This is a genomic window from Limnospira fusiformis SAG 85.79, assembly GCF_012516315.1.
GTDB classification, from domain to species: Bacteria; Cyanobacteriota; Cyanobacteriia; order Cyanobacteriales; family Microcoleaceae; genus Limnospira; species Limnospira fusiformis.
The window spans coordinates 2533398-3456143 of the sequence record NZ_CP051185.1; the positions used below are offsets into that span (position 1 = coordinate 2533398).

Here is a 922746-nt window from a genome sequence, read left to right on the forward strand (position 1 = left end):
TTGCTCAATACGGAACAGTTAAACGGTCAATGATCCCTACAGACCGAGAAACTGGGCGATCAAGGGGCTTTGGCTTTGTGGAAATGGTTAACGAAGATGAGGAAACTAAAGCCATAGAGGCCCTCGACGGGGCGGAATGGATGGGTCGTTCTCTAAAAGTCAATAAAGCCAGACCGAGAGAAAACAATAAACAGCGCGGAGGTTTTAAGCGGGATTATTAGTAAAGATAAGCCACAATAATAGAGAGACGGGTTTTGCGGAGTTAGCAGAACCCGTTTACTTTATCCCTCAACTGTTGTCAACCCTGGGTTTCTCTACCCATTGTTTCCGATGAGCATAGATCAAGAACTAGACAATACTATTTCGACTTTTGCTGATATTGAGGCTGAGTTAAACCTGCGTCATGCTCAAGATGTCCTGCGGGACTTGGTGAAAAATCTCGACTTGACCTCCTCAGAACGTCAGGGACTCGAATCTGATCTCAGTGGTTTACAACAGATGCTTGATAAACTAGAGCATACCTCTATACAAATTGCTGTTTTTGGTATGGTGGGGCGTGGTAAATCTTCGATTTTGAATGCCTTATTGGGTCAAACAGTATTTGCTACGGGTCCCACCCATGGTATTACTCGCACTACAGAGGCTAAACCCTGGCAGGTGGAAGGAGAAAACCCTACCGGCGCAATGTCTTATCGTATCTCTCAGGTGGAACTTATTGATACACCCGGTATTGATGAGGTTGACGGTCAGACCCGCGAACAAATGGCGCGTCAGGTGGCGGAAAAAGCTGACTTATTATTATTTGTGATTGCCGGCGATATCACCCAGGTGGAATATCAAGCCCTCTCCTGGCTCCGAGATGCCGGAAAACCAATGCTTTTGGTATTTAATAAGATTGATCAATATCCCCCTGGCGATCGCCAAGCTATTTATGAAAAAATTAGGGATGAGAGAGTGCGGGAATTACTCTCTCCTGATGAAATTGTCATGGTAGCCGCTTCTCCCTTGGTGGCTTCGGCGGTGCGCCGCCCTGATGGTAGTTTTCAAACTCAATTGAACCGAGGGGAGCCTCAAATTAATGACCTCAAATTAAAGATTCTCGATATCTTACACCGGGAGGGTAAATCTTTAATCGCCCTTAATACTATGCTCTATGCGGAAGATGTTAATGAGCAGGTGGTGCAGCGCAAACTCGAAATTCGCGCCGATCAAGCCCGTAGTGTGATCTGGAATGCTACCATTACTAAGGCAGTGGCGATCGCTATTAATCCCCTCACCGCTATTGATTTGCTTAGTGGGGTGGCTATTGATATCACCCTGATTTTAACCTTATCCAAGCTCTACGGCATCCCTATGACCCAACGGGGAGCTTTAGATTTACTCCAGAAAATTGCCCTCAGCATGGGCGGTATTGGAGCCAGTGAGTTGATTACTAATTTGGGCCTGAGTTCCCTTAAAGGTTTGCTGGGAGTTACAGCGCCTGCTACCGGGGGCGCAACCCTCGCTCCCTATTTGTCTGTTGCTGTGACTCAGGCGGCGGTGGCGGGGGCCTCTACTTATGGTATTGGTCAGGTCACAACTACCTATCTCGCTAACGGTGCTTCCTGGGGAGACGATAAGCCTAAAGCAGTAGTGAGGCGGATTCTGTTATCATTGGATCAAGCCTCTATTTTGGGCCGTATTAAGAACGAACTATGGATAAAATTAGGGTTGGAGGCATCAAATTAGCCGTAGCGCAGGTATTCTCCATTATGGATGAACTAGCTGACTTCACTCTCTAAATATGATGGGTAGTATTCCAGAGCAAACCTTGAAAGCAGATATTTTGGTGGTTGATGATCAGCCGGAAAATCTGCATCTTTTGTCTTCTTTGCTTCGACAGGTTGGTGATCATGTTAGACAGTCTCTTAATGCCGAGATGGCTCTGACTTCTGTTCAGGCTAAATTGCCAGATTTAATATTGCTTGATGTCCGCATACCTGGGATGAGTGGCTATGAGTTATGTCGCCATTTAAAAAATAGTGAAAATACTAGCAAAGTCCCGATTATTTTTTTGAGCGCCCTTAATGATATTGACTCGATTATGGCGGGTTTTCAAGTGGGCGGTGTAGATTATATTACCAAGCCTTTTCATAACTCAGAAGTCCTGATCCGAGTTAATACACAACTGCGACTTTATCAACTGCAAAAACAACTGGAACTGCAAAATCAATCCCTCCAAGAACAGATCCGCCTCAGTCAGATATATTTACACGATCGCCAGGTAGCAGAAGCACGGCGAAAACTCTTAGAAAAAGCGATCGCCGCTACCCAAAATGGCGTGGTGATTACTGACCCTAATCAACCAGATAATCCTATTATTTATGTGAATGCTGGCTGGGAAAGACTCACGGGTTATGCAGCTAATGAAGTCATCGGTTCTAACTGTAGATTTCTTCAGGTAAACCAACGAGATCAACCCGCCCTAGATGATATTCGACGGGCGATCGCGGAAGCCGAAGAATGTCGCGTCATTCTCAAAAACTATCGCCGAGATGGTACAATTTTCTGGAATGAATTGTTTATTTCTCCAGTCAGGAATGAACCGGGAGAATTAACTAATTTTATTGGTATTCAAACTGATGTCACCGAGCGCAAAAAATCCGAAGAAGCCCTAGAAAGGTCAAGAATTGCCCTCAAAAAAACCAACCAAGAATTACAACGCCTCGCCCTTGATGACGACTTAACTCAAGTAGCTAACCGTCGCCGTTTTAATGAATATTTAGCCTATAATTGGCATCGTTGCGCTAGGGAACAAGAACCGATAGCTTTAATTCTCTGTGATGTAGATTATTTTCAACCCTATAATGATACCTTCGGACATCAAGCCGGAGATGATTGTTTACACAAAATAGCCAGAGCAATTTCTGGCGCTATTCAACCGTTCAGTAGATTTGGTGGCTCGTTATGGTGGCGAAGAATTTGTGCTATTATTCTGCCGAATACACCCATCAACGGTGCGATGAAAGTGGCTGAACGTATCCGTAAGCAAGTGGAAAATCTCCGTATTCCTCACCCCAGTTCTAAAAGTAGTAATTATGTTACCGTCAGTCTGGGTGTCGCTTGCCAAATTGCTCATTCTGAGTTATGCGTAGATAGTTGAATCGCTCAGGCTGACGAGGCTCTCTATCAAGCTAAAAATCACGGTCGGAACTGTACTGTTATGGTTGAGTCTCCCAGTTGTGAATTGTTAAAAATTGACGATAGCAATCCCATGGGTTTACCACCCCATGCAAATATCACACCCTTATTATAGAATAGGGGATAGTTTTTTGTGCTGTGATTAAAATAATGCCTAGGCTGTCTATTTGCACTCTCTCACCTTTAAACTGGCTCAAACGGTATTCTGCATTACCATTTTTCATGGTAGTTACGATTATAGGTTTAGAGACTTCTGTGGCTATTCCTGAGCCGATAAAACCTGATTATGAACAACAGCAAAGTCCCTTCAGCGGCACTAATAAAATTGTGGTGGTCGGAGATAGCATTACCCAAGCGGGGGGACAGTATGGGGGTTATGTCTGGTTGTTCAGACGCTACATTAACACTCTGTATCCGGGAGAGTCTATTGAGATTATTCCTTCGGGAGTTTCGGGAAATAAATCAACTGATGTAGAAGCTAGATTTAATCAAGATGTACTCTTACACCGACCCAATTTAGTGGTGATTAATGTGGGAGTTAACGATGTGATGCAAAGTTTTCATAAATCTTCGGAATCCGAAACAGAACCCTCTCCTTTAGAAGTCTATCGCCAAAAATTAAGCGCTATGGTCAAGGCGGCTAGAGCCAGAAATATTCGAGTTTTGCTCCTGTCACCTACGATTATTTATGAAGACTTAAACAGCCGCGAAAATATCCGTATGGTTGAATATATTAATGCTATGCGAGATGTGGCTGCTCAACATCAAGTACAGTTTCTTGACCTACATACCCCCTTCCGCCATATTATCATGACTTATCAGCGCTATGGAGGGCGATCGCAAAATATTCTCACCCGTGACGGTATCCACCCTAACCACGCCGGACATCAAATTATCACCTATATTCTGCTGCGGGGTTTAGGGGTTCCTGAACAGCAAATTCAGCATTTAACCTTTGACTAAACTCTCCAAATAGGTCGGCAAATTCTAGATAATTAAGGCAGTGGAAAAGTTCCTAAAATGCGATCGACTCCCGTCCCCCTGCTGTTCTCCCCGTCCGACACATAATCCCCATCTATGTCTACTAAAATTACACCAGCCTGGAAGTAACATTGCAGGTCGGCTTCCTGTCGTTCTTCCGAAACCAAAATATTGATATCCCCACTTTCGATCGCACAATGAAACCGGACATTTTTCATTTCTTCGGGATAGGTATTTAACAATTCTTGGGCATATGGTTGAGAGTCCGGCCAACTGCTAAGAAAGCGATTTTCTTCTCCGGGAAAAGGCAGGGTAATTAGGGAACTTCCTTCTCGTGCGCCGTTGTCGTCAACTTCCCGATTCCAACAAGCCAGCACCACCCGCCGCCCCCCATTACGATGTTCGTACACCTGTAAAGATAAAATGCGATCGCCTTCACAAGTTAGATTAAACTCCGGCCAAGTTTCTGATAAAGCGTGGAACAATTGATCACAACTGATGTCATCGCAGGAACCGGGTATATTGCTATGGGGGGGACCGGAGATGGCGATCGTCTGAACAGTCAAAAACAGCGAACCTATAACCCAAATAGACACCGGAATCAGACTTTTAAGTTTCATAGTTACATCCCCACACCGTATCCTCTAGAATTGGTCTTTGTTTAGCACAAACCCATACCAGAGTTGGGAAGCTCTCCTACCATATTAGCCCCTACTTAGAAAAGTATCGTGGGGTACTGGTTTCCTGTCAGTCTTCGGAGGAAAATGGGGTGAACGGTACTTATGGCCATTTCCCTTTAGATCTGTTTGCTACAGCCTAGTAGGGGTCACCCCCGGTCGGGCTGAAATTATCGAGGGGTGTGGACTACTGGTTAAATGGGTGAAAACCGGGAAAAATGGTTCGGGTATCTCGGAACTGCTGGGGTGTCAAATATGAGGAATTTTAGGGCATTATAGTAAAGAGTCCTTATAAATTGGTATAATCACAGATTTACCATTGGGGACTTGACCTAGACTGAATAGTATGACATAATGTGAAGAGATGTAAACCTAGCTAAGTTTAAAATAAGCATCTCGACTGTCCTTAGAGAGGATGACTAAGGCTGTCACATTGGGGAAGGTTGTGAGCGATCGCAGTTACTAAATTTGCAAGTGAGTCTATGGATCTCAGTATCTTGGGGTCCCGGCGTCCAAATAAGACACTAAAAACCTCGTGGCGATAAGTAAAAGGAATTTAGCTTCAGAACATCAGGAAAACATATCTACCAGAAGGCAAGGCTTTCAAGGAACCGATCATATATATAACGGAGGACATATTGACTATCCTGACTGTCTATCTCACTCCTTGCTAGGGGGTCGCTGCCAGTTTATTAGCTGTTTAGGGAGGGTAAAATTGACTATGGCAACTGCTAAAACCACACAAACTGAATTAACATCGCGGAACCCCCGCTCTGGTGCTTCCATGGATGCAGTGCGGACTTATTTGCACGAAATTGGTCGAGTTCCACTTTTGACCAGAGAAGAAGAAATCATCTACGGTAAAAAAGTACAGCAGATGATGAGTCTGTTGGAAATGCGCGATGAGTTAACCAAAGAACTCGATCACGATCCTACGGCGGCGGAATGGTCAGCGAAGGCGGGATTGAGTGAGTCGGAAATGACTGAGATCATGAATCGCGGTCGTCGTGCGAAGCAGAAAATGATCGAGGCGAATTTGCGACTGGTGGTATCTATCGCCAAGAAGTACCAGAAACGGAATATGGAATTCTTGGATTTAATCCAAGAGGGAACTCTGGGTCTGGAAAGGGGTGTTGAGAAATTCGATCCTATGCGCGGGTATAAATTCTCAACCTATGCTTACTGGTGGATTCGCCAAGCCATTACCCGTGCGATCGCCCAAAACTCTCGGACTATCCGTCTGCCGATCCATATTACAGAAAAACTGAACAAAATTAAAAAAGTTCAGCGGGAATTGTTCCAGCAGTATGGTCGCAATGCTACTCCCACGGAAATTGCGAAAGCATTAGATTTGGAACCGTCTCAGATTCGGGATTATTTGTTAGCTTCCCGTCATCCGGTTTCCCTTGACCTGCGAGTTGGTGATAACCAGGATACGGAACTGCAAGATCTACTGGAAGATGAATCGGCTTCTGCTGATAACTATGTTACCCAACAACTGTTGCGGCAGGATCTCAAAGACCTGATGGCGGATCTGACTCCCCAGCAGCGGGAAGTGTTGACTTTGCGCTACGGTCTCAATGACGGTAAGGAAATGTCCTTATCCAAAGTGGGAGTACACATGAACATCAGTCGTGAACGGGTGCGCCAGTTGGAAAACCAGGCTTTGAACCACCTGCGTCGTCGTAAAGCCCAAATGCGGGAATATCTGGCCTGCTAATCAATGATGAACATTGACCCGGCTTCTACCCAAGCCGGGTTTGGTAGGGGTCGAAAGGAAAGTCACCTTTCCCAACTCCCATTCAAAACCGTGCTTGATACTTTCACATCACACGGCTCCTGATGTAGACACCCTATTGTCAGTAGGAACAGGGTTACGACCCCCTGCTTTGTGACTTCAACTTTAGGAGCTATATACACCACGTAGTCTTTAAACTCGCTCTCGGTCATAAGCACTCTTACATCATCGCAGTCTCTATGTCCACACCGTGACTAGTGGGCATATCCCAACCATTACAGTTAGGCATTGGCTTTCAGTCACATCCTTTCCCCTTATGGGCATACGCTTACACTTTTCACTACTCTACAAGATGTACTCGTAGAGAGCCCAACAGGGGTTTAAACGTTCCATATATATGGGCATTCCATCTTTAGATTTGTCCTATCCACCGGGGTACATTTAAAGGTCTGTGTAGGTGATGCTAAAATTACCCTACTTTTCCCCTTGCTCTTTTGAACGCAGCGTATCAACCTATTTCGCTGCTGTATAATGACGATGGTTCAAGCCGGACATTCGGTTTCCCTAATCATGGATGGTTGGCAGTGGTCGCCTATAGTAGTAGGTTCTACATCACGCCTTCCGTTCCCCGCTTCAATCCCAGATTTGTGATTTCTGAAACTGGGGGTGGCTACCGCCTTTACTCTTTCCCATAATCGCCCCAAGTGGGTTAAATACTCCTCCTTGTAGTATACTTGGATGGAACATTACGATTTCTTAGAATGGGATTGACCCTGAGTTCCCTGCCTTGCTTAGTGTCATAACTCACTAAGCGTCGGGACATATATATATTTAAGGGGTAAACTAATAATCTAGTTATAGTAGCAGCCGGATTGACTAGTTTAACTCCCTCTAGGAGGTTATTTCAGGCATTGCAGCCTTATTTCACTCCTAAACGTCTCGCACTTTAGTTATTATACGAACAGCACTGGAGCATGAAAACCTTGTCTCAAGAGAGCAAGGATGAAAGGCGACACGGGTACTTTAGTGCCCGTCAGCCCAAGACCTGATCAACTCTCGAACAACATCGCTGTTTGACTTGACACGCTTACTAGATAAATGCTACACAGATTGAGCGTGCATCAAGGTAACCAACCACTTAAAAAACCTTGTTGCCTCAAGGCGTACACTGAACCTTGACAATTGGATCTATGCGGTTTTGCTGCATTGTTCTAGCTTCCTCCTTCGAGCAGGTAAAAGATTCACAGGAACTAGAGAAATCAGTTTTTGAGGTATATTTGCTTCAATCTAAACAGGATTGGCAGAAATGCAACTACGGTAGGGCATACCGAAAGTAACGCTTGGGGAGAGTCCCACCTCTGGGCTAGACGACGCCAGGAATCTAGTTTAAGTGGTCTCGGTGAGCCAAGAATCCCCGTCTCTTCAGAGCGGGGAGTGTCAATGCTGATACACCCTCACCGGATCTAGGAAATTCCGACTCCCAACTTTTGCTAAAATGCTCACCAATGCCCCATTCATGGTTTGGGAGTGGCAATTTTCACGAATGCCTGATTATCAAACTTAGGAAAGCCAAGCCTCATTTTTGAATGTAATTTCAATATTTTCCTATGGCAAGTCTGACTGATTATTGGGAGGCGATCGCCTCTTCTATTTCCCCGGATTTAATTTCGCCGGCATCCTTTGGGCGTTTGGCGGCGGTGGGGCGACATTTCCCTAGTGCGATCGCCTCTTTGGTGGGGTTTGAATGTCGCCTAGCAGACCCTAAACCCCAAGCTGATCTGTTTTTGCGGGTGGTTCCAGAAACCGGAGGTCGCGACATCCTCGCTGGTAGCGAAGCCGTGGAAACGCTTCCGAAATTATATCATTTGTTGGCGGGTTATGACACAATTCCCTCGCTGTCTTCTCGGTTAATTGACCATCCAGTATGGCGAAAAATTAGCCGATTTTGCCAGGAATGGTCTAACCCTGATACATCCTTTTATCGGAATGTTAATGATTTATGGTTAGAATTTGATTTAACGGGGGATTTAACGGGGGATTTAACGGGGGATTTAACTACGGATACAGCAATTCCGGTTCCCAGTGTATTTTGGGGTTCGGAACAGGTGGCGGATTTAGAAAATCATCTCAATTGGTGGCTAGACAGTCGGTTAACTTCTGCACAAAGACAAATTATTCACCAGACTTTCCAGGCTTTACCTCCAACGGCAAAATTATTTCAAAGCGGGGTTTTATTAAGTCGAAATTCCCAGGCTATAAGATTTTATATAGCTGATATTTCTCCTACACAAATATATCCGTATCTTGACCAACTTGGATGGTTAGGCGATCGCTATAGTATCGGAGCCATTTTATCTATGCTATCTTTGGGAATAAATAAAACTAATTTACAGCTAGAAATAGATGGGAATAGTCTCAGTCATCAAATAGCGGTGGAATGCTATTTAGAAAACCGAAAAGCCTGGCAAATATTTCTCGATGGTTTAGTGAAAACAGGATTTTGTCTACCTGAAAAACGAGACGCAATCCTGAGTTTTGGTGGCTTGACCCATGAGAGAGATTCCCCGGAAAAGTGGCCGGAAACTTTACGGCGGCGATCTCAACTTCTGGGTAGGGATTGGGAAAGTGTCTTATTTCGGAGATTAGCTTATGTAAAACTAACTTATCGCCCCGGAATACCTTTAGAATTTAAGGCGTATTTAGGGGTTCAACCTGGCTGGATAAATACCAAATCTTGGGGAGTAAAATTATAAATATGCGAGCATTTATAGAAGCGATCGCCAATCATCCAGAATGGCAGGAAAAAATCATGGCGGCTGACCACATTCAAGACTTGCTCAAAATTGCCACATCCGCTGGATATAATATCACCATCAAAGAATTAGAAGCTACCCTAACTCAAGATTTTGGTGAACTGGTCCTTGAGTTAGACAATAGCCCTGGGATTTCTTCTGGTTACGCCCGCATTTTGCTAACTCAACTGATAGAATCGATCTGTTTTTGTAGTTAAAATACCCATTGACCATCAACTTTGGGTAATATATCAATGCTAATTTTGCCTAAAAATTGTGAATTTTAGTTAACATTTATGCAGTCTATATCTGGAAAACCTTATAATGATTAGGCTAAAAGCCATGATATCGCCGATTGTGTCTGGAAGTGGCAAACCCCTAAAGGGTTGACTAATCAGGGTTAAGGGGGTAAAAATGTCGAAAATTAGAACCAAAGCGCCACAACTATCACCCACAACCAACCGAGTCCAGACCAAGAAGACTTTACCGCGTGGGCGATCATCATTTACCTCTGAAACTGAAACCGCCACCAGCGAAACCTTGACCGAAGGGCGATCGCCGTTTTTTTCTCCCCCAACGCCACCAGAAATTCAACCCCAATCTTATCCGGTTTCTGGCTACCAATTTAACCGGGTTTCGATCCTGGAGTACACGCCAGCCAAACTGCAACCCAAACGGCTGATAACTCCCCCAGAAGAGGAAGACAGGGAAGCAGAAACCGATATCGGTGGAGAAGAGATAGCGGAAATGGACGAACTCGCGCCGCCGTCCGCCCCCCCACCGGAGGAAAACCCACCCAAACCGCCGGACACGCAACTACAACGTCAGCCAAAAGGAGGCGGTTCTTTTGTGGCTTCTTCTCAGATCGCCAATCGGATTATACGCCGCAAAGGTCGCGGCATTCCACTTCCAGACCCGGCCCGCGAGTTTATGGAGTCTCGGTTTGAAAATGATTTCAGTGGGGTTCGTCTTCACACGGATAGCGAGGCGGTTCAACTAAGTCATAATTTGAGGGCGAAAGCATTTACTCACGAAAATGATATCTATTTTAACGCGGGACAATATAACCCGAATTCGGTGGGAGGAAGGCGGTTATTAGCCCATGAATTAACCCATACAATTCAGCAAACAGGGGCGAGAGTTCAACGGAAATATAAAGGCGATCGCCCTCGAAAAATTAACCGAATGCAACGGAAGGCGATCGGCAGAGTTCAGCGTTCGGATGAAGAGAATGTTAGTATTAATTTAAAACCGCTATCGTCGACAATATCCTCTTTAGGTAGTTCTCCAATTCAGCGTTCGGATGAAGAGAATGTTAGTATTAATTTAAAACCACTATCGGCGACAATATCCTCTCTAGGTAGTTCTCCAATTCAGCGTTCGGATGAAGAGAATGTTAGTATTAATTTAAAACCGCTATCGTCGACAATATCCTCTCTGGGTAGTTCTCCAATTCAGCGTTCGGATGAAGAGAATGTTAGTATTAATTTAAAAGCCTTTTCTGCCAATTCTGGGGGGTTATCTTTTCAACCTCAACTGATAGTTGGCGCTCCTGGAGACAAATACGAACGAGAAGCAGATCACATGGCTGATCTGGTAATGTCGATGAATTTACCTGCTATATCCCCACCGATTCAACGGGAGGAAGAGGAGACAAAATCGGTAGTTTCTCCGACTATTCAACGCATCAATAGCCACCGTCCCCGTCGGCGTGCGGCTGTTCCCTATAGCCTTCTTCATTCTACGGAAGAAAGTGAGGATGAACAAAATGTTAATATTACGCTAAAATCTAAAAAGACTAAAAATAATCGTCGATTCAAACCGAAGAACAAACGCGGTGTGCCGGGTGCATTTGCAGCGAGTCAAGATATTGAAAATAAGCTAAAATCCAAAAAAGGAAGCGGCAATCCTCTACCAGAGGAAACGCAAGAGTTTATGGAATCGCGGTTTGGTCAGGATTTCTCAGAAGTGCGAATTCATACTGATGGGGAAGCGGCCGAGATGAATCAAAACCTGGAAGCTAAAGCATTTACTCACGGTCAAGATATTTATTTCAATACAGGGGAGTATCAGCCGGACTCGGAGAGTGGGAAAAAATTATTAGCCCATGAACTGACTCATACTATACAACAAACTAAGCCGAAAGCGAAGTCTAAATCGAGGCAAGAACTTCGGGAAAAAACACCAAAACTTCAGCGGAAACCCGATTTTTTTGGGATGGGTTTAAAATCCAAGCTGGAGCAAAAAATCAAGAAAGAACGAGAAGAAGAACAAAAAAAATACGAAGCGGAGAAAGAGAAAGAGAAAGCAGAAAAAAGTGAGGATGTAGAGGCAGAAAATGCCGACAAAAAACCGGAAGAAAATCAAGAGCAAAACCAGAGCAAAAAACCTCTTAAAAAAATTAATAAAAAGCCTAAAAATTCATCTCGAAATAATAATTATTCACCAGATGAAGATGTGAATAATCAGACGATAGTTCAACAGAAGAAAAAAGAAAATTCCCCAGAAAAAAATGAGGGTAAAGACGAGAATCAAGATGAAGGTAAAGATGAAGGTAAAAATGAGGAGAAAGATGAGAGTCAAGATGAAGAGCAAGATGAAGAGCAAGATGATAAAGGCAAAGAGGAAAAGGAGAAATTAGAAAAAGACAAAAAAGGTGTCAGTGACAAATGGGCAAAGGAAATAGACAGTAAGAAAAAGGAGGGCGGAGATTTTTCGGAAGCTCACAAGACCCAGCAAAACACGGAAAAACAAGCAGATAAAACCAAACAACTGCTGGACGCTGAGGATGAAGAAGCAGCGAAAAGTCAAGGAGAAAATTTAGAAAAAGAGTCGGATAAAACGACTGAATCAGAACAGCAAAAAGCGGGTCAAGAAGAAAATAAAGAAGAAGCGACTCAAAATAAAGATTTAGAAGAGGCGAAAAAAATCAAAGCACAAGGGGATGCTGAAGCTGCTCAAGCGGAGGGAGAAGCGGAAGAGAAAGCTGAGGGAGAAGCGGAAAAACAACAGAAAGAAAATAGTCCGGAAGATGGCTTTTTAGAAACGTTGGGAACTCAGGAAGGATTACGGGATCCTGGTGTTGTGAAAGCGCCAGATTTGAGTGGTAAACCTGCGCCGCGATCGCCTAATGCTGATCCGGCATTTCAAGCGGCAGTGACACAAACGGAACATCTAGCAGCGGAACAGAGTCGCCACAAACCAGCCCAGGATAAAGCGAGAGAGGCACAAGATGCCTCGGTAGATACTGAGCAGCAAATGCGAGAAGCCGAAGCCTCGCAGTCGGAAGAGGCTTCCCATAAAGAAGTACAAGCGTTTAATAAAGAAGAATTTATCAGTAATCTTCTGGCTATTTTAGAGCAAAATAAGCCGGAAAGCCAGAAAGATGTGGAAGGGGGAAAAGGTGCATCTGAAGCTACGGAAGATATCCTAGAAGAGATTGAACACAGTAAGGACGACTCAGGGGGTGAACTGGAAGAGTCAGCGACACGGGAGCCAGCACCGGAACTGGAGGAACCTAAGATTTCAATTCCCACGCCAGATCCAATGGAAGAAACCGGAGAAGCGCCGATTCCAGAAGCGATAGATGCGGAGGCGACTGTTCCGAAATCTCAGTCAGAAGAAGATGTTGAAAAGCCTTTGGAGGAAACTCAGCAGGCGTTAAGTGAATTAATTCCCGAGAAGCTACAGAAGAAGTTAATTGTTGGCGCAGCGGGTGATCAATACGAACAGGAAGCCGATCGCATGGCGGAAGTGGTGATGAAGATGCCAGAGGGGGCAACTGAATCGCCAGAAGAGGAGGAGATAGAAGGGGAAACTGAGGGGGTTCCGGTGAATACGGGGATGGTGCAATCCCCACGGACAATTCAACGGAAAGAAGAAGGATTTACGGCGGAAAAACCGACTCAAGAAGGGCAGGTACTTCTTGATAAAAATCGGGTGGAATTGTATGAATCGGAATCGGGAATAAATGTTTCGGGTGCGGTGGAAAAAGCCGAAGAAAATGTTGAGGAAACGGGGAAAAAATTTAGAGAAAAAGAAGAGGGGATTCAGGAAGAAACTCTTGATGTGCAGGCGGGGTCGGTTCTTGACTCTCAAGAACAAATGTTTGATAGCCGATCGCAGGAATTTATTAATGTCGCTAATACCCAAGCTGAATCCCAACATAAGGACGAAAAGGAACGGGCGAGAGTTACCCAAGAAATTCAGGCAATTTACGACACAACTCAAGTGAATGTTAATGGCATTCTGGAACGGATGGATGCTAGGGTTAATGCTGAATTTGAAGCCACCAATAAGAAAGCTAGGGCAGCATTTGAAGCGAAACAACAAGAATTATTTGCCCAGTGGAAACATGATTATTATTATAGGAGAAACCCGCTGTGGTTACCTTGGATAGAGATTAAAACGGGTTGGGCTTATGTGAGAGTTCGCTTTTATCTGAAAAGATTTTTTAATAGCCCGCTGTGGGCGATCAATAAAATTTTTACGGGACTCCCGGGCGAAGTGAATAATATTTATGCAGTGGCTCGGGAAGTATTTATTGAGGAACAGAAAGCGGGGATATATCGGATTGCGGATATTGTTGAAGAAGAATTGACGAATGCGAAAAATGCGGTGCAAGAAGGGCGCGATCGCGTCAATGATTATGTGGCTAATTTGCCGGACAGTTTGAAAGCAGTTGGCACGGAAGCGGCCGATAATGTGCAGGCACAATTTGATAGTTTGGAAAGCAGTATTAGTGATCGACAAAATCAACTGGTTGATGATTTAACTAAGAAATATGAAGCGAGTGTTCAGGAAATTGATAAACGTATTAAAGAGTTAAAAGACAAAAATAAAAGTTTGATTTATAAAGCCCTAGCAGTTATTGTCAAGCTGGCGGCGTGGATTCTGCGACAGGTTTTGCGAATTGTGGAGCCAGTCATTAAGATGATTCCGGGGGTGGGAAATCGAGCGGGGGATTTTTTGGATGCGCTTGTTGACGACCCCAGTGGCATTATGGATGCTCTATTTAGTGGGGTGGGTGAGGGATTTAAAAACTTTGGTAAAAATATTGTAACTCACCTGAAAAATGCTTTCTTTGATTGGCTATTGGGAATGGATATGCCGATCAAGTTTCCCGATAAGTTTGATTTGCGGGGAATTCTGGATATTATCCTGCAAGTTTTGGGTTTGAATAAAGATTATATTTTGGAACTGGCATCTGTGGAATTACCAGATTGGGCGAGCGATATTTTAACGACTCTGATTGAAGAAGGTCCGGGGGGGTTAAAAGAGTTTTTGACATCGGTACCGGAGAATTTTCCGCCTTTGGCGTTGAGCTTTTTTAAGGCGATCGTGGAGTTCCCCAGTAAAGGGGTGATGGTGTTGTGGGACTTTATTAAATCCGGTTTATCGACGATGAAAGAGCTGTTTATGAATAGCATCATGTTTCAGGTGGTGATTCCTCAAATTGTGATCGCGGGGATTCAATGGGTTTTGAGTTTGACTAACCCGGCTTCTGGAGTGATTAAAATTGCTAAAGCCATTGTTAATCTGCTGATATTTTTTATAAATAATATGCAGATGATCAGGAATGTCTTAGAAGCACTGGGTGAGGTGATGGATGCGATTATATCTAAAATTATGAGCCAAATTATTTCTCGGGCGGTTGAAGCGGCATTGGTGGACATTCTGCCCTTGGTTTTGGGGCTGTTAGCTAGTGTTTTGGGTTTAGGAAGTATTCCCAAGAAGATTGAGAAAGTTATTACTAAATTAAGATCTCCGGTTGATAAAGTTGTGGGCGGTGTTTTTTCGTCGATCGCTGATGTTTTGAAGATGCTCGATCCGACAACTTTGATCATGGACTTTGTGGAGGATAAACTATCTTCAGATGACGAAAAAAACCAGGATAAGTCTGGGGAAAAGAATCTGAAGAAAGTGAATAAAAAATTAAAAAAGAAAATCCGGAGAAACCCGAAATCAAAGAAAGTTAAAAAGGCGCTGAAAAAATATAAGAAGAAATATCAACTTAAATCCCTGGAAATGGAAAAAGATAAAAAGACCCTACAAGGCAGGGAATATCTGATTGTTGGTGTCGCTGAAACCAATAATAAAAGTAAAGTCCAGAAAAAAGAGGCATCAGGAAATGTTGAAAATCAGACAATAACGCCGGGAATGGAAACGGCTTTAGAAAAACAGCAAAACCAAGGAGAACCTCTATCCACTGGGGTTCGGGAACCGATGGAATCTGCTTTTGGGTTTAATTTTGGGCGGGTTCGCATTCACCGGGATACGGAAAGCGATCGCCTGAGTCGTTCTTTGAATGCTAAAGCGTTTACCACAGGAAGAAATATTTTCTTCCGTCAAGATACTTATGCTCCCCATAGTTCTGAGGGGAAAAAACTCCTAGCCCATGAACTGACCCATGTGGTGCAACAGTCGGGAGAAAAGCCTGATATTCACCGTTTCTTTGCATCAGATACCTACAGTCGAGAGGTGATTCCGGTGGTTCAGATGAGTCCCACGAAAATTCCGACAATTCAGGCGAAGAAAGACAAGAAGAAAAAGGTCAAAATTAAATCTAAGGTGAAAAATAATAAGTTAAAAATGAATGTAATGATTGAAGAAGATAATATTTTCAATCAACTTAAAAATGCACTTAAAAATATATTGTCAGACTTACTGAACAATGATAAAAATATAGAGAATCCAGAAGTGATGGAAGAGGTGAAATTGTCGCCGACATTAATCAGTAATGTAGTTGAGGCGATCAAGACGATTATCAATCAGAATCCTGAAAAAACAGCGGTGAGCAATAAACTGGAAGAGGTGCGAGTTAAATTTGCTCTGGAAGTGGTCAAACTTGTACGGGCTGCCAACATTGGGGATAGCTTTGCTTACGTTATTAGTATTCGGGGTCAGGGTAAATATTTAGATGCCCAAAAAATGCAGGCGTTTCTGAAGCGACTGGCTCGCCAGGCGGGTACACCTCATGATATGGGTATGGAGCAAACTAGAGGCATGAAACCTAAGTTGCCAATAGACGATCGCACTATGTCTTCTAGTAGAGAAAGGGGGCGATCGCCAGTTATCCCCGCCAAGGTTGAATCGAAGGAACTCAACGGTCAACCAAAACCCAAGTTTGACATTACCACAAAGGTCAAGCCAATCAACGCCAACAGTATCGAAGTGATCGTTAGGGCTAACCCAGAGGCACAAAATGAATCACAACCAGTCAGCAAATCCCCCAATTCCTAATCTGTTACCCAGTCCCCAGCACCCAGTCCCCAGCACCCAGTCCCCAGCACCCAGTCCTCAGTCCCTAGTTTATAGTCTCCAGAGTCTTTTATGAAATTTCCCCGAAAAAATTATATTTTGGTTCAAATCAGCCTAAACCCCTATACAGCAGCAGATACAGCCATTCACAATCCAGGTGAATTGCCACGGGAGAGAAATTTTAAGGAATTTAAGGTTATGTTTCTGTTTGTTAAGCGCTATGCTATAGAACAGATGGTCTCAAAAAATCAAATTTGCTGGACAACCTCTCGGTTGTTAACCAGGGTAAATTTGGGAACATTAGGAGACCTTACCTACATGCTATGGTTCCTAGATGCCCATAAAAAGGCTTAACGCCGGACTAAAACTCATTTTAGTGATTAGAGTCAAGACATATCTGTGTTGGAGTTGGGCAGCCAAAGGAACCGGGCGAAAAACAATCATATTGGAGATTTGATGAGTCAATCCTTTGAAAGCTTAGGTATTTCCGAACAACGCGCTCGCCATTTAGAAACACTGGGTTTCACAGAACCCACCCCGGTTCAAGTCCAAGCTATACCCGAAATGCTATCCGGTCGGGATGTTGTGGGTATGGCACAGACGGGAACTGGTAAGACTGCTGCCTTTTCGCTGCCCATTCTCGAACAGATTGACGTTCATGCCGCTGGTATTCAAGCCCTGGTTTTGACTCCCACGCGGGAACTGGCGATGCAGGTCAAGGAAGCTATCCGCAATTTTAGTGATGATAATGCTCTCTATGTGCTGACAGTTTATGGCGGTCAGTCCATTGACCGACAAATTCAGCGACTGCGACGGGGAGTTCAGGTTGTAGTGGGAACCCCAGGCCGTATCCTAGACCTACTCAACCGAGGTGAACTGAAACTAGATTTACTGCGTTGGTTGGTGTTGGATGAAGCAGACGAAATGCTGAGTATGGGCTTTATCCAAGATGTAGAAAAAATCTTAGAGTCCGCCGACTCTGAACATCGTCAGACGGCTTTCTTCTCAGCAACGATGGACCCTTCCATCTCGAAGTTGGTGCGGCGACACCTCAAGTCCCCTGTGACTGTGAAGGTGGAAACTCCCAAGGCTACCCCCAAACGGATCGAACAGTCTGTTTATATGGTTCCTCGTGGATGGTCTAAAGCCCGCGCCCTGGAACCGATTTTAGAACTCGAAGATCCTGAATCGGCGATTATTTTTGTGCGAACCAAACAATCTGCGGCTGATTTGACTAATCAATTGCAGGCGGCAGGTCATAGTGTTGATGAGTATCATGGTAATCTGAATCAGTCTCAACGGGAGCGACTGTTGATGCGTCTGCGCCGCCGTCAGGTGCGTTGGATTGTGGCTACTGATATCGCAGCCCGGGGTCTGGATGTGGATCACCTTACCCATGTGATTAACTATGATCTTCCTGATCAAGTCGAGAGTTATGTTCACCGCATTGGGCGTACAGGTCGCGCCGGTCGGGAAGGAAAGGCAATTACTCTAATTCAGTCTATCGATCGCCGTAAGTTGCGAAATATTGAACGTCACCTGCGCCAAACTTTAAGCATTCAGTCAGTCCCCAAACGGGCGGAAATTGAGGCTCGTTATATTGACCGACTCAAAGACCGGGTGCGGGATGCTTTGGCTGGGGAACGTATGGCTTCATTCTTGCCTATTGTCTCTCAATTAAGCGAGGAATATGATCCCCATGCGATCGCAGCCGCAGCTTTGCAACTTGCTTATGATCAAACTCGTCCGGCTAGTATCGGAAGGGATGATTATGACGATGAAGACGATGCTGTTTCCAACAAACCTAAGCTAGTTAAACGCCGCCGCCCAGCTTCTGTTTCTAACAACAGTTAGATGGCTAATTCCCCAATCGGCTTTAATTAATGTGGAGATGCGATCGCCTGGTCGCGTCTCCCTCTATTTGGGGGGCAAATATTGAGGGTTAATTACATGAAAAAAGGTGCATTTTCTGCGGGTGAGACCTGGCGGCGCTGGGCTACTTTACTGGCTATTATCGCGGCTTTTGGGGTGAATATATGGACTAATATTGCCCCGATTAATGGTTTAACTGTCGGCGATATTTCCAATACTTTTTTTGTGAATACCAAGATAATTCCGGCTAATTATGCCTTCTCTATTTGGGGGTTAATCTACTTAGGTTTATTCGGGTTGGCTATTTATCAGCTACTCCCTAGCCAACGAGATAACCCCCGTTTAGCCCAGATGGGTTACGGTTTAGTTTCCGCAAGTATAGCACAAATTATCTGGATATTCTTGTTTTTATATGGGTTATTTCCCCAGTCAATTTTAGCCATGGTAGCGATTTTATTATCGCTGATATATTCCTATGTAAAATTAGATGTAGGTCGGCGGCGGGTTCCCAAATGGGAATCTTGGTTAATTAATATTCCGCTGAGTGTATATTTAAGTTGGATTAGTGTAGCCACGGTAGTAAATGTAGCGATCGCCTTAACTTCGATTAACTGGAATGGCTGGGGTATTCCTCCCCAAGTCTGGACGGCGATCATGATGATTGTAGCTGCGACTATTGCTATTATCATGAGGGTTCGCCACCAGGAAACCGCCTATTTATTGGTGACAATTTGGGCTTTAATAGCGATCGCGATCGCTCAAGATAATGAACCATTAATTGTAACGATCGCCTTAATGTCGTCCCTGGTGATTTGCCTATTTTCTTTAGGTTCAATCAATCATAGAAAATTGACAATAGACAATGGATAATTAAACTCCCTCCCCCTTTCCCAGAGGGAGAGAGCCGGGGGGGGGAGGGGGAGGGGGGGGGTCAAAGAACCCTAGCCCTCAACTGAGCCACAGGGAGACACATCATTTTTTTCCAGGTAGGGACATAGGCACGTTGGTTAAAGACATCATATTCGTTGCGTTCAATTTCGTCTAATATTTGTCTATAGAGCATTAAGGCCGTCCAAACTGGCCAGCGGATATCAGGATGAAGGGCGGCGATACCTTCTTCGGCGAGGGTATAGAACTTACGAGCGCGCTGTATTTGGAAGCGCATCAACTCACGCCAGCGTTCATCTACTATGCCATTAAATAAATCCGCTTCGGTATAGTTAAACAGAGCCAGGTCATCCAAAGGCAAATAAATCCTACCCCGTCGAGCATCTTCCCCCACATCTCGGAGAATATTAGTAAGCTGGTTAGCAATACCGAGAGCGATCGCCTCTTCTTTAGGATAATAAATAGACTGGTCACGATTCCAGGGAACACTGAGATCAGGTTGAGCGGTACCCATAACCGCTAAAGACATCAACCCCACCGTCCCCGCCACCCGATAGCAATACAAATTCAAGTCATCAAAGGTGTTGTAGCGATTCCGGGACAGGTCCATACGTTGACCGGCGATCATATCTCGGAAGGGTTGAATATCGAGGGAAAAGCGACCGAGGGTATCAACCAAAGCCACATCAACCGGATCAATAGGATGTCCAGCGAAAATCAATTCTAGTTGTTCTTCCCAGCGGTCGAGAGTTTCCAGAGTAGTAGAACTTGCCATCGGACCATCTACCAATTCATCGGTGCGGCGACACCAAACATAAATAGCCCAAATAGCCTGACGCTTGGCTTGTGGCATCAATTGAGTACCCAAGTAAAACGTCTTAGCATACTGTGCGGTAATTTGGCGACAGAGTTCATAGGAATCTGACCGGGTTGCCGGAGTTCTCATGCAGGGGGATTTAGAGAGTTGCAGCATTCGTTTTTTTTCAAGCCTGAGCTATCAGCCATAGGTTGTGCAGTTAGCAAAACGTCATTAGGGAAATACCCTAGAGACGTTTAAGAGATTAGGGGACTTGGCTAGTCCTCAAGTCTTGTTGAATGGCCTGTGCTGTCAGCTTACCAGAAAGCACAGCACCTTCCATACTAGCGAGATAGCGTTGCATGGTGTAATCCCCACTCAGATAAAAATTAGGGATAGGTGTTTTTTGACTTGGGCGGCAAGCCTGGCGGCCAGGAGTAGCTTTATAAACCGATCGCGGCGTTTTCACCACATGATATTTGAGCAACTTAGCAGGTGATGGGAAATGTTGAGGAAATAGCTTTTCCAGTTCAGCCATAGTAGCGGCCACAATATCCGCATCTGAGTTACCAATCCAATCAGCAGCGGGAGCCAAAACCAACTCTAACATTGAGCGATCGGGGTTAGCATATTCCTTACAGGTATTGCTCATGTCCGCATAGACACTGAGCAAAGGTGATCGGGAAAACAGCAGGTGATCAATATCAGTCAACTTGCGATCGAACCACAAATGAACATTAATCACGGGAACCCCTTCCAATCCCTGAAGTTGCTTAAAATAATCAAGCTCCTGCCAAGGTTTAGGCAACATCAACTTGAGCGGGTCAACAGGCATAGCCGAGACATAGACATCAGCCGTTAGCACTTCTTCCGGCGCACCATTTCGCCCCGGAATCAGGAACCCCTCAACACAGCCGGACTCATCCACTAAAAACTCCTGAATCGGAGCATTTAATCGCACCTGTCCGCCTCGTTCCGTAATATAGTCTACCAGAGGCTGACACAATCTTTCCGTTGGCGACCCATCAAGAAAAGCCATTTTCGAGCCATTTTTTTCTTGGAGGAAGCGGTTAAGGGCGGTTAGAATGACAGTGGAGGATATTTCTTCTGGCCCGATAAAATTGAGAGCCTTAGACATAGCAATAAACACCTCTGTTTCCACCCTGGGGGGAACATTTTGTTGTTTAAGCCATTCGGAGAAGGAATATTTATCCATCTGTTCGACATAGTTTTGGCCTTGAATCATGGCGGGAATTAGTCCCAAGCCAAACCTAATTTTTTCCGGCCAGGTGAGCATATCATTATTGCGAAGAATAGCGACTATGCCATTAACGGGGGCTGGAATATCGGGAAAATCGAACCGAGAGTAGGTTCCGGGCTGATCTGGTTGGTTAAAGATCATGGTGTGTTCTTTCCACTGCAACCGATCCTCAATGTCCAACTCTTTGAACAATTGGAGCATATTAGGATAGGCTCCAAAAAAGATATGTAGTCCAGTTTCGTACCAATCCCCGTCCTCATCTTTCCAAGCGGCCACTTTGCCACCGAGAACATCTCGTCTTTCCAAGACAATGGGGGTATAACCCATATCGGTTAGGTATTTGGCACAACTTAGGCCAGCCAAACCCGCTCCCGCGATCGCAACTCGCATTGACAACCCTTTCAATCACTTGCTTGTATTTCGTTCTCATTATAGGTTACATCTCGTAACATTCTGTCGATAAAATTAGAATCTCCCCCATTTGGGGCGACGACGATGGGAAGCGATAAAATTAGAAAAGATCTACTAGCCACACCAACAAGACAAGGAGAACACCAACGAATGGGTAGAGTAGTCGGCATTGACCTGGGAACAACTAACTCTGTTGTAGCGGTCATGGAGGGCGGTAAACCCGTCGTGATTGCCAATTCTGAGGGGATGCGGACAACACCCTCTGTCGTTGGCTTTACTAAAGAGGGGGAAAGGATTGTCGGACAAATGGCTAGGCGGCAGGCTGTTTTGAATCCTCAGAATACCTTTTATAACGTCAAGCGACTGATTGGGTCAAGATATGCAGACCTAACCCCGGCATCAAAACGGGTTCCCTATACTATGCGTCGAGAGGAAAATGGTAATATCCGCCTCAAATGTCCTCGACTAAAGCGAGATTTCGCACCGGAAGAGATTTCCTCCATGGTACTGCGGAAATTAGCAGAAGAAGCCAGCCGATATCTAGGGGAGGAGGTGACTGGGGCGGTAATTACTGTACCCGCCTATTTTAATGATTCTCAAAGACAGGCGACCCGCGACGCTGGGAAAATTGCCGGATTAGAGGTAAAACGGATTCTCAATGAACCGACGGCGGCTTCCCTCGCCTATGGACTGCAAAAGCAGGATTTTGGCACTATTCTGGTGTTTGACCTAGGGGGGGGAACTTTTGATGTGTCGGTCCTGGAAGTAGGAGATGGGGTATTTGAGGTTAAATCCACTAGCGGGGATACCCAACTGGGGGGGAATGATTTTGACCAAAAAATTGTCGATTGGTTAGCTGAGAAGTTTCTGGAAGAACAGGGAATGGATCTCAGACGCGATCGCCAAGCCCTTCAGCGCCTCACAGAAGCAGCGGAGAAGGCTAAAATAGAACTATCTGGGGTGGGGGTAACTGATATCAATTTACCGTTTATTGCGGCGGACGCAGACGGACCGAAACACCTAGAAACTCGACTTTCTCGGGGAGAGTTTGAGGGATTATGTGCTGATCTGATTCAAAGGTTACGCCGCCCGGTTAAACAGGCTTTGGTGGATGCCCAAATTTCACCTACCCAAATCGATGAGGTGGTATTGGTGGGAGGGGCCAGCCGGATGCCTATTGTACAGCAGTTGGTGCGTAGTCTGATTGACCGTGAACCAAATCAGGGGGTTAATCCTGATGAGGTGGTCGCCGTGGGGGCTGCTATTCAAGCGGGTATTTTGGGGGGTGAAGTGCGCGATATCCTGCTATTGGATGTTACACCCCTATCGGTGGGATTGGAAACTATTGGGGGGGTGATGAAAAAACTCATACCCCGCAATACTACTATCCCGGTGAGGCGATCGGATATTTTCTCGACCTCTGAGAATAATCAAACTCTGGTGGAAATTCATATCCTCCAGGGGGAAAGGGAGTTAGCCAAGGATAATAAGTCTTTGGGACGGTTTAAGCTGACCGGTATTCCACCCGCCCCTAGGGGTATCCCTCAAATACAGGTGGCTTTTGATGTTGATGCTAATGGTATCCTCCTGGTGACGGCTTTGGATAAAACCACTGGTCGCGAACAAAGCATTACTATTCAGGGTGCTTCTACTCTGTCTCAGGGGGAAGTTAATCAGATGATTCGGGAAGCCGAAGAGTTTGCAGACCAAGACCGTCTACTGCGGGAAAGGGTGGAAAAACGCAATCGCGCCCAGGCTTTGACTTATCAAGCCGAAAGACAGTTAAGGGAGATTGCCCTAGATTATGGGATGCAGTTTGCTCAACGTCAACGGGGTCGTATTGAGACTTTAATTAGGGCGCTGCGGGATAGTCTGGAAAGAAATGACGATCGCGGTATTGATCAAATTGGGGCGGATCTGCAAGATGCGCTATATGATTTGAGTCGCGAGGTGTCTGTGTTTGCTACCCAAGATGATGATGATGATCTGTTTGGATCGATTCGTCGCACTTTTGGCGGTGGCGATCGCCGTATCCGTGACCCCTATGATATGCCTCCCGCTGCTGGCCGCGGCTATCCCCGTTACGATAATAACATGGGAACGGGAACTGGTCGCCCTGGTCAAAGATATTATCCCCAAAGTAATAATTGGGATGATGATGATGACGACTGGCTGTAAGTAATCAGGGGAGGCTGTGGGGTGGGGTTCCCTCCTCCCTTTTCTGGGATTCTGTGACTGATGAGTTTATATTGTGATTAAATTATGCAAAATTTTCGGAATTATTATCAGATTTTAGGGGTTTCCAGAGATGCTTCTACTGATGAGATAAAAAAGGTCTATCGCCGTTTGGCTAGACAATATCATCCCGACCTAAATCCGGGGGATAAGGAAGCAGAAGAGAAGTTTAAGGATATTGGTGAGGCTTATCATATTCTGTCGGATATGGAAAAGCGATCGCAGTATGATGAGTACAGCAAATTTTGGAAACAAAAGGGTTTTTCTAGTGCCAAAAAATCCCCCGTCAGCGGCTTTAAGACCTGGGGAAGTCGGGTGGCTAATGGTCGCACCCAAACTCAAACACCGGAGGTCGATTTTGGGGAATATGCCGATTTTAATAGTTTTATTGATCAACTTATCGGACGGCGGCGGGAAGTGCGGACCGTTACTAATGATACACCCCGCGTGACTTCTTCTGACCCCTATAAATCCCCTAATACTAGGGTAATTCACCGGGTTCCGGTTCGGGAAAATCGACGGGATATTGAGGCGCGCTTGACTTTACCTCTGGAAAAGGCTTATACTGGAGGAGCAGAACGTATCCGCCTAGAAGATGGGCGATCGCTTGAGGTGAATATGCCGCCGGGAATGTTTACCGGTCAACGTATTCGCCTCAAAAATTTGGGCATTCAAGGGGGGGATTTATACCTGAAAATTACGGTAAAACCTCACGACTTTTTCAGGTTGGAAGAGTCTAATATTATCTGTGAGGTTCCAGTAACTCCCAGCGAAGCCACCCTAGGGGGAGAAATAGAGGTTCCCACTCTTGACGGTTGGGTGAAAATTAAACTCCCAGCGGGGGTAGTGTCGGGTCAATGTCTGAGACTAGCTAATAAAGGCTATCCTAACGAAAATGGCGATCGCGGTGATCAGTTAGTGGAAATTCAAATTGTCGCCCCCAAACAGATCACCACCCAGGAGAGGGAATTATACGAAAAACTCCGAGAAATCGAAACTTTTAATCCCCGTGAAGATCTCCCTGTTTAGCCACCACCCACAATGGTGACAATTTCCAGGATATCACCCATTTCCATAGTCGTAGTTTCCCAAAACTGTCGGTGGAGAATTTCCCCATTATACTCCACCGCCACCAAACGGGGATTTAACCCCAAATCTTCCAAAAATTTAGGTAGGCTAGTATCTGGGGCGCAAGTTTGCGCCTCTCCGTTAACTTTCAGGGTGATAGTGCGATCGCTCATATTTCCCCATCCCAATATTATCAATTACCAATTATAGCCCGGTTTCTCCCCCAGACTTCAAGAAACCGGGTTTCTCAAAGAAACCGGGTTTCTAACCCCAGACTCAAAGAAACCGGGTTTCTAGGGTAGAACCCAATTATTAATTATTAATTATTAATTATTAATTATTAATTATTTCGGATAATTGCCAAGTTTTTGATAATTTCCGAGATGCCCTGAATAATTAATAACACAAAACTAACTATAATTAACGCCTTAATTGGGTAGCGGGGTAAGCCGCCGGGGTCGGGGGAGACTTCCCGAATTAGCCAGGAGTTGGAGACAGCCCCCCAGGAGTAGAAAATAATCATCACGGAAAAGGGAATTAAAAATAAGGCGGTTCCCAATAAGTCAACTAGGGCTTTTTGCTTAACATTTAACCGACTTTGAATGACATCAACCCTTACATGATCATGATGTTTGAGGGTATAGGCTGCACCTAATAAAAAGATGATATCAAAAATATACCACTGGGTTTCTAAGAGTGCATTAGAACTTAAATTTTGCCCGATCGCCCTACCCACATACCTACCAATTACATTCCAGGTTCCTACTCCGATCATGACTAGGGCTAACCAGGAAACCACCCGCCCTAAATAATTATTCATGCGATCGATGAATTGGGATACAATTAGCAGTCTATCCACTTTTTAACTCTCATAGGTAGGGGGTTGACAAGCTCTGGGAATTTGTGATAATATATGAACAGTTACATAATATAAATCTGTGCCTAAATTCTAAAATTGTTACTATTCCCATTATCTAAAAGTATAGCAGGGGGTGGCGGAAAAAGCAAGCAACCCCCCCAGAAAAAATTTTTTTCGCAACAAAAGTTAACATTTAGTTACAAAAGTTAACATTAGAGGTAGGTGGAGAAAAGAAAAAGGTGATCGTTTTTTAGGTTGAGTTGGGAATGCTAATATGTAGGTGAGGACTAATGCTCCATAAGCCTATAACCCTCGAACCGAGTTTGTGAATGTGATCGATCGCACAGGAGAAAGGCGATCGCTAACTCACCATTAACTCAGTCGATTTGTGATAATAGAAAAAGCTGTACCCTAGTTGCCCTTTGCGGGGATAACCGGGGTACTTAGTCGCCTAGTTGTGGGTAATAATACCACAGCTATGAGTGTATTTATATTTATCTCGCCGTATTATTTATCAGCCGGTGTATTCAGTTAAACTCTAAGGTCAGGAAGTCGTCTTATGCACAATCAGCATAATCACAGAAAACCTAAGTTACCTATTCGATTATGGTTAGGAGAGATCCGGAAGTTTGGTAACCGGGCTATCGGGGGCTTAAAGCGATCGCTCCTGGGAAATTGGTTGAATATGAATAGGGGCGATCGCCAGCGAGTAGAGGGTTTTGTGTTGCCGACAGTAACCATGGTGATGTTAGTGGTGGTACTGTTAACGGTGGCGATCGCATTCCGAGCCTTAGACCGGGCGCAGGTAGCGCAAAATGTGCGGGTTAGCCAGGAAGTGCTGTTAGCGGCCACACCCGCCCTGGAACGGGCCAGCGCCAAACTGGATGAGGCATTTGAAAGAACAAGACGGGCAGCCCCTGATGAAGCTGAATTAATGGGAGAGTTGGAGGCAGAACGGTATAACTTTGTTGGTGAAGAACGACTGACCCTAGAGTTTGACGGAGACCGCATAGATACTGCCTGGGGATTTAAGGAAGATTTGAATGGTGACGGCGACCCAGATAGATACAATATTTATGGAATTTTTCTGAGGAGCCCCGAAAACGATAACGATGGTCTCCCCAAAACTAGAACTCCCGTAGAAGCCAGGGGATTGCCTCTGCCTAGGCTAGGTCCAGGCAGTCGTCGCGAATGTCAGAGTATTGGTTCGGATTCAGGTGTTCGTGATTGGTATTCTGCCTCTGGGGGTTTGCTGGAAAAACCATTTTTTATCTACGCTGCCAGTATACCCGTCAGTGGTAGGGGTTTTGCTGCGGTGGAAATGCAGGAAGATAGACGAGCTGTGCCTATAACTGTTAATGCTGTGCTCTACGAGGGAGATTTGGACATTACCCCTGGTCAAGAACTCAGGTTGAATGGCCGGATTATGGTCAATGGCAACCTGGTTCATGTTAATGACAACAATAGAGCGATTAACTATTATCAGGTGAGTAGCCCCGAATCTTGCTTTTATAAAATGGAAAACAGCAAGATTTTAGTGGGGGGAAATGTTGGCTTCGGACAAGCGTCATTAAACCAGGATTCTACTGGGCAAGCCAGAGTCCATCTATTCAGACGTGGTGGACATGATGATGTGCCTTTTACAAGAGAGAATAAACCGGTGGGTGCTTTTCCAAATCAGATGGTTACTAACCAATTGGAGTATGCGGAGAGAATCAGTGGCTTAGTGTTCGAGCAGAACTGTAAATCCGCTAATACTGACCCTGATGAAGTTAAGGAAGCCGTGAAGGAGGGAACAGATAGGCTTATAGCCCTAGAAAACTACTTCCGGGCTAGAACCCGTCGGGTTCCTAATGTGGAAGAAGATGATTACACCGCCCCCGACTGGGAAGACCCCCAAGGATGCAATCAAAATTATGAGAAACGGGCTCAAGGTTCCGGCAATGACCTGCGACCGATAGATGAATGGATTTATCCCTACAATATTAGAGGGGGGGATGCTACTCAATCCATCCCCACCGTCCCTCTGAACGGCTTAGATCTGAGAAATGATGGTAACAACAGATTACATATACCTGCTACTCACCCGGATATGGTGAAAGAGAATCAACGAGAAACAAGGGTTGGCGATCGCATTGTGGTGGGCAATGGTTTACCTGCTAGATGGTATGACAGTAATAGAAGGGGTGACAATAAGTTTCACGGAGAGGGTACAGCACAATTTATCGAGGATAGGGAGTGGCATCAAGCTCCTTCTGGTGAATCAGCTCGCTTCCGCAGGACTCAAATGTTTGATATGCCAGACCTGGGGGATACGGGTCGCAACGGTTTTTGGGAAAGGGCAGCAGCCAGACAGTGGACAGAGGAGGAACGCCTTATAGGAGGACTGCGGGTAGTTACTGGCGCGGGAATTTACTGGTGGGACGAGGAATCGGACGAGGAATCGGACGAGGAATCGTTTTTGCCTCGGCCCAAGGTTGAGAATCTGCCCGAGGATGATGAAGATTTGGTTTGGCCAGATACCATGGCTATGTGGGAGGACAGTAATTTCGATGGCAAAGCGCAAAGTAATGAACCAAAGGGAGACCTGCAAATGCGGGCTACTGTGGTGTATCACTATACAACCACTCCCTGGTCGAGGCCGGGCGTTCGCCAAGAGCCTATAGCGTGTATCAGCAGTTACTACGACCCGACCACCCAGGAAACCGCTAAAAATGAGCATGGTTTGCCTTGGGAAGCGGCGACGGCTACTGGCGAGGGTATGTCCCACAACGGCATAGTCTATGCCCCTCAAATTGAGGATATCGGTCGATTAGCCCGAAGCACAACCCGTCGTGATCCCTATGGTGTAGTATCTGAGGATACTCCGGGGGCGGCTACTCTGGAAGAGAAGCTGCAATATCAAGCTAGTCTAAGATTCCCTGATGGGCGTGAGGTGAACGAACCCCTGCGTGTAGCCATAGAGAAATTGCCTGAAGACCGCACTCTAGCGGATCAGTCGGCTATTGATGCCGCTGTATGTGCGATTAAGATTCTGACGGATGAGGCAGGGCCTCCCAGACCAGATATTATTGACCATGGTACGATTTATGAAAGAACTTTACTGGATGGTCGCCAGGTGAAATCCCTGGAGGATGGTGACGGTTTCTTTGCTGATGGTAAAGGCACTTATGATCATGATCTTGCTGATGGTAAAGGCACTTATGATCGCGCCATAGAAGACCGCCAACCTCTGGAAATTCGCACCACGGTGATTGACTTGGACAAGTTACGCCAAAAAGCGATAGGTAGCAATGAGTATTTATTGCCCTACAGTGGCATTATCTACGCCACCCGTGATGATGCCCTGATAGATAATAGCAATGGCGACCCCATAACCAGTCCGGTGGACTTTGTTGTGGACGAAACCCGCCGCCCCAACGGCATCATGTTGATTAAGGGTCAAAGGTTAGACCGCCCACAAGGAAGCGATCGAGAAAGAGGGTTAATCCTGGTTAGTAATTTGCCTGTGTATGTGAAAGGTAATTTTAACAACCTGCACCAATTTGAGGAGTTTACCCAAACTTTAAACGCCAATTGGAGTAACTTCTACACTCGTAGCACTCCAGAGATCCGCTTTGCTGACCCCTCAGAAGACCAATGGCGGCCCGCCACGGTTCTGTCTGATGCGGTAACTCTACTTTCTGATGCCTTTAGGGAGGGATTTCGTAACGAAGGCGACTACAACCTCCGCAATAACATGGTTCTTAGTTTGGATTATAGAAATCGCAGAAACTTAAAGCCAGTCAAAGTAGAATTAGAAGGAGACGAAAAGTTCGACTTTTTAAAATTTAATGAGTCTGACTTCGATTTTGATCTGAATGGAGATGGTGATCAGGATGATGAGGACGTGAGACCAAATGACCTGACTCTGGAGGCAGTGCGTAGGCTTAATGGCTTCTATGACAACAACTTCATAACTACTCAAAATGTTTGGAATAATGCAGCTAATTCAATTAGCTTATGGATTGGTAGTGAAATCCTCAGAAGTTCCTATGTTAACAACTATGTGACTCCAATTCAGACCAGAGCAGCAGGCATTGAATATCTGATGGAGATTTGCCGTAAACCTCTAGTTTCCATGTGTTATCCAAAGGATTGGGTAGTCAATATACATGGGCAGACTCATTTTCCTGAATATGCCTCAGAGCTGTCCAAGTGGCAGACATTAAGCCGTAGCATAAACAATGATGACACTGGTAATTACCCTCCCGCAGGAACCACCGCAGAGCGAGTTAAACTGCCACGAGACCGCATCTATCCCCGTCGCATTGCCTTCCTGCGTTACCAAGATGATGATCACAAATACCAACTATTCCTCGATAGCAATGGCTACCCGGTTCCCTTGGCAGTAAATGGCAATGAAGTTAGGCCTGCACCTTTCGGGGTAGACATAGAAATTATTCTCGATGAAGATGGTAAGTTGGTTCATCCAGATTCTGTGGATCATGACGATGATGATGATGACCAGGATCAGGAATATACAACAAGCTCATATAGCCCTGACACTGACATAGCACCCAAAACTAGCGGACCACGACCCTTGGTGTTCCAAATGAATGGCTCTTATCCCATGTTCCATTGGCCAGCCGATGGTTTTAGTGAGATGATTGAAGAGGAAGAGGACTCTGATAACAATTTTCTCTATGCACAGCCTCTGTGGGAACCTGTGGTGCAACTGAATACAATCCTACATGACCAACAGAACTTGTTACAGCGGGCTGTGGCAACTACCTTTAACCTAATTATTGCCAGTGGTGATTCTCCAATCAGGCAAACCAATGGTAATGAAACTGAACTCAATGGCGGTTTGCATAACTTTACCCGTTTCCTGGAAATGTGGCCGGGCAGAACGGTCAATATCAGTGGCTCTTTTATACAGTTCAAACATAGTGCATACGCCACCGGACCAATGATGTCAGTTTTGAATCAGAATAGTCCCCACTTGACCAAGTTCGGACGACCCTTAACAAGCGGTAACCGTCCCTACCGGAGCTGGGTAGATCAAGGTCAAACTCCCTTCTACGGAGCCCCTAACCGGAACTATGGTTATGATGTGGGTCGGATGATTTTCCCACCTGACCTGTTCGGGTCTCGCCTAGTGACTCCCAGCACCGAGCCTACAGATAAATACTTCCGAGAAGTGAGTCGGGATGACCCCTGGATTCATACCCTGCTGTGTGGCAAAGAAGGGGAGAACGGCCCAAACTTTCTCCCTGATGAGTTGCTCGATAAGTTAGGCCTTCTTGATCAATGTCCTTTAGACCCTGATAGGTTCTTCAAGCGTCGAACCTAGTCCAACCGAGTAGCCCATAACTGACCATCCTATTTAATCATGTTGCATTCTGAGCGGAACCATGTTCAACCCCAAACTATTCCCCAAGTTCTCCCGGTCCAGTGAATCTGGCTACACCCTGCTTGAGTCCATCATGGCTATGGTGGTGGTCAGCATCCTGATGGTGGGCATTTCTCCCGTGTTGGGTTTTGCCTTCGCCACACGGGTACAGGCTAGGCGCATAGAACTAGCCAGCAGAGCCGCTAACAGTTATATCAGTGCTGTCCGTGCTGACCCAACCAATGAAGACTTGGTGGATTTAAATCCCGGTAACCCGAACGCTGGACCAACCAGTCCAGACGACTTGTTCTGTGTGGATAATGACGGAAGTGGGGGATGTGAAACCGATAGCCCCACGGATATGATTGTTCAGGGAATTGGCATAAATGAGTGTAGGGACAACCTACAGCATGGTTATCAGTTGATTGTCAGGGTGTATCGTGCTGACGCATTTGCTCAATCGGGACAACTAGAGGGGGCTAATGATGACGGGTCTAGTAATGTAGGCAGTTCCCGAGTTGGTTTAGCAAACCCCAGAGACCCCCTAGTGCAGGTGCGAACGGAGATTAGCCCAAGTGGAACTGGCAATGAGGTTTTTGGGAGTTTACGTGAGCGTTTAGAAGGATGCAGTTCTGACGATGAAGGGGATTAATAGGTTTGGTGATGGTTCCCATGGAGTGCAAAAGTAAGATTATCCCGGTAGAGAGGTAGTTATGCTGTCCCTAGTTCGGTTTTGGTTAATTTGTGTATTGAAACCTAGGTCAAAAACCACCCAGGGGAATGACTTAGGCTTCACGATGATTGAGTTATTGGTTTCGGCGGTTGTGGCTAGTATGATCATCACGCCCATCTTATTCTTTGTGGTGGATGTTTTACAAACCGATACCCGGGAAGAAATCAGAGCCAGATCGGAACAGGAGTTACAGACGGCAGCAGATTTCATTCGCCGCGACCTCTCCCAAGCTATCTATATCTACGACGGTCAAGGGGTTAATGCGATTAGTCGCCAACTTCCTGATTCCGATAATGTGGTATTGGTGTTCTGGAGACAGGAGTTTATCCCCAATGCTGTTCCCCCCCCTAACGATCGAGACCGTGATTGCGATAATAACCGTTGCGATGATGCCCAAGTTTTCTCTTTAGTTGCTTACTATTTACAAACAGAAAGAGAGCCTAATAGTCCTTGGTCTGGTCAGGCGCGTATTTCTCGCCTACAAATACGAGATTGTCCTAGGGATAGTAGCCGTAACTGCGTGGGTGATACAAGACCAGATGATGGTTTTCAATCAAACTTTGAATCAGATGAAGAAAACGATACGCTCCAGGACATAATGAATAGGTGGAGAGCCAGCGGCCCTATTACACAACCACGAGAAGTTCTGATTGATTACATAGACAAAACAAAACTAACAAATATAGATTGTGAGTCTCGTGGCATCAGTAATGATGATAGTGACGATTTACTATCGGGGGGTAGATATGGCTTTTTTGTATGTGTAGACTCGGCTAGGACAGTAGCTTTAGTTAACCTGAGAATGAATGCGGCAATTCGCATTGATCCGAATGCTACAGAATTCAACCCGAATCAGCGATCGCTTTTTCCAGAGACGAACTTTTTGGTTGAAGGCTTAGGTCGAATTAAACCGATAAAATCAGGGAATTTATAATAAAAGGAACCTATAAAATGAGTGTTTTAATTAACCCAAAATCGGTCAATCCCAGGCGCACCAAAAACCAGTCGGGCTTCACCATCATTGAGATTTTGGTGGTAGTTTTAATGGTTGGCATTGTGGGTGCGATCGCCGCTCCGACATGGATAATGTTTGCCAATAGACAAAAGGTTCGCACCGTTAACGACCGGGTTTTTAACGCCATACAACGCGCTCAAAGCGAAGCGCAATTAACCAGTAGATATCGCTCCCTAGAATTTGGTGAGCCTCGAGGTATACCCGCATATCGAATTTATTTGACCTCTGAGGGACGACCGAGCGACGATAACGCGGGTTGGCAAACTCTCGATGTCAATGGCGAGATTAAACAGGGACAAATTACCCTGCGAGTTGTCGCACCAGGAGGCGATAACATCCTAAGGTTTGACCATCTAGGAGTTGTATTAAATAGCATAACCGAAGATAATCCTTTTTGGGTAGTTGTATCTTCCGCTGATAATAGCGTGACACATTGCGTGGCTGTCAGAACGACACTACTATCGACGGCGAGACGGGAAGGAGATGATTGCCCTGATTGAGTAGTTCTAACTAGCCAATTGTAACACAAAAAATTAATTATCTACTGAATATTTTACAAAACTTTACCCCCAATTTACGAAAACATAGTTTAGAATACACCACCAAAGATATCACCCGTAACGAGGCCTTTTACGAGTGAGATTAGTTGTGTATGCTGCGGTTAGCTGACCTACACGACATCTATCCTTGTGACCCAGGTTAAATAATGGAAAATACATTAATTAAGCACTTGCTTCTGGTTCAGAAACAGGCTATTAATTTAGTGGCTGAAAAACCAGTTAGCAGTGACTCTCCGGGTGCGAAATCGCGAAAATCCCCTACAGAATCTGGGTTTTCTTTGTTAGAAGTCTTAGGGGTGATGGTGATTATATCAATACTAGGTGGGATAGCGGTTCCGACTTGGCTAGGTTTCGCGAATAACCAGAAACTGCAAACCTCTATCCGGCGACTCAACTGGGCTATCCACTCAGCCAAAAGTGAGGCTATACTATCTAGTACATCATGGCAAGCGAGTATCAGGGAATATGGGGGACGAGTACAGGTAGCGGTCCATCCCGCGAAGACTCCCCCTGGTCAACTCCCAGAAGGTTCATGGACTAACCTAGAACCGGGGATAGAAATTCACAACCGGGAAAGGAACACCAGGAATAAATATGAAACGACGCTGCGAAGAGTAGACCCCGACACCAACCAAGTCCGAAACGCGGGGACGGTGTACCGAGTTTTATTCAACTACCAAGGCTGTCCGGTCTATAACCCGTCTAATTTCTGCACGCAAACTTCTCTAGCTGCGAAGGGACGCATTGCTATCCATCATCCTGAAGTTCCAGGTCAAAAGCGATGTATCATCATTTCGACGCTGATAGGTGCGACTCGCATTGGTCAGCAACAGCAAAGACCGGATCAAAATGGCTACTATTGCCATTAATTAATAATTAATAATTAATAATTAATAATTATTAATTGGGTAGCGACCCTGTGACCGAGAAACCGGGTTTCTTTGAGAAATACCGAGAAACCCGGTTTCTTTGAGAAACCGGGTTTCTTAACTTCCAGGAGAGAAACCCCCTGTTACCGAGAAACCCGGTTTCTTTGAGAAATACCGAGAAACCCGGTTTCTTTGAGAAACCGGGTTTCTTAACTTCCAGGAGAGAAGCCAGGTTTCTTGACTCAGGAGAGAAACCCCCTGTTACCGAGAAACCCGGTTTCTTTGAGAAATACCGAGAAACCCGGTTTCTTTGAGAAACCGGGTTTCTTAACTTCCAGGAGAGAAACCCCCTGTGACCGAGAAACCGGGTTTCTTTGAGAAATACCGAGAAACCCGGTTTCTTTGAGAAACCGGGTTTCTTAACTTCCAGGAGAGAAGCCAGGTTTCTTGACTCAGGAGAGAAACCCCCTGTGACCGAGAAACCGGGTTTCTTTGAGAAATACCGAGAAACCCGGTTTCTTTGAGAAACCGGGTTTCTTAACTTCCAGGAGAGAAACCGGGTTTCTTAACTTCCAGGAGAGAAGCCAGGTTTCTTGACTCAGGAGAGAAACCCCCTGTGACCGAGAAACCGGGTTTCTTTGAGAAACCGGGTTTCTTAACTTCCAGGAGAGAAACCCCCTGTTACCGAGAAACCGGGTTTCTTTGAGAAATACCGAGAAACCGGGTTTCTTTGAGAAACCGGGTTTCTTAACTTCCAGGAGAGAAGCCAGGTTTCTTGACTCAGGAGAGAAACCCCCTGTTACCGAGAAACCCGGTTTCTTTGAGAAACCGGGTTTCTTAACTTCTAGGAGAGAAACCGGGTTTCTTAACTTCCAGGAGAGAAGCCAGGTTTCTTAACCTACGGCGACCAATGGAATTTTCGGCCTAATAATTCCTCGAGTTTGTGGTTGTGGGGACGGAAAAAGTCGCCTAGGGTCTGACGTAATGTTTCTGGTATGGGATTATAGGAACCTGCGGTATATCGGGGGTATTCGGAGAGTTGATGGTCGGGAAGACCTAAAAACTCAAATACCTGTTTGAGGGTGTTCTGGGGGTGGTTATATAATTCTTCACTGGTGAGGATTAAAAGCTGTTCGGGAGGGAATTTTTGCATCCACTTTTCCAGAAAATAAACATACATTCCCCGCAGTAGATAACCATATTGACATCCCCAAAATTTGCGTTCGGCTTGGGTGGGGTCGTCAATGGTATCGAGAATGGCAATTTCATCTATCATGGCTTGCTCGAGAGTCCGCTTTTCTTGACCCATCCAATTTCGGTGGTCTTGATATTGAGAAAAAGCCCGATCTACTGGATTTCTGAGGGTGACAATTAGCTTGACTTCTGGGAAGGCTTGCGAAATGCGATCGCATACTTTACTATCGACTATATAACTAGGGCTGGCTTCTCCGGTGAGAAATTCGCCGCCAGGGGGAATGGGGGGAAAATGGGCGAGATACCAGTCTAAGCCTCGGTAATATTGCCACATGAAAAAATCGACTTCTTTATGGAGGTTAGGAATTATCTGGGGATGATGACAAAGGTATTCATAAAGGGAGGTTGTGCCACCTTTTTGAGCGCCAATAATTAGGAAATTCGGACCTTGAACTGATGCGGTTTCCCAGTGGTTGCTAAAAAATTCGGGGCGAATGATTTTGGTTTTGGCTAAGACTCCCTGTTTGTAGGTGGAAATGGCGGCGGAAATGTCGCCTATTTCGGTGAGTAAATCACCATAATTTATGTAGGGTTCGGGATAGTGGGGAACCTGGGAAATTGCCTGCTGATAACCGGAGGCGATCGCCTCTATTTGCTCGGGTTGTAATTTGATAAAACTATAGGTGCGTAAATGCCGCAGTTTTATATATGCTATTTCCCCGTCTGGTTGGGCTTTAATAGCGTCTAAATAAGCGGCAATTGCGCCATCAATATCTTGCTGTTGTAAGAGGGTATCACCCAGGCGAATATAGACTTCTGGGATTTCTGGATCAATGGCGATCGCTTTTCGATAAGCATCAATCGCCTGGGGGATTTCTCCCTGTTTAAACAAACAATATCCCAGATTATTATAAGACCAAAAACAATCGGGATTGAGATTAATTGCCTGATTAAATACCTCAATCGCCTCTGACCATTGGCGCAGGTTTAGTAATGCTAAACCCAAACCATAATATCCCCAGGAATAGTCAGGTTTAGCGGCGACCATATCCCGATAAATGGCGATCGCTTCTTCATATCTCCCCCCTAAAAGTGCATCTTCGCCAGTTTTTTGGTCTCGGGATAAAATCTCGGTCAGCCGTTGATGTGCTTCTGGTTGTTGAGGGTTAATGGCGATCGCTTTCCGGTAGGCGGCGATCGCTTCTTCCGGCTGATTTTGCTGGCTGAGTAAATCGCCCAAGTGAAAGTGAGACCAATAAAAATCCGGGTTTAATTCAATTTCCTGGCGATAGTTGTCTATGGCTTCGTCAATACGCCCTAATCGAGTTAAAATGACTGCTAAATGGTGATAAGACCAAGAAAAGTCTGGCTTGAGTTCAATGGCTTTCTGATAGGCGGTGATAGCTTGTTCATCTAGTTTGGTGCTACTCAGTGCTTGACCCAAACCGATATAATAGATATATATATTGGGCTGCAATTCAATGGCTTTCTGATAACTGGCTATTGCCAAATCGACCTGATTTGTGTTATGATATGCCTGGGCGAGTTTATAGTGAGCGACTGCAAATTGAGGATGAATAGCGATCGCCAAATTATACCAAGCGATCGCGCCTTGGCTATCCTGGTGTTTCTCCAAACTCTCACCGACAATCAAACCAAAATTTGGGTTAACAGAACCAGGATTTTCGCTAATTATCTGATAAAGTTTTTCCGCCTCAGCTTGGGGTTGTTGCAAATGTTGCCAAATGCTGCCTAAACTGGTATAGGCGGCGGCTAAGTTAGGGTCAGCCTCAATAGCCTGTCGATAACAATTCGCCGCCAGTTCCCATTGTTGAGACCCAACATAATCATTTCCCAAATTCAGACAAACTACAGCTTGATTAGCAGTGGACATAGACAAGTTTTCAAAAAGCCATCAATTACATGATCCACAAAAGGCGGGTTGATCAGCCTTCTAGCCCACCAGCCAGAAACTCAAAGCACCCGCCCCCACATTATCCATATTTTTTGGTAGGTATGCAAGGTTTCAGTTGGGTATCAATGCTTTTAATGTGGTCAATAAACCAATCGCGCAAGTCTTGTTTGATGCTGAGAACAATTGAGTTAAAGTTATCATGATGTTCGACGCGACTTTTAATCATTTCAAAACTGATCACAAATCGTTTATGTGCGTTCTGATTATTTTTGGCGACGGGACATTTATATAAATTCATGCAGGACTCCTCATATTTGAAATGGTTATTAATATACATTTCCAGAAATTTGATAGTTGATTGAAGTTCCTGGGGGCTGCGGTTCTGTTCCAGGTTAGCAATCAATAAATCCATCTGGTCGAATAGTTGCTGATGTTGAAAATCAATCAAGGGGATGCCAATTTTCAAAGAATCATTCCAAGTGGGAGTCATATATTTAGCCTAATTAATCAAGTAGGTTGACCATGAACGATTGACCAAGTTCTTCCCATACTACTATAGCAAACCCCAAGAAACCGGGTTAGAGACACCCGGTTAAGGAGATAATTATGATTGTGCAGCCACCAAGCGATCGCGCGCATTTTGCAAGGCTAATTTAACCTGTTCAAAACCGGTGCCGCCGTAGCTATTCCGGGCGGCGACGACTTGTAAAGGTGCGATCGCATCATAAATATCGACATCAAATTCAGGGTGTAAAGACTTCCACTCATCGAGGGTAAGGTCTTTTAAAAGTTTCCCGGACTCCAGACAAGTTCTGACCACCTTACCCACCAAATTATAGGCTTCCCGGAAAGGAACCCCCTTAGTAGCGAGATAATCAGCGACATCAGTAGCATTCGAGAAATCTTCCGCCACTGCTTCAGCGAGACGTTGTGGGCGAAACTCCATCCCTTGGGATAACAAAATAGTCATCGCCTCCAGACAGCCTTTCACAGTTTTGACCGCATCAAATAAGGCTTCCTTGTCCTCCTGGAGGTCTTTATTATAAGCCAAAGGTAAACCCTTCATCAGGACTAATAGCCCTTGTAGATGTCCAAAAACCCGGCCAGTTTTACCGCGCACCAATTCAGGAACATCGGGGTTTTTCTTTTGGGGCATAATACTAGAGCCAGTGGAACAGCTATCAGTGAGGGTGACAAAACCAAACTCCTGGGAAGCCCAAAAGATAATCTCCTCGGAGAGGCGGCTGAGGTGAACCAAAATGAGACTAGAAGCACTGAGAAACTCGATCGCCCAATCGCGATCGCTCACCCCATCCAAACTATTAGCATAAACCCGGTCAAACCCCAATAATTCGGCGCTATAGTGTCGGTCAATGGGAAAAGTAGTCCCCGCCAAAGCACCGCACCCCAGAGGGGAAGTATTGACCCGTTGATAAACCTCTCCCAGACGTTCCCAGTCGCGGTGGGTCATTTCCACATAAGCCAGTAGGTGATGAGCCAAACTGAGAGGTTGCGCCCGTTGTAGATGAGTGTATCCTGGTATGAGAGTATGGACGTGATTAGTAGCCAGATCCAATAAAACCCCTTGCAAATCAAGAATCTGGGTGCGGATTTGTTGAATTTGGTCTTTCAGGTAAAGGCGGGTATCAGTTCCCACTTGGTCATTACGCGATCGCCCCGTATGGAGTTTTTTACCGACATCTCCGGCAATTTCGGTAAGTCGGCGTTCAACGGCGAAATGAATATCCTCAGCATCGACACCGGGGTTAAATTGACCCTGGCGGTATTCTTGGCGAATAGTCTCCAAGCCATCAACTAAGGCTTGTCCTTCTTCGGGGGAGATAATCCCGGTTTTGACCAACATTTTGGCATGAGCGACGGAGCCAGTCAAATCATACTCGATTAACTCAATATCAAAGCCGATACTGGCGTTAAAAGTAGCGATCGCTGGATGCAAAGCCTTTTCAAATCGTTGGCTCCAGGTTTTAGCTTCAGTCATAGTCCTATAATCTGTAAATTAGCCATAAATGTCTGAGCAGCAAATTTAGGAAACCCTTTAGGGTAAGAGGCTTTTCGCCCACCACCCCATCCCCAAGCCAATCAAAAAAGCCCAAAGCTGTCCGGTTTCCAGTAAATTATTCCAGGTATTCGTAACGTTAGTCCATAAATCAATATTTACCCGTTGACCGAATAGCACTGGTAGGGTCGCGCCGACTTCCCCCCACCCCCATGACCAGTGAGGGGTTAAAATGAGAATATGGCTCCCAGGGTTGCTGCAAGTTTCTACAAACATGGATAAAACATCAACGGACATAATCGGCATTCTCCCCGCTTTAAGAGGGTTGCACCTGTAGCACAACCAGAGTCATGTCATCAATATTACTGTTACTCGGACCGATAAACTTCTGAACTTCGGCAAATATATAATCTACAATGCGATTGGGAGTCTGGGAGTTTTGACAAGCCCATTGAAAGGCTGTCTGTAGGTTATCTTCATCAAAGCGATCGCCTCGTTGATTCGCCGCATCAGTAAAGCCATCAGTATAGTAAATCACAGTATCCCCCGGATGCAGTTGCACTTGGGCTTGGTAGTAACGGGTATCAGCATCAAGACCGATCAACATTCCCAAAGTATCTAACCGACGAATACTGTGGCTTTGTGCTTGCCATAATAAAGGGGGATTATGGGCGGCGTTACTATAGGAGAGAATTTTAGTCTCCGGGTCATACTCCGAATAAAACAGAGTCACAAACCGATTAGAATTTTCTAAGTCAGCATACATCACCCGGTTAAGATGTTGCAGAATCTGGGCGGGGGAATGGCGGTTAAGAACTTCCGCGCGTAACATTCCCCTAGTCATGGTCATAATTAACCCGGCTGGGACTCCTTTTCCCATGACATCACCAATGACAATACTCCAATGTTCCGATGATGTGTCACCGTCGCTAACTTCTCCCTCACCGGGATAATTTTCCTGTTCATGTTTGTCAAAATTCGAGGGGATAAAGTCGTAATAGTCTCCCCCGACTCGGTTGGCGGTTTGACAGCGTGCAGCCACTTCTAAACCCGGAATTTTCGGACATTTACGGGGAAGTAGGCGCAGTTGAATTTCTGCACCAATTTCTAATTCTCGGTCTAGGCGTTCTTTTTCCCGCAATGAAACTGATAGTTCATCATTAGCGATCGCCACAGCCGTTTGATCAGCTACCAGTCTAATTAATTTCTGGCGGGTTGGTGTCCACAGGTAATCAGGAGCATGGCTGAACACATACAACCGCCCCCGTGATACATTATTAACCAGGATTTCCGTGCTAAAAAGTTTTACATCCTGCCCCAAGCAACTACTCACCTGATCGTCTAGGTTTGCCACGTATTGGGGCGCGAGACTCTCGGGAACCACTCCCACCGTTATGGTATCATTAGGCTGGGATATCACCTGTCTGGTAGCCGCCTCTAAAATGGCGCGAATATCCTGACACTGACGACCATCTTGGCAGTGTAGGCGTTGAAATCTCACCTGACCGTTAGGTTTAAACAGCACCAAAGCACCCCCATCAGCATCTGTCACTCGACTAGCAACTAGGGGAGTTAATTCTAAGAACTGATTGAGATTATTAAAGCTACGGAGGGCAAAACTTAGGGAACTCAGCAACTCATTAATATTTTGCTGTTCCCGATGGAGTCTAGCCACCATTTGCTTTAAGTGAGAGGCTGATGTCACATCAGCATCTGAGGAGCTTGAAAGGGAGTCTGAAGGTTGTTCTGAGCGTCTTGGAAGTGGCACAGCAGTCATATTATTAGTATATATTTTTTGAAGGTTAGAGTGCAATAGTAAGTCCAAAAAAATGAAAGTCTCTCTGCCAAAAGTCTGGTTTTCTGGCAAGTATCCATGACAGATTATCCCTGGCTACACTGCAGGGTACTGCCATCTACAAAATCGGCAATTACCACCAGTAATCATGAGCTACCCTCCCCCAGTGGCTAATATTTACCCTAGGCGATCGCTTATCTGGTGTTTTTGAAGATGGCAATATGTGGGAATCTGCTCTATAAAATGATTAACTGTTCCCCATGATGACACTTAAATAGCCATATTGGCACTTTAACAGAGCTTTAACCACTTAACAGGGCTTCGATAAACTCGTAGCTTGAAAAAGGCCGCAGGTCTTCGATACTTTCCCCAACACCAATAAAACGAATCGGTAGACCTAGCTGTTGTACAACAGCTAAAGCCACACCACCTTTAGCAGTTCCATCTAATTTTGTCAAGACCACACCGCTAAGTTGAGCAACTTCGGCAAATACTTGGGCCTGGCGTAGTCCGTTTTGACCTAAAGTTGAATCAAGGACTAGGAGGGATTCTACCTTAGCATCTGGTGCTTGTTTGTCTATTACGCGACGAATTTTGTTAAGTTCCTCCATCAGGTTCTTTTTGTTCTGCAATCTACCAGCAGTATCAATAACTAGCAATTCGGTCTCGCGGGATTTAGCAGCAGCGATCGCATCATAAACCACGGCGGCCGGATCTGTATTCTTTCCAGGATTAGCAATCACCTCTACGCCACTACGTTCGCCCCAGACCTTTACTTGTTCGACTGCTGCCGCCCGGAAAGTATCCCCAGCCGCAATTAAAGTCCGGTAGTCTGACTTTTGGGCAATATGGGCAATTTTCCCGATGGTAGTAGTCTTTCCAGCCCCATTCACCCCGGTAATTAACCAAATATTCAATTGTTCTTTTTCGGGGGCAAATGTGGGACTATAGCCATTTTGATAGGGTTTTTCCAGGAGATCTCGCAGAAGTTGTTTTAAATAGGCGATCGCATCTTCCGGGGGTAAAGCATCCTCTAGCAGGCGGTTTTGTAGCGCCTCAATAATCACGTCAGTAGCTTCTACACCCACATCAGCTTGCAGCAATAAAGCCTCAATTTCTTCTACCGCCGCCTGATTTAGGGGTCCCTGACCAACGATCGCTTTTAATTGATTGAGCAAATTACGGCGAGTCCGCCCTAAACCTTTCCACAGCTTTTGTAGCCAGGTGATTTCCTCTACTGCTACTTCCTCTGGTCTACGTCCCTGATTAGCCAAAACTTCCGCCGACCACAGGAACATCTCATCAAATACTAGATCCGTCGATTCTCCCTCACCGCTGGCTGTGGTTTGCCCCCCTTCCGGTTCCGGTTCGGAAATAGCCGTTTCTTTTAATCTCTCAATTCTCGCCTGTCGTTCCGCCTGGGTTCTCGCCCAAATTGGCAAAGACTCATCAATACTCTCTTCAACAATCGCTACAGGTTCAGCGGTTTCTCTAACTTCCGCCGTCTCTGCGACTTCCTCTGCGACTTCCTCTGCGACTTCCTCTGCCACTTCCTCTGCGACTTCCTCTGCCACTTCCACAGGTTCAGTCGTTTCTGTTAATTCTGCGGGGGTTTCCTGAGCCTTGATGGTACTTGTTTCGGCTTCTGTGGGAGGGGAGACATCATCAATAGCATCTTCTGTGGGGGCTTCTGTGGGCTGGTGTTGTTGCTGAATATTTTGATAAGCAGCCTTAGCCCACTGTAAATAATCCTCATTAGCGGTTGTAGGCTGAGGCGGTTGTTTATTTTCGGGTTCGTCGGGAGTTGTTGAGGGTTCAGCTTGTTGTGTATCTTCTGCTGAGGGGCGATCGCTAAACTGGCGGCGGAACCAATTAAAAACCATTTTACTAATTACTCAAATTTGACAACAGATTTAGGTGTTGGTGAGGCGGGAATTTGTAATAGCAGACCCACAGCATCACCGAAATTTAGACAGTTGAAGACTCAGTTTTGAGGTGGTCAACAACACGACGGAGAACCCCGTTAATAAATCGGTAACTGTCCTGGTCGCTATAACGTTTAGCCAACTCCACCGCCTCATTAACGGCAATTTGTTCTTGAACCCCCAGATATAACAATTCAGTTACAGCAATCCTTAAAATATCGCGATCGATGCGAGGGAGTCTGGATAATTGCCAATCAACCATGGCTTCTTCTAGGGAACTATCGACAGCTTCCCGGTGAGTGTTAAGCTCGACCAAAATTTTGACAGCATAGGAGTAGACATCTTCCTGACTTGCCAATTGTACCAATTCCGGCAATTCCACAGCAGTAGATAAACGATTAATGGCTGATTGAGTCAATGCGATCGCCTCACTAACCATTGTCCGGGCGCTGTGCAAATCCGCCGCCCTAGTTTGGCTACTCAAAAGGCGATCGTTACCCCGTTGTAATTCGGCCATAGCCGTCTCTAGGGATTCTTGTCCTTCTGTGGTTAAGGTACGGACAGCAGCGAGGACCACATCTTCCATTTGCTGAGTCTCAAGCTTTTCGGGAGTTGATGGCAGTTGGCTCATCCCCAAAAGGGCGAGTTCACGGGCTGTTCTACGAGCTTGCATATTGGTTTAGTATAAATGTCTTAGTTTAGCAACAAAGTAGTGGCTGGGATAGATTCTAGCAAAAAATCGGTTTCCAGCTCACCCCAAGCAGCTTTTGTGGGTTAAGGACAAAAAAGCCGGGAAAACCCGGCGGAAAGTTGTCAATTTTCAGACACAAATCAATAAGCCAGTTCTACCAACTTGAGACTGAGATTCCACATTTTCTCAGCTCTTTCCTCATCTCTAGCTTGGGGCGAGACCCGTTGCACAAAAGACTGTCGGCCTTTTTTCTGGCGATTTCCCCAACTCCAGTAAGCACCAGACTGGCGATATTCCTCATCAAGGACCACAGCAGCCACTCGTTCTCCAGCCAATTCCTGAGACACATAGCCCTTGGTAATGTATTTCTGGAATATAGGAAATATTTTCTGGAACAGGGGATAGTGATTGCGGAACAGGGGCGTATCCGCGACGCAACCTGGGTAAAGAGAGGTGAAAGTGATACCAGTTTCCTCGTGATAGCGTCGGTGCAATTCCCGCATAGTTAGGACATTGCAAACCTTACTATCTTTATAGGCTTTGACGGGTTCAAATTTTTTGCCGTCAATCATAGAAACCGGTTCTCGGAAGCCCTTAGCAAACCCTTCCAGGTCTCCCAAATCGGGGCGGGGTGGAATTTTGCCACCGAGTTCGTCGGGGTTATGGGTAACCGTTCCCAAAATCACCATACGCTTATCCTCAGCGGGAGAGCGTTTCATGTCCTCCATCATCACATTACAGAGGAGGAAATGCCCTAGGTGATTGGTGGTCATGGTCAACTCATAGCCTTCTGGACTACGAAGGGGTTCTTTTATGAGGGGCATATAGATAGCCGCATTACAGACTAACCCCTCCAAGGTTCTACCCGTAGCCCGGAATGAGTTGATAAACCGTCGGACACTCTCAAGGGAACCGAGGTCGATATGAAGGATAGTGCGGCTGTCTTCGGGAATCCCTAATTCTTGGGCGGCGGCTTCTGCCTTTTCCAAGTTACGACAAGCCATGATCACATGAGCGCCCCTATCGGCGAGGGCTTTGGCGGCGTATAAACCAACCCCCGAAGAGGCACCCGTGACTATAACCGTTGATTTTTGATCCTGTACCATTTTTAGTTAAAACTCCGTTGATCACCGTCAGTTTTCTAAGTAATTATTCCGACGGAGACCCTGGCTGTTATTGATTTAGCGAGGTATCCTTAATCCCAGTATTATATTGCTAATCCTGTGGCGATCGCAACCATGTTTGAGGGATATTCTCAAAACCTGCCAAAAAAGCTGATGGTCAGCTATCATCAAGAATATAACACCATCGGCAGGTGATGCCACCGTGCATCAAGGCGGGATATTGTCTGTCTAGCCAGGCGTATACCCTACTGCCAGTATTAATTCTGTCCTTTGACTGTAAAATCATGAGCAGTGTCCCCAATCAAGACCAAAAACCCAAAAATTCACCATCATCAGCATCAAACAACGAGGAGAATGCTTGGGTTGAAGGCATTAAGACTATTGGACTAAGTATAATTTTGGCTTTGGGTATCCGAACTTTTGTCGCAGAGGCTCGTTATATTCCCTCTGGGTCAATGCTTCCCACCCTGGAAATCAACGATCGCCTGATTATTGATAAGTTAAGCTACCGTTTCAGCGAACCGCAACGGGGAGATGTGGTAGTTTTCAATCCCACCGAGGAACTGAGCCTACAATACAATGATGCTTTCATTAAGCGGATTATTGGCTTACCCGGCGAAACATTAGAGGTTCGGGACGGACAGGTTTTTGTGAATGGCGAACCCATTGAAGAGGACTATATTGCCGAAGAACCCCAATACAAATGGGGGCCGGAAACCATCCCCGAAGGCGAGTTTTTAGTCCTGGGGGATAACCGTAACAATAGCTTTGATAGTCACTATTGGGGATTTGTCCCCCGAGAGAATATCATCGGTCGGGCTGTGGTCCGGTTCTGGCCCTTAGACCGTCTGGGAGGGGTCGATCGCAGTTTTTAACCGACTTTTTTGGCTGTCAACCGCGCCAAGTTTTCATGACTTTTCCGGTCATTTCCTGCCCCCAGCAGGGGGTATTAGCCGATCGCGATTTGATGGTGGTGTGATCGACCCTCCAAGGCTGTGCGGGGTCAAAGAGGGTTAATTCGGCGGCGCGGTTGACGGTAACAGTCGGGGGAGAAATAGCCAAACAGTGGGCGGGTTGGGTGCTTAAAACTCGCCACAGTTGCAGTGGCGACCATTGAATATTAAAAACGGTATCTGGCTGTTGGACAAAGGTTTTCCACAGTAGAGATAAGGCTAATTCTAAGCCGATCGCCCCTGGGGGTGCATCAGCAAAAGCAACGGTTTTTTCTTCGTAGGTGTAGGGGGTGTGGTCAACAGCGATCGCATCAATAGTCCCGTCTACAATAGCCTGAATTAGGGCTTGGCGATCGTCTGGATTACCCAGAGGCGGGTCAACATTAAGATTCGGATCGTAGGGATTCGGCGCCCAGCCTAAACCACAGTCAGAAAGCCGCCCGGTAATGGCTTCTGTATCAAATAGTAAGTGCATCCAGGTGGTACTAGCGGTAATAGGTAGATGTCGCTGTTTAGCTTCCCGAATTAGTTGCACACCCCTAGCCGTAGAAACCCGCATGATATGAACCGGAGTTCCGATCGCCGCCACCAATTCCAGGACGGCGGAAATAGCCACAGTTTCGGCATAATCAGGAATCCCGGTCAAACCGCTATAGATAGAGGCGTAACCTTCCCGCATCACTCCTGAGTCCGCCAGAGTGCGATCGCAACAATACAGAGCGATCGTTTTTTTCAGCGGGTTAACATATTCCAAAACTCGCCGCCACAGATTAAGATTTCGATGAGCATATCCATCAGCAAAACCAATAATATTAGTAGTCGCCAATTCTGCAAATTCCGTCATCATTTCCCCCGCCGCACCCCTCGTCGCCGCCCCCCAGACATAAAAGCCATGGGGTGCTAAACCTTGCCAATGTTGAATCGTGGAGAGATTATCAGCAGGTGGTAGCATATCCGGTAAAATCCCCAGGCGGGTATAACCTCCCGCCCTAGCTGCCGCCTCTAAAGATGCAATAGTTTCCCGTTCTTCAAAGCCCGGCTCTCCCGTATGGCTATACATATCCACCAATCCCGGCCCCAAAATCATACCGTGACAATCAATGATCTGACTATGTTCTGGGTAATCATAAATCTGGGATTCAATAGCAGTAATATACCCATCAATAATCAGTACATCTGCCACTTGATCTCGTCCATCCATCGGGTCTAATACCCGCACCTGTTTCAGGAGTTCACTACTCATATTCACAGACCAGTCCTAGAGGGCTCCGGCGGCGGTTTGGTCAAGAATACTACCAGATAAATGGGTGGTAATATTCATAGTTTCTAAAACCGGATCACCTTTAGCACCGTGGGGATAGTCAATTACTGTCACCGAACCATTACCCTGTTTAAAATTCCAGAAATGCTCTGGTGATAAACCCAATAATTGACACAACAGAGCCTTATTTACCGCATCATGAGCCACCACTAATCCCGTCAGGGGTTGGGAATCATATTTATTAATGATATTCTGCCATCCCAGGGCTACCCTTTCTCCTACCTGATTTAAGTTTTCACCTTCTGGCATCTGTACCGTTTCCGGTGCAGTTTTCCACTGATTTAATAAACCCGGATAATCATCCTCAATTTCCGATTCAAATTTACCCTCCCATAAACCATGGCTAATCTCTCGGAAATTGTCCTCAAATTGTAGTTCTATATCTCGGTGATATTCCAGGATAATTTCTGCCGTTTCTCGGGGGCGTGCCATGGGGCTACTGACCGCAAAATCGATTTTAATATCCTGGAGAAATTCGGCAGCTTTGCGAGCTTGTAATCGCCCGTTATCATTCAGCGGAATATCAATCTGACCTTGAAACTGTCCTTTTCGGTTCCATTCAGTTTCTCCATGGCGCACTAACAGCAGTCTCGGTCCACGATGTTCCGGGCGAAGGGTGGGGAGTTTCTCCCGCACATGGCTAGTGAGGTTCATCGATTCTAATTGTACGGCTGCGGGTAGTGGTAGTTCTCCGGGGGTGACATCACCAATATTGATAATGCTAATACCACAGTTAGACTGTTGAATACTTTGATAGAATTGGGGTTGAACTCCTAAAGCCGTAGCGATCAGCGATCGATTGATGCCGTTATGAGCCACTACTAGGATGGTTTGGTTGGTCTGGATAGAGACGTGTCGCCAAAATTGTTTGGCTTGCTCAAATAAGGCTAACACGGGGAAATGTTTATGCCCAGATTCTAATACCATGAAAAACTCATGGGGGCTCTGTTGCCAACATTGATAATCTTCGGGAAAGCGATCGCGGACTTCTTGGCGGGGGAGTCCAGCCCACAGAGGCAGATCAATTTCCATTAATAGGTCTGTCGGTTGCAACTGAGGGGCTGCATCCAGTCCAGAGCTAATCAATTGGGCTGTTTGTTGCGCTCGTTGTAGAGGACTGTGATAAATAGCATCGAACCTTAAACCCTGGAGGGCTTGGGCGACGCAGGTGGCATCAACGCGGCCCTGGTCGGTGAGAACCGAATCATCCAGGCGGCCCTGAATTCGTTTTTGGGCGTTGTAGGTACTCTGACCGTGACGGACAAGGATTACACGGGTCGTCATCTTAAAATTTTAAGTTCGATGGTAAGCCAGAAGCATTTTAACTTGTTTGGGGCAGTTTCCTACTACTCATTTATGATGTAAAGAGATGTTAAGGGTCTGTCCCAGCAAATCCTCAAGATAGGATTCTGATTAACGGGACTGTTGAAATGCTTAGGGCGTGGGCGAAATTGATGATGAATAATCAGATTACAGGCGATTACCATTGGGGTTTGATGGCTTTGTCTTTGGCAATGGCTGTGATTACCTCTTATATCCCTATGGATTTGGCTGTACAAGTCCGTGAGGGTCTATGGACGGCGAAACGGTGGGGGTTTTGGCTGTGCATAGGGGCGATCGCTATGGGGACTGGTTTGTGGTCTATGGATTTTACCACTATAGTCGCCCTAGAACTTCCCCTAGATGTTACTTATAACCTGTGGATGGTTTTGCTGTCGTTGTTGATGGCTATTATGGCTTCTGGGATGTTTCTGGGGCTCGCACTCAGAGAGCAGGCGAGTCGGTTTATCCTGATTACAGGTGGGATTTGTATAGGCACTACACTGGCTTTGATGGACTATCTGGCAATTAGCGCCATAGCCACGGAAGCTGAGATTGTTTATGATGCACATTTGGTGCTGTTTTCTGTGGCGATCGCTATTGATGTGGCTTTGATTTCTCTGTGGCTGGCTTTTCGACTTGAAGATAACCCTGTAGTCGAAAAAACTAGACAAAAGGTGATCAGTGCAATGGTTATGGGATTTGGTATCGGTGGAATGCACTATATAGGACTTACGGCGACTGGGTTTATACCCAAATTAATCACGCCTATTACTGTGAATCCCTCTTTGAGTCCCTCTTGGTTGGCGATCGCCGTAGTATTGGCCACGGTTATCTGTCTATTTTTTATTGTGTTAACTAAGTTATGGGATCACAAATTGGTCAACCAATTGGCGCGCGAAAAAGTTTGCCAAGACAATGAACAGCAGTTTAGGACTTTGATTCAGCAAATGCAGGTGGGAATGTTATTGCTGAATGCTAAGGCAGAAATTTTGGTTTTTAATCAGGCGGCATTGGATCTTTTACGGCTAAATATTGAACCAGATAGCCTTCAGGTGTTTGGAGAGGGTTGGCATTTGGTGGTGGAGGATGGATCGCCGATTTCTTTGTCAGATTTACCTGTACAAAAAGCGATCGCTACAGGTGAAGCAGTGCATCATGTGGTTATGGGGTTTGATGACCCAAAAACCCAACAGCGACGGTGGTTATTGGTGAATGCCACACTACATCAGCCCGGAAACGACGTGACGCGGGTTATATGTACTATTAGTGATATTACTAACCAAAAGCAGACTGAAGAGGCTCTCAGGCGCAGTCAAGAACGATTTACTCTCGCCGTTGAGGGGGCTAATGATGGAATTTGGGATTGGGATATTTCTGCCGATGAAGTTTATCTATCCCCGAGGGGAAAAATTATGTTGGGCTGTGATCCAGATTTAGATTGTTTCTCTAATTTGGACTCCGTGCTAAGAATTATTCATCCAGATGACCGCCTGCGGGTTCAACGGATGTTAAATTGCTATTTAGCTAAGGAAATTCCCGCTTTTGATGTGGAATATCGCACCGAATTAGATAATGGTGAACGGCGCTGGATTCGCTCCAGGGGGGTGGCTCTTTGGGATGAACATAACCAGCCCGATCGCATGGTGGGATTTCATACTGATGTGACAGACCGTAAAATGGCTGAACCGGCTCTCCGGGAAGGGGCGGAACAAGAACGCTCTATTCTGCAAATGGTTCAGCAAATGCGAAAAACTTTGGAACTAGAGCAGATTTTTAGTGCTACTACTGGGGAACTTAGACAGGCTTTAAATTGCGATCGCGTTTTGGTTTATCGCTTCCGGGAAGACTGGAGTGGAGAATTTATGGCCGAGTCCGTGACTGAAGGTTGGGTGCAACTTACCGCCACACCTCTGAAAACGAAAAATGTGCTTTTCGGGTCATGAATCATCACTGTGTGATTTCCGATACCTATTTGCCACAAAATCAAGGTGGTATTTATGGCAAAGGAGTCACTTATAGATGTGTTAATGATATTTATGAAATGGGTTTCGATGGTTGTTATCTGGAATTATTAAAACAGTTTCAAGCTAGGGCTTATATTATTACCCCGATTTTTTCCGGCTATCAACTTTGGGGATTATTGGCAGTCTATCAGAATTATCATCCCCGCAGTTGGACGACTGCTGAAATTCACACAGTCACACAAATTGGCTCTCAGTTGGGGGTGGCTGTTCAACAGGCGGAATTGTTGGCACAAACCCAAGAACAGGCTAGACAACTGCAACAGGCTAAAGAAATCGCCGATGCGGCTAATCGAGCTAAAAGTGAGTTTTTGGCGAATATGAGCCATGAGTTAAGAACTCCTTTAAATGCGATTTTGGGGTTTGCTCAACTGATGTCTACTAACCAGAATCTGGCTCCCGAAAAACGTCAACATATTGAGATTATTAATCGGTCGGGGGAGCATCTTCTCGGTCTGATTAATGATATTTTGGAAATGTCTCGGATTGAGGCAGGGGGGGCGACTCTTCAGGTGAATGCTTTTGATTTATATGACTTTCTGAAAAGTTTAGAGGATTTCTTTAAATTGCGGGCTACTTCTAAAAATTTACATCTGATTTTTGAGCGCCCTCAAGGTTTGATTAGGTATATTAAAGCCGATGATAAAAAGTTGCGTCAGGTGTTGATTAATTTATTGGTAAATGCCATTAAGTTTACTGATGAAGGTAGTGTGACGGTTCGGGTTTCTCACCAAAACCAGGATACCTCAGATATATTAAAATTTGAAGTGGAAGATACCGGGCTGGGAATTGCTCCCGAAGACTGTGAAGGACTGTTTGAAGCCTTTGCACAAACGGAAACGGGTTTAAATGCTTCCGAGGGTAGCGGTTTGGGGTTGGCAATTGCACAGCAATTTGTCACACTAATGGGTGGTGAAATTACTGTCCGTAGTTGCCTTAACCAGGGTTCGACTTTTTCGTTTACTATTCCAGTACAAAGGACTGAGGACAAGCCGAACCCAGCGATCGCATCTATTATGGATAGGGTCATCGGTTTGGCTCCTAAGCAGGCGCTCTATCGCATTTTGGTGGTTGAAGACCGAGAAAGCAATCGTTTATTGTTGGTGGAACTCCTGAGTGTCCTGGGGTTTTCGGTCAGAGCGGCTAACAATGGCTCCGAGGCGATCGCTATTTGGCAAGAGTGGAACCCTGACCTAATTTTGATGGATATGCGAATGCCTGTCGTCAATGGTTACGAGGCTACCCGCCAAATTCGCTCTCAGCCTGGTGGTCGGGATACCGTCATTATTGCACTGACTGCTAGTGCCTTTGAGGAACAAAGACAGGATATCATGAAGGTGGGGTGCAATGATTTGCTGCGAAAACCTTTTCAGCGAGGAGAATTGCTCAGTAAATTGAGTCAATATCTGGGTGTGGAATATATTTACAATACACAGCCGGAGATGTCCTCAAATTGGAATTATTCCCAAGAAACTGACAATATATAACCATCAAAAATTCACTTAGAAGCAATCAGATAAATGCCAGAATATTGGCGGGAGCAGGTCTATTCTGCTGCGGCTCAGGGTAGTGATTTACTACTATTAGACCTGATTAAGGAAATTCCCGCTCCGTACAGTAATCTGGCTAATACAATGACAGAATGGGTGGGAAATTTTCAGTTTGATAAAGTTCTGGAATTGGTAGAAACAACCAAACCGGAAGCACCTAAGATCCAACAAATGCCGAATTGAGTGAAAATCAGTGGATACACCAAAAGCAGATATTTTAGTCGTCGATGACAAGCCGGAAAATTTACACCTTCTCTCGGAAATTTTGATGCTAGAAGGATACAATGTCCGCAAGGCTGTTAATGGTAAAATGGCTTTGATGGCCGTCAAGACGGTGCAGCCTGATTTGATTCTACTGGATATTATGATGCCGGGAATGGATGGATATCAGGTTTGTAAAGAGTTGAAAAACAATCAAACATTAGCTAAGGTTCCGGTAATATTTCTCAGTGCTTTAAATGATGTTTTTGATAAGGTCAAAGCCTTTGGTGCTGGGGGTGTAGACTATATTACTAAGCCTTTTCAAATGGAGGAGGTTCTAGTGAGGGTGCAAAATCACCTGATGCTGAAGGAGGCGGAAAAGAAAATTCTGGAGTTGAATACTGAGTTAGAAGCCAGGGTTAAAGAACGCACTCAACAATTACAAATTGCTAATTATAAATTGTTGGAAATGGCTCTACATGACCCGTTGACTAAACTGCCAAACCGGGCCTTGTTTATGGACAAGATATCCTTAGTAATTAAGAGTGTCAAAGAGGGTAATAATCATGGTTTTGCGGTGCTGTTTATGGATTGCGATCGCTTTAAGGTGGTGAACGATTCCTTGGGGCATACAGTGGGAGATGAATTGTTAATTGCTATTGGCGATCGCATTCAAAAAATACTCAAAAATAATGATTTACTCTCCCGCTTGGGAGGAGATGAATTTGCCATTATTGTACATGATGTTAATGAAATTGAACCAGTAAGGAATCTCGCCAATTCTATTCTGGAGGTGATGTCTTGTCCTTTTCAAATCTATAGCCGAGAGATTTTTATTAATATGAGTATCGGTGTGGTCCTCAGTAATAGCAACTATGAACAACCAGAACATTTATTGCGAGATGCAGATACAGCTATGTATCGTGCCAAAGCCCTAGGACGGGGACAATATCATATCTTTGACCCGGCTATGCACAAAGAAGCCCTGGATTTATTGGGTTTAGAAACTGACCTAAGACGGGCTATTGAAAATCAAGAATTAATCCCTTATTATCAGCCAATTATTAACTTAGAAACTGGTAAAATTTCGAGTATGGAAGCCTTGGTGCGTTGGCAACATCCCCAACGGGGCTTGGTCCCACCTGGTATGTTTATCCCCTTGGCTGAGGAAATGGGTATAATTACTACTATTGGAACTTTGATGCTGGTAGAAGCCTGTCATCAACTGAAAAATTGGCAGGAGCAGAAATTGGTAGATGAATCTGTTAGTATGAGTGTGAATCTCTCTGTCAGACAGTTTACCCAAGCCGATCTAATTGCAACGGTTGATGATATCCTGGCTGAAAGTGGTTTAAATCCTAAATGTCTGAGATTAGAAATGACTGAAAGTGCGATCGTCGAAAATACACAAACAGCCCGGACTATTTTAACCCAATTTCGCGATCGCCATATCGGTTTAAGTCTCGATGATTTTGGCACAGGCTACTCCTCCCTCAGTTATTTACACGCCTTCCCGGTAGATACCATAAAAATTGATAAGTCTTTTGTCAGTCTTTTAGACGGAACTCCCGAAAATATGGGGCTAATTCCTGCCATCATTGGTATTTCTAAAACTTTGAATATGGTAGCCGTAGCTGAGGGAATAGAAACCGCCGAACAACTTGCACAACTGCGAGAACTAGAATGTAATAGCGGACAAGGATATTTCTTTTCTAGGCCTTTACCAGCTACTCAAATGGCTGAACTTTTGGCGAGCAATCCTCAATGGTAAAATCAAGTCATAAAAATCGATGATTTCCGGTCAATCCAAATATATGAAATTAAAACAGATAATTTTAAGCATTCTGACTTTCATCTCTATACTCTATGTGACTTTAAGCCTGCTCGGCAGTTGGAGTCAGCCCCAAATTCAAAGCCGTCTGGAACTGTATCAGACTAATTTAATTCTCCAGGCTTCTGAGTGGCAACCACAGACCGAAGACCGGGCGAATTTGCTCACCCTACGAGATAATATTATCGGGAAAGATCCGGTTAATGCTGCCCTGAAACAATACCAAAATGTACAGGAGTCTAACTACCAAAATTTACAGCGACTACAACCCAATCAACCCTCACAATTTTCGCGGGGAGAATTAGCACAGACCATAGGTGAGTTAGAATTGCGAATTGGTATTATCCAAGCGGTGCTGGGAGACTCCCAAAAGGCGATCGCTACTTGGGAATCGCTAATTTCTGAAAATGGTAACTATCCCACCAGTGACACAGCGGAAGTATTAGTAGGACTCTGGACAGAACCACCAGATATAGTAGCTGATGCCGAAGATATTTTACAGGCAAATTTAGAGGGTTGGTTCAGTTTTCAAACTTTAGCCCAACTCTACACTTTACAAAACCGTGAAGATGTCTTACAACAACTAAATAATCAACAGCAGAAAACGTCAGAAAATGCCGTCTATAAATTAGCCATTGTTTCCGCTATTCCTGGCTTTGGGTTGGTGTCGGGAATTATCCTATCCATCATTTTAGCAGTGCAATGGTTCCTGAAACGTGAACAGGCAATTATCAACCGTAATGCTGATGTTGAATGGTCTGTTCCTTGGACTGCGGAAACGATTGTGCAAGTGTTTGTTTTAGGTTTTTTCCTAGTTGGACAGTTATTAATCCCATTGATTTTCCAACTCCTCGGTTTAAGACCGGCGGCGGGAGATGTGAGACTGCAAGCCTTTTATATCCTCATAACTTATATGATTTTAGTGGGTGGTGGCTTGGGGGTTTTATATCTGTCTATCAAATCATTTTTCCCTCTCCCGGAAGGTTGGTTTAGGTTCAAATTATGGGATAGTTGGTTATTATGGGGTTTCGGTGGCTATTGTGTAGCTTTACCCTTAGTGATTTTAACTTCCTTAGTCAATCAAAGATTATGGGATGGTCAAGGGGGAAGTAATCCGATATTACCCATAGCTTTAGAAAATCGAGATCCGGTAGCTTTAGGGATATTTTTCTTTACCGCTTCTATAGCAGCACCTTGGTTTGAGGAGGTGTTATTTAGGGGGTTTCTGTTACCGTCCCTTACCCGCTATTTTTCCCTGTGGGGTGCAATTATAGCCAGTGGGTTGCTGTTTGCTGTGGCTCATTTGAATGTCTCGGAAATTTTGCCTTTATTCGTGTTAGGAATTGTCCTGGGATTTGTCTATACACGATCGCGTAATCTCTGGGCTCCTATGTTATTACACAGTTTATGGAATAGCGGCACCTTAATAAGTTTGTATATCTTAGGAAGTGGCGCTAATTAGTCTATAATAAAGCCCCAGAAGTCAAAGATCTGGGGAATCTTCCGAGGAATAATCCCTGGTCGGATAGCCTCGCCGCCGCATACCCTTAGAAGCGATCGCCAATAATAAACCCGTGAGTAGGGATAACTCCAAATGAGTGTACCAAGTCGCCACCCCCAAGGACAGCAAAGCGATCGCACCAACCATCAAAACCTGAATTCGCCTAGACATAAAAAATCACAAACCCAACCATTCAATTATAATAGTCATTCAACTGATAGACCATTATCGATAAGTTATCCCTAATATCAAACCATGACCACAAAACCCCGCCATTACCATATCACCACTTTCGGATGTCAAATGAACAAAGCCGACTCCGAACGTATGGCAGGCATTTTAGACGAAATGGGGTTAACCTTCGTTGAAGACCCAAACCAAGCTGATATCGTCCTTTACAACACCTGTACCATTCGCGATAACGCCGAACAGAAAGTCTACTCCTACCTGGGGAGACAAGCGAAACGGAAACAGGAAAATCCGAACCTGACCCTAATTGTAGCGGGATGCGTCGCCCAACAGGAAGGAGAAGCACTCCTGCGTCGGGTTCCCGAACTGGATTTGGTCATGGGACCCCAACACGCCAACCGTCTCCAAGACCTATTAGAGCAAGTATTTGAGGGTTCCCAGGTGGTCGCGACTGAACCGATTAATATTGTGGAAGACATCACCAAACCTCGCCGAGATAGCAATATCACCGCCTGGGTGAATGTAATTTATGGTTGCAACGAACGCTGTACCTATTGCGTAGTTCCCAACGTCCGAGGAACCGAACAGTCCCGCACCCCGGAAGCTATCCGGGCGGAAATGGAAGAATTAGCCAGGGCGGGTTATAAAGAAGTTACACTGCTGGGACAAAATATTGATGCCTATGGTCGTGACCTCCCCGGTTCTACCCCAGACGGTCGTCACCAACACACTTTGACAGACCTGCTCTATTATGTGCATGATATACCCGGTATTGAGCGTATCCGTTTCGCTACCAGTCATCCTCGCTATTTCACAGAAAGGTTAATTCGCGCCTGTGCGGAACTTCCCAAGGTGTGCGAACATTTCCATATCCCGTTTCAGTCGGGGGATAATGATGTGCTAAAGGCCATGGCGCGGGGATACACCCATGAAAAATATCGTCGGATTATTAATACTATTCGCGAGTATATTCCCGATGCGTCAATTAGTGCTGATGCGATCGTCGGGTTTCCGGGAGAAACAGAGGCGCAGTTTGAGAATACCCTAAAACTGGTTGATGATATTGGTTTTGACCTGTTGAACACGGCGGCTTATTCCCCCCGTCCGGGAACTGGGGCGGCGTTGTGGGAAAATCAGCTTTCTGAGGAGGTGAAAGCCGATCGCCTACAACGGTTAAACCGACTGGTGAATGTGAAGGCTATGGAAAGATCCCAAAGATACCGCGATCGCATTGAGGAGGTATTAGTCGAAGGCACAAACCCCAAAGACCCCAGCCAGGTGATGGGACGTACCCGTGGTAATCGTCTGACGTTTTTTAAAGGGAATTTGGCGGAACTCTCAGGTGAACTGGTGAAAGTGAAGATTATAGAGGTGCGGGCATTTAGCCTCACCGGAGAACCTATTGAGTTATATGTGACCCTATGAATACTAAAATTTTTAAAACAATCGGTTTTGTCTCTCTGCTGGGGATGGTTTGGGTAAGTGCGATCGCTTGTCAGAAAAACCCTCAAGCCCAAAATAATGCCATTCAGGTCGCCCCAGCCGGTCCTATGCCTACAGTAACTCAAAATCCCCCTTCTCTGGCGCAACCGGGTCAGGGGGGTATGAATTTACCGAGACCCAGAGATAATGGCGATTATACCCGTTCAACTCATACCACCTGGGAAGTGACAGACAGAGACCCCAACGGTTTAAACTGTCGCATGGCTAATAATCTCAGCAGCTATAACCAACTTCTGGCTAACCAGGGTCAGGTGACTATGAATATCAAAAACTGGCCAGTAGTTGGCACGATCAAACAAGGACAGGATTTTGAGATTAATCTGGGTCCGGCCGGATTTGGTATTGTTTATGATAACGAAAACCAACCCTGGATGTATGTTGAACGTACTGATGAACAAGGGGCCGCGAGTAATTGTTTTGTGCGGGCTAACCATCGTTTTGTACAACCGATCGCCACTCAGAATGTCTTATGATTAAGCCCTCCTGGGTGAGGACGGGTTGATTGATATTGTCGGTGGTGGATATTTAGGAACCCACCCCGACATTTGTGCTAATTTTGTTGACTTCCTGATTGTTTCAGATAGCCTCATAGAGGTTCATCACATCAGCGATCGCCATACGAGAATAAGCCCCCAAAGTCAGAGGGGAGGTGTGATCATGTTCCAGGTGATCCGCCGCCGCACAGGCGATCATCGCCGCATTATCAGTGCAGAATTTCATCGGAGGGAACAAAACCCTTAAATGGTTTTCCTTAGCCGCTTCCTGTAACAAATGACGGAGGCGACTGTTAGCAGCAACTCCCCCCCCAACCGTAATAGTATCCAATTGGTAATTGAGGGCGCAGGCGATCGCTCGTTTGGTTAACCCCCTGGCAACTGTATCCTGAAAGCTGGCTGCCAGGTCTGCCACGGGCAGTTCGACCCCTTTTTGGTTGAATTTATCCACCAAACGTAAGACAGCCGTTTTCAGGCCGCTAAAGCTGGAATCATAGGGATGATAGCCGCCCCCAGGTAGGGAAATGCGACCCTCTGGGAGAGGGAAGGCTTGGGGGTTCCCACTGGCTGCAAGGCGATCGATAACCGGGCCGCCTGGATAACCGAGGTTGAGTAAACGAGCCACCTTATCAAAGGCTTCTCCCGCCGCATCATCGCGGGTTTGACCCAAAGTTTCATACTGACCACAACCGATGACCCGAATTAAACTGGTGTGGCCCCCAGAAACTAATAAACAGAGAAATGGTGGTTTTAAATCCGGTTCACTGAGGTAGGACGCATAAATGTGACCTTCTAGGTGATGGACTCCTAAAAATGGCTTCTGGTGAACCATCGCTAAACTTTTCGCCGCTGTGATTCCCACTAATAGCGCTCCCACTAACCCCGGAGCGCAGGTAGTAGCGATCGCATCAATATCAGTCCAGTCCTGATTAGCTGAACTTAGTGCTTCGGTAATTAGGGGGTTGACCATTTCCAAATGTTGCCGGGAGGCCACCTCTGGCACTACCCCCCCATAGGGGCGATGAATAGGGATTTGAGAAGCCACCACATTACTGCAAACTTTACGATTCTTTACAATTGCTACCCCTGTTTCGTCACAACTTGTTTCAATTGCTAAAACTGTTGCCATTGGCTGATAAATTTAATCATAAGATTGAGTTACATCTAGTAGCTTATCCCCAGAAAGAGATTAAATGGGTGTCAAGAGTCTGAATTCAAAGTAAGATGGCTCCTAAGCCCTTAATCCGTTGGGATTGTACAAAAAACTTATTGTTTTGTAACAAAAGGAAACAAATCTATGCGACGATTGTTGGCTCTAGTTCTCGCTCTCGGTCTTTGGTTCGGTGGTAGCGCAGCCGCCGAGGCTTATAACCTAACTCCCTGCTCCGATTCGGCTGCATTTCAGCAACGGGCCCAAACTTCTATCGCCCGCAGTGCTAACCCAGACCAAGCTAAAGCTCGGTTCGAGCGCTATTCCCAAGAACTCTGTGGCGAAGATGGCCTACCTCACCTGATTACAGATGGTAGCCTGTCCCACGCTGGCGATTTCTTAATCCCCAGTGTTCTATTCCTGTATATCGCCGGATGGATTGGTTGGGTAGGTCGTTCTTACCTCCAGTATGCTCAGAAAGATAAAAAGCCCACCGAAAAGGAAATCATTATCGAAGTTCCCAAAGCTGTGCAATTGATGCTGGGTGGATTTCTCTGGCCTCTGGCTGCTCTCAAAGAAATGACCACCGGGGAAATGTTTGCTAAGGATAATGAAATCACCGTTTCTCCTCGCTAAGAGATTCGCGGATGTAGCTCAAGCCTTTGGCGGTTTAGTTTAAGGGAATTTTTCCCAAATTGTATCGAATGTTTGGCATATCAATTAGGAGACTCAATTCATGCAGGACTTTTTGAAATATTTGTCTACTGTGCCAGTTTTGGCAGCGGTTTGGCTGTTAATTACTGCTGGTATTCTGATCGAATTTAATCGGTTTTTCCCCGACCTTCTGTTTCATCCCCTCTAGGGATTAGAACCGGAAAAATGGGCAGGTTGCCCTAAGTGGCGATCGCATCATTAACAAGAGATTGATATTTATAGGGGTGATGATAAATTGCCCCTATAATATTGTCCTGGTCTACCTGCTCCCTAGTGGGATTATTGACCATAATAAAAATCACTTATTTTTCTGATTCCGTATCGATGAAATCCTACACTGCTGCCGCGATCCAAATGACCAGTCTGCCTGATTTGCAGAAAAATTTGTCAGAAGCTCGCGATTTAATTGAACTAGCTATTCGTCAAGGCGCTGAATTAATTGGCTTACCCGAAAACTTCTCGTTTATGGGTGAGGAAGAAGATAAACTTATGCAGGGTTCAGAAATTGCCGAAGAAACCGAAAAATTTTTGAAAACTACCGCCCAACGTTTTCAGGTAACCCTTTTGGGTGGAGGGTTTCCCGTTCCCAAAGGAGAAGGTAAAGTCTGCAATACCGCCTTGTTAGTAGACCCCACAGGTCAGGAGTTAGCACGATATGAAAAAGTGCATCTTTTTGATGTCAATGTACCTGATGGAAATACTTACTGCGAGTCCGCCACAGTGAAAGCTGGGACCGATTTCCCACCTGTTTATAATTCCCCAGAATTGGGTCAGTTGGGTTTATCTGTATGTTATGACGTGCGGTTTCCAGAATTGTATCGGCATTTATCTAAACAGGGAGCCGAGGTGTTATTTGTTCCCGCCGCCTTTACCGCCTATACCGGGAAAGACCACTGGGAAGTTTTGCTAAAAGCTAGAGCGATCGAAAATACTTGTTATGTGATTGCTCCCGCCCAAACTGGTTGTCACTATGGCCGCCGCCACACCCACGGTCACGCCATGATTATTGATCCTTGGGGAATGATACTAGCTGATGGGGGAGATCAGCCAGGAGTCGCCTTAGCTGATATTGAACCCACCCGCCTCCAACAGGTCCGTCGCCAAATGCCATCCCTGAAACATCGGGTATTTTAGCACATCAGCCACTAAGGTGCGTCAGTTGCCGATTATTGATTGTTCACCAGTCGCTTAATACATTGCCCTCACCCTAAATCTGGATCCCAGAGAGGGAGAGGGACTTTGAGAGGTGATCAGATGATTTCTGAACAGGCTGTATTGATTGGCGAGGCGGGTTCTGACGCACTCCATGAGACTGGGTGATTGGGAAATAATTTGAGACTCGTAACCTATGTATAACTAATACAAAAGTTGATTTATCCTTTTTATAACTCTATGCGAACCCACTTTTCGCTACAGTAGACAGGAACGAGTTTTCACAAAATGGATGGTTCTATCAGTTTTGGGGATAATCTCCCCATTTTCCATGTTTTCATCTTTAGGAGTTGATCCCGTGCCACTGTTGGCAAACACCATCGAGGGAATTAGCGAAGCTCCCGAGGCTGATGGGAATATGGTGTTATTGGCGGTACTACTCAGCCTAATTGCCATTTATACAGCCAGTAAAGTTGGTGGCGAGTTCTTCAACTGGTTAGGATTTCCCCCAGTTTTAGGAGAATTAGTCGGCGGGGTAGTCATTGGTATTTCAGCACTGCACTTAGTCGTATTTCCTGAAGGTGGTGTCGGCGCTTCTGACTCCGTGATCATGCAAATACTGTCATCGACAGCAGGGTTAGATATCAGTGCTGCTGGAGCCACCTTTGAGGCTCAAAGTGAGGTGATCTCAGTTCTCGCTGAAATTGGTGTGATCGTCCTACTATTTGAAATTGGCTTAGAATCCAATATTCGTGAACTGCTGGAAGTAGGGGTTCAATCCCTAGTGGTGGCAATTGTGGGGGTCGTGGCTCCATTTTTCGCCGGAACCATTGGCTTAATTCTCATCTTTAATGTTCCGCCTGTGGCTGCAATTTTCGCTGGTGCCGCTTTGACTGCTACCAGTATCGGGATTACCTCCCGTGTGTTAGCTGAAATTGGCCGCTTGTCTTCTAAGGAAGGTCAAATTATTCTCGGCGCGGCGGTCATGGATGACATCCTCGGAATTATTGTCCTAGCGGTGGTGGCTAGTTTAGCCAAAACCGGAGAAATCGATGTTACTAACATTATCTTCCTGATTATCAGTGCCACTGTGTTTCTGGTGGGTGCAATTTTATTGGGAAGGTTCTTTAATGATACTTTTGTGACTCTGGCTCAACAGTTCAAAACCCGTGGTCGGATTGTGATTCCGGCTTTTATTCTGGCGCTGTTGCTGTCCTATATCGCTGCCGCTATTGGTTTAGAGGCGATTTTGGGTGCTTTTGCTGCGGGGTTAGTCTTGGATGAAACTGACCCAGGAAAGGAACTCGAAGAACTTACTAGACCGATTTCTGATGTGCTGGTACCGATATTTTTTGTTACCGTTGGGGCGAAAACTAATTTAGAGGTTCTTAATCCTGCTGTTCCTGACAACCGCCAGGGACTCGTGATTGCTTCTTTTCTGATTGTTGTGGCAATTTTCGGAAAAGTTATCTCTGGGTTTAGCGTCTTTGGCGTGGAGAATATCAACCGATTGGCGATCGGGGTCGGTATGATTCCCCGGGGCGAGGTCGGTTTGGTATTTGCAGCCGTAGGCTCTGACAGTGGCGCTTTGTCGCCTTCTCTGGATGTCGCAATTATCTTGATGGTGATTCTGACTACTTTTGTGGCTCCGCCTTTGTTGCGGGTGGTGTTCCGTGATGATGAACCGACGGCTACGGAACCGGAAACTACTGCTTGAACTAAAATAGCGACCCACTCAGCCACGATAGAAACAGGTGGGGGTTCAATGGCCAAGATTGTGGCATGATCCTACCATGGGGTGTATGGGGGCAAAAGTTCCCGCCACACCCCACCCCCACCTCGCTGTCTTTGGGTGAGGGAGCATGATTTAATCTCAAATTAGGTTAACATTTGACGGCAATACGGTATAATACCAAGTATGGTGCGAGACCTTCGGGTATGAAATAGAGCTGAAATGGGCGAAATAACTACCCGGTGAGGACTTCAACCCCTTGGTTGATTGGGTCACATCCCTGACCATCCCATAACACAGCCGGATTTTTTTGCCCACCTTCGAGACTTCCAATATGGCCAGTCAGGTGAAGCGTCTAATCAGGTCTAAGACTGCCCGCGCCATGCTGACATGGGCGCATTATCGATTCAAACTAACCCTGAGACATAAGCGCGGAAATAACTGAACAGTTGTAGATGTGACCGAAGAATACACCAGCAAAACCTGTACTCACTGTGGTCATGTCCATTCCCAGCTAGGTGGCTCAAAAGTGTTCCGATGTCCTGAGTGCGGGTTCACTCTACCACGGGACTGGAACGGTGCTTTTGGAATCTTTCTAAAAGCTTTGCGGGATACCGCCTCTGTTACCTTAACGGGTAATAGTGCTATCGTCGCATTGTCCGGGAACAACCGGAAAAATGTCGCGTAAATGTATCAGCTTCATTAGTCAATCCTTAAAATATTCTGAATTTATGTTGATCGCTCGGTTCGATAAAACCGGGCTTTTTTTCTTTTCTAGTTAGGCTGTTGGTGATTAGCGGGGGATTCACTGGTTCCGAACCTGATATTTCGAGAAATATTTTTGTATGGTAATCTATATGGGTAAAGAGCATGATTTAATCTCAAATTAGGTTAACATTTTACGGCAATACGGTATAATACCAAGTATGGTGCGAGACCTTCGGGTATGAAATAAAGCTGAAATGGGCGTGGGGACTACCCGGTGAGGACTTCAACCCCTTGGTTGATTGGATCGCATCCATGGCCATCCCATAACACAGCCTGATTTTTTTGCCCACCTTCGAGACTTCCAATATGGCCAGTCAGGTGAAGCGTCTAATCAGGTCTAAGACTGCCCGCGCCATGCTGACATGGGCGCATTATCGATTCAAACTAACCCTGAGACATAAGCGCGGAAATAACTGGAACCACAGTTGTAGATGTGACCGAAGAATACACCAGCAAAACCTGTACTCACTGTGGTCATGTCCATTCCCAGCTAGGTGGCTCAAAAGTGTTCCGATGTCCTGAGTGCGGGTTCACTCTACCACGGGACTGGAACGGTGCTTTTGGAATCTTTCTAAAAGCTTTGCGGGATACCGCCTCTGTTACCTTAACGGGTAATAGTGCTATCGTCGCATTGTCCGGGAACAACCGGAAAAATGTCGCGTAAATGTATCAGTTACGCTATGGCGAAAGGTGGTTGGCCAAAGCATCAAGTAGCTGACTATAGCTATATTGTAGTAAGCAGTTGAATAAGCCACCAGAATGGGCTCAACAATAGCGCTTTTAACCTAACTGTTAAAGGCTCAATGAGTGACACATAATCTGGCGTGATTACTTCACTTCAGATGATGCCATACTCAGAAACTTCGGGCTATTGCCAGATTTTTCGGGTTTAAATTTATCTGTTGTCGGATACAATTACTTACGCAATACGAATAGGGTTCGGCTTGAGTTATATAACTGGCCATCCATACCTGGGGACAAAATTATGAAACATACCCTTTCTGTTTTAGTTGAAGATGAGGCGGGTGTTCTGACGCGCATTGCTGGTTTGTTTGCTCGTCGTGGATTTAATATTGAAAGCCTGGCTGTTGGACCTGCTGAAAAATCTGGGGTTTCCCGAATTACGATGGTGGTCCCTGGGGACGATCGCATTATTGAGCAGTTGACTAAGCAACTCTACAAGCTGATTAATGTTCTCAAGGTACTTGATATTACTGAGGTTCCCTGTGTGGAACGGGAGTTGATGTTATTGAAGGTTAACTCCCCTAGCAGTGCTATTCGTTCCGAGATTATTGAGTTGGCTCAGATTTTTCGCGCGCGGGTGGTTGATATTGGGGATGACTCCCTGACTATTGAGGTGGTCGGAGACCCTGGTAAAATGGTGGCGATCGTTCAGGTATTGAGTAAATTTGGCATCCGCGAAATTTCTCGGACTGGTAAAATCGCCCTCACACGGGAGTCCGGCGTTAATACCGAATTCCTCAAGAGTCAACCCGCTGAACCTAAGTTTTAACTTCCACCAAAACCCTCACCCCTGGTGGCTTTTCCAGGTCCTGGGGGCTGTTTTGATCAAAAAAAGTTGATTTTTAAGTCATATTTTGCCATTGATCAGCTACAATATGATTAGTCGCCTCCCCCATAGTGCTGGTGGAGGTGTGGGGTTGTTATGTTTTTAAACAGTATGGACGAACATAATTGCGGGACTATTTATGATGAACTGGTCGAAATACTTAATCAGTTAGAATTGGGATGGATCGCTGAACAGGTAGAGGAGATTTTAACGGCTGGAAAAACGGTTGAGGAAATGGTTATGGGGAGAAAATCCCCTGACCTCAAATTGGCGTATTATAGCCCCCAGGAACAGTTATCAATGCTGATTGATGCTATCGATCGCACTGTGATTTCTGGGGTGGAAATGGAGCAAGAAATAGCGGCTCTATTAGATAATCAAGGACTGACTACAGATTTCCAATCAGAAATATGCTGGCATTCAACCCTAGCACAAACGGGGGAATTTGTCAAGTTTTATCAGCCGGAAATTTTAGAAAGATTAGCCGCGGCTGAACAGGTCAGAAAAACCCTAGGAAAGTTGCGGGTCAATTCCGCCAAAAATCCGCCATCATTGTTGACGGAAATTAAGGGAAATTTAGAGGCGATCGTTAACCCAAATCTCAGGAGATATCAACAACTGAGGAACCTGTTTAATTGTTACATATTTAATATCTTGGTGACAGGGGCAAAAAATGAGGGAGGTAAAGTCAGTTATAAGGATGTAACGAAACAGGCTACAGATAGGTTAATATTTCGTCAACGTCCGGGGAAAATCTATGAGCAAATACAGCCCTATACTCACGGACTTATTGAATTTGCCAATAAGCCACCTTTAGAAATACATATCGGGGTGAAAGTCCACGGGCGGCTGCGAGTTTTGTATGATTGCGATATCTGCGTATTATATAAAATGGAGGCGGATGCTTGTCGAAATAACGGGCGGGAACCTCGCGCGTCGCGGATTTTATTGGGGGTTAATTGTGAATATTCTGCCTCCCAATTACAGCCAGAAGTAGCCCAAGCGTTTTTATCTTTAGCCTCGGAGTTACGGGTAGCGGGAGATTGTTATTTTGTGTCGAATAGTGTGTCAGAAGTAGCGGGGAAGTTGTTAGCGAGTCGGAAGCGAAAATGGGAGTGTGGTATAATTCCGGGTGATGTTAATAATGTACATAGATTGATGTACGGGTTTCAGACAATTTTTAAAGATTTTCAGGCGAAAAGTTAATGATGAATGAGATTTTTTGGGAAATTCATAGGGATTTATTGAGGGAAAGTCCGGGGGGTGATGAGTATACTAGACAAGGGTTTAGGATGCTACCAAGTTTGTCTCAACGGAAGATTTTAGATATAGGTTGTGGTCCGGGGTCGTCCACTCTGGAATTAGCGAGATTAACGGATGGAGAAATTACGGCGATCGATATTCATCAACCTTATTTAGACAGTCTTAAACAAAAGGCGATCGCCGAAGGTTTTGGGGAGAGGATAACCTGTTTAAATCAAAGTATGTCATCCCTAAATTTTCCGCCATCTAGTTTTGATATTATTTGGGCTGAGGGTTCCATCTATATTATGGGTTTCGAGACGGGATTAAAGCAATTAAAATCCTATCTCAAATCGGGTGGTTATATGATGGTGAGTGAGTTAGTGTGGTTACGGGATAATCCACCGTCGGAGGTTTATGATTTTTGGCAAGCTGATTATCCAGCCATGAAAAATCTATGGGAGTTATCGGAGATTATTGCTAATTGCGGATATGAAATAATTAACCAATTCACGCTACCAGAGAGGGGTTGGTTAAATTACTATAACCCCTTGGAGGAGAGGATTAATCATCTGTATAGAATTTATCAAGACAATCAGGAGGGGTTGAAAATTTTAGACATGGAAAAACGGGAGGTGGAAATATATCGCGAGTATCACGAATGGTATGGATATGAATTTTTTATCCTCCACAACCCCTAAGAAAAAGGGAACCGACGGGGTAATGTATCAGGAATTATGAATCATTTGGGTAACTTGAGAGGTTACCCATTGAATCACCTGAGAACCCAAACTTACATGGTCTAGTAAATCGATTTCCCTAATCCCAGTAGGACTGGTGACATTAACTTCTGTGAGATAACCACCAATGACATCAAGACCGACGAAATATAGTCCGGATTCAATTAATTTGGGGGCAACTCGGCGACAAATATGCAACTCTCGATCGCTTATTTTAGTTTGAGCGACGCGACCGCCGACGGCCATATTTCCCCGAAACTCTTTACCAGTAGGAATGCGATTAACAGCCCCAATAGGTTCACCATTTAACAAGATAATGCGTTTATCGCCATCTTTGGCGGCGGGTAAGTAGGTTTGAATCATGACAGGTTCAACACCTTGGCGGGTGCTAATTTCCACGAGGGAATTAAAGTTGCGATCGTCTGGTTCCAGAAACAAAATACCCTCACCCGCCTTACCACCCAAAGGTTTTAAAACTGCTGCGCCCTCATGTTCGACAAATTCCCGAATCACCTTTTTTTTGCGGCTAACAATAGTTTTAGGAATGACATCAGCAAACTGGAGGGCATACATTTTTTCATTAGCAGCGCGTAACCCTTGGGGAGCATTAACGGTTAAAGTTTTGGTGGGGTCGATATAGTCGAGAATATAAGTGGTATATAGGTAAGAAACAGTTACGGGGGGGTCAACCCGCATAAACACTGCATCCATGGCTTCTAAGGGCTGTAATGTGGAAGCGCCCAACTCAAACCAGGGGGAGTTGACCACCCAAGTCTGATCTCGCCTAGTAATAGGAGTCAAATGAAGGGAGGTGAGGGTTCCCCAGGCTTTCCCAGCAATTACACTTAGTTGATGGCTTTGAGTAATCCAAATTTCATGACCCATTACTTGGGCGGCTTCCATGATAGCAACAGTGCTATCGTGGGCGGGATTTAGATTAGCGATGGGGTCAATAATAAAAGCAAATTTCATTAATGATATTAATAAAAGTTATCAGGACGACCCCCAGACTGCTGCTGGGGGTTTTGTTAAACTAAGCGCTAAGTAGGGAATCAAGCTGACCTTGGGCTTCTAAGGCGTGGAGGTCATCACAGCCACCAATATGGCGACCATTGATGAAGACTTGGGGAACAGAACGCCGTCCATTGGATTTAGCAGCCATGCGATCGCGAGATTCTTCATCTCCATCAATCACATATTCGGTAAACTCCCAGCCTTTGCGTTTGAGGAGAGCCTTAGCTCGTAAACAAAATGGACAGCTACTCCAAGTATAGATTTCAATGGAATTAGTCATAGATGTCTTAGGGAGATGATTAATATTTCTTAATATATTGAGTTAATTAGGCTTTGTCAACGAGACCACCCTGGGAACAGGGTGGCCATAAATCAGTTTATAGATTAGCTGACGGCTTGCAATACACTGGCATATAAGCCAGGGGCGTAGGCTTCAAAGACTTTTCCGGTTTCAGAACAGGTAATCATTAAATAGTCACAGGTGTGACACTGGGTTTTAATGACTGTATTGCTGCGATAGCGTTCGGCGTAAGAACCGCAATTCGGACAACGGATGATTTGTTTGGTAGACATTTAAAATGGTTTTTTTACTGGGTTTAAATTTGGCGCTAATTAACCCCAAAATTTGTCGGGTAATTCCTGACTATTTAGCCAGATTACCACGACATTAAGAGGAGATATTTAACGGATGGTTAGTAGCAGGCAAAAAAAATGAAAGAACGGATAACTGTATTGAGCTACTGACTAATTATGCCAGAATTTGAACCGGGTAGCAATAGCGACTAATTAGGAATACCTTGATCCCGAACGGTAAATCATGATGATTGAGGGATGGGGTTGAGGGAAGAAGGGCGATAATTGGGGGATTATAGCTGTTGTGATTAAATTTTGGGTGCGAATTTTTGTCGATCGCAGTTTTCCAAATTAATAAAGATTTAAGATTTGCATAACTATCCAGAGAGGGAAACTCAGGATTTCTCGACCTGGAGGACAAGGCGATCGAGTTGGTGTTGCATCTGAGTTTTGACCAATTGGTAACAGGACTCGACATAATCACGATCGCCCGCCGCCTCTCGACCATAGCGTTGAAAGACAATAGGTTCACAGATGCGAATATAGATTTCCCCTGGTAAAGGGATATTAGGCAAAGGACCAATACTTAACCCCCAGGGGAGTCCCAAATAAATGGGGAACACTTCCGGGTCAATATCGAGTAACCAAGGCATCCCCAAATCATGGAGGATCTTAGCCTGTTGATAACAATCAGCGAGGACAATGAGGGTATCATGGGCTCCATGGGAAATGAGGGGAACAATAGGAGACCCGGTGCGTAAGGCCAATTTAATAAACCCACGCCGCCCAGCAAAATAAATCTGATTTCTCATATTGTGGGGGCGAAACACATCTTCTGGCCCCCCTGGATAAACCAAAACGGGATAATCTGCTTGTAAGGCGGCGATCGCCATTCGGGGATGGGCGCGAATAGCACCACACCGCACGGCTTGAGTAGCAACTGTGGGGGACATTTCCCAGACTTTGGGGTGCATTAAACCATATAGAGGGCGATCGCAGCCAAAGCGATCGGCCCAACCATATAAACCCATGTGCATATCTGGTGCAGCCAAGCCACCATTATGGGAACCGACAATTAACATTCTCCCTGAGTCTCGAAGATGCTGCCAGCCGTCCATTTTGACCCGAAAATAGTGCTGGTAAAACCATCCCAAAACTGGCATTAGCGATCGGACAAACTCAGGATCTCGTCCATGTAAGGACCAACCATCTAGGTATGGTGGTGATGGTGGGGCATAATTATTATCGGTATGATGCTCGGTATGATGCTCGGTATGATGCTCGGTATGATTATCGGTAAATCGGTTCAAGGTTATCGACTCCCAGTAGCAACTAGATTCAATCAAGATCTTCCCTTTTCCAGATGCGGAAAACGCCGCGATGGGGTTATCATCGGCCCTAAAGTCTGAGGATATGCAGAATATGCTTGATCTCAACCAAGATGATACCGCAATGGCTCAGGTGTTGGCGGAGTCGCAGACGATCGCCGTTTATGGTCATTCCGACAAACCCTCGCGCCCTAGTTACATGGTGGCTGAATTTTTGCGAAACCGGGGCTATCGGGTCTATCCGGTGAATCCTTTATTGACAGAGGTCAACGGTCAACCTTGTTATCCGAATTTGCAGGCGGTCCCGGAAACGATTGATATTGTCAATGTTTTTCGAGGTTCGCAATATCTGCCAGAAATTGTTGATGAGGCGATCGCCGTTGGCGCGAAAACCGTCTGGGGTCAGTTGGGAATCAGCCACCCAGAAGCCAGTCAAAAGGCTTTAGATGCCGGGTTAAACCTAGCTATGAACATTTGTATTAAGATTGAGATCGAGCGTCTTCATATAAGCAAAAACCGATGAATCAGGCTGAAACTATACCCCCCCAATCACCGAAATCTTTACCCCCGGCGGTAGTGATCACCGAGAAGTTAGGTAAATTTTACCGGACGGGATTTTGGATGAATCAAAAAATTGAATCCCTGATTAATTGTAGTCTGAGTATATATCAGGGGGAAACTTTTGGGCTTTTGGGACAAAATGGAGCCGGGAAAACGACTTTATTTAAAGTGTTACTAGGTTTGGTGCGTCCCACTTCTGGCGCAGCTTATTTATTGGGGAAACCTATTGGCGATCGCCAAGTCAAACAGCGGGTAGGTTATTTGCCAGAAAACCCCTATTTTTATGACTATCTGACCGGGTGGGAATTTTTAGAGTTGGCGGCGGAACTTTTCCAAATCCCGAAAGCAGTTAGTCGCCAAAGGATTCCCGAATTATTGGATTTAGTCGGACTGGCAAAATCAGCCGCCATCAAAAAACAGATGCGACAGTATTCTAAGGGAATGCTACAACGGATTGGCATGGCTCAAGCCTTAATTAATGACCCGGAAATAGTATTTTTAGATGAACCAATGTCCGGTCTGGATCCGATGGGTCGTTATCAAATCCGAGAGATTATTTTATCACTCAAACAGCAAGGAAAAACCATATTTTTTAACAGTCATGTCCTGTCAGATGTGGAGAAAATATGCGATCGCGTTGCCATTTTATCACGAGGAGCACTCATTTCCATCGGTTCTTTGGATGAATTATTAGGAATCACTGAAACCTATTCCGTGAGTGGCAAAGGTGGTAATCCTCAACAACTGGAGGAATGGGTAACCAACTTGGAAATCGAACAAGACTATTGGCGCGGTAATCTGCAAGGCAACCCCCAGGAATTTATCGCCCATCTACAGGATCTCAATGCTCAACTGATATCGATGAATTTATCCCGCCTTTCCCTAGAAGAGTTTTTTATGCAACAATTAAGGGAACGGGGTATTTATTCCAGTCAATAAAACCCACAAACTGAAAAACATTGAGGAGTTATTATGTCATCTGTAGGAGTTATAATCGATCCACGGATTTTAGATGAGCTATTCGGTGTGGATACCTTACCCGCTGATCTGATTATCCCCCCAGAAGGTTCCGTCAACGGAGAAACTAATAATTCCGGTGATAATTTGGGAAATGGAACTTCCGACTTTGGGGAAACCCTGAGTAGCAATGGTTCAGTTAATGAAATTACTGTCACCGACTCAGCCGGGGAAACCGTGAGGGGGACTGGTGCCGCCGATCGCATTATTGGAGGTGACGGACCCGACTCCTTATTGGGGGGTAGCAACAATGATACCATCTATGGTAAGGCCGGTTCTGATACCCTGTTGGGAGAAGCCGGAAATGACCTATTATTTGGCAACCAAGGCCGGGATTTGCTTTATGGGGGCAATGGTAATGATACCCTCTATGGCGGTCAAGAAGCAGATACCCTCTATGGTGAAGCCGGAGATGATCTGTTGTTTGGCAATTTAGCTAATGACTGGCTGTATGGAGGGGATGGAAACGATACCCTCTTCGGTGGTAAAAACGATGATATCCTGTATGGTGGCGACGGGAATGATCTGCTGTCGGGAGACACTGGCGCTGATACTCTCATTGGTGGGGAGGGTCGCGATTCCTTTGTGGTGAGTTCCCTCAGTGGGGGAGTCAACATTCGCGAAGCCGATGTCATTATGGATTATACTCGGAGTGACGATCAAATTTTGCTCACGGGTGGTCTGCGATCTACTAACCTAGAGTTTGTCTCCGGTACTTCTGTGGGACTGGAAGGGGAACTAGAAGATAGCACCGTGATCCGACTTAGGCAAAGTTTCGATCCTAATCGCGCTTTTGTGGCTATTGTGGTTGGTGTGGATAATCTCACTTCCGCCGATTTTACCGCAATTGATCAGATCACTATTTAAGATTGATGGCCGATTTTCAGGGGTTCCTTAATTTGAATAAGCCACAGGAGTGGACTTCCCATGACTGTGTGGCAAGGGTTCGGCGTATGTTACACCTAAAGCGGGTAGGACACGCAGGCACCCTTGATCCTGCCGCGACTGGGGTGCTACCTATTGCATTGGGAAGGGCTACCCGCCTGCTGCAATTTCTGTCCTCTGAGAAAGCCTATCGGGGAGTGATTCGCTTTGGAATTACCACCGCCACCGATGACCTGGAGGGGGAAACTTTACAGGTGCGATCGGCTTCTCATTTGCAACTGGAACATATCGCCGCCCTGTTGCCTGAATTTATCGGTAAAATTGAGCAAAAGCCACCCTATTATAGTGCTATTCATGTGGGGGGGAAGCGCTTATATGAGAGAGCCAGACGGGGTGAGGTGGTGGAAGTTCCCACCCGGACGGTGGAGGTGTTTGGGTTGGATGTTTTGAGTTGGCGATCTGGGGAGTTTCCAGAGGTGGAATTGGCGATCGCCTGTGGTCCGGGAACTTATATCCGTTCTATTGCTAGGGATTTGGGGGAACGTCTGAACACTGGGGGGACTCTCGCGGGTTTAGTTCGCCTACAGTCCAGTGGGTTTAGCTTGGCAAATAGTTTGACTATCGAAGAGTTGGAAGATCTGGTCAAGCGGGAAAAGTTTAAACCCCTTGACCCCTCTCTGGCTTTGACTCATTTACAGGCGATCGCCCTAGGTTCCGAAGATGCAAAACGTTGGTGTCACGGACAGCGGGTTCCCGTCGCGGGAAATGTCGATGCCGTGTTACGGGTAGATGACCAATCCGGTCAGTTTCTCGGTATTGGACGCATTATTCAAGAACAGGATACTATGGTATTAGCTCCCCAAGTTGTCATGTTGGATAGTTGAGATGAAACAGATATTAATTGGTTTGATTAAGGGTTATAAGTCATTGATTTCTCCGGTGCTTCCTCCCGCTTGTCGCTTTTATCCCACTTGTTCAGAATATGCTATGGAAGCAATAGATCGCTTTGGCATTTTTCGGGGTGGATGGATGGCGATCGCTCGTATTTTGCGCTGTCATCCCCTTCACCCAGGCGGCTATGATCCTGTTCCCCCGAAAGATGATCATGATCATTAACAACTTTCCCCCCGCCGCCATACATCAAACATAATAATCATCCATTATTCCTGATCTTTCTTGACCGTCGATGGTATCGTTTCCTTCGCCACCATAGATAGTATCATCACCAGAACCACCGATAAGGGAATCATGTCCCTCTTCTCCCAAAATCAGGTCATTACCACCACGACCATCAATAGTGTCATTGCCAGGGCCACCATACAAAGTGTCATCACTATCCCCCCCGGTAATGATATCATCACCAGACCCTCCAGCAAAGAAATTTTGCGGCTCCGTAGCCCCTCGAAAGATTAAACTTCCGTCGGGCAATTCTTCAATTTGAGGGGTTTCAATAAACTGTGACATAGTTAGGGACTTTCCTTTTACAAAGGCTCATGGCTTAGGTCAAACTATCCATTGAGTGTAATAGTGTTAACAAGGCTGAAAAGGGTACTAACGGCTAGATGGCCTCGGGCTTGAGAATATCTGATCAGGTAATGTCCTAAATCTCATGTTTAGAAATTTTCAGCATTAGATCAAACTACTCCTATTCTCTAGGCGAGAAGCCATTCATCCGGAAAACAGTCGAATAGTTTTGCTATTGATTGCCTGATACCTTCGGCCATAGGCTGTGTGATTAATGCCATAAAAAAAAGTAGGGTTAGTAATAACCCTACTGTTAAACAAATTACTATTGAGAATCGAGGAGCAATCTGCTATTCCAAAAATGGAGGCAATACGACTTAACTCCTACGCCAAGGATTTTAACCTTAGAATAGCTCGAAATCGGAAGCTGTAATATCTGGAGAACCCAAGAACTCGGCTATTTCTTCGCCGTTGAATAGTAAAACGCCTGTGCTTTGGATGTACACTAAACCGCTTAACCCACTAGCGTCTGCGTCAGTGGCTACAGTCTGGAAGGAGTTTAAGTCATATCCGGCACCAGCGCGTAGGGCAATTATGTCTCCCTCGGCACTATTGAAGTCGGTAATGACATCGCGGGTTAGGTTAGCACTAGCAGTGATAGCAAAGGTATCAGCACCAGCACCACCTGTTAGGGTGTCGTTACCTTTGTCACCGGCTATGAAGTCATTGCCATCGCCACCGCGTATGAAGTCATTACCTTGACCACCGTATATGGTGTCATTACCGGGGCCACCTATGATGGTATCGTTGCCTTTTTCCCCAAATAGTAGGTTATTACCACCGCCACCATAGATTAAATCTTCTCCATCACCACCACGTATGATGTCATTACCAGTACCGCCGACTAGGGTATCGTTACCTTTGTCACCGGATAGGCTGTTATTACCATCACCACCATAGATTAGGTCATCACCTTGACCGCCATAGATTAGGTTATTACCTGCTATGCCATAGATGGTGTCGTTTCCTTGGTTACCATATAGTTCGTTGTCGCCTTCGCCGCCAACTATTGAGTCATTACCCTCGAAGCCGTAGATAACCATGTTGGGGTTGTCACCAGCGGTTAGGGTATCTGCGAAAGGGGTACCCTGGATGCGAATAGCCTCTGCGGTTCCCCGAATGCGGGCAGATTGGTTGGGATTACCGACTATAACGGCTCCCTCAGCTGTAAAAATGACTTGAAACTCGGTGGGGTCAACTACCTGTGACATAAGTGCTCCTCACGAAATGTTGGACAAATGAATAATTTTCGACAATTGGGATTCTACAATAGCAGTCTGGATATTCGGTAGGTTTGCCGATAAATTTAGGGTAATTTTACGGTAATTTGGCTAAAGCTGTTGACACTCCATCGGGCTAAAGCCACGAGGATTCTTTAGAGGAGATAACCAACAAATGTTAGTCATTGCTCGTAACAACCACATGGCCGTACCGTACCTATGTACCAATACAACAACAGTCCACAAGGCGGTGTCAATGGCCGCTACACTGTTAGCTTTTGCTTTCAGTTTACTTTAGATTTATGCTTTTCACTCGCTTAACGTCTTTGCTTGTGGGGGCTGGGTCTGTAGTGCATTTGCACCGACTACCATTTCGGTAAGTCATCTTTTCAACAGGTGTCCCACCACTGGGAGTCTCACCGTACAATTAAGGTCTTAGTGGCATACTTGATTATATTCTAAAGCTAAGTAAATGTAAAGCGGTCCTAGAAGGACGGGGTTTCTACCCATTTTTTTGATGATTTGGCAAACCAGTTTTGACACTTAGTATTCCTGAACCATGCCAGCGAAACCCGGAATCTCTTTCCCTATTTGTGATAGGAAAAGACGGGAAAAGTCTGTTAGAACTAGATGGGGTTTGTTGCCGATATTACCGCTCAAACTATGATTTAAGAGAATTCCTCCAACATTATAGGGAGATCGCAAAAAATCACAACTAGCTTAACAGATAATCGTTGCCCTGGCAATAGCTGAACCAATTTTAACAAGAAACTCCTCTAAACACCCGATACACGAGCAGTTACAAACACTACATTTTTGAGGTTTGTAATTGCTTGGGTGCTGGGAATGGCCAACTGTCTCCGTTTAAGCAAGGCAAGCAAGTTAGTTATGCCCTGGGGCTTGTTTCGGATCGCACTGGCAGTAACAGGCCAAGTAGAGCGCTGACATCTACAAAAATGACGGACGGGGTTGCCAGAAGGTTCCAAAAAATTTTTCGCAAAGAAGTCGATCGCCTCAATCAATCTCCAGAAAATGGTTAAATCCCCTATCAGTTGGGGGATAGCGGCTTTGAAGAAGTGAAAATAAAAGTTCCCGATTTGGTTCAGTTGTTGTCGGCATCAGCTAAAATTCTCAGAGATGTTCAAAATCTTGTCCCCACTGCCTAGGTATATGGAACTTTATATCGGTTTTCCGATTCCAGTTACCTGGGTATGGTTGCATATAAACCCCAATATTAAGTCGATTACATGAAAGATAAGTATTTTCTCACTAACAAGGCGGCCGACAGCTATCATACATGGAGCCAAAAGGCTTTTGGGTTCCGGCTATGGTCTTGGCGGCGGGGTATGAGTTTACTAGCTACCCCCTTAATCTTAGGCGCGATCGCCGATTTAGCCATAACTCCTAAAGCGATCGCCAATGAATTACCAACCTCCCAAAACTCCCCAGAATACCTAGTACAAGCCCAAATCATCTACGTTAACCCCTCCACCGGAACCGACAACGACACGGTAACCGGTTCTCAAGCAGCTCCTTTCCGTACCATCACTTATGCTATGTCCAGGGCTACCGCCGGCACGACTATTAAGTTGGCTCCCGGAACCTATAGCCCAGACACGGGGGAGGCATTTCCGATTAACATCCAACCAGGGGTTATCCTACTGGGTGATCAGTCTAATAATGGTCGGAATGTGCTGATTATTGGTGGGGGTAATTTTGTCAGTCCCAGTCTGGCTCGTCAAAATGCGACTATCAGAACCTTGGGAGACCCTCAAATTTTGGGAGTCACCATTACCAACCCCAACACCAGAGGGACTGGGATATGGGTTGAATCGTCTAACCCGACCATCAGTAACTCAACCTTTGTCAATAGCAAACGGGATGGGGTTTTTATCAGTGCTGAAGGTAACGCCACGATTACTAACAATATTTTTGCCCAAAATGATGGTAATGGTATTTCCGTCGCTCGTTCTGGTGGTGGACTAATTAGGGGAAATCTCTTTCAAAATACTGGTTTTGGTATTTCGATTAATGATGATTCCGCCCCGAAAATTGTGGAAAACCAGATTGTGGACAACCGGGACGGGGTGATGATTTCCCATACGGCTAAACCGATTTTACGCAATAACTTGATCGAAAATAATCAGCGTGATGGTATTGTGGCGATCGCTACTGCACAACCCAACCTAGGAACAGCAGGGGATCCGGGTCAAAACCTGATCCGCAATAACCAGCGCTACGATGTATATAATGCCACCCGAGGTAACAGTATCTCTGCAGTAGGTAATCAAATCGACGAAAGCCGCATTTATGGAGCCGTTGAATATGTGCTGGCGGCTGTGACCCCCCCTAACTTGGGTCTGGAAGTTGGCACTATTTCTGACCTACAAGGACATTGGGCGCAGTCCTATATGGAAGCATTAGTTAGCCTGGGGATTATGTCAGGATTTGATGATGGTTCTTTCCGTCCTGATGAGCCAGTCACCAGGGTACAGTTTGCGGCGATCGTCAAAAATGCTTTTACCCCCGCCGCCCAACAATCAGGATCTCAATTCCCTGATGTTCCCAGCACCTTCTGGGGTTATCAAGCCATTCAATCCGCCTATCAAGGTGGGTTTATTTCCGGATTTCCTGACGGTCAGTTTCGACCCAATGACCCCATTACCCGCATTCAAAGCATTGTGGGTTTGGCTCAAGGACTTGGCTACCAGTCGGACAATCTCGATGTCCTCTCCATCTATCAAGATGCAGGCGAGATCCCGGCTTGGGCGCTTCCCTCTGTTGCGGGAGCCACAACCGGAAATTTGGTGGTTAACTATCCTAACCAAAGCCAACTCAATCCCAATCGTGTGGCCACCCGCGCCGATGTAGCAGCATTTGTCTATCAGGCTTTAGTCAACACCGGGAAGGTTCAGGCGATCAACTCTCCCTATTTAATTAGCACCCCCTAGCTTTTCGCCCTCAACCTAAATTATCCCCTTAAAATAGCCAGCTACCCAATTGGATAGCTGGCGATCGATTTAATATGTTTAGGGTCTTTATCAGAAACAGGAGTTAACAAGTGCCTCAGCAGCCCAACTATGGGGTAATACCTGCTTTAGTCCTTGGTTCCTGCTATGGCTGACCCCAATTGAAGGAAAACGGGTATTTATATTTAGGGCCTTTATTTGGGCTGACCCCAATTGAGCTTATGTTATTATTATTACAGATATCATAACCAAATTTCAAATTTCGTAATATTTTCTTTATTTTTTTGTCGGTTGTTTGCGCAATATGTATTTTTGTCTAGGGACATGAAGTTTTGTTACTTGGATTTGGGCGATCGCTGCTCCAGGCGAAACAGCCACACCATTAAGGCTACGACCCCCACCTGAAGCGCAAAGTTGGGTAAGGCGGTCGCTACATCCCTTCCTGACAGGAGTTGAGCCAAAAATACTACCGCCCCAATTAATCCAGAGGCGGCGAAGGATACATATATAAACTGTCGCAGTCCTCGATAGGGTGCTTTGGACTCTGCTTTCAGACGCTCATAAAGTTCTGGGTCGAGATTTCTGGGATTAATGCGATCGCTTTTTGACTTAGGCATATTTAATATAGTTTTGAGTTGATGTCTGTATTCTAGGATTAGGGGTCGAGAGAGATGTCACCATTTCCCCCTCCCATTCAAAACCGTAGGTGATAGTTTCCCATCATAGGGCTCTAGTGGTGCTTCCACATCCCGATAATTGGCATAGACACGAAAAACTTCATGATGTGACGCACGCGCAGATTGCTCCATTGTTAAGGATGCAGCATTGGCGTTGTCTAGCGCCGTTTGATCATGATGACAGTGGCGGTGTAATAGCTGAAGATTCTTGTATACGTCCTTTCCGCCGAGGCTTTGAGGTACAATGTGGTCTACTTCTACTAATCTGATGGGGTAAAGTATAACCCACGCCAGGCACACCTGCCTTTTGGCATTTTGAGTAGTTTTGCTACCCTATTTGGCGTGTCGGTTGCTTGTCCTTTTTTGGTTCCCCAGTAAATCCAATTTCCGTCATAAAGTGTTGCGTCAGGGCGTATTAGGGTGTGTCGGACAATTGGAGTCCAGTTATGTTTCCATAGTAGGTATCCATCCTCGGTTTTGAATAACCAAGATTCATGCCTTTCTTTCCCGTTACTGAGTTTGACCGTTCCCGGTCTGAAACATTTACTGAGCTTTTCGTAACTTGCCTTTCCGCATCTTGAGCCTGTTCATGCCCGTAACATTTGCCAGACTGTCTGGTCTAGCTTATTGAAGGTTTTAGTTGAAACTACCCATGAGTAGTAATTTGACCATCCCCGAATAATTGGGTTTAGTTTGTTGATCAGGGATGATTGAGGTGCGGTTTTATATTGTTTGATTACACCCTTAATCACTTCTGTGTGGGCTTTAACTGCTTTCTTACTGGGTTTAATGTGGGTTTGATGTCCGATTAATCGGCTCGCTGCCCCTCCTGTTTTTCCAGATTTATATTTTCCTGTTGGGTATTGCCTGATATTGAAACCGAGAAAGTCGAACCCTGGTTCCTCTATCTTTCCATTGTACTCAATGTGATTGAGCGTATGGCAGATACGAGTCTTTTCGGGTTTAATTTATAATCCTACAGGTTTTAGCCATTCAGAAATAGCAGTTTGGCACTGTTCGATGATTCCTAGGTCTTTTGAGATGACCACAAAATCATCGACATATCGTATTAGGTTGACCTGAATAGTCGTCCCTTTATTAGGATAAATTTCTTTGACTAGCCTTTCCATATCATCCAGTGCGATGTTGGCGAGTATTGGACTTATTACCCCTCCTTGAGGTGTCCCGGTTTCTGTATCTTCAAATACACCGTTATCTAGTACACCCGCTTTGAGCCATTTTCTCAGGTCTCTTTTTAGGCTACTTGGACAATGAATTTTTGACAGTAGGTAATCATGCTTCACGGTAAGAGCATTTTGCTATATCCGCATCCAGAACGTAGTAACTTCCGTGTTTTATACTTAGGTAAATACGCGCTATTGCATCTTGGGCAGACCGTCCTGGACGGAACCCATAGCTCGTACTTTCGAATCTTGATTCCCATTCAGGCTCAAGTGCCGATTTAACCAAGGCTTGCCTAGCTCTATCTTGGATTGTGAGTATTCCTATTCCAGCTTTTTTCATCCCTTCCAGGTTTTGGTATCCAAACCCGTGTAGGGTGCGTTACATTGAGAGACTTGGCATAGAAACGAAAAACTTTCTGGTAACGGACCATGTAGGGTTTTGCTTTGAGATTCCCTTGAATTTTCTCGGTTAGGTCTAACCTTTGTTTGGGGGATATTGCTATCACTCCATCTACTCCAGCCGTCCTCTTTCCTTGACTATCTTGAGAGGGGCGGGTTCATTAAGCTGACTGTTGGGAAGCATGGCTGACCGTGGAACCCGCCCCTACAGTCGCACTGCTAAGAGCCGGGCGTAATATGACTTCACCAATAGACGTTGCCACCTTCTCGCTTTTGCGTCCTGTCCCGATTTAGCTGCTTGAAATATCCTCTTTTGGAGCTTAAACACTTTCCGTTGAACTTTAGGCCATGGGATAGTTTTCCATACGTTATTCGTAGTCTTGATTGGCTTTGATTTCTCAAATCCTTTCTTTAAACTCGCTTGCGTCATTTATACACCTACTTGACTCTATTCTTGCAATCAAACCGTGACCTGTTGGCATATCCCGACCGTTACAGTAGGGCATTAGCTTCTGGTCGCATCTCACATCCTCTAGGACTTGCGCTTACACTTATCACTACTGAGGTATCGACCATACTCTCAGAGTCCAGGAGGACTTAAAACGTTCCGTTTATATGGGCTTTCCATCTTTAGATTTGTCCTCAGAACCGGGGTACTTTAAAGGTCTTTGTAGGTAGTGGTAGGAGCCTCCTACTTTTCCCCTTGCTCTTTTGAGCGCAGCGTATCAACCTATTTCGCTACTAATTAATTACGGTGGTTCACGCCGGACATTCAGTTTCCTTAATCATGGATGGTTGGCAGTGGACTCGATTCCGATACTAGGTTGTATCTTGGAGCCTTCCGTTCCCCGCTTCAATCCTAGAGTCATGACTTCTAAAACTGGGGGTGGCTATCGCCGTTACCCTCATCTCTGTTCCGTAACGTTTCTGTTATGTTAGGAATTGTTACGGTTTGTTACAGATTGTGTTGACCTTGGGTTCCCTGCCGGGATTTGGTATCGTATGATACAAATTGTTGGGACATATAAACAGTTATGGGGATGGTCAGGAAGTGCGTTCCTTATATTCCACCAAGGGGTGGAAGTCCCACTAGGAGGTTAATTCAGGCATTGCAGCCTTATTTAACTCCTAAACGTCTCGCACTACTTATTTAATTTAACAGTTGCCTCATTATCAGAGAAATGGGTTTAAAACCTTGCACTTCAGGGCGACTTTGTGCTCAAACTAAAATAACCGGAAAATCAGATGTGTAGTCGTGGCACGCGAACTGACCGTTGTCAAAAGGCTAGTGTCACCAACCTTCCATTAGGTTGCCCCAATACCTCACTGCTCTCTAACAAAGAATATGGCTTCTGTGGGTGAAAATAGAACTTAAATAGGGTAGGGCATACCCGAATTTACGCGGTGGGAGTAGTCCATAGCGAGTGCTTGCTGTAAAAGGTGTAGTCGGATACGACATGAAACTGTAAGACCAAAACTAACTTAGGTTAGTGGAGGCAGGATTCAGCCCAAGAATCCTCGGACTTCAGGACGAGGAGTGTCAACATCAGATACTTTAATGGTTCGGGAATAACAGATATTCTCTGGTATGCTCCCGGTCTTGACCCGGATTTTATGTGGCACTTTAATCAAGATGGTAACTATGACGGTTTTCAGTTGACCGTTGATGGTCATTATGCTCCGGTTCCGGCAGATTTAGAAGTCTTCTAAGGGTTCCCGGTTCAGAATATCTCGATATTGTCGCCATGGGGGAAGATACTCGTCCATATAAGCCTGAAAACGGTCATTATGATAACGTTCCAAGAGATGCACTAACTCATGAACTACGACATATTCCAAGCACTCTATGGGCTTTTTTGCGAGTTCTAAATTTAGCCAGATGCGACGCTGAGTGATATTACAACTCCCCCATTTAGTCCGCATTTTCTTAATCCCCCAATCGGTGACATTTTCCCCGATAATGGGTTGCCATTTATTCAGCAATTGTGGTATAATATCCTGGAGTTGTTGCCGATACCATTCGGCTAAAACTTGGGCGCGATTGTCCCGAGAAGTTCCGGGATTAACGAATAATTGCACTATCCGAGAATTGGGAATTTTAAGTTCATGTTTCCCTCGGCGTTCTATGACTTCTAAGCGGTAGCGTTTCCCGAAGATATAATGAGTTTCGCCGGATACCATTTCTCGCCGGGATTGACGGGGTTGGGCGGCGAATTTTGCCTGGTGTTTTTTAATCCAAGATAGACGGGAGATAATCGCCAGTCGGATATTATCATCAGTGAAGTGAAGCGGCGCAGCTACCCGCACCCGACCCTCTGGGGGATAGACTCCAATATGGAGATTTTTAATTGATTTGCGAATCACTTGCACGGGAATTTGAGCAATGGTTATCTGGTAATCTGTGGGAGATTTACTGGTAGTCATGTTGCTGTTTAATTAACTCCAAGAGTTGGTTAAGGGGTAGGTCTACTTTAGCATCAACTAGGACGGCATTAAGGGCATTTTTGACCTCGATTTCTTTGAAACGGTTGCCAATCCAGTTGTCTTTTTTGGTGGTGATCACGACCTGATCAATCTTGAGGGCTAAGGCTTCATCTTTGTCTAGGTTATCGTAGAGGGAACGGAGGGCGGAGGTATTGAGGGCAGGGGGATAATTTCCTACGGCTGATCCGGTGGGGTCTGTCACTCGTTTGGCGAGTTGTTTCACCTCTTCCAAATACTCTTGGTAACTGATGGCTTTCTGGTGACGTTGTTCAATCAAAGAATCCAATAACTCCGACATTTCCTCATAATATTTCGGGTTGATCGGACTCTCATCTAAGATAATTTTGCGGATATTATTCTCGATCGCCTCTGCGATCGCTTTATGATCTTGTTTCAAGCCTTCCGGGAGACTCTCCAAAACCGGGAAACCCTGATTAACAATAAGCTGCACCAGTCCCAACTCCTCAAAGTCCGCCACCAGGTTACTGGGTTCAGCGCGGATATAGGTATCCATGAGGTGACGCATGGCGGGTTCATAGATTTTACTATCGATATAGTCCCCGCTGGCAATTTTTACCTCCTCCCGTATTTGGCTATAGTGTCTAACTTCGGCTTTGATGGTTTCCGCTTCCTGGGGGGTGTAGCCTGCGGCTTCCATTTCGTTAGCCAGGTTACTGTAGGCGCGAATGAGGGCGTTAACCGCTTGATAGAAGGCGACCCGTTTCGGTTCATTAGCGGCGATCGCTTTTTGATCTCTGGTGTCTGGGGTACAAAAATAATGGCGATAGTCGGCACTCTCACGGGGACGCGGGACGGGTTCACAGAGGGCGCGGACAGCTTCTAAGGTGGTTTCTAGGCGATCGCACCCTTTAGAAAGGCGATCGCACAATAACCCCGCCACGTCCGCCGCCTCATAGCCATCAAACGCCCCACTGGTGTAATCTGTAACGGCCCCCTGTAGTTGCCGAAACAGGTCCTTATAATCCACAATATAGCCATATTCCTTAATCTTCTCCATCAAGGCGGTTAACCCGACAAATAGCCTGAAATAAGCCATGATCTCGCATAGTTTTATCAATATAGAGATAAGTCGCCGGGGGTGCATCAAATCCCGTCAGCAGCTTATCCACCACAATTAACAGGCGCATTTGTCCCGGTTCCGTAATAAAGCGCCGTTTAACCTCCTGTTCAAATTCCCCCACCCGATACATTGCCACATCTTCCGACTGCTTAAAATAGTCCGCCAACATTCGCCGATAAATCTCATACTGGTGGAGTTTTTCCGTCAGTCCCTCCCCCGTTTCCTCCCCTTTAATATCCGCCGGGGAAGGTTTATAACTGGTGATAATCGCGCATTTACCCTGAAAATCCGTTTGGCTGAAAAGTTCGTAAGTTTTACAGGCTTGATAAATGCTACTACAGACCAGCATCGCGTTACCCCGTCCGTCCATTAACCGGGGTTTCGTTTCCATGTCGAGGAGAATATCGTTAACAATTTCTTCCAGGCGAGACCTACTCGAGAGGAGTTTTTGCATCGTCCCTCATTTCTTTTTAAGTTCAGTTTTAGCCAACTCCGATAAGCCGCGAGTTTTCGCCTCAAACCACTGGTCAATTTTCTGGGGACTGGTTAAAGTTTGGTCAATGTCGCGCGCCTCATAACGTAAATCTAGCACAACCCCATCTCTCACCGCTTCGTTAAATTTGTAGGTGTGGATATAGTCCCCAAATACTTCCATACTGCGCTGTTTATCTTCTTTGAGGAGGGGGGTCCCCGTAAAGCCAATAAATAAACCATCCGGGATAATTTGCTTCATGGCGCTATGGAGTTTTCCCGACTGGGTGCGGTGACATTCATCTACAAATACAAATATGTTTCCCTTGGCGGAAAAGTTGCTGGGGAGTTGCTGGAGACTGTCGATAAATTCCTGAGTCGTATCTTGGGAATGGTTGCCGAATTTGTGAATTAGGGAACACATTAACCAGGGTTGGGTTTCGTTCAGTTTGGCGATTAGGTCGGCGCTGCTTTCCGTGCGGTCAATATCCTCATCCACTCCTTTAAAAATGCTGTTAATCTGTTCGTCGAGTTCAGTGCGATCGCTTATAATTAAAACCCTAGCATCCCTTTGATTTTCGCGAATCCATTTTGCCAGCCACACCATAGTTAGACTTTTTCCCGACCCTTGAGTATGCCAGATAATGCCACCCAGACCCTCTCCGATAAACTTCTGAGCGGCTTTAATCCCGAAATATTGGTTATGGCGGCAGGTTTTTTTAATCCCCGCATCAAATATGATAAAATCGTGGATAATTTCCAGGAGGCGGCTTTTGGCACACAGTAGGCTAAGATGCCAATCTAGGGGACTGTCAAACCCATCAACTTCCCCCTCCTCTTCTTTCCATTCCAGATAATATTTTTCCCGCGTTTCGATAGTCCCGTAGCGCAGTCCTTGGCTATCATTTCCCGCCATAATTAACTGAAGCGTCGTCAAAAACGGGCGGATAAATTCCCTTTTTTGATTATCCAGGTTTTGGCGGATACCTTCAGCCACGGAAACCGTCGAACGTTTGAGTTCTAAAACCGCCACAGCAATACCATTAATATAGAGGACGATATCCGGGCGTTTGGTATGGTTGCCTTTTATGGTCACTTCTTCCACCACATAAAAGCGATTTTTTTGGGGATTTTCCCAATCAATCAGCCACACGGTTTGAGTTTGTTCACCCGCCCCCGTTTCACCTTCACCCCATAACGCAGCAGGCGATAAACGGCCTTATTAGCATCATAAAGGTTTTGGTTTTCTGCCAAGGCTGCGGCTTTATCCAGTTCTCTGATAGTTTTATTAATTAGGGTTTCCTCAACGCCTCGCCCGGTGAGCCATTGGGTTAAATATTCCGCTTCAATATTGCGGTTATTTTCTCGGTCTTTCCAGTTTCCCAGATAGGTATAAACCAGGTGATTTTGAAACAGTTTAATCACTCGGTTTTGGGTGAGTCTTTCCAGTTGTCCAACTTTAATCATAATTTTGTCCTTGGGTGGTAATTTTGAGTAAATATAGCCAACCTACCTGAGTCCGTGCAAAAAATGTTCGCCTACAATCCAGATAGGACAATAGCCCAGAGTTCACGTCTCATTAGGACTAGCTATATCTGCCATAATTTCCTGCTATGGGTTGCTGTCGTTTGGATATATTCAGCAATTGAGCGCGAATAAATTGAGGTTTATTTGGGTTCATGTCAAACTTTCTAAGTAAGGTCGCATTACATTCCGCATTCTGCAAACTTTAGCATAATACCAGAGTTCATCCATTGAGCAGCGTTGTTGTTGCCAACATTCTCGCAAGGCTTCTAGGGCAATATCTAAGCCTATTTTATGGCGAAATTTAAAGCAATCTACTACTGTTTTAGGCATGCTATAAATAGGGACGTTACATCCTTCTATTTGATGATTTTCGACTCCTTCGATTAGAGATAAACCGGACATATCAACAATTCACAGTGGCAAAAGTTTCTCTTGCGGATGACGTGATTTTTGAGGAATAGCTAACCAAATTTCCCAGGGATTTTGGGTGGTGATTTTATGAAAACTCAACGCAGACAACAAGCAAATAGTTCCTTTAGGGACTCGCTGAGTGGCTTCAACAAGGCTATGGTTTTCGGTGATGTCTGCTTTCGGATAAGTATATATTCCGCGTCCAGAGCGAATCAAAAGGCTTTGTTCTTCCAGTCGTTTAAGCGATTTGCGATGAATTCCCTGTTTGGCTAGGTCTTTGGCGCAAATAACTCCCTTTTTTAGTGCTATCTTTAGCACGATTTTGCGGTTTGATGGTGACATTTTAAGTTAAGATACAAGGCAATTTGTGATAAAGTGCAGGTATTTACAAACAAGTACCTACATTTTATCATATATCATTAACAATTAACCGCTTTCTCCCGGTTAACAATTCCTGCATCATTCCCTTTTTTATCCATTCGGTTTTGGCGCGACGTTTTTCTAACGCTGCTATTTCTTTATCCATATATGACAGGACAGAGGCGATCGCTTTTTGTTCCGCAAGGGGTGGGATTGCAACTGTAAATTCCAGCAATTCTTTAACGGTTATATTTGCTTGATTTGCATTGCCTCTAAATATTTTCTCGATATGATTTATATATTCAGGCTTTTTTAAACTATTATACAAAAAAAATTGAGTTTCCTGGCTAAAATTTTTGGATCGAATAATTATTGCATTCTGATTTAGAAGTGATCCAGCAGTTCCCGTAGGGTGCGTTAGGCACATAGATTGAATATTGAATCAAATCCCACCAATATGATAAGTGCCGTAACGCACCATCCCCACAAATTGAGGATTTCGGTGTGTTAGGCACATAGATTGAATATTGAATCAAATCCCACCAATATGATAAGTGCCGTAACGCACCATCGTGGGAGTTGAGCGTATCCATGAAGTAGTTCCCGTAGGGTGCGTTAGGCACATAGATTGAATATTGAATCAAATCCCACCAATATGATAAGTGCCGTAACGCACCATCGTGGGAGTTGAGCGTATCCATGAAGTAGTTCCCGTAGGGTGCGTTAGGCACATAGATTGAATATTGAATCAAATCCCACCAATATGATAAGTGCCGTAACGCACCATCGTGGGAGTTGAGCGTATCCATGAAGTAGTTCCCGTAGGGTGCGTTAGGCACATAGATTGAATATTGAATCAAATCCCACCAATATGATAAGTGCCGTAACGCACCATCGTGGGAGTTGAGCGTATCCATGAAGTAGTTCCCGTAGGGTGCGTTAGGCACATAGATTGAATATTGAATCAAATCCCACCAATATGATAAGTGCCGTAACGCACCATCCCCACAAATTGAGGATTTCGGTGCGTTAGGCAGTTCCGGTAGGGTGCGTTAGGCACATAGATTGAATATTGAATCAAATCCCACCAATATGATAAGTGCCGTAACGCACCATCCCCACAAATTGAGGATTTCGGTGCGTTAGGCAGTTCCGGTAGGGTGCGTTAGGCACATAGATTGAATATTGAATCAAATCCCACCAATATGATAAGTGCCGTAACGCACCATCGTGGGAGTTGAGCGTATCCATGAAGTAGTTCCCGTAGGGTGCGTTAGGCACATAGATTGAATATTGAATCAAATCCCACCAATATGATAAGTGCCGTAACGCACCATCGTGGGAGTTGAGCGTATCCATGAAGTAGTTCCCGTAGGGTGCGTTAGGCACATAGATTGAATATTGAATCAAATCCCACCAATATGATAAGTGCCGTAACGCACCATCCCCACAAATTGAGGATTTCGGTGTGTTAGGCAGTTCCGGTAGGGTGCGTTAGGCACATAGATTGAATATTGAATCAAATCCCACCAATATGATAAGTGCCGTAACGCACCATCGTGGGAGTTGAGCGTATCCATGAAGTAGTAACGCACCAATTCCCAGATTTGGGTATATTATAAGTTCCCGTAGGGTGCGTTAGGCACATAGATTGAATATTGAATCAAATCCCACCAATATGATAAGTGCCGTAACGCACCATCGTGGGAGTTGAGCGTATCCATAAAGTAGTAACGCACCAATTCCCAGATTTGGGTATATTATAAGTTCCCGTAGGGTGCGTTAGGCACATAGATTGAATATTGAATCAAATCCCACCAATATGATAAGTGCCGTAACGCACCATCGTGGGAGTTGAGCGTATCCATGAAGTAGTAACGCACCAATTCCCAGATTTGGGTATATTATAAGTTCCCGTAGGGTGCGTTAGGCACATAGATTGAATATTGAATCAAATCCCATCAATATGATAAGTGCCGTAACACACCATCCCCAAAAATTGAGGATTTCGGTGCGTTACGCAGGAATAACAGTTAAATGTTTTAATTCTCATTTAGTCCCCCACTAACGCACCTTACAGGATATTTTTTAATAATTGTTATGCCCAATTATCGAAGACCTCAATGTGCAGGTGCAACTTATTTTATTACACAAGTCACCTATCAAAGAATCCCTTGGCTTTGTACCCCTGCGGGAAGGAAAGCATTGCGAGAAGCCATCCTTCATGTCAGTATAAAACATCCCTTTTTCATTGATGCTTTTGTTTTACTCCCAGAACATTTTCATTGTATTTTAACTTTGCCTGATAATGAGGATGATTTCTCAATGCGTTTACGACTAATTAAAACTTACGTTACCAAACATTATAAGCAAGAAATTTCTGTTGAACAAGGAGTTTCAATTTCTCGTCAAAAGCGCTTAGAAAGTAATCTGTGGCAAAGGCGGTTTTGGGAGCATTTAATTCGAGATGAACAAGATTTTGCATCCCATTGTGATTATATTCATTATAATCCGGTGAAACATGGGTTATCTAAATCGCCACGAGATTGGCAGTTTTCGACGATTCACCGTTTTATTCATCATGGGGTTTATCCTTCTGATTGGGGGGAGAATGAGGAGATTGTCATGAAGGAGGGTATTGGTGGAGAGTAAGGTTTTGGTGCGTTACGGCGCTGCTGAAATTGCTTGAGTTTAATTCTCATGGGAAAAAGCGCCTAACACACCCTACGGGAGGGAATTGGTGCGTTACGGCGCTGATGAAATTGCTTGAGTTGGATTCCCATTGGAAAAAGCGCCTAACACACCCTACGGGAGGGAATTGGTGCGTTACGGCGCTGATGAAATTGCTTGAGTTTAATTCTCATAGGAAAAAGCGCCTAACACACCCTACGGGAGGGAATTGGTGCGTTACGGCGCTGATGAAATTGCTTGAGTTGGATTCCCATTGGAAAAAGCGCCTAACGCACCCTACGGGAGGGAATTGGTGCGTTACGGCGCTGATGAAATTGCTTGAGTTGGATTCCCGTTGGAAAAAGCGCCTAACGCACCCTACGGGAGGGAATTGGTGCGTTACGGCGCTGATGAAATTGCTTGAGTTGGATTCCCGTTGGAAAAAGCGCCTAACGCACCCTACGGGAGGGAATTGGTGCGTTACGGCGCTGATGAAATTGCTTGAGTTGGATTCCCGTTGGAAAAAGCGCCTAACGCACCCTACGGGAGGGAATTGGTGCGTTACGGCGCTGATGAAATTGCTTGAGTTGGATTCCCATTGGAAAAAGCGCCTAACGCACCCTACGGGAGGGAATTGGTGCGTTACGGCGCTGATGAAATTGCTTGAGTTGGATTCCCATTGGAAAAAGCGCCTAACGCACCCTACGGGAGGGAATTGGTGCGTTACGGCGCTGATGAAATTGCTTGAGTTGGATTCCCATTGGAAAAAGCGCCTAACGCACCCTACGGGAGGGAATTGGTGCGTTACGGCGCTGATGAAATTGCTTGAGTTTAATTGCCGTTTTCCAAGGCGCCTAACGCACCCTACGGGAGGGAATTGGTGCGTTACGGCGCTGCTGAAATTGCTTGAGTTTAATTCTCATGGGAAAAAGCGCCTAACACACCCTACGGGAGGGAATTGGTGCGTTACGGCGCTGATGAAATTGCTGGGGTTGGATTACCGTTGGAAAAAGCGCCTAACACACCCTACGGGAGGGAATTGGTGCGTTACGGCGCTGATGAAATTGCTTGAGTTGGATTCCCATTGGAAAAAGCGCCTAACACACCCTACGGGAGGGAATTGGTGCGTTACGGCGCTGATGAAATTGCTTGAGTTGGATTCCCATTGGAAAAAGCGCCTAACACACCCTACGGGAGGGAATTGGTGCGTTACGGCGCTGATGAAATTGCTTGAGTTGGATTCCCGTTTTCCAAAGCGCCTAACGCACCCTACGGGAGGGAATTGGTGCGTTACGGCGCTGATGAAATTGCTTGAGTTGGATTCCCATTGGAAAAAGCGCCTAACGCACCCTACGGGAGGGAATTGGTGCGTTACGGCGCTGATGAAATTGCTTGAGTTGGATTCCCGTTTTCCAAAGCGCCTAACGCACCCTACAATGTTTCTGTATGCCTAAATTATAAACCCAAAGCCTAATAAGAAGCAAGTCCAAAAGTGAACGGAAACGGCGATGAATTTGCAATTGCTAACCTGTTGGGGTTGATGATGATATTCTCGGACATGGCGACATAATTGAATGGCTGGGAAAACTCCGGCAAAACTTAACAAAGTCCAAATTGGGAAAAATCCGCCGAGGACTCCAATTAGGGTTAATCCGAAAATACTACCACAAAACCAGGGTAAAATTTGCGCGCCGCGTTGGGTCCCTAAGCGGACAATAGGCGATCGCTTTCCGGCGGCGATATCATCTTCTACTTGGTGAAAATGGGAACAAAATAATATTAAGCTGGTGGCTATTCCGACTATAAGGGAGACGGCTAAATTCAGCAGTGACCAGGTTTGGGTTTGACTATAATAAACGGCGGACATTCCTACCGGTCCGAAGGCAAAAAAGCAGAGAAATTCCCCCAAGCCTTGATAACCGAGACGGAAAGGCGGCCCCTGGTAAAGATACCCTAAAAAACAGGAGAGGATGATTAACCCCAAAACGGTTAAATCTTGCTGCCACCAACAGATTAACATAATTTGGGCGATCGCCACTAACAGGCACAGATTACCAATGGTTAAAATTAGGGCTTTATTCCCGGTTAAATTCACGAGAGAATGATGTTTATTTTTATCGATGCCAGTCTCGGAATCAAAGACATCATTAAGTAGGTTTTCCCAAGCTAAGATTAAAATAGCGGCGGTTAGGAAAGCCATAAACACGCCCCAATTTATTAAACCAGTCTCCGACTTGGCGAGGGCAGTTCCGACCCAAATAGGCATAATAGCGACGCTGTACATGGGTGGCTTAATGGCAGCTAACCAAAGTTTTGAATTGGAATCAGCAATCAGTTTTGTAGTCATCATTTATTAAGTGAAGATGGTCGGCAAAAATCTAGTTTAAACCAGGGAGGGAATGGGGGAGGATCGGATATTTTCTACAATTAGTTTAAAGTTATCCGACGGCACAATGGTAATCCCTCGGCGCACGGGACGCACGGGACCCAAATCGGCGAGGGAAAATTGACAACGGCTGAGGACGATCGCCAAGATGATTTTAATCTCAAATAGAGATAATGCCATGCCGATACAACTGCGAGAACCTCCACCAAAGGGGAAATATTCATAGGGGGAAAATCGACGTTCCAAAAATCTCTCTGGTCGAAATTTTTTGGGTTCTGGGTAGGTTTGCGATCGCATCTGTGCTAGGTGAATACACGGCACTAAGATAGTACCAGGTTCAAAGCGATCGCCGCGAATAGTCACAGACTCACGCACCACACGAGGCTGAGAAATTAAAGCAATAGGGTGCAGACGCAAAGCCTCCCGACAAACTGCTGTTAAATAGGGAAGTTGCACCGCCTGCGTCGGGTCGCTATCACTTCCGAGGGTCTGCAATTCGGCGACAAGTTGATCTCTAATGTGGGGGAATTGATGAATTAAATAAAACACCCAAGCGGTGGCTGAGGCAGTGGTATCATAACCTAGCAACAATAGGGTGATAATCTGATCACGCAATTCGCGATCGCTCATACCCTCGCCGTTTTCGTCCCTGGCGGAAATTAGCAAAGATAGGACATCTTCCCCTGTGGCTTCCCGGCGGCGATCGGCTATGACAGTATAAATCAGATCATCAATTTGTTGTCGCTGTCGGAGAAATTTGCCCCAGGGACTCGCCGCACCCAGATCTTGCTGTAAAGCCGGCCAAAAAAACTGTAGGGAGTTGAGGGGGGAATTCACCCATTCTAAATAGGTTTCTAGGGTCTGTTGCAGTTGGTCATACAAATAACCGGGACCCAACCCCAAAACTACCTGCAAAATGGTTTGTAGGGACATTTGGGCGGTATACTGGCGGATAGAGATACAATCGCCAACAGACCAGTTTTCAGTCACGGAGTGGGCAATATTGGCGATCGCCTCACCATAGCGGGGTAGTTGCTTCCCGTGTAGGGGTGGCATTAACAACTGTCTCAAACGTTGGTGTTCCGACCCGTCTTTAGCAATTAAAGACTGTGGCCCGGTCAGGGGTTCAAATACATGGGTAATGCGTCCTAATTCTAGTTGATCAGCCGGACACAGACCCTCAGAACCTGCAAAAATTGCCTCGATCGCCTCTGGATGACTAAAAAAAACCACCGGCGGCGAGTTGTTACCCAAAACCCGCAGAGTAAAGCGATCGCCATATTTATCGGCACAGTTTTCTAGGTATTTGGGAGGATCAATAACAAGCTGCAAAATTTGCAGGGGGGACATTAATCTAGGGCCATCAGGCAGTTTCATGAGTATAGTCGAATGCAGCCAATTCAGTGGTGGGTCAATCCATAATACCACCGCCTTATCCCCCTCTGACCCTCTCCTAGGGCCGGATTTGTTAAGGTTTATTACCACAGACCACCCAGTGGCGATCGCTAATATTGCCTTTTCTACAGCCTAGTGGCATAATTCCCGAACTGATTTTTCCCAATTGTCGGCTAGGTCAAGCCTCCCAAGTCTTGAACCAATATCAGTCAGTGTTGTATATTGCTCTCATAACTGACCTTCTGGGCGCAAAGGCTGTTTTCTTGGTAACATCCCTATATTGATCTGTTATTCTATTCTATGCTGGCTGTACCTCCTCCCCAATTGCTTTGGCAAGACCGCCGGGAACTGCATCGCTTTCTGTGTGAGTGCCAGCAAAATTGCCTTGTCAATTCTGACCCTCAAATTATTAGTATTGTTCGGGAAATTGATGCGGTTGACCCTCTCCGGTTTCTGGAAGCATTCTTAACGGAAGATAAGCCACATTTTTATTTTGAAAAAGCTCAGTCAAAACAGGCGATCGTCGGCGGGGATGCTGCGGTAAAATTAACTATTAACAACGGGGAAAGATTCGCCAAATCTCAAGAGTTTATCGATGCTTGGTTTCGCCGAACGATTATCGCTGGATCGGAGTCTAATTTAGCCGCGCCCGCTTTTTGTTGTAGTTTCACCTTTTTTCAGGACAATTATCAATCCAATTCCGAACATTATTATTTGAGGAATTACCCGGATGTAGATAACTATCATTCCCGCCCGGTGTTCCCCGCCGCCACGGTATTTTTGCCAGCTATTCTACTGTATCAAAAAGGCGATCGCTATACTTTGTTAATCAATGTTTTGGTTGACAAAAAATCGGACATTGAGGCTGTAACTGCCTCTATATGGGGGAAAATCGACAAGGTTAATGGTCTGCAAAGTGGCAGAATACAGTCGGAAATCACCAATAAATTACACCCGCAAACTATTTGGATCAATCCACAAGTGGGGGAATTTCATCATTCTGTATCGGAGAATTTGCGGTTAATTTCTACTGGAAAACTCAGTAAAGTTGTGCTATCCCAAGCCTTTGATATTTGCTCAGATACACCTTTTCGGCTCATCAATTCCCTGGCAAATTTGCGATCGCTTTATCCCGACTGCTACATTTTTTCCACCGGAAACAGCCAAGGTAAAAACTTTATCGGTGCTAGTCCAGAGCGTCTAATTACAGTCAATCAAGGTAATTGTAGCACCGATGCGCTGGCAGGTTCTGCCCCCCGTGGGGAAACCCAAGCAGAAGATACAGAAATCGCCCACCGCCTCCTCTCCAGTGACAAAAACCTACGGGAACATCAAGCCGTAGTCGATTTTATCATCGAACGTCTATTGCATCTAGGCTTGACCCCAGAGCGATCGCCAAAACCCAGACTAATGCAGTTATCCAATATTCAACACCTGTGGACCCCCATAACCTCCCCCATATCCGCCGATATCCACCTCTTAGATATATTGGCGAAACTACACCCGACCCCCGCCGCCGCCGGGACTCCCTGCGAAGTAGCGATCGCTCAAATTAGGCAATACGAAACCTTTGACCGCTCCTTATATGCGGCTCCTTTGGGTTGGGTAGACTATCATGGTAATGGGGAATTTATCGTAGGTATTCGTTCCGCTTTGATAGATAGCGATCGAGCTAGACTGTTCGCTGGGGCGGGAATAGTCGCTGGCTCCGAACCTGAGCAAGAATTAGCCGAAATTCAACTTAAACTACAAGCTCTGCTCAGGGGTTTAGTATAACACAAAAATCGCTGGATTAACTGCTCATTATGGAAATTCGAGATCTGGGTGAACAGGGGTTATTAGCAATGGTTAAAAGGTTTTGTCCCCTAGAAGTAGTGGGAGATGATGCCGCTGTCCTCAGTCCCCTTGCTGATCAGTCCCTGGTGGTGACAACTGATATGTTAGTCGAAGGCTGTCATTTTAGCGATCGCACTACCCCCGCCATAGCAGTAGGATGGAGATCAGTATCGGCTAATTTGTCAGATCTGGCAGCCATGGGAGCCTCTCCCCTAGGAATTACCGTAGCTTTGGGGTTGAGAGGAGAAACACCTATTAACTGGGTTGAACAGTTATATGAGGGGATGGCTGAATGTTTAGACCAATTCCAAACCCCAATTATCGGCGGCGATATTTGTCGCTCCCCTATCAATACCATCTCAATTACTGCTATTGGTACAGTTGCGCCCCAACGAATTATTAAGCGATCGACAGCACAACCAGAATGGGCGATCATGGTCAGCGGCGCTCATGGTCACTCCCGAGCCGGACTAGAATTGCTGCTAAATGAGAATTTAGGTGCATCCCTATCAGAAACCGAAAAGCGATCGCTTCAACACCATCATCAGTATCCGCAACCGCGACTAGATATATTACCAACTCTACAAAAGCTATGGGATAGCGATCCTCACCTAATTATTGCTGGTATGGACAGCAGCGATGGTTTAGCTGATGCGATCGTGCAGATCAGCCAAGCCAGTGGAGTGGGAGCCAGAATCGAAGCCCAAAAACTGCCCCATTCCAACTCCCTTTTCCAACTAGCCCCAGCAGAGACCGTCCTTGATTGGGTACTCTATGGCGGCGAGGATTTTGAGTTAGTTTTATGTCTACCATGCGATCGCGCCCAACAACTGATCAAACACATTCCAGGAAGTGCCATCATTGGTGTTACCACAACAGAGACCGAAACCATCCTACTTACAGGTACTCACTCTAACTCAGAAATTATCCTGACCCAAAAACAGGGATTTCAGCACTTTTGATCTGAACCAAAATCCCCCTGAGTCCCCTTACGAGTGTTTAGCCACAATCTCAGCCAAGTCTACAACCCGTTGGCTGTATCCCCACTCGTTGTCATACCAGGCCACAACTTTAACCAAGTCGCCACCCATAACCATTGTCAAACTAGCATCAACAATAGAAGAAGCATTATTTCCGCGATAGTCACTAGAAACCAGAGGCAGATCGCTATAAGCCAGAATTCCCTTCATGGGTCCTTCTGCCGCTTCTTGGAGAGCCTTATTCACTTCTTCGGTGAAAGTGGTTTTCTCCACCTGAGCCACAAAGTCCACCACAGAAACGTTAGGGGTGGGAACCCGCATAGCAATCCCATTCAGCTTACCTTTCAGTTCAGGAATCACCAAAGCCACAGCCTGAGCCGCACCAGTAGAGGTAGGAACAATATTCAGAGCAGCAGCCCGCGCCCGTCGGACATCCCGGTGACTAGCATCTAACAAACGCTGGTCGCCAGTGTAACTGTGGGTAGTGGTCATCGTTCCTTTGATGATCCCGAAATTATCTTGCAACACCTTGACCACAGGGGCTAAACAGTTAGTAGTACAACTGGCATTACTGACAATAACATGGGCATTGGGATCATAGTTATGGTCATTGACACCAACTACATAGGTTCCAATATTACTACCTTTCCCAGGGGCAGTAATCAGAACCCTTTTCGCACCAGCAGATAAATGCTTTGATGCTCCCTCTTCGGTAACAAATACCCCTGTCGCTTCAATGATCAGATCGATACCCCATTCACTCCAAGGGAGGTTAAGAGGATTACGGTCAGAAACGCACTTAATCGTCTTACCATTGACAATCAGGGAGTTCTCATCAGCCTTGATATCGGCATCATGCAAAGTCCCCAACATTGAGTCATACTTCAGCAAATGAGCATTGATCCTGGGGTCGGAAGTGTCATTGATAGCCGTAACTTCCAGATTAGTATTTTCCCCTCTGGTCAGCCAACAACGCAGAAAGTTACGTCCGATCCTGCCAAAACCGTTGATTGCGACTTTCATCACCTTGTTTCTCCTAACGATAGTATTGCCCAACTAAGGCCTGCGCCTTCTATAACGTGAGTTTATCTTGACCCCAATCATACCCTAAAGGCTGACCTCTTCTGAAGTTTAGGTATCGAAACTTTTGGTTTGATGTCCCTGGTCAGTTAACAGCAAATCCTCCATTCCCCTAGATCCCCACTGGTAGAGAGCCAATTGCTGATCTGGGTGTGCTATTGTGCCTTCCCTCATAGTTAGGGGGGATTCTGCTTCCGGGTGCGATCGGCTATGATTAGGGGCGCATACTTAGGATAATAAGCCTCAGTAATCACATCTAAGGAGGACATGATGACCCCAAATGCCCTAGGGTGAAGCTATGGCAGGTGTTGAGTCTTATATGGCATCCGCCCCGGTTGGCCTTGATCTAAACCTAATTTTCCGCAGGTAGCATCCGGTTATTTCCGATTTTGGGGAGTATGTAGTATACAAATACCATACAGCCTTCTGCCTCCATCGGAGCGATCGCCTTTTAATCTTGTAATTGCCATACTTTGCTATGGTTGAGTTTCCAACAAGCGGCAATTATTGATATGATAATCGCCTGTTGGATGTGTGGTGTGGTGTGTTGAGGAATAGTTAATGCCTAATACTGTCGATTTTAATGGCAGGCCATTTCATTTCATTGGCATTGGTGGCATAGGAATGTCAGCCCTTGCCTATATTTTAGCCCAGCGAAATTTGCCTGTCTTTGGCTCAGACCTGCAAAATAGCCATATCACAGAACGATTGGAAGCCATGGGGGCTCATATTTTTGGGAGTCAAGATGCCAGCAACTTTGACATTTTTAAAACCCCCAAGCATAATTGGGAGTCAATGGCTTCTGGGCTATCAGGCAAAATCTCGTCAGAGAAAGCCACTTTACCCAGAGAATCATCTTCGATCGCTCAGTTAGAACAGCAACTGCCACAAGTTATTTGTTCAACAGCTATCCATCCCGAAAATCCCGAATATCAAGTCGCCCGAGAGTTAGGATGTCCGATTTTTCATAGATCAGACCTACTAGCCGCTTTGATGGCTGAGTACCAAAGTATTGCCGTAGCCGGGACTCATGGTAAAACTACAACCAGCAGCTTGATTGCTTTTCTATTGCTCAAAGCTGGTTTGGACCCGACAATTCTGGTGGGTGGCGAGGTGAACGCTTGGGAAGGAAATGCCCGCGTGGGACATAGCCCTTATTTAGTAGCCGAAGCTGATGAGTCTGATGGTTCCCTAGTCAAACTAGCATCCCATATAGGGGTTGTGACTAATATTGAACTTGATCATCCTGACCACTACAAAACTCTTGATCAATTGATCTCGACCTTTAGGATTTTTGCCAATCAATGTGAGACTATTGTGGGGTGCATTGACTGCACAATGGTTCGAGATTACCTTAAACCTACCATTAGCTACAGCATTAACTCCCAGTTTAATGCCGACTATACTGTTGATGCTGTTCAATATCTAGCTGACGGCATCATGGCTCAGGTTTATGAGCGAGGTGAGGCGATCGGTCTGCTAAAGTTACAATTGCTGGGAGCCCATAATCTCAGTAATGCTTTGGCAACCGTGGCTGTGGGTCGGTTACTCAATTTGGAATTTTCTGTGATTGCTCAGGCGATCGCACAATTTCCTGGGACTAAACGACGCTTTGAATATCGGGGGCATTATGGGGGTATTCAATTTGTTGATGATTATGCCCACCACCCTAGCGAAATTCGAGTGACACTTGCTGCTGCTAGGGGGCGGCTTCAAAATTCCAGTGGTCTTAGCTCCACCTTATCGGAAGCAGCCATCACGCCTGTTCATCCCGGTTCGGAAATTAAACGAGTGGTCGCCATTTTTCAGCCCCACCGGTACAGTCGCACCGAAACCCTTATGGAGGATTTCGCACTGTGCTTTGGTGATGCAGACTTAGTTATGCTCACCGAGATCTATAGCGCCGGAGAAGCCAATCCCAACAGGATTAATGGTCAACAATTAGCCACGCGCGTTGCTGAACATCATCCCCATGTCGATTACCAGTCCTCCCTAGAGGCGGTGAAAACTCGCTTGTGTCAACTGCTCAAACCAGGAGATTTGGTCCTGTTTTTGGGTGCTGGCAACCTCAACCGAGTAATTCCAGAGGTGATGGCATTCTTTCAATCCGATGACAATTCTGGCATCAATCCCACTGTTACTGCGTAACTGGATATTAACTCATGTAATGTGCTGATTAAATTACAGGCATTTCTCATTAAAGAAGTATTTGATTATGGTCATGACTGTTTCCTCTGGCTCTCTAGGTCAAGTGAACGGAAAACCGGAACGCTCCATCACCCTCCTGGGTAATGACTGTTTGATCCGGTCTAAAGTTTCCCTAGCTTCTCTAACCTCGTTTCGGGTGGGAGGCCCCGCCGACTGGTATACTGCACCGCAAAGATTAGATCAGTTACTAGCTTGTTTGGAATGGGCTAATGCCGAAGAACTACCGATTACTTTATTGGGCGGCGGTTCCAATCTTTTGGTGAGCGATCGAGGTTTGCGCGGTTTGGTGATTGGTACTCGTTATCTGCGACATACTCACTTTGACCAGGAAACTGGACAGCTTACGGTCGGTTCGGGTGCTTCTTTGCCCCGTTTGGCTTGGAAAGCTGCTCGTATGGGTTGGCGTGGCTTAGAATGGGCGGTGGGAATTCCGGGAACTGTCGGAGGAGCAATAGTTATGAATGCTGGCGCTCATATTTCTTGTACAGCAGATATTTTAGTTAATACCCATATCCTGGAACGTTCGGGAACTCTCCAGGTTTTACCCCCGGAAAAATTGGGCTACCGCTATCGTACTTCTAATCTACAGGGAAGCGATCGCCTAGTTACTCAGGCTACATTCCAGTTACAGCCCGGTTATGACCCAGAACAGGTTATGGCTGAGACTACAGAACATTTCCAACAGCGAAGGCTATCTCAACCCTACCATTTACCTAGTTGTGGCAGTGTTTTTCGTAACCCTGGACCCCATAAGGCCGGCTGGTTGATTGAACAAACGGGATTAAAGGGTTATAAAATTGGTGGCGCTCAAGTGGCTGAACGCCATGCTAACTTTATCTTGAATTGCGGCTCGGCTACCGCTAGTGATATCTTTCAACTGATACACCATGTTCAAGAGCGAGTTCAGCATCAGTGGTCCTGTTTGTTAGAGCCAGAGGTGAGAATCCTCGGAGAGCATGATTTAATCTCAAATTAGGTTAACATTTTAGGGCAATACGGTATAATAAGCGAGAAGAGTTGAGGATCAACCTATTGCCAGATATGTCAAACCCAAGGAAGCGGCCCAAATCCTTGGAGTCCATGAAAGAACACTCCGCAGATGGGACGACAATGGCTCAATCGAGACCATCAGAACCCCCGCTGGGCAACGACGATATAACGTTGAGTCATATACTGCCAAATCAGGCAGTGACAAACGCAAAGTCGTTATCTATGCCAGAGTTAGTAGCCGCGCCCAGCAGTCCGACCTCAACCGACAGGTAGCCACACTGTCCAACCTCTACCCCGAAGCAGAAGTCGTCTCAGAAATCGGAGGCGGGCTCAACTTCAAGCGAAAGAAAATGCTGGCCTTACTGGGACAAGTCTTGTCAGGAGATGTCCGCATGGTTGTTGTTGCCCACAAAGACCGATTGGCCAGATTTGGATGGGACTTGTTTCGATGGCTCTGTGAGCAAAACAGGTGCGAACTCATGGTTCTCAACGAGACAAGTCTCAGTCCAGAACGAGAAATGGTTGAGGACATCCTCGCCATCCTCCACTGCTTCAGTTCCCGATTATACGGACTGCGTAAATACAAAACTCAGGTCAAACAAGATCCGGATTTACCCCAGCCCAGAGCTAAATAAAGTCTGGCGTAAATGGCTGGCTGCTTGTCGGTATTGCTACAACCAAGCAATTGCATTATCCCGGAGTGGTAAACGACTAAGCAAATTAAAGTTACGCTGCGGAAGTGATGCAGAGTGACTTACCTGCATGGGTCAAAGAAACAGTTCAAAGTCTGTTAGGCTGAGAATTTTGGCCCTGTGAAGCCAGTTTGATTCGCCATGATTGTTCCTAGATCAAGACTTCTGGTACAATTTGGGGTTAAGCTAGGTCTTATGGAAAACTCAGAGCGTCCATGACGCAAGGGAAAATTAGTTATGACACCAGAAGGAAAAGGATTCGGTCGTGATGGCTTCGGCCTTGGTAAAATGAAGGAACTAGCCGAGGCTTTTAAAAAAGCCCAGGCGGTTCAGGAAGGGGCGAAAAAACTTCAGGAAGATTTGGATGAACTGGAAGTCCTCGGAGAAGCGGGTGGTGGCCTGGTGAAGGTTTATCTGAGTGGGAACCAACAACCTCGCCGGGTAGAAGTATCTCCTGATTTGCTGGGAGAGGAACCTGATGTAGTCTCTGATCTAATCTTAACGGCGATGAAGGAAGCCTATAATAACTCCACCTCTACTATGCGGGAACGCATGGAAGAGTTGACTGGTGGGTTGAACTTACCCGGTTTATAAATTATTTATCCCCTTTGAGCGGTGGCTAAGTGAGGCTTTAGAGTCTCACTTATTTTGTTAGGTGATGTCTTTGACTGGGTAAGGCTGCGGTTAAAACTTCCCGGCCGCTGTCGGTGACTAATACATCATCCTCAATGCGAATGCCACGCACATCGGCAAATTTTTCGAGTTGTTCCCAATTTACCATATCTCGATAGGTTTCGCGATTGGATGGGTGATTTAAAATGGCTGGAACTTGATAAAAACCAGGTTCGATGGTGACTAGCATTCCGGGGGCTAGGGGTCTATTTAGACGCAGAAAACCTAGACCAAAGCGATCGCTTCTTTTGCGCCCAGGAGCATATCCGGCTAAGTCTCCTAGGTCTTCCATATCATGAACGTCTAACCCTAGTAAATGACCGATACCATGGGGGAAAAATAAGGCGTGAGCATCCTTTTCTACTAATTCGGTTACCTGTCCTCGCAAAATCCCTAAATCTACTAATCCCTCGGTGATAACCGCCGCCGCTAATAAATGAATATCCCTATATTCTACACCGGGTTTGACCTGCTCAATACAAGCATCATGGGCGGCTAATACTATATCATATATATCGGCTTGGGTAGGGGAAAAAGTGCCGGAAACTGGCCAGGTGCGGGTGACATCTCCAGCCCATCCCCCAGGGGTTTCTGCGCCGACATCTGCTAATAATAAATCACCGGATTTCAGGGGATTATGGTATAATTCGTTATGTAATACCTGACCCTCGGTGGTCACTATACTATTATAAGAACAGGTCATATTATGGGCAATGATGACGGCTTCCATGGCTGCCCTAATATCACTTTCGTGGCTGGCTGTGGGGGTGGCTAAAATTCCGGCTTGGTGTGCTTTGACGGTGACGGTGGCGGCTTTTTTGAGTTCGGACAGGGCGGCATCATCATGGCATAAACGGAGGTTAATTATGGCTTTGATTAACGCTAAATCTTGACCTACGGCGGCGGCTGGAGCCATGACAGGGCGCTTTAAAATGCGTTCCATTTCGGCAAGGGTGGCTGGGTCTTGCACTCTGACGGTGGCAGCATTATGGCTTTTTTGGGTTAATTCCGATTTGGGAAAAGCGGAGTTGGCACCGATAATTTCAGCGAGGCGATCGCGTGAGAGACTTTCCCCATGCCATAGGGCGCTATCTGGGTCTGGGTCATCCATAAATAGGGTCAGTTTTCCCCCTTCTAAATGGATGACAGTATCGACTAAGGATAGACCGGCAAAATATAAGAAATGGCTACTGGCGCGGAAAGGATAAATATTAGCGGGAAAATTGCGCGATCGCACACCACCAGACCACAACAGGACGGGAAAATCTACCAGTTGCGCTAATTGGTGGCGGCGCTGATATAAGCTATTAACCAGACCTTCAGAAGGTTGAGGAAGTCGCATAATTCGGGGTTAATTTATTTAGATAGTGAGGTCACAACTCATTAAAATATAACTGAGGCGATCGCTTATTTCTGGGTGGGGAGGAATTACCAGGGTTTTAACTTCTCGGAACCCATTTTTTTGGTATAAGCGAATGGCGGTCAAGTTATCCGATTGAGTAACTAAACTCAAGGTAGAAAATCCTGATTCCCAGGCTTTTTGCTTGGTTCGCCAGATTAATGATGTGCCAATACCCTGCCGTTGATATGGTGACTTAACCGCCAAAATATTAAGAAACCAACTCCCCTCAACTTTGGCGTTATCAAAAGCCTCGATAATAGCCAAACGGTCAGGCTTAAATAACTGTTTCATCTCTTCTGTGATGATATCGGCATTAGCCGGATAGCTGTTCGCCATGCCAATAATGCGACCATGACTATAGGCAACCTCAATGTTTTGATAAGATAAAACAGAAGTTTCTGACTGAATCATTCTGGCTAGTATTTGTTCAACGGTTAATTGTTGATGAAGAGGCTGGAGTAAAAAATCCATCATCTCCCCGGCAGCCAGTCTGATGAGTGGTGCAATTTCTAGGACATCCCTAGGATTAGCAGCGCGGTAACTAACATTGAGTACATCCATTAAGATTAAGGGATTTATAGTTAATTAATCAATAGCAATAACCCTATCTGATACAAGCACAAATTATCCAAAATGTCAAGCATATTACCCCATATTTTGGGGGTTAATTTATTCTTGCCATCGGCTTAAAATATGTTTTAAACCCTTGCCGATTTCTTCCCAATTGTCGGCCAAGTCGGTACTACGATCGCTCCTCAAAAAATCAGCTTCTTTCAAGCAGCGATCGGCGAGGCAATCCAAAACGGTTTGAATGCCATAATCACCAATAAGTTGATTTAAGGCGTGGGTCAGGTGTTGATTTTTGGGTTCGGTCATAATTTCCAATGAAGTTGGCAGTTAATAGTCAGACAATTCCGCCGAAATTATAGCAGAATTATTGACCAAAAACCAAACCTGGTCAATTCATAATAGGTGGGCGTACCAAAATGACAGTACAAGGACAACCACGGGCGATCGCTTCGGGGATATTACCCTTAATCGCCTGTTGCAGCATACTTTCGCCACTAGCACCCAAAACAATCACATCACAGTAATCATGATTAGCAATATCCAAAAGTACATCAACCACAGACCTAGCACAAACAGCAGTTGCCACCACCTCCCCATTAATGGGGCTTTTCAACTCCTCAACTAGGTGGTCTAGCTTTGCCATTTCCGCCTCAGACAAAGCATTTTTAACCACAGTTAACAGTCGGATATCGGGGCGCAAACTCAACCTAGCCAAACCGGGTAAAATGCCCATTGCGGCTGGTGGAGGTCCCCCAGTTCGCAGAGGAACTAACCAACGTCGCCAAACCGGAAACTGGAGCGATCGCTGATCTGAGGGGTCACTAAAAATGGGGTTAACATTTTTTCCCCACTTCACCAAAACAACCTCACCGGGTACTTGTCGAATAATGGTATCAACCACAGTGCCAAAAACCCGATTAGTGGCGGACCTTTCCCCTTGCCACCCAATCAAAGTCAAATCAATATTTCGTTCTTGCACCGTCTCCAAAATCGCCCCAGACACATCATGACTGACCCTAATTTGAGTATGAATAGGAACCCGCCAGCTTTTGGCAATACGTTCAGCTTGGCGAAGTAGACGGCGACATTTAGTAATGGATACCGGAGTTTCCGCCGGGGACAAATTGCGAGCAATGGTAATAATAGTCAAGCATTCTAGCTCATAATTACGTTCAGCAGCGATCGCCGCCGCAATATGTAGCAAAGCCGGGGCGGTAGTGGGATTATTCAAAGCCACCAATAGTCGCCCATGACCGACCATGGGGCCGCGAGTTTGATAAACCACATAGGAGGGGGTGGCATGATGCCCCACCTGGTGACTACCGCTAATATATCCAAGTTCACCGCGAATAATATCGCTGCGGGTAATAATTCCCACCAAATGCCGCCCCTCGACGACGGGAAGGCGACTGAGTTTTTGCCGTCCCAACAGATACAGAACCTCACTGAGGGGAGCATCAGGGTAAATAGTAACAGGTTGGGGAGTCATCAGCTTATGTAGGGGGGTTTGTTCTGATATGTCTTGTTGGTTAATCTTTGCCATATCAGTTTGGCTGATAATACCGACCAATTTACCCTGGTTGACTACGGGAAAGCCGCGATGATGGGATTGAGAAAAAGCGGACCTAACCTGTTCTAGGGATAACTGATCTTCGAGAGTTTCTACCTGTCGCTGCATAACATCCCTAGCGTGCAACATATTTAAGGCTACCCGGTCAGCATTTTGGTCAGGTTCCAATTCAATGCCACTCAAAGCCAATAGGCGATCGTATAGGGAATGTTTTTCTATCTTTTCGGCTACCAAATAGGAGACCACAGAACAGATCATCAGTGGCAGAACCAAGTTAAAATCGGTGGTGATTTCAAAGACAATCACCACGGCGGTGACCGGAGTCCGAGACACGGCACAGAAAAAGGCTCCCATTCCGGCAAAAGCAAAAGTGGTGTGAGGTTGTAAGGCGATCGTTGCCTCTTCCCATAAGCCAATAGTATTCCCCAAAGCCGCGCCTAAAATTAGGGATGGTGCAAATAATCCACCCGGCGCACCGGAACCCGCCGCCATGGTAGTTAGGGAAAACTGCACTACAAAAGCTAGGGCTGTGGTTGTCCAGAGGATATTACCTTTGAGGATATATTCTCGCAAACCGGCATTATCTCGAAAAGTCTCTGGTAGCACAGCAATAACCATCCCACAAATTAGACCCGCCACAGCCATACTCAGGGGTAGTCCTAATTTGAGGGTATGGCGGTTAAATTTCTGAAAGGTAATAATTCCCCGACTGAATAACACCCCAAATACTCCCGAGAGAACACCCACCAGGATATAAAAGGGGATTTCTAGGGGTTCAATTAACCATTGTTGATATAGGGCTTCTGGGGGTATGTCTATGGTGGGAGGTAGTCCCATGGCTTTGTTTCCTAATAGCCGGGATACTACCGCCCCAGTAAATGAGGCGATAATGGCGGGTCCGAGGGTTAATCCTGAGATGTCGTGTAGGAGGTCTTCCACTACGAATAAAACCCCGGCTATGGGAGCGTTAAACCCGGCGGCTAGTCCGGCGGCGGCTCCACAGGCGATTAGTTGTTTGCGATAGTTGGGAGAAGTGGGAACCCAACGACTTACCCAGGCGGCGAGGGCGGCTCCGATTTGTACTGTTGGCCCCTGTCGTCCTAGGGTGAATCCAGAAGCCATGGTGATCATGGTGCTGATCAGTTTGACTACTGCTACCCGTAGATCTAGGGAGGTTTTGATTCCCCCTAGGGCTGCTTTAACTTGGGGGATACCGCTTCCGGCTGCTTCTGGGGCTATGCGTTCGACTAGGAAACCAGACAACAGCCCCCCGACTACGCCTAATATGGGTAAAAATAGCCAAGCTGAAAAGTGGGCGGAACCTTGGACTCGCCAAGACCCTAACCACCCGGCTCCTGTTCTCAGAAAAAAGGCGGCTATTCCTGAAATTAATCCGATTAAGCCGGCTTCTAAAATGGCCAGCCTTTGGGAACCGCCAATTATGGATTTGGCGAGGCTCTGGAATTGATTGGTTAAGGATGGCCAGTACACGATTAGTTACCTAGAGCATTACTGATTTGATCGGAAATTTCTAGGGGTTCAAAGGGTTTGTTAATGATGGCGATCGCTCCTAATCCTAAATAGAGCGATCGTTGTTTAGGTGAGTTGTTGGCTGTCATCAAAATCACCGGAATTTCCGCAGTCATTATATCATTTTTGAGCATTTTTATGGTAGCCTCTCCATCTACACCCGGCATAACTAGATCCAGTAGGATAACATCCGGTTGCTGTTGTTTCGCTATAGTAAATCCTTCCGTTCCTGATGCGGCTGTTAGCACCTGCCATTTCCCTTGCAGTTGTAAACAGCTTTCCGTCACCAATAGAATATCCTCATCATCATCAATAATCAAAACTGTTTGGCTGATCATGGTAGTAAATTATCCGATAATTTGATTGCGTCCGCCCTGTTTAGCTTGATCTAAGTTAGCATCTGCCACTCGATACAGTAGTTGTAAATCATGCCCATCTTCTGGATATTGAGCTACTCCCCCACTAAAGGTGACCGAAAAAGCTATATGATCTTCTGGAATTAGCACCTCCAAGCGCCACTCTTCTAAAACTTTTTGCAGTCGCTTCATGGCATCTTGTTTATAAGTACCATACATGGCTACCGCAAATTCTTCTCCTCCCCATCTTCCTACTATATCTTCCTGTCGAAATGCTTTTTTGAGAACTTCCCCAAATCGGTGCAGAACCCAGTCCCCCGTATCATGACCATATTGGTCATTAATATCTTTAAAATTGTCCAGGTCTAAAATGGCAAAGCACAGGGGTTGTTTGTGACGACCAGCAATCCGAATTAATCGGTTTATATCTTCAGTTGATTTATAGCGATTTTCGATTCCGGTTAAGGTGTCTATCTCCGCTATATTACGCCACAGACGACTGCGATGCAAGCGACTAAATAAACGGGCTATTAATTCCGGTCCGACTACCGGTTTGCTAATAAAATCATCAGCACCGGCTCTAAATAGTTCCGCTCTAGTTTCTGGGTCTGTGTGGTTGGTTAATACTAAAATCGGCAGATAACGCCATCTGGGTTCGTTGCGAATTACCTGACATAAATCAATGCCATTATAATGGGGCATTTCTACATCAATAATTAGTAAATCCGGGTTAGATATTTCTAAGACTTGCCAGAATTTTCGCGGAGTATTTAGGGTTTTTACCTCTAATCCCAAGGGACACAACAGGGCTTCTAATAGTTCCAAAATTTGCGGATCATCATTAATCGCTATAATGGTTCCGGTGATGGTATTATTATTCAGAATTCCTGTGACTATCTCCACAATTTGATGGCTAGATATCGGTTTTTGCAGAAACGCCCGACTCCCTAAACGACACACCGTCAGCCTATCTATAAAACTCGATCGCCTTGAGAATATGACCACCGGAATTTCTGGGTGATGATAGGCGATATCTTCTAATAGCATTAACCCATCTTCTTCCGGCTTGGGAAAGTTCAATTCTAGTAAAATTATACTGGGCTGATACTCAACCATCATGGCTCTGGCTATCCCCACACCAGGAGCCAGTCGAGCCTCTAAACCACGACTATGGGCTTCCCTAATAATTTGTTCCCCTAGGATGGTATCATGATCAACAATCAACAATGACTGCACAGTGGTTTGGGGGTGCTTTTTAATCTCTTTTGTTTGGGGTTGGGTCGGCGTTTTTTTCAGCTCCTTTAAGAGGTCTTCAGTTAATTGCTCAATTTGTGTTTGCTTGTCGGTGTCTAGGGGTTGTTCTCCCGCTAACAAGTATTCGATTTTTCGGGCGATTTCGGAACCTCGACCATATCCAAAAGTTCCCAAAGAACCCGCTAGTTTGTGAGCCTCTATATAGGCATATTGGCGGGGGTTGTTTTCATCATTTAAATCTTGGGAATTAGCCATAGCTATTGCTTGAATACTCTCAACTCTAGCTATGGTTTTGTCTTTGATTTTTGCCCAAATCTCCGTAACGGTTTCATCTACGGACAAAGGGGGGCGGTTCAAGGATGAATATTGATGACTAAAACTCCCGTCATCTAGGGATTTAATCCGATATCCAATCCCATAGACATTTTCAATTAACTTGGGGTCTCCGCCAGCGTCTTTTAGCTTATTGCGTAGACTTTTAATATGGGCGCGGACAGTGTTATCGGCTGCAGGTTCTTCTATTGACCAGAGATGTTCGATGATGCTATCGTAGCTGAAAACACGATAGGGACTGCGAATAAATAATTCCATCAATCCATATTCTTTGGGGGTGAGAGGTAAGACCGATTTTTGGTAGGAAATCTCGCATTTTGCCGGGTTTAAAGTTAGGTCTCCCCAATGGATTACTGGCGGTAAAGAAATGGTCGCACGACGCAATAAGGCGCGCATTCTGGCGATTAATTCTTCAGCCCTAATCGGTTTGACTAGATAATCATCAGCCCCCGCGTCTAGCCCTAAAACCTTGTCTTCGCAGCTATCACGAGCTGTTAATAATAGCACTGGCATCTGATAATTATGCGATCGCAATTTTCGACATAGTGCAATCCCATTCAGTTTCGGCAACATAATATCTAGGATAACCAAACTATATTCAAAACTTTCGATATAGTTCCATCCCGATTCGCCGTCGGTCGCTATATCGACTACATAATTATGAGCTTTCAGAGATTTGGATAATTGTTGATTCAAATATTGATCATCATCCACTAAAAGAATTTTCATGGTCAATTGAGATTAATGTATGTTAAAATATGATGGTTTCCCTTGATGTAAATCATAACTCAATAGACCCTTCCGTGGCTAATATCCATGAAACCCAAAATTAAAAACCAACTGGCTTGGCAGCAAGCTGAAATACTTATGCAGCCAGCTTTAATCAGAGTCCTAGATAACATTCGTAAGCAACTGGAAACATCTATCTGGAAGGGAAGTTATGAAACCCATACCACCCCCTATCCGGGTTATGTACTTAAATTAGAGCATAATGGCCAACAAGTAAACATTGATGTTTGGGATCTGTGTTATCAAGTCTGTTTCCAGGACTATCAACCCACCCATACACCTGACCAACCCCAGGAGGTGGAAATTGATACCAGTTTACTGGATAATACAGGAGATGTAGATTGGGATAAACTCGATCGCAAAACTCAAGACTTAATCGAGAAAGTTTTTGCTAATTTAACAGGACAATGACTAAAACCCTCCCAGAGATTTACGCGAATACCAAAGCCATATATGATGAAGCTGGTCAGGTTCCCCTCAGTTTTGATAATGACACTGAAGCGTTGAATGCTTCCGAGGAGACGGTGGCGTTATGCGATCGCTCCCATTGGGGACTATTAGAACTTTCTGGGGAAGATCGTTTATCTTTCCTCCACAACCAAAGCACCAATTCTATTAGCGATCGCCAACCGGGACAGGGATGTGATACAGTATTTGTCACCTCCACCGCCCGAAATATCGATCTAGCAACGGCTTACATGACCGAGGAGGCGGTGTTATTACTGGTTTCGCCGAATCGCCGTCAGCACCTGCTACAATGGCTAGACCGCTATATTTTCCCCATGGATAGGGTTAACATAAAAGACATCAGCGACCAGTGGGCGATATTTAGTCTCATTGGACCGGAAAGTTCCTCTCTACTGACAAAACTGGGGGCTACCATGGCTGAAAATCTGACCCGGGGAAATCACTGGGTTGACATGGTGGCTAATATTTCCGTTCGTGTGGCGATCGGTAGTGGTTTGGCTAGGGAAGGATACACTCTGATAGTTCCCACAGAGGCGGCGGGGAATTTGTGGCTATCTCTGACGGAAGCTGGGGCTGTTCCTTTGGGCGATCGCATTTGGGAACAACTCCGCATTCTCCAGGGTCGCCCCACACCCGATCGGGAACTAACAGAAGATTATAACCCCCTAGAAGCGGGATTATGGGGTAATATTTCCTTTGAGAAAGGTTGTTATATCGGACAGGAAACCATCGCCCGTCTCAACACTTATAAAGGAGTTAAACAACGATTATGGGGTTTGCGTCTTTCGGGTTTTGTGGAACCGGGAACCGTGATTAATCTCAAGGATGAAAAAGTCGGTAAACTTACCAGCATTACCGAGACTCAAGAGGGATGGTTTGGCTTGGGTTATATCCGCACAAAAGCGGGGGGCGAAGGCTCGCAAGTATCCCTAGGAGACACAACGGCTACAGTGGTAGCAGTTCCTTTTTTAAGCCATCCTGAAAGCTGAGATTTTAAACATCATTAACTGAGGGGATTAACACAGGGCGGGTAGTGGTTAGACGAAATCACCCGCCCGCGTCGGAGTTGGGCTTTTAAACCATCAGCCCAGTATTGAAACCGCCAATAATTTGATAAACCATCACAGCGATCGCCACCATTCCTAAAATTACCATTAAACCGGACGGCATAAATTTTCGAGTCTTCACATATCGACCCACAAAAGCTAATACTAAAACCACGGAAATAACTAGGGCAAAAATTAACGCCCATTCCCAGCCTTGGGCTTGTCCAAAAGCTGCGACCAATAACAGTATACCACTACTGACACCCGCTATTAGAGAAATCTTACTTTGGGCTTTCTTATATCCAACAATTCCCCCAACAATTGCCAAAACTCCATAAAGGAGAGTGGCGATCATACCTAAACTCATCAATCCCAACTCCTACTGATTAAAAACTGCCATCAATAGCAACTTATCAGGAATCAGACAGACTCCGCAGAAAATGTTGTAAAAATTAACGTTTTTGATGGTGGCACTATGCCATATAATCAGAGAGTGTCGTGGTTGTGTTTAGATGTAAGTTTCAGCCAAATTAGCCCATGTCCTCACCGTTATCTGAAGCGATCGCTAAAATTCGATTTCTGCAACGTCAAGCGCTATCCCTGCTGCTTTATCAGGAAGTAATGGGAGATCCAATAGGTCAAGCCTTTATGAACCTATTAGACTATATGTTACAAGCAGACAGCCATCAAACTTTACAGGCTTATAGTTACTGGTTTCGAGTCCAAGCCGAACAATCCCAAAGCTGGCAAAATTACTTAATCACTCAAATTCTGAGGGCAGATAATCCCTTTTCCCGTCAAGCCCAACAGTGCGACCTAACGGCATTAAATCCCTCTTTAATTGCGGCTACCCGTCACGATTTAGGAATCTTACATATCCTCTATAAATGTCAGGGGATAAAAATGGCTCAATGGGTACAAGCGATCGCCCAAATTCCCGAATTGCCAATAGTTTGGGAAGATGAACCTATTTTAGTTGATAAAATTGAAGAACTGGCTCTGCGTAATCAGTTAGCCCAAGGGGAAAATTGGGGAGATGCCATTGAAGCGATCGCCGCCCACTATCGACAATATGGAACTGGTCAATTTGCCGAAAACCAGGCATTTCGTTGGCGGAATGGGGAACTAATGGCGATCGCGAATCCTGATCCGATTCACCTCAACCAATTAGTAGGATATGAACCACAGCGAGAAATCTTGTTAAAAAATACCGAGTTTTTATTGGCGGGATATTCTGCCTTAAATGTTCTGTTATATGGCAGTAGGGGGTCAGGGAAATCTTCCCTAGTTAAAGCCTTGTTACATCAATATAGCGATCGAGGTTTGCGATTAATTGAAGTAACTAAATCTGAACTGCGAGACCTACCCCAAGTAATTGAACAGTTGCGGGGAGTTCCCCAAAAGTTTATTATCTTTGTGGATGACCTATCTTTTGAAGAAGATGATGATGCTTTTAAAGCCTTGAAAGTTGTCCTGGAAGGAAATATGACCGCCCGACCTGAAAATGTGGTGGTATATGCCACCTCAAACCGCCGCCATTTAGTCCGAGAGTTTTTTGATGAACGTCCCCGCCCTCAAGACCAAAATGAAGTACAGGCTTGGGATACAGTCCAGGAAAAGCTATCATTTGCCGATCGCTTTGGCTTAACCCTGACTTTTGAACCAGCAGATCAGGAAACTTATCTTAGCATAGTTAAGCATCTGGCTACTCAAGCCGGAATAACTATCGATCCAGAAGATCTTGATTATCGCGCCCGCCAGTGGGCAACAAGACATAATGGGCGATCGGGACGGACGGCGCGACAGTTTATCGATTTTCTGGCCGCGGAAATTGCCCTAGCTGATCAATAGATTGGAAAAATTCGGCATCCAGTGTCATCATAATCAAGATCGGAAATACTCCCAAATCAGGAAAAATTAACTATGTCTGAATCTACTGATAGCAACGCTACTATTAAACTTTCACCCCCGGAAGCCTTTGCGGCGATCGCTTTAATTGCCATAGCCGCTGATGGTTTGGTTCTCCCCAGTGAGTCTCAAATCCTCAATAGTAGTCTATCGCGAATGCAGCTTTTTAGCGACTATTCCCCGACTCAGAAACGGGAAATGCTAGATCGTCTACTCACGGAAATTAAAACCCACGGCTACAATACTTTATTAAAATCGGCGATCGCTGTCTTACCCAAAGAGTTACGGGAAACAGTCTTTGCCATTGCTACAGATATCACTCTCGCTGATGGTGAAATTACCAAAGAGGAAGAAGACCTACTTAATGACCTCTACAGTTCCCTCGATTTATCAGAAGAAATGGCTACCAAAATTATTGATGTTATGATGATCAAAAACCAAGGATAGTCAATTCCCATAAATTCCCCTGATTTCCCCTAGTTCAGGGGAACAATAGTCCGAAATTGCTCATTTATTCATCACCTTTGTGGTATATACTAGAACTGTCTACTTTAGCGAAACTGATGCCGCTGGCGTTGTCTATTTTGCCCAGATGATGTCTATGTGTCACCAAGCCTATGAAGCCGCTTTAATTAATCTAGGCATTGACCTAAAAACTTTTGTCAATAACCCCGATTTTGCCATTCCCATTGTCCATGCTTCTATGGACTATCGGCAACCCATTTATTGTGGCGATCGGATTGTCATTAACCTCTCACCTGAACAACTCAGCCTAGATACCTTTCAGATAGAATATCAAATCTGCCTTGCTGATCCGCCTCAATCATTAATCGCCCAAGGTATAACTAAGCATATCTCAATTAACCCATCTACCCGCCAAAGACAACCCCTTCCCCCTCCCCTTCAACAATGGTTAAATCCTCGACAAATACAATGATTTGTGTCATAATATTAACAGCTTTTGACCATCAATTAATTAGATGATATGACTTTGGTTTCTCAACTTAGCAATCCTCGTAGTTATGCAGTTATTGGCACCGGGGCATTAGGTGGATTCTATGGCGCTAAACTTCAGAAATCAGGACTAGATGTTCATTTTTTACTCAGAAGTGATTACGATTGGGTGAGTCAGCATGGCTTACAAATAGAATCCGTTTGGGGTGATTTTCAACTCCCCCAAGTCCCAGTCTACAATAATCCCCAAAAAATGCCACCCTGTGATGTAGTAATTGTCGCCATAAAATCCACAGAAAATCATTTACTACCCCAAATTTTACCCCCAGTCTTAAAACCTGATGGCGTGGTTTTGGTCTTACAAAATGGGTTAGGAATTGAGCCAGAAATAGCCGAAATAGTCGGCAATCACAGAGTTTTAGGGGGTATTTGTGTAATTTGTTCTAATAAAATCAAACCTGGTTATATTCGCCATTTAGACTATGGTATGATGAAACTAGCCGAATATAACCACAATTACCAATCTGGTGGCATTACCCCCCGACTCCAACAAATTGGTGAAGACTTTAAAAAGGCTGGTGTCCCCCTAGACATAGCCGAAGATTTACTCTCAATTCGTTGGGAAAAGTTGGTGTGGAATATCCCCTATAATGGATTATCAGTAGTTTTAAATGCCCGCACTGATCAAATGATGTCAAATCCAGCAACTCGGGTTTTAGTTGAGGAAATTATGGGGGAAGTTTTAGAGGGTGCTAAAGGTTGCGATCGCTTTCTTGAGCGCGAAATAATTAATCAAATGTTGTCTCATACCGAAACCATGACACCCTATAAAACCAGCATGAAAATTGACTATGATCAGCGCCGCCCCCTAGAAATTGATGCCATTTTAGGCAATCCCTTAAAAATGGCTACAGCCGGAGGAGTGCATCTCCCTCGCATTCAGATGTTATATCAGCAATTAAAGTTTTTAGATACCCAAAATTGCCCTTAATTAATCTGGCAAAAAATCTGTGAGTATTTCATCCGGTTCATCATAAAAATCCTCATCATCTGCTGCCACAGTAGGTAAAGATGATCGTTGATTAGTTATACTTACTGAACCTAAGCGCCTTTCTAATATAGCCACCCTAGTTTCAACCGCCGTTAAATCTTGGGGTATTTTTTCCAGAGTTAATAATTGTCGCTGGAGTTCAATGATCTGACGACGTAAAAGTTCTATATCTGTGGCATTATTGAGGTTTAAATATTCCTTGATCGCTTCCTGCACCAGTTGCGTGATGCTGTGTCCAGATGCTTGAGATTTTTGCTCAATTTCCTGCATTAACTCCTGGGAAACTGTGACCGTTAAGGTGATATCATTAGGGGCCGACATAAGATCTGACATAATACTTGATACTTTCACTGATTCTGTTAATCATAATCCTGATAGCGGTTTCTGGGAAACTTCAGAAACTCTATGGCGGGCAGGAAATTCCCCCCTAGGGGACTAAAACTTATGATCACAAAGATGCGCTATGATTACAACCAACGTTAAGAATTGTAAAAAACATTGACTGCCCACATTCACTCCCCTAACCCCATTCAACAGCCTGCTGGCTGGCATCGCCTCCGGTGTCGTTGGCAGGGAAACCAGGAAACAGTCCGCCAAGGACTCCCCCACAGCAAATTATCCCCAGCCTGGCAAATTATGCTATTGGGAGACGGATCGCCAACCCGCCACCTGCAACTACTCACCGGGGAACCTACAGAGGTCGATGTGATTGATATGTCTGCCATTGGTATGAGTCCAGATGGTGCGCCGCCATTGATTCAGGCAGTCCCCGGCCCTCGGTTGCGCCGTCAAGTCTGGTTACGGACTGCATCAGGACAACGTTTAGCCTATGCTACTTCCTGGTGGGAAAATAGCCACGTTGACGAGTATTTACAAAATAGATCTCTGCCAATTTGGGCAAGTTTAGCCAGGCTGAGAACTGAATTATATCGAGATGTGCAAGGTATTGACTATGGCGATTCTAAAGCCTTAGAATTAGCCTTTGGACAGCCGGGGCCTTTTTGGGGTCGTTATTATCTTTTCTGGCATCACGGGAAGCCCTTAACCTTGATTTATGAGGTGTTTTCCCCCTATCTTACCAAGTATTTAGGAGCTACGCAAATGCTATGATATCAGATATCTTCATCGAGGCGATCGCTATAGAGAGACTGTAACAGATTCTCTAACTTTTCCTCCGAACAACATTCAATTACAGCCTCAAAAGCATCAACCAAGCGGGCGGCAGTTTCCCCTAAAGTCGGACTCATGCCCCACACATCCTCTACCCAATCTTGAGGGCGATCGTCCACAAAAATCAAACGTTCTAACAGTTGTTTTACTTCCGACCTAGAAATAGATGCCATAATCATTAATTCAAATATCATGCACCATTATAACATATAGGCATCCTGATTATGGATAGTCAGAAACTTTCCTTATATCAACAGGACTTTTACGGTTGGACTCAGTGGCAGTTACAAGCCTTAGCCCAACAGGATATTAATAACCTAGATTGGCAAAATTTACAAGCTGAAATTGACAGTTTAGGAAGACAAGAATATCGAGAATTAGTCAGTCATCTAACAGTCTTGTTAGGGCATTTACTCAAGTGGGAATATCAACCCCATAAACGCTCAAGGAGTTGGTTCTTGACCATTCGAGAACAGCGCCGCGCCACCCGGCGACATTTATCTCGAAATCCTAGTTTAAAGTCCCGAATCGCCCAAGCCTTGGAGGACAGCTTCGAGGCTGGGGTTGATTTGGCTCTCCGAGAGACAGGTCTGCCTTTGCGAACTTTTCCCGATATTTGTCCTTACCAATTTGATGATATTATCACCGATAATTTTATTTGTGACACCAGCCAAGATTGGGAATAAGTTATCATTAAATTACCCATTCTATGGGATAATAAGATAACTCAGAAAATAGCGATCGTATTTGTATTCATGTCCTCAACTCAATCTCCTCTCAATCTTCCATTTAAGCGTCTGCGTCAGTTGCGGACAGGCTTACTTAACTTACATAAAAATCTCCTAGAGTCCGAACGCATTACTTATGAGAAGTGTTACGGACGTATCCCCTCTAAAGGAGAATTTTTCCGGCTAGTAATTGGAGATGATTGGTTTAGCTGGCTGCGACCATTTTCCCAATTTATTGTCAAAATTGACGAAACCCTAGAGGAAAAAGAACCCGTCACCTTAGACCAAGTTAACGAACTACTAGAAGAAGCTAAATTTCTACTGCGAGTAGATGAACAGGGAACCGAACGAGAAAAGCGTTATTATCAAGCCATTCAGCGTGACCCAAATATTGCCCTCATTCATGCTGAAGTGTCAAACATATTAAAATAACACTTCCCCCGAAAATAACCTAGGGTTGGGTTCATCATATCAGCTTGCTACTACAAAGTAAAAGAATGATAAACCCACCCTTATTTTTTCTTAAAAAAACTTGATTAAACATTAATAAATAACCCGCGATCGCAGATATGCTATAATTTAAATATCGAATTTTTAAAACTGTCTTCTACTGGTTTAGACCTATGGTTTCTATTGACCTTTATAAAAATCTACCCACCAGTGATGAACTTCCCGACTCTGATGATACTCCTGTGGATAACGAAGACCAAAACTTTCTCCCCAATTACCTATTATTTCTTCTAGCAATTATCTGGAAAGACCGCAATGATTGGTATTTCGGTGTAGATATGGGAATTTATCACACCAGCGGGGATAACCCCAGAGTCCCAGTAATTCCTGATGGTTTTCTGACGGTGGGAGTGAACCGCCGCCGACCAGGTAATAAATCTCGGAAAAGTTATGTGGTCTGGGAAGAAGGGGGAATGGTTCCTCAGTTGGTGTTAGAGGTGGTTTCCTGGACTCCGGGAAATGAGTATGAGTCCAAAATGGCGATTTATGAAAAGTTGGGGGTACTATACTACGTTATTTATAACCCAGAATATTACCAACGCGATCGCCATCAACCCTTCGAGATTTATCGACAAATTGATGGTAAATACCAGTTACAAACGGGAGAACCCTACTGGCTACCAGAAATCGGTTTAGGAATTGGGAGAAGTCAAGCTACATTAGGTGGTATTGACCGAGAAATCCTGTCTTGGTTTGACCAAGAGGGGAGACGTTATTTGAGTGCGGAAGAGTTAGCACAGCAGGCTCAATTGGACGTACAGCAGGCTCAATTGGAAGCACAGCAGGCTCAATTGGAAGCACAAAAAGAACGTCAGGCGCGTTTAGCAGCTATTGCTCAATTAGACAATATGGGATTAACAGTACAGCAAATTTCTGTAGCATTGGGGTTATCTGTTAATGAGGTACGTCAGCAGCTAGAGGAATCATAGATTCTAGCGATATAACTGCTATAATTGGGGAGAAACTGTCTTCTACTGGTTTAGACCTATGGTTTCTATTGACCTTTATAAAAATCTACCCACCAGTGATGAACTTCCCGACTCTGATGATACTCCTGTGGATAACGAAGACCAAAACTTTCTCCCCAATTACCTATTATTTCTTCTAGCAATTATCTGGAAAGACCGCAATGATTGGTATTTCGGTGTAGATATGGGAATTTATCACACCAGCGGGGATAACCCCAGAGTCCCAGTAATTCCTGATGGTTTTCTGACGGTGGGAGTGAACCGCCGCCGACCAGGTAATAAATCTCGGAAAAGTTATGTGGTCTGGGAAGAAGGGGGAATGGTTCCTCAGTTGGTGTTAGAGGTGGTTTCCTGGACTCCGGGAAATGAGTATGAGTCCAAAATGGCGATTTATGAAAAGTTGGGGGTACTATACTACGTTATTTATAACCCAGAATATTACCAGCGCGATCGCCATCAACCCTTCGAGATTTATCGACAAATTGATGGTAAATACCAGTTACAAACGGGAGAACCCTACTGGCTACCAGAAATCGGTTTAGGAATTGGGAGAAGTCAAGCTACATTAGGTGGTATTGACCGAGAAATCCTGTCTTGGTTTGACCAAGAGGGGAGACGTTATTTGAGTGCGGAAGAGTTAGCACAGCAGGCTCAATTGGACGTACAGCAGGCTCAATTGGAAGCACAGCAGGACAATTGGAAGCACAGCGGCTCAATTGGAAGCAAAAAAGAACGTCAGGCGCGTTTAGCAGCTATTGCTCAATTAGACAATATGGGATTAACAGTACAGCAAATTTCTGTAGCATTGGGGTTATCTGTTAATGAGGTACGTCAGCAGCTAGAGGAATCATAGATTCTAGCGATATAACTGCTATAATTGGGGAGAAACTGTCTTCTACTGGTTTAGACCTATGGTTTCTATTGACCTTTATAAAAATCTACCCACCAGTGATGAACTTCCCGACTCTGATGATACTCCTGTGGATAACGAAGACCAAAACTTTCTCCCCAATTACCTATTATTTCTTCTAGCAATTATCTGGAAAGACCGCAATGATTGGTATTTCGGTGTAGATATGGGAATTTATCACACCAGCGGGGATAACCCCAGAGTCCCAGTAATTCCTGATGGTTTTCTGACGGTGGGAGTGAACCGCCGCCGACCAGGTAATAAATCTCGGAAAAGTTATGTGGTCTGGGAAGAAGGGGGAATGGTTCCTCAGTTGGTGTTAGAGGTGGTTTCCTGGACTCCGGGAAATGAGTATGAGTCCAAAATGGCGATTTATGAAAAGTTGGGGGTACTATACTACGTTATTTATAACCCAGAATATTACCAGCGCGATCGCCATCAACCCTTCGAGATTTATCGACAAATTGATGGTAAATACCAGTTACAAACGGGAGAACCCTACTGGCTACCAGAAATCGGTTTAGGAATTGGGAGAAGTCAAGCTACATTAGGTGGTATTGACCGAGAAATCCTGTCTTGGTTTGACCAAGAGGGGAGACGTTATTTGAGTGCGGAAGAGTTAGCACAGCAGGCTCAGGCTCAATTGGAAGCGTACAGCAGGCCCAAAATTGGAAGCACAGCAGGCTCAATTGGAAGCACAAAAAGAACGTCAGGCGCGTTTAGCAGCTATTGCTCAATTAGACAATATAGGATTGACAGTACAGCAAATTTCTGTAGCATTGGGGTTATCTATCAATGAGGTACGTCAGCAGCTAGAGGAATTATAGATTCTAGCGATATAACTGCTATAATTGGGGAGAAACTGTCTTCTACTGGTTTAGACCTATGGTTTCTATTGACCTTTATAAAAATCTACCCACCAGTGATGAACTTCCCGACTCTGATGATACTCCTGTGGATAACGAAGACCAAAACTTTCTCCCCAATTACCTATTATTTCTTCTAGCAATTATCTGGAAAGACCGCAATGATTGGTATTTCGGTGTAGATATGGGAATTTATCACACCAGCGGGGATAACCCCAGAGTCCCAGTAATTCCTGATGGTTTTCTGACGGTGGGAGTGAACCGCCGCCGACCAGGTAATAAATCTCGGAAAAGTTATGTGGTCTGGGAAGAAGGGGGAATGGTTCCTCAGTTGGTGTTAGAGGTGGTTTCCTGGACTCCGGGAAATGAGTATGAGTCCAAAATGGCGATTTATGAAAAGTTGGGGGTACTATACTACGTTATTTATAACCCAGAATATTACCAACGCGATCGCCATCAACCCTTCGAGATTTATCGACAAATTGATGGTAAATACCAGTTACAAACGGGAGAACCCTACTGGCTACCAGAAATCGGTTTAGGAATTGGGAGAAGTCAAGCTACATTAGGTGGTATTGACCGAGAAATCCTGTCTTGGTTTGACCAAGAGGGGAGACGTTATTTGAGTGCGGAAGAGTTAGCACAGCAGCCTCAATTGGAAGTACAGCAGCTAATTGGAGCACAGCAGGCTCAGAGGCTCAATTGGAAGCACAGCAGGCTCAATTGGAAGCACAAAAAGAACGTCAGGCGCGTTTAGCAGCTATTGCTCAATTAGACAATATGGGGATTAACAGTACAGCAAATTTCTGTAGCATTGGGGTTATCTGTTAATGAGGTACGTCAGCAGCTAGAGGAATCATAGATTCTAGCGATATAACTGCTATAATTGGGGAGAAACTGTCTTCTACTGGTTTAGACCTATGGTTTCTATTGACCTTTATAAAAATCTACCCACCAGTGATGAACTTCCCGACTCTGATGATACTCCTGTGGATAACGAAGACCAAAACTTTCTCCCCAATTACCTATTATTTCTTCTAGCAATTATCTGGAAAGACCGCAATGATTGGTATTTCGGTGTAGATATGGGAATTTATCACACCAGCGGGGATAACCCCAGAGTCCCAGTAATTCCTGATGGTTTTCTGACGGTGGGAGTGACAACCGCCGACCAGGTAATAAATCTCGGAAAAGTTATGTGGTCTGGGAAGAAGGGGGAATGGTTCCTCAGTTGGTGTTAGAGGTGGTTTCCTGGACTCCGGGAAATGAGTATGAGTCCAAAATGGCGATTTATGAAAAGTTGGGGGTACTATACTACGTTATTTATAACCCAGAATATTACCAACGCGATCGCCATCAACCCTTCGAGATTTATCGACAAATTGATGGTAAATACCAGTTACAAACGGGAGAACCCTACTGGCTACCAGAAATCGGTTTAGGAATTGGGAGAAGTCAAGCTACATTAGGTGGTATTGACCGAGAAATCCTGTCTTGGTTTGACCAAGAGGGGAGACGTTATTTTTGTGAGTGCGGAAGAGTTAGCACAAGCCAAGAAGCACAGCAGGCTTCAATTGGAAGCACAGCAGGCCCAATTGGAGCACAACAGCCTCAATTGGAAGCACAGCAGGCTCAATTGGAAGCACAAAAAGAACGTCAGGCGCGTTTAGCAGCTATTGCTCAATTAGACAATATAGGATTGACACTACTAGCAAATTTCTGTAGCATTGGGGTTATCTAGTCAATGAGGTACGTCAGCAGCTAGAGGAAAATTATAGATTCTAGCGATATAACTGCTATAATTGGGGAGAAACTGTCTTCTACTGGTTTAGACCTATGGTTTCTATTGACCTTTATAAAAATCTACCCACCAGTGATGAACTTCCCGACTCTGATGATACTCCTGTGGATAACGAAGACCAAAACTTTCTCCCCAATTACCTATTATTTCTTCTAGCAATTATCTGGAAAGACCGCAATGATTGGTATTTCGGTGTAGATATGGGAATTTATCACACCAGCGGGGATAACCCCAGAGTCCCAGTAATTCCTGATGGTTTTCTGACGGTGGGAGTGAACCTGCCGCTGACCAGGTAATAAATCTCGGAAAAGTTATGTGGTCTGGGAAGAAGGGGGAATGGTTCCTCAGTTGGTGTTAGAGGTGGTTTCCTGGACTCCGGGAAATGAGTATGAGTCCAAAATGGCGATTTATGAAAAGTTGGGGGTACTATACTACGTTATTTATAACCCAGAATATTACCAACGCGATCGCCATCAACCCTTCGAGATTTATCGACAAATTGATGGTAAATACCAGTTACAAACGGGAGAACCCTACTGGCTACCAGAAATCGGTTTAGGAATTGGGAGAAGTCAAGCTACATTAGGTGGTATTGACCGAGAAATCCTGTCTTGGTTTGACCAAGAGGGGAGACGTTATTTGAGTGCGGCCGAAGAGTTAGCACAGCAACACCGGCTCAATTGGAAGCACAGCAGGCTCAATTAGAAGCACAGCAGCCTCAATTGGAAGCAAGCCGGCTCAATTGGAAGCACAAAAAGAACGTCAGGCGCGTTGTAGCAGCTATTGCTCAATTAGACAATATAGGATTGACAGTACAGAGCAAATTTCTGTAGCATTGGGCTTATCTATCAATGAGGTACGTCAGCAGCTAGAGGAATTATAGATTCTAGCGATATAACTGCTATAATTGGGGAGAAACTGTCTTCTACTGGTTTAGACCTATGGTTTCTATTGACCTTTATAAAAATCTACCCACCAGTGATGAACTTCCCGACTCTGATGATACTCCTGTGGATAACGAAGACCAAAACTTTCTCCCCAATTACCTATTATTTCTTCTAGCAATTATCTGGAAAGACCGCAATGATTGGTATTTCGGTGTAGATATGGGAATTTATCACACCAGCGGGGATAACCCCAGAGTCCCAGTAATTCCTGATGGTTTTCTGACGGTGGGAGTGAACCTGCCGCTGACCAGGTAATAAATCTCGGAAAAGTTATGTGGTCTGGGAAGAAGGGGGAATGGTTCCTCAGTTGGTGTTAGAGGTGGTTTCCTGGACTCCGGGAAATGAGTATGAGTCCAAAATGGCGATTTATGAAAAGTTGGGGGTACTATACTACGTTATTTATAACCCAGAATATTACCAACGCGATCGCCATCAACCCTTCGAGATTTATCGACAAATTGATGGTAAATACCAGTTACAAACGGGAGAACCCTACTGGCTACCAGAAATCGGTTTAGGAATTGGGAGAAGTCAAGCTACATTAGGTGGTATTGACCGAGAAATCCTGTCTTGGTTTGACCAAGAGGGGAGACGTTATTTGAGCTCCGAAGAGTTAGCACAGCAGGCTCAATTGGAAGCACAACAGTCAATTGGAAGTACAGCAGAATTGGAAGCACAGCAGGCCAATTAGAAGCACAGCAGGCTCAATTAGAAGCACAGCGGCTCAATTGGAAGCACAGCAGCCAATTGGAAGTCAGCAGCTCAAGTGGAAGCCAGCAGTCAATTGGAAGCACAAAAAGAACGTCAGGCGCGTTTAGCAGCTATTGCTCAATTAGACAATATAGGATTGACAGCAGAGCAAATTTCTGTAGCATTGGGCTTATCTATCAATGAGGTACGTCAGCAGCTAGAGGAATCATAGATTCTAGCGATATAACTGCTATAATTGGGGAGAAACTGTCTTCTACTGGTTTAGACCTATGGTTTCTATTGACCTTTATAAAAATCTACCCACCAGTGATGAACTTCCCGACTCTGATGATACTCCTGTGGATAACGAAGACCAAAACTTTCTCCCCAATTACCTATTATTTCTTCTAGCAATTATCTGGAAAGACCGCAATGATTGGTATTTCGGTGTAGATATGGGAATTTATCACACCAGCGGGGATAACCCCAGAGTCCCAGTAATTCCTGATGGTTTTCTGACGGTGGGAGTGAACCGCCGCCGACCAGGTAATAAATCTCGGAAAAGTTATGTGGTCTGGGAAGAAGGGGGAATGGTTCCTCAGTTGGTGTTAGAGGTGGTTTCCTGGACTCCGGGAAATGAGTATGAGTCCAAAATGGCGATTTATGAAAAGTTGGGGGTACTATACTACGTTATTTATAACCCAGAATATTACCAACGCGATCGCCATCAACCCTTCGAGATTTATCGACAAATTGATGGTAAATACCAGTTACAAACGGGAGAACCCTACTGGCTACCAGAAATCGGTTTAGGAATTGGGAGAAGTCAAGCTACATTAGGTGGTATTGACCGAGAAATCCTGTCTTGGTTTGACCAAGAGGGGAGACGTTATTTGAGTGCGGAAGAGTTAGCACAGCAGGCTCAATTGGAAGCACAGCAGGCTCAATTGGAAGCACAAAAAGAACGTCAGGCGCGTTTAGCAGCTATTGCTCAATTAGACAATATAGGATTGACAGCAGAGCAAATTTCTGTAGCATTGGGCTTATCTATCAATGAGGTACGTCAGCAGCTAGAGGAATCATAGATTCTAGCGATATAACTGCTATAATTGGGGAGAAACTGTCTTCTACTGGTTTAGACCTATGGTTTCTATTGACCTTTATAAAAATCTACCCACCAGTGATGAACTTCCCGACTCTGATGATACTCCTGTGGATAACGAAGACCAAAACTTTCTCCCCAATTACCTATTATTTCTTCTAGCAATTATCTGGAAAGACCGCAATGATTGGTATTTCGGTGTAGATATGGGAATTTATCACACCAGCGGGGATAACCCCAGAGTCCCAGTAATTCCTGATGGTTTTCTGACGGTGGGAGTGAACCGCCGCCGACCAGGTAATAAATCTCGGAAAAGTTATGTGGTCTGGGAAGAAGGGGGAATGGTTCCTCAGTTGGTGTTAGAGGTGGTTTCCTGGACTCCGGGAAATGAGTATGAGTCCAAAATGGCGATTTATGAAAAGTTGGGGGTACTATACTACGTTATTTATAACCCAGAATATTACCAACGCGATCGCCATCAACCCTTCGAGATTTATCGACAAATTGATGGTAAATACCAGTTACAAACGGGAGAACCCTACTGGCTACCAGAAATCGGTTTAGGAATTGGGAGAAGTCAAGCTACATTAGGTGGTATTGACCGAGAAATCCTGTCTTGGTTTGACCAAGAGGGGAGACGTTATTTGAGCTCCGAAGAGTTAGCACAGCAGGCTCAATTGGAAGCACAACAGGCTCAATTGGAAGTACAGCAGGCTCAATTGGAAGCACAGCAGGCTCAATTGGAAGCACAGCAGGCTCAATTAGAAGCACAGCAGGCTCAATTGGAAGCACAGCAGGCTCAATTGGAAGTACAGCAGGCTCAAGTGGAAGCACAGCAGGCTCAATTGGAAGCACAAAAAGAACGTCAGGCGCGTTTAGCAGCTATTGCTCAATTAGACAATATAGGATTGACAGCAGAGCAAATTTCTGTAGCATTGGGCTTATCTATCAATGAGGTACGTCAGCAGCTAGAGGAATCATAGATTCTAGCGATATAACTGCTATAATTGGGGAGAAACTGTCTTCTACTGGTTTAGACCTATGGTTTCTATTGACCTTTATAAAAATCTACCCACCAGTGATGAACTTCCCGACTCTGATGATACTCCTGTGGATAACGAAGACCAAAACTTTCTCCCCAATTACCTATTATTTCTTCTAGCAATTATCTGGAAAGACCGCAATGATTGGTATTTCGGTGTAGATATGGGAATTTATCACACCAGCGGGGATAACCCCAGAGTCCCAGTAATTCCTGATGGTTTTCTGACGGTGGGAGTGAACCGCCGCCGACCAGGTAATAAATCTCGGAAAAGTTATGTGGTCTGGGAAGAAGGGGGAATGGTTCCTCAGTTGGTGTTAGAGGTGGTTTCCTGGACTCCGGGAAATGAGTATGAGTCCAAAATGGCGATTTATGAAAAGTTGGGGGTACTATACTACGTTATTTATAACCCAGAATATTACCAAGCGCGATCGCCATCAACCCTTCGAGATTTATCGACAAATTGATGGTAAATACCAGTTACAAACGGGAGAACCCTACTGGCTACCAGAAATCGGTTTAGGAATTGGGAGAAGTCAAGCTACATTAGGTGGTATTGACCGAGAAATCCTGTCTTGGTTTGACCAAGAGGGGAGACGTTATTTGAGTGCGGAAGAGTTAGCACAGCAGGCTCAATTGGAAGCACAGCAGGCTCAATTGGAAGCACAAAAAGAACGTCAGGCGCGTTTAGCAGCTATTGCTCAATTAGACAATATAGGATTGACAGCAGAGCAAATTTCTGTAGCATTGGGCTTATCTATCAATGAGGTACGTCAGCAGCTAGAGGAATCATAGATTCTAGCGATATAACTGCTATAATTGGGGAGAAACTGTCTTCTACTGGTTTAGACCTATGGTTTCTATTGACCTTTATAAAAATCTACCCACCAGTGATGAACTTCCCGACTCTGATGATACTCCTGTGGATAACGAAGACCAAAACTTTCTCCCCAATTACCTATTATTTCTTCTAGCAATTATCTGGAAAGACCGCAATGATTGGTATTTCGGTGTAGATATGGGAATTTATCACACCAGCGGGGATAACCCCAGAGTCCCAGTAATTCCTGATGGTTTTCTGACGGTGGGAGGTGAACCGCCATCTCGACCAGGTAATAAATCTCGGAAAAGTTATGTGGTCTGGGAAGAAGGGGGAATGGTTCCTCAGTTGGTGTTAGAGGTGGTTTCCTGGACTCCGGGAAATGAGTATGAGTCCAAAATGGCGATTTATGAAAAGTTGGGGGTACTATACTACGTTATTTATAACCCAGAATATTACCAACGCGATCGCCATCAACCCTTCGAGATTTATCGACAAATTGATGGTAAATACCAGTTACAAACGGGAGAACCCTACTGGCTACCAGAAATCGGTTTAGGAATTGGGAGAAGTCAAGCTACATTAGGTGGTATTGACCGAGAAATCCTGTCTTGGTTTGACCAAGAGGGGAGACGTTATTTGAGTGCGGAAGAGTTAGCACAGCAGGCTCAATTGGAAGCACAACAGGCTCAATTGGAAGTACAGCAGGCTCAATTGGAAGCACAGCAGGCTCAATTGGAAGCACAGCAGGCTCAATTGGAAGCACAGCAGGCTCAATTGGAAGCACAAAAAGAACGTCAGGCGCGTTTAGCAGCTATTGCTCAATTAGACAATATAGGATTGACAGCAGAGCAAATTTCTGTAGCATTGGGCTTATCTATCAATGAGGTACGTCAGCAGCTAGAGGAATCATAGATTCTAGCGATATAACTGCTATAATTGGGGAGAAACTGTCTTCTACTGGTTTAGACCTATGGTTTCTATTGACCTTTATAAAAATCTACCCACCAGTGATGAACTTCCCGACTCTGATGATACTCCTGTGGATAACGAAGACCAAAACTTTCTCCCCAATTACCTATTATTTCTTCTAGCAATTATCTGGAAAGACCGCAATGATTGGTATTTCGGTGTAGATATGGGAATTTATCACACCAGCGGGGATAACCCCAGAGTCCCAGTAATTCCTGATGGTTTTCTGACGGTGGGAGTGAACCGCCGCCGACCAGGTAATAAATCTCGGAAAAGTTATGTGGTCTGGGAAGAAGGGGGAATGGTTCCTCAGTTGGTGTTAGAGGTGGTTTCCTGGACTCCGGGAAATGAGTATGAGTCCAAAATGGCGATTTATGAAAAGTTGGGGGTACTATACTACGTTATTTATAACCCAGAATATTACCAACGCGATCGCCATCAACCCTTCGAGATTTATCGACAAATTGATGGTAAATACCAGTTACAAACGGGAGAACCCTACTGGCTACCAGAAATCGGTTTAGGAATTGGGAGAAGTCAAGCTACATTAGGTGGTATTGACCGAGAAATCCTGTCTTGGTTTGACCAAGAGGGGAGACGTTATTTGAGCTCCGAAGAGTTAGCACAGCAGGCTCAATTGGAAGCACAACAGGCTCAATTGGAAGTACAGCAGGCTCAATTGGAAGCACAGCAGGCTCAATTAGAAGCACAGCAGGCTCAATTGGAAGCACAGCAGGCTCAATTGGAAGCACAGCAGGCTCAATTGGAAGCACAGCAGGCTCAATTGGAAGCACAAAAAGAACGTCAGGCGCGTTTAGCAGCTATTGCTCAATTAGACAATATAGGATTGACAGCAGAGCAAATTTCTGTAGCATTGGGCTTATCTATCAATGAGGTACGTCAGCAGCTAGAGGAATCATAGATTCTAGCGATATAACTGCTATAATTGGGGAGAAACTGTCTTCTACTGGTTTAGACCTATGGTTTCTATTGACCTTTATAAAAATCTACCCACCAGTGATGAACTTCCCGACTCTGATGATACTCCTGTGGATAACGAAGACCAAAACTTTCTCCCCAATTACCTATTATTTCTTCTAGCAATTATCTGGAAAGACCGCAATGATTGGTATTTCGGTGTAGATATGGGAATTTATCACACCAGCGGGGATAACCCCAGAGTCCCAGTAATTCCTGATGGTTTTCTGACGGTGGGAGTGAACCGCCGCCGACCAGGTAATAAATCTCGGAAAAGTTATGTGGTCTGGGAAGAAGGGGGAATGGTTCCTCAGTTGGTGTTAGAGGTGGTTTCCTGGACTCCGGGAAATGAGTATGAGTCCAAAATGGCGATTTATGAAAAGTTGGGGGTACTATACTACGTTATTTATAACCCAGAATATTACCAACGCGATCGCCATCAACCCTTCGAGATTTATCGACAAATTGATGGTAAATACCAGTTACAAACGGGAGAACCCTACTGGCTACCAGAAATCGGTTTAGGAATTGGGAGAAGTCAAGCTACATTAGGTGGTATTGACCGAGAAATCCTGTCTTGGTTTGACCAAGAGGGGAGACGTTATTTGAGCTCCGAAGAGTTAGCACAGCAGGCTCAATTGGAAGCACAACAGGCTCAATTGGAAGTACAGCAGGCTCAATTGGAAGCACAACAGGCTCAATTAGAAGCACAGCAGGCTCAATTGGAAGCACAGCAGGCTCAATTGGAAGCACAGCAGGCTCAATTGGAAGCACAAAAAGAACGTCAGGCGCGTTTAGCAGCTATTGCTCAATTAGACAATATAGGATTGACAGCAGAGCAAATTTCTGTAGCATTGGGCTTATCTATCAATGAGGTACGTCAGCAGCTAGAGGAATCATAGATTCTAGCGATATAACTGCTATAATTGGGGAGAAACTGTCTTCTACTGGTTTAGACCTATGGTTTCTATTGACCTTTATAAAAATCTACCCACCAGTGATGAACTTCCCGACTCTGATGATACTCCTGTGGATAACGAAGACCAAAACTTTCTCCCCAATTACCTATTATTTCTTCTAGCAATTATCTGGAAAGACCGCAATGATTGGTATTTCGGTGTAGATATGGGAATTTATCACACCAGCGGGGATAACCCCAGAGTCCCAGTAATTCCTGATGGTTTTCTGACGGTGGGAGTGAACCGCCGCCGACCAGGTAATAAATCTCGGAAAAGTTATGTGGTCTGGGAAGAAGGGGGAATGGTTCCTCAGTTGGTGTTAGAGGTGGTTTCCTGGACTCCGGGAAATGAGTATGAGTCCAAAATGGCGATTTATGAAAAGTTGGGGGTACTATACTACGTTATTTATAACCCAGAATATTACCAGCGCGATCGCCATCAACCCTTCGAGATTTATCGACAAATTGATGGTAAATACCAGTTACAAACGGGAGAACCCTACTGGCTACCAGAAATCGGTTTAGGAATTGGGAGAAGTCAAGCTACATTAGGTGGTATTGACCGAGAAATCCTGTCTTGGTTTGACCAAGAGGGGAGACGTTATTTGAGTGCGGAAGAGTTAGCACAGCAGGCTCAATTAGAAGCACAGCAGGCTCAATTGGAAGCACAGCAGGCTCAATTGGAAGCACAGCAGGCTCAATTGGAAGCACAAAAAGAACGTCAGGCGCGTTTAGCAGCTATTGCTCAATTAGACAATATAGGATTGACAGCAGAGCAAATTTCTGTAGCATTGGGCTTATCTATCAATGAGGTACGTCAGCAGCTAGAGGAATTATAGATTCTAGCGATATAACTGCTATAATTGGGGAGAAACTATCTTCTACTGGTTTAGACCTATGGTTTCTATTGACCTTTATAAAAATCTACCCACCAGTGATGAACTTCCCGACTCTGATGATACTCCTGTGGATAACGAAGACCAAAACTTTCTCCCCAATTACCTATTATTTCTTCTAGCAATTATCTGGAAAGACCGCAATGATTGGTATTTCGGTGTAGATATGGGAATTTATCACACCAGCGGGGATAACCCCAGAGTCCCAGTAATTCCTGATGGTTTTCTGACGGTGGGAGTGAACCGCCGCCGACCAGGTAATAAATCTCGGAAAAGTTATGTGGTCTGGGAAGAAGGGGGAATGGTTCCTCAGTTGGTGTTAGAGGTGGTTTCCTGGACTCCGGGAAATGAGTATGAGTCCAAAATGGCGATTTATGAAAAGTTGGGGGTACTATACTACGTTATTTATAACCCAGAATATTACCAGCGCGATCGCCATCAACCCTTCGAGATTTATCGACAAATTGATGGTAAATACCAGTTACAAACGGGAGAACCCTACTGGCTACCAGAAATCGGTTTAGGAATTGGGAGAAGTCAAGCTACATTAGGTGGTATTGACCGAGAAATCCTGTCTTGGTTTGACCAAGAGGGGAGACGTTATTTGAGTGCGGAAGAGTTAGCACAGCAGGCTCAATTGGAAGCACAGCAGGCTCAATTGGAAGCACAGCAGGCTCAATTGGAAGCACAACAGGCTCAATTGGAAGCACAGCAGGCTCAATTGGAAGCACAAAAAGAACGTCAGGCGCGTTTAGCAGCTATTGCTCAATTAGACAATATAGGATTGACAGTACAGCAAATTTCTGTAGCATTGGGGTTATCTATCAATGAGGTACGTCAGCAGCTAGAGGAATTATAGATTCTAGCGATATAACTGCTATAATTGGGGAGAAACTGTCTTCTACTGGTTTAGACCTATGGTTTCTATTGACCTTTATAAAAATCTACCCACCAGTGATGAACTTCCCGACTCTGATGATACTCCTGTGGATAACGAAGACCAAAACTTTCTCCCCAATTACCTATTATTTCTTCTAGCAATTATCTGGAAAGACCGCAATGATTGGTATTTCGGTGTAGATATGGGAATTTATCACACCAGCGGGGATAACCCCAGAGTCCCAGTAATTCCTGATGGTTTTCTGACGGTGGGAGTGAACCGCCGCCGACCAGGTAATAAATCTCGGAAAAGTTATGTGGTCTGGGAAGAAGGGGGAATGGTTCCTCAGTTGGTGTTAGAGGTGGTTTCCTGGACTCCGGGAAATGAGTATGAGTCCAAAATGGCGATTTATGAAAAGTTGGGGGTACTATACTACGTTATTTATAACCCAGAATATTACCAACGCGATCGCCATCAACCCTTCGAGATTTATCGACAAATTGATGGTAAATACCAGTTACAAACGGGAGAACCCTACTGGCTACCAGAAATCGGTTTAGGAATTGGGAGAAGTCAAGCTACATTAGGTGGTATTGACCGAGAAATCCTGTCTTGGTTTGACCAAGAGGGGAGACGTTATTTGAGCTCCGAAGAGTTAGCACAGCAGGCTCAATTGGAAGTACAGCAGGCTCAATTGGAAGCACAGCAGGCTCAATTGGAAGCACAGCAGGCTCAATTAGAAGCACAGCAGGCTCAATTAGAAGCACAGCAGGCTCAATTGGAAGTACAGCAGGCTCAATTGGAAGTACAGCAGGCTCAAGTGGAAGCACAGCAGGCTCAATTGGAAGCACAGCAGGCTCAATTGGAAGCACAAAAAGAACGTCAGGCGCGTTTAGCAGCTATTGCTCAATTAGACAATATAGGATTGACAGCAGAGCAAATTTCTGTAGCATTGGGCTTATCTATCAATGAGGTACGTCAGCAGCTAGAGGAATTATAGATTCTAGCGATATAACTGCTATAATTGGGGAGAAACTATCTTCTACTGGTTTAGACCTATGGTTTCTATTGACCTTTATAAAAATCTACCCACCAGTGATGAACTTCCCGACTCTGATGATACTCCTGTGGATAACGAAGACCAAAACTTTCTCCCCAATTACCTATTATTTCTTCTAGCAATTATCTGGAAAGACCGCAATGATTGGTATTTCGGTGTAGATATGGGAATTTATCACACCAGCGGGGATAACCCCAGAGTCCCAGTAATTCCTGATGGTTTTCTGACGGTGGGAGTGAACCGCCGCCGACCAGGTAATAAATCTCGGAAAAGTTATGTGGTCTGGGAAGAAGGGGGAATGGTTCCTCAGTTGGTGTTAGAGGTGGTTTCCTGGACTCCGGGAAATGAGTATGAGTCCAAAATGGCGATTTATGAAAAGTTGGGGGTACTATACTACGTTATTTATAACCCAGAATATTACCAACGCGATCGCCATCAACCCTTCGAGATTTATCGACAAATTGATGGTAAATACCAGTTACAAACGGGAGAACCCTACTGGCTACCAGAAATCGGTTTAGGAATTGGGAGAAGTCAAGCTACATTAGGTGGTATTGACCGAGAAATCCTGTCTTGGTTTGACCAAGAGGGGAGACGTTATTTGAGCTCCGAAGAGTTAGCACAGCAGGCTCAATTGGAAGCACAAAAAGAACGTCAGGCTCGTTTAGCGGCTATTGCTCAATTAGACAATATGGGATTAACAGTACAGCAAATTTCTGTAGCATTGGGGTTATCTGTAGAGGTGGTACGTCAGCGGCTAGAGGAATCATAGATTTGAGAAAGTTAGTTGATGTTAACTATCAATTAATGAGGGTGTGCCATTTTGCTCGGAACCACAATTTGGTCAAATTCTTCAGCCGAAATATAGCCTAATTCGACACAAATCTGCTTTAAGGTGGAATCCTTCTCCAAAGCCAAATGAGCGACTTCTGCGGCTCGGTCATAGCCGATTTTAGGACTTAAAGCAGTTACCAACATTAAAGATTGTTCTAAATAACTGTTAATTTTACTGCGATTTACCTGTAAACCAACCAATAGAAAATCAGTGAAGTTATGACAACTATCTGCCAAGATATTAACCGATTGTAGCAGGTTAAAAATCATCATTGGCTTAAACACATTTAACTCGAAATGACCCTGGGAACCCGCTATACTAATAGCAGTATCATACCCCATTACCTGAGCCGCCACCATAGTCATAGCCTCGCATTGGGTGGGGTTGACTTTTCCTGGCATAATTGAAGAACCCGGTTCATTTTCGGGTAAAATTAATTCGCCCAAACCACAGCGCGGACCACTCCCTAAAAATCTAATATCATTAGCAATTTTCATCAAAGAACAGGCTAAGGTTTTTAAGGCACCACTTGCCATAACTATGGCATCATGAGCCGCCATAGCGGCAAATTTATTGGGTGCTGAAACAAAGGGTAAATCTGTCATTTCGGCAATGTGTTCCGCCACCCTTTCCGCAAACCCAGGCGGCGCATTTAGGCCGGTTCCTACAGCGGTTCCACCAATAGCTAATTCATACAAATCAGGTAAAACCATCTCAATGCGTTTTAGGTCGGCATCTAGTTGCGCCACATAGCCGGAAAACTCCTGTCCTAAAGTCAGGGGAACAGCATCTTGTAAATGGGTGCGACCAATTTTGACAATATGGTTAAATTCTGCCGATTTCTGAGCCAGAGCATCTCGCATTTTTCGGACTTTAGGAATTAGGCGCTGATGAAACGCCAAAGCTGCTGCGATGTGCATAGCCGTCGGAAATGTATCGTTAGACGACTGAGACATATTCACATGGTCATTGGGATGAATAGGGTTTTTACTGCCCATTTTTCCGCCCACAGAAGCGATCGCCCAATTAGCAATCACCTCATTTACATTCATATTACATTGGGTACCGCTTCCAGTCATCCACACTCGCAGGGGGAAATGTTCCGATAACTTACCCTCAATTACCTGTTGCGCGGCCTGTCTAATCAATTCTGCCAGCTCTGGGGGCAGTTTTCCCAAGTCTTGATTAGTCAACGCCGCCGCCTTTTTGAGAATACCAAAAGCGGCGATCACCTCTGGGGGGATTAAATCAGTACCAATAGAAAAATAATGAAGCGATCGCTGAGTTTGCGCTCCCCAATAGCGATCGTCGGGGACCTGAATTTCCCCCATGCTATCGCGTTCAACTCGCATATTGGCATCCATGTCCTGATTCATCCCTAAGTTCCCCGTCCATTATCTATTAAAACTGCTTGAGTGCGCGTTGCATAGACCGCGCGTCATCCCGGCGCCGGATCGTCTCTCGCTTGTCGTGCAACTTCTTACCTCGCGCCAGTCCAATCATCACCTTAACCCGTCCCCGTTTCAGATACATTTTCAGAGGAACCAGAGTCAAGCCCTTTTGTTCTACCTGTCCAATCAGCTTATTAATTTCCTTGCGATGTAGCAACAACTTCCGGGTACGGCGCGGATCATGATTAAAGAAATTACCCGTATTCTCATAGGGGGAGATATGAACATTAATCAGCCACACCTCTCCATCCCGCAGCAAGGCATAACCATCCTGCAAATTAGAGCGACCCGCCCGGATCGACTTAACCTCCGTGCCTTTCAGTTCAATTCCGGCTTCGTAGGTATCTAGGATCTCGTACAGATAGCGAGCTTTACGGTTATCGGTGAGGATTTTGTATCCGTTAGTGTCTTTACTCATGACTTATCATTGTACCATGAACCAGGGTTAATTCAACAACCTTGTTGTTACCATCATTTTAATGGGACAATAAAAAATTGAGTTTAGTATACATAGCGAGTTTTTAGCATCCAATGAAGGGAACGATTTGGGAACTGGATTTTTATAGTCGTCCGCTGCGGGACGAAGACGGGAAAAAAGTGTGGGAGGTGATTATCTGTGAAACCCCCCTAGATGTGCGATCGCGCCCCGAGTCTCTATTCCGCTATACACAATTTTGTCCCAGTACCCAGGTTAACTCTATCTGGTTGCAGGGAGCTATTCAAGAGGCGATCGCCCAAGCACCATTACCACCATCAAAAATTCGTTTTTTCCGCCGTCCCATGGCGAATATGATCTCTAAAGCTGCTGAAGGATTAGATATCCCCGCATCAGCTAGTCGTCGCACCTATACCCTGTTTCAGTGGCTACAAGAACGCATCGACAAAGTTTATCCCACTTATCCTAATTATCAGGAAGGAACTAACCCATCAGTCCAGTTTGTCTCCGGCGAACCTCAACCGCTACCAGATGCACTTCAGGGGGAACAGTGGGCGATCGTTTCCTTAGAAGCCGCCGCCTTTGAAGATATGCCAGAATGGGATATCGGCTTTGGCGAAGCCTTCAGTTTACCCATGATGGGCTTATCCCCAGAAACACCAGTTCCGGGTCTGATTATTTTCACGACACGCGCCATACCCCTAGCCGCTTGGATGTCCGGGTTGGAGTTAGCCTTTCTGCGACTCGTGGAAACTCCCCGCCCTAACCTGATTTTGGAAACAGGGGAAAATGAGAGTTGGATTTTGGCTAACCTCACCGACCCCAAAACCCAGACCGAAGCCAAGAATTTTGAACAAGCCAAACTCTCGGCTAAGAATGTGCATTTTTTGGCTATTCAGTCTGACCCTAATTCCGAGTCCTTTGCTGGCTTCTGGATGCTTCAGCAGTTAGACTTCTAATCCCATTACACCGGAGGGGGGTCATACGATTATTGATTATCCCCTCTCCCACTCACCCGGAAAACATCCCACCTCTATACATACAATCTTATTTTTGTCAATATGCCCATTTTAGGCGATCGCATTTTCTCCGGGGGTCGGTGCGGCAGTCCTCTCGTTTTTCCCGTGGCTGACCTAGCACCCGACCCTACAGTTAGCCATAAAACCTTATTAATTCTTAACAATCTTTGGAAAATCAAAACTATTGGCAGCCATACATTAGCTACACTTAACTAATTTGCCGGGGCCAGACCTAGGTTGCTAACTAATTGAGAATCATTAGCGTGAAAAATCAACTTTCATGATATAAACATTTTAAAGAGAGTTATTTGCAATTGGTGTCCAGAGCCATACCCAGAGCCCTATCCTGGATTTAAAGGGTTCAAATGTTTACTGGAAAAGGTTTCTAAGTAATTAGACAACCCAAATCATGAGAAAAAACTCTCAATTAATGGTGGTTCCAGGAACTAGAGCCATTAACCGATTTTCAGATGTTTTAGCGTTGGTGTGAGATTAGAAATGACAAACAAAATTCTTTGGAAGACCCTCCACAGTCCCAGCTTGGTGGGTGCAGCCCTGCTGCTAAGTGCAGGTTCCGCCTTAGCCACAGAAAAAATAGCCACTAAATTTGACATGACATCTCAAGTAGACCCGGTAACTACTGAAGAGATAGAAGAGTCTATCAGCCCAGAGTCTAATGTGGCGATCGCCCTCATGTCCGAACCCCCAAGCCAACCTTTAGAATTAGCTCAAATACAGCCCGAAACCGAGCCAGAAATCAGCATCTTAGGTATCGAGCAAATCAACCAATACAGTGGCTTAGAAGACTCCATGGAACAGGTAACTTCTGTTTCCCAGTTGTCAGACGTGCAACCCACAGACTGGGCATTCCAAGCCCTACAGTCCCTAGTTGAGCGCTATGGCTGTATCGCAGGTTATCCCGACGGAACCTTTAGGGGAAACCGAGCCATGACTCGTTTTGAGTTTGCGGCTGGTTTAAATGCCTGTTTAGAGCGAGTTAACGAACTAATTGCCGCTTCTGTAGCTAATCTGGTCACTCGTGATGACCTAGCAGTTATCCAACGGCTTCAGGAAGAATTTGCAGCAGAACTAGCCACTTTAAGAGGTCGCGTATATGCCCTAGAAGCCAGAACCGCCGAATTAGAAGCTAACCAATTCTCCACTACTACCAAACTTAGTGGGGAAGTAGTATTTTGGGCAGGAGATAGCTTTGGCGATCGCTCTCGTCATAATGTAGCAGGGGGACCCTTTGGCCGAGCCAGTGATGACCCCACCGAAACCTATCTCGGCTACCGGGCCCGTCTCAACTTTGATAGCAGCTTTAGCGGTCGAGACAGGCTGAGAATTCGTTTAGAAGCCGTAGACATTCCCAACCTGAGAGCTTTTGGTCTCAATAATACATTAATGGCTCGCACTTCCATTGATGGCAGGAGTAATGGTTTCCGACTAGATGATCTAAACTACCGTTTCCCGGCTTTTGATGGTAAAGCTCGCTTCTGGGTAGGCGCTAATGCTCTGGGAATAGACAATATTCTTGATGTCCTTTCACCCCTTGAAAGTGCCTCCACCGGATCAATTTCTCGGTTTGGACGACGGAACCCCGCCGTATTTCGAGGACCCGGTGGTGCAGGTGCTGGCGCTAACTTTACCTTTGGTAGTCGATCTCCCTTGAAACTTAATCTAGCTTATTTAGCCGGTAATGCTTCTGATGCTACCGAAGGCAATGGCCTATTCAATGGCAGTAATAGCGCTGGCGCTCAATTAGTTTATCAACCCAATCGAAACCTCGCTTTTGCCGTCGAGTACGCCCGCAAGTATTTTAGCACTGAAGACGTGAATATTGCTGGCGGCACCGGAAGCTGGATTTCTGAGCGTCCCTTTGGAAACAATGCCACCACCAGCGATAACTTAGGTTTACAATTTAACTGGCGCGTCCTTGACAAATTCCAGTTAGGCGGTTGGTTTGGTGCTACCTGGGCTCATCAACAAAGAAATGGCAGTGATAGTGCTACAATTCTTAACTGGGCTGTCACTATGGGCTTCCCCGATGCCTTTAGCGAAGGGGATTTGGGTGGTATTATTATCGGAATGCCTCCGAAAGTTACCTCCCACGACCGGGGAGCTTTGGAAGATCGCGATACTTCCTTCCATATTGAAGCCTTCTATCGCTATGCCTTCAATGACTACATTTCCATCACTCCCGGCTTCTTTGTCGTCACTAACCCTGATCACAATAGCCGCAATGCTAATATTTTCGTAGGAACTCTGCGAACGACTTTCCGTTTCTAATAACAGTTTCCCGCTCATTTTCTCAGCCTGGGGGGACGGACTATTCTATTAATTCATTGCGCCGCCCCCCATCTCTTCTTGATTAATTTAGGGCGTTGACAAATCTACCCGATCGCCTATTATGGTTTTATCGGTTTACTGCGCCTATGAACTTGACTAATTATTCAATAATGCCCACCAACCACCATAGTAAATGGCTCTAACCATTGTCTAATAACGGATAGAGCCATTTAGGGGATATTTAGGGGTAAATCACCAAATGGGTCGGGGGTTAATCCTAAATTTTGGGGATAAAATCAAATTCACCTCCAGGGGAATGCCACCGACCACAATCATCATCTTATTTGGCGATCGCATTCATTGGAGAATCAGCCACCTCTGGCGAGTTAGAATTGGGTTCTAACGTAGGCATATCTGGTCTGAGTGCAGTCCACCATAAGGCGATCGCCGGAACCACACCAAATAATACACTTAATAGAGTCGGTAGTAGAAACTTAGGATCTAAAGCCACCACTGTAATTACCGCCCCAAAGCCAAAGTTAGTCAAATACACCAGTAAAGGTAGAGTCAACAGAGGTCGAGATAAAACAATCGGCTTACCTCTCCATAAAACCGCGGCCACCGTCATAAACACCAAACCTGTCCCCATCCATCCCGTAAGATTACGATAGGGCATTCCGAAAAATTCCCCTACCTCTTGGAATTGCCAAAACGGAAAAGGTGCTTGACTCATAGCCGGGTCTAGGACTAAATCCCAAGCCGTTAATAAAATCGCGGCCACCGCTAAAGCTGCTACATGACGCACCCAACTCGAAGCCAGCGTTACTTTTAAGCCACCCCTCGCTAGTAGGTAGCAGGTTAAACCCATATAAAACCAGGATAGGGGAATCGTAAACGGAACTAGATCCGCGATTTTATAGCCTAAACCGTTTAGATATTGGTAATGACCGAAAGGAAAACCTGTGCTAGTCCCCAGGAGTTCACTACTCAGCGATAGGACAATAGATGGCACCATAAATCCTAGGGTTGTAACCAGCCCTAGGGTGCGATAGGCGTATAAGCTAACTGCGATCGCTCCAAACACAATATAAGCTACTCCTCCCCCTGCCATACTCAGTTGAAAGAAACTTTGTCCTATGGGGGGTAGGTTAATAATTAGTTCTGGATTAGGTAGAACTATTAGCAGTCCCGCTAGACCAAACAGGGTGGACAGGATATGGATGGTCAAAAAAAATCGCTCTTGCATCAGAAGTTGCTTCATGGGACTCCTCAAACAGATATGAAACGCAGACCGCGTTTCCGAAAACTTTATAAATCTTTATACAACAATAGACTCATTTGCTGTTAAACGCGACCCCCCTGTTTAACTATATCCCTAGCCTCACCCTAAACCAAAATCCTATATCTGCCATATTGACAGACAGACCATTGACAACTATTCTTATTAAAGTCCAGACTAATCTATAATAATTTTGAATTAGCTGGTGGGACTAAAGCCAGAATGGTAGCCCATGTCTAGGAAAGTCCCAGGTTGTGTCCTGGTTATAACAGACTATCAACCAACCATTGCACCAATATCCATATCATACCCTGCCTGCGGTTGCAAAAATCGATTACTAGGGCTATTCATATCTCAGCAATTGAGAAATATTATGAATATCAGCTCACCTTGAAACTTGAGAAAATGACATGAAACGAAGAAAAGTTATCTCTTTAATTGGGTTAGCAATAGCCACCAGCGCCATCTCCATCGCTTGTGGTCAACAACAACCAACCACCGATACAACCGCCACCAATGGTACAACAGGTGCAACCTTAGTCGTTTATTCTGGTCGCGGAGAAGACCTAATTAGTCCAATGTTTGAGCGATTTCAAGCTGAAACTGGCATTCAAGTCAATGTCCGTTATGGGGATACAGCCGAATTAGCCGCCACCATCTTAGAAGAAGGTCAAAATTCCCCAGCCGATATTTATTTTGCTCAAGATGCAGGAGCTTTAGGCGCCCTGCAAAGAGAAGGGCGCACCCGTACTATTCCAGAAACCTTACTCAATCAAGTAGACCCTAGGTTCCGCTCTCGCGAAGGACAATGGATTGGTATTACCGGACGCGCGCGCGTATTTAACTACAATACAAATCTACTCAGCAGCGATCAAGTTCCTAACTCCATTTGGGAACTTACACAACCCGAATGGTCGGGACGCATTGGCTGGGCTCCAACTAACGGCTCCTTCCAATCCTTTGTGACCGCTCTGCGAAAGCATGAAGGCGAAGAACGCGCTAGAGAATGGGTAGAAGCTATGCAAGCCAATAACCCCCAGGTCTATCGCAATAATACAACCCTTGTCGAAGGCTTGGGGCGCGGTGAAGTAGCCCTGGGATTGACAAATAACTATTACTTGTTCCGCTTTATAGCCGAAGATCCCAATTTCCCCGTATCCTATCACTATGCCACCGGTGATGTAGGTTCCATGATCAATATAGCCGGAGTCGCTATTATCGATAGCACAGACCAACCCGAAGTAGCAGAAGTCTTTATCGAGTTTCTGCTTACTCCAGAAGCACAGCAACACTTCGCCCAAGGGAATAGTGAATATCCCTTAATTGATGGAATAGAACCACCAAATGGACAGATTCCTATTGATCAGATTAATCCCCCAGATATCGATCTCAGTAACTTAGAAGACTTGGAAGGAACACTAGAGTTGCTGCGAGCAGCGGGAGTTTTATAACCAGGGAACCCCATCCTATCAATCAGGAAGCACTAGACCTCTTCCTGATTTGTTCAGAAAACTTGCTCCTTAAACAGACGTTTATTACCATTTATGGTATAATTGCTTCTGATTTTTGCCTGACTTATTCAGGTACTTCCGTTTATAATATCCCCCTAATTTTTCCTATTATCCCTTCATTAAATGACTATTAACCTAAAGAAAACATTATCCTTAAATAGCTATTTCTCCACCAAGCGATCGCATCCTCCCATTTTTTTAGTCATCATGGCTGCCATAGTCGCTTTAGGCATGGCATTACCCCTGGTTTACCTAGTAATTAGGGCCATGGGCATTGGATTAGTCCCCTTCATCGCCCTTATATCCCGACCCCGCACCATTCAGGTATTTTTCAACAGTATAGGTATGGCCTTATCTGTCACACTCCTATCTGCTTTGATTGCCATTCCCCTAGCATTTCTAATAGTACGCACCAATTTACCCGGGCGGCGTTTTTGGTCAGTAGTCACCACCTTACCCCTAGCTATCCCCACCTATGTGGGCAGTTTTGCCCTATTAGCCTTCGTCGGACCCCGTGGCAGTATGCTCCAAATTCTCCTCGAGCCCTTGGGAGTCCAGCGGCTACCCTCTATTTATGGCTGGTCTGGAGTAATTATCGCCACCACACTATTTTCCTACCCTTACATATTGCTCACAGTGCGATCGAGTTTACAAGGTATGGACCCAGCCATGGAAGAAGTCTCACGGGTTCTCGGATATACTCCCTATCAAACCTTCTGGCGAGTCACCTTACCACAACTGCGGCCAGCGATCGCCGCCGGGTCTCTACTTGTCTCACTCTATGCGCTCCAAGACTTTGGCACTCCCGCACTCATGCGGTTTGAGTCCTTTACCTACGTCATTTTTTTGCAATATCGCACCAGTTTTGACCGTAGTATGGCCGCCGCCTTATCCCTAGTATTAATCGCCTTAGTCGGGTTGATTTTATTGCTAGAATATCGAGCGCGATCGCGAGCAGCCTATTATAGTAGAGGTTCAGCTAGTCAACATCAACAACCCTTGATTCCCCTAGGTCGCTGGACTTGGTTAGCCCTCGGTTTTTGTATCCTGATTACACTATTTTCCCTAGTAATGCCCCTCGGAGTTTTATTCTTCTGGTTAGGGCGTGGTCTGCGAGTAGGTCAAAACCCCATAGAATTGATCACAATGATGTTACCCGCCGCCTACAACTCCATCTATAGCTCAGGTCTAGCTGCCATCATTTCCACCCTGTTTGCACTCCCCATCGCCATTCTCGCCGTCCGCTTTCCTAGTCGCCTCACAGCCATCTTAGAGCGCACATCCTACATCGGTTTTGGAATGCCGGGAATTGTCGTATCACTCTCCCTCGTCTTCTTTGGAGCCAATTATGTACCCTGGCTTTATCAACAACTACCCATGTTGCTGTTTGCTTATCTAGTCTTATTCATTCCTCAAGCCGTCGGAACATTGCGCGGCTCACTACTTCAAGTATCCCCAAACCTAGAAGAATCTGCCCGTATTTTGGGACGCACACCCTGGGAAACTCTACGCCATGTCACCTTACCACTCGTTCGTCCTGGCGTGATTAGTGGCGCTATGTTAATCTTCCTCACCTCCATTAAGGAATTACCAGCCACTCTATTACTCTCTCCCATTGGCTTTCGTACTTTAGCCACCCAAATTTGGCAAGCCACAGCAGAAAGTGTCGCCTTTACCCAAGCCTCAGTTGCTGCTCTCATGATGTTGTTCGTGTCAACCTTAGCTACACTGATTATTCTCTCCCAAGAACGTCGCATCAAAAACGCCCAGCCTAGCCTTACCCAGTCAGAAGACTAGGACCATCTGATGATTATGTTAACTTTTGTAAAGAAAAGTTAAGAAATGTTAAAAAAAAATTCCTTCCGCTGGGGGGTTGATTTAGGAGGGTTACTTGTGTTATTATTTTAGATAATGGGAATATTGACAATTTTATTTTTTGCGTCAAGATTAAAATTATAAGTTAGTCTCTAACATAGCACCATCTGCCACCCCTTGTCAATCTTTTGAGAAATTAAGCCCAACCGGGAACAGGAAAATTAATAATTAATTATCCCGGCTCCCTTAACCAATTTCTGCTCAAAGTCTAACCCTGACCGGACTACGATTTTCTGTCAGGGATAACTCAGATTTAACAATCATGGAAGTTCCGGTCATTTCTGGAGGTTGTGGTAACTGGAGTATTTCCAAAATAGTCGGAGCTATATCCGCCAAACAGCCATCACTTCTCAAAGGTACATCAGTCCCGTGACCAGGAATTTTACGGACTTCCCCTTCAACCAGAATAAAAGGAACTGGGTTAGTAGTGTGAGCAGTCCAGGGATTACCCTGTTCATCGGACATATATTCAGCATTACCATGATCAGCAATAATAATGGCTGTTCCCCCGGCTTTAGAGATACCTGCTAACAATTCTCCCAAACAGCGATCGACGGTTTCAATAGCCTTAACCGCAGCATCTATTATCCCGGTGTGACCGACCATATCGGGGTTAGCATAATTGATCACAATCAGAGAATAAATCCCTTTAGCGATACCCTCAAGAGCCACTTCTGTGACTTCCTCCGCAGACATTTCGGGTTTTTGGTCATAGGTAGCCACGGCGGGACTGGGAATGAGTTCTCGATCTTCCCCCTCAAAAGGATGTTCTAAACCACCATTAAAGAAATAAGTCACATGGGCATATTTTTCGGTTTCGGCGGTCCGCAGTTGTTTCAAGCCATGATCAGCAATTACTTGTCCTAAGATATTATCGAGTCCTTGGGGTTCAAAAGCGACATCGACGGGATAGTTGGGGTCATACTGGGTAAAAGTCGCAAAACTCAGGGGTTGGATCAGTTCCCGTTCAAACCCATCAAAATCCTCCATAACCAAGGCTTGCGTAAGCTGTCTAGCGCGATCGGGTCGGAAATTAAAGAAAATCACCCCATCTCCGGGTTCGATCGCCCCTGGCGCTACTCTCATGGGGTTAATGAACTCATCGGTGATACCCTCTCCGTAGGATTCCCTCATGATCTCAGCTATAGTGCGATCGCTCTGTGGTCCATCGGTAGTCAGAATCGAATAGGCTTTTTTTACCCTTTCCCATCGATTATCGCGATCCATAGCATAGTAACGGCCGCTAATAGTCGCAATATGGCCCACTCCGATTTTTTCAGTGTAGTCTTGGATTTGTTGAAGAACCTTAATTCCATCATTAGGGTTAGTATCGCGGCCATCAGTAATGCCATGAATACAGACATTAGACAACCCCTTAGCCTTAGCCATATCCAGCAATCCCAGGAGATGGTCAACATGGGAATGCACACCCCCATCAGAGCATAAACCTATCAAATGTAACTTAGCCTCTCGCTGACGAACTTCCTCACAAACTTTACTCAAAGCGGGATTATTCTGAATAGTGCCATCAGAAACCGCATCAGAAATCCTCACCAACTCTTGGGGAACCACTCGTCCCGCCCCTAAATTCAAGTGACCGACTTCTGAGTTGCCCATCTGACCATCGGGCAAACCGACAGCGCGACCAGAAGCCTGAATTAATGTTCGAGGATAAGCAGTCCAAAGGCTATCCATTACAGGGGTATTGCCAACAGCAATGGCATTTCCGTCCGTTTGTTCACGATAGCCCCAACCGTCTAATATGATGAGTACAACGGGAGATACAGACACTGATGCCATGCCAACTTACCTTTTAGCGACGAGTGAATTCCATCGACATGATATCACCCCTTGACGAAACTGTTAACTCTTTGCTAGGTGAAAAGGCAACAGCAAGCTAATCTAGGCTTGACACTCCCCGCCCTTTAAGTCCCAAAAACCCTCGTAAATTTGTTAACCTGGGGTTATTACCAACCAGCCGATAATTTTAAACAGATGGCAGCTAGAAATGATGATTGTGGTTCGTTTCAAGCTACCCTTGACATGAGAGCATGATTTAATCACAAATTCGGTTAATATTTTAGGGCAATACGGTATAATAAGCGAGAAGGGTTGAGGATAAACCTATTGCCAGATATGTCAAACCCAAGGAAGCCGCCCAAATCCTTGGAGTCCATGAAAGAACACTCCGCAGATGGGACGACAATGGCTCAATCGAGACCATCAGAACCCCCGCTGGGCAACGACGATACAACGTTGAGTGATATACTGCCAAATCAGGCAGTGACAAACGCAAAGTCGTTATCTATGCCAGAGTTAGTAGCCGCGCCCAGCAGTCCGACCTCAACCGACAGGTGGCCGCACTGTCCAACCTCTACCCCGAAGCAGAAGTCGTCTCAGAAATCGGAGGCGGGCTCAACTTCAAGGGAAAGAAAATGCTGGCCTTACTGGGACATCATTTGTCAGGAGATGTCGGCATGGTTGTCGTTGCCCACAAAGACTGATTGGCAATATGGGGATTTGACTTGTTTCGATGGCTCTGTGAGCAAAACAGGTGTTCACTCATGGTTCTCAACCAGACAAGTCTCAGTCCAGAACCAGAAATGGTTGAGGACATCCTCGCCATCCTCCACTGCTTCAGTTCCCGATTATACGGACGGAGTAAATACAAAACTCAGGTCAAAGAAGATCCGGATTTACCCCAGCCCCGAGCTAAATCAAGTCTGGCGCAAATGGTTGGCCGCTTGTCGGTATTGCTACAACCAAGCAATTGCATTATCCCGGAGTGGTAAACGACTAAGCAAACTGAAATTACGCAACGAAGTGATGCAGAGCGACTTGCCTGCATGGGTCAAAGAAACACCCGGCCATATTCGGCAGAATGCTATCTTTGATGCCTATCTCGCCTTTTCAGCCAGTCCTGGCGCAAGGTTTAGGAGCTGTCGGGCTAGTTCTCAAGCCATCAAGTTTAACGATGCTAATTTCTCTTCAGGGAGTTGGTATCCAAGACTAACGAAAGGATTAATTTTCATGGTTTCCGAACCCATCCCTAAAGCTTGCGGGCAAGGGACTCAGTTGGTGTTTACCAAAGGTCGATGGTTTGCGATTTTCCCTGAACCAGTTGCCGTTACCCCAACTGACGCTACTGGCGTGATTGCATTAGACCCGGGCGTCCGAACTTTCATAACTGGGTTTGATGGTTCACGATTTCTGGAATTGGGCTCCGGAGATATAGGACGCATCACTCGGTTATGTCAACATTTGGATGATTTGATGAGCCGAATCGCCAAGGAACCCTGTCGTTCAAGGAGGCGACGGATGAGGCAAGCGGCTCAACGAATGAGAACCAAAATCCGCAATCTAGTTGATGAAGCCCACAAACAAATTGCTCACTACTTGACTCACAACTGCAGCCTAATTTTTTTGCCCACCTTCGAGACTTCCGATATGGCCAGTCAGGTGAAGCGTCTAATCAGGTCTAAGACTGCCCGCGCCATGCTGACATGGGCGCATTATCGATTCAAACTAACCCTGAGACATCAAGCCGAGATAACTGGAACCACAGTTGTAGATGTGACGGAAGAATACACCAGCAAAACCTGTACTCACTGTGGTCATGTGCATTCCCAGCTAGGTGGCTCAAAAGTGTTCCGATGTCCTGAGTGCGGGTTCACTCTACCCAGGGACTGGAACGGTGCTTTTGGAATCTTTCTAAAAGCTTTGCGGGATACCGCCTCTGTTACCTTAACGGGTAATAGTGCTATCGTCGCATTGTCAGGCAATAGCCGGAAAAATGTCGCGTAAATGTATCAGCATCATTGGGGATAGGCAATGCGTAAAGTTCTATTTGTGATTGTAGCGGGGGTTTTATCACTCTGGCTAGGGGGTTGTGCTTCGGAGCCACCGGAGGAGGAAATTACATTGACTCCAACTCCCACAGAAGAAACAACCCCAGTTGACCCATCGGAAGAGGAAACTACAGCAGAAACACCATTTGAAGATCCTCTAGTTACTGAAACTCCTCCGCCAGAAGCAGGTTTGATTCAGTCTACCAAATCAGAGGAACGATTGAGACAGCTTCTGCCCGGCAGAAATGGAGTACCTGCTGCACCGGCAACTATTCCGATTCCTGGTCAACAACTTGACCCCTTTGGACCGGTTCCACCGGTTATTGCAGATAGACCCCCAGACGTGCAAGCAGACAGTGAATCGATCGCCTTACCCACTAGACAAGTGCCGGACCTACCGAGTCTTCCGGTGGCTATGCAACCACCCCAATGGAGAACTCCTGTTGCTAGTGAATCGATCGCCTTACCCAGTAAACAAGTGCCCGACCTACCGAGTCTTCCGGTGGCTATGCAACCACCCCAATGGAGAACTCCTGTTGCTAGTGAATCGATCGCCTTACCCAGTAAACAAGTGCCCGACCTACCGAGTCTTCCGGTGGCTATGCAACCACCCCAATGGAGAACTCCTGTTGCTGTTACTACGGTACCAGGACAACCAGGAGCCCCCACCGCACAGCCAGGGGTAGCCAACGGACAGCCAGGGGTAGCCAACGGACAGCCAGGGGTAGCCAACGGACAGCCAGGGGTAGCCAACGGACGACCCGGAACCCCCACCGCACAGCCACCCGTCGCCCCAGCCGCGCCGCCACCACCCCCTTCGACTGATTTAGCTCGTGGAATAGAGGTAACCGGAGTGCTGAGAACGGGAGATGATACGAGAATTATTCTTAAGGCTCCTAATGAACCCACGAGTCGTTATGTGAGTGTTGGTCAGCGCATAGCAGGGGGAGAAGTTCTAATCAAGCGGGTGAAGTTGAGCGGAGACGGCGTTCCGATTGTCATCTTTGAGCAGAACGGCATTGAAGTTGCTAGAATGGTAGGTGAGGTTAGCGGACCCTTTGGGGATGAGGCTAACACGATTGTAATGCCACAAACTATCAACAATTTTGTTCGTAATCAGTCCTAACTAATTGGGGGTTTTAGGCGACTACTCTGCCTGGCTTGGATCTATATCCCCGGTGGTTGAGGTCAGTCGTTGATCTAAAACTCCCTTGGGTTTGATAACCCAGAAATTATCAATGTCATGGGTTGAGTATTATGTTGAATTTAGTTGAAAAATTTGGCTTTGTTACCCTAGGACGGTTCACGCAGTCTCTGGTCAGCAGAATGGCGCTTGGTGGCTCTGTGGCTTTGTTAGTTGCACTGCCAGCTAATGCCCAAACAGAAGGCGGTCGCCCCCCCATCTGTGAAGGACAACTACCTACTGGTCAGGTGACGTGCAACTACGAAGGGGGAGATAATTTTACGGGTAGTTTTGTCAACGGTCGCCCAGAAGGACGCGGTATCTTTGTCTATGCTAACCGCGATCGCTTTGAGGGAGAATTTCGCAATGGTCTCCCTAATGGTCAAGGTGTGTTTATCTTTGCTGATGATTCCCGTGTAGTGGGAGTGTTTAGAGATGGCCAGATTACCAACGGAACGGTGATTTTTGCCAATGGCGATCGCTATATTGGTGAGTTTCAACTGGTCACGGAAGTGGGTAGCGGTAACACCAGCAGCCAACCCCACGGTAGCGGACAGTTTGTTTATAGCAATGGCGATCGCTTTGAGGGAAGATTTTTTGCCGGGGGACCCTTTGGACAGGGAACCTTAACCCGCACAGATGGGACTACCTGCCAAGGAGAATTTTTTAATCAGGCCCTCGACGGAAGCGGGAATTGTACCTTCCCTAACGGTTTTCGCTATGAAGGGGAACTGCGCGGCGGTATCCCCCACGGCCAAGGTGTTCTCATTAACACCGCCGGACAACGTTTCCCCGGTACTTTCCGCGATGGTAGACGGCAAGAGTGAACGGTCGAAGTCACCACAAATCAGCAGTTTTGGGGAAATCTCCCTCACGGAAGCCCCAGTCCTGTGGGTAGGTTAGCAATAAAACTTAAAAAAGTGAAGTGAATAAGATGGCTGATCCAGTAGTAGGCTGAAGATTAACGCATTTTAGACATAGAGGAAAATAAACCAATGGTTCAACGTGGTTCTAAAGTTCGCATTCTTCGTAAAGAGTCCTATTGGTTCCAAGAAGTGGGAACAGTTGTTTCCGTGGATAAAAGCGGGATTCGCTATCCTGTGATTGTTCGTTTTGATAAGGTCAACTACAACGCCTACTGCGGTGTTGATGGCGGCGTTAACACTAACAACTTTGCTGAAGCTGAGTTGGTGGAAGTAGAAGCACCAGCTAAAGCAGCTAAGAAGTAAACTAGGCTCTCGGCTAATCCCCCTGGCGGCAGTGCCATAGAGTGCCTGCCGCCTGTTAATGTTTTAATCGCAGTCACTTTATATCTGCTTGTTTTGCTGTGCCAGAGTTACCTGAAGTTGAAACCGTTAGAAAGGGTCTAAATCAGATGACCCTCAATCAGCCTATAGTGGGTGCGGATGTCCTGTTAGATAGTGCGATCGCTCACCCCACTGCTGTGGAATTTATCGCCCAACTTACCAACACTACCATCAACCATTGGTATAGGCGGGGAAAATATCTGTTAGCGCAACTACAAGCGCCATCACAGCCATCAAATCCTATTTTCACATCAAAAGACCCAATCGAGACTAAGACAAGCGACGGGGGCTGGCTGGGTGTGCATTTGCGGATGACCGGACAACTTTTGTGGCTGACTTCTGATCAACCTTTACATAAACATACCAGGGTGAGATTGTTTTTGCAGGGGGAACGAGAATTGAGATTTGTTGACCAGCGGACTTTTGGTAAAATCTGGTGGGTTCCCCCTGGTATGGCGGTGATGGATGTGATTTCTGGTTTACGGGAATTGGGACCAGAACCCCTTAGCGATGAATTTTCCCCTGAGTATTTAGCCAACAAACTGCGACTCCGCCAAAGACCGATTAAAACGGCTTTACTAGACCAAGCTATATTGGCTGGTTTGGGTAATATTTACGCGGACGAGGCATTATTTTTAGCGGGAATTCAACCCACAACTCCTAGCCGTCGTCTCAGTGAAGACCAAGTTAATCGCCTGTGTACCCACATTGTCGAGGTTTTGCAAGAGGCGATCGCTTCCGGTGGCACAACTATTCGTAATTTCCTCAACGTCCAAGGCGTTAACGGGAACTACGGTAGCCACGCCTGGGTTTATCAACGCGGCGGGAAACCTTGTCGAGTTTGTCAAACCCCCATCGCTAAAATTAAACTATCGGGACGCGGCACCCATTTCTGCCCTAGGTGTCAACCTTCACTCGATTCTGATCTCTCCTGATCTCGATTGTTAAGATAGATGTTCATAAAGCTACGTCTACCATCAGTAACGGTAAAATATAATTTGCAGTGCTCAGTTAGGGAAGCCAGAATCAGTAGAGGCAATGAATGCCTTGTCTGTTATGATTCGCCCACGATCGCAGAATCCTTGACATCAAATTAACTCACAAGCCCTTAAAATTTGGGATAGATTCATTTATCATTTGCTATCCTACTCGCTATGACTATTAAACGCGGAGATTTTGTTCACGCCGTTCGGGAAAAATTAGAAAATAGCCTAGAAGTGACCGCCAGCGACTCCCGCTTACCTCCCTATTTGTTTGAAACTAAAGGGGAAGTCATGGAAACCAAGGGAGATTATGCCTTTGTCAAATTTGGTCGAGTCCCTACACCAGCTATATGGTTGCGGATTGATCAATTGGAACCCGCTAAATAGCCATGTGCGACTCGAGGCGCGATCGGACTACGCAGTTAACCCTAATATCCGTACATAACTAGGCTAGGGTACTAACACCCGCAGGGTAGGGTATGATTCCCATAATCCTACGGGTGGTGGGGTGGCTTCAAATTAGGGCTACCCCTGCTTAACCCGCCATGACTTCCCATATTGCAGAGACACCGTTAATAAAAATATAATTGGTATATGCAGATGGCTTCTAGTATGTTTTTTCCTCCTTCATGTCACCCTACCCAGGTTTCCATAATTGGGGCAGGTAAAGTAGGTGGTACTCTAGCCCAGCGCATAGCAGAGAGTAATGTCGCCCATGTCGTATTACTTGATGTGGTGGAGGGTTTACCCCAAGGGGTCGCCCTGGACTTGATGCAAGCTGGATCAGTGGAAGGTCACGATCGCAAAATTCTCGGAACTAATGATTATGCAGATACTGCCGGATCAGATATTGTCGTAATTACAGCCGGTCGCCCTAGGACTCCGGGCATGAATCGTAATGATTTAATCGAAACTAATGCCCCTATTGTCGCTCGTGCTGTTACTAATGTGATCGCCAGTTCCCCTAATGCAGTCATTATCATAGTTACCAATCCTTTGGATGTAATGACTTATATAGCTTGGCAGGTCAGCCAAATCGAACCTTTTAGGATTATGGGAATGGCAGGAGTGTTAGACTCAGCCCGCTTCCAAGCGTTTATCGCCACAGAATTAAACGTTTCCGTTGTCGATGTTAATGCAACCGTTATGGGAAGTCATGGCGATTTAATGGTTCCCCTTCCCCGTTATTCTACAGTTAATGGCATTCCCATTACAGAGTTAATGGATGCTGAAACCATTAATCGTCTCATTGCTCGCACTCGTAATGGGGGGGCGGAAATAGTCGGACTTCTGAAAACTGGCGGCGCTTATTATGCTCCCGCTTCCTCCGTGCGGACTATGGTAGAATCTATTTTACTCAACCGTCGTCGTCTATTGCCAACTTCTGCCTATCTCAAGGGAGAATATGGCATGAAGGATATTTTCCTAGGGGTTCCCTGTTGGTTGGGATGTCGAGGCGTAGAGGGCGTTCTGGAATTAAACCTCACAGACAATGAACGCGAAGCACTCAACAGTTGCGCTCAATCGGTTCGCGAAGGTATTGAAAAAGCCGATGCGGTTTTAGCGGCCACTGCTGCTGTTTAGCCGCCGGGGGCGGGTCTTAGTAGTGCCATGACGTACCCGCCCCGACAAAACCCCTCCCCTTCCTTAACTCTTGCGGACCACAGACAGTTTCACCAAAGCCCTTGACAGTCTGGGATTTATCATCTATCATTATTTGTATACACGGGGCATTACTGGTTTCGACAGGACGATCAAACCGACCTTGTGATTCAGGCCGAGAGTGAGCCTCCTCTCGAAAATCAAAGGTTCAAAAAAAATGTAAGTGCGAACAACGTCGTACCTTTCGCTCGCGTTAAAGCCGCTGTTGCTTAATAACGAATACCTCCTATAGGTTCGAGCACTCACGGTTTGACTCCGTTAAGGACTGTGGGTTAAACCCCAACGGATGCTTCGGTTAAGCGTTCTCTGGTAGCTTAACTGAAAAAGACTCTACTAGAGAATCCTACCGTCAGGGATAAGTGACGGTTCCCGCCCTAAGGATTAGAGGGGCTATGTCTGTGAACGAGCAGGGCGTAAATAGTCGTTTTGGACATGGGTTCGATTCCCATATGCTCCATTTTCAGTAAACCCTAGTCTAGTAGCTATCGCGCGACATTACTCGATACGATAGCTACACCCAATTACTCAAATATTACTCACAATCCATTCCTAGCACAGGATAATAATTCTGTCAACAGGATGATTACTCAGTCAACAAGCACAACTTAGTCAATCTGTCAAATATCCATACCTCCCCCCAACCAGACACCGATAGGTTAACTCCCTTGTGATACCCGTCAATGGCAAGCCTATCGGTTCGTACCTCACCATTGACTGCTATCACGTCGGTCGTTTCCCCAAAGAGTGTTTGTTCCGGTTGGGGGGAGGATATGTTTCAAAATCAACCACGACAACAGCAGAAGATAATTCCCCAAGCTATCAATGTACAAAGATATCAGACCGCCTTTCCGTGGACTAGACCTATAGGTAAACCTATGTGCGATCGCAAAATCTAAATCATCTCCTACCGGATCCAACCCGATACCCCTAAACAACTTTTCAACTGGTGACAATTACCGAGATGGGAATCGATACCCACATAATCCTTAGCAAGTCTCTAGTCTTTGGTGGTAATCACCCCGTGCGGAAACCGATACCAACATAATCAGTTCACCCCCAAAATCTTAGCCGTAGGTTGTAGGTAAAGCTATCTGTTGGGGGTAACTTAGTTCTGGGTAATATCTGGACATGATAGGGTAGGCATTCATATAAATCATTTACACTCCTGTACTGCAGGAGTGTAACGGGGTAGGCTCAATGATTTTTTAACATTCTACACTCCTGTAATACAGGAGTGTATTCAAAAAATACATAGACACCCCCTACAGTCAGAAACCATAGGGGGTCATTAAGTTATTGGGGTAGCTGTTAGGCGTTAGGGCTTACGCCAACTTGGGGTTGCACCGATAAAACATAGCTATAGCAGCCTGTTGAATCTTCTCATTGGTAGTCTGGTCAGATTTTCCGATATAGATATGGTGGTTGATTTTACCGTCCCAACCTTTCAGATTCCAGTATGCAAAGCCATTGATTGACGTTTTTTTGCAAGCTGTAAACCTTTTGCCGTTTAACTCAACCGAAAATGACTTGTTTTTTCTCAGGTAGTTAAACCACTCAGGCGTATCTAGTTCTACACAAGTTCCACCATAACCCAGCAGAAAATTGCTGAAATTTCCAGTATGTAGGCTGATTACTGGCAATAACTTAGGCATTGAAGTCACCCCCCATAAAGATATCGCTACTGTAACCATTGCCACTAAAGTCGGGCATAAATGATGCTGGCTGAATAACTGTCTCTTGAGACGATACCCACTTTTCTTGTACCGCCATAAAATCAACAGCGGCGTTATGGGCGATTTCGGCTAATTTCACCCTGGTATCTTGGTTAGCGTAGGGGATATCTCGTGACATCATTTGGGCGTAAATATCACGTGCTAATTCCGCGACAACCATCAACCTTGCTTGTTCTTCGTTCATGATATGGTTTTATCCTCTTAGTGTGTTGTTTGCCGTAGTTTACCGTCATTGCGGACGAATATTTATTGAACTTTATCCATTAAGTGTTTCGTGTAATTCAGCTCCTTAATCAGCAATTGCTTTTTAAGTTCAGTAATGGTTAATTCTGTTTCACAGTCGTCTAGTATTGACTTTAATGTTGCCAAACCCTCTTCTTTGTTGCTGTTGTAAACTAGACTATCTACCATAGTCTTAAACTTTACAAACATTTGATTATTGATATCTGTCATCATTTTTGTTCTCCTAGGTCAATGAACTAATTGGAAGTTAAATGATTTGCTTCCACAGGTTTTTACCGTTAACATTCATCATGTTATAACCTCTGTTTTTCATTAAATTGGTTAATTCATTTACAGTAACCCGTGAATCTAAATAACCATCATTTTTAGCGGTTTCTATGGCTATTTTTAGCATTTTAGGGTCAATATCTGTCACCGCTTCAATTAACTCAGGACAACCTGCCTTTATCGCTTGCTCATTTTGTTTAGTTTTATTCTCAATACTTTGAGTGATAAAGCTATCTAAAAATTGTTCTGTACCGCTAGATACTGTAAATATTTTATCTTCTGCTAACTCCCAGTAATGGTTAAATACTTTGATTGAATTATCCATTGATGATTTATATATCATTGAATGTGTAGCGATTACATCAATGGATAATCTGTAGTTAGCTATATCTTGTTTCCTTTTTTGTAGTCCTCTTTTGGTTTGAGCATAATTAGTGCAATTATTCATATCTCTCCAAAACATTTCTAAGCGAGATGATATCTTACCAAGATTTATATCCTCAATATCCGAAAGTTCTGACAATTCAAATTGATTACCTGCATATTCTTCACTTGTCATTGATTGTCTATTTTTAAACCACATAGGAAACATACGGCGTTTTAATTCATTAAGTTCCCAAAACGTCCATAAAGGATGTATTGAATTAATTACTTTTAAAGCGAAAGCATTAAAAATCATGTTTTGACCGGGTGTTTGACTACTAATTGTTATTCGGCTATTTTTCCTGTTGAAGACTTTAAACAGTGAAAGCATATTTTCATTTTCAATTAATAAATTGGGGGTGATATCTTCCCAGACCAATAAAAAATTACGTTCAAACTCACTCCGTAATGGGTCGTAATATCTTTCTTGTTGTATCTTGTTTCTCAGTGATGCAAATGTACTGTTAGCTAACACTGTGTCGGCGTTATATAGTGAAGCCGCAATAGTAGCTATCTGGCTTTTACCCGTTCCACTAGACCCCCAAAGAAACAGGCACCCAGCGGTTGACATTAGCGTGACAGGTGAGCAAATAAAGCTAGTAATAATTGGGAATTGAACATCCGGATAGGGTAGGATAGCACAAGCTCTACATATTGACTCTATTTGTTCACCCAATGCACCATCAACGATTATTTCCTCTAATTCATCTGCCAATGAGTCGCGTATTAGCCTATAATCTAAATAGTCCTCAGACATGGTAGTGACCTCTTAATATGTTGGCTTGCTGTATGGTAGTCATCCCCCCCAATATTGGGGGGAATTTTTGTGGTAATTAGCTGAGTTTCATTAACTCAAGTAACGCGATTAGGGTATCAGCGTCCAATTTTTTAACCTTGCTGTATAGGCTATCAAAATCAGGCTCACAATCAAGAATTTTTGCTGTAGACTCAACCCGTTCTTCCCAGGTTTTATATTTAGCCTTACCGCCAAAGCTACCATTTTTTTTACTAGTTTTTGATTCAACAAAATCAATAGCTTCTTGTACAGTGTACCCGGCAACAGTGGACTCAAAGGTATCTAATCCTGTGCTGTATTCGAGGATAAATCGTGCTAAATCATGCTTATTCTTGGCTGATTCAAAATCATTTGAATCAGTGGTATTATCTAATTCAAGGAGTCGCTCGGCTACCCGTGTGGCTGATTGTCCTAGATTTACAGTTCCGGTAAACATCATTTTACCGTTTGTCAGCATAGCGTCACTTTCGACTAAATGCAGTAACGCTAATTCAACCGAAGTAGGCTTGTATTCCCGTTTTTTCCCTTGATATTCACTAGAGTACTCAGCAATACAAAAGCGTACTGCGATTAATTGCTCTTCAAATTTCCACGACCTATCATTGAAGTTCTGGAAATCACCACTTAATCCATAGCCAATAAGCCACAGGTGAGGCGATTGTACAACAAACATAGCGCTAGTGATTTCCAAATATATTCCAGATTCTCCCGGTTTAACCGCGCTACAGAATGCGAATTTATCGTCATCTTTTTTACCGTAATATCCAATACTCATGATTACTCTTCCTCAGTTAATTGTTGATTGTTGATTGTGTTAGGTGATTCGATTCTGGCTGCAATTTGGCGACAAGCAGCCCAAAACAGTGGATTGCCAGATAAATAGACTCGAAGTCTTGACTCCTTAACAAGTTTAACTAAGTGAGTTTGCTTGATAAGTCTAATAATTGCAGAGCCTTGATAATCACCACGTGGTCTGTAACTACCCATTACCTGATAGGTAATATTCTTTACTTCAGGTGTTTTGTGTTCCTCAATATGTGTCAGAATTTGATAAGCCACAATGATTGCAGTTTTATCAAATTCATGCGGATTGTAGTGAGTTTGCACAAGTTCACCATTGAGGCTAAATATGCCTTTATAGTGTAGATTTCTCACGGTTGATGTTCTCCTATTAACTTAAATTCTTGTGCTTTCAGATGTCGTTGGAACTCATCGATATTCATTAAATAAATACCTTGCCAGCGATAAGACCTGTTCCGAGTGACAAACCAAATATCTTCAATCATTCCGGGATTAAGGTAATGAAGCAATTGCATCTTGAGTTTAAAATCAGGTGTTAGCGTTCCCTTTACTTCGATGTATTGGTTGAAAACTGGACTATAAAAGTCAGGTTTCCAAGTAATTGGTCGCCAAGGTTTCTTACCATCAACCAAAGTTAATCGGGGGTGTATTGATAGGTTGTCATCATACTTTTTGAGTAGGTGATAAACCTTGCTCTCTAATGTTGACCCAAAGTAATACCCGTCGTAGTATTGTCCTTTGGCATGATACTTGTTAATCATCATTTATCTCCCCAAAATAAGTTTCATTATCTGGCTCTCTATCGCCGCCAGATTCAGCTTGATAAATGTTCCATTCCGCTCGATAATATTCGAGTGCCTCGTTGAGAATTTCCTCAATTTTATCTGGGTGTAATGGAATTAATTTTTTAATCATTTCTCCCAGACAATAAGCCAGAAATTCTTTATCAAACTTAACGGCTGTTAATTGCCATTGAAGTCGTCCTCTTCCTGCATAGTTAGGAACCTTTATAGCAAACGACGTTCCCACATACATCAACGGGTCAAGTTTAATATTCCTGAGATTTAACCGCACTTCTTTCCAGTGCTTTGATATCATGGTGATAGTCCTCGATGTTTGGTGTATTGGCTACCTTTTCACGGGTAGCCTTTTTTTTGCTAATTAGGCGTTAGTCTGAAGCCAATCTGAAAACGGGTCAGGGTCAGGCAATGATTCGGGCATATCAGGGTCAACATGATTATCGGAGAGATTCAAAAAGTGACCCTCCAAGGCAGCGATATCGTCAGCAATAGCACCAGAAACTTTACGTGGTATCTTGACACCACCACCAAGTTTAATCAGAGTTAGAATAGCTTTAATGCTATTCTTTAACGCGATAATCTCAGAGTAGGTTAATTCCAGATTAAAGTCCTTTTCGTCCGTTACAGATGCAAACACCAACTTTTCTTTTAATGTGTAGATAGGTGATGTTTTGGGATATGGCAGATAAGGAACTACCTGGTCAAGAAATCCGGCAAAGTTGCTGAACCTTTTTAAGATTGCCAGATATTCACTAGGTGAGAGTCCATGTGTATCCTTGGTTTTTACGCTGTCTTTGTCAAGCTGGTAAATAGCGGTATTTTGGTCTACTAATGTATTTTGGTTTTTACGCATCTGTCAGTGATTTTCAACTCATGGACAAAATCATTTTTCCAAAATACGATTGAGTTATTGAGTTGGAAATCACTGTTTTTGATATTTTTTGTTGTTGATGATGATTATTTTTAATCTAATTAATACTTATAAATACATAAGAAACATATAAGCCCAAAAAAATAAAAGAATTATTGACTTTATACCATAATTGTGAAATGTTTAAATTATCGCCACATACAACTCAAACAAAAGACCACTATTTTTTTATATAGTGGTCAATTCTCTTTGTCTACTTTTTGATGCTGATTTATTTTTTCACACTCTTATTGCCTTCGCTGCTAACAGGAGCATCAGCGAAAAGTTCACCCTGTACTTGGTTTGGTGCTTCACTTCTCTCAACAGTTAATTCACCCAGGTTAGCTAGGGCAAGCCCATCGCTGCTAGGAATTCTGAACATACTGTTATAGGTTCTTAATGATGCTGGCTTGATAGTAAAATAGTGAGCAAATACATATAACAAGCCACTAACAGAAACGATAGGAGGTGCTTTAATACTGATAAATCTCAGTATTTTTTCGCCTACCCGTGTTTGGGTGTATTTACGCCACTAGCCAGGATTAACCGGAGCCTCAACAAAGAAGCGGGTGTATTCAGACTTCTTGTATGCTCTTACTCGAGTTCCTCTTAGGATATTACGTCTGTTAGCATTAGGCGTGGAAGTATTGCTAACAGGTGGTCTCCAAATGGTTAATTCCCTAACATTGGCTGGCTCATTAGTTACTGAACTTCCACTTAAAATGTGGAGTAAAAGCATAGGCATAGGTACGCCTATTTTTGAAGTTGCATCCACTGGAACTTCAACTACTAAACTTCTGCCTAGGTGTGGACCCTTTGGCTGTTGCTAAGTTTGCTATCCAATCATCTTTGTATTTGTTCCATGCGTCAGCTAAAGGCATGATATCAGTTTCCTTTTTTCTAAATTGTCTAAATCAGGGTAGGTAAAACGATGATATTAGCGCCTACCCGATATCCATTAATCAACAAATAGCTCTGTAGCTATTACATCAATACTGCCGTCAGTAGGGTCTAAAACATCGTCTGTTGGAATTGACAATGAAACAGTTACGAGACCTGTAGCCATATTTCGGGTATAAGCAGTGACTACGGTTGCACCATCAGGATTATTACTTGCAGTAGATTGCATTCGTTGGGTTGGCTCAATAATTTCAAGTAATTGGTTTTCCAGTGTCGCAGCGCCTAGCGTTTTCTTAGTAGCCATAATCTCACCTTGATTTTATTCAATACCTAGACTATAGCAGTGTATTTGCTGATTGTGGCTGCTATGGTTCTTTCAACAGAAGCTACATATATGTAGCAGCTTTTGAGTTAAACGCGACGGTACGCTACCAATACCAACATTACGCTAACTACCAGTTTAACCATGTCTAAGTATGTTGGTAATCTCTTTCATCGTGGATGATAGTTAGTGACTGATATGACTCAATGATTAGGTTGTAGTTGGGGGTTGATTTCCAGTTTTTCACTCTAACGATGTCCTCGTAGCTTTCCGTATGACATTATCAACCCAACTAGGTTTTCTCTGGAAATGTAGAGGAATTTTGACTTTGGTTTTTCTAGGGTCCTGATACATCGCCAAGACACTACCTTCACCTAAGTCGATTTTAGCTTGTTCAAATTTATCAATTAATTCCCAGTTAAGTATTTTCACTTCACTGATATACATTTTGCTCTCTTTAATTCTTTTCGCATTTTCCCTACCGCCAAAACCTTTTCTTTCCTCGAAGGTAATAGGATACACGATTTTAGCGTCAGTTAAATCAACTAATTGTTTACAGATATTTTCTGCCTCATTTTGACTAGATTCATTCATAAAAAACGCAAATCTTCTGCCATTACTCATAGTACAAGTAACCTTAATATTCCCTTTAGTAAATGCTGATTTACTGGGTTGAGTAAATATCCTTTGTCACCTATCCCATGTAATTTTATCCCTACTAACCGACGGTAACTCTATTTGAGTTTTTGGCAGTGTTGACCGCCTATCTTTAGTCCAGTACGGTGGTTTTTCGTAGTTGTACAAAACAAAGGTTAACTGTATTTTAAGATTAGCTGATGTACTGATTTCCTGAAAATCACCTGACCCTACAAATTGACCTATATCCCTATTCCCTAGTATTTCAGTTTGAGCTAATGTACTCGCAACATTTTCCTGTAAATTTCTCAAAGATGACACAAGTCTGAATCTTTCTCCACCAGTCTCTACCACAGCGTTAACTAATTGTTGTTGTCTATTTTGTTCTATTCTTTGTAGTGCAATATACTCATCCAAACCTTGAGCGACTAACACAATAGCCTCTTTACAGTTATCGCTAAACTCATCCCAGAACTCCTCGGAACTGTCTTGGTTCCAAATAGTGTTTATATTACCATCATATTTTTCTGGTAATTTCTCTCTAGCTTCCCTTCTTTGTTTCCCAAAACTCCATTCTTCACCTTTCTCATCACCCCATTTTTCGATTGTTGATTGACCACCGGGAATCATTCCAGTAATAGACCTTGCTAGTGTTGTTGGGCTTTTTGTTAAAAACATTTTAACAACCCGTCTACCGTGTTTAAATAACGTCCATGCTATTGCTTTCATAGCCATATTAAATGACTGTTTAACGTATGAGCCGAATGCTGTAGATACCTCCATAAGCATTTCAGGTCCCTTGCTTAATGCTACGTGCATAGCAGCCGCTTTATTGATAAAAGCGAGACCTGCTACTGGTAAAACACCGCATACTAATTTCCCAGCCATATTACCTAAGAACCCAGCCGTGGTGGTTATAAATTGTCCGGCAATATTTTGGATGTTTTTATCAATATCGCTATCGCTAATATTCCAATTAAAATTCCAGAAAGAATCCCAATTAGAGGTAATAAATCTCGCTACTTTCTCAAAGCTAAAGTTAGATAAAAACTTAGTAATTCCTTCCCATAGCCAACCTCCAAAACTTTTGCCCCATTCAACAACTTTACCAGTAACTTTAGCCCATAATTTGCCAAACCAACCTACTTCTTGGGTAGATGTTCTTTGGGCTAAATTAACTTGTCTAACGCCATTTCTACCTATACTGCTACGGGTTTGACGACTAGACAAGCTACGAGTACTCCTTAGCATTCTTGCACTTCTGGCAACCATTACAAAGTCCCTCTTAGTGGGTTATCGCCATCAATCAATTCGGTTTCTATCTTGATATCAGGAAAGTCTTTTTTCAGTAATTCTTGTACTTTCTTGGTTTCTTGTTCTCTAATATCATCCGGTTTTTTCATTGAATCATATAACCGCGTTAAATCGGCTAATATGTCTTTTGCTGGGTCATTACTGTTCACCTGTAAAGTACCTTGAGCGCGTAAGCAAATATTTATTGAATTTGATTTAATGTTGTTTGTAATGTTTCTTTTGCATCCTTCTGGTTGGTAATCTTAATTTTGCTTTCATTGGGTTCCAGTAGCTCCTCAAAATTATCAGCCTCCGGGGTAAATGCTGTTTTAATTGTTTCATATTTTTCCTCGGTAGCAAAGCCCAAATAGTCGATTATCTCCGACACTTCCCTACCTGCTTTAAACGCCGCCGCGTGAGCTAAACCTGCTTCGTGTAATGCTGTTAAAACAGCATTTTGGGTAACTTGGTGACTAATAGCAATTTCCATTACCATACCAAATATTTCAGCAATTGATTCAGCTAAGTTAGGTAATTTGATTTCGGCTTTTTCTTCGGCTTTGGTCATGAGATTGACATCATCAATCTCTACTTTAACTTCAAATTCACCCCATCTTTCGTCATCGATGTCAAACCTGTACATCAGCCATTCTGGTAATGTGTTTATTCGTTTAATTCTATTTTCTGTATTCTCGGCATTAACTGTTATTTTTTCTGGCATTTCAGCAGGAAAGGATTCAGGGTCTAAAAACTCATAAATCCTTCTAATCATTCCGCAACATTCTTCATTCATGTCTGGTATCCAAATTCTTCTAATCTTACGCGGAATAATCTCTTCCCAATTGCAGGTTTCAGTAGGATTCCGGTAGATATATCTATCGGAGGACGTACTCGTATCTATTGATATTGGATGGATTCCTAGATTTTTGAATATATACCTATACCCTAATGGATAGCCATGCAAATAATGCGTAGCTGCCCAACTTCTACCATAACTCTGTATTACATCAGATGCAAACCTGGCTGGACCTGTCCTTCTTATTGGGTTAGACCAATTACCGGAGTATCGTTGTTCATAATATACGGTACGGTTTCTAAGATTTTTAACTATACCGACAAACGATTTTATGTTATTCCCCATAGCTTGAATCCCATAGATTTGCCCCCTCCTCGCGCCAACTTGGCTAAGAACAAATTTATTAAATGAACAAATGTGTTCCCCCCCTTCTGATTCATAAATCGAGATAGTATATTCAGACCACCAGCTTCTTGGAAATAATCGTGTTGTCCCTTCTGTGATGTTTCCATTTCTGTTGACAATATATTCTAAATTTCTGCGACTAGGAAATTCATCCGGTGTTACTAAGTCAAAACTGTGATTATATGTAACAGGATTACTTGTCCCCATATCCCACGTCCCGTCCGGGTAGTGCATATACACCATAAATAGCCTGCAATCCCACGAATATTCTCTAAACTCAAGAGCCCTCTCAAGTTCTTCGAGCCATTCACCACTACTATCGTCTGGTCGCCTTCCTTTATCATCATCTATTTTATCGCCTGAATTAGGACCCCCAAAGCTGCGACCACTACCGCCTCCACCACTACTACCTCCCTTAGGTTTTTTGCCTCCCTTTGGTTCATCTCTATTTGGCGGTTCCTTAACGGTTGCCTCTTTTTTGACATCACGCCGCCGATATTCCTCATCTATTCGCTGTTCGTCATCCTCTCGTTTCCACCTGCCATGGTCTTCTGGCTTAATTCCACGTCACTAGTAATTGGGTCCCAAGGATTTACCAATCCTGGAATACCCGCTCTATCTCTTTCTCTTGCATACGGCAAACCCCTACCAAAGTCCATTGCTGAAGATGTCTGGTCGCCTAAATCTCCCGCTAAACCTGAACTTACGCCACCAGACCTACCAACATTTTTAGGCGTACTTGACCTGATACTATCTTTCACCATATCAAACGACTACATGAGACCAATCAATAACTTAGAAATATTATATAATATTACAAGATAATTGAGGACTATTCATGCGGGGAATTAGAAATATTGCTACGGAAATTAACGCTAGTAACTGGAATAACGCTGTAGAGTTATTTAATGGCGCAATCTTAGAAGGCTTGATAACTGATAGATTTCGTTATGATATTACTGCTTATGCCTATGTTTCTAGTTTGAACGCTAGGTGTTATATCCCTAGTATCAATCAATCACAAATACCTAAAATTTACCCAGAAGATAGTTATTACCAAAGGTGGGAAAAGAAACAAGATGTGTTACAAGGTTCTATAGACTTACAGATATTTTATTGGAACCTAGCCACAGAAAGCGGGTTAAATCTAGGTGTTATAAAACTCCCTTATTACGGGGGAATTCATACCGAAAATTTATTAATCGAATTGATTACCAATCAAACAGAAGGGTTAGCCATAGATTCACATTCTGTATTAAAAGCTAGGTGTCTGACTCAATTACACAACAATGATTCAATTAATATTTTTGGTATGGCAGAATACCAACTAGACACATTGCCAAAAACCCCATCACTGACCCAACCCGAAAATTTTGGGATTTCCGTAGGTAACACACCCACCCTAATTCGTGCTGCTAATACTCACAGATATCGCTTACACCTACAGAACACGGGTAGCGTTGGGGTTTGGTTTAGTCATGGACACATCAGCAATTGCATACCAGGTCAATGTTTATGGCTACCGCCTAACACTGCATGGGATGACGAGTTAAAATCTACTGCTAGTATCTACGGGATAACAGAGGATAGTGTTTCGCAGATTGTCGGGTTAGAGCAGACAATCACTTACTAACCGGCTACAATGGAATTATTTAGGAGGTAGGTGATTATGAGTTTTTCAGTTTATAGTAGCGCTCTAAATTTAGACACTCTCAATATTACTGCTAAGATACCGGGTACTCCCGTTACAACCGCTATTAGTTTAACGGCTAATACAGTTGCCGAATTAGTGGCAGTAAAAGCTAACACAAACGGGCGTAATGTATTTATCAAAAATCGGTCTAATGTACCCGTTCATTTAATCTTAGACCCCACAAAAAATACCGTAGCTAATGCCGCATTTTCTGTGAAGCCGGGTGATACTGTTATGCTCACTATTGGCGCTAGTAAACTACAAGCTATTGCCGAGTCTGTTGCAGATATTTCGGTAACTGTAGTTGAGTTTGTAACTGTTGATTAAATAGTTGGGGGATTATCCCCCTTTTTGAGGAATCTTTATTATGACTAATTTTAATATTTACTCTAGTAGATTTGGGCAGTCAACCGATGACTTGCCAGAAGGTGAAGTCAATCTGTATTTAACCAATGAAAGGGTACAGGCAGTTATTGACTCAAATACTAATTTATTCAAATTAACTGATTTATCCTGGAATAATATTACTAATAAACCTAGCACTTTCCCCCCATCTACTCATTCCCATAGCTGGACTGAAATAACGAACAAACCGACTATCTTTGCAAGTGACTGGGCAAACGTGGCGGATAAACCAGCTACGGCAACCCGTTGGCCTACGTGGTCTGAAGTTACAAGCAAACCGACAACGTTCACGCCTTCAGCGCATACTCATGCTTGGGCTGACATTACGTCAGGTGTTCCAGCTACCGCTTCACGCTCGGCCGTCTTGGGCTGAAGTGACTTCTAAACCTACTACGTTTACTCCTAGTGCTCACAACCATGCTTGGAGTGAGATAACATCTATCCCAGCGACTGCCACTAGGTGGCCTACGTGGAATGAGGTGACAGGCTCACCAACTACGTTCCCCCCAACACCGCATAATCATGATGCTTCTAATATTACATCTGGTATTATCGATGTTGCTAGACTCCCTGCTGCTGCGTTGATAGGGGATACCACATACTCAGCGGGTAGTGGTTTAACTCTTAGTGGTACTACTTTCAGTTTACCAGTAGCTACCTCTGGTAGCGGTACATTTGTAACCAGTATCACCCAAACCGCTAATGGTATCACCGCTAATCTGGGGACTCCCCCGAATACAACATATAGCGCAGGTACAGGTATATCGTTATCAGGTACAACCATTATTAACTCTGCGCCTCATCAATCCACTAACCTTTCTATTTCTGGTACAGGTGACACTCGAACAATTACAAGTTCTACTGGTACTGACGTAACTATACCTGTTGCTACAACTTCCACCGCTGGTTTAATGTCTTTGGGAGACAAGACTAAGTTAAATGGAATTGCTGCAAGCGCAAATAATTACGTTCACCCAACTACAGATGGTAATTTACACGTACCTGCCACTGGTACCACAAACAACGGTAAAGTACTAACTGCGGGTGCAACTGCTGGTAGTTTGAATTGGACAACATTGCCTACTGCTCCAGTCACTTCAGTTGCTGGTAAGACAGGCGCTGTAACTTTAATTAAGGGAGATGTTGGTCTAGGTAACGTAGATAATACTGCTGACTCAGTTAAAAGTGTATCAAGTTCAGCTACATTAACTACAGCTAGAACAATTGCATTATCTGGTGCGGCTACAGGTACAGCAACCAGTTTTAATGGCAGTGCTAATATTACTATTCCTGTTACCAGTTTAAATGCAGCTAATCTATCTGGTACTGTACCAAATGCCAGTATATCTGGTAGCTATAGTGGTATGACTAATTTAACTGGGTCAGGTACAGTAGACTTTGCTAAATTTTTAGGTAATGCTTCGGATACTGTTAATTTACCTAGCTTTAGTTGGACTGGCGATTTAGATACAGGTATTTATCGACCTGTTGCTGACCAGTTAGCAATCACAACTGGTGGTGTACAACGAGCTTTATTTAGTAGCGCTGGTATAACTGGTAATTTAGTAGGTAACGCTTCAACTTCAACTACACTTCAAACAGCTAGAACTATTAATGGGACCTCATTTAATGGCAGCGCTAATATAACGATAACTGCAAATACTCCAAATACATTAACAAATGGTACAGGATTAACTGGAAATAATTTTAATGGTAGTGCTGCTACTACATGGGCTGTAGCGTATGGGACTACAGCGGGAACAGCTTGTCAAGGTAATGATAGTAGATTATCTGATGCTAGAACACCTACAACTCATACTCATTCAAACATTACATTAACCGCAGGAGATGGTTTAAGTGGTGGGGGAACATTAGCAGCTAATAGAACAATTAATGTAGATTCAACTGTATTAAGAACCTCTGGAAATCAAACAATAACCGGAATTAAAACATTTAACATAACAAATAATCCAGTAACTTTTACGACTGATGAAAGTTTCCCCGATGGAAATATGCTTATTAATTTTAATGTTTGGAGGGGGTTTGACATACGCCGAATAGGGTCTATTGCTAGTACGGCAAGTTTAGTACTAAATAGTAGAGTTGGAGGGAATAGCTGGGCGTTTTCTCATCAGGGAAGTTATTCTATGCGACTTGAAGCAGAGGCTAATCCTAGAGTATTTATATATCATGGTATTAATTTTCTTGAAAGTAATGTTTGGCGAGGTGCTCCTAGCGATAGATATCCAATAGACGTATATAACAATCAAATGTATCTCATAAAAGACAACGGTCTAAGTTCGTCAAACATACATACTAGATTTCGACTAGGTGGCACAAATATTGCGTACATTAATGACAGCGGGGATTATGTCAAAGGGTCTTCGGATATCAGGTTTAAAACTGTTTTAAATGAGAATGTTAATAGCTTAGATTTAATCAAAAAATTGAATGTAATTAAATTCAAATACAATAAATTAGCAGAGTTGCATGGCTTTTGTGACAAAGAAGCCAAAATAGGATTAATCGCACAAGAAGTTCAAGAATATTATCCAGAAGCGGTTGAAGTAGTTAAAAATGACCACACAGATAGCCCTGAAGTTGACGACAAAAAAATAGATTATCTGACGATTCTTTATGAAAAATTAGTTCCTTTATTAGTGGCAGGGATTCAAGAATTGTCAGCGAAAGTAGAGTCACTAGGTAAACCCACAGCATCTACAAATGGTAATATCAGTAATTTACCGACAAGCCCTATCGGTTTAAGTGTAGGTGATTTATGGTGTGACACGGATAACGATAATGTAATCAAGCAGGTGAGATAATGTCTAACAAATATGATATATCTGAAACTAATTGGTTTTTAGCTTACAACCAATATTTTATCAAAGAGGATGATACCTCACACGGAGGTAAACGATTGCCAGATATATCAGGTAGCAAATTTGTAAGGATATTATTTGATGCAGACCAAGTTTCTACTTACTGGAAAATGGCGGGTTGGTTGAAATTTTACACATACAATGATATGAAGCAGAATATGATGGTTAAACGTGAAACTATTTGGCTAAATGAATATCAAATAATTGAATCACCACCATATAGTAATTTTTATGCGGTATTTGACCCGTTAGAACGGATAAAATGGTTTACCCTTTATTTTTGGAGATTAATGCAATGAATACAATATCAATCTGTCAAAGATTCATAATTATTGAATTAGCTTTGATAATAATTGTGGTCTTGTGTTCAGCGTATGCGATAGTCAAGGAGAATAAAATTATCGAATCAAAACTAGATTTAAACAATCAAAAGTTAGACATATTATTTGAGTTTTTTAAAAAATCGTTAGAACAAATAGCCTGTAAACAACAGTTAGGGGGCAAAAAGCAATCACCCCATCTCCCAATCAACAGAGATGATATTGATGATGATGGTTAGCGTAAGCCCTAACAGCCTAACAGCTAACAGATAACCCCAATAACTTAATGACCCCCTATGGTTTCTGACTGTAGGGGGTGTCTATGTATTTTCCCAACACAGGCCTGTGTTCTCAGGCCTGAGAACGGTTTATATGAATGCTCACCCTATCATGTCCAGATAATACCCAGAACTAAGTTACCCCTAACAGATAGCTTTACCTACAACCTACGACTAAGATTTTGGGGGTGAACTGATTATGTTGGTATCGGCTTCCGCACGAGATGATTACCATCAAAGATTGGAGACTTGCTGAGGATTATGACACCACCATTTTGTTGACGCTACCAAAGTGGTATCTGTTTAATGGGTATCGATTCCCATCCCGGTAATTACCTCCAGTTGAAAAGCTGTTTAGGGGTATCGGGTTGGTTCTGGTAGGAGATGATTTAGATTTTGCGATCGCACATAGGTTTACCTATAGGTCTAGTCCACGGAAAGGCGGTCTGATATCTTTGTACATTGATAGCTTGGGGAATTATCTTCTGCTGTTGTCGTGGTTGATTTTGAAACATATCCTCCCCCCAACCGGAACAAACACTCTTTGGGGAAACGACCGACGTGATAGCAGTCAATGGTGAGGTACGAACCGATAGGCTTGCCATTGACGGGTATCACAAGGGAGTTAACCTATCGGTGTCTGGTTGGGGGGAGGTATGGATATTTGACAGATTGACTAAGTTGTGCTTGTTGACTGAGTAATCATCCTGTTGACAGAATTATTATCCTGTGCTAGGAATGGATTGTGAGTAATATTTGAGTAATTGGGTGTAGCTATCGTATCGAGTAATGTCGCGCGATAGCTACTAGACTAGGGTTTACTGAAAATGGAGCATATGGGAATCGAACCTGATACATAGCCTATAACCCCTATTCTACCGTTACTTAGGTGTTACTCAAAACCGTAGTAGGATCTATCAATTTGTAGCCATAAAATAACCCCTAGGAGTTTAATCTAGGGGTATTAACTTATGAGATTGTAGTGGGTAAATTAATCTATCTGATAAATTACCCTAAGGAATAATTTAGCTTCAGGGCTGTCAATGTCAACCCCCAAGGCAGTTAACCTTTCCAGTGCTACATTTAACGGCACGGGTAATTTAGCTACTCCTTTTAAGACTTCTAAGGTAGCGTCAATCCCCTCCGTTTTGTATTTACTCTCATTGACGATTGCGCTATGCCCCATCATTCTAGCGCGTAACTCTACTGGTACTCCATATTTTTCACCCAACAGGTTGTACAGCCTACGAAAAGCATATTTTTGAGTTACCGGACATCCCATAGCTTTAATATGTTTACTGAATGCTACATTAAAACCCGCAGCTACAGTCCTAGGCTGGCTTCCCTCCTTCGGGGTATATTCTGGTAATATTGGTCGCTTTAATTCCAGAAAATTAAACATTTCGGGACTAGGGATTGGCGCTATAACCCGTCCCCCAGTCTTAATACTTACTTTCCTTCCCTCTGTATCAGTAAAGTAAGTATAATCACCCAATACTAAGTAATTATCCTGATTATCCGGGTCTGATAGCGCTTTGATGGTTACACCATCTTCTGTTGTATAGGGTTTGGTTAAGTTAACTGCAGCCGCTATCTCGGTAGGTCTTAATCCATACATTACCGCCATACCGGCAACCCATAGCCAACTGTGACGGACTTCGCTTATTCTATGGCTTTTAATGGTGTAGGCTTCCTGTTTGGCACTATACCACCAATCTTTAAAGGCATCGATACCTATACGCTGCTTAACCGTAAATCGTGTTTGTTTGGGGTTAATAGGCTCTAATTGCTTTAGTAGGTGGTCCTTATTGGGTGATTTTTTGGCAATGGCTTTCAGGATGTAGTAACGTTCTTTGAATGTTTTGGACCCTATCAGCTCCTCTCCATTCTGTAAGGGAGTGTACAGCATAACCTTGAAACTCTCCCAAGTAGGATAATCATCCCAATTGGGGAACTGTTCAAAAAATATCTGTTTGGTCCGATGGTATGACGATAAATCACTAACAATGTCGCGAGAACGTTTCCGTCCTGTATTGCGGTTGTACCCGGCAAAATACTCATCTTCCAGTTGTTGGAATATCTCTCGGTAGGTTATCAGATTATCCTCAATCTGATTTTTTCCTAGGATAGTCGTATCATACCAGTCCCAAAATTCACTAGCGTTACTGATAGTTCCCAGAGCCTCCGCCACTAACTTAGCTTTTTTAACTCCGTCTATCACCCCTTGGGGAGTACACTCAAGATTGGCTGTTTTGGGTAGCCGTTTTCCGGTAGGTGGCTGCTTAAACTGCAATAGCAAATTATACCTAGTCCCGGACTTTTGCAACTTGAGTGTCACCCCTTTGGGACACTCCCCCTTAAAGTCTTGATAGGCTTTCAGGAATCTATCGTAACTCTCGTCATAGTTGCCCTTTCCCCCTACGGTAGGGATGTTAGTGGCGTTACTCATTTTTTACTCACTTGTTACTCTACTACGGTTTTGAGTAACACCTAAGTAACGGTAGAATAGGGGTTATAGGCTATGTATCAGGTTCGATTCCCATATGCTCCATTTTCAGTAAAATTTTATCCTGACTGCGATAACCGGGAAAAACTTAACCCGGTTATCGCATTTTTAAAAACTATTTCACTATTTCCGGTTAACCTTAGCCAGAAGAGGCTTTTAGTGGAGAATAGGGGGGTCGAACCCACCATAAAAGCTATAACCCTTACTCTACCGTCACACTGATGCACTCGAAAGCGATCGCATTATTAGGAGTGAGTGTAAAATGAGTACAAGTACAAACAGTACGCACAGCGGTATATATCAAGGTTTTCAAGATATCCTTGAGTTTTTCAACTTATCCCGCCAACAATGTCCCAAGGGTGTCAGGATTAAGCGCAATCGGGGGACAATCCAACTAGACATCACAAACGACCCAGAAACTGGGGGACGTAAGCAACGGGGCTGTAATTGCCAATTTACTCCAGAGGGTATCCGCAAGGCTGTAGACAAGGCTTGGTTAGTCCATAAATCCCTTGATGGACAATTTCAGTCAGTATCTGAATGGCTGGACTGGTACAAGGCTACTATCCTTGATGAATCCAAAGTTCCCATGGAAAACGACTTAATCACCTATCGTCAAGTGTTTAAAGAAATGGAGGATGATTACTTTAATGGGGTACACAAGAACACTAAGCGGAAACGACTAAGCGGAAACGTTCCCGTGATCTGGCTAGTGACCAAAGTTCATTTAAACGCTGTTTTCTTACTGTGTTTAACAAAGTCACAGACTGGGATGTTTATGTGAGCTGGGAGGGTATAAAAGAAGCGTTATATAGCCCGTTACAAGATGGCAGTAGTCCGGTAGGTCATAAAATATTCAAAGACAGATACTACCGACTCAGACAGGTAGCGGAACGTGCTCGATGCAAGAAAGCACTAGAGAAGATGGAAAAGATTGACCCTACCCAGACAGTATTTGCTGAATCCCAAAGTATAGACTTGGATACCTTGCTAGGCTTGCTAGACAAGGAACGTAACACTGATTATGGACGGTTGACAGACAATAATGCTCGTGATGGTTGGTGTTGGGTGTCAGCAATGTGTGCTTTATATGGATTGAGACCATCAGAGATTGCAGCAGGACAAAACTTAACCAAGGATATCACGGTTGACGGCATAACGTTCCCCGCGATAAGTGACTCCAATAACATTGAGTTAGTGTTAGTGATTGGTGAGTTTACTTGCTTTGGTAGTAGCACCAAAACAGGTCAAAGGTTAGCAATACCAATGTCAAAAGACAAGGCTTTGATTAACCGTCTAGGGATTCATAACGTCTGTTTACCTATTACTGAACCTAAGAACCCAGCGGGCTTTAATCGTAACCACAGACAATGGTTAACTAACCATAATTGGGGATTCACCCAAGCATTAGCTTTCCGATATCTAGCCAACCAACTGGGAGAGATGAACGGGATACCACAGGAAATCAGGGCGCGTTCGTTTGGTCACTCGGTAACGGTTAATGACAGCAAGTACAAAAAACGTCGCCACCTTGCCACAGAGTTAGGTATCCTGACACGACATCAAAAGCAGCCATTACCGCTAGATATGGCAAAGCAAGCACTAACCAATCATGGTATCAATCCAGACTTGCCAGAGATTAAGGCAATTCTTAGGGTAATATATCAGCTTGATGATTAACCCTCAATAAATCGACAACACAATACCCTCTAGGCTAAATACTTAGGTGCCTTCATTTGGCACTCACTCCTAAATGTGCGATCGCTTTTGAGTGCATTAGAATGACGGTAGAATAGGGGTTATAGGTGCGAGACGTTTAGGAGTGAAATAGGGATGCAATGCCCGAAATAGCCTCCTAGTGGGACTTCCATCCCTTGGTGGAATATAAGGGATTCACATCCCTGACCATCCCATAACTGTTTATATGTCCCGATGCTTGGAGAAATCTGAGCAAGGCAGGGGACTCAAGGTCATAAACAAACTGAGAAATCAGGGAGTAGAGAGTAAAGGTGATAGCCACCCCCAGTTTCAGGATACACAACCTTGGGATTGAAGCGGGGAACGGAAGGCGTGAAGTAGAACCTACTACCAAATGCGACCACTGCCAACCATCCATGACTAGGGAAACCGAATGTCTGGCTTGAACCATCGTAATTATACAGTAGCGAAATAGGTTGATACGCTGCGCTCAAAAGAGCAAGGGGAAAAGTAGAGTCTTCTATATGACATCTACACAGACCTTTAAAGTACCCCGGTGGAGAGGACAAGTCTAAAGATGGAATGCCCATATAAACGGAACGTTTTAAGTCCTCCTAGACTCTAATTATCTGGTCGAGATATTAGTAGGAATAAGTGTAACCGCAAGTCTTAGAGGATGTGAGATGTGACCAGAAGCCAACGCCTTATTGTAATGATAAGGATATGCAGACGGGTCACGGTTTGATTGTAAAGAATAGAGTCTAGTAGGAGTTACTATGACGAAAGCGAGTTCAAAGAAAGGTTTTGAGAAATCAAAGCCAATCAAGACGTGCGTTTGTATGGAAACAAATTCCCTGGGCAAAAGTTCAGAGAAAAGTTTTCAAGCTCCAAAAGAGGATATTTCAAGCAGCTAAGTCGGGACAAAATGCAAAGGTTAGAAGGTGGCAACGTCTATTGGTGAAATCATATTATGCCCGGCTCCTAGCAGTGCGGCGAGTAACCCAAGACAATCAAGGCAAGAAAACAGCCGGTGTTGATGGAATGAGAGCAATCTCACCAAGGCAAAGGTTTGAAATTGTTGAGAGCATTAAGGGAAATTTCAAAGCAAAACCACTGCGACGGGTGTGGATTCCAAAACCTGGTAGGGATGAAAAACGCCCTCTAGGAATACCCACAATCCAAGATAGAGCCAGGCAAGCCTTGGTTAAGTCGGCACTCGAACCTGAATGGGAATCGAGATTTGAAAGCACAAGCTACGGGTTTAGACCGGGCAGGTCAGCCCACGACGCAATAACACGAATTTACCAGGGTATCAACAAAAGTGAATATTACGTGTTAGATGCAGACATAGCAAAATGCTCTTACCGTGAACCATGAATACCTACTGACCCAAATTCATTGTCCAAGCAGTCTAAAGAGAGACCTGAAACAATGGCTCAAAGCGGGCGTGCTAGATAACGGTGTATTCGAGGATACAGAAGCAGGGACACCCCAAGGAGGGGTCATAAGTCCACTCCTAGCCAACATCGCACTGGATGGCATGGTTAGGTTAATTGAAACAATGTATCCTAAAAAGAAAAACGTGGCTCAAGCCACAATAATCAGATACGCCGATGATTTTGTAGTAAGATCTCCATCACTAGAAATCATTGAACAGTGCAAAACTGCAATCTCCGAATGGTTAAAACCTGTAGGATTAGAGATTAAACCTGAAAAGACTCGAATCTGCCATACGCTCAAGCCTATTGAGTATGATGGTAAAACAGAAGAGCCCGGGTTCGATTTTCTGTGATTCAATATCAGGCAATATCCGGCAGGAAGATATAAATCTGGAAAAACAGGTGGGGCAGCAAGCCGATTAATCGGTCATAAAACCCACATTAAACCCAGCAGCAAAGCAGTTAAAGCCCATACAGAAGTGATTAAGGGTGTAATCAAACAACATAAAACCGCACCCCAATCAGCCCTGATTAGCAAACTAAACCCAATCATAAGGGGATGGTCGAACTACTATTCAAGGGTAGTCTCAACAGAGACATTCGTTAAACTAGATAAGACAATCTGGTTAATGTTACGGGCATGGACAGTTTCAAGATGCGGAAAGGCAAGTCATGAAAAGTTAAGAAACTACTTCCACAAGGGAACGGTTAAACTTAGCAATGGGAAAGAACGGCATGAAACTTGGCTATTCAAAGCAAAAGATGGATTTCAACTATGGAAACATAGCTGGACCCTGATTGTCAGACACACCCTAGTGCGCCCCGACGCGACACCATACGACGGAAACTGGACTTACTGGGCAACCAGGAAAGGACAAGCAATCGACACGCCAACAAGGGTAGCTAAACTACTCAAAAAACAAAAAGGCAAATGCGCCTGGTGTGGACAATACTTTACCCCATCAGACTTAGTTGAAGTAGACCACATTATACCTCGAAACCACGGTGGAAAGGATGAATATAAGAATCTTCAACTACTGCACCGCCACTGTCACGATGATAAGACGGCGTTAGACAACGCCAACGCTGTATCCCTAACAATGGAGCAATCAGACTAGGAGCCGTATGATGGGAAACTATCACGTACGGTTTTGAATGGGAGGGGATGGAGGTGACTTCATTCTCGACCCCTAATCTATCCTGATGACTTCAAGTCCCGGGTTCCGCATTGGGAAAGAAACCCGGTTTGGCTGGGGGAAGTTGGGTTACGCTGCGCTTCACCCAACCTACATACTGGGGGAAGTTGGGTTGCGCTGCGCTTCACCCAACCTACTAAAGCGCACAGGCAACCCGAAAACCGCAGCTGAAGTAGAGGAGGTCTGAGCCGCCCCTGTCGCGGTTGGCACAACGGCAGACTACTGGATTGAAGAGCCACGAACCGCCACGCAGCACCCTTCTTTCTTGGCTTTCCAAAAAGTTGACTAAATATTCAATAGGTTTTTGATAACGAATATCGTTGTCATAATCCCACACACCACCATCCGAAGGCGCACCATTGTAGCTATCATGCCAGGGGTCAGCGCACCATTCCGAAACATTTCCGTGGATATCATACAAGCCAAAGGCGTTGGCGTTTTGAAACTGACCGACGGGGGTGGTTTGTCCGCGGTAGGCTCCCAGGGGTCCTGAGCTATAGGTGTGGTTGCCATCGTAGTTGGCGAGGTCCGTCGTCAGGGTATCACCGACGTGAAAGGGGCTAGTGGTTCCGGCGCGGGCTGCATATTCCCACTCCGCTTCACTGGGTAATCGGTAGGGTTTGCCGATTCTCTTCGAGAGGCGATCGCACCACTCCATTACATCATACCATGCAACCGATTCAACGGGAAGATTTAATCCTTTAAAAGCTGAGGGGTCTGGGTTCAGGTCCCGTTGGAGTTTGGGGAAACTAGCCACTTGTCGCCATTGTGCTTGGGTAACGGGATATTTCCCCATGAGGAAGGGTTTAATCGTGACTTGGTGTTGGGGTCTTTCCTTATTTAGTGAACTTCCAGCTTCACCACTCGGCGCACCCATTTTAAAGGTTCCCCCCGGAATTTTTACCATCTCCAGAGTCACCCCATTTCCCAGGTCTTCGATAATACATTCAGCCTGACCGCGACTGCGGTTAATTTCTTGTCCCTTTGAATTGACCGTAACGATGTCAAATTCAAACTTCTGGGTTGGGGGTTTTTGACCATCAGAAGATGGCTGTAAATCTTCCAAAACTTCGGCTACAGATTGATAGCGTTTTTTAAAGACTGTCTCAACCAAACGGTCTAAGATTTTACCTAATTTATCACTCACCTGATTGCCATTTAAATGCTCACGCCACACCCATTGTGCTTCTAAGGGGTCATATAAATTCGACGGACTCACTTGGGTTAGCAGGTATAAACAAGTCACCCCTAAACTATATAAATCACTCCCATATTGAGCTTTTCCCATAGCTTGTTCCGGGGCGCAATATGCCGCCGAACCGATAACCGTTCCGGTGACGCTAAGAGATGTGCGCTGCACCTGTTTAGATGCTCCAAAATCCACTAGGACTAACTTGTTATCACTGGCGCGTCTAATGATGTTTTCGGGTTTAATATCCCGGTAAATTACTTGATTTTGGTGAACGAAATCCACAACTGGCAATAAATCCTCTAGCAGCGAAATGATTAGATTTTCGGTAAAAGCGCCTTGATTATCTAACTCCTGTTTTAGGGTGTTTCCGGCGATAAATTCCTGAACTAAATATTGACGGCTATCAGCGGTAAAATAAGCCAAAAGTCCCGGGATTTGGGAATGTTTGCCGAGGAGTTCTAAACGTTGGGCTTCTTGGTCGAATAATTGGGCGGCTTTTTCTAGGGTAGCGGTTCCTTGCGCCTGGGGAAGGAATTGCTTAATCACACAGGGAGGTTTTAGAAGGTTTGAAGTCATCGACGGCGATAAATGTGCGTCCTAAGCCACCTTGTCCAAGGATGCTTTTAGCATAGTAGCGTTCTACCAGTCGGAGTTTACTACCACATTTTTGGCAAAACTGGCAACCTTTGGGGTTGCTGTGGAGGCAGTCTGGGTTCAGACATTGGCTCATAATCAGGATGGTTATTGATACCTGATTCTACATTACCATAAATGCGGAAAATTAACCGGCTTTTTCACAGAAACCCGGTTTCGCCGGGGGAAGTTTGGTTTCGCTGCGCTTCACCCAACCTACATACTACATTACCATAAATGCCGAAAATTAACCCGCTTTTTCACAGAAACCTGATTGATCACGGCTGGGGAAGTTTGGTTTCGCTGCGCTTCACCCAACCTACATACTTCACCCAACCTACATACTACATTACCATAAATGCCGAAAATTAACCCGCTTTTTCACAGAAACCTGATTGATCACGGCTGGGGAAGTTTGGTTTCGCTGCGCTTCACCCAACCTACATACTTCACCCAACCTACATACTACATTACTATAAATGCCGAAAATTAACCCGCTTTTTCACAGAAACCCGGTTTCGCCGGGGGAAGTTTGGTTTCGCTGCGCTTCACCCAACCTACATACTACATTACTATAAATGCCGAAAATTAACCCGCTTTTTCACAGAAACCCGGTTTCGCCGGGGGAAGTTTGGTTTCGCTGCGCTTCACCCAACCTACATACTACATTACTATAAATGACGAAAATTAACCCGCTTTTTCACAGAAACCCGGTTTCGCCGGGGGAAGTTTGGTTTCGCTGCGCTTCACCCAACCTACATTCTGAATAATCGGTAATTCGGGGCTGGACATCGTTGTTGTTTACACTCGGGCAATTTAAATTTAACATTTCTTTACACACAAATCCAGATTTATGGTGTAAAATTGGGGCAATATAAAAAATGGCTCGCTGCGATCGCTTAAAAGGCTAAATGGCTAGCAGGGTAAAGGGCAAAACCGCAAAAGCGCTAAGAGCTAAGAGTCTGGGGGGGCACAAGCCACCCGAAAACCGTAGTTGCTGCCGAGGAAGTCCGGGACGAGCCAGTGGCGGAAGGCACAACGGCAGTTTCCGGGATGGCTGCTCCACGAACCGCCGCGCAGCACGCGCCTTTCTTCGTTTTTCAAAAGATTGACTAAACGTTCAACAGGGTTTTGAGAAGGATTATCGTTACCATCCCACACACCACCATCCGAGGGCGCACCAGTGTAGCTGTCGTGCCAGGGGTCAGCACACCACTCCCAAACATTCCCGTGGATACCATACAAGCCAAAGGCGTTGGCGTGTCGAAATTTGCCGACGGGGGTGGTTTGTTCGCGGTAGGCTCCCTTCGGTCCCGAGCTATAGGTGTAGTTGCCATTGTAGTTGGCGAGACCCGTCGTCAGCGTATCACCGACGTGAAAGGGGCTAGTGGTTCCGGCGCGGGCTGCATATTCCCACTCGGCTTCACTGGGCAATCGGTAGGGTTTGCCGATTCTTTTCGAGAGGCGGGCGCACCACTCGATTACATAATACCATGAAACTCTTTCAACGGGAAGATTTAATCCTTTAAATCTTGAGGGGTCTAGGCTCAGGTCCCGTTGGAGTTTGGGGAAACTAGCCACTTGTCGCCATTGTTCTTGGGTAACCGGATATTTCCCCATGAGGAAGGGTTTAATCGTGACTCGATGTTGGGGTCTTTCAGTATTAGAACTTCCAGCTTCACCACTCGGCGCACCCATGATAAAGGTTCCCCCCGGAATTAGCACCATCTCCAGGGTTACACCGTTTCCCAGGTCTTCGATAATACATTCAGCCTGACCGCGACTGCGGTTAATTTTTCGGCCATTTGAGTTGACGGTAACGATGTCAAATTCAAACTTCTGGGTTGGGTTTTTTTGACCATCAGAAGATGGCTGTAAATCTGCCCAAACTTCGGCTACAGATTGATAGCGTTTTTTAAAGACTGTCTCAACCAAACGGTCTAAGATTTTGCCTAATTTATCACTCACCTGATTGTCATTTAAATGCTCACGCCACACCCATTGTGCTTCTAAGGGGTCATATAAATCTGACGGACTCACTTGGGTTAGCAGGTATAAACAAGTCACCCCTAAACTATATAAATCACTCCCATATTGAGCTTTTCCCATAGCTTGTTCCGGGGCGCAATATGCCGCCGAACCGATAACCGTTCCGGTGACGCTAAGAGATGTGCGCTGCACCTGTTTAGATGCTCCAAAATCCACTAGGACTAACTTGTTATCACTGGCGCGTCTAATGATGTTTTCGGGTTTAATATCCCGGTGAATTACTTGATTTTGGTGGACGAAATCCAAAACTGGCAATAAATCCTCTAGCAGCGAAATGATTTGATTTTCGGTAAAAGCGCCTTGATTATCTAACTCCTGTTGTAGGGTGTTTCCGGCGATAAATTCCTGAACTAAATATTGACGGCTATCAGCGGTAAAATAAGCCAAAAGTTCCGGGATTTGCGGATGTTTGCCGAGGAGTTCTAAACGTTGGGCTTCTTGGTCGAATAATTGGGCGGCTTTTTGTAGGGTAGCGGTTCCTTGCGCCTGGGGAAGGAATTGCTTAATCACACAGGGAGGTTTAGAAGGTTTGAAGTCATCGACGGCGAGAAATGTGCGTCCTAAGCCACCTTGTCCAAGGATGCTTTTAGCATAGTAGCGTTCTACCAGTCGGAGTTTACTACCACATTTTTGGCAAAACTGGCAACCTTTGGGGTTGCTGTGGAGGCAGTCTGGGTTCAGACATTGGCTCATAATCAGGATGGTTATTGATACCTGATTGTACGTTACCATAAATGCCGAAAATTAACCGGCTTTTCCACAGAAACCCGGTTTCGCCGGGGGAAGTTGGGTTTCGCTGCGCTCCACCCAACCTACATACTACATACTAAGCGCACAGGCTACCCGGAAACCGTAGCTGACGTTGAGATCGCCCGAACCGCCACTGAAGCGGTAGCCAGAACGGCAGTAGTCAGGATTACCATACCACGAACCGCCGCGCAGCACCTTGGTGTCTTTGCTTATCAAAACGTTTACTAAATCACCAACATATATATGCTGACCATCCCACACTCGCCCGTCCGAGGGAGCGCCACCATAGCCTTCGTGCCAGGGGTCAGCGCACCATTCCCAAATATTCCCGTGGATATCATACAAGCCAAAGGCGTTGGCGTGTTGAAACTGACCGACGGGGGTGGTTTTTTGGTGGTAGACTCCCTTCGGTTCTGAGCTATATGTGCAGTTGCCATTGTAGTTGGCGATGTCCGTCGTTAGGGTATCACCGACATGAAAGGGGCTATTGGTTCCGGCGCGGGCTGCATATTCCCACTCGGCTTCACTGGGCAATCGGTAGGGTTTGCCCATTCTTTTCGAGAGTCGGGCACACCACTCGATCGCATCATACCATGAAACTCTTTCAACCGGAAGATTTAATCCTTTAAAATTTGATGGCTCTGGGTAAAGGTTCCATTTGAGTTTGGGGAAACTAGCCACTTGTCGCCATTGTGCTTGGGTAGCCGGATATTTCCCCATTAGGAAGGGTTCAATAGTGACTCGGTGTAGGGGTCTTTGATTATTATTACTTCCCGCTTCACTACTCGGCGCACCCATAATAAAGGTTCCCCCCGGAATTTTTACCATCTCCAGAATCACACCATTTCCCAGGTCTTCGATAATACATTCAGCCTGACCGGGACGGCGGTTGATTTTTTGTCCATTTGAATTGACGGTAACGATGTCAAATTTAAACTTCTGGGTTACCGGTTGGGGAGTTTGGCGGGTGGGCGGTTTCCCATAATATCGCCGTAAATCTTCCCAAACTTCCTCTACAGATTGATAGCGTTTTTTAAAGACTGTCTCAACCAAATGGTCTAATATTTTGCCTAATTTATCACTCACCTGATTGCCATTTAAATGCTCCCGCCACACCCATTTTGATTCTAAGGGGTCATATAAATCTGACGGACTGGCTTGGGTTAGCAGATATAAACAAGTCACCCCTAAACTATATAAATCACTCCCATATTGAGGTTTTCCCATAGCCTGTTCTGGGGCGCAATATTCCGCCGAACCGATAACGGTTCCGGTGACGCTAAGAGATGTGCGCTGCACCTGTTTAGATGCTCCAAAATCCACTAGGACTAACTTGTTATCACTGGCTCGTCTAATGATGTTTTCGGGTTTAATATCCCGGTGAATCACTTGATGTTTGTGGACAAAATACAAAACTTTCAATAAATCCTTGAGCAGGGAACTGATTTGATTTTCGGTAAAAGCGCCTTGATTATCTAACTGCTGTTGTAGGGTGTCTCCTTCGATAAATTCCTGAACTAAATATTGACGGTTATCAGCGGTAAAATAAGCCAAAAGTTCCGGGATTTGGGAATGTTTGCCGAGGAGTTCTAAACGTTGGGCTTCTTGGTCGAATAATTGGGCGGCTTTTTCTAGGGTAGCGGTTCCTTGCGCCTGGGGAAGGAATTGTTTAATCACACAGGGAGGTTTAGAAGGTTTGAAGTCATCCAGTGCCAGAAATGTGCGTCCGAACCCGCCTTGTCCGAGGATGCTTTTAGCATAGTAGCGTTCTGCCAGTCGGAGTTTACTGCCACATTTTTGGCAAAACTGGCAATCTTCGGGGTTGCTGTGGAGGCAGTCTGGGTTCAGACATTGGCTCATAATCAGGATGGTTATTGATACCTGATTCTACATTACCATAAATGCGGAAAATTAACCGGCTTTTTCACAGAAACCCGGTGGCTCACGGCTGGCTGGGAAGTTGCGTTTCGCTGCGCTTCACCCAACCTACTAAAGCGCACTGCCACATTTTTGGCAAAACTGGCAATCTTCGGGGTTGCTGTGGAGGCAGTCTGGGTTCAGACATTGGCTCATAATCAGGGTGGTTATTGATACCTGATTTTACATTACCATAAATGCCGAAAATTAACCCGCTTTTTCACAGAAACCCGGTGGCTCACGGCTGGCTGGGAAGTTGGGTTTCGCTGCGCTTCACCCAACCTACAATGGGGAAGTTGGGTTTCCCTGCGCTTCACCCAACCTACAATGGGAAAGTTGGGTTTCCCTGCGCTTCACCCAACCTACTAAAGCGCTAAAGCGCACAGGCTACCCGAAAACCGAAGTTGTGGAGGAGGTTGCCCGGGTAGGCACTGTTGCGGCTGGCACAACGGCAGAATACAGGAAGGTTAGACCATGAACCGCCACGCAGCACTCTCCGGTCTTTGCTTTCCAAAAGTTTGACTAAATTGTCAACATCTATATCCTGACTATCCCACACCGTACCATCCGAAGGCGCACCATTGTAGTTGTCGCGCCAGGGGTCAGCGCACCACTCCCAAACGTTCCCGTGGATATCATACAAGCCAAAGGCGTTGGCGCTTTGAAACCGACCGACGGGGGTGGTTTTTTTGCGGAAGACTCCCTTGAGTCCTGAGCTATAGCTGTAGTTGCCATCGTAGTTGGCGAGGTCTGTCGTCAGGGTATCACCGACATGAAAGGGGCTAGTTCTTCCGGCGCGGGCTGCATATTCCCACTCGGCTTCACTCGGTAATCGGCAGGGTTTGCTGATTACTTTTGAGAGGCGATCGCACCATTCCACCACATCATACCATGAAACTTTTTCAACGGGAAGATTGAATCCTTTAAATCTTGAGGGGTCTAGGCTCAGGTTTCGTTGGAGTTTGGGGAAACTAGCCACTTGTCGCCATTGTGCTTGGGTAACCGGATATTTCCCCATTAGGAAGGGTTTAATCGTGACTTGGTGTTGGGGTCTTTCAGCATTAGAACTTCTAGGTTCACCACTCGACGCACCCATAATAAAGGTTCCTCCCGGAATTAGCACCATCTCCAGAGTTACACTATTTCCCAGGTCTTCGATAATACATTCAGCCTGACCGGGACGACGGTTAATTTCTCGACCCATTGAATTGACCGTAACGATGTCAAATTTAAACTTCTGGGTTGGGGGTTTTGGACTATCATCAGATGGCTGTAAATCTGCCCAAACTTGGGCTACAGATTGATAGCGTTTGTTAAACACTGTCTCAACCAAACGGTCTAAGATTTTGCCTAGTTTCTCACTCAACTGATTGTCATTTAAATGCTCACGCCACACCCATTGTAATTCTAAGGGGTCATATAAATTCGACGGACTCACTTGGGTTAGCAGGTATAAACAAGTCACCCCTAAACTATATAAATCACTCCCATATTGAGGTTTTCCCATAGCTTGTTCCGGGGCGCAATATGCCGCCGAACCGATAACCGTTCCCGTGACGCTAAGAGATGTGCTATGCACCTGTTTAGCCGCTCCAAAATCCACTAGGACTAACTTGTTATCACTGGCGCGTCTAATGATGTTTTCGGGTTTAATATCCCGGTGAATTACTTGATTTTGGTGGACGAAATCCAAAACTGGCAATAAATCCTCTAGCAGCGAAATGATTTGATTCTCGGTAAAAATTCCTTGATTGTCTAACTCCTGTTCTAGGGTGTCTCCTTCGATAAATTCCTGAACTAAATATTGACGGTTATCAGCGGTAAAATAAGCCAAAAGTTCCGGGATTTGGGAATGTTTGCCGAGGAGTTCTAAACGTTGGGCTTCTTGGTCGAATAATTGGGCGGCTTTTTCTAGGGTAGCGGTTCCTTGCGCCTGGGGAAGGAATTGTTTAATCACACAGGGAGGTTGAGAAGGTTTGAAGTCATCCACTGCCAGAAATGTGCGTCCGAACCCGCCTTGTCCGAGGATGCTTTTAGCATAGTAGCGTTCTGCCAGTCGGAGTTTACTGCCACATTTTTGGCAAAACTGGGAACCTTCGGGGTTGCTGTGGAGGCAGTCTGGGTTCAGACATTGGCTCATAATCAGGATGGTTATTGATACCTGATTCTACATTACCATAAATGCGGAAAATTAACCGGCTTTTTCACAGAAACCTGATTTATCACGGCTGGGGAAGTTGGGCCCGGCTGCGCTTCACCCAACCTACAATGGGAAAGTTGGGTTTCCCTGCGCTTCACCCAACCTACAATGGTACACTGGAGAAGTTGGGCCCGGCTGCGCTTCACCCAACCTACAATGGTACACTGGAGAAGTTGGGCCCGGCTGCGCTTCACCCAACCTACAATGGTAGGGGAAGTTGGGCCCGGCTGCGCTTCACCCAACCTACATATTCGCCTAACCTACAATGGGAATGGACAATTGACGACTAATTGGCGATAATCTAGTGGTGAACATTAATCCTCTGCTGGGAAAAGGCTTTTTATGCTTACCCTTGAAACTTTATTTGATGAAGGGTTTTATTTGGCACAAAATCAGGACGTTAAAGATGCGATCGCTAACGGGGTTTTTGAGACCGCCTTTGAGCATTTTTCTCGCTATGGACAATTTGAAGGACGAACACCTAACCCGATTTTTGATGGGGAATTTTATCTGGCACAAAATCCCGATATTCAGTCGGAAGTAGAGGCGGGAATTACCACTGCAGCGGCTCATTTTGTTAATATTGGACAAACGGACAACCTCAGCCCTAATCCCTTTTTTGACCCGGTTTTTTATCTACAACAAAATCCTTCAGTCGCTCAGGGAGTAGCTAACGGGGAATTTACGGCATTTGAGCATTTTTTCAAAATCGGACAATTTCAGGGGTTGAACCCTAGCGAGTCCTTTGATACGGAGTTTTATCGCGATCGCAATTTTGATGCTGTTCAGGGTATAGAAGAAGAGATAATTGGCAGCCTTTTTGAGCATTTTTTTCGGTTTGGTTCGCCGTTGGGGAGGTTGGGCGCACCCCCACAGTTCGGCGATGACCTCAGTAATGCGATCGCTTTAGATACTCTCTTGGGAAGTCGGACTATAGTTAACTCGGTTACGGATGATAACCCGGTCAATATTTATGAATTTATCATTCCCAATAATGGCAGTGAGTTTAGCCTATTTCTGCACGGTTTAAAAGCGGATGCTAATGTGGATTTAATCCAAGATTTTAATCAAAATCAAGCGGTTCAACCTGATGATATTATCGCCTCTTCAAATAACCCGGCTTTGGCTACAGAATCTATTGAGATTGACCTATTGCCACGGGGAACCTACTTTGTGCGGGTTTCTCAGTTTCAGGGGGAAACTATTTATGCCTTGGAATTGTCAGCCATTCCCCTGGATATTTGAACCCAAGGGGTAACTGATAATTATTAATTATTAATTATTAATTATTAATTATTAATTATTAACGGGGAACCTACTTTGTGCGAGTTTCTCAGTTTCAGGGGGAAACTATTTATGCCTTGGAATTGTCAGCCATTCCCCTGGATATTTGAACCCAAGGGGTAACTGATAATTGTTAATTATTAATTATTAATTATTAATTATTAACGGGGAACCTACTTTGTGCGAGTTTCTCAGTTTCAGGGGGAAACTATTTATGCCTTGGAATTGTCAGCCATTCCCCTGGATATTTGAACCCAAGGGGTAACTGATAATTATTAATTATTAATTATTAATTATTAATTATTAATTATTAACGGGGAACCTACTTTGTGGGTTCGGGTTTCTCAGGGGTTTCAGGGGAAACTATTTATGCCTTGGAATTGTCAGCCATTCCCCTGGATATTTGAACCCAAAAACTGTTAATTATTAATTATTAATTATTAATTATTAATTATTAACGGGGAACCTACTTTGTGCGAGTTTCTCAGTTTCAGGGGGAAACTATTTATGCCTTGGAATTGTCAGCCATTCCCCTGGATATTTGAACCCAAGGGGTAACTGTTAATTATTAATTATTAATTATTAATTATTAATTATTAACGGGGAACCTACTTTGTGCGAGTTTCTCAGTTTCAGGGGGAAACTATTTATGCCTTGGAATTGTCAGCCATTCCCCTGGATATTTGAACCCAAGGGGTAACTGTTAATTATTAATTATTAATTATTAATTATTAATTATTAACGGGGAACCTACTTTGTGCGAGTTTCTCAGTTTCAGGGGGAAACTATTTATGCCTTGAAATTGTCAGCCATTCCCCTGGATATTTGAACCCAAGGGGTAACTGTTAATTATTAATTATTAATTATTAATTATTAATTATTAACGGGGAACCTACTTTGTGCGAGTTTCTCAGTTTCAGGGGGAAACTATTTATGCCTTGGAATTGTCAGCCATTCCCCTGGATATTTGAACCCAAGGGGTAACTGATAATTATTAATTATTAATTATTAATTATTAATTATTAACGGGGAACCTACTTTGTGCGAGTTTCTCAGTTTCAGGGGGAAACTATTTATGCCTTGGAATTGTCAGCCATTCCCCTGGATATTTGAACCCAAGGGGTAACTGTTAATTATTAATTATTAATTATTAATTATTAATTATTAATTATTAATTATTAATTATTAATTATTAACGGGGAACCTACTTTGTGCGGGTTTCTCAGTTTCAGGGGGAAACTATTTATGCCTTGGAATTGTCAGCCATTCCCCTGGATATTTGAACCCAAGGGGTAACTGTTAATTATTAATTATTAATTATTAATTATTAATTATTAACGGGGAACCTACTTTGTGCGGGTTTCTCAGTTTCAGGGGGAAACTATTTATGCCTTGGAATTGTCAGCCATTCCCCTGGATATTTGAACCCAAGGGGTAACTGTTAATTATTAATTATTAATTATTAATTATTAATTATTAACGGGGAACCTACTTTGTGCGGGTTTCTCAGTTTCAGGGGGAAACTATTTATGCCTTGGAATTGTCAGCCATTCCCCTGGATATTTGAACCCAAGGGGTAACTGTTAATTATTAATTATTAATTATTAATTATTAATTATTAACGGGGAACCTACTTTGTGCGGGTTTCTCAGTTTCAGGGGGAAACTATTTATGCCTTGGAATTGTCAGCCATTCCCCTGGATATTTGAACCCAAGGGGTAACTGATAATTATTAATTATTAATTATTAATTATTAATTATTAATTGTCTGAGAAGCCCGCAGTTGACCGCAGGCGGCATCAGCATCTAAACCGCGAGAATAGCGAACGCTGACTGCTACCCGTCGCTGTTCCAATTCCTTGAAAAAATCCTGTATTTGTGAGGGACTAGGGCGCTGATAATCCACCTCATTAATGGGGTTATAGGGAATCAGATTAACATGACTTTGAAAGCCCCGCATAAGGCTGGCTAATTCGGTGGCGTGGCTAGGTAAATCATTAACTCCAGATAACATCACATACTCAAAACTTACCCGCCGCCCGGTCAATTTCACATAATCTCGACATTCAGAGATGAGGGATTCTAGGGGATAGGTTTTGGCGCTGGGAATCAGTTGTTCTCGGAGAGTTTGATTAGAAGCGTGTAAACTAACAGCCAGGGTAATTTGTAGCTGATATTCGGCTAATTGGCGGATGCGGTTGGGAATGCCTACGGTGGAAAGAGTAATCATTCGCTGTCCGATACCAATATCTCTATTTAAGCAGGTAATAGCAGCGATCGCATTTTGAGTATTAAGTAAAGGTTCCCCCATACCCATAAAGACAATATGGCTGACACGGCGTTGGAAATCTTCCTGAACCGTGAGAACTTGATCTACAATTTCATGGGTTTCCAAGTTACGGAAAAACCCCCCCTTTCCGGTCGCGCAAAAATCGCAAGCCATGGGACACCCCACCTGAGAAGAAACACAAACCGTTAAGCGGTCATGGGTAGGAATGCCGACAGTTTCAATAATTTGACCATCGGATAATTTCAGCAAATACTTAATCGTGCCATCACTAGCAACCGCGCGATAATGAATAGTTGAACGACCAACGGGTATGGTGGCTAATTGCGATCGCCACTGTTTGGGAAACACAGTTATTTCCTCAAGGGATTTAGCCCCTTTCTGATAAATCCACTGATATAATTGCTTTCCCCGATAAGCTGGTTGTCCCTGTTGCTGAACCCAATCAGTCAGTTCAGGTAAAGATGTCCCCAGTAAAGGTTTAAAAGCTGGTTCAACTGCGATCATAAATAGCTACCCTGTGCTTAAAAATTAATCGGCTGATTGTGGCTTTTTAGTTAACAGAAATCCCCGTAACTGAGTGAGATTAACCGTTTGTCCTAAATTGAGAGGTAACACAGAAACACCTTCTAAGCGGGACTGTACCCAACCCTCTCCCCAATACCATTCATGAAAGCCATCAATCCCCCCACTGAGGAGAAACCGCAAACAGTTAGACTCAGCCACATCAACATAATGTTTAATGGTCACCGGACCCAGTGAACTGGTGAACTTTAGACCCACATTAAACTGTTGGGGGAGTCCTGATGAAAATTGCACAGGCCACAACCACTGTTGAACGTGGTGGGGATACAACAGACTTTCGCGAATAGTCGCCTCGGAGGCATCTACCTCAATCCTTAGACTGCTTTTTTGAAAACTACCCAGCATAAGTCACCATGATCAAACCAGTTAGCGATCGCACTTGTCGGATCACAAACCACTCCCCATTATAGCAGTTCTAGTAGGGTGCGTCATAACCAGAAAATGGCAATCATCACCGCCCATCTCGCCAACTGACGCACCTCACCCATGGTAGCCTATCCGGTGCATCATAACCGGAAAACCAGCACCATGACCCCAAGACAAGGGATATCTAGGGTTAGGGGAAATTAATTATTTGTTTGTGATGATGAGTAAACCCGCTTCACCCCTCCGGCTATCAAGGAATAGGGCGCAGGCGGGAACTAAATGGATAATGGATTATGGATAATTGTAAGTTGTAAATTGTAAATTGTCAATCATCAACTTTCCAAAAACTATGGCTGATCAACTTATACGTGCTACAGCGGCTGACGGCGGTATTCGCGCTGTGGGGGTAATTACCACTCGTCTAACGGAGGAAGCGAGAAAACGGCATAAACTATCCTATGTAGCCACAGCAGCCCTAGGACGGACAATGGCAGGGGGTCTGTTGCTGGTTTCTAATATGAAGCGTCCCGAGTCACGGATAAATCTTCAAATTCAAGGGGACGGACCCTTAGGAGGTATTGTAGTCGATGCGGGACTCGATGGCACTGTGCGGGGTTATGTTGGGAACCCAGAAATCGAGTTAGCGCCCAATGCTTATGACAAACTAGACGTTGGCAGGGCAGTGGGTAAAAATGGTTATGTTTATGTAGTGCGGGATGTTGGCTATGGTTATCCTTACTCCAGTACAGTTGAACTGGTGTCAGGAGAAATCGGCGACGACCTGACCCATTATCTGGTATCATCAGAACAAACCCCATCAGCCTTAGTGTTAGGGGTATTTGTGGATAAAGAAGGCGTACAGGCGGCTGGGGGGCTGTTATTACAGATCCTCCCCAAAGCTGCCACTGATTTAGCACTGATAGAGTTATTAGAATCGAGAATTGGTGCCTTATCTGGTTTTACGCCTCTGTTGCGCGCCTGTCAAACTCTCCCCCATATTTTTGAGCAATTGCTAGGAGATTTGGGGTTAAATATTCTACCGGAAACCCAATTGCTACAGTTTCATTGTGGCTGTTCTTTTGAACGAGTTTTAGGTGGTCTCAAGATGTTTGGACAAGCTGAACTACAAGATATGATTGAAAAGGATAGCGGCGCAGAGGCTAAATGTGAATTTTGTGGCCAGACTTATCACGCCACTACGGAAGATCTCCATAAGTTGATCCGAGACTTGAACCAGGATCACGATCAGTTGTCCGAAAAGATTGGCAGGGTTTTATAGGAAACTTCCCTAGGGGATTAGAAGCCAAGGCTAAAATACAACCTGTTCAGAAATCATCTGATCACCTCTCAAAGTCCCTCTCCGTCTCTGGGATCCAGATTTAGGGTGAGGGTAATGTATTAAGCGACTGGTGAACAAGCTGTAATTCCCTAGGTGGGGTGATTGCGATCGCTTTCCTAACAGTGCTATAAAAATCAAGCAGCACCTTACTTTTTCCCCGTGGATAGTTGGTAGGGGGTGAATGCAGCGTGAGGATGGCTTAACCTATGATTGACAGGAAACCGAAACAAAACCGTTGGCTGGAATTGCGTTCCCCAAAAGTGGCGACACCACCAGCGATATCTGACAGAGTAGGGTCGCCACCAAAATTGGTGCGGGGAAGTTCTGAACAAATACAGCCACAACGTAAAAGCCGTAAAGAACGGTTAAAAGAACTGCGGATGCTGCTAGAGTCGCAAAGCATGAATCAGCCACCCTCACCACCGCCAGAACCGGAAGTCGTGCAGCCAGAGCCTACTGTATCATCAGCTTTGGTGACAGTGGTTCCCCCAACTGTTGAACCGGAAACGCCTTCACCAAAGAGAAATAACCCCATTATGGCATCTCTGCCGTTGTTGGGGTTGCTGTTGGTGTTGGCGACTCCCCCAGGGGTGGCTTATGTGGCTAGTACGTTACTGTTGCGATCGCCTGCTTTACCTAACTGTCCTAAGATTTTTTGGCCACTGGCTTCGGCATCTCTGCGTCTGTACTGCGCTGAAATGGCTGCCAGTAAAAACACTTTAGATGATTTCCTCCTAGCCTTTGAGTTGGTGAGTGTCCTGCCAGAAGACCATCCCCTCCGCCCGGAAATTAACCGCCACATTGACAAATGGTCGATCGGTATTATGAATTTGGCAGAGTCTCAGTTTCAAGCCGGAGAATTATCTGAGGCAATTCGGATAGCGAAAAAGATTCCCCCGCAAACTTCCGCATCAGCTAGTGTAGAACAGCGGATTAAACAGTGGCAAGAAATTTGGAAAAAGGCTGAGGGTATTTACCGCAAGGTTGAAGATTTGATGCGCCGAGAAGAGTTGAATTTGGCATTTAGGGAAGCTACCCAGTTATTGAATGTGGGGAATAATTACTGGGAAACGGTGCGATATCAGAAATTAACGGATTTGCTACAGATAGCCAGGGAAGATAGTCGGAAATTGGCAGAAGCCCGAAGTTTGGGGAATCAAGGGGGGGTTAATAACCTATTACTGGCAATTAAAAAGCTAGAGGAAATTTCTGATCAGAGCTATTTGCAAGATCAGGCGAAAAAAGAAGTTTCGGCTTTGAGTAAGTCGATTATGACTATAGCGGAAGATATCCTGAATCAGGGTCAATGGCAAGAAGCGATCGCTACGGTGAATAAAATTCCCACCAGTGCTAACCTGACCGAGGAGGTTAAGGATTTTATCGTTTTAGCCCGCGCCCATGTTCCGGCGCTGCTGGATACCCCAGAAGGACTGACAGATGCGATCGCTCAAGCGGGTGCTATTGAACGTAATCGGCCGTTATACTGGAAGGCACAACAATATATTCGGGGCTGGCAGCAGGAAATTGCTGATCTGACAATTCTCAATGAGGCGGAAAGATTAGCCCGTAGCCAAACTATACCGGATTTAAGGGCGGCGATCGCTAAATTGCAACTAATCCCGGTTTCTCATTCCCGTGGTAGTGAAGCCCGGAAAAATATTAGCCAATGGAATCGGAAAATTGAGGAAATCGAAGATAGACCATTATTGGATATCGCGGAAAAGTTGGCGAGTTTTGGGGATGTTGATTCTCTCAAGGCGGCGGTAGAAAGGGCTTCTCAAATTGGTCGTGGTCGGGCATTATATGATGAGGCTCAAGAACAGATTAAAGAGTGGCGTGTCAGAAGTGAGCGCCTAGAGTTTCAACCGGTTCTCGACCGCGCTCAAGAATTAGCCGCCCAGGGTGATTTTGCTAATGCTATTGCTGTGGCTGAACAAATTAGACCCGGTTTATTGATGTACGAAAAAGCCAGGGCTGATATTAACCAATGGCGATCGCAATTACAGGATATCCAAAATTTAGAAAATGCCGAAACTTCTGCCATTCCTGGCACTATAGATGGGTTAATTCGTGGCATTCAATTAGCCGACCGAGTTTCTCCTTCTGGTTCGTGGCGTTGGCGTGCAGATCAGCTCATTAATGATTGGAGTCAAACCTTATTTACTCGCGGATTAGATCAGGCGATTTATGATATACCTGGGGCTATAGAAACCCTAAAAATGATTCCCCCAGGTAGTACCGTTTATAATTCCGCTCAAGCTCAAATTTCCGATTGGCAATCTTGGTTAAACCCACCGACTCCGGTTCCCAATCAACAGCCTACTCCGCCTAGGTCAGTATCTCCCAATATTGAATTTGAGCAGCCACCCGATCTAAACAAACCAATTAGATGGGATAACTCCATTGATGACCCTCAACCACGCCTTTAAAAAATTCGCCCAAAAATTAACCACAATTGGGGTTGATTGACCTTATAATTGGGAGCAAAAGAACTACAGGCATGACTTACTGGGACAAACCATTACCCCATAAAATCCTAACCCCCGCCGAACTACTCCAGCTTTATGCTAGTGGTAAACGAGGGTTCATCGGCGTAGACCTACAAGAGGTAAACCTCGAAGGAGCCAATTTAAAAGAATTACTCCTCTGGCAGGCTAACCTCAAATCCATTAATCTCCGTCGCGCTAATCTTAGCAACACCCATCTATTTGCTAACCTCTGTAAAGCTAATTTGTCCGACACCGATTTAAGCAATGCTAAACTACTTTATTCTGACCTGAGAGAAGCAAACTTGACCAGAGCTAAATTGTTCAAAACCAATCTCAAAGGGGCAGATTTACGCGGTGCCAATTTAAGCTACGCTAAACTAGCATACGCTGACTTAACCGAAGCAGATTTACGCGGCGCAAACTTCTCTAATTCCGTTCTATTTTCAGTCACCATAAATCGCGCTCATATTGAAGATGTTGATTGGAGTAAAACTACTTTAGTTAAAACCAATCTCCGGGATGCACTATAATTCAATTAGCTTCTGTAGCTTCTGTCTCTGTCTCCCCCCAAGGAAGTGAGTCAGTTACACGAGTCGCCGCTCACCATAGACCTCATAACTTTCTCGTCCCCACTCAAGACTGGTACATCAGCTAACTCAGAAAACCGATATTTAACCCATATTCAACGGAATTGTCGTTGATATCTCTGTCAAGCTAAAATACCAGTTATAGTAGTTACTGAATAATTATGGCTTCCATTGCTCGCAAAAACCTCATCGAAGATATTCCCCGCTTCCTAGCGGCTCAGGCTGGGATTATGTTTGCGGTGAGTTTAGTTACCATTCAAAATGGCATTCTCAACGGATTTGTGCAATCCTCATCCATGCTGATTGATAGATCTAGCGCCGATATTTGGATTACCTCCGAAGACATGGTGCATCTCAATCTGACCATGCCACTAGCCCTAGAACAACTCACCAAAGCCCAAAACGTTCCCGGTGTAGAACTAGCAGAACCTCTAATTTTTCAAAGTGCGCGTTGGCGCGATCCGACTGGTCAAATTCAAGCGATTAATTTAGTCGGTTCTAACCCTGACGGGAAACTGTTTGCTCCCTGGAATATTATTGAAGGAGATTTGGCATCTCTCAAACAACCATATAGGGTAATGGTAGATGAGAGTAATTTAAACTCCCTACGGGTTAGTGGCGTGGGAGATACGGTTACTATTTCTGGCTTAGAAGCCAAGATTGTCGGATTAACTCAAGGGACTCAACCCATTGTTAATAGTATTTTCGTCTTTACTTCCCTGAAAAATGCTAACGCCTATGTTAGTGTACCTCTACAAACTCAGACCCGATGCACTTTGGAGAATGGCAATCTTAACTGTGTTAATGTTTTTGATGATTCTGGCGATCGCCAAACCCAAACGGATATTTCTCCTGAACCTAGACCCCTAACATTAACCGACCCGATTACTTATATTTTAGTGAAAGCCAAACCCAATCAAGACTTACAGGAACTACAAGCCGCATTAGAAGCTACTCTCCCCAATACACGCGCTTATACCAGAGAAGAAATCGCCGAAAAAATCCAAGAATACTGGCAAAAACGCACCGGAGTGGGTTTCGTTTTGAGTTTAGGGGCTGTGGTCGGAATTTTGGTCGGTATGATTGTGGTAGCTCAAATTCTTTATGCTTCCGTCGCTGACCATATCAAAGAATTTGGTACTCTCAAGGCTATGGGCGCTCCCGATCGCCTGCTTTATTCTGTGATTTTAGAACAGGCTTTTTGGATGGCTGTTCTCGGCTATATCCCCGGAATGGCTCTCTGTTTAGGTGTCGCCAGTTGGGCTTCTGCTACCCAAGGTATTCTGATTTTGATTACCCCGGCTTCTGCTGTAGGGGTGTTTTTCTTAACTTTAGTAATGTGTGGCGGTTCAGCTTTCTTTGCTATCCAAAAAGTCACTCGCGTAGACCCTGCGATCGTCTTTAAGGCTTAAAAATTTCTCTATAAAAAGGTTGACATATAGAAAAAAATACTGTTATTTTCCCGTGTGTTTTATATAATTGTAAAATATTTCAATATTTTGTGGTAACATAAAATACCCCGTCATTCCTGAAATTAATTAATGAATGGATAGCATGATCATCGCCAAAAAAAATCATCAATATATCGTCAATATTAGGAGACGACTCCATGACAGAAAATAATAACTTGAATACAGATTTTGATGACGAGATAGATATCGATGACGAGGTAGAAAGCAACGATGAGGGACTCAATGAACCTTTTGATCCCACAAAAATTCGGGTTGACACTCGTAAAATAACCATCGATCTCGTCCTCAAACGGATTGAGTATAAAGAGCTAGATTTAGCTCCTGATTTTCAGCGTCAGGCTATCTGGACTAACGATGCAAAAAGCAGACTCATCGAGTCTATTTTAATCCGCATTCCCTTACCTGCCTTTTATATAGATGCCACTGATGATGATAAGTGGCTAGTCATTGACGGCTTACAAAGACTAACGGCCCTCAAGCAATTTATCTTTGATCAAACCTTAGTCTTAACGGGACTTCAGTATCTCAGCGAACTTGAACATAAAAAATATGATGAACTTCCCCGCAAATATCAACGTCGTATTCTGGAAACTGAATTAACCCTCTCTACTATTGAACCAGGAACACCTCCAGCCGTTAAATACAACATTTTCCGTCGAATTAATACAGGAGGAGTACCGCTATCCCCGCAAGAAATTCGTCATGCTTTAAACCAAGGTAAGGTTACAGAAATGTTAAGACGTTTGGCGAAGTCTCATGAATTTTTAAAAGCTACTAAATTCAGTCAGTCAAAAAAACAAAAACGAATGTCTGATCGGGAATTTATACTAGGTTTTATGGCTCACAAAATTTATGGTTACACCAAATATAAAAACTTTGAAAGTCGTGATAATTTTTTAGTGGCAACCATGACTATCATTAACCAGAAGATTTCTGATGATAAACTCGAACAAATTGAGCATGATTTCACCAAAGCCATGATAGCTGCCTATGATATCTTTGGGGACGATGCTTTTCGCAAGCTATCCAACAACACCTCCCGACGCTATCCAGTGAATCAAGCATTATTTGAGGCTTGGTCTGTCAATTTAAGCCAGCTTAAAGATTCAGAAATAGAAACCTTGAAACATAAAAAAGATGATGTCATAAATCGCTTTAAGAACTTAGTAGATTCTGATGATGAATTTCTGGAATCCATTTCGCAAGTCACCAACAAAGTAGATATTCGATTTAGTCGTATTGAAAACTTAATACAAGAGGTATTGACATGATTAAATTATTACGGTTGCAAAATTTTAAGTGTTTTGAAGATAAATCCCTAGCCTTCCAAAATCTGACACTGTTATCTGGATTAAATAGTAGTGGCAAGTCCTCTATTTTACAAGCATTGCTATTGCTGCGCCAATCTTATCAACAAGACTTATTACTCGATACAGGTTTAGCCCTAAATGGTGATTTAGTTTGTATTGGAACAGCACAAGATGCTCTGTTTGAAGGAGCTACAGAAGATTTCATCAGTTTTGAGATTATCTGGAAAAACGAAACTGAGGCAAAATGGTGTTTTAAGTACAATCGAGAAGTAGAAGTTTTAGAAATTAGCAAATCACCAAGAGAACACGAAGCCTATCAATCCAATTTATTTAGCGATAAATTTCATTATCTTCAAGCAGAACGAATTGGTCCACGTACTTATCTAGAAATATCAGAATCTCAAGTCCGACAACATAGACAACTCGGTTCTAAAGGACAATATACACCTCATTTTTTATCTGTTTATCGAGATGAGATTATACATCAAACATTACGCCATCCTGATGAAGAATCTATGACGCTCACTAACCAAGTAGAAGCATGGATGGGAGAAATTAGTCCGGGAACCCGAATTAATATCAAAGATAGTTCGGATTTAGATTTAGTTAGTTTGCAATATTCTTACGGGTTGAGCAACCTCTACCGGGCTACAAATGTAGGGTTTGGGATTAGCTATACTTTACCGATTATTGTCGCAATTTTAGCCTCAAAACCAGAAACCTTAATCTTGCTAGAAAACCCAGAAGCGCATCTACACCCCAAAGGACAAGCCAAGATGGGAGAGTTGTTGGCTCTCGCGGCTAGTTGTGGAATTCAGATTGTCGTAGAAACTCATAGCGATCATATTTTGAATGGTATTCGTTTAGCCGTTCACAGCAGAAAACTTGCTCCGGGTGACGTGCAACTACATTATTTTGAACGGAAAGAAATGCGAGGAGAATCGAATATTGAGGTCGTCTCACCCCACATTGATCAAAATGGACGCATCGACCAGTGGCCCGATGGTTTCTTTGATGAATGGGACAAAAGTTTGGAGGCTTTATTAGAACCCGTAGGAGAAGAGTAAATGACTGTAGAAATGGTATTGAATGAACTTTCTCTGCGGACTCTTGCAGCAGATATTCCCACAGCCAGACAATGGATGTCTGTATTTATTCAAACTTTACGTCAAGCAACCCGTAGTGGTGTTAAGAGAGTAGTTCGTACCCAAGATGATATCAATAGCATACAACTTGCTCCCGAATATCCTCTCGCCAAATGGCGCAACGATCCCCAAGTCAATCGCGAAGAACAACGTTTTTTTCGATCGTTGACAACAAAAGCTCCTTTCTGGACTGATGTTGCTGAAGATATTAAAAGTAAGTTTGATTTATCAGATATTTCCTACAGAGGTAACGTCGCTCCCGGACTAGGTTTTGCATGGGTTAGTGATTCATTGGCTGTGAGTCTACTTTCCGAACCCATCTGGAATGAGAGTCATTTAACACTAGATATTATCCAATTGGATGAAAATGATAATTTAATTGAAGAACAAGTAAACGTTTTTCATGCCAGTCAAACTCAGCATATTCCAGCACATATCAACTGGATTCAAAATCAAATACGAACCAGCGTAAGAGATGGAGGAGATCTTTGGCAACGTCGAGACGATTTATTTCCTCATTTGGAGTTTTGTCCAGCAGTAAAGCAACAGATGAACATTCTTCGTTATGGTGATCCGATGCTAACACAGGTCAAAAAACGATTATTTGAACTTGAAGAAGCTGCCCAAAATTGGACGGAAGAGGGATTTAATTTAGACACTCTTTCTAGCAAAGCCACCCCAGAAAGTGATTCAAGACTGCAAAATTTTCAAAATCAACTAACGATTGAATGTCCCGATGATCAATGGCGTTTATTTAGTTTACACTTGAGAATGACTCCTGGGGCTTGGAGACTCTATTTTTTTCCGTTAACTCCTGGAACTATTCTTATTGGTTATGTTGGGCAAAAGATTTTATAGCTAAAGAAAATATATAGCGTTTCCTTAACCCATGAGAACAGAGGGAAAGTCAGGGTTAAAATAACAGTTGAAACTTATAAGACGCTATCCTTTTAACCAGTCAAATACTTCTCCTAGGGTTAGTTGAAGGGCTTGGGCGAACTCTGGGACGGGTAAAACCTGTTCCGGGTCTTCAAGGACTTGTACTAAATTAGTAGCACTGTAGACAAAGATGCAGGATTCCTAGGGGTCTAAAAGCCAACCCATCTCAGTTCGGTGATTGAGACAGTGGAGAATATTGCGAATGACTTTGGTTTGACTTTGATCGGGAGAGAGAATTTCGATCGCCCAATCTGGCGGGAGATTAAAATAATTTTTGACTCGGCCATCAGCCAGGCGGGAAATGCGTTCCCACTGGAAAACGGATACATCTGGAACCAGCGATCGCCCTCGAAAGGTGCAGCGTAACTAAGGATAAACCCGGGCGACTTTCGGAGGCTTTAATATCCCATTCAAGTGGCTGAGGATATCTCCCGGTAATGTGCTATGTTCTCCTTGGGGCATGGGTTTTTGAATGATTTTGCCGTTGATGTATTCCCTGGCGGGTTGGGTTTCCGGCAATTCCAGAAATTCTGGGAGTGTGAGCGATCGCCCTTGGGTTTGTACCATCATCTTTGACCTGTATCTGATATTTGATTTTAGCCATTTTGGGAAATTGATACAGTATACCCTGGCTTCCGGTTCGAGTTAGGCGATCGCATTGGGGGAAGAAGAAGGCGATCGCTCCAAGATTTGTTAAACTTTAGGTATAATTATAATTAATGTTCCCGGTTGATTCACGGCTAATGCAAAAAACTCGACAGTTAACTGCAATTATTGAGAGAGAAGGCGACGGATATTTTTCTTTGTGTCCCGAACTCGATCTGGCGAGTCAAGGTGACACGGTGGAAGAAGCGCGATCGAATTTAATGGAAGCGATCGAACTTTTTTTGGAGATGGCTGATGCTTCGGAAATTGAACGTCGTTTCAATAATAATGAGGTTTTCGTTGAGTCGATGGAGATTACAGTTGGGTAAGTTGAGGGTTTTATCGGCGAAGGAAGTGTGCAGAATTTTAGAAGAACAGGGTTTCGTCGAGTTGGCGTGGCAGTCATATTATCATGCAACGGCGGGAAGCCGAATCAACAATAACCATTCCCGTTCCCAATTATAAAGAATTAAAAATTGGAACTTTGCGATCGATTATTCGACAGTCCGGTTTGTCTCGTTCTTTATTTGAGATTGATGAATGAACCAGACGTTATATAAGAAGCCTGGTTGATCAATTGTGCGATCGCATTTCCGGTGACTCAAAGAAACCGGGTTTCTACGACCATCTTCGTATCCTCACCTAAGTTTTGGTAAGAAACCGGGTTTCTCAATATCAAGTAGCGATCGCATTTCCGGTGACTCAAAGAAACCGGGTTTTTAGTTAGGCGATCGCATTGGGGGAAGAAGAAGGCGATCGCTCCAATATTTGTTAAACTATAGGTATAATGAATGTTCCAAGTTAATTGGGCGATCGAGGATGATATATCATGCAAATTAAGGGAATCAAAAAAGGTCGAACTATCGAAATATTTGAAGATATAGACATTCCCGATGGTCAAGAAATCAGCTTATCGATTGAGGCGGGGGGAGGTTTTTGGCAACGTCTCCAGCCTTTTAGACAAGAACTTGAGTCTGAGGAAATTTGGATCGAACCAGATGTTTTTGAGGGAGTGCGGGATTCATCGCCGGGTCGAGAAGTGACTTTATGAGTTTACGATTGTTACTGAAAATTTTTTATCAACTATCAACTAAAGGTGAAAAATAGCTGCTGTCTATTTCTTCTTGAAGAGCTTCTAAAAAAAAGGGAGGATGATCAATCCAATCTTTCCATTCTTCTGCATATTCTTCCATAAATCTCATACAATAAATTGGTTGATGTAATTTATTTTTGAAATGATAACTGTCAATTTGATTTACCGAAATAGCATCAATAAATAAAAGAAACGGATTTTTACCAAAATTAATTCTAGCAACTCCATATTTCTTAAGTAACTTCAGGTCACTACAACAAATAGAACTCCCTCCATGTAGAACCAATTTAGTTTTTTTGCTTTGGACAAAATTTTGCAAATCATATAATAAATTGAAATCAAGCTGCGAAGATTCTATTCCCCTTATTGTCTTCAAACCACTACCAATAACTTGATCATATAAATTATTTTTGGTTTGATACATAGATAATTTATATTTATGCCAGTATTTTTCTAACATGACAATCCAATAATGGGCAGATATAGGCATAGTATTTATTATATCAATTAAATAATTATTTATGTTTATATCATGATGAAAAATTTTGTTTTGAATTTCTCTGATTGTTTTGCGCTCAAGACTTGAAGGCAAAAATCCAGAGTTTGCTAATAAATTTTCGATAAAATTACAGGCTTTATAAAAGCTTAAATAATCTTGTTTTTGATGATCATAATCAATTTCAATTAAATCTCTAATAGCAGACCTAGAACGATTAAATTCATAGTCAGTTCCATGTACTTGTCCTACATTTACACCAAGATAATCAACCTCTACTGAATTTATAAACCTGACAACATCATCAAAATTTGTCTTCGAGTAATTTCTCTTTCCTTGAACATCAATTGCACCTACTTCAGCTTCAACTGAAACATTAATTTTATTTGCATAAAATATTGCTTTTTTAGTAAATTCAATATTAGTGTTTAGCATATATGCTGATCCATCAGCCATGATTGAATCAAAACCAATGTTAATAGCATATATAATAAGTTCAGGATCATCACAGTGATCTAGATGCAATATCAGATCAGCTTTAGTCTTTTTCTTGACAAAATTGACATCCTCACGCAATTTCAATAAAACACTTTTAATTTTTTCTTTATAATTAGAAATTTTACAATTATTATTAACAGCATAATCAACTAGTGCTTCTTGTGGTGAAATTTCACAAAATACAGGTGTATTTCTTTCGGCTGCTACTTTGGCAATAGGAACGAGCATGGCAGGATGTTTTATATTAAAATTAGGTATTGGATAAGAATAGTCATAAAATCGTAAATTTGGGGATTGGATGTGTAGAGGTTTAAAAAAATGATTTGACCAAAATCTGGATAATGGCACTCTATCTTCTTTTGATTCTTGAATCGTTTGAACTATTTTGCGAATATCCGCCAGTGAACTACTTGAAGAAATTATCCATGTACGTGGTGGTAATACTTTAAGATTAATTTTTGCATCTGTAATAACTGCAAGTCCAGCATTAGGTGTAATTGATGTAATGGTTTTGAATTTATTTTCCAAAAAAATTTTTGCTTTTATTCCAGACAGCGAACCTAATTCAACACATACAATAATAGTATTAAAATCACCTATAGAACATAAAAGTTTAGGCAACATAATGTTTTTTGCCAAAATTAACTTGATGTTTGCTTGTATAATTAATTGACGAATCAATGTGTGATTACTTAAAGGTTTTTCAATAATGGCAAATTCAGTAGGTTTGTTCATGCCATCCCATGATTCATTACAATTGTTATGAAGTATAGAAAGTAGATCTATCATTTTAATACCTCCCGGAGTAATTGGTTGCCCAATTCATTATATAATAAATCGTCAAATGAGTATTTTAGAGGAAATAATAAAAACTTTTTTAGCATTTCCCTGACTTCATATCTAACCTCTAATGGAGATTTATTTTTCAGTATTAAGTCTGATAAAATTCTCGCAACTTCCTGAAAATCATCTTCTTTCATTCCACGTCTTGTCATTGCCTGTGTTCCAAAACGCAGTCCAAATGAACCATTGCTTCCTGGAATTTCTACATTATTAACTCTGATGCCTGCTTCTGGAAGCAAACTACTTACTAAATTCAAAGATTTTTCCTTAGAACCTAGTATAAGATGTACTTGATGAGTTTCAGTATATCCAAAGCTTTCCCCGGATACAAAAAAACCTTCTGCTGCCAAAGCGATAGCAAAAGCTTTGGCATTTTTAGTTATTTGTTTTGCATAGTTTTTACCAAAATAGGCTAATTCAGAAAAAGCTATTAGCATGGGAGCAATTAACTCTGCATGACTATTGCTTTGCATATATGGACATACCCAGTTAGACACAGATGCCAGTCTTGGATGATTTTGATCAGCAAAACTTATAAAACCTTTCTGAGGTCCTGGAATAGTTTTATGAGTATTTCCATGCAAAATATGTATACCTTGACAAAGAGGTTGTGGAAATAAATTGCCAGCAATAAGTCCTCCATCATGACTACAGTCATAACTTAACGTAATTATATCAGGCAATTCCTCTGATATTTTCAGTATAGGCTGCCATCGCAACTTAAATGATTGATCGAAAATAACAAGCTTGATATCGGGATGATCTTGAATCATTATTTTTAAACGTTCAACATCAATCAAAAGAGTTTTTTCGATCATAGGGAAATGATAAATATTAATACCAATTTTTTTTGCCAGTTCTTCTAATCCAAAATGTCCACCATCTTTATGAGCAAAATGAACAAAACCATCTCCGCGTTCACATATACCTAATAGTACAGCTTGCTCTGCTGAAGAACCTCCATTGGGTCTCCAGTCAAAAGTTTGTCCTTCAAATAAAACACTTCCAAGAGTTTTTAATTTTTCGGCAACTGCATCCATAATTCCAGAATCGGGAAAAAACCATTCGCCAGGATCAGCTTTATATGGTGGATCAAAATAATAAAATCCACCACATAAGGCTGATCCTAAAATCCGTACAAATAAGCTTGGATAATTTTCACTCGCTGTGAGGCTGAGTGTATTTTGACGATAATTAAAGTCTATAGCGAACAAACCTGATAATTCATCAAATAAGCTGTAATTATTCTCAATAAGATTATTTTTTGTTTCGTCAAATTTCATTTGAATGGCTCCAATTTTTATTAAAAAATTTAATCTATTTAACGATATTTTTTATTTGTGGATTGACAGTTTTTATATATGATTCAGAAGATAAAAAAATTGACTTATCTAATTTTCCTGCATTAAACACAATCACTTCATTTTTCAATAGCAATGGATCTACAACCAGATTTAATTCTGGATGAAATGAAAAAGGTGGCACTGCACCCATTGTACAATTTGTTAATTTTTCTGCTTTTTCTGGAGGAGCAAACATTACACGCTTCGCTCCAGGACAAAGTTCTTTAATTGCATCAAAGTCAATTTGTTTATTAGCAGGAATAACAGCCAAATAATATTGACTTGTTTTTTTGCTTACTTTAACCATCAATACCATAGCTTTAGCTCCCTGTGATAAATCATTCCCCCTAATTTGACTAACGAGTTCACTTTGTCCTTCTGGTTCATGATCTAAAACATGATAGTTTGCATGATGTTTATCTAGTAATGAAATTATAGCTTCATAAACATTAAAATTTGGTGTATTCATTGAATAATTCCAGAGTAAAATCTTGTTAAAATACAAAAATTGTATTTTGTGTTAACTTATTTCAAAAGATAATACAATTTTATAAAATTGTAAAGTCATCAAAAGGATATTAAAGACCATTATAGTATAATAATTAAAAATTAGATAACTACATATTTGGGGTGTAAAAAGTATAATTTAGTCAAGGACGGTTGCAAAAAAGTAAAAAAGGTAGTACAATCGACTAAAACTAAGATATGTAAAGTCAATGAATGTCGAAGAAGTCCTGAAATGGGTCGATCGCTTGGTGTTTGACAAAACCGGAAAACACCTGAGCAGCCTGCAACAGGCAGTTTTAACAGGGGTCTGGGATCATCAAAAATATAATGAGATTGCGGATGAGTATCACTGCACCGAAGCGAATGTCAAGAGAGTGGCGGGTAACTTATGGAAACTGATATCAGAAGAGTTAGACGAGAAAGTTGATAAAAAAAATTTTCGTGCCACGATGGAACGCTATTACATTTCTAATTTTTCTAGTTTATTTAATTTCGGACAGAGTAATTTCGTATCAGAGGGTAGCATCAATATCTGTAGCGACCCATACAACCACCCCCCCAACACCCAAAACCGATCGCAACCTGCCGCCACCACCGAATATCAACGCCACCACGACCTCAGCGAAGCCCCAGAAATACATCCCCTCTACAGCAGAACCCACGAACTCGATACCCTCAAACAATGGATACTCGCCGAACATCATCGCATCATCGCCATTACCGGGCTGTCTGGTATCGGTAAAACCAGCCTCGCTAGACAACTCGTGGAAGACATCAAAGAAAACTTCGATCGCATTATATGGCGATCGCATCGAAAATACCCCAACCTCAACGCACTGAAAAGCGACTTAATTCAGTTTATCGACACCACTACACCTAGCCATAATTCCATCTTAGATTACTTGCGATCGCATCGTTGTTTAATCATCCTCGACGACTTCCAAGAAACCCTCACCCCCGGCGAATTTGTCGGAACTTACCGCCCAGAATATGACCGTTATGGTCAATTCATTTACGAAATAGGGCGATCGCCTCATCAAAGTTGTTTCCTTGTCCTCAGTTGGGAACAGCCTACCGAAATTGCCACCATGGAAACCGAAAACCGCCACGGAAAAACCCTGTATTTACAAGGTTTCTCAGCATCTGCAACCGAAATTTTAGCGACCCACAACCTCCAAGATACAGAACACTGGATAGAACTAATCCAGCTTTATGGCGGGAACCCCTTATGGTTAAATATAATAGCAGCCACTATTTTCGATTTATTTAACGGTAGCGTCTCCCAATTTCTATCTTATCCTAGCTTCTTTTTGGGAGATATTGAACCTATATTAAACCAACATTATCTCCGATTGTCGTCACCCGAAAAATTAGTTATGCTGGGCTTGGCTAATCAAAACCGTCTCACGGAAATTGCCGATAAACTAGCAGAAAATCTGTCCGAATCTGACTATTTAAAAGCCGTACAATCTCTGAAAAGACGCAGTTTAATTGAAACTAAAATCGAAAATTATGTCTCGGTTTTGACACTGACACCCCCGATTAAAGAATATTTTAAAACCGTGGGGGTCAGCACTGCGAGTTTTACCCTCAATTAGTCTGAGAATTAGCCGCCGCTGGGTAATGGTCGTTATAGCTTTCCTGATTAAAGAAATATAACGTGCGGATAGGATAGGGGATATTAATATCAGCCTCATCACAAGCCTGTTTAAGAGCTATCATAACCTGCGTTGTCACCCGTCGTACCTGTTTCCGTTCCGGGAAAGTCCAATAGCGAACCATGAGGTCAATAGAACTGTCTCCAAAACCCACTACATCGACTTCTACTTCTGGTTCGGACAACACACCCTCGACGGTTTTCGTGGCGTTTAATAGGGTTTCTATAGCCATTGGTAAGGGGGTATTATAGTCTACTCCAATGGCTAAATCAGTGCGACGATGACTTTCGGCTGTCTTGACCTGTACGGGACTGGTAAACAGTATCGAATTAGGAATTACCACCCTTTCCCCGTGATAGGTTAGCATTTGGGTAGACCGAATGGAAATATTTTCGATAGTCCCTTCGTAATCCTCTACAACTATCTGATCACCAATTTGGAAGGGTTCTTGTAACAGTAATAAAATCCCGGCTAAGAAATTTTTAAATATATCCTGAAAGGCAAAACCAATGGCTACGGAACTAAGTCCTAATAAACCGATAATATCCCCTAGGCGGAGGTCAGGGAAAGCAATTACACAGGCGATAATTACTCCTCCCGCCCAAGTCAATACATAACCTGTGTGAATCAGCAGAACTTGTAAAGATGTACTGCGGACAAATCTCGGTGCTGTGGAGTTTAAGAATTGTCTAACAAAATTGGCGGCGAACCGAGTTATTAACAATACGATTATGGCAAGAATTAAGGCTGGGATTACTTGGATAGCTGAACCTACTAAACTTAATAGGCTAGACTGAATTTCTTGGACTAAGGCATTCATAAAGATTGAGTAGTAATAGGATTTATCCCGATTTTAACAGGGGAATAATTGCTGTTAGCTGGATATGTGAGCCAATAGCTCAAAACCTATAATATCATAACCCTTGGGGTGGGATTGTGGCTTCTACCCGCAGATAGATACAGCAGCCAGGAATCAATGCGGCAATTATCCCGTGTAATTAATAATTAATAATTAATAATTAATAATTAATAATTGTAGGGGTGGGTTCCTGTAGGGGTGGGTTCCTGTAGGGGCGGGTTCTGGAGTTAATTAGACTTAGCACCAGTCAACCTGATAAACCCGCCCCCGAAACCAGTGGGGTGGGTTCCTGTAGGGGCGGGTTCTGGAGTTAATTAGACTTAGCACCAGTCAACCTGATAAACCCGCCCCCGAAACCAGTGGGGCGGGTTCCTGTAGGGGCGGGTTCTGGAGTTAATTAGACTTAGCACCAGTCAACCTGATAAACCCGCCCCCGAAACCAAGGGACCCCTGGAGTTAATTAGACTTAGCACCAGTGAACCTGATAAACCCGCCCCCGAAACCAAGGGACCCCTGGAGTTAATTAGACTTAGCACCAGTGAACCTGATAAACCCGCCCCCGAAACCAAGGGACCCCTGGAGTTAATTAGACTTAGCACCAGTGAACCTGATAAACCCGCCCCCGAAACCAGTGAGGTGGGTTCCTGTAGGGGCGGGTTCTGGAGTTAATTAGACTTAGCACCAGTCAACCTGATAAACCCGCCCCCGAAACCAAGGGACTCCTGAAGTTAATTAGACTTGTCACCAGTCAACGTCATAAACCCGCCCCCGAAACCAAGGGACCCCTGAAGTTAATTAGACTTGTCACCAGTCAACGTCATAAACCCGCCCCCGAAACCAAAGGACCCTGAAGTTAATTAGACTTGTCACCAGTCAACGTCATAAACCCGCCCCCGAAACCAAAGGACCCCTGAAGTTAATTAGACTTGTCACCAGTCAACGTCATAAACCCGCCCCCGAAACCAAAGGACCCCTGAAGTTAATTAGACTGGTCACCAACCTGGGGTGGTGTGGTTTGATTATATTATAGGTAGGACTAGCTTCTGGTGGATAGATTGAGGTGAAAAGATACGCTTCTGACTCTAATTGAGAAGGGTTTTGACAGTTTTTGAAGTGAAAAAAACGATCGCACCTAGAATTTCCTCACTTGGTCTTTTTCGCCTCCAACAGTTTTTTGAATACCAAAGTGACGATCGCCAAACTTGCCAAAACTACCGCCGCCGAATAGGATGCAGTAGTCTGATATTGAACGTGCATTTCCTCCACAAATAGGGGCAAAGTCTGAGTTTTGCCGATAATATTTCCCGAAACTACTGCCACCGCGCCAAACTCTCCCATAGCCCTGGCATTAGTGAGAAGAATGCCATATAATAAACTCCAGCGAATAGAAGGTAAAGTCACCCGCCAGAAGGTTTGCCAATCATTGGCTCCCATAGTTTTAGCGGCTTCTTCTTGTTCTGTGCCAATTTCTTCTAAGGCTGGGAGAACTTCCCGCGCCACAAAAGGCATACAGACAAAAGCGGTGGCTAAAACCATACCGGGGAAGGCAAATAATATTCTGATATCATTAGACTGTAATGTAGCACCAAACCATCCCTGTCGTCCGTAGAGTAATACTAGCATTAATCCGACTACTACGGGGGAAATGGAAAAGGGGAGGTCTATGATACTTAATAATAGTGTTCTTCCGGGGAATTGATGACGAGCGATCGCCCATGCTGTAACAATTCCAAATATCACATTAACTGGCACTACAATAGCAGCAATCATGACGGTTAATTTGGCAGCGTGTAGAAATTCCGGTGAGGTCAAAGCACGGGAAAAACCACTCCAGCCATTTTTAAATGCACCCACAAAAATATTAGCAGCAGGTATAAATAAGACTAACCCCACAAACAGAATGACAGCGACGACTAAAGCCACCTCAAAATTGCTCACCTGGGTTTGAGAGTTTTGGGCGGGTTGGATTAATTTTTTGGGATGCAAATATCCGATATTTTTAGAGTTCATATATCATCCTTATTAAAATGAATTGGTGGCGATAAATTTTACGGTCTTTGGTTAATGCGATTTCCCCAACTTTGCAAACAGTTGATTATCAATAAGCAACCCAAAGAAACCAATAACATCACCGTACCAATAACCGCAGCGCCAGCATAGTCAAACTGTTCGAGACGTTGAAAAATCAGCACGGGAGCAATCAAATCTTGAAAGGGGATATTACCAGCAATAATAACAATGGAACCATACTCTCCAACAGCCCGAGAAAATCCCAAAGCGACCCCGGTTAAAATAGCAGGAATTAAGGGAGGTAATATAACTCGGCGAAAGGTTTGCCAACGGGAAGCCCCCATGCACCAAGCGACTTCTTCTAGTTCCGGTTCCAATTCCTGAAGCACAGGTTGCACAGTTCGCACCACAAAAGGAAGAGAAATAAATATCATAGCTAAACCGACCCCTAGACGGGTAAAAGCAATTTTAATACCCAGGGGAGCTAATAAACTTCCGATCCATCCATTTTCAGCGTATACAGTAGCAAGGCTAAGTCCAGCAACGGCTGTAGGCAGGGCAAAAGGTAAATCTATGGCAGCATCAATTATTTCTTTTCCAGGGAAACGATAGCGCACTAAAACCCAGGCAACTGCGACTCCAGCTATACCATTAATAGAGGAGGCATAAATAGCAGTAAAAAAGGTAACTCTATAGGCATATAGGGCGACAGGATCGGTAGTAATTCGCCATATTTCTGCCCAACTAAGATTGGTGGTAAATAAAATTAGGGCAAGAATAGGAAGTAACAGCATGATGCTGAGATAACCCCCTATTCCCCACCAATACCAGGGAATTTTTGGTAAAAACCGGGTTAATGATGATGGGGTTTTTGATGAAGTTGTGATCATGATGGTTGCGCCAATTTAAAGGAAGTTGGAGAACAATTAAAATGGCTGGGCAACCTGATTAAAACCGCTGAGAATTTGAACTAACGACCGACCTGGGCTTGGATTTCATCAAACATAGCGCCATCGGCAAAAAATTGGTTTTGGACGGCATCCCATCCCCCCAAGTCTTCTACTGTAAATAGATTGGTGATAGGAATAAAGCGATCGCTAAATTCCGCCTCAATTGTGGGGTCTACGGGACGAAAACCAGCCTGAGCAAATGCCCTTTGGGCTTGGGGAGTATATAGAAACTGCACAAAGGCTTCCGCCACTTCGCGGGTTCCGCGTCTGTCTACAGTGGCATCAACAACGGCAATGGGATTATCAATAGAAATATTAGTCTGGGGAATTACATAGGGCAAAGTTTGACCTTGCTGTTGAGCCAGTAGCACTTCATTTTCATAGTTAATTAAGGCATCCCCTTGTCCTTGTCGATAGAAAACTTCGGTAGCTTCCCGGGCATTTCTTGGTAATACGGGAACGTTTCTAAAAACCTGTTGCACAAAGTCGAGGGCTTGGGCTTCGGTTTGACCGGTTTCGGTTTTGGCTCCCCACAGGACAAGGAAATTCCAACGAGCCCCCCCAGAGGTTTTGGGGTTGGCGGTGATGGTTTGAATATCATCGCGGGCTAGGTCTTGCCAGTCTTGGATATTTTTGGGGTTCCCAGGGCGGGTAATAATGGCCGCGACGGAACGGTGGATGATCGCATTATTGGGCGCTTCATTTTCCCATCCCGGTTCAATTAGTCCTGCTTCCTGAATGGCTTGGGTATCCAGGGCTAAGGCGAGGGCTACGATATCAGCCTCTAAACCATCAATCACGGCCCTAGCTTGGGAACCGGAACCGCCATAGCTTTGGCGAATACGGACATCTTGACCATGTTGGGCTTTCCACTCCTCGGCGAATTGGGGAATGATTTGTTCGTAGGCGGCTTGGGTGACGGCGTAGGAGACTAGGGTCAGATCTACGGAATCTCGGGCTGTATCCCCTGTTGTGCCACAGGCAGCAATCACCCCACTGGCGCTAATTCCCACGATAAACAGGGAAAGGCGCTGTCGCCAAGGCTTGGAATTGAGATATCGGCTGGGGAAGTTGGCTTTCATGGCTACATCTTTTTTAAATCTGAGGTTCCCAGATGGGAGTCTGATTGGGCTTTGATTGCAATCGTAGCACATTTTAATTATATGTCAAGTGTAACTGAAATATAAATGTTTTGCGATACGCTTGCAAAATAAATACAGGTGGTGTATTATAAAAGTGGAGAACAATTAAGTGGCAATGGCCAAGCCAGCAGAACCAGGGGCAATCCAGGAGATTGCGGAGGAACTAAGTCAAAACAACTATCTGTTTCGGGGTTTGGATGTGGCTGAACTGTCGGAGGTACTCTCCACGGGAGAAGTCACACCCCAAAAGCTGTACTCGGGTCGTTCGGTGTATACGGCCTTCCGTCCTGATACGTCGATCGCATCTCTTTATGTGGTCAGCAGTGGTGGTCCGGTAATCCTGCGGAGTTCACCTTTAGACCGAATCATTGCTATCACCTATCCGGGTAGTTGTTTTGGAATGCGAAATCTGGCTTTAGGCTATGGGCGAGTGTCGCGGTCTTTTCCGAGTTTGGTGGAGGCTTACAAAACCACTGATGCGATCGAGATTGACCTAGACATTATTAAAACCCTCCACGCTGAGAATGAGATATTCCGCGATCGCTACGATTATTTATTTGAACTGCGGGAAAAATTCCAATATCACCTACTTAACTGTAGTACCCATCCCCCCCAAGCGGTGGCTGCATTATTAAGGGGACTCATCTACCAAGAGCGATCGCTTTTGAATCAACCCCAAGCCGATGATATTTATGTTTTTGACCTACCCATTGATATCATCGCTCACGCCGCCCAACTTAACCACCGCACCGTTGAACAGGTCTTAAAAGGAATGCGTAAACAAGGGCTTTTACTACCCCCTCAAAATGACGATTCCTCTAACGACACCATCCGGGTTTGTGACCCCGAAGGACTCAAAGAAATCTACAGCGCCACCCGTGACAAGGTATCTTGGTGGCCTCTGCGTTAAGGTCAAATTATCAACTGTCAATTATTAACGGAATTTTAGCCATGACTATTCAAGTAGAAAACCTGGTAAAATGCTTTGGCAATTTTGTAGCTTTAGACAACATCAATTTAACAGTTAAAACCGGGTCGCTGGTGGCTCTATTGGGGCCGTCTGGTTCCGGTAAATCGACTTTACTTAGAGCGATCGCTGGATTGGAAAAGCCAGACTATGGGAGGATTTATTTAGAAAATGGTGATGTAACTAATGCCCAGGTTCAAGATAGACAAGTGGGGTTTGTGTTTCAACATTATGCCCTATTTAAACACATGACCGTGCGCCAAAATATCGCTTTTCCGATGGAAATTGCCCGCCGTCCTAAGTCTTATATTCGCCAGCGAGTTGCCCAATTATTAGATTTAATTAAATTAGAAGGATTAGGCGATCGCTATCCCGTGCAACTATCCGGCGGACAGCGCCAGCGCATAGCCCTCGCCCGCGCTTTAGCAGTCGAACCCAAAGTGTTATTATTAGATGAACCCTTTGGCGCTTTAGATGCCAATGTGCGGCAAGATTTAAGGTCTTGGTTGCGCCGCCTCCATGATGAAGTTCATGTCACCACCTTAATTGTCACCCATGACCGCGAAGAAGCCATGGAAATTGCCGACGAAATTGTAGTCATGAATAAGGGTATGATTGAACAGGTCGGCACTCCCCAAGAGATTTACGATCGCCCTTCAACTCCCTTTGTCATGGGTTTCATTGGTCCCGTTAATATGCTCCCGGAAAACAGCCTTAATAGTCCTTCTCCTGTGTTTATCCGCCCTCACGATATCCGCATTAGTAATATAGCTAATCATAAAACTATCCCCGCAGTAATTCAACGGATAGTCTATAAAGGATGGGATGTACAGGTAGCCTTATCTTTAAGGGATGGCACTCAGATTAATGCTCAATTAACCCGGGATGAATGGGATATTCTAGGTGTGGATATCCAGAAAAAAGTCTACATTTTCTCAGATAAAGTTGTTGCCTTTGATGAAGCACTTCAAGCTGTTAGTTAGTCGTCAATCAACTCATCATTCTCAGGAGATAAAAAGCCCGGTCTTAAATTCTTCTCGAGTCCGGGATCATCTCGCCAATGAGCGCACCTATCTAGCTTGGGTGCGAACCTCTCTAGGATTAGTCGGCATTGGACTTCTGATAGCTCGTCTATGTTATCTTATCCCAGATATTTCTGCTAAAAATAATCAGATTTTGTTCCTAAGTTTAGGGTCCTTATGTTTAGGAATATTAACTATCGTGATGTCTACACATCAATACTTTTTAGTACGACAAAAAATTGATGGTCAAACCTATGAACCAACCGGAGGGTGGATTGTGGTTTTCAGCTCCGCTTTATTGGTACTAGCGATAATCCTAGTTTATGGAATCTTAAATATCACTGATATTTAGGATGAATCTCAATAGCCCAGAATTATTTTCATTATCTCTTGATAGACCATCAACATGAGCGATTTAACACACCGAATTAGCCAACAAGAAATCAGCCAAATTCCACAAAATGCTGCTAGTAGGTCTTTTAATCGGCGAGATTTTCTACCTGAAGAAAGTCAGTTTTTTTGGTTAATTAAAAAAGGAGTTGTCCGAAGTATAGCTTATACAGAAGACAATACAGTTGTCTGCACCGGAATTTGGTTAGTTGATGATATTGTGGGTAAACCTTTATCGCGAACTTCACCCTATATTATAGAAGCATTAACCCCAGTTAAAGTGATAGCAATTCCCACAAGTTCTTGGCAACCTTCCTCTGAATTAATTTTCAACTACTGGCAAAATACCGAGACGTTACTGATGGCTCGTGCCAATCACAGCGCTTGGTTTATTTTGCTGAATGTTCTCAACTGGTTATCTCAGCGTTTTGGTAATCGTACCAGTGAGGGATATTTAATTGATGTGAGGTTGACACATCAAGATTTAGCCGAATTATGCGGATTGACTCGAGTCACAATTACTCGTTTACTCAAACAATTTGAATCGGAAGGATTAATTTATAGAAATTCTAGTAGAATTATCCTCAACGATGAGTACAGCACTTGGTACTATCAAATTTGATGGGTATAACCTCAAGTTGGGTTGAAGATTTGATCTAAGCACTGTATTTCAAGAAGAAGAGTTTTTGATACTACCTCCCCTCCCAATTCTCGGAGAGGGAGATTTTTTCCTGAGCAGAAGTTGACTCCCCTCGGCAGCGAGTAGCTGAAACCCTTTGATAGCAAAGAATCTAGTAGTTACACAAGCGATCGCTCGCAAAATTTAAAAAAATTCAAAAATGTATTGCAAATGTTTTGAAATTCATGTATATTAGATTTACAGATTGACAAGCAAGTTGTCGCCCTATTAGACCGGGCACAACATCAGTCCCGAAATATATAACTAGGAGTATTGAATATGGTGAAATGGTTTTTAGATAACAGTCTCGCCATCGGTAGGACTCCCCTAGTCCGTTTAAATCGCGTAGTTGGTGATAGTAGCGCGACTGTTCTGGCTAAAATTGAAGGTCGTAATCCAGCCTATTCGGTTAAATGCCGTATTGGTGCGGCGATGATTTGGGATGCAGAACAACGAGGCTTATTAGGATCCGGTAAAGAAATAGTTGAACCCACCAGTGGTAATACAGGAATTGCCTTAGCCTTTGTCGCTGCTGCCAAAGGCATTCCCCTCACCTTAACCATGCCTGAAACGATGAGTTTGGAACGACGGAAATTGCTGCGGGCTTATGGAGCAAATCTAATTTTAACCGAAGGCTCAAAAGGCATGGTGGGCGCAGTAGCAAAAGCTGAGGAAATTGCAGCTTCTAATCCCGATCGCTATGTTTTATTGCAACAGTTTCGTAACCCAGCAAATCCCCGGATCCATGAGCAGACCACTGGGCCAGAAATCTGGGAAGAAACCGAAGGAGCGATCGATATTCTGGTTTCAGGAGTGGGTACAGGCGGAACAATTACCGGAGTATCCCGATATATTAAACACACTCAAGGTAAAGCCATATTATCAGTGGCAGTAGAACCGGAAGCCAGCCCAGTTATATCCCAAACCATTGCCGGAGATCCAGTAAAATCAGGCCCCCATAAAATCCAGGGCATTGGTGCAGGCTTTGTCCCAGAAGTGCTGGATTTATCAATAGTTGATGCCGTAGAAACTGTCACCAATGAAGAAGCAATTTTCTACGCTCAACGGTTAGCTAAAGAAGAAGGAATTTTATCAGGTATTTCCTGCGGAGGAGCGACAGCAGTGGCAGTCAGACTAGCCCATAGACCAGAGAATCAGGACAAAACTATTGTGGTTATTTTGCCAGACTCTGGTGAACGTTATCTCAGTTCTATTCTTTTCCAAGGAGTATTTAACGAGCAAGGTTTAGCTGTTTAATTTTGCCTTAAATTTCCTAATATTTGCCCCGGTATTAGCTGACAATAAACCATGACCAATGATAGCTATATTTCCCTAACTTATAGCCCCGTTAGCAAACATGGGATATTGAGTCAGTGATTACAGCTTTATCCCAGCCTCGCAAGCAGGCTTTTAGGAGTTGTTCACAAGAGCGAAATTATGTTCCCTTGCCATCCCGTAAAATCTTATTTAAGATGGTGGATAAACTCAGGGGGGCTTTATTTCCTTTCCACTTTGGCAATCCCGATCTCCGAGAAACTTCTACCCATTATTTTATAGGTCATACCCTTAATGAATCTCGGCAATTACTCGAACATCAAATCCAACGAGAGCAGTCGTTGATTGCTTCAGAAAATCAGGTAGAAGAATCTAAAATTCGGGAAAAAGCTAGGTCAATAGTGCAGGCTTTTGCCGAACAACTACCTGAAATAAAAAACCTGCTAGAAAGTGATGTTTGTGCCGCTTATGATGGCGATCCATCCGCCAAGAATTTAGACGAGGTGCTGTTTTGCTATCCGGGAATTACGGCAATTACCTATCATCGAATTGCTCATGCACTGTATCGTATTGACTCACCTTTATTAGCTCGAATAATTGCTGAAATTGGTCATTCAGAAACTGGAATAGATATTCATCCTGGGGCTACTATTGGCAATAGTTTCTTTATCGATCACGGTACAGGAGTAGTAATTGGTGAAACCACTGTAATTGGCGATCGCGTCAGGATTTATCAAGCCGTTACTTTAGGGGCAAAAAGTTTTCCTCGCGACGAATCTGGCAGTTTAATTAAAGGCAATCCCCGTCATCCAATTATCGAAGACGATGTAGTGATTTATTCCGGGGCAACAATTCTCGGCCGAGTCACTATAGGTCAAGGATCAACCATAGGCGGCAATGTTTGGCTAACCCGTAGTGTACCAGCCGGAGCTTTTGTCTCCCAAGCTCAAGTACGGGAGGAAATTTTTGATGCAGGGGCAGGCATTTAACTTGCCTCTCTAATTCCCAGCCAGATCATATAGCTATAAAGAGGGAATAAGATATCCCCGCCTATCAACCCGCTGATAAATCACTGCAGACAGCAGAAACCCAGTTTATGGAAAATAAGCGACAGTGATTTTAGCGATAGATTTTAACCTCATTCCTTGAATAAATCGGAGTTACAATCGATGACTAGCACCAATAACCCTGAACTGCAATTAGCCGTTAATGATGTTGCAGCGCGTCAGTTGGCTAATGCCACAAAAACCGTTCCTCAATTAGACACAATTAGTCCCCGTTGGTTTGTGCGTCTGCTGCACTGGACACCTGTTGAAGCCGGGATATATCGTCTCAACAAAGTCAAAAATCCTTCTCAAGTCGAAGTGGCTTGCTCAGAACGAGATGAGCGAGAATTACCTGAAACCTTTGTGGATTATCAAGAACAGCCGCGAGAATATTTTCTCAGCGCTGTTAATACGGTTATCGATGTTCACACTCGTGTTTCTGACCTTTATAGCAGTCCCCACGATCAGATCCATGAACAGTTGCGCTTGACGATTGAAATTTTGAAAGAACGTCAAGAAAGTGAACTGATTAATAATCCTGAATACGGGTTGCTCAATAACATTGTTGACAGTCAAAAAGTACAGCCCCGAGGTCTGGCTCCTACTCCAGATGATCTTGATGAGTTATTGGCGAAAGTTTGGAAAGAACCCGCCTTTTTCCTGGCTCATCCTAAAGCGATCGCTGCCTTTGGTCGCGAAGCCACCCGCCGTGGCGTTCCCCCTGCTACCGTTTCTTTATTTGGTTCTCAATTCATCACCTGGCGCGGAGTGCCCTTAATTCCTTCCGATAAACTCGCGGTGAATAATGAGGGCAAAACCAATATTTTACTGCTGCGGGTCGGCGACAGTCGTCAAGGGGTAGTTGGCTTGTATCAACCGAATTTACCCGGTCAACAGGGACCCGGACTTTCCGTGCGCTTTATGGGAATTAGCCGCAAAGCGATCGCCTCTTATCTCGTCTCCCTGTACTGCTCTTTAGCCGTCCTGACCGACGATGCGGCTGCCGTTCTTCAGAACGTTGATGTCAACCAGTATCACACCTACTAATGACTACCCCCAAACTTTACCCGGAAAATTCCCTGACAGAAGGGCAGGCGAAACCCAACCCTAGTCCCTCTGTCACTGATTTGGGGGGAGATGGCATCAACCCCTTATTTAAAGCGGACACCTTCGATCAACTGGCGAATGCTTTTATTCAAGAAGTGAAGCGCAGCGGCATTGATGTGCCATTGCCCGACTCCCTAAATATCCCTCAATCGGTTCAGGATATTAGTAGTCCGGTCTCCAATATTAAGCAAAATTTGCTTGATGGGAAATCACTGCCAGTATCCACACCTCACTTATCTGTTGGGGAGCCGCAATTCTATTTTAGCGATCCCGGTGTCGATCGCCCCGACTCCCCCCATTCCGTAGCGGAAGTAGGAGCCGGTGCATCCCATATTCCCAAAGAAATTCCCCAGGCGATCGCAACTCCCGCAACTCCTACAGTTCCGAATCTATCCTTAGCATCGGTTCCCACACCATCTATCCCAACTGTCACCCCCAACTTCTATTTTTTAGAACATTTAAGTCAAGGGGTAGAAAGACAAAAACCAGATCAGAGCATCCCTAAAACTGTTGAGGATTATTCCCCACAGAATTACAGGCAAAATTCACCGATTGACCCATTTTTTGTGCCTCTGGCGGCGGTGACAAAACATGATATTTTCGATGTCGAAACTATCCGCCGTGATTTTCCCATTTTGCAAGAGAAAGTCAACGGTAAACCCCTGATCTGGTTTGATAATGCGGCAACGACTCAAAAACCTCAAGCCGTCATCGATCGCCTAGTTCATTATTACTCCCATGAAAACTCCAACGTTCACCGCGCCGCCCATGAATTAGCAGCCCGGTCAACAGATGCCTACGAAGCCGCCAGAGAGACAGTTCGTCATTTTATCAATGCCTCCTCCGTCAACGAAATCATCTTTGTACGAGGAACCACAGAAGCCATAAACTTGGTGGCGAAAAGTTGGGGAGAACAAAACATCAAAGCCGGGGATGAGATTGTTCTAAGTCATTTAGAACACCATGCTAATATTGTGCCTTGGCAACAGTTAGCAACTCGGACCGGAGCCAAGTTGCGTATTGCACCCGTAGACGATCGCGGACAAATTTTGTTGGAAGAGTATCAACAACTGCTCAATCCTCGCACAAAATTGGTAGCTTTTTCCCAAGTTTCTAATGCTTTGGGAACCATTACACCGGCGGCAAAAATGATTGCCCAGGCTCACCAAGTTGGTGCCAAAGTGTTATTAGATGGCGCTCAGTCCGTCTCTCATATTCCTGTTGACGTGCAACAACTCGGTTGCGACTGGTTTGTTTTTTCCGGTCATAAAATCTTTGGACCCACTGGCATTGGCGTTGTTTATGGTCACGAAGACCTATTAAACGCCAGTCCCCCCTGGCAGGGTGGCGGCAACATGATTGTTGATGTCACTTTCGAGCGCACTGTTTATCAAAATAGTCCAGCCCGATTTGAAGCGGGGACGGGGAATATTGCTGATGCAGTGGGATTAGCTACAGCCCTTGATTATGTTCAACAGATTGGTTTACCAAATATTGCCCGTTATGAGCATGAATTGCTCGAATATGCGACCACGGGTTTAAATACTATTCCCGGTCTGCATTTAATTGGTACTGCCCCAGAAAAAGCTGCTGTCCTTTCCTTTGTTTTGGATGGTTTCTCGGCGGAAGCTGTAGGACAAGCACTCAACCAAGAAGGCATCGCGGTGCGTGCGGGTCATCATTGCGCCCAACCAATTTTGCGACGGTTTGGTTTAGAGGCAACTGTGCGTCCGTCCTTGGCTTTTTATAATACTAAATCTGAGGTAGATGCTCTGGTTCATGCTTTGGAACGAATCCGACAAAAACAATTAGGCTAATTAGCAAAGAGCCCAGGTTTCTTCATTAGTCACTTTTTTTGATAGAAACCTGGTTTTTATGCTGGTTTTGGAAAATTAAATCAGAAAATAATTTGCTTTAAACAGGGGGGTCAGGATGATTTCAGATGCTTCTCTTACCGTGGCTATTGTCGGCGCGGGATTTAGTGGGACAATGGTGGCTGTTCACCTGTTAAAAAATGCTCAAAGACCCCTGAAAATAAAGCTCATAGATTGTAACGATATTGGCAAAGGAGTTGCTTATCGCACCACAAGCAATAGCCATTTCCTCAATGTTCCGGCATCCACAATGAGTGCTTTTCCTGATGACTCCAGTCATCTCCTCCGTTGGCTCAATTTTAATTATCATACCCTAAAAACTTGGCTGCCCAATCAACCTGATTCCAGTCTTTTTATTCCTCGTCGAGTTTATGGACTATATATTCAATCGGTTTTACAAGAAGCTGAATCCACTGCCTCAAGTTATGTCAACCTCGAACGTATTATTGATGAAGTTGTTGGGATAAAGCCTCAAAATAATGGAGCAATTGTTTGCCTCAAAAATCAAGATAATTTTGCCGCTGATAAAATAGTTTTAGCTCTCGGTAATGGAGCCACTCCTCCTCCTCTTTCTTTAGGTAAGTTACAGAGTAATTCCAATATTCACCCATCCTATATACGCAATGCTTGGTCAAAGGATGCGTTAACCGGGCTAGAGGTCGATGATTCTGTGTTATTGATTGGTACAGGATTAACAATGGTGGATATGGTGATGTCTCTGCGCGATCGCCATCACCAAGGTAAAATTTATGCTGTTTCCCGTCATGGTTTATTGCCTTTGTCTCATCAGCCTAGCCAACCCTACCCGAATTTTTTAACTAAAAATACCGCGCCCAAAACGATTAGGGGTTTATTAAAGTCTATTCGTGCGGAGATTAAAACAGCCACGGAATTGGGTTATAATTGGCAGTCTGTCATTGATTCGCTTCGTCCGGTGACTCAAGAATTGTGGCAAGAATTATCAGCCGTTGAACAAAAAAGATTTCTGCGTCATGTCAACCGTTACTGGGATATTCATCGCCATCGTTTGGCTTCAGAAATTGGCGAAATTATGGAAAGTTTAATTATTGCTAAAAAACTCATTATTAAATTTGGAAGAATTGGCAATTATACACAAACAGATAGTGGAATATTGGTAGATATTTATAAAGGCAATTTTCATGTAAGCATACAAGTTAAAAAGTTGATTAATTGCACGGGAATACAAGTAGATTATCGAAACTCAAAACAGTCTTTAATTGCTGATTTAAGAAACCAAGGATTAATCTGTCCTAACCCTTTGGGTTTGGGACTATATACTTTACCTAATGGGGTGATATTAGATGCCCAAGGTCAAGGTTCTAGTTTACTTTATACCCTTGGACCTCCCCGGAAAGGTGATCTATGGGAAACTACAGCTATCAAAGAAATCCGGGAACAAGCCCAATTATTAGCAACAACTATATTAAATGATCTACCTTTATGGGTGCGTCCTGTAGCGCCTTTATCTACATCTAATCATAACCATAGCAGTGAATTAAATTTATTATTTCGTCAGTTATTTGATCAACAGTCAAGCACTTATACTTATTTAATTGCTGATCTGGAGACTAAACAAGCAGTTTTAGTAGATACAGTGTTGGCAAAAATAGACCGTGATTTACAATTAATAAATGATTGGAGATTGAATCTTTGTTACTGTTTAGAAACTCATCTGCATGCTGACCATATTACTGGTGCTGGTCAATTGAGAAAGCTAACAGGTTGTCAAGTTTTAGTTCCTAAAAATGACCGAATTAAAGGTGCAGATGGACAGTTAGATGATGGTGATATTGTCAATTTGGGAAGTGTAAATATTCAGGCGATCGCTACTCCTGGTCATACTAATAGTCATCTAGCTTATTTAATTAACCATCGTTATTTGTTAACGGGAGATGCCTTATTGATTCGTGGTTGTGGACGCACTGACCTACAATCAGGAGATGCCGGAACTCTTTATGATACTGTGACACGAAAGTTATTTACCCTATCGGATGATATTTTGGTTTATCCTGCCCATGATTATAAGGGTCGCACGGTTTCTACCATTGGCGAAGAAAAAATGTGCAATCCTCGATTAAGTCAACGCAGTAGAGAAGAATTTATTACCTTAATGGAACACCTTGATCTAAGTTATCCGAGTCAAATGGCAGAGGCGATCGCTGCCAACGAATGGTGTGGCGATCGACCTTAAAATCACTCGATTATATCGCTAGATCACCTATCTATAATCATAGCAAATACTGGCATATTGCCGCAAATTTAATCAAGAGCAATACAACTTCAAAAGCGATCGCCTTTCTGGGTCCCTATCCCAGAGGGGAGACCGCTGTAGTGAGGGAGGACAGCGTTGTGAGTAGGGAATTGATAGTTTGTTATTTAAATTAAACTTAACCGACAATTAACCCCCAAATGATAAAAAATTGAGCAGCCACTCAAAAACCGAGGTCAAGCACCCTTGATAAATCAGCCCCAGGTATCTGAACAATCCCAAAGTAGTGAAAGTTACCAAACTCAGGAAAAAATCAATACCTCTAGCCCAATAGAGTGAATGGGAACTATAATAGTAACATATACTCACCAACCAACCAGAGCAAAACTCCCATCAACAGAGAGGCATGGTTTATGCAAGCCACCAGATCAAGAACCACCGATCCAGCCCATGACGTTTTACGCTACGACCACCAACCCCTCAAAGCCATATTTTCACCCCAAACAGTAGCCGTCATAGGTGCCACCGAAAAACCCAACAGTGTAGGGCGAACCTTGCTGTGGAACCTAATTCGTAACCCCTTTGGTGGTACAGTATTTCCTATCAACCCCAAACGTAGCAATGTTTTAGGTATCAAAGCCTATCCCAGTATAGGGGAAGTCCCAGAGACAGTAGATTTAGCAATTATTATCACCCCTGCGCCCACAGTCCCCGATATAGTGCGGCAATGCGTGGAAGCCGGAGTCAAAGGCGCAATCATTCTCTCGGCTGGGTTTAAAGAAATCGGACCCAAGGGGGTCGAATTAGAACAACAAATCCTGGAATATGCCCGCCAAAGCACGATGCGGATTATTGGTCCTAACTGTTTAGGACTAATGAACCCCCTCACCGGACTAAATGCCACTTTTGCCAGTGCCATGGCTATTCGCGGTAGTGTAGGCTTTATCAGTCAAAGTGGGGCCTTGTGTACCTCCATTTTAGACTGGAGTTTTCAGGAAAATGTCGGCTTTAGTGCTTTCGTCTCCATCGGATCAATGTTAGATGTGGGATGGGGAGATCTAATTTACTACCTGGGTAATGACCCGAACACCAAAAGCATTGTCATCTATATGGAGTCCATAGGAGATGCACGGTCATTCCTATCAGCAGCGCGGGAAGTAGCCCTAACTAAACCCATTATTGTCATTAAAGCCGGACGCACAGAAGCCGCAGCCAAAGCCGCAGCCTCCCATACGGGGGCCTTGGCGGGGAGTGATGATGTCCTTGATGCAGCTTTTCGGCGCTGTGGAGTTTTGCGGGTCTATCATATCGCCCATTTATTCTCTCTGTCGGAATTGCTGGGAAAACAACCACGCCCTAAAGGTCCCCGCCTAACTATTTTAACTAATGCAGGGGGACCGGGAGTGCTAACCACGGATACTTTACTGATTGAAGGGGGAACCCTAGCACAACTATCCTCTGAAACTACTAAGGCCCTTAACCAGGTTTTACCGCCCCAATGGAGTCACAGCAACCCGATTGATATTCTGGGGGATGCAGACCCGGAACGTTACGCGAAAGCCTTTGAAATAGCGGTGAAAGACCCTAGTGGGGATGGGTTGTTAGTGATTTTGACTCCCCAAGCTATGACTGACCCCACTCAAACGGCGGAACAGTTGAAGTTTTTGGCAATGCAGGATCACAAAAAACCGATTTTGGCTAGTTGGATGGGTGGCGCAGAAGTGGCAGCAGGGGCTAAGATTCTTAATCAAGCCAATATCGCCACTTTCTCTTATCCTGATACGGCGGTGCGGATGTTTAACTATATGTGGCGCTATACCTACAATTTGCGTGGCTTGTATGAAACACCGACTTTCGCAGCTTCTGAGGATAATTTATCGACACTGGAAACGGCTAAACATCTGATTGATAAGGTCCTTAGCCAAGGACGAAGTTTGCTAACTGAGTTTGAGTCTAAGGAACTTCTAGCACTTTATGGCATCCCGGTGGTTGATACTCGCATGGCTTCAAGGGTTGAGGAGGCTTTGGCGGCGGCGGAAGCTATTGGCTATCCGGTAGCCCTCAAATTGTTGTCGGAAACTATTACCCACAAAACTGATGTGGGTGGGGTTAAACTTAATTTGACTAGCGCTGAAGAAGTACAGGCGGCTTATGAGGCGATCGCTTCTTCGGTAGCGGAAAAGGTCGGACCTGAACATTTCCAAGGTGTCACGGTTCAGGAAATGCTTAAATTAGATGGCTATGAATTAATTATCGGCAGTAGCCTTGACCCTCAATTCGGACCAGTGTTGCTATTTGGTACGGGTGGGCAACTGGTGGAAGTATTTAAAGACCGTATCCTGGCTTTACCGCCCCTTAACACCACTTTGGCGCGGCGGATGATGGAACAGACCAAAATCTATAAAGCCCTGTTAGGAGTGCGGGGAAGGCCTCCTGTCGATATGGATGCCCTTGAACAGCTTATGGTCAGGTTTTCCCATATAGTGGTCGAACAACCCTGGATTAAGGAAATTGATATTAACCCTCTGGTGGCTTCGGAAGACCGACTGGTGGCCCTCGATGCGCGGGTGGTACTTCATGACCCAGACACCCCAGAAGACCAATTATCTAAGCCGGCTATCCGACCCTATCCTCAGCAATATGTCACCTATTGGGTTTCTCAGAAGGAAATCCCTATTACTATCCGTCCTATCCGTCCTGAAGATGAACCCATGGCGGTTAAATTCCATGAAAGTCTTTCGGAGGAAAGCGTTTATTTGCGCTATGCTCATCTGATCAAACTTAGTTCCCGGACAGGTCATGAACCTATGTCCCGACTCTGTTTTATCGATTACGATCGCGAAATGGCTCTGGTAGCAGAATACACCAATCCCGAAACCCACGAACGACAAATCATCGGCTTGGGACGACTTAGCAAGGTGTATGGTAGCAATGAGGCGGAATTTTCCCTATTGGTGGCTGATTCTTTCCAACGTCAAGGGGTAGGGACGCAGTTGCTTGAACAACTCCTATATATTGGTCGCCAGGAAAAACTCACTTCCATTATGGCAGAAATCCTCACTGATAACCGGGTGATGCAGCATATCTGCGAAAAAATCGGATTTACCCTTAACCGGGTAATTGGGGAACCCATGGTCAGGGCGGAAATTCAACTTTCCGATTAGCATTTGTTTGTTATTGTTTCTTTAGTGCTGGGGTAGCGATCGCGATCGCTACCCCTACCATTGTACAGGGGGGAGTTCACGTAAACCTCTTGGGAGCGTGGAAGCCCCGTGTCTTTAGACCGGGGAGGAAACGCGACAGGGGGACTTTAGTCCCCGTCAATCTTTCAAGCATAGGCGTAACCATCCTTCCTGTGAATCGGTTGGCAGTATTTGTGGCTGATGCCTGCCACCCGTACCGAAGCGGTGGTAATATCAAAACTACCAGACGCACGGCAGAGAACCCGTCCTAGATATGAGCCAATTTTCTTCCCCGCTGTGACCAGTGCCGTCACCATGTCGCCAGTCTGAAAGCCTTTATGAATTTGCCTCCTGGAGCGGTGACGATTCGGGAATCCGTACTTATTCGTCCCGCACATCTGACGGGTTCCATGCCCCTTTGCTAAAATCAGCAACGGTTTTGAAGTCAGAACTTCCAGTGATTCGACTGGTCCAACACAGGCAGCATCAAGCCAGTGAGCTTTAGGTAGGTTGAGCCTCAGTCGATTGAACTTCGTTTGTCCGCCCGTTCCTGTGGTAACTGGGAGTCCTGTTGCTTTCAGAGCCTTGAACAAGGCCCATCGGGTCGAGTTAACGGCAGCCGCATCTTTAAGGGGTGATTTGGCCTGCCTGAGAAGACGACTCAGGACATCAGGCTGGCCCGATAAAAAATCCCGAATGTCCCCATTGCCTTTGGCTTGATTGCATGAGTGGCAAGCCATCGTCAGGTTAGAAACCCGGTCAGAGCCACCCTTAGACCGAGGCTGGATCTGCTCAACTTCAAGTGGTACATTTTGAGCCCCACAGTAAGCACAGGTTCTGTCCCACTTGAACAACAGGTATTCCCTGATTTCATAGCCTTGTAATTCTCCCTGCTGATACTCAACACCTGAAATCTCAGGGTTTTCCATCAATTGCAGGTCGAACCGTACTAGCTCTTGGGTAATGCGGCCAACTGGGGCAAGTCTACGAAATCGGTGAACCCAGGTCATTAGAGTATCTACTCGATGCTGCCAGCTGGGAGCTAACCAACCTTCGGGACGAGTCCGATTCAAGAACCGAGCTGGTCGATATCGGGTCTTGCGGTTTCGTCGAGAACGTCGGAGTTGACGACGAGAGAGCAATGCTTCTTTAATCTGCTGTCCTCGGTGCTGCAACTCGGCAGCAAAGATAATATGATTCCCTTGCTTCAAGGCAATTCCAGTGACTTTAGAGCCTGGGTCTAATTTGAGTTCGAGGGGTTCAGGATTAGCGTCAACCTCCTTGTTTAGAATAATGGTGAATGGGTAGCGTCGAAATACCGATGCTTTCCCGGCTTTGAGCAGTGATCGTGCCATCCCTGGCTTGCACGGTGTCAGGGGCTTGCGGTTGGTATCTAAAACGAAAACATGGTTAGACATTGTTGCGTCTGTTCTGATTGCTCGTAACGTTTGCTTCGCTAATGTTCAGAGTCGGTACTTTCCAAATCGCACTGTCTTAACCCCTTAGGACTGTTTAACGATTTGGTTCATGAGCCTGGAACTAGCACGCATTCCAGGGTAGGAACTTTAACTCTTGCTCTGAACGTAGCCAGTTAAGGCTTAAGCTGGTCAGCTACCTGAAAGCGGGGGCACGAAGCCCCCGTGCTTCAGCCGGGGGTGCTGACGAATAATCTGGTAGACATAGGGGATAATTGGAGAACCCGCCCCTAGGTTTTAATGGTGGTGATGATCATGATCATGGCTATGGCTATGGCTATGGCTATGATGATGATGGCTATGGCTATGATGACCTGGATCTGATTGTACTGCCAGGCTAGGATTAATAGATAATGCGGTTTGGCTTAACAATGCCTCAATCTGAGGATCTGCCCAATTAGCAGCCATCTCCAGGAATTGGGGATGGTCATTGACACAAGCCATCTGAATATATCTTACTTGGGGATGTCGCCGCCGCAATGCCTCGATAATGTGTTCTACATCTAATAGGGTTTCGTGGTTTTCGGTAGCAAACCCTATGGGCATGAAGACAATAGCCGTTGCTCCTAATTCTATCAGATTATGGGCGGCTAGTTGTGCGTTCGGTTGAGTCCAGTCAATCAGGGGGGTATCATGGTTTAGCCAGCCTACAGAAATTAAGGGATAACGGTTGATGAGTTTTTCCCGGACTTTTTCATATAAGGCTTGACTTTCATCAATTCCTGATGTAAAACCCTTGGCTTTATGGGGGCATCCATGATTCATTAATACGATGCCAGTTTGGGAGGGTAAATGTGCGATCGCCAATTCTTCCTCAATTTTTGCCTGCACTAATTCCGCCATTAAATCAATGTATTCAGGCTGATTGTAAAAGGAGGGGATATAACGCTGACCTGTCACCCAATGGCTGTTGGTATCGGCTAATTTTGCCAGGGCATTATTCACCTGTTCTACAGCTATACCACTGGTAAAAATTGAATCAACTACTAACAGTGGATAAATCAGGATTTTGTCGAATCCTTCACTTTTAATTTGACCTAAAACGGTTTCTGGTAGGAAGGGGGCGCAGAAATTAAAGGCTTTAAATACTTGGATGCGATCGCCCCATTTTTGTTGTAAATGTGCTTCAATTCCGGCGCGTTGTTTCTCAAAAATGGCATTATGGGGAGAAATGAAATTGCCATGCTGATGACTCCATTCATGGAGGTCAAAGATTGCCAAAATCCGCGCCAGAGGCGGATAAATCCAAGTGGGAACAGGGGCGAATTTGGCGGTTAACAGATTTAAAGCCTGTTCATTATAATTGGCAAAGTCTTCATAGCTTTCTACTTCTCCATAACCCATCAATAAAACGGCTACCCGATCTGATTTAGGGCGATCGCTTAATTGGGTGCTAGGATTTGTAATTTTCTCAGGAGTTGTCACCACGTCTTTATCCTCTGATCTCACCAATGAGCTATTTCCCCATAGTTTAACATCCCCTAGGGGGGGAGGGGGACAAAATATTGATAACTATGGGGAGGTGGGGGAGGTGGGGGGCTACCATAGCTAAAGCTACCCGATGAAATATCGCAGGAGTAGAAACCCTGTAGCGGCCAAAAATGCAGCGGTGGGGACTGTAATTAACCAAGCCAAGGCGATATTACCTACAGTCCCAAATTTAATAGACTTCCAGCCTTGAACAATTCCCACCCCGACGACACCGCCAACTAACGCATGGGAGGTAGAAACAGGTATCCCTAAGTTAGAAGCAATTAATACAGTGGTGGCGGTGGCCAGTTCAGCCGAAAATCCGGCACTAGGGGTTAAAGTGATAATATTTTCGCCGACAGTGGAGATCACTTTTTGACCCCAAACCGCCAGACCTGTAGCAATACCAGCGCCGCCAATAACTAATACCCAGAGGGGGATATGAAACTCTCCGAGGGGGACAGAAGCGGTTTGTCGGATATAGACAATAATGGCAAGGGGTGCGACAGTGTTACCAACATCATTAGACCCATGAGCAAAAGCAACAAAGCAAGCACTGAAAACCTGAAACTGAGCGAGTTTTTTTTCAATGGAGGACTTGCTATCACCGGATCTAAAAGTAGGTTGCCAACTAAACCAGGTAAGGCCAACTACAGCGAGACCAGCGATCGCAATAGTCAAATCATGGGTAGGAAAATTAAGACCCCATTGGCTTTTCATCCAAGAGGCGAGGGGTTGACTAATTTCTGGGACTACTAAAGTGCCAAACACTGCAATCATGGCACAACTGAGCCAGGGGGTCCATTCGAGAATTTGTTGTTGTGGGTGTGGGTGTTCCAAAATCCAGTATTTAATGAGACTGTAGAGTAAGGCAGCGATCGCCGCACTAATGAGGGGGGTAATTAACCAAGCCAGAGAAATCAAACCTACAGTTTTCCAGGCTACAGCAGTCCATCCTACAGCCACAGCACTAAATCCCGAAATAGCACCGACCACAGCATGGGAAGAGGCGACGGGTAAACCCTTACGGGTAGCAATTTGTAGCCATAACCCGGTCGAGACTAATACCGCTATCATACCCAATTGGAACAATTGAGGCGATCGGATAAATTCTTCCGGCTTGACTACCCCAGTAGCCAAAGTTTCCGAAACCCTACCCCCGAATAATACCGCCCCAAAAAATTCCAGAACCCCAGCGATGATAATAGCTTGTCGGAGAGTAATCGCCTTTGACCCTACAGAAGTCCCCATAGAGTTAGCCACATCATTGGCTCCGAGGGTGCAAGCCACATAAAAAGCTAACAGACAGACGAACCACAGGGGAATTAAGTTGATGGGGGAAATTTCCATTAGCAAAGATGAAATTCAGATGAAATTAACCGGATAACTAGGGAGAGTGTTTGTTATATTAATGATGTCGTGCGAGACGTTTAGGAGTCAAATAAGGCTGCAATGCCTGAAATAACCTCCTAGTGGGACTTTCACCCCTTGGTGGAATATAAGGAACTCGTATCCTGACCATCCCATAACTGTTTATATGTCCCAACGTTTGGTATAAAAAAATATACCAAACAAGGCAGGGAACTCAAGGTCAAAACGCAAAACCGGAAATCTTAATGATTCCTTAACAATTGCGTTGAGAGTAACGGCGATAGCCACCCCCAATTTTAGGATTCACAACCCTGGGATTGAAGCGGGGAACGGAAGGCATGAGGGAAACCTAGTTCCAATAATATGACCACTGCCAACCATCCATGACTAAGGAAATCTGAATGCTCCGACTTGAACCATCGTCATTAATAAGTAGCGAAATAGGTTGACACGCTGCGTTCAAAAGAATAAGGGGAAAAGTAGGGTAATTACAACAACACCTACACAGACCTTTAAAGTACCCCGGTGGACAGGACAAGTCTAAAGATGGAATGCCCATATAAACGGAACGTTTTAACCCCTTTTAGGCTCTGAGTATCTGGTCGAGATAATCAGTAGTGAAAGTGTAAGCGCAAGCCTATTAGGGGGTGAGATGTGACCAAAAGCCAACGCCCAACTGTAATGGTAGGGATATGCTAACGGGTCACGGTTTGATTGTAAAGAATAGAGTCTAGTAGGAGTTACTATGGCGAATGCGAGTTTAAAGAAAGGTTTTGAGAAATCAAAGCTAATCAAGACTACGAATGCATGGAAACAAATTCCCTGGGCAAAAGCTCAGAGAAAAGTTTTCAAGCTCCAAAAGAGGATATATCAAGCAGCTAAATCGGGACAGAACGCAAAGGCACGAAGGTTGCAACGTCTACTGGTGAAATCATATTATGCCCGACTCTTAGCAATGCGGCGAGTGACCCAAGATAATCAAGGCAAGAAAACAGCCGGTGTCGATGGAATGAGAGCAATCTCACCAAGGCAAAGGTTTGAAATTGTTGAGAACATCAAAGGAAATCTCAAAGCAAAACCACTGCGACGGGAGTGGATTCCAAAACCTGGAAGGGATGAAAAACGCCCTCTGGGAATACCCACCATCCAAGATAGAGCAAGGCAAGCCTTGGTTAAATCGGCTCTCGAACCTGAATGGGAATCGAGATTTGAAGACACTAGCTATGGATTCAGACCTGGAAGGTCTGCCCATGATGCAATATCCAGAATCTTTCAGAGTATCAACAAAGGAGGTTATTACGTTCTGGATGCAGATATAGCTAAATGTTTTGACCGAATAAACCATGATTACCTTCTGTCCAAAATTCATTGTCCAAGCAGTCTAAAAAGAGACCTGAAATCATGGCTCAAAGCAGGCGTGCTAGATAACGGTGTATTCGAGGATACAGAAGCAGGGACACCCCAAGGAGGGGTAATAAGTCCACTCCTAGCCAACATCGCACTGGATGGGATGGTTAGGTTCATAAAGACAATGTATCCAAATAAAGGAACAACCTTTCAGGTAAACCTCATAAGATACGCCGATGATTTTGTGGTCATATCCAAAGACCTAAGAATCATTGAACAGTGCAAAATTGCCATTTCCGAATGGCTAAAACCTGTAGGACTAGAAATAAAACCTGAAAAGACTCGAATTTGCCATACGCTCAATCCCATTGAGTATAACGGCAAAACAGAAGAACCAGGATTTGACTTTCTAGGATTCAATATCAGGCAATATCCAGTAGGAAAATATAAATCTGGAAAAAGTGGGGGAAGAAGAAAAGGAGGCTTCCTATTTAATAAAAACCCTCACAAAATGTTGGGACTCAAAACTCATATCAAACCCAACAAAAAGGCAATTAAAGCCCATACAGAAGTGATAAAAGGTGTAATTGAACAACATAAAACAGCACCTCAATCAGCCCTGATTAGCAGACTAAACCCAATCATAAGGGGATGGTCAAACTACTATTCAGGAGTCGTCTCATCTGAGACCTTCGTTAAACTAGACCACATAATTTGGTTAATGTTACGGGCATGGACATCATCAAGATGCGGAAAGGCAAGTTACGAAAAGCTAGGAAACTACTTCCACAAAGGAACGGTTAAACTTAGCAACGGAAAAGAAAGACATGAAACTTGGTTATTCAAGACTAAGGATGGAATTCAATTATGGAAACATAACTGGACTCCAATTGTCAGACATACCCTAATACGCCCGGAAGCAACACCATACGACGGAAATTGGACTTACTGGGCAACCAGGAAAGGACAAGCAATTGATACGCCAATTAGAGTAGCCAAACTACTCAAGAAGCAAAAGGGGAGGTGTACCTGGTGTGGACAGTATTTCGCACCATCGGATTTAGTTGAAGTTGACCACATTATACCTCGAAGCCAAGGTGGAAAGGATGAATATAAGAATCTTCAACTATTACACCGCCACTGTCACGATGATAAAACGGCGTTAAACAACGCCAAAGCTGTATCCTTAACAATGGAACAGTCAGACTAGGAGCCGTGTGAAGGGAAACTTTCACGCACGGTTCTGAATGGGAGGGAATGGAGGCGACTCCATTCTCGACCCCTAATGGTGCGCGATGGTTTCCCGATTGTGGGTCAGACAGAACCCCCACTACCGCTAAATCCGCCACGTTACTGGTGGCAAGTGCCATCAACTAGGCGGTTTAACAGCTACCGAAAATATTGCAGAAATTGGCAACACCAACAACAATAGAATTATGGCAACAGTTTACGTTAATCCATCTACTGGCAACGATCAGGGCGACGGGAGCCAATCATCTCCCTACAAAACTCTGACGGCAGCCTGCGCTAAAGTTGAATCAGGAACTTTCATTCAATTAGAAACTGGAACCTATAATAGCGCTACTGGGGAACAGTTCCCAATTATGATTCCTAGCGGGGTCACTGTGGTGGGAAATGAATCGGGAACCGGAAGCGGGATTTTGATTGAAGGTAGTGGTCGCCATAGTAGCCCTAGTACAGGCGGCCAAGAAGTTACTATCGTGATGGCTACTAACGCTGAACTGCGGGGGGTGACAGTAACTAATAACCAAGTGAGGGGTACGGGAGTTTGGGTCGAGTCTACCTCGCCTAATATTGTACACTGCACATTTACCCGCTGTCGGCGCGAGGGAATTTACGCTACGGGTAATGGCTATCCTAATATCCTCAGTAATGCCTTTGTGGAAAATGAAGGCTATGGCCTCTCGCTGGAGGGTAATGTTCAAGGGGAAGTACGCAACAATTCCTTCCAAAATACGGGCTATGGTATTTCGGTTAAGGGTGAAGTTCAGACCCGCATTAGTGATAACACGCTTTTTGAAAATCGCTCGGGTCTCCTAATTGCTGGTAACTCTCGCCCTATTCTACGACGTAATTTGATTGAGCGCAACACTGGCGATGGTGTTGTAATTACTAATAATGCGGCTCCTGATTTGGGTAGCGCCAGCGAATCGGGTGGTAATATGATTCGCAATAATGGCGGGTTTGATATTAATCATGCTGGCTCAGTGGCGATCGCCTCTTTTGGTAATTTGCTCAGTGCTGGCCGAGTTCAGGGTAATATCAATGTGGTGGCTCAGAGCGCTCCGACTTCCTCACCCACTACTATCCATGTTAACGGATCTACAGGTAATGATTCGGCGGCGGGTACGGCTTCTGCTCCTTTCAAAACTATCACCCGTGGCTTACAACAGGCGACGGCGGGAACTGTGGTACAAGTGGCTCCGGGAACTTATACGGCAGCTACAGGGGAGACTTTCCCGTTGTATGTGATCTCTGGTGTCACGTTGATCGGTAATGAGTCTAGCCAAGGTAATGGGACTCAAATTACTGGAAGTGGTCGATTTGCTAGTCCTAGTGCGGCGGGACAAAATGTAACTATTGTCATGGAAAATAACTCGACCCTGCGCGGTGTGAGTGTGACTAATGAGGAAATTCGCGGCACTGCTGTTTGGATCGAGTCGGTTTATTGTGTGGTGGCTAATTGTCGGTTTTTTAACTCCAAGCGGGAGGGGGTTTTTGTCACCGGAACTGCTATCCCTCAGATTTTGACTAGCCACTTTGAAAAAAATGCTGGTAATGGTATCGCTTTGGCGGGAAATGCTAAGGGAGAAATTCGCGGAAACAAGCTACAGGATACTGGATTTGCGATCGCTGTTCAAGCCTCTGCGGCTCCGCTGATTAGCGACAACCATATTTATAACAACCGCACTGGTCTTGTACTTTCGGGTAGTTCTAAGCCTGTGTTGCGGAAAAATCTGATTGAGAATAATCTTCAGGATGGTTTGACTGTCATTGCAGATGCTTTTCCAGATTTGGGTAGCCCTCAAGATGCGGGGGGTAATATTTTCCGCAATAATGGTAAGTATGATGTCCAGAATGCTGGGAAGTTTACTTTGGTGTCTGTAGGAAATCAGATTAACCCCACTAACACGAAGGGAAATATTGATTTTAGTGCTAATGTGACTCCCAGTCCCAGTCCCAGTCCGAGTCCCAGTCCCAGTCCCAGTCCGAGTCCGAGTCCCAGTCCGAGTCCGAGTCCCAGTCCGACTCCGACTCCGACTCCACCTCCGGGAAGCGATCGCTTTAGTGATATTACCGGACATTGGGCGCGAGAGTTTATTGTGCGCTTGACTGATATGAATATTATCAGTGGCTTCCCTGATGGTACTTTCCGACCTAATGAGAATTTAACTCGCGCGCAACACGCGGCTTTGCTGGCGAAGGCGTTTGATATGGCTCCTATTCAGCAGGCGACTGCATTTAGGGATGTGGCTATTGATTTCTGGGGGAAAATGGCTATTGAACAAGCCAACCGGGCGGGATTTTTGGCGGGTTTCCCCGATCGCACTTTCCGACCTAATGAGAATTTGAACCGGGCTCAGGCGGTGGTATCATTGATTAATGGTCTCAAGTTGACTGGTGGTAATCCTAATTCTTTGAATGGTTACACCGATCGCGGTCAGATTCCTAGTTATGCTACAGATGCGATCGCTACTGCCACAGAACGAAGGATTATTGTTAACTATCCAACTCGGACTACCCTCGCTCCTCAACGGGATATTACCCGTGCGGAAATTTCGGCAATTCTCTATCAAACTCTGGTAGCCACTGGGCGCGCTGAGGCGATCAACTCTCCTTACATTGTCTAGTCAAGGCTAGATTATTTAGTCCCCCGCAGTAGTCCAAACCGAATTAAACCCTGTTCATATCCTTGACTCATTAATCCGAGGGATAATGCCGCTCTGATGGTTGAAGGTCCGCTGGTGAGTAAACCGAAAATGGCTGCGGGGTCAAAGGCGGAATCAATGACTAGATTCCAGAAGGGGGCGACCGCTTTTGACCAGTCGGCGGTGTCAATGTCATTAAACCCTACCCGAGTAGCGATCGCTTGATATTCTGGCAATGAGATTATATAGGGTAGGGCATAAACTTGGTAAATTTGGGCGAGGTGGCGACGTTCTGCGTCTGTTAGTTGTCCTTGCTCTCCCCCTAGGGGGCGATGACACCAAGTAGCCATTAAAAACGTGCCACCGGGTTTGAGGACTCGGTGGCATTCTTGCAAAAATTGGATTTTGTTGGGCATATGTTCCCCACTTTCCAGAGACCACACCAGGTCAAAGGATTCGTCCTCAAAGGGCATTTCTAGGGCGTTGGCAACCTGGAAATTCACATTTTCACTTAATCTAGCTTCGGCGGCGCGATCGCCTGCTCGTTGGGCTTGTACCGGGCTGAGAGTGATGCCTGTGACTCTGGCGTTAAACTTTTCGGCTAAATAAAGACTACTCCCCCCAATGCCACAACCTACGTCTAAAATCTTAGTCGTTTGAGTTCCCTCATCAAGTCCCCACTTTAGCAATTCTTCGATCAGGTCAATTTGCGCCTGTCGTCTTTCCGTTTTCCGATTCCCTTCCGGTCCGTAGTAGCCATGGTGCATATGTTCCCCCCAAATTTCTTCCCACAGGGCGGAGGAGGCATCATAAAACTGTTGAATCTGTTGATTGAGAGTGGATTTCATGGCTGCTTTTCTAATGGACAATCAATTAGGGTCAATGGTAGCACTACGGACTTGTTATGCTATATGTCTCAGTCCCCAGTCTGGTCTGGGGGTTGCGATCGCATGATTTTAGTGCTATCATAGCGTACATTGAACTCATACAATAGCCCATTTTTTAGCCAAATCAAACATTAATTAAGAAGTCGCTTTTTGGTAGTTTCCCAAAATCTAAGGTTATGAGATAATAACATCAGGGCAAGAAGGGTAAAGCGACTATGACCGAGTTAATTCAAGCCATCAAAACAGGCAATATTGAGGAATTATCAGCTTTAATAGCTGCGGAAAAAGATATCAATGCTGTGGGTGATGATGGTACAACCGCCATGCTGACAGCAGTAGGACAGGGACTAGAGGCGATCGCCCAAAATCTCATAGAGGCTGGGGCTGATGTTAACCTGGGAGATAATGATGGCTGGACTCCGCTGATGGAGGCGGCGGCACAGGGCCATTTAACCATAGCTGAAAGTTTACTACAAGCTGGGGCTGAAATTGATGCTCAGACCGATTTTGGCTTAACAGCATTCATGGCAGCCGCTGGTAGGGGTCATGTGCAGATGGTTGAGATGTTACTGAATAAGGGTGCAAATTTTCGGGTTAAGGATAACAACAATTGGACGGCTTTAATTTGGGCATCTTCTGAGAATCATCCAGAAGTTGTAGCGGTGATTAAGAAATGGCGAGACGCTCATAATTAGCTGATACTTCCCAGCACAAATTGACGATAATTCCCGGGTGTAAAATCTCCCATTGCATCCGGATTAATCTCATACAAGCCAGGTGTAAAAATCCCAATTTTAACAACTTGTAAATAGGGAATTTTTTGCAGAAATTAATTATTCGCAAATCCTGGATTTTCACAACTTATTTAACTGGTAAAAACTATGAAAGACACTTCATCAGATAACGACAATCAACAACAGGTTAGTATTGAAAATCTGCGGCATTCCTTAGCAGATAACCTGTTTTATATCACCGGAAAATATACAGAAATTGCCACCTTAAATGACTTTTATTTAGCCCTAGCTTACACGGTGCGCGATCGCCTTTTACCAAGATGGTTAAATACAGTTCGCACCGTCACCCAGCTATCAGATAATACCAAAGTAGTCTCTTGCCTATCCTCAGAATTTATGGTGGGTCCCCACTTAGTCAATCATCTAATCAACCTGGGAATTTATGACCAAGTTCGACAAGCCGTAGAAGAGTCAGGTTTAGACCTGCAAAAATTGGCGGAACAAGAACCAGAACCCGGTCTAGGAAATGGCAGTTTAGGTCGTCTCGCCGCCTGCTATATGGACTCCCTATCCACCTTAGAAATTCCCGCTATAGGTTATGGTATTCGCTATGAATTTGGGACCTTTAAACAGCAAATCCGAGATGGTTGGCAGGTAGAAATAACTGACAAATGGCTACAAAAAGGCAACCCTTGGGAAATCGTCCGTCCCGAGTCCGCAGTCGAGGTCAAATTTGGTGGCTATACGGAAGGCTACACCGATGAAGAAGGCAACTATCAAGCCACTTGGGTTCCTCACCAAGTAGTTAAAGGTATCCCCTACGACACTCCTATTAGTGGCTATAAAGTCAATACTGTGAACACCCTGCGCCTGTGGAAAGCAGAAGCGCCAGAGTCTTTCAATTTCCAAGCATTTAATCTGGGAGACTATTACGGCGCGGTTGATCAAAAAGTGGTATCTGAAAATATCACCAAAGTTCTCTATCCTAATGATGAACATATACCCGGAAGACAACTGCGTTTAGAACAGCAATTTTTCTTGGCTTCCTGTGCTTTACAGGACATGATTCGCTGGCATCTAAAATCCGGTGGTAACCTGGAAACCTTCCCGGATAAATTTGCGGTTCAACTCAATGATACTCACCCGGCTATTGCTATAGTAGAATTGATGCGGTTATTAATGGATGAACATGATATCCAGTGGCATGATGCTTGGGAAATCACTCAACAAACTTTCTCTTACACCAACCACACTTTACTACCAGAAGCCCTAGAAAAGTGGCCAGTAAATTTGTTGGGTCGTCTACTTCCCCGACACCTAGAAATTATCTATGAGATTAACCGCCGCTTTTTAGAAGAAGTCCGTAATAGTAATGGTCGTGATGGTCATAAAATTGCCAGACTTTCATTAATTGATGAAACGGGAGAACGTTATATAAGAATGGCTAACCTGGCTTGTTTGGGGAGTCACTCTATTAATGGGGTAGCCGAATTACATACGGAATTGTTGACTAAAGATACTCTGGGAGATTTTTATGAATTGTTCCCCCACAAGTTCAGCAATAAAACTAATGGGGTAACGCCACGACGTTGGTTAGTCCAAAATAACCCGGGTATGACTAAGTTGATTTCTGAAAAAATTGGGGAACATTGGATTACCCATTTAGATGATTTGCGCCAGTTAGAAGGCTTCGCAGACGATGGGGATTTTCGCTATCGTTGGGGACAGGTTAAACTAGATCTAAAACGTTCTCTGGCTGGTCATATTCAACAGCGTTTGGGGGTGACGGTTAACCCAGAGTCTCTGTTTGATGTTCAGGTGAAGCCTATTCATGAATACAAGCGACAGCATCTGAATATCCTGCACATTGTTACTCTTTATCACCGGATTAAGCAAGACCCGACTGTAAATATTACCCCTCGCACGTTTATTTTCGCCGGGAAGGCGGCTCCGGGGTATTTTATGGCAAAATTAATGATTAAGTTGATTCACTCCGTGGCTGAGGTGATTAACCATGATCCAGATGTGGGCGATCGCTTGAAAGTTGTGTTCCTTCCAGACTATAATGTTACTAATAGCCAAATCCTCTATCCGCCTGCAGATCTCTCTGAACAGATTTCTACTGCTGGTAAGGAAGTCTCTGGGACTGGTAACATGAAGTTCTGCCTTAATGGTGCTTTGACCATAGGAACTTGGGATGCTGCTAATATTGAGATCTGCCAAGAGGTTGGTCAAGAAAATTTCTTTCGCTTTGGCTTGACTGCTGATGAGGTTTACCAGCGCAAGGCTGAGGGTTATAATCCCTGGGATTATTATTATGGCAATTCTCAACTCAAGGAGATTATCGATCTGATTGGGTCTGGTCATTTTGCTGATGAAGACAGCACCCTATTTCAGCCTCTGATTGATTCCCTGCTACACCAAGACCAGTATATGCTATTTGCTGACTACCAATCCTATCTTGACTGCCAGGATAGCATTTCTCGGGTTTGGTGCGATCGCGATCGTTGGTTGAAAATGTCCATTCTCAATACCGCGCGTTGTGGTAAATTCTCTTCTGACCGCGCTATCCGAGAATACTGCGATCAGATCTGGCATTCTTCGCCAGTTTCCATTCAACTCGCTGATTATGTCCAACCACAGACGGCGTTAAGAGTTGACAGTTGAGGGTTAATCATGATATTATGGGGGTGGGAGGAAGGGAAATTTTGATTAACCTTCCCCTTTCTTGATTGCTTCGATATATAGGCGGTTTTTGGCGGGTAGACTTAACTTCCCTTTTGGGACTTGGTTTAATCGACCCGCCGCCGCTGTTATCACTTCGCAGATAAAGGGCTAGTTGGGGAAACTTCCCTGGGTGAGATAATATGGCTAGTAGCCTGTCCGACAAAACTCTGTAATGTTGACAACTGCTGGTTATTTTGGAATACGGACTTGAGGGTATTTGAGAAGGACTCGATATTTAAGGAAAAGTTGTTTCCGGTTTCGCAGGTTTGGAAATACTCAACTAAACTCAAGCCAGCAATGCGAGTTAGATAAGCCGCCGTGACACCTTGAATAACTCCCCCAGCCACATAGGTGACGGTGTTAGTTTTGAGGAGGGTTGTTAAGGTTTTGGTGGATAACTCGACCAAGCCTAGTTTTACCATTTGGGAACCGAGAGTTTTAGCGAGTTGCTGTGCTTGTTCGAGGGAAAATTGGCAACCGTAGACTTTCCCTAAGTCTAGCACTAACTGAGAAGTAATGGCAGCGGTGGCGAGAAGGTCTAAGGCGGGGACTGGGTTAGCAAAAGCAGCAGCAGCAGCGACCCATTGATATTGTTCTATGGTGGGGATGGCTTGCTGGCGGCGAATTGTGTTTAAATGGGTTTTAACGGTCTGCTGAAGTGCGATCGCTTTTCGGTAGGTGGTGGCCACAACTAAAGCCTCACCTGTCTCGGTCAAAAGGCGATCGAGATTTTCGGTAAGTGTTTCCATTTGCGGTAATGGTGTTTCCATCCATTCTTGAACGGAATTTTCATCCTGGTATTGGCGGACCTTAATGGGACTCGGAGAAGCGGAAATACCAATGATATCAGTCGCCGCCAATTGGTTAGCCATGGTTTGGCGCAGTTTTTCTAAAACGACTACCTGATGTTCCAAAGGACATTGGTCTTGTTTATTCCAAACCAATAGGGTGCGTTGGCGATCGCACAAATTCCCAAGGGTTTTATATTCAGGTTCAGTCAGATCACCATCTACCAAAAAGACAACTAAATCAGCGGTTAGCAAATGATCCGAGGAGTCCGGGTCAACTTCCGTAATAGTTAAATGTTTCTGAGTCCAGGTAGTGGTTTCTAAAACTGTTTTTAAGGAAGTTTTCCCAACTTGTGGTTTCCCGGTAATAGCCAGGTATAAATCTTGTCTATCAATAGCTGTGTGTAAGTCAGCCACTTGCTTTCGCCAATCAGCCAGAGTCGGTGAGAGTTCATTTCCCACCCGGATAGTTTCCGCTTGAGTAGCTAACTGATCAATTAAGGTTTCCGTTTCCTCAATAGCCGCTTGGGTCACTTCCCGACTAATAGGGGGGGAATTTTTCGTGTTCTGGTCGGACTGAGGAAGTTTTCGCTGTAGCCACCAGAGACCACCGCCTAAAGCGATCGCCCCAAAAATTGCTGTTTCTCCCAATTCCACCGCCGACTCACCCACTGTATCCCACAGCCAGAGAACCACAGATAACCCAATACCACCAACTAAGATGGGACGACGCAAGTAATCAACCATATCCGTTAATTTGCCATAACCCTGCTTCTAGTTTAGATCAAAACTGAGAGTTCTGCATGATAAAGTATTAGATTATGGTTCTAAAATTTCGATTTGCGATCGCCAGCGACTTACATATTGCCCTTCCTGAGACCATTTGGGATCATCCTCAACGCTTTCATTTAGTGGAAGTTAGCATTCCGGCGCTAGAACAGGTCTTTAAACATCTGGAAAAGCTGGATATAGACTTTCTGCTGCTACCGGGAGATCTCACCCAACACGGGGAACGGGACAATCACGCTTGGTTAAGCGATCGCCTAAAAAACCTACCCTATCCAGCTTATGTAGTTCCTGGAAACCATGATGTACCTTTAGCCGTAGGGGAAGGGTCCCTAATTGGTTTATCCGAGTTTCCCGAATACTATCCCCACTGCGGTTATCAAGACAGGAGTTGTCTGTACTACACCTGCGAATTAACCTCGGGAGTGCGCTTAATTGGTCTCAATTCCAATTGGTTTGATGAACAGGGAAATCAGATCGGATATGTGGACGAAAAGCAGCTAGATTGGCTGAAAGGTGTTTTGGCTAAATCCACCGATGAATTGGTGTTAGTGATGATTCACCACAATATCATTGAACACCTACCCGGACAGTCTACTAACCCCCTAGGTCGGCGTTATATGTTGTCGAATGCTCCCCAATTGTTGGAGGTTCTGGAAGAGGGGGGAGTTAAGTTAGTTTTTACAGGTCATCTCCATGTACAGGATATTGCTCAATGGCGGGGAGTTTATGATATCACTACCGGTTCTTTGGTTAGTTATCCTCACCCCTACCGTATCCTCGATTTTTCCAGGGATGATCAGGGTCAACAGAAGCTGGAAATTGAGTCGCACCGCATTGTCTCAGTTCCCGATTTTCCTGACTTAGCAAGTATTTCTAGGGAATGGATGGGCGATCGCTCCTTTCCGTTTATGATGAGGTTATTAATGGGGCATCCCCTAGGTCTTTCCCAATTAGAAGCCGAGGAGTTGGCCCCCCGTCTGCGCTATTTTTGGGCGGATATTGCTGGCGGTGATGCCAGGTTTGATTTTCCTGACTTCCCCCCCCAACCGCGACAGTATTTTGAGGGGTTTACTGCCAGTGAGGCGATCGATAATCAGACAATTTTACTGTTATAGGCAATGTCATCAGAATATGGGAATGTGGGTATTCTATGCTCACCGACTACAAGGGAGTCTCAATCTATAGCAATAGGCGATCGTGTATTCATGACAAAATGAGAGAGAGGTTATAAGTTAGAGGCTAGAGGGTAGACACAAAGGGGATAGATTGAATGAACAATGGTCAAGTATCGATTTTCCTGCCTACCTTCTTCGGCGCGCTATAGATTTAGGCTTGATTGTTAAATAAATTTGAATTTGAGTTGCTGTTGACTCCCCCCCATGGGTCAATAGATGGTCACATACCCTACTCAAATATGATGGCTTGTTTGTATAAAAGAAGAATAGATTTGGGAATAAGCCTAAAGACTTACTGCTTACTTTGTTGATGATTAACTCGAAAGCCCTCGACTATGACCACCAAAGCTCATACACATCACTTACCAGTATCTTCTGGGTTCGGTTACGGAAAGCACCCTGACTTCAAATTGTCCGGCTATATACGCCAGGATAGACTGCAAAGGTTGTCTCAAAAAGGGATTATAATTACTACCTCAGAACTTGATGAGTTTGATGCTTACACCCAGAAAATTCGTCGTCAGTTATTGATATTAAAAGCTACATCGGTATCTTCTATGGATTGAAAAACTGTCCGGTTTGACTGCGCGAGACTGTCAAGGGACAGCATTTGACTTGATACTATCGTGATCGGAAAATGGCAACTTTGACTATAAGCTACCCCCAGGAAATTTATATAAGTCTTGGTTATTGTTGGCGATTGGTTAGATACAAATAACAAAACCTTGGTGAATTTATGGAGTGAAAATGATTATCATTCTTGCCCCAACTAGCCACGAAAATACGCCACTTGACAGCCCTTGAACAGGATGATAGAGTAGAGTCTATAGGTTAAAGTTAGTCTTCGTGTGGGTAAAAGCAGTTATTGAGTATCTGTGGCTACCAGGAAATAACCTGAAACAGCTATATTGCCGTATTTAATATGAGGTAAGCAGTGGGCGATCGCCTGAGTGAAATTTGCTGGCGAGACACGAATATTGTTTTAAGCCCCAGAGGCAGGGGTTGACAAAATAGCAAAAATGTGCATAGTGCCAGGATGCCAGTTTGATAGGTAAACTTTAGGATGCTTTTGTTTTTGGTGAAGGGTAATTAATGAAACCAGTTGTTTTCTGTGACTTTGACGGGACAATTACAGCAGAGGAGACCTTTGTGGCGATGCTAAAGCAATTCGCACCGGAGGCAGCAGAGGAGATTATCCCGAAACTATACACCCATGAGATCAGCTTACGTTCAGGGGTGCGAAGGATGCTAGAATCAATACCCTCGAGGGCTTATGGAGAGATTATCGAGTTTTCAAAAACTAAAGAAATGCGTCCTGGACTGGTGGAATTAATAGACTTTCTGGATAGCCAAGGAGTGCCGTTGGTGGTAGTATCGGGGGGGATTCGGATTATGGTAGAAACAGTATTAGGAGAATTAGTTAATCGGGTCGCGGGGATTTATGCGGTGGATGTGGAGACGGACGGACCGAATTTGCGGGTATATTCAGAGTTTGAAGGGGACACAGAATTACTAGCAAAAGTGCGGGTAATGGAGTTATATAAAGGTGACCCGAAAATTGCGATCGGGGATTCGGTAACGGACTTAAATATGGCGATCGCTGCTCCGGTGGTATTTGCGCGCGATCGCTTATCTGAGTATTTAGATAAGCAGAAAAAGCCCTATATAGCTTGGACAGATTTCTTAGATATTCGCGATCGTCTCCGAGAAATCTGGAATGCTTAATGAATCCCATAATTAACAGGAGTTTGACAAATGGCAGAGTTTACCAGAGTTCTCTCTATTGACGGTGGTGGCTTGCGAGGATTAATACCCGCCGAAATTTTGGTAAGTGTCGAGCATAAAATTCAGGAAAAAACTGGCAATCCTCAAGCTAGACTCGTCGAGTATTTTGATTTATTTGCTGGGACAAGCGCCGGGGGAATTATGACTTGTCTTTACCTATCTCCCGACCTACAAGACCCCACTAAACCCCGATGCTCTGCGGAAGAAGCCAGGAACTTTTTTTACCAAAATAGTCGTAATATCTTTTACCAACCTTGTAGCCACGCCATCAAAAACTTTTGGGGACTGTTAAACGAAAAATACTCCCATGAGAAATTCGAGTTAATGATGCAAAACTTTTTTGGGGACTTAAAGTTAAGCGAGTTATTAAAACCATCCTTAATTTGCTCCTATGAAATTTCTCGGAGAAAAACCCACTTTTTTACTCAACATGATGCGGTAGTCAGTCCTAGTAAAGACTATTATGTAAGAGACGTAATTCGCGCCACCTCAGCCGCTCCGACTTTTTTCAAGGTAGCCGCAATTAGGTCTTTAGGTGATGAAATGTATACCTGTGTTGATGGGGGAGTGTTCGCCAATAATCCAACCTTGTGTGCTTATGCGGAAGCTCGTAGCAAACTCCCAGATAATCCCACCGCTAAAGATATGGTAATTTTATCTTTGGGAACTGGGGACGTGAAAAAGGGATATCCTTATGAACAGGCTAGAAATTGGGGTCAGTTTCAATGGTTACTTCCCCTGTTTGATATTATTATGACCGGGGTGGCGGAAACCGTAGATTATCAAATGAGGCAAATTTATGATGCTACTAGAAGTCCTCAACAGTATCTGAGAATAAATACAACCCTGACGGATAAAAATATGCTACCCATAGATAAGTCATCTGACGAAAATTTGCAGGCTATTCGTCGTGTCGGTCAGCAATTGGCTGAGGACTATAGTGAGGAATTAGATGCAATTGTTGATTTATTGCTAAGGTAATGGAGGGATTGCTCTTAATTGCCTCTATTTTAAGCCTAAATGTTCCATCACTCCAGAGATAGCATTCATGCGTCTTGACTGATCATGTCTGACACAGGACTTAGCATCTATGGAATATGGACAAATAGGAGGATGAGCCAAAGTTGTCTGCTCATAACTGCCATTGATTTTAAATGAGTTGACTCTGGCTGAGAGGATAGCGTCAGTTCCCTTTTTTCTTCCGCGTAGTTCAGAAGCGTATAACTGAGGAAATTTTGCGCCGAAATAGGGACTCTGATTCCATAAATCTATCGCATTGATAAATCCTTCTAAATGTGAGTTAGGATTAATTCCGACTTCCCTAAATTGCTGTTCAATCACAAAGGACCGTGATCTGAGGTGTTGTAGACACCATTGGTTAGCCTCCTGTAGGGTTCCACCCCGTCCGTGGTTACTGCAAAAACCTTTATTTAGGATGCCAGTAGCTGGGTCAAAATGACCGGCAATTAGAGAAGTTCGTCTTCCATTGGTCTCGCAGTTTCCTTCGGCGGCACAAATTGATAAAGCACCGAGACTGTTTAAATCTGCAAATAGGGTATTCAAGGGAACATGAACACCAGAGGAATGACCGAGTAGCCAACGGTGACTAATCTGCTGAAACTTAGTCGCTTGAAGCTTTTTGTCGATTTTATTGGACTGTGAATTAACCAAAGAAACGACATCTTTTTCGATTTTAATTTTGGCTGAGTAGATAGCCAAAAATCCCAAAAAACCTACCAGAAACCAAGTAATTCCTGTCACGGTGGGGTAATAATTGATTCGGTAATTAATCCGCCTTTTTTGACGAGAATTTAGCTGATGATAACGGTGGGTGTTGATGTATTTACCTGATGGAAGTTTATGCTTGAAAACAGCACGATTTTTCGCCATAACTAAAAATCAAAAATTCCTAAATTTATGAAGCTGACAACTTGAGGCTTTTCATAATCTATGGAGCCTTCAATATTGACAAGATGCACAATCAAATGTTCAATTGTTTTACATGGTTTTTATCCCCGTTTATAGTGAATTGAGTGGCTATGATGGTGGTTATCATCTAAGGGAAATAGGCTTAGGATAGGCTCTGAACACCACAACAGACTCAAAAAGCCTTCATAATATATCACCTGTTTTGAGTTATTGAAAGGCTAAGTTTCCTTGATCCCTGATGTTAAGTGTGGAAATTTTCCTATTATTTAAGGCTTCTAGCCGATCGCATTAGTTTTTGGGAACCGATAAAATTTATGTCTTAGGGAAGAAACAGACCCAGGGGTTGGTGACGGCGGGATATTGCCAAAAATGCTAAATTGCGGTTTGATAATATAACTCCCAATAACTCATAGATAATCAATATGGGAACTGAGCGCAGCTACCAAACCCTACCCTTCTATTGGCATCGCGATACCTTGGAAAACGATCGCCGATGGTTAGAATCAATTGTTCGGAATACCGCTCCGTTTTCAGACGCTTGGACGAAAGCTCGCATTGTCCAGCTTGGCTACCCATATCCCCCCAATACCAAACCCGGGACTGTGGAGGGACTGCCGACCTATGGGGGTTACACTTCCGAAGCAGAGATCGCCTCGGTGTTGCGATCGTCTTGTAACCTCCTGGAATACCCAGGCTTTGAGACTCAGGTAAATGAGGATTATGTGATCCGCACTCTCAATAGTTGGCATAATCGAGAATTTACTCAGGCGATCAGTCGCAACTTTGAAGTTTATGCCGATCGCTACCATAGCAATATTTTTTTAGTGGTCAGCACCGCCCCGAGTTCCCTAAATGTTGACCGCCAATTACCCAGTCGCGATCGCTTTCGTCCCCTGTTCAATATCGCTGAACTAGGTCAGATGATGCGCTTGGCGAATTTTAATCGCATTACCCTCCGTACCCACGGCTATGCCACCCCCCCAGAAAGGTTCTACCCCGCTTTTGTGAATGAGGCGGAGTCTCTTTCCCTCAAAGGACCCATTAATCAGGTGGGAACCTTGGAAGAAAAAAGTGTCTATATCGGCTATCACTGGCCGGGAGAAAGACCGATTTTGAGTCCCGGTCTATGGACTGACCCTTTCCGCTATTGGGGGATTTCTTTAAAGTTTCTCGTAGGTCTGGCTCTCGCAGCTTTTGGGGGCGGCTCTGTGTTATATTTTGTCCTAGGCTTATTAATAGCCCCCCTGTTGACAATATGGGGAATTAAACCGATTGTTGATTCCCTGTGGCAATGGATAACCTGGGATGCTCTGGCTGGTTTAATTAGCCAATGGCTGTGGGTGGCTTTTAGCGTGTTTCTTCTGTGGCTATTCCTATTCCAGTTGCTGCGGATTGTCGTCTATCAGCGCGATCGCTATCGCATTATTCACTACGGCGCACCAGACCTAGCAGAGTTCTTCTGGCGACTTGATAAGGCGCTGGGAGATAATCCCTATGCTTCTATGCCTTTTTTACCGGGGGAACAACCGCGATTATCCCCCCTCCCTACCTTGAACGTTAATCTGATTGGTCATAGCATGGGCTGCCTATTGGTGGTTAATGTTCTGCGAATTCTATCCGATCGCTTTGGGAAAGAGGATCGCTTAGTTCAACAAGGCAATGATATGGGGGAATACTTGCGCCTTGACCGCTTGATTTTATCTGCTCCAGATATCCCCTTAGAATTTTTGCGGGAGGGACGCAATAATTATGTGCGATCCGCTATTCTCCGCTGTCGGGAAATTTATTTGTTTTCTAGCGATCGCGATCTCGTCCTGCGTTACCTTTCTGTTTTGGGTAATTGGTTTAGTGAACCCAGCGTCGCTATGTCTGGCTTACGCTTGGGAAATGTTTACCTAAAAACAGTTAAAACACATGATGACCAAGAGGAATATCGACCATTTATTCGGATTATGGTCAATTCTCAGGCTGCCGTTGAACCTACCTCCGCTTATGATTTGTTTGAAAAGTTTAACTACTTCGACTGTTCCCAAATGTCTAAGATCAATGGCGTTAAATGGAAGTTAAACGCCGGGACGGCTTTACCCATAGATTTAGTAAATGCCCTCTTATACTTTGCTAATAAAATTGATGTTCACGGCGCCTATTACTGGGTTGATACTCCCAGTTTTGAGATTATACAATTTCTGATTACCCGCTATGAACTCTCTCGGTCAGATACTTTAGCCACCATTTACCAACTCATTGAAAATACTCCTATTCGTTTTCGTCCCAGTCAACCCTTTTCTAAGCCCAATGTTTAATAGGTTTTGCTAATTTCTCCGGTGAGATAGATTTGATTTTCTCAAGAATGTTAAGAATTAATACAATTTAATTGCCAATTGCTCGCCAAAAGTTGACGAGATTATAGGGGTTGTGGTATCCTAAAAGAAATGGATCCCAAGGGCTTACCCTGTCTATATGCAAAAATAAAGGCTACAACCCCTATCCTGTCGCGATTAAAATTATTCTCTGACCAAAAGATTAAGCTGGCGATGCACGAGTTTTCGCGCTAAAGTTGGCCAGCCTTTTTAGGGGTATTGACAAAAACGCCATTTTATGATATTTGCATTAATCAAAGTATGCTAAAGCAGCAGCGATCAAGGAATAGGGAAGTAATGATTGATGGTTAATTACCCATTATAATTGGGATGACATTTTCTGCTTAAATTGTAGGAGAAATTTAAACCACAATTGAGCAGGTTTATCGTAGAATGTAAAGATATCACCGTAGGCAATTCGGGAGTTACGATGATGTTGCCAATGTCTTTCTGGGGTGGTGATACAGAGAAGTTTACAGATGTAGTTTATGGTGTTGGGTGTAGTCCATGTAGTGGGGGAAAGATGACGAAATTGTACATGAGATTGTGCTAAAACTAAACCCAGGATAGTACCGGTGGGAGAAATCGACCCAAAGATAGGTAAAAAGAGGAGATAGGGAAAGGCGGCTAAGAATCCAGTAATTAAAACGAGGGGATTTTGGGTAGCGATCGCATAGCGAATAAAACTGCGGTTATGGCTATGATGAACAGCGCCATGATATTTCCCGAAAATATGTTCAGGGACATGATAGAAAAAAGTTGAGATGAAATCCCCGGTCAATAGTAAGACCACGGCTATGAGAATAATCTTGATAACGGTCACGGCTTCACCCTCAGAATTTGCGGCTAGTGTAACCAATAGAGATTAAATTTAATTAATAGTTAGGTTAAACTTGAGAATCATCTAGGATAGGAGAAATTTAGGGATGTTGTTACCAGGGAAGCAACGGAGTAAACTAGACGAAACCGAGGATAGATTATTTTATGAGTATCCGCGATTTGTGACCCATGTTGACGAGGGATTTATTGATAGGTTAAGGGGGTTATATAGCGATCGCCTTTCAGACAATAGCAGAGTGTTGGACTTGATGAGTAGCTGGGTGTCTCATCTCCCGGATGATCGGAAATTCTCCCATGTAGAGGGACACGGTATGAATGAGGAGGAGTTGGCGCGTAACCGTCAACTGAACCATTATTTTGTTCAGGATCTGAATAAAGACCCGAAATTACCATTAGGCGATCGCGAATTTGATGCCGTGTTAATCTGCGTATCAGTACAGTATTTACAGTATCCTGAAGCCGTATTTAGTGAAATTCATCGTGTCTTAAAACCGGGGGGAGTGGTGATTGTGAGTTTCTCTAACCGGATGTTTTTTCAAAAAGCGATCGCCGCATGGCGAGACGGAACAGAACCCCAGCGAGTCAAACTCGTAGAAAGCTACTTTAACTCAGTCCGTAGTGGGGAATTACCCGGCTTCAGCGTCCCTGAAGTAATTATCAATCAGTCATCTGTCCCCCCGGTCTTGCAAATGTTAGGACTCGGTGGCGGCGACCCGTTTTATGCAGTGATTGCACATCGTCAAATTTGACGAATCATCTTAAACTTCTCGAGACTATAGCTGCTGAAAAACCTCTAGGGTCAGATATACAGGCTTTTCTGCCGTATTCTGACCCCAAAATTGGCTGATAGGCTGATCCTGGTCAGATTGAATCCAGAGGAGTTTCCCAGAAGTGCAGGTATAGGTCTGTTGACCATCACCACAGGGAATAGCCACATCTCCAGGCTTTAGTATCCTGACAGTCATCTGGGTGACAGGGGGATCAAGTTTGATGCTCTGTCTGGACATCTCTGGTAGGATGTTCAGGGAATAGGTTTTGAGGGGTTCTGCGGCTTGGACTGGTATCACCCAAGCGCAGAAAACCACCAGCACAGTTGTGAGTAGAATCTTCAATTTCATATTGACAAATATTTACCTTTGGTTTACTTTACCGAAATCGGTTAAGTGTGGCAAATATATGATTTTGAAGATGGATGGGGTCATCGAATTAGAAGAAGGTAAAATCTTCTATATCTATGGTAGTCGCTTCCACTCCATTTAAGAAGGCTAAGACCTCTCCGGTGTCGGCGATGATGATTTGAGATCCGGTGTCAATTTGAGCGATCGCTAATTGTCGAGGATCTAGAGCTGCCGTGATCCAGATTTGGTCAACACCCACTTCCAAATCAGCGATCGTATCTTGTCCGTAAGCGATCGCAAAAGTATCGCGACCTGCACCCCCAATCAGAAGATCATTACCCTTATCACCACTCAGGAAATCATCTCCATCCCCGCCAATTAGCGTATCATTTCCCTGACCGCCATAGAGAGTATCAGATTCTAAACCACCTACCAGAAAATCATTTCCGAGATTTCCCAACAGGAGATTATTACCCGCAATTCCTAACAGAGTATCATTGTCTTGACCTCCATAAATCGTATCATTACCCTGATTTCCTTGTAGGTAATCAGCTCCTTGATTTCCGAAGATTAAATCATTACCATCTCCTCCGTGGATAGTATCATTTCCTTGACCCCCATAAATCGTATTATTCCCAAATCCTCCCAGGATTAAATCATCTCCCTCGCCGCCGAAGATTAAATCATCTCCCTCGCCGCCGTCAATAGTATCATTTCCGATGTCTCCCCAAATTACATCATTTCCTTCTCCTCCCAACAGGAAATCATCACCTTGACCGCCATATAAAGTATCATTTCCCGGTCCTCCCAAGATGAAGTCATTACCTTCACCTCCCCACAACAGATTATTCCCAAATCCTCCTTCTAAATTATCGTCTCCTCCCATTCCAAAAATCGTGTCATTTCCACCCCGTCCATATATCGATTCAGCCATCGATGTACCCACTTTGAAGTCGTCGGCTTCCGTTCCTTCTAGGGTCTCCTCAGTCACATTAATTAAGCGGATTGAATCAATATTCAAACTGGGAATATTTACCAATGGGATATTAATACTACCACTGATGTCTAATGGTTGTATTAGTCTTGGTGTCACCACTGGAGTTAATTCCGACTCTGGTTGAAGGTTGCTTTCTGGAGTAGTTTCCGGTACAGGAACAGGTCCAGCAATAGGAGTCTCTTCCGGTTCCGGTTGCGGTTGCGGTTGCGGTTGTGGTTGCGGTTGTGGTTGCGGTTGTGGTTGCGGTTGTGCTTCAGGAGTAGGTTCAACCCCCACTTCCGGTTCGGGAGTCGGTTCCACTTCCGGTTCGGGTTCCACTTCCGGTTCAGGAGTCGGTTCGACTTCCGGTTCAGGAGTCGGTTCCGGTTCAGGAGTCGGTTCGACTTCCGGTTCGGGTTCCACCTCTGGTTCAGGAGTCGGTTCAACTTCCGGTTCGGGTTCCACTTCCGGTTCAGGAGTCGGTTCGACTTCCGGTTCAGGAGTCGGTTCAATTTCCGGTTCGACTTCCGGTTCCGGTTCAATTTCCGGTTCAGGAGTCGGTTCCGGTTCAGGAGTCGGTTCGACTTCCGGTTCGGATTCCACCTCTGGTTCAGGAGTCGGTTCAACTTCCGGTTCGGGTTCCACCTCTGGTTCAGGAGTCGGTTCCGGTTCAGGAGTCGGTTCCGGTTCAGGAGTCGGTTCAACTTCCGGTTCAGGTTCAATTTCCGGTTCGGGTTCCACTTCCGGTTCAGGAGTCGGTTCAACTTCCGGTTCGGGAGTCGGTTCCGGTTCAGGAGTCGGTTCAACTTCCGGTTCAGGTTCCGGTTCAGGTTCCGGTTCAGTTATGGTTGAAAATTCATAAGCGCCAATATCAAATTCAAGAGCATGATTTAATCACAAATTCGGTTAATATTTTAGGGCAATACAGTATAATAAGCGAGAAGGGTTGAGGATAAACCTATTGCCAGATATGTCAAACCCAAGGAAGCCGCCCAAATCCTTGGAGTCCATGAAAGAACACTCCGCAGATGGGACGACAATGGCTCAATCGAGACCATCAGAACCCCCGCTGGGCAACGACGATACAACGTTGAGTGATATACTGCCAAATCAGGCAGTGACAAACGCAAAGTCGTTATCTATGCCAGAGTTAGTAGCCGCGCCCAGCAGTCCGACCTCAACCGACAGGTGGCCGCACTGTCCAACCTCTACCCCGAAGCAGAAGTCGTCTCAGAAATCCGAGGCGGGCTCAACTTCAAGGGAAAGAAAATGCTGGCCTTACTGGGACATCATTTGTCAGGAGATGTCGGCATGGTTGTCGTTGCCCACCAAGACCGATTGGCAATATGGGGATTTGACTTGTTTCGATGGCTCTATGAGCAAAACAGGTGCTCACTCATGGTTCTCAACCAGACAAGTCTCAGTCCAGAACCAGAAATGGTTGAGGACATCCTCGCCATCCTCCACTGCTTCAGTTCCCGATTATACGGACGGAGTAAATACAAAACTCAGGTCAAAGAAGATCCGGATTTACCCCAGCCCGGAGCTAAATCAAGTCTGGCGCAAATGGTTAGCCGCTTGTCGGTATTGCTACAACCAAGCAATTGCATTATCCCGGAGTGGTAAACGACTAAGCAAGTTAAAGTTACGCAATAAAGTGATGCAGAGCGACTTGCCTGCATGGGTCAAAGAAACACCCTGCCACATTCGGCAGAATGCTATCTTTGATGCCTATCTCGCCTTTTCAGCCAGTCCTGATGCCAGGTTTAGAAGTTGTCGTGACAGCTCTCAAGGGATTAAGTTCAATAATACTAATTTCTCTTCAGGGAGTTGGTATCCAAGACTAACGAAAGGATTAACTTTCATGGTTTCCGAACCCATCCCTAAAACTTGCGGGCAAGGGACTCAGTTGGTGTTTACCAAAGGTCGATGGTTTGCGGTGTTTCCTGAACCAGTTGCCGTTACCCCAACTGACGCTACTGGCGTGATTGCATTAGACCCGGGCGTCCGAACTTTCATAACTGGGTTTGATGGCTCTCGGTTTCTGGAATTTGGCTCCGGGGATATTGGAGGCATTACTAGGCTATGTCAACATTTGGATGATTTGATGAGCCGAATCGCCAAGGAACCCTGTCGTTCAAGAAGGCGACGGATGAGGCAAGCGGCTCAACGAATGAGAACCAAAATCCGCAATCTAGTTGATGAAGCCCACAAACAAATTGCTCACTACTTGACTCACAACTACAGCATAATTTTTCTGCCCACCTTCGAGACTTCCGATATGGTTGCCAAGGTGAAGCGTCTAATCAGGTCTAAGACTGCCCGCGCCATGCTGACATGGGCGCATTATCGATTCAAACTAACCCTGAGACATCAAGGGGAAATAACTGGAACCACAGTTGTAGATGTGACGGAAGAATACACCAGCAAAACCTGTACTCACTGTGGTCATGTGCATTCCCAGCTAGGTGGCTCAAAAGTGTTCCGATGTCCTGAGTGCGGGTTCACTCTACCCAGGGACTGGAACGGTGCTTTTGGAATCTTTCTAAAAGCTTTGCGGGATACCGCCTCTGTTACCTTAACGGGTAATAGTGCTATCGTTGCATTGTCCGGGAACAACCGGAAAAATGTCGCGTAAATGTATCAGTTCCATTTCCATCACCATCAATGGGACGAGGTTCGCCGCGTTGGTCGGTGGATATTCCCACATTGACACCACCATCGATCGCCGGACTTCCTTCTAATAACGGATAGAAATAGGTTTCGTTTTGATGTTGCAGGGGACCCAATAGAGGATCGGCGATCGCGATCGTAGCAGTCGCGTTATAATCATTAGCAAGGTTCGTGAGTTTTTCCAGCCATTGAATGTTACCGCCGCCATCAACTAATTCGCGGTTCGTGTGTTGTTGAATCCCCCAATTATTCGTACCGTTATCAGCAGTATTTTTGTAGAAAATCGTATTTCGGACCGTAACCGTTTGGTCAGCAGAGGCGACGATACCGCCACCCACCCATCCGGCGTAGTTTTCCGCAATGGTAGTGTTGATGATATCAGCAGGACCATATAAAGCCATCGCACCACCATTTCCCGAAGTCGTCAAAGATTCGGCGCGGTTTCCCGAAAAGGTCGTATTAGTGATGACAGTCGGCGCATTCATCATCCAAATTCCACCCCCCTGATTGGCGGCGGTGTTGTTAACAAATGCTGTATTTATGACTTCAAATCCTTGATTTAAGCCGTTGTTCATCTGAACGATCGCACCACCATTTCCGCCATTTCCACCGGGAAGCGGGAGAATTTCATTATCCTTAAAAACGCTGGATTCAACGATGACGTTATCTTGGGTTCCCGTGTATAGGTAAGCCGCACCACCTTCGCCGCGTCCGCTATTTCCTTCAAATAAACTGTTCCTAATGGTAATCGTTCCCGATGTATCATTACTGGATGTACTGGCGCGATCGGTGTAAATTGCGCCACCATATCCCCTTAAAGAAGGGTTATCATTTCCGGTATCGTAAAACGCGGCAGTAGTGCTATTATTAATAAACCGGGAATTTTCCACAGTTAACCGACCATTTAGGCTATTAATCGCCGCGCCATTAATGCCTTCATTTCCGATAAAGTCGCTATCGGTGACGATAATTTCATTGGGTCCCCGAAAGGCGATCGCACCTGCACCTCTTTCGTCATTCCCGGCGATCGCTTTATTCCGATTGAAATCACTTTCATTAACCGTCAATCTTCCCTCAAAGGCGCTAAAAATTGCCCCGCCACCCTGGTCAGCAACATTGTCGTTAAAGGTGACATTTTCGACTGTTAAAATCCCTTGGTGTGTGGTCGCAATACCCCCACCTCTTTCGGGAGTATATCCGTTGGCGATCGTCAGATTTTGAATGGTTAAACTCGTGGGATTCGCTGAGGTTGAATTTAGATAAAATACTCGAGAAATGTTATTCCCACTGATAGTTAAATTGGCATTATTACCCCCGTCAATAATCAGGTTTTTACCCACCGGAATTTCTAGCTGTCCTCCCGTCAGGGTGATAGTATTTCCCCCCGTGAGTTCCGCTGCAAATGTAATGGTATCTCCCGATGCTGCATTGGCGATCGCTTCCCTTAATGAACCTTCCCCCGCATCATTATTATTAGTAACAATTAAACTGGGTTCATCGATGGTAGGAATCATCTCATAAGCGCCAACATCAAACTCCGCTGTCCCGCTATTATCTCCATCCACCGGACGAGTTGCTCCCCGCTGGTCTGTCGTAATTGTATTAACAGTAATTCCGCCATCAATCGCTGGACTTCCAGGTAAAAGGGGATGAATTAATACCCCATTAATTTCCTGTAAATCTCCCAGGAGTGGATCGGCTAATGTAACGTTACTGGTAATTAAGGTATCGTTAGGGTTCAATTCATTCGATTGAATATTACCACCGCCATCATTATATGTAGTTCCTGTGTGATGGTTTATATTCCAATCATTGCCGCGATTATTCGCCACATTATAGGCGGAAATTGTGTTAGTTAAAGTCACATTATCCCCACCACCCCAAAAACCACCGCCTTGACCACCAGCGTAATTATTAGCAATGGTAGTATTGGTAATATTGGTGGGATTAGTACCATTGGCGAAGGTAATTCCACCCCCCAACCCAGAGCCATCCGCTGATTCCGCGCGATTTCCAGAAATAGTAGTATTGGTAATTGTCACTGGAGATGTTTCTCCAATCCACAACCCACCACCTTGATTTTCGGAACGATTATTAGCAAAGGTTGTATTGTTAATAGTTAACTCTGCATTACCATGTCGCAGTCCGCCGCCTAGAGCCTGTCCGCGACTACTTTCGACCACCTCATTATTAATAATTTGGCTATTTTCGATGATTACACGGTCAGGAGGATAAGCATATAAGAACAGTCCGCCACCCTGTCCAGCACCTTTATTATCCTCAATTAAACTATTGCTAATCCGAATTTCTCCCCCCACAGGTCCGGGTCCAAAATTCTCTCCTGACGCATTCGCACCATCAGTAAAAATTGCACCACCATAACCCGATGGATCACCCCCTAAATCTCCAGGGGTCGAGTCATTATTCCGAAAAGTTGAACCCTCAACAGTTAAGTCTCCTAACAGGTGATTAATTGCGCCGCCATTAATACCTTTATTGTTGGTAAATGTGCTGTCAATTACTGTCAGAGTTCCGGCGCTTTTCGTGGCGATCGCACCCCCTCCCCGTTCGCTTCCTCCAGCGGTTCCATCATTGCCGTCAAATTGGCTATTAATGATGGTTGTATTACTTCTAAATCCCGTTAAAATACCCCCCGCAAACTCAGCGCGATTATTGTTGACTTGGCTATTTTCTAAGGTTAAAGATGTTCGACTCGCCATGCGGATACCTCCACCCGCGCCATCTTCTCCTTCTCCTGTGGCTAGACCGTCCGCAATAATTAGATTTTTTAAGGTGACTGATGGAGGGATAAAATCAGGACTTATTTGGATGTCAATAACCCTAGTATTTCCGCCACCGCTTAGGGTTAATCCTGACGCAGACTCTCCGTCAACGGTGATGCTTTTGTTAATGACTAATTCTTGACTAAGATTAATGGTTTGACTTGACAAACTGCTATCGAATGTGATAGTATAACCGTCACTGGCATTAGCGATCGCCTCCCGTAAAGAACCAGGTCCAGAATCGTTGTTATTGGTGACGGTAATAGTGCCGAAAGTTCCCCGATAAGAAGCGATCGCTTTTTCCGTCAACGGTAAACTTAACTCGACCGTCGCGGTAGAATATTCCAAATGCCAATAGCCAGCACCGACAATTTCCCGAGAGGCGGCGACTGTTGCTCCGGTAATTTCTGCTAACTGATTGATAAAATTGGTTCCGGTTTCGGCGGCGACCCGACAACCATAAAGGAATAAGGTAGTCGTTTCTGATAAAGCCTTTCGCCAACCGTGAAGGCGATCGCTTTTCAGGGTATCGCTATTAACAACCCCACTCCCCAAATATAAACAGCCTGGACTGCCATGGGACAAAATATGAACCTGGGCAATTTTTGCACCCAGGCTGCTATAATGAGATAGCATAGCCCCAATCTGTGCTATCCCATCTTGATGGCGATCGAGAATGATCGCTTCTAAGCCATTTCTCACCCCATCAGCCAAAATTTCGGGATGTTCTAGGTCTGCGTCAATAAAAACTAACCTTTTCGCCGTCTGTAAAGCACCAGTTGCAGATAAGGCTACATTTCGAGACATTGCCATCATAATTCATAATCCATAAAGGTGTAATGGTAGATTCAACCCTGGATTAATGAATTCAGGTTTAATTTGCCAATTCCATTAGTAAAAGAATTGGCACTTCCTTTCAGCCACCAGGAGGAAGCACCAACCCCGTTGACTCACCGCCCAACCTAAAAGAGCGTTAATTGGAATCCTTAATTGAGTTTTAAGGTGTTTCCTGTTGAGTCCTATTCTATAAATAACAGATTTTGATTTAAATCGCCTCAGTATTTTTACTGAACTTTTGAGCGCAATTTGGAGGCTGAGTCCGAGTCAAATCTGGTAATTTACGGTTGTATCAACTTAACAAAAGCCATAGTATATCTGTCAAATAATACCAGGATTATGGGCGATTTTTGCGCCCAGAAAAAGTTACAAAAAAACCGTAGCATGGTGATAATAGCTACGGTTTGGAGAAGTTGGAGAAGTAGTTATACCAGGTTAAAGTCGGTGAGATTAACCGTGGCTATCAACTGGGTACTTAGTTGCGACTAAGAACATTCATTAAGCGCAAAATAAAGATAAACAGGTTGATGTAGGTGAGGTACATGGACAAAGCGGCGGGAATAGGCTGGTCATCACGATAAGTGCGGGGGAGAATATAAAAATCTACCACCGCAGCCCCAGCGAATAGGAAGACACCGAGTCCAGAAATACCAATTTCTAGCCAAGTGGGGGTAAAAACGCCGAAAAACGACAAAATCAACTGGCCAAAAACAGCGATCAGTAGGGCAATAATACCAATTCTGATGGTTTGAGTAAGGGCGATACCATCAGAGTCGGACAGGTTAGACCCAATTTGACGGGCGGCGATAAAAGTGACACCGCAACCGAGAGCAGCAAAACCAATACCAGTAATACCAACACCTGGAGTTCTCAAGGTGACAAATAACAAGCCACTGAGCGTATATCCGGTGATGAGGCTATAGGTTGCTAACAGGGGGAGGGCCACCTGGTTATTATCGTTAGCGAGAACGCTACTAGCGATAAAAAATAGGGCTAACTGAGCAATCAAAGCCACCCAGAAGGTGGTCATGAAGATGCCCGGGTTGGTGCTGATGATATTCAGACCGGCGAAGGAACCAACAGCAGTGAGAAGCAAACCACCTCCCACAAAGGGGAGGGCATTGGCAATGACGTTAGGGCCTACAAGGGCTTGGCCTTTGGCTTGAGCCATTGCTTGCCGAAAATTACTGGTATTTGCCATAGCAACTCCTAAAAGTTTTGCATTTATCTAGTTTTAGCAAGAAGACCCGCATCATCAGGCAATTGACGACGGGGTGAATGGGGACCCAACACTAAGAATATTGTAATATAAACTACCAGAAAACCAAGTGCCACATAAGATTAGACAAGGGTTGGGAAGCACAGCTTATGCCTGATGAAACCTACCTAAAATCCTGTTCAAACTGTTGTCGGGTAATGGGTTGAGGGATTTCTAAGCCTTCTCCGCCGAGGACTTCTAAGGGTAAGCCATTGACGGAAATCCGTACTGGTGCGAGGGGGTCGAGACTGGTGGCGGTGTAAACTACTTGCCCTAAACGGCCAATCATGGAGGCACTACCGCCGCCTGTGGTGAATTCGGTCGATAGGTCGATCGCGATCGCCCCAGCTTCGGTGGCGGTCACATTTAGTAGTTGAGTACCTGGGGGAATTTCGCTATATTGGTTGGCTTCCTGGGGGCCTGAGAGTAGGCGATCGAAGGCGGCAGCTAGGACGGTATCGGGTTGGGAAGCACTGACGGTGAGGGTGACGGGGTTGGGAACCCAGACAAGTTGGTTATCAGCTTCATCGACCCAGTAAATATTCACGGTTTTTTCGATCGCATCGGTTGTTTCTGGGGGTTCAGGAGATATGATCTGTGGGGGTTGGTCAGTGTCAAAACTCACTCGCCACCAAGTCACGCCAGCGGCGATCGCGGCAAGGAATAGCGCTACCCCAGCAATCATAGCAATATTTTGATGGCGATCGGGTTGTGGCTCTTTCATGACTTCTATCGACAACTGTATTTTTGAGTTTAACTGGCGATCGGGGGTTCTGGCAAATTAATTTGATCGTCGTGGGGATTGAGGCTCTCAAGCCCACCCCACACCCACGGTTACCAGCGATCAATTTCACCAGCTACCAGTGATGAACCGGGGGGCGATCGCTGCCCATTTTTTAATCTTGATCTAAAGTCGGGGTTAGATTTGCTAGAAATTCAAACAATGGGAAACTGAAGCCAAGCGACTGGTTGAAGGCATCGAAGAAACCGAAGCCGAGGAGGATATTATTACCGGGGAATGATATATTCGGCATTTTCCAGGGTGGGAATTTCTCTAGTGATGCCGGAGGGTTGTGGCAGTCGATTAATGGCGATGAGTAGTAATGTGAAAACGGCTACAGTTAAGAAAAAAATATCATTCCATTTTTCGGTATGATGAAAACGACGGCCACAGGCGGAACAAAACTGCTGCTGGGGGTGGTCTGGATGGGCGGTAATGTGGCATTTAGGTCGGCCGTAGTGATCCATTGGGCAGGTCATAATCTTCTCCTGACAAAACGATTATAATTGACATTCGGGGAATGTCTCAAGACCAGCAATTCCCCCTAATGCGATCGAGAGTTAAGCCGGATTAACCAGAGCGCAACATTATCAATTGTTGAGATCACAAAGAGTGGTGAAGTTTCCGTATCGACGATCTGGTAGGGGACGTAAATCAAGTTCAGCGTGGACAGAGATAGGAATAAAACTGCTGTGATTGTCAAATTCATGTTACAGAACCTCCCGAAGGTTGCAAGTGCTTTTAAAGTAGTTATCTTTGACACACCCGACTTTTATGCAGATCGGAAGGAAAAACTTAGGTAGAGTCTCTTCCTGTGGTTGTTGTCGCTTCCCACTTTCCCTACCAAATTCCTCACTCCCTGCATAAAAACTGAAAGTCCTGACCACCACATTGATAGGACCTAAAAAAATGAATAACAGCGATTCTGTACATTTTTCCTATTGGTTTAGTTCATATCATTTAAAGGCGGTAAATTTTCCACAATTTTTACCGTCTCTAAACTCACCCGGACTACCCGTTTCACTAGATACAAGTTTATGAAATCAAGGGTTGGATATGAGAGTCCATTCAAGCCGCCCAATCTCGGCAAAGGGTTTGAGCTTGAGTGATGACGGTTTCAATCGCTTTAGGTTGTTTGTCGGGCGGGTAGCCGTGCTTTCGCAACAATCGTTTGACAGTAGCTCGCATTTTGGCACGCACGGTTTCCCTTTCCGTCCAGTCAATCGTCACACTTTGGCGAATTGCGGTTACGAGTTCGCGAGCAATTTTCTTGAGGGTAGCATCGCCGAGTAGTTTTACCGCACTATCATTGACCTCCAAAGCGTCATAAAAAGCCAGTTCGTCTTCAGTCAAACCCAGTTGTTCTCCCCGTTGGTGAGCCTCACGGATTTGCTGACCTAGGGCAATCAGTTCCTGGAGAACTTGAGTCGATTCAATCGAACGGTTTTGGTAGCGCTTGATGGTGTTCTCGAGCATTTCCGAGAACTGCCGAGACTGCACCACATTCCGGCGCGATCGCGACCGAATCTCATCATTGAGCAGCTTCCTCAAAATCTCTAGGGCCAAGTTCTTCTGAGGGAGTCCGCGTACTTCTTCTAAAAACTGGTCCGAGAGGATGGAAATTTCGGGTTTGTCCAGTCCACCCGTGGCAAAAATATCGATAACCTGGTCAGAGGCGATCGCACGGGTAACGATTTGCCGCACTGCTGCATCCAGTTCGGCTTTGGTTTTGCTCCCTTCGACCGTATGTTTGGCGAGGGTGGCTTTAATCGCTTGGAAAAAGCCCAAGTCTTCTCGCAGAGCGATCGCCTCATCCTCAGAAGAACATAACGCGAAGGCTTTGGACAGTTCGGTAACCGCTTGAATGTAGCGCTGGATGCCGTTCTCTCCGGCAAACTCGGGACGTAAAATCCAGTCCGTGGCATTCTTCAAAAGGGTCAGCCGTTGCGGTGGGGTGCCGGTCTGAAAACTAGAATAATCGAAGCCGTGGAACATCGCCCCCACAATTTCGTATTTTTCCAGCATGACGGCAACCGCTTGCTCAATGGGGATGCCTGTTTCTGTCCGATCGCCTTCGGTGTAATCTTTGAGCGCATTTTTGAGGTCTTCGGCAATTCCTAGATAGTCCACCACCAGTCCCCCAGGCTTAGAACCAAATACCCGATTCACCCGAGCGATCGCCTGCATCAAGTTATGACCGCGCATCGGTTTATCGATATACATTGTATGCAGGCAAGGCGCATCAAAGCCCGTCAGCCACATATCCCGGACGATGACCAGTTTGAGGGGGTCCTTGGGGTTGCGTAACCGTTTGGCGATCGCATCTCGTGCTTTCTTCGAGCGAATATGGGGCTGGTAACTCGCCGGTTCCCCAGCGTTGCCGGTCATAATCACTTTAATTGCACCCTTGTTATCGTCCTCATCATGCCAGTCAGGACGCAGTGCAACGAGGTGGCTGTAGAGTTCCACACAGATGCGGCGACTCATGCAGACAATCAACCCTTTGCCCTCCATTGCAGCCAGACGGTTCTCGAAGTGCTGGATAATATCCCCGGCAACTTGGGCGAGTCGTTTTTCCGCGCCAACCATCGCCTCCAACTGCGCCCATTTCCGCTTGAGTTGCTGTTTGGTGGATTGCTCCTCGCTTTCGGTCAGTTCTTCAAAGTCAGGGTCAATCCTCGGTTTTTCGCTCTCATCCAGGTTGATTTTGGCGAGTCGGGCTTCATAGTAAAGTTTGACCGTGGCCTGGTCTTCAACGGCGCGGTGAATGTCGTAGATGTCGATATAGTCGCCGAAAATCTGCTTGGTGTTTTTGTCGGTGGCTTCGATGGGAGTGCCGGTAAACCCGATGAATGAAGCGTTGGGCAAGGCATCTCGCAGGTATTTGGCGAAACCGTAGGCGGTATAGGCTCCTTGTTCGCCGGTTTCTTTATCGGTGGTTTTGACGACTCGGGCGCTGAGGCCATACTGGGAGCGGTGGGCTTCGTCAGCGATAAAGATGATGTTCTGCCGATCGCTGAGTTGTTCATATTCTCCCCCTGGGGTGTCTGGGGCAAATTTCTGGATGGTGGTGAAGATGACCCCGCCAGAAGCGACTTGGAGTTTAGCTTTGAGGTCTTGGCAGTCTTCCGCTTGGGTGGGGGTTTGTCGGAGTAGCTTGCTGCATTTGGAGAAAGTACCCAACAGTTGTTGGTCTAGGTCGTTGCGATCGGTCAGGACAACCAGGGTGGGGTTCGCCATTGCCGGATGCTGGATGACTTTTCCAGCATAGAACGCCATAGAGAGGCTTTTGCCGGAGCCTTGGGTGTGCCAGACAACCCCAACTTTGCGATCGCCTTCGGGAGAGGTAGCCTGGACGGTTTCGGCGACGGCTTTATTGACGGCATGATATTGGTGGTACGCTGCCATCTTTTTGATGAGGGTTTCGCCGTCTGTCTCGAAGACGATAAAGTAATGGATTAAATCCAGAAAGCGGGATTTCTCAAATACCCCTCGGATAGTGACTTCCAGTTCGGGGATGCCTTTGGGTGCGAGGTCTTCTCCATCAATGGTCCGCCAAGGCATGAAGCGATCGCGGTCCGCTGTCAAAGACCCAATCCGGGCGGTTGTGCCATCGGAAATGACTAGGGCCTCGTTATAAGTGAAGAGGCTGGGGATATCTTTTTTGTAAGTCTGAAGCTGGTTAAAGGCTTTTTCAATGTCAGCGTTTTCGTCTGCGGCATTTTTCAGTTCGAGGACGGCGAGGGGGAGTCCGTTGATGAACACCACCACATCCGGGCGGCGGTTTTGCCGTTCGATGACGGTAAATTGATTGACGGCTAACCAGTCGTTATTTTCGAGATGGTCCCAGTCAATTAACCGGGCTTGGTCATCTACTGTGCGATCGGCTCGTTGGTAGGCGACGGGGACTCCTTCGATGATGAGGTCATGAAAGCGCCGGTTGTTTTCGATGAGGTTTTGGGTGTCTGCGCGCAACACTTGCCGGATTACTTCATCTACTGCGTCATCGGGTAGCTGAGGGTTGATTTGGGCGATCGCACGACGGAGGCGACGGGTCAGGATGACTTCGCCAACGGTTTCTCGTTCCGCGTTGGGTTCCCCTGGGGCGATTTCCGGGCCATGTAGGATAGTGTAACCGAGTTCTTCAAAATAGCAGAGGGCTGCTTCTTCAACTTCTGATTCGGTAAAATTGCTCATTTAATATCTCCGGTTTGCAACTTCTGTTTGTAATTGAGGTTTTTAACCTGCTGCTTTTAAATGGCTAGAAATTTTAAAGTTATTTCCCTTAGTTACAACCTCCTAAACTTGGATATTTTCGGAAAAGCTCTCACTCATTTTGCCCGGGAATCGCTGATTTTTTGACCCAAAATAGTCCTCTAGGTTGACCTGAGAAACCTTCGCATACAAAACCACCGGATCGATATCTGCACCATTATCCCAACAGATAGTCCCCAAGCCTGGATTAACGGTGACTGTAGCAAAGTAATCTGGATCGCTCAGGGGTGCAAATATGCCGGTAAATTCAATGATTTTTGTCAGGTCTATTACCCCCTGAACCTCATCTTCAAATTTTAGATAAACTTGATATCCTTCTAACGGTTGGGCTTCAATAATATCTTTTAACATGGTTAATCTAAGGGTTCGATTTTATTAAGTTCTGCATTTGGTCGGGCCAGTTCCCAGTTATCCATCAGTTCAGATTAATAGAGGGCTGCCCATTCAATCAGCAGCCTTTTGATACTTCAAGCCGTTTGCGGAAGTGGCTGATAGTGAAGTTGCATCAGTTGATTGACGCTTAAAGTCTCTAAAGCGTAGGTTTTCCCCTGAAGGTCTACAAATTCGACCTCAAATACATCCGGTTCGTAAACCTCAATAATTGTACCGACTTGACCTTTATAAAGGTTAAAGTCAGGTAAATTTTCCGTTAGGGCAACGACATCTAAAAGTTTCATCGGGTGTTCTCCTGGGGACTAGGGAATGTAACAGGTAATGAGCCGTGGGAAATCTTCATTTTGCCTAACCATCCAGATACTTCTAATGATGGCACTTTTACTTTCCCGCGTCATTTCAAAGTCAATCTGGTATTTCTGCCCGTAACTATTGCGGTTAGTTGGGATAGCGTCTTCTGTTTTGAGAGCTTGGCGCAGAGCGACCCGCAGTTCCTCAGCTTCTTCTAACCCAATACCGAGGGCAGATTGAAATACAATGGCTTTGTGCCGACCTTCCGAGTGATTGGGATTAAGTGAATAACCCTCTAATTTTTCAAACGGAATCAGTGCTTGCTCAGGATTGGGCAGTTTCACACCACCTCCTCAACGATTTTTTCGGCATCTTTGACGCGGATTTCGCCGGATAGGAGTTTGGGGAGGAGAGTGTCACGTAGGGACTGGAGAGAGTACATTTGAATCTCATTAATTTCTAACTTTTCAAAAACAGGCGCGGCATAATATGAAAAGCATGAAATTATAGACTGATTTGGAATTAAGAAAGAATAAGCGGGAATGCCATCCTTCCCTAAATGCAAAACTGTACTTCCGTTTGTATGTCCATATACGTGAGATTGAAAATCATCGGTCATAAAAAGACAGTAAAGAAAAGGGATGCTTAATACTTCATTAACTGGACGAACAATTCCCAAGTCAAGTGATGCAACTAGGGTTTTAAAGTGACTGGTTCTTCTGACTATGGCTGGTTTCCCAATCACATCTGCTGCTTGTGTTATATCCGTATAAGCAACAACTAACTCTCCCGGTTTAATTATTTGATCGGATTTATAAATACCACTATAGGGTTTAAGTCCATTTTGAGAATACCCACCACCACGCTGGATAGATTTTAATGTTACAAGTGCAGTATCTGAAGGTATTAGTTCACTACTCTTGTATGACCTACCCTTAATAATTTTTACATGGTTTCCTATACAATCTAGCTTCCACCCCTTCGGAATCTGACCCAGGGGCGAATCCTCAAACTCATCTGGAAACAGAGCCGCCGTTTCCGCATCCATGCCTACGGGTTGTCGTCCGTCCATCTTGGCACGAACGGGGTCGAAGTCGATAAACCAGGATTTGAAGATGGCACGGGCGATCGCCTCCAGCGTCCGGTTCATCTGCTGGTTCAGTTCGATTTTGTCGTCAAAGGTGCCGAGAATGTGGGCGATCGCTTTTTGCTCGTCTAGTGGGGGAATAACTAGGGATATTTTGCGTAATTCACTTTGCTTAATTCCCAGGACTGTTGTTCCTGTAGCCCTTGCTATAAGCTGGTGTTGTACAAAATTTGACTGCATTAAAAAATTGAGAAAGTCATTATCCAGAAAACCTTTTTTTCCTCGAAGTGTTATTAAGCGTTGTGCAAGAGCGACTTTTTTATTGTCAAGCTGTGCAATTTCTCCTAATGGAGCTTCAGTAGTCATAATAACATCTTTACACTTGGGCAAGCCCCGCCGCATCCATTTATCATAATTTTTAGGATCGATATATTCTGAGACAGGCTGTATTCTACCATTTTTGACAATTTTAGCAGTAATTAATGGAATACCCATAGATGTTTTTTGAGGGGTTTTCCCACGATAATCAATAATTGCATCCATGCAATTTTCAAGAGGGTATATCTCCCAATCTGATGGGAATTTAATCTCCATAACCTAACTACTCCAAATTCTCTGACATCACCTTTTCCATCCGTGCCAACTCTGTAAACTGCTTGTCTAACTTTGCCGTCAATCGCTGCATCATCCTTTCACACTACCTCTAAAATTTGCGGTTGGGGTAAAGGTCTGTTCTCGGCTTGATAACTTTCAATCAGCAGTTCCAGTACCTCTTGACCATTTTTAACGGCTTCCTCGTAAGTATCCCCATCCGTAAAATAGCGCTGAATTTCTGTCGCAAATTCTGGCAATTCTACCAGACAAGCTTGATCTACTTCAGACCAAACAATATTAACTCGATACTTAAGTTGACTCATCATCTTGCTCCTTATCTTCTAGCTGTTGCAAAGCATCATTGATTAATTTTTCTAAATACGGTTTAGCATCTTTACTATCTTTTCCGGCTAGAGTAATGGGCAATTCTAATAAATTTGGTCGTTTCTCCCGTTCATCCCACTCCCTCCTTAGCTGATGGACCCACTCCTGAGCATCCTGCCCATTTAACAAATTGGGAGCAATGCCACGCAGTTCTTGCCAGCTTCGTTTAGGGTTTTGTTGGGTTAACATCCGCCGCTTCAGTTGTTCTGTCGCATGGCTAATCACCTCCAACTGTTCCTCGATTGTAAGCTGATCAATGTCCTGCAACACCTGCTTTAACAATGCACTCATAGCCCCAACCTCCTCAAATTTTCCCGAATTGTTGCTTCTAGTTTGGCGCTTTCCTCAAACGGTGCATCCAACTGCTTTATCAATTCTTTCCTTTTTTTATCATTGATGAATAATGAGAGTATTTCGGCTAATTTCAATATAACTGTGCCGTTCCCAAAGCTCTATAATTTGGCCTACATTTTGTTGGAATAAATTTTCTAAGTCATCATTTTTAATATTCCCCGTAGAAACCAGCAAAAGTTTATAAGGCTCAGTTTTGAGCAAAAAAGATTCTACAAAATCAGCATATTTCGTAATCAAAACCCTCTTTTCTTGCCTTGACACAGCATTCAGAGCAGAGTCAGGGGTAGCATTCTCTTGGGGTAAATCTCTCGGGTGAATGGCATCATAACCCGCATTTTGAAGGAACCGAGCCAGCCGCAGGGGAAGTTGGGCATCGACTAGAAATTTCATAAGACCAGGGTATAAACCCGCTTAACTTGACTTAACCGGGCTGCAAATAGCAGCACCGATAAAATATCAGCTTCTTCCAAATCTTCATAATCGGCCAAAATCTCCCCATGAGTCATACCGGAACTCAGCAGTTCTAGCAAAAATTCCACTGGATAGCGCAACCCTCGGATACAGGGTTTGCCATGACAGATTTCTGGATTAATCGTGATTCGTTCTAACAAAGAATTATCCATGATAAATCGTTCCTCTACTGTTTTCTAGTGTATCAACACCGCTACATCCCGTCAATCAATTTTACACGCTCCGAAGCAGCCAACATTTCCACTTCTACCCTGCGGTGATAATCCTGCACACTGAGCGAGGTTCAGCGGCGATCGTCATAGCCCCTACCTCCAAAGATTTACTTAAACATTCAGCCGGAGCTTTTGGGGTTGAATCTCGGTGATGTTATTAAATCCCCCTTCATATTCCGCCACGACAGCTTGCGTTTCTCTATCAAACTGCAATAAAATATTAATTAAATGCCTAACATTCATTGGCTAATTAAACCTCTAATTGACTAATAACAATAATCTTTAATTCTGTTATCCGCCTTAGTTGCAGGTCGTTAGTCAAAAATGCCTCACAGCCAGCATCTAATGCCGTGGCAATTTGCAGCGAATCTGGTAATTGAAGATTGTATCTTGCCCGTAACTGATACATTTACGCGACATTTATCCGGCTATTGCCTGACAATGCGACGATAGCACTATTACCCGTTAAGGTAACAGAGGCGGTATCCCGCAAAGCTTTTAGAAAGATTCCAAAAGCACCGTTCCAGTCCCTGGGTAGAGTGAACCCACACTCCGGACATCGGAACACTTTTGAGCCACCTAGCTGGGAATGCACATGACCACAGTGAGTACAGGTTTTGCTGGTGTATTCTTCCGTCACATCTACAACTGTGGTTCCAGTTATCTCGGCTTGATGTCTCAGGGTTAGTTTGAATCGATAATGCGCCCATGTCAGCATGGCGCGGGCAGTCTTAGACCTGATTAGACGCTTCACCTTGGCAACCATATCGGAAGTCTCGAAGGTGGGCAAAAAAATTAGGCTGTAGTTGTGAGTCAAGTAGTGAGCAATTTGTTTGTGGGCTTCATCCACTAAATTCCGGATTTTAGTTCTCATTCGTTGAGCCGCTTGCCTCATCCGTCGCCTTCTTGAACGACAGGGTTCCTTGGCGATTCGGCTCATCAAATCATCCAAATGTTGACATAACCGAGTGATGCGTCCTATATCTCCGGAGCCCAATTCCAGAAATCGTGAACCATCAAACCCGGTCATAAAAGTTCGGACGCCCGGGTCTAATGCAATCACGCCAGTAGCGTCAGTTGGGGTAACGGCAACTGGTTCAGGAAACACCGCAAACCACCGCCCCTTGGCAAAGACTAATTGAGTCCCTTGCCCGCAAGTTTTAGGGATGGGTTCGGAAACCATGAAAGTTAATCCTTTCGTTAGTCTTGGATACCAACTCCCTGAAGAGAAATTAGTATTATTGAACTTAATCGCTTGAGAGCTGTCACGACAACTTCTAAACCTTGCATCAGGACTGGCGCTCAAAGCCTGATAGGCATCAAAGATGGCATTTTGCCGAATGTGGCAGGGTGTTTCTTTGACCCATTCGGGTAAGTCACTCTGCATCACTTCGTTGCGTAATTTCAGTTTGCTTAGTCGTTTACCACTCCTAGATAATGCAATTGCTTGGTTGTAGCAATACCGACAAGCAGCCAGCCATTTACGCCAGACTTGATTTAGCTCCGGGCTGGGGTAAATCCGGATCTTCTTTGACCTGAGTTTTGTATTTACTCCGTCGGTATAATCGGGAACTGAAGCAGTGGAGGAGGGCGAGGATGTCCTCAACCATTTCTGGTTCTGGACTGAGACTTGTCTGGTTGAGAACCATGAGTGAGCAACTGTTTTGCTCACAGAGCCATCGAAACAAGTCAAATCCCCATATTGCCAATCGGTCTGGGTGGGCAACGACAACCATGCCGACATCTCCTGACAAGACTTGTCCCAGTAAGGCCAGCATTTTCTTTCCCTTTCCCTTGAAGTTGAGCCCGCCTCGGATTTCTGAGACGACTTCTGCTTCGGGGTAGAGGTTGGACAGTGCGGCCACCTGTCGGGTGAGGTCGGACTGCTGGGCGCGGCTACTAACTCTGGCATAGATAACGACTTTGCGTTTGTCACTGCCTGATATGGAATCAGAATATGACTCAACGTTGTATCGTCGTTGCCCAGCGGGGGTTCTGATGGTGTCGATTGAGCCATTGTCGTCCCATCTGCGGAGTGTTCTTTCATGGACTCGAAGGATTTTGGCCGCTTCCTTGGGTTTGACATATCTGGCAATAGGTTTATCCTCAACCCTTCTCGCTTATTATACCGTATTGCCCTAAAATATTAACCTAATTTGAGATTAAATCATGCTCCCCTGCCAGTTGTCCCATCGATTGACCAATTTCTACAAATTGAATGTTCTCTGTGTTCGTTAGCAGCTCTCTAAACTCTCTTTGTCCCTTCACATCTCCCGTTCTGTAGGGGACTACCAGACATTCTGCCAGGGTGATAGGCCCCACAACACCCACCAATCCTGCATTCTCAATCCGGTCAAAAATCATCCTGACAAGCGGCCAGAAATCAGGATTTTCCTCCACAAAATACACAACAGGCGATGTATCTAAAAACAGCCGCGATACCCCAGAAAGCGCCTCATCAATCCTCATAATTCGCCTCTGAGGACTCGTTCCCGATGCTCATCCCCTTCTCGACGAGTTCGCGTCACCCATTCCTGAGCATCCTCGCCAAAAAATGGGTGCTTTACCATCCCGCGAAATTCACTAAGTTTCCGTTTAGGGCTGGTCTGGTGTGGCTGAGATTTCAGACTCTGTGCTACACCGCTAATCAGTTCTAACCGTTCTTCATAGGACAACTGCTCAACTTGCTGCAATAGGTTTTGTAGCAATGGACTCATAGCCCTAACCTCCTCAAATTTTCCCGAATCGCTGCTTCTAGTTTGGCACTTTCCTCAAACTGTGCGTACAACTTCTTCGTCAACCGTTCCATCTTCTCCTCAAACAGCTCATCATCCTCTTCCAGTTCCTCCGCCCCCACATAGCGCCCTGGGGTCAGCACATAACCATGAGAGGCGATTTCCTCCAGAGTGGCACTCTTACAAAATCCCGGCACGTCTTCATAATCATCTGCCTCCGGTTCCCCGCGCCATGCCTGATAGGTTCCAGCAATCCGGGCGAGTTCCTCATCAATCAGTTCCCGATGGGTTCGGTCAATCAACACCCCCAACTTCCGAGCATCAATAAATAAGGTCTGACCCTTGCGGTTGCGGCAAGGTTTGTGTCCAGCAGTGGGTTTGCCCGACTTATCCCGCGCCACAAACCACAAACAAGCAGGAATCTGGGTGGTATAGAACAACTGTCCAGGTAAAGCAATCATGCAATCCACCAAATCGGAAGCGATTAAGGCTTTGCGGATTTCCCCTTCACCGGACTGGTTGGAACTCATGGAACCATTCGCCAACACGAACCCAGCAATCCCATTGGGGGCGAGATGGTGAATGATGTGCTGAATCCAAGCATAGTTAGCGTTTCCCTTCGGTGGTGTCCCGTACTGCCAGCGCACGTCTTCTGCCAGCTTCTCATTCCACCAATCGCTGATGTTAAATGGAGGATTTGCCAGGATGTAATCTGCCTTCAAGTCTTTGTGTAAATCGTTGGTGAAACTATCCGCTTGTCTGTCGCCGATGTTGCCATCTATCCCGCGAATGGCGAGATTCATCAAGCACAGTCGCCGCGTTGTCGGGTTCGATTCTTGGCCGTAAATGGCAATATCGCCTTTACGTCCCCCGTGCGCTTCCACGAATTTCTCGGACTGCACGAACATTCCACCGGAACCACAGCAAGGGTCATAGATTCGTCCCTTGTACGGCTGAATCATCTCAACCAACAGCCTAACCACGGACTGCGGCGTGTAAAACTCACCGCCACCCTTACCTTCCTTCTCGGCAAACTGTCCCAGAAAATATTCATAAACTCGCCCCAAAATATCCTTTGAGCGGTTCTCAGCGTCGCCCAATCCGATGGTACTAATCAGGTCGATGAGTTCCCCTAGGCGTTGCTTATCCAGGTCGGGGCGGTTGTAGTTACTCGGTAAAACGCCCTTGAGTCGAGGGTTTTCTTTCTCGATCGCCAGCATCGCCTCATCAATGCGCTTGCCGATATCCGGTTGCTTGGCGCTGGCTTGAATTGTTGACCATCGCGCTTCTTGCGGCACCCAGAACATATTTTCCCCAACGTATTCATCGGGGTCTTCGGGGTCGGTGTAGTCTGTTTCTTGCCTTGCCGCGAGGTCATCGTAGCGTTCCTGGAAGGCATCAGAGATGTACTTGAGGAAAATCAGCCCCAAGGTGACGTGCTTGTATTCAGCAGCATCCATGTGACCGCGCATTTTATCGGCAGCAGCCCACAGCGTTTGTTCAAAACCGAGATTGGCTCCGTTTCCGTTTTGCTTGGAGGTGGATTGGGTTTTCTTGGACTTTGGCATTCAGGGATGGAACTCTATAGAAAATGGACAATATCGATTTTTTTTAACTCAATCTAGGCGATCGCACTCAAAGAAAGCACCTACTCTGAAAAATAAGCCGGACATCAAATCCGCCCCTCGCTCTCTCATCTGCCGCAACTGCAACTCAATCAGGGTCATTGCCATCGGGGAGGGGGTGGCCCGTCCCTTCTCCCAGCGGTTGATGGTCTGGAAGGACACACGCAGATAAGCATAGTTATTATATATGGTGTCTGTTTTGTGAGCTTTATGGTAGGGTATTGGATACCTCTGGTTACCTCTGGTAATGGTTTTGCCCTGACGGCAATCATCCTCAAAAAACCGGTACTCAGAAACTGGAAGCATAACCACTATATTTAGACCACGAGGGAATAGAATTTTGGGGTTTTTCCCCCGCGCCATAAACCGTTTTTATGATTTTTTTAAACACAATTTTTGTGGGGATTTTCGCCCTACTCTTGGCATTAAATACCTCTGTTTTCCAGGTTTCCGATAGTCGGTAAACCCAGCATTATACAGCACCGCATACCTCTGATAATATCAGAGAATCTCTCAATTTTCAACTCCCAGATCGCGGTAGACCAGGCGATCGCAGCAGTAGCGCTGGAGGGCGGGGAAACTGCACCAGAAACACCCAAATCACCGCTTTAGTTCCTACCCAAAATTGGGGCTATACCCTATCGGCGCACCCGAAATTTTGGTTTTACTTAACGGCATCTAAAGATTCATCCTGGTCGGCGGAATTTGAACTACAAGACCCTCGGAAAAACCGCCTGGTTGAATTTAGCTTAACTGTCAACCCCGGACTGATAGCAGTCACTCTCCCGGAAGATATTTATTTGGAGGAAACCGAAACTAACTACTATTGGCGTTTGTCAATTATTTGCGAACCGAGCGATCGCACTGGGGATTTAGTCGTCAGGGGTGAAGTCTTAAAACGGGAACTTGACCAGGATTTACAAGCACAAATCCGAGACAAATCCGGTCGAGATTTGGCTCTAGTTTATGCAGCCAACAGTATCTGGTTCGACCTGTTAACTCTGGTGATGAAGTTCCGAGAAGAACAACCCGACAATCCCATTTACCGAGAAGATTGGCAAGAATTATTGGGAGCGATAGATTTGCCAAAATCGATAATCGAGAATGGGGAGTTGTGAACAGGGGGTTAAAGTTTAGTCGCAAATCCACAATAGGAATTGGGGTTATATTGATGATACTCTTTTAAAGCCGCTTCGCAGTCGTCTTGAGTCTCAAACCACTTGCTATAGACTTGGTAGGAATTATGGCTCGATAGGTTGCTATAGTTGGCTGACCAGAAAAAATTAGCTTGGGTGTAGCCGTCCTCCAACAGGGAATGACGTTTATTTTTGGCTTGCTGGGGACTATAAAAGGCAGAATCCCCAATAAAATAAAATGATAGGGGTAGTTGATAGGTTTCCGCGATCGCTTCCGATTCCTTGGGTTCTGACTGGGAATGCCAAAATATGGTCAATCCTAAACCGGCGAGAATCCCTAAGATCACACCTACTATAGCCGGGATTTGCCAATCGGGTCGCCGTTGGGGTGGCTTCCGTGAGGTGGCTTTGGGAAAAATGACTGTCGAAGGGGGAACAGAAATTTCCGTCGATGCTATGGGATGGGATAATCCTTCTAAGGCGGTCAGCATTTCTTGAGCATCAGAAAAGCGATCGCTAGGGTGAAAACGAGTGGCGCGATCTAAAATATCCGCAAATTCTGGGTTCACCGTTGGGACTAAGTGCCGCCATTGAATTTGCGCCGTGTTTTCATCGATGGCTAACTCCTGGGGGGTTTTCCCCGTCAACATATAAATAGCAGTGACTCCCAGACTGAACAAATCACTGGCAAAAAACGGGTGTCCCGTCGCCTGTTCAGAAGCCATAAATCCCGGTGTACCAATGACCATGGAGGGGGTGGGATTACCGCGAGAGTTTAACACAGTCCCCATAATCTCTTTAACCGCGCCAAAGTCAATCAAAACTGGTTTGTAGTGGGGAGGTTGCAGGATGATATTGTCTGGCTTGATGTCTCGGTGAATTAGACCATGGCTGTGGATGGTGTGGAGGACTGGTAGCAGGTTTAACAAAAGATCCCGGACTTGGGTTTCCGACATCGACCCCTGTTGCTGTATGCGACTGGTCAGAATTTCTCCTTCTATCCACTCCTGGACTAAGTAAAACTGGCCGTCTTCTTCTAAATAAGCATACAGGCTAGGAATGCGATCGCTAATTTCTCCTAATTTTTCTAAGACTGTCGCCTCGCGCCTAAAACGTTCCGTGATGATATGATGAACGTTCGGGTCATCAGCTTTCGGTTTTAAGCGTTTGATGGCACAACGGCGGCGAGAGGGCATTTGGTTGTCCTCCGCCAAAAAGGTTTCGCCAAAGCCACCGCTGGCGATCGCCAATAGGATCTCGTAACGGTTATTCAGGATGACAGTAGGGTTGGGTGGGGAGTCTAATGGATTTAACATAGTCGGGACCGGGTAAAGTTGAACGAGGAAACGCACCGATTGCATTAATTTCACTTTATGGGTATAATGGCTTTAGCACAGATGCCAAGGTGCAACTTTACTCAGCATCACAGGGTTTTTCCTCAAACCAACTGGCTGGCTGCGATCGTGCTGATTCTCTAAGCGTGACAGCTTGTAGTTCGTCATATTCCCGGATCTGCCGATCATATCTTGTCTTAGCTAAGGCGTTCTGCTACTATGGGTAGCTAAATTAGGTTTTCCCGTTCAACTCACCATTTCGCGTGGGTCAGCACCCCCGGCTGAAGCACGGGGGCTTCGTGCCCCCCTTTCAGGTAGCTGACCAGCTATAGCCTTAACTGGCTCCGTGAGCGAGCAAGAGTTAAAGTTCCTACCCTGGAATGCGTGCTAGTTCCAGGCTCATGAACCGAATCGTTAAACATCTCTAAGGGGTTAAGGACGTGCGATTTGGATAGTACCGACTCTGAACATTGGCGTTCGCGCAGCGTGCGCGTTAGCGCAAGCGCAAACATTACCCCGCAAGGGAGTCGGAGCCAACCATAGCTCCATGGAGGGGCAACCATACCCCTCCACCCCGCAAAGGGGTGCTGGCGGCGGTCAGCCGCTTGAGTCGGTTTTCCTCTCCGTGATCAATCACGGAGCTTCCAACCCTCCCAGGAGTTTTACGTGGAAAAAAAAGTTAGACATTTTTTGGAAAGTATGCTATTGTACATAATCAGGAGGTCTCTTCCCCCAAAAATGCGGATAATTTAGGCATCGGTGCGACATCGCGTGAGGGGAAAACCCGAAAAGTTCTTTAAGATTTCAAAAATTGAAGAGGTATTATGAGCCAAAAGGTTATACACCCGATGGATAAGTTTCAGCGTCAGGTGCATTCCCTAGTGAAGTCTGACATTGTTAAGCCTGAAGATAGCCTGTGGAAAATAGCACTGCTATTTGGGGATAAGTGGAAGTATTGGAAAGCAGAACTGATTGAATTCGGTTTTTCCATGCAAGATCCGATTAGTGAACTGTTGGCTGTTGATGTTTGGGATGAAGAATAAAACTCTGTGAAGCGTTAACATTTTGGTAAGCATTTAGCGAGGGCATCAGCCAAGTCTGTCGCGGTCTGATAGCGATCGCGAGGGGTATATTTAGTTACCCGTTTAATTACCTCGCGTAAGTCCGGGGCAATAGTGGGAATGCGATCGAGATCAAATCCGTATTCTTGGTCTTGTTTCCCGATATAATTTAGGGGACTCTCACCAGTCAATAAAAAAATCAAAGTCGCACCGATCGCATATAAATCCGACTGAGTGAGTGGCTGTCCCCTATCCTGTTCTGGTGCGCTATAACCTTCCGCCCCAATACGGGTTTCTAGGGGGGTACCAATTTCCTTAACCGCGCCAAAATCGAGGACAATAATCCGGCGATCGCGATGGCGCACCATCAGGTTAGCCGGTTTAATATCCCGGTGGATGATAGGGGGTTGTTGGGTATGGAGATAATCCAAAACTTCACAGGCTTGGATCATGTATTTAATCGCCATTGTCGGCGTTAGGGGTCCACTTTGATCAACTTGTTTTTCCAGATCCTGACCGTGAATCATCTCCATAACTAAATACTTTTTACCCCCATCCACAAAAAAGTCATAAAACTTGGGGACTCCCTGATGATTAAGGGATTTAAGAGTTCTAGCCTCCCGTTCAAACAATTCTTGCGCCTTAGCTATCTTAGCCATATCTGCATTCATCTCCTTGAGTACCACCAAAATGGGGATTGGTTTTCCGGAATGAGTCTGAGGCGCATTAGCCTTGCTATTATTGCTATCCCAGGCTAAAGAGGTGGTTCCCATACCTCCCTGACCAACGGTTCGCAAAATCTGATAAGTTCGGATACTCCGTTCAATCTTGATTGGCCAGCCGCAGTGAATACAGAATAGACTATCTGGTAGATTACCATCATGATTACAATTAGGTTTATTAATAACCACAGGGGGAGGCGGTGGAGGTTGTTCAATGGCGACCTTCAGTAAGGGTCCACCCTTAGCCAATTCTAATAAAGCGCCATCAGTCAAAGGTCCCTGGGTCGCTAAAATACCATTAACAAAAGTGCCATTAGTTCCCCGGCTATTGAACATCCACCGAGAATTTTGGGTAGTAGTAGATCTTTGTAAATCGAGATGGTATCGAGAAACCAAGGGATCGACAACCACGACGTGATTATCGGGAGCGCGACCAATTTTAACTAAAGGCTCCGTTTGAAACCGCCATTGTTGAATGGGGTTGGTTCGAGTGCCATCAAGTAGGGTCAATGTCAAGATATCGGACATAATTAGAGTTAGTCTCTGTGATGCGCTAGGACTCGAATAGCGATCGCGGTAATGTTGTCATGGCCGTTGTGTTCGTTAGCTAAATCAATCAAGCCATCAACTCCCCGATCTAAACTAACTTGAGAATCAATCAAAGGTTGGATATGAGTGTGACAATAGGTTTCGACTAAATCATTATCTGTCAACCCATCAGAAGCCAGCAGTAGCAAAGTATCCTCAGTGATATCCCAAAATCTGACATCTGGTTTTAAATACTTGCTATCCCTAGGTCCCAAGGCTTGGGTAAGTTGATAAGCGTCAGGACGGGTGTAGGCGATTTCTGGGTCTACACCCCTAGCAATTTCCCGCTGTCCGACTTCGTGATCAACAGTCATTTGTCGCAAACCTTGACTGCGGGTAAAACTGTAAAGGCGACTATCTCCCACATGAGCGATCGCCACCTGAGTATTAGCTACAATCACTAATACCAAAGTAGTTCCCATGCGACCACTACCAGAACGAGTCCCCTGCATATTAACCCTATAGATAGCCTCATTAGCCTCAGCGATCGCATTTAAGATTAATTGTTCCGAGGGTAAACTATCACTATCAGCCCAGTGAGTCTGAAAATATTCTTTCAGGCTATGTACAGCCATGCGACTAGCCACCTCTCCCCCCGCGTGTCCACCCATACCATCACTTATGATATATAAACCACGAGCATAGAGAGTCTGACTACCGGGGATTTCCTGACGCTCTAACAAAGTTTGCAGACCAAAGCAGTCCTCATTTTGCGATCGCTCTTTTCCCACGTCTGTACGACCACAAGCCTGTAAATCCAACAACTGAGGCAACCTAGGAACCGTTGGTGCATCTCCAATTTGCCCTGAAGATCCTGTAATCGGCACATCTGTCTGTAGACGAGTTACAGACGATCGCTGAGGTTCTGTTGTCCGTTGCTCTGGTGGTGTCAGTCCTGCCATAATTTCATCTAACTTTAAGCGTAATTGTTCAACCCCTTCCAATTTGCCCTCCCGTAGATCCCGCAACATTTGGGTAATCGAACCCATCAAAGTCCGTCCAGATAATTTAAATAGACTTTGCCAAAGTTGTCCCAAATCCCCCAAAGTCGGCAATTTTTCCGGGTCATCAGCATAAAGTTGTTTAATAAATAAACTGCCGGGAGCAGTGCCAGAAATTGCCAAATTATCCAACCGCAATAAACTTTGGCGATAGTGACCAGGCTCGAGAACTTCCCAGAGTTGCGCCATCTGTTGTAACCAAGCCACAATTTGTTGAAGTGGAGTCTGGATATCGTGCCACTTTTGTTCAAAATCCGGCAAATCCGAACAATCTGGCAACAACACGATCGCCTGATCTGCTTCTTCCCAGGCATCATGGACCTTGGGAAAATGTTGGGGGTAGCTATAGTATAAATCCCAATACACTTGCGCCGCCGGAATTAGCAAAGCCGACCTATTTTGGGGATCATCGGGAGTCAACTGCAAAGCCTCCAGGGGAGAGACCTGCAAAGGTTTACAATCCAACACCCGCACCCTTGCCATTTCCCCCAACTGTAAACTCACTCGGGGTTCTAGCAGTTTATATCGTCCTTGGGAATCCAAATAAACCGGTTTATCCACCACAGTAGCTTCTTCAGACGTATCAACTTCAGCCATAGAAGTCGAGGGGGGGGATAATTCCGTATCCGTCGAGAGCAAATCCCGATCTCCGATCTGTTCAGCATTAGACATCTGCAATAATCCCTCCTCCTCATGCTCATCAGAGAGTGACACAGCCATAGAATCATCCCCTACCGTCTCCAAAACCGAATCCGTATCATAGTCCTGAGCTAACATCAGACTAGACTCTGTTGATGTCACCTCAGCAGCAGATAGAGTAGTGATCACATCCCAATTTGAGGACATCTGATCCTGAACGCCATCAACTCCACCCATGAGGTGATCAAAGTTATCTGTAGCCGCCAAGTTTGGGGGTATTTCTTGGGGTGGCGATTCCTGAGCTGGCTTCTGGCACAATATAACCGCCTGCCACACCTTCCCAGTTTTAGCCCCACAGTTCCAACAATTTAGCTGATCAAGGGAAACTTCGCAGCTACACTGAGGACAAAACAGAAAACTCAAAGATGTGCCACAGCTTTGGCAAAATTTATGATGGTCTGGGTTTTCAAACTGACATTGGGGACAAACAAGCATTTTTGGGGTTCCCCGCGCGCAATTATTTCCATTTTGACATATTCCCGACACTAACCCGAAAGTTAGCGCCGGATTTTTCCGACCCTCGCTAAGTTCAGCAGAAGTGGGTTGGCGACCCTAAATCAGGCTCCTTGATTAGATTCTAACTCAAACCAGGCTCTGAGAACTTCTGCAACCGTCCAGGCTTGAGCAAAACATCCGCGCGGAGACATGGGGGGATCGCCGTCAAAAATTTCGCTGAGGGTGCCGAGTCCATGAGCATTGAGGTGATCTGCCATGGGTGCTAAAAATGACTGTGCTTGAGAGCGCGCGCCGTAGACCCGAAAATGAGCCAATGCAAAGGGGCCTAGTAGCCATCCCCAAACAGTTCCCTGATGATAGGCTCCATCCCGTTGTAACACATCACCACCATAGACACCCTGATATTTCGCATCTTCCGGCGACAGACTGCGAAGACCATAAGATGTTAGCAGTTTCTGGCTACAGATATCTACTACCTGACGTTGTTGTGGCGGCGTGAGTAGGGAACTATAGCCGACTTTCCCTAATTGAGACAGAGATATGGCGAAAATTTGATTAGGTCGCAGGGAGCGATCGTCTCCGTCGGGAGTGTCCAGAACATCATAACAGTAGCCTGCCTGTTGATTCCAGAATCGGGAGAAGCCGTGGGCCGTTTTTTTTGCCCAGGTTTCATAGTCCTGACTGGGTTTATCTAATATTTTGGCAATGCGGATCATTACCTGTAGGGCATGGTACCACAGGGCATTAACTTCGATGGGTTTACCGACTCGTGGTGTGACTACCCAATCGCCTACTTTCGCATCCATCCAGGTTAGTTGTGAACCGGGTTCTCCTGCATAGAGTAGTCCGTCTTCTGGATCAACTTTGATATTATAGCGGGTCCCTTGATGATGCCAATGGATCATCGAATCTAAGACCGGGAAAAGTTCTGCTAATAAGTTAATATCTAGGGTATGGTCGAAATAGGCGCGGATGGCTTCAAAATACCAGAGGGTGGCATCGACCGTGTTATAGTCTGGGGTCTCGCCTACTTCTGGGAATCGGTTGGGCAACATTCCGCGATCAACATAATGGGAAAAGGTTTGTAAAATCGTGCGAGCAATATCTGCGCGTCCGGTAGATAGGGTCAAACCGGGTAGCGAGATCATCGTGTCTCGTCCCCAATCTCCAAACCAGGGATAACCAGCAATGATAGTTTTTCCTGGGGTTCCGTCTTTTAGAGTGCGATCGACTATAAACTGATCTGCAGCTAGTATCAGTTGAGTTATCCAATCTGGTGTCTGTGGTGCGGGTGACTTATACTCCAATAAGATGCCGTCTTTTTGGCGCTTTGCCTCTAACTCCGTCATCATATCCAGATTGGGATCAGCTTTGGTGCTGGCAATCACAGTTACCGCGCTACCCGGTGTCAAAGTTGTGTGTAAAGTACAAGCATGGAGGTGGTCTTCCGTCCAGTCCATCCCTCGGTAACGTTCTATTGCCAAATCATATCCATAGTACCAAGGATTACCCGGCGTAGAAATCATTACCTCTTCCTCCCCACTTCCCTGGGTGAACAGATATAGGGGGCTAGTATCCGGGAATAATCGAATCTCTACCCCTTGTGATCTGGATTTAATATCCATCTGACAGTTATTCCCATGATTGGCATGAGTATTGTAGTGGTGATCCCGATGATTGACCATCGCTTTGAGCGACAAACTTATCGCTTTTGTAGCCCGGAGTAAGGTATATTGGACATAGGTTGTATTTTCACCTGGTTTCATCCATATTCGTTTTTCTAGCAAAGCATCTCCACAAGCAAAGTCCCACACGGGAATAGTCCCCTCTAGTCTGAAGTGTTGAATATGCTTGAAACCTTCGGGATCTACTTTGCCGTCAGCCCACCTATTTGTATAAATTGGAAAAAATTGCTCATCATAGCTCACTGTTTCATCTAACTTGGTTAATAACAGGGTTCGATTGAGAGGAGGATTTAAAGCCGCTATCATTAATCCATGATAACGGCGGGTCAACAGTCCGCTGACCGTCCCCGCACCATAACCCCCAATACCATTAGTGATTAACCACTCTCGACATTCACTTGAGTTCAGATAATTGCAAATTTCTCGACCAAATGCTAAAACCATGTTCTATCTTGAATTTCTGTGGTGTAGATTACTTAAATGTATTATAATCTATCTTTAAAGAAAAATTAAATTAATTCAGATGCCCATGTAATGAGTAATAATATAACTTACCTAGACCATATCTGGTGTGGTTATTAGTATACCCACCATAATCTGGATGGTTAATGTTCCTACTGATTGGGGAAATGTATTATGTATAAGCTCTGTTGTTTCGACCTTTGACAGTACCCTAAAAACTTAGGATTGTGCTTTTTTATACCTCAGTTCATTTTTAACCTTTGATAATCACTAACTTTTGGGGAATATATGCAGGAGAAGTCGGGTCTAAAAACACAAAAAATTAAATCATCAATCATCAATGGTTCTGCCCTCGGTTTACTATTGATTAGTACAGTTATTGCTATCCTGAGTTTAATTCCTCTATATAATCGACTTAAAAACAATAAGGAAAAACAACTTATTTTTGAGAGTCAAAACAGTGTATCAATTATTAATAACTTGATTGATGAATATTTAGATAAATCATTAAAAATAAGTCAAAAACCAGGCATTGGTAGAACCATTAATGCTGAGGTACTCACCGATATTTCTCCGCAAGCCCTAGAAAATACCCGGGAAATGTGGCAAGATTTATTGGGGGATTATCTGACGGGAATTGCCTATATAAATGAGCAAAAAACGGTAATTTTAGCAGTAGGTCAATCCATACCAATAGAATTTTTAAATAAGCATAGATTTTCTACGGTAACAGGAGATATTATCGGTCTATTTGAAATTGATAATATTCCCCATATTCTGATTGAGAAGCATGGGACATTTAACGGCAGCCATTTATTTTTATTTAATTTATCACATCTGCGCCAAAAAATCAGACAAAAAGCCACTTTTTATCATTCAAATTACTTAGAATTGGCGATTTTAAATAATCATGAATTGAAGCCTATTTTGATTGACTATAATCAACCAAATCAGGTAATATCGGCACTGAGTCAACAAACGGATATTTTAGAAATTATCAAAAGAAATTACCAACGCGGAAATCAAACGGGGGGGCTATGGTGTAATTCCTGTGATGCTTTCATCGCCTACAGTCCGATTCGCAATCTGGAAGCATCATTAATTATGGGTGAAAAGAAACGGCAACTCTACAGCCCGGTTTATCGCCAGATTTTACTATTATCGGGAACGATGATGCTATTTATCATGGTGGGAACAGCCTGTTTAGTGGTGATTATACGTCCCCTAACTAATCAAATTAGCCAAGAAATCTGGGAACGCCATAAAGCGGAGGCGGAATTAATTAAAGAAAAAAACTTTACCCAAACCTTACTAGAAGCTAATCCGGCTTTTTTTATAGTCCTAGATGTGGAAGGAAAAGTCAAATTCATGAATCCCTCGATGCTGAATACTCTAGGCTATAAGCAAGAGGAAGTGGAAGGGATGAACTACAGCGCCACATTTGTGCCGAAGGAAGAGGGAAAATCAGCGCCCTGGGTATTTGAATTAATGATTAATCGTCGCCTCCCCATACGCACGGAAGAAACTATGATCACGAAAGACGATCGCGAAATTATTGTAGAATGGTATGGTCGTGCGGTTTTTAATAAAGAAACAGATGAATATGAATATTTTGTGGGGGCTGGTTTAGATATTACCGATCGCAAACGCGCCGATGAAGAACTCCAACTACTTCAACAAATTACCCACGCTGTCAGCATCGCCGTAGATTTTGACTCAGCTTTAGCAGTGGCTTTAGATCTTCTTTGTCAAACCACAAGCTGGGAATTTGGGGAAGCATGGATTCCTAACCCTGAACAAACTCATCTGGAATATAGTTTAGTTAGCTATCAAGAAAAACCAGATTTCGCGGGTTTTTATGAACAGAGTAAAAAGTTTTTACTGGGTGTAAATGATGGTTTAGCCGGGAGGGTATGGGCTGGTCAAGAACCGGAATGGGATCGAGATATTTCTGAGGAATCTCAGGCTAATTTTTCCCGCTATTCTCTGATTAAACAATATGGGTTTAAAGCGGGGTTGGGTGTGCCGATTTTAGCAGATAATCGGGTGTTGGCGGTGTTAGTGTTTTTGATGTCAATGCCGCGCGAACAAGATAATCGCTTAGTTAAACTGGTGTCTTCAGTGGCTATGCAATTGGGTTCGGTATTTCAACGGAAGCAAGCAGAGGAGAAATATCGAGATATTTTTGAAAATGCTTTAGAGGGAATTTTTCAAATTGACCTACAAGGAAAGTATATTAGTGCTAACCCGGCTTTAGCTCAAATCTTGGGCTATGACTCTCAACAACAACTGTTGGTTAGGGGTAGCCAAATTAAGAATGTTTATGCTGATCCGGAAACTTATAATAGGTTTATTAATCTTTTACAAACTCGGGGTTCAGTTTCTAATTTTGAAGCCCAAGTTTATCGGCGGGATGGTGAAGCAATTTGGATCTGGCAAAATGCGCGGGCTATTTATAGCGATCGCCATAACCGTGTGCTTTACTATGAAGGGTCAATTATGGAAATTACCCACCTGAAAGAAACGGAAGCTAAACTGCGTCATAGCGCCTCCCATGACTCTCTTACCGATTTATGGAATCGGGCATTTTTCCTAGATAAATTAGATGATTCTATTAGAAAGTGTAAGACCCTAGATAATTATCAATTTGCTATTCTGTTCTTAGACCTGGATGGGTTCCAATTTATTAATGATAGCCTCGGACACGCCATCGGCGACCAACTGCTAATCGAGGTTAGTAAGCGGCTTACAGATTCTGTGGATTCACATATCCTCGCACGATTGGGAGGGGATGAGTTCACGATTTTATTAGAAAATATTAGGGATATTCAAGAGGCGATCGATGTGGCGGAAAGGATTCAGGAATCCTTAAAATTGCCGATATTCCTCGAAAAAAATCAGATTTTTACGGGTGCGAGTATTGGTATTGTTGAGGGTAACTCTAATTATCAAAGTTCTCCAGAGGTATTAAGAGATGCAGATACGGCCATGTATCGCGCTAAAAGGCAAGGAAAAGGCTGTTATGTGGTTTTTGACTCGACGATGCGAACCAATGCTCTGCGGCGCTTATACCTGCAAACCCAGCTACGTTTAGCGTTACAAGAACAACAGTTTGAGCTGAACTATCAACCTATTATTGAACTATCGACGGGGACTATTGCAGGATTTGAGGCTTTATTGCGTTGGGACCACCCCCAAGAGGGTTTGATATCCCCGGCTGAGTTTATCCCCATAGCTGAGGAAGCGGGTTTAATTGTTGATATTGGGGAATGGGTATTGCGACAGGCTTGTTTTCAGTTAAGCGAATGGAAAGAGAAATTTGCGGTTTATTCTAATTTGATGATGAGTGTTAACCTGTCTTCTCAGCAATTTACTAATGATTTAAGTCGGCGCATTAGCAAGATTTTAGTTGAGACGGGGGTGGCGGGTTCGGAGTTAAAATTAGAGATTACAGAAACGGCGATTATGAATGACCCGGAATTAGCGATCGCCACTTTACAACAACTCAAACAACAACAAATCAAAATTTGTATTGATGACTTTGGTACAGGTTACTGTTCGTTGGGTTATCTGCATAAATTCCCAGTAGATATCCTCAAAATTGACCGCTCATTTGTTAGTCAAATTCCCGAAGGTGAGGATAAGCGGGAAATTGTCCGGGTCATTGTGGCTTTGGCTGAAAGTCTGAAGATGGATGCGATCGCCGAAGGTATTGAAACTGCCGAACAACTCCACCATTTACAGAATTTTAAGTGTAAATATGGACAGGGTTATTTTTTCTTCCGTCCCCTCAATTGTCAAGCGGTAGAAGCATTATTAAACCATGATCAAAGGGGATTACCACTACCTGCCCAATTTTAACCAAATTTTAAGAATTTGACCGCCAATAGCGATCGCGTATCTGTTGCTGAATCTGATTTAACTGTGGTTGAGATAAAGCCATATTCTCAGCTTGTAACCAATTAATTAAATCCCCCACTAAAGGAACCCCCAAACCTAAATCTTGGAGTTGTTGACTTTGACTAAAAACGGCTTCTGGTGTACCTTGAAAAGCCAGTTTTCCCCTATCAAGTACCAAAACCCAATCCGCCCAGGCTTCGACAAAATCCAAATTATGAGTAGCGATAACCACAGTAGTTCCTCGCTGTTGAATCTGATTTAATAAGCAGTGAAAATTAGTAACTTGATAGGAGTCAAGATAAGCCGTAGGTTCATCCAAAAACAAGAGTTGTGGCTGCAACACCATTATATCAGCAATTGACACCCTTTTTTTCTGCCCCAAACTCAGATAATTAATCGGGAAATCCGCCAAACCCACTAAATCAAATTCAGCCAAAATTTGGCGCACCCGTTGAGCAATTTCTGAGGTAGATAAACCCAAATTACACAAGCCATAGGAAATATCTTCTGACACGGTAGTTGCTACTAACTGCTGTTCAGGATTTGGGAACACTAAACCCACCTTTTGGCGCAATTGATTCAACCATCGCCGTTTATATTGTAGCGGTTGACCTCGCCAACTAATCACCCCGGACTGAGGACGATATAACCCATTAGCTAATCGAAATAAGGTAGTTTTTCCGCAGCCATTACGTCCAATGACAGCATAACGCTGATATCTACCAAATTGACAAGTGATATTTTCCAGAGTTGGCTGCTGACTACCGGGGTAAGTATACTGAACATTATCAAATTCTAGTAACTCAAATTCCGATGACATACAACCATCCAATAATCACCAATAATAGTAGACAACCACAACATCCTTCCCAGGTATATCGAGGGTTGGATTGATGGCGAGAAACCGACCAAACCCGCAACTCTCCGTTAAACCCCCGCGCGGTTAATCCTAAACAAATTTGTCGATAATTTTCTAGGGTTTGTTGGAGTAGTTGACTGGTGACAATTCCTAAACTGCGGATTGTAGTTTTCCAGTCACCATAACCGATACGAACCTGTTGAGCGATTAATAATTGACTAGCGGTTTCAGTTAACATAAAAATAAACCGATACATTAACATTAATAGTTCTGTGATTAAACTGGGACAGCCAATCTTACGGAAAATTCTAATGATTTCGACGAAGGGGGTAGTGAGTAAAAGAAAATACATACAGGAGCTTAAAACTAGGGAGCGAGTTAGTAGAAAACCAGCTTGTTGCATTCCTTGATTACTGAAATATATCAAGATATTACCTAGGTTAAATTCCCAGATAATATCAGTTTTAATTAATTCAATATTAGCTGAATTAACCACCCCCAATAGTAAGGCGGGAATGCTAGTTAACCAAAAACTGAAGGGGATGGCTTGCAATTTCAGATAAATTCCTAGGGGAATTTTAGCGTAAATCACGACCCAAATTGTCACCCAAATGGTGATCAATATTTGCAGGAGGGGGGGAGCCGCCAAACTGAGACAAAACAGGATGGCGGCAAAGGCTAACTTATGTTCTGAGGGTAAATACCTTAACCGATTGGTATAGGCGATCGCATCAATTTGATGGTACATTTAGGATGAGCGATTTTTGCCTTGTTTACGGCCTTTATATAAGCCAATCACATAGCCGACGATACCCGCACCAATAGCAGCTTGAGAAACAAATAACAGGCTCTCAATTTCGCCACTGGGAACTTCTAAGATAGGTTCAAACCAGGGTTGATAATTGGGTTGAATTTCGCCGATGAGATTTTCGGCTTGTTCATCGGCTCCCTCATAATCTCCTCGGATAAAAATTAGCGGCGTTACCGATAAAATAACGACAGCTAAAATCATCCACAAATTGCCATTTTTTACAGGTTTATCAGAAGTTGGTGTCATGATTTTACTTAGCTATTAGCTTTCCCAATTTTCAAGGTTTGCAGTTCTTCTGAGGCGTAGGACTCTAACCAATTCCAAACTACCAGCGTTAATAGTCCCTCACTAATTGATAGGGGAATTTGAGTGACTGCAAAAATCCCCGCAAATTTGATAAAGGAAGCCATAACCCCCCCAGAAGCAGCCGGAAAAGCTACGGCTAACTGTATGGAGGTAATTAAATAAGTGGCTAAACTTCCCAAGGCTGCTGCGAAGAAAATACCTAACTTTTGTTGGTTAAATTGGCAGAATAGTTGATAAATGCCATAGGCAACCCAAGGGCCGACAATCGCCATAGAAAATACATTAGCTCCCAAGGTAGTTAAACCGCCGTGAGCGAGTAATACGGCTTGGAAAAGTAGGACTAAACTGCCTAAAACTGTCATCACTGACGGTCCGAATAAAACCACTCCTAATCCGGTTCCGGTGGGGTGAGAACAACTCCCTGTAACTGAGGGGATTTTTAGAGCTGACAGGACAAACGTAAAGGCTCCTGCTAGGGCAATTAATAGCTTTAGTTCGGGGTTGTTTCGGGTAATTTTGGTGAGTTTTTGAAAACCAATAACCCAGAAAGGGATGATTAACACCCACCAAAAAATTGACCAGGTAATAGGTAAAAAACCTTCCATAATGTGCATTGCTTGAGCTGGAGTGGCTGCACCTATTACCAAATAAAATGTTAACCCAATCATGGCGATTAGGTGTATCATTCGATGATTTTTGCTCATCTGTACCTCGCAGATTTGTGAGTGAGAAATAACTATAGGCGGGCATCCTGACTCACAGATGGGGTGGACAAATTAGCCGGAAATCTGATTACAGTTGCGGGACAGCGCCGGATTTACACCGAACTTTCCCCATTACTCCTAGTGGCTGTTCCCCACTAGAACCTATAGTTGGCGCTATTGTATCATGTGTAGGTCAACAGTGAACCAAGCTGGCAAATATTTAATTAAGTTTGCTCTCGCCTGGCCCAATATTGTTGGACGGCTTGGACGTTATACCAATTTAAAAAAATCCGAGAAATTTCTAAGGCTAATTGAGGCTGACCACGATTAATTAACCACTGTAAAAAATGCGCCATGGTCCTTTCATTGAGTTGACCTCTTAGGGATAAAATGCCCCAGAGTATCCGATGCAAAATGGTCATTTGAATCATCATTTTGACTGACCAGGTAGGATGTTTTTGATAGAAAACTACCCCCATTCTGCCTCTTTGTTTTTCTTTTTCAATTAGGGCGGGTATTTGGTCTAAGTTAAAGGGGGGATGCCAATGATATCCGACGGCGGCGGGGCATTTGATTAATTTTAAGCCTAATTTTTTTAGCCTAACTCCTAGTTCCAGGTCTTCCCAACCATAAAGCTGAAATTTAGGGTCAAATAATCCGGCTTCGATTAGCCAATGGCGGGCGATCGCCACATTTCCGGTGGCAAAATAAGCGGCAGAAAAATCGGTGATTTTATAGGGTTCTGTGGTGGGATTTTCAAAATTGCAGGTATTCACAACTCGACCATAGGTAAAGATGCGATCGCTTTTTTGAGAGTTGGCAATTAAGGCGGTAGCGTGAGCGGCAAGAAAGCTATCAGTTACCACCAAATCACTATCGATAAAAACAATCAGATCTCCCCTCGCCTGTTCAACTCCCAAATTTCGCGCCGCCGCTGGTCCCTGGTGGTCTTGCTGGTAGATGCGAAGATGGGGAAATTCGAGGGTGTTAGTTCCCAACCATTCCACAGTCCCATCAGTGGAACCATCATCGACTAACACCACCTCATAGCCAGTCACGGCGGCGCTATAGGTTTGATTTTCCAATGCTCTCAGACACTTCTGTAAAATCGGCAAACGGTTATAGGTAGGGATAACAACGCTAAAAAACATATATTTTCTGGGACAGTTGGCGATGCTCTGCAACTATAACCTAATTGTTACAGCCTTACTTTTCAATGGTGGCGATTGGGGTGATAATGAAATGTTTGTTGATCTAGGAGCTTTGGTAGATTATGGGTCGCGCTGAAAAAGCTGTACTTGCCTACTCTGGTGGTGTAGATACCTCTGTCTGTATTCCTTATCTCAAAAATGAGTTTGGGGTAGCTGAAGTAATTACTGTGGCGGTTGACTTGGGACAAGGTGATGAACTAGGACCAGTGAAACAAAAGGCCCTCGACTCTGGCGCGAGTGAGTCTTTAGTGATTGATGTACAACAGCGATTTGTACAGGAGTTTGCTTTTCCGGCTATTCAAGCTAATGCTTTGTATGAGAACCGCTACCCCCTGGCTACGGCTTTAGCACGTCCTTTGATTGCTCAGGTTTTGGTGGAAGTTGCCGAAAAATACGGAGCAGATGCGATCGCTCACGGTTGCACGGGAAAAGGCAATGATCAGGTCCGCTTTGATGTCTCTATCGGCGCTCTCAACCCTAATATTAAGATTTTAGCTCCGGCTAGGGAATGGGGTATGAGTCGGGAAGAGACGATCGCTTATGGGGAAAAATTTGGCATTTCCTTCCCCGTTAAAAAGTCTTCCCCCTACAGTCTCGATCGCAACTTGCTTGGTATGGCGATCGAAGCTGGACCTCTGGAAGACCCCTGGGTTGAACCCCCAGAGGATGTCTATGGGATGACTAAAGCGATCGCTGATACTCCTGACCAGCCAGAATATTTAGAAATTGGCTTTCAATCTGGCATTCCTGTTAGCCTCAATGGGGAAGCACTCAACGGCGTTGACCTCATCTCTCGCTTAAATGCGATCGCCGGAAACCACGGTATCGGACGCATTGATATGATCGAGAATCGTTTGGTAGGTATTAAATCTCGGGAAGTTTACGAATCCCCTGCCATGGTTGTACTCATTCAGGCTCACCGAGATCTTGAAAGTCTGGTTCTCACTTCTGATGTCACCCGCTATAAACGCGGTATTGAGGAAACCTATAGCCAAATTGTCTATAATGGCCTCTGGTTTAGTCCCCTCAAAGGTGCGATCGATGCCTTTATCAAACAAACTCAAGAACGGGTCAGCGGCACTGTACGGGTCAAACTGTTTAAAGGCAATTGCAACATTGTCGGTCGCCAGTCTGACAAATCCCTCTACAGCCTTGACCTGGCTACTTACGGTTCTGAAGATGTATTTGACCACAAAGCCGCCGAAGGATTTATCTATGTTTGGGGTCTTCCCACTCGCGTTTGGTCCGAAAAAATCAGAGAGTAAGATTTAATTGTCAATTATTGGGGCGGGTTCTACAGTTAAGTCAGCACCCCCGGCTGAAGCACGGGGGCTTCGTGCCCCCCGCTTTCAGGTAGCTGACCAGCTTAAGCCTTAACTGGCTACGTGAGCGAGCAAGAGTTAAAGTTCCTACCCTGGAATGCGTGCTAGTTCCAGGCACTAGAACCAAATCGTTAAACAGTTCTAAGGGGTTAAGACAGTGCGATTTGGAAAGTACCGACTCTGAACATTAGCGTTCGCGCAGCGTGCGCGTTAGCGCAAGCGCAAACGTTACGAGCAATCAGAACAGACGCAACAATGTCTAACCATATTTTCGTTTTAGATACCAACCGCAAGCCCCTGACACCGTGCAAGCCAGGGATGGCACGATCACTGCTCAAAGCCGGGAAAGCATCGGTATTTCGACGCTACCCATTCACCATTATTCTAAACAAGGAGGTTGACGCTAATCCTGAACCCCTCGAACTCAAATTAGACCCAGGCTCTAAAGTCACTGGAATTGCCTTGAAGCAAGGGAATCATATTATCTTTGCTGCCGAGTTGCAGCACCGAGGACAGCAGATTAAAGAAGCATTGCTCTCTCGTCGTCAACTCCGACGTTCTCGACGAAACCGCAAGACCCGATATCGACCAGCTCGGTTCTTGAATCGGACTCGTCCCGAAGGTTGGTTAGCTCCCAGCTGGCAGCATCGAGTAGATACTCTAATGACCTGGGTTCACCGATTTCGTAGACTTGCCCCAGTTGGCCGCATTACCCAAGAGCTAGTACGGTTCGACCTGCAATTGATGGAAAACCCTGAGATTTCAGGTGTTGAGTATCAGCAGGGAGAATTACAAGGCTATGAAATCAGGGAATACCTGTTGTTCAAGTGGGGCAGAACCTGTGCTTACTGCGGGGCTCAAAATGTACCACTTGAAGTTGAGCAGATCCAGCCTCGGTCTAAGGGTGGCTCTGACCGGGTTTCTAACCTGACGATGGCTTGCCACTCATGCAATCAAGCCAAAGGCAATGGAGACATTCGGGATTTTTTATCGGGCCAGCCTGATGTCCTGAGTCGTCTTCTCAGGCAGGCCAAATCACCCCTTAAAGATGCGGCTGCCGTTAACTCGACCCGATGGGCCTTGTTCAAGGCTCTCAAAGCAACAGGACTCCCAGTTACCACAGGAACGGGCGGACAAACGAAGTTCAATCGACTGAGGCTCAACCTACCTAAAGCTCACTGGCTTGATGCTGCCTGTGTTGGACCAGTCGAATCACTCGAAGTTCTGACTTCAAAACCGTTGCTGATTTTAGCAAAGGGGCATGGAACCCGTCAGATGTGCGGGACGAATAAGTACGGATTCCCCACTCGTCACCGCTCCAGGAGGCAAATTCATAAAGGCTTTCAGACTGGCGACATGGTGACGGTACTGGTCACAGCGGGGAAGAAAATTGGCTCATATCTAGGACGGGTTCTCTGCCGTGCGTCTGGTAGTTTTGATATTACCACCGCTTCTGTACGGGTGGCAGGCATCAGCCACAAATACTGCCAACCCATTCACAGGAAGGATGGTTACGCCTATGCTTGAAAGATTGACGGGGACTAAAGTCCCCCTGTCGCGTTTCCTCCCCGGTCTAAAGACACGGGGCTTCCACGCTCCCAAGAGGTTTACGTGAAACTCGCCCACCCCCTACTTATGGGATTTTACATAAGTTTTGCTAATTCATACAACCAAATAGATTGTTTTTGGCAAAGATTGTTAAGAATTAATACAATTTTAGGGAAAATTGCTCGCCAAAAGTTGACGAGATTATGGGGGTTGTGGTTTGCTTACAGAAATTGCTACCAAGGGCTTTCTGTGTCTATTGGATAAAATAAAGCCCGAAACCCTGATTGTATCGCGGTTAAAATTATTCTCCCGGCAAAAATTTAAATTCACGATTCACGAGTTTTTCGGGAAAATACCTAGGCTATTTTTACCGACCTTGACAAAAACGACATTTTGTGCATACCCCCCAAAGCCATAAATAATAATGAGATCCTCACCCGAAATTGGGAGTTTAACCGAGTTGGAGGGTAGCGGGTGAGGAGGGGGAAAAGTTATAGCATCAGTGGTTTAAAACCATGTTTAATAGACATCCGACCAATCATATCCATTTTATCCAAAGTGATTTGATTTCGGCCCCAAGAAAAATTGGTATATATAGACTCAAATTCTAATAACATAGATTCGGCAAAACAGGCGAATAGCTGGCGACCGGGAACATTCATATTGACAATTTTCATAATTTTCCAGTCAATATCTAAAGCGTGTTCCACAATGCCCCCAGACAGGACATGAACACCGGGACTTTGAAACTTAGTTGCCATATTTTTAGGGTAGCCCCCATCAATCAACAAACAAGGTTTTTTCAAAACTTCCGGGTCAATTTCCACCCCCTGTGGCATACTAGCGACCCAAACCACGATATCAGCCTGGGGTAATGCTTCATCTAAAGCCATAATTTTACCCCGTCCCAATTCAGCTTGTAGGTTTTGGAGTCTTTGGCGATCGCGAGCAATCAATAGTATTTCAGCCACATCAAGTCTGCCATTTAGCCACCGACAGACCGCACTGCCAATATCTCCGGTAGCGCCACAAACAGCCACAGTAGCCTTAGACAAATCTATTCCCAATTTCGGCGCTGCTTGTTCCACTTGACGGCAAATAATATAAGCCGTGTGGGTGTTTCCGGTAGTGAAGCGCTCAAACTCCAACTTAATGTTGCGAATTCTACCCAGTTGATCCAAATTAAATCTCTCCAAAATAATCGAAGAAAAACCCCCCAAAGCCGTAATATTAATGCCATTTTTTTGAGCATGAGCCATAGCATTAATAATTTTGCGAGTAGCAGCTTTCATGCGGTTAGTAGCCAACATTTCGGGTAAGAAGCAAGACTCTACATACCTACCCTCAATTACCTGACCCGTAATACTTGTTACCTTAAGATCCTCAACAATTACGGGTGGTGCGCTGCACCAAAAATCCAGACCTTGATCAGCATATTCTGCATAACCCAAATCCCGAGCTACAACCTGGGCGTGTTCCAAACTGGTAAGATGACCGATGAGACCAAACATGATTCGATTGAGTTATTTTTGAGTTAACATCCTCTTGGGGGAGGCTATTTTATTTACCCATCTCCCGGCACGAGCTGTATGAGTCGATGCCGGACCATAGAAATTAATTTTACCTGCAAAGGAGCAGGTTTGCTTGTGATTTTATGTTTAATCTTATCACCAACCTGCCCATAGTGCCAGCAATTCCGAATAAAGCTCTCCCCACCGGCTCCGGCGCGAGGTGGGGGTGTCATAATGCTAATCCCGGACTCGCCTGAGTGCTACATTTAACCTTCTCAAACCTGTATAAAACTTATTAAAGCTTTACGCCGATTGAAAAAGTATCGCATTGTCTTGGAAGACAACGGCAGTAGCCGGCAAAGCACGAAGCATAATGTTTCGTGCGCCTACCCAGTCACGGGGTGCTGTATAGCCGCAATTAGGACATTTCAAAACCTTACTTCCCCCTAGTTTCTCATGGATTTGACCACAATGGGGGCAGGTTTTAGAGGTATAACTTTCCTTCAGCGCGGACAACTAAAACACCTTTTCTTTCTGCTTGTTGCATGAGACGTTTAGAAAATATGTAGTGACTCCAAGTTAACAAGTGTCTCGCTGACTTAGAGTTGAGCTTTCTACGATATTTGACAACCATTTCACTCGAATTAAAAGTAGGAAGAAAGATAAGTTTATAGTGATTAACCAAGACATGAGCGACTTTCTTATGTAAATCGTCCACTAGCTTACGAATACGCTCGCGCATTCGATGAGAAGCTTTACGCATTCGATATCGTTTTCGTTTGATTTGACATTGACTAATCTGGCTCATTAACACGTCTACATGGTAGCAAAGGCGATTGATTTTGCTAATATCATTAGTGGCAAATTCAGTAATTGATTCACCATCATAACCCACCAAAAAGGAGCGAAGGCCAGGAGCTAAAGCCATAACTCGCTCTGGCTCTGTTGTTTCCCGCTCTTGATGCTCTGGAAAACAACCATACCATTTACCCCTTGCGTATTTTAGTTGTGTGACCTAAAGGCAATTCTTAGGTAGAGCTTGAGGTGAAGTAAAGGTTAAACCTTTAGTTAAACGGGGATACGTCCCTTTTTTAAAGTTATTCACCTTGAATTTAATGATTTGAGATGGTGCCCTACAGGACTTTAATTGGACTTTACCTTGGTTGACTTTGGCTGGTTTAAAAGCATCGAAAGCATCGGCTACTGCTTCCGGTAATTGATGTCCTGGTAAAGATTTTACCCATTCCGGTTTGTCACTATTTCTGACTAACTTTTGGCAGTCAAAACAGCTCCCTTGAACCCCTTGTTTCCAAGTAGCAATGGTCTGGTTATAAATCCACCTATAAGCTGCTAACCAACGTTTCCCAACGGTGTGTAATTCTTTACAAGGATACAATCTCACTTGGCTCAAACTGTTTGGAGTCATCTGGCTTGTCTGATGACGGGGTTTCTTTTTGAAGTTCTTGACGGGCTTGTTTTTCGTACTTTCGTAGTCCGTAAAGCCGAGCAGAGAAACAGTGGAGGATGGACAAGATATCGCTAACGAGTTCTTGTTCTGGAGAGAGACTCTTTTTCCTGAGAACCACGAGTTCACATCCACTTTTTGCACATAACCATTCAATGAGTGGAAATCCGAAACGGACCAGTCTATCGGCGTGAGCGATGACAAGTGTGCCGATATTTCCTTCGTATATTCGTTCCAATATAGCGAGGAACTTTCGCCGTTTAAAATTGAGTCCACTGCCAACTTCTGTAATAACTTCTGCTGTTGGGTATGCGCTGCGTAGAAATTCAGCTTGTCTAGTGAGGTCATCCTTTTGGGAATGGGTGCTGACTCTTGCGTAACAGACAATGCATGAATGTTTCTCGGCTTCTTCGATGATGTATCTTCGTTGGTTGCCAACGGTACGAACGGCTTTAATTGCGCCGAGTTTTTCCCATCTTCGCAAGGTGGCAACGCTGACGGAGAAGATTTCTCCGGCTTCCTTCGGTGTAACATATTTTGGCACTTTAACTCCGGTTATTGTGGTTGTTTGCATAGTACAAGGTTTTGGGTTTGTGTGTAGGTTTGAGTAAGTTTTTTGTTACTAGCAAGCACGTCTGGGCGCAGAAGCCTTTGTGAAGTTTCCCTCCTTTTCCCATCGTCATTAGGGCCCGCATTGCCACAGACTCGAGTCGCTGATATCGACGATCTATGTCTGGTCCAGGGTGAATTAATTCACGATGGATTACAGTGCCGTCAAAGGTTACGACTGTGACTGTTGCTGTGGTATTGATACCCAAATCAACCGCCACAACATTTTGATCCGGGTTCCGTTTCGCGCTGTACACAATGAAACGGAACGGAAAGATGACAAGCCTGGTCATTGAAAATCAGAGCGGGGGACAACATTTGGTAGCCGGGTATCTCATGGCGTTCCCGTAGTCCGGTAATCTGAACCCTTGTCCCCAGCCTAAAGGCATGGGGATTCTTGGGCTGAATCCTGCCTCCACTAACCCTCGTTAGTTTTGGTCTTACAGTTTCATGTCGTATCTGACTACACCTTTTACAGTAAGCACTCTTCAAGAATACTCCCCAAGCGTAAATCCGGGTATGCCCTACCCTATTTGATTTTGACTTCGCTCTGGCCATTTGGACTGACGATGAAAGATTTTCTACCAGTGATGGCTAGAGTTTTAGGGATTACGGAGTGTCTCTTGTTTCCGGCGTTCCCAAAGTCAACGAATTAAATTTATGTTCACACCAAGTCGCCCTAAAAGGACGAGGTTTTCAACCCATTTTTTCTGATAAGGCTATGACGACTAAGACTCTGGCGATCGCAGATCCCACCTGTTAGCGCGGTTCGGCTGCGATCAGTTCGGCGGAGCTCACCGACCGCACCGACCGTTTTTGTTCAAAATCTCAACCTGACTAAGTTAAACTCCTGCCAAACCATAAGCAGACATCCGCATAATATCGCGGGTAGTGAAACCAATATTGCTCAGAGCTTCCCCATAGGCAATCATGAAGTCCTCAATTAAGGCTTCTTTCTCCATTCCCAGGATACTGGCATCTTTTTCCACCTGGTTAAGCATTTTCCAGACCAGGGGTAGGTTTTGGCGGTTAGCTTCTTCTAGTTCAGCTTTGGACTCCTCAAAGTGAGCTTTCAGCCACTCCTCGCCAAAGTTCAGATGCTCGTACTCATCTTTAACCACGCCTTCGGTAATTTTGCGAGCAAAGGGATCAGCCACAGGGATATAGATGTTGTAAGCAGCGATCGCAAAACTTTCAATAATTAAAGATTGGATCAGCAAACAAGTCACCAACTTACCTTCAGCCGCCGCCTTTTGGAAATTACCATGAAGTTTAGCAAAGAACTCACGGCCAAAGTCCATGTCTGGGGTAACTTCCAGGTTGCGACCACAAGCCTGAAACCCTTTCTTATGACGCTTTTCCATTTTCGACAGACGAATTAGCTCTTCCCGTTCTTCAGGTAGCATTTCACCCAGTTTGATGTAATTATCAGATGCTTCCTGCTCACCTTCAATTACGATCGCATTAATCCGGCTATAGGCATCTTTATAGGTTTCGTTTTGAAAGTCCAGTTCAGTAATTGTTTCAAGCTGTGGCATAAATTAGATTTCTCCTGGTAACAAACAAATGAGCTGTTCTTGACACTCCCACGCCCCTTAACAGTGGAATTCTTGGTTCAGCGATCCGACTTACACATCTAACTCAAAAGCCAGATACCCAGAGGTCGATATCTGATACATTTACGCGACATTTATCCGGTTGTTCCCGGACAATGCGACGATAGCACTATTACCCGTTAAGGTAACAGAGGCGGTATCCCGCAAAGCTTTTAGAAAGATTCCAAAAGCACCGTTCCAGTCCCGTGGTAGAGTGAACCCCCACTCCGGACATCGGAACACTTTTGAGCCACCTAGCTGGGAATGGACATGACCACAGTGAGTACAGGTTTTGCTGGTGTATTCTTCGGTCACATCTACAACTGTTCAGTTATTTCCGCGCTTATGTCTCAGGGTTAGTTTGAATCGATAATGCGCCCATTTCAGCATGGCGCGGGCAGTCTTAGACCTGATTAGACGCTTCACCTTGGCAACCATATTGGAAGTCTCGAAGGGGGGCAAAAAAATCAGGCTGTGTTATGGGATGGCTAGGGATGCGACCCAATCAACCAAGGGGTTGAAGTCCTCACCGGGTAGTTATTTCGCCCATTTCAGCTCGATTTCATACCCGAAGGTCTCGCACCATACTTGGTATTATACCGTATTGCCGTAAAATGTTAACCTAATTTGAGATTAAATCATGCTCTCATTCCCGAGAACCTGTTTCGATCTGCCTGACCGTACAGTGGGGTCGAAAAATCGTCTATTTTATAGCTTGCCTCACTCCTTATTGGCCATTATACTGATAATCCAGACACACACAATCATGGTATCTGACCAACTCAATGGCCTTGAGCATCAGCAAGCATTAGGATCTTTATAGTTTACTTTATCTATTTATTCCAGGAATTGACCAACTTTGTAGGATTTTCTAGGATTAGTTCCTGACCTACCCAGTTAAACTTAATGATCATAGCATTTTTGATAAGTTTATCTTAATCCAATTAGCGATCGCCTTATAACTCAACTTTATGAAAAAATCTGTAAACTGGACTACTTTTTTTCAGGTACTGACCCTGTTGTTGTTACTGGTGGGGGCGGCCATTGTCCTACTACCCCTAGTGATTGTGGTAGGATCCTCCCTATCAGAACCTAGTGCCGTCGAGAGTTCTCAGCTTACCCTGAAAAACTACCAAGAGGCATGGCAGCGGGGTAACTTCCTGTTAGCCTTCGCCAATTCCACCTTTGTCGCCTTATCTGTAACCGCCTTTCAGGTGATCACCTCAGCCTTAGCGGGTTATGCCTTAGCGCGACTCAAATTTCGCGGCCGCCAGGCGATCGTCTTAGTAGTGTTGGCGACTTTGGTCATTCCCTTTCAATTATTAGTAGTTCCCATTTTTCTCGTCCTCAAATGGGGTCATTTACTCAACTCCTACTGGGCTTTAATCCTACCCACAGCCGTCAATGGCTTCGGGATTTTTCTGTTACGCCAATATTTCATCACCATTCCCGTAGCCTTAGAGGAAGCGGCCACCATTGACGGGGCCAACCGTTGGCAAATTCTCACCCAAATTATGCTACCCCTAGCCCGTCCTGCCCTAGTAACCCTGTTTCTATTTACCTTCATTGGCGAATGGAATGATTTATTCAAGCCCTTGGTATTTACCACCAGACCCGAGTTAAGAACCGTACAACTAGCTTTAGCCGAATTTCAGGAACAGTTTACCAGCAGTTGGCAACTACTAATGGCCGCCGTAGTTATTGCCACTGTCCCCGTGGTGATCTTATTCCTGTTGGGTCAGCGACAGTTCATCCGAGGCATTGCTACCACAGGAATTAAAAATTAACCCCTCAGCAATTGACAATGGTTTGGCGATCGGGTTTGATGAGAAACAGATGAGCAGCCGATTTTCTGGTGAGGCCAAGTTGGATGTTGAAACGATTGCGAGTTCTGATCATCAGTTGTTTAGTTTCCCTGATGCTGGGGGGATGTGTTCACTCCGATATAGGGATTGAATTTTCTGATCAGACCCACGGCAAAATTGTCCAGCATATCCGGTTAGCCGAAGGAGTGACTAACTTCGGATCTGACGCTTTAGATGAGTGGCTTCCGAGTCTGCGTCGTCGCGCCAAACTTCTCAACGGTAAAGCTAAACAATTGTCCAATCAGGAGATTGAAGTTACTATCCCCTTTGACAATGGGGCAGATTTGCAGAAAAAATTTAGCGCCTTTTTTAACCCCATGACCCCCCCCTCTAGCCGATCGCTTCCGGCTACAGAAGGGCAACTACCACAATTTGCCTCAGATTTGCGTTTAAAGCAAAATAACTTAATATTTGCTCTGCGTAATCGGATTAACCTAGAATTAGACCTAACATCCCTAGCCCTAGTAGCCAGCGAGGATAACGTTATTGTTGGGGCAGAAAACCTGATCGACCTAGAATTTAGGCTGATTACTCCTTGGGGGGCGCGGGTCATAGGAGACGGCAACCCCGACTCTGACTCCAACCCGACCACAGAAGAAAACGGCAAGTTGGTAGTATGGACTCTCAAACCTGGAGAGATTAACCGACTCGAAGCCATTTTCTGGGTTCCTAGTCCTGTAGGTATTGGTACAGCTATCATTGCCGTTTTCGCATATTTTGGCTTCCTGCTGAAGTATCGACTGTTATCACCGACTGTCACACCAGCCGCCAATAATAATCAACCTCTTACCTCGGATAGCTAAAACTGGGTAAATTTTACTATGGTGATGACTGTAGTTTTAAAGACTCGTTTTTTATGGTCTCTAAAGCCCTCCAAAATATTTGACAAGCCGCGCTAAATTTTTATGAGAATCGCCCTTTTTACTGAAACATTTTTACCGAAAATAGATGGGATTGTTACCCGTTTATGTCATACCGCCGAACAACTAAATCGCCTAGGTGATGAGGTGCTAATAGTTTCTCCAGAAGGTGGATTAACCGAATATAAAGGCTGTCAAATCTACGGTGTAGATGGATTTCCTCTCCCTATGTATCCCGAACTCAAAATCGGTCTTCCTCATCCGGGAATTGGGGCAAAATTAGCCGAATTTAAACCAGATATTATCCATGTGGCTAACCCGGCTGTATTAGGCTTAAGTGGCTTATATTATGGTAAAAAACTCAACGTCGGGTTAGTAGCCTCCTACCATACCCATCTACCCCAATACCTGCACCACTACGGCTTAGGAATGCTGGAGGAATTCCTGTGGGGGTTATTGCGTACAGCCCATAATCAGGCTATGTTAAACCTGTGTACCTCCACAGCTATGGTTGAGGAATTACGCAATCATGGCATTGAACGGGTAGACCTATGGCAGAGGGGGGTGGATACAGAACTGTTCCAGCCCCACAAAGCCACTAAAGAAATGCGCGCGAGCCTCAGTATGGGAAACCCAGACGATACCCTACTGTTGTATGTGGGGAGACTAGGAGCCGAAAAAGAAATCGATCGCATTAAACCTATTCTAGCAGCAATACCCAACGCCCGTCTAGCCCTAGTCGGAGATGGTCCGAACCGAGAAAACCTAGAACAACATTTCGCCGGAACTCCCACCAACTTTGTGGGTTATCTGCGGGGAGAACAATTAGCGGCCGCTTACGCCTGCGCTGATGCCTTCATTTTCCCTTCCCGGACAGAAACCCTAGGTTTAGTCCTCCTCGAGGCTATGGCCGCAGGAACCCCCGTAGTAGCCGCGCGGTCTGGGGGAATTCCCGATATTGTCACTGATGGAGTAAATGGCTATCTGTTTGACCCCAGGGATGAACAAGGAGCCATCAAAGCCACCAGTAGACTGTTATCCCATAGTGATGAGCGGGAAAGGTTGCGACAAAATGCCCGATTAGAAGCCGAACGCTGGGGGTGGGCTGCTGCCACTAGCCAACTGAGACGCTATTATCAAAATATTTTAGCTCGTCAATCACTGCCCTCTGTTGCCTAGCTGAGAGGAAACCCGTAGACTTGAGACAAGGAATGGATTATTGCTGTTCCTTGCTTCTTCCTTTTTAGGCTACTGAATCGGGGGATAAACCGTTCAGATGGAGTCCTTTGTCAATTTAACCCCGACCCATGACAGTTTCCCACGCAGGTAGCATTCTGGCTACATTGACTCAAGTTAATCGCATGGGCTTGTTGGCAGATCGTGTAAAAAATCTGCCAATGGGAGAGTTTATTTGTATTCTCGATTTCATTACCGCAGAATTTCAACAATTTCTCCGAGCTATCGAACTGATTAACAATGAAGCGATCGAAACCCTCCTCGAACAGCTTCTCGATGCCTTTACTCTCAAAATCGGACAAATCTTAGAAGCCGATCGCACTACCATTTTTTTGATTAATCGCAGCAAGGGTCAGCTTTGGTACAAAACCTCTCCCGAAAACAACGAAACTGACGGCGAGGGGAACTCCGACTCTAAACATACCGAGGAAATTCGCCTACCTATGGATGTGGGTATTCTCGGCCATGTCGCCTGTACCGGAGAAGCCCTCAATATCACTGATGCTCAAACCCATGAGTTCTTCGACCCCGCTATTGATCAACCATCAGGGTACGAAGCGCGCAGCATTCTCTGTATGCCCATTTTTAGCACCCAAAATCCTCAAGAGGCCGTCGCCGTGGTGCGACTCCTCAATAAAGCAGGCGATCGCCCTTTTACCGAGGAAGACGAACAGCAATTTCGCTCCTTTGCTGATTCTATTGGCATTATCCTCGAAAGCTGTCAATCGTTTTTTGTGGCCGCCCGTAACCAGCGAGGTGTAGCAGCCCTCCTCAAAGCTACCACTACCCTCGGTCAAAGTTTAGATCTCGAAACTACTTTGTTATCCGTAATGGAACAGGCGAGAGACCTAATGCAAGCCGATCGCAGTACCATTTTCCTACTCAAAAAAGAAACCGAGGAACTCTGGACTAAAGTAGCTAAGGCTGATGGTAAAACCATGATGGAAATTCGCATTCCCGCTAATAAAGGAATTGCGGGTTATGTGGCTTCCACAGGTCAAGTGCTAAATATTACCAATGCTTATGCAGACCCTCGCTTTGACCCGACAACCGATCGCAAAACTGGCTATCGCACTCGTAATATTCTCTGTATGCCAGTTGACAACGCTAAAGGTGAGCTGATTGGTGTCACTCAGTTAATTAATAAACATAAAGGCAGTTTCACCGATTCTGATGAGGAATTTCTGCGGGCTTTTAATGCTCAGGCGGGTATTGCTTTGCAAAATGCCCAACTGTTTGAAAATGTCATGGTGGAGAAACAGTATCAAAAAGATATTCTCCAAAGTCTCTCAGATGTGGTTATTTCTACCGATTTACAAGGTCGCATTGTTACCATTAATGATGCCGCTTTAGAATTGCTCGGCTGTCCCCGTCACCGTCCCCGCCATCGACAAATTCGCGAATATTGGGAATATCAACTTAGCGGACAATATATCTGGGATGTTCTTCCTATTGAAAATTTGCAATTGCGTCTTGAGGATAGTCTCAAATTTGCCGCCCGCCATTTTGTCCCCGAACAAAGTTTAACTGTAGGATTAGTCGAAATGATAGTTGGGGAATTTGGAGATACAACACCCATCCCCATTTTGGTGGTTCCTGATGAGAAAAAACCAGATATTTATCATGTTTGGGGTCAAGAATATCAGCCTTTGGATGGCAATTCTTTGGCTGATAATGAGGCGATCGCTTCCGAAATTAGACTCCTAGAACGTAGCATTAATTTGACTGTTAATCCTTTGACTAACCCCGAAGGTGGTGTCCGGGGTGGTTTGGTGGTTTTGGAAGATATTAGCCGCGAAAAACGTATGAAAACTACCATGTATCGCTATATGACTCCCGGAGTCGCTGAACGGGTTATGGCTTTGGGAGAAGATGCTTTGATGATTGGGGAAAGGAAAGAAGTAACTATTCTATTTTCTGATATTCGTGGCTATACCACCTTAACTGAAAATTTGGAAGCCTCTGATGTCGTCGCGTTGTTAAATCAATATTTTGAAACTATGGTCGAAGCCGTTTTTTCCCATGAGGGAACTTTGGATAAGTTTATCGGGGATGCACTTATGGCTGTGTTTGGTGCGCCTCTTCCCCTCAGAGATAATCATGCTTGGATGGCGGTTAAGTCCGCTTTGGATATGCGAAAACGGTTGAAAGATTTTAATGAGTCTCGACCTAATGAACCTCAAATTAAAATTGGTATTGGTATGAGTTCCGGAGAAGTCGTATCGGGAAATATTGGCTCTCAAAAACGGATGGATTATACTGTGATTGGCGATGGGGTTAATTTGAGTTCCCGCTTGGAACAACTGACTAAATTGTATGGCTGTGATATTATTTTAAGTGAGATGACTTATCATTTGTGTGGCGATCGCATTTGGGTGAGAGAGTTGGATAAAGTCCGGGTGAAAGGTAAAAATAATGCCGTTAATATTTATGAGTTGATTGCCTCAAAATCTCAGGCTTTAGATGATGAATTGGTCGAGTTTTTGGGCTATTATAACCTGGGACGACAGGCTTATTTGGCTAGGGATTTTGCTTTGGCTATTCAGCATTTTGAAGTAGCTCAAAAAATGCGATCGGATGATAGGGCTGTCGAAATTCACATCGGTCGCGCCCAGAATTATTTACAAAATCCCCCACCCCCCGACTGGGATGGTATCCATACTATGACAACTAAATAATTAATAATTAATGATTCAATAATTCATTATTATTGATTGATTATGTATCATGGGATACACCCTTTGGCTATAATCAACGGTAGGGGAGTCAAGCAAACTTGATGTTTGAGCAGATGCTACCTACACAAATCACAAACAAGCGCTATACTGTCTGATAGTCAAAATCTTTGAGCCACTACTGTACTGCATGGGTCAGCCTAAGACCCTGTACATAGTTGGGTAATAGTCCTATCTGAGGTATTTTCATGGTTAATCGAGTGACCAATATCGAAGAATTAGAGAACTTGATTGCGCGGGTAAAAGTAGCCCAGCAAAAATTCTCTGGCTTCACTCAAGAACAGGTAGACTACATTTTTAAGAAAGCAGCCCTAGCCGCTAATGCTGCGCGTATACCTCTAGCTAAAATAGCCGTCGAAGAAACCGGTATGGGGGTAGTTGAGGATAAGGTGATTAAAAATCACTTCGCCTCAGAAATCATCTATAACAAGTATAAAAACACCAAAACCTGTGGTGTTATTGAATCCGATAAATCCTTCGGATTCCAAAAAATCGCCGAACCTGTGGGCATCTTAGCAGGTATTGTCCCCACTACTAATCCCACCTCTACCGCTATTTTTAAGGCTTTAATTGCCTTAAAAACTCGCAATGGGATTATTTTTTCACCCCACCCCCGCGCCCAAAAATGTACTAATGAGGCGGCGCGTATTATTCTGGAAGCAGCCGTTGAAGCCGGTGCGCCCGAAGATATTATTGGTTGGATTGATGAACCGACAGTTCCCCTATCTCAGGCGTTGATGCAGCATCAAGATGTTAAACTGATACTGGCTACAGGGGGTCCGGGAATGGTGCGGGCTGCTTATTCTTCCGGGCGACCCTCTTTAGGTGTTGGTGCGGGGAATACTCCGGCTTTAATTGATGATTCTGCTCATATTAAAATGGCGGTATCTTCGATTATCCTCAGTAAAACTTTTGACAATGGCATGATTTGTGCTAGTGAACAGTCTGTAATTGTCGTTGATTCTATTTATGACCAGGTACGGGAGGAATTTCTCTCCCGTGGTGCTTATTTCCTCACCCCAGAAGAAACCGATCGCATGGCGAAGGTGATTTTTGTAGACGGTCATCTTAACCCCGAAATTGTCGGTCAAACTGTTAAGAAATTGGGAGGAATGGCGGGGCTAAATCTTTCTGATGATACCCGTGTGATTATCGGGGAACGACCGGCAATTGATGATGATGACCCCTTCGCCCATGAAAAACTATCGCCGGTTTTGGTTATGTATCGGGCGAAAGATTTTGAGGATGCCGTTCTGAAAGCTGAACATTTGGTACAGTTGGGAGGTCGTGGTCACACCGCCGCTTTGTATACTTCCCCCAATAATACTGATCATATTAATGCCTTTGAGGGTAAGGTACAAACGGCGCGGGTGTTAATTAATACCCCTTCATCTCAAGGGGCGATCGGAGATTTGTATAACTTCCGTCTTGACCCTTCTTTAACTCTGGGTTGTGGAACTTGGGGCGGTAATTCCATTAGTGAAAACGTCGAACCTACTCACCTGTTGAATATTAAAACCGTTGCCGAACGACGGGAAAATATGCTGTGGTTCCGAGTCCCTCCCAAAATCTATTTCAAGTATGGTTCCCTACCCGTCGCTTTGCGAGAGTTGGCAGGTAAAAAACGGGCTTTTATTGTCACTGATAAGCCTTTGTTTAATTTGGGAATTACCGCATCTCTTGAGGAAGTCCTCGAAGAAATCGGGGTTAAATATGACGTTTTTTATGATGTTGAACCTGACCCGTCTTTGGATACCGTACAACGGGGTTTAACTCTCATGAATACCTTTGAACCGGATGTCATTATTGCCATTGGTGGTGGGTCGCCTATGGATGCTGCTAAGATTATGTGGCTCATGTATGAACATCCAGATATTGAGTTTGAAGGTTTGGCGATGCGATTTATGGATATCCGTAAACGGGTCTATGATTTGCCGCCGCTGGGAGAAAAAGCAGTAATGGTAGCAATTCCTACTACTTCGGGAACTGGATCCGAGGTGACACCCTTTGCTGTGGTTACCGATCGCCGCAATAATATTAAGTATCCTTTGGCAGATTATGCCTTGACTCCTAATATTGCGATCGTTGACCCCGAATTGGTCTTAAATATGCCAAAAAGTTTAACCGCTTTTGGGGGTATTGATGCCTTAACTCACGCCATAGAAGCCTTTGTTTCCGTGTTGGCTTCCGAATACACCAATGGTATGGCTTTAGAAGCAATTCGGCTGATTTTCAAGTATCTACCTAGTTCCTATAACAATGGCGCGAATGACCCGAAAGCGCGGGAAAAAATGCACTATGCCTCTACCATGGCCGGGATGGCTTTTGCTAATGGTTTCTTGGGTATTTGCCATTCTATTGCCCACCAATTAGGGGGGACATTCCACATTCCCCACGGTTTAGCGAATGCCTTAATGATTAGCTATATAATTCGCTACAATGCTACTGATGCACCCTTCAAACAAGCCACTTTCTCCCAATACAAATATCCTAACACTAAATGGCGTTATGCTCGCGTCGCGGATTATTTGAATTTGGGCGGAAATACTGATGATGAAAAAATCGATCGCCTAATTTTGGCTATTGAAGAACTCAAGCATAAGGTAGGAATTCCTAAAGCCATGAAAGAAGTCGTTAAAGAAAGCGAAGCCGAGTTTTTGGCTAAGGTTGATGAAGTCGCAGATCAAGCCTTTGATGATCAGTGTACAGGGGCCAATCCTCGCTATCCCTTAATTGAGGATCTCAAACAACTGATTATTGATGCCTATTATGGGCATCCAGTCGTCGCTACCGAAAATAATGGCAAAACTGTATTTCCGACTTTTGGCCCGGAACCAGTTATGATGGGTGAATAGGTTGTGAGTTACCTATAAATTGAAGCCCATTTGAGAGGCGAGTTTCTGACTAGATCAGATCGCCTCTTTTTTTTGCTCAAATGGGGGCCAGCATAGCCATAAATATTTTGGTGTCTATCATGTATAATCCGAATATTAGATTCTCACTAAGAACCTGATTTGAGTAATTATCTGGATGACCATAACAGCCCATGACCTATATCACCATCGTCTTGATATTACTGCCAATTTTGGTAGGATTTTGCATTTATCTATTCCCCAAAATCGATCGCTATTCGGCTATGGCGGTTGTCCTGATGTCTTTTGCTTACGGGTTATGGGTTATCTTAGAACCCCCCAACCTGAATATTCAATTATTGAATAACTTTGGAGTTCAATTATTAATTGATCAGAATAGTGGCTACTTAATCTTGACCAATGCCTTAGTCACTATGGCAGTGATTGTCTACTGTTGGCAGTCCCGGATTACTGGCTTGTTTTTTACTCAGATATTAATTGTTCATAGCAGCCTTAACTCAATTTTTATGTCCCAGGACTTTATTAGTCTATATGTGGCTTTAGAAGTCTTAGCAATAGGCGTTTTTTTATTAATTGCTTATCCTCGCAGCGATCGCTCAATTTGGGTAGGCTTACGCTATCTATTTGTTAGCAATACCGCCATGCTATTCTACCTGGTAGGGGTCGCCCTTGTCTACCAAGCCCATCATTCCTTTGCTTTTGCTGGCTTACGGGGTTCCTCTCCAGAGGCTATATCCCTAATCTTCATGGGTTTATTAGCCAAGGGTGGTATCTTCGTCTCAGGGTTATGGCTACCCATGACCTATGCTGAATCAGAAACCCCTGTTTCCGCCCTTCTCTCAGGAATTGTCACCAAAGCCGGAGTTTTTCCCTTAGTACGTTTAGCTTTAATTCTACCCGAATTTAGCCCAGTTCTAAGCATCTTTGGGGTAGCCGCCGCCTTGTTAGGTGCAATTTATGCCATTTTTGAACAAGACACCAAACGCACCCTCGCTTTTAGTAGTATTTCCCAATTAGGTTTGATGATTGTCGCCCCCGTCGCCGGAAGTTTTTATGCTCTCACTCACGGCTTAGTTAAATCAGCTTTATTCCTCATAGAAGGAAGTCTACCTAGTCGCGACTTTAAACAACTGCACCAGCAGCAGATTACTACTTTCCTCTGGCTAATTCTACTCCTGGCTAGTTTATCTATATCTGGTTTCCCCCTGTTATCTATTTTTTCAGCAAAAACCCTGGTTTTTAAAGACTTGTCAACTTGGGAAGATATCGCTCTCAATATTGCCTCAGTGGGAACCGTCATATATTTTGCCAAATTTATATTTGTTCCCCACGAACAATCCGCCGCATCAGCAAAATTTGACTCTCAAAAAGTGTCATTAATTCCAGCTATATCGATTCTGTTTATTGCCTTAATTTTCGCCAATATTCCCTACTACGAGTCTACCTATACCGTCGAGAGTATTACTAAGGCTTTAGCTACTATTGGGGTGGGTTGGTTAGCCTATTTTATGATTTTCAAAAACTCCCTAATTAACCTCCCGAAAACTTGGGAAAAATTAGACCATCTGATTGGGGTCATGACTCTGAGTTTAACTGGTATATTTTGGCTGGTTGTGTGGTTAAAAATTTCCTAAATTTTTGCCATGATAAACCCGAGCATTTTGGCTAACTAAAATTTTGCCAAAATTCCCAAAAAGATATTTTGTTTTTTGCGGAAATAGTGTATGCTTTACATATAATTAACCAACTCCTTTAGCTGACAGATCATTGTGTTAGAGTCGTTAGTATTCGCCTCCGTGATGTTCGGATTTTTCGGCATCATTCTCAAAAAGAACCTGATGATGAAAATTATCTCCATGGATGTGATGAGTACAGGGGTAATCGCCTATTATGTACTTATCGCCTCCCGAGATGGCTTTTTTACGCCGATTATCGGTAATGCCAGAGATAATGGCAATTATGCCGACCCCGTGCCACAGGCGGTGATTTTGACAGCGATCGTAATTGGCTTTTCCGTCCAAGCATTAATGCTGGTTGGTGTCATGAAGTTAGCCCGCGATAACCCCACCCTAGAAACCGACGAGATCGAAAAGAACAATACCCCATGACCAATATTACGATCGCATTGATAGCATTACCAATGTTTATCGGGTTCAGTATCTATTTACTTCCCAAATTCGATCGCTATCTAGCTGTTTTGGCAGCCCTTTGTTCCCTAGCTTATGGGTTGCAGGTTCTGTTAAATGATACAGATTTGCCAATCAAACTACTAGATAACTTCGGTGTTCAACTATTAGTTGATCAACAAAGTGGCTACTTGATTGTGACCAACGCCCTAGTCACAACTGCAGTGATTTTTTACTGTTGGAACCGGGAGAAAGTCGCTTTTTTTTATGCCCAGACAATGATTTTACATGGCAGTGTTAATGCCACATTTGTTTGTCAGGATTTTCTTAGCCTGTATGTAGCCCTAGAGGTTTTAGGAATCGCAGTTTTCCTGTTAATTTCCTACCCTCGTAGCGATCGCTCAATTTGGATAGCCCTACGCTATCTATTTGTGAGCAACACCGCCATGCTATTCTACCTGATCGGGGTCGGTCTTGTCTACCAAGCCGATCATTCCTTTGCCTTTAGTGGCTTACGGACTTCACCTCCAGAAGCCATAGCCCTAATCTTAATGGCACTATTAGTCAAAGGTGGCGTGTTTGTCTCTGGGTTATGGCTACCGCTAACCCACTCCGAATCGGAAACCCCCGTTTCCGCCCTTCTCTCAGGAGTCGTAGTCAAAGCCGGAGTCTTTCCCCTAATTCGTTGCGCCCTAATTGTACCAGAGATTGACCCAGTGCTAAGAATCTTTGGTATCAGCACCGCCATTTTCGGTGTGGTTTATGCAGTTTTTCAAAAAGACACCAAGCTAACCCTAGCTTTTAGCACCATTTCCCAGTTAGGATTTGTTCTTGCCGCCCCAGTAGTTGGCGGTTTTTATGCCCTCACCCACGGCTTGGTTAAATCAGCTTTATTCTTAATAGCTGGAAGTTTACCTAGTCGCAGCTTTAAGCAACTACAGGCGCAGCCCATTAATACCTCAGTTTGGATACCATTATTGATAGCTAGTTTGTCTGTCTCTGGTTTCCCTTTACTGTCTGGCTTTGGTGCGAAGATTATCACCTTTAAAAATCTGTGGTCTTGGCAAGAAATCATCCTTAATATAGCCGCCATAGGAACAACCATATACTTTGCTAAATTCATCTTTATTCCCCATACTCAACTACCAGCAACCCCAGAAACTGAAGAAAAGCAACGGGGGTTATTACCAGCCATGGTAATTCTGCTGGGGGGGCTGATTTTGGCTAACTTTTTCTATTATCAATCAGTTTACACCATTGATAATATTGTCAAATCTCTGGTAACTATAAGTGTCGGATGGTTGGCTTATTTTGTGCTGTTTAAAGACTTAGTAGTGAACCTGTCCAGATCCTGGGAAAAGCTGGAACATATTATTGGTGGAATGACCATCATGTTAACAGTGCTCTTTTGGTTTATTTTCGCGGTGGGTATAGCATGATTAAATATCTGTCTCTCAACTTAATTCTGCGATTAGCTATTTGGTTTCTGATTACTGCTGACCTGAGTTTAGCTAATATCATTATCGGGGTGAGTGTGTGTTTATTATTACCCGGTCGTAGCCCCTCTAAGGCGGCTTTAAACGACTGGTTAAGGGCTTTTGGGGAAGTCATTAGGTCAGTGCCTCAAGCCTACCTAGAGGCTTTTGAGATTATCTTAAAACCCCATAATTATGAAGATATCACCATGGAAAGAGTGAAACCCCAAAGAACACCGGGTTTAATTTTTTTAGATATCTTTATCATTACCTTTACCCCGAAAACAATTGTTTTAAAATATCACCAAGAGGGCTGGTATGAAGTCCATTGGGTACGTCGCCGGAGGCCTGATTCATGAACAATATTTTAATGATAATGCTGGTAGCTTTAATGATTCCTATTTACGAAGCCTGCCAAGATGATAATATTTGGCAAAAGGTGTTAGCATTTTCTAGTATTGCTAGTAAAACATCGATCATGATTCTAGTTGTCTCGGTTTTAAGAGATGATTGGATGATTGGCGTAGTTGGGGTAATTATTCTCAGTGTTGGGAATGCGTCTTTAATGCTATTGGCTCAAATTCTTAGACGCATGAGTGATGTATTAACTAAGTGAATCATGATTAACTTATTCAGTGACCTTTTGATGTTAGTTGGGGTGGTCTTTTGGTTTTGGGGAACTTTTCCCCTAGTCGGCGATCGCTCAGTATTATTCAAACTACATGGTTTATCAGTCTCTGATACCTTGGGTTCCATGACCATAGTTTTCGGACTATTACTGAGAATTCCCAGCGAATGGCCCCTGCTGATTCTTGCCATTATTTCTTTGGCAATTTGGAATACTGTTTTAGGATATGTATTAGCTTACTGTTCCAGTAGTGAAGGTGACGATGAACGATAATACTATCTATCTAATCACGGCGTTAATGCCTCTAGCCACCGCCATGGTAGTTTTACAAGTTAACCCCTATCATGCCTTAGTAATTCGTGGTATATTGGGTGCTGTGGCTGCTTTGGTTTATGCGATCTTAGGGGCTGCAGATGTAGCCTTAACTGAAGCATTAGTGGGGACGATGCTGGCAATTACCCTGTATGGGGTGGCGGTGCGTTCTTCTTTGGTTATGCGTTTGGGTGTCCTGAAAGAGGAATTACAACAGCCGGAAAGCGATCGCCCTTTTGGTCAACTGGTCGATGAATTACGGGGAATTTTTCGCCAACATTATATGCGGGTTGAATTAGTACCTTATAAGGACTTAGAAGAGTTACATCATGCCTTAGTCACCAAGGAAATTCATGCCACTTGTATCCAGCCTTTACATTCAATATTTGCCAGTCCTTACCCGACCAAATCTCATCAACCAGAATCGCCAGAATCGCCAGAATCGGCAGAACCGGAACCTTTACCCTATTATACCACTACTAGGCTGAAACGGCTCTATGACATTATGCAAGCCGAACTGACATCATCCCGAACCATTTTAAACTATTTTAATTTAACAGAATCTGGGGAGAAACACTAATGAAATGGGTTTATGTCGCTGTGGGTGTGATACTTTATCTCAAGATGTTGCTGATTGCCAACCCGATCGATGAATGGTTGGGTCCTTCCATTGTGGAAGTAGTAGTGCAAGATAGTGGTGTACCTAATGCGGTTTCCGGCATCATTTTCAGAAATCGCCTCTATGATACCATCTTCGAGGTAGTGGTTTTTACCATCTCAATTATGGGCTGTAATTTTTTACTCGCCAATGAGAAACCCCTTAGTAAAGTGTATCGATTTACTGATCAGCCTTCCGTTGTTTTAGCGCGACTAGGCGCGACTATTGCGGCTTTGGTGAGTATTGAATTAGCCATTAGGGGTCATCTTAGCCCTGGGGGTGGTTTTGCTGCCGGAGTAGCAGGAGGGACGGCGATCGGTTTAATTGCGATCACTTCTCCACCGGAGTTAATGCAGGGAATTTATCAGCGTTGGCAGGCATCTATTTGGGAGAAAATTTCCGTCCTCATCTTTATTTTATTGGCGGTAATTACTCTGTTTGGTATAGAATTACCTCATGGTGAATTAGGGAGTTTAGTCAGTGGTGGGATTATGCCATTACTGAATATTTTAGTTGCCTTAAAGGTGGCTTTGGGGTCCTGGGCGGCGGTGTTAATTTTTATTCGCTATCGGGGCTTATTATAGGTTAATTTACCGTAAATTTCCCGATCGCAATACACTCACCAGCAGCCATAACCCCACCAGGGAAGCCGCCGCAAAGAGGATATTACTAATCAGAGACAACTGGGGAGTTTGCGCCCCAGTTGAAATCATCGCCGCCCCCATAATTAACGAACCGAGTACAATACTAAAAGACAGGCGGTTAGCCGCATCATTTAGGCTATTTTTCAGGCTAGTTAATTCTGGGATTCTAATATTCCATTTGAGAGTTTCGGAAGTAACCCGGTCTAAAAACAGTTCAATTTGACTAGGCGATCGCAATGATAAACTTTTGAGATCTAAAGCCGTCCTTAACAGAGTCTCTAGGGGGTTATCTCCTAACAATTGATTGCGGAATAACTCCGTCATCAATGGTTTAATCTCATTGAGTAAATTAACCTCCGGGTTAAAACTGCGGGTGACTCCCTCCAAATTCGCCAAAGTTTTAGCATATAATCCCATATTACTAGGGAGGCGAATTCTATTATTGCGAGAAATCTGCAAAATCTCATAGAATACCTGACTAAAATTAATTTCCGCCAGACTCAGATTATAATATCGTCTCAGCATACTATCATAATCATTAGTCAGGCGACCCAGTTGCACCGATTCCGATGATTCTGCTAATTCTAAGGTAAGTTGGGCGCAACGTCTAGCATCTATATCCACAACTGCTAGTAACATTTCGGTTAAAATTTGCTGAGTCCGAGGGTCTAGCCTTCCCACCATTCCACAATCTAAAATAGCTACCCGTCCATCATTAAGATAAAACAGATTTCCTGGGTGGGGGTCCGCATGAAAAAAGCCATCTAAATAGATTTGCTGAAAAAAGGCACGAAATAATAAACTGGTAATTTCTCCCCGGCGTGGATCATCCTCATTGGTCTGTTTCTTAGAAGGTTCTGACAACAATAAAGGTACACCATCTAACCATTCTAATACCAGTAAATTAGGAGTTGTAAATTCCCAGTAAACTTTGGGAATAATTAACTTTTCGGGGTCAAACCACCGAGTTTTTGAGAGATTTTGCCGCAATTTGTCTGTATATTCAGCTTCTGAGGTAAAGTCTAATTCAGCTTTTAAAGCGCTAGTAAATTCCTCAGCGATCGCCACAATATCATAATCTTCTCCCCACTCAGTAATCGCCACTAAATCCGCCAAAGATTTAATTAACTCAATATCCTGTTCAACAATAATAGAAATTCCTGGACGCTGTACTTTTAAGGCCACTTCTTCGCCACTTTTCAACGTAGCGCGATGGATTTGTCCAATGGATGCCGCCGCCACCGCCTCAGTTTCAATACGACTAAAAATCTGGTCTAAAGGTTGAGAAAACTGTTGTCTAAGTTGAGTTTCAATATCCCCCCAAGCCACAGCGGGAACATTAGCTTGTAAATCGGTTAAAGCATCAACATATCTTCCCGGTAGCAAATCAGGACGAGTTGATAAAAGTTGTCCTAACTTGACATAAACCGGACCCAATTCAATTAAAATATTCCGTAAAACATCAGGAGATGGTAGCCGAGGTTCTTCTGGTTTATCCCCCACTAACAAACCCCGCATATAGTCCCAGCCGTTGCTGAAAACAATTTCCAAAATTTCGCGTTTTCGGGAGCTTTTTTTAGTAATGGAGAACATAAATTTATCGGGGATAAAACGGACTTAGTAATTCCTGAAAATATCAATAAACGCGCTGGGAACTACAAAAAGCGATCGCACTCTATTTAACGGCGTAATGATAGTATCTACTGTATCCGAAATACTCGCCAGGGTCGATCGCCCCACAATCACCACATCATTATTTTGGAGAGGAGGATTATTCGGGGAATTACCTCCCTGAGTAAAATCTATTGGTAGGCGGCGCTGTTCCACAGTACCATCAGGGCGAAAGCGAATCAACTCCACCGAAGACTGATGGGCGCGAGAGGTAAACCCCCCGGCCGTCAGTATAGCTTCATTTAAGGGAGTATTAGGGGGAATTTGAACAACTCCAGACCTTTGCACTTCCCCCACCACATTAACACGAATATTGTTTGGGGAGAAACTAGCGTTAGCAATTGCCCCCATTTCCACGGGGTTAATCTCCGTAGCTGTGGGTACAAAAACCGTGTCCCCTTCCTGTAATATTGTATCCTGGGTGGCATCACCATTTTGCAGTAATTCCCAAAGATTAATAGTAATCACTTGGCGACTCCCACGACTATCAGAGCGCCTAATTTCCACCTGTCGAATATCAGCCTCTGGTTTAACCCCTCCCGCCACCTGAATAGCGCGGGTAACAGTGGGGATGCTACCACCACCCGCCGCCCCAGGGACTCCAGCATCTCCGGTGCGAGCAGTGCCAGTAACAGTATAAGGCCCCGGTCGAAATACTTGCCCAATCACAGCAATATTTAAAGGTTCACTTTGGTCAGCCGCAAAACTCGCCGCGCGGCGGTTAGATAATTGTTCCAGATTGGCCGTTTCTAAGGCAGGGATGAAGATACTATCACCATTTTGTAGAACTATATCCTGTTGCAGATTATCCCCGTCTAGGATAGGTTCTAGGTTTACTTCTAGTATTTGTTCTTGTCCCTGGTTGGTGAGGCGACGAATTTGCACCCGACTGATATCCGCCATTAGCCGAATTCCTCCAGCTTGCTTAATGGCTTGGCTAATGGTAGCGACTCCCCCTGGTCCTCCTTGACTGGGGATGGTATAGGGACCGGGGCGGCGCACTTCTCCAGATACGGCAATATCAATTAGGCTGGCTTCGTTGTTAGCAAAACTAGCCCTAGCAATTTGTCGCCCCATTTCTGGGTCAATTTCGGTGGTGGTGGGAATATAGATAACATCTCCATCCCTAAGCCGGATATCGGTGCTGAGACTACCTGTTTGCAGAAGTTCCATCAGATTTAGATTGATGATTTGCTCTGATGTTCCCAACTGGGGTCGTCGTAGTTGCACCTGTCGCAGGTCTGCGGCTTGGGTGATACCTCCGGCTAATTGTAGGGCGCGGGTAATGGTGGGAAATTGGGAACCTTCCCTAGCCATGGTATAGGAACCGGGGCGGTTGATTTCCCCTGAAATGCCTATTCTGAGGGGACGGGGAGTAATGAGGCTGATGGTTACTCTGGGGTTTCGTAATACTCTGGCGCTTTCATAGCGATCGCCTATAGCCCTAGCCGCCTCTTCTAAGGTCATGCCACTTACGGAAATACTACCAGCTTGGGGAAGGTTAACTGTACCGTCAACTAATACTTCTTGTTGACTGCTATATTGTTCGACGGGAAAAATAAATACTTGGATTACATCACCCGCACCCAAGGTATATGGGGCTTCTTGGGTTGGTGGCGCTGAAAGCTGCGAAAGGTGAGGAGGGGGGTTATTGGTGGGGTTTTCAGCCCAACTGGGGGAAGGTAAAGCGATCGCACCATAGACGAGTAGACCCAGACTGGTTAGGGAAATATATTGTTTGGCGGCATAATGGCATTTAATCATAAATACATAAGTAAGTAGCAGAGGGAGAGGGGTTGCCTAGTTAGGTATAGATTATATCCCCTAGTTTCCACCTCTCCCCCTACCAAAGGGCGATCGCGGTTATCTGTGTGTAGGTCAATTGATGATGACCTACTACGTGAGTTGTTTATGGGTTTTTTTGAGTCTCTTCCACTGTTGTTTGATTTTTTTATAAGACTCTAATGTGGACATTTTCCCGTTGGTTTGCAAAGCGGCAATATAACTAACCTGTTGAGCAAATTCTTGCAGGTTGGCGTTAAATAGCATATTTTCGGGTTGGTCTGATCCTCGATAAGGATAACGGGGGGTCAAAAAGTCGTTTAGTTCCATGATAGCCACCAGTTCAATCAAAATGTGTGATCAAGTTGGGAAATTGTTAGGGACGGCAACAGATATGCAGCCTGAAAACAGAAGATACATTCTCAGGGATGAACTTGTCAAAATCAACCCTGTTGTTTACCGTCCCTACTCCAACCTAACATTAATTTCTGGGAATGCCTGTAGCATGGGTAGCAATTCAGCTATGATCTACAGGTTATTTCTGGGGCTGTTGGGGTACTAACAGGACACCTTGACTATCTTTGAGTTCAAATTTCTTCAAGGAAGCTAGGTTATCATCTAATTCGACTCCGGGAGAGGCGATCGCCACTTTCCACTCGGATAAGTCTAATTCTAGCCAATCTCCCACGGTTACCGTCATTGGTTCCCCTCCCATATTGGCCACCATCACCACTTGGTCTTCTTCCCGGTAAGGGTTTCCTCGGACTCCATAAAACACGGTCTGAGTCTGATCACCGATTTTGTGAAACTGATCTGTTCCCATCAAATTCTGACGCAACCAAATGCGATCGTGTCGGAAGCGACGCAACTGCAAATTAAAATTAGTTTGCACAGCATTTAGATCCTCACCATAGTGAGAGACATTACAGATTTCGTAGCAGTCCTCCATAAATTTGAGGGCAAATTCTTTGAGTTTCGGAATATCGAGATCCTTGAGAAACTCCACCATTTCCGGGTGATTAATCTTTTGCAAATATTCAAGTTTACACTCTTGTGCAGAATCGCCAAAACAAGCCTGACAAGCCTCTACCACAGCGGGTAGACTATAATCAGCATCAATCATCGCCTGTTGTAAAGCCTTCCCAAACTGCTTGAGTTCTTCTAAGTCCTCAAATCCCAAACTTTTTAAACGAGAAAACACAAAATCTTGCTGATACAATTCCGGGGTGATTTGCCAATCCAAAAAGCCCATTTCTTCGGCAACAACTTTCACGCCATAGCGTTCATCAGTATTGCGGAAAAACATCCAGGGGGCTCTGGTGGTAGCATTAATAAAATCCATGGGTAAACCCGGACTAAAGCCATATACCCACAATGTCACCGCCGGATTATCATAACCATTATGCAAAACCTCCGACCAAGTTTTACCCAAATTCCAATTAATTTCTTGGTCTAACTCAACCTGATTACCCCGTCGGACGGTATCATGATTAGCGCAACCCGTAATCCAATTTTCTCCCTGATAAATCACCTCACAAACTCGTTTCCATTTTCTATCCCAAAAACCCTTTAAGGTGGGCGTATTATGAGCAAAAATCAACGGCCCCCATTGGAAGGAGTCTGGGCGCAGTTCAATCAGATCTCGATAGGTAGAAATTTCCTCCCATCCTTCCTCTGGCCAGGGTCTGCCATCTTCAAAAATAGTAAACAGTAACCGTTGATAGCCGCCAATATCTTGGACGACATCACTCATGGCTAACAAATAAGCATCATCCTGTTCCACGAAGCCAGTTAAGGGATTAAAAAAGCGGAAATCTTGACCGCCATCAATGCGAATCCCATCAACTCCGGTATTCATTTTACGGCGCTGCATTTCTAGCAAAATTGCCCGCACCGTTGGCAGTTGGTGGTTTAAATCCTGACCATACATATTCTGCCCTTTTAGGAACTGACGATTCAGGAGTAATTCTGATTGGTTATCAGCATGACCATAAACAATGTCATAAATCACCTGAATGGGTCCGGTAGAGAAATTATGCAATGTGGCAATAAAATCCACTACCTCATCAGGGCGACGACTGCCTAGAATTGCGGGATTTGTGGTAGAAGAACCTAAAATTGGCACATCATAGCCCCAATCCTGGGTATCGGGTTTGCTAAGATTAATCTCGATAATGTCTTCATCTTCTGACATGAAGGCGAAAAACTCACTTTCGGGACTATATTCATCCCTAAACTCGATGGGGGGTTCTGTCGGTAGCAGTTGGACAGCACCATAACCGATATAGTTTTCCTCGAGGGGGGTCAGAGGAATATTTTTGGCTAATTTATCGGAAATGCGACTATAAAGGCTGGTTAATCCCTCAAAGGTTCCAGCAGCGGTGGCGGTTCCTACATGAAGTTGCAGAATGTTTTTGGGAGCCCGAACCCTGGGAATTAATCTGGGGTTGGGTAGGGGGGAGAGATCATCATCATGTAGATCAATGGTGGGGTGGCGGGAGGTTCCCCGACGGCTCAAATATTCTAGGTCGGCGCGTTGGGCTTGTAGGGTTTCGATGTCGTAAAGTTCGGCGGGTCCGAATACTCCATAGGGAAGGGAGTAGGCTAGGGGGTCACGGATGGCTTGCAGTTTTTCGGCTTGGTCAATGTAGCGCAGCCAATAGAATGATCCGACTTGCTCTCGGCTTCCGGGTTCCATTCCAGCCACAACCCCCCAGTGATATTCTCCCTGTTGTTTGAGGTTGAGTCGGGTACGGTGGAAACGGACTACTTGCTGATCTGCCCGCAGGTCTATTTCATCTATGGGGGTGAGTACCTCTAGGAAAATCTCTAGCCTCCGCATGACTTGGGAGGTTAATTTGGGGGTCCAAAATCCGATTTGTGTGAGTCCGTCTCCTAGCCAGTGCGCTCCTAATTTTTGGGCGAGAATTTGCGCTTTTTCAAAATAGGAGGCTTTGGAATGCTCGACGGTCGCTGCCCAATTTAGCAGATTTTCGGTTTCTTCGTCTACCAGTTTGATGGTGGGTTCTGTTGTGGTTACCAAAACTAACTTTCTACTTGACTCGACAATTTAACTCTAGTCTAACCCAGGGGTTTCCGACTCTAGCGTTAGTTTTAAATTTGCGATCGCTTCCCCCATTTGTGAATCAACCCTAGGATAGATGTTAACTATGGTTAAGTTTTGTTAACCTGCGAAGGCTAGGCTCCAGTAATAGAGTTAAAGTGTAATAGGTCAATGGCTCAATTGACCATTAGGTGCGGTATCGCTCAAATGTGGTTGATGTTTGATGGCGATCGCATAATTATAGCCTACCTACTGTATGGCGTTGATGGGAAGTTAACACTAACATACTTAACCATCAATTTGTTGTTGTCAATATAGTTTTCATGAATAAATCTATATATCCCTGTTCATCAAGCAAGTCAACTCGTAAATTGACCCACAGACGCGCTGTATTTTAGCGTGGGAGTTGACCGCAAATGAACATGGCGCGAGACTCCTGAAAATTCAGGCGATCGCATAACTGTAAACCTCAAAATTGTTTCACGGAAAACACAAAAATTATGAAATCTTCACTGGTAATTCTGTACCATCGCGAACCCTACGATGAGGTAATCGAAAATGGAAAAATTCACTACCGAGCCAAAAAAAGCCCTAATGGTATCGTACCGACCCTAAAAAGTTTCTTTGCTAACGTTAATAAAGGCACTTGGGTAGCTTGGAAACAAGTAACGGCGAAGCAAAAAGCGGACTTTCAAGAAAGAGTAGAAGTAGAAGATGAAGGCAACTATACTGTGCGCCGCATAGCCTTAAACGCGGACCAGGTTAAACATTTTTACCACATCACCTCTAAAGAGGCATTCTGGCCAGTTCTACACTCGTTCCCCTACCATTTCACCTCGGAAACAGCAGACTGGGAAAACTTTACCACGATTAATCGTTTATTTGCAGAAGCAGCCTGCGAAGAGGCGGCAGATGATGCCTTAATTTGGATTCATGACTATAACCTATGGTTGGCGGCGCGCTACATTCGGGAAATGAAACCGGATGCACGGATTGCGTTCTTTCATCATACGCCATTTCCGTCGGTGGATGTGTTTAATATCCTACCTTGGCGACAGGAAATTGTGGAGAGTCTTTTATGCTGCGATTTAGTCGGTTTCCATATTCCTCGCTACTCGGAGAATTTTGTAAATGTCGCCCGCAGTTTGTGCGAGATAAAAGTGGTTAAACGGGAACCTGTAGCCCCTCATCTTACCAAAGTAGGAACGGCTTTAGCAGAACCAGAAATGGTCAGCCAACTTGAGTATAAGGGTCAAATAGTGAATATTGACGCTTTCCCGGTGGGTACAAATCCGGGTTTCATAGAATCGGTTTTAGAGAAGCCAGAGGGTCAGTCACGATTGACGGCAATTAGTAAAGAATTAGGCGATCGCAAATTGATTTTGGCTGCGGGTCGGGTGGATTATGTCAAGGGAAATCGGCAGATGTTAGAAGCCTATGAGCGACTGTTAGAACGTCGCCAAGATTTACATGGAAAAGTTCAGTTTCTGATGACTTGTGTATCGGCGGCTGATGGGATGCGGGTTTATAAAACGGCTCAACATCAAATCGAGCAATTAGTAGGGAAAATTAACGGCAGATTTGCGCGCCTAGATTGGATGCCGACTTTGTTATTTACCCAGCCTATACCGCTGTCGGATTTGTTTTCCTATTACCGATTAGCTGATGTCTGCTGGACTACTCCCTTGCGGGATGGTTTGAACCTGGTAGCTAAAGAATATGTGGTCGCCAGAGAAGATCGCGGCGGTGTCTTGGTGCTGTCGGAATTTGTGGGGGCGGCGGTGGAACTTCCCCAGGCGGTTTTGACTAATCCCTATTCGACTCAGCGCATGGATGAGGCGATCGAATATGCTTTGGCTATGGACCCCCAAGAACAAAAACAGCGGATGGCTGAAATGCATAAAACTGTAGTTAAATATGATGTCAAGTATTGGGCGGATCATGTGTTTGAACGTTTCGAGTCTATGACACATCAAAAAGCTGCTGTTAAACAGGCGGTGGCTGTTTAAAAAACTCGCCATTCGGTTAATTGGTGATACCATGCGGAAAGGACATCAATTAGCCGAATTTCTGATGTTAAAGTAGCCAAGAAAACTAAACTCTAATCATCATGGGAGACTATCAAAAAATTCAGGCGGAAACCTACGATTTAATTGTGATTGGCGGTGGTATAAATGGAGCCGGAGTAGCTCGTGATGCGGCGCTGAGGGGCTTAAAAACTATTTTAATTGAAAAAGGGGATTTTGCGGGGGCGACCTCAAGCTGGTCTACTAGGCTGGTTCATGGAGGATTACGTTATCTGGAATATTTCGAGTTTCCCCTAGTGCGTGAGTCCCTGCGAGAGCGAGAAATTTTACTGCGGACAGCGCCCCATTTAGTTAAACCACTGTTATTAACTGTACCAGTTTATGGGGGGCGATCGCGTCCTTATTGGAAAATTTGGGCGGGAATGCTGCTTTATGATGTGTTCAGCTATGACAAGAGTTTACCGACTCATAGAATGCTACCTAACACCCAATTTCAGCAATTATTCCGGTCCTTAGATAAGGAAAATCTGAAAGGCGGCGCTCAGTATTATGATGCTCAAGTAGAATATGCTGAGAGGTTGTGTCTGGAAAATATTATCGCGGCTAAACAAGCGGGCGCAACCATTCTTAATTATGTGGAAGTGACGGGACTTGACCGGGAAGGAAAACGCATTAATAAACTGAATTGTCGGGATGTTTTCAGTGGGGAAACTTTTACGGTTAAGGGTAGTCCGAAGGCGGTAGTTATCAATACTTCTGGCCCTTGGGTCGATCGCGTTTGTAAATTGGGGCGACAGAAAGACGAAGCCGCGCCCATTGGCACAACTCGCAAAATCGGTGGCACTAAAGGCAGCCATATTATTGTAGATCCCTTCCCTGGTGCGCCGGAAACTTCCCTATATGTAGAGGCAAAATCCGACGGACGACCGTTTTTTATTGTGCCTTGGTTGGGAATGTATCTCATTGGCACTACGGATATTTATTTTAATGAGAATCTGGAAGCCATTAAGGCAGATAATGATGAAATTGATTATCTGTTGCGGGAAACTAATGGCATTCTTCCTACCGCTGAACTTTCGCGTCAAGACGTGAAGTTTACCTATTCTGGGGTCCGCCCCCTTCCCTATGTGGAACCTAGCCAAAAAACGGCTGCTATCACCCGGAAACACATTGTTTATGACCATGATAAAGATGGGGTGGAAAATCTGCTATCTTTGATTGGTGGAAAACTAACCACCTATCGCCAGGTGGCGGAAGAGTTGGTTGAGGCGAGTTATCAGAAAATGGGGCGACCTGCGCCACGGTGTGAGACGGACACGCCACTACCTGGGGCAATTTTCCCTAATGATACTCGCATCGGACAAGCCCTTTATGATTATCGCCCCCAACTACCTCTCAAAACTATTCATCATCTGTTTTCGATTTATGGGGCGCGGGCGCTGGAGGTGTTGCAGCTAACTGATGAACATGAAGAGTTGAGGGAAAAAATTACCCCGGCTTTACCTGATATTAAAGCCCAACTGGTCTACGGAGTGCGATCGGAAATGGCAAAAACTTTGGTGGATATTACCCGGCGACGAACTACTCTAGCGATGCACGCGCGCTATGGGTTAGATTTATTACCGACTATCACTGAGACTCTGCAAAAATATGCGGGCTGGACTCAAGAAAAATGCGATCGCGAACTGGTAGCCTACCATGACTATATGCGGTTAAACTGCATTCCCGATTATGAATTGGAGGCTGGGGAAAAGGCTGTATCACCTCAAATGGTTTAACCATTGGTGATGCTGAGGGCTAGTCCCTGTGAAAATGTACCCTTGTTTAGATAGAATAACGAAGATTTTATGGAATTTCCAGATAAGGAACAGGCAACCCTGACAGTTTTGGGGGCGGGGGCTTGGGGTAGTGCGCTGGCTGAGTTGGCGGGTCATAATGGCCATAAAATTAATCTCTGGTCTCGCCGTTTAGGTAATACTTTGGAGGAAGCGGTAGAAGGCGCTGATTTAATCGTTTCTGCTATTTCTATGAAAGGGGTGGCGGCGACGGCGGGAAAACTCCAGGAAATTGGTATCCCCGATCATGTTCCTATTCTCACTGCGACTAAAGGCTTGGACGCGGAAAGTACCCGGACTCCTTCTCAAATTTGGCACGAGGATTTCCCAGATCATCCCATTGTGGTACTATCTGGACCTAATCTGTCGGCGGAAATTGAACGACATCTTCCGGCGGCGACGGTGGTAGCAAGTGCTGATATGGCGGCGGCGGAGTTCGCCCAAAAGCTATTTGCTTCCAGTTTGCTGCGGGTTTATACCAGTAATGACCCCATGGGGACGGAGTTGGGGGGGACTTTGAAAAATGTAATTGCGATCGCCTCTGGGGTTTGTGATGGTTTAGAATTGGGCATTAATGCCAAATCTGCCCTCCTGACCCGGGCGCTAACGGAAATGATCCGCATTGGGACCCATTTGGGGGGACAGACAGAGACGTTTTTTGGTCTGTCCGGTTTGGGGGATATGTTAGCCACCTGTAATAGTGCTTTAAGTCGTAATTATCGGGTGGGTTATGGTTTGGCTAAGGGTAAAACCTTGGAGGTGATTTTACAGGAGTTGGGTAGTACCGCCGAAGGGGTAAATACCACTAATGTACTGATTGCTATTGCTAACCGCGAAAAAATTCCGGTTCCCATTTCTGAAGAGGTCTATCGCTTATTGAACAATGAAATCAACCCCCAAGAAGCGGTTGAAGCCTTGATGGAAAGGGATTTAAAACCGGAGTTTCACGAACAAGAGTTTTAATTGTGTTTAATCACTGGTTGGGGTTTGCTGTTGGGGAATTTTGATGATGAATTCGGTTCCGGTTTCGGGGTCGGATTTAACTTCGATGGTTCCCCTATGGCTTTCGGTGATAATTTTATGGCTGAGACTTAATCCCATACCTGTACCTATTTGGGGGGGTTTGGTGGTGAATAGGGGTTCAAAAATGCGTCGCATACTGATTCGGGAATGCCGTCACCATTATCATAAATCCTGATTGTTACCCAACCCTCCCCTGATTTATCCGAAGTTTCCGCCTCCGTCGTAATCTTAATTTGGGGCTGAAACTCATTATCTTCTTCTCGGTTAGTATCCAAACTGTCGATCGCATTATTTAACAAGTTCATAAACACCTGATTAAGTTGCCCTGGGTAGCATTGCACCTGGGGCAATTTCCCGTAGTTTTGAACCATCTGAATCCCGCGACCTTTTTTACCTTTAATACGTCCTTGTAAAATCAGGAGAATATCTGCCAGACCTTGATGAATGTCAACGGTTTTTAATTCCCCATCATCCTGCTTATAAAAATTACGCAGAGACTCCACCAAATGGCGGATTCTGTCGGTTCCCAGTTTGATTGATTCTAGCAGTTTCGGAAAATCTTCTAGCAGAAATTCTAAATCAATATCCTCGATTCTTTCCTCAATGTCTGCCGCAGGTTCGGGATAAGTTTCACCATACAACTCTACCAATTCCATTAAATCTTGAGCGTAACCAGTCGCATGGTTAATATTACCAGTCACAAAGGAAACCGGGTTATTAATTTCGTGGGCAATACCGGACACCATTTGCCCCAAATTCAGCATCTTTTCGCTGTATAAGAGTTGTTGATAAGCCTGTTTTAAATGTTTATTTTGGGCAGAAATTTTTAAACCACATCGCACCCGCGCTAAAAGTCCATCAATTTCAATGGGTTTGCTCATCCATTCATCCACTCGGTATTGAGCAGTTAAGTCCGCCATTGAACTAGAATCCTCTAGTTGTTCCTGGGCGGTCAAGATGATGAAAAAGGTAGGGGCTAATGTGGGATGGGAACGCAGTTTCTGACATACTTCTAAGCCATTTAACTCCGGTAACATCCAATCACAAATAATTAACTCTGGGGACAGACTTTCGGCTAACTCTAGGGCGGTTTTACCATCTTCTGCGATCGCCACTTTATACCCTTGTTCTTCTAGGGTATTCTGTAGAATCATTTGGGTGGCGATGTCATCATCAACAATTAGAATAGTTGCCATGGGTTGATATTGATTAATTGAGTAGTTACTGTGATGTTAGTTAGTCTATTTTGCCATGTTTTGTGATCAGCTATAAAATTTTTGTTCAATAAAACTATCCACCCGGCTAAGATTTTCCGCGAGGGAGTCAATTAGACTCATACATCCCTCGATAGTTTGGTGGCGGGCTTTTTGTTCGATATCGGCGGCGATCGCAGTTAAAATCGCTACTCCCACATTACCACTAGAACCTTTGATGCGGTGAGCTACCATAGCCATAACTTGAAAGTCTGATGCGCTGGTAGCTTGGCGCAGTTTCGCTAGATCTTGGTGAGCATTTTCCATAAATACAGCCAATAGCTTTTTCTGAAATTCAACCTTACCCCTAGAAATTGTCTGGAGGCGGTCTAAATCGACCAGCAGGCTGGGTTTATCCTGGTTTTGGTTATTTTGTATGGTTTTGCGGGTCTGGCTGGGTGTAGGGGCATTTGTGCCGGGCATTTGTTGCCGACGGGCGGCCCAAGTTTGCAGTTTAAATGCTAACTCCTCCTGGGTTATGGGTTTGCTGATATAATCATCCATACCTGCTGATAGGCATTTTTGGCGATCGCTAGGCATGGCGTGGGCGGTGAGGGCGATGACAGTGGTATGGCGATCGTTTCCTTCCCGTTTCCGTAGTTCCTCAGTTGTGGCATAACCATCTAATTTAGGCATCTGACAATCCATAAACACTAGGTCATAATGGCGATCGTTTAATAATTCCAGCACCTGTTCTCCATTTTCCGCCAAATCAGCTTCAATACCTAATAAACTCAACTGATTTAACAATACCTGTTGATTAATAGGATGATCCTCAGCCAGTAAAACTTTTAAATCCAAACCCGCAGGGGAGAGGGTGCTAGAATTATCCCCCAAGCTATCACGACCCGAATGAAACTCGGCTAAATTCACCGTAATTTCATTAGCCATAGCTGTGAGTAAAGCATCAAATAATCGAGAAGCGCGCACAGGTTTAATTAAATAACTTTTAGCCAAGCCATCATCTAATAAATCTTCCACCGAACTTAGGCGGCGCATAGAAGTCATTAGCACTAACTTAGTCGCACTCATGAGGGGTTCATTTTGGATAACTGCCGCTAAATTTTGCTTTCCATAAATTAACAGATTTTGGTCAAAAATTGCCAAATTAAAGGGTTGGTTATTATGGGCGGCATCACGCAACTTTGACAAAGCCATTTCTGGGTCGGAGGCTTCCTGAAGTTCCATCCCCCAAGATTGAATCAGATAGCGGACAGACTGGCGCACACTCGCATTAGCATCGACCACCAAAATTTTTAACTTAGTTAAGGTATCTGGTAAATTGGGAAATGATGCAGTTTTGGATATAGAAAAAGGCAGAGTAAACCAAAAAGTGCTACCTTGATCAACCACACTTTCCAAGCCAATTTCTCCCCCCATAACCTCTAAAAGTTGCTTACAAATTACTAAGCCTAACCCGGTTCCTCCAAATTTACGGGTGGTGGAAGCATCTACCTGAGAAAAAGCCTCAAATACCCGTTCTTGAGCCTCAGCCGGAATACCAATGCCAGTATCTTGCACTTCATAACGTAATGTCAAAGGAGCATTAATATCATAGTTAGGAGGGCGGCTAACTCGCAGGGTTACTTCTCCAGCGGGGGTAAATTTAATGCCATTACTCATCAAATTTAAAAGTACCTGTCGCAGTCTACCGGGGTCGCCGCGCAGATAACGGGGAACATTGCGATCGACAATAGCCGCTAATTCAATGCCCTTATTTTCAGCCTGAGCCGCCAATAAATCAATGATATTTTCTAGGCATTCTTCCAGGTCAAAATCTAGTTCTTCTAGTTCAATCTCTTGGGCTTCTAATTTGGAGAAATCGAGAATATCATTAATGATAGACAAGAGATGATCGGCACTGGTGCGAATCGCCTGGACAAAATCTTTTTGTTTAGTATCTAGTTCAGTTTTCAGCAATAATCCAGTCATCCCCAAAACCCCATTCATAGGGGTTCTAATTTCATGGCTCATATTAGCGAGAAATTGGGATTTTAGCCGAGAGTTTTCCAAGGCTGCTTCTCGTGCTTTCACCAATTCATCAATGGGATAAGTGGCAATAACCACCCCGCCTATTTCCTGATTTAAGGTATACCAAGGATGAATCGCCCAGCGAAAATATCCCTGGGAACCATCGGGATAAGTCATCACATCTTCCGAGCAGGAAATAACCTCGCCAGCAATAGCTTTACGGTACAGTTCTCGACAGGTTTCTGAGATATGGGGGAAAATTTCATAGTGGCTACGACCAACTAAGGATTCTTGGGGAAGATGATACTCTTGTAGCCAGCGATCGCTATAAGCTATATAGCGCATAGAACAATCTAAAATGGCTACAGCCACGGGAGCATTAGTAATAATTTGCTGGAGTTGTTCTCGCTCTTTTTGGAGGGTGCTAGTTTTCAGTTTTCGGGATGTTATATCACGTTGTACAAAGACAAAATGGCTGACTTTTCCCGTGTCATCAGTGACCGGAGAAATACTAAGATCCGCCCAATATTTCGAGCCATTCTGACGGTAGTTAATCAATTCCACTTGTATCGACTCACTCTGGCTGAGGGCGACTTCAACTCGCTTTAATTGTTGCTCGTCTGTGTCTATTCCTTGCAGAATATTGGGATTTTTACCAATGATACCTTCGGGCTGATATCCGGTCAGATTAGTAAAGGCTTTATTAATATAAACTATCTGGGAATCCGTCGTGTTTTCGGGGTTAGATTGAGCGATCGCGATCGCATCAGTGGTGTGGCTGACGGCTGATTCTAGTAACCTAAGCCTCTGTTCTTGGTGTTTGCCTTCCGTGATATCACTACCAATATTACACACGGCTAAAATATGTCTATTTTGATTAAAAATCGGAAAATTTACGGATATAAATTGGCGAATTTTACCATGATAATTGACTATATTTTGGTGAGTTTGCTGCACTCTACCACTGTCGAAAACTTTTTGATCCGATTCTTGTAGTTTTTGGGCGATAGTTGTTGGCAATAAATCATAGTTGGTTTTACCAAGAATCTCCTGGGCTGGTCGATTTAAGAAAATTTCGCACTGACGATTAACCATAATATAACGGTTTTGACTATCTTTGGCACAGATCAGCGCCGGACAGTTATCAAGAATAGCTTGCAGCAAATGTTTCTCTTGTGTAGCATTCGTGGCTATCACTTGCTGCTGTTGAATTTGTAGTTTTAATTGTTTAATGGTTTCCTGAAGTTCAGCGGTCTGATCTTGAATGGTCAACAGAAGATCTGATTGGCTATTTTTGACAGGTGCTTGTGTGTGTTGCCGTGGGTAGCGGGTGGTTTCTGGCCAAGAATTAGGGTTGAGGAGTAGACCATTTGAGTTTTGGAGTTGGGGGGTTGACTCACCCAGCCCCAGACCGGGGATTAATTTAAGTAGTCCCTGGATAATTGATAGGGAAATAATGAAAGCGATCGCCCCTACTGTTAAAATCAGGTTAGGTGTAGGATTTAACCAAGTCTCTCCCTGTAACAGAATAAAGCTACCAGTACAGAGGACAAACAACGCACATAGAAAGATTAATCGGCGCAGGGGAAGATCCCGCCAGCTCCAGATGATGTAGAATAACAGCAGGGCGAGAATGTAGTCAGCGATCGCCAATAGAAAAGATACCCTCTGTGGTAACACCATTGGCTCTATAAATCCTAGGTGGGCGATTAAAGCTAGATCTGGGGCTGATAGTTGACTGACCATTGCCATTACTGTTAAAACCATTAATACTGAAATTTGTATAAGACTAAGCTGACAGAAAAATTGCCTCTATCTCAAGGATGAATTATTGTTACTATTGACACATCTACCTGTAGGGATACCTTAATAATCCCTAAAATCGTCAGTCGATTTCAGGAATTATATAGCTATTGCTTGTAGATGCACAGGAGCTATCCTATAGAAAATATAAACTTGAATCATTGGGGTAGGAAGGTGTACTTATGGCACGACTTTCGCCAAAATCCTTTGATATTCTGCTGACCGAGATCAATCGGCGGGTTAAAGAAAATCCCATTGACAGAATTGGGGCTGATCTTGTAGTATCCCGGTTGAACAAAAGGCGATCGCCATCGGGAGATTTCCTGACGCGATCGGAAATTGAGGAATTACTTACAGATCAGTTTCCTGATTTTAACCCCAAAGTAATTGATAAAGCCGCCCGGGCTAACCGTCCGCCTGGTGCGCTGAAAAAGATATTTTGGGGAGGAGCAGTCCTAGGGGGACTAGGCGGGGTCGTTTGGTTAGTTAATTTACCACTACCAATGATTCGCCAACCTGTGGCTAGAACTGCGCCCTTGCTGTTGCTTCCCAGTTATATTAGCATGGATTATAACTACCGACAGGCGATCGCTTTAGTAGAACAGGCTGATCAATTGGTGAATCGAGCCACAGCTATGACAGACTTTGAACTAGGAAGCGAGAAAGCCAAGCAAGCTCAACATCACTTGGATAAGTTACCTGTATGGTTTTTAGGATATTACCCAAAGGCTTATTGCAATTTGTTGGGTTGCACCTGGCGCTTTACTTTTGATGAGTATCAAAATGCCCGGAAACTGGTGGGTCGCATGGAAGCGCAGATTTTCCAGGAACAGAATGCTTATCAAGCCTTACAGGAAGCTCAACAGGCTTTACAGGTAGCTACAGCACAGTATAATCAAGCACAGTCGGCGGCGGATAAAGAGACAGCCATTATAGTTTGGCAACAGGCTATTGATCAACTCCGACCAATCCCCCAAGCCACCTTGTCTGGAAAGAATGCACGACAGCAGTTAACCACTGCGGAACGGGATTTTCAGCAGCAGGTGGGGTTTGTCGCTGGTCGTTTACAGGGTAATACTTTAATTGAGGCGGCGCAAATTTTTGCTAGTAAGGCTGCTAATGAAGCTCAAAATCCACCCCATAGTCAATTACATTGGCAGCAGGTAATCGAGCATTGGGATGAGGCGATTAAACGCTTACAACAGATTAATCAAGACAATCCTAGTTATTTAGAAGCTCAAACAAAACTAGCTCAATATCGGTCAAATCGTCGGCAAATTGAACAAAGATTACAGGATGAAAGAGATTCTGTAGCCGCCATGGATAGAGCCAGACAATTAATTGTTGAATGGCGACAGTTGACTGCTTCTTCTAATCCCAGTTTTGCATCTTTAAACAATAAGATATCCGAGGTTATTTATACATTAGAGTTAGTGCGACCTGGAACTACTGTTAATGCTGAGGCTCAAGAACTGTTACAAAAAGCACGACATACCCGCAGTCAATTGTAAATTAAGTTATGAATGATGGTCATTTTTGAGACTTTGGCATAAATTTGAAGAGGCCATGGTGACGCGATCGCGTCCGTTGGTTTTAGAATAGTATAATGCCATATCTGCCGCTGTAATTAAACTAGACTGACAATCAGCGTGTATGGGACAACCTGCTATCCCCATAGACATAGTGAGTCCCCGCATAAAAATATAGGAATATTGATGGTATAGATTTTTGATACCTTTCCTAAGAAATTCAGCAATTTTATGAGCCTCCTCAATAGTGGTGGAGGGTAAAATAATGAGAAACTCCTCTCCCCCATATCTACAAGTAGTATCCGATAGGCGAGTATGATTTTGTTAAAAATCGGCTGACGGCTTTCAGGACGACATCTCCAGCTTGATGTCCCCAGCGATCGTTAAATCCTTTAAAATCATCAATATCGCCTATAATAAGACTTAGGGGTTCTTGCTGTTCTTTAGGGCGTTCTAAATGTCGGACTAGGGACTGTTCCATATAGCGACGATTAAATAATCCGGTCAAAGAGTCACGAATACTCAAGTCATGGGAAAATTTTTAAATCAAATCACCATGAGCCGTGGTTGTCTATAACATAATTTCTAGGTCAGTATTAGTTTGAGATAACCTTTCTAATAAAGATTGTAGCTTTTTTTCAGAAGTTCTCAATTGCTGCTCAGTCACTTGATGCTGGTTGATTTCCTCCTGAAGTTGATGATGAGAATGATACAATTCCTGTTCCACCAAATCAGCATGAAGCATCGTGGTTTCTAGTAAAATTTCCAGGTCTATTTTTTCTGGTTTCAGTCTCTCAATTTCCTCCGGCAATTTATGATTTTGTAAAACCAAATCACTCTCACTATTAGATTCTGATGGCATCCCCATACGGACCCCCTAAATTAATTCTAATTAGGCACAAATACTAGGGTTAAAATTAAATAAATGCAGTCGGATAGCTGTCGTCAATTTTCGACAAATTTTGATGATCTATATTGCTGGCTGGGGACTACCTAGCAGTTCATCAATCATTGAATACCTAGATAATAATACCTAGATAAAGCTCTGGAGTAACTGGGATAATTTAACTGAGTATAGGTCTGGGAGATGAACAAGTTTTTCAGTGATATTTAACCCAGTTTTAGGCGGTGAGGGATATATGATTGTTGAGTTAAATCATAGCATTTAGTTAAATTTAGGCATCAATTTCCCATTCTAGGCTAGGCATTAATCGCTGCAAATTTTTGAGGGATGTTCCTAGCCAAGGTATTTTACTAGAAGCTAACAACACCAAGTTCATATTTTTTTTCTGCCTCACTTTAATCACAAATTTAGACAGCATATTAATTCCCGAACTGTTGAGAAATTGCAACTCTCTAAGGTTGAGGGTAATTGGGGAAGGTTCGATATCTAATACATCATTAAGTAATTTAACCACTGCATTCGACTCTTTTATGCCATTGAGTCTGAGAGACCCTTTCCGGGCAATAGTAGAGATTTGGCTATCGTAACCAATGCTATATATAATCTTGAGTTTGATATGATTGAATTACCATGTTTAATTCCTGTATTCAAGTTTTTAACAAATGATATTTAACAACTTGAGATGGTGATTATATGGTGAGTTGAACCATTGTAGTAACAATAGTCTGGGAGGGATCTGGTTCTAGGGTTTCAAACTTCCAGCCTAGTTTAGCCATATAGTCATTAACCATTGTTAAATATCCTCAGCCGGATTCGGTATCATTTTCTACATTTTTTTCTACCTGATGAATATACATCTATTGAGGTTCAGAAATCAGCAACTCTTCAATGTAGTCTTGAAAAGAACTAACCGCGTCTTTCTGGATACTATTAGCCACCAAAAATGAGAGATGATCGTGCTGCCAAAATAGCTGTATTTTATTTAATCTGATATGTTGATGATTTATCGCTAAATTTAATAGCATTTTTCCATAAATCATGAGCCACGAAATTGACAGCAATTTTGACTTTCATTTGGCGACTAACTGAGTCTTGATCTGGTTCCATGTTTGGAAAAAATGTAGTGACATAATCAGCCATAAAGTTGTCATATAGACCATAATTTATCCACCTTTGTTTCAACGGAAGTGGGGGACAACCCAATCACCAAAAACTCATTGCTGGTACTTGGTGCTTCCAAAAATTCTCCAAAAATTCGTTTCATGTTATGTTGAATAACTCAAGGTTTAATAACTTTTGGTAGGTGTACCGCTTGGCTTTAAATAGTTGAGGTAATTTCCAGGGATAAAGTTTCCCAAAAATTGAGAGACATTTCTTAGGGGTCAGAGCATAGGATGTTGTTATTAATGGATTTCAAGTTAAGGATACCATATTTTTGATAATTTGCCTAGAGTTGGATAGTGAGCGAGGGGTGGGAGGGGTAAATCTAGGATCACATCTGATCAACAACCCGTTTCCAGTAAATTTGAGCCACAGCATCACCAGGATTTTCAGCTAAACAGATCTGCAACAATTGAGCAGCTTGCTTATATTGATGTAGATAATAGAGGGTTAATGCTGACTCAAACTGAGTTTTAGTTTTCAACTTAGCGTCGCGACTTTCTGGGGGGTCAGCATCAAATATTTCCCAGACAGAGACCATTTCAGATTTCCCCTTGACGGCGACTTTATCAATAATTCTAAAAGCGTAACTATTAGGATTTTCAAGAGACAGGAATGTGTGTTGGCTAATCAAAAGTGGCACGGCATATTTGGGAGTTAACTCTTCCAAGCGAGCGGCGAGATTAACGGCATCACTAATGACAGTGGTATCAATTTTATCTTTACCTCCAACAATACCTAACATCATAGTTCCAGTATTAATACCAATGCCAATTTTCAGAGGTGGTCTTCCTGGTCGTTGGCGGGTAGAATAATAGAGGCTTAATAATTTGAGCATAGCGATTCCCGCCTGGACAGCATCATCAGCACTGCGGCCAAACCATGCCATGATTGCATCTCCAATATATTTATCTATAAATCCGCAATTTTCAATAATGGCGGGTTCCATGCGGCATAAATAGGCATTAATAAACTTAAAATTATCAGCCAAGCTCATCTTTTCAGAAAGATTGGTAAACTGGCGAATATCTGAAAACAAAATGGACATTTGTTTTTCGACGGCATCTCCTGATTTAACTTCGACAATACTTTCATAACCGAGGCAGGATAAAAACTGATTAGGAACAAACCTGCCAGCGGCATCGGTGAGTTCTTCTTGTTCATTAAGGGCTAGTTATAAATCACAGTTAACTATCAACATTTCTTCGATAAAACTTTGTCGTTATGCTTCAGCTTTTTGGCGTTCATTGATATCTTGAAAAGTAGTGATCGCAAAGGTAATATTTCCGTGGGCATCATGAATAGGTCTAGCCCTAGCTTCCACAGGGATGATCCGATCAGGTTGATGCACTTCAATATCATCAACTACGACACTTTCCCCTCGCCAAGCTCGCTCTAGGGGTAAATTATCATCGGGATATAGTTGGTCAGTTCCGGCAATATAACTAGGATAAATGACAGAATTTTGATTAGTGAAATCATCTAGGACTGTCCCTGGTCAAAAGAGGATGTGGGCGGCCTGGTTAGTATAGTAAAGTTGCCCAAGATGATCGACAACGACAACGGCCAAAGGCATAGCTTCGAGAAACTGACGCAGAAGTTTATTACTAACCTTTAACTCCTGAGCCAAATCTATATTTTCATTTTTGAGGCGATCGTTAAGTAAGGTAATTTCCTGATTAGCAATACTAATTTGGGCTTGGTGATATTCAACGGCTTGTTTTTCGATCTGTAACTGTTCAAGACTCTGATTCAATTCAACTTCAGTCTGTTGAAGTAGGGTAACTTTTTCCTGTAGACCGGCATAGAGTCGTCGCAGTTGTCCAGTCATGGGATTAAAAGCCATAGCTAGGGTTCCCACCTGATCATCGGTCATTACGGGAGCCACAGGGGTGAGGTCGCCGTCTGCGACTTTGGTAGCAACAGTAGCGATCGCCAATATAGGGCGAGAAATTTGGCTCGCCAATAGATAAACGCCGACAGTGAGTAAGCCGGTAAAAGTTAAACCGACCCCCAAAGTAGTCCAAGCCAACTGACGAGCGGGATCTAGGGCTTCCGACCGTGGCATTTCCACTAATAGGACAAGTTCTTGGTGTTCTAAGCAGCGAAACACACCAAGTACAGGAACGCCAGCATAGTTTAAATAACTGCCGCGCCCATTTTCCCGTTGCAACCCGCGATCAATGCCTTCGCTGTGACCCCCTCTAGGAAGGTCTTGTCGGCCAAACTCTTCCCCAGATACAAATACGCGCAAGTTATTGATCAAATAGGTTTCCCCTTGTTCTCCTAGCCCAGTAGAATCGAAGATAATCGGAGATCCATCTGCTCTAGGCTAAGGTGAGCGGCGAGAACACCTATGGGGTTTCACCTTGATTATCCCGTAGGGGGGTAGAGACAGTCATAGTGGGTCGTTCAAAAACTAGGGTTTTAATTGAAGCCCTAGCCTGACTAAATGCGATCGCCCCGACGCTGAAAACTGTCACCACTGATCAAAGTAAAAAGTAGACATGGATTGTATGTAACCAATACATTCTGACACGATTTGATACCGGATTGATTGGGAATTCTAAATTCTTTGGTGGAGGGAATTATGTTGAGGCGATCGCACTGGGGGGATTTAGGGTAAAATATGTTACCAAAATTTGAGTGAGTTAATTTCGACTATGACCAGGCCAGCTATTTATATTGCGATTACTAATCACGGATTTGGTCATGCTGTTCGTGCTGCTTCTGTAGCTGCTCAAATCCAGAAATTTTGTCCTGATGTTTTATTATTCTTAGTAACTCAGGCTCCCCGCTGGTTATTGGAGTCTTATATTTCGGGTGATTTTGTGGTGCGATCGCGGGCTTTTGATGTGGGGGTAGTTCAGTCGGATAGTATCACTATGGATAAATTGGCGACTCGTTCCAAGTTAGAGGATATTAAGCAGCGGCAGAGGTCTATTGTAGCCAGAGAAGTTGATTTTATTCGTCAAAATCGGATTAATTTAGTGCTGTCGGATATTCCACCTTTGGCTGCGCCTATAGCTCGGTCGGCTGGGGTTCCTGGTTGGATGATGAGTAATTTTGGGTGGGATTTTATTTATCGTGATTGGGGGGAGCAATTCCAGGAAATAGCGGATTGGATTGGGGAGTGTTTTGGGCAATGCGATCGCTTATTTAGGCTGCCTCTTCATGAGCAGATGACGGCATTTCCTGTCATTGAAGATATGGGTTTAACTGGTGGTGATCCTCGCTATAATTTATCCAAAATTAGGTCAGACTTTCAGATTAAATCCCCTGTAGAAAAAACTATTATGCTGACTTTTGGAGGCTTAGGACTAGACGCAATTCCCTATAATAATTTAGGGCTGTTTCCTGATTATCAGTTCATTACTTTTGATAGTAATTCCCCGGATATGGATAATTTAATTAAGCCTAGAGATATGGTGAAATCTAGCCCTTCATTAGCGGAATATTCCCGCCTGCGTCCGGTAGATTTGATGCCTTTGTGTGGGCGAGTTATTTCTAAACCAGGCTATAGTACATTTTCGGAAGCATTGCGGTTGGATATTCCCCTAGTGTCTTTGGTGCGGTCTGGTTTTGCTGAGTCTCCGATATTAATTGAGGGGTTAGAAAATTATGGTTTCCACCAAATTCTGACGGCTGCGGAGTTTTTGACGGGAAATTGGGAATTTCTACGCGAACCCCTGAACCCCCCTCGCTTATCGGAAACTTTAGATAAAAATGGAAGTAAAGCGATCGCTGAAGCTGTGGTAGAATTATATTAGACGGTTGTAGATTAGGCTGTCAGTAACAGAAAAACGGAGCTTGCCCTTGGCCTTCCGGGTCAGGAGGGTAGGGGCAGCTTGTGCCAAATCAGGCTTGAGGAGATATAGAAGTAAAGCGATCGCTGAAGCTGTGGTAGAATTATATTAGACGGTTGTAGATTAGGCTGTCAGTAACAGAAAAACGGAGCTTGCCCTTGGCCTTCCGGGTCAGGAGGGTAGGGGCAGCTTGTGCCAAATCAGGCTTGAGGAGATATAGAAGTAAAGCGATCGCTGAAGCTGTGGTAGAATTATATTAGACGGTTGTAGATTAGGCTGTCAGTAACAGAAAAACGGAGCTTGCCCTTGGCCTTCCGGGTCAGGAGGGTAGGGGCAGCTTGTGCCAAATCAGGCTTGAGGAGATATAGAAGTAAAGCGATCGCTGAAGCTGTGGTAGAATTATATTAGACGGTTGTAGATTAGGCTGTCAGTAACAGAAAAACGGAGCTTGCCCTTGGCCTTCCGGGTCAGGAGGGTAGGGGCAGCTTGTGCCAAATCGGGCTTGAGGAGATATAGAAGTAAAGCGATCGCTGCGAGAAAGCTAAAACAGAGATATCAAAAGGCTGGAAAGGATTGTTGAACAAGCAACAGCGAGATGTAATTGGCTGGCGGGAGTGGCTGGCTCTTCCTGATTTAGGAGTAAGTGCAATTAAGGCTAAAATTGACACAGGAGCGCGTTCCTCTGCCATACACGCCTTTGATGTTCACCATTTCGGCGATGAAGACGAAAGGATGGTTGAGTTCAAAATGCACCCAAAGCAGCGGAATAGCACGGAAACTGTGACAGCGACAGCGAAGGTTTTAGATCAACGAGAGGTGCGAAATTCTGGGGGACATTCTGAAGAAAGGATCGTGATTGTAACTACTGCTCAACTACGGGGACATGAATGGCAGATCGAACTTACGCTAACTAATCGGGATGTGATGGGTTTTCGGATGCTGTTAGGACGCGCGGCTGTCCGGGAAAGGTTCTTAGTGCATCCTGGTAAGTCCTATCTCCTGAGCGCGCGACCGAAACTACCATTCCGTTCAACCTGAAACCAATGGAGTTTTACCAAATGTGGCCCGCCAATGGCAAGGCTTTAGACCCAATAATTTTCTGGTAAACTGGTGTAATCTGCTTAACTCAGGTAAATAATACTATGGTGGAATATAACGACGCACCCAAAACTGGGATCAAATGGCTGGGATTTGTTTGTGGTTCTGTGTTGCTGACCTCAAGCGCGATCGCCTGGGCGGGAGGGCCACCGACTCGGCAAGGTAAACCAGTAATTATTGAAGAACCGGCGGGAAGGCCGACAGAACCCGATCGCACTGGTCCTACGCCGACGGCTCCTGCTGCTACATTACAACCAACACAGCCCACAGAGGATACTATCCCCCGATTTCCCTTACCTAGTGCTAGGATTAGTCCTGTTAATGGCAGAGTTACCCTGAAGCTGATCAATTCTAGTAATGTGGTAATTGAATATCAGGTATCAGGAGGAACCAGACCCAGGCTAGTTGGTCAGCAGTCAGAAAGCACCTTAGAGCGACTGACAGTTCCTTTAAACTTGACCTATCAAAGGGAAGATGGGGGTTTGCTGTTTGTGCGTCCGGTAGTAACTAGCCCAGGTGTTTTAGAAATCCGGTTTGAAGCAACTGGTAATATCAACCTAGATACTCGGTCTCTGAGTATTAATGAACAGGGGACAGTATTTCTCAACTAAAGGAGAAAAGGGGACAGACCGCGGCCAAGTGTCTGTTGAACTGTGAGAATGATTGTCAAATTCCCTCTAGGGTTAGCCATCTACCGCAATGCGATCGCCATAATGTAAACACCTTAATCGGTTGATTGTGTGATAGTTTGACCGAGATAAATAGCGCGAATATCTTCAGGAATAGTAGTTTCTAAAATTTTATACCCTCGTTCTAACAACATCCGCACCTCACTGGGAGAAATAGATTCTCCTTCAGCTTGTAAGTAGGCGGCGATGCGAGTTTCACTCCAGTGAAATGTCTGGGCCATCAGGATGATTAACCGTAACAAGGGTTCAATTTGATCTAAAGCCTGACCGACATAACACCACAGGGGGGGTGGCTGATCTTTGAGTGAGTAATGAATAGACTCAACTGGGGGAAGTTCAGCGCGGTTAATACAGATAGCACTAACGTTAATAATCCAGTTTTGTAGGGTTGTTTCGGAGTCGGCAGTTTTTTCATTACGGAGGTTAAGACCCCGCATTTCATAGAAAATGTGTCGCCAGGTCAAAGCAAATAAATACTCAGCCTGAACTGGTGATTTGACAGAGTGACCAATCAGAGTATAGACAATTAGGGCATAGCGACAGAAAACCACGACAAAGTATCGACCCCGATCTGAATGATTTTGAAAAAGGGTCAGGAGTTCCTGGTCACTATGGTGGCTTAAAGACTTGACCAGGGTATGATTTGCTTCGGGGAAGTTAAGGGTTTGCAAGGTCTATCTGAGTATGCTACTTGGTCAATTTTATATATGATCCGCACCATAGTCTGGCGCTAAGTGGAGAATTTACGGGTGTTTTACCTGCCTGATCTGGCAAGGCGTTTCTTTCACCCATTGAGGTAAATCTGATTGCATTACCAGATTTCGCAATTTCAGCTTACCAATCCGAGTTGTTAATTGACGCTGCATAGCGATGGCTTGGTTAAAACAATAACGACAAGCATCCAGCCATTTTTTCCAAGTTTTTGCCAGTTCAGGACTGGGATAAATCCGGATCTTTTTTGATTGCAGATTTATACTTTCTGAGTCCGTCAAGTCGGCAACTGAAGATGTGAACAATGGCAAGGATGTCCTCAACCAATTCTCGTTCTGGGGATAAACCGTCTTGGTTGAGAACCACGATTTTTGTACCATCTTGTTCACACAACCAAGAGATGAGGTCAAACCCGAAACGGGCGAGTCTGTCTTTGTGGGCAACCACAATAAATCCGACATCGCCTTGACGGACTCGCTCCAAAACGGCTCTAAGTCCTTTTCTTTGGAAATTAAGACCACTGGCGATATCAGTGACGAGCTCGGCGTTGGGGTAGAGTTCGAGTAATTTTGCAACTTGGCGATCAAGGTCTGCTTTTTGTCCGCGACTTGAAACGCGGGCATAAGCGATAATTGCCCGTTGCGTTCTCTCGTTTGATGTTCCCGTGTAGGAGGCAATATCATATCGTCTCTGCCCTGACGGTGTCCTGATCGCTTGAATTTTGCCGTTTTTTTCCCATCTTCTTAAAGTATGTAAGCATACACCAAAGTATTGAGCCGTTTCACTCGGTGATGTATATTTCGGCATTTAGCTCGCTTGCTGTGTACTTATCTAGCTTAGACTGATTGTTGAGTATTGTCAAGCAATATTCAGTGAATTTGCTAACAGGACGTAACTCCATTGCCGTACTTGTCCAATTGGCGATGATTATACCAGAAAATTATCAGACTGCAATACGGACACCTGTTCGGAGGTGGGGGAATGGGTGGCAATTTCCCAAAAATTTCGCGCCGGTTAGTAAAGTAGGGGTTGACAGGGGGAGGGAATGGCGCTATACTGGGTGTAGTTTGTTACAATTGGATATTTGCAAAATTAAAAAAATTGTAAATATTTCCATTATATAAAAATAGTACCGCAAGCAAACGATAAAGTCAAGGGCATCCCCAAAAAAGTCGATTTTTTTTACATTTCTTAATTTTCGTTACAAAACTTAACATAATTACCCTAGTTGTATGATTTTTGGTAAACAGAAGGCTTCAAGTCGGTTGGGGGAAACTGTCGGTGTGAACAAGAGAATATGGTTAATCGTACCCGCGACGGTGTGGTTAGTGATATTTTTTGTAGTACCGCTGGTGATTGTGCTGATTTACAGTTTTTTGGAACGGGGAACCTATGGGGGGGTGGTGTGGTCTTTCACCGTAGGGCAATATCAACGGCTGTTGAATCCCCTATATTTGAGAGTGTTTATGCGATCGCTAGAGCTAGCGGCATTTACGACGATAATTTGTTTAGCGATCGCTTATCCGTTTGCATTTTTCATAGCGACCCGTCCTCGTGGTTGGCGGAATTTATTGTTAATGCTGGTAATCATTCCATTTTGGACTAATTTCTTAGTAAGAACTTATGCTTGGATGATTATTTTACGAGACCAGGGGGTGGTGAATACCCTACTACAAAACCTGCATTTAATTGATGAACCTCTCAACCTATTATTTACCCCGTTTGCTGTCCTAGTTGGTTTAATCTACGGCTATCTACCGTTCATGATTTTACCGTTATATGTAACCTGGGAGCGATTCGACTTTTCCTTAATTGAAGCGGCGCAAGATTTAGGAGCCAACGATATTCGCACAGTCTGGAGGGTTTTATTACCGTTAACCAGACGGGGAATTATTGCGGGTTCTATTTTAGTATTCATTCCGGCTTTGGGAGCATTTATAACGCCGGATATTTTGGGAGGGTCGAAAACGGTGATGATTGGTAATTTAATCCAGAATCAATTTCTGCAAGCTCGTCATTGGCCTTTGGGTTCGGCTTTGTCTATACTGTTAATGATGTTAGTGATAATTCCTGTTTGGGTTTATTTCCAAATGGCTGAAAACCGTCAGTAATGCACCCACAAAGATGACGGTTTTTGGGAAGGCGAAGATTTAGGAAGCGCGACGATCGCTGTATCCCAGATATTGATTGTAGGAGGGATTCCCTAAGTATCGATAAGATTTTAATTCACTCATGACGATTTTAGGTTTGTTGACGTTTCGCTCCAAGTAAGATATAGGCAAGACAATCGGCCATAATAGTGATGCTAAGATGAGAACCTGCCATGAAGATAGTTGCGTTTTAGAGGTGGTGCGATCGCGCCAAAATTTGGTAAACAAATAGGCAAATGTGAGAATAGCGATCGCGAAATAGGCGCGCACAATCAGGGTAACAATCAAAATCCTTCTCCCAATTCAACTTTTCTGACAACAGGTGGGTGGGGAGAGTAGCCCCCCACTACTGACAAAAGTGGATCAAGTCGAAGCTCGATTAGGCAAATATTTAGTCATTAGTTTTAATGAACAGAATGTTCAATATTGCTTATAATTCCGCTTGACCTGCCCCCATTATAAAGAATATTCAACGGATGTGTGTGATTTCAAACACTTAATTTTGCCAGTGGTATCACTCTCAGTATATTTGCGGTTGTATTAGTTAGCTATCAGGATGATAAGGGAGATTTGAAGATGAGAATATCTGCCAATAGGAGTAGGATAGGATAATGAGTACAATATGAACCGATCAACTGTGACCAGACTTGATTTGCTAATCCGTTCCCTGGGTAAAACTGGACTGTGGGTAAATGTCGCCCTAGGGTTTGCGTTTCTATACCTACCGATCGCCATTTTAGTGGTTTATTCGTTCAATGCTTCCCGTTTTAACGCGGTGTGGAGTGGATTTACCCTAGACTGGTATAGGAGTTTATTGGGAAGCATTCCAGCACAGACGGCGGATCTATCGACGACGGGAGTTTGGTCAGCCTTATATAATAGTCTGATAGTGGCTACTATTTCCAGTGCGATCGCCACGATTTTAGGAACAGCGATCGCTTTAGGATTAGAACGCTATAAATTTCCCGGTTATCAGCTTTTAGAAAGTTTGCTATTTTTACCAATGGTCATTCCCGAAATCACCTTGGGGATTTCCTTGTTGGTATTTATGACCCTAATTTTTAGGCTAGTAGAAAACCTAACGGGGATGAGAATAAGTCTGGGTTTACCAACGGTAATTATTGGTCATATCACCTTTAGTATTTCCTTTGTCACGATTGTGGTGAGGGCGAGAGTAGCAGACCTTGACCCCAGATTAGAAGAAGCCGCATTAGATTTAGGCGCGAATGAATGGCGAGTGTTTCAGCGGGTGACTTTTCCGTTGATTTGGCCGGGTATTTTCAGCGCCGGTTTATTAGCATTTACCTTATCATTAGATGATTTTGTGGTATCATTTTTCACCAGTGGGGTCGGTGCTACTACTTTACCATTGTTTGTTTATGGTATGATTAAACTATCGGTTACGCCTGCGATTAATGCGATCTCAACTTTGATGTTATTAATATCGTTGATTCTGCTATTATCTTCTTTAAAATTGGGAGGTACTGCCGGGTTGGAGTAAAATCAGACAACTGGTGTTAGCAGGCGAAGTAGTGGTAACTGGGGAGTATAACCATCTGTAGGTGGAAACCCTCAGTTTGCCTTACCCCTAGAACCCAAGGGAGTGATCGCCACGGAAACAAATATCCTCATTTCCGATGATAGCACAGCAAAATAGAGAATGTGGGCTGGTGATCTAACTGAACAAGATTATAGATAATCACCCCGACTCTGAGGATAAATATATTTATAATAGAGGTGAGTCTCATTTTAGTGGGTCGGATGGATATACAACAGGATTATAATGAACAGTGCCTTCAAAGGTTAATCTGGGCAATGAATCAGCTTGGTATTGATCTAGATGCGAAAAAACTGGTCAACATTTCGGAATTAATTGTCCAAACCATGACAGGACCTTGGCGGTATTTTCATACTCCAGATCATATTTTTGAGGTGGGGGGGTCGGAAGATGCGATTGAGGTATTAGCCGCCTTATTCCATGATGTGGTTTATGTACAGGTTGACCAAAGCGTTAACTTTAATCTTACCTATTATTTAGTTCCCTTCATTCGCCAAGTAGGAGAACATCTTTGGATTCGTGAAGCGGTGGATATTCCTGAAGACCCCACCTTTGAAATGGTGCGGATAGTTTTTGATATGTCTCCGGGTAAAATGCTGTTGCCTTTAGAAGGGCAAAATGAGTTTTTAAGTGCTTTAGTGGCGGCGAAAGTATTACAACCTTTTCTGAGTCAAGAGTTGTTAGTGCAGATTGTCGCCTGTATAGAAGCCACAATTCCGTTCCGAACTCCCACCCCAACCGGATTAAATAATAGCGATGTTTTATATCAAAGATTACAGGCGATCGTTGACAAATTCAACCTGAAATTAACGGATGCGGATCTGATCGAAACCGTCAAGCGTTCGATTCGTATGGCTAATCGTGATGTCCGGAGTTTCGCCGATCCTAGTTCAGCCAGATTTTTAGATAATACCTGGAACCTAATTCCTGAAACCAATCATCATCTAAATAATCCTAGTGCTTACACTATTGGTCAATATAGAACAGCCCTGCAAAAAATGGAAGGGTTTATGAATTTTCTCAAACCGGAAGTGGTTTTTCATCAATTCCGAGGGTATCCAGAAGATAGCATTTATGAACAATTGGTATCAAGGGCGAGAAGAAATATTGCCGTGGGTCGATTATATCTAGGTAGTAAATTATTTACTATTGCCTTTTTAGAAGCACTATCCCTGCGATTTGGTCGCGTCATTCCAGTTTCTACTTTAATGGGAGAAATGCCTTCCGAAAATTTTGTGACGGTTTCTTTGGTAAATTTTCTGCCAGACCTAGAAAATAATTATCAACCCCAAGATGAATTAGAATCTACGGTGCTTGTTATACTGGAAAAGGGGAGAACTCAGCATTCTTACTATGATATAAAAAATTCACCTTTGACAACATATATGGTTAAGCAGATGGGATTTGCGGAAATCCAAAATCAACGCAACCGCGCCCAAAAGTTTTTTCAAAATGAAATATCATCGGAGGAATTTTTGGCTGGATGTGATCCACAAATTAAAAAAACGGTGACTGAGGGAATTGTCAAATTATTTGATACTCGGAAAGCTGCTTTCCTAGGAGGCTAAGTGTTATGGTTGCGTCAATCGTCAAAATTTCCGGTTATTTAACATTAGGTTAAGAATAGATTATAGGTGGGGTTGGAGAGTTATCAAATTGCCAATATACTTTTATAATATAGGTGGCAAACTGATCTAAATCCATGAGAGGCTCGGATGTATCTATCAATCAGCGATCGCCTATAACTCTCCCACATTGATCAATCCATACACTTAACCTAATTACTTACTCAAGGGCTTATGAAACCTTTAAACCGTCGAACCAAAATTGTAGCTACCATTGGTCCAGCTAGTAATTCTCCTGAAGTTCTTTATCAAATGATTAAAGCGGGGATGAATGTAGTACGCCTCAACTTCTCCCATGGTAGCCATGAACAACACACGAAAACGGTCGCCCTACTGAAAGAAATTTCACAGGAGTTAAAAACGTCTATCACGCTATTACAAGACCTACAGGGTCCGAAAATTAGGGTAGGACAGCTTCCTGATGGTGGTATACAATTGATAGCGGGAGAATATATTACCCTGGTTCCTATTGACGAATACAAGAGTAAACCTAATACGATTGCGATCGACTATCTGCACCTGGGAGAAGAAGCAGAAATCGGTGCCCAGGTTCTGCTAGATGATGGATTATTGGAATTGAAGGTTGAGGAAATTTCCGGTAATCAAGTTAAATGTAAAATCCTTGAAGGGGGGACTCTGAAAAGCCGTAAAGGGGTTAACCTTCCCAGTTTAACTCTACGTTTACCGTCTTTAACTGAAAAAGATCAGCAAGATTTGGAATTTGGGATTTCTCTAGGTGTTGATTGGGTGTCTCTTAGCTTTGTGCGGAACGCAGAAGATGTGCGAGTTCTTAAAGACTTTTTAGCGTCCAAAAATGCGTCACAAATATCGGTGATGGCCAAAATCGAAAAACCTCAAGCGATCGCTAATTTAGAGGAGATTATTTCCGAGTGTAATGGTTTAATGGTAGCCCGGGGTGATCTGGGGGTCGAAATGAGTCCCGAAAGAGTCCCACTACTGCAAAAACAAATTATTCGCCTTTGCAATCAAAAAGGGATTCCAGTAATTACAGCTACTCAAATGCTGGACAGTATGATCAATAATCCCCGTCCGACAAGGGCTGAAGCGTCTGACGTAGCTAATGCAATTATTGATGGAACTGATGCGGTGATGTTATCAGGGGAATCAGCAGTTGGTAAATATCCGATTCGGGCTGTGGAAATGTTAGCGAAAATTGCGGAGGATGTGGAACCGGAAATCAATTTCATCAACTACCCACCCGCGTTCAATGATGAGACCCATGCTATCAGTGAAGCGATAAATACCATTGATAAAATTATCGATCTACATTGTATTATTGCCTACACCTGTAGTGGTTATACTGGGCAATTAGCGGCGGCTGAACGCCCGAAAGCGCCTGTGGTTGCCTTAACTCCTAATCCCAAGGTTTACCATCGTTTAAACCTGGTTTGGGGTGTGAAACCTCTGCTGCTGGAACAGGAGGTAGAATCCTTTGAGGAACTGATCAATCAAGCCCAAACTTATCTATTAGTGCGCCAAATGGCTTCCCCCGGAGACAAAATTTTGATTATTGGTGGTATCCCTTCTGGGAAGGCTAAGGGAACCAATTTTATCAAAATCCACACCATAGGATAATGAATAATGAATAATGAATAATGAATAATTAACAATTGTTCATTATTGATTTATCACGTTGTAGGGGCGGGTTCAACAGTTAATTAGATTACCCACCGACCATATTAATCAACCCGCCCTCAATCACCCGCGAATTAATGGATAATTGATAATTGATCATGTTGTAGGGGCGGGTTCAACAGTTAATTAGATTACCCACCGACCATATTAATCAACCCGCCCTCAATCACCCGCGAATTAATGGATAATTGATAATTGATCACGTTGTAGGGGCGGGTTCAACAGTTAATTAGATTACCCACCGACCATATTAATCAACCCGCCCTCAATCACCCGCGAATTAATGGATAATTGATAATTGATCATGTTGTAGGGGCGGGTTCAACAGTTAATTAGATTACCCACCGACCATATTAATCAACCCGCCCTCAATCACCCGCGAATTAATGGATAATTGATAATTGATCATGTTGTAGGGGCGGGTTCAACAGTTAATTAGATTACCCACCGACCATATTAATCAACCCGCCCTCAATCACCCGCGAATTAATGGATAATTGATAATTGATCACGTTGTAGGGGCGGGTTCAACAGTTAATTAGATTACCCACCGACCATATTAATCAACCCGCCCTCAATCACCCGCGAATTAATGGATAATTGATAATTGATCACGTTGTAGGGGCGGGTTCAACAGTTAATTAGATTACCCACCGACCATATTAATCAACCCGCCCTCAATCACCCGCGAATTAATGGATAATTGATAATTGATCATGTTGTAGGGGCGGGTTCAACAGTTAATTAGATTACCCACCGACCATATTAATCAACCCGCCCTCAATCACCCGCGAATTAATGGATAATTGATAATTGATCATGTTGTAGGGGCGGGTTCAACAGTTAATTAGATTACCCACCGACCATATTAATCAACCCGCCCTCAATCACCCGCGAATTAATGGATAATTGATAATTGATCATGTTGTAGGGGCGGGTTCAACAGTTAATTAGATTACCCACCGACCATATTAATCAACCCGCCCTCAATCACCCGCGAATTAATGGATAATTGATAATTGATCATGTTGTAGGGGCGGGTTCAACAGTTAATTAGATTACCCACCGACCATATTAATCAACCCGCCCTCAATCACCCGCGAATTAATGGATAATTGATAATTGATCACGTTGTAGGGGCGGGTTCAACAGTTAATTAGATTACCCACCGACCATATTAATCAACCCGCCCTCAATCACCCGCGAATTAATGGATAATTGATAATTATTAATTATTAATTATTAACCAGGTGGGGTGGGGCGGGTTTAGTAATCTTACTGGTGGGATATTTCATTGACAGTGGAACCCGCCCCTACAGGATAATGGATAATGGATAACAGGGAATAATTAAAAGTAAGAATTATCTGCCTCTGGCGAGATTACGGAAGGTTGTATATTGGGGGTCAAAGAGTAGCTTGATAGTTCCTGTAGGTCCGTTGCGGTGTTTGGTGATAATAATTTCTGTCAGACCGCGATCTGGTGAATCTGGGTTGTAGTAATCATCTCGATATAACATAATTACCATGTCTGCATCCTGTTCGATGGAGTTGTGGACGATGATATTATTAGCGACAAAATTATGTAAACTGGGAACTGTTAAATCATATACTTCGGTTTCGCTGGCTGGTTCAATGGCGGAAATTTCATCCCAATAAATATTAGTTTCGGCGGTACAAGCGATTTGACAACCCGTAGTCAATTTGTCTAAACGTTCCCAACCTGTGAGGGTAAAAAATTGATGATTAGCAGTAGCTGTTATGGTATATCCTAAACGAGTTTTTAAGTCAAAGGTGGGCTTAACCCCGGTGGCAAAAACCCTCTGAACTGTAGCCTTTTCTAAGTTATGAGTGTCTGGATTTATAGCGACAACAGAAAAGTCAGATTTTCCAACTAATTCTCGAATGGGAACTGGTAAACGACTATCTGCTAAGGTTACTAAACTATCCCCTGATAAACAACCAGACTCTCTTAAATCGGACATCATGGGACGTTTATTGGTGCGGGACTCAACGCCTCGGCTCAACTGGGAGAGGGTAATTACTGGGAGATTTAGTTCTCTGGCTAAACCTTTAAGCGATCGCGTAATGCGAGATAATTCCTGGACGCGGTTATCAGGGTTAGCCCCTTCCATTAACTGCAAATAATCAATTAAAACTAACCCCAAATTACCACCTTGTTGAGACTGTAGCTGGCGAGTTTTTGACCGCATTTCGGTAACTGTAAGGTTAGGGGTATCATCAATAAAAATTGGCAATTCTGATAGAGTTCCGATCGCCTGAGTAAGGGGTTCCCATTCAGCTTGGCTAATACGTCCGGAACGCAGTCGATTACTTTCAATTCTCGCTTCACTAGATAACAGTCGCTGAACTAACTGTTCCTTAGACATTTCTAGGCTAAAAACGGCAATTGGTAAATTATGCTTTTTGGCAATACTATGGGCGACGGAAATAGCAAAACTGGTTTTTCCCATAGACGGACGACCAGCTACAATAATTAAATCAGACCGTTGAAATCCTCCGGTCATGGCATCTAGGTCATAAAACCCGCATTCAATACCTGGTAAGGCTAATCCTTCTGAACGTTCTTCAATTCCCTGAAAGGTATCAATTAAGGTTTCTGAAATAGACACTAAATCGGGTTTGGGTTTAATTTGTGTAACGCCAAAAATCCGCTGTTCTGCTTGGTCTAACACCTTTTCTAATTCCATGTTAGTCTGATACCCTAACTGGGCGACTTCCTGACCAGCTTGGATTAACTTACGGCGCAAAAACTTATCTATTACTAATAAAGAATACTGGTCAATATTAACAGCGGAGATAGTGCGATCGACTAATTCGCCTAACTTCATCTGACCGCCAGCAGCATCTAATTGATTATGATCTGCTAACCAAGTAGTAACGGTCATTAAATCTGTGGGTTTTCCCTGTAAATGAAGGGTTAGGGTAGCCCGATAGATAGTTTGATGGGCGCTAATGGCAAAATGTTCTGGCTTGAGGATGTCGGCGACGCGACTAATAGCTTCGGAGTCGAGAAGTATACCACCCAAAATCGCTTCCTCCGCCTCAATATTTTGGGGAGGGTTGCGATCGTTGCTTAACGGCGGTATCGGCAGACTCTCAGCCATAATTAGGACATTGTAGACGGTAGATAGTGGCGGTTTGACAGTTATTAATTAGCGGAAGCGGGGGCGCATCGGGCTTGCGCCCCAGGATAGTTCTATGGTAGCAGATACCTACTCAGCAACTACATGGATTTCCACTTCGGCGGTAACTTCAGGATGGAGTTTGATATGAGCCTTATAGAAACCGATTTTGTTAATATCAGGTAAGGTGATACCACGGCGATCTACTTCTTGACCTGTAGCCTTCTCAATGGCTTCGGCTAGTTCGCGATCGGTGACGGTTCCAAAGATCGCCTCATTTTCGCCGACTTGTTTAGCAATGGTAAACCGACCGATGGTTTCCAGGGCGGTTTTACGAGACTGGGCTTGTTGTTTAAGTTCAATCAAGCGTTGACGTTCTTCTTCCCGGCGGCGTTCTACCTGTCTGAGAATGCCGGGAGTAGCGCGGACTGCGAAACTATAGGGTAGCAAATAGTTGCGCGCATAACCGGGGGCTACTTCTACTAAATCGCCTTCGCGTCCTAATTTGCTAACATCCTTAGTGAGAACGACTTGAGTTCGCTTTGACATAATGGTTCCTCATAACTGTTTTAACCCAAACACTCTATCTTAGCGATATAAAGGGGGCGATCGCAAGTGAAAACGGAAAAATCTGTGTCGGGCAGTCCTGGCACATTTCAGGTATAATCGACGGTAAAATTTAATATCAGTTAACAATTGTACCTAAAATGACACAGACACAAGCCGGTTCGCCCCAAGACTCGCAAACCCCCGTTTCTGATGCTGTCATTATCGCTCAGGATGTCCATAAGTGGTATAGCAACAACTTCCATGTTCTCCGAGGTGTCAGCCTAACGGTGAGACGGGGTGAGGTAGTGGTGATCATGGGTCCGAGTGGTTCAGGAAAATCTACGTTTATTCGGACATTTAACGCTTTAGAGGAATTTCAGGAAGGGAGTATTGTGATTGACGGGATCACGCTTTCCCATGATTTGAAAAATATTGAGGAAATTCGTCGGGAAGTGGGAATGGTGTTCCAACAGTTTAATCTGTTCCCCCATTTAACTATCCTGCAAAATGTGACCCTAGCACCAATCTGGGTGAGGCGATGGCCGAAAGCTAAGGCTGAGGAGGTGGCTATGCAGCTTTTGGAAAGGGTTGGTATTCTGGAACAGGCGAAAAAATATCCGGGTCAGCTTTCTGGGGGTCAGCAGCAACGGGTGGCGATCGCCCGCGCCCTAGCTATGCAACCGAAAATTATGTTATTTGATGAACCTACGTCCGCCCTTGACCCGGAAATGGTGCGGGAAGTGTTAGATGCAATGCGGACTTTGGCTAGTGAGGGGATGACGATGGTTTGTGTCACCCATGAGGTGGGATTTGCGCGAGAAGTAGCCGATCGCGTTGTTTTGATGTCAGATGGTCTCTTGGTGGAAGAAGGGACTCCAGAGGAGTTTTTCAACAATCCTCAAGAAGAACGGACTAAGAGATTTTTGTCACAAATTCTATAGTAGAGTTGGGAACCTCCAACAGGTAGCAGCAGAATATTGCAGAACATCAGGGACAAGCTATGGGTCGCTGGTGGCTTTTTCGGTTGGACTCAAATTCCCGGGAAGACGGTTAATAGATAGAGGATGCCAAAGTTGTTGGAGACGGTGCGCGGGAAGGGTCAAATAAAGAACATCTCCGGGACTTAACAGGGAGTCTAATAATTTCCAGCTATGTATAGTTTGGGAGTTGGTTTCGATGTACAGGGGGACAAAATCCACTCTGGTAGCCACATCTTTGACTCTTTGTCCGCAAAAGGGATGGTTAGCGGTGATTAGGGTAGCTAGGGCGACCCAAAGACTATCAGCGGTGATGCCATTGCCTAAAATTCTACCGCCGATCGCGGCGGCTGCAAAGGCAGGCGCAGCAATTTCTGTGGGACTCAGAACTGTCTCAAAATCAAATACCTGCTGAACCATTAGCCCAAATTGAGGGTCTTGGTTACGAACTATCATCCGCAGGTGGGGTGCTATAGCCCTGGCGCTGAGGGCTATTTCTAGGTTGGCGGTGTCGTCACTGGTGACGGCGAGGAGGACTTCTGCTTGTTGAACATTGACGCTTTCTAAGATAGACGACAGGGAAGCATCACCTTCGACAAAGGGTATTCTAAGCGATCGCACTGTACTGATAAAACGACAGTTAGGATCGCGATCAATTACCACTACTTCATAGCCGCTGCGGTGTAGTTGTTCAGCAATTTGAACACCAATGCCACCCAAACCACAGATTATATAATGGTTGCGTTGTGGAACCCGTGTAGCGTTGAGATATTCAGTTAACCTGGTTCCTAGTACAAAGTCATTAAGTAAGGCGTAACAGATACCAATTACCCCAGCACCTACTAGCATCATGATGGCGGTGAAGATTTTAATGCTATCAGGGGCATTCTCGGCGACTTTTTCATTACCCCCAGCCCCGGTAATCATTCCTACTGAAAAATAGAGGGAGTCAACTAGGGAATTATCTAAGTTAATGCTTACATAAGTTAGGGTCGCCAAGAAAATTGTCAGCATTAAAACCAGGGTAATCAAAAGGGCTTTTTTGCCATGCTGTTGAAACTTTTTCAGGCTGTTAATGAATTTCATCCCCCTTTGATAGAGGCTGAAACGCTGGGTGCGGATACTGGGTTTAGTGGCAATAATTAGGCGATCGCCTACATCAAGTTTTTGTCCCTCAAGAACTGCTGACACTAGATCTAAGTGGCTATTATTAGGAATGTAATAGATCAGCATTCGATCGCGATCAGACCAGAGATCATGGAGGCTTTTACCGACCCAAGAATGTTCAGGATCGATAAATTCTTCATGAATTGGCCAGGTTTGGTTAAATAGTCGCAGTTGACCAATAGCACGACTCCCCAAAGCCGCAAAGGTAAACACGGGAGCAGCCAAGGCGGAGACGCTCATGGTACTATGGTCTGGTAGAATGCGATCGAGGCTTTGTCCTAAATTAGTATTAAACAGACGGCTAATAATTCTGATTTTAGGATTGAGAATCCTGGCTTGCATTAAAATAGCTAGATTGGTAGCATCATCATTACCAGCCAGTACGAGGGTATGGGCGCTTTGAATACCAGCGGCTAACAGGGTAGAGGCGGCGCGAAAACTACCGACAACTACATCTGACCCTTCACCTTTTACGGGTTGCTCATTCACTCCTACAACAATAGCTCCTTGTTGTCTCAACAGACGAAAAATTTGGTAGCCAGTGCGTCCTAAGTTGCAAACGATAATTCTAGGTTTCATATTTCGTAAATTGTGGACTCCCCAGGGAGGGTCTAGGTCTACTGTCGGGTGTGTAATCCACCATTATGACAGCCACAAATTATGACAATTGTATCCCATAACACCGTTTGCCGATTAGATAAATACAGGGCGATCGCTATCAATCACCCTGAGTTAGAAAATCTCTGAGTCAATCTATCTGTTAGTTAGCAGGGCTTTGGATTGAGATTCTCCGGCTTTGACCAGGTTTTTATGTAGCTGTACATTCAGCAGGAATAAGGCAGTCCATTGGATAGCTATAGTTAGGAAAAAGTCGATAAATTGTGCTGATTCTAAACTAGCCCAAGGCGCAAAAGACAGCAAAAATGGCACGGGATATTGGTCGGGTTGTATTGGTATCAGCACCATGCAAATGAAAGGAAATAAGACGATCGCGAGAACAATTCCTACAGCCCAAAGTTGCGGTTTGACGATTTTCTTGAGTAGGACTAACTGCGCGACAGTTGCACAAATTAGAATCAAACCACCCAGGAAAACCAAGCCCAAAATCCACTGCCAATTTTGATGAGATTGGGAAGAATTAAATTGAAATTGTGCGGTCAAAATCCAGGGAGTCCACATGACAATTGTGATGATGATATTAGCAAAGACTGCTAACATATTGGGGCTTTTTTCTGCCCATAATAAATCCTGGAATAATTGGCGATTTTTGAGGTGATGACGGGTAGACTCTCGACGATAACGCGCCCAATCTTGCAAGGGTTGACGCTGAGGAGATAAGGCGGCGATCGCCAACAATAAGCACAAGGGAATTATCCCATATAGGAAAAATGTTCCTAACTCTTGCCATGAATTAGACCGGATTGGTGTGACAAACCCTAGCAAAAATAAGTTAAGACTAAATACTGCTAAATAACTCTGTTTTTTGCTGAGTAATGTGGTAGCGGGGTCACTAAAACGGCGGTTTAAAACTTGCCAAGTTCCCACCATTAAAACCACTAAAGTTAGACTCATAAACCCATACCATGCAGCTATATTATAGCTAACCGGAATATTAAACCATTTAATCCATAAATCCCAGCGATTATTAAAATCTTGCCAAGCATTTGGGTTCTCGTTGGCTAATCTAGCTACACCAAAGATTAACTGCAAAAATTGTAAGCTGGGAAACACTATGAATGCAGCCATTAATGTCCATAACCACCCGGCGGCAAATCCTACTAAAGGTAATAGCAGGGATAGGCTAAATAAACTCATGGCGACAATAGCAAATACCCCATATTGTAATAGCAGTAATCCGATGGGTATTTGTGCTTTAATAGCGACGATAGTCTGCAATGGTAAAGCTAAAGCCAGTCCTAGGTATAGTAAAATAGGAACACCCATTAGCTTTCCGGCTAAAATATCCCGACCTGGTTGGGGGCTGAGGCGGATAAAATTGAGAGTGCCGCGCTTTTCCTCTAGGGCTAAATCTTGAATTAGCATATACACGCCACCCAACATTAAAGCCATGGGTAAAATCCAATTCATGGTCAGAAATATATCATTCCACCAGGTTTGCCATTCAATAACTATGGGGAACTGTTTAGAGTCAATGATATATCTCCCATAGGGACTTTTTTCGGTGGGTAATTGAGCAGAAAAGAAGAATATCAGCAGTGCTTGGCTGAGGAGAGAAACACTACTAACTAAGGTAATACTGCGAGGTTTGAGTCTGCCTTTTAGTTCTCGAATTAACTGGGGATTCCAGTTAGCTACAAATGCCATCAAATTAGGTATTATCATGATTCCCTCAAGTTAAGGATAGGTGGTTAATTTGGGGCGTTTTTAAGATGCCTGTTTATGTCCCAATTTCAAGAAAATTGATTCTAAATTATCCTGGGTGGGATAAAATTGGGTAATGGGTAAACCTGCATCTATGAGCGATCGCAATAAAAGGGCCTGGGTTTCTAAATCACCAGTAAACTGCACCCGTACTTGTTGACTGCCGGGAATTACTTCCCACTCTTCTATGTTGGCACAATTTTTCAAATGTGTAACTAAGGGATTAACAGATCCGAGAGTGGAAATAAAAATTTGTTGATTACTCAGGCGCTGATAGAGTTCGGCTAAAGATGCACTCTCGACTAAATAGCCAAGTTCCATAATGCCTATCGAGGTACAAAAATCCTCTAAATCGCTGAGAACATGGGAAGAAATGAGAATTGTCATTCCAGCTTCTCGCAGGGTTTTAATGATGTCGCGAAACTGTTGGCGGGCGATGGGGTCTAACCCAGAAACAGGTTCATCAAGTAACAGCAAGAGGGGTTGATGAATTACTGTCCGCCCTAAACTTAACCTTTGTTTCATTCCCCGAGATAGGGTAGCAATTAAGCTATGGCGTTTATGGCTAAGGTCCACTAATTCTAAAACTTCATAAATCCGTTGCGATCGCTTAGGTTCTCGGAGATAATATAATCCAGCGAAATAGTCGAGATAATCCTGAACTGTCAGATCATCATAAAGGGGAAAATCATCAGGGAGATAGCCAATATACTGCTTTAAAGTGGGATTAGTGCGATCGCGTAATAGCCTTTCTCCGTGAATATAAATCTCTCCGGTTGAGGGTTCTTCTGCAGTAGCCAGCATCCGCAGTAGGGTAGTTTTTCCCGCCCCATTAGGGCCAATCAGTCCGTAAACTTCCCCCGCCGCCACCTGTAGGTCAAGGTCATGAACTGCTATATGACGGTCGAATTGTTTGGTTAGTCCCCGGGTTTCAATCGCCAATTCTTTAGCCATAAGGGGTATTTTGTAAGTTCTTATTTGGGACTACAATAATTACAATTGTGGTTACGGAAGGATCTTGATTATTCTTGCGAGTCTCCCTACATATAGAGATAATAAACCCAGTGATGAGCATTAATCTATGAGCAAAATTGCCCTGTTTGGAACCAGTGCCGATCCTCCCACAGAAGGCCACCAGTCTATTTTAACTCAACTAGGTCAGAGATTCGATCGCGTGTTGGTCTGGGCTGCTGATAACCCTTTTAAGTCTCATGGCGCTTCCCTGGAACATCGACAAGCTATGCTAGAGGTGTTGATTAACTCAATTTATCCACCCCAAACTAATATTTTGCTGAAACCAGAACTTAGCAGTCGCCGCACGATTGAGACGGTCCACCGGGCTCGGAAATCTTGGCTTAATGACGACTTTACCCTAGTTATCGGCTCAGATTTGGTATCACAGATACCCCGTTGGTATAAAATTAATGATCTGTTGGGTGAGGTTAACTTATTAGTGGTTCCCCGACCAGGCTACGACATTGAAGACCCTGATTTGGCGAAACTGCGAGAGTTAGGGGGAAAAGTAGCGATCGCCAATTGGCAGGGTTTACCTGTTTCCTCCACTGATTTTCGCCAAGCAGGTGATCCTAATCCCATTCCGGGCGCGGTGGCTGATTATATCGCGCGCCAAAATTTATATCAATCTAGTTCTGGCCAGCAGTCCTGAATATGGCAGGAAATTCCCCACAACCATCGACTAGCCACCCCCTCGCTGACTTTAAGGTGGGAGTGGATAATATTATTTTTTCGATTGATACAGCGGCTCATCGCCTGTTGGTATTATTGGTAATGCGACAACAGGAACCTTTTTGCGATCGTTGGAGTCTTCCGGGAACCTTAGTGCGTCAAGGGGAATCCTTAGAAGATGCGGCTTATCGGATTTTAGATGAAAAAATTAAGGTGGAAAACCTTTATTTAGAACAGCTTTATAGTTTTGGCGGACCTCATCGCGATCCGCGAGAAAGTGCAGGGAGTTATAATGTCCGTTATCTATCTGTGAGTTATTTTGCCCTAGTTAGATTTGAGGAAGCGCAATTAATTCCTAATCAATCAACGGGGGTAGCTTGGTATCCCATACAAGAAGTACCATCTCTAGCATTTGACCATAATCAGATTTTAGAATATGGATATCGTCGCCTGCGTAATAAGTTAGAATACAGTCCGGTGGCTTTTGATGTACTTCCACAACTCTTTACCCTAGGGGAATTATACCAATTTTATCTAACAGTTTTAGGTGAGGGTTTCTCGGACTATTCCAATTTTCGCGCCCGTTTACTCAAGCTAGGCTTTCTGTGTGACACGGGTATCAAAACCTCTCGCGGCGCAGGACGACCCGCCACCCTCTACCGCTTCGACGCTGAAGCGTTTAGCCCCTTAAAGGATAAACCTTTAGTTTTTGTTTAGTGCGCTAAATTAACAATTAATAATTAATAATTAATAATTAATAATTAGAGCCGGGTTTCTCCCCCCACAGGTCAAGAAACCATAGGGCGGGTTTATTAAGATGGTTGTGGGGATGGAGAAATTAATAATTAATAATTAATAATTAATAATTAACAATTAGAGCCGGGTTTCTCCCCCCACAGGTCAAGAAACCATAGGGCGGGTTTATTAAGATGGTTGTGGGGATGGAGAAATTAATAATTAATAATTAATAATTAACAATTAGAGCCGGGTTTCTCCCCCCACAGGTCAAGAAACCCGGTTTCTCAAAGAAACCTGGTTTCTAAGCTGAACCATAGGGCGGGTTTATTAAGATGGTCGTGGGGATGGAGAAATTAATAATTAATAATTAATAATTAACAATTAGAGCCGGGTTTCTCCCCCCACAGGTCAAGAAACCCGGTTTCTCAAAGAAACCTGGTTTCTAAGCTGAACCATAGGGCGGGTTTATTAAGATGGTCGTGGGGATGGAGAAATTAATAATTAATAATTAATAATTAACAATTAGAGCCGGGTTTCTCCCCCCACAGGTCAAGAAACCCGGTTTCTCAAAGAAACCTGGTTTCTAAGCTGAACCATAGGGCGGGTTTATTAAGATGGTCGTGGGGATGGAGAATTGACAACAGAACCCGCCCCTACAATTATTAATTATTAATTATTAATTATTAATTATTAATTATTAATTATTAATTATAGCCGGGTTTCTAAGCTGAACCATAGGGCGGGTTTATTAAGATGGTCGTGGGGATGGAGAATTGACAACAGAACTCGCCCCTACAATTATTAATTATTAATTATTAATTATTAATTATTAATTATAGCCGGGTTTCTAAGCTGAACCATAGGGCGGGTTTATTAAGATGGTCGTGGGGATGGAGAATTGACAACAGAACCCGCCCCTACAATTAATAATTATTAATTATTAATTATTAATTATTAATTAAACTTAATGCTTGTAAGTCCTGTTTTGCTTGCAGAAAGCGCCCTTGTAAGAGGGCAGAAACCCCCCGTAATACTAAAAACTCTGGTTGTTCAGGATTTAATGCTAAGGCTGGTTGTAGGGCGATTTCGGCTGCTCTGGCGTTAAAATTATATAGGTGTACAAAGGCGAGATAAGCATGGGCGAAGGGGTTATTAGGATCGAGTTTGGTGACTGTTTCTAAAGCGGCGATCGCTCCATTTACATCCTGTTCTAACACGGAAGCTAAAGCTAGGCTATATGCTAGGTTTAAATTATCGGGTTCTTGGTTTAACCTATAGGCTAGGGTTTTTTGAGCCTGTTTGGTATAGTCCTGAACTGGATCATATTGGTTAATGCGACGAATTTCATTAAAAATCACCTCCAGTCCCTGTATACCCTGGGGAAGTTTGAGGGCTAGTTGCTGAAGTTGGGTAATTAAATCCAATTCTGGGGCGGGTAAGGCGGCTGCATTAGGGTCAATAGTCAGGGTAATGGGGGGGGATGCGATCGCTAAGGTTTCCCCGGTTTCTCGGCTTAAATAGGTGGCTTGCAGAGTATAATTGCCGGGTGTAGCATCGGGTGGGGGTAGCATTGCCATGCGTTCAACTACCTCGAACCCTGTGGCTGTGTCTTCTGGTAATTCTAGCCGCCCTGAACCTATGGCGCGATCGTGGAACCATTGGGTATTATTGTCATCATCTAATGCAGTCCAAGTCAATAACACCAAACCTGACTCAAGCTGCTGTGGGGGACCTGACCAAATGTAGGTAATGGGAATAGGAACCCCTGGGGGGGCGCTTTCAGGAACAATTACCGCCTCTAAATTCACCACCTCGGAAATATCGGCGCGGGGGGAAACTTCGACGGGTGAGGGGGTGCAACGATGAAGGTTTAAAGTGTTACCATCTGGTAGGAGCCAATTGCGATAAACTGGGAACTGAGGACCTTGGGCGATCGCAGTGACCATCAAGGTTTGGGCTTCTTTAATGCGATCGACAGAACCCTGATCTCCCGTTTTGGTGATAAACCAACAGAGGGAACCAGCATCTTGAGAAACTTCGTCATAAGCAATACCGACCTGGCGACCGTAAACCTGAAAATCTTTAATTGCGCCATAGTAGTCGATATTATGCTGATTGATATTTTCGGTGGAAGGCAAAACCCCGATGGTATTCTGTAGGTAGGGTTCGGCTGCCAAAATGGTTGAGATAATTTCTGGGTGAGGCCAGTTAACGCCTATTTCTGCATGGCGGGTATTTCCCGGACTTAGCAAGCTGCGGAATTGTTGACCGGGAACTCCCCCCACCGGCCACAGAGTTAAAATCATTAACAACACGGCTAAAGCCATGGTCCCCCAACGTACTCTCATCCCCCACCATTTCGGCCAGAGTGTGAGTCCCCAAGCTAATACAATTGACAGCATGGGTAATAGGGCGAAGTTGTAGCGGAAGTCTTTATTGGGGTTGAGGGAACAGAGTAAATATCCCCCCACCAGAAATACTGCTAACCAGGCGAAACCAGATTTCGGGGTGTCTGGGGGAAGGCTGCGCCACCGAATTAGGTAAAGTAAAAAACCGACAATGGGAACTAATAATAACGGCCAGGACACATGATCGGGGAGGAGACTTAGATAGTAGGTCCAGGCTTCTGGGTCGGTTAAGGGTGGATCGCCTTCGGCGCGCGCGGCGTATATGGTGGCGCGTTGTACTGATGTGATCATTAACAGCCAAGTATTTGACAGCCACGGACCGAAGACTAACACGGACAGCAAACCAGCGATCGCCATTTGAAAAAACCTTCCCCAGTCCCGTCTTTTTAGGGTTCCCACCGTTACCCACAACAGGGGAACAAACAAAAATAGGGCGGTGGTTTGTTTGACTAAAAATGCGAGTCCTACGGATATTCCTACAGCGATCGCCCATAACCACTGATAACGCGGTTGTTCACATTTGCGCCACATGGTCAGCAGCAAAAAACTGAAAGCGACACTGGCGGTGACCGGATAATCTAGGAGATATTCAAAACGATATAGATATAATGCGGGGAGTAATAAGCATAAACCCGCCGCCCATAAAGCTACTTGGCGGTTAAAAAGTTGGCATCCGATACAGTAAACAGACCCCAGTAATATAGCACTGAATAGCAGGTGTACTAGGTTGGCGGTGTCTGGACTAGGAGCGAATATATTTTGAAAGGGAATGGTGAGAATATATACCAGGGGGGGAATTTTGGCTGACAGGTTCCAGATATAATCCCACCACTGACCGGAAAACCATTGGGGGTCTTGGAAGGCGCGGCGGTAGATCAGGCTTCCTGTTAGGTAATAGGCGGGGTCCCAGGCTGGTACAGACCGATCAAAGATAAACCAAAGGCGATCGCTAATGGCTCCTATTAGCCAGATTATACTAATGGCGATCGCACCCGTTATTTTTTTTGACCCTTCAACGATAACCTTTCCCTCCCGATAACTCTGAACCTGATCAAAATTAAACCGAGTTTCCCAGACAATATTAGACACCTTCGCCCCAATTGCCCAAGAAACCCGATTTCCGATGTAATTATACTAGAACAAGCCTAAAGTGAAGGACTTGTCAATGGGGAAAGTTGCGCCAATACCCAGCCACAGGGTCACAAAAGTTCCGAATAGGAATATTGCTGTAGCTACAGGACGACGGAAGGGGTTTTGAAACTTATTGACATTTTCAATGAAAGGAACCACCAACAGACCCACGGGAATGGAAGCCATCATTAACACCCCTAACAATTTGTTGGGGACTACCCGCAGAATTTGGAACACCGGCCAGAAGTACCACTCTGGCAGAATTTCCAGGGGAGTCGCAAAAGGATCGGCAGGTTCTCCCATCATAGCAGGGTCAAGGACTGCCAAACCAACGATTAGCGCAAAAGTTCCAACGATAACTACCGGGAAAACATATAGCAGATCATTAGGCCAAGCTGGTTCACCATAGTAGTTATGGCCCATACCTTTAGCGATTTTCGCTCTCAAGACTGGATCACTGAGATCCGGCTTTTTCATTACTGACATGGTAAGATCGCTCTCCTTAATATTTTGAGATCAAATGGATATGTTCTAATTATCCATTATGATTCGGCTCTGCCACCATCGGGGTAGCAAAAGCTACTCCCGTCTGATGGTTTAAGATTTAGGCAGACTTTAGAGGGGTCCTGAAATACCTTGTTTACGGATCATCAGGAAGTGCAGCAACATGAATACTGCAATCAACCAGGGTAAAACGAAGGTATGCAGGCTGTAGAAACGGCTGAGAGTGGGTTGCCCTACTGCAGCACCACCCCGCATCAATTCAACAATGGTTGAACCTACAATGGGGATAGCTTCGGGAACCCCAGACACAATTTTAACCGCCCAATAGCCGATTTGATCCCAGGGAAGAGAATATCCAGTTACGCCAAAGGAAACTGTGATCACTGCCATAACTACCCCTGTTACCCAGGTGAGTTCCCGTGGCTTTTTGAAACCGCCAGTTAGGTAAACCCGGAAAACGTGCAGGATCATCATTAATACCATCATACTGGCAGACCAGCGATGGATAGAGCGAATCAGCCAACCGAAACTTACTTCTGTCATGATGTACTGAACAGAGGTAAATGCTTCGGCGACGGTCGGCTTATAATAGAAGGTCATCGCAAACCCAGTAGCAAACTGGATTAAGAAGCAAACTAGGGTGATCCCACCCAGACAGTAGAAGATATTTACGTGGGGAGGGACGTATTTGCTAGTGATGTCGTCGGATATCGCTTGGACATCTAGCCTTTCGTCAAACCACTTGTAGGTTTTTGATTCGGTGATTTCCTTTGAGAACATGAAGCTAGGATTCCTAAAATATTAATTGCTGCCTTGGTTGTTAGGTCTGAACTGATACATTTACGCGACATTTTTCCGGTTGTTCCCGGACAATGCGACGATAGCACTATTACCCGTTAAGGTAACAGAGGCGGTATCCCGCAAAGCTTTTAGAAAGATTCCAAAAGCACCGTTCCAGTCCCTGGGTAGAGTGAACCCGCACTCAGGACATCGGAACACTTTTGAGCCACCTAGCTGGGAATGGACATGACCACAGTGAGTACAGGTTTTGCTGGTGTATTCTTCGGTCACATCTACAACTGTTCAGTTATTTCCCCTTGATGTCTCAGGGTTAGTTTGAATCGATAATGCGCCCATGTCAGCATGGTTCGGGCAGTCTTAGACCTGATTAGACGCTTCACCTTGGCAACCATATTGGAAGTCTCGAAGGTGGGCAAAAAAATCAGGCTGTGTTATGGGATGGTCAGGGATGTGACCCAATCAACCAAGGGGTTGAAGTCCTCACAGGGTAGTTATTTCGCCCATTTCAGCTCTATTTCATACCCGAAGGTCTCGCACCATACTTGGTATTATACCGTATTGCCGTAAAATGTTAACCTAATTTGAGATTAAATCATGCTCTAACGCTCAGATGGGTCAATACACCAGACTAGCCAGACTTTCCCGTTTAGTTGGGTTAAAGGTCTCTGTCAATTATATGGCAGTGCTAACCTTGAACCCAACGGGTGATTTATATCTCTGACTTGAGAAGATCGGGGATTGGTTGAATGCCTCTCAGTTCAGTCCTAGGGGACCTGAACGCAGATGCTGAAATTTCACCAAGTGCTGAGGATAGCAGACCCAGTGTTCTGATACATTTACGCGACATTTTTCCGGTTGTTCCCGGACAATGCAACGATAGCACTATTACCCGTTAAGGTAACAGAGGCGGTATCCCGCAAAGCTTTTAGAAAGATTCCAAAAGCACCGTTCCAGTCCATGGGTAGAGTGAACCCGCACTCAGGACATCGGAACACTTTTGAGCCACCTAGCTGGGAATGGACATGACCACAGTGAGTACAGGTTTTGCTGGTGTATTCTTCGGTCACATCTACAACTGTTCAGTTATTTCCCCTTGATGTCTCAGGGTTAGTTTGAATCGATAATGCGCCCATTTCAGCATGGCGCGGGCAGTCTTAGACCTGATTAGACGCTTCACCTGACTGGCCATATTGGAAGTCTCGAAGGTGGGCCCAAAAATCCGGCTGTGTTATGGGATAGCCAGGGATGCGACCTAATCAACCAAGGGGTTGAAGTCCTCACCGGGTAGTCCCCACGCCCATTTCAGCTCGATTTCATACCCGAAGGTCTCGCACCATACTTGGTATTATACCGTATTGCCGTAAAATGTTAACCTAATTTGAGATTAAATCATGCTCCTCTCATAAAAAATGTAACATAACTTTAATCATTATTTGAATGAGCGAAAATCAGATTTCCCCAAAATCAAGTCCCAATTCTCCCGGCGGCGGAGAGTATTTATCTCTATTGCTGGCGGTGGCTTTTTTACTGTTTCTCATGCGGACGGCTTTTCCTTGGCTATTGGCGATCGCCTCTTTTGTAGGTGTTTGGATGCTATGGCGATACTACTCCTACCAGTCTCGCCGCCTACAACAGAGTCTGGATCAGGCTTTTTATGCTTTGATCCGGGAACATGAAGGACGGATCACCCCTTTGGATCTGGCTTTGGCTACTCAGCTTACCGGTCCCCAAGTTCAGGCTTATCTCGACCAAAAGGCGCTGGAATTTGCGGCTGAGTTTGAGGTAACAGATGATGGTAGGATTTTTTATACTTTCTCGACGGTAGCTTCTGTGACTGTGGCTGACCCAGAACCTGCTATTGATAAGGAAATGGCGACTGTGGCTGACCCAGAACCTGCTATTGATACTCAAGTTGTGAACCTTCCCCGTCAGACAGTGGAACTTCCCCCGGTTTCTGTTAATCAAGGTCCACTGGTAACCGGGTTTGATGTACATCCCCATAATATTAGACCCCGGAAACCAAAACCCGTTGAACTCTACCCCGCGCCGCACGCCTGCGAGTATTCTCAGGAAAGCCAGGAGTTTCAGTCGCGGCCAGAATTACCTAAGTCGGAGATCACCGAGTTGATGGAACGTAATCGCTTAGGCGATCGCTTTTCGGCGGACTAAGTTGATATAATCGATATACAGTGCGGGACGTTCAGGCATGAAATAGGGTAGAAACACCCGAAATAACCGCCTGATGGGGACTTCAGCCCCTTGGTTGAATATAAGAGGCTCGCCTCTGAGCATCCCCATAACTGTTTATATGTCCCAAAGCTTGGTATAGAAATATACAAAACAAGGCAGGGAACTCAAGGTCAAAACGCAAAATCGGAAATCTTAACGATTTCTTAACAATTGCGTTGAGAGTAACCGCGATAGCCACCCCCAGTTTTGGGAATCATAACCCCAGGACTGAAGCGGGGAACGGAAGGCGTGAAGTAGAACCTACTACCAGAGGCGACCACTGCCAACCATCCATGATTAAGGAAATCTGAATGTTCCGACTTGAACCGCCATAAGGATTAAGTAGCTAAACAGGTTGATACGCTCCGCTCAAAAGAGTTAGGGAAAAAGTAGGGTAATTGTAACATCACCTACACAGACCTTTAAAAGTACCCCGGTGGAAAGGACAAATCTAAAGATGGAATGCCCATATAAACGGAACGTTGTAATCCCTCTTAGGCTCTGAGAGTATGGTCGATACCTCAGTAGTGACAAGTGTAAGCGGATGGTGCGAGACGTTCGGGTATGAAATAGGGCTGAAATGCCCGAAATAACTACCCGGTGAGGATTCCAGCTCCGAATCTGGATATAAGGAGACCTCTCCTGACCATCCTCATAACTGGTTATATGTCCCGACGCTTAGGGAACTAAGCAAGGCAGGGAACTCAAGGTCATAAACGAACTGAGAAATCAGGGAGTAGAGAGTAACCGCGATAGCCACCCCCAGTTTTGGAAGTCATAACTCCAGGATTGAAGCGGGGAACGGAAGGCGTGAGGTAAAACCTACTACCAAGACGCGACCACTGCCAACCATCTATGATTAGGAAGACCGAATGTCCGACTTGAACCATCGTAATACACTAGCAGCGAAATAGGTTGACACGCTGCGCTCAAAAGGGCAAGGGGAAAAGTAGGGGGTTCGTCCGACTACCTACACAGACCTTTAAAAGTACCCCGGTTCTGAGGACAAATCTAACGATGGAATGCCCATATAATCGGAACGTTGTAACCCCTCCAAGACTCTGCCTATAAACAAGTGAGCAATATTACTCATAGGCAGTAGTGATAAGTGTAAGCGCAAGTCTCGGAGGGTGAAGGATGCGACCAGAAGCCAATGCCCATCTGTAATGGCTGGGATATGCCCACAGGTCGCGGTATGGATATAGATACTGCAATTAGTAGGAGCCTAATGGCGAAAGCGAGTTTAAAGACTACGTGTGCATACAACTCCAAAAGTTGAAGTACGAAAGCAGGGGTTCGTAACCCTGTTCCTATTGACAAAAAGGGTATCCATATCAGGAGCCGTGTGATGCGAAAGTATCAAGCACGGTTTTGAATAGGAGTTCGAGAAGGTGACTTCTCGTCCGACCTTACCTGTCACTCAAAATTTTAGACCCATGAGATATAAATATCATCGCCAAATCCAACCTAAACTTAGTGCCATTCCACGTCAGAAGTCTCAGGCTAATCTTTACCGAAATTCATATCTACTAGCGGTTGAAAAAAATCGCCTAACTGAAGAATTGGAGGTTTTACAAAGTCGGAGCCATATCATCGAACAACGACTCGCATTGATTGAAGACCAACTAGGAGAACTAGAAAAAGATGTAACTGAATTATCAGTTCCACCTTCCCCTAAACCTCCAAATAATCTTCCTGTCAATAATCCAGAACCGCCACCTCAATCTAACCCCACCAATTCCAGCCATATTAATACCTTTATGGTTGATTATTAGGAATAATTAAAGGCGGTTTTATGATATAAAAACAGAAATATAAAACCGCCTCTACAGGACTTCTAACACTGCTTTCGGGGATAATTTACCCTTAAACCAAACTACACGCGCGGGAATCTCACTAATTTTAACTCCCGCTTTGGCTAGGTTTAAACGTTCAGAAATAGCTAAAATTAAACAGTCGCATTCAGACTGCCGCACTTGAGAGAATTTCTTTCTTAAATATTCCGATCGCCAATAACCAACTATTTCTAACAGAAACATTCTACCATCAGGATGAACTAACCGAAAATCGGGAATCATCACACTACCAGGAATGGGAATTAAATCTACTTCCCTTTCTAGTCGCCACTCGGTTTTTAGGGAACTCCAACGGTCAGCAAAAGACTCCTCAATCATGCTGTCGTAGGCTTTACCTGGGGGATAGTGGCTAACTAATTGACAGTCAGAATTGAGGGTGTAACGACCCTTTTTAATTTCCTTAGTATAAGGGTCTCGCTGTTGTAGGGTCGCCTGTAGACTCCATTTAGTGACATGGAGTAAAGCTGGTATCATTTTAGCTAAGGCTAACCCATAGCGTGTACTAGCTTTAAATAAGCTGGTTGGTCCGTCTACTGTAATGGTAAATCCATGGTCTGCGTCTCCTTCAATATAAGCCATTAACTGAAATAATTTTAAGTACCGAAACAAAAGTTTATATTCTCCGGGGTCGTTACGGTAGGCGTTGATTTTTATCTCACTAGCACGATAAAATATACCCTGTACTTGTGACAAGTTATAACGGTGAATTAAGGCTTCTGGGGTGGGGGTATCAAACTGGGTAAGAATCCGGTTTTCTTGGAGATCTGCATATAGTCCTACTTGAATTTCGGAGGGGAAAACTTCCCGTTTTAATTCGGCGGTTAATTTCAGGGATAATTCCTCTAAAGTTTGCGCGGTAGAATCAGGAGAAGGTATCGATTTAGCGGCTGCGGAAAATACCCTTTCTCGTAATTTTTCGGGGTCGAGAGGGCTGATGATTTCAAAAGTACAAAAACCACTCCTAAGTAAGTGGGCTAATCCTCGTTTGATGCGATAGTTGGGGCTATCTCCTTCTAAGTCTTGGAGTTGGCGGTTTAATTCTCCTTGGCTATGGTTGACGCAGTTGGTAAATTGTTCTATGATTTCGGAGGCGATCGCTAAATTTCCCTGATTAATTGGTAATCTCAGAGGGATAATTGTTTCTCCATTTTGTCGATAGCTGAGTAAATCAGTGGGTAACATATAAGGGTAAAGTTAATCGAAGATTATCAGTTTTGGCGATCGCCTTTCTATGGGTGAGGCGGTTGACTCATTCCCATAGACCAGAGAAATGCGATCGAGGCGTGGGTTCGGATTATCTCCCACTTGTCATTGATTTAGCCTCGTATTAAAACATTACCACACTGCGAATAGACTCTCCTCGGTGCATCAAATCAAACCCTTCGTTAATCTGTTCAAAAGGCAAAACATGAGTAATTAAATCATCAATATTAATCTTACCCTCCATATACCAATCAACAATTTTCGGCACATCAGTCCGACCCCTTGCGCCACCAAAAGCCGACCCTTTCCAAACCCTTCCTGTCACCAACTGAAACGGACGGGTACTAATTTCCTGTCCCGCTGATGCTACCCCGATAATAACACTCACCCCCCAACCTTTATGACAGCATTCTAAAGCCTGACGCATAACTTGAACATTACCAATACACTCAAAACTATAGTCAGCGCCACCCTTGGTTAAATCCACCAAATAAGCCACCAAATCACCCTCAATTTCGGCGGGATTCACAAAATGAGTCATCCCAAATTTTTCGGCAATTTCTCGCTTTTGCGGGTTAATATCAACCCCGACAATCATATCAGATCCCACCATTTTCGCCCCTTGTATTACATTTAAGCCAATCCCCCCCAAGCCAAAAACTACAACTCTAGAACCCGGTTCAACTTTCGCCGTATTAATGACCGCGCCGATACCCGTTGTTACCCCACAACCGATATAACAAACTTTCTCAAAAGGCGCATCTTCCCGAATTTTTGCCACGGCAATTTCTGGCAAAACCGTATAGTTAGAAAAGGTGGAAGTTCCCATATAATGATGAATCATTTTGCCATCTTTAGAAAAACGGCTACTACCATCAGGCATTAATCCCTTTCCTTGGGTTCCTCTAATAGCTTGACAAAGGTTGGTTTTCATGCTAAGACAATACTCGCACTGACGACATTCTGGAGTATATAAAGGGATGACATGATCACCAGGTTTAAGACTTTTGACATCTGGTCCTACTTCTACTACAATTCCCGCGCCTTCATGTCCTAAAATGGCTGGAAATAATCCCTCTGGGTCAGCACCAGATAATGTATAAGCATCAGTATGACAAATTCCTGTAGCTTTAATTTCGACTAACACTTCCCCGGCTTTTGGACTTTCCAGATGGACAGTTTCTAGGCTGAGGGGTTTTCCGGCTGACCAAGCCACGGCGGCTTTAACTTCCATAGTATACCTCTGATTTGATATGATTATTTAGATTATCATAACTCAGAATCTGGGGATAAATAAATGCAAACAGACTTATTTAATCTGGAAATTAGCCAACCTAAATTTACCTTTGTTGACCTATTCTCTGGTATTGGTGGCTTCCGCATTGCTTTAGAAAATTGGGGCGGTAAATGTTTGGGATATTCGGAAATTGCCGCGAATTCTATACAAGTATATAAACAAAATTTTATCAGAGATGCTAATCTTGATGAACCCAACCTGGGAGATATGCGATCGCTTCATAAATTACCCTTTACGGTCGATTTAATCACGGGGGGAGTTCCTTGTCAACCGTGGTCAATTGCGGGAAAACTTCGGGGGTTAGATGACCCAAGAGGTCAGTTATGGTTAGATACTATTCGAGTGATTAAAATGAATCAACCCTTAGCTTTTATCCTCGAAAATGTTAAAGGTTTGACTGACCCCAGACACCGCCCACAGTTTGAGAGTATTCTTGAGGAATTATCCGCCGCCAATTATCATCTAAAATGGCAGGTAATTAATGCCTCAGATTTTGGCTTACCACAAGACCGCGATCGCGTTTTTATTGTAGGAATACGTCGAGACATTAATCAAGGTAAAAACTTCCAGTTTCCCCCACCTTTAAATCTACATCCAAAACTGTTTGATTTTGTGGAAGGAGTCTCTCAAAAACCAGTGATCAAAAAAAAGTTTTCGCCCCAGGTTTTATTTGGCAACCATATCCCCCCAGCCCGAGGTCGCTTTCAAAAAAATGATGAACTTAATGATTTTTTTCTGTTTTCCGACGTGCGAAATGGACAAACAACTATCCATTCTTGGGATTTAATCGAAACGAGCGATCGCCAAAAACAAATCTGTGATATAATCCTGAAAAATAGGCGCAAAAAAATCTATGGTCCCCAAGACGGGAATCCCATTCCTTTAGCAGCATTACAACAGTTAATTAATGATTTACAAGAATCGGAGCTTAATCAACTTATCGACCAACGAATTTTAAGATATGTAGAAAATAGGGGTTATGAATTTGTGAATTCTAAAATATCTTCTGGTATTAACGGAGTCGCCAAAATCTATCTCGCGCACGCCGAAGCGATCGCCACTCTCACCGCGACCGGAACCAAAATATTTGTAGCAACTAAATACTTTAATTGTCAGAATCATCAACGATATAAGCAAGAGTTTATAAAGACTATCTATCATCCCCAAAAATACAAAGAAATCACCCCCAGAGATACAGCAAGATTACAAGGTTTTCCCGATTGGTTTGTGTTACATCAAAATCCCAGTATTGCCAAAAAACAACTAGGTAATGCTGTCCCCGTCCCCGTAGTCCAGGCAATTGCTAAATTATTATTAAATTATTATTAAATTTCTGGCTATAAGCATCATATATATGCTAGATGTAGCCACCATACCTATCAATTACTGAATAATTAGCCCAGACCAAGCAGCATTAGTTAATCCTTATATAGCCATATATTTTAATCTCCATGACTGAAAATTCACCATCTCAAGAAAACGCCATATCTAAATTTTTCCAATTTCAGCCACTCCAAACTAACCTGCGAACCGAAATAGTTTCAGGGGTCACGACCTTTGTGACTATGGCTTATATTTTGGCGGTTAACCCCGATATTCTTTCCAATGCCATTTTTTTAGAAACCCCTGGCGACCTATTCGGAGAAATTGCGATCGCCACCGCATTATCCGCCGCCATTGCTACCCTAATTATGGGGCTATATGCTAACTATCCCTTCGCCCTAGCCCCAGGAATGGGTTTAAACGCTTATTTTGCCTTTTCCGTCGTCCTCAGCCAAGGAATTAGCTGGCGAGTCGCCCTAGGCGCAATTTTCATCGAGGGATTAATTTTTATCGCCCTCACCTTCGGAAATATTCGCGCCCAAATTGTCACCGCCATTCCCAGCGGTATTAAACACGCCACCGCCGCCGGAATAGGTCTATTTATCGCCTATATAGCCCTGACCAAGACAGGTTTAATTATCTCATCCGAAGCTACCGTTACCACCCTAGGGGACCTCAGCCAACCCACAGTATTAATTACCCTAATTGGCATTTTAATCACTGCTGCTTTTGTCGTCCGTCGCATTACTGGGGCTTTATTATGGGGTATTATCGCCACGGCATTATTAGGGTGGATTTTAGGCATTGCCCCCTGGCCGCAAGGTATCATTAGTTTACCACAATTTCCCAGAGATTTATTTGGTCAAGCCTTCGTCGGTTTAGGGGGAATATTACAGGGTAATTTTGGGCAACTCATAACGGTTATATTTGTGTTTCTGTTTGTGGATTTATTCGATACCGTCGGCACCTTAACCGGCTTAGGGATGAAAACCGGATATATCAACGAAAAAGGCGAACTTCCCAGGGCAAATAGGGCATTTATTGCGGATGCTGTTGGCACGACAATAGGGGGAATTTTAGGCACTTCAACGGTCACAACTTATATTGAATCAGCATCAGGTATTTCCGAAGGGGGACGCAGTGGATTTAATGCCATTACCGTGGCGGTTTTATTTTTACTTTCGATGCTATTTATACCCCTACTGGCGGGGATTCCATCTTTTGCTACCGCCCCCACGTTAATTATAGTAGGAGTGTTGATGATGGCTAGTGTCCGGTCAATTGCTTGGGACGACCCGGCTGAGTCTATATCGGCATTTTTAACCCTATTTATTATGCCTCTTAGCTACTCTATTGCTGATGGTTTGGCGGCTGGATTAATTGCTTATCCAATTCTGAAAACTCTCCAGGGTAAATGGTCGGAAACTACTATTGCCATGTGGGTTTTAGCTGCCATTTTTGTATTAAAATTTGTGTTGGTTGGTGGCTAGTATTGCCGTGTTATAATGAGACAATGGTTGTATTCTGAACTTAATTACAAGAGATGAACTTCCCTAATATATTCGGTGATTCAACCAATAGCAACCCTAATCCTAACAGTGATCCACGCTTTCAACAATTTGTTGAACGTTTACAACAGGTGGAAGATCGCGATCGCCTAATTCAGGAAACCCTGAATGGGTTACGAAAACACCTGAAAAGCGATCGGATAGTCTTATACTACTTTTATAAGCAGTGGCGCGGACAAGTTACCTTTGAATCACTGCGTTATATCGACTATTCGATTTATGGCTCAACTGGGGCTGATGATTGTTTCAATGAGCAATATGCTAGACTCTATTTAGAAGGGAGAATATCGGCAATTTCAGATATTGATGAAGCTGACATTGACTCCTGTCACCGCGATTTTCTGAAAAGCATCAGAGTTAAGGCAAATTTAGCGGTTCCAGTGGTTAAAAATCAACAATTATGGGGATTACTAATTGCCCACTATTGTCAAACCTCCCACTCTTGGGTTAATGCCGAAATTGAAACCATGAAACAGGCGGCTAAATTATTATCAGAATCACCATTTTTGGACTAATGCCATTAATTACTGTTCATTTTTGCCTGGTATTTGCTTAACCCCGGCATTTTTTATGTTCACAAAACCCACAATTACAGCAGCAATAGGAATGGATAAAAACAAGCCCAAAAATCCGGCAATTCTGGCACCGAGTAATAAAGCAAAAAAGATAATAACCGGATTGAGATTAACGGAATTTTGCATAATTCTAGGCATCAAAATATTTTCCTCAATCTGCTGTAATAAAACGCAATAAACTATCACTTGCAAGCTAATTAAAATTCCCTTTGGTAAAACAATTATGGCTGACAGAATAATTCCAATGGTCGCACCGACCCCCGGAATTAAATCAAAAACTCCCACTAAAGTCGCCAAAAATAGGGGATAGGGCGCTTGTAGAATTAAATAGACAAAAAAAGCAGAGAATCCAAAAAAAACAGATAAAATTAATCGCCCCCTAAAAAAGCCCAAGAAGTTATTTCTCAAAGATAAGGTCAAATCCTCGATATTAGATGGGAAAAAACTTTGAAAAGATGCCCAAAGTTCCTCGCCATTAAGTAGCATAAAAAATGTGACTACTAAGATAATAATAAATTCCACCAAACCAGATAAAATTTTGCCAACAGCCGCCGTCCCAAAACTAAATAAATTGGAGACTTCCTGCTTTAAATCCTCTTGTAAAAAATCTAAATCAACCTGAATATTAGCATTTTTTAGCAAGGTTTCTATTTGGTCAACAAGATTGACAAAAGAATCCAATAAATCTGGTGCTTGGCTGACAAATTGTTGCAACTCGGAAACTATAGCCAAGCCCAAAGTTGCTACTAAACCTATGAGCAATAATAAGCTAGTTAAAAACACGACTACAACGGCGACAGTATGGCTGGTATATTTCTGTAGCCATTGCACGGGATAATTGAGCAAAAAGGCAAAAATAGCGGCAAAGACAAAAACAATTATGATGGTTTGAAAATAAGCAATAAATTGAATAAACGCCCAACCAAAAGCAAACAGGAGCAAATAACGAACTAAACGAGAATTACTCAAAAAATTCTCAAAGGGCTTACTGGTCTGTTTGCTCATGTGTAAATAGGACTCAAAAGTTGATATCTATAAATCTCAATAAAAATAGAGGATCGGAACTGCCAAAGACAGTTCCGTAACTCATAACTAAGCCTTGCGTTTAGCAACTAACATCCTTTCGACACTCATACTTCCCACTCCGATAATTACCAAACCCATTCCTGAAATTTGCTTTAAGCTCAAAGCCTCACCAATAATCAGAAAAGCCAGCAAAGCTGTTAATGCAGGTCCAGAAGTGCCGATAATGGAAGCCAGTGCAGCCCCGGCGGAACGAATAGCGAAGTTATTAAGTAAATAACTCAATAGGGTTAGTACCCCTAAAATCGCCCCACCGATGATAATGGGATTCCATAAATCGGGGTTAACTTCCAATCCGAGATTATCTGGTAAGAACATCAAACTTAAAGAACAAAAGACAAAAATGGAAGCAAAATTGACCAAACTAAATGGAATTGGGTGCAATTTTCCGGCAGCAATTTGGGTGAGTAGTACATAACCAGCAAAGGCAATTCCCGCCCCCAAGGCTGCTAAAACTCCAATTTCGGTATTACCTGCGGCTCCTCCAAAAAAGTTAGGTAGAGATAAAATACCACCAATTAAAATGGTGAACATTGCTCCTATTCTAATTAAAGTAGGCCGATCGCCAAAAAGTCCCCAGGAAGCCAAAACGGTGATAATCGGGTAGACAAAGAAGATGGTAATGGCAATCCCTGTGGGAATTTCACCGATCGCAATATAGATACAAACCTGAGACAAAAACAGGAAGAAACCGCTACCGATAACCGTTACAATAAGTTTAGAGTCTCCGGAGTTCAGAAATCTGCGAATATCAGTCCAAACCGCCGGATAGAGAAAAGTTGCCAAAAAGGGCATGAGTAGCATTACCACGACCATTCGCAGCAACAGAATCAGTAGAGAATTTCCCAAACCCGGAGTAATCACCCCATCGATCTCAAACAGCCCAAACATGACTTTGGGAGTATCAGGGGTTTTGAGAAGAATCCTCAAACAGACATTAAACAGCGACAGTACCAAGGCGGACATGAGCGCCAAAAACAAACCCACCTGCACACTAGAAGGGGGACTAGGAGTCTGAGGCGGTTTATGTGTAATCTCAAGTTCCCGCTTGTCACGGGAGCCTGGCGGTAAAACGCGGGGTGAATCTGGTGTTAAATCTTCGGTAGCATTCAACTGCTGTCGCAACCGATTTACGACGGTTTCTAGCAAGGTCTCAACCTGCTGTTCCAGGCTTTGCATATTGCTCAACCGCTGAGATAAATCGCTGTGATAGCTATTTAACTCCTGCTGTAGACCGTGAAAAGTCTGATTAAGACTGCCTTCTAAAACTGCTTCTAACTCCTGGGGAGCTAAATCAGCAGCCTCTGAACTCCCAGACAGCATAGGAGCAGTCTCCGCTGACAGCAAAGGTTGATCAGATTCAACCCGTATTTGATTAATACGCGCAATCAGTTCCCGTTGCAAATTATTAGCTAAAATTTGCGCCAGTTGCTTGAGCCACACCCGTTGTTTGGCTAGGTCCCGTTCGGATAAAGTTTCTGATTGTTGTGATTGCAACTGCTGATGTTTTCGCTGGAGGCTTTCAATATCAGCGATCAGACGATCTTTATCCTGCTGAAGTCGTAGGACATCCTGTGATAGCCGATCCCTAAAATTCCGGTGGAAAGCCTCCACCTCTTGAATGATTGTATTTAAGACCTCTTCTGGTGGTCTACTGTCATCATTACCGGAGGGTTTCGGTTGATAGTCTTGTTTCCCCATAGCGCGATTAACCTCTGAATCGATCTGAAGCATGAGAGCAAATCTGGCCCTATTATGTATGTTTTTCTCTTTACTCTGTTCTCAGGCTTACTGTCCACTCATTCATTAAAACAGGAAAGGCACAATCGTACACTTAACTTGACAAGAGGACAGACTATTAGGCACTGTTGGGCAGTTATTAGAGATAACGGGGCGCGATCGCCAATTTGGCATCTAACTAGGGTGCGTCAGGTTGAGGTCATTAACGGGAAACCCGAAACCATCAACTACTGACGCACGTTCCAACTAGCTTGGCATCATTAGATGAGGTCCAAGGTCAAGCATTATGGCTTAACGCCCAATCCTTAGCCCAATTTAGGGTTTGCTTTACGGTTTCCATACTATCTGCCTCGCAGTAAAGGCGCAAGACTGGTTCGGTACCACTAAAGCGGATTAGTAACCAACGATTATCGGCTAATCGGAACTTGTAACCATCTACAGTCAGACAATGGACTACTTTCACGCCAGCGATTTCTGTCAGAGGGTTATTCTCTAACTCAGTGACTAGCTTCTGACGCACATCCATACTAGCTAAGGGTAAATCAATGCGATCGTAAGCTGAACTGAAGTTGACCTGCTGCTGTAGACGGTGATAAGTTTGGCTCAGGTCTTCCCCTGACTCTACGACGGATTCTAGGACATAAAGGGCTGACAGGAGTGCATCCCGTTCGGGGATATGATTGCCATAACCAATGCCTCCGGACTCTTCACCGCCAATTAGTACGGCATTGGATAACATCCGATCAGCAATATATTTATAGCCAATGGGGGTTTCGTACAATGGCAGGTTAAACATTTCTACTATCCGAGGAATTAGGTCAGAACCACTCACGGTTTTGATTACTTCCCCAGTAAATCCCCGTCTGGTTGATAGGTGTTCTAGCAGAATCGGAATTAGAACCTGAGAACTGAGGAAATTTCCCTGGCCGTCTACTGCTGCAATGCGATCGCTATCTCCATCAAAAACTAGCCCGACTGTGACTCCATTAGCTTTGGGGGTATGGCTTTTAATCTGTCGGAACAGTTCAGACAAATAGCGGGGTAAAGGTTCCGGTGCGCCGCCGCCAAACAGCGGGTCGCGATCGCTATTAATTTCCTGTACACCATCGCCAATCAGTCGCCCCAGTCCTCCGGCTGCCGCACCGTGCATCACATCAGCAAACACGGTCAACTTTCCAGAAGCGATCGCCTCATGAATAGCAGCCATATTGACTTTGGATCTCAAAGTTTCACAATATCCCGGCCAAGGGTCGAAGGATTCCAAACTACCAGGAATCTCGGCATCTGGAAGAGGCTTATCTAAAAGGCTTTCAATCTTTTGGGTGACATCAGGATTCACTGAACCACCAAATCCGCCCTTCACCTTGAGTCCCAAATATTTACCGGGATTATGGCTGGCGGTAATCACGATCGCCCCTAAAGCCTGCTGTTGATAGGCTGCCAGACTAAAAGCGGGAGTTGGTGCATAGCTGCTGCTAAGTTTAACATCAAACCCCGCCTGTTGAATGGCTGCGGCCGCTGCCCCAGCAAACTCTTCCGCCAAAAAACGGCGATCGTAACCAACAATTATAGTTTTATTGCCGGTGTCGGGAAACGTTTGTTGTAGCACCATTGCGGCCAACGGAGCCACCAACCTAACTCGCTCAAAGGTGAAATCATCAGCAATTACGCCTCGCCAGCCATCAGTACCAAATTTAATGGGTTGAGTCATTGGGTTATCCTAGCTAGAAAGCTGCCAAACTATGCACCATCGGGGGTGATTCTATTAAGTGACGTACACCCGCCACCCATGCCAGACTATGGTGCGGGCTTCTCCCACGGCGTATTACCTCTGTTTAGCCGATTCGAGCCTCTTATAGTGAGGAATACGCCGAGCGGGGCGGGTTTATTAATATCCTGGTGAGGTCCGATAATTGACCGCGGAACCCGGAGGGCGGGTTTATTAATATCCTGGTGAGGTCCGAGAATTGACTGCGGAACCCGGAGGGCGGGTTTATTAATATCCTGGTGAGGTCCGAGAATTGACTGCGGAACCCGGAGGGCGGGTTTATTAATATCCTGGTGAGGTCCGATAATTGACTGCGGAACCCGGAGGGCGGGTTTATTAATATCCTGGTGAGGTCCGATAATTGACCGCGGAACCCGGAGGGCGGGTTTATTAATATCCTGGTGAGGTCCGATAATTGACCGCGGAACCCGGAGGGCGGGTTTATTAATATCCTGGTGAGGTCCGATAATTGACCGCGGAACCCGGAGGGCGGGTTTATTAATATCCTGGTGAGGTCCGATAATTGACCGCGGAACCCGGAGGGCGGGTTTATTAATATCCTGGTGAGGTCCGAGAATTGACCGCGGAACCCGGAGGGCGGGTTTATTAATATCCTGGTGAGGTCCGAGAATTGACCGCGGAGGCGCGCCCCTACCATTATTGTTCTGGATTCGGGAGGTTTGTCTGTGAAAACCGCCCCCCATTCCCAGACAGACTCTGAGGGCGGGTTCCTTTCCTACGCGCGACTCTATTTCCACCCCCGTTACTCGTGAACCCTCCCCTACTTGAGGTCAGGCTGGGGTATTAAATCAGTTAAAAGGAAGGTTGGTGACGGATGAGATTCAAAAATTCTTCCCTGGTCTTCTGATCATCTTGGAAGACACCAATCATGGCACTGGTAACTGTCCAAGAACCTGGTTTCTGCACCCCTCTCATTGCCATACACATATGGCTTGCTTCCATCACCACCGCTACCCCTTGGGGTTCTAGGACGCTTTGGATAGCTTCGGCTACTTGTCGGGTCAGACGTTCCTGCACCTGAAGGCGACGGGAATACATCTCTACCACACGAGCCAGTTTGCTTAATCCAATTACCTTTTGGTTGGGAATATAAGCCACATGGGCTTTACCCATGAAGGGTAGCATATGATGTTCACACAAGCTAAAGAAATTAATATCCCTGACTAAAACCATCTCTTCATGTCCTTCGTCAAAGATGGCATCATTTACCAGTTCTTCCAGGGATTGACTGTAGCCGTTGGTCAGAAATCGCATGGCTTCAGCGACTCTTTTCGGGGTTTTTAGCAGTCCTTCCCTTTCTGGGTCTTCCCCTACCCCTAACAAAATTGTTTCTACAGCACCCATCATTTCTTCCTGAGTAACTTCCCTCCTGCCCAGGTTTTGAGGGCTGGCGTGCCAAGAAGAACTCCGATCCGGACGGGTGGCAATCCGACTCTGGTTATCTACATTTTTCATGCCATTTGGATTAGATGTATCGGCAGAATTAAAACTGTTTGACGATGCGATGGTCATAATAAATTGAAAACAATTCAGAACAAAGTGAAATGGTTAACAGATAACAGAATTACACATTTAGAACGTACCGATATTTGGCATTAAAATCAGTTCGTCAATGGTAGCTTCTGGCGGCAGTTGCACTGTGTGTACAACTGATTGGGCAACAGTTGACGGGCTTAACATCAAACTGCGATCGAAATCAGCGTCCACAGTCTCTGTATCCCATAAACCAGTATTTACGGACCCAGGACATAATGCCGTTACTCTGATTCCATAGGGGCGCTCTTCGATCGCTAGGGCTTTTGATAGCGCCATTAATCCGAATTTGCTCACACAATAAGCGCCCCAATTTGGGAAAACTTGCTTACCACCAATGGAAACAATATTGACTATGGTTCCCCCACCTTTTTCTCGCATTCCTGGTAATACGCCTTTAATACATTCAAAAACACTGGTCAAATTTAAATCTATAATCTTTTGCCAGTCTTCTAAGGGGGTATTCGCCAAGGATTCTGTATAGCCCATGCCTGCATTATTCACTAGAATATTGAAGGGGCCAAAGGCGGCGGAAATCGTGTCAATTTGCGCGTGAACTTGGTCGGTTTTCGATAAGTCTAAGGCGTAGGCTTTCGCTTCTACTCCCGCTTTTCTGGCCGACTCAGCTACCGCTTCCAATGCTTCTAGCGATCGACTCACTAACGCGACATGAATGCCAATATCTGCAAAGGCTAGGGCAATTTCCTTGCCCATGCCACTACTGGCCCCTGTGATTAGCGCTCGTCGTTCTGGGGGTGAACTCATTTACGGTTTGGATGAGGTTTGCTTGGTTTTAACTGATTTAACAACTGCTGCAATTGCTGATTGTGAGATAATTGTTAAAATTTGTTACTCAGACATTATATCTCTATCAATACAATCGCGCAAAATTTTGACCCAAAATACCTGAAATGCCTCCCTGACTTATGCCGGAACTATCTCCGAAAATACCCCGATCTGGCGGAATTTCTGATAGCGCATTTCTCGGCGCTGCTCTGGGGTTAAAGACATTAATTCACCCAAAGTCCTTACCAGACATTGCTTGAGCTTTTCAGCAGCCTTTAGGGGGTTGCTGTGCGCTCCCCCATCGGGTTCTGGTACAATCTGATCGATAATCCCTAATTCTTTGAGATCTGGGGCAGTAATTTTGAGAGCCTGAGCGGCTTGGGGCGCTTGGCCTGCATCTTTCCAAAGAATGGCAGCACAAGCCTCTGGGGTGGCTACTGTATACACAGAATGCTCGAGCATTAATAGCTGTTCCCCTACTCCTATACCTAAAGCTCCCCCTGACCCTCCTTCACCGATTACTGTGCAAATAATCGGAACATCTAGGCTAAACATTTCTCTTAAATTATAGGCGATCGCCTCCCCTTGACCTAATTTTTCCGCATCTACCCCAGCCCAGGCTCCGGGAGTATCGATAAAGGTTAAAATCGGCATACCAAAGCGGTTGGCGTGTTCCATTAGTCGCATCGCCTTCCGGTAACCTCCGGGGGCTGCCATGCCAAAATTACGAGCCACATTATCTTTAGTGTCCCTACCCTTTTGATGGCCTAGCATTACTACCGGTTGATTCGCTAAACGCCCTACTCCCCCCACTAACGCCGGATCATCATACCCTCGGCGATCGCCATGCACTTCCATCCACTCATCACTCATCGCTTGGATATAATCTAAGGTGCTGGGGCGACGTGGATGCCTCGCTAGTTGCAGACGCTGCGACGGTGACAGGCTACTAAATATTTCCTGTCTCAGTTGGGTCGCCCTGCTTTCTAACTGCCGAATTTTATCAGAAACATCAACCCCATTTTCCTCCGCCAGTTGGCGAATTTGATCAATACGAGCCTCCAGTTCGGCTAGGGGCTTTTCAAAATCTAGTAAAATTGGTTTGCGGTTGGGTGTGGCCACGCCTCAATTAACCTTTAGTAGCGAGTAATTACAATCTTTTGGTGACGTACCCGGTGCGCTAGGTGGGCGTGAGTTTCCCACTTCCCCCTACAGCCCAGGCTTCCTGTTTCAGCCGCCGTTGTCAACCTTGGAACAGCCAATTTTTGGTCAATCACAGCGTCTAGCTTTTCTACAAAAGTTCGCCCACCACGGCTACTATTTTGCTCCGGTTGCCCCTGATTATACCATCAATTGGTATCAGACCCCCCTCGATCATCTGTTTTGGGCGCTCTCGCCTCGGAATTGCTATTCTGCATCCGGTTTCTGGGCATTTTCTCCGGCGCAATTCTCACATAAACCATGCACTGTCACTTCGTAACTTTCCGCCACTAAACCTGACCCCAATTGGCTCAGATCTACTTGCGAGAGTTTTTCCCAAGCAATATCTGCGATCGCTTTACACTGGCGACACTGAAAATGGTGATGTGGCGCGACATTTCCATCATACCTGGCTACCCCCTGCTCCAGCAACACTTCCCGCACTAACCCCACTTCCTTTAGTAGCTGCACAGAAGTATAAACCGTCGCCTGAGAAGATACCGGAAAATCCTTATTTAAATCTGTCAGTAGTTGTTCCGCCGTGGGATGGTCAGCACGAGACAACAGATTAGCATAGATCGCAAAACGCTGAGGAGTTACCTTTAAACCTTTCCCCTTCAGCCGTTTGACAATTTCTGTTTGCTCTAGTCCACTCTCCATCTCAGATCGCTATTGGTCTCAGTTTTTTCTACTCATGCCCCATTATATCTGTTTCTAGTCCAGAGTCAACTTGAAATCAGACTCATTCTTAAAATAGTTATAAATACTCATTTACAAATAGACAAATCAGAATTATTCTGAATTAAGAACATTTTTAGTAAACTCCATCGACAAACTATGGTTATCGAAAAAGTACCCGACGTTGTATTCAAAACCCGCGTTCGTGACGAGTCCGTAGGTGGCCCTAACCCCTTCCGTTGGCAAGACAGAACCACCCAAGAAATTTTTGGCGGTAAGCGAGTTGTCGTCTTTTCCCTACCTGGTGCTTTTACCCCTACTTGTTCCTCCACACACCTACCCCGCTATGAGGAACTCTACGATGAAATCAAAGGTCAAGGAATTGATGAGATTGTCTGCGTTTCTGTTAATGACGCTTTTGTAATGTTCCAATGGGGTAAACAACAAGGCGCTGAAAAAGTCTTCTTACTCCCTGATGGTAATGGCGAATTTACCCGCAAAATGGGGATGTTGGTTGATAAGTCTAACCTCGGTTTTGGGATGCGTTCTTGGCGCTATTCTATGGTCGTTAACGATGGCAAAATTGAGAAAATCTTTGTGGAACCAGACTTCGGCGATAACTGCCCCACAGACCCCTTTGAAGTCTCTGATGCTGATACCATGTTGGCTTATCTGAAAGGTTAATCCCTCCAACGCCCCCCTCATTATCAGGGGGGTTTCTCGATATTTCCCCTTGACATTTTTGGGGATTTTAGCTAATATAGTAGCGTGGGAAAATGTGGGCGCATATATAACGTCTATATTAATCCCCCCCAGTCCTTGGCAGTCTGGGGAGAAAACTCCCGAAGTTTCTATCAGTCAGCACCCCCGGCTGAAGCACAGGGGCTTCGTGCCCCCCTTTCAGGTAGCTGACCAGCTATAGCCTTAACTGGCTACGTTCAGAGCAAGAGTTAAAGTTCCTACCCTGGAATGCGTCCTAGTTCCAGGCCCTAGAACCGAATCGTTAAACATCTCTAAGGGGTTAAGGACGTGCGATTTGGATAGTACCGACTCTGAACATTGGCGAAGCAAACATTACCCCGCAAGGGAGTCGGAGCCAACCATAGCTCCATGGAGGGGCAACCATACCCCTCCACCCCGCAAGGGGGTGCTGGCGGCGGTCAGCCGCTTGAGTCGGTTTTCCTCTCCGCGATCAATCACGGAGCTTCCAACCCTCCCAGGAGTTTTACGTGAATTATAGGCGCTGTTGCAATTGATTTTTCGATCGCACCGCCGGGGGGAAACCGGGTTGAATTTTCAGAGCTTCATCATAAGCATCGATCGCCTCGTTATATCGGCCCATTCTTTCCAAAACTAAACCCCTATTCACCAAAATCAAGGGATCTTGGGGTTGAATTTCCTGGGCTTTATCGAAGGCATTGAGCGACTCGTCATAGCGCCCTTGATGACTAAAAGCGATCGCCCTACCCACTAATGATTGATGGTCATTAGGATTAATATTCAAAGCCCGGTCGAAAGACTCCAGAGCCTCATTAATCTTGGCATTAGCCATTGACGTATTTCCTTCAGCCCTTAGCGCCTGACTCCACTGGCTGAGAGCAAACCCCCGATCTCGTAGAGCCGGGACAAAGGAAGGCCGCAACTCAATCGCTCGGTCATAGGCGGCGATCGCCCCTTGAAAATCTCCCCGACCACCAGCCAGGATAGAGCCTCGATTATGCCAAGCTAGATGAGACTCTGGCTGAACTTCAATAGCGCGATCTGATATCCTCACCGCCTCTTCAGTACGTCCGAGGGGAGAAAACAAGACATTGCCCTTTTGTAGTAGGGCTTGAAAGTGCTGTGGGTTAATTTCCAAAGCCTTCTGATAGGACTCTAAAGCCTGTTCATGGCGGCCCAACTTACTCAGTACAGAACCGCGTTCCACCCAAATTTCGGCTCGTCGAGGTTGTTCTCTCAAAATATCATCATAGGTAGCCAGTGCTTCGGAATACACCTGCGCCGCCTCAGCCATTTTCCCCTGATATTCGAGAGCGATCGCCTTACTTTGCCAAACACTAGGAGCAGATGGTCTAATAGTCTTCGCCTGATCAAAAGCCGACACCGCCTCATCGTATCGCTGCAAACCAATTAAAGCAATACCCTTACCATGCCAAGCCCTGGCATTATTAGGATCAATAGCGATCGCCTGTTCATGAGCATCTAAAGCCTTCTGGGGTTCTCCCATTTGGTAAAGTAATGTTCCCTTACTGGTCAGCACATCAGAGTTATCCGGGTCTAGTTCCAGAGCTTTTTGATAATCTACCAAAGCGCGATCGTGCCTTCCCAATTCCGCCAAAGCATCGGCTTGACCCGCCCATGCAGCCGCATGATTAGGTTGAATTTCAGTAGCGCGAACAAACATATTGCGAGCATCTTCGGTGTTACCATCGTTTAACAGTTGATTACCCCGTCGCACATAGTAAGCAGGTCTAAAAGTCGGCACTACTAGCTCAAACAATCCCAAAAGTACCAGTAACCCAGCCAAAGCCGCCCCGACATACAATCCTTTGACCGATGACCCTTTGGAAACCTTTGTCGGATTGGGGTTAACCAGAGTTGGCAACTGCGCCACACCCGCACTAGGTGAGGGTGCAATAGTTGGAGGTAAATTATTTCCCCCTCCAGTTCCCGTCACCGTTTGTTGTCTGGTTTCTTCCCCGGAAATATGTCCCCCAGTAGAGGGGGGGCGCACTTGAGTGGCGGCGACTACTCCCCCTGCATTGGTGAGGATAGTTGGGTCATTTACCACCTGTTTAAGTCGTTTCACGTCAGCCAAAACCTCTGCGGCGGACTGATAGCGATCGACCAGATGAGATGCCACCATCCGGTCTAAAATAGCACACAGTCCGTCACTAACACAGGCTTTCGGCTTCCAGATTGATTCTCCCGCCTGATCTCGTTCTAATTGGTGAGGGTGAATACCTGTTAAAGCCCTAATTGCCGTCATTCCCACCGCATACAAATCACTGCTAAAATGGGGTTTCCCCTGAAGTTGCTCTGGTGGCGAATAGCCGTATGTACTAATAGCAACGGTCAAATTAGAATCACTACCCCCGGCTGCTTTCTGAATTTGTTTAACCGCCCCAAAGTCAATCAGCATCAACTTTTGATCGGCATGGCGTCGCATAATATTAGAGGGCTTAATATCCCGATGGATCACGTTTTGCTGATGGACATAATCCAAAATTGACAGAATATCCTCCAAAAAGTCAATTACCTGGGCTTCTGTCCAATGGCTGCCATGGGGTAGTTCTTCTGTTAGGGGTTCCCCCCTTACTAACTCCTGTACCAGATAGAATTCCTGGTCTTCTTCAAAGTAAGCATACAATGTCGGGATTTGAGGATGGCGAGAACCTAAGCTATGCAACACTTGAGCCTCGCTGTTGAATAGCCTTCTAGCTGTTTGTAGGGTTCCTGGATCAGTAATTTGAGGTTTGAGTTGCTTAACGATACATTCAGGGTTTCCAGGCAACTGACTATCCTCGGCCAGATAGGTCTGGCCAAATGATCCTCCTCCAATCCTTTGTAGTAATTTGTAGCGCCCACCAATAACTTTAGGAAGCATTCAGTTTAGCCTCAAGAAAATTTCAGATTTTGGCACATTTTAGGGGCAGGTCGGTACTTTGATCGCTATACTATGGGATTGGTAGCTATTATAGCAGGTTAAACTAGCCCTGAAAACCACCTGGGTTCCCTAAATTTATCCCCAAAACATTGTGATATGCTCAAAAAAGCGACTTTATTAGAAGCCATTGCCGGGAAAAATCGAGGTTTACTGGCTACAGAGAGCGACAAAACTGCTATTCTCTCTGCGATCGCTCAATTGGAAGATTATAATCCCACCCCTCGACCTGTAGAAGCACTTGAGTTATTAGATGGCAATTGGCGACTACTTTACACCAACAGCCAAGAACTCTTGGGGATTGACCGCTTTCCGTTTTATAATTTGGGGCAGATTTATCAATGTATTCGCGCCCGCACTGGCAAAATTTACAACATTGCTGAAATTGTCGGTATCCCCTATTTGGAAGGCATGGTTAGTGTGGCTGCCCGATTTGAAGCGGTTTCTCAAAAGCGAGTTCAGGTCAAATTCAACCGTTTTGTCATCGGCTTACAGCGCCTCATATCCTATCAATACCCTAATCAGTTTATTGATGAAATTGAATCTGATAAAAAGTTCTTGGCTGTAGATTTTACCCTCCAAGAACAGCAACAACAAGGATGGTTAGATATTACTTATTTAGACGAAGATATGCGGATTGGCAGAGGCAATGTTGGCAGTGTGTTTGTCCTCACCAAAGTTAAATGATACCCATTGCCCGACTCTGGTATATATTATAATTGATGGTTGGGTGGGTTATTTTATGCAAAATTAAATTGATTTATAGGAGGTTGTAATAATCAATTATTGAGACTATTTAATTGCTAGGGTTTCTCCAGTGGTGACAACTGCACCAGTGATAACTTTAGCAATGACTCCAGTTTGAGCGTGTCCGAATTTGGCGGAGAGTTGAGAGAGGAGAGAGATATCACGATCGCCTGTATCTGGGTTAACATCAATATTCAGACAGCGACCAATAGGCGCGGTGACTTCCACCAAAGCTGATCCCAATTTTAGGCGATTTCCTACCCAGTTAAATTCCGACCAAGCGGGAATATTATCAACTATAAAATTCGCTCTAAAACGGCGCGGATCAATGTAATTAACCCCGACTTTTTCAGCAATATCATCGAGGGTAGCCTGAGAAATAATAGAAATCTGTCCTTGGTGACGGTCTTGATAGCGAGTGTCCCCGGTAGTGGTTCCCACCAAACGCACAGGACTATATTGGGGATGTCTAGCAGAGGTACTAGGGGTGAGAGAGTGTAGATATTCACTGAAAAAAGCACTAATGCGATCGCGTCCGGTTTCAGTCCCTAAATTAGCCGCAGCCAACAATTCGCCATTTTTGGTAATTTCTAAGGTCTGACTGGTAGTATCATAAGCACAATTGAGACTAGCTAACTGTCCCCAATCATTTTGAACAGCAAAATGCTTTTTTGATAGCCAGGGAGTCAGGGGTTGCGGGTCTCCCATATCTGTAAACATCAAAGCAAATGCGCGATCGCCAAGAATGCCAAAGTTTTCCACCAATTGGACGCGATCGCATACTTGCGCGGTCAAACCCTTAACAGGATGTACAAATATTGTGTTAATCTTCATCGGCTACCTGACTCCATCAGACCATAATATATGAAACCATATCAGATACCCACCCCATGAAAACCTTAAATAAATCCCCCCATTGGCTAGTTATAGCGATCGTCTTTCTTGGTGTGGTAGCCATCTCTACGGGGTCAATTTTCGTGCGTTTAGCCATTGATGCAGCGGGGCTGCGGGGGGTAGGGTTTAGCTTGCTAATATCCGCCTCCAGGCTATCTATTGCGGCTTTATTGCTGACCCCTACCTGGGGGAGAGTTTCCTGGCGCACCTATAAACGAGAGGCGATATTCTACGCCATTGGCGCTGGAATATGTTTAGCCACCCATTTTTCTGTCTGGATAACTTCCCTATCTTATACATCGATTGCGGCATCAACTACTATTGTGACTACCAGTTCTATTTGGGTAGCGGTGTTATCTTGGCTATGGTGGCACGAAAGACCTGGGAAAGCGACCATATTAGGAATGACGATCGCTCTGAGTGGAGGTATGATCATCGGTTTAGCAGATACTAAATTATCCACAGTGGCTAGTAATCCGATCGCCGGGAATATTTTAGCCCTAATGGGTGCGATCACCGCCGCCCTTTATCTGATGTTAGGAAGAGAAGCACAACAGCGGGGACTATCCCTCAGTGCATATATAGCGATCGCCTATACTGTAGGAGCGATGATTTTGCTACCCCTACCCCTACTATGGGGAGTTAACTATACTGGTCATTCTGCCACAGTCTATTTTTATCTAATCCTGATGGGATTAGTTCCCCAACTAATTGGCCACACCAGCTTTAATTGGGCGGTTAACCGTACTTCCCCCACCTTAGTCACACTGGCTATTTTACTAGAACCTGTGGCGGCGAGTTTTTTGGGCTATCTGCTATTTGCAGAAGTTCCCTCAAGGCGATTAATATTAGGAGCCATAGTCATTCTAACGGGGGTGGCGATCGCTACGCGCGGCAACAATGCCTCTAAAACTGAATCTAACCCACAGGAAACGGCAACCCCCTAACACCTTGTCAGAAGGGACTGGCTGCAATTATGGCTAAATCAAGGTTAAGGAACACACTACTATCGCGAAAAGGGATTAGACTATCCTAGGACTGGTATAACTATGGTGATTGGCGATCGCATAATAGCCGGAACCAGATCAACGATTAGGGCTAAAATTGGAAGGTCGGGAAATGAACTTAACCACTGTTGGGAATGGAAAATATCGAATTGATAGGATTTTAGGTCAGGGAGATTTCTGTATTACCTACAGGGGGACTAATCAGGTAACAGGTCAAATGGTAGCCATTAAAACCCTTGACCCCAACCTGGACGATGATCAAAATATCCCACAACTGCGACATCAATTGATAGCGATCGCTAAACGTTGGAGTCGCTGTCAGCATCCTAATTTAGTCGGGGTTATAGACTTATTTGATGAACAGGGCTTTCCATTTTTAGTGATGACCTACACTCCCGGTCAATCTCTACAAGACTACCTAAAAACTCAGCCCCCCCTACCCGTCCCACAGGCTATTCACTACATTCGCCAAATCGCATTAGCCCTACAAGCAATTCATCAACAAGGACTCATTCACTGTAACCTGCAACCTGCTTACATTATTAAGCCGACGGGGGCTAATTCCGTGATACTTAGTGGTTTGGGAGTCGGTAATCATCTCAAACCTGATCAACTCAACCGTTATATTTATAACCGTCGTCTCTCCGGTGGATATGCAGCCCTTGAACAATATCTTCCCAATGAACAACCTAGCCAAGCCACAGACATCTATGCACTCTCTGCCCTACTGTACTATCTGTTAACTGGGGAAACACCCCTAGAAGCGCCCCTATGTGCGAACCAACTCACAGGACAATTAATCGGAGTTGAAAAACCATCGGTGGGGAAATTGCACCCAGACTTAAACCCAGAAGTAGAAGAAGCTGTGCGCTGGGGATTAGAGATAGAAGCCTCAAATCGTCCCTCTAATATCTCGGAATGGTTGAATATCCTCCCTACCCCGGAAAAAGCCCTAATTATCAGGGAAACTGTGATCAAAATCCCCTACCACAACCATAATCGAGAAACAGAAACCGACACCCCTAATGATAATTCTGCCACCCCAGCAGAGTATGAGCTGGCAACAATCTACTACCAAACAGATTAGGCGATCGCCTGTTCCGCAATGGGGGCTGTTGCTAGTATTTTTGCTCACGTCTATGATATCCGGTTGGTTAGGGTTTGCCATTACCCGCAGCTATAGTCAAAAATTAGCTACCCCACCCAGCAACGGCGATTTGAAATCTGAAAAAGAGCTAGGCTTGGTCATAGATCCCAATTCCCCTATCTTTGAAACACCCGCCCTAGTGGGAGAAAATCAGGGCCTGCCTGGTCCTGCTAATGACCTGGAATTATTAGGCGATGGTAGTACCAATCTGGCAGAATTGCTCAAAGATGTGGCTTTTTCAGAAACTCAGGAGCATGACCAATCGCTCTATAATAGTTCTGGAGGCATTACCAGTACGGATGATTATGCTGATCAAGCCTTTCCTGAGTCCCCGACTTCATCCTATTGGCAGAATTACCCAGCCCTGGAACCTTCACCAACTCAGAACTCTCGGGATGATCATACCCGCAACGGGCCAACAGAACATTATGGCGATCGCATACCTGCTAGAGGTTCCCACGAGACGACTATTGAGGACTTTCGACCCTCTTATCCCCTAGAGTTACCAGAGTTAGCACCAGTTAACCCTAACATTCTCAACAACTCACCTCTCGATCAGGATTTACCTACCACGTTACCTCAACGGGAGATTGAGGATGATTATGATCAGTGGTTAAATAATCAACGGCGATCGAGCGATCGTATACTAGAGGAAGAGAACCCAAAACGTTGGGATGAGTTTATACCCCCAAGACCAAGCCAACCAGATTGGGAATTATCCCAGTTTTTCACTTTCAGACCCCAGGGATAAAAATTTTGTGTCTCCATCCAACTCTTGATTTGAGCCTAATCTAATTCTATTGGTTTCCCAAATATCAGATTTGATAGGAGGAAACTTCTTAACAGACGACAGACAACAACAAGAAACACAAAAATGCCCAGTTATTCTGCCTTTCCGAAAGACTGCCTTTCCTCGATCTCCTCGCCTTTGCTATACTATTCCCTCAAACCTGAGTATTTGTGGTAACTTAGCTAACTGATAAATACTATCATCCGCCAACCATGAACCAGTCCAAGCGTTTTTTAGAACTTGATGGAATTAGAGGTTTAGCCGCCTTAGCTATTGTTCTGTTTCACTATGCTGGTTCCTATCAATGGTCTCCCCATAACTTATATTATTATTTTTCCTATCTTGAAGAATTCGTACAGTTGTTTTTTATAATTAGTGGTTTTGTAATTTTAATAAGTTTTCAAAGAATCAACAATAGTATAGATTTTATCATGGGTCGTGTGTTTAGACTCTATCCCGCCTATTGGTTTTCTGTAATTACTACCATAGTTATTGCCTATATTAGTCAAAGGCCATTAAGAAGTGATAATCTCTATGATATATTAATAAATTTTTCCATGTTTCAAGAAATGGTCGGTTCACGAAATATTAATATTGTCTACTGGACTATGACCCTAGAATTAGCATTCTATACTATTATCCTTATTCTCTACCAATCTCGACTTTTGAAATATATTGATATCATCTGTGGGATTTGGCTAATATTAATTGTTTTTGATATCTTCAGAGCCTACCAATCTCCTGAATTATCATTAACCATTATCGGAAATTTGCCCAGCAATCAAGCATTAGTATATCCTGATATTGTCGGTTTATTTAAATGGGATAATTTATCTGAATTTATATCCTTTATTAGGAATTATATCAAATTTAATTTCATTCTTTTAAGAGGCAGAGCCCCCTTATTTATTGCTGGCTTAATTCTGTATCAATGTCAAGTCAATAGTGTAACTATCTATCGTGTGTTCTTAATTGTCGCCTGTGTGTTAGCCAGAGCCTTAGATTATTCTCCCGGTACTCCTAAGTATGCTTTTATATTTTTTGCTATATTTGTAGTGATTTTATATCTGGCTCATCGAGAAAAATTGAGATTTGTGTCTACTAGAATTTTAGTGTTTTTAGGAGGCATTTCTTACTCATTATATTTAACCCATATACAGAGTAGTTGGTTATTTAACTGGAGTTTACAATCCCTGGATATACCACCAGAGTTGTCAGTAATTGTCAGAACTATATTTGCTATATTGGTGGCTTATATTGTGACGATCGCCATAGAAAAACCCGCTCTTAGGTTTTTCCGAAATCAGTTCAAACGTAATAAATCTACCAGTTGAATCTGATTTATTGACAGCGATCGCACCCACTTACCATCAATGATGTGGGGGGACTTAGACCGGACTTAGACGAAAGCCTGCTTCCTGACCACTGATTGTTAAGATTTATGTGGTAACTCGTCAATCTTCCTAGTGATTAAGTTATGTTATCATCGGTCAAATATTGAATTCCTGTCCAAATATTCCTCGTTAAAGAGACCAAATCAATATATCGTAACTATACACATGAACAAACCCACAAGATTGACTGGTGTTGATTTGTTTCGGGGTCTAGCAGCCTTTGGTGTCACAGTTTTGCACTCCCGTGGTGGTACCACTGGGGCTCCGGATCTGGTTTCTAGCTGGTTAATTATCTCAGCCAGTTTTGCTGTACCCTTTTTTTTAGCGACTTCATTTTATTTGAGTTTCAATCGTTTTTATAGTCGAGGAAAATTACTGAATCTTGGCGATCGCTTCCAGCGTTTAATTATTCCTTATGGCTTCTGGAGTTTAATTTATGTGCTCAGTAGAATTGTCAAAAGTTTAGTTTTAGGTAATCCCCAGGAAGCGATCGGGGTAATTGCCGACCCGATCGCCATTATTTTTATGGGAGCATCCGCAGTGCATCTTTACTTTGTCCCCTTACTATTTTTTGGTAGTTTATCAATCAAATTGATCGAATTTTTAGAAAATCAGAAAAATCAGCCTTCCCAGAAAAATAGGTTTTTAGTGTTGGGAGTCATCATCTCCCTAATACTTGACATGACCTTGAGATTTACCAACAATAGTTTTAGGCTCGGTGCTAATGTTGCGTTTTCCGGCTTAACCGAACAGATATCATGGCTGTCAAATGACCAAGTAATTTTGCGAATATTTTTCGTAATAATAGCTTGGATTATTCGCTGTTTACCCTACGTTTTTATAGCGGCAATAGTGGCTAAATATGACTATTATCAAAACATAATTTCCCGAAAAATTCCCCTAATTGCTGGCTGTAGTTTCCTCATATTTTGCGTGAGTACATTTGGATTTTTACCCATTAACTCCATGATACCGGGAGGTACAAGCATCACCGAAATTCTGCAAGGTTACAGTTCCCTAATCTTAGCGATCGCCCTATCATATTTAATGAAAGACAACCCCATAATTCAGAACCTAGGCGCTTGTTCATTTGGCATTTATTTAGCCCACCACTTATCAATAGAAATTTTTGAATTTATCGTGAAAAAAATATCTCCCGGCCTCCTGGAACCCATTTCAGCCACTACCATTCTCATAACCGCCATATTTGGATTTGTCACCAGTTGGGCGATCGTCAATTTATGCAGTCGTAATCAGATCACTTCTCGATTAGTTCTTTGAAACTTTTGCGCTCCTATAAACAGTGGCAGCCACCATAGTCCTGAAACTGCCCGCAGATACCGACCCCCAGAAAAATTGACCGGATTGAACTAATCTATTAGCTGACAAATGGCTATATGAGTTCAATTAACAACCATGGCTGCCACTGTGCTACATTTAACTTGTTCAAACCTTTACAAAACTTATGAAAGCTTTACGCAGATTGAAAAAGTATCGCATTATCTGGGAAGACAACTCTTGAAAGACAACGGCAGTAGCCCGCAAAGCACGAAGCATAATGTTTCGTGCGCCTACCCAATCACGGGGTAAAGATATAACTTTCGTTACAGCCGCTAAAACACCTTTCTTTCTAAGGTGGCAGCACTGACGGAGAATATTTCTCCCGGCTTCTTTGGGTGTAACATAATTTGGGCACTTTAACTCCTGTTATTGTGCTTGTTGCTATTATACAGGTTTTTGGTTTTTGTGTAAGTTTGAGTAAATTTTTTATTACTAGGAAGCACCTCACAATTAAATCATGGTTAGGGAAATCTCCTCAGCCCGGCCCGCAAAGCCAACCCACAGGTTGACGGGAAGACCAGCCAGACCCTCTTAGTTCCCAGAACTATGGTAGATATACATCCCATCCTTTGCTAGATTCATATACCGCGCTATAATTTGTTACGGAACTTAGCAAAACTTTTATATGAGTAAGCCATCTGTTCATTCTTTCTTTGTGGGCCGGGCCTTAGCAGAAGGACTCTATGAACAAATTGAAAACATCTTGTCCAATGGCCTGAGTGAATTAGGCAAATTTGATGCCGAACAACGGGAGAAACTCCGTGATTTTACCAATCAGGTCATCCAGAAGGCTGATTCTGAGGCGGAAAAACAGGGTATCAATCAAATGGCAGACAATAGTGGCTTTGGTTCCGAATCAGTTGATTTACAGGAAACTATCGACGACCTCCGGGCGGAAATTGCCCAAATGCGATCGGAACTACAGCGTTACCGTAACCAAGCCTAAGTGCAGACCACTGCCATACATCCTGTCATACATCCTTAATTAAACCCATTGATTAGCTGGAAACGCAATTTTGGAAACGCGAGTGTCTGTTCCCCTTGATGAGTCAAATCATCCCTACCGGAACCATGAAAATATCCCACCTAACCCAGTGGCTTCAGCCACTCCCAAACCCTATGGTCAAAAATCCTACCGTTGGAACCGTAAACATTATTCCCGTCAACGGCGATTTATTGACATTTGGACCTTTGTTCTCCTATGGCTAGGGTGGCTATGGAGAGATGGTAAACAATGGAGTTACATAGGTGGTTACACCGAAGAGAAAAAACTGGCCAGAAAGAGACAGCAGGCTATCTGGGTTAGGGAAAGCCTCCTAGACCTAGGACCAACCTTTATCAAATTAGGTCAACTGTTCTCCACCCGTGCAGACCTATTCCCCGGTGAATATGTCGAGGAACTTTCTAAACTACAGGATCGCGTCCCCGCTTTTCCCTATGAACAATGTCGGGAAATCATCGACCAAGATTTTGGTAAATCCGTTGAGCAACTATTTCGCAACTTTGACCCGGTTCCACTAGCCGCCGCCAGTTTGGGTCAAGTCCACAAGGCTCAACTCTACTCCGGTGCTGATGTGGTGGTCAAAGTCCAACGACCTGGACTTAAACAGCTATTTGAGGTCGATCTAGCTATTCTTAAAGGTATTGCTCGCTATTTCCAAAATCATCCTAAATGGGGTCGAGGTCGCGACTGGCTGGGAATTTATGACGAATGTTGCCGAATTCTCTGGGAGGAAATAGACTATCTTAATGAGGGCCGCAATGCGGATACCTTCCGGCGTAATTTCCGCCATTGTGATTGGGTTCAGGTTCCCCGGGTTTGCTGGCAATTTTCATCCCCACGGGTCTTGACTTTGGAGTATCTTCCGGGAATTAAAATTAGTAACTATGAAGCCTTGGAAGCATCGGGTTTGGACCGGAAACAACTGGCTCAAATGGGGGCTAAAGCCTATTTACAACAACTCCTTAATGATGGCTTTTTCCATGCTGACCCTCATCCGGGTAATATTGCCGTTAGTCCCCAGGGACAGCTAATCTTTTATGATTTCGGTATGATGGGGCGGATTACTTCTAATCTGCGGGAAAAGCTGATGGAAACACTATTTGGCATTGCTAATAAGGATGCCGATCGCGTCGTGAAATCCCTCATTGAAGTGGGCGCTTTGGCTCCTACCGGAGATATGAGCCCCGTGCGACGCTCCATCCAGTATATGCTAGATAATTTCATGGATCAACCCTTTGAGGAGCAATCCATTGCAGCTATTAGTGATGATCTCTATGAGATCGCCTATGACCAACCCTTCCGCTTCCCGGCTACATTTACTTTTGTGATGCGTGCCTTTTCTACCCTCGAAGGGGTCGGTAAAGGCTTAGACCCGGAATTTAATTTTATGGAGGTGGCACAACCTTTTGCCATACAGCTTATGTCTAATGGAAACGGCTCCCAAACTACCAATAGTATCATAAATGAAATCAGTCGTCAAGCGGTTCAGGTGAGTTCCACGGCTTTGGGTTTACCCAGTCGCATTGAACAAACCCTTGATAAATTGGAACAAGGAGATTTGCGAATGCGGGTGCGGGCGACGGAAACCGATCGCCTCCTGCGCCGGGTCAGTAACGTGCAAATGGGGACTAACTACGCTTTGTTGGTGGGGGCATTTACTTTATCGGCAACACTACTGTTTATTAGTGATAAAGTGTGGTTAGCTCTTGTGATTGCCTTTTTGGCTTTGCTCATGGCAGTTGTTTTGATACGGCTGATCAGACAAATCAATCGCTTTGATAGAATGCTGTAGGTATCAGATATCAGGGGTGGTGGAATGGGCGATGTGGCTTCCTGGGGATGACACCCAAGCCCCACCTCACCCATGGTATCCTGTCATCCGCAAATCGGCCATCACTTAAACAATGCGATCGCTGTGTCATAAGCCGTCCAACTCAACAATTAAACAGGTGGAGATGGCTAAAAAAGTGCTGGTAGGAAAGTACCTCTCAGCTAACTTGACCCGTTCACCAGGTAAACTTACACCTGGGTTATTGATGCCAAAAACTACCCGGAAATCTTATAATAACAATGTTATCCGCCAAAGGGGACTCAATATCTTAAAATTTTTCCAGCTCAAAAAAACTGATATTATCAAAGAAATTTTAGCTGGTGCCAAGCGTCCCGCCCAAGATGCTACTGCTGTTAACTCAACTTGCTGATATCCTATGCAACATAGAAATCACTCTCAGTTTCTTCCCGTCACTAATCGGAGTAACGATTTAGTGGTACTCTGCACGGAGGAAGATTTATGAAACGCTATTTCGCAGGTTTGACTGATACGGGAAAAGTCCGCACTGTCAACCAAGATGCCTATTACATCGACCAGGAAGGACGGTTTTTTATCGTGGCTGATGGTATGGGTGGTCATGCTGGCGGTCAAGAGGCTAGTCAAATTGCCACTAAAACTATCACAGAACATCTTAATGCTCATTGGGATTCTTCTGCTCCTTCCCCGGTATTACTCAAGGAAGCCTTTATAGCGGCTAACCGTGCTATCCTTGATGACCAAATCTCCCATCCTGAACGTTCTGATATGGGGACGACAGCAGTGGTGGCTTTGTTTCGTGACGGGGAGTCCTGGTGCGCTAATGTGGGAGACTCCCGCCTCTATCGCCTACGGGGACATACGTTAACTCAAATTTCGGAAGACCAAACTTGGGTGGCGCAAGCTGTTAAACGTAAGGCTATATCCCCTGATGATGCGCGGGTGCATCCCTGGCGGCACGTTTTGTCTCAGTGTTTGGGACGGGAAGATTTATCTCAAATTGATATTTTTCCCATGGAAATTCAAGCAGGCGATCGCCTATTATTATGCAGCGATGGCTTGACGGAGGAGTTACCAGATTCTGTCATTGCTAATCAGCTTAAATCCATTCGCGCCTGTGAGGCGGCGACTCAGGCTTTGGTTGATGCGGCTATTGATAGGGAAGGGAAAGATAATATCACCGTCATTGTGGTGATGATCAATCAGGACGATTAATTAGGCTTCCATGACTGTTGTTATTGGTCTGATCAGCGGTACTTCTGTCGATGGTATTGATGCAGTTTCAGTCCGTCTGAAAGGATCAACTACAGATCTACAGGTGCAATGTCTCGCTAAGGCTACTTATCCCTATCCCCCTCAACTGCGATCGCAAATTTTAGCCATCTGTGGCGGTGCATCCATTTCTGTGGCTGATTTGGCTGCTTTGGATGATGCGATCGCTCTCGAGTTTTCGAGGGCGGCTTTGAATATCCAACAACAATCACCACCCGCTGAATTAATTGGTTCCCACGGTCAAACCGTTTATCACCGACCACCCTACCCCGATGCTACCATCCCTTTGGGCTATAGTGTACAACTAGGGCGACCAGAGGCGATCGCTCATCAAACCGGTATCACTACCGTTGGTAATTTTCGCCTCGCTGATATCGCCGCCCAAGGAGAAGGCGCGCCCCTAGTTCCGGCTGTCGATGCCTACCTCCTCCGTCACCCTCACCTCTATCGCTGTATTCAAAATATCGGTGGTATTGGCAATGTTACCGTTTTACCTCCCGCAAATATACCCGAATCACATCCTGTGCGGGGATGGGATACTGGACCTGGTAATGCTTTAATCGATTTAGCCGTCGCATATCTATCTGATGGTCGTCAAAGTTATGATTTAGATGGCGCATGGTCCAGTCGTGGTACTCCCTGCACTCCATTAGTCCAAAAGCTGATGGCAGACCCCTTTTTTCAGACTCCGCCGCCTAAGTCCACCGGACGGGAATTGTTCGGAGTTGAATATCTCCAAAAATACTTACAACAAACTCAAGTCTATAATCTTTCCCCAGCCGATATCCTCGCCACCTTAACCGAAGTTACTGCTGTTTCCATTACCCACAGCTATCGCCATTTTTTGCCCCAATTACCAGATCAAGTCCTCCTATGTGGCGGCGGATGCCATAATCGCTATCTCCGAACTCGCCTAGAACAGCTTTTACACCCTATCCCTATTATGACCACCGCCGATGCCGGAGTTGATCCCGATTTTAAAGAAGCGATCGCTTTTGCTGTCCTCGCCTATTGGCGCACCCGGAGCATTCCTGGTAATTTACCTGAAGTTACAGGCGCTAGTCAGTCTGTGCTGTTAGGGAATATTTTTCACCCTCATCGCACCATTGGGCTATAATAACCCCAGTTGTGCAAAATGGCATCTGCTCAACAGTTTCCCGACCACTGAGTAACAAATTAGTGCTGTGGCTCACACTTTTTTAATGGAACCTGGTCAGTGGCTGGTGGAAGGAACCTGGCTAGATCGTAATCAAGCGCCTATCAGCGTTCGTGGTAAAACATTAGTTGCATGGCATCAGAGTGAGTGGTTCAGTCTGGTGACTAAGTTGGTGTTTCCACGAAGCGATCGTGATGACATCATTTTGCAGTATCGAGGACGACTCGACAACAACGAACGTCAGTACACCTTTTTAATGCAGCATAGCGCATTAGGTAAGGTCGAAGGGGAAGGCTTAATCAGTCCCTCCCTAATTGTCCAACGATTTTGGGTGCTTGGGGATGAACGACAGCGACGCAGTGGTTTGGAAAGTTTCCGCCGCTTTGACAACAATCGATATTATTATTCTAGTGGCATTATGGCTGGTCATCATCTCAATCTCTCCAGCATCATGGAAGCTACCTTAGAACGAAAAACTTAAATCGGTATTGTTTTCATCTATTAATTACCCGGTCGGTGGGGGCGGGTTTATTAATATTGTCGTCGATAATTCAGAATTGACAGCAGAACCCGCCCCTACAATTATAACTTAAATCGGTATTGTTTTCATCTATTAATTACCCGGTCGGTGACGGCGGGTTTATTAATATTGTCGTCGATAATTGAGAATTACCCGGTCGGTGGGGGCGGGTTTATTAATATTGTCGTCGATAATTCAGAATTGACAGCAGAACCCGCCCCTACAATTATAACTTAAATCGGTATTGTTTTCATCTATTAATTACCCGGTCGGTGACGGCGGGTTTATTAATATTGTCGTCGATAATTGAGAATTACCCGGTCGGTGGGGGCGGGTTTATTAATATTGTCGTCGATAATTCAGAATTACCCGGTCGGTGGGGGCGGGTTTATTAATATTGTCGTCGATAATTCAGAATTGACAGCAGAACGCGCCCCTACAATTATAACTTAAATCGGTATTGTTTTCATCTATTAATTACCCGGTCGGTGACGGCGGGTTTATTAATATTGTCGTCGATAATTGAGAATTACCCGGTCGGTGACGGCGGGTTTATTAATATTGTCGTCGATAATTGATAATTACCCGGTCGGTGGGGGCGGGTTTATTAATATTGTCGTCGATAATTCCGAATTGACAGCAGAACGCGCCCCTACAATTATAACTTAAATCGGTATTGTTTTCATCTATTAATTACCCGGTCGGTGACGGCGGGTTTATTAATATTGTCGTCGATAATTGAGAATTACACGGTCGGTGGGGGCGGGTTTATTAATATTGTCGTCGATAATTGAGAATTACCCGGTCGGTGGGGGCGGGTTTATTAATATTGTCGTCGATAATTCAGAATTGACAGCAGAACCCGCCCCTACAATTATTAATTATTAATTATTAATTATTAATTATTAATTATTAATTATCAATATCCCATTTTTCTGAAGATTCGGCGGCTTTTGGAGATAACGATCGCTCTAGATCATATAATCCAGTAGGTGGGGAAATCTTGGGTTTTTGAGGTGGGGGCTGTTTGTGACCCCGCCGCCGTTGGGAGGTCTGTTCTTCGCTGGTATTTTCAGTAATTACCTCATACAAAACCGCCCGTTTTCCGGTTTGGCTTCCCTTACGCAATACCCTTCCTAGACGTTGGATATATTCCCGCTCCGACCCAGTACCTGATAAAATAATTGCGATTTTGGCATCAGGAACATCAACCCCTTCATTCAGAACATGGGAAGCCACGAGGGTTCGATACTCTCCTTGGCGAAATTTATCCAGGATTTGATGACGTTCTTTCACAGGTGTTTGATGGGTGATAGCCGGGATTAAGAAATCTTGGGAAATTCGATAAACTGTAGTATTATCTACTGTAAAAATTAGGGTTCTTTCGGGATAATTTTTGCTGATAATGTCGGCTAATATCCTTAACTTTCCATCAGTACAAAGGGCGATTTCTTTAGCTTGACGATGGGCTAACATCGCCCGACGACCAGAAGCCGATCGCCCACTGACCATCACAAATTGTTTCCAACCGTCTAAACTACCTAGGCGGATATTTTGGTTTTTGAGAAAATCGTTTCTAACTTTAATTAACTCTTGATAGCGATCGCGTTCAGGTTCCGACAGTTTAACTTTAATCTGCACAATATCATGCTCTGCTAAAGCCACCCCCGCTAATTGTTCCGGTGTGCGATGATAAACCGTAGGACCGATTAAATGGTTTAAATCACTGTGACGACCGTCAGACCTATCTGGGGTCGCGGTTAGTCCTAGACGATAGGGGGCGATCGCATATTCTGCAATGACTCGATAGAAGTCTGTGGGGAGGTGGTGACATTCATCAAACACCAATAAACCATAGCGATTTCCCAGGGTTTCCGCCTGCAAGGTGGCTGAGTCGTATGTGGCGACCAAAATTGATGTTTTATCCCGTGAACCGCCCCCCAACAGCCCAATATCCGCCTCTGGGAAAGCAGCTACTAGGTGGGCATACCACTGGTGCATTAAATCTAGGGTCGGCACCACCACTAGGGTACTACAGGCGATCGCTTCTATAGCCAATTGCGCCAGGTAGGTTTTTCCCGAAGCTGTCGGTAATACCACAACTCCCCTATTCCCGCCATTTTCCCAGGCGCTTAAAGCCTCTTGTTGATGCACATAAGGCGACATTTCTAGGCGGGAAACTAACTTTAAGGGATGGAAGATTTTGGCTTCGTCAAGAAAATCTACTTTTTCCTCTTGTAAACACTTGATCAGAAAAGGGTAAGAAATCGCAGGTACACGAAACTTCTCTACCCGATCATCCCAAACTGCGTAATCAATCCACCCTCTACCTCTGGGGGGAGGATGCAGGGTTAATGTGCCGCGTTCAAAGGTTAATTTAGGTAGGCGAGGCATGAATTATATAGGAAGTAGCTGCTTTGGTTGATTACCATTAACCTGATTCGGGTTATCTTTGAATATCGCGAAATTCACGACCAAAGGGTAATAAAGCCATAGGGATGAGTTTAAAGTGTTGTTTCGCAAAAGGAATCCCAATGATGGTAATTGCCAAAATTAAACCATGCAATAAATGGGATAAGGCGATTTCCCAGCCAAAAAATATTACCCAAACCACGTTAAAAATCATGGTTAACAGATTAGATGAATCCGGGGAAACTACGCTTTCTTTACCAAAAGGGGTCATGGTAGCAAACCCTAGTTTAATGGCTTGGATACCAAAGGGAATGCCGATAATGGTTAAGCAAATAGTGATACCACCAATAATGTAACCTAATCCAGATAAAAAACCTCCGAAAATTAACCAGATGATGTTTCCTAACAAAGTCATAGTTTCAGATTCCTAATTTCCATTTTATTGCCATCCTCTCAGTTGACAGTGAACTAGAGACAGATCCCACATATAATCATTGAGTTTATACTGAGTAGCTGCTTGGGTGATAAAATAACGCGATCGCTCCTGATCACCCGCCGCCTCATAATATAATCCCACATAAAGATGGGCGTAAAATCTACCCTGTTGTCCTAACCAGGTTCCCCTATTGAGCACTTCATCCGGGCTACAATTTCCCTGATATAGGCTGTAAACTTGTCCCATGATTGTCCGAGAATCACCTGAGACAGGCAATAAAGATATTCTAGCTGATTCTACCCCCTGTAATTTGGCCTGACAAAGATATCGCCATACTGTCTCCTCAACATCCTGGGAATTCACAGTCAGATCAATCTCAAACTGATCCGCACCGGCTTGGAACTGTTCCCCATAATAATAGGATAAACCACGCTGCCACAGGTATGGTTTAATCCGGGGGTCTAAGGCTTCGGCTTGGTCGAAGTCCTTAATTGATTCGGCAATTTGACCCAGTTTGAAGTAAACCATCCCCCGGCGAATGTAAGCATCCGGATCACCAGAGCGATCGCTGATTACCTCGTGCCAATGCTTGAGTTGATTTTCCAGTAAAATTTGACGATTCATTCCTACCCTAAAGCACCACTTTTATGGTTAATCCCCTAAACAGATTCCCATACTCCGAGCTGTCTTCACTAGAATATCATTAGTATCAACACCCTTATACTGAGCGATCGCCTCCGCAATGGGTACACTTTCCACATGACGGTTACGCCAAGTTACCATCTGGTCAAACTTGCCATCTGCAATTAAGTCTACTGCTGCTACCCCAAAAGCTGATCCGATTAAACGTTCCACAGAAGAAGGAGTTCCCCCCCTTTGAATATGACCTAAAACTGTCACTCTCGTTTCTGCACCACTAGCCTCGGAAATGCGATCGGCTAAATAATGACCAATACCACCCAGCCTAGATTGACCTAATTGATTAGTGGTCATCACGGTTTCTCCCGCACCAGTCCTAACCGCCTCAGCTACAATCACCAGACAGTAGTTTTTCCCCTGATGCTGCAAATCCTCAATTTTTTGACAAATACTATCCAGACTGTAGGGAATTTCGGGAATCAGAATTACATCCGCACCCCCCGCAATTCCCGCATGGAGAGCAATATGTCCCGCATCCCTTCCCATAACCTCTAAAATCATTACCCGGCTATGGCTGGCGGCGGTGAAGTGCAATCTATCTAAGGCTTCGGTCGCGATATTCACAGCGGTATCAAATCCGATTGATAGATCGGTGCTACCTACATCATTATCTATGGTTTTCGGTACACCAACTAGGTTCAGATTTCCCTGAACTGCTAAACGCCTTAAAATTGCGAGACTGCCATCCCCACCAATGCCAATCAGCGCATCTAATCCTAATTCATGATAACCGTCAATGATTTCTTGGGAGCGATCTTGCACACTACCATCGGCCATCGGAAAAGCAAAGGGATCTCCTTTATTCGTTGTCCCTAGAATTGTCCCCCCTGCTGTCAGAATTGGATCTACTTTTTCTATGGTTAACGGTGTCGCTGATGGCGGACGCAGCATTAACCCGTGGGTGGCTTGGCGTATCCCCATTACTTCCCAGCCATAAGTCCCCTGGGCTCGATATACCGCCGCCCTAATTACTGCATTTAATCCAGCACAGTCACCACCGCTGGTCAGAATCCCGATGCGCTTAGGTTTTGCCATACTTCTGATTATTCTGATATAGCCTCAAAACAGTTTATCAGTTATTTGCTTTCCCAATTTGATTTTTTAATCAAGTTGCGATCGCCCCCGGCTCAGGGGTTGACAGGGCTGCGGAAATTGTTTACAATTACTATAGTAATGCTAAATAATGGAAATATTACTTTTTAACTGAAAAATGTCACTATTTCCATTATCTAAAAGTATAGCGTCAACCTCCCCGAAAGTCAACCCACCCCCCAAAAAAAGGTCGATTTTTTTAACCCTGAAAGTTTGATTTTTTAATCAAGTTGCGATCGCCCCCGGCTCAGGGGTTGACAGGGCTGCGGAAATTGTTTACAATTACTATAGTAATGCTAAATAATGGAAATATTACCTTTTAACCGAAAAATGTCACTATCTCCATTATTTAAAAGTATAGCGTCAACCTCCCCGAAAGTCAACCCACCCCCCAAAAAAAGGTCGATTTTTTTAACCCTGAAAGTTTGATTTTTTAATCAAGATTGCGATCGCCCCCGGTTCAGGGGTTGACATGGCTGCGGAAATTGTTTACAATTACTATAGTAATGCTAGATAATGGAAATATTACCTTTTAACCGAAAAATGTCACTATCTCCATTATTTAAAAGTATAGCGTCAACCTCCCCGAAAGTCAACCCACCCCCCAAAAAAAGGTCGATTTTTTTAACCCTGAAAGTTTGATTTTTTAATCAAGATTGCGATCGCCCCCGGTTCAGGGGTTGACAGGGCTGCGGAAATTGTTTACAATTACTATAGTAATGCTAAATAATGGAAATATTACCTTTTAACTGAAAAATGTCACTATCTCCATTATTTAAAAGTATAGCGTCAACCTCCCCGAAAGTCAACCCACCCCCCAAAAAAAGGTCGATTTTTTTAACCCTGAAAGTTTGATTTTTTAATCAAGATTGCGATCGCCCCCGGTTCAGGGGTTGACAGGGCTGCGGAAATTGTTTACAATTACTATAGTAATGCTAAATAATGGAAATATTACCTTTTAACTGAAAAATGTCACTATCTCCATTATTTAAAAGTATAGCGTCAACCTCCCCGAAAGTCAACCCACCCCCCAAAAAAAGGTCGATTTTTTTAACCCTGAAAGTTTGATTTTTTAATCAAGTTGCGATCGCCCCCGGCTCAGGGGTTGACAGGGCTGCGGAAATTGTTTATAATCACTATAGTAATGCTAGATAATGGAAATATTACCTTTTAACCGAAAAATGTCACTATCTCCATTATTTAAAAGTATAGCGTCAACCTCCCCGAAAGTCAACCCACCCCCCAAAAAAAGGTCGATTTTTTTAACCCTGAAAGTTTGATTTTTTAATCAAGATTGCGATCGCCCCCGGTTCAGGGGTTGACAGGGCTGCGGAAATTGTTTATAATTACTATAGTAATGCTAAATAATGGAAATATTACCTTTTAACCGAAAAATGTCACTATCTCCATTATTTAAAAGTATAGCGTCAACCTCCCCGAAAGTCAACCCACCCCCAAAAAAAGGTCGATTTTTTTAACATTTCTTAACAACTTGATTTTTTAATCAACTCCCCCCGCATAGCTAAACAGGCTGTTCCGTAGGCGGCTTGGGTGTGTGGAGAAGGGAGTACAGGGACTCGGAGATGATGGTGGCGAATAGTAGTCCAGGTGGAATTTTTGGCCCCACCGCCAGCAGTATAGACGCGCTGGAGAGGACTTGCGCCTAGGTTTTGTAAAAGTTGATAACCTTGAGACTCAATACGGGCGATCGCATTTAGTAAGCCATGGAGAAATTCTACATCATTACTGGGGCGAGGTTCAAGACGGGGTAACAAATTGGGGTCATTGATAGGAAAGCGATCGCCCGGTTGCAATAGGGGATAATAATCTAGGAGAGTGGGAGTGTTAGGATTAATCTGGCGGCTGAGGCTTTCCAATTGGCGATCGCTAAAAAAGTGTCGCAATATGGCACCCCCCGTATTAGAAGCGCCGCCAGTCAGCCACAAATCACCAAACCTGTGGCTGTAAATGCCATATTTAGCAACATTGATAGCGGTAGGACTTAACAGCTTTAACACCAGGGTTGAACCTAGGGAAGTGACAGCCTCCCCAGGGGAACTAGCACCGGAGGCTATGAAAGCGGCGATGCTATCTGTAGTTCCGGCTCTAATTATACAATCTGGGCGCAATCGAAAGCGATCGCTTAATTGTCGATTAATAGGGCTAATACAGGTTCCTGGGGTCAGGACTTTTGGCAAAATCGGCGTAAATTTACCCCCCCATTTAATAGCCTCTAACAACCACGACTGATAGCAAAGATTCACCACATCATAGCCGAGTTTGAGACTATTATGATGGTCACTAATACCCAACTTATCATGTAATAAAAATCCTAGCCAGTCTGCTTGATGCAAAAAATATAACTTTCCGGGTGGCGGCGGGGTAAGATTTTCTTGCCACCAGAGTAGTTTGACCAAGCTAGAGGTACTACTCAAAACCGGATTGTCTGGGGGTGCGATCGCTTTTAGTCTCTCCACAATAGCCTGATCACAACTGTGATTATAAGCGAGCGGTGCGGTGACCGGATTCCCCATCTCATCACATAATAACACTGTAGCAGAAGTACCATTAATGGCGATCGATCTAATCTGAGAACATAAATCTTTAGGAATTTGATTGAGTAACTCAAATAACCCATTTTTCCAGAGTTTCGGTGATTCCATAGTCACCAATGATTCCTTCCAGGTACAAACCCCCTCTGCATGAACCCCTCCCAGGGTATCAATCACTACTGAACGAGCCCCAGAAGTACCAAAATCTATACCTAAAAATAGATTCATAATAAATGTCAGTGATTAACAATAAGCAACTCGCAAAGTGGTACAATTATATATTTGTGTCTTCACAATTATATTAAGTTTTGCAAAAAAATCTTGATTTTCATAGTTAACCCTAGACTTTTGCGGGTCAAACAGCTATAAATTAATAACCCGTGGTAGCATCTCGAATTAGATCAACCATTGGTCAACTTTTTTTTCAAATACTGAATTAGGAGATGAAATGGATACAATTGCCTACAATCATCTAGTCTCTAGCTATGAGTCTCCCCAGCAGTTCAACCTCAGCGACAACTTGATTCTGTTTCGGGGTGTTAACTGGAGTAAAGTTTCTACTACCTGCTTAATGCCAATTATCGGTGCAGCCATTGGTTTGTCAATTTTGGGTTCCACCAGCGCCGCCCAAGCCTCCATCTACTATGGTTCCTCTGGCAACCATGTGGTACAATTGCAGAACGCCTTAGCTAATCATGGCTACTTCCGCGCGCGGTCTACCGGCTATTTTGGTTCAATTACCAAGCACTCCGTTAAAGCCTTTCAGCGTGACTATGGGTTGGTAGCAGATGGCATTGTTGGTCCCGCCACAGCTTCCGCTTTGGGACTCCATTGCTACACCTCCTGCTATGTTAAATCTCCTCCCAAACGCCATTATGGCTATCATGCAGCCAGTCACCGCCCCCGTCGTGGTCGTGGCTACCATAAATCCCTGTCCCACGGTGACAGTTGTTCCCGAGTTACTAACTTGCAACATAAACTAGCTTACTACGGTTATTTCCACGCGCGCGCCACCGGATATTTTGGTCCAATTACCACCAAAGCAGTTAAAGCCTTCCAGCGTGACTACGGCTTGAGAGTTGATGGTGTGGCGGGTCCGGCTACCTTGGCGGCTTTGGGAATGTAGGATTTCCTCAAAATTTGGTTTAATTATTATCGACAAGCCTACATCGTTTTGGTGTAGGTTTTATTTGTTGAAGGTGCGAGGTTCTTGTGAAAATATTAGTTGTTGGAAACGGTGGTAGAGAACACGCCTTAGCTTGGACACTCACTCAGTCAGAAACAGTCCAACAGGTTATCTGTACTCCCGGAAATGGCGGGACTGCTACCCTAACCAAATGTCAAAATCGAAATATCCCGGTTGAGGATATCCCGGCTATTGTTGCTTTGGCTAAAGATGAAGCTATTGATTTGGTGGTCGTCGGTCCAGAAGTGCCCCTGGCTTTGGGTATTGCAGATGAACTTACTAAAAATCATGTTAAAGTATTTGGACCCGGACGTGAAGGCGCAAAATTAGAAGCGAGTAAGTCCTGGGCTAAAGATTTGATGTTAGCAGCAGGAGTCCCTACCGCCACGGGGGCTGTATTTACTGACCCCCAAGCTGCTAAAGACTATATTACTCAAGTTCCCATTGTTATTAAAGCTGATGGACTCGCGGCGGGAAAAGGGGTTATTGTTGCTACTAGCCTGGAAATGGCTGATTCGGCTATTACCTCCATTTCTCAGGGAGAATTTGGTCAAGATAATTGCCAAATTGTGATCGAGGAGTTTCTACAGGGTCAAGAGGTCTCGGTTTTAGCTATTACTGATGGTAAAACTATTCGCCCCCTAATTCCGGCTCAAGATCATAAACCTATTGGAGAAGGTGACACGGGACCTAATACTGGCGGTATGGGTGCTTATGCGCCTACCCCCCTGGTCTCTGATACGTTAATGGTGAAAATACAACGGGAGGTTCTTGAACCTACTTTACAGGAACTTCAAAACCGGGGAATTGATTATTGTGGTATTATCTATGCGGGATTGATGATTACCCCTGACGGTGATTTAATGGTTCTGGAGTTTAACTGTAGATTTGGAGACCCGGAAACTCAGGCTGTACTCCTCATGTTAGATACTCCCCTAGACCAGATTTTAACAGCTTGTTGCGATCGCCGTCTGGCAGAACTTCCCCCTATTCGTTGGAAACCCGGAGTTTCCCTATGTGTGGTTTTGGCTTCCTGTGGTTATCCGGGAACTTATCCAAAAGGTAAGCTGATTACTGGTATTGACGCAGCATCAGCCTTGGGTGCTAAAGTATTTCATGCCGGAACTCGCCTGGTCGATGGACAAATAATCACCGACGGGGGCAGAGTTTTGGGTGTAACCGCTATCGGTGACACTGTAGAAACTGCTATCACCAATGCTTATCAGGCTGTGGACTGCATTAACTTTGACGGAATGTACTGTCGCCGAGATATTGGTTTTAGACTCCGACAAAGCCAAAATTAATCAATTATGTACAGCCTTAACAAAACTTAACTCCAATTTTTGCTAAACTGTGGTAGAGAATCTGGCGATCGTCTACGCTAGATACTGATAAGCAGTTCCCCAACCCAGAACCGTACAAGATGCTGGCAATTCTCACCAAACTTCCAGAAATTCTCAGAAATTGGTGGTCTGAGTTTACCCTACAAACCCGACTCATGGCGGGAGCTACCCTGGTGGTGTCCCTATTGATGAGCGGTTTAACCTTTTGGGCCGTTAATACCATTCAGCAAGACGCTCGTCTTAATGATACCCGCTATGGTCGAGATTTGGGCTTACTTTTAGCCGCTAATGTCGCCCCTATGATTGCTGAAAATAATCGGGAAGAGGTAGCCCGTTTCTCCCGTCAGTTCTACACCAGCACCTCTAGTGTGCGATATATGCTCTATGCTGACCCCGACGGCGAGATTTTCCTCGGTCTCCCCTTTTCTGATTCCGCAGTCCAGAACTCCCTCACCCTGCGACGACGGATGCAACTGCCGGAAAATTTTCTCGCCAGTGTCGAAGCGAGGGATTATTCCGCTTTACCTATGGTGCGCCAGCATCTTACCCCTGGGGGTCAAATAACAGATGTATTTGTTCCCCTAATGCACGATGACAAATATCTGGGAATTTTGGCGATCGGTATTAATCCTAATCCCACCGTTGTCGTCTCCTCTAACTTAACTCGTGACGTTACCTTAGCAGTTTTCGTCTCTATCTGGGTTATGGTAATTTTAGGGGCGGTTTTTAATGCCCTAACCATTACTCAGCCGATTAAAGAACTACTAATGGGAGTCAAAAATATAGCTGCTGGTAACTTTAGACAACGCATTGATTTACCCTTTGGCGGTGAATTGGGAGAACTCATATTGAGTTTTAATGAAATGGCAGAACGCCTGGAAAGCTACGACGAACAAAATATCGAAGAGTTGACCGCCGAAAAAGCCAAGCTAGAAACTCTGGTTTCAACTATTGCAGATGGTGCAGTTTTAATAGATGCTGAACTTAATCTAATTCTCGTCAACCCGACCGCGCGTCGCCTCTTTGGGTGGGAACGTCAAAGCGTCATTTCTGAAAACGTTTTAACCTATCTTCCCGCACCAGTATTACAAGAACTATCTCAACCATTACAAAAAATTGCCTCTGGAAACCTAGAAGGAGGAGAATTTCGCTGTTCTCTCACTGAACCAAATAATCGCACTCTCCGCATTCTTCTCACCACAGTTTTACTACATAAATCCCCCGGTGTAGAACCCCTCTGCGCTAGTTGTATCTATGACCACGATAATAGTTGCACCTCCCCCCAAAGACCCCAAGCTAATGAATGTACATTCTACAATCAAGATGCCACCGTCAAAAATCAGGAAAACTATCGGGAAAGTTTAAAAGGCATTGCTATGACTATTCAGGATATCACCCGAGAAGTCGAACTAAATGACGCTAAAAGCCAGTTTATCAGTAACGTTTCCCATGAGTTGAGAACACCTTTATTTAACATTAAATCCTTTATCGAAACTCTCCACGACTATGGCGATGATTTAAGCGAAGAAGAACGTCGAGAATTTTTAGAAACCGCTAACCATGAAACTGACCGCCTTACCCGTCTAGTTAATGACGTTTTAGATTTATCTCGCCTTGAGTCCTGTCGTATTTATCACCTGGAACCTGTTGATATTGCTCATCCTATTGAACAAACCCTACGGACTTATCAACTCAATGCGCGAGATAAGGGAATTGAATTGAGTAAAGAGGTAGAACCATTACTACCAGCCGTTAGAGGTCACTTTGATTTGTTGTTACAAGTCCTCACTAACTTGGTCGGAAATTCCCTCAAATTTACCGAAGCTGGCGGAAGAGTAATAATTCGTGCCTATTTATTAGATGATAGCCATCATATCTCCCTGGCTGAGAGTCGAGAAGCAGCCGAAATTGAACGGGGAGGTTGGATTATGTCTCCACCACCACCTCGACCTTTAGATAGGCATATTTCCCACAATTCACAACTATATCAGAGAGTGGTACGCATCGAGGTTTCTGATACCGGAAGCGGTATTGCTTCGGAAGACCAAGAAGCTGTTTTTACTCGATTCTTTAGAGTCGAAAATCGAGTGCATACCTTGGAAGGGACGGGCTTGGGTTTATCTATTGTTAGGAATATTATTGAAAAGCACAATTCTCAGGTACATTTGGTTAGTGAGTTGGGAGTGGGAACTACCTTCTGGTTTGATTTGGCTGTCTACCAGGAAGACCAACAAAATTTGATTCCTGATGTGGTCGCACCAGCTATGGAGTTCCTATCATGAACTATTATCCCCCCTGTCTACGCAATCATCCAATATGCACAAAATGTCGATTTTGTCAAGATGTCGATTTTGGGCTTCCTCTCCGTAGCCTAAAATTGGTGCATCGGGATTTTTTAAAATTGCTCAGAGAATAATTATTTGGGCGATAGAATAGGGGTTATAGCCCCTATTTTTACAAATAGACACAGCAAAACCTTGGGTGCGATTTACTCTAGCCTACCATAACCCCTATAATCTCGTCAATATTTTGAGATAAATTATCAATAAAAATGTATTAATTCTTAACAAACTTGGTAAAATTAAAACTCTTGGCAGCGATACATTAGTAAAACTTAACTTAAATTAGCCAAATTGCGACGATAAATACACAGGACACTGACTGGTATAATCTCAACCATTACCCAGAGTATAGAATCATCAAGATAATAATGGTAGCCAAAAACATTAGCCCCTTGGCCGGAAAAATCGCCCCAGGTGATATCTTGGAAAATATCGATCGCCTTATTGAGCAATATTATTCAGTGCGTCCAGATCCCAACAATCCTCAACAGCAAGTAAGTTTCGGTACATCTGGACACCGGGGATGTTCGGCTAACGGCACTTTTAACGAAGACCATATCCTAGCGGTTACTCAAGCGACGGTAGAATATCGCCGCCACCAAGGCATTACGGGTCCCCTGTATATGGGTCACGACTCCCACGCTTTATCTGAACCGGCGCAAAAAACCGCCCTAGAAGTTTTAGCAGCCAACCAAGTAGAAACCTACATAGCCACAGAGGAAGGAAATGGCAAATTTACCCCCACCCCGGCGGTTTCCCATGCCATTCTCACCTACAACCGCCAACGTACAGAAGGTTTAGCGGACGGTATTATCGTCACCCCCTCCCATAATCCCCCCTCGGACGGTGGCTTTAAATACAATCCCCCCTCTGGCGGTCCGGCAGGTCCGGAAATCACCAAATGGATTCAACAACGGGCTAATCAAATCCTGGCTGATGGTAATCGCGCGGTAAGTCGCAGCCCTTACAATCAGGCATTATACGCCAGCACTACTCACAGTTTTGACTTCATTACCCCATATATTGCTGACCTGGAAAATATTATTGATATGGCAGCAATTCGGGAATCAGGAATTAAAATAGGTGTTGACCCATTGGGGGGTTCTAATATTGGTTATTGGGAACCTATTGCAGAACGTTATGGGTTAAATTTGACTATAGTCAATCCTACAGTTGACCCGACTTTTGGGTTTATGACTGTAGACTGGGATGGGAAAATTCGCATGGACTGTTCCTCTCCTTATGCTATGGCGAATTTGGTTAAACTCAAAGATGATTATGATATCGCTTTTGGGAATGATACGGACTCAGACCGACATGGTATTGTTACCCCTAGCATGGGATTAATGAACCCTAATCATTTCCTGTCTGTGGCTATTTGGTATTTATTCACTAATCGACAAGGCTGGAGTCCTGAAAGTGCGATCGGGAAAACTTTAGTTAGCAGTAGTTTGATTGACCGGGTAGCTAAGGATATTAATCGCCAACTTTGTGAGGTTCCTGTAGGCTTTAAATGGTTTGTAGATGGCTTGCTAGACGGTTCTTTGGGTTTTGGCGGTGAAGAAAGCGCTGGCGCATCTTTCCTGCGAATGGATGGCACAGTTTGGACTACTGATAAAGATGGGATTATTATGGATTTACTGGCGGCGGAAATTACGGCTAAAACTGGTAAAGACCCTGGTATGCACTATAAAGACATGACTGAACGTTTGGGTCGCGCCTACTATTCCCGTATTGATTCTGCTGCTAATTCTGAACAAAAAGCACGCCTCAGTAAGTTATCTCCAGAAGATGTGAAAGTATCAACTTTGGCGGGTGATCCAATCGTGGCTAAAATGACTAATGCACCGGGAAATAATGCGGCTATAGGTGGTTTAAAAGTTACGACGGAACAAGGTTGGTTTGCTGCACGTCCATCGGGTACAGAAGATGTCTATAAAATCTATGCGGAAAGTTTTAAGGGGGAAGAACATTTGAATCAGATTATTTCGGAAGCACAAAAAATTGTGAGTGACACCTTTTAATAATTAATCAATTTTCCTGAGAAGCTGGGTTTTTAAAAACTTTTTTCCCAATTCTACCCGGCTTCTCAAGTCCTGGTAGTCTGATGATTATCTCAAGTTACTTCGTCACTCCCAGTCTTCCCAGAAATGGCTAACCCTAACACCTGCCAAGGTTGCATCTTTCGGTCAAAAACCCCAACCCTTTCCTCCAATAAGTTGACGGCATAGTTGACCTGGACTCCTAAACTATTCTCGAATTCCAATACTCCCCCACTTCCTTGACACTCATAACCTCGTATAATCCAAGTCTGGTGGTCTAAGTGCGATCGCTTCACAGCCATTAACACAAAATTACTAGCACTAAAACCTAAAAAACTCCGACAGGACTCACCACCAGTTATCCCCACATTAGATAACTCTAAAACCCTCACCTGTAGCGGCTGATTAAACTCATAACCTCGTCGCACAGTTTCCCCCTGTCGCCAATCACCTAAATGGGGGTAAATACCATAACTAAACTCATGAACACCTACATCAGCTTTCGGGTCGGGCCATAAAGAACCCCGTAGCAAACTTAAACCAATTTCATCTGGCTTAAAATCATATCCATACTTACAATCATTTAGCAATGATACACCATAATTACCATCACTCAGACTCCCCCAATTTAAAGCAGGAACTTCCCATTTGGATTTGTCAAAATTTGTCTGGGGTTCGGTCTTTCTCTCCATTACACCACAAGGGATTTCATAACTCAGTAAATCTGCATTTATAGACAATGGAAAATAACCCTTCATTAACACATGATTCTCTCGCCACTCTACTCGACACTCAACCCGTAAAATTGGCGACCCTATCGATAAAACATAATCTTGACAAAACCGAGAGTTATTAAATCTCTTGAAAACTCGCAACCTCCCGCGTAGATAACCTTTTTCGACAAACTCAATTGACTCTAGTTGCGGACTATCTAAGGGATACTTATGATAATTGGGGTCAATATTCCAAGCATCCCAATATTGTCCCTGGTCTCGAAACAGTCGCCATTGATGTCCGGGATATGTCAAGACTTCCCGACTATTGACTTTATCAAAAATCTCGATTAAGTCTCCTGTTTCTCCCGACACTTTTACCCGTAAATACTGATTCTCAAATTCCCAATTTTCGGAATTTTTACGATTAGTATTGACATCTAAACGGGAACCTGATATAGTGTAGTAAAGTCGGAAAAGGTGCGCGCATATAAGGTCATTTTTCGGCTCAAACCCTTGATTCATGGGTGTTTCAGGGGATTTAGGCACTAACCAGAAACAGCGATAACCGACTGACGGCACATCAGTTGCAAAAAACAGCAATTCAGACCGACCTGAAACCCGCACCAGTTGGGAATTTAAGGCATTTCCAGTGCTTTCGCAAACATCCCAACTTCCCTGGGGGGGTAATGGGACTTGGACAATTTCGGAACGAGTCCAATTGAGGGGGTTAAAGACGACAATGGGTATAGCTTGAGGTTGTGGGGGGTAAGGGAGAGAAATGGAAGAAGCGATCGCATCTAATGCTCTATTTTCAGCATCTCCAGCGGTTGTCGCGGCTGCCTGCCAACCCCGGTTAGCATCCTCATAGACCTCAGCAATAGCGGACCCTGGGAGGATATCATGAAACTGATTAAACAAAACCCCCTTCCATGCCTCTTCTAAGGTCGCCTGGGGAACTTCAAACCCGGTCACGATAGAAGCGACAGCGGACCACAACTCAGCCCGATAGAGCAACCCTTCGCACAAACGATTCCAACGCTTTTGGTCAGCGTGGGTAGTATAGCAACCTCGATGAAACTCGAGATATAACTCATCATTCCACACTGGAAGATTGGGTAAATCACCCAGCCCATCCAAATAATCGACGGCGGACATAAAACGCAAATCAGGAAACAGAGGAGACGATCGCCAACGACGGATGACCTCCAGCATTTCCCGCGTCGGACCGCCGCCATGATCGCCAACTCCTGGCAACCATAAACACTCATTTAAGCCAGTTTGAGACTCCCACTCAATGCCATAGTTTACTAACTTGAGGGGTTCGACATTTTCCCCAATTGGTGCAGACATCAAACTGACAATTTCGGTACCGTTCAAACCTCGCCAACGAAAACAACCATAGGGAAAGACTGTTGTATCATTCCACCGCAACTTTTGAGTCGCAAAAAAATCAATCCTTCCCAGAGTCAGCAACTGGGGAAGTTGCCAAGAAAAACCAAAACTATCGGGTAGCCAAGCTATACGGGAGACTTCCCCAAACTGATCAGCGACATAATATTGACCATAGAGAATTTGGCGAACAATTGACTCCCCAGAAACGGTATTTAATTCGGGTTCAACCCATAAACCAGCGGCGACCTCCCAACGCTTCTGGGAAATCCGATTTTGGATTAACTTAAACAAATCGGGTCTATTTTCCTCAAGCCAAGCATATAGCGCGGGGGTAGAATGAGTAAAAATCAACTCAGGAAAATCATCCTGTAAAGCGAGGACGGACTCAAAGGTTTTAATGGCGACCGACCAAGTTTCGGCGACTGACCATAGCCAAGCCAAGTCTAAATGAGCATGACCTAAAAACCTAAACTTAACTAACTTTAAATCCGCACAGGTATCCCAACACTCTCGCAGACGGAATAACTCGGACATAAATAAATGGCGATCGCCTACAATATCCCAATTTATCCTACTAACGGCTTCCCCTAACTCCTGCCACCTTTGGGGAGAGAGGAGGGGGAAAACTTGTGCGCGACTTGTCAACTCCAACTCATCAATATTTCCCTTCAGCAGATAACTAGAGTAAACCGCCAACTCGTCGCCAATAAAACCCGGATCAATATCTCCAACTTTTCCGGCTTGGTAGACACAACTAGAGGCTACCAAAGCACCTCGATCATGAGGGGGACTTACCAACCTTAAAAAGATCCTAAACTTGGTGGAAGGTAAGACGGACTCGGACAAAACGATCGCTGTCCTACAATCAAATAAATCTCCCGACTGTACCAAACTACCATTAACATAAACTTCAGCCAACTGTGCCCACCAAACCAAACTCAATTTCAAGCATAAACCCTCCAACCTATACCCCCCTAAATTAGCGGGAATATTAACCTCCTGGGCTAACCACAAAACTTTCCCCCCCTCAGACCAAGCTACATGACCCCGATCATTCAAATCCACGAAGGACCAATCACGCCACCCCTGGTTCATTTGTGGGGAAATATCTCCCTCATGAAACCGCCACCGTCTCTGAAGATCGGATCTGGTCATCTCCCGCAATCTGGCGATCGCCTGATTAATCACAACACGACTATCATCAGAACTAGATAAACTCATGTTCAGCCATCAACCACTCAACTAACAAACATCATGACTTATCCTATTGGCTCTTGCCTATTCCCTGTAAGTTGCTGTACAATGGGAGGCACGAGCTATTAATAACCACCAAAACCATCTCTTAGCATAACTTGAGCCTATATGTCCTCAGCCCACTCCGGTCCCTATAAAAGCCGCCTGTTTAACTTCCTCCTGAGCAACTATCAGCAATTTAGTGATGCTTGCGATCGCACTTGGCGGAATATTCGCTACGCGACCAGCGCCACCACCCAAATTTTACTTTATCCGATTTATCTAATTCTCCAAAATACTCCTCTGAGCAACTTTACACTTCCCACCCCCAAAGTCTCACCATCATTACCCTCCGCAGAAACCACGGCGAAGGAGAACCCCCAACCACAACCATCATCTCACCCTACTCTACTTTTAGCGATCGACAACACGATCGCAGAAATTGAACCTCAAATCAAACCGGTCGCCACGACGCTTTTCCATAACTTCCACCTATGGATATTTTCGACCCTCAATTATTTACTCAAAGAACCCACCGATAATCTCAACCCCTCTCTAAGGGTATCGGTACCACTTCCAGATCCTTGGAAAACCTCAAAGCCACCTTTACCTTTAACCAATTCTCAACCTCAATTTAGATTAAACTCGACTTCCCCCAAGACTCGGACTCCTCAACTTCCCCCCAGTCAAACTCTCCCTAATTTTCCCAAGTTAGAATCACAAATACTGGAACAATTAAACCACCATCAAGGATCACAACTACAACTAGCGACTTCCCCTAACACCCCCCTCACAGAAGGCGGTAGCATAGCCTATTCTCAAAAACGAGAGGTAGAAGATAAACCATTATGGTTAGAAACACCAGCAGAAGCGATCGGATATGTTAAACATCCCCTACAATCTTTAATTGAATGGTTGGATAGGGTGATAGCGATCGCTGAACAAATTATCATCAAAATAGTTAACTGGTTAAAATCATCCCCACACCTTTCAATTCTCCAAAAATTAGCCCCACCTCGCTCCTAATCACCCTTGACACCTGCCTCCACATCTGCTATTATATTAACGATAGTTCAGACATGGCTATACGCTTGATTCTTTATTCAACACATTACCTCCCAACTCCCACCTTCGACCTGTCAACTCTCGGACTTCCCCCAACTCTCACCCGTCAACTCTCGGACTTCCCAACTTCCCAACTCTCGGACTTTCCCCCAACTCCCACCTCCGACCTGTCAACTCTCGGACTTCCCAACTTCCCAACTTTCCAACTTTCCAACTCTCGGACTTCCCAGCTTTCCAACTCTCCAACTTGAGGACTTCCCCCAACTCCCACCTCGGACCTGTCAACTCTCGGACTTCCCCCAACTCTCACCCGTCAACTCTCGGACTTCCCCCAACTCTCACTCGTCAACTCTCGGACTTCCCACCTGTCAACTCTCGGACCTGTCAACTCTCGGACTTCCCAACTTCCCAACTCTCGGACTTCCCTCAACTCCCACCTCCGACCTGTCAACTCTCAGACCTGTCAACTCCCACCCGTCAACTCTAGGACTTACCCCACCTCTCACCTGTCAACTTTCCAACTCTCGGACTTCCCCCAACTCCCACCTCCGACCTGTCAACTCTCCAACTTGAGGACCTGTCAACTTCCCCACTCTCCGACTTCCCCCAACTCCCACCTCCGACCTGTCAACTCTCGGACTTTCCAACTTCCCAACTTTCCAACTTCCCAACTGTCGGACTTTCCCCCAACTCCGACCTCCGACCTGTCAACTCTCGGACTTACCCCACCTCTCACCTCGGACCTGTCAACTCTCGGACTTCCCCCAACTCTCACTCGTCAACTCTCGGACTTCCCACCTGTCAACTCTCGGACCTGTCAACTCTCGGACTTCCCAACTTCCCAACTCTCGGACTTCCCTCAACTCCCACCTCCGACCTGTCAACTTGAAGACTTGTCAACTTGAGGACTTGTCAACTCTCGGACTTACCCCACCTCGGACCTGTCAACTCTCCAACTCTCGGACTTCCCCAACTCCCACCCGTCAACTCTCGGACTTCCCAACTTCCCAACCTCGGACTTCCCCCAACTCCCACCTCGGACTCGTCAACTCTCCCGGACCTTCCCAACTTCCCAACCTTCTTCCCAACTTTCCAACTTTCCAACTTCCCAACTTTCCACCCAACTGAACTCCCAACTTGAGGGACTTCCCCCAACTCCCACCTCGGACCTGTCAACTCTCGGACTTCCCCCAACTCTCACCCGTCAACTCTCGGACTTCCCCCAACTCTCACCCGTCAACTCTCGGACTTCCCCCAACTCTCACCCGTCAACTCTCGGACCTGTCAACTCTCGGACTTACCCCACCTCCCACCTCGGACCTGTCAACTCTCGGACTTCCCAACTTCCCAACTTCCCAACTTTCCAACTTCCCAACTTTCCAACTCTCGGACTTCCCAGCTTGGAAACTTTCCAACTCTCGGACTTCCCCCAACTCCCACCTCCGACCTGTCAACTTGAAGACCTGTCAACTCCCACCCGTCAACTCTAGGACTTACCCCACCTCTCACCTGTCAACTTTCCAACTCTCGGACTTCCCCCAACTCCCACCTCCGACCTGTCAACTCTCGGACTTTCCAACTTCCCAACTTTCCAACTTCCCAACTGTCGGACTTTCCCCCAACTCCCACCTCCGACCTGTCAACTCTCCAACTTGAGGACCTGTCAACTTCCCCACTCTCCGACTTCCCCCAACTCCGACCTGTCAACTTGAAGACTTGTCAACTTGAGGACTTCCCAACTTTCCAACTGTCGGACTTTCCAATTTCCCCCACCTCGGACTTGTCAACTCTCCAACTCTCGGACTTCCCCCAACTCTCACTCGTCAACTCTCGGACTTCCCACCTGTCAACTCTCGGACCTGTCAACTCTCGGACTTCCCAACTTCCCCACTCTCCGACTTCCCCCAACTCCCACCTCCGACCTGTCAACTTGAAGACCTGTCAACTCCCACCCGTCAACTCTAGGACTTACCCCACCTCTCACCTGTCAACTTTCCAACTCTCGGACTTCCCCCAACTCCCACCTCCGACCTGTCAACTCTCCAACTTGAGGACCTGTCAACTTCCCCACTCTCGGACTTCCCCCAACTCCGACCTGTCAACTTGAAGACTTGTCAACTTGAGGACTTCCCAACTTTCCAACTGTCGGACTTTCCAATTTCCCCCACCTCGGACTTGTCAACTCTCCAACTCTCGGACTTCCCCCAACTCTCACTCGTCAACTCTCGGACTTCCCACCTGTCAACTCTCGGACCTGTCAACTCTCGGACTTCCCAACTTCCCAACTCTCCGACTTCCCCCAACTCCGACCTGTCAACTTGAAGACTTGTCAACTTGAGGACTTCCCAACTTTCCAACTGTCGGACTTTCCAATTTCCCCCACCTCGGACTTGTCAACTCTCCAACTCTCGGACTTCCCCCAACTCTCACTCGTCAACTCTCGGACTTCCCACCTGTCAACTCTCGGACCTGTCAACTCTCGGACTTCCCAACTTCCCAACTCTCGGACTTCCCTCAACTCCCACCTCCGACCTGTCAACTTGAAGACCTGTCAACTCCCACCCGTCAACTCTAGGACTTACCCCACCTCTCACCTGTCAACTTTCCAACTGTCGGACTTTCCCCCAACTCCCACCTCCGACCTGTCAACTCTCCAACTTGAGGACCTGTCCCCAACTCTCGGACTTCCCCAACTCCCAACCCCGACCTGTCAGGACTTCCCCAACTTCACTGACCTGTCCCTTGAAGACTTGTCAACTTCCAACTTGAGGACTGTCAACTTCCCCACTCTCCGACTTCCCCCAACTCCGACTTGTCAACTTGGCTTGTCAACTTGAGGACTTCCCCAACTTTCCAACTGTCGGACTTTCCAATCTCCCGACTTGTCAACCTTCCAACTCTCGGACTTCAACTCAACTCTCGGACTTCCCAACTTCCCAACTCTCCGACTTCCCCAACTCCGACCTGTCAACTTGAAGACTTGTCAACTTGAGGACTATCCCAACTTTCCAACTGTCGGACTTTCCAACTTTCCCCACCTCGGACTTGTCAACTCTCCAACTCTCGGACTTCCCCAACTCCCTCACTCGTCAACTCTCGGACTTCCCACCTGTCAACTCTCGGACCTGTCAACTCTCGGACTTCCCAACTTCCCAACTCTCGGACTTCCCTCAACTCCCACCTCCGACCTGTCAACTTGAAGACCTGTCAACTCCCACCCGTCAACTCTAGGACTTACCCCACCTCTCACCTGTCAACTTTCCAACTGTCAACGACTTTCTCCCCAACTCCCACCTCCACCTGTCAACTGCCAACCCCCCCTCCCAACCTCCAACTTGAGGACTGTCAACTTCCCCACTCTCGGACTTCCCCCAACTCCCACCTCCGACCTGTCAACTCTCGGACTTTCCAACTTCCCAACTTTCCAACTTCCCAACTGTCGGACTTTCCCCCAACTCCCACCTCCGACCTGTCAACTCTCCAACTTGAGGACCTGTCAACTTCCCCACTCTCCGACTTCCCCCAACTCCGACCTGTCAACTTGAAGACTTGTCAACTTGAGGACTTCCCAACTTTCCAACTGTCGGACTTTCCAATTTCCCCCACCTCGGACTTGTCAACTCTCCAACTCTCGGACTTCCCCCAACTCTCACTCGTCAACTCTCGGACTTACCACCTGTCAACTCTCGGACCTGTCAACTCTCGGACTTCCCAACTTCCCAACTCTCGGACTTCCCTCAACTCCCACCTCCGACCTGTCAACTCTCAGACCTGTCAACTCCCACCCGTCAACTCTAGGACTTACCCCACCTCTCACCTGTCAACTTCCCAACTGTCGGACTTTCCCCCAACTCCCACCTCCGACCTGTCAACTCTCCAACTTGAGGACCTGTCAACTTCCCCACTCTCCGACTTCCCCCAACTCCGACCTGTCAACTTGAAGACTTGTCAACTTGAGGACTTCCCAACTTTCCAACTGTCGGACTTTCCAATTTCCCCCACCTCGGACTTGTCAACTCTCCAACTTGAGGACTTCCCCCAACCCTCACTCGTCAACTCTCGGACTTCCCACCTGTCAACTCTCGGACCTGTCAACTCTCGGACTTCCCAACTTCCCAACTCTCGGACTTCCCTCAACTCCCACCTCCGACCTGTCAACTTGAAGACCTGTCAACTCCCACCCGTCAACTCTAGGACTTACCCCACCTCTCACCTGTCAACTTTCCAACTCTCGGACTTCCCCCAACTCCCACCTCCGACCTGTCAACTCTCCAACTTGAGGACCTGTCAACTTCCCCACTCTCGGACTTCCCCCAACTCCCACCTCCGACCTGTCAACTCTCGGACTTTCCAACTTCCCAACTTTCCAACTTCCCAACTGTCGGACTTTCCCCCAACTCCCACCTCCGACCTGTCAACTCTCCAACTTGAGGACCTGTCAACTTCCCCACTCTCCGACTTCCCCCAACTCCGACCTGTCAACTTGAAGACTTGTCAACTTGAGGACTTCCCAACTTTCCAACTGTCGGACTTTCCAATTTCCCCCACCTCGGACTTGTCAACTCTCCAACTCTCGGACTTCCCCCAACTCTCACTCGTCAACTCTCGGACTTCCCACCTGTCAACTCTCGGACCTGTCAACTCTCGGACTTCCCAACTTCCCAACTCTCGGACTTCCCTCAACTCCCACCTCCGACCTGTCAACTTGAAGACTTGTCAACTTGAGGACCTGTCAACTCTCGGACTTACCCCACCTCGGACCTGTCAACTCTCCAACTCTCGGACTTCCCCCAACTCCCACCCGTCAACTCTCGGACTTCCCAACTTTCCAACTTTCCAACTTCCCAACTTCCCAACTTTCCAACTTCCCAACTTCCCAACTTTCCAACTTTCCAACTTCCCAGCTTGGAAACTCTCCAACTGTCGGACTTCCCCCAACTCCCACCTCGGACCTGTCAACTCTCGGACTTCCCCCAACTCTCACCCGTCAACTCTCGGACTTCCCCCAACTCTCACCCGTCAACTCTCGGACTTCCCCCAACTCTCACCCGTCAACTCTCGGACCTGTCAACTCTCGGACTTACCCCACCTCCCACCTCGGACCTGTCAACTCTCGGACTTCCCAACTTCCCCAACCTTCCCAACTTCCCAACTTTCCAACTTCCCAACTTTCCACCCGGACTTCCCAGGAAAGCTTCATCAGACTTTCCCCAACTCCCACCTCCCACCCTCCGACCTGCAACTTAAGACCTGTCAACTCCCACCCTCAACTCTAGGACTTACCCCACCTCTCACCTGTCAACTTTCCAACTCTCGGACTTCCCCCAACTCCCACCTCCGACCTGTCAACTCTCGGACTTTCCAACTTCCCAACTTTCCAACTCCCAACTGTCGGACTTTTTCCACCCAACTCCCACCTCCGACCTGTCAACTCTCACTCCAACCTTGACTTCCCCAACTTCCCCACTCTCCGACTTCCCCCAACTCCGACCTGTCAACTTGAGGACTTGTCAACTTGAGGACTTCCCAACTTTCCCAACTGTCGGACTTCCTCCCCCAATTTCCCCACCTCGGACTTGTCAACTCTCCAACTACGATTCCCCCAACTCTCACAACTCTCGGACTTCCCAACCACCTGCAACTCTCGGACTTCCCACCCGTCAACTCTCGGACTTCCCACCAACTTCCCCACTCTCCACCCCCACTTCCCCCAACTCCCACCTCCGACCTGTCAACTTGAAGACCTGTCAACTCCCACCCGTCAACTCTAGGACTTACCCCACCTCTCACCTGTCAACTTTCCAACTGTCGGACTTTCCCCCACCTCCCACCTCCGACCTGTCAACTCTCCAACTTAGAGGACGTCCCCAACTTCCCCACTCTCGGACTTCCCCCCAACTCCGACCTGTCAACTTGAAGACTTGTCAACTTGAGGACTTCCCAACTTTCCAACTGTCGGACTTTCCAATTTCCCCCACCTCGGACTTGTCAACTCTCCAACTTGAGGACTTCCCCCAACTCTCACTCGTCAACTCTCGGACTTCCCACCTGTCAACTCTCGGACCTGTCAACTCTCGGACTTCCCAACTTCCCAACTCTCGGACTTCCCTCAACTCCCACCTCCGACCTGTCAACTCTCAGACCTGTCAACTCCCACCCGTCAACTCTAGGACTTACCCCACCTCTCACCTGTCAACTTTCCAACTCTCGGACTTCCCCCAACTCCCACCTCCGACCTGTCAACTCTCCAACTTGAGGACCTGTCAACTTCCCCACTCTCGGACTTCCCCCAACTCCCACCTCCGACCTGTCAACTCTCGGACTTTCCAACTTCCCAACTTCCCAACTTCCCAACTTCCCAACTTCCCAACTTTCCAACTCTCGGACTTCCCAGCTAACTACTTCCCTCCCAACTCTCGGACTTCCCCAACTCCCACCTCCGACCTGTCAACTCTCAGACTTCCCAACTTCCCACCCAGTCAACTCTAGAACTTACCCCAACCTCTCAGACCTGTCCACTCTCGGACTTCCCCCACCTCTCACCTCGGACCTGTCAACTCTCGGACTTCCCCAACTCCTCACTCTCGGACTTCCCAACTCTCGGACTTCCCACCTGTCAACTCTCGGACTTTGTCAACTCTCGGCACTTCCCAACTTCCCAACTCTCGGACTTCCTCAACTCAACTCCCACCTCCGACCTGTCAACTTGAAGACTTGTCAACTTGAGGACTTGTCAACTCTCGGACTTACCCCACCTCGGACCTGTCAACTCTCCAACTCTCCGGACTTCCCCCAACTCCCACCCGTCAACTCTCGGACTTCCCAACTTCCCAACTCTCGGACTTCCCCCAACTCCCACCTCGGACTCGTCAACTCTCGGACTTCCCAACTTCCCAACTTCCCAACTTCCCAACTTCCCAACTTTCCCCAACCTTTCCAACTTCCCAACTTCCCAACTTTCAACTTCCCAGCTTGAAACTCTCCAACTCTCGGACTTCCCCCAACTCCCACCTCGGACCTGTCAACTCTCGGACTTCCCCCAACTCTCACCCCGTCAACTCTCGGACTTCCCAACTTCCCAACTGTCGGACTTTCCCCCAACTCCCACCTCGGACCTGTCAACTCTCGGACTTCCCCCAACTCTCACCCGTCAACTCTCGGACTTCCCCCAACTCTCACCCGTCAACTCTCGGACTTCCCCAACTCTCACCCGTCAACTCTCGGACCTGTCAACTCTCGGACTTACCCCACCTCCCACCTCGGACCTGTCAACTCTCGGACTTCCCAACTTCCCAACTTCCCAACTTCCCAACTTCCCAACTTCCCAGCTTTCCAACTTCCCAGCTTTCCAACTTTGAAACTCTCCAACTCTCAGACCTGTCAACTCTCGGACTTACCCCACCTCTCACCTCGGACCTGTCAACTCTCGGACTTCCCCCAACTCTCACTCGTCAACTCTCGGACTTCCCACCTGTCAACTCTCGGACCTGTCAACTCTCGGACTTCCCAACTTCCCAACTCTCGGACTTCCCTCAACTCCCACCTCCGACCTGTCAACTTGAAGACTTGTCAACTTGAGGACCTGTCAACTCTCGGACTTACCCCACCTCGGACCTGTCAACTCTCCAACTCTCGGACTTCCCCCAACTCCCACCCGTCAACTCTCGGACTTCCCAACTTCCCAACTCTCGGACTTCCCCCAACTCCCACCTCGGACTCGTCAACTCTCGGACTTCCCAACTTCCCAACTTCCCAACTTCCCAACTTTCCAACTTTCCAACTTTCCAACTTCCCAACTTCCCAACTTCCCAACTTCCCAGCTTGGAAACTCTCCAACTCTCGGACTTCCCCCAACTCCCACCTCGGACCTGTCAACTCTCGGACTTCCCCCAACTCTCACCCGTCAACTCTCGGACTTCCCAACTTCCCAACTGTCGGACTTTCCCCCAACTCCCACCTCGGACCTGTCAACTCTCGGACTTCCCCCAACTCCCACCTGTCAACTCTCGGACTTCCCCCAACTCTCACCCGTCAACTCTCGGACTTCCCCCAACTCTCACCCGTCAACTCTCGGACCTGTCAACTCTCGGACTTACCCCACCTCCCACCTCGGACCTGTCAACTCTCGGACTTCCCAACTTCCCAACTTCCCAACTTCCCAACTTCCCAACTTCCCAGCTTTCCAACTTCCCAGCTTTCCAACTTTGAAACTCTCCAACTCTCAGACCTGTCAACTCTCGGACTTACCCCACCTCTCACCTCGGACCTGTCAACTCTCGGACTTCCCCCAACTCTCACTCGTCAACTCTCGGACTTCCCACCTGTCAACTCTCGGACCTGTCAACTCTCGGACTTCCCAACTTCCCAACTCTCGGACTTCCCTCAACTCCCACCTCCGACCTGTCAACTTGAAGACTTGTCAACTTGAGGACTTGTCAACTCTCGGACTTACCCCACCTCGGACCTGTCAACTCTCCAACTCTCGGACTTCCCCCAACTCCCACCCGTCAACTCTCGGACTTCCCAACTTCCCAACTCTCGGACTTCCCCCAACTCCCACCTCGGACTCGTCAACTCTCGGACTTCCCAACTTCCCAACTTCCCAACTTCCCAACTTTCCAACTTTCCAACTTTCCAACTTCCCAACTTCCCAACTTTCCAACTTCCCAGCTTGGAAACTCTCCAACTCTCGGACTTCCCCCAACTCCCACCTCGGACCTGTCAACTCTCGGACTTCCCCCAACTCTCACCCGTCAACTCTCGGACTTCCCAACTTCCCAACTGTCGGACTTTCCCCCAACTCCCACCTCGGACCTGTCAACTCTCGGACTTCCCCCAACTCCCACCTGTCAACTCTCGGACTTCCCCCAACTCCCACCTGTCAACTCTCGGACTTCCCCCAACTCTCACCCGTCAACTCTCGGACCTGTCAACTCTCGGACTTACCCCACCTCCCACCTCGGACCTGTCAACTCTCGGACTTCCCAACTTCCCAACTTCCCAACTTCCCAACTTCCCAACTTCCCAACTTTCCAACTCTCGGACTTCCCAGCTTGGAAACTTTCCAACTCTCGGACTTCCCCCAACTCCCACCTCGGACCTGTCAACTCTCGGACTTCCCAACTTCCCAACTTCCCAACTTCCCAGCTTCCCAACTTCCCAACTTTCCAACTTCCCAGCTTTCCAACTTCCCAGCTTTCCAACTTTGAAACTCTCCAACTCTCAGACCTGTCAACTCTCGGACCTGTCAACTCTCGGACTTACCCCACCTCAGACCTGTCAACTCCCACCTGTCAACTCTCGGACCTGTCAACTCCCACCCGTCAACTCCCACCCGTCAACTCTCGGACTTCCCCCAACTCCCACCCGTCAACTTGAAGACCTGTCAACTCTCGGACTTCCCAGCTTTGAAACTCTCCAACTCTCGGACTTCCCACCTGTCAACTCTCCAACTTCCCAACTTCCCCCAGCTCCCCTTGACATCCACCGCCACATCTGCTATCATTTAAGCATGGGGTAAACATGGCTATACACTTGATTATTTATTCAACACTCTGATCGCCACCTCTCCCCGAATCCCCTTGACATCCACCGCCACATCTGCTATGATTTAACCGTGGGGTAAACATGGCTATACGCTTGATTATTTATTCAACGGTTCAGAAAGCGATCGCCACCTCTCCCCGAATCCCCTTGACATCCACCGCCACATCTGCTATGATTTAACCGTGGGGGAAACATGGCTGTACGCTTGATTATTTATTCAACACTGGTTCAGAAAGCGATCGCCCCAGAAAGCCATAAAATCCTTAAACCAAAGCCCAAATTAAGATATGATGGGAAAACAGTGCAAATTGCATAACCCAATCAAAAACAGATTCCCCAGGGAGTAATAAAACAATGGTAACTCTGAAAATCATCGTTAACATCGTTGTCCTCTTCTTCGTAGGCTTATTTATCTTTGGATTCTTATCCAATGACCCCTCACGAAACCCCAAGCGTCGGGACTTAGAGTAATCCGGCGGAATTCCCAAGCCAAAACCTGATCTAGGGGGGTAAATGGGGTGATCAGTTATCATGTATAACCCATAACTCCATTTACCCCAGTATCACCGATTTGGGATAAGTTTTACTAGCCATAATATGTGGTTAATTGTTATCTAAAAAACTGCCTATAATTACCCTATAGATTGGCATCTTTCCCTAACTAAACTGCCAATATAACTCGCTAAAATCCGCTATGATTAACTCCTTTTAATTAGCTAGGGAGAAGTTAATAACTATGCGATCGCACCTACTCCGATATATGATTTAAAAGGCAGATTCTATCAAGGTATAAGCCCATATATCAGATGGATAGAGTCGCCCAAGCAGCCGGGGTGTCCAAACCAACCCTATATATAGTCATTTTTCCGACAAAGATGGGTTGTTTACCGCCCTAGTCAAAAGGATAGCCCCGGAAAAACTCCGAGAGGTCGCCTCCCCTATCAGGGAAACCAGAGTTAGTCTTACGAGACTTAGCCAAGGGAATACTAATGGAAAATATAAGCGATCGCGAATATCTTAGCTTGCTCCGGTTAATAGTCTCCGAGTCAGGAAAACGCCCAGACCTAGCCCAAGTATTTTTAACAACCCTAGTCAAGCCCGCCATAGAAACCCTGAAAGAGTATTTAAAAACCTGTCAAGAATTGACTATTACCGACCCGGAAGCCACAGCCCGAATCTTCGTAGGCTCCCTGATTCATTATATGGTAGTCCAAGAGATTTTGCCAAGCCAAGATTCCCTACCCATGACAGCCGATCGCCTAATCGATAATTTAGTAGAATTAATTATCCATCAAAAAGCCCTACCATAAAGAATCATCATCCCATCAAATCATGTCGTCATCTCCCAGTTATCGCCCCCCATTTTTCCTTAAAAACGGGTTAATAATGACCCTTTATACAGCCCTGCAAATTAGCAAAACCTGGCAAAATCACACCCACGAACCCGCCCCCCCCTATCAACAAAAAATATTCACCGGGGCGGGGGGTGTCCCCATCTTTGGTATTTATGCAATTCCCCCCAACCCCCAAGGCACAATAATTGGCACTTATGGCATTGTAGGAGACTTAGAAAATCAGTGGTTTTTAAAAATACTAGGTCGCAAAGCCTTTGCCCATGGTTATGCGGTAGTATTATTCGACTGGCGCGCCCACGGTCAAACGGGTAAACTCTCCCCCACACTGCAATCTGACGGCTTATATGAAGGACAAGACTTTGTAGAAATTGCTAACCAGTCACTCGCCCTAGGCTGTCCAGCCCCCATAAGTTTATTAGGTTTTTCCTTGGGGGGACAATTAGCCTTGTGGGGGTTAAAAGCCGCCCAAAGTTCCAGCAATTTAGACATAGCTGGTGCGGCTGTAGTTTGCCCTAGTTTAGACTCCAATAGATCCCTAGCCTATTTAGAAAATCATCCGGTCGGGAAGTATTTAGAAAAAGCCATTACCCGCCAACTGCAAATACTCGCCCATCAACTAAATCCAAACCACCCCAATATCTTCAATCCAGAAGCGATCGCCAGAGTCAATTCAATTCGTAGTTTTGACCACGAATTAGTAATTGAAAAACTAGGATTTGCCACAGTAGAAGACTATTTTACCGCCACCAGTGGCTTGCAGATTTTACCGCAATTATACAAACCCACCCTAATTTTATATGCCGAAGATGACCCTCTATTCGACCCCAGTATTATCCCCGATTTAAAAGCGTTAGCGAGACAGAATAAAGCCATTGACCTATGGCTAACCCCATCAGGAGGGCACGTCTGCCATATTAGCAGTAAATCCTGTCAAAAACAATGGGGCGATCGTGACCCTTGGTGGGCATGGAATCGCATTTTAAACTGGTTTGGAAGCCGGCGATGATTATGCACCCATAGCCAGGCGGCGTGATTATTGTAACCGTCAAATCACAATCATCTTAGGGTGCGTCGCCTTCTCGCCGCCGCCAGTCAAACCAGACTTGGCGAGGGGTTATCAAGACTCTGGTAGAATAGAGGATGGACTGGAGAACTAGCCCCTAGGGATGGCGACCCACGCGAGACCAACCCATTGGCCACACCTTAATACTATTATCAAAACTGCCACTAACTAAAGTTGGCTGAACCGGGTTAAAAACCACATTCACCCAGTGTTGATGACCTTTAATCGTCCCCGTTAAGCCCCCTGGCCTGATTTGCCATAACTTAACAGTACCGTCAAAATCCCCACTAGCCAGAGTTTGACCATCAGGACTAAAAGACAGAGATTGAATTTTCTCATCATGACCGGTCAAAGTTTGCAGGGGGAGACTGGTAAAATATTCCAACTCCAGGCGATTTAAGTCCCAGAGGCGGACAGTCCGATCCCAACTTCCCGTAGCCAGAGTTTGACCATCAGGACTAACAGCCAAAGACCAGATAGCTTGAGGATGAGCCGCTAAACTCCGCCGCAATTCACCAGTTTCCCGATCCCATAATTCCAGCAAACCATTACTGCTACCACTGATTAACATTTGACCATTAGCACTAAAAGCGATCGCCTGTATCTGTTCCTCGTAACCCCGTAAAGTTCTTTCCTCAAAGCCGGTGTCAACATTCCACAAGCGAATCGACCCATCACCTCCCGCACTAGCCAAACTAGCACCATCAGGACTAAAAGCCAAAGCATGAACCCAACCCCGATGACCAGGTAACACCCGCACCAGACGACTATTCCACAAGTCCCAAATCCGAATAGTGCCATCACCCCCAGCACTAGCCAAAAATCGACCTTCAGGAGCGATCGCTATTGTACCAACCGGTTGGTTATGACCAGATAAAGTATTAACTACAGTCCCCGTATCAATATCCACCAAGTTAATCGAGCCATCAGTCTGACCACTAGCTACCAATTGACCATCGGGAGTAATAGCGATCGACCAAATCGGCCCATCACCCGATCGCAAGGTCCGCACCCCAGAAGATTGTCTGTTCTGATAACGGCGGCGATAATTATCAGGTCTGTTTCTGTTATAGTTAGGGCGAACCTCCGGCATTCTTCTCACCGGAATTTCTGGGCTTCTGGGGGTTTCGGGAACCGGAGTCGGCAATCGCGAAGCCAAAATTAGAGACAGTATTGTGAGCGCAATTCCACCCCAAGCCGTCATAATCCACTGCTGGTCAGAACTTTCCGCCAACGCCCCAGCCGTCGGTCCTCCTTTCAAAGAAGCGATCGCCTCCGATGCTGACTGATAACGACGGGCCGGATTTCGCTCTACCAACCTATCTAAAATCCTGCCTAATCGACGGCTAACAGGGCGTTTAAGGTAGTCTCGCCACACCCAAGTATTTGATTTGACATCAAACAACTCAAAAGGCGAAACATCTGTCATTAAGTGCAGACAAGTCACCCCCAAACTGTACAGATCATTTCTCCCATCAAAATGTCCTTGAGTTTGTTCTGGGGCCACATATTCCGCCGCTCCCATCATCCGTTCACCAGGGTATTGTTCAACTTCCACCAGAGGAATAGCCGACCCAAAATCCACCAGAGACAAACGATTACCCCCATAACCATTATATTGAGGGGAACGGACAATATTCTCCGGCTTAATATCCCCATGAACAATACCATTTTCATGGACAACCTCTAGCACCGGAAGTACAGACGTAAGTAGATCCCAAATCTGGATTTCTCCAAATACCCCATCACTAGCCAACTCATCAGCCAAATTGCGTCCGCGAATATACTCATGAACAAAATACTTAGATCCATCCTCTTCAAAACTCGCCCAAAGTTCTGGAATCAAAGTATTCTGACCAATTCTCTCCAACTCCCGCGCACGCAACCTCAAATCCACTTCTATATGCTTATAGCAATCGATTTCACCAGTTCCAGAATCAACATTTTCTGGCGAACCCATAAATTGCTTAATCGTACACTGAGGCTTAGACGGCTTATCCTCATCGACAGCCAAAAAAGTCCGACTGTTAGCACTTTCTCCTAAAATCCTCACGATCCGGTAGCGGTCTTTCAGGCGCAAACTAGCTCCACAACTCTTACAAGTCTTTTGACCAGGAGAATTCTGCGGGTGCTGACACTGGGGATTTATGCAGTAACTCATAACCAGGCATTGTTTCGGTGTATTCCAATTATATGATATGCTTTTCACACCTGGGTAGCCACACTAGCAGAAAAACCATGTAATAAAACGCAACACTCTATATATATGTCGCTAATTCGCATATCTCCCGACTGGCAACTACCCGAAAAACTGATTACCTCAGAATCAGCCTTTGTCAACCGCCGTAAATTTATCAAACAAGTAGTCGGAGCCGGACTGGCCGCCTCTATTTTACCCCTACAGGGATGCGATCGCACTTCTGCCACCTTCCAGACTACCCAAACCCCCTATCCCAACCTAGCCCCAAATCCTAACTTTCTCAATCTCTCATCAGCAACTACCCCCGAAGACCTTGCTACCCGTTATAACAACTACTACGAATTTGGCGGGTCTAAATCTATTTGGGAAGCCGCCCAAAACCTCCCTACCGATAACTGGCGAGTAGAAGTCTCAGGACTCGTCAAAAATCCCCGCACCTACGATATCGATGATTTACACCAAAAATTCCCCCTCCAAGAAAGAATCTATCGATTTCGCTGTGTCGAAGCCTGGGCGATGGTAGTTCCCTGGGTCGGTTTTCCCATGCGTCTACTCATGGCCGACGTTGAACCCACCAGCGCCGCCAAATTTGTCCGCTTCACTTCCTTTTATGACCCCAAAATCACCAAAGGTCCTGGTTTCTGGGCTACTAATTATCCCTGGCCATATACCGAGGGATTAACCATTCAGGAAATGGCTAATGAATTGGCATTTTTTGCCACCGGAATTTATGGTAAAACTCTCCCCAAACAAAATGGCGCACCTTTACGCATGGTTCTACCTTGGAAATACGGCTTTAAAGGCGCTAAATCTATTGTCAAAATCGAATTTTTAGACCACCAACCTCCCACATTTTGGAATACCTTAGTCCCTAACGAATATGGCTTTGTGGCTAATGTTAACCCTAACAAACCTCATCCCCGTTGGTCTCAAGCTACCGAACGCATTGTTGGTAATGGTCCGAGTTTCTCCTGGGACACTCAACCCACATTAATTTATAACGGCTATGGAGAATATGTAGCCCATTTGTACACCTGAAAAGTTCACCAGCCAGCTAACCCACACTGATACATTTACGCGACATTTATCCGGCTATTGCCTGACAATGCGACGATAGCACTATTACCCGTTAAGGTAACAGAGGCGGTATCCCGCAAAGCTTTTAGAAAGATTCCAAAAGCACCGTTCCAGTCCCTGGGTAGAGTGAACCCACACTCCGGACATCGGAACACTTTTGAGCCACCTAGCTGGGAATGCACATGACCACAGTGAGTACAGGTTTTGCTGGTGTATTCTTCCGTCACATCTACAACTGTGGTTCCAGTTATTTCCCCTTGATGTCTCAGGGTTAGTTTGAATCGATAATGCGCCCATGTCAGCATGGCTCGGGCAGTCTTGGATTTGATTTTCCGCTTGGCTTTGGCAACCATGTTGGAAGTCTCGAAGGTGGGCAAAAAAATTAGGCTGTAGTTGTGAGTCAAGTAGTGAGCAATTTGTTTGTGGGCTTCATCAACTAGATTGCGGATTTTGGTTCTCATTCGTTGAGCCGCTTGCCTCATCCGTCGCCTCCTTGAACGACAGGGTTCCTTGGCGATTCGGCTCATCAAATCATCCAAATGTTGACATAGCCTAGTAATGCCTCCAATATCCCCGGAGCCCAATTCCAGAAACCGAGAGCCATCAAACCCAGTTATGAAAGTTCGCACACCCGGGTCTAATGCAATCACGCCAGTAGCGTCAGTTGGGGTAACGGCAACTGGTTCAGGGAAAATCGCCAACCATCGACCTTTGGTAAACACCAACTGAGTCCCTTGCCCGCAAGTTTTAGGGATGGGTTCGGAAACCATGAAAGTTAATCCTTTCGTTAGTCTTGGATACCAACTCCCTGAAGAGAAATTAGCATCGTTAAACTTGATGGCTTGAGAACTATCCCGACAGCTCCTAAACCTGGCGCCAGGACTGGCTGAAAAGGCGAGATAGGCATCAAAGATAGCATTCTGCCGAATGTGGCAGGGTGTTTCTTTGACCCATTCGGGTAAGTCACTCTGCATCACTTTATTGCGTAACTTTAACTTGCTTAGTCGTTTACCACTCCGGGATAATGCAATTGCTTGGTTATAGCAATACCGACAAGCGGCCAACCATTTGCGCCAGACTTGATTTAGCTCCGGGCTGGGGTAAATCCGGATCTTCTTTGACCTGAGTTTTGTATTTACTCCGTCCGTATAATCGGGAACTGAAGCAGTGGAGGATGGCGAGGATGTCCTCAACCATTTCTGGTTCTGGACTGAGACTTGTCTCGTTGAGAACCATGAGTGAGCACCTGTTTTGCTCACAGAGCCATCGAAACAAGTCAAATCCCCATATTGCCAATCGGTCTTGGTGGGCAACGACAACCATGCCGACATCTCCTGACAAATGATGTCCCAGTAAGGCCAGCATTTTCTTTCCCTTGAAGTTGAGCCCGCCTCCGATTTCTGAGACGACTTCTGCTTCGGGGTAGAGGTTGGACAGTGCGGCCACCTGTCGGTTGAGGTCGGACTGCTGGGCGCGGCTACTAACTCTGGCATAGATAACGACTTTGCGTTTGTCACTGCCTGATTTGGCAGCAGTATATCACTCAACGTTGTATCGTCGTTGCCCAGCGGGGGTTCTGATGGTCTCGATTGAGCCATTGTCGTCCCATCTGCGGAGTGTTCTTTCATGGACTCCAAGGATTTGGGCGGCTTCCTTGGGTTTGACATATTTGGCAATAGGTTTATCCTCAACTCTTCTCGCTTATTATACCGTATTGCCCTAAAATATTAACCTAATTTGAGATTAAATCATGCTCCCATTCTGCCATGCTAAGGATAGCAGGTAACGGTTCTCAATAGTCCGAGCCAGTCGTCAGACCCATCTCGATCTCTAGTTCACGCTTGGCGAAAATCATAAAAATCAAGGAGCTTAATTTAATCGCAGATTAGTTGAACCAATTAGGGCGATGCGCTACAATACCAAGTATGGGTGCGAGACCTTCGGGTATGAAATAGAGCTGAAATGGGCGAAATAACTACCCGGTGAGGACTTCAACCCCTTGGTTGATTGGGTCGCATCCCTGACCATCCCATAACACAGCCTGATTTTTGGGCCCCCCTTCGAGACTTCCAATATGGTTGCCAAGGTGAAGCGTCTAATCAGGTCTAAGACTGCCCGCGCCATGCTGACATGGGCGCATTATCGATTCAAACTAACCCTGAGACATCAAGCGCGGAAATAACTGAACAGTTGTAGATGTGACCGAAGAATACACCAGCAAAACCTGTACTCACTGTGGTCATGTTCATTCCCAGCTAGGTGGCTCAAAAGTGTTCCGATGTCCTGAGTGCGGGTTCACTCTACCACGGGACTTGAACGGTGCTTTTGGAATCTTTCTAAAAGCTTTGCGGGATACCGCCTCTGTTGCCTTAACGGGTAATAGTGCTATCGTCGCATTGTCAGGCAATAGCCGGATAAATGTCGCGTAAATGTATCAGCGTCAATTGCTCAACCTCCTGGGAAATCATGATCTTCCCATTTATGTTAAGTTTTGTAACAAATTTTAATTAATGTTAAAAATTCGCCCGATTCGAGGCAGGGGACTTGACTTTTGCCTGGGCTTCATGGTATATTCTATATAATAGAGATATATGCTTTTTGTTCTGGGATAGACATATTACCATTATCTAACTATACATCTATCATAGCATTCCTCGCCGTCCCTGTCAACCTCTATTCTTTCCGCGCGAGGGTTGGTTAATTGAATAAAAAATCAAGTTATTCTTGAGCGCCAGCGGCTCTCAACAGCTTAACAATTTCGTGATGTCGGTTAAATTCGGCTAACATTAAAGCTGTACAACCCCCACGATGTTTAAGATTAATATTTGCACCGCGTTCAATGAGCAATTGAACTGCGAACTGATGACCACGATGAGCCGCCCACATCAAAGCTGTAGCTCCCTTTTCGTCCTGAAGATTCAGGTCAATTGGGGTAAGAAGTAGCCGTTCAATAATCGCCACATTTCCCACTTCAGCGGCGGTCATCAAGGGAGTTTTACCGCCTTCTGTAGTCAGATGAATATCGGCACCACTATTAAGCAGGATTTGTACAGCGTTTAAATCTCCCTGTCGGATAGCCAAAGAAAGAGGAGTTTCGCCACTAATTTTAGCATTAAGAAGAGCATCACGGCGATCGCGAGAAATACGAGGAACTAACAGAGTCATAATTTCACTATGTCCCTGGATAGCTGCCAACATCAGGGGGACATCGCCGAAGCGATTAACCGCGTGAACATCAGCACCCCAACCCAATAGGAGTTTCACCATATCCTGGTGTCCTTCTAGGACAGCCAAATGTAGAGCAGTTTCACCATCGCGATCGCCAGTATAAATATCAGCCCCAGCTTTAAGCAAGGCACTAGCGATAGATAATTGACCCTGAGCCGCCGCCGCCATGAGAGCGGTGCTACCATCGCTATTGCGGGCATTAACATTAGCCCCAGCTCGGATCAATAATTCTACCATTTGCCAATCTCCCCTATCAGTAGCCACCATAAGGGGAGTTTCCCCAGACTCATTACAGACATTGACATTTAAACCCATGTCCAGCCAGGTGGGGAGACCTTCAGGGCGACCAGAGGCAACCACCGGAAATAATATGCTCGAATCAGGTAATGGCTCTAAGGTAGCCCCAGCTTCCCGGAGGTCTTCAGCAATTTCGAGATGGTTTTGTGATAGGGCTAATTTCCAGGCTGTATCGCCGGAGCGATCGATGACATTAACATCAGCCCCATGGTGGCATAGCAATTTTACCATAGAGCGATCGCCCATCTGGGTAGCAGCCATGAGAGCCGTGCTACCGTCCTCATTTTGAGCATTGACATTAGCGCCGCTTTGTAGTAGAAAACGAGCGCAATCAAGTTGAGCATGAGCCGCCGCCACCATAAGGGCCGTGATACCATAGCGGCGACTAGCATAATTAACATCAGCTCCCCGTTGCACCAACACCCGCAAAATCTCCAAGTATCCTGCCTGTGCTGCGAACATTAACACCGTAACACCATCGCGATCTTTAGCGTTAGCATTTCCCCCCTTAGCCAGGAGAGCGCGGGTGTTAATTAAATTACCCGTCTTAACCGCTCTAAGTAAGGTAGTGTCCCGCTGTGTTGTTGAACCCATGAAATGTTTTTCTCATCCCACTCGTTGGTTGGAGGACAGAACTACGATGACTCCATAATAGAGAACCCCGCAGTTGCCAATTGCATCTTCGCAGGATCTATCAAAAACAGTCAATCTTTTTAGCCCATAACATAAGCAAATTCCCACAGCCGGAAGATATCACAAACACAACTGATCGGTAATATGCTAAGTTTTATTAAGGTTTCATCATTTTACCGATTCGGAGAACACTATGGATCTGCCAATTCCAGATACTATCAAACCCTACCTGAATTTTATTCACCCAGCGATTATGTGGGTGTTGTTAGCGCTAACAATTTACGCAATGTACCTAGGGGTGCAAATTCGGCGCACCAGGTCATCCGAGGGGGAACAGAAAAAAGAACTGATCAAGGGAAAATTCAATAGCAAACACTATCAAGTCGGGTCGCTGATCCTGGCTTTGATGGTGCTAGGCTCTATTGGTGGAATGAGTGTCACCTATATCAACAACCATAAATTATTTGTGGGTCCTCATCTCCTAGTAGGATTAGGGATGACTGGAATGGTGGCGGTTTCAGCTTCTCTGAGTCCCCTGATGCAAAAGGGGGTTAATTGGGCGCGATATACTCATATCGGCTTGAACACAGTATTGTTAGGACTGTTTTTATGGCAAGCCCTAACAGGGGTAGAAATCCTGCAACGGATTATCAGCAATATGTAGTTTGACACTCCCCGCGCTAAAGCGACGGGGATTCTTCACTCAACGAGCCAACTTGCTCAGACAGGATTGCTCCAGCCAAAGTAGAGGTCGATTCTCCTGAAGCGTTGCTTGCGTCTAGCGCCAAAGTTCCGGTATGCCCTACCGTACTCAATCCCCGACTAAGGATGTTTCTCGCTGCATTATAGTCCCTGTCCATCACACATCCACATCGACAAACATGAGTTCGAGTGGATAAAGTCTTCTGCACAATGACACCGCAGCGAGAGCATTCCTGGCTTGTCCTGTGGGGTGGAACAGCAATAGTGCTCTTGCCGAACACCTTGCCCAAATATTCCAACCACACCCTAAACTGATACCAGGAAGCGTCGCTAATCGATTTAGCAAGGCTGTGATTTCGCACCATATTCCTGATTCTCAAATCTTCATAGGCTACCAAGTCGTTAGACTGGATTACGCATCTTGCCAACTTCACAGCCAAATCTTTACGCTGCCTACTTATCTTGAGATGGCGCTTGCCTAGAACCACCTTGGCCTTGGCTCGATTCTGACCCCCTTTCTTCCTTCTGGAAACAGTGCGCTGCGACTGCTTTAGTCGTGATTCACTTTTCCTGAGATGCCGGGGGTTTCCAACTGTTTCACCGTTGCTATCGGTGTAGAACTCTTTGAGTCCAACATCCAAGCCGATGGCTCGACCAGAGGGTTCAACAAATTCAGTCCGTTCTACACGAATACAGAACTGAACATAGTAGCCATCGGCTCTTTTGACGAGGCGAACTCGCTTAATCTGCTCTATTGGATAGAAATGCAGATCACGAGTGCCTTTGAGCTTTAGTCTACCAATGCCCTTCTTGTCGGTGAAGGTGATTGCCTTGCGATTCGAGTCTAACTTCCACCCAGAGGTTTTGTACTCTACCGAGCGGTTATTTTTCTTAAAAGAGGGAAACCCTTTCTTTCCGGGGATACCCTTCTTGCAGTTTTCGTAGAATCGAGAGATTGCACTCCAGGCTCTTTCTGCGGATGCTTGCCGAGCCATGCTGTTGAGTTCAGCAGCAAAAGGGAATTCCTTAGCAAGTTGAGCACATAGCTTTTGCAGGTCGTTCTGTCCAGTTCCCTGGTTGTCCATCCAATAACGGATGGCTTGGTTTCGGATGAACTGAACTGTTCTCACCGCCTCGTCTATGGCGCTGAATTGCTGGGGTTTTCCGTAGGCTTTGAACTCTAGTACAGTTAAACTAAGCCGGGTAGTCGCCCACCCGACTCGTCTCCAAAACCGGACTTGAGACTTTAACCTCATCCGGCTCCTCGATAACTTGGCTCTTGTCATGAGAACCGTGACTACCATCTAAGGCCGTCTTAACGTCGTGACAGTGACGGTGAAGAAGTTGGAGGTTCTTGTATGTATCCTTTCCGCCTTTCGACTTAGGGATGATGTGGTCGATTTCCATCACGTCTTCTTCCCGGAATGTTAGTCCGCAGTGGGCGCACTTCCCTTTTTGTTTCTTCAAGAGCTTTGACACCCTTGTAGGAATTCCTGGTTGTTTGCCCATTCTTGTACTCCAGTATTTAAGATTACCGTCGTATGGACTGGCTTCGCCTTTGACCTTGGTGTGGTGGATAATTGGTGTTTCTGCATGGCTTCGTAACTGCATCGGGTTTGACTCCGTGCGAGTCGCGAAAGCCCAATTTCTACTTCCAATCTTCCGCCAATATTTCCGAGCTACCCATTTCCCAGTCTTATTTGAGTGTCTTCTTTTTCCCCATCTGGCTAATTTCCAATAGAGGAGTTCGTCCAATTGGGAGAATATTTGTTTTGACACCGCAGTTGAGTAGTAGTTACTCCATCCCCTGATGACCGGATTAAGGTGTTCCTAATTAGCCCCTCTTGTGGTGCGACGATGTGAGAATCTACTATCTGTTTCAATTTCTGGTAATGGGACTTGACAGCCTTCTTGCTGGGTTTGATGATGGTTTTGAATCCTAGAGGCTCATTATGGGTATTCTTCCCGGTTTTGTATTTGCCAACTTTATGTTGTCGGATGTTAAAACCGAGAAAATCGAATCCCATTATCACACTCTTGAGTGTGAGTGATATGAGTTTTTTCCTCTTTGAGTTCTAATCCCATCCCTTTCAACCATTCCTGGATGTGGTCACGACATTTCTCGATTACCCCAAGGTTTTCGTGAATGATAACGAAGTCATCTGCGTATCTGATTAAGGATACTGCTCGTCTTCGATTGGTACGACTACCTTTTCCAGGTAGTTGTTCCACTAATTCCTTGATGCTCTCTTCCATGCCGTGGAGGGCAATATTTGCCAGTAGGGGACTTATTACGCCTCCCTGTGGTGTCCCCTCATCGGTCGGGAATAGCTGTCCAGAATCTATTACCCCAGCTTTTAACCATGCCCGGATTTGTCGTCTGATGGCGGGTATCGTTTCGAGCTTGTCCAATAGTTTGCCATGGTCAATCCTGTCAAAGCATTTAGCAATGTCAGGCGTCTAATACCCATTTAGGTTTGCACCTAATGGCATTGAATATTGCCCCGATTGCGTCCTGACAAGACCTACCTGGTCTGAACCCGTATGAGTTAGGTTCAAATTTGGCTTCCCATTGGGGTTCGAGTGCCATTTTGACTAAGGCTTGTAATGCGCGGTCGTATATTGTGGGTATTCCTAATGGTCTCTTTTCGTCTCTTCCCGGTTTGGGAATCCATACCCGACGTGCGGGTTTGGCTTTTGAGTTGAGCTTCAATTGACCTACAAGGCGCATACGTGCTTTTGGGGATAGGGATTTAACCCCATCCACTCCTGCCGTCTTTTTGCCTTGATTATCTTGTGTAACCCGACGAGCCGCTAACATTCTGGCTGACCAGCTCTTCAGCAGTAACTTTTGGAGTCCGCGAACTGTTTTGATGTCACCACGACGTTCGGCTTGATGAATCCGTTTTTGCAGGCGGAAGACTCGACGTTCGATTGATTTCCAATCAACATCTTGCCATTCCAGCACCACCGTATTGTTTCCAATCGTTTTGGGCATTTCCATGCTACTAAGGCTCCATCTTCCAAGTTATCGTGAGTCCGTCAGCATATCCTGGGCATTACCCCAGACATTCGCTTCTGACTCAATCCTTCCTCACGTTGGCTTGCGGATGGTTTCCTACTCAGGATTTCGACCTTATTCCTGAGAGCAACAACGGAGGTTACTTCGTTCCAGATATCGATTGATTGTGCCTTTAGGATGCCACTTTACGCCGGGTTTATTTGGGTGTATGAGAGGTCTGTATGATATCAGCCTCCCCTTTATCCTTTAGCCATTTTGGCTCCTGCGTGTCAGTCTAATTTTCGCAGGTTTATAGTAACGACGCTTTCGGACGTGACTTCGTTTTCTATCCATGGACACTTGCTCAAGAGGGCGCCCGTTTAGACCCAGGCTTACTCCCTTTCATCCCCGCTTCACAGATTGATGACCAGTCGCTACTGTGGGGGACGTGCTTTCACGCGATACACCTCGCGGGATGGACTTTCACCACCATCGATATCTAGTTGTCAAGGTTCAATGCCCTTTGGGGGCTGTGTTCCCTGCCCCGCCTACGTTTCAGGAATTTTCCTTCTACTTTTGGCGGGAACGAATCGCACATCATGGCTATATCCATGCACACAATATAAGCCGTCTTGGCAGGACGGCGACTCAAGTCGCCGTGTCGTCTTTCATCCCCGCGCTAAAGCGACGGGGCTTTCAGACTCCCGCACTATTGTCGTAAGTAAGTAGTAGTAGGGGTCGAGAGTAGAGTCGCCTCTACCCCCTCCCATACAAAACCGTGCGTGACAGTTTCCCATCACACGGCTCCTAATCTGACTGCTCCGTTGTTAAGGATACAGCTTTGGCGTTGTCTAACGCCGTTTTATCATCGTGACAGTGGCGGTGTAGTAGTTGGAGATTCTTATATTCATCCTTTCCACCTTGGTTTCGAGGTATAATGTGGTCTACTTCAACTAAATCCGGTGGTACGAAATATTGTCCGCACCAGGTACACCTACCTTTTTGCTTTTTGAGTAGTTTTGCTACCCTATTTGGCGTTTCAATTGCTTGTCCTTTCCTGGTTGCCCAGTAAGTCCAATTTCCGTCGTATGGTGTTGCGTCAGGGCGTATTGGGGTGTGTCTAACATTTGGAGTCCAACTATGTTGCCATAATGTGAATCCATCCTTGGTCTTGAATAACCAGGATTCATGTCTCTCTTTCCCATTGCTAAGTTTAACCGTTCCTTTGTGGAAGTAGTTTCCTAGCTTTTCGTAACTTGCCTTTCCGCATCTTGATGCTGTCCATGCCCGTAACATTAACCAGATGGTAGGGGTCGAAAGGAAAGTCACCTTTCCCAACTCCCATTCAAAACCGTGCTTGAAAGTTTCCCTTCACACGGCTCCTGATGTGGATACCCTCTTTGTCAAAGGAACAAGGTTACTACCCCCTGCTTTATGACTTCAACTTTGGGAGCTATATGCTTGCGTTAGTCTTTAAACTCGCTTTCGCCATTAAACTCTTACTTATCGCAGTCTCTATATCCATATCGTGACTAGTGGGCATATCCCAACCATTACAGTTAGGCATTGGCTTTCAGTCACATCCCTTCCCCTTATGGGCTTGCGCTTACACTTTTCACTACTCTACGAGATGTACTCGCAGAGAGCCCAACAGGGGTTTCAACGTTCCGTATATATGGGCATTCCATCTTTAGATTTGTCCTATCCACCGGGGTACATTTTAAAGGTCTGTGTAGGTGATGACATAATTACCCTACTTTTCCCCTTGTCCTTTTGGACGCAGCGTATCAGCCTATTTCGCTGCTAACTAGTTACGGTGGTTCAAGCCAGACATTCGGTTTCCCTAATCATGGATGGTTGGCAGTGGTCGCCTCTGGTAGTAGGTTCTACTTCACGCCTTCCGTTCCCCGCTTCAATCCCAGATTTGTGATTTCTGAAACTGGGGGTGGCTACCGCCTTTACTCTTTCCCAAATCACCCCAAGTGGGTTGAAATACTCCTCCTTGTAGTATACTTGGAAGATAAAAGTGTATTCTGTGATTTCTTAAATGGGATTGACCCTGAGTTCCCTGCCTTGCTTAGATTCACAACTCCCTAAGCGTCGGGACATATATACAGTTGAGGGGTTAGACCGATACTGAGTAACCGTGTAAAGGTCTAATTGCCCTCTAGGAGGTTATTTCGGCATTGCAGCCTTATTTGACTCCTAAACGTTTCGCACTATGTGGTCTAGTTTAATGAAGGTCTCTGATGAGACAACCCCTGAATAGTAGTTTGACCATCCCCTTATGATTGGGTTTAGTTTTCTAATCAGGGCTGATTGAGGTGCTGTTTTATGTTGTTTGATTACACCTTTAATCACTTCTGTGTGGGCTTTAACTGCTTTGTTGCTGGGTTTGATGTGGGTTTTGAAACCCAACATTTTATGTGGGGTCTTGTTAAATAGGAAGCCTCCTTTTCTTCTTCCCCTACTTTTTCCAGATTTATATTTTCCTACTGGATATTGCCTGATATTGAATCCTAGAAAATCAAATCCTGGTTCTTCTGTTTTGCCGTTATACTCAATGGGATTGAGTGTATGGCAAATTCGAGTCTTTTCGGGTTTAATTTCTAGTCCTACAGGTTTTAACCATTCGGAGATTGCAGTTTTGCACTGTTCAATGATTTCTAGTGATGGAGATATTACTACAAAATCATCAGCGTATCTGATTATTGTGGCTTGCACCACATTTTTCTTCTTAGGATACATTGTTTTTATGAGCCTAACCATCCCATCCAGTGCGATGTTGGCTAGGAGTGGACTTATTACCCCTCCTTGGGGTGTCCCTGCTTCTGTATCCTTAAATACACCGTTATCTAGCACGCCTGCTTTGAGCCATGATTTCAGGTCTCTTTTTAGACTGCTTGGACAATGAATTTTGGACAGAAGGTAATCATGGTTTATTCGGTCAAAACATTTAGCTATATCTGCATCCAGAACATAATAACCTCCTTTGTTGATACTCTGAAAGATTCTGGATATTGCATCGTGAGCAGACTTTCCCGGTCTGAATCCATAGCTTGTGTCTTCAAATCTCGATTCCCATTCAGGTTCGAGAGCCGACTTAACCAAGGCTTGCCTTGCTCTATCTTGGATTGTGGGTATTCCTAGAGGGCGTTTTTCATCCCTACCAGGTTTTGGAATCCACACCCTTCGCAGTGGTTTTACTTTGAGATTTCCTTTAATATTCTCAACAAGTTTAAACCTTTGTCTTGGCGAGATTGCTCTCATTCCATCGACTCCAGCCGTTTTCTTGCCTTGATTATCTTGGGTCACTCGCCGTATTGCTAGTAGACGGGCATAATATGATTTGCACAATAGACGTTGCAACCTTCTCGCTTTTGCGTCCTGTCCCGATTTAGCTGCTTGAAATATCCTCTTTTGGAGCTTGAAAACTTTTCTCTGAACTTTCGCCCAGGGAATTTGTTTCCATACAAACGCACGTCTTGATTAGCTTTGATTTCTCAAACCCTTTCTTTAAACTCGCTTTCGTCATAGTAACTCCTACTAGACTCTATTCTTTACAGTCAAACCGTGACCCGTCTGCATATCCCTATCATTACAATAGGGCGTTGGCTTCTGGTCACATCTCACCCCCTAATAGGCTTACGTTTACACTTATCACTACTAACTATCTCGACCAGATAATCAGAGCCTAAAAGGGGTTATAACGTTCCGTTTATATGGGCATTCCATCTTTAGACTTGTCCTATCCACCGGGGTACTTTTAAAGGTCTGTGAAGATGGTATGTCGAAACCTCTTCTTTTCCCCTTATTCTTTTGAACGCAGCGTGTCAACCTATTTCGCTGCTTAATAGTTACGATGGTTCAAGTCGGAGCATTCAGATTTCCTTAGTCATGGATGGTTGGCAGTGGTCGGATTATTGGGAATAGGTTTCCCTCACGCCTTCCGTTCCCCGCTTTAATCCCAGGGTTGTGAATCCTAAAATTGGGGGTGGCTATCGCCGTTACTCTCAACGCAATTGTTAAGGAATCATTAGGATTTCTAGCTTTGCGTCTTTGACCTTGAGTTCCTTGCCTTGTTTGTATATTTTTATACCAAACGTAGGATATATAAACAGTTATGGGATGGTCAGGATACGAGTTCCTTATATTTCACCAAGGGGTGAAAGTCCCACTAGGAGGTTATTTCAGGCATTGCAGCCTTATTTGACTCCTAAACGTCTCGCACCGTTATGGTCGAAGGGAAAGTCACCTTTCCCAACTCCAATTCAAAACCGTGCTTGCGAGTTTCCCAGCACACGGCTCCTGATGTGGATACCCTCTTTGTCAAAGGAACAAGGTTACGACCCCCTGCTTTATGACTTCAACTTTGGGAGCTATATGCTTGCGTTAGTCTTTAAACTCGCTTTCGCCATTAAACTCTTACTTATCGCAGTCTCTATATCCACACCGTGACTAGTGGGCATATCCCAACCATTACAGTTAGGCATTGGCTTTCAGTCACATCCCTTCCCCTTATGAGCTTGCGCTTACACTTTTCACTACTCTACGAGATGTACTCGTAGAGAGCCCAACAGGGGTTTCAACGTTCCGTATATATGGGCATTCCATCTTTAGATTTGTCCTATCCACCGGGGTACATTTTAAAAGTCTGTGTAGGTGTTGATAACAGTACCCTACTTTTCCCCTTACTCTTTTGAGCGCAGCGTGTCAACCTATTTCGCTACTTAATACTTACGGTGGTTCAAGCCAGACATTTGGTTTCCCTAATCATGGATGGTTGGCAGTGGTCGGATTGGGAATAGGTTTCCCTTACGCCTTCCGTTCCCCGCTTCAATCCCAGATTTGTGATTTCTGAAACTGGGGGTGGCTATCGCCTTTACTCTTTCCCAAATCACCCCAAGTGGGTTAAATACTCCTCCTTATAGTATACTTGGAGGATAAATAGTGTATTCTGTGATTTCTTATATGGGATTGACCTTGAGTTCCCTGCCTTGCTTAGTCTATGCTTAGTCTATACTCTAAGCACTCTAAGCGTCGGGACATATATACAGTTAAGGGGTTAGACTGGTTGAAGGTCTAATTGCCCTCTAGGAGGTTATTTCAGGCATTGCAGCCTTATTTGACTCCTAAACGTCTCGCACGTCATATCTATTATAGCCTAGACCCAGCTACGATAACCGGTGGGGGGTTGCTACCAAGGCATCAGCAATTATCCCCCCACCGCACCCTACAGATAACTAGCGGTTTTTACGTTTCTTGGGAAAGGGCAAGTTTTGGGTAGTGTGAAAGTCTAGTTGGGTTTTGTAACTAAGGCGACGAGAAACCTGTTTGACTATCTTCTTGAGAAGGCTATCTCCGGTTTTCTGAATTAGCGCCCGCGACATATCCAAAATGAACTTGGGGAACTTCACCCCCACAGCCAGATCTAAATGCCATTTAGCCCCAGTCACGATCGCCGGACAATTTTCCGGTTCCACTTGGTATTTCTCACAGACCTCCTCAACCGACAGTTGCACCAGTTTCATAGTCGATTGAAAATCCACCTCATAACCAGGGGGAACATAATCAGGAATTGGTGTCGTGCGGATACGATAGATTCCAGCTTCGTCTGGGGGGACTAATTCCAAGCCGACTCTAGCTTCTACTTGATAGCCAAAAGCCCCGAAACGTCCAATAATTAGGGAATAGGAGTTTTCGCCAATGGGTTCGGTTTTCATCGGTTGCGCGCATCGACAAAACCAACCTTGGTGATGTCCCAGATATTCGGCTACCGTCTCCCAATCCGCAAACATCTCCATACAGTCGTCGTAGTCGGTGTGAAACCACATTTGTTCTGGTTGTTCTGTGGAGTCTTGTTGTTCTGGGTCGGAAGGCTGCATATCACGGGGGTTATTTAGGTCTGGCTCAGATGCTGCTACTGGCTGAGATCTAACGAAATTTTGTGGCATGATGGGTTCTGATACATTTACGCGACATTTTTCCGGTTGTTCCCGGACAATGCGACGATAGCACTATTACCCGTTAAGGTAACAGAGGCGGTATCCCGCAAAGCTTTTAGAAAGATTCCAAAAGCACCGTTCCAGTCCCGTGGTAGAGTCAACCCGCACTCAGGACATCGGAACACTTTTGAGCCACCTAGCTGGGAATGGACATGACCACAGTGAGTACAGGTTTTGCTGGTGTATTCTTCGGTCACATCTACAACTGTTCAGTTATTTCCGCGCTTATGTCTCAGGGTTAGTTTGAATCGATAATGCGCCCATGTCAGCATGGCGCGGGCAGTCTTAGACCTGATTAGACGCTTCACCTTGGCAACCATATTGGAAGTCTCGAAGGGGGGCAAAAAAATCAGGCTGTGTTATGGGATGGCCAGGGATGCGACCCAATCAACCAAGGGGTTGAAGTCCTCACCGGGTAGTCCCCACGCCCATTTCAGCTCGATTTCATACCCGAAGGTCTCGCACCATACTTGGTATTATACCGTATTGCCGTCAAATGTTAACCTAATTTGAGATTAAATCATGCTCCTCGAATATGCCATTTGCTTCTATCTACCAGAATGCCTTGTAGCTCGGTAAAACCGCTACAATAAATCTACCATTATTTTTTTAGGAAAAATGGCTGGCATTTCACTGGGTTGAGCATAGGTGTAACAGATGAAGGCATTTGTAGCAGGTGCGACAGGTCAAACAGGTCGCCGAATTGTCCAGGCTCTTTGTGAACGGCAAATCCCTGTCCGCGCTATGGTTAGAGATTTGCAGAAGGCTAAGGGTATGTTTCCCGAGCAAGTCGAGATTGTAGTCGGGGATGTATTGGACCCGAAAACTTTGGTAGATTGTATCGGTGATAGTACCGTGGTTTTGTGTGCAACGGGTGCGACTCCCAGTTTTGACTTCACGGGTCCCTATCGGGTGGATTACGAGGGGACTAAGAATTTGGTCAATGTTTCTAAGGATAAGGGAATTCAGCATTTTGTAATGGTCTCGTCGTTGTGTGTGTCACAGTTGTTTCACCCTCTCAATCTGTTCTGGTTGATTTTGCTGTGGAAGAAACAAGCTGAGGAGTATCTACAAAATAGCGGGTTGACTTATACTATTGTTAGGCCTGGGGGTTTGAAAAATGAGGAGACTGATTATCCCATTGTTATGGGAGCCCCGGATACTTTGTTTGATGGCAGTATTCCCCGGACTCAGGTGGCTCAAGTGTCTGTAGAGGCTTTATTTGTGCCAGAGGCTGGTAATAAAATTGTGGAAGTTGTCAGTAAACCGGGAGAACCACAAAACTCCCTCTCTCAGTTGTTCGCTAGTGTGCCTTAATGGTTGATTATGCACCAATCAAGATCCCCTAGAAGACGCGATCGCCGTGTGGTGCGATCGAAAACTATAGCTGGCGGCGATTTGACTCCTGAAATGATGCCATCACCATTGGCGGGGATGCCATATCGACGGACTCGGCGCAGAGGAGGGTTATTCAAACTTCTGTTACTGAGTTTTTTGCTACTCTGGGGGGTCGGTTGGCTATGGGGTCAGGTTGTTACCCGATTTGGTGAAGGTCGGGTGGCGATCGACCACCATCTTAGTAATGAATGGCCACCGTTAGTCATGCGCGGAGGTGATCCTTACATTAGATCTCTTATGCGGACGATTTCAGCCAGTGAGTCTAATTATCCGCGACCCTATCATGTCATTTACGGTGGCAAGTATGTCTCAGATTTGAGTCACCACCCCGATCGCTGTGTTACCATTGTTGCTGGACCCAATCAAGGTAAATGCACCACGGCGGCCGGACGTTACCAGTTTTTATCATCTACCTGGGAACAGATGGCCGATCGCTACCATCCCAAACCTGCCAGATTTTGGTATTGGCATCCCTATAGTTTTGAGCCAGAATATCAAGACCTAGTAGTTTATCGTTGGTTATTGGATCAGGATTTTTGGGGTGTCGATATTTCCCGAATGTTACAAGAGGGACGACTCAATGAAGTTTTGAAGTTGCTCTCAGGAACTTGGACCAGTTTAGGATATGGGATTGAGGATAATATGATGACCAGTTCCCTCCCCAGGGTTTATGAACAAGTCCTGCAAGAGGAACTCTATCTCTCGGAGTAAAAGCACATCCATTTCATCCCCAGAGTTAGATCCATTCGCTTTCATCCCCGCATCCCTTCCCTTTAGGTGGGTGTCGGGATGACAGCCAGGCGGTTGCCAGTCAGGCTCAGAGTTATTATCATAAGAAGTATTGGTGCGAGACGTTTAGGAGTGAAATAAGGCTGCAATGCCTGAAATAACCTCCTAGAGGGAGATAAACTAACTCGACCAGTTTACCCCTTAACTGTATATATGTCCCAACGCTTAGAAGTCGTGACTCTAAGCAAGGCAGGGAACTCAAGGTCAATCCCATTTTAAGAAATCGCAATGTACCATCCAAGTATTACCTAGGAGGAGTATTATAACTCACTTGGGGCGATTATGGGAAAGAGTAAAGGCGATAGCCACCCCAAGTTTCAGAAATCACAAATCTGGGATTGAAGCGGGGAACGGAAGGCGTGAGGGAAAACCCATTCCCAAAATCCGACCACTGCCAACCATCCATGATTAGGGAAACCGAATGTCTGGCTTGAACCATCGTAATTATGAAGCAGCGAAATAGGTTGACACGCTGCGTCCAAAAGGACAAGGGGAAAAGTAGGAGGCTCAATTTACTACCTACACAGACCTTTAAAGATACCCCGGTGGATAGGACAAATCTAAAGATGGAATGCCCATATATACGGAACGTTTAAACCCCTATTGGGCTCTCTACGAGTACATCTCGTAGAGTAGTAAAAAGTGTAAGCGTATGCCCATAAGGGGAAGGGATGTGACTGAAAGCTAATGCCTAACTGTAATGGTTGGGATATGCCCACTAGTCACGGTGTGGATATAGAGACTGCGACAAGTAGGAGTGCTTATGACCAGAGCGAGTTTAAAGACTACGTAGTGTATATAGCTCCCAAAGTTGAAGTTATAAAGCAGGGGGTAGTAACCCTGTTCCTACTGACAATAGGGTATCCACATCAGGAGCCGTGTGATGCGAAAGTATCAAGCACGGTTTTGAATGGGAGTTGGGGAAGGCGACTTCCCTTTCGACCCCTACCAGCGACAGTGTGGCGACTGGGAGGGTAGACAATCCGCCACGATCAACCCAGTGCTGCTAGTTTATTATTGGGAAATTTTTACCAAAATGCTTGACATCATACCCAACTATTGATAAACTCAAAATGGTGGGACTATGAGCAAGCATAGCTGTTTTTTAGTAGACGTCAGCACCCCCGGCTGAAGCACGGGGGCTTCGTGCCCCCCTTTCAGGTAGCTGACCAGCTATAGCCTTAACTGGCTCCGTTCAGAGCAAGAGTTAAAGTTCCTACCCTGGAATGCGTGCTAGTTCCAGGCTCATGAACCGAATCGTTAAACATCTCTAAGGGGTTCAGGACGTGCGATTTGGATAGTACCGACTCTGAACATTGGCGTTCGCGCAGCGTGCGCGTTAGCGCAAGCGCAAACATTACCCCACAAGGGAGTCGGAGCCAACCATAGCTCCATGGAGGGGCAACCATACCCCTCCACCCCGCAAGGGGGTGCTGGCGGCTAAAGCCGCTTGAGTCGGTTTTCCTCTCCGTGATAAATCACGGAGCTTCCAACCCTCCCAGGAGTTTTACGTGAAGTGAATCGCCTGTATATCCTGGTTTTCCCAAGGCGATTTGTAGGTGTCAATTGTGCTGTTTATACTTTCCTGTTATGGTGCGATCGAAAGATGCCTCCACGTCTGATTTTTCAGATTGTGCCATACTCATAAACTTCCGGCTATGGCCATGTTTTTTCCGATTTCAGTGTATCTAAACACATCAATATGATGTTTGATAAATCATCTGGTCGGGTCGGGTTGTAGTGAAATTAGCAAGGTTTACTAAATATCATGAAAACCAAAATTCTGGCTCTCAAAAAGCGAATTCAAGCCATTATTGACCCCCATAAAAGCCAGGAAGACAGAGAGCGTGATGCCGCTAAATACTTAATAATATCACAGCCGAATAGTGGTAGAACTTGGCTGCGGGTAATGATTGGAAATGTCTTCCAATCGTTATCAGGCTTGAATAATATAGACCCTGAAAATATTTCCTATTTTGCCGAATTAAGTCCTAAAATTCCTTATGTAAAAGCAGTCCACGAGCGATTTAATAATCATCCAGAGGATTACCGAGACAAGAACATAATTTTATTAGTTCGAGATCCCAGAGATGCTGTGATATCTAACTATTTTCTGAAAACCAAGAGAGATAAAAGTCCTAAATGGATTCAGAAGAGTTTATCTGAATTCATTCGCGAAGGGTATTATCTGGACGACTTCATCGCTTTATGTAATGCCTGGAAGGGATATCATGATCTACCTAAATCATTTTTGCTATTACGATATGAGGATATCCGTCAAGAAACTCAGAGAGAGTTGACAAAAGTCATGAAATTCTTGGGTTTACAAGTTAGTGACAGCTTGATTCAAGAAGCAGTCAAACGGGCATCATTTGAGCAAATGAGAGAGAAAGAAACTCAGAGAAAGTTGCCAAACGAAACCCATCCCAATATCGATCAAGAATCCTTAAAAGTCAGAGAAGCAAAGGTCGGAGGGTATCAAGATAAGATCTCACTAGAGGACATCGATTTTATCGAGAAAAAACTTGCTCAGGAGTTAGACCCCAATTATGGTTATAATTACTTTACAAAACAACACAAATGATAACTACCTTCAACTCTAATCTATAGTAAGATGGGATATATAGCCATAGTAGGGACAAATCATGATTAACCGTGATAAAGATTTTTGTTTTTGTACCTTGGCTCTGGGTGAAAAGTACCGACGGTTAGTGAAACAACTGGCTCAGGATATCCAACAGTATTCTCCAGGAACTTCATTAGTCGTTTATACAGACTTACCGGAAGATTTAAGGGATCAAAACAATATTTTAGCGTTTCCTCATCAGTCTCAGGGTGTCCTCTACTGTTTCCACGATCGCCGTTTCGTAATTGAAAAGGCTTTGTCATTATTTCGGGTTGCTATTCATATTGATGCCGATACAACAATTATTGAAGAAGTGCCGGAAATAGATTGGCAGCCTGGAATCACATCTGGCCAAGGTAAATTCCAAAATATTATCGGCCATCTTGATGCGAAAGAGAAATATCTGGGAGAAAAAATACCGAAAGAACGAGAAGCTTTTCACAAAATAGCCTCCAAACTAGGGATTTCCTTAGAGAATACCTTTTGGATTCAAGAAGCTCTGTATATTGTGGCGAGGGATGAAGGCAGAGAAAAAGAGTTTATTAAACAGTGGGGTAGAATTGGCAGATATTTGGAATTGAGACAAATTCATCGAGGAGATGGAAATGCGATCGGTTTAGCGGCTGCTAAGGTGGGATGGACTGTTAATACCCACGGTTTTCAAGATTTAATTAAAGTGAGGAGACACCTGGATGCTTCTAAAGACCCAACGGAAAAACTGCCTAATTCTCAACTTAAAACCATGGGAGACGAACTTAAATTTAAACTGAAGTACCACTCAAGGTTAAACTTGGCTCGCATTAAAGCCTTGAAAGATTGGGAATTTTATTATGGTTAGAATCTGCCAACTTGTCTTTACTAATAAGGAAAAATAAATGGATATTTCCCAACCAGAAATTATTAAGGAAGAGCTGCATCAGGCTTTAGGAAACGTAGGAAGTTTTGAAAAATGTGCATTGCTTAACTACCCCAATTATGGCAATATAGGAGACCATTTAATTTGGCTAGGAGCAATTTTGTATCTAACTGACGTGGTTGGCTGTACCATCAACCATGTCGCAGTTCAGAATTTATCAAAAGGTCAGATTGAGCCAAAGCTCGACAAACAATCTCCTCTAATCTTTACGGGTGGAGGGAATTTAAACGATATTTATAAACATATAAATTTTTATGAAGAGATTATTTCGGAGTATGGCGATCGCCCAATAATTATCCTACCCCAAAGCATTTATTTTACGGAGCAGGAACGTTTAAATAAGGTCGCTAATATATTTAACTCCCACCCCAATCTAACCATATTTGCGCGAGAAAATTACAGTTACAATATCGCTCTTGAATATTTCCATAGCTGTCGAGTTTTCTTAGCTCCCGATATGGCTTTTCAACTGGTTAATATGCCAGGTTTACCAAACAAAAATCATCGTTCTAATTCTATCCTGTACCATTGTCGAACTGGGAAAGAGTTAAACAAAGACTCAGCGCCAAAAACCCTGAATTTGCCGAATGTGGTGACACAGGATTGGGCATCCTACGAGTATCAAGGTACTCCCAGTGCTTTATCGTTGAAAGGCTTAACCACTCTCATTCAACAAGGTAGATTAAAGGAATGGTTTTCTCGGCAACAGTGGAAGTTATTCCATCCCTACGTTGTCAAATTTCAGCAAATGGATAACCCATCTTGGCACTTGAACTCCTGGAAATTTATGCATGATGGAGTTTATCAGTTTAAACCTCACGGTTTAGTAATTACCAACCGTCTCCACGGTCATATACTTGGCATTTTATTAGAAATTCCCCACGTTTTTTTAGCCAATTCTTACTATAAAAATCAATCATTTTATGAAACTTGGACTCACGAAATTCCCTTTTGTAAATTTGTTCAAGATGCCTCAGATGTCGAAAATGCTGCTAGAGAAATATTGAAAATATATCCGATTTAACTTAGAATGCATGGATGAATGAACCAAAGTTTCAGAGGCAATTGCATTGATAATTAGTTTTTACTGCCCAATGATTTCCAAACATTTTTTCACTTGTTCAGACTCATTTTTAATAAATGCGTCTGGACGCTGATATTGGTTGAAAATTTTCTCCATCCGGTCTAGTCCAATCTCTCCCAGGACATCGACCCTTCTTTCCTGTGGTAATACCCCAGTTTTCTGAAGATAGTTGTCAATTTTAGAGCCAGATTTTTGGATACCTATATTGGGAACTCCTAAAATATCAGCAATGATAATGGAGTGCAGTCGGTTTCCGAGGTGAAAGTCCATTTCACTTAAAATTTTGATAAATTCTTGCGGTTCTTGCCATGAATGTAATTGGCAATTTTTCTCTGGCAGATACTTCCTCAAAAATTCATGAAACCGATTGTCATTTGTTTCGTCTCCCACATGACTGGGAAGTAAATGAATAACTGAGTTATATTTTTCAATAACTGGAATCAACTGTTTGGCATAAAACTCCCCTCTTCCTTCTCCCCACCAATATTTACCAGAAAATGATATATTTTTGAATTCAGACCTATTTTTTGTCGCGATAAATGGTTCGTAAAAACTGAGTTCTAAAAAAGCCAAATCTCCTCCCAAACAAATAAATTGTGTATTCTTAAAATTATTTAAAGCCAGTTCATAAGAATATTTATCTCTCAGGTAGAGCAAATAGCACTTGTCAAATAACTGGTAGCTTTCGGAATTACTCCCTTCCAAACCCACTCCCAAAAAACCAAAGCCTTTGCCCATTAATTTGGATAAGGTTTTCAGCCTCAATAAATTTTTAGGGGGGCTACTTCCAATATTTAATGTACCCCCTCCCCAAAAGATATAATCACTGCGTAAAATCAATCCCAGCTTCTTTAATTTGGGCAAGTTTGATTCGGAAAAATAAATAACTTTTTCGCTAATTTTGGGGTAATAATCTTCCTTGCATAAAACGAAAACTTTGCCGACGTTAGATTGGCAGGAAAAATAATTGGTTAGCTGTTTGACAAACAAATCATCGCCGATATTTCTTTGTCCGTAATATCCGATTAGCAGGATGTTCATTGGCTTCTGTTCTTGGTTTTGCATGGGAAACCTTAATTTTGATGCCGACTGGGGACCAAATTATGATAAACCCCGTTTAATTTTACGGATTTTTGAGATGACGCGATCGCTTATTTTAGCGATCGCATTCTTAAGGTTCCTCTGTACCTGAACCAACCAACTCGGTGGCTTCAACTGAGGACGGTCTGACGGTGATTTCAAATATCGATAATGCAAAAACACATCCTGATAAGGAATTTTGACATCCTCACCACCGCAAAGCTGAGTAAACTTACCAGCAGATATGCTCATAAAATGAATGTAAGTAATTTTCTGACCTTTATCATAAAGCACGTTATCCACGACATCAAAAGTAGAAGACCAGTGGCTTCCGGTGGCTTGTTCTAAATTATGGTAGGCAAAATTGTAGAAAGAAATACCACTCCGAGAAACCATGTAATTATAAAGGGGTTGATCCGAGCCTCGTAACGACAAAACTTCGGCATCACCGGATTTCAAGTAATTAAGTAACTCGGCTATTTTTGCGGGGTTAAAAACTTCTTTTTTTGAAGCAAACCATCCCGCACAAAAAATCTGAGATTTAGCTTTTTCTAAGCCGATAACTTTGTCCAAAATCTCGATTTTTTCGGGATTATAAATATAGTGCATCTCAGATTTATATTGAAAATCATTGACCACCCAATCATAATCATTGAGTTTCTGATAAATTGGATCAACTGAGTTCATTAATAGGGTGTCTGCATCCATATAAATGAATTTATCAAAAGGCCCATCAAAACTGCATAACTTTCTGACAAAATTAACCCGACGAACTTCAGGTTTGCCCTGCTCTTTCCAAACCTTTTGGGCGGTTTGATTGGCTTTCCAGGCTTGAGTCATAAAGTCTTCCCAAAAAGCAATTGATTCTTGATTGTCAAACAAAGTGACATGGCTACGTTTACCCACTTCCGCACGAATTTTATCTAACTGATTATTGTAAGGAATAATACATACAGGTAGTTCTCGACCTCCATTGACTTCAATGCTATTTAGTAAAGCAACGAGTTGGTCGTAAACGACATCATTGGCAAAAGTATAGATACCGTCTGTCATAGATTTAGTCCTTGTCTAGGTCTAGTTTTTTAGGGTTTTAGAAAAGAAAATAAGCGGCCGAGTTTCCTCTGCCATGCTGGTTTACCTTCATGGAGATAACGATAATATTCCCAGATATCCCAATAGTTTTGCCCAGGATTTAAGGGAGTACCTGCCCAGTGAAGGTACTTTAAAGGTTTCTCCTTATCATACAGGATATGGTTCCGCTCCTGAAAGTGTTTAGAACCGGCCCAACTCCCGACATCTCCTCCGGGACGCTTGACCAAATTACCACGTTTGGGAATATGTTTGAGTACCAGATAGTTAAAAATTGGCTGGTCGGTGACACCCTGTGTAAAGTCAAAATACTCCCGGTGTTGGGAGCATTCCTGCAAGGTGTGGTATAGTTTATCTAAGGTAATTGCACCCTTTTTAGATGCCCAAAAACCGCTGTTAAAGACATCTTCTAAATCTGTTTCACTGAAGATATTTTTTTCGATAACGACGGGGGAAAAAATATTCCGCAATTTTTCGCCAGCGTGATGATAGTCACAGCAGAAAAAATCGACCTCGGATAAATAATCGAGGTTAGCTGCAATGTCTTCAAAAACAATAATATCAGTGTCAATATAAAGGAAATCTTGTAGCGGCCCAAACCAGACGGCCAGCTTTCGCATTTTATTGGGGAGTTTGAGAAAATCTCTGTCAAAAATTGCTCCCACTTTTTGGGTTAATTCTTCGAGGAATTCTAAGTTAGGAAATAGCTGCACATCATGGAGACGATTTAAGGTGTTAAAAACTTGATGATATTCCTCATTAAAGGGAATCATCACCACGGGAACACTCTGATTATGGCGACGAATGCTATTCAGGAGGGCGATCGCATTTTCCTGGACGCGATCGTTGGCGACAATATAAATTCCTCGGGTCATACATTCTCCTATTGTTAACGAGTTAATTTCAATTTTCTGAGAATTCGTTTGATCAAACCCTGGCGGGTTTCTGAATTCTCAGTTTTGGGGGGTGTGGTAAACACTGGACGCTGCTCCGGTTCGTGGAGATAGCGATAGTGCAGAAACACATCCCGATATGGAAAACCAAGATTTTCACCCGCACAAACCCGAGAAATTAACTGAGGTTGAACGCCGATATAATGGATGTAAGTGAGTCGATTGCCTTTATCATACAAGATGTGGTCTCGTTCTTCAAAATGTTTGGAAGTGGCGCTGCACCCGGTCTTTTGTGAGTCTGGCAAACCTTTGGCAAAATTGTAGCTGGGAATTCCAGAACCCATGACCATATAATTTAGCAAGGGCTGTTCCCCCGCCCCCGGATAGAGAATCTCATACTCTCCCGCTTTTAACTTCGATAACAGCTCGTTTCTGGTTGCTTCGTCAAATACCCCGCGCTTAGAACCGTAGAAACCGGAACAGAATATTTCTGAATCGATCCTCTGTTTGTCAAAAACTTCTGGCAATTTGGGGGACTGTAAGTTATAGATTTTAGTCGGATCTGTGAACTGAAAATCATACACTACCCAGTCATACTCTTGTAACTTGTCGAACACGGGATCTAAAGAGTTCATGACCAGGGTATCGGCATCCATATAAATGAATTGGTCAAAAGGACCATCGAAGGCACAAAACCGCCGATGAGCGCCATATAATCTAAATTTCTCTTTATTCAGTCTTTCAGGAGCCGCCGCAGCCATAAAACTATCCCAACGCTGGATTGATTCCTTATCATCGTAAAGGGTGACGTTAGGTCGCTTGGCAATTTCGGCGGCAATTTTTTCGATGCGATCATCAAATGGATAGATACAAACGGGGGTTTCTGGACCCAAAATTGCATCTATACTGTTGAGAAGTCCTACTAACTGATCATAAACAACATCGTTACCTAGACTGCAAATACCACGCATAATTCTGACCTCCTTAAAATCGCGAGTTGGGTTCAAGTTGATGACAATAACTTATTCTGATATTCTTGATATTTTAACCTTAACCACTGATTGGCGGGTAGTTCTATCATAAAGGTGATAGCAGATGCCAAAGCTATAGACAAAATGATGGCTAGGATAATACTTAGGTTAGGATTAAAACCATATTGGTAAAGTTGTCTAATCAAGGCATAGCCGATATTTTGGTGGATTAGGTATAAGCTATAAGAAATAGTGCCTAAAAAAATTAACGGCTGCAACCTGAGCCATTTCAAATAACCCTGAGTTCCCAAATATAGTAACACTATAAAACTGGCTACTATAATAGTTGTAGACCAAGAATTTTCCCAGGGATAAGCAAACCTTTGGGCCAAAACACAAATCATAATTATCAGGAATCTATGAATCGAAAAACCTTGCTTATTCACCTTGTAAATCATTAATCCTGCGATAAATAAATGTGCATATTTAATGATAATTAGTTCGCGTACTATACTTTTTAAGTTAGAAATTATTCCCATTGATAAATAATCAAGGTTGTTTAAAGTTGAACTACCCATTAAAAAATAATTATTTGCTTCTAAGTAATTTTCACTATATGAAAATTCAAATCCTCGGCTTGCCATATAAGTTTTAATCGAATAAAATAAAGTTAATGCTAACCATCCAGATACGACTACTTCTACGCGCTTTAAAAGTCTCAGTTTGTAGATGAGTAACATCATTATATAAAAACAAATTTCAATTCTGAGAGTCCAATATACCTTATCTACATTGGGAACATTAAATAACCATTGAAACATTGTCAGATTTAATAAAGCGTCTGAGAAGCTGACTTGTAGATCTGGTAATTGAGCGATCGCTGTAATTGTAAATGTCAAAATAATCCCCACCCAGTAAGCCGGATACAGTCGAGAAAAGCGCTTGATTATAAAGTCTAAACAGCTTTTCGTTCTTTCCAGGGTAATCAAAATCACAAAACCACTGACAATAAAGAAAAACTCAACTCCATGTCGTCCCAATCCCCAATAAAACCAGACTTGATCGGAATGCCCATACAGTGTACTATACTGACTGGTGTAATGAAATAAGACCACACTTAATGCTGCGATTCCTCGCAGCACATCCAACTCCCACAATCTTTGAGAATTTTTGGTATTTCCCTCTTGAGAATTATTAGCCATTGAGTTGCTCCATGCTTAATGATTTTTGGCAAAATTGTCCAACCAAGCGAGTAAGTTAAGCTTGTGCAAAATAATTTGTCTAGCTTCGGCGATCGCCTCTCTAGCTTCATACCAAGCATCAGCAGTAGCAGTCACCTCCTTAATGTATTCTAACCCTTTTTCATCCAGGCTTGGCAATCTCAGAAAACTTCCAGGTGGTAATAACTTATCGGCCGCCGGTCCTCCATAATAAATTGGCAAACACCAAGCCAACAAAGAATCCCAGAGCTTTTCACTCACATATAAATCATTGTCAGCATAATTTTCAATCGCTAAATTATAGTAGTAAGGTGCCATACCCTGCCATTTATTACTTAGTTGTCCTCGATAGTTGGAGGCGGGAGGCAACTGGCGGCCATACAAATCAAACTCCACATTTACTTCTTGCATTAGTCCTAAAAAATTCAACCTCTGCTGATGGTTTTCACTGCGATTAATTCCCGAAGTAATCCAAGAACAAAAAAGCTCTTTGGTGGGTGGTTCCATTTCATTAAGTTCTCGAAAGGAATTATGATGATACCAAATGGCTGGCATATAATCAGGAACTGGAGCAAAGTTATCTGGTCCAGAAACATAATCACAATACAATTCAGCCTGCCGGTAGTTATATTGAGTTCTTTCAACGACTTTACTTAAAGGCGGTTCTCGGAGCAGATAAATCATGCGTTCTTTAGGAACACCCCTAAATTTTTCCCTGATATCGGGTGCTGGTTGCTGTGGTTTAACCAAGTCTCGCAGGCGATCGCGCCAGGAAGTTTTTTGACGAGGCTTAGGAAAATCAAATTGATACAGGAGTAAGAAATCAGGATGTGGATGAGTTGACTGGATCGCGATATTTCCCCATCTGCCAAAATGATCAGGGGTTTGTTGCCACAACCAATCTGTTTGATTGGCGTTTGGGTAACTGGTAATCATACCAACAATTTGGGGTTCCATTTTGATTTTACCTATGATTAATTAACTAACTCTGGTCGCATTGATTCATCGACATAACTGAGAATTTTCGTGATTCGATTTTCACAAGAAAACTGAGTAGCAAACTCAATAGTTTCTGGATATCCTCCCGTCTTTCTAGGATAGGTTGACAAAACTTTTTCAATACACTCAGCGAAAACGGTGGGATGGTCTGGTTCACACCATCCCACCGCAATATTTGATGACTTAAATTCCCTTAACGGGGGAATTTCGCTGGCGGCAATGGGGGTTCCTGATGCTAGATAATCAAAAAACTTTAAAGGAGATGTAAAAGTTGCTGCCTCAGTCATGAGATGAGGGTGAGCTAAAACATCAGCTGCTTGCAGTAAACTGGCGAGTTGATCTTGAGGGAGAAAACCCAGAAATACAGCATTATCAACTTGATTATCTTTGGCTTTTGTTTGGTACTCTAGTACCTGAGATTGATTACCTCCAGCAAATGCGAATTGAATTTTGGGTAATTTTTTAGCCACATCAATGAGCAGATCCACACCTTTAAAAGGATAAAGTCCCCCCGAGTAAACAACTAGATGGTTGCGTTCATTTGGGATAAGTTTTTTTCGCCATTCTTCGGCTTCTTGATCATGTCTACATATAAATAGGTGATTAAAACCGTTATGAAGTTTGATAGTTTTTTCGGGAGGCATACCGTTAGCAATCAAATTATCTTTAACAGTATCTGCTACTGTAACCGCTATTTGAAACCAGGGAGATCTAACAATTTCTGGCGGAAATTTTTTCTGATCATAATGGTGTTGTTCGTAGATGACTGGTAATCTATGTTTAATAGCAGCTTTAGCGAAATTCCAATCTCGAGTATGAACAATTTTAGTATCAGGTTTGATATGAACAGGCAAGTAGTATTTTGATACAACAGTGCTAGAGTTTGTCCATTTACCACCCCACTTGGCATTCACAGGCCACGGCATGGGTAAGGGAGAGACTTTGAGGTATTCTTGTATATTATATTGTTCAATCAGTTGTGGCTCTGGCTTTTGGGGATTAAAGGGTCGCATCAACCCAATTGGGTTAAAAGTGGACTTTTGGGGACTCATATAAGCCAAAACAGTTTGGTAGCCCAAATTTGCCGCGGCATTCGCCGAATGAACCACTTGAACTAAACTCGCTACGTTGGGTTGAGGGAGAGTCTTTTGAGTAAAAAATAGGTAATGTTTAGCCATTGAAAATTTATTCCTTAATTTGAGGATGATTCTTGCCTTTTACTTAGCCGAAGTTTAACACTTTGTTCGATAAACTCTAAACTTTCCAGAATGTGGGTAGCCGAATGATAAGACTCATTTAAGAGTTCTTCGCGTTCTTCGGGTTCATCGATCATATCCTCTGACAGTAATTGCAAGAAACCAATCATGGGATTGAGACGAGTCCGAACATCGTAGGAACTCTTGATAATTGCTTGATCGCGTTCGGCTTCGTCGGCAAACTGCAAAGTGTAGAGGCGGGCATATTTTCCCCCTTGAGCTAGTAGTTCATCATGGCTGCCGACTTCAGCTACTTTTCCTTCATCTAAAACGGCAATTTGATCAGCTTTTTGAATAGTGGAAAGACGGTGAGCAATCACTAAAGTTGTCCGTTCTCTGCTGAGTTCTTCAATCGCTTCTTGAACCAGCCTTTCTGAGACTGTATCCAATGCACTGGTGGCTTCATCTAGGATAAGTATATCGGGATTTTGTAGCAAAGCTCTAGCAATGGCTAGTCGTTGTCTTTGACCTCCCGATAATAACACACCGCGATCGCCAATCTGGGTATCCCAGCCCTGGGGCAAATTTTCAATAAATTCATAAGCATTGGCTCGTTTAGCTGCATCAATGATTTGTTCTTCTGTGGCCTCTGGCTTGGCATAAGCTAAATTGTAGCGAACTGAGGCATTAAATAAAAATGTATCCTGGCTCACAATTCCCATAGCCTTTCGGATGCTTTTTATCTCAAAATCGCGCAAATCTTTTCCATCTATCATCACCGCACCCTGACTCGGATCATAAAACCGAGGGAGTAGGGATGCTAAGGTTGATTTTCCTGAACCAGAGCCCCCAACCAAGGCCAAGGTAGTTCCCCGTGGCAAGTGCAAATCGATATTTTTTAAGACCATATCTTTATGCCCTGGATAAGCAAAAGAGATTTGATTAAAATGAATTTCCTTCTCTAAACGCTTAAATTCTTGCTCACCATTCTTCATAAAACTTTTGTTATCCTGTCTTAAAAAGTCATGCACAATTTCTACGGATGCCGATTTATTGGCTGCTTGACTTCGGGAGCTATTTAACCCGGAAATTAGGGGAAGAGTTCTAAATAGTACAAATAAATAGGTGAGCAGAACGGTTGCCAATGATGATACTTGTTCTTGCAAAAATATCCTGCCGATCATCACTAACAAAAGAATCACTAAAATATTAACGACTTCATTGATGGGTCCAATAGCTGCTGAGTTTACCTGCTCCTCAAAATCCGCTTTTTCGCGATCGCGAATTAACTGGCTAACTTGTTCATATTCCTGTTCTTCATTACCGGTAGATTTTACCAATCTAATACCATTAAGTATTTCTAATAGTTTAATTGAATATCCTCTTGATAGTTCTGACAATTTTTTACCAAATCTTTTAGAACGATTAACTATTACCTGATTAATGGCTGTAACGAATAAAAGCAAAACTGTAGCTACCAATGTCAGTTGCCAGGAAATTGCCAACAGCATCGCCACAAATACTAAAATTGTAATCGATGTTATGAGCATCCCAATGTATGTGCTAATGGTACTTGATGCTCTACTGATTTCACCCCCTAATCTGTTGACGATATCCCCCACCTTCATTTGAGAGTAATAGTCCAAATCTACATTCAGTAATAACCGTAAGCCTGACTCTCTCATGTCAGCGGTTAAAGCACGAGTTAACGCACTGGAAGCCAAACTTTTGACATAGTTAGTTAAATTTTTTAAAATAATCGCTAGTAAAATAGCTCCTGTCATTAAGGGTAGACGGTATATTTCTGGCACTGAGTCAAATGGAGACATGATATTTTGAATCAATGCTGGGGCATCTTTTAGGTTAGCTTGCACCCCTAATATATTGAGAATAATCGGGACAATCAAGGTCGTACTGACCCCATTAAATATGGCTCCTGAAAATCCCAGAATGACGATAACTACAATTCTGACCGGGTATTTTCTAGCAAAATTTAACAGTAATTTTTCCGATGACATAAATTATTCCCCTTTTTAAAATTTACATGACTTGATCAATCACATTAGACAGAACATTTGCCATCGCCTCAATACTGTACAATTCTACACATCTTTTTCTAGCCTGTAATCCTCTATCATTAGCAACGTGTAAATCTTGAAATATCAGTTGGAGTGTGTCAGCAATTTGTTCAGGAGAGTTCGGTTCGACCAAATACCCAGTATCTCCTAAAATTTCGGGAATGTCACCAACTCGGCTCGCCAAGACAGGTTTAGCCATAGACATTCCATCGGTCAGCTTCAGGGGAAACTGCGCCCTAGTCGCCGGGTGATCGCGCTGGGGAACCACAATAACATGGGCGGCGGCAACGATCTCCGGCATCCTTTCGGCTGGAAAGTTTGGCAATTTGATAATCCAGCGTCCCCACGTTTCCATGAGTATATCATCATAATTATCATAGGGGCTACCCCCAACAATTACCAACTTGAAATCCGACTGGTCAATCAGATCGAGAGCCATCAATACATCTTCTACCCCTTTATAGGGTCTGGGAGCGCCGGGAAACATTAGTATTTTATATTCGCTGAGGTGATAACGACTTCTACTCATCTCGGGATTATATTTGCTCGGATCGAATAAAGTCGTATCTTTGCCATTGGGCAAATATACACCACCAAAGCGATTTTGAATAAACTTAGTATTGACAGTCACGGCATCACTATAGGACACTAATTTCTCCATCAACTTTAAATAGAAACGATAGTCTGGATTCCTGAGAACCCCATCTTTCTTCAAGATATCTTTGGCTAATTGCTTCGGATTTGGGCTATACTTCCAGTCATCCCCTCCCTGCCAACTGAGTTCCCAGTCATCTATATCTAACACTAAGGGGCGACGACTCATGACTTTTTTAATTAGAGAAATACCGAAGCTGCTGCTTCTGGGTTTAACCGCATAAATGATATCTCCATCAACTTTTTCAAGAATTTTTGGGGATGCGGATATGAAATTTTGATAATTATCATCTACGGCTACGGAGAAAATAGAAACATCAAAAGCTGGAGTCACATAAATATTTTTACCTTCTACCAAAAAACCCAGAATTTCTACTTGATAATTTAGCATTTTTAAAGCTTGGGCGAGCAAAAAAGACCTCACCACTCCAGCCCCCGACATTTCTGGGCTGATGATCGAAATTTTCAATTTTTTGAAATCATGGGGTTGGACTTTCATACTTTTTTTTGACTTTCATGAATTTTGAGTGAATCAATTATACAATTGGGTTCTCTAATTTTAATTCAACACTTTTTGATAAAGTACAACCATTTCTTTACTAACTTCTTTCATCGTCCGGACTGGCTTTATAGACTGACTTAATTGGTGGACTACATCTCGCCTCACAGCGAGATAGGCAATGGCTTCTTGCCAAGCTTCTACAGTGACGGGAACCAGCCAACCATCGATGCCGTGACGGACTAATTCAGCAATTCCACCTTGTTTGGAACCGATAACTGGAGTCCCCACAGCCAAAGCTTCGAGAACGACAAGAGGCCCCGTTTCCAACCACTGGGAAGGTACGGCCAAGAGATCCAATTGTGCCAAAGCCTTTGGAACGTCTTCCCTCGCAAGTTGATCGGCTATTTTAATTCGGGAGTCGGTAGATGCCAAAGCCATCACTTTTTCTCGATTCGCCAGATCTTGTTTACTTCCACCCATACCATGAATAATCAGTTCTACCGGACAATTTGGTGGCAGGCGATGTACTGCTTCTGCCAACATTTGCGCTCCTTTAGTATCCTGCCAACGTCCTAAAAAGCCGATTTTTAATTTTTTTTCTTGGCTCTGCTTTTTTTCAAAATTTCTATTAAAATTCGAGACTCCTTGGCGACACAAAACAATTTTTTCTCTGGCAAAACCGTTCGCAATTAAGCCGTCATAAATCCACTGGCAAGGCGCAATAACCAGGTCTGAAAGCTCGAACATTCTGTGCAGTTTTTTTTGATGATTTATAACTTTTGGAGGTGTACCTATTGTCCTTCCTAACTGCTGCAATCGAACCGAACTCGAAGTTTTTAATTGAGTTTGAAAATTCGTGGCTAAAGACGAGGGCACTCGACTTAATCCTTGTATTGCCCAATTCGGCACTTTTGCCGGCAATCCCAAGCATTGACTACAGCGCACGTCTTGAATTTTTCCATCACAGGGATGTTGGCCATGTAGCATCATAGTACCCCTAAGACATAAGGGTTCTGGCATATGAATGGTCACTAAAGTTTTTAAACCGTTTTCCTTAGCACAATTAAGGTGGTGTACTCCACAGCCGAATCGCCAAGAGTGCTGGTGGTATATATCTGATTTATGGTCGGCTAACCACGATGAAAAATAGTTGAAACCGGTTGGAGGTTCGAGTTCGTAAAGTTGTGCCTGAGTCGGATTTGGAAATAAAGGATAACGATAAACGGAAATGTTATTATGTTGGTAGCTCTGCTCCTTTGTTCCATTTAGGGAAGCACCAACAACACTTTCTATTCCTAGGGATCGCAACTCTTGCACCAAACCATCAACATAGACCTCTGTACCACCGGAACTCTGGGGAAAATACCAACTTAGACTGTGGATGACTTTCATATTGAATCAATCAAACAGTTTATGGGTCTATTTATGGTTCTAACCATCGAGACAAGTCTTTGGAAATCAACCTTTCTAAATTCATAATATCTGACCGATAGATATCTAAGAGTTTTTTTTCTGACTTGGGGCTGGAGTGGAGGCTGACCTAAATTTGTCTGTTTGAGTCCCTCCCGAATCCTTTCCCTCAAGCTGATAGGTAAAAAATTTTTAACCATAGATTTAATGATATTGGGTTCACTCCCAAAATTATGGAAGGTCTGGTTTTTAGGAACTTTTGCCTTTAGTTTTCCCACATTTATTTTCTTTGACAAGTCCGGCTTGAATGTTTTGTCTACACACAAAAAATCAAAAATAGTTACAAGAAACTTTTCTGGATTTTTCCGGTAGTCTTCATAAATAAAAATTCCAATTTGTTCAGGAGCAAATATATCGAAATATCGTTGAAGCTGCTGGTAATCAAATCCAGCCTGTTGATAATGCCACAAATATTCCCAATTGTTGTCAATGCGCTGTGGTTCCGCTTCCAGAGCCACTTCCAAATCATGAATCGGCTCACTGTAATCCCGAATGAGATGCAAAAAACTCGAATAAGCCCTATCTACTGGGTTGCGAAGTACAGTGATGAGTTTAACGTTTGGAATGTAATGCTTGATTCTTTCCGGTACTTTCGGATGGTAAAGATACCAAGCTGATTTTTCACCAATTGCTATTTCCTCAGAAACATCTTGAAATTGAGCTTGGTAATCATCTAGGCTGGTAACAGCCCGTCGCATCAAAGAAATGTCGCCAATTCCTTGAAAGTTCAATTTCTGGTTCTCAAATGCAAAAAAGTGCATTTCTTCAGCATAACTCATGTAAATCTGTGGATGCTGCTTGAGATAATATTCTAAAGAACTGGTTCCTGACTTCGCAGCACCGATAATAAGAAAATTTGGCATTGTCATTGGAGCTGCTGTTATCCTCACTTCAATTTTTACATCTTCACTTCTGTAACTCGCCAACTCAATTTGAGGTTAACCCAGAAATTCCCAAATGTCACGATCGCGATCGCACCCAATTTACCCCTATAGGCATTTAAGCCCAACAGAGAAACTAACCAGTTGAACATTATCACCTTCCATGCTAACTTAACCAGAGCAATTTAACCAAATTTTAATAATATTTTAACTGTTTGACGAAGATCGGACTGTGGGCAAGACCAATCCCGAAAAGTCCATTGATCATTTCTGAGACAATTATTGCTGCCTCAATCATCGCCAAGTAATTCTTAACATTATATGAACCATTCCTCGGAATCATGCGCTCTCAATCTATAGGACTTTTTCTATCACACCAGATAAAACATTAGCCATAGCTTCAATGCTGTAAAACTCTTTACATCTTTCCCTGGCTTTTAATGCTCTGTTATTAGCTGCTTCTAAATCGGAAAAGATTAATTGTAACGTATCCGCAATTTGTTCAGGTGAACTAGGATCAACTAAGTAACCTGTATCCCCTAAAATTTCAGGAATATCGCCAACACGAGCAGCTAACACAGGTTTAGCCATTGCCATTCCGTCTGTAAGTTTTAAAGGAAACTGAGCTCGAGACCTGGGAGTATCTCTTTGAGGAACCACAATAATATGGGCAGCAGCTACAATTTCCGGCATAACAGCAGGTGGAGACTTGGGAAGTTTGATAATCCATCGCCCCCATTTTTCTGTCAATTGCTGATCATAGTCGTCATAAGGACTACCACCAACAATTACTAATCTGATATCTGACTGATTTAAGATGTCCAATGCTGTTAAAACATCTTGTACCCCTTTAGAATAGGTGGGAGCGCCGGGAAACATTAGGATGCGATAATTACTGAGACCATATTTCTCACGACTATTTTCTGGATTGTACAGAGACGGGTCAAACAGTGCGGTATCTTTACCATTAGGTAGGTAAATCCCACCAAAGCGATCGTGTAGAAACTGGGTGTGGATAGTGACAGCATCAGCCTTAGCCACTAACTTTTCTGCCCATCTTAGATATATTGAATGATCGGTGTTGTGCAATGCTCCACCGGGTTCCAATATATCCTTTAATAATTGAAATACAGAGGGTTTATATTGATACTCATCACCACCACTCCAACTTAACTCCCAATCATCTATATCTACAATTACTGGACAGCCACTTTTGATTTTGTGCAGTAAAGCTATACCTAATGTAGGTAGTTTGGACTTATAAACATAAATAATATCTCCAGTAATGTGACTAAAAAATTTGGGTACTGAAGCCAAAAACCTGGGATAGGACGGATGAGTGGGGATGGCAATGATTGGCACATCTGGACTAGAGCTTAACCCTTCTTTATCTCGGCGAGAGAAACCAACGATTTCCACCTCACAGCCTATTTTTTTGAGGGCTTTAGCCAACAAAAATGGTCGCACAGCACCACCCCACCGGCCTGCACCTTGGGAGGATAAATCGCTAACAATTATGGAAACTTTCATTCTTATTAATTACCTCCTTCAGAGCATTTGCGACTTTGATAAAATTTACTAATTAATTAACGGATTTAGGTATGATTTTTGCTGGGGATTTTTTCAAATCATGTTAAAGGTGGTCTGGGTCTAAATAACATAAGTCTTGGGTATGAAAATTGATCTATTGTTTCCATAAATATGGGGCTTGACTCCTAACTCGAATTGGCAAATTTATGGTTTGACCTCTGTAACTCGCCAACTCAATTTGAGGTTAACCCAGAAATTCCAAAATGTCACGATCGCGATCGCACCCAATTTAGCCATATAGGCATTTAAGCCCAACACCGAAACCAACAGGTTGAGTATGATTACATTCAATCCTAACCCCATCAGGCAAATCAGATTAAATTTTAACAATCTTTTAAGTCTTCGATGACCGCCAGACTGTTGGCGAGACAAATCCCGAAAAGTCCATTGATCATTCCAGATAAAGTTATTGATAATCGCCATTTCCGCCGATAGCACTGCACTTAGGGTCAGGGGTAAACCCCAGCCATCTAATAACAGATAAAAGATAGCCATATCGACAAATAAGCCACTAAACCCGACCACTGCAAATCTGACAAACCGACCCACTGGCCAATTATCGATCCGCAATCTTAGCAAATGCTGTAAATACTCAAAATACTGCCTACTGGTAACTTTACTATACCCCTCCTGACGTTCTTGGAACACATAGCCGACTTCCTGAATGTTAGCAATTCTCCCCCGACCCAATACCTCAATCAAAATCTTGTATCCCACGGGGTTGAGGTCGATATTAGCCAGGGTATCGCGCCGCAGCATAAAATAACCACTCATAGGATCAGAAACCCGACCCACTACCCCGGGTAAAATCATCAACCCCAGCATTTGTGCGCCACGAGACAAAATCCGTCGCGCCAAACTCCAATCACTGACCCCACCCCCAGAAACATGACGACTAGCGACAGCTAAATCAGCCCCACACTGGATTTGCGACCACAATTGTAGTATGGTGTCTAGGGGGTGTTGTAGGTCAGCATCAATGACAGCTAAAATCTCACCCAACGCCACCTGCCAGCCTCTAATTACGGCGGTTGATAGACCCCTTTCTCCTCGGCGGCGCATAACCCGCAACTGGGGATAATAAGTAGCTATGTTGGTGGCGACTTCCCAAGTCCGATCGGGGCTATCATCGTCAATTACAATCAACTCATACTGTCTAGGAATGACTTGATCTAATAACCCGGTGAGGCGATCAATCAAGATGGGTATATTTTGGCTTTCCCGAAAAGTGGGAATAGCTACGGACAGCAGAATTGACGGACGATCCAAATCCGTTGGTTGTGGAACTTCTCCAGAAATCCTTAACGGACCTTCGGGAACAGGTAAAAGACCATAAATCTCTGGGGTGCAAGTATTGACAACTTTACCATTGTGTGGCTTCATGTCACCACAACCGGAACCGGAACCGGAACTAGAAAAGGGATACATCCAGGACTCCCACACCAAATATAAGCCTAATTACCATAAGGTATTTATTGACGCATTTCAAGTTTCATAGTCGATCGCCTATAAAAGGAACACCCCCACAAGCGATCGCCACTCCGTAGGTTACAGCAACCCATAAAGCCATTTAATCAGTTCTGGTGCGCGTTTAACCCCTTCAAAACGGTCTACCGGTTGACCATTTTTAAAAAATATCAAAGTTGGGAGAGCTTCTATTTGATAATCCGAGGCAATTTTAGGATATTTATCGGTGTCAATTTTGACGATTTGGATTTGTTCTTTCATCTCTTGGTTAACTTCCTGCAAAATCGGAGCCATCATTTGACAGGGACCGCACCAAGTGGCGTAAAAGTCCACCAAAACAGGGACTTCGGAACTCTCAAGAAGTTCCTGAAAATTCTGAAACTGCTTTTTAACTGCCATAATCCCCATGAATTAGCTATTGCTCAATTTCCCATTATATATCGCTGTACCTCAAACCCCATTCCCCTTATCATAATTGAGTTGGAAGTTAACTGGAAAGGAAAAATCCCGATGGAAATGTTACCAGAATCAATGCAGCAGTTAAAACAGCAGGTGGCCTTAGTAACTGGTGCATCTAGGGGTATTGGTTCAGCGATCGCATTAGAACTGGCCCAACAAGGGGCTAAAGTAGTTGTCAACTATGCCAGTTCTAGCACAGCCGCCGAGAAAGTAGTAGCGGAAATTACCGAAGCCGGAGGAGAGGCGCGCGCCATGAAAGCGGACGTATCCCAAGCCGAGGAAGTAGATCAGCTAATCAAAGATATTGTAGACCAGTGTGGTGGCATCAATATCCTAGTCAACAACGCTGGTATCACCCGCGACACCCTATTGTTGAGGATGAAACCCTCCGACTGGGAAGCCGTAATCAACCTTAACCTAACCGGAGTGTTTCTATGCTGTCGCGCGGTAGCTAAAATCATGCTGAAAGCGCGATCGGGTAGGATCATCAATATTGCTTCCGTGGCGGGTCAAATGGGGAACCCCGGTCAAGCCAACTACAGCGCCGCCAAAGCCGGAGTCATAGGTTTAACCAAAACCCTAGCCAAAGAATTTGCGACTCGGGGAGTGTTAGTTAATGCCGTCGCCCCGGGTTTTATAGCCACAGACATGACCAAAGACTTAAAAAACACCGAAGAGATCCTGAAATTTATTCCCCTAGGTCGTTACGGTGAACCCAAAGAAGTCGCCGGGTTAGTCAGATTTTTGGCTGCTGACCCCGCCGCCGCCTATATCACGGGTCAGGTTATCAATGTTGATGGTGGCATGGTCATGGCTTAGACCTCTAACCACAGGACTAATAACTTGGGACTGTCCCCACCCCAATTTGGTACGGTTTCCACGAATTAGCACTCGTACACCATGAGTGCTAAATTGACTATTTGGAGAGCTAAATTAGGTGTAATATGGCGAAAATCGTAGCCTTTGACGAAGAATCACGGCGAGCGATCGAGCGGGGAGTCAACGCCCTAGCAGACGCAGTTCGTGTTACCCTCGGTCCAAGAGGTCGCAATGTACTGATAGAGAAAAAATTTGGCGTACCGGATATTGTCAGTGATGGAATTACCGTAGCCAAAGCGATCGAATTAGGAGATCCCCTAGAAAATACAGGCGCGCGGTTAATTCAAGAAGTAGCAGCGAAAACCAATGATGTGGCTGGAGATGGTACTACCACAGCAGCAGTTTTGGCTCAAGCCATGATACAGGAAGGCTTGAAGAATGTGGCGGCGGGTGCGAACCCCGTGGCTTTGCGGCGGGGAATTGATAAAACCGTTCAGTATCTGGTCAAAGAAATTGAATCCTTAGCTAAACCCGTCGAAGGAAGTGCGATCGAACAGGTAGCCACAGTTTCCGCCGGGAATGATAAGGAAGTGGGAGAGATGATCGCCCTAGCCATGGACAAAGTGACCAAAGACGGAGTAATCACCGTTGAGGAGTCCAAGTCCCTAACCACCGAATTAGAAGTTGTGGAAGGGATGCAAATCGATCGCGGTTATATTTCCCCCTACTTCATCACCGATAGCGAACGGATGACAGTAGAGTTAGACAATGCTCGTGTCCTGATCACCGATAAAAAAATCAGTGCCATTCAGGATATTGTTTCCGTCCTGGAAAAAGTCGCCCGTTCTGGTCAACCCCTGCTCATTATAGCCGAAGACATCGACGGGGAAGCCCTAGCCACCTTAGTTGTCAACAAAGCCCGGGGTGTGTTGAATGTAGCCGCTATTAAAGCCCCTGGTTTCGGCGAACGTCGGAAAGCCATGCTCCAAGATATTGCCATTCTTACCGGGGGTCAGTTGATTTCCGAAGAAATTGGCTTAAACTTGGAAACAGCCACCGTAGAGATGCTAGGAACAGCCACTAAAGTCACAATTAACAAGGACTCCACCACCATTGTTTCTGGTTCCGGTCATCAAGGTGAGATCCAACAGCGGGTCGAACAATTGCGTAAGCAACTGGCAGAAACTGATTCCGAATATGATCAGGAAAAACTGCAAGAACGTATTGCTAAGTTAGCTGGCGGTGTGGCGGTCATTAAAGTTGGTGCGGCTACCGAAACTGAACTGAAATCCCGTAAACTTCGTATTGAAGATGCTCTGAATGCCACTAAAGCTGCTGTGGATGAGGGAATTGTTCCCGGTGGCGGTACAACCTTAATTCACTTGGTCAAAAAGGTAGAGCAACTGGCTGCAACTTTCAGCATAGAAGAGGAAAAGCTGGGAGCTAAAATTGTGGCACGAGCTTTGGAAGCACCTCTGCGTCAAATTGCTAATAATTCAGGGGTTGAGGGTTCTGTAATTGTTGAACAAGTCCGTAACAGTGACTCTAATATTGGTTACAATGCTTTAACGGGTAACTTTGAAGACTTGATTGTGGCAGGAATTTTAGACCCAGCCAAGGTGGTTCGCTCTTCCCTGCAAAATGCTGGCTCAATTGCGGGAATGGTGATTACCACTGAGGTTCTCGTGGTTGAGAAGCCTGAGCCTAAACCAGCAATGCCAGATATGGACGGCATGGGTGGTATGGGTGGTATGGGTGGTATGGGTGGCATGGGTGGCATGGGTGGCATGGGAATGATGTAATTCCTGCCCATCAACCTATAACCTATATCCTCAGTTCATCGAATAGGGAGTCTTGCGGCTATTGGAGGACTCCCTCTCCTCCTTGTCAACTATTTGGTTTCAGCCTGGGAGTACATCCAAGCCTAGGGGTAAGTTTAGGGAAATGGTGGTTTGTTGGTTAGATTCGCTTTCAATTCTCCACTGGCCGCCATGCAGTTCTACAATACATTTAATAATACTTAGTCCTAGTCCTGAGCCTTGCTGTTCGTACAGTTTTCGCTCAAATTGTACGTGAGCGCCAATTTTACTGATTTGTTCCGGGGTCATACCTCGACCGCGATCGCTTATTTTTAGTAATAAAAATTCCTCACCTACTTGACTAATTACCTGAATTGGTGTACCGGGTTCCGAAAATTTACAGGCATTATCAATCAATTCTACTACCACTTTTTCAAGCTGGTTAGCTGCCATCTGTACCGTGGCATTTTCTAGGTCAAATTCTAGGTCTGTCTCCCTTTGGTGTTCTTGGGCTTGTTGGGTGGCGGCTTTGATAATAACTGATTGGCTGTCTTTGACCTGAATGGATCGGAGCGATCGCACTTTTTCTACATTTAAACCGATAATTTCTAAATCTGCATATAGCAAAAAATTGATGATTAAACGATAGAGGCGGCGACCGGAAATCCGAATATCTTGCAAAATTTCCTTGATTTCATCCGGTTCAAATAAGTCTAAATTTGAGAGTAGTAACTCCGTATTACTGATGATGCCATTTAGGGGAGTTCGTAATTCATGAGGGAGGGAATGGGTGATATTTTCCCGTAATTCCCGGATCTGTATTTCCGATTGCTGTTTGATTAAAGACTGTTTTTCTAATCTGATGGCGATCGCTGTTAACAATTCTTCCATAGAACAGGGTTTAGTTAGGTAATCATCCGCTCCTAAATTCATCCCCTCCCGTAAATCATCGCGATCGGCTTTAGCCGTTAAAAATATAAACGGAATTGTCGCCGTTTCCATATGGGATCTTAACTCCTTTAATACTCCATAACCATCTAACTCAGGCATCATCACATCACAGAGAATTAAATCCGGTAAATGTTTGTGAGCCTGTTCTACACCCAACTTGCCATTCTCAGCCGAGATCACATCAAAATCTTCTATCTCCAGTAATTCTACCAAATTCTCCCGAATTGTCTCTTCATCCTCAATTACTAAAACTTTAGCCATATTAATTCTGCTTTCGTTTATTCTAATTTTGTACCTATACCTAGATCGGTTAAATCAGTTAATAGGTTCAATTATGCCATATTTAGATATTTAGGAAACCTCTGTGATTGGCAAAATCACTGTAAATGTGGTTCCCTGTCCTAATTCACTGTCAACAGTAATCTCTCCTCCATGCAAATCTACAGCTTGCTTAACAATAGATAATCCTAATCCTGTACCTTTGATGTTTCCGACATTAGAACCACGTTCAAAGGCTTGAAATAGCTTTTGTTTATACTCTGGTGGTAAACCTATACCCGCATCCTTAATCCGAAAAATTATCTGATTTTCTTGGCGAATAACATCAAAATTAATCACCCCACCATCGGGAGAATATTTGATAGCATTGGATAATAAATTAGCTAGAATATGACCCAGCAATTTGTCATCTAACATGATCGGATCATCTAAATCTCCCGAGGTTCTTAATTCGAGTTTGTGTTGGTCATTCACTTGCACCATTAACTGGTCTATTAAGAGTTGGATCAACTTGACCACATTAACTAACTTAGGAGCAAAAGTCAATTTTCCCGAACTAGACTTACTTAATGTTAAGACATCTTCTAGTAATTGATTCATACTATTAATTGATGACTGGATTCGCTGAAAATGTTTAAGTTTTTTCTGCTCATCTAGTTTCGAGTCATATTTAGCTAACAAATCCGTAGACATTTGAATAGAAGTTAGAGGGTTTTTTAAATCATGGGATGCTATGGATAACAGTCGTGTTTTTTCAGCTTCTAACTCCTGAAATAAATTCAGAGATTCCTTGACTTGTACTTCCTGCTCATATCTCTTTAATGCCATGCGAATAGCTGCATGAACTTCTCGCTCCTTAAAAGGCTTTAAAAGATAACCATAAGACCCAGTAGATTCAGCTCTTTCTAGGGTACTATCATCAGCATAAGCCGTCAGGTAAATTACCGGAGTTCCATATTGTTCATGAATTTTAGCGGCGGTTTCAATACCATCCATATCCCCTTTAATAACAATATCCATTAATACTAAATCAGGGTTAGTTTCCGCCACTTTGGCGATCGCCGCTAGTCCCGAAGAAACAATCCCCACTACAGTATATCCCAAAGACTTGAGTTTTCTGGCCAATCCTTTAGCAATTAATAACTCATCCTCGACAATCAGAATTTGGACAGTGTTCATGGTATTGCACCTAGTTGGTTTGGTATGCTGAAAATTATCGTAATTATACAAAATTGATCACCATTATTGATGTTCTCATATAACAACTTAATAATTTCAATATCTTTGTCTATAGGACAATTCCGAGAAAATCAGTTTAAATGCTGTTCCCTCGGTTACGTCCAATAGTTCTAAGTTTCCTTCTATCTGCTCAGTCAGGGTCCAGATCAACTCCATTCCTAGGGATTCCACATTGCGAATATCTAGTCCTTCTGGAATACCGACCCCATTATCCCGGATAATCAAAGTAATAATACCAAGATCATCTTGATGAAGTTCTAACCCAAGTTTACCAGGACGTTCATCGACAAAGGCGTGTTTAAAAGCATTAGATATCAGCTCATTGACAATTAAACTACAAGGGTTAGCTGTTTCCAGGTTAAGTTCAACGGATTCTATATCTAATTCTAAGTCAACTGTGTGAGCTTCTGTCCCGTAAGAGTCAAATAGTTGCTCAACTAAATCATTGAGATAGTCGCCAAAGTTAATCCTATCCAGACCTGTTGACTTATATAGTTTTTCGTGAATCAGAGCCATAGATTGAATGCGTTGTTGGCTATCTGACAAAAGTTTGATTACTTCTGGGTTGTCCGTGTAATCCGATTGAAACTCTAATAAATTGGAAACTACCAGCAAGTTATTTTTCACTCGGTGGTGAATTTCTTTCAGCAAAATTTCTTTTTCTTTAAGGGAGTTCATTAATTGTTCTTCAGCGTGTTGGCGTTCGATCGCCGTTGCTAAAACATTAGCTACACTTTGCAGAAAGTGTACATCCTCCTGCACAAATTCTCTAGTTTCGGTCGTATAAACCCCCAAAATGCCATAATAGGAATTTTGGCTTTCAATGGGAATACTGATCCCATTAATATGGGGAAACTGATAAATATTTGACGACGGTTCTATTCCTAGGTTAAGGTGGTGGCTAGGAGAGGGTGTAGTTGATGATGATTCAGGTAAAATAAATGAGTAAACCTGGTGATATTTGTCAGTTTTTAAGCGATGATTATGGGTGTGTTGATGGTTAGCGATCGCCACCGTCAGGCGATCGGGTTCAGACACCCGTATTTCTAATAACTTACAATAATCCACCTGTAAACATCGACCCACCATCCCGACAATATCCTGAATTAATATTTCCGAGTCAATACCCAAGAGAGCTTTTTGTCCAACTTCAGCTACCATAGCCTGCTGATAAGCCTTAGTCGCAATTTCCGCCTCAATTTTTTGTCGCTCCGCAATTTCAACTCGCAACTTTTCGTTAGTTTCTTGTAGTTGAGATGTTCGCTGTTCCACCAGCATTTCTAAGTCTTGGTTCAATTCTTGCAGAGATTTTTCAGCGGATTTTAGTTCACTAATATCAGTGAGAGTTCCCACAAAACCAACTATTTCATCATCATCATTTAGCTCAGGAACAGCTTGGGAAAAAACCCAAACTACCTGGCCTTCACCATGACAAAAACGATATTCTAACTGAAACATTTGATGATTATTAACGCATTTATTCCATTCATTAATTACCCGCTCTCGGTCATCAGGATGAAGCCTTTTAGTCCAACCATGCCCAAACATTTCCATGACTGAACAGCCAACCAAATCACATCCACGCTCATTGATATAGACAAATTTACCTTCAGCATCAGTCCGAAATATCCCCACCGGAGAAATATCTGTAAGAGTCGCATAGCGAGCCTCACTTTCCCGCAAAGCCTCCTCAACCTGACAACGTTCAATTTCTAATAACTCCCGTTCCGTCACATCTTGAACTAATGACAAAATCGATATAACCTGATGGGACTCATCCCGTAATACTAAGTTATACCATTCACAGTAGATTACTCTCCCGTCTTTGGTATAGTTACGATTCTTACAAATATTTTTATTGGTTTTGTCTCCGAGTAAATCACCGATAACTGTTTCTACTAATTGTAGGTCTTCTTCAAAAACAATTGGCCATTCTCCCCAATGAATACCTATGATTTCTTCAGCCTTCCACCCAAAGATTTTTTCCGCTTGCTTTCCCCAATATTGTACCTTAAATTCTGGGTCCCATTCAATCACAGCTAGAGGAGAATTTTCCACGTGCGATCGCATTTTATTATGAGCTTTTAATAACTCTTTTTTTGACTGTTGTTGTTCCTCCAAGTACCTGGTAAGCATTTGATTAGTTTTTTGCAGTTCAAGGGTACGTTCTTGTACCCGTTGTTCCAATTCCGCCGTCAGACTTTTTAAAGCTGATTCAGCTCGCTTATTTTCAGTAATATCACGAGCAACCCAAGCTACAGATTCCGAGGAAATGGGGGAGATATTTGCCGAAAACCACAAGCAATCACCTTCCACATTCAGATGATATTCAAAATTTATAATTCTCCCCGTTTGCAAACATTGATTAACTTTTTCTCTAAAAATATTGTCCGGGTAATCAGGAGAAAATAGCTGCCGAGTTTGGTTAATTATTGGAGATGTATTACCCTCGTATTTTGTACCTAGGTATTCATGATTATTTTGCCGGGACTTGCGGGGAGTCTGAATCGAATTGGTGCGAGTATTAATAATCAGGATAATATCAGTCAAAGCATCAAAAAATGTCAGAAGATTCGGTTCACCAGTTCGCAATTTTTGTTCAATCATGCGGATGATACCCCGTTGACTGATTTCCCCCTGTAGTTGGGCATTGGTATTTTGTAATTTAGCCTTAAATTGTGCCAGTTGCTGTTGCAGCTTAGTGGGGCTAATTCTACTGAGAATATCATGGTTAGGATGGGAATCAACAAGTTTTTCTATCACCCGATACTCAGGAATTATTCCAGTTAAATAATCTTTCTCATCTAGAACTGGGATATAGTGAATTTTATGGGTTTTTAATTTTTGAATAATTGCATAAATGTCCAGCTCATCTGCTTCTCGCCAGACCACAGGGGGTTGTCTCATCACTTCAGACACAACCAAGTCCCCCGGATTTTCCCCCGCACCAATTAGCTGCACCACGTCCCTTTCCGTCCACATACCCACCAATTTCCCATCTTCCACCACCAGTACACAACTGTTAGGGGGGAAGTTTTCTGTTCCCCACTGGTCTGAGGGCTCCTGACTCATTAAAGCCATGACCTCCATGAGGGAGGTATTAGGAACAACCGTTAGGGGGTCTCTATGGATGATGTCGTTTAAAGTTGGACTGGACATAAGCCAAGGGTTAATCGTGGGTGTAGACATTGATTCCCCTACTCTCCTTGATCAGATATTAGGATTAATAACATAACAACTTATCACAGTTTCAGCGGTTCCGATCAAGTCAAAGCCATTGACAATCAACAGTTGAACCTGTTAGTTAAGTTATATAGAGTATCTTGTGACTGATTTTTATGATTAATTAACCATTGGGATAATTGATAGCTTAATCAAATTTATGATAGTAGAATCAACAACCTTTCATCGAAGGGGGATGAGCAATTTTTCTGATTTTGATAGATTTTGAGCCTCCCTTAATTTGTTGGTAAATCTTGATTTTTCCTAGAGACTTTTTAGCAAAGTTAAGTTATGCTCAAACTACAAACAAACTTGAGCAATAGGTTTCATGAAAACCAAATCTTGGTCTTTAATGGCAGGTATAGCTGTGACCGCATTTTCTTGGGGAATTGTCCCAGCTTGGGCGGAAAATTGGATTTTTATGGGTGAGGCTGCCACCGGGGAAGATGTATATGTAGATGCTGATAGTATTTCACGGAACCGGGAAGGGCTGAGATTTATTTATAGCATTGGTGAAGAAACCATCTATGCAATAGCTTACTGTGACTCACGCACCTGGTATGTCAGCGGTTACGATGAAGTATATTCCCCAAACAGTCACGCTACCTCTGATATGATTGATTATGTCTGTTCCCAGGAATAACCAGTCTCAGTAATCTTTTAACCACAATTTAACTATCCATGGGGAGTCAATAAACCGGAGATTTATTACTGCGGGTATAGTACCAAAGTATAACCCTTGGAAATCCTCAAATATGGATTATATAAAGGCTATCAATTGAGTAACTGGTGAAATGGGCGGGATGTCCGTTGCTGTATATGCCGCCCTATTTTTAAGATTAAGCTAAACCAGCGGCTTGAATTGTCTGCATAAGCCTGTCGATATTGATGACAATATTAATATTTTTGCCGATAAGTTTCGGTTCATTTTCCGGCAAATTATCTCCTAATATAGGATAATATTCCAGTTCACAAATACCACTCAATAATCGATAAATTGACGGACAATAATCTGGGGATAAGATTTCAATAACTGTAGTACCAGTTTGACAGAAAGCTAAATTAGTTAGTCCCGCACCGTGGGGACTAATAATCACTTCGGAAGTAGCGAAAAGTTCCGCTTGTTGTTCAAGAGTCATTGATTCTAATTGTACTGGTTTAATATTAAACTGTGTTAGGCATTCTATCACCTGGGAATTATTCAAGACCTGGCGAGATTGTGCTAAGGTGCGATCTATATAAATTCGCTGTTTAGTATCCCCCAGACTCGGACAAAAAGTGTGTTTGAGAAAATCACAATTCCACTGGCTAATTTGTAAGCCTCGGTGGGATGAAAGGTTAGGAGTTGGGATAATTATTTGCGCGGCTTTCAGATGATTGATATCTTTATTGCTGATGATTTTTTTGGGTGGAATTTTTAGGGTCTCTAAAGCCTGTTTCTGGTAAGGTGTCTCCCAAGCATTTACCACAAATTTATCAATTGAGTTCAGGTCAATTCCCGCAGCTTCTAATAAATGAAAACGGGCGATAATATCTAACATCCAGTGAAAATATCCCGCCCCAAAACGCACGGATAAAAAAGCAACCACACCATCAATTTCTTCGGGTGGCGGTAGGTGTTCGGATACGGCGACAAACTCCGCCCCACCACTAGCTAAATCAGTGACTAATTTGCCATCATCTGTGAAAACTGCACTGGTCGCCATATCTCCCCACACGCGCCCATTTTCCACAATAGCCACGCCGAAATCTCCGGTTGATATCTGACAGGTTGTAAATGTTTCGGGAAGGTTGGTAATTAAAATATTAGCGGGTTTAATCTCAATAGTCTTAGCTGGGTATATGAGGATATATTGAACACTAGGATGGGTTGGGCTGGTTGTGGTTTTTTCTGATAAATTAGGCAATATTTCTCGGATAAATTTTGATGATAATTTTTTGAAGTTTAGGGCATTATTGGCATCCTCAATTAAACCTCTATGGGCTAATATTTGGGCAAAATGATGATAGGCTTTGAGCAAGTCTGGCTTCCGTTTTAATCCCTCTATACATAGGTCTTGTAATTCTTGCCAACGTTGCTTTTCGGTTAACAGTTGTGCGAGAATCTCATAAAGCCATATTAACTCTGGTTTCAGTTCGATCGCTTTTTGATAAGCCGCGATCGCCTCATCAATATGACCTGCTAATTTCAGTGCGTGACCTAATTTTTGATGTAACCAAGAAAGTTGAGGATTGAGTGTAATGGCTTGGCGATAATTAGCGATCGCTTCTTCAATTTCTCCCGTTTCTAGTAAGCTATCTCCTAAACTCATATACAGCCAATCTACATCAGGTTTTAAAGCGATCGCCTGACCACAGACCGGAATTAATTCCGACCATTTTTCCTGAGTTTTCAAAACTTGGGCTAGTCCATAATAATAGTAAAACTGGTTCGGGTTAATTTCGATAGCCTTTTGATAGCATTTCACCGCCTCTTCCCACCTTTCCTGTTGTTTAAAAATTCCCCCTAAATGATGATAAAATACATCCGATTGATTAGGATAATTGACAATTGCTTTTTGATAAATAGCGATCGCCTTTTCTAATTGCTGTTGCTGTTGTAACTGATTCCCAAAATTCAGATAATCTTGAAAACTCACCGGGTCAGCACTTAACAAAATAGCTTTACACCAATATTCTGTCGCCCTTTCTGGCTGACCACATTGGGTAAACACCTTAGCCAAATTACGATAGAACCCCGCCATATTAGGGCGAATTTCCAGAGCCTTTTCATAGGCATTTATCGCCTCATTCCAGCGTTTATTTTGGGCGTAAAGACTTCCTAAATTAGCATAAACTTCCGCCATATTAGGCGCGATTTTCAAAGCACTATGATAACAAGACTCCGCCGCCAGAAAATCCCCTTGTAACTGTCTTATCGTCCCCAAAGTTTTATAAGACAACGCAAAATTAGGGTCGATTTTTAACGCTTGTTCACAACAGTTAATCGACTCCCCCCAATTTCTTTCATTTAAATAGGAAACCGCTTTTTCATTGAGTCGGATAACTTCCGGTTGCACATTTTCATAATTTGACATTTTACAGTCACTCCCATTTAATCAAAATTTAACCTTGTCCATCTGTGCAAATACCACTATTATAAACCCAGTTTATGGATTTTAGCCAGAGCCTTTTCAGCCGCCTTTTTACTAGCCTCTTTTTTACTGGAACCTTTACCCTCTCCATAAACCTTACCCTGAACCATAACCTGGACAGTGAACTGTTTTTTGTGGTCGGCTCCTTCCTCCTTAATTGTTTCATATTCTGGTGTAATTGGACCTATATTTTTTTGCACCCATTCCTGTAATCTATTTTTCGAGTCCGCCGCCACTTTCCCCGAATTACCTTGAGACTGGGAAGTAATTTCAGCTATCACCGAATCGAACAAAGGTTGTAAAAAATCCTGTACTTTCTTCATCCCAGAATCCAAAAAATAAGCCCCAATCATCGCCTCAAACGTATTGCTTAATAAGGAAGGATTTAGCGCCGCCCCTTTCCCTAATCTGATATATTGTTGTAGGGCTAATTTTTCCGCAAACTTAGCCAACTGCTTATTTTCCACCAAAGCCGATCGCAACTTAGTTAAATCACCTTCATTCCTGACACTTTTATACTTATTATAAAGATACTCCCCCGATATAAAATTTAACACCGAATCCCCCAAAAACTCCAACAATTCATTATCCCGCTTAACTTCCTTCGGGTGTTCATATAGATAGGAACTGTGAGTTAAAGCGTGATTGAGTAAATCCACATTTTGAAAAGGTATTTTTTTCAGCAATTTCGATAATTCTCGCCGCAGTTTTTTTTCTCGGTCAGGATCCATATTTTGGTCTTCGATAATTTTACTTAACATAATCTCCTGATGTTGTTTTAATTGATTAATTATGGAGTTTTCAGCCTGAAAAGCCGTCAACAGCAGCACCATGTTATCTATAGCACGTTCCGTATATCGGTGAGAAAATTCATTCCCATGAGCCCAGTTATTCCTAAGTTGAATTAACTCAAATATTATCCCCCTATGTTGATTATCCACATTTTCATTGTTTTTAAAAATACTATCCCATTTATTCGATATAACTTGCAGTAATGCTCCGATATCTTGAGATAGCCTCTCCTCCAATTCTCGCTTTTTCATGTTTTTGTATTTGGTGATATATTTTTGAGCTTCCTCCTGCCATTGGTCTGAATATTTGTTTGTCATTTCCTGTTTAAACGGAGGATATAAGCCCTCAGCTAATAACTCTAAAGCGTCCCCAATTCTTTCTTTATTGCTAATCATCATTTGCTATCTAATAATTAATTAGCGACTATTATAGCTAATCTTCCTAAACAGGTTATTGATATAGCTGGCTATTCATAACTTCTGATAATCTATCAATCTCCAAGTTATTTGATTTTCAAAAGAATGTTAAGAATTATTACAAATTTATTGAAAATTGCTCGCAAAAAGTTGACGAGATTCTGGGGGTTATGATACCATCAAATAAATCTCACCCAAGGGATTACTCTGTCCTTATGCAAAAATAGAGCCTACAACCCCGATTATATCGCGATTAACATTATTTTCTCACGAAAATATTAAACTGGCGATGCACGAGTTTTCTGGCCAAAAGCGATCGCCTTTTTTATGCCTATTGACAAAAACGCCACTTTGTGGATTCTTAATTGTTGATAATTGACTGATATCCTAGGTGATGTGGATGGTCAGAGTCAAAAATCAAAATATGAGACTTGAGGAAGCGGTTGAATTTGCCGAAAACCCGGAACCCCGGTGTCCCTGTGTGTTATTGCTAGACACATCAGCATCTATGCAGGGAGAACCCCTAGATGGTCTCAATGCAGGATTAATGACTTTTAGGGAGAACCTAATCAAAGACGAACTCGCGAAAAAACGGGTTGAGATCGCGCTGATCACCTTTGATAACCAGGTAAAAATCATCCAGGATTTTGTCACAGCCGATCGCTTTGAACCCCCCCTGTTAAACGCCCAGGGTCAAACCTATATGGGAACAGCCATAGGGGAGGCTTTAGACATGATTGCCAGTCGCAAAGCCGAGTATCGCAATAATGGGATTACCTACTATCGTCCTTGGGTGTTCATGATTACCGACGGCGAACCCCAGGGAGAAAGCGATCGCATTACAGAACAGGCCATTAAACGCATTCGAGACGAGGAAGCCAACAAACAGGTCGCATTCTTTGCGGTAGGCGTAGAAGGGGCGAATATGGAGCGCTTAGGAGAGATTGCTCAACGAACCCCCCTGAAACTGAAAGGGTTAGATTTTCGGGAAATGTTCATTTGGCTATCCGCCAGTATGCAAACAGTTTCTCACTCCAAAGTTGACGAACAGGTAGCCCTACCACCGCCAGGATGGGGAACTGTCTAGCCAAAAACTCATGCGATCGCAGACCTTTTACCATGAACCCAAATTCTGCCTACTGGCAAATTATCTCAGCTTCCGTGGCGGGAACCAGTCACGAAAAGCAAGCCATTCCCTGTCAAGATGCTCATATCTATCGGGAGATTGACCCCCATCAATTTATTGTCGCTGTAGCCGATGGTGCGGGTTCAGCTTCCCTGGCTGATGTGGGAGCCCAACTAGCAGTTAAAACCGCCACCCAATTAATCGAAGAGTATCTATCCTCCGTCGATGACACCGCCGCCGTGGACTGGAACAGTCAATTGTTAGCTGTTGTTAGCCAAACCAAACAGGCGATCGAAGCGGAAGCCGACCACAGGGATATATTGGCGCGGGAACTAGCAACCACATTAATTTTAGGGGTGATTACCGCTTCCACCATTGCTGTAGTTCAGATAGGTGATGGCGCGGTGGTAGTTGAAGATCAACAGGGAACTTTGATGGCTTTAACTATTCCCGCCAGTGGAGAATATTTAAACGAAACCACCTTTCTGGTTTCCCCGAATGCGTTAGAATCTGCTCAAATTCAGGTATGGTCTGGAATGCCTAAGTATTTGGCAATCTTTTCCGATGGTTTACAAATGTTGGGACTAAAAATGCCTGAAGGAAAACCGCACGCTCCGTTTTTTTCTCCTCTATTTCAATTTGTGGAAACTATCTGCGATCGCACAGAAGCCGAACAACAGTTAATTTCATTTTTGCGATCGCCTAGGGTAAATCAGCGCACCGATGATGATTTAACCCTGATTTTAGCTGCCAAAAAGCCAACATCATCCCAATAAACGCCATTACAATATGTACAGCCGTAACTCTCTACGGGAACCCCAAGGGCTATAATATACCAAATATAGACTCTTATTATATGGGGGTCAGCGGTCTTGTCACATTTACATCGATGGTTACAGTCCATTAAGAGGCGATTTAAATACTGCTGGTTAGCTTTATTCATTGGTGCGATCGCCACTCTCGCCGTGCTGCTGATTTGGCACAAACTCTACATCCGAGAGCAACGGCATTTTGCACAACTGGTGCAACAACAAGCCAACAGTATCCAGTCTATCCTCAATCGAGAGTTATCCAGCCACATTGTATCCCTAAATCGTATCGCCAAGCGTTGGGAACTCAGTAATGGCACTTCCCGAGAATTTTGGGAAGCTGATGTCAGCAACTATTTAGATGATACTCATGGCTATCAAGCCATACTCTGGGTAGATCCATCTTTTATCGTCCGTTGGATAGTTCCTTTAGAGGGAAACGAACAAGTCCAGGATATGGATTGGACACAAGAACCCCGTCGCCGAATTAGTTTACAAGTAGCCAGAGACCTCAATCAGATTATCCTGAGTAAACATATTTCATTAGTTCAGGGTGGCGAGGGATTTCTAGTAATTATTCCTTTGTTTGTGAATGAGCGCCATGATGGGTTTATTGTGGGAGTCTTTGAATTTACATCTTTCTTTGATGGGATTTTGCCCCTATCTCCCTTGTATACGATTCAAATATATGACCGTGGGGATTTAGTTTATAGCAATGGTGATTTCTCAGAATCTCCCTTTCAAAAAACCTCAATTGTCCGCGCCTATGGAGCCGATTGGACAGTCCAAATTTCTCCGCAACCTGCTTGGATTGAAGAGGAAAAATCTCCCCTTCCTACCCTGGTTTTATCAGCAGGTTTAATCATAGTTGGGACTATGGCACTCACCGTCTATTTAGGTCAATATGCTTGGCGTTATGCTGGCAAAACCCAAAAAATTAACCAGCAACTGCAAAATGAAATCATCCACAGACAGCAAATAGAAGCCATCCTCCTAGACTCCCAAAGACAATATCAAACCCTCATCGAAAATTCCCCGGATATTATTCAACGCTTTGATACCAGTTTTAAACATATTTATGTCAGTCCCATTTTAAGCCAATTAACCGAAATTCCTCTACAGACTTGGATTGGCAAAACTTGCCGGGATTTGCCATTTTCGGCAGCCATGGCTGAGAATTGGGAGGCGGCGGCGAATCGGTTATTAACAACTGGTGAAAAACAGATTATTGAATTTGAAGCTGAGACAGTTAATGGTTGGCGCTATTTTGAAATGGCGATCGTCCCAGAAATTAACCAAGGCAAAAATCTTACATCTATCCTTTGTATTTCCAGAGATGTAACTGACCGTAAACAAGCCGAAACCTCCCTAAAACTTAGTCAAGCCAAGTTTGAAGCATTGGTAACTAATATGCCGGGAATGGTCTATAGTTACTGTCCGCAAAACTCCCAAAACCTGCCTTTTTTTCAATTTGTGAGTCATCACTGCTTTGATATCTTTGAATTAGAAGCTAATACTATTCTGGCAGACATCAATTCTCTGATTAACTTAATCCACCCAGATGATTTACCGTCTTTGCGTGAATCAATGCAACAATCTTTGCAGGAATTTTTACCCTGGTATTGGCAAGGTCGGGTTATTACTAATTCGGGAAAAGTTAAGTGGGTAGAATGTAATGCTCAACCCCAATCAACCCCAGAAGGTAATATTTGGCATGGCATTGTTTTTGATATTACTGCACGCAAAAAATATGAAGAAAATCTGCGGCGTTTCCAGGGTATTGTCGCCACGACTGCGGAAGCGATCGCCTTAATTAATCGGGATTATATTTACCAAATTGTTAATCAAACCTACGCCAATTTAACCGGAAAATCCGAGGATTTTATTATTGGCAATATCATAGAAAATGTATTAGGTAAACAGATTTTTAATGAAATAGTTAAGCCTCTATTTGATAGATGTCTAGCCGGAGAAATAGTCCGCTATGAAGCCTGGTTAAGTTTTCCGGGAGAACCCAGGTTTATCGGAGCCACCTATTCCCCGATTTTGCAACCTGATGGCACAGTAAATGAAGTGATTGTCACTGTCCGAGATTTAACCTCATTAAAACAGGCAGAACTTGCCATTCAACAACAATCTGAGAGACAGGATATCTTATCAAAAGTCACCAATAGAATCAGGCGATCGCTCCATGTTCAGGATATCCTTAATACCACCGTTGTCGAAGTCTCCAAATTTCTGGGAAATGACATAGTTTTAGTTTGCAAATTCCAGTTAAATTGGAGTTATGAAATCATCGCTCATTCTAGGGAACTATCTAGGGACTCTGACCTACTTTTTTGTGCAATAGATCCGGTCATGACTATCAAAATTGACCAAATAATTTTGGAAATTGCCCAATCTTGTCGCACCGGAAAAATTAATGCTTCTGTGGAAAGGTGGCAAAAATTTCAAGGACCGACTCATTTAATCTTCCCCATTTGGTTAGAAGCCGAGCAACTTTGGGGACTACTTATCGCTTATTTTTCCTCAGAAGATAACAACTATAAACCCGCAGAAATCGATATGCTGAAACAACTAACAGAACAGTTAGCGATCGCCATTCAACAAGGCGAACTATATCATCAGCTTCAGATAGCCCATGAGGAACTCGAGAAAGTCTACAATCTCGATTCTCTGACCGGAATCGCTAACCGCCGCCATTTTGATCATATTTTACAGCAGGAATGGTTACAACTGCAACGGGAAAAACAACCCCTATCAATAATCATGTGTGATATTGATTATTTTAAGTGTTATAATGACACTTATGGACACATTGCCGGGGATAAATGCCTGCAAAGGGTAGCTAATGCCATCAAAAATTCCCTGAAACGACCGAGGGATTTAGTCGCCCGTTATGGTGGCGAAGAATTTGTGATTTTATTACCCAACACACCCATAGAAGGTGGTCTAGAAATTAGCCAACAAATACAGGAAGCTGTGTTCAAGTTAAATATGCAGCCCGGCGCAATTCCTGCTAACTTCCAACGGGTGACTGTGAGTATGGGAATTGCCAGTAAAATTCCCAGCCACAAACAATCACCAACCCAACTTCTTTTTGATGCCGATCGCGCCCTTTACCAAGCCAAAAACAATGGCAGAAACCAATATGTGATCGCGAATTACCCAGAACACAATAGCCACTAACTATCTGCGTCTGTATCGTTGCTGAAATCGCTTAATCCCGGCTTTTTCCAAGTTTTTAACTAACTGTTGCAGTTGAGTTAAATTAGTGTTTCTGCGTCCATATCGCCAATGCACATAAGTTTGACAAACTTCTGATATCGCCTCAGCTTCATCAACAGAACATTGATTAGCGATCGCCTCTGCATACTCCACCGGAGTTTGGGCGGGATGTTTCGGATAACCCCGTTGGGCTAATAATGCCAACAGTTTTTGATATAGTCTTTCTTCCGGGGGTAATTTAGCCAAGCGTCGCCTCTCGCGCCAATTTTTCCATCCATCCCACAGCAACCAACTTAGGAACCCGACACCAGATAAAGTTATCGTCGCCGTAAACAAGCCAACCCACCCCCTAGTAAACAGATCGATAAACCAGCCGACAACCGTATCCAACGCCCCGAAAATAGTCGCCAATATCCTCTGTAAACTATTTGTTACCGGAGAAGGTAGCCATCCCGCCACCCAATTCCAAAAAGCCCTCAGCGCACTAAAAGTCTGATTTTCCTCAATAGAAGGCGGGATTAAATCCATCCCCGGAATGGGATTAAAAGCAAACCAACCATATTCAGGAAAATAAACCTCCGTCATCGCATGAGCATCAGTATTTTTAATCACATATAACCCCGTAAATGGGTTAAACTCACCCGGTTCAAAACCCGCCGTTAGTCGCGCCGGAATGCCAATAGAACGCAACATAATGGTTAACACCGTCGCAAAGTGATCTGGATAACCGCCTCTGATAATTTCTCCCTCTGGACTATCTTTATAGCCAAACAAAAACGCCTCCACCAAATCCTCATCAGGTCTCAAAAAAGGCGGGTCTTCTTGTAGTTTATAAACGGGGCTTTGTTTTAAGTATTGAGCTAAATAAAGGGCTATTTCATAGGGAGATGTTAAGGCTTGTTGCTCAGGGTTGGATTGATTCCGCGCCGCCAAAATCTCCTCGGTTCTTTGTCGCACCCTGTCCCGAATTTCATCAGGAACCTGCAAATAGTAATCACGAATAGCTTGTGTGTAGTCAGTGGAGGCTTGACCCAACTGGGTGCGGTTACGATAGGGGACTCTGGAAATCACCGTATAGGTTAATCCCTCCCGCAACATCAAAGGCGATCGCAAAGTTCCCTCTCGGTCGATCGCAATTTCCTCAGTCGGGAAATACAATTGTTTAGCCTGTTTTAAAGCCGGGATTAAATTAGGTAATTGAATCACCGCCGTATAACTTTGGATCACCTCCCTAGTTCTAGCCTGTGTCGGTGGCGGAAACAGATTAAACAGATAGGACCACCAAGTGCGTTGGACAGTTTCTACCTGGTCATTACGGGAAATTTCCCATCCCTGACCCGTGTACTTATCAAAGCCGATCACCCGAAAAAATCCCCGCGCCTGCGATCGAACCCTCAGCACAACCTGCGGCCTTAAATTTCCCCTAAGATTCTGATTAATCCGAGTGTTAAAACCATAATATTGAACCTCATCTAAAACACCCGCCCCCGACTCCTGATTTTGTCCAATTCCCGACCCCGTGCCATCTCCAGAATCCCCCGTATAACCAGGGTTAAAAATTTGTCTGCCATCAAATTCCCCTCGTGGCATTTGAATAGGGGAACTCATCGGAAAGTTCCGCAGTTGATAGCCAGGAAACCGAGGGAGAAGGGCAAAAATCACCAATCCCAAAGCCACAATAGCCAGAAAGCTAACCCCCAAAAACTTGAAATTCAAGTTAGAAGGAATCCTCAATTTAGGAGAACTAGCCTCCGAGGGGTTCAACTTTTCCAATCCCAACCGGGAACGGTAATCTAAGATTAAAGTTGGCAACGAGAGCGCCAAAAACACCAAAATCACCGGCCCAAAAGTCAAAGTTTGGCTAAGAGTACCAGCCACCCCCATTAAAATCAAGCCAATGACCATCGAATAGCCCAGATCCTTGCGTCGGGGCAGATCAAAGCTATGGAGAACCTGCAAATTAATTAACAGTTGTGCCAAAACAATCCTGGTATCGATCAACTCCAGCACTAGACGACTGAAAAAAACCGCCATTGCTACCAACATACCAATAGCAATACAAAATTTAATTGGCACATTACGATGACGACGACGAAACCAACTCCAGGTCGCCCCCACCAAACTGACAGGGATCGCCCATAGATTTAGTGGCTCCTCGATCGCCACATCAGTAGCAATAATGCCCACAACCACCAATAACTGCACGAAAATGCGGAGCAGAAGTGAGTCCTCTGGCTCAGGTTGAGGTATTGCTTCGATCCGTCGCCACAATTGACTGAAGATAGGGATATCGGCTGTCATGGATTTGAAAATCTGCTAGTCACTCTCAGATTACTGTAACCCATATTTCTGAAAATCAGCTTCACCTATCAAAATTTAACTCATCATCCGAGGGTAAATGGCAAAACAGAGGGGATTTTGTTCGCAGTCATAAAACAACACATTGAGTCGATAGATATGATTAGGCTCTGGATCTACCAGCTCCATGGTCACATATCCAGCCTCGGTGCGTCTAGCCGTGATTTCGCCATGATTTCCCTTCAATTGCAGACATCCACCGGCAGGTAATTTAGCCAAAATCATTAAGCAATTGCCATAATCGCGGGTCTGATATTGGGCTTGTACTGTTAACAGCCCTAAGCTAGTTTGCCACTCCTGAAGCCCTACCGACTTATTCAAAAAACAAGTTATCGTCAGCGTATCGAGGATTTCTCGCGCCGCCAGTAGCAACAAAACCATTTGCTGTTGTTGATTAGCCGTCTCATAGGGGGGGAGTTGTAGCTTGTTCAATTCAGGATCGCGAACTTCCCCTAAAACCAGCCTACCTGCCCATTCATTAAGCAAATCAGAGGCTTGTGGGAAAAAACTTTCCACCGCTTCCACCAGTTTCGCGCCTTGTTGTAGGGTTGAATGCAAAACCTTCTGACACGGAGTCAGAAGATCAGCAAAAACCGTTTCTGGTAGAAAAGTAGACCATTTCAGGTTTTCCCTTTGAGCATTCCACCAAGAAGGATTGGGAACAGTCGGATCGCTAATCACGTCTGGGTAAATAGCATCAGCGCCGAGTTCAGTTTCCCAAGGGAATAGCGGTGGTTTTTCTTGGATCTCAATTCTTAACCTGTTTTTTAACAGGCTTTCAAATCTGTCTTTCACGGTTGGTATCTCTCCCAGTTTAATTGGTTCGTCGTTGGGGTAGAAAACGTCAATCTCTTCATAGTCCAGTAGATCGGCTTCTGACCACCCTGGTTCTTCGACCCTAGAACTATTTGCTAATTGATCTGCTGAGGTAGCAGGTTCACCAGCAGCAGAGGAAGCAGTCTCAAGGGGTTGTGATTCAGACCCCTCGAAAAACTGGCACTCGGAGAGTTGACGATCTGGATTTATTTCGTTATTCATCAGTAGATGCACTAGCTCCGGACACTGAACGATTTCTAAGATCCCAGGCTAATTCCAAAACTTTAAACCACCGCTTTTGTACTTGAGTCGCCTTGCAACCTAGATTTTCGGCGATCGCATGATCAGATAGCCCCTTTTGCTTTAACCTTAGCAAATCCTTTTGATCTTGGCTAAGTTGACTCTGGAAATCCTCCCACTGGTGGGGGAGTAAACCCAAATTGCGATCTAAATCCGCTTCTAACCACTGATGCACCAATTCCCAACGATGACTCAAAGCAAATCGCAACAAATGATATTTAAATCGCTGTTGAAGATAATCCCGTTGGCGAGGGGTTAGCCCCAAAATCGCCTCTATCTCTCGAGTTGGCAAATCTTGCATTCGCAAGGTGAAATAATCGGCGCAGTCTTTTTGATTGTTTTCCTCAAGATATTCGATTAACTCTTCCACAACCGTTTGGCGTAGGGATTCTAGTTCTGGTTCGTTGGACTCAGCCACCATGGCGGCTCGCACCTCTTGTACAGATGAGTCGTTCCAGGTTTGATCAGAATCCTGTATCCCACCTTCTGCGGCTTGATCAAGATCCACAAACGCTTCTCTGGGTTGTTGTTGAGAAAATGTCTGCGATCGTAGAATGATTAATTGTTGACTACGACCTCGGGCGAGAGGAATACGCCGTTTTCCATATCGTTCCGTAAAGGCTAGATATTCCGCTAGTTCCAGTAATGTCTGGGGACGATAATCGGCCGGAATTTGGTTTTCCTTGCGGAAGGCATTTAGTGATTCAACATAAAACCCCTGTAAAAAGTCCCTAATCAGTTCCAATCTAGCGTGATAACTTGATTGAACCTGGCGCGGTGTGATATATCGATAGATAATGGCACTGAGAGTGCTGTGGAGTTCCAACGGTGCCTGCTTTGACCTGAGTTTATAATAGTGAAGACATTGTTGTAAGCGATGCTGTGCGAGTGTCATCGCCCAAGTCTCCACATCCCCCGAGGCTTGGATGCGCTGGCTTTCTGTACAGATCCGAATTGCTTCTTCTGTTAAGCGCCAAGCGATATCCTGACAGTTCTGCTCAGATGCCTGGGTGGCCTGTTTTAGCTCACCGGACAACCGTTGAAAAATTTTATGGCTCTGGCAGATTTCCCCCATGATGATAATTTTAGTAACAATGACCCTAACCTATGCTTTCCAGTAAAGCCTCTGAGTTTCCGGAGGGTTTCCCAACCGGGTTGTGTTTAGTTACGATCACAACACCGGCAATTTTCTAGTCGCCTACCTGATCAATTGGGGTTTTCTCGGTTATCATGTAGCGCGAAAATCAGCACTTACTCAAGTTTAACAATGGATTTCGACCAACAAATTCAAGCCTTGATTGAAAATGCCCCCCAGGATGGTTCTACTCCTGACATTATTAAGGCGATCGCTCCCGGTCTCAAATTACTGGCCGCTCAATTAGCACACCTACAGTATTTTATTTTGACCAGTCTTGACCAAAATTTGGTATTAACTACTCTCGGTAATGTGGATAATCCCGATCTACAAAAGCAAGTTATTTATGCTTTTTCTAGTTTAGATGATGCTTCCGTTCACTCTAGGATAGATCTTTCCACTTCTGTGGTCGCTGTCCCCGTTCCCGTTACCCACATTTTGTTTCAGGCGATCGCTATCCCCCAACTAGATAGTTTTATTTTCTTTGACCAGCCTGGTCATCTTGACGCTGCTACTGAGGTTAAACGCCAAGATGTACAGGATACTATCCAAGTTTACCTACAACAATATCAGTCTCTGCGTCGCTCTAAGTCTCGCCCTATCCCTCCAGATATTGCTTAAATCAGTCCCCTTACCCCCGTACCACTTTCTCCTTCCCTTGACCCTCAAAACTCCGTTTCTTAATGGTTTCTTAATTGTCAAAATCACAGGTATTTTATATAATTATAGTGACTGTTAATTAACCCCCAAAAATTTTCCCTAAATCAGCCCCTTGCATCTGCTATTTCCACCTAGGATTCGGGTGGGGTCAGGCAGCAATTTCCGTTCATCAAAACTGCTCACACGGTCAACTATTTCTCACCAAAATCTGGCAGCTTTGTATTATGAAAATTAATCAAGTAATATATCTAGGATTTAGTGCAATTTTTTTATTAGTCGGCATCAGTACCTTAGTGGAAGAGTGGCAACAAAGAACTCTAGATCAATCCTTTAAGTTGGTAGTTCATACCTACGAAGTTAAGCTGAATTTGCAGGATATTTACAAAAATTTGGTCGATGCAGAAAGCTCTCAAAGGGGATTCATTATTACCAAAGACCAAGGTTTTTTGGAACCCTATTATTCAGCTAATACAAAAATCGAGGGTAATTTAGACACTTTATCTCAATTGCTGCAAGGTAATTCCATACAAACCCAGAGATTAACCAATCTTCAAAACTTAACTAACCAAAAATTGGCGCTACTTGAACAAACCATAAATTCAGTTAGATCCGGAGAATCAGAACAATTTTTAGCCTGGGTTAATTCGGGAATTGGTAAGCAACTTATGGATAATATTCGCAGTGAAATTAATAGGATGATTGAGGAGGAACAAAATTTATTGATTGACCGAAATGAGCGTTATCAAGTATTCGAAAATTTAGCAATAATCATTAATTGGGGTAATTTTTTGCTGGTAATCACCATTGGCTCTATAACTAGCTTTATTGTGATTCGTGTGATTATGAATCCTATTCAACAAGTTACACAGGTTCTGGCTACCTCCTCAGCAGAAATTGCCGTGGCTACTGAACAACAGCAGAGACTAGCCAGCAGTCAAGCTGTTTCCATTAATCAAACTACTAATGCTATTCAACAAATTAGCGAAGGGGCTAAACAATCAGCGGAGGATGCTGATCACGCTTTAGGAAAGGCTCAACAGGTTTTAGACATCAGTGAACATGGCAATCAAGTAGTCCAACAAAACTTGGCAAGTATTGCTGAATTAACTAATAATGTCGAAAATATCTCAGAACAAATTGAGGTTTTGAGACAGCATACGGCGGAAATAAGCACTATATCGAATTTGGTATCTAGTTTAGCTAATCAGACAAATATATTGGCTCTGAATGCCTCTGTTGAAGCTGTGCGTGCGGGAGAAGCCGGTCGCGGATTTGGTTTGGTGGCGCTGGAGGTTCGTAAGTTATCAGACCAAAGCCGAAACTCAGCTAGGGAGATTGATAATTTGGTTGGTCTGATTCAAAATTCCCTGAAATCTACCATTGAAGCTGCACAAAAGGGAACAGAAAACGTTAAGGTGGGTATGAAAATGACGGAAAATACTGCTAATGTATTTGTAGAGGTGGCTGATGGCATTAAAAATGTGGTCGCGAGTAATCAAAAAATTGCTCAAATCTCTGAACAACAGGCGATCGCTATTCAGCAAATTGTCACAGCTACCAATGCTATTAATCATGCAGCAGTGGAAACCGCTAGTGGCATTCAACAAACCCAAGTCGGTACTCAAAACCTGAATCAGGCGGCCCATACTCTCCGGGTTTTGGTATAACCAAAGTCTCCCCAACTGGCAATTTTCACCATGGAAATTGATACCAAATCCCTGATGGGGGAGATGTCGCCACCCCCACCGAACCTAATAAATCAGTATATTCTACTCACCACATAGTCCCCTAATTCCACCAGAGCTTGACGAGACTCCGAAGGGGGTAACTGCTTGATATGTTCTACGGCGACTTGGGCGTGGTGGATGGCGAGTTCTCGGGATTTCTCAATCCCAGAACTTTCTTGAATTAAGGCGATCGCCTGTTCCAAGTCCCCATCTTGAGCAAATTCGCGATCGATCAGAGTTTCCAGAAAAGGCTTTTCTGCCAAAGCAAACAGCGTCGGGGCTGTCAGGTTTCCGCTTTTGAGATCCGAAGCAGCCGGTTTACCTAGAGATTCCGTCGAACCTGTAAAGTCTAAAATATCATCGACAATTTGAAACGCCAAGCCAATATTACGACCATATTTATACAAATCTTCTGCTAGTTCTGCTGACACTCCACTTAACAGACCAGCCGCCTTAGAGCTATTGGCGATTAAAGATGCTGTCTTGTAGTAACTCTTTTCGAGATAGGCTTCAATGGACAAGCTAGTGTCAAATCGATTTAGTCCCTGTTGAATTTCTCCCTCTGCCAGATCCATGATCACCTGTGACAGAAGTTTAACTACCTCTAAGTTATCCAGGTTGGCTAAATACCAGGAGGACTGGGCAAATAGGAAGTCTCCGGCTAAAACCGCCACCCGGTTATTAAACAAACTGTGAACTGTCGGGACACCCCGCCGCAGTTCTGATTCATCCACCACGTCATCATGAACCAAACTAGCAGTATGGATCATTTCTGTGATTTCAGCCAGACGGCGGTGCTTAGGTATGATTTCGTGATCGGGCATGGTTGCCCTAGATATTAGCAGCACGATCGCCGGACGCACCCGTTTTCCCTGTACGCTAAATAAATGCTCTGCTGCTGCATACAGGATCGGGTGACGAGCGCCCACCAGTTGTTTCAGGTTATCGGTTAGCAGTTTTAGGTCTGCTTCAACGGTCGAAAATAGAAGAGTGCGAGAGGTCATGGGTTTGCCAACTCAGGCTGGATGATTAACAAAATTTTACATATTATAGTTCGATTTTAAGCTAAGGCTATCATCTCACCAAACTGATACATTTACGCGACATTTATCCGGCTATTGCCTGACAATGCGACGATAGCACTATTACCCGTTAAGGTAACAGAGGCGGTATCCCGCAAAGCTTTTAGAAAGATTCCAAAAGCACCGTTCCAGTCCCTGGGTAGAGTGAACCCGCACTCAGGACATCGGAACACTTTTGAGCCACCTAGCTGGGAATGCACATGACCACAGTGAGTACAGGTTTTGCTGGTGTATTCTTCGGTCACATCTACAACTGTGGTTCCAGTTATCTCGGCTTGATGTCTCAGGGTTAGTTTGAATCGATAATGCGCCCATGTCAGCATGGCTCGGGCAGTCTTAGACCTGATTAGACGCTTCACCTTGGCAACCATATCGGAAGTCTCGAAGGTCGGCAGAAAAATTATACTGTAGTTATGAGTCAAGTAGTGAGCAATTTGTTTGTGGGCCTCATCCACTAAATTCCGGATTTTAGTTCTCATTCGTTGAGCCGCTTGCCTCATCCGTCGCCTTCTTGAACGACAGGGTTCCTTGGCGATTCGGCTCATCAAATCATCCAAATGTTGACATAGCCTAGTAATGCGTCCTATATCCCCGGAGCCCAATTCCAGAAATCGAGAGCCATCAAACCCAGTTATGAAAGTTCGGACACCCGGGTCTAATGCAATCACGCCAGTAGCGTCAGTTGTGGTAACGGCAACTGGTTCAGGGAAAATCGCCAACCATCGACCTTTGGTAAACACCAACTGAGTCCCTTGCCCGCAAGTTTTAGGGATAGCTTCGGAAACCATGAAAGTTAATCCTTTCGTTAGTCTTGGATACCAACTCCCTGAAGAGAAATTAGTATTATTGAACTTAATCCCTTGAGAGCTGTCACGACAACTTCTAAACCTGGCATCAGGACTGGCGGTCAAAGCCTGATAGGCATCAAAGATGGCATTTTGCCGAATGTGGCAGGGTGTTTCTTTGACCCATTCGGGTAAGTCACTCTGCATCACTTTATTGCGTAACTTTAACTTGCTTAGTCGTTTACCACTCCTAGATAATGCAATTGCTTGGTTGTAGCAATACCGACAAGCAGCCAGCCATTTACGCCAGACTTGATTTAGCTCTGGGCTGGGGTAAATCCGGATCTTCTTTGACCTGAGTTTTGTATTTACGCACTCCGTATAATCGGGAACTGAAGCAGTGGAGGATGGCGAGGATGTCCTCAACCATTTCTCGTTCTGGACTGAGACTTGTCTGGTTGAGAACCATGAGTGAGCACCTGTTTTGCTCATAGAGCCATCGAAACAAGTCAAATCCCCATATTGCCAATCAGTCTTTGTGGGCAACGACAACCATGCCGACATCTCCTGACAATTGATGTCCCAGTAAGGCCAGCATTTTCTTTCCCTTGAAGTTGAGCCCGCCTCCGATTTCTGAGACGACTTCTGCTTCGGGGTAGAGGTTGGACAGTGCGGCCACCTGTCGGTTGAGGTCGAACTGCTGGGCGCGGCTACTAACTCTGGCATAGATAACGACTTTGCGTTTGTCACTGCCTGATTTGGCAGCAGTATATCACTCAACGTTGTATCGTCGTTGCCCAGCGGGGGTTCTGATGGTCTCGATTGAGCCATTGTCGTCCCATCTGCGGAGTGTTCTTTCATGGACTCCAAGGATTTGGGCGGCTTCCTTGGGTTTGACATATCTGGCAATAGGTTTATCCTCAACTCTTCTCGCTTATTAGACCCTATTGCCCTAAAATATTAACCTAATTTGAGATTAAATCATGCTCTCAACTGGGATTATACCCCACCAGAGCATCAACTTGAGATCTTCACCACACCTGCATCAAATCTAATTAACCGTGAACCCCCTACAGGGCGGGTTGATTCATCTTGGACTATGCCAAATTAGCTACTAGACGGGCCTACCCCTAGATGATCTCTGCCCTCTCCCCCATCACCTATTGTCCATGATCCGTTGTCCATTGCCCCTGAAAATTTTTTTCTCATAATTGGTACAATTCGTTAATTTTGTGTTAGGTTAATTGTTAAGAGTTTAAGAAAATTCTACACATTAAGGGCAACAGGTGTGGCAGCCAAATATTAACTGGCTGTTGTTGCACAGGTTATCCACAGAAGAGGGGATAGCTAGGGGCGATTTTAGAAGTTCCTAAGCTGGCATCAGATTATGGTGTGGCGGCTTGGTGGGTTCAAGACCAATCAGCACGGTCTAGGCTTATATTTAGGCGGCGGACTTGCTGTAGAAGTCTGGTAACTTGGCATAGGTATTAGGGAAACTTTCTGGAGTTGCAAATCTCTGGTTAGTTTTTGTTGATGTGCCTGGTGGTATCCCTGATTAGATAGCGATCGCCACCCAGCTATAACCTGGCGTGGGAAACCTGCCCCTATGTATATGTAGCTACTCTTAAACTCCCATATATGCTCCTCTCTCACACACAGACTAGCCGCACCACCTATGAACTACCACGAATTACCGTTAATGATTCCCCTACTCGCCACCGGTTATGTGTTGACTATTTATTTGCTGTTGATGGTGGCTAAACATACAGCAGCGCGATTTTCTCGCTTTCGCTCTTAGTTATATTGATCACCGATCATTAATTCGCTGAAAACAACCACTCCCATTTGGCGGAGTGGTCTTTTCTATGATGAAATATTCTTCACACAAACAGACTCGGTAAAATTACTTAGTTACATAGACAATAGGCGATCGCGATCGCTATGCAGATTGACTGACAGTTAACCGCTGGTCGGAAATAGCCGTGTCTAATTTTTCCCAAGAGTAAATAAAGGGAGAACTTGCCAGCGAACAAGATGCCCAATCACTTTGCACAGAACCGTGAAACAACTGGCAAACACCGCCTCGTCGCCCCTCAGATTTATAGTGGAGGCAATTGCGACAAGTCGATGGAGTAGAATTTTTGATCGGCATGACAAACCTCTGGAGCTCACTTGATTTATTGTTTATCAAAATCGCTCAAGAACCTGTTATCTAAACTACAGTTTGCCAAGAAATATCAATCAATCTATTCCACACCAATATATTTATGAAGCTGAACCGAAAGCCGATAACCTGGAAACTGTTTTAATTTTGCCAATACCAAAGGCAAAGTGCGGTCTATATCAGTCCACTGCGGTTGTAAAAAAACCGGAATCGTAGAATTTTCCGCCAAACGGGATCGATAAAACTCCAACTCATCCCCCACATCAATCACCAACTTAATTTCGGAAGCCCGTCGCCACATCTGTGATACCACCGGATAACGGGGGCTGATATGTTCCTTGGGACTCAGAGTAATCCAGCATAGATCAGAAACATCTTGCCAAAACGCCCCCGATGTCTCAATAGAAACCTGCCTCCCAGTTTCTTCTAATACCCTCACCAAATCAGGTAACTGAGGATATATAAACGGTTCACCCCCAGAAATTACCACCCTGGGCGACACCAACTCCGCCAACAGTTCATCAAAGCTACGCATATTCCGGGGTAAACCTTTCCCGCCATCAGCATATCCGGTGTCACACCAAGGGCAACCCACCGGACACCCCGCCAACCGAATAAAATCTACAGGAGTTCCCGCCCAATAACCCTCCCCTTGGATGGTTTGCTGAAAAGTCTCATGTACTGGAATTGTAATCATCCGCCGCTTTTTTTAGCTTTATATCCCAATTGAGTAAGTATTTGCAGCAACTTATCAGTATGATCACCCTGAATTTCCAGAGTTTGGTCTTTCATGGTTCCTCCAGTGCCGCACTGATTTTTCAATTGTTTTAATAACTTACTCAGGGTCTGGTCATTGGTTTGAAAGCCGGAAATAATCGTGACTGTTTTACCGCCCCGTCCCTTACGAGTTGCCTGCACTTTTAAGTTTTGCTGCTGGGGGGGTAAGTCCGGCACTCCTGGTTCCATAGCTTCGGAATTAGAAGAATTGCCAAACTCTGAGTAAGCGATCCGATTCTTATGAGACGATTTCCTATCAAAATTTCCCTTAGATGCGGCCATAACTAATCACTCATTGACATAAAGCGGGAAGTTACCCCTACTTCCATCTTCCGACTCAGCAGGGGGAACTATTTAACCTATAGCGGAAAACCGCCAAGAGTGGCAAGTTGATAGTTGTTAATCATCAATTAATTTGACTGGGCGCTGTCTCAGGCAGTAACTTTAGAGTTGAGGGTGGGACTAGGAACTTCCTCAAAAATGGCTCCCTGTTCTTTTAACTCCTGGATACGAGCAGCATTTAACCCGGTAACCTGTTTAAATTTGACGTTTTGCAACAATGCCCCGGTTAGGTTAGCTTCCTTGAGGTTCGTACCCTGAAATTGGGCGTGACTCAGTGCTGCATCTACGAGTTCAGCCCGCATGAGGTTAGCTCGACTCAAATCGGCATAACTAAGGTTAGCATGGGTGAGAATGGCTCCGCTCAAATCGGCCCCACTCAAATCGGCCCCACTCAAATCGGCACCTGTTAGATCTGCCCGGGTCAGGTTGGCTCCGCTGAGGTCGGCTCCGCTGAGGTTGGCACAATACAGGTTTGCTCCTATTAAGTTAGCATTGAATAGGCTAACACCAAGCAAATTGGCTCGAAATAGGTTCGCCCGAAATAGGTTCGCCCGAAATAGGTTCGCGCCACTCAGGTTAGCATTACTCAGGTCCGCCCGGAATAGGTCTGTATCCCGGAAATTGCGATCGCCTGCTGCATAAAGGTTGAGCAGTTCTTGTGAATTCATGATAATTTCCTAATCTCCAATATGATTAACTGCAATTGTGCCTAAGTTCTTGTTCAATCGGGCAAAACTTTATTTTAATTTAAAAAACCACGGGTATCAGTCAGCCCCACATCCTGCATATCCTTTCAAATTACAGTCGGCGACTGCACAATAGGGATGATGTAATTTAGGAATTATTGACATTAATTGTGGGTTTGGATATAATTGGCACTATATTATACCCTATTATCCCCTCGGCTGAAAAAGTGCGATCGCTAACTGGCTAAGTAATTCAACAGACTTGCTCTAGTTTCTTGTCATTCCGAAAATACAATCTTATGAGCAACACTTATAATTCCGGTACTGACCTGGTAGACTCCTCTGGTAATCTGGATTCTGCTCAAGATAGTAGAGACTTACCAGATATCATCTTTGATTTTTTTATTAAAATTGTAAAAAAATATGACTCCGAGACAGTCTTAGAAGAATTTATCGGATTATTTTGGTATCTGAACTGTAGCGATGAACAGGCTAATCATGCTTTGAGAACTCAACTGAAGCAGCCATCATCAACAGCCGCCATTCATCCGATACTGAAAAGAAGTTGTTATATTTTAGCCAATAACTGGTATATTAGTCGCAATTATAAAGCCGTTGAGTTACTGCTAGAACAGCTAGAAAATACCGAAAGTGATGAAGATGACATTCTCGATCCTGAATTAGGAAAACTCAGAACTCAGGTTAAATATTTTCTGCAAAGTGCTGATATTCAAGATATTCGTCATTGTGTATTACAGCATTCTCAGGGCTGGAGTAGTCGTTATAAGAGTTATTTATTAGTTAACCAATATATTGACCCAAATAACTCTCAGGAACAGCAAGAGGTAGCGCGAAATATATCTAAACAACTCCGAGAACAGTATAAATTTGACCTGGCGATGTATCTGGCTCACTCATCACCAAAAACTCAACTCCAAAATGAAACCAACATGAAAAACCCTACTCAGCTAGGAGATCAAGTTTTAGATATACTTAAAAAAACCATTTCCACCCAGCGCGTTTACAGCTATACCCATCAAGCTGAATTGTTTTTAAAAAAAACTAATAAGGTTACTTATAGAGATTTTAAAAATGCCTTACCTGAATACTTAATGATTCAGAGCGGGGAAAAATCTACTACCCGTATTTTGCGGGACAAAATTTCCGCCCAACTGAAAGATTTGTATAATTTCCATGATTACAGAATTATCAATGACGATTTAAAAATTCGGACCTGTCATAGTCTCATCGACTTTTTGACGATAGAGGATGGAGAGAACCCCTCTTTTATTTTTACATTTATGATTAATCATGGTAGTATTTTTACCTTGGCTATTCTGATGCTAAAAGTTATTTTACTAGACCACTCGTCTAAAGTACACTTAGAGTTAAAAGTGGCTCAACTGATTCAATTTTATCAAAAATATGAAGAAGAACGATGTCGTCAGTTTATATTGTTTTTGGAAATTTTCAATCTGGTATTGACAATTTTTACGGAAAACGTCCAATATCACCTGGTGAAGATGGATCAAGATGATGTATCAGGACCTCTGACTGATAACTTGGATGCTTACCGGGTTTTCTCTCAATGTAAAGGACTTGATTTGCGTCAAGCTAATCTGAATAATCTTAACTTAAAAAGTCTGGATCTCAAGGGAGCAGACTTTAGAGGTGTGAATATGATTCAAATGGATTTGAGTGAGCTTGATCTACGGTTGGCAAATTTAGAGGGTGCTAATCTCCAACAGGCTAATCTTAATGGAACTCAGTTATTTATTGTTAATTTAAAACAGAGTAATTTGCTAGAAGCGAGTCTGCTAGATGCTAATTTAGCCCGGGCGGATTTGCAGCAGGCTAATTTAAATCGTGCTGATTTAACAGGGGCTAATCTTCATCGGGCTAATTTAACAGCAGTTGATTTGACTGAGGCTAAGTTATGCTCAACTAATTTAGAAAATGCCGATTTACAAGGGGCAAATTTGGAGTTTGCTAACCTCAATGGTGCTTGTTTAAGTCAAGCTAATTTACAGGGGGTTAATTTACGCGGCGCTCAACTGCGATCGGCTAATTTGCGAGGTGTGGATTTAAGGGGGGCTTGCTTGCGAGAGGCGGCGCTGACGGAAGCTGATTTAACGGGGGCTAATCTCCAGGGTGCCAATTTGCAGGGGGCGCAACTAGACAGGGTTAATTTGACGGGAGCGATGCTGGAGCAAGCTAATCTTTCCTATGTTAAACTTAATCAGGCTAGTTTAGAGCGATCGCATTTAGTTGGTGCTAAGTTGGTTTATGCTCAACTGCGCTATAGTATTTTAAGCCACGCTAATCTAATGGGTGCTAATCTCAGCTATGCTGATTTAACCCGTGCTAATTTAGCTGGTAGCAATCTTAGCCATACCCATCTATTTCGGGCGGCTATTCGTCACGCTGACCTCGCACAAGCAGACCTCTCCAATGCTAATTTATTGGGTGCAAATTTATTTGGTAGTAATCTGACTGAAGCCCATATAACAGGTGCCAAATTTGGGAACAATTGTGGACTGTCTGACGAAACCAGAAAGTGGATAGGTTCACGGTTGGATTAGTCAGTAAATACTCGAAAATCCTGAATACGCCACCCTTTAGATTCTAGGTGAATTTGGCAGTTCATGGGAGAGACCTGGAAATCACAGATGTAATATCCCACTAAATTACCATTATCGTTACACACCCGCAAATTATATCCATAGTGGCGGGTAAATTCGGCAAAATGATGGATAAATATAAACTGTTCGAGATAGCGTTTCTGGTTCCATTGGAAACGGTTAACCACTAAAGTGATAAACCTGTCCAGATATACATTTGGTAGAATCGGGGTAGAATCCTCTCCTATAAACCACTGATTGAGCGTTTCGCCGCCGTAGCGTTTTTCAGCTAACCAAAGGCTGGGAATACTTAGTTCTGTTTGAGATAGGGGTGGTGGCGGTAAGATAGCGCGTTGAGGAAAGCAGGGTTTGGCGGTTTTATTAAATTCCCAATTGGGTAAAGTTTGCGATCGCCCTATTTCACTCCATCCCGTAATGGTCAATAAACAGAACACGAAAAAATATACCCTGGTTATCCAGGGATATTGCTGATTTAAAGCCATGATTATCTAACGTCCAGTGAACCCTGAAAAATCAGGCTATATCCAGGCTTACCTTGCTTAATCCACCTTTACCGGAGAAAGCTACTAACTAACCACAAAACTATCAGCGTGACTAAGGTAATGAACCGTTCAACTGATAGGGTAGCTCCCGCCATGGGGCTAAGTAAACTTCCCAAGATTAATCCCAGAATTAATCCCCCCACGGTCAGCAGAACCGAACGACCAAATTTGTTCTCTTTGCGGTTGAGAAAATACAGAGAGGTAGCCACCCCCAAGGCGAGGGGAAGTTGTAGCAGGGAGATCTCAATAGCTGGATATAGGCTCACAACTCCCAAACCCAGGTAAATGAATGACGGCCACATCAACTCCGCACGAGAAGGCGTATCGAACATTCCAGTCAACCAGGAGGCTTTAGGAGTGGTCTGGGGTTGAACTTCCTTCGCAGGCGGCCCCGCGATGCGTTCAGGAAAGCGAATCCGCTCAGGTACTTTGATTTTACCCTCTTGGCGCATTCTGAGGCGATCCATAAGGATGGCATCATAAGCGGCCTCAATAGATTCTATCACCTGGCGCTCACCGGTGTGCTGTTCTCTCAGGCGATCGCGGGCATCCTGAATTTCATCAAAGGATGCGTCAATCGTAACCCCAAGGTGTTCATAAGGACTTTGCTGGCTCATCGCATTTAATTTAACTGGAGTCTAATCAATTGACATTGGACCCGCCGTCAAACGGACGGGGATTCCCAAACCTGACGATTTAGGCTTACTGTTTCATCGCACTCACCTCTACCCTCAAGGAGTTTCTGGTCTTCTAGTCCTGACCCAGACCATCCCCGCCAGCCCTGCGGTTGTGATGAGTCGATCAAAACTCATAGAGATGAGATGATGAGATGATGGGTTGATTTTAGCACAATCTTCTATGGAATTGTGTGGCTGGGGTGGTTTGGCAGATGCAACAAGATTAGGAAAAACTAACTATTCCAGACCATTGAACCAATTTCAGCCGATCGCGCCGCGAGGAAAATAATAGCTCAGGCTGGCTGTAGGTACACTCAGAACAGATAGCTATTTGCTCAGGGTCTAAACCAACGGCTTCGAGTTGCAAAGCGTTAAAACGGCGAATATCGACCCGTAGGCGATCGGGTTCCGGGTCAGACAATAGGGGGGGGTCTGGTAGGTGGAATAAGGGTTCTAAAATTTCGGAGATACTGCTGGCTGTATCAATCATTTGTAGGGTAGCGCCTAGTTTGACTGCTACATCCTGTGAGACTTGATAGCATTCCCCGGAAATAGCTGGACCCATGGCGACTCGTAAATTAGCAATCTGGCTGCCTTGCTGTTGAAATTGAGCGATCGCCAATGGTAGAATTCTGGTAGATGTACCGCGCCACCCGGCATGAATGGCAGCTACTCGCCCGGTTACCACATCACCTATAAGCACAGGAACACAGTCAGCACTGGCTACCCAGACGGATTCTAAGCCTTTATTGGTTATTAAGCCATCAGCTTCCGACCAGGATATTTCCTCGCTATTGGTTTCAGTTTTTGGTATAGGGGAAACCTGAGTGGTTTTGAAAACCTGGTTACCATGAACCTGTTTGAGACGGTAGACCTGGGCGGATGGTTCCAGAACCTGCACTAAATCAACAGGAGAACGGGGGCTAAATCGTCGCGAAAAAAAACCATGTGGCCAGTCTTTTAAGATACTACAGGTTAAATAGGGCAGTTGTTGCCACTGATACCAAGTCCAGATGTGCATTGTGTCAGTGAAAAGAGATTTCAGGGAACAGCTTAACCGGGAAAGCGCGACAATTATTGATTTAACTTACCGGGATATTTGATTAAATGGATTGCGATCGCATACTGGGTGCTTTACAGGCTTTACAAGAAAACGCCGTGGCTGTTGGCTCGCCGACGGTCTCCTACCTTGACCTTGATGCTTCTCCGTCTATCCTCATATTCGATCAGCTTGGTTCCACTAATGAAACCCTGTGGGAGTTGTTGAACACTGGTAAAGCCGCTCATAGAACCACAGTGATCGCTCTCCAACAAACAGCGGGACGGGGACAATGGGGGCGTGAGTGGCAGTCAGAATTGGGGGGATTGTACTTGTCTTATGCCCTCGCCCTCCATCAGACTATCACAGATGCTGCTACCCCACAGCATAACTATATAGCCTGGTTAACCCAATGTAGTGCTTGGGGTATTGCTACAGTTTTACGCTCGCGCGGTATTCCCGTATGGCTGAAATGGCCTAATGATCTGCTCCTGACAAAACGCAAATTGGGTGGTATCCTAACAGAAACTAAAGTCCACAAGGGAAAAATCAGCCAAGCCGTGATTGGAGTCGGTCTGAATTGGAGTAACTCTGTACCCCCCACTGGCATTAATCTGCAAGAATTTTTCAATGCACATCCCACTACGCCTGGGGTAAACTCACGAGAAATGTTGGCAGCTATTGTGATCTGGGGTATCGAGTTAGGGTTAATGCACTATGCACAGAGGGGAAGTAAGGGTCTGATGTCATCCTATATGCAACTGCTTCTTCTGAACTCATCGGACTCTTAACCCTTTCGCGGAGCGACTACGCAGTAGCATCCCCCTGGGAAATTATTTCCCCATTGTACGTCAGGCTCTGTAGAATGAAACTCGGTTAAAGCCTAAACAACTCAATTCTACAATTGCCCAATTTATCATCTGGTTGTGTGAGGAAATGACAGAATCCAGTTACTCTAAATCTAATGTAAAATCTACCCAGCCTATTTCCCATAATAGTAGACTGTCCTGGCGCTCCCTGGCGTTGGGATTAAGCTGTTTGAGTGGGGTAGGATTATTGGTAAATCGTGCGATCGCCTATGAAGAATTTTCTATCCCCTTTGATAACGAACCCCTAGAATCCTACAACACCTACACCCCCGAACCAGAACCCTATTACGCGCCGCCAGTTCAGGAATCTTATATAGCGCCAGAACCCTACTACGAACCAGAACCCTATTACGCGCCGCCAGTTCAGGAATCTTATATAGCGCCAGAACCCTACTACGAACCAGAACCCTATTACGCGCCGCCAGTTCAGGAATCTTATATAGCGCCAGAACCTTACTACGAACCAGAACCCTATTACGAACCAGAACCCTATTATGAGCCACCCATAGAAAGGTCAGGTGGTTACATCGCCCCACCAGAACAGCCGATTTATCTGCCAGAAAAGCACCAAACGGCATCGCCACCCTCTTATGAGAATATTTCTCCCCCATCTGCATCCACAGCCCAGGGAACACCATTTAATAACCCAGATCATAACTTTATCGACCCTACAGATTACAGTATTGGGGCTACAGGAGGCGGTGGTTATGAAGCGCCTTCAACCGTCATCTTTTCCGAGCGCCAGACAGGTTGTGAAACAGTGGTTGGAGTCGGTCAAACTGTTGATCGATTGTGTGTTCCGCCACCCGCACCTATTGCTGGAATTCCTGGTCAGCCTACTTATGGGACAGGATATCCCAGCGGGGGAGGTAAAACAGTTACTCAGCACCGTCAGCCTTCCCATTCATTCGGTCAACAAGCAACAGGAAGAACTCACTCAGCCCACAGCAGAGGCTGGGGAACTACAAACGTCGCCGCCAGTTATGGTGGCTCTCCAGACTATTCCTATCAGGTCCCTGTAGCCGGATTAAGTCCCGTGCAAGTGGGACCCATCAGCATGAGTGCGATGAGTAATTCAGGTTTGAGTTACTATAAGCGCACCATGCGACCCCCCAGACTTCCCGGAAATTCAGATACTCACCTGCTTTTCCCCCTCAGTATTCCCGCCCCAATTACTTCATTATTTGGTTGGCGACAACACCCAATTTTGGGAACTGGCAGCTTCCATACAGGTATTGATTTCGGAGCAGATACCGGAACTCCTGTAGTGGCATCTTATTCAGGGGAAGTTACCCTGGCTGACTGGTTAGGGGGATATGGTTTAACCGTGGTTCTTAACCACCAGAAAAAATCGAAAGAAACCCTTTATGCTCACCTATCAGAATTGTTTGTCAAACCGGGAGAATTTGTCCAACAAGGGGAGGTAATTGGACGGGTAGGAAGTACGGGAATGTCTACAGGACCTCACCTGCACTTTGAGTTACGGAAGCTGACTAATGAAGGCTGGGTAGCGATTGATCCACTATTACAGATAGAATTTGCCCTCGCTCAACTAATCAATACTCTGCGCGTGGCTGAAGTACCAGCAGAGGAATTTATTGCTGCCTTACCTAACCAAACGAGGAACTGGGAAACTGGTTTGCCTCAACTGCCTCCCCTTCCTCCGGGTATGGATATCATTGTTCCCAATTTGGAACCACCTACCATCAACTTTGGCTTTAAAGAAAACGTGGAGAAAGCACAACAATAGGCGATAGGTTTTGCGCCACCAAAAACTGATAATTTACCCGCCTTCAATAGTATGGCGGGTTTATTGGTTGCTAATTCACTTGGTAAAATATCTGTGGATCCCCGGAAGTAGAGAAGAGAAGGAAAGGAGAGGAGCGATCGCCTTGTCAGATATGCTATAGTCAAGTCAGAACTATCGGTTCTCTTGTATATGACTGCCACCGAATCTTTAACGACTCTACCGGATCATACCCAACTTCCCTGTGAAGACGGAACCTTTGTGAAAAACTTTCAAGAACACCCCCAAAGTATCCTATTAACCGATTCTATTCGTCCGGTTCTTAATCAAATACATCCAGACGGACAATATTGCATTGGTCAAGATAGTGGGATTTACTGGCGCATTACAGACCCACCCCAAAAAGGAGCGGAAGCACCGGACTGGTTTTATGTGGCGAATGTTCCCCCTACTCTTAATGGTAAACTGCGACGGTCTTATGTATTGTGGCAAGAATTAATCTGTCCCCAAATCATCATTGAATTTGTATCTGGGGATGGTTCAGAAGAACGGGATAAAACCGCTTGGAAAGGCAAGTTTTGGATTTATGAAACGGTAATAAGAACGCCGTATTATGCCATCTATGAAGTGGAAAAATCTCAGGTAGAAGTGTATCGTTTAGAGGGTAGTTTCTATGAGTTGCTAACCCCAAATAACCGCAATCATTACCCAATTCCCGAAATGGGAGTAGAGTTAGGTATCTGGTCGGGAATATATCAGAACGTGGAATTACCTTGGTTGCGTTGGTGGGATAGTGATGGTAATTTACTGTTATCTGGTGAAGAACGAGCGGAACGGGAACAACAACGAGCGGAACATGAACGACAACGAGCGGAACATGAACGACAACGAGCGGAACATGAACGACAACGAGCCGATCGCCTAGCAGCTCGTTTACAGGAATTGGGAATTGATCCTAATGAAATCATCTGAAATTATCCAATTTGGGCTTTAGTGTCATAGAAGTAGAGAAGAGAAGGAAAGGAGAGGAGCGATCGCCTTGTCAGATATGCTATAGTCAAGTCAGAACTATCGGTTCTCTTGTATATGACTGCCACCGAATCTTTAACGACTCTACCGGATCATACCCAACTTCCCTGTGAAGACGGAACCTTTGTGAAAAACTTTCAAGAACACCCCCAAAGTATCCTATTAACCGATTCTATTCGTCCGGTTCTTAATCAAATACATCCAGACGGACAATATTGCATTGGTCAAGATAGTGGGATTTACTGGCGCATTACAGACCCACCCCAAAAAGGAGCGGAAGCACCGGACTGGTTTTATGTGGCGAATGTTCCCCCTACTCTTAATGGTAAACTGCGACGGTCTTATGTATTGTGGCAAGAATTAATCTGTCCCCAAATCATCATTGAATTTGTATCTGGGGATGGTTCAGAAGAACGAGATAAAACCGCTTGGAAAGGCAAGTTTTGGATTTATGAAACGGTAATAAGAACGCCGTATTATGCCATCTATGAAGTGGAAAAATCTCAGGTAGAAGTGTATCGTTTAGAGGGTAGTTTCTATGAGTTGCTAACCCCAAATAACCGCAATCATTACCCAATTCCCGAAATGGGAGTAGAGTTAGGTATCTGGTCGGGAATATATCAGAACGTGGAATTACCTTGGTTGCGTTGGTGGGATAGTGATGGTAATTTACTGTTATCTGGTGAAGAACGAGCGGAACGGGAACAACAACGAGCGGAACGGGAACGACAACGAGCCGATCGCCTAGCAGCTCGTTTACAGGAATTGGGAATTGATCCTAATGAAATCATCTGAAATTATCCAATTTGGGCTTTAGTGTCATAGAAGTGGAAAAGAGAAGGAGAGGAGCGATCGCCTTGTCAGATATGCTATAGTTAAGTCAGAACTATCGGTTCTCTTGTATATGACTGCCACCGAATCTTTAACGACTCTACCGGATCATACCCAACTTCCCTGTGAAGACGGAACCTTTGTGAAAAACTTTCAAGAACACCCCCAAAGTATCCTATTAACCGATTCTATTCGTCCGGTTCTTAATCAAATACATCCAGACGGACAATATTGCATTGGTCAAGATAGTGGGATTTACTGGCGCATTACAGACCCACCCCAAAAAGGAGCGGAAGCACCGGACTGGTTTTATGTAGCGAATGTTCCCCCGACCCTCAATGGTAAACTGCGACGGTCTTATGTATTGTGGCAAGAATTAATCTGTCCCCAAATCATCATCGAATTTGTATCTGGGGATGGTTCAGAAGAACGAGATAAAACCGCTTGGAAAGGCAAGTTTTGGATTTATGAAACGGTAATAAGAACGCCGTATTATGCCATCTATGAAGTGGAAAAATCTCAGGTAGAAGTGTATCGTTTAGAGGGTAGTTTCTATGAGTTGCTAACCCCAAATAACCGCAATCATTACCCAATTCCCGAAATGGGAGTAGAGTTAGGTATCTGGTCGGGAATATATCAGAACGTGGAATTACCTTGGTTGCGTTGGTGGGATAGTGATGGTAATTTACTGTTATCTGGTGAAGAACGAGCGGAACGGGAACGACAACGAGCCGATCGCCTAGCAGCTCGTTTACAGGAATTGGGAATTGATCCGAATGAAATTATGTGAAATTATATAATTATGGCGTTAGTGCCATAGTCAAAAATCGTGTTTCCAACTATGTCCTATAGATTGTTATTTGTTTGTCTGGGAAATATTTGTCGATCGCCTTCAGCCGAGAATATTATGAATCATCTGATCGAAGAGGCTAATTTGAGCGATCGCATTGTCTGTGATTCGGCGGGGACATCAGGCTATCATATTGGTTCGGCCCCTGATCCTCGTATGACTATGGCTGCGAAAAAACGAGGCATTGTCCTCAAGGGTTCTGCTCGTCAGTTCACCGCCTCCGATTTTGATAATTTCGATCTAATTTTGGCGATGGATCAGGACAATTATCAGCAAATTCTGTATCTTGATCGAGGGAAAAAATATGGTGATAAGGTTAAGCTAATGTGCGATTTCTGTAGCCATCATACCCTCAAAGAAGTTCCCGATCCCTACTATGGTGGCCCGGAAGGTTTTAATCAGGTGATTGATTTGCTACTAGATGCCTGTGAAGGCTTATTAGAATTTGTAGTTAATCAACCATCGGTTAATTAATTAGGTCATTTTCCAAGGCAAACCGTACCAGTGCAGCGCGGTTACTGCTGTCAGTTTTGCGGAGTAAACTGCTAACATACTTTTCGACAGTGCGAGAACTCAGATGCAGAGAATTTCCGATTTTGACGTTGGATAATCCTTCTGTAAGTAGGTTCAAAACCTGTTGTTCTCGTTCGGTGAGATGAATGTTGGTAGTTGATAAACTGTGAAAATGATGCCGTTTATAACGGGGACTGGTATGGTTTGATAGGGGTTCATTAATCCGAGACCTCCATTCTGCTTCAATGAGTTGCGATCGCTCTAAAAGCGCCCTAATCACTACACCTAACTCATCTAATTCAAAAGGCTTAGGGAGATAATTATCACACCCGAGTTGATAGCCCCGAATCCGCTCTTCGGTACTGGTATGAGCGGTTAAAAAAATCACTGGTAACAAACGGAAACCAGGTTGGGAACGAACTCGCTTGACTAGCTCAAAACCATCCATTTCTGGCATGGCAATATCTGTTACTATCAGGTGTGGTTGATGCTTTTCTACCAATTCGAGTGCTTCCTGACCATTGGTGGCAGAAATGACCATATATCCTGACATTTCCAGATAATCGCTAATCGAAAGGCGAGTTCCCAAATCATCATCAACGACTAGAAGTGTCAAAGGCATAGGAACTGGAGATAAAAGACTAGAGATTTAGATTCTCTATGGGTTTTAGAGATAGGCTGACTCACAAAAAACACCTCACCAACTAGGAAGTTAATACCAAATGCTGTAGCTATCCTCAAATCGCCACTACTTAAATGATTATTTGGGATTGTTTATTTTAACATTATATGTAGTTGACAAGTGGATAGCTTAAGGGATAAGTATTTATCCCTGTACTGATCAGTGGCATGGCAGGGGGCTGTATGATTAGGCATACATCTGGGTTTCCAAGACTTTGATGGTTTGCTGGCGGGTTTTCTGATATGTAAATAATTGTCTCACATCAAATTGAGAAGATAACACTCTTTCCGGCAGCCACTCCCCCGGCTGAGTTATGGCTTGTAAGCCTTGGAGTTCTGTGATCATGTCTCTATAGGCGGGTAAGCCAGATAATTTACTAGATCGAGGGTTGGGTGTGTCTCCAAAGGAACCCACAGCTTGCCAATTTTTACCTGTGGCTGTGGTGGTGCGATCGCTATTATGACCTATACCCAAGGCCATTTTTTCGGTAGCGGGGAGTAAGGCTACTTGGGCGATCGCCACCAGGGCTGCTGTCCCAATTAATCCAGTTATCCCCTCTAGCATTGGCATTCCCGATAACAGACCCAAACCACCACGGGAGACACTGTTATAAGCCGACTCGGCTAGAGTTCCAGGTAAAACTTCAATGGGTGGGAAGTTGGCTGAAGGTCTCTGTTGGGGTTGGGTCTCGTTTATATAGGCTTTAGCAGTAGCGATCGCTTTCCAGGACTGTTCCCAATGGTCTGATGGTAATTCACTGTGCAGCTGAAAGCTACCTTCTCGCCATAGGTAAAAAATCACCTGACACACTTGGGGAATTTCAGCTTGTGCTATCCAAGCCTCAAAGCGTTTGAATAGGGGCTGATTCTGAATGTTTTTTCCCTGACGAAACTTGGTAAATACAGATAAAAAATCTGGTCGTTCTTCCTGTGCAATGGTCTGGCAGGTATTAATACTACTAATAATTATGGCATCTACAGTCATTGACCAAGCCATTGCACTAGATATCAGATAATATTGTTTGATAATCTTAGGGAGGGAGGAATGCAAAACTATCGCATCCAGACGAGTGAGGTTGTCTAAATTAGTAACCATCTCCCCGGCACGCAAATATTGATAAGTGCTGCGGATATCTCGTTGTTCTGTTAGTTCTAATTGACCTGCATTTAAGGCTGACTCAATAGATTTTTCAATAGCCATTAATCGGGAATTATAACTAGCAATAAGATAGCGCTGACTTAACTCGGAATATACAGGAGAAGACAGAAACAAATAATCCAGCAAATTGAGGGTATTAGGGTCTGTGATAGCCGAGCCTGATTGCAGATTATTATAAGCCTGAAAACATCTAACTTTACTGCGGTCATGAATGGGAGATTGTACAATCAGGTTGTTGATTTTACGGTCAATATTATCAGAGGGCTGGTTGAGTAAAGTATGCAAAATTAAAAAGGCATCCTCTCCCTGCAATCCACACCCTTTCAGACGCAGATTAGCACCTTCTGAGCTATGGGGTGGGATTTTCACTTCATATCTTTTACCTGTTTTTACCATAACCATTTGAGTCCCCCCATTGGTGGCAATTGGAGCCGGGACAAAAATATGATAAAGCTCATCTGTACTCCAGTCATATTCTGGATTAGTGGGGATTTCGTCCTCGGCTTCTGGATAAATATTTTCCACCCATCCTTGAGCGCGTTTCACCACAGAAGCCCCAGAATTGGTGGCTGTATGTATTGCGGCTTTCCCCACTTCGGAAGCGCGATGAGTAATCGAATCCCCTATCTCAGTTGCTGTTTTTCGAGCTGTTTCCGTGGCTCGATCGCTCAGGGATTTACCCAACCCTGATGCGGGTTGACTCCAATTTTTAGGCAGACCGGATACTTTCTGGTTTACGGAATCCCAAAAAGATTGATTTTGGCGATCGCCCATAGTCTACAACTCCATCACAACTCGCATTAAACCAACAGTAGTCTTCACTCAATTATTTCTGCTTCTTAGAACAGAAATCTTAACAGTAGGGGAGTAGCACTTTCCAGAAGTCCCATAACCCCGCCATTACGGGCTCTAAGTTCCTGGGGATTTTGACGAAATTCGATAATTTCAATCAACTGAGCAGTAATTTCCTGCCCTTCCTGGCTCCCCCATCTATTATATAGTTCTTGAGCCTGTTTAGCATCCGACATGGCTCTATTTAAATCACCACTATCAGCCCAAGCCATACTGCGAGCAAAATAAGCCGCCGCCAGGTTAGGATTGAGACTCAGGGCGCGGTTGTAGTGGTCTATGGCATTTTTATAGTTCCCTTCCAAGGCTTCTTTAACTCCCAGGCGATAGAAATCCTCGGCGTTGCCAATATTAGTCGGGAGTCCCACCACTCCAATTAATTGAGCCTCAGTAATATTAGCCTCAAGGGCGATCGCATTAGCCAAATAAGCGCCTCGCAAATCCGACCCCGCCAGGTTCGCCCCAGTCAGGTTCGCCCCAGTCAGGTTCGCCCCAAATAAACTCGCCCCAGTCAGGTTCGCCCCAGTCAGATTAGCCCCAGTCAGGTTAGCACGACTCAGGTTAGCCCCAGTCAGGTTAGCCCCGCTGAGGTTCGCGCCGCTGAGATCTGCTAACACCAAACCCGCATTAGTCAGATTGCAGTTTGGACATTCTTTAGTTGATAGGAGTTGTCGGATCTCCTGTAAATTACTGGCCCGGACCGGAGCCATTGGTAGGATAGCAATCGACAGGGTAATCATCGTTAGAATTGGGAATTTCATCGAAGATCTCCGGTAGCGAGTAAGCGTTCATGAACCTTTATTCTATACCATTTTCCGCCCATGACTTGGGTGGTATATATGCGGCAATTGTGATCTCAATCAGGTTTAATATTGATCACAATCACAATGGCTGACGCGCTCTATCACTTCCATAATCCCCAGAACGTAAGATAATAGCTACATAGCGTTATATGAGTTCCCATGCTGGCGCAATTCTCACCCTCATCTAACAATCTCGATGCTCTAATTGATCGCATTTTTGTTTCTCGCAAGATCACCCGCGAGGACCAAAAGCAACTTATGTACTTGCTTCTATCCAAGGAATGTCTGAGTGATGAAGAACACGACTGCATTAACGAAGTATTCGATCGCCTACGTCGGGGATTACTCCACGTTGTTGAGTAAATTATCGAAAATTTTTGGTTGAAAACCCCGTCGTTCTACGACGGCTTTTCTTGGTTTTTAATGTAAGACTTCAGAACCTCTAATGGTGCGCCACCGCTTGAAGATACAAAATAACTAGGCGACCATAAAGATTCTTTTCCGTAGAGTTTAGGGAATCTGGCTTGCCCATATCTACGACTGGCAAATCCTTTTAAAGCATTTACTATGACAGAAATAGAGAGTTGAGGAGGGTATTCAACTAAGGTATGAATATGGTCTGACTCCCCATTAAATTCCAGCACTTGAAAATTCATTTTTTCAGCCACTTCTCGAAAATACTTCAGGATTAACATCAGGCTCTCCACTGTCAAGATTTGGCGACGATACTTAGTCACACAGACCAAATGAATCTTTAAATCCGAAACAGACGCTCTTTTCGTCAAAGGGTTGACATCTACCAGACTCCTAGCTATAATTAATGCAGACTCATACATTTTTACAGTATGAAGCTAAGATATCGATATCGAATTTACCCAACAGACCAACAATAGAGATTGATGTCTCAATTGTTCGGATGCTGTCGGGTAATATTTAACGATGCCTTAGCATATTGTCAAGAACAATACCGTGCGGGTAACAAAAAGCCTAATATCAACGAACTTTCTCAAAGACTTACAGAACTCAAAAAAACCGAGGAAAAAATCTGGTTGGGAGAAGTTTCTTCTATTCCCTTACAACAGTCTTTAAGAGATTTAGAGCAGGCTTACTCTAACTTTTTCAAATCCTGTAAAGGACAAAGAAAAGGTAAGAAAGTTAAACCTCCCAAGTTTAAAAAGCGTAAATCTAAGCAATCCGCTAGATTTATGGATAATGGTTTTAAACACCTTAATTCCGATTACATTTACATCGCTAAAATTGGTGATATTAAAGTAGTATGGAGTAGAGAGTTACCCACAAAACCTTCTAGTGCCACCTTAATCAAAGACAGTGCTGATAGGTATTTTGTCAGTTTTGTTGTTGAGTTTAATCCTCAACCCTTACCGGAAAACCAAAATTCTGTAGGAATTGATTTAGGAATCACTGATTTTGCCACATTAAGCAATGGTGAGAAAGTTAAATCTCCTAAGCCTTTAAAGAAACAACTAAAGCGTTTAAGAAGATGACAACGTAATTTGTCGAGGAAACAGAAAGGCAGTCAAAGAAGGGAAGTTGCTAGAAAGAAATTAGCTAAACTTTACGCCAAGATTTCTGATACCAGAAACGATTTTCTTCAGAAATTGTCAACTCGGATTATTCGTGAAAACCAAACGATAGTCTTGGAAGATTTAAAGGTTTCAGGGATGATGAAAAACCGAAAACTATCCCGTGCTATTTCAGATTTGGGTTGGCGCAGTTTGAGAACAATGCTAGAAGTTAAATCTGTTATGTACGGGCGTGATTTTCGTGTCATTGATAGATGGATTCCCACTTCTCAAACCGGTTCTGGCTGCGGTTTTCGCGGTGGCAAAAAAGAATTAAATATGAGAGAGTGGACTTGTTTAAATTGTGGCACATCTCATGATAGAGATGTTAACGCTGCGATTAATATTAAGGTCGCCGGAGGGCATTTGGAGACTTTAAACGGATGTGGAGAGAGGGTCAGACTTTCTGTAAAGAAAGCACATCTCAATGAAGCGTCAACCCGTCCAGCATTTCAACAATTGTCAATCTTTGATTTGTTGAAATAGATGGAAAGCCCCGTTAGCGCACGCCGGGACGGATAGGCGGATGTCAAAACTCATGCAGGCAGAATATACGATTAATTTCGCCTCCCCAAAACACGAGAAACCCCCTCCAGATTTCCCGGTTTGTTGATCGGCATATTCTCGGTCAATACTTATTCAAATTTACGATAAGGGAACCTACCTTGGTTGGTATCAAACCATTGATTCCAAAGGGTAGTGTTTTCTGGGCTGGCAATAGTTGAATTAACTACTCGGCTCCACTCCCGGCTGTTCATGGGTAGGATACATCCGTAATTCTCGAAGGTCAGGGGTTGGCTGGGAACCAGTTGAAAGTTCTGGCGATCGCTCCCATCTTTCCACAACTGTCCAAGCAACAGAATACCATCACTAACAATGCCTTGTAATTCCCCTGCCTGTAAGCGGCGGATACCTTCAGCGCGGCTAGGGACGGCTTCCCATTGGGCTTCTGGGTAAACTGGGCGCAACTCGCTATCAGCGGTGGTAGATTCTAAAAATCCAATGGTAACCCGTTCCAAGCTAACGGTTGAAATGTCTGTTTCGGATAGTTGGGTGGGGTCAAGGCGATCGCGATTTTCAGTTTTGACTAACATCTGAATCCCCGTTACAAAAAAGGGAGTAGAAAAATCCACCCCATTTTCCCGTTCAGCGGTGATGCTAGTAGCCTCGCACACCAGGTCTAGGTTTCCCTTTTGGACTTGTTCAAAGCGATCGAGTAGGGTAACAGTAGTCATCTCCAACCGGATCGGCTGGTTTAGCTTCTCTTCAAGGCGACCATGAATCAACCTAATCAAATCGACAGAATATCCCTCGATCTCGCCATTATCGTTTAAATAGCTAAAGGGAACCGCATCAGTCCGTACACCCGCCCGCAGGACTCCAGTTCGTTCAATTTGTTCTAAAACAGTTTCCGCCGCTGCATATCCAGTAAAGCCCACACTCAGGATTAAGCTAAGTAGGGGAATTGCCAATTTTTGATTCATAGATCTAATTTAAATGGTGGGCGATTATCAAAAAAACCGAGTTAAAAACTTGGCCCAATTGGGGAAAGGAAATTGATGGTATCATAGCACTGTTGGCAAGGACAATCAAGCCAGTTAAATATTTAACCAGGTGGTGTCGAGATAATCGATTTGAACGTGGGGACTCAGGGCTGTTAGTACCTGTTTTCCATAGGTGCGACGAGTTACCCGACTATCTAATAGGGCTACGATACCTTGTTTGTGGCGAACGGGAGCGACAGCACCCTGTAACTCTCTTAAGGCGGCGGGGAGTAAATATAGCCGAAACCAGTCCTGGCGCTGCTGTTTGTAGTAGGCGACCGTCCCGGCTACTAGGGGATTTTCTAGGGAGGGTAAGGGTAAAGTGGCGATCGCTAACAAATGGGGAGAAACTAACTGATGCTGATGGTTTCGCCAAAATTGCCAACCCGTAACTAAAACCCCTGTTTCGCTGATAGCCGTGGTTTCCACCTGTACTAGGGAACCAAACTCAGAAGCTAACACCGCCGCCACTCTTCCTTTGAGGGGAATATCCTCAACCAATATAACTTTCAAACCACTAATATTGATACTCATACATAGTAAGGTCCGCAATTGCTCAATTAATGCCTTCTCAAACTGGGGTGTATTTGGCATGGGTATCCCAGAAGGTAGATAAAGTTGAATTAATTGGCTTTGGCGATCGGGTGTAAATTTCACACAGGTTAAATCCCCTAATCCCATGCTCTGACGATAAATGGGAGCGTTTTTATCCAAGTCTAAAGCGCCGCCAATCAAGACTACGGGTTGTTTTTCCCAAATGGGACTCAAGGCTGAAGCTACTTCTAGGGGACTGCAATATAATTTGAATGAACCCTGCGCGCGGTCAACTTCTACCCACTTTAGTTGATTTTCAGATAACCATTGATGGTAAAACTCGTGCCACCGAGAGTCTAAGCCTTGACTAGAGGTTTCGGCTGAGGTAGTAGTTGATTCTGTGGGTTGTGTAAGAGCCACAAACAGATTTTGGAGAATATCCTGTTCTTCGGAGTCGAGGAGATGACAACCATAAAGATTAGCTGGGTGCGCGAAAATTGAGCGAATTAGACGCACTTGGGTTAACTGGAGGGTGTCTCGCCATTCTGGTCGATTCTGGGTTAATAGGGTCCAGTCTGACCATTCTAAGGCGACGGTGAGGCGATCGCGACTCCACTGTTCTAAATCATCGGCACCATCAATAATGGTGGGAATATGTGGGGGAAAGTGCTGGTTTTCGCCTAGTCTATCTGCTAACCATATTTGAGGGGTGGTTAGTAGCAAACCCTGAAAATCTTGACTTGGCCAGCGATCGCCTTTTTGAATCGCCATCAGGGGTAATTTCTGATCATCTGCATCTGTAATACCCTGAATTTTGGGAACTTCTACGGTCAAGAGTTGCTCAATTACCGATTCGGAGGCGACGATGACAGTGGCTTTTTTCCCAACTAAAACCGGAATTAGATAACTAAACCGATAGGGATGATCGAGGACTTTTGGCATCACCCCGGTTTGAATTAATGCACTACGTCCCAAACGCAAGGCGCGCGCCACTAATCTTGTCATTGTCAAATAGTGTGGCCAGTCCATGTCACCAACGGACTGCACCAAACGACGAACCAGATTATGTGCTTCTACTTCAATCACAGGGTTATCAAGCCAAATATTTAGTAATGGTGCCAGAGGTTCTCAACTTCAGCCCATCGACTTCTAGTTTAGCTTGTAGTGAGCAGAACACCGACCAACCCACAGCATCGAACCCGGACCCATGAATGATTAATGGTTAACCTGGAGATTTGATGCTACTGTTAGGGCATATCATTGAAACTGTTAATAAAAGCCATTACTTGGTCAAAATTAGGGGTGGAATTGGCATCGGAACCACTATTAGGAGAGGGATTGAGTTTGCTGATTTGCGAGTTTTCATGAACCATAATCATTTTCTGGCCGCCATTGGTTAATTGCGTGCGGGTCGGTTTACTAAAAAATGGCGGATTGAATTCTGAGCGAATGGTGCGGGCTATTTTTTTCATCTCATTAACTTTGGCAATGACTTTACTCATAGCGCTTAACAATTGCGATCGCCGTTCTTTGGTCAGCCCGGAATCTTGAATCTGACGCAGTAAATTCACGATATTTTTCTGGGTTTGGGGAGCATCATCAAAGGGTAAAATAGCCAGACAGCCAATAGCAAATAGTTCTTGTTCTTGGTTAGCAATAAATGTGATTTTGGTAGTGCGATCGCCTACTTCTAGGCTGGGGGGACGTTCCATGACGGGAAACTCTTGAGCAATTTTGTGGTAAATGTTGGCTAAAGCCATATTCGCATCTTGATCTAAGGAGGAATTAACCAGAATCTCAACTATAGGTCGAGTTTGATTAAAAAACTTTCGGAGACTTTCCCGATCAAAATGATAAACCTGACTATGATCACCATTAGCACTCAAATCCACCCATTCACAGGTAATCTCATCAGCTTTTAGATTAAACCTAGAAACTTGATAAAGTTTAGCGCCAGTTAATGTGGCTCCCGACAAGTCTGCGCCACTCCAATTGGCTCGAATTAAGTTAGCTTGGCTCAAGTCAGCGTGAACTAAACTAGCCTTTACTAACACCGCGCTGCTTAAATTAGCACCGGATAAATTAGCGCCACTGAGGTTAGCCTCTGTCAAATTAGCACCACTGAGGTCAGCGCCTTGTAGGTCAATCCAGCGCATATTTGCACCACTAAAATCAGCATTACTCAAGTTAGCATAGGTCAGATTTGCTTGTCTTAATTCCGCATTACTAAAATCAGCTTTAGGTAAATTAACTTTAACTAAATCCGCTCCTCGTAGGTCGGTTTTGGTAAATTTAGTCAAAGCTCCAGAAGCGCCTCGCAGGTTCGCACCACTTAAATTAGCACCATTAAAGTTAGTCTGCTGAAGTTTGGTTTCACGCAGATCCGCCCCATTTAAGTTGGCTTGGGTGAAGTTAGCTTTAGTGAGTTTCGCTCTAATTAATTCAGCTCGAATTAATAGGGAGTTAATTAACTGTGCTTCCGTCAAATCTACTCTTGCTAAATTAGCTACATTAATGGTGGCTTGATTTAAAATAGCTTTGGTGAGATTAGCATTACTTAATCGAGCTACATTCAGATTAGCACGACTCAAATTCACTTCCCTTAAATCCGAGGCGCTTAAATTAGCTACACTCAAGGATGCACCACTTAAATTAGCTCCGGCTAGGTTAATTCGACTCAAATTGATTTCGTTTAAATTGATGTCCTCAAAATCTCGTTCTCCATCTCGATATTTTTTGACAATTTCATAAACTTTAAGAACGTCACTCTCAGAATTTTGATGGTTGTTAGTATCTGTCATTCTGTGGAAAATTCACTGTTGATGTTAAAATGATTAAGAGAGCAATTAACGAGGGAGCTAGAGGATTTTTGATGACATAATTATGGGGAATCAAAACTGGCTACAAAACTGGTGAAAATATCTGGTGTTGCCATTGCCATTTGCCGATATTTTTCGGGTGTGATTTTGGATAAATCCATCAACCCAGGAATATGACTAAACTTCCTCCCAAATTCGGGATGGCTATGAATAGCTAAATATTCCCCGACTAAGTTACTTAAAATGGTTTGAGTAGGATGGTGAAAAAATGGATGATTGCCGTCAATTTCTTCCTGTAACTTTTCGGATAACAAATGGTCTTCTAAACGGCTGATTTTTTTAATTATATCGATGCCAAACTGAATCACTTGGTTAGATAATCTGACTCCCATTTGAGAACTATTTTCCAAGGTGAGCATCCGCAATGATTCCAGAATACACTCTCTGGTTTTGGCGACATCTGCAAAGGGTAGAATCACTACATAAGCTGTCAGAAATAGCTGTTCCTCATCATCTATTCTAAACGATAAGAGGGTTCGGCGCGAACCTATATCAATGCTAGGGGGAGATTTGATAAAGGGATAGTGTTGGATAATTTGCCGATATATGGAAGCTAAAATGCAGTGGGTATCTGGGTCTAGGGGGGCATTAATACGGATTTGAACGGTGGGAGATTCAACGTTAAAAAATTGATGAGCTTGTTGGGAACTAAAACGCTGTATTTTGCTACCATCACCGTTAGGACTCAGATCAATCCAATCGCAGGTGATCTCATCTGCAATTAAACTAAATCTGGACAATCCATAAAGTTTAGTTCCTGTCAATGCGGAACCTCGCAGGTTAGCATCTGTCCAGTCACAGTCTATCAAATTAGCTTGGGTTAAATCAGCATGAATGGCGCTACAATTGAGTAAACTTGCGCCACTAAGATTAGCACCGCGTAAACTTGCGCCACTTAATTGGGTGGCTTCTAAGTTGGCGCCACTCAGGTTAGCACCACTTAAATTCGCCCAGCGGAGATTTGCGCCACTCAGGTTAGCACCACGAAGATCTGCGCCATTTAGTTCAGCTTGTCGCAGTTCAGCGTTACGGAGATTAACCCCCCTGAGATCGGCTCGTGTAAGATCAGCACGGGTTAGGTTGGATCTTTCTAGGTTACTGAGAATTAAACAGGCTTCTGATAGGTTAGCGCCGGATAAATTGGTTTGTTGGAGGTCGGCGTGTCTGAGGGTGGCTTCTCTTAAATCTGCTTCGGTTAAATTCGCCCCATTGACTATGGCTTCGCTGAGTTCGGCTCGCATTAGTTCGGCGCGAATTAAGGACGCATCGACGAGGTTGGCTTGACTGAGATCGGCTCTGATCAGGTTGGCGACGTTGAGAACTGCTTCATTGAGGTTGGCTCCCTGGAGAATAGCGCCGCTAAGTTTGGAAACGTTCAGTTTGGCTCGAGTTAGGTTAACGCCTGTTAGGTTGGCTCCGCTAAAGTTGGTAACGCTCAAAACGGCTTCGGTAAAATTAGCCTGACTAAGATTGACCCGGCTCAGATTGGCTTCACATAGCAGAATGGCACTAAAATCACGGTTCCCGGATTGGTATTCTAGCAGCAGTTCTTCGGCATCCATGCCTTTTTCGCTCCAGTTTAATGTCGGCAAATTAAACTGTTATTCTATCAAAATTTGGGGGGGATATGTCAATTCGTTGAGCTGGTGTCATAAATCTCTATGGGGTTTTGGGTTGACAATTTGCCAAAAGTTTGCTTGATTGGGAATTAATTTAAAGTTATTTGGTTGTGCATTGGGGCTGCCAGTTTTTCTCACTGGTAAACTCAGGGCAGCGATCGCACTTAATAATATTTAATGAACATTGGTATTGTCGGATTGGGTTTGATTGGCGGTTCCCTAGGCTTGGATTTGCGTTCTTTGTTGGAGAGGGAGGGATTAACTGAACCTCTGGGAGAATCAGTGCTACAGGGGGGGCGGGTGTTGGGGGTTTCTCGCCGCCAGTCTACCTGTGAAAGGGCGATCGCTATGGGGGCGGTTGATGAAGCCTCTTGTAGTTTGTCCTTAATGGCTAGGGCGGATATTGTGTTTATTTGTACCCCAATAGGGGCGATCGCTTCTACGGTTGAACAACTATTGGAACACCTGAATCCTCACGCCATTTTAACAGATGTAGGTTCGGTAAAAACTCCTATTGTTGATATTATATCTCCTATAAGGCGGAACTTTGTGGGAGGACATCCCATGGCGGGAACAGCTTATAGTGGTATTGATGCGGCACAGTTAAAGTTATTTGTAGGGCGACCCTATGTAATTACTCCCACGGAAACCACCCCCCCAGAAGCGACGGAGGTAGTGGTGGCGATCGCTAATTTACTAGGCGCGAGGGTTTATCAATGTTCCCCCATGGACCATGATCGGGCGGTAGCTTGGATCTCTCATCTCCCGGTCATGGTTAGCGCTAGTCTCATTGCTGCGACGGCTACTGAGGAAAATCAGGATATCCTGGATCTGGCTTATCAACTAGCAAGTTCTGGGTTTCGAGACACCAGCCGGGTGGGTGGTGGGAACCCAGAGTTAGGGGTGATGATGGCTAAGTATAATCGGGAAGCTGTGTTAAAGTCTTTGTCTAATTATCGCGAAAGTTTAGATAAAATTACACTCGCCATTCAACAGGAAGACTGGGAGACTTTAGAACAGTATTTAACGGCAACTCAACAAGGGCGATCGCGGTTTAATTGTTAAGATTCGGGATAATGCCCTAGTTTGATGTGGGGTAGCAAAACGATTATGGTACAATGTCTAAAGCCCGTTTACCGCCCCACTTCTGGATGATTTGATCATCAAAATCGTCGGCTGTTTCTAAGACAGATAAAACTGAGGACTCTAATTCTCCGGGGTCACAGGTTGAACCGACTATGGTATGGCTAAGGCAAATATTATCATGGTCATCGATCGCAAAACCACCAAAGCGCATTTGAGAATTTTTCAATAATAAAAATTGCATCAATTCCGGGGTAATTTCTGCCCCTTGAACTACGAGCGATCGCGTTTCAATGACAGCATCTTCGTGCCAGGGGTAAATTCGCACTTCCACCCACGCGGAACCCAGAAATAAACCAAAGCCAGGATCGTCTAATTTTTCCCAAGGATACTGAGTGAACATCTCCTCCATCCAGATAGCGACCTGTTCATAACATTCTCGTTGAACTTGGGTCTGAAATTCCATGATTGTTGTCCTCACTTGATATGCCCACTGAGTATAGGGAAACTTGGTTAAATTAGCGTTATAATATCGGTAATCGTGACTAACTTCTTCCCCGATCCACTCTGGTAACTCCACAGCCTGCTCCGGGCTGTTTAATTCCACTTCGGCTAAAATTAACCCCTGATTATCCCCGAAAAATTCGTCAACTTCCCAGATCAGATCACCGATGGGAATTTTATAGCGTTTCTTTTCAATGAGAGGGCCAACGCATAAACTAGATAACATCTGTTCGGCATCCTCAATGGGAATCAGATATTCAAACTCGGCGCGCTGATAGCCCTCAGAAGCGCCCTTAATGGTCAAATAGCCCTGATTTCCGGCGATGCGGACTCGGACGGTTTTTTCTGGGGTGGTGGTGATATAGCCCTGACGGTAAACCACTCCCACAGAAAGCGATCGCCACTGGTCCCCGCGCACTAAAAATTTACGTTCGATCTCAACTGCCATATTTTAGTCAATTTGCCCAATTTACCAAGCTGTGCGCCTATTGTATCGCGCTATCCGGGTCAAGAGTGAAAAGTTAAGCCCTCCCCTGACTAATCGGTGGTATAAAAAAAAATTCTGCATTCTGAGATACCTAAACTTGTAAATTTTTGTTAAGTATGGTAAAGTTGCTTTAACAGAAATTGAAGTAGAGGTACACATAATGCCATTCACCATTGACTCGGCTCGTAGCATTTTTCCAGAAACCCTAGCGGCTGACGTAGTTCCGGCGACGATCGCTCGGTTCAAGCAGCTTAGTGCCGAAGATCAACTGGCTCTCATTTGGTTTGCGTATCTGGAAATGGGTAAAACCATCACCATTGCGGCTCCCGGGGCGGCGAATATGCAGTTTGCTGAAAAAACCCTAGAGGAAATTCGGCAGATGACTCCCCTACAGCAAACCCAAGCTATGTGTGACCTGGCGAACCGGACAGATACTCCCATTTGTCGTACCTATGCTAGTTGGTCTCCTAATATCAAGCTGGGTTTCTGGTATGAACTAGGGCGTTTCATGGATCAAGGACTTGTTGCGCCCATTCCCGAAGGCTACAAACTCTCAGCTAACGCCAACGCTATCCTAGTGACGATTCAAGGTATTGATCCAGGTCAACAAATCACGGTGCTGCGTAATTGTGTTGTTGATATGGGGTTCGATACCAGCAAATTAGGCAGCTATCAACGGGTAGCAGAACCTGTTGTACCTCCTCAAGAGATGTCCCAACGGACTAAAGTTCAAATCGAAGGTGTGACCAATTCCACAGTCCTGCAATACATGGACAACTTGAATGCTAACGATTTTGATAACTTAATTAGTCTGTTTGCAGAAGATGGAGCGTTACAACCTCCTTTCCAAAAACCAATTGTTGGTCGCGATAATGTGCTGCGGTTTTTCCGGGAAGAATGCCAGAACTTGAAGTTAATCCCAGAACGAGGTGTTTCTGAACCGACGGAAGATGGCTATACTCAGATTAAGGTTACTGGTAAAGTGCAAACTCCCTGGTTTGGTGGTAATGTGGGGATGAATATTGCTTGGCGCTTCTTGCTGAACCCAGAAAATAAGGTTTTCTTTGTGGCGATCGATTTGTTAGCATCTCCCAAAGAGTTGTTGAACTTGGTGCGCTAGAATGGAGTTCACCTAGAAATTATATAGGCGAGCGTTTTCTCAACAAAAGCGCTCCCTTTTCTGCTGGGGATAAAGTCGATTCCCCATCGATTGAATGTGGCGATGATTGTAGTGTTACGGGCAGTAAAAAGTTACTTGAGGTTAATAGGAGAAAGAAGACCGTGTTTAATATAGCATTATGAAATGATTTGTGAACTACCAGCGGTTCAGATCAAATTACAACCACAGGAGATAAAGTTCATAATGATTTATCGAAGATTTCTGATGGCTATATGATGATTGATAGCACCTATTTATTGCCTAGATATATTCATACGGTACTCGCGCACTAAATATCGAGCAAATATCGGCTGTGGTAATGCTCAATTAGGTAATGATAAGTGAGTGAAATTAATTGGTCTGAACAGGATAAAAACGCGGCTGTAGATGCCTTACACAAGGCTTATGAGCGGGAGGTTAAGATTCTGATTGATGAGGTTAAACAAAAAGCGTTTAATCTGACAGAAATTGACGAGGTGTGGAAATTGCATGATTTTTTGAGTGCCAGAAGACACGATATTGATGGTAAGTATGACTATCGAGATGCTGCCAGTGTGTTTGTGTTAGCCACATTAGTTAAACAGGGATGGTTAAGCCTGGAAGAATTACAGGTTTTGGGTCAAGATAAATTAGCGAAAATCTCGGCTTTGACTAGGCTCTAATTCTCGCACCTATTGAATAAGGGCGGGTTGAGTAGTTGGACTGTTGAGAATCAAAACTGATTACTGAACCCGCCCCCAGTAATAAGACTTATCAATTTTCGGTGGCTATGGCTGCTGTTTTAGAAATTCCTCAACTTGGGCGGCGGTGGGTTGGGCAGCGATCGCTCCTAATTCAGTAGTAACCAAGGCTCCCACTGCACTAGCATAGGTAACGATCGCCCTAGCGGTTTCGGGGTTATGGAGGCTAGGGATACCCAACTGCAAAACTTGGTGAATAAAGCCAGCCACAAAGCCATCACCTGCGCCAGTGGTATCTTGAACTGGGACAGAAAATCCGGGAAAATAACCCTCATGATCTCCGAGACAGTAAGAACAGCCGCGATCGCCTTTAGTAACTAAGACCCCCTCCACGGAGTCTAGGCGATAGTTAATGGTACCAGGATCAGTAGTATCAAATAGCCAGATACTTTCAGACTCTGATAATTTGACAAAATCAACCTGTTTGAGCAAATCCATAATTAGGGGTTTGGCTGCTTCCGGGTCTGGCCAAAAATTCGATCGCCAGTTAATATCTACTAAAATCTTGAGATTATAGCGATCGGCTAACTTCAAAGCACGACTAATAGCATGGCGGGTTTCCTGGTAGGCGAGTTCCAATGTACCCAACACCAAAAAGTCAGCATTTACAAACAAAGACTCTGGTATGGCTTCGGCTTGCAAATAGGCATCAGCGAAATCGATAGTATTGAGATTCCCAAATCCGGCAAACTCTCGCTCACCAGTGCCTGAACGCAACACATAAACCCGTCGGGTGGGTGCTGATGGGTGTCTTTGAATGCCTGTAGTATCAACCCCGACCAATTGAAGAAACCCCAGGAGGCGATCGCCGCCTTCATCAGAACCCACCGCCCCAATAAACCCGGCAGAGGTTCCCAATTTCACCAAAGCACAAGCGACATTAGCCGGAGCCCCTCCCGGGTGAGCCGTCCAAGACTTAACTTCTCCCCAGGACTGGTTAGGCTCGTCTGCCAAGCAATCAAATAAAATTTCACCGAGGCAAATAACGCGAGAATGATTCATCTTGACTGTCAAAAATAGAGTTCACAGAATCTGCGCTGGGGCAGAAGCATCTGAGGTTAGAAGACGCAAATGGATTGTACAGTTTAAAATGGTGATAAGTAAGTAAATATGCAGAGATAGGATACCTCTATGTCCGACAGTAAATTCAAATCCCCTGTCTCCCTCTCGGAAAGAGAACTACAGGTTGTGGAACTGGTGGCGATCGGTTTGACTAACCAGGAAATCGCCGAAAAGCTGGAAATCAGCAAACGTACAGTAGATAACCACATAAGTAACATCCTGACTAAAACCTCGACAGGTAATCGGGTGGAGTTGGTCCGCTGGTCTTTGCAATGGGGTAAAGTTTGCATTGATAATATCAATTGCTGCACCCTACCAGAACCAGAATCATCAGCAGAATTAACTGATAGTGTTGATGAAACTGTATCCTCTCCTATAGTTGAGTAAATATAGATCACTGATCATCATGGCAAGTTGTGACTCAAAAATCTGTTATCACCTTTGCTGTCCGCGATTACCTTTAGCGGTTTATCGGGAAGTGGCTGCTCACCTGCGACAGGTGGAGGGTGTACAGACGGGTTTAGTGCCTATGTCTAAAGATACCGACGGCGGGGAATTGCCGAAATTTGACCCCATTGAGAGTCAAATCGCAGCCCTATCAATTGAATATTCGGAATCATCTGACGGGGACATTAACTCGCAAGTTGAACGGATTTTAGCTTATTATGGCGATCGCTATGGTTCTTGGCAATCTTTAGACACCATCAACATAAATTGATCACCAGGAAATTGATCAGTACAGAAGGCTCACAACTTCCCTGAGTATGGGGATCATGCTCCTAGCGGTGAGTCATATTTTGGCACGGATTTATATATTAGAGATGGAATCAATTCAAAGTTTACGAGGAACCCGTGATATCCTCCCAGAGGAAGTCGGTTATTGGCAGTGGGTAGCTTCTGTGGCTGAGGAGACTTTGGCGCGAGGTAATTATCAAGAAATCAGAACACCGATTTTTGAGCCAACTGCCTTGTTTGAAAGGGGTATCGGTGAGGCTACGGATGTGGTGGGAAAGGAGATGTACACTTTCTGCGATCGCGGCGATCGCTCTATTACCCTGCGTCCTGAAGGTACAGCCGGGGTAGTCCGAGCTTATATTGAGCGAAAACTATTCGCTAACCCTGGTGTACAACGACTATGGTATATGGGGCCGATGTTTCGCTACGAACGTCCTCAAGCGGGACGACAACGACAATTTCATCAACTTGGGGTGGAGGTTCTCGGTAGTGATGACCCCCGCGCTGATGTGGAAGTGATCGCGGTGGCGGTGGATATCCTCAAGAGTTTGGGAGTCACCAATCTGCATTTGAATCTTAATTCAGTAGGCGATCGCACCGATCGCCAAAATTATCGTCAAGCCTTGGTGGATTATCTGACACCCTTTCAGGACGAACTTGATCAAGACTCTCGCGATCGCCTTACCCGTAACCCCATGCGGATTTTGGATAGTAAGGATGAACGCACCCAGGAAATTACCCGCGACGCTCCCAGTATTTTGGACTATCTGGGAGAGCGATCGCAATCTCACTTTGAACGAGTCCAGTATTTGATTAAGGAATTGGGGATTTCTTACACGCTCAATCCTCGACTGGTTCGCGGTTTGGACTATTACACCCATACTGCTTTTGAGATTATTTCTGATGACCTTGGCGCTCAGGCTACCGTTTGCGGCGGTGGTCGCTATGATGGTTTGGTCCAGGAACTTGGCGGCCCGGAAGTCCCGGCGGTGGGTTGGGCGATCGGTTTGGAACGTTTAATTATTCTGCTTCAGCAATTGCACCAACCTCCACAAGTTACCCCAGAATTATATTTGGTGTCTCGCGGAGAAAAAGCCGAGGCTAATAGTCTGATTTTGGCTCAGAAACTGCGTCAAGCGGGGTTGAGGGTTGAATTAGACCTGAGTGGTAGTGCTTTTGGTAAACAGTTTAAACGAGCCGATCGCAGTGGTGCTGTGGCTTGTTTGGTGTTGGGAGATGCTGAAGCGATCGCCGGAACTGTGAACCTCAAATGGTTGAAAAGTGGCGAGCAAACTGTCTTCAATCAAGTTGATCTAATTGCCAAGGCTGACCAAATTAAACAACAGTTAATTGCCAACAATTAATTATTAGTTAATTGGCTGTTTTTGTTGAGTAAAAACAAGGGGGGTAATTGTGGAAATGACTGCTGGGAGTGATTAAACTGCCATAATTCTTGTTAATTAAAAAGGCGGTTTTTGCAGATATGGGCGGGTTAGAAAATCACGGTTAATTGACAATAAACTGCTGAACCCGCCCTAATTTATAGGAATCGTCAAAGGTTTAAGTTTCCGAGGTGGAAGAGTGGTTAAAGGCGGGAGTTAGATAAGCCGCCAAAACAGCGATTAAGAAAGCCGAGACGTTGCGAATTACCGGAACCCAGTCGGAGGTGCGACTAATTACCGGACCCAGACCGAAGGCTATAAATAAAATGCCCCACAGGGGAGAAAAGATTAAGGCCCATTGCCAAGCCACAATTTGTCCGGGTTTACGGGGAATAGCCGCAATACCACAAATCACCCCACCCAAGGCGGAGGTGATTAAGGTGAGAATCCATTGTTCTCTGGGAAGACCGGGAACTACTCGACAACCACCATCTTTGAGTAAACAGGTTTCAATGGTTTGGATAGATTGCAATATTGATTGATCTTCACCATTATCGCGGACAAAGTATTGATTACCGTAGCGGGTCTGAAGTTCCACCCAAAAGGTTCGGGTCAGCAGGTCGTATAGATCCCGACCGACACTAAAGTTAAGAATATTACCGCCGCGTTGATCAGCTACCAATAGGACACTGTGTTCATCAAGTCCCCAATATTGCTTAACGGCGCGACCGGGAGTGCGATCGAACTGAGTTAGGACCCTGAGTTTCCAGCCAGTTTGGGATTCAAACTGTTTCAGGTCTTCGGCTAAAAGGTCTTCTTGAACGTCTGTCAGCAGTTCAGCTAAATCTATGATCGGGGTTTGGACTTCGGGTAAAAGTTCAGGGTTGTTGTAAGCGCCTGCTACAGGTGCGATCGCCCAGGTGGAAAGCACGACACAGAATACAGCAATGAATCGGAAGAGTTTGTGCGACCAGATTTGTTGCATAGATATTTTATACCAAATAATCAAATGTGAACGACGGCAGATGTTGCTTAACCCACAGATAATGCCAACTCATATTCGTTACAATTGTTAACCTTATCATAAAATCGGAGAAATGCAGCCAGTGTCTATGACGATTCCTGATCAGGGTAAGGAGGCTTGTTAACTCCTCTGGTAGGTGTTCTCGCACAATTGGCGATCGCTATCCCTAACATTAGGATTATGGTCAAGATAGTTGCGAACCCACTCACAAGCCTTGTCTACGAGACTATCGAGATCCAAATTCCACAGAATCACGCTGTGGTCGCGACTAGCGGAGGCTAATGTTCGGCCATCTGGACTGAAAGTCAGAGACATAACACTATCACCATGTCCCATCAAAGTTTTTAGCAAAGTTCCGTCCTTAGCGCTCCAAATGCGAACATGACTATCATAACTAGCGGAAGCCACTAAAGACCCATCAGGACTAAAGACTACACGAGTGACACTATCGCTAGTCCCTTTTAATAGGGTATTGAGCAAAACTCCCTCCTGAGTCCACAATTTAACTGTATTGTCGTATCCAGCAGAGGCTATAACTTTACCATCGGGACTAAAGTTAACCCCCAAGACATAACTTTCATGAGCCTGGATAGTTTTGAGGCGATCAAGCATAGTATTGGCTGGGTCCCACTTCCACAGAATTAAAGTCCCATCATCACTGGCGGAAATCACTGTCCGACTATCGGGACTAAAACTCACCTGATTAACCCATTCCTGATGTCCTCTGATGGTGCGTAGGAATTGACCATCAGCAGTCCAGAGTTTAATGGTTCCATCCTTGCTTCCGGTGAGGATATACTCACCGTCTGGACTATAAGTCACAGTCATGACGCTATCAGTGTGACCTACTAAGGTGGCGACTGGAGAGGGTACAAACAGAGATTTTGGCATGACCCCAATACCGTTAAACTTGGAAAGCTGCAGTTTACTGGGCCAATTGCGGGACAAGTCGGACTGGGGATTAAGGCGTTTCCAGATTTTGACTGTGTGATCATAGGATGCTGTGGCTAACCATTCTCCGTTAGGACTAAAACTCACGGAAGAAACGCGATCGCTATGACCTGATAGAGTTTGTAGGAGTTTCCCGGAACTACTCCATAATTTCACGGTTGTATCTTGAGACCCAGAAGCTAAGATTTGACCATCAGGACTAAAGCTAACATCGAGAACTCGATCATTATGAGATTTTAAGGTGGCTCTGGGGTTAGTGTGGAGATTCCATAACTTCACGGTTTTGTCATAACTTGATGAAGCTAGGGTGCGATCGTCCGGGGAAAAACGTACCCTTGTTACTTTATCTCCATGACCGCGAAAGGTTTGGAGTAATTCCCCTTCCCAACTCCAGACTTTGACGGTTTTATCAGATCCGGCTGTGGCTAAAGTCCGACCATCCCCAGAAAATGAGACGCAGAAAACAATATCTTCATCTACTTGTAAAGTCCTGAGTAATTCCCCTTGGCGAGTCCAGAGTTTCACTGTTCCATCTGTACCGCTGGTGGCTATGAATTGACCATTGGGGGAGAAATTAACTGCATAAATTACCGAGTCCCGTTTGGTAGTGTGGGTGATACTCATTAATCTTCTACCCTGTTGGTTGAAAAATTGCACGTCTCCTTGATTGGCTGCGGCGGCTAATATTTCCCCGTCAGGACTAAAGTTAATCCAGGTGAGTGCGGTATGGCGAAAACGAATAGTGCGGATGATTTCTCCCTGTAAATTCCATAGTCTGATGGTGCGATCGCTCCCCGCCGAGGCTATCATTTGACTATCAGGAGAAAAGCGAACGGATTTTACTCTATCTGTATGTCCGATGAATGTTTTTAACAGTTTACCGTCCCGACTCCATAGTTTAACTGTATGGTCATCGGAAGCCGAAACTAACATTTGACCACAGGAACTAAAATCTAGGCTAGTTACATTATGATTATGTCCGGTTAAAGTGGCGATCGCCTTCCCTTCAGGAGTCCATAATCTGATAGTATTATCTGTACTAGCAGAGGCTAACATATCCCCCGTGGGACTATAAACTACATCCCACACTATATCCGCGTGACCCTCTAGGCGGTTCTGTTCATGAATCCCATAAACTCCTTGTCCTAGGGTGGCTGCTACCCGAATTTCCGCCTCATGGAAACTGTTAGCATTGAGAGATAAGGACTTAATTTTTTTGATTTTTTGAGCCGCTTTTAAACTTTCCAGTAAAGCATCAAAACGATAATTAGAGAAAAATAGTGCCTCGGAAGATGCTGTTAATGAGGTGATATAAGATAGGCGTTTTTGTTGGTAAGCAATTTTGGTTGATACCCCTAATCCGAGAGTGGCAATAATTGACACACAAAGCAGTTGTTTTAAGAGTCGATTCCGGTGTATCAGTTGTTTTTCGCTTTCGCTTTGAGCCGCTTCGGCTTGGGTTTTTGCTTTCAGACTTTGTTGCAGTTTCTTTTCGATTTCTACCTGGCGCTGTGCGGCGAGAATTCTATAGCGTTCTCGGATGGGAAATACGAGATAATCATACATGAGTTGATAGCGGTCTTCTGTTTGCTCATGCTGACGGAGTAGCAAACCTGATTCTAGGATAATATCAATAAAATTATGATGATTATCGCTGGGTTTATTATCCCCAAATTTACCGGGAGTAACCGTAGATTTATCTGGTCTAATCGCCGCGATTAATTGCGATCGCGTTTTCATGGGACGGGCGAGTTTTTCATCCGTAAGCGCAAATAAAATATCCCAGGCTGCATTGGCGTTGGGGGAGCCGCAGTCTTGAATAATACCATTAATAAAATGCTCGATTAGTTGGTTTTTGGGATGGTCTCCGAGTCTCTCATATTCGGCTAAGGTCGTGATTCCTCTTAGTCCTTCTTCCTGGAGTTGCGAGCAAACTACCTGTAATTCAATTGGTCTCACTTCGGAGCTTTCATCCGCTAAATCTTTTACTAATTTATCAATTAAAGCCGGTTCTAGATGAAAGTTAGCACGTTTGGTTAAAGCCTGAATAACTCGGTGAGCTTCCCTCTTGGTAAAATCTCGCAAATGATAGCGAATATGTTTATCTAAAATATTGTTATTGATAGCATCTAAAGGCGATAAATATTCCGATTCCAATAACCAGGGTAAACACTCTTCGCGCAAGGAAATAATTACCTTGACAAAAGGCGCGTTTAGACAGAGATTTAAAAACTCATAAAATGTCTGGCGTTGTGAGCGATCGCGACAGAGAAAAAAGAATTCCTCAAATTGGTCGAAAATGATAACAGTCAGGAAATTTTGCTCCGCGTTTTTCTGGAGACGACTGTTAATAAATGAATCGGGATGCAAAATATATGAGCTGCGATCGCGATGATTCAAAGATTGGATGTCCGTGGTATTACATAGAGCATTACTACCTTGGGAAGCCTTGATAATTTTCCGATACCAAAGCCGTTTTAAATTCTTGGCTTTAATATTCAGACTATCTTGATTAATTAAGGCTGTAGCTAAGGCTGCTTCTAGTTCTCGCACCCAGTCTGTATAACTATTAATGACCACGGGTAGAACATTACGAGCCCCTAAACTAATTTCCGCCATAGCTGGGACTAAACCCGCATTAATTAACGAACTTTTACCGACTCCAGAACTACCATGTAGGACAATTAATTTATGATCATCTCGTCCTAACCTGTGAATCAGATTATTAATATCTTTATTTCTGCTATTATTAGTCATCTCAAAACCCGGACTAATAGCCGCTTTTGAGGTATTATTTTTAGAGGAAATAACCGGGTTTAATGCCTGTTTAGATGGCTGCAATTGATGAACCCCAATAAAAGCCCGAAAACCGTATTGATGCTCAACTTCTCGTTGTCTTTGTTTAATCCGAAATGCTTTGATATATTGACCTTGTTCGTAGTAGAGATTACGCAATTCCGCCAAAATATCAATATACAATTGCGGATCATAACTGGGGGAGGTTTCTTGTCGGGCTTTTTCTAGTTCCTTAATCGCTGTTTCCCATTCATTTAAATGTTTATGACTGCGAGCCAATAGCAGCAGATAAGTTCCCCGTTCATTGGGGCGCTTTTCCGAGTCAATAATTGCTAGGGCTAGTTTAGTTAGTTCTAAGGCTTTATGCCATTTTTTCTGCTGAAGAGCTACTTCAGCCATAAATCCATAATCTTGGGCTAATTGGCGATCGCCACCGTAGGCTAAATGGATTTTTATTCCCGTTTCCGCTAGGTTCTGTAAATCCTCCCATTGGTATAATCCCTTCAGAACATCCCCTAAATAACAGAGAATTCCAGCTACTAAATCTGGTCTTCCCGCCATTTCAAAAGCCTGTCGGGATTGTTCTAAGTGGGTTTTAGCTGAATGCAGCACTTTGACGTTAGTACCTGGGGATTTGGCATGGGGAATGTGTCGCGATCGCATAGCTTTTAGGCGATCGTTTAAGGCAATGTGAAATAAGATAATCCCCCGGATAACTTGATAGGAAATAGGATAGGCAAATTGATAGGGGTCAGCACTGGTTGTGGTCGGAGAGATCCAATTTTCCAGATCCGCTAAACTTTTTTGATAATGAACGCGCGCCTCCTCTCCTAAGTCTTGAGCATCTTTATCTAAGCCAAAAATAAATTGTTTCGTCCCTTGGAGAAAAAGGTTAAGTTCCACTCCCCTGTGTTGTAAATCTTTCCAAGCAAATTCTAATTCCCGGCGACGACTCGAACCAATACTTAGGTCATATTTCGGGGATTTTGACCTGCCATCAAATTTGCGGCTTTGCAGTTCTCCTGACCTAATTCGTAATTCCGCTAAGGAAAACAGCGTGTTACCTTGCAGGGTCAGTGATTTAATCAGGTCTGGGGTCGCCATTTCAAATTTAATCGTAGCTGCACCCCAACTTTTAAAGTCTGGCGCTAGTCGGATTAGTTTTTTGGCTAGGATATCTGTAGTCCACAATACTAAAGGACAGGAAAAATTCTTCCGAAATTCATCCCGGACTTGGTTGGTCGAACTTAGCAGGGTTTCTAAAGCCTCTACTGTGTCTAAACCCATGACCATTAAGACGCTAGGGGTAGGGGTGGCTATGCGATCTAATAATGTGGTGTAGAGGGTGGTAACTTTCGGGGAAAGCGTGATGGTTTGAATGGTCTCTGCTTCTGGTAATTTTTCCCGTAATTGCTTGATCACTTTCGTTTGCAGATAGGAATAGTTACAGCTTACTAAAATTAGAGAAAATTGACCTTTGGAAAAAGAAATAGCGCGGGCTAATCTTTGTAGCGATCGCTGATTTTGGCTCTCGAATTTCTGAGGCGTTAATTGATTAGTCATGGCTGAATTTAACCCGGTGAGTTGAGGGTGGCTATTTAATCAGTATTCGTTAGGTGAGGATTGATAATTTTGGAGTTTCCCCGGCTCCAATTGTGGCTGATTCCCTGAGATTATAGATGCCTATCCAGTCGGTGGCTTAGACATCATTAAATATTCACAATTAATTGAAAATTACCATCCAGTACAGATAGCAATACTCAATCAATTTTTCATTAGTCAAAATACTATAGCGTGATTTCTGTGGTTGATTAACACTGGTGGCTGTGGCCCCCCAATGCTCAACGCTCTCACTACAATCTGACTTATAGTATGCTGGCATTCTGACTAAACTACACCCTGACTCCTACTTATTATACATGATAATGATAAATTTTAAAAAAAAATAAAAATTTAACACTTCCCGTAATTTTTGTGCGAGAAAACCCGAAAAACTAGTCGCTATCTTGGCCGAGATTTCCGGTAAAATTGGCAGCAAAAAATAACCGATATGTCTGACCATAATATCGGCTGGTAGATGGTCTTAATTAGGACTTATTGGCAGATATTGAGCAGATACTAATTAATTCATGGCTGCTGGTGGATGAGTGGGAGATTTATTAAGTTGCCAATTTTGATATTTGGGTGTATCTATCAAAGCTGGGTTAATGCCAAACCAACGACCAGAGCGATCGCGATATTCAAAGACAAACATACTCCGCAAGAGGGTTTGACATTCATCTTCCCCGCGCACGCTTTGATTTTCGACTACTTGCAAAAGTAAATCCCACTCGTCATCGGTAATAGCTCCTAATAGGTCATCGCGATATTCCCGAATTACCGTCTCTAAACAATCAGCCGAAAAAGGTGGATCATCCTGTTGTAGACAACTGTACATTAACATTAGCAATCGTCTCATGTGACCACCACTAACCCGACAGAGGCGATCGAGAACTTGGGGGGTCTCAAACAATTCGGGAATATAAGAAATCCGTTCTTCGGGTGGTAAATTCGGGAAAGCACGCGCTAAAACCATCTGTTGCAATAAAGCCATACCTTGGGGATTATCTGAACCATCTCGATTGCATACCGGAACCATCGGCAAGACTTTTGGTTTCACCCCAAATCGACTGGAAAGCCGACCATAATCATTAGAAAACATTAAAGTTAAAGGAATTGTATAGACCACATGACAATGTAGCCGTCTGAGTTGCTCACCCCGATCAACAAATAAATATTCTGGCTGAGTACGTCCCCAGGATTTGGGGGAATTATCTACCCGATCTAAATTATCAACAATCACTACTAACCCGTTTTTGCCTCTCTTTTTGAGAGTCTCGTTAGAAGGTTTAAGTAGTTCCTCATTAATCGCCTCTAAAATAGTGCTAACCCTCGGTTCAAGGTATTGTCGCAGTTGAGATCTCAGTTTAGGGGAATCTTTGGTGCGAGCGGTAATTCTGGCAATACCAATGGAAATTTCCGCCTCACCAGATAATTCAATGGGGGTTTGCAAAAAATCACCAATCTCCGTAAACAGGCGGCCGAAGTATCCGGGTTTTAACTGCACTGCGGCAGTTTGAATGCTTTCGCTCACTTGACGAGCGATCGCCAGTACAATATCACTGATGTCAACATCAGCCATATCCAGATCTTGGGATGACTCAAAGTAAACTACATGGTATCCTTGTTGGTCCAGACTATCTTTGAGTCTAAACAGTTCTGTGGATTTTCCGCACCCGATGTGTCCAGAAAATAACTGACAGGTGGGTTCATCACTGGAAAGCAATGTGATAGTGCGGCTTAACTCGCGAACAATATTGCTGCCGCGAACCGACGAAAAATCGATATAATACTGCTGATCTTCCAGATTCGCCATATCAATGGTTTTGCTGGGATTGCAGGCTTTGTAAAATTGGTTCAGGTTAAGTCCAACCATAATTGACTCACTTATGTTACGATGCCTCCTTTTGAGTGTAGGATGATGCTGATACGCCAGGGATGTGGTTTCTCCCCCCACTAGGGGAATAGCAGTCAAGGGGGATAGTCTTTTAGATAAGGGAATTAGAAGGGACAAAAATTAGGAATGGCCAATATTGTGTTTACTTCTCGCAATCGATTAGGGACTCGCCGACGACAACTTCGCCGTCAGCGACGTTTAAAATTGGTTCGGGTGATTTGGCAGGTTCTGGCGGTCGGAGGTATTTCTGGGGGGGTATTTTGGGGAATTAGTCAGCCGATTTGGTTAATTAAAGAAGCTGAACAGGTCGAGATTAAGGGTAATCAGTTACTTTCTCAGCACAATATTCGCTCACACCTGCCTTTGTCCTATCCTCAATCAGTGTGGCAAATTCAACCTTCAGCTATTCAACAAGCCTTGATCGATAATGCTCCCATATCGGAAGCGATCGTGATTAGGCAGGTATTTCCTCCCCGCCTTACTATAGAAGTGACTGAACGAGAACCTGTGGCGATCGCTCAACCTCCCATAGGAACTACTACCCCAGGAACTGAGGCGATCGTTGGCTGGTTGGATGCTGAAGGTAGTTGGATGCCATTATCAAGTTATACTGAGCTAGAACAAACAGGTCAACTGCCAAATCTGAGAGTAATCGGTAACTTTGAGATGTATCGACCCCATTGGCAGCAGATGTATAGTGATCTGAGTCGCTCCCCGGTTGACATCCATGAAATTGACTGGCAAAATCCAGCTAATATTATTTTAATGACTGAGATCGGCGAGGTGCATATTGGCTCATACAGTACACACTTTTGGGAACAGTTGCAGGTTATCGATCGCATGAGAAAATTGCCGGAACAAGTTGATGTGAGTCAAGTGGACTATATTGATCTCAGAAATCCCAACTCTCCCTTGGTGTTAATGATCTCAGATCAGTCATCACTATCAGAAGCCTCCTTCTCTAAGTGAACCCTTGACTACATCCCTGTATAGTTTAAATCATTATTAAACTAACCAGGACCGGGGAGAGATTCCTAGGGTCAGTATTCAGAGCCGGGAACAGCTTAAACTGGAACCAAAAGGAAAGACTTGACCATCTAGGTGTCACTAACTATCTAAGTCCTACTGTCCTGATAACTGCTATATTAGCGTTTTGGGTTGTTAGCTCAACTTAAACAAACTTAGTTGACTTGGACTTGTTTAAATATTAAAACTGATTCATCTACCCCAAATACTTAAAATGATGCTTGATAAGAGCAATCTGGGATCTACCCCAAATAACAACCAACCTGAAGGAAAAGCCAGCCTGTGGACGGCAGCAGAATCGGCTAACCCCTTTCGCCAAAATAATGAAGGATTAAATAATCATAATAATGATGGTAACGCCGTCCCTAATGAACAGTCCTGGAGTAGTGATATTGTGCCTAGCAACGCTGCCAAAATTAAAGTTATTGGTGTAGGGGGAAGTGGCGGAAATGCCATTAACCGGATGATTGATAGCGAGGTCTCCGGTGTCGAGTTTTGGGCCGTCAATACCGATGCCCAAGCCCTTACTCAGTCTAAAGCATCTAAACGCCTTCAGGTTGGTCAAAAACTGACCAGAGGTTTGGGAGCTGGCGGAAATCCGGCGATCGGTCAAAAAGCCGCTGAAGAGTCCCGGGATGAAATCGCCCAAGCCTTAGACGGTGCCGATTTGGTCTTTATTACCGCTGGTCTAGGTGGCGGCACCGGTACTGGTGGCGCTCCCATTGTCGCCGAAATCGCCAAAGAAGTTGGAGCCTTAACTATTGGCGTAGTTACCCGTCCTTTCACCTTTGAGGGACGGCGACGCATTTCCCAGGCTGACGAGGGAATTGCCGCCCTTCAAACTCGCGTTGATACCCTCATTGTGATTCCTAACAATAAGCTCCTGTCCGTCATTAATGAGCAAACCCCTGTACAGGAAGCCTTCCGCTATGCTGATGATGTATTGCGCCAGGGGGTTCAGGGTATTTCTGATATTATTACCATTCCCGGATTGGTGAATGTGGACTTTGCTGATGTCCGTGCCGTCATGGCTGATGCCGGTTCCGCTTTATTGGGTATTGGTATTGGTTCTGGTAAGTCACGCGCGCGGGAAGCTGCCTTAACTGCTATTTCTTCGCCTTTATTAGAATCCTCCATTGAGGGTGCGCGGGGAGTTGTATTTAATATTACTGGAGGCACAGACCTGACCTTGCATGAGGTCAATGCTGCCGCCGAGACCATTTATGAAGTCGTCGATCCTAATGCTAATATTATTTTTGGGGCCGTCATTGATGAACGGATGCAGGGTGAAGTCAAAATTACCGTCATTGCTACCGGGTTCACCGGTGAATCTAAATCTACTGTTCCCCAATCCGGCAGAGAGGTTCCTTTGTCTCGACCCATAACTTCTATTCCTCAGCAGCGCACTATACCGACTCCTGCTCCTGAGCCACAACCTCAGCCCCAGGAACTTGATATTCCCGATTTTCTCCGTCGTCGCCGTCCGCCTCCTGGTCGGTAGATCATCAAAAATTCCTAAATTCCTATCCCCCCTTAACCCATCTGATTACCGGGTAGAGGGGTTATTTATGGGAATTGGGCGCTGAGGGTCATAGCGTGTTAAGCAATAATTAAATTCTTCGCCACTTTCCGGATCTGAGGTTAGCCTATAGGTATCAGAAGGGCAATTTATAGTTTCCATTAAATTATGTCTAGCACTTATAAAAACGGACACGCTTTAGTAATTGGGGTTGGTCAAGATTTACCCAACACCGTTAATGATGCTGAGGGTTTAGTTGCCATTCTCACCGACCCGTCCAGATGCGCCTATCCACCCGAACAGGTGACATTATTAGTTAATGAAAAAGCCGATCGCTCTCAGGTATTAGAAGCCCTAGATCAACTCGCTAAAACCACCAATTCCGAGTCAACTGTAGTTATCTATTTTTCCGGTCATGGCTATCAAGTCGCCTCACCTACCGGGGAGTTTTATTATCTCATGCCCTATGGCTACAACATTAATAAACTCTATCAAACTGCTATTAGTGGTCAGGAATTTGCCGAAAAACTTAAAGCTATTACCTCCCAAAAACTGTTAATTTTATTGGACTGTTGCCATGCGGGAGGCGTGGGAGAAGCCAAAGCACCAGGACTAGAAATGGCTGCCTCTCCTTTACCGCCTGAAGCCATCAAGTTATTACAAGAAGGTCGAGGAAAAGCCTTGATTGCCTCCTGTAAGGAAGATGAACTCTCATATCTTTATAAACACAAACATAATAGCGAATTTACCATGGCTTTAATGGAAGCCTTTTGTGGTTCTGGGGTGGCTAAAAAAGATGGTTCGGTGAGGGTCGCCGATTTAGCCTTACATACTCGCCAGGTCATCCCCACCCGCACCCAAGACCGACAACACCCGGTTTTACACTATGAAAATGCTGATAATTTTGTGGTGGCTTATTATGCGGGGGGAAGCATAGAACCCAAAGGGTTGCCATTTCCGCAAGCGACAGAAGAACCGGAAACCGAAACGGCGGCTAAGTCTCAACCTTCCGTGGTGTTTGACCAAAAAGACCAAACCGTTGACAATCAAACTAATATTGCTGGAAATGTGGGAGAAATTGGGAAACAGGAAACCCATATTTCTGGGGGGTTTAATCAACCCGGTTGGAAGGTTGGCGGTGATGTGATTCAATCACAGCGAGATGTGGTTATCGGTGCGAAACAACGGAAAACCAATGACTCCGAAGATGAATAGTAAAACAGAGTAATTTGCAGGTAAATAATCATGGTAAAATCATCAGAACTGAATCAGAATCCCCTTGAAGATGAAACTCATATTACTGGGGGGTTTAATCAACGTACCTGGGAGGTTAATGGTAATGTTATTCAAGGGAGTTCGGTAACTGTTTATTTATCTGCTTCTGCTTATACGATACCCACGGAGAAGGAAACTAAGCGGACTCAATTGGGGGAGAATCCTTATCGGGGATTAGATGTATTTAGAGAAGAAGATTCTATGTACTTTTTTGGGAGAGAAAAGCAAATTGAGCGACTGTGGGAAAAATTCCGCGATTTGAATGAAGATGAATCGGCTTATCGATTTTTGCCGATTTATGGAACTTCTGGTTCCGGGAAATCATCATTGACGCGATCGGGTTTAATTCCAGAATTGAATAAAAAACCTTTATTCGGTTATCAAAAAGCTCAAATTGCCGTCTTATTTCCGACTACTCATCCCCTGGAGTCCTTGGCGACGGTTTTGGCGCGAATTGTGACCAATGACCCTTCACCAGTGGAAAAAACCGCAGAATTTGAACGGGTGTTAAAAAATCCCAGCGATAGGGGAGAGTATGAAGGGTTACGACGCATTGCGAATCAAATCCCGAATATTCATGAGTCGCTTCTGGTGGTGGTAGTGGATCAATTTGAGGAAGTTTTTACTCTCTGTAAAGACGATGAAGAAAGGAAGGCTTTTATTGCTAATTTACTCTGTGCGGCGAAGGATGCAGATAGACATACTTCGGTTATTGTCACCATGCGGAGTGATTTCTTGCGGGAAACTCAACAAGATCCGGGGTTAGATGGGTTATTTTCTAGTAATGGCTTTTTGGTGCCGAGTATGCAGCGAGAAGAGTTAGAAATGGCGATCGCCAAACCCGCAGAACTCGCCGGACATAGCCTCGAACCTGCAATCATTCAACTATTAATTGAACAAACCCGGGGAAGGGAAGGCGCTCTCCCATTGCTTCAGTTTGCATTACAACGCATTTGGGAGGGGTTAGAAGATGGTATAGACCCCGCAGAAACCTTAGAAAAAATTGGGGGTGTGGGGGGTGCTTTAGCGGGGGAAGTACAACGTTTATATGAGTCCCTAAGTCCAGAAGACCAAAGTTTAGCGCGTCGCATTTTTCTAGCTTTAGTCAACCTAGACGAGTCCGACAAAACCACCCGCCGCCGCGCTCCGGTCTCCGAATTAATTAGCAATAAACAGGAAGAACCCGCCATCAAATCAATTATTAGGCGTTTTTCCGCCAGAGGTGTCCGTTTCCTGTCTACCTCCCAAGACCCCCAGCAAGGTGAAACTCTGGAAGTCACCCACGAAGCGTTAATTCACAATTGGGATAAGCTACAAGGTTGGTTAAGTGAACGTCGGGAACAATTGCATCAAAAGCAGAAATTTGAGCGATATGCAGAGGAGTGGCGTTCTCAAAATAAATCCCCAGATTATTTGTTACAAAGTCGCATTCTTCGGGATGCTCGGGAGTTTAATAAAACGGCGGCTCAGGAAGTGGCATTATCTGAGTTAGCCACGGAATTTATTAAGGCGAGTCAGACTGAAAAATGGCGCAAAAGATTTAAAAGTCTGGGAATTTTTGGAGTTGTTCCAACATTGTTAATTTTAATTCCAGTTCATTTTTGGATTATTTACGAAACTGAAAAGATTTTGAATAGAGATGGGTGTCAATCATATCCCGGAATGAGATTAAGACTGCAACATATGTGGATAACTGGGAATATGGGTGATTTGAAGGACATCAATCTTTGTGGTCAATCACTAAGAAATATTCATCTTCGTAACTCAGACATTCAGGATTCAAATTTTGATAACTCTTATTTTGATAAAGCAAATTTGTCGGCTTGTATTTTAGCTGAATCTAGCTTCAGAGGAGCATCTATGGTTGGTGTTAATTTTGAAAGTTCAGTGCTTCCTCACGCAAATTTTAAACCATTGGAGGAACCTGATCTAAAACGTTCTGACCTAACTAAAGCTAATCTGGATGGTGCTTGTCTTTATGATGCTAAATTTGATCATTCATTTTTAAGGGAAGCAACTTTCAGAGACGCTGATCTAAAAGACGCTAGTTTCATAGGTGCTGATCTAACAGGAGCCAACTTAGATGGCGCAAAAAACCTGTCAGACGTTCAACTAAGTGAAGCCATACTTTGTCAAACAACCTTGCCTGATTATATTAACGTTGATGGCAATCGAGATTGTACTAATTCTGATGTAGAACAGCAAAATCTCAATATTTGTTGTAGGGAAACTTGTGATACAATATTCAGTCACGACCCTTTCCGTAATCAACTTTTTGATAATTAAAAAAGTGCATTATATATTAACGCATAGCCACCCATGCACCATTGACTAATTTGCTTGCGGTTCGATCAGTGCATACACGAATACCTTTTCCTCTAATATAATAGCAGCGTCTTGGCTGTCTTGGCCACCTCCTGAGATAAGCTCGCCCTCCTCCTTGAGGACCACCAGGATCTATCTCACCCTCATCAAACAATTGTACAAAACGTAACAAGACTTTAATAGCTTCTTCTCTAACTTGAGGATGGCTACCTTCTAGCAGAGCTTCAGATAAAACATCAATAGTTTTTTCTTGTAGTTGGGACAATGCCTCTATATGTTCCAACTGTATTTGTTCCCTGGTCTCTCGTTTTTCGTCATCATTTTTCTGTTCAAAATCCAAATTATTTATAATATATTCTATTCTGTTTATCAGTTGTGCAGAATCAGAAGGCATGGTTGGTTTTCTCCTAGTTAAAGAAATTGTCGGTAAAGTTGATTTAGGTGTTGACAGCAGAGACTCTCCCGATCGCGATCGCACTACAGCTTCAGCATAGACCAAATCTGGGAGTTCCTGCCTAACTTGCCCATCCATATTTTTTTTTGCGGGCTAAAATTACTACCAAACACCCCCATTCTCCCACATTTAATCAGCCATCAGGAATCATTTGACAAAACTTTACATTAACTCTCGAATCCCCCCTTATCTGATTACCGGGTAGAGGGGTTATTTATGGGAATTGGGCGCTGAGGGTCATAGCGTGTTAAGAAATAATTAAATTCTTCGCCACTTTCCGGATCTGAGGTTAGCCTATAGGTATCAGAAGGGCAATTTATAGTTTCCATTAAATTATGTCTAGCACTTATAAAAACGGACACGCTTTAGTAATTGGGGTTGGTCAAGATTTACCCAACACCGTTAATGATGCTGAGGGTTTAGTTGCCATTCTCACCGACCCGTCCAGATGCGCCTATCCACCCGAACAGGTGACATTATTAGTTAATGAAAAAGCCGATCGCTCTCAGGTATTAGAAGCCCTAGATCAACTCGCTAAAACCACCAATTCCGAGTCAACTGTAGTTATCTATTTTTCCGGTCATGGCTATCAAGTCGCCTCACCTACCGGGGAGTTTTATTATTTCATGCCCTATGGCTACAACATTAATAAACTCTATCAAACTGCTATTAGTGGTCAGGAATTTGCCGAAAAACTTAAAGCTATTACCTCCCAAAAAATGTTAACTTTATTGGACTGTTGCCATGCGGGAGGCGTGGGAGAAGCCAAAGCACCAGGACTAGAAATGGCTGCCTCTCCTTTACCGCCTGAAGCCATCAAGTTATTACAAGAAGGTCGAGGAAAAGCCTTGATTGCCTCCTGTAAGGAAGATGAACTCTCATATCTTTCTAAACACAAACATAATAGCGAATTTACCATGGCTTTAATGGAAGCCTTTTGTGGTTCTGGGGTCGCTAAAAAAGATGGTTCGGTGAGGGTCGCCGATTTAGCCTTACATACTCGCCAGGTCATCCCCACCCGCACCCAAGACCGACAACACCCGGTTTTAAACTATGAAAATGCTGATAATTTTGTGGTGGCTTATTATGCGGGGGGAAGCATAGAACCCAAAGGGTTGCCATTTCCGCAAGCGACAGAAGAACCGGAAACCGAAACGGCGGCTAAGTCTCAACCTTCGGTGGTGTTTGACCAAAAAGACCAAACCGTTGACAATCAAACTAATATTGCTGGAAATGTGGGAGAAATTGGGAAACAGGAAACCCATATTTCTGGGGGGTTTAATCAACCGGGTTGGAAGGTTGGCGGTGATGTGATTCAATCACAGCGAGATGTGGTTATCGGTGCGAAACAACGGAAAACCAATGACTCCGAAGATGAATAGTAAAACCGAGTAATTTGCAGGTAAATAATCATGGTAAAATCATCAGAACTGAATCAGAATCCCCTTGAAGATGAAACTAATATTACTGGGGGGTTTAATCAACCTACCTGGGAGGTTGGTAATGTTTTTCAAGGGTGTTCGGTAACTGTTTATTTTGTTTATTTATCTGCTTCTGCTTATACGATACCCACGGAGAAGGAAACTAAGCCGACTCAATTGGGGGAGAATCCTTATCGGGGATTAGATGTATTTATAGAAAAAGATTCTATGTACTTTTTTGGGAGAGAAAAGCAAATTGAGCGACTGTGGGAAAAATTCCGCGATTTGAATGAAGATGAATCGGCTTATCGATTTTTGCCGATTTATGGAACTTCTGGTTCCGGGAAATCATCATTGACGCGAGCGGGTTTAATTCGAGAATTGGATAAAAAACCTTTATTCGGTTATCAAAAAGCTCAAATTGCGGTATTATTTCCGACTACTCATCCCCTGGAGTCCTTGGCGACGGTTTTGGCGCGAATTGTGACCAATGACCCTTCACCAGTGGAAAAAACCGCAGAATTTGAACGGGTGTTAAAAAACCCCAGCGATAGGGGAGAGTATGAAGGGTTACGACGCATTGCGAATCAAATCCCGAATATTCATGAGTCGCTTCTGGTGGTGGTAGTGGATCAATTTGAGGAAGTTTTTACTCTCTGTAAAGACGATGAAGAAAGGAAGGCTTTTATTGCTAATTTACTCTGTGCGGCGAAGGATGCAGATAGACATACTTCGGTTATTGTCACCATGCGGAGTGATTTCTTGCGGGAAACTCAACAATATCTGGGGTTAGATGGGTTATTTTCTAGTAATGGCTTTTTGGTGCCGAGTATGCAGCGAGAAGAGTTAGAAATGGCGATCGCCAAACCCGCAGAACTCGCCGGACATAGCCTCGAACCTGCAATCATTCAACTATTAATTGAACAAACCCGGGGAAGGGAAGGCGCTCTCCCCCTGCTTCAGTTTGCATTACAACGCATTTGGGAAGGGTTAGAAGATGGTATAGACCCCGCAGAAACCTTAGAAAAAATTGGGGGTGTGGGGGGTGCTTTAGCGGGGGAAGTACAACGTTTATATGAGTCCCTAAGTCCAGAAGACCAAAGTTTAGCGCGTCGCATTTTTCTAGCTTTAGTCAACCTAGACGAGTCCGACAAAACCACCCGCCGCCGCGCTCCGGTCTCCGAATTAATTAGCAATAAACAGGAAGAACCCGCCATCAAATCAATTATTAGGCGTTTTTCCGCCAGAGGTGTCCGTTTCCTGTCTACCTCCCAAGACCCCCAGCAAGGTGAAACTCTGGAAGTCACCCACGAAGCGTTAATTCACAATTGGGATAAGCTACAAGGTTGGTTAAGTGAACGTCGGGAACAATTGCATCAAAAGCAGAAATTTGAGCGATATGCAGAGGAGTGGCGTTCTCAAAATAAATCCCCAGATTATTTGTTACAAAGTCGCATTCTTCGGGATGCTCGGGAGTTTAATAAAACGGCGGCTCAGGAAGTGGCATTATCTGAGTTAGCCACGGAATTTATTAAGGCGAGTCAGACTGAAAAATGGCGCAAAAGATTTAAAAGTCTGGGAATTTTTGGAGTTGTTCCAACATTGTTAATTTTCATTCCAGTTCATTTTTGGATTATTAATAGAGGGCGAGAAGTTTTATTTACAGAAACTGACTGTAAACCCAGTCCTGATGCTATGTTTTTAATAAAATATATGATAAGAACTGGCTATGGACGTGAGCTAAGGGGAGCAAACTTATGTAATCAAGCATTAGGAAATATTGATTTTTATCAAGTTAATTTATCCCAAGCTAATTTTCGTAACTCTCGCCTTACAGGTGCTAATTTTAGGCAGTCAATTTTAAAGGAAACAGACTTTAAAAAAGCCTTTCTCCTAGGAGCATATTTTCAACGTGCTTATCTCAGTAATGCTAATTTTCAAGAAGCAAACCTGACCAATACTGATTTTTCAGAAGCTAATCTACAATATGCAAATCTACAAGGAGCAGATTTGAGAAATGCTAATCTGGTAGGAGCTAATTTTTTTGAAACAAATCTTATAAACACTGTTCTCCTAGATGCTAACCTTGAGAATGCTTTGTCTTTACAAGTGGAACAAATTAGACAAGCAAAATTATGTCGGACTACATTACCGAGCTATATTGATATTCAATCAGTTAATCCAAACAAAGATTGTTCTACTTAAGAGGCTATTCACCCTTTAACTTTTTTAGATTATATTATTACAATTGATTATTACAATTGTTTGGTGGGTGATTCCTTATTTCACCAGTATTTTGATTTTGCCACTTGGTAACCTTTCTTCCATCTTCCATCAAATCAATTTTCATCCATATCTCTCCATTGGATGTTCCACATCCATCAAAGAAATAACTTTCAGTAATATAATTATTATCACTAATTCTAGAGCTAAACTCTCCTAATGCTTCGGCTGCTAAGGCGGCTACTTTCTCGTCTGCTTCTTCTATAGCCTTAATTAAAATGCGTGTGGCTAACTTTTGATATTTCTGAATCCTGAGCAGGCTTTTGGCGGCGGAAACGTGCTTTTTCTGAATGGGTTGGGGTTCAACACTGGCTAGGTTGTTGATATATGATGATTTGATTTGCTCAATAATCTCTTGATTTCTCAAGTTAAAACCAGCTTGTGCTAGGGTGGTTTTGGCGGATTTTAGGATATCATTGACAAGGGATTCCTTAACTGTTTCTGGGTCGTCCCAACTTTTCTCTAGTTGCTGTAAACAAGCTACCAGAGCCAGTATGCCTTCGGTCCGGGGAGAGCGATCGCTAAAATTTTGCCGGGAGATATTTAGTTCAACGGCTTCGATTTCTCCCGCTTCGATTTTGCCCTTTAAAATATTGTCGAAATCATTTAAAATTTCATCGAATTTATTGTTGAGTTTGGGATAATTGTTAGACATGGTGACTTGACTCCTAGTTGCTGAAATTGTCGTTAAAGTTGATTGAGGTGTTTCCGGTTCTATGCTGTGACTGTGCCAAGTATTTGATAAGCCATGATCCGAGGCTGCATCAGGTACATAACTGGCTGCTGATGGACTGTCACAATCACAATTGATAGGGGCTGATAAAGCCGGATTAAAAGTATCATCAGCCTGGGAATAATCGATGATTTGAGAGTGGGATGCTTCCTGATTATTTACCTGTCTGAGGGTAGCAATGGCGTTCCCAGCATCAACTAAGCCGTAACCCGTGGCTAGGTCGCGACCCGGACCGGCTGTTGGTCGGCTGAAATAGTAATTAGAAGAACCCTTGACTACATCGATCGCACTTTTCTCTAAAATTATCTTAGCACGCACCGGAGATAAACCCGGATCCAACTGTTTTAATAGCGCACAAACCCCCGCCACTTGGGGCGCAGCCGCTGATGTACCACTAAAAGCCGCCCAGCCATCATTGGGTTCTGTACCATCCTCAAACTCAGCACATTTGATATCATTGGAAGACCCAGGCGGCACAGGTAGCATAATATAGGCGGCGTGGGGGAGCTGTCCTACCAACCCGCAGACATCGGGAACCTGTCGCCCTCGATAAACCGGACTGTGGAAAGCACTGGAATAGTTACTCGCTTCTAACTCTCCCTTTGTGGGTCCGTCAAGATGCTTATAAACTCCCCCAGCAGCGATCGCATTGGGATGTTGACCAGGAAAAGACCAATGACCATTTCCCGCCGAAAAAATGACAATTATTCCCCGCCGCACCGCATCCGCTACTAAGGTGGCTAAGACCTTATTAGAAGGTGAAAGTTCCGAACTTCTCTGATCTGAACCCCAGCTACAGGAGATAATATCAGGTCGCTGGGCGATCGCCGTTCTAAAAGCAGCAATAGAATTAACATTGCGGGATTTACCACGGATCGCCACATCAGCTTTAACCATGATAAAATCAACTCCCGGAGCCACTGCAAATAAATTAGCAGATTCTCCAGTTCCGTGACCGTTTGTATCAATATGTTTATCCGTCGAACCGGGGGCGAGAATCACCTGACCCTGATAGTTATGGTGAGTAAAAAAGGGGTGATTATACCACCCAGAATCCACCATTACTACTTTCACACCCCGACCGTCAATTCCCCCATCATGAGCCTGGTTGGCATTTAGAGCCTTGGCTAAACAATCGGGTACAGATAAATATTGCGAGACTGCTGGCGGCGGAACAGCAGAGGGAACACCTGACCCAAAATAATAAACAGGTTCGTTAATGGCTACCCCTACCAGTTCTGTATTCCAACTGCTCTGAGAAATATCAATTTCCCCAGGGGGTTTATCATCAACCGCATCAATAAATTGAGCCGTGCTAGGCTGACCCAACTCTTTAATTACCTGATATTCAACATGGCGGAGAGTCGTCTGGAAAGACTGCTCATAAAGCTCAGGAGAGCCGCAAATACTAATAGAACCGCGACCTTTGCATAGGACATTAAATCCGGTATCCCTGAGCCTTTCTGCTGTGTATTCAATCAGCCGTGGATCAGCGTCAAACAGGGTGACATTTTCACTGGTAACTAACGTTTGTGTTGACAGCAGAGACTCTCCCGATCGCGATCGCACTACAGCTTCAGCATAGACCAAATCTGGGAGTTCCTGCCTAACTTGGCCATCCATATTTTTTTTTGCGGGCTAAAATTACTACCGAACACTCCCATTATCCCACATTTAATCAGCCATCAGGAATCATTTTACAAAACTTTACATTAACTCTCGAATCTGATCCAATAGTTCAGTCATGGAAATCCGACCCGATAGAAATTTGAGGGTGAGATGTTGAGTTAAACCCTGTAAGTCTGTGGGGATATGTTGAATGGGGGAACTGTTAGGTTTGGTATCAGGAGAAGTTTTAAATAAACCAGAATTGTCTAAAACCAGAATCGGCGGAATTGTTAAATCATCATGCTGAGAATTACCCAGGTTAACTAAAGCCTCTAAAGCGTTTCGGAGAATGGGGGAAGTTTGATGGCGCACACAAATCAGCAATAAATCGACACTCTGATACTGTAATTGTTGCATAATTTCTTCCCAGGTTCTCCCCATAGTTCCCCGAAATCCTGCTGTTTGGAGATACTGAATCAATGCTTGCTCAATTTTGCTGGTTTGGTCAGCCGGGGGATAAAAATTCGCCCTTTGATTACTTCCATCATCATCTAGGTTTACTAAGTCTGGTAATGTCAACAAATCCACCACCAAAATATGAGATTTCCAACTCATCCCCGCCGCCACTTGAATCACCTGTAAAAGACCTGGGTCAGCTTGTCGCCTCCTAGACCCCATATAAGTCTGGCTAATTTGAGGTAATAGACAGGGGAAAACCGATAATCCTTGAATTTGATTGGCTGCTTGAGTTGTGGGTGTGTCTAGGGTGACTATGGGAAGATTAGCTAGATGTTTTTCATCTTTCAATTCCAGCAAAAATGCCATGGGGTCATCAAGGTAATTAATAGACTCTAAAACCATAACATTAGGATGCCAAATTCTCGCCAGTAGTTCCGCCTGACCCAAATCATCAGCTTCCAAAATCCGACAAGGGGAAGTTTGAGAAGTGTCGTTAATGGGTGATGGCAAGTTTTTGTCGGTTAAACTACCTGCTAAGCCTTGGTTTAATTCGTCGTGGTCAACTGGATTTAACCACAGGACTGTTAATCTCTTAATTGGTGCGATCGAGGGGGTTTTTTCCAGTTGATTAATCACTAACTTTAAATCTGACTTCTCGACAGGTAAACTCAGAAAACCATCACAGGTTACTTTCATAGCCCGCTTTTTTTCCCCTAAAGTAGCTGTAATAAATACGGGAATTTGACAGGTATCTACATCGGCTTTCAGCAAGGTTAGCACATCCCAACCTGATAAAAGTGGCAGTAAAGGATTGAGAAAAATCATCCGAGGTTGCAACCTTCTGGCTTTTTCTAAAGCCTCGGTTCCCGTCCTGGCGACGATGGCTCGATAACCCAATTTGGAGAGTTTATCACTCAAATCATCAATATATTTGGGGACGGCTTCGACAATCAAAATTAACCGAGATTGTCCCTGGGTAGTGGGACGAGATAAATTGGTTTTAGGGTATGGAGAGGATGGATAAACGTCGGCTTTTTCCCAGTCTAATTTATCTGATTTCCAGCCGTTTACGGGAGGGACGGGAGGCAAAAGTAAGGTAAACTCAGTGCCTTTTCCTTGGTGGGAAATAAAGCTAATATCTCCACCATGAAGCCGGGCTAATCTTTGACAGAGAACTAATCCTAAACCTGTGCCTTCAAATTGACGATTTAGGGGACTTTCTAGCTGTTGGAACTTTTCAAAAATCAGATGTTGTTTTTGCTCGGGAATGCCAATACCTGTATCCCAAACTGTAAACACGATCCAATCCTCCCAACGGTTAACCCGTAAACCCATATAACCACCATCAGGAGTAAATTTAAAGGCATTAGAAATTAGGTTGATTAGCATCTGGCGTAGACGCAATTCGTCGGCTTCAATAGTTTCTAGTCCGGGTTCGATTTCGATGCTAAATTTTTGGCTACCTAAGCTAGATTGACTATCCTTAATATCACCCTGCTGGTGCAGGTGCAGGACGGCTTCTAAAGCGCGATCGCATACGGTTTGAATGTTCACACCTTCGGGAGTTAGTTCTAACTGTCCGGTCTCAATGCGGGTTAAATCTAAGATATCATTAACCACCATCATCAGATGTCGTCCGCTTTGGTGGATCAGTTTGGCGTATTTAGCTTGGCGATCGCTTAATTCCCCCAAGGCTTTATCTTTCAGCAAACTAGACAACCCCAAAACCGCCGTCAAGGGAGTTTTCAGTTCATGGCTAATACAGGCTAAAAACTCATCTTTGAGTCGATTTAGTTGGATTAAATCGGCATTTTTAGCGGTCAACTCTTGAGCGACTCGATATTGTTCTGTGATATCCTGAGCAATAATTAACCACCATTTATCAAAGCATTCTGTTAAACTTGGCTGTACCAAAGTCTGGCGGGTAAATTGCCACACTCGCTGCTGTTTGGATTGTGGACAAATACAGATATATGTTTCCGAATTAGACCCGATATCGCACCAGTTAGGGATATCGGAGATACACTCGTCTAACTGGCTGGTGTTGGGGTTAACCGCTGTGGTGGAGGAGATGGACGACCCTGGCATTGGGGAAGCCATGGTAGAATCGTCAGAGTTGCCACTGAGACGGACATGGGTTTTAGTGGAGTTGGGAACCCATTGGTTGACTGTTTCAGCGGCTTGCTGCAAGACTTCTGGTTCATTTCCGACCTGTTGCACCCAAGCCGTATTCTGCCCCAGGATTTCCCCGTTTTGGGTTTGAATCATCATGGGTAGTGGCAATTGGTCTAGGAGTTGCAACAGGGAACCGAGAAACGAATCAAACCCCCCTTTCTGGACGGGTGACTGATATTCCGCCAATTGGACTGGCTGACTAACTAGATATGGCAGTAGTTTGGCTAAGTCAATCAGCCCCAAAAATTCCTGTTTTTGATTAATGATAGCCAGAGGGGACAGACCCTCTGTTTGATGATTCTTACCGGATTGACAATAATAGGGATGCCATCCTAAATCATAACCAATTTGCTGCAAATAAGCCCAAAATTCTGGCCAATCTAAATAAGCGGGAATTAGAAGCAAGGGTTTAATGAGGCGATCGCTTAGATCGGCTAGGATGGCTTTTGTTAATGGCCGCTTTTTATTTTTTGTCGAAAATAAATAGGTAGTTAAATTACGCAGATACACTACCCCAATGGGATATTGCTGTTGGTTAACAACCACAACGCAATCATGATCACCTTCTGAGAATACTGACCACAACTGATCAACGGTGATATCCTGACCACAAACTGGCACCCTCTTGATTATTGTCGGAAGAGAGATTTGAGAAAACATGAAAAAACTTGAACCCCAAACTGGTTTGGTCGCAGATACCTATGAGAGTCAATTTTCAGAGGAACTGCTCCCACTGATTTATTTTAGCCAGGAATAATGACTAACTTCAAATTTAAGTATTTTCTTAATCTTTCCTAACTGACATCCTCAATCATTGAGTAATCATAAGTCTATAGAGAAATTATTAAATTTTATGACTAAGGGCGCGAGATTTGGTTACCATTCCTCACAGGGGACTCAGGCTGTTAGTAACCATGGAGGGGTTGATCCCTGCTGGGTGGTTATGACACTGCAATTGCCTCCCAAGTGTTACTGGGCTGGTATACTGACCTAAGTTCAATTAGCTATAAGTTAAACCATGGGACAAGGAGATTATAGTCGTCAACAACCATATTTCCATGATCCCAAGGTAGATAAAGCCATTGAGGATATCTATGCTGATTTGGATAGCTGGACTTATGAGATTGACAAAAGCCAACCATCAAGATTTAATACTGTCAGCTTTTATGTAGTGTTACCGCCAGTTTTTTATGAGGGGAGATTTATCAAAGGATTTTATTATAGTGAGTCGGTGGATTTGCTGAATCATGTCTTGCCGAATTTATCCCGTTATTTCTTCTCGTTGGCTTACTCGATGTGGTGTTCCTATCCTTGGTCACAAACGGCTGATGCCTATTCCTGTTTGTATAATAACCGCGATCGCGCCCGGTGGTTTTTCCGAAATAATCCCGTTGATAAAGTGTTGATGACTTGCTACAATTCGGACTTTATTAATGAGTATATTATCGCCCCGAAACCCATAGAGACAAAAGATATTGATTTGCTTTGTGTTTCTCGGATTGCTCCCGAAAAGAATTTGCCGATGATTGCTAGGGGTTTAAAAGTGTATCGGCAAAAATATCAACACCACATTAAACTCTCTTTAATTGCTGGCGATCGCCACCTAGACTTTAATAACTTTGATAATAATGATGAGATTACCCGGAAAATTTTGGCAGAAATCACGTCAATACTAGGGAATCCCTGGGATTATATTAATTTTATCAAGTATGCCAACAATTATCAAGAAATGCCAGCATATTATTCACGGTCAAGGGCTTATATTTTGGGGTCATTATTAGAGGGTAAAAATCGCAGCCTGAGTGAGGCGATGAGTTGCAATATTCCGGTGATTTGTTTTGAGGAGTTTAATCAATACGCGAGGGGAAGCGATCGCCTTTTTCCCGAAGCGGCGGGTTTATGCGCCCAATTTGACCCCGAATCCCTAGCAGATACCATTCATCAAGTCTTAGCAAATCCGGGATTATTTAAACCCCGATTAAGCTATTTAAAACATCGAGGGAGAAAGAACTTTTTTAATACCTGTCTGACCGCCTTTCCCTATTATCAACAATCCATTCCCGACTACCACCATAACTCACCTTTTCATAGTCTGTGGCTAGATTTAGCCATTCAGGACAACTATCAAATGAGTCTATATGATTTCCTCTATGGACGATCTGAATATTCCCATCTCAGAGGTCTGGTGAATATTTATAAACATCTCAATCAGTGGTTAGGCTGGCTACAGAGTCAAATAAATCGGAAATACCCCGGAATTTTGACCAATAAGCAACCGGGTTGATTTGGTAAAAGGGGCTTGCCAAATTGCTCCGATTGTGATATAATGTGCTGGCTTGACCCAAAAGATATGGTTAGATAATATGACTAACGAACCATCCCAGGTCTGCCCAATTTGTGGCGTAAAAATTGTGAAAGCACCCGGAGGCGATCGTGTTTTATTCTCAGTAGGAGCGCCCGGAACCAGAGCCAGATTATGGGCGCGGGTGTGTCAGTTTGTGAAAAAACCAGGCTGCATAAATTCCGACCCCGCATTAATTGGTGAAACCAAACCCACAGACCCCTATCGACCGCAATAAATAGCCACTTTTACCAAAAGCAAAATTTGCGTTTTCCATTAGGCAAAATAGTCCGCCAGTTAGTGCGTGCTAAAGCCAACTGTTCATCCCCCACCATACAACCTCTAAGATTAGCACCGCATAAATTAGCACCTCGCAAATTAGCGCGAGTCAAATATGCACCCTGCAAATTAGCACCTCTCAAATCCGCCTTTTCCAGATTAGCGGTACTCAGATAGGCATTTTCCAGATTAGCATTTTTGAGTTTAGCCTGAGTCAATCGTGCGCGGCCAAAATTAGCATCTCTCAAGTCAGCATTTTGAAAATTAATATTACTAAGTCGCGCCTGATAGAAATTAGCACCTCTCCATTTTCCCCCGGACAAATTTAAGCCACTCAATTCACAATCGCCAAAATCTCGGTGTCCCTGACTAAAAGCACTACGGAAATTATTTTCATTCCAATTATGGGAAGTAGAAGTTACGGTTTTCTGAGATAAGCCATCACTATGAATCGCAGTTACGGGAGCTCCCCGAGTAGCACTTAATCCCCCCCGGACAGGTCGTTTAGGGGTAGAGATTTCAGTCATTTCCTGTCGTTTTTTGCGTTCTCGGCGTTCCCGAATCAATTTCACTTCCCTTTGGGGAGCAGTCATCATTATGGAGGTTTTATCATCGTTATAAATAGTTTGTTCTTCGGGTGGTTCTGGTTTGGGTTCAGGTGTGAATTCTGTAACTATAGGCTGAACGGACATATTAGCAGATAAATCATCTTCTGCATCATCCTGATGATCAAGAGCATATAAAACATCTTTGGCGGACTGGTAACGCTGATAAACGGACACCGCCAACATTCTTTCTAAGACCAAACCAAAAGCATCACTGACATGGGTATGTTCTCGCCAGTGAACTTCCCCGGTGGTGGGGTTATGTTCCAAAGCGCTGGGAGATTTCCCGGTCAGTAAATAAATACAAGTCATTCCCACCGCATAAATATCACTAGCATAAACAGGTCGTAAAGACATCTGTTCCATGGGAGCAAATCCCGAAGTTCCAATGGCAAAATTAGTAAAAGCGGTTTCTCCAGTTCCCATCATGGTGGCTTGATTTACTTTATCCTTAACCGCGCCAAAATCAATGAGAACTAAACGATTATCCTGACGGCGACGAATGATATTAGCGGGTTTAATATCCCGGTGAATGACCTCTTGAGAATGGATATAATCGAGTAGTGGTAAAATATCCCGCAGAAACTCCTGAGTTTGTGCTTCGGTATAAGGTCCATTGGCTCTAACTTCTTGTTTGAGGGTCAAACCATCAACAAATTCTTGGACTAAATAAAACTGTTTTTTCCCGACAAAGTAATCTAAAAGACGGGGAATTTGGGGATGATCACCAATTTTCCCCAGAGTTTTCGCCTCCCGCTGAAAAAGCTGTTGTGCCATTTCCAGGACTTTTTTAGAAGTGGCAGAAGGTCGCAATTGCTTAACTACACAAGCAGGATAGCCGGGAAGGGATAAATCCCGCGCTAGAAATGTGGCCCCAAAACCCCCCTTACCAATGGGTTTAACGACTAGGTAGCGATTTCGTAGCCGTAGCCGGGAACCACAAGCCTGACACTTGACAGCCTCGTTAGGGTTTTCGGGATTAGGACAACTGGGATTGGTACAGTAACTCATGGCGGTTGGAGATAACTCAATTTAAGATTAACGTCAGACCGCGAATTCGTGTAAGTAGCTATGTATATAGCAAGGCACAGGGAACTGATACATTTACGCGACATTTATCCGGCTATTGCCTGACAATGCGACGATAGCACTATTACCCGTTAAGGTAACAGAGGCGGTATCCCGCAAAGCTTTTAGAAAGATTCCAAAAGCACCGTTCCAGTCCCTGGGTAGAGTGAACCCACACTCCGGACATCGGAACACTTTTGAGCCACCTAGCTGGGAATGCACATGACCACAGTGAGTACAGGTTTTGCTGGTGTATTCTTCCGTCACATCTACAACTGTGGTTCCAGTTATCTCGGCTTGATGTCTCAGGGTTAGTTTGAATCGATAATGCGCCCATGTCAGCATGGCGCGGGCAGTCTTGGATTTGATTTTCCGCTTGGCTTTGGCAACCATGTTGGAAGTCTCGAAGGTCGGCAGAAAAATTATGCTGTAGTTGTGAGTCAAGTAGTGAGCAATTTGTTTGTGGGCTTCATCAACTAGATTGCGGATTTTGGTTCTCATTCGTTGAGCCGCTTGCCTCATCCGTCGCCTCCTTGAACGACAGGGTTCCTTGGCGATTCGGCTCATCAAATCATCCAAATGTTGACATAGCCTAGTAATGCGTCCAATATTCCCGGAGCCAAATTCCAGAAACCGAGAGCCATCAAACCCAGTTATGAAAGTTCGCACACCCGGGTCTAATGCAATTACGCCATTCGCTTCAGTTGGGGTAACGGCAACTGGTTCAGGGAAAATCGCAAACCATCGACCTTTGGTAAACACCAACTGAGTCCCTTGCCCGCAAGTTTTAGGGATGGGTTCGGAAACCATGAAAGTTAATCCTTTCGTGAGTCTTGGATACCAACTCCCTGAAGAGAAATTAGTATTATTGAACTTAATCCCTTGAGAGCTGTCACGACAACTTCTAAACCTGGCATCAGGACTGGCGGTCAAAGCCTGATAGGCATCAAAGATGGCATTTTGCCGAATGTGGCAGGGTGTTTCTTTGACCCATTCGGGTAAGTCACTCTGCATCACTTTATTGCGTAACTTTAACTTGCTTAGTCGTTTACCACTCCGGGATAATGCAATTGCTTGGTTGTAGCAATACCGACAAGCAGCCAGCCATTTACGCCAGACTTGATTTAGCTCGGGGCTGGGGTAAATCCGGATCTTCTTTGACCTGAGTTTTGTATTTACTCCGTCCGTATAATCTGGAGCTAAAGCAGTGGAGGATGGCGAGGATGTCCTCAACCATTTGTCGTTCTGGACTGAGACTTGTCTGGTTGAGAACCATGAGTTGGCACCTGTTTTGCTCACAGAGCCATCGAAACCAGTCAAATCCAAATCTGGCCAATCGGTCTTTGTGGGCAACGACAACCATGCGGACATCTCCTGACAAGACTTGTCCCAGTAAGGCCAGCATTTTCTTTCCCTTGAAGTTGAGCCCGCCTCCGATTTCTGAGACGACTTCTGCTTCGGGGTAGAGGTTGGACAGTGCGGCCACCTGTCGGTTGAGGTCGGACTGCTGGGCGCGGCTACTAACTCTGGCATAGATAACGACTTTGCGTTTGTCACTGCCTGAAATGGAATCAGAATATGACTCAACGTTGTATCGTCGTTGCCCAGCGGGGGTTCTGATGGTCTCGATTGAGCCATTTTCGTCCCATCTGCGGAGTGTTCTTTCATGGACTCCAAGGATTTTGGCCGCTTCCTTGGGTTTGACATATCTGGCAATAGGTTTATCCTCAACTCTTCTCGCTTATTATACCGTATTGCCCTAAAATGTTAACCTAATTTGAGATTAAATCATGCTCTTAACAGCAGGTCAAAGGATTTGATCTTGGATATTTCAGGAATAATAGTCGATCTCCTCACTCTGTAGACCTAACTACCATTCTAAGACTACCATTCTAAGACAATTAACATGGTGGGTCTGCTCTATCTCTATGTATACCCATTATTGCCTAACTTTCTATGGGAACCTGTAATCAGGGGAATTAACGACTATTATCAACGATCGCAACCCCAAAATCCAGTAATTGCTACCATCATCGGCTAACAGGTCTCCAGAAAAAAGTTTCGCCACTAGGCTAGTTGACTCCTTAGAATGGAGAATCGGACAAAAAAATTGAAGTGATATGCGGATCTCATTAAACTGGTTACGAGAACTGGTAGACATCAGTATCAGTCCCGAACAATTAGCGGAAACCCTGACGGTAGCGGGATTTGAAGTAGAAGATATCGAAGATCGCCGCACTTGGGCCGATGGTGTGGTATTAGGGAAAATCGCGGAAATTGCACCCCACCCTAATGCGGATAAACTGCGAGTCTGTCAGGTAGACATAGGACAAAGCGATCGCCTAAATATCGTTTGTGGGGCCCCTAATGCAGCAGCAGATATGATTGTGGCTGTAGCGACCATTGGGACTTATCTCCCCGCCATTGACCTGAAGCTAAAAAAAACTAAGCTGCGGGGTGTCCCCTCTATGGGAATGATTTGTTCCCTATCAGAATTGGGTTTAGAAAAAGAATCACCAGGTATCCATAACTTTGATTTAGACAACCCTGTGCTGGGAAGTGATGTCCGACCCCTAATCGGACTCGATGACGTGATCCTGGATGTCACAGCTACCGCTAATCGCGCGGACGGGTTGAGTATGGTAGGAATTGCTAGAGAAGTGGCGGCTTTGACTGGCGGGAGTTTGAAAATTCCTGACGCGGCGGGGGTATTAATTGGCGACCAAGACCCAGCAGGTGGGTTGGAAATTGACATTATGGAATCCCAAGCCTGTCCTACCTATATCGGAGGTGCGATCGCCAATGTAAAAATTGCCCCCTCTCCTGATTGGCTAAAACGACGGCTACAGGCGGCGGGAATTCGTCCCATTAACAATGTCGTCGATGTCACCAACTACATTTTACTAGAATGGGGGCAGCCTCTCCACGCTTTCGATCGCGATCGGCTCACTAACCTGACTGGATCTCAAAACCTGACTATCGGGGTGCGTTTTGCTAAGGCTTCTGAGTCTCTCAAAACTCTTGATGGTCAAACCCGCCAGCTACAAGACCAAAATCTGGTGATTACCGCTAATGATCAACCGGTTGCTTTAGCGGGGGTTATGGGAGGCGAGGATACGGAAGTTCACGAGGGGACGACTAATTTAATCCTAGAGGCGGCGGTGTTTTCTCCGGTGGCTATTAGGCGATCGGCGCGTGTTCAGGGTATCCGCACGGAATCGTCTACCCGTTATGAACGCGGCATAAATCAAGCTGAACTGGCTCTGGCTTGCCGTCGTGCTATATTATTAATCTCGGAACTAGCTGGGGGAACTGCTACGGTTCAGAAATCCGCCAGCGGTGCTACCCAAATGCGGATGACTCAGGAAGTTTCCCTGAGTCTCGATCGCCTTAATGCTATTTTAGGACCCCTCAAGCGGGGAGAAGATACGGAGGTGGAGTCCTATTTACAACCCCCAGAGGTTGAAAGTATTTTAACTGCTTTGGGATGTGGTACTAGCCGCCAAGAGGGGGAATCGGTAGTCTGGACGGTGACAGTTCCCCCCTATCGTCAACGGGACTTAGAAAGGGAAATTGACCTGATTGAAGAGGTGGCGCGATTATATGGATATGACCGCTTTTCTGATACTCTTCCGACTCAGAGTGTCCCCGGTTATTTACCACCAGAAGAAGCGGCTAAAAGAGACTTGCGATCGGCTTTTCGCGCTGCTGGTTTGACTGAGTTGATGCACTATTCCCTAGTTAAACAACAAGGGGATAATCAGGTGGTAATTGCTAATCCTCTGTTCGTGGAGTATTCGGCTTTACGAACTGAGATGTTATCTGGGTTAATTGATGCTTTTGTGTTTAACCTGGAAAATGGTAACGGTCCGTTAAATGGGTTGGAAATTGGCCGGATTTTTCGGCGTGATGGAGAAGTTTACCAGGAAGAAGATGCGATCGCTGGGGTGATTGGTGGCGACCCGTCTCAGGGTCGTTGGGTCAACAGTGGCAAGGATAATCCCATGAGTTGGTTTGAGGCTAAAGGTGTGTTAGAATCCGTGTGGGAGCGGTTGTCTTTGTCTGTGGAATATCGCCAAGAATCTGATGTAAAAATGCTTCATCCTGGACGGACGGCTACGTTATGGTTAAATGGCGATCGGCTGGGAATTTTTGGTCAACTACACCCCCAAATTCAACGGGAAAAAGAACTTCCTGAAGCTGTCTATTTATTCGAGTTTCGTCTCCCGGTACTCACGGCTGCTATTACGGCTAAGGATTACTTAAAGCGACCTTTTCAGTCCTATTCTACTTTCCCCGCTAGTGACCGCGACCTGGCCTTTTTTGTGGCGGATTCGGTGTCGGTGGCTGATTTGCAAAAAACCATGATTAAAAATGGTGGTAAAATCCTGGAATCGGTGGATTTATTCGACGAATACCGTGGCAAAAATGTTCCCGAAAATCAGCGAAGTTTGGCTTTTCGTTTGGTTTATCGGGTTGGCGATCGCACCCTTACTGATGAGGACATAGAACCCTTACAGCAAAAAATTAGGGATGCTTTGGTTAAGGAGTTTCAGGTCAGTTTGAGAAGTTAGTTAGTCTCCCTTTATCCCCCCTCCTTCCCTTCTTGGGGGGAGGTTGACTCCTCTTGTCGATAACCACCCACTTCTGAGAATTTCCTCAAAATCACATAGACACCTATTACCATGGCTCTGGTATAATGTGATAATATCTATGGTGGTGATTAGTTGACGACATTGAGAAGGTTATGGCAAAATATATCATGTTGGGTAGCTACTGTGAAGACGTTTTGGCGAAACGGGAACCCTACCGACCAGAACATTTACAGGGTTTAAAGGAACAAAAAGAATCGGGGGTTTTAATTACTATTGGACCCACCAAAGATCTAACTCAGGTTTTGGGGATTTATGAGGCTGAATCAGAGGCGATCGTTCGCGGCTTGGTGGAAGCTGACCCCTACTGGAAAAATGGGATCTGGACTGAGTACAACGTGAAAGAGTGGATTCAAGCATTCTAGTCTATTATCACACATCAATATAGGTGAAGGCAAGCCTCAGTCATCACCTATTTAATCACCCCGATAATTACTAAGGCGATCGCTACTATTATTTATCATCAGGAGTCAACATGAACATTTTAGGAATAGCTGACAGCAACTTAGAACCCGTAGACTACAGCGATATATTAAATAAAATTATCCAGCAAATTACCCAACAACAACCATTCAAAATTTCCAAAAATAAAAATCATCTGATTATCGACCTAGAGACTATTACTGAGCAACTAATTAAACAAAATATTGCTAACCCCATTAGTTCCAAGGGTATCATCAAATCAGCCACAGTTAATTTTAATAGTAATACTCAAAATATATTTAACCAACAAATCAGACAAATTCGGGATTTATTAAAAGACAAGTTACAGGAATTAGCCAGAGATAATAATCACCCAGATATCAACTCTTTAACTCATAGCTTTATCCGAACTTTACAGCAAATCAACAATCAGAAATTCGATTTATATTATAATTTTCCTGCTATCCAAAACGTCAAAACTTCAGAGTTAGAAACACGGGTTAATGAGAATGTGGGTAGTCATTCTATCCTCAAGTTTCATAAACTGACAATTTCCGTAAGAAACATCAATCAATTTACCCAAGATTTAAAACAGGGACTCCGTAACTATATTGAGGAAAAACTGGACCAAGAATCCAGCGAGGATGTAGAAGATACTCTGGAAATCCTAGATAATTTAACTAATGATAAATCTTCTGATTTTTATAAATTACAGAAAGTAGTCGATAGCGAATCCCTAGGGAAACTCAAAAAACACGCTAAAATCTGCTATTTAGAATATTTAGCCGCCAATTTAGCCACTAATAATAATCCCGATTTAGTTTATTTACAGGATTTAATTCGGCGACTAAAAGATATGGTGGCTTATATTTATGACCATGACAAACAGGATGGAGATTATCGAGTTAGTTATGGTGGAGAAACCATTAATTATCGGGATTGGTTTTCCCGGTCAGAGGTGTTTGACTCTCTCCCCATTATTCCGATAATTAGCGAGAGTTTAGGGGAAACCACCAGTCCAGACGGAAGCGAGAGAACCTTTACTTTTGGCTTAAAACTTAAATTTAACAACCCGGTTCAAGCTAGGGGAGGTAAACCAGCATTTGACTATCATCTTGATACGATTAATCCTGATAAAGCCGAAGCAAAAAAACCAGAATTTTATCAGGAATCTCTGTATTATCAAAAGGTCTTGAAATTAGCTTTTGTCTATTATTTTGCATTTGCGACTCACAGTAATCCTGACCAAGAAGATTATGATCCACAATCGGAACTAACTTATAATGTTCGCGAGAGTTTTGAGACCTATTTTTTGCCAATTTTTCAGGGTACAGATGAAGATAAAAAGTCTAATTTTTTGCAGCGTGTCATTAAAGGATTTTACAAATATAAAGTATTAAAAAAAATTAATATACTCAAATCGCTACTTCATCATTGTCTTAAACAATCCACTATTTTAGAACCCCAAAATTTTCCGATTAAAATTGGCATATATAAGGGTATATTAGAATCAGATATTGATAAAATTAGCAATGGTTTGTTTTTTAATCATCTAGTAGAAAGCAATACCAAAGAGTGTCTTCAGTACATTACTATTGGCGATTCTAGTCCCGACACGGGAATATTTTGTCAACTTCCGGGTAATCTGAAAATCGAAGATATCCGCTATTATCAGACATCAGAAAATCAGCAATTTACCATCAATTATCATGGGATTGATAAAATTCAAAAATGTCTTCCGGTTTTCTTCCTTCCTAAAAGTAACCCAAATAGCCAACAAACAGAACAAATTTTTAGCAATATTCCAGGAATTATTTTTCACTACAATAAAGAATCCTTAAATAAGGAGCATGATAATTCTTCGGTACAGAGTTTTATTTATCGGTTTACCATGTCTCTGCTGATTTATATCATTTTGCTGATAATTCTGGAAGGTTGGGGACTGGTATTTTTACCAATTTTTCGACTTCATGAAGGTAGCGAAAATAAACCTTTTGAATCAGAGAAGTTTATGGCTAATTTATCGAAAGTAATTAGTCATTTATTGAATAATAAATATCGCGCCAATTCTCAAGGGTTGCGGATTAAAAATCTGACCCAAAGTTTTACCAAGGGAAATGCTTTGGGTTCGTTATATTCGGTATTACCGCGCAAGTTTATCCTAGATCAATCTGCTAATCGTCCCAGTTTCTCCCTGGATAAATTGGCTTTAATTGTGGTTTCTAGTGTTGAAAGTGATGGTTTATTCAAAGGCGATCGCCAAGACCGGATTTCTACTGTATTCGGTGAAGCGATCGGAATTAGGAAGCAGTCAGAGAATCAAATTGTCGTACAGTTATTAAAAACCTTTTCGGAAAATTATCTCTCTCGCAATTTATATACAGAACCCTCAATTTTAATTGATGTGGTAGATTATCTTTACAAGAAATTAGGATATCGTCACTTTTTGTATATAGCCAAAGCGCCATTTACTGATAATTTAAACCTAACCAAACAAGTGGATAATGAAGATGAGTTTTATTTCATGTCACCCACTTTAATTAAATCTCTCCAATCAGGATTACCAGATATTAAAATATATCCGGTTTTCTTTAATAAGTATTATGTCAAAAAAATGAAAACCTTAGACCAGGTTTCCTATAGTCTAAAGGATACTGCTAAATTATTAAACTTGGTAGAGGACCCTAGTAAAAACGTGGTGGTATTTTTTAATCTCTTTAATGGTTTATCTGTGGAAACCAGAAACGAGGACGATCGCTTTTATAATGGGGTGATGTCCTACGCAACTTTATTAAATATCTATCAAGGAGTCCTGGACGATCAGCATATTCGGGAGGGATTGATTCATGATAACTCTCTGAAACAAGACATTCTGCAATATTTGACTTTTTTCCACTTTTACAGATTAGAAAAAAAATTAGTTAGAAACAAGATCCAGATTAAACTAGATCCCTACGATCGCGTTATTGGTGATGATTCTTTACGAAAAAAATCTGTTTTTAATCATATTAATGGAAAAGCCAATTTTAATAGTTTGGCTTTTTTGAGTGAGGTTAACTCGATTTTGTATCCCCAGAATCGACGGAGACCCCAATCGGATTCCACCAATAACCTGGTTGATCAATAAGTTGAATAATCACGATAATGATTGAGGTTGACAGATGAAAGTCGCAGAAAATTTCGGAAGATTATTTGAGGTAGGTTTCAATATTGGGATTTTATCAGCGATATCGGAAGCTAAAATTGACAATAATTTCGCTGATTTGTATAGTCGGGATTTGCAAAAATTGCGATTCTCAGAAATGCTACGGAAAATTATCAAAGATGCCAACATAACCGACGAGGAAGCCATTAGGAATAACCTGCAAAAATGGGGATTATTTTTGATTCAGAAAGGTTGGTTATCGGGGTTGAACTTTTTTCGAGAATATCTGAAATCCTTGGGAAAAAATTACCATAAGTATCATATTATTTATAATCAGTGTAGCTTTTCTGATGATAACAGTATCAACCTATTTCCCAAAGATAAACGGCTACAGATTGAGGAGTGGTCGTCGCAGTTAAAAGATGAATTTTCACCTAGACCACCGAATATCAATTGGGAAAAATACAGCCAGAAAGGTGAGTTTTTGAAAGCTGACACTTTAATGTTACTGAGACACCGAAATAACCTGAGAATATTAGTGGTAGATTTATCCATATTTTCGGTGAAAGCGATTGAAGATTTAATGGATTTAACCGATAAAAACCTAGACAACCAACGTCGGTTACTCAAACGAGAGATTAATTATCTGAAATCGAAAAGTGTTTTCGTAAAATTGCGGCTGGATACGGGAGATCCGCAAAATCTTGATGTGGAATTTTCGGAGGATATCAAACGATACTTTACCGCATTTAAGCGACAAGATAAGGAATGTGTTAAATTAATTCAAGCTGCTAGTTATGCTTATAGCTTTTATGGTTTTTTAAAACAATTCGGAATAGTCAAACCCGAAAACTCTACGATGATTAATGTAGTCGGATATAGCGATCGCAGTCTTAGCAACCTATCCCTAAATCCCCAAAGTCAACACCATTGGGATTTACTCGCTACCTGTGCGAATATTTATCAAAATGAACCCAAAGATGCAGAAATTACCGCAGCGAGAAAACAGGTAATGGATCTAATTCGCCGCAATGTCGCCAAAAGTTTTAAAAATGGTAAATCCTTCCTGAAAAATCTATCTAATATTAGTCGCGATCGCATTAATATCATCCCCCCCCACACAGAAATTATTGATAATTTTAGTTGTACCCTAGACCTGAGACAACCCCACGCGGAAGCCGTCAAAAAATACCTAAACTCAGTCCATACTTATATCTTTCTGACCGGAAATCCCGGAATTGGAAAAACTACGGCGATCGTGGATTTTTTGAAATCTCATATTGATGAGGGTTTTCTCTTCTTTTATGTCAGTCCTCGCAAACAAGTTAACCTAGATATTATCGAAAAATTCAAAAACTCAGAAACTGATCATCTTAGCGACGATCGCCTATTTTGTGTTACCACTAACTTTATCCTTCTCCAAAATAACGCACCCTCTTCAACGGTTAATTATCTCGCCACCAAACATCAAGATGAGTTTATCCTTCACTCAGTTAAATTTATCCCGATTAACCAAAGAGAAAAACCGCATTCATATCCCGGTTATAAATCAGTTGAACGCATCGCCGATAATCGCCTAAAACCATCTCCACATAAGGTTAATGGGGTATTATCAACCCTGTGTGAAGCCATATCTAATTTAATTAATGATGATTTCTCTAATCATATTGTGGCTACAGCTTGTATACAATCTTTACGCATTACTAATACTGGTAAGAATACTTTAGAAAACTTCGAGAAAATTTTTGAGACAGCATACAGCAAAAGAACTAATAAAGTTGATATTAAAAAAATGCAGTCTCTCTCCCAACGCATCAAAAATATATTTATTATGATTGATGAAATTACCGGAGATAATAGCGGGGTTGAATTTCTCGACGGGATTCGCAAAATTATTAATAAATACCAATTAACTAATCGTGAATATGGATTCAATACTAAGGTAATTGTCGCAGATGCTTCCATTGTTGACCCGGAAGTGATTACACAACACCTATCAGAAACGTCTCCCGAACCTGATAAAATTTTCTTCCGTCGGGTATCTCAACCAGATATTGATTCTATCTCGTCTAAGGAATTTGAATTTAACAAAAAGTCGGCGATCGCTATTAACGCTAACTCCTATCCCGCGAAAGATCTGACTATCACCTATAAACCCTTTATTGAATCTGTCCAATTTAATCAAGACCAACTATCGGAAACCAAAGCCAAACTTCCCAAAACTGTATTATCTAAGATTTTTACCGATATTAATCAACTCATTCAGGAACCAAATACGGGTCAGATTTTAGTTTATATCCAAGACAAAACCAGACTACAACTGCTAATTGAAGATATCCAAGAACAGCAAACCTTTGTCAAAAATCAAGACTACTTAGAAGTTCACGCTAACCTCAGCGATACGGAAAGACAAGAAATCCATCAATATCAAAACCAGGTCAAAGTGGTATTTATGACTTCCTCCGCTAGTCGGGGTTTATCCTTCCCGAAATCTACTCATATTTTAGTGGAAGTTCCTCGGTTTCAAGTCGAAACTAACTTAATGGAAATTATCCAAGTTATTTATCGCTGTCGCGGACAGTTTTGGGAAGAAGGAAAATTGCAGACTTTTGATGATCACCAGAAATTCTTGACTTTTTACTTATGCGATCGCGCTATTTACTACGGAGATGATAGCGACCCTAATCTCTCCATTCAAGAAAGTCTGATCAGTATGTTAAACTTGCTAGTTATTCTCAAAACTGCGATCATGACCAGAATACAAGGATATGGTCAAGTGGGAAGGGGTAACTTTTTGATGATTCCCATTGGAGGAAAATCTGTTTCTGCTTCTGGTCAAAGTTTCACGGGTCAGTTATCTACCTTAATTAAGCAATTAGACAAAGAATACAAAAGAAATCCTAAAAACACTACCTTAAACACTGTCTCTACACATATCCAAGAATTGCTGAATCGGTGTGAGTTTTTGCTCAATGGTAGTGATGAATCTAAATATAGCCGCGATAATTCCAGCATCTCCTATTTAACACTTATCCGAGAATTTAATGCTGAGTTTGCTAAATATTGTGACCCCTTGACAGGTTTGCTAGAACTGAAAAAACCAGAACTTGGTCATATATGTGGTAGCTTAATCTTGGTTAATATTAACTCTGGTTTAAAAGAGTCTTACCAAATGAGATTAAGGGAAATTGCGGAATATGCGAATACGGAACTTTTAAAAAAAATGATTGCGATTCGTGAGAGTTCCCAATATCCTCCTAGTCTCACCGCTAGTATTAAAGGTGCGATCGATTTAATTGATCAACTCCAAGAACACCACTATCGGACTCAAATACTTGAACAACACAACTCCTGGGATTGTCAATATTACGCGATTCCTTTATTTACCTTTATTGTCGGAGAACAAATCCGCCATTATTTTCAGTCCCAAATACATGAAACGGACAATAACAGTTTCCGTCATATCCTCAGTCAATATATTAATCTACTCTACCCATGTGAACAAGTCCTACCTATTGGCGATCGCTATCAAGAATTCCCTTTTGTCATCTTTAGAAGTTATAGTCTTGAACAAATGCGATCTAAGGTTTTTAGCGATCGCTATCTGCTTACCTCCACAGAATTAAATATCCTCAATCTCATTCTCTCTCAAAATCACCATTGATCAGAAATTCTCTGAATTGGGGGTTGACAACTGAAAATTTCTTGGTTATAATTGGACTGGAAGGCGGAGTATGTCTATACACTTGACTATAAAATCAATGCCGATAAAGTTCCCCTTAAAAATAGTCAGAGAAAAACGGTTCATTACGAGGGATAATCATTTCCAGCAAATCCACCACTTGAGGGTCAGCGCGCAACCTTTCCACCTTATAGAAATAGCTAGGACGGCGATAATTCATCAACAAAGAAACCAGAGTTTGAATACTCATTCTCGCCTCATGACAGCTTTTTTTACGGGTAATGTTAGTGGTCCCATCATCCAGCCATTCCACCGTAAACACACCATTATTATCATTCAACAAATCATCGCGCACAATGAAAGAGAGAGAAGTCGCATTAACCGGAGGCTGAAAAGGATAGAACTTGAGCAAATTTTCGACATCAATAATGCGCGCCATATAGTAAGGTGAAATTTCCTCAGTAATCTCGGAATCATCCAGTAGAAAAGCCAAGGGGTCATTAGTATACCGCCAACCTATGACCTTTTCCACCATAGATTGATGTGCGCTAATATAGTTCCATAGACCCCGGCGACCATCTTCATCCAGATAAATCATATCCTTAATTTGAAAGATATCATTAGCAATGTAATAAAGCACATAACCCGCCGGTTGATCATTCTGATCATAATATACAGCAGCACGCAAATCATCTTGATCCCAGCGCCAATATTCCTGCCATTCTAGGGACCCACGAATCAATGCGCCATGCTGTTGTTCAGCAAATTTTTGATAAACAGCTTTGATAATATCTCCCTCGGCGTGGTCACGCCGCACATAACCAGAAACGTCAGTAATGCGCGGCAATTTATGGTCAGGAATAGTATATTTAATCTGGTCATTAATAATTTCCCAACCCTTTTTTCGATAATAGGGGATAGAATAGGGGTACAAATAAGAAATAGTTTGACCCCTAGCTTTCATCTCAAGTAATCCTTGCATAATCAGAGACTTAGCCAGACCATGTTGTGCATACTCAGGATAAGTTCCCACGCCAGTCAAACCACCCATATTATAAATCACCCCATGAATATTAACCTTCATAGGATATATAGCAATTTGGGATATTAACTTATCATGATCAAACCATCCCAAAACATGAGCAGCCTCAAGTATAGGTCGTTTTTCGCGCTCAATTTCCTCTTCATTCCAACCAATCTTATGCAAATCATGATTAGTAACTTGAAACACATAGCGCAATAATTCATTAAAGGCTTTGAGATCATCAATAGTTAATGTTCTCATCTGAAAGCCATGGTTTTTTTTCGGACTACCCATATCGAGACTCTTCCCAGTCATCAAAGTTTCCCAATAATTCCTGAATCCTATATTAATATAGCGATCGCCCCCCGCCGCCTCCCCAAGTAAGATAGAATCGCGACAGAGTGCCAAAATCTGAGTTATTGTGTTAAAATCAGCACCAACTCAGCTAGTTAAGGAAGATTTCCAACTAGAAAGAACTCTACAAATACCGTCAAACTGAGCGATCGCATGGGGGACTATGTTTCATCGAATTTCCGCACACCGAACACCAAAAAGCCCAATATTCACTACCTACCAAAAAGCCGATCGCCTATGGGGATGGGGATTATGGCTCACCGCCTTACTATTATTTACCATAGATTTAGGGGGAGTGGCCATCAGAGACTGGGACGAAGGAATTGTCGCCCAAGTAGCGCGGGAGTTAATCACAGGGAATGCTAACTGGTTACACCCGACCCTAAACGGAGACCCTTACTTAAACAAACCCCCCTTAATCCATTGGTTCATCGCCCTATTTTATCAAATAGGGGGCGTAAACGAATGGACAGCCCGTCTACCAGGAGCCTTATTAACAGCCACATCCGTACCCCTATTATACACTCTAGGGCGGGAAATTTTCCACCGTCGCACCCAGGCCATTTTTTCGGCCCTAGTTTATTTAACCCTAATTCCAGTAGTCCGTCACGGTCGTTTAGCCATGTTAGATGGGGCGGTATTATTTTTCCTAGTCCTAATGATGGTCTGCGTATTGCGCGCGCGGCGAGATTTGCGCTACGCCTTGGGGTCTGGGTTAGCATTTGGGTTATTGTGTCTCACCAAAGGAGTGCTATTAGGGGTATTATTAGGAGCGATCGCCTTCGGATTTTTGTTGTGGGATACCCCGCGACTGTTGACCTCAAAATTCCTGTGGTGGGGCTTAGGGCTAGGCTTAGTACCCGTAGCGTTTTGGTATGCTTCCCAATGGCAATATTATGGCTTTGACTTCATAATCGCCAACCTAGTAGATCAGTCCCTAGTTAGAATTTGGGAGTCGGTGGAAAACCACAAAGGACCCCCCTGGTATTATTTACTGGAAATCATTAAATTGAGCGCCCCCTGGCTATTATTCTGGTTAGGAGGATTAAGATTAGCTTGGCGCGATCGCAATTTAAGTTGGGCGCGGTTAACATTAGTGTGGACAGGAGTTTATTTAATCGCGGTATCTGCGATGAATACCAAACTCCCTTGGTATATTATGCCCATTTATCCAGCCTTCGCCCTAGCGGTAGGAAGTTATCTAGCCCTAGTTTGGGAAGAAGGAGATCATGAAATTGGTAGATGGCAAAAAACAAAGCCTTCCCCCAGCGTCCCCCCAGACCAGTTGCTAACCCCAGATTATCTCTGTCCCCGTCCCGATCGCCTCTGGCCCCTATTTAGTATCTTAGCCTTTGTAGCTTGGCTAGGAGGGCTATATTTTGGCGGAATGTTAACCCTAACTGATACCACTACTTTAGACATTAACCTTCAGTTAACCTGTGCTTCCGTAGCATTAACCATGGCTGTTAGTACCCTATTGTTAGTCGAATGCGATCGCCAATTTTTAGTCATTCTGTGCTGGGGGATGTATTTATCCCTGCTGCTATTTGTTTCCTCACATCACTGGGTTTGGGAGTTGGGCGAGTCCTACCCCGTCAAACCCGTTGCTAGTCTCATCCAACAACATACAGCCCCGGAGGCACAGATTTACACATCCTACCCCTACTCGCGACCTTCCCTAGATTTTTATAGCGGACGGCAAATACGTCCCGTAGATAGCCAAGCCCTACAGCATTACTGGCACAACTCACCCTCAGCCTATTTTCTGGTTGATCAGCAAACCCTCCATAACCTCCAACTCCCAGATAGCAGAGTTTTGGGAACTATAGAAGGGTGGACTCTAATTATGCCTTCTGAAATCCCCAAACCCATCAAAGGATTAAAGCCATTTAGGGAAAAGGGTAATCGCCTGCATCTTGCTCAAATTCGGTAATATTGGGGTCAAGTATCTGATGGCGATAATTTAGGCGATCGCTTACCACCACTGCCAAACTTAACAGTAGCAGACTACTAACGATCGCCACTAAAGAAAACGGTTTAGTTGAACAAACATCACGACCAATTCTAGCCAACGGATGACTCTGCCGCCTTAGCATTCTACTGATCGCCCAATGTTGCCAAGAAAAAGGATCTCGCACATAATGACCACTGTTGCTAATTACCAGATGAGTATGGCAGTTAGGACAGGTAAACAGTCCGCCAAACACCCCTACTGAAGGCAAAACGCTAGTGTGGTGGCAAATGGGACAATTAACTGAGTGAGAGTTAAAAGTATCAGCATTCATAGATGACTGTGTGTGAGTGAACGAACTTATCACGTAAAACTCCTGGGAGGGTTGGAAGCTCCGTGATTGATCACGGAGAGGAAAACCGACTCAAGCGGCTGACCGCCGCCAGCACCCCCTTGCGGGGTGGAGGGGTATGGTTGCCCCTCCATGGAGCTATGGTTGGCTCCGACTCCCTTGCGGGGTAATGTTTGCTTCGCCAATGTTCAGAGTCGGTACTATCCAAATCGCACGTCCTTAACCCCTTAGAGATGTTTAACGATTCGGTTCTAGAGCCTGGAACTAGCACGCATTCCAGGGTAGGAACTTTAACTCTTGCTCTGAACGGAGCCAGTTAAGGCTTAAGCTGGTCAGCTACCTGAAAGGGGGGCACGAAGCCCCCGTGCTTCAGCCGGGGGTGCTGACTAGGATCTACCAAGCCTTTGGCTTTAATCAACCCCCATGATCGGACTTGCTATGATTCTCTATCTACTATTCTAGTCTACTGTCTCCAGTGTCTCACGGCGGCCACCAAATCCGCAAGGGGTTCTAAGGCTTTAAATTGGGTAAGGTTGTACTGAAGGGGGGTAATGGTAATATAGTTACTGCGGACGGCACTTACATCTGTGGGTGCATGATCAAAATTTTGATGGTCGATAACTTCTTCCACGTCTTCGAGAAGTTCTCCGGCAAGCCAGTAGTAGGTTTTACCGCGCGGATCAACCCGTTTCTCAAAAATATCCACATAGCGGCGAATACCTTGGCGAGCGATCGCCACTCCAGCGATTTCCTGTTCGCCAACAGCAGGAATATTAACATTAAGCAAAAATGCTTCCGATAATCCCTGATTTTCTAAAGCGTTAACCAGGGTGGTCGCAAAACCTGCGGCCAGGTCAAATTCAACCGACGAATAACTGGCTAGACTAAATGCAATACTGGGGATACCCTCAATCAACCCTTCCATAGCAGCGGATACCGTTCCCGAATACAGGATATCCGTTCCTAGGTTGGGGCCGTGGTTGATACCTGACAAAACCATATCTGGCATACTGTCAAGTAAAGCAAACAACCCCAATTTTACGCAATCAGCCGGGGTTCCTGAACAAGACCAGGCGGTTACAGTCGGGTGAAAGACTGATGAACACTCTTCCGCACGAATGGGCTGATGTAGGGTCAATCCGTGACCAGTGGCTGAACGTTCGCGATCGGGACAGACAACAGTAACATCATGTCCCGCTTCCCCTAAACTATTAGCTAGGGAACGAATACCCAGGGCAAAAACCCCATCATCATTGCTGATTAACAGTTTCATCGACCACCATTTCCGCGCATTACAATTTGAACTTTTTTGAGTTTAACGGCCGAGAATCCCCGCCCTGATACATTTACGCGACATTTATCCGGCTATTGCCTGACAATGCGACGATAGCACTATTACCCGTTAAGGTAACAGAGGCGGTATCCCGCAAAGCTTTTAGAAAGATTCCAAAAGCACCGTTCCAGTCCCTGGGTAGAGTGAACCCGCACTCAGGACATCGGAACACTTTTGAGCCACCTAGCTGGGAATGCACATGACCACAGTGAGTACAGGTTTTGCTGGTGTATTCTTCCGTCACATCTACAACTGTGGTTCCAGTTATCTCGGCTTGATGTCTCAGGGTTAGTTTGAATCGATAATGCGCCCATGTCAGCATGGCGCGGGCAGTCTTAGACCTGATTAGACGCTTCACCTTGGCAACCATATCGGAAGTCTCGAAGGTGGGCAAAAAAATTAGGCTGTAGTTGTGAGTCAAGTAGTGAGCAATTTGTTTGTGGGCTTCATCAACTAGATTGCGGATTTTGGTTCTCATTCGTTGAGCCGCTTGCCTCATCCGTCGCCTTCTTGAACGACAGGGTTCCTTGGCGATTCGGCTCATCAAATCATCCAAATGTTGACATAGCCTAGTAATGCGTCCAATATCCCCGGAGCCCAATTCCAGAAATCGAGAGCCATCAAACCCAGTTATGAAAGTTCGCACACCCGGGTCTAATGCAATCACGCCAGTAGCGTCAGTTGGGGTAACGGCAACTGGTTCAGGGAAAATCGCCAACCATCGACCTTTGGTAAACACCAACTGAGTCCCTTGCCCGCAAGTTTTAGGGATGGGTTCGGAAACCATGAAAGTTAATCCTTTCGTTAGTCTTGGATACCAACTCCCTGAAGAGAAATTAGCATCGTTAAACTTGATGGCTTGAGAACTATCCCGACAGCTCCTAAACCTTGCGCCAGGACTGGCTGAAAAGGCGAGATAGGCATCAAAGATAGCATTCTGCCGAATATGGCAGGGTGTTTCTTTGACCCATGCAGGCAAGTCGCTCTGCATCACTTCGTTGCGTAATTTCAGTTTGCTTAGTCGTTTACCACTCCTAGATAATGCAATTGCTTGGTTGTAGCAATACCGACAAGCAGCCAGCCATTTACGCCAGACTTGATTTAGCTCGGGGCTGGGGTAAATCCGGATCTTCTTTGACCTGAGTTTTGTATTTACTCCGTCGGTATAATCGGGAACTGAAGCAGTGGAGGATGGCGAGGATGTCCTCAACCATTTCTGGTTCTGGACTGAGACTTGTCTGGTTGAGAACCATGAGTGAGCACCTGTTTTGCTCACAGAGCCATCGAAACAAGTCAAATCCCCATATTGCCAATCGGTCTGGGTGGGCAACGACAACCATGCGGACATCTCCTGACAAGACTTGTCCCAGTAAGGCCAGCATTTTCTTTCCCTTGAAGTTGAGCCCGCCTCCGATTTCTGAGACGACTTCTGCTTCGGGGTAGAGGTTGGACAGTGCGGCCACCTGTCGGTTGAGGTCTGACTGCTGGGCGCGGCTACTAACTCTGGCATAGATAACGACTTTGCGTTTGTCACTGCCTGATTTGGCAGCAGTATATGACTCAACGTTGTATCGTCGTTGCCCAGCGGGGGTTCTGATAGTCTCGATTGAGCCATTTTCGTCCCATCTGCGGAGTGTTCTTTCATGGACTCGAAGGATTTGGGCGGCTTCCTTGGGTTTGACATATCTGGCAATAGGTTTATCCTCAACCCTTCTCGCTTATTATACCGTATTGCCCTAAAATATTAACCGAATTTGTGATTAAATCATGCTCTCACTCAAATGACTACCGAACTTCAATCGTTAGAAAACCAAATCGAATCCCTACGCCAAGAGGCTGACAGAGCGATCGCCATCTGTGAAACCCTCTCAGGACTGGAACAGTTGCGGATTAACTATCTAGGCAAAAAAGGCCAACTCTCCAAAGTTCTGGGGGGAATGGGTAAACTTGAACCGGAAGCGCGCCCTCGTATTGGGGCGCGCGCCAACGAAGTTAAACAAGCCCTGCAAACTCAACTCGACCAGCGTCGCACAGCCCTAGAACTCGCCCTCATTGAAGCTCAACTAAAAACTGAAACCATAGATGTTACCATGCCCCCTGTGTATCGTCCCCAGGGCAAAATTCACCCCCTCAATGCCGTAATTGACCGGGCTTTAGATATCTTCGTAGGTATGGGCTACACCGTGGCTACCGGGCCAGAAATGGAGAGCGACTACTATAATTTTGAGGCATTAAACACCCCCCCAGACCACCCGGCGCGGGATATGCAGGATACCTTCTACCTACCTGATGGGAATCTGTTACGGACTCATACCTCTTCGGTGCAAATTCGCTACATGGAACAACATCAGCCCCCCATTCGCATTGTCGCACCGGGTCGGGTTTATCGTCGCGATACTGTGGATGCTACCCATGCGGCGGTATTTCATCAACTGGAGTTATTAGCGATCGGGGAAAATCTCCGTTTTACAGACCTCAAAGGCACTATTAAAGAGTTTCTGGGTCAAATGTTTGGTGATCTACCAATTCGGTTCCGCGCTAGTTATTTCCCGTTTACAGAACCCTCCGCTGAGGTGGATTTGGAATGGCAGGGTAAATGGTTAGAGGTGTTAGGCTGTGGTATGGTCGATCCGAATGTTCTCGAAGCTGTGGGTTATGATCCTCAAAAATATACTGGATTTGCTGCGGGGTTTGGGGTAGAACGCTTTGCTATGGTCTTACACCAATTGGATGATATTCGGCGGGTTTATGCTAGTGATCTGCGCTTTCTGCGACAATTCTAAAGGTTCTTAGGGTGGGTGTGGATTTTATGTTTTTGGCAGTTGGGAAATCCTTTAATCGGTCAGTTTCTGGGTTAGCTATAGTTTTGTTGATGCTCTCAGTTGCACAATTGGGGGCGCGCGCTCAAATATTGCCTAACTCTAACTCTAATATCGCCCAAACCACCAGCGATCGCTGTCGTAAAATTTCTGAACCTCGGGGTTTAGTAGTTCGGGCGCGACCTACTCCCAATTCTCCCGTCGTCGGTCAGGTTTCCTATGCTCAACAAGTGACTTTAGCCACTAATGCACAGGGAATAACTGGTCCTGGTGGTCGCTCCTGGGTGGAAATCACTAATCCCGTCCGGGGTTTTATTTCTAACGGCTTTCCCAATAGTTCCGGTAATTTGGTGGACTGTTCTACCGATTTGGCTGAAACTCCACCCACACGACCATCAGGGAGTCTTTGTCGTCAAGTCGATCGCGAGGCGGCTCCAGAAGGTGTCGCGGTCAGGGCTGCTCCTTCCCGCTCATCTGCTCGTCGCGGTGGTGTCGATTCGGGAGAACGGGTACAATTAGCATCTGACTATCGCTTAATTCCTGACCCTGATGGTGAGCGTCGCAATTGGGTTAAAATTACCACTCCGGTGGCTGGATATATCTCTGCTAATACGTTAATTATGTGTCGGTAGTTTCAGCCATTCGTTACCTCTTTCCCCCCATGCTTTTTCCTTTCTAGGGAAGCCGGGGGAATTAATTATCAATTACAGCAAACATTACCCTTTCCCTCAATCCGAATCCTAGGGGGGAGTATGTCAATATAGGTATTGCTGACAGGCTGATTTTAGCAATGTAGCCGCGTCTCGTTGCATTTCGGGAGAAAAATAATAATCATTGTAAAAAGAGGTTTTATCGCCCAAATCCGGGCGCTGATAGGCTAAATTCAGGGTGGTAGGGTATCCGGTGAGTCGGTTAATTAATAGTTGTGGCATTCCTCGGGTAGAAACACATTGAATATAATCATTAGCGAAGGGGATGATTTGAGCGATCGCCTGAGCATTTATCAAGTGGGGAAACTTGCCAAATAGACAATAAATATTATTGTATGTAAGTTGATAATCAGGCTCCCTCTCGGAAAACCAAAGCAGAATTTTCGGGACTTTAATTTTGCTCAATAAAAGCTGATAACTGCTGACCCAATTTTGTCGAGTTTCGGCGATAATCTGATTGACAAAATCGCGATCGCAGGTAGTCAATAACTCCTGATAAGCCGGTTCTGAACCCAACTGTTCACCATCAGAACGTCGGCGGATATATTCCAAGCCTCCGGTATCAAATAGGGAGTTACTCTCACTGCGTCCAGACATGACCTGAACAATGGCAAACTTACCGCGATTTATGTAATCGATTAAGGCAGAATTGTGGAGAAAGAAAGAAGGACCCGCCCCCCCATATCCCAAGTTTAAAACTGGTAATTTCAGCCAATTTGCCAACAAATTAGGATAGGGGCGATCGCCAAAACAGCCAAAAGTCTGTGCCGCGCCTAAACAGGTAAAATAATCACCCTGAGCGAGTGTGTGGGGTTGGGGGCCACGAAAAGATAATCCAGTGTTTCCCAACTCAAACATTTGGTAGTTAGTAATAGAGCGATCGCGTTCTTGATAATATCCCATAATTGATTAGCATTGTTAGCAGCATCTGAAAAATCGAGCTAATTAACCCGATCAATTCTAGCCAGATCCCCCAAAGCCGGACGAGTCCCATCAAGATTATTTGTCAAAGTAATTGGCAAAACATCCGACGCACCCCAGTAATTTACCAACTGTTGTAATAACCAATCCTGGTCATCACGCAAAGCATCCAAACCCGTAGCGCGGTTAATGATAGCAAACCAGACCACACCGCGATCGCGAGTTGGGATAGCCCCCGCCAAAGCACTAACATCAAACAAAGTGCCAGTTTTGACAGCCGAATTTGGAGGAATGCGGCGATATTCCAAAGTTCCCAAATCTCGTCCCGAAACAGGTAATAAATCCGCCACAGTTAAATCTGTATCTCGCAAATGTCTATCCAAAGCGATAAACATAGCCACCGAAGCCCTAGGAGAAATTTGATTTTCATGACCCAAACCAGAACCATTAATCAGGCGAATTTCATCAACGGAAACCCCAGCAGCCTCAGCCGCCAATCGTCGCACCATCTCAGCACCGCCCAAAGTTTCAGCCAACATTTCCGAGATGGGATTATTACTGTAGATATTCATTTGTTTAATAATCTCAGCCAAACTCAGAGACCGATGGCGGATTAGGGGTTGGAGATTAGGCGGGGAGGTGACATATTGCACCGAGCCCAAAATTTGTACCTGTGGTTTTGGCAACCCCGACCCTGAACGGACATATTGAGTAGCTGCTTCTGACTCCCACAGCCGGGAATCGAGGGATTGACGGAGTAAATTACCCACCAGTTGCGGTTCCGATTCATAATTCATCGAAAAATTACCAGCGATCGTCAAATTTCCCCGCACCTGACGAATACCCAACTGATTGAGAGCATATCCCAAACTAAAAGCCTCTTCCCAGACAAAAAAGGGATTTCCTCCCCCCACAATCACCAAATCCCCTTGCAATACCCCATTTTCAATGGGACCAGTTGCGCCAATGATGGTTTCAAACTGATGGTTAACACTCCAGGTTTGCAACGCCGCCAAAGATGTAGCTATTTTAGTGATCGAAGCGGCCGATAAAGGAATATCCCCCCGATGATTAGCCACCGTAAAAGGTCCCGCCTCAATCCATACCCCCTGAGAGGCGCTGGATATGCCACGACTGGATAAACGCGCCAAATACTGTTGGACGATCGCCTCTACTGCTGGATCTGGGCGTTCAATAGAGATAATATCCGATAGGCTGCTTTCCCACATTTGCTGGGAAGTCCTATTCAATTGGTCGCGATTCATCCCAGCCATCTCCAACCATACAGACATAATCCCAGAAGTAAACACATCTAACATCGGCCGCTGTTTCCTCAAAGTCAAACAAAAATCAGATAATTATCAACACCGCAATTCTAGGATTTTCCCGGACCATTAGAATCAGTTTTCTTGAGGATAATTGTAAATGGATAAGTCCTAAACACTGCAGCCAAACCCTGCTTCAAAAGCTTTCTGGCCCTGGCCCGATGAGTGGGACTTAACGGTTGCCCCAGTGTGTCAACCACAAAAACGTAATTTTGGTAATTTGGCATTTAAGCTATCTCCCAGATGGGGTAATGTTGGCTTCGGTCATGTTAAAGGGGCTTTTTACGTCTAGCTCACTCGAGCTGACAAATCCACTCATGTCGTTCCTTAAAGATAGACGACAGAGCAACAGGCTGGCGCTCACCTGTGGGTGTCATCACCCCCTTAACGTAGGTCTAATCCTGGACCTGCATCTTGCAGACTCTGTGAGGAGTAATTTCCGCCTCCTGCCGGAAATTACCGGATTTTATGCAAGAGGATATCGCGTACTGAGACACTTAGCGCGAAACCCCTTGCTTTATGGATAAGGGTTATAACCCCGTTTTTTGGTAAAATCTTCAAGGTTTCTCTAACTTGGGTCAATGGGCTTAACTAGCGCACGAATTGCAATTGACGCGATGGGTGGAGATCATGCCCCCACAGAAGTAGTGGCGGGCGCGCTGATGGCACAGGAAAAATTTGGGGTTGATGTCATACTGGTGGGAGATCCTCAGCAGATTGAGGCATCCCTCAAAGAACACCACAGCAACTCACCATTGCCAGAAATTGTCCCCGCCGAAGGGACAATCGAAATGCACGAAGAACCATTAGGGGCGATTAAACGCAAGCCTAATGCTTCTATTAATGTTGCCATGAATTTGGTTAAACAAAAAAAAGCTGATGCGGTTGTATCTGCTGGTCACTCTGGGGCGGCGATGGCTTCGGCACTATTGCGGGTAGGACGCATTCGGGGTATTGATCGCCCCGCCATTGGTGCTGTGTTACCTACTATGGTGCGTTCTTCCCCGGTTCTGATTCTGGATGTGGGGGCTAATGTTGATTGTCGTCCTAAGTTCCTAGAACAGTTTGCTGTTATGGGAAGCATCTATAGCCAGTATGTTTTGGGTGTTGATAACCCGACTGTGGGATTACTCAATATTGGTGAAGAATCTTCTAAGGGTGATGATCTGGCGGTGCGGACTTATCAGATGCTACAAGAAAATTCTCTGATTTCTTTTGCTGGAAATGCTGAAGGACGAGATGTACTCACTGGTAAGTTTAATGTGATAGTTTGTGATGGCTTTGTGGGTAATGTACTATTGAAATTTGCCGAGGGAGTCGGAGAGGCGGTTCTCCAATTGCTGCGGGAGGAGTTATCTTCGGGACTGCGATCGCAACTGGGGGCTACTCTGCTGAAGCCTAGTTTAAAACGCTTTAAACAAAGGGTTGATCACGTTGAACATGGGGGAGCTTTACTTTTGGGTGTAGCCGGAATTTGCATTATTGGTCATGGGTCTTCTAAAGCCCCGACTATTTGTAATGCTATTCGCATGGCGCGAGATGCGGTTAATAATGAAGTGCTAGAACGCATTAATTTACAGTATCAAAAACACCAAAAACAGGCGATTGAACAAGACTCATAATCTGGCGATCGTCGGATTTGGTGATCAGCTATATGCTCTGGGGAAAATTAATAATTGATCATTGTTAATGTCAATTATCGATTTTACCCCCCCCCTGCACCCTAACCACTCACATTTTGACCCCTTTCATAGAAAATAATTAAGGATAAATGACAACCACAGGTATAGCTATTACAGGTAGTGGCGCGGCTACTCCGTCGGTTTTACTCGATAATAACCAACTTTCTCAACTGGTGGAAACCTCCGATGAGTGGATTAGTTCCCGCACAGGTATTCGTCAACGGCGCTTGGCGACTACAGAGGTAACACTTAGTCACATGGCGGCATCGGCTTGCGCAAATGCGATCGCTATGGCTGGTTTACAACCTACTGATATTGATTTAATTATTCTCGCTACTTCCACCGCTGATGATTTATTTGGTAGTGCTAGTCAAATACAAGCACAAATTGGCGCGACCAAAGCGGTGGCTTTTGACTTGACGGCGGCTTGTTCTGGCTTTGTTTTTGGCTTGGTCACTGCTAGTCAGTTTATCCGTAACGGAGTTTATAAAAATGTGCTTTTAGTGGGGGCGGATATTCTCTCCAGATGGGTTGATTGGTCGGACCGCCGCACTTGTATTTTATTTGGAGATGGCGCGGGTGCGGTGGTTTTACAAGCCAGCGATCGCGATAATTTATTGGGTTTTGAACTCAAAAGTGATGGTAGTCTCAATAGTTCCCTTAACCTGGCTTTTCAACCAGAAGCTAAGGCTTTAACTCCCGAAATTACTATCAATCAAGGTAAGTATCTACCCATTACTATGAATGGTCAAGATATCTATCGCTTTGCTGTTAAAAAAGTCCCGGAAGTGGTCGAAAAAGCTCTATTTAACTCCGGCTTAACTGCTGATGATGTCGATTGGCTTATCCTTCACCAAGCTAACCAACGGATTCTTGATGCTGTCGCTCAAAGGCTAAAAATCCCCCCCCATAAGGTGATTAGTAACCTCGCTAATTATGGTAATACTTCCGCCGCTTCTATTCCTTTGGCTCTTGATGAAGTAGTGCGATCGGGAAAAATACAATCCGGTGATATAATTGCTACAGCCGGATTTGGTGCAGGTTTAACCTGGGGTTCGGCAATCTTTAAATGGGGAAACTAATTAAAAGTTAAACCCCATTTTTTACTGTCCTATTTAGCTAAGGTTAACAAGCAAACAATAATGACTAAAACCGCATGGGTTTTTCCTGGACAAGGTTCACAGGCTGTCGGTATGGGTGCCGATTTATTTGATTCACCAGACGCACAACCTAAGTTACATCAAGCTGCTGATATCCTCGGTTGGTCTCTACCTGATTTGTGTCAGGGGGAGGCTGATAAATTGTCTCGCACTCTCTACACTCAGCCCTGTTTATATGTAGTCGAAACTCTCCTCGTTGATGCTCTCAAAAAACAAGGTCAAACTCCCGATTTAGTCGCGGGTCATAGTTTAGGAGAATATGTCGCTCTTTATGCTGCTGGAGTCTTTGATTTTGAGGCGGGTTTGCGTTTGGTTAAACATCGCGCCGAACTCATGGATAAGGCGGCGGGGGGACAAATGGCTGCTCTCATTGGCTTTAATGCTGAACAACTCAATCAACAACTAGAACAAACCGACAATGTGGTTTTGGCTAATGATAATAGTTCCGCTCAAGTCGTGATTTCAGGAACCCCAGAAGCCGTTGATAATCTCCTCAGTAAAATCAAGGTCAAACGAGCCGTTAAATTGAATGTATCGGGCGCTTTTCATTCCCCTTTAATGGCTGATGCTGCTACCCAATTTCAACAAGTTTTAGACTTAGTTCATTTTCAACAGGCTACCGTTCCGGTTTTGTCTAATGTAGACCCTACCCCCGCTACTGATGGGGAAATTCTCAAGGAACGTCTGGTTAAACAAATGACGGGTTCGGTGCGTTGGCGCGAAATTTGTTTACAACTTTCAGAACAGGGTATTCAAAAAGTGATAGAAGTCGGTCCTGGTCAAGTATTGACTGGATTAATTAAGCGGACCTGTTCCGGTTTGACCCTAGAAAATTGCGATCGCATTCCGCCATCCTAATTTCTTTAATCCTAATTGTACTGGGAGCATCCCGCTCCCTTCCCAATTAATTATCAATTACTAATTACTAATTATTAATTATTAACTCACTTTCCACCAAAGGTATGGTAAAATGGAACTGGCTGCCTTGGTTTTTCCCCAAAGAATCAGCCCAGATACGGCCTCCCCAACCCGTGACAATTTGCCTACCTATCGCCAATCCTAAACCCGTTCCCCCCACTGTGCGGCGTAGGGAACCCTCCTCCTGATAAAACCTATCAAAAACTTCCTCCAAGCGGTTAGGCTCAATTCCTCGTCCCGTATCAGCCACAGTCACCTCTAACATTCGATCGCCATTAGATTTAGCCTTAATAGTCACCTTACCCTCAGAACTGGTAAACTTGCAAGCATTATCTAACAGTTTAGTCAGCAATTCAACCAACCACTCACCATCAGCTTTAACTAACGGTAAATTATCATTAATTTCTACCTCAATTTTAGGCTTATTTTCCGCATATCTAGCACTCACACCACTAATAGCCAAATCAATACATTCTTCCAATCGCAAAGATTCCGGGTTCCAGTCCACTCTACCACTTTCTAAATGGGATAAAGTTAGAAAATCCTGCACCAATTTCCGCAGACGTTCCGCGTCAGCTTGAGCCGTTTCTAACATCACCTCTCGCATTTCCAAAGGCATATCTGGTTCCTGACTCAAAGACTCCAAACAGACCTGAATTGTAGATAAAGGAGTCCTTAATTCATGACCTGTAATGGCAATCAAATTGCTGCGAGTCCTTTCTAACGCTTCCAATTGCCGATTCAATTCCTCAAGATTTGCATGAGTTTCCGCCTGAATTAAAGCCGCAGCCAACTGAGTAGCGATCGCATCCATCAAAGACAGCTCATCATCTTCCCAACTGCGACAAACCGAATTACACTGATGCAATTCTACCATCCCCAAAAGCCGACCTTGCGACAAAATCGGCACCATCAACCAGCCGCCAATTTCCCATTTTTCAGCCAGTTTAGCCAAAATATTCTCACCCTCATCTATCCCATAATCCACCTCCCCCGGTTCCCCCAAATACACATAACGTTGTTGTTGTAGAACCTGTATAAATAAAGGGTTATTTTCCAGCCACCAAGTCTCCCCCCGTAAAGATTTAACCTTTGTTCCCTCCGGTTGTTCAGGGCACGATCGCAGATATTCATGTTCAATAACAACACTTTTATCAGTAGACTTACACCGATAAATTAAACATCGATGAGCCTGCATTGCTTCCCCAAATTCACGAGTAGCAATTTCCAGAACTTCTTCCGGGTCAAGAGATTGACGAATAGCCGCTGTGATGGAATTAACCAATCGCTCCTTCCACTCCTGAACCGCCAAAGAACGATAAACCCGCAGTAACTTATGTTGACCTGCTTGTAAATAAGTTACCAAACGATGAGCAAACGGATCATTTAGTGGCGAGTCTAGCTCAACTTCCTCCTTCGGATTGTGCCGAGATTTGCGAGTTGTGGATTTCCCTTTTTTATCCAGCTTTTTCGGTAAATTAAAGCTATTAACAGCCTCTTCAATTTTGCCTTGTATTTCCGGTCGATAATACTTAACTCTTCCTAGTAAAAGGATCGCGACTTGGGAACAAATCTGACGATGAGAAGTCCATACACCCTCAAAGGGACGCGCTTGGTCCATCGTCAACTGTTCTGACATCTCGGAATTTTCCGCTAAATCCTCACGTTCAATACAAACCAGACAGCTTGCATAATTCTCCCCTAACACCACTAAATTCCATTCCTTACTCAATATATCTTCCGGTGGAAAAGCCACAGTTTCATAAGCATCAGAAGCATTTTTAAACTCAGTTTCTGGTGCAGCCATCACATAAACTTGAGACGTTAAAGCAGCAATTCGCCGATATCTATGTGCTTCCTGACGATAAAACCTTTCTCGCTGAAATGTAGCAATCACCAACGGAGAATCTGACCCCGCCAACACCTGATCTTCCATAGCATGAGAGAGAGCAATTAGGGAAGATTTAAAGTATATTTGAGGTCTAATCTGTGGTTGACACTGCACCAATTCTGCTAGAATTGACATGGAAATGCTCATATATTTTTCCCCCGCAGATTTTCTTCCCAGGAAATTGTATAAAAGCGATCGCCATAATGGTCACAGGGGTAAACTGGGGGAATATGTACTGATTCTGAACGCGCCAACAACAGCCAATGACCACTTTCCGTCACATAGCCAATTTCTACAATATAGTCGCGATCGCTCATCGGTACCGGAATATACCATTCCTGCGTTAACTCATCGCACTCATATTGTTTCATACTGTGGGGACGCTGCTTATCCATATCGATCCAGGTGACATCGTAAACCCGCAGCGCCAGTTGTTTACCTCCTTTTTGTCGCAAGGGTTCTCGATACTCATTACCAATATCCCAATAAGCATAAGCCCAACTGGGATCTCGTGGCAACAACACGATACATTTCTGATTATAGCCACCCGGTAAATCCGGGAGTCCTTCATCTACATCCAAACCTATAATTTCGCCATCATCCTGTTGACCTACATTGAATTTTTTCGATTCCACATCTAACTGACTGCGATCGTCTCCTCCTCCCACTACCCATGCTTGACCACCTGTTAGCGTTGCTTGCTTCAAATTCTCATCCGCCTCTCCATCCCTTTCCGACACCTCATCGGAGGAATCTCCTAACTCAATTTCCGCTACCTCAGAAACCTCCTGAGTTTCCGCATCTTCCACAACTTCTAATTCCGAGACCCTTTCCGAATCCGAATCCCCAATATCTGCTACCTGGTAACCCTCCTGACTCTCCTGAGTTTCCGCATCTTCCACCACCTCTGATTCCGAGACCCTTTCCGAATCCGAATCCCCAATATCTGCTACCTGGTAACTCTCCTGACTCTCCTGAGTTTCCGCATCTTCCACCACCTCTGATTCCGAGACCCTTTCCGAATCCGAATCCCCAATATCTGCTACCTGGTAACTCTCCTCACTCTCCTGAGTTTCCGCATCTTCCACAACTTCTAATTCCGAGACCCTTTCCGAATCCGAATCCCCAATATCTGCTACCTGGTAACTCTCCTCACTCTCCTGAGTTTCCGCATCTTCCACCACCTCGGATTGGGAGATAACTTCCTCCAACTCAATATCTGCTACCTGGTAACTCTCCTCACTCTCCTGAGTTTCCGCATCTTCCACCACCTCTAATTCCGAGACCCTTTCTGAATCCGAATCCCCAATATCTGGTACCTGGTAACTCTCCTCACTCTCCTGAGTTTCCGCATCTTCCACCACCTCTGATTCCGAGACCCTTTCCGAATCCGAATCCCCAATATCTGCTACCTGGTAACTCTCCTCACTCTCCTGAGTTTCCGCATCTTCCACAACTTCTAATTCCGAGACCCTTTCCGAATCCGAATCCCCAATATCTGCTACCTGGTAACTCTCCTCACTCTCCTGAGTTTCCGCATCTTCCACAACTTCTAATTCCGAGACCCTTTCCGAATCCGAATCCCCAATATCTGCTACCTGGTAACTCTCCTCAGTTTCCACATCTTCCACCACCTCGGATTGGGAGATAACTTCCTCCAACTCAATATCTGCTACCTGGTAACTCTCCTCCACTCTCCTGTTCGCATCTTCCACCACCTCTGATTCCCCTTTCATCCGAATCCATATCGGACCTTAACTCTCCTCACTCTCCTGAGTTTCCGCATCTTCCACCACCTCTGATTCCGAGACCCTTTCCGAATCCGAATCCCCAATATCTGCTACCTGGTAACTCTCCTCACTCTCCTGAGTTTCCGCATCTTCCACCACCTCTGATTCCGAGACCCTTTCCGAATCCGAATCCCCAATATCTGCTACCTGGTAACTCTCCTCACTCTCCTGAGTTTCCGCATCTTCCACCACCTCTGAATTCCGAGACCCTTTCCGAATCCGAATCCCCAATATCTGCTACCTGGTAACTCTCCTCACTCTCCTGAGTTTCCGCATCTTCCACAACTTCTAATTCCGAGACCCTTTCCGAATCCGAATCCCCAATATCTGCTACCTGGTAACTCTCCTCAGTTTCCACATCTTCCACCACCTCTGATTCGGGAGATAACCCTTCCGTCCGAACTCAATATCTGCTACCTGGTAACTCTCCTCACTCTCCTGAGTTTCCGCATCTTCCACCACCTCTGAATTCCGAGACCCTTTCCGGATCCGAATCCCCAATATCTGCTACCTGGTAACTCTCCTCACTCTCCTGAGTTTCCGCATCTTCCACCACTTCTAATTCCGAGACCCTTTCCGAATCCGAATCCCCAATATCTGCTACCTGGTAACTCTCCTCCTGAGTTTCCACATCTTCCACCACCTCGGATTGGGAGATACTTCCTCCAACTCCCCAATATCTGCTACCTGGTAACTCTCCTCACTCTCCTGAGTTTCCGCATCTTCCACCACCTCTGATTCCGAGACCCTTTCCGAATCCGAATCCCCAATATCTGCTACCTGGTAACTCTCCTCAGTTTCCACATCTTCCACCACCTCGGATTGGGAGATAACTTCCTCCAACTCAATATCTGCTACCTGGTAACTCTCCTCACTCTCCTGAGTTTCCGCATCTTCCACCACCTCTGATTCCGAGACCCTTTCCGAATCCGAATCCCCAATATCTGCTACCTGGTAACTCTCCTCACTCTCCTGAGTTTCCGCATCTTCCACCACAACTTCTAATTCCGAGACCCTTTCCGAATCCGAATCCCCAATATCTGCTACCTGGTAACTCTCCTCTTTCCAATCTTCCACCACCTCTGGATTGGGAGACCCTTTCCTCCGAATCCTCAATATCTGCTACCTGGTAACTCTCCTCACTCTCCTGAGTTTCCGCATCTTCCACCACCTCTGATTCCGAGACCCTTTCCGAATCCGAATCCCCAATATCTGCTACCTGGTCCAACTCTCTCAACTCTCCTGAGTTTCCACATCTTCCACCACCTCTGATTCGGAGATCACTTTCATCCGAATCCCCAATATCTGCACTACCTCTTCCTCGGTAACTCTCCTCACTCTCCTGAGTTTCCGCATCTTCCACCACCTCTGATTCCGAGACCCTTTCCGAATCCGAATCCCCAATATCTGCTACCTGGTAACTCCTCTCCTCAGTTTCCACATCTTCCACCACCTCGGATTGGGAGAGAACTTTCATCCAACTCCAATATCTGGCTACCTGGTAACTCTCCTCACTCTCCTGAGTTTCCGCATCTTCCACCACCTCTGATTCCGAGACCCTTTCCGAATCCGAATCCCCAATATCTGCTACCTGGTAACTCTCCTCACTCTCCTGAGTTTCCGCATCTTCCACCACTTCTAATTCCGAGACCCTTTCTGAATCCGAATCCCCAATATCTGCTACCTGGTAACTCTCCTCACTCTCCTGAGTTTCCGCATCTTCCACCACCTCTGATTCCGAGACCCTTTCCGAATCCGAATCCCCAATATCTGCTACCTGGTAACTCTCCTCAGTTTCCACATCTTCCACCACCTCGGATTGGGAGATAACTTCCTCCAACTCAATATCTGCTACCTGGTAACTCTCCTCACTCTCCTGAGTTTCCGCATCTTCCACCACCTCTGATTCCGAGACCCTTTCCGAATCCGAATCCCCAATATCTACTACCTGGTAACTCTCCTCAGTTTCCACATCTTCCACCACCTCGGATTGGGAGATAACTTCCTCCAACTCAATATCTGCTACCTGGTAACTCTCCTCACTCTCCTCACTCTCCTGAGTTTCCGCATCTTCCACCACCTCTAATTCCGAGACCCTTTCTGAATCCGAATCCCCAATATCTGGTACCTGGTAACTCTCCTCACTCTCCTGAGTTTCCGCATCTTCCACCACCTCTGATTCCGAGACCCTTTCTGAGTCGGAATCCCCAATATCTGCTACCTGGTAACTCTCCTCACTCTCCTGAGTTTCCGCATCTTCCACCACCTCTGATTCCGAGACCCTTTCCGAATCCGAATCCCCAATATCTACTACCTGGTAACTCTCCCTCCTGAGTTTCCACATCTTCCACCACCTCTGATTCCGAGACCCTTTCCGAATCCGAATCCCCAATATCTACTACCTGGTAACTCTCCTCAGTTTCCACATCTTCCACCACCTCTGGATTGGGAGATAACTTCCTCCAATCTCACCCCAATATCTGCCTACCTGGTAACTCTCCTCACCCCCTGAGTTTCCACATCTTCCACCACTCCGCACCCCAACTGGTAACTCTCCTCACTCTCCTGAGTTTCCGCATCTTCCACCACCTCTGATTCCGAGACCCTTTCTGAGTCGGAATCCCCAATATCTGCTACCTGGTAACTCTCCTGACTCTCCTGAGTTTCCGCATCTTCCACCACCTCTGATTCCGAGACCCTTTCCGAATCCGAATCCCCAATATCTGCTACCTGGTAACTCTCCTCAGTTTCCACATCTTCCACCACCTCTGATTCCGAGACCCTTTCCGAATCCGAATCCCCAATATCTGCTACCTGGTAACTCTCCTCAGTTTCCACATCTTCCACCACCTCGGATTGGGAGATAACTTCCTCCAACTCATCCCCAATATCTGCTACCTGGTAACTCTCCTCAGTTTCCACATCTTCCACCACCTCGGATTGGGAGACAGTTTCTGAGACTGTTTGGAAATCGAAAGTTTTGGCTGATAGTTCTGGAGAAATAAGCGTTGATGTTTCTTCAGGTTTAGTATCAGAGGATATAGAAGTTTTTGCCGATTCATGTAATGCTAGCGTTGTAGATGTATCCTTTGACATCTGCGATAAGGTTGTCGATGCTAAATCCGGGGTTGGTTCAGGTTGAAGGGATTGTCCTAAACCCTCAGTTTTAGCCTGTGCTGACCTCAAATAGCGATCGCGCTTTCTCCAGAGCAGAAAAGCAATTAAGACAGCAATAGATAATAGTATTAATAACCACAGGAGAAACTGTCCCGACGATGAAGCAGCCACCAATCCTGCGGGGTCAGTCCTACTAGGTGCTGATTCTACAGACCTTCCCTCTGAACTCTCCGATAAAGGTTCAGCCTGAGATAAAACCACTTCATTGGTCGCCAACCCAGTCGAGGTCAAAGCCGTTCTCGAACGATTTGGGTATAATTGAGCAGAGACCAACCTAGAAGTCGCCAAAGACTTAGGAGCGAGATCAAGGATACAGACCAACGCCAAGGTAGCAATTGATGTTTTTCTTTTATATGACATAAGTGGCAGACCCACAATCGGGATGTTCCAGTCAGCATTACACAGAGCCTGCTCGCATTTTATCATAACAATGTCGCCCCATTTACCAAAGATCCTGGGTCTAAAGCCCCGTCCTAGAAGGACGGCTTTTTATGTTATACTATTTTGTTTGTGCGAGACGTTTAGGAGTGAAATAGGGCTGCAATGCCTGAAATAACTTCCTAGTGGGACTTTCACCCCTTGGTGAAATATAAGGGACTCGTACCCTGACCATCCCATAACTGTTTATATGTCCCAACGCTTGGAGAAATCTAAGCAAGGCAGGGAACTCAAGGTCAATCCCATTTTAAGAAATCGCAATATACCGTCCAAGTATACCTAGGAGGAGTATTAAACCCACTTGGGGCGATTATGGGATAGAGTAACGGCGATAGCCACCCCCAATTTGAGGATTCACACTCCTAGGGTTGAAGCGGGGAACGGAAGGCGTAATAGGGGAACCTACCTCTCACTCGACCACTGCCAACCATCCATGACTAAGGAAATCTGAATGTTCCGACTTGAACCATCGTCAATAGTAAGTAGCGAAATAGGTTGATACGCTGCACTCAAAAGAGTAAGGAGAAAAGTAGGAGTCTGAGCACGCTACCTACACAGACCTTTTTAAGTAACCCGGTGGATAGGACAAGTCTAAAGATGGAATGCCCGTATAAACGGAACGTTTAAACCCCTTTTAGGCTCTCAGTAGTGTTGTGTCTATTGAGTAGTCAAAAGTGTAAGCGTATACCTTTAAGGGGAAAGGATGTGACTGAAAGCTAATGCCTAACTGTAATGGTTAGGATATGCCCACTAGTCACGGTGTGGATATAGAGACTGCGGTAAGTAGGAGTCCTACGGCGAAAGCGAGTTTAAAGACTACGTATGTCATATAGCTCTGAAAGTTGAAGTCATAAAGCGGGGGGTTGTAGTCCCGTTCCTACTGACAATAGGGTATTCACATTAGGAGCCGTGTGATGTGAAAGTATCAAGCACGGTTTGGAATTGGAGTTGGCGAAGGTGACTTCCCTTTCGACCATAACATAGCAGTCCGGCGAGTGACCCAAGATAATCAAGGCAAGAAAACAGCCGGTGTTGATGGAATGAGAGCAATCTCTCCAAGACAAAGGTTTGAAATTGTCAAGAGCATCAAGGGAAATCTCAAAGCAAAACCACTGCGACGGGTGTGGATACCAAAACCTGGAAGGGATGAAAAAAGCGGGAATGGGAATACCCACAATCCAAGACAGAGCAAGGCAAGCCTTGGTTAAGTCGGCTCTCGAACCTGAATGGGAATCGAGATTTGAAGGCACAAGCTACGGGTTCCGTCCCGGACGGTCAACCCACGACGCAATAGCACGAATTTACCTAAGCATCCGCAAAGGTGAATACTATGTACTAGATGCTGATATAGCGTGCGAGACGTTTAGGAGTGAAATAGGGCTGCAATGCTCGAAATAACCTCCTAGAGGGGAATCAACTGATTCAACCCAGTTACCCCTTAACTGTTTATATGTTCCAACGCTCGAGCAGAGGAGCAAGGCAGGAAACTCAAGGTCAATCCCATTTTAAGAAATCGCAAAATACCGTCCAAATATACCTAGGAGGAGTATTAAACCACTTGGTGCGATTATGGGATAGAGTAACGGCGATAGCCACCCCCAATTTGAGGATTCACACTCCTAGGGTTGAAGCAGGGAACGGAAGGCGTAATAGGGGAACCTACCTCTCACTCGACCACTGCCAACCATCCATGATTAAGGAGACTGAATGTCCGGCTTGAACCATCGTAAGAATTGAGTAGCGAAACAGGTTGATACGCTGCGCTCAAAAGAGCAAGGGAAAAAGTAGGTGGCTATTCTAACTACCTACACAGACCTTTAAAGTACCCCGGTGGACAGGACAAATCTAAAGATGAAATGCCCATATAAACGGAACGTTATAACCCCTTTCAGGCTCTGACAATCTGGTCGAGGTAGTCAGTAGTGATAAGTGTAAGCGCAAGGTGCGAGACGTTCGGGTATGAAATAGGGCTGAAATGCCCGAAATAACTACCCGGTGAGGATTCCAGCTCCGAATCTGGATATAAGGAGACCTCTCCTGACCATCCTCATAACTGGTTATATGTCCCGACGCTTAGGGAACTAAGCAAGGCAGGGAACTCAAGGTCATAAACGAACTGAGAAATCAGGGAGTAGAGAGTAACGGCGATAGCCACCCCCAGTTTTGGAAATCATAACTCCAGGATTGAAGCGGGGAACGGAAGGCGTGAGGTAGAACCTACTACCAAGACGCGACCACTGCCAACCATCTATGATTAGGAAGACCGAATGTCCGACTTGAACCATCGTAATACACTAGCAGCGAAATAGGTTGACACGCTGCGCTCAAAAGGGCAAGGGGAAAAGTAGGGGGTTCGTGCGACTACCTACACAGACCTTTAAAAGTACCCCGGTTCTGAGGACAAATCTAACGATGGAATGCCCATATAATCGGAACGTTGTAACCCCTCTAATGCTCTGCCTATAAACCAGTGAGTAATGCTATTCACAAGGCAGTAGTGAAAAATGTAAGCGCATGGTGCGAGACGTTCGGGTATGAAATAGGGCTGAAATGCCCGAAATAACTACCCGGTGAGGATTCCAGCTCCGAATCTGGATATAAGGAGACCTCTCCTGACCATCCTCATAACTGGTTATATGTCCCGACGCTTAGGGAACTAAGCAAGGCAGGGAACTCAAGGTCATAAACGAACTGAGAAATCAGGGAGTAGAGAGTAACGGCGATAGCCACCCCCAGTTTTGGAAATCATAACTCCAGGATTGAAGCGGGGAACGGAAGGCGTGAGGTAGAACCTACTACCAAGACGCGACCACTGCCAACCATCTATGATTAGGAAGACCGAATGTCCGACTTGAACCATCGTAATACACTAGCAGCGAAATAGGTTGACACGCTGCGCTCAAAAGGGCAAGGGGAAAAGTAGGGGGTTCGTGCGACTACCTACACAGACCTTTAAAAGTACCCCGGCGGAGAGGACAAATCTAACGATGGAATGCCCATATAATCGGAACGTTGTAACCCCTCTAATGCTCTGCCTATAAACCAGTGAGTAATGCTATTCACAAGGCAGTAGTGAAAAATGTAAGCGCATGGTGCGAGACGTTCGGGTATGAAATAGGGCTGAAATGCCCGAAATAACTACCCGGTGAGGATTCCAGCTCCGAATCTGGATATAAGGAGACCTCTCCTGACCATCCTCATAACTGGTTATATGTCCCGACGCTTAGGGAACTAAGCAAGGCAGGGAACTCAAGGTCATAAACGAACTGAGAAATCAGGGAGTAGAGAGTAACGGCGATAGCCACCCCCAGTTTTGGAAATCATAACTCCAGGATTGAAGCGGGGAACGGAAGGCGTGAGGTAGAACCTACTACCAAGACGCGACCACTGCCAACCATCTATGATTAGCAAGACCGAATGTCCGACTTGAACCATCGTAATACACTAGCAGCGAAATAGGTTGACACGCTGCGCTCAAAAGGGCAAGGGGAAAAGTAGGGGGTTCGTGCGACTACCTACACAGACCTTTAAAAGTACCCCGGCGGAGAGGACAAATCTAACGATGGAATGCCCATATAATCGGAACGTTGTAACCCCTCTAATGCTCTGCCTATAAACCAGTGAGTAATGCTATTCACAAGGCAGTAGTGAAAAATGTAAGCGCATGCTTAGAGGGTGAAGGATGTGACCAGAAGCTAAAGCCCAATTGTCATGGTTGGGATATGCCCACAGGTCACGGTGGGGATATAGATACTGCGGTCAGTAAGAGTATAATGGCGAGGACGAGTTTAAAGACTACGTGGTGCATATAGCTCTGAACATCGAAGTAGAAAGCAGGTCTCTTGATTCTGCTCCTTTGACAAATAGGGTATCCACACCAGGAGCCGTGTGATGGGAAACTATCAAGCACGGTTCTGAATGGGAGAGGGTGAAGGTGACTTCACTCTCGACCCCTAACCTTAGAGGGTGAAGGATGTGACCAGAAGCTAAAGCCCAATTGTCATGGTTGGGATATGCCCACAGGTCACGGTGGGGATATAGATACTGCGATAAGTAAGAGTGCTTATGACGTGAGCGAGTTTAAAGACTACGTGGTGCATATAGCTCTGAACATCGAAGTAGAAAGCAGGTCTCTTGATTCTGCTCCTTTGACAAATAGGGTATCCACACCAGGAGCCGTGTGATGGGAAACTATCAAGCACGGTTCTGAATGGGAGAGGGTGAAGGTGACTTCACTCTCGACCCCTAACCCTATAAGGGGAAAGGATGTGACTGAAAGCCAATGCCTAACTGTAATGGTTGGGATATGCCCACTAGTCACGGTGTGGATATAGAGACTGCGATAAGTAAGAGTGCTTATGACGTGAGCGAGTTTAAAGACTACGTGGTGTATATAGCTCCCAAAGTTGAAGTCACAAAGCAGGGGGTTGTAGCCCTGTTCCTAATGACAAATAGGGTGTCCACATCAGGAGCCGTGTGATGCGAAAGTATCAAGCACGGTTTTGAATGGGAGTTGGGGAAGGCGACTTCCATTTCGACCCCTACCGAAATGCTTTGACCGAATAAACCATGATTACCTACTATCCAAAATTCATTGTCCAAGCAGCCTGAAGAGAGACCTGAAACAATGGCTCAAAGCGGGTGTGCTAGATAACGGTGTATTTGAGGATACAGATGCAGGGACACCCCAAGGAGGGGTAATAAGTCCAATACTCGCCAACATCGCACTGGATGGCATGGTTAGGTTCATAGAAAAACTGTACCCTCAGAAAACAGACAATCGCCCTTATGCGACGGTCATAAGATATGCCGATGATTTTGTGGTTATCTCAAAAGACCTAGAAATCATTGAACAGTGCAAAACTGCTATCTCCGAATGGTTAAAACCTGTGGGACTAGAAATAAAACCCGAAAAAACTCGAATTTGTCACACACTCAAATCCATTGAGTATAATGGCAAGACTGAAGAACCTGGGTTTGATTTTATAGGATTCAATATCAGGCAATACCCAACAGGAAAATATAAGTCTGGGAAAACAGGTGGGGTAGCAAACCGATTAATCGGTCACAAGACCCACATTAAACCCAGTAAAAAGGCAGTTAAAGCCCATACTGAAGCGATAAAAGGTGTAATTGAAAAACATAAAACAGCACCTCAATCAGCCCTGATTAGCAAACTAAACCCAATCATAAGGGGATGGTCAAACTACTACTCAGGGGTAGTTTCAACAAAAACCTTCAATAAACTGGATAGCATAGTCTGGGTAATGTTACGGGCATGGACAGCATCAAGATGCGGAGAGGCAAGCCACGAAAAGCTAGGAAACTACTTCCATAAGGGAACGGTTAAACTTAGCAATGGGAAAGAAAAGCATGAATCTTGGTTATTCAAGACTAAGGATGGATATCAATTATGGAAACATAATTGGACTCCGATTGTTAGACATACCCTAGTGCGCCCTGACGCAACACCATATGATGGTAATTGGACTTACTGGGCAACCAGAAAAGGACAAGCAATCGACACGCCAAATAATGTAGCCAAACTACTCAAAAAGCAAAAAGGTAGGTGCGCCTGGTGTGGGCAATACTTTACCCCATCAGACATAATTGAAGTAGACCACATTGTACCTCGAAGCCTAGGCGGAAAGGATGTATAGCATTAGTTAAGGTGGTTAGGACGTAGCTTTGAGAACGGAATCCATGGCATCATGGAGAGAATCAAACTGCTCAATGCAGTGGCGAATACGGGCTTTCAGCCACGACCAACATTTCTCTATCTTCTTGAGGTCTGGCGAATAAGGTGGTAGATAGAGTAAACGGCATTGAGCTGCCTCCACCAGTTCAGCAATCCGCCCCCCTTTATGAAACGTTGCATTGTCCAATACTAGAGTCTGACCTGGCTTCAATGTTGGAATTAAGATGAACTCCAACCACAACTCAAACACTGTCCGATTACAACAACCCTCAAAGCTAAAGGGAGCTAAGAGTTGTTGATGACACCATGCGGCTATCATACTTACCCTGCCCTGCCTCTTCCCTGATTTGAGTGCATGGAAGCGTTTTCCTTCCTCGCAGTAACCATAAGGGTAATCCGAGTCCTGACTATTCATGGCGGCTTCATCGAGGTAGACCACTTCTTCCGGCTCCATCTGTTCAATCTGAGCCATAAACTCCTCTCGCTGTTGCTTCCAACGTTCTTGGTAGCCGTAAGTTTTTTTTCTGGTGAAGCCAATTTTCTTCAAGGCTCTGGATATGGTGCGAGGAGAGATGTCGTCATCCCAAAGTTCAGCCATTTGAGCGGAGGTTTTGTGGCCATGCTCTTGGGCAAAAGCCTTGAATTTATGCCAGTCGGTAATTTTGTGGTTATTGCCAGGTCGGTGATGAGGTTTAGGGAGGAAGTCTCCGGTCTGTGCTTTTCTTTGCAGCCAGAGATTAATGGTGTTCCTGCTGACATGGAAAACTTGACTGGCTTCTGTTTTGGGCATACCGTCTAGTTCAATGGCATCAATAACTTTTTGTCTGAGGTCGTAACTATAGGGGGCTGGCATTTTTGGTCTTCTTAGTCATCTCGTCCTCTCCATTATACGTCCTAAGTGTTCTGTCTTGTGCTATATACAAAAACCTTCAATTATTACACCGCCACTGTCATGACGATAAAACGGCGTTAGACAACGCCAACGCTGTATCCTTAACAATGGAGCAGTCAAACTAGGAGCCGTGTGAAGGGAAACTTTCACGCACGGTTTTGAATGGGAGGGGATGGAGGTGACTCCATTCTCGACCCCTAATTCTCCAAGACAAAGGTTTGAGCTTGTTAAGAACATTAAGGGAAACCTCAAAGCAAAACCACTGCGACGGGTGTGGATACCAAAACCTGGCAGGGATGAAAAACGCCCTCTAGGAATTCCCACAATCCAAGATAGAGCAAGGCAAGCCTTGGTTAAGTCGGCACTTGAGCCCGAATGGGAGTCAAGATTTGAAGGCACAAGCTATGGGTTCCGTCCAGGACGGTCAACCCAAGACGCAATAGCAATTAGGGGTCGAGAGTAGAGTCGCCTCTACCCCCTCCCATTCAGAACCGGACGTGAGACTTTCGCCTCATCCGGCTCCTAGTCTGATTGTTCCATTGTTAAGGATACAGCATTGGCGTTGTCTAACGCCGTTTTATCGTCGTGACAGTGGCGGTGTAACCTACATTCCGCAGGTTGACAGGGAATAAAAGATATGGTGCTAGTCTAGGCTAGAAAGGGTTCCTTCGAGCGGTAGGCTCTGGCGATGCAGATTAAAAATTTAGACCATCTGGGTTTAGTGGCTGGAGTGATTGACGAACTTGGCCTGGTCGAGTTGACGGATAAGCGGATTGAACCTCATAGCTTGGAGCATGTGAGTGCCGGACAAGTGGTTAAAGCCATGATTTTGAACGCCCTAGGCTTTCTCAGTGCACCGTTGCATTTATTCAGCGAGTTTTTTGAGAGTAAAGCGGTGTCTCATCTGCTCGGGGAAGGGGTAGAGGCTCGTCACTTGAATGACGACCGCTTAGGTCGAGTGTTGGATGAACTCTACGCAGAAGGGACGACATCATTTTTTCTCCAGGTGGCGCTCCAGGCTGTGGAACGATTTGGAATTGATATTCAACAGCGTCATCTCGATGCCACCTCGATCTCAGTAGAAGGGAAGTATCAGCGGTGCTCGAAGGGGAAATCCGAGGTAGGACTTGAGTCAGCTCCCCCCGGTGAGACATCAGCAGAACCCAGCCCAATTCGGCTGTGTCGAGGCTATTCCCGAGACCATCGTCCAGATTTGAAACAGTTTTTGATGACTCTAGTCTGTGCCGCCGACGGTGGCGTGCCGCTATGGTTGCAGTTGGCCAGTGGCAATGAACAGGACACTCAGCAGTTTGCAGAGGTGCTCAAGGCGTTTGGTGACCAATGGACTAGCGACGGTATCGTTGTGATGGATGCCGCCTTTTACACAGCAGCCAATCTGCAGCAGATGGAGACCACGGGGTGGCTATCACGGTGTCGCTGACCCTAAAAGCGGCTCAAGAGCTGGTGCACAGCGATGTCACCCGACTGACTGAAGTCCCCTGCAACTCCAAGGATTACCGGATGTGGGAGATTGAGCAGACCTATGCCGGAGTGCGCCAGCGCTGACGCCTTCGTCGAAAGCCAAACCCGCAAAGCCAATGCCGACCTCTGGCAACCCGAATTAGAGAAGCTCGAACACCGCCTCAACCGCCAATTGAAAAAGCTGACCCAGCGGGTCTTTGCTTGCAAACCCGATGCCCTCGAGGCCTTGATGCAGTTTCAAGATGGACTCGAGGTGCATCAGCTCACTCAGGTCTCCCTGGAGACGGTGCGGAAAGCGACCCCCCGGTCGTCCCGCCAAATCCGCCGAACCCACCCCAGTTCAGGGCTATCGGCTCCAGGCCACGTTACAGCAGACCGCCACGGCGGAAGACCGCTTTAGCCGTCAGCGTAGTCGCTTTATTCTAGCCACCAATCAACTGGAGCAATCCCTCTGGCCGGCTCAGACCTGCTTGAGCGAATATAAAGGGCAACAGACCGTCGAGAGAGGCTTTCGCTTCCTCAAAGACCCCCTCTTCTTTGCCAGTAGCGTCTTTGTCAAAAAGCCGCAGCGGGTCGAGGCCTTAGCTCTCATCATGGCCCTAACCCTTATGGTGTATACCCTCGCCGAACGCCAACTGCGACAGGCGCTAGATGCTCAGAAGCAAACGGTGCGCGACCAACGCCAACAACCCACCGCTAAACCGACCTTTCGCTGGATTATGCAGAAGTTTCAAGGAATCCACTGGGTTAATCTCGATGGGCAAAGGCAGATTAGCAATCTCAATGATGAACGGCGATTGATTATTCACCTCTTCGGTCCACCCGTTGAGCGCTATTACTACGCATCCGGTTAATTACCTATCAACCTGCGGAATGTAGGGTGTAATAATTGAAGGTTCTGGTATATAGCACAAGACAGAACACTTAGGACGTATAATGGAGAGGACGAGATGACTAAGAAGACCCAAAATGCCAGCCCCCTATAGTTACGACCTCAGACAAAAAGTTATTGATGCCATTGAACTAGACGGTATGCCCAAAACAGAAGCCAGTCAAGTTTTCCATGTCAGCCGGAACACCATTAATCTCTGGCTGCAAAGAAAAGCACAGACCGGAGACTTCCTCCCTAAACCTCATCACCGACCTGGCAATAACCACAAAATTACCGACTGGCAAAAATTCAAGGCTTTTGCCCAAGAGCATGGCGACAAAACAGCAGCTCAAATGGCTGAACTTTGGGATGACGACATCTCTCCTCGCACCATATCCAGAGCCTTGAAGAAAATTGGCTTCACCAGAAAAAAAACTTACGGCTACCAAGAACGTGATGAGCAACAGCGAGAGGAGTTTATGGCTCAGATTGAACAGATGGAGCCGGAAGAAGTGGTCTACCTCGATGAAGCCGCCATGAATAGTCAGGACTCGGATTACCCTTATGGTTACTGCGAGGAAGGAAAACGCTTCCATGCACTCAAATCAGGGAAGAGGCAGGGCAGGGTAAGTATGATAGCCGCATGGTGTCATCAACAACTCTTAGCTCCCTTTAGCTTTGAGGGTTGTTGTAATCGGACAGTGTTTGAGTTGTGGTTGGAGTTCATCTTAATTCCAACATTGAAGCCAGGTCAGACTCTAGTATTGGACAATGCAACGTTTCATAAAGGGGGGCGGATTGCTGAACTGGTGGAGGCAGCTCAATGCCGTTTACTCTATCTACCACCTTATTCGCCAGACCTCAACAAGATAGAGAAATGTTGGTCGTGGCTGAAAGCCCGTATTCGCCACTGCATTGAGCAGTTTGATTCTCTCCATGATGCCATGGATTCCGTTCTCAAAGCTGCGTCCTAACCACCTTGACTAATGCTATACATCCTTTCCGCCTAGGCTTCGAGGTATAGCACAAAACAGGAAAGTTAGGACGTATAATGGAGAGGACGAGATGACTAAGAAGACCCAAAAAGCCAGCCCCCTATAGTTACGACCTCAGACAAAAAGTTATTAATGCAATTGAACTAGACGGTATGCCCAAAACATAAGCCAGTCAACTTTTCCATGTCAGCCGGAACACCATTAATCTCTGGCTGCAAAGAAAAGCACAGACCGGAGACTTCCTCCCTAAACCTCATCACCCACCTGGCAATAACCACAAAATTACCGACTGGCAAAAATTCAAGGCTTTTGCCCAAGAGCATGGCCACAAAACCTCCGCTCAGATGGCTGAACTTTGGGATGACGACATCTCTCCTCGCACCATATCCAGAGCCTTGAAGAAAATTGGCTTCACCAGAAAAAAAAACTTACGGCTACCAAGAACGTTGGAAGCAACAGCGAGAGGAGTTTATGGCTCAGATTGAACAGATGGAGCCGGAAGGGTTGGTTTACCTCGATGAAGCTGGCATGAATAGTCAAGACTCCGATTATCCTTATGGTTACTGCCAGGAAGGACAACGCTTCCATGCCCTCAAATCAGGGAAGAGGCAGGGCAGGGTGAGCTATAGCATTAGTCAAGGTGGTTAGGACGCAGCTTTGAGAACGGAATCCATGGCATCATGGAGAGAATCAAACTGCTCAATGCAGTGGCGAATACGGGCTTTCAGCCACGACCAACATTTCTCTATCTTGTTGAGGTCTGGCGAATAAGGTGGTAGATAGAGTAAACGGCATTGAGCTGCCTCCACCAGTTCAGCAATCCGCCCCCCTTTATGAAACGTTGCATTGTCCAATACTAGAGTCTGACCTGGCTTCAATGTTGGAATTAAGATGAACTCCAACCACAACTCATATCAAGTCCGGATAATCAATTATAGTAAAGTCTCGGTTTGATGCCACCAATGAAAACTGGTCAAGCCTCGAATTAATTCGCGCTGTTTCCACAAACTTCGGCAGCGAGCACACAAGAGTTCCTCTAGCTGATCAAGATTCTCAAATGAACGATTGGCAATGGGTTCATCTACCAGAGGCCACAGTCTTTCTGCTGGTTGTAGTTCCGGGGAATGGGACGGTAGAAACATTAAATGCAGTCCTTCGGGTACTTTCAGATTCTTACTGATATGCCATCCGGCTTGATCAACCACTAACATAATGTGTTGATTTGGACCTAATTTAAATTCGGCAGCAAACTCCTGTAACACTCGACTAAATAGAGTTGTATTGACGTAAGGTATAATCCACCAATAAGTCTCTCCCGTTTCCGGTCTCACAAAACCATATAGCCATAACCACTCGAATTTCCAATTAATATGGGCGAGTGGTTGACAATCTTCCGCTACATAAATACGTCGCATCACCGGTTTGAGTCCCAGACGGTGTTCATCTTCGCTTCACAATTGCACCTGTGCATCAGGGTATCTCCGGCGAAGTCCCTCTAACTCCGTTACCAGTTTTTTTTTCCAGGCTTGCTGCTCGTCTTCGTCACTTTCGGTGTGAGCCGGTCTCGGTACACGAAGCCGAAATGTCATTTGTCGCAGAATCTCCCATCCCCTTTGTCGGCTAATTTTTCGTCCAGTTACTCCTGTCAACCAGTCTGCCACCTGGCGACCGTTCCACAGTCCCCCATCCGGCGCTGTTCCTTGCAGGGCTTGCCATAACTGAGCTTGAGTCACATCATCAATTAACGGTGGATGTCCGGGATTTCCTTTTCGGCGCGCACCCAGCCCTTTTAATCCCAATTGGTTGTATCTCTTTACCAATTCATAAATCCAGATGCGACTGTAGCCCGTAATTTCTTGGACTTCCTCCGTGGTCTTCCCCTTAGCCAACAACCAAATAATTTGATATTGGCGACTTTCCAAGCCCTCTTGGGCTTGGTGATCAGCCCGGCCAAGTTCTTCGGTACTTAAGTGGGGAGCTATACTAATTCGTCTGGGCATAACGCAAGTTTGGCATTGGTCACTGATATTATAACCGATTAAGCGAACTTGATATCAAACACTGTCCGATTACAACAACCCTCAAAGCTAAAGGGAGCTAAGAGTTGTTGATGACACCATGCGGCTATCATACTTACCCTGCCCTGCCTCTTCCCTGATTTGAGTGCATGGAAGCGTTTTCCTTCCTCGCAGTAACCATAAGGGTAATCCGAGTCCTGACTATTCATGGCGGCTTCATCGAGGTAGACCACTTCTTCCGGCTCCATCTGTTCAATCTGAGCCATAAACTCCTCTCGCTGTTGCTTCCAACGTTCTTGGTAGCCGTAAGTTTTTTTTTCTGGTGAAGCCAATTTTCTTCAAGGCTCTGGATATGGTGCGAGGAGAGATGTCGTCATCCCAAAGTTCAGCCATTTGAGCTGCTGTTTTGTGGCCATGCTCTTGGGCAAAAGCCTTGAATTTCTGCCAGTCGGTAATTTTGTGGTTATTGCCAGGTCGGTGATGAGCTTTAGGGAGGAAGTCTCCGGTCTGTGCTTTTCTTTGCAGCCAGAGATTAATGGTGTTCCTGCTGACATGGAAAACTTGACTGGCTTCTGTTTTGGGCATACCGTCTAGTTCAATGGCATCAATAACTTTTTGTCTGAGGTCGTAACTATAGGGGGCTGGCATTTTTGGTCTTCTTAGTCATCTCGTCCTCTCCATTATACGTCCTAAGTGTTCTGTCTTGTGCTATATATGGCCCCATGGTGTCATCAACAACTCTTAGCTCCCTTTAGCTTTGAGGGTTGTTGTAATCGGACAGTGTTTGAGTTGTGGTTGGAGTTCATCTTAATTCCAACATTGAAGCCAGGTCAGACTCTAGTATTGGACAATGCAACGTTTCATAAAGGGGGGCGGATTGCTGAACTGGTGGAGGCAGCTCAATGCCGTTTACTCTATCTACCACCTTATTCGCCAGACCTCAACAAGATAGAGAAATGTTGGTCGTGGCTGAAAGCCCGTATTCGCCACTGCATTGAGCAGTTTGATTCTCTCCATGATGCCATGGATTCCGTTCTCAAAGCTGCGTCCTAACCACCTTGACTAATGCTATACAACGAAACACCTACTCTTCCCCTTGCTCTTTTGAGCGCAGCGTGTCAACCTATTTCGCTACTTATAGTTTACGATGGTTCAAGTCGGAACATTCAGATTTCCTTAGTCATGGATGGTTGGCAGTGGTCGGATTGTTGGGAATAGGTTTCCCTCACGCCTTCCGTTCCCCGCTTCTATCCCAGGGTTGTGAATCCTGAAACTGGGGGTGGCTATCGCCGTCACTCTTTCCCGCAATCGCCCTAATTGGTTTTAATACTCCTTCTTGTAGTCGTTGGGTATTCGATTTGATTTGCGGAATTGACCTTGAGTTCCCAGCCTTGCTTTCGCTGTTGGGACATATAAACAGTTATGGGGATGGTCAGAGTCGAGCCTCTTATATTCAGCCAAGGGGCTGAAATACCCACCAGGGGGTTATTTCGGGTATTGCAACTTTATTTAATGCCTGAATGTCTCGCACCGCTGCTTACTATTTACGATGGTTCAAGTCGGAACATTCAGATTTCCTTAGTCATGGATGGTTGGCAGTGGTCGTTTTTGGTAGTAGGTTCTACTTCACGCCTTCCGTTCCCCGCTTCTATCCCAGGGTTGTGAATCCTGAAACTGGGGGTGGCTATCGCCGTTACTCTTTCCCACATTCGCCCAAGTGGTTTTAATACTCCTCCTTATGGTATAATTGAGCATTACGATTTCTTTGTGGGATTGACCTTGAGTTCCCTGCCCTACTTAGATTCCTCCAAGCGTCGGGACATATAAACAGTTATGGGAATGGTCAGGAGTGCACTCCTTATATTCAACCAAGGGGTTGAAGTACCCTCCAGACAGTTATTTCAGCATTGCAGCCTTATTTCATGCCTGAACGTCTCGCACAACTATCATAGTAAATCATGGGTTTCCAACCCCGTGCTTCCAGCACGGCTTTACATTGGAGACACTTCTCACTAAAATACACATAGTTCTAGTGAGAAGCTATGTACCTGACTCAAAAGAACCAGATACGAGGACTTCCAGTGCGAGAGTTGAAAGCCTTGGGGGAACTCTGCCGACTGAGTAAAAATCTCTACAATGTAGGAATTTACACTCAATGGCAGTATTACTTCCAAGATGGGAAACATCTTTGCTACGAGTCCAACTATCACTACTGTAAGGGAAACTCGAACTATAAACGGTTGAACACCGATATAGCCCAACAAACTCTTAAAGTAGTCGATCGCACTTTTCGGAGCTTCTACCGTTTGAGCCAGGCCCTCAAAGAGGAGACCTTTCCACAGAAAGTTAGACTCCCTCACTACCGGCCCAAAGACGCTTATTTCGTCCGGATTAGGCCGAGGGTTAAAATCAAGGACGGAAAATTTAGAGTTCCCGTGTCTCTCGACTTGGGCAACTGGCGGGGCGAAATTTGGATTCCTTTCCCGGAAAGAATCGCTCCCGACACTCTCAAGGAAGTTCGGATTCACCCTCGATATAACGCCCGTTTTTTTGACGTGGAGTTTATTTACGAGGTGGAAGCAACTCCCGTTCCCACCGAACCCGATACGGCTCTAGAGATCGATATCGGACTTGACAATCTGGCTACTTGCGTCGATACCAACGGGGCATCCTTTATCGTGGATGGCAAAAAACTGAAATCCCTTAACCGTTGGTACAACAAAGAGAACGCCCGACTGCAATCGATTAAAGATTTGCAGAAAATCGAGGGAATAAAGGAGCGCCAGACTAGGGTAACGCGGAATCGCCATAGCAAGGTTAGGGATTATCTCAACAAAGCCGCCCGTTACATTGTTAATCACTGTATCGAGAACCGAATCGCGAAAATTGTGGTAGGTTTTAACGTCGGTATCAAGCCGGAGATTAATATCGCCAGCCCCAATAACCAGAACTTCCTTCAAATTCCCCACGCCAGTTTTAGAGCTAAACTGAAAGCATTGCGGGGGAGATACGGTATCTCCTACGTTGAACAGGAGGAATCGTATACTTCTAAAGCTAGTTTTCCTATTGGGGGATAAATTGCCGAAACACCGATAAACCGAGAGAGTATGATTTAATCTCAAATTAGGTTAATATTTTAGGGCAATATGGTATAATAAGCGAGAAGAGTTGAGGATAAACCTATTGCCAGATATGTCAAACCCAAGGAAGGAGCCCAAATCCTTGGAGTCCATGAAAGAACACTCCGCAGATGGGACTCCAATGGCTCAATCGAGACCATCAGAACCCCCGCTGGGCAACGACGATACAACGTTGAGTCATATTCTGATTCCATATCAGGCAGTGACAAATGCAAAGTCGTTATCTATGCCAGAGTTAGTAGCCGCGCCCAGCAGTCAGACCTCAACCGACAGGTGGCCGCACTGTCCAACCTCTACCCCGAAGCAGAAGTCGTCTCAGAAATCCGAGGCGGGCTCAACTTCAAGGGAAAGAAAATGCTGGCCTGACTGGGACATCATTTGTCAGGAGATGTCGGCATGGTTGTCGTTGCCCACCCAGACCGATTGGCAATATGGGGATTTGACTTGTTTCGATGGCTCTGTGAGCAAAACAGGTGCTCACTCATGGTTCTCAACCAGACAAGTCTCAGTCCAGAACGAGAAATGGTTGAGGACATCCTCGCCATCCTCCACTGCTTCAGTTCCCGATTATACGGACGGAGTAAATACAAAACTCAGGTCAAAGAAGATCCGGATTTACCCCAGCCTAGAGCTAAATCAAGTCTGGCGTAAATGGCTGGCTGCTTGTCGGTATTGCTACAACCAAGCAATTGCATTATCCCGGAGTGGTAAATGACTAAGCAAGTTAAAGTTACGCTGCGGAAGTGATGCAGAGTGACTTACCCGAATGGGTCAAAGAAACACCCTGCCACATTCGGCAAAATGCCATCTTTGATGCCTATCAGGCTTTGACCGCCAGTCCTGGTGCAAGGTTTAGAAGTTGTCGTGACAGCTCTCAAGCGATTAAGTTCAATAATACTAATTTCTCTTCAGGGAGTTGGTATCCAAGACTCACGAAAGGATTAACTTTCATGGTTTCCGAACCCATCCCTAAAACTTGCGGGCAAGGGACTCAGTTGGTGTTTACCAAAGGTCGATGGTTGGCGATTTTCCCTGAACCAGTTGCCGTTACCCCAACTGAAGCGAATGGCGTAATTACATTAGACCCGGGTGTGCGAACTTTCATAACTGGGTTTGATGGCTCTCGGTTTCTGGAATTGGGCTCCGGGGATATAGGACGCATTACTAGGCTATGTCAACATTTGGATGATTTGATGAGCCGAATCGCCAAGGAACCCTGTCGTTCAAGGAGGCGACGGATGAGGCAAGCGGCTCAACGAATGAGAACCAAAATCCGCAATCTAGTTGATGAAGCCCACAAACAAATTGCTCACTACTTGACTCACAACTACAGCATAATTTTTCTGCCCACCTTCGAGACTTCCAACATGGTTGCCAAAGCCAAGCGGAAAATCAAATCCAAGACGGCCCGAGCCATGCTGACATGGGCGCATTATCGATTCAAACTAACCCTGAGACATCAAGCCGAGATAACTGGAACCACAGTTGTAGATGTGACGGAAGAATACACCAGCAAAACCTGTACTCACTGTGGTCAGATGCATTCCCAGCTAGGTGGCTCAAAAGTGTTCCGATGTCCTGAGTGTGGGTTCACTCTACCCAGGGACTGGAACGGTGCTTTTGGAATCTTTCTAAAAGCTTTGCGGGATACCGCCTCTGTTACCTTAACGGGTAATAGTGCTATCGTCGCATTGTCAGGCAATAGCCGGATAAATGTCGCGTAAATGTATCAGTCTAAATTCTCTAGCCAACGGCTTAAACGGGGGCTGTATCGAACGAAAGATGGTTTTCTGGTTAACGCGGACTGTAACGGGGCGGCTAATATATTGAGGAAAAGTAAGCACAATGCTTTAAGCGGAGTGTCTGGGGGTTGTTTGGCACAGCCGTTAAGAGTGAAAATCTCTTAAAAATCTCCGCCTTCTACGGCGCTAGAGTGTCAACCGGACGCTAACCTTACGGCTATAGCGCGGGGCTTATCGGCGGTTAAGCTAAGTTTCTGGGTCAACCCTGATCAAGATTTGGCAAGCACTCAAGATTTGGCAAGCACTGGGGTAAGGGTAATCCTATCTCAGCCAGCCTAGCCTCTGAATAAATCCCCTTAGTGGGAAGTATGAAACATCAACTTGGAGAACGACAAATATGGACTTATCACTTATTCCCCCGGAACCGAAACCAGGATTGGTCAATGTGTTGATCGAAATTCCTGCGGGGAGTAAAAATAAATACGAATTTGACAAAGATTTACAAGCCTTCGCCGTAGATCGGGTTTTATACTCCTCTGTCCAGTACCCCTATGATTATGGGTTTATCCCGAATACTTTAGCGGATGATGGAGACCCCCTTGATGGCATGGTGTTGATGGATCAACCGACATTTCCTGGTTGTGTGATTGCGGCGCGGCCCATTGGTATGCTAGAAATGATTGATGGTGGCGATCGCGATGAGAAAATTCTCTGTGTTCCTGCCAAAGACCCCCGCTATAGTGAGGTAAAATCTCTGAAAGATATCGCACCTCACCGCCTAGAGGAAATTGCGGAATTTTTCAGAACCTACAAAAATCTTGAGAAAAAAGTCACAGAAATTCTGGGTTGGCAAGATGTGGACAAGGTACAAGCTATAGTGCAAGCCTCTTGCATAAAATCCGGTAATTTCCGGCAGGAGCCGGAAATTACTCCTCAAAGGAGATGTAAGATGCAGGTCCAGGATTAGACCTACGTTAAGGGGGTGATGACACCATCGGGTGAACACGAGCCTGTTGCTCTGTCGTCTATCTTTAAGGAACGACATGAGTGGATTTGTCAGCTCGAGTGAGCTAGACGTAAAAAGCCCCTTTAACATGACCGAGGCAAACATTACCCCATCTGGGAGATAGCTTAAATGCCAAATTACCAAAATTACGTTTTTGTGGTTGACACACTGGGGCAACCGTTAAGTCCCACTCATCCGGCCAGAGCCAGAAAGCTTTTGAAGAAGGGTTTAGCCGCAGTGTTTAGGACTTATCCATTTACAATTATACTCAAGAAAACTGTTGAGAACCCGGGCAATGAACCTAGTCGGATCAAGTTAGACCCAGGGGCATCAGTGACGGGTATTGCCTTAGTTAATCAAAGTCGGGACACAGTTATCTGGGCGGCTGAATTGACTCATAGAGGAGATAGAATCCGAGCCAAGTTAACTGCACGTCGCGTGGTTCGCCGCCACCGTCGTTGCCGAAAAACTCGTTACCGTCAAGCCAGATTCAATAACAGAAAGCGCCAAGAAGGATGGTTGGCTCCCAGCCTCAAACATCGAGTTGAAACCACCTTGACCTGGGTAAATCGACTGATTTCCTCACGCCCGATAACGGACATATCCATGGAGTTGGTACGATTTGACACCCAAAAGCTGCCCAACCCGGAAATATCTGGAGTTGAATACCAGCAAGGGGTTTTATTTGGATACGAGTTGAGAGAATATCTCTTGACGAAATGGCAACACCAGTGTGCCTACTGTGGTGGCCAAAATATCCCTTTAGAAATCGAACACATTCAGCCCAAAAGCCAGGGTGGTTTCGACCGAGTTAGCAATCTGGGTATTGCTTGCCATAAATGCAATCAGAAAAAAGGTTCTCAGCCGGTCGAGCAGTTTCTTTTGCCGAAACCGGAAATCTTGAAGCGGTGTAGCGTGCAGGCCCAAGCCCCCCTGAAAAATGCGGCAGCCGTCAATTCTACCCGATGGGCATTGTTTAACCGCCTGAAGCCAACTGGATTACCCATTGAAATTGGCACTGGAGGTTTAACAAAATATAATCGGACGGTTCAAGGACTACCGAAAACTCATTGGCTAGATGCCGCTGATTGTGTGGGAAAAAGCACCCACCCCCCGGTTGACAATCAAAACTCACCAGCCATTACTAATTACTTGTTTTGGGCGCGGTGACCGTCCAAAAGCGGCTCCTAACAAGAGGCTTCCGATTCGCCATAACCCATTAAAACCAATTAAGGGATGGCTTACCGGGGATATAGCCAAGCAGATGGCACATGGAATCGGTAGAATAACCCCGTCGAGTCGCGGCAGTTTTGTTTTAACCAAACCTGACAAAACTCAGTTTTCAGTCAAACCAATAGATTTGAAACCTGTTTTGAGAAGAGATGGCTATTTGTATAAATTTTCCTGAGTTGTCAGGTAATTACCAGGTTATAGATATACTGCAAGGATGACGGAGAAAGCCTAGCGATACCGATTTTACCCGGAACAGGAAAACCTGTTGCGGAGGACTTTGGGTTGTGTTCGCCTGGTGTATAACAAGCCATTAGCCACGGGGACTGATGGTTGGACTTCGCTCACCAACCAAGGTTGGTACGAGGAACAAGAGGGCATTGATTACGTCGAGACTTCTTCGATGCTGAGGAGGTGGAACAAGACGGAAGGGCTGGACTTGATCAAGCAGGTCAGTTCGGTTCGGCGATCGCAGAGACTCAGGCATTGGCAGTCCGCATTTTCCAACTTCTTCGCGGGAAGGACGAAGTACCCGAAGTTTAAAAAGAGGAGGAAGGGCGGAAGGGCTGAGTTGACCAAAGCGGCTTTTAATCGGGCGGGTTTATCCAGTGGGCTGGTGTTGGGCATGGCTGACGGTGGAGGCCGCCCCTACAGGGGATGCTTAAACTGCGGATACGATCGCCCTTAAAAATGCCGTTAAAAGTCCGGGAGTGGGAATGTCCCGACTGGGAAACTGATCACGACCGAGACAGACGTAAACGCCAGGATCAACATCTTAGCTGCCTGGCTGGCGGTGTCGGTCTGGGTGGCGACCCGAAGACCAGAACACAGCCGGAGTTGCGGGAGTGGTGCTCAAAACCCCAAAGGGGGAAAGAACCAGAAACCCAAATTGTTAGGTTTGGGAATCCCCTTCCGGTTACGGGGAGGATGTCAATGTGATCTGATGAGACCTTAAAATATGTATCGAACCCTGTTGTTGGCTAAAATTCATAACTGTACCCTAACTGAGGCTAACCTTAATTATGTCGGCAGTATAAGTATTGACCAAAACTTACTGGACACTGCCGGAATTTTGGTTAATGAACAGGTACAGGTGGTTAACACCACTAACGGGGCTAGACTGATTACCTATGTCATTCCTGCCCCACCTGGGTCTGGTGAAATTCAATTGAATGGGGCGGCGGCTCGTTTAGGCATTCCAGGCGATCGCCTGATAATTATGGCCTATGGGCAGTTGACCCCGGAAGAAGTCCCCACTCATCAGCCGAAAGTGGTTCTTGTGGACGAAAAAAATCAAGTGATCGAAATTCGCGGCCATGAATAGTTTAACAAAATTATCAGAAAAAATGGGTTGAAAACCTCGTCCTTTTAGGGCGACTTGGTGTGAACATAAATTGAAGTCGTTGACTTTGGGAACGCCGGAAACAAGAGACACTCCGTAATCCCTAAAACTCTAGCCATCACTGGTAGAAAAGCTTTCATCGTCAGTTCAAATGGCCAGAGCGAAGTCAAAATCAAATAGGGTAGGGCATACCCGAATTTACGCTTGGGGAGTAGTCTTTAAGAGTGCTTACTGTAAAAGGTGTAGGTGCGAGACCTTCAGGCATGAAATAGGGTTGAGACACCCGAAATAACCGCCTGGTGGGGACTTCAACCCCTTGGTTGAATACAAGAAGCGCACTTCTGACCATCCCTATAACTGTTTATATGTCCCGACGATTTGTATCATACGATACCAAATACCGGCAGGGAACCCAAGGTCAACAAACTCTGTAACAAATCGTAGTAGGGGTCGAGAGAGATGTCACCATCTCCCCCTCCCATACAGAACCGTACTTGAGACTTTCACCTCATACGGCTCCTAATTTGATTGTTCCATTGTTAAGGATACAGCGTTGGCATTGTCAATTGCCGTCTTATCATCATGACAGTGGCGGTGTAATAGTTGAAGGTTCTTGTATTCATCCTTTCCGCCTTGGCTTCGAGGTGCAATGTGGCTGAGAGGGTGACAAGAGAGCTAGACTGATTGCTGTACAAGGGATAGAGCATTTAGTCCTTGCCGAAAATTCTGAGCTTTATGAGGCTTGAGAGCCATCAATGCTAACATCTCTTCTTGCCAGAAAACTAGCGACTGGCTCCAAGCATAACCCGATAATCCGAGCCCAAAAATACTGTGATATCAAGTTCGCTTAATCGGTTATAATATCAGTGACCAATGCCAAACTTGCGTTATGCCCAGACGAATTAGTATAGCTCCCCACTTAAGTACCGAAGAACTTGGCCGGGCTGATCACCAAGCCCAAGAGGGCTTGGAAAGTCGCCAATATCAAATTATTTGGTTGTTGGCTAAGGGGAAGACCACGGAGGAAGTCCAAGAAATTACGGGCTACAGTCGCATCTGGATTTATGAATTGGTAAAGAGATACAACCAATTGGGATTAAAAGGGCTGGGTGCGCGCCGAAAAGGAAATCCCGGACATCCACCGTTAATTGATGATGTGACTCAAGCTCAGTTATGGCAAGCCCTGCAAGGAACAGCGCCGGATGGGGGACTGTGGAACGGTCGCCAGGTGGCAGACTGGTTGACAGGAGTAACTGGACGAAAAATTAGCCGACAAAGGGGATGGGAGATTCTGCGACAAATGACATTTCGGCTTCGTGTACCGAGACCGGCTCACATCGAAAGTGACGAAGACGAGCAGCAAGCCTGGAAAAAAAAACTGGTAACGGAGTTAGAGGGACTTCGCCGGAGATACCCTGATGCACAGGTGCAATTGTGGAGCGAAGATGAACACCGTCTGGGACTCAAACCGGTGATGCGACGTATTTATGTAGCGGAAGATTGTCAACCACTCGCCCATATTAATTGGAAATTCGAGTGGTTATGGCTATATGGTTTTGTGAGACCGGAAACGGGAGAGACTTATTGGTGGATTATACCTTACGTCAATACAACTCTATTTAGTCGAGTGTTACAGGAGTTTGCTGCCGAATTTAAATTAGGTCCAAATCAACACATTATGTTAGTGGTTGATCAAGCCGGATGGCATATCAGTAAGAATCTGAAAGTACCCGAAGGACTGCATTTAATGTTTCTACCGTCCCATTCCCCGGAACTACAACCAGCAGAAAGACTGTGGCCTCTGGTAGATGAACCCATTGCCAATCGTTCATTTGAGAATCTTGATCAGCTAGAGGAACTCTTGTGTGCTCGCTGCCGAAGTTTGTGGAAACAGCGCGAATTAATTCGAGGCTTGACCAGTTTTCATTGGTGGCATCAAACCGAGACTTTACTATAATTGATTATCCGGACTTGATATGATGGGGAAAATTATTAGGAGTTTTTTCGCTTCGACCGAGGTAAGCTACTAAGTGATTAGCTTCCCACTCATGACCTCCTAGTGTCGCCAGCCAATAAGCAAAAGTAATCAACAAAACCAAGGCTAAAAATCGGGTTGAATCCACCCGAGTAGATTCCATATTATAGCCCCCACTTTGACAATCTCTAAACATCATTTCGATACCCCACCGTGCTTGATAAAGTTGCTTAACCAGCTTGGGGTTATCAAGCCTAGTTAGTAAATACCACGGTTATTTTACCTTTTTTCCTCGGTGAATTTTTTGCCAATAAACTCCTAGGTTAAATCCCTGAATAGGTGCAAATTTTTGCAAGGTTACATTTTTAAAAAAATGGGATTCGCCCGACTTAAATCCTTGAGTTTTTAAAGACTTACCTGGCTGGCATGAGGTAGCTACAAAAGCACTCTTTTTATAACGAAATATAGCATTAGTCAAGGTGGTTAGGACGCAGCTTTGAGAACGGAATCCATGGCATCATGGAGAGAATCACTAAGTACAGGACAAAAGTTGTAGAGCCTGGTGAAACCGCCCTGAAAACAAAGGCAGATTAGAGAAAGTGCGGCGTAGAAAATCGAAGCCAGTGCGGAAAAGACTCTGGGAGCGTCGTCCGTGAGCCTTCAAAGGAATGGGTGAACCTTGGTGAATCCACAAACCCACCTTCATAGCCCAAGTAAAAGCCAGGCTAAGCAAAGCCAATAAACGGCTCAAGCGCTCAGGGTCCTTAAAGTGAGTCGATTCGAGACAGAAGCCCCGAGTCTTCAAGGCTCCGAAGAGGTTTTCAATACCCCAACGCCGAGCATAGTCGGGGAGGGCCGTTTCGGGGCAAGCGTTAGTGATGAGAATCAACAACTCCCCCGAATCAGCCAGACGAGAGCCAATGACGTAAACCTGCCGTCCCCAAACCCAACGGCGACCCGAAAGCTGGCGAAATTCTCCGGGTCGCAGAGAATCAAACATTCGTTCGCCGCTACGCCGAGTTCCTCCTAACTTAGGACTAATCAGCTCGCTGTGGCGGATGCGTAGGCGGAAAGGAACCTCGGGGTCGATGAGAAGATACGAGAGCCAATCTCGCCCCACAAATTCCCGGTCAGCGGTCAGACAAGCCACCTCCACGTCAGGAAATAGTGCCTCGAAGCGGTCGAATAAGTCCATGCGTTCGCCACTGTTGCTATTGCCCTTTTTGTCAAGCATCGTCCACAGCAGGGGAAAGGCAATCCCCTCGTGGACGACTGCCAACATCAAGATGTTGAAATGGGTTTGACCGAAAGACCAACAGGTGCGGTCGAGACTAAGAGTCCAAGGTTGGGGAATGTCAATGAGGCTAACGACGAAACGGGCAATCTCTGCCCGGTCAAATTTGAATTGCCGAAAAAAACGTTGTAATCGCTTGTATAGGATTAGTCAAGGTGGTTAGGACGCAGCTTTGAGAACGGAATCCATGGCATCATGGAGAGAATCAAACTGCTCACGTGCAGTGGCGAATACGGGCTTTCAGCCACGACCAACATTTCTCTATCTTGTTGAGGTCTGGCGAATAAGGCGGAAGATAGAGTAAACGGCATTGAGCTGCCTCCACCAGTTCAGCAATCCGTCCCCCTTTATGAAACGTTGCATTGTCCAATACTAGAGTCTGACCTGGCTTCAATGTTGGAATTAAGATGAACTCCAACCACAACTCAAACACTGTCCGATTACAACAACCCTCAAAGCTAAAGGGAGCTAAGAGTTGTTGATGACACCATGCGGCTATCATACTTACCCTGCCCTGCCTCTTCCCTGATTTGAGTGCATGGAAGCGTTTTCCTTCCTCGCAGTAACCATAAGGGTAATCCGAGTCCTGACTATTCATGCCGGCTTCATCGAGGTAGACCACTTCTTCCGGCTCCATCTGTTCAATCTGAGCCATAAACTCCTCTCGCTGTTGCTTCCAACGTTCTTGGTAGCCGTAAGTTTTTTTTCTGGTGAAGCCAATTTTCTTCAAGGCTCTGGATATGGTGCGAGGAGAGATGTCGTCATCCCAAAGTTCAGCCATTTGAGCGGAGGTTTTGTGGCCATGCTCTTGGGCAAAAGCCTTGAATTTCTGCCAGTCGGTAATTTTGTGGTTATTGCCAGGTCGGTGATGAGGTTTAGGGAGGAAGTCTCCGGTCTGTGCTTTTCTTTGCAGCCAGAGATTAATGGTGTTCCTGCTGACATGGAAAACTTGACTGGCTTTTGTTTTGGGCATACCGTCTAGTTCAATGGCATCAATAACTTTTTGCCTGAGGTCGTAACTATAGGGGGCTGGCATTTTTGGTCTTCTTAGTCATCTCGTCCTCTCCATTATACGTCCTAAGTGTTCTGTCTTGTGCTATACAATGTGGTCTACTTCAATTATGTCTGATGGGGTAAAGTATTGCCCACACCAGGCGCACCTACCTTTTTGCTTTTTGAGTAGTTTGGCTACATTATTTGGCGTGGTGCGAGACGTTTAGGAGTCAAATAAGGCTGTAATGTCTGAAATAACCTCCTAGTGGGACTTTCACCCCTTGGTGAAATATAAGGGACTCATACCCTGACCATCCCATAACTGTTTATATGTCCCAACGTCTAGTATAGAAATATACGTGCGAAACGTTTAGGAGTGAAATAGGGCTGCGATGCCCGAAATAACCTGCTAATGCGACTTTCACCCCTTGGTGGAATATAAGGAATTCATATTCCTGACCATCCCATAACTGTTTATATGTCCCGACGCTTGGAGAAATCTAAGCAAGGCAGGGGACTCAAGGTCATAAACAAACTGAGAAATCAGGACGTTGAGAGTAACGGCGATAGCCACCCCCAGTTTCAGGATTCACAACCCGTCAGATTGAAGCGGGGAACGGAAGGTTCCGAGGTGTAACCCAACACCAGAAACGAGACCACTGCCAACCATCCATGATTAGGGAAACCGAATGTCCGGCTTGAACCATCGTCAATATAAAGTAGCGAAATAGGTTGACACGCTGCGTTCAAAAGAACAAGGGGAAAAGTGGGGGTTTGTATATAATACCCAGAAGCAACGAAAGTTGTGCACAGACCTTTAATGTACCCCGGTGGATAGGACAAATCTAAAGATGGAATGCCCGTATAAACGGAACGTTTAAACCCCTTTTAGGCTCTCGACAAGTACATCTTGTTGAGTAGTGAAAGTGTAATCGTATGCCTTTAAGGGGAAGGGATGTGACTGAAAGCCAAAGCCTAATTGTAATGGTTAGGATATGCCCACTAGTCACGGTGTAGATATATAGAACAAGACAGAAAACTTAGGACGTATAATGGAGAGGACGAGATGACTAAGAAGACCAAAAATGCCAGCCCCCTATAGTTACGACCTCAGACAAAAAGTTATTGATGCCATTGAACTAGACGGTATGCCCAAAACAGAAGCCAGTCAAGTTTTCCATGTCAGCCGGAACACCATTAATCTCTGGCTGCAAAGAAAAGCACAGACCGGAGACTTCCTCCCTAAACCTCATCACCGACCTGGCAATAACCACAAAATTACCGACTGGCAAAAATTCAAGGCTTTTGCCCAAGAGCATGGCGACAAAACAGCAGCTCAAATGGCTGAACTTTGGGATGACGACATCTCTCCTCGCACCATATCCAGAGCCTTGAAGAAAATTGGCTTCACCAGAAAAAAAACTTACGGCTACCAAGAACGTGATGAGCAACAGCAAGAGGAGTTTATGGCTCAGATTGAACATATGGAGCCGGAAGAAGTGGTCTACCTCGATGAAGCCGGCATGAATAGTCAGGACTCGGATTACCCTTATGGTTACTGCGAGGAAGGAAAACGCTTCCATGCACTCAAATCAGGGAAGAGGCAGGGCAGGGTAAGTATGATAGCCGCATGGTGTCATCAACAACTCTTAGCTCCCTTTAGCTTTGAGGGTTGTTGTAATCGGACAGTGTTTGAGTTGTGGTTGGAGTTCATCTTAATTCCAACATTGAAGCCAGGTCAGACTCTAGTATTGGACAATGCAACGTTTCATAAAGGGGGACGGATTGCTGAACTGGTGGAGGCAGCTCAATGCCGTTTACTCTATCTTCCGCCTTATTCGCCAGACCTCAACAAGATAGAGAAATGTTGGTCGTGGCTGAAAGCCCGTATTCGCCACTGCACGTGAGCAGTTTGATTCTCTCCATGATGCCATGGATTCCGTTCTCAAAGCTGCGTCCTAACCACCTTGACTAATGCTTATATAGCACAAGACAGAACACTTAGGACGTATAATGGAGAGGACGAGATGACTAAGAAGACCAAAAATGCCAGCCCCCTATAGTTACGACCTCAGACAAAAAGTTATTGATGCCATTGAACTAGACGGTATGCCCAAAACAGAAGCCAGTCAAGTTTTCCATGTCAGCAGGAACACCATTAATCTCTGGCTGCAAAGAAAAGCACAGACCGGAGACTTCCTCCCTAAACCTCATCACCGACCTGGCAATAACCACAAAATTACCGACTGGCAAAAATTCAAGGCTTTTGCCCAAGAGCATGGCGACAAAACAGCAGCTCAAATGGCTGAACTTTGGGATGACGACATCTCTCCTCGCACCATATCCAGAGCCTTGAAGAAAATTGGCTTCACCAGAAAAAAAACTTACGGCTACCAAGAACGTTGGAAGCAACAGCGAGAGGAGTTTATGGCTCAGATTGAACAGATGGAGCCGGAAGAAGTGGTCTACCTCGATGAAGCCGGCATGAATAGTCAGGACTCGGATTACCCTTATGGTTACTGCGAGGAAGGAAAACGCTTCCATGCACTCAAATCAGGGAAGAGGCAGGGCAGGGTAAGCTATATAGCCGCATGGTGTCATCAACAACTCTTAGCTCCCTTTAGCTTTGAGGGTTGTTGTAATCGGACAGTGTTTGAGTTGTGGTTGGAGTTCATCTTAATTCCAACATTGAAGCCAGGTCAGACTCTAGTATTGGACAATGCAACGTTTCATAAAGGGGGGCGGATTGCTGAACTGGTGGAGGCAGCTCAATGCCGTTTACTCTATCTACCACCTTATTCGCCAGACCTCAACAAGATAGAGAAATGTTGGTCGTGGCTGAAAGCCCGTATTCGCCACTGCATTGAGCAGTTTGATTCTCTCCATGATGCCATGGATTCCGTTCTCAAAGCTGCGTCCTAACCACCTTGACTAATGCTATATATCCTAATGCCCAAATCATAGCCCTTCGGGAGCCGGTTTGACTGATGGGGTTGTACTAATCTGCCCAGGCTGTGGCGATGGTCGCGTTTGTAACTGACTCGGGGAGTAGCGAGCGATCGCTATTAACGGAAAAATGAGGGTGAATAATGCAATAACAGCACCCACCAGATCCGAAAATCCGTAGGTAGGACTTCCTGATAAACTGGCAGGTTGACCGTCTGATTCCATATAAACTGATCACACTAAAAAAACAGGTCAGACTTGGTTTACTAAGATACGCAACCTACATTTTACCATAAAAACATCGAAAAATCAACCCTCTCCCGGAGAATTTATCCATCATCTCCAAGGGTCAGGGAGCTAGTTTTTTGGCAAATCATTATATTGAGTTTGAGCCACATCCAACAATGTTAAGATCTGCTGCCATAGAGGGTCATGGGGATTAACACTAGTACTGCACTCAGTTTTGAGCTGATTTCGCAATTGGTTAAACCGACCATTAACATCGATCTTGTCGGAACCTTCCCCAGTTTCATCTGTAGGAGAAGTGGCAATAGGTTCGCTATTTTCCAAGGCTTCCTGAATATCTTGGGATGTTTCCGCCAACATCAAAGCACGATGGGCAATATTTTCAGGAAGTGATGGGCGATCTGATAAAGCAATGCGAGACAATTCCAACAGAAACTCTCGCACCTGGCCCACCCACTCAAGATCTGCTTCTTGCCATTGCCAATTAGTAGACTGGTAGAGACCCGCTTGATTTTTGATAGCGATCGCCTGTTGCGCCAGAGGTAGTGCAGAAGTCGAAACAGTACCAGGTAATTTAGGGATATCAGCTAAAGCGGCGCGAGCAACTTCAATCAACAGGTCATTCACCTGTTCTATCCATTGTCGGTCAGAATACGGTCCGTTTAACTCAGTCATTATCTAATCTAAACTTGGTTCAGGCTGAAATCTAAGATCCGGGGTTGACGACCAATTTCCTCACTACCCATCAATAGCCAACCCGCCATCTCCGAGATGGGGAGGCGCAAACCTCTCCGTTGACACACCCCCAAGCCTTGATGAGGCTTAGGGATTTTCTGATTAGTTGTGAGACCCAAAGCCCCAACAGAGAAACGGTGAGGGAAAACAGCCCCCTGCACTATTTTTCTGTGAGCTTCCAAACACCATCCCAGGTTTCACTGGGGGGCTTGGTGGTCTCATATAGTATACACCGATCGACATGAAGTTTTGCTGCTTTATTTTGAGCATCGATCGCCAAAACCGCCAAAAATTCGTGTTTAGCATTTCTAAAGGATTCCTTAGCCTTCGATGCAAATTTTTTGCGACACAGATCGATCAGTTTACGCACAGCACTAACAGCCAGGTGCGCCCCTTCATCAGCTAACATCTGCTTAGTTTCATCATTAGCAGTAAACTGCTGAAGTTTAGCGACCAGCATTTTTTTAGTTTCGCGGGGAGTTAAACCACTAAGAATTTCCTCCATCCGGTCAGCCATTTCTTCCGGTGGCGTAGCTGGTAACTGGGCCAGAGATAATCGTCGGACAGTATTTGAGCCAAGAATCTCCTCCAACTGGAGAAGGGACATCTCTTCCAACATTTGTGTTATAAGTTCACGTTCATTGTAGGAGAGTTGTTTAAGTTGGGACTGAGAAAAATCTTCCAGTTGTGCCAAAAGTGGAACGATATCGGTATCAGTGAGTTTTTCCATGGCGGGTTTCAGGTAAAATTCCCGACCCCGATGGTAGTGGTCGATAATTTGTTGTTGTTCATCAGGAATGGGCCTAGCCTGTTTTCCTTCCCGAATACCAACCAACTCATAAATCCTAACGGGCTGACTTTTACCCTTAACCGTAATCAAATCAAGTTCGCGAACAATCAGGCGATCGGCATTAGGGAGATAAGTATTTTCACTAATTACAATATCAGTTCCATATTGCTTGGTGGTACCCTCCAAGCGAGAAGCCAAGTTAACGCCATCTCCAATAGATGTCAACTCCATCCGCTTGCTAGAGCCAATATTACCACTGATTACCTCATCAGAATGCAAACCCATACCAATTTTAATAGGCATCAGTCCTTTAGACACACGCAGATCATTAAACTCTATCAAACGGTAACGCATTTCCACCGCCGCCTGCACTGCCATCCACTGATGATTTGGTAGAGGCGCAGGAGAACCAAATACAGCCATCAAAGCATCCCCAATATACTTATCTAGGGTTCCCTGATGATTCAAGACTGTATCGACCATCTCCTCAAAATATTCGTTAAGCATACTAACTACTTCCTCAGCCTGCAACTTTTCGGTGAGGGTGGTGTAGTCACGGATATCACTAAATAAAACCGTAACATCCTTACGGGTTCCCCCTAGTTTAATCTCACCACTAGCTAACAGAGATTCCGCCACAGCAGGGGTCATGTACCGATAGATCAAGTTCTTAACTTCTTTTTCCCCGCTAATATCCTCCATGACCACCAAAGCCCCGCTGACTTTTTTAGGATCATTAATGTCAGACATGGAATTGATGGACAGGTTAATACTTTGGGGAATTTCCGAAGCCCCTGATAACAGGGTTTGATCGGGATAATATTGTTGGCGGTCTTTAGCATCTTTAGGTTTCAAAGCCAAATCGAACCACCGGGCGAAATCACCATCTTTCAGGTGGATTAACTCTCGTACCGATACGCCTTGAGTTACCTGGGATTCAGTGAGTCCCAGTAATTCCATAGCACATTCATTGGTAGCAATGATCCGACCCTCCTTGTCGGAAGAAATCACTCCATTAGTCAGACTGCGGAGAATGTCTTTCTGTCTTTGCTCTTGTTCTTTGACCTTTTGGAAGAGTTTGGCATTCTGAAGAGCAATCCCAGCTTGGATATTAAAAGCCCGCATAAATTCGAGATCATTTTTATTAAAGCTGGCTTTCCATTGCTCAGGAGGCTCTGGCCAACTAGCCGGGTCGTAAGGGGCGTACTCCCCCTGTTTTTTCTTGTTAATCAGTTGGGTAACACCGATTAGTTGCTTGTCAGCATTATAAACGGGCATACACAAGAGGCTACAGGTACGATACCCGGTTTTTTGGTCGGTTTTCTTCGATTGTTCAGAGCGATGGTCTGTGTATACATCGAAGGGGATCAGTAAAGGCTCACCACTTTCGGCAACAGTTCCCGCAAATCCTGCATTTCGGGGAATCCTGATTTCGGTCAGATTGCCATTAATGGGAATTTTGGTCCACAGTTCGTCTCGGTCTTCATCTAGTAGCCACAGAGTGCTGCGATCGGCATTCATTAACTCTTTAGCCTGATCCATCACATTGGTGAGGGTTTCTTGGAGGTCGAGACTGCTTTTGCTGAGGGCATTAACGGCATTCATCAGCGCGGAAGCCGCTCGCTGTCTCTGGGTGGCTGAATAGAAGGATTTAGACGATTGCAGGATCAGCCGAATGGACGGGGCGAACTCATGGAACACCTGTTCATCTTCCCCTGTAAAGCCGATAGTATCGACTTTTTCCTGGAGGGGGGATGATGGATTAATATCGGGTTTGAGTTTGTTTAATAGTTGTACTACCGCTACTAAATCGTCATTCTCATTCAGGAGAGGCATGGCGATCATAGTGTAGGTACGATAGCCATTTTTTTCATCAAATTTTTTGGCGGCCGCCGAGCGCGGATCATCATAGAAATCGTAGGGAATATTAACGATTTTCTTATGGGTGGCTGCTTCCCCGGCAATGCCAGCACTAGCCGGAATCCTTAATTCTAAGGGTTCTCCGTCTTCTCCTTTAGCAACTATAGACCAGAGTTCGTGCTTTTCTTCGTCCATCAGCCAGATCGTGGTGCGATCGGCGTTGAGAAGTTCTCCTGTTTTAAAGGTAATCGAGGATAACATTTCGTTAAGAATTGCCTCGAATCCCTGGGCATCCAGGAGATTGTCGAGCATCGACAGGGTTTCGTTAACGGTTTTTAGTTTATTTTCAACATCTTTAACAACTTCAACAAAGGTTTCTTTTTTTAGGGGGGCTAAAAAATTAGAGAAATTCCCACTGGTGCGGGCTAACCCAGAAGATGATGGGTTATTACCATGGGGGGCTTTACCCCCTGCTGAGTTGCCCGCCGGACGACGGGAAGATGTGAAAATGTTTCCGTCTCCATCGATGACATCGACATCAACGGTAGCAGATACAGCAGGATTTTGAGGCATCGAATTGTTTGAAGATGCGGATTTCATAAACCTTTACCAACAGGTTGGATCTTTGCTCATATTCAGGGGCAATCGGTTTCAGATAGTTGAAATTAGGATGAGACCTTTCCCAAGCATGGACATATACAACTGTTTATCAGTTTATGGCCATTGTAGCCGATTGCTCAATTTGCCAAGGATTTTGCTGATAATTATAGCACAAGACAGAGAAGTTAGGACGTATAATGGCAAGGATATCTACAGAAGACCCAAAATGCCAGCCCCCTACAGTTACGACCTTAGACAAAAAGTTATTAATGCAATTGAACTAGACGGTATACCCAAAACCGAAGCCAGTCAAGTTTTCCATGTCAGCAGGAACACCATCAATCTCTGGCTGCAAAGAAAAGAACACACCGGCGACTTCCTCCCTAAACTTAATCGCCCACCTGGTCATAGCCACCAAATTACCGACTGGCACAAATTCAAGGCTTTTGCCTAAGAGCATGGCCACAAAACCTCCGCTCAAATGGCTCAACTTTGGGATGACGACATCTATCCTCGCACCATATCCAGAGCCTTGAAGAAAATTGGCTTCACCAGAAAAAAAAACTTACGGCTACCAAGAACGTGATGAGCAACAGCGAGAGGAGTTTATGGCTCAGATTGAACAGATGGAGCCGGAAGGGTTGGTTTACCTCGATGAAGCTGGCATCAATAGTCAAGACTCGGATTATCCTTATGGTTACTGCGAGGAAGGACAACGCTTCCATGCCCTCAAATCCGGGAAGAGGCAGGGCATGAGCATGATTGCGGCATGGTGTCATCAACAACTCTTAGCCCCCTTTAGCTTTGAGGGTTGTTGTAATCGGACAGTGTTTGAGTTGTGGTTGGAGTTCATCTTAATTCCAACATTGAAGCCAGGTCAGACTCTAGTATTGGACAATGCAACGTTTCATAAAGGGGGGCGGATTGCTGAACTGGTGGAGGCAGCTCAATGCCGTTTACTCTATCTTCCGCCTTATTCGCCAGACCTCAACAAGATAGAGAAATGTTGGTCGTGGTTGAAAGCCCGCATTCGCCATTGTATTGAGCAGTTTGATTCTCTCCATGATGCCATGGATTCTGTTCTCAAGACTGCGTCCTAACCGTATTGACTAGTGCTATATATAAGTGTTGCACTGGATTGCCACTTCTATCTGTGTTTGTTGGCACTAACTGTCATTGCTGATTACAAGGCTGATTACAAGTTAGTGGGCTTTATAGGGAACTTCCCTTGGTATAATTAGATTTAGATTTGCCTTCCTTTAATGCTACTGGAAGTCTCTCGCGCTTACCGACGGGGTTGGTGGGGGAGTACAACATAGCCTGAGAAGCACCGATGCCCAGGTTGTGGGCCTGAGCCTTAACGGTGGGTAACTTCAAATCTCTAGTGATCGAAATCTCGAAGCCCCTTGCAGTTTGTGAGGTGGTGTGTCAACATAAAACTTCTGACTTAGCGCGAGTTCTCATGCAGACTGAGGCTTTTAGTGAGCTTTTTCCTCTTTTTAAAGGGGCAAACCCAGAAACTCTGGAATGGTTGTTGTCGGTGGCTGTGAAGCACGAGTATCCAGCTAATCGCGCGATCGTGATGGAGGATGCTTGGGGAAATGCAGTTTATTTCATCGTTTCCGGGTGGGTCAAGGTACGGCGACTGTCGGGCGATAATGTAGTCACCCTGGCTATTTTGGGGCGAGGTGATTTTTTTGGCGAAATGGCGATTCTCGATGAGTCTCCCCGATCCAATGATGTGATTGCTTTGTCCTCTGTACGATTGATTAGTGTCTCGGCTCAACGATTTATTCAAACGCTGTTTAAAGACCCACAACTCCATCATCGAATGTTGCAACTGATGGTGCGACGTTTGCGCCAAACTAACCAGCGTTATCAGATCCGACACCGCCCTCCGGCGGTTAAGCTGGCTAATACTTTGGTGGAGTTGGCGGAAAATTATGGCCAGTTGACAGAAAAAGGGGCTGATATTTTTAACATTCCTGAACAAGATTTGGCTCATGTTACTGATATCAGTCTGGAAGAGACTAGCAAAATTATGGAAAAACTCAATAGCAAGGGTTGGATTAATATTGATACGGAACGTCAGGTGATCCATTTGATTAACCTCAAGCACCTTAATCAATTGGCTAATCAGTAGGCTAGTCCTCTGGTAGCTGGCTCCTTTGCTCTTGGGGCTTGAGCTAAAACAGCCCTAATTTGTCGCTATTTTTCTGTTTAATGACTCAAGCTATTAGAACCCCCTCCCTAGAGGGCGCTGACTCGACGGTAGCCACCCATTACCTGGTTTCTATGTCTCAACCGGGGTCTCATTTGTTTGAGGTGCGGTTCCAAATCTCTCGACACTATGGCGCGGGTCCGGTGGTGGACTCCGGGGTGATTGATTTGAAAATGCCGGTGTGGACTCCGGGTTCTTATATGGTGCGGGAGTATGCAAGACATTTGCAGGATTTTCAGGTATGCGATCGCCATGATCAATCTCTGTCTTGGTCTAAGGTCAGTAAAAATACATGGCGGGTACAAGCAGGAGAGTCAGACTCGCTCATAGTCCACTACCGTATCTATGCCAATGAGTTGACGGTAAGAACTAACCATTTGGATAGCACCCACGGCTATTTTAATGGGGCGGCTCTGTTCTTTTATGTTCCTGGATGGGAAAATTTGCCGATCCAAGTGGCGATCGCACCTCCAAAGGGTTGGTGGGTTACTACCAGTTTACCGTCCGTTTCAGGGGTCGAAAATACCTTTGAGGCGACGGATTTTGATACCTTGGTTGATAGTCCTTTTGAGATTGGCACCCATCAGGTTTATGATTTTGAAGCGGCTGGAAAACCTCATCAATTGGCAATTTGGGGCCAAGGAAATGGTGATGTCGATCGCTTAATTACAGATTGTCGGAAAATTATTCACGAGGTTAGCAATCTATTTTCGGGTCTTCCCTATGACCGCTATGTGTTTCTATTGCATTTGTCCAGTCAGGGTTATGGAGGACTGGAACATAAAAATTCCTGCTCTCTTAATTATCCTCGGTTAGGATTGCGAGACCGGGATAAGTATAACCGCTTTATGCAGTTGGTAGCTCATGAGTTTTTTCACCTCTGGAATGTTAAGCGCTTACGCCCGAAAGAGTTGGAAGTGTTTAACTATGAATCCGAATGTTATACGACTTCTTTGTGGTTTTGTGAGGGAGCAACTAGCTATTATGATGGCTGGATGATTTACCGATCTGGTATTGTTGAGGTTAAGGATTTTTTGAATGGTTTATCTAAGGATATTTCCCGATTCTTGACGACTCCTGGGCGGTTCGTTCAACCCCTGGGTGAGTCGAGTTGGGATGCTTGGATTAAGTTGTATCGCCGGGATGCTTATAGTGACAACAATCAAATGTCCTACTATTTAAAAGGGGAATTGGTGTCATTTATGCTGGAACTGTTGATCCGTAACCGTCATGGAAATCGGCGATCGCTTGATGATGTGATGGTGCTAATGTGGGAAAAATTCGGGAAATCGGAAAAGGGCTATACGGCGACGGAGTTACAGTCGGCGATCGCTTCGGTGGCAGAAATGGATTTAGACGATTTCTTTAATCGCTATCTTCATGGTACTGAAGAACTGCCTTTAAATGATTATTTACAACCCTTTGGGTTAGTAATTAAACCTCAAAATAATGATATTGTTCCTGATTTGGGTTGGCGACTGGCGGCGGAAAATGGAAAGACAATAGTTAAATTTGTGGAAGCAGGAAGTCCAGCACAATTAGCGGGAATTGATGCTGAGGATGAATTATTAGCTATCAATGGTTTTCGGGTGAGCGTTGAAAACATTAGCGATCGCTTGCTAGACTTTAAACCAGGAGATGAAGTCCATATAAGTTTCTTCCATCAAGACGAATTGCGAACCTCTGAAGCTATACTGCGATCGCCCCGTCCTAGTGCTTATAAAATTACCTCTGTTGAAGAACCCACCCCGGAACAGCAGCGCAATTTTGAGGGATGGTTAGGCTGCCCCTATCACCAATTGTATAGCACAAGACAGAACATTTAGGACGTATAATGGCAAGGATATCTACAGAAGACCCAAAATGCCAGCCCCCTACAGTTACGACCTTAGACAAAAAGTTATTAATGCAATTGAACTAGACGGTATACCCAAAACCGAAGCCAGTCAAGTTTTCCATGTCAGCAGGAACACTATCAATCTCTGGCTGCAAAGAAAAGAACACACCGGCGACTTCCTCCCTAAACCTAATCGCCCACCTGGTCATAGCCACCAAATTACCGACTGGCAGAAATTCAAGGCTTTTGCCCAAGAGCATGGCCACAAAACCTCCGCTCAAATGGCTCAACTTTGGGATGACGACATCTCTCCTCGCACCATATCCAGAGCCTTGAAGAAAATTGGCTTCACCAGAAAAAAAAACTTACGGCTACCAAGAACGTTGGAAGCAACAGCGAGAGGAGTTTATGGCTCAGATTGAACAGATGGAGCCGGAAGAAGTGGTCTACCTCGATGAAGCCGGCATGAATAGTCAGGACTCGGATTACCCTTATGGTTACTGCGAGGAAGGAAAACGCTTCCATGCACTCAAATCAGGGAAGAGGCAGGGCAGGGTAAGTATGATAGCCGCATGGTGTCATCAACAACTCTTAGCTCCCTTTAGCTTTGAGGGTTGTTGTAATCGGACAGTGTTTGAGTTGTGGTTGGAGTTCATCTTAATTCCAACATTGAAGCCAGGTCAGACTCTAGTATTGGACAATGCAACGTTTCATAAAGGGGGACGGATTGCTGAACTGGTGGAGGCAGCTCAATGCCGTTTACTCTATCTTCCGCCTTATTCGCCAGACCTCAACAAGATAGAGAAATGTTGGTCGTGGCTGAAAGCCCGTATTCGCCACTGCACGTGAGCAGTTTGATTCTCTCCATGATGCCATGGATTCCGTTCTCAAAGCTGCGTCCTAACCACCTTGACTAATCCTATAAATGGTCTGAGCAGAAATAAACCACAAAGACAGAAAAGACAGAACAGATAAAACTTCTGTGTACTCATGTCTCTGTGGTTTCTCCTCAGTATATAGGATCTAGTGAGTATTCAAATCCAGCTTTAACAATCGCTTACCGTGAACCACAGCCACAACCGTTACGACATCTCCCTGAATACGGTAGATAATCCGGTAAGTGTAAGCAAACTGTTCTCTAACGGTTTCGTCACCAAACTCCTGAACAATACCACCGGAGAGGGGACACTTGCTCAGATTTCTGGTAGCCTCAATGATTCTCTGTACCACCGCCGCCGCATAGGAAACTGAGTCTCGCGCAATATAAGCCGCGATCGCATCGATATCATCAATGGCTGTCGGTGACCAAACTACTTGATAACCCATTTACTTACTAAACCTTCCGCTTCCTCTTGTGTTAATCTTCGTTCACTATCTGCAATAGTAATACCCTGGCGGTACTTTTCTATAACATAAAGATGATATTGAATATCCTCAAGACTGCAATCCTCCGGTAAATTTTTCAGCAACAACTCAATTTCTTGTTTGACGGTATTCATAAATAAGGTTTCTTTTAATTTAGTTAGTCTCGGTCTATTATATAGTAAATGGAAAATACCTACTAACATTCGTCAATTTCCAGAGCAGCCATAATAATTTTGTCGGCTCAAAAAGATGTAATTTAGGGAGAGTATAGGATATTGATAGAGTGGCGTGGGGGATAGCCCACTGTTAATCGGCAGATACCGGAGGGTGCGATCGCACTTCCCCCGGAAATACTGTTAGTCCCAACTAGGTTAACTATTGGGTTATGCAAACTTCATGGGAGAACCGTAACCGAGTAGGGGTCGAGAGAGATGTCGCCATCTCCCCCTCCCATACAAAACCGTGCTTGCGAGTTTCCCAGCACACGGCTCCTAATTTGACTGCTCCATTGTTAAGGATACAGCATTGGCGTTATCTAGCGCCGTTTGATCATCATGACAGTGGCGGTGTAGTAGTTGAAGATTCTTGTATTCGTCCTTTCCGCCGTGGCTTCGAGGTACAATGTGGTCTACTTCAACTAAATCTGATGGGGTGAAGTATTGCCCGCACCAGGCGCATAGGCTTTTTGGCTTTTTGAGTAGTATGGCTACCCTTGTTGGCGTTTCAATTGCTTGTCCTTTTCTGGTTGCCCAGTAGGTCCAGTTTCCGTCATCAAGTGTGGCGTCGGGGCGTATTAGGGTATGTCGGACAATTGGATTCACATTATGATTCCATAATGTGAATCCATCCTTGGTTTTGAATACCCAAGTTTCATGGCTTTCTTTCCCGTTGCTTAGTTTGACCGTTCCGTGTCCGAAATAGTTTCTTAGATTTTCGTAACTTGCCATTCCGCATCTCGAATCTGTCCATGCCCGTAACATTTCAAAAACTATGTGGTCTAGTTTTCTGAAGGTCTCAGATGAGACTACCCCTGAGTAATAGTTAGACCATCCCCGAATCATCGGGTTTAGCTTACTAATCAAGGCTGATTGGGGTGCAGTTTTATGTTGTTTGATTACACCTTTTATCACTTCTGTATGGGCTTTAACTGCTTTGTTGCTGGGTTTAATGTGGGTTGGGTGTCCGATTAATCGGCTTGCTATCCCGCCTGTCTTCCCAGATATGTGTTTTCCAACTGGGTATTGCCTGATATTGAATCCGAGAAAATCAAACCCAGGCTCTTGGGTTTTGCCATCATACTCAATCCTATTGAGTGTATGACCAATTCGAGTCTTTTCAGGTTGGATTTCTAATCCCACTGGCTTTAACCATTCAGAAATGGCAATGGGGCACTGTTCAATGATTCCTAAGTCTTTGGATATGACCACGAAATCATCGGCAGATCGCATAAGGTTAACCTGAATAGCTGTTCCTTTGTTTGGATACATTTCTTTAATTAACCTTTCCATTCCCAACAGTGCGATGTTGGCGAGTATTGGACTTATTACCCCTCCTTGGGGTGTCCCTGCTTCTGTCTCCTCAAATACGCCGTTATCTAGTACACCCGCTTTTAACAATTGTTTCAGGTCTTTCTTCAGGCTACTTGGACAATGAATTTTGGTCAGTAGATAATCATGGTTTATTCGGTCAAAACATTTCGCTATGTGTTAGGGGTCGAGAATGGAGTCACCACCATCCCCTCCCATTCAGAACCATACGTGAAAGTTTCCCTTCATACGGCTCCTGGTGTGGATACCCTGTTTTGTCAAAGGAGCAGAATCAAGAGACCTGCTTTTTACTTCGATGTTCAGAGCTATATGCACCACGTAGTCTTTAAACTCGTCCTCGCCATTATACTCTTACTGACCGCAGTATCTATATCCCCACCGTGACCTGTGGGCATATCCCCACCATGACAATTGGGCTTTAGCTTCTGGTCACATCCTTCACCCTCTAAGGTTAGGGGTCGAGAGTGAAGTCACCTTCACCCTCTCCCATTCAGAACCGTGCTTGATAGTTTCCCATCACACGGCTCCTGGTGTGGATACCCTATTTGTCAAAGGAGCAGAATCAAGAGACCTGCTTTCTACTTCGATGTTCAGAGCTATATGCACCACGTAGTCTTTAAACTCGTCCTCGCCATTATACTCTTACTGACCGCAGTATCTATATCCCCACCGTGACCTGTGGGCATATCCCAACCATGACAATTGGGCTTTAGCTTCTGGTCACATCCTTCACCCTCTAAGCATGCGCTTACATTTTTCACTACTGCCTTGTGAATAGCATTACTCACTTGTTTATAGGCAGAGCATTAGAGGGGTTACAACGTTCCGATTATATGGGCATTCCATCGTTAGATTTGTCCTCTCCGCCGGGGTACTTTTAAAGGTCTGTGTAGGTAGTCGCACGAACCCCCTACTTTTCCCCTTGCCCTTTTGAGCGCAGCGTGTCAACCTATTTCGCTGCTAGTGTATTACGATGGTTCAAGTCGGACATTCGGTCTTGCTAATCATAGATGGTTGGCAGTGGTCGCGTCTTGGTAGTAGGTTCTACCTCACGCCTTCCGTTCCCCGCTTCAATCCTGGAGTTATGATTTCCAAAACTGGGGGTGGCTATCGCCGTTACTCTCTACTCCCTGATTTCTCAGTTCGTTTATGACCTTGAGTTCCCTGCCTTGCTTAGTTCCCTAAGCGTCGGGACATATAACCAGTTATGAGGATGGTCAGGAGAGGTCTCCTTATATCCAGATTCGGAGCTGGAATCCTCACCGGGTAGTTATTTCGGGCATTTCAGCCCTATTTCATACCCGAACGTCTCGCACCATGCGCTTACATTTTTCACTACTGCCTTGTGAATAGCATTACTCACTTGTTTATGGGCAGAGCATTAGAGGGGTTACAACGTTCCGATTATATGGGCATTCCATCGTTAGATTTGTCCTATCCACCGGGGTACTTCTAAAGGTCTGTGTGGGTAGAATGCAGAATCCCCCACTTTTCCCCTTGCCCTTTTGGGCGCAGCGTGTCAACCTATTTCGCTGCTCGTGCTTTACGATGGTTCAAGTCGGACATTCGGTCTTCCTAATCATAGATGGTTGGCAGTGGTCGCGTCTTGGTAGTAGGTTCTACCTCACGCCTTCCGTTCCCCGCTTCAATCCTGGAGTTATGATTTCCAAAACTGGGGGTGGCTATCGCCGTTACTCTCTACTCCCTGATTTCTCAGTTCGTTTATGACCTTGAGTTCCCTGCCTTGCTTAGTTACTTAAGCGTCGGGACATATAATCAGTTATGAGGATGGTCAGGAGAGGTCTCCTTATATCCAGATTCGGAGCTGGAATCCTCACCGGGTAGTTATTTCGGGCATTTCAGCCCTATTTCATACCCGAACGTCTCGCACCCGCATCTAGTATATAGTATTCCCCTTGGTTTATACTCAGGAAAATACGAGCTATTGCATCTTGGGCTGACCTGCCTGGTCTGAACCCGTAGCTTGTGCTTTCAAATCTTGATTCCCATTCAGGCTCAAGTGCCGACTTAACCAAGGCTTGCCTCGCTCTGTTTTGGATTGTGGGTATTCCCAGGGGGCATTTGTCATCCCTGCCAGGTTTTGGTATCCATACTCTCCTAAGTGCTTTGGCTTTGAGATTTCCTTGAATGTTCTCCGCTCAAGTCAGTCTTTGTTCTGGAGATATTACTATCATTCCATCGACACCGGCTGTCTTTTGGCCTTGACCCGCTTGGGGGGCGGGTTCATTAAGCTGACTGTTGGGAAGCATGGCTGACCGTGGAACCCGCCCCTACAGCCGCACTGCTAAGAGCCGGGCATAATATGATTTCACCAATAGACGTTGCCACCTTCTGGCCTTCGCGTCCTGTCCCGATTTAGCTGCTTGAAATATCCTCTTTTGGAGCTTAAAAACTTTCCGCTGAACCTTAGCCCATGGGATAGCTTTCCATACGTTATTCATAGTCTTGATTGGGTGTTGCATAATAGAAAATGATATTCTCAAATAAATCAAGATGGATTGTCCTTATTGCCAAAGCCATAAAGTAGTCAAAAATGGTCATCGTCATGGAAAACAGAGTTACCTGTGCCGTGAATGTGGTCGCCAATTTCGATAAAATCCCTGTCCTGGAGGTTACAGTTCTGATGTCAAAGAGCTTTGTGTGAAAATTTCCCTCAATGGCATGGGATTTCGAGCCATTGAGAGAGTCACTGGTATTTCTCACAACACAATACTTAACTGGGTTAGAGTTGCAGAAACCCACATTGATGAGGAAAACTATGAAATTCCTGAAATAGCTCAAATTGATGAGCTTCAGACTTTTGTGGGTTCAAAAAAAACCATCTGGGTCTGGACAGTTGTGAATACCAAACTGCCTGGAATTCTGAAGTTTGTCATAGGCGACCGGTTATGGTCGAAAGAGAAGTCACCTTCCCCAACTCCACTTCAAAACCGTGCTTGCGAGTTTCCCAGCACACGGCTCCTGATGTAGATACCCTAATTGTCAATAGGAACAGGGCTACTACCCCCCGCTTTGTGACCTCAACTTTGGGAGCTAAATACAACACGTAGTCTTTAAACTCGCTTTCGTCATCAAACTCTTACTTGTCGCGGTCTCTATATCCACACCGTGACTAGTGGGCATATCCTAACCATTACAGTTAGGCATTGGCTTTCAGTCACATCCTTTCCCCTTAAAGGTATACGCTTACACTTTCACTACTCCGCAGGTACATCCTGCCACTTGAGAGCCTAAAAGGGGTTTAAACGTTCCGTTTATACGGGCATTCCATCTTTAGACTTGTCCTCTCCACCGGGGTACTTTTAAAGGTCTGTGTAGGTATTGATAAGATTATCCTACTTTTCCCCTTGCCCATTTGGACGCAGCGTATCAACCTATTTCGCTACCAAACTATTACGATGGTTCAAGTCGGAACATTCAGATTTCCTTAGTCATGGATGGTTGGCAGTGGTCGGATTTTGGGAATAGGTTTTCCCTCACGCCTTCCGTTCCCCGCTTCAGTCTGACGGGTTGTGATTCCTAAAACTGGGGGTGGCTATCGCCGTTACTCTCAACTTCCTGCTATACTAGGTGGGTCGTGCGAGACGTTTAGGAGTGAAATAGGGCTGCAATGCCTGAAATAACTTCCTAGTCGGACTTTCACCCCTTGGTGAAATATAAGGGACTCGTACCCTGACCATCCCATAACTGTTTATATGTCCCAACGCTTGGAGAAATCTAAGCAAGGCAGGGAACTCAAGGTCAATCCCATTTTAAGAAATCGCAATATACCGTCCAAGTATACCTAGGAGGAGTATTAAACCCACTTGGGGCGATTATGGGATAGAGTAACGGCGATAGCCACCCCCAATTTGAGGATTCACACTCCTAGGGTTGAAGCGGGGAACGGAAGGCGTAATAGGGGAACCTACCTCTCACTCGACCACTGCCAACCATCCATGACTAAGGAAATCTGAATGTTCCGACTTGAACCATCGTCAATAGTAAGTAGCGAAATAGGTTGATACGCTGCACTCAAAAGAGTAAGGAGAAAAGTAGGAGTCTGAGCACGCTACCTACACAGACCTTTTTAAGTAACCCGGTGGATAGGACAAGTCTAAAGATGGAATGCCCGTATAAACGGAACGTTTAAACCCCTTTTAGGCTCTCAGTAGTGTTGTGTCTATTGAGTAGTCAAAAGTGTAAGCGTATACCTTTAAGGGGAAAGGATGTGACTGAAAGCTAATGCCTAACTGTAATGGTTAGGATATGCCCACTAGTCACGGTGTGGATATAGAGACTGCGGTAAGTAGGAGTCCTACGGCGAAAGCGAGTTTAAAGACTACGTATCTCATATAGCTCTGAAAGTTGAAGTCATAAAGCGGGGGGTTGTAGTCCCGTTCCTACTGACAATAGGGTATTCACATTAGGAGCCGTGTGATGTGAAAGTATCAAGCACGGTTTGGAATTGGAGTTGGCGAAGGTGACTTCCCTTTCGACCATAACACTACTTCCACCGTTCAAACGTTCTGTCTTGACCTTGGGTCTCCTGCCTTGCTTAGATTTCTCCAAGCGTCGGGACATATAAACAGTTATGAGATGGTCAGAGATGCGACTCCCTATATTCCACCAAGGGGTGGAAGTCCCACCAGGCGGTGATTTCGGGTATTGCAACCTTATTTCATGCCTGAACGTCTCGCACCTCATTGCTTACTTTTACCACATTATGGCAAATGATTCAGGGCTGGGCTGGTTTTCTATATATTACGGACGGATACAAAGTTTATCCTTGCTTAATTGAGGATTGCAATCATCTAGTCAGCAAAACGGCTATGACAAGAGTAGAAGGAGAAAACTGCCGTCTGAGGCACTATTTAGCCAGGCTACATCGCAAAACTTTGTGTGATTCCAAGTCCACTGAGATGTTGTACAAATCAATTCGCTTACTTATCTATTATTTGAAGCATGGACAACTTCCTCCGTTCTCTTAATCATTCCTCACTGTGCAATACCCTTGATTGGTTTCGATTTCTCGAATCCTTTCTTTCAACTCGCTTGCGTCATTTAAACACCCACTAGACTCTATTCTTACAATCAAACCGTGACCTGTTAGCATTTCCCGTCCATTACAGCCGGGCGTTGGCTTTTGGTCACATCTCACATCCTCTAGGACTTGCGGTTACACTTATCCCTACTAACTACCTCGACCAGATAGTCAGAGTCCAGGAGGACTTAAAACGTTCCGTTTATATGGGCCTTCCATCTTTAGATTTGTCCTCAGAACCGGGGTACTTTCAAGGTCTGTGTAGGTAGTATAAGGAGCCTCCTACTTTTCCCCTTACTCTTTTGAGCGCAGCGTTTCAACCTATTTCGCTACTTGATTCTTACGATGGTTCAAGCCGGACATTCGGTCTCCCTAATCATGGATGGTTGGCAGTGGTCTCGTTTCTGATACTATAGCATTAGTCAAGGTGGTTAGGATGCAGCTTGGAGAACGGAATCCATGGCATCATGGAGAGAATCAAACTGCTCAATACAATGGCGAATGCGGGCTTTCAACCACGACCAACATTTCTCTATCTTGTTGAGGTCTGGCGAATAAGGTGGTAGATAGAGCAAACGGCATTGAGCCGCCTCCACTAGTTCAGGAATCCGTCCCCCTTTATGAAACGTTGCATTGTCTAGCACTAGAGTCTGACCTGGCTTCAATGTTGGAATTAAGATGAACTCCAACCACAACTCAAACACTGTCCGATTACAACAACCCTCAAAGGTAAAGGGGGCTAAGAGTTGTTGATGACACCATGCCGCAATCATGCTCACCCTGCCCTGCCTCTTCCCGGATTTGAGGGCATGGAAGCGTTGTCCTTGCTCACAGTAACCATAAGGATAATCGGAGTCTTGACTATTGATGCCAGCTTCATCGAGGTAAACCAACCCTTCCGGCTCCATCTGTTCAATCTGAGCCATAAACTCCTCTCGCTGTTGCTCATCACGTTCTTGGTAGCCGTAAGTTTTTTTTCTGGTGAAGCCAATTTTCTTCAAGGCTCTGGATATGGTGCGAGGATAGATGTCGTCATCCCAAAGTTCAGCCATTTGAGCGGAGGTTTTGTGGCCATGCTCTTAGGCAAAAGCCTTGAATTTGTGCCAGTCGGTAATTTAGTGGCTATGACCAGGTGGGCGATTAGGTTTAGGGAGGAAGTCGCCGGTGTGTTCTTTTCTTTGGAGCCAGAGATTGATGGTGTTCCTGCTGACATGGAAAACTTGACTGGCTTCGGTTTTGGGTATACCGTCTAGTTCAATTGCATTAATAACTTTTTGTCTAAGGTCGTAACTGTAGGGGGCTGTCATTTTGGGTCTTCTGTAGATATCCTTGCCATTATACGTCCTAACTTTTCTGTCTTGTGCTATAGGTTGTATCTCGGAGCCTTCCGTTCCCCGCTTCAATCCTGGGGTTATGATTCCCAAAACTGGGGGTGGCTATCGCCGTTACTCTCTACTCCCTGATTTCTCAGTTGGTTTATGACCTTGAGTTCCCTGCCTTGCTTAGATTTCTCCAAGCGTCGGGACATATAAACAGTTATGGGGATGGTCAGGAGTGCGTTCCTTATATTCAACCAAAGGGTTGAAGTCCCCACCAGGCGGTTATTTCGGGTATCTCAACCCTATTTAATGCCTGAACGTCTCGCACCCCTGATATTAAATCATAGCAGGTTTTAACCGTTCCCGGCTAAAAATCAGCAAAGTTAGCGAGCGCAAATTGTAGTCGGCTTTGGGTTTCCGCCACCGTCAAGGTCCCCAATTCTCCTAGTGCGCGGGTACGGATACTGAGACTATTAGACTCCACTTCCTTAGCCCCCACCACAGCCATAACTGGGACTTTAGCCTTTTCTGCATTACGAATCATTTTACCCAAGCGATCGTGACTGTGATCAGCTTCCGCGCGAATATCAAGCGATCGCCATTTTTCAGCCACAGACTCCACAAAAGGAAAAAACTCGTCACTAACAGGTAACAACCGCACCATTACCGGAGCCAACCATAGGGGAAAATCCCCCGTATACTCCTCAATCAAAATCCCGATCAACCGTTCCAGGGACCCAAAGGGGGCGCGGTGAATCATCACCGGGCGCTGGCGGGTTCCATCTTCGGCCACATATTCGAGATCAAACCTTTCTGGTAAATTATAATCCACCTGAACCGTTCCTAACTGCCATTCTCGTTCCAAAGCATCCTGAACAATAAAATCCAACTTAGGACCATAAAAGGCAGCCTCACCAATACCCTCAAAATAATTCATTCCCAGAGTTTCCACCGCGCGGCGGATCGCATTTTCTGCCTTTTCCCAGGCTTGGTCTGAACCGATATATTTATCAGAATTAGGGTCACGGAAACTCAAACGGGCTTTAAAGGACTGATCCAACTTGAGTTTTTTGAGGACAGACTGAATCAGATCAACCACCTTGAGAAACTCATCATCCAACTGTTCCGGGGTAACAAACAGGTGAGCATCATCTTGGGTAAAGCCGCGCACACGGGTTAATCCTCCCAATTCCCCCGACTGTTCGTAGCGGTAAACCGTCCCAAATTCAGCCAAACGGATGGGCAATTCCCTATAGGAGCGTAGACTAGATTTATAAATTTGTACATGGAAGGGGCAGTTCATAGCCTTGAGGACAAACCCCTCGTCCTCTGATTCTCCCATCATGGGAAAGAGGTCTTCGCGGTATTTTTGCCAGTGACCAGAGGTTTTAAACAAATTGACCCGCCCCAAATGGGGGGTAACCACTGGTTGATATCCCCGCCGCACCTGTTCTCGTTTAAGGAAGTCCTCAAGGGTTGTCCTCAGAATTGTACCTTTAGGAGTCCACAGAGGTAGCCCCGGACCCACTTGATCGGAAAATATAAATAGTCCTAATTCTTTCCCTAAACGGCGGTGGTCTCGTCTGAGAGCTTCTTCTTTCCGGCGTTTATATTCTGCGAGTTGTTCTGGGGTTTCCCAGGCTGTACCGTAAATGCGTTGGAGTTGAGCTTTGGTTTCGTCTCCCCGCCAATAGGCTCCCGCCACGCTTTCTAATTCGATCGCTTTTGGGTTAATATCTCCGGTAGTTTCAACGTGAGGTCCGGCGCATAAATCCCACCATTGATCGCCCAGATGGTAAATGGTAATTGGTTCCGTTAGGTCAGCCAGGATTTCTAGCTTGTAGGGTTCTCCTAGGGTTTCAATGCGCCGTTGGGCTTCTTCCCGGCTAACTTCCTCCCGGATAACGGGTAGTTTCCGCTTGAGGATTTTTACCATCTCTTTTTTGATGGCTTTTAGGTCTTGTTCCGTAAAAGGTTCCGGGCTATCAAAGTCATAGTAGAAGCCGTTTTCAATCCATGGTCCTATAGTTACTTGAGCCTTGGGAAACAACTTATGGACTGCCATAGCCATTACATGAGAAGTGGTGTGGCGAATCCTTTTTAGTTGATCAGATTGGCTGGTTTTGGGAAGATGGATTTTTTGGGGCTGTTCTGAAGTTGCCTGTGAATTTTCGATAGCCATCGAGCATCAATTTGTGAATTGGTTGTTTGTACCGGCTTAGGTTGCTGGTCAGCTTGACCCAGACTCCAAGCCTTTCGGGGAAGGAGACGATCGCCATCGGACCAGGCTCTAGCCTTCCCATCGGATGAGCCTATTGTAGCTAAACTAGGGTAGATATGCTCAAATTTATCTTGACAGTTTGTGGGACCATATCCTAAAACTTTTGTTAAGAAAATTGTTAAGAATTGTAAAGAGTGTTAATATATTGACTAAGTGCGAGACGTTCAGGCATGAAATAGGGTTGCAATACCCGAAACAACCGCCTGGTGAGGATTTCAACCCCTTGGTTGAATATAAGGAACGCACTCCTGAGCATCCTCATAACTGTTTATATGTCCCAACGATTAGTATCCTACGATACAAAATCAAGGCAGGGAACCAAAGGTCAATACACTCTGTAACATTTCGTAACAATTCTTAACATAACGGAAACGTGACGAAACAGAGATGAGGGTAACGGCGATAGCCACCCCCAGTTTCAGGACCCACAACCCTAGAATTGAAGCGGGGAACGGAAGGCTCCGAGGTGTAACCCAACACCAGAATCGAGACCACTGCCAACCATCCATGATTAGGGAAACCGAATGTCCGGCTTGAACCATCGTCAATATAAAGTAGCGAAATAGGTTGATACGCTACGCTCAAAAGAGTAAGGGGAAAAGTAGGAGGATATTTTAACTACCTACACAGACCTTTAAAGTACCCCGGTGGAAAGGACAAATCTAAAGATGGAATGCCCATATAAACGGAACGTTTTAACCCCTCTTAGGCTCTGATTATCTGGTCGAAGTAGTCAGTAGTGACAAGTGTAAGCGCAAGGTGCGAAACGTTTGGGAGACCAAATAGGGCTGCAATGCCTGAAATCACTTCCCAGTGGGACTTATACCCCTTGGTAGAATATAAGGAATGTCTCATTCTAGCTATAGCAATATAGATAGGATTGCTGACCATCCCATAACTATCTATGTGTCCCAACGCTTGGTCTCAACAACCAAGCAAGGCAGGGAAACTCAAGGTCAAGACAGAACGCTAGAACGATGGAGTCGTGACCCATCTAGTAAAGCAGGAAGTTGAGAGTAACGGCGATAGCCACCCCCAGTTTTAGGATTCACAACCCGTCAGATTGAAGCGGGGAACGGAAGGCGTAATAGAGGAACCTACCTCTCACTCGACCACTGCCAACCATCCATGATTAGGGAAACCGAATGTCCGGCTGGAACCATCGTAATACACTAGCAGCGAAATAGGTTGACACGCTGCGCCCAAAAGGGCAAGGGGAAAAGTAGGGGGCTCATGCAACTACCTAAAAACAACGAAAGTTGTGCACAGACCTTTAAAGTACCCCGGTTCTGAGGACGAATCTAAAGATGGAATGCCCGCATAGATGGAACGTTGTAACCCCTCATTAGCTCTCAGTGGCGGGATGTACCCGTGGAGTAGTGAAAGTGTAAGCGTATGCTTTTGAGGGTGAAGGATGCGACCAGAAGCCCAAGCCCAATTGTCATGGTGGGGATATGCCCACAGGTCGCGGTGTGGATATAGATACTGCGATTAGTAGGAGTATTATGACGAGAGCGAGTTTAAAGACTACGTGGTTGTATACAGCTCTGAAAGTTGAAGTTACAAAGCAGGGGGTCGTAACCCTGTTCCCATGACACGGGGTGTCCACATCAGGAGCCGTGTGATGTGAAAGTATCAAGCACGGTTTTGTATGGGAGTTCGGGAAGGTGACTTCTCGTTCGACCCTACCCCCTTGAGGGGGTGAGATGTGACCAAAAGCCAACGCCCGGCTGTAATGGACGGGATATGCTAACGGGTCACGGTTTGATTGCAAGGATAGAGTTTAGTAGGAGTCAAGATGACGAAATCGAGAGATGGTAAAGGATTCGGAAAACCGAAACCTACTAAGACGTGCGTTTGTATGGAAAAGTATCAACTGGGCTAAGGTTCAGCGGTACGTTTTTAAGCTCCAAAAGAGGATATACCAAGCAGCTAAATCGGGACAGGACGCAAAGGCTAGAAGGTGGCAACGTCTATTGGTGAAATCATATTATGCGTGCGAGACGTTTAGGAGTGAAATAGGGATGCAATGCCCGAAATAGCCTCCTAGTGGGACTTCCACCCCTTGGTGGAATATAAGGGACTCGTATCCTGACCATCCCATAACTGTTTATATGTCCCGACGCTTGGAGAAATCTGAGCAAGGCAGGGGACTCAAGGTCATAAACAAACTGAGAAATCAGGGAGTAGAGAGTAAAGGCGATAGCCACCCCCAATTTCAGGATACACGATTCTGGGATTGAAGCGGGGAACGGAAGGCGTGAGGTAGAACCTACTACCAAATGCGACCACTGCCAACCATCCATGACTAGGGAAACCGAATGTCTGGCTTGAACCATCGTAATGATTTAGCAGCGTAATAGGTTGCCACGCTGCGCTCAAAAGAGCAAGGGGAAAAGTAGGGTTTTGCATAAAACACCTACACAGACCTTTTTAAGTACCCCGGTGGAGAGGACAAGTCTAAAGATGGAATGCCCATATAAACGGAACGTTTAAACTCCTCATTGGTTCTCCTTATCAAAAAAGTGAGCAATATTACTCACAAGGAGTAGTGAAAAGTGTAAGCGTATACCATTGAGGGGAAAGGATGTGACTGAAAGCCAATGCCTAATTGTAATGATTAGGATATGCCCACTAGTCACGGTGTAGATATAGAGACTGCGACAAGTAGGAGTAATATGACGAGAGCGAGTTTAAAGACTACGAGTTGTATGCCAAGCTCCCAAAGTTGGAATCATAAAGCGGGGGTTCGTAACCCTGTTCCTAGTGACAAAAAGGGTATCTACATTAGGAGCCGTATGAGGTGAAAGTCTCAAGTACGGTTTGGAAGTGGAGTTGGGGAAGGTGACTTCCCTTTCGACCATAACCCGGCTCCTAGCATTGCGGCTGTAGGGGTGGGTTCCACGGTCAGCCATGCTTGCCAACAGTCAGCTTAATGAACCCGCCCCCCAAGACAATCAAGGAAAGAAAACGGCTGGGGTAGATGGTGTGATAGCGCTATCCCCCAAACACAGGCTGGAAATGACCGAGAGAATAAAAGGAAATCTCAAAGCAAAACCACTGCGACGGGTGTGGATACCTAAACCCGCTAGGGATGAAAAACGACCGCTGGGAATACCCACAATCCAAGACAGAGCCAGGCAAGCCTTGGTTAAGTCGGCTCTCGAACCCGAATGGGAAGCGAGATTTGAAAGCACAAGCTATGGGTTCAGACCAGGCAGGTCAGCCCAAGACGCAATTGGTAGAATCTACGTTGCCATAAAAACGAATAGTTACTACATTTTAGATGCAGATATAGCGAAATGCTTTGACCGAATAAACCATGATTATCTACTGTCCAAAACTCATTTTCCAAGCATCATGAAAAGAGATCTAAAACCATGGTTAAAAGCGGGTGTGCTAGATAACGGCGTATTTGAGGATACAGAAGCAGGGACACCTCAAGGAGGGGTAATAAGTCCACTTATAGCCAACATCGCACTGGATGGAATTGAAAGGCTAGTTAAAGGAATGTATCCTAATAAAGGAACGGCTACCCAAGTTGACTTGATAAGATACGCCGATGATTTTGTAGTCATATCCAAAGACTTAGGAATCATTGAACAGTGCAAAACTGCTATTTCCGAATGGTTAAAACCTACAGGACTAGAAATCAAACCCCAAAATACTCGAATCTGTCACACGCTCAATACGATTGAATATGATGGAAAACTTGAGAAACCAGGGTTCGACTTTCTGGGATTCAACATCAGGCAATATCCAGTAGGAAAATACAAATCTGGAAAAACAGGTGGGATAGCAAGCCGATTAATCGGACATATAACCCTCATCAAACCCAGTAAGAAAGCAGTTACAGCCCATACAGAAGTGATTAAGGGTGTAATTCAACAACATAAGACAACACCCCAATCTGCCCTGGTTAGCAAATTAAACCCGATTATTCGGGGATGGTCAAACTACTACTCAGGGGTTGTTTCATCCGAAACCTTCAACAAACTAGATAATATAGTTTGGCAAATGTTAAGGGCATGGACAGTTTCAAGATGCGGAAAGGCAAATCATGAAAAACTGAGTAATTATTTCAGACCTGGAACGGTCACGCTCAGTAATAGGAAAGAAAGACATGAAAAATCGATGTTCCAAACCAAAGACGGGTTACGTCTATATAAACACAACTGGACACCAATTGTCAGACATACCCTAGTCCGCCCAGACGCAACACTTTATGACGGTAATTGGACTTACTGGGCAACCAGGAAAGGACAAGCAATCGACACGCCAAACAGGGTAGCAAAACTACTCAAAAAGCCAAAAGGCAAGTGTACCTGGTGCGGGCAATACTTCACCCCATCAGACTTAGTTGAAGTAGACCACATTGTACCTAGAAGCCTCGGCGGAAAGGATGAATACAAGAACCTTCAGCTATTACACCGCCACACCCGCGATGATAAGACGGCGCTCGATAACGCCAACGCTGCATCCTTAACAATGGAGCAGTCTGCGCGTGCGTCACATCAGGAAGTTTTTCCTGTCTATGCCAATTATCGGGATGTGGAAGCACCACTAGAGCCGTGTGAAGGGAAACTTTCATGCACGGTTTTGAATGGGAGGGGGTGAAGGCGACTTCACTCTCGACCCCTAATTAATAAACTTTCATCTCGATGCTATGCCGAATCATAACTCCTCAGAAACTGAGTTGCTCAAGGCAATTCTGGAGCCGATGTTGGAAGACTTCCAATATTGGTTTGGGCGATCGCGACAACTCCTGGAAACTGAGAACATCCCTTTTCTGAGTGAACAGCAACAATCAGAAGTCCTAGATCGCATTAAACAAGCCCAGGAAGAGGTCAACACCGCTAAAACACTGTTTCACGCCACCGGATGTCAAGCCGGGATTGAAATGAAGGTGCTAATGCCGTGGCATCAACTCTTAACTGATTGTTGGCGCATTGCTAACCGCTTTCGTTTGGAATCGAAACCCCAGATCGAAAATGGAAATCCCAGTTAAGTTCTAGGGACCCCAGGCTATAGGTAGGTTTTCTCAACTGTTCCTTTCCCGGTTTCGATTTTTAGAGAAACTGTAGCGGTTGCTCCCTAATTTACGGTAAAGTTGTGGTAAATAGAACAAAATCTTAGCCTCGATTCATTAGCTTTTAACAAGGCCCAGTTTTCATCAATTATCCCTACCCCAAGGAGTAAATCATGTTACATCTGCTTTATATTCTGGCTTTTACCACTCTGGCATTTATAGCAGTACGCAATTTAATTCGTAGCCTGTTGACTGTTGGTATGGAGTCTCAGCGCTATAATTCTCACTCGGCGGGTGGCTTTAGGTCAGCGGATTCCCGAAATTACCAGAACATCCATCCAGAATTACTAGATGAGTCAGGAAATGTACTCAAAGAACCTTTGCTGGTGATGCGTTCCCTCTCAGTCCAAGATGCGCGAACTCAGCTAGATAACCTTTATCAATCTTCCCCCGGTTCTTCTGAAGAAACTAGAGATGATAGTTAGAAACCAACCATAGAAACCCTAGGGCGGAGGATAGCTTAACCATCTTGAACCTGCCCTTATATTGCCATGGAAAAGCTGAAATGTATCAGGTTAATACAACATACAGCCTTTATCTCAATCATTAAGCACAGTAACAACACTTGGTAAACCAGTTATTCAAACACTGTAAATCCACAAGGCTTACCGCCACTTCTACCAATCTCACTAATAATTCCATGGTCTCCGTCCTGAACTTGCACACTAAACTTTTGAGCTGTGACCACATCATCTCTATCGGGTTAAACTCAGGGGAATACACCGGCAGATATTCTACCCTGGCTCCTACTGACTCTATCATTTCTTTGACTTCTTCTCGATGATGAGAATTTAAGTTATCCATTACCACTACATCTCCTTTTTTTAATTTTGGCAATAAATCTAACTTGATGAATTGGAGAAAATCCTCTTTTTTCATGGACCCTTCTAATGTTTGAGTCGCCACCACTCCGGAGAGCTTAATTGCACCAATTATTGTCATTTTTTGACCTCGATAGGATTTCCGCAGTTCATAGACTTTTTTCCCTTTCGTCGCTCTGGCTAACGGTCTGCTCATCCCTACCCATAACCCACTTTCATCAATAAACACAAGCTTTTCAGGAGCGACATCTCTAATTCTTTACCAATAATCTACTCGCGCTTTCTGTGCTTCTTCTGTTACTACTTTTTCGCTCCTGTATGTTTTTTTTTGAGACTTATATCGTGCTGCTTTAAAAATCTATCTATCATGGTCGTACTGACATTTATGCCCAGCTTGTCTCTGAGCTTATCACTATATTGCCATAAGGTCAGGTCGGGGTGGGCTTCTACAATATCTATCACGGCTTCCTCATGCTTAGATAAAATGCTTTTCTTTTTAGTGCCACACTTACGAGGAGATAAGTCTCCCGTTAATCGATACTGTTTGACCAGTCGCCTTACCGTGTCTGGACTCACCAAAAAGCGTTTCGCTACTTTTCGGATAGAAGTGTCTCCTTTTTCATAGGCTTCTACTATCTTTTTCCGAAAATCTAAAGAGTAACGGCTCATGGTAGTTGGTTGTGATAACTTATACAATAGCCATACATTATACTGTACTTTGTGTTTTGTGTAAAGGCTGTATAACAAATCCCCTAATTGATAACTCCTACCTTTATTAATCTGGCTCCGTGGAGACCCCCACGCAATCAATACCTAAATCCTCACTCTGATTGGTCGTCGGTTGTTCAACCCTAGTCCTAAACCTTTGGGTTGACACTCCCCTGCCTAAAGGCGAGGGGATTCTTCATTCATAGACCCAACTTGCTTTGACAGGATTGCTCCAGCCAGAGTAGAGGTCGAATCTCCTGAAGCGTTCGGGTAATAGACACATGTTCCGCTATGCCCTAGCGTAGACAAGGCTGACTTCAGGATGTTGAGCGCAGCATTCCAATCCCTATCCAAGTTGAACCGACATTGACAAACATGAGTTCGAGTGGATAGGGCTTTTTTGACCACTGCACCACAGTTAGAGCATTCGAGTGAGGTATAGCATTAGTTAAGGTGGTTAGGACGCAGCTTTGAGAACGGAATCCATGGCATCATGGAGAGAATCAAACTGCTCAATACAATGGCGAATGCGGGCTTTCAACCACGACCAACATTTCTCTATCTTGTTGAGGTCTGGCGAATAAGGTGGTAGATAGAGCAAACGGCATTGAGCCGCCTCCACTAGCTCAGGAATCCGTCCCCCTTTATGAAACGTTGCATTGTCTAGCACTAGAGTCTGACCTGGCTTCAGTGTTGGAATTAAGATGAACTCCAACCACAACTCAAACACTGTCCGATTACAACAACCCTCAAAGCTAAAGGGGGCTAAGAGTTGTTGATGACACCATGGGGTCATATAGCTCACCCTGCCCTGCCTCTTCCCTGATTTGAGGGCATGGAAGCGTTTTCCTTCCTGGCAGTAATCATAAGGGTAATCCGAGTCCTGACTATTCATGCCGGCTTCATCGAGGTAGACCACTTCTTGTGGCTCCATCTGTTCAATCTGAGCAATAAACTCCTCTCGCTGTTGCTTCCAACGTTCTTGGTAGCCGTAAGTTTTTTTTCTGGTGAAGCCAATTTTCTTCAAGGCTCTGGATATGGTGCGAGGAGAGATGTCGTCATCCCAAAGTTCAGCCATTTGAGCGGAGGTTTTGTGGCCATGCTCTTGGGCAAAAGCCTTGAATTTATGCCAGTCGGTAATTTTGTGGTTATTGCCAGGTGGGTGATTAGGTTTAGGGAGGAAGTCTCCGGTCTGTGCTTTTCTTGGCAGCCAGAGATTGATAGTGTTCCTGCTGACATAGAAAACTTGACTGGCTTCGGTTTTGGGTATACCGTCTAGTTCAATTGCATCAATAACTTTTTGTCTGAGGTCGTAACTATAGGGGGCTGGCATTTTTGGTCTTCTTAGTCATCTCGTCCTCTCCATTATACGTCCTAACTTTCCTGTCTGGTGCTATAGCTCTGAAAGTTGAGGTCATAAAGCAGGGGATCGTAACCCTGTTCCCAATGACAAAGGGGTATCCACATCAGGAGCCGTATGAGGTGAAAGTCTCAAGTACGGTTTTGAAGTGGAGTTGGGGAAGGCGACTTCCCTTTCGACCATAACCGAACTAGGAGCCGTATGAGGTGAAAGTCTCCTAAGTACAGGACAAAAGTTGTAGAGCCTGGTGAAACCGCCCTGAAAACAAAGGCAGATTAGAGAAAGTGCGGCGTAGAAAATCCAAGCCAGTGCGGAAAAGACTCTGGGAGCGTCGTCCGTGAGCCTTCAAAGGAATGGGTGAACCTTGGTGAATCCACAAACCCACCTTCATAGCCCAAGTAAAAGCCAGGCTAAGCAAAGCCAATAAACGGCTCAAGCGCTCAGGGTCCTTAAAGTGAGTCGATTCGAGACAGAAGCCCCGAGTCTTCAAGGCTCCGAAGAGGTTTTCAATACCCCAACGCCGAGCATAGTCGGGGAGGGCCGTTTCGGGGCAAGCGTTAGTGATGAGAATCAACAACTCCCCCGAATCAGCCAGACGAGAGCCAATGACGTAAACCTGCCGTCCCCAAACCCAACGGCGACCCGAAAGCTGGCGAAATTCTCCGGGTCGCAGAGAATCAAACATTCGTTCGCCGCTACGCCGAGTTCCTCCTAACTTAGGACTAATCAGCTCGCTGTGGCGGATGCGTAGGCGGAAAGGAACCTCGGGGTCGATGAGAAGATACGAGAGCCAATCTCGCCCCACAAATTCCCGGTCAGCGGTCAGACAAGCCACCTCCACGTCAGGAAATAGTGCCTCGAAGCGGTCGAATAAGTCCATGCGTTCGCCACTGTTGCTATTGCCCTTTTTGTCAAGCATCGTCCACAGCAGGGGAAAGGCAATCCCCTCGTGGACGACTGCCAACATCAAGATGTTGAAATGGGTTTGACCGAAAGACCAACAGGTGCGGTCGAGACTAAGAGTCCAAGGTTGGGGAATGTCAATGAGGCTAACGACGAAACGGGCAATCTCTGCCCGGTCAAATTTGAATTGCCGAAAAAAACGTTGTAATCGCTGGTAATTTGAGGAAATTTGCACAGGATTTGCGAATACAGTCGCTATTTCCATCAGATTAACCGTCTTTGTTTGGAATAGCGCCATCAGGAACAGGCAGACAAAGTTTAATCTCGCCCCGTGCCAGGGCAAGTGAGGGCGCAAAGTGTCTCGTAATCGGTTAAGCTCGTTCATGAGAGGGAAGTTTGGTTTGTGGTAATTCCGATGTAACCCTCTCACCCCAACTTGGCGCTACCCCCCCCACCCCTCGACTTTCACCTCAGCCCGGAGCGCCCCCTTCAGCATTTTCGGCTAGATTCCCTTTTGGCTAAGACTTTCAGCTTTTTTGTCCTGTACTGAGGAAAGTCTCACATACGGTTCTGAATGGGAGGGGATGGAGGTGACTCCATTCTCGACCCCTAATTCAGATACGACATGAAACTGTAAGACCAAAACTAACGAGGGTTAGTGGAGGCAGGATTCAGCCCAAGAATCCCCACGCCTTTAGGCTGGGGAGTGTCAAAGAGACCCCTTGGGGATAGGGAGTGGCTGCTAAACGTTAATCCTTTAAAAAGGGTTGGATAAACATGATCACATCTGTCTATTTTAACTGAAACGCTAGAATAGTTCTGGTTGTGGAACTTGTTTGGGTCTAAGAAATTCTCGAAACTGTGTTGAAATTATGGATGATGTGCGAGACGTTCAGGCATGAAATAAGGTTGCAATACCCGAAATCACCGCATGGTGGGACTTCCACCCCTTGGTGGAATATAGGGAGTCGCATCTCTGACCATCCCATAACTGTTTATATGTCCCGACGCTTGGAGAAATCTAAGCAAGGCAGGAGACCCAAGGTCAAGACAGAACGTTTGAACGGTGGAAGTAGTGACCCACCTAGTATAGCAGGAAGTTGAGAGTAACGGCGATAGCCACCCCCAGTTTTAGGAATCACAACCCGTCAGACTGAAGCGGGGAACGGAAGGCGTGAGGGAAAACCTATTCCCAAAATCCGACCACTGCCAACCATCCATGACTAAGGAAATCTGAATGTTCCGACTTGAACCATCGTAATAGTTTGGTAGCGAAATAGGTTGATACGCTGCGTCCAAATGGGCAAGGGGAAAAGTAGGATAATCTTATCAATACCTACACAGACCTTTAAAAGTACCCCGGTGGAGAGGACAAGTCTAAAGATGGAATGCCCGTATAAACGGAACGTTTAAACCCCTTTTAGGCTCTCAAGTGGCAGGATGTACCTGCGGAGTAGTGAAAGTGTAAGCGTATACCTTTAAGGGGAAAGGATGTGACTGAAAGCCAATGCCTAACTGTAATGGTTAGGATATGCCCACTAGTCACGGTGTGGATATAGAGACCGCGACAAGTAAGAGTTTGATGACGAAAGCGAGTTTAAAGACTACGTGTTGTATTTAGCTCCCAAAGTTGAGGTCACAAAGCGGGGGGTAGTAGCCCTGTTCCTATTGACAATTAGGGTATCTACATCAGGAGCCGTGTGCTGGGAAACTCGCAAGCACGGTTTTGAAGTGGAGTTGGGGAAGGTGACTTCTCTTTCGACCATAACCAATCAGTCATAACAGTAACTAGGGAGTATTGGGTCTCAAGTGTTGCTTATCTCACTGCTGTTCAACCTCTGTATCAGTTAAAATGCCAGTTTATGATCGACCTGTTAAAAATCCTCAAGTTTCCGATAATAATGCGATGAATGATAATTCGGCTCCTGTGGAGTTTTCTGTACAGTTTTGGGGGGTGAGGGGAAATATTGCTACCCCTGGCCATAAAACTGTTCGATATGGGGGGAATACCTCCTGTGTCGAAATGCGTCTGGGAAATCAACGTTTTATTTTTGACGGAGGGACTGGGTTAAGAGTTTTGGGTTTGGATCTGCTCAAACAAATGCCCGTTGAAGCCTCTGTCTTTTTTTCCCATACCCACTGGGACCATATCCAGGGGTTTCCTTTCTTTGTGCCAGCATTTATCCCGATTAATCGCTTTCATATCTATGGGGCGATCGCTCCTGATGGCTCAACGATTAAGGAACGCCTGTCTGATCAAATGGTACATCCTAATTTCCCGGTTCCCATGCACGTCATGCAATCAGATCTGAAATTTTATGATCTGATCCCTGGGGATGTGATTGCTTTGTCCGATGGCATTAAAATCGAAACGGCTCCTCTAAATCATCCTAATATGGCGGTCGGCTATCGGGTTACTTGGGAAGGCCGTACAGCGGTTTACTGTAGTGATACAGAGCATTTTCTCGATCGCTTTGATAATAATGTTCTGCACTTGGCTCGCAATGCCGACTTGCTGATTTATGATGCTACCTATACTAATGAGGAGTATCATGATCATAAGTGTCCCAAAATCGGGTGGGGACATTCTACCTGGGAGGTAGGGGTAGAAATTGCCAAAAAAGCGGGTGTTAAGCAGATAGCCATGTATCAACATGACCCATCCCACGATGATGATTTTCTCGATCACGTCCAACTTGAACTTAAGGCTGCTTTCCCCCAGGGGGTTGTTGCCAGAGAAGGTATGGTCATTACCCTAGAATAAGCTAACTTCTATAATATGTTCAATTCCAGACTCTCCAATCGGCGCAGCGAAAGGAGATATTCTCTATTGATTCGATGCTGTTTGATTCTGGTTGCTGTCCTGATATCCTTGGGCATTACAACGCCAAGTATAGGTCAGTATTCTGTTAGTGCGATCGGTACTGTTGATTTTGTACCGCCAGAATTTCAACTGGGCCAGGAACTCTATTTAGAAAACTGCGCTACTTGCCATATTCCTATTCCGCCGTCAGTTTTACCGAGACAGACTTGGCAACAAATTCTCCAGGATAGTCAACATTATGGCACTCAAATTGAACCTTTAGTGGATCCGGCTCGCCTGTTGGTGTGGAATTATCTCCGCCATTTTTCCCGTTCTATGACTGTGGCTGAAGAGGGTATCCCTTTTAGAATTGAGCGATCGCGCTTTTTTAGGGCGCTACATCCCCGCGTAGAATTTACGGAACCCATTAATATTCATAATTGCCAAACCTGTCATCCGGGTGCATCTGATTATAACTTCCGTCTTTTGACTCCAGAATGGGAAGATTCTCCGTAGTAAATTTTTACCAATTCTCTCGAGGATGACGGGGATTATCCCAATCATCTTGAGATGAATCTTGATCTAAATAGGGGGCAATATCTGAGGGTTTGTCTAATTCTAATTCTAGTTCATCATCGGACTCTGCTGATGATTGATCGAGGTTCAATGGTTCAATCACGCGGGCGATCGCATCTTGAATAAATCCTCGCACAAACTCATCTCGCCGATTAAGTTGAAATTGTCGCTGCACCACCTCTGTTATACCCCCATCTCCCCAATCTTGATTTTGGCGAAAATACTCGATAAAACTACGCCCCGCAATTCGGGTTAAATAAGCGGCAGTTATCCCTTGAATCGCCTTACCAACTACAATAGTACCGATGTGAAAATGTAGGGCGGTAGCTACTAATTGAATCGCACCTTTAACAATGCCTAAACTGCCTAAAGTTTTCGCGAGAGATAACGCCAACTCTCGCCCTCTATCCATATTTAATTTACACCCATATATTTTGCCAATTTCTACTACCATTTGGGCATTAACTGCCGCAGTCGCTAATAAATCTACCACCGGAAGCGGCGTAACAGCAATAGCCCCAGCCCCAATCCACTGATATCTATCGACAATTTGTTCGGCTTGGCGTAGACGTTGATTATCAATTAAACGCCGCGCTTCTTCGCCTAATCTTTGAGACTGGAGAAGGATATTATCAGCTATTAATTCTTCCCCTTCGGCGCGTAGAATTGTGGCGATTTTATGAATAAGTGGCATGATATCAGGCTCAGGTTTAAATGTATCTCCATTGTCCAGATTAATTAGTTGAGGATTAGCGGCGATCGCTATGACATCTTCCGGAGAAATAAACCCGCTCACTCGTTGCTTTAATCGATTTAAAATCTGATTTTTATCAGCTTCTGTATACAAGTCGGTTTTGTTAAAAATTAATAGCGATCGCTTACCCATTTCCGCCAAATTACGCAGAGGATATAATTCGGATTGACGCAAATCATTATCCACCACAAATAATAATAAATCTGCCTCGGTAGCCAGGGTTCTAGCCATTTCTGAACGAGTTACTCCCCCTTCTCCAACCTCCCCAATTCCCGGAGTATCAATGATTAAAATTTCCCGATTTAACCCCTTTAATTCGAGTCGATAAGTTTCCCCATTTATGGTAGTTCCCATGGGTGCGTCAACCCGCCCGACCATCTCCCCCATTAACCCATTAACCAGAGATGTTTTCCCGGCGGAACCTGTGCCAAATATCACCACCTGAATGCTACCTTGAGATAGGTTAGCTTGTATATCCTGAGAACGACTTATTAACGCCTGACGTGCTACTTCATCTTGAATTTGATTAACCTGTTGTCGGATAGCTTTTAAAGACGTTTCAGCCGCCTCGGATTTATCCAAAGGGATACGCAAGTTATGGCGGCGTTTTTTCCTCCCATTACTTCCAAATTGAAACAGCCTCAAATAGTAGAAAAACGTATACATCAATAACCCTAGCAAACCTATTAACACAACTAGCAACAAATTTGCTAAAATCGGGTTAGCCATCCACGCCACTTGACTGTATAACCAAGAAATCGATGTGACTAGCCAAATCATTAAACCCAGGATGACACAAACACCCACAATGATGATGAAAAGGCGGTATAAAGGCATAATCTTATGGTTAATCTCAAATCAGTCTGTTTTCTATCATAGCTGGTTAATTTGGGGATTTTGACTGACCTATGCAGCTATTAGGATTTGGGCTAAAATGGTATAGGTACAAAATTGGGGGGCTGGTATAATGCAATTATGGCTGGCTATTAGTTTCCCTTGGGGGGATAATCCCGGATAGATGATTGATAGGTTAATCTAAATAACTAAGGTTTTCAGACCTTTGACTAAACGCCCAATTCCTTCGGCGGCGGTGTCTGGTTTTAACGCCCCATAAGCTACCCGTAAATAACAGCCTTGTGACATACCAAAGGTAGTCCCCGGAATTACGGCTACCCCAAACTGTTTAATCAGTTGTTGGGCTAATTCCATTGAGTCTAACTCTGTGTCTATTTTCAGCAGAAAGTAAAACGCGCCATCAGCTTGCGGAATTGTGCAAAAATCTGATAATTGGCTGAGTTCATTGAGAAATATATCCCGAACTTCCGTGATGGTTTTAATATGATTTTGGCAATATTCATAACCTACTTTTAACGCGCCTAAAGCTACATATTGGGAGATGACGGGAGGACAGATTAAGATGGTATCTTGAACTTTTTGGATGGGGATTAGTAAGTGTTCAGGAATTAGCATATATCCAATGCGCCAGGATGCAAAACCGTAGGCTTTGGATAAACTGAAGAGAGAAATTGTGTGGGATTCACTGTTAGGAAAGAATGGCGGTTTATAGGTAAAAATTCTAGGCTTTCTAAGGAACTACAATCATTACCAAATAGAAAAATAAACCCCATTGAGAGGGACGATTAAAAGGAATCCTACCACTTTTGAATGAAGTTATCGTCAAAATCCGGCATCCAAACCCAAAAGTCCTGGTGTAGGATTACCCGCAACCCACCACAATTCTTTGGAAGGGGTAAAAATCCTGACATCATAGCCACCATCAACCATTCCCTCGGAACGGATAAAAGTAGTTTCTGAATAATTAATTTCCTGGGCAATTTCTAACATTTCCTCATCGGACAGAGAGGAAACACCCTCACCGAAGAAAACAGCGAGTTGATTTCCGGCATATTTAGCTTCTGCAAAAACATCAACGATGTAGAAATTCATAAAAACTAACTCTGAGAAGTTTTCAGACAGCTAATGGCTTCCAATAACCCCCGCGCCTTATTGAGGGTTTCCTCATATTCCTTTTCCGGTTGGGAGTCAGCCACAAGTCCAGCCCCCGCTTGTACAGAAACTTGATTTATACCATCTTCCCCCTGACGGACAATCATAGTGCGGATCGTGATAGCCGTGTTTAGTTGTCCCTCAAAATCATAATAGCCATAAACGCCGGAATATGGACCTCGGCGGCTAGGTTCCAACTCATTAATAATTTCCATAGCCCGAATTTTCGGCGCACCGCTAACAGTCCCAGCGGGAAAACAGGCTTTTAATAAATCCCAAGCAGTTTGATCATCTGCTAAGTCTCCCACCACATTACTAACAATGTGCATAACATGGGAATAGCGTTCGACGACCATCAACTGATCAACCATTACGGTTCCATTTTGGCAGACGCGCCCTAAATCATTACGTCCGAGGTCTACTAGCATAACGTGCTCGGCGATTTCTTTGGGGTCCTGTAGCAAATCTTGCTCTAGGTGTTGATCCTCCTGGGAGTTTTTACCACGGCGGCGGGTTCCAGCAATGGGGCGAACGGTGGCGCGCGCCTTTCCGTCAATGTTTTTTTCGGCTTTGACCATCACTTCCGGGCTAGATCCAATCATCTGCCAATCCCCAAAGTTAAAATAAGCCATATAGGGGGAAGGATTGATTAAACGCAGGGATCTATACAAGGAGAAAGGATCGCCTTGGTATTGTGCCGCCAGGCGTTGGGAAATGACGACCTGAAAGATATCTCCCGCCCTAATATAGTCCTTCGCCCGGTCAACAGCAGCACAAAACTGGTCGCGGGAGAAATTGCTGCTGTATTGGCGTGATGTTTCGGTATCATCAGATTTGTTGCTATCGGGGGGAGTCCATTGTAATAGGGTACTCTGACGAGATAGGGGAGATCTCAGTTTATCTACCAATTGAGTAACGCGATCGCAAGCCTGTTGATAGGCTGTTTCTGGGTCTGTTTCCCGCAGGTCAGCATAAGATATAGCCCAAACCTTGCGCTTCACCTGGTCAAAAATTAGTAAACTATCAAGCTGCATCCATAGGCCATCGGGTAAATCATCGTCTGTAAGGGGATAAATGGGGACTCGTGGTTCAATCCAGTTGATTAATTCATAACCCCAAAACCCGAACAGTCCCCCAATTCCCGGCGGTAGTTCTGGCAATTTGACAGGTTGATAGGGTTTAAGACAGTCAGCTAATACCTTAAACGGATCGCCTTGAAAATCTTGTTGTTGACCGTCCCTAAATTTTTGAATCATGCGATCGCCGCGGGCGGATAAAGTCCACAGAGGATCACAACCCAGAAAGCTGTAACGCCCAATTTTCTCCCCACCTTCGACTGACTCCAACAGGAAGCTGTAAGGTTGACCTGCACAAACCCGATACCACGCCGAAACTGGTGTATCCAAGTCCGCCACCCACTCCTGATAGACAGGAATGAAGTTACCCCTAGCCTGTAGTTGGCAGAATTGGGAGAAATCTGGAAAAATCATCGTTGTAATTTTTGGGAAAATTGGTAGCTGAATTTAATGCTACGGTGTATCAAAAATAACAGAAAATGCTGGTTTTTGGTGAAAAATCAGGAACCAGCAAACCTGATCTTATAGGGAGTTTACCTGTACTGTAGGGGTGGGTGCTACAAAAGCTCATTATCTGAATGAAAAGTCCGGTGAACCCGCCCCTACCCATAGACCCCTAAGACTCGTAGGTGGCTTTACCGCTGAATTTGACACTAGCTGGGTTGGGGTTGTCACCAATCTTGCGATCGATTTTTCCGTTGAACTCCCGACCTTCGTTAACTTTCTCAGGGAAAACGCCATCTTTGGGGTGGAGATATTCCATTTCGCCATTGGGGAAAATCCGATAGATTTTGAAATCCTCGATTTTCGGCTTGAATTTAGTCCGCAGTTGGGTTCCCAAGGCGAGACACTGCTCTTTGCGAGCCAGATAGAGCAAGTTTTCTCCCTCGTTCATAATAGCTGCGCCACCTGTGGGCATTTCAAACACCTGTTCTTTGGTGCTGGTCCAGGTAATGGCATATTTCTCCTCAACTTGGGCTTTGGTGAGAAGACCACCTGTGCTACCACCGAATTTGGGAGCTTTTCCTGTCAGTGTTTCTACCATAGAAAATTATCTCAAAGGTTTTTACGGGATCCTATCACTGATAATACCTTCTCAGTAGCGATCGTAAAGATCCGTTACACAGATATCCACAGCAGCCATAAAAACAGCCAAACCCTGCCCTAACCCCTCGCGCGCGATCGCTCGCACAGGTAGGGATTAGCGCCAGGGCTGGTCATGATTGAGCCTGAGCAAAACCGGAGAGGGTGGGATTCGAACCCACGAGGAGCTTGCACCCCTAACGAATTTCGAGTCCGTCGCAATCGACCATCTCTGCCACCTCTCCAGGCATTTCCAAGCTCATTAATCATTATAGCATTTCCCAGGGAAATTTCAACAAAAAAGCTGTAGGTCTTGGTTGGCCAACAGACACAGAAAAGCACCCCACTCTAATGCTGCGAACTGGTTGGACTCCATTTTAGAGATCGGCGGTTACTTCTGCTGATTTTCTAATTGCATAGGGATTCGGGATCAACTCCCCCCTGATACTCGCAGGTAAAACCATTTACACACCAGGAAGCCATATCGACTTCTGGAAGGTGAACAATATCAGAACAACTCGGTTGCCAGATCTGGCTAAAAAAAGCCCAAAGTATGGCTCTGCTGAGGTCTAATATGGTTTTGATCAGAGATTCTGTGTTCCCGGGTATCCCGGATTCTTCTACTAATTCCATTTCAGGCCAAATCCCATGGGCTCCTAACATGATTTTAGCCATCCATTGGGCCCTGGGAAGGTGGGTATCTGAGGTGAGGATTTTTACATGGCGCGCACCCCATTGGGTGAGTAAGGGTTGACTAAACATATAATTCCCGAAGGTGGAGTTGGCACATTTTTCTAACCAAACTCCTTGGCTGGGGGCTTTGTTGCGCTCAAATAGCTTGACAATGCAGGGATCGTCGGAACCTTTAGAAATGATAATGGGGATTTGTGGATATTCTGTGGCTAGTTGGGAAACATAGATTTCTCGGCGGATACTTCCCCCCAATACTAAGAAGGTATCAACGGGTTCTCTAGCGGACGATCGCATTATTAACAGGTGATTGACCAGTCCTAGACTCATGAATAACATTAAGGCGCACGCTGCTATGAGCAAAATTTTGACTCGGCGGCGCGCGCCTTGTCTAATCAACCTGGGGGTGTTCTGAGGCTTACTCATCTAAGGCGTACCAAATCCTACTGCTATAATGTCAAGTTGTGGAGACTTCCGCAGGCTGATACGGAATCCAATTAATAGCATGAGCATACCCAAAATTTGGCAACAATTTTTTTTCTTAGGTTCCCTAAGTTTCACGGTGACTGTCTCTACGATGGCTGCTGCTGAATCTCCTAGTTACCAACAACAACCCAGGAATGCTTATCCTCAAGAGTTTGTCAGCAATTATGTGAGCAATTGTCGTGAGCGATCGCAGAGGTCAGGGCTAACCCCCCAACAAGCGCAAACTATCTGTCAGTGTACCATTTTTGAGTATCAAGATCGATTTTCGATTGAGGAGTTTGTGGACATCGTACAGCAACTTCAGGAAACTGGACAAGCCCCAGATGAATTGGTGGATGTAGCTTTAACCTGTAGTGCGAAACTGGACAATAATTAAGGGGATGATGGTAAGGGCGCTATGACTAATCATTAGCGCCCTGAAACCGTCATAAGAAGTCGAAATAACTCGCGTCAATATCCAAAAAGAAATTATCCTGAATAACGGCTAACAGTTGCTGAGTACCATCTAGGGTGGTCTGAATAATTGCCGTTCCTTCTGGTAGACTAACATTGGTAGCAACAGATAGCTCCTGGGATGGAACTAATTCATGATTTTCTCTGCGTCCCCGTAACATCACCGTATCTTTCTCTGGGTCAAAATCACCGATCAGGGTGTAACCTCTTCCGGCGCGACTTATTCCCACTAGGGTATCATTTCCTTGGTCACCAAATAACAGATCATTACCACTACCGCCTACTAGGTAGTCGTCTCCCTGACCGCCATAGATGGTATCATTACCGCCGTCACCATAAATTGTATCATTGCCCTGGTTGCCAAATAACAGGTCGTCATCTGCGCCACCGTAAATGATATCATCACCGATATCGCCGAATATGGTATCTCTACCTTCAGCCCCTGATAAGATATCATTACCCTGACCGCCATAAATCAGGTCATCTCCCCCTTGACCATCTATGAAATCATCACCCATAAATCCGTAAATGGTATCATTACCGCCGCGACCTAGGATGACATCATTCCCATTGGTTCCAAATAACTCATCGTCATTGTTAGTACCAATTTGAGTCGTGGCTGGACTCAGGGGAGGCAATTGATCAAAATGATTCTGAAGCAGGAAAACATTATTGCCAGGACCACCAAATAAGGTATCTATCTCATCTGTCGATACACGGGGAGGTACAGGGGTTGACGGGGTTGACGGGGTTTCGGTATTGGTTAGATTTAGAATTAGGTCTTCCATGGGTATAAAAAATAAACAACAACTCGGACTTTGACTGTGTTTTCTGCTACCCTGATTTTAGCTCAGGAAATTTGGCTAAAAATCCGATATTTGGGTCGGCATGGTCATTTACTTGTACAACATGAACATTCTGGCGATTTATTAAGAAAATCTAAAATAATTTTCCTCTAAATCGAAGCAGAAAACGTCCTTGACTAGGGCAATTAAGTCAAAATCTCCTTGGCGATTTTGGCCAACAATTGCTGTACCGGGGGGTAATTGTTCGGGGGAAGGTTAGAGTCGAAAAGTTCCTCGGAAGTCCGTTAACTGGATGATATCCTCATCCAGAGCAAAGTGATCAATTAATGTATAACCAGGAACTCGATCGCTAATACCCATTAAGTATCATCCCCCCTATCACCCAATAACAGGTCGCTACCTGTTTCACCTACGAGAGTCATTACCTTGACCTCCGTAAATGGTATCATCATCTCGGTGCTAGTATTAGGTATCTGTACCAAAGTTGAAGACAGATTCAAAAGCGGCCAACAACGGTTCAAGTGTCGTGATTGTGGACCACAGTTTGTTGAAAACCCCACCAAAAAGGTGATTCACCAAGGAACACGGTCTCTGATTGACCGTTGGCGGACTGAGGGAATTCCCCAGGCTGGAATAGCAGGAGCCGTCCAAGTGCCTGAACCCTGGCTGCCAAACTACGTTAATCAGAAATATGTCTCTGTACGCCGCCAAGTCCAGGTAAGGCTCAAAAAAAGGGGGTTTAACAATACCTTGAGGCAAGGAGTGTCTCGCTTAGTAGGCAAGGCCTTGTCCTTTTCCAAGTGTTGGCAGAATCACATTAGTGCCTAATGGTATTTTATCGATCGCCACAAGGCATCATTACTTCTTTGAGGAATGCCCAAAAGTCCCATATTTATGGATTTCGGTAATAATTAAAACTGGAGACTGTGTGATTTTCATCATAGCAATTAGTTACCCCTCAACCAAAACTCCAGTGGCGCACAATCAAACACCCATTCTAAGCCAAAATTATTAATAGTTTTGACTAAAATAATATCGTCCAAATTAACCTGATCTAACTTTAAGCTAAAATGCCATTGGTGGTCATAATTATCTGAGCAGGTAATTGTTTGCCGATAAACTAAGAGAGTATTTAGATAAACCAAAATTTCGGAAACCTGACCACCAGGGTTAATTTCGGAAACCCAACCCCCCAATTCCAAAACCCCATCAGCGGTAAGATGACAATGTTCAATTTTTCCTATAGGATGATGATAATATCGAAAATTCTCCCAAGTCATGGTCGGATTTTTCGCCAAAATATATAGGTCTTGATACCGACAAATTCCCTGCGGTATGCGATGATAAACAGCCTGATGGTCGGAAATATCAGCAATGGTATTAGCGACAAAATTTTCGCCGACATAACTGGTTCCATATTCCCCCAAGTCCAAAGTTCTGCTTTCACTATTCAGACAAAATAATAACTCGGAATCATCAATCATTAAATGAGATGGTAATAAACTGCGATCATGGACGCTAAATAATAATAAACCGTTGGGATTAAGTAAGTCATATAACACCTTTAACCATTGGGAAAAGGTAGCTTTAGGGAGATGGCTAAAAAAGGAACAAGCCAAAATCACATCAAAACTCTGACTACAAAGATAGTCTTTTGGCTGAGAGGTAGACACAATACCATTAACGCCAAATTGTTCAACCTGAAACTTTACCCCCTCGGCATAAATATCAGAAATCCAGACTTTATCTGAGGGTATTTCTTGCACAAAAAACCTGGTAGAGCGACCATAGCCACTAGCAAAGTCTAAAAAGGCACTGATTTTATGAAAGCTGCCAAAATGCCAATCAACGACTTGTTTGACGGCATCAAAAATGCGAATGCCATTGCTATAGTAACGAATTATAGCGCGTTCAGGGCTGCCTTGATTTTGGAGGGCGAATAAATACATCTCATCCTGATTGTCAATGGTTGAATTAAAGCGATCAGGAAACTTAACTTGATGGTTAACAAATGTTTTAATGGCTGGCATTTCAGCACCGGATATGGTATAATTCATACAAGATAATCCTCCAATATTGTGATATTTAGCTGGTGGAGACAGTCTAGCAGACTGGTTGGCACATCTCAACGGGAAGCGGTTGGCTCTGGAATGGGGATCCATGGTGGAGTTGAGAAAAAAGGTGATCGGAGGTTGTAAGATAAGATCAAGCTGTTGTTAACAACCCGATTCAAGATCATGAAAGTCTATGTCTTGCTGTTCAATGCCGGGACTGATAATGAGGGAATCCATACAATTCAGATGGGCGATCGCAATAAGGTGTTAATGTTTGAGGAGGAAGACGATGCCATCCGCTTTGGTGGTTTGTTGGAAGCCCAAGATTTCCCCAGTCCCTGTATTGAGGGAATTGATGATGATGAAATCAAAGAATTCTGTCGCAGTGTAGATTATGATTGGGAGCTGATTCCGTCTGGGGCTTTAGCGATTCCTCCAGAAAATAATGTGGAGGAGTTGGAGTGGGAAAAGCAAGGCAAAACCCAAGACGAAAGGGACTCAGAGGAATCTTCAGAATTCCCATCAGACGAACTCGACAGCATTCGCCGTCGCCTAGAAGGTTTACTTTAGCCTGATAACTTGTGAAGGACCAACAGCAAAACATGACTAATTTGGAAACGCGGGGCCATTTATTGACGGAACAGGCTAATGCGAGTAGCGAAAACCTCGATCGCCTGACTTCCCTAGAATTGGTGGATTTGTTCAACCGCGAGGATGTCAGAACTTTACTGGCGATCGCCCATGCCCGCGAATCCCTGGCCCTAGCCATCGACATAACTACACAATCCCTAAAAAAAGGGGGGAGGTTATTTTACGTCGGGGCGGGTACGAGTGGCCGTTTAGGGGTGTTAGATGCGGCTGAATGTCCGCCCACCTTCTGTAGTCCCCCGGAACTGGTACAGGGGATTATTGCGGGGGGCGCAGGGGCATTAATTCGTAGTTCGGAAGAATTAGAAGATAGGGCGACAGATGGGGAAAAAGCGATCGCCCACCGCCAAATCACGGAGTTAGATGTCGTCCTAGGAATTACGGCTGGCGGCACAACTCCCTATGTTCATGGGGCGCTACAAGCAGCGAAAAGTCGAGGGGCAAAAACGATATTTATGGCTTGTGTTCCCAGGGAACAAGTGACGTTTGATGCTGATGTAGATATCCGCCTTTTAGTAGGTCCAGAAATCCTGGCGGGTTCGACTCGTCTGAAAGCGGGAACTGTCACCAAAATGGCATTAAATATCATCTCAACCAGTGTGATGGTGAGGCTAGGAAAAGTCTACGGTAATCGCATGGTTGATGTGGCGGTGACGAATAATAAATTACGCGATCGGGCGATGCGTATTTTAATTGATTTAACAGGTATGACTCGCTCACAAGCGGCAGAATTATTAGAACGCAGTAATAAATCGGTGAAATTAGCCCTATTAATGTATTGGACTGATTTAGATGCGTCAGGGGGAATTCAACTGCTTGATGAATGTCAAGGACAATTGAGAGATGCGGTGTTAAAGCATCAAAAAACCATCAAAAATAATTAGCAGTCAACTATCTATTTCCAACTTAATGGTTCCCCTCACGCTCAATCCATCTCCCCAGTGGGGGGACTTTGATATAACTCCTCTATCAATTATCAATTAATGAGTGACTTTAACCGGTCGGAATGGCATGGTATTCTTAACCTGAAATATTCCCAAAATAATGGGATTACCCAAGTAGTTAATAAGTATACGATCGCGCCCTATAAAATCCAACGCCCTTTTTATCCGCCAGGGGAGGAAATTTGCCAGAGTGTAGCATTACATACAGCGGGGGGAATGGTGGGGGGCGATCGCCTATCGCAGAACCTGCATTTACAAGCGGATACGAAAGTTTTATTAACTACGGCGGCGGCGAGTAGAGTTTATCGTAGCACGGGAAAAACTGCCAGCCAAAATGTTAAGATTAAACTAGAAAAAGGCGCTTATTTAGAATATCTGCCCCGAGAAACCATCATTTTTAATGGTGCTATTTATCGTCAAGATTTACGGGTAGAATTAGCCCCAGAAGCGACCTGGTTAGGATGGGAAATTACCCGGTTTGGTCGTTCAGCCAGGGGGGAAAAATTTATGGAGGGAGAGTGGCGATCGCACACGGAAATATGGCAAAATGAGAAACCCCTATGGATAGATAGACAATGGCTTCCTGGGGGTGAAACCATTTTAGAGAGTCCCCACGGCTTAGGAGGATGGCCTGTGGTTGCTACCCTCACCTGGGTAGGTGAACCTGTTTCCAAAGAGACCCTAAACCATGTTAGAATGCTGTGGGGTGAACACCAAAGGGAAGGGGAAGCCGGGGCGACTCAACTGTTATCAGGGTTATTGTGTCGTTATCGTGGTCCGTCTAGCCAAGAAGCGATCGCCTGGTTTACTGAAATTTGGCAGTTATTACGCCCCAATTTATCAGGAAAAAACATCACCAAACCGCGAGTTTGGAATGTTTAATAACTGGACTCATTTAAGGAGTTGTGAATGCAACTATCACCCCAAGAAAAAGATAAACTACTAATTTTTACTGCCGCCTTAGTAGCGGAAAGACGTAAAGCCAGGGGAGTTAAATTAAACTATCCCGAAGCTGTCGCCTACCTATCTGCTGCCATTTTAGAAGGGGCGCGAGATGGTCGAACTGTGGCGGATTTAATGAGTTATGGAACGACTCTATTAACTAAAGATGATGTGATGGAAGGGGTAGCGGAAATGGTGGACGAGGTACAGGTAGAAGCGACGTTTCCCGATGGTACGAAATTGGTAACAGTTCATAATCCCATCCAATAAAACAATCACTATTTAATTAACTATGATTCCCGGAGAAATAATCGTTAAACCAGGAGAAATCGAACTTAATTCGGGTCGCGAAACTGTGAAAATTCATGTAGCTAATACAGGCGATCGCCCCATCCAAGTCGGTTCTCATTTCCACTTTTACGAAGTTAATCCCGCCTTAGAATTTGCCCGAGAAACGGCTAGGGGAATGCGGTTAAATATCCCCGCTGGTACAGCCATCAGATTTGAACCCGGAGATAACCGGGAAGTCGAATTAGTGACTGTAGCCGGAAGTCGTGAAATTTACGGTTTTAATGGGTTAATTAATGGCACATTATCACCCGAAGTTAAGCGGGAAAAACGCAAAAAAGATAAGTCTAAAAAAAAGCCTAAGTAAATCTGGTGAGTTAACCCGCCGCCAGCTTGAAAATAGCTATATTGTGATTAATTAGGAGCTAAAAATGAGTTATCGCATGGATAGACAAGCCTACGCGGAAACCTTCGGACCGACGGTAGGCGATCGCATTCGATTAGCCGATACAGAACTATTTATAGAAGTTGAAAGAGACTTAACTACCTACGGAGATGAGGTCAAATTTGGGGGTGGTAAAGTAATTAGGGATGGTATGGGACAATCTCCCATTTCCAGGGAAGATGGCGCGGTTGATGTGGTAATTACTAACGCCCTAATTTTAGACTGGTGGGGAATTATTAAAGCTGATGTGGGTATTAAAGACGGTAAAATCTGCAAAATTGGTAAAGCGGGAAATCCCTATATTCAAGACAACGTTGATATTATTATTGGTCCGTCTACAGAGGCGATTGCTGGAGAAGGTAAAATCCTAACTGCTGGCGGAATTGATAGCCATATTCACTTTATTTGTCCCCAGCAAATTGAAACAGCGATCGCCTCTGGAATTACCACCATGTTAGGGGGTGGGACTGGACCCGCCACCGGAACTAATGCCACCACCTGTACTCCCGGACCATGGAATATTCATAGAATGCTACAGGCGGCGGAAGCCTTCCCGATGAATTTAGGATTTTTAGGGAAGGGAAACAGCGCCCAACCCCAGGGCTTAGTTGAACAGGTAATGGCGGGCGCAATGGGTTTAAAACTTCATGAAGATTGGGGAACTACACCAGCGGCGATCGATGTTTGTTTAACAGTTGCGGATAAATATGATATTCAAGTAGCTATTCACACAGATACCCTGAATGAGGCGGGCTTTGTAGAGAATACCATAGCCGCGTTTAAAGACCGGGTAATTCACACCTACCACACGGAAGGCGCGGGGGGTGGTCATGCGCCAGATATCATCAAAGTTTGTAGTTATAAAAATGTCCTGCCTTCCTCGACGAACCCCACCCGTCCTTATACTGCAAATACCCTAGAAGAACATTTAGATATGTTGATGGTTTGTCACCATCTCGATCGCCATATTCCCGAAGATGTCGCCTTTGCCGAGTCCCGCATACGTCGGGAAACGATCGCCGCCGAAGATATCCTTCACGACCTAGGCGCATTTAGTATGATAGCCTCGGACTCCCAAGCTATGGGAAGGGTAGGAGAAACCATTATCCGCACTTGGCAAACCGCCCATAAAATGAAGGTACAAAGGGGGTTATTACCATCCCCAGAAAATGCGGCAGAAACCCATGATAATTTCCGGGCTAAACGCTACATTGCTAAGTATACCATTAATCCTGCTATTGCCCATGGAATTAATGATTATGTCGGTTCGGTTGAAGAGGGTAAATTAGCAGATTTATGTCTATGGAAACCGGCATTTTTTGGAGTTAAACCGGAAATCGTGATTAAAGGGGGGGCGATCGCCTGGTCACAAATGGGAGACCCCAACGCCAGTATTCCCACACCCCAACCCATTTATATGCGTCCGATGTTTGCTAGTTTTGGAGGCGCGATATCTGCCACATCCTTAACCTTTGTTTCCCAGGCTTCTTTAGAGGGTAAAACTATGCAAAAACTGGGTTTAAAAAAAGCAACAGTTCCCGTATCTAATACCCGCCATTTGAGCAAATTAGACATGAAATTAAACGATAGTTTACCCCAGATCGAAGTAGATCCAGAAACCTACGAAGTCACGGCAGACGGGGAACTACTAACCTGTGAACCCGCCACAGTTTTACCCATGGCGCAGCGCTATTTCTTATTCTAACTTCACCCTTTAGGCAAGGTTGACAAACTCTCCCAGAAGCAGGTAGAATAAATTAAGATAAGGTGGCAACGATCGCACAGTTACGTCCGTTAGCCTTAGCGCGATATAAAGCCCCATCAGCCGCCTTGATTACAGCCATTGGGGTAGTTCCATGTTGAGGAAAACAAGCAACTCCTATAGAGGCGGTGAGGGTGTTTAAATTTTGACCGTTATGGTTGAGATGGAGTTGGCTAATAGCAGTGCGGATAGCTTCAGCCCGATCGCAGATAGCGGGTAAAGACAATTCTGGCATAATTAGAGTCATTTCCTCGCCGCCATAGCGACAAGCAATATCTGAACCGCGCACACTGTTTTTCAATACTTCAGCAACCACCTGTAAGACATAATCCCCTGCATCATGACCAAAGGTGTCGTTAAACTGCTTAAAATGGTCTATATCTAGCATGATCACACCAATGGGGTGCTGTTGACGTTGGGCGCGGAGAATCTCTTGATTAAAGGATTCTTCCAAATAGCGGCGGTTAAATAATCCAGTTAATGGATCTCGGATACTCTGATTTTGGAGGGTTTCTCGGAGGTTTAAATTAGCGATCGCTAAACTTAACTGTTCCGATACAGTGCGGGCTAATTGCTGTTTTGGTTCAGATCAAGCCGTGGCGGTTTTGGTAGCTAGATAAAATCATCCCAAAGTTTCCCCCTGAGCTACCATGGGAATACAAAGGGTAACCGCCAATTCTGTAGTGTTTTGGATATGCTGACACCGAGGACTTGAGCGTTGATTTCCTACTTCATAGGGACGACCCCGGCGCAGTCCCCAACAATGCTTAGGGTCAAAATCAACTGCTGAATGCAAATCAGACCCCCACCGAGCCACATTTTCAACCCGGTTGCGGGAACTACAGGTTCTAAACAGACCACCCGAACACTCTGGGAAGAGTAAGGTGCGACTGGGCGGGCGATCGCCTCATAAGCCTCATCGACATTGTTACAAGCCTGCAAAAATTCGTTAATTTCACCCAAAATCACCATCTCTTGGTGACGCTGCTTGAGATCATCTAACCTTTGTTCCAACTCTTGATTAACTTGTTGGAGAGCCTTTTCTGACTGTTTAGTTCGGGTCACGTCCCGGAAAGTGACCGCAAAACCATCCCCCAATTTAACCGCCACATTTTCAAACCAACAGTCAATGCCATCATGTTGATAATGAAACTCATACTGGAAAGGTTCGCCGGACTCCACCACTTGGACTAATGCATCAAATAAACCATCAGTTTTATTTCCCGGCATTTCTTCTAATAATTGTTTACCGATTAATTTTTGAGGCGATCGCCCCACCAATTTGCCAGCCGTGGGATTAGTCAACAACCAGATAAAATCCACTATTTCCCCAGTCTCATCCCGCAGAGAACGAAAAGCCATAATCCCATCAAGGGAACTATTTAATACACTAGCCAACTGCGCCTCAGAAGTTTGTAAAGCCTCCTGTATTTCCACCATGTGGGTGATATCTGTCACCAGTTTAATGCAGCCGTCATATTGCCCCATATCATCAAACAAAGGTGTAGCAGAAACCAAAACCCAGACCACTTTACCATCACGGTGGCACAGATGGGCGCGATGTTGACCCATTATACCCTGATGACGCTGGTTTAGATAAATTTCAGCCATCGAAGATCCTTCTGTGTCGATCAAATCTAGGAAAGACATTCCCAGCATATCCGTGACAGAATAGCCTAGCATTTTTGCCATTTGCTGATTGACAAAGCTGGTGTGATCTGTCTTATCTAAAACCCACACTCCCTCCTGGGTGGTTTCAATAATGGTGCGATATTTGGCTTCACTGTATTTGAGGGCTAATGAGCGCCTGTTTGCGATCAGTAATATCGTAATTAATCCCCGTCATCGCTCCGGGTACCGTCACTATCGCGCTGGACTATGCCTGCCCCTCGCAACCAACGCTTGATTCCATCGGGTCTAACAATACGAAATTCTACATTAAAAAAATTATCTTGGGCTATGGCTGCTTTGATAGCCTTTTCAACCTCGGTAATATCATCTCGATGGACGAGATTAGCCCAGTCTTGATAGACTACTTTACCCTGGCAACCTTGCAACCCAAAAATCTCATACATCCGCTGATCCCAGTTTACCGTATCTTTGAGATCCCAATCCCAAGTCCCAATTTGACCTGCTTCTAGGGCGAGGGAACCGATCGCCACTAACCAAAGATAGGGCCCATCTTACAAGGTGCATGGTTCACTCTAAGGACCACCTCTCATCCTCTACCGCCTCTACCACAATGCCACCATTCCCATGCAAGTCGATTTCGTACAATAAAACGCGATCGCATTTTAGTAATCTTTGCACCTCATCCGCTGTGGTCTGTAGAATTTCCTTGAGTTTCAGCGATCACCGAATCCGCAGGGCCATAGTCGCGATGATATGATCCCAAGTCTGTCTGATTTCGTCGCTGTCGCGCAGTTCCTGACAACCATTCCTTACCTGGTCGGCCCATTTACTATTTAAATCTCTGAAGGGTTGATTATTCATCTGTATTAGCAAATGCCTTGAGGGCTGACCTGATCGAAAAAAAGTCTATACAATGGCAATCATGGCAATAATTTTAATATTTGTCATAATTTTAACTGATTACCTCCAAAAATTAAAATCCCTCCTCCCTCAGTGGCGATACTTGCTTTTTTTAGCGGCTGATGCTATCATATTATATAATACAGATATGCACTAAATTATTTTTTTGCAATAATGACCATTATTTAAGATTATGTAAATATGATATCACTAATCGCCGCCGCCTGTCAACCCCTCTGGCCGATTTCGGCGGGCTATTTTTTAAAAAAATTGACCAAAAAATCAACCCGAGATAATTTAACTGTAGAATAGAAGCAGGGAAGCCACAGGAGGAAATGATGATAATTAACCTAATTTGTAAGTTTATTCAAATGGTCAATTCATGCACCTTGTCGGCGAGTCTTTCGGGTTCTCCTGAGAGAGGAAATAGCAAAATATTAGGGATGTTAGGATTATCAATCAACTCGGGCAATCGATTCAATTGTCTCTCGGTAATGGAAATACCATCAGAGGCTTCGACATAGACAATTTCATCATCAAAATTTTCTTCAGCATAAACCTGGATAAAAAAGCGATCGACCCCCCATGCTTCTAGGTCTGCGGCAAAATACTGTTTTGCCCAATAGGGGTTATGGTGGCAGATATCAAAACTAACTGAGGGGTTAGCGGCTTTCATTTGTGCAATCATATTGCGGACAAAATTAGTTAATTTAGGAGTGCGATCGATTTGACCGGGTAACTCATCATGATAACCCAAATAATCATCCCATTGTACAGCATCAATGGTGGGGTATTTTTGGACAAATTCAACCACAATATCAGTAAAAAATTGAGCAACTTCTGGGATACCCACATTCAAGACATAATGATCAACTCCTGGGTGAGTGCGATCGACTCCTGGGACGATCCAACCTCTCTGGACTGCCCAATCAAAGGCGTGACTATTTTCATCTATTTTAATGCCTTTTTCAAAGTAAGCATGAACTTCCATGCCGTGTTTATGGGCTTCATCAATCAACCAATCAATCCATTCTTCTTCAAACAAATTTTGACAGCTACTATAACCAAATTTTGCCTGCATTACTTGACTTTCATACATGGTACAAGCGTTACCCCATACCCCATGAATAATGGTATTAATACCGCGATCGCGATAGTAGCGAACCCTAGCCCTAATGGTTTCTTCGCTAGCGTTATTTGTGGCTTGATAACGACTTAAATAAATGCCTCTAATGGGTTTACCTTCCCAGGTATTGAGTGGGGATGATGGTATAGGGGAAGGTGGCTTGATGGTTGGTGATTTGGGTGGCGTTTCCGGTTGGGCTTCCGGTTGTGGTTGGGATTGTGGTTTCGGTTCAGGATTGGTAGTCTGAGGAATTTCTGGAATATTTGGTAAAGTAGGCGGTGATTTATCAGTGGAAGTTGCCCAAGTATTCAAAAATGGAATATCGGCGATAATCTCATGATTGAAAAACCTACTAATTTCCAAGTTATCTCGCTGTGTAAATAGCCAATAACCGCCGCCCAAAAACAGCAGAATTACTGAAAAGGGAATACTGGCACATCCACAGCCTCCAGGTTCTCGTTTTTGATTAGACATGATTTGTTAATGAGTGCGAAACTACTTGAGAATATCGGCGATACTTTAATTATTACCTAAAAACCTGATTTCTGCCAACTGGCTATATTACTTAGGGTCTGTGGGTTGGCTGAAAATGATGGTAATGGCGATCGCATGATGTATAATGGTAGGGTCCAAGTGTGTCCACGGATTAGGGATACCTGCATACAGACCGTTGTAGAAGCTGCTACAGGTTGTTCGCTTCAAAGATTCCCCTCACCCTCAATCCCTCTCCCACCCGGGTAGAGAGACGAGTGAAGACGTATTGCATAATTACTGAAAGGGCTGTATACTTCGGATTTAATCCGGAAAAGATTGGCAACAACCGTAAAGTACCATAATCCTATAGCTAGGAATACTAACTGAATCGCTGAATACTCAAAATTTAGTCTTGAAGGTTTGGGGGGGATAAAAACAACTTCCGAAAACTGTCAACCTAAATTGATGTGAAAGGAACAGCAAAGCAATTATTTTTAATATGAAAATACTCTCTAACTGGCAATACAAAGTTCTGATATTAGTAGCTATATGCTTGGCAAGTATTTTGATTTTTCCCCCCTCAGTAAAAACTCAAGATGCGCCCATTTTTGTATCTTCAGAATCTCTAGTAAATCTGGCACAATTAAGCAGTGCTGAAACTTCGCCTGATAGTAATAGTTGGGATTTAGACTTGACTGAAGCTGGGGCAGATTATGATATTATTGAACTGCAAAAACGCTTACAAGAAAAGGGGTATTATCTAGGGGCGATCGATGGCATTTATGGGGAACAAACCAGAGCAGCTATTTCTAACTTTCAACTCAGTCTAGGCTTAGAAAGCACTGGTCTAGTGAATCAAGAAACCTGGGAATCTTTACTAGCAAATTCTGCGGCAGTTTCCCAGGCAAACCAGTCATTAAACTCCATGTCGCCAGACTTGCAAAAAATCATAGATAGAGGAGAGTTAATCGTCGCGATAAATCAAGAAGATTCGCCGCCTTTTTTTGCGGAAGATGCCAACGGTGAATTAATCGGATTAGATGTGGCGATCGCCAAAGGAATCGCCAGAAATTTAGGAGTAAAAGTTACCTTTAATCGTCGTGCCAATACCTTTAATGAAGTGGTAAATTTAGTTTCTCAAGGTGAGGCAGATATGGCGATTTCTAAACTGAGTCAAACCTTAGAAAGGGCAAAAATTGTTTCATTTTCTCATCCCTATTTAACTATGCGCCATGGTCTCTTATTAAATCGCCTGCAATTAACTCAAGCGCTAAGAAATAGAGATTTAGTTGAGTTTTTGAGAGATTTTGAAGGAAGGATGGGTGTGATTAATGCCTCTTCTTATGAGAGATTTGCCATGGACAAATTTCCCAAAGCTACCATTATCAGATATTCCAATTGGGACGATTTAATTAAAGGTGCAATGATGGGAGATATACTAGCAGCATACCGGGATGAGTTGGAGGTTAAAAAGATTCTGATTAATTACCCCAATGTAGCTTTAAATTTTCAAACTGTCGCGTTAACAGATACCCAAGATCCGATCGCGATCGCTTTACCGTGGTCTAGTAATCACCTGTTAAAGTTTGTGAATTTGTATCTGACAATGAACGAAAAACAATATACAGTTAGTCAGTTATTAGAAGATTATTCTGATTTGTTAGTGTCCCCCTCTCAGTCTCGTCAACTCAACTCACAAAATTAACAAAAATACCCATTGATAAAATATGAATTTTTACAGCGTCTCTAAGCAGTTAATTAAAATCCTAAAAAATCCCTGGTCGATTGTTCCTTCTATCCTTCTGGGTTTATATATTGGCATTGTTCATAAAGATATTGCCTTGTTGTTAACCCCGTTGGGAGAACTATATCTAATTCTCCTCAAAATGTGCGTTTTACCGTTGTTATTTTCAGCCATAACAATGAGTGTGGGTAAGCTGATTTCTAGTCATGAAGCCAATAAATATGTGAAACGGATTTTAATAGTATTTTCGGTGAGTTTATTAGGGGTTAGTATCATCGGCGCAACAGCCGCATTTTTAACTAATCCTGGGGGTAATTTAGAAGATTCTACCCTCGCAGCTTTGGGGGTAGTTGTGAATACTTCTGAGTTAGATTTTGAGTTATCTTTGACGGGTCCAATTATCGAAAATAGGGAAGAATCACTGCTGATATCTTTTTTGTTTAACTTAATTCCTGAGAATATTTTTGCATCTCTAAGCCAGGGTAATTCTCTGGAAATACTATTTTTTTCCATTGTATTTGGTATCGCTATGGGATATTCACAATCACCCGCCAAGGAGGATGTATTTAAGATTTTAGAAACCTTATTTAATACATCCAAAAAGTTAATTGATTGGATTATTTTATTCCTCCCTTTTGGTTTGTGTTTCCTGTTGGCTTCCCAAATGGCAACTACTGGTTTTGGGATTTTGGTAGCTATGCAAAATTTTGTAGTGATTGCCATTGTAGCTTTTATAATTATATACATTATCAGTACCCTGGTAATTTGGCATAAGTCTGGCTATGGTTTTGGTCAGGTTTTGATGGTCTTAAAAGAACCGACAATTTTAGCTTTAGCAACTCGTAGTAGTTTTACCTGTTTACCTTCTGCTATTTCGGCTTTAGATGAACACTTAAACTTCGATAAACAAACAGTTAATTTAGTCATTCCCCTAGCGATAACGGTGTGTCGATTTGGTCCGGTGGCCTATTTTGCGACAACTTCGGTGTTTGTGGCGCAACTCTATAACTATGAATTTAACCTGTCGAGTTTTGTAATTATCATTATCGCTTCTATTTTAGCAGGAATGGCCACGGCGGGGGCGACAGGAATTTTAACGCTGACCCTGTTGGATCTAATTTTAAAACCTTTAGGATTACCCCTAGAAGCTATACTGGTATTATTAATTGCGATCGACCCTATTATTGACCCTTTCCGAACTTTAACTATTGTACACACGGGAATAGCAGCGACAGCAGCGATCGCTGATACTCACCCACTTTCAACTGAAAAAACCACAACCTTAGCGCTTTCTCAAGATACTACTATCGAATAATTGATAACTATTTAAGGGGACTTGATATTTCGGGAATATTCTCATAGCCAAATGCTAAATCTAATGTCAAATTCGCCATAATTTCCAAGGGATCTATTGCTATTAATGAAGTTTTATCCAGTAATTTTAAGGCTACAGAAATCTCTGTACATCCAGCAATTAATAATTCTGCACCTTGGCTTTCCAGCCATTTTATAGCGGTTTTTAATATGTGAATAGGGGGTGGCAAAATTTGAACTCCTGTGGCTTTAATTCCCCAAATTGGATGGTAAATAGCATTCATAATATCTTGCTGTAATTCTGAGTTTAAAGCCGGGGCGATCGCTGTCAATCCCGCCGCCGTTAAACTATCCTGATAGAGATGGGCTTGTAAAGTGCCATCGGTAGCCAAAATTCCCACGCGATTAAGTCCAGGATAATGGAGTTTAATAAATCTAACTGTCTCCTGCATAATATGAATCCAGGGAATATTTAACTGAGGCTGTACCAGATTATAAAATCCGTGGGAAGTGTTACAGGTAATCACCAAAAAATCTGCCCCAGCCACTTCTAATATTTTACCATATTTGACCAACCAAGGCACACAACTTGGCTGATTTCCTAGTAAACTTTGGGTGCGATCGGGAAGGTCTGTAGCATTAATTAAAAACCAAATCGGGTGTTGGCGATCGCCACAAGCACCGCGAGTGGAATTTAAAGCCAGTAATAGCCGTTCAAATTCTATATGTGCTAAAGGACCCAATCCGCCAATAATTCCGGGGATAGCTTGTTGTTGAAAGATAGGTTGATTGTTCATTGAAATCATGTAATAATTAGGAATAAAGACATTTAATTAAATGGCGGTGGGTTATCAATCAGATCCCAAGGATTAGATTCTAGTTCAGGAGAAAAGGGTGTTAATTGTCTACCTGATGGGGTGTCTGAATCGGGGGTGTCTGAATCGGGGGTGTCTGAATCGGGGCTGATCAAAGGTGCAGGTTCTGGTTGAGGAAGAAGCACCCTTTCAATCAAAATGGAACGTTGAACCTGTTTCCCGTCAGTATTAGTGACTCTGAGAGTCAGGGTATCTTGTCCGGACTGAGGCGCAATGGGATAGGTCAAATTTCCACGGTTAGGAACCACACCTGGAACCGGGAGTAACTCGGTTTGTAGGTCGCCACTACCACTAACTTCCCATGATAAATTCAAAGGTGATGGAGAAGTTTCAGGGTCTATAATAACGACATATTTTAGGGGAGCATCCTCACCATTAATTTGAAAATTATTGATTTGAGGAGGAGCAACGGGGCGTGGTCGGATACGAATGCGATCGCTTTTAACAGATGTGGCATTGGCGGCTAAATTACTCTGATTAACAGGTATTAACTCAAAGATATAATCTCCGGGTTCTTGGGCGGAAGTGGGAACATTACGACAGGTAAGCTGTTCAGCATTTAACTGGCAGTTATTCTGAAGAACTGGGGGAATACTACCATTAAAAGGATAGAGAACTTCGGGAACTGTGACAATTCCCTCTGGTGAGCGCCCGATGATCCGAACACCTAGTAAATGTTGAGGATTTTTGATGTTCCAATTTAAACGAATAGGATTTGTCCCCGTCTGAGAGTTGGATGTTTCTGCCTGAAAATTGGTAATTTCTGGGGCTAATGGTGGTTGAATAGCGATCGCATGAATTTGTCGAGATGGCTCTGTTTCGGCCAGGCGGGAACGCTGAATAGCTGTCAACTCAAAATTATAGCGTCCTGGGTCTGGTAGTGAGATCGCGATATTATCGCAAACCAATTGTTTCCCGGTAACTTGGCATTTATCTTGTAAGGCCTGGGGAATTTGTCCATCAAAGCGATATGTAATCTTGGGGAAATTAACCAACCCTTCCGGGGATAAACTCCGTAACTCCAACTGTTGAAGTTGTGCGGCATTATCAATCACCCATTGAAACTCAATTTGTTGCTGTTCACCAACGCGATAAGTAGCTTTGCGGGAAGCAAAAGTAGTAATCCGTGGCGGTGGTGGCGGTTCCCACACAATGGGGTCAGCTTTGCGACTGTCGGCTACCTCTGCGGGGGAGTCCGAAGAAATGACCTGTAATTCAAAAATATAAGTGTCGGGTTTTTCCAATTGTAGCGATAACCCCCGACAGGTCAAAATCCCATCCCAATCAACCTGACAGGGACCGAGTAAATCTTCGGAAAATTCATCAGGACTGACAGTATAGGTTTTCTGGGGAAAATTAACGAAGCCATCAGGAGAGCGACCCACCAATGTTAAGGTTTCGACTTGCGCGCCATGGAGAACCTGAAAACTCAATTGTGCGATCATTGGCTCGGGGTCAGAGAAAAAACCACTGTTAGGAAGGCTGTTATTGTTGGCGCGCGGATTATCAACCTGTTCTGGTGGCAATTCTCGGCGCTGCTGACTACTTAATCTGGCTGTGAAATTGGTAATTTGGGGAATAGGTAGAGGTTCAATCCTAATTAAACTGGTCTTTGCTAATTGAATATTGTCAATATCCTGTTTAGGAAACAACCTTAACTCAAAAATATACTCTCCGGGACGACGAGCATCAGTGCGAATGTTGTAGCATCGCAATACCTGTTCTAGGGTACACAAAGAAGCCAACTCATCGGGAATACCCCGACTAAAATCATAGGTAACGGCAGCACTGGAAATACTACCATCAGGAGATTTGCCAACAATTTCTATAGCACGGATTTCCCGAGTCGGCGGTCCAATTACCCAACCCAAATAAATAAAATCGTCATTAGCGGCGGCGTAGTTGAGGGACTCGGATCTAAACTCTAAAATCCGAGGGGGGGTGGGAGGCTTAAAAAAAACGGACCAGATCGCGAAAATCAAGGCAGCGATCGCTCCGAGTCCCAGCAAACAGGCAACCAACAACTGCCACCAGGGGCGAGGCTCCCAAATTAGAGTACCATTGATACGATCTTGAGGGAGGGGTAAGCGGTGCAAATCTTGGGGTTCCAAATAAAACTCAAATAGCCGTCCCCGTCCCCACCAAGGTCTGTACCACCAGTGTTTTGGCATGACCTCGACAGACATTTCCACACTCTCCTCTGGGAGTAGCCGAAACTCATCTGGCATCAGAGTATACAGACAATTTTCTACCTCTCCCTCTTCTCTGGGATTAAACCGCAGTTGGCGATCGGTATTACCCCGGTTTTGGATTTGCAGTTGAAACTGTCCGCTTCCGGTGCGAATGCGACCCACGATGGTCTGTAGATCCCACACCAAATCATAGTTAGGCTTAATGTGAAGGTGGAGGATATCCAACAGGGCTAAATCAGGAAGATTTTCGGAGTTCAGTGACAAGGTGATGGCATATCGCCCCCCATGAACGTCCACGGGTAGGTTTAACTTTAACTTAATCTCTCCGATCGCCCCAGGATTGAGGGCTAAACTATCAGTGACGACTACTAAACCCAAATCATTCAAGCCTTCTGGGTATTCGATCTCTACCCATTCGGGGGGGACATCGGTACAGTGCAACCGAAACCGATCCACTCGCCGCGTGCGGTTATTGACTATTACACTGACGGTTAACGGCTGTCCTGGTATGGCGATCGCTGGTTCAGTTGATGTGGTGTGTGGTATCAGGCTAAAAGTGGGATCATCGAGTTGCACCGCTGACGCTAATTGTGGGAGTACCTGAAGATTAGCTTGGTGGTGGATGGGGGTATCTTCTGGGTAGTGTAATGGTGCATCTACAACGAGCAAGTAACTATAAATTCCGGGAGTCGCCTGGGGGGGAATAGGACATTCAAAGACTACTTCGGCACTTTGCTGAGGACTTAGGGCTAATCGTTGTTGAGGCGTGCGACACCATTCCCATACTGATGCAGAGGTTTGATCAATATAAAGGTCAATAATCGCACCGATAATACCCTGATTAACTACGGTGATATGCAGCTCGAAGGTTTCCCCTGCGGATATAGCAAAATCCCCAGATGGGTTGGCAATTAGGGTTAGGGATTTTCCCAAAGTCGGCAGGTCGGGTTCCAGAACCCCCTCGACGATTTGGTTAGGTTGTTGTCGGCCGTTATATGAAAGTTCTGTACTGCTCATGGCTCAGTCAATCAAGAATAATAGATAATTAATAGTTGTTCTACCTGTGCTAATTACAGAGAGTGGCAGGTTGTTGAATGCGGTGAAGGTTAACTTGGTGATCTCTACTTCCTGTGATCATGTGGAGGTAGGAGCCAATGGCAATCATATCTAGACTGTTTTTTGGGTAACGCGATCGCGCGATCGCCTCACCCGCGAGATGTTGGGTAGATCGCTCTCCAGAGCGCTGCAATGGCCACAGCATAACCTCTCCGTCATCTCCGGTACTGGCTAAATAGCAGCCATTAGCCGTCAAAGCTAGAGAACGGATGGGCTGGCCCCCGTGAGCTTGCCACTGATCTATAATTTGACAAGTGGCGGACTGGTTGGTTAAGCATTCTCTGAGATTCCAGAGACTGATGGAACCGCGATCGTCTGCTGTAGCCAGCAAAAAAGGTTGATCTGCTGCTGTAGCTAGAGAGGTGATGTATTCATCTTGTCCCCCTGCTGGGTAGGGAACAGTTCGCAACCCTTCATTACCGCCGGTGGTATCCCAAAGCACCAATTGGTTATAGCGACCAGCGATCGCCAGAGTTTCCTGTCGTGGCCCTACGGGGGCGATATCATAAATAGCGAAATCAAATTCCTGAATTAACTGAGGTTCCTCAACATTAGTGAGATTTACCGTGGGTCCCACATACCATTGCAAGATTAAACCGCTGCCGTGGGCGCTGAATAAATACTGGGAATTTTGACTATAAGCCAAAGCCATGACCCGATCATCCCGGCGATAGGACAGGGAGCGCCGGGGGCTGTCAGTGGAGCGGAGCAAGTCCCAAATCTGAATTTCGCCGTTTTCCAACCCCACAGCCACCTGATCATTATCCACAGGGCGATACAAACCTGTGCGCCCCGCTTTCCCCAAATTCCGCAACCAACCGTTATGTCGCAGTCTATTTCCCTGAACCCGCCACCCCCGCAGAGTCTGGTCATTGGAGGTGCTAATCGCCATATCCCCCAAACCGTTAAACCTAACCACATTGACGGGAGCAGTATGGTAGTTAAGCCGGAAAGCAGCATACAAAAACCACCAAATACCACCTAAAATCAGTAGTGCGATCGCCACCTGTAACCACCGGGGAATAATGGGTAACAGTCTCAACTCCAGAATTGGCAATGGTTGTGGATGCTCACTGTCGGAACCATAATCCTCTGAAGGTCTGGTCGTCGTCAATTCATCAATTCCCCCTACCCTAGGGGAAATTTTGGTTTCTAACCTTTGGAGTGGGTCGGTTAACTCCCCTGTAGGTCTGACCGCCAGAGAACCAGCCCCCACTTTGCCTTCCCAGCCTACTTCAATGGTCTGTGTTCGACCCAAACCCCACCAAGGTCGTTTGCTATAGGCGAGAAGTTCCACAGTTTGGATTTCTCCAGGCTCCAAACTTACCTGTTCGGGAATAATCGAAAACTCATTGATAATCGGATCTTGGGTCTGGGGATTGTTGATAATTTCTACGGTTCCCCCTTGGGGATAATTAGAATTATTGGTAAATTCCAATTGGTAAACTGCGGGATCTATACCCCACTGAGGTAGCCATGGCCGAAGTGCTGGTTGTCGTTGCTGTTTAGGAAAAGCGTCAAATTCTAAGGTTCCTGTGGGTAAAACCTCTATACTGCCAGTACAGGAGGCTTCTGTGGTTGTCCTCGCGCTCAACTGACTGAGGCTTGAACCGGCCCCTACGGGTGAATTATGGTTAGCTGAAACACACCTAATGGTAAAGGGATAGACTCCCGCTAGAGCTTGTAAAATTTCGGGAACTTTGCAGGTAAAGGAGTAATTCTGACTCTGCTGGGGGGGAAGGTTGAGGGGGGTTTGATTATCCAACAGCAACCATTCCCGCTTAGGGCTAATAACCGATAAAATTAGAGCGATCGCCTTTTGACTGTTATTGTGGATACCGACTAAAATTTCCACTTCGTTATTGGGCAGAGTCTGAATGTGGCTGGTGGGGAGTTCCACTCGAAAGGGACATTCTCCCAATCCCTGCATAACATTCAGCCTGAGAATGTGACGTTCTTCCTTCCCAAGTTCGAGGGAAAATACTTTCACTGTGAGATTAACTAACCCCACAAATCCGGGAATTGGCGATCGTAGCACTTTTACCTGAAACTTGGTTTGGTCCCCTGGTGGTTTTTTGCTACAGACTTCCGGTGTAACTTGATACCAAAGCCATTGGCGATCGGATTCGACTCCTGCGGCTGATATCTCTAGTTGAAAGCTACTCATGAATTGACTGTCATTGATCACCACCACATCAAATGTAGTACCCTCTCCAGAAGGGTCTAGGGTTAATTCCTTAGTAGAGATATCTGTGTTCATGATTCACGTTATCAGGTCGCTAGAAGAATTGATAATTGCTGGTCGTACTGCTACACGCGGTTTTGTCTAGCCTGTCTGGCTCGCTCCATCAATTCCTGAAAGCGCACAGTAGGATCAAGGTTTTGATGGCTCGCGCGTCGCCATTGTTCTTGCTGGCGATGCAATTCCACTAACTCCTCGCTCATGCTTTTCTCACGAGCCTGGACAATTGCTGCCATTTCCACAAAGGCTTGACCCAATTCGGCCATTTCATCAGAGCGCGAAATAGTAGATTCAAGCATTTCTGGGTCGAAGGAATTAGCTTTGATAGCTTTCGCTCCCGCGTGTAGATTATCGATGGGTTTGATAATCCACCAAGAGGCGATCCCCCCCAGTGTAATCGCTACCACCGTCACACCCAAGCCGATAATCATCGTAAACCGAAGGTTGTTATAAATCAGTTCCATAAAATCGGATTCGGGAATCACCACAACAATTAGCCAATCCAAACCCATACTTTCCATGGGAGTCACCTGTAGCAATTGGCGTTCACGATTCAATCGAAAGCGAGAGGAAATCGGTTGTTGAATTTGGTTCAGGCTTAACTCAGTATCGAGTAAGTGTTGGACTGTAGAGCGGATCACCGGTTCTTGACTTTCGAGGGCGAGTAATCGTCGTTGTTGACCATTTTCATTCAAAAAGGGTTGTTCGTCTGTAGAACTGGCTACTAAATTTCCGGCGCGATCCATAATAAATGCGATACCCTGGGGGCTGATTTCCAAACTTCTCAAAAAATTGCTGAGGTCTTTCAAGCCCAAGTCGATACCCACAACTCCCATAGTATCACCTCCAGGACTTTTAACTGGAATTGTTGAGGTCATTCCTAGTTCTAATGTGGAGCCAAAAATATAAATGGGACTCCAACTTATTTCACCGATTTCTAGAGATGATCTGTACCAAGGGCGCTGTCTAGCATCGTACTGGGCTTCTAAGGTTCTGATTTTTTCGGCACGAACTCCGGCTGAATCAAGCTGATAAACACTTCGACCGGCAGCTTCGGCGGCATTTCCAATAACCAATGCTTGGGTTCCATCAGGCTGCTTTTGAACACCGAGAAAATCCCCGGTTTCAGTTCCTAGATAAATGTAATATAACCCATCGATCGCATCAACCTGATCATGAAAATAGCGGGTTAATAGTTCCCGATTATTGATATCAATTAAGTTATTTTCAATCGTGATCAGGTTTATGGTATTTACTATTTCTGGAACTTTCAGGTAGTTATCTATGTGTTTTTCAATGGAATTTATCGATTTTTGGCTCAATTCTGACATGAGACTATTGACAGCTTTTCTGCCACTATAAAAAGCTAAAACTCCTGTGGTAATGGTAGCCCAAAGCAAGGGTAATACTACTAATGCGGGAATGAAATGTCGGATAGAAATAATTTTTTTCATGGCTTTTCTTGGGGTTAAATTACTAGCTAATTGCATTTCTTTGACTGTTGGACAAATGATAATTTTCCGAGGCAAAATTAAGAATATTAATCCCTAATTCTTGGGCGCTGCGGATGGTTTCTCGGGATAATCCCTGATGACTATTTAACCCCCAACCCGAAGACAGACAGCCTATGGATATAATAATTTTGCCCCAATTTATCAGTCGGGTTGGCTCTCCATTAATTATTGGTAATTCATCAAATAAAAACGGATGGATTTTAATCGGGTCTTGAGCCGATATGGTTGCCATACTCGATATATTAATCCCCAGATATTGATGGGCTATATTTTGCAGAGGCTCTAAGGAGGATTCTAGGCGGTTTTGAAGTTCGGATTCACAGATAGTTAATTCTGAGGATAATTCCCTTCTGAATTCGGAAACTTGGGCAAATTGAATATCATTCAGAGCCTGTTTAAGTTCGCCGATCGCTGAATTAATATCAGCAATATTGACTTCGACCGATGAGGCTTCAATCAACAGTATGGTGCCTCTATCGCTGTAATATTTGAGATGATTGTATTCTGTTTCTCCCCAAGACAGCATCTGAGAATATCTCATATATAGCAAGCTATAGTCTCGCGGAATATCAGCCACCTGGGAAGTTAAGGTGATTTCTTCAACTGGTTCAGCATCCATAGTCATCGGTGCTAAAACTGAAAGCGATCGCAATAGATAAAATAGATTCTCCCCTACATAAAAATCTTCAGCAGTACCCTGTAAAACCCCTACCCGTATCCGAGTTTTTTGGGAGCGCGGTCGGACTCGCACCCGGTATCGTAAATCCAACTCATTTACATCAGGAGAAAAAACATCTGTGGCGGGTCTAATTTCGGTTAAATTAGCAGAAATAGCGATCCGACACAGTTCGATTTCCTGGGCTGAGGGGGGGGTATTTTTTTCATCGATCCTAAAACTTTCTGGCACCAATACTTGCTCTGACGCACGGTAGAGGGTTTCCGGATCCACATAGCGGAGAACTAAATAAACAGTAATTGGTTCTGTCCGACACTCGGAGCTAATCCGAAACTCGATAGGGCGATCGACAATAATCGGATTTCCGGTCAAATCGATGGCAATTCCCGGTTGAATTTGCACCCAGCGATTATCTCGATATTGGGCAGATATACTCTCTGGAGCATCGATTACACACACCCCTAACCCCCTAACTATCCCCGGTTGGTAAAGAGATTGATAATGGAGATTTTGTCGCGCTCGGTGGTATTCGTGCGATTGTCGCCAACGCTGGGCATTTAACAGCAATCCATCGTCAACTATCAAACGTTGGAGGGGATAAATTTCTGGCGGCGGGTAATCAGAGGAATTTCTCTCAGTGATGATCATATATTATTGTCCGAATCTATTTTTAGGTCATAAGTGCAGAAGGCTGGTGTCTGTGCTTCAATAACAGTGCGAACCAATTTTTCGTCAATAGTATCAGGATCGCACAGCAGTCGGACTTGAAAGTGAAAAGGTTTGCCACCGCCTAAAATGGTATCTATACCCAGATAGGAGCTGCCCATGACCGCCCCCTGGGTAAAGTTTTCCAGAATTGAAATGTGTTTGGACGCTTCCGGCAAATCTTCATCAAGAGGTAAACCAGTTACGAGGTGTAGGTAAAACCGCAGCCCCCGCCTAGTTCCCGAAGCACGATAAATCTCTAAAGCGTGGCGAATTAAACGGCGTTGCTGTTGGAGACTCAGAGTTGGGATGTTCTGCCAACCAACCCAGTGGGCTAAAAATGGCAACATACTTTCAGGGGCGGTGAGGGGATCTAGGTAGGCCCAGAGATGGCTGAATATTTGCAAATCTGGGTCGAGAGTGGTTTCAATAATTTTCAGGAATCGACCGACCAAATCGATTTCCCGATAAATTTGCGGTAGTAGGTTGATATATGGCGATCGCGGTCGCACAAATAGGTCAAACTCGATAAATTCCAAAAGTGGCTCATTGGTGTCCGACTGGTTATTAACATAACTGCCATAAACATTAAAGCGACCAGAATAGTTGAGTTGCAGTCCCTCGGTATTCATAGAAAGCTCCTCTGTCTCGAAAAAATTGCGATCGACTCCAAAAGAGAGAACTACTGACCGCCGTTCTCCGGGTGACAGCACGGCTTCGGGAAATTCACTCCTACCCCAGTGGTGGGGAAAATTCCCCGACAAGCTACAGGTGAGATGTAATGGCTGGGTATCTAAGTTTTCCAGGTCAATGACGATTTGGCTGGTTTCTCCAGGAATGAGTTGGATCGCGGGACTTGCTGGTTCCAGTTGAGAGAAAGTACCATTAAATTCAGATAACTGAGCGGGTTCTGTTTCGGGAAAGTCGATCGAGACAATATCTAATAGGACAGATTGTTGATCAGGAACTAGGGCCATAATTCAGATAGCATCTTAATAGATAATATTGATAATGTGACTCCAACCCCCTGCCACATCAGACCAGGAACAGATAGTGCCGTTAGAACCAGGGTCAATGATGGCTGTAGGTTGTCCCCGCACCCACCGCCCGCCCTGACGGCGGATCGGAAAGAGTTGCACAGCCCCCAAGCTGATCACAGTAGGAAATTGCTGTAGTAGGGCGATGATATCGGCTGTATACAGGGGCTGACCGAATGGCCAACCTTGGGATTGAGCGCCGCCAATGATGGGGTTAAGGAACCGATACAGAGCTATTTGCAATTGCGATCGCATCTCTTCCCGGGCGTTGGGGTTGTTGTATTGCGCTCCGATAGTGATTTCGGCGGCGACGACGACTCCCACATACTCTGGTTCGCGACATTTTACTTGTATCCCCAGCAGGCGACGTTCATCAAGGTAGCTGAGAACCTGGCGATTGAGTTCGGAACTGATGGCTAATTCATCGGGAGAAATGCCGACTCCTTGTTCGATACCTAGCAAACTGGTGCGGGGTATCAACAGCAATTCAACGGTTCCCGCTTCCCCAGGACTTGCCCTGAGACAGCGAGAGCGGGCGATCGCTCCTTGTCCTGCTACTATTGCTAGGGTTTCAAAGTCTTCGGGGGTGACAGCGCGATCGCGGGTTCGCAACATTTGGGGGACGCGAATGGCGGCCATCTCCAAGGATTCGGCATCGGAACCAGATCGGGCTGGAATATGGTTGACCACAGCCCCGACGTAGGGTACAGCAGTTTTCATCACGGTGATGGTTCCGGGTTGGACGTTCCCCTTGACTCCTCCTCCGGTACGATAGCGAACCATTTGCACAGCGGCTCCGGCTGGGGGTATAGCACCATACTGTCGCTTTTGATGGTCGGCGGGTAAAACTGCCCTAGAGTTGCCTGTGGTTTGCCACAGAGCGCGATACTCGGTTTCTCGCACTAGTTGAGTCGGTTCGCTCACCTGGGGTCCAAATTGTACTATTCCGGTTAGGGAGTCGATCACATAGTGGCGATCGTCCGGTCGGGAATTGGAAAAGTCCGGGACTTCTTCCCAAGTTTGAGGTAGTTCTCCGGTCGGGGTAACAGTTAGGTATTCTCCGGGGAGGCGAGCCAGCACCGGGGTGCGTTGGAGTCGGTATGCTAGGCCTGGAGTCCCGTCGCTCACTCCTAGTAATTCGTCGCTGATTACTTGACACTGGGTGGCTATGGTGCTTCCTCCGACCGCACGGGAACTGATGCCGACAATGCGGGGGGATGCACTATAAGGGGATTCGTCAGGGGTGGGTTCTGTGTAGACGCAGCGCAGCCAGCGACCTTGATAGGCGGTGAACTGGGCGACGGGAAATTCTACGGGTAAATGCAAAATAATATCTGATCCGCCTTGGGGGTTTCGACCCTGTTTGACTACATCTTGAAAACTGAAGCCTTGGCTTTCGTCGTCTGCTTCTGTCAGTAGGACTGATTGCCAGTATCTCCCATTCCAGGCTTCCCAACGACGAGGGGGATGGTCGGGGTTTATCCCTGTGGGCGTGGCTGCTTGGCCTCTGACTGAGAGAGCGATGACGTTGCCTTCAATGGTACTGTCAGGGTGAAAGACTAGGTAAAAACATTGCCCTGGTTCGGGGCGATCGCTAAACAACGACAGTTCTGGGCCAGACCATGTGCCATCTTCTGTCCTCGTCCACCAGTTCGTTAACCGATCGCGCAACATTTTTGGGGTCTCTTCTGGGGTTTCAGCGTGCAGAATGTGTCCGATCAGGGGTCTGCCAATAACTAACGGGCGAGCCGTACTAAATACGATTGATTCCGCATCAGGTAGCCTAGTGGTCGCTATTTCGATGCCTTCGGGGATGGTATAGGCTTCGGGAAGATCTGATACCAGATAAAAGGTGATTTCCGTTTGGGCGGGGTTGGGAGGCTGTAGGCGAATTCCTAGCAGTTCTAAAAATAGGACGTAGTTTCGCCTGGGAAGCTGGTTGAAGCGACTCAGCATCTGGTCCATCAACCATGCAAACAGTTCCAGCAAGGTTATCCCTGGATCGCTGGGGTTGTAGTTACTCCACTCGGGACAATAGCGAGGGATTCTTAACAAGCATTCTTGCAGCAGATCCTCATAGGTCCGATCATCTAGGCTGGCTTTGGGAAGGTTGGGTAAAAAGTTGAATACCATGGCAGCTTATTCCGGCTCTTTTTGCAGATAGAAAGGATAGACTAGGCTCCTCTTATCTTCACTGGGTTTGAGACTATAGTTAATCACTAAATCTACTCTCCCACCATCGGGGTCGGGAATCGCTTCTACGTCTCTCAGCATGATGCGCGGTTCCCACTGTTCTAAGGCTTCTTGCACGAAGATTCGCATTAACATCAGGGTTTCCGAGTTGATTGGTGCAAAGCTGAGTTCCCACAAACGACAGCCGAACTCTGGCCGGTTGACTCGCTCCCCAATATTGGTCATCAAAATTAGTAAGATCGACTCTCGGACGTTGCGATCGCCTGCACTCAAAGCCCAATTGCCTTGCTGATTTACGAACAGTGGAAAAGCCAATCCTTGACCTATATGCGCCGGGAAACGGGGTTGATTAATCATCTGAATTGTCTCAAATTCCTGGGGTCAATGTTTTCGGGGTTAATAGTTTTTAAAAGTAGAGTATATTCAAGTGGCTTTCAATCGCCTATTAAGTTATGATAATCCTAAAATACGGCAATTGATGAATCGTCAAATTTCCTGGTTTTAACCACCAGGCAGTTTGATAACTGATTCCTGCTTCTTTTCTGGGTTCTGACAGTTCCCGCGTCCGTATGTTATCAGATATGACTATATCTGAACTATATCCTTATTGAAACTTTACAACACCACAGCATAGAGGCTTATAGTCCCAGGGGCTACAAATTTTGAGCCTGTACAGCCTTAAATTCCCCCCAGGTCCACTTGAACGCCTCAGCTATAATATCGCTGGGTGGTTTTGGTTTGTGGTGTATCGTGTTTCCAGATGAAATCAGCTATATTTGTGGGTAGACTGTCTTGGTGGGGAGATTGAAATAAAACCGATCGCTGAACGATATTGGCATCAGCTAATCGTCTTTCCACGCGGGAGGGGATGCCATAGTTGTAGACTACATGACCCTTTCCGACAATAACTACCACGGTAAAGTCTGGGTTAGCTTGGACAAAATTGGCGATCGCATCAGCCATCGTTTCATCCCAAAGAACTTGGGCTTCCACAAAGCGATCGAACCCGCCCTCACTGCCTTGATGTTGGTGTTGCCTATAGACATTGTAGAGCATTTGCCGATAGTTTTCATTATCCGTCTTGATTTCCTCAATGGGGGGAATGTAGCGTTTGTGTTCAGTTTGTAGGCTGGCTAACCCCCCCGCCGCCACTTGTCGCGTCACCTCCGTGGGGGTATTAATGGCTAAAACCGGAAGTTGATTCTCCCGCGCAAATCTAACAATGGGGGCGTAATATTTCCAGGGAAAACCCCAACGTTGCAGATATTCCGTGTCCCGGACCAGTTGGGTTTCTGAGATCTCCCCCGCTAAATATTGATCTATCACTGACTGATAGGGACGCTGGAACATTTCCATGGCGATCGCTATTTGGGGATTGTGCTGATGCAATATTTGCAAAATCTCGAATTGGGCTTGATGGTCCAGGGTGTTGTCGTGGGTTTCCCCCAGATAGATGATGTTAGCCGTTTTGAGAGATTCTAAAATCTTTTGGCGATCGGACGAACTGACAGAAGCCGCGCGCGGAAACTCTGCTAAAGCCGGGGAGGATGGATACATAGTTGATAGTAGGGGAAACACCAAAAACAGTCCCAGGGAACAGGTGCAGAATCGAGTAATCAGTTGGACTTTCAGGATATTATGCTTTTTATACATTTTTTGGATGTGGTAAGTGCATATAAACAAAAAATCTGTAGCCTAGGCTACAAAATTACCAAAAATAAAGACTTAGGCTGAGTTTATGGTATTTAATAAATAGTGTAGCAATAGATTTTCGTCATTTCGATAATCTTGACATAAGTATAACTCCCCATTTTCAACTGATAAGTTGCGGTTTGGGGAGTCAGTTTGTCTTCACATATAAACAGAATAAATTTTCATCAAAATACCCTGTTATCAATGGTTACCTTTTTTGGTGATATCTACCATTTTTATGAATATCACTAATGGGGTGGTTAGCGCGCAATGCAGCCATAAGCTGAGGTTTGACGGCTTTCACCCACTGGTCAAAGTCAAAATTTTGATCATGGTTAGAATTAGGGAGAGTCGTGTGGTTGCGGTCAGTGCGGGTGGTACTCATAGGGATAGCTTATCAAGAGAAAAGATTGACTTATAATTAGCCTAGCGATATATCCCCAAATATTCAATACTAAATGCAAAACTTAACCCAAAATTAATCTGTGAAGAGTGGTAAGGATGGGTTGTAGCCGGGGGGACTAGGAGGAGTGAGCCGGGGTCAGGTGAGATTTCCTGGTTGATATGCGCCACCAATTTTGATAATTTGATAGGCTAACTAAATAGTGTTAGGAACCTGTAAAGAAGTGGATATTGTAATTGGGCGTGGCAAAAAGGCTCGTCGAGCATACGGAATTGATGAAATTGCCCTAGTTCCTGGCCATCGAACCCTTGATCCAAGTTTAGCGGATACCAGTTGGACTATTGGCAATATTAACCGAGAAATTCCGATTATTGCTAGTGCCATGGATAGCGTGGTAGACGTGAATATGGCGGTGAAACTGAGCCAAATCGGTGCGTTGGGGGTTCTGAACTTAGAGGGTATCCAGACCCGTTATGAAGATCCCAACCCGATTTTAGATCGGATTGCCTCGGTGGGAAAAACGGAGTTTGTGACCTTGATGCAAGAACTCTATGCTGAACCGATTAAGCCGGAACTGATTAAAAAACGGATTGCCGAAATTAAGGCTCAGGGCGGTATTGCGGCGGTTAGTGCTACTCCAGCCGGAGCCAGTAAATATGGCGGTACTGTTGCTGAAGCGGGAGCAGACTTATTTTTTGTACAAGCTACGGTGGTTTCAACGGCTTTTCTGTCCCCGGAATCGGTGACTCCCTTAGATTTGGCTCAGTTTTGTGCAAATATGCCTATCCCGGTGATTTTAGGTAACTGTGTCACATTAGAGGTGGCGCTCAACCTAATGAAAGCCGGAGCGGCGGGAATATTGGTAGGTATTGGACCGGGTGCGGCTTGTACTTCTCGTGGTGTGTTAGGGGTGGGAGTTCCCCAGGCGACGGCGGTGGCTGATTGTGCTGCGGCTCGTGATGATTTTTATCAGGAAACTGGGCGTTATGTTTCTGTGATTGCTGATGGAGGATTAATTACTGGGGGCGATATCTGTAAGTGTATTGCTTGCGGTGCTGATGGTGTGATGATTGGCTCTCCCTTTGCTCGTGCTGAAGAATCTCCAGGACGGGGATTTCACTGGGGTATGGCTACTCCTAGTCCTGTGCTTCCCAGGGGAACACGGATTCAGGTGGGTTCTACGGGAACATTAGAGCAAATTCTCCGGGGTCCGGCTCAGTTGGATGATGGGACACACAACCTGCTGGGAGCTTTAAAAACGAGTATGGGAACTTTGGGAGCGAAGACTATCAAAGAAATGCAGCAGGTAGAGGTGGTGATTGCTCCCTCGCTGTTGACTGAGGGTAAGGTCTATCAAAAGGCACAACAATTGGGAATGGGTAAGTAGCAATTATTGGGCTTTCTGTACCCGACTGGCTGATTTTTCCGGGGGGTGGTCTGATTAAGTATCGTAAAATTTAGTGTTACCCACTGGAATTATTTGCGAAAAAGTGCCACAATAGAAGTGGCGGAGACAAATGTTTCCGTTCACTCCTCACACCACACTCCGCCTGGACCTACGGTTCGGGCGGTTTCTTAATTGGGTAATCGTTTAGGTTAGCCAAAATTTTTGGCGATCGCCTGATATGATTAACTTCGATATGCTGTAGTCTTTTGTACAGCCTGGTATCAGAACCATCGGGACAAAATTGCTAATTCTGCCCCAGTTGGTTTGGTGGTAGAATGATTTACGATTTAGATTAAGGATTGGAAGGAATGTCAACAGCCGTAGAAGTTACTGATAGCACCTTTGAGCAGGATGTACTGGAAAGCGAACTTCCGGTGCTGGTGGATTTCTGGGCTCCCTGGTGTGGCCCGTGTCGCATGGTCGCCCCTGTAGTTGAGGAAATTGCAGAGCAGTACGATGGACAGATTAAAGTTGTTAAGCTCAATACCGATGAAAATCCCCAGGTAGCAAGCCAATATGGAATTCGCAGTATTCCCACATTAATGATCTTTAAAGGCGGCCAGAAGGTCGATATGGTGGTGGGAGCGGTTCCTAAAAGTACCCTTGCTAATACATTAGAAAAGTACCTTTAAACCATGGGCTAGACCCGAAACTTGAGATTAAGGGCTTTATATGTGATAGGCTCCCAAAGAATCAGGTTTGAGCGGGATTAAAGGTTCTCCAACCTATCTCGACCCCTAATTAATGCGCGTAAGGTGTTACGGAAATTTCCCGCCATGAGGCAAACTATCCCTATCCTACCTGCACCATTAGTCAAGGCGGCGGGAGTGTCAATAAATAAAAAGCCTGTCTGTCAGGTCCAAGGTGGAGAGTCGGCAAGCGGGTTGTCCCGCCTGCCCCTTTTCCTGGAATTTTCAGCTATGATTGGTGGAATTTTGTAGATAGATAGCCCGGTCAAACTGCGAATATAGGGCGAATTGTTGTCAGTTGTTCTGATTTTATGAATGCTTCTGGAAATGGAGATACGCTGGCATCTCTCAAGAGAGAGATTAACGAACTCATTGATGAGCTACCGGAATTAAAGCACGAAAAATGGATTTTGCGATCGCTTTCTAGCCTGGTGCGTATAGCACAATCGGAGATTGAGTCCTTGGACTGGAAAATTCTCTCGGCTGCTGTGTTGGATATGGAACAGGGATTTGAGATTTTTTATCCTTATCGCCATGTTCGCAAAATCTGCATTTTTGGTTCGGCGAGAACTTCACCAAAAGCCCCAGAATATGATATGGCGGTAGAGTTAGCGCGTTCGATGACTCAGCAGGGATTTATGGTGCTAACAGGCGCTGGCGGCGGAATTATGGAAGCGGCTAATTTGGGCGCGGGTGCAGAGCGATCGTTTGGTTTAAATATCAAACTCCCCTTTGAGCAGTTTTCTAATCCCTACATTGAGGGAGATCCTAAGCTGATTAAGTTTAAGTATTTTTTCACCCGCAAATTGTTTTTTCTGCGCGAAAGTGACGCTTTGGCTATGTTTCCGGGTGGTTTTGGCACTTTGGACGAAACTTTTGAGGGTTTGACTTTGGCTCAAACGGGAAAGTTTGGCCCGGCTCCGGTGATTTTGATTGACCATCCGGGGGGAGATTATTGGTATGATTGGCAAGAATTTGTCAGAAAACAGCTTTTGCGACGGGGTTTGATTTCCCAGGATGACCCTAGTATCTACACGATTACAGATAGTTTGGCTGTAGCAGAGGCGGCGATCGCTGATTTTTACCAGGTGTATCACTCTAGTCGCTATGTGGGGGATTTATTTGTGATGCGCCTAAATTGTGAACTGAGTGATGAACAGGTAGAATATCTTAATCAAGATTTTCAGGATATTCTCTCGCGGGGACGCATAGAAAAAAGCCCCGCCCTTCCCAAGGAATTAGGAGATGAAACGGAACATCTACCCCGCTTAGTTTTTTATTTTAATCAACGGGACGTGGGGCGTTTATATCTTATGATTGCTGCTATCAATAAGATGGGGCAAAATTTACCAGGTGCATCTCATCCTGAACAGAAGTAGTCAGGGGAGGCCAAGAAAAACTAATTCCCAAATCGATATCCTTTTCCATAGACAGTGTGGACGAGGGGGACTTCGTTGGGTAGTTCGATTTTGCGCCGCAGGAGGCGAATTTGAGCGGCTAGGACGTTGCTGCTGGGTTTTTTATCTGTTTCTCCCCATAGGTGTTGGTGAATTTCGGTGTGGGTGAGGAGTTGTCCGGGGTGGCGCATGAGATACTCTAGTAATTGGCTTTCCTTTTCTGATAATTCGATCGCTCTTTGTCCACGATAGGCTAATTGAGTTTCACAATCGAATTGCAGATCACCGAATTCTAGGCGGTTAGAGGTGACTGCGACATCTAAAATAGGAGGGCGACGCAATAGCGCCCTGACTCTGGCTAGTAGTTCCCGCAGTTCAAAGGGTTTAACTAAATAGTCGTCTGCGCCTGCGTCTAGTCCTTTTACCCGGTCGTCTAGGGTATCTTTGGCGGTGAGAAATAGTATGGGGGTGCGGTTTTGCTGCGATCGCAATTGGGCGCAAATTTCTAATCCTGATTGATGGGGTAACATCCAATCAAGAATCAATAGGTCATAGTGATGGTTTTGGGCGAGGGTCCCGGCTTGTATACCTTCATAAGCCTTATCGACTGTATAACCTTCTCGACTGAGGGCGCGACTGAGGGAATTGGTTAATTCCACTTCATCATCTACAAGTAGAATCCGCATGAATATTAAGCTAAATTTGTTGACATATTGACGTACTCACGGCGCTAAAGCAGCGGTGATTCTGGGCGACTCATAGCAACTCGCCTCATGGTTTCGGGTCTAGGTCTCCCTGTCAACCCCAAAACAGTACATGGGGAAGGAAGAGGAAAAGGGTCTTTGAGGGCGAGGCTGCAACGGAAAGATTTAATAAGATTGTATCAATATTGTTCCAGTAAGGTTAAGCTAACTCATGGTTAAATAAATTTCCGAAGTTATTATGATTACTGTTGCACTTCCTAAAGGCGCTTTACTGAAAGATAGTATTGGTTTGTTCAAAGGGGTTGGACTGGATTTTAGCGCTTTTCTGGATTCGGCTAATCGCCAATTACAGATTGAAGATCCGACAAAAACGGCTAAGGCTTTGCTGGTACGAGCCCAGGATGTGCCTGTTTATGTAGAATATGGTCAGGCGCAATTGGGGATTGTGGGCTATGATGTTCTGCGGGAAAAAGGTTCTCAGGTGGCTTCTGTGGTTGATCTCCAATTCGGAGGATGTCGGATGTCGGTAGCTGTGAAAAAATCTAGCCCCTATAGTCGTCCGGTCCAACTCCCCCCCCATAGCCGAGTTGCTTCTAAGTTTGTTCACTGTGCGAGTGAATATTTTGAGAGCATTGATTTACCTGTGGAGATTATACCACTTTATGGGTCGGTTGAATTAGGGCCGATTACGGGAATGTCTGAGGCGATCGTGGATTTGGTGTCAACGGGTCGCACGCTACAGGAAAATGGCTTAGTGGAAATTGAGGTGTTGTTTCAAAGTACGGCTCAACTGATTGCTCATCCCCTCAGCTATCGGTTAAATTCTGATGGTTTAAATGAGTTGATTGCACAAGTGCGATCGCAGATTTTGGTAGCTGTCTAATCACTGAGCATTACTCACAGTTTACTCACAGTTTACTCACAGTGCGATCGCATACGTGGGGATGGTTTACGAGGTTGAGTGAATCGTGATTAGTTGTTGAGAAACCCTGACTAACTACCTGGGAGTAACAATAGTGTATTTCCCCCAGGGACTACGGGAGTGCATAGTCAGGGAAAACCATAACCACTGGCGGGTCAGGTTAGTTAAGAAAAACTTAATCTTCACCTGATCAAAAATGTGGTATAAATGATTGTATAAGCCATAGTTTATGGAATCCCTAAAACTACCAACTCCCCACAGGTGTCGGTATTATGGCTATTATTCGGTGCAATATTTATCATGAGGAGTCGTAAAAAATGACTAATGCTCAAGTTGTCCGAGAACAATTAAGCGCCACCGATCCGGCTAGTCCCTCTCTGCGTAATCCAGCCTTACTGACCCGCTACGATGATTATATTATTCAGCCTACCTTTCCCAATGCGAATGTTTCGATCGCTGTAGACGCATTTAATACAATGCAATATGACCCAATTGTGAAAGTTTTTCAACTTGGGCCTAATGATACTGCTCCTTTCCCTGGTCAAAGTCCGATCGCAGCCAATGACGATCGCGCCTTGGGAAACCGGAACGCCACTATTGCGCCAGGTCAGATTGAATTTGGTACAGGTTTAGGGGCACCGAGTACCCTGAGAGCCGATGGGGTTTCCCGGTATTTAGTGCGGGTAACAAGTTATGATCCTCTGCCGGATAATAGCACATTTCCCCCGACGGGAGAACTACCCCAAGACTATCAATTAGCGGTTAGTGTTGATTTAGGAAGTTTAAACCCTCCAGATATTGCTAATGGGGGAATTTTAGGACCTAATGAGTTTGCCGGCCCCGATGTCGATCCTTTGACAGGTGTAGCTAGATTCTGGGATGCTGAGGCGGGTTCCCATATTTTTACGGCTGATCAAATGGAAAAAAACACCTTAGCCAGCAATCCACAAAGATTTGTGAATGAGGGGTTTGAATTTGTATCAGAGGGAGATACAGTCCTACAACGCTTTAGAAACTCCCAGGGTGGTTTTTTCTATGCCAGCAATCCCGGGGAAATTAGTTTTGTGCAAACTCTGCAAGAATGGGTACCGGATGATCCCGGAACTCCGATTCGGGTTTTTTCGTCTCCCGTGCCTGGTGCATTACCCGTATTCAGAGCTTTTAATCTGGATACTAATGGTCATTTCTATACGATTGACCCCAATCAAGCAGCCTTTGCTAATAATTTACCTAATTTCGACGGTCAAGGGGTTTCATTCTATGCGCGACCGATTGCGTAAATGGGGAATGGGGTTCTGCGGAATTAACTATTAACTAAACAGTGGTCATCTTAACTCCCTGCTGCTAGAATTTAGGATAGCAGTAGGGATTTGCTATGAACAGGGGGGTTAATCAGCCCCGGAAAGGGCGATCGCCTTTTGACAAAATCCATAGCAGTGAGACCATTAGAATAATTAGCACTGATGAAAAAAATTATATTAGGATTAATAGTCTTTGCTTTAGTGATGATCACTCCAGCATTAGCAGAACAGCCTTTATTTGTAGCGTATCCTCCTAACCAACATAGGACTATATCGGATCGCATTTTTCTAATTGGCACCGCCGCCCCCCATGGTGAGGTATTAATCAATGGTCAAGTTATCGATCGCAGTCAAGGGGGACATTTCGCCCCCACTTTTCCTCTGGAATTAGGGGAAAATGAATTTATCCTCCGCCACGGTGATCAGGAAATTCGCCGCACTATTACCCGCCTTTCTAATCAACCACCTATCCCCGATGGAATAGCGTTTGTGCCGGAATCCTTGACCCCTTCTAGCCCCATTTCCCGACTGCCAGGGGAAATTCTTTGTTTTAGTGCGATCGCACCTCCTAACGCCGAAGTTTCCGTGGATATTGGGGGGGAAACTATCCCGCTATTTAAGCAAACTGAAAGTCGGCAACTTCCTGATAATAAGGCGGTTTTGACTGGCACCAACGAACCTATAAATATAGGGGGAAAGTTCGGGGGATGCGCCACTATTTCCCCAGATACTGATTTTGCTAATAATCGGAAGGCGATCGATTTAGGTCAACCCCGATATCAACTTATTCTCAATGGTGAAACCGTCACGCAAACAGCCACCGGAACCGTGTCTATTTTGTCTCCGACTCAATTTGAAATCGCCGAAGTAATTGTCGATGCAGGGGTCGCCAGAACCGGACCTAGCACTACTTATTCCCGTCTAACTCCGCTTCCCAAAGGAACCCGGTCGCGCATTACTGGTAGGGATGGAGATTATTTACGTCTGGACTATGGCGGATGGATAAAAGCGGATGAAACCCGGATTTTCTCCGGTTCTATTCCTCCTAATTCCATGATTCGCAGCGCTAGTGCGCGCCGAGATGGACAATGGACTAAGGTTTATTTTCCTTTACAAGTTCCGGTTCCGATTAGTATTAAACAGGGCGATCGAACTTTAACTATTACTCTGCATAATACAACTGCCCAAACTGATACTATCCGCTTTGATGATAACCCATTAATTGAACGGATGGACTGGCAACCTGTTCTCTCACCCATGGGAGAAACTCAAGCAGCGGTTGAATATACTTTCCATTTTAGAACTTCTCAGCAGTGGGGATATGAAGTTAATTATGCTGGCACAACTTTGGTTTTATCCCTTAAACATCCCCCCGAATTGGGTGCGTTAGATGATCAGAGTTTTCTGGCATCTATTCGCCGGGGAAGACCTCTAACCGGGGTGAAAATTTTACTAGACCCCGGACATGGTAGTGATGAGGATTTAGGCGCGAGAGGACCGACAGGATACCCGGAAAAAGATGTCGCTTTGATCATGTCTTCTCTGTTGCAAAGTGAGTTAATTAAACGGGGTGCAACGGTGTTTATGACCCGCGAGGGTGATGATGATTTATGGCCTCATGAACGGGTGGAAATGATTAATCAACAAAAGCCGGATCTGGCTTTTTCGATTCATTATAATGCCTTACCGGATAATGGAGATGCCATCAATACCAAGGGAGTTGGGATGTTTTGGTTTCATCCCCAAGCCCACAATTTAGCGGTTTTTCTGCATAATTATTTGGTGGAAAAATTGGATCGACCTTCCTATGGTGTCTTTTGGAATAATCTCGCCCTAACTCGTCCTTCTGTTACCCCTTCGGTATTATTGGAATTAGGGTTTATGATTAATCCCGAAGAGTTTGAATGGATTATTAACCCGGTTGAACAGCGGAAATTAGCGACTACTTTGGCTGATGCTATTGTGGAATGGGTACACTCTAGGGTAACAGATTCTTAATAATCGAAAACGCAAATAATTAATAATTAATAATTAATAATTAATAATTGTTAATTGTCGGGGCGGGTTCTGCCAGTTTCTCGTTTGCCTAGGAGAGGATTAATAAACCCGCCCTCACCCGGTGATTAATTAATAATTGTTAATTGTCGGGGCGGGTTCTGCTAGTTTATCGTTTCCCAACCGGAGGATTAATCAACTCGCCCTCACCCGGTGATTAATTAATAATTGATAATTGTCGGGGGGTTCTGCTAGTTTATCGCCTCCCAACCGGAGGATTAATCAACCCGCCCCCAGCCAGTGATTAATTAATAATTGATAATTGTAGGGGCGGGTTCTGCTAGTTTATCGCCTCCCAACCGGAGGATTAATCAACCCGCCCCCAGCCAGTGATTAATTAATAATTGATAATTGTAGGGGCGGGTTCTGCCAGTTTATCGCCTCCCAACCGGAGGATTAATAAACCCGCCCCCAGCCAGTGATTAATTAATAATTGATAATTGTAGGGGCGGGTTCTGCCAGTTTCTCGTCTCGCCACCAGAGAATTAATAAACCCGCCCCCAGCCAGTGATTAATTAATAATTGATAATTGTAGGGGCGGGTTCTGCCAGTTTCTCGTTTGCCTAGGAGAGGATTAATAAACCCGCCCTCACCCGGTGATTAATTAATAATTGATAATTGTAGGGGCGGGTTCTGCCAGTTTCTCGTCTCGCCACCAGAGAATTAATAAACCCGCCCCCAGCCAGTGATTAATTAATAATTGATAATTGTCGGGGGGTTCTGCTAGTTTATCGCCTCCCAACCAGAGAATTAATAAACCCGCCCCCAGCCAGTGATTAATTAATAATTGATAATTGTCGGGGGGTTCTGCTAGTTTATCGCCTCCCAACCGGAGGATTAATCAACTCGCCCTCACCCGGTGATTAATTAATAATTGATAATTGTCGGGGCGGGTTCTGCCAGTTTCTCGTCTCGCCACCAGAGGATTAATAAACCCGCCCCCACCCGGTGATTAATTAATAATTGATAATTGTAGGGGCGGGTTCTGCCAGTTTCTCGTCTCGCCACCGGAGGATTAATAAACCCGCCCTCAGCCAGTGATTAATTAATAATTGATAATTGTAGGGGCGGGTTCTGCCAGTTTCTCGTCTCGCCACCGGAGGATTAATAAACTCGCCCCCAGCCAGTGATTAATTAATAATTGTTAATTGTCGGGGGGTTCTGCTAGTTTCTCGTTTCCCAACCGGAGGATTAATAAACTCGCCCTTTGGGGAGAGAGGGATAATGGCGTGGGGTGTAAATCCACTGCTGGTTTTGGTTTTGGTTAATGATGCGAGTTTGGCTGTTTCCAATTAAAATTATGGTTCGCATATCGGCATCTTGAGCGGTTAATTGTTCGAGTATTTTGACGGTGACGGTTTCTCCTTTTCTGCCTAAATTTCGGGCTAAGATAATGGGAGTTTGGGGAGACCTCCACTTTAATAATATCTGTTTTGCTTGGTCAAGTTGCCAGGTTCTTTGTTGAGAAACAGGGTTATAAAATGCCATGGCTAAATCGGCTTTGGCGGCTAATTCAATGCGGTTGATAATGACATCCCAGGGTTTGAGAATATCTGATAGGGAAATGACGCAGAAATCGTGTCCTAATGGTGCGCCAACTCTGGCGGCGGCGGCTTGCATGGCGGAAATACCTGGACAGACCTGGATAGCGATCGCCTCCCATTCTGGTTTGGCTTTGGTTTCTAATACTTCAAATACCGCTGAAGCCATGGCGTAAATGCCTGGATCGCCGGAAGAAATTAGCACCACTGAACGCCCTTTAGCGGCTAAATTTAAGGCAGTCTCCGCCCTCTTTAATTCTACCCTATTATCAGATTCATGGCGGATAATTTCGGGTTTTCTTAAAAATTCAACTAGGTCTAAATAGGTTTTATAACCTACCCAATCACTAGCATTTTCTAAGACCTCGCGAACTTGGGGAGATAGCCAATCATGGCTTCCGGGTCCGGTGCCAATTATGGCTAATTTACCGGTGATTTCTGGTGAACTCTCTAACTGATAAATTAAGCGATCGCCCCTAGGCTGAAGAGTGTCTATATCTGCTTTATCTACGATTTCAATAGTCAATTTTCCCTGTTCATCAAAGGGCAATTTACTATTTTGTAACCAGGGTGCATCTCCGAGCAATTTAACTTGTTCTCCCGCCAACAAATCGGAAATAAAGGTTTTGGCATCATCAGGATTAATCAATTGATAACCCTTGGGGGGAGATAATAAAGCCGTTTTAAATCTAATTTCTCCTGTGGTGGTAATAGCTGGAGAAACCTGCAAGAATTGGGCAATTTTACGCGCCAAATCATTAACCCCTTGTAAACCCCCTAAAAGTGGCACGACGGCGCTACCATCTTCAGCCACAGCTAAAACGGGAGGTTCCTGCCATTTATTGATTAATAATGGTGCTAAAGTGCGAATTAAAATCCCCGCCGCACAAATGCCAATAATGGGGGTTCCTGTTTGGAAGAGTTCCCGCACGGTATCCCCAAAATTATCATAGGTTAAATCAGCCGACTGGGTGCGTTTTGGGGAACCATAGATAATCCCATTACCTAGGGCTTTTTGGATGTTCTTAGCCACATCAAGACTATTTTCGGTTAAAACAATAATGGCTGGTTGGTTCATAACTTAGGGGGAATTAAGGGTTAATTCGGGGTTATTTGGGCAGGTTATGACTAGGTACTAAAATTAATGACCAGTAGGTAACTGAGTTATGGTCAACTTCTGTAATGGGGATAATTGCCTGATTTTTCCAAGTAGCGCGTTCGATATATAAAGCCCTTTGTAGTAGTCCTAAATCTGCCAAAATTTGATAAACTTTAGCAAAATGCCGACCTAATTTCATAATGGCGGCTGCATCAGCTACCGAGAGGCGATCGCGTAATATATCCGCCTCTAATGTAGCCGGAAGAATGGTAAAGACATCATTGCGATAAGTTATCGGTACTCCCAACATAGCCGCACTAGCCATCACTGAAGAAATCCCAGGTATGACCTCAATTGAAAACCGCCCTGATAAGCGATTAAAAATGTACATAAACGTACCATAAAGCATCGGATCTCCCAGACACAAAACCGCCACATCTTTCCCCTGGCTGAGATGTTCGGCAATTTTTTCCGCCCCGATATCATAATAAGGCTGTGACGATCGCTGCACACTAAAGGGTAGGGGGATAGGAATTTCGATCTGATCAGGGGAGATAAAATCGGCGACGATCGCCCTAGCTAAAACCTTGCCATTTTCCAAACTGGGATAGGCAATGACGGGAACAGTTGTTAAAATACGATGTGCTTTTAAAGTTAGTAATTCCGGATCTCCCGGACCAATTCCCAACCCATAAAGTCGCCCTAATTTAGTCATAATTCATTTTCCTTTGCTAACGCATTTACTGCCGCCGCTGCGATCGCACTCCCACCGCGCCGCCCATGGAGTGTCATAAATGGAATACCACGGCTATTAGATGCCAATTCAAGTTTCGACTCTGCCGCGCCGACAAAGCCGACCGGAAACCCTAAAATCAGTGCAGGTTTCACTAAACCATCATCCAACATTTCCAGCAGGTGAAAGAGGGCAGTCGGTGCATTACCAATGGCTACCACTGCGCCTTGTAAATTATCCCCCCATAACTCCAATGCTGCCGCCGACCGAGTATTATTAATCTGGCGAGCGATATTAGGGACATCTGGATGATTTAGGGTACAAATAATCGGGTTATTTTTAGGTAAGCGTTTTTTAGTAATTCCCCTAGCCACCATCATGGCATCACAAAAGATGGCTTTTCCCTGTTGTAGTGCCTCCCGTCCGACTTTAACGGCATTTTCTGAGGCTTGTAAATCTCCGACAATATCCGTCATTCCGCAGGCATGAATTAACCTAACTGCTACATGAGATAAATCATCTGATAAACCTTGAAAGTTGGTTTCATCCCGAATTATTCCAAAGGATTTCTGATATATTTGGTTGCCGTCACGCAGGTAGTCTATCATCAGCAAATTTGCAGGTAATTAGTGATTAATTAAGTGGGCGATTTTGGGTCAAAAAATTAGCTAAAAATTCGGGTATTTCGGTAAATACTCCCTCAAAAATTTTTTGTTTTAAGGATTGTTCACCATCCCCAAGATACACTTGGTAGCCTTCGATAGTTTTCCCATTTTGATTAATTGTATGCCCTAAAAGGGTGATTTCTGCGGGACTGGGTTGAGCGCAAAATTTAGGGCAACCAGTTACATGAATATTAATAGGAGTATCTAAATTTAATCGCTGGTGGAGATATTCTGCTAATTGGGAAGCGTGAGTTTGAGTGTGGGTAAGTGATGCGGCACAGCCAGGCTTACCACCACAAGCAGCGATCGCCACTTGATTTGACTCAATTTCCGCGAAGCCTAATAAAGATAGTTTCGGCAATAATTGGCTGATTTGTTGATGGGGAATATCTGGCATTATAATTGTTTGCCAAGGGGTTAATCTTAACTCGGCATTACCAAAGGTTTCTGAAAGTTCTACTAATCCTAACCATTGTTGTGCATTAATTTGTCCTAGGTGTAATGATATCCCAATATAACACAATTCGGCGTTTTTTTGGGGATAAATTCCTAAATGATGATAGGGTTGGCTGGGGGTAGGTTCAGCGGACAATATCGGCAAGGGCTGGGTTAGTTGGCTGTTGACTTGCTGGATATATGTATCTAATCCTAGATGGTCAATTAGCTGTTTCATCCGAGGCTTTTTCCCGGTATCTAAGGGGTTGTTTCGGACATACTCCCCATAGACATTAATAAGGGTAGCGACTACAGATAAACATTGTTCTGGCGTGATGACAAGTTGGGTATTATATAGCTTTTTATCTCCGGCGATCGCCAACTGAAAATTAATGCTATTATTCCCATCATCTACCGAGATCGCATTAAGCTGAATCTCATTATATCGATGTTCCCAAGCCACCGGAGAACGGATACCAATTCCCACAGTCCCCCCCCCATCAACTCCGATGCTAAACTTAGGACTAAGTTCGCCAATTAACGGGTGATTTTGAATCAGATTATCCAGGGCTTTAATCAGGGGACTAGTATCAATTAACTCCTGGCTATCAATTCCCGCCGTCGGACTACCCATAATATTGCGTAGGTGGTCTATGTGGGGATTTTGAGCAGCTAAATTTAATTTTTGCAGCATCTCAAAAACGGCGCTAGTTGGTGGTTTTTGCACTCCCCGAATTTGTAAATTAGCGCGATTAGTTACTTGTAGCGTCCCTCCCCACTCCGTTAATAAATAACCCAATAATTTACCCTGTTTACTATTAATTAATCCGCCCGGAGTCCGAATGCGGATTAAAAAACCATCCTGGGCGTGGGTTCCATAAAATAGACCCGGACAAACATTTGCTTTAACTAACCAATTCATGGTGATTTGTTTCTCCATGCGACGCAGAGAATGAGCCGCAAAATTAGCTGATTTTGACAACTCATCAATAACTTGTAGTTGGCATTCTGACTCAGAAAATTGTATTACAGTTGCGGCACAGTGTCGGAATCTCACCGAACTTTCCCAACTACAAGCCCAAATACTATATCATGAATACTGGTATTTTAACTATAAATCATGGTCAGCAGGGATTTTTCCCACAAATGGTTATCAATTGTAGGAATTGGGGAAGATGGGTTAGAAGGGTTAAGCGCCACGGCGCGATCGCTTTTATCTATGGCTTCAGTAGTTGTCGGTGGTCAACGTCATTTAGCAATGTTACCCCCGGAGGATAAACGAGAAAAACTCCTCTGGACTTCTCCTCTGGATGAGTCGATCGCAGAAATTATCCGCCGCCGTGGTCAACCCGTCTGTGTTTTAGCTAGTGGCGATCCGATGTGGTATGGTATTGGCGTTACCCTTACCCGTCGCCTACCCCTTGAGGAAATTACTATAATTCCTTCTCCCTCTACATTTAGCCTAATTTGTAGTCGTTTGGGTTGGTCTGTAACCGATGTAGAAACCCTGAGTTTATGTGGTCGTCCCCTGGCTTTATTAAATCGGGTAATTTATGGGGGTGCGCATCTGTTAATTTTAAGTGCTAATCGTCGCACTCCCGCCGCCGTGGCTGAACTCCTAACACATCAAGGATTTGGTGATAGTTTAATCGTGGTGTTGGAACATTTGGGAGGCAAAAAAGAGAGACAAATTTCGGGTATCGCTTCCTCTTGGGATGTTGACGAAGTGGCTGATTTAAATGCGATCGCCGTAGAGTGTATTAGTTCTAATCCCGTTAACTTTTCCCCTAGTTTCCCGGGACTTCCTGACAGCGCCTACCACCACGACGGACAGTTAACTAAACAGGAGGTCCGAGCGATTACTCTCAGTCGATTATCTCCCCTACCGGGACAACTTTTATGGGATGTCGGTGCAGGTTGTGGGTCCATTGGTATTGAGTGGATGAGAAGCGATCGCCGTTGTCAAAGTATCGCCATAGAACAGCATCCCAGACGCTTAGAATATATTGCTGATAATGCCACAGCTTTAGGGACTCCAGACCTGCAAATAATAGCCGGAAAAGCACCCGAATCATTAATTAATTTACCTTCCCCTGATGCCATTTTTATTGGTGGTGGTATTACCACCCCAGGTCTATTAGAAACCTGTTGGAAAAAATTGCGATCGGGAGGTCGTCTAGTGGCTAATACAGTCACAGTTGAGAGTGAGTTACTTCTGTTACAATGGCATAATAAATTCGGGGGTGAACTTACCCGAATTGGCATTGAAAGAACTGCAGCCATTGGCAATTTTTTAGGCTGGAAACCCTTAGCTACTGTCACTCAATGGTCAGTGCTGAAACCATAACTAAAAAGGCGGTTTATTGTTGGTGTAACCAAGCGATCGCCGACTCAATATCAGCCACTGTTTCCCCCATAGGAATGGGAGGACGTTGCACCATAACCACAGGTAATTTCAACTCTCGCGCCGCCACAATTTTGGCGTAGGTAGCATCACCGCCGCTATTTTTACTAACAATTGCACCCAGTTGATATTCCCGTAAAATTGACAGTTCATCTACCACCGAAAACGGCCCCCTTTGTAACAATAATTCCCCCCTAGGTATAGGTAAATTCGGCTGAGGTGGGTCAATCATCCGCATTAAAAACCAGATATCTTTTAGTTCAGCATAGGCGGAAAGTTCCTGACGACCAATAGTTAAAAATACCCGTTCAGCTAACCCTGATAAAACCATAGTAGCCTGTGAGTGACTATCCACCTCAACCCAGTTATCGCCGGGGACTTTTTCCCAAGCCGGACGGACAACCATTAACCGTTTAATTCCACATTCATTAGCTGCTATAGCCGCATGGTCAGAAATTTGGGCAGCAAAGGGGTGGGTAACATCAATTAAAATATCAATTTTTTGTTGTTTTAAATAGTCGATTAAACCCTGAACACCGCCAAAACCCCCAATCCGAAAAGCCGCCGGGTCTTTCGGGGTAACTGGCTGTTGAGTGCGACCCGCAAAAGAAGCGATCGCCTCTATATTCGCCATAGTTTGAACCCTATCATATAGGGCTGTCGCTTCCGCCGTTCCTCCCAAAATCAAGATTTTTTTACAGTAATTACTCATCCAAATTAATAGGTTAAGATTAGCCCGATAAACCCCAGCAAAAACCAGGTTTTCTATGGGAATTCCAGACAGACTTAACCATCAATTCCATAAAAAACCCAGTTCTTGACTGTCAGAATTATCTACAGACCAGATAAAACTTCCCGCGCCGCCGCCAGAGTTTGATCAATATCTTCCTCAGTATGCACAAAAGAAGTAAAACCAGCCTCAAATTGTGAAGGAGCCAAATAAATACCCCGTTCTAACATACCTCGATGGAAGCGACCAAACTTCGCCAAATCCGACTTTTTAGCATGATCATAATTATGAACAGGTCCCTCCGTAAAAAAGAACCCAAACATCGCGCTAATTTGCCCACCACAGGCTGCATGACCTGTTTCTTTAGCAATTTCCAATAAGCCATTACTCAGCTTTTTGGTAATTTGGTCGAGATATTCATAAGTCCCCGGCTTTTGCAATAGTTCCAGAGTCTTAATTCCCGCCGTCATGGCTAGGGGATTTCCTGATAGGGTTCCCGCTTGGTACATAGGACCTGCTGGCGCGACCATAGCCATAATATCCTGACGACCGCCATAGGCTCCCACAGGTAAGCCACCACCGATAATTTTACCCAAAGTAGTTAAATCTGGGGTAACACCAAATTTTTCTTGAGCGCCACCGTAAGCAATGCGGAAGCCAGTCATCACCTCATCAAATACCAGTAAAGCGCCATTTTCCTCGGTCAGCATCCGCAAACCTTCCAGGAAACCCGCATCAGGAGGAATAAAGCCAGAGTTGCCTACAACGGCTTCTAGGATGATACCTGCGATTTGACCTGGATTTTCCGAAAATAGTTTTTTGACCGCTTCTAGGTCATTGTAGGGGGCGGTGAGAGTGTTTACAGTCACATTTTTAGGTACGCCGGGAGAATCGGGTAAGCCGAGAGTCGCCACACCCGATCCGGCTTTGACTAGGAACATATCCGCGTGGCCGTGGTAGCAGCCCTCAAATTTGATGATTTTTTCGCGACCCGTAAAGGCTCGCATTAGTCGCAGTACGGACATACAGGCTTCCGTACCAGAGTTAACAAACCTTACCATTTCGATGCTGGGAACAGCGTCGATCACCATTTCCGCTAAAACGTTTTCTAGAGCGCAGGGTGCGCCGAAACTGGTCCCTTTTTCTAGCGCTTCGTGGAGAGCGGCGATTACTTCTGGGTGAGCATGACCGCAAATAGCTGGCCCCCAAGTGCCAACATAGTCAATATATTGGTTCCCGTCAACGTCCCAAACGTATGCTCCTTTGACGCGATCGAAAACTATGGGTTGACCGCCAACGGATTTGAATGCACGCACTGGGGAGCTAACCCCCCCTGGCATGATTTTTTGGGCGGCGCTAAAGATTTCCTCAGATTTTGTTGTTTTTAATGGGGTGCTTACCACTTTAATCTCCTTATGCTTAATATGTTTGGATGCTGTGGTGCCAAATTTGCTAACGGTGAGACACAAAATGATATTCTAAACAGTAGTGGTGTTTTTTATGACATTTAGTGGAGTTATGGCAGCCGGGAAACCCCCAGAATTGGGGAATCTGATTGATATTGATAAAATTCGTTACGATGATCAGGGCCTGGTAGCGATCGCCATTCAGGATATCTTAAATGGTGGGGTTTTGGCTTTGGGGTCGATGAACCGGGAAGCACTACAGAAAACCCTCGCGACTCAACAACTGTGGTGGGTTCAACAGTCACAGATTGAACTTTGGCATCCTGATATTATACTGGAGTCCATTAGCTATGACTACCGGGGCAATTTTCTGGTGGCTGGGGTTGCCTATTGTCCCTCGGAGTTAAATGGCTCTGGTGGACATACCTTGGCGGGTTTGTTTCGGGTAATTTGCGATCGCCGAGATCATCCAAATTCCCAATCCTATACCTGTCAGTTATTCGCCGGGGGAGATAATAAGATTCTCAAGAAAATCGGAGAAGAGGCGGCGGAAGTAGTTATGGCTTGTAAGGATGATGAGCCGCAGGCGATCGCCTCAGAAGTAGCCGATTTATTTTATCATTCCCTGGTGGCTCTGGCTTATCATCAGGTGGATTTACGGAAAGTTTATGAACAGTTAGAAGCACGTCGTCAATGAGTAAATTAACTCCGATTTCCTTAACGGTTCATTATATTAATGGGGAGTCCTACGAGTTTGAGTTTATGCCTCAGCAAACTTTGCAGGGTAGCGCTGTCAGTCCTCTGCAACAGATTTTGGGTTCCCATGAAATTATTATAGAGTTGGAGGATCGTTTGTTAGTAATTCCCATGGAAAATATACAGGCGATCGAGATTTCTCCACCCCCTAGCATTTTACCGGATACGGCTATTCGTAATGCTCAACAGGTGGATTAATGGAGTATTTGGCGACCTCTATTTGGGGTCATTTTCGGCTAGGACATCCCCCGCGATTTTGGCTTTAATTTGGTCAATAAAGGCTTGATGATCTATAATAGGTTTGGGGATGTAACCATCAGCGCCACTTTGGGCTAAGAAATATTCGCGATCGCTTTCATCCCCTTGGGCGGTCACCAAAATCACTGGTAAATTAGCAGTTTCAGGATTAGCTTTGAGCATTTGGGTAATTTTAATGCCATCAATGGGTTGACCCTCATAATAACTATTGTTTAGATAAATATCCATCAAAATCAGATCAGCTTGTTTAGAGGTTGCCATATTGATCACAGTTTCCACATCCTCAGTATGACAGGCAAGCATCCCACCTTTACGGGTGATAATTCTTTTAAATATCTGCCAATTAATCGGATTATCTTCAACTACTAAAACAGTTTTCATATTTTCACCCTCATTTGCAGAATTATAGTGACTCAACATACAGGCTATATGATTAGCATCTTCTATTCCACTGATTCTGTCGATCGCAATAAGTTCAGGATTTTCAGGTGATGGCTATGGTATCTGATGCCCATTTAGAGGCGAAAAGGATGGAAAAGTTCAGGACAATTGAATTCCTTATCTAGTATAGCAGTGGTATCGGTTGTTGATGTGACCGCTAAGATACTTAATCAACAGAGTTTTTCAATGGATAAATCATATTTCATCTGAGAATATGCTCCTCGCCCTCGAAAACTGCCGTTTATGGGACTAGCATATTCAGGAATAGCACTAGAAACCAGGGCGATATTGCGATCGCTGATAGCTAAATTCTGAGTCGGGTCATAACCCCGCCATCCCCCCCCCGGAAGATAAACCTCAGCCCAGGCGTGAAGATGGCGATCGCTATTATTTAGGTCCCCTTCCTGGTAGCCACTAACAAACCGAGTGGCCAAACCCATGGCCCGACAAGCCTCCATAAACAAAACCGTCAGATCTCGACAGGAACCCGCTTGCTGTCTCCAAGTAATCCCAGGGGGGAAAGCCGCCCCAGTTTCCCGAATAGTATAGCGACAAGTCCGATAAATGCGTTGATTTAAATCACTTAAAAACGTGAGAATCTCCCCCCGGGAACCATGCCAAATTTCTTGGGCCAATTGCACAGCCGCCGGGTCAACTCTGCCTTCTATATAAGGCTGTAAATGCCTTAAAATCGGTGCGGGATAGTCAGCGATCGGCAATTTCATCGCCCAAGGTTCCAGCAAATAGTTAAAGGGGTTATGACAATGAGTTTCTACTTGGGAACTGACTTTAATCTTTAATTCTTTCGTCGGTTCATCAAACCACAATTTCAGGACATCATTACCATTGAGGTCAACAATTGCCGAAATTCCTTTAGGTTCGGGAACCACATCAATAGCAAAATCCTGTAGAGTCTGAAAGGCATCTGAACGGGGTCGTAACCTGACGATATGGGGGGTTAATTCTACATACTTAGTATAAGTGTATGTAGTGGTATGAGCAATCTGATAAATCATCACTGTGTCCGGGGTATTTCAACGAGCAATAGGGCTGACGAGGTACAGCCGCACCCCACCTACCAGTTAGTAGGAATAGGTGGGGAAGGAGAGAGGAATACTTATGTCAATGTCAACCTACTTGACTTTGACTGACTGTCTCCGGTATAGGTTCCAGGGCAAAAAATGTTTCAAACATTCTCTCTTGAATCCCATTAACCCGGGTTTGCAAATTATCGAGAAATTCATGTAATCCTCGATTCATAATCTCATCAATCATGATATAGTCCAACTCCGATCGCAAACGTCCCAACTCCAGGTCTACAGGATTTTTCCAAGTTCCCGGTCTAGTTCCGGTAATATGTTGAAGCGATCGCTCTGCCTGTAGTATGCAATACTGAATCGAGCGCGGAAATTCCCGATCCAAAATCAAAAATTCTACCACACCAAAAGGGGTAATCCGGTGTTGTCTGCGTTTACGATACATCTCATAAGCACTAGCAGATTTCAGCAAAGCGATCCACTGAATTTCATCTAATGTAGTTCCGACATCCTCCACAGAAGGCAGCAAAATAAAATACTTAACATCCAGAATCCGAGAAGTTTTATCAGCCCTTTCTAGCATTCTGGCCATACGTCCAAAATGCCAGCCCTCATTGTGAGTCATAGTCGCATCCATAACCCCAGCAAATAAATGGGCTTGCTGCTTCACCTGATTAAAAAACTCTGGCAAATAATAGGAACTATCTCCCATAGCAGCATCGCGCACCATCATATAGAACTCATTGACCTGTTCCCACATTTCCGAGGAAATAATTTCCCGGACAGAGCGCGCATTTTGTCGCGCCAACCGCAGACAAGATAAAATCGAGTTAGGATACTGATTATCAAAAGTCAGGAATTGAATCACATTTTCAGCGGTCGCCTCTCCGTAGCGTTCTTTAAACAGTTCTAAATCCCCAGTAGTTAACACCAAAGGTCGCCATTGTTGCTTCATTCCCGAGGGAGAATCCAACAACAAATTTTGGTTAACATCAACAAACCGGGCAATATTTTCGGCCCTTTCTATATAGCAATTCAGCCAATAGATAGAATCAGCAACACGACTGAGCATAGTTTTTTCGACTCAAAATGTAACGACAATTGTGGCTAACAAAGTTACCGCCAAGATTAGAATAAAACCCAAGTATCCTTACTGCCGCCCCCTTGGGAAGAGTTCACCACCAAAGAACCTTTTTTCATAGCCACGCGGGTCAAGCCGCCTGGATGAACATAAACCCCTTGAGGACCGTAAAGGATATAGGGTCGTAAATCGACATGACATCCCTCAAAGCTATCGCCTAGCAGGGTAGGAACGCGGGATAAAGAAAGGGTAGGTTGAGCGATATAATTGCGGGGGTTCGCCTTAATGCGTCCAGCAAACTCTAGTCGTTCTTCTTCTGTGGCTTGAGTCCCAACTAGCATCCCATAGCCACCAGCTTCGTTAGCGGCTTTAACGACTAATTTATCAAGGTTAGCCACCACATATTCAAGTTGCTGAGGTTCCCAACATAGGTAAGTAGGAACATTAGCCAAAATCTGATCTTCTCCCAGATAGTAGCGAATCATCTGGGGGACATAGGCATAAATTACCTTATCATCAGCGACACCGGTACCCAAAGCATTAGCCAGCGCGACGCGACCATTGCGATAGACCTCAGTGATACCAGGAACTCCTAAAAGTGATTCAGGATTAAAGGTCAGGGGGTCAATAAAGGTATCATCAATGCGGCGGTAAATGACATCAACCCGCCGTAAACCTTTTGTGGTTCGCATTTGCACATAACCATCTGCTATCACCAAATCCCGTCCTTCCACCAATTCTACTCCCATTTGTTGGGCGAGGAAAGAATGTTCAAAATAGGCAGAATTATAAATCCCCGGAGTCAGAACCACCACGGTCGGGTCATCGATGTGGGAAGGGGCTAAATTCAGCAGGGTATCTAGGAGATGACTGGGATATTCATCAACGGGTTGAATCCCTAGGGTAGCGAAGATTTGGGGAAAGGTGCTTTTCATTACCCGGCGGTTTTCCAGAACATAGGAAACCCCAGAGGGACAGCGTAGGTTATCTTCTAAAACATACCATTGACCATCGCGATCGCGTACTAAATCCGTCCCCGTGATATGACACCAAATATTTTTAGGGGCTTCAATTCCCATACAGGGTTTAAGAAAGCCTTTAGATGAGTTAATCAAATCTTCAGGAATCACACCATCTTTGACTATTTTCTGATCACTGTAAATGTCAGATATAAACAAATTGAGAGCCTGAATTCTCTGGATTAGTCCTCGTTCTAAATACGCCCATTCCTGCGCGGAAACAATACGAGGAATCATATCAAAGGGCAAAATCCTCTCGGTCCCCTCACTATCGCTATAAACGTTAAACGTTGCCCCTAGTTTCATCATGGCGGTTTTCGCCGCCTGTTGTCGCATCCTAATTTCTTCTGGGGACAGGGAATTAAGCCTATCTATTAACAGTTTGCCTTCGGGTCTCGGTTCCCCTGGAGAGGCAAATAGTTCATCGTAGAAATCACCTGGATCGTAAGAATCAAATAGCACAAATTGTAGCCCCAACTGCTCTAACACCTCTGATGATAAGGGGCTGAGTCCGTCCGGGAACTGTAGTTAATGATACCAACTGGTTAACCCCAAGTTAGTGGTGTTTTTTGTCGGATCCAATTATACCATACAACGGGTCACAGTTACAGTACAATTTCCTGGCCCCTATTGGTAAAGTGGACTTGTTGGATTTGCCAAACGGGGTTGCTAGTTAGGGTTTGGCGTAAACTACCGAACAGCGCTAGTTGTTCACAGGAGGACAGGGAGGTAAACACGCGGGGGCTATTGCTGGGAACCCGAAAATCTATGGTGATGGTATGCTGATGGCGGATAATTCGATACCCCAAGGAAAAGTCGGCGGATTCCTGGTTGTCTAAAACCTGCTTGACTGCCAATTCTAGGGACTGTTCCGCCGGAAGTGTAATGCTTCTTGGTACTAGGTTTTGACAGGTGCTGTCGGCTTGATAAAGGGTGACTGGGATAGTGTTTGCTGTGGGGACGGTGGGTTCTTTTAGGGGCGGCGGCACGGGAGGGGTTTCTGGTTTGCTTTGGGCGCTGCTGGTTTGGGGGTCGGGTTGGTTGATGGGGGTTTCGGAACTTTCCTCAACGGGGACACTACAGCTTGTCAAGGCGACAATCATCACTGTAGTCAAAACAGGGGGTAACAAATGTTGGATACTAATCATGGCTGGTATATGGGTATGGGGTATAGTTAATCATTCAAGGCTAAAAGGCTTGACTCCGAATAGCAGTCACCTGTCCCCGTTCTCCGGCGCGATCGATAAATATTTCTTGAATGAGGCTAAATGGTTACGACAAACTGGAATCGCCGACATATCCTATCTCTGGCTGATTTCACTGCTGCTGAATATGATACGGTTTTGCAAACTGCTGCTAGTTTCCGGGAGGTTCTCGGACGTAGGACTAAAAAAGTCCCGGCTTTACAGGGTCAGGTGGTGGCTAATTTGTTCTTTGAACCTTCGACCCGGACTCGCAATAGTTTTGAATTGGCGGCGAAACGTCTGTCGGCGGATACGTTGAATTTTGCGCCGGGGACTTCTTCGCTGACTAAGGGTGAAACTATCTTGGATACGGCTAAAACTTATTTGGCTATGGGAACGGATATGATGGTGATCCGACATCGTGAAGCGGGGGTTCCTTTGGCGATCGCCTCGGAGATGGATCGCCTTAATACTCAGGTGGCGATTTTGAATGCGGGAGATGGTCAACATGAACACCCATCCCAGGGATTATTGGATTTGTTTACTATTTGTCGGGTTTTTGACCCGGAAAATCCCCGCCTGGATTTATTGCGGGGTAAGAAAATTGCGGTGGTTGGGGATATTTTGCATTCTCGGGTGGCGCGGTCTAATATCTGGAGTTTGACGGCTACGGAAATGGAGTTGCATTTAGCTGGTCCGCCGACTTTGCTACCTAAATGGTTTGCGGGGTTGGGTAGCGATCGCCCGGGAAAATTGTTTTTACATTGGAGTTTAGATGAGGCTCTGGCTGATGCTGATTTTGTCATGACTTTGCGCTTGCAAAAAGAACGGATGACTAATTATTTATTGCCGAGTCTGCGAGAGTATCATCAACTCTATGGGATGACTACAGAACGCTTAAAGTTATGTCGTCCTGATGTCAAAATTCTCCATCCCGGTCCGGTTAATCGCGGTGTGGAAATTAGTTCGGAGTTGATGGATAATCCCGATCGCAGTTTGATTTCTCAGCAAGTTACTAACGGTATTGCGGTCAGGATGGCTTTATTATATTTGATTGGTGTCGGTAAGGGAGGATAGACGACGGGTGCAGGTATTTCCAGACCCTCAACAGTTACAAATGGCTATGGATGCGATCGCTCAATTTGAGGCCTCTCCTGTTCCTGGGGTCTGGCTAGGCTTGGATCGGGAACAGGTGATTAGTGAAATGCGATCGCGCCTTCAAAACCCCTTTAGTCTCAGTCAGGGAGGACAGCCTTTTTGTGGTCCGGCGGTGATTATTTTTGAACTGATTAGACATCACCCCCAACAATATGTCAAAATTTGCCGTAACTTGTTTCAACTCGGCGGCTTTCATACCCTCAAAAATACCTGGATTTCTGCCTCGGAACGTCTGCGAAATACCCACGGCAACTTTCTGATGCCTCAAGCTGATTGGATGCTACTTTCTACCCTGCGAGAATCTCAAAATTTATGGCTTCCTATTGAGCCTAATGCGCCGGATATTCTCCGTAACTTGGCGGGAATTACTAAGCCCTGGGAAATTGTGGGATGGACTCAGGAACTTCTCGGCTTTGCTGATGTTAATTTCACCAAACCTTATTTATTTGGTCATCTCCAAGCTATGGAAAATGCCACTGCTGTTTTAGACCAAGGTGGGGTGGTGTTGGCTTTGATAAATGCTGAGGCTTTACTCAAAAATAAGCCGCCTTTAATACCTTATCCTAGTCATTGGGTGGCGGTGGTCAGTGCTATGGATTTCACTGATACTAATTCTCCCCAATTAATTGATTTTCAAGTTTACAGTTGGGGTCAAAAAATGCGGGTTACAGCTACTCCTCAAGCCTTCTCCCTCCACTTCTGGGAAGCTATTACCGCACAACCATTATAAGGCGATCGCATCGGTGGATTTAACTAGATTAATTCCGGCGGCAGAAAACCTTTGAAATGCGGCTTCTGCGGCTTCTGTGAAATCGACTACACCTGGAACTATTACCGGAGAAGTACAATCTTCTAACACATAAACCCGTTGCGCTAAAGTGCGATCGCGATGTTGAATTTCTGTCAGTAAATCCTCCACAGTCCAGGCGACACAGTGACTCTTAGCTTGACCCGCAATAAATAGCAGATCAAAGTTCAGCAGTTTCTCAATTAGTCCCTGATTTTTGTTCCCAATACTCACGCCATTACTAGCTACTAAAACCTCTGGCTTTAGAACCGAATAATTTTCCGTGAGGGGATGTTGACCTTTGAATTCTAGGTGAGTTTGACTGTAACGGGCGATATTATGAAAAAATAGGGCTTCTTCTACTCCTGAAACTAAAGCATGACTAATACCGCCCACCATACCATGATAGGGCCAAATCGTGAGAGGATAGCGCCCCCCTTCCGTCAATTGATGGGTATAATAGCGGGCGTGTTGTGCTAAAGTTTGTTCATCCCAACCCCTAAAATTTGGGGCGATCGTTGGATTAACCCGCCATCGACCTTTAGCGATATCCTCATCAGTAATAGTCCTTCCCGGTTCGGGATATTCACCACTATCATTCACCCAAAAAATCGGATGAAAAATCTGCATAGCAGTGTGAGTATCTAGGGTGGCTATAATTTCAGTAATCCTCCCCAAATGGCGATAAATAAACTCACATAATCGTTGATTATCTTGTAGCGCACCCCTCACAAATAACTCAAATCCGGGAATACAAAATGTATTCTGAACATCAATTAGTAATAAACCGATTCGTTTAGTATCCCTAGCTGCCGGTTGAATGTCATGTTCTTTGGCCCAAAGCCGTGCCTCTCTCTCCCGCTGCTGATAGGGTACTTTCCACACTTCCTCAAGTTTATGACTATCAAAGAAAACCGGAATCGGCAATTTGTTCATGAAAGCCCCCTAGGATAAGCCCGCACTGCCAGTTTCAGCTCTCCACAATTTAGCCAGACTAAATTTGCATATTGAGCCTATATCTAATAGTAGCATAAACCACATTATATGAGACTTGTAACCCATATTTTTCTTGTAGCCAGCTTTGGACATCACAATAAGTTTTAAAGCCAGAGTCTTGGCGAGTCAGCTTATACTTGAGTTCCTGTAACGCATCCGGGGGAATTTTTTGCCTACGTCCTTTTTTATATTCATTAAAAATTAAACGATCTATTCCACCTTGTTTATAGCGATTTAACCAGCGATGGATCGTAATTCGGTTCACCCCTAATACTACCGCTAATTTAGTAATACTACTAACCTTATTAGACTTGAGCAGATAAAGTGCTTTAACTTTCGCAAACCCCTCAGTTGCTATGGTTTGAGACATTAAACAATTCAGGTCTTCGAGCGTTTCTTGGATTTCCAATTGACGGTATTTCATCTCAATCACTCCAGGCTATGCAAGCCAATCCAATTAATCTTGATGATGATTTGCTAAAAATAAATATTCGATCGCATTAAAAATCACTTAGACCCAGCTATAAACAGTGATCAAATATACTGAATATTCAATCCTCCCTCAATTTTCACTAAGGCTAATGATTAATAATTGCCCTACCATTTAAACCCAGCTTACCAAGATAATCAACTGATTAATAAAATTACCCACAAAACCCACTTTATAAATCTTTTGCCTCCCCCCAAAACCTCCAAAACCCACCTTTTTTTAGGCTACTACCACATCCCAGAATATTTGGACCATCCCCAGATACCCTTGACAAAAAGCTGGCTATGTGCATAAAATAAAAAATTATCATATCTCTACAAAACTTAACAACCTTTAAATTGTGACCAAAAATCCTACTATTTCTAAGTCCCCTCTGAGGCGGTTATTTGAATATGCCGATCGCTATCGTCTGCAAATTTGGCAGGCCAGTATTTGCTCAATTCTCAATAAAATCTTCGACCTAGCGCCTCCGGTTCTCATTGGTGCGGCGGTGGATGTGGTAGTTAATGAACAGGACTCATTTATCGCCGGATGGGGTATTGAAAATGTCCAAAGTCAACTAATTGTTTTATCGATTATCAGTGGCATAATTTGGGGTTTAGAATCCCTATTTGAATATATTTATAAACTACTGTGGCGTAACCTCGCCCAAACCATTCAACATGAACTGCGTTTAGATGCTTATCGACACCTGCAAAATCTGGAGTTATCCTATTTTGAAGAACGCAGCACCGGCAGTTTAATGTCTATCCTGAATGATGACATTAATCAACTGGAAAGATTTTTAGATGTTGGGGCTAATGAAATTCTGCAAGTAGTGACCACAATATTAATTGTCGGCGGTGGTTTTTTCATTATATCTCCCGAAGTGGCTGGGTTGGCTATGCTACCGATGCCGTTTATTGTTGGGGGTTCCATACTGTTTCAAAAAAGGTTAGCGCCCCGTTATGCAGAAGTCCGCGAAAAAGTTGGTTTTCTGAATGGTCAATTGTCTAATAATTTGACGGGTATTACCACCATTAAAAGTTTTACCGCCGAAGAATATGAAGCGGAAAGAATTGGCAAGCAAAGTCAAGGCTATAGACTAGCTAATCGACGTGCGATCGCTTTTTCTGCCGCCTTTATTCCCCTGATTAGATTCTTGATTTTCTTTGGTTTTACTGCCACCTTAATTGTTGGCGGTTTACAAACCATAGAAGGACGGTTAGCAGTAGGCAGCTATAGTGTTTTGGTGTTTATTACTCAGCGTCTGCTGTGGCCTTTAACTCGCCTAGGAGAAACTTTTGACCAATATCAACGGGCGATGGCTTCTACCAATCGGGTGATGAATTTACTAGATACCCCCATTGCTACTCACCCCGGAAATATTGCCTTAAATAGTCAGGAAGTTAGGGGAGAAATTGACATTAAAAATATCACTTTTTCCTATAACCCTCAAATGCCAGTCATTAAAAACCTATCCCTATATATTCCTGCGGGAGATACCATTGCTATTGTCGGGGCTACTGGGTCTGGTAAAAGTACGTTGGTCAAACTGTTATTAAGGTTATATGAAATCCAGTCAGGAACCATTTTGATAGATGGCATAGAATTACAACAAATTAAACTGGAGGACTTACGAAAAGCGATCGGTTTAGTCAGTCAGGATGTGTTTCTGTTTCATGGGACTGTAGCCGAAAATATCGCCTATGGCACTTTTGATGCCAGTTTTGATGAGATTGTTAATGCCGCGAAAGTGGCTGAGGCTGATGGTTTTATCAATAGTTTTCCCCTAGGATATGATACGATTGTGGGAGAAAGAGGTCAGAAACTATCGGGAGGACAGCGACAACGAATTGCGATCGCTCGTGCTGTTTTGAAAAATCCCCCCATTTTGATATTAGATGAAGCGACATCAGCGGTAGATAATGAAACGGAAGCAGCCATTCAGCGATCGCTGGAATACATCACCCAAAATCGTACTACTATTGCGATCGCTCATCGTCTTTCCACTATCCGCAATGCTGACTGTATTTATGTGATGGAAGATGGTCAATTAGTCGAGTGGGGAAGACATGAGGAATTGCTGGAAAAACAGGGAGTTTATAACGGCTTATGGCGAGTTCAGTCGGGCTTGAGGTTGTCACAGTAACCATGACTGCTAGAGAGCAAAATTAAGTCTTGACAAAAATTGATTTTAGATTTAAAATGGGGGTATTGTCGGAAAATGTCCTAAACCATATACCGTTAATTTGGGGGAGGTGATGGTTGTGAAATTAGCAGAAGCCTTAATTTTACGCGCTGATCTGCAGAAGCGAATCGCTCAATTACAACAGCGGTTGTTGCGAACTCTGAAAGTTCAGGAAGGCGAAGAACCTCCCGAAGATCCCCAAGACTTAATGGGGGAGTTAGAAAATCTAAGCGCTGAACTGCTGCGTTTAATTCAGCAAATCAATCGGACTAACTCAGTCACGCAATTAGAGGGAAAATCTCTATCAGATGCTTTAGCAGAAAGGGATACACTCAAACTCAAGCGCAGTGTTTATAAAGCGGCAGTTGAAGCAGCATCAGAACGCTACGATCGCTATACCAGAGGAGAACTGAAAGTATTAACTACGATTAATGTGGCTGAGGTGCAAAAATTGACCGATAGTTTAGCCCAAAATCATCGACAACTAGATACAAAAATTCAGGCTTTAAATTGGGCAACCGATCTAATTGAGACTTGAATAAACCCGGATAATTGTTGGTAGCCAAACCTTCAGAAGCGAGTGTGAACCGCCAACTCGGTAAGTTGGGAACATCAAACAAAAAAAACATGGTTGGATACTGGGCGTATTCTGGGTTCGACTCCCATTACAAATTTTGCCCAGCATTGTAACAAGGTTACAAGAGAAATGTCACATTTTACTACCGCATACTGGTCTGTATGGTTTGGTGAGGGTGGGTTAGGGGATAACAATTATCTGTAGGGGTTGATTGTCCTATAATATACTATAGGCCAATATTATTGATATAGTATCCAATGACGATCGCGATCGATTTGGGAACCAGTAACACAGTAATTTCCCGTTGGAACCCAGTTACTGAACAACCGGAAACCCTAAAATTACCTGGTTTGTCACAAATTTCAGCCCAAAATCCCCCATTAATTCCTAGTCTGCTTTATGTAGAAAATGCCAAGGAAAAACAAGTTTTATTAGGTCAACAAGTGCGCGATCGCGGTTATGATTTAGCCAACGATCCGCGTTTTTTCCGTAACTTTAAACGGGGAATTGGTAGTAATATTCAGGGATTTTTACCAGAAATTGACGGTGAGATAATCACCTTTGAAACCGCCGGAGAATGGTTTTTAAAAAATGCGATCGCCGCTATCAGCAACATTCCCCTAACGGTAGATTCCCTAATTTTTACAGTACCCGTAGATAGTTTTGAAACCTATCGCAACTGGTTAGGTCGTATCTGCGAGTCCTTGGAAGTCCCACAAGTGAGGATGATAGATGAACCGACAGCGGCGGCGTTGGGTTATGGATTAGGCGATCGCCAATTATTGCTAGTCATAGATTTTGGTGGTGGCACCCTGGATTTATCCCTAGTCCGTTTAGATGCCACGACCGCCAAAAATCCCCTAGGTTTTATTCTGAAATGGGGTCAAAAATCCTTAGCGGAATCTTCTGGACAAAAAGCCAAAACCGCGAGAGTTATCGCCAAATCAGGTCAGAATTTAGGAGGTTCAGATATCGACTATTGGCTGGTAGATGATTTCGCCCAAACCCAGGGATTAGTCAAAAATGCTTTAACCACCCGTTTAGCCGAAAAGCTGAAAATTCAGTTATCCCTAAAAACCCAAGCCAGTGAAGTTTATTTTAATGAGGAAACCTTCGAGAGTTACGAGTTAGAAATGACTCGCGATCGCTTCAATGAAATCTTGACACAAAACCAATTTTTTGAGAACCTAGATAAAGCCATGGGTCAGGTTTTACAGCAGGCGCGTCGCCAAGGGATAGAAGTGGGGGATATTGACGCGGTTTTATTAGTAGGGGGGACTGTACAAATTCCGGCTGTTCAAGACTGGGTAAAGCAATATTTTAACCCTAGTCAAATTCGCAGCGAAAAACCCTTTGAGGCGATTTCTCATGGTGCATTACAACTAAGTTTAGGCACTAAAATTGAGGACTTTCTTTATCATAGCTATGGTGTTCGCTATTGGAATCGCCGGGATAATTGTCATGATTGGCATCCAATTATTAAATCTGGTCAACCCTACCCCATGACAGAAGCGGTAGAATTATTGTTAGGCGCTTCCTTAGAAAATCAACCCAGTATTGAATTAGTTATTGGTGAATTAGGCGACGAAACTGGGGGAACAGAAGTCTTTTTTGATGGCGATCGCCTAGTTACTCGCAGTCTCAACACTGGAAAAGCTACTGTCCAACCTTTAAATGATACTGACACCGGACGCAGTATTGCTAAATTAACCCCTCCGGGAAATCCTGGTAGCGATCGTATTCGGGTACAATTTCAGATTGATGAACAGCGTTTTTTACGAATTACAGTCGAGGATATATTGACCAGTCAAACCCTATTAAATAATCAAACAGTCGTCCAATTAAGCTGACACCAGGGGGTTAGGCTGATTATCTGTCACGGTGCATAATTAAAATGGCGGGGGCTAGATATAAATTCATCAATCCAGCTTTCCCGTCGTTTTCCCTGTTGATTAGCTTGCCAAATTTTACCTGTGTTGATATCCAAACAAGTTAGCCACCCTTTAGGGCTATATACCCGTGTATCAAGACAAATTGCATAGCCAAAATTTACAGGTTTTCCGCTTTTCTGGCTAGTATGACCACATACCATAGTTTTACCAGAATAGTGAGGTTTAGCACTATAAAACTTTTCCCAAAATAAATGGTGATTGGATTGTTTAGATAGGGGGATATTGGGCGCAACATTAGCATGAACAAAAAAATGAGTTTCTTCTTCCCAATAGTCTAAACAGGTTTGTTCGACAAATTCCCAATGTTCAGGTAAAATATGGTTAATTTTAGGTTTTTTTCGGGATGAATTTTGGTAAGATAATATAGTTTGTTGACCGCCACAAATTTTCCAGGTATCTAAACTGTTAGGATGCGATCGCGCTGCTAACATCATAATTTCATGATTTCCCCGTAGAGGGATTAACTGACCCTGATTATACAGATAAATTAACCTATCAATTACCCCCTTAGAGTCAGGACCGCGATCGACATAATCCCCCAGAGTAATCACGCGGTCATCTGGTTGAATACTTACCATATCTATGAGAGTATCAAAGGCTTTTGAACAGCCATGAATATCACCAATCGCCAAAATTCGCATAAACATTAATTGAGATATTTTGCTACTATTTTAACGCCGATTTAGGCGCATCCTAAATCGAATCGGGACGTAGGGAATCTCAAAATCATCAATCCAGCCAGTTTGTTTTTCCCCCTTTTGATTAGCTTGCCAAATTCTGCCACTATTGACATCTAAACAAGTTAACCAACCCTGACCACAAACCCAAGTATCAATGCAGATAGCATGACCAATATTAAGAGGTTGACCAGTTTTTTGGGTAGTATGACCGCAAACCATAGTTTTTCCAGAATAGTGAGGAGAAGGATGATCAAATGATTGCCAAAATAGCATCCTTTCCGGTTGTTTATTTAAAGGTAAATTGGGATACACATTAGCATGAACAAAAAAATGCGATCGGTTTTCCCACCAATTTCGACACACCTTTTCGAGAAAATACCAGTGTTTTTCAGGGATAGAATTAATCGCCTTATACCCGCCATTATGACCATAAGAAGCGATAGTTTCTTCCCCTCCAGAAGCCTGCCAATGATACCAGGCATCCCAACCCAAAGAACGCGATCGCAACATCAAAATTTCATGATTTCCCCGCAAAGCAATCAATTGTCCTCGGTCATGTAAATCGATGAGGCGATCGATAATTCCCTTCGAGTCTGGGCCGCGATCCACATAGTCACCCAAGGTGATAATCTGGTCATTTGGTTGCAGTTTAATCGCCCTAATTAGGGTATCAAAAGCCACCGAACAACCGTGAATATCACCAATTGCCAAAGTTCGTTTAGGCTTGTAAATCCTATTACTCATGTACTATAACAGGTGTGCCAACTGATGCCCACTCAAACAGCCATCTAGCATGGTCTACAGCAACATTTGTGCAACCGTGGCTAACTGGAGTTCCAAACATATTATGCCAATAAGCGCCATGAATTGCCATGCCGCCATCGTAGTACATTGTATAAGGAACATCCGGCACATCATAACCAGGGCCAGTCATACGGGTACTACGATACTTAGTTTGAACCCTAAAATTACCAACACGGGTAGGAGTTGAGGGTTTTCCAGTAGAAACAATCACCGCATAAACGGCTTTATTTCCCTCCCAAGCGATCAACCGTTGGCGAGTCAGATCAATTTGAATCCAACGTTCCGAAGACTGTTGTAAATCCAACATCCGCCGCGCTATCATGTTATGAAATTCTTGGGCTTGTACCGGAGTTGAGTCCCCGTAAAGCAGTGTTACCCCTAGACTCAGCCCCGCTACCAATAGTCCCAGCTTACGCCATGGAATTGAACTTTTCATGATTTCACCTTCCTAGAGTCTGTGCATGACTAAATCCATTTTAGAAGAATTTTACCCCTTCTGAATCATGGGATTTGTCCCCGTTTTCTGATTTATCCCCAGAGTTCAGGATATCTATTAAATGTTGCGCGCGCCCAGTAATTTCCTGCCAGTTACCCTGGGATATCGCCTGTTTAGGGAATAAATCTCCTGATAATCCCACCGCTATAGCCCCCCCTTGAATAAACTTCATAGCATTGTTTAAAGTTACTCCCCCAGTAGGAATCAAGGGTATTTGACCTAGGGGACCCTGTAAACTTTTAATATAATCAACACCTCCCACCGCTGAAATCGGAAAAACTTTAACACAACTCGCCCCATTTTGCCACGCAGTCACAATTTCCGTCGGCGATAAAGCCCCCGGAATTATCGGAATTGTCCTGGCTTGTGCTAATTGAATTAATGATAAATTAATGTGGGGAGAAAATATAAATTGTGCGCCACAATTGACAGCATCCCGTAAATTTTGCTCAGTTAAAATTGTGCCAGTCCCAATTAAACAATCCGGCAACTCTGACCTAAGTTTACTAATGATTTCCGGTGCCTTTTCACCATTCCAGGTAATTTCAATTAAGCGAATACCGCCCCGGCTAACAGCCCCAGCCATTTGTAAACCTAGTTCCCAACTGGGGGGGCGAATTACAGCGATCGCTTTATGGGTTTTCAGTTGTTTTAACCAATCGCTATTTTCCATAATCTCTAACTTGGTTATAATAGTTAAATTAGTCTCACTACAACAATTCCTGTTCACTAATTATGGCCCCCACTCCCACTCCCACCAAAAAAAGCGGTAGCCCCCTCCCCCCAGGGGCGATCGTCCGTTTAGGAAAGTTCGCCTGGACTACTATGTGGCGGTTGATGATGTCAAAGTTAGCCCCCCGTAATTCTTCTGGGGAATATATCCGCCCCGAAAGCCAATTTCGCCACCAGGTAGGGACAGCAGCCTATCCCCCAGAGGCGGGACGCTATCAGTTAATTGTGGGCTGGGGTTGTCCTTGGGCCCACAGAACCCTAGTTGTCCGGGCTTTAAAGGGGTTGTCCTCTGCGATATCCATAAATATCGTTTCTCCTTCCCCCGACTCGGGAATGTGGGTTTTTGACCAGCCAGAAGTCGAATTTAACACCCTACCTGAATTCTATCATAATGCTAAACCGGGTTATCAGGGGCGAGCTACTGTCCCCCTCTTGTGGGACACGCAGCAAAAGGCGATCGTCAATAATGAAAGCGCCGAAATTATTGTTATGTTAAATTCCGAGTTTCAGCAGTTCGCGAAATACCCCGATCTAGATTTATATCCTCCCGCCTTAAAAGAAGCGATCGACTCTTGGAATGAGCAAATTTATCAATATGTTAATAATGGTGTCTATCGCTGTGGTTTTGCCCAAACCCAGACCGCCTATGAAACCGCCTGTAATCAGCTATTTGATACCCTCGATTTAATCGACAAAACCCTAGCCAATTCCCGTTATTTATGTGGCGATCGCATTACCTTGGCAGATGTCCGATTATTTACCACCCTCTTTAGATTTGATACCGTTTATTATAGCCTGTTTAAATGCCACCGTCGCCGCCTAGTGGATTATCAAAATCTCTACCCCTATTTGCGCGATATATATCAACTTCCCGAAGTCGCCGAAACCTGCAACTTAGAAGTTATTAAACGAGACTATTACGGCAATTTATTTCCCCTCAACCCCGGCGGAATTATCCCCCTCGGTCCTGACCTGGAGCTACATCAACCCCATGACCGCGATCGTCTTACCCAAACTAATTAATTTTCTAGTGATAGCAAATTATCTCCCATGACCCTGATTCCATCTAACCAGAATAATTATCCATTACCCTGCCATGTCTTCACAATATCCTCAATTTGTGCGGGGATGGGGCTAGGTACAAAAATTGAGAAATCCGTGATTTTAGTGTCCTGATTATCTAATCTTTTAGCCCGATTATCTAATTGGTCAGAAGCGCCTTGGTCAAATAATGTTGGTTGTATATAAACTTCCTCTGAATTACTCCCACTACTTTTGACAAAATCACCCATAGGTTTAATACCATGTTCAAATCGATTTAAAATTGTCTTAAACGCTTCTATACTATGATCTACACCAATCCAATTACGTTGCATTTCATCAGCGATCGCCAAACTTGTCCCCGAACCGGCAAAACCATCAAGTATCAAATCTCCTGGATTCGATGAAGCCGCAATTATTCTTCTCAATAAATCAGGATTTTTTTCAGTTGGATATCCCGTAATTTTAACATTTTGATTATAAGCATCCCGGAACTCTAGCCAAATATCCTGAACTCCCACCCCTGAATGTTCATTGAGATAAACCTTCCTTCTAGGATTACCATTTTTAGACCAGAATATTTCACCTCGTGCGTCCATTTCATCCAGAGTCTTTGGGGGATATTGCCAATGTTTACCCGGAGGCGGCATTTTACCCCGCCAAGGCTTCCCAGTTTCACCATGACGCACACCTGGTGCATGGAGTGGAACCTTCATAAATTGACGACCAGTTTCTGGTTCAATATATTGATACTCCTTTTTACTATTTTCCGACAAGGGGACTTTGGGTTGATTCCATATATATGTATCTGACTTGGTATAAAATAATATAAAATCTGCGGTTTTCCCATAAGTTCTACGAGTATAATTTTTGGGATTGCATTTTTGTCTGACTATCATATTTCGATAGTTTTCAGCACCAAAAATTTCATCCATTATTAGCTTGATATGAAAAATCATCTTTTCATCAAGATGTAAATAAATTGAGCCATGATTTGACAGTAATTGATGCAGCCATATCAGACGTTCTCGTAAAAATTCCACGAACATAGCACCCGTTAAGGTATCATCATAAGCCTTCGACTGTTTTCGTGACAAAAAATGGCTTTCTGTTGCAAAGGGTGGGTCTATATAGATTAAATTAATACTCCCGCATATTTCGGGTTCCGTAGCCAGTAAACGAAGAACATCTAAATTATCGCCAAAGTATAACCTTTTAGGTGAAGCATGAGAATAAATACTTTGATATTCGACTAAATCACTATTAATAATTTCCTGGTATGATTTTTTATGGGCATAGACCAGCTCAACTTGATTATCGTCAAGCAATTTATCTTTTTTAGGTATTCCAATTGCCATAAATTAACTGTTATGATACTAACCACTCGATGTTTATGCGTTCTGGAAACATTCGGAGAGTAACCACCTTAACTTTACCATACCAAGCATCCTCAAGATCCGCATAATCTCGCCACATTGAACCCAGAAGTAAGCCGGGGCCATCGTTAAGGAATATGACTTTAAGATTTAATCCATTAGTTTGAGCATATTTCAGAATCTCACTAGCACAATCACGATACTGGCCTGTTCGATCATCTTCTTGAGTACCACCTCGGTCTGAATCATACCTAGCTAAACCCACAGCAACTGGCTGATTATTATGTAATAAAACAAAGTCTACTGGGCGATTTGGTCGAGGATAATTATCAAAAAATTCTCCTAATATTACATCTTTGCCAGCACGTTGAGGGCCGATAATCTCCAGTTTTGAATATTGTTCACGAACGATTTTAAATAGCCTTTCTGTTAGATCATATCCTTTTTTACCACGCTCCTTATATTCCCAAAGCACGGCACATAAAGCCTCATCAGGCATAGGTCTCGACAAAAATTGGGATTGAACTTCTGTAATTAAACGAAATCCCTTGCCAAATCGATTACATATTTGATCAGCATTTGATTTTTTTTTGAGCATTTCTACAGGTGTTTCTGGACTCACATATTTTCTGAATACTCGACCAAGTTGTATCCGCATCCAAACGGGTTGGATTTGTGTAATTGCCAAAAATAGATCCGTTGAAGAATGGGACGACTTTAACAGATGACCAAATGTGACCAGTACAGGTTGATAAAGTTCACAGGCTAATGATAGGATATCTGGATAGTATTCACCAGCAAATAACGTGATCCAAAGATGACCATCTTCTTGATAATCTCGGAAGCTGGTTTGCTCATTTTTTGGCAATTTGCTAATCTCTCCTTTTCATTGAACAAAAATAGCGACGCATTCCCCCACCTCGCGTCAGCAGGTGGGGGTCAAGGATCGGTCAGGTCAATCATCGTAGCCTTGCCCCTCTATGTAAGCTTTGAGGACATCCAACGAGGCGCAACCAGCCGAGACGACACTAAATCCACGCTTCCCAAAAACCGGACGACCATAGTACGGTTTCAATTGTCGCACAAAACGCTTCCTGATTTCGCGGCTGGTAACGGTCTTCATCGTATTGCAGAGCTTAGAAATAGAGACCATTAGAGCTAGGTCAACCAATAAATGAATATGGTCATTAGTCCCTAAATCTGCCTTCGCCTCTTCTAGGAGACAATCATTCTTCTCGCAGATGCTCCGACAAAGTTCGCTCATGTCCTCTTCTATCTCCCCAGAGATGACGGGATGACGGTATTTGGTGACAAACACTATATGAATCTTGATGCTGGCAACGGTGTGAGAGAAAGACCTGAGAGCTTTTGACATTTAGTTCACCATGGGTTAACATGACACCATGCTAACCAACAAACCCACATCAATCATCCATACAGACCGATGGAATCTTAACCCGACAGCAGCAGCGCGAGTGCTGCTAATCCAAACGGTTGAGGTCTCCCTAGGTGTCTGTCGGCATTTGATGGGAATTCTCTTAACTCATTGGCCATCTCTAGGAGGGTTATCGACTCAAAAACGGGTTCTAGCCGTCGAAAAACTCATTCACCAAACCGCGAAGAACCCCAACCCCAAATACCGGCAATTTGACCAAACCTTTTACAAGTTCCCCAGCTATTACCGGAGGGCTGCCATCGTCTTCGCGCTCTGGCCAAGTCAGTAGCTACATGACCCGATATCGGAAATGGCAATCGGGAACTCGTCAACGTCGGGATGCCAAACCTCCCGCCCTCAATCCCAACAGTGGCTGTTATCCGACCCTGTATAAGGGTCAGTGCTATAAACTCCATGGCTATGACCGCATCGACATCAAGGTATTTAACGGAACTGATTGGGTCTGGACTACCATTGAGATAACCAGCCTACGAGAACGGCATACCGTAGATACTAACAAGCTGCTGTCACCGTCCCTTATCTTCAATGAGCAGAAAAAAGCCTGTCATCTCTCAGTTCCATTTGAGTGTCATCCACCTCAACGGGAGGGAGAGGGTCAAGTTGTAAGTGTTGACCTGGGTATCAACACCACCGCTACTGTGGCAGTCGTGAATTTTGACGGCACTGTAACCTATCGGGAGTTTATTCACCCAGCCAGAGACATAGACGAAGTCGCCGCAGCCGCTGGAACCTGCGTCCAGCGGAACGGCGACCGTCGGGATAAGTGGCTGAAATCGGTATCTAAACGAGCCAGCCAAACGATGGGACATGGCGGAAGTCTCCAGAAAGGCTTTTGCTCTCATACCTACCGTAAATGCCGTAATATCAACCGTCAAATTGGGCAGATTGTCTCGAAGCGTATCGTGCAGATTGCCCAACAGTTCAATGCCGATGCTATTGTCTTTGAGAACCTGAAAGGATGGAAGGCTAAGGGAGGGCGAAAACGCTCCTTACTGCGCCAACGCTTTCATGGATGGCTCAAAGGGATGATTCGAGATTTGACTGAGATGAAGTGGCAAGAGATAGGCGGTAAGGTCATTGATGTCGTAGCTCCACCTAAAAGTTGGCTTATGACGGTAGTGGAGTCGAAAGGGCGAGACTCCAACAACTATGCTCTGGCTAAATTTTCCTCGGGCAAGCGATACAATGCAGACCTCAATGGGGCGCTCAATATTGCTGCACGAGGTATTCTTCAGCTCACTCGCCGAAAGGACAGCGAGGAGCCCTCGATCCAACGTTCGAGGGCTCCTCGCCTAGAAGCTGGGCTTGTTTGTGTGACCTGTGGACTCGTACAGTCTCAGGTTAGCACTGACACCCCCACCTGCCCAAGGCAGGTGGGGTGAGCTTCATTGATACCAAAAACCACAAAAATTAAAGGATTCCGAAGCTATAGCCTCAGAATCCTTAGAAGTTAATTATAGAGCCGAATCCCCAGAATTAGGAAAAATAGATCCCCGTCACTTGAGGAAAACTACATTAAGCCTAATTGAGACAGAATACCTTGGCCGGTCAGTAACTCGGTACCAACACCGATGACGAAACCAAGCATAGCGAGGCGACCGTTCCAGGTTTCCGCGAATTCGGTGAAACCAAATTTAGTTCCTTGATTTTCCATTGTGAGTTACTCCTAGATAGGTTTGCTTGATTCAACTAAAGAAAACTTAACACACTTACCACCAACTTTGCAACATTTCTTTACGCTTTTCTGAAAAAAAAATTCGCCAACCGCCGAAACCGAGTCAAATCAAGGGTTTATCCTCTAGCGGGACTGATGGGCGATCGCATCTAATCAACAAACTAGCCGATAATAAAAACCGTAGCAGTAGAGAGGGCCCCATGGACATTCGCATCGGAAACGGATACGACATTCACCAGCTAGTCGAAAACCGTCCCCTAATACTAGGCGGCGTTAAAATTGAGCATCATCTAGGATTACTCGGTCACAGCGATGCCGATGTCCTCACCCATGCCATCATGGATGCTATGTTAGGGGCGCTAAGTTTAGGAGATATCGGCGTTTACTTTCCCCCCACAGATGAACGCTGGGCGGGTGCTGATAGCCTAGTCTTACTAGAACAAGTTCATAGCCTCATACAACAGCGAGGCTGGCAGTTATGTAACATAGACTCAGTAATTGTGGCTGAACGTCCCCAACTCAAACCCCATATCCCGACAATGCGCGATCGCATCGCCAATGTCCTAAAATTAGAACCGGACCAGGTAGGCATCAAAGCCACCACCAACGAAAAACTCGGACCCGTAGGACGAGAGGAAGGAATAGCCGCTTACGCCGTCACCCTCCTAAAAAGAGCATGATTTAATCTCAAATTAGGTTAATATTTTAGGGCAATATGGTATAAGAAGCGAGAAGAGTTGAGGATAAACCTATTGCCAGATATGTCAAACCCAAGGAAGCGGCCCAAATCCTTGGAGTCCATGAAAGAATACTCCGCAGATGGGACTCCAATGGCTCAATCGAGACCATCAGAACCCCCGCTGGGCAACGACGATACAACGTTGAGTGATATACTGCTGCCAAATCAGGCAGTGACAAACGCAAAGTCGTTATCTATGCCAGAGTTAGTAGCCACGCCCAGCAGTCAGACCTCAACCGACAGGTGGCCGCACTGTCCAACCTCTACCCCGAAGCAGAAGTCGTCTCAGAAATCCGAGGCGGGCTCAACTTCAAGGGAAAGAAAATGCTGGCCTTACTGGGACATCATTTGTCAGGAGATGTCCGCATGGTTGTCGTTGCCCACCCAGACCGATTGGCAATATGGGGATTTGACTTGTTTCGATGGCTCTGTGAGCAAAACAGGTGTTCACTCATGGTTCTCAACCAGACAAGTCTCAGTCCAGAACCAGAAATGGTTGAGGACATCCTCGCCCTCCTCCACTGCTTTAGCTCCAGATTATACGGACGGAGTAAATACAAAACTCAGGTCAAAGAAGATCCGGATTTACCCCAGCCCCGAGCTAAATCAAGTCTGGCGTAAATGGCTGGCTGCTTGTCGGTATTGCTACAACCAAGCAATTGCATTATCTAGGAGTGGTAAACGACTAAGCAAACTGAAATTACGCAACGAAGTGATGCAGAGCGACTTACCCGAATGGGTCAAAGAAACACCCTGCCACATTCGGCAAAATGCCATCTTTGATGCCTATCAGGCTTTGAGCGCCAGTCCTGATGCCAGGTTTAGAAGTTGTCGTGACAGCTCTCAAGGGATTAAGTTCAATAATACTAATTTCTCTTCAGGGAGTTGGTATCCAAGACTAACGAAAGGATTAACTTTCATGGTTTCCGAACCCATCCCTAAAACTTGCGGGCAAGGGACTCAGTTGGTGTTTACCAAAGGTCGATGGTTGGCGATTTTCCCTGAACCAGTTGCCGTTACCCCAACTGACGCTACTGGCGTGATTGCATTAGACCCGGGCGTCCGAACTTTTATGACCGGGTTTGATGGTTCACGATTTCTGGAATTGGGCTCCGGGGATATTGGAGGCATTACTAGGCTATGTCAACATTTGGATGATTTGATGAGCCGAATCGCCAAGGAACCCTGTCGTTCAAGAAGGCGACGGATGAGGCAAGCGGCTCAACGAATGAGAACCAAAATCCGCAATCTAGTTGATGAAGCCCACAAACAAATTGCTCACTACTTGACTCACAACTACAGCCTAATTTTTTTGCCCACCTTCGAGACTTCCGATATGGCCAGTCAGGTGAAGCGTCTAATCAGGTCTAAGACTGCCCGCGCCATGCTGACATGGGCGCATTATCGATTCAAACTAACCCTGAGACATCAAGCCGAGATAACTGGAACCACAGTTGTAGATGTGACGGAAGAATACACCAGCAAAACCTGTACTCACTGTGGTCAGATGCATTCCCAGCTAGGTGGCTCAAAAGTGTTCCGATGTCCTGAGTGTGGGTTCACTCTACCCAGGGACTGGAACGGTGCTTTTGGAATCTTTCTAAAAGCTTTGCGGGATACCGCCTCTGTTACCTTAACGGGTAATAGTGCTATCGTCGCATTGTCAGGCAATAGCCGGATAAATGTCGCGTAAATGTATCAGCCTAAAAGCGCAATCGCCATAAACTTTGCCAGTTATGAACCATTTAGTCTATCCAGGGTCAAAGCGCGGGTTACTCATCCGCCTAGCCTCAGTATTATTAGTAATATTATTAGCCCTAGGCTTATGGGGTTGTGGTGTCGCCCAATCTGCCGACAGACCCTCCCGCCTAGTTATTCCCACCCCTAGCGGTCCGAGTACGTTTAACTATCCGCTAAATGAATCCGCCTATAGCGTTTTTGGCTATATTTATAGTCCCGTCATCGAAGAACACCCCGTTACCGGAGAACTCCAACCAGGTCTAGCAGAGTCTTGGGAAATTGCCCCAAATGGTCAAAGGATTATCATCACCCTGCGATCGGGTTTAAAATGGTCTGACGGTGAACCCATGACCGTAGATGATGTGATTTTCACCTACAACGAGATCTATTTCAATGACCAAATCCCCAGCAGCTTTAAAGATATTCTCAGAGTAGGACGCGATCGCACCCTACCCACCGTTAAAAAACTCGATGATCGGCGGGTCGAATTTTCCGTCCCCGAACCCTTCGCCCCTTTCCTCCGATATGCAGGCGGTTTACCAATTTTACCCGCCCATGTTTTGGCTGACTCCGTTCGGAATTTCGACTCTCAAGGAAATCTCCTATTTTTGAGTACCTGGGGAACCAATACCGACCCCCAGGAAATTGTTGGTAATGGTATGTACCGCATCAGAAGCTATAACCCCAATCAACGGGTTATCCTAGAACGTAACCCCTACTATTGGCGGGAAGACTCACAGGGGAACCCCCAACCCTATATAGAGCAAATAGTGTGGCAAATTATCGAGAGTAGCGATACCCAACTACTCAATTTTAGGTCTGGTTCCCTCGATACCCTAGATGTTCAACCAGAAGCATTCCCCCTGCTGAAACCTGAAGAAACCAGAGGGCAATATACCATCTACAGTCCTGGCCCGGATACCGGAACTGTGTTTATGTCTTTTAATCTTAATCAGGGCAAAAATGCCGACGGTAGACCTTTTGTGGAACCCTATAAATCCCGATGGTTTAATAATCTAGCCTTTCGTCAAGCAGTATATTATAGCATAAATAGAGAGGTGATGAAAAATAATATTTTTTTAGGATTGGGTGAGTTACAACATTCGCCGTTCCCGGTGCAAAGTCCTTTTTATCTATCTCCAGAACAGGGATTAAGAACCTATAGCTATAACCCGGAAAATGCTAGGGAATTATTGCGAGAGGCGGGTTTTTCCTATGATGATAATGGCAATTTAATCGATGACGAAGGTAATCAAGTCCGGTTGACGTTGTTGGTGGCGGCGGGTCGAAAAGTTCGGGAACAAATGGCGACCCAAATTGCTCAAGATTTATCCAGAATTGGCATCCGAGTGGATCCGCTATTTTTGAGTTTTAATACTTATGTAAATAGGTTGTCTAAGACTCGCAATTGGGAGGCTTTTTTGGGTGGATTTACTGGGGGAGTTTTAGAGCCCCATGGTGGCTATAATATTTGGTCTGTTAATGGTCGTCTCCATACGTTTAATCAAGGTCAGCAACCGGGAGAACCTGAAATAGAAGGTTGGGTGGTATCAGACTGGGAGCAAAAAATTGATGATTTATATGTGCAGGCTTCCCAGGAACTAGATAATGATAAACGTAGGGAACTTTATGGAGAAGCCCAGAAGATTATTGCGGAAAATTTGCCGTTTCTGTATATGGTTAATCCTTTGGTATTCGATGCCATACGCGATCGCATAGAAGGCATTAACTATACACCCATCGGCAGAGGGTTCTGGAATTTATACGAGTTAAAAATTCGCGAATAGGGATAAATAAACGGTATCCTCAGATAACCCGTATTCAGGAAATTGTCAATGACACCGGAAGCCTTAAAACAGCTATTAGAATATGTCGCACAAGGCTATTTATCCCCCAGAGAAGCCCTGAACAAAATGCGATATTTTGATTTTGAGACGGTCGGAAATTATGCCAAAATAGATAATCACCGACAACTGAGAACCGGATTTCCCGAAGTGATTTGGGGACCGGGAAAAACCCCAGAGCAAATCCGAGAAATAATGCAGACTATGCAGGGACGAAATCCGGTAGTGATGGCGACCCGAATTGAGCCGGAAGTTTATGAAGAACTGCGGCGGGAAATGCCAGATTTAGAATATTATCGAGAAGCTAAGATTTGTGCCTTAGATAGGCGTTATCGGTCTGCTGAACCGCAATCTGTGGGTGTAATAGGAATTTTAACCGCCGGAACTGCTGATATATCTGTGGCGGAGGAAGCAGCGGTCACCGCCAGCTTATCAGGGTTTCAGGTAAAGCGACTGTGGGATGTGGGGGTAGCAGGAATTCACCGACTATTAGGAAACTGGCATTTAATCTCGGATGCTGATGTTTTAATTGTAGTAGCGGGGATGGAAGGAGCTTTACCCAGTGTCGTGGCTGGTTTAGCTGATTGTCCAGTAATTGCTGTCCCCACCAGTATTGGCTATGGTGCAAGTTTTAATGGGTTAGCACCCCTATTAACTATGCTGAATTCCTGTGCGGCGGGTGTAGGAGTAGTCAATATAGATAACGGATTTGGCGCGGCTATCTTGGCTGGCCAAATCCTGCGAGTGGGAGAGCGATTAAACAGAAAAATGGATCAAGACTGAGACAAGTTTTTGCACAAAAACAGTCGCCTCGGCTGACCCAAAAACACAGAGTCCCAACTCCAATCTATCTGGGCTATGCGATAGCCCACTTGATGATACAGTTGTCGTGCTTGGGAATTATTTTCCAGAACATGAAGGTACAAATCAGAGAAACCCCATTTCATGGCGACTTGTTCGCAACCAATCAGGAGTTCCCTGGCTACACCCTGGCGGCGGGCTGTGGGATGAACAGCTAAATTAGAAATATATGGATAGCGATCGCCAATTGACCAGGGATTGTGCGATCTTAACGCCATTTCTACGGTTCCTACCAAATGTTCTGGGACATTTAGAGGTATATTACCTAATTTATGAGGAGAATCTGCGATCGCAGCCACTAGACAGGTATAATACCCCGAGCTAGTAGCCAAGCGATTACGCAAATCCTCGTAAATGCCCAGGCGAAAAATAGGATACATCAAGCCACCGAGTCCCTGTCGAGTATGAAAACTCTCAGCGAGGATCTCCGTTAATCGGGTAACATCAGCCCGTAGGGCTGCCCTAATTTTTAGGGGATACCCGTGTGAGGCACCACCGGAACCTTCTCGTTTGTAAGTTGTTGAGGTCAAGAAGAACGGCTCCACGATTCCAAGCCAACTTCTTTACACTGTACCATTACTCCATTGGCATCGGATCAATTAACAAGGCGGGTGAGCGGACTAGGGTGGCCCATTATAGCTTTTGACACTCCTCGCCCTGAAGTGCGAGGATTCTTGAGCTAACAATTGCCCTTTCAGGTTTTACCCCTATTTAGGTCTTAAACTGTTATGTCTGAACCGAGCTTGCTAGAAGATTAGGTAGGGGTCGAGAGGGAAGTCGCCTTCCCCCACTCCCATTCAAAACCGTGCTTGATACTTTCGCATCACACGGCTCCTGATGTATAGCACAAGACAGAACACTTAGGACGTATAATGGAGAGGACGAGATGACTAAGAAGACCAAAAATGCCAGCCCCCTATAGTTACGACCTCAGACAAAAAGTTATTGATGCCATTGAACTAGACGGTATGCCCAAAACAGAAGCCAGTCAAGTTTTCCATGTCAGCAGGAACACCATTAATCTCTGGCTGCAAAGAAAAGCACAGACCGGAGACTTCCTCCCTAAACCTCATCACCGACCTGGCAATAACCACAAAATTACCGACTGGCAAAAATTCAAGGCTTTTGCCCAAGAGCATGGCGACAAAACAGCAGCTCAAATGGCTGAACTTTGGGATGACGACATCTCTCCTCGCACCATATCCAGAGCCTTGAAGAAAATTGGCTTCACCAGAAAAAAAACTTACGGCTACCAAGAACGTGATGAGCAACAGCGAGAGGAGTTTATGGCTCAGATTGAACAGATGGAGCCGGAAGAAGTGGTCTACCTCGATGAAGCCGCCATGAATAGTCAGGACTCGGATTACCCTTATGGTTACTGCGAGGAAGGAAAACGCTTCCATGCACTCAAATCAGGGAAGAGGCAGGGCAGGGTAAGTATGATAGCCGCATGGTGTCATCAACAACTCTTAGCTCCCTTTAGCTTTGAGGGTTGTTGTAATCGGACAGTGTTTGAGTTGTGGTTGGAGTTCATCTTAATTCCAACATTGAAGCCAGGTCAGACTCTAGTATTGGACAATGCAACGTTTCATAAAGGGGGACGGATTGCTGAACTGGTGGAGGCAGCTCAATGCCGTTTACTCTATCTACCACCTTATTCGCCAGACCTCAACAAGATAGAGAAATGTTGGTCGTGGCTGAAAGCCCGTATTCGCCACTGCATTGAGCAGTTTGATTCTCTCCATGATGCCATGGATTCCGTTCTCAAAGCTGCGTCCTAACCACCTTGACTAATGCTATAGATACCCCTTGGCAACGGGAACAGGGTTACCAACCCCTGCTTTTGTACTTCAACTTTTGGAGCTAAATACAACATCGTAGTGTTTAAACTCGCTTTCGCCGTTAAACTCCTGTTGATTGCAGTAACTATATCTACACCGTGACTAGTGGGCATATCCTAACCATTACAATTAGGCATTGGCTTTCAGTCACATCCCTTCCCCTTAAAGGCATACGATTACACTTTCACTACTCAACAAGATGTACCTGCCGAGAGCCTAAAAGGGGTTTAAACGTACCGTTTATATGGGCATTCCATCTTTAGACTTGTCCTTTCCACCGGGGTACCTTTAAAGGTCTGTGTAGGTGATAACAAGATTACCCTACTTTTCCCCTTGCCCTTTTGGACGCAGCGTATCAACCTATTTCGCTGCTTCTAGATTACGATGGTTCAAGCCGGAACATTCAGATTTCCTTAGTCATGGATGGTTGGCAGTGGTCGGATTGTTGGGATTAGGTTTCTCTCATGCCTTCCGTTCCCCGCTTCAATCTCACGGGTTGTGAATCCTGAAACTGGGGGTGGCTATCGCCGTTACTCTCAACGCCCTGATTTCTCAGTTTGTTTATGACCTTGAGTCCCCTGCCTTGCTTAGATTTCTCCAAGCGTCGGGACATATAAACAGTTATGGGATGGTCAGGAATGTGAATCCCTTATATTCCACCAAGGGGTGAAAGTCCCATTAGGAAGTTATTTCAGGCATTGCAGCCTTATTTGATTCCTAAACGTCTCGCACCTTGTTATCTAGATACCCTATTAGTGGTTCACTGATACATTTACGCGACATTTATCCGGCTATTGCCTGACAATGCGACGATAGCACTATTACCCGTTAAGGTAACAGAGGCGGTATCCCGCAAAGCTTTTAGAAAGATTCCAAAAGCACCGTTCCAGTCCCTGGGTAGAGTGAACCCACACTCAGGACATCGGAACACTTTTGAGCCACCTAGCTGGGAATGCATCTGACCACAGTGAGTACAGGTTTTGCTGGTGTATTCTTCCGTCACATCTACAACTGTGGTTCCAGTTATCTCGGCTTGATGTCTCAGGGTTAGTTTGAATCGATAATGCGCCCATGTCAGCATGGCGCGGGCAGTCTTAGACCTAATTAGACGCTTCACCTTGGCAACCATATCGGAAGTCTCGAAGGTCGGCAGAAAAATTATGCTGTAGTTGTGAGTCAAGTAGTGAGCAATTTGTTTGTGGGCTTCATCAACTAGATTGCGGATTTTGGTTCTCATTCGTTGAGCCGCTTGCCTCATCCGTCGCCTTCTTGAACGACAGGGTTCCTTGGCGATTCGGCTCATCAAATCATCCAAATGTTGACATAGCCTAGTAATGCGTCCAATATCCCCGGAGCCCAATTCCAGAAACCGTGAACCATCAAACCCGGTCATAAAAGTTCGGACGCCCGGGTCTAATGCAATCACGCCAGTAGCGTCAGTTGGGGTAACGGCAACTGGTTCAGGGAAAATCGCCAACCATCGACCTTTGGTAAACACCAACTGAGTCCCTTGCCCGCAAGTTTTAGGGATGGGTTCGGAAACCATGAAAGTTAATCCTTTCGTTAGTCTTGGATACCAACTCCCTGAAGAGAAATTAGTATTATTGAACTTAATCCCTTGAGAGCTGTCACGACAACTTCTAAACCTGGCATCAGGACTGGCGCTCAAAGCCTGATAGGCATCAAAGATGGCATTTTGCCGAATGTGGCAGGGTGTTTCTTTGACCCATTCGGGTAAGTCGCTCTGCATCACTTCGTTGCGTAATTTCAGTTTGCTTAGTCGTTTACCACTCCTAGATAATGCAATTGCTTGGTTGTAGCAATACCGACAAGCAGCCAGCCATTTACGCCAGACTTGATTTAGCTCGGGGCTGGGGTAAATCCGGATCTTCTTTGACCTGAGTTTTGTATTTACTCCGTCCGTATAATCTGGAGCTAAAGCAGTGGAGGAGGGCGAGGATGTCCTCAACCATTTCTGGTTCTGGACTGAGACTTGTCTGGTTGAGAACCATGAGTGAACACCTGTTTTGCTCACAGAGCCATCGAAACAAGTCAAATCCCCATATTGCCAATCGGTCTGGGTGGGCAACGACAACCATGCGGACATCTCCTGACAAATGATGTCCCAGTAAGGCCAGCATTTTCTTTCCCTTGAAGTTGAGCCCGCCTCGGATTTCTGAGACGACTTCTGCTTCGGGGTAGAGGTTGGACAGTGCGGCCACCTGTCGGTTGAGGTCTGACTGCTGGGCGTGGCTACTAACTCTGGCATAGATAACGACTTTGCGTTTGTCACTGCCTGATTTGGCAGTATATGACTCAACGTTGTATCGTCGTTGCCCAGCGGGGGTTCTGATGGTCTCGATTGAGCCATTTTCGTCCCATCTGCGGAGTGTTCTTTCATGGACTCCAAGGATTTGAGCCGCTTCCTTGGGTTTGACATATCTGGCAATAGGTTTATCCTCAACTCTTCTCGCTTCTTATACCATATTGCCCTAAAATATTAACCTAATTTGAGATTAAATCATGCTCTCCAAGCGTTTTGGTATTGCAACCAAGATTCGGGTATGCCCTACCCTATCTACCTTACAGCAAAAATATTTCTACAGCACTACGCTGACTAATTCATTCGCCGAGTTTTCGGTTACTGCCCTGTTTAAAGAGTTTTCGGTAGCTCTTGCTTGTTTATTTTCTCCTCAAAAGTGCTGCGCTATTTCAGCAGAATTTTCACGATGTGAGCGGTATTGCCACCTGGTTATGGTCGAAAGGGAAGTCACCTTCCCCAACTCCACTTCCAAACCGTGCTTGATAGTTTCCCATCACACGGCTCCTGATGTGGATACCCTATTTGTCAGTAGGAACAAGGTTACTACCCCTTGCTTTCGTACTTCAACTTTCAGAGCTATATGCTTGCGTTAGTCTTTAAACTCGCTTTCGCCATTAAACTCCTACTTATCGCGGTCTCTATATCCACACCGTGATTAGTGGGCATATCCTAACCATTACAGTTAGGCATTAGCTTTCAATCACATCCTTTCCCCTTAAAGGGTTAGGGGTCGAGAGTGAAGTCACCTTCACCCTCGACCATTCAGAACCGTGCTTGATAGTTTCCCATCACACGGCTCCTGGTGTGGATACCCTATTTGTCAAAGGAGCAGAATCAAGAGACCTGCTTTCTACTTCGATGTTCAGAGCTATATGCACCACGTAGTCTTTAAACTCGTCCTCGCCATTATACTCTTACTGACCGCAGTATCTATAGCACAAGACAGAACACTTAGGACGTATAATGGAGAGGACGAGATGACTAAGAAGACCAAAAATGCCAGCCCCCTATAGTTACGACCTCAGACAAAAAGTTATTGATGCCATTGAACTAGACGGTATGCCCAAAACAGAAGCCAGTCAAGTTTTCCATGTCAGCAGGAACACCATTAATCTCTGGCTGCAAAGAAAAGCACAGACCGGAGACTTCCTCCCTAAACCTCATCACCGACCTGGCAATAACCACAAAATTACCGACTGGCAGAAATTCAAGGCTTTTGCCCAAGAGCATGGCCACAAAACCTCCGCTCAAATGGCTGAACTTTGGGATGACGACATCTCTCCTCGCACCATATCCAGAGCCTTGAAGAAAATTGGCTTCACCAGAAAAAAACTTACGGCTACCAAGAACGTTGGAAGCAACAGCGAGAGGAGTTTATGGCTCAGATTGAATAGATGGAGCCGGAAGAAGTGGTCTACCTCGATGAAGCCGGCATGAATAGTCAGGACTCGGATTACCCTTATGGTTACTGCGAGGAAGGAAAACGCTTCCATGCACTCAAATCAGGGAAGAGGCAGGGCAGGGTAAGTATGATAGCCGCATGGTGTCATCAACAACTCTTAGCTCCCTTTAGCTTTGAGGGTTGTTGTAATCGGACAGTGTTTGAGTTGTGGTTGGAGTTCATCTTAATTCCAGCATTGAAGCCAGGTCAGACTCTAGTATTGGACAATGCAACGTTTCATAAAGGGGGGCGGATTGCTGAACTGGTGGAGGCAGCTCAATGCCGTTTACTCTATCTACCACCTTATTCGCCAGACCTCAACAAGATAGAGAAATGTTGGTCGTGGCTGAAAGCCCGTATTCGTCACTGCATTGAGCAGTTTGATCCTCTCCATGATGCCATGGATTCCGTTCTCAAAGCTGCGTCCTAACCACCTTGACTAATGCTATATATCCCCACCGTGACCTGTGGGCATATCCCAACCATGACAATTGGGCTTTAGCTTCTGGTCACATCCTTCACCCTCTAAGCATGCGCTTACATTTTTCACTACTGCCTTGTGAATAGCATTACTCACTGGTTTATAGGCAGAGCATTAGAGGGGTTACAACGTTCCGATTATATGGGCATTCCATCGTTAGATTTGTCCTCTCCGCCGGGGTACTTTTAAAGGTCTGTGTAGGTAGTCGGATGAACCCCCTACTTTTCCCCTTGCCCTTTTGAGCGCAGCGTGTCAACCTATTTCGCTGCTAGTGTATTACGATGGTTCAAGTCGGACATTCGGTCTTCCTAATCATGGATGGTTGGCATTGGTCGCGTCTTGGTAGTAGGTTCTACCTCACGCCTTCCGTTCCCCGCTTCAATCCTGGAGTTATGATTTCCAAAACTGGGGGTGGCTATCGCCGTTACTCTCTACTCCCTGATTTCTCAGTTCGTTTATGACCTTGAGTTCCCTGCCTTGCTTAGTTCCCTAAGCGTCGGGACATATAACCAGTTATGAGGATGCTCAGGAGAGGTCTCCTTATATCCAGATTCGGAGCTGGAATCCTCACCGGGTAGTTATTTCGGGCATTTCAGCCCTATTTCATACCCGAACGTCTCGCACCATACGCTTACACTTTTCACTACTCCACGGGTACATCCCGCCACTTGAGAGCCAATGAGGGGTTTTAAACGTTCCATCTGTGTGGGCATTCCATCTTTAGATTTGTCCTGTCCACCGGGGTACTTTAAAGGTCTATGCACAACGAAACGTTGCTTCTGGGTAGCTTGCTTAAACTCCTACTTTTCCCCTTACTCTTTGAGCGCAGCGTGTCAACCTGTTTCGCTGCCCAATAGTTACGATGGTTCAAGCCAGACATTCGGTTTCCCTAATCATGGATGGTTGGCAGTGGTCGAGTGAGAGGTAGGTTCCTCTATTACGCCTTCCGTTCCCCGCTTCAATCTGACGGGTTGTGAATCCTGAAACTGGGGGTGGCTACCGCCGTTACTCTCAACTTCCTGCTTTACTAGATGGGTTACAACTCCATCGTTCTAGTGTTCTGTCTTGACCTTGAGTCTCTCTGCCTTATCTGGGTGTCGAGTCCAGATGTTGGAACACATAGATAGTTATGGGATGGTCAGGGCGCACTCCTTATATTCTACCAAGGAATAGAAGTCCCAATAGGAGGTTATTTCAGGCATTGCAGCCCTATTTCACTCCTAAACGTCTCGCACAACCATTACTATTGTATCACGAAGTCGCCCTGAAGTGCAAGGTTTGAGACCCAGTTTCTTGATAAAGTATGATTAACATGAGGGTGTAACAGTCTGGGGACCGCTGGAACAATATTGCTAAACCTCCCACTAAACTCAGTTGATGAAAAGGCACATAGTCAAACATTCCGTATCGCTCACTTGTAGATGAATATAGCTCCCTCTGGAACTCAGCGGTCTACAATGGTCTACCTAATCGCGAACAACTCTCAAATTAGACGGGCGGGTTGGTGGGTTGGCTTGCTTATGGTGAAGAGTCACCTACGGTGTAATCTACTCCCCTACAGACACATTAGTGCCAGTACTGACCATCGAAGCCCCCGAATTGATGAGCCCTTCCAGCAGGAGATCGGTGCATGAGTTCCCCCAACAGAAAATTGAAGCCCACCATATTAGTGGTTGATGATGAGCCAGATAATTTAGATCTGCTATACCGGACTTTCCATCGGGAATTTAAAGTTCTCAAAGCCGAAAGTGGGCCGGCTGCATTGAAGATCTTAGAAGAGGTGGGGGAAGTAGCAGTAATTATCTCTGATCAGCGGATGCCCTATATGAGTGGCACAGAGTTTCTCAGTTTGACCGCGACTCAATATCCCGATTCGATCCGCATTATCCTCACTGGTTATACGGATGTTGAAGACCTGGTAGAGGCAATTAACTCCGGTAAGGTGTTTAAATATGTCACTAAACCTTGGAAATCTGATGAACTCAAGGCGATCGTTCAGCAAGGTTTAGAAACTCATAATGTCCTGAAATCTCGCACAGAGGAACTACGCCTAGCACAAAAACAGGAATCGTTACTTTATGAAGTGACAAGTACCATTCGCGCCTGTCCTAATTCCCAGGAAATGTTGCAGCGCATAGTTGAAACAGTGGGTAAAATGTTTGAGGTGAGCTATTGTCTGCTGCGTTCATTCGGTGTGGGTTCAGACCTGATAGGGCTGGGGGCTGGAGTCAGCCCTACCAAACAGGATATCACTGCTACACAAGGGAAGGAGTGGTTCGCATACTTAGCGGAAGGTCAGAATCATCAAAATTCCACGACAGACAACATCAGCGTTATCAATAATAATGATCTGGAATTGAGATCCCTGGTTTGGGAAACTACGGAAGTAATGATTCTTTCGGAAGGTTTGGGAAATGATATTTCTGACCACGATGGACCAGAATGGCAGCAGCGACGAGACGTTTACCAACGTGCAGATATTCGCTCCAGTTTGATAGTGCCTCTGTATTACCGTCAGGAATTGTTGGCGGTTTTGGCGCTGCACCACACGGGATCGCCCCGTAATTGGCATGAACATGAAGTGCAGTTAGCTGCGGGTGTAGCAGATCAGGCGGCTTTGGCATTGTCTCAGGTGCGCGCATACGAGCAGGTGCGAGAATTGGCTCGTAGGGAAGCGCTGGTTAATACGATTACCAATGCTATTCGGTCTAGTCTTGACCCTCAGAAAATTTTTGCGGCTATCACTGAGCAATTGGGGGAGGCTTTGGAGGTTGATGGCTGTGCTTTGTCTCTCTGGAGTCCGGGAGATGAATATATGCAGTGTGTAGGCCTTTATAATGCGGCGATTAAAGAAACAGTAGTAGAGACTAGACCGGCGGCTTTGTCTGAACCTGATACCAGCACGACGACGAATTTGCCCCTATTGGGGGTAGAAACTAATCAATCCATTGAGTCCGATCAGTCCGATGATTTGCCTCAGTCGGCGGCTCCTATTAGTGGCAACCCGGTGCTTCAGGAATTGATTAGAACTCGCGCTCCGGTGGCGATCGCTGATATCGAACAGCGACCAGACTCGATGGTGATGTTGCCTTTGCGATCGCCTTCTAAGGCTCTATTGGTCGTGCCACTATTGCTCGATGGTGATATTATTGGCAGCATATCCCTACGCCAAAATCACCAAGTTCGCCATTGGCAACCCTCCGAAATTGATATGGTCCTGTTAGTGGCAGCCCAAGCCGCTTTGGCGGTACAGCAGGCTCGTCTATACCAAAAAACACGCCAGCAAGCAGAACGCCTATTAGAAGCCGACCGCCTCAAAACTGAGTTTTTTCAAAATGTCTCCCACGAGTTTCGCACCCCTTTGACTTTGATGATAGGTCCTTTGGAAACGGTGGTTAATCAACAGCAGGATCTGTCATTAGACCAAGCGAAAATTGCTCTGCGTAACTCCAGGCGACTATTGCGCTTGGTTAATCAATTATTGGATTTGCAACGGTTTGATGCGGGACGAATGCAGCCCAGTTTTCGCCCCTGTGACCTGGTGGAGTTTTGTCAGCAAACGGTGGAATCATTTAAGTCTTATTGCGATCGCAAACAAATTAATCTAGTTACCAATTTACAGAGTTGCCCCCAACTTTATCTTGATCTGGAAAGGTTTGATAAAGTCCTTTACAATTTGCTCTCTAATGCCATGAAGTTTACCCCCACCGATGGCACTATTACCGTTAGTCTCCAGCCCGAAGGGAATTATTGCCGTCTTATGGTCAAAGATACCGGGATTGGTATTAAACAAGAACAACTCCCCCATTTATTTGAACGCTTCCGACAAGCTGAAGGTTCAGCCAATCGCTCCTTTGAGGGGAGTGGCTTGGGATTGGCTCTGGTTAAAGAGTTGGTCGAACTCCATCATGGTCGCATTACTGTAGAGTCTGAGTATGGTCAGGGAACTACATTTACCGTCTGGCTACAAATGGGGAATCTTCATCTACCACCAGAGCAAGTCCTTGATGTTCCCGCTGAGTTTGATGCACGTCGAGCAGCCGTAGAATTGGCTGATGTGGAGGTCGATTTACCAGATGTACAAATTGACGACATAAATCTGCCGGAGGTTTTGGTTGCTGACGGTTCGGCTTCCCTCACGGACCACGGACAGTTGGGGTCTAATACTGTCCTGGTGGTGGATGATAACCCCGATTTGCGCCGCTATGTGTCGATGATGTTGCAAAATGCCGGATTTAATGCAGTTTTGGCTAAGAATGGCGCTGATGGTTTTAACAAGGCTCAGACTTATCATCCTGATGTGATTGTTACTGATTTGATGATGCCCCAGGTGTCTGGGTTGGAGTTGATTCGCATGATTCGCTCCTCACCTGAACTTAGGGGAACTCCAATTATTTTGTTGACTGCTAAGGCTGATGAGGATACCCGCATCGAAGGGGTTGAGCGCGGCGCTGATGCCTATGTTTCTAAGCCTTTTAATGACCGGGAGTTGATAGCTGAGGTCAGGAATTTACAGGCCCTCAAGGCAGAGGAACGACGGGTAGCCCATTTGAATAAGTATCTGACTGAATCAGTATTGCGACGGTTTTTGCCGGAGTCTATGGTCAAAAAGGCGGCGGCGGGGGACTTGACTCTGGATTTGCGCCCGGAACCGAGGCTGATTACCATTTTATTTAGTGATATTGTCGGTTTTACTCGGATGTCTAATGCTCTACAGTCTCAGGGGGTGGCGGAATTGCTTAATGAGTATTTGGGAGAAATGACTCGGGCGGTTTTTGAGAATCAGGGGACTGTTGACAAGTTTGTAGGAGATGCGATTATGGCTTTGTATGGAGCCCCGGAGGAGATGAGCCCCTCTGAACAAGTCCGACGCGCGATCGCTACGGCTAGACAAATGTTGGTGGCTCTCGAAAAACTTAACCAGGGTTGGCAGGAACGAGGTTTGGTGGGCCGTAATGAGGTTCCTCCGGTGCGGTTCCGCTGTGGGATTCACCAGGGTATGGCTGTGGTGGGGTTGTTTGGTTCCCAAGAGCGATCGGATTTTACGGCGATCGGTCCTTCGGTTAATATTGCTGCCCGTCTTCAGGAGGCTACTGCCCCCAACAGCATTATGGTATCCGCTATGGTGGCTCAGTATGTCCCCGATGAGGAGATTATTAAGCGCGAATTTCTCGAACTTAAAGGCATTGATGAGCCGGTAATGACTTGTGTGATTAACCCAAAACCTGAATCAGTAAGGGATACAGCTTAATGGCAGATAATTGGGGAAAAAATGCGATCGCACTATTGCAATTTTTATTTTCCTGTGTTAGATTAGTTAAGTGCAAATTTGCGGGCGTAGTTTAGTGGTAAAACCTTAGCCTTCCAAGCTAATGATGGGGGTTCGATTCCCCCCGCCCGCTTTTTTCCTACCATGCCAGGGCTAGGTTATGAGTAATAGCCTACTAATCGACTGCGACTATCGAGTTAAGCAATAAGCTGCGATCGCAGTCAGGATCAGGTTTTTCCGAAAATGCCAGGAGGCGGACTTGAACCTGATACATAGCCTATAACCCCTATTCTACCGTTACTTAGGTGTTACTCAAAACCGTAGCAGAGTAACAAGTGAGTAAAAAATGAGTAACGCTACTAATACCCCTACTGTAGGGGGGAAGGGCAACTACGATGAGAGTTACGCTAGATTCTTGAAAGCCTATCAAGACTTTAAAGGGGAATGTCCCAAAGGAGTGACTCTCAAGTTACAAAAGTCCGGGACTAGGTACAATCTGCTATTGCAGTTTAAGCAGCCACCTACCGGGAAACGACTACCCAAGATAGCCAATCTTGAGTGTACACCCTGAGAGGGTGACAAGAGAGCTAGACTGATTGCTGTACAAGGGATAGAGCATTTAGTCCTTGCCGAAAATTCTGAGCTTTATGAGGCTTGAGGGCCATCAATGCTAACATCTCTTCTTGCCAGAAAACTAGCGACTGGCTCCAAGCATAACCCGATAATCCGAGCCCAAAAATACTGTGATATCAAGTCCGGATAATCAATTATAGTAAAGTCTCGGTTTGAGGCCACCAATGAAAACTGGTCAAGCCTCGAATTAATTCGCGCTGTTTCCACAAACTTCGGCAGCGAGCACACAAGAGTTCCTCTAGCTGATCAAGATTCTCAAATGAACGATTGGCAATGGGTTCATCTACCAGAGGCCACAGTCTTTCTGCTGGTTGTAGTTCCGGGGAATGGGACGGTAGAAACATTAAATGCAGTCCTTCGGGTACTTTCAGATTCTTACTGATATGCCATCCGGCTTGATCAACCACTAACATAATGTGTTGATTTGGACCTAATTTAAATTCGGCAGCAAACTCCTGTAACACTCGACTAAATAGAGTTGTATTGACGTAAGGTATAATCCACCAATCTCAGTACAGGACAAAAAAGCTGAAAGTCTTAGCCAAAAGGGAATCTAGCCGAAAATTCTGAAGGGGGCGCTCCGGGCTGAGGTGAAAGTCGAGGGGTGGGGGGGTAGCGCCAAGTTGGGGTGAGAGGGTTAGATCGGAATTACCACAAACCAAACTTCCCTCTCATGAACGAGCTTAACCGATTACGAGACACTTTGCGCCCTCACTTGCCCTGGCACGGGGCGAGATTAAACTTTGTCTGCCTGTTCCTGATGGCGCTATTCCAAACAAAGACGGTTAATCTGATGGAAATAGCGACTGTATTCGCAAATCCTGTGCAAATTTCCTCAAATTACCAGCGATTACAACGTTTTTTTCGGCAATTCAAATTTGACCGGGCAGAGATTGCCCGTTTCGTCGTTAGCCTCATTGACATTCCCCAACCTTGGACTCTTAGTCTCGACCGCACCTGTTGGTCTTTCGGTCAAACCCATTTCAACATCTTGATGTTGGCAGTCGTCCACGAGGGGATTGCCTTTCCCCTGCTGTGGACGATGCTTGACAAAAAGGGCAATAGCAACAGTGGCGAACGCATGGACTTATTCGACCGCTTCGAGGCACTATTTCCTGACGTGGAGGTGGCTTGTCTGACCGCTGACCGGGAATTTGTGGGGCGAGATTGGCTCTCGTATCTTCTCATCGACCCCCAGGTTCCTTTCCGCCTACGCATCCGCCACAGCGAGCTGATTAGTCCTAAGTTAGGAGGAACTCGGCGTAGCGGCGAACGAATGTTTGATTCTCTGCGACCCGGAGAATTTCGCCAGCTTTCGGGTCGCCGTTGGGTTTGGGGACGGCAGGTTTACGTCATTGGCTCTCGTCTGGCTGATTCGGGGGAGTTGTTGATTCTCATCACTAACGCTTGCCCCGAAACGGCCCTCCCCGACTATGCTCGGCGTTGGGGTATTGAAAACCTCTTCGGAGCCTTGAAGACTCGGGGCTTCTGTCTCGAATCGACTCACTTTAAGGACCCTGAGCGCTTGAGCCGTTTATTGGCTTTGCTTAGCCTGGCTTTTACTTGGGCTATGAAGGTGGGTTTGTGGATTCACCAAGGTTCACCCATTCCTTTGAAGGCTCACGGACGACGCTCCCAGAGTCTTTTCCGCACTGGCTTGGATTTTCTACGCCGCACTTTCTCTAATCTGCCTTTGTTTTCAGGGCGGTTTCACCAGGCTCTACAACTTTTGTCCTGTACTTAGTCCACCAATAAGTCTCTCCCGTTTCCGGTCTCACAAAACCATATAGCCATAACCACTCGAATTTCCAATTAATATGGGCGAGTGGTTGACAATCTTCCGCTACATAAATACGTCGCATCACCGGTTTGAGTCCCAGACGGTGTTCATCTTCGCTCCACAATTGCACCTGTGCATCAGGGTATCTCCGGCGAAGTCCCTCTAACTCCGTTACCAGTTTTTTTTCCAGGCTTGCTGCTCGTCTTCGTCACTTTCGATGTGAGCCGGTCTCGGTACACGAAGCCGAAATGTCATTTGTCGCAGAATCTCCCATCCCCTTTGTCGGCTAATTTTTCGTCCAGTTACTCCTGTCAACCAGTCTGCCACCTGGCGACCGTTCCACAGTCCCCCATCCGGCGCTGTTCCTTGCAGGGCTTGCCATAACTGAGCTTGAGTCACATCATCAATTAACGGTGGATGTCCGGGATTTCCTTTTCGGCGCGCACCCAGCCCTTTTAATCCCAATTGGTTGTATCTCTTTACCAATTCATAAATCCAGATGCGACTGTAGCCCGTAATTTCTTGGACTTCCTCCGTGGTCTTCCCCTTAGCCAACAACCAAATAATTTGATATTGGCGACTTTCCAAGCCCTCTTGGGCTTGGTGATCAGCCCGGCCAAGTTCTTCGGTACTTAAGTGGGGAGCTATACTAATTCGTCTGGGCATAACGCAAGTTTGGCATTGGTCACTGATATTATAACCGATTAAGCGAACTTGATATGATGGGGAAAATTATTAGGAGTTTTTTCGCTTCGACCGAGGTAAGCTATAGCATTAGTCAAGGTGGTTAGGACGCAGCTTTGAGAACGGAATCCATGGCATCATGGAGAGAATCAAACTGCTCAATGCAGTGGCGAATACGGGCTTTCAGCCACGACCAACATTTCTCTATCTTGTTGAGGTCTGGCGAATAAGGTGGTAGATAGAGTAAACGGCATTGAGCTGCCTCCACCAGTTCAGCAATCCGCCCCCCTTTATGAAACGTTGCATTGTCCAATACTAGAGTCTGACCTGGCTTCAATGTTGGAATTAAGATGAACTCCAACCACAACTCAAACACTGTCCGATTACAACAACCCTCAAAGCTAAAGGGAGCTAAGAGTTGTTGATGACACCATGCGGCTATATAGCTTACCCTGCCCTGCCTCTTCCCTGATTTGAGTGCATGGAAGCGTTTTCCTTCCTCGCAGTAACCATAAGGGTAATCCGAGTCCTGACTATTCATGGCGGCTTCATCGAGGTAGACCACTTCTTCCGGCTCCATCTATTCAATCTGAGCCATAAACTCCTCTCGCTGTTGCTTCCAACGTTCTTGGTAGCCGTAAGTTTTTTTTTCTGGTGAAGCCAATTTTCTTCAAGGCTCTGGATATGGTGCGAGGAGAGATGTCGTCATCCCAAAGTTCAGCCATTTGAGCGGAGGTTTTGTGGCCATGCTCTTGGGCAAAAGCCTTGAATTTCTGCCAGTCGGTAATTTTGTGGTTATTGCCAGGTCGGTGATGAGGTTTAGGGAGGAAGTCTCCGGTCTGTGCTTTTCTTTGCAGCCAGAGATTAATGGTGTTCCTGCTGACATGGAAAACTTGACTGGCTTCTGTTTTGGGCATACCGTCTAGTTCAATGGCATCAATAACTTTTTGTCTGAGGTCGTAACTATAGGGGGCTGGCATTTTTGGTCTTCTTAGTCATCTCGTCCTCTCCATTATACGTCCTAAGTGTTCTGTCTTGTGCTATAAAAGCCAGGCTAAGCAAAGCCAATAAACGGCTCAAGCGCTCAGGGTCCTTAAAGTGAGTCGATTCGAGACAAAAGCCCCGAGTCTTCAAGGCTCCGAAGAGGTTTTCAATACCCCAACGCCGAGCATAGTCGGGGAGGGCCGTTTCGGGGCAAGCGTTAGTGATGAGAATCAACAACTCCCCCGAATCAGCCAGACGAGAGCCAATGACGTAAACCTGCCGTCCCCAAACCCAACGGCGACCCGAAAGCTGGCGAAATTCTCCGGGTCGCAGAGAATCAAACATTCGTTCGCCGCTACGCCGAGTTCCTCCTAACTTAGGACTAATCAGCTCGCTGTGGCGGATGCGTAGGCGGAAAGGAACCTGGGGGTCGATGAGAAGATACGAGAGCCAATCTCGCCCCACAAATTCCCGGTCAGCGGTCAGACAAGCCACCTCCACGTCAGGAAATAGTGCCTCGAAGCGGTCGAATAAGTCCATGCGTTCGCCACTGTTGCTATTGCCCTTTTTGTCAAGCATCGTCCACAGCAGGGGAAAGGCAATCCCCTCGTGGACGACTGCCAACATCAAGATGTTGAAATGGGTTTGACCGAAAGACCAACAGGTGCGGTCGAGACTAAGAGTCCAAGGTTGGGGAATGTCAATGAGGCTAACGACGAAACGGGCAATCTCTGCCCGGTCAAATTTGAATTGCCGAAAAAAACGTTGTAATCGCTGGTAATTTGAGGAAATTTGCACAGGATTTGCGAATACAGTCGCTATTTCCATCAGATTAACCGTCTTTGTTTGGAATAGCGCCATCAGGAACAGGCAGACAAAGTTTAATCTCGCCCCGTGCCAGGGCAAGTGAGGGCGCAAAGTGTCTCGTAATCGGTTAAGCTCGTTCATGAGAGGGAAGTTTGGTTTGTGGTAATTCCGATCTAACCCTCTCACCCCAACTTGGCGCTACCCCCCCACCCCTCGACTTTCACCTCAGCCCGGAGCGCCCCCTTCAGAATTTTCGGCTAGATTCCCTTTTGGCTAAGACTTTCAGCTTTTTTGTCCTGTACTGAGCCCAGAACTACTTTACCCCTAACAGATAGCTTTACCTACAACTTACGGCTAAGGTTTTGGGGGTGAACTGATTATGTTGGTATCGGTTTCCGCACGGGATGATTACCATCAAAGATTGGAGACTTGCTGAGGATTATGTGGGTATCGATTCCCATCTCGGTAATTGTCACCAGTTGAAAAGTTGTTTAGGGGTATCGGGTTGGAGTCGGTAGATGATAGCCCATAGTTTCCCCTCACCGAGGATTATGAATCAGACCCATAGATAACCGGATAGGCGATCGCTCATAGGTTTACCTATAGGTCTAGTCCACGGAAAGGCGGTCTGATATCTTTGTACATTGATAGGTTTATCTTTGTACATTGATAGCTTGGGGAATTATCTTCTGCTGTTGTCGTGGTTGATTTTGAAACATATCCTCCCCCCAACCGGAACAAACACTCTTTGGGGAAACGACCGACGTGATAGCAGTCAAGGGTGAGGCACGAACCGATAGGGATACCCTTGACGGGTATCACAAGGGAGTTAACCTATCGCGTGTTTGGTTGGGGGGAGGTATGGATATTTGACAGATTGACTAAGTTGTGCTTGTTGACTGAGTAATCATCCTATTGACGGAATAATTGTCCTGTGCTAGGACTAGATTGTGAGTAATATCTGAGTAATTAGGTACGGCGATCGGGTTAAGTGTTTCCCGGCTATCGCAGTGCGGATAAGGGTTTGATGATAGTGGGGGCGGTGGGACTTGAACCCACACGACCGGTGAAGGTCAACGGATTTTCATCCTCTCGCAGCTTTCGCTACAGCATCAGGTAGGTTGATCCCCGCCTAATTGCCTTGAGAATTGGACTCTCCCTTTACCCTCGGCTTAACGTTAGGGTAGCTCCCGTCGAGTCTCTGCACCTTCCGATCAAGAAGTTCCAGAAATTAGGTATTTCCTTCACCCCTTCAAAGGCTTGGCTCAGGATTGCCTTGTCTGCGAACAGATTTAGGTTTCCCTGAGTTTGAGAGCCGTCACTTGAGGGATTTCTCACCCCAAGGCTCAGTTTTCTAAGTCCGTAGCGTCTACCATTCCGCCACGCCCCCAGGTCGCTTATTTAAAAGCACAATCTATATTTGAGCATCTTTCTGGAATTTTGGCAACTATTTTCCCAAATTTTTTGAACGGTAGGGAAAAATCGGAGCGATCGCAAGTGGTGGGAGAGCCTCATAGAGCAAGAATTTAATCCAAGATTTGCTTGATATCTTAGGACAATAAGGTACAATACCCCAAAAGATTCGCAACTCAATAATGAATATACGGTCAAACCCCAGACCATACCAAATTTCCCTGACGACATACTCATCAAGTCGGATTCATGGTAAAATCAAATAATGCGTGCGAGACGTTTAGGAGTGAAATAGGGATGCAATGCCCGAAATAGCCTCCTAGTGGGACTTCCACCCCTTGGTGGAATATAAGGGACTCGTATCCTGACCATCCCATAACTGTTTATATGTCCCGACGCTTGGAGAAATCTGAGCAAGGCAGGGGACTCAAGGTCATAAACAAACTGAGAAATCAGGGAGTAGAGAGTAAAGGCGATAGCCACCCCCAATTTCAGGATACACGATTCTGGGATTGAAGCGGGGAACGGAAGGCGTGAGGTAGAACCTACTACCAAATGCGACCACTGCCAACCATCCATGACTAGGGAAACCGAATGTCTGGCTTGAACCATCGTAATGATTTAGCAGCGTAATAGGTTGCCACGCTGCGCTCAAAAGAGCAAGGGGAAAAGTAGGGTTTTGCATAAAACACCTACACAGACCTTTTTAAGTACCCCGGTGGAGAGGACAAGTCTAAAGATGGAATGCCCATATAAACGGAACGTTTAAACTCCTCATTGGTTCTCCTTATCAAAAAAGTGAGCAATATTACTCACAAGGAGTAGTGAAAAGTGTAAGCGTATACCATTGAGGGGAAAGGATGTGACTGAAAGCCAATGCCTAATTGTAATGATTAGGATATGCCCACTAGTCACGGTGTAGATATGGAGACTGCGACAAGTAGGAGTAATATGACGAGAGCGAGTTTAAAGACTACGAGTTGTATGCCAAGCTCCCAAAGTTGGAATCATAAAGCGGGGGTTCGTAACCCTGTTCCTAGTGACAAAAAGGGTATCTACATTAGGAGCCGTATGAGGTGAAAGTCTCAAGTACGGTTTGGAAGTGGAGTTGGGGAAGGTGACTTCCCTTTCGACCATAACCAATCAAAGCTTTCCGGACCAAACTAAAACTCAATGACCGTCAAGCCACCTTGATGGCCAAACACGCGGGTTATGCTCGGTTCGTGTTTAATTGGGGATTACACTTATGGAGGTCAGCTTATGAAGAGGGACTCAAGCCTAATATCAACTCCATTAAAAAGGTTTTTACTCATTATGTGAAACCTCAATATCCTTGGATGTCTGAATTGTCTTCTAAAGTTGATCAATATGCCTTCATTAATCTAGGGGATGCCTTTAAGCGCTTCTTCAAGGGAATAAGCAGTTATCCTAAATTTAAGAAGAAAGGCCACCATGATAGTTTTACGCTTGACAATTCCGGAAGGCCATTCAATCTGTCAGGAACTCGCCATAAGCTGCCTTTTGTGGGCTGGGTTTCTACATTTGAGGCACAACCCGAAAGTTGGGTTAAGAAAGTCACTATAACGCGCCAAGCAGGTGACTGGTATATTAGCTTTTTCGTAGAAATCACGCCAGAAATTACACCGAAATATCGAGAGAGAATCGGGGTAGACCTAGGAATTAACAATTTGGCGACTTGCTCCGATGGGACAAAATTCTCTAATCCCAAGGCTTATAAAGCAGCGACCAAAAAACTAGCTCGATTACAACGTCATTTAAGTCGCAAAGTCAAAGGCTCGAAAAATTGGGCCAAATGTCTCTTAAAAGTTCAAAAGCTACATCAAAGAGTAGCAAACATTCGGCGGGACACGATTCATAAAATCACTACTTTTTTGGCTAAAAACCACAGCCAAGTAGTCATTGAAGATTTGAATGTGTCTGGAATGTTGAAAAATCATTGTTTGGCGGGTTCTATCGCTGATGCTTCATTTTATGAGTTCCGTCGGCAACTAGGTGACAAGGCAGAACGTTATGGTTCAAAGTTAATGATTGCGGATAGATTTTATCCATCCAGTCAACTTTGTTCTAACTGTGGCCATCGTCAAAAAATGCCCCTAGTCCGTCGGACTTTTGAATGTCAGAACTGTGGGCTGAAGATTGATAGAGATTTGAACGCCAGTATAAATTTAGAAGTGCGAGACGTTTAGGAGTGAAATAAGGCTGCAATGCCTGAAATAACCTCCTAGAGGGAGATAGACTGACTCGACCAGTTTACCCCTTAACTGTATATATGTCCCAACGCTTAGGAAGTTGTGATTCTAAGCAAGGCAGGGAACTCAAGGTCAATCCCATTTTAAGAAATCGCAATATACCGTCCAAGTATTACCTAGGAGGAGTATTATAACTCACTTGGGGCGATTATGGGAAAGAGTAAAGGCGGTAGCCACCCCCAGTTTCAGAAATCACAAATCTGGGATTGAAGCGGGGAACGGAAGGCGTGATGTAGAACCTACTACTATAGGCGACCACTGCCAACCATCCATGATTAGGGAAACCGAATGTCTGGCCTGAACCATCGTCATTATAAAGTAGCGAAATAGGTTGACACGCTGCGCTCAAAAGAGTAAGGGGAAAAGTAGGAGTCTTGCTATACTACCTACACAGACCTTTAAATGTACCCCGGTGGATAGGACAAATCTAAAGATGGAATGCCCATATATACGGAACGTTTAAACCCCTATTGGGCTCTCTGCGAGTACATCTCGTAGAGTAGTGAAAAGTGTAAGCGCATGGTGCGAGACGTTCGGGTATGAAATAGGGCTGAAATGCCCGAAATAACTACCCGGTGAGGATTCCAGCTCCGAATCTGGATATAAGGAGACCTCTCCTGACCATCCTCATAACTGGTTATATGTCCCGACGCTTAGGGAACTAAGCAAGGCAGGGAACTCAAGGTCATAAACGAACTGAGAAATCAGGGAGTAGAGAGTAACGGCGATAGCCACCCCCAGTTTTGGAAATCATAACTCCAGGATTGAAGCGGGGAACGGAAGGCGTGAGGTAGAACCTACTACCAAGACGCGACCACTGCCAACCATCTATGATTAGCAAGACCGAATGTCCGACTTGAACCATCGTAATACACTAGCAGCGAAATAGGTTGACACGCTGCGCTCAAAAGGGCAAGGGGAAAAGTAGGGGGTTCGTGCGACTACCTACACAGACCTTTAAAAGTACCCCGGCGGAGAGGACAAATCTAACGATGGAATGCCCATATAATCGGAACGTTGTAACCCCTCTAATGCTCTGCCTATAAACAAGTGAGTAATGCTATTCACAAGGCAGTAGTGAAAAATGTAAGCGCATGCTTAGAGGGTGAAGGATGTGACCAGAAGCTAAAGCCCAATTGTCATGGTTGGGATATGCCCACAGGTCACGGTGGGGATATAGATACTGCGGTCAGTAAGAGTATAATGGCGAGGACGAGTTTAAAGACTACGTGGTGCATATAGCTCTGAACATCGAAGTAGAAAGCAGGTCTCTTGATTCTGCTCCTTTGACAAATAGGGTATCCACACCAGGAGCCGTGTGATGGGAAACTATCAAGCACGGTTCTGAATGGGAGAGGGTGAAGGTGACTTCACTCTCGACCCCTAACCCCATAAGGGGAAAGGATGTGACTGAAAGCCAATGCCTAACTGTAATGGTTGGGATATGCCCACTAGTCACGGTGTGGATATAGAGACTGCGACAAGTAAGAGTGCTTATGACGTGAGCGAGTTTAAAGACTACGTGGTGTATATAGCTCCCAAAGTTGAGGTCATAAAGCAGGGGGTAGTAACCCTGTTCCTACTGATAATAGGGTGTTCACATCAGGAGCCGTGTGCTGGGAAACTCGCATGCACGGTTTGGAATTGGAGTTGGAGGGGGCGACCTCTCTTTCGACCATACCAAATCGCTTTCTTTCCGACGATTACACTTGTGGACGGGGTGCTGCCGACAGTCCCGGACGAAGCCAGAAATAAACATCAATATCCGGCTATGTCCGGTTTTGTTTAAGTTTTATAGAGCAGCAGCAGCCTATCTGTAATATCATATACCCGGCGTAAACCCGCGCCTACAAATATTTATGACCCGATCGCTGGTCATTGGTGACGTAGCAAAACTGGTCACTGGTCACTTTTCGCGGTTTAATTATAAAGACTGTCGTTGGATTGTCGGATCACCCAACTATGCTGATTACACTGTTACTGTATGTTATTCTTGGTGGAACCTACCTGGTGGTGGCTCCTGGGGCTTTGTACTTTTACCTGAAAAGTCGCTGGTATGTAGCTGGTTCCGTAGAGCGGTTACTGATGTACTTTCTGGTTTTCTTTTTATTTCCAGGGCTGATTTTGCTGTCACCATTCCTAAATTTTCGTCCCCAACCCCGACAAATTGAAAGCTAATGCGACGAATTGATGTAATTGGGATTGGGATTGGCATTTTTGTAGCCGGAGGTCTGTTGTACTGGGTTTTTCAGTTATCAGGCTTTGATAGTAGCAAGGCGGGAATTTGGAGTCAGGCGATCTTGGTGGGAGGGTTAGTCCTGTGGCTACTCACCTACCTATGGCGCGCCGTCACCCAGACCATGACCTATAATCAACAGCTCAAAGATTACGAGGAAGCGGTGATTGAGAAGCGCATAGCGGAAATGACACCGGAACAACTCCAACAACTTCAGGCTGAAGTTGAGCAAGAAAAACAGCAAAAATCTGTCCATCGGGAGTCTGGGTCTGTAGATGAGCAATCAAAAAGCTAACCGGACTATCCCCACATATTCGAGTTTGAAATGATCTCAGTTTCTGAATGTTTCCAAAAGTTGCGCTCTGAGAGTCCAGCTAATGGCGATCGCCGCCAATGTGCGCTGATTCCATTTATCACAGCCGGAGATCCCGATTTAGATACTACCGCTAAAGCCCTCCAGGTTTTAGATAAAAATGGAGCAGACCTGATCGAGTTAGGGGTTCCCTACTCTGACCCCTTGGCTGATGGTCCAGTTATCCAAGCTGCTGCTACCCGTTCCTTAAATCGGGGAACTCGACTAGATGGGGTTTTGGAGATGCTGAAAACTGTTAGCCCTACTATCAAGGCTCCGATTATCTTATTTACTTATTACAATCCCATTCTGTATCGGGGGATTCCTGAGTTTCTCGCACAGATTAAGGATGCTGGGGTCAAGGGGTTAGTGGTTCCAGATTTACCCCTAGAAGAGGCTGAGATTCTCCTATATCCAGCTAAGGAACAGGGGATTGAATTGGTGTTGTTGGTGGCTCCTACCAGTTCCCCCGATCGCATTGAGGCGATCGCTCGTCAGTCCCAGGGTTTTATTTACCTGGTCAGTGTTACCGGAGTTACCGGAATGCGATCGCAGGTTCAGACCCGGGTTGAGGATTTACTTAAACAAATGCGCTCTCTCACCGATAAGCCTATTGGTGTGGGGTTTGGTATTTCTCAACTCGAACACGCCAAACAAGTTCGCTCCTGGGGGGCTGATGCTGTGATTGTGGGAAGTGCTTTTGTGAATCGACTGGCGGCGGCTTCCCCAGAACATGGGTTAGAGGCGATCGCCACTTTTTGTCAGAGTTTGAGAACCGCTATTGATGAGGATTAATCCATAGAAACCTCCCCAATAGTAGAGCATCACCATGTCGCCAAAAGAAAAAGGCTAGAAGTTGTAGTGCTCCCATAAACACTCAGCTTCCGGCCTTTTGAAACCCTCGTAATGTGCCTTTCTCTTATGATCATGGCAGGTTTCTTGTCAAACGGCAAGGGGTCTGTTGCAATTACCCACTTTTTCTCGTTCGCTCTAAATTACCGCCAAAGAAAAAGGTCGGAAGTGCAGTGTTCCCATAAACACTTATCTGATACATTTACGCGGCATTTTTCCGGTTGTTCCCGGACAATGCGACGATAGCACTATTACCCGTTAAGGTAACAGAGGCGGTATCCCGCAAAGCTTTTAGAAAGATTCCAAAAGCACCGTTCCAGTCCCGTGGTAGAGTGAACCCGCACTCCGGACATCGGAACACTTTTGAGCCACCTAGCTGGGAATGGACATGACCACAGTGAGTACAGGTTTTGCTGGTGTATTCTTCGGTCACATCTACAACTGTTCAGTTATTTCCGCGCTTGATGTCTCAGGGTTAGTTTGAATCGATAATGCGCCCATGTCAGCATGGCGCGGGCAGTCTTAGACCTGATTAGACGCTTCACCTTGGCAACCATATTGGAAGTCTCGAAGGTGGGCCCAAAAATCCGGCTGTGTTATGGGATGGTCAGGGATGCGACCCAATCAACCAAGGGGTTGAAGTCCTCACCGGGTAGTCCCCACGCCCATTTCAGCTCTATTTCATACCCGAAGGTCTCGCAGGTAGGGGTCGAGAGGGAAGTCGCCTTCCCCCACTCCTATTCAAAACCGTGCTTGATACTTTCGCATCACACGGCTCCTGATGTAGATACCCCTTGGCAACGGGAACAGGGTTACCAACCCCTGCTTTTGTACTTCAACTTTTGGAGCTAAATACAACATCGTAGTGTTTAAACTCGCTTTCGCCGTTAAACTCCTGTTGATTGCAGTAACTATATCTACACCGTGACTAGTGGGCATATCCTAACCATTACAATTAGGCATTGGCTTTCAGTCACATCCCTTCCCCTTAAAGGCATACGATTACACTTTCACTACTCAACAAGATGTACCTGCCGAGAGCCTAAAAAAAAAAGGGGTTTAAACGTTCCGTTTATATGGGCATTCCATCTTTAGACTTGTCCTTTCCACCGGGGTACTTAAAAAGGTCTGTGTAGGTGTTGTATGGAAAACCCTACTTTTCCCCTTGCTCTTTTGAGCGCAGCGTGGCAACCTATTACGCTACTCAATAATGACGATGGTTCAAGCCAGACATTCGGTTTCCCTAGTCATGGATGGTTGGCAGTGGTCGCATTTGGTAGTAGGTTCTACTTCACGCCTTCCGTTCCCCGCTTCAATCCCAAGGTTGTGTATCCTGAAACTGGGGGTGGCTATCGCCTTTACTCTCTACTCCCTGATTTCTCAGTTTGTTTATGACCTTGAGTCCCCTGCCTTGCTCAGATTTCTCCAAGCGTCGGGACATATAAACAGTTATGGGATGGTCAGGGATGTGAATCCCTTATATTCCACAAAGGGGTGGAAGTCCCACTAGGAGGCTATTTCGGGCATTGCATCCCTATTTCACTCCTAAACGTCTCGCACCCATACTTGGTATTATACTGTATTGCCGTAAAATGTTAACCTAATTTGAGATTAAATCATGCTCCCAACCCTTTGAAACCCTCGTAATGTGCCTTTCTGTTATTATCAGAGGAGTTGCATGGTAAAACCGCAAGGGGTCTGTTGCAATTACCCACTTTTTCGCGATCGCCATGAATTACCCAAAAATTACCCAAAAAGAAAAAAGGCCAGAAGTGCAGTGTTCCCATAAACACTTACTTTCTCGCCTTTTGAAACCCTCGTAATGTGCCTTTCTGTTATCATCATGGCAGTTCGATTGTGAAACCGCAAGGGGTCTGTTGCAATTACCCACTTTTTCCATAAAACTCACCCATTCGGGGGATAGCAAACCTTTAAAGGAACTTTCATTGGCCATGTTAACATCATCTTCTCGATTCCAATTTACCGAAGACCTCAATATCTGTCGTATCTTAAATGGAATGTGGCAGGTTTCTGGGTATCATGGACGCATTGACCCCAAGGTGGCGATCGAAACCATGTTTCAATACCATGATGCAGGTTACACTACTTGGGATCTGGCGGATCATTATGGACCGGCGGAAGATTTCATCGGGGAATTTAGGCGACAAATGGCTAATTCTCGCGGTCAGGAAGCCTTATCAACTATTCAGGCGTTTACTAAATGGGTTCCTAGACCTCAAAAAATGACTCGCAATATTGTTGAGAAAAATATTGATATTTCTCTCAAGAGAATGAATGTGGATTGTCTGGATTTGCTTCAATTTCACTGGTGGGATTATCGCGATGATAACTATTTGGAAGCATTGCGACAGATGACTATTCTACAATCCGAGGGGAAAATTAAACATTTGGCTTTGACTAACTTTGATACTGAACATTTGCGGGTCATTGTGGAAAATGGGATTAAAATAGTCTCTAATCAGGTGCAGTTTTCCCTAGTCGATCGCCGTCCTTTGGTGGCTATGGTAGAGTTCTGTCAAACCCATGATATTAAGTTAGTTCCCTATGGGGTTCTCTGTGGTGGGTTCTTATCGGAACAGTATTTAGGGAAGCCTGAACCTATGGCTATGATGTTAAAAACTGTTAGCCTCAAAAAATATAAAAATATGATTGATGCTTGGGGAGGCTGGAAGTTATTTCAAGAGTTGCTGACTGTGTTAAAATCCATTGGCGATCGCCATGGGGTCAGTATTGCTAATGTGGCGGTTCGCTACATCCTCGAACAGCCTACGGTAGCGGGAGCCATGGTGGGAGCGCGATTAAGCATTTCTCAACATATTGATGAGAATGCTAGAGTTTTTGATTTTAGCCTAGATGAAAGCGATCGGCAGCAAATTCATCAAGTCACCAATCGAGGAAAAAACCTATTTGAAATTATTGGCGACTGCGGGGATGAGTACCGTTAAACTAGCTCGGTATATTGTCACCTTGTTGTAGTTTTTTGACCGCGACAGTCAGACGTTTTAAATAGGGTTTAACAATCTCTCGATTATGGTTTTGCAGTTCCCTGACCTGCTGGTAAAGAATCCCTAGTTGTTGTTCCAGTTTAATCAAGTTTCCGGGAGAAACAGAGGGTTGGGATAAATGCTCCGAATTGGTAGCTGGTGGGTGTTGTTTGATATCATTGATGGTATTTTCCATTAACCGAAACCGAACATTCATCACTTCCCAATCCTCATGACGCAAAGCATTTTGTTCTAAACGCTGAGTTACCCTTTGTAATTCCGTCAGCACTTCTGTAATTTGATCTAGGTCGCTGTTTTCCTCTGTCGGTCCTGGTAACATCTGAACCTGATCATAAAGGGATTTTACCACCGCACGAACATCAGCGATCGCTGCATCTGTACTCTGTCGCACTTGCTGCTCAAACCGTTGGCGGTTGATGATATTCAACGCCACAGCCACAGTTAAAGGAGCCGCCGCCAGTAACAACGGGCGAAATATAATCGCTGCTACCAGTGAACCTACCCCAGAGGCGACCACAGACACATATTCGGCAATTTTGAGCCAATCTCGCTGATTTTCAGAGGTTGGGGGCGAGGGTTCTGTCGTTTGCATGGCTGTCGCTATTTTGGAGAAAACTGTTATAGAGTTATGCTAACGCAAACTGTCCGCCAGATAGCCACTATTTTTGAGATTATTCTTTTCGGTCTCCAGATTTTTGAGGTTTTGGGCAATTATACCCTTGGGAATATCCCCCCTAGCGGTTTAGAATATACAGTCAACAACGGGAAGATTACCTGTGATTGCTCAACTAGCCTTGAAAGGGAGTTATGAAGTTAAAAGTTATCGAAAATTTTGATGGTTCTTTTACCCTAGAACCACAAGCAAAATCCATACTGTTTAGCCTCCTAACCAGTGATACATTTATCAACCAAATGCGACAGCAAACTGAAGGGAATGGGGTAGAATTTACGGAGTTACTCTTTCAACCTGTCCCCTACAGCATTAATACCCCCAAAGGAATGCCACCGGAATTAGAAGAATATTATCACTCTGATGATTATATCATTGTGAATGTTCCGCCTAATTATATGTTCCAGGCGAAGATTTTTAAACCTAGTCGCCTCTGTGCTATCTATCGTCGAGTTTAATGGCTTAAATGCCTTTGTTTATAGCCCTAGCTAACTAGCTGGTGGTATTGTTGTTCATTGCACCTAATTAATCAATCATGACTTCCTCAACTGAGATGATTCCCCTTAGCGGTCTGGAATTTATTGCTTATCTGGATAATTCCGGGAAATTACCAGAATCTTTATCAGGAAAAATCGGGGTTTATGCAATTTTTAATCAACAACATATTTTACAATATGTAGGCTATTCTCGTGATATTTTCCAAAGCATAAAACAGCATTTAGTGCGTGAACCAGAAGGGTGCTATTGGCTGAAAGTACAAACTATTAATCGCCCTAGTCGGACCCTGCTAGAGGAAATTCGCGATGGTTGGATAGCTGAAAATGGTTCGGTTCCTCCTGGTAATGCTGAACACAGCGATCGCTGGAATCAACCTATTGATGTCAAGCCACAAATGACCTCGGAGGAAGTGGCTAAGTTTGATAGTCTTGATGAAATTGGCAAGGATAAACTACTTAAAACCGTCGCCAAAAGAGTCGAGGCAAATATTTTATCTGCCTTGGAAAAACGAGGATTACAGGAAGAAATCCGCTTTAACCCTAAACTTAAAACTCAGGGTATTCTGGATTTAAAGTGATGGTTTAATTATATGATGGGGCGGTTTTTGACTTTCTAATAAATCGGGTAAATTGCCCCAAATTTATAGATCATTTATCCGCCCTTAAAATGTGGCTAACCCATAATTTTTGGGCATTAAATAAATGGCAATCTGTAGAAACACGGATGATGGCTGATTAAGGTATTAGGTGCTGCTTAGGAGGGGGAAAACTTGCTATTTATAGGGGTTGACTCAATCCCCTATTTATCCTAGAATAATGTGTCAGGGTCTTGGCTGACTACAGTGGCTGGATTCAGGCTTCCCCAATGGTGGGAGTCAGTGTTGGTGTGGCTAGTAATTGTCAGACCAAAAAAATCACAATCTTTTCGGGAATAGCTAAAAGTGATGCTGTAGTTAGCAGGGACGATTTTAAGATATTAAAGGATGGTACAGATCATGTCTGTGAATATTCCGCAATGCCAGAATTTGGATCAGCAAGTCAATAGTGTAATTAAGCTATTGTTGCAGGAATCATCTTTGCGATCGCAGGATTTATCAGCAGTCAGAACCTCATTAGAAAAGGCAATTTCTCCGAGATTTGAGATTGTATTTGCTGGCGCTTTCAGTGCGGGAAAATCGATGCTAATTAACGCTCTGTTAGGGCGAGAATTGCTGTATAGCGCTCAGGGACACGCCACGGGTACTATTTGCTACATTGAATATGCTGCTACTCCATCGGATGAAAAGGTAGTGCTGACCTTTTTAAGTGAAGTAGAAATCCGGGAGCAAGTCCACGAACTTTGTCAAACATTGGGGTTATCAACTCCTGGGAATCTTCATGAAATAGAGGAAGCGAAAGGACTCCAGGAAGCGGCGAAAACACTCTATGAACAAGAGGGGGGGGAAAGTCGGAATCAGCGCGCCAAACGAGCGAAAGCCTTGGAACAATTGTTAGCTGGTTTTGTGGCGAATCGGGATAAAATCAACGCCCATAATAATACGATTTTATCTATGGGAGAACTCGCTGATAATGGTGTTGATTCAGCCTCCCTATATGCTCGTCGTAGTCAAAATAGTGCAGTTATTAAAAAGATAGAATATTACTGCCATCATCCCCTCTTAGAAGATGGTAATGTAATTATTGATACTCCGGGAATTGATGCACCTGTCCAACGAGATACACAGATTGCTTATGATAAAATTGAGCATTCTGATACCTCGGCGGTGGTCTGTGTATTTAAAACAGCAGCTAATGGGGAACTGACCTCAGAAGAGACTCAGTTACTAGAACGCATTCAGAATAATTCGGGGATTCGCGATCGCGTTTTTTATGTATTCAATTATATTGATGCGACTTGGTACGATGACCAGCTAAAAAACTGTTTAAACCGTCATCTAAATACTCAATTCAGTAGTAGCGATCGCGTTTATAAAACCAGTGGATTATTAGGGTTTTATGGGGAGTTAATTCGTCAGACTCATGGTAGCGATCGCTGGGGTTTAGATTCAATTTTTGCCAAGGGTAATCTCTCTAATCCAGAGGCGGAAGAGACACCAAAATTTATAGTAGAATTTAATAACTACTTCTTCACTTCTGGTCAACTTTCCCGCAGTAGCTTTCCCATTACTCCAGCCATAGGTTATGCGGACACCCATCAAGAAAAGTATCTACAAATTCTGAATGCTCACGGCTACAATTTGATGGAGCAATTAGTTCTTGATAGTGGGATTGATCAGTTTCGTGATGATATCACCCGCTATCTCACAGAAGACCGCCGACCCCAGCTTTTTCAAGCCTTAGCAGAAGACCTCCGACCTGTCTGCATTTCGTTAAGGTCTTATTATCTGCAAAACTGGTGGGATTTAGAAAATCAACCCAAAGAAATCGATGCAATTAAGGATTTACAATTACGACAACTTAGCCAAGACTTAAAAACCATTGGCGATGAATTTGAGCAGTATATTAAGGCTCATCTTAATCACACTGTAGCGAGTAACGAAAACGCTATTTATGAGCGAGATTTTCGGAACTTACAAAGAAAGATGATTGAGCGTTTAGATACACTGATTCAAAAATTCTCAGTGGGTGAAGCCTACAAACGCGCTCAAAGTAACCACCCCAATAGTGCTGTGGTTCCTCTATTAGCCATATTAGCGGAGGCTTTTTATAGCTTATCGGATGATTTAAAAGCCACCCTAGTAGAGTCCTGTGAGTCCTTGGTGGCTAACTTTTTCCAACAGTTAACTGAGCAAGTCCATCAAGCTGATTTTTACCATCATCTATATCGTCTTTTGGGTAATGATGGCGGTATTGATGCTACGTTAAATCAACTTCACCGTAAAGTTCATGATGCTGTAATTAGTGCGGCTCAGACCGAATGCGGTGCTTATGTACGGGAAACCCCAGAGTTTTATGCAGAGGGAACAGTTCCCCATTTCCAACTGCGTCAAACGTTACGGGAAGCCTGTAATAGTGCTGATTATCAAGGGATGGTTGAAGCGGAACCAGCTATTCGTCAACTGCTGAAAATTGACTTTGAGAAAAAGGTTAAAAGAACAGTTCTCCGCCATTTTCGGACTGTGATTAATCTGACTCTCAATGATAATTTGCAGGTGGGTGCTAAACATCAATCTGGGGCGATTTTTTCTCAATACGAGATGGCACGAGCTAATTTAGCTAAAACCTTGGAACAGGAAGCGGAAGAAAAGCTGGAAGATAATCATAAATTACAAGAACAAATTAAGCAGAAAATTGATGCTTATAATGACTCAGTAATAGCGATTAATGATTGTTTAGTGGCTATGGGTTTAGGACGAGGTAAATTACCAGCTATTAAGGATACAGACCTTGATCCGGTTTTCAATTACCAACAACCAGCTTATACAGAACCATCATATAATATTGAGGATGAGCAGGAGACTTCCTCAGAAATATTTGATGCTGAGTTTACACCAACAGAGAAAAATCCGGTGATGAGCGAGTAAAAGTTTTGTAGGGGTTGGTTATGCTGGTATCTGGCTGAAGCTAACCCCTCCGTTGATTGTTGGCTATAGAAACCCCAAACCAGGAAATAAACATGAGTAAAACACCCCGCATTCCTTTCCCTCCGGCTGTTCGTAAATATGTTTATGAACGAGATAATTTTACTTGTCAAAGTTGCGGAAAAACCAATAAAGAGGCGCGGCTAACGATTGACCATATTATTGCATTGGCTAGGGGGGGAAGTAATGACCTGAGTAATTTACAGACCCTCTGCTGGGAGTGTAATCGGAAAAAACTCCATTATCACGATCGCCGTTTTCGTCGTCGTTTCACTTAACGGAGGTGGGTCATGTAGTAGGCGCTTAATCATTTTTTCCATGAGATAAAAGTTTGCTAAAATGAGGGTAATGGTATATAGAATCACCCTTTTTGTGAATTAATGACAAACCTGTGGCTAAAAATATCATCGTCTCAGAAGGTTTTGTGGGTCGGTATAGGTTGTCAACGTCACACCCCCAGACTCGTGATAGAAACCGCTATTAAACAGGTATTTCAGGAACATCAATTAGCGGAAGATGCTATCATTGGGATTGCTACCATAGAGGGAAAGGCTGATGAAGGAGGGTTAGTAGAATTATGTAGCGATCGCCACTGGATTTTACAGACATTTTCACCCCAACAATTGCAGGGTGTCAAGGTTCCCAATCCTTCCATGGTGGTACAGCAAAAAATCACCACCCCCAGCGTCGCGGAAGCCGCAGCATTAGAGGCGGCGGGAGTCTCAACCCTACTGGTTCCTAAATGTATCTACAGAGGCGAAAATCTCACGCCAGAAGGGGCAAAAATCAGCCAAGCGGTGACTATAGCGATCGCCACAATTACATTGATTGAGAGTCGTGGAAAGATAGGGAATAGGACTTGCTAAACATCCCCGATAATCAGCCCCAATCATGGGAAATTCAGCCCTAAACCCTAGCTAATCCGATTCCCGATGAGGGTAAATTTTAACTGACTGGTAATAGTCCCCGTTCAGCCAACCATTGTTTATTGTAGAGTTTAGATTGATAACGTCCGCCGCCATCACATAACACAGTAACAATGGTATGTCCGGGTCCCATTTGTTTAGCTAATGCGATCGCCGCACCGACATTAATACCAACAGACCCTCCCATAAATAACCCATCTTTTTCTAAGAGCTGATAAACCACGCGCACCGCCTCCTGGTCATCAACTTGTATAGCATCATCAATAGGAACATCCTGCATATTAGCAGTAATCCTACTATTACCAATTCCCTCAGTAATTGAGTTTCCCTGGGGTTGAATTTCACCAGTTTTCACATAACTGTATAAACCACTACCCATCGGGTCAGCCACCACAGTTTTAATATTCGGGTTTTTTTCCTTCAAAAACAGAGACACCCCCGCAAAGGTTCCCCCCGTACCTGTAGCCGCCACCCAAGCATCAATTTTACCGTCAGTTTGAGACCAAATTTCCGGTCCAGTGGTTTGATAATGCGCTTCCCGGTTCGCTAAATTATCAAACTGATTCGCCCAAATTGCATTATCCATTTCCGCCGCCAAACGTCCCGATAATTTCACATAATTATTAGGGTCTTTATAGGGAACAGCGGGAACTGCACGCACTTCAGCGCCCAAAGTTCTCAAGGCTTCCATTTTTTCCACAGATTGAGTTTCAGGTATGACAATGACGCATTTATAGCCCTTAGCATTACAAATATGGGCTAGACCAATACCTGTATTTCCGGCGGTACCTTCTACCACTGTGCCACCGGGTTTTAGCAAACCTTTTTTTTCGGCATCTTCGATAATATATAAAGCCGCCCTATCTTTAACAGAACCGCCAGGATTTAAAAATTCTGCTTTTCCTAAAATTTCACAACCTGTCTCATCACTAAAACTATTTAATCTGATTAAGGGAGTGTTTCCCACAGCTTCTACAAAGCCACGTTTAATATCCATTGCTAATTTTTTCAAAGGTTGGGTTTTTCAAAGGTGGGGTGACAATTAAGGGATGAGAGATTCTCAAAATTATAGCACTTTTGAATCTATCCACTCATCCCATATTTTAAAGGCTAAATATCCTACTTATTTGGTTGAGGAGTCATGCGTAAATAGGGCTTAATTTCCTTGTAACCTTTGGGAAATTTCTGTTGGAGTTCTTCCGGATCTTTGAGGGAAGGCACAATCACACAATCTTCCCCATCTTGCCAATCAGCAGGGGTAGCCACACTGTAGTTGTCGGTGAGTTGTAAGGAGTCAATCACCCGCAAAATTTCGCTAAAATTACGTCCGGTACTAGGGGGATAAGTTAGGGTCAGGCGTAACTTTTTGTTAGAGTCAATGACGAAAACAGTACGAACGGTTAAAGATGCGTTAGCGTTGGGGTGAATCATATCGTAAAGATCCGATACTTGGCGATCGCTATCAGCTAAAATCGGGTAGTTAATATTAGTTTGCTGAGTCTCGTTGATATCACCAATCCAACCTTTATGGGAGTCCGCATCATCCACACTGAGGGCGATTACTTTAACATTGCGTTTATCAAACTCTGGTTTGAGTTTAGCAACAGTGCCTAATTCTGTGGTACAAACAGGGGTATAGTCTGCTGGATGAGAGAACAGGACAACCCAGCTATCCCCAGCCCAATCATAGAAGTTAATATCCCCTTCTGAAGAGGCTTGGGTAAAGTTAGGGACGGTATCACCTAATCGCAAAGTCATGGTTTTATTTTCTCCAAATTGTGATAAGAACAATGTATTTTTTGATTATACTCCGGTTTGGCGATCGCATAACATTTACAGCATTTATACCTACCGGAGCATCCGCAAATTATGCCCAAGGGGGGATATAATAACTACACTGCCACCGCTAAGGCTTTCTGAGCGAAGATTTTTTGAATCGCCTCTTCCACTACCCGGTCAGGGGTGGATGCACCAGAGGTTACACCGACAATAATTTCTCCTTCTGGGAGCCATTTTGTCGCCATTTCCAAGTCTTTATTAAGGGGTTTATGTTGAATTTGATTTCCCTCAAGAATGCGATCGCTGCTATCGATATGATAAGAAGGGATACCCCGTTCAATCGCCATCTCTTGCAAGTGAGTCGTATTAGAAGAGTTAAAACCGCCAATCACTACCATTAAATCCAGCTTTTCTTCTAATAACCCAATCATCGCATCTTGACGTTCCTGGGTAGCATCACAGATAGTATTGAAACTTTGGAAATGTTCATTGAGATTTGCCGGGCCGTATTTTTGCATCATCGTGCGTTCAAACAGCTTCCCAATTTGTTCAGTTTCGCTTTTTAACATAGTAGTTTGGTTAGCGATACCGACAGATTCCAAATCCCGATCCGGGTCAAAATTAGCCGAATAAGCATTAGCGAACTTAGCCAAAAACTCCTCACGGTTCCCACCATTAAGGATATAATCAGCCACATATTCTGCTTCTTCTAAATTCAACAGCACCAAATACTTATCAGCAAAAGAACTGGTAGCCACAGTTTCTTCATGCTTATATTTACCGTGAATAATCGAGGTGTACTGTTTTTTCTTATGCTTTTCTACCGTATTCCAAACCTTAGAAACCCAGGGACAGGTAGTATCAATAATTTTACACCCCTTATCATTCAGGATTTGCATTTCCTGAACACTCGCCCCAAAAGCAGGAAGGATAACCACATCACCACTACCCACCACCGAAAAATCTTTGTGGGAGTCATTGACCGGGATAAACTCAACATTCATATCCCGCAAATGTTGATTAACTGAAGGATTATGGATAATTTCATTAGTGATCCATATTCTTTCAGTCGGGAAGTGTTGGCGAGTCTCGTAAGCCATAGCCACAGCCCTTTCTACCCCCCAGCAGAAGCCGAAAGCCTCTGCTAACCGGATGGTCACATTACCTTGGGTCAGGATATAGTTATTTTGTCTAATTTGTTGAATTAAGCTACTTTGGTAGGCGCTGTCCATGACACCCGCCACCTCTTCCTGATGACCGAAGCCTTTGCGGTGGTAGGTGTCTGACTGTTGGAGTGAACGTCTAAATGCTTTTGTATCCATAGGGTTGGTTAAATCTAATCCGGCTTTATTAAAGATTTTAACCTTTCGGTGTGATCATGACCAGGATATATCACCAAATTCCCCTATCTGGTGGGGACAATTAGTGAATTGTCCCCTAATGTTTACATGGCCCGTTCTGTTAACCGAGTTAAAACATGATTAGAACGTTCAACAAAATCCTTCATTCCTTCAGCATCAAAGCCTTTTTGAGCCATTAATGCTAAGTCATAAACATGGTGACAAATCATTTTTGCCAACTCTTCTGAGGGGGAAGAACCGCCCTCTTGAATAATGCTACCCTGACTTAAATTAGCCAGATTTTGAATGAGAGGGTGAGCAGTATTTACCAGTAAAATATGGTCTTCGGGGAAATCAGCCTTCTGCTGTTGCAATAAGGCGGTCATATCCTGTAAACGGCGCATGGCTTCCGGTAGTAAAACCATGGCGGGCGGGGTATCCTCAGATTTGAGAGATTCCGTGCGAATATTCACCCGTGGCTTATTGAGGGACTTCTCAAATAACTCCTTAATTTGTTCGCTGCGGGTTTTATTAGTTTTGGGGTCAACAATTTCGGCTGGCTTATCTTTTTCAATGAGAGTCTCATCAAGTTCCGAGTCTACCCGCAAAAACTTAACCTCTGAGTGTTCCCGCTCCAAGAAACTGATAAAATGGGTATCGATAAATGAGTCGAGGAATAGCACTTCTAAACCTTGACTTTTGTGCAGTTCTATGTATGTAGCTTGGGCGGCTTCATCGGTGCAGTAAAAAACCCGGTTTTCGTGGCGGGATTGATTGCGTTCTAGGTATTCACTGAGGGTAGTATAATAGCGTCCCTGTTCATCAGTGCTAAGGGATTTTTCGGTTTTCACTTCTTCCCAAACATCCCCATCTTCGCTTTGGACTTGTACTTCTGGGGTTTGAGCTTCCCCGGACTCAGTGGGGGGTTTATAAGTGCTGCGGAAGATGAGAATCTCTTCTACCTGTTTCTTAAATTTATCGTCATTGAGGGAACCGAACTTGATAAAAGTACCAACATCCTGCCAACAACGGATATATTCTTGGCGATTGTCTCGATATAATTCTTTGAGGCGATCGCCTACTTTTTTGGCGATATAGTCAGCAATTTTGCGGACTGTGCGGTTAGTTTGTAGGGCGCTACGGGAGATATTCAAAGGAATATCGGTGCTGTCAATTACACCCCGCAAAGGCATCAGGAATTTCGGGATAATTTCCTCGCAGTGGTCGCTGACAAAAACCTGATTACAAAATAGTTTAATATTGCCCTGGGTGACATCAACATCAGGCCGCAGTTTGGGGAAGTATAGAATACCGTTAACAATGAAGGGATAGTCAGTGTTCAGGTGAACCCACAGCAGGGGTTCTTCTTGGAAAGGATACAGATAACGATAAAGGTCTAAATAATCTTCTTTGGTGAGGTTATTGGGAGACTCACGCCAGGGCGCTGTGTGGCGGTTGATGGTTTCGCCGTCCATAATAATGGGGACGGGCATAAAGTCGCAATAGGTTTTAATCAGTTGCTGAATGCGACTGGTTTCGAGATACTCTAATTCATCATCCATCAAGGTGAGGGTGATGGTAGTCCCACGGGTGGTGCGGGCAGAATCTTCTAATTTGAATTCTGGGGAACCGTCGCAGGTCCAATGGACGGCTTCTGCGCCTTCTTTGTAGGAGAGGGTGTCGATCTCTACTTGTTTGGCTACCATGAATGAGGAGTAAAACCCTAGACCAAAGTGGCCGATGATGGCTTCTCCGTCGGTGGCTTGGTATTTTTGGATAAATTCTTCGGCGCTGGAAAAGGCGACTTGGTTAATATATTTTTTAACCTCGTCGGCGGTGAGACCGATACCAGTATCACTAACAGATAGGGTTTTAGCGTCTTTGTCGATCGCAATGGTAATTTGTGGGTTGCTGATGTCCCCGGAATATTCTCCGGTGCGGGCCACCATTTTTAATTTAGCGATCGCATCTACCGCGTTAGAAACCAATTCCCGCAAGAATACCTCATGATCAGTGTAGAGAGATTTCTTGATAATCGGGAAGATGTTTTCAGTATGGATCGTGATTGTTCCCTGTTCAAGTACGGTCATGGGCGTTATTTCTCAAATATACATAGTTATCATTTCCTGATCTTGGGCGATCGCCATGACATCATGGGCATGGATCACCCCCATGAGATGATTCGGATTTCCGTATATCAACCATGGATCATGGACAATCGATATATATGGTAGCATCAGACCCATGAATCAGACCCAGGAAAGGAATGATCAGACGATAATTCTCAAATGAGGCCATCAAAACGAGATCCATGGAAGGTGTGCTGTAGATCGCTAATTATAGTAACTGCGTAGATTTTGACAGTATCACTCATGTGGCTAATGAGATAAATTTTTAGAGTTATGAGTTGTGGGGAAAAATCCTTTAAATTCTTTAACGAATTTAAGTAAAGGTTCAGCCTGTCCGTTGGGTAACATCAGACCTACCATGATTTTCACAAATACGATAGCCATCATACGTGAGCGACGTTTGATCAAACCAGGATCGTGGTAAATAGACATCCAAAAACATCTCGCTCCTATCCTTGCTTTTTTTCTCGTTAATGGCGATTCAAGTGATTTAAAAGTTAGATAACTATATAAGTGTGAAAGGCTATCTTTTTTCAGATTTTTTAAGGAGCTGGGAGCATTGTTAAACGCTTTGTTAAGTACCAATAAGCAGGAAGATTATTGACGCTCAATATTAGAGGAAATCGAATGCTCAGATATGCGGTATAAGATTTGCGCTTGAGATATACAAACAAATTTATACTGGGCAGCTAAACGCAAATATAAATCCCAATCCTGCCCACCCTTCAAAGACTCATCAAAACCTCCAATTGCTGATAAAGCATGACGGGTAATTAAAGGATTAGAACCATTTTCCAGAAAGTTTTTCACTAATAATATGGAATAAACATCGCCTTGATAGCTTTGATGAAATCCCGGGTATAAAAATTCACCATATTGATCAATATAATTTGTCCAGCTATAGGCTACAGATGCTTCTGGATCTGCTTCAAGTGCTGCATATTGTAATTCCAATTTATCAGAGGTCCATAAATCGTCAGCATCTAAGAAAGCAATATACTGAGCGCTGGCTTTAGAAAATCCTCGATTTCGACTAACAGAAGCCCCTGAATTGGGATAAGAAAATACTTGAATACGCGGGTCATTAATACTGGAAATAATATCTAATGTTCTATCAGTAGACCCATCATTAATTATAATTATTTCAAAATCCTTAAAGGTCTGATTGATAACGGAATCAATGGTTTCCTTAATCGTCTTATCAGCATTATAGGCAGGAATAATTATTGATATTTGGGGCATTTTATTGATCCTCTGACTTTTCTACAGACCCGAATTTAGCATTCCAGACATTGTTGAGCCCAACCAAGACACTCATCATACTACCCCGATAAAATTCCATTTCAACTGCTGGAATTAGTTCACTTTTCAGCATTTCTCCATACTTCAGTCGTTGCTTAATAATACGGCGGAGATTGCCCAAAATTGTCCTGACAAAAATCACTGGCTTGTCTATGGTTTTAGCATTAATCATCCGTAACTGAAAAGTGGCTAAACCACAGGCACGCGCTAAGGATAATAAATAATTGCGTTCTAATCGAAACGCGGGAATTTTATGGTTAATGTGCATCTGGGGATTATACCAAATTTCCCAGCCTTGTTTGTGTAGATAAAGCAATAACTCATAATCGTCTCCTCGCGCCAAAAAATTCCTCTGACTTCCAACAAGTTGAGGGGTTTTCGGAACAGCTTCTTGCCAAGCCTGTTTTTTAACCACTAATCCAGCAGTTGGTGGTAATATTAAATTATCTGGGTCAAAGCGAAAGGGTTGATTGCCATGTTCGCCAATCGCTAAAAATGCGGCAATTTGTTTAAAGTTTTCAGGAGGTTTTACTTCATATTCGCCGTTAATTTGTCCGCCAAATGCTCCCGCTTGGGGGTAGTTTTGGCTAAATTCATAGATAGAGGAAATCCAGCTTGTTGCTGGAATATTATCATCATCTAGGAAAGCGATATAAAGTCCTTTTGCTTCTTTAATTGCTCGTTGTCTAGCAAAAGCTGGTCCTTGCTTGGGTTCAAAATAGTAGGTGAGGGGATAATGTTTCTCCCAGTTGCTTTGATAAGCTTGAATCACTTGATGAGTTGTATCAGTGCTATTATTATCAATAACCACAATGTCCCAGTCAATTTTTGACCTATGGCTTTGATGACGAAGTGCCTCTAATACTTCGGGTAAGCGTTGCGCTCCATTGTAGGTCGGAATAGCTACCGTGAGAGAAAATGAATCCTGGGTCATAACTAAAGTTTGTACTAGTTGGTGGGATAACTGGGACCAAATGAAGACTTGAGATGTCCTAGCATAAGATATACTAGATTGGAGGTATTGAAACTGTTAATATGTTTGCTTAGGGAGTAGTGCAAGCTGAGAGCAAATTCTGGTTACTCATGAACAACTGCACTGACAGTAGTATTAGCAGAGTTGCTGTTTTTTTGTCTAGCTTTAAGTAACCGTTATACCACAAATAAAAAAAGCTGTTTAAACTCCCCATTAATAAGGCTCGTTCACAAGCAGCAATATCATCCAGATCCGACACACCGTAACGGAGGACGTGAAGCAGCAATTTTCGACAGTCGTTTGCCAAGTACGCTGTTGTTAAAACAGGCTTTAAAATTGGCTTAACTCCCGCTGTACGAGTGACGTAACGACTTAATCCAATTCCCCGAAATAAGGGTATCAAATACTCAATCTCCAAACGTTTTCTAGGAATTTTATGATCGACCTGCATTTGGGGATTATACCAAATTTCCCAGTCGGACTTGCGTTGAATATAGGATAAAGCCTCTATATCTTCTCCGCCCAACATACTGCCATCAACTCTACCACTCAAGATACATTTGTCTGGCACAAATTCACTCCAGACCTCTCTCCTAATAACTAACCCTGCTCCTGGAGGCAAGAGATTTTTTCGAGCATTATAAAGCCTCGGATTTTTCCCTAATTCCGTAATGGCGAAAAATGGTTTAATTCGATTAAAGTTAGGGGGCGGTTCTACCTCAAATATGGCGTGAATTTGACTACCATAGGCTCCCGCCTTTGGGTTTTCTTGAGAAAATCTAACCGCCTCAGCTACCCAATTTAATTCAGGTATATTGTCATCATCCAAAAAACCGATCAACTCAGCTTGGGACTCAGACACCGATCGCTTCCTCGCAAATGCTAAACCCTGTTGAGTTTCTAACACATATCGCAGGGGGACTTCTTGGGGCCAGTCCTTCTGAAACTGCTGTACCACTGCTGCCGTACCATCGGAACTATTATTATCCACGACGAGAACTTCCCAACGGATGCTTTCGGTCGCCCTTTGACATCGCAACTGTTCGAGCACTTCTGGCAACCGGTTTTCCCCATTATAGGTAGGAATTGCTACTGTTAACTGGATCATGATTAACTTCCTATCGTAGGATATTAACACTATCGCTATTCTGCTAGGCTTTCCACGGGAGTCTTCCTTGGCAATTCGAGATAGAGACGGCACACTTAAAGATTTTAATTATCATCACCTGGGCTGTTGACTGCCACTGGTAACATGGTCAACTGACCCTGATTTAATGGGGCTTCTGGTGTCTTCAAGGGATGATCAAAAGTGAGTGTTCCATCTTTCACCTGAATTTGAATAGTATCGCCCGTGACAAACTTCTGCTCTAAAATCAGGTTAGCGATCGGATTTTCCAACTCCCGTTGAATCGCCCGTTTCAGAGGTCTAGCCCCATAAACAGGATCATAACCCACATCAGCCACATGATCAATAGCAGCAGGTGATAAATCCAGAGCAATTTTTTGATCAGCCAAAAGTCTTTGGAGGCGATGCATTTGAATGGCAACGATATCGCGCAATTCAGCTTTACTGAGGGTGTGGAAGAGGATAATTTCATCTACCCGATTCAAAAATTCGGGTCGGAAATGCGATCGCAAAGCCTGCATAACCAAAGCAGACATTTCCCCATAGCGAGAGTCATCCCCAGCCACCCCCAGAATATACTCACCCCCGATATTGCTAGTCATGACAATTACGGTATTGCGGAAATCCACCAATCGTCCTTGGGAGTCAGTAATTCTGCCATCATCCAATACTTGTAAGAGGATATTAAAGACATCAGGATGAGCTTTTTCCACCTCATCAAATAGAATCACTGAATAGGGATGGCGGCGGACCGCTTCTGATAGTTGTCCGCCTTCGTCATAGCCCACATATCCCGGAGGCGCACCCACCAACCGAGAGACAGCGTGTTTTTCCATATATTCGGACATATCAATGCGAATCATAGCTTCCTCGCTGTCAAAGAGGAACTCCGCCAAAGCCCTAGCCAACTCAGTTTTACCGACCCCTGTGGGTCCCATAAACAGAAACGAACCGATAGGCCGTCCGGGGTCTTTCATCCCCGCCCTAGCGCGGCGAATAGCGGCAGATACAGCTTCCACGGCTTCCTGCTGACCAATTACGCGCCGATGTAAATGGGATTCCAATTGTAATAATTTTTGTCGTTCGGACTCCAACAGGCGATTAACGGGAATCCCCGTCCACTTAGCGACAATGGCAGCAATATCGGCTTCTGTCACCTGCTCTCGCAGCAAGGAAGACCCCTGAGCCTGCAATTTTAACAATTCTGCCTCCCGCGCCTCTCGGTCGTGGTGAAGAGTCTCTAAGCGGCCGTATTTTAACTGAGCTGCTTTATTGAGATCATAAGCGCGTTCGGCTTGTTCAATTTGCACCCGCAGTTTTTCTTCTTCTTCTTTGAGGCGGTTAATAGCTTCGAGGAGTTCCTTTTCACTCTGCCACTGGGACGATAGAGTTTTCTGCTTGTCTTTGAGGGTGTTAATTTCTTGCAGTAGGGATTGGATACGCATATTTAAACCCAGATCAGCAGTTCGATCTTGTTCCCCTGTGCGTGGGGGTGTACTTCTTTGGCTTTCCCCTTCGACGGAGAGTTTTTCCATCTCCAACTGCATGAGGCGACGCTCAATTTGTTCTAACTCCACGGGTTTGGAGGTGATTTCCATTTTCAACTGGGCGGCGGCTTCGTCTACTAGGTCGATCGCCTTATCAGGAAGGAAGCGATCGCTAATATATCGCGCGGACAGCATTGCCGCCGCCACCAATGCGGAATCAGTAATTTTGACCCCGTGATGGCGTTCGTAACGGTCTTTCAACCCCCGCAGGATTGACACGGTATCCTCTGGACTAGGTTGATCAACATAGACCTGTTGAAATCGTCTTTCTAGGGCTGGGTCTTTTTCGATATGCTTACGGTATTCATCAACAGTAGAAGCACCGATACAGCGCAATTCTCCCCGGGCTAACATAGGTTTAAGCAGGTTTCCGGCATCCATTCCCGAACCTCCAGAACCCGATCCTGCCCCCACGACGGTATGTAGTTCGTCGATAAACAGGACTATTTGACCGTCGGAGTGGGTAACTTCCCGCAATACCGATCGCAGTCTTTCTTCAAATTCCCCCCTATATTTGGCTCCAGCGATTAAACTACCCATATCCAGGGAAATCAACTGGCGGTTTTTGAGGGACTCTGGCACATCTCCGTTAACAATGCGTTGCGCTAACCCTTCGGCGATCGCTGTTTTACCGACTCCCGGTTCTCCAATTAACACCGGATTATTTTTGGTTCGTCTGGACAGACAACTAACCACCCGGCGAATTTCTTCATCCCGTCCGATCACCGGGTCTAGTTTCCCTGCCTTAGCCAATTCGGTTAGATCTCGGCCATACTTACTCAGGGCATCATAACTATTTTCCGGGTTCTGGTTGTCAACTTTAGCACTGCCACGCATGGATTTGATGGCTTCTTCCAGTTTCTCCCGGACTGTAGCTTTGGAGTCATTGGTAGGGCGATCGAACCCTGGTCTTCCTGGTGTGGCTCTGGTGGGGTTTCCACTACCCAAAATCCTACGACCGACGCGATCATCTTCTGCTAGGGCAATAATCAGGTGTTCAATAGCAATGTAGCGGTCTTGCCATGCGGACCGCGTCGCTTCAGCCGTATCTAGCATCAATTCTAACCCACGACCTAGGTAGAGATGGTCAATAGTTCCGACTCGGGGTTGCCGTTTGGTGAAGGCTTCTAATTGTTGCTGGACCTGTTCGGGATTAAAACCAGCCCGCCCTAATATATTATTAGCCAGTCCATTTTGTTCTAAGGCGGCGATCGCCACGTGCTCCACTTCTAAATGCTGATTTTGGAAGCGACGAGCAACATCTTGGGATTTTACTATCGCTTCCCAGGCTTTATCTGTAAATTTACTCGGATCGGTCGGTTGCATTGCTTATTTTTATTGACACCAAATAGGGAACGGGGAATTATGACTCTCAAATAGATGTTGCCGATGTATTTTTCTGGGGACCACCAGAGCCGATTGCCCCAAGGATTTTATCCTACTATGGGCAATCGATCACCTTATCCGTTCAGATCTTAACTGTTTACTGCTAACTGTTTACTTGCCTCAGCCGAGCCCTGGGTTCCCAGTTGAATCAATTCAACTTTATACCCGTCCGGGTCTTCCACGAAAGCAATCACTGTTGATCCGTGTTTCATCGGCCCTGGTTCTCGGCTAATTTTACCCCCTGCTGCCCGAATTTGCTCACAGGTGCTATAAATATCATCCACACCGAGGGCAATATGGCCGTAACCGTCCCCCAGGTTGTAGCTATCAACGCCCCAGTTATAGGTCAGTTCAATGACACTATGATCAGCTTCATCCCCATATCCCACAAAGGCTAGGGTAAACTTTCCCCCAGGATAATCTTTCTGTCGCAGCAGCTTCATTCCCAGAATATCACAGTAAAATTTCAGCGACTCATCCAAGTTGCCGACCCGCAGCATTGTGTGTAAAAGTCTCATGAGATTGGTTCTCCTCCTTATGAAGATTAGTCCTTACCTGTTATTTTAAGGAAATCTCCTCAGTTCGTCACTGCCACTAGCCCCCTCTCCCACTACCTAACCATCAACAACCACACAACCGTTTCTTTTCGGGCGATCGCTATCTCTACCCCTTCTCCCCTTCCCCTCTTCTCCTCAAGGCGATCGCCCTTTCACCACTGTTAACAAACCTTTTCGCTTTTCCTTACCACCGACAAACCCCTAAAATACCATATATATGTCGGCACGGATTCCCATTCTCTAAGTATAGGTCAAGTTCGGAGATTTGTCAAGGAAAAATGGGGGGATTTTTGGGGATTTTTTGGGTTCCCCTAACTGGGGGTACTGGTGGAGGGTCTACGGGAAAGGCGATCGCACTTTATCACTGTGTCAATCAACAATTGAGAGAAGCCAGAGAAATCGAGATTTTTCCATCAATTCATCACTCCTACAATAATTAAATTATTGTTAAAAATTAACGGATTTAGCTCCCGACTGTAGGTAAAGGATATAATGGAGTAAATCTAGCCCTTAAAAACCATAACCTAGACAACCTAGTGGGGAGACAAAAGTGAAAAGCTGAATACACATACAATGTAACTTCAGGCAGAAATTACTCCCATTGTCTGGTCAGTATTTTGATGGCATTTCTGCCACTTATATCAAAAAATATGATGGCAGCAATGAATATATTTTTAATACTTTTCATGGAGAAATCAAAATGTCTAGTCAATCTGTCAACACTATTAATCTCGATATATTTGAACCCAATGATAGCCGAGAAACAGCCACAGATCTAGGCTTGATATCTGAATGGAATTATTGGGATAATCTCAGTATTCATGCTCGAGACTCAGATTGGTTCAAATTTGAGATAGCTCAAACCGGAAGTGTAAATAATTACCTATCAATTAGTTCATGGTTTCATGGTGAAAACCTAAATTTATCCCTATATGATAGCGAGGGAGTATTGATTTATAGTACAAGTAGTGATGGGGAGGAGAGAATTAGTTTAGAGGGAATAGAAGCCGGAACTTACTATTTTAATATTCAGGGAGATGACGGAGTAATTAGACCTAGTTACAGCCTGTATATTAACGCTCCCTGGGATATGAAACCAGATAAATTTGAGCCTAACGATAGCATCGAAACCTCTACAGATTTAGGCTTGCTATCTCAGATGAATTATTGGTATGATATAAGTATTCATCCTGAAGACTCAGATTGGTTCAAATTTGCGATCGCCGATACCGGAAGATCCGATAATTATGTATCAATTAATTACTGGTACTATGGTGACCACCTCAATTTCAGCTTGTATGATGCTGAGGGAGTCTTGATTAACAGTTCCAGTAGTGAGGCTATGAATGGGATTAGTTTAGAGGGACTAGAAGCCGGAACTTACCATATCAAAGTGTATGGAGATGAGGGAATAACTAGACCTAGCTACAGCCTGAATATTAACGCTCCTTGGAACATGACCCCAGATAGATTTGAAGCTAATGATAGTATCGAAAATGCTACCGATTTAGGCTTATTATCTCAGTGGAATTCTTGGGATAATCTCAGTATTCATGCTGGCGACTCAGATTGGTTCAAATTTGATACATCTGAAACCGGAATAGCCGATAATTATGTATCACTTGGTTCTTATTACTATGGTGACAACCTCAATTTTGCCCTTTATAATGCTGAGGGAATCTTGATTAATACTGCTAGGAGTGATGCTAGTGAGTCGATTAGTTTAAAGGGATTAGAAGCCGGCACTTATCATGTCAAAGTGTATGGAGATGAGGGAGCAATTATACCTTCATATATTCTCTATATTAATGCTCCCTGGAATATAGAGCCTGATAGATTTGAAGCTAATAACAGTATCGAATTTTCTACCGATTTGGGCTTATTATCTCAGTGGAATTCTTGGTATAAACTCAGTATTCATGATGCGGGAGACTCAGATTGATTTAAATTTGATATGGCTCAAACCGGAAGTGTGAATAATTTAGTATCAATTGGTTCTTCATCCTCTCGTGAAAACCTAAATGTTGCTCTCTACAATACTGAGGGAGTCTTGATTGACACTTCCGTAATCAATGATTGGGAGGGGATTAGCTTAGAGGGACTAGCAGCCGGAACTTATCATGTTCAGGTTTATGGAGATGAGGGAGCAATTATACCTTTTTATAGCCTGTCTATCACTGCTCCCTGGGATATGAGTCCAGATAGATTTGAACCCAATGATAGTATCGAAACTGCCACAGATTTAGGCTTATTATCCCAGGGAAATTCTTGGGATAATCTCAGTATTCATCCTGGAGACTCAGATTGGTTCAAATTTGATATATCTCAAACCGGAAGAGATTATAATTCCGTATCAATTAGTTCCTTTTACTCTGGCGAAAACCTAAATATTGCCCTCTATGATGGTGAGGGAGTCTTGATTGGCACTTCTGTTATTAATGATTGGCGGGGGATTAGCTTAGAGGGATTAGAAGCCGGAACTTATCATGTTCAAGTTTATGGAGATGAGGGAGTCATTAGACCTTTATATAGCCTCTATATCAATCCTCCTATCAATATAACACCAGATGAATTTGAACCCAATGATAGTATCGAAACTGCCACCGATTTAGGCTTGCTATCTGAATGGAATTCTTGGCGTGGTCTTAGTATTCATGCTGGAGACTCAGACTGGTTCAAATTTGAAATCCCTCAAACTGCAAGTCCGATTCATTATGTATCGGTGAATTCCTGGTACTTTAATGAACACCTAAGTTTTGCTTTGTATAATGCAGATGGAGTCTTGATAAACTCTTCAATTAGTAGTGATTTGGATGGGATTAGTTTAGGGGGACTAGCAGCGGGAACTTATCATGTTCAGGTTTATGGCAATGATGACGCTATTAGTCCCGAATATAACCTCTATATTATGGCTCCTTTTACTGTCATCTCATCTGATGAATCAGAACCTAATGATAGTATCCAAAATTCTAATAACTCGATTACTCAACCTTTCCCTAATCAGTGGTTTGGTAGTGATGGGGATGATGTGATTATGGGTAGTGATTCTGATGAAACTTTACTAGGTTTTGAAGGGGATGACTACCTCGATGGACAGCAAGGAAATAATACCCTATTTGGGGGTCAGGGAAATGATACTTTAGTTGGGGGTTCCGGTCGTGACGCTTTGTTGGGAAATAAGGATGATGATATCCTGTTTGGTGGTAGCTCTGGTGATACTCTCTATGGCGGTCAAGGTCATGATACTCTAGTGGCGGGTGAGGGTAATTCTCTGTTGTTTGGTGATAAGGGGAATGATATCTTGTATGGGGGTTCCGAGGGAATTGATACGTTGAATGGGGGAGAGGGAAATGATACTTTTGTGATGCTTCCCGGTGAGGGTTATACTGTGGTGGCTGATTGGGAGATGAATCAAGATGTGATGGTTTTGTTGGGTAATGCTACTAACTATCGCATAGGGGATTTACCCCTGGGATTTACTAATGCTACTGCTATTTACCAAATTGGCGAGACTGATAAAATTGTCGGTATTATTGAGGGTGTGACGAGTTTGAACTTGGAAGATAGTAGTATCTTTCGGTTTGTGGAGGGGGTCGGGAGTCTGGCTTGAAGTTGCTAAAACTGATTAATAAGTAGACTGGCTGGCTGATTAATTAATGGTGTCGGGGTGGTTCGCTAACTGCTCCGACTTTGACATGGAAAAGTCCCAGAAAAGCGATATATATGTCGGCACGGATTCCCATTCTCTAAGTATAGGTCAAGTTCGGAGATTTGTCAAGGAAAAATGGGGGGATTTTTGGGATTTTTTGGGTTCCCCTAACTGACTGGTGGAGGGTCTACCGTCAAAGGCGATCGCACTTTATCACTGTGTCAATAATTGAGAGCCGCACCCTGGGACAGCATATATTTTGCCATGACTTTACCATAGCCTAAATGATTAAATTTTCATTAAAAAGTAACCCCCTTTACTTGCCAATAAGAGGGAGAGGATATAATCGAGTTAATCCACCTCATATACTTAGTCGAGCCTATATGAAACTAAGATTCAAACCATCACGTAATGTGGCAAGTTACAGCACTTTAGCCATCAGTATTGCTATGGCAATTACCCTAGGGCTACCTGGTGCGGCTTCAGATAACCGCTTCGTTCAACAAGTGCGTCAACAATTGATGCAAGCGGGAGTGGCTTTGGGAATTTCGGGGAGTTATCAGCTTAGTCATGAACCATATTTGGGTGATATTGGTCATAACCAAAAGGATTATCTCTACCTGAACTTAAATTCGGGTTCATCTTACATTCTGGTCGGCGTTTGTGATGAAGATTGTCGAGATATAGACTTATCGCTTTATGATGAAAATAACAATCTGATTGACTCTGATACCGCCCTTGATGACTACCCCATGGTAGAAGTTGACCCCAAATGGAGTGGTCGATTTAAGGTTGAGGTAACAATGGCTAACTGTAATGCTTCAACCTGCTATTACGGGGTGGGGGTTTTTGCTCGATAATCATCTTGAATGTAAATTATGACTTGGGAAATATATGGGGGGAATTGATGAATTCCCCTTTTTTTGCTGAGGACAGTTGTGGGAATGTCGCTAACTGCAATTCCCGATTTTATGGGTAATGACTCGCCGGGGTTTAACTTAAACAGTAGGCAGCCAAAAGCCATATATATTCCGCCACATATTCCCATGCTATAAATATAGGTCAAGTTAGGGAATTTGTAAATAAAAAATCGGTAAACTTTTGAGTTTTTTATACCCCAATATTGTCATGATTTAGGAAACTCTAACTTTGGGCAGGTTTGAGATAGCTGGCTCTGAGATTTTAGAGAATGATTATCATTATTAAAAATATCCAGATAAATTGATATTTTGTATCTAAAATTACATTTTGTTATCTAGGAAATAGGTGAAGATGTCTTAACATCGAGAGACTAAGATTCAAAAAGAATTGAATCATTAAGTTTTGTTGATTAAAAAACCATCATGATGAAGGGTAATCAGGAAAAAAATGCCGCAAACACTATTTAAAGTTGATCTAACTAAACCAATGTCGGAACAAGAAATGCCGGGACATAATCGCTGGCATCCAGACATTCCGGCGGTGGTTTCTGTTAATCCGGGAGACATTTTTCGGATTGAATGCAAGGACTGGACAGACGGACAAATCAAAAATAATGATAGTCCCGACGACGTTCGAGATGTAGATCTAAGTGTGGTTCACGTTCTCAGTGGGCCGATTTATGTAAACGGTGCCCAACCAGGAGATATTTTAGTTGTAGATATTCTGGATATTGGTGCATTACAGGGAGATGAATGGGGCTTTACGGGAATTTTTGCGCGGGAAAATGGGGGTGGTTTTCTAACTGATCATTTTCCGAATGCAGCTAAAGCTATTTGGGATTTACAGGGAATTTATACGAGTTCTCGCCATATTCCGGGAGTACGTTTTGCGGGTATTACTCACCCTGGATTAATTGGCTGTGCGCCTTCCTATGAACTGTTGATGCAGTGGAATAAACGGGAAAGGGAATTAGTAGAAACAGGGGGTCCGGTTTGGAAACCAGAAATTCCACCTCTGGCGGCTTTACCCAACCCAGAAAATGCGGTTTTGGGAACATTAACTGGGTCGGAATTTGAGCGGGTGGCGGCGGAAGCAGCGCGGACGGTTCCACCTCGGGAACATGGCGGAAACTGCGATATTAAGAATTTGTCGCGGGGGTCGCGGATTTATTTTCCGGTGTATGTAGAGGGGGCGAAATTGTCTATGGGAGATATTCATTTTTCCCAGGGAGATGGGGAAATTTCGTTTTGTGGCGCTATTGAAATGTCGGGATATATCGACCTCCATGTTGATCTGATTAAAGGAGGGGTGGAAAAGTATGCAATGGTGAATCCGATTTTTAAACCTGGTCCGGTGGAACCTCGCTATTCGGAGTATTTGGTATTTGAGGGAATTTCGGTTGATGAGTTTACTGGGAAACAGTATTATTTGGATGCTCATGTTTCCTATCGTCGGGCTTGTTTGAATGCGATCGCATATTTGCAAAAGTTTGGATTTACGGGAGAACAGGCTTATTTGCTATTGAGTTCAGCCCCGGTAGAAGGTCGAATTAGTGGTATTGTGGATATTCCGAATGCTTGTTGTACCGTGGCAATACCAACGGAGATTTTTGATCGCAATATTTTGCCAACTTAGTAGTGTAATTATCGCCCCTAGTCATTGGGAACTGGGGGCAGTTAGATAAGGAGAATAAAGAAAATGCCACTGTATGAATTTCGTTGTGCTAATTGCGGAGAGTTTGAAACATGGCAGACTTTGGCGGAGGTGGGAACTCCGGTTGCCTGTCCTCAATGCCAAAATCAGAGTGAAAAAATCTTTTCGCCGCCCAATATTAATTTGAATTCGAGGGGGTTAAGTTTGCGACGGGGAGAAAGTAAAGAACCCAAATTGGTGAAAAGCGATCGCCAACCATCATCTCCCCGATATAAACAAAGTAGGTGCGATCGCCCTTGGATGATAGGTCACGGTTGAATCATGTTCTGTGTGGGTGGGCTGTTGTCTGGTGAAAATTTATGGCAGAATCAGGAATTAAGAATATGGACTGGTAATGCCAAAAAAGACAAAATTTCCCTATCTGGTGGGTTCTAAATGGACGGCTACCCAAAAAACTTGGGGATGGCGACATTTTCAGGTGGTTAACCGTAAAAATCAGGGTCAGTTGGTTTTTGCGGAGTTGGTGGCTTCCTGTGACCCGACAGTTAGATTTTGGTTGAATGCTAAACAGCTTAAAGATCGTAATCTGTGGGAACCTGGGTGGCAGTCTACCCAAGAACTTGATGATGGAGACTGATATATGGATTATAGCTATATTCAACAGGCGATCGCTCAATTAGAAGCTGCCGCCACTGAACTAAAGAATATGGTTGATCATGTTCCTCCCGAACAGGCTAAAATTCTACAGGTTAGGGAAGTTGAGGAGAAGATTAGGAATACTCTAGCCCATATAGAGGCGGCGATTAACCCCCCTAGTTTGGAACATTTGCCGCCAGATGTGTTAGAAAGGGCGCAGGCCTTAAAAATTCCCCTGGGAGATGTTGAGGTACAAATGGCGATGGTATCTCATGATTTGTCTCAGGTGATGGCTATTCTGACCGAAATGGAAAACCGCGCCCAAACTATTCGCAGGCGACGAGAATATTTTTTGGTTAGACTTCCTGATATGCCTATTGAAGTTTTGGGGTCGCGGCTTCCGGTGTATACAGCCGCAGATTTTCAAGCGCCCCCTGAACCTGTATCTAAGGAGGTTCGAGATCAACTCAAGGCTAAGTATGGCATCGATCGCTTAATTATGGAGAAATCTGTGCGATCGCGCGCGACCCTCTTTGATCAAATTAAACAGGCGAAACAGACCCTAGAACATCCATCACCCCAAGATGAATAATCAAAATAGACCATAGGTAAATTGGTGGCTATGGTGTTATTGACAACGCTTTTGCCAAAACTGATAAGCTGAATAAGCTAGGGTAACTACTCCGGTTTTAATTGCTGATTCATCTACCTGAAACTTAGGGTGATGTAGGGGATAATTGGGTTGGTCTGGTTGTCCTATTCCTAGGCGAAACATTGCGCCCGGTGCATAATTTAAATACACCGAAAAATCTTCCGCACCCAGAGAAGGTTCCGGGAGAATTTCTACACTTTCATTTCCCCAGGCTTCCCTAACTGAGGCTTCGATTAATTGAGTTAAGGCTGGATCATTCTGCACACTGGGAACACCCCGGCGATAGTTCATTTGATACTTAGCCCCATAGGTTTGACAAACATTAGCTACTATATTCTCTATCCATGCTGGTAAAGTTTCATAGGTTGATTGATGAAGCGATCGCACTGTTCCCAATAATTTTACCTGATCCGCAATCACATTAGAAGCACGTCCGCCAGTAATTTGACCAATAGTTAATACCACTGGTCTAAGGGGGTTATGAGTGCGACTAATTGCCTGTTGTAGAGTCGTAATTACTTGGGCGGCGATCCAAATTGCATCAATGGCTTCATGGGGACGCGCACCATGTCCAGACTCTCCCAAAATAGTCAATTCCAAATCATCCGCCGCCGCTGTTAATGCCCCTACTCTAATGCCAATACACCCCGCCGTAATAGTCGGAAAAACGTGCAATCCAAAGATAGATATAACGTCATTCATTACCCCATCTTCTACCATCCAAGTGGAACCCCTAGCGATTTCTTCAGCCGGTTGAAATAAGAATCGCACAGCCCCCGGTAGCGAGTCCTGTAGGCGTGATAAAACCATCGCTGTACCTAATCCTACCGTAGTATGTACATCATGCCCACAAGCGTGCATTACGCCGGGATGACGAGAGGCATATTCTAGGTTAGTTAATTCTTGAATAGGGAGGGCATCCATATCAGTACGAATTGCTAACCATTGATGATGGTTACCAGTTCCTTTTAATTCCCCTACTACTCCGGTTTTTCCTACCGCTTCTTGAATGTGCAACCCACAGGAAGATAATACCCCCGCTATATATGCAGAGGTTTGATATTCTTGACCGCTAAGTTCTGGGTGTGCATGAATGTGACGACGAATTTCTACTAAACGGGGATATAGGGAATTGGTGAGGTCTTTGATTTCAGTGAGGATGGAGTTTTGATGTTTACTCATGGCAATAATAGGCTGATCAGGCAGAGTTTTAACGGTTGGCTAGAATACAACCACTGCGAGGGGGTAATATCAGTTCCAGATGATTCTCTCCCTCTAAATTAAGCCAGCGGGCGGTACAATTTCCATAGACAACTCTTTCAGGTTTAGTGGTGAGTTGGGGAACTGGTATATTAATTGTAGCAGATTCTAAGCTACTATTAACTGTGATGATTAATTCTTCCTGACCTTCCGGGGAATTGGTGGTTAAAATTCTGGCAAAGCTATAAACTAGATCTTGGGCGAAGAGAACTTGATAAGTCCCGATTCTGAGAGCCGGGTATTTATGGCGGAGGGTGATGAGATTTTTGTGGTATTCTAGTAAGTCTAAATCCCATTGTTCTTGGGGCGGGAAACCACGACGACAATCGGGGTCAAATTCTCCTGGTAAACCGACTTCATCACCATAATATATACTGGGAGCGCCCGGGAAGGTTAATAATAGTAAGGTAGCGAGTTTAACGCTGGCTTGATCTTCCTGAACTATGGTAATTAAACGGGCGACATCGTGGCTATTAAGTAGGTTAAGTTGGGTGAGTTGAATCTCCCAAGGATAGAGAGCAAGAAGTTCCTGGATTTTACTGCTATATTCGGCGGCGGAAAGGGGAGGATAGGGATAATAAGAAGGCGCTTCTACTAATTCTCTACGGACTCTGGATTGGGCTGTAAAGGCGATGGTAGGTCCGGTAAATAGATAGTTCATTACGCCATCAAATTGGCTGCCATCGAGCCACTGACGGGCATCTGTCCACACTTCTCCGACGATATAGGCTTCCGGGTTACCGGCTTTGACACGACTGCGAAATTCTTGCCAAAATCCGGGTGTTTCTATTTCAAAAGGAACGTCTAAACGCCAGCCGTCTATACCAAAGTTAATCCAATATTCGGCGATCGCCATAATATATTCACGCACATCGGGATGCTCATGATTAAATTCCGGTAAAGCCCGGTTATTCATCCAACCGACATAATTGGCGGGTTGACTACCATCATAGGCAGACAGAGGCCAGTTTTCCACCTTAAACCAGTCTAACCAAGGAGAGTGAGGGCCATTTTCTAGGATATCATTAAAGAAGAAAAAGCCTCGACTAGCATGGTTAAAAACCCCATCTAGGACGATTTTAATATGGCGACTATGGGCAGCATCTATCAATTCTCGCAGGGCTGGATTACCGCCTAAAATCGGGTCAACTTGATAATAGTCATGGGTATGGTAGCGATGGTTACTGGCTGATTGAAATATGGGGGTAAAATAAATCGCATTAATCCCCAAATCTTGCAGATAGTCGAGGTGTTCAATTACCCCCCACAAGTTACCGCCTTTATACCCCTGCAAAGTGGGTGGTTTGTGCCAATCTTCCCACTTAGGATGACTAATAACTGAGGGTCGAGGTAATTGGTTTTGGGCAAAACGGTCAGGAAAAATTTGATAAAATACCGAATGTTTTACCCAGTCTGGAGTGTAAATTGTCATGGTTACGATTTGGAAAACACCAATATATATTTAGGGCGTATAAATTGCTAAGTCACTTATACAGCCACTTATGAAAATATTTCAACCTAAATATGACGCACGATCACCATAATACCATAGTAGTTAGTGGTCAAATTATGATCTGGTGGCACTGAGACTGTGAACATCAGATCAATTTGGGCATAATTGGCCTAGCTATGTATTGCGGATAGTATCTCCTATCTGCTAGGATTGACAGCAAGCCGAACCTTAATGAGAATCACAAGTGTCAAGTCCAGAAGAAACAGCCTTGGTTCCCAAATCATCTGGTAAGGATGCAGGTTTAGCCCCCCTACTCCTTACCGTGGTTGAATTAATCCGCCAGCTGATGGAAGCGCAAGTTATCCGGCGCATGGAAGCTGATACCCTAACAGATGAAGAACTTGACCGCGCGGCCGAAAGTCTGCGTAAATTGGAGGCGCAGGTGTTGGACCTCTGCGAAATTTTTGATATCGACCCAGCAGACTTGAATATCGAACTGTCGGAGTTGGGTTCCCTTCTCCCTAAGTCCGGTGGCTATTACCCAGGGGTGTCCTTGGGAAATCCCTCGATCTTGGAACTTCTCGATCGCCTTCTGAATACGGGTATAGTAGTAGAGGGAAGTGTTGATCTGGGTTTAGCCCAAATTAACCTGATTCATGCCAAGCTGAGATTGGTGCTAACATCAAAGCCTCTATTATAGCCTAGGGATTACCCAAATTTATCCCATGGGCAAGTTTTGGGTTGTGGGGGGCTAGTGATAGGTGCTAGACTGCTGATAATTACTTTTTGATGAGTGACTAATATGAGTTACAGTCTGTATTTATACGGAATTTTACCGAAAACTAAGCTGAAGTCTTGGCATTTGCAAGGCTTAGATAATCAGCCAGTTTATACTCATGAAATTGATGGGTTTATTTTTCTGTATTCCGAGGCGCAACAGGAACGGTATTTGGCCAGCCGCAGGAATTTGCTAGGTCATGAAAAGGTGTTAGAAGCCATGATGCAGGAGGGATATAGGACGATACTACCTTTGCAATTTGGCTTGATTGTTTCTGATTGGGATGCGGTAGCTAAACAGTTAGTTAATCCTTATCATGAAAGACTGAAAGAACTGTTCGTTAAGTTGGAGGGTAATCGCGAGGTGGGGGTGAAGGTTTTTTGGAATGAAACCGCTGAACTTAATGCTTTAATGGAGGAAAATCAAGACCTGAGAGAAAGACGCGATCGCCTGGAAGGTCAACCCCTCAGTATGGATGAAGTGATTGCTATTGGTCGGGAGATAGAGTCAAACATTTTAGACCGCGAAAATGAGATTATCACCGCTTTTCAAGATGGCTTAATTCCCCTGGCTTTAGATTATGTAGAAAATGAATCGATGACGGATTTAATGATTTATAACGCCGCCTATTTAATTCCTTGGAATAGTGAAGAAAAGTTTAGTCAGAAGGTGGAGGAAATCGACAATTACTTTCCCAAACGGCTGAGGATTCGCTATAATAATTTTACAGCCCCCTATAATTTCACACAACTTGATTAATGAGAGGATAAATCTATGGTTTTACGATTATTACTCGCCCCTCTGACCGCTCCCCTGGATGGTATTGTATGGATAGGTGAACAAATCTTAGAACGCGCTGATGCTGAACTAGACGATAAAGAAAATTTAAATAAGCGTCTTTTGGCTCTTCAATTAGCCTATGATATGGGCGATATTTCAGAGGAAGATTTCGAGGAAGAAGAGGAACAGTTATTACGAGAAATTATCGCCCTAGAAGAGTCTCAGCAACAGTCGGAGTTGGCATCAGATGATGATGAATAATTATCGGTTTTGGGGACAACGTACCCGCGCCCATCTATCGGCTTTTCTTTAGATTAGAAATGTGCAGTGCGTCAGTGATGGTGCGTCAGTCGAGAAGATGATTATTGACCTGATGTATTCGCTCTGACGCACCCTACCAGGCTTATAGTTTATACCTGTGAATCAGGGTCAATGCCTAAGCGTTTTAGCTGTTCGGCGAGACGTTGCGATCGCAATTTTTCCTCGGCTAATTCTTCTTCCGCCCGCCGCGCCCGTTCTTCTGACTCTTGGGCTTTTCGCTGTGCCGCTTCCGCTTGTTGGTGTAACTCTACAGAAGTCAAAAAACGACGACCATCGGGATAATATAACTCTAAACCCGTGGGCGGAAATTCAAAGCGAATCTGGAGGCGAGGACTCACCCAACCAGACATTTCCTCAATCATTTTTAACTCACTCTCACCACGCCGCCATCCCGCCAAATCCAAACGCTCCGGGTCATATATATAATATTCTTCCACCCCATAACGCTCATAAAACTTAAATTTCCGGTTCATCTCCGCCAAACGATTCCCCGGTGAGAGAATTTCAAACACCACCTGGGGCGCTATATTATCTTCCTCCCACTGCCGATAGGAACCTCGATGACCTTTCGGCCTGCCTATGGCTACCATGGCATCGGGGGCTTGACGGGTTTTATTATCTCCTTCCACCGGATACCAGAGTAAATCTCCCGCCACGAACACATCAGGCCGATTGGCGAACAAAATTTCTAAGTTTTCTTTAATTACCACAATCCACTGGAATTGCTGGGTATTTTCTGCCATCGGCTGTCCGTCACTGTCTGGATAAATTACGGTTGGGGAAACTTGTTGAACCATAGTTATTTTCTCCGACTAGATGAGTCGGGCTAATCTCTGAAGCTGTTTTCTAGTATAGCGGTTTTCTCAGGAAGCTGAATCGGGGTCAATGCCTAAGCGTTTTAGCTGTTCGGCGAGACGTTGCGATCGCAATTTTTCCTCGGCTAATTCTTCTTCCGCCCGCCGCGCCAGTTGTTCTGACTCTTGAGCTTGCTGCTGTGCTGCTTCCGCCTGTCGCTGTGCTGCTTCCGCCTGTCGCTGTGCTGCTTCCGCCTGTCGCTGTGCTGCTTGGGCTTGCTGCTGTGCCGCTTCCGCTTGTTGCTGTGCCGCTTCCGCTTGTTGGTGTAACTCTACAGAAGTCAAAAAACGACGACCATCGGGATAATATAACTCTAAACCCGTGGGCGGAAATTCAAAGCGAATCTGGAGGCGAGGACTCACCCAACCAGACATTTCCTCAATCATTTTTAACTCACTCTCACCACGCCGCCATCCCGCCAAATCCAAACGCTCCGGGTCATATATATAATATTCTTCCACCCCATAACGCTCATAAAACTTAAATTTCCGGTTCATCTCCGCCAAACGATTCCCCGGTGAGAGAATTTCAAACACCACCTGGGGCGCTATATTATCTTCCTCCCACTGCCGATAGGAACCTCGATGACCTTTCGGCCTGCCTATGGCTACCATAGCATCGGGGGCTTGACGGGTTTTATTATCTCCTTCCACCGGATACCAGAGTAAATCTCCCGCCACGAACACATCAGGCCGATTGGCGAACAAAATTTCTAAGTTTTCTTTAATTACCACAATCCACTGGAATTGCTGGGTATTTTCTGCCATCGGCTGTCCGTCACTGTCTGGATAAATTACGGTTGGGGAAACTTGTTGAACCATAGTTATTTTCTCCGACTAGATGAGTCGGGCTAATCTCTGAAGCTGTTTTCTAGTATAGCGGTTTTCTCAGGAAGCTGAATCGGGGTCAATGCCTAAGCGTTTTAGCTGTTCGGCGAGACGTTGCGATCGCAATTTTTCCGCCGCTAATTCTTCTTCCGCCCGCCGCGCCAGTTGTTCTGACTCTTGAGCTTGCTGCTGTGCTGCTTCCGCCTGTCGCTGTGCTGCTTGGGCTTGCTGCTGTGCTGCTTGGGCTTGCTGCTGTGCTGCTTGGGCTTGCTGCTGTGCTGCTTGGGCTTGTTGGTGTAACTCTACAGAAGTCAAAAAACGACGACCATCGGGATAATATAACTCTAAACCCGTGGGCGGAAATTCAAAGCGAATCTGGAGGCGAGGACTCACCCAACCAGACATTTCCTCAATCATTTTTAACTCACTCTCACCACGCCGCCATCCCGCCAAATCCAAACGCTCCGGGTCATATATATAATATTCTTCCACCCCATAACGCTCATAAAACTTAAATTTCCGGTTCATCTCCGCCAAACGATTCCCCGGTGAGAGAATTTCAAACACCACCTGGGGCGCTATATTATCTTCCTCCCACTGCCGATAGGAACCTCGATGACCTTTCGGCCTGCCTATGGCTACCATGGCATCGGGGGCTTGACGGGTTTTATTATCTCCTTCCACCGGATACCAGAGTAAATCTCCCGCCACGAACACATCAGGCCGATTGGCGAACAAAATTTCTAAGTTTTCTTTAATTACCACAATCCACTGGAATTGCTGGGTATTTTCTGCCATCGGCTGTCCGTCACTGTCTGGATAAATTACGGTTGGGGAAACTTGTTGAACCATAGTTATTTTCTCCGACTAGATGAGTCGGGCTAATCTCTGAAGCTGTTTTCTAGTATAGCGGTTTTCTCAGGAAGCTGAATCGGGGTCAATGCCTAAGCGTTTTAGCTGTTCGGCGAGACGTTGCGATCGCACTTTTTCCTCGGCTAATTCTTCTTCCGCCCGCCGCGCCAGTTGTTCTGACTCTTGAGCTTGCTGCTGTGCTGCTTCCGCCTGTCGCTGTGCTGCTTGGGCTTGCTGCTGTGCGGCTTCCGCTTGTTGCTGTGCCGCTTCCGCTTGTTGGTGTAACTCTACAGAAGTCAAAAAACGACGACCATCGGGATAATATAACTCTAAACCCGTGGGCGGAAATTCAAAGCGAATCTGGAGGCGAGGACTCACCCAACCAGACATTTCCTCAATCATTTTTAACTCACTCTCACCACGCCGCCATCCCGCCAAATCCAAACGCTCCGGGTCATATATATAATATTCTTCCACCCCATAACGCTCATAAAACTTAAATTTCCGGTTCATCTCCGCCAAACGATTCCCCGGTGAGAGAATTTCAAACACCACCTGGGGCGCTATATTATCTTCCTCCCACTGCCGATAGGAACCTCGATGACCTTTCGGCCTGCCTATGGCTACCATGGCATCGGGGGCTTGACGGGTTTTATTATCTCCTTCCACCGGATACCAGAGTAAATCTCCCGCCACGAACACATCAGGCCGATTGGCGAACAAAATTTCTAAGTTTTCTTTAATTACCACAATCCACTGGAATTGCTGGGTATTTTCTGCCATCGGCTGTCCGTCACTGTCTGGATAAATTACGGTTGGGGAAACTTGTTGAATCATAGTTATTTTCTCCGACTAGATGAGTCGGGCTAATCTCTGAAGCTGTTTTCTAGTATAGCGGTTTTCTCAGGAAGCTGAATCGGGGTCAATGCCTAAGCGTTTTAGCTGTTCGGCGAGACGTTGCGATCGCACTTTTTCCTCGGCTAATTCTTCTTCCGCCCGCCGCGCCCGTTCTTCTGCCGCTTCCGCTTGTTGGTGTAACTCTACAGAAGTCAAAAAACGACGACCATCGGGATAATATAACTCTAAACCCGTGGGCGGAAATTCAAAGCGAATCTGGAGGCGAGGACTCACCCAACCAGACATTTCCTCAATCATTTTTAACTCACTCTCACCACGCCGCCATCCCGCCAAATCCAAACGCTCCGGGTCATATATATAATATTCTTCCACCCCATAACGCTCATAAAACTTAAATTTCCGGTTCATCTCCGCCAAACGATTCCCCGGTGAGAGAATTTCAAACACCACCTGGGGCGCTATATTATCTTCCTCCCACTGCCGATAGGAACCTCGATGACCTTTCGGCCTGCCTATGGCTACCATAGCATCGGGGGCTTGACGGGTTTTATTATCTCCTTCCACCGGATACCAGAGTAAATCTCCCGCCACGAACACATCAGGCCGATTGGCGAACAAAATTTCTAAGTTTTCTTTAATTACCACAATCCACTGGAATTGCTGGGTATTTTCTGCCATCGGCTGTCCGTCACTGTCTGGATAAATTACGGTTGGGGAAACTTGTTGAACCATAGTTATTTTCTCCGACTAGATGAGTCGGGCTAATCTCTGAAGCTGTTTTCTAGTATAGCGGTTTTCTCAGGAAGCTGAATCGGGGTCAATGCCTAAGCGTTTTAGCTGTTCGGCGAGACGTTGCGATCGCAATTTTTCCGCCGCTAATTCTTCTTCCGCCCGCCGCGCCCGTTCTTCTGACTCTTGGGCTTGTCGCTGTGCCGTTTCCGCTTGCTGCTGTGCTGCTTGGGCTTGTTGGTGTAACTCTACAGAAGTCAAAAAACGACGACCATCGGGATAATATAACTCTAAACCCGTGGGCGGAAATTCAAAGCGAATCTGGAGGCGAGGACTCACCCAACCAGACATTTCCTCAATCATTTTTAACTCACTCTCACCACGCCGCCATCCCGCCAAATCCAAACGCTCCGGGTCATATATATAATATTCTTCCACCCCATAACGCTCATAAAACTTAAATTTCCGGTTCATCTCCGCCAAACGATTCCCCGGTGAGAGAATTTCAAACACCACCTGGGGCGCTATATTATCTTCCTCCCACTGCCGATAGGAACCTCGATGACCTTTCGGCCTGCCTATGGCTACCATGGCATCGGGGGCTTGACGGGTTTTATTATCTCCTTCCACCGGATACCAGAGTAAATCTCCCGCCACGAACACATCAGGCCGATTGGCGAACAAAATTTCTAAGTTTTCTTTAATTACCACAATCCACTGGAATTGCTGGGTATTTTCTGCCATCGGCTGTCCGTCACTGTCTGGATAAATTACGGTTGGGGAAACTTGTTGAACCATAGTTATTTTCTCCGACTAGATGAGTCGGGCTAATCTCTGAAGCTGTTTTCTAGTATAGCAGTTTTCTTTTGAGGGGGTTTCGTGTTACTTTCTCAAGATACGAGGTAAGCTGGAATATTAAGAAAACCGAACCTACAAGGCTACAAGGGTAAGGTGATGATGCGAAAAGACGGGTAGAGCCCCTTGAGTTAATTTGGGCAACCCACCCGCGCCGATCTATCGGCTTTTCTGTGAATTAGAAATTAGATTTATAGATGAGTATAGCGCCCTGGTCGCCCAGTTGTAACTGGGAGTCCTCAGACCAGGTTATATAGCGGATTGGGTTTCCGCTAGGCATTTCCAGAGCTTGGAAACCGGGTGTTTGTGTAGGGTCTGGGAAAATGCGGTTATCCAACAAAACCAAGGTCTCTACATGGGGGGGAGAACGATCGCCTCTGGTCCCAAATCGCGAGATAAACCCTGTTGTTGGTAGTCAGATAAATATAGGTCTACCAGGCGATAATAGTAATGGCGAGTCAAAACCACGGTGGTTTCGGGGGAAAAGCGATCGCGCACAAACTCGATCCTCTCGCCTATATCGCGGTTAAACACCCGTACATCCTGGGCGGTAGGCATTCCCGCTGAACCGAAGAGGAAAAATAAACCATTTACACAGACGATCGCCGCTGTTACTATCCCCCAACCTGAGAAGACGACAGATTTCTGAAAAGGCTTGGGTATAGTGGCGGATATAGTTATAAACAAATCGGGTTTTTGTTTTTCCCAACGGTCTCCTAACCATACAATTGTTAGACCTGCCATCATCATAATTCCTGGCATAATTGTAAAAGTTTGAGACTTGCGGCGCAGATGTACAAATAGAAAATAAAGCATTCCGGGAACACAAGATAAAGACAGGGTTTGAATGCGTCGATCGCGCCGAATTAGGTGTGCAATAGCTTGGCGATCGCATACCAAAATCCACAACATCGGAATAATGGCTACACCTATTAGGGGGAAATATTCTTTCATAAAAACCATTAAATTGTCAAAGATTTTCACCAAAGAATCAGCGTCTCTGCGTTCTGTATGTAGGGGGAGCCATTCCTGTACTAATTGCCAATAATTATCCCAGCCGCCGCTACTTGCAATTAAGGGAATAAACCCAACAGCCACGGCTGCCAATCCCAAACTTACAGCTATAAATACATCGGTTAATTTGAACCTATATCCCGAATTGGGAGACCCAAAACGCCATCCTAAAAATAGGGAAGTCAGGGCTAGGGGCAACATAAAAAATGGGGTACTAGGGCGAATACCTCCGGCTAATCCCATCAATATAGTTAGGGTAAATAGGGCGGGTCTATTTGCGAAACTGGTTAAATAAGCGGCGGCAATAATTAGCACCACCCAGCTAAATTATAGGGTATGGGAAAAGGCAGTTACACTGTGATACCAAAACAGGGGACTGGTGAGAGTTAGGAGGGCTACAGATAAACCTACTTGATGATTATACCAGCTTTTTGCTAATAGATAAAGGGCGGCTACTGTCACCCCAGAGGCGACGATATTAACGGCTACCAGACTCAAGGTAGGGTCATCTAAAAATAGGTGAAAAAATCGCGCCATCCAGATAAAAATGATAAACATTCCTGGCATTTGCGGCTGTGTTTTGCTAACATCAAACTCTAACACTGCCATGGCAAAATGCCCCTCGTCTCCCTGGGGGAATTGGGTATGAAATGGGAGTCTAGTTAGAATGGTTAGAAAAAATAGGACGGTGGCAATTATCCACTTTGGGGAGATGCGATCGCCTTTTTTTAAGGGGGGATGACACCAGAAGTATTACTCATAAATATTTGGGCAAAATAGTTATCAAATGTATGATATCTTAAAACCGGAGTTTATGTATTATCAATATTACGCTACCTAGGTATTTGCCAAATTACCCAGTTTTCGGCTTGGTCTATCATTTTTCCTTCTAGCTGAGGATGCCAGTCTCGGCGGGTCAGAATATAATCAGCGTCAAAACTTCGGGCTACTGCTATCAATTCTGATGCTGATTTTTGGCGATATTGTTCATCTAAAACGCTGGGTGATTGATGGACGATTCCTGTGATGCTTTGCATCCGTTTTTCCCATTCTATTATACCCCTATCTGTAAACGGAAAACTTTTAAAAGACCAGAGGACCGAACGTTGAGAGTAGAAACGGAATTTGTCATCGGAAGGGGGAACTAAAACTAGGGCATTTGGGGAACTTTGCTGTTGAAAACGCTGGGCTAAAATTTCGACTGGTTGGTGGGGTGTGGCGGTGATTTTTAGCCGATGTGGTATCGACCATATTCCGGTAATTATTAATAGTGATAATATCGACAATTTTAGTGGTTTTGGCAGTCTAGTTTTACAGGTAATAATTGGGGAAGCTAGGGTGAATCCTAAAAATAGGTGATAGTGATAATTTAACACTAGGGTTAAGATGAGCAAAAATACTGAACTATAGTTAATCCATGGAGATTTAATAGCTGGGTGATTTTGTCTAATTAAAAAACCTAAATACATCAGGGCTATGATCACCCCAAAATAGGAACATAGCATAATTGATATTCCTAAAATTAATCCTGTTAATACAGCAATTATCCAGGTTTTTTTGAGTTGTGAACTATAATTTAATGATATTCCTAGGGTGATGGCTACAATTAATAAGACAATCCCACTATTTTTAATTACAGATATGCTAATTAATAAACAGCCTAGGGGGATATTTCCGGTTCGATATGCTTGTTTCACCCAAAGAGCGATCGCTATTAATCCTAGTAGTTGTATAAAAGGACTGGTGCGCGCTAATTGTAGTTTAGCGAAGGTCGCCACGGGAATCACTTCTACAAAAATATAACCCATAGATAATAATGCTAAACCGAAAATTAAGAGGATTTGTAAATTGGTTTTTTGCTCGGCTTTTAATATGGATGAAGTCCGCATCATAATTAACCCAGAAATCACGAAACCGATAAAATTTAACCAACCCCTTAAACCAAACTGGGAATAAATTAGATGATGGGGATGGCGAATATAAGCGTATAAATGAATGAATTTTTCCGGGGTAATTATCTGGCTGTCAGTTTCTGATAATAACTTCATAGGAACATATACACAGGCGGCAAAAATTAGCCAAATTATTAATCCGATGATTATCGATTTACTGGATTTATTATCATTAATTTTTTTTATAGCCATAATCGGAATAAATAATATTCCAGGAATAAAACCTATTAAAAATTGCAGTAAAATGGCTAAACCAAATAGGCTATATCCGATAATCCAACGACTGCGAAAACTATAGTAAATCCCCCAAATGGCTAAACCCATAGCTAAGACGGCGGGGATGGGTTCTTGGCGAAATAAATTGGTAAAACCAATAGTTCCATTGGCGGCGGTTAAGCCTAAAAATACCAGAATACTTGGGGATATAGAGTCGGATAGGAAAATTTTGCCGATCGCATATAAAGCCAGCATAAAACTGGTAAATGCTATGATATAATAAACCCAGATAATTCCGGCAATACTCAATCCTAACTTAGCCGGGAAAGCTATTAAATGGTAATAAAAAAAACGGGGGTTAAATTCCACCATTTCCTGTACATAAAAATCGCGAGGGTAAAGATGAGTATCTACCAGAAAAGCTATGGCTGGTAGTTGATTACGGAGATTAGCTGATCCTAGTTCATAGCCATAAAAAACTAGAGTTGCGCCTATTAATAAAAAAGCGATCGCCCCTAGTTGCCATCCCCGAAGTCTAGGGCTGAGGTTCATAGTACACCTGAGAAATCTTATATAAATTTTGGGGCAACTGTGAAATTACCGAGTTTTGACACTCCCCGCTCTGAAGAGACGGGGATTCTTGGCTCACCGAGACCACTTAAACTAGATTCCTGGCGTCGTCTAGCCCAGAGGTGGGACTCTCCCCAAGCGTTACTTTCGGTATGCCCTACCGTAGTTGCATTTCTGCCAATCCTGTTTAGATTGAAGCAAATATACCTCAAAAACTGATTTCTCTAGTTCCTGTGAATCTTTTACCTGCTCGAAGGAGGAAGCTAGAACAATGCAGCAGAACCGCATAGATTCAATTGTCAAGGTTCAGTGTACGCCTTGAGGCAACAAGGTTTTTTAAGTGGTTGGTTACCTTGAGCCACGCTCAATCTGTGTAGCATTTATCTAGTAAGCGTGTCAAGTCAAACAGCGATGTTGTTCGAGAGTTGATCAGGTCTTGGGCTGACGGGCACTAAAGTACCCGTGTCGCCTTTCATCCTTGCTCTCTTGAGACAAGGTTTTCATGCTCCAGTGCTGTTCGTATAATAGTATCATGACTTACTCAAATCCTCTTTACCCTCTAACTTGAGAAAAGCCGCCGATCGCTTTGACCGACAGCCATAGTATATTCCATTCTACAAATTGTAGAATCCCAAGTCTATTGACTACACTAGGATAGTTTTTGCTCCCCAAATTGTCAAAAAAAAATGCGATCGGTTGCATTTTAGCGAAAACTTGCATCTTTCCCACTGAAATTGTGCCGATCGCATCAGATACCAACTTAGCTGTAACTCCTACCAGATAAGGGTTAGGGGAGGCTAAGTGGTGATATGTCCATTATGGGTTAATTATACCCCTGGGGATAGAGTCCGGGTCATATATCAAAAATGGTATAATCGCAGATGTAATGTATATCAATTAAGAGGTACTCTCCCCTGATTCCCATTCATGATGATAACCCAACTCAGATTAACCCTTGGGTAACCAAGGTGTTAATTATTATCAATCTGATAGTTTTTGCACTACAATTTCTGGTGATTTTTTCCGAGCCTGAACAAGTAGAAAAAATTATCTATACTGGTGCATTTATACCCTGTCAACTCGCCCAAAGTTGTCCATCTGATATACCAGCAGCGACATTTACTTTTCCAGCTTGGTTGACTCTAATTACCTCGCAATTTATGCACGGTGGTATTGGTCATATTGTGGGAAATATGTTGTTTCTGAGTATTTTTGGCAATAATATTGAAGATTGTTTAGGTCATTTCAAGTTTTTGATTTTCTATATACTATGCGGAATAGCAGCGGCGTTGATTCAAGGGTTTTCCTCCCCTGATTCTATCATACCATTGTTGGGAGCAAGTGGAGCGATCGCCGGAGTTTTAGGAGCCTATTTAATTCGCTTTCCCCGGGCAAAATTATTAGTAATATTCCCATTTTTCCCGTTTATTCCCATGAGGCTTCCGGCTTATTTCTTCCTAATTTTATGGTTTGCATTCCAATTTATTGCCGGGACTTCTACTGCTAATATAGATACAGCTACGGGAGAAGAAGTCGGGGGGGTAGCTTATTGGGCTCATGCGGGAGGGTTTATTTTTGGTATAATTCTTGCGCCGATACTGGGGTTATTTTCCTCAAGAGGAGGTGCAAATAACTAAGATTCCAGAACCCCAATACTTTCAGGAGATACAAACACTTCAACCTGTTGACCTGGCTGGTATCTTTGGAGGTCATCTCGATGCCAATTTTGGACTCTGACCATAACATAACAGTTGGGGGATAGTTTAACTTTGTAGCGGGTATCAGTACCAATATAAACCCTTTCTTCCAAGAGTCCAGACCAACTGGGAATATGAACAGACTTGGCTGGATATAGAGTAATTTTTTCGGGTCTAATTACTAATGTTACAATTTGTCCAACAGAAAGACTATGTTCGGCGGCAATTTGAATAGGTAGAGATTCATCAACTAACACGGTTTGCTGTTCATTATTAATTTGTATAACCCGTCCGGTGAGGAAGTTACTCTCCCCAATAAAATCAGCGACAAATCTAGTTTTTGGATACTCGTAAATTTCGATAGGAGTTCCGACCTGTTGAATCTCTCCCTGGTTCATAATAGCAATGCGATCGGACATAGTTAGGGCTTCTTCTTGGTCGTGGGTAACATAAATAAAAGTAATTCCGATACGTTGCTGCATTTGTTTAAGTTCCAGTTGCATTTGTTTCCGCAATTTCATGTCTAAAGCGCCTAAAGGTTCGTCAAATAATAAAACCTCTGGCTGTTTAACTAGAGACCTAGCTAAGGCGACGCGCTGCTGCTGTCCCCCGGATAGCTGACGAGGATAGCGATCGCGCATTTCGGTTAATTTGACTAACTCCAACACCTGAGAGAGGCGATCGCTAATTTCCGCAGAGGGTAAATTTTCCATCTCCAGTCCAAAGGCGATATTTTGGGCGACAGTCAAATGAGGAAACAAAGCATAATGTTGGAATACAGTATTAACCGGACGGTGAAAGGGAGGTCGCTTACCCATAGCTTGACCGTGAATATAAACTTCTCCGGTGGTAGGTAATTCAAACCCAGCAATCATTCTTAATGTGGTAGTTTTCCCACAGCCAGAAGGTCCGAGGAGGGAGAAAAACTCCCCATCTCGAATCTGTAAATTTAAGTCATTGACTGCTAAAAAATCTCGATGCTTACTCCCCCGAAAGGTCTTAGAAACATTGACGAGTTCAACCGCATGATTCATAGTAGCTAAATTAAGACCCTACACCCAACTTAACCTCTGTCCAGGCTTGATCATAAAAGATGGTAGCTTCTCCGACATCTTCCAAATATCTGAGTTTCGCAAAAACTTCGGGGGGGGGATAAATACCAGGATTTGCCAAATTTTCTGGTTTAATCAACTTTTCAGCGATCGCCGTTTTATTAGGGGAACCATAGTTAATAAAATTGGAGATTTGGGCACTAATTTCCGGTTCCATGATAAAATTAATGAATTTCAAAGCCAGATCCGGGTTAGGTGCGCCTGTAGGAATGACCATATTATCCATACCAATAATTGTGCCTTCTTGAGGAATTGCATAACGCAACCTAGGATTTTCTTGCATTACTTGAAAGATATCGCCGCTGTATTCCATAGTCATATCAACCTCACCTTGATTAAGGAGATTTTGACCAGTATCAGGAACAAAGGCGGTGATATGAGAACTATTTTGAATTAAGAAATCCCTAGCGGCAAAAATTTCATTTTGATTAGTAGTATTAGGATCATAACCCAAATAAATTAATACCGCTCCCATGGTGTGTCGCATATCATCTAATAGGGAAACCCTGGAGGCAAAATTAGGGTCAAATAATTGAGACCAACTGTTAATATTTTCCCCGACTCTATCAATGTTATAACCTATTCCCAAAGTCACCCACTGATAGGGAATACTATATTGATTTCCGGGGTCATAGGGAGGGTTAGCAAACTGTGGGTCGAGATGGATAATATTAGGAATCCTCGCCAAATCGAGAGGTTGTAACATTCCCTGATTAACCATAATTTTTACCATATAATCGGGGGAAAATACCACATCATAACCCGGATTGCCGGCTTGTAGTTTGGCATACATACTTTCCCCACTATCGTAGGTATCATAGTTAATTTTAACGTTATATTCTCGTTCAAATTGAGCGATCGCCTGTGGGTCAATATAACTTGACCAGTTATAGATATTGAGAACATTCTGTGAACCTGTCCCAGTCAGAGACCCATCAGGACTGGTAGCCGCACAACCCCAAGGCAAAATCACACCCAATACAAACAGTAATATTAACGTTAACAGTCGCTTCATTTTCTAGTCATCTCTCCTAAATTAACCCTAAGATAGCGTCTGAAAAGACTCCACCTGTAAAACCGGACCAATCATCGCCAGAGTCATCACATCTTCGCGAATAATCCCCTGAACGATCGCCTTTTTCCCCGACTGCTGTAACTCCGGGGGTGCATCCTTCAACTCATAGGTTTGTTCAGCACTAACCAGCGCCCAAGTCCCCGTCCCAAAACCTTTTTTTTCCACAACACCTTCAACAGTGATAGTCATATTGAGTCACCCTCCAATGATGTCAAAAACTTGATAGATTCCGAATAATTCCCCTCCACCGACATAGCAGAGGGGAAATAGAAGTCAAGGTGCTAATAGTTAAGCGATCGTCGTTTCCGACTTCAAGGCTAAACTCGCCAAACCGATACATAATAGGGCGTTAATCACCAAGAAACCACGGGCGATCGCACCACTTCCCAGACCCCAAACGGCTGGGGAAATAAAGGCACTGATCACCAAAAAACTAGCCACGCCAATAGTAGTACCGATCGCCAGCCACTTCCATTCTGGATGACCGAGGAATAGTACCACCAAAACCGCCGGAATCAATACACTAGCAAACACAGGATTCAAGATACTGCTACCCTGAATTGCGCCGCCAAGTTCAGGTAAAGAACTACCCATAACCCGCATCGGCCATTGAGGCAAATCAAAGATATACAGACCCCGCAATAAAAATAGACCACTGCTTCCGGCTATCAAACCGCCAGCCATAGACCAACCCCAGCGGAAGGGGAAATAATTGCGGAGGAACCAAGCCAATAAATAGGACCCCAAAACCATGGCAATTTTGGGCAATAAAGCCACCGCACCGCCATCAATCCAGAAACGCGGACTCAGATAACCACTTTCCCGCAGCCAGCGGAAAAAGTCACGGAAGGAAATTTGTCCCCGCAGCGCCACTTGTACAGCACTAGCAGCGTCCAAATGACCAGCGCCAAAATGATTAAAGGGGTCTTCCGCCACTTGACGGGAGGACTCTTTGAGAATGGCTACAATTTCATCAGGGCTATCAACCCCGGTGGCGCGAATTAAAGCCGCCACTCCAGCCACATGGGGGGAAGCCATACTGGTCCCCTGAAAAGCGGCAAAGGTTGAGCCGCCTGTGTCGGGGTTAATGGTTTCCTGGAGAATGCCTCCATCTTCATTGCCGCCTTGGGTCAAGCCGCCGGGGGCAGAAATATCCACACCTGCGCCAAAATTAGAGTAGGGGGTTTTGTTTCCGGTAGAGTCGAGGGCAGAAACTGCGACCACTCTGGGATAACGGGCGGGATAAGCTGCGGCATTTTCTCCAGAGTTACCAGCGGCTGCAATAATTACTACACCCTTGTTATAGGCGTAGTCGATCGCATCTTTCATCAATTGAGTTTCGCCGCCACCACCGAGACTCATGTTAATGACATCAGCGCCATTGTCAGCCGCAAATCTAATCGCCTCTGCAATGTCGGAAATTGTGCCACCACCACCGGCTGAGAGGACTTTTAAGGGCATGATTTTGGCGCGGTGGGCAATACCTGCCACCCCATAGCCATTGTTGGTGGATTGGGCAATAGTTCCGGCTACATGGGTTCCATGTCCGTTATCATCGGAGGCTTCCCGGCGGTTATTCACAAAGTCATAACCGGGGACAAATTCGGTATCTTTTAAATCGGGAACCCGACTGACTCCGGTATCAATGACCGCGACGGTCACCCCTTCTCCTTGGGTTTCTTTCCAGGCTTCCTCTACATTGATGCTGCGTAAATTCCACTGTTTACCGTAGAGGGGGTCGTTGGGAAAGTTGTTGGAGTCACCCCAAATAATCGCCCCCACATTCATGGGTTGAGTGTCAATGCTGTAAATAAAGTTAGGTTCGATCGCTTCTGTGTCTTGGCGGAAAGATTTTCTTAGGGATCTGAGTAGATCGCGATCGCCACGAACCACATAAATGTTATCGTCCTTTGAGAATTTACTGTTTAACTGAGGAACTACTTGATACTGATCGGCGATCGTTCTAATGCGATCGGCTATTTCCGTTTGAGTCAAATCTTCCCGAAAATCTAGTACAATCGAATCGAATGTGCCTTGGGTAGCCAAGCCAGTGAAGTTAGACACCGCCCAGCCCAACCCAAGCAGGAATAGGCAAAGTAGTAGAAATCTTTTCATGGGTTTTTGCCATAGTTAACGGCTAATTCGTCCAACGGTCAGTTACCGACCAGACAAATCATCAAATTGGTGACTCTATTGTATCTCGAAGATTCTAAATTCGTATTAAACGCTCAAATCAGATAAATTATGGAACGAGGATTACTGTGGCTTCCCCTGCTGGCTGTGTTTATTGGACTCGCCTGGTCTGGGTGGAATGAATATCAGAAGTTAGAAGCCTATAAGCCGTGGGCCGAAAAATTTGATCAAGCCAAATATGATATCTATGCGGTCTTAGGTCACAGTGGCGACCAACTGACCTGGGGTAAACCCACTCGCCACGGTCCCGTTAACTTACAAACTTTTTCTCTCCGGGATGTTCAGTCAATATGGCTATTGGTGGATCATAAATCTGTCAGCCTCGATCAACTCCCCCAAAAAGGAAAATCCGTCGAGTTAGAATTTATCCTGCAAGATGAACCTGACCCGATCCGTGTTCCCTTTACGCAACTTTCCCTCGCCGCCCAGTGGTGCCAATATTTGCAGGACACTTGGCAGAAAATTAACGCCTAATTTCCCGGCTTCATGATTACTATTCTTTCGGCTGACTATTTCCCTTAGAGAATAGTTTTGCTCTCATAGCCGCCTGGGACTCAACTCTTGACATATCCTGGTCTATTAGTCCGGTGAGGGCTTCCGTTAATTGGGACGGGTCCATAAATATTACTTTGGCATTCTCACTCATGCTAATTTGTTGATTAGCGTCTACGAACTGTTTAGCAATTAAAAACTGTAAAAATTCTCGACTGTTTGGATCTAGGTTCAGCACTTCTGCTAAGACTTTAATTGATGCGGCTTTACCTTCTGCTATACTGATATCAGCCTTTTTTTGACTCTCGGCAGCCCTTTGAGCCTCCATGGCTAATTTCACCTTAGCCGGAGGTTCAATGCTTTGTAAATCAACCCGTACTACTTGCACTCCCCAATTTACCGTTTTTTCGGCTAGGCTATGCAGCAGTGCGGTATTAATTTCATTAATAGAGGAAAACATATCCTCCATATTTCTTAATCCCACTTCCGCCCGCAAAGTGGTAGTTACTAAATTAGCGATCGCATCTTCTACTCCCTGAATGTCATAGAAGGATTTTCGCATATCTTGGATTTTCCAAAACACTAAAGCATCAATGGTTAGGGGAACATTATCTTTAGTAATTGCCTCTTGTTTGGGAATATCTAACAGCCTCTCCCGCAAAGTATCATAGTGTACTATTTTTTCAATCACCGGGATCACAAACTGTAAGCCAGGCTTCAGAGTTCGGTTATATTTCCCTAACCGAGCCACTAATGCTTCGTCTCCATCACTGATAATTCTAATTGAGGAATTTACCCCAAATCCAATGCCTAACGAAATCAATAGCGCGAGGATATACTGAGCCATAGAACCTCACATTTATCTGATAATTTTAAAGTTAGTTTAACCTATCCAGTCACACCCTGCCATTGATTATAGCACAATTTTGGCTAACAGTAAATATATCCACTTAACATTTACCATATTTACTGTTAACTTTTAGGTAACTTCTCAAGTCTCTGGTGAGTGAGATGGATAATTTACTGATTTGACTCCGACTCGGTTTCCGGTTCCACCTCAACAGTTTTAGCTGTTTCTGTTAACTGAGCCGCAATATCTTCTTTAATAGCACGGCGATAAAGTTTTCCCTCAAATTTCGCCAATTCCTCACATACCTTTTCTACCCAAGTTTGTTCTACCAAAGCAATTAAAGCAGAACTACCAGGGGTTAAAGACTCCGATAAATCCTTGAGGTCTTCTTGGGGGAAACCCAAATCAATAAAGTGGGTAACTAAAGCCCCAACACCCGCACCGCCAGCAGTCATAGCAATTACGCCTAAAGCACCAATGGGATTAAATAAAGCAATTAATCCAGCGGTGATACCCCCCATAATTGCACCCCCACGCGGGCCAGTGTCTCCGGTTTCACTAATGGAAACTTTGCCTTTTTCATTCTTGACCATGACCGCCGCATTAACAATCAAAATAATGCCAGCGCGCTGCATATCTTTAAGGACTTTCAGAACTTCCTTGGCTTGATTTTTGTCATTATATGCAGCAACAATTAGAGTTGTAGGGGTTTCGATTGAGGTCATGTGATTTGGCTCCTGTAGAAGAGTTAACTAAAATATGACCAACTCTAGCACAATGGAGACAATCACAGTACAATAGTTTCAGCCAAGGAGAGTAAGTGGTCATCAGGGCCTGTTTGACCTGCCCGCCAAATATCTCTAACGGACTCCCCAAATAACGATAACGTTCAATGACACATCTACAAATGGGAACCCTATATATTGTTGGTACTCCCATAGGGAACCTAGATGATATAACATTTCGGGCTTTGCAGACTTTAAAATCCGTGGATCTCATTGCGGCGGAAGATACCCGCCACACCGGGAAATTACTACATCACTTTCAGATTGAAACGCCCCAAATTAGCTACCATCAACATAACCAAAGCCGTCGGCTTCCTGAATTAATCGATCGCCTTAATGGTGGAAGTGCGATCGCTATAGTAACTGATGCGGGAATGCCGGGAATTTCTGACCCCGGTACCGAGTTGGTACAAGCCTGTATCGAAGCTGGTGTTCCTGTAGTTCCCATTCCTGGTGTTAGCGCCTGTTTAACCGCACTGAGTGGGTCGGGACTACCAACCGATCGCTTTGTGTTTGAAGGCTTTTTACCCGCCAAAGGTAAAGACCGCCAAAAACGCCTAGAAGCCTTGCGTTCCCAGTGTCGGACCATGATTTTATATGAGTCTCCCCACCGACTGCGACAGACTTTGAGCGATTTAATCGATATTTTGGGCGACGATCATGGTGTGGTGATCGCGCGGGAATTAACCAAACTCCATGAGGAATTTTGGCGCGGTAGCCTGGGGGGGGCGGCGGAATATTACCAAAACAGGGAAGTCCGAGGAGAATTAACTATTGCGATCGCACCAGTTACACCCACAACCCCCACCCTGTCAGAGGAAGATATCCTCGCGCAATTACAACAGTTACTACAGCAGGGACTGTCGCGATCGCAAGCCAGTCGCCAGTTAGCCGAAAATTTATCACTGTCCCGTCGCCAAATTTATCAACTCGCCCTTACCCTTGCTGACCAATAACACTAAAATGTAAAGTAACGTTAAGACAAAATCCACAAAATATCATGGTACTATTCGGATTCGGCAAGAAAAAATCTCTCCCTAAGCCAGAAGAAGCCCTTCCTGGACGCGATCGAGTCATGTCAGTTCCTGATCGCCACTATATCAATGGGAACCCCCTTAAACCCCCTTTTCCCGAAGGCATGGAACAAGCCGTTTTTGGTTTGGGCTGCTTTTGGGGCGCTGAACGGAAATTCTGGCAACAGCAGGGCGTGTTTAGCACCGCTGTAGGCTATGCGGGAGGATATACCAAAAATCCCACCTATGAAGAGGTTTGCAGCGGTATGACTGGTCATACAGAAGTGGTATTGGTGGTATTTGACCCCAAAGTGATCAGTTATACTGATTTACTCAAACTCTTCTGGGAAAGCCATAACCCCACCCAGGGAATGCGCCAGGGTAATGATACCGGAACTCAATATCGATCCGCTATTTATACCTATTCAGACGAACAACAACGCCTAGCTTTGGCTTCTCGCGATCGCTATCAACAAGCACTCTCCGCCGCGAGTTACGGTGAGATTACCACAGAAATTGCTCCCGCCCAGGAATTCTATTATGCTGAAGCCTATCATCAGCAATACCTAGGCAAAAATCCCAATGGTTATTGTGGTTTAGGTGGCACTGGTGTGGGATGTCCCGCTATGACCGAAACTTCCGTTTAATCCCCTGAATTTCCTACGGTGCGTCCGACTCAAACATCAGTCGGACGCACTATTTATTTGCCTCCCTCAATTATCCATGATTTTGATGGCCTATCCAATGGCTGATTTCCTGTTGAATATGCTTAACTTCTGCTTCCTGTAGTTGCTGTCCGATACGGTAGGTGCGACGGCGAGAAAATACAAAAAATAACGGTTCTTGAGTCACAATTTCTAAGCTGTGGTGAAAATTGCCTTCGCTATCCTGTAGACATAAAGGATTAATTTCTTGGATATAAGAAAGTTTCCCCCTCTGGCGGCGAGTGAAAGCCGAGGAATGCCAGCATATTTCATAGGTGCTACTATCAAAGTTTAGGCTAATTCTCTCGAAATATTTTTCCCCAGATGTCAGGATAGCTACTAGAAATATCAGACTGACCGGCATAGCTAAAATTAACCCAATTAATGGCAGTGCCGCGATAACTTCTAATAAAAATAGGGCGATTTTTCCGGTGGGTATCGGTAGCTTTTCCAAGATTATTAAAGTGATGATTATCGATACAAATACCCCCGACTTCACTAGAATATTCAGATTATTTAACTTTTCCTTAGTCGTGGCTACTAACCATTTAGCTGTGTGGCGCATAGGGCGAATAAATTGCAGGGAAAACCGACAGGGAATTTGAATTGTCAATTGATCATCAGTTTGGGATAAGTTGATATTTGACTCTGTGGCGGGTGCAATTAATGCCCGAAAATTGAGTTTTTGTAACTCTAATAATGCGTCATCAGCACTAGGAAAACGGTTTTCTGGTAGGGGTTCTGTCAGACATTCTAACCAGGTGATTAAACGGATATCTGTTTTGGGGGGAATGCGATCGCGAAATTTTACCCTAAAACTTTCTTGGGGAAAATCAGCCGGAGGACAACCTGTTAATAAATGTACTAACGTCATCCCTAACGCATAAAGGTCAGAAGCCGTCGTTGACTGACCGCCAAATTGTTCAATGGGTGTATAACCTAAAGTTCCCACCACCGTAAAAGTCGCGCCAGGGGTGGGAAATTGAATCTGTACCGAACCAAAATCAATTAAATATATGCGGTTATCTTCACCCCAAATTAAGTTACTTGGTTTAATGTCTCGGTGCAAAATTGGCGGCGCAAATTGATGTAAATAACTGAGAATTTCTAAAACTTCTGTCGCGATCCACAAAACTTCTGGACGACTAAAAGTGTATCCAGATTCTAGTTTTTGCTTCAGGGATACACCGGGTAAATATTCTGTGACTAAACCAAACCATAAATTCTGGTCATCAACCGAGAAATAATCCCGGTAACGCACTAGACGAGGATGGTCGAGTCGTTGGAGAACTTCTGCTTCCCTTTCTAGGAGTTTCACATCATCCCATTGCATACCATTTCCCATGGCTAATAGTTTAATTACCACGCGATCGCGCCTTTGGAGATCTCGCCCTAACCAGGTTTGGCGGACTGGGTTACTGTTTAGGGATTCCCGGAGTTGAAAGCGATCGGCTAGAATAGTCTCAGTTGATAACATTGATACATAATCTTCAAACAGGGTGCTATAACTATTCTGCCATAAATGTAGATATTTGTGCTTCCCAAATCTAGTATCATCAAGTAAACTACACCATTTGACCTGTTATAATTATCCTAGGGCGAAATTATAGTAAAATCCTTCTTAACCATTCATGCTTACCACTACAAATACAAAGGAGTTCATATCATGCTACAAGCCAAACCCAGATTTCAAAGTTTTGACGAATATTTATCTTATCATGATACTTCCGAAAAACTCTATGAATTATTTAACGGAAAACTCATAGAAATGCCCCCAGAATCAGGTTTAAATATACAAATTGCTAATCGTCTGTTTTTGGTTTTTGCTTTGATGATAGGAACAGATAGAGTCCGAGGTCAAGGATTAGAATTAGAAGTGAGAGGCGAACCCAAAAATCGTTATCCAGATTTAACCATTATTAGACCAGAACATATTGAGCAACTCTCCCAACGTAATACCATTCGCCTGTCGATGTTACCACCTTTATTAGCCATAGAAGTCGTGAGTCCTGGAGAGTTACAAAGAGACAGAGACTATGTAGCCAAAAGAATACAATATCAAGATTTATCCATTCCCGAATATTGGATAGTTGACCCCCAAACTCAAACCATCCTAGTTTTAGAAATCACCGAAACTGGCTACACAGAAATCGGAGTTTTTGCGGGAGATAATTTAATCATATCACCCCAATTTAGACAGCTTGATTTAACAGCATATCAAGTGTTTAATCCCGGTTCTTAATTAACCCTATTAGTTAAAGGAGTTCATCTTATGCTAGAAGCCAAACCCAGATTTCAAAGTTTTGATGAATATTTATCTTATCATGATGCTTCCGAAAAACTCTATGAATTATTCAACGGAGAACTCATAGAAATGCCTCCAGAATCAGGTTTAAATATTGAAATAGCCACATTTTTACTAATTCAATTTGCTGCTATTGTCGGCTATCGTCGCGTCCGAGGTCAAGGATTAGAATTAGAAGTGAGAGGTGAACCCAAAAATCGTTATCCAGATTTAACCATTATTCGACCAGAACATATTGAGCAACTCTCCCAACGTAATACCATTCGCCTGTCGATGTTACCACCTTTATTAGTCATAGAAGTAGTGAGTCCTGGAGAGTTACAAAGAGATAGAGACTATGTAGCCAAAAGAATACAATATCAAGATTTAGCCATTCCCGAATATTGGATAGTTGACCCCCAAACTCAAACCATCCTAGTTTTAGAAATCACCGAAACTGGCTACACAGAAATCGGAGTTTTTGCGGGAGATAATTTAATCATATCACCCCAATTTAGACAGCTTGATTTAACAGCATCTCAAGTGTTTAATCCCGGTTCTTAATTAACCATAGGTAAGTCCTGGCGGGGCTAAAAACCTGTTAATAATTTAGCCCCAAGCTACTCAGGATAACTTAAAGATACTTTTTCAACAGTAACTGAAGCTGTTGTTTTCGAGGTTGTGGTACTTTTGCTAAAGGAGTAAGAATGGCATATTTTAAGGCAGAATGTGCCTCGGACTCTGGCATATTTTGAGAGAGTCGTTTAACGGTTTCCTGAATTACTTTTTGGGCATTAACTGCATTATGCTTGAGGTTATCAATCACTAAATCAACGGTTACATGATCATGGTCGGGATGCCAACAATCATAGTCAGTTACTAAGGCTAATGTAGCATAGGCTATTTCAGCTTCCCGTGCGAGTTTGGCTTCTGTTAAATTAGTCATACCAATTACAGTCCCCCCCCAACTTCGATACAAATTAGACTCAGCTTGGGTGGAAAAAGCGGGTCCTTCCATACAAATATAAGTTCCGCCTCTGTGTAGGGTTACTTCTGGGAAATTCAAAGCGGATATCGCATCACCGACAACAGCAGCCAACTGGTTACAAACCGGATGACCAAAACCAATATGGGCGACAATTCCATCCCCAAAAAAAGTCGAAATTCTGTTTTTTGTCCTGTCAATAAATTGGTCAGGAATTACCATATCTAAAGGCTTAACCTCAGCTTTCAGAGAACCGACAGCGGAGGCGGAAATAATATATTCGACTCCCAAACTTTTCATGGCGTAAATATTCGCCCGATAAGGTAACTCACTGGGAAGAAGTTTATGATCTCGTCCATGACGCGCCAGAAAAGCTACCCTCATCCCTTCTAAGGTTCCTAAAATAACCAGATCAGAGGGAGACCCAAAGGGTGTCTCAACTAGGACTTCTTCTAAGTCGGTGAGGGCTTCCATTTGATAAAGACCACTGCCGCCAATAATGCCAATTTTCGCCTGGGTCATAATTGCATTCCCTATTGATGATATTACTCAAGATATTGTAGCGGAACTTGTTTAAGATTATCTGAAACTTGCCAATTTTGGGGGAGTCCTATCGCCACCAACTCTTAACAATTAATAATCAGAGGTTTGCTGATTACACCAACTTGCGATATAATACTATTAGTCTCTCTCGGTGATTAGAAAATCATTAAAACCATGGCTATAGCAGCTTGATTTAACCTATCTATAGGGATTTAATAGTAAACTACCGCCCCATTCTGATGATGTCGATCGCCTATCAAACCGCCAATATTGTTGATAATTGTTAAAAAAAGTTGGTCCCAAAATTCCATCAACTTCTAACATATCCAAAACGGAGGGAGAGGACAAAATAACGGCTTCTAAATTGGTCAGTTTATGGGTTCCTAATTCCACCGTGGTGAGGGTTGATAGGGTCGCCGCCTCTAACCCACAAAATCCCAAAACCTGGACAGGACTACGGGATGCTGGATCGATTTCCAAGCGATCGGCTAAATCTTCGGAAATAAAGATAGTATCAGCCCCGGTATCCAACATAAAAGTAAACGACCCCCGATCAGCGATCGCCACCTCTGCTAACATGACCCCCAAACGACTTTTTAAAGGTATCGCCGTCGCCGATAAATGTGGGGGAAGAGGAGAGGGTGACAAAAGCTGAAGCTGTCTAGTTTCAGGATTTACGATCAGATCAAATTCCGCCAAAACATCCATTCCCAACACCCCAGATAAGCCATCAGGAATTGTCTTATTAGCAAATTCCAAAACCTGTAAATCCATCACCTGTGCTTCCCCCATTTTCAGAGTAGGAAGACGATGTAAAGTTGCATCCATCTCTGGACAATCATCACCCGCTACTGCTGACTTAACGCGATCGCCTGAAATTTCCTCTCCCACCAATCCCAAATCGGCGACTAAGGGACTTCCCACCATAGTAGTAGAAGCGCCCGTATCAAACAAAAAGCCCCCCCTACTTTCCCCGATTTCCACATCAACCGCAAACACCTGACTACCCTCAATCGGATGCAGAGAAACCTGGCTTTCTCCCGTAGTTTGAGGACGGGGTAAATTCAGCCCTTCCAACTGGACGATCGCCCTTAAATCCCACCCAGATTTTAACGACGGGAACACCGCCCCCACCGCCCCCACCGCCACAGTAGCAGTAGTTAAACCCACTATACATATTACCCCCAAACCATCCCATAATTTACCCATTTACCATCTCACCCAACCTTTTTTTAGCAACTTATTCTTACTTAATTATTGCCGATTAAGCACCATAAAGCATCTCATAGCAACTATCAGACATCTCAAAATTAGCCGTCACATTTTGCACATCATCCAAATCATCCAAAGCATTCATTAACTTCATGAGCGATCGGGCTTTTTCCACATCATCAATCTCCACAATATTGCTAGGAATCCAACGCAATTCGGCTTCCACCACCCGAAACCCAAAATCATCTAAAACCTGATTCAAATGTTCCAAATTTTCCACCACTGTAAACACTTCCACCCCATCAGTATCATCAACAGGAGTCAACTCGTAGGACTCAGCCTCCCCTTCCACAGAAGCCTCTAACAACTTCTCCTCATCAATAGGACCCGCCAAAGTTACAACCCCCTTTTGTTCAAACATCCAACTCACACAACCCGTTTCCCCCAGGTTTCCCCCATTCTTAGTAAAAGCCGATCGCAGATCCGCCGCCGTCCGGTTCCGGTTATCCGTTAATCCCTCAATTAAAACCGCCACGCCACCGATACCATAACCCTCATATCGGATAGACTCCAACTGCGACCCCTCCGAAAAAGTCCCGGAGCCTTTAGCGATCGCCCTTTCGATATTTTCATTAGGAATACCTGCCGCTTTCGCCTTCTCAATAGCTGTTCTTAACTGAAAATTTCCCCCCGGATCAGCACCTTGTCGCGCCGCCACAATAATTTCCCGAGAAATTTTCGTAAAAACCTTACCTTTAACCGCATCAACCCTAGCTTTCTGGCGTTTAATATTCGCCCATTTACTGTGTCCAGCCATACCTAATCAACAATTTTTGCAAATCTCAAAAAACTCAGTATTAATGAAAACGGATCTCCTCTTCAGTGTCACTAAGATGGGAAGTATCCCCATTAAGTTCCATCACCCATTCTCCTTGTTTATGCACTAATTTAACCAAACAGCATAAACTCGCATGAATATCCGTTTCCTGTAGGGTAGGAATTAGCCCCATTGCGGTCCCTAAAACTGACGCACCATGTCCTATTAATAATAAGTTATCATCTGGATAAGCCGCCATCAGACGCTGTACCACCTCTTTAGTACGCATCAAACATTCCTCCCAAGTTTCTGGATACTTCGGTGTTCCCATGGGGTAAGTGGTATCAATGCGCGGAAATTTAGCCCTCAGAGTTTCCAGCGGGAGAATTTCCGGGCTTTCCTTCATCCATTCAGGATTTAGCCATTCTCCCAGTCCCCAATCTAATTTGATAGGTAGGTCTAGGGTTTTGGCGCACGCCTCCGTAGTTTGAACCGTCCGCAGAAATGGCGATGAGAAAATTTGGGTGATTCCTTCCCCCACCAGTCGTCTAGCTAATTGTTTAGCCTGAACCAAGCCGTCCGGGGACAGATGAGGGTCATAACGACGTTCTGCGGTATTAAACCATTCAGGATTGACAAAATCAATCCGGTTTCCGTGTCTAGCGATCCAAACGGTTTGAGTCATGATTAGGGTAGTAATGTCAAAAAAACTTACCCTATCATACCGATTTTCGGCCACCTGACAACCTTAGCCAACTTAGTGGCGATCGTAAACTAGCCACCGGATTTGAAAATTAGCGCTAATATTTACTACAGGGTTTCCCTATTCCTACCTAGTTTAATAAAAATCCTATAACAGCCGTGCTACATCGCTCTTTCACTCGTAAAGCCACTTATACATTAGCTTTCTTTATCGGTTTCATAATCGCGGTATTACTCGCTATTTTTTCCGCACATCCAGCCCATAGCCAAGATAGGTTTGGTATGAATTTAGACTCTCAAACCGCTCCCGTCATCCTCGATGGGCGACTCATACTCAAAGTTAGTAATGCTGAAGGATATCCGGCGCAGTTTCGGGCTAATCTCATTGAATCCAAAATTCTAGAAGCTGCTCGTTCACCTATCCCCATAGAAGTCACACTTAGGACTAATGATATTTTACCAACTCTTTGGCTAAATGATGGATATTTATTGACTGTTACCGAACGAGATACCGACGCGGGTAATCATGTTCTCGAACAAGCACAAATCTGGCAACGTCAAATTCAGTTGGCTATTAATCGCGGTCAAAGAGAGCGCACTAGCGAGTTTATGAGAAGCGCCTTATTACGTTCATTAACAATTTTATTATTAGCCATATTTATTCATTGGATTTTAGGCAAAATTTGGAAATATTATTTCCGCTCAATTTTATCATCTTTTTTGCCCCAATCTCAATTATCCCCAGAAGACCAAAAAAAGTATCATCATAGTCTCGAAATATTTATTAACTTGACTCTCGGTAGTGTCAGATTCGGCTTATGGCTGGCTATTATTATTTATATAGCCAATCAATTCCCCATAACTAGACAATGGAGTTATCAAATTCGGGGAACTCTCCTGGCTACCTTGACTTCCGATATTATTAACCTAGACAATAAATCTTACTCCATCCCTGATCTGTTGGTTTTATTACTCCTATTATGGGCATTAGTTTTGGGCGCAAAATTATTGGCTGATGTTCTGCGATCGCGTATTTTAGAAGCCACCGGAATTGGTCGAGGCGCTCAGGAAGTCATCGCCGTCATAGTTAAATATTCCTTAATCTCTATTGGTACTATTGTTCTCCTCCAAGTTTGGGGTTTAAACCTTAGTTCTCTCACCATCCTAGCTAGTGCATTCGGTGTCGGGATTGGTTTTGGGTTCCAGGATATCGCCAAAAATTTCGGTAGTGGTTTAGTCTTATTATTCGAGCGACCAATTCAAATTGGAGACTTTATTGAAGTCGGAGAATATCAAGGAACCGTTGAAAGGGTCGGCGCTCGTAGTACCGTCATTAAAACCTTAGATAGAGTGTCTATTATTGTTCCTAACTCCCGATTTTTAGAATCCGAATTAATTAACTGGGATCATGATAACTCCCTCTCCGGTTTACGACTTCCCCTTAGGGTCGCTTACGGTTCCGATGTAGAATTGGTGCGAAAAAGCCTCCTAGATGTCGCCCAAGCAAATTCTGATGTATTAACCATTCCTTCCCCCCAAGTTTTATTTAAAGGTTTTGGCGACAGCTCCCTAAATTTTGAACTGCGGGTTTGGACTCGCTATCCCAACCGCCAAGTTATCATTAAAAGCGATTTATACTATCAAATTGACGCGTTCTTCCGACAACGCCATATTGAAATTCCCTTTCCTCAGCGGGATCTACATATTCGAGGTCAGGTTCCCCTCGAGTTATCCCCAGAGTTGGAAGCATTTATCAAAAAAATCCTAGGGACCAAAAACCAATAGTCATATCAAATCCCCTTCAGATCACCCCCCACCAGGAGTTGATGTATATATGTTCCCATTCCCAACCACCAGACCACCAGACTCAGCCACCGGGTCTCATCCTTAGTCCCTTCTAGTCCCTTGAAGATTCCTCAAATTTTTTCCCAAACAATCTTGACAAACTCAAATTTTTATGACAGTATAGTTAGAGTCAATTCAAATGCGGGTATAGCTCAGTGGTAGAGCGTCACCTTGCCAAGGTGAATGTCGCGCGTTCGAATCGCGTTACCCGCTTTCAAACACCATAACCGAACTACATCCGTAGCAGTAGTTCCCAGTCTCGTATCGTGTCTGTTGACCACAGCCATTTGGACCCTAGGGCATGAGGTTTAAACGCTTCCGGTGCTTCTGAAAGCACCTTATCTCTAAATTTACGCGCCTTACTCCACTCTATCGCCTGTTGATCAGCAGTTAGGGACTCAGCCGATTTCATTAATACCAATCCCAAACCTGCATAGGCATTTAACACATCCATATTCTCCAGCGTTGAACCATCCACATGATCTAAGCTATCCCTGTCTTCGCCCACGTCTGTCTCCTTAGTGCGAACATCCCCCCCAGTCAAAGCCCATGTTCCCTTATTCACTGATGCTAATTGATCGTTAAAAGAACTTCCCTCCCAGCTGAAAATCGGCTCTGCTAACTCCAAACTACGATACCAAGTTTGATAAGCCCGTCGTAAATCACCCGACCTATAGTAAGCAAATCCTAACGCTGTGTTATATTCCCGGGAATTTGGCTCCCCATCAACTGCTCTCACCCAAAATCGGCGCACATCATCCAGACTATAATTAGCACTACCCCTCTCAATAGATTGCCAGGCTAAACGTCCCTGTAAAAAATTGATAGCAGGTTCGTCTTCATACCGAAACGGAACTGCAGACAAAGCTGCACGAGCTTCAGCTAGCGCCCCACGATTTAATAACTCTTCCGTAGCCTGCACCCCTGCTTCCAAATTAGCCCGATCAAACTGTTCGATCGCAATTCCTGAAACTTTGTCAGTCGTAGCATCTTCCAAAGCTGTTGCTAACCTTTCTGAAGAATTGATATTATTGCTGATTGTTTGATTAACCCTTAAAGGATAGCCCAACATATCATTAATGCGATCGCGGAAAATCCACACCCCGAAACTGATCGGTAATAAAATCATCACCAGCAGCAGTCCTAACACACCACTGAGCTGGCGTTGGGCACCTCTGGGACTATCAGACTCCTGAACCCGCCTTTGATCATCCCTTGGGTCTCCATCATAGCTTTGGGGCAGTCTCTGGGAACCAGAACCACTATTTTGATGATTAACACCAACTATTCCAGGTGTCATAAGTTGTTGGAGAGTATCCCCAATAAATCCCAAATCTTCCCCATTCGCTTCTAAGTCTAAAGTCTCATCAAAACTCTCATCATCCAGCAAGTCCTCAGTGTCTGCTAATTCCCAAAGGTTTGTATAGTTAGCCTCAGACAGATCTGGACTACTCCCTTTTATATCCTCCCGGTAGTTACCTGAATCAGCCCTAGGATTTGGTGTTAAGATGCCATCAAACTCATGGTGTAAGTACAATACAGGTAATGCCCAATATATTTGATTGGAACCATAGGCAGAAATTAGCCCCTGTCTAGCCCGACTTAAACTTAAATCTATTGGTAATCCTTGATTGAGTTGGCGGTACAACAGGCGCGTTAGCGTCAAAGCTACCTCATCAGGAATGCGTTCAGCCATCGCCAACACCCCGGGAACTCCTCGCCGCACTAATGCTTCTGCCAGGTTAAGTTCTGCTGTATCATTAGCATCCGCCAGGGGATTATTATAAGCACCTCTACAGGAGTTTAATACCGCTAGAAGTACCCCATTATTTACCAGCAGTCCCGCTAAATCATCCCCACTGATAGTTTCACTTAATCCTGTACGACCGTTGACCAAATATAAAGCGCCACCCGTCGAGGTATAGCTGCTGTGTCCAGCATAATGAAATATCTGATATTGACCCTGTTCTAAGGCTTGGGTGATTTTCTGACGATCAGGCTGTTCTAATATCGTAATCTCAATGGCACTATGGTATCCTCCATTATCACTCAATTCCGGCTGTAGTTCCTCTTTCAGATGTAGGGCCTCTTGTTTGAGTTGTAAACTATTTAGGTCATTGGGGGCGGCGATCGCCATTAAAATTCTTAAAGGTTGGTTAGGTTTCCCAGAATGTCTGGGTAGACGTAGTCGGCTTTCTGGTTGGTAGCGAGAAAAAAAGACATCACATCCCGTAGCCAGTGGTCTTCCCCCTTCGTGGAGGACTTCCCAGGGTAGGCTATTGAGCCGTTTTCCTTTCAAACCTAAGCGCAGCTGTAAAGGTTTTTGTCGATTACAGGCGATCGCTTGGGCGCTGGCCCAACTGTCCCGCAGCCTCCCCTGGAAGAGACTGTTATAAAGTTCTTGACCCAGTTCTACTAAACTCAAAGACCGCGACCCATTTGCCAAAACTATCCCGCCCTTAGCATCTCCCCGCATAGCTAATGATGAACCCTCCAGCACTTCCAATAGAGGATCTTTCATTAAATAACGCGTATATTGTAGCCATTCTTCCACTGGCCACTTCACCTGTTCTTCCGCCAACGGGACACCGGATGGCACTTTCGGTGTTCTTTCCGTCCGTACCAAATATTCATCATCCCCCACTGGGGTAACAGAAATCAGAAACTCCTGGGTCATTGGTCTCCGTCTCAGAGTTAGGTCAGTTCGAGAGCGTTTTTAACTTCACTTAAATATATATCCCCTCCATTTTACAACGGGGATCCGGGGATTAGTCAGTCATCGCCTACTTAGTAATGACTTCAACAACTAACGATTTGCTCCCGAATTTCTCGAATTGAACACCTATCACCCCTCCAACCAAGATCTGCCTCTCCATATATATAGTCGCAATATATAGTCGCAGTGACCATATAGCAGTGATCTGGCAGTGAGCGATCGTTTATCAATTCTGCTCTATAAAACTTAAACAAAACCGGACATAGCCGGATATTGATGTTTATTTCTGGCTTCGTCCGGGACTGTCGGCAGCACCCCGTCCACAAGTGTAATCGTCGGAAAGAAAGCGATTTGGTATGGTCGAAAGAGAGGTCGCCCCCTCCAACTCCAATTCCAAACCGTGCATGCGAGTTTCCCAGCACACGGCTCCTGATGTGAACACCCTATTATCAGTAGGAACAGGGTTACTACCCCCTGCTTTATGACCTCAACTTTGGGAGCTATATACACCACGTAGTCTTTAAACTCGCTCACGTCATAAGCACTCTTACTTGTCGCAGTCTCTATATCCACACCGTGACTAGTGGGCATATCCCAACCATTACAGTTAGGCATTGGCTTTCAGTCACATCCTTTCCCCTTATGGGGTTAGGGGTCGAGAGTGAAGTCACCTTCACCCTCTCCCATTCAGAACCGTGCTTGATAGTTTCCCATCACACGGCTCCTGGTGTGGATACCCTATTTGTCAAAGGAGCAGAATCAAGAGACCTGCTTTCTACTTCGATGTTCAGAGCTATATGCACCACGTAGTCTTTAAACTCGTCCTCGCCATTATACTCTTACTGACCGCAGTATCTATATCCCCACCGTGACCTGTGGGCATATCCCCACCATGACAATTGGGCTTTAGCTTCTGGTCACATCCTTCACCCTCTAAGGTTAGGGGTCGAGAGTGAAGTCACCTTCACCCTCTCCCATTCAGAACCGTGCTTGATAGTTTCCCATCACACGGCTCCTGGTGTGGATACCCTATTTGTCAAAGGAGCAGAATCAAGAGACCTGCTTTCTACTTCGATGTTCAGAGCTATATGCACCACGTAGTCTTTAAACTCGTCCTCGCCATTATACTCTTACTGACCGCAGTATCTATATCCCCACCGTGACCTGTGGGCATATCCCAACCATGACAATTGGGCTTTAGCTTCTGGTCACATCCTTCACCCTCTAAGCATGCGCTTACATTTTTCACTACTGCCTTGTGAATAGCATTACTCACTGGTTTATAGGCAGAGCATTAGAGGGGTTACAACGTTCCGATTATATGGGCATTCCATCGTTAGATTTGTCCTCTCCGCCGGGGTACTTTTAAAGGTCTGTGTAGGTAGTCGCACGAACCCCCTACTTTTCCCCTTGCCCTTTTGAGCGCAGCGTGTCAACCTATTTCGCTGCTAGTGTATTACGATGGTTCAAGTCGGACATTCGGTCTTGCTAATCATAGATGGTTGGCAGTGGTCGCGTCTTGGTAGTAGGTTCTACCTCACGCCTTCCGTTCCCCGCTTCAATCCTGGAGTTATGATTTCCAAAACTGGGGGTGGCTATCGCCGTTACTCTCTACTCCCTGATTTCTCAGTTCGTTTATGACCTTGAGTTCCCTGCCTTGCTTAGTTCCCTAAGCGTCGGGACATATAACCAGTTATGAGGATGGTCAGGAGAGGTCTCCTTATATCCAGATTCGGAGCTGGAATCCTCACCGGGTAGTTATTTCGGGCATTTCAGCCCTATTTCATACCCGAACGTCTCGCACCATGCGCTTACATTTTTCACTACTGCCTTGTGAATAGCATTACTCACTTGTTTATAGGCAGAGCATTAGAGGGGTTACAACGTTCCGATTATATGGGCATTCCATCGTTAGATTTGTCCTCTCCGCCGGGGTACTTTTAAAGGTCTGTGTAGGTAGTCGCACGAACCCCCTACTTTTCCCCTTGCCCTTTTGAGCGCAGCGTGTCAACCTATTTCGCTGCTAGTGTATTACGATGGTTCAAGTCGGACATTCGGTCTTGCTAATCATAGATGGTTGGCAGTGGTCGCGTCTTGGTAGTAGGTTCTACCTCACGCCTTCCGTTCCCCGCTTCAATCCTGGAGTTATGATTTCCAAAACTGGGGGTGGCTATCGCCGTTACTCTCTACTCCCTGATTTCTCAGTTCGTTTATGACCTTGAGTTCCCTGCCTTGCTTAGTTCCCTAAGCGTCGGGACATATAACCAGTTATGAGGATGGTCAGGAGAGGTCTCCTTATATCCAGATTCGGAGCTGGAATCCTCACCGGGTAGTTATTTCGGGCATTTCAGCCCTATTTCATACCCGAACGTCTCGCACCATGCGCTTACACTTTTCACTACTCTACGAGATGTACTCGCAGAGAGCCCAATAGGGGTTTAAACGTTCCGTATATATGGGCATTCCATCTTTAGATTTGTCCTATCCACCGGGGTACATTTAAAGGTCTGTGTAGGTAGTATAGCAAGACTCCTACTTTTCCCCTTACTCTTTTGAGCGCAGCGTGTCAACCTATTTCGCTACTTTATAATGACGATGGTTCAGGCCAGACATTCGGTTTCCCTAATCATGGATGGTTGGCAGTGGTCGCCTATAGTAGTAGGTTCTACATCACGCCTTCCGTTCCCCGCTTCAATCCCAGATTTGTGATTTCTGAAACTGGGGGTGGCTACCGCCTTTACTCTTTCCCATAATCGCCCCAAGTGAGTTATAATACTCCTCCTAGGTAATACTTGGACGGTATATTGCGATTTCTTAAAATGGGATTGACCTTGAGTTCCCTGCCTTGCTTAGAATCACAACTTCCTAAGCGTTGGGACATATATACAGTTAAGGGGTAAACTGGTCGAGTCAGTCTATCTCCCTCTAGGAGGTTATTTCAGGCATTGCAGCCTTATTTCACTCCTAAACGTCTCGCACTTCTAAATTTATACTGGCGTTCAAATCTCTATCAATCTTCAGCCCACAGTTCTGACATTCAAAAGTCCGACGGACTAGGGGCATTTTTTGACGATGGCCACAGTTAGAACAAAGTTGACTGGATGGATAAAATCTATCCGCAATCATTAACTTTGAACCATAACGTTCTGCCTTGTCACCTAGTTGCCGACGGAACTCATAAAATGAAGCATCAGCGATAGAACCCGCCAAACAATGATTTTTCAACATTCCAGACACATTCAAATCTTCAATGACTACTTGGCTGTGGTTTTTAGCCAAAAAAGTAGTGATTTTATGAATCGTGTCCCGCCGAATGTTTGCTACTCTTTGATGTAGCTTTTGAACTTTTAAGAGACATTTGGCCCAATTTTTCGAGCCTTTGACTTTGCGACTTAAATGACGTTGTAATCGAGCTAGTTTTTTGGTCGCTGCTTTATAAGCCTTGGGATTAGAGAATTTTGTCCCATCGGAGCAAGTCGCCAAATTGTTAATTCCTAGGTCTACCCCGATTCTCTCTCGATATTTCGGTGTAATTTCTGGCGTGATTTCTACGAAAAAGCTAATATACCAGTCACCTGCTTGGCGCGTTATAGTGACTTTCTTAACCCAACTTTCGGGTAGACCCTCAAATGTAGAAACCCAGCCCACAAAAGGCAGCTTATGGCGAGTTCCTGACAGATTGAATGGCCTTCCGGAATTGTCAAGCGTAAAACTATCATGGTGGCCTTTCTTCTTAAATTTAGGATAACTGCTTATTCCCTTGAAGAAGCGCTTAAAGGCATCCCCTAGATTAATGAAGGCATATTGATCAACTTTAGAAGACAATTCAGACATCCAAGGATATTGAGGTTTCACATAATTCGTAAAAACCTTTTTGATGGAGTTGACGTTAGGCTTGAGTCCCTCTTCATAAGCTGACATCCATAAGTGTAATCCCCAATTGAACACAAATCGAGCATACCCAGCGTGTTTGGCCATCAAGGTAGCTTGACGGTGATTGAGTTTGAGTTTTGTCCGGAAAGCTTTGTAAGGGTTATGGTCGAAAGGGAAGTCACCTTCCCCAACTCCACTTCCAAACCGTACTTGAGACTTTCACCTCATACGGCTCCTAATGTAGATACCCTTTTTGTCACTAGGAACAGGGTTACGAACCCCCGCTTTATGATTCCAACTTTGGGAGCTTGGCATACAACTCGTAGTCTTTAAACTCGCTCTCGTCATATTACTCCTACTTGTCGCAGTCTCCATATCTACACCGTGACTAGTGGGCATATCCTAATCATTACAATTAGGCATTGGCTTTCAGTCACATCCTTTCCCCTCAATGGTATACGCTTACACTTTTCACTACTCCTTGTGAGTAATATTGCTCACTTTTTTGATAAGGAGAACCAATGAGGAGTTTAAACGTTCCGTTTATATGGGCATTCCATCTTTAGACTTGTCCTCTCCACCGGGGTACTTAAAAAGGTCTGTGTAGGTGTTTTATGCAAAACCCTACTTTTCCCCTTGCTCTTTTGAGCGCAGCGTGGCAACCTATTACGCTGCTAAATCATTACGATGGTTCAAGCCGGACATTCGGTTTCCCTAATCATGGATGGTTGGCAGTGGTCGCATTTGGTAGTAGGTTCTACTTCACGCCTTCCGTTCCCCGCTTCAATCCTGGGGTTATGATTCCCAAAACTGGGGGTGGCTATCGCCGTTACTCTCAACGCAATTGTTAAGGAATCATTAATATTTCCAGTTGGGCGTTTTGACCTTGAGTTCCCTGCCTTGTTTTGTATATTTCTATACCAAACGTTGGGACATATAAACAGTTATGGGATGGTCAGGGTACGAGTCCCTTATATTTCACCAAGGGGGGAAAGTCCCACTAGGAGGTTATTTCAGGCATTGCAGCCTTATTTGACTCCTAAACGTCTCGCACCATGATTGGATTTTACCATGAAGAATCCAACTTGATGAGTATGTCGTCAGGGAAATTTGGCATGGTCTGGGGTTTGACCGTATACTCATTATTGAGTTGCGAATCTTTTTGGGTATTGTACCTTATTGTCCTAAGATGTAAAGCAAATCTTGGATTAAATTCTTGCTCCCGACACCCTGTGGCCTCACAACTGATATAGACCCTAGGGTGGGACACTATCCGCCAACCTAGCCCCACGTCCCCGCGTCCCCAGTTATCCGCTCCGTCACCTTCAACTCTCCCAGATTTCCAAAAAACTTTTTTAGGTAAAACCCTTGTGCAGTGGGGTTTTTGGGGTGTCACTGAAAAAAAGTCAAAATTTTTTTGAAAAAAGGGTTGACAAACCTAGTTAGGTAATATACATTGGTAAATGCGCTCGAAGGGGAGGCAACGAACCGGAACGCGCCCGAACCTAGAAAAACTAATAGTTTGAAAGCTTAATGACCACCCCAGGTCAATGAATTTATCGGCTACTACTCAGGTTTACCTGAGAGTTAGCCACAGTATAAGCCAGGAGTTCAGAAAAAGCAAGCTGAACTCGTGAAATCCAAAAAATCGGTCTTAGTGCCGACAACACGGAGAGTTTGATCCTGGCTCAGGATGAACGCTGGCGGTCTGCTTAACACATGCAAGTCGAACGGGCTCTTCGGAGCTAGTGGCGGACGGGTGAGTAACACGTGAGAATCTGGCTCCCGGTCGGGGACAACAGAGGGAAACTTCTGCTAATCCCGGATGAGCCGAAAGGTAAAAGATTTATCGCCGGGAGATGAGCTCGCGTCTGATTAGCTAGTTGGTGAGGTAAAGGCTCACCAAGGCGACGATCAGTAGCTGGTCTGAGAGGATGATCAGCCACACTGGGACTGAGACACGGCCCAGACTCCTACGGGAGGCAGCAGTGGGGAATTTTCCGCAATGGGCGCAAGCCTGACGGAGCAAGACCGCGTGGGGGAGGAAGGCTCTTGGGTTGTAAACCCCTTTTCTCAAGGAAGAACACAATGACGGTACTTGAGGAATAAGCCTCGGCTAACTCCGTGCCAGCAGCCGCGGTAATACGGAGGAGGCAAGCGTTATCCGGAATGATTGGGCGTAAAGCGTCCGTAGGTGGCTGTTCAAGTCTGCTGTCAAAGACAGTGGCTTAACTACTGAAAGGCAGTGGAAACTGAACAGCTAGAGTACGGTAGGGGCAGAGGGAATTCCCGGTGTAGCGGTGAAATGCGTAGATATCGGGAAGAACACCGGTGGCGAAAGCGCTCTGCTGGGCCGTAACTGACACTGAGGGACGAAAGCTAGGGGAGCGAATGGGATTAGATACCCCAGTAGTCCTAGCCGTAAACGATGGAAACTAGGTGTAGCCTGTATCGACCCGGGCTGTGCCGAAGCTAACGCGTTAAGTTTCCCGCCTGGGGAGTACGCACGCAAGTGTGAAACTCAAAGGAATTGACGGGGGCCCGCACAAGCGGTGGAGTATGTGGTTTAATTCGATGCAACGCGAAGAACCTTACCAGGGCTTGACACGTCCCGGAATCTTGGTGAAAGCCGAGAGTGCCTTCGGGAGCCGGAACACAGGTGGTGCATGGCTGTCGTCAGCTCGTGTCGTGAGATGTTGGGTTAAGTCCCGCAACGAGCGCAACCCTCGTCCTTAGTTGCCATCATTCAGTTGGGCACTTTAGGGAGACTGCCGGTGACAAACCGGAGGAAGGTGGGGATGACGTCAAGTCATCATGCCCCTTACGTCCTGGGCTACACACGTACTACAATGGGGGGGACAAAGGGTAGCCAAGACGCGAGTCTGAGCCAATCCCGTAAACCTCTCCTCAGTTCAGATTGCAGGCTGCAACTCGCCTGCATGAAGGAGGAATCGCTAGTAATCGCAGGTCAGCATACTGCGGTGAATCCGTTCCCGGGCCTTGTACACACCGCCCGTCACACCATGGAAGTTAGCCACGCCCGAAGTCGTTACTCTAACCGTTCGCGGAGGAGGATGCCGAAGGCAGGGCTGATGACTGGGGTGAAGTCGTAACAAGGTAGCCGTACCGGAAGGTGTGGCTGGATCACCTCCTTTTTAGGGAGACCTACTTCAGGACATCGTGCGATGATAATAATAGCCGAGTCTTGAGGTCATCCTTAGGTCGGATGGGGCGGTCAGAGAGCTTTCAAACTTTAGGGTTCGTGTTATGGGCTATTAGCTCAGGTGGTTAGAGCGCACCCCTGATAAGGGTGAGGTCCCTGGTTCAAGTCCAGGATGGCCCACATCCACCCCAAACTGGGGGTATAGCTCAGTTGGTAGAGCGCTGCCTTTGCACGGCAGAAGTCAGCGGTTCGAGTCCGCTTACCTCCACTCTCCTAGAATTAGGTGCTAGTTGGGGTGAGGTAGTCTTGAATTGAGAAATTGAGAGTTGGTGACTGTACAGCTCCTAAGTCTGTAGATGTTAATCTAGGACTAGATAGCTGGACATAAGTTCCAGTCAGAACCTTGAAAACTGCATAGAGAAAAGCATAATGGTGTAGGAAAACGTCGTAAAGACAATTCCAATGTAGGTCAAGCTACAAAGGGCTAACGGTGGATTCCTAGGCACACAGAGGCGATGAAGGACGTGGCGACCCACGAAAGGCTTCGGGGAGCTGGAAGCAAGCTTTGAGCCGAAGATGTCCGAATGGGGCAACCCAGAAACAGCTCGCTGAATCCATAGGCGAGTATGAGCGAACCCGGTGAACTGAAACATCTTAGTAGCCGGAGGAAGAGAAAGCAATAGCGATTTCCCAAGTAGTGGTGAGCGAACGGGAAACAGCCTAAACCAATGGGATTTCCCGTTGGGGTTGTGGGACAGTCATCAGAGACCGCCGAGGCTAGACGAAGCAGTTGAATACTGCACCAGAGAAGGTGAAAGTCCTGTAGTCGAAAGCCAAAACGGCTCGACTGTATCCCGAGTAGCACGGAGCCCGTGAAATTCCGTGTGAATCTGCCTCGACCACGAGGTAAGGCTAAATACTCCTGTGTGACCGATAGAGAACCAGTACCGTGAGGGAAAGGTGAAAAGAACCCCGGGAGGGGAGTGAAATAGAACCTGAAACCGTTAGCCTACAAGCAGTGGGAGGACGATTTAACGTCTGACCGCGTGCCTGTTGAAGCATGAGCCGGCGAGTTACAAGTTATGGCAGGTTAAGACCGAATAGGTTGCAGCCCAAGCGAAAGCGAGTCTGAATAGGGCGTTACGTCATAATTTGTAGACCCGAACCCGGGTGATCTAACCATGTCCAGGATGAAGCTTGGGTAAAACCAAGTGGAGGTCCGAACCGACCGATGTTGAAAAATCGGCGGATGAGGTGTGGTTAGGGGTGAAATGCCAATCGAACCCGGAGCTAGCTGGTTCTCCCCGAAATGCGTTGAGGCGCAGCGGTTGAGGTTTAAACCTGGGGGTAAAGCACTGTTTCGGTGCGGGCTGCGAGAGCGGTACCAAATCGAGACAAACTCTGAATACCAGGGGAACACTCAACCAGTGAGACGGTGGGGGATAAGCTTCATCGTCAAGAGGGAAACAGCCCAGACCACCAGCTAAGGTCCCCAAATCACTACTAAGTGATAAAGGAGGTGGGAGTGCCCAGACAACCAGGAGGTTTGCCTAGAAGCAGCCATCCTTAAAAGAGTGCGTAATAGCTCACTGGTCAAGCGCTCCTGCGCCGAAAATGAACGGGGCTAAGTAGTGTACCGAAGCTGTGGAATAGGCAACTATTGGTAGGGGAGCGTTCTGTAGTAGTGTGAAGCACTAGCGGCAAGCAGGTGTGGACGAATCAGAAGTGAGAATGTCGGCTTAAGTAGCGAAAATGTGGGTGAGAATCCCACACCCCGAAACCCTAAGGGTTCCTCCGGACGGCTCGTCCGCGGAGGGTTAGTCAGGACCTAAGGCGAGGCTGAAAAGCGTAGTCGATGGACAACGGGTTAACATTCCCGTACCGTTTGCAGTTGATGAAGGGGGACGAAGTAGGTGTTCGTCATCCGGATGTTGGTTACCGGTGCAAGTGTTCGAGGTGTTGAGGTCTGGTGAAAACAGACTGAGCTGAGGCACGAGTCCGACCCGCTACGGCGGGGAAGTGATAGTCATCAGGCTTCCTAGAAAAGCCCTATACATCTTAAACTGTAAATGCCTGTACCCGAAACCGACACAGGTGGGGTGGTTGAGAATACTAAGGGGCGCGAGGTAACTCTCTCTAAGGAACTCGGCAAAATGGCTCCGTAACTTCGGGAGAAGGAGTGCCTGCCGAAAGGTAGGTGGCACTGAAGAGGCCCAGGCGACTGTTTACCAAAAACACAGGTCTCCGCTAAGTCGCAAGACGATGTATGGGGGCTGACGCCTGCCCAGTGCCGGAAGGTTAAGGAAGTCGGTTAGGAGTAATCTGAAGCTGATGACCGAAGCCCCGGTGAACGGCGGCCGTAACTATAACGGTCCTAAGGTAGCGAAATTCCTTGTCGGGTAAGTTCCGACCCGCACGAAAGGCGTAACGATCTGGGCGCTGTCTCGGAGAGAGACTCGGCGAAATAGAATTGTCTGTGAAGATACGGACTACCTGCACCCGGACAGAAAGACCCTATGAAGCTTTACTGTAGCCTGGAATTGGGTTCGGGCTTCGCTTGCGCAGGATAGGTGGGAGGCTGTGAAGAATTCCTTGTGGGGGATTCTGAGCCATCGGTGAGATACCACTCTGGCGAAGCTAGAATTCTAACCTTTTCCCGTTATCCGGGAAAGAGACAGTTTCAGGGGGGCAGTTTGACTGGGGCGGTCGCCTCCTAAATGGTAACGGAGGCGCGCAAGGGTTCCCTCAGGCTGGTTGGAAATCAGCCGTAGAGTGCAAAGGCATAAGGGAGCTTGACTGCAAGACCTACAAGTCGAGCAGGGACGAAAGTCGGCCTTAGTGATCCGACGGTGCTGCGTGGAAAGGCCGTCGCTCAACGGATAAAAGTTACTCTAGGGATAACAGGCTGATCTCCCCCAAGAGTTCACATCGACGGGGAGGTTTGGCACCTCGATGTCGGCTCATCGCAACCTGGGGCGGTAGTACGTCCCAAGGGTTGGGCTGTTCGCCCATTAAAGCGGTACGTGAGCTGGGTTCAGAACGTCGTGAGACAGTTCGGTCCATATCCGGTGCAGGCGTAAGAGCATTGAGAGGAGCCTTCCCTAGTACGAGAGGACCGGGAAGGACGCACCGCTGGTGTACCTGTTATCGTGCCAACGGTATACGCAGGGTAGCCATGTGCGGAGCGGATAACCGCTGAAAGCATCTAAGTGGGAAGCCCACCTCAAGATGAGTGCTCTCACTGGGTTAGCCAGGTAAGGTCACGGGAAGATTACCCGTTAATAGATGTCAGGTGGAAGTCCAGTAATGGATGTAGCCGAGGCACACTAACAGACCGAGGGCTTGACCTCTTTTACACTCGCTTTTTCTCTATGCAGCCTTGAAGGTTTCTGTTTTACACTACAATTTAATATGATGACTCTGCCTCTTTCTTCATCATTAGATTGAGGCTTTGTTTTTTATTGGCATCAAAAAAGTGTCGGCTTAATACAAGCCGACTTGATATTAAATCGTCACAGGAGACTCAACATAAATATTCGGTTCTTGCATATTGTACTTAATGCCATACCGCTTGAGTCTTTCCGTCAAACTTTGATTAGTTGATGCTAGTAAACTCTTACGCAGTGAAATGGCATTTTCACTAGAACCTAAAATAAAGAATGTCACCCTAGCGCGAAGATTACCCGTTTCTCCATAATTAAATAGGGAAATCTGGGTGCTTCCGGGGTCTATACCAAAAACTGAATCGGTACATTCTTTAATGGCTTGTTCTACTAAAGCCTGTTCGCGATCGTCAAGTTGAGTGATAAAATCCAGATATAGTAAAACCATCACTTTTTTACCACGACTGATATTTTCGATCGCCAGCCTCATTAAATTAGAGTTGGGAATAATTGCCAAAGTTCCCTTAGCTGCAATCCGAATTTTAGTAGACCGTAACCCAATAGATTCTACTCTCCCATAAATACCCTCAAGATCATCACCACGTTTTGGTAGTCGGATATATTCTCCACGGACAAACGGACGATCTAAACGTAAAACTATTGTGCCTAAAATCTGTTCTAAGGTGCTTTGGGCGGCAAATGCTACCGCTAAACCACTTACTGAAGCCCCTGCTACTAATGCACCTAGGGGCAGTTGTTGACTTTGGGCAAATGCGATCGCTGCTGTAAATCCAATTAAAACATTGGCAATGGTTTCAAATACCAAAAAAGTCTCGTCAACTTCCATGCCATATTTTCGGATAATCGGAATACCATAAATCCGCACCAATTGCCTAAATAACCGGGAGGCTAACCAGGCTATACTAGCAATTAGGGCTAGACTAACAAAGGGGCGAATAAAACGATATAAAGCCCGATTTTCTTCTAACCAAATCATTGACATAGAAATCAGAGTAAAAATGCCAACCATCCTAAAAGGTTGTTGGATAGGTCGCACAAAGTTCTCGGAAATTTCTTTTCCATTGATAGGTATAGCCCGCCTAATAATATATTGTATGAGGCTAGGGGTGTATTTTCCTATTAAGCAAGATATCAATACAAAGATTATGAAAATCAGAGGCTTAGGAATAGAATATTCCTGAATAATCTCAAAAATTGCGGCATCAGGATCAATGGGGTTCCACATGATGGTATTTAGCGTTTTAACTGTAATTAGACTGTGATGGGTGAATCAACGTAAATATTTTGATCTTCGATATCAAAGGCGATTCCGTATTGCTGTAAATTCATGCTAATGTCTTGACTGGCTAGATCGAGCATCTGACGGCGCAGTTCTAAGTTATTACGATTAGCACCTAATATAAAGAAGGTTACTTGGGCTTGAGTTTTGTTTTCTCCGGTGATTGGCTGTAAATTCTTAAAGCTAACATCAGTGCCTCTAGGGTCAATACCAAAGGTGTTTTTAGTGCTTTCTAAAATCACTTGACGGATGAGAGCTTGTTCCTCAGAGTCAATGGCAGAATGAAAGGTTAATCCTAGGATGGATATAATTTTTCTGGCTCCGGTATAGTTTTCTATACTGAGTTGAGTTAGGGAACTATTAGGGACTATAACTATGGTTCCTTTTCCTGATGTGCGAATTTTGGTCGATCGCAATCCCAAAGATTCTACCCGCCCGAAAGTCCCATCAGGTAAACCGATATAATCATCAACGACAAACGGGCGATCCAGATACAGAACAATTCCCCCTAGAATTTGGCTGAGGGTATTTTGAGCTGCAAAAGCGACAGCCAAACCACCTACCCCTAAACTAGCAATTAATCCGACAATATTAATTTGGTGAGTCTGAGCAAATACAACAATTGCGACTAGAATAATTACGCAGTTGGCTAGAATTTTGCCTACCAATAAAAACTCACTGTTAATATTGCGACCTTGTTTTGAGGCTACGTCAATAATATATAAGTCAAAAAATCTCTTAAATATTTGAGAAGCCAACCAACTGAGCAGAATGGTTAGGGATAAACTGATGATAACTTCTAGGAAACCTAGAGCGATGCTCAAGGGAGAATTAACCCATATAATTTCAATGATCACCAACAATACAGCGACAGCAGCCGGGATTTTATAGGATGATAAAATCTCAGAATAACTAGATATGCGTTCTTCAGGAATCAACTTAGCGATCGCCATTCGCCATAGTTTTGGTAGTAGCCATAAACCCATCAAAGCGGAGATTAACCCCAACAGTACCAATACCAATTTCAGTAGAGGATTAAACCCCAAAACGATCGCATCTGATGTTGTTTCAACCATAAACCATTCAACTCTCAACCATAACCAGGACTCGTTGAGAAGATATCAAGGCATCCATTAGTGGTGAATGTGTGTATCAGACATCGCCATCACCCGTTAACCCGTTAACCCGCAATCCTTTACCAGAACCAGACTCAACCAGAGTACCTGATCTAATTATAAAGGGCGATCGCACCTAGCGCCATCCATCTCCAGGCATAAATTCTTCTCAGCACCATCTGCCCAAGCTACAATATGCTAAGATCAAGAATTGTGTAAATTTAACCAACCGTAAAATTCTCAACTATGGCTCTGACACAACAAGATAAGCAAAAAATCATGGCCGAGCATCAAGCTCACGAAACAGACACCGGATCTTCCGATCTACAGGTAGCCATGCTCACCGAAAGAATTAACCGACTCAGCCAACACCTCAAAGCCAATAAGCATGATCACGCTTCCCGTCGTGGCCTTCTCCAGATTATCGGACGCAGAAAAAGATTATTAGCCTATATTAATAAACAGGATCAGCAACGCTATCGCGAACTGATCACCCGTTTGGGAATCCGGGGCTAAATCCGATAGCAGATTTACCCAATCGTACCAAATTCCTGTCAACCCACCCACAGCACTCACAATCTACCATGTCCTCCGATCGCCCCCGCCAACCACTTCCCTTTGAACCGAAAAAAACCCGCAAAAAGCAGGCTGAAAGTAGCAAACCAGCCGCCTCAGACCAGGGAAAATCGGATAAATCGGCTTCGCCCAAGGTAGCTAAAACCCCAAAAACTAGCCGCACATCGGACACCTCTGCGCCCCGCCGTCAACCTAGACGGGAAGATATGACTATTCCGGAAGTAGTCAGTCAGCGGATGGTGTCCCGGATGGTGGTTTTATCCGGTATTCCTCTGTTAATGGCTATATCTACCTTTGTGGGCAGTTATTTTATTGTCACCAATGAGATATTCCCCCTACCCAACACAGCAGTCTTGCTGGTGAGTCTGGGGTGCTTTGGCTTGAGTGTGGTGGGTCTTAGCTACGGAGTTCTCTCGGCTTCCTGGGACGAAAACCTAAGTGGGAGTTTCCTCGGCTGGCAGGAATTTAAGATCAACCTAGGGCGGGCGATAGAGGCTTGGAAAGAAAGTCGCCAGCCAAGTTCACCCAAAAATTAAAAAAGCCTACAGGAATTCCCTTACCCGAAAAGGTAGGGGATGAAAAGAATTTAAAGCGTAAACAACAGCAACTATCCCGAAAGCAGAAAGGGTCTAATAGCCTTAATAAAGCCGGAACCAAGAAAGTCGCTAGAGTTTACGGTAAAATCACTAACTGTCGTGAGGATTTTATACACAAGCGATCGCGTAGGATAGTAGGCGAAAACCAAGTCATTGTGACGGAGAATCTAAATGTCAAAGACATGATGAAAAACCACTGTCTGGCTGACCTTGAAAAAGTGGGATGGGGAATGTTTATGACTATGCTTAAATACGCGGAAAATGATGGTTAAAGTTTATCAAGAAGTTGATAGGTTTTTCCTTCAGATAAAACTTGTGATGTGGGCTTAAATCAGGTGGGTAGTTTACGGCTTGACATCAGGGAATAGACTTGTGAAAATTGCCAAACCAAACAGGATAGAGATATTCACTGAGCGATTTCTCTCAGAGATGAGGGGCTACGAGTTTTTACCTGTGGGACGCGGGGCAAAGCTGATCGTCAGACTGTTGGTGATTAGAGGGGGATTCACTGGTAATAACCAGATATTTCGGGAAATATTTTTCTAAGTATGGTAGTCTATTGAGTAGAGAGTTAAGCAATAGCCAAAGATGGTTTGCTGAAGCATCAAGTAGCTGACTATAGCTATATTGTAGTGAGCAGTTGAATAGACCACCAGAATGGACTCAACAATAGCGCTTTTAACCTAACTGTTAAAGGCTCTTAGAGTGACACATCATCTGGCGTGATTACTTCACTTCAGATGGTGCCCTACTCAGAAACTTCCGGCTCTGGCCAGATTTTTCGGGGTTAAATGTATCTGTAAGTCATAGTAGTAGAGGACCAAAGACATCTACTACTGTGCTGGTCTCTGGGTAAGAATCCGGCGCTGTATGCTTGCGTAGCGCGTAGGGACAGTTGACATTAGGTCTGTACCCTTTATTAGCCACTCAAAAATGGTGGCTGCGACAATTTTGTGAGGTTTACATGATTATTGTAATGAAAGTTGGCTCTCCAGAAGCCGAAATCGAACGTCTTAGTGATGAACTCCGCAGCGGTTGGGGTTTAACACCAGAAAAAATCGTCGGAAAACATAAAGTTGTAATTGGGCTAGTAGGAGAAACAGCAGGTCTTGATCCCCTACAACTCCAGGAAATTAGCCCATTTATTGAACAGGTGTTACGAGTCGAAAAACCCTACAAACGTGCTAGTCGGGAATTTCGTCACGGCGAGTCCAGTGATGTAGCTGTTACCACTCCCAGTGGAATAGTTCACTTTGGCGAAAATCGTCCCCTAGTGGTGGTGGCGGGTCCCTGTTCGGTAGAAAATGAACAAATGATCGTGGAGACGGCGCTGCGGGTGAAAGCTGCTGGGGCGAAGTTCTTACGCGGTGGCGCATTTAAACCTCGCACGTCTCCATACGCTTTCCAAGGTCATGGAGAAAGCGCTCTGAACCTTTTAGCTGCTGCGCGTGAAGCGTCAGGACTGGGAGTGATTACGGAGTTAATGGACGCAGACGACTTAGAAAAGTTGTCTGAGGTGGCGGATGTGATCCAAATTGGCGCTCGTAATATGCAGAATTTCTCGCTGCTGAAAAAAGTAGGGGCTCAGGATAAACCAGTATTGCTGAAGCGGGGTATGTCTGCGACTATTGAAGAATGGCTAATGGCCGCAGAATATATCTTAGCGGCGGGTAACCCGAATGTGATTCTGTGTGAACGGGGAATCCGCACTTTCGATCGCCAATATACCCGCAATACCCTTGATTTGTCGGTAATTCCGGTATTGCGATCGCTCACTCACTTACCAATTATGATTGACCCGAGCCACGGCACGGGATTTGCGGAGCACGTTCCATCTATGGCTAGAGCGGCGATCGCCGCCGGGACAGACTCCCTGATGATCGAAGTTCACCCCAACCCAGCCAAAGCCATGTCAGATGGTCCCCAATCCCTGACTCCGGCAGATTTTGATCAACTAATGCAAGACCTATCGGTTATTGGTAAATCGGTTAATCGCTGGTCGGAGAAGTCAGTTGCAGTCCCCGCCTAGTCTAATAAAGGTTTAACCACCATATAAGTCTCAAATGCACGGGTTAAGGCTCGTGCATTATTTATTAGTCTGTATGGGAGGAATCACTATTTTTAATCAGCATATCCACCTGATGGGTGACATTTTTAAGTAGCTGGTACAGCAGAGGCAAATTTTCCGATGAGAGATTAGCGGAATTACAATGTCCTTGCAAGTCATTAAGTTTCCTTTGCAATTGTTGAGCCAGACGCAAAGCATCCAAACTCAATTTTGATAGTTGTTGCTGTTGATAAAACTTTAAAGCCGCTCCTCGTAATACCTGTAAATTAGCTTCCTCGCCATAATTCCCAGGAACCAATCGCAGCCGCAACAGCAGATGAGTATTATAATAAATCCGCTCAATTTCTATCTGTTTGGGTTGGGAAATTGGTAGCATAGGCAGTTTCACCAACCGCTTTAACTCATTAATCACCCATTGAAACTGCGATGGTTCTAAATTATCAATAACAGACTTGAGAATACCATTTTGGCTCCATAAAATCCGTCCTTTGGATTCTTGCCTCTCAAAATACAGTCGGCCAATACCCTCCAACAACACCCTAGCTAGTAACTCTTCCAATAACTTGGGTGGTGGTAACTTGGCCAGTCGCTCTATGGGACTACTGAGGTATTCGGGACGAAGATCCAGCTTAGGTAACATTTCATTAATCTTTGAGGCTGGAGGTTGTTTAGCCTTTGGTAGTCTTGGGGAATCTGGCGGGGATGTTTCCCCGGAGGCTAATGGTTCATCGGGAGGGGTAGGAGAGTTATCTAAAGGAGTTTTTTCGGTGGTGGGTTTTTCGCTATGGTACAAATAAGCAGTCAGAATGGAGCGATGGCTCTCAGCCGAAATCGGCTGACTGACAACAGAGCAATTTAGATATGCTAATATCTGGTGGGCATAATTTATGGCTAATTCATCATCAGGATCGACCATACCTAAGTAAAGGGTATTATCCTTGAGAGATATGGGCAAAATCCGATGATGAAGACAGACTTCAAAAGGCAAAATACTATCAACTAATGGAAAAATCTGTCCAGCATCTAAATATTCCATTTCGCCTGTTTCCGAATTTGTTAACATGAGCCAACTTGACAATAGTAACTATCTTTGGTTTCCTGAAAATTTAACTTAAACCGGCAATTATTAATGATTCTAGTTTGTGGATTTACTGTGTCACGGTTTTTACTGTCAGGTACAAAACTTGACGGGATTTGATATTTATTAGCACACCCATACCCCAATCATAGCACGCTTGGCGATCGCCATTTTCTTGTTTAAACCCCTAGGTAAGTTATTGAGAGTTATGTTCAGAACATTTCTGTCACCGGCCCTCAGTCCCATGATATTACTATCATTATTATCAATACTACTGCCTTATAGTAGTATGGCTGCCACTACTACCCCAGGAGTAGATGTGGCAAAAACGGGAATTTCCCCAAAATTTGCCACGGCCTATCATGTCAGCGATTGGCTACAATATTCTCCTAGTCAACTAGAATTAGTTATTCGCTTAGGAGAACGTCGGGTTTATGTCATGAACAACGCGCGTGTTGTCACTAGCTATCCCATAGCCATTGGTAGAAACGGATGGGAAACCCCCATCGGCCACTATCAGGTTATTCAAATGATCGAAGACCCAACCTGGGAACATCCTCTAAATGGAGATATTATCCCCCCAGGTCGAGATAACCCCCTTGGTAGTCACTGGATTGGATTTTGGACTGATGGCACTAACTACATAGGTTTTCATGGCACCCCCAATGAAGAAACGGTCGGACAAGCCGTTTCCCATGGTTGCGTTCGTATGTTTAACCGGGATGTGTTAGCACTATTTAACAAAGTGCAACTGGGAACTCCCGTCATTGTTGAACCCTAGATTGAGATGAGGATTGGTCATCTATGGAAAAAAATCCCAGGAGACTCTAATATGTCTCCTGTTTTCGCGCTCAGTAGAAAATCGACACCTAATGCGACTAAAATAGACAAATTGCCCGAAATCCTCGAATGCTAACTCAGAAAACCCCTAAACCCCTCCGTTGGCAGCGCAGCAAATACTCACCCCTCACCCGACAGATTGATGTTTTTTCTGCCGCTGGGACGTTTCTGTTCTATTTGTGGTGGGATCGGCTTTGGGGAAATAATGCCTCTGCCACTAAACAAAAGCGGGCAAAATGGTTAATTCAAACCATGCTTGACCTGGGGCCAACATTTATTAAAATTGGACAAGCGCTTTCCACCCGTGCTGATATTCTGCCCTTAGAATATGTGGCGGAGTTAGAAAAACTCCAGGATAAAGTACCTCCTTTTAGTGCCGATCGCGCTGTAGCTATTATTGAGTCAGAATTGGGTAACTCTTTATTTAGCCTTTATCGTGAGTTTAATGAGCGTCCCCTAGCCGCCGCCAGTCTCGGACAAGTTCATCGGGCTAAATTGCATACAGGAGAACAGGTCATAGTTAAGGTTCAACGCCCAGGACTTAAAGAACTTTTTGATCTGGATATGCAAGCCGTCCGTCGTGTGATGCGCTTCTGTCAACGTTCCTTTGCTTGGGCAAGACTCTATGATCTCGATGCTATATATAATGAATTTTTCATGATTTTATATCAGGAAATTGATTATATTAAAGAAGGTAAAAACGCCGATAGATTTCGAGATAATTTTGATAACTATTCGGGAATTATTGTTCCTAAAGTTTACTGGGAATATACCACCCATAAAGTTTTAACTTTGGAATATTTGCCGGGGATTAAGGTTGATGACCGGAAAACTCTACAAGCCTGCGGTGTTGACATTAAACGAGTTAATCAATTAGGGATTTGTTGCTATCTTAAACAGATTTTACAGGATGGCTTTTTTCAAGCAGACCCCCACCCCGGAAATATTGCTGTTAGTTCTAATGGTAGTCTGATTTTCTACGATTTCGGGATGATGGCTGAAATCAAGGCTTTGGCTAAGGATCAGATGATCCGCAGCTTTTTTGCAGTGATGCGAAAAGATGTGGATGTGGTGATTGATACTCTGATTGATATTGGTTTAGTTGAACCGATGTCTGATATGACTCCGGTGCGGCGCTTGATCAGGTTTTTGTTAGATGAATTTACGGAAAAACCTATTGATTTTCAAGCATTTAATGTGATTAAAGATGAGCTTTATATAATGTTTGAACAGCAGCCTTTTCGCCTACCTGCTGAGATGACATTTTTACTGAAATCTTTAACTACTTTAGACGGAGTAGCCCGCGCCCTAGACCCGGAATATAATTTGGTAGACTGCGCTCAACCTTTTATTAAAAGTGTTACTGTTTCTAAGCAGGAACGGGGTAGTTTAGTGGGAGAGTTGACTAAACAGGCGCGAGATTTTATCAATTTTAAATTCAACCAACCTAGCCGCGCTGAGTTATTTATTAGTCGCCTAGAACAACGCATTGAGGAAGGGGAAATTAAGTTTAGGGTTCGTTCGATTGAAAGCGATCGCGCTTTGAAACGGGTTAATTTTGCCCTCAAAACTTTGATTCATGGTTGTTGGTCAGGATTTACTCTGATTTCGGGAATACTATTAATAATTGCTGGTAAAAATGGCTGGGCTGTTTTTTTCCTAGTCATCGCTGGGGTGGGGGTGGTAATATTTTTGCGATCGCTTCTCAACCTCTCCATTCGTGAACGCCTAGACCGCATGGCGGAACAGTAACAGCCTAGCCTCCTCAGTCATCCCTGTTAGAGATTCCTTATTCTTAATTAATGATCCAGACTAGAGAGATTTATTGACGTTGTAGTAAAATGGCGGTTTGCCAATAATAGGCTTCTTGGCGAATTTCAATGACTTGAAAAAACGGTTGTACCATCTTACAGAAATAATCGAGGTCATAAAAAACGAGCGATCGCGTATCTCGACCCAAAGTAAACATAGCAAAATCCGACTTACTATATTCATCATATTTTTGTAAACATTCAGCCCTTTTATCTGGCGGCCAAACATTATTATTAGATAACCACTTTTCCTTAAAGTCTTTAATTAGATTCATCAGATGCTGTTCTTGGATAGTAATATAAGCCATACCACCAGGACTAATAATCCGACGAAGTTCTAATAACCAAGCCTCAGCCAAATCGTCAATATGGGTAAAAACTGAACCCGCATAAATCAAATCAAAATATCGATCCTCAAAGGGTAAATGAGGATTAGTGGTACAGGTCAAAAAGTGAAAAGGAGGCCTCATATATTGCTTACACCAGTTAATGCAGTCAGCATTAATATCAGCCCCCCAAATTTCGCAGGTATTAGCTTGATCGCTTAAAAATCTCATCATTCTTCCAGACGCACAACCAAAGTCTAATATCCGGCTTCCTGGGTTTAAAGAAAACTTAGCTTTTTCTAGGGATTCTAACAGTAGGCGAATTTGAATTTTACCAGATTCAAGATAGTAGTCCTCCCCCCTGTCTGCAAATACTAGCATCAGGGGACGTGGAGGGACAGGAAACTGCCAGGTTTTGGTTTTATAGTCTTGTTGTGGGGGGGTAGGTTTAGGCATCATGTAGGATACTGAATCCCCTGATTTTGGGTAATATTTGAGCCAATCAATAGGTTCAAGATTATGGGAAATTTGAGGCGCTTTTGATTCCAGATCATCGGATTTTTTTTGCAGTTCTTGTAGTTTATTCTGTGCGGTTGTAAAATCTGGCTTTAGTTCCAAAACTTTTTGAAAATAAGCGATCGCTTCATCAACCCTTTTAACTTTCTGTAAACACTTAGCCAATTTATAGTAAGTTTGAGGGGAATTGGGGTTCAGTTTGATGGCGCTTTGGTAAACCGGAATCGCCTGGTCAAATCGCTTGAGATAGACTAAGGTATCAGCTAAATTACTATGAGTCCAGAAAAAATTAGGGTTAATTTCAGCAGCTTTTTGATAAACGGGAACCGCATCCGACCAGCGTTTAAGGTGTCTGAGTGCATCTCCCAAATGATTATAAGCCCAACAAAAGTTAGGGTCAATTTCTATAGCCTTTTGATAAACGGTAACCGCCTCCGACCATCTTTCAAGTTGAATTAAAGCCTCACCCCAATTATTATAAGTCCAGAAAAAAGTCGAGTTAATCTGAGATGCTTTTTGATAAACAGAAGCAGCATCTTCCCATTGTTCTTGTTGACTGAGAGCTTGTCCTAGGTTATTATAAGCCCAGAAAAAGTTAGGGTCTAGTTGAATAGCCTGCTGACAGACTGGAACAGCATCTTCCCAGCGTTCAAGTTTAATAAAAATCCCACCCAAACTATTATAAGACCAGGAATCTTCGGGATTAAGTTTAATAGCTTGTTGATAAGCACCGATCGCCTCTTCTAATCTACCAGCTTTCACCAGAAGATTACCCCATTTTTGGTAAGCATCAGCCCAACTGGGGACCAAGACAGTAACTTGACGATAACAGGTGATCGCCTCTTCAAGTTTATTTTCCGCCACACAAGTATTCGCCTGCTGATATAGTTGCTTAACAGCAGCTTGAATTTTTTGGCTAAAAGTTGGTTCAGCATTAGGTTGAGGGGTATCTTGAGACATGAAAACCTCCATAAATGCTCTTCAAGGTCAATTCTATCAGCCTTCTGGACTTCTGGGTGAGATTTCCCCAGGGACAGATCAGAACAATTGTATTGTGATCATATTTCCGTGATAGTCTGTCAAAGTCCGCAAGCCTCCACACTTAAAAATAAATGTTCCAGCAGCCATAGAGTTCTATCCCACTCTCGGCCAGCCATCACACTCAAGGCGGGTAGATGACCTTCGGGGGCTTTCAGAGAAAATGATAACTGATCATAGTCTTTGACATATATATCATCTGATGGGTGGCGATCGCACCATCCCACCCGTTGAGCAAATTCAGATGTGTTTTGGTTAACCTGTTCCCAAATCCGCCTTTGAACCCCAAAGCCAAAGCGACCGCGACTAGCCTGTTCCCAAACTTGATTAATTTCCCTTAACTCTCGACAGGGAAAAGTAGCTATTTGTGCGGTACTAAAACACCCAGCCTGACTACCGACAATTTCCAGCATTAACCGAGAAGTTTCAGCATCAGCCTCCCGCCATTTTCCGGCTTTCATGAGATCCTGTAACTTTTGATAAGGATTCAGTTTAGGGGTAACTTTGGGGGGAGGTGGGGGAGTGGCAGCGTGGGTATATTTTTGGGTGATCGGTGGAACAATGCGCTGATAGTTCTGGGTAGGTATAGGTTGATACTGATAGGGATAGGGCTGTTTAAGAATTTGTAGCACTTCTTGAGCCGACTGATAGCGATCGCGAACAAAATCCCGGGTTAAGCGGTCCAAAACCTCTGCTAACTGTCGGGGGACAGAAACATTAGCTGGTAAACGTTCTCGCCATACCCAACGCCCTTCCATAGCATCATAGAGGTCATCTCTACCATCTTCTGAGGGTAAACACCCAGTCAGCAAACGCAAACAAGTCACCCCTAAACTATACAAATCACTAGCGGGGTAGACCTGACCTCGTAACTGTTCCATAGGTATATATCCAGGTGTCCCGACAGTAGTTCCCTGTCCCACCGTGGTAGTTCCCGTCACCTGTTTAGAGACACCAAAATCAATCAGGATTAACTGATTATCGCGGCTACGGCGCATGATATTTTCTGGTTTGATGTCACGGTGAATTATATTGCGGTTGTGGATAATCTGGAGGATCTCAAGCAATTCAGACAAAATTTGATAAATCTGATCAGGATTAAAATGTCCCTTTTGCTGTAACTCCTGCAACAGATTCTGTCCATCAATATATTCTTGCACCAAATAAAGTCGCCTATCCTGTTCAAAATAGGCAATCAACCCCGGAATTTGGGGATGTTCCCCTAACTCATATAACCGCTGGGCTTCTTGTTTAAATAATTCTGTGGCTTTTTGTCGCGCTGCTGTTCCCTGAACTTGGGGCATAAATTGCTTAATCACACAGGGATCATTCATCCGATCAACATCTTTGGCTTCATAGGTGCGACTGAACCCCCCGTATCCCAATTGTCGAATTACGCGATAGCGGTTTCGGAACAATGGCAGCAAAATCGGCGCCCCACAGCTTTGACAAAATCGATAACCCTCATTATTAAATGGGTTAGGGCAACTTGGGTTGCAACAGTACAGCATCTCCAGGGTTGAACGAGTTTGCTCTATTGTCTCATGTTTCTCGATCTACCCTGGTGGCTGATGAAGCTCACCCCACCTGCCTTGGGCAGGTGGGGGTGTCGGTGCTAACCTCGAACTGTGCTAGTCCACAGGTCACACAAACAAGCCCAGCTTCTAGGCGAACCTCGAGAACTTTGGATCGAGGGTTCCTCACTGTCCTTACTGATACATTTACGCGACATTTTTCCGGTTGTTCCCGGACAATGCAACGATAGCACTATTACCCGTTAAGGTAACAGAGGCGGTATCCCGCAAAGCTTTTAGAAAGATTCCAAAAGCACCGTTCCAGTCCCGTGGTAGAGTGAACCCGCACTCAGGACATCGGAACACTTTTGAGCCACCTAGCTGGGAATGGACATGACCACAGTGAGTACAGGTTTTGCTGGTGTATTCTTCGGTCACATCTACAACTGTTCAGTTATTTCCCCTTGATGTCTCAGGGTTAGTTTGAATCGATAATGCGCCCATTTCAGCATGGCGCGGGCAGTCTTAGACCTGATTAGACGCTTCACCTTGGCAACCATATTGGAAGTCTCGAAGGTGGGCCCAAAAATCAGGCTGTGTTATGGGATGGCCAGGGATGCGACCCAATCAACCAAGGGGTTGAAGTCCTCACCGGGTAGTTATTTCGCCCATTTCAGCTCTATTTCATACCCGAAGGTCTCGCACCATACTTGGTATTATACCGTATTGCCGTCAAATGTTAACCTAATTTGAGATTAAATCATGCTCTTCGAGAAGAGCTTCGCTCTACGGCGAGTGAGCTTAAGAATACCTCGTGCAGCAATATTGAGCGCCCCATTGAGGTCGGCATTGTATCGCTTGCCCTAGGAAAATTTAGCCAGGGCATAGTTTTTGCCATCCCGCCCTTTCGACTCCACTGCCGTCATAAGCCAGCTTTTAGGTGGAGCTACGACATCAATGACCTTACCGCCTATCTCTTGCCATTTCATCTCCGTCAAATCTCGAATCATACCTTTAAGCCATCCATGAAAGCGTTGGCGAAGTAAGGAGCGCTTGCGCCCCCCCTTAGTCTTCCATCCTACATTCCGCAGGTTGATAGGTAATTAACCGGATGCGTAGTAATAGCGCTCAACGGGTGGACCGAAGAGGTGAATAATCAATCGCCGTTCATCATTGAGATTGCTAATCTGCCTTTGCCCATCGAGATTAACCCAGTGGATTCCTTGAAACTTCTGCATAATCCAGCGAAAGGTCGGTTTAGCGGTGGGTTGTTGGCGTTGGTCGCGCACCGTTTGCTTCTGAGCATCTAGCGCCTGTCGCAGTTGGCGTTCGGCGAGGGTATACACCATAAGGGTTAGGGCCATGATGAGAGCTAAGGCCTCGACCCGCTGCGGCTTTTTGACAAAGACGCTACTGGCAAAGAAGAGGGGGTCTTTGAGGAAGCGAAAGCCTCTCTCGACGGTCTGTTGCCCTTTATATTCGCTCAAGCAGGTCTGAGCCGGCCAGAGGGATTGCTCCAGTTGATTGGTGGCTAGAATAAAGCGACTACGCTGACGGCTAAAGCGGTCTTCCGCCGTGGCGGTCTGCTGTAACGTGGCCTGGAGCCGATAGCCCTGAACTGGGGTGGGTTCGGCGGATTTGGCGGGACGACCGGGGGGTCGCTTGGCCCGCACCGTCTCCAGGGAGACCTGAGTGAGCTGATGCACCTCGAGTCCATCTTGAAACTGCATCAAGGCCTCGAGGGCATCGGGTTTGCAAGCAAAGACCCGCTGGGTCAGCTTTTTCAATTGGCGGTTGAGGCGGTGTTCGAGCTTCTCTAATTCGGGTTGCCAGAGGTCGGCATTGGCTTTGCGGGTTTGGCTTTCGACGAGGCGCCAGCGCTGGCGCACTCCGGCATAGGTCTGCTCAATCTCCCACATCCGGTAATCCTTGGAGTTGCAGGGGACTTCAGTCAGTCGGGTGACATCGCTGTGCACCAGCTCTTGAGCCGCTTTTAGGGTCAGCGGCACCCGTGATAGCCACCCCGTGGTCTCCATCTGCTGCAGATTGGCTGCTGTGTAAAAGGCGGCATCCATCACAACGATACCGTCGCTAGTCCATTGGTCACCAAACGCCTTGAGCACCTCTGCAAACTGCTGAGTGTCCTGTTCATTGCCACTGGCCAACTGCAACCATAGCGGCACGCCACCGTCGGCGGCACAGACTAGAGTCATCAAAAACTGTTTCAAATCTGGACGATGGTCTCGGGAATAGCCTCGACACAGCCGAATTGGGCTGGGTTCTGCTGATGTCTCACCGGGGGGAGCTGACTCAAGTCCTACCTCGGATTTCCCCTTCGAGCACCGCTGATACTTCCCTTCTACTGAGATCGAGGTGGCATCGAGATGACGCTGTTGAATATCAATTCCAAATCGTTCCACAGCCTGGAGCGCCACCTGGAGAAAAAATGATGTCGTCCCTTCTGCGTAGAGTTCATCCAACACTCGACCTAAGCGGTCGTCATTCAAGTGACGAGCCTCTACCCCTTCCCCGAGCAGATGAGACACCGCTTTACTCTCAAAAAACTCGCTGAATAAATACAACGGTGCACTGAGAAAGCCTAGGGCGTTCAAAATCATGGCTTTAACCACTTGTCCGGCACTCACATGCTCCAAGCTATGAGGTTCAATCCGCTTATCCGTCAACTCGACCAGGCCAAGTTCGTCAATCACTCCAGCCACTAAACCCAGATGGTCTAAATTTTTAATCTGCATCGCCAGAGCCTACCGCTCGAAGGAACCCTTTCTAGCCTAGACTAGCACCATATCTTTTATTCCCTGTCAACCTGCGGAATGTAGGTTCCATCCTTTCAGGTTCTCAAAGACAATGGCATCGGCATTGAACTGTTGGGCAATCTGCACAATACGCTTCGAGACAATCTGCCCAATTTGACGGTTGATATTACGGCATTTGCGGTAGGTATGAGAGCAGAAGCCTTTCTGGAGACTTCCACCTAGCCCCATTGTCTTACTAGCTCGTTTAGATACCGATTTCAGCCGCTTATCTCGACGGTCGCCGTTCCGCTGGACGCAGGTTCCAGCGGCTGCGGCGACTTCGTCTATGTCTCTGGCTGGGTGAATAAACTCCCGATAGGTTACAGTGCCGTCAAAATTCACGACTGCCACAGTAGCGGTGGTGTTGATACCCAGGTCAACACTTACAACTCGACCCTCTCCCTCCCGTTGAGGTGGATGACACTCAAATGGAACTGAGAGATGACAGGCTTTTTTCTGCTCATTGAAGATAAGGGACGGTGACAGCAGCTTGTTACTATCTACGGTATGCCGTTCTCGTAGGCTGGTTATCTCAATGGTAGTCCAGACCCAATCAGTTCCGTTAAATACCTTGATGTCGATGCGGTCATAGCCATGGAGTTTATAGCACTGACCCTTATACAGGGTCGGATAACAGCCACTGTTGGGATTGAGTACGGGAGGTTTGGCATCCCGACGTTGACGAGTTCCCGATTGCCATTCCCGATATCGGGTCATGTAGCTACTGACTTGGCCAGCGGCGAAAACAATGGCGGCTCTTCGGTAGTAGCTGGGGAACTTGTAAAAGGTTTGGTCAAATTGCCGGTATTTGGGGTTAGGGTTCTTGGCGGTTTGGTGAATCAGTTTCTCAACGGCTAGAACCCGTTTTTGACTCGATAACCCCCCTAGAGATGGCCAATGAGTTAAGAGAATTCCCATCAAATGCCGACAGACACCTAGGGAGACCTCAACCGTCTGGAGCAGCAGCACTTGCTGGCTGGCTGTCGGGTTAAGATTCCATAGGTCTGTACGGATGATTGATGTGGTTTGTGCCATAACGGTATGATAACCTAAGGCTTGTCAGATCGGCGGCTCCTTGACCCCCACCTGCCGTTGGGCGAGGTGGGGGAATGCGTCGCTATTTTTGTTCAAATTTGCTCAGGGTTTTTTGAGGATAATCCATTACATCAGACTTACCCAAACCTACCCATAACTAGACTTTTTTATGTCACGATCGCTCTCCCCCCTATCTTGAGAGGGGGATTCACAATCGACCCAAAAACGGTAATTAGGGGCGGGTTCACGAACAATCTGCTCGAAATAGAGGATGATTGCTAGAGGCGGCGGCTACAGCAGGGGAAGTCGAAACGCCCCTATTACTCTATGTAGTTGTTGATGCCAAATGCTTCTCAATCACCTCAGAAATATCTGAGGGTTTGACTCGCGTATAATGAGCCTTATCTGGCATGACAACTAAGTTGGGCCCTAATTTACATTTTTTCAGACAACCTGTTTTTTCAATTTTAACTTGATCATGCAATCCGCGATCGCATAAGGCTTGCTCCAGGACTCGACAAACTGCTTGTCCTCCTCGCTGGCGACAATCAGATTTCTGACAAACTAGAATTTTCGCCGGTTTAGGCTGGCTTTTGGTTGAGGGCCTCACAGAGTTGACTGGGCGCACTGAGGGTTCAGATGCTGGTATAATCTTGGTGGCTTTGAGTTTGACTTTGGCATTTTTTAAATTGAGGATTTTTTCGCCAAATACTCTCACCTCTAACCCCTCAGATAACAGGTGTTTTGCCTCGTCACGTAATCGCTTAGATAGCTTAATTGTATACAATCCTGATGTAGTCATCAGTTGCAGGATTTGCGGGGTTTTGCCTTTTAATAAAATCTGCAAAACTCTACCCGAAAGGCTGAAATCCGAAACTTGCTTATTGAATTTAGACATAATTTTTGCGGTTTGTTTGGTGTGCTTGGGTTCATGGGATTTATTGCCTAACTACGATTCCAGGCCCTTTCCAGAGATAGGGCTAGTTCCCGTGGCGATGCACTTAACCTTCTCAGGACACTAGCAAGCTGAACAGCTTCGGTGGTGTTGGTAATCTTTACCCGCAGCGGGTGATCTACCTGACACCAACAGCTAATTCCCAATTCTTGCAGCCGCCGATAGACCTGCCACCTTTTTGACCAGGCCACTTCTACTACTTCACCGGACTTCGGATCTAATTCTGATGAATTCATTACCACATCTAAATGAAAGAGATTTGCACTAAATTGGGCTGATGACTGCTGCCCTAGCTCACAAATGACTCGGATAGTCCCATATTTCATTGATAACACAAATGATATCTTTTCTCAATAGTCTGTTTATAAAAGTTTACGAAAACGTCAGCCCGGTCGAGTGGCAACTTCAACATCCGCATATATACTTACAGTAAAAAATCTGTAAATTTGGATACATTTTTTCTAAAATTATGCCAAAATTTTAGTAGGGGAATTTTTTAATCATAAAATCGGAGATTTAAAATCATGAGTTTAGAAGAACAAGCCCGGGAATTGTTGGTCCAGAATCGTCACCATAAGCAGCATCTTGACGAAACGATGCTTTCGCGGGCGGCCCAGGAAAGCGATCGCGCACCTGGAGCTGGTTCGGAGCCTAATCACAGTATGGCGGACGAACAAGCACGGGAACTGTTAGCCGAAACCCGTCACCATGAGGAACATTTACACGAAACCATGCTTTCGCGGGTGGCCCAGGAAAGCGATCGCGCACTTGGAGCTGGTTCGGAACCTAATCACAGTATGGCGGACGAACAAGCACGGGAACTGTTAGCCGAAACCCGTCACCATGAGGAACATTTACACGAAACCATGCTTTCGCGGGCGGCCCAGGAAAGCGATCGCGCACGTGGAGCTGGTTCGGAGCCTAATCACAGTATGGCGGACGAACAGGCGCGGGAACTGTTAGCCGAAACCCGTCACCATGACGAACATATCCACGAAACGATGCTGTCGCGGTCTAGTGAGGGATATTAGCAATAGTAGAGGTAGAGTTAGCATAGCCCCATGAGGGGAGACAAAACCACCTAGGAAGGTAGTTAGCAACCTACTTTCTTAGGTGGTAGATCTGGCTAATTATCGCCCAATGTTCCGACTGAATTAACTTGGCAATTTCCGTATTGTTCCGGTGGAATAATCACATCAGTCAGCCAGAGACTTTGAACATCATCCTCTCGGAGCCAGCCTCTGTCTCCTGGCTGTAGGGTGGTGATTTCCTCTAGGTTATCTATGGGTTGATTAATCCCTTGAGGGTCGGAGTCGTCCAATTCTGTCGGTAAAGGGGTATTATTGTCTGGTGTAGCTAGATTATGCGATGAGGGAACCGAACACACTTTTAACTCTACCCAAGTTCCGTCATTTTGGGTTGTTTGTCGTTCGAGAACCTGAAAGACACTATTGCTAGGAACTTCCCCTTTTAATTCCCCTTCCACAAAGTCTTGGTGCAATACAATAGGACTTGGGGGGATGTTATTCTGTATAGTGCGAGCAGAACTCAATTGGATGACTGATCCAAGCGGAACACCTGCGCCATAGGGGACAGTTGGGGTAGGGAGAGAAGGATCAGCGGGTCTGGTGGTAAGGGGGGTGCTAGTAGGCGGTTCGTCGGGTTCTGTGGTCTGATCACCCCCTAGGAATGTCCAAGCTAAGGCCCCGCCAATACCCAACAGTATTAAAATGCCTAATGATAATAACCAAATTGAACGGCTTTTGTTTTTGTCAACTACAATTAATTCGGTTTGCATAGCTGAGTCGTCAGAACCGCTGAGGTCTGATGAGCTATCGGCTATGGTGTCATCGTTGAGACTAATGGCGGTAGGAACGGAAATTTCCGGTAAGTCTTGAATTGTCTTGGGGGAAACTTGAAAATGCAGTAGGGCGATGGTAACGTTATCATGGCCGTTTTGGGTGTTGGCAATTTTCAAGAGGCGATCTCGTACTGATGGGAGGGTAGTTTGACCCTGCAAAACTGGTAAGATTTCGCTCTCCCAATATTGTTCTACCCGATCGCGATCGCTCAATCCATCGGAACATAGGACAAAGATACAATCGGAGTCAACGGGAAATCTCTGGATGGTAGGATGTAAATTGAGAGAGTGGGTAATTCCGAGGGCTTGAATTAGGGCTCCCGATGATACTTGCTGTAATGCTTCACGATAGATAGTATAGCCTAGTCTAACTTCTCGGGAGGCGACATCATCATCAAGGGTAACCTGGTAGCAACCCTCAGGTGTAATCCAGTAGGCGCGGGAGTCTCCAATATGGGTTAAATATATTTCATGAACATGAGCCAAAGCCATGACTATAGTAGTTCCCATGCGTTGACGACCCTGGCGCTCTTCGGTATCATTGCGATCGCTAATGGCATCGTTAGCAATACTAATGGCTCGCTTCAACCGATTGGTCAAGGAAAGGGGGTCCCAATTGGCGGGATGTAGGGGAATTTTTTCCATTTGTTCCCGTACAATTTCAATAGCTAAACCAGAAGCCACCTCGCCGCCTTCCTGTCCGCCAATACCATCGCAGACAATAGCCAAAGCCATGGAGTTTTCATCAATACCATCGTTGTACGCGGACCGATAGCAGGCATCCTCATTATGCGATCGCGTAGGACCTGCATCTGTGACGGTGACAATATCGACTTGTCTTTCTAAAGACCGTCCACAAATGACTAAGGCTTGGTCTAGTTGACTGGCCAAGCGCATCGACTTTCTAATTTCCCCGGCTATCAGTTGTTGGGTAAGTTGTTCCAAAAATTTCTGAATCCGGCGATCTGCTGTAGGAATTAACGATTGCCAAACTGACCCCAGTTGAGATAGTCCTGCGGCTTTAGCTTGGTAGCGTAATTCCAATAATCTGACCAGAGGCCCTTCTACCCGCAGCAGGTCAAAATCAAGTAGACTGGAAGCGACCCCCTGACAACTCAAGGGATACCACAATGTAGCTATCTGCCATAACCAGCTTAATTGACGCATGGCTGATGTTTCTTCCCAGACTTGGGATAGTAATGGTCGAAGTTCCCCCGACTTAGGTTCAATGGGGCATCCTTCTAACAGCCATATATCTTTTTTTAGGGGACTTTTGGCTGCAGGTATCCACCCATAGACCTGGGGAATGTGGAGTCGCTCAGAAAACAGTTTCAGGTAACAGGAAATCTCCTCGGCGGTAATATCATTTCCGGGAGTTTGCGGAAGTTGTTCGGGTTGAGTGTCCACAAAAATACGACCGCCCTGGCTGAGATAGCGATCGGCAATCAAAGTTCCAGCGGGCATATCCTCAAAGCCCGTAACGAGCGCCCATAGATAGTATTTTCGCATATCATTTTGCATAGAGGGTTCTCACATCTGGAGTAGCCACCAAATTGGGTTCAGGGAATATTTGGATACCAGACCAGAGTGTCTCGTTTCATACCAATACAATCGAGGGTTACGACACAGACAGCAGCCAAGCATTGGAACAACAACACATAGAGTGGTGCAGAAGGGGCGCGTGCGTCACGAAATGTAATCTTTTCGTGTTTTCCGAAAATTGTCGGGATGTGACGCACCCTACAGTTATTGGCGCTGAGTGACTGGCTGGTGTGAACTATTGTAGCGCTTATTATCTCCCAGTATAGTTATCATAGGACCGGGATTTATAGCACAAGACAGAAAAGTTAGGACGTATAGCACAAGACAGGAAAGTTAGGACGTATAGCACTAGTCAATACGGTTAGGACGCAGCCTTGAGAACAGAATCCATGGCATCATGGAGAGAATCAAACTGCTCAATACAATGGCGAATGCGGGCTTTCAACCACGACCAACATTTCTCTATCTTGTTGAGGTCTGGCGAATAAGGCGGAAGATAGAGTAAACGGCATTGAGCCGCCTCCGCCAGTTCAGCAATCCGCCCCCCTTGATGAAACGTTGCATTGTCCAGTACTAGAGTTTGACCAGGCTTCAATGTTGGAATTAAGATGAACTCCAACCACAACTCAAACACTGTCCGATTACAACAACCCTCAAAGGTAAAGGGGGCTAAGAGTTGTTGATGACACCATGCGGCCATATATAGCATTAGTCAAGGTGGTTAGGACGTAGCTTTGAGAACGGAATCCATGGCATCATGGAGAGAATCAAACTGCTCACGTGCAGTGGCGAATACGGGCTTTCAGCCACGACCAACATTTCTCTATCTTGTTGAGGTCTGGCGAATAAGGCGGAAGATAGAGTAAACGGCATTGAGCTGCCTCCACCAGTTCAGCAATCCGTCCCCCTTTATGAAACGTTGCATTGTCCAATACTAGAGTCTGACCTGGCTTCAATGTTGGAATTAAGATGAACTCCAACCACAACTCAAACGCTGTCCGATTACAACAACCCTCAAAGCTAAAGGGAGCTAAGAGTTGTTGATGACACCATGCGGCTATCATACTTACCCTGCCCTGCCTCTTCCCTGATTTGAGTGCATGGAAGCGTTTTCCTTCCTCGCAGTAACCATAAGGGTAATCCGAGTCCTGACTATTCATGCCGGCTTCATCGAGGTAGACCACTTCTTCCGGCTCCATCTGTTCAATCTGAGCCATAAACTCCTCTCGCTGTTGCTTCCAACGTTCTTGGTAGCCGTAAGTTTTTTTTTCTGGTGAAGCCAATTTTCTTCAAGGCTCTGGATATGGTGCGAGGAGAGATGTCGTCATCCCAAAGTTCAGCCATTTGAGCTGCTGTTTTGTGGCCATGCTCTTGGGCAAAAGCCTTGAATTTTTGCCAGTCGGTAATTTTGTGGTTATTGCCAGGTCGGTGATGAGGTTTAGGGAGGAAGTCTCCGGTCTGTGCTTTTCTTTGCAGCCAGAGATTAATGGTGTTCCGGCTGACATGGAAAACTTGACTGGCTTCTGTTTTGGGCATACCGTCTAGTTCAATGGCATCAATAACTTTTTGTCTGAGGTCGTAACTATAGGGGGCTGGCATTTTTGGTCTTCTTAGTCATCTCGTCCTCTCCATTATACGTCCTAAGTCTTCTGTCTTGTGCTATAGCTCACCCTGCCCTGCCTCTTCCCGGATTTGAGGGCATGGAAGCGTTGTCCTTCCTCACAGTAACCATAAGGATAATCCGAGTCTTGACTATTGATGCCAGCTTCATCGAGGTAAACCAACTCTTCCGGCTCCATCTTTTCAATATGAGCAATAAACTCCTCTCGCTGTTGCTCATCACGTTCTTGGTAGCCGTAAGTTTTTTTTCTGGTGAAGCCAATTTTCTTCAAGGCTCTGGATATGGTGCGAGGAGAGATGTCGTCATCCCAAAGTTGAGCCATTTGAGCGGAGGTTTTGTGGCCATGCTCTTGGGCAAAAGCCTTGAATTTGTGCCAGTCGGTAATTTGGTGGCTATGACCAGGTGGGCGATTAGGTTTAGGGAGGAAGTCGCCGGTGTGTTCTTTTCTTTGCAGCCAGAGATTGATAGTGTTCCTGCTGACATGGAAAACTTGACTGGCTTCGGTTTTGGGTATACCGTCTAGTTCAATTGCATTAATAACTTTTTGTCTAAGGTCGTAACTGTAGGGGGCTGGCATTTTGGGTCTTCTGTAGATATCCTTGCCATTATACGTCCTAACTTTTCTGTCTTGTGCTATATGTGCAGGTAGTCGTATGAGCCCCCTACTTTTCCCCTTGCCCTTTTGGGCGCAGCGTGTCAACCTATTTCGCTGCTAATGTATTACCATGGTTCAAGTCGGACATTCAGTTTCCTTAATCATAGATGGTTGGCAGTGGTCGAGTAGGAGGTAGGTTCCTCCACACGCCTTCCGTTCCCCGCTTCAATCCTGGGGTTATGATTCCCCAAACTGGGGGTGGCTATCGCCGTTACCCTCTGCTCTGTGATTTCTCAGTTCGCTTAGGACCTTGGGTTCCCTGCCTTGCTTAGTTCCCTAAGCGTCGGGACATATAAACAGTTATGAGGATGGTCAGGAGTGCGATCCTTATATCCAAATTCGGGGCTGTAATCCTCACCGGGTAGTGATTTAGGGCATTTCAGCCCTATTTCATACCCGAACGTCTCGCACCATGTGCTTACATTTTTCACTACTGCCTTGTGAATAGCATTACTCACTTGTTTATAGGCAGACCATTAGAGGGGTTACAACGTTCCGTTTATACGGGCATTCCATCTTGAGATTTGTCCTGTCCACCGGGGTACTTTAAAGGTCTGTGCAGGTAGGTAAAGAAGCCTCCTACTTTTCCCCTTGTTCTTTTGAACGTAGCGTGTCAACCTATTTCGCTACTACAGAGTTACGATGGTTCAAGCCAGACATTCGGTTTCCCTAATCATGGATGGTTGGCAGTGGTCGCGTCTTGGTAGTAGGTTCTACCTCACGCCTTCCGTTCCCCGCTTCAATCTGACGGGTTATGATTCCTCAAACTGGGGGTGGCTATCGCCGTTACTCTCTACTCATTGTTATCATGGGGTCATAACTTCCCAATCAAAACAGTTTGTTTGATGACCTTGAGTTCCCTGCCTTGTTTGGGGGTTCAATCCAAACGTTGGGACGTATAAACAGTTATGGGGAATGGTTCGAGGCTCCGACCTCTTATCCAGACTCGAGGCTGGCTTCCCCACTAGGAGGTGATTTCAGGCATAACAGCCTTATTTGGTCTCCTAAAGATTTCGCACTCTCTACTCATTGTTATCATGGGGTCATAACTTCCCAATCAAAACAGTTTGTTTGATGGCCTTGAGTTCCCTGCCTTGTTTGGGGGTTCAATCCAAACGTTGGGACGTATAAACAGTTATGGGGAATGGTTCGAGGCTCCGACCTCTTATCCAGACTCGGGGCTGGCTTCCCCACTAGGAGGTGATTTCAGGCATCACAGCCTTATTTGGTCTCCTAAAGATTTCGCACTCTCTACTCATTGTTATCATGGGGTCATAACTTCCCAATCAAAACAGTTTGTTTGATGGCCTTGAGTTCCCTGCCTTGTTTGGGGGTTCAATCCAAACGTTGGGACGTATAAACAGTTATGGGGAATGGTTCGAGGCTCCGACCTCTTATCCAGACTCGGGGCTGGCTTCCCCACTAGGAGGTGATTTCAGGCATAACAGCCTTATTTGGTCTCCTCAACATTTCGCACCCTCTACTCCCTGATTTCTCAGTTTGTTTATGACCTTGGGTTCCCTGCCTTGCTTAGATTGATCCAAGCGTCGGGACATATAAACAGTTATGAGGTTGGTCAGAAGCGAGCTTCTTATATCCAGCTACGAGCTGGAACCCTCACGCTTGCTGTTATTTCAGGCATTGCAGCCCTATTTGATGCCTAAACGTCTCGCACGATTAATTTTAGGATGGGGTTTCTACTCGCGGCAGTCCCATACTATAGTTGACCGCCCTAGTACCGAGATTATAGGAGATTTGACCGGATTGCAAAAGCGATCGCACAAAATGCTCTAAATCTGATCCAATGCGACGGAGATTATATTCTGTCAAATCTTCCCCTTCCGATGCTGCGACTAACTCATCAAACTTTCGATAGACTTGTTGCAGGGCTTCATCATTCCAGTTAAATTCATTATCTGGGTCAATGTCAATGGTCAATTTTTCTTCACTGGGAATGATTTCGTTATCCTGAAGTTCCGCAGTCAAAATGTGAATGTGACGGGTTGTAGACTTTAACAGCATAGTTTAGGATGAGTGAGACTAAGTGCCTATTATACACTTATTACGGCGACTGTGATCCCAACAATCACCAGAGGCTAGGCTAATTGATAAGTGCGAGACGTTTAGGAGACCAAATAAGGCTGCAATGCCTGAAATAACCTCCTAGTGGGGATTTCAACCCCTTGATTGAATATAAGGAGCGCACTCCTGACCATCCTCATAACTGTTTATATGTCCCGACGCTTGGAGAAATCTAAGCAAGGCAGGGAACTCAAGGTCATAAACAAACTGAGAAATCAGGGAGTAGAGAGTAACGGCGATAGCCACCCCCAGTTTTAGGATTCATAACCCTAGGATTGAAGCGGGGAACGGAAGGCATGAGGTAGAACCTACTACCAAAAATGTGACCACTGCCAACCATCCATGACTAAGGAAATCTGAATGTTCCGACTTGAACCATCGTAATTAGCAAGCAGCGAAATAGATTGACACGCTGCGCTCAAAAGAGCAAGGGGAAAAGAAGAGGTTTTTATATACCATCTTCACAGACCTTTAAAAGTACCCCGGTGGATAGGACAAGTCTAAAGATGGAATGCCCATATAAACGGAACGTTTTAAATCCTCCTGGACTCTGAATATCTGGTCGAGATATCAGTAGTAACAAATGTAAGCGCAAGTCCTAGAGGAAGTGAGATGTGACCAAAAGCCAACGCCCTGCTGTAATGGCAGGGATATGCTGACAGGTTACGGTTTGATTGCATGAATAGAGTCTAGTAGGAGTTATAGCACCAGACAGGAAAGTTAGGACGTATAATGGAGAGGACGAGATGACTAAGAAGACCAAAAATGCCAGCCCCCTATAGTTACGACCTCAGACAAAAAGTTATTGATGCCATTGAACTAGACGGTATGCCCAAAACATAAGCCAGTCAACTTTTCCATGTCAGCCGGAACACCATTAATCTCTGGCTGCAAAGAAAAGCACAGACCGGAGACTTCCTCCCTAAACCTAATCACCCACCTGGCAATAACCACAAAATTACCGACTGGCATAAATTCAAGGCTTTTGCCCAAGAGCATGGCCACAAAACCTCCGCTCAAATGGCTGAACTTTGGGATGACGACATCTCTCCTCGCACCATATCCAGAGCCTTGAAGAAAATTGGCTTCACCAGAAAAAAAACTTACGGCTACCAAGAACGTTGGAAGCAACAGCGAGAGGAGTTTATGGCTCAGATTGAACAGATGGAGCCACAAGAAGTGGTCTACCTCGATGAAGCCGGCATGAATAGTCAGGACTCGGATTACCCTTATGGTTACTGCGAGGAAGGAAAACGCTTCCATGCCCTCAAATCAGGGAAGAGGCAGGACAGGGTGAGCTATAGCACAAGACAGAATACTTAGGACGTATAATGGAGAGGACGAGATGACTAAGAAGACCAAAAATGCCAGCCCCCTATAGTTACGACCTCAGACAAAAAGTTATTGATGCCATTGAACTAGACGGTATGCCCAAAACAGAAGCCAGTCAAGTTTTCCATGTCAGCAGGAACACCATTAATCTCTGGCTGCAAAGAAAAGCACAGACCGGAGACTTCCTCCCTAAACCTCATCACCGACCTGGCAATAACCACAAAATTACCGACTGGCAAAAATTCAAGGCTTTTGCCCAAGAGCATGGCGACAAAACAGCAGCTCAAATGGCTGAACTTTGGGATGACGACATCTCTCCTCGCACCATATCCAGAGCCTTGAAGAAAATTGGCTTCACCAGAAAAAAAAACTTACGGCTACCAAGAACGTTGGAAGCAACAGCGAGAGGAGTTTATGGCTCAGATTGAACAGATGGAGCCGGAAGAAGTGGTCTACCTCGATGAAGCCGGCATGAATAGTCAGGACTCGGATTACCCTTATGGTTACTGCGAGGAAGGAAAACGCTTCCATGCACTCAAATCAGGGAAGAGGCAGGGCAGGGTAAGTATGATAGCCGCATGGTGTCATCAACAACTCTTAGCTCCCTTTAGCTTTGAGGGTTGTTGTAATCGGACAGTGTTTGAGTTGTGGTTGGAGTTCATCTTAATTCCAACATTGAAGCCAGGTCAGACTCTAGTATTGGACAATGCAACGTTTCATAAAGGGGGGCGGATTGCTGAACTGGTGGAGGCAGCTCAATGCCGTTTACTCTATCTACCACCTTATTCGCCAGGCCTCAACAAGATAGAGAAATGTTGGTCGTGGCTGAAAGCCCGTATTCGCCACTGCATTGAGCAGTTTGATTCTCTCCATGATGCCATGGATTCCGTTCTCAAAGCTGCGTCCTAACCACCTTGACTAATGCTATACCTGCCGAGAGCCTAAAAGGGGTTTAAACGTACCGTTTATATGGGCATTCCATCTTTAGACTTGTCCTTTCCACCGGGGTACCTTTAAAGGTCTGTGTAGGTGATAACAAGATTACCCTATTTTTCCCCTTGCCCTTTTGGACGCAGCGTATCAACCTATTTCGCTGCTTCTAGATTACGATGGTTCAAGCCGGAACATTCAGATTTCCTTAGTCATGGATGGTTGGCAGTGGTCGGATTGTTGGGATTAGGTTTCCCTCATGCCTTCCGTTCCCCGCTTCAATCTCACGGGTTGTGAATCCTGAAACTGGGGGTGGCTATCGCCGTTACTCTCAACGCCCTTATTTCTCAGTTTGTTTATGACCTTGAGTCCCCTGCCTTGCTTAGATTTCTCCAAGCGTCGGGACATATAAACAGTTATGGGATGGTCAGGAATGTGAATCCCTTATATTCCACCAAGGGGTGAAAGTCCCATTAGGAAGTTATTTCAGGCATTGCAGCCTTATTTGATTCCTAAACGTCTCGCACCTTGTTTTCTATAGCACAAGACAGGAAAGTTAGGACGTATAATGGAGAGGACGAGATGACTAAGAAGACCCAAAATGCCAGCCCCCTATAGTTACGACCTCAGACAAAAAGTTATTGATGCAATTGAACTAGACGGTATGCCCAAAACAGAAGCCAGTCAAGTTTTCCATGTCAGCCGGAACACCATTAATCTCTGGCTGCAAAGAAAAGCACAGACCGGAGACTTCCTCCCTAAACCTAATCACCCACCTGGCAATAACCACAAAATTACCGACTGGCAGAAATTCAAGGCTTTTGCCCAAGAGCATGGCGATCAAACCTCCGCTCCAATGGCTGAACTTTGGGATGACGACATCTCTCCTCGCACCATATCCAGAGCCTTGAAGAAAATTGGCTTCACCAGAAAAAAAACTTACGGCTACCAAGAACGTTGGAAGCAACAGCGAGAGGAGTTTATTGCTCAGATTGAACAGATGGAGCCACAAGAAGTGGTCTACCTCGATGAAGCCGGCATGAATAGTCAGGACTCGGATTACCCTTATGGTTACTGCGAGGAAGGAAAACGCTTCCATGCCCTCAAATCAGGGAAGAGGCAGGGCAGGGTGAGCTATATGGCCGCATGGTGTGATCAACAACTCTTAGCTCCCTTTACCTTTGAGGGTTGTTGTAATCGGACAGTGTTTGAGTTGTGGTTGGAGTTGATCTTAATTCCAACATTGAAGCCAGGTCAGACTCTAGTATTGGACAATGCAACGTTTCATAAAGGGGGGCGGATTGCTGAACTGGTGGAGGCAGCTCAATGCCGTTTACTCTATCTTCCGCCTTGTTCGCCAGAGCTCAACAAGATAGAGAAATGTTGGTCGTGGTTGAAAGCCCGCATTCGCCATTGTATTGAGCAGTTTGATTCTCTCCATGATGCCATGGATTCTGTTCTCAATGCTGCGTCCTAACCGTATTGACTAGTGCTATATATATTACGGACGGATACAAAGTTTATCCTTGCTTAATTGAGGATTGCAATCATCTAGTCAGCAAAACGGCTATGACAAGAGTATAAGGAGAAAACTGCCGTCTGAGGCACTATTTAGCCAGGCTACATCGCAAAACTTTGTGTGATTCCAAGTCCACTGAGATGTTGTACAAATCAATTCGCTTACTTATCTATTATTTGAAGCATGGACAACTTCCTCCGTTCTCTTAATCATTCCTCACTGTGCAATACCCTGGATATGGTGCGAGGAGAGATGTCGTCATCCCAAAGTTGAGCCATTTGAGCGGAGGTTTTGTCGCCATGCTCTTGGGCAAAAGCCTGGAATTTGTGCCAGTCGGTAATTTGGTGGCTATGACCAGGTGGGCGATTAGGTTTAGGGAGGAAGTCGCCGGTGTGTTCTTTTCTTTGCAGCCAGAGATTGATAGTGTTCCTGCTGACATGGAAAACTTGACTGGCTTCGGTTTTGGGTATACCGTCTAGTTCAATTGCATTAATAACTTTTTGTCTAAGGTCGTAACTGTAGGGGGCTGGCATTTTGGGTCTTCTGTAGATATCCTTGCCATTATACGTCCTAACTGTTCTATCTTGTGCTATAATTCCAGCATTGAAGCCAGGTCAGACTCTAGTATTGGACAATGCAACGTTTCATAAAGGGGGGCGGATTCCTGAGCTAGTGGAGGCGGCTCAATGCCGTTTGCTCTATCTACCACCTTATTCGCCAGACCTCAACAAGATAGAGAAATGTTGGTCGTGGTTGAAAGCCCGCATTCGCCATTGTATTGAGCAGTTTGATTCTCTCCATGATGCCATGGATTCCGTTCTCCAAGCTGCGTCCTAACTACCTTGACTAATGCTATACATCTAAACTGCCCTCGCGGTCAAGAGACTTTTAAGGCTCCCTCTGGGAGACCGAGAGAGAGCCACTCGGTGGGTCTGTTTCCCAGGGGAGAGCATCTTCGAGGATATCAGCTATCAACCGACTTGAACCGTCGGGGAGTTGATAGGATATGGTAGTTCTCTCGCCGACCAGACCTGACCATCCAAAGCCATTTGTTCAATCAAACTTGCCAATCGCAAGGCTTTTAAGGCTTGTTCTCCCCCTACTGACGGCTGATTTCCACCATGAACGCAACTGACAAAATGCTCTAATTCCGCATGGAGAGGTTCAATATTGCTAGTGTGGACTTTTTCAATTAATCCATCCTGACGATAGAGAATCTGGCCATAGTCAGTCACATAATCCGCCGTAGTTTGGCGGTGTATTAAAATCTCATTATTAAGGAAATCTGCTTCCGTGAGGGAATTTTTACAATGAGCTACAATAGATCGCAATTTCCTGTGGGTGACTTTACTAGCGATGAGAGTGGCAATAATGCCATTACCAAAACCCAAAGTAGCCGTCACATAATCAAGATAACCCGAATTTGAAGCACGACTGCCACTAGCAGTTAACTTCACCACCGGGGCGGGGACTAAATCCATTAACAAGTCGATATCATGAATCATTAAATCCAGCACCACCGACACATCATTAGCCCGGTGGGAGTATGGACTCATGCGATGTGCTTCTAAAGCCAAAACTTCCTCAGTTTTCAAGACTTTACCAAGTTCAGCAAAAGCCGGATTAAACCTTTCAATATGTCCGACCTGCAGGATGCGCTGATATTCTGCGGCTGCATTGACTAAAGACTCTGCTTCGGAAATACTAGCAGCGATGGGTTTTTCAATCAACACATGAACTCCGGCCTTGAGGCAAGTCATTCCTACCGAGTGATGTAGACGGGTGGGAACCGCCACACAAACCGCATCCACATATTCCAACAAATCCCGATAATCTTCAAAAAAGCGAACCTGGTATTTACTGGCTGTGTCGAGTCCCCGTTCCACATTAACATCGGAAACTCCCACCAGTTGTACATCCTTCAGCAAACTGAGAACCCGCGTGTGATGCTGTCCCATATTGCCAACACCAATTACCCCAATCCGTAGAGGGTCTAGTTGACCTCGCCCTACACTAATGCTTGAATATCCTGTTGACATCCTATTGAGCACTCCTGGAATCTTCTCCACCACACACAAAAGACAATTAAGCCGTAGGGGCAGGTTCACCAATAATCTGGTCAAGATAGAGGATGATTGGAGAACCCGCCCGTACTCGGACAAATCCACCCAGATACTATCACAGCATCAGATTTTGTACAGAATTTCTCTAAAGAAACCAGTAATTCTCATTATGGAAATTCAACTGCTATCGGGTGGGATGTCTAACTCGAGACCCTCAAGCCTGAGAGGGTGACAACGGAGGGAAAACCCAGATGGGGCAATTGTTTGAGATAATGGAGAGGTCGTCAAAAAGCGGGTGGCCCTTGGAGCTACCCTGACCAAAAATGCTAAAGACATTATACCAGAAACTATTACGAATCCATTTGAGCGAGAGTCAAGCACAGACCTTAGAACTCTTCGTTATGATGCTTCAAAGTTATCGGCAAGTCAGATTATCAACGCTCGCAAACTTATTTCCCCAACCCATTCAATACAAGAGTCGAATCCGAAATATCCAGCGATTTCTAAAACTCCCCCAACTTTCGGCTAAATTGCTGTGGTTTACGATAATCAAGGCCGCTTTAAAATCTGAATTTCGAGAAAAACATTTAAATAGAGAACAAAGGAGAAAGCGCTCAAGATTAAGTTTGAAAACAAAAAACTATGTAGCGGTTGCTATCGAGAGCACTCAATGGAGAGACCGGAATCTCCTGATGGTCACGATAATTTTGGGAAATCATGCTTTACCAATATATGGGGAGCTACTCTTCAAGTTGGGCAGTAGTTCTTTTCGGGAACAGAAACGAGTATTAGGGCCAGTACTAGCTCTTTTAAAACCTTATCCGGTTGTGGTAATAGGAGACGCGCGAATTTCATAGCGCCCAACTAGCAGACTGGCTAATAGCCAGAGGGGTAAACGTTGTATTTCGCCATCAAAAGAGCGCTTTTGTAGCCACATAAAACCATCCATGCAAGTCTTTAAAAGCCCAGGAATGTAAATTTTGCAAATCCTCCTTTTTAAAAAATGTAACCTTTCAAAAATATGAACCTATTCAGGGATTTAACCTAGGAGTTTATGGGCAAAAAAATCATCCTGGAAAAAAGGTAAAAGAAACGTGGTATTTACTAACCAAACTTGACAATCCCCAGCTGGTTAAGCAAATTTATCAAGCGCGATGGGGTATCGAAATGATGTTTAGAGATTGTAAAAGTGTGGGCGATAACATGGAATATACTCGGGTGGATTCAACCCGATTTTTCGCCTTATTTTTGTGAATTACTTTCGCTTATTGGCTGGCGACACAAAGAGGTCATAAGTTTAAATATAACCACTTGTGCGAGACGTTCAGGCATGAAATAGGGTTGCCACCTCAGTACAGGACAAAAAAGCTGAAAGTCTTAGCCAAAAGGGAATCTAGCCGAAAATGCTGAAGGGGGCGCTCCGGGCTGAGGCGAAAGTCGAGGGGTGGGGGGGGGTAGCGCCAAGTTAGGGTGAGAGGGTTAGATCGGAATTACCGCAAACCAAACTTCCCTCTCATGAACGAGCTTAACCGATTACGAGACACTTTGCGCCCTCACTTGCCCTGGCACGGGGCGAGATGAAACTTTGTCTGCCTGTTCCTGATGGCGCTGTTTCAAGCCAAGACGGTCAATCTGGCGGAATTGGCGACGGTCTTCGCAAATCCTGTGCAAATTTCCTCAAATTATAGCATTAGTCAAGGTGGTTAGGACGCAGCTTTGAGAACGGAATCCATGGCATCATGGAGAGAATCAAACTGCTCAATACAATGGCGAATGCGGGCTTTCAACCACGACCAACATTTCTCTATCTTGTTGAGGTCTGGCGAATAAGGTGGTAGATAGAGCCAACGGCATTGAGCCGCCTCCACTAGCTCAGGAATCCGTCCCCCTTTATGAAACGTTGCATTGTCTAGCACTAGAGTCTGACCTGGCTTCAGTGTTGGAATTAAGATAAACTCCAACCACAACTCAAACACTGTCCGATTACAACAACCCTCAAAGCTAAAGGGGGCTAAGAGTTGTTGATGACACCATGCGGCTATATAGCTCACCCTGCCCTGCCTCTTCCCTGATTTGAGGGCATGGAAGCGTTTTCCTTCCTCGCAGTAACCATAAGGGTAATCCGAGTCCTGACTATTCATGCCGGCTTCATCGAGGTAGACCACTTCTTGTGGCTCCATATGTTCAATCTGAGCAATAAACTCCTCTCGCTGTTGCTTCCAACGTTCTTGGTAGCCGTAAGTTTTTTTTCTGGTGAAGCCAATTTTCTTCAAGGCTCTGGATATGGTGCGAGGAGAGATGTCGTCATCCCAAAGTTCAGCCATTTGAGCGGAGGTTTGATCGCCATGCTCTTGGGCAAAAGCCTTGAATTTATGCCAGTCGGTAATTTTGTGGTTATTGCCAGGTGGGTGATTAGGTTTAGGGAGGAAGTCTCCGGTCTGTGCTTTTCTTTGCAGCCAGAGATTAATGGTGTTCCGGCTGACATGGAAAACTTGACTGGCTTCTGTTTTGGGCATACCGTCTAGTGCAATTGCATCAATAACTTTTTGTCTGAGGTCGTAACTATAGGGGGCTGGCATTTTTGTTCTTCTTAGTCATCTCGTCCTCTCCATTATACGTCCTAACTTTCCTGTCTGGTGCTATATCCGCTAAATATTCTGAACTACACACAACTGTTAAACAAAATACAGAAGACATCAATAGATTAGCAGCTTCAATAAGAAAAGAGACTAGAGAAGAGAGAAAAATAATCTGGCTGGTTTTCAGACATATTGAAAAATATTTAACTAAAACAACTGATGATCATGGACTTCATTTAAGAGACAACGAAATCAACAACAATGGACTCTAATGTATTACCAGATATAGTCAAACTGGGAACTGATGGCATTACAGTTTTTTTAGTCTGGCAGTTAATGAAGCAAAACCAGAAACTGATATCAGAGGTTAACTCCAGAGACAACGAACTAATGAAGCTGATTGACACAATCCTAAATCAATATAGGCAGTACCCAACAGAATTAAGCGATCGCACTAGCCGAATTAACCGTCCCAGAGCAGAAAGCAATGAGTAAGTTATCATACTGGCCCAATGGATGACAGCCTACTGGGAAAATGGACAAAATAAGTACAAATTCCCACCTAGGACAAAAAAGCGATCGCATTAAATCCCTTGACACCAATCTGTACTCGCACAAAACGACAAGGGTAAACGCTTCATTGTATCATTTGATTGAAGTCTTGGAGGCGATCGCCAAGATTTGCCAACGGCTAAACGGACTCAAAAGGATTAAATTTCTGAAAAATGCCCAGACCTACTGTGATTATTCCCGGCTATTTTGCCTCATTCAAAGACTATCAGGAGTTAGCACAATCTCTGGAAAAGGAAGGGATACCGACCCTTATTGTTCCCATCAAAAAACTTGATTGGTTGCCGACAGTGGGAGGCAGATCAATGGTACCGATTTTGCGTAAAATTAATACGACAGTACAGCAAACTCGGCTTCAGTATAATTCTGATCAAGTTAACTTAATTGGTCATTCGGCTGGGGGTTGGATTGCCAGAATTTATATGGGAGAAAAACCCTATACTATTCATAATGATGTTAATGAAGATACTCAGGGTTTGTGGAATGCGCGACCATATATAAAGAGTCTCATCACCTTGGGAACTCCCCATATGAGTCGGGAACAATGGACTCGCAAAAATTTAGATTTTGTTAAGTTTAATTATCCCGGTGCATTCTATGAAGATATCCGCTATGTTTGTATCGCTGGTAAAGCGATTATGGGGGGACGTAAGCGAGGACAAATACTAGCTTATAATAGCTATAAAATCACTGTGGGGGTGGGAAATACTTGGGGTGATGGCATTACACCTGTTGAGGCTGCCCATTTAGAAGGGGCAGAAAATATCACGTTAGATAATGTTTGGCATTCCCCCAGTTCCCCAGGAAAGTGGTATGGTTCTATTGAGGTAATTCCTGAGTGGATTGATCAATTAAATTGAGGAAATGGTGGTGAAAGTTACAGAACAAAACATCAAACTAGATAAGTTTTTGAAACTGTCGGGGTTAGTGGAAAGTGGCGGACAGGCTAAGGCTTTTATTCAGTCGGGTTATGTGATGGTTAATGGACAAATAGAAACTAGACGGGGACGGAAATTAATAGAAGGCGATCGCGTAACTTTTAACGGGGAAACTTTCCCAGTTACCATACCAGATAAAATCTGACCCAATTCGGCTAATTTTAAGCAAAAACTACGGTGCGATTACCATAGGCTAAAACACGATGTTGGAGGTGAAGACGGACAGCGCGAGATAAGACTAATCGTTCTAAATCTTTTCCTTTGCGAACCAAGTCAGCAACTGTATCTCGGTGGCTGACACGAACAACATCTTGTTCTATTATAGGTCCTTCATCGAGATCGGCGGTGACATAATGGGCGGTGGCACCGATAATTTTAACGCCGCGATCATAGGCGCGCTGATAGGGATTAGCTCCCGGAAAAGCAGGTAAAAAAGAGTGATGAATATTAATGATTGAAGGGAAACTACTAACAAATTGAGGGCTGAGAATTTGCATATATTTAGCTAAAACTACTAAATCTATTTTGTGTTGTCTTAATAACTCCAACTGCTGGGTTTCTTGCTCGTTTTTGTTGTCGGGAGTAATGGGGATATGATGAAAGGCGATCGCCAACTGATCCGCAATAGGTTTAAGGTCGGGATGATTACTAATAATTAGGGGAATTTCCGCCGGCATTTCTTTAGCTTGCCATCGCCATAACAGGTCTAATAAACAATGGTCTTGCTTAGTCACCCAGATGGCAATTCGGGGAATAGTATCGGAAAAATGTAGTTGCCAATTAGCCTCTAAAGGTTTGGCGATCGCACTAAAAGCCGGCGCAATCACATCTCTGGGCAAATTAAAGTCTTTTAATTCCCATTCAATCCTAGTTAAAAATAATTGGGCTGAAGCATCAGTATGTTGATCAGCGTGAATAATATTGCCACCATTAGAGTAGATAAAATTGGCAATTTTAGCCACCAGTCCACGACGGTCAGGACAGAAAACCAGTAAAGTAGCAGTAGGTGATTTCATCTTAATTTGGCTGTTGGTTTGATGGTTAATGTTAAAGATACTTGTCTCGTAGCTTCACAGATTTGATCACTATAGCTTCCACAGCGATCGCAATATCCCAGGCTTCTGCTAAAATTTTATGCTCCGGGGTAGTAGAATCTTGCCATTGAGGTATAGTCAAATTAGAAACATCACAGGGAAACAGATGGGAGGATTCTTTAATTAAGCAACGATTCCGGCGAATCATGACCTCTGTATTGAGGGTTCTAACTAATTCTTTCCTAATCATTTTCAAGGCGCTAAGAATTTGGGAACGGTCAGGGACTTTAGCGGTAGGATTTCCGGCATTTTCCAGTTGATCACAAAAAGCGATCGCATGAATAATTCTATTATATCGCTCCACTTGCATCCAAATAGCTATTAAAGATTTATGTCGCCAAGTCGTGATAATTTTGAGGGTCTCATCAATAATTAAGCCGAAACAGGCGATCGCATGAATGACTACCAAAACCGTTTGATAGGCTGGAAAAATCCCAATTAGTATCCCATAACTGAGTAAGACTAAACCCATAGCCAGCAAAGTTTTTAATCCCTCCTGCAACAACTTTTTGAAAGTAGCAGGTCGGTAGACTCGGTTGATACCTAGTCCGCTGAGGTGTTTCAGTTCTCCTCGGCTAATTTCTAAACCTTCTAAATCAGGTGTCATTGCTGGGCATTTTGGTTTATTTTATCTTGGATTTATCATTATAATTATCTGCTAAAGTGGCGATCAAATTTTTCTCTTTAGACTGTTTGAGAGATTTTTGATAAGCCCATTCTGGGGTAATTGGTAGAGGTTTTTTAAGTTCATTATACTGCTCATTTAAGGATACTAATTTTTCCAGTTCAACAATCAGATCCTGGGGATTAACGAGACAATAAAGCAAGAATTTATCATAAGCATCTCCCATTTGTTCATAGACACGAGAAGCGGATAAGTGGTTAGTAGCCCTATCCATAGGATTGAGAAAAGTCAATAAAGGAGCCAAACTCGCCACCATAATTGAAAATACAATATATAATCCATAGCTTGCGCCATCTTCCGCTTGCAAATCGGCGATCGCTTGGACACTAGCGGCAGCGGCTAAAACGGTGCTGGGAATACCGATATATAAATTAGTGTGAGACCAACGAACTGACACATAAAGATGCGCCCAAGACATAATTCTACATAAATTTCTTCTATCTTCGGCTCTAGCGAGAATATCCTCTCGTTTAACCAATTCATTCATACTATAGATGTCCCTAGTATTTTTCTAGCAGTGGGGTTGATGTTTCAGGTGGTAACTGCGCTCAAAAATTATACGATATTATGTGAGGCTATGAAACAGGAGCGCGACCGGAAGTGACGGGTAAGCCGATCATAAAAGTTGTTCCGGCTTCAGTTTTGGGAGTGACTCCCTGGGGTAGCCATTCAGGAAGACAGGGAGAATAGACCATTATTTCCCCTTGCATTGGCTTGAGTAAATCTTGGACGATCGCCAAACCCAGGCCAGTACCAGGGATATTCCCTTGAGCCTGAATACCCCGATATCCTCTTTCAAATAGACGATCGCGATCGCCTGGTGGAATTCCCGGTCCGGTGTCACTGATAGCAATAGCCACACCGGGAGCCGGCCAATGGTCGATCGCATAATTCTGGGCCACTTTCAGATAAATCTCGCCGCCGGGGGGAGTATATTTAAGTGCATTATCCAAAAGATTGCTAATCACCTCCCGCAGCGCCTTAGCATTTCCTCTCACTGTAGGGACTTTTGGGGGAATTTCCGCAATACATATAAGTTGTCGTTCATCGGCGATCGCACAAGTGGCCGTCCATAGGGGGTTAATAATCTCCTGAACCTTAATCGGTTCAATAATATCAGTAGCAGGTAGCAAAACCGGGGACTTAGCCACTGGTGTCGGAGGTTCGCGGCTAGTGTTTACATATTCTACTGTAGCTGTTTGGCTATCTCCAATGGAGGAAAAGGGGAGACTGAGGAGATTTTCTCCTCTTTCCGCAGTGCGATCGACCTGTTGGAGTAGTTCCTCAATGCGATCGCTTTGGCTGAGGATATTATCAGCGAGTTTATAGTTACGGTCATCGGGACTGAGGCGCTTTAGCAAAAGTTTCCCAAAGGTCCGCAAAGCAGTCAGGGGACTTTTTAGCTGATGCAATAACCCCTGTAGAGTTTGGTATTCTTGGCTTTGTAGCTGATATTGTTGTCTAACTTCCTGTTGTAGCCATTGAGAACGTCGATCCAAAATACACGCAGTAGTAAGAGTATGAGCGATCGCTCTCAGTTGTCGCTGTTCCTGGGAATTCCAGGGTCGGTCATCGCGACCTGTCACCAAAAAACCCATCACCATGCGATCGTGAATTAGGGGGAGGACCTGTTTTTGAGGAGAATCAACATTTTGCCAGTCCGACTCTGGGGGTTGGTCCCCGAATGATTCCACTTCTTCTGTCTCTGTCCTCGCAATATTTTCTGATGGGGGAGCTAACCTGGGGAGGAGACTAGGTTTCACAGACCAGGTAAAATCCCACTGGGGTAGTTGGAGCAGAACTTGATCATCAGACCATGACCGAGGTATTTCTGGATAAGCAGCGATCGGGATCAGTTTTCCTGGCTGACCCGCCGCCCAATCTTCCGCCAGATATACCACACTTAAAGAGGCTCCCCAACCCGTGATTAGGGAAACTTGAGCTTGACAAAGGGTGATAAATTCCGAACTGGTAGCCATGAGCAAGGTTTATTAACAATTAATTTGATACCCTTTAGCCCTCACAACGAGATCCCTCCCTACCAGGGGATAACTAATTTGCCCCGTGGTATGGTAAACTAACTCGACCCAGAAACCATCAAACTTGATCTCAACGGCGCTATCCCGATTATATAGTAGTCTGGATTTCACAGGCCATGGCTGTCCACTTTTGCCTTTTGAGGAATGGGACCCTAATCAACTCAACTTGGGGGTCAAACCATCTAGGGATAATCCCTTGAGTTCCCAAAACTGGGCGATTATTTTTTATTTGTATCAATGTATTAAAATCTATTGAAATTTCTGGCCAGAAGATATATAATTCACTCGTATTTGGTAGCTAGATTTACACCCATCTGCTCAAAGAGGAGGTAAAGAAATTGGCTAGAAGACGTAAGCGCAAGAGCCGTCGCAGACAAGAAGGACGGCGCATTCTTGAGTGCGTGCCTCAATATAGCATTTCCAGTGGCGAAGATAAACCGGTAACTGCAGCCCGCAAGTATATTCACTCTGAGGGCATAATTCCGCCGGCTTTGCTGCTGGTCAAAAGAAACGAACACACGACCGATCGCTATTTTTGGGCGGAAAAAGGTCTATTTGGTGCTCAGTATGTCGAAGAAAACCATTTTTTGTTCCCCAGCCTAAAGCATATTGCTGAAAAAAACAATAACCTGGTGACGACAACCGCGAGAGTTTAATTGTGGATGTTGTAACTGACAACATCATTTTTTTTGTCAGGATTCCGCCATATTTGGGGAGATCAAACTGTTCCGAACAGGGAGATTAACCAGACATTGGTTTGTCATCGGATTAACTTAATGTCGGCAGGAGTCTCCCGTTATACCAGAAGTTAACGGGAGGAAGATGCCGAGGACTAGGTATGAGAACCCTCTCTGATTTAATCGTTCCTGAATTGGGGAGCGTCCCCGTTGGCTTGGGGAGAGGGGGAGAAGCTAGGCGGCCAATTACTGGTCGTGCTAGGGGAATTGATGCCAAAAGTTAGAGCGGGTTGCTATTAGCCTTAAATGTTCTCTGATTGCTTAGAAGCGAGAGCTTGTTTTAAGGTAGCCAGTTCATCTCTATGGGCTGTAACCCGAATCAGACTCTCGGTTCTGCTCTCAGAACTTCTAACGGCTTCCAGTTGTAGGAACACCTGCTCTGGTCGCTTGGCCTTTTGCCAATAAAAAAAGCCAGCGAGAGGAGAAAACAGCACCAGGGCGAGAAAACCATAGCCAGAAGCGGGGATAGCCATTGACAACACCAAACCCAAACACAGGCTACCAATAGCGGTTAACAGGGTGAGAAAAATGGCCATGAACCAACTGGGGCGGACTAAGCCTTCATAGGTGATAGAATTTTCCTGGCGATCAATAGCGATCGCACGGTAGGCTCGCGAGTGAAAATAATTCTGAATTTGCTCTAGGAGAGTGTCCGCGTCTTGGGGGACACAGATAGTTTGCTGCTCAGTTCGCTCCTTAACCGAAGCCTTGATAAAGAAAAACAGACCGACAGCCAATAACAGGGTCAGAAAAAAGGTGGATGGAATAACAGGAATGGTCATAAATTTCGGGAACGACTAGCGGACACTATATTATTTTACGGCTATTGGTGTAGTCATACCAAAGTTGAGCCAGTTCTCCTGCTAGGGGACGACACTCGGGTAAAACTTGGTACATTCGGCGGGGTCTTCCTCGACCGTCAACTTTTTGCCAATATCCGCTAATAGTTCCCTCCCGTTCCAAAAACTTCAAAGCGCTATAGAGAACGGTATCTGAGAGACGATAGATCCTATATTCTTGCTCCAAGCGTTTAATCAACTCAGTTCCATAGGAGTCCTCACCCAAAAAGACCGATAAGACATAGCAAACCGCTAACTCCCGATTGAGATAAATCGGCGGCGGGTCTTGAAAAAATCGATAGATATCCTCAAAGGTCATCAGCCTGTCCCACTCCACATCCTTATCCTTACCTGTTTATGAAAACAGCAAGGGGTGTCCATTGACTTTTGACATCTAATTTATCGCGTTTGTTAACCAGCGTTTGGTCAATGAAATCACTATTTGAGGATATTTTGACTAACTGGCTTTGCGATCGCCAATTAACTGATAACACTCAGCCACAGAAGCACCCTCAGCCATAGCAGCCGCCAAGGCTTCTAATGCTGACCAGTTTTGCTTGAGCAAAGTTTTAGCCTGTAAGATAGCCCAGCGTTCCTTAATTTCAGCATCTTGAGGTGAGCGCCCTAATTGAGTCCATAAGCGCCTAATATTTTGGCGATCGGAAAGTCCCCCCAGAGCCTGATCATAAACCAAAATTTCGGCGGCGATACCCGCCATCCAAACCTTACAGTATTTATCGATCGCTTCTGAGGAAATCACGCCATGGTCAAGTTGTTCCATCAACTCGACATCATTAAAGCGGACTCCTCCTTGGGCTTTTTGTCCTTGTCTAAAGGCTTCCCAAGCGGTCAGCGCATATCCTTCCACGGGAACACCCAACAAATAAGCCATTAAAAAGTGACCAGCTTCGTGGTGGACAATGCGATCGCGCCGGGAACCAGAAGAACCGGCGAACCAATCCACTAAAATAGTGGAGCCTTGACCCTGTAGGCTAAAAGTATCCAGAGTAGCCAATCCCAATAATACAAACACCATTCCGGCTGGGACGGCGGCGGATATATGAAACAGAGGCGCTACCAGGGTAGTTAAAGTCAGGGTAAAAATAGTAATCGCAATCAGATTTAAAGAAGTATCCCGCATTTATCACGTAAAACTCCTGGGAGGGTTGGAAGCTCCGTGATTGATCACGGAGAGGAAAACCGACTCAAGCGGCTGACCGCCGCCAGCACCCCCTTGCGGGGTGGAGGGGTATGGTTGCCCCTCCATGGAGCTATGGTTGGCTCCGACTCCCTTGCGGGGTAATGTTTGCTTCGCCAATGTTCAGAGTCGGTACTATCCAAATCGCACGTCCTTAACCCCTTAGAGATGTTTAACGATTCGGTTCATGAGCCTGGAACTAGCACGCATTCCAGGGTAGGAACTTTAACTCTTGCTCTGAACGTAGCCAGTTAAGGCTTAAGCTGGTCAGCTACCTGAAAGCGGGGGGCACGAAGCCCCCGTGCTTCAGCCGGGGGTGCTGACTTATTATCAATTGTCACCGTTCACTAGGTCAGAGGGAGACGCAACATCTATAGACCGCGCTTTATAGAAGGTTTCCAAACTATGGCGATCGCCCACATAACGCCAGTGCCACGGTTCATAACTCACCCCGAGGGGGTTATCTTTGGGAAATGATAGCTCAAAACTATAGAAAGCGGCATTATCGACTAGCCATTTAAAAGCGGGAGTTTGATCAAAAGTCTCTCTCAGATCGGTATCGGGAAAGTTAGCATCGCCCACATCAATAGCATAGCCGGTGTGATGTTCACTGTAGCCAGGAGGGGCGCTTACTTGGGCGCGTTGACTGGGGACTTGTCCCCTTTGGGCTTTGATGTCAAAAAACAAAAATTCCTGATCTTCCAAACCCCGAAACCCAGATATGGGAACCAAAATAATTCCGCTTCTTCTGGCTGCATCAGTCATGTCCAAAAAGGCATAAGCGGCGGCGCGACGTAACCTGATCACACCATCAGCGGTAATATTTTTCAGTTCACTCTCGGGGGCTTCCTCATAGGGAAGATGTCCCAGAAGGTTAACTGGTAGTTGGGAAACTTGGTTAGGGATGACGGATGGTGTGGGTAGTGGGTTAGTTGTTGGTGGGGGTTGCATAGCATCAGTTGTTTCTGATGCTGACAGGTTAACAGAGGTGCGATCGACGACCAAAATCCCAAATTGGTAGTTAAGGCCGAGAGCCACTACAAAGGCCACTATACCCAGGGCTAACCACTGCCAAAATTTTGGCGATCGCTGAGACTTACCAAGGGTACTATGATCGGAGTTGGGAGTATCTCGAATCGCTTCCGGGATATCTTCGCTGGTCATGGGCGGAACATTGTCCAAGTTCTTGTACATATTGATCCCGTTGAACAAAATCACAAAAAAAGCAGGTAGGAGCCTTAACCACTGATAACACAGTCCCCTCAGACTACTCCTGGTGGACAAGTTAACCTGACGCGAGAGGACGCCTAACGGCTATATTAACTGCTATATACTACAGTGTGTCGGGGACATAACCCGGTTTTCTTTGGGGCAGACAGTGTTAGTTTGCTATCATATCTTAATTAGGCTATCGATGAGCTAATGGTTGCATCGATGATGCTGGAAAACACCTCAAAAGCGATTGCCAACTACTATAGGTTAGCTGAAATAGCAACTTTTATACCGTGTCTATTGTAGATTATCCTGCCAAACAAGCCTATCAGCGGGGTCTCAAATGGCTCGTGGGTTCCGCCGTCTTTGCTGTGGTCGGAGTGGGTGGAGTTTTGGGTTATGATATCATCCAAAATCGACCACCAGCGCCCATTTCTGCCGAGGTAATTCCTGTAAAACTCGGAGATGTAGAAAACCGCATTAATGAAGGGGGAATTTTAGAACTAGGCGGACAGCGTAGCATTAAATCTCCTGAAGATGGTGCGGTTGAAAATATTTTAGTACAAGTAGGCGATCGCGTCACCCAGGGTCAACAACTGATGAGTTTACGCAACCCCAACCAACAAACCATTTTACAGAAAAAACAGCTAGACATCCAAAAACAGGAAATTATTGTAGAACGCCATCGCCAAGAAGTAACCGAAGCCGAAGAACAACTAGCCGCCGCCCAACGCCAGTTACAAATTGACCAAGCACAATATCAGCAAGAATTAGCCTCCAAAAAAGCCGTCAAAGATTTAACAATTCAGAGACTTGAATCCCAGGTTAATCGGAATCGCCAAAAAGTGGAAGAGGCGGAGATAGAATTAGCGGCGGCTGAGGAAAAATTAGCCAGCAGCCGAGAACTACTGGAAAGAGGATTTGTGGCACAACAAGAAATTGAACGGGGAGAAGAAAGTGTTCGTCAGCAAACCACCGCGTTAAGAAACGCCAAACATGACCTTAATACTACCTTAATGGAATTGGCATCAGCTAAAGCGGAATTAATCACGGTTTCTACTACAGTTAACACTTCCCCCGTGGTAGAGTCTGAGATTAGGCTAAGACAGGCTAAAACCACTTTGAGACAAAGCCTCAGTGAACTAGAACGCCTACAAATAGAATATCAAGAGGAAGCACTGAAATTACAAAATTTTGTGATTACATCTCCTATTAATGGAGTGGTACTTAATATCAATGTTAAAGCGGGAGATGGACTGAATCGCGGTCACGATTTAATCACATTAGGCGACCCTAATCAGGAAATCGTTAGGCTGCAATTATCAACCCTTAACGCTGTTCAAGTTAGACAAAATCAACTAGCCCGGATTACGGAAATAGGGCCTAATCCTGAAGTATTTATAGGACGAGTAGACCAGGTTGATCTCGCCACCAGACAGTCGGAAGGAAATCAAGACTCAGGTTCAGGACAAGCGTCGGTTTTTGCTACTGTTAAATTAGATAGACCCACTGGACGTTTAATTCCAGGGAGTCCAGTTAGTGTAGAAATTGTCTTAAATCAACGAGAAAATGTTGTGGTGCTGAATACCGAATTAATCCAAAGAGATAGAGACTCTCGCTATGTATGGGTATTAGATGATAATAATACGGCTCAAAAGCAGCCTGTCACCCTCGGGCTAGAAGGATTAATAGAGGTAGAAATTACTTCGGGTTTAAATTCAGGAGATTTAGTGATTTCGCCTCCCTTTAACCAAACCTTAGAACCAGGTAAAGTTATTGTCCATGAACCTCAATAAATTTATCATCGTTAATTAAGGATTATACCTAATCATTATCATCAAATAATTCCATGAGTTTATCTATCTTTAATTTATTGGGTTTAAGTTGTCAGTCCTTAATCGGTAATCCTCTCCGGTCTACCCTGTCAGCGGTAGGGGTATTTATGGGAGTAGCAGCAGTTACGGCTACTCTACAAGTTAGGAATATTTCGGAGTCAGTAATTGCTAAACAAATTGCAGCCAGAGAATCGCCAGTAATTAGATTATCTCCGGCTTGGAGACGGGGAGTAGAATTTCAGGGTTTGACACTTAGTGATTTAGAGTTTTTGCAGAGTAGGTTAACGGGTGTAACTGCCATTGCTGGTCAAAGAAGTGCTTGGTGGATTAATTCGGTTTTATTTCAGGATCGCAGTGTTAATCCAGAATCGAAATTAGCTGTTTCTTTGGAATATCAAATAACCTCTGGTAGGCGCATGATTAAAGGTCGTTTTTTTAATACAACTGACTTTGAGCAATATCGACCAGTGGTTATCGTTGATGAAATTTTGGCAACTGAATTATTTGGAAATATTGACCCGATTAACCAATCAGTATATATTCAAAATCGACCTTATATTATCGTGGGGGTTACTGAAACTAGAGAAATATCATCACGGTCTGGTCAACAGGGTTTATTGCTGATACCTCTACCATTAGACGCGGCGGCGACGGGAGCGCGTCATTTACATAATATCACTGTGGGAGTAGAACGCCTAGAAGAAATAGATCAAATACAACAGCAAGCGATCGCCCTTTTACAACAACGAATTCCCACCCAAGAATATCGAGGTTGGCAAAATATTAACGATATTTTAGAACAACAGAAAACCCTGGAATCAGTTTCCCAAGCGTTGCTAGTTGTAGGTGCAATATCCTTAATTGTGGGAGGGGTGGGAATTGCTAATGTGACGATTGCTTCTGTGATTGAACGTACCCCAGAAATTGGATTAAGACGAGCTATTGGAGCTACACAACTCGATGTTATGCTACAGTTTATTGTAGAGGCGGTGGTTTTGAGTTTCATGGGTGGAACTATAGCGATCGCCACTGTTCACGGCGCGACTATAGTAGTTACAGAACAGTTTAACTTACCATACGAATTTGACCACGAAACTGCTATAATCGCCCTGAGTTCCTCGGTATTAGTGGGGGTAGGGGCGGCGTTCTTTCCGGCGCTCCGCGCTAGTAAACTAGACCCAGTGAAAGCATTAAAGGGACAGTAATTATGGATAAAAATCCCGAACCATCTACAATGAGCGATCGCTTTTGGTGGCTGAGATTTTTACTAATTGCGATCGCCACATCAGGTTTATGTATTACCCTGGCTGTTAGCTTAGAAACTCCTCCAGTTACCCAAGCTAACGCCTCCCGTAACACGCCATTACTAAACCCTCCCGACCTTCCCCAAACGTCACCCAATCCCAGCATTAATTTAGATAATCATAGGACAGAAAAAACTCGGGTTAAACTCCCCCAAATTATGGGGAATATAGCCAGGTTCTCTCCCTTCAAACTAGAAAATGAACCCTCGCCAACTGAACCCAATTTACAGATTATCTCGCCAGAATCTTCGTTAGAAAGAGATAGCAATCAAAAGGCGATCGCTAACCCCCAACCCCGACCAACCATTGCCGCCACCCTCCCCAAATCAGCAGAATACCGCGTCAATAATAGCTTATATAATTGGTTAGATGGCATAGAAATTCCCCCCCAATTTAGCCAATCTCAACCCCTGATTAACTCCCCCACAAATGAAGGTACACCCTCCCCAGAAATTCCCCAGTTTATCCCAGAAAATCAAGATAATGCTGTGAAATTAACCCTACCAGATGTGGTTTTTCTCACTCTTTCCAATAATAGAAACATTAAAAACCAGTACCTAGAAAGAATTATACAGCGTCGAGATTTACAAGTAGCGGAGGACAAATTTGCTCCAGAGTTTACCCCCAATTTATCAATTGAATGGCAAGATATTCGACAGGGGGGACAAAGTCTTTCTATGACATCAGGGTTAGTTTTAGGGGCTCAAATGGTGATAAAAATTCCCACAGGGGGAGAGTTAAATATGGGCTGGACAGGTCGCGGCGAGAGACAAGGAAGCAGCTTTAATGCGGAAAATAGATTAAGACAGAATTTAGAATTATCCTTCCGACAACCCCTTTTAAGAGATAGTGGAATCGCCGTAAATCAAGCGTCGATAAAAATTGCTCGCCTTGATGAAGCTATTAATATTTTAAACCTCAAGAATACTTTGATTGACCAAATCACCCAAGTTATTTTAGCTTATCGAAATTTAATCCAAGCCCAGGAAAGGGTCAAAATTCAAGTGCAGTCTTTGGCTTCCTCTCAACAACAAGTAGAAAATACTCAATTTTTAATTGATGTAGGTCGTCTTCCGGCTATTGAGTTAATTCCCGCCCAACGCGGAGTTAAAAATAATGAAATTAGCCTTTTAGATGTTAAAAATAACCTTAAAAGGCAACAATTAGCATTATTGAATATTCTGGATTTAGAGCAAGATATTGTTCCGGTGGCTGTCCAAATAGATTTGGATGAACTAGAAATGCCAGAATTGCAGGAAATTCGAGAAATCGCCTTAGTCAATAGACCAGATTATTTACAGGCTAAACTAGAAATAGAAAAGGCAGAAACTGCTTTAATTATAGCGGAAAATAATCGACGATGGCAGATTGACTTGGATACAGGAATTCGCCATAATCCCTCACCGAATATTGTAGAAGATAGAACGGAATTAAGGGCGGGAATTGTGTTTAGCAAAGAATTGGGCGATCGCACTATAGAACAAGAGTTTGAGCGCCGTCGTATTAGTCTAATACAAGCCCAAAATGATTTGGTAGAAGAAAGACAACAAATTGATATTAATGTAGCCAATGCTGTGCGGGATGTTCGGGATAATTATCAAAAATTAGAGTTGGCTCAAGAGTTGACAGAATTTAGGAGACAGGAACTAAATAATGAGGAAGAAAAGATTAGGCTAGGTGTGGGTAATACTTCTGTAGTCGATTTAGTCCGGTTTCAAGATGATTTAGTCAACGCTCAAAATGCGGAATTAAATGCCAAAATTGACTACCTCAACTCGTTAACTGAATTAGACCGAATTTTAGGCACAACATTAGAAAGATGGGATATTATTGTGGAAACAGAAACTCCCTTGTAAAAATCTATGGTTATTGAATTAATTTGCGAAGATAAAGATGGGGAAAATCAACGCCTGGATAAGTGGTTATCAGAAAGGGTACACCAGTTATCTAGGTCCCGTCTGCAAGCCTTAATTTCGTCGGGTCATGTTTGGATAAATAATTCGCCCTGTACGTCGAAAAAGGCTACAGTTCAAATTGGCGATCGCATTCAAGTGGAAATCCCGCCAGCCATTCCGTTAGAATTAAAGGCTACTAATATCCCCCTAGATATACTCTATGAAGATGAAGAACTACTCATCATAAATAAACCGGCTGGCTTGGTAGTTCATCCCGCCCCAGGACACGAAAATGATACGCTAGTCAACGCCCTATTAGCCCATTGTGAAACCTTAGCTGGTATTGGCGGCGTACAGCGTCCGGGTATAGTTCATCGCCTAGATAAAGATACCACAGGAGCGATCGCGATCGCCAAAACTGACCACGCCCACCAACACCTACAAGCGCAAATTCAAGCCAAAACCGCCCGCCGCCAATATTTAGGGATCATCTATGGTGTCCCGAAAACTACCTCCGGTGTCATTGACCAGCCTATAGGTCGCCACCCAAGCGATCGCCAAAAAATGGCAATTGTACCCCAACACCAAGGCGGACGTAGCGCTATCACGCACTGGAAAGTCAAGGAACGCCTGGGAAACTACACTTTGATAGAATTTGAACTAGAGACAGGTCGCACCCACCAAATTCGCGTTCACAGCGCCAGCATGGGTCATCCTATCGTGGGCGATCGCGTCTATGGAAAAGGTCGTTCCGTGGGAGTCAACCTCCCCGGACAAGCCCTCCACGCCTGGAAACTGACGCTACAGCATCCCACTTCAGGGGAATTAATAGAAGCGATCGCACCCCTACCTCACACCATGACGACTCTATTAAAAGTTTTACGCGATCGTTAATTATCAATCTGACCCTGGGAGCCGGGGGTGGGTTGCTTTTTCAATTGACCTCTGTTATCATGAAAGATGATCGGGGTTGTGAAATATATCATAATTTACCCCACCTGTCAACCCATCCCTGTTGAGCTTGGTTGTTGGCTGGTCAAATAGTTAGCAACATCTTTTAACAGTATTAGCTACCACCCTAGCATGATTAAATGTTAAGTTTAAGGTAGAGCAAAACACGGCTAGAAAACCCAACAGGGGCGAAATGACTGAATCTTTAGATTTACTTAAAGATTTTTTTCCCCCAGAAAAGCTAGAAACTATCGACAATAAGGTTAAATATGTCCAGGTATGATTCCCATTTACGGTGTTCTTTTTGTGGCAAATCTCAGGAACAAGTTCGCAAGTTAATCGCAGGCCCTGGGGTCTATATCTGCGATGAGTGTGTGGAACTTTGTAATGAAATCCTGGAAGAAGAGTTTTCAGAAAGGGCTGGAAATAAACCACAACCGGGTCTAGGTGTAGAAACTAGACCATCTCCTTCCCAGCCGAGACTAACACCCCTAACAGAACTTCCTAAGCCAGTGGAAATCAAACAGTACCTGGATAAGCACGTCATTGGCCAAAACAATACCAAAAAAGTCTTATCAGTGGCAGTCTACAACCACTACAAGCGTCTTAGTGTAGATGCGGGAAACATGAGCAATCAGGACTTTGACGAAACACAAGGCTATAGCGACGAGCAGGTAGAATTACAGAAATCGAATATTCTACTAATGGGACCGACTGGATGTGGTAAAACTCTCCTAGCAGAATCTCTGGCTAAACTCCTGGATGTTCCGTTTGCGGTGGCTGATGCTACTACGCTGACAGAAGCTGGCTATGTGGGAGATGATGTAGAAAATATCCTACTGCGGTTGCTACAGGTAGCTGATTTTGATATCGAAGCAGCACAGCAGGGAATTATCTATATAGACGAAATTGATAAAATTGCCCGCAAAAGTGAAAATACCTCTATCACCCGAGACGTTTCTGGGGAAGGGGTACAACAAGCTCTGTTGAAAATCTTAGAAGGAACTGTGGTTAATGTGCCACCCCAAGGGGGAAGGAAGCACCCCTATCAAGATTTTATCCAAATTGATACGAGCAAGATTCTGTTTATCTGCGGCGGTGCTTTTGTGGGTCTCGATAAGCTGGTTGAACAACGGATGGGTAAAAAGTCCCTGGGCTTTATTCAACCAGGTGTTAAGCCAGGAGAAGAGGTGCAGAAAACATCTGTGGACACGACGGAAATTCTCCAAAATGTGGAACCTCAAGATTTGGTGAAATTTGGCTTGATTCCTGAGTTTATCGGTCGGGTTCCAGTCCTGACTGTGATTTCACCTCTGGATGAGGAGGCGCTGGTGAAAATCTTGACTGAGCCTCATAATGCTTTGGTTAAGCAGTATAAACAACTGCTGAAAATGGATAATGTCTCTTTGGAGTTTGAACCTGATGCTTTAATTGCGATCGCTAAAGAAGCCTACCGACGTAAAACAGGGGCTCGTGCGTTGCGCGGGATTTTGGAAGAACTAATGTTAGAGGTAATGTATGAGTTACCCTCCCGCAAGGATGTTAACCGCTGTGTGATTACTAAGGAAATGGTGGAAAAACGGTCAACTGCAGAGGTTCTCTGGCATCCGGCTTGGCGACGCCAGCACGAATCGGCTTAAATTAAATATACCGAAAATTGTCCGGTTAGGATTCATAGCTACTGTGGTCAGAGTCAGAGGGCGAGTTGATAAATCTTCTCGCCCTTAGATGTGATTAGTGGTGGAACCCACCCCCCGCGCGATCGCATCTATTATCAGTTGAGTCTGTGTGCGCCGTATCGTAACAGCATATCTAAACTAGCCAATCGATTTTGCCAACTTTGGACTTGGTAGGGTTTTTCCCTAGCATGGAGGGTCATATAACCGTTAAATTGAGATTGAAAAGTAGCTAATTCTCGTTGAGCGCGACTCAAGGCTTGAGGATTGGGGGACTCAGCCAAATTTTGCAAAGCCTGTGCTAAAACCTCTGCTTGGTTTCTAAAGCTGTTTAGTTGAGATTCCCTGATCCAGAGTTGGTCATTAGCGAGGAGAAAACTCCACTCTCGCTTGAGGGCTAAATAGCGATCGCTGGCAGCTTTGAGAGGCTGACGATAGGGGATAATGGGGCTGTGGTTTCCGCCATTATTTTGAGTGCGACGCAAAAATCCCTGTAAGTTGCTATCAATAGTTTCCACGGCAAAAATGGAATAGCCGCCACTAGGTAAATCTCGGAGGGCTTGAATTTGGTCGATCGCCACCACATTAGGAATATCCAAAAGTTTGACGGAGGGGGCGATTAAAGTAAGCCCTAACTGTTGTGGTCCGGTGAGAGGTTGAGTAATGCGCTGTAGGCGATTAGTATCGAGGGAATAAGTCATAGGGACTAGCAAATCAAGATATCCTTGACGCGCCCAAACTTCCCAATGTTGTTGAATTTTGGCAATGCGTTCAGTTTCCGGGTGTGGAAACACCGCCGCCGAGAGAATGACATTCGGATAATTAGTGCTTAACAGTTGTCGGACATCGCGGACAAAAGATGTCACCTGATCAGAGCGAAATTGTGTCCACTGTTGCCATAATACCCCATCACGGGGAGTCAGAGAAATGGGGTCAACTCCAGTTAAATCTCTAAACTGGGTTCTGGAGGCTGTACCATAGCCAAAATTAAAATTTCGGTTAGCATCCTGAAAAGGATAGCGGATATAGTCGAGATGAATGCCATCAACCTGATAATTGTGGGCTATTTCTCCGACCAAACGTAATAGATAACTGCGGACTTCCCGGTTAGCTGGATCTAGGTAAGCCTTGCGATCGTTTTCATGCCAAGTCCGACCCTGGTTATCCAAATTAGCCCATTCCGGGTAAGCGGACAACACAGGACCTAAATAACTGTCAGGTTGTCGCAAGAGGGCATTGTGTCGCTGATTAGCGATCGCAAATACCCAAACCCAGGCGTGTAATTCCATACCCCTAGCTTTTGCTAGTTTCACCGCCGCAGCTAAAGGGTCCCAACCGACGGTCAAAGGATTCTGGGAGGGTGCAACTCGCGAGGGGTAGATAGTATATCCGGCGTTGACAGTTTCAAAAAATACGGTATTAATTCCGGCATCTGCCAAACGGTCAAATATTTGGGCGAGTCCGGCTTCTCCTCTGGCCGCGACGATTGTACCACGATCTAGCCAAACTGCCCGAATTTCTGCACCCGATCGCTCTCCGTCGGTGGGGTAATTTTCCCACAATTTTTGACGGGCATCTAACCATAATCTTCTGGCAGCTACCCAATTTTGTGCCGCTACCAATTCGGGAAACTGTTTAATCGCTTGTTGGGCTAGGGCGATCGCATTTTGTGTCCTTGATGGTATAGAAGATGTGGCGTGTCTAGCAATTGTAGTCACTGGATTTTTCGGTTCAGCCGAAGCTATCTGCAAGTTAATGGGGGTACTACCAGAAGCCGAAGCTATAACAGCATTTTCAAACCTACCCAACAGATTCTCTAATTCTTCCCTCATCAAAATGGCGGTAGTGTTATCAATGGGGTCGTTACCCGGTTTGACCTCTAACCCTGCTGGCGCTGATTGTTCCGAGGGGTCTGTAAATAATTGCAGCAAAGAAGGACGGGGGTTGACTGAGGCTAGGTTGGGGTTACTAACTCGATTAGCTGGTGGGGGGGTTTGAATAGTTGTCCGGGACCCTGTATTTGACTGCTGAGGGGGGGTTTGAATAGTTGTCGGGGACTCACTAAGCCGCCGGGGTGGCGCTGGTTGTATGGTGTGATTTTGGCGGGCTACAGAGGATTGTGGGGGACTGCTAGCCCCAGTGTAACGATTAATAGCAGCCTGTAACCAAGCTGTATCTACTTCTGGTGAATCTCCGCGTCCCCAATGCCATCCTAAATAAATAGCCTGGGTGGTCGCAATAGCGGCGGCGGAAGCGCTGCTACCCTGCCAAACTCCGGCGGTGTAGCTTTCTTGGGTGGCGGGAATTAATACCCCACCTGCTACGGTTCCACTGGTGTTCACTGTGGCGGCCCACTCTGTTATATTACGACAAATCTGATCTTGACAGCGATCGCTTTGAGAAATCGGCGTGGCTGGGTTACTCAGGGGAAAAGCCCAATAAGACCCGATTAGGGTTCTTAGTCTTTCACGCGCTAAGGGAGTTGAACGGTTCCCCACTGTCCCACTGGCTATTAAGCGCCCTCCCTGTTGTACCCATTGTTCTAATATACGAATTTGGTCTGTGGTCATTACTTCCACATTGGGAAGAAATAATACTCGCAGTCCCCGTAATGCTTCCGCGCTATTGAGATTATCTATATCAATGGTTTGATAGTTGATGCGACTGCTTTGTAGTCGGCTTTCTACACTATTCCAGTCTGCTGTCGGTAATGGGGAACGTACTACTCCCAAAATTGTTTCGGCTTTCACTGGTCCAGGAAACCAGGCGGAGAGATTAATTATAATACCAGTCAGAATGGCTGTGAGTGGGTACTTTCGGGAAGATGCCATGGGCTGTTAAGTAGTTGGTTATTGTATGGAGCGAAAATCCGATCGCAATCGAGATAGGTTGTTTATGCAGTTACACCCCCAGAAACCCTAAGTCAGGGCGATTATCCCCCCTAATGGGGAAGAGCAGAAATCCTGATTCATTCTACAACTAAAGGCGATCGCCATGAATTGATCAATCCACCCATTTGGGAGACTCACCCCGATTGAGTTGTTGGGTTTATTCGTTCCCTGGGTTCAGGGCGTGAGCAAATCTATGTATAGCCGCCACATTAGATATTACCGCCAAAGCTATCAGTAGGGGGAAAATTTGCCCGGTTAATAATCCTACAATAATCAAAACTGTTCGCACAGCCCGGCTACCAATACTAGCGATACTGCTGCGACCTAATGATTCACTTTTGGCGCGGATATAGGGAACCATTGTAGTTCCCAAAAGTGCTATTAATCCCACGACTAAGTTATCCCTAGGGTTATCTAAGATTAGGGCTGATATTATCAAAAAATCCACATAGCGATCTAAGACACTATCCAGTAAGTTTCCCGTATCGGAAGCGATACCCCTACTCCGGGCTAGGTCTCCATCCAAACAGTCTAGTAACCCACTAATTACTATGGCTACAACTGCCCAAAGATAGTAATGTTTTAAGATTAAAAAACCTGCCAACCCGCCGCCAATCAATAAAGAAGTCCAGGTGATGCCGTTGGGGGTTATCCAAGACACATTAATCAAGACTTTGGCGATTTTGAGCGTGAAAAATTGCAGGATTTTGTCTAGGGGAGATTGAGGGGAAACGATGGAATTTTCGGGAAGTTCCGAGGTCTTTTCGTAGACGGTATCTGACATATTTTGATGGTTGATAAATGTTTTGTTATCAGCCAATAAGTATCACATTAGTTGGCAGAAGTCAATCATAATCAGACACTGACTCAGACATGGCTAGGTATTTAAGGATGAAAGACACGCGCCAAATTGGGTAGGACTTCAACTTTAATGGGGGCTGAGGAAATAGGTTCCCCGTCTATGGCTAAAAATTCTCCATCTTGGGGGTCTAGGTGAAAACCTCGCAGCTTATAATATTCGATTCCTGGGATGGCTAGATGCTGTCCTTTATTGCACAATAAAAAAGCCTTAATTAAGTTGAATTTAGAGATACCACGCCGCACTAATAAAACATCTATATTTCCATCTGTGGGGTGAGAGTGAGGTGCGGGATTAAGATTATAAGCCGCCCAGGGAACATTCATCGCCCATAACAGTATATAATCATCCTCAATTATAAGGGGAGATTCACAGTCGGCAGTAATTAGCGATAATTTGCCTCGATAATGACGCAGTTTCCAGATTTCCCATAGTGCATAAATGTCGGTTTTTAAAGAACCCAAAAACCGCAGATTATCCGATTTGATATCGACGGCAGCAATTAATCCCCAGGCTATGGAGAGAATGCTATAATAAAAGCGATCGCTTTCGCCTTCGCTTTGTTGGACTCCCAAGATATCCAGGGGTTGAATATTGCCTCTGGTGATGGCAATGGTAGCATTGATATGATTATAGGTTTCTCCAGCTTCTTGTAGCAGGGTTTTACATAAGCCATTACTGGTACCGGCGGGGATGATTCCCAGAGGTGTTTTAATGGCTTTTTCCCAGTCTTGACGGTTCATTAAGCCGTTAATTACCTCATGAATGCTACCATCTCCCCCCACAACTACTAAGCCATCAATTGAGGATAAATCCATATTTTTGACGCGGTTTTGGAGGTCGCCAGCATGACGGGTGCAGGTGACATTAAAGGCGGTGTTATGGTGTGCTAAAATGGGTTTTATTTGCTCAAATATCTGTAAGGATTTACCTTTACCGCTGGCGGGATTAATGAAAATCTCTAATCGTTGAGGGGAGGGGTTTGGGGGTTGATTTGACCAACTCATTTTCTGATGATTCCGGGAATTAATTAAAGGCGATCGCCTAATTTATATATTATCATATTATCATAGTAATTTATCCCAAAACCTCGCCGGATAAAATGTAAACCTCCGGGGCGAATTGGGGGATTAAGTATAGTTAAAAAAATCACAAATTTATGAGAGGATTTCCCACGTCAAAAAAATCTTCCATCCAGAGAGAACCAAGCAAGGCACCTTGATTTATAAACTCTTTGACTCCCTGCATATCTGCGGTTTTTTTAGCTTGAGTAAAACCCTGGCTATCTCGATAAAGTACCCATAACTCTTCTGGCTTTAGACTATTTACAAAAAATGGAGAATGGGTAGTTACCATTAATTGAGTATTAGCAGAAGCTGTCCGGCATTCTTCAGCCAGTTGTGGCAATAAAACCGGGTGTAAGTGATTTTCGGGTTCTTCAATGCCGACTAATTGAGGAGGTTTTGGGTCATATAATACAGTTAAATATGCCAATAGTTTTAAAGTTCCGTCTGAGGCAAATTTGGCGAGAATTGGATGAGAAAAAGGTGCGTCTTTTATTTGTAATAACAGACGACCATCTGGCATAATTGATGCTTCTACTTTTTCTAAGCGAGGAATTCGGGAAGATAAAGTTTTTAAGATTTCCTCTAAACGCTGGGGATGTTGTTCTTTTAAATATTGGATAACATTGGGTAAATTATTCCCCGTTGTGGATAATCTTTCTTGGGTTCCTGCTTCGGGAATGCTGCGGGTATTGTCGGCGGTTAAATAGGATAAATACCATCCGGTGATGAACCGCCTTAAAGCACTAACCCGGGGATGTTTGGCAAATTGCCCCAAAGTATTAACCGCTAATAATTCCGGGGAGTCAAGTTGTTCCGTGATTCTTTCGTCTTGTGGGTCTGGCATTTCCCCACTGATGACTTGTCCTTCCCCATTTTTAAAGTCCAAAAAACGGAAGGGTTTACCTTGTCCTCCTCGTCGCCAATGCAGCCATTCTTCGGCGATAAAAGGGCGATTATTTTCTTCATTGATGGCGAGATGATAGGTAATTAAAGGTGAGTCGGAGGTTTCTCGGTATTTTAATTCAATCACAATGCAGCCTTGACTATCTCGGGTGCGGAGTTCTCGAAATCTCCCCCGTCTATCCCAGGCTTTGCTGAGGCTTTCGGTAAAGCATTCAGATAGAAAGGCAAACACATCAAAAATTGTGGATTTGCCACTGCCATTGGGACCTAAAAATACGGTGAGGGGAGTAATTCTTTTTAATTCGAGATTTTGTAAGGCGCGGTAATTTATAACTTTGAGATATTCGATTTTGGGAATTGTACTCATAATTTCGCTGCTAAGACCTACTGCTAACTATAGCGGTGGGTCGGGGAATCCGCAATTGATAATAGTTGGGAAGAGTTTGTCAGGGTTTCCAGATGGTTGGATTGATGGGACTGTCCACCGGGTCAAGGGTTCCGATGTGGATTGATTAACTCTGGGGGTCTGGGGGGTTTCCAGAAGGTTTTTGGTCATTACTATCAATTAGTGCCGAGTTGAGCCATACTTATCAAGAGTTGTAGATGTGACCGAAGAATACACCAGCAAAACCTGTACTCACTGTGGTCATGTCCATTCCCAGCTAGGTGGCTCAAAAGTGTTCCGATGTCCGGAGTGGGGGTTCACTCTACCACGGGACTGGAACGGTGCTTTTGGAATCTTTCTAAAAGCTTTGCGGGATACCGCCTCTGTTATCTTTACGGGTAATAGTGCTATCGTCGCATTATCCGGGAACAACCGGAAAAATGTCGCGTAAATGTATCAGACAGGAAAAGGAGAATTTATGACGCAGCCTCTTATCCCTATCGATCAATGTCCAATTCAGATTGAGGACGATCGCACAGGTACAAATGTGGAAACTCTCAAACGGGCTTTTGCAGATAACCTGTTTTATCTTCAGGGTAAGTATGAGTCCCTGGCTACCCAGGATGACTTTTATATGGCTTTGGCTTACACTTTGCGCGATCGCCTCCTGAGTCGTTGGCTAAAGACCATGAAAACTTACATGGAGAAAGATGTTAAGGTAGTTTACTACCTCTCCGCTGAGTTTCTCATGGGTCGCCACATGGGTAATAGTCTGATTAACCTCCATCTTTATGATCGGGTACGTCAGGCCGTCGAAGAGTCTGGGTTAGACTTGGATGAAATCCTCGAACATGAACCCGACCCCGGCTTGGGTAATGGCGGTTTGGGGCGGTTAGCCGCTTGCTTCGTCGATTCCTTGGCTACTCTGGAAATTCCCGCCGTGGGTTATGGTATTCGCTACGAATTTGGGATTTTTACCCAGGCGATCCGCGATGGATGGCAAGCAGAAGTCCCTGATAAATGGTTGCGCTTTGGTAATCCTTGGGAAATTGCCCACCCTGACCAAGCCGTTGAGGTGAAATTGGGGGGCCATACCGAAATGTACCATAATGAAAAGGGAGAGTATAAGGTTCGTTGGATTCCCGCTAACCGGGTAGTCGGGATTCCCTATGATACTCCCGTTCCCGGTTATGATACTAATACGGTTAATCCCCTGCGTTTGTGGCGGGCTGAGGCTTCTGATGATTTCAATTTTGATGCCTTCAATGCTGGCAACTATGATGGCGCGGTCGCTGAAAAAATGCGATCGGAAACTATCTCTAAGGTGTTATACCCCAACGATAACACCCCCCAAGGTAAGCAATTGCGACTAGAACAACAGTTTTTCTTTGTTTCTTGTTCCCTACAGGATATTATCCGCACTCACCTACTGCGACATCCTAGCCTGCATAATCTTCATGATACCGCCGCTATCCAACTTAATGATACTCACCCGGCAGTAGCGATCGCTGAAATGATGCGATTGTTAATGGATGAACATGAGATGGACTGGAATACCGCTTGGCGGGTGACTCAAAAGACCTTCTCCTATACCAACCATACCTTACTGCCAGAAGCTCTGGAAAAATGGTCTGTGGGTTTGTTTGAATATCTACTTCCCCGCCACCTAGAGATTATCTATGAAATTAACCGCCGCTTCTTGGAGGACGTTAAACGCTGGTATCCTGGTGATGATAATTTGATCAGTCGTCTTTCTCTGATTGATGAGTCCGGCGAAAAGTATGTCCGTATGGCGAATTTGGCTTGCGTCGGTAGTCATGCTGTTAATGGCGTGGCTGCATTGCATACCCAACTCCTTAAACAAGACACTCTCCGGGATTTCTATAAGTTGTGGCCCGGAAAGTTCATTAATAAGACTAATGGTGTCACTCCCCGACGCTGGATTTTGATGTGTAATCCTAAACTCGCTGAACTTTACAACTCGAAAATCGGTGAGGGTTGGTTGAAAGACCTTAGTCAACTCAAGCAGTTGGAAAAATATGTTGATGACCCCGATTTCTGTCAGCAGTGGCGAGAAATTAAGCTGCACAATAAGCGACAGTTAGCCCAATATATCTGGGAACATAACGGCATCGAAGTTGACCCCCATTCGATGTTTGATATACAGGTGAAACGGATTCATGAGTACAAGCGTCAGCATTTGAATTTGCTGCATATTATCGCCCTGTATAATCAGATTAAGCAGAATCCTGACCAGCATATTGTACCCTGTACTTTTATCTTTGGTGGTAAGGCTGCCCCCGGTTATTTTATGGCGAAGTTGATTATCAAGCTCACTAATTCCGTGGCTGATGTCATTAACCATGATCCTGATGTTAGAGGTCGCTTAAAGATTGTTTTCCTCAACAATTTTAATGTTTCTTTGGGTCAGCGTATCTATCCGGCTGCCGATTTGTCTGAACAAGTTTCTACCGCTGGAAAAGAAGCCTCTGGAACCGGAAACATGAAGTTTGCTATGAATGGCGCGATGACTATTGGCACCTTGGATGGTGCTAATATTGAAATCCGCGAAGAAGCAGGCGAGGAAAATTTCTTCCTGTTTGGTTTGACCGCACAGGAAGTCGCTGATACTAAGGCGAAAGGTTATAATCCCAGGGATTATTATAGCAGTAATCCGTCCCTGAAAGCGGTAATCGATCGCATTGCTGCTGGCTATTTCTCCCACGGTGATAAAGAGCTGTTTAAGCCTTTGGTTGATTCCCTGATGTACCATGATCAGTATATGCTTTTTGCTGATTATCAGGCTTATGTGGACTGCCATAAACAGGTCTCCAAAACTTACAGTGATCAGGATAAGTGGACTCGGATGTCTATTTTGAATGCACTGCGGATGGCTAAGTTTTCTAGCGATCGCACTATTCGAGAGTATTGTAATGAAATCTGGAATGTGCAGCCTGTACCTATTGAGATGGAAGAATACAGCCAAGAAAATGCTGGTTTGAATCTCGGTAAATAACTACATTCTCGTGGGTGTTTGGGGCGGCTACAAGTCGCCCTTTTTTCGTTCACAGAACTATCGCCGCCTTAAATTATGTCCCACTGCTGAAAGTCCATATAACTGCTCTGGTTGCCTTCTTGTCTGTGTAGTCGCTGGGAGAATTAGCACCAGAGTTTTAAAAAAAAGCGATCGCCTTAGTCTGCTATAAAAATTAACGATACAGTCTAAAGTACAAATCAGCCAACCATTATAGGGAAGTTTATGTCAGAGCAAAAATTTGGTGTCATTGGTCTAGCGGTCATGGGTGAAAACCTCGCCCTAAATGTCGAACGCAATGGCTTTCCTGTCGCTGTTTATAACCGCACCAGTGCCAAAACTGATGAGTTTATGCAAAAACGCGCCCCAGGAAAAAATGTCAAACCCGCCTACAGCCTCGAAGAATTTGTCCAGTCCCTGGAACGTCCCCGGCGTATCCTCGTCATGGTCAAAGCCGGTAAACCTGTCGATGCCGTCATTGACCAATTGAAACCCCTGTTGGATCAGGATGATATGATTATCGACGGGGGAAATTCTCTCTATGAGGACACAGAGAGGCGCACCAAGGAACTCGAAGCTACTGGTTTAGGGTTTATGGGTATGGGTGTCAGTGGTGGCGAGGAAGGCGCATTATGGGGTCCTAGTTTAATGCCCGGAGGAACCGAGAATTCCTATCAGGCCCTTGAACCCATTTTAACTAAAATTGCCGCTCAAGTTGATGACGGCCCCTGTGTCACTTATATTGGCCCTGGCGGTGCCGGTCACTATGTCAAAATGGTTCACAACGGCATTGAATATGGCGATATGCAGCTGATCGCAGAAGCCTATGACCTCCTGCGTAATGTCATTGGCTTGAATGAACAACAGCTTTATGAGGTCTTTGCTGAGTGGAACACCACCGATGAGTTAAACTCTTTTCTGGTTGAAATTACTGCCGATATTTTTAAGCAAAAAGACCCCGAAACTGGCAAGCCTCTCGTTGACTTGATTTTGGACTCGGCTGGACAAAAAGGAACCGGACGCTGGACCGTCGTTAGTGCTTTGGAGTTGGGCGTTTCTATCCCTACCATTACTGCTGCTGTGAATAGCCGGATTATTTCTTCCTATAAGGATGAACGGGTAGCCGCCTCTCAGCAATTGCCGGGACCTAGTGCTAATTTTGATGGCGATGTTAGCGCTTTTATTAATAAGGTTCGTGATGCCTTGTACTGCTCGAAAATCTGTTCTTATGCTCAGGGTATGGCGCTTATTGGTAAGGCTTCTCAGGAGTTTAATTATCATCTGAATTTGGGCGAAATTGCCCGCATTTGGAAAGGTGGCTGCATTATTCGGGCGGGATTTTTGAATAAAATTAAGCAGGCTTATGACCAAAATCCACAATTGCCTAATTTGCTACTTGCGCCCGAGTTTAAGCAGACTATTCTTGACCGTCAGTCCGCTTGGCGGGAAGTTCTCGTCACTGCCAATACTATGGGTATTCCCGTCCCGGCTTTTAGTGCTTCTTTGGATTATTTTGATAGTTATCGCCGCGTGAGTTTACCTCAAAATTTAACTCAAGCACAACGAGACTATTTTGGCGCTCATACTTATGAGCGTATCGATAAACCCCGGGGGCAGTTTTTCCATACTGAATGGACTAATGTTGATTAATTCTCAGGTTTAGTCCCTTCGTGATTAACTGAGTTTTCCCTCACCCACAAACCCCCCACCTCTGGGGGGCTGCTTTATGCTATAAGGTGGCTATACATTCTATTTGCACTCGTGCATTTTCCGGGAGTTGCGACACCGCTACACAGGTACAAATTGGCAGATTTCCATCGGTGAAATAGCTAGAGTAAACGCTATTCATGCGATCGCTTTCCTGCAAGTCTACCATAAAAATCGTCGTTTTCACCACCTTAGACCAACCTACTCCCGCCGCCGTTAAAATCGCGCCAATATTATCCATCACTCGCCGCGTCTGGTCGGTAATTTCGTCATCGCATAACATAATATTTAGGCGGGGGGCTATGGCTATTTGACCCGCAATATATATACAGTCATTAATGATAACTGCTTGGTGAGGACTATTAGGAGATTTCGGCGCGTTTTCTGTATTAATAAATTCTGCCTTAGTCGAGTTTCTCCCAGACTCCCCCACTTCCATAATCAAATCATCATCGAGGTCATAAACTTCACCGTCTGGCATAATTGCGCCAATGATTTGAGCTTCTTGATAGTTAGTTAGGTACAAATTGGCATCAGTTAAATTGGCTCCGACAAAACTCGCATTTTTAACTTTGGCTTTCATTAGATTAGCTGTTTTGATGTTAGCTTGCTTGAAATTAGCCCCCTCTAAACAAGTCTCTCTCAAGATGGCTTCCTCTAGATTTGCCATTTTAAAATTACATTTTTTGCAGTTAGCTGCAGCCAAGTTGATGCGGAATCCATAAATGCCAGAAAAATTACATCCTTCTAAATCCAAATACGACCAATTTATGGAAAACATTTTACTACCAGAAAAATTAACATTTTTGATTATAGCTTTAGCCATGTTAATATCATCAAATCGACTAGATTCCTCGAATTGAGCCCCGGTTAAATCTGCCCCAGAAAAATCTATGGTTTGCAAATCAGACTTGATAAAACAGGCGTTAGTTAAGTTGGCATTAACAAATTGTACGGATTGGAAAGTTGACCCACTAAAGTTACAATTCTTGAGATTAGCATGATCAAAGGTCATCTCTTGAAAGTCAGAGTTGCTTAAATCAGCACCTTCTAAGTTAATCTCACTCAAATTACATCCTTTCCAAGTAGTATAAGATAAATCGACTCCGGGGAAGTCGCGTTCACCTAGTTTGTATCTGTCAAACAATTTTTGTGCTTCCATTTTCAGTTAGTCCTGGTAGATGTGGTTTTGACCCTATCCCAGAGTAGATATCTGCTGGGTATCGCACTATCAATTATATCTGATTATACGCCAATAGTGCATTTTTTAGGTGCTGGCTATACATTGGATTTGGACTCGGGCATTTTCCGGGAGTTGCGACACGGCTACACAGGTACAAATTGGCAGATTTTCATTTGTGAAATAGCTAGAGTAAACGCTATTCATGCGATCGCTTTCCTGCAAGTTTACCATAAAAATGGTGGTGGTAACCACCTTAGACCAACCTACTCCCGCCGCCGTTAAAATCGCGCCAATATTATCCATAACTCGCCGCGTCTGGTCGGTAATTTCGTCATCACATAACATAATATTTAGGCGGGGGTCTATCGCTATTTGACCCGCAATATATATACAGTCATTAATGATAACCGCTTGGTGAGGACTATTAGGAGATTTCGGCGCGTTTTCTGTATTAATAAATTCTGCCTTAGTCGAGTTTCCCCCAGACTCCCCCCCTTCCACAATCGAATCATCATCAGGGTCGTAAACTTCACCGTCTGGCATAATTGCGCCAATGATTTGAGCTTCTTGATAGTTAGTTAGGTACGAATTGACATCAGTTAAATCGGCTCCTATAAAACTAGCATTTTTAAGTTTTGCTTTCATCAGATTAGCTTTTTTGAGCTTGGCTTGCTTTAAATTAGCCCCCTCTAAACAAGCCTCTCTGAAGATGGCATTTTCGAGGTTTGCCAGTTTAAAATTGCAGTTTTTGCAGTTAGTTTCTGTCCAATTAGTTCCATGTAAATTAGTTTTATAAAAGCTACATCCTTCTAAGTCTAAAAAAGACCAGTTTACGTCGCTAAATTTAACTTTGTCAAAATTGACATTTTTGGTGATGGCTTGAGCGATTTCACAACAACTAAATTGACGACATTCTCCGAATTGCGCTCCGGTTAAATCTGCCCCAGAAAAATCTATGCCGCGCAAATCAGACTGGATAAAATAGGCGTTAGTTAAATCGGCATTAACAAATTTTACGGATTGGAAATTTGACCCACTAAAGTTACAATTCTTGAGATTAGCCCTATTAAAAACCATATTTTTCAATTCAGAGTTGCTGAAATCAGCACCTTCTAGGTTAATCTCACTCAAATTACATCCTGGCCAATTAGTATCAGATAAATCGACTCCGGGGAAGTCGCGTTCACCTTGTCTGTATCTGTCAATTAATTCTTGTGGTTTCATTTTCAGTTAGTCCTGGTAGATGTGGTTTTGAGCCTATCCCAGAGTAGATATCTGCTGGGGATGGCACTATCAATTATATCTGATTATACCCCCATAGTGGATTTTTTAGGTGCTGGCTATACATTGGATTTGCACTCGTGCATTTTCCGGGAGTTGCGACACCGCTACACAGGTACAAATTGGCAGATTTCCATCCGTGAAATAGCTAGAGTAAACGCTATTCATGCGATCGCTTTCCTGCAAGTTTACCATAAAAATGGTGGTGTTCACCACCTTAGACCAACCTACTCCCGCCGCCGTTAAAATCGCGCCAATATTATCCATAACTCGCCGCGTCTGGTCCGTAATTTCGTCATCACATAACATAATATTTAGGCGGGGGTCTATCGCTATTTGACCCGCAATATATATAAAGCCATTAATGATAACTGCTTGGTGAGGACTATTAGGAGATTTCGGCGCGTTTTCTGTATTAATAAATACTGCCTTAGTCGAGTTTACCCCAGACTCCACCCCTTCCACAATCGAATAATCATCAGGGTCGTAAACTTCACCGTCTGGCATAATTGCGCCAATTATTTCAGCTTCTTGATAGTTAGACGCATAAACATAAGCATTAGTTAAATTGGCTCCGATAAAACTAGCATTTTTAACTTTGGCTTTCATCAGATTAGCTTTTTTGAGGTTGGCTTGCTTTAAATTAGCTCCCTCTAAACAAGTGTCTTTTAAGATAGCATTTTCGAGAATTGCCATTTTAAAATTGCAGTTTTTGCAGTTAGAATTAGCTAAGTTTATGCAGGTTCCATTGATGCGAGAAAAATTACAGCCTTCTAAATCAAAAAGCGACCACTTTATCCCAGTCATATTAATGCCAGAAAAATTGACATTTTTGATAATAGCTTTAGCCATATTAATATCACTAAATCGACTAGATTCCTGGAATTGAACCCCGGTTAAATCTGCCCCAGAAAAATCTATGGCGCGCAAATCAGACTCGATAAAACAGGCGTTAGTTAAATCGGCATTAACAAATTCTACGAATTGCAAAGTTGACCCACTAAAGTTACAATTCTTGAGATTAGCCCTATTAAAAGTCATATTTTTAAAGTCAGAGTTGCTGAAATCAGCACCTTCTAAGTTAATCTCACTCAAATTACATCCTTGCCAAGTAGTATAAGATAAATCGACTCCGGGGAAGTCGCGTTCACCTAGTTTGTATTTGTCAAGCAATTCTTGTGGTTGCATTTTCAGTTAGTCCTGGTAGATGTGGTTTTGAGCCTATCCCAGAGTAGATATCTGCTGGGGATGGCACTATCAATTATATCTGATTATACGCCCATAGTGGATTTTTTAGGTGCTGGCTATACATCAGATTTCTACTCGTGTATTTGGGTTGGGGTGTACCGACGGAGATTATACCATTTTTAAGGTTGGGTGCGCCACAATGATTAATTATTATAAAAAACCCCGATTTTGTAGGTGGTGATTTGATGGGGGGAAAACTGTATATCTGTGGATTGGGTCAGGTGAAATCATCCTAACCTACCTTAGACCCACCTAGTCCCACGACTACATAACAAAATAACCAGTCAGCAAGATATGGGCGGATTTGGGAAAAGAAAATGTGACGATCGCACAAAATCTGTTAGAATGGAAAACGATAATTTTGCATCGACCTAGAACTCAAAAACTGATGCTGCCAAGGCAAGAACTACTTAACGGAATTGAAAATCGAGATTGTATCGCCAGAATTATCGACCTGGCGGAACAGGCTTTAAAAACCTGGGAAATTACCCAAACCGAGTTTCTCTCACCCCCAGAAATCGCAGAAGCACAAGGAATTTTTCGGCGACTGACAGAAATACAAGCGTTATCCTGGGGGGGTTATCCGCAAGCAGAACGTCAGCGAATGGCGATCGCACGATCAGAAATCCCCCTCGACTCAAGCCATGTAGAAATCGCAGCGATCGACATTTCCGGGAACTTTTTATTTGATACCGCGACTCACCGGGATTTTTTGGGTTCCTTATTAGGGACGGGAATTGTCCGGGAAAAAACTGGGGATTTAATAGTGTTAGGAGAACGGGGAGCCCAGGCTATTGTGATTCCTGAATTGGTGGAATATCTGGAGATGAACCTAACCCAAGTGCGGACAGTTCCCGTTAAGGTGCAACCGATTGATTTAAGCGAGTTGAAAGTTCGAGAACCTAAGAAAAAAGCCATGACTACGGTTGAGGCTTCTTTGCGTTTAGATGCGATCGCTTCTGCGGGGTTTGGGATGTCTCGGAGTAAAATGGTCAACCTCATTGATGGCGGTGATGTGCGAGTTAATTGGAAAGAAGTTAAACAAGCCAGCATTGCTATTAAAACCGGAGATTTAATCGCTATTCGCGGGAAAGGCAGATTGGAAATTGGGGAGGTTTCTGTCACCAAAAAACAGCGCTATCGAGTCGAATTAACTAGATATAATTAACTGATAATTAAACTATGTGGCAGGTGCAACCATCCCGAAAAATTCCTGATTGGATGATAGCAGAAATCCGGCGACATCACCCTAATATTTCCGGGAAATACTTGTCTCAACTGTTACTCTCTCGGGGAATTTCTACACCGGAAAAGTTGACTAGATTTCTGGAAATTGACAGCTATCAACCCGCCAGTCCCGCTGAATTTGGGGCGGAAATGCAGCAGGCGATCGCTCGATTAACTCTCGCTTATCAGAGATGTATCAGCCACAATAACCCTGAAAAAATCGTGATTTGGGGAGACTTTGACCCAGACGGTATCACCGCGACCGCCGTTTTGTGGGAAGGGTTGCGACAGTTTTTTGGGTCCTCTGTTTCCTACACTATTCCTAACCGTTTGACCGACTCCCACGGACTAAACCAACCGGGAATTGAAACGTTGGCGGCGCAAGGTTGTAGTCTGATTATTACCTGCGATACCGGAAGCACAAACTTAGCCGAATTACAACTCGCGCAAAATTTGGGTATTGATGTCATTATCACAGACCACCATACCTTACCACCCACACGACCCCCCGTCGTGGCGATTATTAATCCCCGCAATTTACCCTCAGACCATCCCCTTTATCATCTCTCAGGAGTAGCGATCGCTTATAAGTTAGTAGAAGCATTATATATGGCTTTACCAGGCGTTTCTCAACAGCCTTTAGAGAATTTACTCGACTTAGTGGCTATTGGTTTAATTGCGGATTTGGTTGAAATTACCGGAGACTGTCGCTACTTAGCCAAACGGGGGATTCAACAACTCCAAAAACAACAGAAAAACCCCACCCGTCCGGGAGTTTCCCAATTGCTGAAATTATGCAAAAACAATGGCGATCGCCCTACGGATATATCCTTTGGTATCGGTCCGAGAATTAATGCAGTTAGTCGCATTTATGGGGACGTTAGTTGTGTGGTGGAATTACTCACCACCCGCGACACCCAACAGGCGTACAAATTAGCCTGGAATACGGAAATAGCCAACAGTCGCCGCCGAGAGTTGCAGAAAAATCTCGCCTATGATGTGCGGAAAAAGCTGCAAAAAATCGACTTATCTACTACTTATGCGATCGTCCTGAGTGACCCTCAATGGTATGTGGGATTATTAGGATTAGTCGCGGGTCAAATCGCCCAAGAATATCGTCGCCCCACTATTTTACTGACTACCGAAGGCGGTACCGAAACCGGACTAGCTAGGGGGTCAGCCAGTTCAATTCATCCTATTGACCTCTATGATTTAGTATATAGTCAACGGCATCTATTGCATAGTTTTGGGGGTCATCCTTTCGCCGCCAGCTTGAGTTTACCCATTGAGAATATCCCCATATTTAAACAAGTCATAGACCAGCAACTCCGACAACGTATGGGGGGAATATTACTCCCTCAATCTCCCATTATAGTCGATTTGGTTTGTACTGTGGCAGAATTGGGTTATAATTTATTCCAAGAACTAAAATTGCTCGAACCCTGTGGAATAGGAAATCCAGTCCCCAAGTTATTAATTAAGAATTGTTGGTTTGAGAATGTTTGGAATAAAAATATTGTGGATTTACGGGGTAAAAAAGTTAAGTATATTAAGACTACCTATCAGCTATTTGATGATTCTACGGAATCAGGTTGTGCTGGGGTTTGGTGGGGTCACTATAAAGAAGAATTACCCCCCGGTCGATATGATGCGATAGTCGAGTTGGATTTTAATACTAATAGAAGTAAGTGCGAAGTGCGATTATTAGCTGTGTGTCCAGCCTTATCAGAAACGGAGATTAACCCGCCATTAATTACTGTTGAGATAGTGGATTTTCGGAATCGTGAACATGGGGAAAGTACAGTTTTTCCTGGTGAGAATAACCCCATAGAAAGTAGTTATTTGGTGGTGAGTAATTGTCCGACCAGTTGGGAGGAATTAACAGCCAAGTTTATTGAGGCTTTCAACGCTGAGAAAAAATTGGCGATCGCCTATTCTCTCCCTCCCAGAATATCACCCCCAGAAGTGTGGGAAAAACTCACCGAAATCGCGGATAATTTAAGCCATAATCACCAAGGGATTAGTCCCCAGGAATTACGAGAAATCTTGGGAATTGGGGATATAGCTTTAAGTAGGGGTTTAGATTGTTTAAAATCCCTAGGCTACCAGATAGAATTAGCCGAGGATACCCCATCAAATAAGCAGTTATATATTACCTCCCGGACTACTGCTGACCGGGGGGATATCTGTGAAGATGACGATGATTTTGCCACCTTACTAGACATCTTTTTTATCACCATTGAAGAAGAAAAATTTACCCGCCAATATTTCTGTGAAGTTTCCCTAGAAACCATCCAGGCTACCTGTAGAATGAGTCAACTCAAATCAATTTATAGTTTCCCCGGATAGTCGCCATTGTAGCACCGAGAAGCGATCGCCTTTCCAGCCACTTCCGCCATTTTAGGGATTGATTGACAATCTTTGTACAAATTCCTGATATTCTGGGGTAGCTATTCCTTCCTGTAACTTAGCTAAAACCTGCGCCATATTACCCGATAATAGCGCATTTACATCTAACCATAAACCTGGGAAAAATGTACTTTTCAGACAACCAGAATTATCTATCTGTTGTAGCTGATAGCGTCCTTCACAGAGTACATACCAGCGAAATTCTGACCCATCAACCAGCCAGACTAAATATTCCCTTACACCATTACGGCGATAGGCGTGTAGCTTATCGTGGAGGTCTTTTGAGGCGCTACTGGCTGCAATTTCTACAATCAATTCTGGCGGTCCTTCTATATAATCATCCTCACTAATGCGCGACTGTCCCCCCGCCGCCTCTTCGATACGCAATAAAGCATCTGGTTGCGGTTCATTATCCATGTCTAGGCGAACACTTGCGTTATCCGCCACTTGAGTCTCTGGTGTAGAAGCTGCATAAACTTGTAACCAAGTGATGATTTTGGCGTGAGGGTCGGCGTGTTGTCGGACCCTAACAGGGGATGTCATATAAACGACTCCTTCCACTAATTCAGCCTTTTTTATATCCGGTAGCAAACTATAGCGCCGCTCAAATTCTATCATCGATAAGCGATCGCCATTTTCCAAAGTTGGGAGAATTGTCTGAGAACCTGATGGAGTATAATTCATAACATCACCTAACCATTAAAGTTGTAAAAGTCTATTATTTATTATAGCTATCAGCGATCGCCTTTCCAGCCACTTCCGCCATTTTAGGGATTGATTGACAATCTTTGTACAAATTCCTGATATTCTGGGGTAGCTATTCCTTCCTGTAACTTAGCTAAAACCTGCGCCATATTACCCGATAATAGCGCATTTACATCTAACCATAAACCTGGGAAAAATGTACTTTTCAGACAACCAGAATTATCTATCTGTTGTAGCTGATAGCGTCCTTCACAGAGTACATACCAGCGAAATTCTGACTCATCAACCAGCCAGACTAAATATTCCCTTACACCATTACGGCGATAGGCGTGTAGCTTATCGTGGAGGTCTTTTGAGGCGCTACTGGCTGCAATTTCTACAATCAATTCTGGCGGTCCTTCTATATAATCATCCTCACTAATGCGCGACTGTCCCCCCCCCGCCTCTTCGATACGCAATAAAGCATCTGGTTGCGGTTCATTATCCATGTCTAGGCGAACACTGGTGTTGTCACAAACCATAATGTTAGGCGTAAAACTGCGGTAAAAAACCAGCCAACCCATAACATCACTATGAGGTTTTCCGTGTTGTCGGACCCTAACAGGGGATGTCATATAAACGACTCCTTCCACTAATTCAGCCTTTTTTATGTCCGGTAGCAAACTATAGCGCCGCTCAAATTCTATCATCGATAAGCGATCGCCATTTTCCAAAGTTGGGAGAATTGTCTGAGAACCTGATGGAGTATAATTCATAACATCACCTAACCATTAAAGTCTATTATTTATTATAGCTATGATAGCCGGATAATACCGCTTCATGAATTAGCAAATAGGTAATTTACCCGATCGCACAGCGTGTATATATTCACTACCAGAATCCGGCCATCCCCGCCGATACGAGGCTTCTCCTGGCTGTCCCCAACCCAATTGTAACAACATCTCTAAGAAATGGGATTTTTCCCACTTCCAAACACAAGCCCACTCAGTCCTTTGGGCGATCGCATCTATATCAGAACCCTTAATTTTGCGGTGATTTTTCCCACCATTCAGACTCAAATATAAATCCATATTTTGCGTCACCCGATACCAGAAATCAATCAACCTATCCTTAGCCTGTTTGAGAATTGCCAAATCTTCTGGTAAAGCAATCAGTTGTTCTCCAATCATCGGATAATCTAGGCTAATTTCTGCCACTTGTATCTGTCGCCACACAATCCCAGAAACCTGATTTTCCCGTTGATATTCATGAACCGCCGCCTTAAAATCCTGATAGGCGGTAAACTTCTGAATAGCATCAGGTTTCAAAAAGTGATCAATCACCGGATTTCCCACCCCAGGGGTCGCCTTTAAATTCAGTCTTTTACCGTTTAAACAAGCCCTTTTCTCCTCTTGCAAAATGTGTAGCAGTTCCTGTGTAGTATAAACTTTGGACATGGAAACTATCCCCTAAAAGGCAGCGGGAGGCAGCCCATAACAATTAGTAATTAACTATTAATTGACTCCTCCCGGAACTCCTGATTTACTAAGCAGACTGATTATCAATCACCTGATTTTCTTGGCGTAGATAGGCTTGAATAAACCCATCCAATTCACCATTCATCACATCATTAATAGCCGTCGTTTCCTCACCAGTCCGCAAATCTTTAACCATCTGATAGGGATGAAATACATAGTTGCGGATTTGATTTCCCCAAGCCGCCTCTACCAGGTCGCCGCGAATTTCTGCGATCGCCTGCGCCCTTTGTTCCTGCGCCACGACCAATAACTTAGCTTTCAGTAAAGCCATGGCTTTTTCCCGGTTTTGTAGTTGGCTACGTTCCTGCGTACAACGAACCGCTATCCCCGTGGGAATATGAACTATGCGGACCGCCGTTTCCACCTTATTGACATTCTGACCACCCTTTCCCCCAGCGCGAGACGTGGTAATTTCCAGGTCTTTTTCCGGGATATCTAAATTTATAGCCCCTTCATCCAGAATCGGCATGATTTCCACTCCCGCGAAACTGGTCTGGCGTTTACCATTGGCGTTAAATGGGGAAATTCTGACCAGGCGATGGGTTCCTTTTTCTGCCTTTAAATAGCCATAGGCGTAGGGTCCCTCCATTTCCAAAGTAGCAGATTTAATCCCCGCCTCGTCTCCTTCCGAAATTTCCGCCAGGTGGACCTTATAGCCTTGGGCTTCCCCCCAACGGGTGTACATTCGTAATAGCATTTCCGCCCAGTCTTGGGCATCCGTACCCCCCGCCCCAGCGTTAATGGTCAAAACCGCCCCACTGCGATCGTAGGGACCCGATAGCAGTTGCTGTAACTCCCAGCGATCGATATCCCGACCGAGATGGACTACATTAGACTCAGCCTCCTGTCGTAGGGACTCATCATCCTCTAACTCTAGTAACTCTGCGATCGCCCCAGTATCTTCCAGCGTCTTTCGCCAGTCCTGCTGTTGTTGCAAAACCGATTTAAGGTCACTCAAAGTCTGGAGCGTCTTTTGTGCCTGGGTTTGATCATCCCAAAAGTTCGGTTGAGCTGCTAATTGTTCCAAGTCTTGAATTTTGGCTTCAATGGCGGGTACGTCAAAGATACTCCTGGGTTTTACCCAGGCGGTCTGCCAACAATTCGATTTCTCGTTTAATCTCTGCCACTTCCATTGCGATCGTTACACACTCAGCACAGTATCTAGCGATTATAGCGCTATTTGCTAATCAGAAACAGTCAAAAACCCGGTAATGATGTCCCACAGACTCACTACCGGGTTGGTACGCCAATATGAATATATACCTAGTGATTTTTAGTAGATGCCTATTTTTTCCTGTGGGGGTCAGTTTACAAAACCCCCTCCGAACCGAAAACCAATCTTAGAACCTGCTCCTACACAGCCTGAATGTGACAAGTGATTTGGCGAATACAATAATCAACCCTGATATCTAATCTATCGCCTAGTTTTGGAAGCTCAGTCAAGATCTAAATTGTTCCTACTAACTAACGTCTAGTTTTTGCCAGAGATCGCTTTTTGACCAACCATCATACCGCCAACGGCTACCAAACCTAACAGCATTCCCGGTTCGGGAATTTCTGTCCGGCCGCCTGGTCTGCTGCTGGGGGTGTCGAACACATACAGAGTCGCATGAGACAAGCCAGGTCTTCCTGTTTCCCAGTTTAAATTCTCTAATTGGTCGATCCCGTCAAACAGATAAGCCGCAAAACCTGGACCACCTTTGATCACAAAGGCAAAAGTGGAATCTTTGAGGCTATCATCAAAAAACGTCAGAGTCCCTTTACCTTCACTGGTGCTGGCGATGGTGAAAAAGGCGTTCTCACCAGTGCTTCTATCAACTTTGTAGTCGTCTAGTCTAAAACCATCGATTACTGTTTGACCAAACATAGATTCAATGGCAGAAACATTGTCATTTCCACCACTATCTTGGCAAATGTAAGTTAATCCCGCAAACAAATTTTCTTGGCAAGTGGCAACGTTGCGAGGTTTTTGGGCCATGGCATCCGGTGCCAAGGTGGACACTAAGCCAGCGGCTAAAACTACGGAAGTTACTATATTTAATAATTTAACTTTCATCTTGGCTCTCCAAAAATCTAGGTGGGACTAGGCTGGAAACATGGCGCTTGTTTCCCTATCTGTTCACCATTATACCCAACACCACCAGAACCGTCCTCAGTGTTTGTACTGATTTACAGGATCTTTACATAATGCTCACACTTACTTTAAGTTTCTGTTAAGTAAAGTATCCGCTATCCAATCCTATCATTTATGGATGCAATACAGTTAATAATTGACGCTAATAGATATTATCAGTTTATTTAAACTTCTTTAATTGCGGAAATTCTAGTTATCCTAACTAACTATAGTCGTATTTTCTATGATTCCCGTGAACTTAACCCCTAGAGCCTGACTCTCCACAGAACCCCGAAAAGGAGATAACCCGGCAATTAGTCTTAAAGACCATAGCACCGGGTTATTGTCCCTAGTTTTTGAAGTTGAGTAGAGATGCTAATTCATCTAGCTTTTGCGAGAGATGGCTTTTTGACCAACCATCACACCACCAATGGCTACTAAACCTAACAGGGTTCCGGGTTCAGGAACTGGTATTGGGGGAATTGGGCTATCGAACACATACAGAGTCGCGTGAGACAGACCAGGGCCACCAGTTGACCAGCTTAAATCAGTTAGTTGGCTAATACCGTCAAACAGATAAGCTGCAAAACCGTTACCACCTTTGATCACAAAGGCAAAGGTAGAATTAGCCAGTGTGGAGTCGAGGAAGTTCATGGTCCCGACACCTTCACCAGTGCTGGTGATGTCGAAAACATTTGCGATCGCGCCACTGCTGTCATCAACTTTGAAATCGGCAATTACTTCTCGTTCAAATAGCGCTGCAATGCGAGTAGCATTGTCATTTCCAGCGGGTCCACCAGATTGTTCCCGACACTCTTCAAACAAGCCACCAAAAATATTATCTTGGCAAGTGGCAGCGTTGCCAGGTCTTTGGGCCATGGCATCGGGTGCAAAGGCGGACACTAAACCAGTGGCTAAAACTGCGGCTGTGGCAATATTTAAAAATCTAACTTTCATTTCCGTCCTCCAAAAATATAAATTTAACTAAGCACTAAACACGAGGTTAGCTGTTTCAATATAGTAATTATTATACACGAGATGACCCATTCTGTCTTCAGTGTTTCTACTGATTTATAGTATATTTACATAAGGTTTAGATGGGCTTTATAACTTTAGGGAAATTAACCCAAGATGATAAAATATTGTTAGCTGTAGACAACAAGTAATTAAGAATTGACTGTTTTTGATTATATGCAATTTTTTTTTGCGGGGGAAATTTTAGTGAGAGTAGCTAGATATGGTCCAATTTTCTACCATTGAGGTGAACTTAACCCCCTCAGTTTTACATCTTCGGAGAAGGTACCCTGGATCAGAACCCCAAAGTTACCTAATCCCATGGGGTCAATTAGGGAATGTAAAGCCTCCCGCCGCCGTAATACTTGGGAAATTTTTGGGCCTTCGGAAACGGTGGCTATACGATCGCCTAATCCCAAAGCCATCATAAATAAAGCCTGTTGGGTAAAGCCGATGGTTTGGAGTCCCAGCGATCGCCCTTTTTGCTGTAAGGCGGTAAAATCTACATGGGCGGTTATATCCTGTTCACCTATATATATATAGGGGTTATTATGATGGCGATGTTGATAGTAACATTGTAGGGTTCCTTCCCGGCGGGTCGGACTATAAAGGCGATCGGCACTATAGCCATAATCAATAGTTAGCACAAATCCCCGCCGCAATTTTCTAGCCACAGTTTCTACCCACCCCAAAGCGGCTAGATTAACCTCGGTTCGGTAGCCTTCGGGGTAAGCCTCCGATAATAAATCAATACCGACTAACCGAAAATAGTCAGCTAGTTGGGGGGTGGAAAGTTCCCCGACTACTTCGGCTAATTGGTAATCGGATTTTGACCCGGTAGTGGTTAGATAAATTTCCTGTAATTGATTATTCTGGCGGGTGACTAAATGCACCGGGAAAGCGTCGATTAATTCATTGGAGAAAAAACATCCGGTAATTGAATGGTTGGCAATTTCATCTAAATCACACCAACGGATTTGGGTAAAGGGTGCGCCCAATTGCTGAAAGCGCCGCTGTTGTTCGGTTTTTAGTCGCGTGGATTTTTCGGCGATCGCATAATCTAATACCCCGACAACTTGGGGATATTGTCCTTGCAGATAGCCGATAATATCCGCAGCTAAAATTCCTTGACCCGCCCCCATTTCCACTAAGGTAAACGGTTCCGGCTTTCCCAAAATTTCCCACATTTCTACTAACTGTTCAGCTAGTAACTCGCCAAAATCTGAACCTAGGTGAGGGGAAGTGAAAAAGTCCCCCTGTGCGCCTATTTGGGGGGAGTTATGGTTATAGTAGCCCTGTTTGGGGTCATAGAGTGCCATCTCCATATACTCCGCAAAAGTAATCCGATTTTGGGGATGGTTGCCAATTCGTTGACTAATGCGATCGACCAGGGTTACAGATACCATATATCACCAAAATTTCCGCCCACAACTTCCCATTATATCATAGAAATTTTCCCCAACCTAATGATTTATATGGTAGTGGAATAATCCCCGGAATAGGGGATTTCCTCCCCAATTTCCCCTAGTCTTCTATTACCAAGATATCCCCATATTTGGGAGGCTTTATTTTTCCGTTAAACTTGATTCCCATCATAATGGTCAATGCGGTTAACCTCCCCATTGGGGTGATGCTTTAGGTCAGCGACTGTGGGGGATTAATGGGAATAGCCCCGAGGTGGCTTTGTTTTTCCAGAACTTACCCCGGAGACTGTCACCCCCAAATTGACGATTTATTAAGTTTTTACCATGGCTTCTTGATGGTGCGATCGCCCTTTTTGTCCCTACAGTTCAAAAATGTGCTATCTTGGGGTTAACTATTTGTCCAAAATATCTACAGCTAATGGGTTCGGAGATGGAAATTTTCTCGGAGGTCGGCAATGGCACTACTTTTCAATTTAAATTAAATGTGCTAGTCCGAGAACATCACCCTAGGGACAATGGTGCTAAAACTTATCAAAATTATCAGCCAAAATTAGACGATTATCCTCGGGTAAATAATCGGCGTGGTCAACATCTGATTTTGATGGTTGAGGAGAATTATTATAATCGGCAATTACTCCACCAAATTCTATCACCTCATTTTGGAATTAATGCAAGCGGTGGCTACTCAACTTAGTTTTCCCCGGCCACAGGCTGGTCTTGATCAACAACTTAAACAAGCTAATTTTAAACTAGACCGTTTGGCGCGCTTAGATGGATTAACTCAGTTGGCAAACCGTGGCAATTTTCATGAATTTTGGTGGCGGGAGTGGCGGCGTATGCACCGGTAAAAGTTGCCTTTATCCTTGATTCTGTGTGATGTCGATTACTTGAAAAAATATAACGATACTTACGGACATTTAGCGGGTGATAATTGCTTAATTAGAGTAGCTCAAGCTATCCAAGAATCAGCTATGCGTCCGGGGGATTTGGTGGCTCGTTATGGGGGGGGAAGAGTTTGCCATTATTTGATCAAATACTAACTGCGAAGGTGCTATACAAGTGGCTATGCGAATCTAGGTGGCAATTCAACAATTAAATATTCCCCTGCCTCTCTGGTGAGCGATCGCATTACTGTTAGCCAGGGTATTTCTAGCATAATTCCATCTATTAATACCTCCCCGAACTGTTAAAATCCGCAGAGTCTGCCCTATATCAAGCTCAAGAAAAAAGCCGCAATACTTATATGGTATGCAAAATGGAACGGGGCTAATTCTTAATTATTCATTAACTTTTTGATAACCACTTGCTAGTTATAGTATGATAGGATAGTATAGTTATCAATTCAGGATAAATTAACTATGGATCAAGTTGCTAATTGGGACTGGAAAAAGCTACAAAATGGGTCGGATATTCGGGGAGTCGCCATAGCAGGTGTAGCCAATGAACCAGTTAACCTAACTCCTGAAATTGCCACTATCTTAGGTAAAGCCTTCGCGAGTTGGGTCAGCCAAAAACTGGGTAAAAATACCGCAGAATTAACTATGGCGGTAGGTAGAGATAGTCGTCTATCTGGACCTGTGCTAAGTCAAGCAGTTATGGAGGGAATTATATCCACTGGGGCTCAGGTTTATGATTTGGCGATCGCCTCAACTCCCGCCATGTTTATGAGTACCGTTACCCCCGGCTGGGAATGTGATGGCGCAATTATGTTAACCGCCAGCCACCTCCCCTTTAACCGTAATGGCTTAAAGTTTTTTACCCCCCAAGGAGGCTTAGGAAAGCCGGATATTTCCGAGATTTTGGAGTTAGCGAAACTCAACGATTTTGCCAAATCTCCCACCCCTGGTTCTATTATACAACATGATTTTATTTCTGTCTATGCCGAAGGATTAGTTAATACCATTCGCCAAGGTGTCAATCATCCCACCAACTTGGAACAGCCTTTAACTGGATTAAAAATAATCGTTGATGCTGGCAATGGTGCGGGGGGATTTTATGCCGAAAAAGTCTTAAAACCCCTAGGGGCTGATACCACAGGGAGCCAATTTTTAGACCCTGATGGCACATTCCCTAATCATGTTCCCAACCCGGAAAATCAAGCGGCTATGCAGTCAATTTGTCAAGCGGTTATTGACAATAAAGCCGATTTTGGGATTATTTTTGATACCGATGTAGATCGGGGTGCAGCCGTTGATCAGTTGGGGAAAGAACTTAACCGAAATCGCCTAATTGCCTTAATTTCGGCGATAGTTTTACGAGAACATCCCGGTTCTGCGATCGTCACTGATTCCATTACTTCCGATGGCTTAACTCATTTTATCGAGCAGGAATTAAAAGGGGTTCATCATCGCTTTAAGCGCGGTTACAAAAATGTAATTAATGAAGCCATACGACTTAATGAAAGCGGACAGGAATCTTGGCTGGCGATTGAAACTTCCGGTCATGGTGCTATGAAAGAGAACTACTTTTTAGATGATGGTGCATATTTAGTTAGCAAGCTGTTAATTGAACTAGCTAAAACCCACCTAAAAGGTAAATCTCTCACCGATTTAATTGCCAATTTACAGGAACCCGCCGAGAGTGAAGAAGTGCGGATCACTATTCAAAATGATGATTTTAAATCATTAGGTAATAACGTGATTGAAAAACTCACTCAGTTTGTCTCCCAACAAACCGACTGGGAAATTGTCCCCAAAAACTACGAGGGGGTTCGGGTTTCCTGTGGGTCCCCCGACGAGGATGGCTGGTTTTTATTGCGCCTATCCCTTCATGATCCGGTTTTACCGTTAAATATTGAATCAAATGTGGTCGGTGGCGTGGCGAAAATTGCTAACCGTTTATTAGGGTTTTTCCAAGGTATCGACTCCCTAGATATCTCGACATTTTCGGGAATTAAATAACTCTGATTTCCTGCGTCAGACCTATAGTGGCTGGCGCATTCCCCCCAACCCAGAAATTAACCGGATCTAGTATAATCAAGCTATGGCATGAATTACAGCCTATCTGTGTATAGATCCATATCATCAACCTAAGGATGCTTAAATCATGACTCCAGCTAAATCGGCAAATACTGCTGTTAATTATGATATAGAAAATGAAGTTTTAGAACGCTATAAAGCCGGGGCGAAAGATGTTCAGCCTTCCCTGTGTTGTCCGACATCATATAATGGTAATTATCTGGAGATTTTGCCATCAGAAATTATTGAGAAAGACTATGGCTGTGGCGACCCCACCCAATATATTAATTCTGGGGAAGTGGTGGTAGATTTGGGGTCTGGTGCTGGCAAAAATTGCTATATTATCGCCCAAAAAGTCGGCAAAGATGGGCGAGTAATTGGGGTTGATTTTAATGATGATATGCTGGCGCTTTCCCGTAAGTATCAAGATGAAATTGCCGATAAGTTGGGCTATAAAAATACTGAGTTTGTTAAGGGAAAAATCCAGGATTTGGGGCTAAATTTGGCTATGGTGCAAACCTGGTTAAATGATAATCCTATTACCTCCATAGAAGATGTATCCCGGTTTGAGGCAATGTGCGATCGCCTCCGCCAAAACCAGCCTTTAATCCCTGATGCAACTGTGGATGTAGTCGTGTCTAACTGCGTGCTTAACCTAGTTAAATCTCAGGATAAAGTGAAACTATTTACGGAGATTTACCGAGTCTTAAAAGTCGGAGGAAGGGCGGTTATTTCTGATATTGTGTGTGACGAACCCCCCACCGAAACAATTATCAACGACCCCGAATTGTGGAGTGGTTGCATTGCTGGCGCTTTTCAAGAACACGAATTTTTACAAATGTTTGAAAATGCCGGATTTTATGGGGTCGAAATCTTAACCCGTCAGACCGAACCTTGGCAGGTAATTGATGGCATTGAATTTCGGTCTGTCACAGTTTGCGCCTACAAAGGGAAAGAAGGTCCTTGTTTAGAACGCCATCAAGCAGTAATTTATAAAGGACCTTGGAAACAGGTAGTTGATGATGATGGTCATACCCTTTATCGAGGTCAACCTATGGCAGTTTGTGATAAAACCTTTAACATCTATACTAGGAGTCCCTACAGTGACGATATTATCCCCATTCCTCCCTATCAAAATATTGATCTAAAGGATGCTAAAGAATTTGATTGTCGGCAAAATGCCATCCGCGACCCTAAACTAACTAAAGGTGAGAATTACCACGTCACTAATATTAATAACGACGAGTCTTGTTGTTCTCCATCAAGTTGTTGTTAGGGTCTGATTATCAGCTATTTGATTAGAGAAACTCCCATACTACTACGCGATCGCGTCCTTGGTTTTTTGCCAGATATAAAGCATCATCAGCCAGTCTCAGTAAATCATCTAAAGTTTGGGCGTGTTCTGGGAAACTAGCCACCCCAAAAGAAGCCGTAATTTGACCGAGATCTCGGTTGTGGTGTTGCCGTTTTAATCCGCGAATTCCCTCACATAAAAACTGGGCGCGATCGCTCGCTATTTCTAGGGTAGTGTCTGGCAAAATTAACGTCATTTCTTCCCCCCCATAACGGCAAGCCGTATCAGAACTTCTGATATTTGTTTGGATGAAATGAGCAATTTCTTGCAAAACTAAGTCCCCAGCTTCATGACCAAACGTATCATTGAAGTGTTTAAAATGGTCAATATCTATCATGATAATACATAAGGGTTGATTTTTGCGGTGAGCCTTGGCTAAGGCTTGATTGAGCGTTTCTTGCAGATAGCGACGGTTAAAGAGTCCAGTCAAAGGATCTCGGATACTTTCTAGGCGTAATTGTTCCTGAAGTTTCAAGTTGAATAAAGCCAAAGATAACTGATCAGCAACAGTGCGCCCTAGTTGTTCGGAAGACTCCATATTAACTAAAGACGATTCAGTAATCATGTATAATAATCCCCAAATTTTGGTTTTGGCAATTAGGGGAATACATAAAGAATGTTTAGGTAGCAGTTCAGAATTTATATGATTACAAAATAAACCCGATTGCTGGTCACTGGCGGTATGAATTTTTCCCCTTCGTAACGTCCAACAATCTTTGAAAGGAAATTTTATCTCCTGATGTGGGAGTTCACCAAATGTAGAAACCGCTTCTAAATCCGATTCCGGGCTATCAGGATCTATTACCAATACCGCCCCAGCAAAATCGGGAAAAAGCTGTTTCAGAAATTCCGAAATCGCCCCATATCCCTCCTCAACTGCATCGCAGGCTTGCAGAAATTCAATCATTTTTCGGACAATTTCCATTTCCCGATTTTTTTGCTTGAGATGCTGATAAGTAGTGTGTAATATTTCTTCGGTTTGTTTGCGATCGGTGAAATCTGTCGCCGTCCCTAAAATTTCTTGAACCCGTCCATCTGAATGGCGACTAAAAACGAGATCCCGACTCAGTAACCAACGCCATTCTCCATTTGCTTTTTGAACGCGATATTCTACGGTATATATTTGACCATCTTGTGCTTTGGACATATCTTGAAAGTGTTTTTCGACGATGGGTAAATCTTCAGGATGGATAATTTCATAGAGTAAAGTGCCTCCGGTTTCTTGAATTTGTTGGTAGGTGTATCCGAGGATATCTTGAATATTGCGATTGATATAAACATTGCGCTTTTTGATGATGTCGAATATATACAAAATATTGGGGATATAATCAGTAACTTTCTGAATAAATGTTTTACTGTTTTGGAGTTGTTCAAGCATGAGTTTTCGGGAGGTAATATCTTCGGCAATTCCCGCCCAACGATAGATTTTTCCTGATTTATCAGTGACTGGAAAAACCCGCGCTGCTACCCATCTAATTGTACTATCAGGGCGAATAATTCTGTATTCCTCATCAAAAACCAACTTATCCTGAAACTGGCGCTGATATGCTTCTATCACCCGCTGTAGATCTTCTGGATGTACAGAATTAATCCAATGTTGAGGGTTTTCGTAGAGACTGGCGCAACTTTGCCCCCAAATTTTCTCGTAGGCAGGATTAATATACAGAATTGTTTGACCATCAAAAGATGTCATAAAAAACACTTCTCGCACTGTTTCAGCAATTTGACGGAATTTTTCCTCGCTTTCTTGGAGGGCAATTTCTGTCTCTTTCTTGTCAGTAATATTAATCATAACTCCCTGGAGGAATGTGGGGTTGCCTTGGTCATCGAGGACAACTTGGCCGTTATCACGCACCCAGACCACATTTCCCGATCGCGAAAACATCCGATATTCAACACTAAAGCCTTGATTTTCTTCGATACCTTGACGGATTTCCTCCAACAGGCGATCGCGATCTTCTGGATGCACTAACTCCAGCCAATCCTTACTATTTTTTAACCACTCACTGGCTGAAATACCCAGCAAACGCTCAATTTGAGGACTAATATAAAGTATGCTCAATTTGTCATCTAAATTAGCCGTATAGGTAGCCGCTGGCATTTGTTCAATCAGACGGCGATATTTAGCCTCAGAAGCACTTAAAGCCATCTCTGCTTGTCTTTTTTCGGTGATATCAATTACCGAGCCAAATAAGCGTAATGGTTGCCATTCTGCATCATGTTCAACCCCTCCCATACCTTGAATATAACGAATTTCTCCACTGGGACGAACCAGACGATATTCTGTATAAAAAGGTTCTCCCAAGGTTAACGATCGCTCCGTATCTTCCGCGTGGCGATCGCGATCATCCGGGTGCATTTTTTCTCGTAATTCTGCTAAAGTAGGTTCCCCTTGGGTCGGGTCCATGCCATAAATCCGGAACACCTCTTCTGACCAAGTAATTTTACCCGAACTTACATTATATTCCCAAGTGCCAATCCCAGCTATTTTTTGAGAGTTGAGCAAATCTTGAGTAATTTTATATAATTGATATTCGGTTTTTTTGGCTTGGGTAATATCCTCAGCAATGTAGCAAAACCTCAACTTGTCTAAGCCGGAATTTAGGATAGGCGAAACCGTAACCGATAAGTGATGTTCCCCATCATTTAGGGTGTGAATATACTCAAATTTAATCGGTTTCCCAAGCTGTTGACTTTCCCGATAATGTTGACACCATAACTCAATAATTGAGGCGGGTACACCCATTTCACTACACCGGGCATTTTTCAGAGCTTCAGGACTCACACCCCAAAATTCAGCCGTTGCATTATTACTAAAAATGTGGATAATATCCCCATCTAGGAGTTCTACTACACCCATCATCATGCTGGTGCTATTATAGAAACTATACAAGATCGCCTCTCGTTCCGCTGCTGCTATTTCTGCTTGTTTGCGATCGCTAATATCAAAACCATAGCCCACCACTTCTCTGGGTTTTCCCGCCGCATCTAATACTAACCTTAGATGTTCTTGCATCCAGCGATAACTACCATCCCCATGGCGAAAACGATATTCATAAAAAGATGTCCCCTTCGTCAAAACCTCACGAACTTTAGACCAGGCAAAATCTCGGTCTTCTGGATGAACTCTCTCTTCCCAAAACTCGACACTTTCTTGGAATTCTTTTTGAGTATATCCCAGGACATTTGGCACATTACTACTAATGAATGTCACCCGCAGAGTTTCCGGGTCACAGCTATAGATAATTGCCAAACTTGAATTAAGTAAATCATTCAATCTTTCTTGAGAAAAGATTAGCTGTTTTTGAATCTGATTTACCTGATTAATTTCCAGTTCTAGTTGATGTTTACTCTCCGCAATTTCAGAGGTTTTTGACTCTACTTGTTCTTCCAGGGATGATGCTAATTGGCGATAGGCTTCCTTCTGGGATTCTAACTCAATTCCTGACCGTCTCCGTTCGGTAATATCTTCTCCCGTGCCGATAATATATTCCACTTGCCCATCATCATCACATAAAATTGTATTAGACCAGGCAATTAAACGGCGATCGCCTGTTTTCGTCACCCAATAATTTTCATGATAACTGGGAAAATTCCCCGCTGTTAAATCCGCAAACCCCTTTTTTACGCTGTTCACTTCTTCAGGAACTAATAAAATCTCCCAAAACGGTCGATCTTGAACTTCTTGCCCAGAATATCCCGTAATTTTCACACAGGCTTGATTAAATTTGACGATGTAACCTTGGGTATTTAAAACCACAATTAAAGCCGGAACCGTATCTAAGATAGCCTCGGTAAAATCTCGCTGTTTTTGCAGTTCTTCGCGAGTCTGATGGTGGTCATTTTGCATCTGTTTGATCCGTTCACCTTGTAATTTATTAACCTGCTGTTGTAGGGCTTCAATGGTATTATAAAGTTCCAGGGGATTAAGAGTTTGCAGTAAACTGGTTTGAGTCAAAATACCCACTAATTGCTGTTGTTCATCACACACCACTAACCGACGGACTCCCCGTTGCTGCATTTGTTCATGGGCTACCCATAAATTTTCTGTGGGGTGCAAACACCATAGGGGGCTACTCATAATGTCAGCCGCCATCATCCGATCAAAATTAAGATCCAGGGCTGAACACTTGACAATATATCTTTCTGTGACTATTCCCACAGGATGGCACAGGAAACTATCCCCGATTTTGGGTTCAGCAATGACCACACAACTAACCCGATATTCCGCCATCAATTGAGCCAGATGTAAAATAGAAGCGTTAGGGGTAGCATGGATCACGTCTCGCGTCATGGCTTCGGCGACTTGACGTAATTTGAACAAATCCCCTGGTTGCAAACACTCGCGCAGGGTTTGTGTGGAAATTAATCCCACCAGCTCACCAGTTTTCGACAAAACCGGAAGATGGCGAATCTGATGTTGACGCATCAGGGTAATAGCAGTAAAAATGTCTTGATGGGGTTCTATTGATAGGGTGACTAGATCGCGAGTCATCACCGCCGCTAAGGTTAAATGGTCAAAGCTGCGATATTGGGTAGCCAGGCGCACGAGATCCCTTTCCGTAATTAAACCGACCAGTTTTCCCTGTTCTACGGCCAGGACGCAACTTTTCCGGTGTGGCTGGGTTTCCCTGTCAGAGTCACTTTTTGGCTGTGGGCTGATCATGGAGATGACCCCCATTAAGGGAGTTTCAGGAGAAGCCGTCAGTGGGTGTCGATCAATTGCCTTATATAACGGCAAATTCGAGAACAGTAGATCTTGGCTAATCATTAGCTTAGTTAGGAGATGGTGAATAGGGATTGATTCTGTGGCACTGGCATCAAATACATTATCCCATGGGCGAATAGCCGGAAACAAAACTAAGAAAGCCGAGGGTGTGATAGCTATTCTAGGTAACACAACCAGACTATGTGGGTGGCTGTTGGCAATTAGAGGTAGGATTGTAGTTAGGTTATTTTGACAGTCTTTTTATGAAATACTTTGTTTCTCGCCTGGTTGCCCTACTGATGGTCGTTACCGTTGCCCTGGTGGGCTGTGGTAACTCACCCGATGGTCTAACAGGAAATTATAGCCAGGATACCTTAGCAGTTGTGAATAGTTTGAGAACTGCGATCGCTTTACCGGAAGATGCCCCAGAAAAGGCCGCCGCCCAGGCGGAAGCCCGGACCCTGATTAATAGTTTCGCTTCCCGCTACCGTCGAGACCCAGCGGTTTCTACTTCCAGTTCCTTTACTACTATGCGGACTGCCTTAAATGCCCTAGCAGGTCATTACAGTTCCTACCCTAACCGTCCCGTTCCTGATAAACTCAAGCAAAGACTAGAACAGGAGTTTAAACAAGTAGAAGCGGCTGTGAAACGGGGCGCTTAACTCCCGCTAACCTGATGGGGAAATTAACCGAGGCAACTCAATCTGATCTGTAATGATTAAGAGTTGCTTTTATGTGGTATATGTGCTATGGCTAAATCACCGATCGCCTTAAATTGGCTTCACCGTCTGCTGAGTCTCTATAAACCCATGTTAGGGGCTATATTATTAAGCCTGTTGGCCACTAGCCCAGGGCGATCGCAAACCATAGCCTTTTGTCGCCTCTCCCCAGAGGCGATCGCCTCTAAAGAAAGCCTGCGCCAAAGCGCTCTATCGGGGGATAGCAACGCCCAACAGCAATATAACCAGATCCTGATTCAACACGCCCAAGCTGTATATCGCTGTCGTCAGCAAAGCCGCCCCCAAAATCAGGCCTTATGGTTAAGACTATATAGCTGTGATGCCCAACCCGGAGCCATCGAAAAGCTGTTAGATGACATCATCAACAAAGGCTATAACCAAGTTTACCTAGAAGTATTTTATGACGGTCAGGTGTTACTTCCCGCCGCCAATAACCCCACCCCTTGGCCGTCAGTGATGCGATCGCCCGGCTTGGAACAAGTAGACCTCCTCGCGCAAACCATCGAAAAAGGCAGACAACGGGGGCTACAGGTTTACGCCTGGATGTTTATGCTCAACTTTGGTTATACCTACACCCTACTACCTAACCGCGCCGGAGTCCTTGCGGTCAATGGTAGTGGGGAAACCACCGTCACCGCGAATTTAGACGAGCACCGCCAGCAACGATTTTGGGGAAAGCTACATCAATCAGGGTTTCGTTGACCCCTATAATCCCACCGCACGACAAGATTTTAATACCCTCCTGAATGCCGTCCTTAGCCGTCGCCCCAGTGGTGTTCTGTTTGACTATGTTCGCTATCCCAGGGGTTTGGGACCTCAATCAGTAGCCAGCCGGGTTAAGGATTTATGGATTTATGGGGATGCTTCCCTGTCCGCCTTGCTGCAACGAGCCAACAACGACCGGGGACGGGAACTGCTACAACGCTATGTTAGCCAGGGTTTTGTCACCGAAAATGATGTTAATCAGATCAATCAAAAGTATCCTGAGCCAACGGAGCCAACACCAGCAGAGCCACAGGAACCACAGCCACAGGAACCACAGCCACAAGAAAAACCACCCCTGTGGCATGATGAAACCGCCCTCCCCGCTCTCAGTGGCATTCCCAGCCTGGGAAATACCTTTAATCAACAATTGTGGCGGTTGAGTGTGGCTCACGCCCAACAGGGGATTCTGGACTTTTTAAATATGTTTAGCCAGCCAGTACAATCACGCGGCATTCCGGCTGGGGCGGTGTTTTTCCCGGAGGCTAACCGTCGCGTTGGGGAACAGGGTTTTGATTCCCGGCTGCAACCTTGGGATCGGTTCCCTAGTGCGATCGAATGGCATCCCATGGCCTATGGAGTTTGTGGCACCACAAGCTGTATAGTTGAACAAGTGGAAACTGTTGCTAACCAAGCCCAACCGGGAACTAAAATTATCCCAGCGATCGCTGGAGACTGGGGCAAATCCATTAAAAACCGCCCCCCCCTAGAACATCAGATGCGCGACATTATCAATGCTATTCCCCAAATTCAGTCAATCAGCCATTATTCCTACGATTGGCAAGAACCACAACTTACACGCGATCGTCAATCATGTCGGTAATCGGCAAAACCTTTAAACTAGAAGATGATGCTTTCCAGCCTCTTCTATACTGTCGTTCATAACTAAGGAGTTATAACTTTGAAAAGCGCACAACCCCAACAGGGTTTACCAGCCATTGTTCTGGGAATTATCGTCGCACTGGCTATTCTGATTGGGCTTAATTCTTTTGTAATTATTAATCCTGGTCAAGCCGCCGTGTTAAGTATTCTCGGAAAGGCCCAGGATGGCGCACTACTAGAGGGGTTACACTTTAAGCCTCCCATAATTTCCGCCGTCGATATTTATGATGTCACTGTCCAGAAGTTTGAAGTTCCCGCCCAAAGTTCCACCAAGGATCTACAGCAACTTTCCGCTAGTTTTGCCATCAACTTCCGCCTTGACCCCGTAAATGTCGTGCAAGTCCGCCGGGAACAAGGTACTCTACAAAATGTGGTATCTAAAATTGTCGCGCCCCAAACTCAGGAATCTTTTAAAATTGCCGCTGCTAAACGTACCATTGAGGAAGCCATTACTCAACGGGAGGAACTGAAAGCAGATTTTGACGAGGCTCTGGTGTCACGATTAGATAAATATGGCATTATTGTTTTAGATACCAGTGTTGTCGATCTGACTTTCTCCCCTGAATTTGCTCGCGCCGTTGAAGAAAAACAAATCGCTGAACAACGGGCGCGGCGGGCTGTCTATGTCGCTAAAGAAGCTGAACAACAAGCCCAAGCCGACATTAACCGCGCTAAGGGTCGGGCGGAAGCTCAACGCTTATTAGCCGAAACTCTCAAGGCTCAAGGTGGTGAGTTGGTACTGCAAAAAGAGGCGATCGAGGCTTGGCGACAAGGGGGTTCTCAAATGCCTAAAGTCCTGATTTTGGGTGATTCTAAAAGTAAGGTTCCCTTCTTATTTAACGTCGGCGACCTAACTAAATCCTAATCATTGTCACCCAGTTGTTATTTCCTAGTAGGGGCATCCGCCCCTATTTAAACTATTAATATTTGCCAATAAAGCCCTTAGCTAAAAGATGAATATATTAACTCTACAATCAGTTCAAAAAGACTTCGGGACTAAAGAAATTCTTAGGGATGCTAACCTGAATTTAGGAGTTATGGATAAAGTGGGTTTAATTGGAACTAATGGTTCTGGAAAATCCACCCTACTAAAAATGATTGTAGGTAGCGAACATATTGATGGCGGTCAACTCTGGGTTAACCCGAAAATTAAACTAATATATTTGCCGCAACAACCAGAACTTGATGAAAATAACACCGTTTTAGAACAGGTTTTTGCTGATAGTGGTGATAAACTGCATCTGATTCAGGAATATGAGGAACTTTCCTTAAAAATTGCTAAATTTCCCGATGATGAAAGCCTCATGACTCGCTTTTCCGAAATTATGCAGCGCATGGATGCTAGTAATGCTTGGGAGTTGGAAACTCAGGCAAAAATTATTTTAACTAAATTGGGAATCGAGGATTTTGATGCCAAAATTGGCAGCCTTTCGGGAGGATATCGCAAACGTATTGCTTTGGCGGCGGCGCTATTGCGAGAACCAGATGTTTTATTAATGGATGAACCGACTAACCATCTTGATGCTATGTCTGTGGAATGGTTACAGGATTATTTGAATAGTTATCGGGGCGCTTTGTTTTTAATTACTCACGATCGCTATTTTTTAGATAGGGTCACTAACCGCATTATTGAAATCGATCGCGGTGATTTATATACCTACTCCGGCAATTATTCCTATTACTTGGAAAAAAAAGCCGAAATGGAAGATGTAGCCGTCAGCCAACAACATAAACATAAAGGAGTTTTGCGCCGAGAATTAGAATGGTTAAAGCGAGGACCCAAAGCCAGAAGCACTAAGCAAAAAGCCCGGATTCAACGCATTGAAGAAATGCAGGATGTTGAGTTTAAATCAACCCTCGGCAAAGTCGAAATTTCTACCCCCGGTCGCCGCATAGGTAAGAAGGTAATTGAGTTAAAGGATATTGCGAAATCCTATGATGACAAAACTTTAATTAAAGATTTTACCTATACATTTAACCCCCAAGACCGCGTGGGAATTATTGGCAGTAATGGAGTCGGAAAATCTACCCTTTTAGATTTAATTACGGGTCGGGTTGAACCGGACTCGGGAACTGTGGAAATTGGCAGCACTATTCATATTGGCTATTTTGACCAACATTGTGATAACCTGCTGGAAGCGATGAATGAAAATCAGCGGGTTATTGATTATTTAAAAGAGGTCGCAGAATATGTGACTACCGCTGACGGAACCCAAATTACCGCTTCCCAAATGTTGGAGAGGTTTCTATTTCCTCCCGCCCAACAATATGCTCCCTTAAATAAGCTATCTGGCGGCGAAAAACGGCGTTTGTTTCTGTTACGGGTATTAATGGAAGCACCCAATGTTCTGATTTTAGATGAACCGACTAATGATTTAGATGTGCAGACTCTTTCGGTGTTGGAAGAGTATTTAGAGGAGTTTAATGGATGCGCGATCGTGGTGTCTCACGATCGCTATTTTTTAGATCGCACCGTCGATATGATTTTCGCCTTTGAGTCTCAGGGAGTCCTCCGTCAATATCCCGGTAATTATTCGGTTTATTTGGACTATAAACAAGCGGAAGAAGTCGCCAAAGCACAGTCACAGCAAATGCAGGTCGAGGCTACCCCCAGCCAACCAGAACCGGAAAAATCCCCCCGCTATTCCTGGGGGAAAGACGGGCGGCGCAAACTTTCCTCTAAGGAAAAGCGAGAGTATGAAAACCTGGAAAAAGAAATCGCTAAGTTAGAGGAGAAAAAACAGCAGTTAGAGGCGGAACTTTACCAAGCCTCATCAACTTCTGTCAGTCGGGTGCAGGAGTTACATCAGCAAGTTGAGTCCTTGACAGTGGAAATTGATCAGGCGACAGAAAGATGGATGGAGTTGGCAGAAATTGCCAGTTCATCTTAGAATATGGGAGGGGGTCTAGGCTTGCACAATCACCATTTCACCGTAGCATCTTTAGCAAGAAAGCAGAAGTTATCATGGCTAAGTTAGACCCGCTTCCCGAAATTCTTGATGCCCTAGCCCGGTCAATGGAAAAGCAATTCCAGGGGGGACTCTGTTCGATTTTACTATGCGATCGCCACGGGAAACTACACCACGGCGCAGCCCCTAATTTGCCCAAGGCTTACTCCCAGGCTTTAGATGGGATGATCATTGGTCCCGAAGCTGGTTCCTGTGGAAAAGCTGCTTTTTGTCGGGATATTGTCATCGTTGCTGATATTGCGACAGACCCCCTATGGCAAAACTTCAGACATTTAGCCCTAGAACATCAATTGCGTGCTTGTTGGTCGGCTCCGGCGATCGGTAGTGATCAGCAAGTTTTAGGAACTTTTGCGGTTTATTTCAAGACCTGTCGCACTCCCCAAAATCAAGACTTAGAAATTCTCAGCCTTAGCGCCCATATTGCCTCCATTGCTATTGAACGCGATCGGACTACCCAAGCCTTAGCCGACTTAAATCAACAGTTAGAAGTGCGGGTAGAAGAACGTACCGCCGCCCTCAGAGAAAGTGAAGCTAAGTTAGAAGCAATGCTTAATTTTGCTCCGGCGGTAATTTATGTCAAAGACTTACAAGGACGACATACCTTTGTTAACAGGGCATTTCTGAAATTATTTAACTGTACTCTAGCAGATATCATTGGCAAAGTTAACCATGATTTTTACCCACCCGAAGTCGCTGATGTTTTTGAAAAAAATGACCGCATAGTAATTGAATCTTGTCACTTCCATCAGCTCGAGGAAGAGGTGACCATCCATGACCAAAATTATACTTTCCTCTCCCATAAGTTTATCCTGTTTGACCAAAATCAGCAACCCTACGCCCTCTGTGGTATTTCCAATGATATTACCCAGCGCAAGGCTTTCTACAATGCCCTCCAACGCAGTCAAGAACAACTCAAGGCAACTTTGCAAGCCATTCCCGACCTAGTATTTAGACTGAACAGCCAAGGGGAATATCTGGCTATTTATCCATCCGAATATGTCGGAAATTTAGTGGACATCAAATTAGCCATTGGTCACTCAATCAAGGAACTATTACCCCCCCCTATTGCGGCGAAATATAGTCAGGTTACGCAAACAGCCCTAGCCACTAACACCCTACAAACCTATGAACAAGATGTAGTGATTGATGGGGTTTTGCGTCATGAAGAAGTCCGGGTGGCTCCCTGTGGTGACCATGAGGTAGTTTTTGTCATTCGGGATATTAGCGAACAGCAAGCAGCACTCCGTGAACGCCAAAAAGCCGCCGCCACTATCAGGAAAAGTGAGGACAGATTTGCACGCATTGCCAATAATATGCCGGGGGTTTTATATCAATATGTTTTGCATCCTGATGGCTCCCATAATTTTATCTATATTAGTGAACGCTGCCAACAAATTTTTGGTTTAGATGCTGATACAATCACCAGAGATGCTAATGAGTTATTCAGACTTTTTGAGTCGGAAGATTTTATCTCTCTTAAATCCTCAATTTTGCTATCTGCAAGCACCTTAAACACCTGGTCTTGGGAAGGAAAATTGATTACCCCATTTGGTGAAAAAAAATGGATACAGGGTATTTCTCAACCGGAACAACAACCTAATGGCGATATTCTTTGGGATGGGGTAGTGGTAGACATCAGTGAACGTAAATTGATGGAAATCAAATTACAAAAAACTGTAGCCGAGTTAGACCGGGCTACCCGCCTTAAAGATGAGTTTCTGGCAAATATGAGCCATGAACTGCGTACCCCTCTTAATGGGATTTTGGGGATGTCGGAAGCGTTAAAACAAGGCATATTAGGGACATTGAACCCTAATCAACATCATGCGATCGCGATGATTGAAAAAAGTGGTAAACACTTACTAGAATTAATTAGCGATATTCTGGATCTGTCCAAAATAGAGGCGGGGAAACTCGAACTATATCTAACGGAAGTATCAGTGCAGGAACTATGTAACTCTAGTTTAACTTTAGTCAATCACTTGGCATTTACCAAACAAATTAATATAGAGAGTAACATACCCCAGCAATTACAAAAAACTTTCATCAAAGTAGATAATCGGCGGCTGCGTCAAGTCCTGATTAACTTGCTAAGTAATGCGGTAAAATTTACCCATAAAGCTGGTAAAATTAACTTAAATGTTGGCATAAAACCATCTACAAATCTGGCTATTTCAACCCCTCAGTCTATCTATTTTTCCGTCGTAGATAATGGGATTGGTATTGCTACCGATGATTTAGATAAACTGTTTTTACCTTTCACCCAAATTGATAGTAGTCTGAATCGTCAATATAGTGGTACTGGACTGGGATTAGCTTTGGTTAAACAAATCATAGAATTACATGGCGGTTGTGTTGAGGTGAGCAGTCAACTGGGTAAAGGTAGCTGCTTTACAGTTTATTTACCCTATAATGAAACCTCAAATAATATGAGCAACTTACCCGATAGTTATAGATGGGAATTGCCTAGTTATTTGAATGTAATAAATCCTCAGTCTCCATTAATTATGCTGGCGGTAGAGAAGGAGGCTCATTTGATTACACTGTCTAGTTATCTGGAAGCTAAAGGCTATAGTTTATTGATAGCCAGAAATGGACAGGAGGCGATCGCATTAATCGAATCCCAATCTCCCCAATTAGTTGTAATTGATATTCAAATACCTGTGCTTGAGGGTTTAGCAGCCATTAAATATATTCGCCAAAATCTCAAGTTAACTAACTTGCCAATTATTGCCTTAACTGCTGTAGAAACCACTGGCGAACCGGAAAAATTACGAGAAGCGGGAGCCAATGAATATCTAACTCAACCGATTAAATTAAAACATTTATCTAACCTAATTCATAACCTTTTAAACCCCTAACCTTGTCCCTATAGTCCCACCCATCATCAAAGCCAGTCCCGTTAACTATCGCCCCTCAATTATAGCAATAAATGTGGTCGGTTAGATGTTGTTGTCAGAGGCGATCGCCTTTTTATATTGACTGAAAAGTGCGATCGCTTTTGGGAGTCAGGGAACCTCGGCTAAAGCGGCTTTAACTACTTCCACCCCAGCACCGGGAAGGTGTGCGTTTTCGCTTAAATATCGCTTCCAGGCTTTAGTCCCTGGTTGTCCAGCGAAAAGTTGTAGGATATGGCGGACAACGCTGTTAAGTCGCCCTCCCTGACTTAACCAATTTTCGATATAGGGAAGCATTTGTTCTACTACTTGATGACGGGTGGGTGGGTTGATATTTTCGCCGTAAATTTCTCGGTCAGCGATCGCAAATAAATAGGGATTATCATAGGCGGCGCGACCAATCATTACCGCATCAACTTTTGTGAGTTGTTGTTTCACCTGTTCAAGGGTAGTAAATCCTCCATTAATTTCAATTGTCAAATCGGGAAATTCTGCCTTGAGACGGTGAACATCTCCATAACGCAGGGGGGGTATATTTCGGTTATCTTTGGGGCTTAATCCTTGTAGCCATGCTTTGCGCGCGTGAACAGTAAAACGCTGACACCCAGAGGCGGCGACCACCCGCACAAATGCGGCCATATCTTCATAGCGATCGTGATTATCGATACCAATACGATGCTTAACTGTTACCGGAATATTAACGGCTTTTTTCATGGCTGAGATGGCTTGAGCAACTCTTTCCGGTTCCGCCATTAAACAAGCGCCAAAGTTACCATTTTGCACCCGCGCACTCGGACAACCTACGTTGAGGTTAATCTCATCATAACCCCAATCTTCGGCGATTTTAGCACAGGTCGCCAGTTCATTAGGATCATCTCCCCCAACCTGTAAGGCGAGGGGTTTTTCTTCTGGTGAAAAGTCCAGTAATTTGTGGTGATCGCCGTTAATAATTGCAGCACTTGTCACCATTTCTGTATACAGTAGGGGACGGCGGGTAATTTGTCGCATGAAGTAACGAAAATGGCGATCGGTCCTATCCATCATGGGTGCAATACTCAGGATATGACTTTGATAATTGTCCTCACTTAACCTCAGTTGTGGACTGATAGCTGTCATGTTTAAAATCATAGACTATACTATAATTAGAGTATCTAAGACTATCTAATAATAGTATACCATGACTAATTTTTATGGCAATCTTTCCCCCCAACCATTCCGCCCAAATATCTGATCAATACTCACCAACTGCTCAATGTTCAGCCCGGATTAACTCATCACTCTGCGCCATATCTTCCCCCATGACATCATCGATATTAATCAACCCGTGATTAGGCAAAAAATTACAGGTAAAACTTGATATAATTAGTGGGCTTACTGATTACTTACTGAGTCCATAATTAACCATGCTAGAACCAGGGACATTACTGTTAAAACTTCAACAGCAAACCGCACGGGCTTTAGAGGTCGGTGCATTACAGCCTATTAGCACCCATTATCAGCTCATTGAACAGGCGGAAATCCCTTTTTTGGTCAGGGTGATAGATAATCTACAACGCAAGGCTACAGTCCAGGAAAAGCAGGAAAAAACCCAGACCGCCACCGGGGTAGAATTTAATCCTTTTTTACCTTATGACCCTGATTTATTTGTCGAGAATTTATCAGCTACTCATGTGGGTTTACTTAATAAGTTTAATGTCGTTGATTATCATCTGTTGATAGTAACGCGGGATTTTCAAGAACAGGATAGTTTACTAACCTTAGAAGATTTTGAGGCTATGTGGCTGGCTTTGACCGAAATTGACGGTTTAGCCTTCTATAATGGTGGTCGAGAGGCGGGGGCTAGTCAACGCCATAAACACCTTCAACTTGTGCCGTTTCCCCTAATTCCTAATGGTTTAAATGTACCGATTGAAAAGGCGATCGCATCTAGTATTTTTTCCGGTTCAATCGGTAAAATACCCCCCTTTGAGTTTCGCCATACTTTATCATTATTTGAACCCGGTTTAGTCAATGATTATAAATTAGCCGCCCAAGTAACTTTGGCAGAGTATTTAAAATCCTTGGATTTCCTGAAAATCTCAATTAATGATAATGGGAAACCCGCCACACATTATAACTTATTGGCGACTCGAAATTGGCTGTTAATTATACCGCGATCGCAAGAAAGTTGGGACGACATATCCGTTAATTCTTTAGGGTTTGCGGGGGCGCTACTGGTTCGTAATCATCAACAATTGGCACAACTAAAGCAACAACAACCCTTAACTATTCTCAAGTCTGTGGCTTTCCCTATTTAAGCTACAGATAGCGCCTGTTTAATGCGTTGAACAAATGATGCAGGCATTCCCGCCACCCATTTTTCTCGGATGATACCATCTTCCACTATTACAGCGGTGGGGACAGTATCAATTTTTAGGCGATCGTATGCTACGCTATCTAAAGCGACCACCGAAAAATTGAGTTGATAACTATCAACAAACCACCGCATTTCATCATAATTAGTAAACGCGACAACCCCTAAAACATCAGGCAATTCCGGGCAATCATGGACAATTTTTAACACCTGTAACCAGTCCTTGCACTGAGGACAGCGGGGACTCATAAAAACGATTAATTTTGAACCCAAACTGAGGTCTAAATCTACTGCTTCTCCTAACCATTGATTTTGCCAGGGTCGGTTAGCTTGAATCGGCGCTAAATCAAGGAATGGATAGCCATGAATATCTAAATAGGCTAGGGAAGCTGAGGCGGCTGTATAGCTAACTAAAAACGTCGCTATAACAATCATCCACCGCCATAAAATAGTCCCTGTGTTATAGTTGCCAATTAAACCTACACCTAGGAAAATAATATATAATAAATTCAGCAGTAAACTTTGATTGGGGGTGATTTTTAGCCAGCCATTATAACAGCCACAATCTTCCGTTTTTCCCGTCGATGTACTCCCATAAGTTAACCACGACAGACCCATTAAAATTATGATACTAAACGGGATCATAATGGCGGGTGTCGCCCCGAAAATTAACGCGGTTCCTATGGTCGCTTCAACAGCTATAAAAGTGATGGTTATCGGTTCAATTAACCCAGAAGTAAATAGCCTCAGTTGGGCGATGTGTTGGGCGAATTTCCAAGGTTCAATAATTTTGGCGATCGCTGTTAGTAAAAATACACTTCCGACAAATACAATACCAAAATTAGCTAATGTTGCGGATATCATAGTTAAATCATGGTTAAGCGTTAATCACAGGGGTTGGGCTTCCTACAGGTTATCCCCGAATCAACTAGAGACCCAGGGAAACCTATATACACTGGGGAAAGGACATCTGACAATTATGTGATAAAACTTTGCATTGTTCAAGATTTAACCTTCCCATATCTATGATATCATTGTTTATCTTCAATAGTAGCTTTACCTCATTTTGGTATCCCCAACTGAGGCGATCGCTTGCTTATTTGGGAGGGACACAAAATCTATAGCAATTCCTGATTGATCTACATCTAAACTCCCCTTACCCTATTGGGGAGAGGGGTTAGCAGTGAGGGATTAGATAAGTTAAAATCTGATTAATACCCATGAAACAATCCCTTAATACTTCATAATTCAGTCAGGTTAATAACTGCTATAGAAGACTCTTGTAAATTACCAGTATACTTATAGAAAAGTGGGAACTAGAATTAACAACCTACAAGTTACTAAAGTTGTAGATGGAGATACTATCAAAGTCTTGCTAAATGGTCGCCGAGAACCTCTGCGATTGCATTGCGTTGATACCGAGGAATCATTTGCTAAAGGTTCCAAACCTGTCACGCAAACCGGAATAGAGGCTTCAGCTATGGCTAAAAAATACTTCACCGAAGCTGATGGAACCTTAACCCAAGTTGATTTGGAATTTGATAGTCATGATTCCTTAAAAGTCTGCTTAGACAAATACCGAGATACCTATGGTCGTTTGATTTGCTATGTTCATAAGGGCGATGATAATTATAACTTGCGATTAATTCAAGAAGGTTGGAGTCCCTATTATATTAAATATGGGCGATCGCAATTTTATCACCGCCAAATGATGGAAGCAGAAGCGATCGCTCAATCCCATAATCTCATCATTTGGAATCGTAATTTACCTCAAAATAAGCCATTTCGTGATTATGAACTATTAAGCTGTTGGTGGTCATTAAGGGATAGTATTATTCAAGATTATCGCCATCATGGCAAAACAGCCGGAGTGCTTTCTGTCCGTTTTGATTATCCCGAAATTCTAGCCGCCGCCGCTAGTCAACAATGGATTACTGTATTTTGTGACTTACAAGATGGTATCACCAAATGGATTGGTAATAGTGCCTTAATTCATACAGGGTCAAAAGACCATATTATCAAGTTATGGATACCAGAAGCCAAAAGCGATAAAAATGCACCCATTGTCCGATTGATTAATCGTCGATATGCTGGTCTCGGTCGAGGATATGTTTATATTACTGGTCGGGTTATTATGTATCGAGATAAACCCGAAATCACCATAAATCACCCACAGCAATTATCTGATTTTTGTCCTACACCACATCACTTACAGCAATTGATAGCACTTGGGGAGCCTGATCATGTACAATCAAAGATAATTGTTGAATCTAGGAGTTAAGAAAAATGCCAGCCGATTTACCAAAAGGATTCCCAGAACCCACAGCCATTGGAACTATTGAAGTTAAAAAATACCCCCATTATCGGGCTGTTACCTACCGTCATCAGGGAGATTTAACCATCGCCACCCGCATGGCATTCAACCCCCTATTTCAACATATTAGCACTAATAATATCGCCATGACAACCCCCGTCGAGGCGCGATATTTACAGGAAGATTCCTGGGAAGAAACATCGGCGGCTGATGTGTCTTTTTTATATTCTCAACCCGAAATTAATCCCCAAACTGTTGATTCTGATGTCACCGTAACAGATACCCCAGAAATGATCGTCGTTAGCATTGGGATTCAAGGTCCTTATACCTGGGAAAGCTACCAAATACATTTGGATAAATTGAAAGACTGGTTACAACAGCATCCCGAATATCAAATTTTTGGACCCCCAAGACGCTTGTTTTATAATTCCCCCATGACTCCCCCCTATTTAAAATATAGTGAAGTACAAATCCCCATTACTCCCCGTTAACCGCTGGGGGTTGACAAGTTTTGGCGACTTATCATATAATATTGACATATTCTTTTTTCATAATTGGAATGTTTTAGTCAAAAAAAAAATGTGTATTTCCCCATTATATAAATAATACCACAGCCTCACCCCAAAATCAAGACGCGACCCCCAACCAGAAATTTTTGTAACAATTATTAATTTTTTGTTACAAAAGTTA

General features: G+C 44.6%; 770 protein-coding genes, 5 tRNA genes, 2 rRNA genes, 1 other RNA gene, 85 pseudogenes and 2 riboswitches (1 of these 865 cut by a window edge). Of the genes and pseudogenes, 425 read left to right on the plus strand and 438 right to left on the minus strand.

Annotated features, from left to right (window positions below; all coding sequences use genetic code 11):
• The 4 genes from rbp to HFV01_RS12070 form a co-directional block, all read left to right on the plus strand.
• Positions 1-221: the 3' portion of an RNA-binding regulator gene (gene rbp / locus HFV01_RS12055; RefSeq protein ID WP_006670338.1), read on the plus strand. Its footprint begins 61 nt before the window's first position; the window shows 221 of its 282 coding nt (coding positions 62-282); its start codon lies off the left edge, out of view; it ends in the stop codon at positions 219-221.
• A gap of 109 nt (positions 222-330) precedes the next feature.
• A complete protein-coding gene (locus HFV01_RS12060; RefSeq protein WP_035759544.1) occupies positions 331-1728 on the plus strand; it encodes a GTP-binding protein in 1398 nt (465 codons plus the stop codon).
• Positions 1729-1783: 55 nt separating this feature from the next.
• A complete protein-coding gene (locus HFV01_RS12065) occupies positions 1784-3142 on the plus strand; it encodes a diguanylate cyclase (RefSeq protein ID WP_006625388.1) in 1359 nt (452 codons plus the stop codon).
• Between the two features lie 260 nt (positions 3143-3402).
• Complete coding sequence (locus HFV01_RS12070; RefSeq protein WP_006625389.1) at positions 3403-4143, plus strand: SGNH/GDSL hydrolase family protein; 741 nt, start codon at positions 3403-3405, stop codon at positions 4141-4143.
• Between the two features lie 32 nt (positions 4144-4175).
• Here the strand turns inward: HFV01_RS12070 and HFV01_RS12075 are convergent, their stop codons facing one another.
• Positions 4176-4781 carry a hypothetical protein gene (locus tag HFV01_RS12075; protein ID WP_006625390.1) on the minus strand — a complete coding sequence of 202 codons (606 nt, stop codon included), beginning with the start codon at positions 4779-4781 and terminating at the stop codon, positions 4176-4178.
• Between the two features lie 29 nt (positions 4782-4810).
• Here HFV01_RS12075 and HFV01_RS12080 point away from each other — a divergent pair, with 29 nt between their 5' ends.
• The 9 genes from HFV01_RS12080 (at position 4811) to HFV01_RS12120 (ending at position 19370) form a co-directional block, all read left to right on the plus strand.
• Complete coding sequence (locus HFV01_RS12080; protein WP_318286283.1) at positions 4811-4981, plus strand: DUF1824 family protein; 171 nt, start codon at positions 4811-4813, stop codon at positions 4979-4981.
• A 578-nt stretch (positions 4982-5559) separates the two neighbouring features.
• Positions 5560-6558, plus strand: a complete 999-nt coding sequence (locus HFV01_RS12085; protein ID WP_046319578.1) for an RNA polymerase sigma factor, RpoD/SigA family — start codon at positions 5560-5562, stop codon at positions 6556-6558.
• Positions 6559-7070: 512 nt separating this feature from the next.
• Positions 7071-7271, plus strand: coding sequence for a hypothetical protein (locus HFV01_RS12090; protein WP_071533550.1), 201 nt, complete (start codon positions 7071-7073; stop codon positions 7269-7271).
• Positions 7272-8183: 912 nt separating this feature from the next.
• A complete protein-coding gene (locus HFV01_RS12095; protein ID WP_193521126.1) occupies positions 8184-9329 on the plus strand; it encodes a hypothetical protein in 1146 nt (381 codons plus the stop codon).
• A 2-nt stretch (positions 9330-9331) separates the two neighbouring features.
• Positions 9332-9586: a Nif11-like leader peptide family RiPP precursor gene (locus HFV01_RS12100; RefSeq protein ID WP_006625393.1), complete on the plus strand. Its 255-nt coding sequence runs from the start codon at positions 9332-9334 to the stop codon at positions 9584-9586.
• Between the two features lie 196 nt (positions 9587-9782).
• A complete protein-coding gene (locus HFV01_RS12105) occupies positions 9783-16610 on the plus strand; it encodes an eCIS core domain-containing protein (RefSeq protein WP_193521127.1) in 6828 nt (2275 codons plus the stop codon).
• Between the two features lie 90 nt (positions 16611-16700).
• A complete protein-coding gene (locus tag HFV01_RS12110) occupies positions 16701-16982 on the plus strand; it encodes a hypothetical protein (RefSeq protein ID WP_193521128.1) in 282 nt (93 codons plus the stop codon).
• A gap of 102 nt (positions 16983-17084) precedes the next feature.
• Entirely contained in the window at positions 17085-18482 is a 1398-nt protein-coding gene (locus HFV01_RS12115) for a DEAD/DEAH box helicase (RefSeq protein WP_006670629.1), read from the plus strand.
• A 96-nt stretch (positions 18483-18578) separates the two neighbouring features.
• Complete coding sequence (locus tag HFV01_RS12120; protein WP_006625399.1) at positions 18579-19370, plus strand: TspO-related membrane protein; 792 nt, start codon at positions 18579-18581, stop codon at positions 19368-19370.
• Positions 19371-19431: 61 nt separating this feature from the next.
• Here the strand turns inward: HFV01_RS12120 and crtB are convergent, their stop codons facing one another.
• Together crtB and pds are read right to left on the minus strand one after the other, a co-directional pair.
• Positions 19432-20361: a 15-cis-phytoene synthase CrtB gene (crtB, locus tag HFV01_RS12125; protein WP_006625401.1), complete on the minus strand. Its 930-nt coding sequence runs from the start codon at positions 20359-20361 to the stop codon at positions 19432-19434.
• Positions 20362-20449: 88 nt separating this feature from the next.
• The gene (pds, locus tag HFV01_RS12130) at positions 20450-21835 is read right to left on the minus strand and encodes a 15-cis-phytoene desaturase (RefSeq protein WP_006625402.1); all 1386 of its coding nucleotides are present in this window, start codon (positions 21833-21835) and stop codon (positions 20450-20452) included.
• A 171-nt stretch (positions 21836-22006) separates the two neighbouring features.
• Here pds and dnaK point away from each other — a divergent pair, with 171 nt between their 5' ends.
• Both dnaK and HFV01_RS12140 read left to right on the plus strand, forming a co-directional pair.
• On the plus strand, positions 22007-24034 hold the full coding sequence (dnaK, locus tag HFV01_RS12135) for a molecular chaperone DnaK (RefSeq protein WP_193521278.1): 2028 nt from the start codon (positions 22007-22009) through the stop codon (positions 24032-24034).
• An 84-nt stretch (positions 24035-24118) separates the two neighbouring features.
• The gene (locus HFV01_RS12140; RefSeq protein WP_006625406.1) at positions 24119-25120 is read left to right on the plus strand and encodes a DnaJ C-terminal domain-containing protein; all 1002 of its coding nucleotides are present in this window, start codon (positions 24119-24121) and stop codon (positions 25118-25120) included.
• On the opposite strand, the gene thiS is transcribed toward HFV01_RS12140, so the two are convergent.
• Both thiS and HFV01_RS12150 read right to left on the minus strand, forming a co-directional pair.
• Positions 25117-25332: a sulfur carrier protein ThiS gene (gene thiS, locus HFV01_RS12145; protein ID WP_006625407.1), complete on the minus strand. Its 216-nt coding sequence runs from the start codon at positions 25330-25332 to the stop codon at positions 25117-25119. The genes HFV01_RS12140 and thiS overlap by 4 nt on opposite strands.
• A 167-nt stretch (positions 25333-25499) precedes the next feature.
• Positions 25500-26018, minus strand: a complete 519-nt coding sequence (locus HFV01_RS12150) for a TRAP transporter small permease subunit (RefSeq protein ID WP_006625409.1) — start codon at positions 26016-26018, stop codon at positions 25500-25502.
• Between the two features lie 559 nt (positions 26019-26577).
• Between HFV01_RS12150 and hpsA the strand changes: the two genes are divergently transcribed.
• The 5 genes from hpsA (at position 26578) to HFV01_RS12175 (ending at position 34569) form a co-directional block, all read left to right on the plus strand.
• A complete protein-coding gene (gene hpsA / locus HFV01_RS12155) occupies positions 26578-31353 on the plus strand; it encodes a hormogonium polysaccharide biosynthesis protein HpsA (protein WP_193521129.1) in 4776 nt (1591 codons plus the stop codon).
• Positions 31354-31414: 61 nt separating this feature from the next.
• Complete coding sequence (locus HFV01_RS12160; RefSeq protein ID WP_193521130.1) at positions 31415-32044, plus strand: prepilin-type N-terminal cleavage/methylation domain-containing protein; 630 nt, start codon at positions 31415-31417, stop codon at positions 32042-32044.
• Positions 32045-32105: 61 nt separating this feature from the next.
• Positions 32106-33059: a hormogonium polysaccharide secretion pseudopilin HpsC gene (gene hpsC / locus HFV01_RS12165; protein WP_193521131.1), complete on the plus strand. Its 954-nt coding sequence runs from the start codon at positions 32106-32108 to the stop codon at positions 33057-33059.
• Between the two features lie 17 nt (positions 33060-33076).
• Entirely contained in the window at positions 33077-33640 is a 564-nt protein-coding gene (locus tag HFV01_RS12170; RefSeq protein WP_006670635.1) for a prepilin-type N-terminal cleavage/methylation domain-containing protein, read from the plus strand.
• 206 nt (positions 33641-33846) lie between these two features.
• Positions 33847-34569, plus strand: a complete 723-nt coding sequence (locus tag HFV01_RS12175) for a pilus assembly FimT family protein (RefSeq protein WP_006625415.1) — start codon at positions 33847-33849, stop codon at positions 34567-34569.
• An 898-nt stretch (positions 34570-35467) separates the two neighbouring features.
• Here HFV01_RS12175 and HFV01_RS12180 read toward each other — a convergent pair.
• From HFV01_RS12180 to HFV01_RS30530, 9 genes are all read right to left on the minus strand, one after another.
• The gene (locus HFV01_RS12180; RefSeq protein WP_193521132.1) at positions 35468-37657 is read right to left on the minus strand and encodes a tetratricopeptide repeat protein; all 2190 of its coding nucleotides are present in this window, start codon (positions 37655-37657) and stop codon (positions 35468-35470) included.
• 100 nt (positions 37658-37757) lie between these two features.
• Positions 37758-38168 (minus strand): bacteriohemerythrin, encoded by a 411-nt coding sequence (locus tag HFV01_RS12185; protein ID WP_111894355.1) that lies wholly within the window; start codon positions 38166-38168, stop codon positions 37758-37760.
• 114 nt (positions 38169-38282) lie between these two features.
• A complete protein-coding gene (argH, locus tag HFV01_RS12190) occupies positions 38283-39677 on the minus strand; it encodes an argininosuccinate lyase (RefSeq protein WP_046319606.1) in 1395 nt (464 codons plus the stop codon).
• Between the two features lie 57 nt (positions 39678-39734).
• Positions 39735-39992, minus strand: a complete 258-nt coding sequence (locus HFV01_RS12195; RefSeq protein ID WP_006625421.1) for a hypothetical protein — start codon at positions 39990-39992, stop codon at positions 39735-39737.
• Positions 39993-40011: 19 nt separating this feature from the next.
• Positions 40012-41472: a PP2C family protein-serine/threonine phosphatase gene (locus tag HFV01_RS12200; RefSeq protein ID WP_193521133.1), complete on the minus strand. Its 1461-nt coding sequence runs from the start codon at positions 41470-41472 to the stop codon at positions 40012-40014.
• A gap of 320 nt (positions 41473-41792) precedes the next feature.
• On the minus strand, positions 41793-43373 hold the full coding sequence (gene ftsY / locus HFV01_RS12205; protein WP_193521134.1) for a signal recognition particle-docking protein FtsY: 1581 nt from the start codon (positions 43371-43373) through the stop codon (positions 41793-41795).
• Positions 43374-43458: 85 nt separating this feature from the next.
• Positions 43459-44088, minus strand: coding sequence for a transcription antitermination factor NusB (nusB, locus tag HFV01_RS12210; RefSeq protein ID WP_006625424.1), 630 nt, complete (start codon positions 44086-44088; stop codon positions 43459-43461).
• 158 nt (positions 44089-44246) lie between these two features.
• On the minus strand, positions 44247-45212 hold the full coding sequence (locus HFV01_RS12215) for a protochlorophyllide reductase (RefSeq protein WP_006625425.1): 966 nt from the start codon (positions 45210-45212) through the stop codon (positions 44247-44249).
• 175 nt (positions 45213-45387) lie between these two features.
• On the minus strand, positions 45388-45516 hold the full coding sequence (locus HFV01_RS30530; protein ID WP_257720194.1) for a hypothetical protein: 129 nt from the start codon (positions 45514-45516) through the stop codon (positions 45388-45390).
• On the opposite strand from HFV01_RS30530, the gene lepB reads away from it, so the two are divergent.
• Positions 45515-46105 carry a signal peptidase I gene (gene lepB / locus HFV01_RS12220; protein WP_008050990.1) on the plus strand — a complete coding sequence of 197 codons (591 nt, stop codon included), beginning with the start codon at positions 45515-45517 and terminating at the stop codon, positions 46103-46105. The two genes, HFV01_RS30530 and lepB, sit on opposite strands and share 2 nt — an antisense overlap.
• A 16-nt stretch (positions 46106-46121) precedes the next feature.
• Here lepB and HFV01_RS12225 read toward each other — a convergent pair whose 3' ends face one another.
• Together HFV01_RS12225 and HFV01_RS12230 are read right to left on the minus strand one after the other, a co-directional pair.
• Positions 46122-47426 (minus strand): dihydroorotase, encoded by a 1305-nt coding sequence (locus HFV01_RS12225; protein ID WP_193521135.1) that lies wholly within the window; start codon positions 47424-47426, stop codon positions 46122-46124.
• A gap of 15 nt (positions 47427-47441) precedes the next feature.
• Positions 47442-48788, minus strand: a complete 1347-nt coding sequence (locus HFV01_RS12230) for a histidine phosphatase family protein (RefSeq protein WP_006669550.1) — start codon at positions 48786-48788, stop codon at positions 47442-47444.
• Between the two features lie 146 nt (positions 48789-48934).
• Here HFV01_RS12230 and HFV01_RS12235 point away from each other — a divergent pair, with 146 nt between their 5' ends.
• From HFV01_RS12235 to HFV01_RS12255, 5 genes are read left to right on the plus strand one after another with little or no spacing between them, the layout of a single operon-like run.
• Positions 48935-50770 (plus strand): MHYT domain-containing protein, encoded by a 1836-nt coding sequence (locus tag HFV01_RS12235; protein ID WP_193521136.1) that lies wholly within the window; start codon positions 48935-48937, stop codon positions 50768-50770.
• The gene (locus HFV01_RS12240) at positions 50767-52335 is read left to right on the plus strand and encodes an ATP-binding protein (RefSeq protein WP_046319631.1); all 1569 of its coding nucleotides are present in this window, start codon (positions 50767-50769) and stop codon (positions 52333-52335) included. Before HFV01_RS12235 ends, HFV01_RS12240 begins: the two co-directional genes overlap by 4 nt.
• Positions 52336-52368: 33 nt before the next feature.
• Positions 52369-52581 (plus strand): hypothetical protein, encoded by a 213-nt coding sequence (locus HFV01_RS12245; RefSeq protein WP_006625431.1) that lies wholly within the window; start codon positions 52369-52371, stop codon positions 52579-52581.
• 10 nt (positions 52582-52591) lie between these two features.
• Complete coding sequence (locus tag HFV01_RS12250; protein ID WP_193521137.1) at positions 52592-54370, plus strand: two-component system response regulator; 1779 nt, start codon at positions 52592-52594, stop codon at positions 54368-54370.
• 43 nt (positions 54371-54413) lie between these two features.
• Positions 54414-55892, plus strand: a complete 1479-nt coding sequence (locus tag HFV01_RS12255; RefSeq protein ID WP_062946065.1) for a CPBP family intramembrane glutamic endopeptidase — start codon at positions 54414-54416, stop codon at positions 55890-55892.
• A 21-nt stretch (positions 55893-55913) separates the two neighbouring features.
• Here HFV01_RS12255 and HFV01_RS12260 read toward each other — a convergent pair whose 3' ends face one another.
• On the minus strand, positions 55914-56102 hold the full coding sequence (locus tag HFV01_RS12260; RefSeq protein ID WP_006619218.1) for a hypothetical protein: 189 nt from the start codon (positions 56100-56102) through the stop codon (positions 55914-55916).
• A gap of 84 nt (positions 56103-56186) precedes the next feature.
• Between HFV01_RS12260 and miaB the strand changes: the two genes are divergently transcribed.
• Positions 56187-57545 carry a tRNA (N6-isopentenyl adenosine(37)-C2)-methylthiotransferase MiaB gene (gene miaB, locus HFV01_RS12265; RefSeq protein WP_006625435.1) on the plus strand — a complete coding sequence of 453 codons (1359 nt, stop codon included), beginning with the start codon at positions 56187-56189 and terminating at the stop codon, positions 57543-57545.
• Positions 57542-58096 (plus strand): hypothetical protein, encoded by a 555-nt coding sequence (locus HFV01_RS12270; RefSeq protein WP_006619220.1) that lies wholly within the window; start codon positions 57542-57544, stop codon positions 58094-58096. The genes miaB and HFV01_RS12270 overlap by 4 nt, the downstream gene beginning before the upstream one ends.
• A 103-nt stretch (positions 58097-58199) precedes the next feature.
• On the opposite strand, the gene tsaD is transcribed toward HFV01_RS12270, so the two are convergent.
• Positions 58200-59246 (minus strand): tRNA (adenosine(37)-N6)-threonylcarbamoyltransferase complex transferase subunit TsaD, encoded by a 1047-nt coding sequence (gene tsaD / locus HFV01_RS12275; protein ID WP_006619221.1) that lies wholly within the window; start codon positions 59244-59246, stop codon positions 58200-58202.
• A gap of 168 nt (positions 59247-59414) precedes the next feature.
• On the opposite strand from tsaD, the gene HFV01_RS12280 reads away from it, so the two are divergent.
• Both HFV01_RS12280 and psaJ read left to right on the plus strand, forming a co-directional pair.
• Positions 59415-59903: a photosystem I PsaF protein (subunit III) gene (locus HFV01_RS12280; protein ID WP_006619222.1), complete on the plus strand. Its 489-nt coding sequence runs from the start codon at positions 59415-59417 to the stop codon at positions 59901-59903.
• Between the two features lie 100 nt (positions 59904-60003).
• Positions 60004-60129, plus strand: coding sequence for a photosystem I reaction center subunit IX (gene psaJ, locus HFV01_RS12285; RefSeq protein WP_006619223.1), 126 nt, complete (start codon positions 60004-60006; stop codon positions 60127-60129).
• Positions 60130-60160: 31 nt separating this feature from the next.
• Here the strand turns inward: psaJ and HFV01_RS30535 are convergent, their stop codons facing one another.
• Positions 60161-60283 carry a hypothetical protein gene (locus tag HFV01_RS30535; RefSeq protein ID WP_006625438.1) on the minus strand — a complete coding sequence of 41 codons (123 nt, stop codon included), beginning with the start codon at positions 60281-60283 and terminating at the stop codon, positions 60161-60163.
• A gap of 22 nt (positions 60284-60305) precedes the next feature.
• On the opposite strand from HFV01_RS30535, the gene HFV01_RS12290 reads away from it, so the two are divergent.
• The 7 genes and pseudogenes from HFV01_RS12290 to HFV01_RS12320 all read left to right on the plus strand — a co-directional run bounded on the left by HFV01_RS12290 (position 60306) and on the right by HFV01_RS12320 (position 67146).
• Entirely contained in the window at positions 60306-61115 is an 810-nt protein-coding gene (locus HFV01_RS12290) for a carbon-nitrogen hydrolase family protein (RefSeq protein WP_006619224.1), read from the plus strand.
• Positions 61116-61464: 349 nt separating this feature from the next.
• Entirely contained in the window at positions 61465-62850 is a 1386-nt protein-coding gene (locus HFV01_RS12295) for a cation:proton antiporter (RefSeq protein ID WP_006618437.1), read from the plus strand.
• Between the two features lie 310 nt (positions 62851-63160).
• A pseudogene (locus HFV01_RS12300) lies at positions 63161-63553 on the plus strand (zinc ribbon domain-containing protein); the annotation flags it as partial.
• 347 nt (positions 63554-63900) lie between these two features.
• Positions 63901-64297: pseudogene (locus HFV01_RS12305) on the plus strand (zinc ribbon domain-containing protein); the annotation flags it as partial.
• A gap of 321 nt (positions 64298-64618) precedes the next feature.
• Entirely contained in the window at positions 64619-65146 is a 528-nt protein-coding gene (gene ilvN / locus HFV01_RS12310; RefSeq protein ID WP_006625441.1) for an acetolactate synthase small subunit, read from the plus strand.
• Positions 65147-65299: 153 nt separating this feature from the next.
• Positions 65300-66409 carry a hypothetical protein gene (locus tag HFV01_RS12315; RefSeq protein WP_006625442.1) on the plus strand — a complete coding sequence of 370 codons (1110 nt, stop codon included), beginning with the start codon at positions 65300-65302 and terminating at the stop codon, positions 66407-66409.
• Complete coding sequence (locus HFV01_RS12320; RefSeq protein ID WP_233497629.1) at positions 66409-67146, plus strand: class I SAM-dependent methyltransferase; 738 nt, start codon at positions 66409-66411, stop codon at positions 67144-67146. The genes HFV01_RS12315 and HFV01_RS12320 overlap by 1 nt, the downstream gene beginning before the upstream one ends.
• 27 nt (positions 67147-67173) lie before the next feature.
• Here the strand turns inward: HFV01_RS12320 and gshB are convergent, their stop codons facing one another.
• From gshB to HFV01_RS12340, 4 genes are all read right to left on the minus strand, one after another.
• Positions 67174-68157 (minus strand): glutathione synthase, encoded by a 984-nt coding sequence (gene gshB, locus HFV01_RS12325; RefSeq protein ID WP_006625444.1) that lies wholly within the window; start codon positions 68155-68157, stop codon positions 67174-67176.
• A 61-nt stretch (positions 68158-68218) separates the two neighbouring features.
• Positions 68219-68479, minus strand: coding sequence for a glutaredoxin 3 (gene grxC / locus HFV01_RS12330; RefSeq protein ID WP_006625445.1), 261 nt, complete (start codon positions 68477-68479; stop codon positions 68219-68221).
• Positions 68480-68583: 104 nt separating this feature from the next.
• Positions 68584-68772, minus strand: a complete 189-nt coding sequence (locus HFV01_RS12335) for a hypothetical protein (RefSeq protein WP_006625446.1) — start codon at positions 68770-68772, stop codon at positions 68584-68586.
• 395 nt (positions 68773-69167) lie between these two features.
• The gene (locus tag HFV01_RS12340; RefSeq protein ID WP_193521138.1) at positions 69168-70082 is read right to left on the minus strand and encodes a lysophospholipid acyltransferase family protein; all 915 of its coding nucleotides are present in this window, start codon (positions 70080-70082) and stop codon (positions 69168-69170) included.
• Positions 70083-70194: 112 nt separating this feature from the next.
• On the opposite strand from HFV01_RS12340, the gene HFV01_RS12345 reads away from it, so the two are divergent.
• From HFV01_RS12345 to yidD, 5 genes are read left to right on the plus strand one after another with little or no spacing between them, the layout of a single operon-like run.
• The gene (locus HFV01_RS12345) at positions 70195-70623 is read left to right on the plus strand and encodes a CoA-binding protein (RefSeq protein ID WP_006625450.1); all 429 of its coding nucleotides are present in this window, start codon (positions 70195-70197) and stop codon (positions 70621-70623) included.
• Complete coding sequence (locus HFV01_RS12350) at positions 70620-71600, plus strand: ABC transporter ATP-binding protein (RefSeq protein ID WP_193521139.1); 981 nt, start codon at positions 70620-70622, stop codon at positions 71598-71600. The genes HFV01_RS12345 and HFV01_RS12350 overlap by 4 nt, the downstream gene beginning before the upstream one ends.
• 33 nt (positions 71601-71633) lie before the next feature.
• Positions 71634-72545 (plus strand): calcium-binding protein, encoded by a 912-nt coding sequence (locus HFV01_RS12355; protein ID WP_006669557.1) that lies wholly within the window; start codon positions 71634-71636, stop codon positions 72543-72545.
• Between the two features lie 5 nt (positions 72546-72550).
• Positions 72551-73447, plus strand: coding sequence for a tRNA pseudouridine(55) synthase TruB (truB, locus tag HFV01_RS12360; protein ID WP_006669558.1), 897 nt, complete (start codon positions 72551-72553; stop codon positions 73445-73447).
• 1 nt (position 73448) lies between these two features.
• Positions 73449-73679 carry a membrane protein insertion efficiency factor YidD gene (gene yidD / locus HFV01_RS12365; protein ID WP_006625455.1) on the plus strand — a complete coding sequence of 77 codons (231 nt, stop codon included), beginning with the start codon at positions 73449-73451 and terminating at the stop codon, positions 73677-73679.
• A 24-nt stretch (positions 73680-73703) separates the two neighbouring features.
• Here yidD and HFV01_RS12370 read toward each other — a convergent pair whose 3' ends face one another.
• Positions 73704-74027 (minus strand): calcium-binding protein, encoded by a 324-nt coding sequence (locus tag HFV01_RS12370; protein WP_006625456.1) that lies wholly within the window; start codon positions 74025-74027, stop codon positions 73704-73706.
• A gap of 404 nt (positions 74028-74431) precedes the next feature.
• On the minus strand, positions 74432-75298 hold the full coding sequence (locus tag HFV01_RS12375; RefSeq protein ID WP_193521140.1) for a calcium-binding protein: 867 nt from the start codon (positions 75296-75298) through the stop codon (positions 74432-74434).
• A gap of 1256 nt (positions 75299-76554) precedes the next feature.
• Between HFV01_RS12375 and HFV01_RS12380 the strand changes: the two genes are divergently transcribed.
• Complete coding sequence (locus tag HFV01_RS12380) at positions 76555-78258, plus strand: DUF1565 domain-containing protein (protein ID WP_193521141.1); 1704 nt, start codon at positions 76555-76557, stop codon at positions 78256-78258.
• Positions 78259-78611: 353 nt separating this feature from the next.
• Here the strand turns inward: HFV01_RS12380 and HFV01_RS12385 are convergent, their stop codons facing one another.
• The 6 genes and pseudogenes from HFV01_RS12385 to HFV01_RS30540 all read right to left on the minus strand — a co-directional run bounded on the left by HFV01_RS12385 (position 78612) and on the right by HFV01_RS30540 (position 80966).
• Positions 78612-78893: a DUF3493 domain-containing protein gene (locus tag HFV01_RS12385; protein ID WP_006625462.1), complete on the minus strand. Its 282-nt coding sequence runs from the start codon at positions 78891-78893 to the stop codon at positions 78612-78614.
• A 57-nt stretch (positions 78894-78950) separates the two neighbouring features.
• Positions 78951-79253, minus strand: coding sequence for an HNH endonuclease (locus HFV01_RS32310; protein WP_498366158.1), 303 nt, complete (start codon positions 79251-79253; stop codon positions 78951-78953).
• A 287-nt stretch (positions 79254-79540) separates the two neighbouring features.
• Positions 79541-79705 (minus strand): group II intron maturase-specific domain-containing protein, encoded by a 165-nt coding sequence (locus HFV01_RS32315; RefSeq protein ID WP_006625463.1) that lies wholly within the window; start codon positions 79703-79705, stop codon positions 79541-79543.
• A 216-nt stretch (positions 79706-79921) separates the two neighbouring features.
• Positions 79922-80257, minus strand: a complete 336-nt coding sequence (locus tag HFV01_RS32320) for a reverse transcriptase/maturase family protein (RefSeq protein ID WP_006625465.1) — start codon at positions 80255-80257, stop codon at positions 79922-79924.
• A 179-nt stretch (positions 80258-80436) separates the two neighbouring features.
• A pseudogene (locus HFV01_RS32325) lies at positions 80437-80720 on the minus strand (hypothetical protein).
• Positions 80721-80741: 21 nt separating this feature from the next.
• Complete coding sequence (locus HFV01_RS30540; protein WP_006669564.1) at positions 80742-80966, minus strand: reverse transcriptase N-terminal domain-containing protein; 225 nt, start codon at positions 80964-80966, stop codon at positions 80742-80744.
• Positions 80967-81247: 281 nt separating this feature from the next.
• Here HFV01_RS30540 and HFV01_RS12405 point away from each other — a divergent pair, with 281 nt between their 5' ends.
• Positions 81248-81475 (plus strand): hypothetical protein, encoded by a 228-nt coding sequence (locus HFV01_RS12405; protein WP_071533597.1) that lies wholly within the window; start codon positions 81248-81250, stop codon positions 81473-81475.
• Positions 81476-82231: 756 nt separating this feature from the next.
• Here the strand turns inward: HFV01_RS12405 and HFV01_RS12410 are convergent.
• The 7 genes and pseudogenes from HFV01_RS12410 to HFV01_RS12430 form a co-directional block, all read right to left on the minus strand.
• Positions 82232-82960, minus strand: coding sequence for a M48 family metallopeptidase (locus tag HFV01_RS12410; protein WP_006625466.1), 729 nt, complete (start codon positions 82958-82960; stop codon positions 82232-82234).
• Positions 82947-84077: an HsdR family type I site-specific deoxyribonuclease gene (locus HFV01_RS30545; protein ID WP_006669566.1), complete on the minus strand. Its 1131-nt coding sequence runs from the start codon at positions 84075-84077 to the stop codon at positions 82947-82949. Before HFV01_RS30545 ends, HFV01_RS12410 begins: the two co-directional genes overlap by 14 nt.
• Positions 84025-84555 carry a type I restriction enzyme subunit R domain-containing protein gene (locus HFV01_RS30550; RefSeq protein WP_006625468.1) on the minus strand — a complete coding sequence of 177 codons (531 nt, stop codon included), beginning with the start codon at positions 84553-84555 and terminating at the stop codon, positions 84025-84027. Before HFV01_RS30550 ends, HFV01_RS30545 begins: the two co-directional genes overlap by 53 nt.
• 6 nt (positions 84556-84561) lie before the next feature.
• Positions 84562-86039 (minus strand): annotated as a pseudogene (locus HFV01_RS30555) (type I restriction endonuclease subunit R).
• A gap of 210 nt (positions 86040-86249) precedes the next feature.
• Positions 86250-86429: a type IV toxin-antitoxin system AbiEi family antitoxin domain-containing protein gene (locus tag HFV01_RS12420; protein ID WP_273249616.1), complete on the minus strand. Its 180-nt coding sequence runs from the start codon at positions 86427-86429 to the stop codon at positions 86250-86252.
• Positions 86430-86510: 81 nt separating this feature from the next.
• The gene (locus HFV01_RS12425; protein ID WP_035759557.1) at positions 86511-86852 is read right to left on the minus strand and encodes a type IV toxin-antitoxin system AbiEi family antitoxin domain-containing protein; all 342 of its coding nucleotides are present in this window, start codon (positions 86850-86852) and stop codon (positions 86511-86513) included.
• A gap of 67 nt (positions 86853-86919) precedes the next feature.
• Positions 86920-87297, minus strand: coding sequence for a restriction endonuclease subunit S (locus HFV01_RS12430; RefSeq protein WP_006625473.1), 378 nt, complete (start codon positions 87295-87297; stop codon positions 86920-86922).
• 1673 nt (positions 87298-88970) lie between these two features.
• On the opposite strand from HFV01_RS12430, the gene HFV01_RS12435 reads away from it, so the two are divergent.
• A complete protein-coding gene (locus HFV01_RS12435; RefSeq protein ID WP_006625483.1) occupies positions 88971-89522 on the plus strand; it encodes an REP-associated tyrosine transposase in 552 nt (183 codons plus the stop codon).
• Between the two features lie 1468 nt (positions 89523-90990).
• Here the strand turns inward: HFV01_RS12435 and menA are convergent.
• The gene (menA, locus tag HFV01_RS12440) at positions 90991-91887 is read right to left on the minus strand and encodes a 2-carboxy-1,4-naphthoquinone phytyltransferase (RefSeq protein ID WP_035759563.1); all 897 of its coding nucleotides are present in this window, start codon (positions 91885-91887) and stop codon (positions 90991-90993) included.
• A gap of 36 nt (positions 91888-91923) precedes the next feature.
• A complete protein-coding gene (locus HFV01_RS12445) occupies positions 91924-93303 on the minus strand; it encodes a cytochrome P450 (protein WP_006669573.1) in 1380 nt (459 codons plus the stop codon).
• On the opposite strand from HFV01_RS12445, the gene HFV01_RS12450 reads away from it, so the two are divergent.
• From HFV01_RS12450 to thiL, 3 genes are all read left to right on the plus strand, one after another.
• The gene (locus tag HFV01_RS12450; RefSeq protein ID WP_006625487.1) at positions 93302-93457 is read left to right on the plus strand and encodes a hypothetical protein; all 156 of its coding nucleotides are present in this window, start codon (positions 93302-93304) and stop codon (positions 93455-93457) included. The two genes, HFV01_RS12445 and HFV01_RS12450, sit on opposite strands and share 2 nt — an antisense overlap.
• A 164-nt stretch (positions 93458-93621) precedes the next feature.
• Complete coding sequence (locus HFV01_RS12455; protein ID WP_006669574.1) at positions 93622-95097, plus strand: isochorismate synthase; 1476 nt, start codon at positions 93622-93624, stop codon at positions 95095-95097.
• A 29-nt stretch (positions 95098-95126) separates the two neighbouring features.
• The gene (gene thiL, locus HFV01_RS12460; protein ID WP_006625489.1) at positions 95127-96119 is read left to right on the plus strand and encodes a thiamine-phosphate kinase; all 993 of its coding nucleotides are present in this window, start codon (positions 95127-95129) and stop codon (positions 96117-96119) included.
• A 27-nt stretch (positions 96120-96146) separates the two neighbouring features.
• Here the strand turns inward: thiL and HFV01_RS12465 are convergent, their stop codons facing one another.
• The gene (locus HFV01_RS12465) at positions 96147-97160 is read right to left on the minus strand and encodes a type I glyceraldehyde-3-phosphate dehydrogenase (RefSeq protein WP_196797682.1); all 1014 of its coding nucleotides are present in this window, start codon (positions 97158-97160) and stop codon (positions 96147-96149) included.
• A gap of 618 nt (positions 97161-97778) precedes the next feature.
• Between HFV01_RS12465 and murC the strand changes: the two genes are divergently transcribed.
• From murC to HFV01_RS12490, 5 genes are all read left to right on the plus strand, one after another.
• A complete protein-coding gene (gene murC / locus HFV01_RS12470) occupies positions 97779-99365 on the plus strand; it encodes a UDP-N-acetylmuramate--L-alanine ligase (RefSeq protein ID WP_193521142.1) in 1587 nt (528 codons plus the stop codon).
• 67 nt (positions 99366-99432) lie between these two features.
• On the plus strand, positions 99433-100401 hold the full coding sequence (gene murB / locus HFV01_RS12475; protein WP_006625493.1) for a UDP-N-acetylmuramate dehydrogenase: 969 nt from the start codon (positions 99433-99435) through the stop codon (positions 100399-100401).
• A gap of 55 nt (positions 100402-100456) precedes the next feature.
• Entirely contained in the window at positions 100457-101050 is a 594-nt protein-coding gene (locus HFV01_RS12480) for an IS607 family transposase (RefSeq protein ID WP_035759565.1), read from the plus strand.
• The gene (locus tag HFV01_RS12485) at positions 100938-101168 is read left to right on the plus strand and encodes a helix-turn-helix domain-containing protein (protein ID WP_071533599.1); all 231 of its coding nucleotides are present in this window, start codon (positions 100938-100940) and stop codon (positions 101166-101168) included. Before HFV01_RS12480 ends, HFV01_RS12485 begins: the two co-directional genes overlap by 113 nt.
• A gap of 176 nt (positions 101169-101344) precedes the next feature.
• Entirely contained in the window at positions 101345-101701 is a 357-nt protein-coding gene (locus tag HFV01_RS12490) for a YbaB/EbfC family nucleoid-associated protein (RefSeq protein WP_006625495.1), read from the plus strand.
• A gap of 49 nt (positions 101702-101750) precedes the next feature.
• Here the strand turns inward: HFV01_RS12490 and HFV01_RS12495 are convergent, their stop codons facing one another.
• The 6 genes from HFV01_RS12495 to HFV01_RS12520 all read right to left on the minus strand — a co-directional run bounded on the left by HFV01_RS12495 (position 101751) and on the right by HFV01_RS12520 (position 109523).
• Positions 101751-103121 carry an aminopeptidase P family protein gene (locus HFV01_RS12495; protein ID WP_006669579.1) on the minus strand — a complete coding sequence of 457 codons (1371 nt, stop codon included), beginning with the start codon at positions 103119-103121 and terminating at the stop codon, positions 101751-101753.
• Positions 103122-103139: 18 nt separating this feature from the next.
• Positions 103140-103742 (minus strand): GNAT family N-acetyltransferase, encoded by a 603-nt coding sequence (locus HFV01_RS12500; RefSeq protein ID WP_006625497.1) that lies wholly within the window; start codon positions 103740-103742, stop codon positions 103140-103142.
• 108 nt (positions 103743-103850) lie between these two features.
• Positions 103851-104057, minus strand: a complete 207-nt coding sequence (locus HFV01_RS12505) for a hypothetical protein (RefSeq protein WP_006669580.1) — start codon at positions 104055-104057, stop codon at positions 103851-103853.
• A gap of 82 nt (positions 104058-104139) precedes the next feature.
• Complete coding sequence (locus HFV01_RS12510) at positions 104140-106812, minus strand: chloride channel protein (protein WP_193521143.1); 2673 nt, start codon at positions 106810-106812, stop codon at positions 104140-104142.
• A 2-nt stretch (positions 106813-106814) separates the two neighbouring features.
• Positions 106815-107189 (minus strand): response regulator, encoded by a 375-nt coding sequence (locus tag HFV01_RS12515; protein ID WP_008050948.1) that lies wholly within the window; start codon positions 107187-107189, stop codon positions 106815-106817.
• Positions 107190-107198: 9 nt separating this feature from the next.
• Entirely contained in the window at positions 107199-109523 is a 2325-nt protein-coding gene (locus HFV01_RS12520; protein ID WP_193521144.1) for a response regulator, read from the minus strand.
• An 87-nt stretch (positions 109524-109610) separates the two neighbouring features.
• Here HFV01_RS12520 and HFV01_RS12525 point away from each other — a divergent pair, with 87 nt between their 5' ends.
• Positions 109611-109994, plus strand: coding sequence for a hypothetical protein (locus HFV01_RS12525; RefSeq protein WP_006625502.1), 384 nt, complete (start codon positions 109611-109613; stop codon positions 109992-109994).
• On the plus strand, positions 109991-111040 hold the full coding sequence (gene ygfZ, locus HFV01_RS12530; protein WP_193521145.1) for a CAF17-like 4Fe-4S cluster assembly/insertion protein YgfZ: 1050 nt from the start codon (positions 109991-109993) through the stop codon (positions 111038-111040). The genes HFV01_RS12525 and ygfZ overlap by 4 nt, the downstream gene beginning before the upstream one ends.
• An 85-nt stretch (positions 111041-111125) precedes the next feature.
• Here ygfZ and HFV01_RS12535 read toward each other — a convergent pair whose 3' ends face one another.
• Positions 111126-111464 carry a TMEM14 family protein gene (locus tag HFV01_RS12535; protein WP_193521146.1) on the minus strand — a complete coding sequence of 113 codons (339 nt, stop codon included), beginning with the start codon at positions 111462-111464 and terminating at the stop codon, positions 111126-111128.
• Positions 111465-111634: 170 nt separating this feature from the next.
• On the opposite strand from HFV01_RS12535, the gene HFV01_RS12540 reads away from it, so the two are divergent.
• From HFV01_RS12540 to HFV01_RS12555, 4 genes are all read left to right on the plus strand, one after another.
• Complete coding sequence (locus HFV01_RS12540) at positions 111635-112948, plus strand: ATP-binding protein (protein WP_193521147.1); 1314 nt, start codon at positions 111635-111637, stop codon at positions 112946-112948.
• Between the two features lie 72 nt (positions 112949-113020).
• Positions 113021-113452, plus strand: a complete 432-nt coding sequence (locus HFV01_RS12545) for a tellurite resistance TerB family protein (RefSeq protein ID WP_006625506.1) — start codon at positions 113021-113023, stop codon at positions 113450-113452.
• A 79-nt stretch (positions 113453-113531) separates the two neighbouring features.
• Complete coding sequence (locus HFV01_RS12550; RefSeq protein ID WP_193521148.1) at positions 113532-113942, plus strand: acyl-CoA thioesterase; 411 nt, start codon at positions 113532-113534, stop codon at positions 113940-113942.
• 48 nt (positions 113943-113990) lie between these two features.
• Positions 113991-114950: a putative 2-dehydropantoate 2-reductase gene (locus tag HFV01_RS12555; protein ID WP_193521149.1), complete on the plus strand. Its 960-nt coding sequence runs from the start codon at positions 113991-113993 to the stop codon at positions 114948-114950.
• Here HFV01_RS12555 and HFV01_RS12560 read toward each other — a convergent pair whose 3' ends face one another.
• Positions 114951-115331, minus strand: a complete 381-nt coding sequence (locus HFV01_RS12560; RefSeq protein WP_228116552.1) for a ribbon-helix-helix protein, CopG family — start codon at positions 115329-115331, stop codon at positions 114951-114953.
• A 177-nt stretch (positions 115332-115508) separates the two neighbouring features.
• On the opposite strand from HFV01_RS12560, the gene HFV01_RS12565 reads away from it, so the two are divergent.
• Complete coding sequence (locus HFV01_RS12565) at positions 115509-116120, plus strand: chorismate lyase (RefSeq protein WP_006625510.1); 612 nt, start codon at positions 115509-115511, stop codon at positions 116118-116120.
• Between the two features lie 2 nt (positions 116121-116122).
• On the opposite strand, the gene HFV01_RS12570 is transcribed toward HFV01_RS12565, so the two are convergent.
• Complete coding sequence (locus HFV01_RS12570; RefSeq protein WP_006625511.1) at positions 116123-116359, minus strand: hypothetical protein; 237 nt, start codon at positions 116357-116359, stop codon at positions 116123-116125.
• Positions 116360-116404: 45 nt separating this feature from the next.
• Between HFV01_RS12570 and HFV01_RS12575 the strand changes: the two genes are divergently transcribed.
• The 19 genes and pseudogenes from HFV01_RS12575 (at position 116405) to HFV01_RS12670 (ending at position 133080) form a co-directional block, all read left to right on the plus strand.
• A complete protein-coding gene (locus HFV01_RS12575; RefSeq protein WP_006625512.1) occupies positions 116405-116866 on the plus strand; it encodes a DUF29 domain-containing protein in 462 nt (153 codons plus the stop codon).
• Between the two features lie 69 nt (positions 116867-116935).
• Entirely contained in the window at positions 116936-117340 is a 405-nt protein-coding gene (locus tag HFV01_RS12580) for a hypothetical protein (protein ID WP_006625513.1), read from the plus strand.
• 191 nt (positions 117341-117531) lie between these two features.
• Positions 117532-118347, plus strand: coding sequence for a Uma2 family endonuclease (locus HFV01_RS12585; protein ID WP_108614894.1), 816 nt, complete (start codon positions 117532-117534; stop codon positions 118345-118347).
• Positions 118348-118405: 58 nt separating this feature from the next.
• Complete coding sequence (locus HFV01_RS12590; RefSeq protein WP_193521150.1) at positions 118406-119239, plus strand: Uma2 family endonuclease; 834 nt, start codon at positions 118406-118408, stop codon at positions 119237-119239.
• Between the two features lie 58 nt (positions 119240-119297).
• Positions 119298-120123: pseudogene (locus tag HFV01_RS12595) on the plus strand (Uma2 family endonuclease).
• 58 nt (positions 120124-120181) lie between these two features.
• A pseudogene (locus HFV01_RS12600) lies at positions 120182-121024 on the plus strand (Uma2 family endonuclease).
• A 58-nt stretch (positions 121025-121082) separates the two neighbouring features.
• A pseudogene (locus tag HFV01_RS12605) lies at positions 121083-121947 on the plus strand (Uma2 family endonuclease).
• A gap of 51 nt (positions 121948-121998) precedes the next feature.
• Positions 121999-122846 (plus strand): annotated as a pseudogene (locus HFV01_RS32100) (Uma2 family endonuclease).
• A 58-nt stretch (positions 122847-122904) separates the two neighbouring features.
• Positions 122905-123832, plus strand: a pseudogene (locus tag HFV01_RS32105) (Uma2 family endonuclease).
• Between the two features lie 58 nt (positions 123833-123890).
• On the plus strand, positions 123891-124685 hold the full coding sequence (locus tag HFV01_RS12625; protein ID WP_108614900.1) for a Uma2 family endonuclease: 795 nt from the start codon (positions 123891-123893) through the stop codon (positions 124683-124685).
• 58 nt (positions 124686-124743) lie between these two features.
• Entirely contained in the window at positions 124744-125685 is a 942-nt protein-coding gene (locus HFV01_RS12630; protein ID WP_006669589.1) for a Uma2 family endonuclease, read from the plus strand.
• 58 nt (positions 125686-125743) lie between these two features.
• A pseudogene (locus HFV01_RS12635) lies at positions 125744-126539 on the plus strand (Uma2 family endonuclease).
• Positions 126540-126597: 58 nt separating this feature from the next.
• Entirely contained in the window at positions 126598-127479 is an 882-nt protein-coding gene (locus HFV01_RS12640; protein WP_193521152.1) for a Uma2 family endonuclease, read from the plus strand.
• 58 nt (positions 127480-127537) lie between these two features.
• On the plus strand, positions 127538-128458 hold the full coding sequence (locus HFV01_RS12645) for a Uma2 family endonuclease (RefSeq protein WP_108614897.1): 921 nt from the start codon (positions 127538-127540) through the stop codon (positions 128456-128458).
• Positions 128459-128516: 58 nt separating this feature from the next.
• Positions 128517-129416, plus strand: a complete 900-nt coding sequence (locus tag HFV01_RS12650; protein ID WP_108614899.1) for a Uma2 family endonuclease — start codon at positions 128517-128519, stop codon at positions 129414-129416.
• A 58-nt stretch (positions 129417-129474) separates the two neighbouring features.
• A complete protein-coding gene (locus HFV01_RS12655) occupies positions 129475-130311 on the plus strand; it encodes a Uma2 family endonuclease (protein WP_193521153.1) in 837 nt (278 codons plus the stop codon).
• 58 nt (positions 130312-130369) lie between these two features.
• Positions 130370-131227, plus strand: coding sequence for a Uma2 family endonuclease (locus tag HFV01_RS12660; RefSeq protein ID WP_193521154.1), 858 nt, complete (start codon positions 130370-130372; stop codon positions 131225-131227).
• Positions 131228-131285: 58 nt separating this feature from the next.
• A complete protein-coding gene (locus HFV01_RS12665; protein WP_193521155.1) occupies positions 131286-132248 on the plus strand; it encodes a Uma2 family endonuclease in 963 nt (320 codons plus the stop codon).
• Between the two features lie 58 nt (positions 132249-132306).
• The gene (locus HFV01_RS12670) at positions 132307-133080 is read left to right on the plus strand and encodes a Uma2 family endonuclease (RefSeq protein ID WP_193521156.1); all 774 of its coding nucleotides are present in this window, start codon (positions 132307-132309) and stop codon (positions 133078-133080) included.
• Between the two features lie 32 nt (positions 133081-133112).
• Here HFV01_RS12670 and fumC read toward each other — a convergent pair whose 3' ends face one another.
• Together fumC and smpB are read right to left on the minus strand one after the other, a co-directional pair.
• The gene (fumC, locus tag HFV01_RS12675; protein WP_008050938.1) at positions 133113-134519 is read right to left on the minus strand and encodes a class II fumarate hydratase; all 1407 of its coding nucleotides are present in this window, start codon (positions 134517-134519) and stop codon (positions 133113-133115) included.
• Positions 134520-134544: 25 nt separating this feature from the next.
• On the minus strand, positions 134545-135012 hold the full coding sequence (gene smpB / locus HFV01_RS12680) for an SsrA-binding protein SmpB (RefSeq protein ID WP_006625521.1): 468 nt from the start codon (positions 135010-135012) through the stop codon (positions 134545-134547).
• Between the two features lie 113 nt (positions 135013-135125).
• On the opposite strand from smpB, the gene HFV01_RS12685 reads away from it, so the two are divergent.
• From HFV01_RS12685 to HFV01_RS12695, 3 genes are all read left to right on the plus strand, one after another.
• Positions 135126-135989 carry a Tab2/Atab2 family RNA-binding protein gene (locus HFV01_RS12685; RefSeq protein WP_006625522.1) on the plus strand — a complete coding sequence of 288 codons (864 nt, stop codon included), beginning with the start codon at positions 135126-135128 and terminating at the stop codon, positions 135987-135989.
• 102 nt (positions 135990-136091) lie between these two features.
• Positions 136092-136265, plus strand: coding sequence for a hypothetical protein (locus HFV01_RS12690; protein ID WP_006625523.1), 174 nt, complete (start codon positions 136092-136094; stop codon positions 136263-136265).
• Positions 136266-136547: 282 nt separating this feature from the next.
• Complete coding sequence (locus HFV01_RS12695) at positions 136548-138338, plus strand: iron uptake porin (protein WP_035759568.1); 1791 nt, start codon at positions 136548-136550, stop codon at positions 138336-138338.
• 340 nt (positions 138339-138678) lie between these two features.
• Here HFV01_RS12695 and cruF read toward each other — a convergent pair whose 3' ends face one another.
• Positions 138679-139599 (minus strand): gamma-carotene 1'-hydroxylase CruF, encoded by a 921-nt coding sequence (cruF, locus tag HFV01_RS12700; RefSeq protein ID WP_006625526.1) that lies wholly within the window; start codon positions 139597-139599, stop codon positions 138679-138681.
• 428 nt (positions 139600-140027) lie between these two features.
• Here cruF and HFV01_RS12705 point away from each other — a divergent pair, with 428 nt between their 5' ends.
• A complete protein-coding gene (locus HFV01_RS12705; RefSeq protein WP_006669961.1) occupies positions 140028-141068 on the plus strand; it encodes an iron ABC transporter substrate-binding protein in 1041 nt (346 codons plus the stop codon).
• 183 nt (positions 141069-141251) lie between these two features.
• On the plus strand, positions 141252-142925 hold the full coding sequence (locus HFV01_RS12710; protein WP_006625528.1) for an ABC transporter permease: 1674 nt from the start codon (positions 141252-141254) through the stop codon (positions 142923-142925).
• Between the two features lie 279 nt (positions 142926-143204).
• Here the strand turns inward: HFV01_RS12710 and gpmI are convergent, their stop codons facing one another.
• Positions 143205-144803: a 2,3-bisphosphoglycerate-independent phosphoglycerate mutase gene (gene gpmI, locus HFV01_RS12715; RefSeq protein ID WP_006669960.1), complete on the minus strand. Its 1599-nt coding sequence runs from the start codon at positions 144801-144803 to the stop codon at positions 143205-143207.
• 326 nt (positions 144804-145129) lie between these two features.
• Between gpmI and HFV01_RS12720 the strand changes: the two are divergent.
• From HFV01_RS12720 to HFV01_RS30590, 10 genes and pseudogenes are all read left to right on the plus strand, one after another.
• Positions 145130-145702, plus strand: a pseudogene (locus HFV01_RS12720) (IS607 family transposase); the annotation flags it as partial.
• A complete protein-coding gene (locus tag HFV01_RS12725; protein ID WP_438861262.1) occupies positions 145611-146807 on the plus strand; it encodes an RNA-guided endonuclease InsQ/TnpB family protein in 1197 nt (398 codons plus the stop codon). The pseudogene HFV01_RS12720 and the gene HFV01_RS12725, both read left to right, overlap by 92 nt.
• Before the next feature lie 27 nt (positions 146808-146834).
• Positions 146835-147977, plus strand: a complete 1143-nt coding sequence (locus HFV01_RS12730; protein WP_193521158.1) for a hypothetical protein — start codon at positions 146835-146837, stop codon at positions 147975-147977.
• A 131-nt stretch (positions 147978-148108) separates the two neighbouring features.
• On the plus strand, positions 148109-148861 hold the full coding sequence (locus HFV01_RS12735) for an MORN repeat-containing protein (protein ID WP_006669957.1): 753 nt from the start codon (positions 148109-148111) through the stop codon (positions 148859-148861).
• A gap of 168 nt (positions 148862-149029) precedes the next feature.
• Entirely contained in the window at positions 149030-149263 is a 234-nt protein-coding gene (locus tag HFV01_RS12740; RefSeq protein WP_006625536.1) for a photosystem I reaction center subunit IV, read from the plus strand.
• Between the two features lie 98 nt (positions 149264-149361).
• Positions 149362-150276 carry a DNA-formamidopyrimidine glycosylase gene (locus HFV01_RS12745; RefSeq protein WP_006625537.1) on the plus strand — a complete coding sequence of 305 codons (915 nt, stop codon included), beginning with the start codon at positions 149362-149364 and terminating at the stop codon, positions 150274-150276.
• 219 nt (positions 150277-150495) lie between these two features.
• Entirely contained in the window at positions 150496-150711 is a 216-nt protein-coding gene (locus HFV01_RS12750; RefSeq protein WP_006625538.1) for an NAD(P)H-quinone oxidoreductase subunit O, read from the plus strand.
• 213 nt (positions 150712-150924) lie between these two features.
• On the plus strand, positions 150925-151908 hold the full coding sequence (mdh, locus tag HFV01_RS12755) for a malate dehydrogenase (RefSeq protein ID WP_006625539.1): 984 nt from the start codon (positions 150925-150927) through the stop codon (positions 151906-151908).
• A 143-nt stretch (positions 151909-152051) separates the two neighbouring features.
• Positions 152052-152446, plus strand: a transfer-messenger RNA (tmRNA) gene (gene ssrA / locus HFV01_RS12760).
• 310 nt (positions 152447-152756) lie between these two features.
• Positions 152757-152882, plus strand: coding sequence for a hypothetical protein (locus HFV01_RS30590; RefSeq protein ID WP_318286252.1), 126 nt, complete (start codon positions 152757-152759; stop codon positions 152880-152882).
• Positions 152883-153308: 426 nt separating this feature from the next.
• Here the strand turns inward: HFV01_RS30590 and HFV01_RS12765 are convergent, their stop codons facing one another.
• From HFV01_RS12765 to HFV01_RS32110, 13 genes and pseudogenes are all read right to left on the minus strand, one after another.
• Positions 153309-153638: a hypothetical protein gene (locus HFV01_RS12765; protein ID WP_006622135.1), complete on the minus strand. Its 330-nt coding sequence runs from the start codon at positions 153636-153638 to the stop codon at positions 153309-153311.
• Complete coding sequence (locus tag HFV01_RS12770; protein WP_006625542.1) at positions 153631-153903, minus strand: hypothetical protein; 273 nt, start codon at positions 153901-153903, stop codon at positions 153631-153633. Before HFV01_RS12770 ends, HFV01_RS12765 begins: the two co-directional genes overlap by 8 nt.
• A gap of 62 nt (positions 153904-153965) precedes the next feature.
• Positions 153966-154175: a hypothetical protein gene (locus HFV01_RS12775; protein ID WP_006670878.1), complete on the minus strand. Its 210-nt coding sequence runs from the start codon at positions 154173-154175 to the stop codon at positions 153966-153968.
• A 34-nt stretch (positions 154176-154209) separates the two neighbouring features.
• Positions 154210-155409 carry a P-loop NTPase family protein gene (locus HFV01_RS12780; RefSeq protein WP_193521159.1) on the minus strand — a complete coding sequence of 400 codons (1200 nt, stop codon included), beginning with the start codon at positions 155407-155409 and terminating at the stop codon, positions 154210-154212.
• Positions 155410-155485: 76 nt separating this feature from the next.
• Entirely contained in the window at positions 155486-156223 is a 738-nt protein-coding gene (locus tag HFV01_RS12785) for a hypothetical protein (protein WP_006622128.1), read from the minus strand.
• Positions 156224-156225: 2 nt separating this feature from the next.
• Positions 156226-156603: a hypothetical protein gene (locus tag HFV01_RS12790; RefSeq protein WP_006622127.1), complete on the minus strand. Its 378-nt coding sequence runs from the start codon at positions 156601-156603 to the stop codon at positions 156226-156228.
• On the minus strand, positions 156600-157013 hold the full coding sequence (locus HFV01_RS12795; RefSeq protein WP_193521160.1) for a DUF1064 domain-containing protein: 414 nt from the start codon (positions 157011-157013) through the stop codon (positions 156600-156602). Before HFV01_RS12795 ends, HFV01_RS12790 begins: the two co-directional genes overlap by 4 nt.
• Positions 157003-157347, minus strand: coding sequence for a hypothetical protein (locus HFV01_RS12800; RefSeq protein ID WP_006625546.1), 345 nt, complete (start codon positions 157345-157347; stop codon positions 157003-157005). The genes HFV01_RS12795 and HFV01_RS12800 overlap by 11 nt, the downstream gene beginning before the upstream one ends.
• Positions 157348-157410: 63 nt before the next feature.
• The gene (locus HFV01_RS12805; RefSeq protein ID WP_193521161.1) at positions 157411-157902 is read right to left on the minus strand and encodes a hypothetical protein; all 492 of its coding nucleotides are present in this window, start codon (positions 157900-157902) and stop codon (positions 157411-157413) included.
• A 1015-nt stretch (positions 157903-158917) separates the two neighbouring features.
• Positions 158918-159163 carry a hypothetical protein gene (locus HFV01_RS12810; protein ID WP_006622122.1) on the minus strand — a complete coding sequence of 82 codons (246 nt, stop codon included), beginning with the start codon at positions 159161-159163 and terminating at the stop codon, positions 158918-158920.
• Positions 159164-159424: 261 nt separating this feature from the next.
• Entirely contained in the window at positions 159425-159805 is a 381-nt protein-coding gene (locus tag HFV01_RS12815) for a hypothetical protein (protein ID WP_006622121.1), read from the minus strand.
• Between the two features lie 66 nt (positions 159806-159871).
• Entirely contained in the window at positions 159872-161047 is a 1176-nt protein-coding gene (locus HFV01_RS12820) for a hypothetical protein (protein ID WP_228116443.1), read from the minus strand.
• Between the two features lie 41 nt (positions 161048-161088).
• Positions 161089-161936, minus strand: a pseudogene (locus HFV01_RS32110) (hypothetical protein); the annotation flags it as partial.
• Between the two features lie 1213 nt (positions 161937-163149).
• On the opposite strand from HFV01_RS32110, the gene HFV01_RS12830 reads away from it, so the two are divergent.
• The 4 genes and pseudogenes from HFV01_RS12830 (at position 163150) to HFV01_RS12845 (ending at position 167590) form a co-directional block, all read left to right on the plus strand.
• A complete protein-coding gene (locus tag HFV01_RS12830; RefSeq protein ID WP_006668642.1) occupies positions 163150-163944 on the plus strand; it encodes a hypothetical protein in 795 nt (264 codons plus the stop codon).
• 36 nt (positions 163945-163980) lie between these two features.
• The gene (locus HFV01_RS12835; RefSeq protein ID WP_006668643.1) at positions 163981-164331 is read left to right on the plus strand and encodes a hypothetical protein; all 351 of its coding nucleotides are present in this window, start codon (positions 163981-163983) and stop codon (positions 164329-164331) included.
• A 40-nt stretch (positions 164332-164371) separates the two neighbouring features.
• Positions 164372-167234 (plus strand): annotated as a pseudogene (locus tag HFV01_RS12840) (tail fiber domain-containing protein).
• On the plus strand, positions 167234-167590 hold the full coding sequence (locus HFV01_RS12845) for a hypothetical protein (protein WP_006622108.1): 357 nt from the start codon (positions 167234-167236) through the stop codon (positions 167588-167590). Before HFV01_RS12840 ends, HFV01_RS12845 begins: the two are co-directional and overlap by 1 nt.
• Before the next feature lie 688 nt (positions 167591-168278).
• Here HFV01_RS12845 and HFV01_RS30600 read toward each other — a convergent pair.
• Both HFV01_RS30600 and HFV01_RS12850 read right to left on the minus strand, forming a co-directional pair.
• The gene (locus tag HFV01_RS30600) at positions 168279-168404 is read right to left on the minus strand and encodes a hypothetical protein (RefSeq protein WP_318286252.1); all 126 of its coding nucleotides are present in this window, start codon (positions 168402-168404) and stop codon (positions 168279-168281) included.
• Between the two features lie 476 nt (positions 168405-168880).
• Entirely contained in the window at positions 168881-170338 is a 1458-nt protein-coding gene (locus tag HFV01_RS12850) for a hypothetical protein (RefSeq protein ID WP_006625553.1), read from the minus strand.
• Positions 170339-170657: 319 nt separating this feature from the next.
• On the opposite strand from HFV01_RS12850, the pseudogene HFV01_RS30605 reads away from it, so the two are divergent.
• A pseudogene (locus HFV01_RS30605) lies at positions 170658-172075 on the plus strand (site-specific integrase).
• A gap of 290 nt (positions 172076-172365) precedes the next feature.
• Here the strand turns inward: HFV01_RS30605 and HFV01_RS12865 are convergent.
• Entirely contained in the window at positions 172366-172587 is a 222-nt protein-coding gene (locus tag HFV01_RS12865) for a hypothetical protein (protein ID WP_193521162.1), read from the minus strand.
• A 282-nt stretch (positions 172588-172869) separates the two neighbouring features.
• On the opposite strand from HFV01_RS12865, the pseudogene ltrA (HFV01_RS12875) reads away from it, so the two are divergent.
• Positions 172870-174650, plus strand: a pseudogene (gene ltrA / locus HFV01_RS12875) (group II intron reverse transcriptase/maturase).
• A 214-nt stretch (positions 174651-174864) separates the two neighbouring features.
• On the opposite strand, the pseudogene HFV01_RS12880 reads toward ltrA (HFV01_RS12875), so the two are convergent.
• Positions 174865-176650 (minus strand): annotated as a pseudogene (locus HFV01_RS12880) (bifunctional serine/threonine-protein kinase/formylglycine-generating enzyme family protein).
• Between the two features lie 140 nt (positions 176651-176790).
• On the opposite strand from HFV01_RS12880, the gene HFV01_RS30610 reads away from it, so the two are divergent.
• Entirely contained in the window at positions 176791-176925 is a 135-nt protein-coding gene (locus HFV01_RS30610) for a hypothetical protein (protein WP_280949142.1), read from the plus strand.
• Between the two features lie 582 nt (positions 176926-177507).
• Here HFV01_RS30610 and HFV01_RS12890 read toward each other — a convergent pair.
• From HFV01_RS12890 to HFV01_RS12900, 4 genes and pseudogenes are all read right to left on the minus strand, one after another.
• A complete protein-coding gene (locus HFV01_RS12890; protein ID WP_193521163.1) occupies positions 177508-179295 on the minus strand; it encodes a bifunctional serine/threonine-protein kinase/formylglycine-generating enzyme family protein in 1788 nt (595 codons plus the stop codon).
• A 126-nt stretch (positions 179296-179421) separates the two neighbouring features.
• Positions 179422-181212 carry a bifunctional serine/threonine-protein kinase/formylglycine-generating enzyme family protein gene (locus HFV01_RS12895; protein ID WP_006625565.1) on the minus strand — a complete coding sequence of 597 codons (1791 nt, stop codon included), beginning with the start codon at positions 181210-181212 and terminating at the stop codon, positions 179422-179424.
• Between the two features lie 132 nt (positions 181213-181344).
• Positions 181345-181425: pseudogene (locus HFV01_RS31690) on the minus strand (4-Cys prefix domain-containing protein); the annotation flags it as partial.
• A 217-nt stretch (positions 181426-181642) separates the two neighbouring features.
• Entirely contained in the window at positions 181643-183409 is a 1767-nt protein-coding gene (locus HFV01_RS12900) for a bifunctional serine/threonine-protein kinase/formylglycine-generating enzyme family protein (protein WP_193521164.1), read from the minus strand.
• Between the two features lie 402 nt (positions 183410-183811).
• On the opposite strand from HFV01_RS12900, the gene HFV01_RS12905 reads away from it, so the two are divergent.
• Entirely contained in the window at positions 183812-184714 is a 903-nt protein-coding gene (locus tag HFV01_RS12905) for a pre-peptidase C-terminal domain-containing protein (RefSeq protein WP_006625568.1), read from the plus strand.
• A 1792-nt stretch (positions 184715-186506) separates the two neighbouring features.
• On the opposite strand, the gene rlmN is transcribed toward HFV01_RS12905, so the two are convergent.
• Together rlmN and HFV01_RS12915 are read right to left on the minus strand one after the other, a co-directional pair.
• Complete coding sequence (gene rlmN, locus HFV01_RS12910) at positions 186507-187547, minus strand: dual-specificity RNA methyltransferase RlmN (protein ID WP_006669944.1); 1041 nt, start codon at positions 187545-187547, stop codon at positions 186507-186509.
• Between the two features lie 24 nt (positions 187548-187571).
• On the minus strand, positions 187572-187970 hold the full coding sequence (locus HFV01_RS12915) for a hypothetical protein (RefSeq protein ID WP_006625575.1): 399 nt from the start codon (positions 187968-187970) through the stop codon (positions 187572-187574).
• A 370-nt stretch (positions 187971-188340) separates the two neighbouring features.
• Here HFV01_RS12915 and hslO point away from each other — a divergent pair, with 370 nt between their 5' ends.
• The 7 genes from hslO to HFV01_RS12950 all read left to right on the plus strand — a co-directional run bounded on the left by hslO (position 188341) and on the right by HFV01_RS12950 (position 197191).
• On the plus strand, positions 188341-189270 hold the full coding sequence (gene hslO, locus HFV01_RS12920; RefSeq protein ID WP_008050894.1) for an Hsp33 family molecular chaperone HslO: 930 nt from the start codon (positions 188341-188343) through the stop codon (positions 189268-189270).
• 266 nt (positions 189271-189536) lie between these two features.
• A complete protein-coding gene (locus HFV01_RS12925) occupies positions 189537-191759 on the plus strand; it encodes an AAA family ATPase (protein ID WP_193521165.1) in 2223 nt (740 codons plus the stop codon).
• A 71-nt stretch (positions 191760-191830) separates the two neighbouring features.
• Positions 191831-192349, plus strand: coding sequence for a pentapeptide repeat-containing protein (locus HFV01_RS12930; RefSeq protein ID WP_006625578.1), 519 nt, complete (start codon positions 191831-191833; stop codon positions 192347-192349).
• A gap of 218 nt (positions 192350-192567) precedes the next feature.
• Entirely contained in the window at positions 192568-193818 is a 1251-nt protein-coding gene (locus HFV01_RS12935; RefSeq protein ID WP_006625579.1) for an ABC transporter permease, read from the plus strand.
• 197 nt (positions 193819-194015) lie between these two features.
• Positions 194016-195149, plus strand: coding sequence for a DUF262 domain-containing protein (locus tag HFV01_RS12940; RefSeq protein WP_006625581.1), 1134 nt, complete (start codon positions 194016-194018; stop codon positions 195147-195149).
• Positions 195146-196255 carry an AAA family ATPase gene (locus tag HFV01_RS12945; RefSeq protein WP_006625582.1) on the plus strand — a complete coding sequence of 370 codons (1110 nt, stop codon included), beginning with the start codon at positions 195146-195148 and terminating at the stop codon, positions 196253-196255. Before HFV01_RS12940 ends, HFV01_RS12945 begins: the two co-directional genes overlap by 4 nt.
• The gene (locus HFV01_RS12950) at positions 196256-197191 is read left to right on the plus strand and encodes a hypothetical protein (protein ID WP_006625583.1); all 936 of its coding nucleotides are present in this window, start codon (positions 196256-196258) and stop codon (positions 197189-197191) included. It begins immediately after the preceding gene.
• 84 nt (positions 197192-197275) lie between these two features.
• On the opposite strand, the pseudogene HFV01_RS12955 reads toward HFV01_RS12950, so the two are convergent.
• Positions 197276-197839: pseudogene (locus tag HFV01_RS12955) on the minus strand (Uma2 family endonuclease).
• A 176-nt stretch (positions 197840-198015) separates the two neighbouring features.
• On the opposite strand from HFV01_RS12955, the gene HFV01_RS12960 reads away from it, so the two are divergent.
• Both HFV01_RS12960 and HFV01_RS30615 read left to right on the plus strand, forming a co-directional pair.
• Entirely contained in the window at positions 198016-198246 is a 231-nt protein-coding gene (locus tag HFV01_RS12960; RefSeq protein ID WP_006625585.1) for a type II toxin-antitoxin system HicB family antitoxin, read from the plus strand.
• 83 nt (positions 198247-198329) lie between these two features.
• Complete coding sequence (locus HFV01_RS30615) at positions 198330-198461, plus strand: type II toxin-antitoxin system HicA family toxin (RefSeq protein ID WP_006625586.1); 132 nt, start codon at positions 198330-198332, stop codon at positions 198459-198461.
• 57 nt (positions 198462-198518) lie between these two features.
• Here HFV01_RS30615 and HFV01_RS12970 read toward each other — a convergent pair whose 3' ends face one another.
• Positions 198519-198752, minus strand: coding sequence for a hypothetical protein (locus HFV01_RS12970; protein ID WP_193521166.1), 234 nt, complete (start codon positions 198750-198752; stop codon positions 198519-198521).
• Here HFV01_RS12970 and HFV01_RS12975 point away from each other — a divergent pair.
• On the plus strand, positions 198747-198968 hold the full coding sequence (locus HFV01_RS12975) for a hypothetical protein (protein WP_193521167.1): 222 nt from the start codon (positions 198747-198749) through the stop codon (positions 198966-198968). The genes HFV01_RS12970 and HFV01_RS12975 overlap by 6 nt on opposite strands.
• Positions 198969-198996: 28 nt before the next feature.
• Here the strand turns inward: HFV01_RS12975 and HFV01_RS12980 are convergent, their stop codons facing one another.
• Genes HFV01_RS12980 through HFV01_RS12990 form a run of 3 tightly spaced genes read right to left on the minus strand, consistent with a single transcriptional unit; the run spans position 198997 to position 202659 of the window.
• Positions 198997-200793: a class II fructose-bisphosphate aldolase gene (locus tag HFV01_RS12980; protein WP_193521168.1), complete on the minus strand. Its 1797-nt coding sequence runs from the start codon at positions 200791-200793 to the stop codon at positions 198997-198999.
• The gene (locus tag HFV01_RS12985) at positions 200790-202130 is read right to left on the minus strand and encodes a PLP-dependent aminotransferase family protein (protein WP_193521169.1); all 1341 of its coding nucleotides are present in this window, start codon (positions 202128-202130) and stop codon (positions 200790-200792) included. The genes HFV01_RS12980 and HFV01_RS12985 overlap by 4 nt, the downstream gene beginning before the upstream one ends.
• 34 nt (positions 202131-202164) lie before the next feature.
• Complete coding sequence (locus tag HFV01_RS12990) at positions 202165-202659, minus strand: YbaK/EbsC family protein (protein WP_193521170.1); 495 nt, start codon at positions 202657-202659, stop codon at positions 202165-202167.
• A gap of 247 nt (positions 202660-202906) precedes the next feature.
• Between HFV01_RS12990 and HFV01_RS12995 the strand changes: the two genes are divergently transcribed.
• The gene (locus tag HFV01_RS12995; protein WP_193521171.1) at positions 202907-204295 is read left to right on the plus strand and encodes a helix-turn-helix domain-containing protein; all 1389 of its coding nucleotides are present in this window, start codon (positions 202907-202909) and stop codon (positions 204293-204295) included.
• Here the strand turns inward: HFV01_RS12995 and HFV01_RS13000 are convergent.
• The 4 genes from HFV01_RS13000 to HFV01_RS13015 all read right to left on the minus strand — a co-directional run bounded on the left by HFV01_RS13000 (position 204288) and on the right by HFV01_RS13015 (position 209256).
• Positions 204288-205175 carry a mechanosensitive ion channel family protein gene (locus HFV01_RS13000; protein WP_006625594.1) on the minus strand — a complete coding sequence of 296 codons (888 nt, stop codon included), beginning with the start codon at positions 205173-205175 and terminating at the stop codon, positions 204288-204290. The genes HFV01_RS12995 and HFV01_RS13000 overlap by 8 nt on opposite strands.
• A 1182-nt stretch (positions 205176-206357) precedes the next feature.
• A complete protein-coding gene (gene cysW / locus HFV01_RS13005; RefSeq protein ID WP_193521172.1) occupies positions 206358-207224 on the minus strand; it encodes a sulfate ABC transporter permease subunit CysW in 867 nt (288 codons plus the stop codon).
• A 38-nt stretch (positions 207225-207262) separates the two neighbouring features.
• Positions 207263-208114 (minus strand): sulfate ABC transporter permease subunit CysT, encoded by an 852-nt coding sequence (gene cysT, locus HFV01_RS13010; RefSeq protein ID WP_193521173.1) that lies wholly within the window; start codon positions 208112-208114, stop codon positions 207263-207265.
• Positions 208115-208194: 80 nt separating this feature from the next.
• Positions 208195-209256, minus strand: a complete 1062-nt coding sequence (locus HFV01_RS13015) for a sulfate ABC transporter substrate-binding protein (RefSeq protein ID WP_193521174.1) — start codon at positions 209254-209256, stop codon at positions 208195-208197.
• Between the two features lie 175 nt (positions 209257-209431).
• Between HFV01_RS13015 and HFV01_RS13020 the strand changes: the two genes are divergently transcribed.
• The 10 genes from HFV01_RS13020 to HFV01_RS13065 all read left to right on the plus strand — a co-directional run bounded on the left by HFV01_RS13020 (position 209432) and on the right by HFV01_RS13065 (position 223070).
• Positions 209432-210226 carry a Crp/Fnr family transcriptional regulator gene (locus tag HFV01_RS13020; RefSeq protein WP_006625597.1) on the plus strand — a complete coding sequence of 265 codons (795 nt, stop codon included), beginning with the start codon at positions 209432-209434 and terminating at the stop codon, positions 210224-210226.
• A 41-nt stretch (positions 210227-210267) separates the two neighbouring features.
• The gene (locus tag HFV01_RS13025; protein ID WP_006619898.1) at positions 210268-211266 is read left to right on the plus strand and encodes a sulfate/molybdate ABC transporter ATP-binding protein; all 999 of its coding nucleotides are present in this window, start codon (positions 210268-210270) and stop codon (positions 211264-211266) included.
• Positions 211241-211657, plus strand: a complete 417-nt coding sequence (locus tag HFV01_RS13030) for a YidH family protein (RefSeq protein ID WP_006670578.1) — start codon at positions 211241-211243, stop codon at positions 211655-211657. Before HFV01_RS13025 ends, HFV01_RS13030 begins: the two co-directional genes overlap by 26 nt.
• A 54-nt stretch (positions 211658-211711) precedes the next feature.
• Entirely contained in the window at positions 211712-212317 is a 606-nt protein-coding gene (locus HFV01_RS13035) for a Crp/Fnr family transcriptional regulator (protein WP_006625600.1), read from the plus strand.
• Between the two features lie 336 nt (positions 212318-212653).
• A complete protein-coding gene (gene cysK, locus HFV01_RS13040; protein ID WP_006670577.1) occupies positions 212654-213631 on the plus strand; it encodes a cysteine synthase A in 978 nt (325 codons plus the stop codon).
• Between the two features lie 116 nt (positions 213632-213747).
• Positions 213748-214638, plus strand: a complete 891-nt coding sequence (gene epsC, locus HFV01_RS13045; RefSeq protein ID WP_318286253.1) for a serine O-acetyltransferase EpsC — start codon at positions 213748-213750, stop codon at positions 214636-214638.
• Between the two features lie 180 nt (positions 214639-214818).
• Positions 214819-215742 (plus strand): family 2A encapsulin nanocompartment shell protein, encoded by a 924-nt coding sequence (locus HFV01_RS13050; protein ID WP_006670576.1) that lies wholly within the window; start codon positions 214819-214821, stop codon positions 215740-215742.
• Positions 215742-217619 carry a family 2A encapsulin nanocompartment cargo protein cysteine desulfurase gene (locus tag HFV01_RS13055; protein WP_006625604.1) on the plus strand — a complete coding sequence of 626 codons (1878 nt, stop codon included), beginning with the start codon at positions 215742-215744 and terminating at the stop codon, positions 217617-217619. The genes HFV01_RS13050 and HFV01_RS13055 overlap by 1 nt, the downstream gene beginning before the upstream one ends.
• A gap of 115 nt (positions 217620-217734) precedes the next feature.
• Positions 217735-219888 (plus strand): FAD/NAD(P)-binding protein, encoded by a 2154-nt coding sequence (locus HFV01_RS13060; protein ID WP_046319674.1) that lies wholly within the window; start codon positions 217735-217737, stop codon positions 219886-219888.
• 431 nt (positions 219889-220319) lie between these two features.
• Positions 220320-223070, plus strand: coding sequence for a bifunctional acetate--CoA ligase family protein/GNAT family N-acetyltransferase (locus tag HFV01_RS13065; protein WP_006625607.1), 2751 nt, complete (start codon positions 220320-220322; stop codon positions 223068-223070).
• 164 nt (positions 223071-223234) lie between these two features.
• Here HFV01_RS13065 and iscB (HFV01_RS13070) read toward each other — a convergent pair whose 3' ends face one another.
• From iscB (HFV01_RS13070) to HFV01_RS13080, 3 genes are all read right to left on the minus strand, one after another.
• A complete protein-coding gene (iscB, locus tag HFV01_RS13070; RefSeq protein ID WP_193521175.1) occupies positions 223235-224506 on the minus strand; it encodes an RNA-guided endonuclease IscB in 1272 nt (423 codons plus the stop codon).
• Between the two features lie 294 nt (positions 224507-224800).
• The gene (locus HFV01_RS13075; protein ID WP_006625609.1) at positions 224801-225991 is read right to left on the minus strand and encodes a ferrochelatase; all 1191 of its coding nucleotides are present in this window, start codon (positions 225989-225991) and stop codon (positions 224801-224803) included.
• Positions 225992-226117: 126 nt separating this feature from the next.
• A complete protein-coding gene (locus HFV01_RS13080) occupies positions 226118-227383 on the minus strand; it encodes an inorganic phosphate transporter (protein WP_193521281.1) in 1266 nt (421 codons plus the stop codon).
• A 766-nt stretch (positions 227384-228149) separates the two neighbouring features.
• Between HFV01_RS13080 and ltrA (HFV01_RS13085) the strand changes: the two genes are divergently transcribed.
• Positions 228150-229961, plus strand: a complete 1812-nt coding sequence (gene ltrA, locus HFV01_RS13085) for a group II intron reverse transcriptase/maturase (RefSeq protein ID WP_193521176.1) — start codon at positions 228150-228152, stop codon at positions 229959-229961.
• 226 nt (positions 229962-230187) lie between these two features.
• A complete protein-coding gene (locus HFV01_RS13090; protein WP_006625615.1) occupies positions 230188-232623 on the plus strand; it encodes a DUF1565 domain-containing protein in 2436 nt (811 codons plus the stop codon).
• Between the two features lie 11 nt (positions 232624-232634).
• Here the strand turns inward: HFV01_RS13090 and HFV01_RS13095 are convergent, their stop codons facing one another.
• A complete protein-coding gene (locus HFV01_RS13095) occupies positions 232635-233489 on the minus strand; it encodes a methyltransferase domain-containing protein (protein WP_006625616.1) in 855 nt (284 codons plus the stop codon).
• A 254-nt stretch (positions 233490-233743) separates the two neighbouring features.
• On the opposite strand from HFV01_RS13095, the gene HFV01_RS13100 reads away from it, so the two are divergent.
• Positions 233744-234223 (plus strand): ankyrin repeat domain-containing protein, encoded by a 480-nt coding sequence (locus tag HFV01_RS13100; protein WP_006670571.1) that lies wholly within the window; start codon positions 233744-233746, stop codon positions 234221-234223.
• A gap of 186 nt (positions 234224-234409) precedes the next feature.
• A complete protein-coding gene (locus tag HFV01_RS13105; protein WP_193521177.1) occupies positions 234410-236929 on the plus strand; it encodes a glycogen/starch/alpha-glucan phosphorylase in 2520 nt (839 codons plus the stop codon).
• A gap of 149 nt (positions 236930-237078) precedes the next feature.
• On the opposite strand, the gene HFV01_RS13110 is transcribed toward HFV01_RS13105, so the two are convergent.
• The gene (locus HFV01_RS13110) at positions 237079-238524 is read right to left on the minus strand and encodes a YcjF family protein (protein WP_193521178.1); all 1446 of its coding nucleotides are present in this window, start codon (positions 238522-238524) and stop codon (positions 237079-237081) included.
• 74 nt (positions 238525-238598) lie between these two features.
• On the opposite strand from HFV01_RS13110, the gene HFV01_RS13115 reads away from it, so the two are divergent.
• The 4 genes from HFV01_RS13115 to HFV01_RS13130 all read left to right on the plus strand — a co-directional run bounded on the left by HFV01_RS13115 (position 238599) and on the right by HFV01_RS13130 (position 242507).
• Positions 238599-239681 carry a metallophosphoesterase family protein gene (locus HFV01_RS13115; protein WP_006625622.1) on the plus strand — a complete coding sequence of 361 codons (1083 nt, stop codon included), beginning with the start codon at positions 238599-238601 and terminating at the stop codon, positions 239679-239681.
• A 395-nt stretch (positions 239682-240076) separates the two neighbouring features.
• Positions 240077-240307 (plus strand): hypothetical protein, encoded by a 231-nt coding sequence (locus tag HFV01_RS13120; protein ID WP_046319685.1) that lies wholly within the window; start codon positions 240077-240079, stop codon positions 240305-240307.
• 526 nt (positions 240308-240833) lie between these two features.
• Positions 240834-241466: an HAD-IB family phosphatase gene (locus tag HFV01_RS13125; RefSeq protein ID WP_006625625.1), complete on the plus strand. Its 633-nt coding sequence runs from the start codon at positions 240834-240836 to the stop codon at positions 241464-241466.
• Between the two features lie 30 nt (positions 241467-241496).
• Positions 241497-242507, plus strand: coding sequence for a patatin-like phospholipase family protein (locus HFV01_RS13130; protein ID WP_006670420.1), 1011 nt, complete (start codon positions 241497-241499; stop codon positions 242505-242507).
• Positions 242508-242531: 24 nt separating this feature from the next.
• Here HFV01_RS13130 and HFV01_RS13135 read toward each other — a convergent pair whose 3' ends face one another.
• A complete protein-coding gene (locus HFV01_RS13135) occupies positions 242532-243416 on the minus strand; it encodes a hypothetical protein (RefSeq protein ID WP_048895070.1) in 885 nt (294 codons plus the stop codon).
• A 461-nt stretch (positions 243417-243877) separates the two neighbouring features.
• On the opposite strand from HFV01_RS13135, the gene HFV01_RS13140 reads away from it, so the two are divergent.
• On the plus strand, positions 243878-245758 hold the full coding sequence (locus HFV01_RS13140) for an alpha/beta hydrolase (RefSeq protein WP_006625629.1): 1881 nt from the start codon (positions 243878-243880) through the stop codon (positions 245756-245758).
• A gap of 376 nt (positions 245759-246134) precedes the next feature.
• Here the strand turns inward: HFV01_RS13140 and HFV01_RS13145 are convergent, their stop codons facing one another.
• Positions 246135-246674, minus strand: coding sequence for a sterol desaturase family protein (locus HFV01_RS13145; RefSeq protein ID WP_223064724.1), 540 nt, complete (start codon positions 246672-246674; stop codon positions 246135-246137).
• A gap of 67 nt (positions 246675-246741) precedes the next feature.
• On the opposite strand from HFV01_RS13145, the gene HFV01_RS13150 reads away from it, so the two are divergent.
• The gene (locus HFV01_RS13150) at positions 246742-247404 is read left to right on the plus strand and encodes a class I SAM-dependent methyltransferase (protein ID WP_006625631.1); all 663 of its coding nucleotides are present in this window, start codon (positions 246742-246744) and stop codon (positions 247402-247404) included.
• Between the two features lie 24 nt (positions 247405-247428).
• Here HFV01_RS13150 and HFV01_RS13155 read toward each other — a convergent pair whose 3' ends face one another.
• Positions 247429-247773, minus strand: coding sequence for a hypothetical protein (locus HFV01_RS13155; RefSeq protein ID WP_006625632.1), 345 nt, complete (start codon positions 247771-247773; stop codon positions 247429-247431).
• Between the two features lie 88 nt (positions 247774-247861).
• On the minus strand, positions 247862-249490 hold the full coding sequence (locus HFV01_RS13160; RefSeq protein ID WP_318286254.1) for a calcium-binding protein: 1629 nt from the start codon (positions 249488-249490) through the stop codon (positions 247862-247864).
• Positions 249491-249709: 219 nt separating this feature from the next.
• Here HFV01_RS13160 and HFV01_RS13165 point away from each other — a divergent pair.
• Together HFV01_RS13165 and HFV01_RS13170 are read left to right on the plus strand one after the other, a co-directional pair.
• Positions 249710-250282, plus strand: a pseudogene (locus HFV01_RS13165) (IS607 family transposase); the annotation flags it as partial.
• On the plus strand, positions 250191-251387 hold the full coding sequence (locus tag HFV01_RS13170) for an RNA-guided endonuclease InsQ/TnpB family protein (protein WP_438861263.1): 1197 nt from the start codon (positions 250191-250193) through the stop codon (positions 251385-251387). The pseudogene HFV01_RS13165 and the gene HFV01_RS13170, both read left to right, overlap by 92 nt.
• Here HFV01_RS13170 and HFV01_RS13175 read toward each other — a convergent pair.
• The 21 genes from HFV01_RS13175 to HFV01_RS13270 form a co-directional block, all read right to left on the minus strand.
• Entirely contained in the window at positions 251344-255021 is a 3678-nt protein-coding gene (locus HFV01_RS13175) for a DUF4347 domain-containing protein (RefSeq protein ID WP_193521179.1), read from the minus strand. The genes HFV01_RS13170 and HFV01_RS13175 overlap by 44 nt on opposite strands.
• Before the next feature lie 496 nt (positions 255022-255517).
• Positions 255518-256243: a Bax inhibitor-1/YccA family protein gene (locus HFV01_RS13180; RefSeq protein WP_193521180.1), complete on the minus strand. Its 726-nt coding sequence runs from the start codon at positions 256241-256243 to the stop codon at positions 255518-255520.
• Between the two features lie 181 nt (positions 256244-256424).
• The gene (locus HFV01_RS13185; RefSeq protein WP_006625638.1) at positions 256425-257024 is read right to left on the minus strand and encodes a GerMN domain-containing protein; all 600 of its coding nucleotides are present in this window, start codon (positions 257022-257024) and stop codon (positions 256425-256427) included.
• Positions 257025-257308: 284 nt separating this feature from the next.
• A complete protein-coding gene (locus tag HFV01_RS13190) occupies positions 257309-257560 on the minus strand; it encodes a hypothetical protein (RefSeq protein ID WP_006670412.1) in 252 nt (83 codons plus the stop codon).
• A gap of 589 nt (positions 257561-258149) precedes the next feature.
• On the minus strand, positions 258150-261278 hold the full coding sequence (locus HFV01_RS13195; protein WP_193521181.1) for a type I restriction endonuclease subunit R: 3129 nt from the start codon (positions 261276-261278) through the stop codon (positions 258150-258152).
• A 102-nt stretch (positions 261279-261380) separates the two neighbouring features.
• Positions 261381-261707: a DUF2442 domain-containing protein gene (locus HFV01_RS13200; protein WP_046319700.1), complete on the minus strand. Its 327-nt coding sequence runs from the start codon at positions 261705-261707 to the stop codon at positions 261381-261383.
• Positions 261708-261823: 116 nt separating this feature from the next.
• Positions 261824-262033, minus strand: coding sequence for a DUF4926 domain-containing protein (locus HFV01_RS13205; RefSeq protein WP_006625643.1), 210 nt, complete (start codon positions 262031-262033; stop codon positions 261824-261826).
• A gap of 18 nt (positions 262034-262051) precedes the next feature.
• A complete protein-coding gene (locus HFV01_RS13210; protein WP_193521182.1) occupies positions 262052-262384 on the minus strand; it encodes a DUF6883 domain-containing protein in 333 nt (110 codons plus the stop codon).
• The gene (locus HFV01_RS30620; protein WP_318286255.1) at positions 262381-263721 is read right to left on the minus strand and encodes a restriction endonuclease subunit S; all 1341 of its coding nucleotides are present in this window, start codon (positions 263719-263721) and stop codon (positions 262381-262383) included. The genes HFV01_RS13210 and HFV01_RS30620 overlap by 4 nt, the downstream gene beginning before the upstream one ends.
• A gap of 98 nt (positions 263722-263819) precedes the next feature.
• A complete protein-coding gene (locus HFV01_RS13220) occupies positions 263820-264047 on the minus strand; it encodes a type II toxin-antitoxin system HicB family antitoxin (protein WP_438861264.1) in 228 nt (75 codons plus the stop codon).
• The gene (locus HFV01_RS30625) at positions 264031-264396 is read right to left on the minus strand and encodes a hypothetical protein (RefSeq protein ID WP_318286256.1); all 366 of its coding nucleotides are present in this window, start codon (positions 264394-264396) and stop codon (positions 264031-264033) included. Before HFV01_RS30625 ends, HFV01_RS13220 begins: the two co-directional genes overlap by 17 nt.
• A 99-nt stretch (positions 264397-264495) precedes the next feature.
• Positions 264496-264849: a DUF5615 family PIN-like protein gene (locus HFV01_RS13230; RefSeq protein WP_008050816.1), complete on the minus strand. Its 354-nt coding sequence runs from the start codon at positions 264847-264849 to the stop codon at positions 264496-264498.
• Positions 264846-265082, minus strand: a complete 237-nt coding sequence (locus tag HFV01_RS13235; RefSeq protein ID WP_006625650.1) for a DUF433 domain-containing protein — start codon at positions 265080-265082, stop codon at positions 264846-264848. The genes HFV01_RS13230 and HFV01_RS13235 overlap by 4 nt, the downstream gene beginning before the upstream one ends.
• Before the next feature lie 171 nt (positions 265083-265253).
• Positions 265254-265385 (minus strand): hypothetical protein, encoded by a 132-nt coding sequence (locus tag HFV01_RS30630; RefSeq protein ID WP_006670405.1) that lies wholly within the window; start codon positions 265383-265385, stop codon positions 265254-265256.
• 7 nt (positions 265386-265392) lie between these two features.
• Positions 265393-265551 (minus strand): type II toxin-antitoxin system VapC family toxin, encoded by a 159-nt coding sequence (locus HFV01_RS13240; RefSeq protein ID WP_006625651.1) that lies wholly within the window; start codon positions 265549-265551, stop codon positions 265393-265395.
• Positions 265552-266667: an RNA-guided endonuclease InsQ/TnpB family protein gene (locus tag HFV01_RS13245; RefSeq protein WP_260379063.1), complete on the minus strand. Its 1116-nt coding sequence runs from the start codon at positions 266665-266667 to the stop codon at positions 265552-265554.
• Positions 266624-267238 carry an IS607 family transposase gene (locus tag HFV01_RS13250; RefSeq protein WP_193521283.1) on the minus strand — a complete coding sequence of 205 codons (615 nt, stop codon included), beginning with the start codon at positions 267236-267238 and terminating at the stop codon, positions 266624-266626. Before HFV01_RS13250 ends, HFV01_RS13245 begins: the two co-directional genes overlap by 44 nt.
• Before the next feature lie 55 nt (positions 267239-267293).
• Positions 267294-267611: a type II toxin-antitoxin system VapC family toxin gene (locus HFV01_RS13255; RefSeq protein ID WP_006625653.1), complete on the minus strand. Its 318-nt coding sequence runs from the start codon at positions 267609-267611 to the stop codon at positions 267294-267296.
• On the minus strand, positions 267608-267859 hold the full coding sequence (locus HFV01_RS13260) for a hypothetical protein (RefSeq protein WP_006625654.1): 252 nt from the start codon (positions 267857-267859) through the stop codon (positions 267608-267610). Before HFV01_RS13260 ends, HFV01_RS13255 begins: the two co-directional genes overlap by 4 nt.
• Positions 267856-269445 (minus strand): class I SAM-dependent DNA methyltransferase, encoded by a 1590-nt coding sequence (locus HFV01_RS13265; RefSeq protein ID WP_193521183.1) that lies wholly within the window; start codon positions 269443-269445, stop codon positions 267856-267858. Before HFV01_RS13265 ends, HFV01_RS13260 begins: the two co-directional genes overlap by 4 nt.
• A 48-nt stretch (positions 269446-269493) precedes the next feature.
• The gene (locus HFV01_RS13270) at positions 269494-269808 is read right to left on the minus strand and encodes a helix-turn-helix domain-containing protein (protein ID WP_193521184.1); all 315 of its coding nucleotides are present in this window, start codon (positions 269806-269808) and stop codon (positions 269494-269496) included.
• Between the two features lie 293 nt (positions 269809-270101).
• On the opposite strand from HFV01_RS13270, the gene HFV01_RS13275 reads away from it, so the two are divergent.
• Entirely contained in the window at positions 270102-270620 is a 519-nt protein-coding gene (locus tag HFV01_RS13275) for a DUF928 domain-containing protein (RefSeq protein WP_231296548.1), read from the plus strand.
• An 8-nt stretch (positions 270621-270628) separates the two neighbouring features.
• Here HFV01_RS13275 and HFV01_RS13280 read toward each other — a convergent pair whose 3' ends face one another.
• The gene (locus tag HFV01_RS13280; protein ID WP_318286257.1) at positions 270629-271954 is read right to left on the minus strand and encodes a protein kinase domain-containing protein; all 1326 of its coding nucleotides are present in this window, start codon (positions 271952-271954) and stop codon (positions 270629-270631) included.
• 842 nt (positions 271955-272796) lie between these two features.
• Between HFV01_RS13280 and HFV01_RS13285 the strand changes: the two genes are divergently transcribed.
• Positions 272797-273015: a DUF4327 family protein gene (locus HFV01_RS13285; protein ID WP_006618883.1), complete on the plus strand. Its 219-nt coding sequence runs from the start codon at positions 272797-272799 to the stop codon at positions 273013-273015.
• A gap of 14 nt (positions 273016-273029) precedes the next feature.
• Here HFV01_RS13285 and HFV01_RS13290 read toward each other — a convergent pair whose 3' ends face one another.
• From HFV01_RS13290 to HFV01_RS13300, 3 genes are all read right to left on the minus strand, one after another.
• A complete protein-coding gene (locus tag HFV01_RS13290) occupies positions 273030-274283 on the minus strand; it encodes a protein kinase domain-containing protein (RefSeq protein ID WP_006625661.1) in 1254 nt (417 codons plus the stop codon).
• An 8-nt stretch (positions 274284-274291) separates the two neighbouring features.
• Entirely contained in the window at positions 274292-276478 is a 2187-nt protein-coding gene (locus tag HFV01_RS13295; RefSeq protein ID WP_193521186.1) for a serine/threonine phosphatase, read from the minus strand.
• 122 nt (positions 276479-276600) lie between these two features.
• Complete coding sequence (locus HFV01_RS13300; protein WP_008050795.1) at positions 276601-278628, minus strand: amylo-alpha-1,6-glucosidase; 2028 nt, start codon at positions 278626-278628, stop codon at positions 276601-276603.
• Positions 278629-278934: 306 nt separating this feature from the next.
• Here HFV01_RS13300 and HFV01_RS13305 point away from each other — a divergent pair, with 306 nt between their 5' ends.
• Entirely contained in the window at positions 278935-282507 is a 3573-nt protein-coding gene (locus HFV01_RS13305) for a sensor domain-containing protein (protein WP_193521187.1), read from the plus strand.
• 7 nt (positions 282508-282514) lie between these two features.
• On the opposite strand, the gene HFV01_RS13310 is transcribed toward HFV01_RS13305, so the two are convergent.
• From HFV01_RS13310 to HFV01_RS13330, 5 genes are all read right to left on the minus strand, one after another.
• The gene (locus tag HFV01_RS13310) at positions 282515-283366 is read right to left on the minus strand and encodes an energy-coupling factor ABC transporter ATP-binding protein (protein WP_006625665.1); all 852 of its coding nucleotides are present in this window, start codon (positions 283364-283366) and stop codon (positions 282515-282517) included.
• Positions 283350-284153, minus strand: coding sequence for a cobalt ECF transporter T component CbiQ (gene cbiQ / locus HFV01_RS13315; protein WP_006625666.1), 804 nt, complete (start codon positions 284151-284153; stop codon positions 283350-283352). Before cbiQ ends, HFV01_RS13310 begins: the two co-directional genes overlap by 17 nt.
• On the minus strand, positions 284154-284462 hold the full coding sequence (locus HFV01_RS13320; RefSeq protein WP_006625667.1) for an energy-coupling factor ABC transporter substrate-binding protein: 309 nt from the start codon (positions 284460-284462) through the stop codon (positions 284154-284156).
• 8 nt (positions 284463-284470) lie between these two features.
• The gene (locus HFV01_RS13325; RefSeq protein ID WP_187758634.1) at positions 284471-285226 is read right to left on the minus strand and encodes an energy-coupling factor ABC transporter permease; all 756 of its coding nucleotides are present in this window, start codon (positions 285224-285226) and stop codon (positions 284471-284473) included.
• Between the two features lie 20 nt (positions 285227-285246).
• Positions 285247-285407, minus strand: a riboswitch (cobalamin riboswitch).
• Positions 285408-285450: 43 nt separating this feature from the next.
• The gene (locus HFV01_RS13330) at positions 285451-286377 is read right to left on the minus strand and encodes a glycosyltransferase family 2 protein (protein WP_006670832.1); all 927 of its coding nucleotides are present in this window, start codon (positions 286375-286377) and stop codon (positions 285451-285453) included.
• Positions 286378-286499: 122 nt separating this feature from the next.
• Between HFV01_RS13330 and HFV01_RS13335 the strand changes: the two genes are divergently transcribed.
• Both HFV01_RS13335 and iscB (HFV01_RS13340) read left to right on the plus strand, forming a co-directional pair.
• The gene (locus HFV01_RS13335) at positions 286500-287702 is read left to right on the plus strand and encodes an argininosuccinate synthase (protein ID WP_006625671.1); all 1203 of its coding nucleotides are present in this window, start codon (positions 286500-286502) and stop codon (positions 287700-287702) included.
• 312 nt (positions 287703-288014) lie between these two features.
• Positions 288015-289286, plus strand: a complete 1272-nt coding sequence (iscB, locus tag HFV01_RS13340; protein WP_193521188.1) for an RNA-guided endonuclease IscB — start codon at positions 288015-288017, stop codon at positions 289284-289286.
• 512 nt (positions 289287-289798) lie between these two features.
• On the opposite strand, the gene HFV01_RS13345 is transcribed toward iscB (HFV01_RS13340), so the two are convergent.
• From HFV01_RS13345 to HFV01_RS13355, 5 genes are all read right to left on the minus strand, one after another.
• A complete protein-coding gene (locus tag HFV01_RS13345; RefSeq protein ID WP_006625675.1) occupies positions 289799-290818 on the minus strand; it encodes a long-chain acyl-[acyl-carrier-protein] reductase in 1020 nt (339 codons plus the stop codon).
• 303 nt (positions 290819-291121) lie between these two features.
• On the minus strand, positions 291122-291334 hold the full coding sequence (locus HFV01_RS30635; RefSeq protein WP_228116544.1) for a zinc ribbon domain-containing protein: 213 nt from the start codon (positions 291332-291334) through the stop codon (positions 291122-291124).
• On the minus strand, positions 291303-291746 hold the full coding sequence (locus tag HFV01_RS30640; RefSeq protein ID WP_006625676.1) for a hypothetical protein: 444 nt from the start codon (positions 291744-291746) through the stop codon (positions 291303-291305). The genes HFV01_RS30635 and HFV01_RS30640 overlap by 32 nt, the downstream gene beginning before the upstream one ends.
• A gap of 87 nt (positions 291747-291833) precedes the next feature.
• Positions 291834-292220 (minus strand): transposase, encoded by a 387-nt coding sequence (locus tag HFV01_RS30645; RefSeq protein ID WP_228116588.1) that lies wholly within the window; start codon positions 292218-292220, stop codon positions 291834-291836.
• The gene (locus HFV01_RS13355) at positions 292201-292827 is read right to left on the minus strand and encodes an IS607 family transposase (RefSeq protein WP_108614909.1); all 627 of its coding nucleotides are present in this window, start codon (positions 292825-292827) and stop codon (positions 292201-292203) included. The genes HFV01_RS30645 and HFV01_RS13355 overlap by 20 nt, the downstream gene beginning before the upstream one ends.
• 681 nt (positions 292828-293508) lie before the next feature.
• On the opposite strand from HFV01_RS13355, the gene HFV01_RS13360 reads away from it, so the two are divergent.
• Positions 293509-293655, plus strand: coding sequence for a hypothetical protein (locus HFV01_RS13360; protein WP_006625680.1), 147 nt, complete (start codon positions 293509-293511; stop codon positions 293653-293655).
• A gap of 79 nt (positions 293656-293734) precedes the next feature.
• Here HFV01_RS13360 and HFV01_RS13365 read toward each other — a convergent pair whose 3' ends face one another.
• Together HFV01_RS13365 and HFV01_RS13370 are read right to left on the minus strand one after the other, a co-directional pair.
• Positions 293735-294430, minus strand: a complete 696-nt coding sequence (locus HFV01_RS13365; RefSeq protein WP_006625681.1) for an aldehyde oxygenase (deformylating) — start codon at positions 294428-294430, stop codon at positions 293735-293737.
• 141 nt (positions 294431-294571) lie between these two features.
• Positions 294572-294964 (minus strand): annotated as a pseudogene (locus tag HFV01_RS13370) (zinc ribbon domain-containing protein); the annotation flags it as partial.
• 494 nt (positions 294965-295458) lie between these two features.
• Here HFV01_RS13370 and HFV01_RS13375 point away from each other — a divergent pair.
• The 13 genes from HFV01_RS13375 to HFV01_RS13435 all read left to right on the plus strand — a co-directional run bounded on the left by HFV01_RS13375 (position 295459) and on the right by HFV01_RS13435 (position 309839).
• The gene (locus HFV01_RS13375; RefSeq protein WP_006625684.1) at positions 295459-296274 is read left to right on the plus strand and encodes a carbohydrate ABC transporter permease; all 816 of its coding nucleotides are present in this window, start codon (positions 295459-295461) and stop codon (positions 296272-296274) included.
• An 83-nt stretch (positions 296275-296357) separates the two neighbouring features.
• Positions 296358-297155, plus strand: coding sequence for a DUF3153 domain-containing protein (locus tag HFV01_RS13380; protein WP_006669183.1), 798 nt, complete (start codon positions 296358-296360; stop codon positions 297153-297155).
• A gap of 102 nt (positions 297156-297257) precedes the next feature.
• Positions 297258-298391 (plus strand): glycosyltransferase, encoded by a 1134-nt coding sequence (locus HFV01_RS13385; protein WP_006669182.1) that lies wholly within the window; start codon positions 297258-297260, stop codon positions 298389-298391.
• Between the two features lie 128 nt (positions 298392-298519).
• The gene (locus HFV01_RS13390; protein ID WP_006669181.1) at positions 298520-301126 is read left to right on the plus strand and encodes an adenylate/guanylate cyclase domain-containing protein; all 2607 of its coding nucleotides are present in this window, start codon (positions 298520-298522) and stop codon (positions 301124-301126) included.
• A gap of 245 nt (positions 301127-301371) precedes the next feature.
• Complete coding sequence (gene adhE / locus HFV01_RS13395) at positions 301372-304038, plus strand: bifunctional acetaldehyde-CoA/alcohol dehydrogenase (RefSeq protein WP_006625689.1); 2667 nt, start codon at positions 301372-301374, stop codon at positions 304036-304038.
• 191 nt (positions 304039-304229) lie between these two features.
• Complete coding sequence (locus tag HFV01_RS13400) at positions 304230-305690, plus strand: cation:proton antiporter (protein ID WP_193521189.1); 1461 nt, start codon at positions 304230-304232, stop codon at positions 305688-305690.
• 135 nt (positions 305691-305825) lie between these two features.
• Positions 305826-306164 (plus strand): NADH-quinone oxidoreductase subunit K, encoded by a 339-nt coding sequence (locus HFV01_RS13405; RefSeq protein ID WP_006625691.1) that lies wholly within the window; start codon positions 305826-305828, stop codon positions 306162-306164.
• Positions 306161-307621: a cation:proton antiporter gene (locus HFV01_RS13410; RefSeq protein ID WP_006625692.1), complete on the plus strand. Its 1461-nt coding sequence runs from the start codon at positions 306161-306163 to the stop codon at positions 307619-307621. Before HFV01_RS13405 ends, HFV01_RS13410 begins: the two co-directional genes overlap by 4 nt.
• Positions 307618-308016, plus strand: coding sequence for a Na+/H+ antiporter subunit E (locus HFV01_RS13415; protein ID WP_006625693.1), 399 nt, complete (start codon positions 307618-307620; stop codon positions 308014-308016). The genes HFV01_RS13410 and HFV01_RS13415 overlap by 4 nt, the downstream gene beginning before the upstream one ends.
• The gene (locus HFV01_RS13420) at positions 308013-308273 is read left to right on the plus strand and encodes a hypothetical protein (protein WP_006625694.1); all 261 of its coding nucleotides are present in this window, start codon (positions 308013-308015) and stop codon (positions 308271-308273) included. The genes HFV01_RS13415 and HFV01_RS13420 overlap by 4 nt, the downstream gene beginning before the upstream one ends.
• A 3-nt stretch (positions 308274-308276) precedes the next feature.
• Positions 308277-308558, plus strand: coding sequence for a monovalent cation/H(+) antiporter subunit G (locus HFV01_RS13425; RefSeq protein WP_006669178.1), 282 nt, complete (start codon positions 308277-308279; stop codon positions 308556-308558).
• Entirely contained in the window at positions 308548-309177 is a 630-nt protein-coding gene (locus tag HFV01_RS13430) for a DUF4040 domain-containing protein (RefSeq protein WP_006625696.1), read from the plus strand. Before HFV01_RS13425 ends, HFV01_RS13430 begins: the two co-directional genes overlap by 11 nt.
• Entirely contained in the window at positions 309177-309839 is a 663-nt protein-coding gene (locus HFV01_RS13435) for a Na(+)/H(+) antiporter subunit B (protein ID WP_006625697.1), read from the plus strand. The genes HFV01_RS13430 and HFV01_RS13435 overlap by 1 nt, the downstream gene beginning before the upstream one ends.
• A 6-nt stretch (positions 309840-309845) precedes the next feature.
• Here HFV01_RS13435 and HFV01_RS13440 read toward each other — a convergent pair whose 3' ends face one another.
• From HFV01_RS13440 to gghA, 4 genes are all read right to left on the minus strand, one after another.
• The gene (locus HFV01_RS13440; RefSeq protein ID WP_006669177.1) at positions 309846-311492 is read right to left on the minus strand and encodes an ABC1 kinase family protein; all 1647 of its coding nucleotides are present in this window, start codon (positions 311490-311492) and stop codon (positions 309846-309848) included.
• Between the two features lie 24 nt (positions 311493-311516).
• Positions 311517-313334 (minus strand): polysaccharide biosynthesis/export family protein, encoded by a 1818-nt coding sequence (locus HFV01_RS13445; protein WP_006669176.1) that lies wholly within the window; start codon positions 313332-313334, stop codon positions 311517-311519.
• Between the two features lie 132 nt (positions 313335-313466).
• Positions 313467-313682 carry a DUF7219 family protein gene (locus HFV01_RS13450; RefSeq protein WP_006669175.1) on the minus strand — a complete coding sequence of 72 codons (216 nt, stop codon included), beginning with the start codon at positions 313680-313682 and terminating at the stop codon, positions 313467-313469.
• Between the two features lie 205 nt (positions 313683-313887).
• Entirely contained in the window at positions 313888-316395 is a 2508-nt protein-coding gene (gghA, locus tag HFV01_RS13455; protein WP_193521190.1) for a glucosylglycerol hydrolase, read from the minus strand.
• 192 nt (positions 316396-316587) lie between these two features.
• Here gghA and HFV01_RS13460 point away from each other — a divergent pair, with 192 nt between their 5' ends.
• The 4 genes from HFV01_RS13460 (at position 316588) to HFV01_RS13475 (ending at position 321241) form a co-directional block, all read left to right on the plus strand.
• Entirely contained in the window at positions 316588-316734 is a 147-nt protein-coding gene (locus HFV01_RS13460; RefSeq protein WP_008050757.1) for a hypothetical protein, read from the plus strand.
• Positions 316735-316916: 182 nt separating this feature from the next.
• Positions 316917-318425, plus strand: coding sequence for a glucosylglycerol-phosphate synthase (ggpS, locus tag HFV01_RS13465; protein ID WP_006625703.1), 1509 nt, complete (start codon positions 316917-316919; stop codon positions 318423-318425).
• Positions 318426-318526: 101 nt separating this feature from the next.
• Positions 318527-320221, plus strand: a complete 1695-nt coding sequence (gene glpD, locus HFV01_RS13470) for a glycerol-3-phosphate dehydrogenase (protein WP_006625704.1) — start codon at positions 318527-318529, stop codon at positions 320219-320221.
• Positions 320222-320290: 69 nt separating this feature from the next.
• Positions 320291-321241 (plus strand): NAD(P)H-dependent glycerol-3-phosphate dehydrogenase, encoded by a 951-nt coding sequence (locus HFV01_RS13475; protein WP_193521191.1) that lies wholly within the window; start codon positions 320291-320293, stop codon positions 321239-321241.
• 6 nt (positions 321242-321247) lie between these two features.
• Here HFV01_RS13475 and HFV01_RS13480 read toward each other — a convergent pair.
• Together HFV01_RS13480 and HFV01_RS13485 are read right to left on the minus strand one after the other, a co-directional pair.
• Positions 321248-322497 (minus strand): annotated as a pseudogene (locus HFV01_RS13480) (hybrid sensor histidine kinase/response regulator).
• 66 nt (positions 322498-322563) lie between these two features.
• Positions 322564-326292, minus strand: coding sequence for a PAS domain-containing protein (locus tag HFV01_RS13485; RefSeq protein ID WP_193521192.1), 3729 nt, complete (start codon positions 326290-326292; stop codon positions 322564-322566).
• A 218-nt stretch (positions 326293-326510) separates the two neighbouring features.
• Between HFV01_RS13485 and HFV01_RS13490 the strand changes: the two genes are divergently transcribed.
• The gene (locus HFV01_RS13490) at positions 326511-327839 is read left to right on the plus strand and encodes a hypothetical protein (protein WP_193521193.1); all 1329 of its coding nucleotides are present in this window, start codon (positions 326511-326513) and stop codon (positions 327837-327839) included.
• 111 nt (positions 327840-327950) lie between these two features.
• On the opposite strand, the pseudogene HFV01_RS30655 reads toward HFV01_RS13490, so the two are convergent.
• The 9 genes and pseudogenes from HFV01_RS30655 to HFV01_RS30685 form a co-directional block, all read right to left on the minus strand.
• Positions 327951-328124 (minus strand): annotated as a pseudogene (locus tag HFV01_RS30655) (GGDEF domain-containing protein); the annotation flags it as partial.
• Between the two features lie 22 nt (positions 328125-328146).
• Positions 328147-328383, minus strand: a complete 237-nt coding sequence (locus HFV01_RS30660; protein WP_273249494.1) for a diguanylate cyclase — start codon at positions 328381-328383, stop codon at positions 328147-328149.
• Positions 328384-328428: 45 nt separating this feature from the next.
• On the minus strand, positions 328429-328719 hold the full coding sequence (locus tag HFV01_RS30665) for a hypothetical protein (RefSeq protein WP_006669170.1): 291 nt from the start codon (positions 328717-328719) through the stop codon (positions 328429-328431).
• A 313-nt stretch (positions 328720-329032) separates the two neighbouring features.
• A pseudogene (locus HFV01_RS13500) lies at positions 329033-329393 on the minus strand (slr1659 superfamily regulator).
• Positions 329394-329739: 346 nt separating this feature from the next.
• Entirely contained in the window at positions 329740-329901 is a 162-nt protein-coding gene (locus HFV01_RS13505; protein ID WP_006669168.1) for a hypothetical protein, read from the minus strand.
• Between the two features lie 352 nt (positions 329902-330253).
• On the minus strand, positions 330254-330970 hold the full coding sequence (locus HFV01_RS30670) for an adenylate/guanylate cyclase domain-containing protein (protein WP_006625716.1): 717 nt from the start codon (positions 330968-330970) through the stop codon (positions 330254-330256).
• Between the two features lie 174 nt (positions 330971-331144).
• Positions 331145-331378, minus strand: coding sequence for a PAS domain-containing protein (locus tag HFV01_RS30675; protein WP_081587716.1), 234 nt, complete (start codon positions 331376-331378; stop codon positions 331145-331147).
• 42 nt (positions 331379-331420) lie between these two features.
• A complete protein-coding gene (locus HFV01_RS30680) occupies positions 331421-332188 on the minus strand; it encodes a HAMP domain-containing protein (RefSeq protein ID WP_006619711.1) in 768 nt (255 codons plus the stop codon).
• 88 nt (positions 332189-332276) lie between these two features.
• The gene (locus HFV01_RS30685; protein WP_257720193.1) at positions 332277-332405 is read right to left on the minus strand and encodes a hypothetical protein; all 129 of its coding nucleotides are present in this window, start codon (positions 332403-332405) and stop codon (positions 332277-332279) included.
• A gap of 180 nt (positions 332406-332585) precedes the next feature.
• Here HFV01_RS30685 and HFV01_RS13515 point away from each other — a divergent pair, with 180 nt between their 5' ends.
• The 3 genes from HFV01_RS13515 (at position 332586) to HFV01_RS13525 (ending at position 335437) form a co-directional block, all read left to right on the plus strand.
• Positions 332586-333692 (plus strand): hypothetical protein, encoded by a 1107-nt coding sequence (locus HFV01_RS13515; protein WP_006619712.1) that lies wholly within the window; start codon positions 332586-332588, stop codon positions 333690-333692.
• Positions 333693-334301: 609 nt separating this feature from the next.
• Complete coding sequence (locus HFV01_RS13520; protein ID WP_006625720.1) at positions 334302-334766, plus strand: ATP-dependent zinc protease family protein; 465 nt, start codon at positions 334302-334304, stop codon at positions 334764-334766.
• Between the two features lie 104 nt (positions 334767-334870).
• Positions 334871-335437 carry a hypothetical protein gene (locus tag HFV01_RS13525; RefSeq protein ID WP_006619714.1) on the plus strand — a complete coding sequence of 189 codons (567 nt, stop codon included), beginning with the start codon at positions 334871-334873 and terminating at the stop codon, positions 335435-335437.
• Positions 335438-335550: 113 nt separating this feature from the next.
• Here HFV01_RS13525 and HFV01_RS13530 read toward each other — a convergent pair whose 3' ends face one another.
• From HFV01_RS13530 to HFV01_RS13540, 4 genes and pseudogenes are all read right to left on the minus strand, one after another.
• Complete coding sequence (locus HFV01_RS13530) at positions 335551-336186, minus strand: RNA polymerase sigma factor (RefSeq protein WP_006619715.1); 636 nt, start codon at positions 336184-336186, stop codon at positions 335551-335553.
• A gap of 72 nt (positions 336187-336258) precedes the next feature.
• A complete protein-coding gene (locus tag HFV01_RS30690) occupies positions 336259-336381 on the minus strand; it encodes a hypothetical protein (protein WP_273249953.1) in 123 nt (40 codons plus the stop codon).
• 39 nt (positions 336382-336420) lie between these two features.
• Positions 336421-336468, minus strand: a pseudogene (locus HFV01_RS31695) (helix-turn-helix domain-containing protein); the annotation flags it as partial.
• Positions 336446-337033 carry an IS607 family transposase gene (locus HFV01_RS13540; protein WP_006669167.1) on the minus strand — a complete coding sequence of 196 codons (588 nt, stop codon included), beginning with the start codon at positions 337031-337033 and terminating at the stop codon, positions 336446-336448. The pseudogene HFV01_RS31695 and the gene HFV01_RS13540, both read right to left, overlap by 23 nt.
• 425 nt (positions 337034-337458) lie before the next feature.
• Between HFV01_RS13540 and HFV01_RS13545 the strand changes: the two genes are divergently transcribed.
• Positions 337459-338337: an ABC transporter permease gene (locus HFV01_RS13545; RefSeq protein ID WP_006616752.1), complete on the plus strand. Its 879-nt coding sequence runs from the start codon at positions 337459-337461 to the stop codon at positions 338335-338337.
• 39 nt (positions 338338-338376) lie between these two features.
• On the opposite strand, the gene HFV01_RS13550 is transcribed toward HFV01_RS13545, so the two are convergent.
• A complete protein-coding gene (locus HFV01_RS13550; protein WP_006616753.1) occupies positions 338377-338664 on the minus strand; it encodes a hypothetical protein in 288 nt (95 codons plus the stop codon).
• Between the two features lie 334 nt (positions 338665-338998).
• Here HFV01_RS13550 and HFV01_RS13555 point away from each other — a divergent pair, with 334 nt between their 5' ends.
• From HFV01_RS13555 to pyk, 3 genes are all read left to right on the plus strand, one after another.
• The gene (locus HFV01_RS13555; RefSeq protein ID WP_006616754.1) at positions 338999-339877 is read left to right on the plus strand and encodes an ABC transporter permease; all 879 of its coding nucleotides are present in this window, start codon (positions 338999-339001) and stop codon (positions 339875-339877) included.
• A 260-nt stretch (positions 339878-340137) separates the two neighbouring features.
• Positions 340138-341502 carry a hypothetical protein gene (locus HFV01_RS13560; protein WP_006625723.1) on the plus strand — a complete coding sequence of 455 codons (1365 nt, stop codon included), beginning with the start codon at positions 340138-340140 and terminating at the stop codon, positions 341500-341502.
• A gap of 231 nt (positions 341503-341733) precedes the next feature.
• Positions 341734-343155 carry a pyruvate kinase gene (pyk, locus tag HFV01_RS13565; RefSeq protein ID WP_006616756.1) on the plus strand — a complete coding sequence of 474 codons (1422 nt, stop codon included), beginning with the start codon at positions 341734-341736 and terminating at the stop codon, positions 343153-343155.
• 1421 nt (positions 343156-344576) lie between these two features.
• Here pyk and dnaB read toward each other — a convergent pair.
• The gene (gene dnaB, locus HFV01_RS13570) at positions 344577-346340 is read right to left on the minus strand and encodes a replicative DNA helicase (RefSeq protein WP_006625724.1); all 1764 of its coding nucleotides are present in this window, start codon (positions 346338-346340) and stop codon (positions 344577-344579) included.
• 108 nt (positions 346341-346448) lie between these two features.
• Positions 346449-346907, minus strand: a complete 459-nt coding sequence (gene rplI / locus HFV01_RS13575; RefSeq protein ID WP_006625725.1) for a 50S ribosomal protein L9 — start codon at positions 346905-346907, stop codon at positions 346449-346451.
• A 158-nt stretch (positions 346908-347065) separates the two neighbouring features.
• On the opposite strand from rplI, the gene HFV01_RS13580 reads away from it, so the two are divergent.
• On the plus strand, positions 347066-347848 hold the full coding sequence (locus tag HFV01_RS13580) for an amino acid ABC transporter ATP-binding protein (protein WP_006625726.1): 783 nt from the start codon (positions 347066-347068) through the stop codon (positions 347846-347848).
• Positions 347849-347905: 57 nt separating this feature from the next.
• On the opposite strand, the gene HFV01_RS13585 is transcribed toward HFV01_RS13580, so the two are convergent.
• The 3 genes from HFV01_RS13585 to HFV01_RS13595 form a co-directional block, all read right to left on the minus strand.
• A complete protein-coding gene (locus HFV01_RS13585) occupies positions 347906-349630 on the minus strand; it encodes a potassium channel family protein (RefSeq protein ID WP_006625727.1) in 1725 nt (574 codons plus the stop codon).
• Between the two features lie 174 nt (positions 349631-349804).
• Positions 349805-351394 (minus strand): hypothetical protein, encoded by a 1590-nt coding sequence (locus tag HFV01_RS13590; protein ID WP_006669163.1) that lies wholly within the window; start codon positions 351392-351394, stop codon positions 349805-349807.
• Between the two features lie 42 nt (positions 351395-351436).
• Positions 351437-352387 (minus strand): ABC transporter ATP-binding protein, encoded by a 951-nt coding sequence (locus tag HFV01_RS13595; RefSeq protein WP_006625731.1) that lies wholly within the window; start codon positions 352385-352387, stop codon positions 351437-351439.
• A gap of 127 nt (positions 352388-352514) precedes the next feature.
• On the opposite strand from HFV01_RS13595, the gene HFV01_RS13600 reads away from it, so the two are divergent.
• The gene (locus HFV01_RS13600) at positions 352515-353099 is read left to right on the plus strand and encodes a nicotinate-nucleotide adenylyltransferase (protein WP_006625732.1); all 585 of its coding nucleotides are present in this window, start codon (positions 352515-352517) and stop codon (positions 353097-353099) included.
• 2 nt (positions 353100-353101) lie between these two features.
• Positions 353102-353836 carry an NUDIX hydrolase gene (locus HFV01_RS13605; protein WP_006625733.1) on the plus strand — a complete coding sequence of 245 codons (735 nt, stop codon included), beginning with the start codon at positions 353102-353104 and terminating at the stop codon, positions 353834-353836.
• A 968-nt stretch (positions 353837-354804) separates the two neighbouring features.
• Here HFV01_RS13605 and HFV01_RS13610 read toward each other — a convergent pair.
• The 5 genes and pseudogenes from HFV01_RS13610 to HFV01_RS13630 all read right to left on the minus strand — a co-directional run.
• Positions 354805-357354: a glycosyltransferase family 39 protein gene (locus HFV01_RS13610; RefSeq protein WP_006669162.1), complete on the minus strand. Its 2550-nt coding sequence runs from the start codon at positions 357352-357354 to the stop codon at positions 354805-354807.
• 45 nt (positions 357355-357399) lie between these two features.
• On the minus strand, positions 357400-357882 hold the full coding sequence (gene petD, locus HFV01_RS13615) for a cytochrome b6-f complex subunit IV (protein WP_006625735.1): 483 nt from the start codon (positions 357880-357882) through the stop codon (positions 357400-357402).
• 129 nt (positions 357883-358011) lie between these two features.
• Positions 358012-358680, minus strand: coding sequence for a cytochrome b6 (gene petB, locus HFV01_RS13620; protein ID WP_006616443.1), 669 nt, complete (start codon positions 358678-358680; stop codon positions 358012-358014).
• Positions 358681-358740: 60 nt separating this feature from the next.
• Positions 358741-359132 (minus strand): annotated as a pseudogene (locus HFV01_RS13625) (zinc ribbon domain-containing protein); the annotation flags it as partial.
• A gap of 405 nt (positions 359133-359537) precedes the next feature.
• Positions 359538-359929 (minus strand): annotated as a pseudogene (locus HFV01_RS13630) (zinc ribbon domain-containing protein); the annotation flags it as partial.
• Positions 359930-360138: 209 nt separating this feature from the next.
• On the opposite strand from HFV01_RS13630, the gene HFV01_RS13635 reads away from it, so the two are divergent.
• The gene (locus HFV01_RS13635) at positions 360139-360870 is read left to right on the plus strand and encodes a hypothetical protein (RefSeq protein ID WP_006669161.1); all 732 of its coding nucleotides are present in this window, start codon (positions 360139-360141) and stop codon (positions 360868-360870) included.
• Between the two features lie 224 nt (positions 360871-361094).
• On the opposite strand, the gene HFV01_RS30695 is transcribed toward HFV01_RS13635, so the two are convergent.
• Together HFV01_RS30695 and HFV01_RS13640 are read right to left on the minus strand one after the other, a co-directional pair.
• Complete coding sequence (locus HFV01_RS30695; protein WP_006625739.1) at positions 361095-361217, minus strand: hypothetical protein; 123 nt, start codon at positions 361215-361217, stop codon at positions 361095-361097.
• Positions 361218-361640: 423 nt separating this feature from the next.
• Positions 361641-361820: a hypothetical protein gene (locus tag HFV01_RS13640; RefSeq protein ID WP_071533605.1), complete on the minus strand. Its 180-nt coding sequence runs from the start codon at positions 361818-361820 to the stop codon at positions 361641-361643.
• A gap of 546 nt (positions 361821-362366) precedes the next feature.
• On the opposite strand from HFV01_RS13640, the gene HFV01_RS13645 reads away from it, so the two are divergent.
• A complete protein-coding gene (locus HFV01_RS13645; RefSeq protein WP_008050710.1) occupies positions 362367-362705 on the plus strand; it encodes a hypothetical protein in 339 nt (112 codons plus the stop codon).
• Between the two features lie 51 nt (positions 362706-362756).
• On the opposite strand, the gene HFV01_RS13650 is transcribed toward HFV01_RS13645, so the two are convergent.
• Together HFV01_RS13650 and HFV01_RS13655 are read right to left on the minus strand one after the other, a co-directional pair.
• Entirely contained in the window at positions 362757-363968 is a 1212-nt protein-coding gene (locus HFV01_RS13650; protein WP_006625741.1) for a DUF790 family protein, read from the minus strand.
• A gap of 145 nt (positions 363969-364113) precedes the next feature.
• The gene (locus tag HFV01_RS13655) at positions 364114-365223 is read right to left on the minus strand and encodes an S-(hydroxymethyl)glutathione dehydrogenase/class III alcohol dehydrogenase (RefSeq protein WP_006625743.1); all 1110 of its coding nucleotides are present in this window, start codon (positions 365221-365223) and stop codon (positions 364114-364116) included.
• A gap of 63 nt (positions 365224-365286) precedes the next feature.
• On the opposite strand from HFV01_RS13655, the gene HFV01_RS13660 reads away from it, so the two are divergent.
• From HFV01_RS13660 to HFV01_RS13670, 3 genes are all read left to right on the plus strand, one after another.
• On the plus strand, positions 365287-366615 hold the full coding sequence (locus HFV01_RS13660) for a DNA cytosine methyltransferase (RefSeq protein ID WP_046319760.1): 1329 nt from the start codon (positions 365287-365289) through the stop codon (positions 366613-366615).
• Positions 366616-366737: 122 nt separating this feature from the next.
• Positions 366738-368099 carry an NCS2 family permease gene (locus tag HFV01_RS13665; RefSeq protein ID WP_187758588.1) on the plus strand — a complete coding sequence of 454 codons (1362 nt, stop codon included), beginning with the start codon at positions 366738-366740 and terminating at the stop codon, positions 368097-368099.
• A 53-nt stretch (positions 368100-368152) separates the two neighbouring features.
• Positions 368153-368692 (plus strand): GAF domain-containing protein, encoded by a 540-nt coding sequence (locus HFV01_RS13670; protein WP_193521194.1) that lies wholly within the window; start codon positions 368153-368155, stop codon positions 368690-368692.
• A gap of 9 nt (positions 368693-368701) precedes the next feature.
• On the opposite strand, the gene HFV01_RS13675 is transcribed toward HFV01_RS13670, so the two are convergent.
• The 8 genes from HFV01_RS13675 to HFV01_RS13710 form a co-directional block, all read right to left on the minus strand.
• Positions 368702-369757 (minus strand): AI-2E family transporter, encoded by a 1056-nt coding sequence (locus HFV01_RS13675; protein ID WP_006625747.1) that lies wholly within the window; start codon positions 369755-369757, stop codon positions 368702-368704.
• Positions 369758-369844: 87 nt separating this feature from the next.
• A complete protein-coding gene (locus HFV01_RS13680; protein WP_006625748.1) occupies positions 369845-371569 on the minus strand; it encodes a DMT family transporter in 1725 nt (574 codons plus the stop codon).
• A 283-nt stretch (positions 371570-371852) separates the two neighbouring features.
• A complete protein-coding gene (locus tag HFV01_RS13685) occupies positions 371853-373286 on the minus strand; it encodes a phosphoglucomutase/phosphomannomutase family protein (RefSeq protein WP_006625750.1) in 1434 nt (477 codons plus the stop codon).
• A 142-nt stretch (positions 373287-373428) separates the two neighbouring features.
• Positions 373429-374001, minus strand: coding sequence for a hypothetical protein (locus HFV01_RS13690; RefSeq protein WP_193521195.1), 573 nt, complete (start codon positions 373999-374001; stop codon positions 373429-373431).
• A gap of 155 nt (positions 374002-374156) precedes the next feature.
• Positions 374157-374876 carry a GTP cyclohydrolase I FolE gene (gene folE, locus HFV01_RS13695; RefSeq protein WP_006625752.1) on the minus strand — a complete coding sequence of 240 codons (720 nt, stop codon included), beginning with the start codon at positions 374874-374876 and terminating at the stop codon, positions 374157-374159.
• A gap of 60 nt (positions 374877-374936) precedes the next feature.
• Entirely contained in the window at positions 374937-375662 is a 726-nt protein-coding gene (locus tag HFV01_RS13700; protein WP_006669154.1) for an SDR family oxidoreductase, read from the minus strand.
• 159 nt (positions 375663-375821) lie between these two features.
• On the minus strand, positions 375822-376805 hold the full coding sequence (gene accA, locus HFV01_RS13705; RefSeq protein ID WP_006625755.1) for an acetyl-CoA carboxylase carboxyl transferase subunit alpha: 984 nt from the start codon (positions 376803-376805) through the stop codon (positions 375822-375824).
• Between the two features lie 285 nt (positions 376806-377090).
• Positions 377091-377543 (minus strand): Fur family transcriptional regulator, encoded by a 453-nt coding sequence (locus HFV01_RS13710; RefSeq protein ID WP_006625756.1) that lies wholly within the window; start codon positions 377541-377543, stop codon positions 377091-377093.
• Positions 377544-377720: 177 nt separating this feature from the next.
• Between HFV01_RS13710 and HFV01_RS13715 the strand changes: the two genes are divergently transcribed.
• Complete coding sequence (locus HFV01_RS13715; protein WP_006625757.1) at positions 377721-378245, plus strand: peroxiredoxin; 525 nt, start codon at positions 377721-377723, stop codon at positions 378243-378245.
• A gap of 390 nt (positions 378246-378635) precedes the next feature.
• On the opposite strand, the gene HFV01_RS30700 is transcribed toward HFV01_RS13715, so the two are convergent.
• The gene (locus tag HFV01_RS30700; protein ID WP_071776809.1) at positions 378636-378818 is read right to left on the minus strand and encodes a hypothetical protein; all 183 of its coding nucleotides are present in this window, start codon (positions 378816-378818) and stop codon (positions 378636-378638) included.
• On the minus strand, positions 378796-381168 hold the full coding sequence (locus HFV01_RS13720; protein WP_193521196.1) for a serine/threonine-protein kinase: 2373 nt from the start codon (positions 381166-381168) through the stop codon (positions 378796-378798). Before HFV01_RS13720 ends, HFV01_RS30700 begins: the two co-directional genes overlap by 23 nt.
• A 156-nt stretch (positions 381169-381324) precedes the next feature.
• On the opposite strand from HFV01_RS13720, the gene HFV01_RS13725 reads away from it, so the two are divergent.
• Positions 381325-381912, plus strand: a complete 588-nt coding sequence (locus HFV01_RS13725; protein ID WP_006625760.1) for a PAP/fibrillin family protein — start codon at positions 381325-381327, stop codon at positions 381910-381912.
• Positions 381913-382017: 105 nt separating this feature from the next.
• On the opposite strand, the gene HFV01_RS13730 is transcribed toward HFV01_RS13725, so the two are convergent.
• Positions 382018-382806 carry an MOSC domain-containing protein gene (locus HFV01_RS13730; RefSeq protein WP_006669151.1) on the minus strand — a complete coding sequence of 263 codons (789 nt, stop codon included), beginning with the start codon at positions 382804-382806 and terminating at the stop codon, positions 382018-382020.
• 56 nt (positions 382807-382862) lie between these two features.
• On the opposite strand from HFV01_RS13730, the gene HFV01_RS13735 reads away from it, so the two are divergent.
• From HFV01_RS13735 to HFV01_RS13780, 11 genes are all read left to right on the plus strand, one after another.
• On the plus strand, positions 382863-383813 hold the full coding sequence (locus HFV01_RS13735) for a DMT family transporter (RefSeq protein ID WP_008050687.1): 951 nt from the start codon (positions 382863-382865) through the stop codon (positions 383811-383813).
• A 172-nt stretch (positions 383814-383985) separates the two neighbouring features.
• Positions 383986-384960, plus strand: a complete 975-nt coding sequence (locus HFV01_RS30705; RefSeq protein WP_318286260.1) for a serine/threonine protein kinase — start codon at positions 383986-383988, stop codon at positions 384958-384960.
• Positions 384926-385771: a hypothetical protein gene (locus HFV01_RS30710; protein ID WP_318286261.1), complete on the plus strand. Its 846-nt coding sequence runs from the start codon at positions 384926-384928 to the stop codon at positions 385769-385771. The genes HFV01_RS30705 and HFV01_RS30710 overlap by 35 nt, the downstream gene beginning before the upstream one ends.
• Before the next feature lie 251 nt (positions 385772-386022).
• Complete coding sequence (locus tag HFV01_RS13745) at positions 386023-387144, plus strand: acyltransferase family protein (protein WP_006669147.1); 1122 nt, start codon at positions 386023-386025, stop codon at positions 387142-387144.
• Positions 387145-387369: 225 nt separating this feature from the next.
• Positions 387370-388485, plus strand: a complete 1116-nt coding sequence (locus HFV01_RS13750) for an acyltransferase family protein (RefSeq protein WP_006625765.1) — start codon at positions 387370-387372, stop codon at positions 388483-388485.
• A gap of 685 nt (positions 388486-389170) precedes the next feature.
• Entirely contained in the window at positions 389171-389491 is a 321-nt protein-coding gene (locus tag HFV01_RS13755) for a DUF6825 family protein (RefSeq protein ID WP_006617515.1), read from the plus strand.
• An 82-nt stretch (positions 389492-389573) separates the two neighbouring features.
• Positions 389574-391340 carry an ABC1 kinase family protein gene (locus HFV01_RS13760; protein ID WP_190490313.1) on the plus strand — a complete coding sequence of 589 codons (1767 nt, stop codon included), beginning with the start codon at positions 389574-389576 and terminating at the stop codon, positions 391338-391340.
• A gap of 112 nt (positions 391341-391452) precedes the next feature.
• Positions 391453-391749 (plus strand): hypothetical protein, encoded by a 297-nt coding sequence (locus HFV01_RS13765; RefSeq protein ID WP_008050683.1) that lies wholly within the window; start codon positions 391453-391455, stop codon positions 391747-391749.
• An 89-nt stretch (positions 391750-391838) separates the two neighbouring features.
• A complete protein-coding gene (locus tag HFV01_RS13770; protein WP_006625769.1) occupies positions 391839-392570 on the plus strand; it encodes a PP2C family protein-serine/threonine phosphatase in 732 nt (243 codons plus the stop codon).
• A gap of 10 nt (positions 392571-392580) precedes the next feature.
• On the plus strand, positions 392581-393744 hold the full coding sequence (locus HFV01_RS13775) for an anhydro-N-acetylmuramic acid kinase (RefSeq protein ID WP_006625770.1): 1164 nt from the start codon (positions 392581-392583) through the stop codon (positions 393742-393744).
• A gap of 67 nt (positions 393745-393811) precedes the next feature.
• Positions 393812-394264, plus strand: a complete 453-nt coding sequence (locus HFV01_RS13780) for a hypothetical protein (RefSeq protein ID WP_006625771.1) — start codon at positions 393812-393814, stop codon at positions 394262-394264.
• Positions 394265-395215: 951 nt separating this feature from the next.
• On the opposite strand, the gene HFV01_RS13785 is transcribed toward HFV01_RS13780, so the two are convergent.
• The 5 genes from HFV01_RS13785 to HFV01_RS13805 all read right to left on the minus strand — a co-directional run bounded on the left by HFV01_RS13785 (position 395216) and on the right by HFV01_RS13805 (position 401722).
• Entirely contained in the window at positions 395216-396697 is a 1482-nt protein-coding gene (locus HFV01_RS13785) for a DEAD/DEAH box helicase (RefSeq protein ID WP_046319774.1), read from the minus strand.
• 52 nt (positions 396698-396749) lie between these two features.
• A complete protein-coding gene (locus HFV01_RS13790) occupies positions 396750-397130 on the minus strand; it encodes a YccF domain-containing protein (protein WP_006625774.1) in 381 nt (126 codons plus the stop codon).
• 24 nt (positions 397131-397154) lie between these two features.
• A complete protein-coding gene (locus tag HFV01_RS13795) occupies positions 397155-397775 on the minus strand; it encodes a tetratricopeptide repeat protein (protein ID WP_006625775.1) in 621 nt (206 codons plus the stop codon).
• A gap of 27 nt (positions 397776-397802) precedes the next feature.
• Positions 397803-398885 (minus strand): ATP-dependent 6-phosphofructokinase, encoded by a 1083-nt coding sequence (locus HFV01_RS13800; RefSeq protein WP_006625776.1) that lies wholly within the window; start codon positions 398883-398885, stop codon positions 397803-397805.
• Positions 398886-400426: 1541 nt separating this feature from the next.
• On the minus strand, positions 400427-401722 hold the full coding sequence (locus HFV01_RS13805) for an FGGY-family carbohydrate kinase (RefSeq protein WP_006625778.1): 1296 nt from the start codon (positions 401720-401722) through the stop codon (positions 400427-400429).
• 220 nt (positions 401723-401942) lie between these two features.
• Between HFV01_RS13805 and HFV01_RS13810 the strand changes: the two genes are divergently transcribed.
• The 4 genes from HFV01_RS13810 (at position 401943) to pgm (ending at position 408389) form a co-directional block, all read left to right on the plus strand.
• Entirely contained in the window at positions 401943-402620 is a 678-nt protein-coding gene (locus tag HFV01_RS13810) for a peptidoglycan-binding domain-containing protein (RefSeq protein ID WP_006625779.1), read from the plus strand.
• An 86-nt stretch (positions 402621-402706) separates the two neighbouring features.
• Complete coding sequence (purD, locus tag HFV01_RS13815; protein WP_006625780.1) at positions 402707-403984, plus strand: phosphoribosylamine--glycine ligase; 1278 nt, start codon at positions 402707-402709, stop codon at positions 403982-403984.
• Positions 403985-404103: 119 nt separating this feature from the next.
• A complete protein-coding gene (locus HFV01_RS13820; RefSeq protein ID WP_006625781.1) occupies positions 404104-406305 on the plus strand; it encodes an ATP-binding protein in 2202 nt (733 codons plus the stop codon).
• Positions 406306-406733: 428 nt separating this feature from the next.
• Entirely contained in the window at positions 406734-408389 is a 1656-nt protein-coding gene (pgm, locus tag HFV01_RS13825; RefSeq protein WP_006669141.1) for a phosphoglucomutase (alpha-D-glucose-1,6-bisphosphate-dependent), read from the plus strand.
• 92 nt (positions 408390-408481) lie between these two features.
• Here the strand turns inward: pgm and HFV01_RS13830 are convergent, their stop codons facing one another.
• Positions 408482-411736, minus strand: coding sequence for an alpha-mannosidase (locus HFV01_RS13830; protein ID WP_006625784.1), 3255 nt, complete (start codon positions 411734-411736; stop codon positions 408482-408484).
• A gap of 141 nt (positions 411737-411877) precedes the next feature.
• Between HFV01_RS13830 and HFV01_RS13835 the strand changes: the two genes are divergently transcribed.
• The 21 genes and pseudogenes from HFV01_RS13835 to HFV01_RS13925 all read left to right on the plus strand — a co-directional run bounded on the left by HFV01_RS13835 (position 411878) and on the right by HFV01_RS13925 (position 424720).
• Positions 411878-412774, plus strand: coding sequence for a hypothetical protein (locus tag HFV01_RS13835; RefSeq protein ID WP_006625785.1), 897 nt, complete (start codon positions 411878-411880; stop codon positions 412772-412774).
• Between the two features lie 53 nt (positions 412775-412827).
• The gene (locus HFV01_RS13840) at positions 412828-413064 is read left to right on the plus strand and encodes a hypothetical protein (RefSeq protein WP_157883446.1); all 237 of its coding nucleotides are present in this window, start codon (positions 412828-412830) and stop codon (positions 413062-413064) included.
• Positions 413061-413300, plus strand: a complete 240-nt coding sequence (locus HFV01_RS13845) for a hypothetical protein (protein WP_157883445.1) — start codon at positions 413061-413063, stop codon at positions 413298-413300. Before HFV01_RS13840 ends, HFV01_RS13845 begins: the two co-directional genes overlap by 4 nt.
• Before the next feature lie 82 nt (positions 413301-413382).
• Entirely contained in the window at positions 413383-413718 is a 336-nt protein-coding gene (locus HFV01_RS13850) for a hypothetical protein (protein WP_193521197.1), read from the plus strand.
• The gene (locus HFV01_RS13855) at positions 413715-413954 is read left to right on the plus strand and encodes a hypothetical protein (protein ID WP_193521198.1); all 240 of its coding nucleotides are present in this window, start codon (positions 413715-413717) and stop codon (positions 413952-413954) included. Before HFV01_RS13850 ends, HFV01_RS13855 begins: the two co-directional genes overlap by 4 nt.
• Positions 413951-414469 carry a hypothetical protein gene (locus HFV01_RS13860; RefSeq protein ID WP_193521199.1) on the plus strand — a complete coding sequence of 173 codons (519 nt, stop codon included), beginning with the start codon at positions 413951-413953 and terminating at the stop codon, positions 414467-414469. Before HFV01_RS13855 ends, HFV01_RS13860 begins: the two co-directional genes overlap by 4 nt.
• A gap of 52 nt (positions 414470-414521) precedes the next feature.
• Positions 414522-414920 (plus strand): hypothetical protein, encoded by a 399-nt coding sequence (locus tag HFV01_RS13865; RefSeq protein WP_193521200.1) that lies wholly within the window; start codon positions 414522-414524, stop codon positions 414918-414920.
• On the plus strand, positions 414917-415135 hold the full coding sequence (locus HFV01_RS13870) for a hypothetical protein (RefSeq protein ID WP_193521201.1): 219 nt from the start codon (positions 414917-414919) through the stop codon (positions 415133-415135). Before HFV01_RS13865 ends, HFV01_RS13870 begins: the two co-directional genes overlap by 4 nt.
• Positions 415132-415650: a hypothetical protein gene (locus HFV01_RS13875; RefSeq protein WP_193521202.1), complete on the plus strand. Its 519-nt coding sequence runs from the start codon at positions 415132-415134 to the stop codon at positions 415648-415650. Before HFV01_RS13870 ends, HFV01_RS13875 begins: the two co-directional genes overlap by 4 nt.
• A complete protein-coding gene (locus HFV01_RS13880) occupies positions 415647-415805 on the plus strand; it encodes a hypothetical protein (protein ID WP_193521203.1) in 159 nt (52 codons plus the stop codon). The genes HFV01_RS13875 and HFV01_RS13880 overlap by 4 nt, the downstream gene beginning before the upstream one ends.
• On the plus strand, positions 415802-416044 hold the full coding sequence (locus HFV01_RS13885; protein WP_193521204.1) for a hypothetical protein: 243 nt from the start codon (positions 415802-415804) through the stop codon (positions 416042-416044). The genes HFV01_RS13880 and HFV01_RS13885 overlap by 4 nt, the downstream gene beginning before the upstream one ends.
• Positions 416010-418262, plus strand: coding sequence for a hypothetical protein (locus HFV01_RS13890; protein WP_193521205.1), 2253 nt, complete (start codon positions 416010-416012; stop codon positions 418260-418262). Before HFV01_RS13885 ends, HFV01_RS13890 begins: the two co-directional genes overlap by 35 nt.
• The gene (locus tag HFV01_RS13895) at positions 418259-419302 is read left to right on the plus strand and encodes a hypothetical protein (protein ID WP_193521206.1); all 1044 of its coding nucleotides are present in this window, start codon (positions 418259-418261) and stop codon (positions 419300-419302) included. The genes HFV01_RS13890 and HFV01_RS13895 overlap by 4 nt, the downstream gene beginning before the upstream one ends.
• A 233-nt stretch (positions 419303-419535) precedes the next feature.
• Entirely contained in the window at positions 419536-420171 is a 636-nt protein-coding gene (locus HFV01_RS13900) for a hypothetical protein (RefSeq protein ID WP_193521207.1), read from the plus strand.
• Positions 420168-421241 (plus strand): hypothetical protein, encoded by a 1074-nt coding sequence (locus tag HFV01_RS13905; RefSeq protein WP_193521208.1) that lies wholly within the window; start codon positions 420168-420170, stop codon positions 421239-421241. Before HFV01_RS13900 ends, HFV01_RS13905 begins: the two co-directional genes overlap by 4 nt.
• Positions 421238-422191, plus strand: a complete 954-nt coding sequence (locus HFV01_RS13910; RefSeq protein ID WP_193521209.1) for a hypothetical protein — start codon at positions 421238-421240, stop codon at positions 422189-422191. Before HFV01_RS13905 ends, HFV01_RS13910 begins: the two co-directional genes overlap by 4 nt.
• Positions 422188-422322: a hypothetical protein gene (locus HFV01_RS30715; protein WP_318286262.1), complete on the plus strand. Its 135-nt coding sequence runs from the start codon at positions 422188-422190 to the stop codon at positions 422320-422322. The genes HFV01_RS13910 and HFV01_RS30715 overlap by 4 nt, the downstream gene beginning before the upstream one ends.
• A gap of 230 nt (positions 422323-422552) precedes the next feature.
• Positions 422553-422675, plus strand: coding sequence for a hypothetical protein (locus HFV01_RS30720; RefSeq protein ID WP_257720192.1), 123 nt, complete (start codon positions 422553-422555; stop codon positions 422673-422675).
• Positions 422676-422713: 38 nt separating this feature from the next.
• Positions 422714-422830, plus strand: a complete 117-nt coding sequence (locus HFV01_RS13915; protein ID WP_006616470.1) for a photosystem II reaction center protein I — start codon at positions 422714-422716, stop codon at positions 422828-422830.
• A 503-nt stretch (positions 422831-423333) separates the two neighbouring features.
• Positions 423334-423669: pseudogene (locus tag HFV01_RS13920) on the plus strand (TetR/AcrR family transcriptional regulator C-terminal domain-containing protein); the annotation flags it as partial.
• Positions 423670-423745: 76 nt separating this feature from the next.
• A complete protein-coding gene (locus HFV01_RS13925; protein ID WP_006669711.1) occupies positions 423746-424720 on the plus strand; it encodes a YheT family hydrolase in 975 nt (324 codons plus the stop codon).
• Between the two features lie 154 nt (positions 424721-424874).
• Here HFV01_RS13925 and HFV01_RS13930 read toward each other — a convergent pair whose 3' ends face one another.
• Positions 424875-426938, minus strand: a complete 2064-nt coding sequence (locus tag HFV01_RS13930; RefSeq protein ID WP_006625793.1) for a WD40 repeat domain-containing serine/threonine-protein kinase — start codon at positions 426936-426938, stop codon at positions 424875-424877.
• 105 nt (positions 426939-427043) lie between these two features.
• Here HFV01_RS13930 and msrP point away from each other — a divergent pair, with 105 nt between their 5' ends.
• On the plus strand, positions 427044-428015 hold the full coding sequence (gene msrP / locus HFV01_RS13935) for a protein-methionine-sulfoxide reductase catalytic subunit MsrP (RefSeq protein ID WP_006625794.1): 972 nt from the start codon (positions 427044-427046) through the stop codon (positions 428013-428015).
• A 35-nt stretch (positions 428016-428050) separates the two neighbouring features.
• On the opposite strand, the gene HFV01_RS13940 is transcribed toward msrP, so the two are convergent.
• Together HFV01_RS13940 and HFV01_RS13945 are read right to left on the minus strand one after the other, a co-directional pair.
• On the minus strand, positions 428051-429118 hold the full coding sequence (locus HFV01_RS13940) for an RNA-guided endonuclease InsQ/TnpB family protein (protein ID WP_318286263.1): 1068 nt from the start codon (positions 429116-429118) through the stop codon (positions 428051-428053).
• Between the two features lie 37 nt (positions 429119-429155).
• Positions 429156-429731, minus strand: a pseudogene (locus HFV01_RS13945) (IS607 family transposase); the annotation flags it as partial.
• A 358-nt stretch (positions 429732-430089) separates the two neighbouring features.
• Between HFV01_RS13945 and HFV01_RS13950 the strand changes: the two are divergent.
• Positions 430090-430483, plus strand: a pseudogene (locus HFV01_RS13950) (zinc ribbon domain-containing protein); the annotation flags it as partial.
• Positions 430484-430772: 289 nt separating this feature from the next.
• On the opposite strand, the gene HFV01_RS13955 reads toward HFV01_RS13950, so the two are convergent.
• Positions 430773-432173: an ankyrin repeat domain-containing protein gene (locus tag HFV01_RS13955; RefSeq protein ID WP_006625798.1), complete on the minus strand. Its 1401-nt coding sequence runs from the start codon at positions 432171-432173 to the stop codon at positions 430773-430775.
• A 232-nt stretch (positions 432174-432405) separates the two neighbouring features.
• Here HFV01_RS13955 and HFV01_RS13960 point away from each other — a divergent pair, with 232 nt between their 5' ends.
• On the plus strand, positions 432406-432876 hold the full coding sequence (locus HFV01_RS13960; protein WP_006619778.1) for a DUF4079 domain-containing protein: 471 nt from the start codon (positions 432406-432408) through the stop codon (positions 432874-432876).
• A 16-nt stretch (positions 432877-432892) separates the two neighbouring features.
• On the opposite strand, the gene HFV01_RS13965 is transcribed toward HFV01_RS13960, so the two are convergent.
• The 3 genes and pseudogenes from HFV01_RS13965 to HFV01_RS13985 all read right to left on the minus strand — a co-directional run.
• Positions 432893-434056, minus strand: coding sequence for an RNA-guided endonuclease InsQ/TnpB family protein (locus HFV01_RS13965; RefSeq protein WP_046319790.1), 1164 nt, complete (start codon positions 434054-434056; stop codon positions 432893-432895).
• Positions 434057-434108: 52 nt separating this feature from the next.
• A pseudogene (gene ltrA, locus HFV01_RS30725) lies at positions 434109-435912 on the minus strand (group II intron reverse transcriptase/maturase).
• Positions 435913-436722: 810 nt separating this feature from the next.
• A pseudogene (locus HFV01_RS13985) lies at positions 436723-437220 on the minus strand (HNH endonuclease); the annotation flags it as partial.
• A gap of 468 nt (positions 437221-437688) precedes the next feature.
• Between HFV01_RS13985 and HFV01_RS13990 the strand changes: the two are divergent.
• A complete protein-coding gene (locus HFV01_RS13990; RefSeq protein ID WP_006625613.1) occupies positions 437689-438012 on the plus strand; it encodes a hypothetical protein in 324 nt (107 codons plus the stop codon).
• Positions 438013-438132: 120 nt separating this feature from the next.
• On the opposite strand, the pseudogene ltrA (HFV01_RS13995) reads toward HFV01_RS13990, so the two are convergent.
• Positions 438133-439450: pseudogene (ltrA, locus tag HFV01_RS13995) on the minus strand (group II intron reverse transcriptase/maturase); the annotation flags it as partial.
• Between the two features lie 1164 nt (positions 439451-440614).
• Here ltrA (HFV01_RS13995) and HFV01_RS14000 point away from each other — a divergent pair.
• Positions 440615-440776: a hypothetical protein gene (locus tag HFV01_RS14000; RefSeq protein WP_193520801.1), complete on the plus strand. Its 162-nt coding sequence runs from the start codon at positions 440615-440617 to the stop codon at positions 440774-440776.
• 382 nt (positions 440777-441158) lie between these two features.
• Here the strand turns inward: HFV01_RS14000 and HFV01_RS14005 are convergent, their stop codons facing one another.
• Positions 441159-441869 carry a DUF1997 domain-containing protein gene (locus HFV01_RS14005; RefSeq protein ID WP_006625806.1) on the minus strand — a complete coding sequence of 237 codons (711 nt, stop codon included), beginning with the start codon at positions 441867-441869 and terminating at the stop codon, positions 441159-441161.
• Positions 441870-441886: 17 nt separating this feature from the next.
• Positions 441887-442279: pseudogene (locus HFV01_RS14010) on the minus strand (zinc ribbon domain-containing protein); the annotation flags it as partial.
• A gap of 298 nt (positions 442280-442577) precedes the next feature.
• Between HFV01_RS14010 and HFV01_RS14015 the strand changes: the two are divergent.
• Both HFV01_RS14015 and HFV01_RS14020 read left to right on the plus strand, forming a co-directional pair.
• Positions 442578-443237: an NAD(P)H-binding protein gene (locus HFV01_RS14015; protein WP_193521212.1), complete on the plus strand. Its 660-nt coding sequence runs from the start codon at positions 442578-442580 to the stop codon at positions 443235-443237.
• Positions 443238-443246: 9 nt separating this feature from the next.
• Positions 443247-444029 (plus strand): glycoside hydrolase family 24 protein, encoded by a 783-nt coding sequence (locus HFV01_RS14020; RefSeq protein WP_006625810.1) that lies wholly within the window; start codon positions 443247-443249, stop codon positions 444027-444029.
• A 358-nt stretch (positions 444030-444387) separates the two neighbouring features.
• Here the strand turns inward: HFV01_RS14020 and HFV01_RS14025 are convergent, their stop codons facing one another.
• Both HFV01_RS14025 and HFV01_RS30730 read right to left on the minus strand, forming a co-directional pair.
• On the minus strand, positions 444388-444546 hold the full coding sequence (locus HFV01_RS14025; RefSeq protein WP_006625811.1) for a hypothetical protein: 159 nt from the start codon (positions 444544-444546) through the stop codon (positions 444388-444390).
• A 918-nt stretch (positions 444547-445464) separates the two neighbouring features.
• Positions 445465-445673: pseudogene (locus HFV01_RS30730) on the minus strand (hypothetical protein).
• Between the two features lie 202 nt (positions 445674-445875).
• Here HFV01_RS30730 and HFV01_RS14030 point away from each other — a divergent pair.
• The 3 genes from HFV01_RS14030 to HFV01_RS14040 all read left to right on the plus strand — a co-directional run bounded on the left by HFV01_RS14030 (position 445876) and on the right by HFV01_RS14040 (position 448673).
• Entirely contained in the window at positions 445876-446691 is an 816-nt protein-coding gene (locus HFV01_RS14030) for a sulfotransferase domain-containing protein (protein WP_187757994.1), read from the plus strand.
• Between the two features lie 61 nt (positions 446692-446752).
• Positions 446753-447571: a hypothetical protein gene (locus HFV01_RS14035; protein WP_006625814.1), complete on the plus strand. Its 819-nt coding sequence runs from the start codon at positions 446753-446755 to the stop codon at positions 447569-447571.
• Positions 447572-447608: 37 nt separating this feature from the next.
• Entirely contained in the window at positions 447609-448673 is a 1065-nt protein-coding gene (locus HFV01_RS14040) for a polysaccharide pyruvyl transferase family protein (RefSeq protein WP_006669701.1), read from the plus strand.
• Between the two features lie 60 nt (positions 448674-448733).
• Here the strand turns inward: HFV01_RS14040 and HFV01_RS14045 are convergent, their stop codons facing one another.
• From HFV01_RS14045 to trxA (HFV01_RS14110), 15 genes are all read right to left on the minus strand, one after another.
• Positions 448734-449798 (minus strand): polysaccharide pyruvyl transferase family protein, encoded by a 1065-nt coding sequence (locus HFV01_RS14045; protein ID WP_193521213.1) that lies wholly within the window; start codon positions 449796-449798, stop codon positions 448734-448736.
• Positions 449799-449834: 36 nt separating this feature from the next.
• Positions 449835-450866, minus strand: coding sequence for an Npun_R2821/Npun_R2822 family protein (locus HFV01_RS14050; RefSeq protein ID WP_193521214.1), 1032 nt, complete (start codon positions 450864-450866; stop codon positions 449835-449837).
• A 29-nt stretch (positions 450867-450895) separates the two neighbouring features.
• Positions 450896-451777 carry an Npun_R2821/Npun_R2822 family protein gene (locus tag HFV01_RS14055; protein WP_193521215.1) on the minus strand — a complete coding sequence of 294 codons (882 nt, stop codon included), beginning with the start codon at positions 451775-451777 and terminating at the stop codon, positions 450896-450898.
• 14 nt (positions 451778-451791) lie between these two features.
• Complete coding sequence (locus HFV01_RS14060) at positions 451792-452766, minus strand: Npun_R2821/Npun_R2822 family protein (protein ID WP_193521216.1); 975 nt, start codon at positions 452764-452766, stop codon at positions 451792-451794.
• Positions 452767-452798: 32 nt separating this feature from the next.
• Entirely contained in the window at positions 452799-453968 is a 1170-nt protein-coding gene (locus tag HFV01_RS14065) for an acyltransferase family protein (protein WP_006669698.1), read from the minus strand.
• Between the two features lie 15 nt (positions 453969-453983).
• Positions 453984-454943, minus strand: a complete 960-nt coding sequence (locus HFV01_RS14070; protein ID WP_193521217.1) for a glycosyltransferase family 10 domain-containing protein — start codon at positions 454941-454943, stop codon at positions 453984-453986.
• 17 nt (positions 454944-454960) lie between these two features.
• Entirely contained in the window at positions 454961-456163 is a 1203-nt protein-coding gene (locus HFV01_RS14075) for a glycosyltransferase (RefSeq protein WP_006625822.1), read from the minus strand.
• Positions 456164-456177: 14 nt separating this feature from the next.
• Positions 456178-458199: an ABC transporter ATP-binding protein gene (locus tag HFV01_RS14080; RefSeq protein WP_006669696.1), complete on the minus strand. Its 2022-nt coding sequence runs from the start codon at positions 458197-458199 to the stop codon at positions 456178-456180.
• Positions 458200-458221: 22 nt separating this feature from the next.
• Complete coding sequence (locus tag HFV01_RS14085; RefSeq protein ID WP_187757991.1) at positions 458222-459412, minus strand: glycosyltransferase family 4 protein; 1191 nt, start codon at positions 459410-459412, stop codon at positions 458222-458224.
• 60 nt (positions 459413-459472) lie between these two features.
• Positions 459473-460807 (minus strand): glycosyltransferase, encoded by a 1335-nt coding sequence (locus HFV01_RS14090; protein ID WP_006625825.1) that lies wholly within the window; start codon positions 460805-460807, stop codon positions 459473-459475.
• Positions 460804-461811: a sulfotransferase family protein gene (locus tag HFV01_RS14095; protein ID WP_228116535.1), complete on the minus strand. Its 1008-nt coding sequence runs from the start codon at positions 461809-461811 to the stop codon at positions 460804-460806. The genes HFV01_RS14090 and HFV01_RS14095 overlap by 4 nt, the downstream gene beginning before the upstream one ends.
• The gene (locus tag HFV01_RS30735) at positions 461784-461918 is read right to left on the minus strand and encodes a hypothetical protein (RefSeq protein ID WP_006625827.1); all 135 of its coding nucleotides are present in this window, start codon (positions 461916-461918) and stop codon (positions 461784-461786) included. The genes HFV01_RS14095 and HFV01_RS30735 overlap by 28 nt, the downstream gene beginning before the upstream one ends.
• A gap of 202 nt (positions 461919-462120) precedes the next feature.
• Positions 462121-463296 (minus strand): glycosyltransferase, encoded by a 1176-nt coding sequence (locus HFV01_RS14100; protein ID WP_006625828.1) that lies wholly within the window; start codon positions 463294-463296, stop codon positions 462121-462123.
• A 204-nt stretch (positions 463297-463500) separates the two neighbouring features.
• A complete protein-coding gene (locus HFV01_RS14105; RefSeq protein WP_006625829.1) occupies positions 463501-464784 on the minus strand; it encodes a GtrA family protein in 1284 nt (427 codons plus the stop codon).
• Positions 464785-464904: 120 nt separating this feature from the next.
• Positions 464905-465231: a thioredoxin gene (gene trxA / locus HFV01_RS14110; RefSeq protein ID WP_046319802.1), complete on the minus strand. Its 327-nt coding sequence runs from the start codon at positions 465229-465231 to the stop codon at positions 464905-464907.
• 102 nt (positions 465232-465333) lie between these two features.
• On the opposite strand from trxA (HFV01_RS14110), the gene fabG reads away from it, so the two are divergent.
• Together fabG and groL are read left to right on the plus strand one after the other, a co-directional pair.
• On the plus strand, positions 465334-466101 hold the full coding sequence (gene fabG, locus HFV01_RS14115; RefSeq protein WP_006669692.1) for a 3-oxoacyl-[acyl-carrier-protein] reductase: 768 nt from the start codon (positions 465334-465336) through the stop codon (positions 466099-466101).
• A 125-nt stretch (positions 466102-466226) separates the two neighbouring features.
• Complete coding sequence (gene groL / locus HFV01_RS14120; RefSeq protein WP_006625833.1) at positions 466227-467903, plus strand: chaperonin GroEL; 1677 nt, start codon at positions 466227-466229, stop codon at positions 467901-467903.
• A gap of 99 nt (positions 467904-468002) precedes the next feature.
• Here groL and HFV01_RS14125 read toward each other — a convergent pair whose 3' ends face one another.
• The 3 genes from HFV01_RS14125 to HFV01_RS14135 form a co-directional block, all read right to left on the minus strand.
• Entirely contained in the window at positions 468003-469112 is a 1110-nt protein-coding gene (locus HFV01_RS14125) for a hybrid sensor histidine kinase/response regulator (protein WP_006625834.1), read from the minus strand.
• A gap of 90 nt (positions 469113-469202) precedes the next feature.
• Entirely contained in the window at positions 469203-470309 is a 1107-nt protein-coding gene (locus HFV01_RS14130; protein WP_006625835.1) for a hybrid sensor histidine kinase/response regulator, read from the minus strand.
• A gap of 96 nt (positions 470310-470405) precedes the next feature.
• Entirely contained in the window at positions 470406-473528 is a 3123-nt protein-coding gene (locus HFV01_RS14135; RefSeq protein WP_008050642.1) for a PAS domain S-box protein, read from the minus strand.
• A gap of 391 nt (positions 473529-473919) precedes the next feature.
• Between HFV01_RS14135 and HFV01_RS14140 the strand changes: the two genes are divergently transcribed.
• Positions 473920-474234 (plus strand): hypothetical protein, encoded by a 315-nt coding sequence (locus HFV01_RS14140; protein WP_111892259.1) that lies wholly within the window; start codon positions 473920-473922, stop codon positions 474232-474234.
• 196 nt (positions 474235-474430) lie between these two features.
• Here the strand turns inward: HFV01_RS14140 and HFV01_RS14145 are convergent, their stop codons facing one another.
• Complete coding sequence (locus HFV01_RS14145) at positions 474431-476668, minus strand: tetratricopeptide repeat protein (RefSeq protein ID WP_193521218.1); 2238 nt, start codon at positions 476666-476668, stop codon at positions 474431-474433.
• 59 nt (positions 476669-476727) lie between these two features.
• A complete protein-coding gene (gene rnc / locus HFV01_RS14150) occupies positions 476728-477915 on the minus strand; it encodes a ribonuclease III (RefSeq protein WP_046319810.1) in 1188 nt (395 codons plus the stop codon).
• Between the two features lie 442 nt (positions 477916-478357).
• Here rnc and HFV01_RS14155 point away from each other — a divergent pair, with 442 nt between their 5' ends.
• The 3 genes from HFV01_RS14155 (at position 478358) to HFV01_RS14165 (ending at position 483057) form a co-directional block, all read left to right on the plus strand.
• A complete protein-coding gene (locus HFV01_RS14155; RefSeq protein WP_048895409.1) occupies positions 478358-479020 on the plus strand; it encodes a vWA domain-containing protein in 663 nt (220 codons plus the stop codon).
• A gap of 32 nt (positions 479021-479052) precedes the next feature.
• Positions 479053-479835 (plus strand): PP2C family serine/threonine-protein phosphatase, encoded by a 783-nt coding sequence (locus HFV01_RS14160; RefSeq protein WP_006625841.1) that lies wholly within the window; start codon positions 479053-479055, stop codon positions 479833-479835.
• A 96-nt stretch (positions 479836-479931) separates the two neighbouring features.
• Complete coding sequence (locus tag HFV01_RS14165; protein WP_193521219.1) at positions 479932-483057, plus strand: diguanylate cyclase; 3126 nt, start codon at positions 479932-479934, stop codon at positions 483055-483057.
• Here HFV01_RS14165 and HFV01_RS14170 read toward each other — a convergent pair whose 3' ends face one another.
• From HFV01_RS14170 to hetZ, 3 genes are all read right to left on the minus strand, one after another.
• Positions 483058-485397, minus strand: coding sequence for a transglutaminase TgpA family protein (locus tag HFV01_RS14170; protein ID WP_006625843.1), 2340 nt, complete (start codon positions 485395-485397; stop codon positions 483058-483060). It lies immediately after the preceding gene.
• Positions 485398-485472: 75 nt separating this feature from the next.
• A complete protein-coding gene (locus HFV01_RS14175) occupies positions 485473-486492 on the minus strand; it encodes a hypothetical protein (protein ID WP_006669685.1) in 1020 nt (339 codons plus the stop codon).
• Positions 486485-487645: a heterocyst differentiation protein HetZ gene (hetZ, locus tag HFV01_RS14180; protein WP_193521220.1), complete on the minus strand. Its 1161-nt coding sequence runs from the start codon at positions 487643-487645 to the stop codon at positions 486485-486487. Before hetZ ends, HFV01_RS14175 begins: the two co-directional genes overlap by 8 nt.
• 192 nt (positions 487646-487837) lie before the next feature.
• Here hetZ and HFV01_RS14185 point away from each other — a divergent pair, with 192 nt between their 5' ends.
• Together HFV01_RS14185 and HFV01_RS14190 are read left to right on the plus strand one after the other, a co-directional pair.
• The gene (locus HFV01_RS14185) at positions 487838-488326 is read left to right on the plus strand and encodes a hypothetical protein (RefSeq protein ID WP_006625846.1); all 489 of its coding nucleotides are present in this window, start codon (positions 487838-487840) and stop codon (positions 488324-488326) included.
• Between the two features lie 263 nt (positions 488327-488589).
• On the plus strand, positions 488590-490032 hold the full coding sequence (locus HFV01_RS14190; protein ID WP_006625847.1) for a CHASE3 domain-containing protein: 1443 nt from the start codon (positions 488590-488592) through the stop codon (positions 490030-490032).
• 92 nt (positions 490033-490124) lie between these two features.
• On the opposite strand, the gene sds is transcribed toward HFV01_RS14190, so the two are convergent.
• The 3 genes and pseudogenes from sds to HFV01_RS14205 all read right to left on the minus strand — a co-directional run bounded on the left by sds (position 490125) and on the right by HFV01_RS14205 (position 492869).
• Positions 490125-491096, minus strand: a complete 972-nt coding sequence (gene sds, locus HFV01_RS14195; protein WP_006625848.1) for a solanesyl diphosphate synthase — start codon at positions 491094-491096, stop codon at positions 490125-490127.
• 92 nt (positions 491097-491188) lie between these two features.
• Positions 491189-492304: an RNA-guided endonuclease InsQ/TnpB family protein gene (locus tag HFV01_RS14200; protein WP_318286286.1), complete on the minus strand. Its 1116-nt coding sequence runs from the start codon at positions 492302-492304 to the stop codon at positions 491189-491191.
• A pseudogene (locus tag HFV01_RS14205) lies at positions 492261-492869 on the minus strand (IS607 family transposase). Before HFV01_RS14205 ends, HFV01_RS14200 begins: the two are co-directional and overlap by 44 nt.
• A gap of 765 nt (positions 492870-493634) precedes the next feature.
• Between HFV01_RS14205 and HFV01_RS30740 the strand changes: the two are divergent.
• Positions 493635-493757 carry a hypothetical protein gene (locus HFV01_RS30740; RefSeq protein ID WP_006625852.1) on the plus strand — a complete coding sequence of 41 codons (123 nt, stop codon included), beginning with the start codon at positions 493635-493637 and terminating at the stop codon, positions 493755-493757.
• Positions 493758-493898: 141 nt separating this feature from the next.
• Here HFV01_RS30740 and HFV01_RS14210 read toward each other — a convergent pair whose 3' ends face one another.
• The 4 genes from HFV01_RS14210 to HFV01_RS14225 all read right to left on the minus strand — a co-directional run bounded on the left by HFV01_RS14210 (position 493899) and on the right by HFV01_RS14225 (position 495910).
• Positions 493899-494111, minus strand: coding sequence for a hypothetical protein (locus HFV01_RS14210; protein WP_006669679.1), 213 nt, complete (start codon positions 494109-494111; stop codon positions 493899-493901).
• A gap of 94 nt (positions 494112-494205) precedes the next feature.
• Entirely contained in the window at positions 494206-494820 is a 615-nt protein-coding gene (locus HFV01_RS14215) for a 7-carboxy-7-deazaguanine synthase QueE (protein WP_006669678.1), read from the minus strand.
• Positions 494817-495182 (minus strand): translation initiation factor, encoded by a 366-nt coding sequence (locus HFV01_RS14220; protein WP_006625854.1) that lies wholly within the window; start codon positions 495180-495182, stop codon positions 494817-494819. Before HFV01_RS14220 ends, HFV01_RS14215 begins: the two co-directional genes overlap by 4 nt.
• 149 nt (positions 495183-495331) lie before the next feature.
• Entirely contained in the window at positions 495332-495910 is a 579-nt protein-coding gene (locus HFV01_RS14225) for a pentapeptide repeat-containing protein (protein WP_006669677.1), read from the minus strand.
• Positions 495911-496227: 317 nt separating this feature from the next.
• On the opposite strand from HFV01_RS14225, the gene HFV01_RS14230 reads away from it, so the two are divergent.
• Positions 496228-498510, plus strand: coding sequence for a pentapeptide repeat-containing protein (locus HFV01_RS14230; RefSeq protein ID WP_006669676.1), 2283 nt, complete (start codon positions 496228-496230; stop codon positions 498508-498510).
• On the opposite strand, the gene HFV01_RS14235 is transcribed toward HFV01_RS14230, so the two are convergent.
• From HFV01_RS14235 to pgeF, 3 genes are all read right to left on the minus strand, one after another.
• Complete coding sequence (locus tag HFV01_RS14235; protein WP_006669675.1) at positions 498507-499052, minus strand: hypothetical protein; 546 nt, start codon at positions 499050-499052, stop codon at positions 498507-498509. The genes HFV01_RS14230 and HFV01_RS14235 overlap by 4 nt on opposite strands.
• 68 nt (positions 499053-499120) lie before the next feature.
• A complete protein-coding gene (locus tag HFV01_RS14240) occupies positions 499121-499729 on the minus strand; it encodes a CPP1-like family protein (RefSeq protein WP_006625858.1) in 609 nt (202 codons plus the stop codon).
• A 283-nt stretch (positions 499730-500012) separates the two neighbouring features.
• The gene (pgeF, locus tag HFV01_RS14245) at positions 500013-500810 is read right to left on the minus strand and encodes a peptidoglycan editing factor PgeF (RefSeq protein WP_006625860.1); all 798 of its coding nucleotides are present in this window, start codon (positions 500808-500810) and stop codon (positions 500013-500015) included.
• Positions 500811-500896: 86 nt separating this feature from the next.
• On the opposite strand from pgeF, the gene HFV01_RS14250 reads away from it, so the two are divergent.
• The 6 genes from HFV01_RS14250 (at position 500897) to HFV01_RS14275 (ending at position 506628) form a co-directional block, all read left to right on the plus strand.
• Positions 500897-501619, plus strand: coding sequence for a biotin--[acetyl-CoA-carboxylase] ligase (locus HFV01_RS14250; protein ID WP_193521221.1), 723 nt, complete (start codon positions 500897-500899; stop codon positions 501617-501619).
• 145 nt (positions 501620-501764) lie between these two features.
• Positions 501765-503447 carry a M23 family metallopeptidase gene (locus HFV01_RS14255; RefSeq protein ID WP_108614921.1) on the plus strand — a complete coding sequence of 561 codons (1683 nt, stop codon included), beginning with the start codon at positions 501765-501767 and terminating at the stop codon, positions 503445-503447.
• Between the two features lie 189 nt (positions 503448-503636).
• A complete protein-coding gene (locus HFV01_RS14260; RefSeq protein ID WP_193521222.1) occupies positions 503637-504416 on the plus strand; it encodes a Uma2 family endonuclease in 780 nt (259 codons plus the stop codon).
• Between the two features lie 114 nt (positions 504417-504530).
• A complete protein-coding gene (locus HFV01_RS14265; RefSeq protein WP_193521223.1) occupies positions 504531-505268 on the plus strand; it encodes a Uma2 family endonuclease in 738 nt (245 codons plus the stop codon).
• A gap of 109 nt (positions 505269-505377) precedes the next feature.
• The gene (locus HFV01_RS14270; RefSeq protein ID WP_052584706.1) at positions 505378-506094 is read left to right on the plus strand and encodes a Uma2 family endonuclease; all 717 of its coding nucleotides are present in this window, start codon (positions 505378-505380) and stop codon (positions 506092-506094) included.
• A gap of 51 nt (positions 506095-506145) precedes the next feature.
• On the plus strand, positions 506146-506628 hold the full coding sequence (locus HFV01_RS14275) for a low molecular weight protein-tyrosine-phosphatase (protein WP_006669755.1): 483 nt from the start codon (positions 506146-506148) through the stop codon (positions 506626-506628).
• Here HFV01_RS14275 and HFV01_RS14280 read toward each other — a convergent pair.
• From HFV01_RS14280 to HFV01_RS14290, 3 genes are all read right to left on the minus strand, one after another.
• On the minus strand, positions 506621-507289 hold the full coding sequence (locus HFV01_RS14280) for a response regulator transcription factor (RefSeq protein ID WP_006625870.1): 669 nt from the start codon (positions 507287-507289) through the stop codon (positions 506621-506623). The two genes, HFV01_RS14275 and HFV01_RS14280, sit on opposite strands and share 8 nt — an antisense overlap.
• A gap of 246 nt (positions 507290-507535) precedes the next feature.
• Positions 507536-509281, minus strand: coding sequence for a hypothetical protein (locus HFV01_RS14285; RefSeq protein ID WP_193521224.1), 1746 nt, complete (start codon positions 509279-509281; stop codon positions 507536-507538).
• 65 nt (positions 509282-509346) lie between these two features.
• On the minus strand, positions 509347-510117 hold the full coding sequence (locus HFV01_RS14290; protein WP_193521225.1) for a pentapeptide repeat-containing protein: 771 nt from the start codon (positions 510115-510117) through the stop codon (positions 509347-509349).
• Between the two features lie 201 nt (positions 510118-510318).
• Between HFV01_RS14290 and HFV01_RS14295 the strand changes: the two genes are divergently transcribed.
• Positions 510319-510522 (plus strand): hypothetical protein, encoded by a 204-nt coding sequence (locus tag HFV01_RS14295; protein ID WP_006625873.1) that lies wholly within the window; start codon positions 510319-510321, stop codon positions 510520-510522.
• A 35-nt stretch (positions 510523-510557) separates the two neighbouring features.
• On the opposite strand, the gene tnpA (HFV01_RS14300) is transcribed toward HFV01_RS14295, so the two are convergent.
• On the minus strand, positions 510558-510995 hold the full coding sequence (gene tnpA / locus HFV01_RS14300; RefSeq protein WP_006669757.1) for an IS200/IS605 family transposase: 438 nt from the start codon (positions 510993-510995) through the stop codon (positions 510558-510560).
• A 63-nt stretch (positions 510996-511058) separates the two neighbouring features.
• Between tnpA (HFV01_RS14300) and HFV01_RS14305 the strand changes: the two are divergent.
• Positions 511059-512228 (plus strand): annotated as a pseudogene (locus HFV01_RS14305) (RNA-guided endonuclease InsQ/TnpB family protein).
• A gap of 149 nt (positions 512229-512377) precedes the next feature.
• On the opposite strand, the gene HFV01_RS14310 reads toward HFV01_RS14305, so the two are convergent.
• From HFV01_RS14310 to HFV01_RS14325, 4 genes are all read right to left on the minus strand, one after another.
• Positions 512378-513226: an amino acid ABC transporter substrate-binding protein gene (locus tag HFV01_RS14310; protein ID WP_006625876.1), complete on the minus strand. Its 849-nt coding sequence runs from the start codon at positions 513224-513226 to the stop codon at positions 512378-512380.
• A 114-nt stretch (positions 513227-513340) separates the two neighbouring features.
• Complete coding sequence (locus tag HFV01_RS14315; RefSeq protein ID WP_193521226.1) at positions 513341-514906, minus strand: helicase C-terminal domain-containing protein; 1566 nt, start codon at positions 514904-514906, stop codon at positions 513341-513343.
• A gap of 161 nt (positions 514907-515067) precedes the next feature.
• Positions 515068-516621 (minus strand): pentapeptide repeat-containing protein, encoded by a 1554-nt coding sequence (locus tag HFV01_RS14320; RefSeq protein WP_006625878.1) that lies wholly within the window; start codon positions 516619-516621, stop codon positions 515068-515070.
• 80 nt (positions 516622-516701) lie between these two features.
• Positions 516702-518261 carry a pentapeptide repeat-containing protein gene (locus HFV01_RS14325; protein ID WP_006625879.1) on the minus strand — a complete coding sequence of 520 codons (1560 nt, stop codon included), beginning with the start codon at positions 518259-518261 and terminating at the stop codon, positions 516702-516704.
• Between the two features lie 234 nt (positions 518262-518495).
• Between HFV01_RS14325 and HFV01_RS14330 the strand changes: the two genes are divergently transcribed.
• Positions 518496-519383 (plus strand): prephenate/arogenate dehydrogenase, encoded by an 888-nt coding sequence (locus HFV01_RS14330; protein ID WP_006625881.1) that lies wholly within the window; start codon positions 518496-518498, stop codon positions 519381-519383.
• Positions 519384-519426: 43 nt separating this feature from the next.
• On the opposite strand, the gene HFV01_RS14335 is transcribed toward HFV01_RS14330, so the two are convergent.
• Complete coding sequence (locus HFV01_RS14335; protein WP_006669761.1) at positions 519427-520353, minus strand: CYTH domain-containing protein; 927 nt, start codon at positions 520351-520353, stop codon at positions 519427-519429.
• Between the two features lie 199 nt (positions 520354-520552).
• Here HFV01_RS14335 and HFV01_RS14340 point away from each other — a divergent pair, with 199 nt between their 5' ends.
• Together HFV01_RS14340 and frp are read left to right on the plus strand one after the other, a co-directional pair.
• Entirely contained in the window at positions 520553-521512 is a 960-nt protein-coding gene (locus tag HFV01_RS14340) for an orange carotenoid-binding protein (RefSeq protein ID WP_006625883.1), read from the plus strand.
• 380 nt (positions 521513-521892) lie between these two features.
• Positions 521893-522213: a fluorescence recovery protein gene (gene frp, locus HFV01_RS14345; protein WP_006625884.1), complete on the plus strand. Its 321-nt coding sequence runs from the start codon at positions 521893-521895 to the stop codon at positions 522211-522213.
• Between the two features lie 105 nt (positions 522214-522318).
• Here the strand turns inward: frp and HFV01_RS14350 are convergent, their stop codons facing one another.
• The gene (locus tag HFV01_RS14350) at positions 522319-523293 is read right to left on the minus strand and encodes a carbohydrate kinase family protein (RefSeq protein WP_006669762.1); all 975 of its coding nucleotides are present in this window, start codon (positions 523291-523293) and stop codon (positions 522319-522321) included.
• Positions 523294-523422: 129 nt separating this feature from the next.
• Here HFV01_RS14350 and pedR point away from each other — a divergent pair, with 129 nt between their 5' ends.
• The 3 genes from pedR (at position 523423) to hisS (ending at position 525452) form a co-directional block, all read left to right on the plus strand.
• Entirely contained in the window at positions 523423-523740 is a 318-nt protein-coding gene (gene pedR / locus HFV01_RS14355; RefSeq protein WP_006625886.1) for a photosynthetic electron transport-dependent transcriptional regulator PedR, read from the plus strand.
• Positions 523741-523759: 19 nt separating this feature from the next.
• A complete protein-coding gene (locus HFV01_RS14360) occupies positions 523760-524071 on the plus strand; it encodes a hypothetical protein (RefSeq protein WP_006625887.1) in 312 nt (103 codons plus the stop codon).
• A gap of 103 nt (positions 524072-524174) precedes the next feature.
• The gene (hisS, locus tag HFV01_RS14365) at positions 524175-525452 is read left to right on the plus strand and encodes a histidine--tRNA ligase (protein WP_035760203.1); all 1278 of its coding nucleotides are present in this window, start codon (positions 524175-524177) and stop codon (positions 525450-525452) included.
• Positions 525453-525648: 196 nt separating this feature from the next.
• Here the strand turns inward: hisS and HFV01_RS14370 are convergent, their stop codons facing one another.
• The 3 genes from HFV01_RS14370 to HFV01_RS14380 all read right to left on the minus strand — a co-directional run bounded on the left by HFV01_RS14370 (position 525649) and on the right by HFV01_RS14380 (position 533716).
• Positions 525649-526455, minus strand: coding sequence for a TPM domain-containing protein (locus HFV01_RS14370; protein WP_006669763.1), 807 nt, complete (start codon positions 526453-526455; stop codon positions 525649-525651).
• A gap of 159 nt (positions 526456-526614) precedes the next feature.
• Positions 526615-531804: a WD40 domain-containing protein gene (locus HFV01_RS14375; protein WP_193521227.1), complete on the minus strand. Its 5190-nt coding sequence runs from the start codon at positions 531802-531804 to the stop codon at positions 526615-526617.
• A 559-nt stretch (positions 531805-532363) separates the two neighbouring features.
• Positions 532364-533716 carry a P-loop NTPase fold protein gene (locus tag HFV01_RS14380; protein WP_193521228.1) on the minus strand — a complete coding sequence of 451 codons (1353 nt, stop codon included), beginning with the start codon at positions 533714-533716 and terminating at the stop codon, positions 532364-532366.
• A gap of 147 nt (positions 533717-533863) precedes the next feature.
• Between HFV01_RS14380 and HFV01_RS14385 the strand changes: the two genes are divergently transcribed.
• The 4 genes from HFV01_RS14385 (at position 533864) to HFV01_RS14400 (ending at position 539843) form a co-directional block, all read left to right on the plus strand.
• Positions 533864-534706 (plus strand): cell division protein FtsQ/DivIB, encoded by an 843-nt coding sequence (locus tag HFV01_RS14385; protein ID WP_006669767.1) that lies wholly within the window; start codon positions 533864-533866, stop codon positions 534704-534706.
• Between the two features lie 271 nt (positions 534707-534977).
• Entirely contained in the window at positions 534978-536264 is a 1287-nt protein-coding gene (gene ftsZ, locus HFV01_RS14390; protein WP_006625893.1) for a cell division protein FtsZ, read from the plus strand.
• A 186-nt stretch (positions 536265-536450) separates the two neighbouring features.
• Positions 536451-537497, plus strand: coding sequence for a caspase family protein (locus tag HFV01_RS14395; RefSeq protein WP_193521229.1), 1047 nt, complete (start codon positions 536451-536453; stop codon positions 537495-537497).
• Positions 537498-537527: 30 nt separating this feature from the next.
• Complete coding sequence (locus tag HFV01_RS14400; RefSeq protein ID WP_193521230.1) at positions 537528-539843, plus strand: nSTAND1 domain-containing NTPase; 2316 nt, start codon at positions 537528-537530, stop codon at positions 539841-539843.
• 16 nt (positions 539844-539859) lie between these two features.
• Here the strand turns inward: HFV01_RS14400 and HFV01_RS14405 are convergent, their stop codons facing one another.
• Complete coding sequence (locus tag HFV01_RS14405; protein ID WP_318286264.1) at positions 539860-540276, minus strand: HEAT repeat domain-containing protein; 417 nt, start codon at positions 540274-540276, stop codon at positions 539860-539862.
• Positions 540277-540671: 395 nt separating this feature from the next.
• On the opposite strand from HFV01_RS14405, the gene HFV01_RS14410 reads away from it, so the two are divergent.
• Together HFV01_RS14410 and HFV01_RS14415 are read left to right on the plus strand one after the other, a co-directional pair.
• Positions 540672-541718, plus strand: a complete 1047-nt coding sequence (locus tag HFV01_RS14410) for a caspase family protein (RefSeq protein ID WP_193521232.1) — start codon at positions 540672-540674, stop codon at positions 541716-541718.
• A 30-nt stretch (positions 541719-541748) separates the two neighbouring features.
• Positions 541749-543962 carry an nSTAND1 domain-containing NTPase gene (locus tag HFV01_RS14415; protein WP_193521233.1) on the plus strand — a complete coding sequence of 738 codons (2214 nt, stop codon included), beginning with the start codon at positions 541749-541751 and terminating at the stop codon, positions 543960-543962.
• Positions 543963-543999: 37 nt separating this feature from the next.
• Here the strand turns inward: HFV01_RS14415 and HFV01_RS14420 are convergent, their stop codons facing one another.
• Positions 544000-546396, minus strand: coding sequence for a S8 family serine peptidase (locus HFV01_RS14420; RefSeq protein ID WP_318286265.1), 2397 nt, complete (start codon positions 546394-546396; stop codon positions 544000-544002).
• 84 nt (positions 546397-546480) lie between these two features.
• The gene (locus HFV01_RS14425) at positions 546481-549636 is read right to left on the minus strand and encodes an ATP-binding protein (RefSeq protein ID WP_396442686.1); all 3156 of its coding nucleotides are present in this window, start codon (positions 549634-549636) and stop codon (positions 546481-546483) included.
• Positions 549637-550033: 397 nt separating this feature from the next.
• Here HFV01_RS14425 and HFV01_RS14430 point away from each other — a divergent pair, with 397 nt between their 5' ends.
• Together HFV01_RS14430 and nblD are read left to right on the plus strand one after the other, a co-directional pair.
• Positions 550034-551299 (plus strand): glycosyltransferase, encoded by a 1266-nt coding sequence (locus HFV01_RS14430; RefSeq protein WP_008050547.1) that lies wholly within the window; start codon positions 550034-550036, stop codon positions 551297-551299.
• Positions 551300-551378: 79 nt separating this feature from the next.
• Positions 551379-551594 carry an NblD family protein gene (gene nblD, locus HFV01_RS14435; protein WP_006620255.1) on the plus strand — a complete coding sequence of 72 codons (216 nt, stop codon included), beginning with the start codon at positions 551379-551381 and terminating at the stop codon, positions 551592-551594.
• 10 nt (positions 551595-551604) lie between these two features.
• Here nblD and HFV01_RS14440 read toward each other — a convergent pair whose 3' ends face one another.
• The 3 genes from HFV01_RS14440 to HFV01_RS14450 form a co-directional block, all read right to left on the minus strand.
• Entirely contained in the window at positions 551605-553251 is a 1647-nt protein-coding gene (locus tag HFV01_RS14440; RefSeq protein WP_006620254.1) for a serine/threonine-protein kinase, read from the minus strand.
• A 93-nt stretch (positions 553252-553344) separates the two neighbouring features.
• Positions 553345-554460, minus strand: coding sequence for an RNA-guided endonuclease InsQ/TnpB family protein (locus HFV01_RS14445; RefSeq protein WP_228116581.1), 1116 nt, complete (start codon positions 554458-554460; stop codon positions 553345-553347).
• Complete coding sequence (locus HFV01_RS14450) at positions 554417-555025, minus strand: IS607 family transposase (protein WP_071829334.1); 609 nt, start codon at positions 555023-555025, stop codon at positions 554417-554419. Before HFV01_RS14450 ends, HFV01_RS14445 begins: the two co-directional genes overlap by 44 nt.
• 403 nt (positions 555026-555428) lie before the next feature.
• Between HFV01_RS14450 and pheT the strand changes: the two genes are divergently transcribed.
• The 4 genes from pheT (at position 555429) to HFV01_RS14470 (ending at position 565192) form a co-directional block, all read left to right on the plus strand.
• A complete protein-coding gene (gene pheT / locus HFV01_RS14455; protein WP_006669777.1) occupies positions 555429-557882 on the plus strand; it encodes a phenylalanine--tRNA ligase subunit beta in 2454 nt (817 codons plus the stop codon).
• Between the two features lie 173 nt (positions 557883-558055).
• Positions 558056-558325 carry a YciI family protein gene (locus HFV01_RS14460; protein ID WP_006620252.1) on the plus strand — a complete coding sequence of 90 codons (270 nt, stop codon included), beginning with the start codon at positions 558056-558058 and terminating at the stop codon, positions 558323-558325.
• Positions 558326-558435: 110 nt separating this feature from the next.
• The gene (locus HFV01_RS14465) at positions 558436-561510 is read left to right on the plus strand and encodes a hypothetical protein (RefSeq protein ID WP_193521235.1); all 3075 of its coding nucleotides are present in this window, start codon (positions 558436-558438) and stop codon (positions 561508-561510) included.
• Positions 561511-561544: 34 nt separating this feature from the next.
• Complete coding sequence (locus HFV01_RS14470; RefSeq protein WP_193521236.1) at positions 561545-565192, plus strand: helicase-related protein; 3648 nt, start codon at positions 561545-561547, stop codon at positions 565190-565192.
• A gap of 115 nt (positions 565193-565307) precedes the next feature.
• Here the strand turns inward: HFV01_RS14470 and HFV01_RS14475 are convergent, their stop codons facing one another.
• A complete protein-coding gene (locus tag HFV01_RS14475; protein ID WP_006625912.1) occupies positions 565308-566642 on the minus strand; it encodes a GNAT family N-acetyltransferase in 1335 nt (444 codons plus the stop codon).
• A 109-nt stretch (positions 566643-566751) separates the two neighbouring features.
• Between HFV01_RS14475 and HFV01_RS14480 the strand changes: the two genes are divergently transcribed.
• Complete coding sequence (locus HFV01_RS14480) at positions 566752-568521, plus strand: ArnT family glycosyltransferase (protein WP_006669781.1); 1770 nt, start codon at positions 566752-566754, stop codon at positions 568519-568521.
• Here the strand turns inward: HFV01_RS14480 and HFV01_RS14485 are convergent.
• The 4 genes from HFV01_RS14485 to HFV01_RS14500 form a co-directional block, all read right to left on the minus strand.
• Positions 568478-568873: a hypothetical protein gene (locus tag HFV01_RS14485; protein ID WP_006669782.1), complete on the minus strand. Its 396-nt coding sequence runs from the start codon at positions 568871-568873 to the stop codon at positions 568478-568480. The two genes, HFV01_RS14480 and HFV01_RS14485, sit on opposite strands and share 44 nt — an antisense overlap.
• 481 nt (positions 568874-569354) lie before the next feature.
• Positions 569355-570164 carry a 5'/3'-nucleotidase SurE gene (gene surE / locus HFV01_RS14490; protein ID WP_006625915.1) on the minus strand — a complete coding sequence of 270 codons (810 nt, stop codon included), beginning with the start codon at positions 570162-570164 and terminating at the stop codon, positions 569355-569357.
• A gap of 73 nt (positions 570165-570237) precedes the next feature.
• A complete protein-coding gene (locus tag HFV01_RS14495) occupies positions 570238-571353 on the minus strand; it encodes an RNA-guided endonuclease InsQ/TnpB family protein (RefSeq protein ID WP_318286287.1) in 1116 nt (371 codons plus the stop codon).
• Positions 571310-571918: an IS607 family transposase gene (locus tag HFV01_RS14500; protein WP_048895055.1), complete on the minus strand. Its 609-nt coding sequence runs from the start codon at positions 571916-571918 to the stop codon at positions 571310-571312. The genes HFV01_RS14495 and HFV01_RS14500 overlap by 44 nt, the downstream gene beginning before the upstream one ends.
• A gap of 87 nt (positions 571919-572005) precedes the next feature.
• Between HFV01_RS14500 and pheS the strand changes: the two genes are divergently transcribed.
• Complete coding sequence (pheS, locus tag HFV01_RS14505; RefSeq protein WP_006625918.1) at positions 572006-573007, plus strand: phenylalanine--tRNA ligase subunit alpha; 1002 nt, start codon at positions 572006-572008, stop codon at positions 573005-573007.
• A 26-nt stretch (positions 573008-573033) separates the two neighbouring features.
• Positions 573034-573675, plus strand: a complete 642-nt coding sequence (locus HFV01_RS14510) for an SH3 domain-containing protein (RefSeq protein WP_006669784.1) — start codon at positions 573034-573036, stop codon at positions 573673-573675.
• Between the two features lie 123 nt (positions 573676-573798).
• Here the strand turns inward: HFV01_RS14510 and HFV01_RS14515 are convergent, their stop codons facing one another.
• From HFV01_RS14515 to HFV01_RS14525, 3 genes are read right to left on the minus strand one after another with little or no spacing between them, the layout of a single operon-like run.
• The gene (locus HFV01_RS14515; RefSeq protein ID WP_006625920.1) at positions 573799-574656 is read right to left on the minus strand and encodes a DUF6473 family protein; all 858 of its coding nucleotides are present in this window, start codon (positions 574654-574656) and stop codon (positions 573799-573801) included.
• Between the two features lie 38 nt (positions 574657-574694).
• Entirely contained in the window at positions 574695-575993 is a 1299-nt protein-coding gene (locus HFV01_RS14520; protein WP_006625921.1) for a D-alanyl-D-alanine carboxypeptidase, read from the minus strand.
• A 56-nt stretch (positions 575994-576049) separates the two neighbouring features.
• Positions 576050-576226 (minus strand): RRXRR domain-containing protein, encoded by a 177-nt coding sequence (locus tag HFV01_RS14525; protein WP_006617505.1) that lies wholly within the window; start codon positions 576224-576226, stop codon positions 576050-576052.
• A gap of 354 nt (positions 576227-576580) precedes the next feature.
• Between HFV01_RS14525 and plsX the strand changes: the two genes are divergently transcribed.
• The 3 genes from plsX (at position 576581) to fabD (ending at position 579699) form a co-directional block, all read left to right on the plus strand.
• Positions 576581-577621, plus strand: coding sequence for a phosphate acyltransferase PlsX (plsX, locus tag HFV01_RS14530; RefSeq protein WP_008050530.1), 1041 nt, complete (start codon positions 576581-576583; stop codon positions 577619-577621).
• Between the two features lie 149 nt (positions 577622-577770).
• Positions 577771-578763 (plus strand): beta-ketoacyl-ACP synthase III, encoded by a 993-nt coding sequence (locus tag HFV01_RS14535; protein WP_008050529.1) that lies wholly within the window; start codon positions 577771-577773, stop codon positions 578761-578763.
• Between the two features lie 60 nt (positions 578764-578823).
• A complete protein-coding gene (gene fabD, locus HFV01_RS14540; RefSeq protein ID WP_006625926.1) occupies positions 578824-579699 on the plus strand; it encodes an ACP S-malonyltransferase in 876 nt (291 codons plus the stop codon).
• Positions 579700-579766: 67 nt separating this feature from the next.
• On the opposite strand, the gene HFV01_RS14545 is transcribed toward fabD, so the two are convergent.
• The 8 genes from HFV01_RS14545 to HFV01_RS14580 all read right to left on the minus strand — a co-directional run bounded on the left by HFV01_RS14545 (position 579767) and on the right by HFV01_RS14580 (position 586977).
• Entirely contained in the window at positions 579767-581797 is a 2031-nt protein-coding gene (locus HFV01_RS14545) for a DICT sensory domain-containing protein (protein WP_006625927.1), read from the minus strand.
• On the minus strand, positions 581794-583386 hold the full coding sequence (locus HFV01_RS30745; protein ID WP_318286266.1) for a DUF4912 domain-containing protein: 1593 nt from the start codon (positions 583384-583386) through the stop codon (positions 581794-581796). Before HFV01_RS30745 ends, HFV01_RS14545 begins: the two co-directional genes overlap by 4 nt.
• A gap of 18 nt (positions 583387-583404) precedes the next feature.
• Entirely contained in the window at positions 583405-583629 is a 225-nt protein-coding gene (locus HFV01_RS14555; protein WP_193521237.1) for a hypothetical protein, read from the minus strand.
• Positions 583601-583810, minus strand: a complete 210-nt coding sequence (locus HFV01_RS14560; RefSeq protein ID WP_193521238.1) for a hypothetical protein — start codon at positions 583808-583810, stop codon at positions 583601-583603. The genes HFV01_RS14555 and HFV01_RS14560 overlap by 29 nt, the downstream gene beginning before the upstream one ends.
• Positions 583811-583870: 60 nt before the next feature.
• A complete protein-coding gene (locus tag HFV01_RS14565; protein WP_193521239.1) occupies positions 583871-584071 on the minus strand; it encodes a hypothetical protein in 201 nt (66 codons plus the stop codon).
• Positions 584041-584436: a hypothetical protein gene (locus HFV01_RS14570; protein WP_193521240.1), complete on the minus strand. Its 396-nt coding sequence runs from the start codon at positions 584434-584436 to the stop codon at positions 584041-584043. Before HFV01_RS14570 ends, HFV01_RS14565 begins: the two co-directional genes overlap by 31 nt.
• Entirely contained in the window at positions 584405-585784 is a 1380-nt protein-coding gene (locus HFV01_RS14575; protein WP_193521241.1) for a midas domain-containing protein, read from the minus strand. The genes HFV01_RS14570 and HFV01_RS14575 overlap by 32 nt, the downstream gene beginning before the upstream one ends.
• A gap of 140 nt (positions 585785-585924) precedes the next feature.
• Positions 585925-586977 (minus strand): hypothetical protein, encoded by a 1053-nt coding sequence (locus HFV01_RS14580; protein ID WP_193521242.1) that lies wholly within the window; start codon positions 586975-586977, stop codon positions 585925-585927.
• 1058 nt (positions 586978-588035) lie between these two features.
• Between HFV01_RS14580 and HFV01_RS32330 the strand changes: the two are divergent.
• Positions 588036-588408: pseudogene (locus HFV01_RS32330) on the plus strand (reverse transcriptase N-terminal domain-containing protein); the annotation flags it as partial.
• 752 nt (positions 588409-589160) lie between these two features.
• On the opposite strand, the gene HFV01_RS14595 reads toward HFV01_RS32330, so the two are convergent.
• From HFV01_RS14595 to HFV01_RS14605, 3 genes are all read right to left on the minus strand, one after another.
• Complete coding sequence (locus HFV01_RS14595) at positions 589161-589340, minus strand: hypothetical protein (protein WP_008050473.1); 180 nt, start codon at positions 589338-589340, stop codon at positions 589161-589163.
• 395 nt (positions 589341-589735) lie between these two features.
• Positions 589736-589915 carry a hypothetical protein gene (locus HFV01_RS14600; protein WP_008050473.1) on the minus strand — a complete coding sequence of 60 codons (180 nt, stop codon included), beginning with the start codon at positions 589913-589915 and terminating at the stop codon, positions 589736-589738.
• Positions 589916-590310: 395 nt separating this feature from the next.
• Complete coding sequence (locus tag HFV01_RS14605; RefSeq protein WP_006625930.1) at positions 590311-590490, minus strand: hypothetical protein; 180 nt, start codon at positions 590488-590490, stop codon at positions 590311-590313.
• 1106 nt (positions 590491-591596) lie between these two features.
• Between HFV01_RS14605 and HFV01_RS14610 the strand changes: the two are divergent.
• Positions 591597-592709, plus strand: a pseudogene (locus HFV01_RS14610) (group II intron reverse transcriptase); the annotation flags it as partial.
• 21 nt (positions 592710-592730) lie between these two features.
• On the opposite strand, the gene HFV01_RS14615 reads toward HFV01_RS14610, so the two are convergent.
• Positions 592731-593606 carry an IS630 family transposase gene (locus HFV01_RS14615; protein ID WP_006669999.1) on the minus strand — a complete coding sequence of 292 codons (876 nt, stop codon included), beginning with the start codon at positions 593604-593606 and terminating at the stop codon, positions 592731-592733.
• A gap of 241 nt (positions 593607-593847) precedes the next feature.
• On the opposite strand from HFV01_RS14615, the pseudogene HFV01_RS14620 reads away from it, so the two are divergent.
• Positions 593848-594090 (plus strand): annotated as a pseudogene (locus HFV01_RS14620) (group II intron reverse transcriptase/maturase); the annotation flags it as partial.
• Between the two features lie 77 nt (positions 594091-594167).
• On the opposite strand, the pseudogene HFV01_RS32115 reads toward HFV01_RS14620, so the two are convergent.
• Positions 594168-594248: pseudogene (locus tag HFV01_RS32115) on the minus strand (HNH endonuclease); the annotation flags it as partial.
• An 85-nt stretch (positions 594249-594333) separates the two neighbouring features.
• Between HFV01_RS32115 and HFV01_RS14625 the strand changes: the two are divergent.
• The 3 genes and pseudogenes from HFV01_RS14625 to HFV01_RS14635 form a co-directional block, all read left to right on the plus strand.
• Positions 594334-595981, plus strand: a pseudogene (locus tag HFV01_RS14625) (IS1634-like element ISAtsp2 family transposase).
• 115 nt (positions 595982-596096) lie between these two features.
• Complete coding sequence (locus HFV01_RS14630) at positions 596097-596972, plus strand: IS630-like element ISAtsp1 family transposase (protein WP_006668645.1); 876 nt, start codon at positions 596097-596099, stop codon at positions 596970-596972.
• Positions 596973-597121: 149 nt separating this feature from the next.
• Positions 597122-597617: pseudogene (locus HFV01_RS14635) on the plus strand (IS630 transposase-related protein); the annotation flags it as partial.
• Between the two features lie 20 nt (positions 597618-597637).
• Here HFV01_RS14635 and HFV01_RS14640 read toward each other — a convergent pair.
• The 3 pseudogenes from HFV01_RS14640 to HFV01_RS14650 form a co-directional block, all read right to left on the minus strand.
• Positions 597638-597907 (minus strand): annotated as a pseudogene (locus tag HFV01_RS14640) (transposase); the annotation flags it as partial.
• Positions 597908-597925: 18 nt separating this feature from the next.
• Positions 597926-598993 (minus strand): annotated as a pseudogene (locus tag HFV01_RS14645) (IS630-like element ISAtsp4 family transposase).
• Between the two features lie 50 nt (positions 598994-599043).
• A pseudogene (locus HFV01_RS14650) lies at positions 599044-599659 on the minus strand (IS630 family transposase); the annotation flags it as partial.
• Positions 599660-599716: 57 nt separating this feature from the next.
• Between HFV01_RS14650 and HFV01_RS14655 the strand changes: the two are divergent.
• The 12 genes and pseudogenes from HFV01_RS14655 to panD all read left to right on the plus strand — a co-directional run.
• Positions 599717-600064, plus strand: a pseudogene (locus HFV01_RS14655) (transposase); the annotation flags it as partial.
• Positions 600065-600531: 467 nt separating this feature from the next.
• On the plus strand, positions 600532-600738 hold the full coding sequence (locus HFV01_RS14665; RefSeq protein ID WP_193521243.1) for a hypothetical protein: 207 nt from the start codon (positions 600532-600534) through the stop codon (positions 600736-600738).
• A gap of 315 nt (positions 600739-601053) precedes the next feature.
• Positions 601054-602088: an RNA-guided endonuclease InsQ/TnpB family protein gene (locus HFV01_RS14670; protein WP_006625941.1), complete on the plus strand. Its 1035-nt coding sequence runs from the start codon at positions 601054-601056 to the stop codon at positions 602086-602088.
• Positions 602089-602193: 105 nt separating this feature from the next.
• Positions 602194-602802: pseudogene (locus HFV01_RS14675) on the plus strand (IS607 family transposase).
• Positions 602765-602866, plus strand: a complete 102-nt coding sequence (locus HFV01_RS30750) for a hypothetical protein (RefSeq protein ID WP_231296551.1) — start codon at positions 602765-602767, stop codon at positions 602864-602866. Before HFV01_RS14675 ends, HFV01_RS30750 begins: the two are co-directional and overlap by 38 nt.
• Before the next feature lie 31 nt (positions 602867-602897).
• A complete protein-coding gene (locus HFV01_RS14680) occupies positions 602898-603875 on the plus strand; it encodes an RNA-guided endonuclease InsQ/TnpB family protein (RefSeq protein WP_006670006.1) in 978 nt (325 codons plus the stop codon).
• Positions 603876-604290: 415 nt separating this feature from the next.
• A complete protein-coding gene (locus HFV01_RS14685) occupies positions 604291-604860 on the plus strand; it encodes an inorganic diphosphatase (protein WP_006625944.1) in 570 nt (189 codons plus the stop codon).
• A gap of 168 nt (positions 604861-605028) precedes the next feature.
• Positions 605029-606069, plus strand: coding sequence for an RNA-guided endonuclease IscB (gene iscB, locus HFV01_RS14690; RefSeq protein WP_006625945.1), 1041 nt, complete (start codon positions 605029-605031; stop codon positions 606067-606069).
• Positions 606070-606376: 307 nt separating this feature from the next.
• Positions 606377-606454 (plus strand): annotated as a pseudogene (locus tag HFV01_RS30755) (helix-turn-helix domain-containing protein); the annotation flags it as partial.
• Positions 606455-606543: 89 nt separating this feature from the next.
• Positions 606544-606672: a hypothetical protein gene (locus HFV01_RS30760; protein ID WP_006625947.1), complete on the plus strand. Its 129-nt coding sequence runs from the start codon at positions 606544-606546 to the stop codon at positions 606670-606672.
• Positions 606673-606786: 114 nt separating this feature from the next.
• Positions 606787-607068 (plus strand): hypothetical protein, encoded by a 282-nt coding sequence (locus tag HFV01_RS30765; RefSeq protein WP_006625949.1) that lies wholly within the window; start codon positions 606787-606789, stop codon positions 607066-607068.
• A gap of 19 nt (positions 607069-607087) precedes the next feature.
• Positions 607088-607453: an aspartate 1-decarboxylase gene (gene panD, locus HFV01_RS14700; protein ID WP_006615999.1), complete on the plus strand. Its 366-nt coding sequence runs from the start codon at positions 607088-607090 to the stop codon at positions 607451-607453.
• Between the two features lie 537 nt (positions 607454-607990).
• Here panD and HFV01_RS14705 read toward each other — a convergent pair.
• Together HFV01_RS14705 and HFV01_RS14710 are read right to left on the minus strand one after the other, a co-directional pair.
• A pseudogene (locus HFV01_RS14705) lies at positions 607991-608131 on the minus strand (HNH endonuclease); the annotation flags it as partial.
• Between the two features lie 15 nt (positions 608132-608146).
• Positions 608147-608308 (minus strand): annotated as a pseudogene (locus tag HFV01_RS14710) (IS4 family transposase); the annotation flags it as partial.
• Positions 608309-608360: 52 nt separating this feature from the next.
• Between HFV01_RS14710 and HFV01_RS14715 the strand changes: the two are divergent.
• A complete protein-coding gene (locus HFV01_RS14715; protein ID WP_006625950.1) occupies positions 608361-609428 on the plus strand; it encodes an IS630-like element ISAtsp4 family transposase in 1068 nt (355 codons plus the stop codon).
• Positions 609429-609447: 19 nt separating this feature from the next.
• Here the strand turns inward: HFV01_RS14715 and HFV01_RS14720 are convergent.
• The 5 genes and pseudogenes from HFV01_RS14720 to HFV01_RS14735 form a co-directional block, all read right to left on the minus strand.
• Positions 609448-609918, minus strand: a pseudogene (locus tag HFV01_RS14720) (transposase); the annotation flags it as partial.
• 60 nt (positions 609919-609978) lie between these two features.
• Positions 609979-610881, minus strand: a pseudogene (locus tag HFV01_RS14725) (IS4-like element ISAtsp3 family transposase); the annotation flags it as partial.
• A gap of 18 nt (positions 610882-610899) precedes the next feature.
• A protein-coding gene (locus HFV01_RS14730; RefSeq protein ID WP_249432978.1) for an IS630 family transposase occupies positions 610900-611776 on the minus strand; the annotation gives its coding sequence in 2 pieces (ribosomal slippage) (positions 610900-610962 and positions 610964-611776; 876 coding nt in all).
• A 63-nt stretch (positions 611777-611839) separates the two neighbouring features.
• Positions 611840-611944 (minus strand): annotated as a pseudogene (locus HFV01_RS32120) (HNH endonuclease); the annotation flags it as partial.
• 371 nt (positions 611945-612315) lie between these two features.
• Entirely contained in the window at positions 612316-612483 is a 168-nt protein-coding gene (locus tag HFV01_RS14735; RefSeq protein ID WP_193520468.1) for a hypothetical protein, read from the minus strand.
• A gap of 335 nt (positions 612484-612818) precedes the next feature.
• On the opposite strand from HFV01_RS14735, the gene HFV01_RS14740 reads away from it, so the two are divergent.
• Positions 612819-613695 (plus strand): IS630-like element ISAtsp1 family transposase gene (locus HFV01_RS14740; protein ID WP_260378255.1). Its coding sequence is split into 2 segments (ribosomal slippage): positions 612819-613631 and positions 613633-613695, totalling 876 coding nucleotides; the frame shifts between segments, so codons are not numbered across the junction.
• A gap of 84 nt (positions 613696-613779) precedes the next feature.
• Positions 613780-614655, plus strand: a complete 876-nt coding sequence (locus HFV01_RS14745) for an IS630-like element ISAtsp1 family transposase (RefSeq protein WP_108614927.1) — start codon at positions 613780-613782, stop codon at positions 614653-614655.
• 36 nt (positions 614656-614691) lie between these two features.
• Here the strand turns inward: HFV01_RS14745 and HFV01_RS32335 are convergent, their stop codons facing one another.
• The 4 genes from HFV01_RS32335 to HFV01_RS14760 all read right to left on the minus strand — a co-directional run bounded on the left by HFV01_RS32335 (position 614692) and on the right by HFV01_RS14760 (position 618883).
• Positions 614692-614904: a TLTLP motif-containing protein gene (locus tag HFV01_RS32335; RefSeq protein WP_006625958.1), complete on the minus strand. Its 213-nt coding sequence runs from the start codon at positions 614902-614904 to the stop codon at positions 614692-614694.
• 132 nt (positions 614905-615036) lie between these two features.
• The gene (locus HFV01_RS14750; RefSeq protein ID WP_006625959.1) at positions 615037-615600 is read right to left on the minus strand and encodes a hypothetical protein; all 564 of its coding nucleotides are present in this window, start codon (positions 615598-615600) and stop codon (positions 615037-615039) included.
• Between the two features lie 8 nt (positions 615601-615608).
• On the minus strand, positions 615609-615821 hold the full coding sequence (locus HFV01_RS14755) for a hypothetical protein (protein ID WP_006617125.1): 213 nt from the start codon (positions 615819-615821) through the stop codon (positions 615609-615611).
• Entirely contained in the window at positions 615821-618883 is a 3063-nt protein-coding gene (locus tag HFV01_RS14760; protein WP_006625960.1) for a GAF domain-containing protein, read from the minus strand. The genes HFV01_RS14755 and HFV01_RS14760 overlap by 1 nt, the downstream gene beginning before the upstream one ends.
• 253 nt (positions 618884-619136) lie before the next feature.
• Here HFV01_RS14760 and HFV01_RS14765 point away from each other — a divergent pair.
• The 4 genes and pseudogenes from HFV01_RS14765 to HFV01_RS14780 all read left to right on the plus strand — a co-directional run bounded on the left by HFV01_RS14765 (position 619137) and on the right by HFV01_RS14780 (position 623872).
• Positions 619137-620010, plus strand: a pseudogene (locus tag HFV01_RS14765) (IS630 family transposase).
• 362 nt (positions 620011-620372) lie between these two features.
• Positions 620373-621053: a Crp/Fnr family transcriptional regulator gene (locus HFV01_RS14770; RefSeq protein ID WP_008050490.1), complete on the plus strand. Its 681-nt coding sequence runs from the start codon at positions 620373-620375 to the stop codon at positions 621051-621053.
• 80 nt (positions 621054-621133) lie between these two features.
• Positions 621134-622957 (plus strand): M61 family metallopeptidase, encoded by a 1824-nt coding sequence (locus tag HFV01_RS14775; RefSeq protein ID WP_006625965.1) that lies wholly within the window; start codon positions 621134-621136, stop codon positions 622955-622957.
• A 37-nt stretch (positions 622958-622994) separates the two neighbouring features.
• Positions 622995-623872 (plus strand): annotated as a pseudogene (locus HFV01_RS14780) (IS630 family transposase).
• A 119-nt stretch (positions 623873-623991) separates the two neighbouring features.
• Here the strand turns inward: HFV01_RS14780 and HFV01_RS14785 are convergent.
• The 3 genes and pseudogenes from HFV01_RS14785 to HFV01_RS14795 form a co-directional block, all read right to left on the minus strand.
• Complete coding sequence (locus HFV01_RS14785; protein ID WP_006617129.1) at positions 623992-624294, minus strand: type II toxin-antitoxin system RelE/ParE family toxin; 303 nt, start codon at positions 624292-624294, stop codon at positions 623992-623994.
• Entirely contained in the window at positions 624279-624536 is a 258-nt protein-coding gene (locus HFV01_RS14790; RefSeq protein ID WP_006625968.1) for a hypothetical protein, read from the minus strand. Before HFV01_RS14790 ends, HFV01_RS14785 begins: the two co-directional genes overlap by 16 nt.
• Positions 624537-624824: 288 nt before the next feature.
• Positions 624825-626036 (minus strand): annotated as a pseudogene (locus HFV01_RS14795) (group II intron reverse transcriptase); the annotation flags it as partial.
• 817 nt (positions 626037-626853) lie between these two features.
• Here HFV01_RS14795 and HFV01_RS14800 point away from each other — a divergent pair.
• Both HFV01_RS14800 and HFV01_RS30770 read left to right on the plus strand, forming a co-directional pair.
• Complete coding sequence (locus tag HFV01_RS14800) at positions 626854-627033, plus strand: hypothetical protein (RefSeq protein WP_006625930.1); 180 nt, start codon at positions 626854-626856, stop codon at positions 627031-627033.
• 395 nt (positions 627034-627428) lie between these two features.
• A complete protein-coding gene (locus HFV01_RS30770; protein WP_008050473.1) occupies positions 627429-627608 on the plus strand; it encodes a hypothetical protein in 180 nt (59 codons plus the stop codon).
• Between the two features lie 300 nt (positions 627609-627908).
• Here HFV01_RS30770 and HFV01_RS30780 read toward each other — a convergent pair.
• Both HFV01_RS30780 and HFV01_RS14815 read right to left on the minus strand, forming a co-directional pair.
• Positions 627909-628150: pseudogene (locus HFV01_RS30780) on the minus strand (HNH endonuclease).
• 21 nt (positions 628151-628171) lie between these two features.
• Positions 628172-628363, minus strand: coding sequence for a reverse transcriptase N-terminal domain-containing protein (locus HFV01_RS14815; RefSeq protein ID WP_014276936.1), 192 nt, complete (start codon positions 628361-628363; stop codon positions 628172-628174).
• Positions 628364-628394: 31 nt separating this feature from the next.
• On the opposite strand from HFV01_RS14815, the pseudogene HFV01_RS14820 reads away from it, so the two are divergent.
• From HFV01_RS14820 to HFV01_RS14830, 3 genes and pseudogenes are all read left to right on the plus strand, one after another.
• A pseudogene (locus HFV01_RS14820) lies at positions 628395-628787 on the plus strand (IS1-like element ISArma2 family transposase); the annotation flags it as partial.
• Positions 628788-629256: 469 nt separating this feature from the next.
• On the plus strand, positions 629257-629424 hold the full coding sequence (locus HFV01_RS14825) for an FHA domain-containing protein (RefSeq protein WP_008050452.1): 168 nt from the start codon (positions 629257-629259) through the stop codon (positions 629422-629424).
• A 1159-nt stretch (positions 629425-630583) separates the two neighbouring features.
• Positions 630584-630871 (plus strand): annotated as a pseudogene (locus HFV01_RS14830) (IS1-like element ISArma2 family transposase); the annotation flags it as partial.
• A 484-nt stretch (positions 630872-631355) separates the two neighbouring features.
• Here HFV01_RS14830 and HFV01_RS14835 read toward each other — a convergent pair.
• Positions 631356-632231, minus strand: a pseudogene (locus tag HFV01_RS14835) (IS630 family transposase).
• A gap of 22 nt (positions 632232-632253) precedes the next feature.
• Between HFV01_RS14835 and HFV01_RS14840 the strand changes: the two are divergent.
• On the plus strand, positions 632254-632406 hold the full coding sequence (locus HFV01_RS14840) for a hypothetical protein (RefSeq protein WP_155839169.1): 153 nt from the start codon (positions 632254-632256) through the stop codon (positions 632404-632406).
• Positions 632407-632610: 204 nt separating this feature from the next.
• Here HFV01_RS14840 and thrS read toward each other — a convergent pair whose 3' ends face one another.
• On the minus strand, positions 632611-634425 hold the full coding sequence (gene thrS, locus HFV01_RS14845; RefSeq protein ID WP_006625971.1) for a threonine--tRNA ligase: 1815 nt from the start codon (positions 634423-634425) through the stop codon (positions 632611-632613).
• A gap of 456 nt (positions 634426-634881) precedes the next feature.
• A complete protein-coding gene (locus HFV01_RS14850; RefSeq protein ID WP_071533611.1) occupies positions 634882-635109 on the minus strand; it encodes a hypothetical protein in 228 nt (75 codons plus the stop codon).
• A 1229-nt stretch (positions 635110-636338) separates the two neighbouring features.
• On the opposite strand from HFV01_RS14850, the gene HFV01_RS14860 reads away from it, so the two are divergent.
• Positions 636339-636566, plus strand: a complete 228-nt coding sequence (locus HFV01_RS14860; RefSeq protein WP_081587722.1) for a reverse transcriptase N-terminal domain-containing protein — start codon at positions 636339-636341, stop codon at positions 636564-636566.
• Positions 636567-636684: 118 nt separating this feature from the next.
• On the opposite strand, the gene HFV01_RS14865 is transcribed toward HFV01_RS14860, so the two are convergent.
• A complete protein-coding gene (locus HFV01_RS14865) occupies positions 636685-636906 on the minus strand; it encodes a hypothetical protein (protein WP_193520191.1) in 222 nt (73 codons plus the stop codon).
• Positions 636907-637473: 567 nt separating this feature from the next.
• Between HFV01_RS14865 and ltrA (HFV01_RS14870) the strand changes: the two are divergent.
• The 3 genes and pseudogenes from ltrA (HFV01_RS14870) to HFV01_RS14880 all read left to right on the plus strand — a co-directional run.
• A pseudogene (ltrA, locus tag HFV01_RS14870) lies at positions 637474-638991 on the plus strand (group II intron reverse transcriptase/maturase); the annotation flags it as partial.
• Positions 638992-639190: 199 nt separating this feature from the next.
• Positions 639191-639532, plus strand: a complete 342-nt coding sequence (locus HFV01_RS14875) for a DUF2605 domain-containing protein (protein WP_006625973.1) — start codon at positions 639191-639193, stop codon at positions 639530-639532.
• Between the two features lie 194 nt (positions 639533-639726).
• Positions 639727-640038 (plus strand): DUF2973 domain-containing protein, encoded by a 312-nt coding sequence (locus tag HFV01_RS14880; protein ID WP_006625974.1) that lies wholly within the window; start codon positions 639727-639729, stop codon positions 640036-640038.
• A 121-nt stretch (positions 640039-640159) separates the two neighbouring features.
• On the opposite strand, the pseudogene HFV01_RS14885 reads toward HFV01_RS14880, so the two are convergent.
• From HFV01_RS14885 to HFV01_RS14905, 5 genes and pseudogenes are all read right to left on the minus strand, one after another.
• Positions 640160-641103: pseudogene (locus HFV01_RS14885) on the minus strand (IS630-like element ISAtsp7 family transposase).
• A gap of 216 nt (positions 641104-641319) precedes the next feature.
• Positions 641320-641580, minus strand: a pseudogene (locus tag HFV01_RS14890) (zinc ribbon domain-containing protein); the annotation flags it as partial.
• 19 nt (positions 641581-641599) lie between these two features.
• Entirely contained in the window at positions 641600-642475 is an 876-nt protein-coding gene (locus HFV01_RS14895) for an IS630 family transposase (RefSeq protein ID WP_006625975.1), read from the minus strand.
• 244 nt (positions 642476-642719) lie between these two features.
• Complete coding sequence (locus HFV01_RS14900) at positions 642720-643790, minus strand: IS4-like element ISAtsp3 family transposase (protein ID WP_006670036.1); 1071 nt, start codon at positions 643788-643790, stop codon at positions 642720-642722.
• Positions 643791-644536: 746 nt separating this feature from the next.
• The gene (locus HFV01_RS14905) at positions 644537-644704 is read right to left on the minus strand and encodes an FHA domain-containing protein (protein ID WP_008050452.1); all 168 of its coding nucleotides are present in this window, start codon (positions 644702-644704) and stop codon (positions 644537-644539) included.
• Positions 644705-645257: 553 nt separating this feature from the next.
• Here HFV01_RS14905 and HFV01_RS14910 point away from each other — a divergent pair.
• A complete protein-coding gene (locus tag HFV01_RS14910) occupies positions 645258-646169 on the plus strand; it encodes an MBL fold metallo-hydrolase (RefSeq protein WP_193521244.1) in 912 nt (303 codons plus the stop codon).
• 108 nt (positions 646170-646277) lie between these two features.
• Complete coding sequence (locus HFV01_RS14915) at positions 646278-646724, plus strand: cytochrome c (RefSeq protein ID WP_006625980.1); 447 nt, start codon at positions 646278-646280, stop codon at positions 646722-646724.
• A 7-nt stretch (positions 646725-646731) separates the two neighbouring features.
• Here the strand turns inward: HFV01_RS14915 and HFV01_RS14920 are convergent, their stop codons facing one another.
• The 7 genes and pseudogenes from HFV01_RS14920 to HFV01_RS14950 all read right to left on the minus strand — a co-directional run bounded on the left by HFV01_RS14920 (position 646732) and on the right by HFV01_RS14950 (position 652820).
• Positions 646732-648375 carry a YcjF family protein gene (locus HFV01_RS14920; protein WP_006669013.1) on the minus strand — a complete coding sequence of 548 codons (1644 nt, stop codon included), beginning with the start codon at positions 648373-648375 and terminating at the stop codon, positions 646732-646734.
• 198 nt (positions 648376-648573) lie between these two features.
• Positions 648574-649098: pseudogene (locus HFV01_RS14925) on the minus strand (aminotransferase class I/II-fold pyridoxal phosphate-dependent enzyme); the annotation flags it as partial.
• Positions 649099-649242: 144 nt separating this feature from the next.
• A pseudogene (locus HFV01_RS14930) lies at positions 649243-649485 on the minus strand (PhzF family phenazine biosynthesis protein); the annotation flags it as partial.
• A gap of 5 nt (positions 649486-649490) precedes the next feature.
• The gene (gene trpE / locus HFV01_RS14935; RefSeq protein WP_006625985.1) at positions 649491-651035 is read right to left on the minus strand and encodes an anthranilate synthase component I; all 1545 of its coding nucleotides are present in this window, start codon (positions 651033-651035) and stop codon (positions 649491-649493) included.
• Positions 651036-651237: 202 nt separating this feature from the next.
• Positions 651238-651666, minus strand: a complete 429-nt coding sequence (locus tag HFV01_RS14940; protein ID WP_006616635.1) for a photosystem I reaction center subunit II PsaD — start codon at positions 651664-651666, stop codon at positions 651238-651240.
• 195 nt (positions 651667-651861) lie between these two features.
• Positions 651862-651949: transfer RNA gene (locus tag HFV01_RS14945), tRNA-Ser, on the minus strand.
• A gap of 163 nt (positions 651950-652112) precedes the next feature.
• Positions 652113-652820 carry a YdcF family protein gene (locus HFV01_RS14950; RefSeq protein WP_046321757.1) on the minus strand — a complete coding sequence of 236 codons (708 nt, stop codon included), beginning with the start codon at positions 652818-652820 and terminating at the stop codon, positions 652113-652115.
• Positions 652821-652899: 79 nt separating this feature from the next.
• Here HFV01_RS14950 and HFV01_RS14955 point away from each other — a divergent pair, with 79 nt between their 5' ends.
• Positions 652900-653256, plus strand: coding sequence for a hypothetical protein (locus HFV01_RS14955; RefSeq protein WP_006625987.1), 357 nt, complete (start codon positions 652900-652902; stop codon positions 653254-653256).
• Positions 653257-653305: 49 nt separating this feature from the next.
• Here the strand turns inward: HFV01_RS14955 and HFV01_RS14960 are convergent, their stop codons facing one another.
• On the minus strand, positions 653306-654121 hold the full coding sequence (locus tag HFV01_RS14960; protein WP_006625988.1) for a calcium-binding protein: 816 nt from the start codon (positions 654119-654121) through the stop codon (positions 653306-653308).
• 444 nt (positions 654122-654565) lie between these two features.
• Between HFV01_RS14960 and HFV01_RS14965 the strand changes: the two genes are divergently transcribed.
• Positions 654566-654967 carry a hypothetical protein gene (locus HFV01_RS14965; protein WP_318286267.1) on the plus strand — a complete coding sequence of 134 codons (402 nt, stop codon included), beginning with the start codon at positions 654566-654568 and terminating at the stop codon, positions 654965-654967.
• Positions 654968-655086: 119 nt separating this feature from the next.
• Here the strand turns inward: HFV01_RS14965 and HFV01_RS14970 are convergent, their stop codons facing one another.
• Complete coding sequence (locus HFV01_RS14970) at positions 655087-656196, minus strand: class I SAM-dependent methyltransferase (protein WP_193521245.1); 1110 nt, start codon at positions 656194-656196, stop codon at positions 655087-655089.
• Between the two features lie 180 nt (positions 656197-656376).
• Here HFV01_RS14970 and HFV01_RS14975 point away from each other — a divergent pair, with 180 nt between their 5' ends.
• The 6 genes from HFV01_RS14975 to ureC all read left to right on the plus strand — a co-directional run bounded on the left by HFV01_RS14975 (position 656377) and on the right by ureC (position 661165).
• Entirely contained in the window at positions 656377-656763 is a 387-nt protein-coding gene (locus tag HFV01_RS14975; RefSeq protein WP_006625993.1) for a DUF3110 domain-containing protein, read from the plus strand.
• A 32-nt stretch (positions 656764-656795) separates the two neighbouring features.
• Positions 656796-657725: an N-acetylmuramic acid 6-phosphate etherase gene (gene murQ / locus HFV01_RS14980; RefSeq protein ID WP_193521246.1), complete on the plus strand. Its 930-nt coding sequence runs from the start codon at positions 656796-656798 to the stop codon at positions 657723-657725.
• A gap of 99 nt (positions 657726-657824) precedes the next feature.
• Positions 657825-658667 (plus strand): urease accessory protein UreD, encoded by an 843-nt coding sequence (locus HFV01_RS14985; RefSeq protein ID WP_006625995.1) that lies wholly within the window; start codon positions 657825-657827, stop codon positions 658665-658667.
• 27 nt (positions 658668-658694) lie between these two features.
• Positions 658695-658997, plus strand: a complete 303-nt coding sequence (ureA, locus tag HFV01_RS14990; RefSeq protein WP_006619200.1) for an urease subunit gamma — start codon at positions 658695-658697, stop codon at positions 658995-658997.
• 22 nt (positions 658998-659019) lie between these two features.
• Positions 659020-659382: an urease subunit beta gene (locus HFV01_RS14995; RefSeq protein WP_006669016.1), complete on the plus strand. Its 363-nt coding sequence runs from the start codon at positions 659020-659022 to the stop codon at positions 659380-659382.
• Between the two features lie 64 nt (positions 659383-659446).
• Positions 659447-661165 (plus strand): urease subunit alpha, encoded by a 1719-nt coding sequence (gene ureC / locus HFV01_RS15000; RefSeq protein WP_006625997.1) that lies wholly within the window; start codon positions 659447-659449, stop codon positions 661163-661165.
• Positions 661166-661217: 52 nt separating this feature from the next.
• On the opposite strand, the gene HFV01_RS15005 is transcribed toward ureC, so the two are convergent.
• From HFV01_RS15005 to HFV01_RS15025, 5 genes are all read right to left on the minus strand, one after another.
• On the minus strand, positions 661218-661676 hold the full coding sequence (locus tag HFV01_RS15005; protein ID WP_006625998.1) for a diguanylate cyclase: 459 nt from the start codon (positions 661674-661676) through the stop codon (positions 661218-661220).
• Positions 661677-661948: 272 nt separating this feature from the next.
• The gene (locus tag HFV01_RS15010) at positions 661949-663055 is read right to left on the minus strand and encodes a PAS domain-containing protein (protein ID WP_318286288.1); all 1107 of its coding nucleotides are present in this window, start codon (positions 663053-663055) and stop codon (positions 661949-661951) included.
• Complete coding sequence (locus tag HFV01_RS15015; RefSeq protein ID WP_006626001.1) at positions 663055-663384, minus strand: PAS domain-containing protein; 330 nt, start codon at positions 663382-663384, stop codon at positions 663055-663057. The genes HFV01_RS15010 and HFV01_RS15015 overlap by 1 nt, the downstream gene beginning before the upstream one ends.
• Before the next feature lie 37 nt (positions 663385-663421).
• Positions 663422-663571: a GAF domain-containing protein gene (locus HFV01_RS30785; protein WP_315664020.1), complete on the minus strand. Its 150-nt coding sequence runs from the start codon at positions 663569-663571 to the stop codon at positions 663422-663424.
• 550 nt (positions 663572-664121) lie between these two features.
• The gene (locus HFV01_RS15025) at positions 664122-665354 is read right to left on the minus strand and encodes a family 10 glycosylhydrolase (protein ID WP_006626005.1); all 1233 of its coding nucleotides are present in this window, start codon (positions 665352-665354) and stop codon (positions 664122-664124) included.
• Positions 665355-665853: 499 nt separating this feature from the next.
• Between HFV01_RS15025 and HFV01_RS15030 the strand changes: the two genes are divergently transcribed.
• A complete protein-coding gene (locus tag HFV01_RS15030; protein ID WP_193521248.1) occupies positions 665854-667059 on the plus strand; it encodes a transporter substrate-binding domain-containing protein in 1206 nt (401 codons plus the stop codon).
• A 22-nt stretch (positions 667060-667081) separates the two neighbouring features.
• Positions 667082-668413 (plus strand): dicarboxylate/amino acid:cation symporter, encoded by a 1332-nt coding sequence (locus HFV01_RS15035; RefSeq protein WP_006669020.1) that lies wholly within the window; start codon positions 667082-667084, stop codon positions 668411-668413.
• Between the two features lie 7 nt (positions 668414-668420).
• Here the strand turns inward: HFV01_RS15035 and HFV01_RS15040 are convergent, their stop codons facing one another.
• The 10 genes from HFV01_RS15040 to HFV01_RS15085 all read right to left on the minus strand — a co-directional run bounded on the left by HFV01_RS15040 (position 668421) and on the right by HFV01_RS15085 (position 683039).
• Positions 668421-669209: an aspartate/glutamate racemase family protein gene (locus HFV01_RS15040; RefSeq protein ID WP_187757903.1), complete on the minus strand. Its 789-nt coding sequence runs from the start codon at positions 669207-669209 to the stop codon at positions 668421-668423.
• Between the two features lie 32 nt (positions 669210-669241).
• Complete coding sequence (locus tag HFV01_RS15045) at positions 669242-672496, minus strand: COG1470 family protein (protein WP_006626009.1); 3255 nt, start codon at positions 672494-672496, stop codon at positions 669242-669244.
• Between the two features lie 49 nt (positions 672497-672545).
• Positions 672546-674855: a hypothetical protein gene (locus HFV01_RS15050; RefSeq protein ID WP_006669021.1), complete on the minus strand. Its 2310-nt coding sequence runs from the start codon at positions 674853-674855 to the stop codon at positions 672546-672548.
• A gap of 50 nt (positions 674856-674905) precedes the next feature.
• The gene (locus tag HFV01_RS15055; RefSeq protein WP_046321747.1) at positions 674906-676327 is read right to left on the minus strand and encodes a PDC sensor domain-containing protein; all 1422 of its coding nucleotides are present in this window, start codon (positions 676325-676327) and stop codon (positions 674906-674908) included.
• Complete coding sequence (locus tag HFV01_RS15060) at positions 676314-677675, minus strand: hypothetical protein (protein ID WP_193521249.1); 1362 nt, start codon at positions 677673-677675, stop codon at positions 676314-676316. The genes HFV01_RS15055 and HFV01_RS15060 overlap by 14 nt, the downstream gene beginning before the upstream one ends.
• A complete protein-coding gene (locus HFV01_RS15065) occupies positions 677672-678709 on the minus strand; it encodes a phage tail protein (RefSeq protein ID WP_006626013.1) in 1038 nt (345 codons plus the stop codon). The genes HFV01_RS15060 and HFV01_RS15065 overlap by 4 nt, the downstream gene beginning before the upstream one ends.
• Before the next feature lie 15 nt (positions 678710-678724).
• Positions 678725-680902 carry a putative baseplate assembly protein gene (locus HFV01_RS15070; protein ID WP_006669024.1) on the minus strand — a complete coding sequence of 726 codons (2178 nt, stop codon included), beginning with the start codon at positions 680900-680902 and terminating at the stop codon, positions 678725-678727.
• A 6-nt stretch (positions 680903-680908) separates the two neighbouring features.
• On the minus strand, positions 680909-681319 hold the full coding sequence (locus HFV01_RS15075) for a GPW/gp25 family protein (RefSeq protein WP_006626015.1): 411 nt from the start codon (positions 681317-681319) through the stop codon (positions 680909-680911).
• Positions 681320-681670: 351 nt separating this feature from the next.
• On the minus strand, positions 681671-682615 hold the full coding sequence (locus HFV01_RS15080; RefSeq protein ID WP_193520184.1) for a ChaN family lipoprotein: 945 nt from the start codon (positions 682613-682615) through the stop codon (positions 681671-681673).
• Between the two features lie 247 nt (positions 682616-682862).
• On the minus strand, positions 682863-683039 hold the full coding sequence (locus HFV01_RS15085; protein ID WP_006626017.1) for a hypothetical protein: 177 nt from the start codon (positions 683037-683039) through the stop codon (positions 682863-682865).
• A gap of 241 nt (positions 683040-683280) precedes the next feature.
• Here HFV01_RS15085 and HFV01_RS15090 point away from each other — a divergent pair, with 241 nt between their 5' ends.
• From HFV01_RS15090 to HFV01_RS15100, 3 genes are all read left to right on the plus strand, one after another.
• Positions 683281-684444, plus strand: coding sequence for a GuaB3 family IMP dehydrogenase-related protein (locus HFV01_RS15090; protein WP_035760216.1), 1164 nt, complete (start codon positions 683281-683283; stop codon positions 684442-684444).
• A 368-nt stretch (positions 684445-684812) separates the two neighbouring features.
• Complete coding sequence (gene trxA, locus HFV01_RS15095; protein ID WP_006626020.1) at positions 684813-685136, plus strand: thioredoxin; 324 nt, start codon at positions 684813-684815, stop codon at positions 685134-685136.
• Positions 685137-685504: 368 nt separating this feature from the next.
• Positions 685505-686572 carry an LOG family protein gene (locus HFV01_RS15100; protein ID WP_006669025.1) on the plus strand — a complete coding sequence of 356 codons (1068 nt, stop codon included), beginning with the start codon at positions 685505-685507 and terminating at the stop codon, positions 686570-686572.
• A gap of 20 nt (positions 686573-686592) precedes the next feature.
• Here the strand turns inward: HFV01_RS15100 and rppA are convergent, their stop codons facing one another.
• Positions 686593-687276: a two-component system response regulator RppA gene (rppA, locus tag HFV01_RS15105; RefSeq protein ID WP_006626022.1), complete on the minus strand. Its 684-nt coding sequence runs from the start codon at positions 687274-687276 to the stop codon at positions 686593-686595.
• Positions 687277-687532: 256 nt separating this feature from the next.
• Here rppA and hisG point away from each other — a divergent pair, with 256 nt between their 5' ends.
• From hisG to HFV01_RS15120, 3 genes are all read left to right on the plus strand, one after another.
• The gene (gene hisG, locus HFV01_RS15110) at positions 687533-688177 is read left to right on the plus strand and encodes an ATP phosphoribosyltransferase (protein WP_006626023.1); all 645 of its coding nucleotides are present in this window, start codon (positions 687533-687535) and stop codon (positions 688175-688177) included.
• A gap of 356 nt (positions 688178-688533) precedes the next feature.
• On the plus strand, positions 688534-689496 hold the full coding sequence (locus HFV01_RS15115; RefSeq protein ID WP_008050386.1) for a hypothetical protein: 963 nt from the start codon (positions 688534-688536) through the stop codon (positions 689494-689496).
• Positions 689497-689679: 183 nt separating this feature from the next.
• Positions 689680-691515: an N-acetylmuramoyl-L-alanine amidase gene (locus tag HFV01_RS15120; RefSeq protein WP_193520185.1), complete on the plus strand. Its 1836-nt coding sequence runs from the start codon at positions 689680-689682 to the stop codon at positions 691513-691515.
• A 394-nt stretch (positions 691516-691909) separates the two neighbouring features.
• Here HFV01_RS15120 and HFV01_RS15125 read toward each other — a convergent pair whose 3' ends face one another.
• The 7 genes from HFV01_RS15125 to cobG form a co-directional block, all read right to left on the minus strand.
• Positions 691910-692050 carry a hypothetical protein gene (locus HFV01_RS15125; RefSeq protein WP_193520186.1) on the minus strand — a complete coding sequence of 47 codons (141 nt, stop codon included), beginning with the start codon at positions 692048-692050 and terminating at the stop codon, positions 691910-691912.
• Between the two features lie 126 nt (positions 692051-692176).
• Complete coding sequence (locus HFV01_RS15130) at positions 692177-692401, minus strand: hypothetical protein (RefSeq protein ID WP_193521332.1); 225 nt, start codon at positions 692399-692401, stop codon at positions 692177-692179.
• Positions 692402-692439: 38 nt separating this feature from the next.
• On the minus strand, positions 692440-692580 hold the full coding sequence (locus HFV01_RS15135; protein ID WP_008050385.1) for a hypothetical protein: 141 nt from the start codon (positions 692578-692580) through the stop codon (positions 692440-692442).
• 183 nt (positions 692581-692763) lie between these two features.
• On the minus strand, positions 692764-694191 hold the full coding sequence (gene cobJ / locus HFV01_RS15140; protein ID WP_193520187.1) for a precorrin-3B C(17)-methyltransferase: 1428 nt from the start codon (positions 694189-694191) through the stop codon (positions 692764-692766).
• Between the two features lie 31 nt (positions 694192-694222).
• Positions 694223-694927: a precorrin-2 C(20)-methyltransferase gene (gene cobI / locus HFV01_RS15145; protein ID WP_006626031.1), complete on the minus strand. Its 705-nt coding sequence runs from the start codon at positions 694925-694927 to the stop codon at positions 694223-694225.
• Positions 694924-695553 carry a precorrin-8X methylmutase gene (locus HFV01_RS15150; RefSeq protein WP_008050381.1) on the minus strand — a complete coding sequence of 210 codons (630 nt, stop codon included), beginning with the start codon at positions 695551-695553 and terminating at the stop codon, positions 694924-694926. Before HFV01_RS15150 ends, cobI begins: the two co-directional genes overlap by 4 nt.
• A gap of 25 nt (positions 695554-695578) precedes the next feature.
• Positions 695579-697027 (minus strand): precorrin-3B synthase, encoded by a 1449-nt coding sequence (cobG, locus tag HFV01_RS15155; protein WP_228116533.1) that lies wholly within the window; start codon positions 697025-697027, stop codon positions 695579-695581.
• 11 nt (positions 697028-697038) lie between these two features.
• Positions 697039-697122: riboswitch (adenosylcobalamin-variant (AdoCbl-variant) riboswitch) on the minus strand.
• A gap of 43 nt (positions 697123-697165) precedes the next feature.
• Here cobG and cbiE point away from each other — a divergent pair.
• The gene (gene cbiE / locus HFV01_RS15160) at positions 697166-698392 is read left to right on the plus strand and encodes a precorrin-6y C5,15-methyltransferase (decarboxylating) subunit CbiE (RefSeq protein ID WP_193520188.1); all 1227 of its coding nucleotides are present in this window, start codon (positions 697166-697168) and stop codon (positions 698390-698392) included.
• Positions 698393-698405: 13 nt separating this feature from the next.
• Here the strand turns inward: cbiE and HFV01_RS15165 are convergent, their stop codons facing one another.
• Complete coding sequence (locus HFV01_RS15165; protein ID WP_006669032.1) at positions 698406-699161, minus strand: cobalt-precorrin-6A reductase; 756 nt, start codon at positions 699159-699161, stop codon at positions 698406-698408.
• A 122-nt stretch (positions 699162-699283) separates the two neighbouring features.
• Complete coding sequence (gene hemL, locus HFV01_RS15170; protein WP_193520189.1) at positions 699284-700582, minus strand: glutamate-1-semialdehyde 2,1-aminomutase; 1299 nt, start codon at positions 700580-700582, stop codon at positions 699284-699286.
• 97 nt (positions 700583-700679) lie between these two features.
• On the opposite strand from hemL, the gene hisE reads away from it, so the two are divergent.
• Both hisE and HFV01_RS15180 read left to right on the plus strand, forming a co-directional pair.
• Positions 700680-701282, plus strand: coding sequence for a phosphoribosyl-ATP diphosphatase (gene hisE / locus HFV01_RS15175; protein WP_006669034.1), 603 nt, complete (start codon positions 700680-700682; stop codon positions 701280-701282).
• Positions 701279-701539, plus strand: a complete 261-nt coding sequence (locus HFV01_RS15180) for a hypothetical protein (RefSeq protein ID WP_006626038.1) — start codon at positions 701279-701281, stop codon at positions 701537-701539. The genes hisE and HFV01_RS15180 overlap by 4 nt, the downstream gene beginning before the upstream one ends.
• Positions 701540-701557: 18 nt before the next feature.
• Here HFV01_RS15180 and HFV01_RS15185 read toward each other — a convergent pair whose 3' ends face one another.
• From HFV01_RS15185 to HFV01_RS15205, 5 genes are all read right to left on the minus strand, one after another.
• Complete coding sequence (locus HFV01_RS15185; protein ID WP_006669035.1) at positions 701558-701980, minus strand: response regulator; 423 nt, start codon at positions 701978-701980, stop codon at positions 701558-701560.
• 230 nt (positions 701981-702210) lie between these two features.
• On the minus strand, positions 702211-703056 hold the full coding sequence (locus HFV01_RS15190) for a transglutaminase family protein (RefSeq protein WP_046321728.1): 846 nt from the start codon (positions 703054-703056) through the stop codon (positions 702211-702213).
• 112 nt (positions 703057-703168) lie between these two features.
• The gene (locus tag HFV01_RS15195) at positions 703169-704149 is read right to left on the minus strand and encodes an alpha-E domain-containing protein (RefSeq protein ID WP_006626041.1); all 981 of its coding nucleotides are present in this window, start codon (positions 704147-704149) and stop codon (positions 703169-703171) included.
• A gap of 56 nt (positions 704150-704205) precedes the next feature.
• Entirely contained in the window at positions 704206-705639 is a 1434-nt protein-coding gene (locus HFV01_RS15200) for a circularly permuted type 2 ATP-grasp protein (protein ID WP_035760220.1), read from the minus strand.
• 143 nt (positions 705640-705782) lie between these two features.
• Positions 705783-706325, minus strand: a complete 543-nt coding sequence (locus tag HFV01_RS15205; protein ID WP_006626043.1) for a hypothetical protein — start codon at positions 706323-706325, stop codon at positions 705783-705785.
• Positions 706326-706445: 120 nt separating this feature from the next.
• Between HFV01_RS15205 and HFV01_RS15210 the strand changes: the two genes are divergently transcribed.
• Both HFV01_RS15210 and HFV01_RS15215 read left to right on the plus strand, forming a co-directional pair.
• Positions 706446-707438 (plus strand): aspartate carbamoyltransferase catalytic subunit, encoded by a 993-nt coding sequence (locus HFV01_RS15210; RefSeq protein ID WP_006626044.1) that lies wholly within the window; start codon positions 706446-706448, stop codon positions 707436-707438.
• 7 nt (positions 707439-707445) lie between these two features.
• Complete coding sequence (locus HFV01_RS15215) at positions 707446-708249, plus strand: hypothetical protein (RefSeq protein ID WP_006626045.1); 804 nt, start codon at positions 707446-707448, stop codon at positions 708247-708249.
• On the opposite strand, the gene HFV01_RS15220 is transcribed toward HFV01_RS15215, so the two are convergent.
• Both HFV01_RS15220 and HFV01_RS15225 read right to left on the minus strand, forming a co-directional pair.
• Positions 708244-709242, minus strand: a complete 999-nt coding sequence (locus HFV01_RS15220; RefSeq protein WP_006626046.1) for a cysteine hydrolase family protein — start codon at positions 709240-709242, stop codon at positions 708244-708246. The two genes, HFV01_RS15215 and HFV01_RS15220, sit on opposite strands and share 6 nt — an antisense overlap.
• 58 nt (positions 709243-709300) lie before the next feature.
• Complete coding sequence (locus tag HFV01_RS15225) at positions 709301-709726, minus strand: helix-turn-helix domain-containing protein (RefSeq protein WP_006669038.1); 426 nt, start codon at positions 709724-709726, stop codon at positions 709301-709303.
• Between the two features lie 406 nt (positions 709727-710132).
• Here HFV01_RS15225 and HFV01_RS15230 point away from each other — a divergent pair, with 406 nt between their 5' ends.
• The 3 genes from HFV01_RS15230 to HFV01_RS15240 all read left to right on the plus strand — a co-directional run bounded on the left by HFV01_RS15230 (position 710133) and on the right by HFV01_RS15240 (position 714389).
• Entirely contained in the window at positions 710133-711923 is a 1791-nt protein-coding gene (locus tag HFV01_RS15230; protein WP_006626049.1) for an ABC transporter ATP-binding protein, read from the plus strand.
• A gap of 112 nt (positions 711924-712035) precedes the next feature.
• On the plus strand, positions 712036-712500 hold the full coding sequence (locus tag HFV01_RS15235) for a DIP1984 family protein (RefSeq protein ID WP_006619497.1): 465 nt from the start codon (positions 712036-712038) through the stop codon (positions 712498-712500).
• Positions 712501-712796: 296 nt separating this feature from the next.
• Entirely contained in the window at positions 712797-714389 is a 1593-nt protein-coding gene (locus HFV01_RS15240) for an Hsp70 family protein (RefSeq protein ID WP_006626051.1), read from the plus strand.
• 26 nt (positions 714390-714415) lie between these two features.
• Here the strand turns inward: HFV01_RS15240 and HFV01_RS15245 are convergent, their stop codons facing one another.
• The 4 genes from HFV01_RS15245 to HFV01_RS15260 are packed head-to-tail and all read right to left on the minus strand — an operon-like array spanning position 714416 to position 717144.
• A complete protein-coding gene (locus HFV01_RS15245; protein ID WP_006626052.1) occupies positions 714416-715138 on the minus strand; it encodes a metallophosphoesterase family protein in 723 nt (240 codons plus the stop codon).
• Between the two features lie 24 nt (positions 715139-715162).
• Positions 715163-715915 carry a metallophosphoesterase family protein gene (locus tag HFV01_RS15250; protein ID WP_006626053.1) on the minus strand — a complete coding sequence of 251 codons (753 nt, stop codon included), beginning with the start codon at positions 715913-715915 and terminating at the stop codon, positions 715163-715165.
• The gene (locus tag HFV01_RS15255; protein ID WP_006669039.1) at positions 715908-716411 is read right to left on the minus strand and encodes a L,D-transpeptidase; all 504 of its coding nucleotides are present in this window, start codon (positions 716409-716411) and stop codon (positions 715908-715910) included. The genes HFV01_RS15250 and HFV01_RS15255 overlap by 8 nt, the downstream gene beginning before the upstream one ends.
• Positions 716412-716451: 40 nt before the next feature.
• Positions 716452-717144, minus strand: coding sequence for a bifunctional 4-hydroxy-2-oxoglutarate aldolase/2-dehydro-3-deoxy-phosphogluconate aldolase (locus HFV01_RS15260; protein WP_006626055.1), 693 nt, complete (start codon positions 717142-717144; stop codon positions 716452-716454).
• A 62-nt stretch (positions 717145-717206) separates the two neighbouring features.
• On the opposite strand from HFV01_RS15260, the gene HFV01_RS15265 reads away from it, so the two are divergent.
• Positions 717207-718226 carry a glutathione S-transferase family protein gene (locus HFV01_RS15265; protein WP_006669041.1) on the plus strand — a complete coding sequence of 340 codons (1020 nt, stop codon included), beginning with the start codon at positions 717207-717209 and terminating at the stop codon, positions 718224-718226.
• 56 nt (positions 718227-718282) lie between these two features.
• Here the strand turns inward: HFV01_RS15265 and HFV01_RS15270 are convergent, their stop codons facing one another.
• The 3 genes from HFV01_RS15270 to tnpA (HFV01_RS15280) form a co-directional block, all read right to left on the minus strand.
• Positions 718283-719602, minus strand: coding sequence for a site-specific DNA-methyltransferase (locus tag HFV01_RS15270; RefSeq protein ID WP_006626057.1), 1320 nt, complete (start codon positions 719600-719602; stop codon positions 718283-718285).
• 10 nt (positions 719603-719612) lie between these two features.
• A complete protein-coding gene (locus tag HFV01_RS15275) occupies positions 719613-720488 on the minus strand; it encodes a hypothetical protein (RefSeq protein WP_006626058.1) in 876 nt (291 codons plus the stop codon).
• 87 nt (positions 720489-720575) lie between these two features.
• A complete protein-coding gene (tnpA, locus tag HFV01_RS15280) occupies positions 720576-720995 on the minus strand; it encodes an IS200/IS605 family transposase (protein WP_006669042.1) in 420 nt (139 codons plus the stop codon).
• A gap of 28 nt (positions 720996-721023) precedes the next feature.
• Between tnpA (HFV01_RS15280) and HFV01_RS32340 the strand changes: the two genes are divergently transcribed.
• Both HFV01_RS32340 and HFV01_RS15285 read left to right on the plus strand, forming a co-directional pair.
• A complete protein-coding gene (locus HFV01_RS32340) occupies positions 721024-721344 on the plus strand; it encodes a hypothetical protein (RefSeq protein WP_006669043.1) in 321 nt (106 codons plus the stop codon).
• A gap of 4 nt (positions 721345-721348) precedes the next feature.
• Positions 721349-722458 carry an IS200/IS605 family element transposase accessory protein TnpB gene (locus tag HFV01_RS15285; protein WP_006669044.1) on the plus strand — a complete coding sequence of 370 codons (1110 nt, stop codon included), beginning with the start codon at positions 721349-721351 and terminating at the stop codon, positions 722456-722458.
• Positions 722459-722586: 128 nt separating this feature from the next.
• On the opposite strand, the gene HFV01_RS15290 is transcribed toward HFV01_RS15285, so the two are convergent.
• The gene (locus HFV01_RS15290) at positions 722587-722730 is read right to left on the minus strand and encodes a CAB/ELIP/HLIP family chlorophyll-binding protein (protein ID WP_006619489.1); all 144 of its coding nucleotides are present in this window, start codon (positions 722728-722730) and stop codon (positions 722587-722589) included.
• A 221-nt stretch (positions 722731-722951) separates the two neighbouring features.
• On the opposite strand from HFV01_RS15290, the gene ispF reads away from it, so the two are divergent.
• The 5 genes and pseudogenes from ispF to larB all read left to right on the plus strand — a co-directional run bounded on the left by ispF (position 722952) and on the right by larB (position 727857).
• Positions 722952-723431 carry a 2-C-methyl-D-erythritol 2,4-cyclodiphosphate synthase gene (gene ispF, locus HFV01_RS15295; protein WP_006626062.1) on the plus strand — a complete coding sequence of 160 codons (480 nt, stop codon included), beginning with the start codon at positions 722952-722954 and terminating at the stop codon, positions 723429-723431.
• A gap of 71 nt (positions 723432-723502) precedes the next feature.
• Positions 723503-724111: pseudogene (locus HFV01_RS15300) on the plus strand (IS607 family transposase).
• Positions 724074-725183, plus strand: a complete 1110-nt coding sequence (locus HFV01_RS15305; RefSeq protein ID WP_231296552.1) for an RNA-guided endonuclease InsQ/TnpB family protein — start codon at positions 724074-724076, stop codon at positions 725181-725183. Before HFV01_RS15300 ends, HFV01_RS15305 begins: the two are co-directional and overlap by 38 nt.
• Before the next feature lie 43 nt (positions 725184-725226).
• A complete protein-coding gene (locus HFV01_RS15310; protein ID WP_006626064.1) occupies positions 725227-727017 on the plus strand; it encodes an ABC transporter substrate-binding protein in 1791 nt (596 codons plus the stop codon).
• A gap of 48 nt (positions 727018-727065) precedes the next feature.
• The gene (gene larB / locus HFV01_RS15315) at positions 727066-727857 is read left to right on the plus strand and encodes a nickel pincer cofactor biosynthesis protein LarB (protein WP_006626065.1); all 792 of its coding nucleotides are present in this window, start codon (positions 727066-727068) and stop codon (positions 727855-727857) included.
• On the opposite strand, the gene HFV01_RS15320 is transcribed toward larB, so the two are convergent.
• Positions 727848-728465: a GNAT family N-acetyltransferase gene (locus HFV01_RS15320; protein WP_006626066.1), complete on the minus strand. Its 618-nt coding sequence runs from the start codon at positions 728463-728465 to the stop codon at positions 727848-727850. The genes larB and HFV01_RS15320 overlap by 10 nt on opposite strands.
• 375 nt (positions 728466-728840) lie before the next feature.
• Between HFV01_RS15320 and HFV01_RS15325 the strand changes: the two genes are divergently transcribed.
• Complete coding sequence (locus tag HFV01_RS15325) at positions 728841-729716, plus strand: IS630-like element ISAtsp1 family transposase (protein ID WP_006668645.1); 876 nt, start codon at positions 728841-728843, stop codon at positions 729714-729716.
• 832 nt (positions 729717-730548) lie between these two features.
• Here the strand turns inward: HFV01_RS15325 and HFV01_RS15330 are convergent.
• Positions 730549-731664 (minus strand): RNA-guided endonuclease InsQ/TnpB family protein, encoded by a 1116-nt coding sequence (locus HFV01_RS15330; RefSeq protein WP_318286289.1) that lies wholly within the window; start codon positions 731662-731664, stop codon positions 730549-730551.
• Positions 731621-732226, minus strand: a complete 606-nt coding sequence (locus HFV01_RS15335) for an IS607 family transposase (protein ID WP_193521287.1) — start codon at positions 732224-732226, stop codon at positions 731621-731623. Before HFV01_RS15335 ends, HFV01_RS15330 begins: the two co-directional genes overlap by 44 nt.
• A gap of 869 nt (positions 732227-733095) precedes the next feature.
• Between HFV01_RS15335 and HFV01_RS15340 the strand changes: the two are divergent.
• From HFV01_RS15340 to HFV01_RS15365, 5 genes and pseudogenes are all read left to right on the plus strand, one after another.
• A pseudogene (locus HFV01_RS15340) lies at positions 733096-733970 on the plus strand (IS630 family transposase).
• Positions 733971-734302: 332 nt separating this feature from the next.
• On the plus strand, positions 734303-734482 hold the full coding sequence (locus tag HFV01_RS15345) for a hypothetical protein (protein ID WP_071533620.1): 180 nt from the start codon (positions 734303-734305) through the stop codon (positions 734480-734482).
• A gap of 1169 nt (positions 734483-735651) precedes the next feature.
• Entirely contained in the window at positions 735652-739272 is a 3621-nt protein-coding gene (locus tag HFV01_RS15355) for a response regulator (protein WP_006669053.1), read from the plus strand.
• An 80-nt stretch (positions 739273-739352) separates the two neighbouring features.
• Positions 739353-739423, plus strand: a tRNA-Gly gene (locus HFV01_RS15360).
• 213 nt (positions 739424-739636) lie between these two features.
• Positions 739637-739861, plus strand: coding sequence for a hypothetical protein (locus tag HFV01_RS15365; RefSeq protein ID WP_006669054.1), 225 nt, complete (start codon positions 739637-739639; stop codon positions 739859-739861).
• A gap of 16 nt (positions 739862-739877) precedes the next feature.
• Here the strand turns inward: HFV01_RS15365 and HFV01_RS15370 are convergent.
• Together HFV01_RS15370 and HFV01_RS15375 are read right to left on the minus strand one after the other, a co-directional pair.
• A pseudogene (locus HFV01_RS15370) lies at positions 739878-740039 on the minus strand (IS4 family transposase); the annotation flags it as partial.
• 18 nt (positions 740040-740057) lie between these two features.
• Positions 740058-740429: pseudogene (locus HFV01_RS15375) on the minus strand (transposase); the annotation flags it as partial.
• A 167-nt stretch (positions 740430-740596) separates the two neighbouring features.
• Here HFV01_RS15375 and HFV01_RS15380 point away from each other — a divergent pair.
• The gene (locus HFV01_RS15380; RefSeq protein WP_006669055.1) at positions 740597-741667 is read left to right on the plus strand and encodes an IS4-like element ISAtsp3 family transposase; all 1071 of its coding nucleotides are present in this window, start codon (positions 740597-740599) and stop codon (positions 741665-741667) included.
• Between the two features lies 1 nt (position 741668).
• Here HFV01_RS15380 and HFV01_RS15385 read toward each other — a convergent pair.
• From HFV01_RS15385 to HFV01_RS15400, 4 genes and pseudogenes are all read right to left on the minus strand, one after another.
• Positions 741669-742369 (minus strand): annotated as a pseudogene (locus HFV01_RS15385) (IS630-like element ISAtsp4 family transposase); the annotation flags it as partial.
• Positions 742370-742490: 121 nt separating this feature from the next.
• A pseudogene (locus HFV01_RS15390) lies at positions 742491-743367 on the minus strand (IS630 family transposase).
• Positions 743368-743431: 64 nt separating this feature from the next.
• A pseudogene (locus HFV01_RS15395) lies at positions 743432-744319 on the minus strand (IS4-like element ISAtsp3 family transposase); the annotation flags it as partial.
• 1705 nt (positions 744320-746024) lie between these two features.
• Positions 746025-746246: a hypothetical protein gene (locus tag HFV01_RS15400; protein ID WP_193520191.1), complete on the minus strand. Its 222-nt coding sequence runs from the start codon at positions 746244-746246 to the stop codon at positions 746025-746027.
• 538 nt (positions 746247-746784) lie between these two features.
• On the opposite strand from HFV01_RS15400, the gene HFV01_RS15405 reads away from it, so the two are divergent.
• Positions 746785-747798: an RNA-guided endonuclease InsQ/TnpB family protein gene (locus HFV01_RS15405; protein WP_318286290.1), complete on the plus strand. Its 1014-nt coding sequence runs from the start codon at positions 746785-746787 to the stop codon at positions 747796-747798.
• Between the two features lie 211 nt (positions 747799-748009).
• On the opposite strand, the gene HFV01_RS15410 is transcribed toward HFV01_RS15405, so the two are convergent.
• Both HFV01_RS15410 and HFV01_RS15415 read right to left on the minus strand, forming a co-directional pair.
• Positions 748010-748210, minus strand: a complete 201-nt coding sequence (locus HFV01_RS15410) for a hypothetical protein (protein ID WP_082113529.1) — start codon at positions 748208-748210, stop codon at positions 748010-748012.
• 336 nt (positions 748211-748546) lie between these two features.
• Positions 748547-748726 (minus strand): hypothetical protein, encoded by a 180-nt coding sequence (locus tag HFV01_RS15415; protein WP_006625930.1) that lies wholly within the window; start codon positions 748724-748726, stop codon positions 748547-748549.
• A gap of 1097 nt (positions 748727-749823) precedes the next feature.
• Between HFV01_RS15415 and ndhL the strand changes: the two genes are divergently transcribed.
• From ndhL to trpA, 3 genes are read left to right on the plus strand one after another with little or no spacing between them, the layout of a single operon-like run.
• Positions 749824-750039 (plus strand): NAD(P)H-quinone oxidoreductase subunit L, encoded by a 216-nt coding sequence (gene ndhL, locus HFV01_RS15420; protein WP_006626075.1) that lies wholly within the window; start codon positions 749824-749826, stop codon positions 750037-750039.
• Positions 750039-750392, plus strand: a complete 354-nt coding sequence (locus HFV01_RS15425) for a DUF3007 family protein (RefSeq protein WP_006626076.1) — start codon at positions 750039-750041, stop codon at positions 750390-750392. The genes ndhL and HFV01_RS15425 overlap by 1 nt, the downstream gene beginning before the upstream one ends.
• Before the next feature lie 30 nt (positions 750393-750422).
• Complete coding sequence (gene trpA / locus HFV01_RS15430; protein WP_006626077.1) at positions 750423-751244, plus strand: tryptophan synthase subunit alpha; 822 nt, start codon at positions 750423-750425, stop codon at positions 751242-751244.
• Between the two features lie 259 nt (positions 751245-751503).
• Here the strand turns inward: trpA and HFV01_RS15435 are convergent.
• Positions 751504-751897 (minus strand): annotated as a pseudogene (locus tag HFV01_RS15435) (zinc ribbon domain-containing protein); the annotation flags it as partial.
• Between the two features lie 577 nt (positions 751898-752474).
• Between HFV01_RS15435 and HFV01_RS15440 the strand changes: the two are divergent.
• Positions 752475-752696, plus strand: a complete 222-nt coding sequence (locus HFV01_RS15440) for a hypothetical protein (RefSeq protein WP_193520192.1) — start codon at positions 752475-752477, stop codon at positions 752694-752696.
• A 557-nt stretch (positions 752697-753253) separates the two neighbouring features.
• Positions 753254-754267 (plus strand): aldo/keto reductase, encoded by a 1014-nt coding sequence (locus HFV01_RS15445; protein ID WP_006669060.1) that lies wholly within the window; start codon positions 753254-753256, stop codon positions 754265-754267.
• Position 754268: 1 nt separating this feature from the next.
• Here HFV01_RS15445 and HFV01_RS15450 read toward each other — a convergent pair whose 3' ends face one another.
• On the minus strand, positions 754269-754919 hold the full coding sequence (locus tag HFV01_RS15450) for a hypothetical protein (RefSeq protein ID WP_006626081.1): 651 nt from the start codon (positions 754917-754919) through the stop codon (positions 754269-754271).
• Between the two features lie 36 nt (positions 754920-754955).
• Here HFV01_RS15450 and HFV01_RS15455 point away from each other — a divergent pair, with 36 nt between their 5' ends.
• The 6 genes from HFV01_RS15455 (at position 754956) to HFV01_RS15480 (ending at position 759941) form a co-directional block, all read left to right on the plus strand.
• Positions 754956-755138, plus strand: coding sequence for a hypothetical protein (locus HFV01_RS15455; protein WP_006626082.1), 183 nt, complete (start codon positions 754956-754958; stop codon positions 755136-755138).
• Positions 755135-755455 (plus strand): hypothetical protein, encoded by a 321-nt coding sequence (locus HFV01_RS15460; RefSeq protein ID WP_006626083.1) that lies wholly within the window; start codon positions 755135-755137, stop codon positions 755453-755455. Before HFV01_RS15455 ends, HFV01_RS15460 begins: the two co-directional genes overlap by 4 nt.
• A 77-nt stretch (positions 755456-755532) precedes the next feature.
• Complete coding sequence (locus tag HFV01_RS15465; RefSeq protein ID WP_006626084.1) at positions 755533-756072, plus strand: GIY-YIG nuclease family protein; 540 nt, start codon at positions 755533-755535, stop codon at positions 756070-756072.
• 417 nt (positions 756073-756489) lie between these two features.
• Positions 756490-759018 carry a dynamin family protein gene (locus HFV01_RS15470; protein WP_006626086.1) on the plus strand — a complete coding sequence of 843 codons (2529 nt, stop codon included), beginning with the start codon at positions 756490-756492 and terminating at the stop codon, positions 759016-759018.
• Between the two features lie 92 nt (positions 759019-759110).
• The gene (locus HFV01_RS15475; protein WP_006669063.1) at positions 759111-759353 is read left to right on the plus strand and encodes an HNH endonuclease; all 243 of its coding nucleotides are present in this window, start codon (positions 759111-759113) and stop codon (positions 759351-759353) included.
• A gap of 102 nt (positions 759354-759455) precedes the next feature.
• Positions 759456-759941, plus strand: coding sequence for a cobalamin biosynthesis protein (locus HFV01_RS15480; protein ID WP_006669064.1), 486 nt, complete (start codon positions 759456-759458; stop codon positions 759939-759941).
• A gap of 79 nt (positions 759942-760020) precedes the next feature.
• On the opposite strand, the gene HFV01_RS15485 is transcribed toward HFV01_RS15480, so the two are convergent.
• The 11 genes from HFV01_RS15485 to gloA form a co-directional block, all read right to left on the minus strand.
• Positions 760021-760998 carry a cysteine synthase A gene (locus tag HFV01_RS15485; RefSeq protein WP_006618942.1) on the minus strand — a complete coding sequence of 326 codons (978 nt, stop codon included), beginning with the start codon at positions 760996-760998 and terminating at the stop codon, positions 760021-760023.
• 122 nt (positions 760999-761120) lie between these two features.
• Positions 761121-761759: a peroxiredoxin gene (locus tag HFV01_RS15490; RefSeq protein ID WP_187758216.1), complete on the minus strand. Its 639-nt coding sequence runs from the start codon at positions 761757-761759 to the stop codon at positions 761121-761123.
• 134 nt (positions 761760-761893) lie between these two features.
• The gene (locus HFV01_RS15495) at positions 761894-763102 is read right to left on the minus strand and encodes a 4-hydroxy-3-methylbut-2-enyl diphosphate reductase (RefSeq protein WP_008050315.1); all 1209 of its coding nucleotides are present in this window, start codon (positions 763100-763102) and stop codon (positions 761894-761896) included.
• 122 nt (positions 763103-763224) lie between these two features.
• Complete coding sequence (gene htpG / locus HFV01_RS15500) at positions 763225-765210, minus strand: molecular chaperone HtpG (RefSeq protein ID WP_006626091.1); 1986 nt, start codon at positions 765208-765210, stop codon at positions 763225-763227.
• A gap of 12 nt (positions 765211-765222) precedes the next feature.
• Positions 765223-765357, minus strand: a complete 135-nt coding sequence (locus tag HFV01_RS30790) for a hypothetical protein (RefSeq protein WP_257720191.1) — start codon at positions 765355-765357, stop codon at positions 765223-765225.
• A 141-nt stretch (positions 765358-765498) separates the two neighbouring features.
• Positions 765499-765681: a hypothetical protein gene (locus HFV01_RS30795; RefSeq protein WP_228116532.1), complete on the minus strand. Its 183-nt coding sequence runs from the start codon at positions 765679-765681 to the stop codon at positions 765499-765501.
• 165 nt (positions 765682-765846) lie between these two features.
• Entirely contained in the window at positions 765847-766491 is a 645-nt protein-coding gene (locus HFV01_RS30800) for a glycosyltransferase family 2 protein (protein ID WP_008050311.1), read from the minus strand.
• A 1-nt stretch (position 766492) separates the two neighbouring features.
• Complete coding sequence (hpsE, locus tag HFV01_RS15510) at positions 766493-767485, minus strand: hormogonium polysaccharide biosynthesis glycosyltransferase HpsE (protein WP_008050309.1); 993 nt, start codon at positions 767483-767485, stop codon at positions 766493-766495.
• Positions 767486-767594: 109 nt separating this feature from the next.
• Entirely contained in the window at positions 767595-768632 is a 1038-nt protein-coding gene (gene hpsE / locus HFV01_RS15515; RefSeq protein WP_008050307.1) for a hormogonium polysaccharide biosynthesis glycosyltransferase HpsE, read from the minus strand.
• A gap of 104 nt (positions 768633-768736) precedes the next feature.
• Positions 768737-771523 carry an ATP-dependent chaperone ClpB gene (clpB, locus tag HFV01_RS15520; RefSeq protein WP_006626092.1) on the minus strand — a complete coding sequence of 929 codons (2787 nt, stop codon included), beginning with the start codon at positions 771521-771523 and terminating at the stop codon, positions 768737-768739.
• Positions 771524-771672: 149 nt separating this feature from the next.
• Entirely contained in the window at positions 771673-772101 is a 429-nt protein-coding gene (gloA, locus tag HFV01_RS15525) for a lactoylglutathione lyase (protein WP_006669071.1), read from the minus strand.
• Between the two features lie 317 nt (positions 772102-772418).
• On the opposite strand from gloA, the gene HFV01_RS15530 reads away from it, so the two are divergent.
• The 9 genes from HFV01_RS15530 to HFV01_RS15570 all read left to right on the plus strand — a co-directional run bounded on the left by HFV01_RS15530 (position 772419) and on the right by HFV01_RS15570 (position 779591).
• Positions 772419-772580 (plus strand): hypothetical protein, encoded by a 162-nt coding sequence (locus HFV01_RS15530; RefSeq protein WP_193520193.1) that lies wholly within the window; start codon positions 772419-772421, stop codon positions 772578-772580.
• Positions 772581-772741: 161 nt separating this feature from the next.
• Complete coding sequence (locus tag HFV01_RS15535) at positions 772742-774082, plus strand: T9SS type A sorting domain-containing protein (protein WP_006669072.1); 1341 nt, start codon at positions 772742-772744, stop codon at positions 774080-774082.
• 12 nt (positions 774083-774094) lie between these two features.
• Positions 774095-775750, plus strand: coding sequence for a peptidase domain protein (locus HFV01_RS15540; RefSeq protein ID WP_006669073.1), 1656 nt, complete (start codon positions 774095-774097; stop codon positions 775748-775750).
• A 161-nt stretch (positions 775751-775911) separates the two neighbouring features.
• On the plus strand, positions 775912-776073 hold the full coding sequence (locus HFV01_RS15545) for a hypothetical protein (protein WP_193520194.1): 162 nt from the start codon (positions 775912-775914) through the stop codon (positions 776071-776073).
• A gap of 99 nt (positions 776074-776172) precedes the next feature.
• Entirely contained in the window at positions 776173-776649 is a 477-nt protein-coding gene (locus HFV01_RS15550; RefSeq protein WP_035759673.1) for a hypothetical protein, read from the plus strand.
• A 508-nt stretch (positions 776650-777157) separates the two neighbouring features.
• Positions 777158-778345, plus strand: coding sequence for a formamidase (gene fmdA, locus HFV01_RS15555; protein ID WP_006626101.1), 1188 nt, complete (start codon positions 777158-777160; stop codon positions 778343-778345).
• A 63-nt stretch (positions 778346-778408) separates the two neighbouring features.
• Positions 778409-778681, plus strand: a complete 273-nt coding sequence (locus HFV01_RS15560; protein WP_006626102.1) for an FmdB family zinc ribbon protein — start codon at positions 778409-778411, stop codon at positions 778679-778681.
• A gap of 76 nt (positions 778682-778757) precedes the next feature.
• Positions 778758-779000, plus strand: coding sequence for a TIGR02450 family Trp-rich protein (locus HFV01_RS15565; protein ID WP_006616785.1), 243 nt, complete (start codon positions 778758-778760; stop codon positions 778998-779000).
• 3 nt (positions 779001-779003) lie between these two features.
• Entirely contained in the window at positions 779004-779591 is a 588-nt protein-coding gene (locus tag HFV01_RS15570) for a hypothetical protein (protein ID WP_006626105.1), read from the plus strand.
• A 36-nt stretch (positions 779592-779627) separates the two neighbouring features.
• Here the strand turns inward: HFV01_RS15570 and HFV01_RS15575 are convergent, their stop codons facing one another.
• On the minus strand, positions 779628-780833 hold the full coding sequence (locus HFV01_RS15575; protein ID WP_006626106.1) for a M20 family metallopeptidase: 1206 nt from the start codon (positions 780831-780833) through the stop codon (positions 779628-779630).
• A gap of 28 nt (positions 780834-780861) precedes the next feature.
• Positions 780862-782343: a glycoside hydrolase family 13 protein gene (locus tag HFV01_RS15580; protein WP_006626107.1), complete on the minus strand. Its 1482-nt coding sequence runs from the start codon at positions 782341-782343 to the stop codon at positions 780862-780864.
• A 265-nt stretch (positions 782344-782608) separates the two neighbouring features.
• Here HFV01_RS15580 and HFV01_RS15585 point away from each other — a divergent pair, with 265 nt between their 5' ends.
• From HFV01_RS15585 to HFV01_RS15595, 3 genes are all read left to right on the plus strand, one after another.
• Positions 782609-783064, plus strand: coding sequence for a gas vesicle protein K (locus HFV01_RS15585; protein ID WP_006616265.1), 456 nt, complete (start codon positions 782609-782611; stop codon positions 783062-783064).
• Positions 783065-783166: 102 nt separating this feature from the next.
• The gene (gene gvpF, locus HFV01_RS15590; RefSeq protein WP_006626108.1) at positions 783167-783901 is read left to right on the plus strand and encodes a gas vesicle protein GvpF; all 735 of its coding nucleotides are present in this window, start codon (positions 783167-783169) and stop codon (positions 783899-783901) included.
• A 15-nt stretch (positions 783902-783916) separates the two neighbouring features.
• Complete coding sequence (locus tag HFV01_RS15595) at positions 783917-784183, plus strand: gas vesicle protein GvpG (RefSeq protein WP_006616263.1); 267 nt, start codon at positions 783917-783919, stop codon at positions 784181-784183.
• 149 nt (positions 784184-784332) lie between these two features.
• Here the strand turns inward: HFV01_RS15595 and HFV01_RS15600 are convergent, their stop codons facing one another.
• The 10 genes from HFV01_RS15600 to HFV01_RS15645 form a co-directional block, all read right to left on the minus strand.
• Entirely contained in the window at positions 784333-785040 is a 708-nt protein-coding gene (locus HFV01_RS15600; RefSeq protein WP_193520195.1) for a Uma2 family endonuclease, read from the minus strand.
• Between the two features lie 66 nt (positions 785041-785106).
• Positions 785107-785919, minus strand: coding sequence for a Uma2 family endonuclease (locus tag HFV01_RS15605; protein ID WP_108614940.1), 813 nt, complete (start codon positions 785917-785919; stop codon positions 785107-785109).
• Positions 785920-785985: 66 nt separating this feature from the next.
• Positions 785986-786777 (minus strand): Uma2 family endonuclease, encoded by a 792-nt coding sequence (locus HFV01_RS15610; protein ID WP_108614941.1) that lies wholly within the window; start codon positions 786775-786777, stop codon positions 785986-785988.
• Between the two features lie 66 nt (positions 786778-786843).
• Positions 786844-787614 (minus strand): Uma2 family endonuclease, encoded by a 771-nt coding sequence (locus HFV01_RS15615; protein ID WP_193520196.1) that lies wholly within the window; start codon positions 787612-787614, stop codon positions 786844-786846.
• Between the two features lie 66 nt (positions 787615-787680).
• Positions 787681-788367: a Uma2 family endonuclease gene (locus tag HFV01_RS15620; protein WP_006626112.1), complete on the minus strand. Its 687-nt coding sequence runs from the start codon at positions 788365-788367 to the stop codon at positions 787681-787683.
• 66 nt (positions 788368-788433) lie between these two features.
• A complete protein-coding gene (locus HFV01_RS15625; protein ID WP_108614944.1) occupies positions 788434-789162 on the minus strand; it encodes a Uma2 family endonuclease in 729 nt (242 codons plus the stop codon).
• A 408-nt stretch (positions 789163-789570) separates the two neighbouring features.
• A complete protein-coding gene (locus HFV01_RS15630) occupies positions 789571-790551 on the minus strand; it encodes a hypothetical protein (RefSeq protein WP_046321362.1) in 981 nt (326 codons plus the stop codon).
• A 9-nt stretch (positions 790552-790560) separates the two neighbouring features.
• Positions 790561-790842: a glycosyltransferase family 39 protein gene (locus tag HFV01_RS15635; RefSeq protein ID WP_006626115.1), complete on the minus strand. Its 282-nt coding sequence runs from the start codon at positions 790840-790842 to the stop codon at positions 790561-790563.
• A 224-nt stretch (positions 790843-791066) separates the two neighbouring features.
• Positions 791067-792953 carry a DUF6798 domain-containing protein gene (locus HFV01_RS15640; RefSeq protein ID WP_006626116.1) on the minus strand — a complete coding sequence of 629 codons (1887 nt, stop codon included), beginning with the start codon at positions 792951-792953 and terminating at the stop codon, positions 791067-791069.
• A 570-nt stretch (positions 792954-793523) separates the two neighbouring features.
• Positions 793524-793691 (minus strand): hypothetical protein, encoded by a 168-nt coding sequence (locus tag HFV01_RS15645; protein WP_193520197.1) that lies wholly within the window; start codon positions 793689-793691, stop codon positions 793524-793526.
• Positions 793692-793939: 248 nt separating this feature from the next.
• Here HFV01_RS15645 and HFV01_RS15650 point away from each other — a divergent pair, with 248 nt between their 5' ends.
• Positions 793940-794608, plus strand: coding sequence for a rhomboid family intramembrane serine protease (locus tag HFV01_RS15650; RefSeq protein ID WP_006669253.1), 669 nt, complete (start codon positions 793940-793942; stop codon positions 794606-794608).
• Here the strand turns inward: HFV01_RS15650 and HFV01_RS15655 are convergent.
• From HFV01_RS15655 to HFV01_RS15670, 4 genes are all read right to left on the minus strand, one after another.
• Positions 794605-795702, minus strand: coding sequence for an ABC transporter ATP-binding protein (locus HFV01_RS15655; RefSeq protein WP_006669255.1), 1098 nt, complete (start codon positions 795700-795702; stop codon positions 794605-794607). The genes HFV01_RS15650 and HFV01_RS15655 overlap by 4 nt on opposite strands.
• 10 nt (positions 795703-795712) lie before the next feature.
• Positions 795713-796795, minus strand: a complete 1083-nt coding sequence (locus HFV01_RS15660; protein ID WP_006626121.1) for an ABC transporter substrate-binding protein — start codon at positions 796793-796795, stop codon at positions 795713-795715.
• Positions 796796-796822: 27 nt separating this feature from the next.
• Entirely contained in the window at positions 796823-797044 is a 222-nt protein-coding gene (locus HFV01_RS15665) for a hypothetical protein (RefSeq protein ID WP_006626122.1), read from the minus strand.
• A 99-nt stretch (positions 797045-797143) separates the two neighbouring features.
• Positions 797144-798970, minus strand: a complete 1827-nt coding sequence (locus HFV01_RS15670) for a S8 family peptidase (protein WP_006669256.1) — start codon at positions 798968-798970, stop codon at positions 797144-797146.
• Between the two features lie 129 nt (positions 798971-799099).
• Here HFV01_RS15670 and HFV01_RS15675 point away from each other — a divergent pair, with 129 nt between their 5' ends.
• Positions 799100-799522 carry a hypothetical protein gene (locus tag HFV01_RS15675; RefSeq protein ID WP_006626124.1) on the plus strand — a complete coding sequence of 141 codons (423 nt, stop codon included), beginning with the start codon at positions 799100-799102 and terminating at the stop codon, positions 799520-799522.
• 19 nt (positions 799523-799541) lie between these two features.
• Here HFV01_RS15675 and HFV01_RS15680 read toward each other — a convergent pair whose 3' ends face one another.
• Positions 799542-800387, minus strand: coding sequence for an SPFH domain-containing protein (locus HFV01_RS15680; protein ID WP_006626125.1), 846 nt, complete (start codon positions 800385-800387; stop codon positions 799542-799544).
• A 173-nt stretch (positions 800388-800560) separates the two neighbouring features.
• Complete coding sequence (locus HFV01_RS15685) at positions 800561-801115, minus strand: DUF1269 domain-containing protein (RefSeq protein WP_006626126.1); 555 nt, start codon at positions 801113-801115, stop codon at positions 800561-800563.
• Between the two features lie 167 nt (positions 801116-801282).
• Between HFV01_RS15685 and rsmI the strand changes: the two genes are divergently transcribed.
• A complete protein-coding gene (rsmI, locus tag HFV01_RS15690) occupies positions 801283-802131 on the plus strand; it encodes a 16S rRNA (cytidine(1402)-2'-O)-methyltransferase (RefSeq protein ID WP_035759690.1) in 849 nt (282 codons plus the stop codon).
• A gap of 44 nt (positions 802132-802175) precedes the next feature.
• Positions 802176-802835, plus strand: a complete 660-nt coding sequence (msrA, locus tag HFV01_RS15695; protein WP_006626128.1) for a peptide-methionine (S)-S-oxide reductase MsrA — start codon at positions 802176-802178, stop codon at positions 802833-802835.
• A 70-nt stretch (positions 802836-802905) separates the two neighbouring features.
• Here the strand turns inward: msrA and HFV01_RS15700 are convergent, their stop codons facing one another.
• Positions 802906-804369: a serine/threonine protein kinase gene (locus HFV01_RS15700; RefSeq protein ID WP_006626129.1), complete on the minus strand. Its 1464-nt coding sequence runs from the start codon at positions 804367-804369 to the stop codon at positions 802906-802908.
• Between the two features lie 189 nt (positions 804370-804558).
• Here HFV01_RS15700 and HFV01_RS15705 point away from each other — a divergent pair, with 189 nt between their 5' ends.
• Positions 804559-805134 (plus strand): Uma2 family endonuclease, encoded by a 576-nt coding sequence (locus HFV01_RS15705; protein ID WP_008050269.1) that lies wholly within the window; start codon positions 804559-804561, stop codon positions 805132-805134.
• Between the two features lie 30 nt (positions 805135-805164).
• Positions 805165-805740: a Uma2 family endonuclease gene (locus tag HFV01_RS15710; RefSeq protein ID WP_006626131.1), complete on the plus strand. Its 576-nt coding sequence runs from the start codon at positions 805165-805167 to the stop codon at positions 805738-805740.
• A 70-nt stretch (positions 805741-805810) separates the two neighbouring features.
• Here the strand turns inward: HFV01_RS15710 and HFV01_RS15715 are convergent, their stop codons facing one another.
• The 4 genes from HFV01_RS15715 to HFV01_RS15730 form a co-directional block, all read right to left on the minus strand.
• Positions 805811-806683 carry an S-methyl-5'-thioadenosine phosphorylase gene (locus HFV01_RS15715; protein WP_006626132.1) on the minus strand — a complete coding sequence of 291 codons (873 nt, stop codon included), beginning with the start codon at positions 806681-806683 and terminating at the stop codon, positions 805811-805813.
• Positions 806684-806902: 219 nt separating this feature from the next.
• On the minus strand, positions 806903-807913 hold the full coding sequence (locus HFV01_RS15720; protein WP_006669261.1) for an aspartyl protease family protein: 1011 nt from the start codon (positions 807911-807913) through the stop codon (positions 806903-806905).
• 55 nt (positions 807914-807968) lie between these two features.
• Positions 807969-808733 (minus strand): YebC/PmpR family DNA-binding transcriptional regulator, encoded by a 765-nt coding sequence (locus HFV01_RS15725; protein ID WP_006626134.1) that lies wholly within the window; start codon positions 808731-808733, stop codon positions 807969-807971.
• Between the two features lie 40 nt (positions 808734-808773).
• Positions 808774-809418 carry a histidine phosphatase family protein gene (locus HFV01_RS15730; protein WP_035760232.1) on the minus strand — a complete coding sequence of 215 codons (645 nt, stop codon included), beginning with the start codon at positions 809416-809418 and terminating at the stop codon, positions 808774-808776.
• Between the two features lie 176 nt (positions 809419-809594).
• Between HFV01_RS15730 and HFV01_RS15735 the strand changes: the two genes are divergently transcribed.
• Positions 809595-811220 (plus strand): mechanosensitive ion channel family protein, encoded by a 1626-nt coding sequence (locus tag HFV01_RS15735; protein WP_006626136.1) that lies wholly within the window; start codon positions 809595-809597, stop codon positions 811218-811220.
• 201 nt (positions 811221-811421) lie between these two features.
• A tRNA-Gly gene (locus tag HFV01_RS15740) sits at positions 811422-811493 on the plus strand.
• A gap of 19 nt (positions 811494-811512) precedes the next feature.
• Here the strand turns inward: HFV01_RS15740 and HFV01_RS15745 are convergent.
• Positions 811513-813957, minus strand: coding sequence for a CHAT domain-containing protein (locus HFV01_RS15745; protein ID WP_006626137.1), 2445 nt, complete (start codon positions 813955-813957; stop codon positions 811513-811515).
• A 1500-nt stretch (positions 813958-815457) separates the two neighbouring features.
• On the opposite strand from HFV01_RS15745, the gene HFV01_RS15750 reads away from it, so the two are divergent.
• The 3 genes from HFV01_RS15750 to HFV01_RS15760 all read left to right on the plus strand — a co-directional run bounded on the left by HFV01_RS15750 (position 815458) and on the right by HFV01_RS15760 (position 816749).
• A complete protein-coding gene (locus tag HFV01_RS15750; protein ID WP_006625930.1) occupies positions 815458-815637 on the plus strand; it encodes a hypothetical protein in 180 nt (59 codons plus the stop codon).
• A gap of 395 nt (positions 815638-816032) precedes the next feature.
• Positions 816033-816212 carry a hypothetical protein gene (locus HFV01_RS15755; protein ID WP_006625930.1) on the plus strand — a complete coding sequence of 60 codons (180 nt, stop codon included), beginning with the start codon at positions 816033-816035 and terminating at the stop codon, positions 816210-816212.
• A 336-nt stretch (positions 816213-816548) separates the two neighbouring features.
• On the plus strand, positions 816549-816749 hold the full coding sequence (locus HFV01_RS15760; RefSeq protein WP_082113529.1) for a hypothetical protein: 201 nt from the start codon (positions 816549-816551) through the stop codon (positions 816747-816749).
• Between the two features lie 211 nt (positions 816750-816960).
• Here HFV01_RS15760 and HFV01_RS15765 read toward each other — a convergent pair whose 3' ends face one another.
• Positions 816961-817974, minus strand: a complete 1014-nt coding sequence (locus HFV01_RS15765; protein WP_006669263.1) for an RNA-guided endonuclease InsQ/TnpB family protein — start codon at positions 817972-817974, stop codon at positions 816961-816963.
• Between the two features lie 539 nt (positions 817975-818513).
• Between HFV01_RS15765 and HFV01_RS15770 the strand changes: the two genes are divergently transcribed.
• The 5 genes from HFV01_RS15770 to HFV01_RS15790 all read left to right on the plus strand — a co-directional run bounded on the left by HFV01_RS15770 (position 818514) and on the right by HFV01_RS15790 (position 824382).
• Positions 818514-818720 (plus strand): hypothetical protein, encoded by a 207-nt coding sequence (locus HFV01_RS15770; protein ID WP_157234380.1) that lies wholly within the window; start codon positions 818514-818516, stop codon positions 818718-818720.
• Positions 818721-819534: 814 nt separating this feature from the next.
• Positions 819535-821024, plus strand: a 16S ribosomal RNA gene (locus HFV01_RS15775).
• A 114-nt stretch (positions 821025-821138) separates the two neighbouring features.
• A tRNA-Ile gene (locus HFV01_RS15780) sits at positions 821139-821212 on the plus strand.
• 15 nt (positions 821213-821227) lie between these two features.
• Positions 821228-821300, plus strand: a tRNA-Ala gene (locus HFV01_RS15785).
• Positions 821301-821499: 199 nt separating this feature from the next.
• Positions 821500-824382 (plus strand): 23S ribosomal RNA (locus HFV01_RS15790).
• The 16S and 23S rRNA genes sit together here with 2 tRNA genes alongside, the layout of an rRNA operon.
• Before the next feature lie 154 nt (positions 824383-824536).
• On the opposite strand, the gene HFV01_RS15795 is transcribed toward HFV01_RS15790, so the two are convergent.
• On the minus strand, positions 824537-825661 hold the full coding sequence (locus HFV01_RS15795) for a mechanosensitive ion channel family protein (protein ID WP_006626138.1): 1125 nt from the start codon (positions 825659-825661) through the stop codon (positions 824537-824539).
• Positions 825662-825687: 26 nt separating this feature from the next.
• Positions 825688-826791: a mechanosensitive ion channel family protein gene (locus tag HFV01_RS15800; RefSeq protein ID WP_006626139.1), complete on the minus strand. Its 1104-nt coding sequence runs from the start codon at positions 826789-826791 to the stop codon at positions 825688-825690.
• A gap of 285 nt (positions 826792-827076) precedes the next feature.
• Between HFV01_RS15800 and rpsO the strand changes: the two genes are divergently transcribed.
• The 4 genes from rpsO to aroF all read left to right on the plus strand — a co-directional run bounded on the left by rpsO (position 827077) and on the right by aroF (position 830031).
• Positions 827077-827346, plus strand: a complete 270-nt coding sequence (gene rpsO, locus HFV01_RS15805) for a 30S ribosomal protein S15 (protein ID WP_006617943.1) — start codon at positions 827077-827079, stop codon at positions 827344-827346.
• Between the two features lie 68 nt (positions 827347-827414).
• Positions 827415-827942, plus strand: coding sequence for a PAM68 family protein (locus HFV01_RS15810; protein ID WP_006669266.1), 528 nt, complete (start codon positions 827415-827417; stop codon positions 827940-827942).
• A complete protein-coding gene (locus tag HFV01_RS15815; protein ID WP_006626142.1) occupies positions 827903-828274 on the plus strand; it encodes a transposase in 372 nt (123 codons plus the stop codon). Before HFV01_RS15810 ends, HFV01_RS15815 begins: the two co-directional genes overlap by 40 nt.
• Before the next feature lie 692 nt (positions 828275-828966).
• Positions 828967-830031 (plus strand): 3-deoxy-7-phosphoheptulonate synthase, encoded by a 1065-nt coding sequence (gene aroF, locus HFV01_RS15820; protein ID WP_006669267.1) that lies wholly within the window; start codon positions 828967-828969, stop codon positions 830029-830031.
• Positions 830032-830095: 64 nt separating this feature from the next.
• On the opposite strand, the gene HFV01_RS15825 is transcribed toward aroF, so the two are convergent.
• A complete protein-coding gene (locus HFV01_RS15825; protein ID WP_235720205.1) occupies positions 830096-831106 on the minus strand; it encodes a GspE/PulE/PilB domain-containing protein in 1011 nt (336 codons plus the stop codon).
• 331 nt (positions 831107-831437) lie between these two features.
• On the opposite strand from HFV01_RS15825, the gene HFV01_RS15830 reads away from it, so the two are divergent.
• Positions 831438-831929, plus strand: a complete 492-nt coding sequence (locus HFV01_RS15830; protein ID WP_008050238.1) for a L,D-transpeptidase — start codon at positions 831438-831440, stop codon at positions 831927-831929.
• 128 nt (positions 831930-832057) lie between these two features.
• Entirely contained in the window at positions 832058-833740 is a 1683-nt protein-coding gene (locus HFV01_RS15835) for an ABC1 kinase family protein (RefSeq protein ID WP_006626146.1), read from the plus strand.
• 70 nt (positions 833741-833810) lie between these two features.
• Here the strand turns inward: HFV01_RS15835 and HFV01_RS15840 are convergent, their stop codons facing one another.
• From HFV01_RS15840 to HFV01_RS15870, 7 genes and pseudogenes are all read right to left on the minus strand, one after another.
• On the minus strand, positions 833811-835601 hold the full coding sequence (locus tag HFV01_RS15840) for a class I SAM-dependent methyltransferase (RefSeq protein ID WP_006669272.1): 1791 nt from the start codon (positions 835599-835601) through the stop codon (positions 833811-833813).
• 119 nt (positions 835602-835720) lie between these two features.
• Complete coding sequence (locus tag HFV01_RS15845; protein WP_006626148.1) at positions 835721-837190, minus strand: serine/threonine-protein kinase; 1470 nt, start codon at positions 837188-837190, stop codon at positions 835721-835723.
• 210 nt (positions 837191-837400) lie between these two features.
• A pseudogene (locus HFV01_RS15850) lies at positions 837401-837792 on the minus strand (zinc ribbon domain-containing protein); the annotation flags it as partial.
• A gap of 504 nt (positions 837793-838296) precedes the next feature.
• Complete coding sequence (locus HFV01_RS15855; RefSeq protein ID WP_006668501.1) at positions 838297-839946, minus strand: IS1634-like element ISAtsp2 family transposase; 1650 nt, start codon at positions 839944-839946, stop codon at positions 838297-838299.
• A 66-nt stretch (positions 839947-840012) separates the two neighbouring features.
• On the minus strand, positions 840013-841041 hold the full coding sequence (locus HFV01_RS15860) for a transposase (RefSeq protein WP_006669275.1): 1029 nt from the start codon (positions 841039-841041) through the stop codon (positions 840013-840015).
• Between the two features lie 325 nt (positions 841042-841366).
• Positions 841367-841939 carry a (2Fe-2S) ferredoxin domain-containing protein gene (locus HFV01_RS15865; RefSeq protein ID WP_006626152.1) on the minus strand — a complete coding sequence of 191 codons (573 nt, stop codon included), beginning with the start codon at positions 841937-841939 and terminating at the stop codon, positions 841367-841369.
• Between the two features lie 47 nt (positions 841940-841986).
• Positions 841987-842232 carry an Asr1405/Asl0597 family protein gene (locus tag HFV01_RS15870; protein ID WP_035760234.1) on the minus strand — a complete coding sequence of 82 codons (246 nt, stop codon included), beginning with the start codon at positions 842230-842232 and terminating at the stop codon, positions 841987-841989.
• 288 nt (positions 842233-842520) lie between these two features.
• On the opposite strand from HFV01_RS15870, the gene HFV01_RS15875 reads away from it, so the two are divergent.
• Positions 842521-843027 (plus strand): hypothetical protein, encoded by a 507-nt coding sequence (locus tag HFV01_RS15875; RefSeq protein WP_235677637.1) that lies wholly within the window; start codon positions 842521-842523, stop codon positions 843025-843027.
• A 95-nt stretch (positions 843028-843122) separates the two neighbouring features.
• Here the strand turns inward: HFV01_RS15875 and HFV01_RS15880 are convergent, their stop codons facing one another.
• The 4 genes and pseudogenes from HFV01_RS15880 to HFV01_RS15895 all read right to left on the minus strand — a co-directional run.
• The gene (locus tag HFV01_RS15880; RefSeq protein ID WP_006626155.1) at positions 843123-845378 is read right to left on the minus strand and encodes a PP2C family protein-serine/threonine phosphatase; all 2256 of its coding nucleotides are present in this window, start codon (positions 845376-845378) and stop codon (positions 843123-843125) included.
• Positions 845379-845760: 382 nt separating this feature from the next.
• A pseudogene (locus HFV01_RS15885) lies at positions 845761-846099 on the minus strand (IS630 family transposase); the annotation flags it as partial.
• 21 nt (positions 846100-846120) lie between these two features.
• Positions 846121-846998 (minus strand): annotated as a pseudogene (locus HFV01_RS15890) (IS630 family transposase).
• 65 nt (positions 846999-847063) lie between these two features.
• A pseudogene (locus HFV01_RS15895) lies at positions 847064-847597 on the minus strand (IS630 transposase-related protein); the annotation flags it as partial.
• A 185-nt stretch (positions 847598-847782) separates the two neighbouring features.
• Here HFV01_RS15895 and HFV01_RS15900 point away from each other — a divergent pair.
• Both HFV01_RS15900 and HFV01_RS15905 read left to right on the plus strand, forming a co-directional pair.
• On the plus strand, positions 847783-847947 hold the full coding sequence (locus tag HFV01_RS15900; protein WP_235720207.1) for a hypothetical protein: 165 nt from the start codon (positions 847783-847785) through the stop codon (positions 847945-847947).
• Positions 847948-848317: 370 nt separating this feature from the next.
• A complete protein-coding gene (locus tag HFV01_RS15905; protein ID WP_235720208.1) occupies positions 848318-848521 on the plus strand; it encodes a hypothetical protein in 204 nt (67 codons plus the stop codon).
• Between the two features lie 837 nt (positions 848522-849358).
• Here the strand turns inward: HFV01_RS15905 and HFV01_RS15910 are convergent.
• Positions 849359-849697: an NAD(P)H-quinone oxidoreductase subunit M gene (locus HFV01_RS15910; RefSeq protein ID WP_006615757.1), complete on the minus strand. Its 339-nt coding sequence runs from the start codon at positions 849695-849697 to the stop codon at positions 849359-849361.
• 256 nt (positions 849698-849953) lie between these two features.
• Complete coding sequence (locus HFV01_RS15915; RefSeq protein WP_193520198.1) at positions 849954-850097, minus strand: hypothetical protein; 144 nt, start codon at positions 850095-850097, stop codon at positions 849954-849956.
• Positions 850098-850522: 425 nt separating this feature from the next.
• Here HFV01_RS15915 and HFV01_RS15920 point away from each other — a divergent pair.
• The 4 genes and pseudogenes from HFV01_RS15920 to HFV01_RS15940 form a co-directional block, all read left to right on the plus strand.
• Positions 850523-851056: pseudogene (locus HFV01_RS15920) on the plus strand (IS630 transposase-related protein); the annotation flags it as partial.
• Positions 851057-851121: 65 nt separating this feature from the next.
• Positions 851122-851998 (plus strand): IS630-like element ISAtsp1 family transposase gene (locus tag HFV01_RS15925; RefSeq protein WP_108614948.1). Its coding sequence is split into 2 segments (ribosomal slippage): positions 851122-851451 and positions 851453-851998, totalling 876 coding nucleotides; the frame shifts between segments, so codons are not numbered across the junction.
• 622 nt (positions 851999-852620) lie between these two features.
• Positions 852621-853496, plus strand: coding sequence for an IS630 family transposase (locus tag HFV01_RS15935; protein WP_193520199.1), 876 nt, complete (start codon positions 852621-852623; stop codon positions 853494-853496).
• A gap of 17 nt (positions 853497-853513) precedes the next feature.
• Positions 853514-853747 (plus strand): annotated as a pseudogene (locus tag HFV01_RS15940) (IS1 family transposase); the annotation flags it as partial.
• 15 nt (positions 853748-853762) lie between these two features.
• Here HFV01_RS15940 and HFV01_RS15945 read toward each other — a convergent pair.
• Positions 853763-854071: pseudogene (locus tag HFV01_RS15945) on the minus strand (IS630 transposase-related protein); the annotation flags it as partial.
• 61 nt (positions 854072-854132) lie between these two features.
• On the opposite strand from HFV01_RS15945, the pseudogene HFV01_RS15950 reads away from it, so the two are divergent.
• A pseudogene (locus tag HFV01_RS15950) lies at positions 854133-854375 on the plus strand (transposase); the annotation flags it as partial.
• A gap of 134 nt (positions 854376-854509) precedes the next feature.
• On the opposite strand, the gene HFV01_RS15955 reads toward HFV01_RS15950, so the two are convergent.
• Entirely contained in the window at positions 854510-855577 is a 1068-nt protein-coding gene (locus tag HFV01_RS15955; RefSeq protein ID WP_006616252.1) for a Gfo/Idh/MocA family protein, read from the minus strand.
• Positions 855578-855924: 347 nt separating this feature from the next.
• On the opposite strand from HFV01_RS15955, the pseudogene HFV01_RS15960 reads away from it, so the two are divergent.
• Positions 855925-856915: pseudogene (locus HFV01_RS15960) on the plus strand (IS4 family transposase); the annotation flags it as partial.
• A gap of 201 nt (positions 856916-857116) precedes the next feature.
• Positions 857117-857287 (plus strand): annotated as a pseudogene (locus HFV01_RS15965) (IS4 family transposase); the annotation flags it as partial.
• Between the two features lie 17 nt (positions 857288-857304).
• Here HFV01_RS15965 and HFV01_RS15970 read toward each other — a convergent pair.
• Positions 857305-858180: an IS630 family transposase gene (locus HFV01_RS15970; protein WP_046321284.1), complete on the minus strand. Its 876-nt coding sequence runs from the start codon at positions 858178-858180 to the stop codon at positions 857305-857307.
• A 261-nt stretch (positions 858181-858441) separates the two neighbouring features.
• On the opposite strand from HFV01_RS15970, the gene HFV01_RS15975 reads away from it, so the two are divergent.
• From HFV01_RS15975 to HFV01_RS15985, 4 genes are read left to right on the plus strand one after another with little or no spacing between them, the layout of a single operon-like run.
• A complete protein-coding gene (locus HFV01_RS15975; RefSeq protein ID WP_006626162.1) occupies positions 858442-858675 on the plus strand; it encodes a hypothetical protein in 234 nt (77 codons plus the stop codon).
• 40 nt (positions 858676-858715) lie between these two features.
• Complete coding sequence (locus tag HFV01_RS30805; RefSeq protein ID WP_228116639.1) at positions 858716-859027, plus strand: hypothetical protein; 312 nt, start codon at positions 858716-858718, stop codon at positions 859025-859027.
• Positions 858921-859610 (plus strand): esterase/lipase family protein, encoded by a 690-nt coding sequence (locus HFV01_RS15980; RefSeq protein WP_231296554.1) that lies wholly within the window; start codon positions 858921-858923, stop codon positions 859608-859610. The genes HFV01_RS30805 and HFV01_RS15980 overlap by 107 nt, the downstream gene beginning before the upstream one ends.
• A 4-nt stretch (positions 859611-859614) precedes the next feature.
• A complete protein-coding gene (locus HFV01_RS15985) occupies positions 859615-859833 on the plus strand; it encodes an RNA-binding S4 domain-containing protein (protein WP_006626164.1) in 219 nt (72 codons plus the stop codon).
• 16 nt (positions 859834-859849) lie between these two features.
• On the opposite strand, the gene purU is transcribed toward HFV01_RS15985, so the two are convergent.
• The 4 genes from purU to HFV01_RS16005 all read right to left on the minus strand — a co-directional run bounded on the left by purU (position 859850) and on the right by HFV01_RS16005 (position 863446).
• A complete protein-coding gene (gene purU / locus HFV01_RS15990) occupies positions 859850-860704 on the minus strand; it encodes a formyltetrahydrofolate deformylase (protein ID WP_006669286.1) in 855 nt (284 codons plus the stop codon).
• Between the two features lie 31 nt (positions 860705-860735).
• Entirely contained in the window at positions 860736-861389 is a 654-nt protein-coding gene (locus HFV01_RS15995; RefSeq protein ID WP_193520200.1) for a hypothetical protein, read from the minus strand.
• Positions 861390-861405: 16 nt separating this feature from the next.
• Positions 861406-861954 (minus strand): SLATT domain-containing protein, encoded by a 549-nt coding sequence (locus HFV01_RS16000; protein WP_006669288.1) that lies wholly within the window; start codon positions 861952-861954, stop codon positions 861406-861408.
• 88 nt (positions 861955-862042) lie between these two features.
• Positions 862043-863446 carry a sensor histidine kinase gene (locus HFV01_RS16005; RefSeq protein WP_193520201.1) on the minus strand — a complete coding sequence of 468 codons (1404 nt, stop codon included), beginning with the start codon at positions 863444-863446 and terminating at the stop codon, positions 862043-862045.
• A 398-nt stretch (positions 863447-863844) separates the two neighbouring features.
• On the opposite strand from HFV01_RS16005, the gene HFV01_RS16010 reads away from it, so the two are divergent.
• Entirely contained in the window at positions 863845-864162 is a 318-nt protein-coding gene (locus HFV01_RS16010) for a DUF3155 domain-containing protein (protein ID WP_006669290.1), read from the plus strand.
• 182 nt (positions 864163-864344) lie between these two features.
• Positions 864345-864467, plus strand: a complete 123-nt coding sequence (locus HFV01_RS30810; protein ID WP_006626170.1) for a hypothetical protein — start codon at positions 864345-864347, stop codon at positions 864465-864467.
• Between the two features lie 18 nt (positions 864468-864485).
• Here HFV01_RS30810 and HFV01_RS16015 read toward each other — a convergent pair whose 3' ends face one another.
• From HFV01_RS16015 to HFV01_RS16030, 4 genes are all read right to left on the minus strand, one after another.
• On the minus strand, positions 864486-865025 hold the full coding sequence (locus HFV01_RS16015) for a cofactor assembly of complex C subunit B (RefSeq protein WP_006626171.1): 540 nt from the start codon (positions 865023-865025) through the stop codon (positions 864486-864488).
• A 25-nt stretch (positions 865026-865050) separates the two neighbouring features.
• On the minus strand, positions 865051-865401 hold the full coding sequence (locus HFV01_RS16020; protein ID WP_006626172.1) for a PadR family transcriptional regulator: 351 nt from the start codon (positions 865399-865401) through the stop codon (positions 865051-865053).
• Positions 865402-865539: 138 nt separating this feature from the next.
• The gene (locus HFV01_RS16025) at positions 865540-866223 is read right to left on the minus strand and encodes a hypothetical protein (RefSeq protein WP_006626173.1); all 684 of its coding nucleotides are present in this window, start codon (positions 866221-866223) and stop codon (positions 865540-865542) included.
• 387 nt (positions 866224-866610) lie between these two features.
• Complete coding sequence (locus tag HFV01_RS16030; protein ID WP_046321281.1) at positions 866611-867444, minus strand: M15 family metallopeptidase; 834 nt, start codon at positions 867442-867444, stop codon at positions 866611-866613.
• A gap of 341 nt (positions 867445-867785) precedes the next feature.
• Between HFV01_RS16030 and HFV01_RS16035 the strand changes: the two genes are divergently transcribed.
• The 5 genes from HFV01_RS16035 to clpX all read left to right on the plus strand — a co-directional run bounded on the left by HFV01_RS16035 (position 867786) and on the right by clpX (position 875117).
• Positions 867786-869288 (plus strand): efflux RND transporter periplasmic adaptor subunit, encoded by a 1503-nt coding sequence (locus tag HFV01_RS16035; RefSeq protein WP_193520202.1) that lies wholly within the window; start codon positions 867786-867788, stop codon positions 869286-869288.
• 53 nt (positions 869289-869341) lie between these two features.
• Entirely contained in the window at positions 869342-870532 is a 1191-nt protein-coding gene (locus tag HFV01_RS16040) for an ABC transporter permease (protein WP_193520203.1), read from the plus strand.
• A 2-nt stretch (positions 870533-870534) separates the two neighbouring features.
• The gene (locus tag HFV01_RS16045; RefSeq protein ID WP_193520204.1) at positions 870535-872487 is read left to right on the plus strand and encodes a TolC family protein; all 1953 of its coding nucleotides are present in this window, start codon (positions 870535-870537) and stop codon (positions 872485-872487) included.
• 6 nt (positions 872488-872493) lie between these two features.
• Entirely contained in the window at positions 872494-873420 is a 927-nt protein-coding gene (locus HFV01_RS16050) for an RluA family pseudouridine synthase (RefSeq protein WP_006626179.1), read from the plus strand.
• 326 nt (positions 873421-873746) lie between these two features.
• A complete protein-coding gene (clpX, locus tag HFV01_RS16055; RefSeq protein ID WP_006626180.1) occupies positions 873747-875117 on the plus strand; it encodes an ATP-dependent protease ATP-binding subunit ClpX in 1371 nt (456 codons plus the stop codon).
• 134 nt (positions 875118-875251) lie between these two features.
• On the opposite strand, the gene HFV01_RS16060 is transcribed toward clpX, so the two are convergent.
• From HFV01_RS16060 to HFV01_RS16075, 4 genes are all read right to left on the minus strand, one after another.
• Positions 875252-877984, minus strand: a complete 2733-nt coding sequence (locus HFV01_RS16060) for a family 10 glycosylhydrolase (RefSeq protein WP_193520205.1) — start codon at positions 877982-877984, stop codon at positions 875252-875254.
• A 217-nt stretch (positions 877985-878201) separates the two neighbouring features.
• Entirely contained in the window at positions 878202-878864 is a 663-nt protein-coding gene (locus HFV01_RS16065; RefSeq protein WP_228116527.1) for a CDP-alcohol phosphatidyltransferase family protein, read from the minus strand.
• 65 nt (positions 878865-878929) lie between these two features.
• Positions 878930-879910, minus strand: a complete 981-nt coding sequence (locus tag HFV01_RS16070; protein WP_006626184.1) for a diacylglycerol kinase family protein — start codon at positions 879908-879910, stop codon at positions 878930-878932.
• Between the two features lie 142 nt (positions 879911-880052).
• On the minus strand, positions 880053-881240 hold the full coding sequence (locus HFV01_RS16075) for an AAA family ATPase (RefSeq protein WP_006626186.1): 1188 nt from the start codon (positions 881238-881240) through the stop codon (positions 880053-880055).
• Positions 881241-881469: 229 nt separating this feature from the next.
• On the opposite strand from HFV01_RS16075, the pseudogene HFV01_RS16080 reads away from it, so the two are divergent.
• The 3 genes and pseudogenes from HFV01_RS16080 to gnd form a co-directional block, all read left to right on the plus strand.
• Positions 881470-881709 (plus strand): annotated as a pseudogene (locus tag HFV01_RS16080) (zinc ribbon domain-containing protein); the annotation flags it as partial.
• A gap of 27 nt (positions 881710-881736) precedes the next feature.
• On the plus strand, positions 881737-884274 hold the full coding sequence (locus tag HFV01_RS16085; protein ID WP_006669298.1) for a glycogen/starch/alpha-glucan phosphorylase: 2538 nt from the start codon (positions 881737-881739) through the stop codon (positions 884272-884274).
• Positions 884275-884517: 243 nt separating this feature from the next.
• Entirely contained in the window at positions 884518-885942 is a 1425-nt protein-coding gene (gnd, locus tag HFV01_RS16090; RefSeq protein ID WP_006669299.1) for a decarboxylating NADP(+)-dependent phosphogluconate dehydrogenase, read from the plus strand.
• Between the two features lie 79 nt (positions 885943-886021).
• Here the strand turns inward: gnd and HFV01_RS16095 are convergent, their stop codons facing one another.
• The 3 genes from HFV01_RS16095 to HFV01_RS16105 form a co-directional block, all read right to left on the minus strand.
• The gene (locus HFV01_RS16095) at positions 886022-887161 is read right to left on the minus strand and encodes a Rid family detoxifying hydrolase (protein WP_006626189.1); all 1140 of its coding nucleotides are present in this window, start codon (positions 887159-887161) and stop codon (positions 886022-886024) included.
• 105 nt (positions 887162-887266) lie between these two features.
• Positions 887267-888406: a Rid family detoxifying hydrolase gene (locus tag HFV01_RS16100; RefSeq protein WP_193520206.1), complete on the minus strand. Its 1140-nt coding sequence runs from the start codon at positions 888404-888406 to the stop codon at positions 887267-887269.
• A 105-nt stretch (positions 888407-888511) separates the two neighbouring features.
• The gene (locus tag HFV01_RS16105) at positions 888512-889651 is read right to left on the minus strand and encodes a Rid family detoxifying hydrolase (protein ID WP_193520207.1); all 1140 of its coding nucleotides are present in this window, start codon (positions 889649-889651) and stop codon (positions 888512-888514) included.
• 448 nt (positions 889652-890099) lie between these two features.
• On the opposite strand from HFV01_RS16105, the gene HFV01_RS16110 reads away from it, so the two are divergent.
• Positions 890100-890879 (plus strand): photosystem II electron transport protein, Sll1252 family, encoded by a 780-nt coding sequence (locus HFV01_RS16110; RefSeq protein WP_006669302.1) that lies wholly within the window; start codon positions 890100-890102, stop codon positions 890877-890879.
• Positions 890880-890893: 14 nt separating this feature from the next.
• The gene (recJ, locus tag HFV01_RS16115; RefSeq protein ID WP_193520208.1) at positions 890894-893287 is read left to right on the plus strand and encodes a single-stranded-DNA-specific exonuclease RecJ; all 2394 of its coding nucleotides are present in this window, start codon (positions 890894-890896) and stop codon (positions 893285-893287) included.
• Between the two features lie 51 nt (positions 893288-893338).
• On the opposite strand, the gene HFV01_RS16120 is transcribed toward recJ, so the two are convergent.
• The 7 genes from HFV01_RS16120 to HFV01_RS16150 form a co-directional block, all read right to left on the minus strand.
• Positions 893339-894031, minus strand: coding sequence for a Uma2 family endonuclease (locus HFV01_RS16120; protein ID WP_006626194.1), 693 nt, complete (start codon positions 894029-894031; stop codon positions 893339-893341).
• 83 nt (positions 894032-894114) lie between these two features.
• Positions 894115-894807, minus strand: a complete 693-nt coding sequence (locus HFV01_RS16125; protein WP_193520209.1) for a Uma2 family endonuclease — start codon at positions 894805-894807, stop codon at positions 894115-894117.
• 69 nt (positions 894808-894876) lie between these two features.
• Positions 894877-895488, minus strand: a complete 612-nt coding sequence (locus tag HFV01_RS16130) for a hypothetical protein (protein ID WP_046321263.1) — start codon at positions 895486-895488, stop codon at positions 894877-894879.
• 88 nt (positions 895489-895576) lie between these two features.
• Positions 895577-896702, minus strand: a protein-coding gene (gene prfB, locus HFV01_RS16135) for a peptide chain release factor 2 (protein WP_108614951.1) whose coding sequence is annotated in 2 segments (ribosomal slippage) — positions 895577-896629 and positions 896631-896702 — 1125 coding nt in all. Because the reading frame shifts where the segments join, the coding sequence is not laid out codon by codon here.
• A gap of 338 nt (positions 896703-897040) precedes the next feature.
• Positions 897041-897625 (minus strand): PEP-CTERM sorting domain-containing protein, encoded by a 585-nt coding sequence (locus tag HFV01_RS16140; RefSeq protein WP_193520210.1) that lies wholly within the window; start codon positions 897623-897625, stop codon positions 897041-897043.
• Positions 897626-898066: 441 nt separating this feature from the next.
• On the minus strand, positions 898067-898639 hold the full coding sequence (locus HFV01_RS16145) for a PEP-CTERM sorting domain-containing protein (protein ID WP_193520211.1): 573 nt from the start codon (positions 898637-898639) through the stop codon (positions 898067-898069).
• Positions 898640-898932: 293 nt separating this feature from the next.
• Positions 898933-900102, minus strand: coding sequence for a class I SAM-dependent methyltransferase (locus HFV01_RS16150; protein WP_006670448.1), 1170 nt, complete (start codon positions 900100-900102; stop codon positions 898933-898935).
• Between the two features lie 400 nt (positions 900103-900502).
• Between HFV01_RS16150 and HFV01_RS16155 the strand changes: the two genes are divergently transcribed.
• The 5 genes from HFV01_RS16155 to HFV01_RS16170 all read left to right on the plus strand — a co-directional run bounded on the left by HFV01_RS16155 (position 900503) and on the right by HFV01_RS16170 (position 904353).
• Positions 900503-900814, plus strand: a complete 312-nt coding sequence (locus HFV01_RS16155; protein ID WP_008050109.1) for an ATP-binding protein — start codon at positions 900503-900505, stop codon at positions 900812-900814.
• Positions 900789-900968 carry a hypothetical protein gene (locus HFV01_RS30815; RefSeq protein ID WP_006670450.1) on the plus strand — a complete coding sequence of 60 codons (180 nt, stop codon included), beginning with the start codon at positions 900789-900791 and terminating at the stop codon, positions 900966-900968. The genes HFV01_RS16155 and HFV01_RS30815 overlap by 26 nt, the downstream gene beginning before the upstream one ends.
• A gap of 15 nt (positions 900969-900983) precedes the next feature.
• A complete protein-coding gene (locus HFV01_RS30820) occupies positions 900984-901160 on the plus strand; it encodes a diguanylate cyclase domain-containing protein (protein ID WP_318285766.1) in 177 nt (58 codons plus the stop codon).
• Between the two features lie 318 nt (positions 901161-901478).
• Positions 901479-903020: a phosphomannomutase/phosphoglucomutase gene (locus HFV01_RS16165; protein ID WP_006626204.1), complete on the plus strand. Its 1542-nt coding sequence runs from the start codon at positions 901479-901481 to the stop codon at positions 903018-903020.
• A 145-nt stretch (positions 903021-903165) separates the two neighbouring features.
• Entirely contained in the window at positions 903166-904353 is a 1188-nt protein-coding gene (locus tag HFV01_RS16170) for a DUF8838 domain-containing protein (protein WP_111890933.1), read from the plus strand.
• Between the two features lie 22 nt (positions 904354-904375).
• Here the strand turns inward: HFV01_RS16170 and HFV01_RS16175 are convergent, their stop codons facing one another.
• Entirely contained in the window at positions 904376-909331 is a 4956-nt protein-coding gene (locus HFV01_RS16175) for a PAS domain-containing protein (RefSeq protein ID WP_193520212.1), read from the minus strand.
• Positions 909332-909402: 71 nt separating this feature from the next.
• Here HFV01_RS16175 and psb27 point away from each other — a divergent pair, with 71 nt between their 5' ends.
• From psb27 to HFV01_RS16200, 5 genes and pseudogenes are all read left to right on the plus strand, one after another.
• Positions 909403-909801 (plus strand): photosystem II protein Psb27, encoded by a 399-nt coding sequence (psb27, locus tag HFV01_RS16180; protein ID WP_006626207.1) that lies wholly within the window; start codon positions 909403-909405, stop codon positions 909799-909801.
• Positions 909802-909888: 87 nt separating this feature from the next.
• Positions 909889-911464: pseudogene (locus HFV01_RS16185) on the plus strand (family 10 glycosylhydrolase).
• 78 nt (positions 911465-911542) lie between these two features.
• The gene (locus HFV01_RS16190; protein ID WP_006626209.1) at positions 911543-912388 is read left to right on the plus strand and encodes a prohibitin family protein; all 846 of its coding nucleotides are present in this window, start codon (positions 911543-911545) and stop codon (positions 912386-912388) included.
• Positions 912389-912476: 88 nt separating this feature from the next.
• Positions 912477-914414: an ABC-F family ATP-binding cassette domain-containing protein gene (locus HFV01_RS16195; protein ID WP_006670454.1), complete on the plus strand. Its 1938-nt coding sequence runs from the start codon at positions 912477-912479 to the stop codon at positions 914412-914414.
• Between the two features lie 74 nt (positions 914415-914488).
• Positions 914489-917353 carry an ATP-binding protein gene (locus HFV01_RS16200; RefSeq protein ID WP_006670455.1) on the plus strand — a complete coding sequence of 955 codons (2865 nt, stop codon included), beginning with the start codon at positions 914489-914491 and terminating at the stop codon, positions 917351-917353.
• A 147-nt stretch (positions 917354-917500) separates the two neighbouring features.
• Here the strand turns inward: HFV01_RS16200 and dusA are convergent, their stop codons facing one another.
• On the minus strand, positions 917501-918505 hold the full coding sequence (dusA, locus tag HFV01_RS16205) for a tRNA dihydrouridine(20/20a) synthase DusA (protein ID WP_438861248.1): 1005 nt from the start codon (positions 918503-918505) through the stop codon (positions 917501-917503).
• 287 nt (positions 918506-918792) lie between these two features.
• Between dusA and HFV01_RS16210 the strand changes: the two genes are divergently transcribed.
• Positions 918793-919686 carry an ATP adenylyltransferase family protein gene (locus HFV01_RS16210; RefSeq protein ID WP_006626213.1) on the plus strand — a complete coding sequence of 298 codons (894 nt, stop codon included), beginning with the start codon at positions 918793-918795 and terminating at the stop codon, positions 919684-919686.
• Here HFV01_RS16210 and HFV01_RS16215 read toward each other — a convergent pair.
• Positions 919683-920606, minus strand: coding sequence for a MauE/DoxX family redox-associated membrane protein (locus HFV01_RS16215; protein ID WP_046321254.1), 924 nt, complete (start codon positions 920604-920606; stop codon positions 919683-919685). The genes HFV01_RS16210 and HFV01_RS16215 overlap by 4 nt on opposite strands.
• Positions 920607-921051: 445 nt before the next feature.
• Here HFV01_RS16215 and HFV01_RS16220 point away from each other — a divergent pair, with 445 nt between their 5' ends.
• Both HFV01_RS16220 and HFV01_RS16225 read left to right on the plus strand, forming a co-directional pair.
• The gene (locus HFV01_RS16220) at positions 921052-922023 is read left to right on the plus strand and encodes a thermonuclease family protein (protein WP_006626215.1); all 972 of its coding nucleotides are present in this window, start codon (positions 921052-921054) and stop codon (positions 922021-922023) included.
• Between the two features lie 5 nt (positions 922024-922028).
• The gene (locus tag HFV01_RS16225) at positions 922029-922547 is read left to right on the plus strand and encodes a heme-binding protein (RefSeq protein ID WP_006626216.1); all 519 of its coding nucleotides are present in this window, start codon (positions 922029-922031) and stop codon (positions 922545-922547) included.
• Positions 922548-922746 lie beyond the last annotated feature (199 nt).

Excerpts from the sequence above, each read along its gene's own strand:
- HFV01_RS14335 (WP_006669761.1), bottom strand. The coding sequence starts at position 520,353 with ATGGCAGTTGAGATCGAACGTAAATTTTTAGTGCGCGGGGACCAGTGG.
- HFV01_RS12625 (WP_108614900.1), top strand. The coding sequence starts at position 123,891 with ATGGTTTCTATTGACCTTTATAAAAATCTACCCACCAGTGATGAACTT.
- HFV01_RS14800 (WP_006625930.1), top strand. The coding sequence starts at position 626,854 with ATGGTTCAAGTCGGACATTCGGTCTTGCTAATCATAGATGGTTGGCAG.
- HFV01_RS15235 (WP_006619497.1), top strand. The coding sequence starts at position 712,036 with ATGGTTGTGAAATTAGCAGAAGCCTTAATTTTACGCGCTGATCTGCAG.
- HFV01_RS14415 (WP_193521233.1), top strand. The coding sequence starts at position 541,749 with ATGGTAAAATCATCAGAACTGAATCAGAATCCCCTTGAAGATGAAACT.
- HFV01_RS14900 (WP_006670036.1), bottom strand. The coding sequence starts at position 643,790 with ATGAACGAGCTTAACCGATTACGAGACACTTTGCGCCCTCACTTGCCC.
- HFV01_RS15475 (WP_006669063.1), top strand. The coding sequence starts at position 759,111 with ATGAGTAAAACACCCCGCATTCCTTTCCCTCCGGCTGTTCGTAAATAT.
- HFV01_RS14380 (WP_193521228.1), bottom strand. The coding sequence starts at position 533,716 with ATGGTTGGACTTAACCTGAACCAATTTTACAAAGCCTGCAATCCCAGC.
- HFV01_RS13290 (WP_006625661.1), bottom strand. The coding sequence starts at position 274,283 with ATGTCCGATATCTTGACATTGACCCTACTTGATGGCACTCGAACCAAC.
- HFV01_RS12735 (WP_006669957.1), top strand. The coding sequence starts at position 148,109 with ATGTTGAATTTAGTTGAAAAATTTGGCTTTGTTACCCTAGGACGGTTC.
- HFV01_RS15120 (WP_193520185.1), top strand. The coding sequence starts at position 689,680 with ATGAAAAAAATTATATTAGGATTAATAGTCTTTGCTTTAGTGATGATC.
- HFV01_RS14295 (WP_006625873.1), top strand. The coding sequence starts at position 510,319 with ATGCTGGCGCAATTCTCACCCTCATCTAACAATCTCGATGCTCTAATT.
- pedR (WP_006625886.1), top strand. The coding sequence starts at position 523,423 with ATGTCCGACAGTAAATTCAAATCCCCTGTCTCCCTCTCGGAAAGAGAA.
- hpsC (WP_193521131.1), top strand. The coding sequence starts at position 32,106 with ATGCTGTCCCTAGTTCGGTTTTGGTTAATTTGTGTATTGAAACCTAGG.
- HFV01_RS13050 (WP_006670576.1), top strand. The coding sequence starts at position 214,819 with ATGACTAGCACCAATAACCCTGAACTGCAATTAGCCGTTAATGATGTT.
- HFV01_RS15880 (WP_006626155.1), bottom strand. The coding sequence starts at position 845,378 with ATGCAAAATGATATGCGAAAATACTATCTATGGGCGCTCGTTACGGGC.
- HFV01_RS13270 (WP_193521184.1), bottom strand. The coding sequence starts at position 269,808 with ATGCTTCCAGTTTCTGAGTACCGGTTTTTTGAGGATGATTGCCGTCAG.
- HFV01_RS14460 (WP_006620252.1), top strand. The coding sequence starts at position 558,056 with ATGGCAAAATATATCATGTTGGGTAGCTACTGTGAAGACGTTTTGGCG.
- nblD (WP_006620255.1), top strand. The coding sequence starts at position 551,379 with ATGACTAACGAACCATCCCAGGTCTGCCCAATTTGTGGCGTAAAAATT.
- HFV01_RS15365 (WP_006669054.1), top strand. The coding sequence starts at position 739,637 with ATGAGTAACGCTACTAATACCCCTACTGTAGGGGGGAAGGGCAACTAC.
- HFV01_RS14605 (WP_006625930.1), bottom strand. The coding sequence starts at position 590,490 with ATGGTTCAAGTCGGACATTCGGTCTTGCTAATCATAGATGGTTGGCAG.
- HFV01_RS12940 (WP_006625581.1), top strand. The coding sequence starts at position 194,016 with ATGACAGAAAATAATAACTTGAATACAGATTTTGATGACGAGATAGAT.
- gshB (WP_006625444.1), bottom strand. The coding sequence starts at position 68,157 with ATGAAATTTGCTTTTATTATTGACCCCATCGCTAATCTAAATCCCGCC.
- rnc (WP_046319810.1), bottom strand. The coding sequence starts at position 477,915 with ATGATGATTAGCAATAAAGAAAGAATTGGGGACGCTTTAGAGTTATTA.
- HFV01_RS13115 (WP_006625622.1), top strand. The coding sequence starts at position 238,599 with ATGGTTCTAAAATTTCGATTTGCGATCGCCAGCGACTTACATATTGCC.
- aroF (WP_006669267.1), top strand. The coding sequence starts at position 828,967 with ATGATTATTGTAATGAAAGTTGGCTCTCCAGAAGCCGAAATCGAACGT.
- HFV01_RS32340 (WP_006669043.1), top strand. The coding sequence starts at position 721,024 with ATGCTAACCAACAAACCCACATCAATCATCCATACAGACCGATGGAAT.
- HFV01_RS13335 (WP_006625671.1), top strand. The coding sequence starts at position 286,500 with ATGGGTCGCGCTGAAAAAGCTGTACTTGCCTACTCTGGTGGTGTAGAT.
- HFV01_RS15635 (WP_006626115.1), bottom strand. The coding sequence starts at position 790,842 with ATGGCAGTGTTAGAGTTTGATGTTAGCAAAACACAGCCGCAAATGCCA.
- HFV01_RS15625 (WP_108614944.1), bottom strand. The coding sequence starts at position 789,162 with ATGGTTCAACAAGTTTCCCCAACCGTAATTTATCCAGACAGTGACGGA.
- HFV01_RS13025 (WP_006619898.1), top strand. The coding sequence starts at position 210,268 with ATGACTATTCAAGTAGAAAACCTGGTAAAATGCTTTGGCAATTTTGTA.
- HFV01_RS13175 (WP_193521179.1), bottom strand. The coding sequence starts at position 255,021 with ATGATGGCAATGTCTCGAAATGTAGCCTTATCTGCAACTGGTGCTTTA.
- HFV01_RS12280 (WP_006619222.1), top strand. The coding sequence starts at position 59,415 with ATGCGACGATTGTTGGCTCTAGTTCTCGCTCTCGGTCTTTGGTTCGGT.
- surE (WP_006625915.1), bottom strand. The coding sequence starts at position 570,164 with ATGAAACTGTTAATCAGCAATGATGATGGGGTTTTTGCCCTGGGTATT.
- HFV01_RS13750 (WP_006625765.1), top strand. The coding sequence starts at position 387,370 with ATGAACAAACCCACAAGATTGACTGGTGTTGATTTGTTTCGGGGTCTA.
- HFV01_RS13725 (WP_006625760.1), top strand. The coding sequence starts at position 381,325 with ATGCTCAAAAAAGCGACTTTATTAGAAGCCATTGCCGGGAAAAATCGA.
- cobJ (WP_193520187.1), bottom strand. The coding sequence starts at position 694,191 with ATGAACCAACCAGCCATTATTGTTTTAACCGAAAATAGTCTTGATGTG.
- HFV01_RS12630 (WP_006669589.1), top strand. The coding sequence starts at position 124,744 with ATGGTTTCTATTGACCTTTATAAAAATCTACCCACCAGTGATGAACTT.
- menA (WP_035759563.1), bottom strand. The coding sequence starts at position 91,887 with ATGACTACAAAACTGATTGCTGATTCCAATTCAAAACTTTGGTTAGCT.
- HFV01_RS16015 (WP_006626171.1), bottom strand. The coding sequence starts at position 865,025 with ATGACCATTCCTGTTATTCCATCCACCTTTTTTCTGACCCTGTTATTG.
- HFV01_RS14250 (WP_193521221.1), top strand. The coding sequence starts at position 500,897 with ATGGATTGCGATCGCATACTGGGTGCTTTACAGGCTTTACAAGAAAAC.
- HFV01_RS15495 (WP_008050315.1), bottom strand. The coding sequence starts at position 763,102 with ATGGATACAAAAGCATTTAGACGTTCACTCCAACAGTCAGACACCTAC.
- HFV01_RS16140 (WP_193520210.1), bottom strand. The coding sequence starts at position 897,625 with ATGAAAGTTAAATTATTAAATATAGTAACTTCCGTAGTTTTAGCCGCT.
- HFV01_RS13650 (WP_006625741.1), bottom strand. The coding sequence starts at position 363,968 with ATGTTACCCACTGATTTACTCAGCTATCGACAAAATGGAGAAACAATT.
- HFV01_RS13585 (WP_006625727.1), bottom strand. The coding sequence starts at position 349,630 with ATGAAACCTAGAATTATCGTTTGCAACTTAGGACGCACTGGCTACCAA.
- petD (WP_006625735.1), bottom strand. The coding sequence starts at position 357,882 with ATGTCAGTAATGAAAAAGCCGGATCTCAGTGATCCAGTCTTGAGAGCG.
- HFV01_RS12555 (WP_193521149.1), top strand. The coding sequence starts at position 113,991 with ATGACTTTGGTTTCTCAACTTAGCAATCCTCGTAGTTATGCAGTTATT.
- HFV01_RS30625 (WP_318286256.1), bottom strand. The coding sequence starts at position 264,396 with ATGAGTGCATTGTTAAAGCAGGTGTTGCAGGACATTGATCAGCTTACA.
- HFV01_RS12095 (WP_193521126.1), top strand. The coding sequence starts at position 8,184 with ATGGCAAGTCTGACTGATTATTGGGAGGCGATCGCCTCTTCTATTTCC.
- tsaD (WP_006619221.1), bottom strand. The coding sequence starts at position 59,246 with ATGGCAACAGTTTTAGCAATTGAAACAAGTTGTGACGAAACAGGGGTA.
- HFV01_RS14465 (WP_193521235.1), top strand. The coding sequence starts at position 558,436 with ATGAACATTTTAGGAATAGCTGACAGCAACTTAGAACCCGTAGACTAC.
- HFV01_RS16110 (WP_006669302.1), top strand. The coding sequence starts at position 890,100 with ATGCTGCCAAGGCAAGAACTACTTAACGGAATTGAAAATCGAGATTGT.
- HFV01_RS12315 (WP_006625442.1), top strand. The coding sequence starts at position 65,300 with ATGTTTTTAAACAGTATGGACGAACATAATTGCGGGACTATTTATGAT.
- cysK (WP_006670577.1), top strand. The coding sequence starts at position 212,654 with ATGGTGAAATGGTTTTTAGATAACAGTCTCGCCATCGGTAGGACTCCC.
- gpmI (WP_006669960.1), bottom strand. The coding sequence starts at position 144,803 with ATGGCATCAGTGTCTGTATCTCCCGTTGTACTCATCATATTAGACGGT.
- HFV01_RS13730 (WP_006669151.1), bottom strand. The coding sequence starts at position 382,806 with ATGAAGATTAACACAATATTTGTACATCCTGTTAAGGGTTTGACCGCG.
- HFV01_RS13605 (WP_006625733.1), top strand. The coding sequence starts at position 353,102 with ATGGCAGGAAATTCCCCACAACCATCGACTAGCCACCCCCTCGCTGAC.
- HFV01_RS15645 (WP_193520197.1), bottom strand. The coding sequence starts at position 793,691 with ATGCAAGTTTTCGCTAAAATGCAACCGATCGCATTTTTTTTTGACAAT.
- HFV01_RS13140 (WP_006625629.1), top strand. The coding sequence starts at position 243,878 with ATGGGAACTGAGCGCAGCTACCAAACCCTACCCTTCTATTGGCATCGC.
- HFV01_RS14775 (WP_006625965.1), top strand. The coding sequence starts at position 621,134 with ATGACTCAAGCTATTAGAACCCCCTCCCTAGAGGGCGCTGACTCGACG.
- HFV01_RS15310 (WP_006626064.1), top strand. The coding sequence starts at position 725,227 with ATGAACCATTTAGTCTATCCAGGGTCAAAGCGCGGGTTACTCATCCGC.
- HFV01_RS13955 (WP_006625798.1), bottom strand. The coding sequence starts at position 432,173 with ATGGGTTCAACAACACAGCGGGACACTACCTTACTTAGAGCGGTTAAG.
- HFV01_RS15765 (WP_006669263.1), bottom strand. The coding sequence starts at position 817,974 with ATGGCCAAACACGCTGGGTATGCTCGATTTGTGTTCAATTGGGGATTA.
- HFV01_RS15450 (WP_006626081.1), bottom strand. The coding sequence starts at position 754,919 with ATGCAAACGACAGAACCCTCGCCCCCAACCTCTGAAAATCAGCGAGAT.
- purU (WP_006669286.1), bottom strand. The coding sequence starts at position 860,704 with ATGAAATCACCTACTGCTACTTTACTGGTTTTCTGTCCTGACCGTCGT.
- HFV01_RS14580 (WP_193521242.1), bottom strand. The coding sequence starts at position 586,977 with ATGTCATATAAAAGAAAAACATCAATTGCTACCTTGGCGTTGGTCTGT.
- HFV01_RS12890 (WP_193521163.1), bottom strand. The coding sequence starts at position 179,295 with ATGAGCCAATGTCTGAACCCAGACTGCCTCCACAGCAACCCCAAAGGT.
- murQ (WP_193521246.1), top strand. The coding sequence starts at position 656,796 with ATGACTAATTTGGAAACGCGGGGCCATTTATTGACGGAACAGGCTAAT.
- HFV01_RS12120 (WP_006625399.1), top strand. The coding sequence starts at position 18,579 with ATGAAAAAAGGTGCATTTTCTGCGGGTGAGACCTGGCGGCGCTGGGCT.
- HFV01_RS12740 (WP_006625536.1), top strand. The coding sequence starts at position 149,030 with ATGGTTCAACGTGGTTCTAAAGTTCGCATTCTTCGTAAAGAGTCCTAT.
- HFV01_RS12060 (WP_035759544.1), top strand. The coding sequence starts at position 331 with ATGAGCATAGATCAAGAACTAGACAATACTATTTCGACTTTTGCTGAT.
- HFV01_RS12570 (WP_006625511.1), bottom strand. The coding sequence starts at position 116,359 with ATGATTATGGCATCTATTTCTAGGTCGGAAGTAAAACAACTGTTAGAA.
- HFV01_RS12710 (WP_006625528.1), top strand. The coding sequence starts at position 141,252 with ATGACTATTAACCTAAAGAAAACATTATCCTTAAATAGCTATTTCTCC.
- HFV01_RS12260 (WP_006619218.1), bottom strand. The coding sequence starts at position 56,102 with ATGTCTAGGCGAATTCAGGTTTTGATGGTTGGTGCGATCGCTTTGCTG.
- HFV01_RS15840 (WP_006669272.1), bottom strand. The coding sequence starts at position 835,601 with ATGTCTCAAGATACCCCTCAACCTAATGCTGAACCAACTTTTAGCCAA.
- HFV01_RS12975 (WP_193521167.1), top strand. The coding sequence starts at position 198,747 with ATGCAAATTAAGGGAATCAAAAAAGGTCGAACTATCGAAATATTTGAA.
- HFV01_RS13220 (WP_438861264.1), bottom strand. The coding sequence starts at position 264,047 with ATGATGAGTCAACTTAAGTATCGAGTTAATATTGTTTGGTCTGAAGTA.
- HFV01_RS13030 (WP_006670578.1), top strand. The coding sequence starts at position 211,241 with ATGAAGCACTTCAAGCTGTTAGTTAGTCGTCAATCAACTCATCATTCT.
- HFV01_RS13720 (WP_193521196.1), bottom strand. The coding sequence starts at position 381,168 with ATGCTTCCTAAAGTTATTGGTGGGCGCTACAAATTACTACAAAGGATT.
- HFV01_RS14975 (WP_006625993.1), top strand. The coding sequence starts at position 656,377 with ATGAAAGTCTATGTCTTGCTGTTCAATGCCGGGACTGATAATGAGGGA.
- HFV01_RS12235 (WP_193521136.1), top strand. The coding sequence starts at position 48,935 with ATGCTTAGGGCGTGGGCGAAATTGATGATGAATAATCAGATTACAGGC.
- HFV01_RS30590 (WP_318286252.1), top strand. The coding sequence starts at position 152,757 with ATGTTTCAAAATCAACCACGACAACAGCAGAAGATAATTCCCCAAGCT.
- HFV01_RS12560 (WP_228116552.1), bottom strand. The coding sequence starts at position 115,331 with ATGTCGGCCCCTAATGATATCACCTTAACGGTCACAGTTTCCCAGGAG.
- HFV01_RS15185 (WP_006669035.1), bottom strand. The coding sequence starts at position 701,980 with ATGAAAACTGTTTTAGTAGTTGAAGATAATCCGATTAATTGGCAGATA.
- HFV01_RS15260 (WP_006626055.1), bottom strand. The coding sequence starts at position 717,144 with ATGGAAAATAGCGATTGGTTAAAACAACTGAAAACCCATAAAGCGATC.
- HFV01_RS13660 (WP_046319760.1), top strand. The coding sequence starts at position 365,287 with ATGCAAACAGACTTATTTAATCTGGAAATTAGCCAACCTAAATTTACC.
- HFV01_RS14595 (WP_008050473.1), bottom strand. The coding sequence starts at position 589,340 with ATGGTTCAAGTCGGACATTCGGTCTTCCTAATCATAGATGGTTGGCAG.
- HFV01_RS12115 (WP_006670629.1), top strand. The coding sequence starts at position 17,085 with ATGAGTCAATCCTTTGAAAGCTTAGGTATTTCCGAACAACGCGCTCGC.
- HFV01_RS30815 (WP_006670450.1), top strand. The coding sequence starts at position 900,789 with ATGCAAGCGGTGGCTACTCAACTTAGTTTTCCCCGGCCACAGGCTGGT.
- HFV01_RS12175 (WP_006625415.1), top strand. The coding sequence starts at position 33,847 with ATGGAAAATACATTAATTAAGCACTTGCTTCTGGTTCAGAAACAGGCT.
- HFV01_RS14880 (WP_006625974.1), top strand. The coding sequence starts at position 639,727 with ATGTTACATCTGCTTTATATTCTGGCTTTTACCACTCTGGCATTTATA.
- HFV01_RS13095 (WP_006625616.1), bottom strand. The coding sequence starts at position 233,489 with ATGAAATCCACTCTCAATCAACAGATTCAACAGTTTTATGATGCCTCC.
- HFV01_RS12520 (WP_193521144.1), bottom strand. The coding sequence starts at position 109,523 with ATGAAAATTCTTTTAGTGGATGATGATCAATATTTGAATCAACAATTA.
- HFV01_RS14745 (WP_108614927.1), top strand. The coding sequence starts at position 613,780 with ATGCCAGCCCCCTATAGTTACGACCTCAGACAAAAAGTTATTGATGCC.
- HFV01_RS12350 (WP_193521139.1), top strand. The coding sequence starts at position 70,620 with ATGAATCAGGCTGAAACTATACCCCCCCAATCACCGAAATCTTTACCC.
- HFV01_RS14210 (WP_006669679.1), bottom strand. The coding sequence starts at position 494,111 with ATGCCGATCAAAAATTCTACTCCATCGACTTGTCGCAATTGCCTCCAC.
- cysW (WP_193521172.1), bottom strand. The coding sequence starts at position 207,224 with ATGAACTCTAAAAATATCGGATATTTGCATCCCAAAAAATTAATCCAA.
- HFV01_RS14375 (WP_193521227.1), bottom strand. The coding sequence starts at position 531,804 with ATGACTAATCAATTAACGCCTCAGAAATTCGAGAGCCAAAATCAGCGA.
- HFV01_RS30800 (WP_008050311.1), bottom strand. The coding sequence starts at position 766,491 with ATGCCCCAAATATCAATAATTATTCCTGCCTATAATGCTGATAAGACG.
- HFV01_RS13700 (WP_006669154.1), bottom strand. The coding sequence starts at position 375,662 with ATGAGTTCACCCCCAGAACGACGAGCGCTAATCACAGGGGCCAGTAGT.
- HFV01_RS12370 (WP_006625456.1), bottom strand. The coding sequence starts at position 74,027 with ATGTCACAGTTTATTGAAACCCCTCAAATTGAAGAATTGCCCGACGGA.
- HFV01_RS13690 (WP_193521195.1), bottom strand. The coding sequence starts at position 374,001 with ATGGTAGGGGCGCGCCTCCGCGGTCAATTCTCGGACCTCACCAGGATA.
- HFV01_RS13020 (WP_006625597.1), top strand. The coding sequence starts at position 209,432 with ATGGCCAAGCCAGCAGAACCAGGGGCAATCCAGGAGATTGCGGAGGAA.
- HFV01_RS14470 (WP_193521236.1), top strand. The coding sequence starts at position 561,545 with ATGAAAGTCGCAGAAAATTTCGGAAGATTATTTGAGGTAGGTTTCAAT.
- HFV01_RS15075 (WP_006626015.1), bottom strand. The coding sequence starts at position 681,319 with ATGATTAATCAACCCCGTTTCCCGGCGCATATAGGTCAAGGATTGGCT.
- HFV01_RS13255 (WP_006625653.1), bottom strand. The coding sequence starts at position 267,611 with ATGAGGATTGATGAGGCGCTTTCTGGGGTATCGCGGCTGTTTTTAGAT.
- HFV01_RS14280 (WP_006625870.1), bottom strand. The coding sequence starts at position 507,289 with ATGCCTTTGACACTTCTAGTCGTTGATGATGATTTGGGAACTCGCCTT.
- argH (WP_046319606.1), bottom strand. The coding sequence starts at position 39,677 with ATGACTGAAGCTAAAACCTGGAGCCAACGATTTGAAAAGGCTTTGCAT.
- HFV01_RS15270 (WP_006626057.1), bottom strand. The coding sequence starts at position 719,602 with ATGGCAATTGGAATACCTAAAAAAGATAAATTGCTTGACGATAATCAA.
- HFV01_RS15050 (WP_006669021.1), bottom strand. The coding sequence starts at position 674,855 with ATGAACACAGATATCTCTACTAAGGAATTAACCCTAGACCCTTCTGGA.
- glpD (WP_006625704.1), top strand. The coding sequence starts at position 318,527 with ATGGGAGACTATCAAAAAATTCAGGCGGAAACCTACGATTTAATTGTG.
- HFV01_RS14770 (WP_008050490.1), top strand. The coding sequence starts at position 620,373 with ATGCAGACTGAGGCTTTTAGTGAGCTTTTTCCTCTTTTTAAAGGGGCA.
- cbiE (WP_193520188.1), top strand. The coding sequence starts at position 697,166 with ATGGTCAGCAGGGATTTTTCCCACAAATGGTTATCAATTGTAGGAATT.
- HFV01_RS15190 (WP_046321728.1), bottom strand. The coding sequence starts at position 703,056 with ATGATTTATCAGATTGCTCATACCACTACATACACTTATACTAAGTAT.
- HFV01_RS12670 (WP_193521156.1), top strand. The coding sequence starts at position 132,307 with ATGGTTTCTATTGACCTTTATAAAAATCTACCCACCAGTGATGAACTT.
- HFV01_RS13915 (WP_006616470.1), top strand. The coding sequence starts at position 422,714 with ATGGTAACTCTGAAAATCATCGTTAACATCGTTGTCCTCTTCTTCGTA.
- HFV01_RS12215 (WP_006625425.1), bottom strand. The coding sequence starts at position 45,212 with ATGGTACAGGATCAAAAATCAACGGTTATAGTCACGGGTGCCTCTTCG.
- HFV01_RS13420 (WP_006625694.1), top strand. The coding sequence starts at position 308,013 with ATGAACAATATTTTAATGATAATGCTGGTAGCTTTAATGATTCCTATT.
- hetZ (WP_193521220.1), bottom strand. The coding sequence starts at position 487,645 with ATGGGGGAAATCTGCCAGAGCCATAAAATTTTTCAACGGTTGTCCGGT.
- HFV01_RS14145 (WP_193521218.1), bottom strand. The coding sequence starts at position 476,668 with ATGTCAAATTATGAAAATGTGCAACCGGAAGTTATCCGACTCAATGAA.
- HFV01_RS15870 (WP_035760234.1), bottom strand. The coding sequence starts at position 842,232 with ATGAATTCATCAGAATTAGATCCGAAGTCCGGTGAAGTAGTAGAAGTG.
- HFV01_RS14485 (WP_006669782.1), bottom strand. The coding sequence starts at position 568,873 with ATGAATGCTGATACTTTTAACTCTCACTCAGTTAATTGTCCCATTTGC.
- iscB (WP_193521175.1), bottom strand. The coding sequence starts at position 224,506 with ATGTCTAACCATGTTTTCGTTTTAGATACCAACCGCAAGCCCCTGACA.
- HFV01_RS12410 (WP_006625466.1), bottom strand. The coding sequence starts at position 82,960 with ATGACTACCAGTAAATCTCCCACAGATTACCAGATAACCATTGCTCAA.
- HFV01_RS13555 (WP_006616754.1), top strand. The coding sequence starts at position 338,999 with ATGAACCGATCAACTGTGACCAGACTTGATTTGCTAATCCGTTCCCTG.
- HFV01_RS13320 (WP_006625667.1), bottom strand. The coding sequence starts at position 284,462 with ATGACACCAACTTCTGATAAACCTGTAAAAAATGGCAATTTGTGGATG.
- HFV01_RS13035 (WP_006625600.1), top strand. The coding sequence starts at position 211,712 with ATGAGCGATTTAACACACCGAATTAGCCAACAAGAAATCAGCCAAATT.
- HFV01_RS16075 (WP_006626186.1), bottom strand. The coding sequence starts at position 881,240 with ATGAGTACAATTCCCAAAATCGAATATCTCAAAGTTATAAATTACCGC.
- HFV01_RS13425 (WP_006669178.1), top strand. The coding sequence starts at position 308,277 with ATGATTAACTTATTCAGTGACCTTTTGATGTTAGTTGGGGTGGTCTTT.
- HFV01_RS15910 (WP_006615757.1), bottom strand. The coding sequence starts at position 849,697 with ATGCTGTTAAAGTCTACAACCCGTCACATTCACATTTTGACTGCGGAA.
- HFV01_RS13120 (WP_046319685.1), top strand. The coding sequence starts at position 240,077 with ATGACCACCAAAGCTCATACACATCACTTACCAGTATCTTCTGGGTTC.
- HFV01_RS13180 (WP_193521180.1), bottom strand. The coding sequence starts at position 256,243 with ATGGCAAATACCAGTAATTTTCGGCAAGCAATGGCTCAAGCCAAAGGC.
- HFV01_RS12355 (WP_006669557.1), top strand. The coding sequence starts at position 71,634 with ATGTCATCTGTAGGAGTTATAATCGATCCACGGATTTTAGATGAGCTA.
- HFV01_RS13790 (WP_006625774.1), bottom strand. The coding sequence starts at position 397,130 with ATGACTTTGTTAGGAAACATCATCTGGTTAATTTTCGGAGGTTTTTTA.
- HFV01_RS15600 (WP_193520195.1), bottom strand. The coding sequence starts at position 785,040 with ATGGTTCAACAAGTTTCCCCAACCGTAATTTATCCAGACAGTGACGGA.
- HFV01_RS14060 (WP_193521216.1), bottom strand. The coding sequence starts at position 452,766 with ATGCGTGGTATTTGCAGTCTAGGTAACGATGTTGTTTATGATCAGTTA.
- HFV01_RS12105 (WP_193521127.1), top strand. The coding sequence starts at position 9,783 with ATGTCGAAAATTAGAACCAAAGCGCCACAACTATCACCCACAACCAAC.
- HFV01_RS15720 (WP_006669261.1), bottom strand. The coding sequence starts at position 807,913 with ATGGGTAAATTATGGGATGGTTTGGGGGTAATATGTATAGTGGGTTTA.
- HFV01_RS13515 (WP_006619712.1), top strand. The coding sequence starts at position 332,586 with ATGACCAGGCCAGCTATTTATATTGCGATTACTAATCACGGATTTGGT.
- HFV01_RS14170 (WP_006625843.1), bottom strand. The coding sequence starts at position 485,397 with ATGACAGCCGATATCCCTATCTTCAGTCAATTGTGGCGACGGATCGAA.
- HFV01_RS15425 (WP_006626076.1), top strand. The coding sequence starts at position 750,039 with ATGCGACGAATTGATGTAATTGGGATTGGGATTGGCATTTTTGTAGCC.
- HFV01_RS14135 (WP_008050642.1), bottom strand. The coding sequence starts at position 473,528 with ATGTCCAGTCCAACTTTAAACGACATCATCCATAGAGACCCCCTAACG.
- HFV01_RS14430 (WP_008050547.1), top strand. The coding sequence starts at position 550,034 with ATGGGACAAGGAGATTATAGTCGTCAACAACCATATTTCCATGATCCC.
- hpsE (WP_008050309.1), bottom strand. The coding sequence starts at position 767,485 with ATGACCCAGGATTCATTTTCTCTCACGGTAGCTATTCCGACCTACAAT.
- HFV01_RS15935 (WP_193520199.1), top strand. The coding sequence starts at position 852,621 with ATGCCAGCCCCCTATAGTTACGACCTCAGACAAAAAGTTATTGATGCA.
- HFV01_RS15575 (WP_006626106.1), bottom strand. The coding sequence starts at position 780,833 with ATGAGTAAACATCAAAACTCCATCCTCACTGAAATCAAAGACCTCACC.
- pyk (WP_006616756.1), top strand. The coding sequence starts at position 341,734 with ATGAAACCTTTAAACCGTCGAACCAAAATTGTAGCTACCATTGGTCCA.
- HFV01_RS12650 (WP_108614899.1), top strand. The coding sequence starts at position 128,517 with ATGGTTTCTATTGACCTTTATAAAAATCTACCCACCAGTGATGAACTT.
- pgm (WP_006669141.1), top strand. The coding sequence starts at position 406,734 with ATGGTAGCCAAAAACATTAGCCCCTTGGCCGGAAAAATCGCCCCAGGT.
- HFV01_RS16130 (WP_046321263.1), bottom strand. The coding sequence starts at position 895,488 with ATGTCCAAAGTTTATACTACACAGGAACTGCTACACATTTTGCAAGAG.
- HFV01_RS13805 (WP_006625778.1), bottom strand. The coding sequence starts at position 401,722 with ATGAATCTATTTTTAGGTATAGATTTTGGTACTTCTGGGGCTCGTTCA.
- HFV01_RS13670 (WP_193521194.1), top strand. The coding sequence starts at position 368,153 with ATGAACTTCCCTAATATATTCGGTGATTCAACCAATAGCAACCCTAAT.
- HFV01_RS15715 (WP_006626132.1), bottom strand. The coding sequence starts at position 806,683 with ATGACCCAGGCGAAAATTGGCATTATTGGCGGCAGTGGTCTTTATCAA.
- HFV01_RS14240 (WP_006625858.1), bottom strand. The coding sequence starts at position 499,729 with ATGAGCCAGCAAAGTCCTTATGAACACCTTGGGGTTACGATTGACGCA.
- HFV01_RS14175 (WP_006669685.1), bottom strand. The coding sequence starts at position 486,492 with ATGAATAACGAAATAAATCCAGATCGTCAACTCTCCGAGTGCCAGTTT.
- HFV01_RS13240 (WP_006625651.1), bottom strand. The coding sequence starts at position 265,551 with ATGTATCAGTTACGGGCAAGATACAATCTTCAATTACCAGATTCGCTG.
- HFV01_RS14360 (WP_006625887.1), top strand. The coding sequence starts at position 523,760 with ATGGCAAGTTGTGACTCAAAAATCTGTTATCACCTTTGCTGTCCGCGA.
- HFV01_RS12690 (WP_006625523.1), top strand. The coding sequence starts at position 136,092 with ATGCCCATTTTAGGCGATCGCATTTTCTCCGGGGGTCGGTGCGGCAGT.
- HFV01_RS12320 (WP_233497629.1), top strand. The coding sequence starts at position 66,409 with ATGATGAATGAGATTTTTTGGGAAATTCATAGGGATTTATTGAGGGAA.
- HFV01_RS14190 (WP_006625847.1), top strand. The coding sequence starts at position 488,590 with ATGAAAATTAATCAAGTAATATATCTAGGATTTAGTGCAATTTTTTTA.
- HFV01_RS30670 (WP_006625716.1), bottom strand. The coding sequence starts at position 330,970 with ATGTCCATTTTGTTTTCAGATATTCGCCAGTTTACCAATCTTTCTGAA.
- HFV01_RS12660 (WP_193521154.1), top strand. The coding sequence starts at position 130,370 with ATGGTTTCTATTGACCTTTATAAAAATCTACCCACCAGTGATGAACTT.
- HFV01_RS12580 (WP_006625513.1), top strand. The coding sequence starts at position 116,936 with ATGTCCTCAACTCAATCTCCTCTCAATCTTCCATTTAAGCGTCTGCGT.
- HFV01_RS16125 (WP_193520209.1), bottom strand. The coding sequence starts at position 894,807 with ATGAATTATACTCCATCAGGTTCTCAGACAATTCTCCCAACTTTGGAA.
- HFV01_RS14340 (WP_006625883.1), top strand. The coding sequence starts at position 520,553 with ATGCCATTCACCATTGACTCGGCTCGTAGCATTTTTCCAGAAACCCTA.
- folE (WP_006625752.1), bottom strand. The coding sequence starts at position 374,876 with ATGACCATCGCATCGTCAAACAGTTTTAATTCTGCCGATACATCTAAT.
- HFV01_RS16165 (WP_006626204.1), top strand. The coding sequence starts at position 901,479 with ATGGATCAAGTTGCTAATTGGGACTGGAAAAAGCTACAAAATGGGTCG.
- rsmI (WP_035759690.1), top strand. The coding sequence starts at position 801,283 with ATGACACATCTACAAATGGGAACCCTATATATTGTTGGTACTCCCATA.
- HFV01_RS14255 (WP_108614921.1), top strand. The coding sequence starts at position 501,765 with ATGACAGAATCCAGTTACTCTAAATCTAATGTAAAATCTACCCAGCCT.
- HFV01_RS14520 (WP_006625921.1), bottom strand. The coding sequence starts at position 575,993 with ATGTTAGATGTGTTTACTTCTGGGATTATGTCTGTATGGTTGGAGATG.
- HFV01_RS13125 (WP_006625625.1), top strand. The coding sequence starts at position 240,834 with ATGAAACCAGTTGTTTTCTGTGACTTTGACGGGACAATTACAGCAGAG.
- ureC (WP_006625997.1), top strand. The coding sequence starts at position 659,447 with ATGAGTTATCGCATGGATAGACAAGCCTACGCGGAAACCTTCGGACCG.
- HFV01_RS12785 (WP_006622128.1), bottom strand. The coding sequence starts at position 156,223 with ATGAGTATTGGATATTACGGTAAAAAAGATGACGATAAATTCGCATTC.
- ygfZ (WP_193521145.1), top strand. The coding sequence starts at position 109,991 with ATGACTAAAACCCTCCCAGAGATTTACGCGAATACCAAAGCCATATAT.
- HFV01_RS30540 (WP_006669564.1), bottom strand. The coding sequence starts at position 80,966 with ATGACGCAAGCGAGTTTAAAGAAAGGATTTGAGAAATCAAAGCCAATC.
- HFV01_RS14910 (WP_193521244.1), top strand. The coding sequence starts at position 645,258 with ATGCCAGTTTATGATCGACCTGTTAAAAATCCTCAAGTTTCCGATAAT.
- HFV01_RS14970 (WP_193521245.1), bottom strand. The coding sequence starts at position 656,196 with ATGAATTATACCATATCCGGTGCTGAAATGCCAGCCATTAAAACATTT.
- HFV01_RS12775 (WP_006670878.1), bottom strand. The coding sequence starts at position 154,175 with ATGATGACAGATATCAATAATCAAATGTTTGTAAAGTTTAAGACTATG.
- HFV01_RS13580 (WP_006625726.1), top strand. The coding sequence starts at position 347,066 with ATGACACAGACACAAGCCGGTTCGCCCCAAGACTCGCAAACCCCCGTT.
- HFV01_RS15060 (WP_193521249.1), bottom strand. The coding sequence starts at position 677,675 with ATGATCATCACTGAGAGAAATTCCTCTGATTACCCGCCGCCAGAAATT.
- HFV01_RS13835 (WP_006625785.1), top strand. The coding sequence starts at position 411,878 with ATGTCCTCAGCCCACTCCGGTCCCTATAAAAGCCGCCTGTTTAACTTC.
- HFV01_RS13330 (WP_006670832.1), bottom strand. The coding sequence starts at position 286,377 with ATGTTTTTTAGCGTTGTTATCCCTACCTATAACCGTTTGCCGATTTTA.
- HFV01_RS15615 (WP_193520196.1), bottom strand. The coding sequence starts at position 787,614 with ATGATTCAACAAGTTTCCCCAACCGTAATTTATCCAGACAGTGACGGA.
- HFV01_RS16100 (WP_193520206.1), bottom strand. The coding sequence starts at position 888,406 with ATGAAACCACAAGAATTAATTGACAGATACAGACAAGGTGAACGCGAC.
- HFV01_RS15900 (WP_235720207.1), top strand. The coding sequence starts at position 847,783 with ATGGTTGGCAGTGGTCGAGTAGGAGGTAGGTTCCTCCACACGCCTTCC.
- HFV01_RS30770 (WP_008050473.1), top strand. The coding sequence starts at position 627,429 with ATGGTTCAAGTCGGACATTCGGTCTTCCTAATCATAGATGGTTGGCAG.
- HFV01_RS14230 (WP_006669676.1), top strand. The coding sequence starts at position 496,228 with ATGAGCAACACTTATAATTCCGGTACTGACCTGGTAGACTCCTCTGGT.
- trxA (WP_006626020.1), top strand. The coding sequence starts at position 684,813 with ATGTCAACAGCCGTAGAAGTTACTGATAGCACCTTTGAGCAGGATGTA.
- HFV01_RS30720 (WP_257720192.1), top strand. The coding sequence starts at position 422,553 with ATGGCTGTACGCTTGATTATTTATTCAACACTGGTTCAGAAAGCGATC.
- HFV01_RS14385 (WP_006669767.1), top strand. The coding sequence starts at position 533,864 with ATGGCCAATATTGTGTTTACTTCTCGCAATCGATTAGGGACTCGCCGA.
- HFV01_RS16050 (WP_006626179.1), top strand. The coding sequence starts at position 872,494 with ATGGTTATTGAATTAATTTGCGAAGATAAAGATGGGGAAAATCAACGC.
- HFV01_RS13770 (WP_006625769.1), top strand. The coding sequence starts at position 391,839 with ATGAAACGCTATTTCGCAGGTTTGACTGATACGGGAAAAGTCCGCACT.
- HFV01_RS12990 (WP_193521170.1), bottom strand. The coding sequence starts at position 202,659 with ATGAATACACCAAATTTTAATGTTTATGAAGCTATAATTTCATTACTA.
- HFV01_RS14285 (WP_193521224.1), bottom strand. The coding sequence starts at position 509,281 with ATGGGCGATCGCCAAAATCAATCTTTTTGGGATTCCGTAAACCAGAAA.
- HFV01_RS13015 (WP_193521174.1), bottom strand. The coding sequence starts at position 209,256 with ATGAAAGCCAACTTCCCCAGCCGATATCTCAATTCCAAGCCTTGGCGA.
- HFV01_RS12805 (WP_193521161.1), bottom strand. The coding sequence starts at position 157,902 with ATGCGTAAAAACCAAAATACATTAGTAGACCAAAATACCGCTATTTAC.
- HFV01_RS14085 (WP_187757991.1), bottom strand. The coding sequence starts at position 459,412 with ATGAAAGTCCAACCCCATGATTTCAAAAAATTGAAAATTTCGATCATC.
- HFV01_RS14875 (WP_006625973.1), top strand. The coding sequence starts at position 639,191 with ATGCCGAATCATAACTCCTCAGAAACTGAGTTGCTCAAGGCAATTCTG.
- HFV01_RS12290 (WP_006619224.1), top strand. The coding sequence starts at position 60,306 with ATGAAATCCTACACTGCTGCCGCGATCCAAATGACCAGTCTGCCTGAT.
- HFV01_RS13460 (WP_008050757.1), top strand. The coding sequence starts at position 316,588 with ATGGCTCAATTGACCATTAGGTGCGGTATCGCTCAAATGTGGTTGATG.
- HFV01_RS12835 (WP_006668643.1), top strand. The coding sequence starts at position 163,981 with ATGAGTTTTTCAGTTTATAGTAGCGCTCTAAATTTAGACACTCTCAAT.
- HFV01_RS15045 (WP_006626009.1), bottom strand. The coding sequence starts at position 672,496 with ATGAGCAGTACAGAACTTTCATATAACGGCCGACAACAACCTAACCAA.
- HFV01_RS14715 (WP_006625950.1), top strand. The coding sequence starts at position 608,361 with ATGCCCAGACGAATTAGTATAGCTCCCCACTTAAGTACCGAAGAACTT.
- hpsA (WP_193521129.1), top strand. The coding sequence starts at position 26,578 with ATGCACAATCAGCATAATCACAGAAAACCTAAGTTACCTATTCGATTA.
- HFV01_RS16225 (WP_006626216.1), top strand. The coding sequence starts at position 922,029 with ATGCCAGCCGATTTACCAAAAGGATTCCCAGAACCCACAGCCATTGGA.
- HFV01_RS13235 (WP_006625650.1), bottom strand. The coding sequence starts at position 265,082 with ATGGATAATTCTTTGTTAGAACGAATCACGATTAATCCAGAAATCTGT.
- HFV01_RS15485 (WP_006618942.1), bottom strand. The coding sequence starts at position 760,998 with ATGGATATTAAACGTGGCTTTGTAGAAGCTGTGGGAAACACTCCCTTA.
- HFV01_RS15030 (WP_193521248.1), top strand. The coding sequence starts at position 665,854 with ATGAAAATACTCTCTAACTGGCAATACAAAGTTCTGATATTAGTAGCT.
- HFV01_RS13195 (WP_193521181.1), bottom strand. The coding sequence starts at position 261,278 with ATGAGCAATTTTACCGAATCAGAAGTTGAAGAAGCAGCCCTCTGCTAT.
- gloA (WP_006669071.1), bottom strand. The coding sequence starts at position 772,101 with ATGAGACTTTTACACACAATGCTGCGGGTCGGCAACTTGGATGAGTCG.
- HFV01_RS16215 (WP_046321254.1), bottom strand. The coding sequence starts at position 920,606 with ATGATATCCGCAACATTAGCTAATTTTGGTATTGTATTTGTCGGAAGT.
- thrS (WP_006625971.1), bottom strand. The coding sequence starts at position 634,425 with ATGGCTATCGAAAATTCACAGGCAACTTCAGAACAGCCCCAAAAAATC.
- HFV01_RS13055 (WP_006625604.1), top strand. The coding sequence starts at position 215,742 with ATGACTACCCCCAAACTTTACCCGGAAAATTCCCTGACAGAAGGGCAG.
- HFV01_RS15565 (WP_006616785.1), top strand. The coding sequence starts at position 778,758 with ATGCCAAAAAAGACAAAATTTCCCTATCTGGTGGGTTCTAAATGGACG.
- HFV01_RS32335 (WP_006625958.1), bottom strand. The coding sequence starts at position 614,904 with ATGGAATCAGACGGTCAACCTGCCAGTTTATCAGGAAGTCCTACCTAC.
- HFV01_RS15250 (WP_006626053.1), bottom strand. The coding sequence starts at position 715,915 with ATGAGTAATAGGATTTACAAGCCTAAACGAACTTTGGCAATTGGTGAT.
- HFV01_RS15345 (WP_071533620.1), top strand. The coding sequence starts at position 734,303 with ATGGTTCAAGTCGGACATTCGGTCTTCCTAATCATGGATGGTTGGCAT.
- HFV01_RS12535 (WP_193521146.1), bottom strand. The coding sequence starts at position 111,464 with ATGAGTTTAGGTATGATCGCCACTCTCCTTTATGGAGTTTTGGCAATT.
- HFV01_RS15065 (WP_006626013.1), bottom strand. The coding sequence starts at position 678,709 with ATGGCCCTAGTTCCTGATCAACAATCTGTCCTATTAGATATTGTCTCG.
- HFV01_RS15595 (WP_006616263.1), top strand. The coding sequence starts at position 783,917 with ATGGTTTTACGATTATTACTCGCCCCTCTGACCGCTCCCCTGGATGGT.
- HFV01_RS13450 (WP_006669175.1), bottom strand. The coding sequence starts at position 313,682 with ATGGAACTAAACGACTTTTTGACCCCCCGTTATCCTTATCGAGGATCA.
- HFV01_RS13665 (WP_187758588.1), top strand. The coding sequence starts at position 366,738 with ATGACTGAAAATTCACCATCTCAAGAAAACGCCATATCTAAATTTTTC.
- HFV01_RS13765 (WP_008050683.1), top strand. The coding sequence starts at position 391,453 with ATGCGATCGCTGTGTCATAAGCCGTCCAACTCAACAATTAAACAGGTG.
- HFV01_RS13390 (WP_006669181.1), top strand. The coding sequence starts at position 298,520 with ATGACAGTTTCCCACGCAGGTAGCATTCTGGCTACATTGACTCAAGTT.
- HFV01_RS30600 (WP_318286252.1), bottom strand. The coding sequence starts at position 168,404 with ATGTTTCAAAATCAACCACGACAACAGCAGAAGATAATTCCCCAAGCT.
- HFV01_RS13735 (WP_008050687.1), top strand. The coding sequence starts at position 382,863 with ATGAAAACCTTAAATAAATCCCCCCATTGGCTAGTTATAGCGATCGTC.
- HFV01_RS12695 (WP_035759568.1), top strand. The coding sequence starts at position 136,548 with ATGACAAACAAAATTCTTTGGAAGACCCTCCACAGTCCCAGCTTGGTG.
- HFV01_RS12065 (WP_006625388.1), top strand. The coding sequence starts at position 1,784 with ATGATGGGTAGTATTCCAGAGCAAACCTTGAAAGCAGATATTTTGGTG.
- HFV01_RS14615 (WP_006669999.1), bottom strand. The coding sequence starts at position 593,606 with ATGCCAGCCCCCTATAGTTACGACCTCAGACAAAAAGTTATTGATGCC.
- HFV01_RS13205 (WP_006625643.1), bottom strand. The coding sequence starts at position 262,033 with ATGAAACTTTTAGATGTCGTTGCCCTAACGGAAAATTTACCTGACTTT.
- HFV01_RS30740 (WP_006625852.1), top strand. The coding sequence starts at position 493,635 with ATGAACTACCACGAATTACCGTTAATGATTCCCCTACTCGCCACCGGT.
- HFV01_RS14080 (WP_006669696.1), bottom strand. The coding sequence starts at position 458,199 with ATGTCATCGGAAAAATTACTGTTAAATTTTGCTAGAAAATACCCGGTC.
- HFV01_RS13345 (WP_006625675.1), bottom strand. The coding sequence starts at position 290,818 with ATGTTTGGTCTCATCGGTCATCTTACCAGTTTGGAACACGCCCAGGTT.
- petB (WP_006616443.1), bottom strand. The coding sequence starts at position 358,680 with ATGTTCTCAAAGGAAATCACCGAATCAAAAACCTACAAGTGGTTTGAC.
- HFV01_RS14680 (WP_006670006.1), top strand. The coding sequence starts at position 602,898 with ATGCAGAGTGACTTACCCGAATGGGTCAAAGAAACACCCTGCCACATT.
- HFV01_RS15115 (WP_008050386.1), top strand. The coding sequence starts at position 688,534 with ATGACTAATGCTCAAGTTGTCCGAGAACAATTAAGCGCCACCGATCCG.
- fabD (WP_006625926.1), top strand. The coding sequence starts at position 578,824 with ATGACTAAAACCGCATGGGTTTTTCCTGGACAAGGTTCACAGGCTGTC.
- fabG (WP_006669692.1), top strand. The coding sequence starts at position 465,334 with ATGGAAATGTTACCAGAATCAATGCAGCAGTTAAAACAGCAGGTGGCC.
- HFV01_RS14035 (WP_006625814.1), top strand. The coding sequence starts at position 446,753 with ATGATTAACCGTGATAAAGATTTTTGTTTTTGTACCTTGGCTCTGGGT.
- iscB (WP_193521188.1), top strand. The coding sequence starts at position 288,015 with ATGTCTAACCATATTTTCGTTTTAGATACCAACCGCAAGCCCCTGACA.
- HFV01_RS13800 (WP_006625776.1), bottom strand. The coding sequence starts at position 398,885 with ATGGCAAAACCTAAGCGCATCGGGATTCTGACCAGCGGTGGTGACTGT.
- HFV01_RS16195 (WP_006670454.1), top strand. The coding sequence starts at position 912,477 with ATGAATATATTAACTCTACAATCAGTTCAAAAAGACTTCGGGACTAAA.
- HFV01_RS30610 (WP_280949142.1), top strand. The coding sequence starts at position 176,791 with ATGCCGAAAATTAACCCGCTTTTTCACAGAAACCTGATTGATCACGGC.
- HFV01_RS14100 (WP_006625828.1), bottom strand. The coding sequence starts at position 463,296 with ATGAAAGTTTCCATAATTGTTAGCGATTTATCCTCCCAAGGTGCAGGC.
- HFV01_RS15455 (WP_006626082.1), top strand. The coding sequence starts at position 754,956 with ATGCTAACGCAAACTGTCCGCCAGATAGCCACTATTTTTGAGATTATT.
- HFV01_RS13400 (WP_193521189.1), top strand. The coding sequence starts at position 304,230 with ATGACCTATATCACCATCGTCTTGATATTACTGCCAATTTTGGTAGGA.
- HFV01_RS14015 (WP_193521212.1), top strand. The coding sequence starts at position 442,578 with ATGAAGGCATTTGTAGCAGGTGCGACAGGTCAAACAGGTCGCCGAATT.
- HFV01_RS15975 (WP_006626162.1), top strand. The coding sequence starts at position 858,442 with ATGGACTCTAATGTATTACCAGATATAGTCAAACTGGGAACTGATGGC.
- HFV01_RS12900 (WP_193521164.1), bottom strand. The coding sequence starts at position 183,409 with ATGAGCCAATGTCTGAACCCAGACTGCCTCCACAGCAACCCCGAAGGT.
- HFV01_RS13475 (WP_193521191.1), top strand. The coding sequence starts at position 320,291 with ATGGAATTTCCAGATAAGGAACAGGCAACCCTGACAGTTTTGGGGGCG.
- HFV01_RS14275 (WP_006669755.1), top strand. The coding sequence starts at position 506,146 with ATGTCCTATAGATTGTTATTTGTTTGTCTGGGAAATATTTGTCGATCG.
- panD (WP_006615999.1), top strand. The coding sequence starts at position 607,088 with ATGTATCGAACCCTGTTGTTGGCTAAAATTCATAACTGTACCCTAACT.
- HFV01_RS12160 (WP_193521130.1), top strand. The coding sequence starts at position 31,415 with ATGTTCAACCCCAAACTATTCCCCAAGTTCTCCCGGTCCAGTGAATCT.
- HFV01_RS14600 (WP_008050473.1), bottom strand. The coding sequence starts at position 589,915 with ATGGTTCAAGTCGGACATTCGGTCTTCCTAATCATAGATGGTTGGCAG.
- HFV01_RS15210 (WP_006626044.1), top strand. The coding sequence starts at position 706,446 with ATGGTTACGACAAACTGGAATCGCCGACATATCCTATCTCTGGCTGAT.
- HFV01_RS15380 (WP_006669055.1), top strand. The coding sequence starts at position 740,597 with ATGAACGAGCTTAACCGATTACGAGACACTTTGCGCCCTCACTTGCCC.
- HFV01_RS16005 (WP_193520201.1), bottom strand. The coding sequence starts at position 863,446 with ATGGCTACCAGTTCGGAATTTATCACCCTTTGTCAAGCTCAAGTTTCC.
- HFV01_RS14395 (WP_193521229.1), top strand. The coding sequence starts at position 536,451 with ATGTCTAGCACTTATAAAAACGGACACGCTTTAGTAATTGGGGTTGGT.
- HFV01_RS12170 (WP_006670635.1), top strand. The coding sequence starts at position 33,077 with ATGAGTGTTTTAATTAACCCAAAATCGGTCAATCCCAGGCGCACCAAA.
- HFV01_RS13060 (WP_046319674.1), top strand. The coding sequence starts at position 217,735 with ATGATTTCAGATGCTTCTCTTACCGTGGCTATTGTCGGCGCGGGATTT.
- HFV01_RS15655 (WP_006669255.1), bottom strand. The coding sequence starts at position 795,702 with ATGAATCATGCGGTTGAACTCGTCAATGTTTCTAAGACCTTTCGGGGG.
- HFV01_RS30710 (WP_318286261.1), top strand. The coding sequence starts at position 384,926 with ATGAGCTGGCAACAATCTACTACCAAACAGATTAGGCGATCGCCTGTT.
- murB (WP_006625493.1), top strand. The coding sequence starts at position 99,433 with ATGGTCATGACTGTTTCCTCTGGCTCTCTAGGTCAAGTGAACGGAAAA.
- HFV01_RS15150 (WP_008050381.1), bottom strand. The coding sequence starts at position 695,553 with ATGATAGACTACCTGCGTGACGGCAACCAAATATATCAGAAATCCTTT.
- HFV01_RS15225 (WP_006669038.1), bottom strand. The coding sequence starts at position 709,726 with ATGAAATACCGTCAATTGGAAATCCAAGAAACGCTCGAAGACCTGAAT.
- HFV01_RS13680 (WP_006625748.1), bottom strand. The coding sequence starts at position 371,569 with ATGCTTCAGATCGATTCAGAGGTTAATCGCGCTATGGGGAAACAAGAC.
- HFV01_RS15355 (WP_006669053.1), top strand. The coding sequence starts at position 735,652 with ATGAGTTCCCCCAACAGAAAATTGAAGCCCACCATATTAGTGGTTGAT.
- HFV01_RS13675 (WP_006625747.1), bottom strand. The coding sequence starts at position 369,757 with ATGAGCAAACAGACCAGTAAGCCCTTTGAGAATTTTTTGAGTAATTCT.
- HFV01_RS14785 (WP_006617129.1), bottom strand. The coding sequence starts at position 624,294 with ATGGGTTATCAAGTAGTTTGGTCACCGACAGCCATTGATGATATCGAT.
- rppA (WP_006626022.1), bottom strand. The coding sequence starts at position 687,276 with ATGCGGATTCTACTTGTAGATGATGAAGTGGAATTAACCAATTCCCTC.
- HFV01_RS12335 (WP_006625446.1), bottom strand. The coding sequence starts at position 68,772 with ATGTCTACCAAACAAATCATCCGTTGTCCGAATTGCGGTTCTTACGCC.
- sds (WP_006625848.1), bottom strand. The coding sequence starts at position 491,096 with ATGACCTCTCGCACTCTTCTATTTTCGACCGTTGAAGCAGACCTAAAA.
- HFV01_RS13525 (WP_006619714.1), top strand. The coding sequence starts at position 334,871 with ATGGTGGAATATAACGACGCACCCAAAACTGGGATCAAATGGCTGGGA.
- HFV01_RS12375 (WP_193521140.1), bottom strand. The coding sequence starts at position 75,298 with ATGTCACAGGTAGTTGACCCCACCGAGTTTCAAGTCATTTTTACAGCT.
- HFV01_RS12780 (WP_193521159.1), bottom strand. The coding sequence starts at position 155,409 with ATGTCTGAGGACTATTTAGATTATAGGCTAATACGCGACTCATTGGCA.
- HFV01_RS16210 (WP_006626213.1), top strand. The coding sequence starts at position 918,793 with ATGCTAGAACCAGGGACATTACTGTTAAAACTTCAACAGCAAACCGCA.
- trxA (WP_046319802.1), bottom strand. The coding sequence starts at position 465,231 with ATGGGGATTATGGCAGTTAAAAAGCAGTTTCAGAATTTTCAGGAACTT.
- HFV01_RS12895 (WP_006625565.1), bottom strand. The coding sequence starts at position 181,212 with ATGAGCCAATGTCTGAACCCAGACTGCCTCCACAGCAACCCCGAAGAT.
- clpB (WP_006626092.1), bottom strand. The coding sequence starts at position 771,523 with ATGCAACCGACCGATCCGAGTAAATTTACAGATAAAGCCTGGGAAGCG.
- HFV01_RS13410 (WP_006625692.1), top strand. The coding sequence starts at position 306,161 with ATGACCAATATTACGATCGCATTGATAGCATTACCAATGTTTATCGGG.
- HFV01_RS30665 (WP_006669170.1), bottom strand. The coding sequence starts at position 328,719 with ATGCCATCAGAATCTAATAGTGAGAGTGATTTGGTTTTACAAAATCAT.
- HFV01_RS15685 (WP_006626126.1), bottom strand. The coding sequence starts at position 801,115 with ATGACCTCAATCGAAACCCCTACAACTCTAATTGTTGCTGCATATAAT.
- htpG (WP_006626091.1), bottom strand. The coding sequence starts at position 765,210 with ATGACCGTACTTGAACAGGGAACAATCACGATCCATACTGAAAACATC.
- HFV01_RS13715 (WP_006625757.1), top strand. The coding sequence starts at position 377,721 with ATGGTTATCGAAAAAGTACCCGACGTTGTATTCAAAACCCGCGTTCGT.
- HFV01_RS16145 (WP_193520211.1), bottom strand. The coding sequence starts at position 898,639 with ATGAAAGTTAGATTTTTAAATATTGCCACAGCCGCAGTTTTAGCCACT.
- HFV01_RS14985 (WP_006625995.1), top strand. The coding sequence starts at position 657,825 with ATGAGTGACTTTAACCGGTCGGAATGGCATGGTATTCTTAACCTGAAA.
- HFV01_RS30705 (WP_318286260.1), top strand. The coding sequence starts at position 383,986 with ATGAACTTAACCACTGTTGGGAATGGAAAATATCGAATTGATAGGATT.
- HFV01_RS13300 (WP_008050795.1), bottom strand. The coding sequence starts at position 278,628 with ATGGTTTTAGCATTTGGTCGAGAAATTTGCAATTATCTGAACTCAAGT.
- HFV01_RS12450 (WP_006625487.1), top strand. The coding sequence starts at position 93,302 with ATGAGTATAGTCGAATGCAGCCAATTCAGTGGTGGGTCAATCCATAAT.
- HFV01_RS12100 (WP_006625393.1), top strand. The coding sequence starts at position 9,332 with ATGCGAGCATTTATAGAAGCGATCGCCAATCATCCAGAATGGCAGGAA.
- HFV01_RS14235 (WP_006669675.1), bottom strand. The coding sequence starts at position 499,052 with ATGGCTTTAAATCAGCAATATCCCTGGATAACCAGGGTATATTTTTTC.
- HFV01_RS13230 (WP_008050816.1), bottom strand. The coding sequence starts at position 264,849 with ATGAAATTTCTAGTCGATGCCCAACTTCCCCTGCGGCTGGCTCGGTTC.
- HFV01_RS13100 (WP_006670571.1), top strand. The coding sequence starts at position 233,744 with ATGACCGAGTTAATTCAAGCCATCAAAACAGGCAATATTGAGGAATTA.
- HFV01_RS14260 (WP_193521222.1), top strand. The coding sequence starts at position 503,637 with ATGACTGCCACCGAATCTTTAACGACTCTACCGGATCATACCCAACTT.
- HFV01_RS12730 (WP_193521158.1), top strand. The coding sequence starts at position 146,835 with ATGCGTAAAGTTCTATTTGTGATTGTAGCGGGGGTTTTATCACTCTGG.
- HFV01_RS13645 (WP_008050710.1), top strand. The coding sequence starts at position 362,367 with ATGAGATATAAATATCATCGCCAAATCCAACCTAAACTTAGTGCCATT.
- HFV01_RS15560 (WP_006626102.1), top strand. The coding sequence starts at position 778,409 with ATGCCACTGTATGAATTTCGTTGTGCTAATTGCGGAGAGTTTGAAACA.
- thiL (WP_006625489.1), top strand. The coding sequence starts at position 95,127 with ATGGAAATTCGAGATCTGGGTGAACAGGGGTTATTAGCAATGGTTAAA.
- mdh (WP_006625539.1), top strand. The coding sequence starts at position 150,925 with ATGGCTTCTAGTATGTTTTTTCCTCCTTCATGTCACCCTACCCAGGTT.
- HFV01_RS13430 (WP_006625696.1), top strand. The coding sequence starts at position 308,548 with ATGAACGATAATACTATCTATCTAATCACGGCGTTAATGCCTCTAGCC.
- murC (WP_193521142.1), top strand. The coding sequence starts at position 97,779 with ATGCCTAATACTGTCGATTTTAATGGCAGGCCATTTCATTTCATTGGC.
- HFV01_RS13190 (WP_006670412.1), bottom strand. The coding sequence starts at position 257,560 with ATGACCTGCCCAATGGATCACTACGGCCGACCTAAATGCCACATTACC.
- ftsY (WP_193521134.1), bottom strand. The coding sequence starts at position 43,373 with ATGGTTTTTAATTGGTTCCGCCGCCAGTTTAGCGATCGCCCCTCAGCA.
- HFV01_RS13200 (WP_046319700.1), bottom strand. The coding sequence starts at position 261,707 with ATGTTAAAAGATATTATTGAAGCCCAACCGTTAGAAGGATATCAAGTT.
- HFV01_RS16020 (WP_006626172.1), bottom strand. The coding sequence starts at position 865,401 with ATGACCTTTGAGGATATCTATCGATTTTTTCAAGACCCGCCGCCGATT.
- HFV01_RS14525 (WP_006617505.1), bottom strand. The coding sequence starts at position 576,226 with ATGCCAAATTACCAAAATTACGTTTTTGTGGTTGACACACTGGGGCAA.
- HFV01_RS13590 (WP_006669163.1), bottom strand. The coding sequence starts at position 351,394 with ATGATAATACCTAATTTGATGGCATTTGTAGCTAACTGGAATCCCCAG.
- HFV01_RS16060 (WP_193520205.1), bottom strand. The coding sequence starts at position 877,984 with ATGGCATCTTCCCGAAAGTACCCACTCACAGCCATTCTGACTGGTATT.
- HFV01_RS12505 (WP_006669580.1), bottom strand. The coding sequence starts at position 104,057 with ATGACCGAACCCAAAAATCAACACCTGACCCACGCCTTAAATCAACTT.
- HFV01_RS14225 (WP_006669677.1), bottom strand. The coding sequence starts at position 495,910 with ATGAATTCACAAGAACTGCTCAACCTTTATGCAGCAGGCGATCGCAAT.
- larB (WP_006626065.1), top strand. The coding sequence starts at position 727,066 with ATGACACCGGAAGCCTTAAAACAGCTATTAGAATATGTCGCACAAGGC.
- HFV01_RS15550 (WP_035759673.1), top strand. The coding sequence starts at position 776,173 with ATGAAACTAAGATTCAAACCATCACGTAATGTGGCAAGTTACAGCACT.
- HFV01_RS15025 (WP_006626005.1), bottom strand. The coding sequence starts at position 665,354 with ATGTCTAATCAAAAACGAGAACCTGGAGGCTGTGGATGTGCCAGTATT.
- HFV01_RS13930 (WP_006625793.1), bottom strand. The coding sequence starts at position 426,938 with ATGAGTTACTGCATAAATCCCCAGTGTCAGCACCCGCAGAATTCTCCT.
- tnpA (WP_006669042.1), bottom strand. The coding sequence starts at position 720,995 with ATGTCAAAAGCTCTCAGGTCTTTCTCTCACACCGTTGCCAGCATCAAG.
- HFV01_RS12575 (WP_006625512.1), top strand. The coding sequence starts at position 116,405 with ATGGATAGTCAGAAACTTTCCTTATATCAACAGGACTTTTACGGTTGG.
- HFV01_RS14790 (WP_006625968.1), bottom strand. The coding sequence starts at position 624,536 with ATGTTAGTAGGTATTTTCCATTTACTATATAATAGACCGAGACTAACT.
- HFV01_RS15255 (WP_006669039.1), bottom strand. The coding sequence starts at position 716,411 with ATGAAAAGTTCAATTCCATGGCGTAAGCTGGGACTATTGGTAGCGGGG.
- trpA (WP_006626077.1), top strand. The coding sequence starts at position 750,423 with ATGATCTCAGTTTCTGAATGTTTCCAAAAGTTGCGCTCTGAGAGTCCA.
- ilvN (WP_006625441.1), top strand. The coding sequence starts at position 64,619 with ATGAAACATACCCTTTCTGTTTTAGTTGAAGATGAGGCGGGTGTTCTG.
- HFV01_RS14075 (WP_006625822.1), bottom strand. The coding sequence starts at position 456,163 with ATGGCTAAACATTACCTATTTTTTACTCAAAAGACTCTCCCTCAACCC.
- HFV01_RS15725 (WP_006626134.1), bottom strand. The coding sequence starts at position 808,733 with ATGGCTGGACACAGTAAATGGGCGAATATTAAACGCCAGAAAGCTAGG.
- HFV01_RS12295 (WP_006618437.1), top strand. The coding sequence starts at position 61,465 with ATGTTTTCATCTTTAGGAGTTGATCCCGTGCCACTGTTGGCAAACACC.
- HFV01_RS14025 (WP_006625811.1), bottom strand. The coding sequence starts at position 444,546 with ATGGTTCAAGCCAGACATTCGGTTTCCCTAATCATGGATGGTTGGCAG.
- HFV01_RS13105 (WP_193521177.1), top strand. The coding sequence starts at position 234,410 with ATGAAAGACACTTCATCAGATAACGACAATCAACAACAGGTTAGTATT.
- HFV01_RS15905 (WP_235720208.1), top strand. The coding sequence starts at position 848,318 with ATGGTTCAAGCCAGACATTCGGTTTCCCTAATCATGGATGGTTGGCAG.
- HFV01_RS12770 (WP_006625542.1), bottom strand. The coding sequence starts at position 153,903 with ATGAACGAAGAACAAGCAAGGTTGATGGTTGTCGCGGAATTAGCACGT.
- HFV01_RS15265 (WP_006669041.1), top strand. The coding sequence starts at position 717,207 with ATGGCCCCCACTCCCACTCCCACCAAAAAAAGCGGTAGCCCCCTCCCC.
- HFV01_RS15035 (WP_006669020.1), top strand. The coding sequence starts at position 667,082 with ATGAATTTTTACAGCGTCTCTAAGCAGTTAATTAAAATCCTAAAAAAT.
- HFV01_RS13810 (WP_006625779.1), top strand. The coding sequence starts at position 401,943 with ATGGATACAATTGCCTACAATCATCTAGTCTCTAGCTATGAGTCTCCC.
- hisS (WP_035760203.1), top strand. The coding sequence starts at position 524,175 with ATGGAATCAATTCAAAGTTTACGAGGAACCCGTGATATCCTCCCAGAG.
- HFV01_RS12230 (WP_006669550.1), bottom strand. The coding sequence starts at position 48,788 with ATGACGACCCGTGTAATCCTTGTCCGTCACGGTCAGAGTACCTACAAC.
- HFV01_RS30790 (WP_257720191.1), bottom strand. The coding sequence starts at position 765,357 with ATGCTACCATATATATCGATTGTCCATGATCCATGGTTGATATACGGA.
- HFV01_RS12435 (WP_006625483.1), top strand. The coding sequence starts at position 88,971 with ATGCCCAATTATCGAAGACCTCAATGTGCAGGTGCAACTTATTTTATT.
- clpX (WP_006626180.1), top strand. The coding sequence starts at position 873,747 with ATGTCCAGGTATGATTCCCATTTACGGTGTTCTTTTTGTGGCAAATCT.
- hpsE (WP_008050307.1), bottom strand. The coding sequence starts at position 768,632 with ATGATCCAGTTAACAGTAGCAATTCCTACCTATAATGGGGAAAACCGG.
- HFV01_RS13285 (WP_006618883.1), top strand. The coding sequence starts at position 272,797 with ATGAGCCAAAAGGTTATACACCCGATGGATAAGTTTCAGCGTCAGGTG.
- HFV01_RS12845 (WP_006622108.1), top strand. The coding sequence starts at position 167,234 with ATGTCTAACAAATATGATATATCTGAAACTAATTGGTTTTTAGCTTAC.
- HFV01_RS15465 (WP_006626084.1), top strand. The coding sequence starts at position 755,533 with ATGACTTCCTCAACTGAGATGATTCCCCTTAGCGGTCTGGAATTTATT.
- HFV01_RS12995 (WP_193521171.1), top strand. The coding sequence starts at position 202,907 with ATGAATGTCGAAGAAGTCCTGAAATGGGTCGATCGCTTGGTGTTTGAC.
- HFV01_RS14185 (WP_006625846.1), top strand. The coding sequence starts at position 487,838 with ATGGATTTCGACCAACAAATTCAAGCCTTGATTGAAAATGCCCCCCAG.
- lepB (WP_008050990.1), top strand. The coding sequence starts at position 45,515 with ATGAGCAGTGTCCCCAATCAAGACCAAAAACCCAAAAATTCACCATCA.
- HFV01_RS14220 (WP_006625854.1), bottom strand. The coding sequence starts at position 495,182 with ATGGCCGCATCTAAGGGAAATTTTGATAGGAAATCGTCTCATAAGAAT.
- HFV01_RS12455 (WP_006669574.1), top strand. The coding sequence starts at position 93,622 with ATGCTGGCTGTACCTCCTCCCCAATTGCTTTGGCAAGACCGCCGGGAA.
- cruF (WP_006625526.1), bottom strand. The coding sequence starts at position 139,599 with ATGAAGCAACTTCTGATGCAAGAGCGATTTTTTTTGACCATCCATATC.
- HFV01_RS13110 (WP_193521178.1), bottom strand. The coding sequence starts at position 238,524 with ATGGTTGATTACTTGCGTCGTCCCATCTTAGTTGGTGGTATTGGGTTA.
- HFV01_RS12495 (WP_006669579.1), bottom strand. The coding sequence starts at position 103,121 with ATGCGACTTCCTCAACCTTCTGAAGGTCTGGTTAATAGCTTATATCAG.
- HFV01_RS30640 (WP_006625676.1), bottom strand. The coding sequence starts at position 291,746 with ATGGCTTTAGCTCCTGGCCTTCGCTCCTTTTTGGTGGGTTATGATGGT.
- HFV01_RS15205 (WP_006626043.1), bottom strand. The coding sequence starts at position 706,325 with ATGATTAGTATCCAACATTTGTTACCCCCTGTTTTGACTACAGTGATG.
- HFV01_RS12935 (WP_006625579.1), top strand. The coding sequence starts at position 192,568 with ATGGCTTCCATTGCTCGCAAAAACCTCATCGAAGATATTCCCCGCTTC.
- HFV01_RS15970 (WP_046321284.1), bottom strand. The coding sequence starts at position 858,180 with ATGCCAGCCCCCTATAGTTACGACCTCAGACAAAAAGTTATTGATGCA.
- HFV01_RS12180 (WP_193521132.1), bottom strand. The coding sequence starts at position 37,657 with ATGTCCACTGCTAATCAAGCTGTAGTTTGTCTGAATTTGGGAAATGAT.
- HFV01_RS16070 (WP_006626184.1), bottom strand. The coding sequence starts at position 879,910 with ATGAGTTGGTCAAATCAACCCCCAAACCCCTCCCCTCAACGATTAGAG.
- HFV01_RS12930 (WP_006625578.1), top strand. The coding sequence starts at position 191,831 with ATGACTTACTGGGACAAACCATTACCCCATAAAATCCTAACCCCCGCC.
- HFV01_RS14350 (WP_006669762.1), bottom strand. The coding sequence starts at position 523,293 with ATGAATCATTCTCGCGTTATTTGCCTCGGTGAAATTTTATTTGATTGC.
- HFV01_RS12640 (WP_193521152.1), top strand. The coding sequence starts at position 126,598 with ATGGTTTCTATTGACCTTTATAAAAATCTACCCACCAGTGATGAACTT.
- HFV01_RS15700 (WP_006626129.1), bottom strand. The coding sequence starts at position 804,369 with ATGTTATCAACTGAGACTATTCTAGCCGATCGCTTTCAACTCCGGGAA.
- HFV01_RS14955 (WP_006625987.1), top strand. The coding sequence starts at position 652,900 with ATGAGCATACCCAAAATTTGGCAACAATTTTTTTTCTTAGGTTCCCTA.
- HFV01_RS14030 (WP_187757994.1), top strand. The coding sequence starts at position 445,876 with ATGAAAACCAAAATTCTGGCTCTCAAAAAGCGAATTCAAGCCATTATT.
- HFV01_RS15040 (WP_187757903.1), bottom strand. The coding sequence starts at position 669,209 with ATGAACAATCAACCTATCTTTCAACAACAAGCTATCCCCGGAATTATT.
- HFV01_RS12385 (WP_006625462.1), bottom strand. The coding sequence starts at position 78,893 with ATGCCTAAGTCAAAAAGCGATCGCATTAATCCCAGAAATCTCGACCCA.
- HFV01_RS12425 (WP_035759557.1), bottom strand. The coding sequence starts at position 86,852 with ATGTCACCATCAAACCGCAAAATCGTGCTAAAGATAGCACTAAAAAAG.
- HFV01_RS15480 (WP_006669064.1), top strand. The coding sequence starts at position 759,456 with ATGACAAACCTGTGGCTAAAAATATCATCGTCTCAGAAGGTTTTGTGG.
- HFV01_RS14760 (WP_006625960.1), bottom strand. The coding sequence starts at position 618,883 with ATGCCTCAAAATCCTGCTGTATCTGCTACCGTTGATGTCGATGTCATC.
- HFV01_RS30795 (WP_228116532.1), bottom strand. The coding sequence starts at position 765,681 with ATGTCTATTTACCACGATCCTGGTTTGATCAAACGTCGCTCACGTATG.
- ispF (WP_006626062.1), top strand. The coding sequence starts at position 722,952 with ATGGACATTCGCATCGGAAACGGATACGACATTCACCAGCTAGTCGAA.
- HFV01_RS14050 (WP_193521214.1), bottom strand. The coding sequence starts at position 450,866 with ATGACAGACGGTATCTATACTTTTGCCAATGATGTCGTTTACGACCAA.
- HFV01_RS13655 (WP_006625743.1), bottom strand. The coding sequence starts at position 365,223 with ATGGAAGTTAAAGCCGCCGTGGCTTGGTCAGCCGGAAAACCCCTCAGC.
- HFV01_RS14160 (WP_006625841.1), top strand. The coding sequence starts at position 479,053 with ATGAACCCAAATTCTGCCTACTGGCAAATTATCTCAGCTTCCGTGGCG.
- HFV01_RS15915 (WP_193520198.1), bottom strand. The coding sequence starts at position 850,097 with ATGGTTGGCAGTGGTCACATTTTTGGTAGTAGGTTCTACCTCATGCCT.
- HFV01_RS13130 (WP_006670420.1), top strand. The coding sequence starts at position 241,497 with ATGGCAGAGTTTACCAGAGTTCTCTCTATTGACGGTGGTGGCTTGCGA.
- HFV01_RS12420 (WP_273249616.1), bottom strand. The coding sequence starts at position 86,429 with ATGCCTAAAACAGTAGTAGATTGCTTTAAATTTCGCCATAAAATAGGC.
- HFV01_RS12985 (WP_193521169.1), bottom strand. The coding sequence starts at position 202,130 with ATGAAATTTGACGAAACAAAAAATAATCTTATTGAGAATAATTACAGC.
- HFV01_RS30530 (WP_257720194.1), bottom strand. The coding sequence starts at position 45,516 with ATGATTTTACAGTCAAAGGACAGAATTAATACTGGCAGTAGGGTATAC.
- HFV01_RS15750 (WP_006625930.1), top strand. The coding sequence starts at position 815,458 with ATGGTTCAAGTCGGACATTCGGTCTTGCTAATCATAGATGGTTGGCAG.
- HFV01_RS15985 (WP_006626164.1), top strand. The coding sequence starts at position 859,615 with ATGGTGGTGAAAGTTACAGAACAAAACATCAAACTAGATAAGTTTTTG.
- hisE (WP_006669034.1), top strand. The coding sequence starts at position 700,680 with ATGACATTTAGTGGAGTTATGGCAGCCGGGAAACCCCCAGAATTGGGG.
- HFV01_RS13065 (WP_006625607.1), top strand. The coding sequence starts at position 220,320 with ATGCAAGCCACCAGATCAAGAACCACCGATCCAGCCCATGACGTTTTA.
- HFV01_RS12915 (WP_006625575.1), bottom strand. The coding sequence starts at position 187,970 with ATGCTGGGTAGTTTTCAAAAAAGCAGTCTAAGGATTGAGGTAGATGCC.
- rplI (WP_006625725.1), bottom strand. The coding sequence starts at position 346,907 with ATGTCAAAGCGAACTCAAGTCGTTCTCACTAAGGATGTTAGCAAATTA.
- HFV01_RS13305 (WP_193521187.1), top strand. The coding sequence starts at position 278,935 with ATGCAGGAGAAGTCGGGTCTAAAAACACAAAAAATTAAATCATCAATC.
- HFV01_RS14065 (WP_006669698.1), bottom strand. The coding sequence starts at position 453,968 with ATGGCTAATAATTCTCAAGAGGGAAATACCAAAAATTCTCAAAGATTG.
- HFV01_RS13635 (WP_006669161.1), top strand. The coding sequence starts at position 360,139 with ATGAGCGAAAATCAGATTTCCCCAAAATCAAGTCCCAATTCTCCCGGC.
- HFV01_RS14405 (WP_318286264.1), bottom strand. The coding sequence starts at position 540,276 with ATGCCTTCTGATTCTGCACAACTGATAAACAGAATAGAATATATTATA.
- HFV01_RS12705 (WP_006669961.1), top strand. The coding sequence starts at position 140,028 with ATGAAACGAAGAAAAGTTATCTCTTTAATTGGGTTAGCAATAGCCACC.
- HFV01_RS12345 (WP_006625450.1), top strand. The coding sequence starts at position 70,195 with ATGCTTGATCTCAACCAAGATGATACCGCAATGGCTCAGGTGTTGGCG.
- dnaB (WP_006625724.1), bottom strand. The coding sequence starts at position 346,340 with ATGGCTGAGAGTCTGCCGATACCGCCGTTAAGCAACGATCGCAACCCT.
- HFV01_RS13155 (WP_006625632.1), bottom strand. The coding sequence starts at position 247,773 with ATGAAATTGAAGATTCTACTCACAACTGTGCTGGTGGTTTTCTGCGCT.
- HFV01_RS14860 (WP_081587722.1), top strand. The coding sequence starts at position 636,339 with ATGGTAAAGGATTCGGAAAACCGAAACCTACTAAGACGTGCGTTTGTA.
- HFV01_RS30550 (WP_006625468.1), bottom strand. The coding sequence starts at position 84,555 with ATGCAAAAACTCCTCTCGAGTAGGTCTCGCCTGGAAGAAATTGTTAAC.
- HFV01_RS15165 (WP_006669032.1), bottom strand. The coding sequence starts at position 699,161 with ATGAGTAATTACTGTAAAAAAATCTTGATTTTGGGAGGAACGGCGGAA.
- HFV01_RS14920 (WP_006669013.1), bottom strand. The coding sequence starts at position 648,375 with ATGCCTTTATACCGCCTTTTCATCATCATTGTGGGTGTTTGTGTCATC.
- HFV01_RS14895 (WP_006625975.1), bottom strand. The coding sequence starts at position 642,475 with ATGCCAGCCCCCTATAGTTACGACCTCAGACAAAAAGTTATTGATGCA.
- HFV01_RS12245 (WP_006625431.1), top strand. The coding sequence starts at position 52,369 with ATGCCAGAATATTGGCGGGAGCAGGTCTATTCTGCTGCGGCTCAGGGT.
- HFV01_RS13600 (WP_006625732.1), top strand. The coding sequence starts at position 352,515 with ATGAGCAAAATTGCCCTGTTTGGAACCAGTGCCGATCCTCCCACAGAA.
- HFV01_RS12655 (WP_193521153.1), top strand. The coding sequence starts at position 129,475 with ATGGTTTCTATTGACCTTTATAAAAATCTACCCACCAGTGATGAACTT.
- HFV01_RS12795 (WP_193521160.1), bottom strand. The coding sequence starts at position 157,013 with ATGATGATTAACAAGTATCATGCCAAAGGACAATACTACGACGGGTAT.
- HFV01_RS12240 (WP_046319631.1), top strand. The coding sequence starts at position 50,767 with ATGAATCATCACTGTGTGATTTCCGATACCTATTTGCCACAAAATCAA.
- HFV01_RS15675 (WP_006626124.1), top strand. The coding sequence starts at position 799,100 with ATGGAACGAGGATTACTGTGGCTTCCCCTGCTGGCTGTGTTTATTGGA.
- pheT (WP_006669777.1), top strand. The coding sequence starts at position 555,429 with ATGCGGATCTCATTAAACTGGTTACGAGAACTGGTAGACATCAGTATC.
- HFV01_RS13710 (WP_006625756.1), bottom strand. The coding sequence starts at position 377,543 with ATGGAGAGTGGACTAGAGCAAACAGAAATTGTCAAACGGCTGAAGGGG.
- msrA (WP_006626128.1), top strand. The coding sequence starts at position 802,176 with ATGGTACTATTCGGATTCGGCAAGAAAAAATCTCTCCCTAAGCCAGAA.
- HFV01_RS13090 (WP_006625615.1), top strand. The coding sequence starts at position 230,188 with ATGGCAACAGTTTACGTTAATCCATCTACTGGCAACGATCAGGGCGAC.
- HFV01_RS12070 (WP_006625389.1), top strand. The coding sequence starts at position 3,403 with ATGGTAGTTACGATTATAGGTTTAGAGACTTCTGTGGCTATTCCTGAG.
- HFV01_RS15085 (WP_006626017.1), bottom strand. The coding sequence starts at position 683,039 with ATGAGTACCACCCGCACTGACCGCAACCACACGACTCTCCCTAATTCT.
- HFV01_RS12075 (WP_006625390.1), bottom strand. The coding sequence starts at position 4,781 with ATGAAACTTAAAAGTCTGATTCCGGTGTCTATTTGGGTTATAGGTTCG.
- HFV01_RS15540 (WP_006669073.1), top strand. The coding sequence starts at position 774,095 with ATGGCTCAAACCGGAAGTGTGAATAATTTAGTATCAATTGGTTCTTCA.
- HFV01_RS30615 (WP_006625586.1), top strand. The coding sequence starts at position 198,330 with ATGCAACGGCGGGAAGCCGAATCAACAATAACCATTCCCGTTCCCAAT.
- HFV01_RS14020 (WP_006625810.1), top strand. The coding sequence starts at position 443,247 with ATGCACCAATCAAGATCCCCTAGAAGACGCGATCGCCGTGTGGTGCGA.
- HFV01_RS15100 (WP_006669025.1), top strand. The coding sequence starts at position 685,505 with ATGAATGCTTCTGGAAATGGAGATACGCTGGCATCTCTCAAGAGAGAG.
- HFV01_RS12950 (WP_006625583.1), top strand. The coding sequence starts at position 196,256 with ATGACTGTAGAAATGGTATTGAATGAACTTTCTCTGCGGACTCTTGCA.
- gvpF (WP_006626108.1), top strand. The coding sequence starts at position 783,167 with ATGAGTTACAGTCTGTATTTATACGGAATTTTACCGAAAACTAAGCTG.
- HFV01_RS14125 (WP_006625834.1), bottom strand. The coding sequence starts at position 469,112 with ATGGCTAAAGTTTTAGTAATTGAGGATGAAGAGACAATTCGGGAGAAT.
- HFV01_RS15680 (WP_006626125.1), bottom strand. The coding sequence starts at position 800,387 with ATGGCTCAGTATATCCTCGCGCTATTGATTTCGTTAGGCATTGGATTT.
- groL (WP_006625833.1), top strand. The coding sequence starts at position 466,227 with ATGGCGAAAATCGTAGCCTTTGACGAAGAATCACGGCGAGCGATCGAG.
- HFV01_RS15745 (WP_006626137.1), bottom strand. The coding sequence starts at position 813,957 with ATGACCCAGGAGTTTCTGATTTCTGTTACCCCAGTGGGGGATGATGAA.
- HFV01_RS14750 (WP_006625959.1), bottom strand. The coding sequence starts at position 615,600 with ATGACTGAGTTAAACGGACCGTATTCTGACCGACAATGGATAGAACAG.
- HFV01_RS12765 (WP_006622135.1), bottom strand. The coding sequence starts at position 153,638 with ATGCCTAAGTTATTGCCAGTAATCAGCCTACATACTGGAAATTTCAGC.
- adhE (WP_006625689.1), top strand. The coding sequence starts at position 301,372 with ATGGTTAATCGAGTGACCAATATCGAAGAATTAGAGAACTTGATTGCG.
- HFV01_RS14005 (WP_006625806.1), bottom strand. The coding sequence starts at position 441,869 with ATGCCACAAAATTTCGTTAGATCTCAGCCAGTAGCAGCATCTGAGCCA.
- HFV01_RS12110 (WP_193521128.1), top strand. The coding sequence starts at position 16,701 with ATGAAATTTCCCCGAAAAAATTATATTTTGGTTCAAATCAGCCTAAAC.
- HFV01_RS13365 (WP_006625681.1), bottom strand. The coding sequence starts at position 294,430 with ATGCCACAGCTTGAAACAATTACTGAACTGGACTTTCAAAACGAAACC.
- HFV01_RS13445 (WP_006669176.1), bottom strand. The coding sequence starts at position 313,334 with ATGATTAAATGCCATTATGCCGCCAAACAATATATTTCCCTAACCAGT.
- HFV01_RS13840 (WP_157883446.1), top strand. The coding sequence starts at position 412,828 with ATGGCTATACGCTTGATTCTTTATTCAACACATTACCTCCCAACTCCC.
- HFV01_RS16025 (WP_006626173.1), bottom strand. The coding sequence starts at position 866,223 with ATGCGGGATACTTCTTTAAATCTGATTGCGATTACTATTTTTACCCTG.
- fumC (WP_008050938.1), bottom strand. The coding sequence starts at position 134,519 with ATGAATCAGGACATGGATGCCAATATGCGAGTTGAACGCGATAGCATG.
- HFV01_RS15490 (WP_187758216.1), bottom strand. The coding sequence starts at position 761,759 with ATGACTTTGCGATTAGGTGATACCGTCCCTAACTTTACCCAAGCCTCT.
- HFV01_RS15845 (WP_006626148.1), bottom strand. The coding sequence starts at position 837,190 with ATGCTGTACTGTTGCAACCCAAGTTGCCCTAACCCATTTAATAATGAG.
- HFV01_RS15830 (WP_008050238.1), top strand. The coding sequence starts at position 831,438 with ATGGCTGCCACTACTACCCCAGGAGTAGATGTGGCAAAAACGGGAATT.
- HFV01_RS14950 (WP_046321757.1), bottom strand. The coding sequence starts at position 652,820 with ATGAGTAAGCCTCAGAACACCCCCAGGTTGATTAGACAAGGCGCGCGC.
- HFV01_RS15995 (WP_193520200.1), bottom strand. The coding sequence starts at position 861,389 with ATGACACCTGATTTAGAAGGTTTAGAAATTAGCCGAGGAGAACTGAAA.
- HFV01_RS12585 (WP_108614894.1), top strand. The coding sequence starts at position 117,532 with ATGGTTTCTATTGACCTTTATAAAAATCTACCCACCAGTGATGAACTT.
- HFV01_RS15460 (WP_006626083.1), top strand. The coding sequence starts at position 755,135 with ATGAAGTTAAAAGTTATCGAAAATTTTGATGGTTCTTTTACCCTAGAA.
- HFV01_RS12430 (WP_006625473.1), bottom strand. The coding sequence starts at position 87,297 with ATGTGCCTAACGCACCCTACGGGAACTGCTGGATCACTTCTAAATCAG.
- HFV01_RS14510 (WP_006669784.1), top strand. The coding sequence starts at position 573,034 with ATGTTTTTGGCAGTTGGGAAATCCTTTAATCGGTCAGTTTCTGGGTTA.
- ggpS (WP_006625703.1), top strand. The coding sequence starts at position 316,917 with ATGAAATCTTCACTGGTAATTCTGTACCATCGCGAACCCTACGATGAG.
- HFV01_RS16150 (WP_006670448.1), bottom strand. The coding sequence starts at position 900,102 with ATGGTATCTGTAACCCTGGTCGATCGCATTAGTCAACGAATTGGCAAC.
- HFV01_RS30805 (WP_228116639.1), top strand. The coding sequence starts at position 858,716 with ATGGACAAAATAAGTACAAATTCCCACCTAGGACAAAAAAGCGATCGC.
- HFV01_RS12645 (WP_108614897.1), top strand. The coding sequence starts at position 127,538 with ATGGTTTCTATTGACCTTTATAAAAATCTACCCACCAGTGATGAACTT.
- HFV01_RS12140 (WP_006625406.1), top strand. The coding sequence starts at position 24,119 with ATGCAAAATTTTCGGAATTATTATCAGATTTTAGGGGTTTCCAGAGAT.
- HFV01_RS12945 (WP_006625582.1), top strand. The coding sequence starts at position 195,146 with ATGATTAAATTATTACGGTTGCAAAATTTTAAGTGTTTTGAAGATAAA.
- thiS (WP_006625407.1), bottom strand. The coding sequence starts at position 25,332 with ATGAGCGATCGCACTATCACCCTGAAAGTTAACGGAGAGGCGCAAACT.
- gnd (WP_006669299.1), top strand. The coding sequence starts at position 884,518 with ATGTCAGAGCAAAAATTTGGTGTCATTGGTCTAGCGGTCATGGGTGAA.
- HFV01_RS30620 (WP_318286255.1), bottom strand. The coding sequence starts at position 263,721 with ATGGAGATTAAATTCCCATCAGATTGGGAGATATACCCTCTTGAAAAT.
- HFV01_RS14815 (WP_014276936.1), bottom strand. The coding sequence starts at position 628,363 with ATGCAACACCCAATCAAGACTATGAATAACGTATGGAAAGCTATCCCA.
- HFV01_RS12380 (WP_193521141.1), top strand. The coding sequence starts at position 76,555 with ATGAAAGATAAGTATTTTCTCACTAACAAGGCGGCCGACAGCTATCAT.
- HFV01_RS14040 (WP_006669701.1), top strand. The coding sequence starts at position 447,609 with ATGGATATTTCCCAACCAGAAATTATTAAGGAAGAGCTGCATCAGGCT.
- HFV01_RS15855 (WP_006668501.1), bottom strand. The coding sequence starts at position 839,946 with ATGCAGATTAAAAATTTAGACCATCTGGGTTTAGTGGCTGGAGTGATT.
- HFV01_RS14270 (WP_052584706.1), top strand. The coding sequence starts at position 505,378 with ATGACTGCCACCGAATCTTTAACGACTCTACCGGATCATACCCAACTT.
- HFV01_RS13385 (WP_006669182.1), top strand. The coding sequence starts at position 297,258 with ATGAGAATCGCCCTTTTTACTGAAACATTTTTACCGAAAATAGATGGG.
- HFV01_RS13135 (WP_048895070.1), bottom strand. The coding sequence starts at position 243,416 with ATGGCGAAAAATCGTGCTGTTTTCAAGCATAAACTTCCATCAGGTAAA.
- HFV01_RS16000 (WP_006669288.1), bottom strand. The coding sequence starts at position 861,954 with ATGAATGAATTGGTTAAACGAGAGGATATTCTCGCTAGAGCCGAAGAT.
- HFV01_RS12540 (WP_193521147.1), top strand. The coding sequence starts at position 111,635 with ATGTCCTCACCGTTATCTGAAGCGATCGCTAAAATTCGATTTCTGCAA.
- HFV01_RS14995 (WP_006669016.1), top strand. The coding sequence starts at position 659,020 with ATGATTCCCGGAGAAATAATCGTTAAACCAGGAGAAATCGAACTTAAT.
- HFV01_RS16040 (WP_193520203.1), top strand. The coding sequence starts at position 869,342 with ATGAGTTTATCTATCTTTAATTTATTGGGTTTAAGTTGTCAGTCCTTA.
- HFV01_RS15660 (WP_006626121.1), bottom strand. The coding sequence starts at position 796,795 with ATGAAGCGACTGTTAACGTTAATATTACTGTTTGTATTGGGTGTGATT.
- HFV01_RS12665 (WP_193521155.1), top strand. The coding sequence starts at position 131,286 with ATGGTTTCTATTGACCTTTATAAAAATCTACCCACCAGTGATGAACTT.
- HFV01_RS14420 (WP_318286265.1), bottom strand. The coding sequence starts at position 546,396 with ATGGATGGCCAAGTTAGGCAGGAACTCCCAGATTTGGTCTATGCTGAA.
- HFV01_RS12905 (WP_006625568.1), top strand. The coding sequence starts at position 183,812 with ATGCTTACCCTTGAAACTTTATTTGATGAAGGGTTTTATTTGGCACAA.
- HFV01_RS16095 (WP_006626189.1), bottom strand. The coding sequence starts at position 887,161 with ATGGAAGCACAAAAATTGTTTGACAGATACAAACTAGGTGAACGCGAC.
- HFV01_RS15195 (WP_006626041.1), bottom strand. The coding sequence starts at position 704,149 with ATGCTCAGTCGTGTTGCTGATTCTATCTATTGGCTGAATTGCTATATA.
- HFV01_RS14325 (WP_006625879.1), bottom strand. The coding sequence starts at position 518,261 with ATGGATGCCGAAGAACTGCTGCTAGAATACCAATCCGGGAACCGTGAT.
- HFV01_RS12465 (WP_196797682.1), bottom strand. The coding sequence starts at position 97,160 with ATGAAAGTCGCAATCAACGGTTTTGGCAGGATCGGACGTAACTTTCTG.
- HFV01_RS15860 (WP_006669275.1), bottom strand. The coding sequence starts at position 841,041 with ATGGCACAAACCACATCAATCATCCGTACAGACCTATGGAATCTTAAC.
- HFV01_RS15665 (WP_006626122.1), bottom strand. The coding sequence starts at position 797,044 with ATGACTATCACTGTTGAAGGTGTTGTGGAAAAAAAAGGTTTTGGGACG.
- HFV01_RS13185 (WP_006625638.1), bottom strand. The coding sequence starts at position 257,024 with ATGAAAGAGCCACAACCCGATCGCCATCAAAATATTGCTATGATTGCT.
- HFV01_RS13375 (WP_006625684.1), top strand. The coding sequence starts at position 295,459 with ATGAAAAAATCTGTAAACTGGACTACTTTTTTTCAGGTACTGACCCTG.
- HFV01_RS15795 (WP_006626138.1), bottom strand. The coding sequence starts at position 825,661 with ATGTGGAACCCCATTGATCCTGATGCCGCAATTTTTGAGATTATTCAG.
- HFV01_RS13295 (WP_193521186.1), bottom strand. The coding sequence starts at position 276,478 with ATGCTTGTTTGTCCCCAATGTCAGTTTGAAAACCCAGACCATCATAAA.
- HFV01_RS14090 (WP_006625825.1), bottom strand. The coding sequence starts at position 460,807 with ATGAAAGTCATCCACAGTCTAAGTTGGTATTTTCCCCAGAGTTCCGGT.
- HFV01_RS14400 (WP_193521230.1), top strand. The coding sequence starts at position 537,528 with ATGGTAAAATCATCAGAACTGAATCAGAATCCCCTTGAAGATGAAACT.
- HFV01_RS12445 (WP_006669573.1), bottom strand. The coding sequence starts at position 93,303 with ATGAAACTGCCTGATGGCCCTAGATTAATGTCCCCCCTGCAAATTTTG.
- HFV01_RS12800 (WP_006625546.1), bottom strand. The coding sequence starts at position 157,347 with ATGATATCAAAGCACTGGAAAGAAGTGCGGTTAAATCTCAGGAATATT.
- HFV01_RS16105 (WP_193520207.1), bottom strand. The coding sequence starts at position 889,651 with ATGCAACCACAAGAATTGCTTGACAAATACAAACTAGGTGAACGCGAC.
- cysT (WP_193521173.1), bottom strand. The coding sequence starts at position 208,114 with ATGATCACAACTTCATCAAAAACCCCATCATCATTAACCCGGTTTTTA.
- fmdA (WP_006626101.1), top strand. The coding sequence starts at position 777,158 with ATGCCGCAAACACTATTTAAAGTTGATCTAACTAAACCAATGTCGGAA.
- HFV01_RS16200 (WP_006670455.1), top strand. The coding sequence starts at position 914,489 with ATGGCTAAGTTAGACCCGCTTCCCGAAATTCTTGATGCCCTAGCCCGG.
- ndhL (WP_006626075.1), top strand. The coding sequence starts at position 749,824 with ATGCTGATTACACTGTTACTGTATGTTATTCTTGGTGGAACCTACCTG.
- HFV01_RS14535 (WP_008050529.1), top strand. The coding sequence starts at position 577,771 with ATGACAACCACAGGTATAGCTATTACAGGTAGTGGCGCGGCTACTCCG.
- HFV01_RS15580 (WP_006626107.1), bottom strand. The coding sequence starts at position 782,343 with ATGACAATTTACACTCCAGACTGGGTAAAACATTCGGTATTTTATCAA.
- HFV01_RS12525 (WP_006625502.1), top strand. The coding sequence starts at position 109,611 with ATGAAACCCAAAATTAAAAACCAACTGGCTTGGCAGCAAGCTGAAATA.
- HFV01_RS15240 (WP_006626051.1), top strand. The coding sequence starts at position 712,797 with ATGACGATCGCGATCGATTTGGGAACCAGTAACACAGTAATTTCCCGT.
- HFV01_RS13265 (WP_193521183.1), bottom strand. The coding sequence starts at position 269,445 with ATGCCAAAGTCCAAGAAAACCCAATCCACCTCCAAGCAAAACGGAAAC.
- HFV01_RS15865 (WP_006626152.1), bottom strand. The coding sequence starts at position 841,939 with ATGTCTAAATTCAATAAGCAAGTTTCGGATTTCAGCCTTTCGGGTAGA.
- HFV01_RS15570 (WP_006626105.1), top strand. The coding sequence starts at position 779,004 with ATGGATTATAGCTATATTCAACAGGCGATCGCTCAATTAGAAGCTGCC.
- HFV01_RS13080 (WP_193521281.1), bottom strand. The coding sequence starts at position 227,383 with ATGGAAATTTCCCCCATCAACTTAATTCCCCTGTGGTTCGTCTGTCTG.
- ltrA (WP_193521176.1), top strand. The coding sequence starts at position 228,150 with ATGGCGAATGCGAGTTTAAAGAAAGGTTTTGAGAAATCAAAGCTAATC.
- HFV01_RS15325 (WP_006668645.1), top strand. The coding sequence starts at position 728,841 with ATGCCAGCCCCCTATAGTTACGACCTCAGACAAAAAGTTATTGATGCC.
- HFV01_RS13490 (WP_193521193.1), top strand. The coding sequence starts at position 326,511 with ATGGCACGACTTTCGCCAAAATCCTTTGATATTCTGCTGACCGAGATC.
- psaJ (WP_006619223.1), top strand. The coding sequence starts at position 60,004 with ATGCAGGACTTTTTGAAATATTTGTCTACTGTGCCAGTTTTGGCAGCG.
- HFV01_RS14045 (WP_193521213.1), bottom strand. The coding sequence starts at position 449,798 with ATGCAAAACCAAGAACAGAAGCCAATGAACATCCTGCTAATCGGATAT.
- HFV01_RS15415 (WP_006625930.1), bottom strand. The coding sequence starts at position 748,726 with ATGGTTCAAGTCGGACATTCGGTCTTGCTAATCATAGATGGTTGGCAG.
- HFV01_RS15220 (WP_006626046.1), bottom strand. The coding sequence starts at position 709,242 with ATGAACAAATTGCCGATTCCGGTTTTCTTTGATAGTCATAAACTTGAG.
- HFV01_RS15710 (WP_006626131.1), top strand. The coding sequence starts at position 805,165 with ATGCTAGAAGCCAAACCCAGATTTCAAAGTTTTGATGAATATTTATCT.
- HFV01_RS14685 (WP_006625944.1), top strand. The coding sequence starts at position 604,291 with ATGGACTTATCACTTATTCCCCCGGAACCGAAACCAGGATTGGTCAAT.
- HFV01_RS14480 (WP_006669781.1), top strand. The coding sequence starts at position 566,752 with ATGTTTCATCGAATTTCCGCACACCGAACACCAAAAAGCCCAATATTC.
- HFV01_RS15070 (WP_006669024.1), bottom strand. The coding sequence starts at position 680,902 with ATGGTATTCAACTTTTTACCCAACCTTCCCAAAGCCAGCCTAGATGAT.
- HFV01_RS15445 (WP_006669060.1), top strand. The coding sequence starts at position 753,254 with ATGTTAACATCATCTTCTCGATTCCAATTTACCGAAGACCTCAATATC.
- HFV01_RS16030 (WP_046321281.1), bottom strand. The coding sequence starts at position 867,444 with ATGACCAGCGAAGATATCCCGGAAGCGATTCGAGATACTCCCAACTCC.
- pheS (WP_006625918.1), top strand. The coding sequence starts at position 572,006 with ATGACTACCGAACTTCAATCGTTAGAAAACCAAATCGAATCCCTACGC.
- HFV01_RS12490 (WP_006625495.1), top strand. The coding sequence starts at position 101,345 with ATGACACCAGAAGGAAAAGGATTCGGTCGTGATGGCTTCGGCCTTGGT.
- HFV01_RS15180 (WP_006626038.1), top strand. The coding sequence starts at position 701,279 with ATGAGTAAATTAACTCCGATTTCCTTAACGGTTCATTATATTAATGGG.
- HFV01_RS12185 (WP_111894355.1), bottom strand. The coding sequence starts at position 38,168 with ATGACTCCCACTTGGAATGATTCTTTGAAAATTGGCATCCCCTTGATT.
- HFV01_RS14310 (WP_006625876.1), bottom strand. The coding sequence starts at position 513,226 with ATGAATCAAAAATTGGCAATTCCCCTACTTAGCTTAATCCTGAGTGTG.
- crtB (WP_006625401.1), bottom strand. The coding sequence starts at position 20,361 with ATGCTGCAACTCTCTAAATCCCCCTGCATGAGAACTCCGGCAACCCGG.
- HFV01_RS15055 (WP_046321747.1), bottom strand. The coding sequence starts at position 676,327 with ATGCAATTAGCTAGTAATTTAACCCCAAGAAAAGCCATGAAAAAAATT.
- HFV01_RS15705 (WP_008050269.1), top strand. The coding sequence starts at position 804,559 with ATGCTACAAGCCAAACCCAGATTTCAAAGTTTTGACGAATATTTATCT.
- HFV01_RS15605 (WP_108614940.1), bottom strand. The coding sequence starts at position 785,919 with ATGGTTCAACAAGTTTCCCCAACCGTAATTTATCCAGACAGTGACGGA.
- HFV01_RS13820 (WP_006625781.1), top strand. The coding sequence starts at position 404,104 with ATGCTGGCAATTCTCACCAAACTTCCAGAAATTCTCAGAAATTGGTGG.
- HFV01_RS15835 (WP_006626146.1), top strand. The coding sequence starts at position 832,058 with ATGCTAACTCAGAAAACCCCTAAACCCCTCCGTTGGCAGCGCAGCAAA.
- HFV01_RS15080 (WP_193520184.1), bottom strand. The coding sequence starts at position 682,615 with ATGTATAAAAAGCATAATATCCTGAAAGTCCAACTGATTACTCGATTC.
- HFV01_RS13150 (WP_006625631.1), top strand. The coding sequence starts at position 246,742 with ATGTTGTTACCAGGGAAGCAACGGAGTAAACTAGACGAAACCGAGGAT.
- HFV01_RS15405 (WP_318286290.1), top strand. The coding sequence starts at position 746,785 with ATGGCCAAACACGCGGGTTATGCTCGGTTCGTGTTTAATTGGGGATTA.
- grxC (WP_006625445.1), bottom strand. The coding sequence starts at position 68,479 with ATGACTAATTCCATTGAAATCTATACTTGGAGTAGCTGTCCATTTTGT.
- cobI (WP_006626031.1), bottom strand. The coding sequence starts at position 694,927 with ATGACTAAATTAGGGCGACTTTATGGGTTGGGAATTGGTCCGGGAGAT.
- tnpA (WP_006669757.1), bottom strand. The coding sequence starts at position 510,995 with ATGTATGAGTCTGCATTAATTATAGCTAGGAGTCTGGTAGATGTCAAC.
- psb27 (WP_006626207.1), top strand. The coding sequence starts at position 909,403 with ATGAAATACTTTGTTTCTCGCCTGGTTGCCCTACTGATGGTCGTTACC.
- HFV01_RS14665 (WP_193521243.1), top strand. The coding sequence starts at position 600,532 with ATGTCTCGCACCGCTGCTTACTATTTACGATGGTTCAAGTCGGAACAT.
- rpsO (WP_006617943.1), top strand. The coding sequence starts at position 827,077 with ATGGCTCTGACACAACAAGATAAGCAAAAAATCATGGCCGAGCATCAA.
- HFV01_RS14440 (WP_006620254.1), bottom strand. The coding sequence starts at position 553,251 with ATGAGTTACTGTACCAATCCCAGTTGTCCTAATCCCGAAAACCCTAAC.
- ftsZ (WP_006625893.1), top strand. The coding sequence starts at position 534,978 with ATGATGCTTGATAAGAGCAATCTGGGATCTACCCCAAATAACAACCAA.
- HFV01_RS13260 (WP_006625654.1), bottom strand. The coding sequence starts at position 267,859 with ATGAGTCCATTGCTACAAAACCTATTGCAGCAAGTTGAGCAGTTGTCC.
- HFV01_RS14265 (WP_193521223.1), top strand. The coding sequence starts at position 504,531 with ATGACTGCCACCGAATCTTTAACGACTCTACCGGATCATACCCAACTT.
- HFV01_RS14130 (WP_006625835.1), bottom strand. The coding sequence starts at position 470,309 with ATGAACACTGTCCAAATTCTGATTGTCGAGGATGAGTTATTAATTGCT.
- dnaK (WP_193521278.1), top strand. The coding sequence starts at position 22,007 with ATGGGTAGAGTAGTCGGCATTGACCTGGGAACAACTAACTCTGTTGTA.
- HFV01_RS13960 (WP_006619778.1), top strand. The coding sequence starts at position 432,406 with ATGGATCTGCCAATTCCAGATACTATCAAACCCTACCTGAATTTTATT.
- HFV01_RS30630 (WP_006670405.1), bottom strand. The coding sequence starts at position 265,385 with ATGAATGTTAGGCATTTAATTAATATTTTATTGCAGTTTGATAGAGAA.
- HFV01_RS14670 (WP_006625941.1), top strand. The coding sequence starts at position 601,054 with ATGTACCTGACTCAAAAGAACCAGATACGAGGACTTCCAGTGCGAGAG.
- HFV01_RS15245 (WP_006626052.1), bottom strand. The coding sequence starts at position 715,138 with ATGTTTATGCGAATTTTGGCGATTGGTGATATTCATGGCTGTTCAAAA.
- HFV01_RS30745 (WP_318286266.1), bottom strand. The coding sequence starts at position 583,386 with ATGAAAGGGGAATCAGAGGTGGTGGAAGATGCGAACAGGAGAGTGGAG.
- HFV01_RS12225 (WP_193521135.1), bottom strand. The coding sequence starts at position 47,426 with ATGAGTAGTGAACTCCTGAAACAGGTGCGGGTATTAGACCCGATGGAT.
- HFV01_RS12500 (WP_006625497.1), bottom strand. The coding sequence starts at position 103,742 with ATGGATGTACTCAATGTTAGTTACCGCGCTGCTAATCCTAGGGATGTC.
- dusA (WP_438861248.1), bottom strand. The coding sequence starts at position 918,505 with ATGACAGCTATCAGTCCACAACTGAGGTTAAGTGAGGACAATTATCAA.
- HFV01_RS14630 (WP_006668645.1), top strand. The coding sequence starts at position 596,097 with ATGCCAGCCCCCTATAGTTACGACCTCAGACAAAAAGTTATTGATGCC.
- HFV01_RS13485 (WP_193521192.1), bottom strand. The coding sequence starts at position 326,292 with ATGGTTTTAACAGTAATGGCAATGGTCAGTCAACTATCAGCCCCAGAT.
- HFV01_RS12830 (WP_006668642.1), top strand. The coding sequence starts at position 163,150 with ATGCGGGGAATTAGAAATATTGCTACGGAAATTAACGCTAGTAACTGG.
- HFV01_RS12850 (WP_006625553.1), bottom strand. The coding sequence starts at position 170,338 with ATGAGTAACGCCACTAACATCCCTACCGTAGGGGGAAAGGGCAACTAT.
- HFV01_RS13325 (WP_187758634.1), bottom strand. The coding sequence starts at position 285,226 with ATGAGCAAAAATCATCGAATGATACACCTAATCGCCATGATTGGGTTA.
- HFV01_RS13280 (WP_318286257.1), bottom strand. The coding sequence starts at position 271,954 with ATGTTAAATCCATTAGACTCCCCACCCAACCCTACTGTCATCCTGAAT.
- HFV01_RS15290 (WP_006619489.1), bottom strand. The coding sequence starts at position 722,730 with ATGGAAAATCAAGGAACTAAATTTGGTTTCACCGAATTCGCGGAAACC.
- HFV01_RS15755 (WP_006625930.1), top strand. The coding sequence starts at position 816,033 with ATGGTTCAAGTCGGACATTCGGTCTTGCTAATCATAGATGGTTGGCAG.
- msrP (WP_006625794.1), top strand. The coding sequence starts at position 427,044 with ATGTCGCTAATTCGCATATCTCCCGACTGGCAACTACCCGAAAAACTG.
- HFV01_RS16120 (WP_006626194.1), bottom strand. The coding sequence starts at position 894,031 with ATGAATTATACTCCATCAGGTTCTCAGACAATTCTCCCAACTTTGGAA.
- HFV01_RS14545 (WP_006625927.1), bottom strand. The coding sequence starts at position 581,797 with ATGAGCATTTCCATGTCAATTCTAGCAGAATTGGTGCAGTGTCAACCA.
- smpB (WP_006625521.1), bottom strand. The coding sequence starts at position 135,012 with ATGAGTAAAGACACTAACGGATACAAAATCCTCACCGATAACCGTAAA.
- HFV01_RS14055 (WP_193521215.1), bottom strand. The coding sequence starts at position 451,777 with ATGACCCGAGGAATTTATATTGTCGCCAACGATCGCGTCCAGGAAAAT.
- HFV01_RS13830 (WP_006625784.1), bottom strand. The coding sequence starts at position 411,736 with ATGAGTTTATCTAGTTCTGATGATAGTCGTGTTGTGATTAATCAGGCG.
- HFV01_RS14370 (WP_006669763.1), bottom strand. The coding sequence starts at position 526,455 with ATGCAACAAATCTGGTCGCACAAACTCTTCCGATTCATTGCTGTATTC.
- HFV01_RS12685 (WP_006625522.1), top strand. The coding sequence starts at position 135,126 with ATGAAGGGAACGATTTGGGAACTGGATTTTTATAGTCGTCCGCTGCGG.
- nusB (WP_006625424.1), bottom strand. The coding sequence starts at position 44,088 with ATGCAAGCTCGTAGAACAGCCCGTGAACTCGCCCTTTTGGGGATGAGC.
- HFV01_RS12195 (WP_006625421.1), bottom strand. The coding sequence starts at position 39,992 with ATGTCCGTTGATGTTTTATCCATGTTTGTAGAAACTTGCAGCAACCCT.
- HFV01_RS14105 (WP_006625829.1), bottom strand. The coding sequence starts at position 464,784 with ATGTATCCCTTTTCTAGTTCCGGTTCCGGTTCCGGTTGTGGTGACATG.
- recJ (WP_193520208.1), top strand. The coding sequence starts at position 890,894 with ATGTGGCAGGTGCAACCATCCCGAAAAATTCCTGATTGGATGATAGCA.
- HFV01_RS14215 (WP_006669678.1), bottom strand. The coding sequence starts at position 494,820 with ATGATTACAATTCCAGTACATGAGACTTTTCAGCAAACCATCCAAGGG.
- HFV01_RS12815 (WP_006622121.1), bottom strand. The coding sequence starts at position 159,805 with ATGAGTAATGGCAGAAGATTTGCGTTTTTTATGAATGAATCTAGTCAA.
- plsX (WP_008050530.1), top strand. The coding sequence starts at position 576,581 with ATGGGCTTAACTAGCGCACGAATTGCAATTGACGCGATGGGTGGAGAT.
- HFV01_RS13595 (WP_006625731.1), bottom strand. The coding sequence starts at position 352,387 with ATGGCTAAAGAATTGGCGATTGAAACCCGGGGACTAACCAAACAATTC.
- pds (WP_006625402.1), bottom strand. The coding sequence starts at position 21,835 with ATGCGAGTTGCGATCGCGGGAGCGGGTTTGGCTGGCCTAAGTTGTGCC.
- HFV01_RS30690 (WP_273249953.1), bottom strand. The coding sequence starts at position 336,381 with ATGCAGCGTCAATTAACAACTCGGATTGGTAAGCTGAAATTGCGAAAT.
- HFV01_RS14140 (WP_111892259.1), top strand. The coding sequence starts at position 473,920 with ATGAAAACCAAATCTTGGTCTTTAATGGCAGGTATAGCTGTGACCGCA.
- HFV01_RS16170 (WP_111890933.1), top strand. The coding sequence starts at position 903,166 with ATGACTCCAGCTAAATCGGCAAATACTGCTGTTAATTATGATATAGAA.
- HFV01_RS30735 (WP_006625827.1), bottom strand. The coding sequence starts at position 461,918 with ATGTTCAACTGGTTAGTTTCTCTGTTGGGCTTAAATGCCTATAGGGGT.
- HFV01_RS15955 (WP_006616252.1), bottom strand. The coding sequence starts at position 855,577 with ATGTCAACAGGATATTCAAGCATTAGTGTAGGGCGAGGTCAACTAGAC.
- HFV01_RS15800 (WP_006626139.1), bottom strand. The coding sequence starts at position 826,791 with ATGGTTGAAACAACATCAGATGCGATCGTTTTGGGGTTTAATCCTCTA.
- HFV01_RS12515 (WP_008050948.1), bottom strand. The coding sequence starts at position 107,189 with ATGATCAGCCAAACAGTTTTGATTATTGATGATGATGAGGATATTCTA.
- HFV01_RS15875 (WP_235677637.1), top strand. The coding sequence starts at position 842,521 with ATGAGTTTAGAAGAACAAGCCCGGGAATTGTTGGTCCAGAATCGTCAC.
- HFV01_RS13440 (WP_006669177.1), bottom strand. The coding sequence starts at position 311,492 with ATGTTCTCCATTACTAAAAAAAGCTCCCGAAAACGCGAAATTTTGGAA.
- HFV01_RS13545 (WP_006616752.1), top strand. The coding sequence starts at position 337,459 with ATGATTTTTGGTAAACAGAAGGCTTCAAGTCGGTTGGGGGAAACTGTC.
- HFV01_RS13000 (WP_006625594.1), bottom strand. The coding sequence starts at position 205,175 with ATGAATGCCTTAGTCCAAGAAATTCAGTCTAGCCTATTAAGTTTAGTA.
- HFV01_RS14940 (WP_006616635.1), bottom strand. The coding sequence starts at position 651,666 with ATGGTAGAAACACTGACAGGAAAAGCTCCCAAATTCGGTGGTAGCACA.
- HFV01_RS12810 (WP_006622122.1), bottom strand. The coding sequence starts at position 159,163 with ATGGCTACTAAGAAAACGCTAGGCGCTGCGACACTGGAAAACCAATTA.
- HFV01_RS13380 (WP_006669183.1), top strand. The coding sequence starts at position 296,358 with ATGTTGAAACGATTGCGAGTTCTGATCATCAGTTGTTTAGTTTCCCTG.
- hisG (WP_006626023.1), top strand. The coding sequence starts at position 687,533 with ATGATTACTGTTGCACTTCCTAAAGGCGCTTTACTGAAAGATAGTATT.
- HFV01_RS12980 (WP_193521168.1), bottom strand. The coding sequence starts at position 200,793 with ATGATAGATCTACTTTCTATACTTCATAACAATTGTAATGAATCATGG.
- HFV01_RS13415 (WP_006625693.1), top strand. The coding sequence starts at position 307,618 with ATGATTAAATATCTGTCTCTCAACTTAATTCTGCGATTAGCTATTTGG.
- HFV01_RS13685 (WP_006625750.1), bottom strand. The coding sequence starts at position 373,286 with ATGACTCAACCCATTAAATTTGGTACTGATGGCTGGCGAGGCGTAATT.
- HFV01_RS13775 (WP_006625770.1), top strand. The coding sequence starts at position 392,581 with ATGACTGTTGTTATTGGTCTGATCAGCGGTACTTCTGTCGATGGTATT.
- hslO (WP_008050894.1), top strand. The coding sequence starts at position 188,341 with ATGGCTGATCAACTTATACGTGCTACAGCGGCTGACGGCGGTATTCGC.
- HFV01_RS14155 (WP_048895409.1), top strand. The coding sequence starts at position 478,358 with ATGAGACTTGAGGAAGCGGTTGAATTTGCCGAAAACCCGGAACCCCGG.
- HFV01_RS12590 (WP_193521150.1), top strand. The coding sequence starts at position 118,406 with ATGGTTTCTATTGACCTTTATAAAAATCTACCCACCAGTGATGAACTT.
- HFV01_RS15810 (WP_006669266.1), top strand. The coding sequence starts at position 827,415 with ATGTCCTCCGATCGCCCCCGCCAACCACTTCCCTTTGAACCGAAAAAA.
- cbiQ (WP_006625666.1), bottom strand. The coding sequence starts at position 284,153 with ATGTACCATCAAATTGATGCGATCGCCTATACCAATCGGTTAAGGTAT.
- HFV01_RS14960 (WP_006625988.1), bottom strand. The coding sequence starts at position 654,121 with ATGGAAGACCTAATTCTAAATCTAACCAATACCGAAACCCCGTCAACC.
- HFV01_RS13785 (WP_046319774.1), bottom strand. The coding sequence starts at position 396,697 with ATGCCTCGCCTACCTAAATTAACCTTTGAACGCGGCACATTAACCCTG.
- HFV01_RS14515 (WP_006625920.1), bottom strand. The coding sequence starts at position 574,656 with ATGGGATATTATCAAGAACGCGATCGCTCTATTACTAACTACCAAATG.
- HFV01_RS16045 (WP_193520204.1), top strand. The coding sequence starts at position 870,535 with ATGGATAAAAATCCCGAACCATCTACAATGAGCGATCGCTTTTGGTGG.
- HFV01_RS30765 (WP_006625949.1), top strand. The coding sequence starts at position 606,787 with ATGCTTAAACTGCGGATACGATCGCCCTTAAAAATGCCGTTAAAAGTC.
- HFV01_RS15470 (WP_006626086.1), top strand. The coding sequence starts at position 756,490 with ATGTCTGTGAATATTCCGCAATGCCAGAATTTGGATCAGCAAGTCAAT.
- miaB (WP_006625435.1), top strand. The coding sequence starts at position 56,187 with ATGACCACAAAACCCCGCCATTACCATATCACCACTTTCGGATGTCAA.
- HFV01_RS15285 (WP_006669044.1), top strand. The coding sequence starts at position 721,349 with ATGACCCGATATCGGAAATGGCAATCGGGAACTCGTCAACGTCGGGAT.
- HFV01_RS15610 (WP_108614941.1), bottom strand. The coding sequence starts at position 786,777 with ATGGTTCAACAAGTTTCCCCAACCGTAATTTATCCAGACAGTGACGGA.
- HFV01_RS14070 (WP_193521217.1), bottom strand. The coding sequence starts at position 454,943 with ATGGAACCCCAAATTGTTGGTATGATTACCAGTTACCCAAACGCCAAT.
- HFV01_RS13505 (WP_006669168.1), bottom strand. The coding sequence starts at position 329,901 with ATGGCTGATTATGTCACTACATTTTTTCCAAACATGGAACCAGATCAA.
- HFV01_RS13560 (WP_006625723.1), top strand. The coding sequence starts at position 340,138 with ATGGATATACAACAGGATTATAATGAACAGTGCCTTCAAAGGTTAATC.
- HFV01_RS12960 (WP_006625585.1), top strand. The coding sequence starts at position 198,016 with ATGCAAAAAACTCGACAGTTAACTGCAATTATTGAGAGAGAAGGCGAC.
- HFV01_RS12270 (WP_006619220.1), top strand. The coding sequence starts at position 57,542 with ATGAATACTAAAATTTTTAAAACAATCGGTTTTGTCTCTCTGCTGGGG.
- HFV01_RS15730 (WP_035760232.1), bottom strand. The coding sequence starts at position 809,418 with ATGACTCAAACCGTTTGGATCGCTAGACACGGAAACCGGATTGATTTT.
- HFV01_RS30545 (WP_006669566.1), bottom strand. The coding sequence starts at position 84,077 with ATGGCTTATTTCAGGCTATTTGTCGGGTTAACCGCCTTGATGGAGAAG.
- HFV01_RS12750 (WP_006625538.1), top strand. The coding sequence starts at position 150,496 with ATGACTATTAAACGCGGAGATTTTGTTCACGCCGTTCGGGAAAAATTA.
- HFV01_RS14290 (WP_193521225.1), bottom strand. The coding sequence starts at position 510,117 with ATGAAATTCCCAATTCTAACGATGATTACCCTGTCGATTGCTATCCTA.
- HFV01_RS30810 (WP_006626170.1), top strand. The coding sequence starts at position 864,345 with ATGAGAACCCTCTCTGATTTAATCGTTCCTGAATTGGGGAGCGTCCCC.
- HFV01_RS12255 (WP_062946065.1), top strand. The coding sequence starts at position 54,414 with ATGAAATTAAAACAGATAATTTTAAGCATTCTGACTTTCATCTCTATA.
- HFV01_RS12925 (WP_193521165.1), top strand. The coding sequence starts at position 189,537 with ATGATTGACAGGAAACCGAAACAAAACCGTTGGCTGGAATTGCGTTCC.
- HFV01_RS13755 (WP_006617515.1), top strand. The coding sequence starts at position 389,171 with ATGAGTAAGCCATCTGTTCATTCTTTCTTTGTGGGCCGGGCCTTAGCA.
- HFV01_RS15670 (WP_006669256.1), bottom strand. The coding sequence starts at position 798,970 with ATGAAAAGATTTCTACTACTTTGCCTATTCCTGCTTGGGTTGGGCTGG.
- HFV01_RS14330 (WP_006625881.1), top strand. The coding sequence starts at position 518,496 with ATGAACATTGGTATTGTCGGATTGGGTTTGATTGGCGGTTCCCTAGGC.
- yidD (WP_006625455.1), top strand. The coding sequence starts at position 73,449 with ATGAAACAGATATTAATTGGTTTGATTAAGGGTTATAAGTCATTGATT.
- HFV01_RS12200 (WP_193521133.1), bottom strand. The coding sequence starts at position 41,472 with ATGACTGCTGTGCCACTTCCAAGACGCTCAGAACAACCTTCAGACTCC.
- iscB (WP_006625945.1), top strand. The coding sequence starts at position 605,029 with ATGCCAAATTACCAAAATTACGTTTTTGTGGTTGACACACTGGGGCAA.
- truB (WP_006669558.1), top strand. The coding sequence starts at position 72,551 with ATGGCCGATTTTCAGGGGTTCCTTAATTTGAATAAGCCACAGGAGTGG.
- HFV01_RS12085 (WP_046319578.1), top strand. The coding sequence starts at position 5,560 with ATGGCAACTGCTAAAACCACACAAACTGAATTAACATCGCGGAACCCC.
- rlmN (WP_006669944.1), bottom strand. The coding sequence starts at position 187,547 with ATGATCGCAGTTGAACCAGCTTTTAAACCTTTACTGGGGACATCTTTA.
- HFV01_RS13540 (WP_006669167.1), bottom strand. The coding sequence starts at position 337,033 with ATGCCGAAATATACATCACCGAGTGAAACGGCTCAATACTTTGGTGTA.
- HFV01_RS13310 (WP_006625665.1), bottom strand. The coding sequence starts at position 283,366 with ATGTCATCGGAATTTGAGTTACTAGAATTTGATAATGTTCAGTATACT.
- HFV01_RS15530 (WP_193520193.1), top strand. The coding sequence starts at position 772,419 with ATGGGGGGATTTTTGGGGATTTTTTGGGTTCCCCTAACTGGGGGTACT.
- HFV01_RS14410 (WP_193521232.1), top strand. The coding sequence starts at position 540,672 with ATGTCTAGCACTTATAAAAACGGACACGCTTTAGTAATTGGGGTTGGT.
- HFV01_RS14320 (WP_006625878.1), bottom strand. The coding sequence starts at position 516,621 with ATGACAGATACTAACAACCATCAAAATTCTGAGAGTGACGTTCTTAAA.
- HFV01_RS13745 (WP_006669147.1), top strand. The coding sequence starts at position 386,023 with ATGAACCAGTCCAAGCGTTTTTTAGAACTTGATGGAATTAGAGGTTTA.
- trpE (WP_006625985.1), bottom strand. The coding sequence starts at position 651,035 with ATGATTTTTCCAGATTTCTCCCAATTCTGCCAACTACAGGCTAGGGGT.
- HFV01_RS15640 (WP_006626116.1), bottom strand. The coding sequence starts at position 792,953 with ATGAACCTCAGCCCTAGACTTCGGGGATGGCAACTAGGGGCGATCGCT.
- pgeF (WP_006625860.1), bottom strand. The coding sequence starts at position 500,810 with ATGCACATCTGGACTTGGTATCAGTGGCAACAACTGCCCTATTTAACC.
- ureA (WP_006619200.1), top strand. The coding sequence starts at position 658,695 with ATGCAACTATCACCCCAAGAAAAAGATAAACTACTAATTTTTACTGCC.
- HFV01_RS15620 (WP_006626112.1), bottom strand. The coding sequence starts at position 788,367 with ATGGTTCAACAAGTTTCCCCAACCGTAATTTATCCAGACAGTGACGGA.
- HFV01_RS13435 (WP_006625697.1), top strand. The coding sequence starts at position 309,177 with ATGAAATGGGTTTATGTCGCTGTGGGTGTGATACTTTATCTCAAGATG.
- HFV01_RS13795 (WP_006625775.1), bottom strand. The coding sequence starts at position 397,775 with ATGAATCGTCAAATTTTACTGGAAAATCAACTCAAGCATTGGCACGAG.
- HFV01_RS12545 (WP_006625506.1), top strand. The coding sequence starts at position 113,021 with ATGTCTGAATCTACTGATAGCAACGCTACTATTAAACTTTCACCCCCG.
- HFV01_RS16085 (WP_006669298.1), top strand. The coding sequence starts at position 881,737 with ATGACGCAGCCTCTTATCCCTATCGATCAATGTCCAATTCAGATTGAG.
- HFV01_RS15825 (WP_235720205.1), bottom strand. The coding sequence starts at position 831,106 with ATGGAATATTTAGATGCTGGACAGATTTTTCCATTAGTTGATAGTATT.
- HFV01_RS13640 (WP_071533605.1), bottom strand. The coding sequence starts at position 361,820 with ATGGTTCAAGTCGGACATTCGGTCTTCCTAATCATAGATGGTTGGCAG.
- HFV01_RS14575 (WP_193521241.1), bottom strand. The coding sequence starts at position 585,784 with ATGTGGAAACTCAGGAGGGAGAGTTACCAGGTAGTAGATATTGGGGAT.
- HFV01_RS13925 (WP_006669711.1), top strand. The coding sequence starts at position 423,746 with ATGACCCTTTATACAGCCCTGCAAATTAGCAAAACCTGGCAAAATCAC.